Source organism: Methylomonas paludis (assembly GCF_018734325.1).
Classification (GTDB): domain Bacteria; phylum Pseudomonadota; class Gammaproteobacteria; order Methylococcales; family Methylomonadaceae; genus Methylomonas; species Methylomonas paludis.
In genome coordinates this window covers 1,036,740-1,959,485 of record NZ_CP073754.1, presented here as the reverse complement: position 1 = coordinate 1,959,485, position 922,746 = coordinate 1,036,740, and the positions used below count along the sequence as shown (strand labels likewise).

At 49.5% G+C, this 922,746-nt stretch carries 824 protein-coding genes, 3 tRNA genes and 17 pseudogenes (1 of these 844 cut by a window edge); 360 read left to right on the top strand and 484 right to left on the bottom strand.

Going from position 1 to position 922,746, the window contains the following annotated elements; all coding sequences use genetic code 11:
* The 4 genes from mnmA to mtaB form a co-directional block, all read left to right on the top strand.
* On the top strand, positions 1-155 hold the 3' end of the coding sequence (gene mnmA, locus KEF85_RS08955) for a tRNA 2-thiouridine(34) synthase MnmA (protein WP_215579629.1). Its footprint begins 940 nt before the window's first position; the window shows 155 of its 1,095 coding nt (coding positions 941-1,095); its start codon lies beyond the left edge, outside the window; its stop codon occupies positions 153-155.
* A 152-nt stretch (positions 156-307) separates the two neighbouring features.
* Positions 308-1,672, top strand: coding sequence for an adenylosuccinate lyase (gene purB / locus KEF85_RS08950; protein ID WP_215579627.1), 1,365 nt, complete (start codon positions 308-310; stop codon positions 1,670-1,672).
* Positions 1,673-1,682: 10 nt separating this feature from the next.
* Positions 1,683-2,912 (top strand): nucleoside recognition domain-containing protein, encoded by a 1,230-nt coding sequence (locus KEF85_RS08945; protein WP_215579624.1) that lies wholly within the window; start codon positions 1,683-1,685, stop codon positions 2,910-2,912.
* Positions 2,912-4,210, top strand: a complete 1,299-nt coding sequence (gene mtaB / locus KEF85_RS08940; RefSeq protein WP_215579621.1) for a tRNA (N(6)-L-threonylcarbamoyladenosine(37)-C(2))-methylthiotransferase MtaB — start codon at positions 2,912-2,914, stop codon at positions 4,208-4,210. The genes KEF85_RS08945 and mtaB overlap by 1 nt, the downstream gene beginning before the upstream one ends.
* A gap of 357 nt (positions 4,211-4,567) precedes the next feature.
* Here the strand turns inward: mtaB and KEF85_RS08935 are convergent, their stop codons facing one another.
* Positions 4,568-5,359, bottom strand: coding sequence for an MlaA family lipoprotein (locus KEF85_RS08935; protein WP_215579603.1), 792 nt, complete (start codon positions 5,357-5,359; stop codon positions 4,568-4,570).
* A 93-nt stretch (positions 5,360-5,452) separates the two neighbouring features.
* Between KEF85_RS08935 and rnt the strand changes: the two genes are divergently transcribed.
* On the top strand, positions 5,453-6,082 hold the full coding sequence (gene rnt / locus KEF85_RS08930) for a ribonuclease T (protein ID WP_215579600.1): 630 nt from the start codon (positions 5,453-5,455) through the stop codon (positions 6,080-6,082).
* 84 nt (positions 6,083-6,166) lie between these two features.
* Here the strand turns inward: rnt and grxD are convergent, their stop codons facing one another.
* The 3 genes from grxD to KEF85_RS08915 all read right to left on the bottom strand — a co-directional run bounded on the left by grxD (position 6,167) and on the right by KEF85_RS08915 (position 8,188).
* Positions 6,167-6,481: a Grx4 family monothiol glutaredoxin gene (gene grxD, locus KEF85_RS08925; RefSeq protein WP_215579597.1), complete on the bottom strand. Its 315-nt coding sequence runs from the start codon at positions 6,479-6,481 to the stop codon at positions 6,167-6,169.
* Positions 6,482-6,625: 144 nt separating this feature from the next.
* Positions 6,626-7,579, bottom strand: a complete 954-nt coding sequence (rpoS, locus tag KEF85_RS08920) for an RNA polymerase sigma factor RpoS (protein WP_215579594.1) — start codon at positions 7,577-7,579, stop codon at positions 6,626-6,628.
* 297 nt (positions 7,580-7,876) lie between these two features.
* Positions 7,877-8,188: a hypothetical protein gene (locus tag KEF85_RS08915; protein ID WP_215579591.1), complete on the bottom strand. Its 312-nt coding sequence runs from the start codon at positions 8,186-8,188 to the stop codon at positions 7,877-7,879.
* Between the two features lie 373 nt (positions 8,189-8,561).
* Between KEF85_RS08915 and KEF85_RS08910 the strand changes: the two genes are divergently transcribed.
* On the top strand, positions 8,562-12,008 hold the full coding sequence (locus KEF85_RS08910) for an AAA family ATPase (protein WP_215579588.1): 3,447 nt from the start codon (positions 8,562-8,564) through the stop codon (positions 12,006-12,008).
* 5 nt (positions 12,009-12,013) lie between these two features.
* A complete protein-coding gene (locus tag KEF85_RS08905) occupies positions 12,014-12,364 on the top strand; it encodes a hypothetical protein (RefSeq protein ID WP_215579586.1) in 351 nt (116 codons plus the stop codon).
* Between the two features lie 210 nt (positions 12,365-12,574).
* Here KEF85_RS08905 and KEF85_RS08900 read toward each other — a convergent pair whose 3' ends face one another.
* Positions 12,575-12,865, bottom strand: a complete 291-nt coding sequence (locus KEF85_RS08900) for a hypothetical protein (protein ID WP_215579583.1) — start codon at positions 12,863-12,865, stop codon at positions 12,575-12,577.
* Between the two features lie 301 nt (positions 12,866-13,166).
* Here KEF85_RS08900 and KEF85_RS08895 point away from each other — a divergent pair, with 301 nt between their 5' ends.
* The 12 genes from KEF85_RS08895 (at position 13,167) to KEF85_RS08840 (ending at position 23,751) form a co-directional block, all read left to right on the top strand.
* Entirely contained in the window at positions 13,167-13,733 is a 567-nt protein-coding gene (locus tag KEF85_RS08895; RefSeq protein WP_215579580.1) for a DUF447 domain-containing protein, read from the top strand.
* On the top strand, positions 13,730-14,431 hold the full coding sequence (locus tag KEF85_RS08890) for a (5-formylfuran-3-yl)methyl phosphate synthase (protein ID WP_215579569.1): 702 nt from the start codon (positions 13,730-13,732) through the stop codon (positions 14,429-14,431). Before KEF85_RS08895 ends, KEF85_RS08890 begins: the two co-directional genes overlap by 4 nt.
* Positions 14,432-14,437: 6 nt before the next feature.
* Positions 14,438-15,355 (top strand): AEC family transporter, encoded by a 918-nt coding sequence (locus tag KEF85_RS08885; RefSeq protein ID WP_215579567.1) that lies wholly within the window; start codon positions 14,438-14,440, stop codon positions 15,353-15,355.
* A complete protein-coding gene (locus KEF85_RS08880; RefSeq protein WP_215579566.1) occupies positions 15,352-16,578 on the top strand; it encodes a competence/damage-inducible protein A in 1,227 nt (408 codons plus the stop codon). Before KEF85_RS08885 ends, KEF85_RS08880 begins: the two co-directional genes overlap by 4 nt.
* Entirely contained in the window at positions 16,569-18,452 is a 1,884-nt protein-coding gene (locus KEF85_RS08875; protein WP_215579564.1) for an ATP-binding cassette domain-containing protein, read from the top strand. Before KEF85_RS08880 ends, KEF85_RS08875 begins: the two co-directional genes overlap by 10 nt.
* Before the next feature lie 213 nt (positions 18,453-18,665).
* The gene (locus KEF85_RS08870) at positions 18,666-19,049 is read left to right on the top strand and encodes a hypothetical protein (protein ID WP_215579563.1); all 384 of its coding nucleotides are present in this window, start codon (positions 18,666-18,668) and stop codon (positions 19,047-19,049) included.
* A 76-nt stretch (positions 19,050-19,125) separates the two neighbouring features.
* Positions 19,126-20,091: an ABC transporter substrate-binding protein gene (locus KEF85_RS08865; RefSeq protein WP_215579561.1), complete on the top strand. Its 966-nt coding sequence runs from the start codon at positions 19,126-19,128 to the stop codon at positions 20,089-20,091.
* Entirely contained in the window at positions 20,091-20,846 is a 756-nt protein-coding gene (locus tag KEF85_RS08860) for an ABC transporter permease (protein ID WP_215579558.1), read from the top strand. Before KEF85_RS08865 ends, KEF85_RS08860 begins: the two co-directional genes overlap by 1 nt.
* Positions 20,843-21,577 (top strand): ABC transporter ATP-binding protein, encoded by a 735-nt coding sequence (locus tag KEF85_RS08855; RefSeq protein WP_215579555.1) that lies wholly within the window; start codon positions 20,843-20,845, stop codon positions 21,575-21,577. The genes KEF85_RS08860 and KEF85_RS08855 overlap by 4 nt, the downstream gene beginning before the upstream one ends.
* Before the next feature lie 21 nt (positions 21,578-21,598).
* Positions 21,599-22,177 (top strand): IMPACT family protein, encoded by a 579-nt coding sequence (locus KEF85_RS08850; RefSeq protein WP_215579552.1) that lies wholly within the window; start codon positions 21,599-21,601, stop codon positions 22,175-22,177.
* 326 nt (positions 22,178-22,503) lie between these two features.
* Positions 22,504-22,665: a hypothetical protein gene (locus KEF85_RS08845; RefSeq protein ID WP_215579551.1), complete on the top strand. Its 162-nt coding sequence runs from the start codon at positions 22,504-22,506 to the stop codon at positions 22,663-22,665.
* A 189-nt stretch (positions 22,666-22,854) separates the two neighbouring features.
* Entirely contained in the window at positions 22,855-23,751 is an 897-nt protein-coding gene (locus KEF85_RS08840; protein ID WP_215579547.1) for a phosphoribosylaminoimidazolesuccinocarboxamide synthase, read from the top strand.
* A 408-nt stretch (positions 23,752-24,159) separates the two neighbouring features.
* Here KEF85_RS08840 and KEF85_RS08835 read toward each other — a convergent pair whose 3' ends face one another.
* The 3 genes from KEF85_RS08835 to KEF85_RS08825 form a co-directional block, all read right to left on the bottom strand.
* Entirely contained in the window at positions 24,160-24,789 is a 630-nt protein-coding gene (locus tag KEF85_RS08835) for a class I SAM-dependent methyltransferase (RefSeq protein ID WP_215579545.1), read from the bottom strand.
* Positions 24,790-25,546: 757 nt separating this feature from the next.
* Positions 25,547-25,909: a SirB2 family protein gene (locus KEF85_RS08830; protein ID WP_215579543.1), complete on the bottom strand. Its 363-nt coding sequence runs from the start codon at positions 25,907-25,909 to the stop codon at positions 25,547-25,549.
* Positions 25,910-25,977: 68 nt separating this feature from the next.
* Positions 25,978-26,412, bottom strand: coding sequence for a DUF2721 domain-containing protein (locus KEF85_RS08825; protein ID WP_215579541.1), 435 nt, complete (start codon positions 26,410-26,412; stop codon positions 25,978-25,980).
* 81 nt (positions 26,413-26,493) lie between these two features.
* Between KEF85_RS08825 and KEF85_RS08820 the strand changes: the two genes are divergently transcribed.
* On the top strand, positions 26,494-27,261 hold the full coding sequence (locus KEF85_RS08820) for a M90 family metallopeptidase (protein ID WP_215579539.1): 768 nt from the start codon (positions 26,494-26,496) through the stop codon (positions 27,259-27,261).
* A 170-nt stretch (positions 27,262-27,431) separates the two neighbouring features.
* Positions 27,432-28,394, top strand: a complete 963-nt coding sequence (locus KEF85_RS08815; protein WP_215579538.1) for a WecB/TagA/CpsF family glycosyltransferase — start codon at positions 27,432-27,434, stop codon at positions 28,392-28,394.
* Positions 28,395-28,444: 50 nt separating this feature from the next.
* On the opposite strand, the gene tpx is transcribed toward KEF85_RS08815, so the two are convergent.
* From tpx to KEF85_RS08755, 12 genes are all read right to left on the bottom strand, one after another.
* Positions 28,445-28,942: a thiol peroxidase gene (gene tpx / locus KEF85_RS08810; RefSeq protein WP_215579536.1), complete on the bottom strand. Its 498-nt coding sequence runs from the start codon at positions 28,940-28,942 to the stop codon at positions 28,445-28,447.
* 24 nt (positions 28,943-28,966) lie between these two features.
* Complete coding sequence (gene der, locus KEF85_RS08805; RefSeq protein WP_215579533.1) at positions 28,967-30,367, bottom strand: ribosome biogenesis GTPase Der; 1,401 nt, start codon at positions 30,365-30,367, stop codon at positions 28,967-28,969.
* Between the two features lie 2 nt (positions 30,368-30,369).
* Entirely contained in the window at positions 30,370-31,584 is a 1,215-nt protein-coding gene (gene bamB, locus KEF85_RS08800; RefSeq protein ID WP_215579515.1) for an outer membrane protein assembly factor BamB, read from the bottom strand.
* A gap of 26 nt (positions 31,585-31,610) precedes the next feature.
* On the bottom strand, positions 31,611-32,267 hold the full coding sequence (locus KEF85_RS08795) for a YfgM family protein (protein WP_215579512.1): 657 nt from the start codon (positions 32,265-32,267) through the stop codon (positions 31,611-31,613).
* Between the two features lie 24 nt (positions 32,268-32,291).
* A complete protein-coding gene (gene hisS, locus KEF85_RS08790; protein WP_215579509.1) occupies positions 32,292-33,587 on the bottom strand; it encodes a histidine--tRNA ligase in 1,296 nt (431 codons plus the stop codon).
* A gap of 104 nt (positions 33,588-33,691) precedes the next feature.
* A complete protein-coding gene (gene rlmN / locus KEF85_RS08785; protein WP_215579506.1) occupies positions 33,692-34,810 on the bottom strand; it encodes a dual-specificity RNA methyltransferase RlmN in 1,119 nt (372 codons plus the stop codon).
* Positions 34,785-35,216, bottom strand: a complete 432-nt coding sequence (gene ndk / locus KEF85_RS08780) for a nucleoside-diphosphate kinase (RefSeq protein ID WP_215579493.1) — start codon at positions 35,214-35,216, stop codon at positions 34,785-34,787. Before ndk ends, rlmN (KEF85_RS08785) begins: the two co-directional genes overlap by 26 nt.
* Before the next feature lie 540 nt (positions 35,217-35,756).
* Positions 35,757-37,604: a protein translocase subunit SecD gene (gene secD / locus KEF85_RS08775; RefSeq protein WP_215579491.1), complete on the bottom strand. Its 1,848-nt coding sequence runs from the start codon at positions 37,602-37,604 to the stop codon at positions 35,757-35,759.
* Between the two features lie 83 nt (positions 37,605-37,687).
* A complete protein-coding gene (gene yajC / locus KEF85_RS08770) occupies positions 37,688-38,041 on the bottom strand; it encodes a preprotein translocase subunit YajC (RefSeq protein ID WP_215579489.1) in 354 nt (117 codons plus the stop codon).
* Between the two features lie 159 nt (positions 38,042-38,200).
* Positions 38,201-39,061 (bottom strand): archaetidylserine decarboxylase, encoded by an 861-nt coding sequence (gene asd / locus KEF85_RS08765; protein ID WP_215579486.1) that lies wholly within the window; start codon positions 39,059-39,061, stop codon positions 38,201-38,203.
* Positions 39,062-39,509: 448 nt separating this feature from the next.
* The gene (gene queF / locus KEF85_RS08760) at positions 39,510-39,899 is read right to left on the bottom strand and encodes a preQ(1) synthase (protein WP_215579483.1); all 390 of its coding nucleotides are present in this window, start codon (positions 39,897-39,899) and stop codon (positions 39,510-39,512) included.
* 907 nt (positions 39,900-40,806) lie between these two features.
* Positions 40,807-41,007 carry a toxin-antitoxin system HicB family antitoxin gene (locus tag KEF85_RS08755; protein WP_215579480.1) on the bottom strand — a complete coding sequence of 67 codons (201 nt, stop codon included), beginning with the start codon at positions 41,005-41,007 and terminating at the stop codon, positions 40,807-40,809.
* A 148-nt stretch (positions 41,008-41,155) separates the two neighbouring features.
* Here KEF85_RS08755 and KEF85_RS08750 point away from each other — a divergent pair, with 148 nt between their 5' ends.
* The 7 genes and pseudogenes from KEF85_RS08750 to KEF85_RS08720 all read left to right on the top strand — a co-directional run bounded on the left by KEF85_RS08750 (position 41,156) and on the right by KEF85_RS08720 (position 43,200).
* Positions 41,156-41,419 carry a type II toxin-antitoxin system RelE/ParE family toxin gene (locus KEF85_RS08750; protein WP_246534835.1) on the top strand — a complete coding sequence of 88 codons (264 nt, stop codon included), beginning with the start codon at positions 41,156-41,158 and terminating at the stop codon, positions 41,417-41,419.
* Positions 41,420-41,433: 14 nt separating this feature from the next.
* Entirely contained in the window at positions 41,434-41,763 is a 330-nt protein-coding gene (gene tnpA, locus KEF85_RS08745; protein ID WP_215579477.1) for an IS66 family insertion sequence element accessory protein TnpA, read from the top strand.
* An 8-nt stretch (positions 41,764-41,771) separates the two neighbouring features.
* Entirely contained in the window at positions 41,772-42,125 is a 354-nt protein-coding gene (tnpB, locus tag KEF85_RS08740; protein WP_215579475.1) for an IS66 family insertion sequence element accessory protein TnpB, read from the top strand.
* A 45-nt stretch (positions 42,126-42,170) separates the two neighbouring features.
* On the top strand, positions 42,171-42,401 hold the full coding sequence (locus KEF85_RS08735) for a hypothetical protein (protein WP_215579471.1): 231 nt from the start codon (positions 42,171-42,173) through the stop codon (positions 42,399-42,401).
* Positions 42,389-42,715, top strand: a pseudogene (locus KEF85_RS08730) (transposase domain-containing protein); the annotation flags it as partial. The gene KEF85_RS08735 and the pseudogene KEF85_RS08730, both read left to right, overlap by 13 nt.
* Before the next feature lie 42 nt (positions 42,716-42,757).
* Positions 42,758-42,901: pseudogene (locus KEF85_RS08725) on the top strand (type II toxin-antitoxin system RelE/ParE family toxin); the annotation flags it as partial.
* Positions 42,898-43,200 (top strand): XRE family transcriptional regulator, encoded by a 303-nt coding sequence (locus KEF85_RS08720; RefSeq protein WP_215579464.1) that lies wholly within the window; start codon positions 42,898-42,900, stop codon positions 43,198-43,200. The pseudogene KEF85_RS08725 and the gene KEF85_RS08720, both read left to right, overlap by 4 nt.
* Positions 43,201-43,294: 94 nt before the next feature.
* Here the strand turns inward: KEF85_RS08720 and KEF85_RS08715 are convergent, their stop codons facing one another.
* The 22 genes from KEF85_RS08715 to KEF85_RS08610 all read right to left on the bottom strand — a co-directional run bounded on the left by KEF85_RS08715 (position 43,295) and on the right by KEF85_RS08610 (position 64,711).
* Entirely contained in the window at positions 43,295-43,486 is a 192-nt protein-coding gene (locus KEF85_RS08715) for a hypothetical protein (protein WP_215579461.1), read from the bottom strand.
* A 1,339-nt stretch (positions 43,487-44,825) separates the two neighbouring features.
* Complete coding sequence (locus KEF85_RS08710) at positions 44,826-45,041, bottom strand: ribbon-helix-helix domain-containing protein (protein ID WP_215579458.1); 216 nt, start codon at positions 45,039-45,041, stop codon at positions 44,826-44,828.
* Positions 45,038-45,469, bottom strand: a complete 432-nt coding sequence (locus tag KEF85_RS08705) for a putative toxin-antitoxin system toxin component, PIN family (RefSeq protein ID WP_215579455.1) — start codon at positions 45,467-45,469, stop codon at positions 45,038-45,040. Before KEF85_RS08705 ends, KEF85_RS08710 begins: the two co-directional genes overlap by 4 nt.
* A gap of 329 nt (positions 45,470-45,798) precedes the next feature.
* The gene (locus tag KEF85_RS08700) at positions 45,799-46,455 is read right to left on the bottom strand and encodes a hypothetical protein (RefSeq protein ID WP_215579445.1); all 657 of its coding nucleotides are present in this window, start codon (positions 46,453-46,455) and stop codon (positions 45,799-45,801) included.
* Positions 46,456-46,629: 174 nt separating this feature from the next.
* Entirely contained in the window at positions 46,630-47,481 is an 852-nt protein-coding gene (gene rluB, locus KEF85_RS08695; protein ID WP_215579442.1) for a 23S rRNA pseudouridine(2605) synthase RluB, read from the bottom strand.
* The gene (scpB, locus tag KEF85_RS17000; protein WP_343222062.1) at positions 47,402-48,391 is read right to left on the bottom strand and encodes an SMC-Scp complex subunit ScpB; all 990 of its coding nucleotides are present in this window, start codon (positions 48,389-48,391) and stop codon (positions 47,402-47,404) included. The genes rluB and scpB overlap by 80 nt, the downstream gene beginning before the upstream one ends.
* Complete coding sequence (locus KEF85_RS08685; protein WP_215579438.1) at positions 48,294-49,124, bottom strand: segregation and condensation protein A; 831 nt, start codon at positions 49,122-49,124, stop codon at positions 48,294-48,296. Before KEF85_RS08685 ends, scpB begins: the two co-directional genes overlap by 98 nt.
* A gap of 18 nt (positions 49,125-49,142) precedes the next feature.
* A complete protein-coding gene (locus KEF85_RS08680; RefSeq protein WP_215579435.1) occupies positions 49,143-49,796 on the bottom strand; it encodes a site-2 protease family protein in 654 nt (217 codons plus the stop codon).
* Positions 49,797-49,801: 5 nt separating this feature from the next.
* Positions 49,802-50,422 (bottom strand): L-threonylcarbamoyladenylate synthase, encoded by a 621-nt coding sequence (locus tag KEF85_RS08675; RefSeq protein ID WP_215579432.1) that lies wholly within the window; start codon positions 50,420-50,422, stop codon positions 49,802-49,804.
* A 75-nt stretch (positions 50,423-50,497) separates the two neighbouring features.
* Positions 50,498-51,226: an esterase family protein gene (locus tag KEF85_RS08670; RefSeq protein WP_215579429.1), complete on the bottom strand. Its 729-nt coding sequence runs from the start codon at positions 51,224-51,226 to the stop codon at positions 50,498-50,500.
* A gap of 9 nt (positions 51,227-51,235) precedes the next feature.
* Positions 51,236-52,189, bottom strand: a complete 954-nt coding sequence (locus tag KEF85_RS08665) for an acetylxylan esterase (protein WP_215579426.1) — start codon at positions 52,187-52,189, stop codon at positions 51,236-51,238.
* A gap of 193 nt (positions 52,190-52,382) precedes the next feature.
* Positions 52,383-52,688, bottom strand: a complete 306-nt coding sequence (locus KEF85_RS08660) for an integration host factor subunit beta (RefSeq protein ID WP_215579422.1) — start codon at positions 52,686-52,688, stop codon at positions 52,383-52,385.
* 63 nt (positions 52,689-52,751) lie between these two features.
* Positions 52,752-54,413, bottom strand: coding sequence for a 30S ribosomal protein S1 (gene rpsA / locus KEF85_RS08655; RefSeq protein ID WP_215579420.1), 1,662 nt, complete (start codon positions 54,411-54,413; stop codon positions 52,752-52,754).
* Positions 54,414-54,509: 96 nt separating this feature from the next.
* A complete protein-coding gene (cmk, locus tag KEF85_RS08650) occupies positions 54,510-55,166 on the bottom strand; it encodes a (d)CMP kinase (RefSeq protein WP_215579418.1) in 657 nt (218 codons plus the stop codon).
* A gap of 1 nt (position 55,167) precedes the next feature.
* Complete coding sequence (aroA, locus tag KEF85_RS08645; protein ID WP_215579415.1) at positions 55,168-56,478, bottom strand: 3-phosphoshikimate 1-carboxyvinyltransferase; 1,311 nt, start codon at positions 56,476-56,478, stop codon at positions 55,168-55,170.
* A gap of 8 nt (positions 56,479-56,486) precedes the next feature.
* Positions 56,487-57,362 (bottom strand): prephenate dehydrogenase, encoded by an 876-nt coding sequence (locus KEF85_RS08640; protein ID WP_215579412.1) that lies wholly within the window; start codon positions 57,360-57,362, stop codon positions 56,487-56,489.
* 1 nt (position 57,363) lies between these two features.
* On the bottom strand, positions 57,364-58,458 hold the full coding sequence (gene hisC / locus KEF85_RS08635; protein ID WP_215579409.1) for a histidinol-phosphate transaminase: 1,095 nt from the start codon (positions 58,456-58,458) through the stop codon (positions 57,364-57,366).
* Positions 58,459-58,813: 355 nt separating this feature from the next.
* Complete coding sequence (locus KEF85_RS08630; RefSeq protein ID WP_215579405.1) at positions 58,814-61,393, bottom strand: glycoside hydrolase family 44 protein; 2,580 nt, start codon at positions 61,391-61,393, stop codon at positions 58,814-58,816.
* A gap of 479 nt (positions 61,394-61,872) precedes the next feature.
* Entirely contained in the window at positions 61,873-63,465 is a 1,593-nt protein-coding gene (gene tnpC / locus KEF85_RS08625; RefSeq protein ID WP_425515597.1) for an IS66 family transposase, read from the bottom strand.
* Between the two features lie 108 nt (positions 63,466-63,573).
* Positions 63,574-63,927: an IS66 family insertion sequence element accessory protein TnpB gene (gene tnpB, locus KEF85_RS08620; RefSeq protein WP_215579399.1), complete on the bottom strand. Its 354-nt coding sequence runs from the start codon at positions 63,925-63,927 to the stop codon at positions 63,574-63,576.
* An 8-nt stretch (positions 63,928-63,935) separates the two neighbouring features.
* Positions 63,936-64,268, bottom strand: coding sequence for an IS66 family insertion sequence element accessory protein TnpA (tnpA, locus tag KEF85_RS08615; protein WP_215579397.1), 333 nt, complete (start codon positions 64,266-64,268; stop codon positions 63,936-63,938).
* A gap of 281 nt (positions 64,269-64,549) precedes the next feature.
* Positions 64,550-64,711 (bottom strand): hypothetical protein, encoded by a 162-nt coding sequence (locus KEF85_RS08610; RefSeq protein WP_215579393.1) that lies wholly within the window; start codon positions 64,709-64,711, stop codon positions 64,550-64,552.
* 143 nt (positions 64,712-64,854) lie between these two features.
* Between KEF85_RS08610 and KEF85_RS08605 the strand changes: the two genes are divergently transcribed.
* Positions 64,855-66,171, top strand: coding sequence for an IS1380 family transposase (locus KEF85_RS08605; protein WP_215579390.1), 1,317 nt, complete (start codon positions 64,855-64,857; stop codon positions 66,169-66,171).
* A gap of 18 nt (positions 66,172-66,189) precedes the next feature.
* Here KEF85_RS08605 and tnpC (KEF85_RS08600) read toward each other — a convergent pair whose 3' ends face one another.
* The 36 genes from tnpC (KEF85_RS08600) to KEF85_RS08425 form a co-directional block, all read right to left on the bottom strand.
* The gene (gene tnpC, locus KEF85_RS08600) at positions 66,190-67,803 is read right to left on the bottom strand and encodes an IS66 family transposase (RefSeq protein ID WP_215579386.1); all 1,614 of its coding nucleotides are present in this window, start codon (positions 67,801-67,803) and stop codon (positions 66,190-66,192) included.
* A 77-nt stretch (positions 67,804-67,880) separates the two neighbouring features.
* Positions 67,881-68,240: an IS66 family insertion sequence element accessory protein TnpB gene (tnpB, locus tag KEF85_RS08595; protein ID WP_215579383.1), complete on the bottom strand. Its 360-nt coding sequence runs from the start codon at positions 68,238-68,240 to the stop codon at positions 67,881-67,883.
* The gene (gene tnpA / locus KEF85_RS08590; protein ID WP_215579380.1) at positions 68,237-68,620 is read right to left on the bottom strand and encodes an IS66 family insertion sequence element accessory protein TnpA; all 384 of its coding nucleotides are present in this window, start codon (positions 68,618-68,620) and stop codon (positions 68,237-68,239) included. The genes tnpB (KEF85_RS08595) and tnpA (KEF85_RS08590) overlap by 4 nt, the downstream gene beginning before the upstream one ends.
* 446 nt (positions 68,621-69,066) lie before the next feature.
* On the bottom strand, positions 69,067-70,944 hold the full coding sequence (locus KEF85_RS08585) for a DUF262 domain-containing protein (RefSeq protein WP_215579376.1): 1,878 nt from the start codon (positions 70,942-70,944) through the stop codon (positions 69,067-69,069).
* The gene (locus KEF85_RS08580) at positions 70,945-72,066 is read right to left on the bottom strand and encodes an IS4 family transposase (protein WP_215579373.1); all 1,122 of its coding nucleotides are present in this window, start codon (positions 72,064-72,066) and stop codon (positions 70,945-70,947) included.
* A 498-nt stretch (positions 72,067-72,564) separates the two neighbouring features.
* Positions 72,565-73,161, bottom strand: a complete 597-nt coding sequence (locus KEF85_RS08575) for a DUF4276 family protein (RefSeq protein WP_215579370.1) — start codon at positions 73,159-73,161, stop codon at positions 72,565-72,567.
* Positions 73,158-74,342, bottom strand: coding sequence for an AAA family ATPase (locus KEF85_RS08570; RefSeq protein WP_215579368.1), 1,185 nt, complete (start codon positions 74,340-74,342; stop codon positions 73,158-73,160). Before KEF85_RS08570 ends, KEF85_RS08575 begins: the two co-directional genes overlap by 4 nt.
* A 341-nt stretch (positions 74,343-74,683) precedes the next feature.
* Positions 74,684-75,772: a prephenate dehydratase gene (pheA, locus tag KEF85_RS08565; protein ID WP_215579366.1), complete on the bottom strand. Its 1,089-nt coding sequence runs from the start codon at positions 75,770-75,772 to the stop codon at positions 74,684-74,686.
* 11 nt (positions 75,773-75,783) lie between these two features.
* Positions 75,784-76,863 carry a 3-phosphoserine/phosphohydroxythreonine transaminase gene (gene serC / locus KEF85_RS08560; protein ID WP_215579362.1) on the bottom strand — a complete coding sequence of 360 codons (1,080 nt, stop codon included), beginning with the start codon at positions 76,861-76,863 and terminating at the stop codon, positions 75,784-75,786.
* Positions 76,863-79,466: a DNA gyrase subunit A gene (gene gyrA, locus KEF85_RS08555; RefSeq protein WP_215579359.1), complete on the bottom strand. Its 2,604-nt coding sequence runs from the start codon at positions 79,464-79,466 to the stop codon at positions 76,863-76,865. Before gyrA ends, serC begins: the two co-directional genes overlap by 1 nt.
* A 561-nt stretch (positions 79,467-80,027) precedes the next feature.
* The gene (locus KEF85_RS08550) at positions 80,028-80,912 is read right to left on the bottom strand and encodes an RpnC/YadD family protein (protein WP_215579355.1); all 885 of its coding nucleotides are present in this window, start codon (positions 80,910-80,912) and stop codon (positions 80,028-80,030) included.
* Between the two features lie 148 nt (positions 80,913-81,060).
* The gene (gene hemN, locus KEF85_RS08545; RefSeq protein ID WP_215579352.1) at positions 81,061-82,440 is read right to left on the bottom strand and encodes an oxygen-independent coproporphyrinogen III oxidase; all 1,380 of its coding nucleotides are present in this window, start codon (positions 82,438-82,440) and stop codon (positions 81,061-81,063) included.
* On the bottom strand, positions 82,440-83,651 hold the full coding sequence (gene ccmI, locus KEF85_RS08540; RefSeq protein ID WP_215579349.1) for a c-type cytochrome biogenesis protein CcmI: 1,212 nt from the start codon (positions 83,649-83,651) through the stop codon (positions 82,440-82,442). The genes hemN and ccmI overlap by 1 nt, the downstream gene beginning before the upstream one ends.
* Positions 83,648-84,106, bottom strand: coding sequence for a cytochrome c-type biogenesis protein (locus tag KEF85_RS08535; protein WP_215579345.1), 459 nt, complete (start codon positions 84,104-84,106; stop codon positions 83,648-83,650). The genes ccmI and KEF85_RS08535 overlap by 4 nt, the downstream gene beginning before the upstream one ends.
* Positions 84,103-84,636 carry a DsbE family thiol:disulfide interchange protein gene (locus KEF85_RS08530; RefSeq protein ID WP_215579342.1) on the bottom strand — a complete coding sequence of 178 codons (534 nt, stop codon included), beginning with the start codon at positions 84,634-84,636 and terminating at the stop codon, positions 84,103-84,105. Before KEF85_RS08530 ends, KEF85_RS08535 begins: the two co-directional genes overlap by 4 nt.
* A complete protein-coding gene (locus KEF85_RS08525; RefSeq protein WP_215579339.1) occupies positions 84,629-86,578 on the bottom strand; it encodes a heme lyase CcmF/NrfE family subunit in 1,950 nt (649 codons plus the stop codon). The genes KEF85_RS08530 and KEF85_RS08525 overlap by 8 nt, the downstream gene beginning before the upstream one ends.
* Positions 86,575-87,009 carry a cytochrome c maturation protein CcmE gene (gene ccmE / locus KEF85_RS08520; RefSeq protein WP_215579336.1) on the bottom strand — a complete coding sequence of 145 codons (435 nt, stop codon included), beginning with the start codon at positions 87,007-87,009 and terminating at the stop codon, positions 86,575-86,577. The genes KEF85_RS08525 and ccmE overlap by 4 nt, the downstream gene beginning before the upstream one ends.
* On the bottom strand, positions 87,006-87,170 hold the full coding sequence (ccmD, locus tag KEF85_RS08515; protein ID WP_215579333.1) for a heme exporter protein CcmD: 165 nt from the start codon (positions 87,168-87,170) through the stop codon (positions 87,006-87,008). Before ccmD ends, ccmE begins: the two co-directional genes overlap by 4 nt.
* Positions 87,167-87,928 (bottom strand): heme ABC transporter permease, encoded by a 762-nt coding sequence (locus KEF85_RS08510; RefSeq protein WP_215579328.1) that lies wholly within the window; start codon positions 87,926-87,928, stop codon positions 87,167-87,169. The genes ccmD and KEF85_RS08510 overlap by 4 nt, the downstream gene beginning before the upstream one ends.
* Positions 87,929-87,931: 3 nt before the next feature.
* Entirely contained in the window at positions 87,932-88,606 is a 675-nt protein-coding gene (ccmB, locus tag KEF85_RS08505) for a heme exporter protein CcmB (RefSeq protein ID WP_215579325.1), read from the bottom strand.
* Positions 88,597-89,229: a cytochrome c biogenesis heme-transporting ATPase CcmA gene (gene ccmA / locus KEF85_RS08500; RefSeq protein WP_215579322.1), complete on the bottom strand. Its 633-nt coding sequence runs from the start codon at positions 89,227-89,229 to the stop codon at positions 88,597-88,599. The genes ccmB and ccmA overlap by 10 nt, the downstream gene beginning before the upstream one ends.
* Before the next feature lie 320 nt (positions 89,230-89,549).
* On the bottom strand, positions 89,550-90,290 hold the full coding sequence (locus tag KEF85_RS08495) for an SIMPL domain-containing protein (RefSeq protein WP_215579319.1): 741 nt from the start codon (positions 90,288-90,290) through the stop codon (positions 89,550-89,552).
* Between the two features lie 167 nt (positions 90,291-90,457).
* Positions 90,458-91,081, bottom strand: a complete 624-nt coding sequence (locus KEF85_RS08490; protein WP_215579316.1) for a metallophosphoesterase family protein — start codon at positions 91,079-91,081, stop codon at positions 90,458-90,460.
* Between the two features lie 247 nt (positions 91,082-91,328).
* Positions 91,329-92,813, bottom strand: coding sequence for a metallophosphoesterase family protein (locus tag KEF85_RS08485; RefSeq protein ID WP_215579313.1), 1,485 nt, complete (start codon positions 92,811-92,813; stop codon positions 91,329-91,331).
* Between the two features lie 219 nt (positions 92,814-93,032).
* Positions 93,033-93,914, bottom strand: a complete 882-nt coding sequence (locus KEF85_RS08480) for a F0F1 ATP synthase subunit gamma (RefSeq protein ID WP_215579310.1) — start codon at positions 93,912-93,914, stop codon at positions 93,033-93,035.
* The gene (locus KEF85_RS08475) at positions 93,911-95,455 is read right to left on the bottom strand and encodes an alternate F1F0 ATPase, F1 subunit alpha (protein ID WP_215579307.1); all 1,545 of its coding nucleotides are present in this window, start codon (positions 95,453-95,455) and stop codon (positions 93,911-93,913) included. The genes KEF85_RS08480 and KEF85_RS08475 overlap by 4 nt, the downstream gene beginning before the upstream one ends.
* Positions 95,445-96,254, bottom strand: coding sequence for a F0F1 ATP synthase subunit B family protein (locus KEF85_RS08470; protein ID WP_215579304.1), 810 nt, complete (start codon positions 96,252-96,254; stop codon positions 95,445-95,447). The genes KEF85_RS08475 and KEF85_RS08470 overlap by 11 nt, the downstream gene beginning before the upstream one ends.
* Before the next feature lie 2 nt (positions 96,255-96,256).
* Complete coding sequence (locus KEF85_RS08465; protein WP_215579301.1) at positions 96,257-96,538, bottom strand: F0F1 ATP synthase subunit C; 282 nt, start codon at positions 96,536-96,538, stop codon at positions 96,257-96,259.
* 318 nt (positions 96,539-96,856) lie between these two features.
* Positions 96,857-97,537, bottom strand: a complete 681-nt coding sequence (locus tag KEF85_RS08460) for a F0F1 ATP synthase subunit A (RefSeq protein ID WP_215579297.1) — start codon at positions 97,535-97,537, stop codon at positions 96,857-96,859.
* Positions 97,527-97,826 carry an ATP synthase subunit I gene (locus KEF85_RS08455; protein WP_246534831.1) on the bottom strand — a complete coding sequence of 100 codons (300 nt, stop codon included), beginning with the start codon at positions 97,824-97,826 and terminating at the stop codon, positions 97,527-97,529. The genes KEF85_RS08460 and KEF85_RS08455 overlap by 11 nt, the downstream gene beginning before the upstream one ends.
* A complete protein-coding gene (locus tag KEF85_RS08450; protein ID WP_215579295.1) occupies positions 97,816-98,154 on the bottom strand; it encodes an AtpZ/AtpI family protein in 339 nt (112 codons plus the stop codon). Before KEF85_RS08450 ends, KEF85_RS08455 begins: the two co-directional genes overlap by 11 nt.
* Entirely contained in the window at positions 98,147-98,536 is a 390-nt protein-coding gene (locus tag KEF85_RS08445) for a F0F1 ATP synthase subunit epsilon (protein ID WP_215579281.1), read from the bottom strand. The genes KEF85_RS08450 and KEF85_RS08445 overlap by 8 nt, the downstream gene beginning before the upstream one ends.
* Positions 98,526-99,962, bottom strand: coding sequence for a F0F1 ATP synthase subunit beta (atpD, locus tag KEF85_RS08440; RefSeq protein ID WP_215579278.1), 1,437 nt, complete (start codon positions 99,960-99,962; stop codon positions 98,526-98,528). Before atpD ends, KEF85_RS08445 begins: the two co-directional genes overlap by 11 nt.
* 48 nt (positions 99,963-100,010) lie before the next feature.
* A complete protein-coding gene (locus tag KEF85_RS08435; RefSeq protein ID WP_215579275.1) occupies positions 100,011-100,856 on the bottom strand; it encodes a PA4780 family RIO1-like protein kinase in 846 nt (281 codons plus the stop codon).
* Positions 100,857-100,935: 79 nt separating this feature from the next.
* On the bottom strand, positions 100,936-101,271 hold the full coding sequence (locus KEF85_RS08430) for a hypothetical protein (RefSeq protein ID WP_215579272.1): 336 nt from the start codon (positions 101,269-101,271) through the stop codon (positions 100,936-100,938).
* Between the two features lie 16 nt (positions 101,272-101,287).
* Positions 101,288-101,749 (bottom strand): Spy/CpxP family protein refolding chaperone, encoded by a 462-nt coding sequence (locus tag KEF85_RS08425; RefSeq protein WP_215579263.1) that lies wholly within the window; start codon positions 101,747-101,749, stop codon positions 101,288-101,290.
* Between the two features lie 1,031 nt (positions 101,750-102,780).
* Here KEF85_RS08425 and KEF85_RS08420 point away from each other — a divergent pair.
* Complete coding sequence (locus KEF85_RS08420) at positions 102,781-103,140, top strand: transposase (protein WP_246534829.1); 360 nt, start codon at positions 102,781-102,783, stop codon at positions 103,138-103,140.
* Between the two features lie 352 nt (positions 103,141-103,492).
* On the opposite strand, the pseudogene KEF85_RS17110 reads toward KEF85_RS08420, so the two are convergent.
* A pseudogene (locus tag KEF85_RS17110) lies at positions 103,493-103,940 on the bottom strand (IS1595 family transposase); the annotation flags it as partial.
* A 111-nt stretch (positions 103,941-104,051) separates the two neighbouring features.
* Here KEF85_RS17110 and KEF85_RS08415 point away from each other — a divergent pair.
* A complete protein-coding gene (locus tag KEF85_RS08415; RefSeq protein WP_215579261.1) occupies positions 104,052-106,079 on the top strand; it encodes an acyltransferase family protein in 2,028 nt (675 codons plus the stop codon).
* Positions 106,080-106,367: 288 nt separating this feature from the next.
* Here the strand turns inward: KEF85_RS08415 and KEF85_RS08410 are convergent, their stop codons facing one another.
* Together KEF85_RS08410 and KEF85_RS08405 are read right to left on the bottom strand one after the other, a co-directional pair.
* Positions 106,368-106,757 (bottom strand): hypothetical protein, encoded by a 390-nt coding sequence (locus KEF85_RS08410; RefSeq protein WP_215579259.1) that lies wholly within the window; start codon positions 106,755-106,757, stop codon positions 106,368-106,370.
* 230 nt (positions 106,758-106,987) lie between these two features.
* Positions 106,988-107,158: a hypothetical protein gene (locus KEF85_RS08405; RefSeq protein ID WP_215579256.1), complete on the bottom strand. Its 171-nt coding sequence runs from the start codon at positions 107,156-107,158 to the stop codon at positions 106,988-106,990.
* 342 nt (positions 107,159-107,500) lie between these two features.
* Here KEF85_RS08405 and KEF85_RS08400 point away from each other — a divergent pair, with 342 nt between their 5' ends.
* The 6 genes from KEF85_RS08400 (at position 107,501) to KEF85_RS08375 (ending at position 112,891) form a co-directional block, all read left to right on the top strand.
* Positions 107,501-107,728, top strand: coding sequence for a hypothetical protein (locus KEF85_RS08400; RefSeq protein ID WP_215579254.1), 228 nt, complete (start codon positions 107,501-107,503; stop codon positions 107,726-107,728).
* Between the two features lie 12 nt (positions 107,729-107,740).
* On the top strand, positions 107,741-108,256 hold the full coding sequence (locus tag KEF85_RS08395) for a hypothetical protein (protein WP_215579252.1): 516 nt from the start codon (positions 107,741-107,743) through the stop codon (positions 108,254-108,256).
* Between the two features lie 232 nt (positions 108,257-108,488).
* Positions 108,489-109,625: an ABC transporter permease gene (locus KEF85_RS08390; protein WP_215579246.1), complete on the top strand. Its 1,137-nt coding sequence runs from the start codon at positions 108,489-108,491 to the stop codon at positions 109,623-109,625.
* A gap of 2 nt (positions 109,626-109,627) precedes the next feature.
* Positions 109,628-110,329, top strand: coding sequence for an ABC transporter ATP-binding protein (locus KEF85_RS08385; protein ID WP_215579244.1), 702 nt, complete (start codon positions 109,628-109,630; stop codon positions 110,327-110,329).
* Positions 110,326-111,411 carry an HlyD family secretion protein gene (locus KEF85_RS08380; protein ID WP_215579242.1) on the top strand — a complete coding sequence of 362 codons (1,086 nt, stop codon included), beginning with the start codon at positions 110,326-110,328 and terminating at the stop codon, positions 111,409-111,411. Before KEF85_RS08385 ends, KEF85_RS08380 begins: the two co-directional genes overlap by 4 nt.
* Positions 111,395-112,891, top strand: a complete 1,497-nt coding sequence (locus tag KEF85_RS08375; protein WP_215579240.1) for an efflux transporter outer membrane subunit — start codon at positions 111,395-111,397, stop codon at positions 112,889-112,891. The genes KEF85_RS08380 and KEF85_RS08375 overlap by 17 nt, the downstream gene beginning before the upstream one ends.
* Positions 112,892-113,806: 915 nt before the next feature.
* On the opposite strand, the gene KEF85_RS08370 is transcribed toward KEF85_RS08375, so the two are convergent.
* The 6 genes from KEF85_RS08370 to KEF85_RS08345 all read right to left on the bottom strand — a co-directional run bounded on the left by KEF85_RS08370 (position 113,807) and on the right by KEF85_RS08345 (position 118,298).
* Positions 113,807-114,184 (bottom strand): hypothetical protein, encoded by a 378-nt coding sequence (locus KEF85_RS08370; protein ID WP_215579238.1) that lies wholly within the window; start codon positions 114,182-114,184, stop codon positions 113,807-113,809.
* The gene (locus KEF85_RS08365; RefSeq protein WP_215579237.1) at positions 114,181-115,155 is read right to left on the bottom strand and encodes a VOC family protein; all 975 of its coding nucleotides are present in this window, start codon (positions 115,153-115,155) and stop codon (positions 114,181-114,183) included. The genes KEF85_RS08370 and KEF85_RS08365 overlap by 4 nt, the downstream gene beginning before the upstream one ends.
* Positions 115,156-115,194: 39 nt before the next feature.
* Positions 115,195-116,340: a DUF1207 domain-containing protein gene (locus KEF85_RS08360; protein WP_215579235.1), complete on the bottom strand. Its 1,146-nt coding sequence runs from the start codon at positions 116,338-116,340 to the stop codon at positions 115,195-115,197.
* 1 nt (position 116,341) lies between these two features.
* Positions 116,342-116,770 carry a BON domain-containing protein gene (locus KEF85_RS08355; protein ID WP_215579232.1) on the bottom strand — a complete coding sequence of 143 codons (429 nt, stop codon included), beginning with the start codon at positions 116,768-116,770 and terminating at the stop codon, positions 116,342-116,344.
* Positions 116,771-117,070: 300 nt separating this feature from the next.
* Positions 117,071-117,463, bottom strand: coding sequence for an ice-binding family protein (locus tag KEF85_RS08350; protein ID WP_215579231.1), 393 nt, complete (start codon positions 117,461-117,463; stop codon positions 117,071-117,073).
* A gap of 244 nt (positions 117,464-117,707) precedes the next feature.
* Positions 117,708-118,298 carry an ice-binding family protein gene (locus KEF85_RS08345; RefSeq protein ID WP_215579230.1) on the bottom strand — a complete coding sequence of 197 codons (591 nt, stop codon included), beginning with the start codon at positions 118,296-118,298 and terminating at the stop codon, positions 117,708-117,710.
* A 46-nt stretch (positions 118,299-118,344) separates the two neighbouring features.
* Here KEF85_RS08345 and KEF85_RS08340 point away from each other — a divergent pair, with 46 nt between their 5' ends.
* Positions 118,345-118,515, top strand: coding sequence for a hypothetical protein (locus tag KEF85_RS08340; protein ID WP_215579223.1), 171 nt, complete (start codon positions 118,345-118,347; stop codon positions 118,513-118,515).
* A gap of 8 nt (positions 118,516-118,523) precedes the next feature.
* Here KEF85_RS08340 and KEF85_RS08335 read toward each other — a convergent pair whose 3' ends face one another.
* Both KEF85_RS08335 and KEF85_RS08330 read right to left on the bottom strand, forming a co-directional pair.
* Complete coding sequence (locus KEF85_RS08335; RefSeq protein WP_215579220.1) at positions 118,524-119,417, bottom strand: hypothetical protein; 894 nt, start codon at positions 119,415-119,417, stop codon at positions 118,524-118,526.
* A 461-nt stretch (positions 119,418-119,878) separates the two neighbouring features.
* A complete protein-coding gene (locus KEF85_RS08330; RefSeq protein WP_215579219.1) occupies positions 119,879-120,904 on the bottom strand; it encodes an OmpA family protein in 1,026 nt (341 codons plus the stop codon).
* Positions 120,905-121,254: 350 nt separating this feature from the next.
* Here KEF85_RS08330 and KEF85_RS08325 point away from each other — a divergent pair, with 350 nt between their 5' ends.
* From KEF85_RS08325 to KEF85_RS08315, 3 genes are read left to right on the top strand one after another with little or no spacing between them, the layout of a single operon-like run.
* Positions 121,255-121,569: a BON domain-containing protein gene (locus tag KEF85_RS08325; protein ID WP_215579218.1), complete on the top strand. Its 315-nt coding sequence runs from the start codon at positions 121,255-121,257 to the stop codon at positions 121,567-121,569.
* A gap of 14 nt (positions 121,570-121,583) precedes the next feature.
* Positions 121,584-121,814, top strand: a complete 231-nt coding sequence (locus tag KEF85_RS08320; protein ID WP_215579217.1) for a DUF883 domain-containing protein — start codon at positions 121,584-121,586, stop codon at positions 121,812-121,814.
* Positions 121,815-121,826: 12 nt separating this feature from the next.
* Positions 121,827-122,258 (top strand): phage holin family protein, encoded by a 432-nt coding sequence (locus tag KEF85_RS08315; RefSeq protein ID WP_215579215.1) that lies wholly within the window; start codon positions 121,827-121,829, stop codon positions 122,256-122,258.
* A 786-nt stretch (positions 122,259-123,044) separates the two neighbouring features.
* On the opposite strand, the gene KEF85_RS08310 is transcribed toward KEF85_RS08315, so the two are convergent.
* Entirely contained in the window at positions 123,045-123,230 is a 186-nt protein-coding gene (locus tag KEF85_RS08310; protein WP_215584902.1) for a hypothetical protein, read from the bottom strand.
* A 247-nt stretch (positions 123,231-123,477) separates the two neighbouring features.
* On the opposite strand from KEF85_RS08310, the gene KEF85_RS08305 reads away from it, so the two are divergent.
* The 3 genes from KEF85_RS08305 (at position 123,478) to KEF85_RS08295 (ending at position 126,104) form a co-directional block, all read left to right on the top strand.
* Positions 123,478-124,599, top strand: coding sequence for an IS4 family transposase (locus KEF85_RS08305; RefSeq protein WP_215579912.1), 1,122 nt, complete (start codon positions 123,478-123,480; stop codon positions 124,597-124,599).
* A 126-nt stretch (positions 124,600-124,725) separates the two neighbouring features.
* Positions 124,726-125,376, top strand: coding sequence for a BON domain-containing protein (locus KEF85_RS08300; RefSeq protein WP_215584900.1), 651 nt, complete (start codon positions 124,726-124,728; stop codon positions 125,374-125,376).
* 41 nt (positions 125,377-125,417) lie between these two features.
* Positions 125,418-126,104 carry a VIT1/CCC1 transporter family protein gene (locus KEF85_RS08295; protein WP_215584898.1) on the top strand — a complete coding sequence of 229 codons (687 nt, stop codon included), beginning with the start codon at positions 125,418-125,420 and terminating at the stop codon, positions 126,102-126,104.
* A 203-nt stretch (positions 126,105-126,307) separates the two neighbouring features.
* Here the strand turns inward: KEF85_RS08295 and KEF85_RS08290 are convergent, their stop codons facing one another.
* The 4 genes from KEF85_RS08290 to KEF85_RS08275 all read right to left on the bottom strand — a co-directional run bounded on the left by KEF85_RS08290 (position 126,308) and on the right by KEF85_RS08275 (position 130,270).
* Complete coding sequence (locus KEF85_RS08290) at positions 126,308-126,673, bottom strand: DUF4870 family protein (RefSeq protein WP_215584896.1); 366 nt, start codon at positions 126,671-126,673, stop codon at positions 126,308-126,310.
* Between the two features lie 291 nt (positions 126,674-126,964).
* On the bottom strand, positions 126,965-129,241 hold the full coding sequence (locus tag KEF85_RS08285; RefSeq protein ID WP_246535084.1) for a sensor domain-containing protein: 2,277 nt from the start codon (positions 129,239-129,241) through the stop codon (positions 126,965-126,967).
* 84 nt (positions 129,242-129,325) lie between these two features.
* Positions 129,326-129,727 carry a hypothetical protein gene (locus KEF85_RS08280; RefSeq protein ID WP_215584894.1) on the bottom strand — a complete coding sequence of 134 codons (402 nt, stop codon included), beginning with the start codon at positions 129,725-129,727 and terminating at the stop codon, positions 129,326-129,328.
* A 147-nt stretch (positions 129,728-129,874) separates the two neighbouring features.
* Positions 129,875-130,270 (bottom strand): hypothetical protein, encoded by a 396-nt coding sequence (locus KEF85_RS08275; protein WP_215584892.1) that lies wholly within the window; start codon positions 130,268-130,270, stop codon positions 129,875-129,877.
* 259 nt (positions 130,271-130,529) lie between these two features.
* Here KEF85_RS08275 and KEF85_RS08270 point away from each other — a divergent pair, with 259 nt between their 5' ends.
* The 4 genes from KEF85_RS08270 to KEF85_RS08255 all read left to right on the top strand — a co-directional run bounded on the left by KEF85_RS08270 (position 130,530) and on the right by KEF85_RS08255 (position 133,539).
* The gene (locus KEF85_RS08270; protein WP_215584890.1) at positions 130,530-130,805 is read left to right on the top strand and encodes a hypothetical protein; all 276 of its coding nucleotides are present in this window, start codon (positions 130,530-130,532) and stop codon (positions 130,803-130,805) included.
* A gap of 38 nt (positions 130,806-130,843) precedes the next feature.
* Complete coding sequence (locus KEF85_RS08265; RefSeq protein WP_215584888.1) at positions 130,844-132,208, top strand: phospholipase D-like domain-containing protein; 1,365 nt, start codon at positions 130,844-130,846, stop codon at positions 132,206-132,208.
* On the top strand, positions 132,181-132,966 hold the full coding sequence (locus KEF85_RS08260) for an endonuclease/exonuclease/phosphatase family protein (protein ID WP_246535083.1): 786 nt from the start codon (positions 132,181-132,183) through the stop codon (positions 132,964-132,966). Before KEF85_RS08265 ends, KEF85_RS08260 begins: the two co-directional genes overlap by 28 nt.
* Before the next feature lie 366 nt (positions 132,967-133,332).
* Positions 133,333-133,539 (top strand): hypothetical protein, encoded by a 207-nt coding sequence (locus KEF85_RS08255; protein WP_215584886.1) that lies wholly within the window; start codon positions 133,333-133,335, stop codon positions 133,537-133,539.
* Positions 133,540-134,190: 651 nt separating this feature from the next.
* Here KEF85_RS08255 and KEF85_RS08250 read toward each other — a convergent pair.
* From KEF85_RS08250 to KEF85_RS08225, 6 genes are all read right to left on the bottom strand, one after another.
* A complete protein-coding gene (locus KEF85_RS08250) occupies positions 134,191-135,114 on the bottom strand; it encodes a YfdX family protein (protein WP_215584884.1) in 924 nt (307 codons plus the stop codon).
* A 51-nt stretch (positions 135,115-135,165) separates the two neighbouring features.
* Positions 135,166-136,869 carry a glucose-6-phosphate isomerase gene (gene pgi / locus KEF85_RS08245; protein WP_215584882.1) on the bottom strand — a complete coding sequence of 568 codons (1,704 nt, stop codon included), beginning with the start codon at positions 136,867-136,869 and terminating at the stop codon, positions 135,166-135,168.
* A gap of 107 nt (positions 136,870-136,976) precedes the next feature.
* Positions 136,977-137,570, bottom strand: coding sequence for a histidine phosphatase family protein (locus KEF85_RS08240; RefSeq protein ID WP_215584880.1), 594 nt, complete (start codon positions 137,568-137,570; stop codon positions 136,977-136,979).
* Positions 137,567-140,002, bottom strand: a complete 2,436-nt coding sequence (locus KEF85_RS08235; protein ID WP_215584878.1) for a phosphoketolase family protein — start codon at positions 140,000-140,002, stop codon at positions 137,567-137,569. Before KEF85_RS08235 ends, KEF85_RS08240 begins: the two co-directional genes overlap by 4 nt.
* A gap of 29 nt (positions 140,003-140,031) precedes the next feature.
* Complete coding sequence (locus KEF85_RS08230) at positions 140,032-140,571, bottom strand: general stress protein (RefSeq protein ID WP_215584876.1); 540 nt, start codon at positions 140,569-140,571, stop codon at positions 140,032-140,034.
* Between the two features lie 502 nt (positions 140,572-141,073).
* The gene (locus KEF85_RS08225; RefSeq protein WP_215584874.1) at positions 141,074-141,286 is read right to left on the bottom strand and encodes a hypothetical protein; all 213 of its coding nucleotides are present in this window, start codon (positions 141,284-141,286) and stop codon (positions 141,074-141,076) included.
* Between the two features lie 306 nt (positions 141,287-141,592).
* On the opposite strand from KEF85_RS08225, the gene KEF85_RS08220 reads away from it, so the two are divergent.
* A complete protein-coding gene (locus tag KEF85_RS08220) occupies positions 141,593-143,119 on the top strand; it encodes an NACHT and WD repeat domain-containing protein (protein WP_215584872.1) in 1,527 nt (508 codons plus the stop codon).
* Positions 143,120-143,155: 36 nt separating this feature from the next.
* The gene (locus KEF85_RS08215) at positions 143,156-144,646 is read left to right on the top strand and encodes an SEL1-like repeat protein (protein ID WP_215584870.1); all 1,491 of its coding nucleotides are present in this window, start codon (positions 143,156-143,158) and stop codon (positions 144,644-144,646) included.
* Here KEF85_RS08215 and KEF85_RS08210 read toward each other — a convergent pair.
* Together KEF85_RS08210 and KEF85_RS08205 are read right to left on the bottom strand one after the other, a co-directional pair.
* Positions 144,640-145,077: a hypothetical protein gene (locus KEF85_RS08210; protein WP_215584868.1), complete on the bottom strand. Its 438-nt coding sequence runs from the start codon at positions 145,075-145,077 to the stop codon at positions 144,640-144,642. The two genes, KEF85_RS08215 and KEF85_RS08210, sit on opposite strands and share 7 nt — an antisense overlap.
* A gap of 208 nt (positions 145,078-145,285) precedes the next feature.
* Positions 145,286-145,462, bottom strand: a complete 177-nt coding sequence (locus KEF85_RS08205; protein WP_215584866.1) for a hypothetical protein — start codon at positions 145,460-145,462, stop codon at positions 145,286-145,288.
* Positions 145,463-146,663: 1,201 nt separating this feature from the next.
* Here KEF85_RS08205 and KEF85_RS08200 point away from each other — a divergent pair.
* Positions 146,664-146,969, top strand: a complete 306-nt coding sequence (locus KEF85_RS08200; RefSeq protein WP_215584864.1) for a hypothetical protein — start codon at positions 146,664-146,666, stop codon at positions 146,967-146,969.
* 183 nt (positions 146,970-147,152) lie between these two features.
* Here KEF85_RS08200 and KEF85_RS08195 read toward each other — a convergent pair whose 3' ends face one another.
* From KEF85_RS08195 to KEF85_RS08180, 4 genes are all read right to left on the bottom strand, one after another.
* Positions 147,153-148,142, bottom strand: a complete 990-nt coding sequence (locus KEF85_RS08195) for a zinc-dependent alcohol dehydrogenase family protein (protein WP_215584862.1) — start codon at positions 148,140-148,142, stop codon at positions 147,153-147,155.
* A 220-nt stretch (positions 148,143-148,362) separates the two neighbouring features.
* On the bottom strand, positions 148,363-149,385 hold the full coding sequence (locus KEF85_RS08190; RefSeq protein ID WP_215584860.1) for a class I fructose-bisphosphate aldolase: 1,023 nt from the start codon (positions 149,383-149,385) through the stop codon (positions 148,363-148,365).
* Between the two features lie 22 nt (positions 149,386-149,407).
* Complete coding sequence (locus KEF85_RS08185; protein ID WP_215584858.1) at positions 149,408-150,301, bottom strand: YihY/virulence factor BrkB family protein; 894 nt, start codon at positions 150,299-150,301, stop codon at positions 149,408-149,410.
* 10 nt (positions 150,302-150,311) lie between these two features.
* Entirely contained in the window at positions 150,312-151,493 is a 1,182-nt protein-coding gene (locus KEF85_RS08180; RefSeq protein ID WP_215584856.1) for an acetate/propionate family kinase, read from the bottom strand.
* A 589-nt stretch (positions 151,494-152,082) separates the two neighbouring features.
* Between KEF85_RS08180 and hflK (KEF85_RS08175) the strand changes: the two genes are divergently transcribed.
* Together hflK (KEF85_RS08175) and hflC (KEF85_RS08170) are read left to right on the top strand one after the other, a co-directional pair.
* Complete coding sequence (gene hflK / locus KEF85_RS08175; RefSeq protein WP_215584855.1) at positions 152,083-153,069, top strand: FtsH protease activity modulator HflK; 987 nt, start codon at positions 152,083-152,085, stop codon at positions 153,067-153,069.
* Positions 153,066-154,034: a protease modulator HflC gene (hflC, locus tag KEF85_RS08170; RefSeq protein WP_215584853.1), complete on the top strand. Its 969-nt coding sequence runs from the start codon at positions 153,066-153,068 to the stop codon at positions 154,032-154,034. The genes hflK (KEF85_RS08175) and hflC (KEF85_RS08170) overlap by 4 nt, the downstream gene beginning before the upstream one ends.
* A gap of 51 nt (positions 154,035-154,085) precedes the next feature.
* On the opposite strand, the gene smbP is transcribed toward hflC (KEF85_RS08170), so the two are convergent.
* Complete coding sequence (smbP, locus tag KEF85_RS08165; protein WP_215584851.1) at positions 154,086-154,403, bottom strand: small metal-binding protein SmbP; 318 nt, start codon at positions 154,401-154,403, stop codon at positions 154,086-154,088.
* Positions 154,404-154,816: 413 nt separating this feature from the next.
* On the opposite strand from smbP, the gene KEF85_RS08160 reads away from it, so the two are divergent.
* From KEF85_RS08160 to KEF85_RS08130, 7 genes and pseudogenes are all read left to right on the top strand, one after another.
* A complete protein-coding gene (locus KEF85_RS08160) occupies positions 154,817-155,551 on the top strand; it encodes a Crp/Fnr family transcriptional regulator (protein ID WP_215584850.1) in 735 nt (244 codons plus the stop codon).
* A 274-nt stretch (positions 155,552-155,825) separates the two neighbouring features.
* Positions 155,826-158,402, top strand: a complete 2,577-nt coding sequence (mgtA, locus tag KEF85_RS08155) for a magnesium-translocating P-type ATPase (RefSeq protein WP_215584848.1) — start codon at positions 155,826-155,828, stop codon at positions 158,400-158,402.
* A 139-nt stretch (positions 158,403-158,541) separates the two neighbouring features.
* Positions 158,542-159,423 (top strand): MlaA family lipoprotein, encoded by an 882-nt coding sequence (locus KEF85_RS08150; RefSeq protein WP_246535082.1) that lies wholly within the window; start codon positions 158,542-158,544, stop codon positions 159,421-159,423.
* 86 nt (positions 159,424-159,509) lie between these two features.
* The gene (locus KEF85_RS08145) at positions 159,510-160,727 is read left to right on the top strand and encodes an MFS transporter (protein WP_215584846.1); all 1,218 of its coding nucleotides are present in this window, start codon (positions 159,510-159,512) and stop codon (positions 160,725-160,727) included.
* Between the two features lie 552 nt (positions 160,728-161,279).
* A complete protein-coding gene (locus KEF85_RS16925; RefSeq protein ID WP_215584844.1) occupies positions 161,280-161,951 on the top strand; it encodes an Lcl domain-containing protein in 672 nt (223 codons plus the stop codon).
* A gap of 515 nt (positions 161,952-162,466) precedes the next feature.
* Positions 162,467-162,622, top strand: a pseudogene (locus tag KEF85_RS17105) (IS1380 family transposase); the annotation flags it as partial.
* 274 nt (positions 162,623-162,896) lie between these two features.
* Positions 162,897-163,676: pseudogene (locus KEF85_RS08130) on the top strand (IS1380 family transposase); the annotation flags it as partial.
* A gap of 831 nt (positions 163,677-164,507) precedes the next feature.
* On the opposite strand, the gene KEF85_RS08125 reads toward KEF85_RS08130, so the two are convergent.
* Positions 164,508-165,257 carry a glucose 1-dehydrogenase gene (locus KEF85_RS08125; RefSeq protein WP_215584841.1) on the bottom strand — a complete coding sequence of 250 codons (750 nt, stop codon included), beginning with the start codon at positions 165,255-165,257 and terminating at the stop codon, positions 164,508-164,510.
* A 112-nt stretch (positions 165,258-165,369) separates the two neighbouring features.
* Here KEF85_RS08125 and KEF85_RS08120 point away from each other — a divergent pair, with 112 nt between their 5' ends.
* Positions 165,370-165,705, top strand: coding sequence for an ArsR/SmtB family transcription factor (locus tag KEF85_RS08120; protein ID WP_215584839.1), 336 nt, complete (start codon positions 165,370-165,372; stop codon positions 165,703-165,705).
* A gap of 151 nt (positions 165,706-165,856) precedes the next feature.
* Here KEF85_RS08120 and KEF85_RS08115 read toward each other — a convergent pair whose 3' ends face one another.
* The 6 genes from KEF85_RS08115 to KEF85_RS08090 all read right to left on the bottom strand — a co-directional run bounded on the left by KEF85_RS08115 (position 165,857) and on the right by KEF85_RS08090 (position 177,940).
* Positions 165,857-166,414, bottom strand: coding sequence for a hypothetical protein (locus KEF85_RS08115; protein ID WP_215584837.1), 558 nt, complete (start codon positions 166,412-166,414; stop codon positions 165,857-165,859).
* A gap of 45 nt (positions 166,415-166,459) precedes the next feature.
* Complete coding sequence (locus KEF85_RS08110; protein ID WP_215584835.1) at positions 166,460-175,189, bottom strand: glycoside hydrolase family 94 protein; 8,730 nt, start codon at positions 175,187-175,189, stop codon at positions 166,460-166,462.
* Positions 175,190-175,548: 359 nt separating this feature from the next.
* A complete protein-coding gene (locus tag KEF85_RS08105) occupies positions 175,549-175,836 on the bottom strand; it encodes a sll1863 family stress response protein (RefSeq protein ID WP_215584833.1) in 288 nt (95 codons plus the stop codon).
* 82 nt (positions 175,837-175,918) lie between these two features.
* The gene (locus KEF85_RS08100) at positions 175,919-176,743 is read right to left on the bottom strand and encodes an OmpA family protein (RefSeq protein ID WP_215584831.1); all 825 of its coding nucleotides are present in this window, start codon (positions 176,741-176,743) and stop codon (positions 175,919-175,921) included.
* An 18-nt stretch (positions 176,744-176,761) separates the two neighbouring features.
* Positions 176,762-177,154 (bottom strand): DUF4398 domain-containing protein, encoded by a 393-nt coding sequence (locus tag KEF85_RS08095; RefSeq protein ID WP_215584829.1) that lies wholly within the window; start codon positions 177,152-177,154, stop codon positions 176,762-176,764.
* 366 nt (positions 177,155-177,520) lie between these two features.
* On the bottom strand, positions 177,521-177,940 hold the full coding sequence (locus KEF85_RS08090) for a carboxypeptidase regulatory-like domain-containing protein (protein ID WP_215584827.1): 420 nt from the start codon (positions 177,938-177,940) through the stop codon (positions 177,521-177,523).
* A gap of 354 nt (positions 177,941-178,294) precedes the next feature.
* Between KEF85_RS08090 and KEF85_RS08085 the strand changes: the two genes are divergently transcribed.
* Positions 178,295-179,002 carry a Crp/Fnr family transcriptional regulator gene (locus KEF85_RS08085; protein ID WP_215584825.1) on the top strand — a complete coding sequence of 236 codons (708 nt, stop codon included), beginning with the start codon at positions 178,295-178,297 and terminating at the stop codon, positions 179,000-179,002.
* A gap of 16 nt (positions 179,003-179,018) precedes the next feature.
* Here the strand turns inward: KEF85_RS08085 and KEF85_RS08080 are convergent, their stop codons facing one another.
* Entirely contained in the window at positions 179,019-179,672 is a 654-nt protein-coding gene (locus KEF85_RS08080; RefSeq protein ID WP_246535081.1) for a cation diffusion facilitator family transporter, read from the bottom strand.
* Between the two features lie 451 nt (positions 179,673-180,123).
* Here KEF85_RS08080 and KEF85_RS08075 point away from each other — a divergent pair, with 451 nt between their 5' ends.
* The 14 genes from KEF85_RS08075 to KEF85_RS08015 all read left to right on the top strand — a co-directional run bounded on the left by KEF85_RS08075 (position 180,124) and on the right by KEF85_RS08015 (position 194,857).
* Positions 180,124-180,369: a PIN domain-containing protein gene (locus KEF85_RS08075; protein ID WP_215584823.1), complete on the top strand. Its 246-nt coding sequence runs from the start codon at positions 180,124-180,126 to the stop codon at positions 180,367-180,369.
* Positions 180,366-180,620, top strand: coding sequence for a YlcI/YnfO family protein (locus tag KEF85_RS08070; RefSeq protein ID WP_215584821.1), 255 nt, complete (start codon positions 180,366-180,368; stop codon positions 180,618-180,620). The genes KEF85_RS08075 and KEF85_RS08070 overlap by 4 nt, the downstream gene beginning before the upstream one ends.
* 95 nt (positions 180,621-180,715) lie before the next feature.
* Positions 180,716-181,045 (top strand): IS66 family insertion sequence element accessory protein TnpA, encoded by a 330-nt coding sequence (gene tnpA, locus KEF85_RS08065; RefSeq protein ID WP_215584820.1) that lies wholly within the window; start codon positions 180,716-180,718, stop codon positions 181,043-181,045.
* Positions 181,042-181,320 (top strand): IS66 family insertion sequence element accessory protein TnpB, encoded by a 279-nt coding sequence (gene tnpB, locus KEF85_RS08060; protein ID WP_215584818.1) that lies wholly within the window; start codon positions 181,042-181,044, stop codon positions 181,318-181,320. Before tnpA (KEF85_RS08065) ends, tnpB (KEF85_RS08060) begins: the two co-directional genes overlap by 4 nt.
* Entirely contained in the window at positions 181,271-181,375 is a 105-nt protein-coding gene (locus KEF85_RS17100) for an IS66 family transposase (protein WP_425515596.1), read from the top strand. Before tnpB (KEF85_RS08060) ends, KEF85_RS17100 begins: the two co-directional genes overlap by 50 nt.
* Positions 181,376-181,717: 342 nt before the next feature.
* Positions 181,718-181,918: a hypothetical protein gene (locus KEF85_RS08055; protein ID WP_215584816.1), complete on the top strand. Its 201-nt coding sequence runs from the start codon at positions 181,718-181,720 to the stop codon at positions 181,916-181,918.
* 166 nt (positions 181,919-182,084) lie between these two features.
* Complete coding sequence (locus KEF85_RS08050; RefSeq protein ID WP_215584815.1) at positions 182,085-183,083, top strand: AAA family ATPase; 999 nt, start codon at positions 182,085-182,087, stop codon at positions 183,081-183,083.
* Positions 183,084-183,089: 6 nt separating this feature from the next.
* Complete coding sequence (locus KEF85_RS08045; RefSeq protein WP_246535080.1) at positions 183,090-185,426, top strand: S8 family peptidase; 2,337 nt, start codon at positions 183,090-183,092, stop codon at positions 185,424-185,426.
* Between the two features lie 2 nt (positions 185,427-185,428).
* Positions 185,429-185,635, top strand: a complete 207-nt coding sequence (locus KEF85_RS08040) for a hypothetical protein (protein ID WP_215584813.1) — start codon at positions 185,429-185,431, stop codon at positions 185,633-185,635.
* A 589-nt stretch (positions 185,636-186,224) separates the two neighbouring features.
* On the top strand, positions 186,225-187,643 hold the full coding sequence (locus KEF85_RS08035) for a TolC family protein (protein ID WP_215584811.1): 1,419 nt from the start codon (positions 186,225-186,227) through the stop codon (positions 187,641-187,643).
* On the top strand, positions 187,640-188,671 hold the full coding sequence (locus tag KEF85_RS08030; RefSeq protein ID WP_215584809.1) for an efflux RND transporter periplasmic adaptor subunit: 1,032 nt from the start codon (positions 187,640-187,642) through the stop codon (positions 188,669-188,671). The genes KEF85_RS08035 and KEF85_RS08030 overlap by 4 nt, the downstream gene beginning before the upstream one ends.
* Positions 188,671-191,784 (top strand): efflux RND transporter permease subunit, encoded by a 3,114-nt coding sequence (locus tag KEF85_RS08025; protein WP_215584807.1) that lies wholly within the window; start codon positions 188,671-188,673, stop codon positions 191,782-191,784. Before KEF85_RS08030 ends, KEF85_RS08025 begins: the two co-directional genes overlap by 1 nt.
* Positions 191,785-192,786: 1,002 nt before the next feature.
* Positions 192,787-193,458 carry a heavy metal response regulator transcription factor gene (locus KEF85_RS08020; protein WP_215584805.1) on the top strand — a complete coding sequence of 224 codons (672 nt, stop codon included), beginning with the start codon at positions 192,787-192,789 and terminating at the stop codon, positions 193,456-193,458.
* Entirely contained in the window at positions 193,439-194,857 is a 1,419-nt protein-coding gene (locus tag KEF85_RS08015) for a heavy metal sensor histidine kinase (RefSeq protein WP_215584803.1), read from the top strand. Before KEF85_RS08020 ends, KEF85_RS08015 begins: the two co-directional genes overlap by 20 nt.
* 10 nt (positions 194,858-194,867) lie before the next feature.
* Here the strand turns inward: KEF85_RS08015 and KEF85_RS08010 are convergent, their stop codons facing one another.
* Positions 194,868-195,470, bottom strand: a complete 603-nt coding sequence (locus tag KEF85_RS08010) for a TetR/AcrR family transcriptional regulator (protein ID WP_215584801.1) — start codon at positions 195,468-195,470, stop codon at positions 194,868-194,870.
* Between the two features lie 163 nt (positions 195,471-195,633).
* Between KEF85_RS08010 and KEF85_RS08005 the strand changes: the two genes are divergently transcribed.
* Positions 195,634-197,022, top strand: a complete 1,389-nt coding sequence (locus KEF85_RS08005) for an MATE family efflux transporter (RefSeq protein WP_215584799.1) — start codon at positions 195,634-195,636, stop codon at positions 197,020-197,022.
* A 31-nt stretch (positions 197,023-197,053) separates the two neighbouring features.
* Here KEF85_RS08005 and KEF85_RS08000 read toward each other — a convergent pair whose 3' ends face one another.
* Positions 197,054-197,947 carry a LysR family transcriptional regulator gene (locus KEF85_RS08000; protein WP_215584797.1) on the bottom strand — a complete coding sequence of 298 codons (894 nt, stop codon included), beginning with the start codon at positions 197,945-197,947 and terminating at the stop codon, positions 197,054-197,056.
* A gap of 139 nt (positions 197,948-198,086) precedes the next feature.
* On the opposite strand from KEF85_RS08000, the gene KEF85_RS07995 reads away from it, so the two are divergent.
* From KEF85_RS07995 to KEF85_RS07980, 4 genes are all read left to right on the top strand, one after another.
* On the top strand, positions 198,087-199,088 hold the full coding sequence (locus tag KEF85_RS07995) for an aldo/keto reductase (RefSeq protein ID WP_215584795.1): 1,002 nt from the start codon (positions 198,087-198,089) through the stop codon (positions 199,086-199,088).
* 55 nt (positions 199,089-199,143) lie between these two features.
* Positions 199,144-200,133, top strand: coding sequence for an NAD(P)-dependent alcohol dehydrogenase (locus KEF85_RS07990; protein ID WP_215584793.1), 990 nt, complete (start codon positions 199,144-199,146; stop codon positions 200,131-200,133).
* A 541-nt stretch (positions 200,134-200,674) separates the two neighbouring features.
* The gene (locus tag KEF85_RS07985; protein WP_215584791.1) at positions 200,675-201,154 is read left to right on the top strand and encodes a tautomerase family protein; all 480 of its coding nucleotides are present in this window, start codon (positions 200,675-200,677) and stop codon (positions 201,152-201,154) included.
* Between the two features lie 140 nt (positions 201,155-201,294).
* On the top strand, positions 201,295-202,698 hold the full coding sequence (locus KEF85_RS07980) for an NAD-dependent succinate-semialdehyde dehydrogenase (protein WP_215584789.1): 1,404 nt from the start codon (positions 201,295-201,297) through the stop codon (positions 202,696-202,698).
* A 65-nt stretch (positions 202,699-202,763) separates the two neighbouring features.
* Here the strand turns inward: KEF85_RS07980 and KEF85_RS07975 are convergent, their stop codons facing one another.
* Entirely contained in the window at positions 202,764-204,356 is a 1,593-nt protein-coding gene (locus KEF85_RS07975) for an ABC-F family ATPase (protein ID WP_215584787.1), read from the bottom strand.
* A gap of 359 nt (positions 204,357-204,715) precedes the next feature.
* On the opposite strand from KEF85_RS07975, the gene KEF85_RS07970 reads away from it, so the two are divergent.
* The 5 genes from KEF85_RS07970 to KEF85_RS07950 all read left to right on the top strand — a co-directional run bounded on the left by KEF85_RS07970 (position 204,716) and on the right by KEF85_RS07950 (position 212,729).
* Positions 204,716-205,657, top strand: a complete 942-nt coding sequence (locus tag KEF85_RS07970; RefSeq protein ID WP_215584784.1) for a DnaJ C-terminal domain-containing protein — start codon at positions 204,716-204,718, stop codon at positions 205,655-205,657.
* A gap of 1 nt (position 205,658) precedes the next feature.
* A complete protein-coding gene (locus KEF85_RS07965) occupies positions 205,659-205,967 on the top strand; it encodes a chaperone modulator CbpM (protein ID WP_215584782.1) in 309 nt (102 codons plus the stop codon).
* Positions 205,968-206,498: 531 nt separating this feature from the next.
* Positions 206,499-209,696: a caspase family protein gene (locus KEF85_RS07960; protein ID WP_215584780.1), complete on the top strand. Its 3,198-nt coding sequence runs from the start codon at positions 206,499-206,501 to the stop codon at positions 209,694-209,696.
* Positions 209,689-211,617, top strand: a complete 1,929-nt coding sequence (locus KEF85_RS07955) for a caspase family protein (protein WP_215584778.1) — start codon at positions 209,689-209,691, stop codon at positions 211,615-211,617. Before KEF85_RS07960 ends, KEF85_RS07955 begins: the two co-directional genes overlap by 8 nt.
* 17 nt (positions 211,618-211,634) lie before the next feature.
* The gene (locus KEF85_RS07950) at positions 211,635-212,729 is read left to right on the top strand and encodes a hypothetical protein (protein WP_215584776.1); all 1,095 of its coding nucleotides are present in this window, start codon (positions 211,635-211,637) and stop codon (positions 212,727-212,729) included.
* A 53-nt stretch (positions 212,730-212,782) separates the two neighbouring features.
* Here the strand turns inward: KEF85_RS07950 and KEF85_RS07945 are convergent, their stop codons facing one another.
* The 8 genes from KEF85_RS07945 to msuE all read right to left on the bottom strand — a co-directional run bounded on the left by KEF85_RS07945 (position 212,783) and on the right by msuE (position 221,105).
* Positions 212,783-213,526 (bottom strand): ABC transporter ATP-binding protein, encoded by a 744-nt coding sequence (locus KEF85_RS07945; protein ID WP_215584774.1) that lies wholly within the window; start codon positions 213,524-213,526, stop codon positions 212,783-212,785.
* Positions 213,527-213,582: 56 nt separating this feature from the next.
* On the bottom strand, positions 213,583-214,920 hold the full coding sequence (locus KEF85_RS07940; protein ID WP_215584772.1) for an ABC transporter substrate-binding protein: 1,338 nt from the start codon (positions 214,918-214,920) through the stop codon (positions 213,583-213,585).
* 374 nt (positions 214,921-215,294) lie between these two features.
* Positions 215,295-216,362, bottom strand: coding sequence for a branched-chain amino acid ABC transporter permease (locus tag KEF85_RS07935; protein ID WP_215584770.1), 1,068 nt, complete (start codon positions 216,360-216,362; stop codon positions 215,295-215,297).
* A gap of 12 nt (positions 216,363-216,374) precedes the next feature.
* Positions 216,375-217,256: a branched-chain amino acid ABC transporter permease gene (locus KEF85_RS07930; RefSeq protein WP_215584768.1), complete on the bottom strand. Its 882-nt coding sequence runs from the start codon at positions 217,254-217,256 to the stop codon at positions 216,375-216,377.
* A gap of 223 nt (positions 217,257-217,479) precedes the next feature.
* Positions 217,480-218,250 (bottom strand): ABC transporter ATP-binding protein, encoded by a 771-nt coding sequence (locus KEF85_RS07925; RefSeq protein ID WP_215585086.1) that lies wholly within the window; start codon positions 218,248-218,250, stop codon positions 217,480-217,482.
* Positions 218,247-219,389, bottom strand: a complete 1,143-nt coding sequence (locus tag KEF85_RS07920) for an AMP-binding protein (RefSeq protein ID WP_215584766.1) — start codon at positions 219,387-219,389, stop codon at positions 218,247-218,249. Before KEF85_RS07920 ends, KEF85_RS07925 begins: the two co-directional genes overlap by 4 nt.
* 26 nt (positions 219,390-219,415) lie before the next feature.
* Positions 219,416-220,504: a dimethylsulfone monooxygenase SfnG gene (gene sfnG / locus KEF85_RS07915; protein WP_215584764.1), complete on the bottom strand. Its 1,089-nt coding sequence runs from the start codon at positions 220,502-220,504 to the stop codon at positions 219,416-219,418.
* 52 nt (positions 220,505-220,556) lie between these two features.
* Positions 220,557-221,105, bottom strand: a complete 549-nt coding sequence (msuE, locus tag KEF85_RS07910) for an FMN reductase (RefSeq protein ID WP_215584762.1) — start codon at positions 221,103-221,105, stop codon at positions 220,557-220,559.
* Between the two features lie 352 nt (positions 221,106-221,457).
* Between msuE and KEF85_RS07905 the strand changes: the two genes are divergently transcribed.
* The 3 genes from KEF85_RS07905 (at position 221,458) to KEF85_RS07895 (ending at position 223,123) form a co-directional block, all read left to right on the top strand.
* Positions 221,458-221,754, top strand: a complete 297-nt coding sequence (locus KEF85_RS07905) for a type II toxin-antitoxin system RelE/ParE family toxin (RefSeq protein WP_215584760.1) — start codon at positions 221,458-221,460, stop codon at positions 221,752-221,754.
* Between the two features lies 1 nt (position 221,755).
* On the top strand, positions 221,756-222,055 hold the full coding sequence (locus tag KEF85_RS07900; protein ID WP_215584758.1) for an addiction module antidote protein: 300 nt from the start codon (positions 221,756-221,758) through the stop codon (positions 222,053-222,055).
* 696 nt (positions 222,056-222,751) lie between these two features.
* Positions 222,752-223,123: a helix-turn-helix domain-containing protein gene (locus KEF85_RS07895; RefSeq protein ID WP_246535078.1), complete on the top strand. Its 372-nt coding sequence runs from the start codon at positions 222,752-222,754 to the stop codon at positions 223,121-223,123.
* A 594-nt stretch (positions 223,124-223,717) separates the two neighbouring features.
* Here KEF85_RS07895 and KEF85_RS07890 read toward each other — a convergent pair.
* From KEF85_RS07890 to ssuD, 3 genes are read right to left on the bottom strand one after another with little or no spacing between them, the layout of a single operon-like run.
* On the bottom strand, positions 223,718-224,569 hold the full coding sequence (locus tag KEF85_RS07890; protein ID WP_215584756.1) for an amidohydrolase family protein: 852 nt from the start codon (positions 224,567-224,569) through the stop codon (positions 223,718-223,720).
* Between the two features lie 18 nt (positions 224,570-224,587).
* Positions 224,588-225,790 carry an acyl-CoA dehydrogenase family protein gene (locus KEF85_RS07885; RefSeq protein ID WP_215584754.1) on the bottom strand — a complete coding sequence of 401 codons (1,203 nt, stop codon included), beginning with the start codon at positions 225,788-225,790 and terminating at the stop codon, positions 224,588-224,590.
* Positions 225,791-225,793: 3 nt separating this feature from the next.
* Positions 225,794-226,933, bottom strand: a complete 1,140-nt coding sequence (ssuD, locus tag KEF85_RS07880; RefSeq protein ID WP_215584752.1) for an FMNH2-dependent alkanesulfonate monooxygenase — start codon at positions 226,931-226,933, stop codon at positions 225,794-225,796.
* A 352-nt stretch (positions 226,934-227,285) separates the two neighbouring features.
* On the opposite strand from ssuD, the gene KEF85_RS07875 reads away from it, so the two are divergent.
* From KEF85_RS07875 to KEF85_RS07855, 5 genes are all read left to right on the top strand, one after another.
* Positions 227,286-228,497, top strand: coding sequence for an acyl-CoA dehydrogenase family protein (locus KEF85_RS07875; RefSeq protein WP_246535077.1), 1,212 nt, complete (start codon positions 227,286-227,288; stop codon positions 228,495-228,497).
* Entirely contained in the window at positions 228,494-229,624 is a 1,131-nt protein-coding gene (locus tag KEF85_RS07870) for a sigma-54 interaction domain-containing protein (RefSeq protein ID WP_215584750.1), read from the top strand. Before KEF85_RS07875 ends, KEF85_RS07870 begins: the two co-directional genes overlap by 4 nt.
* 471 nt (positions 229,625-230,095) lie before the next feature.
* Complete coding sequence (locus tag KEF85_RS07865) at positions 230,096-231,301, top strand: bifunctional 3,4-dihydroxy-2-butanone-4-phosphate synthase/GTP cyclohydrolase II (RefSeq protein WP_215584748.1); 1,206 nt, start codon at positions 230,096-230,098, stop codon at positions 231,299-231,301.
* Between the two features lie 241 nt (positions 231,302-231,542).
* Entirely contained in the window at positions 231,543-233,027 is a 1,485-nt protein-coding gene (locus tag KEF85_RS07860; protein WP_215584746.1) for an OprO/OprP family phosphate-selective porin, read from the top strand.
* 211 nt (positions 233,028-233,238) lie between these two features.
* Positions 233,239-234,474, top strand: a complete 1,236-nt coding sequence (locus KEF85_RS07855) for an SfnB family sulfur acquisition oxidoreductase (protein WP_215584744.1) — start codon at positions 233,239-233,241, stop codon at positions 234,472-234,474.
* Positions 234,475-234,516: 42 nt separating this feature from the next.
* On the opposite strand, the gene KEF85_RS07850 is transcribed toward KEF85_RS07855, so the two are convergent.
* On the bottom strand, positions 234,517-238,521 hold the full coding sequence (locus KEF85_RS07850; RefSeq protein ID WP_215584742.1) for a translocation/assembly module TamB domain-containing protein: 4,005 nt from the start codon (positions 238,519-238,521) through the stop codon (positions 234,517-234,519).
* On the bottom strand, positions 238,521-240,344 hold the full coding sequence (locus tag KEF85_RS07845) for an autotransporter assembly complex protein TamA (protein ID WP_215584740.1): 1,824 nt from the start codon (positions 240,342-240,344) through the stop codon (positions 238,521-238,523). Before KEF85_RS07845 ends, KEF85_RS07850 begins: the two co-directional genes overlap by 1 nt.
* A 699-nt stretch (positions 240,345-241,043) precedes the next feature.
* Here KEF85_RS07845 and KEF85_RS07840 point away from each other — a divergent pair.
* The gene (locus KEF85_RS07840) at positions 241,044-241,364 is read left to right on the top strand and encodes a hypothetical protein (protein WP_215584738.1); all 321 of its coding nucleotides are present in this window, start codon (positions 241,044-241,046) and stop codon (positions 241,362-241,364) included.
* A gap of 73 nt (positions 241,365-241,437) precedes the next feature.
* Here the strand turns inward: KEF85_RS07840 and KEF85_RS07835 are convergent, their stop codons facing one another.
* The 4 genes from KEF85_RS07835 to glgX (KEF85_RS07820) form a co-directional block, all read right to left on the bottom strand.
* Complete coding sequence (locus KEF85_RS07835) at positions 241,438-241,899, bottom strand: hypothetical protein (protein ID WP_215584736.1); 462 nt, start codon at positions 241,897-241,899, stop codon at positions 241,438-241,440.
* A gap of 12 nt (positions 241,900-241,911) precedes the next feature.
* Positions 241,912-242,667, bottom strand: coding sequence for a tetratricopeptide repeat protein (locus tag KEF85_RS07830; protein ID WP_215584733.1), 756 nt, complete (start codon positions 242,665-242,667; stop codon positions 241,912-241,914).
* Between the two features lie 44 nt (positions 242,668-242,711).
* Positions 242,712-242,999: a hypothetical protein gene (locus KEF85_RS07825; protein WP_215584731.1), complete on the bottom strand. Its 288-nt coding sequence runs from the start codon at positions 242,997-242,999 to the stop codon at positions 242,712-242,714.
* A 107-nt stretch (positions 243,000-243,106) separates the two neighbouring features.
* Positions 243,107-245,239: a glycogen debranching protein GlgX gene (glgX, locus tag KEF85_RS07820; RefSeq protein ID WP_215584728.1), complete on the bottom strand. Its 2,133-nt coding sequence runs from the start codon at positions 245,237-245,239 to the stop codon at positions 243,107-243,109.
* Positions 245,240-245,792: 553 nt separating this feature from the next.
* Between glgX (KEF85_RS07820) and KEF85_RS07815 the strand changes: the two genes are divergently transcribed.
* From KEF85_RS07815 to KEF85_RS07805, 3 genes are read left to right on the top strand one after another with little or no spacing between them, the layout of a single operon-like run.
* Positions 245,793-246,467, top strand: coding sequence for a DUF4912 domain-containing protein (locus KEF85_RS07815; protein ID WP_215584726.1), 675 nt, complete (start codon positions 245,793-245,795; stop codon positions 246,465-246,467).
* A gap of 7 nt (positions 246,468-246,474) precedes the next feature.
* Positions 246,475-248,067 carry a glycoside hydrolase family 57 protein gene (locus tag KEF85_RS07810; RefSeq protein WP_215584724.1) on the top strand — a complete coding sequence of 531 codons (1,593 nt, stop codon included), beginning with the start codon at positions 246,475-246,477 and terminating at the stop codon, positions 248,065-248,067.
* Between the two features lie 45 nt (positions 248,068-248,112).
* Positions 248,113-249,552, top strand: coding sequence for a KAP family P-loop NTPase fold protein (locus KEF85_RS07805; protein ID WP_215584722.1), 1,440 nt, complete (start codon positions 248,113-248,115; stop codon positions 249,550-249,552).
* A gap of 249 nt (positions 249,553-249,801) precedes the next feature.
* On the opposite strand, the gene KEF85_RS07800 is transcribed toward KEF85_RS07805, so the two are convergent.
* Together KEF85_RS07800 and KEF85_RS07795 are read right to left on the bottom strand one after the other, a co-directional pair.
* Positions 249,802-250,401, bottom strand: coding sequence for a hypothetical protein (locus tag KEF85_RS07800; protein WP_215584720.1), 600 nt, complete (start codon positions 250,399-250,401; stop codon positions 249,802-249,804).
* On the bottom strand, positions 250,402-250,578 hold the full coding sequence (locus KEF85_RS07795; protein ID WP_215584718.1) for a hypothetical protein: 177 nt from the start codon (positions 250,576-250,578) through the stop codon (positions 250,402-250,404). It abuts the gene before it with no gap.
* A 368-nt stretch (positions 250,579-250,946) separates the two neighbouring features.
* Here KEF85_RS07795 and KEF85_RS07790 point away from each other — a divergent pair, with 368 nt between their 5' ends.
* From KEF85_RS07790 to KEF85_RS07770, 5 genes are all read left to right on the top strand, one after another.
* A complete protein-coding gene (locus tag KEF85_RS07790; protein ID WP_215584716.1) occupies positions 250,947-252,413 on the top strand; it encodes an endonuclease/exonuclease/phosphatase family protein in 1,467 nt (488 codons plus the stop codon).
* 19 nt (positions 252,414-252,432) lie between these two features.
* On the top strand, positions 252,433-254,028 hold the full coding sequence (locus tag KEF85_RS07785) for a phospholipase D-like domain-containing protein (RefSeq protein ID WP_215584714.1): 1,596 nt from the start codon (positions 252,433-252,435) through the stop codon (positions 254,026-254,028).
* 57 nt (positions 254,029-254,085) lie between these two features.
* A complete protein-coding gene (locus tag KEF85_RS07780) occupies positions 254,086-254,301 on the top strand; it encodes a DUF2905 domain-containing protein (RefSeq protein WP_215584712.1) in 216 nt (71 codons plus the stop codon).
* 7 nt (positions 254,302-254,308) lie between these two features.
* Entirely contained in the window at positions 254,309-255,217 is a 909-nt protein-coding gene (locus KEF85_RS07775) for an alpha/beta fold hydrolase (protein WP_246535076.1), read from the top strand.
* A 185-nt stretch (positions 255,218-255,402) separates the two neighbouring features.
* Positions 255,403-256,752: a virulence factor family protein gene (locus tag KEF85_RS07770; RefSeq protein ID WP_215584710.1), complete on the top strand. Its 1,350-nt coding sequence runs from the start codon at positions 255,403-255,405 to the stop codon at positions 256,750-256,752.
* A gap of 283 nt (positions 256,753-257,035) precedes the next feature.
* Here the strand turns inward: KEF85_RS07770 and KEF85_RS07765 are convergent, their stop codons facing one another.
* Positions 257,036-258,118, bottom strand: coding sequence for a RelA/SpoT domain-containing protein (locus KEF85_RS07765; protein ID WP_215584708.1), 1,083 nt, complete (start codon positions 258,116-258,118; stop codon positions 257,036-257,038).
* 286 nt (positions 258,119-258,404) lie between these two features.
* Here KEF85_RS07765 and KEF85_RS07760 point away from each other — a divergent pair, with 286 nt between their 5' ends.
* Positions 258,405-258,716 carry a nucleotidyltransferase family protein gene (locus KEF85_RS07760; protein ID WP_215584706.1) on the top strand — a complete coding sequence of 104 codons (312 nt, stop codon included), beginning with the start codon at positions 258,405-258,407 and terminating at the stop codon, positions 258,714-258,716.
* Positions 258,706-258,957: a HepT-like ribonuclease domain-containing protein gene (locus KEF85_RS07755; protein WP_215584704.1), complete on the top strand. Its 252-nt coding sequence runs from the start codon at positions 258,706-258,708 to the stop codon at positions 258,955-258,957. Before KEF85_RS07760 ends, KEF85_RS07755 begins: the two co-directional genes overlap by 11 nt.
* Before the next feature lie 527 nt (positions 258,958-259,484).
* On the opposite strand, the gene KEF85_RS07750 is transcribed toward KEF85_RS07755, so the two are convergent.
* From KEF85_RS07750 to KEF85_RS07740, 3 genes are all read right to left on the bottom strand, one after another.
* Positions 259,485-260,246: a DNA adenine methylase gene (locus KEF85_RS07750; RefSeq protein WP_215584703.1), complete on the bottom strand. Its 762-nt coding sequence runs from the start codon at positions 260,244-260,246 to the stop codon at positions 259,485-259,487.
* Positions 260,197-260,403: a Com family DNA-binding transcriptional regulator gene (locus tag KEF85_RS17095; RefSeq protein ID WP_215584700.1), complete on the bottom strand. Its 207-nt coding sequence runs from the start codon at positions 260,401-260,403 to the stop codon at positions 260,197-260,199. Before KEF85_RS17095 ends, KEF85_RS07750 begins: the two co-directional genes overlap by 50 nt.
* 133 nt (positions 260,404-260,536) lie before the next feature.
* On the bottom strand, positions 260,537-260,968 hold the full coding sequence (locus tag KEF85_RS07740) for a gp53-like domain-containing protein (RefSeq protein WP_215584698.1): 432 nt from the start codon (positions 260,966-260,968) through the stop codon (positions 260,537-260,539).
* Between KEF85_RS07740 and KEF85_RS07735 the strand changes: the two genes are divergently transcribed.
* From KEF85_RS07735 to KEF85_RS07725, 3 genes are all read left to right on the top strand, one after another.
* Complete coding sequence (locus KEF85_RS07735; RefSeq protein ID WP_215584696.1) at positions 260,936-261,397, top strand: hypothetical protein; 462 nt, start codon at positions 260,936-260,938, stop codon at positions 261,395-261,397. The two genes, KEF85_RS07740 and KEF85_RS07735, sit on opposite strands and share 33 nt — an antisense overlap.
* Positions 261,398-261,607: 210 nt before the next feature.
* On the top strand, positions 261,608-264,190 hold the full coding sequence (gene mprF / locus KEF85_RS07730) for a bifunctional lysylphosphatidylglycerol flippase/synthetase MprF (protein ID WP_215584694.1): 2,583 nt from the start codon (positions 261,608-261,610) through the stop codon (positions 264,188-264,190).
* A 239-nt stretch (positions 264,191-264,429) separates the two neighbouring features.
* Positions 264,430-264,915, top strand: coding sequence for a DUF5658 family protein (locus KEF85_RS07725; protein WP_215584692.1), 486 nt, complete (start codon positions 264,430-264,432; stop codon positions 264,913-264,915).
* Between the two features lie 127 nt (positions 264,916-265,042).
* On the opposite strand, the gene KEF85_RS07720 is transcribed toward KEF85_RS07725, so the two are convergent.
* Positions 265,043-265,375 carry a hypothetical protein gene (locus KEF85_RS07720; protein WP_215584690.1) on the bottom strand — a complete coding sequence of 111 codons (333 nt, stop codon included), beginning with the start codon at positions 265,373-265,375 and terminating at the stop codon, positions 265,043-265,045.
* 913 nt (positions 265,376-266,288) lie between these two features.
* Between KEF85_RS07720 and KEF85_RS07715 the strand changes: the two genes are divergently transcribed.
* From KEF85_RS07715 to KEF85_RS16920, 3 genes are all read left to right on the top strand, one after another.
* The gene (locus KEF85_RS07715; RefSeq protein ID WP_215584688.1) at positions 266,289-266,540 is read left to right on the top strand and encodes a hypothetical protein; all 252 of its coding nucleotides are present in this window, start codon (positions 266,289-266,291) and stop codon (positions 266,538-266,540) included.
* A 300-nt stretch (positions 266,541-266,840) separates the two neighbouring features.
* Entirely contained in the window at positions 266,841-267,092 is a 252-nt protein-coding gene (locus tag KEF85_RS07710; protein ID WP_215584687.1) for a VOC family protein, read from the top strand.
* Positions 267,082-267,213 carry a VOC family protein gene (locus KEF85_RS16920; protein ID WP_281413701.1) on the top strand — a complete coding sequence of 44 codons (132 nt, stop codon included), beginning with the start codon at positions 267,082-267,084 and terminating at the stop codon, positions 267,211-267,213. Before KEF85_RS07710 ends, KEF85_RS16920 begins: the two co-directional genes overlap by 11 nt.
* Before the next feature lie 172 nt (positions 267,214-267,385).
* Here KEF85_RS16920 and KEF85_RS07705 read toward each other — a convergent pair whose 3' ends face one another.
* The 3 genes from KEF85_RS07705 to KEF85_RS07695 all read right to left on the bottom strand — a co-directional run bounded on the left by KEF85_RS07705 (position 267,386) and on the right by KEF85_RS07695 (position 272,636).
* Entirely contained in the window at positions 267,386-268,699 is a 1,314-nt protein-coding gene (locus KEF85_RS07705; RefSeq protein WP_215584685.1) for a DEAD/DEAH box helicase, read from the bottom strand.
* Positions 268,700-269,000: 301 nt separating this feature from the next.
* Positions 269,001-271,796 (bottom strand): RNA polymerase-associated protein RapA, encoded by a 2,796-nt coding sequence (rapA, locus tag KEF85_RS07700; protein WP_215584683.1) that lies wholly within the window; start codon positions 271,794-271,796, stop codon positions 269,001-269,003.
* 171 nt (positions 271,797-271,967) lie between these two features.
* On the bottom strand, positions 271,968-272,636 hold the full coding sequence (locus tag KEF85_RS07695; protein ID WP_215584681.1) for a Bax inhibitor-1/YccA family protein: 669 nt from the start codon (positions 272,634-272,636) through the stop codon (positions 271,968-271,970).
* 654 nt (positions 272,637-273,290) lie between these two features.
* Here KEF85_RS07695 and KEF85_RS07690 point away from each other — a divergent pair.
* Positions 273,291-273,887, top strand: coding sequence for a PEP-CTERM sorting domain-containing protein (locus KEF85_RS07690; RefSeq protein ID WP_215584680.1), 597 nt, complete (start codon positions 273,291-273,293; stop codon positions 273,885-273,887).
* Between the two features lie 518 nt (positions 273,888-274,405).
* Here the strand turns inward: KEF85_RS07690 and KEF85_RS07685 are convergent.
* The 3 genes from KEF85_RS07685 to KEF85_RS07675 are packed head-to-tail and all read right to left on the bottom strand — an operon-like array spanning position 274,406 to position 279,235.
* Positions 274,406-275,368, bottom strand: a complete 963-nt coding sequence (locus KEF85_RS07685) for a DUF4340 domain-containing protein (protein ID WP_215584678.1) — start codon at positions 275,366-275,368, stop codon at positions 274,406-274,408.
* A 14-nt stretch (positions 275,369-275,382) separates the two neighbouring features.
* Entirely contained in the window at positions 275,383-278,265 is a 2,883-nt protein-coding gene (locus KEF85_RS07680; RefSeq protein WP_215584676.1) for a Gldg family protein, read from the bottom strand.
* Entirely contained in the window at positions 278,255-279,235 is a 981-nt protein-coding gene (locus KEF85_RS07675) for an ABC transporter ATP-binding protein (RefSeq protein WP_215584675.1), read from the bottom strand. Before KEF85_RS07675 ends, KEF85_RS07680 begins: the two co-directional genes overlap by 11 nt.
* 808 nt (positions 279,236-280,043) lie before the next feature.
* Between KEF85_RS07675 and KEF85_RS07670 the strand changes: the two genes are divergently transcribed.
* The 9 genes from KEF85_RS07670 (at position 280,044) to KEF85_RS07630 (ending at position 287,519) form a co-directional block, all read left to right on the top strand.
* Positions 280,044-280,454: a group II truncated hemoglobin gene (locus tag KEF85_RS07670; protein ID WP_215584673.1), complete on the top strand. Its 411-nt coding sequence runs from the start codon at positions 280,044-280,046 to the stop codon at positions 280,452-280,454.
* Positions 280,441-281,193 (top strand): M48 family metallopeptidase, encoded by a 753-nt coding sequence (locus KEF85_RS07665; RefSeq protein ID WP_215584671.1) that lies wholly within the window; start codon positions 280,441-280,443, stop codon positions 281,191-281,193. Before KEF85_RS07670 ends, KEF85_RS07665 begins: the two co-directional genes overlap by 14 nt.
* The gene (locus KEF85_RS07660) at positions 281,194-281,673 is read left to right on the top strand and encodes a redoxin domain-containing protein (RefSeq protein WP_215584669.1); all 480 of its coding nucleotides are present in this window, start codon (positions 281,194-281,196) and stop codon (positions 281,671-281,673) included.
* 472 nt (positions 281,674-282,145) lie between these two features.
* The gene (locus KEF85_RS07655; protein ID WP_246535074.1) at positions 282,146-282,412 is read left to right on the top strand and encodes a DUF4160 domain-containing protein; all 267 of its coding nucleotides are present in this window, start codon (positions 282,146-282,148) and stop codon (positions 282,410-282,412) included.
* A 5-nt stretch (positions 282,413-282,417) separates the two neighbouring features.
* Positions 282,418-282,675, top strand: a complete 258-nt coding sequence (locus tag KEF85_RS07650) for a DUF2442 domain-containing protein (protein WP_215584667.1) — start codon at positions 282,418-282,420, stop codon at positions 282,673-282,675.
* 448 nt (positions 282,676-283,123) lie between these two features.
* Complete coding sequence (locus KEF85_RS07645) at positions 283,124-283,840, top strand: aldose epimerase family protein (protein ID WP_215584664.1); 717 nt, start codon at positions 283,124-283,126, stop codon at positions 283,838-283,840.
* 181 nt (positions 283,841-284,021) lie between these two features.
* On the top strand, positions 284,022-284,897 hold the full coding sequence (locus KEF85_RS07640) for an NAD(+) kinase (protein WP_215584663.1): 876 nt from the start codon (positions 284,022-284,024) through the stop codon (positions 284,895-284,897).
* A 12-nt stretch (positions 284,898-284,909) separates the two neighbouring features.
* Positions 284,910-286,598, top strand: coding sequence for a DNA repair protein RecN (recN, locus tag KEF85_RS07635; RefSeq protein WP_215584661.1), 1,689 nt, complete (start codon positions 284,910-284,912; stop codon positions 286,596-286,598).
* Positions 286,599-287,066: 468 nt separating this feature from the next.
* Positions 287,067-287,519, top strand: a complete 453-nt coding sequence (locus tag KEF85_RS07630; RefSeq protein ID WP_215584659.1) for an REP-associated tyrosine transposase — start codon at positions 287,067-287,069, stop codon at positions 287,517-287,519.
* Positions 287,520-287,751: 232 nt separating this feature from the next.
* Here the strand turns inward: KEF85_RS07630 and KEF85_RS07625 are convergent, their stop codons facing one another.
* Positions 287,752-289,116, bottom strand: coding sequence for an IS1380 family transposase (locus KEF85_RS07625; protein WP_215580104.1), 1,365 nt, complete (start codon positions 289,114-289,116; stop codon positions 287,752-287,754).
* 368 nt (positions 289,117-289,484) lie between these two features.
* Between KEF85_RS07625 and KEF85_RS07620 the strand changes: the two genes are divergently transcribed.
* Positions 289,485-289,883: a YunG family protein gene (locus KEF85_RS07620; RefSeq protein ID WP_215584657.1), complete on the top strand. Its 399-nt coding sequence runs from the start codon at positions 289,485-289,487 to the stop codon at positions 289,881-289,883.
* 59 nt (positions 289,884-289,942) lie between these two features.
* Here KEF85_RS07620 and KEF85_RS07615 read toward each other — a convergent pair whose 3' ends face one another.
* Positions 289,943-290,560: a TetR/AcrR family transcriptional regulator gene (locus tag KEF85_RS07615; RefSeq protein WP_215584655.1), complete on the bottom strand. Its 618-nt coding sequence runs from the start codon at positions 290,558-290,560 to the stop codon at positions 289,943-289,945.
* A gap of 161 nt (positions 290,561-290,721) precedes the next feature.
* On the opposite strand from KEF85_RS07615, the gene KEF85_RS07610 reads away from it, so the two are divergent.
* A complete protein-coding gene (locus KEF85_RS07610) occupies positions 290,722-291,441 on the top strand; it encodes a DUF3313 domain-containing protein (RefSeq protein ID WP_215584653.1) in 720 nt (239 codons plus the stop codon).
* A gap of 87 nt (positions 291,442-291,528) precedes the next feature.
* Here KEF85_RS07610 and KEF85_RS07605 read toward each other — a convergent pair whose 3' ends face one another.
* Positions 291,529-292,440, bottom strand: a complete 912-nt coding sequence (locus tag KEF85_RS07605) for a DMT family transporter (protein ID WP_215584651.1) — start codon at positions 292,438-292,440, stop codon at positions 291,529-291,531.
* Between the two features lie 767 nt (positions 292,441-293,207).
* On the opposite strand from KEF85_RS07605, the gene KEF85_RS07600 reads away from it, so the two are divergent.
* The 4 genes from KEF85_RS07600 (at position 293,208) to KEF85_RS07585 (ending at position 297,700) form a co-directional block, all read left to right on the top strand.
* Positions 293,208-293,579, top strand: coding sequence for a hypothetical protein (locus tag KEF85_RS07600; protein WP_215584649.1), 372 nt, complete (start codon positions 293,208-293,210; stop codon positions 293,577-293,579).
* 101 nt (positions 293,580-293,680) lie between these two features.
* Complete coding sequence (locus tag KEF85_RS07595) at positions 293,681-294,166, top strand: potassium channel family protein (protein WP_215584647.1); 486 nt, start codon at positions 293,681-293,683, stop codon at positions 294,164-294,166.
* Between the two features lie 103 nt (positions 294,167-294,269).
* The gene (locus tag KEF85_RS07590; protein WP_215584646.1) at positions 294,270-297,002 is read left to right on the top strand and encodes a sensor histidine kinase; all 2,733 of its coding nucleotides are present in this window, start codon (positions 294,270-294,272) and stop codon (positions 297,000-297,002) included.
* A 2-nt stretch (positions 297,003-297,004) separates the two neighbouring features.
* On the top strand, positions 297,005-297,700 hold the full coding sequence (locus tag KEF85_RS07585) for a response regulator (protein ID WP_215584644.1): 696 nt from the start codon (positions 297,005-297,007) through the stop codon (positions 297,698-297,700).
* A 156-nt stretch (positions 297,701-297,856) separates the two neighbouring features.
* On the opposite strand, the gene KEF85_RS07580 is transcribed toward KEF85_RS07585, so the two are convergent.
* Complete coding sequence (locus KEF85_RS07580; protein ID WP_215584642.1) at positions 297,857-300,916, bottom strand: beta strand repeat-containing protein; 3,060 nt, start codon at positions 300,914-300,916, stop codon at positions 297,857-297,859.
* A 384-nt stretch (positions 300,917-301,300) separates the two neighbouring features.
* On the bottom strand, positions 301,301-301,510 hold the full coding sequence (locus KEF85_RS07575) for a DUF1289 domain-containing protein (protein WP_215584640.1): 210 nt from the start codon (positions 301,508-301,510) through the stop codon (positions 301,301-301,303).
* A gap of 217 nt (positions 301,511-301,727) precedes the next feature.
* On the opposite strand from KEF85_RS07575, the gene nhaD reads away from it, so the two are divergent.
* Entirely contained in the window at positions 301,728-303,179 is a 1,452-nt protein-coding gene (gene nhaD / locus KEF85_RS07570; protein WP_215584638.1) for a sodium:proton antiporter NhaD, read from the top strand.
* A gap of 50 nt (positions 303,180-303,229) precedes the next feature.
* Entirely contained in the window at positions 303,230-303,598 is a 369-nt protein-coding gene (locus KEF85_RS07565; RefSeq protein WP_246535073.1) for a hypothetical protein, read from the top strand.
* 240 nt (positions 303,599-303,838) lie between these two features.
* Here KEF85_RS07565 and KEF85_RS07560 read toward each other — a convergent pair whose 3' ends face one another.
* The 3 genes from KEF85_RS07560 to KEF85_RS07550 all read right to left on the bottom strand — a co-directional run bounded on the left by KEF85_RS07560 (position 303,839) and on the right by KEF85_RS07550 (position 304,986).
* Positions 303,839-304,252 (bottom strand): PIN domain-containing protein, encoded by a 414-nt coding sequence (locus tag KEF85_RS07560; RefSeq protein WP_215584636.1) that lies wholly within the window; start codon positions 304,250-304,252, stop codon positions 303,839-303,841.
* Positions 304,239-304,472, bottom strand: a complete 234-nt coding sequence (locus tag KEF85_RS07555; protein ID WP_215584634.1) for an AbrB/MazE/SpoVT family DNA-binding domain-containing protein — start codon at positions 304,470-304,472, stop codon at positions 304,239-304,241. Before KEF85_RS07555 ends, KEF85_RS07560 begins: the two co-directional genes overlap by 14 nt.
* Before the next feature lie 259 nt (positions 304,473-304,731).
* Positions 304,732-304,986 (bottom strand): hypothetical protein, encoded by a 255-nt coding sequence (locus KEF85_RS07550; RefSeq protein WP_215584632.1) that lies wholly within the window; start codon positions 304,984-304,986, stop codon positions 304,732-304,734.
* A 498-nt stretch (positions 304,987-305,484) separates the two neighbouring features.
* Between KEF85_RS07550 and KEF85_RS07545 the strand changes: the two genes are divergently transcribed.
* On the top strand, positions 305,485-306,849 hold the full coding sequence (locus KEF85_RS07545) for an IS1380 family transposase (RefSeq protein ID WP_215580104.1): 1,365 nt from the start codon (positions 305,485-305,487) through the stop codon (positions 306,847-306,849).
* Positions 306,850-307,086: 237 nt separating this feature from the next.
* Entirely contained in the window at positions 307,087-309,129 is a 2,043-nt protein-coding gene (locus KEF85_RS07540) for an amidohydrolase family protein (protein ID WP_215584630.1), read from the top strand.
* Between the two features lie 275 nt (positions 309,130-309,404).
* On the opposite strand, the gene KEF85_RS07535 is transcribed toward KEF85_RS07540, so the two are convergent.
* From KEF85_RS07535 to KEF85_RS07495, 9 genes are all read right to left on the bottom strand, one after another.
* Entirely contained in the window at positions 309,405-310,637 is a 1,233-nt protein-coding gene (locus KEF85_RS07535; RefSeq protein ID WP_246535072.1) for a DUF3570 domain-containing protein, read from the bottom strand.
* Complete coding sequence (locus KEF85_RS07530) at positions 310,624-310,860, bottom strand: DUF4266 domain-containing protein (RefSeq protein ID WP_215584628.1); 237 nt, start codon at positions 310,858-310,860, stop codon at positions 310,624-310,626. Before KEF85_RS07530 ends, KEF85_RS07535 begins: the two co-directional genes overlap by 14 nt.
* Positions 310,861-310,875: 15 nt before the next feature.
* Entirely contained in the window at positions 310,876-311,385 is a 510-nt protein-coding gene (locus tag KEF85_RS07525) for a TlpA family protein disulfide reductase (RefSeq protein WP_215584626.1), read from the bottom strand.
* Between the two features lie 231 nt (positions 311,386-311,616).
* Positions 311,617-312,672: a hypothetical protein gene (locus tag KEF85_RS07520; RefSeq protein WP_215584624.1), complete on the bottom strand. Its 1,056-nt coding sequence runs from the start codon at positions 312,670-312,672 to the stop codon at positions 311,617-311,619.
* A 138-nt stretch (positions 312,673-312,810) separates the two neighbouring features.
* The gene (locus KEF85_RS07515; RefSeq protein WP_215584622.1) at positions 312,811-313,935 is read right to left on the bottom strand and encodes a hypothetical protein; all 1,125 of its coding nucleotides are present in this window, start codon (positions 313,933-313,935) and stop codon (positions 312,811-312,813) included.
* 206 nt (positions 313,936-314,141) lie between these two features.
* Positions 314,142-315,392, bottom strand: coding sequence for a S8 family peptidase (locus tag KEF85_RS07510; protein ID WP_246535071.1), 1,251 nt, complete (start codon positions 315,390-315,392; stop codon positions 314,142-314,144).
* A 43-nt stretch (positions 315,393-315,435) separates the two neighbouring features.
* Entirely contained in the window at positions 315,436-316,131 is a 696-nt protein-coding gene (locus KEF85_RS07505) for an anti-sigma factor (protein WP_215584619.1), read from the bottom strand.
* Between the two features lie 2 nt (positions 316,132-316,133).
* Complete coding sequence (locus tag KEF85_RS07500; protein WP_215584617.1) at positions 316,134-316,730, bottom strand: RNA polymerase sigma factor; 597 nt, start codon at positions 316,728-316,730, stop codon at positions 316,134-316,136.
* Positions 316,731-316,817: 87 nt separating this feature from the next.
* A complete protein-coding gene (locus tag KEF85_RS07495) occupies positions 316,818-317,507 on the bottom strand; it encodes a TorF family putative porin (protein ID WP_215584615.1) in 690 nt (229 codons plus the stop codon).
* 380 nt (positions 317,508-317,887) lie between these two features.
* Between KEF85_RS07495 and KEF85_RS07490 the strand changes: the two genes are divergently transcribed.
* Positions 317,888-319,030 (top strand): TIGR03118 family protein, encoded by a 1,143-nt coding sequence (locus KEF85_RS07490; RefSeq protein ID WP_215584614.1) that lies wholly within the window; start codon positions 317,888-317,890, stop codon positions 319,028-319,030.
* Here KEF85_RS07490 and cysZ read toward each other — a convergent pair.
* On the bottom strand, positions 319,023-319,754 hold the full coding sequence (gene cysZ, locus KEF85_RS07485) for a sulfate transporter CysZ (RefSeq protein ID WP_215584613.1): 732 nt from the start codon (positions 319,752-319,754) through the stop codon (positions 319,023-319,025). The genes KEF85_RS07490 and cysZ overlap by 8 nt on opposite strands.
* The gene (gene mtnA / locus KEF85_RS07480; protein WP_215584612.1) at positions 319,751-320,785 is read right to left on the bottom strand and encodes an S-methyl-5-thioribose-1-phosphate isomerase; all 1,035 of its coding nucleotides are present in this window, start codon (positions 320,783-320,785) and stop codon (positions 319,751-319,753) included. The genes cysZ and mtnA overlap by 4 nt, the downstream gene beginning before the upstream one ends.
* A gap of 72 nt (positions 320,786-320,857) precedes the next feature.
* Here mtnA and KEF85_RS07475 point away from each other — a divergent pair, with 72 nt between their 5' ends.
* From KEF85_RS07475 to KEF85_RS07450, 6 genes are all read left to right on the top strand, one after another.
* Positions 320,858-322,171: a TRZ/ATZ family hydrolase gene (locus KEF85_RS07475; protein ID WP_215584611.1), complete on the top strand. Its 1,314-nt coding sequence runs from the start codon at positions 320,858-320,860 to the stop codon at positions 322,169-322,171.
* A 68-nt stretch (positions 322,172-322,239) separates the two neighbouring features.
* On the top strand, positions 322,240-322,947 hold the full coding sequence (gene ubiG, locus KEF85_RS07470; RefSeq protein WP_215584610.1) for a bifunctional 2-polyprenyl-6-hydroxyphenol methylase/3-demethylubiquinol 3-O-methyltransferase UbiG: 708 nt from the start codon (positions 322,240-322,242) through the stop codon (positions 322,945-322,947).
* Between the two features lie 3 nt (positions 322,948-322,950).
* Positions 322,951-323,625: an HAD family hydrolase gene (locus KEF85_RS07465; RefSeq protein ID WP_215584609.1), complete on the top strand. Its 675-nt coding sequence runs from the start codon at positions 322,951-322,953 to the stop codon at positions 323,623-323,625.
* Complete coding sequence (locus KEF85_RS07460; protein WP_215584606.1) at positions 323,616-324,344, top strand: SDR family NAD(P)-dependent oxidoreductase; 729 nt, start codon at positions 323,616-323,618, stop codon at positions 324,342-324,344. Before KEF85_RS07465 ends, KEF85_RS07460 begins: the two co-directional genes overlap by 10 nt.
* 8 nt (positions 324,345-324,352) lie before the next feature.
* Positions 324,353-324,901 (top strand): putative Fe-S cluster assembly protein SufT, encoded by a 549-nt coding sequence (sufT, locus tag KEF85_RS07455; RefSeq protein WP_215584604.1) that lies wholly within the window; start codon positions 324,353-324,355, stop codon positions 324,899-324,901.
* Between the two features lie 447 nt (positions 324,902-325,348).
* Positions 325,349-325,687: a hypothetical protein gene (locus KEF85_RS07450; protein WP_215584603.1), complete on the top strand. Its 339-nt coding sequence runs from the start codon at positions 325,349-325,351 to the stop codon at positions 325,685-325,687.
* A gap of 147 nt (positions 325,688-325,834) precedes the next feature.
* Here the strand turns inward: KEF85_RS07450 and KEF85_RS07445 are convergent, their stop codons facing one another.
* From KEF85_RS07445 to KEF85_RS16915, 3 genes are read right to left on the bottom strand one after another with little or no spacing between them, the layout of a single operon-like run.
* The gene (locus KEF85_RS07445) at positions 325,835-326,107 is read right to left on the bottom strand and encodes a CcdB family protein (RefSeq protein WP_215584601.1); all 273 of its coding nucleotides are present in this window, start codon (positions 326,105-326,107) and stop codon (positions 325,835-325,837) included.
* A 24-nt stretch (positions 326,108-326,131) separates the two neighbouring features.
* Positions 326,132-326,221: a type II toxin-antitoxin system CcdA family antitoxin gene (locus KEF85_RS17090; protein ID WP_215584599.1), complete on the bottom strand. Its 90-nt coding sequence runs from the start codon at positions 326,219-326,221 to the stop codon at positions 326,132-326,134.
* On the bottom strand, positions 326,193-326,384 hold the full coding sequence (locus KEF85_RS16915; RefSeq protein ID WP_215584596.1) for a type II toxin-antitoxin system CcdA family antitoxin: 192 nt from the start codon (positions 326,382-326,384) through the stop codon (positions 326,193-326,195). The genes KEF85_RS17090 and KEF85_RS16915 overlap by 29 nt, the downstream gene beginning before the upstream one ends.
* A 703-nt stretch (positions 326,385-327,087) precedes the next feature.
* On the opposite strand from KEF85_RS16915, the gene KEF85_RS07430 reads away from it, so the two are divergent.
* Genes KEF85_RS07430 through KEF85_RS07410 form a run of 5 tightly spaced genes read left to right on the top strand, consistent with a single transcriptional unit; the run spans position 327,088 to position 333,660 of the window.
* On the top strand, positions 327,088-328,098 hold the full coding sequence (locus tag KEF85_RS07430) for an HlyD family secretion protein (RefSeq protein WP_215584594.1): 1,011 nt from the start codon (positions 327,088-327,090) through the stop codon (positions 328,096-328,098).
* The gene (locus KEF85_RS07425) at positions 328,095-329,861 is read left to right on the top strand and encodes an ATP-binding cassette domain-containing protein (RefSeq protein ID WP_215584592.1); all 1,767 of its coding nucleotides are present in this window, start codon (positions 328,095-328,097) and stop codon (positions 329,859-329,861) included. Before KEF85_RS07430 ends, KEF85_RS07425 begins: the two co-directional genes overlap by 4 nt.
* Complete coding sequence (locus KEF85_RS07420; RefSeq protein WP_215584590.1) at positions 329,851-330,981, top strand: ABC transporter permease; 1,131 nt, start codon at positions 329,851-329,853, stop codon at positions 330,979-330,981. Before KEF85_RS07425 ends, KEF85_RS07420 begins: the two co-directional genes overlap by 11 nt.
* Positions 330,982-330,985: 4 nt before the next feature.
* Positions 330,986-332,104, top strand: coding sequence for an ABC transporter permease (locus tag KEF85_RS07415; RefSeq protein ID WP_215584589.1), 1,119 nt, complete (start codon positions 330,986-330,988; stop codon positions 332,102-332,104).
* A 5-nt stretch (positions 332,105-332,109) separates the two neighbouring features.
* A complete protein-coding gene (locus KEF85_RS07410) occupies positions 332,110-333,660 on the top strand; it encodes an efflux transporter outer membrane subunit (protein WP_215584587.1) in 1,551 nt (516 codons plus the stop codon).
* Between the two features lie 1,244 nt (positions 333,661-334,904).
* On the opposite strand, the gene KEF85_RS07405 is transcribed toward KEF85_RS07410, so the two are convergent.
* From KEF85_RS07405 to KEF85_RS16810, 10 genes and pseudogenes are all read right to left on the bottom strand, one after another.
* Positions 334,905-335,531 (bottom strand): coiled-coil domain-containing protein, encoded by a 627-nt coding sequence (locus KEF85_RS07405; protein WP_215584585.1) that lies wholly within the window; start codon positions 335,529-335,531, stop codon positions 334,905-334,907.
* Between the two features lie 12 nt (positions 335,532-335,543).
* Positions 335,544-337,376, bottom strand: a complete 1,833-nt coding sequence (locus KEF85_RS07400) for a putative porin (RefSeq protein ID WP_215584583.1) — start codon at positions 337,374-337,376, stop codon at positions 335,544-335,546.
* Between the two features lie 17 nt (positions 337,377-337,393).
* Positions 337,394-338,050 (bottom strand): TonB family protein, encoded by a 657-nt coding sequence (locus KEF85_RS07395; RefSeq protein ID WP_215584581.1) that lies wholly within the window; start codon positions 338,048-338,050, stop codon positions 337,394-337,396.
* Between the two features lie 7 nt (positions 338,051-338,057).
* Positions 338,058-338,462 (bottom strand): ExbD/TolR family protein, encoded by a 405-nt coding sequence (locus KEF85_RS07390; RefSeq protein WP_215584579.1) that lies wholly within the window; start codon positions 338,460-338,462, stop codon positions 338,058-338,060.
* A gap of 40 nt (positions 338,463-338,502) precedes the next feature.
* Positions 338,503-340,287 carry a DUF2341 domain-containing protein gene (locus KEF85_RS07385; RefSeq protein ID WP_215584577.1) on the bottom strand — a complete coding sequence of 595 codons (1,785 nt, stop codon included), beginning with the start codon at positions 340,285-340,287 and terminating at the stop codon, positions 338,503-338,505.
* A 1,463-nt stretch (positions 340,288-341,750) separates the two neighbouring features.
* Positions 341,751-343,325, bottom strand: a pseudogene (locus KEF85_RS16815) (IS3 family transposase).
* A gap of 467 nt (positions 343,326-343,792) precedes the next feature.
* Positions 343,793-355,351: a filamentous haemagglutinin family protein gene (locus tag KEF85_RS07370; protein ID WP_215584573.1), complete on the bottom strand. Its 11,559-nt coding sequence runs from the start codon at positions 355,349-355,351 to the stop codon at positions 343,793-343,795.
* 194 nt (positions 355,352-355,545) lie between these two features.
* A complete protein-coding gene (locus KEF85_RS07365; protein ID WP_215584571.1) occupies positions 355,546-357,243 on the bottom strand; it encodes a ShlB/FhaC/HecB family hemolysin secretion/activation protein in 1,698 nt (565 codons plus the stop codon).
* A 315-nt stretch (positions 357,244-357,558) separates the two neighbouring features.
* Positions 357,559-359,181 (bottom strand): hypothetical protein, encoded by a 1,623-nt coding sequence (locus tag KEF85_RS07360; RefSeq protein ID WP_215584569.1) that lies wholly within the window; start codon positions 359,179-359,181, stop codon positions 357,559-357,561.
* Between the two features lie 90 nt (positions 359,182-359,271).
* Positions 359,272-360,027, bottom strand: coding sequence for a PEP-CTERM sorting domain-containing protein (locus KEF85_RS16810; RefSeq protein WP_246535070.1), 756 nt, complete (start codon positions 360,025-360,027; stop codon positions 359,272-359,274).
* 802 nt (positions 360,028-360,829) lie between these two features.
* Between KEF85_RS16810 and KEF85_RS07350 the strand changes: the two genes are divergently transcribed.
* The 3 genes from KEF85_RS07350 to KEF85_RS07340 all read left to right on the top strand — a co-directional run bounded on the left by KEF85_RS07350 (position 360,830) and on the right by KEF85_RS07340 (position 362,817).
* Positions 360,830-361,315, top strand: a complete 486-nt coding sequence (locus KEF85_RS07350; protein ID WP_246535069.1) for a hypothetical protein — start codon at positions 360,830-360,832, stop codon at positions 361,313-361,315.
* A gap of 103 nt (positions 361,316-361,418) precedes the next feature.
* Entirely contained in the window at positions 361,419-362,057 is a 639-nt protein-coding gene (dhaL, locus tag KEF85_RS07345) for a dihydroxyacetone kinase subunit DhaL (RefSeq protein WP_215584568.1), read from the top strand.
* A gap of 226 nt (positions 362,058-362,283) precedes the next feature.
* Positions 362,284-362,817 carry an REP-associated tyrosine transposase gene (locus KEF85_RS07340; RefSeq protein WP_215584566.1) on the top strand — a complete coding sequence of 178 codons (534 nt, stop codon included), beginning with the start codon at positions 362,284-362,286 and terminating at the stop codon, positions 362,815-362,817.
* A 789-nt stretch (positions 362,818-363,606) separates the two neighbouring features.
* Here the strand turns inward: KEF85_RS07340 and dhaK are convergent.
* Both dhaK and KEF85_RS07330 read right to left on the bottom strand, forming a co-directional pair.
* A complete protein-coding gene (dhaK, locus tag KEF85_RS07335) occupies positions 363,607-364,593 on the bottom strand; it encodes a dihydroxyacetone kinase subunit DhaK (RefSeq protein WP_215584563.1) in 987 nt (328 codons plus the stop codon).
* Positions 364,590-365,429: an HAD-IIA family hydrolase gene (locus tag KEF85_RS07330; protein ID WP_215584561.1), complete on the bottom strand. Its 840-nt coding sequence runs from the start codon at positions 365,427-365,429 to the stop codon at positions 364,590-364,592. Before KEF85_RS07330 ends, dhaK begins: the two co-directional genes overlap by 4 nt.
* A 461-nt stretch (positions 365,430-365,890) precedes the next feature.
* Here KEF85_RS07330 and KEF85_RS07325 point away from each other — a divergent pair.
* From KEF85_RS07325 to pnp, 9 genes are all read left to right on the top strand, one after another.
* A tRNA-Phe gene (locus tag KEF85_RS07325) sits at positions 365,891-365,966 on the top strand.
* 18 nt (positions 365,967-365,984) lie between these two features.
* A tRNA-Phe gene (locus KEF85_RS07320) sits at positions 365,985-366,060 on the top strand.
* A 136-nt stretch (positions 366,061-366,196) separates the two neighbouring features.
* Positions 366,197-366,682: a ribosome maturation factor RimP gene (gene rimP, locus KEF85_RS07315; RefSeq protein ID WP_215584559.1), complete on the top strand. Its 486-nt coding sequence runs from the start codon at positions 366,197-366,199 to the stop codon at positions 366,680-366,682.
* Positions 366,672-368,183, top strand: coding sequence for a transcription termination factor NusA (gene nusA, locus KEF85_RS07310; protein ID WP_215584557.1), 1,512 nt, complete (start codon positions 366,672-366,674; stop codon positions 368,181-368,183). The genes rimP and nusA overlap by 11 nt, the downstream gene beginning before the upstream one ends.
* 21 nt (positions 368,184-368,204) lie before the next feature.
* Positions 368,205-370,919, top strand: coding sequence for a translation initiation factor IF-2 (gene infB, locus KEF85_RS07305; protein WP_215584555.1), 2,715 nt, complete (start codon positions 368,205-368,207; stop codon positions 370,917-370,919).
* Between the two features lies 1 nt (position 370,920).
* Positions 370,921-371,295: a 30S ribosome-binding factor RbfA gene (rbfA, locus tag KEF85_RS07300; protein WP_215584547.1), complete on the top strand. Its 375-nt coding sequence runs from the start codon at positions 370,921-370,923 to the stop codon at positions 371,293-371,295.
* The gene (gene truB / locus KEF85_RS07295; protein ID WP_215584545.1) at positions 371,282-372,193 is read left to right on the top strand and encodes a tRNA pseudouridine(55) synthase TruB; all 912 of its coding nucleotides are present in this window, start codon (positions 371,282-371,284) and stop codon (positions 372,191-372,193) included. Before rbfA ends, truB begins: the two co-directional genes overlap by 14 nt.
* Before the next feature lie 128 nt (positions 372,194-372,321).
* Positions 372,322-372,591: a 30S ribosomal protein S15 gene (gene rpsO, locus KEF85_RS07290; protein ID WP_215584543.1), complete on the top strand. Its 270-nt coding sequence runs from the start codon at positions 372,322-372,324 to the stop codon at positions 372,589-372,591.
* An 80-nt stretch (positions 372,592-372,671) separates the two neighbouring features.
* Entirely contained in the window at positions 372,672-374,750 is a 2,079-nt protein-coding gene (gene pnp, locus KEF85_RS07285) for a polyribonucleotide nucleotidyltransferase (protein ID WP_246535068.1), read from the top strand.
* 99 nt (positions 374,751-374,849) lie between these two features.
* On the opposite strand, the gene queA is transcribed toward pnp, so the two are convergent.
* Complete coding sequence (queA, locus tag KEF85_RS07280; RefSeq protein ID WP_215584541.1) at positions 374,850-375,869, bottom strand: tRNA preQ1(34) S-adenosylmethionine ribosyltransferase-isomerase QueA; 1,020 nt, start codon at positions 375,867-375,869, stop codon at positions 374,850-374,852.
* A gap of 88 nt (positions 375,870-375,957) precedes the next feature.
* The gene (locus KEF85_RS07275; RefSeq protein WP_215584539.1) at positions 375,958-376,848 is read right to left on the bottom strand and encodes a LysR substrate-binding domain-containing protein; all 891 of its coding nucleotides are present in this window, start codon (positions 376,846-376,848) and stop codon (positions 375,958-375,960) included.
* A 147-nt stretch (positions 376,849-376,995) separates the two neighbouring features.
* Here KEF85_RS07275 and KEF85_RS07270 point away from each other — a divergent pair, with 147 nt between their 5' ends.
* Both KEF85_RS07270 and gorA read left to right on the top strand, forming a co-directional pair.
* Positions 376,996-377,520 (top strand): peroxiredoxin, encoded by a 525-nt coding sequence (locus KEF85_RS07270; protein ID WP_215584537.1) that lies wholly within the window; start codon positions 376,996-376,998, stop codon positions 377,518-377,520.
* 58 nt (positions 377,521-377,578) lie between these two features.
* Positions 377,579-378,988 (top strand): glutathione-disulfide reductase, encoded by a 1,410-nt coding sequence (gene gorA, locus KEF85_RS07265; protein ID WP_215584535.1) that lies wholly within the window; start codon positions 377,579-377,581, stop codon positions 378,986-378,988.
* A gap of 5 nt (positions 378,989-378,993) precedes the next feature.
* On the opposite strand, the gene KEF85_RS07260 is transcribed toward gorA, so the two are convergent.
* Positions 378,994-379,755: a DUF1566 domain-containing protein gene (locus KEF85_RS07260; RefSeq protein WP_215584534.1), complete on the bottom strand. Its 762-nt coding sequence runs from the start codon at positions 379,753-379,755 to the stop codon at positions 378,994-378,996.
* Positions 379,756-380,232: 477 nt separating this feature from the next.
* On the opposite strand from KEF85_RS07260, the gene KEF85_RS07255 reads away from it, so the two are divergent.
* Genes KEF85_RS07255 through KEF85_RS07240 form a run of 4 tightly spaced genes read left to right on the top strand, consistent with a single transcriptional unit; the run spans position 380,233 to position 386,511 of the window.
* A complete protein-coding gene (locus KEF85_RS07255) occupies positions 380,233-380,856 on the top strand; it encodes a TetR/AcrR family transcriptional regulator (RefSeq protein WP_215584531.1) in 624 nt (207 codons plus the stop codon).
* Complete coding sequence (locus KEF85_RS07250; RefSeq protein ID WP_215584530.1) at positions 380,853-381,983, top strand: efflux RND transporter periplasmic adaptor subunit; 1,131 nt, start codon at positions 380,853-380,855, stop codon at positions 381,981-381,983. Before KEF85_RS07255 ends, KEF85_RS07250 begins: the two co-directional genes overlap by 4 nt.
* Positions 381,980-385,030 carry an efflux RND transporter permease subunit gene (locus tag KEF85_RS07245; RefSeq protein ID WP_215584528.1) on the top strand — a complete coding sequence of 1,017 codons (3,051 nt, stop codon included), beginning with the start codon at positions 381,980-381,982 and terminating at the stop codon, positions 385,028-385,030. The genes KEF85_RS07250 and KEF85_RS07245 overlap by 4 nt, the downstream gene beginning before the upstream one ends.
* Positions 385,027-386,511: an efflux transporter outer membrane subunit gene (locus tag KEF85_RS07240; RefSeq protein ID WP_215584526.1), complete on the top strand. Its 1,485-nt coding sequence runs from the start codon at positions 385,027-385,029 to the stop codon at positions 386,509-386,511. Before KEF85_RS07245 ends, KEF85_RS07240 begins: the two co-directional genes overlap by 4 nt.
* Before the next feature lie 235 nt (positions 386,512-386,746).
* Here KEF85_RS07240 and KEF85_RS07235 read toward each other — a convergent pair whose 3' ends face one another.
* Positions 386,747-387,175 (bottom strand): DUF29 domain-containing protein, encoded by a 429-nt coding sequence (locus KEF85_RS07235; RefSeq protein ID WP_215584524.1) that lies wholly within the window; start codon positions 387,173-387,175, stop codon positions 386,747-386,749.
* A 320-nt stretch (positions 387,176-387,495) separates the two neighbouring features.
* On the opposite strand from KEF85_RS07235, the gene KEF85_RS07230 reads away from it, so the two are divergent.
* Entirely contained in the window at positions 387,496-388,047 is a 552-nt protein-coding gene (locus KEF85_RS07230) for a recombinase family protein (RefSeq protein ID WP_215584522.1), read from the top strand.
* Between the two features lie 59 nt (positions 388,048-388,106).
* On the opposite strand, the gene KEF85_RS07225 is transcribed toward KEF85_RS07230, so the two are convergent.
* Positions 388,107-389,228, bottom strand: a complete 1,122-nt coding sequence (locus KEF85_RS07225) for an IS4 family transposase (protein ID WP_215579373.1) — start codon at positions 389,226-389,228, stop codon at positions 388,107-388,109.
* A 127-nt stretch (positions 389,229-389,355) separates the two neighbouring features.
* Positions 389,356-390,477, bottom strand: a complete 1,122-nt coding sequence (locus tag KEF85_RS07220) for an IS4 family transposase (RefSeq protein WP_215579912.1) — start codon at positions 390,475-390,477, stop codon at positions 389,356-389,358.
* 302 nt (positions 390,478-390,779) lie between these two features.
* Here KEF85_RS07220 and KEF85_RS07215 point away from each other — a divergent pair, with 302 nt between their 5' ends.
* Together KEF85_RS07215 and KEF85_RS07210 are read left to right on the top strand one after the other, a co-directional pair.
* Positions 390,780-391,958, top strand: coding sequence for a hypothetical protein (locus KEF85_RS07215; RefSeq protein ID WP_215584520.1), 1,179 nt, complete (start codon positions 390,780-390,782; stop codon positions 391,956-391,958).
* Between the two features lie 1,319 nt (positions 391,959-393,277).
* Entirely contained in the window at positions 393,278-394,156 is an 879-nt protein-coding gene (locus KEF85_RS07210) for a hypothetical protein (RefSeq protein WP_215584518.1), read from the top strand.
* Between the two features lie 59 nt (positions 394,157-394,215).
* Here KEF85_RS07210 and KEF85_RS07205 read toward each other — a convergent pair whose 3' ends face one another.
* Entirely contained in the window at positions 394,216-394,641 is a 426-nt protein-coding gene (locus KEF85_RS07205) for a group II intron maturase-specific domain-containing protein (protein WP_215585068.1), read from the bottom strand.
* A gap of 231 nt (positions 394,642-394,872) precedes the next feature.
* On the opposite strand from KEF85_RS07205, the gene KEF85_RS07200 reads away from it, so the two are divergent.
* From KEF85_RS07200 to KEF85_RS07190, 3 genes are all read left to right on the top strand, one after another.
* Complete coding sequence (locus KEF85_RS07200) at positions 394,873-395,190, top strand: hypothetical protein (RefSeq protein ID WP_215584516.1); 318 nt, start codon at positions 394,873-394,875, stop codon at positions 395,188-395,190.
* Positions 395,191-395,305: 115 nt separating this feature from the next.
* The gene (locus tag KEF85_RS07195) at positions 395,306-398,296 is read left to right on the top strand and encodes a Tn3 family transposase (protein WP_281413696.1); all 2,991 of its coding nucleotides are present in this window, start codon (positions 395,306-395,308) and stop codon (positions 398,294-398,296) included.
* Between the two features lie 155 nt (positions 398,297-398,451).
* Entirely contained in the window at positions 398,452-399,021 is a 570-nt protein-coding gene (locus KEF85_RS07190) for a recombinase family protein (RefSeq protein ID WP_215584514.1), read from the top strand.
* A 47-nt stretch (positions 399,022-399,068) separates the two neighbouring features.
* On the opposite strand, the gene KEF85_RS07185 is transcribed toward KEF85_RS07190, so the two are convergent.
* On the bottom strand, positions 399,069-400,463 hold the full coding sequence (locus tag KEF85_RS07185) for a DUF4158 domain-containing protein (protein WP_215584512.1): 1,395 nt from the start codon (positions 400,461-400,463) through the stop codon (positions 399,069-399,071).
* Positions 400,464-400,637: 174 nt separating this feature from the next.
* On the opposite strand from KEF85_RS07185, the gene KEF85_RS07180 reads away from it, so the two are divergent.
* The 8 genes from KEF85_RS07180 to KEF85_RS07145 all read left to right on the top strand — a co-directional run bounded on the left by KEF85_RS07180 (position 400,638) and on the right by KEF85_RS07145 (position 405,223).
* A complete protein-coding gene (locus KEF85_RS07180) occupies positions 400,638-400,868 on the top strand; it encodes a DUF433 domain-containing protein (protein WP_215584510.1) in 231 nt (76 codons plus the stop codon).
* Positions 400,865-401,242: a DUF5615 family PIN-like protein gene (locus KEF85_RS07175; RefSeq protein WP_215584508.1), complete on the top strand. Its 378-nt coding sequence runs from the start codon at positions 400,865-400,867 to the stop codon at positions 401,240-401,242. The genes KEF85_RS07180 and KEF85_RS07175 overlap by 4 nt, the downstream gene beginning before the upstream one ends.
* A gap of 4 nt (positions 401,243-401,246) precedes the next feature.
* The gene (locus KEF85_RS07170; RefSeq protein WP_215584506.1) at positions 401,247-401,804 is read left to right on the top strand and encodes a recombinase family protein; all 558 of its coding nucleotides are present in this window, start codon (positions 401,247-401,249) and stop codon (positions 401,802-401,804) included.
* 492 nt (positions 401,805-402,296) lie between these two features.
* Entirely contained in the window at positions 402,297-402,554 is a 258-nt protein-coding gene (locus tag KEF85_RS07165) for a hypothetical protein (protein ID WP_215584504.1), read from the top strand.
* 76 nt (positions 402,555-402,630) lie between these two features.
* Positions 402,631-403,002 carry a hypothetical protein gene (locus KEF85_RS07160; RefSeq protein ID WP_215584502.1) on the top strand — a complete coding sequence of 124 codons (372 nt, stop codon included), beginning with the start codon at positions 402,631-402,633 and terminating at the stop codon, positions 403,000-403,002.
* A gap of 200 nt (positions 403,003-403,202) precedes the next feature.
* Entirely contained in the window at positions 403,203-403,781 is a 579-nt protein-coding gene (locus KEF85_RS07155; RefSeq protein ID WP_215584500.1) for a hypothetical protein, read from the top strand.
* Positions 403,782-404,570: 789 nt separating this feature from the next.
* Positions 404,571-404,813 carry an antitoxin gene (locus tag KEF85_RS07150; RefSeq protein ID WP_215584498.1) on the top strand — a complete coding sequence of 81 codons (243 nt, stop codon included), beginning with the start codon at positions 404,571-404,573 and terminating at the stop codon, positions 404,811-404,813.
* Positions 404,814-404,821: 8 nt separating this feature from the next.
* On the top strand, positions 404,822-405,223 hold the full coding sequence (locus tag KEF85_RS07145; RefSeq protein WP_246535067.1) for a type II toxin-antitoxin system VapC family toxin: 402 nt from the start codon (positions 404,822-404,824) through the stop codon (positions 405,221-405,223).
* Between the two features lie 127 nt (positions 405,224-405,350).
* Here KEF85_RS07145 and KEF85_RS07140 read toward each other — a convergent pair whose 3' ends face one another.
* Complete coding sequence (locus tag KEF85_RS07140; RefSeq protein ID WP_215584494.1) at positions 405,351-405,746, bottom strand: REP-associated tyrosine transposase; 396 nt, start codon at positions 405,744-405,746, stop codon at positions 405,351-405,353.
* A 669-nt stretch (positions 405,747-406,415) separates the two neighbouring features.
* Between KEF85_RS07140 and KEF85_RS16910 the strand changes: the two genes are divergently transcribed.
* From KEF85_RS16910 to KEF85_RS16900, 5 genes are all read left to right on the top strand, one after another.
* Positions 406,416-406,547 (top strand): hypothetical protein, encoded by a 132-nt coding sequence (locus KEF85_RS16910; RefSeq protein ID WP_281413695.1) that lies wholly within the window; start codon positions 406,416-406,418, stop codon positions 406,545-406,547.
* A 116-nt stretch (positions 406,548-406,663) separates the two neighbouring features.
* The gene (locus tag KEF85_RS07135; RefSeq protein WP_215584492.1) at positions 406,664-406,840 is read left to right on the top strand and encodes a hypothetical protein; all 177 of its coding nucleotides are present in this window, start codon (positions 406,664-406,666) and stop codon (positions 406,838-406,840) included.
* Positions 406,841-406,916: 76 nt separating this feature from the next.
* Positions 406,917-407,090, top strand: a complete 174-nt coding sequence (locus KEF85_RS07130) for a hypothetical protein (RefSeq protein WP_215584490.1) — start codon at positions 406,917-406,919, stop codon at positions 407,088-407,090.
* Between the two features lie 73 nt (positions 407,091-407,163).
* A complete protein-coding gene (locus tag KEF85_RS16905) occupies positions 407,164-407,298 on the top strand; it encodes a hypothetical protein (protein WP_281413694.1) in 135 nt (44 codons plus the stop codon).
* Between the two features lie 116 nt (positions 407,299-407,414).
* The gene (locus KEF85_RS16900) at positions 407,415-407,543 is read left to right on the top strand and encodes a hypothetical protein (RefSeq protein WP_281413693.1); all 129 of its coding nucleotides are present in this window, start codon (positions 407,415-407,417) and stop codon (positions 407,541-407,543) included.
* Between the two features lie 151 nt (positions 407,544-407,694).
* Here the strand turns inward: KEF85_RS16900 and hypE are convergent, their stop codons facing one another.
* The 9 genes from hypE to KEF85_RS07085 all read right to left on the bottom strand — a co-directional run bounded on the left by hypE (position 407,695) and on the right by KEF85_RS07085 (position 415,782).
* Positions 407,695-408,729, bottom strand: coding sequence for a hydrogenase expression/formation protein HypE (hypE, locus tag KEF85_RS07125; protein ID WP_281413692.1), 1,035 nt, complete (start codon positions 408,727-408,729; stop codon positions 407,695-407,697).
* Between the two features lie 43 nt (positions 408,730-408,772).
* Entirely contained in the window at positions 408,773-409,879 is a 1,107-nt protein-coding gene (gene hypD / locus KEF85_RS07120) for a hydrogenase formation protein HypD (RefSeq protein WP_215584488.1), read from the bottom strand.
* Positions 409,876-410,103, bottom strand: coding sequence for a HypC/HybG/HupF family hydrogenase formation chaperone (locus KEF85_RS07115; RefSeq protein WP_215584486.1), 228 nt, complete (start codon positions 410,101-410,103; stop codon positions 409,876-409,878). Before KEF85_RS07115 ends, hypD begins: the two co-directional genes overlap by 4 nt.
* 138 nt (positions 410,104-410,241) lie before the next feature.
* A complete protein-coding gene (gene hypB, locus KEF85_RS07110) occupies positions 410,242-411,018 on the bottom strand; it encodes a hydrogenase nickel incorporation protein HypB (RefSeq protein WP_215584484.1) in 777 nt (258 codons plus the stop codon).
* 1 nt (position 411,019) lies between these two features.
* The gene (gene hypA / locus KEF85_RS07105) at positions 411,020-411,361 is read right to left on the bottom strand and encodes a hydrogenase maturation nickel metallochaperone HypA (protein ID WP_215584482.1); all 342 of its coding nucleotides are present in this window, start codon (positions 411,359-411,361) and stop codon (positions 411,020-411,022) included.
* A gap of 18 nt (positions 411,362-411,379) precedes the next feature.
* Positions 411,380-412,510: a type III PLP-dependent enzyme domain-containing protein gene (locus KEF85_RS07100; RefSeq protein ID WP_215584480.1), complete on the bottom strand. Its 1,131-nt coding sequence runs from the start codon at positions 412,508-412,510 to the stop codon at positions 411,380-411,382.
* A gap of 3 nt (positions 412,511-412,513) precedes the next feature.
* Positions 412,514-413,458 carry a tRNA (adenosine(37)-N6)-dimethylallyltransferase MiaA gene (gene miaA / locus KEF85_RS07095; protein WP_246535066.1) on the bottom strand — a complete coding sequence of 315 codons (945 nt, stop codon included), beginning with the start codon at positions 413,456-413,458 and terminating at the stop codon, positions 412,514-412,516.
* Positions 413,459-415,288 carry a DNA mismatch repair endonuclease MutL gene (gene mutL, locus KEF85_RS07090; protein ID WP_215584478.1) on the bottom strand — a complete coding sequence of 610 codons (1,830 nt, stop codon included), beginning with the start codon at positions 415,286-415,288 and terminating at the stop codon, positions 413,459-413,461. It lies immediately after the preceding gene.
* A 167-nt stretch (positions 415,289-415,455) separates the two neighbouring features.
* Positions 415,456-415,782 (bottom strand): EthD family reductase, encoded by a 327-nt coding sequence (locus KEF85_RS07085; protein WP_215584476.1) that lies wholly within the window; start codon positions 415,780-415,782, stop codon positions 415,456-415,458.
* A gap of 280 nt (positions 415,783-416,062) precedes the next feature.
* Between KEF85_RS07085 and KEF85_RS07080 the strand changes: the two genes are divergently transcribed.
* Together KEF85_RS07080 and KEF85_RS07075 are read left to right on the top strand one after the other, a co-directional pair.
* Entirely contained in the window at positions 416,063-416,572 is a 510-nt protein-coding gene (locus tag KEF85_RS07080) for a nucleotidyltransferase substrate binding protein (protein WP_215584474.1), read from the top strand.
* Positions 416,557-416,880 carry a nucleotidyltransferase family protein gene (locus KEF85_RS07075; protein WP_215584472.1) on the top strand — a complete coding sequence of 108 codons (324 nt, stop codon included), beginning with the start codon at positions 416,557-416,559 and terminating at the stop codon, positions 416,878-416,880. Before KEF85_RS07080 ends, KEF85_RS07075 begins: the two co-directional genes overlap by 16 nt.
* A gap of 127 nt (positions 416,881-417,007) precedes the next feature.
* On the opposite strand, the gene KEF85_RS07070 is transcribed toward KEF85_RS07075, so the two are convergent.
* From KEF85_RS07070 to KEF85_RS07045, 6 genes are all read right to left on the bottom strand, one after another.
* The gene (locus KEF85_RS07070) at positions 417,008-418,195 is read right to left on the bottom strand and encodes a glycosyltransferase family 4 protein (protein ID WP_215584470.1); all 1,188 of its coding nucleotides are present in this window, start codon (positions 418,193-418,195) and stop codon (positions 417,008-417,010) included.
* Between the two features lie 1,290 nt (positions 418,196-419,485).
* Positions 419,486-419,932 carry a 50S ribosomal protein L9 gene (gene rplI / locus KEF85_RS07065; RefSeq protein WP_215584468.1) on the bottom strand — a complete coding sequence of 149 codons (447 nt, stop codon included), beginning with the start codon at positions 419,930-419,932 and terminating at the stop codon, positions 419,486-419,488.
* A gap of 45 nt (positions 419,933-419,977) precedes the next feature.
* On the bottom strand, positions 419,978-420,886 hold the full coding sequence (locus KEF85_RS07060; RefSeq protein ID WP_215584466.1) for a YybS family protein: 909 nt from the start codon (positions 420,884-420,886) through the stop codon (positions 419,978-419,980).
* Between the two features lie 25 nt (positions 420,887-420,911).
* Complete coding sequence (gene rpsR / locus KEF85_RS07055) at positions 420,912-421,142, bottom strand: 30S ribosomal protein S18 (protein ID WP_215584464.1); 231 nt, start codon at positions 421,140-421,142, stop codon at positions 420,912-420,914.
* A gap of 24 nt (positions 421,143-421,166) precedes the next feature.
* On the bottom strand, positions 421,167-421,598 hold the full coding sequence (rpsF, locus tag KEF85_RS07050) for a 30S ribosomal protein S6 (RefSeq protein ID WP_215584462.1): 432 nt from the start codon (positions 421,596-421,598) through the stop codon (positions 421,167-421,169).
* Positions 421,599-421,939: 341 nt separating this feature from the next.
* Positions 421,940-423,175 carry a hypothetical protein gene (locus tag KEF85_RS07045; protein WP_215584460.1) on the bottom strand — a complete coding sequence of 412 codons (1,236 nt, stop codon included), beginning with the start codon at positions 423,173-423,175 and terminating at the stop codon, positions 421,940-421,942.
* A 192-nt stretch (positions 423,176-423,367) separates the two neighbouring features.
* Between KEF85_RS07045 and KEF85_RS07040 the strand changes: the two genes are divergently transcribed.
* Entirely contained in the window at positions 423,368-423,550 is a 183-nt protein-coding gene (locus KEF85_RS07040; RefSeq protein ID WP_215584458.1) for a hypothetical protein, read from the top strand.
* A gap of 95 nt (positions 423,551-423,645) precedes the next feature.
* Here KEF85_RS07040 and KEF85_RS07035 read toward each other — a convergent pair whose 3' ends face one another.
* Both KEF85_RS07035 and KEF85_RS07030 read right to left on the bottom strand, forming a co-directional pair.
* Positions 423,646-424,203, bottom strand: a complete 558-nt coding sequence (locus KEF85_RS07035; protein ID WP_215584456.1) for a hypothetical protein — start codon at positions 424,201-424,203, stop codon at positions 423,646-423,648.
* Positions 424,204-424,311: 108 nt separating this feature from the next.
* Entirely contained in the window at positions 424,312-425,778 is a 1,467-nt protein-coding gene (locus KEF85_RS07030; protein WP_215584454.1) for a selenium-binding family protein, read from the bottom strand.
* A gap of 462 nt (positions 425,779-426,240) precedes the next feature.
* On the opposite strand from KEF85_RS07030, the gene nifJ reads away from it, so the two are divergent.
* From nifJ to KEF85_RS07010, 4 genes are all read left to right on the top strand, one after another.
* The gene (gene nifJ, locus KEF85_RS07025; RefSeq protein ID WP_215584452.1) at positions 426,241-429,876 is read left to right on the top strand and encodes a pyruvate:ferredoxin (flavodoxin) oxidoreductase; all 3,636 of its coding nucleotides are present in this window, start codon (positions 426,241-426,243) and stop codon (positions 429,874-429,876) included.
* On the top strand, positions 429,869-430,882 hold the full coding sequence (locus KEF85_RS07020) for a dihydroorotate dehydrogenase-like protein (protein WP_215584450.1): 1,014 nt from the start codon (positions 429,869-429,871) through the stop codon (positions 430,880-430,882). The genes nifJ and KEF85_RS07020 overlap by 8 nt, the downstream gene beginning before the upstream one ends.
* A 579-nt stretch (positions 430,883-431,461) precedes the next feature.
* The gene (locus KEF85_RS07015) at positions 431,462-431,638 is read left to right on the top strand and encodes a CsbD family protein (protein ID WP_215584448.1); all 177 of its coding nucleotides are present in this window, start codon (positions 431,462-431,464) and stop codon (positions 431,636-431,638) included.
* Positions 431,639-431,795: 157 nt separating this feature from the next.
* On the top strand, positions 431,796-431,954 hold the full coding sequence (locus KEF85_RS07010) for a DUF3309 family protein (RefSeq protein WP_215584446.1): 159 nt from the start codon (positions 431,796-431,798) through the stop codon (positions 431,952-431,954).
* Between the two features lie 385 nt (positions 431,955-432,339).
* On the opposite strand, the gene KEF85_RS07005 is transcribed toward KEF85_RS07010, so the two are convergent.
* The 4 genes from KEF85_RS07005 to KEF85_RS06990 all read right to left on the bottom strand — a co-directional run bounded on the left by KEF85_RS07005 (position 432,340) and on the right by KEF85_RS06990 (position 435,125).
* Positions 432,340-432,579, bottom strand: a complete 240-nt coding sequence (locus tag KEF85_RS07005) for a DUF2171 domain-containing protein (RefSeq protein ID WP_215584445.1) — start codon at positions 432,577-432,579, stop codon at positions 432,340-432,342.
* A gap of 104 nt (positions 432,580-432,683) precedes the next feature.
* The gene (locus KEF85_RS07000; RefSeq protein WP_215584443.1) at positions 432,684-434,066 is read right to left on the bottom strand and encodes an NAD-dependent succinate-semialdehyde dehydrogenase; all 1,383 of its coding nucleotides are present in this window, start codon (positions 434,064-434,066) and stop codon (positions 432,684-432,686) included.
* Between the two features lie 43 nt (positions 434,067-434,109).
* The gene (locus KEF85_RS06995) at positions 434,110-434,640 is read right to left on the bottom strand and encodes a peroxiredoxin (protein WP_215584441.1); all 531 of its coding nucleotides are present in this window, start codon (positions 434,638-434,640) and stop codon (positions 434,110-434,112) included.
* Positions 434,641-434,693: 53 nt separating this feature from the next.
* On the bottom strand, positions 434,694-435,125 hold the full coding sequence (locus tag KEF85_RS06990) for a ferritin family protein (protein ID WP_215584439.1): 432 nt from the start codon (positions 435,123-435,125) through the stop codon (positions 434,694-434,696).
* A gap of 381 nt (positions 435,126-435,506) precedes the next feature.
* Here KEF85_RS06990 and KEF85_RS06985 point away from each other — a divergent pair, with 381 nt between their 5' ends.
* Entirely contained in the window at positions 435,507-435,860 is a 354-nt protein-coding gene (locus KEF85_RS06985; protein WP_215584437.1) for an EF-hand domain-containing protein, read from the top strand.
* Between the two features lie 137 nt (positions 435,861-435,997).
* Here KEF85_RS06985 and KEF85_RS06980 read toward each other — a convergent pair whose 3' ends face one another.
* Positions 435,998-437,665, bottom strand: a complete 1,668-nt coding sequence (locus tag KEF85_RS06980; RefSeq protein WP_215584436.1) for an alpha-keto acid decarboxylase family protein — start codon at positions 437,663-437,665, stop codon at positions 435,998-436,000.
* 364 nt (positions 437,666-438,029) lie between these two features.
* On the opposite strand from KEF85_RS06980, the gene KEF85_RS06975 reads away from it, so the two are divergent.
* The gene (locus tag KEF85_RS06975; RefSeq protein WP_215584434.1) at positions 438,030-438,449 is read left to right on the top strand and encodes a hypothetical protein; all 420 of its coding nucleotides are present in this window, start codon (positions 438,030-438,032) and stop codon (positions 438,447-438,449) included.
* Positions 438,450-438,731: 282 nt separating this feature from the next.
* On the opposite strand, the gene KEF85_RS06970 is transcribed toward KEF85_RS06975, so the two are convergent.
* From KEF85_RS06970 to KEF85_RS06960, 3 genes and pseudogenes are all read right to left on the bottom strand, one after another.
* Positions 438,732-438,929, bottom strand: coding sequence for a type II toxin-antitoxin system HicA family toxin (locus tag KEF85_RS06970; protein WP_215584432.1), 198 nt, complete (start codon positions 438,927-438,929; stop codon positions 438,732-438,734).
* Positions 438,929-439,144: a DUF1902 domain-containing protein gene (locus tag KEF85_RS06965; RefSeq protein ID WP_215584430.1), complete on the bottom strand. Its 216-nt coding sequence runs from the start codon at positions 439,142-439,144 to the stop codon at positions 438,929-438,931. The genes KEF85_RS06970 and KEF85_RS06965 overlap by 1 nt, the downstream gene beginning before the upstream one ends.
* A 255-nt stretch (positions 439,145-439,399) precedes the next feature.
* Positions 439,400-439,741 (bottom strand): annotated as a pseudogene (locus tag KEF85_RS06960) (IS66 family transposase); the annotation flags it as partial.
* Positions 439,742-439,826: 85 nt separating this feature from the next.
* On the opposite strand from KEF85_RS06960, the gene KEF85_RS06955 reads away from it, so the two are divergent.
* The 9 genes from KEF85_RS06955 (at position 439,827) to KEF85_RS06915 (ending at position 450,433) form a co-directional block, all read left to right on the top strand.
* Positions 439,827-440,033 carry a transposase gene (locus tag KEF85_RS06955; RefSeq protein WP_215584428.1) on the top strand — a complete coding sequence of 69 codons (207 nt, stop codon included), beginning with the start codon at positions 439,827-439,829 and terminating at the stop codon, positions 440,031-440,033.
* 562 nt (positions 440,034-440,595) lie between these two features.
* A complete protein-coding gene (locus KEF85_RS06950) occupies positions 440,596-443,109 on the top strand; it encodes a hypothetical protein (protein WP_215584426.1) in 2,514 nt (837 codons plus the stop codon).
* 135 nt (positions 443,110-443,244) lie between these two features.
* Positions 443,245-444,063: a DUF4339 domain-containing protein gene (locus KEF85_RS06945; RefSeq protein WP_215584424.1), complete on the top strand. Its 819-nt coding sequence runs from the start codon at positions 443,245-443,247 to the stop codon at positions 444,061-444,063.
* Positions 444,064-444,365: 302 nt separating this feature from the next.
* Positions 444,366-445,880 (top strand): DUF6399 domain-containing protein, encoded by a 1,515-nt coding sequence (locus tag KEF85_RS06940; RefSeq protein WP_246535100.1) that lies wholly within the window; start codon positions 444,366-444,368, stop codon positions 445,878-445,880.
* A gap of 195 nt (positions 445,881-446,075) precedes the next feature.
* The gene (locus KEF85_RS06935; protein WP_215584421.1) at positions 446,076-447,230 is read left to right on the top strand and encodes a TIR domain-containing protein; all 1,155 of its coding nucleotides are present in this window, start codon (positions 446,076-446,078) and stop codon (positions 447,228-447,230) included.
* 169 nt (positions 447,231-447,399) lie between these two features.
* The gene (tnpA, locus tag KEF85_RS06930; protein WP_215579397.1) at positions 447,400-447,732 is read left to right on the top strand and encodes an IS66 family insertion sequence element accessory protein TnpA; all 333 of its coding nucleotides are present in this window, start codon (positions 447,400-447,402) and stop codon (positions 447,730-447,732) included.
* Between the two features lie 8 nt (positions 447,733-447,740).
* Positions 447,741-448,094, top strand: a complete 354-nt coding sequence (gene tnpB / locus KEF85_RS06925) for an IS66 family insertion sequence element accessory protein TnpB (protein WP_215579399.1) — start codon at positions 447,741-447,743, stop codon at positions 448,092-448,094.
* A 45-nt stretch (positions 448,095-448,139) separates the two neighbouring features.
* Positions 448,140-449,795 (top strand): IS66 family transposase, encoded by a 1,656-nt coding sequence (gene tnpC / locus KEF85_RS06920; RefSeq protein ID WP_215579402.1) that lies wholly within the window; start codon positions 448,140-448,142, stop codon positions 449,793-449,795.
* A complete protein-coding gene (locus KEF85_RS06915) occupies positions 449,792-450,433 on the top strand; it encodes an HIT family protein (RefSeq protein WP_343222193.1) in 642 nt (213 codons plus the stop codon). Before tnpC (KEF85_RS06920) ends, KEF85_RS06915 begins: the two co-directional genes overlap by 4 nt.
* 330 nt (positions 450,434-450,763) lie before the next feature.
* Here KEF85_RS06915 and corA read toward each other — a convergent pair whose 3' ends face one another.
* From corA to KEF85_RS06875, 8 genes are all read right to left on the bottom strand, one after another.
* Positions 450,764-451,729, bottom strand: coding sequence for a magnesium/cobalt transporter CorA (gene corA / locus KEF85_RS06910; RefSeq protein WP_215585060.1), 966 nt, complete (start codon positions 451,727-451,729; stop codon positions 450,764-450,766).
* Between the two features lie 241 nt (positions 451,730-451,970).
* Positions 451,971-453,275 (bottom strand): hemolysin family protein, encoded by a 1,305-nt coding sequence (locus KEF85_RS06905; RefSeq protein WP_215584417.1) that lies wholly within the window; start codon positions 453,273-453,275, stop codon positions 451,971-451,973.
* 109 nt (positions 453,276-453,384) lie between these two features.
* The gene (locus KEF85_RS06900; protein ID WP_215584415.1) at positions 453,385-455,517 is read right to left on the bottom strand and encodes a YgiQ family radical SAM protein; all 2,133 of its coding nucleotides are present in this window, start codon (positions 455,515-455,517) and stop codon (positions 453,385-453,387) included.
* A complete protein-coding gene (locus KEF85_RS06895) occupies positions 455,514-456,317 on the bottom strand; it encodes a spermine/spermidine synthase domain-containing protein (RefSeq protein ID WP_215584413.1) in 804 nt (267 codons plus the stop codon). Before KEF85_RS06895 ends, KEF85_RS06900 begins: the two co-directional genes overlap by 4 nt.
* Before the next feature lie 344 nt (positions 456,318-456,661).
* Positions 456,662-457,546 carry a fructosamine kinase family protein gene (locus KEF85_RS06890; RefSeq protein ID WP_215584411.1) on the bottom strand — a complete coding sequence of 295 codons (885 nt, stop codon included), beginning with the start codon at positions 457,544-457,546 and terminating at the stop codon, positions 456,662-456,664.
* A 200-nt stretch (positions 457,547-457,746) separates the two neighbouring features.
* The gene (locus tag KEF85_RS06885) at positions 457,747-458,331 is read right to left on the bottom strand and encodes a hypothetical protein (protein WP_215584409.1); all 585 of its coding nucleotides are present in this window, start codon (positions 458,329-458,331) and stop codon (positions 457,747-457,749) included.
* 150 nt (positions 458,332-458,481) lie between these two features.
* Positions 458,482-460,617, bottom strand: a complete 2,136-nt coding sequence (locus KEF85_RS06880; protein WP_215584407.1) for a tetratricopeptide repeat protein — start codon at positions 460,615-460,617, stop codon at positions 458,482-458,484.
* A 274-nt stretch (positions 460,618-460,891) separates the two neighbouring features.
* On the bottom strand, positions 460,892-462,553 hold the full coding sequence (locus KEF85_RS06875; protein WP_215584405.1) for a glutamine--tRNA ligase/YqeY domain fusion protein: 1,662 nt from the start codon (positions 462,551-462,553) through the stop codon (positions 460,892-460,894).
* 534 nt (positions 462,554-463,087) lie between these two features.
* Here KEF85_RS06875 and KEF85_RS06870 point away from each other — a divergent pair.
* Positions 463,088-463,888 carry a hypothetical protein gene (locus KEF85_RS06870; RefSeq protein ID WP_215584403.1) on the top strand — a complete coding sequence of 267 codons (801 nt, stop codon included), beginning with the start codon at positions 463,088-463,090 and terminating at the stop codon, positions 463,886-463,888.
* Positions 463,889-464,419: 531 nt separating this feature from the next.
* Positions 464,420-465,139 carry a hypothetical protein gene (locus tag KEF85_RS06865; protein WP_215584401.1) on the top strand — a complete coding sequence of 240 codons (720 nt, stop codon included), beginning with the start codon at positions 464,420-464,422 and terminating at the stop codon, positions 465,137-465,139.
* A 109-nt stretch (positions 465,140-465,248) separates the two neighbouring features.
* On the opposite strand, the gene KEF85_RS06860 is transcribed toward KEF85_RS06865, so the two are convergent.
* From KEF85_RS06860 to KEF85_RS06820, 10 genes are all read right to left on the bottom strand, one after another.
* The gene (locus KEF85_RS06860; protein WP_215584399.1) at positions 465,249-465,491 is read right to left on the bottom strand and encodes an HVO_A0114 family putative DNA-binding protein; all 243 of its coding nucleotides are present in this window, start codon (positions 465,489-465,491) and stop codon (positions 465,249-465,251) included.
* A gap of 114 nt (positions 465,492-465,605) precedes the next feature.
* On the bottom strand, positions 465,606-465,749 hold the full coding sequence (locus KEF85_RS17085; protein ID WP_425515594.1) for a toxin-antitoxin system TumE family protein: 144 nt from the start codon (positions 465,747-465,749) through the stop codon (positions 465,606-465,608).
* A gap of 3 nt (positions 465,750-465,752) precedes the next feature.
* Positions 465,753-465,893, bottom strand: a complete 141-nt coding sequence (locus KEF85_RS06855) for a hypothetical protein (protein ID WP_215584397.1) — start codon at positions 465,891-465,893, stop codon at positions 465,753-465,755.
* Positions 465,894-466,045: 152 nt separating this feature from the next.
* Positions 466,046-466,315, bottom strand: coding sequence for an FAD assembly factor SdhE (locus tag KEF85_RS06850; RefSeq protein ID WP_215584395.1), 270 nt, complete (start codon positions 466,313-466,315; stop codon positions 466,046-466,048).
* 1 nt (position 466,316) lies between these two features.
* Complete coding sequence (locus tag KEF85_RS06845; protein WP_215584393.1) at positions 466,317-467,084, bottom strand: succinate dehydrogenase iron-sulfur subunit; 768 nt, start codon at positions 467,082-467,084, stop codon at positions 466,317-466,319.
* Positions 467,084-468,868, bottom strand: a complete 1,785-nt coding sequence (sdhA, locus tag KEF85_RS06840; protein WP_215584392.1) for a succinate dehydrogenase flavoprotein subunit — start codon at positions 468,866-468,868, stop codon at positions 467,084-467,086. The genes KEF85_RS06845 and sdhA overlap by 1 nt, the downstream gene beginning before the upstream one ends.
* Positions 468,869-468,871: 3 nt before the next feature.
* Positions 468,872-469,243 (bottom strand): succinate dehydrogenase, hydrophobic membrane anchor protein, encoded by a 372-nt coding sequence (gene sdhD / locus KEF85_RS06835; RefSeq protein ID WP_215584390.1) that lies wholly within the window; start codon positions 469,241-469,243, stop codon positions 468,872-468,874.
* An 8-nt stretch (positions 469,244-469,251) separates the two neighbouring features.
* Positions 469,252-469,626 carry a succinate dehydrogenase, cytochrome b556 subunit gene (gene sdhC / locus KEF85_RS06830; protein WP_215584388.1) on the bottom strand — a complete coding sequence of 125 codons (375 nt, stop codon included), beginning with the start codon at positions 469,624-469,626 and terminating at the stop codon, positions 469,252-469,254.
* Between the two features lie 78 nt (positions 469,627-469,704).
* Complete coding sequence (locus KEF85_RS06825; RefSeq protein ID WP_215584386.1) at positions 469,705-469,869, bottom strand: DUF1674 domain-containing protein; 165 nt, start codon at positions 469,867-469,869, stop codon at positions 469,705-469,707.
* A gap of 3 nt (positions 469,870-469,872) precedes the next feature.
* Entirely contained in the window at positions 469,873-471,183 is a 1,311-nt protein-coding gene (locus KEF85_RS06820) for a citrate synthase (RefSeq protein WP_215584384.1), read from the bottom strand.
* 420 nt (positions 471,184-471,603) lie between these two features.
* Between KEF85_RS06820 and KEF85_RS06815 the strand changes: the two genes are divergently transcribed.
* From KEF85_RS06815 to ppdK, 3 genes are all read left to right on the top strand, one after another.
* A complete protein-coding gene (locus KEF85_RS06815; protein ID WP_215584377.1) occupies positions 471,604-471,864 on the top strand; it encodes a YgiT-type zinc finger protein in 261 nt (86 codons plus the stop codon).
* A gap of 145 nt (positions 471,865-472,009) precedes the next feature.
* Positions 472,010-473,434 (top strand): ATP-binding protein, encoded by a 1,425-nt coding sequence (locus KEF85_RS06810; RefSeq protein WP_215584375.1) that lies wholly within the window; start codon positions 472,010-472,012, stop codon positions 473,432-473,434.
* Between the two features lie 316 nt (positions 473,435-473,750).
* Entirely contained in the window at positions 473,751-476,492 is a 2,742-nt protein-coding gene (ppdK, locus tag KEF85_RS06805) for a pyruvate, phosphate dikinase (RefSeq protein ID WP_215584373.1), read from the top strand.
* 34 nt (positions 476,493-476,526) lie between these two features.
* Here ppdK and KEF85_RS06800 read toward each other — a convergent pair whose 3' ends face one another.
* From KEF85_RS06800 to KEF85_RS06790, 3 genes are all read right to left on the bottom strand, one after another.
* The gene (locus tag KEF85_RS06800) at positions 476,527-477,066 is read right to left on the bottom strand and encodes a peroxiredoxin (protein ID WP_215584371.1); all 540 of its coding nucleotides are present in this window, start codon (positions 477,064-477,066) and stop codon (positions 476,527-476,529) included.
* Between the two features lie 90 nt (positions 477,067-477,156).
* The gene (locus tag KEF85_RS06795; protein ID WP_215584369.1) at positions 477,157-477,531 is read right to left on the bottom strand and encodes a sirohydrochlorin chelatase; all 375 of its coding nucleotides are present in this window, start codon (positions 477,529-477,531) and stop codon (positions 477,157-477,159) included.
* A 165-nt stretch (positions 477,532-477,696) separates the two neighbouring features.
* Positions 477,697-478,317 (bottom strand): SOUL family heme-binding protein, encoded by a 621-nt coding sequence (locus KEF85_RS06790; RefSeq protein ID WP_215584367.1) that lies wholly within the window; start codon positions 478,315-478,317, stop codon positions 477,697-477,699.
* Positions 478,318-478,561: 244 nt separating this feature from the next.
* Here KEF85_RS06790 and KEF85_RS06785 point away from each other — a divergent pair, with 244 nt between their 5' ends.
* The 11 genes from KEF85_RS06785 (at position 478,562) to KEF85_RS06735 (ending at position 490,080) form a co-directional block, all read left to right on the top strand.
* Positions 478,562-479,044 (top strand): SRPBCC family protein, encoded by a 483-nt coding sequence (locus KEF85_RS06785; RefSeq protein ID WP_215584366.1) that lies wholly within the window; start codon positions 478,562-478,564, stop codon positions 479,042-479,044.
* A 417-nt stretch (positions 479,045-479,461) separates the two neighbouring features.
* The gene (locus tag KEF85_RS06780; protein ID WP_215584364.1) at positions 479,462-480,049 is read left to right on the top strand and encodes a hypothetical protein; all 588 of its coding nucleotides are present in this window, start codon (positions 479,462-479,464) and stop codon (positions 480,047-480,049) included.
* A gap of 141 nt (positions 480,050-480,190) precedes the next feature.
* Complete coding sequence (locus tag KEF85_RS06775) at positions 480,191-481,711, top strand: alkaline phosphatase family protein (RefSeq protein WP_215584362.1); 1,521 nt, start codon at positions 480,191-480,193, stop codon at positions 481,709-481,711.
* A 218-nt stretch (positions 481,712-481,929) separates the two neighbouring features.
* Positions 481,930-482,310 carry an ArsR/SmtB family transcription factor gene (locus tag KEF85_RS06770; protein ID WP_215584360.1) on the top strand — a complete coding sequence of 127 codons (381 nt, stop codon included), beginning with the start codon at positions 481,930-481,932 and terminating at the stop codon, positions 482,308-482,310.
* Positions 482,311-482,391: 81 nt separating this feature from the next.
* The gene (locus KEF85_RS06765) at positions 482,392-483,066 is read left to right on the top strand and encodes a low molecular weight phosphatase family protein (protein ID WP_215584357.1); all 675 of its coding nucleotides are present in this window, start codon (positions 482,392-482,394) and stop codon (positions 483,064-483,066) included.
* Between the two features lie 59 nt (positions 483,067-483,125).
* A complete protein-coding gene (locus tag KEF85_RS06760) occupies positions 483,126-484,487 on the top strand; it encodes a protein-disulfide reductase DsbD family protein (protein ID WP_215584355.1) in 1,362 nt (453 codons plus the stop codon).
* A gap of 183 nt (positions 484,488-484,670) precedes the next feature.
* Positions 484,671-485,150 carry an arsenate reductase ArsC gene (locus KEF85_RS06755; RefSeq protein ID WP_215584353.1) on the top strand — a complete coding sequence of 160 codons (480 nt, stop codon included), beginning with the start codon at positions 484,671-484,673 and terminating at the stop codon, positions 485,148-485,150.
* Positions 485,151-485,319: 169 nt separating this feature from the next.
* Complete coding sequence (gene arsB, locus KEF85_RS06750; RefSeq protein ID WP_215584351.1) at positions 485,320-486,378, top strand: ACR3 family arsenite efflux transporter; 1,059 nt, start codon at positions 485,320-485,322, stop codon at positions 486,376-486,378.
* A gap of 144 nt (positions 486,379-486,522) precedes the next feature.
* Positions 486,523-487,035: a hypothetical protein gene (locus KEF85_RS06745; RefSeq protein ID WP_215584349.1), complete on the top strand. Its 513-nt coding sequence runs from the start codon at positions 486,523-486,525 to the stop codon at positions 487,033-487,035.
* A gap of 446 nt (positions 487,036-487,481) precedes the next feature.
* A complete protein-coding gene (locus KEF85_RS06740; RefSeq protein ID WP_215584347.1) occupies positions 487,482-488,198 on the top strand; it encodes an MgtC/SapB family protein in 717 nt (238 codons plus the stop codon).
* A 517-nt stretch (positions 488,199-488,715) separates the two neighbouring features.
* The gene (locus tag KEF85_RS06735) at positions 488,716-490,080 is read left to right on the top strand and encodes an IS1380 family transposase (RefSeq protein WP_215580104.1); all 1,365 of its coding nucleotides are present in this window, start codon (positions 488,716-488,718) and stop codon (positions 490,078-490,080) included.
* Positions 490,081-490,312: 232 nt separating this feature from the next.
* Here KEF85_RS06735 and KEF85_RS06730 read toward each other — a convergent pair whose 3' ends face one another.
* The 5 genes from KEF85_RS06730 to KEF85_RS06710 form a co-directional block, all read right to left on the bottom strand.
* On the bottom strand, positions 490,313-490,552 hold the full coding sequence (locus tag KEF85_RS06730; protein WP_215584345.1) for a hypothetical protein: 240 nt from the start codon (positions 490,550-490,552) through the stop codon (positions 490,313-490,315).
* 139 nt (positions 490,553-490,691) lie between these two features.
* Positions 490,692-491,405: an AraC family transcriptional regulator gene (locus tag KEF85_RS06725; protein ID WP_215584343.1), complete on the bottom strand. Its 714-nt coding sequence runs from the start codon at positions 491,403-491,405 to the stop codon at positions 490,692-490,694.
* 108 nt (positions 491,406-491,513) lie between these two features.
* A complete protein-coding gene (locus tag KEF85_RS06720) occupies positions 491,514-492,935 on the bottom strand; it encodes a DUF6399 domain-containing protein (RefSeq protein ID WP_246535102.1) in 1,422 nt (473 codons plus the stop codon).
* Positions 492,936-493,035: 100 nt separating this feature from the next.
* Positions 493,036-493,245 carry an AraC family transcriptional regulator gene (locus tag KEF85_RS06715; RefSeq protein WP_215584332.1) on the bottom strand — a complete coding sequence of 70 codons (210 nt, stop codon included), beginning with the start codon at positions 493,243-493,245 and terminating at the stop codon, positions 493,036-493,038.
* 118 nt (positions 493,246-493,363) lie between these two features.
* On the bottom strand, positions 493,364-493,582 hold the full coding sequence (locus KEF85_RS06710) for a hypothetical protein (RefSeq protein ID WP_215584330.1): 219 nt from the start codon (positions 493,580-493,582) through the stop codon (positions 493,364-493,366).
* A gap of 35 nt (positions 493,583-493,617) precedes the next feature.
* On the opposite strand from KEF85_RS06710, the gene KEF85_RS06705 reads away from it, so the two are divergent.
* A complete protein-coding gene (locus KEF85_RS06705; RefSeq protein ID WP_215584328.1) occupies positions 493,618-494,067 on the top strand; it encodes a hypothetical protein in 450 nt (149 codons plus the stop codon).
* A 298-nt stretch (positions 494,068-494,365) separates the two neighbouring features.
* On the opposite strand, the gene KEF85_RS06700 is transcribed toward KEF85_RS06705, so the two are convergent.
* Both KEF85_RS06700 and KEF85_RS06695 read right to left on the bottom strand, forming a co-directional pair.
* On the bottom strand, positions 494,366-494,584 hold the full coding sequence (locus KEF85_RS06700) for a toxin-antitoxin system HicB family antitoxin (RefSeq protein WP_215584327.1): 219 nt from the start codon (positions 494,582-494,584) through the stop codon (positions 494,366-494,368).
* The gene (locus KEF85_RS06695; RefSeq protein ID WP_215584325.1) at positions 494,581-495,003 is read right to left on the bottom strand and encodes a putative toxin-antitoxin system toxin component, PIN family; all 423 of its coding nucleotides are present in this window, start codon (positions 495,001-495,003) and stop codon (positions 494,581-494,583) included. The genes KEF85_RS06700 and KEF85_RS06695 overlap by 4 nt, the downstream gene beginning before the upstream one ends.
* Before the next feature lie 164 nt (positions 495,004-495,167).
* Here KEF85_RS06695 and KEF85_RS06690 point away from each other — a divergent pair, with 164 nt between their 5' ends.
* From KEF85_RS06690 to KEF85_RS06655, 8 genes are all read left to right on the top strand, one after another.
* Positions 495,168-496,577, top strand: coding sequence for an amino acid permease (locus KEF85_RS06690; protein WP_215584323.1), 1,410 nt, complete (start codon positions 495,168-495,170; stop codon positions 496,575-496,577).
* A 68-nt stretch (positions 496,578-496,645) separates the two neighbouring features.
* The gene (locus KEF85_RS06685) at positions 496,646-497,122 is read left to right on the top strand and encodes a transcriptional repressor (RefSeq protein ID WP_215584321.1); all 477 of its coding nucleotides are present in this window, start codon (positions 496,646-496,648) and stop codon (positions 497,120-497,122) included.
* Between the two features lie 226 nt (positions 497,123-497,348).
* Positions 497,349-499,313: a BRCT domain-containing protein gene (locus KEF85_RS06680; RefSeq protein WP_215584319.1), complete on the top strand. Its 1,965-nt coding sequence runs from the start codon at positions 497,349-497,351 to the stop codon at positions 499,311-499,313.
* Complete coding sequence (gene thiD, locus KEF85_RS06675) at positions 499,310-500,095, top strand: bifunctional hydroxymethylpyrimidine kinase/phosphomethylpyrimidine kinase (RefSeq protein WP_215584317.1); 786 nt, start codon at positions 499,310-499,312, stop codon at positions 500,093-500,095. The genes KEF85_RS06680 and thiD overlap by 4 nt, the downstream gene beginning before the upstream one ends.
* Complete coding sequence (thiE, locus tag KEF85_RS06670; RefSeq protein ID WP_215584315.1) at positions 500,092-500,709, top strand: thiamine phosphate synthase; 618 nt, start codon at positions 500,092-500,094, stop codon at positions 500,707-500,709. The genes thiD and thiE overlap by 4 nt, the downstream gene beginning before the upstream one ends.
* Before the next feature lie 437 nt (positions 500,710-501,146).
* Entirely contained in the window at positions 501,147-502,166 is a 1,020-nt protein-coding gene (locus KEF85_RS06665; protein ID WP_215584314.1) for a class 1 fructose-bisphosphatase, read from the top strand.
* A 2-nt stretch (positions 502,167-502,168) separates the two neighbouring features.
* Positions 502,169-502,918, top strand: coding sequence for a helix-turn-helix domain-containing protein (locus tag KEF85_RS06660; RefSeq protein ID WP_215584312.1), 750 nt, complete (start codon positions 502,169-502,171; stop codon positions 502,916-502,918).
* 181 nt (positions 502,919-503,099) lie between these two features.
* Complete coding sequence (locus tag KEF85_RS06655) at positions 503,100-503,747, top strand: hypothetical protein (protein WP_215584310.1); 648 nt, start codon at positions 503,100-503,102, stop codon at positions 503,745-503,747.
* Positions 503,748-503,838: 91 nt separating this feature from the next.
* Here the strand turns inward: KEF85_RS06655 and KEF85_RS06650 are convergent, their stop codons facing one another.
* Positions 503,839-505,425, bottom strand: a complete 1,587-nt coding sequence (locus KEF85_RS06650; protein WP_215584308.1) for a GTPase — start codon at positions 505,423-505,425, stop codon at positions 503,839-503,841.
* Positions 505,406-507,148, bottom strand: a complete 1,743-nt coding sequence (locus KEF85_RS06645; protein ID WP_215584306.1) for a GTPase domain-containing protein — start codon at positions 507,146-507,148, stop codon at positions 505,406-505,408. Before KEF85_RS06645 ends, KEF85_RS06650 begins: the two co-directional genes overlap by 20 nt.
* 118 nt (positions 507,149-507,266) lie before the next feature.
* Here KEF85_RS06645 and KEF85_RS06640 point away from each other — a divergent pair, with 118 nt between their 5' ends.
* Positions 507,267-507,701, top strand: coding sequence for a DUF6694 family lipoprotein (locus KEF85_RS06640; RefSeq protein ID WP_215584304.1), 435 nt, complete (start codon positions 507,267-507,269; stop codon positions 507,699-507,701).
* 161 nt (positions 507,702-507,862) lie between these two features.
* Here the strand turns inward: KEF85_RS06640 and KEF85_RS06635 are convergent, their stop codons facing one another.
* From KEF85_RS06635 to KEF85_RS06625, 3 genes are all read right to left on the bottom strand, one after another.
* Entirely contained in the window at positions 507,863-508,300 is a 438-nt protein-coding gene (locus tag KEF85_RS06635) for a growth inhibitor PemK (RefSeq protein ID WP_215584302.1), read from the bottom strand.
* A gap of 4 nt (positions 508,301-508,304) precedes the next feature.
* Positions 508,305-508,568 (bottom strand): type II toxin-antitoxin system Phd/YefM family antitoxin, encoded by a 264-nt coding sequence (locus tag KEF85_RS06630; protein ID WP_215584300.1) that lies wholly within the window; start codon positions 508,566-508,568, stop codon positions 508,305-508,307.
* Positions 508,569-508,716: 148 nt separating this feature from the next.
* Positions 508,717-509,247, bottom strand: a complete 531-nt coding sequence (locus KEF85_RS06625; RefSeq protein ID WP_215584298.1) for an REP-associated tyrosine transposase — start codon at positions 509,245-509,247, stop codon at positions 508,717-508,719.
* 356 nt (positions 509,248-509,603) lie between these two features.
* Between KEF85_RS06625 and KEF85_RS06620 the strand changes: the two genes are divergently transcribed.
* Positions 509,604-510,137, top strand: a complete 534-nt coding sequence (locus tag KEF85_RS06620; RefSeq protein ID WP_215584291.1) for a hypothetical protein — start codon at positions 509,604-509,606, stop codon at positions 510,135-510,137.
* A 36-nt stretch (positions 510,138-510,173) separates the two neighbouring features.
* Here KEF85_RS06620 and KEF85_RS06615 read toward each other — a convergent pair whose 3' ends face one another.
* The 6 genes from KEF85_RS06615 to KEF85_RS06590 all read right to left on the bottom strand — a co-directional run bounded on the left by KEF85_RS06615 (position 510,174) and on the right by KEF85_RS06590 (position 514,348).
* Positions 510,174-511,058, bottom strand: coding sequence for a GGDEF domain-containing protein (locus KEF85_RS06615; RefSeq protein ID WP_215584289.1), 885 nt, complete (start codon positions 511,056-511,058; stop codon positions 510,174-510,176).
* Positions 511,059-511,164: 106 nt separating this feature from the next.
* Positions 511,165-511,536 (bottom strand): hypothetical protein, encoded by a 372-nt coding sequence (locus KEF85_RS06610; RefSeq protein ID WP_215584287.1) that lies wholly within the window; start codon positions 511,534-511,536, stop codon positions 511,165-511,167.
* Between the two features lie 10 nt (positions 511,537-511,546).
* Complete coding sequence (locus KEF85_RS06605; RefSeq protein WP_215584286.1) at positions 511,547-512,464, bottom strand: class I SAM-dependent methyltransferase; 918 nt, start codon at positions 512,462-512,464, stop codon at positions 511,547-511,549.
* Between the two features lie 52 nt (positions 512,465-512,516).
* A complete protein-coding gene (locus KEF85_RS06600; RefSeq protein ID WP_215584284.1) occupies positions 512,517-512,930 on the bottom strand; it encodes a hypothetical protein in 414 nt (137 codons plus the stop codon).
* 4 nt (positions 512,931-512,934) lie between these two features.
* On the bottom strand, positions 512,935-513,687 hold the full coding sequence (locus KEF85_RS06595) for a tRNA threonylcarbamoyladenosine dehydratase (RefSeq protein WP_215584281.1): 753 nt from the start codon (positions 513,685-513,687) through the stop codon (positions 512,935-512,937).
* Complete coding sequence (locus KEF85_RS06590; RefSeq protein WP_246535063.1) at positions 513,680-514,348, bottom strand: TatD family hydrolase; 669 nt, start codon at positions 514,346-514,348, stop codon at positions 513,680-513,682. The genes KEF85_RS06595 and KEF85_RS06590 overlap by 8 nt, the downstream gene beginning before the upstream one ends.
* A 527-nt stretch (positions 514,349-514,875) precedes the next feature.
* Here KEF85_RS06590 and ettA point away from each other — a divergent pair.
* From ettA to KEF85_RS06550, 8 genes are all read left to right on the top strand, one after another.
* Positions 514,876-516,540, top strand: a complete 1,665-nt coding sequence (gene ettA / locus KEF85_RS06585; protein WP_215584279.1) for an energy-dependent translational throttle protein EttA — start codon at positions 514,876-514,878, stop codon at positions 516,538-516,540.
* A 396-nt stretch (positions 516,541-516,936) separates the two neighbouring features.
* Positions 516,937-517,179 carry an RNA chaperone Hfq gene (gene hfq / locus KEF85_RS06580; RefSeq protein WP_215584276.1) on the top strand — a complete coding sequence of 81 codons (243 nt, stop codon included), beginning with the start codon at positions 516,937-516,939 and terminating at the stop codon, positions 517,177-517,179.
* A gap of 11 nt (positions 517,180-517,190) precedes the next feature.
* Complete coding sequence (hflX, locus tag KEF85_RS06575) at positions 517,191-518,456, top strand: ribosome rescue GTPase HflX (protein ID WP_215584274.1); 1,266 nt, start codon at positions 517,191-517,193, stop codon at positions 518,454-518,456.
* A 293-nt stretch (positions 518,457-518,749) separates the two neighbouring features.
* Positions 518,750-519,955 carry an FtsH protease activity modulator HflK gene (gene hflK / locus KEF85_RS06570; protein WP_215584272.1) on the top strand — a complete coding sequence of 402 codons (1,206 nt, stop codon included), beginning with the start codon at positions 518,750-518,752 and terminating at the stop codon, positions 519,953-519,955.
* Entirely contained in the window at positions 519,945-520,799 is an 855-nt protein-coding gene (gene hflC / locus KEF85_RS06565) for a protease modulator HflC (RefSeq protein WP_215584270.1), read from the top strand. Before hflK (KEF85_RS06570) ends, hflC (KEF85_RS06565) begins: the two co-directional genes overlap by 11 nt.
* Positions 520,800-520,868: 69 nt before the next feature.
* Positions 520,869-522,062 (top strand): ATP phosphoribosyltransferase regulatory subunit, encoded by a 1,194-nt coding sequence (locus KEF85_RS06560; RefSeq protein ID WP_215584263.1) that lies wholly within the window; start codon positions 520,869-520,871, stop codon positions 522,060-522,062.
* A 17-nt stretch (positions 522,063-522,079) separates the two neighbouring features.
* The gene (locus tag KEF85_RS06555; RefSeq protein ID WP_215584261.1) at positions 522,080-523,375 is read left to right on the top strand and encodes an adenylosuccinate synthase; all 1,296 of its coding nucleotides are present in this window, start codon (positions 522,080-522,082) and stop codon (positions 523,373-523,375) included.
* Between the two features lie 645 nt (positions 523,376-524,020).
* Positions 524,021-524,611, top strand: a complete 591-nt coding sequence (locus tag KEF85_RS06550) for a hypothetical protein (protein ID WP_215584259.1) — start codon at positions 524,021-524,023, stop codon at positions 524,609-524,611.
* A 531-nt stretch (positions 524,612-525,142) separates the two neighbouring features.
* On the opposite strand, the gene cysK is transcribed toward KEF85_RS06550, so the two are convergent.
* Entirely contained in the window at positions 525,143-526,051 is a 909-nt protein-coding gene (cysK, locus tag KEF85_RS06545) for a cysteine synthase A (RefSeq protein ID WP_215584257.1), read from the bottom strand.
* Positions 526,052-526,070: 19 nt separating this feature from the next.
* Positions 526,071-527,486: a DegQ family serine endoprotease gene (locus tag KEF85_RS06540; protein ID WP_215584256.1), complete on the bottom strand. Its 1,416-nt coding sequence runs from the start codon at positions 527,484-527,486 to the stop codon at positions 526,071-526,073.
* A 148-nt stretch (positions 527,487-527,634) separates the two neighbouring features.
* Here KEF85_RS06540 and KEF85_RS06535 point away from each other — a divergent pair, with 148 nt between their 5' ends.
* From KEF85_RS06535 to KEF85_RS06495, 9 genes are all read left to right on the top strand, one after another.
* Complete coding sequence (locus KEF85_RS06535; RefSeq protein ID WP_215584253.1) at positions 527,635-527,907, top strand: hypothetical protein; 273 nt, start codon at positions 527,635-527,637, stop codon at positions 527,905-527,907.
* A gap of 256 nt (positions 527,908-528,163) precedes the next feature.
* Complete coding sequence (locus KEF85_RS06530; RefSeq protein ID WP_215584245.1) at positions 528,164-531,436, top strand: helicase-related protein; 3,273 nt, start codon at positions 528,164-528,166, stop codon at positions 531,434-531,436.
* Positions 531,433-532,098, top strand: coding sequence for a DUF4391 domain-containing protein (locus KEF85_RS06525; protein ID WP_215584243.1), 666 nt, complete (start codon positions 531,433-531,435; stop codon positions 532,096-532,098). The genes KEF85_RS06530 and KEF85_RS06525 overlap by 4 nt, the downstream gene beginning before the upstream one ends.
* 80 nt (positions 532,099-532,178) lie before the next feature.
* Positions 532,179-532,460 carry a type II toxin-antitoxin system RelE/ParE family toxin gene (locus tag KEF85_RS06520; RefSeq protein WP_215584242.1) on the top strand — a complete coding sequence of 94 codons (282 nt, stop codon included), beginning with the start codon at positions 532,179-532,181 and terminating at the stop codon, positions 532,458-532,460.
* Positions 532,453-532,764, top strand: a complete 312-nt coding sequence (locus tag KEF85_RS06515) for a helix-turn-helix domain-containing protein (RefSeq protein WP_215584240.1) — start codon at positions 532,453-532,455, stop codon at positions 532,762-532,764. Before KEF85_RS06520 ends, KEF85_RS06515 begins: the two co-directional genes overlap by 8 nt.
* 11 nt (positions 532,765-532,775) lie before the next feature.
* On the top strand, positions 532,776-534,701 hold the full coding sequence (locus KEF85_RS06510) for a site-specific DNA-methyltransferase (protein ID WP_215584238.1): 1,926 nt from the start codon (positions 532,776-532,778) through the stop codon (positions 534,699-534,701).
* Between the two features lie 12 nt (positions 534,702-534,713).
* The gene (locus KEF85_RS06505) at positions 534,714-535,040 is read left to right on the top strand and encodes a DUF2281 domain-containing protein (protein WP_215584236.1); all 327 of its coding nucleotides are present in this window, start codon (positions 534,714-534,716) and stop codon (positions 535,038-535,040) included.
* On the top strand, positions 535,037-535,423 hold the full coding sequence (locus KEF85_RS06500; protein WP_215584235.1) for a type II toxin-antitoxin system VapC family toxin: 387 nt from the start codon (positions 535,037-535,039) through the stop codon (positions 535,421-535,423). Before KEF85_RS06505 ends, KEF85_RS06500 begins: the two co-directional genes overlap by 4 nt.
* A 4-nt stretch (positions 535,424-535,427) precedes the next feature.
* On the top strand, positions 535,428-538,511 hold the full coding sequence (locus KEF85_RS06495; protein ID WP_215584233.1) for a type III restriction-modification system endonuclease: 3,084 nt from the start codon (positions 535,428-535,430) through the stop codon (positions 538,509-538,511).
* Positions 538,512-538,525: 14 nt separating this feature from the next.
* On the opposite strand, the gene KEF85_RS06490 is transcribed toward KEF85_RS06495, so the two are convergent.
* Together KEF85_RS06490 and KEF85_RS06485 are read right to left on the bottom strand one after the other, a co-directional pair.
* Positions 538,526-539,122, bottom strand: a complete 597-nt coding sequence (locus tag KEF85_RS06490; RefSeq protein ID WP_215584231.1) for an HAD-IA family hydrolase — start codon at positions 539,120-539,122, stop codon at positions 538,526-538,528.
* A 47-nt stretch (positions 539,123-539,169) separates the two neighbouring features.
* The gene (locus tag KEF85_RS06485) at positions 539,170-539,709 is read right to left on the bottom strand and encodes a hypothetical protein (RefSeq protein WP_215584229.1); all 540 of its coding nucleotides are present in this window, start codon (positions 539,707-539,709) and stop codon (positions 539,170-539,172) included.
* A 316-nt stretch (positions 539,710-540,025) separates the two neighbouring features.
* On the opposite strand from KEF85_RS06485, the gene KEF85_RS06480 reads away from it, so the two are divergent.
* The 5 genes from KEF85_RS06480 to KEF85_RS06460 all read left to right on the top strand — a co-directional run bounded on the left by KEF85_RS06480 (position 540,026) and on the right by KEF85_RS06460 (position 550,707).
* The gene (locus KEF85_RS06480; RefSeq protein ID WP_215584227.1) at positions 540,026-540,457 is read left to right on the top strand and encodes a hypothetical protein; all 432 of its coding nucleotides are present in this window, start codon (positions 540,026-540,028) and stop codon (positions 540,455-540,457) included.
* A 113-nt stretch (positions 540,458-540,570) separates the two neighbouring features.
* Positions 540,571-541,767 (top strand): efflux RND transporter periplasmic adaptor subunit, encoded by a 1,197-nt coding sequence (locus KEF85_RS06475; protein WP_246535062.1) that lies wholly within the window; start codon positions 540,571-540,573, stop codon positions 541,765-541,767.
* Between the two features lie 15 nt (positions 541,768-541,782).
* Positions 541,783-544,911 (top strand): CusA/CzcA family heavy metal efflux RND transporter, encoded by a 3,129-nt coding sequence (locus KEF85_RS06470; RefSeq protein WP_215584225.1) that lies wholly within the window; start codon positions 541,783-541,785, stop codon positions 544,909-544,911.
* Between the two features lie 507 nt (positions 544,912-545,418).
* Positions 545,419-549,066 (top strand): BLUF domain-containing protein, encoded by a 3,648-nt coding sequence (locus KEF85_RS06465; RefSeq protein WP_215584222.1) that lies wholly within the window; start codon positions 545,419-545,421, stop codon positions 549,064-549,066.
* A 237-nt stretch (positions 549,067-549,303) separates the two neighbouring features.
* Positions 549,304-550,707, top strand: a complete 1,404-nt coding sequence (locus tag KEF85_RS06460; protein WP_215584220.1) for a cytochrome c peroxidase — start codon at positions 549,304-549,306, stop codon at positions 550,705-550,707.
* Positions 550,708-551,075: 368 nt separating this feature from the next.
* On the opposite strand, the gene KEF85_RS06455 is transcribed toward KEF85_RS06460, so the two are convergent.
* On the bottom strand, positions 551,076-551,678 hold the full coding sequence (locus KEF85_RS06455) for a lipid-binding SYLF domain-containing protein (RefSeq protein ID WP_215584218.1): 603 nt from the start codon (positions 551,676-551,678) through the stop codon (positions 551,076-551,078).
* A gap of 263 nt (positions 551,679-551,941) precedes the next feature.
* Between KEF85_RS06455 and KEF85_RS06450 the strand changes: the two genes are divergently transcribed.
* On the top strand, positions 551,942-552,667 hold the full coding sequence (locus tag KEF85_RS06450; RefSeq protein WP_215584216.1) for a DUF3313 domain-containing protein: 726 nt from the start codon (positions 551,942-551,944) through the stop codon (positions 552,665-552,667).
* A gap of 460 nt (positions 552,668-553,127) precedes the next feature.
* Here KEF85_RS06450 and KEF85_RS06445 read toward each other — a convergent pair whose 3' ends face one another.
* Together KEF85_RS06445 and KEF85_RS06440 are read right to left on the bottom strand one after the other, a co-directional pair.
* The gene (locus KEF85_RS06445) at positions 553,128-553,829 is read right to left on the bottom strand and encodes a DDE-type integrase/transposase/recombinase (protein WP_215584214.1); all 702 of its coding nucleotides are present in this window, start codon (positions 553,827-553,829) and stop codon (positions 553,128-553,130) included.
* Entirely contained in the window at positions 553,826-554,317 is a 492-nt protein-coding gene (locus KEF85_RS06440; RefSeq protein ID WP_215584212.1) for a transposase, read from the bottom strand. Before KEF85_RS06440 ends, KEF85_RS06445 begins: the two co-directional genes overlap by 4 nt.
* A 527-nt stretch (positions 554,318-554,844) precedes the next feature.
* Between KEF85_RS06440 and KEF85_RS06435 the strand changes: the two genes are divergently transcribed.
* From KEF85_RS06435 to KEF85_RS06425, 3 genes are read left to right on the top strand one after another with little or no spacing between them, the layout of a single operon-like run.
* On the top strand, positions 554,845-555,957 hold the full coding sequence (locus KEF85_RS06435) for an efflux RND transporter periplasmic adaptor subunit (RefSeq protein WP_215584202.1): 1,113 nt from the start codon (positions 554,845-554,847) through the stop codon (positions 555,955-555,957).
* 5 nt (positions 555,958-555,962) lie between these two features.
* The gene (locus KEF85_RS06430; RefSeq protein WP_215584201.1) at positions 555,963-559,109 is read left to right on the top strand and encodes an efflux RND transporter permease subunit; all 3,147 of its coding nucleotides are present in this window, start codon (positions 555,963-555,965) and stop codon (positions 559,107-559,109) included.
* Positions 559,102-560,541 carry an efflux transporter outer membrane subunit gene (locus KEF85_RS06425; RefSeq protein WP_215584199.1) on the top strand — a complete coding sequence of 480 codons (1,440 nt, stop codon included), beginning with the start codon at positions 559,102-559,104 and terminating at the stop codon, positions 560,539-560,541. The genes KEF85_RS06430 and KEF85_RS06425 overlap by 8 nt, the downstream gene beginning before the upstream one ends.
* A gap of 704 nt (positions 560,542-561,245) precedes the next feature.
* Here KEF85_RS06425 and KEF85_RS06420 read toward each other — a convergent pair.
* The 3 genes and pseudogenes from KEF85_RS06420 to KEF85_RS06410 all read right to left on the bottom strand — a co-directional run bounded on the left by KEF85_RS06420 (position 561,246) and on the right by KEF85_RS06410 (position 564,015).
* Positions 561,246-562,816, bottom strand: a pseudogene (locus tag KEF85_RS06420) (IS3 family transposase).
* The gene (locus tag KEF85_RS06415) at positions 562,791-563,198 is read right to left on the bottom strand and encodes a DNRLRE domain-containing protein (protein ID WP_215584196.1); all 408 of its coding nucleotides are present in this window, start codon (positions 563,196-563,198) and stop codon (positions 562,791-562,793) included. Before KEF85_RS06415 ends, KEF85_RS06420 begins: the two are co-directional and overlap by 26 nt.
* Positions 563,199-563,307: 109 nt before the next feature.
* Complete coding sequence (locus tag KEF85_RS06410; protein ID WP_215584189.1) at positions 563,308-564,015, bottom strand: MucB/RseB C-terminal domain-containing protein; 708 nt, start codon at positions 564,013-564,015, stop codon at positions 563,308-563,310.
* A gap of 429 nt (positions 564,016-564,444) precedes the next feature.
* Here KEF85_RS06410 and KEF85_RS06405 point away from each other — a divergent pair, with 429 nt between their 5' ends.
* From KEF85_RS06405 to KEF85_RS06385, 5 genes are all read left to right on the top strand, one after another.
* Complete coding sequence (locus tag KEF85_RS06405; protein ID WP_215584180.1) at positions 564,445-565,008, top strand: HupE/UreJ family protein; 564 nt, start codon at positions 564,445-564,447, stop codon at positions 565,006-565,008.
* A gap of 169 nt (positions 565,009-565,177) precedes the next feature.
* Positions 565,178-566,785, top strand: a complete 1,608-nt coding sequence (locus KEF85_RS06400) for a HupE/UreJ family protein (protein ID WP_246535061.1) — start codon at positions 565,178-565,180, stop codon at positions 566,783-566,785.
* 9 nt (positions 566,786-566,794) lie between these two features.
* Positions 566,795-569,305 (top strand): TonB-dependent receptor, encoded by a 2,511-nt coding sequence (locus KEF85_RS06395; RefSeq protein ID WP_246535060.1) that lies wholly within the window; start codon positions 566,795-566,797, stop codon positions 569,303-569,305.
* A gap of 9 nt (positions 569,306-569,314) precedes the next feature.
* Complete coding sequence (locus KEF85_RS06390) at positions 569,315-570,418, top strand: HupE/UreJ family protein (RefSeq protein WP_246535059.1); 1,104 nt, start codon at positions 569,315-569,317, stop codon at positions 570,416-570,418.
* Between the two features lie 248 nt (positions 570,419-570,666).
* Positions 570,667-570,939 carry a hypothetical protein gene (locus tag KEF85_RS06385; protein ID WP_215584171.1) on the top strand — a complete coding sequence of 91 codons (273 nt, stop codon included), beginning with the start codon at positions 570,667-570,669 and terminating at the stop codon, positions 570,937-570,939.
* 122 nt (positions 570,940-571,061) lie between these two features.
* On the opposite strand, the gene KEF85_RS06380 is transcribed toward KEF85_RS06385, so the two are convergent.
* The 4 genes from KEF85_RS06380 to rpoE form a co-directional block, all read right to left on the bottom strand.
* Complete coding sequence (locus KEF85_RS06380) at positions 571,062-572,267, bottom strand: cupin domain-containing protein (protein ID WP_215584169.1); 1,206 nt, start codon at positions 572,265-572,267, stop codon at positions 571,062-571,064.
* 240 nt (positions 572,268-572,507) lie between these two features.
* Positions 572,508-573,452, bottom strand: coding sequence for a MucB/RseB C-terminal domain-containing protein (locus KEF85_RS06375; protein WP_246535058.1), 945 nt, complete (start codon positions 573,450-573,452; stop codon positions 572,508-572,510).
* A gap of 2 nt (positions 573,453-573,454) precedes the next feature.
* The gene (locus KEF85_RS06370; RefSeq protein WP_215584167.1) at positions 573,455-573,973 is read right to left on the bottom strand and encodes a sigma-E factor negative regulatory protein; all 519 of its coding nucleotides are present in this window, start codon (positions 573,971-573,973) and stop codon (positions 573,455-573,457) included.
* A gap of 12 nt (positions 573,974-573,985) precedes the next feature.
* Positions 573,986-574,576, bottom strand: a complete 591-nt coding sequence (rpoE, locus tag KEF85_RS06365; RefSeq protein ID WP_215584165.1) for an RNA polymerase sigma factor RpoE — start codon at positions 574,574-574,576, stop codon at positions 573,986-573,988.
* 131 nt (positions 574,577-574,707) lie between these two features.
* Here rpoE and nadB point away from each other — a divergent pair, with 131 nt between their 5' ends.
* Together nadB and recQ are read left to right on the top strand one after the other, a co-directional pair.
* Positions 574,708-576,348: an L-aspartate oxidase gene (gene nadB / locus KEF85_RS06360; RefSeq protein WP_425515593.1), complete on the top strand. Its 1,641-nt coding sequence runs from the start codon at positions 574,708-574,710 to the stop codon at positions 576,346-576,348.
* Between the two features lie 25 nt (positions 576,349-576,373).
* The gene (recQ, locus tag KEF85_RS06355) at positions 576,374-578,494 is read left to right on the top strand and encodes a DNA helicase RecQ (RefSeq protein ID WP_215584164.1); all 2,121 of its coding nucleotides are present in this window, start codon (positions 576,374-576,376) and stop codon (positions 578,492-578,494) included.
* A 42-nt stretch (positions 578,495-578,536) separates the two neighbouring features.
* On the opposite strand, the gene KEF85_RS06350 is transcribed toward recQ, so the two are convergent.
* From KEF85_RS06350 to KEF85_RS06335, 4 genes are all read right to left on the bottom strand, one after another.
* Positions 578,537-578,992: a DUF1249 domain-containing protein gene (locus KEF85_RS06350; protein WP_215584162.1), complete on the bottom strand. Its 456-nt coding sequence runs from the start codon at positions 578,990-578,992 to the stop codon at positions 578,537-578,539.
* Positions 578,993-579,397: a 6-pyruvoyl trahydropterin synthase family protein gene (locus KEF85_RS06345; protein ID WP_215584160.1), complete on the bottom strand. Its 405-nt coding sequence runs from the start codon at positions 579,395-579,397 to the stop codon at positions 578,993-578,995.
* A gap of 37 nt (positions 579,398-579,434) precedes the next feature.
* On the bottom strand, positions 579,435-579,731 hold the full coding sequence (locus KEF85_RS06340; RefSeq protein WP_215584158.1) for a PilZ domain-containing protein: 297 nt from the start codon (positions 579,729-579,731) through the stop codon (positions 579,435-579,437).
* 159 nt (positions 579,732-579,890) lie between these two features.
* Complete coding sequence (locus tag KEF85_RS06335; RefSeq protein WP_246535057.1) at positions 579,891-580,715, bottom strand: SPFH domain-containing protein; 825 nt, start codon at positions 580,713-580,715, stop codon at positions 579,891-579,893.
* Positions 580,716-581,212: 497 nt separating this feature from the next.
* Here KEF85_RS06335 and KEF85_RS06330 point away from each other — a divergent pair, with 497 nt between their 5' ends.
* Both KEF85_RS06330 and KEF85_RS06325 read left to right on the top strand, forming a co-directional pair.
* Positions 581,213-581,464: a hypothetical protein gene (locus KEF85_RS06330; RefSeq protein WP_215584149.1), complete on the top strand. Its 252-nt coding sequence runs from the start codon at positions 581,213-581,215 to the stop codon at positions 581,462-581,464.
* Positions 581,442-581,825 (top strand): hypothetical protein, encoded by a 384-nt coding sequence (locus KEF85_RS06325; protein ID WP_215584148.1) that lies wholly within the window; start codon positions 581,442-581,444, stop codon positions 581,823-581,825. Before KEF85_RS06330 ends, KEF85_RS06325 begins: the two co-directional genes overlap by 23 nt.
* A gap of 486 nt (positions 581,826-582,311) precedes the next feature.
* Here KEF85_RS06325 and KEF85_RS06320 read toward each other — a convergent pair whose 3' ends face one another.
* The 4 genes from KEF85_RS06320 to KEF85_RS06305 form a co-directional block, all read right to left on the bottom strand.
* Positions 582,312-583,646 carry an IS1380 family transposase gene (locus tag KEF85_RS06320; protein WP_215584146.1) on the bottom strand — a complete coding sequence of 445 codons (1,335 nt, stop codon included), beginning with the start codon at positions 583,644-583,646 and terminating at the stop codon, positions 582,312-582,314.
* A 231-nt stretch (positions 583,647-583,877) separates the two neighbouring features.
* Positions 583,878-585,191, bottom strand: coding sequence for an amino-acid N-acetyltransferase (gene argA, locus KEF85_RS06315; RefSeq protein WP_215584144.1), 1,314 nt, complete (start codon positions 585,189-585,191; stop codon positions 583,878-583,880).
* Between the two features lie 9 nt (positions 585,192-585,200).
* Positions 585,201-586,625: an Nramp family divalent metal transporter gene (locus KEF85_RS06310; RefSeq protein ID WP_246535056.1), complete on the bottom strand. Its 1,425-nt coding sequence runs from the start codon at positions 586,623-586,625 to the stop codon at positions 585,201-585,203.
* Positions 586,626-586,810: 185 nt separating this feature from the next.
* Complete coding sequence (locus KEF85_RS06305) at positions 586,811-590,140, bottom strand: PAS domain S-box protein (RefSeq protein WP_215584142.1); 3,330 nt, start codon at positions 590,138-590,140, stop codon at positions 586,811-586,813.
* A 1,297-nt stretch (positions 590,141-591,437) separates the two neighbouring features.
* Between KEF85_RS06305 and KEF85_RS06300 the strand changes: the two genes are divergently transcribed.
* Positions 591,438-591,719, top strand: coding sequence for a BrnA antitoxin family protein (locus tag KEF85_RS06300; RefSeq protein ID WP_246535055.1), 282 nt, complete (start codon positions 591,438-591,440; stop codon positions 591,717-591,719).
* Between the two features lie 32 nt (positions 591,720-591,751).
* Here KEF85_RS06300 and queC read toward each other — a convergent pair whose 3' ends face one another.
* The 14 genes from queC to KEF85_RS06230 form a co-directional block, all read right to left on the bottom strand.
* The gene (gene queC / locus KEF85_RS06295; protein ID WP_246535054.1) at positions 591,752-592,453 is read right to left on the bottom strand and encodes a 7-cyano-7-deazaguanine synthase QueC; all 702 of its coding nucleotides are present in this window, start codon (positions 592,451-592,453) and stop codon (positions 591,752-591,754) included.
* Positions 592,434-593,078: a 7-carboxy-7-deazaguanine synthase QueE gene (gene queE, locus KEF85_RS06290; RefSeq protein ID WP_215584141.1), complete on the bottom strand. Its 645-nt coding sequence runs from the start codon at positions 593,076-593,078 to the stop codon at positions 592,434-592,436. Before queE ends, queC begins: the two co-directional genes overlap by 20 nt.
* Before the next feature lie 181 nt (positions 593,079-593,259).
* Positions 593,260-594,096 carry a tol-pal system protein YbgF gene (ybgF, locus tag KEF85_RS06285; RefSeq protein WP_215584139.1) on the bottom strand — a complete coding sequence of 279 codons (837 nt, stop codon included), beginning with the start codon at positions 594,094-594,096 and terminating at the stop codon, positions 593,260-593,262.
* Positions 594,093-594,641 (bottom strand): peptidoglycan-associated lipoprotein Pal, encoded by a 549-nt coding sequence (gene pal, locus KEF85_RS06280; RefSeq protein ID WP_215584130.1) that lies wholly within the window; start codon positions 594,639-594,641, stop codon positions 594,093-594,095. Before pal ends, ybgF begins: the two co-directional genes overlap by 4 nt.
* 423 nt (positions 594,642-595,064) lie before the next feature.
* Positions 595,065-596,348, bottom strand: coding sequence for a Tol-Pal system beta propeller repeat protein TolB (gene tolB / locus KEF85_RS06275; protein ID WP_215584128.1), 1,284 nt, complete (start codon positions 596,346-596,348; stop codon positions 595,065-595,067).
* Between the two features lie 20 nt (positions 596,349-596,368).
* A complete protein-coding gene (gene tolA / locus KEF85_RS06270) occupies positions 596,369-597,895 on the bottom strand; it encodes a cell envelope integrity protein TolA (RefSeq protein WP_215584126.1) in 1,527 nt (508 codons plus the stop codon).
* Between the two features lie 10 nt (positions 597,896-597,905).
* The gene (gene tolR, locus KEF85_RS06265; protein ID WP_215584124.1) at positions 597,906-598,355 is read right to left on the bottom strand and encodes a protein TolR; all 450 of its coding nucleotides are present in this window, start codon (positions 598,353-598,355) and stop codon (positions 597,906-597,908) included.
* Positions 598,352-599,029 (bottom strand): protein TolQ, encoded by a 678-nt coding sequence (gene tolQ, locus KEF85_RS06260; RefSeq protein WP_215584123.1) that lies wholly within the window; start codon positions 599,027-599,029, stop codon positions 598,352-598,354. Before tolQ ends, tolR begins: the two co-directional genes overlap by 4 nt.
* Entirely contained in the window at positions 599,026-599,424 is a 399-nt protein-coding gene (gene ybgC, locus KEF85_RS06255; RefSeq protein WP_215584121.1) for a tol-pal system-associated acyl-CoA thioesterase, read from the bottom strand. The genes tolQ and ybgC overlap by 4 nt, the downstream gene beginning before the upstream one ends.
* A gap of 128 nt (positions 599,425-599,552) precedes the next feature.
* Complete coding sequence (gene ruvB / locus KEF85_RS06250; RefSeq protein ID WP_425515592.1) at positions 599,553-600,590, bottom strand: Holliday junction branch migration DNA helicase RuvB; 1,038 nt, start codon at positions 600,588-600,590, stop codon at positions 599,553-599,555.
* A complete protein-coding gene (gene ruvA / locus KEF85_RS06245) occupies positions 600,587-601,195 on the bottom strand; it encodes a Holliday junction branch migration protein RuvA (protein ID WP_215584119.1) in 609 nt (202 codons plus the stop codon). Before ruvA ends, ruvB begins: the two co-directional genes overlap by 4 nt.
* Positions 601,192-601,689, bottom strand: coding sequence for a crossover junction endodeoxyribonuclease RuvC (gene ruvC / locus KEF85_RS06240; protein WP_215584117.1), 498 nt, complete (start codon positions 601,687-601,689; stop codon positions 601,192-601,194). Before ruvC ends, ruvA begins: the two co-directional genes overlap by 4 nt.
* Positions 601,690-601,769: 80 nt before the next feature.
* Positions 601,770-602,525 carry a YebC/PmpR family DNA-binding transcriptional regulator gene (locus KEF85_RS06235; RefSeq protein WP_215584115.1) on the bottom strand — a complete coding sequence of 252 codons (756 nt, stop codon included), beginning with the start codon at positions 602,523-602,525 and terminating at the stop codon, positions 601,770-601,772.
* Between the two features lie 533 nt (positions 602,526-603,058).
* Positions 603,059-603,583 (bottom strand): REP-associated tyrosine transposase, encoded by a 525-nt coding sequence (locus KEF85_RS06230; RefSeq protein ID WP_215584114.1) that lies wholly within the window; start codon positions 603,581-603,583, stop codon positions 603,059-603,061.
* Between the two features lie 746 nt (positions 603,584-604,329).
* On the opposite strand from KEF85_RS06230, the gene KEF85_RS06225 reads away from it, so the two are divergent.
* Together KEF85_RS06225 and KEF85_RS06220 are read left to right on the top strand one after the other, a co-directional pair.
* Positions 604,330-605,955, top strand: a complete 1,626-nt coding sequence (locus KEF85_RS06225; RefSeq protein WP_215584112.1) for a vanadium-dependent haloperoxidase — start codon at positions 604,330-604,332, stop codon at positions 605,953-605,955.
* 134 nt (positions 605,956-606,089) lie between these two features.
* Entirely contained in the window at positions 606,090-606,701 is a 612-nt protein-coding gene (locus KEF85_RS06220; protein WP_215584110.1) for a hypothetical protein, read from the top strand.
* A gap of 979 nt (positions 606,702-607,680) precedes the next feature.
* Here the strand turns inward: KEF85_RS06220 and KEF85_RS06215 are convergent.
* A complete protein-coding gene (locus tag KEF85_RS06215) occupies positions 607,681-608,043 on the bottom strand; it encodes a DUF4870 family protein (RefSeq protein ID WP_215584108.1) in 363 nt (120 codons plus the stop codon).
* Between the two features lie 309 nt (positions 608,044-608,352).
* Between KEF85_RS06215 and KEF85_RS06210 the strand changes: the two genes are divergently transcribed.
* Positions 608,353-608,817, top strand: a complete 465-nt coding sequence (locus KEF85_RS06210; protein ID WP_215584100.1) for a hypothetical protein — start codon at positions 608,353-608,355, stop codon at positions 608,815-608,817.
* A gap of 3 nt (positions 608,818-608,820) precedes the next feature.
* Complete coding sequence (locus KEF85_RS06205; protein WP_215584098.1) at positions 608,821-609,480, top strand: hypothetical protein; 660 nt, start codon at positions 608,821-608,823, stop codon at positions 609,478-609,480.
* Between the two features lie 644 nt (positions 609,481-610,124).
* Here the strand turns inward: KEF85_RS06205 and KEF85_RS06200 are convergent.
* From KEF85_RS06200 to KEF85_RS06175, 6 genes are all read right to left on the bottom strand, one after another.
* The gene (locus KEF85_RS06200) at positions 610,125-611,213 is read right to left on the bottom strand and encodes a right-handed parallel beta-helix repeat-containing protein (protein WP_215584097.1); all 1,089 of its coding nucleotides are present in this window, start codon (positions 611,211-611,213) and stop codon (positions 610,125-610,127) included.
* Positions 611,214-611,490: 277 nt separating this feature from the next.
* Positions 611,491-612,855 carry an IS1380 family transposase gene (locus tag KEF85_RS06195; RefSeq protein WP_215580090.1) on the bottom strand — a complete coding sequence of 455 codons (1,365 nt, stop codon included), beginning with the start codon at positions 612,853-612,855 and terminating at the stop codon, positions 611,491-611,493.
* Positions 612,856-612,918: 63 nt separating this feature from the next.
* On the bottom strand, positions 612,919-613,206 hold the full coding sequence (locus KEF85_RS06190; RefSeq protein ID WP_215584095.1) for a hypothetical protein: 288 nt from the start codon (positions 613,204-613,206) through the stop codon (positions 612,919-612,921).
* 1,120 nt (positions 613,207-614,326) lie between these two features.
* A complete protein-coding gene (locus tag KEF85_RS06185) occupies positions 614,327-614,938 on the bottom strand; it encodes a response regulator transcription factor (RefSeq protein ID WP_215584093.1) in 612 nt (203 codons plus the stop codon).
* Positions 614,939-616,006: 1,068 nt separating this feature from the next.
* A complete protein-coding gene (locus KEF85_RS06180) occupies positions 616,007-616,390 on the bottom strand; it encodes a response regulator transcription factor (protein ID WP_215584091.1) in 384 nt (127 codons plus the stop codon).
* A gap of 332 nt (positions 616,391-616,722) precedes the next feature.
* On the bottom strand, positions 616,723-618,408 hold the full coding sequence (locus KEF85_RS06175; RefSeq protein WP_215584089.1) for an ATP-binding protein: 1,686 nt from the start codon (positions 618,406-618,408) through the stop codon (positions 616,723-616,725).
* A 247-nt stretch (positions 618,409-618,655) separates the two neighbouring features.
* Here KEF85_RS06175 and KEF85_RS06170 point away from each other — a divergent pair, with 247 nt between their 5' ends.
* Positions 618,656-618,802, top strand: a complete 147-nt coding sequence (locus KEF85_RS06170) for a hypothetical protein (protein ID WP_215584087.1) — start codon at positions 618,656-618,658, stop codon at positions 618,800-618,802.
* An 814-nt stretch (positions 618,803-619,616) separates the two neighbouring features.
* Here KEF85_RS06170 and KEF85_RS06165 read toward each other — a convergent pair.
* From KEF85_RS06165 to serA, 4 genes are all read right to left on the bottom strand, one after another.
* On the bottom strand, positions 619,617-621,299 hold the full coding sequence (locus tag KEF85_RS06165; protein ID WP_215584085.1) for a PAS domain-containing sensor histidine kinase: 1,683 nt from the start codon (positions 621,297-621,299) through the stop codon (positions 619,617-619,619).
* 108 nt (positions 621,300-621,407) lie between these two features.
* Positions 621,408-622,979, bottom strand: a complete 1,572-nt coding sequence (locus tag KEF85_RS06160; protein WP_215584083.1) for an ATP-binding protein — start codon at positions 622,977-622,979, stop codon at positions 621,408-621,410.
* 314 nt (positions 622,980-623,293) lie between these two features.
* The gene (locus KEF85_RS06155) at positions 623,294-623,938 is read right to left on the bottom strand and encodes an HAD-IB family phosphatase (protein ID WP_215584081.1); all 645 of its coding nucleotides are present in this window, start codon (positions 623,936-623,938) and stop codon (positions 623,294-623,296) included.
* Positions 623,935-625,518, bottom strand: coding sequence for a phosphoglycerate dehydrogenase (gene serA / locus KEF85_RS06150; RefSeq protein ID WP_215584080.1), 1,584 nt, complete (start codon positions 625,516-625,518; stop codon positions 623,935-623,937). The genes KEF85_RS06155 and serA overlap by 4 nt, the downstream gene beginning before the upstream one ends.
* Positions 625,519-625,592: 74 nt before the next feature.
* Between serA and KEF85_RS06145 the strand changes: the two genes are divergently transcribed.
* Both KEF85_RS06145 and KEF85_RS06140 read left to right on the top strand, forming a co-directional pair.
* On the top strand, positions 625,593-625,760 hold the full coding sequence (locus KEF85_RS06145; RefSeq protein ID WP_215584078.1) for a hypothetical protein: 168 nt from the start codon (positions 625,593-625,595) through the stop codon (positions 625,758-625,760).
* A 75-nt stretch (positions 625,761-625,835) separates the two neighbouring features.
* On the top strand, positions 625,836-626,318 hold the full coding sequence (locus tag KEF85_RS06140; protein ID WP_215584076.1) for a TlpA disulfide reductase family protein: 483 nt from the start codon (positions 625,836-625,838) through the stop codon (positions 626,316-626,318).
* 39 nt (positions 626,319-626,357) lie between these two features.
* On the opposite strand, the gene KEF85_RS06135 is transcribed toward KEF85_RS06140, so the two are convergent.
* The 12 genes and pseudogenes from KEF85_RS06135 to KEF85_RS06075 form a co-directional block, all read right to left on the bottom strand.
* Positions 626,358-626,684 (bottom strand): helix-turn-helix domain-containing protein, encoded by a 327-nt coding sequence (locus tag KEF85_RS06135; RefSeq protein WP_215584074.1) that lies wholly within the window; start codon positions 626,682-626,684, stop codon positions 626,358-626,360.
* A gap of 174 nt (positions 626,685-626,858) precedes the next feature.
* Positions 626,859-627,263 (bottom strand): hypothetical protein, encoded by a 405-nt coding sequence (locus KEF85_RS06130; protein ID WP_215584072.1) that lies wholly within the window; start codon positions 627,261-627,263, stop codon positions 626,859-626,861.
* The gene (locus KEF85_RS06125) at positions 627,260-628,057 is read right to left on the bottom strand and encodes a PDDEXK nuclease domain-containing protein (RefSeq protein WP_246535053.1); all 798 of its coding nucleotides are present in this window, start codon (positions 628,055-628,057) and stop codon (positions 627,260-627,262) included. The genes KEF85_RS06130 and KEF85_RS06125 overlap by 4 nt, the downstream gene beginning before the upstream one ends.
* A 103-nt stretch (positions 628,058-628,160) precedes the next feature.
* A pseudogene (locus KEF85_RS16805) lies at positions 628,161-629,744 on the bottom strand (DEAD/DEAH box helicase family protein).
* A gap of 222 nt (positions 629,745-629,966) precedes the next feature.
* Entirely contained in the window at positions 629,967-630,134 is a 168-nt protein-coding gene (locus tag KEF85_RS06110) for a hypothetical protein (protein ID WP_215584070.1), read from the bottom strand.
* Between the two features lie 15 nt (positions 630,135-630,149).
* Positions 630,150-630,446 (bottom strand): type I restriction-modification system subunit M N-terminal domain-containing protein, encoded by a 297-nt coding sequence (locus tag KEF85_RS06105; protein WP_215584068.1) that lies wholly within the window; start codon positions 630,444-630,446, stop codon positions 630,150-630,152.
* A complete protein-coding gene (locus KEF85_RS06100; protein WP_215584066.1) occupies positions 630,443-630,619 on the bottom strand; it encodes a hypothetical protein in 177 nt (58 codons plus the stop codon). Before KEF85_RS06100 ends, KEF85_RS06105 begins: the two co-directional genes overlap by 4 nt.
* A 2-nt stretch (positions 630,620-630,621) precedes the next feature.
* On the bottom strand, positions 630,622-630,831 hold the full coding sequence (locus KEF85_RS06095) for a PIN domain-containing protein (RefSeq protein WP_215584064.1): 210 nt from the start codon (positions 630,829-630,831) through the stop codon (positions 630,622-630,624).
* Positions 630,818-631,057 carry a hypothetical protein gene (locus KEF85_RS06090; RefSeq protein WP_215584062.1) on the bottom strand — a complete coding sequence of 80 codons (240 nt, stop codon included), beginning with the start codon at positions 631,055-631,057 and terminating at the stop codon, positions 630,818-630,820. Before KEF85_RS06090 ends, KEF85_RS06095 begins: the two co-directional genes overlap by 14 nt.
* A gap of 4 nt (positions 631,058-631,061) precedes the next feature.
* Positions 631,062-631,229, bottom strand: a complete 168-nt coding sequence (locus KEF85_RS06085) for a hypothetical protein (protein ID WP_215584060.1) — start codon at positions 631,227-631,229, stop codon at positions 631,062-631,064.
* Positions 631,226-631,501: a hypothetical protein gene (locus KEF85_RS06080; protein WP_215584059.1), complete on the bottom strand. Its 276-nt coding sequence runs from the start codon at positions 631,499-631,501 to the stop codon at positions 631,226-631,228. The genes KEF85_RS06085 and KEF85_RS06080 overlap by 4 nt, the downstream gene beginning before the upstream one ends.
* A 244-nt stretch (positions 631,502-631,745) precedes the next feature.
* Positions 631,746-632,393 (bottom strand): type I restriction endonuclease, encoded by a 648-nt coding sequence (locus KEF85_RS06075; RefSeq protein WP_215584057.1) that lies wholly within the window; start codon positions 632,391-632,393, stop codon positions 631,746-631,748.
* Between the two features lie 111 nt (positions 632,394-632,504).
* Here KEF85_RS06075 and KEF85_RS06070 point away from each other — a divergent pair, with 111 nt between their 5' ends.
* The gene (locus KEF85_RS06070; RefSeq protein WP_215584055.1) at positions 632,505-633,503 is read left to right on the top strand and encodes an IS5 family transposase; all 999 of its coding nucleotides are present in this window, start codon (positions 632,505-632,507) and stop codon (positions 633,501-633,503) included.
* A gap of 436 nt (positions 633,504-633,939) precedes the next feature.
* On the opposite strand, the gene KEF85_RS06065 is transcribed toward KEF85_RS06070, so the two are convergent.
* The 6 genes from KEF85_RS06065 to KEF85_RS06040 form a co-directional block, all read right to left on the bottom strand.
* Positions 633,940-637,131 (bottom strand): type I restriction endonuclease subunit R, encoded by a 3,192-nt coding sequence (locus tag KEF85_RS06065; RefSeq protein ID WP_215584053.1) that lies wholly within the window; start codon positions 637,129-637,131, stop codon positions 633,940-633,942.
* 37 nt (positions 637,132-637,168) lie between these two features.
* Positions 637,169-638,149 carry a GIY-YIG nuclease family protein gene (locus tag KEF85_RS06060; protein WP_215584051.1) on the bottom strand — a complete coding sequence of 327 codons (981 nt, stop codon included), beginning with the start codon at positions 638,147-638,149 and terminating at the stop codon, positions 637,169-637,171.
* Positions 638,146-639,438, bottom strand: a complete 1,293-nt coding sequence (locus KEF85_RS06055) for a restriction endonuclease subunit S (RefSeq protein WP_215584050.1) — start codon at positions 639,436-639,438, stop codon at positions 638,146-638,148. Before KEF85_RS06055 ends, KEF85_RS06060 begins: the two co-directional genes overlap by 4 nt.
* Complete coding sequence (locus tag KEF85_RS06050; RefSeq protein WP_215584048.1) at positions 639,435-639,860, bottom strand: type II toxin-antitoxin system VapC family toxin; 426 nt, start codon at positions 639,858-639,860, stop codon at positions 639,435-639,437. The genes KEF85_RS06055 and KEF85_RS06050 overlap by 4 nt, the downstream gene beginning before the upstream one ends.
* Positions 639,848-640,075 carry a hypothetical protein gene (locus KEF85_RS06045; RefSeq protein ID WP_215584046.1) on the bottom strand — a complete coding sequence of 76 codons (228 nt, stop codon included), beginning with the start codon at positions 640,073-640,075 and terminating at the stop codon, positions 639,848-639,850. Before KEF85_RS06045 ends, KEF85_RS06050 begins: the two co-directional genes overlap by 13 nt.
* A gap of 95 nt (positions 640,076-640,170) precedes the next feature.
* A complete protein-coding gene (locus KEF85_RS06040) occupies positions 640,171-642,099 on the bottom strand; it encodes a type I restriction-modification system subunit M (protein ID WP_215584044.1) in 1,929 nt (642 codons plus the stop codon).
* A gap of 872 nt (positions 642,100-642,971) precedes the next feature.
* Between KEF85_RS06040 and KEF85_RS06035 the strand changes: the two genes are divergently transcribed.
* The 3 genes from KEF85_RS06035 to KEF85_RS06025 all read left to right on the top strand — a co-directional run bounded on the left by KEF85_RS06035 (position 642,972) and on the right by KEF85_RS06025 (position 644,605).
* Positions 642,972-643,694: an IS5 family transposase gene (locus KEF85_RS06035; RefSeq protein ID WP_215584042.1), complete on the top strand. Its 723-nt coding sequence runs from the start codon at positions 642,972-642,974 to the stop codon at positions 643,692-643,694.
* A gap of 357 nt (positions 643,695-644,051) precedes the next feature.
* On the top strand, positions 644,052-644,297 hold the full coding sequence (locus tag KEF85_RS06030; protein WP_215584040.1) for a type II toxin-antitoxin system ParD family antitoxin: 246 nt from the start codon (positions 644,052-644,054) through the stop codon (positions 644,295-644,297).
* The gene (locus KEF85_RS06025) at positions 644,294-644,605 is read left to right on the top strand and encodes a type II toxin-antitoxin system RelE/ParE family toxin (protein ID WP_215584038.1); all 312 of its coding nucleotides are present in this window, start codon (positions 644,294-644,296) and stop codon (positions 644,603-644,605) included. The genes KEF85_RS06030 and KEF85_RS06025 overlap by 4 nt, the downstream gene beginning before the upstream one ends.
* Before the next feature lie 153 nt (positions 644,606-644,758).
* Here KEF85_RS06025 and KEF85_RS06020 read toward each other — a convergent pair whose 3' ends face one another.
* Positions 644,759-645,049 carry a hypothetical protein gene (locus KEF85_RS06020; RefSeq protein WP_215584031.1) on the bottom strand — a complete coding sequence of 97 codons (291 nt, stop codon included), beginning with the start codon at positions 645,047-645,049 and terminating at the stop codon, positions 644,759-644,761.
* Positions 645,050-645,804: 755 nt separating this feature from the next.
* On the opposite strand from KEF85_RS06020, the gene KEF85_RS06015 reads away from it, so the two are divergent.
* Together KEF85_RS06015 and KEF85_RS06010 are read left to right on the top strand one after the other, a co-directional pair.
* Positions 645,805-646,053, top strand: coding sequence for a type II toxin-antitoxin system Phd/YefM family antitoxin (locus KEF85_RS06015; RefSeq protein WP_215584029.1), 249 nt, complete (start codon positions 645,805-645,807; stop codon positions 646,051-646,053).
* Positions 646,050-646,436: a type II toxin-antitoxin system VapC family toxin gene (locus KEF85_RS06010; RefSeq protein ID WP_215584019.1), complete on the top strand. Its 387-nt coding sequence runs from the start codon at positions 646,050-646,052 to the stop codon at positions 646,434-646,436. The genes KEF85_RS06015 and KEF85_RS06010 overlap by 4 nt, the downstream gene beginning before the upstream one ends.
* Here the strand turns inward: KEF85_RS06010 and KEF85_RS17080 are convergent.
* Positions 646,433-646,636 carry a type II toxin-antitoxin system HicA family toxin gene (locus KEF85_RS17080; RefSeq protein ID WP_425515595.1) on the bottom strand — a complete coding sequence of 68 codons (204 nt, stop codon included), beginning with the start codon at positions 646,634-646,636 and terminating at the stop codon, positions 646,433-646,435. The genes KEF85_RS06010 and KEF85_RS17080 overlap by 4 nt on opposite strands.
* Before the next feature lie 346 nt (positions 646,637-646,982).
* Here KEF85_RS17080 and KEF85_RS06000 point away from each other — a divergent pair, with 346 nt between their 5' ends.
* The 3 genes from KEF85_RS06000 (at position 646,983) to KEF85_RS05990 (ending at position 650,351) form a co-directional block, all read left to right on the top strand.
* Positions 646,983-647,348, top strand: a complete 366-nt coding sequence (locus KEF85_RS06000) for a hypothetical protein (protein ID WP_215584015.1) — start codon at positions 646,983-646,985, stop codon at positions 647,346-647,348.
* Between the two features lie 523 nt (positions 647,349-647,871).
* Complete coding sequence (locus tag KEF85_RS05995; RefSeq protein ID WP_215584013.1) at positions 647,872-649,743, top strand: Ig domain-containing protein; 1,872 nt, start codon at positions 647,872-647,874, stop codon at positions 649,741-649,743.
* A gap of 8 nt (positions 649,744-649,751) precedes the next feature.
* Entirely contained in the window at positions 649,752-650,351 is a 600-nt protein-coding gene (locus tag KEF85_RS05990) for a DUF938 domain-containing protein (RefSeq protein ID WP_215584012.1), read from the top strand.
* A 27-nt stretch (positions 650,352-650,378) separates the two neighbouring features.
* Here KEF85_RS05990 and KEF85_RS05985 read toward each other — a convergent pair whose 3' ends face one another.
* From KEF85_RS05985 to KEF85_RS05975, 3 genes are all read right to left on the bottom strand, one after another.
* Positions 650,379-651,512: a GNAT family N-acetyltransferase gene (locus KEF85_RS05985; protein WP_215584010.1), complete on the bottom strand. Its 1,134-nt coding sequence runs from the start codon at positions 651,510-651,512 to the stop codon at positions 650,379-650,381.
* An 8-nt stretch (positions 651,513-651,520) separates the two neighbouring features.
* Complete coding sequence (locus KEF85_RS05980) at positions 651,521-656,878, bottom strand: hypothetical protein (protein WP_215584007.1); 5,358 nt, start codon at positions 656,876-656,878, stop codon at positions 651,521-651,523.
* Positions 656,879-657,298: 420 nt separating this feature from the next.
* Complete coding sequence (locus KEF85_RS05975; RefSeq protein WP_215583997.1) at positions 657,299-659,389, bottom strand: hypothetical protein; 2,091 nt, start codon at positions 659,387-659,389, stop codon at positions 657,299-657,301.
* Between the two features lie 85 nt (positions 659,390-659,474).
* Between KEF85_RS05975 and KEF85_RS05970 the strand changes: the two genes are divergently transcribed.
* On the top strand, positions 659,475-659,612 hold the full coding sequence (locus KEF85_RS05970; protein WP_215583996.1) for a ribbon-helix-helix domain-containing protein: 138 nt from the start codon (positions 659,475-659,477) through the stop codon (positions 659,610-659,612).
* Positions 659,613-659,794: 182 nt separating this feature from the next.
* Here the strand turns inward: KEF85_RS05970 and KEF85_RS05965 are convergent, their stop codons facing one another.
* From KEF85_RS05965 to KEF85_RS05895, 15 genes are all read right to left on the bottom strand, one after another.
* Positions 659,795-662,461 carry a phage tail protein gene (locus KEF85_RS05965; RefSeq protein WP_215583994.1) on the bottom strand — a complete coding sequence of 889 codons (2,667 nt, stop codon included), beginning with the start codon at positions 662,459-662,461 and terminating at the stop codon, positions 659,795-659,797.
* Between the two features lie 174 nt (positions 662,462-662,635).
* Entirely contained in the window at positions 662,636-663,436 is an 801-nt protein-coding gene (locus KEF85_RS05960) for a hypothetical protein (protein WP_215583992.1), read from the bottom strand.
* On the bottom strand, positions 663,429-664,541 hold the full coding sequence (locus tag KEF85_RS05955; RefSeq protein ID WP_215583990.1) for an AAA family ATPase: 1,113 nt from the start codon (positions 664,539-664,541) through the stop codon (positions 663,429-663,431). Before KEF85_RS05955 ends, KEF85_RS05960 begins: the two co-directional genes overlap by 8 nt.
* Positions 664,542-664,847: 306 nt before the next feature.
* Positions 664,848-665,546: a phage connector family protein gene (locus KEF85_RS05950; protein ID WP_215583988.1), complete on the bottom strand. Its 699-nt coding sequence runs from the start codon at positions 665,544-665,546 to the stop codon at positions 664,848-664,850.
* A complete protein-coding gene (locus KEF85_RS05945; RefSeq protein ID WP_215583986.1) occupies positions 665,543-666,559 on the bottom strand; it encodes a DUF4124 domain-containing protein in 1,017 nt (338 codons plus the stop codon). Before KEF85_RS05945 ends, KEF85_RS05950 begins: the two co-directional genes overlap by 4 nt.
* Before the next feature lie 58 nt (positions 666,560-666,617).
* Complete coding sequence (locus tag KEF85_RS05940; RefSeq protein ID WP_215583984.1) at positions 666,618-668,381, bottom strand: SGNH/GDSL hydrolase family protein; 1,764 nt, start codon at positions 668,379-668,381, stop codon at positions 666,618-666,620.
* An 8-nt stretch (positions 668,382-668,389) separates the two neighbouring features.
* Positions 668,390-668,878, bottom strand: a complete 489-nt coding sequence (locus tag KEF85_RS05935) for a glycoside hydrolase family protein (protein ID WP_215583981.1) — start codon at positions 668,876-668,878, stop codon at positions 668,390-668,392.
* Positions 668,879-668,880: 2 nt separating this feature from the next.
* Entirely contained in the window at positions 668,881-669,120 is a 240-nt protein-coding gene (locus KEF85_RS05930) for a hypothetical protein (protein ID WP_215583979.1), read from the bottom strand.
* An 87-nt stretch (positions 669,121-669,207) separates the two neighbouring features.
* A complete protein-coding gene (locus KEF85_RS05925) occupies positions 669,208-669,714 on the bottom strand; it encodes a hypothetical protein (protein WP_215583977.1) in 507 nt (168 codons plus the stop codon).
* Positions 669,711-669,974 carry a hypothetical protein gene (locus KEF85_RS05920; protein ID WP_215583975.1) on the bottom strand — a complete coding sequence of 88 codons (264 nt, stop codon included), beginning with the start codon at positions 669,972-669,974 and terminating at the stop codon, positions 669,711-669,713. Before KEF85_RS05920 ends, KEF85_RS05925 begins: the two co-directional genes overlap by 4 nt.
* 8 nt (positions 669,975-669,982) lie before the next feature.
* Positions 669,983-670,243 (bottom strand): hypothetical protein, encoded by a 261-nt coding sequence (locus KEF85_RS05915; protein ID WP_215583966.1) that lies wholly within the window; start codon positions 670,241-670,243, stop codon positions 669,983-669,985.
* A gap of 78 nt (positions 670,244-670,321) precedes the next feature.
* Positions 670,322-670,852 carry a Bbp16 family capsid cement protein gene (locus KEF85_RS05910; RefSeq protein WP_215583964.1) on the bottom strand — a complete coding sequence of 177 codons (531 nt, stop codon included), beginning with the start codon at positions 670,850-670,852 and terminating at the stop codon, positions 670,322-670,324.
* A 71-nt stretch (positions 670,853-670,923) separates the two neighbouring features.
* A complete protein-coding gene (locus tag KEF85_RS05905; RefSeq protein ID WP_215583962.1) occupies positions 670,924-672,150 on the bottom strand; it encodes a major capsid protein in 1,227 nt (408 codons plus the stop codon).
* Positions 672,151-672,377: 227 nt separating this feature from the next.
* A complete protein-coding gene (locus KEF85_RS05900; protein WP_215583960.1) occupies positions 672,378-673,052 on the bottom strand; it encodes a hypothetical protein in 675 nt (224 codons plus the stop codon).
* The gene (locus tag KEF85_RS05895; RefSeq protein ID WP_215583958.1) at positions 673,033-673,335 is read right to left on the bottom strand and encodes a Bbp19 family protein; all 303 of its coding nucleotides are present in this window, start codon (positions 673,333-673,335) and stop codon (positions 673,033-673,035) included. The genes KEF85_RS05900 and KEF85_RS05895 overlap by 20 nt, the downstream gene beginning before the upstream one ends.
* Before the next feature lie 294 nt (positions 673,336-673,629).
* Here KEF85_RS05895 and KEF85_RS05890 point away from each other — a divergent pair, with 294 nt between their 5' ends.
* Together KEF85_RS05890 and KEF85_RS05885 are read left to right on the top strand one after the other, a co-directional pair.
* Positions 673,630-674,676 (top strand): acyltransferase family protein, encoded by a 1,047-nt coding sequence (locus tag KEF85_RS05890; RefSeq protein WP_215583956.1) that lies wholly within the window; start codon positions 673,630-673,632, stop codon positions 674,674-674,676.
* Between the two features lie 381 nt (positions 674,677-675,057).
* Entirely contained in the window at positions 675,058-676,245 is a 1,188-nt protein-coding gene (locus KEF85_RS05885; protein ID WP_215582529.1) for a glycosyltransferase family 4 protein, read from the top strand.
* A gap of 50 nt (positions 676,246-676,295) precedes the next feature.
* On the opposite strand, the gene KEF85_RS05880 is transcribed toward KEF85_RS05885, so the two are convergent.
* From KEF85_RS05880 to hpnA, 3 genes are all read right to left on the bottom strand, one after another.
* Positions 676,296-676,802 (bottom strand): type II toxin-antitoxin system YhaV family toxin, encoded by a 507-nt coding sequence (locus tag KEF85_RS05880; RefSeq protein ID WP_215583954.1) that lies wholly within the window; start codon positions 676,800-676,802, stop codon positions 676,296-676,298.
* Positions 676,799-677,128, bottom strand: coding sequence for a type II toxin-antitoxin system PrlF family antitoxin (locus KEF85_RS05875; protein WP_215583952.1), 330 nt, complete (start codon positions 677,126-677,128; stop codon positions 676,799-676,801). Before KEF85_RS05875 ends, KEF85_RS05880 begins: the two co-directional genes overlap by 4 nt.
* 110 nt (positions 677,129-677,238) lie before the next feature.
* On the bottom strand, positions 677,239-678,231 hold the full coding sequence (gene hpnA, locus KEF85_RS05870; protein WP_215583949.1) for a hopanoid-associated sugar epimerase: 993 nt from the start codon (positions 678,229-678,231) through the stop codon (positions 677,239-677,241).
* A 940-nt stretch (positions 678,232-679,171) separates the two neighbouring features.
* Between hpnA and KEF85_RS05865 the strand changes: the two genes are divergently transcribed.
* The 3 genes from KEF85_RS05865 to KEF85_RS05855 all read left to right on the top strand — a co-directional run bounded on the left by KEF85_RS05865 (position 679,172) and on the right by KEF85_RS05855 (position 681,478).
* Positions 679,172-680,629: a hypothetical protein gene (locus KEF85_RS05865; protein ID WP_215583947.1), complete on the top strand. Its 1,458-nt coding sequence runs from the start codon at positions 679,172-679,174 to the stop codon at positions 680,627-680,629.
* Positions 680,630-680,732: 103 nt separating this feature from the next.
* On the top strand, positions 680,733-681,128 hold the full coding sequence (locus tag KEF85_RS05860; RefSeq protein WP_215583945.1) for a c-type cytochrome: 396 nt from the start codon (positions 680,733-680,735) through the stop codon (positions 681,126-681,128).
* An 8-nt stretch (positions 681,129-681,136) separates the two neighbouring features.
* On the top strand, positions 681,137-681,478 hold the full coding sequence (locus tag KEF85_RS05855) for a c-type cytochrome (protein ID WP_215583943.1): 342 nt from the start codon (positions 681,137-681,139) through the stop codon (positions 681,476-681,478).
* 143 nt (positions 681,479-681,621) lie between these two features.
* Here KEF85_RS05855 and KEF85_RS05850 read toward each other — a convergent pair whose 3' ends face one another.
* Together KEF85_RS05850 and KEF85_RS05845 are read right to left on the bottom strand one after the other, a co-directional pair.
* Entirely contained in the window at positions 681,622-681,912 is a 291-nt protein-coding gene (locus tag KEF85_RS05850; protein ID WP_215583935.1) for a prevent-host-death protein, read from the bottom strand.
* 379 nt (positions 681,913-682,291) lie between these two features.
* The gene (locus KEF85_RS05845) at positions 682,292-683,668 is read right to left on the bottom strand and encodes a peptide MFS transporter (RefSeq protein WP_215583933.1); all 1,377 of its coding nucleotides are present in this window, start codon (positions 683,666-683,668) and stop codon (positions 682,292-682,294) included.
* Between the two features lie 531 nt (positions 683,669-684,199).
* On the opposite strand from KEF85_RS05845, the gene KEF85_RS05840 reads away from it, so the two are divergent.
* A complete protein-coding gene (locus KEF85_RS05840) occupies positions 684,200-684,418 on the top strand; it encodes a hypothetical protein (protein WP_215583931.1) in 219 nt (72 codons plus the stop codon).
* Between the two features lie 103 nt (positions 684,419-684,521).
* Here KEF85_RS05840 and KEF85_RS05835 read toward each other — a convergent pair whose 3' ends face one another.
* Positions 684,522-684,683 (bottom strand): hypothetical protein, encoded by a 162-nt coding sequence (locus KEF85_RS05835; RefSeq protein WP_215583929.1) that lies wholly within the window; start codon positions 684,681-684,683, stop codon positions 684,522-684,524.
* 1,032 nt (positions 684,684-685,715) lie between these two features.
* Here KEF85_RS05835 and KEF85_RS05830 point away from each other — a divergent pair.
* Positions 685,716-685,856: a hypothetical protein gene (locus KEF85_RS05830; protein WP_215583926.1), complete on the top strand. Its 141-nt coding sequence runs from the start codon at positions 685,716-685,718 to the stop codon at positions 685,854-685,856.
* Positions 685,856-687,511: a portal protein gene (locus KEF85_RS05825; protein ID WP_215583924.1), complete on the top strand. Its 1,656-nt coding sequence runs from the start codon at positions 685,856-685,858 to the stop codon at positions 687,509-687,511. Before KEF85_RS05830 ends, KEF85_RS05825 begins: the two co-directional genes overlap by 1 nt.
* 975 nt (positions 687,512-688,486) lie before the next feature.
* On the opposite strand, the gene KEF85_RS05820 is transcribed toward KEF85_RS05825, so the two are convergent.
* The 4 genes from KEF85_RS05820 to KEF85_RS05805 form a co-directional block, all read right to left on the bottom strand.
* On the bottom strand, positions 688,487-691,591 hold the full coding sequence (locus KEF85_RS05820; protein WP_215583922.1) for an efflux RND transporter permease subunit: 3,105 nt from the start codon (positions 691,589-691,591) through the stop codon (positions 688,487-688,489).
* A gap of 166 nt (positions 691,592-691,757) precedes the next feature.
* A complete protein-coding gene (locus KEF85_RS05815) occupies positions 691,758-692,885 on the bottom strand; it encodes an efflux RND transporter periplasmic adaptor subunit (RefSeq protein WP_215583920.1) in 1,128 nt (375 codons plus the stop codon).
* Positions 692,882-694,345, bottom strand: coding sequence for an efflux transporter outer membrane subunit (locus KEF85_RS05810; protein ID WP_215583918.1), 1,464 nt, complete (start codon positions 694,343-694,345; stop codon positions 692,882-692,884). The genes KEF85_RS05815 and KEF85_RS05810 overlap by 4 nt, the downstream gene beginning before the upstream one ends.
* Positions 694,342-694,995 carry a TetR/AcrR family transcriptional regulator gene (locus KEF85_RS05805; RefSeq protein WP_215583915.1) on the bottom strand — a complete coding sequence of 218 codons (654 nt, stop codon included), beginning with the start codon at positions 694,993-694,995 and terminating at the stop codon, positions 694,342-694,344. The genes KEF85_RS05810 and KEF85_RS05805 overlap by 4 nt, the downstream gene beginning before the upstream one ends.
* A gap of 474 nt (positions 694,996-695,469) precedes the next feature.
* Here KEF85_RS05805 and KEF85_RS17075 point away from each other — a divergent pair.
* Positions 695,470-695,808, top strand: a pseudogene (locus KEF85_RS17075) (type I restriction endonuclease); the annotation flags it as partial.
* A gap of 373 nt (positions 695,809-696,181) precedes the next feature.
* On the opposite strand, the gene KEF85_RS05795 reads toward KEF85_RS17075, so the two are convergent.
* On the bottom strand, positions 696,182-696,580 hold the full coding sequence (locus KEF85_RS05795) for a winged helix-turn-helix transcriptional regulator (RefSeq protein ID WP_215583913.1): 399 nt from the start codon (positions 696,578-696,580) through the stop codon (positions 696,182-696,184).
* A 124-nt stretch (positions 696,581-696,704) separates the two neighbouring features.
* On the opposite strand from KEF85_RS05795, the gene KEF85_RS05790 reads away from it, so the two are divergent.
* A complete protein-coding gene (locus tag KEF85_RS05790) occupies positions 696,705-697,133 on the top strand; it encodes a nuclear transport factor 2 family protein (protein ID WP_215583911.1) in 429 nt (142 codons plus the stop codon).
* Between the two features lie 36 nt (positions 697,134-697,169).
* Positions 697,170-697,778, top strand: a complete 609-nt coding sequence (locus KEF85_RS05785) for an FMN-dependent NADH-azoreductase (protein ID WP_215583902.1) — start codon at positions 697,170-697,172, stop codon at positions 697,776-697,778.
* A 254-nt stretch (positions 697,779-698,032) separates the two neighbouring features.
* On the opposite strand, the gene KEF85_RS05780 is transcribed toward KEF85_RS05785, so the two are convergent.
* The 3 genes from KEF85_RS05780 to KEF85_RS05770 are packed head-to-tail and all read right to left on the bottom strand — an operon-like array spanning position 698,033 to position 700,402.
* Complete coding sequence (locus KEF85_RS05780; protein ID WP_215583894.1) at positions 698,033-698,389, bottom strand: hypothetical protein; 357 nt, start codon at positions 698,387-698,389, stop codon at positions 698,033-698,035.
* Positions 698,386-699,912, bottom strand: coding sequence for a terminase (locus tag KEF85_RS05775; RefSeq protein WP_215583892.1), 1,527 nt, complete (start codon positions 699,910-699,912; stop codon positions 698,386-698,388). Before KEF85_RS05775 ends, KEF85_RS05780 begins: the two co-directional genes overlap by 4 nt.
* Positions 699,890-700,402 carry a terminase small subunit gene (locus tag KEF85_RS05770; protein WP_215583890.1) on the bottom strand — a complete coding sequence of 171 codons (513 nt, stop codon included), beginning with the start codon at positions 700,400-700,402 and terminating at the stop codon, positions 699,890-699,892. The genes KEF85_RS05775 and KEF85_RS05770 overlap by 23 nt, the downstream gene beginning before the upstream one ends.
* A gap of 260 nt (positions 700,403-700,662) precedes the next feature.
* On the opposite strand from KEF85_RS05770, the gene KEF85_RS17070 reads away from it, so the two are divergent.
* Positions 700,663-700,842 carry a type II toxin-antitoxin system RelE/ParE family toxin gene (locus KEF85_RS17070; RefSeq protein ID WP_215585037.1) on the top strand — a complete coding sequence of 60 codons (180 nt, stop codon included), beginning with the start codon at positions 700,663-700,665 and terminating at the stop codon, positions 700,840-700,842.
* Between the two features lie 878 nt (positions 700,843-701,720).
* Here KEF85_RS17070 and KEF85_RS05760 read toward each other — a convergent pair.
* From KEF85_RS05760 to KEF85_RS05740, 5 genes are all read right to left on the bottom strand, one after another.
* Positions 701,721-701,984, bottom strand: coding sequence for a type II toxin-antitoxin system RelE family toxin (locus tag KEF85_RS05760; RefSeq protein ID WP_215583888.1), 264 nt, complete (start codon positions 701,982-701,984; stop codon positions 701,721-701,723).
* Positions 701,981-702,157 carry a BRCT domain-containing protein gene (locus KEF85_RS05755; protein WP_215583886.1) on the bottom strand — a complete coding sequence of 59 codons (177 nt, stop codon included), beginning with the start codon at positions 702,155-702,157 and terminating at the stop codon, positions 701,981-701,983. Before KEF85_RS05755 ends, KEF85_RS05760 begins: the two co-directional genes overlap by 4 nt.
* Before the next feature lie 375 nt (positions 702,158-702,532).
* On the bottom strand, positions 702,533-702,673 hold the full coding sequence (locus KEF85_RS16995) for a class I SAM-dependent methyltransferase (protein ID WP_215583884.1): 141 nt from the start codon (positions 702,671-702,673) through the stop codon (positions 702,533-702,535).
* Positions 702,674-703,229: 556 nt separating this feature from the next.
* A complete protein-coding gene (locus tag KEF85_RS05745; protein ID WP_215583882.1) occupies positions 703,230-704,594 on the bottom strand; it encodes an IS1380 family transposase in 1,365 nt (454 codons plus the stop codon).
* Between the two features lie 134 nt (positions 704,595-704,728).
* On the bottom strand, positions 704,729-705,430 hold the full coding sequence (locus tag KEF85_RS05740; RefSeq protein ID WP_215583880.1) for a hypothetical protein: 702 nt from the start codon (positions 705,428-705,430) through the stop codon (positions 704,729-704,731).
* Positions 705,431-706,327: 897 nt separating this feature from the next.
* Between KEF85_RS05740 and KEF85_RS05735 the strand changes: the two genes are divergently transcribed.
* Entirely contained in the window at positions 706,328-706,777 is a 450-nt protein-coding gene (locus KEF85_RS05735) for a hypothetical protein (RefSeq protein ID WP_215583873.1), read from the top strand.
* 77 nt (positions 706,778-706,854) lie between these two features.
* On the opposite strand, the gene KEF85_RS17065 is transcribed toward KEF85_RS05735, so the two are convergent.
* From KEF85_RS17065 to KEF85_RS05670, 14 genes and pseudogenes are all read right to left on the bottom strand, one after another.
* Positions 706,855-707,043, bottom strand: a complete 189-nt coding sequence (locus KEF85_RS17065; protein ID WP_425515591.1) for a hypothetical protein — start codon at positions 707,041-707,043, stop codon at positions 706,855-706,857.
* A gap of 122 nt (positions 707,044-707,165) precedes the next feature.
* A pseudogene (locus KEF85_RS17060) lies at positions 707,166-707,468 on the bottom strand (IS110 family transposase); the annotation flags it as partial.
* A 411-nt stretch (positions 707,469-707,879) separates the two neighbouring features.
* Positions 707,880-708,088: pseudogene (locus KEF85_RS05725) on the bottom strand (M24 family metallopeptidase); the annotation flags it as partial.
* Between the two features lie 79 nt (positions 708,089-708,167).
* Complete coding sequence (locus KEF85_RS05720; RefSeq protein ID WP_246535051.1) at positions 708,168-708,377, bottom strand: ParD-like family protein; 210 nt, start codon at positions 708,375-708,377, stop codon at positions 708,168-708,170.
* 197 nt (positions 708,378-708,574) lie between these two features.
* The gene (locus KEF85_RS05715; protein ID WP_215583870.1) at positions 708,575-708,943 is read right to left on the bottom strand and encodes a hypothetical protein; all 369 of its coding nucleotides are present in this window, start codon (positions 708,941-708,943) and stop codon (positions 708,575-708,577) included.
* A 316-nt stretch (positions 708,944-709,259) separates the two neighbouring features.
* Positions 709,260-709,733 (bottom strand): hypothetical protein, encoded by a 474-nt coding sequence (locus tag KEF85_RS05710; protein WP_215583868.1) that lies wholly within the window; start codon positions 709,731-709,733, stop codon positions 709,260-709,262.
* A gap of 249 nt (positions 709,734-709,982) precedes the next feature.
* Positions 709,983-710,444 (bottom strand): hypothetical protein, encoded by a 462-nt coding sequence (locus KEF85_RS05705; RefSeq protein ID WP_215583866.1) that lies wholly within the window; start codon positions 710,442-710,444, stop codon positions 709,983-709,985.
* Complete coding sequence (locus KEF85_RS05700) at positions 710,441-710,749, bottom strand: nucleotidyltransferase domain-containing protein (protein WP_215583864.1); 309 nt, start codon at positions 710,747-710,749, stop codon at positions 710,441-710,443. Before KEF85_RS05700 ends, KEF85_RS05705 begins: the two co-directional genes overlap by 4 nt.
* A gap of 311 nt (positions 710,750-711,060) precedes the next feature.
* Positions 711,061-713,448: a response regulator gene (locus KEF85_RS05695; RefSeq protein WP_215583862.1), complete on the bottom strand. Its 2,388-nt coding sequence runs from the start codon at positions 713,446-713,448 to the stop codon at positions 711,061-711,063.
* A gap of 1 nt (position 713,449) precedes the next feature.
* Positions 713,450-713,998 (bottom strand): YfiR family protein, encoded by a 549-nt coding sequence (locus KEF85_RS05690; RefSeq protein ID WP_215583860.1) that lies wholly within the window; start codon positions 713,996-713,998, stop codon positions 713,450-713,452.
* 2 nt (positions 713,999-714,000) lie between these two features.
* Complete coding sequence (locus KEF85_RS05685) at positions 714,001-716,031, bottom strand: TonB-dependent receptor plug domain-containing protein (RefSeq protein ID WP_215583858.1); 2,031 nt, start codon at positions 716,029-716,031, stop codon at positions 714,001-714,003.
* An 873-nt stretch (positions 716,032-716,904) separates the two neighbouring features.
* The gene (locus tag KEF85_RS05680) at positions 716,905-717,453 is read right to left on the bottom strand and encodes a YfiR family protein (RefSeq protein ID WP_215583856.1); all 549 of its coding nucleotides are present in this window, start codon (positions 717,451-717,453) and stop codon (positions 716,905-716,907) included.
* A gap of 2 nt (positions 717,454-717,455) precedes the next feature.
* Positions 717,456-719,489, bottom strand: a complete 2,034-nt coding sequence (locus KEF85_RS05675; RefSeq protein ID WP_215583854.1) for a TonB-dependent receptor plug domain-containing protein — start codon at positions 719,487-719,489, stop codon at positions 717,456-717,458.
* Positions 719,490-719,706: 217 nt separating this feature from the next.
* On the bottom strand, positions 719,707-720,531 hold the full coding sequence (locus KEF85_RS05670) for a hypothetical protein (RefSeq protein ID WP_215583846.1): 825 nt from the start codon (positions 720,529-720,531) through the stop codon (positions 719,707-719,709).
* A 481-nt stretch (positions 720,532-721,012) separates the two neighbouring features.
* Here KEF85_RS05670 and KEF85_RS05665 point away from each other — a divergent pair, with 481 nt between their 5' ends.
* On the top strand, positions 721,013-722,179 hold the full coding sequence (locus tag KEF85_RS05665) for a hypothetical protein (protein WP_215583838.1): 1,167 nt from the start codon (positions 721,013-721,015) through the stop codon (positions 722,177-722,179).
* Here the strand turns inward: KEF85_RS05665 and KEF85_RS05660 are convergent.
* Positions 722,116-722,916 (bottom strand): Lcl C-terminal domain-containing protein, encoded by an 801-nt coding sequence (locus KEF85_RS05660; RefSeq protein WP_215583830.1) that lies wholly within the window; start codon positions 722,914-722,916, stop codon positions 722,116-722,118. The two genes, KEF85_RS05665 and KEF85_RS05660, sit on opposite strands and share 64 nt — an antisense overlap.
* A gap of 235 nt (positions 722,917-723,151) precedes the next feature.
* Between KEF85_RS05660 and KEF85_RS05655 the strand changes: the two genes are divergently transcribed.
* Positions 723,152-723,604 carry a hypothetical protein gene (locus tag KEF85_RS05655; protein WP_215583828.1) on the top strand — a complete coding sequence of 151 codons (453 nt, stop codon included), beginning with the start codon at positions 723,152-723,154 and terminating at the stop codon, positions 723,602-723,604.
* Here KEF85_RS05655 and KEF85_RS05650 read toward each other — a convergent pair.
* The 4 genes from KEF85_RS05650 to KEF85_RS05635 form a co-directional block, all read right to left on the bottom strand.
* A complete protein-coding gene (locus KEF85_RS05650) occupies positions 723,601-724,281 on the bottom strand; it encodes a 3'-5' exonuclease family protein (RefSeq protein ID WP_215583826.1) in 681 nt (226 codons plus the stop codon). The genes KEF85_RS05655 and KEF85_RS05650 overlap by 4 nt on opposite strands.
* A 22-nt stretch (positions 724,282-724,303) precedes the next feature.
* The gene (locus KEF85_RS05645) at positions 724,304-724,582 is read right to left on the bottom strand and encodes a hypothetical protein (protein WP_215583824.1); all 279 of its coding nucleotides are present in this window, start codon (positions 724,580-724,582) and stop codon (positions 724,304-724,306) included.
* 103 nt (positions 724,583-724,685) lie between these two features.
* Positions 724,686-725,141: a hypothetical protein gene (locus KEF85_RS05640; protein ID WP_215583820.1), complete on the bottom strand. Its 456-nt coding sequence runs from the start codon at positions 725,139-725,141 to the stop codon at positions 724,686-724,688.
* Positions 725,125-725,949 carry a hypothetical protein gene (locus tag KEF85_RS05635; RefSeq protein ID WP_215583818.1) on the bottom strand — a complete coding sequence of 275 codons (825 nt, stop codon included), beginning with the start codon at positions 725,947-725,949 and terminating at the stop codon, positions 725,125-725,127. The genes KEF85_RS05640 and KEF85_RS05635 overlap by 17 nt, the downstream gene beginning before the upstream one ends.
* 275 nt (positions 725,950-726,224) lie before the next feature.
* Here KEF85_RS05635 and KEF85_RS05630 point away from each other — a divergent pair, with 275 nt between their 5' ends.
* Complete coding sequence (locus KEF85_RS05630; RefSeq protein WP_215583816.1) at positions 726,225-726,965, top strand: LexA family transcriptional regulator; 741 nt, start codon at positions 726,225-726,227, stop codon at positions 726,963-726,965.
* Positions 726,966-727,157: 192 nt separating this feature from the next.
* Here KEF85_RS05630 and KEF85_RS05625 read toward each other — a convergent pair whose 3' ends face one another.
* Positions 727,158-727,754, bottom strand: coding sequence for a hypothetical protein (locus tag KEF85_RS05625; RefSeq protein ID WP_215583814.1), 597 nt, complete (start codon positions 727,752-727,754; stop codon positions 727,158-727,160).
* A gap of 412 nt (positions 727,755-728,166) precedes the next feature.
* Complete coding sequence (locus KEF85_RS05620; RefSeq protein ID WP_215583812.1) at positions 728,167-728,688, bottom strand: DUF1097 domain-containing protein; 522 nt, start codon at positions 728,686-728,688, stop codon at positions 728,167-728,169.
* A 315-nt stretch (positions 728,689-729,003) separates the two neighbouring features.
* Here KEF85_RS05620 and KEF85_RS05615 point away from each other — a divergent pair, with 315 nt between their 5' ends.
* From KEF85_RS05615 to KEF85_RS05605, 3 genes are all read left to right on the top strand, one after another.
* Positions 729,004-730,329, top strand: a complete 1,326-nt coding sequence (locus tag KEF85_RS05615) for an HD-GYP domain-containing protein (RefSeq protein ID WP_215583810.1) — start codon at positions 729,004-729,006, stop codon at positions 730,327-730,329.
* Positions 730,330-730,529: 200 nt separating this feature from the next.
* Positions 730,530-730,712 carry a hypothetical protein gene (locus KEF85_RS05610; RefSeq protein WP_215583802.1) on the top strand — a complete coding sequence of 61 codons (183 nt, stop codon included), beginning with the start codon at positions 730,530-730,532 and terminating at the stop codon, positions 730,710-730,712.
* Positions 730,709-730,891, top strand: a complete 183-nt coding sequence (locus tag KEF85_RS05605) for a hypothetical protein (RefSeq protein WP_215583800.1) — start codon at positions 730,709-730,711, stop codon at positions 730,889-730,891. Before KEF85_RS05610 ends, KEF85_RS05605 begins: the two co-directional genes overlap by 4 nt.
* 371 nt (positions 730,892-731,262) lie before the next feature.
* Here the strand turns inward: KEF85_RS05605 and amoC are convergent, their stop codons facing one another.
* From amoC to amoA, 3 genes are all read right to left on the bottom strand, one after another.
* Entirely contained in the window at positions 731,263-732,042 is a 780-nt protein-coding gene (gene amoC / locus KEF85_RS05600) for a bacterial ammonia monooxygenase, subunit AmoC (RefSeq protein ID WP_215583798.1), read from the bottom strand.
* A gap of 276 nt (positions 732,043-732,318) precedes the next feature.
* Positions 732,319-733,545, bottom strand: a complete 1,227-nt coding sequence (gene amoB, locus KEF85_RS05595; RefSeq protein WP_215583796.1) for a bacterial ammonia monooxygenase, subunit AmoB — start codon at positions 733,543-733,545, stop codon at positions 732,319-732,321.
* A gap of 12 nt (positions 733,546-733,557) precedes the next feature.
* Positions 733,558-734,310, bottom strand: a complete 753-nt coding sequence (gene amoA, locus KEF85_RS05590) for a bacterial ammonia monooxygenase, subunit AmoA (RefSeq protein ID WP_215583794.1) — start codon at positions 734,308-734,310, stop codon at positions 733,558-733,560.
* A 262-nt stretch (positions 734,311-734,572) separates the two neighbouring features.
* On the opposite strand from amoA, the gene KEF85_RS05585 reads away from it, so the two are divergent.
* On the top strand, positions 734,573-735,493 hold the full coding sequence (locus KEF85_RS05585) for a LysR family transcriptional regulator (protein WP_215583792.1): 921 nt from the start codon (positions 734,573-734,575) through the stop codon (positions 735,491-735,493).
* Here the strand turns inward: KEF85_RS05585 and KEF85_RS05580 are convergent.
* Positions 735,482-736,192 (bottom strand): glutathione S-transferase family protein, encoded by a 711-nt coding sequence (locus tag KEF85_RS05580; protein WP_215583790.1) that lies wholly within the window; start codon positions 736,190-736,192, stop codon positions 735,482-735,484. The genes KEF85_RS05585 and KEF85_RS05580 overlap by 12 nt on opposite strands.
* Before the next feature lie 135 nt (positions 736,193-736,327).
* Between KEF85_RS05580 and KEF85_RS05575 the strand changes: the two genes are divergently transcribed.
* From KEF85_RS05575 to KEF85_RS05560, 4 genes are all read left to right on the top strand, one after another.
* Entirely contained in the window at positions 736,328-737,425 is a 1,098-nt protein-coding gene (locus KEF85_RS05575) for an L-dopachrome tautomerase-related protein (RefSeq protein WP_215583788.1), read from the top strand.
* 414 nt (positions 737,426-737,839) lie between these two features.
* Positions 737,840-738,091 carry a hypothetical protein gene (locus tag KEF85_RS05570; protein WP_215583786.1) on the top strand — a complete coding sequence of 84 codons (252 nt, stop codon included), beginning with the start codon at positions 737,840-737,842 and terminating at the stop codon, positions 738,089-738,091.
* Positions 738,088-738,480 carry a type II toxin-antitoxin system VapC family toxin gene (locus tag KEF85_RS05565; protein WP_215583784.1) on the top strand — a complete coding sequence of 131 codons (393 nt, stop codon included), beginning with the start codon at positions 738,088-738,090 and terminating at the stop codon, positions 738,478-738,480. The genes KEF85_RS05570 and KEF85_RS05565 overlap by 4 nt, the downstream gene beginning before the upstream one ends.
* Positions 738,481-738,491: 11 nt before the next feature.
* On the top strand, positions 738,492-739,331 hold the full coding sequence (locus KEF85_RS05560) for a hypothetical protein (RefSeq protein ID WP_215583782.1): 840 nt from the start codon (positions 738,492-738,494) through the stop codon (positions 739,329-739,331).
* A 293-nt stretch (positions 739,332-739,624) separates the two neighbouring features.
* Here the strand turns inward: KEF85_RS05560 and KEF85_RS05555 are convergent, their stop codons facing one another.
* The 4 genes and pseudogenes from KEF85_RS05555 to KEF85_RS16895 form a co-directional block, all read right to left on the bottom strand.
* On the bottom strand, positions 739,625-740,020 hold the full coding sequence (locus KEF85_RS05555) for a type II toxin-antitoxin system VapC family toxin (protein WP_215583780.1): 396 nt from the start codon (positions 740,018-740,020) through the stop codon (positions 739,625-739,627).
* A complete protein-coding gene (locus KEF85_RS05550; RefSeq protein ID WP_215583778.1) occupies positions 740,020-740,271 on the bottom strand; it encodes a ribbon-helix-helix domain-containing protein in 252 nt (83 codons plus the stop codon). The genes KEF85_RS05555 and KEF85_RS05550 overlap by 1 nt, the downstream gene beginning before the upstream one ends.
* 346 nt (positions 740,272-740,617) lie before the next feature.
* Positions 740,618-740,866, bottom strand: a complete 249-nt coding sequence (locus KEF85_RS05545; protein WP_215583770.1) for a DUF2442 domain-containing protein — start codon at positions 740,864-740,866, stop codon at positions 740,618-740,620.
* Between the two features lie 342 nt (positions 740,867-741,208).
* Positions 741,209-741,404, bottom strand: a pseudogene (locus KEF85_RS16895) (DUF4160 domain-containing protein).
* A 210-nt stretch (positions 741,405-741,614) separates the two neighbouring features.
* Between KEF85_RS16895 and KEF85_RS17055 the strand changes: the two are divergent.
* Positions 741,615-741,836 (top strand): annotated as a pseudogene (locus KEF85_RS17055) (transposase); the annotation flags it as partial.
* Positions 741,837-742,155: 319 nt separating this feature from the next.
* Here the strand turns inward: KEF85_RS17055 and KEF85_RS05535 are convergent.
* The 9 genes from KEF85_RS05535 to KEF85_RS05495 form a co-directional block, all read right to left on the bottom strand.
* Entirely contained in the window at positions 742,156-742,320 is a 165-nt protein-coding gene (locus tag KEF85_RS05535; protein WP_215583763.1) for a hypothetical protein, read from the bottom strand.
* 101 nt (positions 742,321-742,421) lie between these two features.
* Positions 742,422-742,592, bottom strand: a complete 171-nt coding sequence (locus tag KEF85_RS05530; protein ID WP_215583761.1) for a hypothetical protein — start codon at positions 742,590-742,592, stop codon at positions 742,422-742,424.
* 522 nt (positions 742,593-743,114) lie between these two features.
* Complete coding sequence (locus tag KEF85_RS05525) at positions 743,115-744,794, bottom strand: calcium-binding protein (protein WP_215583758.1); 1,680 nt, start codon at positions 744,792-744,794, stop codon at positions 743,115-743,117.
* Positions 744,795-745,233: 439 nt separating this feature from the next.
* Entirely contained in the window at positions 745,234-745,938 is a 705-nt protein-coding gene (locus tag KEF85_RS05520; RefSeq protein ID WP_215583757.1) for a hypothetical protein, read from the bottom strand.
* Between the two features lie 41 nt (positions 745,939-745,979).
* A complete protein-coding gene (locus KEF85_RS05515; protein ID WP_215583755.1) occupies positions 745,980-747,338 on the bottom strand; it encodes an alkaline phosphatase family protein in 1,359 nt (452 codons plus the stop codon).
* 38 nt (positions 747,339-747,376) lie between these two features.
* A complete protein-coding gene (locus KEF85_RS05510; RefSeq protein WP_215583753.1) occupies positions 747,377-748,891 on the bottom strand; it encodes a B12-binding domain-containing radical SAM protein in 1,515 nt (504 codons plus the stop codon).
* Between the two features lie 13 nt (positions 748,892-748,904).
* Positions 748,905-750,218: an alpha/beta hydrolase family protein gene (locus KEF85_RS05505; protein WP_215583744.1), complete on the bottom strand. Its 1,314-nt coding sequence runs from the start codon at positions 750,216-750,218 to the stop codon at positions 748,905-748,907.
* Positions 750,219-750,447: 229 nt separating this feature from the next.
* The gene (locus tag KEF85_RS05500; RefSeq protein WP_215583742.1) at positions 750,448-750,978 is read right to left on the bottom strand and encodes a YMGG-like glycine zipper-containing protein; all 531 of its coding nucleotides are present in this window, start codon (positions 750,976-750,978) and stop codon (positions 750,448-750,450) included.
* A gap of 12 nt (positions 750,979-750,990) precedes the next feature.
* A complete protein-coding gene (locus tag KEF85_RS05495; protein ID WP_215583740.1) occupies positions 750,991-751,449 on the bottom strand; it encodes a hypothetical protein in 459 nt (152 codons plus the stop codon).
* Between the two features lie 223 nt (positions 751,450-751,672).
* Between KEF85_RS05495 and KEF85_RS05490 the strand changes: the two genes are divergently transcribed.
* Positions 751,673-752,299, top strand: a complete 627-nt coding sequence (locus KEF85_RS05490; protein ID WP_215583732.1) for a hypothetical protein — start codon at positions 751,673-751,675, stop codon at positions 752,297-752,299.
* Between the two features lie 209 nt (positions 752,300-752,508).
* Here KEF85_RS05490 and KEF85_RS05485 read toward each other — a convergent pair whose 3' ends face one another.
* From KEF85_RS05485 to KEF85_RS05455, 7 genes are all read right to left on the bottom strand, one after another.
* Positions 752,509-753,543: a sigma 54-interacting transcriptional regulator gene (locus KEF85_RS05485; RefSeq protein ID WP_215583730.1), complete on the bottom strand. Its 1,035-nt coding sequence runs from the start codon at positions 753,541-753,543 to the stop codon at positions 752,509-752,511.
* Between the two features lie 43 nt (positions 753,544-753,586).
* The gene (gene kdpC / locus KEF85_RS05480) at positions 753,587-754,165 is read right to left on the bottom strand and encodes a potassium-transporting ATPase subunit KdpC (RefSeq protein ID WP_343222172.1); all 579 of its coding nucleotides are present in this window, start codon (positions 754,163-754,165) and stop codon (positions 753,587-753,589) included.
* Between the two features lie 11 nt (positions 754,166-754,176).
* Positions 754,177-756,249 carry a potassium-transporting ATPase subunit KdpB gene (gene kdpB, locus KEF85_RS05475; protein ID WP_215583728.1) on the bottom strand — a complete coding sequence of 691 codons (2,073 nt, stop codon included), beginning with the start codon at positions 756,247-756,249 and terminating at the stop codon, positions 754,177-754,179.
* Between the two features lie 4 nt (positions 756,250-756,253).
* Positions 756,254-758,077, bottom strand: coding sequence for a potassium-transporting ATPase subunit KdpA (gene kdpA, locus KEF85_RS05470; RefSeq protein WP_215583726.1), 1,824 nt, complete (start codon positions 758,075-758,077; stop codon positions 756,254-756,256).
* On the bottom strand, positions 758,077-758,166 hold the full coding sequence (kdpF, locus tag KEF85_RS05465; protein WP_215583724.1) for a K(+)-transporting ATPase subunit F: 90 nt from the start codon (positions 758,164-758,166) through the stop codon (positions 758,077-758,079). The genes kdpA and kdpF overlap by 1 nt, the downstream gene beginning before the upstream one ends.
* A 387-nt stretch (positions 758,167-758,553) precedes the next feature.
* On the bottom strand, positions 758,554-759,837 hold the full coding sequence (locus KEF85_RS05460; protein ID WP_215583722.1) for a Y-family DNA polymerase: 1,284 nt from the start codon (positions 759,835-759,837) through the stop codon (positions 758,554-758,556).
* The gene (locus KEF85_RS05455; RefSeq protein WP_215583720.1) at positions 759,837-760,316 is read right to left on the bottom strand and encodes a LexA family protein; all 480 of its coding nucleotides are present in this window, start codon (positions 760,314-760,316) and stop codon (positions 759,837-759,839) included. Before KEF85_RS05455 ends, KEF85_RS05460 begins: the two co-directional genes overlap by 1 nt.
* Before the next feature lie 424 nt (positions 760,317-760,740).
* Here KEF85_RS05455 and KEF85_RS05450 point away from each other — a divergent pair, with 424 nt between their 5' ends.
* Positions 760,741-761,754, top strand: coding sequence for a sodium:calcium antiporter (locus tag KEF85_RS05450; RefSeq protein ID WP_281413691.1), 1,014 nt, complete (start codon positions 760,741-760,743; stop codon positions 761,752-761,754).
* A gap of 26 nt (positions 761,755-761,780) precedes the next feature.
* Here the strand turns inward: KEF85_RS05450 and KEF85_RS05445 are convergent, their stop codons facing one another.
* From KEF85_RS05445 to KEF85_RS05415, 7 genes are all read right to left on the bottom strand, one after another.
* Complete coding sequence (locus tag KEF85_RS05445; RefSeq protein ID WP_281413710.1) at positions 761,781-762,995, bottom strand: ATP-dependent DNA helicase; 1,215 nt, start codon at positions 762,993-762,995, stop codon at positions 761,781-761,783.
* Positions 762,968-764,482: a DUF6399 domain-containing protein gene (locus tag KEF85_RS05440; RefSeq protein ID WP_246535100.1), complete on the bottom strand. Its 1,515-nt coding sequence runs from the start codon at positions 764,480-764,482 to the stop codon at positions 762,968-762,970. The genes KEF85_RS05445 and KEF85_RS05440 overlap by 28 nt, the downstream gene beginning before the upstream one ends.
* A gap of 179 nt (positions 764,483-764,661) precedes the next feature.
* On the bottom strand, positions 764,662-766,176 hold the full coding sequence (locus KEF85_RS05435) for a DUF6399 domain-containing protein (protein ID WP_246535100.1): 1,515 nt from the start codon (positions 766,174-766,176) through the stop codon (positions 764,662-764,664).
* Between the two features lie 149 nt (positions 766,177-766,325).
* Entirely contained in the window at positions 766,326-766,583 is a 258-nt protein-coding gene (locus KEF85_RS05430) for a DEAD/DEAH box helicase family protein (RefSeq protein WP_215583708.1), read from the bottom strand.
* 95 nt (positions 766,584-766,678) lie between these two features.
* On the bottom strand, positions 766,679-767,092 hold the full coding sequence (locus tag KEF85_RS05425; RefSeq protein ID WP_215583706.1) for a hypothetical protein: 414 nt from the start codon (positions 767,090-767,092) through the stop codon (positions 766,679-766,681).
* Positions 767,055-767,600: a nucleotidyl transferase AbiEii/AbiGii toxin family protein gene (locus KEF85_RS05420; protein WP_215583699.1), complete on the bottom strand. Its 546-nt coding sequence runs from the start codon at positions 767,598-767,600 to the stop codon at positions 767,055-767,057. Before KEF85_RS05420 ends, KEF85_RS05425 begins: the two co-directional genes overlap by 38 nt.
* The gene (locus KEF85_RS05415; RefSeq protein ID WP_281413690.1) at positions 767,593-768,300 is read right to left on the bottom strand and encodes a type IV toxin-antitoxin system AbiEi family antitoxin domain-containing protein; all 708 of its coding nucleotides are present in this window, start codon (positions 768,298-768,300) and stop codon (positions 767,593-767,595) included. The genes KEF85_RS05420 and KEF85_RS05415 overlap by 8 nt, the downstream gene beginning before the upstream one ends.
* A 562-nt stretch (positions 768,301-768,862) precedes the next feature.
* Here KEF85_RS05415 and KEF85_RS05410 point away from each other — a divergent pair.
* Positions 768,863-769,219 (top strand): UPF0175 family protein, encoded by a 357-nt coding sequence (locus tag KEF85_RS05410; RefSeq protein WP_215583695.1) that lies wholly within the window; start codon positions 768,863-768,865, stop codon positions 769,217-769,219.
* On the top strand, positions 769,210-769,692 hold the full coding sequence (locus KEF85_RS05405; protein ID WP_215583693.1) for a PIN domain-containing protein: 483 nt from the start codon (positions 769,210-769,212) through the stop codon (positions 769,690-769,692). The genes KEF85_RS05410 and KEF85_RS05405 overlap by 10 nt, the downstream gene beginning before the upstream one ends.
* A gap of 377 nt (positions 769,693-770,069) precedes the next feature.
* Here the strand turns inward: KEF85_RS05405 and KEF85_RS05400 are convergent, their stop codons facing one another.
* The 3 genes from KEF85_RS05400 to KEF85_RS05390 form a co-directional block, all read right to left on the bottom strand.
* Positions 770,070-772,274: a CHASE2 domain-containing protein gene (locus KEF85_RS05400; RefSeq protein WP_215583691.1), complete on the bottom strand. Its 2,205-nt coding sequence runs from the start codon at positions 772,272-772,274 to the stop codon at positions 770,070-770,072.
* 741 nt (positions 772,275-773,015) lie between these two features.
* Complete coding sequence (locus KEF85_RS05395) at positions 773,016-773,684, bottom strand: HAD family hydrolase (protein WP_215583689.1); 669 nt, start codon at positions 773,682-773,684, stop codon at positions 773,016-773,018.
* Positions 773,681-774,610 (bottom strand): hypothetical protein, encoded by a 930-nt coding sequence (locus KEF85_RS05390; RefSeq protein ID WP_215583687.1) that lies wholly within the window; start codon positions 774,608-774,610, stop codon positions 773,681-773,683. The genes KEF85_RS05395 and KEF85_RS05390 overlap by 4 nt, the downstream gene beginning before the upstream one ends.
* A 520-nt stretch (positions 774,611-775,130) precedes the next feature.
* Here KEF85_RS05390 and KEF85_RS05385 point away from each other — a divergent pair.
* Together KEF85_RS05385 and pntB are read left to right on the top strand one after the other, a co-directional pair.
* Positions 775,131-776,681 (top strand): Re/Si-specific NAD(P)(+) transhydrogenase subunit alpha, encoded by a 1,551-nt coding sequence (locus tag KEF85_RS05385; RefSeq protein WP_215583680.1) that lies wholly within the window; start codon positions 775,131-775,133, stop codon positions 776,679-776,681.
* Positions 776,682-776,711: 30 nt separating this feature from the next.
* Positions 776,712-778,082 (top strand): Re/Si-specific NAD(P)(+) transhydrogenase subunit beta, encoded by a 1,371-nt coding sequence (gene pntB, locus KEF85_RS05380; protein WP_246535050.1) that lies wholly within the window; start codon positions 776,712-776,714, stop codon positions 778,080-778,082.
* A 181-nt stretch (positions 778,083-778,263) separates the two neighbouring features.
* Here pntB and KEF85_RS05375 read toward each other — a convergent pair whose 3' ends face one another.
* The 8 genes from KEF85_RS05375 to KEF85_RS05340 all read right to left on the bottom strand — a co-directional run bounded on the left by KEF85_RS05375 (position 778,264) and on the right by KEF85_RS05340 (position 791,243).
* Entirely contained in the window at positions 778,264-778,410 is a 147-nt protein-coding gene (locus KEF85_RS05375) for a hypothetical protein (protein ID WP_215583676.1), read from the bottom strand.
* Between the two features lie 32 nt (positions 778,411-778,442).
* Positions 778,443-779,660: a hypothetical protein gene (locus KEF85_RS05370; RefSeq protein ID WP_246535049.1), complete on the bottom strand. Its 1,218-nt coding sequence runs from the start codon at positions 779,658-779,660 to the stop codon at positions 778,443-778,445.
* A gap of 85 nt (positions 779,661-779,745) precedes the next feature.
* Complete coding sequence (locus KEF85_RS05365) at positions 779,746-781,344, bottom strand: coiled-coil domain-containing protein (protein WP_215583674.1); 1,599 nt, start codon at positions 781,342-781,344, stop codon at positions 779,746-779,748.
* 601 nt (positions 781,345-781,945) lie between these two features.
* A complete protein-coding gene (locus KEF85_RS05360; RefSeq protein WP_281413707.1) occupies positions 781,946-783,226 on the bottom strand; it encodes an IS4 family transposase in 1,281 nt (426 codons plus the stop codon).
* Between the two features lie 204 nt (positions 783,227-783,430).
* Entirely contained in the window at positions 783,431-784,867 is a 1,437-nt protein-coding gene (locus KEF85_RS05355) for a TolC family protein (protein WP_215583672.1), read from the bottom strand.
* Complete coding sequence (locus KEF85_RS05350) at positions 784,854-788,030, bottom strand: efflux RND transporter permease subunit (RefSeq protein ID WP_215583670.1); 3,177 nt, start codon at positions 788,028-788,030, stop codon at positions 784,854-784,856. Before KEF85_RS05350 ends, KEF85_RS05355 begins: the two co-directional genes overlap by 14 nt.
* A gap of 20 nt (positions 788,031-788,050) precedes the next feature.
* Entirely contained in the window at positions 788,051-789,136 is a 1,086-nt protein-coding gene (locus tag KEF85_RS05345; RefSeq protein ID WP_215583668.1) for an efflux RND transporter periplasmic adaptor subunit, read from the bottom strand.
* A 592-nt stretch (positions 789,137-789,728) separates the two neighbouring features.
* Entirely contained in the window at positions 789,729-791,243 is a 1,515-nt protein-coding gene (locus tag KEF85_RS05340; protein WP_246535100.1) for a DUF6399 domain-containing protein, read from the bottom strand.
* A 444-nt stretch (positions 791,244-791,687) separates the two neighbouring features.
* Between KEF85_RS05340 and nhaR the strand changes: the two genes are divergently transcribed.
* Entirely contained in the window at positions 791,688-792,665 is a 978-nt protein-coding gene (gene nhaR / locus KEF85_RS05335) for a transcriptional activator NhaR (protein WP_246535048.1), read from the top strand.
* A 49-nt stretch (positions 792,666-792,714) separates the two neighbouring features.
* Here nhaR and KEF85_RS05330 read toward each other — a convergent pair whose 3' ends face one another.
* The 3 genes from KEF85_RS05330 to KEF85_RS05320 form a co-directional block, all read right to left on the bottom strand.
* On the bottom strand, positions 792,715-793,383 hold the full coding sequence (locus tag KEF85_RS05330) for a carbonic anhydrase (protein ID WP_215583659.1): 669 nt from the start codon (positions 793,381-793,383) through the stop codon (positions 792,715-792,717).
* Positions 793,384-793,608: 225 nt separating this feature from the next.
* Positions 793,609-793,845, bottom strand: coding sequence for a ribbon-helix-helix domain-containing protein (locus tag KEF85_RS17050; protein ID WP_425515590.1), 237 nt, complete (start codon positions 793,843-793,845; stop codon positions 793,609-793,611).
* Between the two features lie 28 nt (positions 793,846-793,873).
* Positions 793,874-795,913: an AsmA family protein gene (locus KEF85_RS05320; RefSeq protein WP_215583657.1), complete on the bottom strand. Its 2,040-nt coding sequence runs from the start codon at positions 795,911-795,913 to the stop codon at positions 793,874-793,876.
* Positions 795,914-796,325: 412 nt separating this feature from the next.
* On the opposite strand from KEF85_RS05320, the gene KEF85_RS05315 reads away from it, so the two are divergent.
* From KEF85_RS05315 to gnd, 8 genes are all read left to right on the top strand, one after another.
* Positions 796,326-797,729 (top strand): PQQ-dependent sugar dehydrogenase, encoded by a 1,404-nt coding sequence (locus KEF85_RS05315; protein WP_215583656.1) that lies wholly within the window; start codon positions 796,326-796,328, stop codon positions 797,727-797,729.
* Positions 797,714-799,654 carry a 1,4-alpha-glucan branching protein GlgB gene (gene glgB, locus KEF85_RS05310; RefSeq protein WP_215583655.1) on the top strand — a complete coding sequence of 647 codons (1,941 nt, stop codon included), beginning with the start codon at positions 797,714-797,716 and terminating at the stop codon, positions 799,652-799,654. Before KEF85_RS05315 ends, glgB begins: the two co-directional genes overlap by 16 nt.
* The gene (locus KEF85_RS05305; RefSeq protein WP_215583654.1) at positions 799,651-801,642 is read left to right on the top strand and encodes an alpha-1,4-glucan--maltose-1-phosphate maltosyltransferase; all 1,992 of its coding nucleotides are present in this window, start codon (positions 799,651-799,653) and stop codon (positions 801,640-801,642) included. The genes glgB and KEF85_RS05305 overlap by 4 nt, the downstream gene beginning before the upstream one ends.
* A 46-nt stretch (positions 801,643-801,688) precedes the next feature.
* Positions 801,689-805,066 (top strand): maltose alpha-D-glucosyltransferase, encoded by a 3,378-nt coding sequence (treS, locus tag KEF85_RS05300; protein WP_215583653.1) that lies wholly within the window; start codon positions 801,689-801,691, stop codon positions 805,064-805,066.
* 68 nt (positions 805,067-805,134) lie between these two features.
* Positions 805,135-807,267, top strand: a complete 2,133-nt coding sequence (gene glgX, locus KEF85_RS05295; RefSeq protein ID WP_215583652.1) for a glycogen debranching protein GlgX — start codon at positions 805,135-805,137, stop codon at positions 807,265-807,267.
* Entirely contained in the window at positions 807,264-809,090 is a 1,827-nt protein-coding gene (gene treZ / locus KEF85_RS05290; protein WP_246535047.1) for a malto-oligosyltrehalose trehalohydrolase, read from the top strand. Before glgX (KEF85_RS05295) ends, treZ begins: the two co-directional genes overlap by 4 nt.
* The gene (gene treY / locus KEF85_RS05285) at positions 809,087-811,975 is read left to right on the top strand and encodes a malto-oligosyltrehalose synthase (protein WP_215583651.1); all 2,889 of its coding nucleotides are present in this window, start codon (positions 809,087-809,089) and stop codon (positions 811,973-811,975) included. Before treZ ends, treY begins: the two co-directional genes overlap by 4 nt.
* Before the next feature lie 142 nt (positions 811,976-812,117).
* The gene (gene gnd, locus KEF85_RS05280) at positions 812,118-813,155 is read left to right on the top strand and encodes a phosphogluconate dehydrogenase (NAD(+)-dependent, decarboxylating) (protein WP_215583650.1); all 1,038 of its coding nucleotides are present in this window, start codon (positions 812,118-812,120) and stop codon (positions 813,153-813,155) included.
* A gap of 78 nt (positions 813,156-813,233) precedes the next feature.
* Here the strand turns inward: gnd and KEF85_RS05275 are convergent, their stop codons facing one another.
* Positions 813,234-813,701 carry a hypothetical protein gene (locus KEF85_RS05275; protein WP_215583649.1) on the bottom strand — a complete coding sequence of 156 codons (468 nt, stop codon included), beginning with the start codon at positions 813,699-813,701 and terminating at the stop codon, positions 813,234-813,236.
* A 309-nt stretch (positions 813,702-814,010) separates the two neighbouring features.
* On the opposite strand from KEF85_RS05275, the gene KEF85_RS05270 reads away from it, so the two are divergent.
* Complete coding sequence (locus tag KEF85_RS05270) at positions 814,011-815,021, top strand: Rpn family recombination-promoting nuclease/putative transposase (protein ID WP_215583648.1); 1,011 nt, start codon at positions 814,011-814,013, stop codon at positions 815,019-815,021.
* A gap of 32 nt (positions 815,022-815,053) precedes the next feature.
* Here the strand turns inward: KEF85_RS05270 and KEF85_RS05265 are convergent, their stop codons facing one another.
* Positions 815,054-815,566: a DinB family protein gene (locus KEF85_RS05265; RefSeq protein ID WP_246535046.1), complete on the bottom strand. Its 513-nt coding sequence runs from the start codon at positions 815,564-815,566 to the stop codon at positions 815,054-815,056.
* Positions 815,567-815,812: 246 nt separating this feature from the next.
* Here KEF85_RS05265 and glnE point away from each other — a divergent pair, with 246 nt between their 5' ends.
* Together glnE and mltA are read left to right on the top strand one after the other, a co-directional pair.
* The gene (gene glnE, locus KEF85_RS05260) at positions 815,813-818,695 is read left to right on the top strand and encodes a bifunctional [glutamate--ammonia ligase]-adenylyl-L-tyrosine phosphorylase/[glutamate--ammonia-ligase] adenylyltransferase (protein WP_215583646.1); all 2,883 of its coding nucleotides are present in this window, start codon (positions 815,813-815,815) and stop codon (positions 818,693-818,695) included.
* Positions 818,696-818,697: 2 nt separating this feature from the next.
* The gene (gene mltA / locus KEF85_RS05255) at positions 818,698-819,909 is read left to right on the top strand and encodes a murein transglycosylase A (protein ID WP_215583645.1); all 1,212 of its coding nucleotides are present in this window, start codon (positions 818,698-818,700) and stop codon (positions 819,907-819,909) included.
* Positions 819,910-820,005: 96 nt separating this feature from the next.
* Here mltA and KEF85_RS05250 read toward each other — a convergent pair whose 3' ends face one another.
* The 3 genes from KEF85_RS05250 to hslO form a co-directional block, all read right to left on the bottom strand.
* Positions 820,006-820,440 (bottom strand): DUF29 domain-containing protein, encoded by a 435-nt coding sequence (locus KEF85_RS05250; protein WP_215583644.1) that lies wholly within the window; start codon positions 820,438-820,440, stop codon positions 820,006-820,008.
* A gap of 192 nt (positions 820,441-820,632) precedes the next feature.
* Positions 820,633-821,409 carry a hypothetical protein gene (locus KEF85_RS05245; RefSeq protein ID WP_215583643.1) on the bottom strand — a complete coding sequence of 259 codons (777 nt, stop codon included), beginning with the start codon at positions 821,407-821,409 and terminating at the stop codon, positions 820,633-820,635.
* An 8-nt stretch (positions 821,410-821,417) separates the two neighbouring features.
* A complete protein-coding gene (hslO, locus tag KEF85_RS05240; protein ID WP_215583642.1) occupies positions 821,418-822,302 on the bottom strand; it encodes an Hsp33 family molecular chaperone HslO in 885 nt (294 codons plus the stop codon).
* A gap of 180 nt (positions 822,303-822,482) precedes the next feature.
* Here hslO and msrA point away from each other — a divergent pair, with 180 nt between their 5' ends.
* On the top strand, positions 822,483-823,118 hold the full coding sequence (gene msrA / locus KEF85_RS05235) for a peptide-methionine (S)-S-oxide reductase MsrA (protein ID WP_215583641.1): 636 nt from the start codon (positions 822,483-822,485) through the stop codon (positions 823,116-823,118).
* A 225-nt stretch (positions 823,119-823,343) separates the two neighbouring features.
* Positions 823,344-823,562 (top strand): cold-shock protein, encoded by a 219-nt coding sequence (locus KEF85_RS05230; RefSeq protein ID WP_281413689.1) that lies wholly within the window; start codon positions 823,344-823,346, stop codon positions 823,560-823,562.
* 98 nt (positions 823,563-823,660) lie between these two features.
* Here KEF85_RS05230 and KEF85_RS05225 read toward each other — a convergent pair whose 3' ends face one another.
* The 5 genes from KEF85_RS05225 to KEF85_RS05205 all read right to left on the bottom strand — a co-directional run bounded on the left by KEF85_RS05225 (position 823,661) and on the right by KEF85_RS05205 (position 829,343).
* A complete protein-coding gene (locus KEF85_RS05225; protein WP_215583640.1) occupies positions 823,661-824,305 on the bottom strand; it encodes a response regulator transcription factor in 645 nt (214 codons plus the stop codon).
* Positions 824,302-825,606 carry a histidine kinase gene (locus KEF85_RS05220; protein WP_215583639.1) on the bottom strand — a complete coding sequence of 435 codons (1,305 nt, stop codon included), beginning with the start codon at positions 825,604-825,606 and terminating at the stop codon, positions 824,302-824,304. Before KEF85_RS05220 ends, KEF85_RS05225 begins: the two co-directional genes overlap by 4 nt.
* 342 nt (positions 825,607-825,948) lie before the next feature.
* Positions 825,949-827,772, bottom strand: coding sequence for a G1 family glutamic endopeptidase (locus KEF85_RS05215; protein WP_215583638.1), 1,824 nt, complete (start codon positions 827,770-827,772; stop codon positions 825,949-825,951).
* A 198-nt stretch (positions 827,773-827,970) separates the two neighbouring features.
* Positions 827,971-828,678: a DUF2971 domain-containing protein gene (locus tag KEF85_RS05210; protein WP_215583637.1), complete on the bottom strand. Its 708-nt coding sequence runs from the start codon at positions 828,676-828,678 to the stop codon at positions 827,971-827,973.
* A 194-nt stretch (positions 828,679-828,872) separates the two neighbouring features.
* Positions 828,873-829,343 carry a transposase gene (locus KEF85_RS05205; protein ID WP_281413709.1) on the bottom strand — a complete coding sequence of 157 codons (471 nt, stop codon included), beginning with the start codon at positions 829,341-829,343 and terminating at the stop codon, positions 828,873-828,875.
* 118 nt (positions 829,344-829,461) lie between these two features.
* On the opposite strand from KEF85_RS05205, the pseudogene KEF85_RS05200 reads away from it, so the two are divergent.
* A pseudogene (locus tag KEF85_RS05200) lies at positions 829,462-831,032 on the top strand (IS3 family transposase).
* A 55-nt stretch (positions 831,033-831,087) separates the two neighbouring features.
* Here the strand turns inward: KEF85_RS05200 and KEF85_RS05195 are convergent.
* Entirely contained in the window at positions 831,088-831,552 is a 465-nt protein-coding gene (locus KEF85_RS05195; RefSeq protein ID WP_215583636.1) for a transposase domain-containing protein, read from the bottom strand.
* Positions 831,553-831,797: 245 nt separating this feature from the next.
* Positions 831,798-833,078 carry an IS4 family transposase gene (locus tag KEF85_RS05190; RefSeq protein WP_281413707.1) on the bottom strand — a complete coding sequence of 427 codons (1,281 nt, stop codon included), beginning with the start codon at positions 833,076-833,078 and terminating at the stop codon, positions 831,798-831,800.
* 464 nt (positions 833,079-833,542) lie between these two features.
* On the opposite strand from KEF85_RS05190, the gene rlmN (KEF85_RS05185) reads away from it, so the two are divergent.
* The gene (gene rlmN, locus KEF85_RS05185) at positions 833,543-834,580 is read left to right on the top strand and encodes a dual-specificity RNA methyltransferase RlmN (protein ID WP_215583635.1); all 1,038 of its coding nucleotides are present in this window, start codon (positions 833,543-833,545) and stop codon (positions 834,578-834,580) included.
* Positions 834,581-834,841: 261 nt separating this feature from the next.
* Here the strand turns inward: rlmN (KEF85_RS05185) and KEF85_RS17045 are convergent, their stop codons facing one another.
* The 5 genes from KEF85_RS17045 to dapA form a co-directional block, all read right to left on the bottom strand.
* On the bottom strand, positions 834,842-835,036 hold the full coding sequence (locus KEF85_RS17045) for a type II toxin-antitoxin system HicA family toxin (RefSeq protein ID WP_215583634.1): 195 nt from the start codon (positions 835,034-835,036) through the stop codon (positions 834,842-834,844).
* 2 nt (positions 835,037-835,038) lie between these two features.
* Positions 835,039-835,248 (bottom strand): type II toxin-antitoxin system HicB family antitoxin, encoded by a 210-nt coding sequence (locus KEF85_RS05175; protein WP_215583633.1) that lies wholly within the window; start codon positions 835,246-835,248, stop codon positions 835,039-835,041.
* 439 nt (positions 835,249-835,687) lie between these two features.
* A complete protein-coding gene (gene purL, locus KEF85_RS05170) occupies positions 835,688-839,566 on the bottom strand; it encodes a phosphoribosylformylglycinamidine synthase (RefSeq protein ID WP_215583632.1) in 3,879 nt (1,292 codons plus the stop codon).
* A 53-nt stretch (positions 839,567-839,619) separates the two neighbouring features.
* Positions 839,620-840,402 (bottom strand): NlpB/DapX family lipoprotein, encoded by a 783-nt coding sequence (bamC, locus tag KEF85_RS05165; protein WP_246535045.1) that lies wholly within the window; start codon positions 840,400-840,402, stop codon positions 839,620-839,622.
* Positions 840,399-841,280, bottom strand: a complete 882-nt coding sequence (gene dapA, locus KEF85_RS05160; protein ID WP_215583631.1) for a 4-hydroxy-tetrahydrodipicolinate synthase — start codon at positions 841,278-841,280, stop codon at positions 840,399-840,401. The genes bamC and dapA overlap by 4 nt, the downstream gene beginning before the upstream one ends.
* Before the next feature lie 989 nt (positions 841,281-842,269).
* Between dapA and KEF85_RS05155 the strand changes: the two genes are divergently transcribed.
* Entirely contained in the window at positions 842,270-842,494 is a 225-nt protein-coding gene (locus KEF85_RS05155; protein WP_215583630.1) for a hypothetical protein, read from the top strand.
* A 5-nt stretch (positions 842,495-842,499) separates the two neighbouring features.
* Positions 842,500-842,907, top strand: a complete 408-nt coding sequence (locus tag KEF85_RS05150) for a PIN domain-containing protein (RefSeq protein WP_246535098.1) — start codon at positions 842,500-842,502, stop codon at positions 842,905-842,907.
* An 86-nt stretch (positions 842,908-842,993) separates the two neighbouring features.
* Here the strand turns inward: KEF85_RS05150 and KEF85_RS05145 are convergent, their stop codons facing one another.
* The 14 genes and pseudogenes from KEF85_RS05145 to KEF85_RS05080 form a co-directional block, all read right to left on the bottom strand.
* Positions 842,994-843,689: a phosphatase PAP2 family protein gene (locus tag KEF85_RS05145; protein WP_215583628.1), complete on the bottom strand. Its 696-nt coding sequence runs from the start codon at positions 843,687-843,689 to the stop codon at positions 842,994-842,996.
* 2 nt (positions 843,690-843,691) lie between these two features.
* On the bottom strand, positions 843,692-845,206 hold the full coding sequence (locus tag KEF85_RS05140) for an ArnT family glycosyltransferase (protein ID WP_215583627.1): 1,515 nt from the start codon (positions 845,204-845,206) through the stop codon (positions 843,692-843,694).
* A 3-nt stretch (positions 845,207-845,209) separates the two neighbouring features.
* The gene (recJ, locus tag KEF85_RS05135) at positions 845,210-846,958 is read right to left on the bottom strand and encodes a single-stranded-DNA-specific exonuclease RecJ (RefSeq protein ID WP_215583626.1); all 1,749 of its coding nucleotides are present in this window, start codon (positions 846,956-846,958) and stop codon (positions 845,210-845,212) included.
* A gap of 131 nt (positions 846,959-847,089) precedes the next feature.
* Positions 847,090-848,184, bottom strand: coding sequence for a threonine synthase (thrC, locus tag KEF85_RS05130; protein WP_215583625.1), 1,095 nt, complete (start codon positions 848,182-848,184; stop codon positions 847,090-847,092).
* Positions 848,185-848,187: 3 nt separating this feature from the next.
* Positions 848,188-849,498, bottom strand: coding sequence for a homoserine dehydrogenase (locus tag KEF85_RS05125; RefSeq protein ID WP_215583624.1), 1,311 nt, complete (start codon positions 849,496-849,498; stop codon positions 848,188-848,190).
* A 34-nt stretch (positions 849,499-849,532) separates the two neighbouring features.
* Entirely contained in the window at positions 849,533-850,717 is a 1,185-nt protein-coding gene (gene alaC, locus KEF85_RS05120) for an alanine transaminase (RefSeq protein ID WP_215583623.1), read from the bottom strand.
* Between the two features lie 123 nt (positions 850,718-850,840).
* Positions 850,841-851,056, bottom strand: coding sequence for a hypothetical protein (locus KEF85_RS05115; protein WP_215585239.1), 216 nt, complete (start codon positions 851,054-851,056; stop codon positions 850,841-850,843).
* Positions 851,057-851,186: 130 nt separating this feature from the next.
* Positions 851,187-851,429 carry a type II toxin-antitoxin system HicA family toxin gene (locus tag KEF85_RS05110; protein ID WP_215583622.1) on the bottom strand — a complete coding sequence of 81 codons (243 nt, stop codon included), beginning with the start codon at positions 851,427-851,429 and terminating at the stop codon, positions 851,187-851,189.
* On the bottom strand, positions 851,426-851,752 hold the full coding sequence (locus KEF85_RS05105; protein ID WP_215583621.1) for a type II toxin-antitoxin system HicB family antitoxin: 327 nt from the start codon (positions 851,750-851,752) through the stop codon (positions 851,426-851,428). The genes KEF85_RS05110 and KEF85_RS05105 overlap by 4 nt, the downstream gene beginning before the upstream one ends.
* 171 nt (positions 851,753-851,923) lie before the next feature.
* The gene (locus KEF85_RS05100) at positions 851,924-852,097 is read right to left on the bottom strand and encodes a hypothetical protein (protein WP_215583620.1); all 174 of its coding nucleotides are present in this window, start codon (positions 852,095-852,097) and stop codon (positions 851,924-851,926) included.
* The gene (locus tag KEF85_RS05095; RefSeq protein ID WP_215579912.1) at positions 852,098-853,219 is read right to left on the bottom strand and encodes an IS4 family transposase; all 1,122 of its coding nucleotides are present in this window, start codon (positions 853,217-853,219) and stop codon (positions 852,098-852,100) included. It lies immediately after the preceding gene.
* Positions 853,220-853,356: 137 nt separating this feature from the next.
* Positions 853,357-853,512: pseudogene (locus tag KEF85_RS05090) on the bottom strand (IS1 family transposase); the annotation flags it as partial.
* Positions 853,513-853,857: 345 nt separating this feature from the next.
* Positions 853,858-854,862, bottom strand: coding sequence for a sulfate ABC transporter substrate-binding protein (locus KEF85_RS05085; protein WP_343222168.1), 1,005 nt, complete (start codon positions 854,860-854,862; stop codon positions 853,858-853,860).
* Between the two features lie 142 nt (positions 854,863-855,004).
* The gene (locus KEF85_RS05080; RefSeq protein WP_215583619.1) at positions 855,005-855,190 is read right to left on the bottom strand and encodes a YezD family protein; all 186 of its coding nucleotides are present in this window, start codon (positions 855,188-855,190) and stop codon (positions 855,005-855,007) included.
* A gap of 474 nt (positions 855,191-855,664) precedes the next feature.
* Between KEF85_RS05080 and KEF85_RS05075 the strand changes: the two genes are divergently transcribed.
* The 3 genes from KEF85_RS05075 (at position 855,665) to ppk2 (ending at position 858,177) form a co-directional block, all read left to right on the top strand.
* The gene (locus tag KEF85_RS05075) at positions 855,665-856,462 is read left to right on the top strand and encodes a transglutaminase domain-containing protein (protein WP_215583618.1); all 798 of its coding nucleotides are present in this window, start codon (positions 855,665-855,667) and stop codon (positions 856,460-856,462) included.
* 4 nt (positions 856,463-856,466) lie between these two features.
* Entirely contained in the window at positions 856,467-857,327 is an 861-nt protein-coding gene (locus KEF85_RS05070) for a transglutaminase family protein (protein WP_215583617.1), read from the top strand.
* A 67-nt stretch (positions 857,328-857,394) separates the two neighbouring features.
* Positions 857,395-858,177, top strand: a complete 783-nt coding sequence (gene ppk2 / locus KEF85_RS05065; RefSeq protein WP_215583616.1) for a polyphosphate kinase 2 — start codon at positions 857,395-857,397, stop codon at positions 858,175-858,177.
* A gap of 3 nt (positions 858,178-858,180) precedes the next feature.
* Here ppk2 and KEF85_RS05060 read toward each other — a convergent pair whose 3' ends face one another.
* Positions 858,181-859,011: a PHP domain-containing protein gene (locus tag KEF85_RS05060; protein WP_215583615.1), complete on the bottom strand. Its 831-nt coding sequence runs from the start codon at positions 859,009-859,011 to the stop codon at positions 858,181-858,183.
* Positions 859,011-860,690: an ABC transporter ATP-binding protein gene (locus KEF85_RS05055; RefSeq protein ID WP_246535097.1), complete on the bottom strand. Its 1,680-nt coding sequence runs from the start codon at positions 860,688-860,690 to the stop codon at positions 859,011-859,013. Before KEF85_RS05055 ends, KEF85_RS05060 begins: the two co-directional genes overlap by 1 nt.
* Positions 860,691-861,089: 399 nt before the next feature.
* Here KEF85_RS05055 and KEF85_RS05050 point away from each other — a divergent pair, with 399 nt between their 5' ends.
* The 6 genes from KEF85_RS05050 to KEF85_RS05025 all read left to right on the top strand — a co-directional run bounded on the left by KEF85_RS05050 (position 861,090) and on the right by KEF85_RS05025 (position 866,958).
* Complete coding sequence (locus tag KEF85_RS05050; RefSeq protein ID WP_215583614.1) at positions 861,090-863,000, top strand: transglycosylase SLT domain-containing protein; 1,911 nt, start codon at positions 861,090-861,092, stop codon at positions 862,998-863,000.
* 77 nt (positions 863,001-863,077) lie between these two features.
* Positions 863,078-863,593: a 3-hydroxyacyl-[acyl-carrier-protein] dehydratase FabA gene (fabA, locus tag KEF85_RS05045; protein WP_215583613.1), complete on the top strand. Its 516-nt coding sequence runs from the start codon at positions 863,078-863,080 to the stop codon at positions 863,591-863,593.
* Between the two features lie 9 nt (positions 863,594-863,602).
* Positions 863,603-864,823 (top strand): beta-ketoacyl-ACP synthase I, encoded by a 1,221-nt coding sequence (fabB, locus tag KEF85_RS05040; RefSeq protein ID WP_215583612.1) that lies wholly within the window; start codon positions 863,603-863,605, stop codon positions 864,821-864,823.
* A gap of 39 nt (positions 864,824-864,862) precedes the next feature.
* On the top strand, positions 864,863-865,720 hold the full coding sequence (gene ttcA, locus KEF85_RS05035; RefSeq protein ID WP_215585016.1) for a tRNA 2-thiocytidine(32) synthetase TtcA: 858 nt from the start codon (positions 864,863-864,865) through the stop codon (positions 865,718-865,720).
* Positions 865,721-865,735: 15 nt separating this feature from the next.
* On the top strand, positions 865,736-866,791 hold the full coding sequence (gene galE, locus KEF85_RS05030; protein ID WP_215583611.1) for a UDP-glucose 4-epimerase GalE: 1,056 nt from the start codon (positions 865,736-865,738) through the stop codon (positions 866,789-866,791).
* Positions 866,792-866,871: 80 nt separating this feature from the next.
* A tRNA-Leu gene (locus KEF85_RS05025) sits at positions 866,872-866,958 on the top strand.
* Between the two features lie 84 nt (positions 866,959-867,042).
* Here the strand turns inward: KEF85_RS05025 and KEF85_RS05020 are convergent.
* On the bottom strand, positions 867,043-867,549 hold the full coding sequence (locus KEF85_RS05020; RefSeq protein WP_281413708.1) for a tyrosine-type recombinase/integrase: 507 nt from the start codon (positions 867,547-867,549) through the stop codon (positions 867,043-867,045).
* Between the two features lie 38 nt (positions 867,550-867,587).
* Here KEF85_RS05020 and tnpA (KEF85_RS05015) point away from each other — a divergent pair, with 38 nt between their 5' ends.
* Genes tnpA (KEF85_RS05015) through tnpC (KEF85_RS05005) form a run of 3 tightly spaced genes read left to right on the top strand, consistent with a single transcriptional unit; the run spans position 867,588 to position 869,983 of the window.
* Positions 867,588-867,920: an IS66 family insertion sequence element accessory protein TnpA gene (gene tnpA, locus KEF85_RS05015; protein ID WP_215579397.1), complete on the top strand. Its 333-nt coding sequence runs from the start codon at positions 867,588-867,590 to the stop codon at positions 867,918-867,920.
* 8 nt (positions 867,921-867,928) lie between these two features.
* A complete protein-coding gene (gene tnpB, locus KEF85_RS05010; protein ID WP_215579399.1) occupies positions 867,929-868,282 on the top strand; it encodes an IS66 family insertion sequence element accessory protein TnpB in 354 nt (117 codons plus the stop codon).
* A gap of 45 nt (positions 868,283-868,327) precedes the next feature.
* Positions 868,328-869,983 (top strand): IS66 family transposase, encoded by a 1,656-nt coding sequence (gene tnpC, locus KEF85_RS05005; RefSeq protein ID WP_215579402.1) that lies wholly within the window; start codon positions 868,328-868,330, stop codon positions 869,981-869,983.
* Between the two features lie 507 nt (positions 869,984-870,490).
* Here the strand turns inward: tnpC (KEF85_RS05005) and KEF85_RS05000 are convergent.
* The 6 genes and pseudogenes from KEF85_RS05000 to KEF85_RS04980 form a co-directional block, all read right to left on the bottom strand.
* Positions 870,491-871,408 (bottom strand): nucleotidyl transferase AbiEii/AbiGii toxin family protein, encoded by a 918-nt coding sequence (locus KEF85_RS05000; protein ID WP_215583609.1) that lies wholly within the window; start codon positions 871,406-871,408, stop codon positions 870,491-870,493.
* Positions 871,405-871,809 (bottom strand): type IV toxin-antitoxin system AbiEi family antitoxin domain-containing protein, encoded by a 405-nt coding sequence (locus KEF85_RS16795; protein WP_246535043.1) that lies wholly within the window; start codon positions 871,807-871,809, stop codon positions 871,405-871,407. Before KEF85_RS16795 ends, KEF85_RS05000 begins: the two co-directional genes overlap by 4 nt.
* A gap of 48 nt (positions 871,810-871,857) precedes the next feature.
* Positions 871,858-872,004, bottom strand: a pseudogene (locus tag KEF85_RS16990) (type IV toxin-antitoxin system AbiEi family antitoxin domain-containing protein); the annotation flags it as partial.
* Between the two features lie 1,023 nt (positions 872,005-873,027).
* On the bottom strand, positions 873,028-873,387 hold the full coding sequence (locus tag KEF85_RS04990) for a hypothetical protein (RefSeq protein ID WP_215583607.1): 360 nt from the start codon (positions 873,385-873,387) through the stop codon (positions 873,028-873,030).
* Between the two features lie 320 nt (positions 873,388-873,707).
* Positions 873,708-874,247 (bottom strand): hypothetical protein, encoded by a 540-nt coding sequence (locus KEF85_RS04985; protein WP_215583606.1) that lies wholly within the window; start codon positions 874,245-874,247, stop codon positions 873,708-873,710.
* Between the two features lie 9 nt (positions 874,248-874,256).
* Positions 874,257-875,039 (bottom strand): TIGR04255 family protein, encoded by a 783-nt coding sequence (locus tag KEF85_RS04980; RefSeq protein WP_215583605.1) that lies wholly within the window; start codon positions 875,037-875,039, stop codon positions 874,257-874,259.
* A gap of 408 nt (positions 875,040-875,447) precedes the next feature.
* On the opposite strand from KEF85_RS04980, the gene KEF85_RS04975 reads away from it, so the two are divergent.
* The 8 genes from KEF85_RS04975 (at position 875,448) to KEF85_RS04940 (ending at position 882,855) form a co-directional block, all read left to right on the top strand.
* Entirely contained in the window at positions 875,448-875,597 is a 150-nt protein-coding gene (locus tag KEF85_RS04975; protein ID WP_215583604.1) for a hypothetical protein, read from the top strand.
* Positions 875,598-875,660: 63 nt separating this feature from the next.
* Entirely contained in the window at positions 875,661-877,025 is a 1,365-nt protein-coding gene (locus KEF85_RS04970; protein WP_215580104.1) for an IS1380 family transposase, read from the top strand.
* 563 nt (positions 877,026-877,588) lie between these two features.
* Positions 877,589-878,278 carry a C40 family peptidase gene (locus tag KEF85_RS04965; protein ID WP_215583603.1) on the top strand — a complete coding sequence of 230 codons (690 nt, stop codon included), beginning with the start codon at positions 877,589-877,591 and terminating at the stop codon, positions 878,276-878,278.
* Positions 878,279-878,713: 435 nt separating this feature from the next.
* On the top strand, positions 878,714-879,880 hold the full coding sequence (locus tag KEF85_RS04960) for an ATP-binding protein (protein ID WP_215583602.1): 1,167 nt from the start codon (positions 878,714-878,716) through the stop codon (positions 879,878-879,880).
* 251 nt (positions 879,881-880,131) lie between these two features.
* Complete coding sequence (locus tag KEF85_RS04955) at positions 880,132-880,434, top strand: hypothetical protein (protein ID WP_246535042.1); 303 nt, start codon at positions 880,132-880,134, stop codon at positions 880,432-880,434.
* 12 nt (positions 880,435-880,446) lie between these two features.
* Positions 880,447-880,785 carry an RES domain-containing protein gene (locus KEF85_RS04950; protein ID WP_343222167.1) on the top strand — a complete coding sequence of 113 codons (339 nt, stop codon included), beginning with the start codon at positions 880,447-880,449 and terminating at the stop codon, positions 880,783-880,785.
* Positions 880,686-881,342: a thiopurine S-methyltransferase gene (locus tag KEF85_RS04945; RefSeq protein WP_215583601.1), complete on the top strand. Its 657-nt coding sequence runs from the start codon at positions 880,686-880,688 to the stop codon at positions 881,340-881,342. The genes KEF85_RS04950 and KEF85_RS04945 overlap by 100 nt, the downstream gene beginning before the upstream one ends.
* Positions 881,343-881,538: 196 nt before the next feature.
* Entirely contained in the window at positions 881,539-882,855 is a 1,317-nt protein-coding gene (locus tag KEF85_RS04940; RefSeq protein WP_215583600.1) for a L,D-transpeptidase family protein, read from the top strand.
* A 31-nt stretch (positions 882,856-882,886) separates the two neighbouring features.
* Here the strand turns inward: KEF85_RS04940 and KEF85_RS04935 are convergent, their stop codons facing one another.
* Positions 882,887-883,780, bottom strand: coding sequence for a LysR family transcriptional regulator (locus tag KEF85_RS04935; protein WP_215583599.1), 894 nt, complete (start codon positions 883,778-883,780; stop codon positions 882,887-882,889).
* Between the two features lie 126 nt (positions 883,781-883,906).
* Here KEF85_RS04935 and KEF85_RS04930 point away from each other — a divergent pair, with 126 nt between their 5' ends.
* Both KEF85_RS04930 and KEF85_RS04925 read left to right on the top strand, forming a co-directional pair.
* Entirely contained in the window at positions 883,907-885,004 is a 1,098-nt protein-coding gene (locus tag KEF85_RS04930; RefSeq protein WP_215583598.1) for an NADH:flavin oxidoreductase/NADH oxidase, read from the top strand.
* Between the two features lie 1,028 nt (positions 885,005-886,032).
* Positions 886,033-888,246, top strand: a complete 2,214-nt coding sequence (locus KEF85_RS04925; RefSeq protein ID WP_246535041.1) for a TonB-dependent receptor — start codon at positions 886,033-886,035, stop codon at positions 888,244-888,246.
* A 68-nt stretch (positions 888,247-888,314) separates the two neighbouring features.
* On the opposite strand, the gene KEF85_RS04920 is transcribed toward KEF85_RS04925, so the two are convergent.
* The 4 genes from KEF85_RS04920 to KEF85_RS04905 all read right to left on the bottom strand — a co-directional run bounded on the left by KEF85_RS04920 (position 888,315) and on the right by KEF85_RS04905 (position 893,142).
* Positions 888,315-889,439 (bottom strand): HupE/UreJ family protein, encoded by a 1,125-nt coding sequence (locus KEF85_RS04920; RefSeq protein ID WP_215583597.1) that lies wholly within the window; start codon positions 889,437-889,439, stop codon positions 888,315-888,317.
* Positions 889,436-890,614 carry a tetratricopeptide repeat protein gene (locus KEF85_RS04915; protein WP_215583596.1) on the bottom strand — a complete coding sequence of 393 codons (1,179 nt, stop codon included), beginning with the start codon at positions 890,612-890,614 and terminating at the stop codon, positions 889,436-889,438. The genes KEF85_RS04920 and KEF85_RS04915 overlap by 4 nt, the downstream gene beginning before the upstream one ends.
* Positions 890,615-890,714: 100 nt before the next feature.
* Positions 890,715-892,343: a DUF4331 domain-containing protein gene (locus tag KEF85_RS04910; RefSeq protein WP_215583595.1), complete on the bottom strand. Its 1,629-nt coding sequence runs from the start codon at positions 892,341-892,343 to the stop codon at positions 890,715-890,717.
* 130 nt (positions 892,344-892,473) lie between these two features.
* Entirely contained in the window at positions 892,474-893,142 is a 669-nt protein-coding gene (locus tag KEF85_RS04905; protein ID WP_215583594.1) for a DVUA0089 family protein, read from the bottom strand.
* 341 nt (positions 893,143-893,483) lie between these two features.
* On the opposite strand from KEF85_RS04905, the gene KEF85_RS04900 reads away from it, so the two are divergent.
* Complete coding sequence (locus tag KEF85_RS04900; protein ID WP_215583593.1) at positions 893,484-894,098, top strand: sigma-70 family RNA polymerase sigma factor; 615 nt, start codon at positions 893,484-893,486, stop codon at positions 894,096-894,098.
* Between the two features lie 17 nt (positions 894,099-894,115).
* Complete coding sequence (locus tag KEF85_RS04895; protein WP_215583592.1) at positions 894,116-894,931, top strand: cupin domain-containing protein; 816 nt, start codon at positions 894,116-894,118, stop codon at positions 894,929-894,931.
* Positions 894,932-894,933: 2 nt separating this feature from the next.
* Here KEF85_RS04895 and KEF85_RS16790 read toward each other — a convergent pair whose 3' ends face one another.
* A complete protein-coding gene (locus KEF85_RS16790) occupies positions 894,934-895,047 on the bottom strand; it encodes a Fic family protein (protein ID WP_246535040.1) in 114 nt (37 codons plus the stop codon).
* Between KEF85_RS16790 and KEF85_RS04885 the strand changes: the two genes are divergently transcribed.
* Positions 895,032-895,700 (top strand): FMN-binding negative transcriptional regulator, encoded by a 669-nt coding sequence (locus tag KEF85_RS04885; protein WP_215583591.1) that lies wholly within the window; start codon positions 895,032-895,034, stop codon positions 895,698-895,700. The two genes, KEF85_RS16790 and KEF85_RS04885, sit on opposite strands and share 16 nt — an antisense overlap.
* A gap of 159 nt (positions 895,701-895,859) precedes the next feature.
* Here the strand turns inward: KEF85_RS04885 and KEF85_RS04880 are convergent, their stop codons facing one another.
* Positions 895,860-896,423 (bottom strand): hypothetical protein, encoded by a 564-nt coding sequence (locus KEF85_RS04880; RefSeq protein ID WP_215583590.1) that lies wholly within the window; start codon positions 896,421-896,423, stop codon positions 895,860-895,862.
* Positions 896,423-897,271, bottom strand: coding sequence for an AAA family ATPase (locus KEF85_RS04875; RefSeq protein WP_246535095.1), 849 nt, complete (start codon positions 897,269-897,271; stop codon positions 896,423-896,425). The genes KEF85_RS04880 and KEF85_RS04875 overlap by 1 nt, the downstream gene beginning before the upstream one ends.
* Between KEF85_RS04875 and KEF85_RS17040 the strand changes: the two genes are divergently transcribed.
* Both KEF85_RS17040 and KEF85_RS04870 read left to right on the top strand, forming a co-directional pair.
* Positions 897,245-897,382 (top strand): hypothetical protein, encoded by a 138-nt coding sequence (locus KEF85_RS17040; RefSeq protein WP_246535113.1) that lies wholly within the window; start codon positions 897,245-897,247, stop codon positions 897,380-897,382. The genes KEF85_RS04875 and KEF85_RS17040 overlap by 27 nt on opposite strands.
* A gap of 369 nt (positions 897,383-897,751) precedes the next feature.
* Positions 897,752-898,051 carry a DUF5710 domain-containing protein gene (locus tag KEF85_RS04870; RefSeq protein ID WP_215583588.1) on the top strand — a complete coding sequence of 100 codons (300 nt, stop codon included), beginning with the start codon at positions 897,752-897,754 and terminating at the stop codon, positions 898,049-898,051.
* A gap of 76 nt (positions 898,052-898,127) precedes the next feature.
* Here the strand turns inward: KEF85_RS04870 and KEF85_RS04865 are convergent, their stop codons facing one another.
* Positions 898,128-899,777 (bottom strand): multicopper oxidase family protein, encoded by a 1,650-nt coding sequence (locus KEF85_RS04865; protein WP_215583587.1) that lies wholly within the window; start codon positions 899,775-899,777, stop codon positions 898,128-898,130.
* Positions 899,778-900,073: 296 nt separating this feature from the next.
* Between KEF85_RS04865 and KEF85_RS04860 the strand changes: the two genes are divergently transcribed.
* Positions 900,074-901,075 carry an alpha/beta hydrolase gene (locus KEF85_RS04860; protein WP_246535039.1) on the top strand — a complete coding sequence of 334 codons (1,002 nt, stop codon included), beginning with the start codon at positions 900,074-900,076 and terminating at the stop codon, positions 901,073-901,075.
* A gap of 11 nt (positions 901,076-901,086) precedes the next feature.
* Here the strand turns inward: KEF85_RS04860 and dbpA are convergent, their stop codons facing one another.
* A complete protein-coding gene (gene dbpA / locus KEF85_RS04855) occupies positions 901,087-902,517 on the bottom strand; it encodes an ATP-dependent RNA helicase DbpA (protein ID WP_215583586.1) in 1,431 nt (476 codons plus the stop codon).
* A gap of 410 nt (positions 902,518-902,927) precedes the next feature.
* On the opposite strand from dbpA, the gene KEF85_RS04850 reads away from it, so the two are divergent.
* Entirely contained in the window at positions 902,928-906,575 is a 3,648-nt protein-coding gene (locus KEF85_RS04850) for a YCF48-related protein (RefSeq protein WP_215583585.1), read from the top strand.
* A gap of 65 nt (positions 906,576-906,640) precedes the next feature.
* Complete coding sequence (locus tag KEF85_RS04845) at positions 906,641-907,246, top strand: hypothetical protein (RefSeq protein WP_215583584.1); 606 nt, start codon at positions 906,641-906,643, stop codon at positions 907,244-907,246.
* A 71-nt stretch (positions 907,247-907,317) separates the two neighbouring features.
* Here the strand turns inward: KEF85_RS04845 and KEF85_RS04840 are convergent, their stop codons facing one another.
* Together KEF85_RS04840 and KEF85_RS04835 are read right to left on the bottom strand one after the other, a co-directional pair.
* Positions 907,318-908,040, bottom strand: coding sequence for an HIRAN domain-containing protein (locus tag KEF85_RS04840; protein WP_215583583.1), 723 nt, complete (start codon positions 908,038-908,040; stop codon positions 907,318-907,320).
* 1 nt (position 908,041) lies between these two features.
* On the bottom strand, positions 908,042-909,091 hold the full coding sequence (locus KEF85_RS04835) for a HipA domain-containing protein (RefSeq protein ID WP_215583582.1): 1,050 nt from the start codon (positions 909,089-909,091) through the stop codon (positions 908,042-908,044).
* A gap of 142 nt (positions 909,092-909,233) precedes the next feature.
* On the opposite strand from KEF85_RS04835, the gene KEF85_RS04830 reads away from it, so the two are divergent.
* Positions 909,234-909,833, top strand: a complete 600-nt coding sequence (locus KEF85_RS04830) for a nitroreductase family protein (RefSeq protein WP_215583581.1) — start codon at positions 909,234-909,236, stop codon at positions 909,831-909,833.
* A gap of 319 nt (positions 909,834-910,152) precedes the next feature.
* Here the strand turns inward: KEF85_RS04830 and KEF85_RS04825 are convergent, their stop codons facing one another.
* Complete coding sequence (locus KEF85_RS04825; RefSeq protein ID WP_215583580.1) at positions 910,153-910,392, bottom strand: hypothetical protein; 240 nt, start codon at positions 910,390-910,392, stop codon at positions 910,153-910,155.
* Between the two features lie 148 nt (positions 910,393-910,540).
* Here KEF85_RS04825 and KEF85_RS04820 point away from each other — a divergent pair, with 148 nt between their 5' ends.
* Positions 910,541-911,728 (top strand): glycosyltransferase family 4 protein, encoded by a 1,188-nt coding sequence (locus tag KEF85_RS04820; protein ID WP_215583579.1) that lies wholly within the window; start codon positions 910,541-910,543, stop codon positions 911,726-911,728.
* Positions 911,729-912,013: 285 nt separating this feature from the next.
* On the opposite strand, the gene KEF85_RS04815 is transcribed toward KEF85_RS04820, so the two are convergent.
* From KEF85_RS04815 to KEF85_RS04795, 5 genes are all read right to left on the bottom strand, one after another.
* Complete coding sequence (locus KEF85_RS04815; protein WP_215583578.1) at positions 912,014-915,277, bottom strand: efflux RND transporter permease subunit; 3,264 nt, start codon at positions 915,275-915,277, stop codon at positions 912,014-912,016.
* Positions 915,274-916,368, bottom strand: coding sequence for an efflux RND transporter periplasmic adaptor subunit (locus KEF85_RS04810; RefSeq protein ID WP_215583577.1), 1,095 nt, complete (start codon positions 916,366-916,368; stop codon positions 915,274-915,276). Before KEF85_RS04810 ends, KEF85_RS04815 begins: the two co-directional genes overlap by 4 nt.
* 23 nt (positions 916,369-916,391) lie before the next feature.
* The gene (locus tag KEF85_RS04805) at positions 916,392-917,738 is read right to left on the bottom strand and encodes a TolC family protein (protein ID WP_246535038.1); all 1,347 of its coding nucleotides are present in this window, start codon (positions 917,736-917,738) and stop codon (positions 916,392-916,394) included.
* A 282-nt stretch (positions 917,739-918,020) separates the two neighbouring features.
* Positions 918,021-919,295: an NAD(P)/FAD-dependent oxidoreductase gene (locus tag KEF85_RS04800; protein WP_215583576.1), complete on the bottom strand. Its 1,275-nt coding sequence runs from the start codon at positions 919,293-919,295 to the stop codon at positions 918,021-918,023.
* Between the two features lie 34 nt (positions 919,296-919,329).
* Positions 919,330-919,542, bottom strand: coding sequence for a YgaP family membrane protein (locus KEF85_RS04795; protein ID WP_215583575.1), 213 nt, complete (start codon positions 919,540-919,542; stop codon positions 919,330-919,332).
* A 271-nt stretch (positions 919,543-919,813) separates the two neighbouring features.
* Here KEF85_RS04795 and KEF85_RS04790 point away from each other — a divergent pair, with 271 nt between their 5' ends.
* Positions 919,814-921,166 carry a sigma-54 interaction domain-containing protein gene (locus KEF85_RS04790; protein ID WP_215583574.1) on the top strand — a complete coding sequence of 451 codons (1,353 nt, stop codon included), beginning with the start codon at positions 919,814-919,816 and terminating at the stop codon, positions 921,164-921,166.
* 1,111 nt (positions 921,167-922,277) lie between these two features.
* Here KEF85_RS04790 and KEF85_RS04785 read toward each other — a convergent pair.
* On the bottom strand, positions 922,278-922,682 hold the full coding sequence (locus KEF85_RS04785) for a VOC family protein (RefSeq protein WP_215583573.1): 405 nt from the start codon (positions 922,680-922,682) through the stop codon (positions 922,278-922,280).
* Positions 922,683-922,746 lie beyond the last annotated feature (64 nt).

Here is a 922,746-nt window from a genome sequence, read left to right as displayed (position 1 = left end):
AGGAATGTCTGTTGCAACCGCTGGCTGATGGCCGGGTAAAAGTGCGGTTCACACAAGTACAACGGGCGATTACGCCGGGGCAGTCCGTGGTGTTTTATGCCGGTGAGGTTTGCTTAGGCGGCGGGATTATTGAACTTAGGTATAATGAAGCTTAAGTATTTATTTCAATAGACTGTTTTTAAAAGTCTAATTTTCCTGGTGCAGTGGCTTTGGATCGCGATTGACGCACCTGGTTTTGCTCGGCACATCCTATGTATTGCCTTAAAATTTTTTAAATCATCTCCGTATTATTTTGGATAACATTAATATGACCCTCACCGCTATTTCCCCCATCGACGGCCGCTATGCCGGCAAAGTTGACGCTCTGCGCCCTATTTTCAGCGAATACGGTTTGATCCGTTATCGGGTGGAAGTAGAAGTGCGCTGGTTGCAGGCTTTGGCTGCTGAAGCGGCGATTACGGAAGTGGCGCCGCTATCAGAGGCAGCCAATGCGGTGTTGAACAGCATCGTCAACGACTTTAATGAGGCAGATGCCCAAGCCGTTAAAGATATTGAAAAAACCACCAATCATGATGTGAAAGCGGTGGAATATTTTATTAAAAATAAAATCAAGAATAACCCCGAACTGCTGGCAGTCAGTGAGTTTATTCATTTCGCCTGTACGTCTGAGGACATTAATAATCTGTCTTATGCGCTGATGTTGAAAGAAGGCCGGGGTTTATTGCTGACCGAGATCGATGCCTGTATTGCCGCTATTAGCAAACTGGCTCACGATAGCGCTGAGCAAGCTATGCTGTCGCGCACCCACGGTCAGTCTGCCACGCCGACCACAACCGGTAAAGAGTTTGCCAATGTGGTGGCGCGTTTGCAGCGTCAGCGCCGGCAATTGGCTGATGTCGAGCTATTGGGTAAAATCAATGGTGCAGTCGGCAATTATAATGCCCACAGTGTGGCCTACCCTGCCCTGGACTGGGCGCAGTTTGCCCAAAATTTTGTCGAGTCGTTGGGCCTGAGTTTTAATGCTTATACCACCCAGATTGAGCCGCATGATTATATGGCGGAATTTTTTCATGCTCTGAGCCGGTTTAACACTATCTTGCTGGATTTTGATCGGGATATCTGGGCTTATATCTCGCTGGGCTATTTCAAGCAAAAAACCATTGCCGGCGAAGTGGGTTCTTCAACCATGCCGCATAAGGTTAATCCGATTGATTTTGAAAACTCGGAAGGTAATCTGGGTCTGGCCAATGCCATTCTGGGATTTTTGAGCGAAAAATTGCCGGTTTCACGTTGGCAGCGGGATTTGACCGACTCAACCGTGCTGCGCAATATTGGCGTGGGTATAGCCCATACCAGTATTGCTATTCAATCTACCCTGAAAGGCATTTCCAAACTGGAGATCAATCCGCAGGCGATTAATCAGGATCTGGACGATAACTGGGAAGTACTGGCTGAGCCTATCCAGACCGTCATGCGCCGTTACGGCATTGAAAAACCCTATGAAAAACTTAAGGAATTGACTCGCGGCCAGCGTGTTACCGCGGCGGGCATGCAGGCCTTTGTCGCTACTCTGCAGATACCGGAAGCTGCCAAGGCGGAGTTATTGGCTTTGACCCCGCACACTTATACTGGTTATGCGGCGGCATTGGCTAAACAGATCAGTCCGGCATAGCTAACAATAAGTGCTGAACTTCATCTGGGTATTTTTTTTCCTCACGGCGTTTATCTGTGCTGTGTATAAATGCCTGGTGCTGGGCGACCAGACTGTGTTTGCCGAGTTGATAACAGCCCTATTCAGCCAGTCAAAAACGGCGTTTAATATTGCCTTGGGTTTATGCGGCATTATGGCCTTCTGGCTGGGTATGTTGAATATTGCCGAGCAGAGCGGCTTTATCGGTTTATTAAGCCGGCTGTTAAATCCGCTGTTCAGCCGCTTGATGCCGGAAATCCCCAAAGATCACCCGGCACTGGGGGCGATGGCGATGAATATCGCCGCCAATATGTTGGGCCTGGACAATGCCGCCACACCGATGGGGATCAAGGCCATGCAGGAACTGCAAAGCCTGAATCCCCATCCAGACCAGGCCAGTAATGCCCAGATTCTGTTTCTGGTGATTAATACTTCGGCAGTCACCTTGTTTCCGGTAACTATTTTTGCCTACCGGGCGCAAATGGGCGCGGCTAATCCCAGTGATGTATTCCTGCCGATTCTGTTAGCCACATACGGTGCCGCCCTATCCGGCTTGCTGGCGGTGGCCGTGGTGCAAAAAATCAATTTGCTGGATCGGGTGATACTGGCGTATCTGGCCGCGATTAGTCTGCTGGTGTTTGGCCTGCTGGCTTATTTTTACCGACTGGATCAACAGCAAATGTTGCAGCAGTCGGCCATGCTCAGCCATGTGCTGTTGTTTGGGCTGGTGATCGTGTTTATTTCGGCGGCGGTTTATCAAGGCCTGAATGTTTATGAATTATTCATCAGTGGCGCCAAGCAAGGGTTTCAGACCGCAATCGGCATCATCCCCTATTTGATTGCCATGCTGGTGGCGTTTGGGGTGTTCCGTGCCAGTGGCGCACTGGAACTAATTACCGGCGCTATCCGCTGGCTGGTGGAGCTGTGCGGATTGGATGGCCGCTTTATCGATGCTTTGCCTACCGCGCTGCTCAAGCCATTCAGCGGTAGCGGCGCCCGAGCCATGATGATAGACACCATGCAAAGCCAGGGTGCGGATTCTTTTGCCGGGCGCTTGGCCTGTGTGGTACAGGGCAGCACGGAAACCACTTTTTATGTACTGGCTGTTTATTTTGGTGCGGTAGGCATCAGCCGGATTCGCCATGCGGCGGCTTGCGGTTTGATTGCCGATCTGGGCGGCATGTTAACCGCCATTTTTGTGACTTACTGGTTTTTTGGATAATGCAGATACATCTTAAAACGTTAGGCTGTCGTCTTAACGAAGCCGAGCTGGAAACCTGGGCGCAAGCCTTTCAGGCTGCCGGCCATCAGATTACCCGCGAGCTGGCGCAAGCGCAGCTGGTGGTATTGAATTCCTGTGCGGTTACCGAGGATGCTGCGCGCAAATCCAGGCAGTTAATCCGCCGTATTCATCGTGATAATCCACAGGCAAAACTGGTGGTAAGCGGCTGTTATGCCACATTAAATGAAGCAGAAGCATCGGAATTGCTGGGCGTGGATCTGGTCGTCGGCAACCAGGATAAAAATCAGCTGGTCAGCAAAGCGCTGACGGAACTTAATCTGGACAGTATGCCGGTGATGTCCAGCGAGCCGGGTGAGGTTTCATTGTTCAGCCGGGGTCGGCAGCGGGCTTTTGTTAAGGTGCAGGACGGCTGTCGCTATCGCTGTACCTTTTGTATCGTTACCGTGGCACGCGGTGAGGAACATAGCCGGGAGCTGGACGAGATAATCAAAGAAATTAATATCTTGCATCAACAAGGTATCCAGGAAGTGATAATTACCGGCGTGCATCTGGGCGGGTACGGCAGTGATACCAATAGTAATCTGCTGGAACTGGTTAGCGCCATTTTGGCGCAAACCGCTATTCCACGCCTGCGGCTGGGTTCTTTGGAGCCGTGGGAACTGCCGGACGGCTTTTTTGAACTGTTTAATAATCCACGCCTGATGCCGCATCTGCATCTGCCTTTGCAAAGCGGCAGCGACAGTGTTTTGAAACGCATGGCTCGGCGCTGCAAAACCGAAGAGTTTGCTCAGATAGTCGCTACAGCCCGGCAATTGGTGCCGAATTTTAATATCACCACCGATATTATTGTCGGGTTTCCGGGGGAAACCGAGCTCGAGTGGCAGGAAAGTCTGGCTTATATTCAACGTATCGGCTTTGGCCATATCCACATTTTCAGTTATTCGCCGCGCGCCGGCACGGCGGCGGCCGGTTTTGCCCAGCAAGTCAGCCCGGCAGTAAAGAAATTGCGCAGCAAACAATTGCATGACCTGGCCGAACAAATGAAACAGGATTTTATAGCGGCTAATATTGGTATAGCTGCCCCAGTGTTGTGGGAGGGCCATACCGAGACCTTGGCTGATGGTCAGATTCGTTATTTTGGCTATACGCCAAATTATTTACGGGTGGCTTGTCAGGTTGAACCGGGACTGGAGCTGGAAAATCAGGTTTGGTCCGCTCAGCTGATTCAGGCAGAATCCGGTTTTGTGGCGGCAAATTTGCAGAACTGCAACACTTGATTAAGGCTGGATTATTGCCTAGCTGAGTCGTAACATCTTAAACAGACCGTCTGTAGGGTGGCTTCGCCGCCAGGCAAGCCACCAAAGCTGTTTAGCTATCGCAAAAACCAGAGCAGCGCTATATCATCGCGACCCGTAGCCTCGATGCAACGCAGTGGAATCGAGGGCTTCGCAGCGTAGCCTTAATCGAACCAAGGTCAGCGGGATTCAACAATGTTGAACCTAAATCGACCCAAACATAGCCTATTGAAACGGAAGCCGCTGGTTTGGCCTAACTTGAAGCCACTGCTAAAGTCGCATCACCTTAAGCCAAACACCGCTTCGAAAAAAGCGGGGGGGTGTTTGCCTTAGTTTAAATTAATATGGACTAATCGGACCTAAGTTTTTGCCTTTATCTTCATTAAATTTCAGCACGTCTTCATCCGGAACATTACCATCATGTACCAGATAATTCCGCCGGGCCAGATAGGCGTTTTTGAAGAATTCGTAACGGTCGAGGGCGGCTTCGCTCACCACGTTGCCGGCTGCCAGATTGTTGGCGCGGGTGTCGATGGCTTTTAAACCACCCAGTCCTCCAGAAACAATCCAGGCCATAGTGCTATCGTTACCAAAATAAATACCGGTATAGCTGATGGGGTTTAAGGCGGCATCGGCCAGTATGCCGGTTACGCCGCGAGCCGAACTGGGGCCAAGGAACGGCAATACCAGATAAGGGCCGGTGTCGACTCCCCATACGCCCAGGGTTTGGTCAAAATCTTCAAGGTGCTTGGGTAGATCCAAACGGCTGCCGACATCAATCAATCCACCCAGGCCTAAAGTGGTATTGACCAGCAGACGAGCACTATCCTCACCAGACTGGCTGAACTTGCCTTGCAAGGCATCGTTGGCGGCAACAGCGATGTCATCCAGATTGCTGAAGAAATTGGTAACCGCATGATGGGCAAATCCTGGCAACAACCAATCATAGCCTTTGGCAACCGGTTTCATGACATAATCGTCTAAATTGTCATTGAAAGTTTGAGCGCCACGGTTCCAGCCCTGCCAAGGATCTTTGGGGTCGCTGCCCTTGGTGGTAGCGCAACCACCTAGTACTGTCAGCATCCCTATCAGCAGTAAAGCCTTGGGTATATTATTTTTGTTATATTGCATAATATTTACCTTAATTACCTGAATACTTGTTGAGCCAGTGAAAAACTGGCGTAACATAACATATAACCGATCTTTTTATCCAACTCCCACATCATGGAAATCAGTCCGAACCCTTTAGCCAACCGCTTTAGAGGCTATTTGCCGGTTATTGTCGATATTGAAACCGCCGGCTTTAATGCCAAAAAAAATCCACTGTTGGAGATTGCCGCCATTATCGTCGAGGCTGACGCTGATGGCCTGTTACACATCACGGAAAAACATCATTGCAATATTATACCGTTTAAAAATTCGGAACTTGATGAAGCAGCGCTTAAATTTACCGGCATTGATCCTTACCAGCCTTTTCGGATGGCTGTGGAGGAAAAAGAAGCGTTAAACCGGTTGTTTACCCCAATCAAAGCCGCAGTTAAACGCAACGAATGCAAACGGGCGATTCTGGTGGGTCATAATCCGGCATTTGATATTAATTTTTTAAATGCCGCTATAGAGCGTACCCAGCATAAACGCAGCCCATTTCATCCTTTCAGCAGCTTTGATACCGCTACTTTGGGTGGCATGGTCTATGGTCAGACCGTGCTGGCCAAAATTGCCGAAGCAGCCGGACTGGAGTGGGATAACAGCCGAGCCCATTCTGCCCTATACGATGCCGAGCAAACAGCGGTATTATTTTGTATGATGATAAATCGCTGGAAAAAACTTAGCGAACTGGCTGAAATCAAATAAGTTTAATTCGCCTATGCCATGCCGTTTTGCCGGCTTGCTTGACCGGCACATTAACATCACTTAATGCGCCGGTAAGCTGAGCGTTTAAACGGTTTCAGCAGCAACCAGGGCTTGTAATTCGCCTTTGCTGTACAAATCGGAGATGATGTCGCAACCGCCGATCAGTTCGCCTTTAACGTAAAGTTGTGGGTAAGTCGGCCAGTTGGAATACTGCTTTAAGGTTTCACGCAATTCGGCATCTTCCAGGATGTTGACATAAGCGTATCTGGCATTGCTGGCTTGTAACAGTTGCACTACCCGACCGGAGAAGCCGCATTGAGGGAAGTCCGGGGTGCCTTTCATGTATAACACCACGTTATTGCGACTCAGTTGATCTTGAATTTTTTCTATAGCACTCATTTTAGGCATCCGCACAAAAATTGATAACCTAGTAATTTTATCAACTATTGGTTTTTTAAGTAAATAGTTTGTGCTTGATTTGCTTAAATTTGTTTGGATGCCTGTATTTGGCAAGGCTTTGCGCCGTCGCTTATAAACCCTTTTTTAATAAAAAATCGCTGCGGCTGAATAGCCATTGCTTTCCAAAATCACTTTCAACTGTTTTAAGGCACTGATTTGGATTTGCCGGACGCCTTCCCTGGTTAAATCCAATTCGGCGGCTATTTCTTCCAAGGTGGCGCTTTCAAATCCGCATACCCCAAAACGTCGGCAAATCACATCGCGCTGTTTGGGGTTGAGTTGGTCAATCCAATCAGTAATATTGGCTTGGATAGTGTACTGTTGCCAAACTTCAGTTGGTGCGCGGCTGCTATCTTCGGCGATAGTCTCTAACAACGATTTATCATCATCGGCTGTCCAGCCGGAATCGACTGAGCTGATGCTTTCATTGAGTCTGAGCATTTTACTGACGGTGCCGAGGGGCTTATCGACATGCCGGGCAATTTCATCCAAGGTTGGTTCATGGTCAAGCTGTTGGGCCAATTGGCGCTGGGCTTTCAGGTAAATATTCAATTCTTTGACCACATGTATCGGCAAACGGATGGTGCGGGTCTGATTCATCAAAGCCCGTTCTATGGTTTGTCTGATCCACCAGGTGGCGTAGGTGGAAAAACGGAAACCGCGATCAGGATCAAATTTTTCGACTGCGCGGATTAGTCCCAGATTACCCTCTTCTATCAAATCCAGCAAAGGCAGGCCACGATATTGATATTTGCGGGCAATGGTAACCACCAGACGCAAATTGCTTTCTATCATGATTTTTCGGGCATGCTGGTCACCATTAAGTGCCAATTTGCCGTAGTGCTTTTCTTCTTCTACGCTTAGCAGTTTGGATTTGCTTAATTCATTTAAATAACAATGCGTTACATCATAGCTGGAGCCGGCTGTTTCACTGTCCTCGCCCATTTCGGGGGCTGGTACTAATATCGTTTCGATTTCAGTGATGTCCAATTCATCGGCTTCTGTTGAGTTTATTACATCCAATACGTCTTCGATCATAACGACTCCTGATACGGAAATGGCTGAAATTGCCGATATGGCAACAGAGCAAGATGTGCGACGAATTAGGCTGATCGGCTCAACATCTCTAAGCAACAAATTACCGTATTAAGCGCAAAATAATTTGAGCGGCATCAAGAAAATGCTGTTTATTCAGACCGGATTCTATTTGTATCGGGGCAGGTTCAGCAATTGCAGGTGGAATAGACTATATTCGGGGGGCGGGGTAGCAGCGGCATTTGTCATGCCGCCGCTGATTGGGCAGATATGTGCAGGCCCAGGACTTGCTGGCGGATGTTATTGCTTGATGGTTTTGTAGCCTTCTTCGCTTTCACGCATGATTTTTTGGCCTTCGTCTATCAAGGTTTGGCCTTGATCGATTTCAGACTGGCCTTGACGTTGCAGAGCTTGACCTTTATCAACCATTTGCTTGCCTTCCTGCCAACGGCCGCTGAGTTGCGCAATACCTTGGCTATCTCGCAGCATTTGCTCGCCGGACACAATTTTTGGTGCAACTGGCGGCGGTTTTGGCGTGCTGGAGCAAGCGGCTGCCAATAATGCTAAAGCAATACTGGGTGTGCAATGTATGAAACGGTTTATTATCCGCATCGATAGTATCCTCAGGTTTAGGCTAAAAATGAAAAATACAGCTAACGGGCTTTGAATATGGCATCAGAAGCCCCGGCTTAAGCCATTATATTATATTAAATCTGGAAACTTAGGCCATAGACGCTATTGTTTTGGTGAAAGCCGGTCGAAAAGTTTTTAACTTCATGGGTGTCGCTGGGCGAATTTTATAATTTATTTTTTGGTTCAGCTGATCCTGGATAACAGTCGGCATAGTGCAGTTGCTGTGGGCGGCTTGAGTTTCGGGTGATTGTGTCTATTAATGCCATCGTGTAGCATGTGCTATATATAATGGCCTTGTGCTGCGTGTACGCTGGCATGGCTGGCACTACCTATTTCTGTACTTTAATACCCTATGCGCATTCTCAATATTTATTTCAAGAATATCAACTCATTAGGCGGTGAGGGCCGGGTCAATTTTGATCAGGGCGCTTTGGCGGAGAGTGGGGTGTTTGCCATTACCGGGCCGAACGGTTCCGGGAAAACCAGTATTCTTGATGTGATTACGCTGGGCCTGTATGGCGAAACTTATCGATTTCATAAGCCGGCTGAACATATTATCACCAAGCATAGCGATGAAAGTCTGGCTCAAGTGGAGTTTGCTTTTGATGGCGATAAGTATCGTTCCACCTGGCAGGTTAGCCGCACAGATATAGACCATCCAAGTATGGCGCTGACTCTGCTGGATGGCAATGGCGAAACTGCTTTGTTGGCCGAATCCCCGGTGCTGGTGCGTAAACGCCTGCAAGAGCTGACCGGCCTGGATTTTCATAAATTTTCCAAATCAATAGTGTTGCCGCAAGGGGATTTTGCGGCTTTTCTGAATGCGCTGGACAGTGAGCGTATGGATATTCTGGAAAAAATCAGTGGTGCCAATATTTATCAGGACTATCAAGCTCAAATTGAAAATCAGCATGCCAAATTGAGCCGTACAGTGGCAGAACTGGAACAGGAGGTTGAGTTAATTCCCTTGCTGACTGTGGAAGCTTTGGAAGCAACTGAGCAGGATTTACATGATTTCAATGAGTTGTCATCTGAACTTAATGTAGAGCTGGAGAATCTTCAGGAGCAATTGCAGAATTTGCAGGTCATTGATGATCTGCAGCGGCGTAATGTCCGGCTTACCGAGCAGCAACAGTTAGTCCAGCACCAACTGGATCAGTTGCAAGCCGATTTGCAGCGGATTGCCACCGCACCTAACCCGGAAATGTTTAAAGATTACCTGCAACTACTTAAGAAGATGCAGGAAGAAGTAGCTTTAAGTCGCAGTTATATAGAAAATTATCGGCGTGAGCTGAGTCTGTTGCAACAGCAGTTACCGGCGAATACCGGCACTGGTGCCCCGGTAAGCCTGGATAATGCCGCTGAGCGGAATTTTGAGCAGCAAAAACTGGTGGTGGATAATTTAACCCTGAAATTAAGCGAAATTAAGCTGGAACTGCCCAGAGAAACCGAGCTGGCTCAGGCGATTATGTATCAGTTGCATGAGAAGCAAGCCATGCTGAGTGAAGTAGACGCCTGGTTGCAGGAACATCAGGCTGAGGCAGTACTGGTACAAGATTTTCCTGATGTCGTGCAATTACGTAATGTGCGCAATACCTGTCTGGAATTGGAGGGTCAGCAAAAAACTCAAGCAGCCTGGTCGAAAAAGACCCAGGCCGGTATCAAAAAAACCAAGGCCGATTTGCAGGCTGGGCAAAATCGCATTACCGAGTTAAATCAGCTGATCACCACCAATGAAGCTAGTCTGATGGCAATTACTCAGGGTAAAACTTTGGCTGAGTTACAGGAATTATTGCTTGATCAGCAAAGCCGGGTTAAGCAGTTTCTGGAACTAGTGGATATTGCCGCTGTTTATGTGCGCCTGAGTGATAAAAAGCCGGGTTTAAGCTGGTTTGGCGGTGCCAAAACTGAAACGCCGGCTGATCCTGGGGAATTACAGGTGCGTGTGGATGGCTTGAAACTGGAGATAGGTCGCGAGGAAAACATAGGTAAAGCCCTGGAGCTGGCTATTGCCAATGAAACGCTGTTAAAAAAGCTCAATGCTTACCGGGATAAACTGGTGGACGGCAAGCCCTGCCAATTGTGTGGGTCTGTACAGCACCCTTATGTTTTGCGGCCCCCTGTTCAGACTGATTCTAAAAAAGCCTTGACCGATCAGCGCAGCAAAATTCTGGTGTTGCGGACCACACTGGACAGTGTGCAAAAACAATTGGCTGCAGCGCAGAAGCAAAACACCAATTTAACGGCCAAGCAAAAATTTTTGCTGGACAAACGTAATGAATGGGTGGTGTTGACCAACCGCTTGGCTATTGCCTTTGCCGGTCTTGAAATTCATGATGTGGCAGCGCAAAAACAGTTACTGGGTGGCGAAATTGTCGAACAGGATAAGATCAAAGCCTTGGTGGAAGAATATACCCAGCTACAACGTGATAATGCCAAAGCCAAAAATGAAATTGCTGTGAAGCAAGCCGAACTGGGCAGTTTACGTTTGGCTGCCGAACAGTTGGAGGCCAGTTGGGCGGAACGGGCGCCGGAGCTGGCCGAGCTGGAACAGCGTTATCAGGCTAGTGTGAATCAGGAAAAAGTCCTGATTGCCCGTCTGGAACCACAATTAGCCAAATTGGGCGAAAAATTGCCGGCCAAAGGTAAAGAAGATGCGGTCTATGACCGATTGAACAGTCGACGCCAGGATTATCAAATCAGAGAATTACGTCAAAATGGTTTGCGCGAGGAATTGGCTGTTTTGCAAAGCAAGTTGCAGCTTTGCCAAGCCGGCATCGGCAAATATCAGCAGCAGCAAGCAGCGGTAATGGATGATTTGCAGCGGGAAAAATCGCTGGGCTTGCATTTGGCCATTTTAGAGAAGCAAAAACTGCTGCTTGAACAGGAACGCCAATGGCAAGAACGTCAGGAAGCGCTGAGCAGTATGGAATTGGTGATTGCCGGTAAGATTAGCGAATATGGCTTGACCGACCTGGCCGCCCTGCATGATTTGTTGGCCTTGCTGGAGCGTGAGCCGCAATTGCTGCATAAACAGCATGAACTATTGGCTAAATCCGCCCAGTTGGATACAGATTTAGCTCAGCTTGCCGCTGAGTTGCAAATCAGACTGGAAACGCTAGATGCAACAGCGAGCAGTGCTGACTTACAGGCTATGCATAAGCTGATTAGTGAAAAAGTGGATATTGCCAAGCAGGAAATCCGCTCTTTGCAGAATATTTTGACCAAACAGCAGCAATACCGGAAAAAGTATGCTGCTATTCAGACTGAACTGGACAAACAACAGCAGCTTTGGTCGGCATCACAATTGCAACTCGATGAATTGCATGCCGAGCCCGGTAATTTACGCCGTAAAACCCAGCAATTATTGATCGATCAATTATTGGCTCATGCCAATCGGGTGCTGGAAAAAATCAATGGCCGCTACTCAATACGTGGCGCTATTAGTGATCATGGGCTGGCGCTGGAAATTGAAGATGCCAAGCAAAACAAAGTGCGCAGATTACCAAAAACCTTGTCAGGCGGAGAAAGTTTTGTAGTAAGTCTGGCGCTGGCCTTGGCCCTGGCAGATGTCGCCAATCAAGGTAAAGCAATAGAGTCGCTGTTTTTGGATGAAGGTTTTGGCAATTTGGATGCGGAATCTTTGTATCTGGCTTTAAACACGCTGGAAGGTTTGAAATTGCAGGGCAAAACTGTCGGGGTGATTTCGCATGTAGAAGGCGTAAAAAAACGCATTAAAACCCAGATTGAGTTGATTAAAAATGCCAATGGCTTAAGTATTGTCAAGCTGGTGGCTTAAGTTTCATGCTGCTGTTAAGCAAATCCGATGCAGAAATCCTGGCCGCCATCACGCCGCTGATGGACAATATGATGGCCGGTTCCACCGCCATCAATCACGCTCAGCATAGCCGGGATTTTACCGAGCGCATGCTGGCCATAGTGACTCCAGATCGGCTGATGATGATGTGCCGGGATTATCAGGCGCGCTGGGGCTGGTTTGGCCGACGTGAATTTGTCGCCTTATTCCGACGCCGGGATTCGATAGCAGTTGTCTGGCGGCAGTTTTGCAGTTTGAGTGACGATGAATATGTGGCAGAAGCAGTATTTGTGGAACATGACGGGCGCTTATTGATCGATCATGCGCTGGTTTATTGAGTGAATTATCGAGCTTAAGATTGTAATTAACTTGTTATAAAACAATTTATTATAAATATATTTTAATGTAAATTATTAATAATACTTAATGTTGGGTAATGTGTTTTGTGAGGAGTTTCCCGTGGAACAATTTGGCCTGTTCTGGGGTTTGTAACGGCTATGTTTGGAGTTGTTGAGGTCTTGGTCAAATCCCTCCCTAACCCCACTTTTTCAAAGAGGGGAGCTGGTTGATTGGCTTAAGTTGAGGATATTTTTTAAGCAAAAAATGGCATCAACTATATAACGCAAATATAGCTTTTGTAAAACAAGTGAGCAGTGCATCTGCCGGTTTGATGCCTGATCCTCATTGAGGCTACTTTTGCCGTTTGTGTCTGCTAGGGTGGCTTCGCCGCTAGGCAATCCACCAAAACTTTTTAGGGTGTTTGGCGTTTTGCCATCACGACCAGCTTGAGCATGAAGTGAAAACACCCTACATGAAATAGCACATAAACTTAGCTTCATTCGTAGGAGGTTGCACTTCGTTTAGCGCATCCTATAGCGGCCTGTATTTAAAGTGATAATTGAACGCTGAATAGTTACAGTACTACTTAATTATTTACAATAGATAGTTATTTTAACTTATTGATTTATTTTATAAATTAATGGATAGTTTTTGCACGTATATGCCATATTAATAGCTGTTCCAGTCTATTGGTACGCTCCACATCAAACCCGAATCTGCTGTGCTTTGTCCCGCCCAACCCGCAAATCTGGTACATTAATAGTAATGACCTGCCAACCTGATTAACGCCCTCCCCTAGCCATGATCCAAGAAACCATAGTCACCACTATTAACGCCCAAGGCATGGCGCATATCGCACCTATGGGGGTACATGTGGTACAGAATCAGTTTGTGATTTTGCCTTTTAAGCCGGCTCAAACCCTGTCCAATTTGCTGGAAACTAAAACTGCCGTGATTAATTATTGTGATGATGTGCGGGTTTTTGCCGGTTGTCTGACCGGACGGCGCGATTGGCCCTTACGGGCGGCTGAGCAGCTGAGTGGCTGGTATCTGGCTGATGCCTTGGCGCATGCCGAACTGGTGCTGGAACGAGTTGAAGATGATGAAGTACGGCCAAAATTGTTTTGCCGGGCCATACATACAGCTAATCACAAGCCGTTTCAAGGCTTTAATCGTGGGCAATATGCGGTGTTGGAGGCGGCTATACTAGTAAGCAGACTGGGGCGCTTACCCTGGGAGAAAATAGTCAGTGAACTGGATTATTTGCGTATTGGCTTGGAGAAAACCGCTGGCGATCGGGAATGGCAAGCCTGGGGTTGGCTAATTGAGTTGATAGAGCAACACCGGCCGGCCGAGGTTCAACCATGAGTTATATGCTGGCGAGTGTCAACAGCCTGGCGGAAGCCTTACTGGTTGAGCAATTTGAAGTGGATATTATTGACCTTAAACAACCGGCACGCGGTGCACTGGGGGCTTTAGCCGCTGCAACAGTCAAGCAGATCGTCAGCCATTTACCGTCCGGAACCTTGGTGAGTGCCACTATAGGGGATTTACCCATGCTGCCGGCAGTGTTGGCAGCAGCGACACTGGAGATGGCGCAAACCGGGGTGGATTATGTAAAAATCGGTTTTTTTCCGGACGGCGACTGGCCGGCCTGTATTAACGCATTAAGTGTGGCCGCTAACCAGGGTCATCAATTGGTGGCGGTGCTGTTTGCCGATACCAGACCGGATTTTGGAGTGATTGCTTTGCTGGCCGCAGCGGGGTTCCGGGGGGTGATGCTGGATACCATGGATAAGCAGTTAGGCAGTTTGCCGCAAATCGTATCGGCTGCGGAATTAGCGGAATTTGTATATTTAAGTAAACAGGCCGGCTTATTGTGTGGTTTGGCCGGATCCTTAAAATTGGCGGATATCAGTGAATTATTGCCACTCCAGGCCGATTATCTGGGTTTTAGAGGTGGTTTATGTCATCAGTCCTGCCGTACCGCAGAACTGGATACCAGTCGAATAGCTGCGATCAAAGCCTTGTTGGCCGAGCCGGTTCGCAGCGAATTGTGCGGATAGCCAATTATGCAGACCACCTTATTACAGATGACCGCGCTGATTATGTGCGGGGCGTTATGGGGAGTCACTGAGCCGGGCGGATTGTCTGCCCAGCAGACCCGGCTGGTGCTGACTTCGGTCGTGTATTATTTTTTTCTGCCGGCGATGGTCGTGGAAGTCTTGTGGCACGCCGAGATTGGTTGGCAGTCTATGCAATACAGTGCCTTGGGTACGCTGTGCATCATTTTAGGCATCGCCTTGAGCTGGCTGATTGCCCGCTTGTGCCGGTTTAGTCATCCCAAAACCGGGGCGGTGATTCTGGCAGCGGCGTTTCCGAATGTGACTTATCTGGGCTTGCCGGTACTGGAACAAACTTTCGGCAGTTGGGCGCGTTCGGTGGTTATTCAGATTGATCTGTTTGCAACCGCACCGGTGGTATATACCCTGGGGATCATGCTGGCCAAGTATTTCGGCGAAGTGGATAGCCGGGAAAAACCCATGTCGGTACTGGCGTTTTTAGGCGCGCCACCGTTTTTGGCAGCCATATTGGCGGTAGCATTAAATCTGGCCCAAGTACCGGTACCGGAGTGGCTGGAAGGCTTGTTGCAGAAATGTTCGGCGGCGGTGGCGCCCCTAATGATTTTTTCTTTGGGTATGGCTTTAAGCTGGCGGGCGGTACGCTGGCGTAATTTGCCCTACATCATGCCGGTATTGCTGGTGAAATTACTGCTGCAGCCGCTGGCAGCCATGTATCTAGCCGCTTTTATGACGGTAAGCGCAGAGCAGAAAGCCGCAGCAGTGCTGGATATCGCCATGCCCAGTATGATTTTGGGCATAGTCTTATGCGACCGTTATAAACTGGACAGCTCTTTATATGCCACGGCGGTGACGCTGGGCACCGCTTTGAGTCTGGTTAGTCTGCCGATCTGGTACCGCTTGTTATGAAGCTGGTCGCGGAGATTTTTTCCCAGGGTGAGGAACTGGTGGGTGGCCAGATTGTGGACACCAATGCGGCCTGGTTATCCGGGCAATTGCTGGAGCTGGGTTTTCGGGTTAGCCGCCATACCGCAGTGGGTGATGATCTGGCGGCCTTAACTGCCTTGTTCAGCGAAATTGCCGGTCGGGCCGATTGTTGTATCTGCACCGGCGGCCTGGGGCCGACTCTGGATGATTTAACTGCCGAGGCTGTAAGTTTGGCTACCGGCCTGAGCCTGGAGTTTGACTTACAGGCCTGGGAACAGATACAGAGTTATTTTGGCTGCCGTTCCCGCCCTACCCCGGCATCGAATCGTAAACAGGCGTTATTACCGGCCACTGCGCTACGAATTGATAATCCGGTGGGGACGGCGCCGGGCTTTGCCCTGTGTTATCAACGCTGCTGGTTTGTGTTTTTACCGGGTGTGCCGGCAGAAATGCAAGCCATGTACTTAACGAGTATTAAGCCCTTATTAATGGCGCGTTTTGTCCTGGAGCCGGATTGTCTGGTGACATTTAAAAGCATAGGCATAGGCGAATCGGCGATACAGCAGGCATTACATGATTTGCAATTGCCGGCAGAGGTGCAGTTAGGCTTTCGGGCCGGCATTAATGAAGTGCAGACCAAATTACTGTTCCCTGCTGGATTTGCCGAGCCGGTAAAGCAGGCGCTGATCGCCCAAACAGCAGCATTGATCGGCGATTATGTGTTTGCGATTGACGGTGTGGATGGCATACAGGGTGATTTGCTGGATGTAATAGACCGGCAAATGCAGCATCACCGCTATAGTCTGGCCGTACTGGAAACCCTGACTCAAGGATTGCTGAGCAGTCAATGTCTGGGCAAGTCCTGGTTGCGAAGCGCCGATATTGCGGTGGATCTGCCCCGCCTGGTGGAAAAATGGCAAATTGTGCTGGATGCCGAGCATTTAGAGGCAGCAGCAACCGAGCTGGCCGGGATGATGCACCGCTGTTATCACACCGATTTGGTTCTGGTACAGCTGTATGTCGGCCCCGAAAACCACTTCCAGGACCGCCGACAGGCGGTTGTCCTTTATAATGCCCTATATGATGGCGAAACTGTGATGACCGCCCAACATCGGGTGGCCGGTACGCCGCAGCAAAAACAAAATCAAGCCACCCAGTTAACACTGGATTTACTCAGACGCTTTTTACAAAACAGATGCCCTTAATTCGCTTAACCAATGTTTCGATTGCCTTTGGCACCCATGCTTTGCTGGACAATGCTTCCTTTCAGTTAGACCCTGGCGAACGCGTGGGTTTGCTGGGCCGTAACGGTGAAGGTAAATCGACTTTGATGAAAATCATCGCCGCCGATATCCACGCAGATCATGGTGAGATTTGGCAGCAACCGGAATTACGCCTCGCCTGGCTGGAACAGGCCCCGCAGTTAGCAGCCGAGGACACTATTTATCAGGCAGTGGCCGGTGGTCTGGGTGAGTTGGGTCAGGTGATTGTGGATTATCATCATTTATTGACGCACATGGATGGCAGCGAAGAATCGCTGAATACCCTGGGTCAGATCCAGCACAAGCTGGAGGCATTGAACGGCTGGCAATTTCAGCAACGGGTGGAAGCGGTATTAAGCAAGCTGCAATTACCGGCTGAAGTACTGGTTTCCAGTCTGTCCGGCGGCTGGAAACGGCGGGTGGCACTGGCGCGGGCGTTGGTGATAGACCCTGAAGTATTACTGCTGGATGAGCCGACCAACCATCTGGATTTTGAGAGTATCGCCTGGTTGGAAGAACAGATCTTGGCATTTAGCGGGGCGGTATTGTTTGTCACTCATGACCGGGCTTTTTTACAACGTCTGGCGACCCGGATTATTGATCTGGATCGCGGACAGTTGACATCCTGGGCCGGCAATTACGAGGATTATCTGCGCCGTAAAGCAGCCCTGCTGGAGGACGAAGCCAACCAGAATGCCGAATTTGACAAAAAACTGGCCAAGGAAGAAGTCTGGATCAGACAGGGTGTGAAAGCCCGCCGTACCCGTAATGAAGGCCGGGTACGGGCATTAAAGAAATTGCGTGATGAGCGTGCCGAGCGCCGTTCTGGTCAAGGCACCGCCAAACTGGCTATCAACAAGGGTGAAATTTCCGGCCGTAAGGTGGTTGAAGCCGTTGATGTCAATTTTCAATATCAGGATAAAGTCATTATCCGTGATTTTTCAGTACGGATTGATCGTGGTGACAAAATCGGCCTGATCGGCCCGAATGGTGCCGGTAAATCGACTTTACTGAAGCTGTTGCTGGGGCAATTACAGCCGACTACCGGTACCATAGAATTGGGTACCAATCTGCAAATTGCCTATTTTGATCAGTTGCGCGAGCAACTGGACCCGGAAATCACGGTGGCGGATACCGTACTGGATGGCGGTGAGTTTGTTGATACACCCACTGGTAAACGCCATGTCATGTCCTATCTGGCCGATTTTTTATTCGCTCCGGCCCGCGCCCGCTCGCCGGTAAAAAGTTTATCCGGCGGCGAAAAAAACCGCTTGTTATTGGCGCGTTTGTTTACCAAACCGGCCAATTTGATAGTCATGGACGAACCGACTAACGATCTTGATTTGGAAACCCTGGAAATCCTGGAAGAAAAGCTGGTGGATTATCAAGGTACCTTGTTGCTGGTCAGTCATGACCGGGCATTTCTGGATAATGTGGTTACCAGTGTGCTGGTATTTGAAGGCGATGGCCGGGTTAATGAATACATCGGCGGTTATGCCGACTGGTTTGCCCAGGCCGAACAGGATAAAAAACTGGCGGCAGACATCAGTGCCGCTGAAGCTCAGAAAAAAGACAAACCAAAAACCAATGCCCCGGCCAAAAAACTCAGCTTCAAGGAACAGCGCGAACTTGAGCAATTGCCTAAGCTGATTGAGGACTTGGAAGCCAAACTGGCTGAATATAATATTAATATCAACTCGGCTGATTTTTACAAACAGGATGCCGGGCTGGTGGCTCTGGCTCTGGAGCAGTTGGCCAAAACCGAAGCAGAGCTGACCCAGGCCTATCAGCGCTGGGAAATACTGGATGCCAAATAACTTAATATTCATACTTATATAGCCAAGCTATCAATTTACTTGAACTTTTTTGAAAAACCCTTATTCTAAGCATACAACATACTGGTAACTGTTGCGGTAAAGTCAAACGTCAACGTAGTCGATGCTGCCAGGTAGAATTGAAAGTATCGGCAGGGAAAGCGTCGACACTGGGTTCATTGTGGCACCCAATAGTTACAAATAAAGGAGATAAGCGTGAATATTGCCGAAATTTGCCAATTAATTATCAAGCCGTCCAGAACCACGGTTGCCGTGGTGTTTATGTTGGTGTTTCATGCCGCCGGCGCCAAGTCTGCTCCACCCAAACCGGCGCCGGTCAATCAGGTCGAGGTACAGGCCCCGGCTCTGCAGGCTGCGCCATTGATACTGAGTTTGCCGGATACCGAAATTAAAACCACTGATTCAATCCTGGATATGCATAGTCAGCAAGCTGGAGACAATCTGCAGCTCTTGGCCGGGAATCGAAAAAAAGCGCCGGTAAATCTGGATTGCGGCATGGATTTGTACCAAAACTCGGCGCCGGATGTGTCTTTAGGCAGTCGCTTAACCGGGGTTTGTGATTTAAAATATCATTATTAAGCTACTTTTCTGAGTAAACTCGCTCATCCGGGTTAAGACTGCGTTAAAATTAGGGTTTCGTCGTTTAGCCCATTCTATGAAACTGCCCTTTCTATTAGTTTTTTTCACGCTGTGTTATACCAATCTAACCCTGGCCGGCGATAAACCGTTGATCCGTATTGGGCTGATGGCCTCAGGCACCTTGGGCTGGGAAATTGCCGCCTTGCAAAATGAAGGTTTGCTGGCCGATAGTGAATTCCGTCTGGAAACCCAAACCTTGGCCAATCAGCAGGCCGGCAAAGTGGCATTACAAGCCGGCAGTGTCGATATCATCGTCTCCGACTGGATCTGGGTATCCGGGATGCGCGCTGAAGGCGCTGATTACACCTTTTACCCTTTTTCCAGTACAGCCGGCGGCTTGATAGTACCCGCTAATAGCGAGATTAAAACCCTGGCCGATCTAAAATCTAAAAAACTGGGCATAGCCGGCGGCGAACTGGACAAAAACTGGTTATTGCTGCAGGAACTTGGCCAGCAGCAAGGCCTAGATCTGAATGCCGGCGTGCAAAAAGTCTATGCCGCCCCGCCCTTGCTCAACCAACAATTGGCCGAACAGCGTATCGATGCCCTGCTGACCTATTGGCAGTTCGCGGCACGCCTGGAAACCCAGGGTTATCGCCAATTACTGAGCGGTGAGGAAATTATTAAGCAACTGGGTATTAAGGAAACAGTGCCCAGTCTGGGTTATGTGTTTAAGCAGAGCTGGGCTAATCAGAATTTAAGCGCATGGCAAAACTTTCTGACTCTGGCTGATCAGGCCAGAAATAAGCTGTGCACCAGCGATCAGGCCTGGCAAAAAATTGCCAATACCTTTGCCGCCGGCGATGATATCAACCAGCCCTTATTACGTGAGCGATACTGTCAGGGGCGAGTGCAAGAATGGGGGCCGGCCAATCAGGCAGCCGCCCAGCAGTTGTACCGTTTATTACATGGCTTGGCCGGTAACAAACTTACCGCCGGTCACCCGGAATTACAGGCCGGCACTTTCTGGTTAGGCCGCTAATGCCGGTGAGTGCTTTGCGCAGCTGGTTGATGGCCGGCGTATCACTGCTGGTGTTAGTGGGGATTTGGCAGGTACTGGCGCTAAGTTTACACAGCCGCAGTCTGCCTGGGCCTTTGCTGGTGCTTGATGTGCTGTGGCAGGCACTGCTCAGCGGTGAACTGCCCTACCATCTGGGTTGGACGCTATTACGCTTATTACTGAGTTTTACTATCGCCATGCTGCTGGGTTGCGCTATCGGCATTGCTTTGGGCCGCAATCGCAGCCTGGATGCTTTTTTTGATCATTGGCTGGTGATTTTTTTGAACATCCCGGCACTGGTATCAATTATATTATGCTATGTCTGGTTTGGCCTGGAGGAATGGGCGGCCATTTTGGCGGTGGTGATCAATAAACTGCCCAATGTGGTGGTCACCATACGGGAAGGAACCCGCAATCTGGATCAAAATTTATTGGCTATGGCCCAGTCTTATCGGCTGGGCAGAGTGAAAACCTTGCGTGCGGTGATCTGGCCGCAACTGCATCCGTTTGTGATGGCCGCTTCGCGTTCAGGTCTGGCACTGATCTGGAAAATAATTTTAGTGGTGGAATTATTAGGTCGCAGTAATGGCATGGGTTATCAGTTGCATCTATTCTTTCAGTTATTCGATGTCGCCGGCCTGCTGGCCTATACCATAGCCTTTATTGTCGTTATTCAATTAATCGAGTGGCTGATCCTAAGACCATTGGATAACAAAGCCAGGAGCTGGCGGCGATGAAAGATATACGTATCAATATCGTCGACAAGACTTATCAAGCCGATGGCCGCAGCCATAAAGCCATCGCCGGACTTGATTTAACCATACAGCGCAATGAATTTGTCTGTTTGGTGGGGCCTTCAGGTTGTGGTAAAACCAGCCTGCTCAATATCGTGGCTGGGCTGGATCAACAGTTTCAAGGCCAGATTCAACTGGGTGATACCCAAAATGCCGCTCATATCGGTTATGTATTTCAGGAGCCGCGTTTGCTGCCCTGGTATACGGTGCGACGCAATATAGAACTGGTCTGTAGCGGCCAGCCGCCGGCGGCTTTGATTGATGCTTTGTTGGTTGATATGCAGTTGGATGCTGTCCAGCAGCAATATCCGGAACGGCTGTCATTGGGTATGCAGCGCCGGGTAGCGATTATCCGGGCCTTTGCCATTAACCCGGTGCTGCTGTTGATGGATGAACCGTTTGTGTCCCTGGATGCACCGACCGCCCGCCAGATCAGAACCTTATTGTATTCCTTGTGGCGGCAGCGACCACATACCGTGTTATTTGTCACCCATGATTTGCGTGAAGCCATTTCCCTGGCTGACCGCCTGATTTTTTTATCGGCGGCACCCATGCAGGTGGTTGCCGATATTCCGGTAAACTTGAGCCGGGATGAACGCGAGCAGCCTGCGCAGATTGAAGCCTTCCGCCACCATTTGCTGGATAACTTTCCGGCGATTGCCGCGTTGTTATAAACAACGCTCACTCCCAAGCCCATGAAACTTGTACTGGCCCGCGTCCTGACTGAGGAATATATCAAAAAATCCCGGTTTATTGGGGTAATCAGCCCCTGCGCTGACGAAGCGGCAGCTTTGGCAGTGATTAAAAATCTGCATGTACAGCATCCCGATGCCAGTCATATCGTCTATGCCTACCGAGTGCAGTCTGCTGATGGTCTGGTTTGCCGATTTTATGACGATGGTGAACCTGGTGGTACTGCCGGTAAGCCGATTTTTCAGCACCTGGAAGGCAAGCACATCATTAATGTCGTGTTGGCGGTGATTCGTTATTTCGGTGGAGTAAAGCTAGGTGCCGGTGGTTTGACCAGAGCTTACGGCAATCTGGCTAAACAGGTCATCGAGATTGCTGAACTGCAAGACTATGTCGAATATAGCGAGTTATTAGTGACTTTGGATTATCCTGAGTTACAGGCACTGGAATATCAGTTGAAAAAATGCGATGGGCAGATTCTGACTCAGGAATTTGCCGAAAAAGTCAGATTGCGTATCAAACTCCCCGCTCAGCATCTAGCCAAAGTGACAGAATTTTTAGCACCCTACCCCCAGAAAAATTAATCCGGCTTTTGGCGGAAAAATTCTGCTATATGAATCAATCACCTGTTGAAAAGTTCCGTTCGGAAAATTTTTTCTTGACTAAAACAAAAAAAAGTAATGCTAAGTATCCGCTAACAACGGGTAAGCCATTAATTGCAGTCAGGCTACAGGCCTTGTCTACCAAGGCTTTGCTACACCTAACACAGTCTTATGTCAAGTATATGACTGTATAATTTACTAATAAGAAACAAACCATCCACCGTCTACAGTATTGTAAATAAAACAAGCCAGCGCTATATTAGAACCGTATTCATTTATTTGACTGTATATAGTCAAGGAGTAAAGAAATGAAGAAGCCGTTTAATTGGTATAGAGATGTGGCCACTGGCCTGTTATTCACCACCGGAGTGTTTGGTTTTATGTCCGGTGAATTTATTATCTCCACTATACTGTTTGGCGCCGCCACGATTGCCAGCAATCTTGATTTTGGCGGATCATTTAAAGCTTGATGTTTTTGTTCCTCGTTGTTGTTAAATAAACAGTCCCTCCTCTGGCTCTGTTTAACTCTATACCCTTCGCCCGCAAAGGCGAAGGGTTTTTTTATGGGCGTCACCCAGCCTATCTTGCCGTAATCTAAGCCATTATCAGCCCAAAAAATGCTAAAATCAGGGTTTTACTCAGGATAATTGCCAACGGTTATGAATACTCAGGTCGCACTGTTTGAATCACACATCCCTCATTTAAAACTGCTCGGACGCGGCAAAGTTCGGGATATGTATGAAATTGATGACCGGCATTTACTGATAGTCACTACCGACAGAATGTCGGCGTTCGACGTGATCCTGCCGGATCCAATCCCGGGCAAAGGCCAGGTACTGACCACAGTCTCGAATTTCTGGTTTGCCAAAATGCAGGACATTATTCCAAATCATTTGAGTGATGAGCTGAGTCTGGCCGATGTGATTCCCGATCCGGAATTGCGAGCCGTTCTGACAGGCCGGGCTATTATTGTCAAACGTCTCCAGCCCTTACCGATAGAAGCCATCGTGCGCGGCTATTTGATCGGCTCAGGCTGGAAGGATTACCAAAGCAGCGGCAAGATTTGCGGTATCTCATTACCGGCAGGTTTACAACAGGCCCAGCAACTGCCCGCACCGATATATACACCCTCCAGCAAAGCCGAGCTAGGTACTCATGATGAAAATATCACCTTTGCCGACACCGTTAAGCTGGTGGGGCAAAGCATAGCCGAACAAGTTCGTGATGCCAGTATCAAGCTGTACAGCACCGCTGCCGCTTATGCCAGGGAGCGCGGTATTATCATTGCCGATACCAAATTTGAATTTGGCTTGGATGATGCGGGTACCCTGTATCTGATTGATGAAGCCTTAACCCCCGACTCCTCACGCTTCTGGCCGGTTGAACATTATCAGCTGGGCATCAGCCCACCCAGTTTTGACAAACAATATTTGCGGGATTATCTGGAAACCCTGGACTGGCCGAAAACCTCGCCCGGCCCCAGCTTACCGGCAGAAGTCAGCCAGCAATGCGCCGCCAAATACCGGGAAGCCCAGTTTAAACTGACCGGAATTTAGGTTTTTGATAATGTAATTACTCAGCTAAAACACAGGCCGTTGTAGGATGAGCCCGTAGCCTCGATGAAACCCAGTGGAATCGAGGGATTCGTTGCGACTAGTTTAAAAGGCTTATCCCGGATTTACGCTGAGTAATTAGCTATTCACCCGCAAACTAAAACACAATCACGCACCACTAATTCAGAGCAACTTAACCAAAGCTGCCGCAATGCGGAGCTTGCGAATAAACTTATGGGTATCAAAGCTAATTGCGGTCATCGCGCCCAGTCTCCTATTTTGTGTATAGTGTAACAAAAATAGACAAAATTTTCCTTAACAAAACAATAACTTAGCTTCAATTAATTCAAGTTTTTTGAGCTATTTTTGCCGCCAAAATCCCCAATTTCACATTAAAATAAGTGATGTCACTCATCCGGTTTTCATCTGAGCCACAATAGCCAACCAGGGTTGCTCCTGGCCTGGTTTGCCTGCAGGCCGGTAATAATAATCCAGCACACTAAAGCCTGCCGCTGACAGGTATTGAACACTGGTATCAATTTGCATGAAATGACCGTATCGTTGCCCAGACCAGCCTTCACCATTACCTCTAGGGTTTGATATAAACAAAATCCCGTCAGGCCTTAATGCCTCATGCAGTTTGTTAAGTACTGTCGGTAATTGCTGGCTGGGTACATGAAATAAAGCTGCGTTGGCGAAAATGCCATCAAACGCCTGACTGGCTAAAGTCAGGCCCAGAAATGTTTGCTGAAGAATCTCACATCCCGTATACGCTCTAGCCATCCGGCAAAAAATCTCGCTGCCGTCCAGACCAACCGGCCTGTGACCCAATGACTTAAAATAGTGAACATCCCTACCCGGCCCGCAACCCAGATCTAAAATATCCAGCTGTTTATCACTTGGAAATGGAGCTAAAAATGCCGCATAATTTTGCGCCACATCATGCTCTTTAGTGCCGTGCCAATAGCTTTCAGCATGCCGATTATAATGACCAAGCGTCACTGATTCGATTTCAGCCAATTGTTCAGCTTCTGGTTTCATAAAGCAATGTTTGCGTAAATAGTTGAAGCCTGCATCGAGCAATACACCGCGCGACCTTTATCAAAACAACCACCATGTAGGGTGGCTTAGCCACCAAAACTTCGCAGGTGTGTGACGTAACTATCCCCAAAACACCCAGCGACAGCCAACCATAGCCAAAATCATCGCGACCCGTAGCCTCGATGTAACGCAGTGGAATCGAGGAATTCACCGCGCAGCCTTAATCAAACCAGCGTCAGCGCAATTCAACCATGCCCTCTGCCGTTCAACCCTAACCAAACATCATCGCGACCCGTAGCCTCGATGTAACGCAGTGGAATCGAGGAATTCACCGCACAGCCTTAATCAAACCAAGGCCAGCGCAATTCAACCATGCCCACTACCGCTTCAACCAAAATCAACGATTAACCCAAACATGGCTTCTATCAAAGCAACCACCAAAACTTCGCGGGGGGTATGGTGTTTAGCTATCCCAAAAACACCCAGCGCAACAGAGGCAACCATAGCCAACATCATCGCGACCCGTAGCCTCGATGTAACGCAGTGGAATCGAGGAATTCACCGCACAGCCTTAATTAAACCAGCATCAGCGCAATTCAACAATGCCCACTTACCGCTTCAACCAAAACCAAAAATTAACTCAAACACAGCCCTTCATAACTGCCTTCTCGTTAGGCCGTTTATACTATTCATGCTGTCAGAAAAAACATGACAATTCTTTGCCAGCCTGCATCAAGGCTACGCTTTTATACGGCAATTACAAAAAGAAAAACGCCTGCTTGGTGAAAGCAACTCTAATAATGTAAATCAATACCAGCAGTGCGCCGGCAAACGCATACCAGCGCTTATCACCCTGAGAGCGAATGGTGACCAAACCCAGAGCAATGAAGCCAAACATACCCAGCAATTTGGCAATGATCCAACCGTATTCGCCCGACAGCCAATTGCCTTCAAAAACCAGCGCGATGCCGCTCAGCAGCAGTAAGCCAGCCAGAGCATGCGGGGCGATTTTCAGCCATTTATTGGCCAGTAGTTCCGGTTTATATTGAGCCAAAAATACTCTGATCACAAACAGGATAATGACCACAGCAACGAAGAGTAGATGTAAATGTTTTAGCATAGGGATGTCAGATATAGGATTAAAAAGTTTACTTTACGCCTAAGCGGCCCGGTGTGCAAAGTCTAAAGTCAGTGATCTTTATCAATACCGATGATTTCTATAGCCAGAGTAATCTCGCGCAGAAAATACACCAAGCCGCCGGTCAAGGCGAAAATAGCGGTAATAAATATCACCGAAATCACTCTGGACAGGTTAATGCCCAGTTCTGCGCCGACAAACAAGGTAACAATGGACAGACAAACCAGCAAGGCGCAAACAGTACATAAGCTAATGGAAAGATTAATCAGGCGCACCCGGTTGGGTAAAGCCTTCAACTCCTGAATATGGGCCACTGAGCTGGTCATATCGCTGGTTTCACTAAGGCTTCTATATCGATCCACAGCCCTGGCCAAGCGTCCGGTCAGCATATTTAAAAAGGCCCCTACTCCGCCTAATAAAAAAACCGGGGTCAAAGCTTGCTGGATAACATGTGCAACTATCGGTATATTGGTTAAAGCGTCCATTTTTTCTGATATTTTTATAAATATTTAAACAATATAGATGGCAAAGTTTAACAAAAGTCTGACAGTCGGGCACATAAATTGATGAATTGCATTCAACGGGCATATAGGCGTTATATTTTGCATCGCCATTCGATTCCACATAGCGAATGGGCTGCAGTGATCGAGCCTATGGCAGTGTTCAGCGGATTAAGCGCCGTCGAAAAAGCCCATCTGCGCGAATTGGCCAGTGTGTTTTTATATCACAAGACCATTGATGGTGCCGGTATCAGCATTACCCCACCTATGGCCTTGACTATCGCCGCCTTAGCTTGTTTGCCGGTACTAAAATTAGGTATAGGCTTGCTCACCGGCTGGCGGTATATTTTAATTTATCCCGATGCTTTTTATGTCAAGCGTGCCCAAACCGATGCATACGGGGTTGTGCATCCGCAGGCCAGGATTTTGAGCGGCGAAGCCTGGCAAAACGGGCCGGTTATTTTGTCCTGGGCCGATATTCATTATGATGTCAGCAATCCACATTCCGGGCAGAATGTAGTGATACATGAAATTGCCCATAAACTGGATATGTTGAACGGCCGGGCCAATGGCATGCCGCCGCTGCATACCTGTATGATTATTACAGAATGGACAGCAGCATTTAGCCAAGCCTACCAGGCTTTGCAAACCAGTTTAAATCATCATCACCATACCGCCATCAATCCTTATGCAGCCAGTGACCCAGCCGAATGTTTTGCGGTCTGCAGTGAGTATTTTTTCTGTGCGCCAGCGATATTGCATCAGTATTTCCCTGAGCTGTATCGGCAATTACAGCTTTATTACCGGCAAGATCCTTTGCTGCGGCAGAATTGAGGTTTGATTAGATTAGAACTACACAAGGTGTGCTTAGCCCACGATCCAGCATTATTTCTTTATGGTTAATTATCTATTTTATAGATTGGGTTTGACCTCAGGCTTAAAACGGCTTATCGTTGTGTACAAATAAACATAACGAATCAACCTACTTTTCAGCCGAAACGACTATGCCTCATCTGAACAGACTGACTGCCGGGCCAAAAATGCCGGTGAATATGGCGATTGATTATCGTTTACCGCATCAACTGGCCGGGTTTGAGCTAAAACCCGGCCAGGATACCAGTCTAGTTAGGCACAGCAATAAGTGCGTACAAATATTACCGTTTCCGAATGCCATGTTCACAGCAAAAACTGTACAGGTATTAGGCATATCATTCCAATTACTGGATTATGAAAAAATTCTCAAATTGTTTGCCGACTGGATTCCAGCCAAAACAGCGCATCAAGTTTGTCTGGCCAATGTCCATACGCTAGTCACCAGTCTTAAGGACAAACAGCTGCGGGCTATCAATGATCAGGCTTTAACCGCTATGGATGGCACACCGCTGGTCTGGTATGCCAATCTGATTCACAATGCCGGAATTGCCGGCAGGTTATCAGGACCGGACTTGATGCTGGAATGCCTGGATAAAGGCCGCAGCCGGGCCTGGAAACATTATTTTCTGGGGGCTAAACCTCAGGTGTTAAGTCAACTGACTCTAGCTATGCGGCAGCAGTTTCCCGGCGTGGAAATTGTGGGCGAATATGCGCCGCCATTTCGGGAATTATCGGCGGCAGAAGATCAGCAACTGGTGGCTGATATTAATGCTGCACAGCCGGATTTTTTATGGGTAGCGCTGGGCGCGCCCAAACAGGAAAAGTGGATAGCTGAACATTTGTCACGCATCCAGGCACCTATCCAAATTGGTGTAGGGGCGGCTTTTGACTTCTTATCCGGTCATAAGCCCAGGGCGCCGTTGGCACTGCAAAAGTTCGGCCTGGAATGGTTATACAGATTATTACATGACAGGCGCTTGCTGAAACGCTATGTGCAAACCAATCCGGTGTTTATCTGGCTATTTGTCAAACATTGGCTTGCCAGAAAGGTTTTCGATCGATTCACAAGCCAGGTAGGCCAGCGTAAACCTTGAAGCCTGTTTAGCCTTTTGCTATCGCAAAAACACCTCAGGGAGTTCTTGTTTCACGCCAAAACTGCCAAGGCCGCCGTGTAATCCGGTTCGTCAGCTATTTCCGGCACTAACTGGCCATAGATAACCTTGTCATGCTCATCAATAACCAACACGGCGCGGGCGGTTAAGCCGGCCAGAATACTATCCAGCAGCAGCACACCATAGTCATGGGCAAAGCTGGAGCGAAAAGTGGAAAGCGGGATGACATGCTTGATGCCTTCTATTTCACAAAATCTCACCTGGGCAAACGGCAGATCGGCGGAAATAACCAATACCACCGTGTTGGGCAGATGGGCGGCTTTTTCGTTGAATTTGCGGGTGGAAGTCTGGCAAGTCGGGGTATCCAGGCTGGGCACGATGTTCAGCACTTTACGCTTGCCGGCAAATTCAGCCAGACTAACATCCACCAATTTACGGTTAGTCAGTTTAAAGTCCGGCGCAGCCGAACCCACTGCCGGCAATTCGCCATTAGTGTTAAGGGGTTTGCCCTGAAAAGTGATGGTTGCCATGACTGCCTCCTGGATAGAGATTTTTTATTTTTTACGTTTGCTTTTACTGAATTCGACCAGCCGCTTGCGTTTTTTCACCTGCCGGTCGCTCAGCGGATTTTTCTGCCCTTTGAACGGATTTTCCGGCGACTTGAATACCAATCTTACCGTAGTACCTTTCAGCCGTAATTGCTCACGAAAATAATTCATCAAATAACGTTTGTAAACGCCCGGCAACACATCGGTTTGCACACCGTGGATTACCACCACCGGCGGATTACGACCACCTTGGTGAGCATATTTCAGTTTGATGCGGCGAGTACCCACCAACGGCGGCTGATGGGCGGCCACCGCATCGCTGAGAATCCGCGTCAACACCGGTGTCGACATATCTATCATCGCCGATTCGTACAAACTATGCACCACATCAAATAATTTGCCTACCCCACTGCCGTGCAAGGCCGAAATCGGATGTTTTTCGGCATATTCCAGGAAAGTCAGTTTGATATCCAGCTGTTTTTTCACGAACTCACGATGTTCGTTAGTCAGACCATCCCATTTATTGATGCCGATAATCAGCGCCCGGCCCGCTTCCAGTACCAGGCCCAGAATATGGGCATCCTGATCGGTAACACCTTCCTGAGCATCGATAAGATAAATCACCACATGCGCTTTTTCAATAGCTTGCAGTGACTTGATGATACTGAATTTTTCCACCAGCAGCGAGACTTTGGCACGGCGGCGCATCCCGGCCGTGTCGATCAGGGTAAATTTTTGGCCGTTGCGTTCAAATGGGATATAGATGCTGTCGCGGGTAGTACCGGCTTCATCAAAAACCACCACCCGTTCTTCACCCAGCAGGCGGTTAACCAGCGTGGATTTGCCGACATTGGGGCGGCCCACCACGGCAATAGCGATACCCTGTTCCTGATCCAGCACTTCATCATCAGATTGCGCGGGTAACAATTCATCAATACGGGCCAGCAGGTCGGAAACATTACGGCCATGAGCCGCCGCGATGGCAACCGGCTCACCCAGCGCCAGGCTATAAAAGTCATGGCTGACGGTATTGCTGTCTATGCCGTCAATTTTATTGACCACCAGCACCACCGGTTTACCGAGTTTGCGCAGAAAATCGGCTATGTCCTGATCGGCGGCATTAATACCGTCACGGGCATCCACCAGAAAGAACACCACATCAGCTTCCTGCAGCGCAACTTCCACCTGTTTTCTGGCAAATTGTTCAATGCCGTCGTCAACATCGGTGATACCGCCGGTGTCCACCACCAGGCAGTCACGCTCACCGCGTCTAACCCGGCCATATTGGCGATCTCTGGTGAGTCCGGGATAATCGGCAACCAGCGCTTCACGGCTGCGGGTAAGATAATTAAATAATGTGGATTTACCGACGTTAGGTCGGCCCACCAGAGCAATTACAGGTAACATGGTCATCTCGCTTTCAAGGCTGCGAGGGTGCCGTCTTTTGCATAAATATAAACGATACCGTCGGCTATCACCGGTTTGGTTTCTATGGGGGCTTTGGTGAGTTTGATACGTCCCATCACTTTGCCGTCATTGGTAGACAGCCAGTGGACATAACCTTCAAAATCGCCGGCTACCACATAGTTCTGATAAGCAATTGCGGCGCTTAACTGCCGGTTATGCAATTCTTTTTGTTTCCATAACGAGGCACCGCTACGCTGATCCAATTGCCAGACTTCGCCGTGGCTGTCGCTGATGTATAAATAACGCCAGTCGGCGCTGATGCCGGTATAGGTTGACACACTTTCGTTACGCCACAACACATCGCCATCGCCTTCCGCAACAGAAGCAGTGCCGCTTTGATAGCTGGCTATAAATAAAGAGCCGCGTGCTTCAATGGGGTCCACATCCAGATCGACCAAACGTTCAACTTCGGAACGGCCAGTGGGAATGGCGATGGTGGTTTCCCATAAAGTTTTACCATCCACTAATTGCAACGCAATCAACTTGCCGTTGGCAGCACCGGCAATCACTTTGTCGTCAAACACCAATGGCGTGCCGGCACCGCGAATGCTCAGCGCTGGTACGCTGTATTCAGCAACCCAGACAAAACCGCCGTCAGCTTCTCTAAGCGCGATAATTTTGCCGTCGGTGGTGCGGATAATGACTTTGCCATGAGCGACTACCGGCACAGCCAGCACTTCACTGGACACCGGCGTACTCCATTTTTGCAGACCAGTGATGCGGTCAAAAGCCACCACTTCACCATGACTGGTACCCATGATGACCAATTCTGCGCCTAAACCAGGGCCGGCGGCGAAGGTATATTCAGTTTTATTTTCCCAAACCAACTCCCCGTCGCCGGTTTCCCTAGCTTGTACTCTGCCATTGTAATCGGCAACAAACAACCTGTTATTGGCCACCACCGGAATCAGTTTCAGATTTTTCTGATCAGCACCCTTACCGACATTTTCTTTCCATAACATATCAACCTGGGTTTCGCCCTGAAAATCCTCGGCCAGTATGGCCGGAGGATCAGCCGTATCATCATCGGAAAACAGCTCAGTCAGACCGGTCATCATGTCAGTCAGCGTTTCCATCCCGGCGCACGCGCTCAGTAACAACAGACTGCTTAAAGCGATAGCGACAACACTCAGCCGCAGGTAAGAAATCAAAAACATGATGAAAGTGGTCAAAATAACTAAATTTATTGCGCCTGAGGGGGGATAGTGAAAGCCGGTGCCGCAATATCATCCAGTTTAAACTGAGCCAACGGCGAAGCATGGCCGGAGCGGATCGCACTTTGGTAGGCGCTACGGGCTTCGTCTAGCCGATCCAGGCCGATATATAAATCGCCCTGTAACTCATCGTAACTGGCAGAAAAACCTTCTTTAGCCGCCGGATCCACTTCAGCAATCAATTGCAGGCCTTTTTCATACTCTTTGCTGGCCAGCAGTAAATGCAACAAACGTAAACGGGCCACATGTTTAATTTCCGGGCTGTCTGCAGTTTTAATCTGGTTTTGCAGAATCCGTTTGGCAGCTTCCAGATCACCATTCTGGACTTTAACTTTAGCCAGCTCCAAGGCCGCAAACTGGGTATAAGCCGATGAGCTATGTTCAGCCGCCAGCTTTTCCGCCAGCTTTTCCACACTATCGGTTTGATTGATATCAGAGCTTTTCAATAACTCCTGATAGGTTTGCGAAGCCTGGCTACGGCCTTCAAGACGGCTTTTTTCCCAGAAATTAAGGCCGGTCAGCAAGACTGCTGCACCGATTATGCCGGCAATCACAGAGGTTTGATTGCTTTCCCACCATTTTTTCAACTGTTCGAGTTGTTCTTCTTCGGTATCGTAAATTGCCACGTTGCTACTCTTTGGTTTGTTAATTTAAAGTGATTGTCCGGTATGCAGATCAGTCAGAAATTTGACTAAATCAGCATACGCCAAGGTAACTTGCTCCTGCTCTACCCGCAGAGACTTCAGCGCCGCTACACCGCGCTGAGCTTCATCGTCACCTAAAATAATGGCATAGGCCGCCTCAGATTTATCGGCTTTCTTAAACTGGCTTTTAAAACTGCCGCCGCCGCAATTGATCTGTAATTTCAAGCCCGGCAACTGATCGCGGATTTGTTCCGCCAGCTTCAGCCCGGCAATTTCGGCAATTTCGCCTACCCGTATCATATAAACATCAACGGCAGGCGGCAAACTGGCGGTACCGAGTTGCTCCACCAGCGCCAGGATGCGTTCCATGCCCATGGCAAAACCGACGGCATAATTGGTTTTGCCGCCTAATTGCTCAATCAGACCATCATAACGGCCACCGGCACAAATAGTGCCTTGCGAACCCAAGGCATCAGTGACCCATTCAAATACCGTTTTGCCGTAATAATCCAGGCCGCGCACCAGACGAGTGTTCAACTGATAGCGGATACCCAGTTCATCCAGCATGGCTTTAAGCTGATTAAAATGACTTAAGCTGGCCTCACCCAAATGGGCCAGCAATACCGGTGCCTGTTGCAGCATGGCCTGCATATCGGGGTTTTTACTGTCCAGAATGCGCAACGGATTGGTTTCCAGTCGGCGTAAGCTGTCTTCATCAAGTTCGCTGATATGCGCTATAAAATAAGTCACCAGCGTGTCCTTATAAGCCGCCCGCTCCTCACTGGTACCCAACGAGTTGATCTGCAATTCAACTTTATCGCGGATACCCAGTGCTTTCCACAACCGGTCGGTCAGCACAATGATTTCGGCATCAATATCCGGGCCCGGCATCCCGTAAGTTTCAACACCAAGCTGGTAAAACTGCCGGTAACGGCCTTTCTGAGGCCGCTCATGACGGAACATAGGCCCATAATACCATAAACGATGGCTTTGATTATGCAGCAAACCGTGTTCCAGGCAGGCGCGCAGGCAGCCGGCAGTACCTTCCGGACGTAAAGTCAGCGAATCACCGTTTCTGTCATCAAAAGTGTACATCTCTTTTTCGACAATATCGGTCACTTCACCGATAGAGCGCTTGAATAATTCGGTTTTTTCGACGATGGGCAGGCGGATTTCCTGATAACCGTAACCGGCCAGAATTTGTTTGGCCTGATTTTCCAGCCATTGCCAGTAAGGAGACTGTTCCGGCAGAATGTCATGCATGCCGCGGATAGCCTGGATCGCCTGTTGTTGTTTTGCCATATTGCTGTTTGTTGCCGAATTGAATGCCAAAAGCTGAGTTGGATGCGGTGAATGCTGATCAGAGCTGCTGCCCTCAGCCACTGCCATCCAGTTTCGATAGTTTACTAAATAGGTGTCTGAGTCGCCGCTGCAACTGCTTGCAACTTTAAATGTCTGCGGCTTTTATCCTGAACCTGGCCAACCAGCTGCCCACAAGCCGCATCGATATCTTCACCACGGGTTTTGCGGATGGTAGTGACAATGCCGGCATGATGCAGAATATCCCGAAATTTTTGTATCGTCGCCAGACTTGAGCAACGGTAATTCGATTGCGGAAACGGATTAAACGGAATTAAATTGACTTTTGAAGGTACGGTTTTCAACAGTTTGACCAACTGTCTGGCATCCTCTGGAGAGTCATTGACACCGTCCAGCATCACATATTCAAAAGTGATATGTTTTCTAGGGCCGGTTTTGGCATATTCCTGGCAGGCTGCCATCAATTCTTTTAACGGATATTTCTGGTTAATCGGCACCAGCTCGTCGCGTAAGGCGTCGTTGGGAGCGTGTAAGGATACCGCCATACTCACATCACAAACCTGATGCAAACGATTCATGGCCGGCACCACACCGGAAGTACTGATGGTGACCCGGCGCTTGGACAAGCCATAGCAAAAGTCGTCCATCATCAAATTCATGGCAGCAACCACATTATCAAAATTCAATAAGGGTTCGCCCATGCCCATCATCACCACATTGGTAATCCGGCGTTCCGGTCCCAACCGTTGCTGAGCCAGATACAGCTGACCAATAATTTCACTGACCGTCAAATTACGGTTAAAACCCTGTTGAGCCGTCGAACAAAACCGGCAAGCCAAAGCGCAGCCCACCTGGGAAGACACGCACAACGTGGCACGTCTTTCCTCAGGAATATAGACAGTTTCCACCCGATTGCCGCAATGCATTTGCACCACCCATTTACAGGTACCATCTGATGCCAATTGCTCCACCACCAATTCCGGGGTTTTGATCTGACAATGGGTCTGCAGATATTGCCGCAAGGATTTACTCAGATTGGTCATCTCATCAAAATCAGTGATACCCTCCTGATAAATCCATTTCAGCAACTGCGTGGCGCGAAACGGCTTTTCACCGAGTTCGGCAAAAAAAGCCTGCAGGCCTTTTCTGTCGAAATCCAGTAAATTGATACCGGCTGAATTAGCGGGTACGGGAGTGGATTTCATCAGCAGTGAAAAAGTAAGCGATTTCTTCTTTGGCTGTTTCCTGAGCATCGGAACCATGTACCGCGTTTTCGTCTATGCTTTCAGCAAAGTCGGCGCGGATGGTGCCTGGGGCAGCATCTTTAGGATTGGTGGCACCCATCAGTTCCCTATTTTTCAGCACAGCGTTTTCGCCTTCCAGCACTTGAGCAACAATAGGGCCGGAAATCATGAATTTGACCAGATCATTGAAGAAAGGACGTTCTTTATGGACTGCATAAAAACCTTCTGCTTGTTCTTGGCTTAAATGCAGCAATTTTGAAGCAACCACGCGCAGGCCGTTTTTTTCAAAGCGGCTGACAATTTCTCCAATCACATTTTTAGCAACAGCATCAGGTTTGATGATTGAGAAAGTACGTTCGATAGCCATGGTATAAACTCCAGTGTTAAGTTGATGAAATAGTTATATAGTTAGTAGCTACTCAGCGTCAAAGTATCCCTTTAAAAAACAAGCCCCCCGTAGGATGTGCTAAACGCAGTGCAGCGCATCACTCGAAGCAAACAACTTGTTTAAAAAAGCTCACGCAAAGTTATGTTGAGCAATTAGTAACTACTCAACGTCCAAGTATTCCTTTAAAAACAGGCTCACCGTAGGATGTGCTAAACGCAGTGCAGCGCATCACTCGAAGCAAACAACTTGTTTAAAAAGGCTCACGCAAAGTTATGTTGAGCAATTAGTAACTACTCAACGTCCAAGTATTCCTTTAAAAACAGGCTCACCGTAGGATGTGCTAAACGCAGTGCAGCGCACCACTCGAAGCAAACAACTTGTTTAAAAAAGCTCACGCAATGTTACGCTAAGCAATTATGTTATTTATTATAATACCCTGCCGTCATTCGGCAGCAATTCTGTATTCAGTTCCCCCCTCAATGCCCCACAACGCGGCACTGAGGACGGGTTATATTTTGTCTAGATAGACAATTTCTCGACAGGCTTCTCGCCGCCGTAAATCCAGTTGACCAGCATCCGGGTACCGGTAATCGCAGTAAACATCGAAGTCAAAATACCCAGCGACAACACCACGGCAAAACCTTTGACCGGGCCGGTACCAAAGCCGAACAACACCAGCGCTACCAGCAAAGTGGTGGTGTTGGAGTCCAGAATGGTGCCGAAAGCTTTTTCATAGCCGATATAAATACTGGCTTGCGGGCCGTGGCCGTTGCGCAATTCTTCGCGGATCCGTTCGTTAATCAGAACGTTGGCATCCACCGCCATACCCAGCGTCAGCACGATACCCGCCATACCCGGCAAAGTTAAGGTGGCTTGCAACAGAGACAGAATCGCGGTTAACACCACCAGATTGAATAACAGAGCAAAATTGGCAATCAAACCAAAGCCCCGATAGTAAACCAGCATGAAAAACACCACCAGGAAGAAACCGACAGTAATCGAAGTCACACCTTGGTCAATATTTTCCTGACCCAGACTAGGACCGACAGTCCGTTCTTCCACAATTTCCACCGGGGCCGCCAATGCACCGGCGCGTAACAGCAAGGCCAGCGTGCGGGCTTCCTGAGTATTATCCAGACCGGTAGTCTGAAAACGTTTACTAAAAGAATCGCGAATCGTGGCGATACTGATCACTTTTTCAACTTTTTCCTTATGCTGAACTTTCTGGCCATCCACCACCTTGGTTTCAGACTTGTATTCTATAAAGACCACCGCCATCGGTTTGCCGATATTTTCCTGGGTAAATTTACCCATTTTTTTGGCGCCGATATTATCCAGGGTAATAAATACCGCCGGAGAACCATCCTGATCCAAACCGGAGGACGCATCGGTAATCTGATCGCCAGTAACAATCACCGAGCGTTTCAGCAACACCGGGTTACCGTTTTTGTCCGGATAAATCCGGCTACCCACCGGTACATGGCCGGCAATAGCGGATTGAATATCATGTTCGGTATCCACCAACCGGTATTCCAGCGTAGCGGTAGTACCCAATAATTCTTTGGCGTGCGCGGTATCCTGTACACCCGGCAATTGCACCACAATCCGGCTGTCACCCTGTTGCTGAATAATCGGCTCGGCAACACCCAGCTCGTTAATCCGGTTGCGCAAAGTGGTAATATTCTGACCAAGAGCCGATTTTTTGATTTCTTTCAGATAGCGCTCAGGTATCGTGGCAATAAACTCATTGTCACCGCGTTCAGCAATATCCAGATTGCGGAAATCTTTATCCAGTACCGCCAGCGCCGCTTCTTTGGATTCGTCATTGGCCAGGCTGATTTTGATGCCGTCAACTTCTTTGGAAACCGATTGATAACGGACTTTGGCATCACGAAAACCGGCACGAATATCGTTGACATAACGCTCTTCGGCTTGTTTAACGGCCGATTCCATATCCACTTCCAGCAGAAAATGCACCCCGCCGCGTAAATCCAGACCCAAATACATCGGTTTTGCGCCGATGGCGCTCAGCCAGTTTGGCGTCGCCGGGGCCAGATTCAGCGCCACAGTGGCTTTGCCGGACATTTTGTCACGTAACAGGTCGGCGGCTTTTAATTGTTCGTCGGTGTTGTTAAAGCGTGCCAGAATTCTGCCATCATTAAATTCAAACGCTTTGACGGTCAAACCGGCATTATTCAAGCTGGCTTGCACATCATCCGCCTGGCTTTGCGCCAGAGGGTTGGCACCGGTTGAAGCCAGCTGTACAGCCGGGTCGTTACCGAACAAATTCGGCAGCGAATATAAAATTCCAAGAACCAGCACGATCAGAACCAGTGCGTTTTTCCATAGGGGGAAGTGATTTTGCATGATTATTCCATTAATAACAGAGACAGCTGGACAGCGAACAAAGTTGGAAAAGCGTCTGTCACGTCGTTAAAGCCGGCCTGGATTTAAATTTTAGGTTTTTTAATGTTTAAAGCCGCCTTATAAGTACCTTTAGGCATTAAATTGGCAATGGCATGACGCTGAACCTGAATAAAGATATTGTCTGAAACTTCCAGTTTCACAAAATTGTCGTCAAGTTCTATCACTTTGCCTAAAATACCGCCGGTGGTAACCACTTCAGTGCCTTTGTTCAAAGTAGCCAGCAATTGTTTTTGTTCTTTACTGCGCTTGGCTTGAGGACGAATAAATAAAAAATAGAAAAACACCAGGATACCCAGTGGGAAGAGCATACCTTCAAAACCAGGTTGTTGGGCAGCAGGTGCGGCTTGCGCCAACGCATCAGATATAAAAAAACTCATTGTTATCCTCTATTTATTATCGTAACTCTATATTTTATTCCGGCAGCGTACCGGAAAACCTGCGCATTATGCCATACTCAAAGTCATAAGCGTATAATGTTTAAGCCCGCCCTGCCCTACCTTAGTGCAGAAACAGTCGCCGAACCGGGCCAAGGCCGGTCAGAGAGTGCTGGTGCCCAACGATTCGCCCAGCCGTACCACTGTTCCGGCCTGCAGATTATCACGCCATTGCACGGCATTCTCGCCAAACAGCACAATAATGGTAGAACCCATATTGAAACGGCCCATTTCTGCACCTTTGCTCAATATTGGCGCATACTGCTGATATTGCCAACTGCGTGGCGCAGCCAAAGTCGGCGGCGTTACCACCCCATGCCAGACAGTTTCAATACTGTTAACAAAAATCGCACCCACCAGAATCAACGCCATCGGGCCGATTTCCGTGTCAAACAGACACACCACCCGTTCATTACGGGCAAACAAACCCGGTACCACTCCCACCGTCACCGTATTGACACTAAATAATTTGCCCGGTACATGCACCATCTCCTTCAGCACCCCGGCAAAAGGCATATGCAGCCGGTGATAATCCTTGGGAGACAAATAAATAGTGGCAAAACTGCCATTAGCAAACAGCTTGGCCTGCTCAGCGTCACCGCCCAACAAATCCTGCACCGTATAGTGATGGCCTTTCGCCTGAAAAATTTGCCCGGCCTCAATCCGGCCCAACTGACTGATAGCCCCATCAGCCGGACTGGCAATCGCATTGGCAGCTCCAGCCAGACTACGCACATCGGCTTTCAGCTCGCGGGTAAAAAAAGCATTAAAACTGGCATAATCACTTAAATCCTCAGACTGGGCCTCACTCAGATTCACCCCGTACAACTTGATAATCAAGCGAATAAACAGATTTTTGAACCAGCGATTTTCGCAATGAGTCAGCTTAGACATCCAGCCAGACAGCAGATGCTGAGGTAAAATATATTGCGGCCAGACAGCCAGTATTTCTTTAAATGTCATGATGATACTTTAGTAATTGCATAGATTGTTTGCTAAGCCAAGCCAAATTAATGTCCAAAATTTAATACATATTTTTGCGCCAGAAATGTAGGATGTGCTGAGCAAAGTGAAGCGCATCAATCGCGGCATTTAGCGTAGAAACACCAATCCCAAACACCTTAAAACCAAAGCCCACGTAGCCTGGATGCAGCGCAGCGGAATCCGGGAATCGAAGCCAAATCACCACGAATAATCTTTAACTTATTGTTAAAGCAAACAACTTAATCCAAAATCCCACAAATACTTACTTTCTCGCCAAGAATGTAGGATGTGCTGAACAAAGTGAAGCGCATCAATCGCGGCATTTAGCGTAGAAACACCAATCCCAAACACCTTAAAACAAACCCCACGTAGCCTCGATGCAGCACAGCGGAATCGAGGATGTAGGCCTTTATTTTGTTGCTGACGCTTAAGGCAAGGCTACCAGCTCAGGAGCCTGCCAGCCCTCCTGCCGGTGTTCCGCAATCACCGTAGTATAAATCCCACCTCTAACATTAAATTCCGCACGTAAGCGCATGAATTTTGGTGAAGTCGCCGCCACAATATGATCCAAAATCTCATTAGTCACCGCCTCATGAAAAGCGCCGCGTTCCCGGAAAGTCCACATATACAGCTTAAGGGATTTTAATTCCACGCATAACTCATCAGGCACATATTCCAACACCAGTTTGGCAAAATCCGGCTGGCCGGTGACCGGGCATAAACAGGTAAACTCCGGAATATCAATACGGATAGTAAAGTCGCGCACGGGCCGGGGATTTGGAAAGGTAACAAGGTCTGAACTGGGTTGGGTGGTCATTGAATCTCTAAAAACTTGATTGAATAATGATTGGGTAAAAACGCCGTAGCGGTAATGAAACACAGGGTCATCACGCCATTCACAGCCTACAGCCTCGCTTCCGCTTCGCTGCATCAAGGCTACGTCATTAACTGAGCGCTGACGGCAAACCCGCTATTTTAGCAGCTAAGCCGTGTTTGGGCATGACTTTAGACAATTTGCCATGCGGATGAAGGCTTGTCAAAGCAGGTTATTGTTATAGACAGGTTTCAAGGCAAACTGGTTTTAGCTGAATCTATACCGTTTGCAAAGTTGATACGGCTTTTCGGTTAAGAAATAACCTCAATTTAAGCCAACCAACCACTTCTTTTTAGCCACGTAAGGTGGCTTCGCCGCCAGGCAAGCCACCAAAACCACGCAGGTGTGGTGTTTAGCTATGATAAAAATACCCTACACAGCGGGCCACCAGCCTATATCATCGCGACCCGTAGCCTCGATGCAACGCAGTGGAATCGAGGAATTCGCAGCGTAGCCTTAATCAAAGCAGAGTCAGTGGGATTCAACAATGCCCTGCACCACTTAAACCAAAATCAACCATTAACCCAAACATAGCCTTAAAAAACAGTCATTTTTAAGGTGTAGAAAGCAGCCATGTAGGGTGGCTTCGCCGCCAGGCAAGCCACCAAACCTCGCGGGTGTTTTATGTTTAGCAATCGCAAAAATACCCTACACAGCCGCCCACCATAGCCTATATCATCGCGATCCGTAGCCTCGATGTAACGTAGTGGAATCGAGGGATTGGCAGCATAGCCTTAAAAAACAGTCAGATGTAATATGTTAAACACAGTGGATCACATCATTTTAAGCTAACTAGTTGTTTTAAAATCAGTCAATAAAATGGGCACTAACTAATGAAAATTTTTGGAGCCTAGGCCAATAAATCAAGCTCATCCAGTAGTTGCAAGGCCCGCTTGGGATTTTCACGCAGTTGAGCAGCCAAGCAACGTTTCTTGGCTTCTTCTTCTGCCGATAGTTCAAACATTAGATTATTGACGCTTATCTCCCTAATTTGGGCAATTTTCTTCAATCTTTCGGCCATATCGTCGGGTAAGACCATCTTGCGCAACATCGCAAACTTTAAGTTTGACCAAATCGCATCCCCGTAGCTTGCTATCAATAGCAAGATTAAAGAAAGTTGCTGCCTGCGTACCATATAATGATCTTTTTTAGGTCAAAGAGTTCTTGCTATAGTGTATCATTTTTGGTACGCTGCATAAATGAATCCAATACTTTCTGTTAAATTTTTTGCAACTGAAGCAGGTAGCGAGCCCGTTAGAGAATGGTTGAAAGGATTATCTGCCCAAGACAGAAAAACCATTGGCGAAGATATCAAAACAGTTCAATACGGTTGGCCTCTCGGTATGCCCTTAGTCGATCATCTCGAAGGTGACATATGGGAAGTTAGAGTTAAACGTAAGCGCTCAATTATCCGCGTAATTCACAACCCTTATGGGCCCTGTCAGACTATCCCCACGCTATAAACTTGGGATTTACGATGGCATCAACCGAAAGCAATACCGATCACGAATTCTGGCAACGCCATATCGAGCAATGGCACACCTCCGGGTTATCTCAAGCCAGTTACTGCCGCCAGCAAGCGCTACTTGTCCATCGATTTAGTTATTGGAAGCGCAAGTTCCTGGCAGAGTGCGAACCGATTTCGCCTGATCCAAAAAGCGGCTTTGCCCGAGTGCAAGTAGCGGCACCTGTCGCCACACCTTCCTCGCCGGGCTTGTCCTTGTGCTTTCGGGATGGCATCCGGTTGACCGGGATTACGCAGACTAATCTGGCTTTGATTAAACCCTTGCTTGAGGTATTGCGGTGACTTATATCATGCGCCCCGCCTTGGAACTGACAGAGGTCTATCTTTACCGGCAAGCCATTGATTTTCGCAAATCCCATCGTGGCCTGGCGGCGATTATTGAGTGTGAGCTCGGCCATAATCCGTTTGATGGTGGGCTGTATGCGTTCACCAATCAGCAGCGAACTAAAATCAAATGTTTGTTCTGGGAAAACACGGGCTTTGTCCTTTATTACAAGGCTTTGGTCGAGGATAAGTTCAAGTGGCCGAAGGGTGATGAGGCACTGTTAACGTTAACCGGTCAGCAGTTGAATTGGCTTTTGGATGGCTATGACATTAGCGTCATGAAAGGCCATAAAAACCGGCATTATGAATCTGTTTTTTAAGGGAAATATCAGTATTTACGGAGTGAAATCGCGTATAATATCAGCATGATTTCACCTCACTTTCCTGCCTTAGAACACGATGATTACTCGGCTGTCTTGTTGCCGGGGATGCTCGCTGAATTACTTGAAAAAGCACAACGCGTGGATGAGTTAACGCAAACCGTTGAACTTAAATCCGAAGTCATTGCCTCGCTCAAACAACGGATTGAGTTACTCGAAGAAGCGCTACGGTTATCCAAAGTCAAACGCTTTGCACCTTCGCCGGCAAGGCCATGACTTACCTCAGTAATCAATGGGATAAGCTGATGGTGTATTGCTCGAATGGGGAATTGAACATCAGCAATATTCTTGCTGAAAACGCTATTCGTCCCTTTGTGATTGGTCGCAAAGCAGGGTTATTCAGTGATAGCCCCAAAGGGGCACAAGCCAGCGCAATCCATTACAGTTTGATTGAAACGGCTAAAGCTAATGGAATAGAACCCTACGCCTATTTAACCCAAGTCCTCAAAGCACTGCCTTATGCCGATACGGTTGAAAAAATTGAAGCCTTGTTGCCCTGGAATTTTAAAAATCAGAATTTTGCCAGATAGGGGTAGTACGTGCTTTATTAAGCGCTTACAGTTAAACTTGATAACCGGATCGGCCGCATTCTGTTTGTAATTGACAAGCATACGATGATTTTGCTGCATGGATTTGTCAAGAAAAGTCAAAAAACACCGAAGCCAGAAATCGATTTGGCCAAACAAAGATTGAAAGCATTACGAGGTAAGCAATGAACAGTCAACACGAAGAAAATCCCCATATTGGCAGTGACTTCGATGATTTTCTCAGCGAGGAAGCTATTCTTGACGAAGTTACAGCGGTAGCGACCAAGCGTGTCATTGCCTGGCAAATATCAGAAGGTATGTCTACGCTTAAACTCACTAAGACTGCGATGGCAAAAAAAATGCACACCAGCAGAGCTTCACTTAATCGATTGTTGGATGAAGAAGATACCAGTTTAACCTTGACCACCTTAGTGAGCGCAGCCGCCGCGCTTGGTAAAAAGGTAAAAATAGAGTTGGAACCGGTGTAAACTTGTACGGTCATGGCCATTTGTAGGCTCAAAACGGCTAAAAGAGGACGGCCGAAGTCAGAACCACGGATGTCCGCTTACGACTTATTCACTGTTATTCAATGAGTTTTTCTAGCTTTTTGATTGCTTCACTCATTCCCGCGAAGAAGTTTTCCTCAAAAGCGCCGAGTGATTTAAGTGCCTTGATACGCGCTCTCGGTTCTGTGGCTTCAAGATCAGTCCCATCCCGCTCCATTTCTCGAGCGATAGCATCCGATTGAGCCTCCACGACTTCATGCATTGTCATCGCAAGTGCTTCGTCAAACTCAACGCTTCAACTGTTAAGTATGACCTAATACGCTGTGAGCGTTCGGAGACTTTACTGCTCCACAAAAGTTCGCCAAGAACCCGTTCGTCGCCTTTCAGTCCGACAAGCAAATCAACTAATTGAACAATTCCTACGTGACTCACCATTTCTTCAGCAAGATGCCCAAAATCCGTTCTCAAAATAGCCTCGTATAGTTGCCGATCCGCAGTTACGAATACAGCTGGTATATCATCGCGACCCGTAGCCTCGATGCAACGCAGTGGAATCGAGGAATTCGCAGCGTAGCCTTAATCAAAGCAGAGTCAGTGGGATTCAACAATGCCCTGCACCACTTAAACCAAAATCAACCATTAACGCAAACATAGCCTAAAAAAACAGTCATTTTTAAGGTGTTGAAAGTAGCCATGTAGGGTGGCTTCGCTGCCAGGCAAGCCACCAAACCTCGCGGGTGTTTTATGTTTAGCAATCGCAAAAATACCCTATACAGCCGGCCACCATAGCCTATATCATCGCGACCCGTAGCCTCGATGCAACGCAGTGGAATCGAGGGATTCGCAGCGTAGCCTTAATCAAAGCAGAGTCAGTGGGATTCAACAATGCCCTGCACCACTTAAACCAAAATCAACCATTAACCCAAACATAGCCTAAAAAAACAGTCATTTTTAAGGTGTTGAAAGCAGCCATGTAGGGTGGCTTCGCCGCTAGGCAAGCCACCAAACCTCGCGGGTGTTTTATGTTTAGCAATCGCAAAAATACCCTACACAGCCGGGCCACCATAGCCTATATCATCGCGACCCGTAGCCTCGATGCAACGCAGTGGAATCGAGGGATTCGCAGCGTAGCCTTAATCAAAGCAGAGTCATTGGGATTCAACAATGCCCTGCACCACTTAAACCAAAATCAACCATTAACGCAAACATAGCCTAAAAAAACAGTCATTTTTAAGGTGTTGAAAGTAGCCATGTAGGGTGGCTTCGCTGCCAGGCAAGCCACCAAACCTCGCGGGTGTTTTATGTTTAGCAATCGCAAAAATACCCTACACAGCCGGCCACCATAGCCTATATAATCGCGACCCGTAGCCTCGATGCAACGCAGTGGAATCGAGGAATTCGCAGCGTAGCCTTAATCAAAGCAGAGTCATTGGGATTCAACAATGCCCTGCACCACTCGAACCAAAATCAACCATTAACCAAAAAATATCTTAAAAAACAGTAACTTGTAAGATATTAAAAGTAGCCCATCACATTACTTTAAGCTAACCAATTGTTTTAAAATTATTTAAGCAACATTAACAATGAATAATGACAGTTTCTTGAGTCTAGGCCAATAAATCAAGCCCATCCAGCTGTTGCAAGGCCCGCTTGGGATTTCCACGCAGTTGAGCAGCCAAGAAACGTTGCTTGGCTTCTTCTTCTGCCAAGACTTGCACAGATAGTTCAAACATTAGTTTATTGACGCTAATGTCCCTGATTTGGGCAATTTTCTTCAGTTTTTCTGCCATATCGTCGGGTAAGCGGATAGATAAGGTTGTCATGATCGTAGTAACCTCAAAAGCTGTTCTGGTGTAATGACTTCATAACCCAAGTGCTTGAGTTCCGCAGTTGCAAAATCAGCCACATTATTGGTAATAATATATTTGGCATTGGCTGCAATTGCCAGTTCAATTAAATGGTTATCTGCTTCATCCTTTAAATTGGGACGCCATAGGTACCGAGCGTCAACCGGCCTGCAAACCTGGGCAAAACCATCTAGAAACTCCATCAGCGTTACGCTAGTTTGCTTGCAAAGCGCCTGAATGTGCTCCCGATTCAGCAAGTCTTGATATTCAAGGAATAGCTCGTTGCCAATAAAGGGAAGTAATTCACCCTGGAGGCAGCAACGAAGCACTTCCCTATTTGGCCCTTTGCCGCCTATCAATCCGGCGACTAAAACGTTTGTATCGACTACAACCTTGATTGCCACAAAATAATGCCATCGTATATGCCAGCATAAATCTTATCATAGCAACCAATTGTCATCAGAAAACTTCATTGATAGATTAGCTTGCCTACCTTCGCTTACTGGGACTAATCATCATCTTTAGTTTGACTTTGGCTGGTGGGGGGTAATCGGCCAGGAGTGGACAGCGGTTTTGGCTGGTGAATGACTGTCGATTTACTTGCAGCCTCCCTCCGTAACCCCGAAAATGTTCGACATCAAATAGGTTGTGTGGAGCTATGCGAGGCGCAATGATCGCGAACGGTGCGCCTGACGGCAGCACCCTATATGTCTGGCGCACATTATGGCCTTAGTTAACTTCCAATGGTTTGTCTTATGAACCATTCCTTCAATAGAGCAAAGATCGTTCCGAATATAATGAATCCTAGTGATCCTTTCATGAACCAATCCCACCATTTAAGCTTATCCTCGGTCTTGCGAGACTCAAATTCATTATAAGGGCGAAGCTTTGGAAGAATAAAAATATATGAGACTAATATAATAAAAATAAATATATATGCCGGAATAAATGTCTGAGTGTTCACAGAACTGGTCGCAAGTAACATGACATCGGCACCCAGTGTCGACCAAATTACACCTTCGATAAATCGATTTGGATACAGCCAGACTAATCCTTTTTTGTGCGGGCCAAGACATTGTAGTATACCATGGGTGATCCCGTGTGCCAGTTCGCGCGCGTTATCTCTATTGCAAGAGATTTTCAATTCCGAGAACATTTTGTCGCGGTTGAATCGCACTTCAATTGATAGGTCATATAGACTAGTACCAAATGCATTAGAAAATATTACGTCTACATTTTTTGTTGTGTCAGGAAATTTGTTGGGTGCATATTCAATAAGCGAACTCATTGTTTCTTTTCCTAGGTCATCCTGAATAGAAATTTTAATTGCTGACGAAACTTTTGCTAGGTCATCATCTGCTAAGGCAAGTGATAACGATTTGTTAGTCAAATACGAATGCAATGACTGAACAAGTTCTCGAGATACAATTACCGGGGGTAAAGGTTGATCCATTTGAAAGTGTGTCATCGAAAAAAATCCAATTTTTGGGGTAAAAAGACATATTACAGCCATCGGAAATATCGTTTGATTGGGGCCTGTCTGAGTTTTTACCAATCAGCCTGCTTACAATTCAACAAACCCCATCAACTGCTGCAATTCCTTGGCATCCAATTCATAATGATCGTTAGCTCTAACCCGTTCCGGTAACACGACTTCGCCGTAGCGTACCCGGATTAAGCGGCTGACTTTAACACCCTGGGATTCCCATAGGCGTCTGACCAGGCGGTTACGACCCTGTTTAACCACCACGTAATACCATTTATTGGCGCCTTCACCGGCGTAGTAACGGATTTCATCGAAATGGGCCGGGCCGTCTTCCAGTTCCACGCCTTGGCGCAGGCGTTCCAGGGTGCTTTCTTCCACATCGCCGAGGATGCGGACTGCGTACTCGCGTTCAACCTGGCGGGACGGATGCATCAGCCGGTTGGCCAGTTCGCCGTTGTTGGTGACCAGGATCAGACCGGAGGTATTGATGTCCAGCCGGCCTACCGCAATCCAGCGGCCCACTGCCAGTTTTGGCAGGCGGCTGAAGATGGTGGGGCGGCCTTCCGGGTCGTGACGGGTGACCATTTCGCCGGCTGGTTTGTGGTAAACCACTACTCTGGTCGGCTGGTCGGTGTATTTGTCCCATTTCACTACCCGGCCATTGATTTGCAGATAATCGCCGGGTTTTAAGTGGTAGCCCAGTGCGACTTGGGCATTGTTGACGGTTAACCGGCCTTCCTGTATCCAGCGCTCGATTTCCCGGCGCGAGCCCAGGCCGGCTCTGGCCAGCACTTTTTGAATGCGTTCGCCACCAGCCGCGCTATCCTGATTTGACGCAGGGCTGGCTGGTTTAGTTGGGGTTTTGCCCGGATTCCGCCGGGTCTGGCGGGGATTGCTGGGCTTCTGCGGAAATGATTTGCTGTCTTTCACTGTTTTCCTGTACTAAAGGCTGTTGGGAGTCAAGGCTGAAATTAGTGTCGACAAGTTCTTGCAGAGTCGGTAATTCGGCCAATGAGCTGATATTAAAATAATCCAGAAACTGTTTGGTGGTGCCATAGAGCGCCGGGCGGCCCGGTACTTCTTTGTGGGCGATCACGCGCACCCATTCCCGTTCCAGCAGGGTCTGGATAATACTGCTGCTGACGCTGACGCCGCGGATGTCTTCAATTTCGCCGCGCGTAACGGGTTGGCGATAGGCAATAATGGCCAGAGTTTCCAGTAGCGCTCTGGAATAACGCGGCGGTTTTTCGTCAAAAATCCGGCTTAGCCAATAGCCCAAACCCTCTCTGACCTGAAAGCGGTAACCGCTGGCCAGTTTTTGCAAGCCTATCGGCCGATCCAGATAATCCTGGCTGATGGCTTCAATAGCTTCCTGAATATCCAGGGTATTGGGCTGTTCCAGTTCCGGAAATACGTCCTGAATCTGTTTAATGGTCATCGGTTTGTTGGCCGCAAACAGAATCGCTTCGACGATGCGTTTGATATTCATGGCAGCCTCGGTTTCAGGCTGAATAACTGTGGTGCTGCGGCTTTCGGTAACCACCTCCGGCTGCGGTTTAAGCCAGGGTTGCTGCCTGGAAAATGCAGATGGCAGCCTGGGTGGCTGACGCCGCAAAATGACCGGTGCCGAAGCTGGTGGCGGCTGATGGGCCTCAACTGCCGGCTTGGGTTTACGGGGTTTGGCTTTGGGTTTGGCTGGACTGATTTCCGCGTCAACATAGGCTGCAGGCTGTTCGGGTGGTTCAGATGGTGTCAGCGCTTCTGCTGCGAACTCTAACGTTGAGTCCGGCGTAAGGCTCGGACTGGAAGATGTCGATGATTCCTTCTTTGCTGAGCTCAAGGATGGCAAGAAACGCGACAACCACGCCGTTTTTTCCTTCGCTTCGGGTAAATAACGCTCCGAAAGCGAGGCTATCTGACCGGTTAAGTTTTTCCAAAATGGTTGCCATTCGTTCACGGACTGATAAAGGTTCTTTGGTTATTTGATGATGACTAAGCTGCTCGACACGTTTCAACACATCCTGAAACGCCAGCAGGACTTCCTTGAGTGCAACGCCCGGTAAGGCCTGGGCCACACTGACGGTAGCCGTATCGACACTGATCGCAAAGGTGTCGCGTTCGTCGCGGGGCAGCTGATCCAGATGTTCCGCTGCCAGTTTGATAGCTTCGTATTCCTGGAGTTTACGAATCAAATAGGCGCGTGGGTCCTCTTCTTCTGCTTCGGCGTCTACCTGCCGCGGCAGTAACATTCGCGATTTTATTTCCGCCAGCAGTGCCGCCATCACCAGATATTCAGCGGCCAGTTCCAGCCGCAATTGATCCATGATATCGATATAGGCTATATATTGCTTGGTTATCTGGGCAATCGGAATATTCAATACATCCAGATTCTGTCGGCGGATTAAATACAATAACAAATCCAGCGGCCCTTCAAATGCATCCAGAAACACTTCCAGAGCATCGGGCGGAATATATAAGTCGTCGGGCAAATCCTGATAGGGCTGGCCGTACACCATGGCCAACGGCGTGATCAGCGCTGTTTCTGCAGATGCTGCCAGATCAGTTGTCGTCATCGGTCCCAGTTACTGCGACTACAAGCCGGCCAGGCTAAAAAACAGCTGACTGGCATAAAACAGCGGATAAGCCAGCACCATGCCCACCACATTAGTCATCAGCAATACCAGTAAAATGATAAAGCCAAATCGCTCCAGACGATTGAATTGCCAGGCCCAGTAATCCGGCAGCATGCCGGATAAGATACGGCTGCCGTCTAACGGTGGTATCGGCAGTAGATTCAACAAGGCCAGTATCAAATTGATATGGATGCCGGCTTCCCCGGTTTTAATCAACGGAATGGCAAAAAATTCAAATTCATGGAAAGTAACGCCAATTCTGGCAATTAATGCCCAGATAAAAGCCATCAGCAAATTTGCCGATGGCCCGGCCAAAGCCACCATCATAATGGCCTGTTTCGGCTGCTTGAAGTTACGCGCATCTATCGGTACCGGTTTGGCCCAGCCAAAAATAAACCCGGTAAAGGTAATCAGCATCAAGCCGGGGATAATAATGGTGCCTAACGGATCGATATGTTTTAACGGGTTCAGGCTTAACCGGCCTTGTAGAAAGGCTGTGTTATCGCCGTATTTTTTAGCCATCCAGCCGTGCGCCACTTCGTGGCCTGTGATAGCGAAAACCACTGGTAAAACCCAGATTACAATGCGCTGTACCAGCGATAAATCATCCACAGTGCTTACTCCAACATCGGCGCAATGCCGATGCCTTGTCTGACAATTTCAAATACATTATCCATACAGCTGATGATGGTAGTGGGTTGATATTCAACTATGCCGGCATCGATAATTAAATCCAGTTCACGGTCAAGCAATTGTCGGATATCAAAGGGGTCGGTCAAGGCATCTTCCTCGCCGGGCATGATCAGTGTCGAGGTCAGTAAAGGTTCCCCCAGCGCGGCAACAATAGCCTGGGCAATGCGATAGTCGGGAATACGCACACCTATGGTTTTCTTCTTGGGATGTTGCAGGCGGCGCGGCACCTCACGGGTGGCATCCAATATAAAGGTAAACGGCCCTGGTGTCAGTTTTTTTATCAGCCTATGGGCATCGTTACCCATGCGGGTAAAGGTGGCAACTTGCGACAAATCGTTGCACAGCAGGGTTAAATTGTGACTGTCGTCCAGGCGGCGAATCCGGCGTATGCTGTCAGCCGCCTGTTTGTCGCCGATACGCGCACCCAATGCATAGCTGGTGTCGGTGGGATAGGCGATTACTCCACCCTTTTCCAGAATCTCAACCGCTTGCTGGATCAGGCGCGGTTGTGGATTTTGGGTATGAATTTCAAGAAACAGGGCCATTAGAGAAACACAGCAAAAATAGCTATTGTATCCTAATTGCCGTTTTAAAAGGCTAAGTCAACTTTTTAAAACGCCTTATATATACAAAGGTGCCATACGCCGCCAATAATGGCCTTGATGCGCCCTGCCCTCCCACTCATACAAGGCATGACGCACGCCTTTTTGATTCAAAATATGGCTTAACTGATGATTGTTTTGCAAAAACGGATCTTGTTTGCCTATGACCAAAGTAATATCCATTTGCCGGATCGCGTCTAATTGGCGTTCACAATTGAGATTGGGTAAAAAATGTGTCGGAGTATGAAAATAAATATCTTCATCGTAATAGCCGTCAAACAGGTTTTTAAAGTGTTCGATTTCCAGGGTTAAATCAAAGCGTCCCGAAAAAGCCACCAACCGGCTAAACAAATGCGGGTGGCGGAAGGCGATATTGGTGGCATGATAGGCACCAAGGCTGCAGCCGTGGACAATAATGTCCGGGTGCGGATTTTTGGCCTGCATAAACGGGATAATTTCGTTTAATACATAATCTTCAAACTGGATATGGCGCTGGATGCGGTGATTCGGTTGGTTCCAGAAACAGTAAAAAGTTTCGTGATCTATGCTGTCCAGGCAATACAATTGCAATTGCCCGGCGGCAATTTTACTGCTCAGGCTGTCGACAATGCGTAAATTTTCATATTCGTAAAAGCGACCGTCTCGGGTAGGAAATATCAATACCTTGGCACCGGCATGACCAAAGACCAGAAACTCCATATCTCGACCCAGTCTGGGAGAAAACCAGTGATGATATTCACGATTCATAATCGGTGCTTAGATTTCCCCAAAAAATTGGTTTAACTCATTCAACAATTGTAGTTCCTGATAGATCTGGTTGGGATAGGCAAAATGGCCTGCTTCCAGGATAAACAGGGATTTTTGCCCGGCCCAGGTATTGTAGATAGCAAATTGGCCCGGCGGTGCCACCACCGGATCAAATAATGCCAGGGCAAAATGGGCGTCCTGCCGACCATATTCGGCAGCCAAGGCTGCATCATAATAGCTTAATGTTGCAAGGACATTATGATGCTGTTGAAAATAGTCCTGCACGGCGGCGGCGCTGCCGGTCGTGGGTAATTGCGTGCGCAGGGGCTGGTTGCCAAAGGTGGGGACATTGAAATGCGCCCGCTTAATGCGTGCATCCCAGGGAACCCCCAGTGCGCCAATGCCGCCGCCAAAGCTGATGCCCATATAGCCGATATGTCCGATGGTTTGCGGATAAATCTGCTGCAAAACCGATACCGCCAGCCATAAGTCATCAACACAGCCGCCCATGATGTATTGCTGGGGGTCGTCAATTTTCCACAATACATGTTGATCGGGTGATTCCGGCAATTTCGGGCTGCGGCTTTTGCCCAGGCCGCGAAAACAGGGAAATAATAAAGCTGTATTAGCCGGTTTAAGATGATAATCAGGCTGCTCACGACCGCCATAACCGTGGCCGACGATCACTGCCCGTTTAATAGTCTGTTGTTCAGGGGTAAGCAGCCAGCCGCGAATAATCACTTCTGCAGTCGATTGATAACTGAGCTCATAAACCTGAAATCCGGCTTGAGTGCCGCAAGGCTTTAATTGATAGGCTGGGGATAAGGTCAGGCTGCGTTGATAACGCTGTTGCCAAAATTCACTAAAATCGTCTGGAGCTTTGGGTGCCGGTACAGCTAATAAATCCGCCAGACTGTAGCCGTAATTTGGGTCAAAAGCATATTCATGATCAAAGCCAAACATGGGACTCTAGCTCTTAGGGGCGATGATTGACAGATGGCTGTGGTGGGTTTTGGCCGCTTGACCAGAAAGGCCCGATTTTGTGTTTGACGGCTTAACGATTGCCATGACTGAGGGTTGGGCTGGACTGAACAGGTTCCCAGGGTTTATAACCTGGGAACAGGGGTCATCTCTTGCCGATAAGGCAAGCTTGGATTTAATCTACAATTTTGAATTTTTCCCGGGAATCATCGACCATGTCCCGTAATTCTTTGCCTGGTTTAAAATGAGGTACATGCTTTTCGGTTAAGGCCACCGATTCGCCGGTTTTGGGGTTTCTGCCCAATCGCGCTGAGCGATGGTGCAAGGAAAAACTGCCAAATCCTCTAATTTCAATTCTTTCACCGCTTGCCAGTGTGTCGCTTAAATGATCGACCACACATCTGACAGCTAATTCAACATCTTTAAGCGCAAGATGCGGCTGTTTTCTAGCCAGCACTTCTATCAATTCTGATTTTGTCACATCAAACCCTGAATTTAAAATGGGTGATAAGAACCAAGTTCTTATCACCCATGAGGCTATATATTATTTGTCAATTTGTTTAAAGATATCGCCCAGTGTTGCTGAACCAGCAGTGTTCTGTGAATAGTCTTTAATGGCATTTGACTCCTCTTCGGCATCTTTGGCTTTAATAGACAAAGAAATCGATTTGGTTTTTTTATCGACGCCGATGAATTTGGCTTCGATTTCGTCACCGTCTTTCAACAGAGTGCGGGCATCTTCAACCCGGTCTCTTTGAATTTCGGAAGCTCTTAAATAACCTTCAACATTATCAGCCAGGGTGACGATAGCGCCTTTGGCATCAACTTCTTTAATCACACCTTTAACCAGACTGCCTTTTTCATGCAAAGCAATGTAGTTTTGGAATGGATCTTGTTCCAGTTGTTTAATGCCTAAAGAGATACGTTCACGTTCGGAGTCAACTGCCAAGATAACGGTTTCAACTTCATCGCCTTTTTTGTAATTGCGAATCGCTTCTTCGTCATTTTCATTCCAGGAAATATCGGACATGTGTACCAAACCGTCAATACCGCCATCCAGGCCGATAAAGATACCGAAATCGGTAATCGATTTGATTTTGCCGCTGATTTTATCGCCTTTGTTATGGGTTGCTGCAAACTCATCCCATGGGTTGGAGCGGCATTGTTTCATGCCCAGTGAAATACGGCGACGTTCTTCGTCGATTTCCAGCACCATAACTTCAACTTCATCACCCAGTTGTACCACTTTGGATGGGTTGACGTTTTTGTTGGTCCAGTCCATTTCGGAAACGTGCACCAGACCTTCCACGCCTTCTTCGATTTCCACGAAGCAGCCGTAATCAGTCAGATTGTTGACTTTACCAAACACGCGGCTACCAGCTGGGTAGCGGCGGGCAATGTTTTGCCATGGATCTTCATCCAGCTGTTTCATGCCCAGAGATACGCGGGTTTTGTCTTTGTCAAATTTAAGAACTTTAACTTTGACTTCTTGACCGATTTCCACACACTCGGAAGGATGACGAACTCTGCGCCATGCCATATCGGTAATGTGCAACAGACCGTCAACACCGCCCAGATCGATAAACGCACCGTAATCGGTGAGGTTTTTAACGATACCGGTAACAATGGCGCCGTCTTGCAGGGTTTTAACCAGTTCTTCTCTTTCTGCACTGTATTCGCTTTCAACGACAGCACGGCGCGACAGCACCACGTTGTTACGTTTTTGGTCGATTTTAATGACTTTGAATTCGAGATCGCGGTTTTCCAGGAAGGTGGTGTCGCGGATAGGACGGACATCAACCAAAGAACCAGGCAAGAACGCACGTAAAGCGCCCACTGCCACGGTGAAACCACCGCGAACTTTGCCGTTGATGCGGCCGATAACGGTTTCCTGTGTTTCGTAAGCTTTTTCCAGCTCACTCCAGGCTTTACTTTTCTTAGCTTTATCGCGGGAAAGCAGTGTTGCACCCAAGCCGTCTTCAAATAGATCAAGCGCTACCTCGATCTCATCACCAACATTGACTTCAAGATCGCCGTCCGCATTCAAGAACTGCCATTTAGGAATGACACCTTCTGATTTGGCTTGAGTGCTGACAATGACAAATTCGTTTTCGATATCAATGACGGTACCGATCAACATAGCGCCAGGACGCATTTCGGTCTTGGCAAAACTCTCTTCTAATAACTGTGCAAAGCTTTCGCTCATCTTCTACTTTCCCAAACTTGTTAAAACACAAACAAGTTTTTTATATTCCAAAAAATTAAAAAAAGCTGCCGTACTGCGGCAACCGCCTATCCAGCCCTAACGGACTAAATTTATGACCCGGTCTATCACCTCTTGGATGCTTAGACTGGAGGAATCGATATAAAGCGCACCTGCCGGCACAGTCAACGGGGCGGTAGCCCTGGCGCTGTCACGCAAGTCTCGCTCTTCAATTTCACGGGTAATTTGGTCAAGATTAGCATCAATTCCTTTTTCTATCAACTGCTTATATCGTCTTAATGCTCTTTCTCTGCTTCCTGCGGTTAAATAGACCTTAAATTCGGCATCGGGAAACACCACGCTGCCCATGTCCCGCCCATCAGCCACCAGCCCCGGAAGTTGTTGAAAATCCTTTTGTTTTTGCAATAAAACCTGGCGTACTTCCGGAAATGCAGCAATGATGGATGCGGCATTTCCGGTGGTTTCGCCGGCTAATTTTGGCGTAATATTTATGCCGTTCAATTTCACTTGCAGTTCCGCACTGCAATCAAATTCCAGCTGCATTTCCTCAGCTATCCGGCACACTTCCGCACGATTTTCCAGTGGGATACCGGCATCCAGTGCGGCAATCGCCAAAGATCGGTAAATTGAGCCGCTGTCCAGGTAATGCCAATGCAAAATATTGGCTACCGCCCGGCTGACAGTGCCTTTGCCGGCACCGCTGGGGCCGTCGATGGTAATGACCGGTATCTGCATATTACTGACTGCTTAAATCCAGGCCCAGTGTTCTGGCCAATTGACCAAATTCTGGGAACGAGGTATTGACGTTGGCGCAGTCGTTAATGGTGATCGTGGCCCCGGCACGTAATCCGGCTATCGAAAACGACATGGCGATACGATGGTCACCATGCGATTCCACCCTGCCGCCACCGATCGGGCCGCCCTGAATCACCATACCATCTTCGGTAGGCTGGGCATCAACACCTAAAATTTGCAAACCATCGGCCATCACCTGAATCCGGTCGGATTCCTTGACCCGCAATTCCTTGGCGCCGGTCAATACGGTCTGGCCTTCGGCACAGGCTGCAGCGACAAACAATACCGGAAATTCGTCAATTGCCAGCGGTACCAGTGCTTCAGGAATGTTGATGCCATGCAGTTTGCTGGAGCGAACCCGCAAATCAGCCACCGGCTCGCCGCCTACCGATCTTTCGTTCAAAACTTCGATATTGGCCCCCATCAAGCGCAGGATATCAATCACACCGGTACGGGTAGGATTGATGCCGACATGTTGCAAAGTCACATCTGAATCAGGCGCAATGCTGGCCCCCACCAGGAAAAACGCTGCCGAGGAAATATCGCTGGGTACATCGATATGAGTGGCGGTCAGTTTGCCCTGATTATTAATACGGGCGGTACTGCCTGCGCGGCTGACCGGATAGCCAAAGCCGTTGAGCATACGCTCGGTATGATCGCGGGTAGGTGCGGGTTCGGTAACGGTGGTTTCGCCGCTGGCGTACATACCGGCCAGTAATAGACAGGATTTAACCTGGGCGCTGGCAATCGGCATATCGTAATGGATGCCCTGCAAATGGGTGTTACCTTTAATGCGTAATGGAGCGGTACCGTTATCCTGGGTTTCAATTTCCGCGCCCATCAGGGTCAGCGGCAGGGTTACTCGGCGCATAGGCCGCGATTCCAGCGATTTATCACCGGTTAATACACTTTCAAAAGGCTGGCCGGCCAGCAAGCCGCTCAATAAGCGCATGGATGTGCCGGAATTACCCAGATACAAAGGCGCTTGCGGCGCTTTTAAACCATGTTTGCCCACACCGTGTATGGTCACTTCACCATTGACCGGACCTTCAATCTGTACGCCCATGGCCCGAAAGGCTTCCAGCGTGGACATGGCGTCTTCGGCGTTTAAAAAGCCTTTAACGTGGGTGACGCCTTCTGCAAGAGAGCCCAGCATGATGGACCGGTGCGACATGGATTTGTCGCTAGGAACGCGAATTTCGCCGCGCAAGCTGCCGCCGGGCTGAACAGTAAAGGTGATGGTTTTGGACATAATAATTTTCAGTCTTCTAGTTGATCAAGATAACGTTGCCGGGCATTTCTGGCATACGTAAAGGTTGCAAAAAGTTGTTCAGTCTGATCGGTATGCAAATAGTGTTCAATTTTGGCTAATTCGGCCTGGTATTGCTGAATTAAAGGTATGATTTCCTGCTTGTTGGCCTGACAGATATCCAGCCACATGGTCGGATCGCTGGAGGCAATCCGGCTGAAATCTTTGAAACCGCCGGCGGCATATTTAAAAATTTCGCGCTGCTCATCCTTATGGCCCAGCAAACCCACCAGCGCAAAGGCTAACAAGTGCGGTAAATGACTGGTCGCAGCCAGCACCGTATCGTGGTGTTCCACGCCCATCAATGACACGCTGGAACCAATCGCTTCCCAGAAGCGCTGTATGGTATCCAGGCAGCGCGGATCGGTGTTATCCAGCGGGGTAATAATCAGGCGGCGCTGACGAAACAAATCAGCAGTAGCGGCTTCCACCCCGCTGCATTCAGCGCCGGCAATCGGATGCGCCGGGACAAAATTGACCGGCACTGCGCCGAATACCGCTTGCGCCGCCTGCACGACACTGGTTTTGGTGCTGCATACATCAGTATAGACGGTTTGTGGATTCCAGTAGGGCTGCAACTGCTTAAATATCCCGGAAACAGCACCCACCGGTGAAGCGATCACTACGCAGTCTGCTGCGCTTAGCGCTGCGCCCAGATCGGTAAAATAGCTGTCTATCACACCTAATTGTTGAGCCCGCTGCAGATTGGCTGCATCCTGTGCTCGGCCATAGCCGACAATTTCCCGGCATAAACCCTGTTGGCGGGCCGCTTTGGCAACCGAGCCACCTATCAGGCCGACACCTATCAGGCACAGACGCGCAAACACTTTACAGCACCTGCTTCAAGGCATTGATAAAGACCTGATTTTCCCCCGCTGTACCGATGCTGATACGCAGATGGTTAGGCATTTCATAATTAGCGATGGGCCGGACGATAACACCTTTATGGAGTAAAGCCTGATAGACGGGTAAAGCCGGTTTACCGATATCGACGGCAACAAAATTGCCTGATGAGGGTATCCAGCTCAAGCCCAACTCTGCAAATGCCGCGGTTAATTGCTGCATTCCGGCATTATTCAGAGCGATGGTGCGTTGCAGATAATCCTGATCACCCAGCGCCGCTTCCGCTGCCGCCAAAGCCAGACTATTACTGTTAAATGGCTGTCTGATCCGGTTTAACAGGTCGGCAACATCGCTTGAGGATATACCGTAACCGATGCGTAAACCTGCCAGACCATAAGCTTTGGAGAAAGTCCGCGCGATCAGCAGATTAGGGTATAGCTCTGGCCAATGGATGGAATCGATCCGCGTTTCCGGCGCCACAAATTCATAATAGGCTTCATCGAGTATACACAATACCTGCGCCGGCAAGGCAGCGATAAAATCCTGCAATTCCTGCTGACCCAATAAAGTGCCGGTAGGGTTATTAGGATTGGCAATAAACACCAGCTTGGTCTGTTGATTAATCCGGGCTTGCATGGCAGCCAGATCATGACCAAAATTTTTAGCCGGTACCGCCTGCGCTTTCGCACCCACCGCCTGTGTCAGAATCGGATATAAGGCAAAAGCATGCTGGGAAAACACCACTTCATGTTCCGGACTTAAAAAAGTGCGAGTCACCAATTCCAGGATTTCACTAGAGCCATTGCCTAGCGTAATTTGCTCCACCGCAACGCCCAGTTGTGCGGCCAGGGTTGCTTTTAAAGCAAAACCGCTGCCGTCCGGATAACGGGTTAATTCCGGTAAAGCTGCCTGAATCGCCGCTGCCGCCTTAGTGCCTATGCCCAACGGATTTTCATTGGAAGCCAGTTTAACGATTTCACTCAGCCCCAATTCACGCTGCAGTTCATCAACCGGTTTACCCGGCACATAAGGAACCAGTTGCTGAACACCGGCTTGGGCAAGATGTAAAAATTTGTTCATCGAATATATCAAAACCCTGTTGGGGCGTAGCTTGGATTTAGCGAATTAACCGGCAATCACCAGCCGGATTTGGGCAGATGGGCTGGGTGAACTTAAACGTTCAATAATACCGGACTCGATGAGGGTTTGCAATGTGGTTGGTATGTCCTAGATAGCTTGCTACTGTTATCAACTGGATTTAGCAATTGTTTGCAAGTCGTTCATTTATGACTTGGGACGACTGCGCATACCTTATTACTATGCCAAACTTAAAACGACAGATGAATTTTACCAATTTGGGTGTCGGGATGTCCTGTCAGAGGACACCAGACACCCAATCAAACTATTCATCTAACTAAACAGGATTGGTCGACGACTAGTTAAGTAATCCCACATAAATTGCCGGGGTATAGGTAATCAGGTTGTTTGACGGCTGGCTAAATTTGACATTTAAAGTAATTGACTGGCCAGCAGCTAAACTATTCACCGCAGACAGTGTTATATAGGGAGCCCCGGAGAAATTTCCGGTGGCGTTTACCAAAGTGACTTTGCTCGGTATTCCTTTAAAAATAACTTGAAATGGCCCGGTTATAGCCGTTTTACTGATATTTTTCACGGTAACAGTCCCATTATAGGTTTTGCTGGCCGCGTTATAAGTCAATCCCGAAGCAGTGGCGGTCACTTGGCTTGCCGGCACATAGCCAATCGGCGGAATAACAAATAGTGTAACGCTTTGCGCGGGCAAATAGGCTTCCAGATTACCATTTTGCAACGCATAATCACTAAGTTGATTAATCGCCCCGCTGGAGGTCAGTTGATAACTTTTTGCGGTACTGGCACCTGAAAAATTACTGATATTAAACAAAACCTCGGTATCAGTGGATAGCTGCTTGTTAATGGCCATGATGGTGAGTGCCCCATCCTTAGTCCGCAATGCGGCAAACGAGGATATGTTGTCGGGATTGGGAACAGTGTCGGCAACACTAATATCGCCAAAACTAGATTTGGCGCCATCATAATTACGATATAGTTTCATAGCCTCATAAACCGGAGTGTTGGCGCCGGGAGCAGTCCAGTAAGTTGCCATATCCAGCCCTTCCCTGCCGAAAATACCCAAAACATCTGCCAGTGCGGTTGCGCCATTGATGCTGCTTTCCGCTCCCCAGTTATATTCGGTGACACCAATTTTTGTGCCGGGATAGTATTGATTAATCCATTGTTTCATTCGCGGAATTAAATAGACTTTTCCACCCCCGGCTGCTGAACCTATCCAGCTTTCATCGGTATAATTCTTATCCCACAGCGAGCGCGTGGAACGATTACGCAGCAACATCATATTGGTAGAAATATCATTGCTATATTCGCCGCTGGCCGGATACCAGTGCAATGTCAACATATCCAACACCCGCTTACCGGTCGCCGCATTATTTTGGCGCAATTGATCAAGCAGCCAGGGAATGTAATCCTTGCCGCCATTAGCTTTTCGATCCGGTAGATCGGCAAAATTCCAGTCATTATTGTTACTGGCCCATTGGCTATCGAAGCCGCTTACCAGATATCGGGTCCAACCATCTTCCTCTGGCCCTAACACCTGTGCATTTGGGTCTTGCCATTTAACCATGGCGCCGTAAGCAAGAATATTATCCCTGATTTCCGTCATTTTTGGCCCAACCGGACGAATGTCGATATGTGTTGAAGACCAAATACCCGGCTCATTATCCATCGCGTAAAATTTTACCCCTCCCGATTTAGCACCTCCCCATTTCCCTACTAAATGATTAACCAAGCCTTGTTGAAAGGTGGGGTTGGAAGTCACATAGGCGTCATTTGGATTATTGCCGGTAATCTGGGTATCGGTTTTGCTGAGAATACCGTTTCCGGCATCAGGCATCCATTGGTCAAAGCCGGTTTGAGCACCATATTTATGTTGCGAAAAACTGGCCAGTTTGCCTTGATTTGGACCGAGTTTAGCCACCCAGCCAATCGTGGGAATAGTAACGATAGAATCCGAGCCATTGCTAAGATTATCGTTAATCATGCCGTCTATCATACCAGCCACAACATTACCGCCGGATTCCGGCAAACTTTCATAGAAATAGTCATTGGCGTGATTGCTGGCGTTATTCTTATAATTATAAGTACTTGAAGTATTACCACCTTCACGGTTAAGCGTAAAGTTTAAATCAGCTAATGTAGTGGCGTTGGCAAAAGCCAGTCCATAGATATAGGGACTAATCGAGTGTTTGCCGTTCCCGGCGTCTATACTGATAGTGGTCGGATTATATACCGGCGTAAAACTGAAACTGGTGTTGGCAGTTATGATATGTGCCGGTGTCAAGCGGTCAGATATATTATTGACCAGCAAACGATAAACATCATTATTTTGCAGCAGTGTGGCAACGGTTAAAATAACACTAGTGTTATCTGCAGAAATACTGGCGTTTTGCGGCGTAAGCTGTTTGGTGTAGTTTTTATCCTGAACGGAATCGATTTTATAATTGGCGAGAATCGTCGCCTTAGCGGGGTCTACTTGCTTGTTAAAGACCACCTTAATATGCTTCAGATCATTACTGCTGACCGATAATATGGATGGCGGATTAAAGTTTGGTGAAAATGAGATATTGTCAATCAATACATTGCCATAAACGACATTATTGGTTTGCCAGTCATCATTTCGCAGTTGAAAGCCTTCGGTTAGGGCACCGGGCGTCACGCTGAAATCGCTAATGGGGATTTTAACATGCTGCCATTTAGCGGCTGGGGTAATATAGTTCTGAATTAAAACCTGATTACCGATGGTGCTCCAATTGGCCGGGCTGTCGGTCAAGGCAATACCAAACGTTGCTTGTGCCGGCGCCGTGGCGTACAAATAAAATTCCAGATAAGAGTAACTGCTGACATCAAAGCCGCCAATATAATTCCCAACGTTATAATGGCCTGGCTGTATAAAAAACACGGTGCAGTAATGATTCAGATTAAGTTGCGCTGACGCTGCGCCACTCGGCTTATTTTTAGTATAGTTAAGATTTAAAACGCACTTATTATTCCCATCAAGCCATTCATTTGTTTTAAAACCATTTTCTAACTTACCATCGAAAATAGCTAATGAAACCGATGCAGGTATGGCTGCTGCCTGTGCTAATGTAAGACACAGGCATAGAGAAAAGGCTAGTGGTAAAGCCAACAGTCTGGTGAAGCCAATTTGCAACACCCTTCTGAAAAATTCGCGCTGATCACTCATTCGTTTTAATTTCAAAATACAAACCTAAGCAAATTAACGTTAAAAAACTGATGACAACTAACAGCAAAACACCTGACGAACAGGACGTTGGCCAATTAGAAATTTGAGTAATAAACCCAATTGATTACCATATGATTTTTATTGAATTGCCATCTCATTGTCAAGGTAAGCGCTTAATAAAGCGCGTACTCCCCCTATCTAGCAAAATCAGTATTTTTTAAATTCCAAGGCAACAGGGCTTCAATTTTTTCAACGGTATCGGCATAAGGCAATGCCTTGAGTACATGGGTTAAATAGGCGCAGGGTTCCAAGCCATTGGCTTTTGCTGTTTCAATTAGGCTGTAATGAATCGCGCTGGCCTGTGCGCCTTTTGGAGTATCAGAGAAGAGCCATGCTTTGCGACCCATTACAAAGGGGCGAATGGCGTTTTCAGCAAGAATATTGCTAATGTTCAGCTCCCCATTCGAGCAATACACCATCAGCTTATCCCATTGGTTGCTCATGTAAGTCATGGCCTTGCCCGTTAAACTATCCTTAGGCACTTTGTGTTGATTGTCGTCCAAGTACGCTCTCAGTTTCTTCAAAACCGGCAGGCTTCTTTTGCAGCGTTGCTGGAATCTTTCAGCGGCACTCAGAGTTTTGATTTGCCGCTCAATCATATAGAGTGTATTGATTAAACTCAGCATGTGATCGGCTTTGCTGGCTTTATGCTGCTTGCCTTTCTTGGGTTTGGGCTGCGCATCTTGAGCTTCTTTAAATTTACGGCGCGCATGATCCCAACAACCGAGCTGGATGATATGATTGATAATACAGGCGGCATTGTAAGCGGCATAACCATCGGTTTGCAGATAACCCGAAAAGCCCTCCAGCAAGCGCAACGGCACCTCCTGGCTGCGGGTCGGATCATATTCAAATAACACACTGGGTTGACCAGGCGTGCCGCCCAGCGTCACCCACATGAATTTATCCGAGGTGGCCGGTCGCCCCGGTTCTTTAAGAACCTGCACTCGGGTTTCATCGGCCATGATGATGTTACCAGCCAGTTGATGATCCCGAATAAGGTTAATCAAAGGTTGCAGCGTTCTAGCCAGTGCGATGACCCAGTTGGCCAGTGTGGCTCTTGAGAGTTCGCCGCCATAACGGGCTAAGATGTTTTCCAGCCGATACAGCGGCAAGCCATCGCAGTATTTGTAGATGATTACATTACACATTAAATCAATGCTGCCCATCGCGCCTGGAACAGGATGTTTGGGCAGAGCAGCGGCAATAATACGGCGTTGTGTTTCAGCTTGAGCAGGCTCCAGAAACACCGCTTTTTCCTGCATGTATTCTAAAACCCGCACTTGGGCAGGGATGATGTCTAATTCTTCTTTAACTTTAGTAAAGAAGGTTGTAATTGCACCGGCTTTTTCTTCATCGCTCAGTGTGATAAAGATTTGCTTTCTCGGTAAGTGGCTGGCAAATGGTTTGCGACCAGGTTTTGGCTTAGGTGGATTGGGCTCAGAAGCTTCTGATTCAACGCTCGAATCAACAGCCTCTACTGTGTCAACGGCTGCATCCGTTGCGGCTTCAAGCTCAACCGTGGCCTCGACTTCGGCTTCATCAAATAATGAAGTTTGCCCGGACTGCTCACTTGAGGGCGCAAAGCGTTTGATTTTGGATAAACGCAACGCTTCTTCTAACAACTGTATACGTTGATTGAGCGTAGCAATCACTTCTGATTTAAGCTCAACGGCCTGTGTTAATTCATCCACTCGTTGCGCTTTTTCAAGCAACTCGGCGAGCATCTCGGGCAACAAAATAGCCGAGTGTTCATCGTGTTCTATGCTAGAAAAGTGGGATAAAATCATAGGCTTATTATACCTGAATTCAAGCCAAAAAGCAGGCGTTTTTCCTTAAAAAACAGACTCATAATGCCGATTTTTATGGCCTTTCATCACGCTAATATCGTAGCCATCCAGCAGCCAATTCAATTGCTGTCCCGTTAACGTCAACAATGCCTCTTCACCCTTCGGCCACTTGAACTTATCCTCGACCAAGGTCTTGTAATAAAGCACAAAGCCCGTATTTTCCCAGAACAAGCATTTGATTTTAGTACGCTGCTTATTGGTGAACGCATACAGTCCGCCATCAAACGGATTATGGCCGAGTTCGCACTCAACAATTGCCGCCAACCCGCGATGGGATTTACGAAAATCAATGGCCTGTCGGTAAAGATAAACCTCTGTCAGCTCTAAAGAGGGGCGCATAATGCAAGTCACCGTAACACCTCTATCAATTGCTGAATCAAAGCCATATTATTCTGAGAAATCCCAATCAATTGTGTACCATCCCGGAAGCACAATGACAAACTTGGCGATGAGGGCATGGCGATAGGTGCAGCCACTTGGACACGGGTAAATCCAGTCGCTTTACGTTCAGTGTCAACCGGTTCGCAATCGATCAAAAATTTGCGCTTCCAATAACTCAACTGGTGGGTATGCAACGCTTGCTGGCGGCAGTAGTTTACTTGGGACAAGCCAGACGCTTGCCATTGCGCGACGTGCCTTTGCCAAAAATCGTGACCGGTCTTGTTTTCTATTGATGCCATTGGTAATCCCCAAAATAATATCGATGGGAAATTCTGACATGGTAGGCTGGGGGGTGGGAATTACGCGGAAAATTGAGCGCTTACTTGTCAAGTCCAATTTGTCATGAAAATAACACAGGTAGCTGATTGAATCTGCTATGAGTTAAGCCATTAAGTGGTCGTGTGAACTGTTTAGGTAATCACAGCTTTAGGACAAGAGCCCAATGTTTTTAACAGCTTGAGATTGTTTTGCAGCAAGGTCGGGGCCTGGCACAGCAGTAGTGATTCGATATTAGTGGTGCTTATGCCAGAGTCGGCAAATGGGCCAAGGATTTTCTATAAAGCGTCTGCCTGCAGGTGGATAGCAATATGGTGGTTTTATCGGCACCGATGGAAGCCGGTTGCTGGAGGCCAATCACAATAAAGCGGGCTTCATCTTCAATATTATTGCCCAGTACATTCAAACTGTAGAGTTCGGTATTGCTGCTGACTGAAAATAAATACAGGATATGTGATTCCTGAATCCGTGTTTAAATTTAAATAAATTCACATAAGTTAATGATAAATAAAGTATAATATAGCTTTCACATGCTCACCCATTTTGATTATGGCACGTTTTAAGCTAAAAGAATCCAAAAAGGAACTCACGTCCTACGCTGGCCTGTCATTGATCGGCCAGTGCCTAGAAGCGGTTAATGTCGAAGCGATGGTAGATGGAAAGATACCCGTATCACAGGGAATCAAAACCTCTGATTTAGTCAAAACCACGGTAGGTCTGTTGAGTATAGGCAAAAGCGACTTTGAGGCCGTCGAACCGTTTCGTGAAGATCGTTTTTTCAAGAAAGCTTTGGATGTCAACAAGGTACCGGGTAGTGTGTGGCTGCGACAGCGACTTGATCGTGTTGGAGGTCGCTTGCTAGAACCACTGGATGACTGTTCGGTTAGGCTCATTGAACGGACAGAAGCGCCGATCACGCCGCATAAAGGCTACGTTTGCCTGGACATGGACACTTTCGTCATGGATCAGAGCGGAACTAAGAAAGAAGAAGTCAGCCGCACCTATCAAGGTGTCGATGGCTATACGCCAGTCGCAGCCTATTTGGGTAATGAAGGCTGGTGCATAGGTTTAGAGTTGCGTCCAGGTCGCTGGCATTCATCGCTAGAGATCGAATATTTTCTAGAGCGGCTCTTTCCGCGAGTTGAACGTTTGGTGGCACCGAACCAACCGGTGCTGCTTCGTAAAGATTCAGGGTTTGATAGCGCCAAACTATTATTTGCTGTTGCCGATGAAAAAGCACGCTGGGCGGCTATGAATCGATTTTTTGAATACTTGATCAAATGGAACCCCAGGAAGCAGGATAAAACCGCTTGGGTCGAAAAGGCGGAAGCGGCAGGTGTTTTTGTTGAAAAACGACCGGGCAAACGGGAAGCGTTAATGACCCTAATTGTAGAACGCGCCTGGAAAAAGCAAACCCGCATGTTCAGATTGGTCATACGAATTATTGAACGCACCATCACTAAGCACGGTCAAATGTTAATACTGCCAGACATTGCGTTGGAAGGTTGGTGGACTAGCCTGGAGGAAGCGGAAGAAACCGTCATTGAACGTTATCGTGACCATGGCACTCATGAACAATTTCATTCGGAATTCAAAACTGACCTGGATTTGGAACGCTTGCCTTCCGGTAAATTTGAAACCAACGACTGCCTAATGAGAATGGGCATGTTTGCCTACAATTGCTTGCGGCTGATTGGTCAACTGGGTTTGACGGGAGACTTGGCACCCATACGTCACCCTGCAAAGCGTCGGCGGCTCCGAACCGTGCTTCAAGAAATCATGTATCGAGCAGCCCAAGTGATACACACGGCACGACAATGGTGGCTCGATTTGGGGCATGCCTCGCCAGTCGCTAAAGTATTGTAAGCGGTTATCAAACCCCATCTAGCCATTTTTCCATCCGCTGTTAATATGCTCCCTATCCACTTGCCAGGGCAGCAGTGATTCAATATCTTCCAGAGTCTGAGCCTTGGGCAGTTCTTTAAAAATATGATGCAGATAGCGATACGGCTCCAGTCCATTGAGTTTGGCGGTTTCAATCAGGCTATAGAGATTGGCACTGGCTTTGGCGCCTTTTATGGTATCGGCGAATAGCCAGTTATTACGACCAATGACAAAGGGCCGGATGGCGCGTTCCACGGCATTGTTATCAATGTCTAACCGCCCATCTTGGCAATAGACGGTGAGTGTTGACCACTGGTTAGCCAGATAGCCCAAGGCTTTGCCGGTTAAGCTGGTGGGGGCCACTTGGGTTAAGGAGATATCCAACCAAGCTTTGATTTCATGCAGGATCGGCACGGCCTGCTGTTGGCGAATCCGGTATTTTTCATCGACCGACAGATATTTGATTTGCGTCTCAATCCGGTACAGTTTCTGGATCATGATTAAGGCCTTACTGACTTTGCCGGCTTTAGGCTGAGCTTTGCCTTGGGCTTTTAAGGCTTCATCGAATTTACGTCTGGCGTGTGCCCAACACCCGGCATGGCGCAAGCCGTTTTTAGCGCACACGGTCGGGTAAGCGGCGTAGCCGTCGGTTTGCAGCGTACCGCTGTAACCTTGTAGCAGTTGGTCTGCCACGGCCTGGCTGCGGGTGGGTGCATAGTGAAACAGCACGACTGGTTGATCAGGTGGGCCACCGCGCTGTACCCACAGATAAGACTGACTGCTAGCGGCTTTGCCCTCTTCTTTCAAGACTTGTAGCGTGGTTTCATCCATTTGCAGAATGGGGTACTGATGCAGGTGTTCCTGCATCAAATTGCACAAAGCTTGAATCAGCTCGCCGCAACGAATCGCCCATAAAGACAGGGTGCCGCGTGATAGCTCAACGCCGATACGCTGAAACTGTTTACTTTGCCGGTAAAACGGCAAGGCATCCAGGAATTTGCTGGTGATCAGATAAGCCAGTAAACCGGGCGAAGCATTGCTTTTAGGCAGCGGTTGCGGCGGCAGTGGCGCGGTTTTCACCTCGGCCTGACAGCAAGGGCAGGCATACTTGATGCGGATATGGCGTAACACCTGCACCTTGGCTGGAATGATGTCCAGTTGTTCGGACACTTCAGTACCGATTTCTTTTAGCGCATGGCCGGCTGAGCAACGGCGTTGCGCTTCCGGTAGGTCGTGGATGATCTCAACGCGGGGGAGTGCAGCAGGCAGGGCTTTACGGCCAGGCTTGACCGGTACAGTTTGGCCGGGCTGGGCTGCGGAAGCGATAGGCGCTGATGCATTTTCGGTGGCGGCCACCACTTCAGAGGTGGCCGTCGCCGTTTCAGCGGTCGTTTCATCCGACTCTTCGGCATAGGCTTCCGCCTCATTGAACATATCCGCTTGCTCTGCCCGGTATTTCTCGCTATTGGCGCCAAAGCGTTTATGTAGCAAGAGATTGATTTGCTCTTGCAGAATATCGTGTTTTGATTGTAATTGCCGATAATCACGCGTCAGCGTACGTAGCATTTTCTGCAGGCTGTCGACATCTGAAGGCAATTCAAGCTCTTGTTCCATAAGGCTTATTATAGCAACTTACGCCATAATAAGCCATTGAAAATTCAGAAAATAGACGCTTCAAAGCCGGCAAAAGATTATAAAACCGACTGATAATCCAGCACCGGATGCGGCTTCATGCGATTAATATCATAACCTTCCAACAACCAGTTCAGTTGCTGTACGCTTAACGTCACCGTGCCAGACTCGCTGGGTTTTGGCCAGAAAAACCGTGCTTTCTCCAAACGCTTCTGCCATAGACAAAAACCATTACGCTCCCAATACAGCAACTTGATAGCCGTGGCTGACCGATTTCTAAACACATACAAACAATCAGCAAACGGATTTAAACTCAACTGCGCTTCCACCAGGACCGCCAAACTGGCAGCGCCCTTCCTGAAATCAACCGGTTGTTCGCATAAATAAACTGCCCAATCGACGGAAAGGGGCCGCATCATGCTGGCAACCTCGACAACCCGGTCAGCACCGCCAGGCAATGCTCGGTATCAATGGCTTGAAATTGACATTCAATGCCATTGGGTAGGCGCAGCCACAGCGTTGGCCGTTCAAGTGAGCCACTCGTCACCGGCTGTACCATCTGCACAGGATGAAAAGTCGCTGTGCCAGCGCCGGTCTGCACAGCACGGCTTGGCCACTCACGCTTACGCTTGATCCAGTGATATAAAGATTTATCGGCCAATTGGTGTTGCCGGGCATACACGGCAATACTCAAACCTGACGCCAGGCATTGCTCGACATGGGCAAACCAAAAGCGCTGCGTATCGGTTAGACTTACAGCATCCGTTGGCTGGGTATTTTCTGAAAGGGGCTGGTTCATCGGGTATCCTCATCAATTGACGGTGACGATACTTTCCCAAATTCAATTAATTATGGGTAGATGGGGTTTGTTAAGCGCTTACAAAGTATTCGCCTATTTGCAAGAGCGATTGGTGGTGCAACCGAGTTTTGCATCCGGATAAACGCTACGGCAGCTCGATTGTGGATTGCGAATGGTATTCTCTGGATAGAGAAGAGGATGGCTTGTCTCGTCGTCAGGTTTTTTATCTAGCGATGGCGACAATGTATTAGAAACGGTTGATTTTTGCGACTGAGGGCTTAATAGGCGACAAATAAATACGCTGAGCTGTCGTAATTTTTTAAAAAACGCGACTAAAACGCGGCAGCCAATACTTCGGCTGCAAGGTACACGGATTCAGGTGATTCTTTTTGGGGGTGTATTTTGAGAAAATACTTTATGATTAAAAACTATCCACATATGACTGGCTATGAACCAGTAACAAATTCATCGTCTTCTAAATTTGAATCCTCTTGCTCCAAAGGTGCTTTCCATGCGTCGCCAACAACTTCTTGGATTCGATCAAGAATCATTTGAGCTCTATCTTTTAGAAATTCGTCAAAATTTTCCTTAGAAATTTTTTTTTGAAAATCAAAGCTATCACTTGAATAAGGGATAAAACAACATTTTAACCTACGATTTAACTCTCCTGTTGTGCCTTCGCTTTTATGACGCATCACCACGTCATATAGATATTTATCGGGATTTAAATTATTAATACTGCGATTTGTTTCTTTAGATACAATTATTTTATTTGCTATTGAGTTTAATTTGTTTTTATTAATTCCAGACTTATTTAGTGAATAAGGAAATATATGATGATCCTCTAAGTCTCCACCTAAAGAATTTCCCGTCAAAAGATCTTCCTTTACGGTGGTTCGCATCAAAGCTTGTATGGATTTGTATCGACTATCACTAATATGCTTTATTGAAATAATATCTTCAACGGTAAAGTATACTCGTGTATATTGAAAGACGCCACCATTATCAAGAAAATTACAAAATTTCCTGAAGTCATCTCCTATCTTATAGTTATTAGCAGGTGCAGGTGCCGCAGCTAATGTTGAACAAAAATACCATTTCTTCAATGAGCTTGAAAATTCAGGTTTAGACAAACTCCCAGGAAAGCACATTAATGTTGCAGCCATTGACACTAATATTCCATGTGGTGGTGGGGTTTTAGAAGTTGCCCCTAGTTGATTCACCCACTCACAAGCCTGTGATAAATGATATGAAGCACTGTTCCAGTGTTCATTAATAAAGCCTGGTTCTAATGACAACAAAACAGAACGTGTTGCTTCAGGAAATTTATTTACTTTATTTCTTAGAAAGAATAAAGAAAGAATTTGTAAAATACGTTCCCCATCAATTTCATAGTCCATCAAAATCTGGTGATTTTCAAGCGAACTATCTAATAGCTCTTTAAGATCGGGGTCTGGATAATATCGTGCGACAGCCAAATCAAATGTTGTAAGTCTAGTTCCTGTAGAATTTATTGTTTCAAATACACGGCAAACAGATTCAAGCGGAGCATCATTTTCTAATGCTACAAATGGAATAGAAAATTTTCGTATAGTTTCAAATATCCCTTTTATACTTGCAGAAGCTTGTCTGGCAAGATTCTTGTTAGATTCAAACTCAGGAAAATCTCCTGAATCTTCAATATATTCTGAAATATAAACATCACATTTAGCTTGATCAAGAGCAATATCAGTTCTTATTAATCGATTATTATCTTTACGTTCTGGGTTTTTCAAGCCTCTTTGTCGACTTACAATCCATGAAGGATTTTCAGATTTAAACATTATATGCATTTCTTTTAAATCGAAATAATAATTTCTATTTGGATGGGCATCTAAAAAAACTCTTGCTATCGAAGTTAGTCTCTGCTGTCCATCTAGAACATAATATGACTCCGAGCCAGGTTCATCAAAATTCATTAAATTTTGAATATCATCTGATTTTGGAGGATAAATTGCATCTAGTTTTCTTGATTTCAAAGGTACTTCATCATTTTTGCCTAGTATCAATAGGGAGCCGCAAGGATAATTTCTTGCAATTGAGTCAATTAAAAGCCTAGTTTGCCCTTCCTTCCAAGTAAAATCTCTTTGGAATTGAGGGATTAAGAAGTTACCGGCTCGTATTTTTTTCAATAGTTGCCCAATATCAAAGTTTATTGTTTGCATAATTTGAATTAAAAATTTTATAAAAAGGGCTAGGTTAAATAATTTATAACATTGAAAAAGGAAAACTTCTGAAACTATTATTTGAACTGAAACGGCTCTGTACACGACAAAACGCGCCACTTAAATTCTGAGGGTTATTTTCCCAGACCGACTTCGGTCATAATCGATCATAGTCGGCGGACATAAAAACAAAATCCAGAATCGAAGCATCTCATCAGCCGATTTAACCGTTTTCAACAAAAAGTTATTCAGCTCGTCTAGCCCATAACGAAACAAGCTACATTCCGGGCGACCGTGTTGTTTGATGGTTAACGGCTTAACGGCTCGATGTTTCCATTCCCCGACTTTATGGGCCCAGCAAAAAGCAATGGCTTGGAGCGCCATGACTTTCTTAATCCGATAATACCGGGTCAGCCGGGTATCTTCTAAATGGAAGCCGCGCCCTTTCAAGCATTGGAACAGGTTTTCAATTTGCCAGCGCTGGCCGTAAACTTGAATCGCCTGAGCCAAGCGCCGGTTACTGGCCAACACTAATAGCTCGTTGGTCTCTAATTTTAAGGCGTTCAACCAAACCCACTGATCGCCAATGCGCTGTCTTTTCCTCAGTACGCGCTGCTCGCCCACCTTTAAATCCCGGAATAGGGCTTGAACGGGCTTTCCGGCGTGGCGGCGATTGGTCAGTAACTGATTGTCTTTCATCCGAATCAAATACGGAATGGTATGGTCTGTTAACCATTGCCACCACTGATCGCCAATAAACTCCCGGTCAGCCAATACGCCTTGAATGCCATGCCGACCAAACTGCCGGATGAAGCGTTGCAATAAGGCGATTCGTTCACGCTGATTGGAGTTACCCTGCTTATTCAACACCAACCAGTACACCGGCACCGCCATGCCTTTATAAGCAATCGCCAGGGTGAGGATATTCAGATTGGCCTTTCCCCATTTCCAGTTAGTGCGATCCAGAGTCAAATAATACGACTGGCCCTTAAAATCAAACAACTGCATGATCAGATGCGCCACGGCGTCATAATCAAAAACAACGGTTTGAAAAAAACGCTGAAGCCGCCTGTACCGGGACTTTAAGGTCGCCTGTCCACCAAAATTCACCGCTAATTGCGTTAAATTCATGTGCCTGGATTGGATTAACGCCAGTAACAGACCGATAAAACAATCTAAACGGCGCTTGCTCCAAGACACATGGTCTTTTAAAATCGCTCTAAGCCCATCGTTTAAGTCCATGTTCACCCCCTTTTTTAGTCATTAGAGAGTGAAACAGATTTGCGATGGGCTTTCAAGTCATAAGCTTAGATCATCTTCTTTAGCCGGTTTTTAGGTTTTGTCGTGTACAGAGCTGAAACGGTTTAACCAAAATCACAGTACTAATAAACTTTTTCGTAATGTAATCCATTTGTTGTCAAAAAAGTCCGACAACTAAAGGGCAATGATAGACCTATCAAAGCTGTATTCAATGTCTGCTAATGAAACAGCGGCGGTTATTTCCGTTGGGATGATCTTAGTTTGATTGACCAGTAGTTTTGACAGGGATAGAGTTTGCTTTGATTGTAAGCCTTGGGCTTTATAGGATGAAACCCATTTTCTTCCTATCTTTTTACTAGCATTATCTCAGCTCTAGCGGCTCATCAATTTGGTAAGTAAGATAACTTATTCCGGTTTGCACATCAAGATGACTCTAATCCATAACTGCTCAGATCGGAGTGGTCTCTGAGCTAGTTGGTACTAATCACTATCCTTTCCAACACCAAGCTCAACAAGCTCCTTCTCCATGCGCCGAATTCCGACAATCAGATTTTTAAAACTGGCTGAACGTTGATTATTTACATCAAGATGTTTGCCAATAATTCTGGAATCGCTGACTTTTTGATAACGATGTTTGGTTAAAACGGCTAGTTCTCGACTTGGGCTAGCTAAATTATCTGGGTTGCGAAATTTTTTAGTATTTTGCTGTTTAACCAAGCCGTCGATGTTCATAGCCGATTCCACAGCTTGCAGATCGGCAAGGTAAAAGCTTTCCAGTTCACGGCAAGCTATGCGTACCATAGGCGCAGGCTGACGACCAGTAGCAATACATTTGTCTAACAGCGTCTTTTTTAATTCTTTACAATCTGGAGCACTGTCAAGATCGCGCATTACAATAAATCTGGCCTGAGGATTAATGTATCCTTTGATGCGTTTGACTAGCTGTTTTTCCAGATCCTGCTTACCCTCGAAGGCTATTAGCCTTGGTGTAATGTCTGGACTGAGAATTTTTGTCAGCAAACTTTCCAGCATGGCTTTAGCAGATGGCTCTTCCAGCAAAAATACCAATTCTTTCATTCAGGATCGGCCCCGGTAAAAAAGCCTTGCTTCCATAAATAGCCCATTTGATCGCCATCCGCCATGTAAGCAGCAATTTGCGGATCGTCTTTGGCACGAAAAATTTGAGTGGAGCCGGCTTTTTTAACTAGCCAGCAAACTTCCTCCAACTTGGCAGCATTTAAAAAATCGGGTGAATGAGTTGATACAAGTACCTGCCCTTCTCGTGAATATAGACGAAACTCTTCCGCTAATTCCGACATTAGTTTTGGATAAAGCTGATTTTCTGGTTCTTCCACGCATAGCAAAGGATGTGGGTTTGGATCGTGCAATAGCACCAGATAGGCAAACATTTTAATGGTGCCATCCGATACATAACGGTCAAGAAACGGGGTTTTGAATGATCCGTCCTGAAAGCGCAAGGTCAGAAAACCGTCATCCATGAGTTTGGGTTCGATATCCTTTACTCCGGGCACCCTCCGTTTCATGGTATCAATGATTTTTTGGAAAGTATTGGGGTATTGCTCAAACAGATATTGCGCTACACGCGGCAAATTATCGCCGGTTTCAGATAGGTGTTCCGAGTCGCCCGCCGCTTCTTTGCGCCCTCGTGCCGCATTGATGTGAAAATCAGAAACATGCCACGATTCAACTAATTGCCTAAATGCATTGGCCGCTTTAAATCGGGCAAACTGCCCCAGTCCTTTGATGGCCAAAGAATCGGGTGCTACCGACTGATTTTCGCGGGTGAGTTCTTCGTCTGACTTATGAAAGTCTTCTTCATTAGTCACAGCGTAACCTTCGCCATTGGCAAAATCCAGAAAATGATATGGGCTACCGTGCCGGCCACGTTTATAACGCAATATTTCTCGTTTTACATAGGGCGCATTATTTTTTTCGGCAATTTCCAGAGAATAGGTGACTAAACGATCAACATCGGTAATTTCCATGCGATATTGGATTTCAATCAGGATACTATCGCCATCGCTGTCTTTACTGACTACTTCTTTAAATCGCCCGCGGCTATCTAAGGCTTGGCGAACATTACCTTTCAAACAGTCATGTAAAAATCCAAACACATCGAATAAGGTGGTTTTTCCAGAGCCATTAGCGCCAACGACTACTAAAAAAGGTGGAATCTCTTTTAGATGGACATCGCGGAAGGTCTTGAAATTTTTTAGCCGAATAGATTCAATCTTCATAAAATACTTAAGCAGATTTGCAGCACTGACACCCAAATAGTTGGTCAACTTTTTTGGAGGATAAGCCAAATAGGAAGTTGATGTAAGGAACTGCATCGTTTGCGATTAATGCGTATCACTGTGTTCAGTCTATCCAATGTCCTATTCATCAATACACGGTTGGAGTACTATATGCTAGATGGGATAAACTGAATGGCCTCACGACTAACTTATAACACCAAACCCTTGGTTTTATCAATTACATGATGGCAGATCGAACTCGCTTAGGGAATTTTCATTTCGTACTCAGGCGAGCCGCAATAGCAAAATGCTGCACAACTCCCCTTTCCCGCCGTGTTTAGTTAGGTAATCACAGCCTTAGGATAAGAGCCCAATATTTTTAACAACTTGACATTGTTTTGCAGCAAGGCCAGCGCTTGGGCTACATTGTCATCTTCGCGATGGCCGTCAATATCAATAAAAAATACATATTCCCACAAGGCCTGGCGGGATGGTCGCGATTCGATATGAGCCATGCTGATACCAAAGTCGGCAAATGGGCCAAGGATTTTGTATAAAGCGCCGGCCTGATTGCCGGTGGATACCAATATGGTGGTTTTATCGGCACCGGTGGAAGCCGGTTGCTGACGGCCAATCACAATAAAGCGCGTGGTGTTGTTGGCTTCATCTTCAATATTATTGCCCAGCACATTCAAGCCGTAGAGTTCGGCGGCGATCAATCCGGCAATAGCGGCTTTGCTATTATCCAGACTGGCCAGTCGGGCAGCCTCGGCATTGCTGCTGACAGCAACACAATTCACGCCGGGCAGATTGATATTCAGCCATTGCCGGCATTGAGCCAGCGATTGTTGATGGGAATACACTTCTTTAATATCAGCCAGAGATTCCATTTTACCCAGCAGATTCTGATGCACACGAATCTCCACCTCGCCGCAAATCTGCAAATTGGAATCGATAAAACGATCCAGAGTATGAGCAATCACGCCTTCGGTGGAGTTTTCCACCGGCACCACACCAAACTGGCACTGCCCAGTATCCACAGCATGAAAAATATCATAAATGGTGGCTACCGGAATATCCTGCACAGCATGGCCAAAATGCTTGAATACCGCCTGCTGGGTAAATGTGCCGGCTGGGCCAAGGAAAGCCACTTCCAGCGGTTTTTCCAGGGCCAGACAGGCAGACATCAGTTCCCGGAATAAATGTGCAGCCGTATCGGCCGTTAAGGGGCCGGGATTGAGTTCCTTGATCCGGCGCAGCACCAGGGCTTCGCGATCCGGGCGGTAAAAGCTGCCGGTTTCACCTTCAGCCAGTTTGGTGCGGGCTACTTCCTGAGCGCACTGGGCACGCTGATTGATCAAGGCCAAAATTTGCTGATCTATCGCGTCGATTTGATCTCTTAATGTGCTAAGCGGGATAATGTCTGTCATAGCGGTCATACTTAATGAGTGCGTTCAAACTCGGCCATAAAATCGATTAAGGCATCTACCCCGGCTTCGGACATGGCGTTATAAATACTGGCCCGCATACCGCCTACCGAGCGGTGGCCGGGCAGCGAACTTAAACCGGCGGCATCTGCCAGACGTAAAAATTCTTTGTCCAGGCCGGCATCTGCCAATACGAAAGGCACATTCATTCTGGAGCGGTATTCAGGATCGACCGGATTCCGGTATAAAACCGAAGCATCAATGGCCTGATACAATTTTTGCGCTTTGCGGATATTAGTTTGCTCAATAGCTGCCAAACCGCCCTGGCGTTTACTCCATTGCAGTACCAGACCCAGTAAATACCAGTTATAAGTGGCCGGAGTGTTCAGCATGGAATCACTCTTGGCCTGCAACTGATAATTAAACACCGAAGGCACGGTGTCCTGAGTCAGGCCCAGCAAATCATCACGAACGATGACCACGGTTACACCAGATGGCCCCATGTTTTTTTGGGCACCGGCGTAGATCAGGCCAAACCGGCTGACATCAAACTGCCGGGACAAAATATTGGACGACATATCGCATACCAGCGGTATGTCCGCCACATCAGGTATTTCGCTAAACTCCACGCCGTGGATGGTTTCGTTGGAGGTGTAATGCAAATAGGCTGCATCACTATCGATCTGCCAGGTGTTCAAGGTCGGGACGGTGGTAAAACCGCTGGTTTCAGCACTGGCAGACAGTTGTACTTCACAGTATTTGCCGGCTTCCTTGATGGCGCTGGTAGACCAGGCACCGGTATTGACATAAGCTGCTTTGGTCTTACCGTTAAGTATATTTTGTGGAATCAGGGCAAACTGCGCACTGGCGCCGCCTTGTAGAAACAGAACCTGATAATTGGCTGGAATAGCCAATAATTCGATCAAATCATTTTTCATGGCTTCGGCTATGGCCATGAAATGTTTGCCGCGATGGCTCATTTCCATCACCGACATACCGCTGCCTTGCCAATCCAGCATTTCCTGCCGGGCTTGCTCCAATACTTCCACAGGCAAGGTAGATGGACCGGCGCTAAAATTAAAAACTCTGGACATTATTCTTCTTCCGCACCATTATCGGTGTTAGTGATTTCCACATCATCAGTAAATTCGGCATCGGCATCTTCCTCGTCGCCCAAGCCTTCTATTCTATCGACACCCACGACTTTTTCACCTTTATCCAGGCGAATAACGGTAACACCCTGAGTATTTCGGCCGACGATGGAAATCTCGTTAACCCGGGTTCTGACCAGAATACCGCCGTTAGTGATCAGCATGATTTCATCATTGTCGTTAACCAGTACCGCCCCCACCACAGCGCCATTGCGCTCGGAAGTCTGGATGGCAATCAGGCCCTGGCCACCGCGTCTATGCTGGGTAAACTCTTCCAGTTTGGTGCGTTTGCCGTAACCGTTTTCGGTAATGTTCAACACCGTGCCTTCGCTGGCGATAATCAGCGAAATAACCCGCTGGCCATCCTGCAAACGAATACCACGCACACCAGTAGCGGTTCTACCCATGGAGCGCACATCGGATTCGTTAAAGCATACCGCTTTACCATCGCTGCTGAACAACAGTACATTCTGCTGACCATCGGTAACGGCGACACCCACCAGGGTATCATTCTCGTTAAGGTCGATGGCTATCTTGCCGTTAGTGCGCTGGCGGGCAAATTCCGGTAACGGCGTTTTTTTCACCACACCCGAAGAAGTGGCCATAAAGATATATTTATCATCGCTGTATTCCCGTATCGGCAACATGGCGTTGATTTTCTCGCCTTCTTCCAGCGGCAGCAGATTGACAAACGGTTTGCCGGATGCAGCCCGGCTGGCAACCGGTAAATCGAATACTTTCAAGCCATACACCTTGCCTTGCGAAGAAAAACACAGGATGGTGTCGTGAGTATTGGCGATAATCAGTTTTTCCACAAAATCGTTTTCTTTGGTGGCCGTGGCTGATTTGCCTCGGCCACCACGACGCTGGGCGCGATAATCACTTAACGGCTGTGTTTTGACATAACCGGCATGAGACATGGTCACCACCATGTCTTCTTCGGTAATCAGATCTTCGCGGGAAAGATTGGTGTAATCCTGAATAATTTCGGTGCGCCGGGCATCCGCATACTGGTTTTTGATTTCCACCAGTTCTTCGCGGATAACTTCCATCAAACGGGCGTCACTGCCTAAGATATACAGGTATTCATCTATCAATGCCAGCAGTTCTTTATATTCATTAACAATTTTGTCCTGTTCCAAACCGGTTAAACGGTGCAGACGCAAATCCAAAATCGCCTGGGCCTGGGTTTCGGAAAGCCGGTAAACCCCGTCAAGAATACCGAACTCAACCGGTAAATCATCAGGACGGGAACGCTGGGCATCGGCTCTATCCAGCAAACTGGCCACCAGACCGGCATCCCAGGTTCTTTCCAACAGACCCTGTTTGGCTTCCTGTGGGTTGGGCGAAGTTTTGATCAGTTCGATCATCGCGTCGATATTGGCCAGTGCAACAGCCAAGCCTTCCAGGACATGGGCGCGATCTCTGGCTTTACGCAGATTGTAAATGGTACGGCGGGTAACGATTTCGCGGCGGTGGTCGATAAAGGCCAGCAGAATCTGTTTCAGATTCATACATTCCGGGCGGCCATCGTACAAAGCCACCATATTGATACCGAATACGGTTTGCAACTGGGTATGTTTGTACAGATTGTTCAGCACCACATCCGGCACTTCACCGCGTTTCAGTTCCACCACCATGCGCATACCATCCTTGTCGGACTCGTCGCGCAGGCCGGAAATGCCTTCCAGCTTGCCTTCCTTGACCAGTTCGGCAATTTTTTCCAGTAAGCGGGCTTTATTGACTTGATACGGTAATTCGGTAGTAATGATAGCTTGACGGCTGCTGTCGCCAATGTCTTCAAAATGGCTGCGCCCCCGTAAATAAATACGGCCCCTGCCGGTGGCATAGGCTTCGTAAATCCCGGATGCGCCATTGATGATGCCGGCAGTCGGAAAATCCGGGCCGGGAATAATTTCCATCAATTCATGCAGCGTCAGATCGTCGTTATCGATCAGAGCCAAACAAGCCGAAACAATTTCACCCAGATTATGCGGCGGAATATTGGTGGCCATACCAACGGCGATACCAGAAGAACCGTTGATCAGTAAAGTGGGAACCTTGGTGGGCATCACCGTGGGTTCGGATTCGGATTCGTCGTAGTTGGCGACAAAATCCACTGTTTCCTTGTCCAGATCGGCCAGCAGTTCATGAGCGATACGCGACATGCGCACCTCGGTGTACCGCATCGCCGCCGGGGAATCACCGTCAACCGAACCGAAGTTGCCCTGCCCGTCCACCAGCATGTAACGCAAGGAAAACGGCTGAGCCATACGGACGATGGTGTCGTATACCGCCGTATCGCCGTGGGGATGGTATTTACCGATCACGTCACCGACCACCCTGGCCGATTTTTTGTAAGGCTTGTTCCAGTCGTTGCCCAGTTCGCTCATCGCGTAAAGCACGCGGCGGTGTACTGGTTTCAAGCCGTCTCTGACATCGGGTAAGGCCCTGCCTACGATAACGCTCATGGCGTAATCGAGATAGGATTGCTTCATCTCGTCTTCGAGATTGACCGGAAATATTTCTTTAGCGAAGTCTGACATGTGTCCGTGATTCCAGTACTGCCGATAAGGGGCAGAATCCTCATAAAAAGTCTAAGCAACACATCCTTTGCTGCAAACGACTAGCGAGTGTTAAAGCACTGTATTGTATCAAACGTAAGGGGTTCCGTGGGAAGTGATGTGTCGAAGTTGGTGGCCAGCGGTTTTATCCGGGTTAAACCGATTACATTGTGCTTTTAAGGACATAAAAACAATAGTACTAATGGTGCGCCAAACTTAAAATGACGGATGAACTTGCGGCGAAAAAAATCATACGCTGAAAATCTTGGAAGCGGAACGTAAGTGGAGCGAAGATTTTTAGTCCCCGATAGGCGTAGCGCCGGGCGGGTTTTCGAAGCGAAGCGGAGAAAACCTGCAAGGCATCGCGAAACGCCGTCAAGTCACTTGGAGCCGAAGTTCCGATCCCCTTGTTGGGTCGGAACGAGGTGAGGAGGACGAATCGGGGCCGCCGGAGGCATTAGCGGTCGCGTAATTTTTGCCGCTTGTTGGGGCTGGGATGCCCCTAAACAAGCTTTCGCAAAAATAGCGACTCACTGATGGTAATTAATGATCGGCAAATATGTCATGCAATGTATCTGCACTCAATACACGCTCTGACCATAGAAGCAATTCTGCAGAATGGGCGGTCTGCAAACGTTGTTTAACACTGTCTGGTATATCGCCAAATTTAATCTGCAATAGCTTTTCTAGCATGACAGCTTCTCCTTGCTGTTTGCCTTGTTCAATACCTTGTTCAATACCTTGTTCGATGCCATCCTCCAAGCCTTTTTTCATGCCTAATCCATAAGAAGGCAGATCGCTGTATTTGATTTGGCTCAACATATTTTCTTCCTCTTGGACAATTTGTTTTAAATCGCGGTTGCTGGACAGGATTTCCAGCATCAGTAAATAATCTCTAAAAGCTGCTTCGTTATGGCCAGTTAACTTCTGTAAACCTTGCAAAATGTGCCGCACAACTTCACGGCTACTATAGTGGCCAAAATCGCAGAGTATGGCAAATACCAAGGCATCGGGCGTGTTTTGCTGAAAAAAGCTTTCGCAGTTCATGCTGTGCGTATTCACAGTTCGATAACGATAACTCAGGTCGGCCTGCTCTATGCCGGATGCCATAGTCAGTTTAGCTTTGCCTATATAGATTAGGTATTGCTTCACATCAAGTCCGGGATAGGCGAGACTTATATCGGTGCGATAACGCAGCATTCGCCAGGGCATGATGGCTTGATTATCATTCTGTATCTCAATATGCAGAATATAACTAAGGCCATGCTCTTGCACTTTAGCGACCAAATCCGCGCGCCGATCTTCTACCCTTTGCTGTTCATTATCGATGATTTCCACATCGGAAATATCCAGATCGAGGAGTAAACGCGCCATATCCACAGTCATCTGCTTGAACAGGTGTTTGGAGATAATGTCTCTGTCGTTCATGGTTAGCGGCTGAGTATTCTGGGACGTGATTAGTTGCTGCGCTAAAGTCTAGCATAGACTCAGGCTGCGATTAAGTAGGCGTCGCCAGAAATGTTTGTTATGACAGTCACTTAATTTAGCTTTCTCCGGTATTTAGTGCGGATCAGGGCTAAATTACCCTAGAAAACTGCTGCTGTTTTTGCGCCAGATATCGATCAAACACCATGCAGATATTGCGGATTAACAAACGCCCGGCTGGCAGCACCTGTATACCTTGATCGCTCAAAGTCAACAGACCATCGTTCTGCATCGCGTTCAGGCTGGCGAATTCGGGGCCAAAATAATCATGGAAACTGATATTAAATTCTTGCTCTATCTTACTGAAATCAAGATCAAAATGACAAATTAACTGAGTAATCACCGCCCGGCGCAATTTGTCGTCTTCATCCAGCGCCACACCCCGGAATACCGGCAGTTTGCCCTCAGCAATACTAGACTGATATTCATCCAGTTCTTTGTTATTTTGCAGATAGGCATCAGCCACCCGACCAATGGACGTTACCCCCAAACCCACCAGATCACAATCGGAATGAGTGGAATAGCCCTGGAAATTGCGATACAGCTTACCTTCGCGTTGAGCCACCGCCAATTCGTCGTCAGGTTTGGCAAAATGATCCATACCGATATAGACATAACCGGCATCAGTGAGTTTTTTACCCACCATCTGCAATATGTCCAGTTTTAAGGCCGGGCTGGGCAGTTCAGTTTCAACAATCTGGCGCTGGGTTTTAAAGCGGCTAGGCATGTGCGCATAATTAAATATCGAAAACCGGTCCGGCTCATAAGCCAGCACCTGATCCAGCGTGGCCGCAAAACTTTGTTCAGTTTGTAGCGGCAGACCGTAAATCAAATCAATATTGGTGGAGCGGAAACCTTCCTGGCGAGCTGCATCCAGCACAGCAAAAGTTTGTTCTTTGCTTTGGATCCGATTCACCGCTTTTTGGACAGCAGGGTCAAAGTCCTGCAAGCCTAAACTAATGCGGTTAAAACCCAGTTCACGCAACTGCGCAATGGTTTGATCGTTGGTTTCGCGCGGATCAACCTCTATGGAATACTCACCCTTATCATCGTCACGCAAATTAAAATGAGTACGGGTGGCTTCCATCAACTGCCGCATTTGCGCATAATTTAAAAAGGTAGGCGTACCGCCGCCCCAATGCAATTGATTAACCACGCGGGACTTATCAAACAAAGCCCCCTGCATGGCAATTTCCTGTACCAGACTATCCAGATACGGCACAGCATGCGCACGATTTTTGGTAATAATTTTATTGCAGGCGCAATAAAAACACACGGTATCGCAAAACGGAATGTGAAAATACAGTGATAACGGCCCGCCCAGAGCATTGGATTTGGCAATCTGCTGACGGTATTCGGCCTCACCGAAGCCCTCGTGTAATTCCAGCGCCGTGGGATAAGAGGTATAACGCGGCCCGGATTTATCGTAGCGATGGATAAGATCGAGATCGAATTTGATAGATTGATCCATTATTTCACTTCTTGATTAATGTTGATATTGACCGTCTGATCGGCAAGCAGCTGACCAAGTTCCACACTACCGATAAAATCACCGGCCCGGCTGATGGCATCACCGCTTTGCGAAATCCGCGCAACAATTTTAAGTTTGGGAAAATCAGCCAGATGTAAACCCGGCTGCATGGCCAGACTGTCATTCAAATCCACCGTCAGCGGCAAATCACCCACCTGTTTGCGCACAATAGCCAAAGGCATTTTCGGGCCACTGACGGCCTGAGCATAGATAAATAAAGTCTGACCGCTTTGCGCCCTGGCTTTATATTCAGCCGCAATAGCCACATTGACATGAATATTGTTGGTAATCGGCGCTGCCGATGCCGATGCCGACTCTGCAGCCATCTGTGCCGTGACTTCGGCTATCATTTGCTGCACCTGAGGTAAATTACTGGAGTCAGGCGGCAGCAACCCCGCCAGTTTTTGCCAGTAAACAATGGCCTGACCGCCCTCACCCGACTGAGCCTTAGCCATACCGGCCAGCCATAAGGCATTATGATTATCCGGAGCCAATTGCAAGGCTTTAAAAATCAGCTCACCGGTCAGGCCATTCAATTCACCATTTCGGCTCATCGCCAGACTATTGGCATAATCCAGCATTACTTCCAGATTATCCGGCTGAAACTGATAAAGCTTGGCATAAACCCCGGCAGCCTCGGTATATTGCTCCAGATACATATACGACCTGCCCAACATCAGCCAGCCCTGCAAATCATTGGGATTTTGTTTCAGGCGCTCGATAATCTGCGGAATCATTTCCCGCACCTGAGCCAGACTACGCTCATTTTCCGCCTGCATCTCAGCTTTGGCGATAGCATCGGCATCGCCCAACTGTAAATAGAGAGCTATACTCAGCAGCGGCAGCAACACCACAATCAACCCGATAATCCAGCGACCGCTGCCGCCAGCGTGTGGCGCAGAGTTATCATCATCCAGATTGTCGTGCAAATTTTGCTGCAGCTCCAGATACTGGGCATCAAACTGATCCTGGCTAAGCACACCGTCCAGATGTTGCTGTTGCAATTCGGCCAGTTGCTGACGGGCGATTCTCAGATTGCGCTGAGTGCCGTCCTGGCTACGCAGGGCTTGTTTGCTGAGCAGGGGCCGAATCAAAATCACCAAAGCCAGCACTAACATTGCGCCGGCAATTATCCAAAACCAAGTGTTCAATCCTCTTCACCTTTTTCTAAAATTTGCTGGAGCCGGGTCTTTTCACTGGTGCTTAATACCGGCTTGACGGCCTGTTTTTTCCGGCGTACCACCAGCCATAGTGCTACCAGTCCAGACATCAGCAACAATAGCGGCCCTAACCACAATAAAGCCGTTTTAAAGGTAAACGCCGGTTTATATAGCACAAAATCCCCATAGCGCTGGGTCATGAAATTAATGATCTGCTGCTCAGACTGGCCTTGTTGCAGCATCTCATAAACCTGACGGCGCAAGTCCTTAGCCAAATCAGCATTGGAATCGGCTATGGTTTGATTTTGGCAAACCAGACAACGCAATTCGGCAATCAGATTTTGGTAAGCCTGTTCCTGTTCCGGCTGTTTAAAGTCATGGTATTCCACAGCTGCCCAAGTTGGGCTGGATAATATCAGCAGCCAGACGGCCAGCAGGATTTTCATGAGGGTTCCGCCTGTAATTGCCGGGCCAGCGGCAGCAGAGTATTTTCCAGATCAGCCGGAGTAATAGGCCCGGTATGTTTGTAACGAATCAGACCGCGCTTATCAATCACAAAAGTTTCCGGCACACCGTACACGCCATAATCAATCCCCACCCGGCCATCACTATCCATCACCGACACAACATAGGGATTACCGCGCTGTTCCAGCCATTGCCGGGCTGCACTGGCTTCATCTTTATAATTCAGACCGACCAAGGGTATTTGCTGCTGAGCGGCAATCGATAACAGCAAAGGATGTTCTTCGCGGCAGGAAACACACCAGGAAGCCCAAACATTCAGCAGCCAGACCTGTCCCCGATATAGACCGGGTTGCGCCGTACTTTCCGGCGCACCCAGTACCGGCAAGTTAAATTCAGGGGCCGGCTTACCGATCAGCGGAGAGGGAATTTCCTTGGGATTAAGGTTCAAACCCACCGCCAGAAACACCGCCAGCACGATAAATAATAAAAGCGGGATCAGATACTTAAACATGAGCAGCCACACCTGATGATTTATTAAGTCGATAACGTCTGTCGCAGGCCGCCGTCACCCCGCCAGCAGCCATTAACAAACCACCCAGCCAAATCCAACGGATAAAAGCCTTGTAATAAATACGCAGACTCCAGGCACCTTCATCGCCCAAGGGTTCACCAATGGCGACAAACAAATCCCGGAACAGACCGGCATCAATCGCCGCTTCGGTCATCGGCATTTTCTGGACTTTATAGACCCGTTTTTGCGGATGCAGCTCGGCTACCAGTTTATCCTGATAACTGACGGTCAGATAGCCCTGCTCAGCCTGATAATTAGGTCCCTGAGTATGTTTAATACCGTGAAACTGGAAAATATAGCCAAACAAATCCAGCGTCTCTTCCGGCGCCAGACGCACATCACGCTCTATGCTGTAGACCGAAGTAAAGGTAATACCAGTCACAAATACCGCTATGCCCAAATGGGCCAGGGTCATGCCGTAAAATCCGGCAGGTATTTGCCGGAGTCGGGCCCAGTTCCACACCTGAATTTTTTGCTGGAAAGCCACAAAGGTCACCGCTACAGTCCACAGCGCCAGCGCCACACCCAAAACCGCCGCCCAGGAATAAAACGGCATCAAAGCCGGTATCAGCAAGGCAATGCCGACACAGATCAGTGCCGCCCAGCGTAACCGCCAGGCCAGCTTTTGCAGACTGTCGCTCTTCCAGCGCATCAGCACCCCAAAACCCACCACCAAAGCCAAAGGCGCCATCAGCGGAATAAACACCGCATTAAAATACGGTGGCCCGACCGACAGCTTGCCCAAACCCAGCGCATCAATCACCAGCGGGTATAAAGTACCCAGCAAAATACTGGCGGCCGTCACCACCAGCAACACATTATTAATCAACAATACCGATTCTTTGGAAACCAGGTCAAACGAAGCGTGACTTTTCACTTGCGGAGCGCGGATGGCATACAGCAATAACGATGAGCCAATCACCACCGCCAGAAAGCCCAGAATAAAAATCCCCCGTGCCGGATCGCTGGCAAAAGCATGTACCGAGGTCAACACCCCGGAACGCACCAGAAACGTGCCCAGCAGACTTAATGAAAAAGCAAAAATAGCCAGCAGCACCGTCCAGGTTTTAAAGACCCCGCGTTTTTCGGTGGCCGCCAGCGAATGAATTAAAGCCGTCCCCACCAGCCAGGGCATGAAAGAGGCATTTTCCACCGGGTCCCAAAACCACCAACCGCCCCAGCCCAGTTCATAATAAGCCCACCAGCTGCCCAGAGTGATACCTATGGTCAAAAACATCCAGGCAATATTAGTCCAAGGCCTTGACCAGCGGGCCCAAGCGGTATCCAAGCGGCCTTCCAGCAGCGCGGTAATCGCAAAGGCAAAAGCCACCGAGAACCCAACATACCCCATGTACAACATGGGCGGATGAATCGCCAGACCAGGATCCTGCAATAAAGGATTAAGATCCCGGCCTTCGCTGGGCGCAGGAAACAAACGGGTAAACGGATTAGAAGTCAGCAATAAAAACAGAATAAAGCCGATACTTACCAGCCCCATCACCCCCAGCACCCTGGCTCGGGTGGCATCGGGGATATTTTTGCTGAAGCCGGCCACCAGTGCCGTCCAGATCGTCAACGTCAGCGCCCACAGCAGCAAAGAGCCTTCGTGTGCCCCCCATACCCCGGAGATTAAATATAAAAACGGTAAGGAGGTATTACAGTTTTGAGCCACATAAGCCACCGAGAAATCATGCTGAACAAAACTCCAGGTCAGACTGGCATAAGCCAGACCCATAAACAGCAATTGGCCGTAAGCGGCAGATTTACCCACATGCACCCAGCCGGGTATGGCTCTGGCCGCGCCCACTATCGGCAGCACCCCCAGAATAATGGCCATGCCCAAAGCCATAATCAGGGCAAAATGTCCAAGTTCCGGGATCATGGTTTTTCCTTGGTTTTTTTCAGGCTGTCGGCCACTTCCGGCGGCATATAGTTTTCATCATGCTTGGCCAGCACTTCTTCAGCCACAAACACACCGCGACTGTCCAGCCGGCCTTTGGCGACAATGCCCTGCCCCTCGCGGAACAAATCCGGCAGGATACCGGTATATTCCACCGTCACTTCCTTATTAAAATCGCTGAGTTTGAAACTGACCAGCAAATTGCTGCCGGGCCGGACCACACTGCCCTTGACCACCATGCCGCCCAGACGAAACGCCGTATTGGCCGGTGCTTTGCCGTCCACCACATCAGTAGTGGAAAAAAAATACATCAGGTTCTGGTTAAAAGCCTGCAAGGCAAAAGTCACCGCCAGCCCCAGCCCCACCAGCATTAAGCCGATCAAAATCAGACGTTGTTTTCTGGCTGGTTTCATCGTTGGCTACGCCGTTGTCTAAGCATTAATTGACGTAATAACTGCTTGCGCTGCAGCAGCGGCAGCAGCAGATTGATCAGCAACACCACAAAAGTCACGCCGTAAGCGCTCCACACATACACGGCATAGCCGCCCATGTGCAAAAATTCCTGTAAAGTCATCCTCGTTGCTCCAGCAGATTTTTCACCCATTGCGCAGACGATTCGCGCTTGAGCAATTCCAGTTTGGCGGCCTGCAATACCGCAATCAAATAATAAAACTTAAAGGCTATCGCCATTAACAGCAAAGGCACCAGCATAGTCACATGGATAGAGGGCTTATCCATTTTGGTGACGGTAGGGCCTTGATGCAAGGTGTTCCACCATTCTACCGAATAATGGATGATAGGAATATTGACCACCCCCACCAGGGCCAGAATCGACACGGCACGAGCCGCATTGCGGCGGTCTTCGATAGCACCGTACAGGCTGATAACCCCCAGATACAGAAACAGCAGTATCAGTTCGGAAGTCAGCCGCGCATCCCATACCCACCAGGTGCCCCACATGGGTTTACCCCATAAGGAACCGGTCACCAAAGCAATAAAGGTAAACCCGGCACCGATAGGCGCACTGCTGACCAGCATCACTTCGGCCAGTTTAATCCGCCACACCAGCGCAATCGCGCCCATGACCGCCATTAACACATAAATAAACAAAGACATCCAGGCCGCCGGCACATGAATGTAAATAATCCGGTAACTATCACCCTGCTGATAATCGCTGGGTGCCAGATATAAGCCGCCGTAGAGGCCGGCAGCCAGCAACAGCAGAAAAATCACCGTCAACCAGGGCAGCAAACGATCTGCCAGCGCATAAAAATAAGGTGGCGATGCCGTTTTGTGAAAAAAACGGCTGATAACAGCAGGAAATACAGACATAAATTAATTAACGCTCATTTTTAACGCGGCTGCTGTTGGTAAAGGTGCCAACACCAAAGCCAGTAATAACATGGCCGCCAAAATATCCAGTTGGGCGTCCACCGGCAAACCACCGGCAGCCCTGTCCACAGCGCTACTGGCGAAAATCAGCACCGGCACATATAAAGGTAACACCAGCAGCGACAAAATCATGCCGCCCCGGCGCAAACCCACCGTCAAAGCCACCCCAATCGCCCCAATCAAACTCAGCAAAGGCGTAGCCAACAGCAAAGTCAGTATCAGCGTACTCAAGGCCGAGTCCGGCAAACCCAAAAACACCGCCAGTAAAGGCGCAATCAATAACAAAGGCAATCCTGTCACCAACCAGTGTGCGGTAATCTTAGCCAGCACCAGTATTGTCAAGGCATGCGGGCTGAGCAGCATTTGTTCCAGGGAACCATCTTCAAAATCAGTCCTGAACAAAGTTTCCAAGGACAGCAAAGCCGCCAATAATGCCGCCACACAAATAATGCCGGGGGCGATGCTTTGCAATAACTGCGGTTGTGCGCCCACCGCCAGCGGAAACAGCGTTACTACCAGCACAAAAAATAATAAGGGATTGAGCATTTCAGCGCGGCGGCGAAACGCCAGCAGTAAATCCCGGCTGATAACGGCAAAAAAAGCCTTGCTTAATGACATGTATCTAAATGAATACGCTGTAAATGGATGTGCGGCAAACTTAACTCATGATGCGAAGTCAGGATTACCATACCGCCCTGCCCGGTATGCGCCATCATTAAAGATTCAATTAACTCTATACCCTGCCGATCCAGCGAAGTAAAGGGTTCGTCCAGAATCCACAAACGCTGGCGGGTGATCAGCAACCGCGCCAAAGACAAACGCCGCTTTTGCCCGGCAGACAGAGTTTGCACCAAATTATCGTCAAACCCGGCCAACTGCACTTTCTGCAAGGCCTGAGCTATGCTGTAGGCACCGGGAGCGCTTAAGGCCAAGGCAAAACGCAGATTTTCCAGCACCGTCAGCTCTTTTTTACTGCCGTCAGCATGACCCACATAAGCTGTTTCGGCAAAATAATCGCTCTGGTCCAGCGGTATACCGTCCCAGCGGCACTCGCCGCTATCCGCCGATCTAAAACCGCACAGAATCCGCAACAAAGACGTCTTGCCGCTGCCGTTACTGCCTTCCAGCAATAACACCTGCCCCGGTTGCACATTAAAACTCAGGCCGCTAAACAGCAAACGCTCATCCCGCCGGCATGACAGATCGGTAACAAATAATCCGGTGGCTTGCGGCTGAGACATGATAATTGACAGGCTGGTTCACAAAACCTCCGTATTTTACCAATAAAGTAAGCAAGTTTTGTAACTGATGTGGCGTGACGGGTAAATTTTGGCCGATTCAGGACAAAATCTGGGGTGCGGGGCTAGTAATCGACCAATTTTATCTTGATGGATAAGGCCTAGGATATGCTGAGCTTAAGGCGACCAAGCAATTAACCATTAAAAAAGTATTGTTTTTAGCCTCGATGCAACGCAGTGGAATCAAGGAATTCGCCGCGAAGCCGTTATCAAACAAGGGTTACCGGGATATACAATGGCCTCACCGCTGCAGCCCAAATCCACTACTGATTAGTACCTAATTTATAAATCACATTTACCTTTTTTTCAATTTTAATGGAATAAGGTATAAATGTTATCACAGCTGGATTACCATTGAAGCTGGCTTTATTAAACATATAATCAGATTTATCACTGGCATTAGAAATTCCAAAATCGCCTTCTATTGAGCCAAAGCCTTTTTCTGATATGGCAAATACAGCATCTAATTGCGCACCAACACTATTGGCGATATTTTTGGCGCGATTTTTAGCATCTGCATAGGCTTCAATCAGTAATGACGCTTCAACATCTTGGCGTTCTGCTACATCAAACTTCGAATTAAAATTTACGATGTTTCGATAACTGACGATCTTGTTCATCAGTGCCGTATATTTATTAATGTCCTTTAGTCTCAGTGTGTAACCTTGGCTGATATCGTAACCCAATACTTTTAACTCTTGATAATCCTTGTTTTCACGAACAGTTGTTTTTTGAATATCATAGGATTCGATATTCTCATCGGGAATATCAAGGTCTTTGAACAACTTTACTAAGTCAATATTTTGTTTTTGTAGTAGTTTAAAGGCCGTTTCCGGATTCTCATCAAAGATTTTTACATAAAAATTCAGTTCAACCGTATTGGGTGGTATTTCTTTTGCTGCGTAACCTTGTGAATAGATAAAAGGAAAGTCAGGGAGTTGGATTGCATTTGCAATAGAAACAAAAAATTGCAATGCCAAAATTGCAAAAAATTTATTCGTCATGTTAATTCCTTATAATTATAAATAGGCTTACAAAATTAATTATCAAGGCGACCGTTTATTTTCGGCTATAGCCCTTGCCCGTTTCACGGCTGATGAAAAACTAAGCGCCACATCCGGCCTAGCCTGCATTTGGTAATGTAAGAGCAATAAGCTTAATTTTCCAAATTTTATTCCGGCACAGAACCCAAGCTAGGCAGCAGATACACCACCTCACTCCCCAGCACATGCAGCACATGCCGGCTGGGTTGACCATCTATAAAATACAGTTGACCAAGATTGCAAGTCTCAATCACCTTTTGGCTATTAGCCGTACACGGCAACAAGGTGTGTTCCATGCGCCATTGGCTGGCGTAAAAACGCCACCAATTACTGATAGAAGTTTTAGGATTAGTGTCTTGCTGAATGATATTCAACACCTTTTTTTGCTCATCACTGGGGATATTGCGTAATGAAGAACTGGTCAATTGCAGGCAGCTCAGCTTTTTTTGCTGGCCGGTGTAGCCGTTGCTGCTGGTATAAAATCCGCAAGTGGTGAAAGAATAATGCACATCACCAGATAAAAATACGCATTTATCAATATGCATTTTGTGTAACAGCGTATCCATGAAATCGGTGAATCCGTTCAAATTGGCTGTCCAGGCTTCCGCATCCAGAAAATCAACCGCCCAGTCCATGACCAAACCCTCCTGATTAAAGGCCACTTCCACAGCCCGCACGGCTGGGATATCCTCCAGATAGGCAACGCCGGTCAGGATAAACTGCACCAGGCGCTCCAGGGGAGTAAATCCCACGCTGAAAATCTTGGAAGCGGAACGTAAGTGGAGCGAAGATTTTTAGTCCCCGATAGGCGTAGCGCCGGGCGGGTTTTCGAAGCGAAGCGGAGAAAACCTGCAAGGCATCGCGAAACGCCGTCAAGTCACTTGGAGCCGAAGTTCCGATCCCCTTGTTGGGTCGGAACGAGGTGAGGAGGACGAATCGGGGCCGCCGGAGGCATTAGCGGTCGCGTAATTTTTGCCGCTTGTTGGGGCTGGGATGCCCCTAAACAAGCTTTCGCAAAAATAGCGACTCACTGATCACCGGCGTGGCGGCAATCAACACCGGATAAGCAATGTCTTTACCGGCTTCTGCAGCAGTGCTTTTCAGCTTGCTCCATTCCACACGCAACCAGTCCAGCGCATAGCGATCCAGCAAGTGGGCCGGATAGTATGGATTTTCCGGTTGGCGCTGGGTACGGGAATCCATTGCAATAATCGGTGGTTCAGTGGCTATCGAAAAACCCCAGCCCCGATGTTTCCAGGTCATTAAATCGTAGCGTTCCTGAATGGCCGGATCAGGATTGGCCTGATTAAGCTGAGCGGTAATGGCTTTAACCAGATCGGCATCAAAATTATCCGGGTCATTGCCCCAGCCCTGAAAAGCCCAATAAGCCGCCAGCGCATTCGACACCATGCGTCGCCCCAATGATGAAGTGCGCACCTTGTCATACCAATGCCCGGTTATATTCCAGTCATCAGTCACATCATGATCGTCAAAAATCATATAACTGGGGATATTGGCCAGTAATCTGCGAACTTTACTTAGATTATTGCCAAACTCAACCACGGCCAGCGTGGCTTGCTCATACTCAGCCTGTTTATCAGCAGCAACCGGGATATGTTTCGCCGCTATGTCTTGCCAACTCGTGGCGGTTTGCCAACCCTGAGCATTGCCAAATACAAAGATATACATGGCGGCAAATTCACCAAAAGTCAGCAGATGATTACCGGCTTCCGTTGAGCTCAAACCAGAATGATGACGTTTTAATACTTCTGCACGACCACCCAGTTTAATGTTTTGCGGCACAAGTGGCTGGGGAGACCAAGCCGGCTGCTGGGTTTTGCCGCCAAACAGATTGCTTAGTTTCTCGCAAACGCCAGGCTTATCCTCATCTGTCGGCAGGTCTTCAATGCGTCCAGTCAATATTGGTGCCTGATCGCGCAAAATATCCAGCAAGGACGCTTCCACATCATCAGCATAAATTTGATCGCCGGTTAATAACAATAAATCCGGACGCTTTCCAATTTCCTGATGATATTGTTCCAGCAGGCTATCGGCCACAGTTAAAGCCTCCTGACCATGCGCCCCATGCGGTTTACGGCAACTGCCGTGGAGTATGGAGGTCAGCTTTGCCGGGATATGGAAAATAGGATATTTGAGTTCCCCATAAGTAACTTTCGCCGCTTGCAGATCAATTTCAGATGTGTCGGTAAGCAAACGGTAGTGACAAAGGGTATTGGTCGGGAACAAGCCCTGATTTTGATTCTGGTCAGGATAGGCCTGCAACAGGTAGATAAACAGCTTTTCACCCAATTGCACATGACTGGCCGCCAGTTCGTCATCACGGCTGACACCCAGCACATTCTCAGGCTTATTGGCTTCGATGATTTGCAGGCTTAACTGTTGGGGGCTATCCAGTGCTAACCAGACACAAATTCGATTCTGCGTGGTGCGCCGCAATATTGGGCCGGCTAAAATTGTTGTCATATTAAACCCACCTTTTTTTATTATTAGATACAGATACCTTGGGGTTTTGATAATACTGGTCAAGCCGAAAGTGTTATCGCGGTTCGATCATATACTTAATAATAATAAATTCAATTTTTTGTTATTAAGCCGCATAAATTTTTCTATGATCCCATTTAAACCATAGTGGGTAGGGTGAATTCGCCGCCAGGTAATCCAGCAAAACTTCTGCTTATGGGCTTATTTGCTTAAAGCTTCATAGCCGGAAATCACGTCGAACAATTCCTCGTCTATGGAATTTTGGCGGAGTTGATTGAAGCTGGTGTGCAGGTGTTCCAATAATTCTTCAATATTGGTATCGGCGCGTTCCATAGCGGCCAGGCGGCTGGCGTTTTCACTGCTTAGCGATTCGGCGCAGGCTCGATACAGCGAAATAAACAGATATTCCCGTATCAGCGCCCGCAGGGTCTTATCGCCAGAACACATCACTTCCGGCAGATTGGGGCTGGGCCAGCTTATCCGGGCCAACTGGTGTCGCCACAGCCCATCCAGAGGCAGCAGCCGTAAACACACCGGCTGGTAGAGTGTGGCAGTATGCTGGCGGTTATGAAATACATATAAACTGGCGCCATCGGCAGTGGCTTGGTGGAGTTCTGTTTCAATTTGAATGCGCCCCACCAGCGCGGCGATAGCATTAACGGCGTTAGGTACGGCAAAACCGGTTTGTACAGCAAGACCGGCATCCAGCAAATGGGCTTGAACCCGTTCGCCCACCGCCCATACCTGGGCAGTGCCGGGCAATTCAGCCAGGGTCTTACCGGCAAACTCGGCAACCACTTCATTAAATTGACCGACCAGCCCCTGGTCGGAACCAAATACCACGGCATTGATGGTGTTGCTGGCTGGATAGACTGCTTCCGGGCGGTCAGCAATTTGGGCGCTGGCCCGAAAACAGGCGCCCAGACCAAGTTCTACCGTGCGGTAATAATCAGCCAAGGCGCCGACAGCCTGCTGATACTGGCCGATATTAGCGGCTGCCAGCGCTTTCATGGTACGTACCACCGAATGCAAATCACCGGCATTATTCATCTTGCGGCGCAGAGTCGCCATCGAATCGCTCATGGCTGGGCTGGATTGGTACTGGTTTGAAAAGTTACCAAACTGCGGCCGGCAATATCAAGTATCACTTGCCGGTCAGCCGCACTGAGTTGAGCGGCTGTGCTGATACGCTGCCTAATTTCGTCGGGTATTTGCTCAACAGCACTTTGCAGAGCGGTTTCGGCGGCCGGCATTTGTTCCAGCGTTACCTTATCAAACAAGCCTGCTGTTAAGGCCAGCAGGATGGTGATTTGGGTCAGCACCGGCAGCGGCGCAAACTCAGCCTGCTGCAAACAGGCGCGGATGCGCCGGCCATGTTCCAGCGTATGCCGGGTGGCATCATCCAGACGTGCGCCAAACCGGGCAAAAGTTTCCAGTTCCTCAAACTGGGCATAAGCCAGTTTTAAATCGCCGGTCACCGCCCGGTAACTGCCCAACTGGGCTTTACCGCCGACCCGGGATACCGATTTGCCCACATCTACCGCCGGTAATACGCCAAGTTCAAATAATGCCGGCGACAGGTAAATCTGCCCATCGGTAATAGAAATAAGATTGGTGGGAATATAGGCCGAAATATTCTGCGCTTCGATTTCGATGATAGGCAAAGCCGTCAAAGAACCACCGCCCTGCTCGGCGCGTAAATGAGTGGCACGTTCCAGCAAACGGGAATGAATATAAAAAATATCCCCCGGATAGGCTTCCCGGCCCGGTGGTCGGCGCAATAACAAAGATAACTCCCGATAGGCTCTGGCATGCTGGGTCAGGTCATCGTAAACAATCAGCACATCATTGCCTGCTTCCATGAAATGCTCGGCAATACTGGTGGCCGCATAAGGGGCAATATAGGTCAAACCCGGCGGGTCATTGCCTTCGGTCACCACCACCACGGTATATTCCAACGCGCCGTGCGCACGTAATACCGCTATGGTTTTGGCGACAGCAGCAGCGTGTTGGCCGATGGCGCAATACACGCACAACACATTCTGGCCGCCCTGATTAAGGATAGTATCAATGGCAATCGCCGTTTTACCGGTCTGGCGATCCCCCATAATCAGTTCGCGCTGGCCCCTGCCTATCGGAATCAGCGCATCTATCACCTTGATGCCGGTTTGCAGGGGTTCCAAGACCGGAGCGCGATCCATAATGGCCACAGCGGGGCGTTCGATGGGCAGACGTTGCTGACACAAGGGCGGCGCATTGCCGTCCAGAGGCAATCCCAGCGGATTGATAACCCGCCCCAGCAAGGCCGGGCCAACTGCCACATCCATAACCCTACCGGTACGCTCGGCTTTATCGCCGGCTTGTAACCGCCAGTATTCGCCCAACAATACCACGCCGATTTCCTCGGCATCCACATTAAAAGCAATTCCGGATATGCCGCCAGGAAACATAATCAATTCTTCATAGCCTACCCCAGGCAAACCGCTGACTTTAGCAATACCGGTGGAAATACTGGCGATATAGCCCACTTCCCGGCTTTGCAATTGGGCAAGATAAGCCGCGCGGGTTTGGCCGATACCGCTAAATATTTCATCAAATAAGTCATCAAGTTGATCAGCTGCCATGAGGGTCCTGCTGGGCAGTGGCAATTGCAGGAGTGCTGCTTAGCTGTTGTTGCAATACGCTGCTCACACTGGTTTCCAGATCGGCCAGATAATCGCTGATGCTCCAGGCCAGCTGATGACCATTACCAATTAATGCCAGTCCGCTGATCAGCCCGGCATCGGTTTCAAATTGCAGATTAAGTTGGGCAGCAAAAATCTCTTGCAGGGTATTACGCACTGCGCCGGTTTGGGCTTCACTTAAGGGAAAGGCGCTACGAATGATTAATGGTGCTGCCGAGGTTTGTAACTGGGTGGCCAATGCGGTTTTAGCTGCAGTATCCAGTGCATACAAACGCTGAATAAACGCTGCGACGATCTGCGCTTCCAGCGTCACATCAGCCAGATCCTGCAGAGTCTTGCGGGCAATGGCATACACTTCCTGACTGGTGCGGCGGCTGAGTGCTTCCTTTAAGGCCAATGCCTGATTATTGAGGGTTTCGGCACGTTTGGTGCTCAGAGCATCCGCGTTTTGCCTGGCCTGATCCAACAGTTGCTGACCGGCGGTTTTGGCTGCCAGTTCTGCCTGCTGTAATTGGGTGGCGCATTGCTGGGCAAATTCCTGTTGTTTACGCTGGTATTCATCCCGCTGCTGATCGGCACTGGCCATTTTTGCTGCTGCTGCGGCCAATTCGGCAGCAATTCGCTGTTCACGGGCATCAATCGCATGCAGTATCGGGCCGTACAGAAACCGCTTTAACAACCAAATTAAAATAAGGAAATTAAGGGTTTGCGCTGCAACAGTGAACCAATCTATCAGCATGGCTATTTTCCGCCGGCTGCACTGAGAAAATGATCCCAGAACGGATTGGCAAAAATCAGAATCATCGACACCACAAAACAGTAAATCGCCGTAGACTCTATCATCGCTAACCCCACAAACAGCGTCCGGGTGATAGTCGCAGCCGCATCCGGTTGCTGAGCCAGCGAAGTCAGCGCAGTCGCCACCGCCCTACCCTCAGCCAGCGCCGGCCCCAGACAGCCAAACCCCGTGGTCAAACCGGCCATCACAATAGAAGCCACCGCAATGATTGTAGAACTATCCATAAAATATCCTTTGCATAATGTACATATATTCACCCATCAAAAAAGTCGCACAGCGAAACCAAGCTGTCGCAGGTCGATGTTCCCCCCCGGATGCCGCGCAAGCTTTCGGCAGGAATACCCCACCCAGGAGCGAGGAATAAAGCAACTATTCAGCGTCCAATTATCACTTAAAAAACAATAAGTTGTAGGATGTGCTAAATGCAGTGCAGCGCATCATTCGAAGCTAACTACTTATTTAAAAAAGGATCATCCATCGTTACACTGAATAATCACCAAAAAACATTAAAAAAATATTATAACTTATTAAAATATAAATACTTAATTTCCTGATCCAGGATCACCCCTCATCGCCGCAGCCAAATACACCGCCGCCAAAATACTAAAAATATACGCCTGCACCATACCGGTCAGCAAGCCCAATAAGGTCATGACAATCGGAAACAAAAACGGAGTAATCGTCAGCAATATCGCCAGGATCATCGCCCCGCTCATCATATTGCCGAACAGCCGTACTGCCAGGGCCAAAGTTCTGGAAACCTCACTAATGATATTAAACGGCAACATCACCCAGGTGGGTTCCAGATAGGATTTAAGATAAGCCCGCAAGCCCTGGTCTTTAATGCCAAATAAGGGTACCGCCACAAACACGCACAGCGCCAGCGCCGTAGTGGTGGAAAGCGAACCAGTGGGCGGTTCGTAACCGGGGATGATGGTGCATAAATTGGCCGTGGCAATCAAAAGAAACAGCGTGCCAAGAAATCCCAAATACTTGGCGGCATTACGCAACCCCACTTCCTCAATTTGTTTGACGCTGGTAGTCACTATGATCTCCAGCAGATTTTGCCAGCGGCTGCGGTGCAGATTGGTGGATAGCCTGCGGGTGATCAGAATCGAGCCCAGGGTTAACAGCAGCATTAACCCCCAGGTAAACACTATCGTGGCATTAAGTTTAACCACGCCCCATTGCCAGTAAATGATTTGATCAGGACTAAGATGCATGCTTAACCTGCTGCGATTTGCTGGTATTGGTCAGGTGGCTAACCAACAGGCGCGCCATGATAAATCCCACTAAACACGACAACCAGCGCTGCCATTGGCTGCCACCGACCAGATAAAATCCTGCCACCACCAACGTACTGCGCAGCAGCCAACTGCCTAGAAACAATAGCGCCGGATGCTTACAGTTTAGACCATTGCGGATCGTCCACCATAAACCGGCAAAAAACACCCCGCCCAGGCCTGCGCCTGCCAGCCAGGCCAATGCTAATATCAGGATATCATTCATCATTATCTTCCTCGTCTTGCTGATGCATAGCCTTGTCTTCTTTAGCTACCCACATCCAGGCATTGACACAGCCCAGTACCAGCCCTGCCATTAACAGCGCCAGCGTCCAGGGGTGTTTGCCGGGAAAATGCTTATCCAGCCACATGCCCAGCGCAACACCCAACAAAGTTGGGGTGGCCACCGACCAGCCGATCAGGCCCATCATACCCATGCCAAACCAGATGCCGGGAGTACCGTGACGGCGAGCCTTGAGCTTGCGTACCACTTTAGTGCCGATCTGGTCGGCCAGATTATCCGGTTTGACCGGCGGCTTGGCGGCTTTATTACTCATGCTGCAAAGCGGCAAAGCGGCGTAAAAACCCGGCTTCCAGTTTGGTGTTAACTGCACGCAAAGCTTTAGCCTGCTCATCCAGTATCAGGAATTCGCGTTCCACCAGACGGCGTAATTCGGCCAGATCGGCACCGACGATGGCGCGGCGCACCGAAACCAGCACCTGAGGGCCGGTTTTGACCAGTACACCTTCATCAATAGCCAGGCATTGCTCGACATTATTGGCAGTTTGATAAATCAGGATGCCTGGTGTCAAGGCGGCCACACAATCCAGCCGGCGCGGTAACAAACCAAAACTGCCTTCCGCCGTCTCAGCGACGATGCGGGTCACCGCAGCAACATCCACCAATATCTGATACGGTAGTAATACCTTAAGTTGCATTGGCTGCCCCGGTTGGTTCCGGCATTTTAGCGGCTGTGAACTTTAATTTTGCTTCGTCGATTGCGCCTATCATATACAAAGCACTTTCCGGGTAATCCTTGAACTCATCGGCCAGAATGCGTTCACAACCGTCCAGCGCATCAGTCAGACTCACAAACCGGCCTTGCATGCCGGTAAACTGTTCAGTCGTAAAAAACGGTTGAGTGAGAAACCGCTCCAGGCGGCGGGCGCGGGCCACCACCTGCCGGTCTTCCGGCGATAATTGTTCCAGTCCCAGCATAGCGATAATATCCTTCAGTTCAGCGTATTGAGCCAGAGTACGGCGGATTTGCTGGGCCAGCTTGTAATGACGGGCGCCGATGATACCGGGAGTAGACATTTTTGAAGAAGACTGCAAGGGGTCAATAGCCGGATACAGGCCTTCAGCAGCGCGTTTGCGCGATAAGACAATCGAACCGGATAAATGCGAAAAGGTATGCACCGCTGCCGGGTCGGTAAAATCATCCGCAGGCACATAGACCGCCTGAATGGAGGTAATAGCCCCGGTATCGGTGTTGGCAATCCGCTCTTCCAGGCCGGACAATTCGGTACCCATGGTAGGCTGATAACCCAGGCGTGAAGGCATTTGCCCCATTAAACCGGAAATTTCCATACCAGCCTGAATGAAGCGGAAAATATTGTCCACCAGCAGCAAAACATCACGATGCTCCTCGTCCCGAAAATATTCGGCCATGGTCAAAGCCACATGCCCCACCCTAAACCGCGCACCGGGGGGTTCGTTCATTTGGCCGAACACCATCACCATATTGGCCAGCACACCAGCCTCCTGCATTTCCCGGTAAAGTTCCTCACCTTCCCGGCAACGTTCGCCGATACCGCAAAAAATACTCACGCCTTTGTGATTGCCCACCATATTGTGGATCATCTCGGTCAGCAGCACGGTTTTACCCACCCCGGCACCGCCGAACAGGCCGGCTTTGCCGCCGCGTTCCAGCGGCGCCAACACATCGATCAGTTTTATACCGGTCTCAAAAATTTCCGACTGGGTAGAACGGCGCGCCAGCGCCGGTGGGGCACGATGTACCGTACGCCGTAATACATGGTCAGGGACAGGCAGCCGGTCGATAGGGTTACCGAACACATCAAACATGCGCGATAGAATACCCGGCCCCACCTGTGCGCATAATGGCCCACCGGTGTCGAGGACAGACATGCCGCGCGCCAATCCCTGAGTGGGTGTCAGCGCAATACCGCGTACCAGTTGGGCATCGCTTTGCGCCCAAACCTCAATCACAATCCGGCCACCTTCTCCCGCCAGCAATAGCGTGTAAATAGCCGGCAGGGATTCGGTAAAGCACACATCTACAATGCTGCCGCGTACCGCTACCACACTGCCCTGATTGTGAGTTTGTTGGCCTGTATCCATAGTCACTACCTGTTTAGATCAAGACCGTCACCTCACCAGGCTGTTAGGCTAGTGAGGATCGGCAAAGCGCAGCCGTGCTTCATTGTCTTCACGGGCTGCGTCAATTTCACGAATAATACTGCGTAAATCGGCTGGCCTGGCGCTTTCCTGATAATAACCGCTGAGTTGGCTATCCGGGTGTAATTCACCACGCTGGTACAGATGCCACATCTCTTTACCGTAATGGCTGGATAACAGTTCCGGGGCAAATTGGCCAAAATAGCTGGCCATATTGCCGACATCACGTTCCAGCATCATTTGAGCATTGTTGTTGCCGGCAGCATCGACTGCCTGGGGCAAATCAATAATCACCGGGCCATCACTGGCCACCAGGACGTTGTACTCCGACAAATCACCATGCACCAGACCATCACAGAGCATGCGCACAATCTGGGTAATCAGGAAACCATGAAATTGCCTGGCCTGCTCTGCCGACATTTGCACATCATTCAGTCGGGGGGCGGGCTGACCATCGGCATCGGTGACCAGCTCCATTAATAACACCCCATCAATAAAATTATAGGGTTTGGGAACCCTGATCCCGGCATCGGTAAGCCGGTATAAGGCCGTGACCTCAGCGTTTTGCCAGGCTGATTCCTGTGCCTCACGGCCATAACGGCTACCCTTTTCCATCGCTCTGGCCCGGCGGCTGTTACGCACCTTGCGGCCTTCCTGATACAGCACACTTTGGCGGAAACTGCGCTGATCGGCTTCTTTATAGACTTTGGCGCAGCGAATTTCCGTGCCGCAGCGCACCACATAGACTGCGGCTTCCTTACCGCTTTTTAAGGACCGCAGCACTTCGTCAACCAGACCGTTCTCAATTAAGGGTTCTATTCTTTTAGGCGTTTTCATAACAATATTATGCCGTTTTCTGGTTAAAAGGTGTTAACAAACCCATAAAAACCAGAAAATTTGCCCAAATATTGGAAAACTAACGAAAGTTAAGCGGTACTATCAGATTGATGCCAGGCGATTGTATCGGCACTGCATATACCGGTGGCGGCACATAAACCGGTTGGGCGTAGCCGTAGCCATAACCTTGACCATAGCCGTAATGGTTGCCGTAACCATAACCACCGCCACGCCAGTTGCCATGATCATGGTCTTCGTGGTGCTCTCCACCACCGCCCCGGCCATGATCATTACCATGTTCCGCCCAGGCTGAGGAGATCGATAAGCCGCCCAACAGCAGCATACAGGTGATGGCAACAGCCAGTTTAGTCGTGCCGCAGGATGCAGCTTTGCAGTTCAATATTGAATTGTTCATAAATAAACGGCCTTTTTCATTTGTCAGCCGGTTTTTTATGGCCATGTTTATGATCCACATGACGAAATAAAGTGTCGGCGGCTTTTTTCTGCTCATCCGACATGCTGTCATACAAAGCAGAAAATACTGGAATTAAGTTTTTAATACCATCGGCATGCGCGGTAGTGATTTCCGCATAGGATTTTAAATCATCGATTGCCGTCATATCTTTGGCATGATCGGCTCTGGCTTGGGTAAGTTTATCCATCACTTTGGCATCTTCCTGCATGGTTTCAGCCACTTTTGCCCATAAAACTTCCTGAGCAGGATTGATGCTCAGATTGTCGTGCATATCCTTAATACGCACCTCCACTTTTTCTTCATGGTGTCTGCCGGATGCTGATGCCTGTCCCGACACAAAGCCCATACTAACGATGAAAGCCGCAGCAGTGATCACACGTACGCAGGTATTACTGTAACGATTACTAATAGTTATCATGATATCCTCTAAATGATGCCAAGTATTGCTGCCGGTTAATGGCAACGGAGTGAAGCACAACCATTATCGGTATCACATGCAATTAATTCTGTTCGTTACGGCACATTGCCGATAGTTTTGTTACCGAATGGCAATTGTATTGTGGAAACTCAACCCAACTACCCGGCTCAAGGCCCGCTATAGGCGCTATGGCAGTTAAAATGAATTTACTTTCGCATGAATAGAAGATACCTAACACCCTAGCTTTTAGGTGCCATTTAAGACAAAAACCCGCCAATCGAAGCCCCCCGTAGCCTCGATGCAACGCAGTGGAATCGAGGAATTCGCAGCGCAGCCTCAATCAAACCAGCGTCAGCGCAATTCAACAATGCTCACTGCAACCAAAATCAACTATCACCGCAACCCGTAGCCTCGATGCAACGCAGTGGAATCGAGGAATTCACCGCACAGCCTCAATCAAACCAGCGTCAGCGCAATTCAACCATGCCCCACCAACCATTAACCAAACACAGCCCGCCATCGCAACCCGTAGCCTCGATGCAACGCAGTGGAATCGAGGAATTCGCAGCGCAGCCTTAATCAAACCAAAGCCAGCCCAATTCACCAATGCCCTCTTCCGCAAAATTAGTAAAAATCTTCCTCTTTTCAAGGCCATATTCGCATGAATAGGAGATACCAACATCCTAGCTTTTGGGTGCCATTTAAGACAAAAACCCGCCAATCGAAGCCCCCCGTAGCCTCGATGCAACGCAGTGGAATCGAGGAATTCGCAGCGTAATCTTTATCAAAAGCAGGATTAAGGAAATTTGACCACGGTTTTAAATCAATGCGGCACATCCAACTTCAACCATCAGTCGTAGGATGTGGTGAGGCACGAACCGCATCTTCCTCACCAGAAAAGATAAGATAGGAATACCAAAAGGGGATGGCAGGAAAATACAAAAACAATTACTTCCCGTTTAGGGAACCTCTGATTAATTGCCCGTCTGCGATATAATATAACCATCAAAGTTGTTATCGAGAGAACGCCCATGGATCACTATCAACAGCTGAGTTTTGCCGATGCCGAATACGCCCATAAAGGCAAAGTCACCCGTCGCGAAAAGTTTCTCGATCAACTCAACGGATTATTACCCTGGCAGTCCATGATGGCGGTGATTGCCCCGTATTACGCGCTCGGCAAGGGTCGCGGTCGCAAACCCTTTCCTCTGGAATCCATACTGCGTGCGCATGTGGCGCAGATTGTTTACAATTATTCCGATCCAGGCCTGGAAGATGCGCTTTATGAGATTGCATCACTGCGCCGTTTTTGCGGTATCCGCCTAGAAAATGTCATGCGCGGGGATGCTTACGAACGTCGACGCCTGATTGCGTCTGAAATTCGAAAATAGGCCCAGAAACAGGCTTATTTTGGAGTGAATCCGGCTGTTTTTATACAAAAATGGCCAAATATTCAAATTTTTGATCAACTTTTCAAGTGGCTGATGCTGAAAATGTCAGTTTTTCAGAGGTTCCTTAAAGCAAAAATATAACCGACGCATTATTGTAACAGCGATATATTATTATATATAAGTTGTTTTTATTCTGATTGTTTAATAATATATTAGCTAGCTTTTATGCGTCCAGATCTCGCAACAAAACATCTGGATCAGCGGCTTGCTCAATGGCAATCAGTTTCAGAATTTGCTTGTCCACCAGCAGTTGGTACTACGGCAAAAAAGGCATCTTGTTTTCTCAGCCTCAACCGCCTTTGCCACCGGTTCGCTGGCCAGCCAATAGCCGTCATCCATCTGAATGTCGCCACTGAGAAGATAGCGTCAATGAGCCAATAACCAAGCCGTGTGATAACTCACCCCCAGATGGCGCTTCAAGGCCAATGCCAAATACCGGTCTTGGCTTGGCTGATAAGATAGATGGATGGCAAGGAAGCAAGTCGTCAGTGGCAATTTGGTTTTTTGAAAAATGATACCGGCAATCAGCGATGTTATAGTCGGCAAGCGCAACACATTGCATCTGTTGTGTGGATCGTGCTTGAAAATGCTACACACTCTATGTTCGCACAAGGACAAGCGAATCCACCCGGACAGCGAGCTTGCTCAAGTCCCGCTTCACATTTGTCTCCGGTGCAGTAGCGCTTTAAAAATTCGAGTAGCGACCTACCTGCTTGAAATTGAATACGATTAATTGTCATGGAACATCTCCTGATACATTAGGAGCAGAGGGTTTAAATCAGTTTAGTACATTGATGGTGGATGGCTCAACTATCTTGCTAATAAGGAAGTTGTAAGATTTTTAGACAAATATGAATACTGCCAATAATTCTCTTAAACAAAAACAGCTGACACATCCAAAATATAGACCCGATATAGACGGCCTCCGTGCGGTTGCGGTGTTAATGGTAGTGGCTTATCACGCCTTTCCAACACTATTTAAAGGCGGATTTATTGGGGTGGATATATTCTATGTAATATCCGGATTTTTGATCTCAACCATAATTTTTGAAAACTTAAAGAACGCTACTTTCAGCTTTGCAGAATTCTACCGGCGAAGGATTAAACGCATATTCCCCGTTTTACTGCTCGTAATATTAAGTTGTTTAGTGGCCGGATGGTACTTATTATTAGTTGACGAATTCCAGCTACTAGGCAAACATGTCGCAGCCGGTATAGCCTATATTTCAAATCTGGTTTTATGGCAAGAAAGCGGCTATTTTGATACAGCATCTGACCAAAAACCTTTGCTGCATCTATGGTCTTTAGGCATAGAAGAACAATTTTACATCCTTTGGCCGTTTCTATTATGGTTAAGCTGGCGAAATAAACTAAACTTGCTATTGATTAGCGTATTAACAGCTGGTTTAAGTTTCGGCTTGAATATCTTGATGATGCACTTAAATCCGGTAGCTGCTTTTTATGCGCCTTACTGCCGGTTTTGGGAGTTATTAACCGGTTCTTTATGGGCTTATCATAGCAACTTTTCTAACAAAGCCACCTTCCAACACCTTAAGTTATTTAACCGGCATTTACGCTCTATATCTGGTTTAGTACTACTGGCTCTGGGTTTTTTATTGATAAACAGAGAACAGGCTTTTCCAGGATGGTGGGCCTTGCTGCCGACTTTAGGAACAGTTTTATGCATTTCCGCCGGGCCTAAAGTCCTAATAAATCGTTACATCTTAGCCAATCCAGTGATGGTCTGGTTCGGCTTAATCAGTTATCCACTGTATTTATGGCATTGGCCTGTCCTGGTATTTTTACGCATAGTAAATCCAAGTGGATTCGTCCACTCTACCCGGATAATTGCGGTTGCTATCGCTATTTTGTTGGCATGGTTAAGCTATAAATTCTTAGAAAAACCTATACGCAGCAGCAAGTCCAGCACCAACATTGTTTGGGTGTTAATTTTTCTCAGCATAATTGAATTAACGGCAGGATTGGCCATTTATTTTAGAATCTTCCAGCCAAGAAATAATGCCAAAGAATTACAGCCGATTTTTAACGACATTAGCGAAGCGAAATCACAGGTTGCACTTAAATCGGTTAAATTTGAAAATGAAACCTTTAACCTAATCAGTAGTGGCGAAAACATCAGTTTCTTACTGGGTGATTCGCATATACAACAATATATTCCTAGGGTTGACGAATTAATCAAGCAAAAAAGCACTAATTATAATTCCGTGTATTTTGCCATTGCGCCCGGCTGCCCACCTATTCCCAATGTGTTTGAAGACAATGCTCAACATTTATTTTGCACACAATTCCTCAATTCGGCATTAAAATTTATCGAAAATAGCCAGGTAAAAGTAGTGGTAATAGGGGCTTGCTGGAACTGTTATTTTATCGACCAGACCAAGCCGGTTAAAAAAAATGACCAGGAGTTTGATTATTATCATCTTAATAATGGCATACGCGAAAACTTTAGAAATGGCCGCGGTAAAGAATTGGCATTGTTAGAACTCAAACACTTGCTGGAAGCTATCAGTAAAACCAAGAAAGTCTATTTATTGCTGGATAACCCTTTTGGTGATGAATTGGATCCTAAATATTATATTAGTGGCGACAGGCTGGCCGAAATAAAAATTAAACCCATCGTTAAAACCATACATTTAGCTGCCGATGTGATCGCTATAAATGCGGAAATGGCGAAAATGGCGGCAGATATTGGCGTGGAAGCTATTAATCCTACTAGCGAAATCTGTTTGGATAACCGATGTCCAGTGCTTACCGAGGATAATCAATTCATCTACAAAGATAATAATCATTTGCGGCCATCCTACATACGCAAGTTCGCAACATATTTAGATAGCGCAATTGTTGAAAAACAGGATTGAGTGCTATCTTTACTAACGTGATTAGCAGGATAGCCAAGCTGAAACAAATTATCCTGTCATACCTGCCGGGAAGCGGGATCCAGCGCTATGGCCAGGAAATTTTTTGTATCTACTCAGCGTCCAAATATCCCGATTAATGCGGGTAGTTGTAGGATGTGCTGAACGCAGTGCAGCGCATCATTTCGAAGCCAAAGACTTGTTGAGCCAAGCATCAGCAACATTATGCTGAGTAATCACTGCTAAGTCAGCCAAATTTAAGTCACACGATAGTTTCAAAAACCTTGCCCATTACTGACCAGATGGTGCCCCTGAACTCTTACCGGAATCCGGCGCTGTACGATAGACGGGCTGATTTTGTAAGTAGGGAATATTAGATGTCCGCTCGATAATCGGTGCCGGATGGTCATTGCTATACATGCAGCGTATATAAGCTTCATCATAACGTTGCTGAATAACATCGGTTGTCCCCGGCGCTGCGCTACCTATTGCCGTATCTTTAGCGGAATCACTCAAATGCCTGCCCGCAGCTATCCGGCACACGCCATCGTCATGATTAAACTGTTCAAAACTTTGGCCGGGGGCCGGCAATACCGTCATACTGGGGCCGGACGGCACATTGGCACAAGCGCTGATAAGCAGCACTAATGATACTGATCCATAACGAATGATTTGTGACATAGAAATCCTCTGGCGGTGCGGCACCGCGAACTGTGGCAATGCCTCAGATTTTTTGGGCGGACTGAGGACTGGTATTCTGCCGCTACATGGCTGAATTTCCTGGTATTGAGCCGAAACCGGGCTTTAGTACATTCAATGCACCAACCCTTGGGCTAAAACTAAAAAATCCTTAAGCACCCCAGCGCTGAAGCCGGGTGGCGTATAGCAATGCAGTCAGGATTAAAAGGGTATTAGATAGCAGTTTGTCGATTTTCTCTCAATTCGGCAATTTTGGCGCGAAATTGACCCGCGTAATTCAGGACTTTGCCAGTGGCGTCAACTTCCCAAGTGTTGGATGTTTTCTCAGCAACAGGTTTGGTTTTGGCTTCTTGAGCAGAATCTTTTAAATGTAATTTGTTCATGGGTACTCCTTATGATTTTTAGCTGTACGTCTAGCTGCTAACGATCTTCCCTGCAGCCGGTTTGAATATACAAACAAAAGTCAGGGCAGTCGGTTCGGAATCGTACATAGTCGGTTTGCTGTCTGCTAACTGAGACTTGTACAAACCGGGTTTATCCAATGTACGTTATCGTACTGAATATTTAAGTTGTTAAAGGTATGGTTGTCATTGCTTAATGTAAAACATTAGCTCTGCTACTCAGCATTCAGACGACTCGAGACATAGCATAATGCTTTGTCCGTATCGACCAGCTTTACGTTGAATACTGATTCTAAATTCCAAGCAATTTAATCTGGAAACGCTATGTGTAAAGATGAAATGACAGACTTGAATCCCGCCTATCCTGCCGATAGCGGTAATATCATACCGGACTGGCAGGTCGATAGTGCCGGGAATACCAGCTCTACCGGTGTTAAGCTTAACAGCAGCTCGGCAGATAGCAAAGCAAAAATGCAAAAAAGTAAACGCTCAGTTCGGCGGCAAGCTGTATCAACTCTTTCAGCTTACCCTTTACTGGCTAGTTTAACCTAATAAGGACGGCTTATGAGTTCGGAACCAATTCTATCAGTTAGCCCTTTTCAGGCCAACACATTTCACCGCAAAGCCGCGACATACGCCATATTTGGCGATTTATTGTTTATTGTCCTGCCGTTGGTGGTGATATCTATTGTTGATGTCAGCGTGGGTAGATCTTTATTTGCCATGATTGAATCTCCGGAATTGTCATTTGGCTCAGCCGTATTATTTGGCCAAACTATCATCAAAGTTGTGTCCGGTTTCGCTCACTCCAAACCCTCCGGTGCCGAACAACCAGTGTTTGTGGTAGCGATGATTATTGTCTTCGGTCTGGTGCCTTCCCTGGTGGTGTTGGCATTGCTGCTCAGCATTAACCCGGTTCCGCATGGACTGCAAATGGCGCAGGCGGGTATTTTTGCGCTGGGTGTGGTGGTCTTTTTTATCTTTGGTGTCACCGGCCACGCCCAATCGTTGCGGCATGGCAGTCGGCCTCTGAAGATAACCGAATCGGAATCCTCGGTATTACAAGATACTGTTTTATGACAGTCCATGCCTTAGCCAAGTATTGGCAATAGGCTAAACTAATATTAAATCTTAGTAACTATTCATCTTCCAGGTATTTTTTTAAAAAATAGCTAGTTGTAGATGCTAAACGCAGTGCAGCGCATTATTCTCGGCTTTAAAAATGGATCAGCAAGGTTACGCTGAGTCATTACAAATTTGACGCACTAACCAACATCTTGCCGTTCCGAATCCAAACTAAAGGAATTATGCAATGAAAGGACTATTTAAGATTGCCTTTAAACTATTGGTAAATGATAAAGGCAAATTTGCCGCATTATTGATCGGCATTACCTTCGCCGTATTTTTAATGGTACAGATGACCTCCATCTTTTCCGGGGTGTTACAAAGTGCCTCATCGGTAGTGATTAATATTGGCGCCAAAATCTGGATCATGGACCCGGCCGTCAACACCGTCGCCAATAGCATACCCATGCCGGATTACGTGCAGGATGCGGTACGCAGTATTGCCGGTGTTAAATATGCGGTACCCTTATATTCCGGTGGTGCGACTCTTAAGCTGCGTAGCGGTAGCTTCCAGTCGGTAACGGTACTGGGTTTGGACGATACATCATTGTTGGGCCGTCCCGAATTACTGGAAGGCAATATAGAGGATATCTTTGCCGAAAACGGCTTTCTGGTGGTTAAAGATGCCGAAATCGAAAAACTGCAAAACCCGCATATCGGTACTGAGTTTGAGTTAAATGATAACCGTGGCGTCATAGTTGGTATAGCCAAGGTTGCTGCCAATGGTTTATTTGGTATCCCCTCGCTATATACCACCTACAATCGGGCTATTCAATATATCCCCTCTTCTCGCTTTACTACCTCTTACATCCTGGTTGAACCCAAGGATGACAGCAGCATTGAGTTTATCAAGCAGGAGGTGGCAAAGTTAGGCTATCTGGCCGTCACCAATACCGAGTTTCGCGACAAGATTTCCACGTATTACAAATACAAAACCGGTCTGGGTACCAATATTTTATTAATGACCATCATCAGCTTTGTGGTTGGCTTATCGATTTCCGGGCAAACCTTTTACACCTTTATTCTGGAGAATCTGGATAAATTTGGCGCCTTAAAAGCTATCGGGGCCAAAAGCCATGAGCTGATGCTGATGATAGTGTTTCAGGCCGGATTCACGGCGCTAACCGGCTACGGATTGGGCGTTGGTTTATGTACTCTAATGATTTATTTAGCCAAAATGCGTTTGCCCAATTATGCCAGCGCCATTACCTACACCAATCTGGGGCTGGCCTTTTTAATGGTATTGATCATCGCCATTTTTTCCAGTTATATCGGGGTACGCAAAGTGCTGAAGATAGAACCATTTGATGTGTTTAGAGGCTGAACATGGCTAAAACCGCAATCAGTGCCAAACAACTGGTTAAATGGTTCGGCGAAGGTGAAGCCAAAACCACCGCAGTGAATGAGGTTAGCTTTGAAGCATATTTTGGCGAAATCTTTTTTCTGGTAGGTCCATCCGGCAGCGGCAAAACCACGCTGCTGAGCATGATTTCCGGCATACTCAGGCCAAATTCAGGCAGCGCCTTTATCGATAACACCGATATCTGGAGTCTCAGTACCGATGAATTAGCCGATTTTCGCTTAAACCGTATCGGCTTTGTATTTCAGGATTATCATCTGTTTCCCCGCTTAAGCACAGTCGAAAATGTGGCTATTCCACTGATTTTGAAACGACATGATTGGGATGAATCCATCCAGACCGCTATGGGCTTTCTGGAAATTGTCGGTCTTTCGGATCGCGCCCAACTGCCGCCGGTAAATTTGAGCGGTGGTGAACAGCAGCGGGTGGCTATTGCCAGGGCTATGGTCAGTCAGCCCGATATATTAATTTTTGATGAACCCACCGCCTCACTGGATGGCGATACCGGTAAAAAAATCATGAGCTTTGTCAAAACCAAAATTCTTAACGAAAAGCGTTGCGTGCTGGTTGTTACCCATGACAACCGCATTTTTGAGTTCGCTGATCGCATCATGAAAATGGAAGACGGCAAAGTAACCGCCATCGAAACGCAGAGCAGTGCCACATGAATAACAAAGTTATTTTCATTCTTTCCGGTATCGGAGTCGCGATTGGCTTAACAGCCGCCTATTTCTCCGGGGTGGAAAAAAAACCGCTGCCGCCGGTATTTAATCCCGCCCCCAATCCTTATGCCCAGGGCATTTTTGCTAACGGCATGGTGGAAAGCCTGCAGAATAGCGGTGAAAACATCAATATTTATCCGGAAGTGACCGGTGTGGTTAGTCAAATACTGGTTACGGAAGGTCAGGCCGTCAGCAAAGGCACCCCATTGTTGACCCTGGATGATAGCGTCCAAAAAGCGACTACCCTGCAACTAAAGGCGCAAGCTGATGCTGCCCTGGTAATGCTGGAAGAACTCAAACACCAGCCGCGGAAAGAGGTCCTAGAAGTCAGCAAGGCCCAAATGCTGGTTGCAAAAGCCAATTTGCTCAGCGCCCAAGTGCAGTTGGATAAACAAAAAATGTCGTTTGCCCTCAATCCGCAGTCCGTCAGCCGGGATACCCTGGATAATCAGCTTAACGCTGTAAAAGTGGCCGAAGCTAATTTTCAACTGGCCGCCAGGCAATATGAACTAACCAAAGCCGGCGCCTGGCATTATGATATTGAAACCCAGCAGAAACAGTATCAGATCCAGTACCAAAACTATATGGCGGCCAACGCCTTACTGGAAAAGTATACCCTCAAGGCCAGATCTGATGGCGTGATACTGGCTATCAGCGCAGCTGTCGGCAGCTATCTGTCTCCCCAGGGTGTCTACGGTTCTTATACTCAGGATATGCATCCAGTGCTGGTGATGGGTAGCGTCGCAGATCAGCTAGCGGTCAGATGTTATATTGACGAAATATTGGTGCCGAAATTACCAGCCACCGCCAAAATGCAGGCCAAAATGTTTATACGCGGTACCAACACCAGCGTTCCCCTGGCGTTTGTGCGTATCCAGCCCTATATTTCGCCAAAAATTCAACTGTCCAATCAAAAAACCGAACGGGTTGATGTCAGGGTATTACCGATCTTGTTCCGCATTGAAAAGCCGGCTGATCTAAATGTGTATCCAGGACAATTGGTTGATGTCTATGTCGGCGAAAAATAAACGCGTCAGTCAGACAATGACACACGGCCTGATACTCAAACCTGCCGTTCCCTTACTCGCCCTGTTGACCGGCTGTACTCTGGGGCCGGACTTTGTGCAACCGGAAGCGCCCAAACAGGCCGGATACAGCCAGACCGGTGACCAAACCGATACCCTGGCCGCTGGCGGTATTGCCCAGCATTTTCAGAAAGGCGGCAAAATCAGTGCCGACTGGTGGCAACTGTTTAAATCCGCAGCGCTGGATAAAGTAGTTAAAGCCGCGATTACCAACAATCTCAGTCTGCAGGCCGCCCAGGCCAATTTACGCCAAAGTCAGGCCACCCTGCAGGCCGGTTACGGCATCTTTTTTCCTCAGGTAGACATTGGGTTTACCCCGGTTCGCCAACGCTTCTCACCGGCCAGATTCGGCAGTGCCACCAAAGCATCCGTATTTAATCTCTACACCATCAGTTCCACGGTCAGTTACACCTTGGATGTGTTTGGCGGCGAACGCCGAGGCGTAGAAAGTCTGGAAGCTCAACAGGACATACAGCACTATACCGCACTGGCCACCTATCTAAGTTTGACCGGTAACATTATCAATACCGTGATTGCCGGTGCCGCCTATCAGGCCGAAATCGAAGCCACCCAACAACTGATAGACATACTCAATAAGCAGATCGAAATCACCGTTTTACAGGTTCAAGCAGGCACCGTGCCCTATGTCAGCGTACTTAGCCTCCGCAGTCAGTTATCTGCCATACAGGCCAGCTTGCCGGCCTTGCAACAAAAACTCAATCAGGCCGAACATCTGCAGGCCAGCCTGGTGGGTAAAACCCCGGCAGAGTGGACACCGGTCAGTTTAAAACTAAGTGAATTAACCTTGCCGTCCGACATCCCACTCAGCTTGCCCTCGGAATTAGTACGTCAGCGTCCGGATATTCTGTCCGCCGAAGCCCAGTTGCACAGTGATAGCGCCAAAATCGGCGTAGCGACCGCCTCATTATTCCCAACCATCAGTTTAAGCGCCTCCTATGGCTACAACAACACCTCGCTGGCCGATTTGTTCGTCAATAACGGCAATATCTGGGCGATGGCCGGTAATTTCGCCCAGCCCCTGTTTCATGGTGGAACCTTATGGTACAACCGCAAAGCGGCGCTGGAAACCTATGATCATTCGCTCAGCAGCTATCGTCAAGTAGTGATCAGCGCCTTCGAGCAGGTCGCCGATACCCTCAAAGCATTGGAACATGATGCCCAAATCCAAACCGCCCAACAGCAAGCCCTGCAAACCAGTGAAGAAGCCTTAGGTATTATCAATGCCAATTATCAGGCCGGGCTGGTCAATTATCTACAGGTGCTCAGCGTCAACAGTCAGTATCAGCAAGCCAGAATTGCTTATTTACAAATACTGGCGCAACGTTTTCAGGACACCGTCGGGTTATTTATCGCATTGGGCGGCGGCTGGAATACCGAACCCGCAGTGGAAAAAGCTAAATGACAACCGTAGTAATAACAAATACTTGAAACCATAACTTCAAGGGTATTTGGTCAAAAACACCCTGCCCAACGCACCTATAGCCTACCTCATCGCCACCCCTAGCCTCGATGCAACACAGTGGAATCGAGGAATTCGCAGCGCAGCCTCAATCAAACCAGGGCCAGCCCAATTCAACCATGCCCTCTGCCGTTCAACCATAACCAACATCATCGCGCCCCGTAGCCTCGATGCAACGCAGTGGAATCGAGGAATTCGCAGCGCAGCCTCAATCAAACCAGGGCCAGCCCAATTCACCAATGCCCTCTGCCGTTCAACCATAACCAACATCATCGCCACCCGTAGCCTCGATGCAACGCAGTGGAATCGAGGAATTCACCGCGCAGCCTCAATCAAACCAGCGTCAGCCCAATTCAACCATGCCCTCTGCCGTTCAACCATAACCAATATCATCGCGCCCCGTAGCCTCGATGCAACGCAGTGGAATCGAGGAATTCGCAGCGCAGCCTCAATCAAACCAGTGCCAGCCCAATTCACCAATGCCCTCTCCCGCTTCAACCAAAATCAACCAATAACCCAAACATAGCCTTTTAAAAGGGGCATCCAACGCTGAAAATCTTGGAAGCGGAACGTAAGTGGAGCGAAGATTTTTAGTCCCCGATAGGCGTAGCGCCGGGCGGGTTTTCGAAGCGAAGCGGAGAAAACCTGCAAGGCATCGCGAAACGCCGTCAAGTCACTTGGAGCCGAAGTTCCGATCCCCTTGTTGGGTCGGAACGAGGTGAGGAGGACGAATCGGGGCCGCCGGAGGCATTAGCGGTCGCGTAATTTTTGCCGCTTGTTGGGGCTGGGATGCCCCTAAACAAGCTTTCGCAAAAATAGCGACTCACTGAAATTCACGTCGAATAACTACCAAATATTTTAACGTCCGTGCCCACCGCCGCCAACGCCGCCAGCATGGCCCCCGGAGGGAATAGACGGCATAGGCCGTGAGGCCGGCGCAGATCGATAGCCGTGTTCGCCACCGCCACCAGCATCGCCACGTTGATGATTGCGGTCATGGTCACCGCCCTGCCCGCCCCGATACGGTCCTACCTGATAGCCGGGTCGCCAGTTTCCGCCAGGGTAGCCGCCGACAATGCCCACGCCGTTATAGCCAGGATTGTAATATGCATTACCGTAACCGCTATTATAACCATAGCCATAACCGCCGCCGGTATCGACACAAGCATTTGGCAGCAGACATAACAGACCAATAACCAGATGGCGCCTAGTGACATATCCGTATAGCTTAATCATTGCTTCACCACTTTGCTGTCGCTCTCCGGCCATTCCAAAATACCGAATACCGCACCCGCCGGATCGGCAACCACAGCCAGCTTCCCGCCGTGACGATCCAGCCTGGGTGGTATCAGGACTTTGCCGCCCAAACTGGTCAGTTTGGCAACTGCGCCAGGTACGTCATCAACCCGGATGTAATTCAGCCAATGGGCATGCATATTGGGGGTATCGGCAGGCAGCGAATTAACACTGGCTCGGGCATAATTGTCAGTGGCCAGCAGTAAATGTTGGGTGCCTGGATCGGCAGCCAATTCAAATACCTCATACTCAAACAGGTTTTGGTAGAACGCGGCCGCACCCTCCGGGTCGCCAGTGATTAAAGAACTCCATATCCACTCCCCAGGTAGCGCTAATTGATCTGCTGGATCACCGCCGTCAGCTGCCAGCACAGCAAACACAGCGCCCTGCGGATCAATAAATACCGCTTGCTGGCCTCTTTTCGGCACAGTTTGCGGAGCCGATAACAGCTTAGCGCCATGTGCCAGAGCCTGTGTTTTGTAAGCTTCCACATCATCAACTGCAATAAAGCTCAACCAGGAAGGCAAGTGCTGGCTATTTTGTACTAATCCGGCTATCGGATGGCCGGCAATTGAAGCTTCGGCATATTGCTTACCGGCAATGTTAACTTCGCGAAAGCTCCAGCCGAACAAGTCGGCGTAAAAGCGTTCGGCTTTGCTCAGATCCGAAGTTGCCAATTCAGCAAAAATAAATTTACCGACATGATGTTCGGGATTGGCCGATCCTACTACCAGTGCCGATAACTCAGGCTGATCATCCGCCCTGACACTACTTGCCATGCCAACAAACATAAAAATCAGCACAGTAAATCCAGCAATATAAGACCTGAGCCTAACAAAGCCGCTATGCTCATTAATAGCCAGGACATCATATTCGGCAATGACCAGCCTAAAAAAAATGATAAAGTTCATAAATACCCGCCCGGCACATAGGCCGGGATAGTCAGCTTGTTAGAAGTGAAAATGCGCACCTAAACCCAGGTATTGCACCTTATCTTTATAAAACTGACCGATAGGCGTGTAACCATCATAATATTCAGCCAGTATTTGCAGTTTGCGGCCCCAGATTTGCCGATTATTAAATTCAACACCGGCCCTGGCCGATAAATCGGAAGCCCAGTTATTCTGCTGAAAGTTTTTGATATCCACCGCCGCAATAGGCCGCATCCCGCCAAAATCCAACAGCCAAGGACTGCGAAACTCCATGCCGTACTGGCTGGACCAGGTTTTAAGAGTAGACGGATCCTTATCAACAATACCGCCGCCACCGCCATAAACCCTCACCCCATAAGGCAGTTCATAAGACAGTTTTAAATCGCTGCCTTCGTAACTTAAATTCACCCGCTGAAAGTTGGTATTTAACTTACTGAGTAAAAACTCATCGCCGACATGCGAGCTTTGATGATAAAGCCGACCAAACAGCGAAAACTGACCAGCCCGCAAACTGCCATACCCCGAAGCAATAAAATCGGTATTAACCAGATCATGCGAGGCAGTATCCATATTAAAGTCACTAAACACCCCGGCCTGCATACCCGTTTCCCATTGCACACTGGATTTACCTAAATTACCCCGATAAAAAGGAATAGTTTCACCAAAACTCACTGATACCGTATCACGGCCCACAAAATTATTACTTTGATAATTGCGATAAGTAGCAGAAAAATGCGCCCAGCGCGGATCGGCGATCAAAGGCTTAAACAATAGCCCAACCGGTAATATTCCCGTGGGTAATAACTCAGTTTGCGTGGAATAGCTACTAGTCTGGCTTCCGGCCACAGCCGTCGCAGCTGCAGTAGTCGTGGTGATGCTGCCGGCAGGTTGCTGATCGGCTGATTGCGAAAGTTTGACCGCTTTGATACCGGGAATTTCCGCCAAAATGTGGGCAGCTCTGGTCTGATTTTCTTTCGCCAGACTTTGCATCGGTAAAATGATTACCCCATCGTTAACCTGCAAAGCCGGTAAATCCAGTCTTAATTCGTGATTTAACACACCGGTGGCGTAACCGGACAAATAAGCATCATCACTGGTGACAGCCTGGACACAAGTGACCGGCAGCAAAAGTGCAGCAACTCGCAGAAAGGGTAAGGCACTCATATTATTTACCGGTAGTGTCGGCCGGATAACTCAAATCGTTAGTGACAGATTTGACGTTTTTCAGGCTGCCGACCAACTCAATTGCTTTGTTGACCTGTTGTGCCGAAGCCAGTTTACCGGATAATTTAACCACCCCATTCACCGTAGTCACTTCAATTTGGCCGACTTTCAAAATAGCGTCAGCCAGAATGGCTTCCTTGACTTTAGCGGTAATCACCGAATCATCAATATAAACATCAGCCGTTTCGGCTTTTTGATTGATTGATAACTTGGCTTTGTCCAGTTCGTTGCCGGCTTTTTCAGCGGCATGATCGATTTTTGCACCGGCTTTTTCAGCTGTGCCCTCTTTTTCGCAGGCAGTCAAAGCCACTACGGCACTGATTAAACTCACGGCCAGCATGACGGATTGTGGGGTTTGGACGATTTTCATGGTGCTTCCTTGGAATTGGGGGGATGGAATAACAACTGCAAAAGCAGTTTTAGGCAACCGCTAGAGAAAAATCGGCGCTAATAAAAACTTTAGCGCCTTTAGTGGGAAAGAGTCTGTGCGGTTTCGAACATACCGACGATGCTTTTAGTTGGTGAAATAAGTAGGTTCGGCAATTTCTGCTATTAGTTTGTGGATAGTTAAACTGCCTTTCAGCCGTTAACCCTTAAAGCAACGCCTGCTGAATACTGGACGGCCTAAATATCCAAGCATGCGTTATTTAGATTGCAGCCAGGGTAACGCTTAAATGCAAAGTTCGGCAAAATCGCCCGACACTTTGACTGGTTTGCCCGATTGCAACCAAATGACTGCGGCGCCAAGCAGCAAAAGCAGGTAGGTAGATAGCTCAGGTACGCTGGTGACCGGAGCAAAAGGCAAAAAGCTAACATTGCCAAAGCTGGAGACATTTAAACCTCCGCTCAAGCCGCCATTGCTTTGAGACAAAATATTTTGACTTAGGGTAACGGCACCGGTTGATGCCAACAAACGACCGGAAACATCGCTGGCGGCGGTATTCAAAGTAATACTGGTATGAGCGAGGATATTACCCAAGAAAGTGGTGTTGTTATCAATGGTCGCCGAACTGCCGACATTCCAGAAAACCCCCGCGTGAGTGCCGGTATTGATGATTTGCACTGATGAGATCAGTGAGTCGCTATTTTTGCGAAAGCTTGTTTAGGGGCATCCCAGCCCCAACAAGCGGCAAAAATTACGCGACCGCTAATGCCTCCGGCGGCCCCGATTCGTCCTCCTCACCTCGTTCCGACCCAACAAGGGGATCGGAACTTCGGCTCCAAGTGACTTGACGGCGTTTCGCGATGCCTTGCAGGTTTTCTCCACTTCGCTTCGAAAACCCGCCCGGCGCTACGCCTATCGGGGACTAAAAATCTTCGCTCCACTTACGTTCCGCTTCCAAGATTTTCAGCGAAGGTGAGGTAATCAGCGTACTGGGTAATTCAAACACCCAGGTAGCATTGGCATTGCCCTGACCATCCAGTATCAGCGTGCTGGATAAATTGGTGGTGCCGGCCGGTACAGTATAAACACCTGGTGTTAGAGTCAAACCGCCCAGATCAGCAGGTTCCAGGGTGCCAATACCTAATGAAGACAAATTATTGATGGCCGAGGTAAGTTGCAATTGCGCCTGCATGGTATTCGAAACACCCGAGGTAGTACCGGCCTGCACAGTACCACCGCTAACTTGGCCATCGGTCTTACTATTGCCTGGTGAAGATATAAAACCAGTAATGGCGTTTGAGCCGCCACTAGACCAGACACCGACATTGCCGGCTACGCTGCTATTCGGAATATTGGTAACTGTAGAAGCCCCCAACACGGCATAACTTGCCAAATCTGCATCCAGCAAAGGTGTAGCCATAACGGCGCTGCCGCCATTGCCCCGATAACCGTAAATGGCAATATGAGCAAACGTTTCGATATTTTCATAGAATAAGACCTTAAAGTTAAGCATCAACGACGGGCTGATGTCACAAAAAGACTATAGAATTAGTATGGTTATGTCTGTTTGCTATCGCACATACCTGAATGCTTGCGAACATATCCGCATCATGTGCGACGTGCCGGCGGAAAAAACCGGCACTTTAGAGACCTTACGGCTGGTACTTATGACTGAAAATAATCACTATTTTTCTTTAGCGCTGCATATTCGGGGCGATCCTGGTTGGTAGATCAAGGACTATACCTTGCAGTACGATGGTATCCAGGTTCGCGCTACCATATAATCTGGTACTTCATTAAAATCAAAAGCTTCGCCGTGTTTTATCATTTTATTGATATCAAATAACAAGCCAATTTCGGGAATATCCTTAAAAAATAGAGTATAAAAAGGCTTAACCAATTGTCGTGATATCCAGATACCGATGGGGCCAATAAAATTCCGGCGCTGCCCAACATGGGCAATCTCGTCTATGGTAATTTCGTCCAGTAACTCTTTTAAACGATCACGCACTTCCGGTTCATCATGCAGCAAATCATCAAATAAGCGATGCAAATGGAAATAATACGTCACCCCCATCAATTCAGTGACAAAAGCCGGCGTATCCATCAAAAAGCCCGGCAAACGCGGAAACTGCTGATAAATCCATTCCTTAACAGGGGTCAAAGGCTCCCATTTAACCTGATCCAGTCCACAGGTTCTGAGCATCTCATCAAATAACCGCCAATGACAAAACTCTTCAGCCAAATGCACCCGGCTGATCTTATCTTCAACACTATGTGAATTAGCCATATCAGGCACCACATCCCATGCCGCCTTGATGCCAACCCACTCATGTCTGGCAAATTTGTAAATACCTGTCAGCATTAAGGTCAACTGATCGAGTGACTTAGGATCATCTTTCATCGTCACATAATTGCGGTAAAAAGCATCAGGGTTAGCCAATGGCTTGCGTAATCTAACCGGATGATCTTTAAAATACTGCAGTCTGGCGCGCTTTTTCGCCAAGTCCTGTTCCGCTTCTAATAACTGCCCCCCGTGTTGCTGGGTAAAAGTCCAGTAATTTTCAAAATTCTCTATCCTTTCCTGGCCTGTCGAGGCAGAAAAAATAGAACGATATTTACTTAATCCCATAATGTTTTACTCCAGATTGATAGGGAGGCAAGTGTATAGCCCAAACCAGCATTATACCTATTGATCCCGTAAAAAATTAAACCAGCTTATCCAAACCGACTTAAATCACTTTGAATTTAAAGCCAAACAGCAGAAAGGATGGGCCAGACTACAGCTTTGAGATTAACAAATTGTAACCAGGCATCGACCAAGTATTACTTTAAAAAACAAAAGGATGTAGGATGTGCTAAACGGAGTGCAGCGCATCAATGAAAGCTAAGTATTTGGTACTGGAATAGGCTGCGAAATGCTTGAGGCATCTGTCGGCTGCTGAGTCGAGCGGTTCTGTTTAAAAATGCCGTCGCTATGAAGGTGCCGTTGCAAAAAAGCGGCACTTTTAGAAAATTTACTGGAACTGATGAATAAAAATAAGCTGTATAAAGCTCCCCAGCAAGGAGAACTTTATACATCAATAGCGGATGTTATTGTTCAATCCAAATCAATTCCACGCGGCGGTTTTCCACTCTACCTGCTTCGGTACTATTATCACCAATCGGATCAGCGATACCAAAGCCTTTGGCGATCAATTTATTGGTCACGCCTTTAGCTTTCAGATATTCAACCACAGACTTGGCCCGGCGTTCCGACAAACGTAAATTATAGCTGGCGCCGCCTTCGCTGCTGGCATAACCTTTTGCTTCAACTTCAGTTTTTTGCGGATCGGCAATCAGATCTTTGGCCAGACTATCCAAAATTGCTTTTGCAGGAGGCTGCAATTCAGCAGAGTCGTATTTAAAATGCTCACCCTTCAGAACAATTTTTACCGGGCAGCCATTAGCATCAACATGACTGCTTTTGTAATGTCGGCCATGGCACGGATCGACAGCCGGTGCCGGTGTAGCCAAAACCGGAGCCGGAGCCGGTTGCACGCGCACTTCAGCTCTGGAAACCTGTTTGGGTTTCTCACCAAACGGAATCACAAAGCCCACATTAACCGTCATATCATTAAATTGATCAGTGCCGGTTTGCACATGGTTATTCAAATTATTGTTGTACCGATAACGGACATCACTCCGCAACAGAAAATTGTCATCCAGCTCATAAGTAAAACCCAGACCGGCTTCGCCAATCACACCAGCCCCGCAATTACCCCCAACACAGCTATTCATACCGCCGGCGGCAACCACCGCATAAGGCGAGAATTTTTCCCGCATAAAATAGTATTGCAAATCAGCAGTACCGCCGGCCAGACTCCAAGAGCCGTTTTTGCCGCCGAAGCCTTCATAGAACCCTTTTAGTTCCACATTGAAATGTTGATCGATAATTTTACCGATACCCAGACCGCCACCCCAACCGTTATCAGCATTACGGTCACCACCGGTTTGTACATAAGAAGCAAAAGGGGCTACATACCAACGATTATCCAGGCTTTGTTCAGCCGCTTGAACTTGAGGTAAGCAGCTAACGCCGATCAGTGAAGCGATAGTCAGAGTAGTTTTTTTCAGCATAATTCTTTCCTTGAGGACAATTAACAGCGGGCACGGAGTTCAGCAGAGCCGGATTAAATTTTTGAATTGGTTTTTTATACCAAATCTAATTGCCACCTTAACTGCAAAATCGCCGCCTTATCGGTGCGCTACCACACATAAGCACTGCGCTGAGCAGAAAAAAAGGCCGATCAGGCCATAGTCATAGCCAGATCATTCCGGTAGTTTCAGACCAAATATCATTGATATTTCGTTATGTACGATAGCGTACTGACTCTGGCAATGCTTGTTGTTAGAGTGCTGTCAAGGTTTTGATGCAAATTCATGACCCAATCAGCTTGATCAAGATTATTAATCACCGGAGATTTTTTATGAAACAGATATTTAGTGTATTTCCCGCCTTTGCTTTGGCTTTAGCCTTATTAACAGTAACAGCTTGTGCATCATCGCCAAAATCAGAAGGTAGCGGCGAATATGTGGATGACAGCGTCATCACCACCAAAGTTAAAGCCCAATTATTTGACGAACCCGACCTGAAATCCGGTCAAATCAACGTTGAAACTTTCAAAGGCGTCGTGCAATTAAGCGGTTTTGTCAGCACCAATGCCAATATCAGCAAAGCGGTGGAAATCGCCCGGCAAACCACTGGTGTTAAATCAGTGAAAAATGATATGCGCCTTAGATAACAACTGGAAAAATTATGGAAACCATCGATAAAGCTTCAAATTTTGCTCATGAAGCGGTAGATACCCTGGCAAAAGTCACCAGTCAGGCTGCAGATGCTCTGGATGATAAAACCACGCATCTTAAATACGCCGAACAACGACTGCTGAAAAACTGTCATGTTTACATTCGCGACAATCCGGCCACAGCGCTGGGTATCGCAGTAGCCACCGGTTTTTTGCTCAGCCGTATTTTATCCAGTCGTTAACCCATAATACCTGTGGATACAGCCCAGCCGCAGCCGGAAAAATTAGCAGAACCGCCTCAGGCGGCCAGCGAAACCGAGCTGTTGGCAAAAGCCTTAGCCTTATGGTTGGAGTTACGCGAACTCAGTCTGGATCATTTTCGGCTCGCCGCCCTGGAAACGCAGCGAGCCGGACTCAGTCTGATAACCATGCTAGTGGCCGGCATCATGCTGGCTATCATGCTCAATGGTATATGGTTTGGTTTGATGGCGGCACTGGTGGCCGGATTACTTGAAAATGGCCTTGCCTTAAGCAGCGCCATTTTACTCACAACAGGCCTGAGTCTGCTGGCGGCACTCATCCTGATCGTCATCATCCGACGCAAAAGTCATTATCTAAGCTATCCGGCACTTCGCCGCAGCCTTAAACCCCAATCCACACCACAGCGCAAAGCAAAAAAATCATAATGACATTTCCGACTCCGTACCGGAGTAAAACCCTATCATTAAACGCCAAAATTGCCCACGCCGAGCGCAGCCTGCTAAATCGAAAACAGCATTTGTCTATAGGGATTAATGGATGGCTGTTTAGTTGCAAGCAACACCTGATCACACCCATCAACTTGGGACTCACAGCCGGTTGTGGCTTTGTGCTGGGCGAACTCAGTCGCAGCTGTCCATTCAGCGCCAACCCGCATAGCGCAGCCAGCCCGGAAGCTAAAACCTCAGGCGGGCATAGCCTAATAAGCGCAGTGATATTCATCTATAGAATATATACCGCCCTGCCTTTAATTATACTGATAACCGACTATTTTAGCTCCCATCAACAAACTGAAAACCCAGAATAACAGCTTTATGTTTGGCAACGAACAGTGATGGCTTATTTAAACCTTTAGTATTTAACAGTGGGTTGTTAACAAACCCACAGGATAAATATTTTGTTAATTTACTTTGGAAATAAAATGTCACAACCACAATCGCTGAAAATCTTGGAAGCGGAACGTAAGTGGAGCGAAGATTTTTAGTCCCCGATAGGCGTAGCGCCGGGCGGGTTTTCGAAGCGAAGCGGAGAAAACCTGCAAGGCATCGCGAAACGCCGTCAAGTCACTTGGAGCCGAAGTTCCGATCCCCTTGTTGGGTCGGAACGAGGTGAGGAGGACGAATCGGGGCCGCCGGAGGCATTAGCGGTCGCGTAATTTTTGCCGCTTGTTGGGGCTGGGATGCCCCTAAACAAGCTTTCGCAAAAATAGCGACTCACTGATAAAAGAACAAGCCGGTAAAGTTCAACAACAGGAACATCATGAACAAGCTGCCGAACAGCATGTGCAAGCAGCCAAACATCACACCGAAGCAGCCAAACTGCATGCCAGTGATGACCATAAAGGTGCAGCACATCATGCCCATATTGCCCAGGGTCACTCTGTACAAGCTAATGAACATGAAGCTGAAACCTGTAAAGGTTATGCCAAAACGCATAATTGCCAAAAATAATCCGGCTGAAGAGTTTAGTTCAATAATTTAAACTATATATTATAAATTCTGCCGTGTTACCAGATGTACTGCATAGTCGAGCGTCTCTGTACACGACAAAACCTAAAAACCGGCTAAAGAAGATGATCTAAGCTTATGACTTGAAAGCCCATCGCAAATCTGTTTCACTCTCTAATGAGTAAAAAAGGGGGTGAACATGGACTTAAACGATGGGCTTAGAGCGATTTTAAAAGACCATGTGTCTTGGAGCAAGCGCCGTTTAGATTGTTTTATCGGTCTGTTACTGGCGTTAATCCAATCCAGGCACATGAATTTAACGCAATTAGCGGTGAATTTTGGTGGACAGGCGACCTTAAAGTCCCGGTACAGGCGGCTTCAGCGTTTTTTTCAAACCGTTGTTTTTGATTATGACGCCGTGGCGCATCTGATCATGCAGTTGTTTGATTTTAAGGGCCAGTCGTATTATTTGACTCTGGATCGCACTAACTGGAAATGGGGAAAGGCCAATCTGAATATCCTCACCCTGGCGATTGCTTATAAAGGCATGGCGGTGCCGGTGTACTGGTTGGTGTTGAATAAGCAGGGTAACTCCAATCAGCGTGAACGAATCGCCTTATTGCAACGCTTCATCCGGCAGTTTGGTCGGCATGGCATTCAAGGCGTATTGGCTGACCGGGAGTTTATTGGCGATCAGTGGTGGCAATGGTTAACAGACCATACCATTCCGTATTTGATTCGGATGAAAGACAATCAGTTACTGACCAATCGCCGCCACGCCGGAAAGCCCGTTCAAGCCCTATTCCGGGATTTAAAGGCGGGCGAGCAGCGCGTACTGAGGAAAAGACAGCGCATTGGCGATCAGTGGGTTTGGTTGAACGCCTTAAAATTAGAGACCAACGAGCTATTAGTGTTGGCCAGTAACCAGCGCTTGGCTCAGGCGATTCAAGTTTACGGCCAGCGCTGGCAAATTGAAAACCTGTTCCAATGCTTGAAAGGGCGCGGCTTCCATTTAGAAGAGACCCGGCTGACCCGGTATTATCGGATTAAGAAAGTCATGGCGCTCCAAGCCATTGCTTTTTGCTGGGCCCATAAAGTCGGGGAATGGAAACATCGAGCCGTTAAGCCGTTAACCATCAAACAACACGGTCGCCCGGAATGTAGCTTGTTTCGTTATGGGCTAGACGAGCTGAATAACTTTTTGTTGAAAACGGTTAAATCGGCTGATGAGATGCTTCGATTCTGGATTTTGTTTTTATGTCCGCCGACTATGATCGATTATGACCGAAGTCGGTCTGGGAAAATAACCCTCAGAATTTAAGTGGCGCGTTTTGTCGTGTACAGAGGTCGAGCGTTTTAAAAACAATAAACCTCTCGGTTAGTGTAAGCCTTTTCAAAAATAGGAAAGGCTTTTTTTTAGTTTTAAATAATCAAATGGAAAACTACTATGAAAACTGATTTAGAAATACAAAAAGATGTTATTGCCGAATTAAACTGGGAGCCATCCGTAAATCCAACTGATATCGGCGTCGAGGTTAAAGACGGAATTGTCACTTTAAGTGGATATGTGGGCAGTTATGCCGAAAAATGTAATGCAGAGCATGCCGCTCAGCGTGTCTATGGTGTCCAAGGCCTGGCCGTAGAAATTGCAGTAAAACTGTCTGGATTTAACAACCGCAGTGATGCCGATATTGCCCGGACAGTAGAAAACGTATTGCTGTGGACCACGGATTTACCCAAAACCACGCTTAAAGTCATGGTAGAGGACGGCTGGATTACCTTATCCGGTGAGGTGGATTGGGAATATCAAAAACGTGCCGCCGTCGACGCAGTGCGCTATCTGATGGGTGTCAAAGGCGTCAGTGATGATATCCACCTCAAACCCCGCATCTCGGTCACATTAATCAAAGCCGATATCGAAGATGCTTTAAAACGCCGGGCCAGAAACGACGCCCGCGATATCAAAGTAGACATATCCGGCTCGGAAGTCACCCTGGGCGGAGTTGTGCATAGTTCCTATGAGCGCGATTTGGCCAGCCATTCGGCCTGGTGCGCACCTGGCGTATTGCATGTAAAAAACAATATGACCATAGAATAAGCCATAAGGAAAATGCGCCATGCCATACAGATAATGGCGGCATGACAGTCCGCCTGGAAAAGCATCGGATCAACCGTACCGGCTGGCTGCGGGCCGCGGTATTAGGCGCTAACGACGGGTTGATCTCTACCGCCAGTCTGTTGATCGGAGTATCCAGCGCCGGTCAAGACCATATCATGCTGACCGGCATTGCCGGATTGGTGGCAGGATCCATGTCCATGGCCGCTGGTGAATATGTCTCGGTGCATTCCCAGGCCGATATAGAACAGGCCGATCTCAACCGCGAACGCACCGAACTGCAGCAGCATCCTGCCGCAGAACAGCGCGAACTGGCCGCCATCTATGTTCGACGTGGAATAAGCCCTAAACTGGCGGCACAAGTGGCCGGGCAGTTAATGCGCCATAACGCCCTGGCGGCTCATGCCAGAGACGAACTGGGTATCTCCACAGTGCTGCGCGCACGTCCGGTACAGGCCGCGCTGGCATCCGCCGCCAGCTTTGCCTTAGGGGCAGCCTTACCACTCACAGTAAGCGCAATAGCGCCACCAGTACACCTGATTCCCTGCTTAGCCGGGTCATCACTGCTGTTTTTAGGTTTATTGGGCTTACTGTCGGCCTATTTGGGTAAGGCCAATCAACTGCGTGGTGCCGGACGAGTCATGTTTTGGGGGATAATAGCGATGGCGGTAACCGCCGGCGTAGGGCGGTTGCTGACAAATTTCAGCTAAACCGCCACCTACAAAAAAATGGGGTCAGGTTAAATTATTTTAAAAACCAAACCCCGTAGTCTCGATGCAACCCAGTGAAATCGAGGATCATCGCAGCAGATGATCCCCCAAAACGCGATAAACGCATCGAAGCCATCTTGTCAAATCACACAACAGCCTTAAAAAAGCGCCGTCCAAAATTGAAGCAGAACAATCACAATTGCTTAATTAATATTATTGTTAATAGCTTGATCATCACTCAGCGTATACCAGCCGATAGCTATGCGGTAAATCAGCCAAACCACAGTAACCAGCAAAATATAAACACCAAATCCCAAGTCAAAAGAAAGCCCGGCTAAAGCAAATCCGGCCAGAGATACCCAGGCGGTTTTAATTTGCCAGTTAAAATGTGATTCCAGCCAAGTACCTTGTACATCATCACGATTGAAAAAATTAATAGCCACCCCAACAAATAATGGTAACCCTATCATCATTACAGCAAATACCTGACAAACGTAAACAGTCGTTGCCAGTTTTTTTAAGCCCTGCAGTTTTTCGGCTTCTGTATGCCCAGTTGCGCTTATGTTCATGATACACCTGCCTTTGTTTATTAATATGTTTGATACCATACAAGTATATTAGTTCAGCTGGGCAGGGTCTGTACGCTATATCACATATTGGCTGCAGCAATAATGTTGCCAAATTAAATGTAACTATTCACCCTATTGAAAAGCAGACCCCGTAGCCTCGATGAAACGCAGTGGAATCGAGGAACATCGAAGCAGAGTTACCTGAAAATGCGACAGGATGCTGCAAAGCCGTTTGCTAAATAACGCCTCAATTCCGCGATGCTCCATCGAGGCTACGCTGAATAGTTACAATTAAATAATGATGTGAGCTGCAGGTGCCGGTATTACCAAAGTCTCAAGTTCCGCAATAGGGGCCGGTCGGCAAAACAAAAAGCCCTGATAATGTCGGCAGCCGTGTTGCTCCAAAAAAAGCCGCTGAGCTTCAGTTTCCACCCCTTCGGCAAGCACCTCCATGCCCAGATTGTCAGCCATACCGATGATGGTTTGCACGATGATAGCATCACTGTGTTTTACCCCGATGTTATGCACAAAAGACTGGTCAATTTTTAATTGATCGACCGGTAATTGGGTCAAATAAGATAGCGATGAATAACCGGTACCAAAATCATCCAGGGAAAAACTGACACCATAGCGCCGCAGCGCGTGCATCTTGACGATAGTGCCATCAATATCGTCCATCACCACACTTTCGGTCAGTTCCAACTTAAGCTTGTGCGGATCGACAGCGGTATTACGCAGAATACAAATCACTTGTTCAACAAAATCAACCTGATAAAACTGCCTGGCACTAACATTTACCGCAATTTTTAAAGCACTGAAACGCGGATCGGCTTCCCAGGCTTTAAGTTGCATACAGGCCGATTCCAGCACCCAGTGGCCGATATCAATAATCACACCTTTTTCTTCCGTCAAAGGAATAAACAGCAATGGTGAAATCAAGCCGCGTTGCGGATGCTGCCAGCGCAGCAAAACCTCGGCCCCCAACACCTGCCGCTTATTGTCAACCTGCGCCTGATAATACAGGCTTAGTTGGTGGCCAGATATGGCGCTATGTAAATCACGCCCCAATTCGGTACGAATTTCCAATGCCGCCTGCAATGCCGGATTATAAAAATACTGATTATTACCGCCTACGCTTTTGGCCTGATACATAGCGGTATCTGTATGTTTGAGTAATTCGGTTTCAGACGTATTGCCACTGGTAAACAGACTAATGCCAATGCTGGTCGAGCCGTGATATTCATTGCCTTTCAGAGAATAAACCTGGCTGATCGCCGCTAAAATTTTATGGCCAATGGCAGCGGCCTGACTGGTTGCAGTGGCCAACTGAGTATCCAAATCTGATACCAGAACAATAAACTCGTCCCCGCCCAACCTAGCCACGGTAGCCGTGGCGCTGACACAGGCTTGCAAACGCTTGGCAACTTCTATTAATAACAAATCGCCGATATTATGGCCCAGGGAGTCATTCAGATTTTTAAAATTGTCCAGATCAATCATGAACATGGCGCTATGCTTGCCAGGCTCAAACTCAGTATTCAGCGTTTGCTGCAAACGGTTGTGCAGCAGTCGACGGTTAGGCAAGGCAGTGAGAGGGTCATAAAATGCCAATTGAGCAATATCCGCTTCCGCCTGTTTGCGCAACACTTCACGGGCTAAATTATCCAGCGCAAAACTAATATCCGTAGCCATTTCCACCAGCAGATCACAGGCAGCCGCATCGAATGAATTCTTGGCGCTGGAATACAATACAAAAGCCCCAATCACCTGCTGATTATGATACAGGGGCAAGCATGCCGAAGCCGCCCAGCCCGCCGTTTTGCCGCGCTCCAGCCAGGGGATGTTGAGCGGATCGTGGCCAAAATCCTGACACCAGAACGGTGTGCGGGTCCGGATGGCAATCCCGATCGGCCCCTGCCCAAACGGACTGTCCGGGCAGGCTGAAATTTCAATATCGCTAAGTTCCGCCGCGCTTTCGCCAAAACTGGCAGCGATGCGCAATATTTGAGTATCGGCATCAATCAAACCGATAAAAGCAGTTTTCATCCCGCCGTATTCAACGGCTGCCCGGCAAATCTGCAAAAATAATTGTTGCTGATCCACACAGTGGACTATCGCCTTATTACACTGGCTGAGCGCGGCATAGAGTTGAATGTGACGCAATATTTGGCTATCCAGCGCCTTGCGTTCGGTAATATCGCGAATATTGCACTGGATGACCTTAATACCCTCGCAGTCATAACTGTTGGATACAAACTCAACCTGGATGCGCAAGCCGGTCTTAGTTGTTAACGGTAAATTTTCATAACGCACATAACCGCTCAACTGCAAGGCGGCAAAAATTTCTTTGCTCTGGCTGATGTCGGCAAAAGAGCCGACTTCCCATAACTTCTTACCCAAAAACTCCAAATGGCTATAACCCAACATATGGATTAAATAAGGATTAACATCCTCAATCTGCGCAGTATCGGCATTCAGCAGCAAAATGCCGTCCTGAGCTGTTTCAAATAAGCGCCGGTAGCGGCTTTCCGAAATACGTAAACTTAGATTGGCTGGATTATTCAGCACATTGTCAGTACTAGCGGCTCTGCTTGCCGGATCAGGCGGCAGCTAACCGGTTCCGGCCATATCCTGCCCAGAACCGCCAGCAGTTCAGACGCTGTGGAACAGTACATCATAATGCTGTCTTACTTTGGTGGTAATCTGCGACTCAGTCATTTTGTCAGCCGTTTCAATACCGATAATACGTTTAGCCCCGCCCTTGCTGATCAAGCGTTGTTCCAATTCACGTTTGGCCTCTCCAGGCCCAAATACCAGCACAACAGAGGCATCCCCTAACAAAGCAATCACCTTGTCATAATAAGCATTCAGATGACTGGTATAGCGATGATCGCGCTGGTCGTCCGCCGCGCCGTCAATATCGGCAGTGTGGCTGGAAAAGCGCACATGTTTTTCTATATCCGACTCTATATTTTTAAGTGATTCACTGCCGGGGCCAATCAATACGATATATGCCTGCCTGTGGTCTATCCAAATACCTGCTTTTGTGTTCATGACGGTCTCCTGAAAAGCTAATGCCTAAGCAGAATTATTGGCTTAAAAGCATAGCAAGTCTGTTCGTCAACGAACATAATAATTCGCTGCCCGCTAATCGGCACGGATGATCTCCCCCACAGCAAATCCATAGCCTCATGCCCGCATTTATTCCTTGTCTATCACTTCAACATTCAGAGGACTACGTTTTATACAGTCGGCATATTCCAAATCCGCATGTTCAGCTTTCCGCGCAGCGCTAAGACAATCCTCTGAAACCTGGAAATACAGACGACTATCGCCCCGGTCAACCGGTCGCCCCGCGTACGTCATACAGCTCTGGAACTTATCTGCATCATAACCCATTGGAATATCAATAGATCCGGCCAGGGTAGGACTAGGTAACAAAATCGTCTCATGGCGCATAGCGGCTGCACTGCACTTAGTAGCATCGGCAAAATAGCCCAAATCTTGATCCTGGTTTGGGGTTTTTATGAGTGAATCATTACTGGCGCAAGCGCTAATTAACAGAAAATTTAACAACCCTATTGCACATTTTTTCATAGTACACCTCGTAGTGAAGCTAATCATAAGCTCAATGACTAATATTAGTCCTACTCGTTACAAAAACAATTAAATCCTAACAATATAACCTTACATGTTATGATGAAAATATGAGTCTTAAGTGTGCTGCCGCACAGAACAAGTGTCGGAAACTTGGCAAGATAAAGAAGCAGGCCTTTGACTCATTCCAGGCAGCAAAACTTAATGCCTAACCCGCTTAGGTCTTAGCCTGCCATTAAAAATAATCTGAGAGAATATAATGCAAAAAAACACATTTCTACATCTGGCCCTGATTGCAATACTGACCAGTGTTTCCGCGCCTGTATTGGCCGGAGCAGCTGCCGAGCAAAACTCAGCGTCCGAAGTAAAGCAAAGCCATGTGGAATACCGCCGTGACCTGGCCAAAAAAGAACGTTCACTGGCGGCCGCAGCGCAGGCCGTTGGCAAATCCCAATTAAAAAACAAACATTTAGCTCTGGCCGCGCATCATGACGCTGAGGCAGATGCCTATGAAAAATCAGTGGCCGGCAAATAAGCACTGAGTTATTCAGCGCTGAGCATGGCATATTAGTCTTGTTTTATCTGGGCAGCGCAGCCACTGCTGCTGTCCATGCCCTGCTCAGCAAAGCTGACCCGCGTAGCGCCATGAGCTGGATTGCCGTATGCTGGCTATTTCCGCTCGGTGGCCCCCTGCTCTACTGGCTGTTTGGCATAAACCGGGTCAAACCCCGGATTAATATTGCCCAGGATTTATCCCGACAGCCTTTACCGGTTGCGCCGGAAACGGATGTTGACATTTTTCCGGCCCAAGCGCTGATCGGCAATGCCTTAAGCCAGTGGCTGCCGGCTGGCGGCAATTGTGTGGAACCATTGTACAACGGCGAAATCGCCTTCCCCCGCATGCTGCAGGCTATCGCAGAAGCCCGGCATTCAATTTGGCTGTCCACCTATATTTTTCAGACCGACCAGGTCGGCATGGGTTTTGTTCATGCCTTGGCTGAGGCGGTTGGCCGTGGTGTCAGTGTCAAAGTATTGGTAGATGGTATCGGCGAATGGTATGACTGGCCGCATGTCACCACCGTGCTTAACCGGCTCGGGGTTACCGCCGCTCAATTTCTGCCGCCACGGCTGTTCCCGCCCAATGTTTCCTTAAACTGCCGCAACCATCGCAAAATGTTGCTGATCGATGCCAAGCAGGCTTATGTCGGCGGCATGAATCTGGGTGGCAGAGAAGTAGCCGGTAGTCAGGGCCGCCGCTTAACCGATATTCACTTCTGTATATTAGGCCCGGTCATAGCCCAATTGACCGAGATCTTCACCACCGACTGGCAATTAGTCACCACCGAAACCCTAAAACAACCCAGCCCAGTCCCCATGCCTGCCCACGGCAGCGTCATCTGCCGGGTCATAACCGGTGGTCCGGATGAGGATGCCGACAAGCTGTTATTAATGATATTGGGCGCCATTAGTCTGGCTCAACGTCAGGTACTGATTATGACACCCTATTTCATCCCCCCGCCGGAACTGGTGGCAGCCTTGCAGGCCGCTGCCTTGCGCGGTGTTGACGTAGCCTTGGTACTGCCCTTGCGCAGTAATTTGCCCTTCGTGGATTGGGCCACCCTGCATTGGCTGCCGGCCTTACTCAGCCGTGGGGTAAAAATTGCCTTGCAACAGCCACCCTTTTCACACGCCAAACTATTCGTGGTCGACCAGCAGTATGCGCAAATCGGCTCAGCCAATTTTGATACCCGCAGTCTTAGACTTAATTTTGAAATTGTGGTGGAAGTATTTGATACCAATTTATGTACCGAACTGGCGGCCTATATCGGTCAGGCCCGCAGTCAATCTGCGCAACTGAGTCTGGCCGGTTTGTATCACGGCAATCCCCTGGTGCGGCTGCGCAACAGCTTATGCTGGCTGATATCACCCTATTTATGACCCTGCAGGCACTGTCGGTATTAAGCTATAACATGCATAAAGGCTTTAGTGTCGGCAATCGGAGTTTTGTGCTGCCCGAAATTCGACTAGCCTTGCATAAAGTCAATGCCGACCTGGTGTTTTTACAGGAAATTCAAGGCCAGCACCTGCAAAATGCCCGGCAAATAGCCGGCTGGCCCGAGCTTTCTCAAATAGAATATCTGGCCAAAGACCTATGGCCATATCACGCTTACGCCAAAAATGCCGTTTACGAACATGGACATCACGGCAATGCAATTCTGAGTAAATATCCATTTGTGAGCTGGGAAAACCTCAACGTCTCACCATTCAGCTGGGCCAGCCGCAGTGTATTGCATGCCAGCATCCAGCTGCCGGGACTAAGCAACCCCGTCCATATCATCTGTATACATTTTGGTTTGCTGGCCAGAGAGCGCCGCCGGCAAATGGCCATGCTCTGCCGGCGTATTAACAGCCATGTGCCGCGTGATGCGGTATTAATAATTGCCGGTGATTTTAATGACTGGTCAGAACAGGCAAATCGGCAGTTCCATCACAGCCTGGGCTTGCGCGAAGTGTTTCAGGTCATGCAGGGCAGCCATGTGCAAAGCTTTCCGGTCTGGCTACCCATTTTCAGGATGGATCGCATCTATTACCGCGGACTTAAACCCATAGACTGTGCCGGTCTCACCGCATCACCCTGGCGCTTGTTATCAGACCACGCCGCATTGACCGCAAACTTTAGCCTCACCTCAAACTAAATCAAACCCTTTAGCATTACCGGGAAAATATTTTCATTCTTTGGGTATTTGCATTGAAACTTACTCAAATGCTTCCGGTCAACCCCTTTAAGAATCGCCTTGAAGCTGCAATATAAAATCAAGGTTGTCGGTTAGCAATTCCTCGATTACACTGTGATACGAGATTACCCTATATTTAAAGATTCGAATATTTAGCCTTATGCAAAACTTAAATTATTTTGTATCCAGACTGGAAACAGATACTCAGCACCACCATTTTAATTGTGACCCAGCGTACTGACAGACGCTGATTTTAAGGTAATACTATAGACCGGCAACTGAATTAATCAGTCTTTGATGTGCCGTAAACCAGGATGGGAAACAAGTATGAATACGCAAAACACACAGTCTTTAACCACAAACCCAAATAACAGCGTTTGTCGGCACCCGACTTTAATCACCGAATACGCCTACGGCGGTCCAACCGGAAATTTCATTTGTCTGCAATGCAAATGCCTGGTTCCCGCCAATCAGCATCGAGCCCAACCGCAAAGCAGCTACTGGCAAAACAGCAAAGACGCCTTAGTGGTGTGATACAGCCTCGCCCCGCCCGACAACACCGGGCGGGGCTGGCTAGCGTATCCGCAACATCCCGGCGCGACTTCATTATTTGTAATTGGAGCAAAAAGGGGACAGACCACGTTTTCTTCTGGCTGTTAGCGCCGTAGGCTGGGTAGAGCAACGCGAAACCCAGCGGATGCTTTGAAAAAGCCAAGTTTCTTTGCATCCAAAATGGTTTTGAAATTCAAAACTTTTCGGCTTCAAAGCTGGGTTTCATTATCATTCAACCGAACCGACTTCCGCAAATCCAACGTCAGCTTATTAAAAAAGGGGACATTAAAAAGGGGACAGACCCCTTAAAAAGGGGACAGACCCCGTTTTCTTCTGGCTGTTAGCGCCGTAGGCTGGGTAGAGCAACGCGAAACCCAGCGAATGCCTTGAAAAAGCCAAGTTTCTTTACATCCAAAATGATTTTGAATTTCAAAACTTTTCAGCTGCAAAGCTGGGTTTCATTATCATTCAACCCAGCCTGATTCCGCCAATCCAACGTCAACTTATTATCAATTTTCTGGCATTGGCAAAACTGGAGCGATTGCCGGATTTGTGTCGAAATTCGCCGATCATTGTCTGATTAGCTTGAAACTGATTTTTAATGCGCCAAAAGTTATCGACAACCCTAAAGCTTTATTTCGCAGCAGGCGTAATCTTGGTTTTCAGCTCAGCCAGCGCCAGCTTGATTTTTGCCCAGGTAGCCGCCGATTTTTCAGTATTAATACTGTCTTTAATATTATCAATCACCTGATAAAACGGTTGATAATCGGCTTTGCTGCCATAACCCAACAGCTCGGCAATTTTCAGTTTTTCTTTAGCTGTAGCCGTTAATTTAAGCACCGCATCCCGATTTTCAGCTTTAGTTAAATCGGTTTTTTGTTCCAGGGTTGCGGCTTCCAGCAATAAGGTTTCAGCGCGTAACAAGGGCAGCGGAATGATTTCGGTTTGTTGAACCAAGCTGTTGAGTGCGTTTTCCAGCAGTTGAGCCGCTTCCTTAACTTTACCGGCATTAATCTGCACCACCGCATCTTTGATGATCGCCGGATAAGTGGTCAACGGAATACTCGCAGTAGTAATATCCATTTCACTGGCCAATTCATCCGCAACCATACGACCGGCCTGCAATTTACCGTGATTAAGCAAATTTGCCGCCTGCTTAACCTTGGCCGCTATGGCTGCGGCATTGCCGTCAAAATCAATCACATCCACTTCAATGTCAGCGGCTACCAACACCAGAGCGGGATTGGCAACTAAAATAGTGTCCAGTTGTTTGGTCACTTCCTGCAAAATAATCAGCGCAGCGGGCGCATCATTTTTCTCCAAATCCAGCAAGGCCTGTTGGGTACCCAATACCGCTTGCTTGGCTTCGTCTATGATCTGCTGATTGTGTTCGGCAATCAGTTTTTGTTTTTTCAGTTCAGCGCCTTGCTGGGCCGCTATGCTTAACGGCGCTGCAGGTTTAGTTTTATCCGCGGCCTGCACGGTTAGGCAAATTGGTAAGCTGGCCAGTAGCAGCACAACAGGTTTAACGGCGAATTTATAACTAGGCTTGATCATGATGTGCTCTTGGTAAAAAAAATTGATGGTGGCGGCGGGTTTTTCCCAGCGTCATAATGTGTGCGTCTCTAACAGCTGTTGACTGCGCCGGTACAAACTGATTAGATTATTAGTGGAGCTGTCCAGTTGCAATGAACTGCGTTGGGTATTTTCCAGTTCCGGCGCAATTTGACCGGCCAAAACTTTACCCAATTCCACACCCCATTGATCAAAAGAATCAATATCCCAGATCACCCCCTGAGTAAACACACTGTGTTCATAAAGCGCTACCAGTTTGCCCAGTGCCTCAGGGCTTAAGCGCTCCAGCAACAAAGTGCTGGAAGGTTGATTGCCTGGGCAGGTCTGATGGGGTGCCAGCCAGTCCGGCGTGCCGCCCTGCACTGCTTCGGCGTGGGTTTTGCCAAAAGCCAGCGCTTCCGACTGAGCAAACATATTAGCCAGCAGCAGCTCATGCTGCTTACCCAGCGGGTTAAGCGCTTCAACAAAGCCGATAAAGTCGCAGGGAATTAACTGCGTACCCTGATGCAAAAGCTGATAAAACGAGTGCTGGCCATTGGTGCCGACTTCTCCCCAATAAATAGGGCTGGTCTGATAGTCCAGTTTCTCGCCGGCATTATTCACGCTTTTGCCGTTGCTTTCCATAAACAGTTGTTGCAGATAGGCCGGAAACCCCTGTAAATACTGCTCATAGGGTAAAACCGCCACGGTCTGGGCCGCACCGAAATTATGATTCCATATCCCCAGCAAACCCATCAATACCGGCAGATTGCAGTCAAAAGGCGCACTGCGAAAATGTTCATCCATTTGCTGAAAACCGGCCAGCATGGCACGGAAATTAGTCGGGCCGATGGCTATCATAACCGCCAGCCCCACAGCCGAACACAAAGAATAACGGCCACCTACCCAATCCCAAATCTCAAAACTATAAGCCGGAGCAATGCCGAACGCAGCCACATTACCGGCATGAGCGGATACACCAACCAAATGACAGGCCAGGGCCTGCGGATTTTTTAAACCTGCCAGCAGCCAGGCTTTGGCGGCCTGGGCATTCAACATGGTTTCCTGAGTGGTAAAGGTTTTGGAGACAATAATAAACAAAGTCTCTTCCGGATTCAGATCGGCAGTGGTTTCTAAAAACTGAGTGGCATCTACATTGGCAATAAACTGAATGTTCAGATCGCGCTTGCTGTAATGGCGCAAAGCCTGACAGGCCATCGCCGGTCCCAGATGCGAACCGCCGATACCGATGTTGATAATATTGCGAATGGGTTTGCCAGTATAGCCGCAGATAAGGTCATTCCTCAGGCCAACCGCAAAATCCGTCATTTTATCCAGCACCTTATGTACCTGATTGACGACATCAACACCATCCACCATAATCACCGCACTGGCTGGCGCACGTAAAGCAATATGCAGTGCCGGCCGCTGTTCAGACACATTGATATTTTCGCCCGCAAACATGGCGTTGATACGATGACGCAAACCGGATTCATGAGCCAATTCCATCAGCAGCAATACGGTTTCAGCAGTGAGGCGTTGCTTGGAAAAATCAAAATAAATCCCAGTCGCTTCCAGCAGCATGCGTTCCCCGCGTTGCGGATCATCGCTAAACAGGGTGCGCAAATCAGTATCCTTGATTCTGGCATGATGGCTTTCAAGCGCCAGCCAGGTTTTACGTCGAGTCAGTGGGGCCGGTACCTGATCACTGATATGGGTTTCAAAACCGGTTAATTGTCTTTGTAAACTCTGATTCATGACGATACTCACAAACGTTAAATTGGATAGACTAGCCGCTAAGGCCTCAGTCTTGATTTAGCCATCCGCACCAGTTATGTAACTGGCGTAACACCACGCTGGCCCAGCTAAGGCAGAGCAGCGTTCCAGGCCGCAATTATCGGTATTTGCAAATGATGCGGATGAAAACTCAACACACTCAGCGAAGCAGTATTCAAAGGAAAATGTTGCGCGTGAATCAATTCCAGATCCAGCCAGCGCACACCCAAGGCGGCACCGAACTGACCATGAGAAAATAACGCAACATTGCCGTGCATACTACGCAAGCGCCGTATCAACCGATCAGCTCGCTCCAGAATATTCTCCGAGGTTTCCCCGTTCGGACAACCATCCCGAAACAGACTCCAGTCCGGTCGGGCTTTGCTGACTTCGCTGGAGCGGCGGCCTTCGTAGTCGCCGTAATCACATTCGCTTAAATCCTCATCCACCTTCGGCGTGTTAGGTAAATCAACCAAAGAACAGGTTTGCCTGGCCCGTTTCAGAGGACTGGTCAGTACCTGATTAAACTTGATACCTAGCAGATGGCTACCCAATTCCCTGGCCTGATTTTCCCCATTTTGGGTCAAGGCAATATCGGTCTGGCCAGTGTGGCGGCCCGATACACTCCACTCAGTTTCACCGTGGCGAATCAAAAACAAGCGTAAAGGCAGCGCACTGGTCATGTGGTCGCTCCCGATACCGCTTGAGTCCATACCCAGTTACGAATTTCCGGCATGTCTGTGCCGTGTTTATCAATATACTGCTTATGTTCCACCAGTTTATTCTGTAACTGCTGTTTCAGCGTCACACCTTTGCCGCCGGTCTGCGGCAAACGGTCTATGGCATCTATGGCCAGATGAAAGCGGTCCAAATCGTTCAGCACCGTCATATCAAACGGCGTGGTAATAGTGCCCTCCTCCTTATAACCACGGACATGGATATTGGCGTGATTAGTGCGCCGGTAAGTCAGACGGTGGATCAGCCAGGGGTAGGCGTGGAAGGCAAAAATGACCGGTTTGTCCTTGCTGAACAAATCATCAAAATCCTGATCAGGCAAACCATGCGGATGTTCGCGCGGCGGTTGCAGCTTCATCAGATCAACCACATTAACCACGCGGATTTTTATCTCCGGCAAATGTTCACGCAAAATCGCTACCGCCGCCAGAGTCTCCAGGGTCGGCACATCACCGCAGCAGGCCATGATCAGATCAGCCTCCAGGTTTTCGGCATTGCCGGCCCATTCCCAAATACCGATGCCCTGAGTGCAATGCAGCACTGCCGCTTCCATACTCAGCCATTGCGGTGCCGGGTGTTTACCGGCAATGACCAGATTGACGTAATGGCGGCTGCGCAAACAGTGATCCATCACCGACAACAGGCAATTGGCATCCGGCGGCAGATAGACCCGGACAATTTCGGCTTTTTTATTCACCACATGGTCAATAAAACCGGGGTCCTGATGGGTAAAACCATTATGATCCTGACGCCAGACATGCGAGGCCAACAGATAATTCAAGGAAGCGATTTTACGCCGCCAAGGTAACTCAGCCGTCACCTTCAGCCATTTGGCATGCTGATTGAACATGGAATCAATGATGTGAATAAACGCTTCATAACAATTAAAAATGCCGTGCCGACCAGTCAGCAAATAACCTTCCAGCCAGCCTTCACATTGATGTTCACTGAGCATGGAATCCACCACCCGCCCAGCCGGCGCCAGAAATTCATCATTTTCCTGCAGCGCCGCATCCCATTGGCGGTTGCTGACCTGAAACAGGGCTTCCAAACCATTGGATAAGGTTTCGTCCGGGCCGAATACCCGGAAATTGCGCTGTTCCAGATTAAACTTGGCCACATCCCGCAGGAACGGCCCCAATACATGCACATCGCCGACGCCGGGGCTGCCGGGCTGCGGCACCTGTTCGGCATAATCGCGAAAATCCGGCATGATCAGATCGCGCAGCAAAATGCCGCCATTGGCATGAGGATTGGCGCCCATGCGCCGATTGCCTTTTGGCGCCAAGGCAGCCAATTCCGGTTTCAAACGGCCTTGGGCATCGAACAATTGTTCGGGCCGGTAGCTGCGCAACCAGTCCTCCAGTAATTTTAAGTGACCAGGATGCTTGGCCGGATCGGACAGCGGCACCTGATGAGCGCGAAAAGTGCCTTCTATTTGCAGACCATCCACAACTTTAGGGCCAGTCCAACCCTTGGGGGAAGCCAGCACTATCATCGGCCAGCGCGGCCGGCTTACTTCATGCTGTTGGCGGGCCTGCAACTGGATATGTTTAATCTGCTCAATAACCTGATCCAGAGTGGCGGCCATTGCCTCATGCATCAGCACCGGATCATCGCCCTCCACAAAATAAGGCGTCCAGCCGTAGCCGCGTAATAATTGCTCCAATTCCACCCGGCTGATCCTTGCCAGCAGCGTGGGATTGGAAATTTTATAACCGTTCAAATGCAAAATCGGCAGTACCGCGCCATCATTGACCGGATTGACAAACTTATTACCATGCCAGGCCGTAGCCAATGGTCCGGTCTCCGCTTCGCCATCGCCAACCACACAGGCCACGATCAACTCCGGATTATCAAACACCGCACCGAAGGCGTGGCTCAGCGAATACCCCAGTTCCCCGCCCTCATGGATCGAACCCGGACATTCCGGCGAAGCATGACTGGGAATACCGCCGGGAAACGAAAACTGTAAAAACAGTTTTTGCAGTCCGGCAGTGTTCTGACTGATATTAGGATAAATTTCGCTGTAACTGCCTTCCAGATAAGTGTTGGCAACCACCGCCGGGCCACCGTGGCCAGGGCCGGACACATAAATCATGTCCAGATCGTATTTATTGATCACCCGGTTCAGATGCGCATAAATAAAATTCTGACCAGGCGTCGTTCCCCAATGACCCAGCAGCATATGTTTGACATCACTAAGCTGTAAAGGCCGGCTCAGCAAGGGATTATCAAACAAATAAATCTGCCCTACCGATAGATAATTGGCTGCACGCCAATATGCATCGATATTATCCAGTTCCTGCGGACTCAGCGTTGTGGCAGACCCGCCCAGCTCTGCTATAGGGTGCTGAGCGGCCCCGTTTTGCTTAAACATGTTGCTGTCCTATCCGTAATATACGGAATTTACATGACGTGGTGAGCAGTAGCATATTCATGAACATCAGCTGCTTCGGCTTTGTTAGACAACAAAATACTTTTGGCTTTTTCAACTTCCATCAGTGTACCGTGCACAATCAGCACAAATTTATCGGCTTTCAGCGCAGTTTCGTAGCGAATCACGCTATCTTTAGGAATACCAATACTGGCCAGCGCCCCACCAAAAGCAGTCAGGCCACCGGTAATCACCGATAATTCCAGCGCACCCAGAATCCAGCTCACCAAAGGACCACCCACCATCACCGGGCCGATGCCCGGAATCAGAAAAAATGCCGAACCAAACAACAAGCCCCACAACCAGCCCCAGAACAAACCAAACTTGCCCCAGGTCGCCATGCGGTCACCGGTGTTGTAATAACCGACCACATTTTCTTCACTATGGTAATCCTTACCCACCACGGAAAGCTTCTTCATATCGTAACCGGATTTTTGCAATTCCTTGACCGCGCTTTCTGCATCAAGATGCGTATTAAACACGCCAACAGCTGAACTTTCTTTCACAGACATTTTTACATACTCCACTAATAAATAATCACCGAGCCGGCACGACTAAGCCGTGCCGTTACACCGGGTTTGATAAAGACGTATGAGCATAACAAGACTTACACTCAACATCAGCGGCAAAACAACCATCCAGCCGTTTCATCTAGAGCGGATTATTCAACTTATCAGTAAATCAGTCTGTTTGTTAGCGCACAAAGCGAAAAAATGGGGTCAGCCCCGTAGAGGAATTCACCGCACAGCCTCAATCAAACCAGAGCCAGCGCAATTCAACAACATCCTCCACCGCCTGAACCAAAATCAACCATTAACGCAAACATGGCCTTAATCAAAGCGACCACCATGTAGGGTGGCTTCGCCGCCAGGCAAGCCACCAAAACTTCGCGGGTGTTTGGTGTTTAGCTATCGCAAAACACCCGCAAACACAGCCTACATCATCGCCACCCGTAGCCTCGATCCAACGCAGTGGAATCGAGGAATTCACCGCACAACCTCAATCAAACCAGCATCAGCACAATTCAACCACGCCACGCAATGGTCTACCATAACCAATATCACCGCCATCCGTAGCCTCGATGCAACGCAGTGGAATCGAGGAATTCACCGCACAGCCCCAATCAAACCAAGGCCAGCCCAATTCAACCCTGCCCACCGTATAACCATAACCTACATCATCGCCACCCGTAGCCTCGATGCAACGCAGTGGAATCGAGGAATTCACCGCGCAGCCTCAATCAAACCAAAGCCAGCCCAATTCAACAATACCCTCAACCGTATAACCATAGCCAGCCTCATCGCGACCCGCTTGCAAGAACGATTAGCCTGATTTTACATTTTCAGGATTTAGGCAATAATAGCCGAGAGAGGTTTTCTGAATTGAATGCGTTTATGCAGTGGCTGCAATAGTTGTTCCAGCATTGCCATTCATCCTTGACCATAAATTCCAGAGAACATGGTAATGCAACTAATTAAAATTTTTATATCATCACCCAGTGATGTAAGGCCGGAACGCCAGATTGCGGCCCGTGTGATAGAGCAACTGGGTCGTGAATTAGCGAATTATTGTAAGATAGAACCAGTGCTTTGGGAGAGACAACCCTTAAAAGCCAATCATCATTTCCAAAATCCCGTCAATATTCCTGCACCACACACCACTGATATTGCAATTGTTATTCTGTGGTTGCGACTTGGGGTTTTCTTGCCGGCGCCAACTTTTTTGGGCGCCAAAACCGGACGTGTTGTTACCGGCACTGAGTGGGAGTTTGAGGATGCTTTCAATGCGAATCAGGAACAAGGTGCGCCGGAACTCCTGGTGTATCGTAAAACCGCTGCTAGTCTGGTAATTGTTGGAGATGAATCCGAACAAAGAAATATCCAAAAAAAATTAGTCGATGATTTTATCGCCCGCTGGTTTGTAAATAAAGATGACGGCAACTTTCGCGCCGCAAGTCACTGCTTTAGTGGTCCAACGGAATTTGAAGAAATGCTCTATACCCATTTACGGGCGCTGCTTTTGCAGCGGATAGGCAATCCAGCGGATTTGAATTCCGTGCATTGGCATAAAGGGTCGCCCTTTCGTGGCCTGGAATCCTTTGATACAGAGCATGCGCAAATATTCTTCGGTCGGCGGCGGATTCGGAACGATATTCGCGATGCAATTTATCAGCAGATCAAATTAGGACGCTCGATTCTGATGGTGATGGGGGCGTCCGGTTCGGGTAAGTCATCGTTAGTAAAAGCCGGCCTTATTCCTGACTTGATGTTGCCGGGCATGTTACCAAATGTAGGATTGGTACGTTGGGTGGTCATGCGTCCAAAAGGTGAGCCAATGACCGCGCTGCATAATGCCTTGCTGGCCTCCACCGCGCTACCGGAACTGGCGCAGTCACTAAGTCAGTTAATCAACGCAGCGCCACCACAATTGGCCGTAATAGTTTCTGATGGATTAGCAGCTGTTTCAAGGGCTGCGCAACTGGCTGAGCCTTGGGTGTCGCGACTAATATTAGTGGTAGATCAATTTGAGGAAATATTCGACACCACCATTAATTCCGAGGTTCGTGACGCTTTTATCGCTAGCTTGGCAGCATTGGCCTTAAAGGGCGATGTACTAATTATTGCGACTATGCGTAGCGATTTCTATCCCTTATTGGAACAAATGCCCGCTCTTGTTAGTATAACCGCCGGGCCGGGGCGTTTTCTATTACTACCGCCGGATGATGCCGAAATTGGTGAAATCATATTAGGTCCAGCCCAAGAAGCCGGTTTAGTTTTTGAAACTCAACCCGAAACACAGGGCGCGCTTAACGAAAAATTGCGTCAGGATGCAGCCGCCGAACCGGGCATACTCCCGTTATTGGAGTTTACTTTATATAAGGCAGTATTCAGTCCTGATGGGAGTAAGCTGGCTATCGTTGACTTTAATTATACTGTGCACCTGCTAAATGCTAAAACCATGGCTGAGTTGCTGGTGATGAAAGGTAGTCATGCCGGTTATATCAGATCGATAGCATTTAGCGGCGCTGGCCACCGTTTGATAACAGCCTCAGAGGATTAAACTGCCCGGATTTGGGATACTGATAATGGTGCCGAATTGCAGGTATTGAACGGACATTTTGGTGTCCTGGTGTCGGCAAAATTAAACTCGGACGGCCATGTTGCCGCTACAAGCTCTGAGGATGGCACAGCCAGATTATGGAATGCCGATAGTGGCGAGCAACTGCATATTCTGAATGGTCGTGACGAGATAGACATGCTGGCACAAATAAAACCTGACGACATGCAACGCATTACTAAATTTGTGTATTCCGTCAAATTTAATCAGGACGGCTCGCGTGTGCTTACTATAGCGGCCGATGGCATAGCCCGTTTATGGAACGTCGCAAGCGGATTAAAGCTGTTTGAGTTAGAGGGAGTTGGTTATGATGAAAACGCTGCCCAATTCACTGCAGATGGTAAACGTATATTCACAACTTTAATAAATGAAGTAAAGATTTGGAATGCTGAAAATGGTGCAGAACTTCAAGTACTAAAAGGGCGTGAATATAATTTCAATCTGGCGCGGTTTAGTGGGGACGGACAGCGGATAGTGACAGCCTCGGATGACAATACAGTCCGCCTCTGGGATGCCGATACCGGTAAAGTGCTTTTAGAATTGACTGGGCATACAGCTGAGGTTAACGCCGCAGAATTCACTCAAAACGCCCAGAAGCTGGTGACGGCGTCAAGAGATGGTACTATCCGACTCTGGGATCTGGCAAACTTTCAGGCTAAGGTGCAAATCGACTATGCGCGCGCCGCAGAGTTGGAAGTCTTAAGTCCGGAACAGCGTGACAAGTTGTTTCTGAGTCAGCAGGATACCGCTGAAATGGCGGGGCAGAATGCCTGCGATGCATTAGCTGCAGAACCATTCGATACCGATAATCCAAATTTCCGCAAAATCAAATATCAAGAAATTGAGGCGAAACAGGCGATACCTGCTTGCCGTCAGGCTGTTGCTGAAGATAGCCACACCATCCGCTATCAATTTCAGTTGGCATTAGCCCTTAAGCAAGACAATCAGTATGACGAGGCTTTGCAACTGGCCGATCAAGCCTGTGAAAAATCGTATGCGGCTGCTTGTAGGCTTGCTGCGCAACTAGTCGGCGCTGCCCAGGGAACTCCGGCTAACCCAAGCCGAGCGCTGGAATTGTTCAAGCGTGCCGCTACCCTCGGCAATCTGGCTGCGGCCAACGAATTGGCTCAGCTTTTCTGGGATGGGCTTAATCTCCCCGACGACCATCTTACTATTCCAGTTGATCGTCCGGCTGCCCTGCAGCTTTGGGACAATGCGGCTAATAAGGGCATTCCTCAAGCACTTGCAGCGCTTGCCCAGCGGTATGAATTGGGTGAAGAATTGCCGAAAGACTTAGAAAAAGCACTTTATTACCACGCGCTCTCCGCCAAACAATTTGAGTTTTACGGCTTAAATGACCTTGCAAAGTTTGAGGCGTCTCGCCGCGGCTCCCTTGCTCGCAGAATGAACCCCGAGTTGGTAGCCGGTATTTGGCATAAGCAGGTGATTCCCTGGCAGCCAACTCAATAATGATATAAGCCATAACCATTCCAAGGCCCGTTCCCCCAAGGTTGTCCCCATCGGCTACCATCCATTTCCCACTCCTGATTCATCTCGGCGTTTATGCGTTGTTGGTTGGCAATATCCTCTTCTACCTCTAAATTATTAAACTGCTGATAAGCGGTATCATCACCAACATACATGCATTCACAGCCTGAGCTATCCGCATACACAAAATAGTTTTTTCCTGCTTTGATATAAGGAACAATTTTATGCTGTTCCTGTAATTTTAGATGATCAAGTTTCTCCGGCGTATCTGCGTATTTAATGCTGAAACCTGCCGCCGACAACAGCTGTTCTTTTTTTTCAATCTCGGCGCAAGCGAATAAAAATCCTATTGCTGCAAACAGGCTAATGATATTTAAAGCTCGGTAGATCCTTAGTTTGTAAGCGCTTGGCATGATAATAAATTCCGGTTGAGCTGATTGAATCAGGGTATAAGTGATTGTAACGACTCAGCGTCCAAATATACCGATTAAAAACAGATATTTGTAGGATTTTCTGAGCGCAGTGCAGCGCATCATTCGCAGCCAAATACTTATCGAGAAAAGGATCAATAATGTTACGCTGAGTAATTACAAGTGATTTTCGGTACTTTTGAGTACAGTATTAACTACTTTCCTTAAACTCATCGCTAAGATAAGCCAGGTTTTCTCGAATTTTATCACCACTTCTATACACATTTCCGGCTATATCAACCTCCCAGTCGGTCAATATATCTCCGCTGATTTCCTCCGATTCATCTGAGGATACTTCATTAACGCCCTTAATTTGATCTATAACCATAGCGGATTCCCGAATAAATGATTTGGAAAATGAGCTGAATTTACAGCGACGAACCACTATTTACCATGGATAGGACGCAAATTCAGTACGTTAGCGTACATTAAGACCATACCCGTAAAAATGAGGTCAGAAATACCCCGTAGCCTCGATGCAGCAACGCGGAATCGAGGATGTAGGCTAACAAGCCCGCATTAACTTCATTTAATCAAGATTACGCTGGTAACCATCCACCATCCGGGCATTTCAACTTTTCCCACACCATTAGTCATTATGAAGTTGGTGGCCCTCAATAAGGAGCAGTGTTCTATTGTGCTTAACATCCCCGCAATCCAACTTAAACGGTAACTATTCAGCCTCCAAGCATTCCCATAAAAAACAGTTAATTGTAGGATGTGCTAAACGCAGTGCAGCGCATCACTCGAAGCTGACCACTTATTTAAAAAATTACGCAAAATTTACACTAATTAATTACCTGATATGTTAAAAAAATCTATATATTTTAACAGTTTATACCAGTTTTATAATAACTCGCCATTCAAATTTTTCTATAAAAAAACAGGTGTTTGTAGGATGTGCTAAACGCAGTGCAGCGCATCACTCGAAGCTGACTACTTATTTAAAAAATTACACAAAATTTACACTAATTAATTACCTGATATGTTTAAAAAATCTATATATTTTAACAGTTTATGCCGGTTTTATAATAACTCGCCATTCAAATTTTTCTATAAAAAAAACAGGTGTTTTGTAGGATGTGCTAAACGCAGTGCAGCGCATCACTCGAAGTTGACCACTTATTTAAAAAATTACGCAAAATTCACGCCGACTAATTACCTGGTATATTAAAAAAATACCCTCAGCTTAAGTCAACCAACCTGCTCCCACCTTTTGAAAAAGAGAGTTAGGCGGCACCAAGGCCTCTACAATTCAATTAATCCAAACCAAGCCCAAATAAATGGTTGGTTAACCGCTTACGCTTATAGTTTAAACAACCTGTATTAATTCGATACAAATGTGTGATAGCGAACAGAGCATAATTTAAAATGCAGCGATAATAAACTCGCAGATTAGCTAGTTTGACCATATGTTGTCCCTCTTGTGGATATCCAAAAAAGCCTATGGCTTGGTTTGCAACACATTAATAAGCTGATATCGCAGCCAATGGATATTAGACATTTTATTAACTAATTAGAGTATGAATATGATTAAAAATTTTTTTAGAATAGCTATTGCCGTTTGTATCGGTCTTGCTTCAGCCCCTTTATTTGCTGAAGCGCCAGTGTTGGCTGAACCGAGTCATCCAATTGGCCCCACACCTTCAAAAACAGACGTGAAGGCAAATGCTGATTTTCTTAAAAAGCACGCCGAGTATTACCGGAGTTTAGAGGTGTATGAAAACTCCTTGGCAAAGCAGTATGGCGATCAAGGCAATAATGTATTAAAAGCCAAACACGAAGCTTTAGCGAGCCACGAAAAAGCCATAGCCAGTGAATATGAGCCTAAATAATCCAAAAAATGGAGTCAGGTTTAATTTTTTGAAATGGGGTCAGATTTAATTTTTTGCAAAATGTGCCCCATAACCTTGATGCAGCAGTACGGAATCAAGGATGGAAGCTAAAATCCGCCACTCACTTCATTAAATCGGGGTTACACTGATAGCCCCGCCTCCACCATCTCTACCTTTCCCCAATCAAGCCTCCGCAATCAACACCGCCGCCCCCTCAAATCGACCGGCACGCAAATCAGCCAAAGCCAGATTGGCTTGTTGCAGCGGATAAGTCGTAATATGCGTAACAATATCCAGATTCTGCACCGCCGCAAAAAAATCCAGACCATCCTGGCGGGTAAGATTGGCCACCGACAGCAATTGTCGCTCTTCCCATAACAATGCATAAGGAAAGCTGGGTATATCACTCATATGTATCCCGGCACACACCACCCGGCCACCTTTACGCACCGCTTTCAGCGCCAGCGGCACCAAGGCACCGACCGGGGCAAAAATGATGGCGGCATCTAAAGCCACCGGCGGCAGTTGCTCGGAACTACCGGCCCACACCGCACCCAAACTGCGGGCAAAATCCTGGCCGGCAGTTTGATCCGGCCGGGTAAATGCATACACAGAACGGCCTTGGCCATGAGCAATTTGCGCCAGAATATGCGCAGCTGCCCCAAACCCATACAAGCCCAGGTTTTTGCCGGGCCCGGCCAGCGTTAGCGCCCGCCAGCCGATCAAACCGGCACACAGCAAAGGCGCCAGCGCCGCATCCTCGCCCTGCTCTCCCAAAGGAAAAGCAAACCGGGCATCCACTATCATCGCCGAGGCAAAACCGCCATCCCGGCTGTAGCCATTAAACAAGGGATGATCGCAAAGATTTTCCTGCTGGTGCCGGCAATAATAGCAAACCCCGCAACTATGCCCCAGCCACGGTACCCCTACCCGCTCACCCAATTGCAGCCCCTCTACCCCGCTACCAATAGCATCAATTCTGCCCACCACTTCGTGGCCTGGAATGATAGGGGTTTGCGGATCAGGCAACTCACCATCCACCACATGCAAATCAGTACGGCACACCCCGCAAGCACTTACCTTAAGCCTGATTTCCCCCGGCCCCGGTTGCCGATCCGGCAACGCAGTCCATTTCAGCGCAGTGCCTATCTCGTTTAGTACCATCGCCTGCATAATGATCTCCAGTATTGATATCCATACCCATAGTTATGGAAGTCTATTAATTGTGACAAGGCGAAGTCGCCTTATGATAGTTAAATCGTAACTAGCCCAATATCCCATCAAAAATCAGTCAGATGTAGGATGTGCTAAACGCAGTGCAGCGCATCATTCGCAGCTAACGACTTATTCAAAACAGGATAATGCAATATTACGCTGAGTAATTACCTTAAATCTAAGCCGCTGTCTCCATCACCGGCGAATATTCCTGACGCCGTGCCGCCTGATTGCATCTGGCCCGATGCAGCAAAGCCTGTTGGGCAGCCAGACGATTTTCAGGCCGGCCGGCCCAGATGGCCAAAGCCGGTTGCTGAATCGCCCTGGCAAACGAAAAAGTCAAACACCACGGGGTACAGATCGGCGCCAGACTGCTGATAGCCTGCAAACGTGCGGTTGCCAATTGCGCGGACTGACCGCCGGACAAAAATGCGATGCCCGGTACGGCAGCCGGCACCGTGCGCAACAAACAGTTTAGAGTCGCCTCCGCCACTTCCATCAGGCCGGCCTGTTGCTCACAGTTTAAACCCGGCAACACCATATTAGCCTTGAGTATCATGCCCTCCAGCGCCACCCCTTGCCGGGCTAATTGCCCGAACACGCAACGCAACACGGTTTCCGTCACCGCCTGACACTGCGCCAGACTATGGCTGCCGGTCATTAACACCTCCGGTTCGACCACCGGCACCAGGCCCGCCTCCTGACATAATGCCGCATAACGCGCCAGCGCGTGGGCATTGGCATCAATCCCGGCCAGACTGGGCAGATGTTCGCCCACCGTGATTACCGCCCGCCATTTGGCGAAGCGCACGCCCATCGCCGAATATTCCTGCAAGCGTTCGCGCAGGCAATCCAGGCCCTCACTGACTTGTTCGCCCTCATGACCGGCCAAAGCTTTACTGCCGGTATCCACTTTAATGCCGGGCACCATTCCGGCAGTGCTGATGGCTTGACTAAAAGAACTATGGTTCTGCTGATGCTGGCGGATGGTTTCGTCGTAAAGAATCACCCCGCTGATACATTCAGACAGATTAGGTGTGGTAATCATCAGCTCGCGCCAGTTCTGCCGCGCAGTTTCAGTTTGGTCTATACCCAATTCTGCAAACCGCTTATTGCAGGTAGCGACACTCTCATCAATCGCCAGCAGGCCTTTGCCTTCGGCTAACATAAGTCGGGCAGTATTTGCCAGAATTTGCATCATAATTTGGTGCTCCCTCAATTCATTAATAAACAGGCGATCCTATGCCGGCCGATGCCCGGCGCTGAGCCGGAGCAGCGCACAGGCAGGCGCCAAAAATAAATATACAGCCGGTCACATAAAGCCAGAGCAATAAAGCCATTACCGCACTAAAGGCGCCATAAACCGGGTTTAAATTGCCAAATACCCGTAGATAACCCACAAACAAGATGCCGGCCAGATGAAACAGCAATGTGGTGCAAAATGCAGCAATCCACACCTGAGCAAATTTGGTGGGCTGGGCCGGAGCCAGCTGATAAAACAAACTCAAACTACCAAACACCAGCAGTGCTGAAATCAGTTCACCCAGCAGCGGATAAAGCCAGGCATTCCAGTCAGTATCGGTCAGCAGCCAATTCGCCAGTACATCCACCAACAGCGGCAAACTTACACCCAGCGCCAGCACCACCAGCATAATGCCCATAAAGATCAGGCTTTCCAACGATAACCGCCACCATTGAGCACTGCTGTCATCCCAGGCCTGACGGGTGACATTAATCAAGGTGCTGAAAAACTGCATGACTGCCCACACCAGCATCAGGATCGCGGTCAGGCTGGCCGGGCCGCGGGCTTTGACCACCGCATTGACCGTATTAAAAATATCAGAGCGCATATCGCCATCCAGCGGCACATAGCTGTGCAGATAGGCAATCAGCATGGTTGCCGCCTGTTCCCGGTCAATAAACAAAGAAGCACAGGTTAGGCTAAGCAAAATTAAGGGCAATAATGAAAATAGGGCAAAATAGGCAAATGCGCCTGCCGTCTGCATGGCATTGATATGGCGGAACCTTGTAATTGCCTGAGCGGTCAACTGCAATACCTGGCGGCCGGTAGCCGCCAGGTATTGCCAGGCCAGGGTCTTGTGCTTCGGCAAGCTCACAGCAACCTACTCATGTGCAGCGTCTCACGGCACGGGCGATACTCAAGGTGGGGTCAGCGGCTATCACCCGTACTCTAACCCGACTCTGCTCGGCAGAAAGCAGCGCTGCCGATCTGCTATTACGCGCATAATCCAGTTCAATACCCAGAAAAGCCAAGCCCTGGCAAATTCCAGCCCGAATCTGCGCCTCATTAGTCCCAATACCGCCAGAGAACACCAGTGTGTCCAGACCGCCCAGAGCCGCAGCCAATCCACCGATACACTTTTTCACCTGATAACAATATAGCGCCACGGCCTCTGCGGCCCGCTCATCCGTGGCCTGGTCAGCCAGCAAATCCCGGATATCCGGGCTTAATTCCGAAACTCCCAGCAAACCCGATTCACAATTAATCATCTGATTAAATTGCGCGATACTGATTTTTTCGCTATGGGCCAGATAAGTCATTACCCCAGGGTCCAGATCGCCGGAACAGGTACTCATCATCACGCCGGAAGCCGGCGTAAACCCCATGCTGGTATCAATACTATGGCCGTTCAATACCGCTGCCAGACTGGTGCTGCTGCCCAGATACGCCAAGATCACCCGGCCCTGAGTGGCGGCTGGATCACCCAGCTGTCCCAGCGCGTTTAACAAATAACTGTAACTTAAACCTTGAAATCCATAACGTTGCACACCCAGAGCCTGATAACGCCTGGGAATGGCCAGCCACTTGGCGACATTAGGCATATCATGATGAAACGCCGTATCGAAACAGGCCAGTTGCGGCAAGTTGGGATAGCGTAGCGCCAGCGTCTCCATCATGCCAATTTCATGAGGCAGATGTTGCGGCGCAAAACTGATGATGCCCTTTAACTCATCCAGCAGGCTTGCCGTCACCCAAGCCGGTTCTGTGCGTTGCATGCCGTGCACTACCCTCTGCCCGACCAACTTCACATCGGCAAATTCTGGCTGTTTTGCCAGCCAGTTAAATAAAAAATCGACTGCAGCTGCATAATCAGTGTGGGCCAGACTTAAAGTCCGATCCGGTTTGCTGCCATCATCATTAAAACTCAGATGCGTACCGCTCTGCCCTATATTGACAATCTCGCCGTATATTCTCAGCGGCAAAGCGGCAGTATTTTCATACACGGCAAATTTGATGCTCGACGAGCCGCCGTTTATCGCCAGGATGCCTGGATTACGCTGTTTCATGAATGACCTCGGGGTGACTGGATGGTGAAAGGCTCAACTTTAGTAGCAGACCGGCAGCCAAGGGCTGGATTCAGCACAGTTTTAGACAATACAAGCAAATATGGAATAGATCAGTACGGTAGCGCACATCAGTCAACCTTCTATGCCGGCGCTGTGTACGTTATCGAACAGACTTTGGCGGAGATTACGCAAACAATGGCGGCTCAGCAGCAGTGCTGGCCAGATTTGCTGTTTTGTGTCGTTTACAGCTAGAAAAACGACTATTTAACATGACCCGTAGCCTCGATGTAACGCAGTGGAATCGAGGGCTTCGCAGCGACCACCATATAGGGTGGCTTCGCCGCCAGGCTAGCCACCAAAACTTCGCGGGTGTTTGGTGTATAGCCATCGCAAAAACACCCTGCGCAAAGGGCAACGATAGCCTGCATCATCACGACCCGTAGCCTCGATGTAACGCAGTGGAATCGAGGGCTTCGCAGCGTAGCCCTAAATCAAAGCAGGGTCAGTGAGATTCAACAATGTCCTATACCACTTGCACCAAAATCAACTATCAAAGCTAACATAGCCATTGATAAACAGGAGCTTAGCTATGAAAGACCCGAAAATCATTTTAAGTCGCATCCCGGCAGCTTTTCCGCTATCAGCCTCGGTATTAGTATTAACTATCGCCGTTTTAGTGTTTTTTATCGGCGTTATGATGGCTTTTTATACCATTCCGGCAGAATCAGAGGGCATCGTGCTGAGATTTGGTAAATACATAGAAAAAGTCCCGTCAGGTTTACATGCCAAAGCCCCGTTCGGCATAGACAGCGTGATCATCGTGCCCAGCAAACGCCAGCAAAAACTGGAATTCGGCTTTGCCACACCGGGTTTTACCAATCCTGATCAAATCAGTGAAGAGCCGGATCTGGAAAAATCAATGGTCACCGGTGATCTTAATTCTGCCCTGGTGGAATGGGTGGTGCAGTATCGGATCAGCAATCCTGAACAATATCTGTTTGACGTGCGCCAACCGGCCCAGACCTTGCGTGACCTGTCTGAAGCCGTGATGCGCGAAGTCATAGGCGACCGCACCGTCGATGAAATTATTACCATCGGCCGCCAGGAGATAGAAGAAGCGGTGTTGCTCAGACTCACCGAGCTGGCCAGCCGTTATCAACTGGGCATCAGTATCAATCAGGTGCAATTAAAAAACGTCAATCCGCCCGAACCGGTACAACCCTCTTTTAATGAGGTCAACCGAGCCCAGCAGGATAGGGAAAATTCGATCAATCTGGCCAATGGCGAATATAACAAAGCGGTACCACGGGTACGCGGGGAAGCCGACCAAAAAATCCGGGCCGCTGAAGGCTACCGGTATAAACGTATTAACGAAGCCGAAGGTGATGTGACCGCATTTAATCAGGTTTTAACCCAATATTTAAAATCACCCGATGTCACCCGCACCCGGCTATATCTGGAAACCATGGCCGCAGTGCTGCCGCAAGCCAAACAACAGATTATTGTTGATGATACCGTCCAACAAATCATGCCCATGCTGGCTGTTCCGGCTAAATTACTTGAGGTAGCGAAATGACTTTATTTGAAAAAACGGGTTTGGCCCTCATCGCGGCACTGGCAATAGCGGTTTTTTCCAGCTATACAGTAAATCAGACTGAGCAAGTCGTGATTACTCAGTTCGGTAGTCCGGTGGGCGAACCGGTCACCAGCGCCGGTCTGCATTTCAAACTGCCCTTTATCCAGCAGATTAATAGCTTTGACAAACGCTATCTGGCCTGGGATGGGCCTTTGGTGGAAATGTCCACCAAAGATCGCACCTATGTGCAAGTTGATACTTTTGCCCGCTGGCGGATAGCCGATCCTTTGCGTTATTACCTGCGTTTGCATGATGAACGTAGCGCACAATCCCGGCTGGAAGATATTTTAGGCAGCGAAACCCGCACCGCAATTGCCCGGCATGAACTGATCGAAGTGGTGCGCACCGACAAAAACCGGGTGCCGTTGCAGGATGTCAGTCTCACCGGGCCTATCACCGGCGAAGGCACGCTCGGTGTGTTGCGGCCTATCCGCGATGGCCGCAATATTATCGCCCAGGATGTGATTACCGCGGCAGTGCCGAAACTGGCTGAGTTTGGTATTGAATTGCTGGATGTCCGCTTTAAACGCATCAATTACAATCAACAGGTACTGGAGCGCATCTATCAGCGCATGATTAGTGAGCGTTTGCAGATTGCTGAGCGGTTTCGTTCGGAAGGCGAGGGAGCGGCAGCGCGCATTATCGGTAACAAAGATAGGGATATTAACCAGATAGAGTCAACTGCTTACAAACAGGTACAGGATATTCAAGGTGAAGCTGATGCCAAAGCCACGGAAATTTACGCTGCCGCCTATGCCCAAAGGCCGGAAGCCAGCGAATTTTATCGTTTTCTGAAAAGCATGGAGACATATCGCAAAGTTATAACTGCCGATACTGTGCTGGTATTGTCTACCAACAGCGATTTGTTCGGATTACTCAAGCGAGTTGAAGCCAAAGCCCATTAAATAGCCCAAGATAGCCTCGATGAACCCAGGGTCATCGAGGCTAAACCATAATTATTGTGCCGCTTTCAAATGCACCACTGCCGCTTCGGCAGCTTTTTTAGCCAAGTCTGTATGCCCCAGCTTACCGTGTTCTATAGCTTCATCCAGACTTTTAGCACCGGCATCCAGATGTTCATTGGCAGTTTTAACATGGGCTTTGGCCAGCTCAGCATGTTCAGCGATCGATTTGGCATCGGCAGCATTGGCGGCTGATTCAGCGTGTTTAATAGCCTGGCCAATATGGCTGTCTGTGGCAAAAGCTGTAAATGAGCACAGCATTAATACCATGCCGGCATAATAGCCTAAGCTGGTTTTATTAGTGTTTGACATTTGGTTTTCCTGTTAAATATTTCTAATAATGGTGGCCGTCGGCTATGCGAATTGAGGCATAGGCCGTGGCGGGTTTTGTCACAGCCGGTTCAGCTATGAAAAAGGACTGGGTTTTTCCAGTACTTCGGCACGACCTTATCAGGAATTTGCCCTTAAATCGGTACGCTGCAACACATATAAACTCCCTGCTGTTTCGACAAATAAGCGTTAATCCGCAGTCTTTCTTCAACTGATAAATCAGCAATAACATCTTGTATTTTAATGAAATTAGTTTGCCTTATTGGTAAAGCTGATATGATGACATTAGCTTATGTGGTGTACCGCACAGAGCAGGCGTTGGATAAGCTTTTAAACTTTATTGACAGCCCAGCTAAATCGATTGAATCCGACTATTAAACTCTATATATAAAACTATGACTGATCTTGATAGCCAAAGAAAAAACCACCTGCTCGATTCACTTCCGGCGGCAGAATTTGACCGACTCTTACCGTTTCTGGAACGGGTTGATATGGCTTTGGGCCAGGTGGTATACGAATCCGGCGGACAATTACGCTATGCCTATTTCCCTACCACCTGCATCGTTTCACTATTATATGTGCTGGAAAACGGCGCTTCTGCGGAAATCGCCGTAGTCGGCAATGACGGCATTATCGGTGTCGCCCTGTTCATGGGCGGCGACACCATGCCCAACCGGGCCGTCGTGCAAAGCGCCGGCTATGCCTATCGCATCAAGGTCCAGCAGGTGATGAGAGAATTTAACCGCTACGGCGTCATGCTGCACCTGTTACTGCGTTACACTCAGGCCCTGATTACCCAAATGGCCCAAACCGCAGTCTGCAACCGTCATCATAGCGTCGATCAGCAGCTATGCCGCTGGCTGTTGCTGAGTCTGGATCGCCTGGACTCCAACAAATTGAACATGACTCAGGAATTGATCGCCAATATGCTGGGTGTGCGCCGGGAGGGCGTTACCGAAGCCGCTGGAAATCTGCAGCGCGCCGGTCTGATCGAATACAGCCGCGGTCACATTCTGGTGAGTGATCGTCCTGGCATTGAGCACAGAGTCTGTGAATGTTACCAAGTGGTCAAAGCCGAATCGGATCGACTGCTGGCCTATTTACCCACAGTTAAAGCCAGCGCGGCTTGATTCTAACTTTTCACTATAAAACAATAACTAATGTAATATATTTAATATTTTTTATAGGTTAAACACAAATCTTTTGTACTGTGTTTTGCTGTGTTTTACCGTCATCTGGTCCAAAACCAGGGCTGGTCATGTTATGTGTCATGCCGTACAGACCTTATCGTATTCCCCCGTTAACATTTAACATTCAAAGCCAAGGCATTAATGTTGAAGAATCACTATCAGACCTTGGCCGTATGACCTTCCTGATTGCCGCACAGTGAATTCAAAAACAACCATGAATAAATCGATTTTCCGAGCCAAAGCGCCTCCCACACCACAAAATCCGGCTTGGTGGTTAAGTCCGCTCGATGCGCAGGCAGCACTGGCCGGGGATGCTGACGGCCTGAGCCAAAACGAAGCCGCCCAGCGCCTGACTAAATTTGGCGCCAATCAGTTACGCGATCACAAAAAACAGCTGCTGTTGCTGCAATTTCTGGCCCGCTTTAAAAACCCGCTGGTATTACTGTTGCTGGTAGCCAGTGCCATCTCGGCATTAACCGGCGAACTGACTAATTTTGTCATCATCTTTGTCATGGTGATCCTGAGTGTAACGCTGGATTTTGTGCAGGAACACAACGCCGGCAAAGCCGCTGAAAGCCTGCGCCAGTCGGTTTCCATTCGCGCCACAGTAATCCGCGATGGTAAATCTATCGAAATTCCAGTCACTCAGGTAGTACCCGGCGATCTGGTGACGCTGTCAGCCGGCGACATGATTCCGGCAGACGGTTTGGTATTGATTGCTCGTGACTTATTCATCAAGCAATCTCTGCTGACTGGCGAATCCTATCCGGTGGAAAAACATCCGGGTTCGCTGGCCGCTAGCGCCGATGATATCCAGGATGCCACTAACGCCGTATTTATGGGTACTACTGTAATTAGCGGCAGCGCCCGGATGCGGGTAGTAAAAACCGGGGCTACTACCGCTATCGGCGCCATTGCCGACAGCCTGACTCGCCGCGCTCCACCCACCGCTTTTGAAGTTGGCACCCAGCGATTCGGTTTGCTGATCATGCGTTTGACCATTTTGTTGGTGTTATTTGTTTTGCTAGTCAATGCCTGGTTAGGCAAACCTTGGTTGGAATCATTCATGTTTGCGGTAGCGCTGGCAGTGGGTCTGACACCGGAGCTGTTACCGATGGTGGTTTCTGTCACGCTATCACGCGGCGCTATCCACATGGCTCGTAAACGGGTCATCGTCAAACGGCTGGCTTCCATCCAGAACCTGGGCTCGATGGATGTGCTGTGTACCGACAAAACCGGTACCTTGACCGAAGCCAGAATTCACCTGGAACAACATATCGACCCGCAAGGCAACCCCAGCCCACGGGTGCTGGAACTGGCTTATTTAAATAGTTTTTTCGAATCTGGCTTAAAAAGTCCACTGGATGAAGCTATCCTGGCTCATACCAGTTTCGACATCAGCGCCTGGCAAAAAATTGACGAAGTACCTTTCGATTTCGAACGTCGCCGGGTCTCTGTGTTACTGGACAAAGGCAATGGCCGGCTGCTGATCGTGAAAGGCGCATCTGAAGAAATCATTACCTTGTGTACCCATTACGAAGATCAAGGTAATTCGTTGCCATTGGACAAAACAGCCCGTGCGCGTATTCATGCCCAACACATTGCCCTGGAATCCGAGGGCTTTCGGGTATTGGGCATTGCCTGGCGGGAAGTGCCGGCCGATCATCCTCATGCAGTAATCGGTGACGAAGCAGAGCTGGTGTTTACTGGTTTTGCCGGTTTTCTAGATCCACCCAAAGCCAGTGCCGGTGCCGCATTGGCAGCCTTGCAGGACAGCGGCGTCAGCGTCAAAATAGTCACCGGCGACAGCGAACTGGTTACCCAGCATGTCTGCACCCAGCTTAATATCCCGGTGCAAGGTATCCTCACCGGCAAAGAAATTGAACAAATGGACGATTACGCTCTACGCGCCAGGGTGGAAACGGCCAATCTGTTTTGCCGGGTTAACCCTTCGCAGAAAGACCGGGTAATTCTGGCCCTGAAAGCCCGTGGTCACGTTGTAGGCTATCTGGGCGACGGCATCAATGATGCCCCTTCTCTGCATTCTGCCGATATTGGCCTGTCGGTGGATTCGGCGGTGGATGTGGCCAAGGAAGCTGCCGACATGATTTTGCTGGATCAGGATTTAAATGTCTTGTATGAGGGGGTACTGGAAGGCCGGCGCACCTTCGGCAACATCATGAAATACATCATGATGGGTACCAGCTCAAATTTCGGCAATATGTTCAGCATGGCTGGGGCCGCATTATTTCTGCCGTTTTTACCCATGCTGCCTACTCAGATTTTGCTCAACAATATTCTTTACGATTTGTCCGAAGTGCCTATTCCACTGGATAAAGTGGATACCGAAGACTTGCGCCGCCCCCGAGTGCTGGATATGAATTTTATCCGGAATTTTATGCTGGTGATAGGGCCTATCAGTTCGGTGTTCGATTTCTTGACCTTCTATGTTATGCTGACCGTACTAAAAGCTGATGAAACCCTGTTCCAGACCGGTTGGTTTGTGGAATCGCTGTGTACTCAGGTTCTGGTGATTTTTATCCTCCGTACTCGAGGTAATCCGTTTAAAAGTCGCGCTCACCCGATTCTGGTGGCGACCTCGTTGACTATAGTGGCCATTGCTGCCGCGCTACCTTTTACACCGGTGGGAGCCTATTTCGGTTTTGTACCGCCACCGGCCCGGTTTTATGTCATTCTGGCGATTATGGTGGTGGTTTATCTGGCTATTGTTGAACTGGCCAAAATGGGTTTTTATCGTTGGTACCGGTTAAAACATCCTAACATCAGCTAGGAGCTTGTCCGAGAATAGAAGCCGTAGCGAGGGTAGGTTTTCTATTATTGGATAGGCTCCTAATGTAACACTTCCCAGCCCTGGGGCTTAAACCGGGTATTTCTAAATTTTAAAGGCATTGCGAGCCAACTCAATCAACATGACTAAATCTGGCATGGTTAGGCAAAAAACCTGTTTTACTCCCGCCCTGTACGCAGCTAACTTATCAGCGTTTTTATTATTAAGTGCCTGCTCCAGCCAGCCGGTTAAACAAACCAAAAATTCTGATCCTTGGGAAAGCTGGAATAAGAGCACCCAGTCGGTGAACGACAGTTTGGACAAACACATTTTCAAGCCGGTAGCCGAAGCTTATGTCAATGTTACCAACGCCACCATAGATACAGGTGTACGCAATTTTTTCAGCAATATTAACGACATCGATGTCAGTATCAATGATTTTTTACAATTAAAATTTTTGCATGGTGGTATGGATGTTAGTCGCTTTATAATAAACTCCACAGTGGGTGTGGCTGGCCTGTTTGATGTGGCTAGTTCTTTAGACTTGCCCAAACACAACGAAGATTTTGGCCAAAGTTTAGGCGTCTGGGGTGTTCCATCCGGGCCGTACATGGTATTGCCAGTACTGGGTCCTAGTAATCCACGTGATACCATCGGTTTAATCGGCGATGCGTTTATGAATCCACTCACCTATTTTTCTATTTTTGGCGGCTTTACCGGGTCTATGGTTTCCACAGGGGCGGGTGTGGTCAATGCCACCGGCAAGCGCGCCGACCTGATTCCTGCCGAAAAAGTGATGGAGGAAGGCAGCAACGGCAACCGCTATGAATTTATCAAAAATTCTTATTTGCAGCATCGCCAGTATTTGATCGAAGACGGTAAAGAAGAAACCAGCGACGATCCGCTCAGTTCCGACGACATTGATAGCGCCCTGAATAAAACGCCAAGTAATGCACCCAACAGTGCTCCAGCCACCGGGAAAAAAGCCACGGTTGATGTACTGCCTATTCAGAAAAAGCATTGATGCTCGGATAGGTTGGCGCTAACACTGCAATTGATTTGCACGACAGTTGCTTTCCTGCTTCGTGCCGTTTTATTTAACCTTTAAATATGCAAATATCCGGCCACTCGAATGGCAACTTTTATAAGCTATTATCGTTTCGTATCCTGATAGTATTGGCCTACCAGATCATCGCTACGGTAGTTGGCTGGCACATCTACGAACTGACTCATGACACACTGGCCCTGGGTCTGATCGGTTTGACCGAGGCGATTGCTTATTTCTGTTCAGCTTTGTTTGCCGGGTATGCGATAGATCATTATTCCCGCCGATTGTTTGGCGTAGTGGCCTGTCTGCTGCTGTTTGGTAATGCGCTGACCCTGGCCGCCATCTCGGCAGGCTGGCTAGGCGATAATATTTTATGGTGGATATATGGCTCTATTGGCTTGACTGGTCTGGCCAGAGCATTTTTTGGCCCCACCTTCAGCGCCATGTTTGCTTTAGTGGTAGCCCGTGACCGGTATGCAAGAGCAGCGGGATTTGCCACTTCAGTATTTCAGTTTGGCTTGGTGGTAGGGCCGGCCTTGGGCGGGATACTGGTTGCTTGGGCCGGTAAAATCTCGGCCTATGGTGTGGCGGCTGGCTTATGTTTAGGTTCGGCCACTGCATTGCTAAGTATACGCGTTAAAATCCCCAAATCCGAGATCAGCGAATCCATCGCCACCAGTATCGGCCAGGGTTTCCGGTTTGTATTCAGCAATCAAATCATCCTGGGCGCGCAATCTCTGGACATGTTTGCAGTACTGTTTGGCGGTGCCGTGTCTTTGCTGCCGGCTTTCATTCATGATGTCTATCATTACGGCCCGGAAGGACTGGGCATACTCCGCGCTGCTCCGGCCATTGGTGCGGTGATGACCGGGCTGTATATGGCCCGTAATCCCATCCACCGCCATACCGGCAAGTGGTTGCTGGCGGCAGTGGCCGGTTTTGGTATTAGCATGATCTGCTTTGCCCTGTCTGTGAATTTTTGGCTTGCCGGTTTACTCTTGATATTGTCAGGCGTGTTCGACGGTGTATCCGTGGTGTTGCGCAGCACTATCTTGCAACTAGCCACTCCGGATGCCATGCGCGGCAGGGTTTCTGCGATCAGCGGCATCTTTATCGGCTCGTCTAATGAGTTGGGTGCTTTTGAATCCGGCATCGCTGCACGTCTGATGGGGCTGGTACCTTCGGTGATTTTTGGCGGCACAATGACCTTGATCGTGGTGGGTGCAACGGCAAAACTGGCGCCAAAGCTGAGGCGATTGGAACTTGGGCAATTGCAATAAACACCCGGGCCAGTGGCTACAGTTGCTTGGATATGGACCACAAAATCGCTTTTTGTAAGGGCCTAACGGGATAAAGATCACAGTAAAGGCCTTTAATAGCTTATTGACAATTGGAATTAAGTGCATTTTGCGCTACGCATCTTTACCCGTATAATCTTGGATAATGCCCAAGAAGCATAGTGCCTAATTATTGCGTCAAGACCCCATCTTATAAATAAAAGCGTTTGATTATGTTAAACAAAACTCTAAAACCACTAACAATTGCTTCCGCTGAAAATCTTGGAAGCGGAACGTAAGTGGAGCGAAGATTTTTAGTCCCCGATAGGCGTAGCGCCGGGCGGGTTTTCGAAGCGAAGCGGAGAAAACCTGCAAGGCATCGCGAAACGCCGTCAAGTCACTTGGAGCCGAAGTTCCGATCCCCTTGTTGGGTCGGAACGAGGTGAGGAGGACGAATCGGGGCCGCCGGAGGCATTAGCGGTCGCGTAATTTTTGCCGCTTGTTGGGGCTGGGATGCCCCTAAACAAGCTTTCGCAAAAATAGCGACTCACTGAAATGCTGGCATTAGTAACGCTATTTATTACTACTGCTCAAGCAGTTACAACAGGTTCTCAAGGCCCGGCTGGTCCTCGTGGCCCTCAAGGCGTACAAGGCCCAGCAGGGCCTCGCGGCACTCAGGGTATACAAGGCCCTGCGGGTATAGGGGTCACCATTCATAAAAAAGGTGACTCTTATCAGGGAGGGATCATATTTTACGTTTCTGCTGATGGTCAACACGGTTTAATCGCGGCAAGGGCCGACCAAGGCTCAGCACCATGGAATAATGGAAATTTTGGTATTGTCGGCACTTCAGGTGATGGACTGTTTGCAGGTGCTATGAATACCACTATAGAAGTAGCCACTCAAATCCGCGATGCTCCGCTCGCTAATTTTGCCGCACTATTGGCTGCAAATTACAGCATTCATGACGATGGCATCACGGCTTGTTCGGGTTCAACAACAGAAAGCTGTTATGGTGACTGGTACTTACCTTCAAAACAAGAGTTGAAATGGTTATATCAGGAAAGTAAAGTTGTAGGTGGTTTTGTTAACTACAACAATAGCTATTGGAGTTCTACCGAGTACGACCAAAACTATGCGTGGTATCAGAACTTCAACAATGGCTTCCAGTACTCCAACGTCGATAAGGGCAATGAGTTTGGGGTGCGTGCTATTCGGGCTTTTTAACAACCTGAATCCGTGACTTTAAATCACAAGAATTCCTCTATCCGAATGATTTAAAAGGCATAATTTGATAAAATAGGCTCAATATAATTTCACCCATTGAGTGAGCCATGGAACATTTTATCCTTGAACAATCCGAAACGGAAATTTATACCAGCCATTCTGGGTTAGCCTTAGTGGGTTTATGCCTAAACCAATACGGCAAACTTAATCAAGCGCTGAAAAGCGGTATACCACTGCGGCACGGCATAGCGCACAGCGACATTATCAAATCCTATATGGGGACCTTATGCTTAGGGAAAAGCGACTTTGAAGCCATTGAAAACTATCGTCACGACTTGTATTTCAAATCATCCCTATCAATTAAGCAAGTGCCTTCAACCGCACGCCTCAGACAGCGCCTGGATGAGCAAGCCGAAGCATTATTGCCCATTGTCTATAACAGCAATATCGACTTCATGGTTGAGGCACAAGTCCCCGTCACCCCCTTAAAAACCGGCCATGTGGCACTGGATATGGATGTCTACCCCATGAATAACGAGAAGACCCGCAAGGAAGGCATCTCCAGAACCTACAAAGGCTATGACGGTTACGCACCGATAGCCGCTTATTTGGGTAACGAAGGCTGGTGTTTGACCAATGAACTCAGAGTGGGCAAACAGCATTCGCTGAAAATCTTGGAAGCGGAACGTAAGTGGAGCGAAGATTTTTAGTCCCCGATAGGCGTAGCGCCGGGCGGGTTTTCGAAGCGAAGTGGAGAAAACCTGCAAGGCATCGCGAAACGCCGTCAAGTCACTTGGAGCCGAAGTTCCGATCCCCTTGTTGGGTCGGAACGAGGTGAGGAGGACGAATCGGGGCCGCCGGAGGCATTAGCGGTCGCGTAATTTTTGCCGCTTGTTGGGGCTGGGATGCCCCTAAACAAGCTTTCGCAAAAATAGCGACTCACTGAGCCAATCCGAATTTCAATATACCCTGGAACGCGTCATTCCTGCCGCCAAACGTCTGACCGATAAGCCATTGCTGGTACGCCTGGATAGCGGTCATGATGCACTGGATACCCGCATCTGGCTGAGCGGTGACGAGCAAGTCGATTTCATTGTGAAATGGAATCCGCGCAAACAAGACGTTGAAACCTGGTTAGCGCAAGCCGAACAAAAAGGTCAATGGACAAGTCCACGAGAAGGCAAGCGCGTTGCGCTGTTCAGCGTGGAAGAGCAACAGACCCGTAGCGATAAAACCTATCGCTTCCGCCGCGTCATGCAAATCACCGAACGCACCACCACGGCCAGCGGCCAAATGCTGTTGATACCCGACATCGAAATCGAAGGTTGGTGGACTTCCCTGGATCAATCGCACTACGATGACGCCCACATCATCGCCCTGTACCGGGATCATGCCACTGCCGAACAATTTCACAGTGAATTCAAAACTGATCTGGACATTGAGCGCTTGCCGTCCGGCAAATTTGCCACCAACGATCTGATTATGACCTTGAGCGCCTACAGCTACAACATTTTGCGCTGGATCGGCCTGATAGGCTTACTCGGCGACATCAGTCCCGTTAGACACCCTGCCAAACGGCGGCGCATCAAAACGGTTATGCAGGAACTCATGTACCTAGCTGCGAGGGTCATCCGAACCGGCCGCCGCCTGAAACTGCGGTTTTCCGCTGCCTGCACTGGCTTTAAGGCTTTCGAGGCTACCTATGCTAAATTAGCCGCCAGCTAATCCAAATCCACCCAGTTAATACCGGCGACACCTGCCGCCGCGGGCGGAGACTTGCCAACAGAAAATAAATGACGCATATTCAGCCAATAATTGCCGGAAAATACCCACGAATGGAATGGCCAAACTATTTTCCCTCTGGAAATTGAACAAATTGACGGCTATTTTTTAAATGAGCACAGATGAATTTCATTGCAACAACTGAAGTCACGGATTCAGGAACAATTTAACCCTTTAATAATTTTCTTGTCCGCTATAGGCGGAGTCGGCAAAGACCAATGCATGGAGTGATTATAATTGATGGTGTCTAAATAATGCACAAACGCACGTCCAGCCCACCAGTTTACGGTTCCGCCGCTACCAAAATCCGCATGAGTCAGTGTGTGCGAATACTCCGCTATCAAAGCTATAGTCCTGAACCACTCCGCCACAGGAATTGATAATAGCAGTGAAGATACTTATTGTAGCTGGATGATTGATAGACATCCTCCCATGGTTGCGGACTGAGCAGCATTGTTGCTGCGAATAGCCTTTTTTCGCATTTCATGTTTATCTCGTTGGCAATGAACTATGTAGCAATTCAGGCATGACTAATAAAGCCACCTCACTCCAAGCTTCATGGCTATAAGAAATCAGCGATAGACTTGAGGGAAAATACTGTCATATTTACAAGCCATTGAACATTAATATCTTTTATCAAAATGGTTATTTTGCAAATGACAAATTCTTGATAGTGGCTGTTTTTTTTGTTCGGGCACTTGTCACCAGATTTCCCTAGTATATACGGCCAATTTGGAATAGCTTTTTGTTTAAGCAACTGATGGTGTTATTAAATTAAACGGCGACCATGCCGCCATCGACATACAAATCCACGCCAGCGATATAACTGCTGTCGGATGATGCCAAGAATAGTACCGCTTGGGCGATTTCCTCAGGACGGCCAAAGCGGCCTAAAGGCACTTGAGTTGCTATATTTGTCCCAAATGCTGCAATTTGTTCGACTGACAAGCCCATTTTGTCAAATATTGGTGTTTCAACCGGGCCGGGACTGACCACGTTGACCCGAATGCTACGGGCCTTTAATTCAGTCGTCCAAGTGCGGGCAAAAGAACGGACGGCAGCTTTGGTCGCAGAATAAACTCCAAAGCCGTCCATGCCCACTGTATTTGCTATTGACGAGTTCAGGATCACCGAACCGCCATCCACCAATAACGGCAAAGCCTTCTGCACCGTAAACAGCAAGCCTTTGACGTTAATGCCAAAGGTTTTGTCAAAATGCTCTTCAGTAACCGCGTCTATAGGCGATAACTCTGCTATGCCGGCATTAGCAAACAGGATGTCAATATTTCCAAACTTGGCTTTAACTTCGGCATAAAGCCGATCAAGATCTGCTAGATTGGCAACATCACCTCGCACACCAACAACGCTGCCACCAATTGATGCCACGGCGGCATCAAGTTCCTCTTGCCTGCGGCCGGTAATAACGACTTTAGCCCCCTCTTTGACAAATAATTTGGCTGTTGCCAAGCCAATACCACTATTACCACCAGTAATAACCGCAATTTTTCCAGAAAGTTTGTTCATGACTAATCCTCTAAAGTTAACAGTAATCTTGCCAAAATGAATTCAATTATTCATTTGTTCGGTATTATGGAACTATTAAACAATGCTGTTAAACTATGCTAATATAATTAGCATGAGAAAGGTTTTTCATCCGAACATCGAAGAAATTACGGTCGAAGGCATACTGCATGCTTTTTCTGACCCGGTGCGTATAGAAATATTCGCCAATCTAGCCAAATCAGAATGCGCCAAGAATTGTTCAACCTTTTTAAACATCCAAAAAGAAATACTGCCTAAATCAACATTATCCCAACACTTCCGCATTTTGCGCGAGGCCGGTCTGATCCGCAGCGAACGCAAGGGTGTCGAGCTTATCAACTCCACACGCTGTGAAGAACTTAAAGAACGGTTTGGTCCTATGATTCAGGCTATTGTCGAGGCCTATGCACAACAGCAGAAAGCTCACTAGTGGTTGCCCAACATTACTTTGACGGAAGCGCTATGATGATGTGATGACTCTGAAGGCGCATGGTTTGCGATTGATGCGCATCACTGCGTTCACGCCGTATCCGTCAAAATACGATTGGCACGCTACTATAAAAATAAGCTTTCAATACCATTCAACACAACACCACCAGTAATATCAGCCCAGGAATTATGCCTAAGATCAATCCTATGACAATAGCAATAGTTTCGCCGGTTGAATAGTTACAACCAGTTTTGCCTACACTGACATGTGCCTGTTTGTCGTCGTCCAGACCAGCCAGCAACATACCGGAAAATTCGTCTGCCACTTGTGCTTGGGATGATGCCAGGATAATTCGGCTGCGTACCGCACTGAGCCGGTCTTTTGCACCTGCCAGTTCATCGCTGAACGGCAGCAAGGTATAGGCATTGTCCAATGCGGACAGGGCTGCATTTGTGGGGGTCAACGCCATGATTCGCGCTGCATCCACGGTTTCTGCCTGGCTGATTTGAGTTTTAAGGGCGTTAAGTTTTTGATACTGCTCAGAACCAGCAGGGCACCCAGACTTGATTAAATCCAGACTCTCCCAAGTGCTCATGGCGTTAACCGGTGTTGCCGCAGGGAGGATCAATAGCAGGTTCAAGGTCAGACTGCGCAATAACACTGATTTAGACTTCATATGAAATGAAGTCAATAATTTATTGTTTTTCATAATATTACTCCGTAATTAAAAGCTTAAAATCTGGTAATGATTACCCTATCCGTCCAGCAAATGGTTTTCACCTAAAATTATGCGTAACTGATGCACCTGCCCGTCGTTTTGTAAATCAATAGTCGTATCCGGCTGGCTGATACCGTCTAGTTCGACCAGAATTACGCCCTGACATACTGCATCAGGATTTTCCACGCTGATTTCATAGCGACTGTTAAGATACTGATACACCATGCTGTAGCTCGGCCAGGATCTGGGGATGCAAGGTTTGATCAGCAATTGATCGCCATGAATTTGCAAACCCAGGATGGATTCCAATCCGGCCCGGTAAAACCAGCCCGCTGCACCGGTATACCAGGTCCAGCCGCCGCGTCTGACATGAGGGGGTTCCGAGTAAATATCGGCGGCCAGTACATAGGGTTCCACCTTATAGGCATAAACACCGGTGCGGGAACTGGTACGCTTAATGGGATTCAACAAACGCAGCAATTCTTCGGCCTGATCACCTTCCCCCAGCATGGCGTAGGCAATAACCGACCAAATGGCGGCATGAGTATATTGACCGCCGTTTTCACGCACACCGGGCGGATAGCTTTTGATATAGCCGGGATCGCGCTCGGTTTTGTCAAACGGCGGGGTAAATAGCAAAACCAGATCATCACCATAGCGGACCAGATATTCTTTAACTGACTGCATGGCCCGCTCTGCCCGTTCGCCATCTGCCGCGCCAGATATTACCGCCCAGCTTTGGGCGATGGAATCTATCCGGCATTCAGCATTGGCTGCCGAACCCAAAGGTGAGCCGTCATCAAAATAGGCGCGCCGGTACCAGGCTCCGTCCCAGCCTTCCGCTTCTACGGCCAGTTTTAATTGGGTGATATGCTGTTGCCAGCGCTCGGCACTGGCGTGGTCGCCATGGGACTCGGCCAGCGGGATAAATTGTTTTAGTGTGGCAATCAAAAACCAGGCCAGCCAGATACTTTCGCCTTGACCTTCCCGACCTACCCGGTTCATGCCATCATTCCAGTCGCCGCTGCCGATTAAAGGCAATCCATGTCGACCGGTGCTTAAACTCAGATCGATGGCGCGTCGGCAATGTTCATATAGACCGGCATGTTCTACAGATACAGTAGGCAGGAAATACGCATCTTCCTGGTCAGCCGCTAATGTCGGGCCATCCAGAAAAGGTAAAAGCACATCCAGAATCTTGTTGTCGCCGCTGATTTTTACATAATAGGCCACGGCATAAGCTAGCCACAGACGATCATCGGAAAAATGGGTGCGCACACCACGCCCTGAAGGCGGGTGCCACCAATGCTGTACATCACCTTCGCCAAACTGACGCTCAGCGGCAGACAGCAAATGCCGGCGGCTCAAATCGGGCCGGGTTACCGCTAGAGCCATACAGTCCTGCAATTGATCCCGGAAGCCAAACGCCCCGCCTACCTGATAAAATCCGGCTCTGGCCCACATCCGGCAGCTCAGGGTCTGATACAGCAGCCAGCGGTTTATTAACAAATCCAGCTCCCGATCCGGGGTTTTAATCTGCACCGTAGTCAGCACACCCTGCCAGAATTGCTTAACCTGTTCCAGGATGGCAGTTGGATCGCTTAGCCGATACCGTTTAATCAATTCTACGGCATGACTCCGTTGCAATCCCTGGCCCAGCACAAAAACCAGCTCGATTTCTGCGCCTGCAGCCAGTATCACCTGGGTCTGCAAGGCTGCACAGGCATCTAGCCCGGCTCCCAGCCGGTTTTTCAACGTGCTGGCCGTCAATAATCCTGCCGGGGCTTGTAAACTGCCGTTGCGGCCGATAAATTCCCGGCGATTACCGGTCCAGCTGGTTTGCTGGCCACTCAGATCGGCAAAGGCGTAGCGCCCGCCAAATTCTGCATCCCAGGGATTACAGGAAAACACAGCACCGGTCTCTGGATCGAGTTCGGTGACAATATGACTGGCGGTGACAGTGCGGCTTGCGCCTAGCACCCATTCCACATAGGCAGCCACGGTCAGTTTGCGGGTGCGACCCGAGTGATTTTTTAAAGTCAGAATGGAAATTTTTACCGGATCATCAGGGCTGACCAGTTGCATCAGGTTACTGTGGATACCGTGTGAGTCGTGTTCAAAACAGCTGTAACCTTGACCGTGGCGGATCTGATAGGCGGCATTTTCCACACGGATCGGCAAGGCGGTCGGGCACCATAAGGCCTGGCTTTGATCATCGCGGATATAAAACACTTCGCCGGATGCATCGCTGACTGGATCGTTAGACCAGGGTGTGAGCTGGTTGGCCCGGCTGTTGCCGGCCCAGGTACAGCTACTGCCCAGTTCCGAGACGATAAAGCCAAATTCCGGATTAGCGATTACATTAACCCAGGGGGCCGGCGTCCATTGGCCTTTATCGAGCACAATCACGTACTCACTGCCGTTATTGCCAAATCCACCCAAGCCGTTAAAACACTCCAGGGTGGGTTGAGCCAGTTTTTCAGGCGGATCTTGTGCCGGAACCGGGGTCTGCCAGTTAATAAAAGCGGTTTCGGGGCGCGGATGTCTTAATAATTGTTCAGACAGGCTGCCGCGATTACTGACCAGCACCACCCTGGCTACACTTTGCAGAAACACCCGTTCCTCCACGGACAGCTGATCCATGCGCAACACAAAAATATCACCTTTGCTGTCCGGTTCGGGTGTGGAGCGTGATTGCATATCCCGCACCATCGCTTCCAGCAAAGCCTGTAAATCTTCTACATAAGATAATTCTTTTTCGTTGAGAATCAGCAGATCTGCCTTTAGGCCTTTGATGCGCCAGTATTCATGAGCACGCAACAATTGCTCGACGATGCGCCTATCCTCCAACTCTTTAACCCGCAACAAAATAATGGGCCGGTCACCGGAAATGCCGTAGCGCCACAAACTGGTCACGTTCAGCGTGTTCATCTGCAATAATCGGCCGTATGGCCGTAAGGTAGAATCACTATAAATCAAGCGATTGGCCAAAGCCTGAAACAACTGAGCTTCCTCCGGTTTGGTATGCAAATGATGCAGTTGCACTTGAGCATGTGTCCAGGCCAGTGCAGACACCCGTTCCCAGGACTCGGTGTTATGATATTTGTCGGCCAGATCTTCGGCATGCTGGCGGGATAAGGCTGCCAAGGTGGTAAAGGTCAGGTGTTCAGTCGTACCCGCCGCAATCCGCACCCTGGTGCGCAGGCTAAAGATCGGATCAAGTACCGATCCGACCGTGTTACTCAAAGGCCGGCCATCCATGATCGCAATCGGCGCACGTAAATTCAGGCCGCGGCCAATAAAACGCGAGCGGTCGGTTTCATATTGCAGGCCTTCGTTGGCCTGACTGCCCGCCAATACATGGGCCAGCCAGATAGGTCGATCTTCCTGGGTGCGGGGGCGGCGATGCGCAATCAAACCCCGACTTTGCGCCCGATATTCGGTTTGGACAAATAAATTGGAAAATGCCGGATGGGCAATATCCGCTGCTGCGCTGGTCAGCACCAGCTCGGCATAGGAGGTAATTTCAATTTCCCGGCTGTGCATACCGTTATTAGTTAAACTCAACCGGCGGATTTCGGCGTCGTCCTCCGGGGAAATCACAATTTCCAGGGTACTGGTGATATCAAAATCGCTACGGCTGATTTTGGCCCTATCCTCTACAAACACCACCTCATAATGTTCCGGGATAACTGTGGTCGGTTGATAAGTGGCCGACCAGACCTGTCCACTTTCGACATCGCGCAGATACAGATAACTTCCCCAGGCATCCCGGGTGACATCTTCACGCCAGCGAGTCAAGGCCAGATTACGCCATTGACTGTAGCCGGAGCCGGAGCCGGTGATCATGACGGTATAGCGGCCATTGGAAAGCAATTGAGTGGACGGACTGGCCGACATGGGTGACGACAGCCGTTTCACTGGAGTCTGAACTATTTCCTTGATTTCGGCCAAGGCTTGAGTCAAAGGCAGGCTGCTGGTATCGGCCCCTTGGGGTATGCGTTCCTGCAACAGCAAATCCGCTGCCTGGATTAGGGCAGCATTGTGAAAGCGGTGACGCATGGTTCCGTCATGCACAGCATTGGCAAATGCCAGTAAGGACATGCCCTGATGATGAGCCATATAACAACGTACTATCGCTACTTGCTGGCCTTCGGAAAGCCGCACCGGCGTATAATCGAGAGCTTCGTAAAAACCATAGCGGCCCAAAGCGCCCTGTTCAGTAAGTCGGGCAAAATTCTCCACGGCGGCATGGGGTGAATACATGGCGGCCAGCGCCGTTGCGTAAGGCGCAATCACCCGGTTTTCGCCTAGTCCGCGCTTCATGCCCAGACCGGGAACACCAAACGCCGAATACTGGTAAGTCAGGGCAATATCGCGGCTGTTAAACGCCGATTCCGACACGCCCCAAGGTATGCCGCATTCTTTGCCATACTCGATCTGGCGTTTTACCACCAGCCGGCAGGTTTGATCCAGCAGACTGTAACGCGGAGTAAATGTGACCAGTGAAGGCATCAGATATTCAAACATAGACCCCGACCAGGATAACAACACTGTACCCTTTGCGGCGCGGGTGACGCGCCGGCCTAAATGAAACCAGTGGTTGCTGGGCACTTCACGTTTGGCAATGGCAATAAAACTGGCCAGTCTGGCCTCGGAAGCCAGCAAGTCATAATAACTGTCATCAGCACGACCTTCTGTTGCGGAATAACCCAAGGTCAGCATGTGGCGTTTGTGGTCATACAAAAAGCCAAAATCCATCTCATTAAACAACTTGTCCGATTGGGCCGCCAAGCGTTCCAGACGCTTGCATAACAAATTAGTTTGCTCAGCCGCCCAGCGCAATTTCACCAACGCCTTCAAACTAGCCACCGGCAAATCGGGGGCATTGATACCCTGCCACTCGTCCAAAGTCCTGGTGTAGAAATCTGCCAACTGGTTTAAAGGGATATCCAGTACGGCGGCCTGCCACCAGACGGGATGCTGGGCTTGGCTGGCTACCAGGTGAATGGCGTCAAATTGGCTGGTGAGCTTAATCCAGGGCAACAAAGTATCGATGTCGCGGGTCTGGGAACGAATATCGTCACATAGCAATCCGCACCAAGTCAGCATTTCGCTGTGTTCGGCATCGCCGCGTTCGGCAGCGTAAGCACTAGCCAAATCCTGCAGATTCTCGGCACATTTTGGCAATTTCTGCCAAAGCTCGGCCCAAGCTGGGGCATCGACTGGTCTTGTTTGCAACATCTCGCCCAGTAATGAGGTTTTTTGGCGTAGCTCAGCCAGTGTGACCGTCAAGGTGCGTTTATCATCACTGATGGCGGCAAGTTCGGCTGTCAATAAAGCATGAGTATCGATCAAACCCGGCAAACTGTGCCTAAGCAACAGCGGTTTGCTCAGCGTTTCCCGGCAGGTTTCCGCCAAGGTAAGCAGATGTCCGGCCAGATTTCCGCTATCCACAGTGGAAATATAAGCGGGTTCCAAAATTCGTAAATCACGGGTATCGTACCAGTTGTAAAAATGACCGTTCAGCCGGGCCAGACCGTTCAGTGTGGTCATACTGGCCTCCAGCCTGTCCATAGCCTCTAGCAGACCGATCCAGCCAAAATCACGGGCTGCCGCCACCGACAACAGATACAGGCCAAAATTGGTGGGCGAACTGCGCTGGGCGATAACGGGTTCCGGGTCTTCCTGAAAATTGTCCGGGGGTAAATGATGTTCGTCTGCCGTCACAAAAACGGTAAAAAACCGCCAGATACGCCGACCCAGCAAACGCATGGCTTGGGCATCCCCTGCTTGCAGCTGTTCGGCTTTATCCAGCTTGGGTGGCAGACTTAAGCTGCGGGCAAGTATTGGGGCCAATAACCACAACAGCATAAACGGCGCAGCCACCGTCAATCCGGCGGGATTACCGATTAACACCACCGCCGCCGCACCAAGCACCAGCAAGGATGAACGGCCCAAGGGCTTAAGCAGATTTTTTAGAGTATTATCCGAAACATTTTTGGCCTGTAAGGCCGTTACCCATTTCAGCAAGCGCCGCCGGGTAATTAATAATCTGACCAGGGTATTGGCGATGGCATCGGTCATCAACCAGGCATGTTGCACCAGAAACACCAGTGCCACCAGGCTGTTACCGATAGCCCAGAGCACAGTCTGCAAGGTGTTTCGCCAATGGGTAAACGATGAAATGCCGCGCCTGGGCGGTGCCAGGCTTTTGGTGCAGGCCATGATGGTGGGAATAGCCAGAGCCGTCAGCACCAGGCCGGTCAGCAACGCGTGCGGCGCACCGGGAATGGCCCAACTCAACACCAGCGCCGCAAATGCTGCCGGTGCCGACAGGGAACGGCGTAAGTTGTCGAGCATTTTCCAGCGGCCCAACAAGGGCATATTGCTGCCGCTGGTGCCGAATATCCAGGGCAATAACTGCCAGTCGCCGCGCGCCCAGCGATGTTCCCGCGAAGCCGCTACCTCGGTATGACAAGGAAATTCTTCAAAAAACTCAATATCACTAACCAGTGCACAGCGAGCGTAAACACTTTCAAACAGATCATGACTCAGCTGAGTGTTGTCTGGCACTCGCCCGGCTAATGCCGCTTCGAAACTGTCAACATGATATAAACCCTTACCGCTATAGGTACCCAGTGCAAATAAATCCTGATAGAGTTCAGAAACCGAACTGGCATAGGCATCCGACCCGGCTGCGCCGGCGAACAACTGGTGAAACAATGAGTGTTCGCGGCGTTGCGGCAGGGTTGGCGTTACCCGCGGCTGGAGTATGCCGTAACCATCAACTATACGCTGGCTTTTGCTGTCAAAAACCGGCTGATTTAACGGGTGCATGGCCACGCCGACTAATTGGGCCACTGTGCCCATCGGTAATTTGGTATCGGCATCCAGAGTAATGACATAACACACCCCTGGAGGGGCTGCTGCGGGCTGACCATTGACTGCCAGAAACGAGGTGTCGGTGGCGCCGCGCAATAAACGGTTAAATTCATGCAGCTTACCGCGCTTGCGTTCCCAACCCATCCATTTGGCTTCGCTGGGATTCCACAAGCGTTTACGGTGAAAGATAAAAAATCGTTCTGCAGCGTATTTGGTGTTAAGTGCCGCTACACCGCCGACGGCCAAGGCTAACAGTTTGGCATCATTTGCCAGGGTTTCCTGGTCGGCATCGATCCAGTCCGACAACAGTGCAAACCGCACCGCTCCGTCCGGATTGGCCAGATAGTGAATTTCCATCTGTCTGACCTGATCCAGCACCTCGGCTTCTTTAAAAAACAGCGTGGGCACCACGACAAAGGTACTCACGTCTGCCGGAACGCCGGTTTTGAGTTCCAGGCGCGGCAAATGCCGGGGCGGCAGACCGGCGATGATTAATTGATTGAAAAATCCGATAGCGATATCCGAAACCGGAAACAGAATACATAAAGCAATCAAGCTAATAGCCAGACCGCCCAGTCCGGCATTGATGCTGGCCGCCAACGGCCAGCAGAATAATAATAACGTCAAACCGGCCAGACTGCTCAGATAAGCCAGCCCCGAATCGGCTACATAGCCGCGCAGCAGTTTTTGCTTAAGACTGGCCCGGTAACCGACTTCAGTTTCAAAGCCATAACGCCCGGCACCGATTAAGTAGTAGCCCGGCTCAATTAGCCGTTCGAACCCCGCTGAACTGGTGCTGATGTTCTGAATTTTCAGCATCAATTGCTGGGCTATGGCTAATTCCGTGTAAACAGAACGTTTGGCCAGTTCTTCGATGGCATGGCGATAGCGGTCGCGGGTAAGAAAATCCATTGCGGCATAACCGGGGTGACCACGTAAACAGTGATCAACATGGCTGACGGCTTCGATAAAATCCGGCCATTCAAAAGCGGAAATAGCGCGCATACTGGTAATGATATTGCGGACGGTCAGATTGTCGGCAATTTGTTCGGCATGTTCGCGATGCACCAGATCTTCCAGACTCAGGTTCTGCTGTTTCAGCCAGTCATTGAGAAAATCCAGAGACAATGAGCCGGCAGGATGCGGATCGTGGGAGCGCAGCAGAATCTGTACGGCATAGGCCTGACGTAATGGTTCAGTCGGCAGTTCCGCCGGGGCGATATCCGGGCTGGGCCTATCATTGTGTATGCCAAGTTGTTCAGTTGCGTCGATATACTCATCTGCCAGTTCCCGGCCAGACTGGGAGCGCATGATACTGACTGCCAGTCGCCGCAAGTTTTCGACCAGCACCACACGCAGGGTAATCGGTATTGCCCATAATTCGCCAAGACTGAGCGGTGTTACTTCCTGATAGGCATTAACGAATAGAGTCAGCAGTTCCGGGGTAAAGCGGCTGTCGGTGTGCGCCACCAAAGCCCAGACTATACCGTAGACGCGGGGATAACCGACCAGAAATCCTTCCGACAATTTTGGCAGTTCCTGGTAATAGCTTTCCGGCAAATCAATGTCTATATTACTGACTTGTTCTTCAATAATATGAAAATTATCCAGCAACCATTCTGCTGCCGGGGTAATGGCGCGCTGTTCGCGCACTGTCTTAGCGACCGCTTGATAGGCGGCAAATAATACTTCGGCGTTTTCCCGGACTCGGGGAATCAGGCGCTGCCCGACTTTGGGATAAGCCACTTTTTGGGCTTTAGCCAAACTATAGGCATGTTCCGTCAGTCGTTCGGTGCTGAATAATTCAAAGCGAATCGGCGTTTCATCGCCGCCAGGATGGGCTAGCCTGACTTTTTTTCTGCGCTGTAACTGTTTTGCCATATTGACTTCTCCATATTTTTCTTACTCAGCGTTGCCGAAATCAAATCCAATGTCGAATGGCGCTTCAATAAAAATAGGTTGTGCGGCACGCTGCGATGCGCATCAATCGCGAACGATGCGCATTCTTGCCTCGGCACATCCTATATTCAGGTATTTGATAGATAATTTTGTAATTACTCAGCGTAACTTTGTATGATCCTTTTTAAACAAGTACTTAGCTTTTATTGATGCGTTGTACTGCGTTTTGCACCCACAACTACCTGGTTTTTTAAGGAGATACTTGGACGCTGAGTAGTTACTAATTTTTTAATGCCGTAAAATTCAAGCCCCGGTTTGGGCGGGCTTGAGTTGGTACCGAATTAATTGAATTTGGAAACTATGCTGGCCAGACCGGTACGCAAGTCATGCCAAACATGTTCAGCAGTATCTTTCACCGCATCCCAGGCATCACCGCTAGCCTCTTGTAATTCCTTGATTTTAGCTGTGGCTACCGCTTCTTTGGCTTTTAAGGCAGCGATATCGGCGTAATATTGCAGTTTTATGTCTTCCGCAGCGAGTTCGGCTTTGGCGTTTAACACATCAATTTCAGCACTCCATTCTTTTAATTCGGCGGAGAGGCTGTCTATATATTCTTCTTTAGTTTTCATAAGATTCTCTTTGTTAATTGTCGTCATTGTTTAAGTACCGTTAAGGCATTTTGGGAAATGTTCGGCCTATAGTTAGGCTGGATTAGCGCTCGGTGATATTGCCGTTAGCATCGGACAGCACAATTTCTACCCGGCGATTTAACTGGCGATTAGCAGCGGTGGCATTGCTGGCCACTGGATACTCATCGGCATAGCCACGGGTTTCAATACGATTGCTGTTGATGGACATATCGACTAAAGCGCTACGCACTGAGTAGGCACGGCGATCAGACAGTTCCTGATTATAGTCATGGCTGCCGGTGCTATCGGTATAACCCTCAATCAGCACTTTATAATCGGGATATTGGTTCAAAAAATCCGCCAGTTTTGCCACATTACGGGTACCGCCGGATTCAAGTTGAGCCTTATTGGTACGAAACAATACATCGCCCAAGGTAATCATGAAGCCGCGTTCAGTTTTTTTGGCGTTTAATTCATTGATCAGGATAGCCTGCTGGGCAATGATGTCTTTGTCGCCGGCCACTTGGCGTTTGGCTGAGTCTGCTTCGGCGGTTCTGGCATCCAGTTGCACTTTACTGCGACTGGCTTCGGCATTGGTGACGGCAATTTCTGCAATTTTGCGTTTGGCGGTTTCCTGAGCAATGCCGACCTGCTGACTAGCGACATAGGCCAGATGATCAACGGTTTGCACGTCATCATCATCTTCCTGGAAAGCAGAATCTGCTTTTTTCAGGGTATCGGCGGCATCTTTCAATTCCAGCGGCGCCTGATTGGTGACTTCTGCATTATTTCTGGCAGTGTTATAACGTTCATGTGCATCGACCAGCGAAGCATTCTTGGGATTGGCACCGCAACCGGCCAGCAGGGTGGCAATCAGGCTTATGGATAGATAGTGAATAGTTTTCATATTGAATTCCTGAGCTGATTATTGGGTTTTACGATCAATTTCCTGGCGCAGCACGGTATTGTCCTGCTGCAACTGGCTAACTGCTTTTTGCGCCTTAACGGAACGCGCGGTTGCTGTTGACAGCAAAGCATCCACTTCAGCTTCTTCTGCCAATAGCCGGGCTACGTGATAATCTTCTTTGTCCATGGCATGCTCTGCGGCTTCCATTTTGTCCTGAGCATATCTGAGCGGTAATGGGGCAAATTCGGTAGCACCGGCGGCACTGGCATTGTTGACAGCGGCTTTGGCTACGGCTATTTGCTCAGTAGGTGGCGGGTTGTTGGCACAGGCAGCGGTTAAAAGTACGGCAGAAACGCTAACCCCTAAAATCTGTAGCCATTGAGTTGATCTGAATCGGTAAAATGTGTTCATGATGTTTTATCCAGTAAGTTAACTTCGAATACAAATCAATTAGACACGTTTCGCTTAATTAAAACAGTGCGCTAACGAACATTGACTAGAGAGCTGCTATCGAGACCAGCGGCATTGAAATCGGAAAGGGTTATGAGGTGGCCGAAATCAGGCTGTAGAATGCAAAAAAACGCCTCATTGCGTTGCTGAAACACATGAGGCGGGCGATCAAACGATCAGGGCTACTTAGGAGCAGACAATGAACACTGGCAAGCCGCCAAACTTGGCGGCAATAGGTGTAATAACTGTAAACCTATAATAGGTCGAGTTCTGTGCGACATCGAACATAATCAGCGCTAATTTTCTGCTCTGTCAGCAACGCTAAATTCAATTGGATTTTTCTTGCGGCCAAACGAAAGATAGTGCTGTGATTTTGCTGGTATCCAACGTGACTTTTTTATAGATTTCATAACCATTTTGAGCGGCGGATACATGGTATTTGCCTGGTTTCAGCTTGGCATATAAAATCGGTCCGTCAGAGACTGTTTCCAGATAGATTTTGCCTTTAGCGTCTTCGATACGCACTTTGACATCACTCAAATACTCACCACTGCCTTTTACCGAAAACAGCAAACTTAAATTATATTCAGACCGCAAGGCTTGCAGAGCATGACGTTCCTCGCCGCCTACCCCGCCGCTGACAAAACTGACCTCGCCTTGAGTTTGGGGTTCGACTGCAGGTTGTTCTGCATAGCTTACCGTTTGATACAGCACCTGGAGCAGTAATATTGCCAATAATCGTTTCATAAATGACTCCTTGCGGATAAAGAATTAGGCATCGGGAATACCGCATATAAATCGCCGACACCACTATTGATTTAGTCTCGTCAGGAAAATGGCCTGATCAGGCACGCCATGCCGGGCGTAAGCCGACAGCAGGTAAGAGTTACTTCCAGTCTCCGGCATTTAGCATAGCTAAAGTCAAGATACCCGTCTGTACGCTACAACACATAAATTGTTTGACAAGTAAATATTTACAAACTCCGTACGCTACCAGACAGACTATTGGTGGCCTGGGGCGTATTGTGGATGCTAACAGCCATCTTTAGTGTCAGTTTGATGGTGTAAAGTGCATTGTTAAACCTTAACGGAGTAAAGATATTGACATCCACCCGACCTAATTATGCCGCCAATCAACTCCTGACAGCATTGCCGTTTGCTGATCGTGAACAGTTAGTCAGCCTTTGTGAACCTGTCCAACTTGAATTTGGCGATATTATTTACGAACATGGCGATCAGGTGCCGCACGTGTATTTTCCCACCGGTAGTTTTATTTCACTGGTAACGCCGTTGGAAGGCAATGCTGGTTTGGAAGTGGGATTAATCGGTAACGAAGGCATGGCAGGCATTACTTTAATCCTGGGTGTAGAAATTGCCCCGTTTCAGGCCCTAGTTCAGGGAGCTGGGCCGGCATTGCGCATTAGTGCGGCGGCATTTACTCAGGAAGTTGCCAACAGTCCGGCGCTATACAGCATGTTAAAACGCTATCTTTATGTAACAGTTAGCGAACTGGCTCAAACTGCGGCCTGTTGCCGGATTCATGTGGTAGAAGCCCGTCTGGCGCGCTGGCTGTTGATGACGCAGGATCGTGCCCACGCCGACACTTTTCACATTACCCACTTATTTTTGGCCTATATGCTGGGTGTACGCCGAGTGGGTATCACTAAAGCCGCCAGTTCATTGCAACGCCGGAAACTGATCAGTTATCGGCGCGGCCATATCACCGTACTTAACCGCGCTGGTTTGGAAGCAGCCGCCTGTTCTTGCTATCAGGCGGAAAAAAAGATTTACCAACTGATTATGGGCTGAAATATAGTTGAGATTATCAGTGCCGACCTACCGAGATAAGGGTGCAACTGTGATTGGTTGTGCCCTGTTCGATTTGTAATGTGCTGTGCTGCACGGAATATCTTTGGTTTAATGTTAATACTAACTCATCCATAAACTTATCGCCGGGGTGACCTGCTGGCATCACCAAATGCACCGTTAGCGCTGTTTCAGTGGTGCTTATGCCCCATATATGCAAATCGTGTATATCGCTGACACCAGGACATTGGCGCAGGAAGCTATCGATCGCGGCCAGATCAATGTGACGAGGAACGGCGCTTAACGCCAGTTGTGTTGATTCGCGCAGCAACCCGCAAGTACCTATGACAATTACTAATACGATCAGTAGGCTAATGACGGGGTCAAGCCAGAACCACTGGGTATATATCATTAAAATACCGCCGCTAACCACACCTAATGAGACAAGTGCATCTGCCAGCATATGCAGGTAAGCACTCCGAATGTTCAAATCGCCTTTGCTGCCTTTGACAAACAGCCAGGCTGACAGGCCATTAATGACAATACCGATGGCTGCGACTTCCATGATCGTTAAACCCGCTACCGCCGGTGGATTTGCTAAACGTTGGATTGCTTCCCAGGCAATTGCCCCACTTGCCACCAGCAGAAACATAGCATTTGCTAATGCGGCCAAGATCGTAGAGAGAAATTTAGGTTTTGAAAGGGAGTTTTGGAAGTCCTTCAGTCTTCAAAGTTTTCATAGCTGAATCGGTTTATGTTTAAAACATCATGTTTTTAATCATTTTGGCGAGCATTAAGTAAAGAAAATTGGCATCGTGCAGATGACTTTGAAAACTTTGTTAAAAATTAAACAATTAATTTATCTACATTACAGGCCTAATAAGTTCAAAAAATAGGACAAAAGCAAATAAAAGCTAATTTTTTGAATGTGATACTATAAGTGATATGAGATATGTTTTAGATACTGATGTAATCGTTTCAGCTATGCGTAGCCCAACAGGAGCTTCAGCAGCACTTTTACTAGCAGCACTTGATGGCTTATTTGTAATGGTAGCAAATGTACCTTTGGTCGTCGAATATGACGCAACCTGTAGTTTTTGCCAGCCCATCAACTAGCTGCTGGATTGAATGAAACTGAGGTTGGTATATATTTGGATGCATTGGCGGGCTTGGTTGAGCCTGTTGAAACACATTTTCTTTGGCGGCAAAGATTGCGTGATCCAGCCGATGAAATGGTACTTGAAGCGGCAGTAAACGGCAGAGTTGATGCAATTGTTACCTTCAATCACCGTGATTACGGGACTACCCCGAATGACTTTGGAATTGAAATCCTAAAACCGTTTGAAGCTCTCCAGAGGTTAAAACAATGAGTAATGTAAGCTCCTACCCACTTCGTTTGCCACGTTCAGTGAAAGCAGCTGTTGAAAAACTAGCCAAAGAAGAAGGCGTAAGCCTAAACCAATTTGTGGCCACTGCTGTTGCTGAAAAACTTACCGCTATGAAAACGGCTAATTTCTTTGCAGAAAGAAAAAATCGTGCAGATTTCGAAGCATTTAGAAAAATTTTAACCCGTGAAGGTGGACAACCACCACGTTCAGGTGATGAACTCACTACGAACTGATAAGTTTGTAAGGTAAGCGCTCAATACTCAGCATAATTTACCCCCTGTGTCGACCATGTCAGACTTTCCCAACGACAATAATTTTGGGATTAGCGATGACATCCACGGAAAACAATACCGATCACGCCTTTTGGCGGCTTCACATTGAGCAATGGCAGGCATCTGGGTTATCCCAAGCCCGTTACTGCCGTGAGCAGGAACTGGTGACGCACCAGTTTCGTTATTGGAAACATCAGTTTCAGGTAGGCCACGAGTTGGTTGCCCCGGCCCCTGTCACCGGCTTTGCCCGGGTTCAAGTCGTAGCGTCTGCCGCCCCGCCCTTTTCACCTGGCTTGTCTTTGTGCTTCCGGGATGGCACTCAGTTGACGGGGATTGCTCAGCATCAGATGGCCTTGATTAAACAATTGATTGAGGTGTTGCGGTGACCCGCATCATGCGGCCTTCTTTGGAACTGACACAGGTTTATCTTTACCGTCAGCCAATTGATTTTCGTAAATCTCATCGCGGACTGGCGGCGATTGTGGAGTGTGAGCTCGGTCATAATCCGTTTGGCGGCGGTTTGGTACTGATCTATAAATACTGCGATGGCTTGCCGCTGTATCGGCTTGAAAGTATTTTATCGCGTTATGGTGGCGAACTCTCAAGGGCCGCTGGCGAACTGGGTCATTGCACTGGCCAGACCGTTACAACCTTTGATTAATCTGATCCGGGAGCATCAACTGGCCGGGAACGTGATCATGGCCGACGAAACGTAAGCGCTTAACAAACCCCATCTACCCGTAATCAATTGAATTTGGGAAAGTATCCTCACCGTAAATTGATGAGGATAGCCGATGAACCAGCCCCTTTCAGAAAATACCCCATACGCATCAACTTAGTATAAATTAGGCGAAATATACTGTTTAACCATATGATAAAATAGATATTATTTACTTGTAAACTAATATTCGAAATGGAAATTTTTTTAGGCTGGCGCAAACCCTGCAGTTTGTTCGGTTCTGACCACTAAGTCTAACGAACTCGCCAAAGAGGGATTCATCAAACGCCAGCGTAAAATCACGGGGTCTAATTTTGTGAAAACGTTGATCTTTGGTTGGATGCAGTACTTCACACCGTCAGTCGAAGGCTTGGCTAGAGCCGGCTATACTCATGGATTAAAGATCAGCGCTCAGGGGTTGGACAAGCGCTTCACCCAAGAGGCTTGCGAATTGATGAAACGTGTTTTGGAAACAGCTCTTGCCCAAGTTGTGACCCGGTTTTTCGCACCAACAGCTTTCAAAGTGTTTTCGGTCAATTGAAAAATATTATGAGTCATGGACTTTAGCACAACAGGTAACCCTGATGATGATTTTGCACTAACCGTAGTCGTAGCACCTACTTTTACTCTAGGTGGCAAAAATAGTTTAAAATTTTACAAAAAATTTTAGCCAAAATATCATAACAAACTGGCGATAGGGAGGGGGAATGGCTTCCGGTGCATTACTAAGACAGCTCATAAAGTCAGGATCTGAAGGCGACTCGGACTCTTTTCGCCGTGTTTCGGAAAAAATTATTCAGGAAGAGCGCGATAAGCAACATCATTTGCTTGCCAATGATTTGGAAAAAATTCTCTATGGCCGGCGCAGTTCTACTGAGCAAGCAAAGCGTTTTGAGTTTTCTAAATTACCGGAAGACAAAGAACGTGGCTTGGCTCTATTACAGATAAAAGAGCCCTTACGCAGAATTGATGATGTGGTTTTATCGGATGAAAATCGTTCGCTGTTGGATGAAATTCTTGAAGAGCATCATCGTGTGGAAATACTCAACTCGCACGGTTTATTTCCGGCTGATCGCTTGCTATTCTGCGGTCCGCCTGGATGCGGGAAAACACTATCGGCGGAAATTGTTGCCGGCGAACTCGGTTTACCTCTGGCGATTGTTAGAATCGATAGCGTTGTTTCATCCTATCTGGGAGAAACGGCGGCAAACCTGCGTAAAGTGTTCGATTTTATTACTACAATCCCTATGGTGGTTTTATTCGACGAATTTGATGCTTTGGCGAAAGAACGTGCCGACAGTGCCGAACATGGTGAATTAAAACGTGTGGTCAATGCATTTTTACAGATGCTGGATGCCTATGACGGCAAAAGTCTGTTAATCGCAGCCACTAATCATGAAGGTATTCTGGATTCCGCCATTTGGCGGCGCTTTGATGAAGTGTTAGTGTTTGAAGCCCCAAATTCGGAACAGCTTAAACGCTTACTTGCCATCAAGCTTAAAGGCGTGCGCAGGGAGTTTGAAATCGACAACGGCAAAATTTCCGGACTTTTTAAAGGCATGTCACATGCCGATGTCGAACGGGTTTTACGCCGAGCCATTAAAGAAAAAGTGTTGTCCGGTAAAGAGTTTTTGACCGAACGGCATATTCAGTCAGCCATACGCCGAGAAGATGCAAGAAGGAATCGGGTTTCTAAACAGGAATAGTTATTCATGATATCAAGCTACCCTCATTTGCCGCTGCAGCGTGAGGAACCCATTACTGAAAAAAGACCAGGTAGACCTCCACTGTTCCAGCTGCCTCCAGATCCGGCTGCGCATGGCAAAGCGCTGGGGCTGGCTTTACAAAAAACCATCCAGCAAACCGAACAAGATATTGGTGGTTTTGATAATCGCAAATTGTTTCGTTTTCAGGTTGAAAAAGGATTTAATCCTGACGAATTGAAAAAAATTTCCAGTGACATTGAATTCGTCAGTCAGGAGAATGACGAGGTGGTGGTTGCCTTTGTTAGTCAATCAGCCTTGCAATCGTTCGAGGCCAAATTAGCATCAATAGCTAAAAACGAAAACGTTACCTATAAACAAATCTATTATGCCTTACAAGGCATGTCAGGTTGGACGTCTGAAGACAGAACCGGATGGTCGTTAAAGCAGGAAGGCTTTCCAGAGTCAGAAACCTTTTACATCGACCTCGAGCTTTGGCCGATTGAGGACAACGCCAAAGAACGCCAACTGTTGTGGAGCAAGTTTGAAGCATGGCTGAAAGAAAATGGCATTGAATTTCCTGATAGTGTCAAACAGCCTGGACTAACCATCTATCGCGTACGCTGTGATCGCCATCAAGCCGAACTACTCCTGCATCATCGAGATATACGTATTATCGATTTACCGCCGCGCTTTGGTTTGGATAGAAAATATCTTGGCCTGGACATACAGCACTTCCCGATTCCACCTTCACCGTTACCTAATGCGCCTGGTGTTGTGGTGCTGGATAGTGGGCTGGTAACCGGCCATCCCTTGTTAGGGTCGGCAGTAGGCGATGCGCAAAGCTTTTTGCCTGGTCATATGGCGACAGACGAGAGTGGTCATGGTACCCATGTTGCCGGAATTGCATTGTATGGCGATTTGGCTAAATCAATTGAAGCGGGGGCTTTCATACCGGAATTGCGTCTTTTCAGCGGTCGGATTCTGGACAAGGATAATGAAAATAACGGCTTGATTGAAAACCACATTGACGCTGCCGTTCGATATTTTGTCATTCAATACAATTGTCGTGTTTTCAATCTTTCTTTCGGCGATAGCCGCAAACCTTATTTAGGTGGACACGTCCGTGGTTTGGCTTATACCTTAGACAGATTGTCGCGTGAACTAGGTGTTTTATTTGTCGTTTCTGCTGGTAATGTATTATCTGGCCAACTTGATGGCCTAGCCTGGAGACAAGAATATCCGGATTATTTAACGCATGATGATTGGGCTATCATTGACCCGGCCACAGCACTTAACGTATTGACAGTTGGCAGTTTGGCTCGTCAAGAGGCCAGTTTTAATACCCAACGTCATATTCATGATCCTGCGGAATTACCCATAGCCAAAACCGAACAGCCTTCCCCTTTTACCCGTCATGGGCCAACGGTAGGTGGTGCAATAAAACCTGAACTGGTGGCCTTTGGCGGCAATTGGGTTTTGAATGCACGTAGCGGTGCAAATCATATTCACGATCAAGGCCTAGGTGAGCTTTCCACCAATCTTGATTTCACCCAAGGTAATTTGTTGGGGCTAAAATGCGGGACCAGTTTTGCTGCACCGCATATCACGCATTTAGCTGGAAAAATACTATCGGAACACCCGGAAGCCAGCGCCAATTTGTTACGTGCTTTATTGGTGACTCACGCCACCGTTCCAAAATCCGCTTCAGAAGTTCTTGACGATGAGGAGTCATTAAGAAAAGTTGTGGGATATGGTCTTGTTGATGCACGGGCGTTGCTGAAATCCCTAGAAAATGAAGTCACCCTGATTGCTGAAGGTCAAATTGAAAACAAGCATCATCATTTTTACGAAGTGGTGGTGCCAGACGATTTTGTTTCACGAGGCAAAAGAACTCGTGAAATATCAGTCAGTCTAGCCCATACACCACCAGTACGATCAACGCGGGTTTCATACAAGGCCACGCGAATAGATTTTCGTCTAGTCGCAGCACCCGATCTTGATCATGCAGTCAAAATGTTCAATAAGGCGACTAATGAGGAAGATTTTAAGAACATTAAAGAGTTAGATGGTGCTAATGTTAGCAAAACTTTAAGAAGTAAGGGCACAGTTCAGTCAGCTATGTGGCAATTCAAAGTTCTGTCTAAAGTTCACAAATTAAAAACCCAAAAACTATTTGTTGTAATCACTCGGAATGATCATCCCTGGGGTGAGACTGATACCAAAACATTAGAGGAATACTCGCTGGTGGTCTGTTTACGTGATCGTGAGCATCAGCAAGCCAAACTATACAGTCAAATACAAAACCGCTTGCAACAGCGTCAACGAGCAAGAGCAAGGGGATAGAAATGTCGAAGGAATCGAGTAAAGACTGGCCCAGGGTAAAGTTTGGCGATGTTGTACGCTTGTCCAAGGTTCGTTGCGCGAATCCGCTGGCCGAAGGTGTTGAGCGCATTGTCGGACTGGAGCATTTGGAGTCGGGCGCAGTTAGGGCAATGTGGCGAACGGTACGACCTTTATCAAATTGTCATCATTCGTATTCGACAAGGATTTGAAAAACTCAGTCGAGGGATATTCAGGCCGCTACTGTGGACCCAACCCCAGCCTTTTTTGCTCTGCTTACTGTTTGGCGGTGAGTACATCCAAACTATTCAAACGGCCCTGCGTGCGGGTTGTAAGATATCCTGTTGACTGGTCGTCGTGGCAGGCTTGTATTTTTGCGGATCATCGAGGCGACAACTACTCTGAAAATTTCCGAAAGTGATAATGTTCAGTGAGTCGCTATTTTTGCGAAAGCTTGTTTAGGGGCATCCCAGCCCCAACAAGCGGCAAAAATTACGCGACCGCTAATGCCTCCGGCGGCCCCGATTCGTCCTCCTCACCTCGTTCCGACCCAACAAGGGGATCGGAACTTCGGCTCCAAGTGACTTGACGGCGTTTCGCGATGCCTTGCAGGTTTTCTCCGCTTCGCTTCGAAAACCCGCCCGGCGCTACGCCTATCGGGGACTAAAAATCTTCGCTCCACTTACGTTCCGCTTCCAAGATTTTCAGCGTTAGTTCAATATTCGATTCATTGTGCAATTCTGACAATATTGTAATGTTCTCGTCATGCCGCTGTCAGGACTGCATGGTTAATATGCAGTCATGCACAAATTATTCTCCATTATTATTGTTGTCAATTTTATCGGCTTAGGCCTAACCGGCTGTGCCCGGTTCCAGGAGGTGCCGCTGCAAGCGCCGGCAACCATGCTTAACATGGAAGCTCGCACTTTGAGCGATGCCGGACTATACGATTTTATGGTAGCTGCATTGGCTAAGGACTCGGTTTGGCCGCTTAAATCCTGGAATATTGATCAGCTTAGCCTGGCGGCGTTTTATTATCATCCCGATTTGGCGCTGGCTCGCGCTCAGGCTGACACGGTTGATGCCGCTAATATGACTGCCGCGCAGCGACCCAACCCATCCATCAATCCGTCAACTTCCTATCTCACTCATATCGCCACTACCGCCATGCCTTGGTATGCGCTGGGTAATCTGAATATTCCTATCGAAACAGCCGGTAAACGCGGTTTTCGTATGGATAAAGCCAAACATCTGAGCGCGGCGGCCAAGTTGCGCATTAAAGAAACAGCTTGGCTGGTACGGGCCCGCTTGCGCTTAGCCATGCTGGAAACTTACGCGGCGCAAGAAGCCGAGCGCTTGTTGCAACGGCAACTGGGTATTCAGCAGGCTATGAGTGTCAGCCTGGAACAGCAATTTTCAGCCGGTGAAATAACCCGGCTGGAACTGATGCGTACTCATTTAGCTTTAAACCAATTGCAGTTGAACAGCAGCGCGGCCCAAAAAAGAACAGCGGAAAGCCGGGTGTTATTGGCCGCCGCAGTCGGTTTACCGGTAACGGCTTTATCCGGAATAACTTTCGATTTCAGTGATCTGGCCAAACCGCCGGTGCTTGAGCGTATTCCGGTGCGAGACTTAAGAAGCATTGCCTTACAGCAACGCCCTGATGTGTTGGCGGCTTTGGCTGATTACGATGCGGCACAGTCGGCACTGCAACTGGAAATAGCCAATCAATATCCCAATGTGCAGGCCAATCCTGGTTATGCCTGGGAACTAGGCGAAAACCTGTGGACCTTGGGTGCTTTGATACAGTTGCCGGTGTTGCATCAAAATCAAGGTCCGATTGCCGAAGCTGAAGCCAGACGTCATGAGTTTGCGGTACGTTTTGAGGCTTTGCAATTGCGTATTCTGGGTGATATTGACCGGGCTGATGCGGGTGTGGCGGCAGTGCTGAGCAAATGGCAAGTAGCCGAAAAACAAAAACAACTACAGCAGGATAATTTACAGTCTGCCCAGGCTTTATTGCAAGCCGGGGAAGTCGATCGCCTGGCATTGTTAAGCACAGCACTGGAAAACGCGATTGCTGAACGTAGCCATCTGGATGTGCTGATAGAAACCCAGCAAGCCCTCAATACCCTGGAAGACACCCTGCGCTTTCCGCTGGCTTCCACGTTGACAACCACGCAAATTTCGGATTCTGTTCTGAGGAAAACCAGCCCATGAAATACGGATTTTGGCTAATCATTGCCGGCATTATTGGCGTGATGTTTTGGAAAATAAACGCCGAACCAGTGGCAGAACCGGAAGTGATCACAGAAGTCAGCGTGCAAACCGCCAGTATCGTCAAGATGAATTTTCGGCGGTTTATTTTTGGCTATGGTCTGGTCGAGCCAGAGCCGGCGGCCAGCGCCAAAATAGCTGTACCGCTGGCGGGTATTGTTAGCCAAATCCATTGCCGGGAAGGTCAGTTAGTTAAAAAAGGCGATTTATTATTTGAGCTGGACACCCGCAGCAGCGATGCTTTGATTGCCAAGGCGGGGGTGGCAGTGGCATTTGCGGAAAAGAATTTTGCCCGTAAACAACAGCTCAATGCCAGTGATAATGTTTCGCGCAAACTTTACGATGAAGCGGAACAATTGCTGCAAGCTGCCCGCAAGGATTTATTAAGTGTGCAGACCCAGCGCGAATTATTACAAATCAAAGCACCGTTGTCCGGTACGGTGGCGGCTATCCATTTTAAAGTTGGTGAGGCGGTAAATCTGAACACGGTATTGGCAGATCTGATTGATTTACGGCGTTTGCATATTGCCGTAAAAGTGCCTAGTGTGGAAGTGACCGACATCCGTTTGGGGCAATTTGTTGCAATAACAGCAGGTTCCGGGGCTAATATTACTGGATCGGTAACATTGATAGGCGCCCAGATTGATCAGTTGACAGATACCATATTGGTTAGAGCGTCAGTTGTGGCAGAATCCGGCTTGCGACCCGGTCAGTTTGTTAGTGTGGGTATCCTGGTGGAAGAGCGGCCGGACCGATTGGCGGTGCCGGTTGCCAGCGTGGTAAACAAGGAGGGTTCCAGCTTGATTGCTGTGGTTGATGGAGACAGCGCAGTACAGCAAACCATCAAAACCGGTTTACGGGATGGCGGTTTTATTGAAGTGGCAGGTGCCGGTTTGGTCGAGGGAACCGTTGTCGTTACTGAGGGCGCTTACGGTTTGCCAAGCAAAACGCGCGTCAAGGTGGCGCAATAATGGCCAGCTCTGTTATTGGCTCATTTGCCATACATCACCGGCTATCCATCAGTTTTTTGTGTGTTGCCCTGTGTCTGGCCGGTGCTTATGCGGCCTTGGGGATGCCTTCTGCTATTTTTCCGCTGACCAATTTCCCCCGTGTGGTGATTTTGATTGATAACGGGGTAATGCCGGCTAATGAAATGATGGCCACTATCACCCGGCCGGTTGAAGAGGCGATGAAAGACATTCCCGGCGTGGTTACCGTGCGTTCAAAAACGGGGCGGGGCTCTGCTGAAATCAATGTGTTTTTTACTTGGCAAACCGATATGGTACAGGCCGAGCTGTTTGTCCAGGGCCGTTTGGGCATCGTCCAAAAGGCCCTGCCCGCTACGGCCAGTGCAGCCGTTTGGCGATTGACTTTTGCCGCATTTCCGGTGGTAGGTCTCAGTTTAACCGGGCCTAACCATTCACTCACCGACCTTTGGGAAACTGCCCGCTATTCCCTGCAACCGCGTTTGCTGCGCATACCGGGCGTGGCCAGAATCGGCATTGTCGGTGGACGCGCACCAGAATATCAGATCAGCGTTGATCCTTTACGGTTACAGGCGGTGAATCTCAGCCTAAGTCAGATCAGCGATGCCTTACTCAAAAACAATCTGGTGGCACCCACCGGCATGCTGGAAGAAAATTACCGGCTGTATCTGACTCAGGTGGATGGCCGGGTGCATAGCTTGGCAGACATTGAAAATCTGACTGTGGCTGTCAGCGGTAACTCCCCTACTCCCGGTGCACTTACTGCGACACCCCATCCAATCCGCATCAAGGATTTTGCAACAGTTGAACGCAGCCAGGAACCGGTATTTAATGTGGTGACGGCTAATGGCGTGAATGCCGTATTGCTGAATATTTATAGTCAACCGGACGGCAGCACTTTGGATATTGCCCAGCAACTAAAACAAGAGCTGGCCGCATTAAAAGCCACTTTGCCGGCGGATCTGCAGGCCAAAGTGTTCTACGATCAATCGGTTTTGGTGGGTGATTCCATCCAGAGTGTCTGGGAAGCGATTATTTTGGGCCTGATCCTGTCCATTGTCATACTCTATATTTTTTTAAATAATTGGGGGGCGACTTTAATCGCGGCAGTGGTGATTCCAGCTACGGTATTGATTACTCTGCTGGTGCTGCGCATCATGGGTATGGGGTTTAATTTAATGACTCTGGGCGGAATTGCTGCTGCCATTGGTCTGATTATCGACGATGCTATCGTGGTGGTGGAAGCCGTTCATGCCAGAATTGCCACTGGTGTGCCGCGCCTGACTGCTGTTCAGCAGGCTGTTAGTGAAATTTTTCGGCCTTTGCTGACTTCGACGCTGACCCCGGTGGTGGTATTTATCCCGCTGGCTTTTCTGGATGGGGTAGCCGGTTGCTTTTTCCAGGCGCTGGCTTTGACGATGGTGGTGTCGCTGTTGACCTCGCTGGTACTGGCCATTTCATTGATTCCGGTCTTGGCGGCCTGGTGGATGCCGGCCTGCCAGTCCGTATCCAAGCCGTCAACGGAACGCCCAAACTGGCTTGGGCAACTGATTAGTCTTTATGAAAAAATGCTGCGTGCTGCGCTCCATCAGACCGGTAAAGTGCTGATCGGTTGCGCGCTGATATTGGTGCTGGGAGCCTGGCTTTACGGACGTCTGGAAAGTGAGTTTTTACCGTTTATGGATGAAGGCGGCTTTGTGCTTGATTATCATGCGCCGTGGGGAACCAGTTTGAGTGAAACCGACCGGCAATTGCAGCAGGCGGAAACCATCCTGCGGGCGATACCGGAATTGGAAGGTTATTCCCGGCGTACCGGTGCCAGACTGGCTTTGGGGATTTCCCAGGCCCATAAAGGCGATTTTTTAGTCAAATTAAAAACCAAGCGGCTACGCAAAACCGATGAAGTGGTGACGGAACTGCGCCAACAGCTGAATGCGGCTGTTCCAGGCTTGCATTGGGAATTTGCCGGCATTCTCGGCGATCTGATCGGCGATTTGACTTGGTCGCCGCGACCAATCGAAATCAAATTGTTTGCTACCGATGTGGAGTGGCTCAAGCAAAAAGCACCGCAGATTGAGGCCGAGCTGGCCAAAGTGCCGGGTGTGGTCGATAGTTTTGATGGTTTGGAAACCACCGGCCCAGCCTTGAGTTTACGGGTGCGCTATCAAGATGCACAGCGCTTCGGGCTAACTGTTAATGATGTGGCTTTGGCAGTGAATGCTGCCATGCTGGGGCAAAAGGCCTCTTATGTTTTGGAAGGTGATCGGGTGGTGAATATCCGGGTCAGAATGAATAGTGCGGTCACCGATCAGCTGGCCAAACTGCGGGAATTGCCGTTGCGCTCCGCAGATGGCCGCACTGTCAAGCTATCACAAGTGGCCGATGTGATCACTGAAACCGGCCAACTGGAATTGCACCGCGAGGACTTGAGGCAATTGGTGGCGGTGTCTGCCCGTTTGGAAAACCGCGATCTGGGCAGTGCCATTGCCGAAATCAAGCGTAAACTGAGTCAGGATAACACCCTGCCGCCAGGGGTACTGGAATTTGGCGGGCTGTATCAGCAACAGCAGGAATCGTTTCACAACCTGCTGATTGTGTTGCTGGCTTCGGTATTTTTGGTATTCAGTGTGTTACTGATCGAATTCCGTTCGTTTTATGAACCTGTCGCGATTGTGTTTGGTTCGCTGCTGGCCATGTGCGGCACCATTATGGCCTGGTATCTGACCGGTACTTCGGTGAATATCGTTTCTCTGCTGGGCGCCATCATTGGTATCGGCGTGGTTGCTAAAAACGGCATTCTGATGCTGGATGCGGTGTCCCGGTACGAGTCGCAAGGCCATAATCTGGCCGATGCCCTGGTGGAATCGGGCCGGCGCCGGTTACGGCCGGTGTTGATGACTTCCTTGGCGGCGGCTTTGGGTTTGTTGCCTTTAGCCTATGGTATTGGTGCCGGATCGGATATGCTGAAGCCATTGGCTATTGCAGTGATAGGCGCACTGACATTATCCGTGCTGCTTTCGCTGGTTGCTACTCCGACGCTTTATTTTTTGCTGCGTTCTTGGGCGGTAAATCCAGTTAATAACATTCATAGGGTTTAAAGTTATGTTGGCGTTAATAGTTGATTTTGGTTCAGGCGGTAGCGGGCATTGTTGAATGCCGCTGACCCTGCTTTGATTTAGGCTGCGCTGAGAACCCCTCGATTCCACTGCGTTACATCGAGGCTACGGGTTGCGACGATGCAGGCTATGATAACCCGCTAAGTTTTGATGGCTTTATCTACCCTGCCAAAAATAGGACTATGTTGGCGTTAATAGTTGATTTTGGCTCAGGCGGTAGCGGGCATTGTTGAATGCCACTGACCCTGCTTTGATTTAGGCTGCGCTGCGAATCCCTCGATTCCACTGCGTTACATCGAGGCTACGGGTTGCGAAGATGCAAGCTATGATAACCCGCTAAGTTTTGGTGGCTTTATCTACCCTGCCAAAAATAGGACTATGTTGGCGTTAATAGTTGATTTTGGTTTAGGCGGTAGCGGGCATTGTTGAATGCCGCTGACCCTGCTTTGATTTAGGCTGCGCTGCGAACCCCTCGATTCCACTGCGTTACATCGAGGCTACGGGTTGCGACGATGCAGGCTATGATAACCCGCTAAGTTTTGATGGCTTTATCTACCCTGCCAAAAATAGGATTATGTTGGCGTTAATAGTTGATTTTGGTTCAGGCGGTAGCGGGCATTGTTGAATGCCGCTGACCCTGCTTTGATTTAGGCTGCGCTGCGAACCCCTCGATTCCACTGCGTTACATCGAGGCTACGGGTTGCGACGATGCGGGGTATGATAACCCGCTAAGTTTTGGTGGCTTTATCTACCCTGCCAAAAATAGGACTATGTTGGCGTTAATAGTTGATTTTGGTTCAGGCGGTAGCGGGCATTGTTGAATGCCGCTGACCCTACTTTGATTTAGGCTGCGCTACGAATCCCTCGATTCCACTGCGTTACATCGAGGCTACGAGTGGCGACGATGCAGGCTATGATAACCCGCTAAGTTTTGGTGGCTTTATCTGGATATCATCTACTCATTCATGCCAAAAATAGACAGCTATGCGTATCCTGATTATTGAAGACGAAAAGAAAACAGCGGCTTATTTACATAAGGGCCTGACCGAGCAAGGCTTTATCGTCGATATTGGCGCAGATGGTGAAACCGGTTTGCTGCTGGCTGACAGCATAGCTTATGACCTGATTATTCTGGATGTGATGATACCGTTGCGGGATGGCTGGTCGGTATTGCAAGCCTTGCGGGAACGCGGTAATTTGACACCGGTATTGTTTTTAACAGCTAGAGACTCTGTGGATGACCGGGTGAAAGGTTTGGAACTGGGCGCAGACGATTATCTGGTTAAACCATTTGCCTTTGTGGAATTGCTGGCGCGGATCCGTTCCATTTTACGCAGGGGGCCGCTGCGTCAGGCAGAACATCTGGGCATAGCTGATCTTCAGCTTGATCCGGTGAAGCACAAGGCGTTTCGTCATAGTCAACGGCTGGATTTGTCACCCAAAGAATTTGCCCTGCTGTCCTTATTTCTGCAAAGACAAGGGGAAGTGTTGTCGCGAACTTTGATTGCCGAACAGGTTTGGGATGTGCATTTTGACAGTGATACCAATATCGTGGATGTGGCAGTGCGGCGTTTGCGGCAAAAGCTGGACGATCCGTTTCCGCAAAAACTGCTGCATACTGTGCGGGGGGTGGGTTATGTGCTGGAAGAACGCTAAACCTTGGTCGATTACCACCCGTCTGACCCTGTTGTCTATGCTGTCTGCTGTGCTGATTTTAGTGTCGATAGGCTGGTATCTGCATCAGACTCTGGTTGATAACTTTTATCAGGGGAACCGGCAGTTTTTAATTAAAGAAATCCAGTTGTTGCACACGGTGTTACAGGAACAGCCCTTTAATCTGGAACGTCTGGCAGATGAACAAGGCGAGGGGCTAAATTTACCAGTGGGGCGTTATTATTCAAGGATACTGGATGCTGTTGGACAGCCTTTAAGCGAAACCCCGGATTTAATGACTGCCCTGCCATTTCCGCCAGCTCAAGCGATGGCGAATGCCGAAGGTGTGATAGCGAAACTGGCAGATGGCCGCAGCTTTATACTGATGGCCGTGCGGGAAACCGGATCAGGGCATACCATCCAAATTGCCCTGGATACCAGCCATCAGGCCGCTCTGTTGACAGCTTACCAACACAATTTGGTCGGGGCCTTGCTGCTGGGACTGTTATTTTCAACCCTGGCTGCGTTATTGGTGGCCCGGCGCGGCTTGAGTCCACTAACCGAAATGGTCTTGCACATGGAAGGCATCACTGCCAGCCAATTGCACGAACAACTGGAGCCGGCAGAGTTAGCCCAGGAATTATCGGCTTTAGCCATTGCTTTTAATGCCATGCTGTTGCGTCTGGCCAAATCCTTTGCCCAACTCAACCAGTTTTCAGCTGATCTGGCACATGAACTGCGCACGCCGATCAATAATCTGATGGGCGAAGTAGAAGTTATTTTAGCCAAACCCCGCTCTGCCGATGAATACCGGGACATACTGGAATCGAACCTGGAAGAATATGGCCGCTTGTCACGTATCGTTGAAACCCTGCTGTTTTTAGCCCGGGCGGAAAATACCGAGATTGCCTTGCGCACCAGCGGACTGAATGGTCGGGCGGAGCTGGAAGCGGTTTGTAGTTACCACGAAGCCTTGGCCGAGGAAAAAAATATTAGTCTGATTTGCCGGGGACAGGCGGTTTTATATGCCGATAGCCAATTATTTAAACGGGTACTGAGTAATGTGTTGCTGAACGCCGTGCAACATACCCCTGCTGGTGGTGAAATCAGCCTATCGGTAAGCTCTGCAGACAACGGCACCACAGTCGTATCCGTTGCAGATAATGGTTGCGGTATCGCTGCGGCCCATCTACCCCTCTTGTTTGACCGATTTTACCGGGTTGATCCGGCGCGTTCGGAACAGGGAACCGGATTGGGGCTGGCTATTGTTAAATCGATTATGGATTTGCATGGCGGTTGGCTGACGGTGAGTAGTGAGCTGGGTAAAGGGACGGTGCTTGAGTTGCATTTTCCGGCGGGCGGAAATCCTGAGGAAGCCCAGTCTGTTGCTTTAGGTATATAACTTTTCAGGTTTAAAAGTGACTGAGTACAATCTCCATTACGGCCAGCAATTCCTGCTCGGTTGCGCCGCTAGTTGCCTGGACTGATAGTCCTTCATGAACGGTGACAAAATATTTAGCCATTACCGCCGCATCGAACTGATCATTTAATTGCTGTTGTGCTTGCGCTAATTCAAAGCGCTTGCGCAACAGGTTTTCATAACCTTGGCGTTGCGCGATTAGTTGTTGCTGGATGCTTTCATGACCTTGGCCACAATTTAATGCGCCTTGCATGATAAGACAGCCCAGCGGATGACTTTTATCGGTTAAGAAGGCGATGGATTGGGTGAGTAATTTTCGCAAAGCGACATGCAATAGCGGTTCATTCAGGGCTTCTGGAACAAAGGCCACATGTCCGGTTAAATATTTCTGCACAGCCTTGCGGAATAATTCTTCCTTGGTTCCGAACACGGCATACATGCTGGGTTTATTAATACCCATTGCTTCGGTTAAAGCCCCTAATGACGCGCCTTCATAGCCATATTTCCAGAATACCCGCACCGCTTGCTCCAATGCATGATCCTGATTGAAAGCACGGGGACGTCCCCGTTGTGTGGTTGTGATTTCTGAACACATAAATTTTTGATGTTGAAATGGTAAGCATTATAACAATTGGCAGAAAACACAGCTATTGACACTGGAAAGTGTCGGGCTTATATTTTATACCGTATAGTACAAAATATAAGCCTCCACTACAACAAAGGGGGATTAATTGATGAAAACAAGGTGTAAAACAACCATGTCGCCAGCAACTCGCCCGGCTGAAAAATGCCAGGCAAAACCCCTATCCCTGGATGCCAGAACGCTAAACTTGCTACAAGCGCCTATCATTCCGCTGCTGCTAAAGTTGGCTTGGCCGAATATGTTAATTATGCTGGCCCAAGCCAGTACCGGTTTGATTGAGACTTGGTGGATAGCCAAACTTGGCGCGCAATCATTAGCCGGAATGGCTTTGGTATTTCCGGTGGTGATGCTGCTTACCATGATCTCGGCCGGCTCTTTGGGTGGCGGCATCTCTTCGGCAGTGGCAAGAGCGCTGGGCGCAGGCCGTCAAATAGAGGCAGACGGACTGGTGTTACACGCAATAGTTATCAATATAGTAACAAGCATGGTTTTAAGTCTGGTGTTTCTCATTTTCGGTGAGCCAATTTATTGGGCGATGGGCGGCAAAGATGAAACACTTCAGGCGGCGCTCACTTATTCAAACGTAATCTTTGCCGGGAATATCTTTTTGTGGTTGATGAATGGGCTGGCAAGTGTAATTCGCGGCACCGGCAATATGCTTTTCCCGGCGCTGGTTACTTGTATTGGTACCTTGTTGTTGATACCGCTGTCGCCCTTGCTGATTTTCGGTTTTGGCCCTATTCCGGCTTTTGGCATTACCGGTGGCGGCATAGCCATGCTAATTTTCTATTTTTTGGGAAGTTTAGCTATGTGGGGATACATTATATCCGGTCGAAATGCGGTACGCTTTCGGTGGGTCCGGCTGCGGTGGGCAAATATCAATAGTATTCTACATATTGGAGGGCTATCTGCAATCAATTCACTATTGACGACTGTGATAATGATAGGCGCAACTGCATTGGTCGCATCGGTTGCCGACTTTAATGCGGTAGCCGGATTCGGTACCGGGGCGAGAATTGAATATTTACTTATCCCTTTAATATTTGGCATTGGTGCACCACTGGTTGCATTGGTTGGAACCAATATAGGTGCGGGCCAGCACCAACGGGCTTTAAGCATTGCCTTAACAGGCGGTGCGTTTGCATTTGTGGTAACTGAAATAATCGGCATTTTGGCGGCAATTTGGCCTGAACAATGGCTGGCCTTATTTAGCGCTGAACCGGATATGATCGCTGTAGGCAGCGCGTATTTGCGTATAGTGGGTCCTTGCTATGGATTCTTCGGTTTGGGCTTGGCCCTCTATTTTGCCTCTCAGGGAGTTGGTCGAATGTTTTGGCCTATCTTGAGTGGTGTTATCCGTCTGATTGTGGCACTGGGTGGCGGATGGTACGGGTTGTATATTTCCGGTACCAGTAACGATATTTTCATTGCATTAGCGGCTGCTTTGGTATGTTACGGGGTAATCATCGCAACCGCAGTACGGTTTGGTGTATGGTTCAGATAGCCTTCAAAAGCGTGAAAACCAATATCAGGATTTAATCGTGGTAGCGCAATGCATCTACCACTAGTTTGAATGCGGGGGAAGATTGCCGGCGATTCGGATAATACAAGTGATAACCGGGAAACGCCTGGCACCAATCCTGAAGAACAGCGACAAGCCTGCCTTCAGTTATAGGCTGCATTATCATATCCTCCGGCAGGTATGCCAAACCAAATCCAGCCAATGCGGCTCTTAAAATTGCGGTGCCGTTGTTGAACGCCCACTGACCATGTACGTGGGCCTTCAGGGCATGATTATTTCGCTCGAATTCCCAAACCAGTAAGCTGTCATAGGTGGGTAAGCGTAGATTGATGCAATCGTGCGTAGCCAAATCTTGTGGCGTTTGCGGCGGCGCTCGTTTGGTAAAGTAACTTGGCGCAGCCACCACGGCCATGCGCAGATCAGGGCCGATACGTACGGCTATCATGTCTTTTTCCACCTGATCACCCAGACGCACGCCGGCATCATAGCGTTGGGCAACGATGTCGGTTAATCCATAGTCGACATTAATCTCGATTTTGATATCAGGGTAATCCACAAGACATTGGGCCAGCTTGGGCCAGATTATGGAATCGGCGGCATGCTCAGCCGTGGTGATGCGTATCGTACCTGCCGGTTTGTCGCGAAGTTCGCTCAAGGCAGCCAATTCGGCTTCTATCTCCTCGAATCGGGAACTGACGGTCAAGAGTAGGCGTGCTCCTGCTTCGGTGGGGGAGACGCTACGCGTAGTTCGGGTCAGCAGCCTGATGCCTAGCCTTAGTTCTAGAGCGCGGAGCGTATGGCTCAGCGCCGATTGCGATACTCCAAGCTGCGCCGCCGCTCTAGTAAAACTCCCTAGCCGCGCCACCATGACAAAAGCAAAAAGATCGTTGTAGTTCTGGCGTTGCATTCATGAATCCTACTCATAGAGTCATGCCGATTATACCCGCTAATCAACTGACAAGATACTGGCTAAACTAGCGCTCATCAGGAAAGGAGTTAGTCTCTCTAAGCAAGAGAGGCTTTGATTATCAGACCGGAGATTGAAAATGCAAAAACGCAAACTGGGCAACAGTAATTTGGAAGTGTCGGCTATTGGGCTTGGCTGTATGGGAATGAGTTTTTCCTACGGTCCAGCCAAGGATAAGCAGGAAATGATCTCCTTGCTGCGCACAGCCGTAGAACATGGGGTTACCTTCTTTGATACAGCTGAGGTCTATGGGCCGTTCATCAATGAAGAATTGGTTGGGGAAGCGCTTTCCCCCTTACGTGATCAGGTGGTCATCGCTACTAAATTTGGTTTCGATACCAATGTTGATCCCAGAGGCAGCAAAGGCGCACCCGCTTTGAATAGCCGCCCCGAGCATATTAAGGTGGTGGCTGAGGCCTCGCTAAAACGACTTAAAATCGATGCTATTGATCTGTTTTATCAGCACCGCGTTGATCCGGATGTGCCGATCGAAGAGGTTGCCGGCGCAGTAAATGATCTGATTCAGCAAGGTAAAGTCAAACATTTTGGGCTGTCTGAAGCCGGCGCGCAGACCATACGCCGTGCTCACGCGGTTCAACCGGTTACCGCCCTCCAAAGCGAATATTCGTTGTGGTGGCGGCGTCCTGAGCTGGAAATAATACCTACGCTCGAAGAGCTTGGAATCGGTCTCGTACCCTACAGCCCGTTGGGCAAAGGTTTTTTGACCGGTAAAATCGATCAGAGCACAACCTTTGATAGTTCCGATTTTCGTAGCACCCTACCCCGCTTTACACCTGAAGCATTGCAGGCCAATCGGGCCCTGGTTGATCTGCTGGACAGGATCGCCGAACGCAAACATGCGACCCCGGCCCAAATTGCGCTGGCCTGGCTGCTGGCACAGAAGCCGTGGATTGTGCCCATTCCTGGCACGACGAAACTGCATCGCTTGGACGAGAACATTGGCGCTGTTGCCGTTGAGCTCACACCCGTTGATCTCCGTGATATTGAAACAGCTGCGGCACAGATTACTGTGCAAGGAAATCGCTATCCAGAAAAGCTGGAGCAAATAACTGGCCGCTGAGCCGTGGCATAAAAAGCCGTTATCACTTAAACCTAAATTAACAGGAGCATATTATATGTTCAATGCAAAAGCATACTCTGCAGTCAGTGCGACATCGCCGTTGGCTTCAACCACTATTCCAAGACGCAATCCGACCGAGCGCGATGTGCAGATTGATATTCTCTACTGCGGTATTTGCCACTCAGATCTCCATTCCGTGCGTAACGAATGGAGTAGCATCATGCCTACGATCTACCCGATTGTCCCCGGCCATGAAATCGTGGGCCGCGTCACCAAGGTCGGTTTCGCCGTTACTCATTTTAAACCGGGCGATTTGGCCGGTGTGGGTTGCTTGGTGGATTCCGACCATACTTGCCCAAATTGCTTGGATAATCTGGAGCAGTTATGCCCCCATCAGACGCTCACTTTTAACTCTCCAGACAAGCATCTGGGTGGTGTTACCTATGGAGGTTACTCGGAAAGCATTGTTGTCGATGAACGCTTCGTGCTGCATATACCCGCAAACCTTGATCTTGCCGGGGTTGCTCCCTTGCTCTGTGCTGGAATCACCACCTACTCGCCGATACGCCGTTGGGGCGACATTAAAGGCAAGAAGATTGGGGTGGCCGGACTCGGCGGACTGGGTCATATGGGCGTTAAATTTGCCCGTGCTTTTGGTGCCCAGGTTGTGGTCATCACGACTTCGCCCAGTAAAATAAAGGATGCGCTGCGCCTAGGTGCGCACGAAGTCATCGTTTCCACCCATGTTGAGGAGATGCAAAACCACGCAGGCAGTTTTGACTTCATTCTTGATACTATCGCCGCCGATCACGACATCAATGCCTATCTCAACCTGCTTGGTCATGACGGCAACATTACCTTGGTGGGCGCGCCTGAAAAGCCACTGGCGGTGTCGGCCTTCGCTCTGTTGTTTGGCCGCCGTAGCCTGTCCGGTTCGATAATTGGTGGGCTTAGGGAGACTCAGGAAATGCTGGATTTCTGCGGCACGCATAACATCACTGCCGATGTTGAAGTCATCCCGATCCAGGAAGTCAACACGGCCTAGGACAGACTGGTGAAGTCGGATGTAAAGTATCGATTTTCCATTGATATGGCTACGTTGAAATCTGCATAAACCAAAAATGTAGGTTGATCAGGTTAGCCGCTGGTCATATTTTTAAGGCCATAAGGGGCATGTTGGTTTTCATAAGGTGGAATAGCTGAACATATTCCACCGATTGGTGTCTATCATCGATTAATTGAAGAATATTTAAAGGTTACGCTGCGAATCCCTCGATTCCACTGCGTTGCATCGAGGCTACGGGCTGCCAAATTAGCCGATCTTGCTCTAGCAAACATGGCTTAAATAAAAGCATAGAAGTTTTTTCATTTGTCCCAGTTGACATGGCTATATGTTGTCTGTAATATTTTGTACCGAACGGTATATAAATATCTGGTGTCAGTTTCCCTCAATAGCACTCAGTATTTCTTCGCAGAATAAATGTCCGTTCCCAACGAGCTTATTCATAAATACTAAGGTAGACAATAATCACCTGAGTAAGGTTTGGATAATTAATTATAAATTTCAGTTTACTGGAGACAACAACATGCCCTTGTGGAAAGTTTATCATCCTAGCGGTGCTTTTAGCGCCGAAGACAAACAAGAATTGGCTGAACGCATTACTAACGTTTATGCGGGTGTGCCTATCCCCAAATTTTATGCCGTGGTTATTTTCGAAACAGTGGAACAAGGCAATTGTTTTGTTGGTGGAGAGCGTAATGACAAGTTTATTCGCTTTAAGGTTGACCAAATAGCCCGCACTTTACCCGGCGCTATTATCCGCGAGTGGTGGATGCGAACCCTGGACGAGGTAATTGCTCCTTTTGTGAAGCAGCGTGGTTTCGATTGGGAAATTTCCATTGATGAAACCCCATTTGACCTTTGGTCCTTGCAAGGTGAACTGCCGCCACCGTTTGAATCGATAGCAGAAAAACGTTGGGTGGCGGAAAACAAGGCCAGTCCTTACCCGTATCAGGAAAAGCTGCCTGCGGGCCAGTTTTTATTAACGCCAGGTGTGACGGGTTAGCTAAAAATTGAGTGACCGTCTCCACCTGAGCCGGTCACTTCGACTGACTATCATCGTTATCCTGACCAGATCAAATCAGGTTATCCGTCTTGCTAAGTATTACTAAGCAAGACGGACTTGACTATACAGGGGTGCAAAATATGGCTTATCAAACGATTAATCCGGCAACCGGCGAATTACTGGCATCTTATCCAGAACTATCCGATTCAGATCTGGAGCTTGCCATTGCGAATGCCGACCAGGCCTATAGGGACTGGCGGCTGCGTTCCATCGACGAACGGGCCAAGATTGTGTTTAAGGCAGCTGACATACTGCTGGAAAGAAAACAAGAGTACGCGCAATATTTGACCTTAGAAATGGGTAAGCTGATCGGCGAAGCTTACGCAGAAGTGGATATTACGGCTGGAATACTGCAGTACTATGCCAAACACGCGAAAGCTTATTTGGCCCCGAAAGCATTAGCAGAATCACCAAACGCGAAAGTGCTGATTGAGCCTATCGGTGTGGTGCTGGGTATAGAACCCTGGAATTTTCCTTATTACCAGGTTGCCCGTGTGGCGGGCCCGCAGTTGATGGCCGGCAATGTGCTGCTGCTGAAACACGCGGAAAATGTTCCACAGTCGGCCCTGGCTTTGGCTAGGCTGTTCGAAGAGGCCGGTGCGCCGACTGGGGTTTATACCAATTTGTTTGTCAGTATCGACCAAATCGGTCGCGTTATTGAGGATCAGCGGGTGCGCGGGGTCACAGTAACCGGTAGTGAACGGGCGGGTGCTGCGGTGGCTGAGCGGGCTGGTCGCGCTTTGAAAAAAGTAGTTGCGGAAATGGGGGGCAGCGACCCGCTGATTGTCCTTGCAGATGCCCCACTTGAAGCCACCCTGGACAGTGCCCTATTTGGCCGTATGTTTAATGCCGGTCAGTGTTGCGTTGCTTCCAAACGCATCATCGTGGTTGGGCAGGAGCGCGGGCAGCATTTCTTAGCTGGGTTCGTTAAGCGGATGGGTTCTTTTACTGCCGGCGACCCGATGAATCCAAGCACGACATTGGCACCGCTTTCCTCGGAAAAAGCGCTGAATCTGCTGCTTGATCAGATTGATCAGGCCCAAAAAGCCGGGGCAAAAATCGTAGTTGGCGGAAATAGAATCGATAGGCCGGGTTATTTTCTAGAGCCCACAATACTAAGCGGCATTAACGAAAACAATCCGATTTATACTCAAGAGCTATTTGGCCCAGTGGCGGCTTTTTATGTGGTTGATAACGAAGCACAGGCTATTGAATTAGCCAATGCAACGCCGTTTGGACTCGGCGCATCCATTTTTACAGCGGATATCGAACACGGTCAAAACTTAGCGGCGAAAATTGAAACAGGGATGGTGTTTATCAACCAACCGGTCTGGACTGGGCCGGAACTTCCGTTTGGTGGGATCAAGAATTCCGGATTTGGCCGTGAGCTATCGGAACGTGGTTTTTACGAATTTGTCAACGAAAAGCTGGTTAACGTTGCGCCACCCGGTGCTTACCCTTGGGGGCCTGTGGCATTAAGTTGAAACAATACGGGATTTAGCCAGCTTAGGCTTAAATCCCGTTTTACTATCAGAGGCAGTCAATAAGCTTAAACAATATCCTGACTTCGCAAATACTCTTCGTAATCGCCCTGGTAATCAACAACACCCTGTGGGGTTAATTCTATGATGCGGGTAGCCAGAGACGAGACGAACTCGCGGTCATGACTGACAAAAATCAGGGTGCCGGGGTAACTTTCCAGCGCAGTATTTAGCGATTCGATGGATTCCATATCCAGATGGTTGGTGGGTTCATCCAGGATCATGATGTTGGCTTTTTGCAGCATTAATTTGCCGAATAACATTCGGCCCTGTTCGCCGCCTGATAATACTTTGACGGATTTATGAATATCATCCTGAGAGAATAACAAGCGCCCCAATGTGCCGCGTATCATCTGATCATCATCGGACTCCTTGCGCCATTGCCCCATCCATTCTATCAGTGACAAGTCTTCCGCAAAACTTTCGGCGTGATCCTGGGCAAAATAGCCCAATTCCACGTTTTCCGACCATTTTACAATCCCGGCATCGGGGCTTAAATCGCCGGCCAGGGTTTTTAACAGCGTTGATTTACCAATGCCGTTGGGGCCGATCACGGCAACGCGCTCACCCACGCCTATCATCAAACTCAAATCTTTGAATAACGGGGCTTCACCATAGCCTTTGCTGACTTCCTCTACTTCCAGAACCACACGATACAGCTTTTTGGTTTGATCAAACCGAATAAAGGGATTAACCCGGCTGGATGGTTTGACTTCATCCAGTTTGATTTTGTCTATCTGCTTGGCCCGTGAAGTGGCCTGCTTGGCTTTTGAGGCATTGGCAGAAAAACGGCTGACGAAGGTTTGTAACTCGGCGATCTTGGCTTTTTTCTTGCTGTTACTGGCTAACAAACTATCCCGGACGCTGGTAACGGCGATCATGTAATCATCATAATTGCCGGGGTAAACCCGCAACTCACCGTAATCCAGATCAGCCATATCGGTGCAGACGCTGTTAAGAAAGTGGCGGTCATGGGAAATTATCACCATGGTGGATTCGCGTTCGTTAAGTATGTTTTCCACCCAGCGGATGGTGTTGATATCCAGGTTGTTGGTGGGCTCGTCCAGCAGCATGATGTCGGGATCGGCAAACAATACCTGGGCCAGCAGTACCCTTAGTTTCCAGCCTGGTGCCACGGCAGACATGAGGCCGTCGTGTTGTTCCAGGGGAATATCCAGACCCAGCAATAACTCACCGGCGCGTGATTCAGCCGTGTAGCCATCCATTTCGGCAAATTCTACTTCCAGTTCGGCTACACGCATCCCCTCTTCTTCGGACATTTCCGGTAAGGCATAAATGCGGTCACGCTCCTGTTTGACCTCCCATAGTTCCTTGTGACCCATGATGACGGTATCCAGTACCCGGTATTCTTCGTAAGCAAATTGATCCTGCCGCAACACGCCGATGCGTTCGTTGGGAGTAATGCTGACGTTGCCGGCGGAAGGCTCCAAATCACCGCTGAGGATTTTCATAAAGGTAGATTTGCCGCAGCCATTGGCCCCGATCAAGCCAAAACGATTGCCGTTACCAAATTTGACTGAAATGTTTTCAAACAGGGGCTTTGCCCCGAACTGCATGGTGATATTAGCTGTTGAGATCACGAAATTTCCGATAGATTGTATGGAAGTACCCTTTATAAGGGTAAACCGACATTTTAACAGAGTTGATGCGCCTGCCCTTTCATAAAGCATGTTTATATTTAAGGCATAGATAAATCATGGTTTGATCTGATTGCCAAATGTGCGATAGCGTACAGATTGCTAGGATAGCGGTGATTAAACTACAGGATTAGCGAAGCATGCCGAACTGGGAAGCTATTTTGCTTCGGCAAAAAACGCCAGATCTTGTAACCTTATGTTTAATCGTCAAAATTCATGTCAATCTAGTGCCTCGTTTTCCGGTAACTACATTGAAACTTTGCTGAATAATATTCCAATTTCCATAAACCGGGAGCTATTGCGTGCAATACAAGGATTATTATCAAATCTTGGGTGTAGACCGCACGGCGGTGCAGGCTGACATTAAAAAGGCGTTTCGCAAACTAGCGCGCAAATATCACCCGGATGTTTCCAAAGAAGCCGATGCCGAAGCCCGAATGAAAGAGCTTAACGAGGCTTATGCCGTGCTGTCGGACGTGGAAAAACGCGCTGCGTACGACCAGCTGGGCCAGGGTTATCGTCCCGGCGAAGAATTTAAGCCGCCGCCTAATTGGGATGCCGGTTTTGAATATTCCGGTGCTGATGGCATGAATTTCAGTGATTTATTCAGCGATTTGTTTGGCCGTATGGGCTCAGGCGGCAGTCACGCCGGTGCTGGCCATGGTCATCACTTTAATCAGCGCGGTGAAGATCATCATGCCAAAATTCTGCTGGAGCTGGAAGATGCGTTTAATGGTGCAACCCGGCAAATATCGCTGCGGGTGCCGAAGGTTGATGCTCAAGGCAGAGTGGGTCTAGCCAATCATACTTTAAGTGTAAAAATCCCCCAAGGTGTTTACGAAGGCCAGATCATGCGTCTGGCCGGCCAAGGTGCTCCGGGTACGGGTAACGGTGCAGCGGGAGATTTATTGCTGGAATTGCATTTTAATCCCCACCCCCGATTTCGGGTGGACGGCAGCAATCTATATCTGAAATTGCCGGTTACACCTTGGGAAGCGGCTTTAGGCTCTCAGATCAGTGTGGATGTATTTGGTAAGGAGCTCAGGGTGCGCATCCCGGAAGGCACCCAAAGCGGTCAGCAGTTGCGGGTACGCGGCAAAGGTATTCCCAGTAAAACGCCGGGTGATTTATTGCTGGAAATTCAGGTGGTGTTACCGGCAGCCAGCACGGAGTTAGCCCGTAAGCTGTATGAAACCATGGCCCAGGAATTGGCGTTTAATCCTCGCAGCGACACCCGGAGTTGATATGCAACATTCAGAACAGTTAATAGAACCTGATATTGGCGAAGCCGAGCTGAGTCTGGCCGAATTAGCCGTAAGTTGTGCGGTGCATCCGGACTGGCTGATTCAGCATGTTCAGGAAGGCCTGCTGGAGCCTTTAAACCCGGAGCAAAGCCAGTGGCGATTTTCATATCGCAACCGCATCAGGGTGCAACGGATTTTGGTGCTGGAGCGGGATTTTGATGCGGTGCCGGAACTGGCGGCACTGGTAGCGGATATGCAGGAAGAAATAGCCGAGCTGAAACGCCGCTTGTACCGGGCCGGGATTGAGTGAAGGTTCGAGGGTATTGAGCCGAGACCAACTGGCGCTGCTTTGCTGCATCAAGGGGTGGGTATGCTGAACGGGAATGGTCGCGAAGGCCGCGCCTGGGTATCCGGCAAGCCAAAACCCTCGATTCCGCGTTGCTGCATCGAGGCTATGGTTTTTTTTAATCACCAGGATACGAGGCCAGCAACTCACCTGATTGCTGATTTGGCCGTTTTCCAGCACAGTCGGCATATTGATAAAACGGTGTTTATTTTATCCTGTCTACTAGCGCCAATCATTCCCTTTGATGGCGGTAAATATCTCCATGAGTCTAGCATAATACTCTTAGCCACAGTGTTTATCAGTTAAACAAAAATCAGAAAATTATTCTTGATATCCAATTTTCAAAGTTTACTTATTAGTATCCTGGGGGCTAGAAACGAATACGAAAATTATTTACTTGTGTTTTAAATAGTAATTTTTTAAGATGCTTAGGCAATGCTCCAGGGAACAGCTTTAGCATACCTACTTAATGCATTTAAATAATTGGAATCGTATATGCGTATTTATTTCGTATTGCTGATTGTTTTCGCCAGTGTAACAAATGCGGATAATTATCCAGAAAAGCCATTGTTACGTATTGAAGTTGGTCAACATACGGCTATGATTAATCGTATGGCTGCTGATAAAGCGGGTAAATTACTGGCAACAGTTTCGGACGATAAAACCCTCCGGCTTTGGAATTTGCCTGAAGGCACGCATTACACCACCCTGCGAGTACCTATCGATGAACAGCTTAAGGGTGCTTTGTATGCGGTAGCAGTTTCGCCTGACGGCAAGACTGTAATCACTGCGGGTGCAACTGGCGATGCAGAGCAATTATTTTCTATCTATGTTTTCGATACTGCTGAAAGGCTATTAAAAGCCCGAATTTCAGGGCAGCCTAGCGCAATTTATCATTTAAGTTATAGTCCCGATGGCAAATATTTCGCCGCAGCCTTTGCCGGTGGTTATGGTGTTAGAATTTGGGACAGCCAAACGGGCAAATTGGTAGGGCAGGATCAAGATTATGATGACCGGGTCAATTGGCTGGATTTTGACCAAAACGGACACATGGTTAGTGCTTCCTACGATGGATTTATTCGCGTTTATGGTAGCGATTTTAAACTAATCAAGAAAATCGCTCCTCACGCCGGGTTGAAACCGGCTTCCGTTTCGTATTCGGCTGATGGCCAAAAATTGGCGGTGGGTTATGCCAATGCATTGCGGGTGGATATATTAGACACCCAACTTAATCTAACTGGATCATTGGTGCTGGATAACGCCTTGGCTAGCACGCATGCCAATGCTTCAATTGTGGCATGGGACAAAACTGTTGCAAATGGCTTGTATGCCGGCGGTAATTTGCAAAATATAGATGGTTATTACATTATTCGTCATTGGTCGGATGCCGGTAAAAACGAATACAACGATATTAAAGCTGGAAGCAATACCGTAACCGATATTATTAGCCTTGCACAAGTCACAGAAGATAGTCCCAAAGCTTTTTACAGCTCCGCAGAGCCGGCATGGGCAGCGATTGATCAGGACAATGAACTCTATAAACACCAAGCGCAATTGTGGGATGCCCGGGCGGTTGAGTTGCCTGGGAAGATTTTTGCAGTTTCTGGGAATGGGTTGACGATAGCCTACAGTGCAGATGCAACTTCAGATAAGGTATTCAGTTTTGATGTTAATACTCTGGAGTTTCACGATGATACTTCTGCCGATGTTTTGGCTCAGTTAAGTTCACCATCCACTGAAGCAGGCTCACTCAAGGTCAAAGATTGGCGGCGGGGTTTGCCTTTAATTAATGGTGTGACACCAGAGTTCGAACGTTATGAGCTGGCCTATGCGGCGGCAGTTTCCAGTACGGGTGACCATGCCTTGCTGGGTACTAATTATAATTTACGCGTATATGCTGCCGATGGCAGGCAAATTAAAAAAATATACACTCCGGCGGCCGTCTACGCAGTAAACATAGCCGGGAATGGTAAATTAGCGTTAGCGGCACTTGGGGATGGCACCATCCGATGGTACAGCTTGGAAAATAATGAGGAATTACGGGAGTTGGCGACGCTGTTTCCCTATAACGAGGGCAAAGATTGGATTATCTGGACCGAGGAAGGTTTTTTTGGTAATTCTGACGGGGGTGGAGAAAAGCTGGCCGGTTATCATTTAAATAAGGGCGAAGATAAGCGACCGGAGTGGATAGAGTTCTCACAGGTTTATCAATTATATTACTCCCCGGAACTGATAAAGTCGAAATTGCTGCGGCAGGAAGAGGGAATCAATCAGCGATTGCAAACAATTCAAAAAGCCGACGAGCGCTTCAACAACAAGGCAATTCCACTGATTAATCTGGCGAAATATTGCGTTCCTTCTGTACAAACCGAACCAACAGTGACCCTGAGTGAGTTGGGGTGGTTGGAGCGCTTCACATATTATTTAGAACTGTTCTTGCAATGGTGTCAGAATCTGTTTGGCCTATCTGCAACACCTTCCGCCACCCGCTCGCCTATAGTTGCCGAAAATCAAAGTAATCCGGATCCTGATCCTGCCTCATGCCAAGAAATAGCCGGTCAGGGGCAAACCCGAGGTTTCTTGCGCAAGGCATCGGTAAAATCCAGCACCTACCGAAATCAGTTAGCGGGATTGACGCATTTTATTGATTTGTATTTTCGGGTAAATCCAAGATCAGGAGGTTCTGGGGATATTGATATTTATGTCAATAACCAGATCCGCCACACTTTGAAGCCGTTGCCGGAAAATGTCGCTACTGCTGGTGGCAATTATTACAAACAGCGAGTTTACTTGCAGCCCGGTAATAATTCAATCAGCGTTCAAGCTTATGAACAATCCGGTGGAGCGGCGGCGGTATCCGGTTCAATTGAATTGATTAATCCGCCGGATGTGACGCCTCCTGCTGAAGCAGAAGGCGTTAAACCCAAGCTTGCTGTACTGGCGATCGGTATCGACCGCTATCGGGAACCCAATCAGCTTAAATTTGCAGTTAAAGATGCCAAGGATGTAGTAGCTGCGTTGCAGAAACGCAAAAGCACTGCGTATGGTGGATTTGTGCCGATTACACTTTTCGACGAGCAAGCCACCCTTAGTAATATTGAAGCTAGTTTCGATAAATTGGCCGCCCTTCTTCGGCCGGAAGACTCAGTTTTGATTTATTTTGCCGGTCACGGATTGAAATACGAAAACGATTTTTATTTTATTCCGGTCGATGTTAATGATGACAATTTAGCCGGGAGTGCAATTTCCCAGGCTGTGTTAAAACGGAATATTGCCAAATTGGAAAAAACCAATCGTGTATTCGTGTTTCTTGATAGTTGCCATTCTGGGGCAGTTACCCTGGATGGCATACAGCAAGACATAATCGGCTTCGATAAGATCAAACACCAGCTAGGGGATAATATTTTCATCCTGGCTGCCGCCGGAGAAGATCAGGAGGGGCAAGATCAATTCAAATCAGCCAATGGGCAAACGGATGACAATGGCCTGTTTGCTCATGTGGTGCTGGAAGGTCTCAATGGCCTAGCCCATCGCGCAGACGACAATGTGGTGGACAGTTTGAATCTGGGTAGTTTCGTTCAACGCCGGATCGATAAGGTCACGCAAAATCAAACTTTGTATAAACAAAAAGCCCGGTTTCAGTTGGTACAGGGCGGTGACATTTTAAATTTCGATATTACTCATTATGAATAGATTGCTTTTAGTAAGTAGCGGTTTATGGTGTCTTGGTGCTGTAGCCATGGCTCAGGCGGAAAATTTCGCACTAGTGGTGGGGGTCGATAAATACAAAGATTTCAACTCGCTGGATGGTGCGGTCAATGATGCCAAGGTGGTGGCTGAGGCATTGAAAAGCGCTGGAGTTAAGCACGTCATTACGCTCGTTAACGATCAGGCTAGTCGGAACAACATAAAAAACGCCTGGGACGAAATCTCCAAGCAGGCCAAAACCGGAGATTCGGTGTATTTAAGTTATGCCGGGCATGGTTCTCAGCTTCCTGAACGGATAAAAGGCTCGGAAACTGATGGTCTGGATGAGTTTTACGTTTTGGGCAAATTTGCTGAAAGCGGTAAAAATACCTTTGAACGTATAGTTGACGATGATTTATGGGAATGGTTTGGTAAAAGACCGGATTTGAATATCGTTCTGATTTCCGACTCCTGTCATTCCGGCACCATGACCCGAGCCTATCAAACTTCGAAATTAAAGCGCCGCCGAGTCACTATCAAGGGCATTCAGCAAGACGCCCTTCCCCTCCCCGCTAATCCTCAAATGGTAGACGAACAAAAAAACGTTTTGACGCACGTGATATCAATTTCTGGTGTGCACGACAATGAGGAAGTGCCGGAAGTGAGAATTGAAAATACGCCGCATGGCGCATTAAGTTGGTTTTTCGCCAAGGGTATATTGGGAGAGGCTGATTTCAACCGGGACGGCGCGGTTAGTTTGAGCGAGCTAAAGCCGTATCTTAACGAAAAAGTCAAAATGCAAACCGAAGGGATACAACATCCTGAAATCAATTTCATAAATGACCGGGAATTGTTCAGAGTTTCGCCAAACAAGGCAATTTCTGGTTCAGGCGGTACAAGCCTCGGATTTGCGGTGGTAAATATCTCAGGCAATGATACTGCCGTAAACTTCGTACTAGCCAATCTAAAAAACGTGGCGACCACAGACAAGCAAAATGCCGATTTGTTTTGGGATGTAGACAAACACCGGCTTGTCGACAAAAACAACAATATTGTGGCCGCGTTTGCCGGATCTGGGGAAACAACAACGCGCGGGTATAAGCGCCTAAACGAAGCTGATGCAGCGTTAGGCGAGTTATTAACTGGTATTCAGACAGCTGTAGACGGCTATCGGAATAAGCAATCCAATGTGACAAAAACCATGCGAGACATTGGCCAAGGTGCTCTGGCACTGGGAATCAAGGCGGACAGCAATCAACTCGAATTTGCCAATTCTGTACTCAAGCAACTGTCCGGTTATAAAGTAGCCGATAAAGTTAAAGCTTCTTTGGAATGGGATGTGGGAAACAACCTAATCCGTAATGAGTTTAGTGATGTGGTGTACCATTTTAGCAAAGATGACGGCCAAACTCGTGGTATTGCCAGAATCGGCAAGGATGATTCTTTACCACTGGTAAAGAATCTGCAAGGCGTGATTAACAAATATCGACTCGTTGAGAGTTTTAAATGTATCAATGACGGGAGTTTGGCTGTGCGACTGCTACCTGACGACAAATTGCATAAAAAGGGCGATAAGCTGGCAATTCAAGTCGAGCAAATACGTAATCCATTTTTAACTGTATTCAACCTTGCGGTTGACGGGACTTTAAACTTCCTTTATCCAGTATTGCAGACTGATATTCTGCAAATCCCGCTCGACAGGCCCTACAAAATAGACGACCTGGAAGTAACCGAACCGTTTGGCGGTGATCATTTTGTGGTCATACTGAGCGACCATCCCCTACTAGGCTTGCATAAGACCCTGAAATCAATTCAGGATGCCGGCGCTCCCGCTACTGATGCCTTGAAACAAGTTATTCTGGAAGAGCTGTCTTCCGGTGGTTATCAGTTGGGAATACTCCCTAGTTTTACCGCAAATGTAAATTGAGCATCGAGGATTGATCTATGAAATTGAGAAGGTTATGTTTGTCCATATCAATCGCATTAGCCCTGGGAGGTTGCGCCGGTGCTATGAAGCAAAACCGAATAGGCAATAACGATGGCAGCGATCCCTGCTATCTTAGTCTGGACAGATTGGACAACATCGCCATTTATTATAAAGATCAACGTATGAACGAAATTGCTGCAGGGGTGATTCTGGGGGCGGCAACGGGAGCAGGGGCGGCTGCTTTGGCAGGTGGTAATAGTACCGCTGTGTTGATTTCCTCTTTTGTCGGCGGTATCTCCGGTGGGTTCGTTGCCGATGCCTATTGGAAAAATAAGATGCAGACTTTGTATAATCAGTTAGATTCAGCCCAAGCATCGATTGAAAGAGATATACAGTCCGATATTCAAAATATTAGCCAGATTGATCAGGAAATCAGTACCCTGGTGCGTTGTCGTACCGAAACCCGCGACCAAATCAAGCATCAATTTGCCTCTGGGGCAATAAATGAGGCTGAGGCGCAAAAACGCTGGAAGGCTTGGGGAGATCAACTTCAAAAAGATCGGCAGGAAATGCAGTATTTAAGCGATGCCTTGAATAACATCAAAAAAATTGAGCAGTCGTACAGTTTTGCTGCAAATGCCATTGAAAATACTTCCTATATCACAGAAGAAATGCAGAACAGATGGAAGGCCGAGCTTGAAGCAAAAAAAGCCGCAGAATTGGCGGCCGCAGAAGCAGAACTTAATAATAAATTGCTAGAAAAAAAGTTGACCAAAAAAGCCAAGACTGCTTTGCATGATAATCATAAGCAAAAAGTGACGGAGATTTCCGAGAGCTATAAAGCAAAAGAGAATAACGTGAAAAATAAAATTAATCCAAACGGTAATCCTCTTAAGCCACTTGTATCTACCATGCAGGAGAAACAGGAATCGGTGCAGAAAAATACGGCTAAGTTCGCAAATCTAGAGCAGGAATCGAAAAATAATCGCGGATTTGAGCAGATTAACAGCTTATTGCCACATAACATGGACTGGCTGGCTAACGGCATGGATAAATCTCTAATTAGAGAACGCCAATACATGTGTCAAACTAGGTTTGCAAATATGTATTAATCTAGCCCACAGCCTTGATTCCGCGTTGCTGCATCGAGGCTATGGTTTTATTTTTAACCACCCAGATACGAGGCCAGCAACTCAGCTGACTGGTTAATGGTTTGGGCATCGCCCTGATTGTTGATTTGGCCGTTTTCCAGTACATAAGCATAATCGGCGTAGCGCAGCGCCACCGTGGCATTTTGTTCGGCCACCAGAAAACTCACGCCGTTATCCTGTCTAAGCTGGTTAACAATCGCAAATATCTCCTCGACAATTTGCGGTGCCAGACCCATTGAGGGCTCATCCAGCAACACCAGTTTGGGCCGGCTCATCAGCGCCCGGCCTATGGCCACCATTTGCTGTTCGCCGCCGGAAGTATAACCGGCCAGACTTTTGCGCAATAGTTTAAGTCTGGGAAAATAATGATAAATTAGTTCCAGTTGCTGACTTAGTTGCTCTCTGGAGGGTTTATGGATAAAACTGCCGGTCAGCAGATTTTCTTCCACTGTCAAATGGGCAAAGCAATGCCGGCCTTCCAGCACTTGTACCAGGCCCTGCTTCACCAAATCACCGGGACTGGTATCAGTGACATCCCTGCCCTGATAGGCAATGCGTCCGGCGACAATTTCGCCGCGCTGGGCATTGGCCAGACCGGAGATGGCTTTCAGTGTGGTGCTTTTGCCGGCACCGTTGGCGCCCAGTAATGCCACAATACTGTGTTGACTTACCGTCAGGGAAATATGCCGGACCGCCAGGATGACTTTTTCATAAATCACTTCAATATTGTCCAGCTGTAAAATTGGGCTGATCGACATAGTGCCTCCAATAGTGATGGTTGCCGGCGCAGCCCAGCGCTGCGCCGGCAGACTAATTAAGACTCTTTAGCACAGTCACGCGGCGTAATGCCTTTTTCAGCCGCGTATTTATGCGAAGATTCTTCGATGATAGGCCGCAGCAGTTCGCGGTCTGCCAAAATCCAGTCGGAAATGACATTCCATTTACTGCCATCCCATTGTTGAAAGCGCACCGCACCGCCGCCTTCATGATCAGAACAGGACAGTTTCAGCGGCTGTACCAGACCCAAGGCGCCCAGCTCTTCCAGACGATTTTGATCCAGCTTGATATTCTCAAAGCCCCAGCGGACTTCCTCACCAGTCAGCGGCCGGTTGCCGAATTTTTGTTGCGCCACTTTCACGGCTTCGACATTTAGGATACCGTTAACCACGCCCAGGTTGTAATAAACAGTGCCAAAGCGTTTGGGATCGGCCAGATTGCCTTTGCCGGGCTGAATTACGTATTTATCAATATCCTGCAATACCGGGAAAGCGGTACCGGAAGGATGGGTGGTAATAGAGATAAAGCCTTTAGCCGCATTACCGGCCGGCGCGGCGTCATCTTCGGAGTTACTCCAGATATTGCCGATAATATGATCAACCGGGAAGCCGGTTTTTTGCGCGGTTTTCAAAGCCACCGGATTCATTACCCCCCAGCCACGCAGGATTACCCAGTCCGGTTTAATGCGGCGGATATTTAACCATTGTGACTGCTGCTCATTGCCGGGATGCGGCACTTCCAGCAAAGTCAGTTCAAAGCCGTATTTTTTGGCCAGCAATTCCAGAATCGGGCTGGTTTCCTTGCCATAAGGCGAACCATGATACAGGGTGACGATTTTTTGGCCTTTCAGCTTGTCTAACCCACCGGCCTGAACGCCAATATAATTGATAATGGCCGATACTTCGCTGTAAGGGTTTAATTGCAGCGGGAAAATATAAGGAAACACGCTGCCATCGGTGGAATCGGTACGACCGTGGTTGATGGTAATCAGCGGCAGCTTGTCAGCGGTGGAACGATCCAGTGTGGCATAGGCAATTCCCACCGATAAGGGGTTGGTGGCCGCAGCCGGTGCGCCGTTTAAGCCTTGTTTCAGACGCTCATAGCATTCCACGCCTTTTTCCACCACATATTCGGTTTCGCATTCGCTCCAGGTCAGTTTTACCCCGTTAACCCCGCCATCTTTGGCATTGATGTATTGCAGATAATCGATAAAACCACCAAAAAAGCCGGTACCACCAGCCGCATAAGGGCCTATCCGGTAGCTTTGCAAGGGAAAGTATTGTTCGGAGTCGGCTTGGGCACTATTGGCAGAGATGGCAACACCCAGGCTCATCGCCAGCATCACGCCGGCGTATTTGTTTAAAATTCCTTTCATATTGAATACCTATTGATTGATAAAATTACAGTTAAAATTTTGTTGAGAGAAGTTTGTTAGCTATCCATGGGCAATACTCCTGACAGTGTGGCTGTCCAAAAACCAAGCATGAGATTTTTAAAAAATGGGTTGGGCTGCGCATCCTTCGATTTCACGATGTTTCATCGAGGCTTCCAAAAAACCTAATGTAGCCTCGATGTAGCAACGCGGAATCGAGGTGTCGGCTTACCAGATTATCTAAACGCTGCGTTCATCATCCTTTGTCCTGTTTGCAACGGTTTTTCGCTGCCCAAGGCTATGCTGTGTATCCCTCGATTCCACTGTATTTCATCGAGGCACGCCCCCCAAAAGCTGACGTCAGGTTTGGCGTACTGTTAGTAACGCAACGGCCATACCCGTAACCGCTGTTTAAAGGTCTGCCAAATCTGTGCCAGGCCATTGGGTTCTTTAATCAGAAAAAAGATGATCAGCGCCCCAAATATGATCTTCTGCAGGTTTTCCAGTTGCCCGGCATCGATCACTCCGGATAACAAGCCGGCGGATACCTGTGACAGCAGAATCGGAAAAAACACGATGAAGGCTGCCCCCAGAAAATTGCCCAGAATACTGCCCATACCACCGATGATAATGATGAATAAAATCTGAAAAGATCGCGTTAAATCAAAACCATGCGGTTCAACCGTACCCAGATAGGTAAAGGCCCATAGCGAACCGGCAATGCCTAAATAAAACGAACTGATGGCAAACGCCAGCAACTTGGTTTTGGGGATGGCGATGCCTATCACCGCTGCTGCAGTATCCATATCCCGCACAGCCATCCAGTTTCTGCCTAGTTCACTGCGCACGATGCTGTTAGCCAGAATGCCCAGACCGGTAACAATACTCAGCGTCAACAAATACCGACCTGCCGGGGCGCTGAAATCCTGACCAAACAACAGTAGCGGTGGCGCGGTAATGACGCCCGACGAGCTGTTATTGGAAAACCAGGCAAAATTGGTCAATATCCATTGCACCAGAAACTGTGCGGCCAGTGTCGACACCAGGATGTAAAAACCTTTGATCCGCAAACTGGGCAAACCAAAAATGATACCGGTCAGCCCTGCCACCAAACCGCCCAGCAGCAGACTGATCAAAAACGGCAAGCCAGGCACACGCAAATTAAAGTTATAGGCGGCAAATGCCCCCACCGCCATAAACGCGGCAGAACCCAGCGATAATTGCCCGGCGTAACCGGTGAGCAAATTCAGGCCGATACCGGCTAAAGACAATACCAGAAACGGTATCAAAACCGCACTGAACCAGTAGTCATTCCCCCAAAATGGCACTAACAGAAAAGCTGAGGCTAACAGTAAATAAAACCCTAATCGTTCCTGATACAAACGAAAGCTGCGCCGGTCATCCTGATAACGGGTATTAAACTGTCCTGACTCTGAATACAACATGATAATGTCCTGTTAAACACGTTCGATGGCGCGTTCGCCAAAAATCCCGGCGGGCCTGACCAGCAGGAACAGCATGGCCAGCACATAAGGAAACCAGTTTTCGATACCGCCGCCGATATACGGCCCGATAAACACCTCGGCCAGTTTTTCGGAGGCGCCGATAATCAAACCACCGACGATGGAACCGCCGATTGAAGTAAAGCCGCCGATAATCAGCACCGGCAAGGCTTTTAGTACAATCAGTGCCAGAGAAAACTGCACACCTAGTCGTGCGCCCCACAGTAAACCTGCCACCAGCCCGACAAACCCGGCTACCGACCAAACGATTAACCAGAGTCTTTCCAGATTTATACCCACCGCCAGCGCGGCCAGCTGATCATCGGCTACGGCGCGTAAGGCGATCCCGGTGCGGGTTTTGTTAAACAGAATAGACAGTACAATCACCAATGTGCCGGCCACCGCCGAAGCAAACAAATCAAATTGCGAGAGCAGCAAACCCAAAAATTCGAAAGGTTCGTCATTAATTCCCAAATCCAGACCATGTACCTGCGCGCCCCACAGTAATTGCGCCAGTCCTTCGATGATGTAACTCAATCCCAGAGTCGCCATGAATAGGGTAATAGCCGAGCGGTTCACCAGTTTGCGTAACACAAAGCGCTCTATGGCCCAGGCCAGTAACACCATAGACAACAGAGTTACGGCAAATGCCAGCCAAAATGCCACACCGCGCTCCAGCAGACTGACAAAAGTCAGCGCCGAAAACAGCACCATGGAACCTTGAGCAAAATTAAACACCCCGGACGCTTTGTATATCAGCACAAAGCCGATAGCCACCAGCGAGTACATCACCCCGGCCAGCAGGCCGCCCAGTAACACTTCAAAGAAAAAATTCATTGCCTTACTACTCCATCAGTTAATATCGGTCAGGTAGGCGTGTATCAATAAAACAGCATAAAAACAGCGTAGGGTGGGTTAGCTCGATAGAGCGTAACCCACCGTCCAATGCCAAATACTCAGCGAAACCCAAATGCTTGGCATCCATCGCGAACGATGCACCTCCTGACGTTGGCACATCCTATAAATTCAAACCACCCTCGCACCACACACAGCCACAAAACTAATGCTTGGTCCCCAAATAAGCCGCAATCACCTCCGGATTGTTGCGCACCTGTTCCGGCGTGCCGTCACCGATTTTTTTGCCGTAATCCAGCACCACCACATGCTGAGCCAGCGACATCACCACGCCAATATCGTGCTCTATCAGCACAATGGTGGTACCAAATTCGGCCTGGGTATCCAGGATAAACCGGCTCATCTCCTGTTTTTCCTCTCTATTCATACCCGCCATCGGCTCATCCAGTAATAGCAGTTTGGGTTCGGCGGCCAAAGCCCGGCCCAGTTCCACCCGCTTTTGCAGGCCGTAGGGCAAATTACCGACCAAACTGTTACGCCATTGCTGAATCTGCAGAAACTCAATAATCTCTTCAGCTTTTTTACGTTGCACCAAGGCTTCCCGTTTGGCACGGCCCAGATTAAACACCTGTTCCAGCCAGTTGCTTTGCACTTTTAAATTGCGCCCGGTCAGCACGTTATCCAGTACACTCATGCCTTTAAACAAGGCAATATTTTGAAAGGTACGGGCAATGCCGCGTTCGGCGGCATGATGCGGCTGCATGATATGCCGGGTTTCACCGTCATAACTGATAGTCCCCTCGTCAGCCTGATATACCCCGTTAATCACATTCAGCAGCGAACTTTTACCGGCGCCATTGGGGCCGATCAGTGCGCAAATTTCGCCGGGAGCCACCGCAAAACTGATGTTGGTAATGGCTTTTACCGCTTTAAACGATAGGGAAATATGCTCCAGTTTCAATAAGGCTGTGCTCATGATTTTGCTTCCAGTGCAGCGGCTGTTTCAAAAACAGGGTTCGCCAGCTTTTCCGGGCCGGCTGTTTGCCAGTTTTTCAAATCCGGCCAGGGTTTGACCTGGACACCAATAGCCGTCAGCAATTGAGCGGCCTGTGGGCTTAGTTTTTCCCCGACAATCAAGGGTACTCTGGCGCGGCTTAAACCCAGTACATCGCGCAAAGGCCGGATGATCAGGATCTGGCTTAACCACAGGCGCAAGCCACTCGACTGTTCACTGCCGGCCAAAGCCCAGTCCACTACGGCCCGCCCAGGCGTACCCGGCAGCGGCAGGCGCTGGTTGACCAGTTCTGCCAAACGCTGATAGCTGAGCCGGGTGCCGGCCACCAGGGTTGGCCCCAGTTCGCGCCGGTCGATATCCCTGGTATTGAGATTTTCCGGAAAATTTAATTTAAATCCGGCCAGCAACCAGGGTGCCAGTAAATAGCGGGTATGACCGCTGGCGGCAAAAGCGCGGGCCGCCAGAGCCTCTTCCTGATCGGTTAAAGCTTCCTGAGCGATTAATTTGCGGCCTTGCGCCAATAGCTCGCTATGCGTCAACACCTGTTGTTCAATTTGCCGCTGCAGGTTCAGCCGAAAAAACCGGAAGGCTGGTTGATCAGGTTCCGCCAGAGGATGCAGGTTAATACTGCCCTGCCCGGCTGCTGTCAACTCTGCGTAGCGTTGCAATACGCCATGCCCATAGGCTGATAAACCGCGCCGATTTGCATAAATCAGCAAGCGCTGGCCCAGATTCAGGCTTTGCACCAGATCAACCTGAGCCTGAGCCTCGGCAAACACAAATTGGGCTTGTAGTTGCTGCAATATAGTCAGGGTATCAGCAGTCTCACTAATATCTAACAGCGCAGCATAGCCGCCTAGCCATTGTGCCGCCAAGGCCAGCAGCAAGGCTTCCGGTCTGGGCTCAGAAAGTAGATATAACGTATCTCCCCGGCCAAACCCACGTATCTGCAGCGCCGCGACCAGGCTGGCTATTTCCTGGTGTAGCTCAGCCCAGGATTTTTCTTGCCATATCCCCAGCTGTTTATGGCGGATGGCTATCTGCTGCCGGCGCTGGCCGGCCTGAAAATTAAGCCAGGCCGGTAAGGTATCCACTGTCATGATCGAGTGTTTGGTTTTGATGAAAATCAGGCGGCTTTAGCCGTTTTACGGGCTTCCAGTTCCCGCACCAGCGGCAGCACTTTTTCGCCAAAGTAAGCCACTTCTTCTTGAAAATGCAGAAAACCGGACAGAATCAAATCCACGCCGACTGCTTTTAAGGCCACAATCCGTTCGGCAATTTGCTCGGGTGTACCGATCAGATTGGTTTTAAAGCCATCGTTGTACTGCACCAAGTCTTCAAAAGTGGATTTGGCCCAGTTGCCCTCGCCTTCCGGACTGGCGGCACCGGCCTGTTTAACTTCATGGCCAAAGGCATTAACCGCTTCCGGGTTGGCTTTTTCAATAATTTCGGCCAGCACGGCTTGCGCTTCGGCTTCTGTATCACGAGCAATGATGAAAGCATTGACCCCAATTTTGACTTTATGATTATTAACAGCCGCCTTGGCCTTAATATCATCGATCTGGGCTTTAATGCCTTCCACGGTATTACCGTTGGTAAAATACCAGTCCGATACCCGCGACGCCATATCCCGCGCAGCCCGTGAACTACCGCCCTGGAAAATTTCCGGATGCGGTTGTTGTAAGGGTTTAGGTTTTAATGAGTAGTGGTTGTACTGGTAAAAATCACCTTTATAGCTAAAGTCATCGGTAGTCCAGATGCCCTTCAACACGTCGATAAATTCTTCCGAGCGGCGATAACGCTCGTCATGCTCCAGCCAGGGCTGGCCTATGGCATGAAACTCACCTTTAAACCAGCCGGAAACGATATTCACGGCAATCCGTCCGGCCGTTAATATATCAATAGTGGCAATCTGTTTAGCCACCACCACCGGATCCCAGGGGCCGGGCAAAATGGCGGCGATCACTTTTAATTTAGTGGTGCCGGCCAGAATGGCGTGGGAAAATGACACTGATTCATGCTGATATTCCGCGCCGTAACCGGCGGTAAAACGAATCTGGCTCAGGGCATACTCAAAGCCGCTTTGTTCGGCAATTTTGGCCAGTTTTAAATTGTAATCAAACTCCCAGCTGGTGCGCTGCTCAATATTGCTGACCACCAGACCGCCGCTGACATTAGGCACCCAGTAAGCAAATTTGATGTTTTCTGCACTCATAATCTATCTCTCCATTATCTTTAAATTTATTTTTGAAACTGTCAGTGTTTAATTACTGGCCGGAACGGGGTTTAAGAAACGGTAAAGCTCTGCTAACAGCCAGTTCAATGCGTTCATCGAGAGCTTTGCTGGCAACTTTGTAATCCACAAAATCCGCTTCAGTGCCGTATACGCCAATCGGCAAGGTCAGGGCCTGGAAAAAACTGAACAAGGGGCGTAACTGATGATCAATAATCAAGGCATGTCGATCACTGCCGCCGGTTGCCGCCAGTAAAACCGGTACATCGATTAAAGAGTCCTGATGCACAAAATCAAACAAGTGCTTGAAAATGCCAGTATAGGTGGCTCTATACACCGGTGTAGCGACCAGCAGAAAATCAGCGGTTTCGATGGCGGCGATATCATTTTGAATCGCTTCCGGCAATTCGCTGCGACTGGCAGCCGCGCCGAGTTTGGCGCTGATCTGACCTAATTCGATCAGATGCAAATCAATTTCAATACGCTGGGCAAAACGGGAAGTCAGCGCTTCCAGCAGCGCCAGGGTTCGGGATGGCCGCCCCACACCACCGGAAACAGCGGTCACTTTTAACTTAACACTCATATTAACTCCTTGATACATGCTGCTTAGTAATCGCCTGTCGCTCGACAGGATTTCTTACTATAGATAGTGCAGATTATGTGCCAATTTATTAATCATTTAAAATCAATTAGTTGTGGTATGCAGCTTAAATTAAACCAAGATCAATATCCGGCATATTGCTGCTGCTTCGCTGCTCTGGCAGCAGTTGTTCTATTTGGTTGAGGGGGTAGCTATGAAAATGCTACAACTTAAACTGATTGATCATAAATAAGGTCATTCCATTAAGCTCAAAAAATTGTTCCATTCCCTTGATATTCAATAGTTCAAGTCAAATAAAACTTGATAAGTGTATCTAAGTGAATACAATATCACTATGACAATAATCCGCACACTGCCACAGTTTGATATATGGTTGTCTAGCATCAAAGACAACATGACGCGCATCCGATTGGCACGTAGACTTGTCCGTGCTCAACAGGGCCAGTTTGGTGATGTGAAGCCGGTTGGGGATGGCGTTTTTGAAATGCGTGAGCATTTCGGGCCTGGTTGGCGAATGTATTATGTACAACATGGCGATGTGGTGATTGTGATGCTGGGCGGCGGCGATAAAGCTACACAAGCCGCCGATATTGCTAAGGCCAAGCGTTTGGCAGATACGTTGGAGGATTAGAATGACCAAAAAAATTAGTGTGGCAAGCTTGCCGGAATTTGATATAAGCAGCCTACTCGATAACGATGCCGCTATCAGCGAATATTTGTCCCAAGTTCTGGATGATGGTGACAGCGAAGAGCTGCTGCGCGCTTTGGGCTATATTGCAAAAGCTAAAGGCATGTCATTGATTGCCAAGGAATCAGGACTGGGACGCGAAAGCCTTTATAAAGCCTTGTCTCCCGGCGCCAAACCTAGATTTGACACAATTATGAAAGTCATTAAGGCCTTGGGTGTCAAACTTCATGCTGAAACAGTTTGAGATAGACTACAGATTGCGGAACTCAACTAAAGTGAGATGTGTCTTGCAAACTAAACAAATCAGTGAGTCGCTATTTTTGCGAAAGCTTGTTTAGGGGCATCCCAGCCCCAACAAGCGGCAAAAATTACGCGACCGCTAATGCCTCCGGCGGCCCCGATTCGTCCTCCTCACCTCGTTCCGACCCAACAAGGGGATCGGAACTTCGGCTCCAAGTGACTTGACGGCGTTTCGCGATGCCTTGCAGGTTTTCTCCGCTTCGCTTCGAAAACCCGCCCGGCGCTACGCCTATCGGGGACTAAAAATCTTCGCTCCACTTACGTTCCGCTTCCAAGATTTTCAGCGAGCGTGCTGTTATTATACGTCATTGACGTATAATATACCTACAGATGTACACCATTATTGAAAACACCACTATTCACACATGATTCAAAGTCTATTTGGAAAGAAGACGAACGTGGAGAATTTTGCGCTTGGCTTATAGAGCATCCAGAAGTGGGTACAGTAGTTCCGGGTTCTGGGGGGAGTGCCGAAAAATCAGGTGGGCTCGTGAAGGAACTGGAAAACGTAGTGAGGTTAGAGTGATCTATTACAATCGTCTGGCGCATGGCGAAATTCACTTGCTGGTGATTTATGCAAAGAATGTGCAAGGCAATATCTCAGGGCATTAATTAAAAGCCATTAAGGAGACTATTAGCAATGTCTAAATCAAATACCACTATGACCGGTGAAGAACTAGGTGAAAAACTTCTGGAATCTGTTAGGCAGATGCAGGCAGGAGTTTGGGGCAGAAAAACTGAGTATTTACCCCAAGAGGATGGCAAAATTCGCCGATTGGTTACATTAGCCGATGGTACAGTAGAGAATGATGAAATAATGACTGTAGCAGCCAGCACAAGAATCAATACTGGATTAACTCAGCGCCAGTTTTCTAAGTTGCTTGGTGTTTCTGTCCGTACATTGCAAGAATGGGAACAAGGCCGGAGACAGCCGACTGGAGCCGCAAAAACATTGTTCAAAATTGCCGAGCGTCAACCAGAATTACTAAAGTCTTTAACACTCGATTTTTAATTTTCTTTGATGATACTTACTCGATTTTAAACGAGGTCAGTTCACTTTTTTCAGTTTAGATTCTGATAAAATTGGTTCCGATGCTACTGATTTTGGTTGTTTCCAATTAAATGCTGGGTATCGCTTTGCTCTACCCAGCCTACGCGCTGGCGTTGAGAGGCTGTCAGCGTGGGTTGTGGAATTTGGGCTTCGGGCATGGTGTTTCTCCGGTGAGTTTAGTCGCCGGATAGTTTCTCAGATCGCCACGCGGATTTTTAGATGGGGTTCGTTAAGGAACCTCTGATTAATGCAGTTTTTCAAGAAAAACCAATCAGCAAGGCATTGATTTTATTGGTACCGAAATTCGAGATAACGAATTAATCAGAGGTTCCTTAAGCCTTTACCGTGATTTTATTAAGTCAATTGCAAGTAACAATGAAATCGGCAATCAAGAATCAATTCGTCAAAAATTGATTGCAAACGACCTAGTTGAAAACTATACGACACCATTCAGAGTTAAAAATCAACCATGAATAACTGCACCGCAAAATTGATAAAAATGGGAGCAATAGCTCGCGCTAATACATCAACACATGCCACCAATTTCCCCAAAACTCAAATATTAACCTTCAAAACCCGCTCCGCTGTTTTATAAAACAATTTATCCAGTATACTGTCCTTAAACCCCAGTGCCGCAAAGTCATCGACAGTTTGTTTCATTTCCCGGAACGGATAGGATGAGCCGAATAATAGCTGATCGGCCAGGAAGCTGTTGGCTGCTTCTACATAAAGCTTGGAACCCGGCTGAAAGATATACATATCCGGTACTAAATAAATATTGGTGTAGCGTAGTGCTGCGCCTATTACTTCGTTTACAAACGGGTAATAGCCGTGGAAACAGATTATATTCAGTGCTGGATATCGTCTGGCCAGTCTGGCCAAAGCATTGGGATGGGCGTAATCAAAATCCGGGGTGGTGGGGCCACTCATCAGGCACACTGGCACATCAAAGGCAATACAGGCTTCATAGACCGGAAAAAACACTGGATCATCCACTTGCAAAGCGGGCTCAGCAAAGCCTGGTTCAATGTTGATGGCCTTAAAACCCAGCTGATTAATGGCCCGGTCAATTTCCGCCAGCGCGTTTTCCACGCCCCGGCTTTGAATATCTACCGAACCCAGACCGACCAGCTTGGGGCTTTTACTGACCAGTGCTGCTATTTCATCATTGTTGATGGTCAGGCTAGGTGTTTCCCGGCCTACCACCACCGCTTTGTCGATACCGGATTGCTCAATTTCGGCCAGAAACCCGCCCAGTGTGTAAGAGCGTTTAAAATGTTCGATGTTTTTCGAACCCACCCGCTGATTCAGCCATTTGGCGGTTTCATAGCCGGGGCTATCCGGGGTGGCCCCGAAAAAGTCGTGTAAAAACGCCGGACGACTGCGCATATCGATAATTTTTGACATAAACTTCCTTAATTGTTGTTATGAATAAAAGCTGTGCGCGGGATAATTGCCGTTAAGCGCCCAATCGCCCAAATCTTTTAATTTGTAATCCACCGGGTCATGCAGGGTGTAGACGCGCAGATTGCGCCAGAACCTATCCATGCGCAGTTTGGCAGTGGTGGCTCTGGCCCCGGACACTTCAAATATCCGCGAGGTGACATCCAGACCGGCTCTGGTGATATTGACCTTGGCGGAAAACACCGCAATCGCCGCTGCACCGCGTTCGGCAGCTGTTAAATCCAGGCCTTTTTGCCAGGCCTGATCCAGCCGCAGTGCCGCCTGATCGGCCAGTTGCCGGGCGGCATCGACGCTGGCCCATAATTCGCCGTAATGCAACAGGGTGTATGGGTCTTCCTGGATGTTTTTAGCCAGTGACCCAGACCACACCCGCGAATTGGTGCGGGTATAGTTCACCGCTTCTTGTAAAGCACCTTCGGTAATGCCTAAATAGATATTGGTAAATATCAGCTGAGCAATCACCGAACGCAGGCTGGAGAACGGCGAACTCAATGGGCCGGGATTGATTAACAACTCGTCTGGATAGACCAGCAAGTCTTTAAATTCTATGCTGCCGCTATCGGTTTGGCGCTGGCCCATATTGTCCCAGTCATCGCGTAAATCAATACCGGCACGCTGGGTGGGGACGGCGGCAACAATAAATTTCTGGGTATCCGCTTCTATGGCCGAGACGATCAGCCGATCCGAATCAATGGCCCCGGAACAAAAGCTCTTGAAGCCGTTGAACACTAAATTTTCGCCATCGTGGGTAGCCAGGGTGCGATTGTCCAGTGGATTTAACGCATTACCCCACCACCAATTTTGCTGGGCGGTTTCTGTAAACAGGGTTTGCCATTGCTGTTCAGTGCCGTATAAGCGGATGGAAGCCAGCATCAGCGACTGAAAGGCAAACACATGCGCCAACGAGCTGTCGGTTCTGGCAAAGGTACGGATAATCTGATAAATGTCCGCCCAGGAACTGCCGTGTCCGCCGTATTCCAGCGGAATTAACAGCTTAAGCAGGCCGCTGTCCCGCACAGCCTGACGCTGCTCCAGCGGGGTGCCGCCAATTACATCGCGTTCGGCGGCGGTTTCATAAAAATAACGGCTTAATTGCTCGGCCTGTTCCTGTAAATGTGGCCTTAGGCCTGGGCTAAGCCCGCGTGTTTCGCCAACGAAAGTCATTATTTATTTCCCTTGAGAAGCTGTTCTTGGTTGGGCGGCACCAAATGGCCCGGTTAGATTGGTTTTAATACCGGTATCAAGTTGAGAATCAAGCTCGACCGGCAATAAGGGAAACAGCAGCTCGGCCACCCGGTAAGATTCTTCCAGATGTGGATAACCGGAAAAAATAAAATAATCGATACCCAGCGCCGCATATTCCTTGATACGCTCCGCGACTTCCTGCGGATTGCCCACCAGCGCCGTACCGGCCCCGCCTCGCACCAGCCCTACCCCGGCCCACAAGTTGGGCGCAACCACTAGATGATCGCGTTTGCCGCCATGCAATTCGGTCATTTTCTGCTGGCCTACCGATTCAAAACCAGCCACGGCAGCCTGCGCAGCGGCAATGGTTTCATCGGTGACGTGGGCAATCAGTTCATCAGCCGCTGCCCAGGCAGCAGCACTGGTTTCCCGGACGATAACGTGCAACCGGATGCCGAATTTGACCTTGCGACCCAGTTTGGTGGCTGCGGCACGCACCTGCTCGATTTTTGCCGCCACCGCAGCCGGTGGTTCGCCCCAGCTTAGATACACATCAATATGTTCGGCGCTGAGTTGAATAGCTGCCTGCGAAGACCCACCCAGAAACAAGGGTGGATGCGGTTGCTGCTGACTGCCCGACGGCAGGCTGGCGCCTTTGACTTTGATATACTCACCGTCAAAATCCAGCACTTCCCCGGCCAGCACCCGTTTCCAGATGTTTAAAAACTCGCCGGCTTCAGCATAGCGCTGGTCGTGGCTTAAAAAACTGCCATCAGCCTGCTGTTCAGCCGGATCGCCGCCGGCCACTACATTAATCAATAAGCGCCCGCCGGATACTCGATCCAATGTTGATGCCATACGCGCCGAAACCGTAGGCGAAGTAAAGCTGGGTCTTAATGCCACCAGAAATTTAAGCTGTTTGGTCTGATTAATCAGCGCAGCCGCAATTACCCAGGGATCTTCACAGGCGCGTCCCGATGGTACCAGCACGCCTTTAAAGCCAAGATTGTCGGCGGCCTGGGCAATTTGCCGCAGATACGAATAGGTTACCGGCCTGACGCCCAGTTCGGTGCCGAGGTAGCGGCTATCCCCATGTGTGGGTAAAAACCAAAATATTTCCATTTAGAATACCTTTTCAAAAAAGAGAACTTCCCTCTCCTTAGCGCAAATAACATGCCAGTCAGTTTTCTTGACAAAACAGCTGATCCAGCATGACTTGATGATTCAGTATGCTGCTCTATAAGCATCCCTGCACGATCACTGCTGCTACAGCAGCATACTCGCTGATCCCTAAAATCTTGAGTGGCGGTCAAAACTGAGGTGTGATGGTTTTGAATCGCCACTTTATTGTCGACAAGCTATGATTTTGTTGCTGCGTCAGCAGCGGTTGTTGCTGTGCGAGCAGCACACCTACATGTCTACAACTGGCACTATTATTGCTTTGATATAGGTGGACAACTTATTGGAAACAGCCTTGAATATACAAACACTGGCACGAGACACCACTATCAATCAGGAAGATGAGCCGGAAAATCCGTTTGAAATTGCCAAATACCTGTCCGAGCAATTTGCCCAGACCGCTGCTCAACGTGATTATTTGGGTGGAACCCCAAAACAGGAGCGTGACGCTATTCGGCAAAGCGGCTTATTATCTTTGATTATCCCTAAACAGTATGGCGGTCTGGGCGCGGACTGGTACCAGACCATGCAGATTATTCGCGAGATAGCCAAAGCCGACAGCTCAATTGCGCACGTATTCGGCTTTCAGCATCTGATGCTGGCCACCGTACGCCTGTTCTCCAAACCGGAACAATGGGAACCTTGGTATGAACAAACCGCCCAGCTTAACTGGTTCTGGGGTAATGCCCTAAACCCGTTGGACGAACGCTCTATCGCCAAATCCTTTCCGGGTTGGTTTGAATTTTCCGGCAAAAAAAGCTTTTGCTCCGGTGCAATAGATTCGGAAATGCTGATAGTCTCGGCCCGAGCCAAAACCGATGCCAAGCTGCTGATCGCCGCCATTCCCACCGGTAGAACTGGCGTGACAGTGATACAGGACTGGGACAATATTGGTCAGCGCCAAACCGATAGCGGTAGCGTCAATTTTGAGAAAGTACGCGTGGAACAGAATGAAATATTGGCCGATCCTGGGCCTTTAAGTTCGCCGTTTTCCTGTCTGCGCTCGTTGGTTGCCCAATTGATTCTGACCAATATTTATCTGGGCATTGCCGAAGGCGCTTATCAGGATGCTCGGCAATATACTTTATATGAAGCCCGGCCCTGGCATACCTCCAATCTGGAGAGCGCCCAGCACGACCCTTATGTGCTCAGTCATTACGGCGAGTTCTGGGTGGGCTTGGAAAGCGCCAGAGCCTTGGCCGATATTGCCGCGCAAAAACTCGATCAGGCCTGGCAGAAACAAACGGCATTAACTGAGGCCGAGCGTGGCGATGTGGCAGTAGCTATCAGTGTGGCAAAAGTGCTGGCTACCCGTACCGGCCTGGATATTACCAATAAAATGTTTGAAGTCATGGGTTCAAGGTCTACCCACGGCGGCTTAAGAATGGATCGCCATTGGCGCAATTTGAGAACACATACCTTACATGACCCGCTGGATTATAAAATAAAGGAGCTAGGCGAATGGGCATTGAACAATTCTTACCCAAAACCGACGTTTTATTCATGAATAAAGTAAACAATCACTTTTTTGATTACACGCCTGGACAGCAAGCCGAGCCAGCCAGAGTAGAAAAACCGGCCAATCTGCTGACGCTGCCCAATCCTCATGAATTGACGACCTCGATTAGAGCCACGGCCCAAGTCTTTGAAGATCCAAAATCAGTGGCCCTGCTCAACCGCATCCGTATGATCGCCCCCAGCGATGCCAATGTGCTGGTGATCGGAGAAACCGGCACCGGTAAAGAGCTGATCGCCCGCTATGTACACGAATTAAGCAACCGTAAGGACAAACCGTTTGTGGCGGTTAACTGCGGGGCTTTTTCAGAAAGCCTGGTGGAGAGTGAATTATTCGGCCATGAAAAAGGCGCATTTACCGGTGCCTTTTCCAGTAAGGTAGGCTGGTTTGAAGCCGCCAATACCGGTACGCTGTTTCTGGATGAAATCGGCGATCTGCCTTTGAGCATACAGGTTAAACTGTTGCGGGTTCTGCAAGAGCGCGAAGTGGTCAGACTGGGCGCCAGAAAACCGATCCCCATCAACGTTAGACTGGTGGCGGCCACCAATGTGCGCCTGGAAGAAGCGGTGCTGGCCGGTCATTTTCGCGAAGACTTGTTTTATCGCCTCAGAGTCGCCCATCTGGAACTACCCACTCTCAGAAACCGCCCCGGCGATATTATTCCGCTGGCCGAATATTTTGTCTCGGAATACCGCAGACGCCTGGGCTATAACGAAATCAGGCTGGATGAAGATGCCAGAAACAAATTAATTAAACATTCCTGGCCAGGCAATATCCGCGAACTGGAAAACGTGATTCATCACGCTCTGCTGATTTGTAAAAACAATATCGTTCGCAGCGAAGACCTGCAGCTTTCCAGCATCCAGTTGCAAAAGCCCAGAGAAAACCCCGGCACAGGCTCCGGCAGTGATGGTAATAGCCGTCTGAATGACGCACTTTACCAGTTATTCGAAGCCGGCCAAAGCGGTCTGTACGATCACCTGGAAGAAAGCATCATCCGCGCCGCTTACAATTATTGCCATAATAACGCCGCCCAAACCGCCAAGCTATTGGGTGTCAGCCGCAATATCGTCAGAGCCCGGCTCATCAAAATGGGAGCCATCAACGCCCTCAGATAAGCACTCCGCTGTTTGCCCAGCTCCCTTTTTGACTAAAGGGGGCCATCTTGAAATGCTGCTGAAGCAGCATTTGTCTTATCAGCTGCTGCGAGTGCAGCATTCAAGCAACACATCAAATATATTACCTAATATTAAACAAAGCCTTAACACATGGCATGTTACCTGCAATATCCATAAAAAGGTCGCACAGCGACTCCTAGCTGCCGCAGGCCGATGTTAATCCCGTATGCCGCGCCGAGCACCGCAGCTTGGGCCGGGAAAAGTCCGAAGGGGGGCGCCTGTCGGTGCGGATACCGACATTAAACCGGCCTCGCGATAGCGTTTCCAAATTAATAATCTTCTAAATAATGATTAAGTTAAATCACGACTGATGCGCTTCACTTCGTTCAGCACATCCTATATCCCTGGCAAAAAGAAGCATCTGAAACAACAACGCAAGAATCAACAATTACACAACCCACACCCTACCCCATGACCAACAACTCAGTAGAATCCGCCATCCTCGCCATCCGTAATGGCGATTTCGTCGTCGTAGCCGATGACGCCCAACGTGAAAATGAAGGCGACCTGATTATCGCCGCCGAAAAAATGACCCCGGAAAAAATGGCTTTTCTGGTGCGCTACAGCAGCGGGGTCGTTTGCGTTTCGCTACCCGCTGCGCGTATAGACGCATTGGGATTGGAACCCATGGTCGCTCGCAACACCGACCCGCACGGCACTGCATTTACCGTGTCCGTGGATTTAAATAAAGGCACCAGCACTGGTATTTCCGCAGCTGATCGTAGCGCCACCATCCGCGCTCTGGCCAACCTGAATACCACGGCGGCTGATTTCGCCCGCCCCGGCCATGTCTTCCCATTACGCGCCAGAGAGCATGGTGTATTGGCCAGACCCGGTCATACCGAAGCCGCCGGGGATTTAGCCCGTCTGGCCGGTTTATATCCGGCTGGTGTGCTGTGTGAAATCGTCAATGACGATGGCACCATGACCCGTGGCGAAGCCTTGCGGGCATTTGCCGAACAACATCAGTTACCCTTTATCCAGATCGCCGATTTAATCGCTTATCGCCGCCGTAACGATCAACTGGTGGAACACCTGTCCGAAGCCCGATTGCCCACCTCGGCCGGCATTTTTACCGCCCATGTCTACCGCTCAATACTGGATGGCTCCGAACATTTGGCGCTGGTAAAAGGCAAAATCGTCGGACAGCAAAACGTGCTGGTGCGGGTGCATTCGGAATGTTTAACCGGTGATGTGCTGGATTCCTTACGTTGCGACTGCGGTAACCAGTTAAAAATGGCGCTGAATAAAATCGAGCAAGCCGGCAGCGGTGTGCTGGTGTATCTGCGTGGCCATGAAGGCCGTGGCATAGGTCTGGCCCACAAGCTGCGTGCCTATGAATTACAGGATCAGGGCCGCGATACGGTACAGGCCAATCTGGATCTCGGTCTGCCGGTTGATTCGCGGAGCTACGATGTTGGTGCCCAAATTCTCACCGATCTAGGTGTCACCACCTTACGGTTGATGAGCAATAATCCGGCTAAATTTACCGAACTGGCCGGCTACCGTCTGAAAATTGTCGAGCGGGTGCCGCTGGAACCGGTGCCGAATAGTGAAAACATCCTGTATTTACGCACAAAATCCGAGAAATTGGGACACATGCTCAACTTGGCCTAAATATAGTCGCCTTGATTCCGCGTTGCTGCATCGAGGTTACGCTGGTTTTATTAACCAGCGCCCATCTAGCGGCAGCAATTCAGCAAATGCAGGAAAAAACAGCATTTAGATATTTATACAGATTGAATAATTTAGGTAAAAAACACATATAACTATATGAAATAAAACAATATATATTGTGATGGCACACTTAATGCCCTTATAGAGACAGGTTATCTCTAAATCAAAAAAGGAAGCATTAATGAACACGTTAAAATTACCTCGACATTTACGACCAGCCACCCGCAAAAGTTTTATCCGGGATTATTACGCCACCATCAGCAAAGGCCTTGGCTATTCGCTGATGCTGGGTTATTTGTTATCGCCGGGTGTAGTGCTGGCCAAAGATGACAATAGCGAAATCCGCAAACTGCGCAAGCAAATGGAAGAATACCAACAGCAAATTAAAGTTACTAATGAGCGCCTGTTGGAAATTGAAGCGAAGGAAGCTTTACGTGCTGCTAATACCAACCAGCCTGATAACAGCCTGACGGGTAATAGCGGCAATGGTAAGACCGCCAGTAACGGCGTAGCCATCGATACACCCACCGCTAAAAAGCGTAACGTGCAGGAAGAGCCGGAAATCGAAAATCCGGATACCGCCAAAGTACCTAGCGGACATAGACTAGGCGGCTTTTACGATAACGGCTTTGTGTTAAGAACCAATGACAACCGCTACTCGCTGGCGATTAACGGTCTGGTGCAATCGCGTTATACCTTAAACCTGCCCAGTAAAAATGCCGGCAGCGATAACCAGGGTTTTGATCTGGCCTTAGGCAGGTTATTTTTCTCTGGTACTGCCTTTGATCCCAACCTGTCTTATTTCTTTTTCTATCAAAGCAGCACGCTTAACAATACCAACCGCGTTGATACCATAGACTGGTGGGGTAAATATCAGCTGGGTAATCTGGGTATCAAAGCCGGTCGTATTTTGCCGCAATTCTCCAGACAGTTTTATACCGATATCGGTAAATATCTGTTCATGGACTTGCAACAACCCGAATACGCGTTCAGCTTGCAACGTACACCAGGTCTGGAATTCAACTGGAAATCCGGCAAATGGAATACCAGTCTGACTGTGGGTAATAGTGTCAGAGCGCTGGACTCGGTAAGTCAGCAAAATGTCGGTACCAAGCTGGCCGGGATAGGCCGGGTAGTTTATGACATTCTCGATCCTTACACCTATGTACAGGAAACCATCACCGATAGCGTAGAAACGCCGCAATTATCCTTGGGCGGTGCGATTGGTTACAACCCGGTTGACGCCAATTCCGGCCTGCAAAATACTGTGATGGGTATGGATACTTATACCGGTACTGCCGACATTGGTTATCGCTATAAATTATTCAATACCGAAGCGGCATTTTTTGCCCGTCAGGATCACGACCCGCACAGCATCAATTCAGCCAAGGCCACCAGCAACAACTATGGCTGGTACTGGCAAGCCGGTTATTATCTGGTACCGAAACGGCTGGAACTGGCTGGTACCGCCAATCAGGTGTTGTTTGAACATCAAAACGGCAGCCCCTATAAAAATCAGACGATAGGCTCAGTTGGTCTTAACTATTATTTCTATGACCATCACTTTAAATTGCAGACCGATTACAGCCATATCTCCGGAGATGACTGGGCGGGACAATCTCTGATCGACAACCGGGTGCGGCTGCAAGGTCAGGTGTATTTCTAGTGCTTGGCTAAGCTTGCTGCGTCAGCACCCAACTACCGTGGTTTGGTCTGCTGCGCAGTAAGCAAGCGATCAGCAAAATAGCGCTGCTTCAGCAATTGTCAGGCAGCAAAATTTAGACAAGTCAATAAAAATCATGCTGTTACGAAATGGCATGTTCAATGCGTAACAGTATAAAAGCTATCTTTATCCCATACATTTTTAGGAGACTATCATGTCATTATCAGCCAGCGCCGCTGCCGCCAGTCAGGTGGAGATTACGCCAAGAGCACCGGCACACATTATTAAAACCGATGCGGAAGCCATTAAAATTGCCAAAACCATTGCGGCAGAGATAGGCAAAGAAGCCGCCCTGCGCGATCAGGAACGCCGCCTGCCCTACCAGGAAATTGATTTGTACTCGCAAAGTGGTTTGTGGGGAATTACCATACCTAAAGAATATGGTGGTGCCTTTGTTTCCAACACCACGTTAGCTGAAGTGGTCAGCATCATTTCCGAAGCTGACCCCAGCATCGGTCAGATCCCGCAAAATCATTTGTATATGATAGAAGCTATTCGCCTGGACGGCAGCGAATTTCAAAAAAGATATTTTTTTGATTTAGCCTTGAAAGGCATCCGCTTTGGCAACGCCTTTTCTGAGATCGGTACCCGGCAGGTCACTGATGTCAAAACCAGGCTCACCCCGACTAAAGACGGTTATTTACTGTCAGGCAAAAAATTCTATTCCTCTGGTGCGCTGTTGGCCGACTGGGTGCCGGTAGTGGCTAAGGATGAAAATGACAACACTGTGGTGGCTTTTGTCAAAAAAGGCTCAGCCGGCCTGAACGTCATCGACGACTGGTCCAGTTTTGGCCAACGTACCACCGCCAGCGGTACCACCATTCTGGAAAATGTGTTTGTACCAGCCGATTTTGTCTTGCCCCATCATTTGGCTTTTGATAACCCCACTACGATGGGGCCGGTCGCTCAGATCATACAGGCGGCAGTTGATACCGGTATTGCTCGTGCAGCGCTTAAAGATACGCTGCATTTTGTGCGCAATTACACCCGGCCCTGGATAGATACCGATTTACAGCACGGTTATGAAGACCCGTTGACGCTGAAAGATATCGGTAATCTGCAAATTCAGGTACATGCCACTGAAGCGCTGTTAAGCCGGGCCGGCACCGCCATAGATGTGGCTCAGCAAAACCAGAATGAAGATACTGTTGCTGCCGCCTCGATTGCTGTAGCCGAAGCCAAAATATTCAGCACCGAAACCGCGCTATTGGCCGGCAGCAAATTGTTTGAATTAGCCGGTACTCGTTCCACCCTGGGTGAATACAATCTGGATCGGCATTGGCGCAATGCCCGTACCCACACCCTGCATGACCCGGTGCGTTGGAAATATTATGCTATCGGTAATTATGCCTTAAACAATATCAATCCACCGCGTCATCCCTGGTTTTAAATCAACCAGCATCAGCTCAGGGTAAAACCTGAGCTGATATCCTTAATATTCAATTTGATAAATCACCCCGACACTATTGGTAACAGCACTTCCGGTGCCGGAACTGGCGGCTGCGCCACTGCCTACCCCCCCTTCCAATTTCAGATTTTTATTGAGGTCGATCTGAATAATAGGCTGCGGTGTGCCACCGGCTATGCCTTGCTTGGCCCCCAGATAGACACCGGGGGCAATATAGCGTCCGGCTTCCAGGCTGGGTGTGCTGGTACCGCCTGCCGACAGCCGGTCCAGACCCAGGCGTTTGCGCACACTATCCAGCGGATCACCAACCCCGGAAGTCACTCCAGTCAGCGTAGCCAAGGTCGAGGCAATTTGCACCATTTCCAGCGGGCTTAAACTGGCTGAACCCTTGCCGAATAACAGATTGGCCAACACTTCATCTTGCGGTAATTTTGGGGTACTGCTCAGTTCAATACTGGGGTTTTTGACATTGCCGGTGACACTCAATACCGCCGCAACATTATTGCGGGTGGTATTGGCGACCAGGTTCAGGCTGGGATTGCTGAGACTATTATTATCAAAACTGATAGCGCCCTGATTAATCAGCAGGTTTTGACCAGCCAGGGTAAATTTTCCGGAACGCAATTTAAACTCGCCTTGCGGTTTGGGGGCATCTGCGCTGCCGACAATATGCAGTGTTCCCCCCAGTTCCGCATCCACACCTCGGCCACGCACGAAAATCTGACTTGGTGCATCCAGTGTTAAATTCAGCATAACCTGACTCTGTGCTGCTGCCGGCTGGTCTACAGCCGCATGAGCAGAGCCAAACTTGAGTACTGCTATCCCTGCCGGGAGTCGCTCCGGAATGCGGATATCGGCCCGGTTGATATGAATGCGGCCATCGACCGTCATATCTGTGCGCACAAAACCACCCAACTGCAGATCTGCTTCGACACTGGCGGTTAATAAATCACTGCTCAACAAGCGGGCCTGCCGGGCGGTCAGTGTGATATCCACCGGCATATTGCCGGTCAGACCGATGTTGCCGGCGGCGCTGAGGGTACCCGGCCCGGCTTTGGCGCTTAGTTTGACGACACCAGAGCTGCCGTCAGCAACCGTCAAACTGGCGTTGATATCGCTGATCGCCACACCTGAGGCAAAATCCTGCCATGCACCTTGTTCCAGGATAACGCTGCCGTTTAATTGCGGTTCACTCCAATTACCGGACAGTCGAGTGTCCAGATGCAAACGGCCCCGCGCCTGGCGACCATCCGCCCCCAGCCAGCCGTCCAATTGTTTTAAATCTACACCGGCTTGGGCCTGTAATGCAATGATACCGGTCCGGTTCAGCGGTGCCTGGCCGTTGAGTGCGACATTGACTTTGTCACCGGCCTTCAGCTCGATGGCCAGATCGGCGCTGTCGCCATGTAATTGCGCCGTGCTGTGCAATGTGGCCGGCGGTAGCGCCGAACCAGCAGACTGACTGGTATGCAACTGATCGGCATTGATATGTACCTCACCTTCCGGACGGCTCGACCGGCCGTGCAGATTGGCATCAGCCTGCACCATACCGCTCAGCCCCAGATCAGGCATAAACAGGCTTAACTGGGCCACCGGGAATTTGTGTAGCTCGGCATGGAGCGCCAATTCCGGGCTGATGCGTCCGGCAACATCCAGCTCGGCTTGCTGCCAGCCTAAGCGTAGTTTATCCAGACTCAAGCCGTCATTAAATTGTATTTTCACCGGGGCCAGCAATGCCAGGGTTTGATGCTGGCTATGGACTTGCAGACTATCAACCAGCAAAGTCTGGTTAACACCATTCAATTGCGCTACGCTGCCAAGCTGAAGCTTATTAGCCGACAAACCGGCCAACTCGGCAGCCAGATGCAGATTTAAAGCCGCCACCGGCCCATCCAGTTTAAGTTGGCCGGAACTGCTGAGGGCACCACTGCTAAAGTTCTGGTAATCCAATACCCCTGAGTAGCGGGCTACACCGCCGGGGTCGCTGATATTAAGCGCCAGTTTTGCCCCAGCCAGCGCCGTGCCGGCGGCCAAACCGATATTGCTGGTTTCCAGTTTTAGTTTGGCTTGAGCATAATTACCAGCCACCGCACTTTCCAGATTGGCATTCAGGCTGCCGCTCAAGGGCTGATTAAGCCAGGGTGAGAAATCGGCTAAGCGAGTGACACGCAACTCAACTTTACCCAGCGGCAGGGCTAGATCAGGCTGATACTGGAGTTGGCCCTGGGCATGCAGGCTTTGCCAGTCGAGTTTTTCGATGCCGATGTTGATCAATTTTCGGGCTGGACTGCTGACGGCCAATTGCACGGCCAGCGGCGCATGGCCCAGGCTGCCGCTGATATTTAGTTTACCGCTGGCGGCATCCGGTAAGTGTGCCAAATCCAACTTGGCCGAGAGTGGGGTGGCGGGAAAACGGTCTGCGGCCAGCTCACCTTGTAAATCCGCCAGCAAATTTAGATCATCCAGGCTGCCGTTCAGCCGGCCCTGACTGCTCAGGTGCCCGGTCAGGGTGGGCAATAAGGCCGATAAATCATTCAGCGTCAACTGCCAATGGGCATCGGTCTGAGCGGCTGTCATTTTCCCATCTGCCGTTAACTGCACATTCCCGGCATCTACATGTAAATCGGAAACTGTCAAATGTTGGTCCTGATCCTGCAAGCTCAGGCCAAACCGGGCGGATTGGCCTAATAAATTAGCCCAACGGCTACCAGCCTTTATATTTAGTAAGCCGCTGATATCCACTTGCTGTTCTGCCTGATGTTGAGCATAGTTGAGTTGCAGAGTTGCTTGGCCCGGCAAGGCGATACCAGCCAAGTCGGCAATGCCTTGTAATTCGGGTAAAACCAACGCCATCTCGGCCTGTACTGCACCAGGCAGAAAACCGGCCTGCCCGGAAGCCGTCAACAGCGGATGCTGAATGGCAAATTGGCTGGGGTAGGCTGCTTGAGTTAAATCCACATCGGCCTGTAAGCGCAAGGGTACGCCGCGTAATAGATCAGCAGTCGTCGGCGGGTTCAGACTCAGCCCGGCCAGTTTGGCAGCTAATGCCAGCTGTCCGGCCGTTCCTTGCACCCCCAGTTCCAGGTGGGCTAATTCGGCCTGATTGAGCTGCAATTTATCCAAAGCCAGACTTCCGTTCACCGCCAAACCGGGCCACTGACCGTGTATTTGCAAATCCAGCGCCAATGCTTGCCAGGCCAGATCTGTGCCGATATGTAATGGTGTTCCGGCTGCTGTCAGTTTAAGATCGGCGCTGGTTGCCGGGATATTAATGTCACCATCCAGTACCGCGTGTAAAGCCGTCAGGCTCAAGTCCAGATGGCTATGTACGGCGGATAAAGGCCCGTTGAATTGAGCTTGCAGGTGGATGGCCGGCTGGTTTTGCAAGCCGCTGAGTGTCGTCAACAGCCCGGCACTGGTTTCAGTCAGCGCCAGTTGCGCCTGTAAATCCGTCTGGCTGAGTGTGGCCTGCAAGCGATAATCACCCTGCCCGTCCCAACTGCGCAAGGCCAGTTCCAGCTGAGTTTCACGGCTAGCATCAAAATTAAACCGGCCATTCAGTTGATAGTCGGTTATTGCGCCGGCCAATGTGGCCGGCAATTGCAGTTGGCCAATCGCTAATTGGTCTAAACGGACATTCAGCGGTAAGCTGAAGTTGGTGGATGATGAGGATTGGTTGTCACTGAGCGGCAGCCGTTGCAGAATCACTGCCTTACACTGCAGTGCCGAAACAGCCACTTCCCTTGCCCATAAGCGGCTGGGTTGCCAGTCGAGTTGCAGTTCATCCAGCGTCAACCAGCTGCCTTGGGCATCATACAGCTCAAGATGCTGTATGCTCAATTGATCTGGAAACTCGGTATCCAGCCCGGTGATTAGCACCTGACCGTCAGTTAGTTGCGCCACAGTGCGCTCAATTGTGGATCGACCCCAGGGTGTGGTGCTAATCAGGATTAATATCAACACAAGCAGCAGACCGCCGGCTGCAATACCACCCACACTCCAAATCAGCCACCGAGTTGAACGCTGCATCAGAAAGCCTGCCCCAAACCAATATACAATTCAAATGAACCGCTGCCCGGTTGCGGATTGACCGGCATTGCCACATCCAGGCGAATCGGCCCGAACGACGTGTAATAACGAGCCCCCAGGCCGGCACCGATTTGCCAGCGCTGGCTAAAAGGCAAGGCATTGACACTGATCTGACCGGCATCGGCAAATACCACCAGTCCATAATCGTCCAAAATCCGTTGGCGTAATTCCACGCTGCCTGAGGCAATAGAGGTACCGCCCTGGGGTTTGTTATCGCTAAACTGCGGGCCGACCGACTGAAATTTATAACCGCGCACTGTGGCGCTACCGCCGGCATAAAAACGCTGATCCGGGGGCAAATCAAACTGGCTGCTCACGCTGCTTTCACCGAATAAACCTCGCAAGGCCAGAATGCTGCGGCCTGGTTCGGCTAAATTAAAATAGGTGGAAGCGCTGGTTTGCAGTAATACAAATGGCTGGTTGTTGGCGGTACTCAGAGATTGGGTGGGGGTTAAGGCAGCATTGACGATACTGCCGGCACTGGGGTCGAGCGGATTATTACTGCTGTCATACTTCATGGTTAAAGGCAGGCTTAACAAAGTATAGTCACGGCTGACGCCTTGTTGACTAATTTGTGCCTGTTGGGCGGCAATACCGTAACCCAGTTGCCAATGGCCGGCTAATTTACGATTCAAACGCATATTGGCCAGTAAGGCTGTCTCATTATAGGCAATCAAATTCTGCTGAATGGCATCCACACCCAGTTGCAGTGCTTCATCGCGATGCAGAAAATCCGGTTTGCTGAAAGCCGCCCCCACTTTATAACCAATACCGGTGGTGCTGTTGCCGCTGATTTGCGTGACTGCTGCCGTTAAATTGAGTTGTTCGGCATTGCCGAACAGATTGCGATGCTGCCAGGCGCTGGAAACATTACCGCCCAAATCGGTGGAATAAGCCGCACCGATATTGGCGGAATGTAACGGCCGTTCCGTTACATCAAAGCTTAGCGGTATTCGGCCCTGTGCATCGGCCTGAGTGTCAAGCTGGGTATGCACAGCAGAAAACACCCCCAAGCCCTGTAAATCTTTCCGCGCGGCTTCGATTTCACTGGCTTTAAAGGCTTTGCCGGTGCTAATCAGCAGGCGGTTTTGTACAAAGGACTGATGCATTTGCTTTAGACCATTTACCTTAATGGCACCGATATCGAACTTGCTGCCGGTGTCCACCGGAAAAATCACATCAACGCTATGTTGTTCGACATTCAGAGTAGCAACAGGCTCTGCCACTTTGGCCAAGGCATAGCCTTGTTCCAGTAGCGCTTGCAGCAGACTTTCTCTGGCGGCCAATACCTCAGCCGCGACCGCTTTGGCTCCAGTGCTAAGTTTTAGCGCATCGCGGGCATTTGGCGGCGCTTCGCCCTGAATGCTAATCTGGGCCAATGTAAATTGCGGCCCCAGCTCAAATGTGGCCTTAACCGGGGCAATACTGTCGGCTGCCGTTTGATTCAGCCATTCCAGCAATTCGGCATCAGCCAGATCGTGATCGGCAATTTTGATGGCAACCTGACCCTGATAATATCCCAGACTCTGTAATGCCGAGACAAAACGCTGCTGATCCTGTTTGGCTCTGGCAATCAGTGCAAAAGGCCCCACTTCAGCGGTTTTTTGCAGGCTGATCAGCGTTGAGGCATCGGCTAATAGTTTATCCAGATCGCCACTCCCGGTGTGCTGCAAATCCACACTATACGCTTGCGGGTCAGCCGCCTGGCACAGTGTCGCCAGCAGGAGCAAACCTATTCCCAGCAATAGTAGCTTTAGCAACAAATAATCACCCTATCCTTATGCGTTTTTTGGCAGGTAAACCGGAATACACCTATTACTAAATCAGGTAACATAAGCCTAAGGCAGCGATGCGGAATTGAGGCTATAAGCTGCTAACCCTTGATTACACCAGTGGTTGACATTACTTTGACGGCAGTACCCAATGGATGTGCCGGCTCTGCAGGCGCATCGTGCACGATTGATGCGCTTCACTGCGTTCAGCACATCCTACGCCCTATCCGGCAAAATATGATTGGTCGACTTCTAGTGGTTAGCCAATATTACTTTGACGGCAGTACTCAATGGATGTGCCGATTCTGGAGGCGCATCGTGCACGATTGATGCGCTTCACTGCGTTCAGCACATCCTACGCCCTATCCGGCAAAATATGATTGGTCGACTTCTAGTGGTTGACCAATATTACTTTGACGGCAGTACTCAATGGATGTGCCGGCTCTGCAGGCGCATCGTGCGCGATTGATGCGCTTCACTGCGTTCAGCGCATCCTACGCAGTATCCGTCAGAATAAGATTAGTAGTTGGTGCAATTGTATAACTATCTAATTCAGCCATGCGGACTTTTTCGGTGGCAGTTTTAGGCGACCTTGTGATCCATCCTTATTTTACAGGCTTTGGTTTTGAACTTTTTGCTCAAACCAGATGTCATACTATATGTAGTGATTTTTTACGATAGGATTTTTTGATGCTGAAAATACTGCTGTTCTCCACTTTGTGCTTATCCCCTTTGCTCGCCCATAGCGAAGCGGTGGAAAGTGGTTATATTGGTACCCACGGTCACCGATTGGAACATTTGAGTAAAGAACTGGCGCTAACTGCCGATCAGAAGGCCAAATTGGAAACGATTTTTCAGGAACAGTCTGAAAAATTTCGAGCCATACATGAAGAATCACATAACCGTATCAAACAGGTGCTGGATGCCGATCAGTTTGGCAAATGGGAAAAACTGATTACCGAACGTAAAAACAAATTCCAGCACCGTCATTTCAACCAGTCTCCGCAGTAAGTGTCATGTTCACCCGGAACGTGCAAGCGTTACCGGGTGTTTTTTGGGGGATGGCTGACAGTTAAATTTGCACTTACTCGACTTTATCTTTGCCCAAAATTTCGCCTTTGTCGTTGATAGACACTTTCCAATTGCTGCCGCCGACTTGCAGATTGATTTCGTATTCTTCGCCTATACCATTAGGGTTGCCGGCCATTTCCACCTTTTTGAGAACATAACCCGGAAAATTGGTTTCCAGTGCTTGTTTAACTTCGGGCGGTGCTTCGCCGATGCCTACCAAGGGGACTTCGTTAGTAAATAAGTGGCCGTCTGCACGAAACAATTCCAGGATGGGTTCTTCCGATCCTTCTTCCTTATAAGTCACTTCCAGCAGACGCTGATTGAAGTGATTTTCATGACTAGCCTGAAAATCCTGGGCTTTGGGATGCCGTTTCAGAATATTGGCTTTAACCTTGTCGGGAATGCTGACGGCGTCCGCTTGAGCCAGTCCTGCCAACCAGAATGTCGCAAGGGTAATAATGATTAAACGTGGCATTGTATCTCCTAATTATTGTTGTATTGCCGGTTGCCATTCTGCGGCACGTGCCTGGGCTTTGGCAACCTGTTTAGTGTCGAGTTCGGTTTCCAGTTGATTCAGATAGCTATGAGCATCGGCTTCGCCCTGAGCTGCAGCAAGGGCAAACCAGAGATAAGCCGTTTCCAGATCCTTGCCGACCCCTTCGCCTTGATAAAAGCACAAAGCCAAATGATATTGGGCGGGGGCAGAGCCTTGTTCGGCAGCCGAGCGAAACCAGTGCGCCGCTTGTTCCGGCTGCCTTTCCTGGCCTGCGCCGCGCAGCAGCATCAAGCCCAAATTAAGTTGAGCCAGTGGATGGCCTTGCTCGGCAGCCAGTTTGAACCATTTGGCGGCATGTTGATAATGCCGGGGCAGGCCTGCGCCTTCGGCATACATCAGGCCCAGAGTAAACTGGGCCGGTACATCACCACGTTCAGCGGCTTTTAAAAACCAATGGGCCGCTTCATGCAGATTGGCCGGTACGCCCTCACCATGTGCATAAAGCAAACCAATATTATATTCAGCGACCGGATTACCCTGCGCAGCGGCGGCTTTATACCATTTTTCCGCCTGGGTGTAATCTCTGGCTACGCCATAGCCTTCGGCATAGCGACTGCCCAAATCGGTTTGGGCTTTGGCGTCACCTTGAGCAGCTCTTTGATTGAGTTCTTCCAGACTGGCCGCGGCCAGCCCGGCAGTATAGCCCATCCCCAGCAGCAAGCTGCCTATTATCAATTTTTTATGCATGGTTGACTCCTGGTAAACATTGCCCGAACCATGCGGGCCGGTGCTTAATCACGATCATAGCGTCGATATCCACCTTCACCCCGATAACCGCCCTCGCCTCGAAAACCACCTTCTCGATGTTCTCCAAATTCATGACCACGCTCGATAAAAGGCGCAGGCACCACAGGAATAGCCCCGTAATTATAGCCGCCGTAGGGCAGCACCGGACGCGGCACGTAATAGGGAGCAACCGGTTGAGGTGGATAATAGCCATAATGCGGCGCTGGGTAAGTGGCACAACCGCCCAGCAAAGCGACACTCAGGCTTATCAACGCTAAGGATTTGATTTTCATGTTGTGGATAGCGATTTACAAGGTGTGGATAAGGTAATTCCGTTATTTCGAGTGACTTCAGACAAAGCGCCAACGCTAAAGTTTAACTTCACCACAGGTTTGTTTGTTTAGAAAAGATTGGAAACCAGATTGGCCAAAGATTTTTTGGGTTCACTATTCCGGCTTTCAAACACCACCACGGTATGACTATCGACCAGATAGTGCGGCTTGGCAAAAGTTTTTTGCTGGGCAGGCGGGATAATATCTTTGGGTGACGGCAAGGAAGTATCGACAGCCAGACTCCATTTGATATCAGGCAATACCGGCAGTTGCATCGGGTATTTTTGATCAGACATATTCATCACTACATGCAAATGCGGTTCGTCTGCGGCCACAGCGGCCAGCGTAAATGCCAGTATATTCAGTTCCGGATCATGCCAATCCGGCTGCTGCTCGCTATCGGCACCCTGCCAGCTGATATCCGGCAGCGTTTGACCTTTGCGGGGCTGCCCGGTAAGAAAGTTACGCCGCATCAAAGCCGGATGACGTTTGCGCAACTGGATCATTTGCTGGACAAAGCGCACCATATTAATATGCTCGACACTTTGTTCCCAATTTAACCAGCTCAGGTCATTATCCTGGCAATAGCCATTGTTATTACCCTGCTGACTATGCAGAAACTCGTTACCAGCCAGCAGCATCGGTACACCATGACTGAGCAACAGAATGGCATAAGCATTTTTGACCTGCTTGTGACGTAATTTCAGTACTGCCGGGTCATTAGTTGGCCCTTCCACCCCACAGTTATAGCTGAGATTATTATTACAGCCGTCACGATTTTCTTCGCCGTTGGCCAGATTATGCTTCTGGTTGTAACTGACCAGATCGTACAGGGTGAAACCGTCATGGCAGGCAATAAAATTAATACCGCTGATCGGCAGCCGGTTCAGATGCTGATATAAATCACTGCTGCCGCAAATCCGGGTAGCCACTTCACTGATCAGGCCTTTGTCACCGCGCAAAAAACGGCGGATGGTGTCGCGATACATACCGTTCCACTCGCCCCAGCGGTAACCGGGGAAACTGCCGACCTGATACAGGCCGGCGGCATCCCAGGCTTCGGCGATCAGCTTGGTTTTGGCCAGTTGTTCGGATAATTCTATACCCCATACCAGCGGCGGGTCTTGCAGCACACTGCCGTCTTCCCCGCGCGCCAGGGCGCTGGCCAAATCGAAACGAAAACCATCGACATGCATTTCCCTAACCCAGTATTCCAGACAGCTGATAATAAAATTGGTCACCAGCGGATGATTGGCATTTACGGTATTGCCGCAGCCGGTATAGTCCAGAAAAATGCGTTTATCGTGCTTGTCGGTCAGATAAAAACTGTTGCCGGTAATGCCTTTAAAGTTAATGACCGGGCCATCGGCGCCTGCTTCGGAAGTATGATTGAACACCACATCCATGATTACGCCAATGCCGGCTTTATGCAGGGCTTTGACCATGTCGCGAAATTCACGGATGTGAGCGCCCTGCTCCGGCGATACACAATAGCCGGGATGGGGACTGAAAAAACTATGGGTGCTATAGCCCCAATAATTACGTAAACCCAGTTGGCGAGTATGCGGTGGTGCGTCTTGTTCGTCAAAAGCCATCACCGGTAATAATTCCACATGGGTGATGCCGAGCTGTTGCAGATAAGGAACTTTTTCGATTAAACCGGCAAATGTACCGGGATGTTTGACTTTGGCGGACTCATGCCGGGTAAAACCGCCAACATGCAATTCGTAAATGATGGCTTTTTCGCTGCGGATGGCCAAGGGAATGTCGCCTTCCCAGTCATAGCTGTCGTCAACCACCACTGCCCGCATGGCGTGTTGACTGTTATCTCCCGGCAAACAGGCGGCAGCACGGCTCCACAACTTATCGCTGACGGCACGGGCCCAAGGATCAAGCAGTAATTTTTCCCGGTCAAAACGCAAACCGGCTTCTCGGGTAACTGAGGGGCCATCGATACGCCAGCCATACCAGGTACCGGCCGGCAGCTCTTCCACAAAAACATGCCAGGAGAAAAAGGTGTGATTTTTATCCTTTTGCAAATGTATGGTTTGAAAGGGTGTGGCGCTATCGGCCTCGGCAAATAACAATAGCTCTACATCGGTGGCATGCCGGCTGGATATGGAAAAATTGACGCCAGAATCGGAAAGTTTGGCACCGTGCGGATAAGGGCTACCCGATCTTAAGTTATATTTTCTATGCATGATAAGCCGTTGATTTTTCAAAATACCTTATGCAGCGTTATGTCAAAACCGGCAAACCATGCTTAATCCAGCCGCAAGCAGGCGGGGTGCAGTGCCGTTCAACGCTGATAACCGTTATGCCATATTATTTGAGTTTTTATTATTATCTGGAAAGCTGAGTGCTTGGTATTAACCACACTTTATCAGCTGTTTTAGTAGAAATTGCGTCATTTACCGTCATTTTGCCACATTGTGGCTGTCTTGTCTGGCTTGGCTGAATGAAATACCCAGTTATTGACTTGGTATTTCCAATTAAATCCGGTTTTGACCCATTCTTAACTCAGGCTGGGCTATCAATCACTTGGCAGCTAAAGCCGCCTTAGCATTAGCGCAGCACTTGCACAATCGGGCAACACAGAGTAGAGTTCGGGCTAATTATAGTCGCAGATTGGCGGATGACTGATTCAGCGCATGAATCCAGGCCAGGGCCGGCACTTGCAGGAAACTGATGTTCCAGATGCCAGAATTAAATCCCGGTTGCGCAGCCCGGTTTCATTACTGTTTAACGTAGATAATGGCTTTTTTTCAGTCGGCTAACCGCCACCCCATGCATTTGTCCCAGCCGGAACTGCTGGACATCAGTCAGGAGATTAGTCTGGCTTTTTCACCGCGTTATCTAAAACCTGCTTACTCACCCGCGCACAGCCTGCCGTTTACGGCCAGCGAGTTGATCGCCATCAGCAGCGAAATCAGCAGCAACTATCAGCCAAGGGTTCAGGATCGCCCGGTTAGCCTGGTATTGCTGCCTTTGGCCCCGCACCGTTTGTATGCTTATTGGCAGTTACGCCGAGCCGGGCCGGCAACTGCGCCACCAGCAGAACCGCCTGCCCAACTGACGTTACGGATTTTTCCGGAAACCGATGCCAAGCCCAGCCTCGTGGCTGCAGAACCACCCATCCCACAGGCGGCGGCTCCGGTCTGGTTTGATATAGCCGTCACTACCGATAACTGCACCCAAACTCTAAACGTGCCTGAGCCGCTGCAGGATCAGCAGCATTTTCGGGCTGAACTGGGGCTAATCAGTGCCGAGCATGATTTTACCCCACTGCTCAGCTCCAATCCGGCATCACTGCCGGCAGCCGCCCAGCCTCAGGGTCTAAGCAGTATGGCTCCGGTATTCAGCCAGTTGCTGAGCGGCCCCGCGCCGGCTTCCTCGGCGCAATTACCCGTTTCCGCCGTCCTTAACTAAATTGCTGATGAACTCCGGTTATCTTTGTATCGTCCTGCATGCCCATTTACCTTATGTGCATCACCCCGAATATGAACAATTTTTTGAAGAACACTGGCTGTTTGAGGCCATTAGCGAGTGTTATCTGCCGCTGGTAGCCATGCTGGATCGTTTACACAGCGATAAAGTGGATTACCGCTTGACTCTGTCGCTATCGCCCACCCTGTTGACCATGTGGCGCGATCCCTTGCTGCAAAGCCGATATCAACGCTATCTGCAACAGCAATTGCAACTGGCCGAACTGGAAATCAGCAGAACAGTCCAGCAACCCGCTTTACAGCGTCTGGCGCAAATGTATGCCGGCCTGTTTCGCGGCCATCTCAACACTTACCGCGACCATTACCAGGGCGACTTACTCAGCGCGTTTCTGAAACATCAGCACACCGGCAAGCTGGAATTAATCACCACTGCCGCTACCCACGGTTTTTTGCCATTGTTGAACGTTAATGCCGCCAGCGTCCGTAATCAGATTAAAGTCGGCATAGACACTTTTACTGCCCAAACCGGGCTGCAGCCTCGTGGTTTCTGGCTGCCGGAATGCGGTTATTATCCTGGTTTGGAAGAACTGCTCAAAACTAACGATATCGAGTATTTTTTTGTCGATAGTCACGGTTTACTCAATGCCGATCCCATCCCTGCCGCCGGTGTTTATCAGGCATTGAATTGCCCCAACGGCGTCAGTGTGTTTGGCCGCGACCCAGCTACCTCACAGCAGGTGTGGAGCGCAACTACCGGCTATCCGGGGGATGCCGATTACCGGGAATTTTATACCGACCTGGGTTTTGAGCGGGATATCGCCGATCTGCCCGGTTTTGTAATTGATGCCAACACCCGCGTCAATACCGGCATTAAATATTACCGGGTTACCGGCGCCAATCAGGATAAGCAGGTTTACGATCCCGTCATTGCCCAGCGCAAAGCCCGTCTACATGCCGCCGACTTTATCAGCAAGGCCCAGGCCCAAATCAGCGCTTTAAGTGCAGAAATGCCGGATATACCGGTGATCACCGCACCGTTTGATGCCGAGTTATTTGGTCATTGGTGGTTTGAAGGGCCGTTATGGCTGGAAGAGGTGCTACGGCTGAGCAGCAGCAATACCGAAGGCTTGCGCTGCACCACTCCCGGCGCCGTGCTGGATGCGGCACCACCGCGCCTTACCGTGCAACCCATTGCCTCCAGCTGGGGCGAAGCGGGATATTCCGAATACTGGCTGAATGCCAGCAATGACTGGATTTACCCTTTGCTGCATAAAGCCGGTGCAGAACTGGAAAAACTGGTCAGCGATCTGTATAGCCTGAACCTGAATGAGTTGCAACACAGAGCCCTGAATCAGGCCGTGCGTTCACTGCTGCTGGCGCAAGCCTCGGATTGGGCATTCATCCTCAAATCCGGCACCACGGTCGAATACGCAAAAAAAAGGGTATATGACCATCTAGCCCGCTTTAATTATCTGCATGATGCTATCCGCAAAAACCGCATCAACGAACGTTATCTCGCCGCCCTGGAAATTATGGATGATATTTTTCCGGGGCTGGATTTTCGGGATTATGCTGTTGGTTAGGCTTTAGCTTTTATAGATGGTCTTAAACAAATTTTCGGATAAGCAATGACTGAAACCACGGAACAACCAGCCTGGCACAACGATATTTTAGATAGAGCAAAATACGCGCAGTTTTTAACAGACTATATCAAGTCAAAACAGGCTGCCTGTGTCATCAACATCAATGCGCCGTGGGGTACCGGTAAGACGTTTTTTCTGGAAAACTGGCGTGATTATGTGAAACCCCACCATCCAGCTATTTACTTTAATGCCTGGGAAAACGATTATGGTGACGATCCCATTATTGCCTTACTGTCTTGTTTAAACACCCAAATCAGTGCGTTTTTACCGGCACACACACTGATCAAACAAACCGATTACTATCAGAAATCAGTTACTGTTGTAAAAAAACTAGCTCCAGCACTAATCAAATCTGCCCTGGCAAAAGCCATTGGCGCTGATGGTTTTAAGGCTTTGGAAAATATAAATACTGAAGATGAGGCCACTATACTTGATGTCAGCAGTAAGCTGGCCGAAGAAATGCTAGCTACTCAAGAAAGTAAAGCCAATGCCATCAGCGAATTCAAATCCGCTGTCACCAAACTTATAGACAATATCGAATCAGACAAAACTTATCAAAAGCCCTTATTCATTTTTATTGACGAGCTGGATCGTTGCCGGCCTTTGTACTCAATCAATTTGCTGGAAACCATCAAACATATATTCAATGTTTCCGGTACAGTATTTGTAGTAGCGACCGATACCGAACAACTCAGCCATTCTGTGCGGGCAATTTACGGTGAAGGCTTTAATGCGGAAATGTATATCAGACGATTTTTTGATCAGATTTATACTTTACCGAAACCTGACAATGTTAGCTTTAGTATAAAGTTATTTGAAAAATATACGTCAAAATCAAAGTTTTTTTTCTACAGAATAAATCCATCTGGATATCTTAATTCCTCAAGAGATCAAACAATTATTGAACAAGAGAAAAATAAAAATACATTTATATGTGAACCATGTACTAACCAGGAATTTATTTTATTTTTTGCTCTTTTCGCAGCAGACTTCAATCTTGACTTACGGACACAAAAACAATGCTTTGAAAGATTTCTAGCTATAGAAAGCTCTTTTAAAGATAATGAGGAAGTGCATTTTTGTTACTTAATGTTTTTAATAATACTTGACGCAAAACAACCAACTCAGTTTCAGTATGTTTTTTCTAGTCTTAAAGACCTAAGAAAAATACATTTTCTTGAAAATCTTAATGCATCAAAAAATAATATAAAAATAAATGGAGTCTTATACACTTCTAAAGAACTTTTTGAGATTTATCACGATAAAATTCTATTGTCACAAACAGAGTTACGCAGTTATTTATATTCAATATCTAGCTCTCAAGAAAATGATTTTGAAACGGTACTAACAAATAGCTTATTGGATAACCTCACCAGCATAAATCAATACAGACATAAAGTTGAAATGGCCTGTGCGCTAAGCTGATTTCTTATCTCGAATTTGCCGCCGCATGCCGTCCACCAAAAACGTCTTCTTGTGCTGGTTTGTCAATCAAAATGTAAACTGACAGCCAATATGTAATCGTTGAAGCCGTAAAAATTTGAGTATGACCGACTATAGATGATCAGCTTTTTATTTATCAGCTAATGCTGATAAATGCTAAAAACAACCTTTGGGTAGTACGAAGTCAATAAAGTGATCTGATTCAATTATTCCACGATACTCGTATAGAAACTAATTATTGGTTTTTTGTCGGGGAAGGAATATGCCCTTTATGCAATCAGGATTGATGATCGATAATTGAATATGATTGTGCGTTTTAAAGCCTGCCTGCGGGTATAGTTCTTCGCCTTCCCAGAACGCGGCCCTGACAGAATCAAATTTAATATTTTGCTCAGTTTCCGCTAATTCAACTGCATACCGAATAACCGCGCAATCCAATTCGCGTTTTTTAAAATCGAAGTCATTTTCGCCAAATGCCGCATTGGTAGGCAATTCTTTACCAGCCTCATTCAAGCCGAGGATCAGCTGATCGTAAGCCTCTCGAAGGAAATCCAACCATTTCTGATCAAGCAAGTCTAAACAAATCCCCAAATCAATGATTGCGCCAATAACAAAAGGCTTTTTAATGGTAGATTCTCGACGTTGAATGGATTGCTCGGCAAATTGGTAGGCCCGTTCCGGGCTACTTTCCCAAAAATATACACCGTGTCCTAGCCAATCATAGCTATTTTGACTATGACGAAGCGTCAGTTCGCTATTTAATACCTTCTTGCCTATTTCTTCATCAAGACCATGAAAGCCAAGCACATAGGCAGGTTTTGATGAATACAATTATTTTTCCTGTCGACGAGCTTTATCTTTTTTTATTGTTTCAGCTGAAAAAAAACGTTCAAGGTAATCGCCATTGTTATCCAGAATGTTTGCTTTTATCAAAAGTTTAGCCCGTTGCTCTTTGGTGCGAAAGTTAGCATCGCTACGAACTGCTGTTTCTACATGAACCGTTTGCATCGGCAAACTCCTAAAACAATGACTGGTATTAAATGTTGCGAGAATAATCTACGCGCCCACTTCCGTACTATATAGCCTATTGAGGATAGAATCAACCAAGTTCAGATCGTTATATGGCATGGATTAGTCACATAAAATTTAAGATAATAAACCCTAGCATACGTTTTCGTATCATAGGACTTCAGCCCCCTTTAACGAGACGAGCCGCAACATCTTCGCCGGCATCAACTTATCGCTATTTAGGTAAGTCGTTGCCCATGTTTGTGACAATTGCATTAAAAACCCGGTATATTTATAGCACCATCCGGTTTTGCTGGAATTGGCTGTCTCCCCGTTTTGATGAGGAAATTTGATGCGGTCTTGCCCTCATGGCTGAATTTATCCACTGGCTGACGGTAGAAAATACCAGTCATCGTAAAAAACTGCCTAACTGGCAGAGCCTGAGCTTTGTGCTGCAAGTGGCTAATTTGGCTTACGATAAACAGGTGGATGTGGTGTGGGCCGGTGCCGATGGCATTTGGCAGACGCTGGCGGCAGAGTATCTGAGTACCACAGCGGACGGCGCCGAAATCTGGCAGGCGCAACTGCGCCTGGATGCGGCTGAGCAAGTTTTACCGGGTGATGTGCAATTTGCAGTACGGCTGCGGGTTGCCGATCAGGCGTATTGGGATAATGGCGGCGGCAATAATTATTTAAGCATCCAGCACAGTGGTTTGCGCTTAAATCCGGCGCTGGCCTGGCAATGTTTGCACTATCAGCAGCGCTTGGCGGATGGTCAGCAGAGCCTGGAATTAAAACTGGCCGTCAATCAAAGCCTATCCGGGCCGCCAGTGGTGTATTGGACCAAGGACAACTGGCAACATAGCCATCACAGCCGGTGCCGGCTGCATAAATCAACTGCCACGGCAAGCACTAAAATCTGGTCGGCGCGCCTCAAACCCGGCACCGCATTCCGGGTGCAATATGCGATTGCTTACCCCTGTGGTACTGAGTTGCGCTGGGATAATAACGCCGGCCGCGATTATCAGCTCAGCCGTAAACCTTTACAGGTACTGATTCTAAATCTGCATTGTTATCAGGAACAAGGTCAGCAGGAAAAATTCAGCCAAATTGCCAAAGCCATAGATGAGCTGGAAGCGGATATTGTGTGTCTGCAAGAAGTGGCGGAACCCTGGCAGGATGGGCGTGGCGATTGGCCGGCCAATGCCGCCAATATTATCAATCAGCAGCTTAAGCAGCCGTTTTATCTGCATTACGACTGGGCGCATCGCGGCTTTGACCAATACCGGGAAGGCGTGGCCATACTCAGCCGTCAGGCCTTGTTAAATCCGGCTAGCGGCTATGTGTCGGACAGCACCGATGTCTATAACATTCACTCGCGTAAAGTGGTGACGGCCAGTCTGAAATTGGCCTATTTTGGCCTGATTCAGGTGTTTTCTGCGCATTTAAGCTGGTGGGAAGATGGGTTTCAGCAACAGTTTCAACGTCTGGCCGGGTGGGCCGACAGTGTATATGACCCACAAACCAGCGCCGTACTGTTGTGCGGCGATTTTAATATCACCGCCGGCTCCCAAGCTTATTGGCAAGTGATTAACGATTATCAGTATCGCGATGCTTACTTGCTGGTGCATGAGCGCGGTTTGAGCGACCCGGTGTTTCGAGTTAACGACAGCCATTGGCAACACGATTTTAGTGAAGACTACCGGATAGATTATATCTTTTGTCACCCACGCAGCCGCTTGCGGGTGACGGCAGCCCGTACCGTATTTACCAGCGCCGACTATGGGCGAGTGTCGGATCATTGCGGTTATTTAATGACTTTTGAGCCTGAATAAGCAAGGTATAGAGCTACCCATGTCTGAAATTGCTGAACATTATGCCAAACCGGTATTTGCCAAGCTGGGCGGCTATTTTAGCCGCAGCAATGATTTTAAAGAAACGTTTCCGGTCCGCTGGGCACGTATTGATTTTGAAATGTTTCATGGTGTTTCCGCCAATCTTAAGCTGATTATCAAAGTCTATCGCAACGAAGTCTGCGAAACTTATTTTGTAGACAGCGATGCCTATGAAGTGGATTGGAACCGGCACAAACGTCATAGCCGGGATTTTTATATTATGCCGGTCTCCAACCAATTCGGTTCGGTCAATTGCGTTAAATTTGGCTTTATCGTGCATCTGGGCGAACGTTCAATTCCATCCCGGCATGAATACATTTTTATGGACGGCAGGCAATTGCTAGAGCCTGGCGCTCAGCAGCGTCTGGTTAACAGCGAATACGCCACGCCTAACCACTATCGCAGCTATGAGCTTAACCATACTCTATTGCAGAATGATGTGGACTGGTATAACCATCATTTTGGTTCATTGAATTTAACCCCCAAATTCACCAAAGGCCAATTACACCACCCTTACCATCCCAAACGATTTATCCACGATCATATCGACAAGGTAATACACAGCAAACACCAGCAGCCGCAGCGTTTGTGTACCATCAAAGTCAGTGTGGACTGTATAGACGACCAGGACTTTATCAATCACTTATTGCACGCCCATAGCCAGGGTGTGCTGGTGCAATGTATTGTGGATTGGCGGAAAATGACGCTGACCAACAGTAGTGCTTATGCACGTTTAAAGCGCTCCGGCATTGAACTGCTGGGCGTGTTTTGCACCCCCAATCATTATCTGATTGAAGTTGAGCCGGACATGCACACCAAGTTCATTATTTTTAATGACACCGATTGCATACTGGGTTCGTTTAATATCACCTTCGATCGCTGGTGGGCCAACTGGGAATCCGGTATGACTTTTCATTCACAGGGTGTGTGCCGGTTGCTGGACAATATTTTTCAGAGCCAGCGCGGCGGGGTGAATCAGAAATACGGTATCGATCCGCTCAGTCCGTTTAATTTACTCTATACCTTTGGCCGGCAAATGTTGGCCAACGGCAAGGTGTATCGCCCGCATCACGCCATTCTGGCCGAGATACACCGAGCCCGGCAGTCCATCAAAATCTGTCTGTTCCTGATCGGCGATTTACAAGGCGAACATCATGACAGCGTGGTTACGGCACTGATACAAGCCAAACAGCGCGGCGTGGCTATCCATATCCTGTTTAACGGCCATCTGGCCAGACAGGGCCGGATCGGCGTAGAACGCAGTATGGCCGATGAACTGGCCCGACCATTATTACCCGCCGTGCAACGCCTTAAAGATGCCGGTATCACAATAGGCCTGGTATATGGGAAGGATGATCTGCCGGTGCCGTATTCGCCGATACACGCCAAATATTGCGTGATAGATGGTCACATTGTGCTGGAAGGCAGCTTTAACTGGTATAACACCTCTGTGTTTTCCCACGACTTGCTGGTAGTGGCCGCCAATCATGAAGTGGCGCAACCGTATTTGTACGAGTTTGAACAAATCCAGCATTTGTTTAGAGTGTTTTATTGACCTTTACCACACTTGCCGGATCGCACCAAGACCGGATTAAGCAATACCGAGGTGAGTATGGATATAGCAAAACTCCTGATCTATGCCGGCCTGGCAATTGCAGGCATAGGCTTGATTTTAAAATATCTGCCCTGGCTGATCAGATGGTTCGGTAAACTACCCGGCGACATCCGCTATCAAAGCGAACACAGCGCGGTATTTATTCCGTTTACCTCCATGCTGGTCATCAGCCTGATATTAACTCTGGTGATCAATCTATTTTTCCGTAAATGAGACGATTATGGCAAACCCCGGAGCCGGCCGCTGGTTGTGGCGCATTCTGCATATGAGTTGGCTGTTGCTTAGCGCAGCCATACTGGCGCTGTTTATCTGGCTGCAGCCCATGCCCGGCAATTTTGTGCATTATTTGTTCTGGAAATACACCAGCAGCGCCAAGCCGATGACGGGTTATATCAGCCACGCCGGTGCGTCAATTTATTATGAAGTGTACGGCCAGGGTAAGCCGGTATTGCTGTTGCATGGCGGCCTGAGTAATAAATTAAGCTGGTTTTCCCAACTCCCCTGGCTGGTGTCCGCAGGTCGGCAGGTGATTTTAATCGATACCCGTGGTCACGGTGAATCCAGCCACGGCCATATACCGCTCAGTTACCCGGTGTTTGCCGATGATGTGCGTCTGGTGATGGATAAAATCGGCATCGCCAGTACCGATATAATCGGCTGGAGCGATGGCGGCATCATTGCGCTGCTGATGGGCTTGGAAACACCCCAACGGGTTGATAAAATCGTGGCCATCAGTGCCAACTTCAATCCTTCCGGGGTGTTGGAAGACAATGGTGCCGCTGATGAACGCTTCCACGCCTTTGCCGACCTGTTTCTCAGCGACCGCATCAGAGGCTGGTGGTCCGGTGCTGGAGCAGGTCATCCCGATCTGGCGGCGGAACTGACAGCCTTATGGCAGAGTGAACCGCAACTGGAACATGAACATTTACGTGCGATTACCGCCCCTACTCTGGTTATTACCGGTGAAAATGATGTGATCGACCTGCCCCATTCCGGCACACTGGCGCAAATGCTGGCCAAAGGCAAAATCGAAGTAGTATTGGGCGCAGGCCATGCCAGTACCATGACCCACGCCGATCAGATCAATAAGCTGATTGCCGATTTTTTACAAATAAGGCGGCCTGAATGAGGTGCTTGTTGCGATTAAAACTGAGTTTTGGTTAATAAACGCAATTATTTAGCGTAAATTTTGAAATACCTTTTTTAAATAGGTAATTAGCTTCGAATGATGCGCTGCACTGCGTTTAGCACATCCTACAACTACCTGTTTTTTAAAGCGATACTTGGACGCTGAGTAGCTACCATTAAACATTTATGTCGAGTCATTACAATTTGATTAAATCAGGCTTATTCATAATAGCCATTACCATACTGGCCATCGGGCTGGGCGGCTGGCGCTATTTACCTATACCGGTACGCGAAAACGTGCAGCAAAACAGTCGCTTTGGTGATATTGCCCTGGCGCAGCCTTGGTGGGGAGCCAGCGGCCAAGTCCTGGTCTTTGGCGATGATAATCCCAAAGCCGCGCAGGATTTGGCCCGGCAACTAGCCGATCTGGGTGTCAGTGCGGCTGTGGCAGGCACCAGCCAAGCCTTGGCAGCATTAAGCGACACCAGCCAATCCTGTATCGAAACATCAACAATAGCAACAGAGCTGGATAGTTTGTGGACTGCCATCTGGCCGGATACCACGCCCCAACCCCGTTTGCTGGCCGGCTTGAGTAATGGCGCAGTATTAGCCTATCTGCACAGCCTATCCGCCACTGCCCGGCAAACCGGCAATCTGTCGATTAATTTTTCCGTAGAATCCGCTCAGCCGCTGCATTTATGTACCCCCTTAACCGCAACTGCCGCCCCTTTACCACAGCAGGCGTGGCGAACAGTGTGGACAGATCAACCGCCCGATGTGACAGCCCGATTCAGCCGCAGCCTGGGCCATATCGACAGCCTGATTACCGCTTATGACACACCGCTGCCGGCAGTGCTGCTGGCAGAAGTACAACGCTATCTGGGCAAAACCACATCAGACGGCCCCGGCATGCCGGTGGTAGAAGTACCAGCGGCCAAACCGAGTGACACGGTGACGATTTTTTATTCCGGCGATGGCGGCTGGCGCGATTTGGATCGCACTGTAGCGGCAGCCATGGCCGCCCAAAACTTCCCGGTGGTGGGTGTGGACGTATTGCGCTACTTTTGGGCAGCCAAAACCCCGGCCCAAACCGCCGCTGATCTGGCGGAATTGATGCAATATTACCGGCAACACTGGCAAGTACAGCATTTTGTACTGGCGGGTTATTCCTTCGGTGCCGATATATTACCGGCCATTTATAACCAGCTGCCGGCCACTGATCAGGCTAGTGTCAGCTTGCTGGCCCTGATTGCGCTGGGCCAGCAGGCCGACTTTGAAATTCATGTATCCGGCTGGCTGGGTAAAACCAGCGGCGAACAAACCATAGCCCCGCAATTGGCCCAAATCCCCAAACAAAAGCTATTATGTATTTACGGAGTGGAGGAAAAACAGGAAACCGCCTGCACCGGCCTAAGCAACAGCCCGGCCAGCATCCTGGAATTACCCGGCGGCCATCATTTTGATGAGGATTATCCCAAACTAACCGGGCTGATTTTAGATGTTTATCGGCAGCATGGGGTGATGGCGGGAGGGTGATTTTGGTATAGCCCTCTTATTTGCGGATGAACTGATTAATAGTATTTTGGTGGGATATCAAATTTAGACTTGAATTGCGTGTTTGGATTTTTTTAAAGTGCATTTTTGTTTAGTGTTAAGATTTTAATTTCTGCATTAAATTATTGGGAAGTATCATTTTTTAAATAAACTCAAACTTAAATTGTCAGTTTTATAATTCAGATTTTGATAACATATCGCAATGATTGACTAAATAAGTTCTATAATTTTTTTTTATAAAAATCCTAATATAATAAAAAATGACTTACAATATCTGTAAGTCATTATAACCAACGATGTATTTCTTGCCTGACAATTTTTCACAACCTTCAGTAATCAGATCAATAAAATCCTGAGCATCAGAAAAATAGTTTTTAAATGCAAGTCGAATATCTTCATTTCTATCTGCTTTAACAAGAACTATATCTTTGCCAGGCATCTCATTTTCTAATATAAATAATGCTCTTAGCGCTTCAGTTGCTCCACGAAATGTTCTTACCTCCAATTCTCCATCCGGAGTAAAAATTAAAATAGCATTTCTTTTGGTTGTAGCTGCTGTCTCAATTGTATTTAGCCCTTCATTAAGAGCGGCTAATGTTCTCAATAAATTCAAGTCTTCGTCCAATTTTAGGAATTCCTTTACCACATCACTATCAGCTTTTTCAGGATATGGCCCCAATTTTTTTTCAAAGTATCTTGATAGAATCTCACTAGCTAAAGCCATTGCTATTTGATATCTATTGTCACCCTCTTGAAATTTTGGTTGATTCTCAGTGATAAAACCAATGACTTCGACCGCTGTTGCCCAAGAATGCTGAATAAGTGTTCTGTACTGAATTTCTAATAATAATCCTTTAAGATTACGCCCATTAATTGAATTTACATCATAAGAATAAACATCATGAATCCCTCTATACCCAGTTGATTTTGGATTTTTTATATAATCATATTTATCATCATCATTACGTCTTTTATGAAGGAAATTAGCTTTATGAAACTTTTCTCTGAACAAATATAGCTCTTCAATAGATTTAAATATCAGGCGAAAACCAGCAACATCATCCATTCTTGCCAGCTGCATATCTGGGAATCGCTTTAATTTTCCAAATATTGTTGTTTTCCGTTTATGGCGTTGAGCTACAACGATACCAGACCCTTTAGTTCGATTACGAAGAATAGCCTGGAAAGTGTTAAGTACATTTCTATGTGCAGACCTCCATTCTGCGATTACACGTAAGTCTTCAAAATTAAATGTATTATTTCGAACATTTTCCCCTGCTTTGTTAACACGTGACTTAGAACCACCTGGAAATGTATCCTTATTAATATCTTTTTCAATATCTTTCAATTTCAACTCCTCCGTAGGCGGAAAAAAGGTAAAGTGAGGAACAAGCTCCCTGTCCCTTCTCATCTGCACAAAAAGCAGTAAAAAGGGGCATTTCCAATATTTACTTGTTGGAAAGTACCACGTAAAGCTGTACTCAAGGCTCTATTGTTTGGAAGGATGATCAGCCCGTAAAAATATATGGTAATGTATATAAATCAAATGTAAAAATAGTTTAAACCTTAATCTCAATTTACACCATAACCCCCGACACTTAATTTAAAAGCTTTAGGCATATCCAAATACACTAATGCATACTCTGATTCAACAACATCAATTAGCCATAGCCGAACTGTGTCGCCACTACTGCGTCCAGCGTTTAGAGGTGTTCGGTTCCGCAGCCCGCGGTTATAACTTTGATCCTGTTAGCAGTGATGCTGATTTTTTGGTTGAATTTCAAACTGTTCCAAATGCCCCATCCCTAAAGACATTTTTTGAATTACGTCAGGCACTTTCACTATTAATAGGCCGAGAAGTTGATCTAGCCGAAGCTGGCGCATTGCGTAATCCTTATCTTAAAGCCAGCATAGAACAAAATTGCGAGCTTATCTATGCAGCGTGATGTTCGTGCTTTTCTGTGGGATGCTAACCAAGCAGCTGAGGCGATTCAGGAGTTTGTTGCCGGTAAGTCTTTTGCAGATTATACCGCTGACCGGTTACTGCGTTCTGCTGTTGAGCGGCAATTTGAAATCATTGGAGAAGCTCTAAATCAACTTTGCAGAATCGAACCCAGTTGGGCAGAGCGCATTCCTGAAGTGCCACAGATTGTGGCATTTCGCTCATGGCTATGCTTCAGTCAATGATCTTACTGTCTGGAGTACCATTGAAACTTCGTTACCAAATTTGCAAGATACGTTGTCCAGCTTGCTAGACTAGCGATTTAGCAAAACAATAAAAAATGATGTCAGGTCTATAAGTCGCAGCTAGGTAGCTGCAGCCGCAGGCTGAGTATTGAGCCTTGCAGATTAACTTGATGCCTAGGCGAGAAGCATGCGAATAGAAAATCACAAGCCCACTTTAAAGTCATGAAATATCCACTTGTTCGGCCATGACTGGTGATCGCTATGGCCTCCCGTTGTACCTGTTTTTTGTATTTGCCCGACATTTTTGACAAATTTAGTTGCAGGCACTTCTAGCATGACACACCTCTAAAATGTACAAAATACCTATTTCTAGCAATTGTCATTTCAAATTATGACAATCACTTCTCAGGGAAAATGGTGCATGATGAAGCGCCGCGCGATATTTGCGCATAATTTTGTGAGATATTTGCCGGATTTTTAACTTGCAAATATCAACACATAATTGCACATTTAACAAAGATTAAGCCTTACCAGTTCTTCACGATCAATTCAGCCGTATCCCTTCCACGCGCGGCACCGCCAACAGTATATTTAATAGCCACGCTCTCAACAGTCAAACCTGCGAACACTTTTCGCATTTCGGGAATATCATTGACCGAAATGATCATGCGTCCTGTGATAGTTTTAGCCAGCTCAGCCATCAACTCATAATTCTCAAACTCAAAGTCAACACCATAACCAGTAGTGCCCCAATACGGTGGATCACAATAAAACAATGAATGAGGGCGGTCATAACGACGTATACAATCATCCCAGGCTAAATGCTCAATAAAGACCCTGGCCAGCCGCAAATGAGCGGCTGACAAATCTTCTTCAATTCTTAGTAAATTCAGCCTCGGGGGGGACGTTGTCGCTGTACCAAATCTTTGACCAGAAACAATTCCACCAAACGACATCTTCTGCAAATAAAAGAACCTGGCCGCTCGTTGTATATCAGTCAACGAATGTTCTGGTGTATGTTTTAGCCGGTCAAAATGCTCTCGACTGATCAAAATCCACTTAAATTGCTTAACAAACTCCTCCAAATGATGCTGAACAATCCGATACAAATTGATCAACTCTCCGTTGATATCGTTTAAAACCTCCACATCTGATTGTTGTTTCATAAACAATATGGCCGCACCACCTGCGAACGGTTCTACATAACATTCATGATCAACCAGTAACGGGAGAATGTGTTTAGCTAGGCGACGTTTGCCGCCCTGCCAGGGAATGATTGGCTTTGACATAGTTAACCTCATGATCGGAAGCTCCAGGCTTTCTGATAAGAGGCTCAAAGGCCTTCAAAATATTCATAGTTCCGCAACGCGAACACTTAATTGATAAACACGTAAATTCGCCTTCTGCCAACTTACGATTACAACTTCCACATCGAACAATTTCCATTTTTAATGCTATGCGTGATAGCCTAGCACTGCGTGTACACGCGCGGTGTCTAGGTCTGACGCAGCTTAGTCTGCCGAAGATGGCCCGGTTGAATGTTCGCTGCATTCGCCGGGTCGCACCGTTTAACCTCTCATTAAAATCCATTGGCTCGCCAAACAATTCGCTGTGGCCAGGTAAACGAACCACCGCCAGTTCTCTGCATATAGACCTCAAATCCAGTAGCAGGAGTGCCAGGAGTCCACCCAGATGTTTGTGCGAATTCATCAGCAGTTACAGTATCTGCATATAGCAAAACTGTCGCTTGCACGTTTAATATTTTGTTAGAAAATGGGATTGGCAGCACAATTGATTGCGCACCTTCGCCAGAAAAATCACTAGATACACCCCATTGCTCTATCAAACCACCAGGAAATTTCTGAAATCCGTTTACATCAAGTGATTGATTGCTGCCAACAAATACATTATTCAACCCCGTGGCAGGATTCAATAACACCCAGTTATCGTTAACAGAATCATATTGCAATTCCAGCCAATGACCAGCACCGGCAATATCGCCAACGTCCAACGCCTGGTTCGTCCCTTTCACAATCGTTTTTGGTGGCACAGAACCAGGCGTAAACGTCGGCGCTGCAGTGGTAACGGCGTTGCCTACGGCATTAATAATGAAGATCAGATTGTCGGCGCTTCCAACCTAACAGGTTCGATCACGGAGCATGCTTTTATTTGGCAAAACGGTGTGATGACTGACCTTAATTCATTGCTAAATAATCCTAACTGGACGCTACAAACTGCACAGGCAATCAACGACTCTGGTCAGATTACAGGTATTGCCGTCAACAATCAAAATGGTGCGATCGATGCCTTCCTTCTCACCCCTTCAAGTATCCCGATACCTGCGCCACTACCCAATGCTGGTTTGCTATTTTTAGCCGCACTGACAAGCATCTTCTCCATGCGCGGCAAAAAGGATATTGAGGCAAAGTTCGTGGCATGATTGTCATCAGCCATGTGGAATAAGCGGAAATAGGACAACCCTTTTTACATCCACGCTCTGGAATGCGTGGATAAAACTTTATCGGTTTACCACGAAAAAAGCGGTGCTTACATTTGCCTGACGCAGTGCTGAAACTATGGACAAATAATAAATGTCTACTTTCATCACTTCCCGCTTATCATGAACCACCCTACCCGCTGTTAATTGATTATGTTTAACGCCACTACCCTGCATCGCTATCTGCTTAAGCTGAGCCAATTTTTGCCGCTGCTGCTGTTTTGCGCGGCGCTGTATCTGGTTCATCGCCAATTACAGGCGCATGATTTAAGCGAAATTTTCGACACTTTGCAGGCTACACCACAATGGATTATCGGTCTGGCTTTTGGCTTGACGGTGGTGAATTATCTGGTGCTGGTGGGCTACGACTGGCTGGCGTTGCGGTTTACCGGGCATAACAATATTCCGCTGATAAAAATGTTGGCGGCGGCTTTATTAAGTTATGCCATCAGTAATAATACTGGCCATGCCTGGGCGGCAGGCGGTTCGATACGTTACCGGTTTTATTCAAAATGGGGGGTGCCGGGCTGGGATGTGATTAAGATTTCCCTGTTCCAAACCCTGACTTATCTGCTGGGGGCTTTAACACTGGGATTGATCGGCAGCCTGATTTTGCCTTACTATCTGGCACAAGGTGTCCAGGAGCCGGTGCAGATTCATTGGCTAAGCCTGGTTTGTACGCTGACCTTACTCGGTTACTGGCTGGCGGTATTGTTCTGGCGCAAGCCGCTGTTGATTAAAGATTTTCAGCTGTATTTGCCCACTCCGCAAATGGCGGTCTGGCAAACTCTGATTGCCAGCGCTGATGTGGTGCTGTCCTCGCTGGTGTTGTGGGTGCTGCTGCTAGGCAAATTGCCTATGGATTTCGGCGCGTTTCTGGTGGTGTTTGTGGTGGCGCAGGTATTGGGTGTGATCAGTCAGGTGCCGGGCGGCATCGGCGTGTTTGAAAGTGCGTTTTTATGGCTGATGAGTGATATTGAAAATCACAATGAACATTTGGTGCTGATCGGCGCTTTGCTGCTGTACCGGGCGGTTTATTATTTTCTGCCGCTGCTGCTGGCTGGAGCAGGTTTACTGAGTTATGAGATTTACAGTCGGCGGGTGCAGATTTCGGAAAGTAGTCTGGGCTTGCGGCGTTTGTTGGCTGCCACTGTGCCGCAATTGTATGCGCTGTTATTACTGTTTGCCGGCGGCGTATTGTTGATTTCCGGTTCCATTCCGGCTAATTCCACGGCGCTGGACTGGCTAAGCCAATTGCCATTACCGATCATTGAGTTTTCGCATCTGATCGGCAGTTTGATCGGTCTGTTGTTACTGTTTTTAAGCCGTGGCATACGCCTGAAAATTGATGCCGCCTGGTATGCCAGTATTTTATTGTTAAGCCTGGGTATTGTGGTCTCCTTATTAAAGGGGCTGGATTGGCGTGAAGCTTTGCTGTTAAGTGTAATATTGCTGCTGATGCTGCCTACCCGCAGCCATTTTCAACGCCAGTCTTCACTGTTGCGTGTGTCATTCAGCAAACCCTGGCTGGCTTCAGTGGCTATGGTGCTGGCCGCCAGTATCTGGATAGGTTTATTTGCTTATCAGGATGTGGAATACACCCACGAGTTATGGTGGCAGTTTTCCTATGACGGCAATGCTCCCCGGTTTTTGCGGGCGCTATTACTGCTGACTGTGGTGTGTTTGTGTTATGGCATTTCCCGTCTGTTAAGTATTGCCCCGCCCCAAAAGTTTGCGGCACCCAGTGCCGCTGAATTGGAAGAAGCCCGGCAACTGGTGCAGCAATGTGAGCATACCGAAGGCTTTCTGGCCTTGGTTGGCGACAAACGCCTGTTGTGGAATAAGGAACGCACCGCATTTATTATGTTTGCCATCACCTCAAATTACTGGATCGCCATGAGTGATCCGGTGGGTGCTAAATCCGCTATCGAAAATCTGCTCTGGCAATTCCGTGAGCTGGCAGACCAGTATGGGGCCAAACCGGTGTTTTATCAGGTTAGCCCGGAATTTTTGCCGTTTTATCTGGATTTGGGTTTATCGCTGTTCAAGCTGGGGGAAGCGGCTAATGTGGAATTGGCCGGTTTTAATCTGCAAGGCAAACACCGGGTAGATTTGCGCAGCAGTATTAATAAATTTACCAAACTGGCTTATCGTTTTGAAGTGCTGGCCGCTGCCGAACTGGAAACTGCCCTGCCCCGGCTGCGGGAAATCTCCGATGCCTGGCTGGCCCATAAACATACTCGTGAGAAAGGTTTTTCACTGGGCTATTTTTCCGAAGCTTATCTGCGCCGCACCGGTGTTGCTGTGATTAAGGATGAAACTGGCCGGATCATGGCTTTTGCCAATCTGTTTCAGACTATTAATCATCAGGAACTGTCGATAGATTTGATGCGTTACCACCCGGACAGCCCGAAAGGCATTATGGACTTTTTGTTTGCCGAATTACTGTTATGGGGCCAGGCCGAACAGTACCGCTGGTTTTCACTGGGTATGGCGCCGCTGGCTGGTCTGGAGCGGCGGCCCTTGGCGCCGTTATGGCATAAGCTGGGGACGGCTATTTTTGATCTGGGCGAGCAGTTTTATAACTTTGAAGGCCTGTACGCTTATAAGGAAAAGTTTTCGCCACAATGGCAGCCGCATTACTTGGCGGCACCCGCCGGTATTTCCGCTCCGCTGATATTATTAAGCATCGCCCGGCTGATCGCCAACGGCTGGCGCGGGATGTTAGCCAAATGATCTGCGGCGATTGGTAGGATGTGCTAAACGCAGTGCTGCGCATCATTCGAGGCCAATTACTTGGTTAAAAAGCAGAAATTCAAGCTTACGCTGAGTAATAACTATATTTTTATCTGAAATCGGCGTGAGTTTTTGTTTTTAACATTTTTATTTTGTGGCTAGTGGTATTTATATATAAGCATACCCTGTAATTCGTGGTAAGCTAACGGCGACTCAGCAATCTGACCCAGCGAGTAACCATGAAAATACCCCTTATGCCTAGTGCAGCATCCCTTGTATCCAGCCTCCGCCCCCTGCTTAACCACGTTTTTTTAAGAAGCCAAACCTTTATCCATAATGTACTGATCGCCAAGCGTTACGAAATTGGGCTGATCCGTCATCTTAAAAATGCCGATTTGCAGCGCCTGCTGCTTAGAAACAATATTAATGTGATATTGATTGTATTATTTGGCTTGTTACAAGTCGCAGATGGTGCCATTACCTATATTGGCCTGTGTTTTGCGGATGTCAATGAAGTCAATCCACTACTCAATTTTTGCGCCGAACATATCGGTCTGGGCATGTCCATTACCATGGTCAAGTTCGTGATTTTACTGGCTATCGCCTTTTTGTTCTGTACCCGGCATAAAATGAAAAGCCGCTGGAATACCGCTACGCTGGCCTCGGCGGTATCGTTTTACAGTTGGGTTGTCACCAATAATGTCAATCTGGTGATGAACGGCTAGTTTTGTTTTAAATTGGATGTGCCGATGCAAGCAGGCGCATGGTTCGTGATTGATGCGCTTCACTACGTACGTTCAGCACATCCTATGCCTTCAATATCTGGTTGGTGTAACTACTCAGCGTACGCGCTTAGACTGTAATGGTAGCGCAGCTCACACCGTGATCATCGGCCATCCAGCGATTGCAACTTTGATAGTTGTGGGTAAAACCGGCATAAGCGACTAGCGGTATCCGCAGATGTTGCCACAGGCCCTGGATAATCTTGGCTTCGGCTTCCGGCTGGGCACTGATACTGACGAAATAAGCCGTCTCACCGTTTCTATAGGCTAACTGCTCTACCTTACTCAGACTCACCGGGTAACCCGTCCATTCTGTTAATTTGACCAGGCTGTCTGCATTGATGGCTTGCTGGAAAAATACATCAAGATTAAATGTTGCTTGCGAGGAATGTTTAAGCTGCATGCGTAACGACCTTCTTATTTGGTGACGATGCTATTCTGGTCACTGACACGCAAAAAAGTTCCCGGTCAAGCAATAAAACTGATATATCCGATATTTAGTTGCGGGTAGACAAAAATCATTTTTGAAACTAGCGGTCGATTGACGGATAAGGCGGAACGCAGTGATACGCATCAATCGGGAACTTTGCGCGGCATCCTAGGGGCTTAGAACTTCTCGATCAGTTATGCGTTTGGCAGATATGTAAACCAACCGCAGCACCCATTCTGTTTCTAGAATGACGGTGTCGTTTATGAATATCTCCTGTTTTTTAAATAGTTTATAAGCCTTTCATACTGTTCTACATCGTCGCGAGTCAGCAGCCGTACGATGCTATTGGTATCAATCGCAATCATTCAGTTGCGCCTTAAGGCCAAGATTAATCGCGTTCTCCATTTCCTCAATGGACTTCGCCTTACCCTGGTGGGACAGATAGCTCGCCACATCATCCAGACTCACTTCGGTAAAAGGTGTTAAATACCGTCGCCAGTATCGATCACGGACAGTTCTTGGTCAGCCTGCCAATGGTAAATCGAACGCAAATGTTTGGGGATAATCCTTGGCCTTTGCTGGAAATTTTGGTCGATTCCATAACGACTCCATTGATTATGGTAAGAAATGAGTAAGAATATTAGAAGGCTATACAATCTTTGTCCACGCATTTGCTTGATTGTATTCCTTCGCTGAAAATCTTTTTATTTCAGTGTTTATAAATTAAGTTGAAATTACCTGATCAGATTTTCGGCGCTGAACTGTCTTAATAAAAATTGCGGACAATGATGAAAACATCTGATGGAAAACACGCTGGACTTTGTTAGGGATAGTATCGAGGACTTGACAGATAAACCAAACCAGTGCTGGTTTAGGGTGTTGAAACATGCCGACTGCTAAATCAACAGCCGGCATGGTACAGCAGGTAACTTATTTACAGTGGCCTTCGGTTTGCAGTGCCAATACAGCAAAAACAAAACCTGAGCCGTTTAAACTTCAACTAGTATCGATTAACGATACAGATATAGTTAAAAACTATAGTGCGATAAACAAACTACTGATAAATAAAATTTTGCAAATTATTGGCTCTCCGATTAAAGTTAAACTTCACGAAAAAACGAATTTGTATCATTATTGAGCAAAATATTTTTAAGGAAATCGCTGTTCTAAGCAGAAACCAGGAACGGGAAAGAAACCTGATCCCCCACAAACAACAGCGACCGTTGCCTGCTATAACCCGACTAACTTATTAAATTGCATAAGTATGATCAAGGTCTGAAAGCCCGGAGTTTTGAAATGTTACATTTCCGTGACTTTCGGCTTGACAATAAAACAAAGTCATACGCGTGTCAAGCAAATTTGTTAAATTATTTGTCAAGTCCTACCATATCAGAGAGTTATGGTATGGAATAATTTCAATAATTGACGAGGAATTCTTATGAATACTAATCCAGCAGTTTGGTTTGAAATTTATGTGCAGGATATAGCCCGTGCCAAACAATTTTATGAAGCGGTATTTCAGCTCACCTTGGAAAAACTCAATGCACCGTTGCCGGGCCTGGAATTATGGGGGTTTCCCAAAACTGAAAGCGGTTTAGGAACCGGGGCTTTGGTAAAAATGGATGGGGTAGGCAGCGGTGGTAACAGTACGATTGTACTTTCATTGCCAGGATTGTGCGGTGGAAGCTGATAGGGCCAGTGAGTTTGGCGGTGGGATTTTTAGAGCTAAAACCGCGATTGGCGAATATGGTTTTATTGCTTTGGTGCATGATACCGAAAGTAATTTGATCGGCTTGCACTCCTTGCAATAGTCAGCACCCAAGTATCTTTTTAAAAAACAGGCAGTTGTAGAATGTGCTAAACGAGTGCAGCGCATCATTCACAGCTAAATACTGGTTTAAAAGTCCATTCAACGTGATGCTGAATAATCTGGAAATGGGCAGCCCTATCAAGCTGCCCATTCAGTCTGACTAGATAGCGCGTTTAACGGCCTCTGGCACCACGACCCGCTCGGGCATCATCCCGGCTGCTGCCGCGCTCCGGACGGTTACCGCTGTGAGGCGGACGTTTACCGGTATGATCGGCACGACCAGCATGTGGCGGACGGGCAGGTCTTTGCTGTTGGGGTTTGGCTTTGGGCTTAGGCGCATTGGTGTCCAGCGTCACCCGGTCGTAGCCGGTATCGGCCACCCGTGGAATTTGGCGTTTCAACACTTTTTCTATCCCGGCCAATAAATAGGCTTCTTCCTGGTCAACCAGGGAAATGGCCTGACCTTCCGCACCGGCTCGGCCGGTTCTGCCGATCCGATGCACATAATCTTCCGGCACTTGCGGCAAATCAAAATTCACTACATGTGGCAGTTGATCAATATCCAGACCCCGTGCGGCAATGTCGGTGGCAATCAAGGCCGTCACGCGACCGGATTTAAAATCATCCAAAGCCCGTACTCTGGCACCCTGACTTTTGTCACCATGCAATGCAGCGCTGCGGATACCATCTTGTATCAGTTGCTTGGTCAACCGGTCGGCACCGTGTTTGGTGCGGACAAAAATCAGCACCTGACGCCAGTTTTGGCTGCCGATCAGGTAAGACAGCAGTTCGCGTTTTTGTTCGCGTTTGACCGGGTAAATTTGCTGGGCCACACTGTCTGCGGCGGCATTGCGTACCGCAACTGATATTTCCACTGGATTATTGAGGATTTGTTCGGCCAGTGTGCTGATTTCCGGTGCATAAGTGGCGGAAAACAGCAGATTTTGGCGTTGCTTAGGCAACAGCTTAAGGATTTTGCGAATATCGGTAATAAAGCCCAAGTCCAGCATGCGATCGGCTTCGTCCAGCACAAAATACTCAATTTTAGCCAGGCTTAAATAATTCTGGTTGATTAAATCCAGTAAGCGTCCAGGGGTGGCAACAATGATATCGGCACCGCGTTGCAGGCTTTGGATTTGTGGTTTGATGCTGACGCCGCCATAGATTGCTTCAGCAAAAAAGGGCAAATGTTTACCATAATTACAGACGCTTTCATAAACCTGCAATGTCAGTTCGCGGGTTGGTGTCAGTATCAATACCCGCGGTGGACGGGGTTTGGGTGGGATGGCTTGTTGTTGCAGCAAATGCAGCAGCGGTAAGGTAAAGCCGGCGGTTTTGCCGGTGCCGGTCTGCGCCCCTGCCAGCACATCGCGACCTTTAAGGATAGCTGGTATGGCTTGAGCCTGAATAGGCGTTGGGGTTTGGTAGCCTTGTTCGGCAACAGCACTGAGTAGTTGCGCGGACAAGCCTAGTTCTGAAAATTGCATGTATTGACCTTTATGTCTTTGATTTAAATAGCCGGCCTGTGCCGCTATCAGATTATATTGGGTTTGTGCTTGGCAAGCTGTGGTTAGGACGCTCTGGCGTCAGGGTTAAATTAAGCTATCTACACACCACAGTGGCGTAGGTCGGGTGAACGCCGCATAACCCTTACTTGCTATAGCCAAGCACATCGGCTATTGAAATCTGGATTAAGTCTGGCGGTTTAATTATCAAGCGCCTGAGCTATCAGGCGCTGCTTTTGAGTCATTGCCGGTTGCACCAAGAGGGCTCACCGGAAGTAAGTGTTTAACTGGTAATCACAAAGCGTACGGCATCCAGGCGTAATTGGGCGTCCTGTATGCTTTCATGAGACAGCAGCGTGGTTTCCTTAAGCTGCTCGATTTCCTGATCCTTGATGCCGGGGTTGATTTGTTTCAGACGAACCAGGCGTTTGATTTCGCCGGTAAGAGCAGTAATCATACGGTTACTGCTTTCGCTGACCAATTGCTGCAGTTTTTGACTGACTAATTGCTCAGAAGTTCTAATCATATCAAGAATATGCTGACGCTGACTATTTAAAAACTGGCTGATCTGATTTTTATCAAAACTGTCGCCGGTTTCAACTAAGGCATTGTGCGCGATAATGGCCGATAAGTCTTTTTTATTCTGATCCAATAACACCCGCAATGGTGTGGGCGGCAGGAAACGACCGATTTGTAATTCCGGCGGCGCACTGCATTCGGCAACGAATAACAGCTCCAGTAAAAACTGGCCGGGTTTTAGTTGCGGATGTTTGACTACGCTAACGGCGGCATTGCCGGTTTCACTGGAAAGTACCAGATCCATGGCTGCCAGCACCATAGGATGTTCCACACTGATAAATTGCATGTCTTCGCGTCTTAATGCTATCTCGCGATTCACGGTGACGGTCAAACCATCATCCTGCAGCATGGGGAAATGGGCAATCCGCAGGTTTTCACTGGGCCAAAGGATATGGCAATCGCGGGAATGATCTTCCACATCGACACCATAGCAATCGAATATGCTTTCCATATACGGCCACAAACTGCCGTCAGTTTCAGCGGCTTTGATTTCGGCAACCAGCTCGGCGGCTTCTTCGCTACGGCAGGAGTTGAGCTCCAGTAACAAATCCCGGCCTTTGTGCAGTTCCGCCGCCACTTGCAGGTTAATCTCGCGTGTTAGTGCCACCAGTGTATCAATGCTGGCACTATCTGCACTGTGCAAGGCGTCGTGCAATTGTGCTTGCACCAGTTTATAAACCTGGGCTGCACCGGAACAGTTATGGCGGAAGGCATCCAGACCTTCGTCATACCAGCGGTACAGCACGTGCTGCGCAGAGTTGAGCAAATACGGAATATGAATCTGGATGACATGGCGCTGACCAATCCGGTCCAGCCGGCCTATGCGTTGTTGCAGTAAATCCGGGTTTTCCGGCAGATCAAACAAAATCAGATGGCGCACAAACTGAAAGTTGCGGCCTTCGCTGCCGATTTCCGAACAGATCAGCACTTGGGCGCGGCTCTCGTCGTCGACAAAAAAGGCAGCGGCACGGTCACGTTCGATAATTGTCATGCCTTCGTGGAACACGGCAGCGGTATGACCGACATGCTGTCTGAGCAATTGCTCCAGTTGAATCACGGTTTCGGCGCGATGGCAGATCAACAGCGCGCGTTCATCACCCAAGGCTTTAAGCTTCTCTACCAGCCAGGCCAAATAGGGGCTGTGCTGCAAATCGCTGCTGTCATTGCCGGTCAGTGGATAACCATAATGCTGGCGGTCTGGAAAGCCGCTGACGGTTTGCCGGGAATTGCGAAACAGGATGCGGCCAGTGCCGTGATGGTCCAGCAGTAATTTCACCAGTTCTTCGCGGACATTGCTCAATCCAAATGGATGACGGCTGTCCTGCGGCTCGGTAGTTTGTTCATTTACCTGGGCCAGTAATTTATCGACCTTGTCGTTTTTCAGCAGGTCTTGTAACTGGCTTTGGGCCGCTACGCTAAGTGACTGGCCGGAAATCAGCAAATTGGCCAGTTCTGCCACCGGCTGAAACTGGCTCTCTTCCGCCAAAAATTGTTGAAATTGATAAAACCGGTCGGGATCGAGCAGGCGTAAGCGGGCAAAATGACTTTCTTTACCCAACTGTTCTGGGGTTGCAGTCAGCAGTATCAAACCAGGGCTGGTTTGCGCCAGCTGTTCCACGAATAGATATTCCGGGCTGGCCTGTGCTTCACTCCATTCCAGATGATGAGCTTCGTCCACCACCACCAAATCCCAGCCGGCGGCCAGCACTTGTTGCTGGCGGTCAGGATATTGGCTAAAGAAGTTTTGGCTGCATAAGATCAGTTGTTCGTTGCTGAACGGATTATCGTCACTGACCTGACAACGGCTTTCGTCGAAAATACTGAAGCGTAGATTAAACCGCCTGAGCATTTCCACCAGCCATTGGTGTAACAAACTTTCCGGGACTAAAATCAAAACCCGCCGACTTAAACCGTTAATCAGACGGTGATGAATAATCAAACCGGCTTCTATGGTTTTGCCCAAACCTACTTCGTCGGCCAGCATGATGCGCGGCATGGCCCGATTGGCAGCTTGCTGGGCAATGTACAGCTGGTGTGGAATCAGCGCAGCTCTGACGCCCTGCATGCCTTTAACGGCAGATTGTTGATGCTGTTGTTGGCGGCGCCAGGTTTCGTAACGCAGTAAAAACCAGTTGGTGGGATCAAACTGACCGGTAAACAGTCTATCCTGCGGCTTGTTGAACTGAATGTGATGGTTTAATTCCATCTCGTCAATTTGCTGCAGTTGGCCGTCTTCGTCCAGGCCGATATAGGTCAGCAAACCCTGATGTTCTTCGATGTGTTCTACGGTGATTTTTTGATATTCCACCGATTCAATGATATCGCCCACTGCAAAACTGACTCGGGTCAGCGGCGCGTTGTCTTTGGCATAGAGTCGCTTTTCACCTGTGGCCAGAAACAGCACGGCGACCCGATTAAATTCGACTTCCAGAATCAGACCCAGACCCAGTTCTGATTCGGTATTGCTAATCCAGCGTTGGCCGGGTATAAAATCGTTCATTAATTCTTCTAATTATTAACCCGACACGATGCCGGAAAAGTCAGCTTTAGCGATTGTAGACGGATACACTGAGGATTTGACCGTCCTGCTGAGTTTGCCGCCCAATCCAGTGGGCGGCATGACTTGATAGTTTTAATACCCGGCAAAAAATGCCGGGTTAAACTGTTTGAATCAATCTTCGCCGCTAAACACGCCCAGTAATTGCAGCAAACTCAGGAACAGATTGTAAATAGAAACATATAAGGACACAGTGGCCAGAATGTAATTGGTTTCGCCGCCGTGGATAATTTCACTGGTTTGATACAAAATCATACCGGCCATCAGCATGATAAACATGGCTGATACCCCCAAAGACAGGGCTGGAATAGAAAACAGCATCGCCGCCAGACCGGCAAAGAATGCCACCAATACACCCGTCATCAGGAAACCGGCCATAAAGCTGAAATCTTTACGGGTGGTCAAGGCATAAGCCGACAGGCCCAAAAAGATCAAACCGGTACCGCCCAGGGCAGTCATCACCAATTGTTGACCATTGCTGAAAGCATGCAGATACATGTCCAGAATAGGCCCCAGGGTCAAACCCATAAAACCGGTCAAAGCAAATACAAACACCAGACCTAATGCACTATTGCTGAAACGGGTGGTCAAAAACAGCAGACCGAAATAACCCACCAAAGTGATGATAGGGCCAGGATACGGCAGGTTAAATACCATCGCCAGAGCAGCCGTACCAGCGCTGAACAACAGCGTCATGGACAGCAGCAGATAAGTGTTTTTTAAAACCTTGTTGGAAGCCAGAATACCGGCTTCAGAACGCGCAGTGACAGTGTTAAAACGCATGATAGATACCTCTATGGGAGTAAACGTACAGATAAGACTGAGGCAGGTTGATTTGGTTCCAGAGCCGCCACCCTTATTCCACAAGTATACCATTAGAGGGCTTAACAGGTCGTTGAAAATTGATTCTGTGCCTTTGGCTTTTCTTGACTACAAGCCATATCAGAGCTGAATTTCCGATTTTAGCTTAGGATTTCTGGTGTGACTGGTCTAAATTGTTGCACAAAGGGTAAATTATTGAAACTACATTTAATTACTCATAAATCTAGAGATTCACCATTCACCCAAACAAACATCGCCCGAGAACTTAAAATCGGAGAAGCAACGGTTTATCGAATCTCGGCTGATATGAAAAAAACTAATTCACGCATTTATATTAAAAAACAGGTTATATCACACAGTATTTATTATGCCGATCAAATAACTTACTTACGTTGTTGCCCATAAAGCACACGTAACATATTGTTTTTTAGTATTTATTTTTTATTTGAGTAACCATGTGGCTTGATAATTGCTTTAATTACTATGGAATTAGGCATTATCAAAAGTATCCAGTTTGAGCATTTAAAAATCTATCAGTGCGATTGATTAGCCTAACTCAATAAAAGCGCCAGACGGCTTAACTTCATTTTTCAAAAATCACTCAGAAGAACCACCATGAAGAATACCCTTATCGCCGCCAGTTTAGGACTGGCTATCTACCTGCCGCTAGCCGAAGCTGAACAGTTCAACTTTTCCTATATCGATACCGCCGACGGGGTCAATCTCGCCGGCATAATGATCGGCACTCTGGAAGCTGATAACAACACCGTGGCCGTCACTTCGGTGCAAGACGTTACCTTCAATGGTGTGGCAGCGACGCCAACGCCTTTGATCTACAATGCCGACGTTGCTTACAGCGTGGCGTACCCCGGTACCACCGGACACCCCGCCTTCCCCATCGCACCCGGTTTTCCCGATTCGACGACACCACTGGTGACCCTCGACGGCAGTTACATGAATTTCACGGCCGCAGTCCTCCCGGACCTTTATGATGGTTTCCAATTCTATGTCGGCAACAGTTTAGCGGTGTCGGTATTAGGTGGGAATTATTACATGGGCGGTACTTCCTATGGCTACACTATGCCCTCATATGTTCAATCCGACTGGCAAATGAGTGCCGTACCAGTGAGCGCCGTACCACTTCCAACATCGCTACCGCTGTTTGCCACCGGTCTTGCGTCCATGGCTTGGCGGCGGTGCAAGGCGGTTTAGAGCTTGTAAGCTGGGACACCCGCTGAAAATTCGGGATGAATTTTAGTTCCAGTTAGTTGTTGCGCCGGGCGGTTTTCCGATCAGAAAAACTGCAAGGCATCACTGCGTAGAGTCAGTTTGGCGCAAAATGAAGACCACTTGTTGAGTCTGAACGAGCGCCAAGGGCTTATTAAAGCATCGCTGAAAACACACAGGGTAGCCACATCATACCAATTTTTAGCACAGTAAAAACGCTGACTTAATTGTACAGGATTATGTACAATTAAGTCTTGAGTTAAGATCGGTAAACACCCGCCACACTTGCCCGATATCTGATCAGATTTGCCGGCTTGCCACTGGGGCGAATTGTCGCCACATCCGGCACTGGCCGCTTGTAATTCCTACCACTTAAATAGCTGCCATTTCCGCCCTGCCCGCAGCGATTGGGCGGAAGATAAAATAGGCCGATTGTTAAATATATTAAAGCGAATTTTTATAGCGCCCCGCTGTCAGCCGCACAGCGGGGGCGTGATTCCCGTTTAATTTGGGACTTTAGGGCTTGCCGGCGGAGGTTCCGGCGGGGTAGTGCTTGGCGCAGGTTCAGCTAATGACAACTGCTGACGACTGGCTTGGGTGATGCGTTCAAAATCCTGTTTGTTGATGCTGAACAGGTTGTCACGATCATTACGGCCAACCAGATAATGATCTGCATTTTGTACAAATCGGTAGGTTCTGTCGCCGGTTTTACCGCTCACCTGTAACTCCCAGGTTTTATTGGCCGGGTCGCTGGCTGGCGGTGGATTATCCGCCAGGGCCAATACCTGCAGGCCAGCCAACGCGCCGGCCAATTGTTGGGCCTTGGCCTGATCCAGTTGCGCAGGGCTGTCTGTTTGGTTTGCCGCTGCCGCGAAATGCCAGCCATCGGTTTTTTTCTCCAGCACGAAATCCGGGCCTTTGATGGTTTCAGCGTCCCCTGCCGCCAGTAAGGACTTGTCCAGCCATTCGGCGTTACTGACCGGTACTTCGAAACTGCTCAAGTTGCCGGCATAAACATTGTCGTCACCGGGGCGACGCAGGTAGGACTTTTTAAAACCGGGCGAGGTACCCAGCAGCAGTTCCGCTACCGGATTTTGCCCGTGTATCAGTTGCAGGCGGCGTTGGTATTTGTCGTCCGCCACTTCAAAGCGCTGATGGCTGACGGCCGTGGTGGCCAGCGGCCAGCCGCTTTGCAGAGCTTGCAGTTTGCTGAGCAGCCCGGTCAACTTAGAGTTGTCGGCCGGTAATTGTTTCAATTCCGGAATAATCCAGCCGGCAGCGGTTTTATTCAGGGTAACGCTGTGACCGGCATCGCTGAGCACGATTTTGTCCAGCTGCTCTGGGTTAAAGGCCAGCAAGGCTTGCGGCGCCGCTTGCTGCTGGCTGTTTTGTTGCCAATAGATCAAGGCTGCCAGCAGCAGTTGCAGTACTAGCGAGCCGACTAACCAGGTTTGCATTTTCTTCATGAGTGTCCTCCCGTTTATTCAGTCAGTAAGCGCAAGAATTCGCGGTGCCGAGCGCCACGCCGAGCGCGCTGTAACCAGGCGATCAGGCCTAGCGCTGCGGCGGCCAGCGCATAATTGCCGTATTCCCAGAACAATTGCTGGTCATGTTCCATAGGCGGCAAAGTGCGGTTGAAGTGGCCGCGCGCCCGAATACTCAACAGGCTGGCATCCTCCAGCGCCCAATCCAGAGTGTTGGCTATCAGTTGCGGGCTGTTCAGATATTCGCTGCGGCTGGCTGAGCCGGCGATGCGGATCACCTGATCGGTCAGGAAGTCGTTGGAGGCGAACAGGATGATGCGCGCTGATTCCGGTGAATGTTCAATTACGCCGCTGACGGAATCTGCGTTGGTGTTTGCGCCGTTCGCGGGTTCGACGTAGATTTTGTCCTGACTGAGCAAGGGTGAAGCTTTGCCGGCGAAATAGGATTCGAAGCGACCGGCACTGACTACCCCCAATAACTGTGAGCCGGTTTGGCCTTCCGAAGCGTAGTGGTTTTGCCCATTGGCATCTAAATGCGGCATCACATCGGTGGACGCTGACAGCCAGGATTTGTCCGAACTGCGCAGCAATTCGCTGATTTTACGTTGGCCCTGTTTGTCTGGATCGATTTGAATAGGCGATGCCCAGGTCATGGTCAATTGCGGCAGGTCAGCGATGACAGGGTGTTCATGATGCAAACCCTGGCCGCGAATATCGATGAAATAAGGATAATCCAGCATGCGCATTTCCTGCAGCATAAATCCGCCCACGTTGCGGTTCACCGGCAAGGGCAGCGCCGAGTTCTGCGGATCCAGTACCAGTTTTTCCTCCAGCTTCAAGCCATTATGTGCCAGCCAGTCGGCTAGGCCGGAATGGTGTTGTTGCAGGCTGATGCTGCGTGCTGTCAATCTGGCCGCATAGGGTGAAGTGGCTGCGATCACGGTACCGCCCTGCATCAAAAACTGATCGACAGCAAATAATTGTTTGTCGTTCAGATTATTGGGAGCCAATAGCAACAGCACATCGGCGTCACCGGAGACGCGGCCGTCGCTAAGGTCTTCCGAGATAAAATTCAATTCCGCGCCTATGAATTTTTCCAAAGTCTGGAACTGTCCCGCGCTCCTGCCTAACTGACCCACATCCGCTTGCGGAGTGACCAGCGCCACGGTTTTGGTGAAGCCGCTGGCATAGCGTTTGACGCCGGCTTCCAGATCGTGTTTGAACCCGGCTTCAGTCAGGTCGTTTAGTGGGATTTGCCCTACTTGTTTGTCCTTGACCAGGGTCAGGTAAAAATAGAATTTACTACCGCCCGTCAAACTCAGCGACAGCGGCTGCATGCCGTATTCCTTGGCAATTTGCTTGGCCACTTGGCCGTCACCGGCGTCAGGGTCGATAAAGTTGACGCTGAACCGGCCATGGGATTGGGCCTGCAGGTTCTCCGCCACTTTCTGCACGGTTTTGCGGAATTCCACCAATTGGGGCGGCAAGGCGCTGTCTGCCGATATATAGGCGTTGAGAGCCAGATTGCCTTTTAAGGTGTCGAACGGATTGCCGCCAGACTGATAGGCGTTCAGCACTTTTTTAATGGCCCTGGTCAGATCGTGTTCCGGATTGCGCAATTGTACGTCCAGTTTGGTTTCGCTGCCGGTTTGCACTTCGATCAGATCGCGAAAACCCAGTACCTGATACTGATCGCCGTATTGCACCAGCACGTTGAAATAAGAACTGACGATGGCCGACTGGTAGCGGTCCGCCACCTGGAAAGGGGCCGGCTGGATGCCGTATTTCTGGTTGGCTTCCTGTTCCAGCTCCGGTTCTTTGAGCGGATCAACAAATTCCACCCGCACCTTGCCGTGACTGGCGATGGCGTATTCGCGCAGCAAATCCTGTAATTGCGGAACCAATGGCGCCAGCAGCGGATGGGTCTTGCTGCTGAAATAGCCGCGCAGCAATAATGGCTCCTGCAGTTGGCTCAGATAGCTTTGTGTGGCCGCTGAGATGGAATACTGGTGACCTGCTGTGACATCCAGGCGCAGGCCGCTGAGTTGACCCAGCCACAAATTGGCACCCAGAGCGTTGGCAATCAGTAAAGCGGTGACGATGCGCCAACTGAGCTGGCGGGGTGTGGTTTTGCTGCTTGCCCAGCGTTCTTTTTCCAGCCCGTAGGTGTTTAAGGTCAGGAATATGGCGATGATGCTCAGATAGTAATACAGGTCGCGCAGGTCGATGACACCACGGGTAATGGCATCAAAACGCGAGCCGCTACCCAGCAGGCGCAGCCATTCTGCGCTCTGGGTGCCAAAAAAGTCAGTGATAACGCTGTTGCCCAGCAGGTAAAAAATACCGCACAGCGCAGTCGCGCTGATCAGGCTGACAATCTGGTTGTCGCTACGGGAGGAGACAAACAGACCTATACTTAAATAAGCCGCACCCAGTAAAAAGGTTGCCAGATAGCCCGCCCATACCGGGCCCCAGTCGAGTTCACCGATCAGGCTGACCGACACCGGCAAGGGCAGCGTCACCAGCAAGGCGGCACCCAGCAGGGTCAGACAGCCGGCGAATTTTCCCAGCACGAAGTGCCATAACGGTGTCGGCTGGGTTAAGACATGCTCCAGTGTGCCGCTGCGGCGTTCTTCGCTCCACAGGCGCATGGTGAGGGTGCTGCTTAAAAATATCAGCAGCACCGGCATCCATTCGAACAAGGGCCGCACATCGGCAATGTTGCGGGCGAAAAACGCTTCGCCCCAAAAGAAGATAAACAAGGTCACCGCCGCGAAACAGGCTAAAAACAAATAGGCGATGGGTGAAGTGAAAAACAGGGTGGTTTCCTTACCGGCAATGCGGCGTATCATCGGCAGGGCTTGATAATCAGGCTGCATGGCTTAATTCCTCCTTATTGATGTTAGTTAATTGAGGCGCGGCGCTGACTTCCCGGAACAGGGTTTCCAGATCGCGCAATTCCGGCTGGATTTGATAAATGTCCGCTCCGGCGTTGACCAGGGTGTTGGCCAGACGGGCGCTGACCAGGTGGCTGGAGTCGCGGTCGCTAAGGGTCAGCCGGTAGCGGTAGCCGCTGTGCTGATCCGGTTGCTGGTTTAAGCTTTCCAGGTGTGTCACGCCATTTATCCCCAGCAATTGCCGTTCTGCAGCGTCCGGGGTCAGCGAGGTGACCAGCAGCAGATGATTGCTGTGTCTGAGTTTGTCCAGTTTTTCGTTCAGTACCAGCCTGCCGCCGTGCAGGATCAGCACCCGGTCGCACAAGGCTTCTACTTCCTGCAGGATATGGGTAGACAGAATCACTGTGGCTTCGCCGGCCAGGGTGCGGATCAATTTGCGCATTTGCGCGGTTTGAGCCGGATCCAGGCCGTTGGTCGGTTCGTCCAATATCAGCAGTTTGGGTTTGCCGAGTATGGCTTGCGCCACGCCGACCCGCTGCTTGTAGCCTCTTGATAGCGTTGCTATCGGTGCCAGTATCCGGTCTTGAATGGCTGTGGCCTGAATGACCCGCCTGATTTCGGCAAATTTCTGCTCACCTGCCAGACCTTTGAGTTCGGCGGCATAATCCAGATAATCCGCCACTACCAGCTCCGGATAAATCGGCAGGCTTTCCGGAAGATAACCCAGTGTCTGCTGCACTTGTTTCGCTGAGTCGGCCAGATCATGGCCGCCAATCAGGATTTGCCCCTGATCCGGCTCCAGATAAGCGCTGAGCATTTTCATGATAGTGGTCTTGCCGGCCCCGTTATGCCCCAGCAAGCCGACGATTTCGCGGTCGCCGATGGTAAATTCGACATTATCGACAGCCACAAAATTTCCATACTGCCGGGTCAAGCCTTTGACTTCCAGCATAGTGTCCTCCTAGATGTTTATATAATGTAAAAGTTTAGGCAGGGTTAAACGCGATTTGGGCGGAGGACGGACGCGGATACTGCGCATATTAGTTGAAATAAACATGGTGTTACTTCCCTGAACCAGTTGGTGTTTTTCTCCAAAAAAGACGCGATCAGGCCTTAGCTGAATATCCTGCCGGGCGTAGTTAGACAGCTACTAACGCAAATGTAGGGGTTGATGAATTTGGTTTGAAAATAACAATAATAAAAATATGTAGTTTCTCTCATAACATTGCACCATGAGGACGTTTTGATCTGACCTGCAGACATTTCCCTATCAAAAATTATCGCTAAACAGCCCCACAACAGGGGCCGGTGAGTTGTGTTTACTTTATGGGCGGCCGGTAAATTTTCAAGCCCGATTTTTTACTGATTTTTATGACAACGCTGAACAGGATTTGTTTCAGCAACTTTTAAGAAACAATGTGTTTATTAAGGCCGACTTGTGGCTGCAGCCGATTATTATGCAATTGCCCTAACCGCCGTAGCCCGATGAAACGGAGTGGAATCGAGGTTTATCGCAGCAGATTGCCCCAAAAATGCGACAGAATGCGTGGAAGAGTGCTCAACAGCCGACACCTCGATTCCGCTATGCTACATCGAGGCTACCCTGAATAATTGCCTCAAGTTTTGCCAGCCAGCAATCAACGCAGCCTGAACCCGCCTGCTGTTCAGCTGTCAGATTCAAGATAGCAAAAACCCTAATATAAGGTATATTAGCTCGCCATCTGACCGTCCAGTCCCTTCAGTATGAGGATCCGTATTTCATGACCACTACGCCTTACCAGTTAATTGGCGGCGAGGCCGCCATTCGCAGTTTGGTGGACCGCTTTTACTTTTATATGGATATGCTGCCGCAAACCCGTGGCATCCGAGACATGCACGCCGATCTGGCCGGTGCCAAGGAAAAGCTGTTCAAGTTTTTATCCGGCTGGTTGGGCGGGCCTAATCTGTTTATAGAAGAATACGGCCATCCCATGCTGCGGATGCGCCATATCAAATTTGCCATTGGCCCGGACGAACGTGACCAATGGATGCTGTGCATGGACAAAGCCCTGGCCGAAGTCAACATGGATGCCAGTTTTCGCCGGGAATTGCGCAATGCCCTGCAACAGCTGGCCACCCACATGATTAATCAGGAACAGGAGTCTCTGGTGCAAATTGATGAACCGCACTAAAACTGCCCTACCCACTTATAAAATCGGCGAACTGAGCTATAGCATCCGGCGCAGCAGCCGGATCAACGCCACCCGGATTGTCGTCAAAGCAGACAAGATTGAAGTAGTGGCTCCGCCCAAGATGCCGGAACGCCAAATTAAAGCCTTTGTTGCCCAACAGCAGGATTGGATCAACGCCGCACTGCTCAGAGTCACCGAGCAGACTCAGGCCATCCCCAAACTGGCGCCCGCCAATTACGCACAGGGCGTACACATACCCTATCTCGGTCAACAACTGGTTTTGCAGATCGAACCGGTCAACGGTAGCCGCCTGCATATTCGTCACACAGATAATGCTGTGTTACAAGTGTATCTCCCCGTCAGTATGGCCGCGCAAGGTTCTGAACTCATCAGACTAGCTTTAACGCGCTGGATGAAGTTGCAGGCGCGTCAGCACGCCGAACGCCTGATTGCCCAGCACGCCCCCCGCTTTGGCCTGATACCGCGCAGTCTGCGCATCAAAACTCAAAAAAGCCGCTGGGGCAGTTGCGGCCCGGATAACGACATTAATCTTAACTGGCTGCTGATGCTGACACCACCCCAAGTACTGGAATATGTAGTGGTACACGAGCTATGCCATATTCGCCACAAAAATCATTCCGCCGAATTTTGGAGCCTGGTGGCCCAACATCTGCCGGAATACCAACAACAGCGCCGCTGGCTGAAACAGCACGGCAGCAGTGTCATGCAGGGTTTATAAGTGATTAAAAAATACGGCTTTTATCTATTGTTTACGCTGGTTATTTTTGCCGGCCAATTTTTACGCGACGGCGATCTGGTTACCGGCAAACCACCGTTTAGCGAGGGCGCCGGGGTTAACGGCGTACCCGTTAACACTTTCCTGGGCAAAGGCCCGGCCATCATTTATTTCTGGGCCGAATGGTGCGGGGTATGCCAAATGATGCAAAGTGGGTTTAATAAGGTGGTGGGTGATTATCCGCTGGTAACCGTAGCATTCCAGTCCGGTGATAGCACCGCCGTGCAAGCCTATTTACGCCAGAAACAACTGGCCTGGCCAGTGCTGAACGACCCGCAAGGAACCAACGCCAAAAGCTTCGGCGTCACCGCCGTCCCTACCCTGTTTTTTACCAACAGCCGGGGCGATATTGTGTTTACCACGGTAGGTTATACCAGCGAACTGGGCTTAAGAATCAGAACCTGGCTGGCGGGGTTTATTTAAGGACTTGGCGATTTTTAATCACCCGTAGCCTCGATGCAACGCAGTGGAATCGAGGAATATCGCAGCGTAGCCTTTATCGAGTCAATTAGAGTATTTTATTTGACAGGCTATATGACACGGCTATCACCCAGGAATTTGCGCTTGCAGCTTGGCCGCTAAACGCAGTTGCTGCTGGACATATGACTGATTATAGCGATGAGCTAATTGTTGAATTTCTGAATGCCTTGGAAACCGCCAGGCTTATTTGGCTAAACCTGTCGATGCAGTTCCTTGTTACCGCCATCATGGACTGCCATGGGTAACAATCCGTTGAGTTGATCGAGAAATTTTTCACGACGCCTTTACGGCATATTTGGCATCGGTAAAGCTGAGCTGTTGGTAGCTAAATTTCAATCCGAACCATTACCGCAGCTAATCACCTGCAATCAGTTAGTCAAACTGGTGTTAAAATACTTCAAACTCCTGCAATCTCATGACTTTTATGCCTGAATTGGCGCGTTTCTTTGGTATCATTATTTATATGAACTGGCGAGACCATAACCCGCCGCATATTCACGCTTGTTACGGTGATTATGAAGCCTTAGTAAGTCTCGACGGCAAGGTCTTGAACGGCAGTTTGCCAAGGCGAGCTTTATCCCTAGTGTTTGAATGGCTAGCAATTCATCATAATGAATTGCTTGAAGATTGGGAACTGGCCCAATTGCGAAAACCGTTAAATCGTATTGAACCTTTGGAGTAACCGACATGATTCTGCATACCACCGAAGTCAAATATTTAGACGAGTATAAACTTTGGTTGACCTTTAACAATGGCGAATCCGGTCAGGTTGATTTGAGACATGAACTTTGGGGCGAAGTTTTTGAACCGCTTAAAGACTTAACACAATTTGCAACTGCGTACCAACACCCAGTTATGAAAACCGTCTGTTGGGCTAACGGTGCTGACCTTGCCGCAGAATGCCTGCTTGAATTGTTACACGAACAAAATCAACAAGCAGCTTAGTGAATTGACTACTACCTTGAAAACATTGCTATTGTTCCGCGTAAATTTTCATGACTGTTTCTTAAGCAACGACTTATTCTCAAATGATGCGCTGCACTACTAGCACAGAAAATACCTGTGCAGCCTTGATGAAATGTTGGGCAATCAAGTGATTGGCAGCCTTCATCCTCTACGCTGTATCGTGACCAAAAATTAAGGTTGGAATAGTCCAATACATTGACATACGCAATAAACCATCATTAACCCAATTATGTCCCATTACCGCCGCGCCCAACTCGCATGGGTGGCTTATTTTTTTACGCTCAATCAACATCAGCGGCAAACCAGCTATGACCAACAGGTACCGTTAGTCAACTTTAAACCAACGCCAACCGGCTATTGTCCGCAACGATCGGAGCCTTCGTTCCCGGATTATTCATTACTCGACTAAGACTACTAACTTCCCATTATGAAATTTAACGACACAGGCACCCTAATCAATTGGCAATTAGATGATATTAATATAGTCGAGCCACTGCATAGCAAAGAAGGCGGAGGTTCACGTGGCGGTGTCTATCTTTGTATCCCCAATTTCGAGGAGCTAACGCCACCGTTTAGCATTAAACACGGCGAATACCGGACAACCGCTTGCGATAATACGCTGCCGCACCAAAAAAACCTGTCATCTTCCGCTGATAATGACTGGGGAAATGTCGATGTTATTACCGATTGGGAAGAGATCGAGGCCGAAAACCAGAAAACCCTCAAGGTGACCACTACCATTCGTGCTGTATCAGACCATGCATGGGTGCGGCCTGGCTTTCACCCCTACTTTTCAGTTACCCAAAACAGTTTTATTGATATAGGTGCGGTTCGGGTAGACATAGCCTCATTACCGCATGATAGCCTGCAAAAATATCAAGCCGCGTCATTAACCGAAGAAGTGCAACTAACGACAGACGATTACACCGCCACCATTAATTGCCGGATATCACCTGTATCAGCAAATCTGGCGATTGTGTTTGGGATCTGGAGTGATAAAAAACATGAATATGTTTGCATAGAACCGGTTATCGGCAATCAACCTGCCCAGGACGGCTTGCCGGCACCATTGACGCTGCTTAAAGACGAAGAACTGGTTATGGTGTTTACCATATCTGCTAACAAAGTGGGCTCTAGCGATTAAAGTCAAATATGCGGGTTTTGTGCCCAAGGATGGGCTTAGCTCCAGCGCTATAATCGGCTAATATTGCAATAGCTGCCGTGGTGGTGTTTAAAGCAATACACATCCAGGAAACCGATACGCCCTTCCCCACCGGTTAATTCTAGGTATAATCAGGCTACCCTTTATTAGCCTGCAATCTAACATGCCTCAGCACTTTCCCCGTATCGGTATTATCGGCAAAATCGGCGATCCCGGTATTGGCGGAATTTTGACCGAGTTGTACCGCTATTTGCTGGATCACGGCTATCAGGTCATCGTGGATGCGGACAGTGCAACGTTGCTGAACGATACCGAAGTGCGCAGCTTGGCGCTTTCTGAAATTGCCGCTCATTGCGATTTGTTGATTGCCATGGGCGGAGACGGTACTTTTTTAACCGCAGCACGAGCAGTAGCTGATTTTGAAACACCCTTGCTCGGCGTCAACCTGGGTCGGTTGGGTTTTTTGACGGATATCTCGCCCGAGCAGCTCACCAAGCGCCTGGAGCAGATTCTGGCCGGCCAGTATATCAGTGAGGAGCGCCGCACTCTGGTAGCCACCATTTACCGTGATGAGCGGATTTTTCACCGCCAGACTGCGGTAAACGAAGTCGTGGTGCATCGCTGGCTGACCCCTAGCATGGTCGAAATTATTACCCGCATAGACGGTGTGTATCTCAACACCCAGCGCTCCGATGGCCTGATTATCGCTACCCCCACCGGCTCTACCGCTTATGCGTTATCTGCTGGCGGGCCAATTCTGCATCCCGCCCTTAATGCCTTGGTACTGGTGCCGTTGAATCCGCATACTTTATCCAATCGGCCCATTGTGGTGGACGATCAGGTGGAGATTGAAATTCGCTTCAGTCAATCCACCCAAATTAATGCCCAGGTCACTTGTGATCATTTGGAAATTCCTGATGTTTTAACCGGGGATAAAATTGTCATTAAAACCGCACCGAAACCGATTAAAATTCTGCATCCGCAGGATCACGACTTTTTTAACATTCTCAGAAGCAAATTAAACTGGAGCGGCGGCTAATCGCCTGAGCACATGCTGTTAAATCTGAATATTATCGATCTGGCAGTGGTAGACGCGCTGGATCTGGAACTGGATAAAGGCATGTCGGTATTAACCGGCGAAACCGGAGCCGGCAAATCGATATTATTAACAGCGCTGGGACTGGCGCTGGGGGACCGTGCCGATGCCGGCTATGTGCGGCCCAATTGCAAACGGGCGGAAATTAATTTGGAATTTGATCTGGCTGATGCGCCACTGGCCAAACAATGGCTGTTGGACAACGAGCTGGATGACGAAGGCGTTTGCCTGATTCGGCGCACCGTCAGCGATGATGGCCGCTCCAAAGCCTATATCAATAACCGGCCGGTAAACCTGCAAACCCTGCAAAGTCTAAGCCGGCTACTGGTCGAAATCCACGGCCAGCACGCGCATCTCACCCTGCTGGACAGTGACCAGCAACGCCGTTTGCTGGATGGATTTGGTAAAACCCACGCCGTGCTGACAGCGTTAAACGATTGTTATCGGCACTGGAAACAAGCCCATCAGGAATTACAATCCTTAATCAAAACCGGCAGTGATGTAGCCGAACGCGAAGAGCTGCTTAATTTTCAGTTGGAGGAACTGCAACAGCTGGATCTGGAGAACTTTGATTACCAGGCCTTGGCCGACCAACATCACAAACTGGCCAATCTGGGCAAAATCCTTAGCGCCGGCCAGCAGCAACTGGATATTTTGTACGACAACGATCAACAGGCCGTTGTGGAATTGCTGGGCCACAGCTTGCGCGCCATTCAGGATTTAAGCCAGTATGCCGGCGAACTGCAAGGCATAGCCGATTTGCTGGCCGATGCCGAAATTCAGATCGGCGAAGCTGTTCAGCAATTACGCCGGTTTTTGGATAATCAGGAAACCGACCCGCAACAATTGCAGGCTCTGGAAACCCAGATCGGCATCGTCCAAAATCTCAGCCGCAAGCATAAAACCACGCCAGAACAATTGCCGCAACTGGCTGCCGACCTGACGACGGAACTGCACCGGCTTAGCCATAGCAGCGAACGCATCGAAACCTTGCATCTGGACTGTCAGCGCCTGCGTACAGAATATGCCGGCCTGGCAAACCGCCTGTCCAGCCTGCGCCACAGCGCCGCCACCGAATTACAGCAGCGCATCACCGCCACCATTCGTGAACTGGGGATGCCGCACGGCGAATTTCTGGTGCAAATCAACAGCCCGGCAGGCTGGGATCAGCCCGATCCCCAAATCAACGGTCTGGATGATATCGAATTTTTAATCAGCACCAACCCCGGCCTACCGGCCAAGCCCCTGGCAAAAGTAGCTTCCGGCGGCGAACTGTCGCGTATCAGTCTGGCCATACAAGTCACCACCAGCACCGACAAAACCACCCCCACCATGATCTTCGACGAAGTAGACGCCGGCATCGGCGGCGGTATTGCTGAAATCGTCGGCCAAAAACTGCGCCGCCTCAGCAGCAATCGTCAGGTGCTGTGCGTTACCCATCTACCCCAGGTAGCCGCCCAGGCCCATCAACATTTATTTGTCGCCAAAAACCAGAACACCACCGTCACCGCCTCCACCGTGCGCCGCCTTAGCCAACCAGAACGGATACAGGAAATTGCCCGGATGCTGGGTGGCGTCACCATTACTGAAAACACCTTGGCACATGCCGAGGAAATGCTGGTGGGTGGCGGTAAAGCAGAGTAGGCGGGCGACAGATTGATAGCCAAATTACTCTACTGAGTTAATTTACTCAGTAGAGTAATAGCCAAATATGTACCTCAACCGCGATGGATCGTTAAAAGAAGTGGGTAATCCATCATTAGATAAATTGGTTTTTGACAAAAGCGGTCATTGATACCGCAAAAACCTTAAGGTGTAGGGTGGGCACAGCCCACGCGTTAAGACTTTGCCACCCAACGATGCCGATTTTTCAAACCGTTGGGGCAGGATAAAAGACGCGTCAGCATGGATTGCGGAAACGCATACCATCGCGACGAATGGCTGACGGCCTCAAAAAAGAAACACCGGGAATCGACAATATGGCAACACCTTTTGCCCACTCTACCGAACTGCGATGGATCGGGCAATTCATCAAAAAAAGTCGGATAATCAACGGTAGGATGGGTAGAGGCGATAGCCGAAACCCATCAAACAATAGCTTAAAAAGGAAATATGACCGAATATCGCAGGTATCGAACCAAAGGTGGCTGTTATTTCTTCACCGTTAATCTGGCAGAAAGGAAGCAAGCATTGCTAACTGAAAAAATCGAGCTTCTGCGTGAGTCATTTCGCATTGTTAAAGACCGCTATCCTTTTAATATTGAAGCGATTGTTATTTTACCCGAACATTTGCATACTATTTGGACTTTACCGGAAGCCGACGATAATTTTAGTTGCCGATGGAGGCAAATCAAGGCGCATTTTAGTCGGCATGTTGAAAAAGGTGAGCGGGTTTCCAGAAGCCGCCAGAGCAAACATGAGCGCGGGATTTGGCAAAGACGTTTTTGGGAACATCAAATTCGAAACAACGCCGATTTCGTCGCACATACAAACTACATTCATTATAATCCGGTAAAACATGGCTATGTCAGACGTGTGGCAGATTGGCCATATTCTTCTTCCTGAATCCGTGTTCCTTTCGGTTTAAGTGAGGGCAGTCGCGTTTCAGACGCGTTTTTTAAAAAAATCTACCACCAATCGAAATTTAACTGCCGTTCATCAAGCCCTCAGTCGCAAAAATCAATCGTTTCCATGGTATTGCCGGCATCGCCAGATGAAAAACCTGACGCCAAGACAAGCAATCTTCTTCTCTACCCGGAGAATCAGCTCGTAACCAGCATCTCAGCTTTCGCGCCGCTTATCCTGATGCAAAGCCAGGCTGCACCACCAATCGCTCTTGTAAATAAGCGAATACTTTTGCCACGGGTGAGGCGCACCCTAAGTCCAGCCACCATTGCCGGGCTTTGTGGATCACCTGGGCTGCTCGATACATGACTTCTTGCAGCACCGTTCGTAACCGCCGTCGTTTTGCCGGATGACGTATTGGCGCCAAGTCGCCAGTCAAGCCCAGTTGACCAATCAGTCGCAAGCAATTATAGGCAAACATACCCATTCTCAATAGACAGTCGTTGGTCTCAAACTTTCCAGATGGTAAGCGTTCCATATCCAGGTCAGTTTTGAATTCCGAATGAAATTGTTCATGGGTGCCGTGGTCGCGGTAGCGTTCAATGACGGTTTCTTCGGGTTCCTCCAGACTCGTCCACCAGCCTTCCAGTTGAATGTCCGGCAGTAATAGCATCTGGCCGTGCTTATTGCTCGTGCGTTCAATGATCCGCACGACCAGTCTGAAGGGGCGAGTCTGTTTTTTCCAAGCACGTTCCACCGTCAGTGTCATTAACGCTTCCCGTTTACCGGGGCGTTTTTCAACAAAGGCGCCGGCCGCTTCCGCTTTTTCTAACCAGGATGTCTTATCTTGCCGTCTTGGATTCCACTTGATCAAGTATTCAAAGCGCCTGTTCATGGCTGCCCAGCGTTCTTTCTCAGCCGCAACCGTAAATAACAGTTTGGCGCTATCAAACCCTGAGTCTTTGCGTAATAACAACGGCAAACCCGGTGCAACCAAGCGCTCAACTCGAGGAAACAGCCTTTCTAGAAAATAATCAATCTCCAGCGATGAATGCCAGCGGCCTGGACGCAGTTCCAATCCTATACACCAGCCTTCATTGCCCAAATAAGCCGCGACAGGCGTATAGCCATCCACTCCCTGATAGGTTCGACTCACCTCTTCCTTCTTGGTACCGCTCTGATCCATGACGAAGGTGTCCATGTCCAGACAGACGTAGCCTTTATGCGGCGTAATTGGGGCTTCTGTTCGTTCGATGAGTCGTATCGATAGATCATCCACCGGCTCCAGCAGGCTGCCGCTGACACGATCAAGACGTTGCCGCAGCCACACGCTGCCGGGAACCTTACGTACATCCAATGCCTTCTTGAAAAAACGATCTTCACGAAACGGCTCAACAGCCTCGAAGTCGCTTTTGCCTATACTTAAAAGGCCAACAGTGGTTTTGACTAAATCCGAGGTTTTGATACCCTGTGAAACAGGTATTCTACCGTCCACCATCACTTCGACATTGACCGCTTCCAGGCACTGGCCGATCAAGGATAGTCCGGCATAGGAGGTAAGTTCCTTTTTGGATTCTTTAAGCTTAAAACGTGCCATAATCAAAACGGGTGACTATAGAAAAACTATATTATACCTTTTTTATCATTGACTTATGACTATTTATAAAAAAAACGAACACGGATTCAGGTTCTTTTCATGATTATGTAAAACGGGGTGTTTTACCCTTAAATTGGGCTGGCGACATGGACATGGATAGAGAAATGGATTTAGAGTAAATCGCTAATTATATGATGGGTTTCGGCTATCGCCTCTACCCATCCTACCGCGCTGCTTTAGTCTTCATAGCAGTCGTTTACATAATTGACTGAAATTAAATACAAATATTTCTTTATATAAATGTTATCCACAGGCTTTGTGGGTAAAACAATGTTGCGCAATTAAAACACAACTCAATTTAGCCCACAATGAAACATATAAAAGATTTTAATCTTGAAGTTCTTCTTCGTGCTTTAGAAGCAAGCTGGTCGTCTAAAACAAGTCTTTGTTATAATCCCGAAATTGCTCCACTTTCTTATGGTCAATGCGCCAATACAGCAATAGTTATATTTGAGACATTTGGCGGGGAAATTCTTAAAACGGAAGTAAGAAAGACTGATGGAAGAATGATACAGCATTTCTACAACAGAATTGATGGACAACGGTATGATTTTACTAAAGACCAATTTTTTATAATCAAAAATTATTGGTGTGAGCTAACCTACAAAGATATTAAGTCAAATGTCGAAGAGGCAAAGGCCGAATTGATTTTCGGTCAATTAGCAGCAATGAGGGACGCATTTCAAAAAGAGCTGGATGCCTTGTAAATGTTGCAAAACTTACCCTTTGGCTCTATTTTATAAAACATTAGACGCGGATTGACACCTTAGCGCGGTTCAGCGCCAAGAAGGAACATATTGACTGATCGACTGACCATTGCCTGGACTTGCGATGAGGTCAATGGTGGTGGATTTTGTTGGTATAGCCGGATCTCGGTCTCTGCCGTCAAAAGCGCAAGGAACTGCAGTGCCATTACACGGGGATCTGCTTCCCGAACCTTGCCGCGATTGATTTCCACAGCAATCAGTCTGGTCAGCACGTCTATGCACTGGCTTGGCCCCGAGTCATAGAACAATTGTCCGACATTAGAGCGACCTGCTTCCGCAATTGTCATACGATAAATCGCCAGCGCAGTTTTATCGTTGGTTAATACGTTGAGCATTCGTTCACCAAAGCGCATCAGTGTCGATTCAAGCGCAATCTCACCCTCAATATTTAATGAAAGCTCAGTCGTTGCATCTGATAAATGCGCAGTGGCAAAGGCTTCCACAACCGCAACCAGTAAAGATTCTTTAGATGGGAAATACCCATACAAAGTGGCTTTAGAGCCACCGAGCCGTTTCGAAAGTTCGTTCATGGATGCCGCTTCATAGCCAATTTCCGTAAACAGTTTGGCTGCTTCTGAAACGATAGTCTCACGCCGAGCCTGGGTTCTAATTTTCATCCTCACCTCTCTTATGTGAACACTATTGTACACTTTTGCTTGACAGACACAAAACACATATCTATAGTGTACTAGACTGTACTGTTTTGATTTAAGGCAGCGCCGTCTATTAATAAAGGCTCTCAACTCCCAGAATCTACCCATTTAAGAGGATTGGTAATATGCAAAACTCATTCTTAATTCGTCAAATATCATTAATAACGCTCTGCATAACTTTGGCAGGTTGCGCAAGCACACAGCCAGTGACCTATTCTGGTCTCGATTCAGCTGCGCGACTCCAACCCTATGTTGAAGACACCTCGGATCATATCCCTTATCGGTTTTCTACACAGACAGATTGGCGAAAATACTCAAGCGCTATCCTATCGCCAGTTATCATCTACAAAGGAATTGACAATCAATTTGATGAGATATCGGAAGAAGACAAGTTGTCTTTAGCCGATTATATGCGAGATAAATTTACAGAGAAATTAAAAGAACGCTTCAAAATATCAGATCAGCCATCCCCAAATACTATTCGGATAAAACTAACGCTGACCGGAGCTAAATCAAACACACCCTTTCTGAGTACCTTTACACGATTCGACATTGCCGGAGGACTTTACAATATCGTGCAATCCGTCAGAGGTGGGGAAGGTTCATTTACCGGCTCTGTAAGCTATGCAGTAGAGATTTTTGATGCCTCTACCAATGCCTTACTCGACGCTTACGTTGCTAAGCAATACCCAATGCCGCTGAATATTGCTGCCAGCATGGGTTCAATGTCAGCCGCGCAAACTGGGATCGAGAAGGGTGCTGATTCACTAATCAGCGAGCATGCGGTCGCTATTGGAGCTTTGCCTCCGATCCATAAAGATCCTTTTGATCGCCTACTGCTATAGTCGAAGGCATCACACTACTAACAGCCGATGCTCATGTGGCTGAATACCCCGGTTCGGTGCAACTTGTCTAAGAACCAGACACGACTATCATCGCCGACTCAAACTCAATACCCCTGCCATTACCAGTACCAAACCAGCCATTTGTACCAGCGTTAAGGCTTCACCCAAAATCTGGTTGGCCATACACAAAGTGGCCACCGGGCCGAGTGAGCCGATCAGCGAGGCGCGTGAAGAACCGATGCGGTTGATTGCTGCCGACAACATGAATACCGGCAATACCGTTGCAATTAAAGCCATCCACATGCTGTATTCATATACTGGCTTTGGTACCAGCAGGGCTTGCCAGGGATGCGTAAAAGCAAATTGCAGCACCGTGGCAACACTAGCTACTAACATGGCGTATGCGGTAAACCGCGAGGTGCCGATGCGGGCTACAATCTGGCCAGTGCCGATCAGATAAGCGGCAAAACTCAACGTGCTGGCAAACACCAACCCCGCACCCAACCATAATTGCCCGGCTTGTACATTTAACTCAGCATAAAACACGACCACTATGCCGGCATAACTAAGCAGCAGGGCCAGCAGCTCTTTTTTACCGCAAGGTTTGCCCAGGAACAGCATGGAAATTAACACCACAAAAGTGGGATACAAAAACAGAATCAAGCGCTCCAGGCTGGCGGAGATATATTGCAACCCCATAAAATCCAGCAAGCTGGACAAATAATAACCGGACAGCCCCAATAGCAACACGGCCAGCTTATCTGCCCGGCTTAACGGTGTCTGCCGATTTTTCCAACCGTGACGCAGGGCAATCAGTAAAAACACCGGCACAGAAAACAGCATGCGCAAGGCCAGCAAAGTAGTGGCATCCACCGGATAAGCGTAACAAAGTTTTACCAGAATGGCTTTAGTGGAAAAACCCACAGCTGCCAATACGGCCAGACAATAACCGCTAAAATATTGGCGTGAACTCAGGTGTTGCAAGGAATGGCTGGGCATCAGGGCTCCGGATGAGGCGGGCCTTAGACGCGTAGACAGCAATCGCGGTAAAACCCGCAGTTGCTTCAGATGGTTAAGAACACAGAAACACTGCAGTCGCTATTGGTTTTAGCCACCATAGGTGTTTTTTTAGATTTAGAGTGATAGTGTTCATACCGCTTGACTATAACGGCGGTTTGGCGGCTTGTCAATGACTACTTGGCAGGATTAAGGTGGGCACGGTTGCTGTGCCCACACAGATTAAAGCGCTGGCTTTATTTGCTTGGTAAGAACAAAATCCTCACCTTTATGATCATAGGCCTAGCTGTCTGTAATATTCATCACCTCCTGCCCAACTTAAATACCGCTTGATAGCTAACGATTCAGCGTAGAGGATGTAAACCGGTTTAACTACTTTTACGCCACACCAAAAACCCTACACTCACCACAGCAAACACCAGTACTAACATCAAACTGGGGTGCTGGTAAAACGCGTCGAAAAATGCGCCCATGCTTTGCGATGTATCCCGATAATACGGCCCCATTGGTTCTCCTCCTGCCCTGTCCGGCTTTGTCTAAAGAATAATTTTAATCACACCGGGAGCTTACCGTGGAAATTGGGCTTGTCTAAACCGGAGCAAAGAAATTGAATATCAAATCCCTGCAAACGGCTTATGTGTGCATAAGACACTGAAAATAAATGATAATACGAATGCCTGGTAAATATTTATAAATTTTTTATGGGATTTTGCCTAAACTGATGGCGTTTTCAACTACCAGGAATATAAATGGACAGTCGTAGTTACGTAGGCATAGATAAAACTGATACTCAGGAGTGGATTGTGGTTATTTGGGAACAGGGGGTGTGCCGGTTTTCCAGCACCTTTCCTGATACCGCCAGTGCCCCTGCGGCCATATTGGATTTTATCTGCCGTCGTTGCGATAAACCGAAAGTTTGCGTTAATCCCGGTTACCCAGGCAGCTTTAATTTGATCGCTCATTTAAGCTGCATACCCGGTGCCGAAGTTATTTTGTTGTCAAAAGCCGGATTGAGCCTGCATCTGAACTGGCTGCCTAAATCAGTAAATCTGGCAGCGGCTAATGCTGCGCAGTCGCAACGTGCTGTTTTACTGGCCGGTTGTGCTGAACGGATGATTTAAGCTTAAAATGGCTGCTACCCACACAGCCATTTTGGCAGGGTATTTAAATATCAATAAAATCGGCCTGATTTAGCCGTGATAACAATAGAGGAGAGACAAATATGAACTGGTTAGCGGATTTTCAAAACGCCTTGCACTGGGGTAATTCACTAAGGCTGGATTTATTCAAATCCAGACATTTAGGTTATTTGATCTTACTGGCCTTAATGGTGACACTAAGCGTGGGTTTGGTACTGTTTATTATTGATCCCAATGTCACCTCACCAATGGATGGCATTTGGTCGGCCTGGGTGACCATGACCCATGTGGGTTTTGGGGATGTGGTGCCGATATCATTTTTTGGCCGTTTATTGTCGGCATGCCTGATTTTATTGGGACTGGTATTGTTTTCACTGTTTACCGCGCTGGTATCAGTAGCCCTGATCGGGCGTAATCTGCATGCCCTGACTGAGAATCGCCAATGGCAGCAGAATAGCGATGCCATTATCGTCAGCAGCGGCGAACAGCTGATACTGGATGAACTGGCCAAACTGCACCAGCGCATTGCCGAGCTGGAAGCTGGTCAGGCAAATAAACCGGTTGAATAAACAGCATGGCCGTTCTGACTTGGCGACCGACGGCAGTGATTTATATGGGGTTGGATAATCTTAGGATACTTATGACAGGATTAACACGTACAGGTGGATCGGTATGATGCAGGAACGGCCCGATCCAGATGAATTGTTGGCCAGGGTAGAACGGGATAACGCCAAAGCGCGGCGCGGACGGCTGAAGATTTTCTTTGGTGCGGCCGCCGGGGTTGGTAAAACCTTTGCCATGCTGATGGCGGCACGCGAGCGCCGCAATGAAAACCTGGATGTGGTGGTGGGTCTGGTGGAAACCCACGGTCGCAAGGACACTCAGGCCATGCTGGAAGGTTTGGAGGTGCTGCCGGGACGAAAAATTGAATATAAAGGTACAGTTTTATCGGAATTTGATATTGATGCCGCCATCAAGCGGCGGCCTGCCATCATACTGGTGGATGAACTGGCCCATACCAATGCCCCCGGTTCGCGGCATCCCAAACGTTGGCAGGATATCTACGAACTGCTGGATGCCGGCATAGATGTCTATACCGCCCTTAATGTGCAGCATTTGGAAAGTCTGAATGATGATATCGGCCAAATCTCCGGGATCAGAGTCTGGGAAACTGTGCCCGATACCGTATTTGAAGATGCCGACGAAATAGAACTGGTCGATTTACCGCCGGACGAATTATTGCTGCGCCTTAAAGAAGGCAAAATTTATTTGCCGCAACAGGCTCAGGAAGCGATTAAACATTTTTTCCGTAAAGGTAACCTGATTGCCTTGCGGGAACTGGCCTTACGCCACACCGCTAACCGGGTGGACGCCCAAATGCTGGATTATCGGGATGGCCATGCCATTCGCGATGTCTGGCAGGTCAACGAACGCATCCTAGTCTGTATCGGCCCCAGCCCCTTGGCGGAACGCCTGGTGCGGGCTGGGAAACGATTGGCCACCAGCCTGCGGGCTGAATGGATAGTGGCTTATGTGGAAACGCCGGAATTGCAGCGCATGTCTGCGGAAAAACGCGATTCCGTGCTGCGGATTCTGCGTCTGGCGGAACAACTGGGGGCAGAAACCGTGACCCTAAGCGCCCCGGAACTCAGTGAAGCCATTATCCGGTTTTCCAGAGAACGCAATATCAACAAAATAGTGCTGGGCAAACCTGCCCGGCGCGGCTGGCGGCGCTGGCTGATGGGATCGGTGGTCGATGTACTGATCAGCCATGCCCATAATATCAACATTTATTTATTGGGCAGCCCCCATCAGGAAGACCGTGGCGATAACGCCAGTGAGCTGTCCTTGTTCAAACGCGGCTCCTTACCGGGCTTACGCCAGCGTATCCCCTCCAAAACTAAAAAACGCTACGTCGGCTATATTTGGGCAGTGGGTGTCACCCTGCTCAGCACTCTGGTAGGGCATCTGGTATTTGGCCGCCTGGAGCTGGCCAATCTGGTGATGGTCTATCTGCTTGGCGTGGTCTATATCGCCACTCGGTTTGGCCGTGGCCCGTCAATTGTGGCTTCGGTCCTGGGGGTAGGCATCTGCGACTTTTTGTTTGTGGAGCCTTATTACAGTTTTTCAGTAGCGGACAGCCAGTTTTTAATCACACTGCTGGCTATGTTGGTAGTGGGTATGGTGATCAGCAATCTGACCGTCAATGTCCGCTCTCAGGCCAAAGTGGCCGCGCATCGGGAACGCCGGGCAGCGGTGCTGTATGCCATGAGCAAAGACTTATCCGGCAGTCAGAGCGTAGACGCAGTGGTGCGCACTGCTGTGCGGCATCTTAATTCGGAATTCAGCAGCCGCACCGTGATTCTGTTTCCCAATAAACAAGGCCGTATCGTCTACCCGCGCCAGGCTCCGCTGACCGAATCGCTATTAGGTGCGGATTTAAGTGTGGCGCAATGGGTGTTTGATCATAATGAAATGGCCGGCCAAGGCACTAACACCCTGCCCGGTGCGGCAGCTATTTATTTTCCGTTTAAAGACGAAGACAAAGTGGTGGGTGTGCTGGCTTTGCTGCCGGTCAATCTGCGCCGGGTGTTTTTACCGGAACAGCAAAAATTACTGGAAACCTTTTTGCGCCAAATAGGCCAGGCTATCGCCCGAATTCGGCTGGCAGAACACGCCCGGCTCACCCATAGCCAGATAGAAGCGGAACGTCTGCGTAATTCCTTGCTCAGCGCCATTTCTCATGACTTGCGCACGCCATTGGCCACCATTATCGGTTCGGCCAGTGCCTTGGCCGAAGACCAGGGCCAATTGCAGAATCAGGATAAACTGGATTTGAGCAAGGCCATCGTTGATGAAGCCGAACGTATGTCCAGCCTGGTTAATAATATTCTGGACATGGCTCGCCTTGACGCCGGTGTGCTGGAGTTGAACAAGCAATGGCATCCGGTGGAAGAAGTGATAGGCACTGTGCTGACTGTGGCGCAAAAACAATTGGCCGGTCGCCAGGTACAAGTTTATCTGCCTAGCGGGATGCCGATGATTTATGCCGATGCCGTCATGATAGAGCAGGTATTGATCAACCTGCTGGAAAACGCCGTACGTTACACACCGGCAGATACAGCCCTAGAGATTACCGTGGCGGCTTCTCCGCAAGAAGTGCAGATCAGCGTATCCGATCGCGGGCCGGGAATACCGGCAGGTCAGGAAGAGCGCTTATTTGAAAAATTTTATCAAACCCGTCACGAAGCGGCACAAAGTGGTGTAGGCTTAGGCTTGGCAATTTGCCGGGCCATCGTCGAAGTCCATGGCGGCCATATTCATGCCGCCAACCGGCACGGCGGCGGCGCCGAGTTCAGCTTTGTGCTGCCGCTTGATCATCCACCACCCGTACCGGCAGAGTAAGCATGGCCAAAAGTGATCCGGTTATTATTATCATAGAAGACGATCCGCCGATCCGGCGCTTTCTGCGCACCAGCCTGAGCACCCAGGGCTTTACCGTATTTGAAGCAGAAACCGGCAAACAGGGCATTATCGAAGCCGGTGTGCGCAAACCGGATTTGCTGATCCTGGATTTGGGCCTACCCGATCTGGATGGTGTTGAAGTCATCAAAGCAGTACGAGCCTGGAGCAGTGTGCCGATTATTGTGCTGTCTGCCCGTAACAGCGAACAGCATAAAATTGATGCCCTGGATGCTGGTGCCGACGATTATTTAAGCAAGCCATTCGGATTTGGTGAACTGCTGGCCCGGATTCGGGTGGCACTGCGCCATGCCTTGCGCACAGCCGAACTTGGCCAATCCGATATTTTTGTTAGCGCCAATTTAAAGGTGGATCTGCAAAATCGTCTGGTGTTTATCGATGAACAGGAGGTGCATCTGACCCCCATCCAATACCGGCTATTGACGGTACTAATCAAACACGCCGGAAAAGTACTGACCCACCAGCAAATATTAAAGGAAGTATGGGGGCCGTCTTATCAGGAAAACGCCCATTATTTACGCATTTACATGAGCCAGTTGCGCCAAAAGCTGGAGGCAGAACCCACCCAGCCCAAGCTGCTGCTCACCGAGTCTGGAGTGGGGTATCGTTTAAAGGTTTAAGTTGGGGGTAGTTGCCTAACTTTTAAGTGATTTGACCACGCATCTTCGAAGCATCCTATCGCGTTTTTAGGTCAATCTGCTTCGATGTTCCTCGATTCCACTGCGTTTCATCGAGGCTACAGCGTCTATTTTTCAATACGGTGAATAACTTTGGCATTACACCAACCGGCTCCGCCAACCCAGCATCCCCAACCCAGCCAGCATCAATAAGCCGCTGGCCGGTACCGGTACCACTGCCGGCGGCACGGCGCCCAAATTAACCGTCAAACCGCTACTGAAGGCCTGATTAAAATCAGCGGCAGACGCATAATCGTGACTGAAAATGGGGCCAGCGCTACCCAGTGGGTCGGTAATGCTGAAATTAAGGTAAAAATTGTCGCCTAATTTAGCGCCAACGATAGTAGAGATAACGAATATCTCATCATAATGCCCCACCGTAGTTTGGTGAAAATCAAAATGTATTGTGCAAGCCGCGCAACTGGCAGCGCCGCTAAAAGAGCCATTGATACCACTCAAAGCCACTTGATTCAAGTCGATGATAAATTCATCAGTATGACTCCAGTTCGCAGCGCTGGTATGCACATAATCACTGGTATTGGCATCACTAAAACCGCCCGCCGCCAATACACTGTTTACATCCGGCACGGCTGCGCCCCAGGCGGTGGAAAAATTAGTCAAGTTGGGGCCTAGTGTGTACAAATTACCGCCGGTGTTGGCAAAAGTACGGCTATACACATTGCCGGTGGACTGATCGGCGGCAATCGCAATCGATTGGATAGGTGCACCGCTAGCGCTGGTCTGCGAGGTACTGCTGGCCTGAGAACTGGCAGCGCTATCACTTTTCGCATTCGCCTGAGACACCACATCAATACTACCCAAGCCCTGTACCGCGGCATTGGCGCTGGCGCTACCCGCCACCCCCGCTCCGCTGACAATGACACCGCCGACGGCATAAGCCGATCCGGTCACCGTCGTCGCGCTTGTCGATAAATCCGCCACCTGAAGACTGGCGCTGGCATTACCGCCATTACCATCCCCGGCGCCATTAACCCCGCTCACCCCGGTACCACCATATGCCACACTACTGGCATTCAAACTGGAACCCAAAAACCCCGGCAAGCTTAAATTCGATACAGCCTGACCACCATTGCCAGACACCCCACCCGCGCCACTGGCCTGACCGCCACCACCAGCGTTTGCCGTTTGGGTGATGGTACCAGCCCCGCCGGTACTGATGGTGGCCGCATTATTCAGGATGGCCGCACCCCCATTACCGCCGGAAGCACCATTTTTACCGGCGCCACCATCGCCGCCTTTGGCATTAGCTGTGGCAACAGCCGTTGAAAGCGTATTAACGGCTGAGACGCTGACTTGCGACACGCTGCCGCCGTTACCACCAATCTGCCCTGCACCACTGCCAACCCCGCCACTACCACCGTTCACACTTGCCCCTGCCCTGACGTTTGTGGTGTTCACCGTATCGGCACTAGCCGCCACATTAGCAGAGGCCGTACCGCCCTGCGCGCCACTGCCGGTGTCATTGGAATATAGGCCGCCGCCATATCCCCCGGAGCCGCCATAAGTATAGGCAGTAAGATTCAGATTGCCGCCGCCGTTACCGGTCAAACTAAATTGATCGTTTTCCTGTGCATAAGACCCGGCTTGGGCGGTACCGCCAGTGCCTGCTGTGCCGCCGTTACCGCCATTGGCGGAAAAACTGCCGGTGAATGATTGAGCGGTGCTGTTACTTTCATTAAACACGGAAATCGCATGACCGGCACTGCCGGCAATACCGCTATCGGTCAGCCCGCCGCTACCAGCCGTCAGAGTTTGACTCAAACTCAGTGAGCCACTGGTACTACCAGTCACCAGATTATTAGCCGATACACTGGCCCCGGCACCTCCGTTAGCGCCTTGCGAAGCATCACCGCCATGGCCGCCGGTGAGTGACAGCGAAGCATTAACCTGACCGCTATCGCTGGCGGCGCTGCTATAGCCGGTCGCTCCTCCGCCTGCGCCGGCAGTGTGACCAACCCCATTAGTCTGACCACCGCGATTACCCTGAGTACTGGCTGCACCGGACACACTGTTTGCCCCAGTGCTACTGACAATACTGCTGGCAAAACCATCTCCACCCGCACCGCCGTTGGCAAACACACTACCATAGAGTGGCGTTCCACCGCCGCCGGTACCACCCTGCGAACTGACCGAACTGTAAATAGTGCCTATGCCAGTGACAGTCAAATTGGCGCTGCCATTACCACCCGCCCCACTCACAGCGCCACCGGTACTGGCGCCGCCTGTGCCGCCTGCACCTGAGATTGTCAGACTCAGATAACTGGCCTTATTGTCATTCAATTGCAGCACCGAACTGCCGTCACCACCGCGACCACCATTCAGGACGCCGCTGGGATCATAAACCGACCCGCCATTACCGCCAGTTACTCGTTGAGTCAGACTTAATGAGCCGCTAGTCTGGCCGCTAACCGAATTGGTGATGGCCTCAGCAACGCCGTCAGCGCCGTTGTGAAATTGATAACTGCTGCCGCCATCGCCACCATGAATATTGGTCAGCACACTCACAGAACCAGTATCTGATTGTCCGTAAGCCGTGGCGCTACCGGTACCGCCCAGTGTGCTGACTCCAGAGCCACCGCCGTTGGGATCATTACCGTCGGAATTACCACCCGCACCGCCCGCAGCAGCAGCACTACTATAAGCCGAACCACTGCCACTGGTAATCGCGCTGCTGGTCGCAACCGCATTACCACCAACACCCCCGACATTACCCAAGCCACCGCTGACGCCAGCCGAGCCGGAACTGCCACCAGCGCCAGCCTGGGCATTGGAGACAGCCTGAACATCACCAGAATTTTTCAGACCAATTGCCGTTGCGGTGGCAGCGCCGCCAGCCCCACCGGCACCGGCATTGCCACCTGGTGCCGGATTGGGACAACCTGAGCCACCACCACAACGCCCGTTGCCGCCACCCCCGCCCTGACCGCCATAAACTGTTTCAGAATTATAGGCATCACCAGTGGCCGCTGCCGGAGCCAGCGCGGGCGCGGCTGCGCCGTCACCGCCGACTGCCCCGTCAGCGCCATAAGCGCCGTTGGTGCCGGTTACATTAATGGTATTCGCCAGCACAACCGGCGCCTGCAACATCAGACCCAGCAATATGCCAGAGCCAACTAAACGCTTGATAATCCATTGCATGAGCTTAGTCCTGATCGGGTATAGGTAAAAAGGCGCGCACAGCCGAAACCATGCTGTTTGCGCCAAACTTTAGACCAATCAATCGACAAAGTCAACCAATAAAATACCAATAAAAATTAGTTACACTAAATAATTAGACACTATTCAGCGTCTAATTATCTCTTTAATATACAAGTAGTTATAGGATATGTTAAACGCAGTGCAGCGTATCATTCTAATATAACCATTTGTTTAAAAAGAAACTTCATAAATTTAGGCTAAATAATTACCTTATTTTAAAATGCAGCGACCACCCAGATTAAGATACAAAACCCGATAATGGCGCCTATATGGCGTTTTTATGGCTTAACGTACCAGACCAATATTTCACTCGATTAATACCGACTACTCGACTGGTTTAGACAGTTTTTTCAAAATACTTCTACTGATCGCCGCCACAAAATCCTCCGGATTATCGTATTGTTGGGCGCGAATAAACTCGACGGCAGTTTTTACCAGCTGTTTGGTTTCGGCTATTTCCTGATGTGAACGGCCACAACCCGCACAATGGCTGCCGTCTTTGGTGCATTCGTCAATACACGGTTTAAATGTCATATATCTAGCCTTGAGAGTGTCATTAAAAGCTTATTGTATGACCAAGCGGCCAAGTTTGCCAAAATCACCGCCCCGGCTCAATCACGACCAGCGATAGGCTATAATACCCGGCATCGGCCGGATGCCTGTCTTTATACTTGCTAGACATGATAGTGTTTATATCCCACAAGACCGGCTTGCAGCCAACCCTACACTAACCGCTTACCATTAGGAGCATATGGTGCATCGTGTTTTCCGCCTGTTTGGCGCCGCTACCTTATTTTTACCGGTTTTGGGCCACGCCGACCCACAATCAGCCAGTCCGGCATTGGAACCATTGGATTTGACCCACCACTGGGCCGGCTATTTCTCGCTGGCCGTGATGGTAGCCGCTTATGTGGCGGCCATGTTCGAAGAAGCCACTGAGCTGCGCAAATCCAAACCCATGCTGCTGGCGGCAGCACTAATCTGGTTTACCATCGTCCTGGTTTATCAGCAGCAAGGTAATGATGCTCAGGCGGTGGCGGCCTTTAAGGTTAATCTACAAACATATATGGAGTTATTGCTATTCATTATGGTGTCCATGACCTATTTGAATGCCATGGAAGATATGCAGATTTTTGCCGCCTTAAAATCCTGGCTGGTAACCAAAAACCTTACCTACAGGCAATTATTCTGGATTACCGGCTGGTTGGTGTTTTTTATTTCCTGCGTAGTCAATGGCCTGACAGCCGGCTTGCTGATGGGTGCAGTGGTCGTGGCAGTGGGCAAGGACAATCCCAAATTCGTATCTCTGGGTTGTATCAATATAATAGTTGCCACCAATGCCGGCGGCTCTTTCAGCCCCTTGGGCGGCATTTCCACGCTGTTTGTCTGGCAGCACGGCATGCTGGAATTTACTCAATTTTTTAAACTGTTCATCCCCTGCATGGTCAATTTTTTGGTGCCGGCACTGGCCATGCATTTTACCTTACCCAAGGACAAACCTACACTCGCAGCAGAAGTAGTTGTACTGCCGCGCGGCGCCAGACAAGTGGTGTTTTTATTCGGCATTACCATTGCCATTGCGGTAAGTTTTGACATGAGCCTGCATTTACCGGCTGCCGCCGGCATGATGGCTGGTCTGGCTCTGCTGCAATTCTATTATTTTTATCTGCAAAAAAGTCAGCGCCGCACCACTCCAGCCGAATCGGAATTTGCCCTGTTTTTTGGTGGTGGTGACAGCAACGCCAACCAGATCGAAATTGATAGACTGGATATTTTTGAAAAAGTCGGCCGACTGGAATGGGATACCCTGCTGTTTTTTTACGGCGCCATGATGGGTATCGGCGGCCTGGGTTATATCGGCTATCTGGATGCGGTATCCCATACCCTGTATGGTCAACTCAGCCCCAGTCTGGCCAATATACTGATCGGTTTGTCATCAGCATTTGTCGATAACGGCACCTTGATGTTTGCGGTACTGACCATGCACCCGGACATACCGCCCGGCCAATGGCTGTTGCTAACCCTAACCCTGGGCGTGGGCGGCAGCCTGCTGGCCATCGGTTCCGCCCCCGGCATCGGTCTGATGGGTCAAGCCAAAGGCCAGTACACCTTCAGCAGCCACATGAAATGGTGTCCGGCGATTTTACTGGGTTATTTCGCCAGCATCGGCGTGCATTTTCTGGTGAATGCGGATACTTTTTAGGGCTCAACCTACCGAATATCAATTATCGTCTCAACCCAATCAGCATATTAATGAACTCTGCGCAAATCAAAGCCCTGGCCGTATTCTCCGTTTTTATGATTATCGGCTTCGGGCCGATATCACCCGGCTGTCTAATCGGCATGTTCATCGTCCTGAAACGGCCAGACTGGTTTGCCAAGCTGATCGGCACCATGTATGCCGACTTACCGGGAGCTGCCGCACCGGGATTGACTTATACCGAAGAACAAATTCGCAGCGCCCGCCGCCGATTTTTCTTATGCCTGTTAACCCTGTTTATCCTGGATATTGCCCCGGTACCGGTGACACCCGTGATAGCTTTCGGCATTATATTGCTGCGCCCCAGCTGGTTTTACCGGGCAGTCTGCGGAGTTTACGGCAAAGCATTGACAGGTCTGTAGGGTGGGTTAAACGCGCGCTCATTAACAACTAACACAGCCATAGCCCTCCCCGCGCGTCAACCCACCGAGTTATTGATAGCGCCAAGACTTATATCCCACAGTAAAATCAGATCAGTTAGCAAATACCCAGCCGAACAGCAATAGCGGGTAACATTGCTTTAAATAGTTTTGCACAACTAACCCGCCTTACCATACAGCCTACATCCGGTTTTTCCAGTCACCCCCAGATTACAAGTAACCTTACAATTCAACCAGAAAAGGGTTGACAATCACGAGTCTGCTTTCAACTGTTTGGCCATGTTGCATGTCTTCCGAATACAAGGTTAAGCAATCGGACAGAAGGGCAGAACTGACAATCAAGCTATCATAAAAAGAAAAGCCATACCGCTCTGCCATATCCAAGCCCAATAGATGGGTTTCGACCGTCACAGGTCGAACATCGCAAACAGCACGAATAGTCGCTAAATATTCCCGAATTTCTGGATATGTCATCCCTAATTTTCGTGAGGCGACTGAGGCAAACTCATTTAGCACCTGAACGCTGATAATTCCATCTCTAGAAACTATGGCTTCAACATGGTCAGCCTGTTCTCCATCCCCAGACAACATGTACAACAGAACATTGGTGTCAAAAAAACACTTATCGTTCTTCATTCGCTTCGAGGCGATCAAACTTGAAACCTTCCGGCAACCGGCCTCGATATTTCCGAAGCCTCGCAAATAATTCTAGATGAGTCGGTTTTTTCTTAAGCTCGAAAACCCTTTCGTCAACAATATGGATTTCGATGTCGTCACCTTCTTTGAGCTGAAGCACCTCGACAACGGCGGCAGGTAAACGAACTGCTAAGCTATTACCCCATTTGGCAACTTGCATATTAGACACCCTTATTAGATATACAAAATATATTTGTATATCATTCTGGACGGGCTTTGTCAACACATACCCAGCCATATCCAGTGTTTAGCCGCCGACCTTGGGTAACACTTGGTGACGCCAACTAACAAAATGACACCCCTGACCGGGTCGAACATCAACACCCCCCGACTAAACTCAACGCCATCTTAACAAACCGTTACTTCAATTCGCTGACGCTTTTTTCGTGCTGGGCCAATGCTGAGGACGCCGAACCATGTCAATGATACTGCGGACAATAGTCAAACCGCGTTCCCGGCGCACGATAATCGTATATTCGACCAACAGAATAGAGTTTTTGCTCACCCCCCATCAACATCAACAGACTGATCACGCTGGGCATCGCAAAACTGCTGCCGGTCAATAGCAAGGCCAAAAACGCCCCACCCAGCGATAAGGGCAGCGCCACCGGTTGACTGAAGTAACCGAACAACAGCACCAACACCTCGTAGATGCACAAAATCCCAATTGTCATCGCCCCGCCAAAACTACCGAATAACTCATTCATCCGCTGCGCGTCACCCGACTCTATCATTAACGCCGAAGGGTGGCCGGCAGTAGCCTCGATGCAGCAACACGGAATCGAGGTTGTCCGCAGCAATACCGCTCGAAGTTGACACCACCCGCACAACAAATACTCAATAGCACCGCTCTATGGCGCAAAGCCAACCATTCATCGCCAGATTCAATCCCCCCGATTTCAAATTTAATTACTGCCTGATTAAATAAACCTGCCAACCACTTTCAACCGATTCAATTTAAGCGTTAAAGAATTTATCCGATTTCACAGACTGCTTTTCCAGCTAAGTGCCCTTATCGCCATGCTTAATCCAATCAACTGAATTAATGAGTAACAACTTGACTTTGGGTTAATGCATGGAACCTGAATCCGTGTTCGTTTTTTTTATAAATAGTCATAAGTCAATGATAAAAAAGGTATAATATAGTTTTTCTATAGTCACCCGTTTTGATTATGGCACGTTTTAAGCTTAAAGAATCCAAAAAGGAACTTACCTCCTATGCCGGACTATCCTTGATCGGCCAGTGCCTGGAAGCGGTCAATGTCGAAGTGATGGTGGACGGTAGAATACCTGTTTCACAGGGTATCAAAACCTCGGATTTAGTCAAAACCACTGTTGGCCTTTTAAGTATAGGCAAAAGCGACTTCGAGGCTGTTGAGCCGTTTCGTGAAGATCGTTTTTTCAAGAAGGCATTGGATGTACGTAAGGTTCCCGGCAGCGTGTGGCTGCGGCAACGTCTTGATCGTGTCAGCGGCAGCCTGCTGGAGCCGGTGGATGATCTATCGATACGACTCATCGAACGAACAGAAGCCCCAATTACGCCGCATAAAGGCTACGTCTGTCTGGACATGGACACCTTCGTCATGGATCAGAGCGGTACCAAGAAGGAAGAGGTGAGTCGAACCTATCAGGGAGTGGATGGCTATACGCCTGTCGCGGCTTATTTGGGCAATGAAGGCTGGTGTATAGGATTGGAACTGCGTCCAGGCCGCTGGCATTCATCGCTGGAGATTGATTATTTTCTAGAAAGGCTGTTTCCTCGAGTTGAGCGCTTGGTTGCACCGGGTTTGCCGTTGTTATTACGCAAAGACTCAGGGTTTGATAGCGCCAAACTGTTATTTACGGTTGCGGCTGAGAAAGAACGCTGGGCAGCCATGAACAGGCGCTTTGAATACTTGATCAAGTGGAATCCAAGACGGCAAGATAAGACATCCTGGTTAGAAAAAGCGGAAGCGGCCGGCGCCTTTGTTGAAAAACGCCCCGGTAAACGGGAAGCGTTAATGACACTGACGGTGGAACGTGCTTGGAAAAAACAGACTCGCCCCTTCAGACTGGTCGTGCGGATCATTGAACGCACGAGCAATAAGCACGGCCAGATGCTATTACTGCCGGACATTCAACTGGAAGGCTGGTGGACGAGTCTGGAGGAACCCGAAGAAACCGTCATTGAACGCTACCGCGACCACGGCACCCATGAACAATTTCATTCGGAATTCAAAACTGACCTGGATATGGAACGCTTACCATCTGGAAAGTTTGAGACCAACGACTGTCTATTGAGAATGGGTATGTTTGCCTATAATTGCTTGCGACTGATTGGTCAACTGGGCTTGACTGGCGACTTGGCGCCAATACGTCATCCGGCAAAACGACGGCGGTTACGAACGGTGCTGCAAGAAGTCATGTATCGAGCAGCCCAGGTGATCCACAAAGCCCGGCAATGGTGGCTGGACTTAGGGTGCGCCTCACCCGTGGCAAAAGTATTCGCTTATTTACAAGAGCGATTGGTGGTGCAGCCTGGCTTTGCATCAGGATAAGCGGCGCGAAAGCTGAGATGCTGGTTACGAGCTGATTCTCCGGGTAGAGAAGAAGATTGCTTGTCTTGGCGTCAGGTTTTTCATCTGGCGATGCCGGCAATACCATGGAAACGATTGATTTTTGCGACTGAGGGCTTGATGAACGGCAGTTAAATTTCGATTGGTGGTAGATTTTTTTAAAAAACGCGTCTGAAACGCGACTGCCCTCACTTAAACCGAAAGGAACACGGATTCAGGTTGGTTTTTAACAGTTGTAAACCGCCAGAAAAAACCCAAACCTTGCCTTCGGCAGATTACGACCATGCTGTTTTAAAACAGCACAACCAATGGCAAACCACTTATCAAACCTTATTCCGCATCCTGTTAAATAGTGTTGTGCCAGAGGAGTTTGATTGGCAAACCCATATAGCCAGCCTGGATTTAGCATGGCGCTTGGGCCATGTGGGCCGACCAGTGATAAAACCGGGTGCCTGGTTAAACTTAAATATGCCTGCGGCAGATCATACAGCCCAGCAATTGGCATATAGCGCCTTAAATAATTATCACCAGGGCAAGTTTCAATTAGGCTGGTTGTACTGGCTCACAGCATTGTTTTTAATGTATCGTCAGCCTCACGCAAATCCTAACCAGAAAGCCTGTATCTTAGCCTTCCTGCATTTGGCGCAATTGTTTCGGCGGGACATGATACATGATGGTGTCGGTTTAAAACGGTTTGTCCGTTATTTTGATAACCCAGTGCGTAAAATTGCTTCTGAACAGCATCGCGATCAGGATAGTTTGCATCAATTATTGGGGGAAGAAAACCAGTGGGCGGAGTTGAAAATTACCGAATGGATTGCCGATAAATCAGCAGCATTAAGATTTATCAACACCTCTTGCACACAACTTGGCAAGGGTAAACTTAACATCAATAATACTGAATTGAACAAATTTTTAGCCCGCACCCACACCTGCATTCATTTTATCCGCATACCCAGTCAGATACCCCATACGGCCAGACGCATAAAGGCGCTTGGCGCAGCCCAAAAAATCGATCAGTTTTTAAACAGTGCGACAGCTGCGCATAGTCTAATCGGTGAAGATAAAACCACGGTTTTAGATTTAACCCAACTTATTAGAGGCCTCGATGTGGCAGGTGATGAGCTGGCCACACCTACCGAAGTTTTTGCACCCGCCATTCGTTGGCTTAGACGCGAACCACTGCGTAGTTTAGGCTTTAATCACCCCCCACACCAGCGTTTACATTTAAGCATCCATGCCGGTGAAGATTTTAATCATTTGTTGGGTGGATTACGGCATTTGGATGAAACCGTGCAATTTTGCGAAATGGGCCAATATGACCGTATTGGACATGGCTTGGCACTGGGCATCTTACCTGAACAGTGGTTCAAATGCGGTGAGGTGTTTGTAACCGTTGCCGAGCATCTGGATAATTTGGTTTGGGCATGGCATCAGGCGCAGATTTTGTCCGGACTTTGGGCCAATGCGGAAGTAGTGGCGCTAAGATTGGTTGCCAGAATCAACATTTATGCACCTCTGGTTTATCCTGATTATGCCGATCAGTTAACACCCGAGGATTTATATCAAGCCTGGCTGCTGCGCCGCAACTGCCCTGTTAAATGGCGCCAATACCTAGCAACCGAAACCATACCCAGCGAACTGAAACATTGGCTTCCCGATGTTGATAAAGCTTATGCCCAACCCGATTCCACTGCATATAAGCTTAACGCCAGTTATCAGGGTTTAGACCGTTTCGGCCCGGCGCAAGAATTGCTTCAGCCAAACCAAACTTCAATCGTTCTGATAAAAAAAGGCGAACAATTACCCACTGCCTGTCATCCCTTAAACGACTGGTTGGCACCTGTTGAGCTGGATTTCATGGAAGCATTACAGGATTATTTATTAGTACGTTATGCTCAAAAAGGCTTAATCATAGAGGCCAACCCATCCAGCAATGTTTTTATCAGCCGTATCGAAGATTATCATCTACATCCGATTTTTCGCTGGTATCCACCGCATGATACCTGGTTAAAACCGGGTGGCAAATTCAATCGTTTTAATTTAAGACAAGGGGCAATGCCGGTTTGTGTTAATACCGATGATCCTGGCATTTTTCCCACAACACTACCAAATGAATTTCAGCTATTGAAAGAAGCGGCATTACATCATCACGGAATAGGCACAATGGAGGCCGAATGCTGGCTTGAAAGCTTACGCCAAGCCGGCGTCGATATATTTAGCCAAACCCATACTGATGTGATTATAAAAAAACAGGTGTGATTTTCTGATCGAAAATAAAGTGATTTAGAACCGTAGGGCGGGTTAAACGCGTAACTAATATTTAACACCTCACCGCGCGTCAACCCACTGAGCTTTTGATGACGCCAAGGCGAACATACCTAGCGCGTAGTATAGGCTCCGCGCCAAACCCAATGTAGCCTAGCTGCAGCAAAGTGGGATCGAGGTTATCGCAGCAAATAACTTCAACACAAACTAATAATACCCCTCATCCTGGATTCCGCTAACGCTGCATCCAGGCTACCTTATTTTCTGCTCTAAAACTTCAAATTAAAACTCGCCGAAAACATCGAAAAAGTATAGTTATCAATACTGCTGCCTATCCCCCCAGAAAAACCATAGCCCTGCTGACGCTGATAAAAATCAATCCCGGCAGACAGTTTCAGGCGGTTAAAAAACTCCTTGCTGAGCTGTACGCCGCCACCGATGGCGCCAAAACCGGCTAGACGATAATCGGAAGAGTAAAAACCATCGCTGGTGGGGGCCATGAATACGGTGTTATAAAAAAACGCCGAACTCTGGGTATAATAACGGGCGCGCGGTGTCAGCAGCCAGCCGTCGACTATGGGTTGCAGCCAGGACAATTCGAAAGTGTGCGATTCTATGCCCCAGGTGTCGGAATAAAACCGGTAATCGGCGTGTAAAGCCGCAGAATTCAAGGCTTCAAAATTGCGTACATAGCGAGCCAGCCAGCCGATCTGGTTATGAAAGCCCGGCCTGGCATCGTGCTTCCATCTTGAATAAGGTGTCGAGAACAACGCCCAGGGCGCGTAAGCATATTTATAGGGATCGGATAAATAACCATCACTAAACGAATAAGTAAGATTGGTCTGCACTAGCGAGTTTTTATCCAGAATCTGGGTCAGGCCTATCATGCTTTGATTGGTTTGTTTGTCCCCACCATTCCCGGAGGTTCTGACTTTAACACCGTTGATATCCTTGATTTCCCATACCTGATCCGAGGCATAGCCATAACCGGTGGACAAGGTGGTCATTTTATTATTGAATTCCCAGCGATTGTTAAGATTGAAGAAGTTGGATTCATAATCATTTTCGCTGGAGCGACCCACATCCACATCCAATGTGCCGGCTTCTGTATAGTAATAACTGGCATTTAGGTCAATGGCATCGCGCACATCACTGATCGAGGCACCGGACATACACTGAGTCAATCCGGCATGGGTGGGACCTTTACAACTGGGAGCGCCGGGTAAGGCCGGGCCTACCGGTGATGCGCCGGTAATCACATCTTTAACACCATTCAGCCTGAAACTGAGCTTGTCATTGATGGGAAGGGTGGCTGCGGCCTGATAAACATCAATTTTCATCCGGCCCCCACTTTCCGCATAACGGCTGAAATTGGTATCCAGACTATAGTTCAGAGGTGCAGTATCGGCTTGGGCACTGGGTACCAGACCCGGCAAAGCCAGTGCGGTACTGGTTAAAGCCGTCAGTATCCGGCTGTTTTTAGACGTATCAATTGCAGCCACAACCACCGCCCCCTATGCCGTAGCCGCCAGTGGCAGCTTCTTTAGAGCTATAGGTATGATGCATGATGGCTGCATCCAGGGTATTGGGTTCCAGGGCCATTTGCGGTTTGGCCAGGGCGCCGCGTTCCCAGGGCATGACTTTGCCGGCACAGGCCTGCTGAGTTAGCACAATCAGTATCAGCAAACCAACGCGGCTGAAACTGAAACCGTTAGAAATGAGCATCCTTGACTCCTGATGTTATTTTTCGCTGAGTAATTGCTGAACTTTCTGGCGCACATCCGCGCTTTCCGAGCTGTGAAAACCCAGCAATATATGCCGGACTTTGCCCTGCCGGTCGATAATGTAGGAAGAAGGCATGGCTTGCACCCCAAATAAGCTGGGACATTGGCCGTCTTCATTTTGAGCCAGGGTAATATTGACCGGATGTTTTTCTAAAAATGCCAGCGCGTCCTGGCGATTTTCGTCCAGATTAACGCCGATCACTTCCAGCCCTTCTGACTGATATTGGGTACTTATCTCGTTAAGAAACGGCATGGATTGCGCACAAGGCCCACACCAGGAAGCCCAGAAATCCACATAGACCACTTTGCCGGGTACAGCCAGTTGCAAGGCTTTACCGTCCGATAATTGTTTTAAATTACATTGCGGTGGGGTTGCGCCCACTTCAATGGCCAAGGCCGAAGTACTGGCCAATATTAAACCCAGGGTAAACCCTAAACGGTTAGACCGAAAGTATTTTGTAATCATGATGTTGTATTTGATTAAGATAAATTGTGATTATTAAACACTACAAAAAGCCCAGTAATCCCTTTAAAAACAGCTCGTTGTTGGATGTGCTAAACGCTGTCCAGCGCATCATTACAAGCTAACGACCTATTTAAAAAGGATAATCCAATATTTACGCTGAATAATTACCAATAATATTAAGCTGGTTGGCATTAAACAGGCCATTTCAAGCAATCAGGCACGCATACCCGGTTATTTGCTGGTAACAGTAAACGTGCTGTTAAACTCTACCGCGGGCGCTCCAGGCAGATTATCCACAGCACTGAATGTCACAGGGTAAACCTGATTCAACTCGGCCTTGGTGGGTTTCCAGGTCAGGGTGGCAATCACCTGGCCTTTAACTAGTTTGGGCTTGCTTAACACTGCTTTGGGCGGCAAACCGCTGGCGCTGATCAAGATTTTATTCGTATGCGGGTCAGGATTAAGGATGACTTTGTATGTAAGTGTTTTATTGACTGCAGCATTTTCCTGGCTAGGCATACTCACCGCAAAAGCCGGCGAAACTACATTCAGTACCGTAAAATTGGTAGTAAATTGCGGGATGGTCTGGGTTTCGTTAACATCCTGGGCAGTAAAACTGATATTGGTCTGACCAAGCTCATCCAGGCTGGGGGTCCATACCAGATTGGCCAGCCATTGGCCTTTCTTGTTTTTAGCGGCAGGCGTCAGGCTGGCCCCAGCCGGTAAATTGGTGGCGCTTATAATGACATTATCTTTATCGACATCGGCATCCACCACAACCTGATACGAAACCGGCAGGTTGGCATAAACAGTTTCCACGGCTTTCATGGTAGGTGCAAAACTGGGTCCGGTGGCATCAATGGATTTCAGCGTCACAGTCTGTGCACTTTGGTTGCCGGAGCCATAGCTGTTATAAACACCAAATTGCACCACAACCGGTGGGATACTGGCCGATCCCGCCGGCGCTGTCCAGGTGTACACGGCTTTGGTGTTGTTGGAACCATTTTTAAATTTGGCCCCCTTGGCTAATTTTAAACCCGAGGTATTAGGCGGGTAAAAATTGCCGGCCTGAAAAATGCCCATGTATAGATAGCTGTTATAACCATTTGGGTCGCGACCGGACAAATCAATGGTCACAGTCTGGCCTGGACTGACACTAACAATATTATTAATAATTGGTGGGGTACTGCTTAATTTTAGAATGGGGACTGCGGTTGGTTGAATAGTTGAAGCTGCCGTAACCCCATCGATGACGTTATAGGGCTCCAAAGCGACAGCCATTGCCATCAGTAACAGGCCTCCGCTGGTTCGGAATAATTTATTAGGTCGGCCTGTTAAATGAATATGCATATTTCCACAATTAAATATTAGCAAAAGGTTTCGGGGCAAATCATAGCATTATAATATGCCCCGGCTTCATCGAGTTTACTTGCTCGCCACCGTAAAAGTGGTTGTAAAATCGTCTGCTTGAGCGCCAGCCAGATTGTCAACGGCAACAAATGTTACCGCGTAACTATTGTTCAATTGACCCTTGCTTGGTTTCCAGCTCAAGGTGGAAATTAATTGTCCTTTAACCAGTTTGGGGGCACTAAGGCTGGCACCACTTGGTAAACCTTCAGCACTGATTTGCACATCATTGGTGTGCGGATCGGGGTTGACGATAACGTGGAATGTCAAGGTTTTGTTAACCACGGCTTTTTGCTGGGTAGGCATACTGGCGGCAAAAGCCGGGGTAGTCACATTCAGCACGGTAAAATTAGTGGTAAAATTGACGGCTGTTGAGGCGCTATCGTTGGCATCCTGAGCGGTAAAGGTCACATTGGACTGACCTAGTTCGGCCAGAGTAGGTGTCCAGTTTAAATTGGCTATCCAAATACCTTTGCTGTTTTTGGCCGGGCTGGTCAATGTGGCACCCGCGGGTAAATTGGTCGCGGTAATCAATACATTATCCTTATCTGCATCGGGTTTAACCTGTACCGGAAAGGTAACCGGCACACCAACATACACAGTATCCTGGGTTGTCATGGTCGGTGCAAACGTTGGACCGGTTATATCGTTAACTTTAATGCTAATAGTTTGTTGATTGTAATTGGTATTGCCATAGGTATTAAAAACCCCAAAGTCAATTACCAATGGTGCGCCACCCGATGCGCTGGCAGGCGGGTTCCAGGTAAATACGGCATTAGTATTGTCCGTACCTTTTTTAAGGGTTGCGCCCTTAGGCAAGTGATTACCGGTGAAACCGGGTGGATAAAGCATTTGATTCTGAATGATGCCCATAACGATATAGGCCTGATAGCCGTTGGGATCCGTACCGGAAAAATTGACAGTGACGGGCTGGCCTTTTACGGCGGTGATGGTGTTATTAATGATAGCGGGTGTACCGGTTAACTGTAATACCGGCACAGCCGTTGGATGAATGATAGAAGCGGCAGTAACGCCGTCTATCATGTCATAAGGCTCCAAACAAACGGCCGTCAGCATTATCATGACAGCACCGCCAGCTTGCATCAGTTTTTTGGGTTTACCTATATATGGGAGATTCATCATGTTTTACCGCTATTTAAAAACTATTCAATGTTATAAACCAGGCACTTTTGAGCTTCAGCTCAAATTATGGCAAAGTTCGAATTCCTGTTAAACAATACTGTTCTGCTTGAGGTATTTGTTAGATAGTTTAACGGGTTTATGTGACCATTATCCAAATGTAGGGCGAAGTTGTGAGGCTGGTCACAATGTTTTTTATCATCACCACGCTAACGCCGCTTACAATCGTCTTGACTGGGTGGGCAAACTGCCAAAGTTGTCGAGCCAGTCCGAAAACCGTCGGTCTCATCCAGCAAATGCGGACTGACCTGCTCTAATCCATCCGCCAGCAAGCGCCTGATATCGGCAATTTTCCAATCCGGATGCAGTTGCAGCAATAAAGCGGTTATACCGGCTACATGCGGGGTAGCAAAAGAACTGCCGGTCATAAAGTCATAGGCCTGATGTGGCACAGTGGTAAGAATATCCTGACCAGGCGCAATAATCTGCGCGGAATGATTCTCTACACCGCGCCCTACGGCGATTACCCCTTCCATATTAGCAGGGAAACCACCAGATTGATCTTTACTTGGTACCGCTGCAATCACGATAATGCCCTTAAGCAAGGCCCGGTCTATCAATAAACTCAATAAGGGATCATCCGGGCCGCTTATGCTCAAATTGATAATCTGACTATCCAGGCGTATAGCCTGATTTAAAGCCAAAGCCAGTGTAAAACTGTTGCATTGCGCGGCCAGGGCACCGGGCTGGTTAGGCCAACAGGCGCGTAATGCAAATACTTCCGCGTGCGGCGCTATACCGGCAATACCGATACCATTATCCAGTTTAGCGACTAACACACCGGCTACTGCAGTACCGTGAACATCTGCCAGATTGTGATCCGCTGGTTCTGTCGCCAGATTTTGGCTAAACTTGATTTGGCCCTGCAGATCAGGATGCGCGACATCAACCCCACTATCAATCAAGGCGATCCGCACCCCACGACCGGTGGCTATAGCGTGCAAACTGCTGATACCCAGAGATCGATAGCTGCTTTGCAAGGACAGATAGGGATCTTTTTGCGACTGGGCAGATACTGATCCCTCGGCTAACACCTTGAAGTTATTCATGCGTTGCACAGAAACAAGCTCACTATCATTTTCTAAATCCCTTATTGCCTGTTTTAGTCGGGCCTGATCGGACACTTCATAAACAACACAGCTTAAACCCAACTCTGTAACCGGCCATTGCGTGATCATTTGTAAATGGTGGCGATCCGCCAGTTCAACCGCAAAATGTCGGCTCCAGCCCGAATTGGAGTATTGATCCAACGCCCGATAACCATCTTGTGGATTAGCTGACAAGCTTCTATTGATACTTTGATCGGCAAAAGTCACCAGCAGGCGGCGATCCTCGGCGGTTGGACTGTCACCCAGGCGGTAAACTGCAGTGTTTTGGGCACAACCGCCCAGTGTTGACATCAGCCATAGCCCAAGCACTATCGGCAAAATATTCATACTCTGCTTAGGGCTGAATAGCCGGTTCGGCCAGTATGATCAAGGTTTGTCGGCGTAAAAATTCGATTGTATTGGTCATATTCCGATTGTTTTCAGTCTGGTTCAACTCTAAGGTATAGACTCCGATACTATTAGGCCCCTCAACACGATGCAACTGAGTTTGGGCCAGCAAGGCATCAATTTGGGCAGCACTTGCCGCTTGGGTAAAAACCACATGCAGTTTATCTGTAGCGGAAGCCGGAATTTGAGCTGACAGTGTGTAATAGTTATTGACTGATTGTCGCCACCACCATTTCCAAACCAGCGGCATAAATATCAGCAACACTGTGGCGGCAATAGCAAAATTGCAGCTGTGAGTCCGGTTCCGTTGCGACGTATCTGCACTATTTGTCGGCAAAGATTTAAATCTGGCCAGAATGGCGCTGATTTGCGACTGCCGGCCTGCCGGCTTATTGCGCATTTTGGTGCGCAAATCCGTAAAAGATATTTCTGCCGCTACTTTCAGGTCAGCGGGTTCATTAATCGCCACGGAAAGTTGCTGCAATCTCAATAACTCCTTTCTGCACAGCAGGCAATTGCGTAAATGTGTTTCCACCTGGCGCTGCTCATGACCTACTAGGCTTTGATTGACATACCACGGCAATAATAGCTGTATTTGCTGGTGTTGTTGTTTTGCTGCTGAAAAATTATTGGCTATATTCATGGCTATCTCTCTTGTGTTTCAGCAAAAAACTGCAGTTTTTTGCGAGCATGAAACATGCGGGTCTTGACAGTGCCTTCCGGGCAATTAAGGATTTTGGCAATGTCCTGGTAAGCCAGTCCGTGATAAAAAGTCAGCTCGATAACTGCCCGTTGCTCCGGCGACAAAACGGCCAAAGCAGTATTTAGCCAATCGGCATTTTCCTGGTGTTGGGCGGGATTGGCGCCTGGGTCACCCATGATTTCCTTTAATTCGTCGACATCGACATCCATACGCCGCCGGTTATGGCGTGACATTGACTTGAGCGCCTTGTGATAGGCAATACCGAATATCCAGGTCGATATTTTGCTGTCATGATTAAATTTATGGGGCTTTTCCCATACCACCAACAGCGTTTCCTGAATCAACTCTTCAACTGATTCAGGCTGGCGGGTCATACGCAAAATAAACCGAAATAACCTTGGGTAGTACATTTTATAAAACAATTCAAACGCCGCTGCATCTCCTTCAGCAATATGGCCCAGCAGGATACTTTCATCCATTTCGGTATCGGATTGCCTGGATAGCGATGGCTGATGTTGGGTATGGACTAAGCGCAGCATAGTTCAATCTATGTTCCTGTTATTTCTGTTTGTACCATACTCTGTATTCCTGAATAGGCTGCAAAGGTTCAAAAACAATTATTTTTTTTAGAACCCTAACGTGACTGACACCAAATACTGATTCTCCAGCGGACGAGGATAAAATTCATTCTGGTAGTAGTCTGTGCGCGGATAATCAGCCAAATGCACATCAACATAGCGAATATCAAGTGCCAGATTACGCATCAAAAACCAGCTGCCGCCCAGATTCCAGTAAAAATAGTCCTGACCGAGCGAGGCTGTCGCCTGGGAATAACCCAGGCCACCTGATAACTGCACATTATCCAATAGCTCACGGCGATAATTTAGCTCGTAGCCTGGTACGGCGGCATGGCGCTGATAGGCATCGGGCGCGAAGAAAAACCTGGCACTCAGCCCATCCTGATAATGTACAGCCGCAGAAAATTCCGCATAATCGGCATCATGGGCAAAAACTTTATTGTTATAGAAATAACCAGTCACTGATAACTCGGTACGCCAATCGGCGGACAGTGCCAGGTTGTAGCCCAGATACGGCTTGATTTCCAGTTCAGAATACCCTGGATAGGCATGATCATCAAAACTGACTTGGGAAACCCCGGAGCCCAACAGCCAGCCCGCTTCAGCCTGATAATGCAGGTCGGCCTGCACCACCGGATTACCCCGGCTTTTTGAATATCCTCGGTAAACGTATTCACTGCGAAAACTTAAATCACCATGCCAATCGGCACTCGCTGTTGCCCAACATAGCAAACACATTAGTTGGATAAGCGGTTGAATAAAATTAATGGGGAAGTTTTCTGAACGCATACTGCCATGATTTGAATATTGGATGGATACGGGTTCGATTTTTACCTAAATCCACTATTAACGCAAACATAGCCTTTAAAAAACAAATAGTTGTAGAATTCACCAGCGCAGTGCATCGCATCATTCGCCGCTAACTATTTGTTTAAAAAGGATCATGCCAAATTACGCCGAATAATTACAATTGAACCTTTAGTCAATTGGCGGAATTGACTTGGCGATGGATAAATAAATTGGCGTAAAACGGTTAAGCCAAATCGAATCGGCCTGATTACGCCTAGGGTATTGACCATCAACACCTCACCTTAGGTATAAATTTTGGAGATCCTGGCATGAATACGATAAATTATCCGGCACAAAAATCGCAGCCTACGCTAGCCTTGGCAATTACTATAGTCCTGGCGTCATGTTCAACTTTGGCAGAGGCCGGCACTGCCTTTATTCAGCAAAATCTGGTCACTGATGATCAGTCGGTTAATACCGCGCAAATTACCGATACCAATTTAAAAAATGCCTGGGGTATTGCTTATGGCCCTGGCGGCCCATTCTGGCTTTCCGATAATGCAACCGGTGTTTCCACGGTTTACAGTGTCAATCCGACCACCAATGTGGTTGCTAAAGTGGAATTGACTGTTAATATCCCCGGTGATGGCAGTATCACCGGACAGGTGTTTAACAATAATGCCTCAGCATTCAGCGGCGATGTCTTCATCTTTGTCAGTGAAGACGGCACAATTTCCGGTTGGGGTGGCGGCAGCGCAACGCTGCAGTCCGCAGCCCCCGCCAATGTTTACAAAGGCGTAGCTGAGGCAGTGGTTGGCAGCAATAGCTATTTATATGCTGCCAATTTTAGAGCGAACAGCATAGACGTAATTGCGGGGTCTAATGGCGCTCCCCTGCTGACCGGCCATTTCAGCGATCCAAACCTGCCGGCCGGATTTGCTCCATTTGACATCCAAAATCTGGGGGGTAATCTATTTGTCACTTACGCAAAGCAGGATGCCACCAAGCATGATGATGTGGCAGGATTGGGTAATGGTTATGTCGACGAATTTAACACTCAAGGCGAACTGATAAGCCGAATCGCCAGTCAGGGCAGCTTGGATTCACCTTGGGGATTGGCTATTGCCCCCAGCTCATTTGGTCAATATGCCGGCGATTTACTGGTCGGTAATTTTGGCGACGGCAAAATCAATGCCTACAATCTGTTGACTCATAACTTTGTTGGGCAGTTGGCCGCTACTAACGGTCAAGCCTTGGCCATAGACGGGCTGTGGGCTTTAAGCATAGGCAATGACAGCAGCGCAGGCAGTAGTCAAAAACTTTACTTCACCGCTGGACCGAACGGCGAGACCAATGGTTTGTTCGGCTCTATTTCCGCAGCACCGCTGCCGGCACCGCTGCCTGCCAGCTTATGGCTGTTCAATTCGGCAGTCATGGTTCTTGTCTGGTTAGGTAAGCGCAAAACTATTTAGTTTGCAGCTTAATGTCGGCATTATGCACATAAATGGTGGCGGCAATCACCGCTAGCGGCGGAATCAGCAGATTGGCCAGCGGCAGACCCAGCCCCAGGCTGGTAATGCCGCCGAAGCTGAGCATCGCCCAGCGCTGTTGCTGTAAAAACTGCTGCTGGCTGTCAAACAGCTGACCGCGATTTTCCAGGGGGTAGGCCATGTATTCCATGGCTACACTCCAGGCGGCAAACACCCCCCATAGCAGCGGCGACAACAGATTCAATACCGGTATGGCGAATATCACCAGTCCCGGTACTGCGCGCAAGCTGATATAGCGTAATCTTTTCAATTCGCCCAAAAACACCTGACGCCAAGGCAAATCAGGCTCGACCTGCGCAGCACCACTGATAATTTGCAGGGTTTTGGCCGACAAGCGGTTGTAATATGGTGCCGCCAATAAATTAGCCAACAGGGTAAAACTAAAAAAGCCCACCACCAGAAAACTAAGCACAAACAGCGGCCATAACAGCCAGCTTAACCAGGATAACCAGTCCGGAATAAAAGCATGCAGCAGACTGTTAAAGCTGTAATAACCCAGCACAAAAGCAAGGCTGAACAACAAGATATTGATCAACACCGGTATCAGCAAAAATTTGCGTAAATCGGGATGGTTTAACATTTGCAAAGCCTGCCATAAACTTTGGACGGCCAGCAAGGGTTGCTTAACAGAATTAGGTGTACTCATAAAGCCAAACTCTTCACACCGTGCAGACCGGGATTAATCACCGAACCGCGTTCGGTGACGATAGCGGTAATCAGTGCGGCTGGGGTAACATCAAACACCGGATTCCAGGCGGTAACCCGACTGTGTTCGTCCAGATAAATCTTGTGCAGTAATTCCTGGGAATCCCGCTGTTCGATTTCGATACCGGAACCATCGGCCAGACTAAAATCAAAAGTGGAGGACGGCGCCGCCACCATTAATTTCACACCATGATATTTGGCCAGCACCGCCAGAGAATAAGTGCCGATTTTATTGGCCACATCACCATTGGCGGCAATTCGGTCAGCCCCCACAATAATCCAGTCGATTTGTCCGGTTTTCATCAGCCAGGCCGCAGCAGAATCGGCCAGCAGGGTAACCGGAATGCCGTCCTGAGCCAGTTCCCAGGCTGTCAAGCGTGCTCCCTGCAGCCAGGGGCGGGTTTCATCGGCATAAATACTCTCCAATTTACCGCGTTGATAAGCGCTGCGTATCACCCCCAGGGCCGTGCCATAGCCACCGGTAGCCAAGGCCCCGGCATTGCAGTGGGTCAGGACGGCTTTGGCATCGCCAAGGATGTCGGCACCCCGTTCCCCCATCGCTTGATTGGCCAGCAAATCTTCCTGGTGAATATTGATCGCCAGTTCAGTGACTGCGCTCAAAGGTTCAACTGGGTTTTCCGCCAGCAGCTGACGCAACTGATCCAGCGCCCAGAATAGATTAACAGCAGTAGGCCGGGAGGCGGCCAGGGTGGCAATATCGGCAGCAACCCGGCTTTGCCAGTCGGCAGCCGGAAAATGCTGCTGAACCGACAGCACCACACCATAGGCGGCAGCTATGCCGATTGCCGGGGCGCCGCGCACCTGCATGGCGCGAATGGCGGCAGCCACACCCGGCCCATCTTGATACTCATCATAATGGATATGTTCCGGCAGCAGACGCTGATCCAGTACCTTCAGGCTGTGTCCGGTCCATAGCAGCGCTTGTACGGATAATTGCGGGGTAGTGCTCATGCTCGAAAAACCTCAAAAGATGATTTTGTAAATGTACAGGTATAATTGCTGTTTTTAGCAAGGAAAAGAAATATGCAAGTCGATCTTATCATTCAGGCAGGCTGGATTATACCTGTTGAACCGGCATCCGTAATCTATGAAAATCACAGTCTGGTGATAGATAAGGGTCGGATTATCGATTTGCTGGACAGTAAGCAGGCTTTGCAGCAATACCAGCCGCACAGTTTACAGGTGCTGGACAAGCATGCCCTGATTCCTGGCCTGGTCAATTGTCATAGCCATGCGGCGATGACTTTGTTATCGGGTCTGGCCGACGATTTGCCGCTGATGGACTGGCTGCAAAATCATATCTGGCCGGCTGAACAGAAATGGGTATCCGAGGCTTTCGTGCGTGACGGTACCGACTTGGCCATAGCCGAAATGCTGCGCGGCGGTACCACCTGTTTTAATGATATGTATTTTTTTCCGGAAGTTACCGCCCAGCAAGCGGTTTTGCATGGCATTCGCGCTAATATCGGTCTGATTGTGTTTGATTTTCCCACCATCTGGGCAGAACACGCCGATGCCTATATCGCCAAAGGCCTGGCCCTGCATGATGAATTGCGCCATCAGCCGTTGCTCAGTACCTCATTCGCACCCCATGCCCCGTATACGGTTTCGGATGAACCGTTGCGCAAGCTGCTGACTTTTGCGGATGAATTGAATCTGACTATCCATATGCATGTGCACGAAACCAGACAGGAAGTGGAGAACCAAATCAAGCAGACCGGAGTTACCCCGCTGCAACGTCTGAATGAACTGGGCTTGTTGTCTCCAGGGTTCATGGGCGTACATATGACCCAGCTGGATAGCGAAGAAATTGCCGCTTATGCCGCCAGCGGTGCGCATATCGTACATTGTCCGGAATCCAATTTAAAATTGGCCAGCGGCTTTTGTCCGGTGGCTGCCTGTCTGGAAGCCGGTATTAATGTAGCACTGGGCACTGATGGTTCCGCCAGCAATAACGATCTGGACATGCTGGCGGAAATGCGTACCGCAGCGCTGCTGGCCAAGGGTGTGTCCGGCAATGCCGGCGCCGTGCCTGCCGCGCAAGCTTTGCAAATGGCTACCTTGAACGGTGCCAGGGCGTTGGGCCTGGATGACGAAATCGGCTCCTTGAGCATCGGTAAAGCCGCTGATGTGGTGGCGATTGATTTAAGCGAAATTGAAACCCAGCCGCTGTTTAATCCCCTCTCGCAAATCGTCTATGCAGTCAGCCGCCAGCAAGTGCAGCATGTCTGGGTGGCGGGCCGGCATCTACTGGATAAGCGCCGCTTAACCGGCATCGATCTGGCTGAACTACAGGCCAAAGTTCAAAGCTGGCAAAGTCGGATCGGCACACCTTAAACGGCTGAAGGCTTTGGCTAATAACCTAGTATTATAGTAAACTATTAACCCAATCAAGCTGGACTTTTATGAGCGCAACAGAAAACGTCAATCTTCAGGAAATTCAAAAATTCGGCTCTCACGCCGAACGCTGGTGGGATGCCGGCGGCGAGTTGTATACCCTGCACGAGGTGAATCCCTTGCGGCTGGCGTTTATCCGGCAATATATCAATCTGACCGGACAGCGGGTGCTGGATATCGGCTGTGGGGGCGGGATTTTAACCGAAGGTCTGGCTCAAGCCGGGGCCGAAGCAATGGGGATAGACCTGAGTGACGAGCTGATTGAGATTGCCGAATTGCATGGCCTGGAAAGTGGTGTCAACGCCCAGTACCGCACCATCAGCGCCGAAGCGCTGGCAGAAGAACAGCCGGCCAGTTTTGATCATATCACCTGTATGGAAATGCTGGAACATGTGCCCGACCCGGCAGCTATCATCCGTGCTGCCGCCACGCTGGTCAAACCCGGCGGGCTGGTGTTTTTTTCCACGCTGAACCGGGTACCAAAAGCCTATTTGCTGGCGATTGTGGCAGCGGAATATTTGTTGAAAATGGTACCCAAGGGTACACATGACTACAAAACTTTTATTAAACCGGCAGAGCTTTGCCAGTCCGCCCGCCAAGCCGGCTTGCAGTTATTGGGCACTACCGGCATAGAATACAATCCGTTCAGTAAACGTTTTAGTCTGGGTAAAAATATCGACGTTAATTATATCGCCGCGTTCCGGCGCTCTACTTAAACCATGCCTGATTTTAAACTGGATTGCGTATTGTTTGATCTGGACGGCACGCTGGTGGATACCGCACCCGATCTGGTAGCCTGCTTAAACCGTGCTTTAGATGATCATGGCTATGCCCAAGTGGCTTATGAAGAAATTAAGCCTTTAATTTCCTTTGGTGCACTGCCGATGATCAAGCGGGCGGCGCCCGAGGCGGCCGCGGAACTGCAACAGCGCATCCTCACCGATATGCTGGATTATTATCAGTTGAATATCGCTACTCATAGCCGTTTTTACCAGGGGATGCAGGACACCTTGGCGCATATTGAAATGCTGGGGCTGAAATGGGGCGTGGTGACCAATAAACGTCAACGCTTTACCGATCCGCTGATGGCTGCATTGCAGCTCAGCACCAGGGCGGCCTGCATTATCAGCGGCGACAGCACGCCCTATAGCAAACCGCATCCGGCGCCTATGCTGGCGGCTTGTGAGCAGGCCGGGGTCAAACCGGAAAACTGTGTGTATATCGGTGATGCCGCCCATGACATCAGCGCCGGCAAAACTGTCAATATGAAAACGCTGGTCGCCTTGTACGGCTATATTCCGGTAGACGGTCACCCACACTCCTGGGGGGCAAATGCCATGATTGAACATCCTCAGCAACTACAGCACTGGATAAGCGCTACATTATGTCTTTAAGCAAGCAAGTTATACTCATTACCGGCGCAGGCGGCGGCCTGGGCAGTGCCGCCGCACTGGCGCTGGCTCAGCAAGGTGCCGAAATTATTCTGCTGGATAAAAGCATCCCAAAACTGGAACAAAGCTACGATGCCATCGTTGCCGCCGGCGGTCCGGAGCCCATGTTATATCCGTTTGATCTGGCTGGTGCCAATGAAGATGAATATCTGGAGTTGGCGGCAGCCGTGCAGCAACGTTATGGCAGCCTGCAAGGTTTATTGCATTCAGCAGTGGAATTCAGCAGCTATACCCCGCTGGCTATTCACAAAACCCAGGACTGGGGACATACGCTGAATGTCAATCTCAATGCGGCGTTTCTGCTAACCAGAGTATTGCTGCCGGTACTGCAAAACAGTGATCATGCCGCTATCGTATTTACTTCCGATTCAGCGGCCCGCCAAGCCAAAGCCTATCTTGGCGCTTATGGCGTTTCCAAGATTGCTCTGGAAGCCCTGGCCGGAATTCTGGCCGATGAACTGGAAGCCGGCGGCAAAATTCGGGTCAACACCCTGGTACCGGGGCCGGTGAATAGTCCATTACGCAAAAAATCCTATCCTGGAGAAGACAAAGCCGCCTTACCTACGCCAGACAGTCTGGCAGCGGTATATCGCTATTTATTCGGTGCGGCCAGTCTGGGTGTAACCGGCCAGATAATCGACGCTAAAACCTTTGAAATCTGAGGACTAATATGGCTGCTAAAGAAGTGATTGTGTTAAGCCGCGATGTCAATATCGTTACCATTCCTGACGGTCATCAAGGCACTCTGCAAAAAGGTCAGGAAGTGACTATTCATCAAGCACTGGGCAGTAATTACACTGTGATTACCGATTACGGCCACATGGTACGCATCGCCGGAGTGGACGCGGATGCCTTGGGTAAGGAAGCGCATGAAAACGAAGCGTTGCTGGATGATACCGACAGTGCGGCAGTGGAAAAAAACTGCTGGGAAGTGATGAAAACCGTCTACGACCCGGAAATTCCGGTCAATATCGTCGAGCTGGGCCTGGTTTATCAATGTGAAGCCACCCCACGCGCTGATGGCGGCAACGATGTGCATATTCAAATGACGCTGACTGCGCCCGGCTGCGGCATGGGTCCGGTCATCCAGGGTGATGTGGAAAAATCCATCCGCGCCCTGCCCGGCGTACGCAGTGTGAATGTGGAAGTGGTGCTGGATCCGCCCTGGAGCCGGGAAATGATGTCGGAAGTGGCGCAGATTCAGTTGGGATTATACTAATCAACACTAACAGCTTGCCCGGCTCCGGCTGGGCAACAGACAAAAAAAATCCGGCAAAAGCCGGATTCAGAGGGAAGCATTGCTGCGCATAAGCAAATACATGGTTCTAGAATATCAGTTAGCCAAACACTTGAAAATGTGACCAATTGCCACATGTGACAACTTGTCGCAATTGGCTAATTTTTTGCCCACTTATTCGCCAAATCCGTTATCATTGCTAATGAAGCATTTGAATGCTTCAACTTGACTCCATAGCACTAAACTATACCGTCAAGCAGCATGGATACGCTAAAGTTGTTGTGGGCAGAACTAGCCACAACACAACCCAGTTCGCATGGACCGTGAACCCTCCTCCCGTTCCTCTTGTCTGGCTACCGCGCTGTCCTGCTGTCGCGGATATTTTAATGTGCCTGGAATTTTTCCATTCCCTACATTAACTCTAAGCTTATGAAAAACATTAAAACAACCGTATTATCCTTGTTGATGGCTATCACGTTTGCCTTAAGCAGCACTGCTGTATGTGCCGAAGAAGCAGTCGGCGGCACCAGCGAAATTTTAAGCCGCATCGATAGCGCCCTGCTAGAAATCAGCAAAAGTGACTTTTCTGCCGCACAAGTGCAATTAAAAGCCGCCCGGACTGCTTCCGAGCATATTGCCGGCAATTCTGATGCAGCCAAACAGGCGCATGCCATTCTGATTCAAGGCCAGATTTCCGCCAAAAAAGGCGATATCGCCAAATCCACAGCAGAATTGAATAAAGCCAAAGAAATTTATAAATCGCTTTAAAGCAGGCTGGTTTGTCGGGTTGGGGCAGGATTTTAGCCTCTACCCGCAAGCCAGATCCCATTCCTGTATTAATATGCTCGCATGATTATCAAAAAACCACGATACTTTTGATTCCAACCAAAACTGCTAAAATTTGCGACGAATCTGTCAAATCCCCGTAATCAATAAATCTACTGCCGCCAATATCTGGCTCCGCAGTACCTCCAGTTCTGTAACCTTAGCACCCAGATTATTTGATGGAATAGCGGCTATCTCCTGCACAAGGAGCAGGTATTGCTGTTGTTGATATTCAAAAAATGGATTCAAGCGAGTAATGGGTTTTTGATCAGTCAGCTTGACAACGGGAATTACCAGCCGCCAAAAAATCGCTCTGAATATTGAGCAAAAAAGGATAACGTGCCTGGGTTTGCCTATTGGCATTGAAGTATAAGTTAAATTGTGCCATCAAAAATTCCGCAAGCTATCGCTGAAACAGCCTTCTGCTTCCACCCTCTGATTGTAATCTTCAACTGATTGTTGATTGTTGATTGTCATGTAACCATTGTTGGCGCTGCTTATCACGTATGGCTTCAATTAAAGCACTTTCAAACGTGGCGGATAAATTGATATGCAAGGCCTTGGCCAGATTCAATAATTCGCTGTTGATACTGAGATTGGCGGCTTTTTTGGCAGCATTAGGATTAAAGGCAGTTTGCAAGGCGGCTCCTTATCTGTACTTTATGCGCATTAATTATACGCAAAAAGGGGTTTGTGGCAAATTTTAGCTGCTTAGCTTGGAATCCAGTCTTTTGAGCTAAGATCATTTTCTAAGCCACACTATATTCGAAATATGCCATTGTATAAGCGATATATTACTAGGCGTGCCCTATCGACACTAATTGCGCCTCCCTAGCCATCCCGACATTCCTGGTTGATGGCCGTTATCGTATTCACCCACAGCCCCTAATCTTGCCAACCAATTGCTCATAACAGCGTTTTCTAAAAGTATTGAGGCACGTAAAATCTCAATTTTTTATCCTTGCCAAGCGGTAGAGTAATGACATAAAAATAACACCTAGCCCGCGTTTTTGATAGCTATCTATAACGACTATGGCAAATTCGGCAAGATTTGGCTGATCTTGTGACCTAATAAATCAGGCAATTCCAAAACCGGTAGGCTCTGTTTGGTTTTGCGATACAGCGATCCATGCAACATGATTATCCTTATCTTTTCGATTGACCGGCATCTTAGTTTATTCACGAATGGAAGCTGGCCGCCGCAGTCTGGATTGCACCAACCACCTCTGTGCTCTAGCAGACGAACCCCAGCCTCCAAAACAAGTTAGAATATTCTCTGCTTTGGCTAACAGCCGACTGCTGTTGGCCACCCACCTATCAGATCATTCAATGGAGAGAAGTCCATGCCGGCGGTATTGAAGAATAAGTGGCTGTTATGGTTGGTCGTGCTGGGCTTGGTGATAGCGGGTCTGCTGATTTGGCGCTGGGAACAGCGCGCTCAGCCTCTACCGGAACTACGCCTGTACGGCAATATTGATTTGCGTCAGGTAGCACTGGCTTTTAATAATAGCGAACGCATCAGCGAAGTTCTGGCTCAGGAAGGTGATAAAGTGCAAGCCGGACAGGTACTAGCCCGGCTGGACATTGCCCGGCTCACTCCCAGGGTCGCAGAAGTGGCGGCACAAACCGATGCACAACAGCAGGTTGTGCTGCGGATGCGGCATGGCAGCCGGCCAGAAGAAATTGCCCAGGCCAGAGCCAATCTGGCGGCTGCCAAGGCCGATGCCGACTACGCCGGCCTGCAATATCGGCGCTTGCAGGCTTTGACTGAGGAATCCGGGGGGCAGGCGGTCAGTCAGCAGGATTTGGATAATAGCCGGGCGTCTTTAGCCAGTAATGATGCCAGAGTGCAGTTACAACAAAAAGCGCTGGATCTGGCGGTGTTGGGCCCGCGTCAAGAAGATGTCGCCCAAGCTGAGGCCCAGTTACGCGGCGATCAGGCCCAGTTGGCGTTTTTGCGCCAGCAAATCAAGGATGCTGAATTAGTTGCGCCGGCCTTGGGGATCGTGCGCTCCCGTCTGCTGGAACCGGGGGAGTTGTCCACGCCGCAACGGCCGGTGTTTTCGCTGGCTTTGATAGACCCGAAATGGGTGCGGGCTTATGTCAGTGAACTGGATTTGGGTCATGTTCAGCCGGGTATGACAGCCCAGGTGACTGTAGACAGCTTTCCCAAACAGGTTTTCAAGGGTTGGGTGGGCTTTATTTCTCCGGTAGCGGAATTCACCCCCAAGGCCGTACAAACCGAAGAATTGCGTCCCAGTCTGGCTTATGAGGTCCGGGTATTTGTCAAAGACCCGGCAGATGCCCTGCGACTGGGGATGCCGGCCACTGTGACATTGCCGGTTGCACCATGAACAGCCAACCGGCAGCAATCATTCCCTGGCTGGTTAGCGCCGAACACACCCGAAAAACATTTATCAACAGCGGCGAATTGGTAGTAGCGTTAGATAGCATTTCTGTACAGATTGCTGCCGGCACCCTCACCGCCCTGGTGGGTCCGGATGGTGCGGGCAAAACCACTTTATTGCGTTTGGTGTGCGGTTTACTGCCTGCCGACAGTGGACATTTGCAGGTATTGGGCGTGGATGTGAGTCAGGATCCGCAAAACGTGCAATCACGGATTGGTTATATGCCGCAACGCTTTGGCCTATACGATGATTTGACGGTCAGAGAAAATTTAAACCTGTATGCCGATCTGCATGGGGTGGCGCTGGATCAACGTCAACAGCGTTATGCCCAATTGCTGGAGATGACCGATCTGGGCAAATTTATTGACCGACTGGCCGGGCAGTTGTCGGGCGGCATGAAACAAAAACTCGGTCTGGCCTGTACCTTGGTGCGTTCTCCGGAATTACTGGTGCTGGATGAACCCACCGTTGGAGTAGACCCATTATCCCGCCGTGAGTTATGGCGCATTATTCAGCAACTGGTCAAACAGGAAGGCCTGACCGTATTGATCAGTACTGCCTATCTGGATGAAGCCGAACACTGCGATCAGGCCATCGTGCTGGATCAGGGTCGGGTGTTAAGCCAGGGCCTGCCGCAAACCTTAAGCCAGACTGCCACCGGCAAGGTGTTTATGCTGCAACCCGCGACCGGGCAATTGCCACGCAATTTGCAGATGACACTACTGGATGATCCGGCGGTAGCCGATGCCCTGCCCTCCGGTGGTCTGGTAAGGGTGGTATTACGCGAATTGCCGGCCAATGCTGCCGATCCGGCGCTGGCCGGTTCCAATCCGGCCAGCAGTGTACCGGCTCATTTTGAAGATGGTTTTATGCTGCTATTGCGGCAAAATCCGGATAATGTGCCGGCTGCTGCGCCCACCATGCAAGTCTCTACCGCCCATCCCGGCACCAGCGGCGAAACCATTATCGAGGTGCGCGATCTGGTGCGGCGCTTCGGCACCTTTACTGCTGTCGATAAGGTTAGTTTTGAAGTGAAACGCGGCGAAATTTTTGGTTTGCTCGGCCCCAATGGTGCCGGCAAGACCACCACCTTCCGCATGTTATGCGGCCTGTTGGCGCCCAGTTCCGGCACCTTACGGGTGATAGGTCAGGATATGCGCTTTGCCAGGGCTTCGGCGCGGCAGCGCATCGGCTATGTGGCACAAAAATTTGCCCTGTACAGTGAACTGACGGTCAGCGAAAATCTGGAGTTTTTTGCCGGTGCTTATGGTTTACGCGGTCAGCGCCGCCATGACCGGCTGGATTGGGCTATCAGCCAGTTTGAACTCGGCGCGATGCTGCATACCCCCAGCGGCAGGCTGCCGGGCGGTTACCGGCAACGACTGGCTATGGCTGCCGCGCTGATGCATGAACCGGAAGTACTATTTCTGGATGAACCCACCAGTGGTGCCGATCCGCAGGCACGCCGGGAATTCTGGCGCCGCATTACCGCCTTGGCTGCCCAAGGCGTCACTATTGTGATTACCACGCATTTTATGGAAGAAGCCGAATATTGTGATCGCGCCCTGATCCAGGATGCCGGTCGCCTGCTGGCGCAGGGTACGCCAGCCCAGATCCGCAGCCTGGGCAGCCGGGCCGACGGCGGCAGTCCGACCATGGAAGATGCTTTTATCAGCATCGTTGAAAGCAGTCGCCGCCATGCAGCCTGATCAACATCCTGTGCGCCGGCGCATTTTCGCCTTGATTCTCAAGGAAAGCCTGCAAATGCGCCGCGACCCCAGCAGCATTGCCATCGGGGTATTAATGCCGGTCATGCTGGTGTTATTGTTTGGCTATGGCTTGTCGCTGGATGTTAAAAGTGTACCGATGGCTATCGTCATGGAAGCGCCTAGTCCGGCAGCCACCGAACTGATAGCCGGACTGGAGCTGTCGCCTTATTTTCGGCCGCGCCGGGTATTGACCATGCCGGAAGCCCTGGAACTGATGAATCAACGCCAGGTGGATGCCATTTTACGCTTGCGTGCGGATTTTGACCGGCAGCTGGCGCTGGGTAATGCCGAGATAGAATTACTCCTGCACGGAGCTGATGCCAATTATGCGCGGCTGGTGCAGGCTTATGCGGAAGGGGCTATCAATCAATGGGCGCAGCGGCGCTTTAATGAAGGCCAGCCCAGCATTCTGGGGCCGGTCAAAATTGAAGCCAGACTCTGGTATAACACAGCAAATAACAGCCGCTACTTTTTGGTGCCTGGGCTGATTGTGCAGGTGATGACCCTGATTGGTGCTTTTCTAACGGCCCTAGTGATGGCACGGGAGTGGGAGCGCGGTACTCTGGAAGCCATGTTTGTTACACCGGTGCGGGTCGGGGAAATCATGATAGGCAAAACCGTACCTTATTTTCTGCTGGGCCTGTGCGGTTTGGCATTATGTCTGCTGTCGGCCAAGTATTTGTTCGATGTCCCGGTGCGCGGCTCGGTAGCTTTGCTGGCGCTGGCATCCATGCTCTATCTGCTGGTATCTTTAGGCATAGGCCTGCTGATATCCTCGGCGGTAAAAAATCAGTTTATCGCCAGCCAGATTGCGGTGCTCACCACGTTTTTACCGGCCATGATGCTGTCCGGTTTTATGTTTGACCTGCGTAGCCTGCCGGTATTTGTACGCATGATTACTTATTTAGTGCCGGCCAGGTATTTTGTCGATTTACTGCAAACGCTGTTTCTGGCCGGGGATGTCTGGGCGGTGATTTTGCCTAATACCGCCGTGCTGATTGCTATGGCGGTATTCTTTCTAGGCTTTGCCACCCATATTACCCACAAACAACTGGAATAAGCCAATGCTGGATGTATTATTACGGATTTTGGCCTTGATCAGAAAAGAATTGCTGGCGGTACTCAAAGACCCGCGCAGTCGACTCAGTCTGTTTGCGCCACCGCTGGTACAGTGTTTTATTTTTGGTTATGCCGCCACTTACGATTTAAACAATGTGCCTTATGCGGTACTGGATCGGGATCGCAGCATCGCCTCCCAGCAATTGCTGGCCAAGTTTGACGGTTCCGGGGTGTTTAGACGTAGCGCCGATTTACAAAATCAGCGCGATATCAGAGGGCTGATAGAAGACCACAGCGTGTTGCTGGTCATCCAAATCGAACGTGAATTTGAACGGGAGTTACTGGCCGGCAGGCCGGCCAGCATCCAGTTGATCAGCGATGGTCGTAACTCCAATACGGCAGCCACCGCCAGCGGTTACGTCAACAGCATTATAGACAGCTTTAATAGTGACTGGCGGGCCGCTCACAGCATGACGGCTATGCCGGTAAAAGTGGTGAGCAGATCCTGGTTTAATCCTAATTTTGAATCACGCTGGCACATGGTACCGGGCATGATCGCGTCACTGACCATGTTGCAAACCATGATGCTCACAGCGCTCTCGGTAGCACGCGAACGTGAACAAGGTACTTTCGACCAGTTGCTGGTTACTCCCTATACGGCTACGGAAATCATGGTGGGCAAAGCTGTACCGTCCATGCTGATAGGCCTGGTGCAGGCTAGTCTGGTGCTGCTGGTGGCTCAGTTGTGGTTCAGGATTCCGTTTGCCGGGTCTTATGCTTTACTGTATTTGGGCTTGAGTACCTTTTTGCTGGCGGCGGTAGGTATCGGTTTGCTGATTTCTGCCGTTTCCGCCACCATGCAGCAAGCCATGCTCTATAGTTTTATTGTGCTGATGCCGTTTATGCTGTTATCCGGGCTGACCACGCCGGTGCGAAATATGCCGGACTCTTTACAAATTGTCACGCTGATCAACCCACTGCGCCATGCCATCAGTCTGGTGGAACGGGTTTATCTGGAGGCCGCAACCCTGCCCATGCTGAGCCAGTACCTGGTGCCATTGCTGATGATAGGCATTGTCACGCTCAGCGGCGCCGCACTGATGTTTCGTTACCGCTTAAGTTAATAGCCATGATAACTTACCGCCCCATGCCGATCAGATCGTCCACATCCTGCCTGCGGCTGCTGCCGGCACTATTAGCGCTGAATGCCTGCACCACCGGCCCGGATTTTATCAAACCGGACAGCCCCGGCCCGCAGCAGTGGACGGCGCTGCCGTCTGTCGGCTCTGCCGCTATAGACAGCAGCGCAGTGAGTAAAAATTGGTGGCAAAAATTTAATGATCCCATCTTAAGCGCCTTAATAGAGCGGGCCTTAAACCAAAACTTAAGTTTACGCAATGCCGCCACCCTGCTGGCGCAAAGCCGCGCCCAGACAGGGATTGCCGCTGCCGATCAATTTCCGCAGCTCAATGCCAACACCTCTTATACCCGTATGCAGGCCAGTCAAAAAGGGATTTTGAGTCTGGCCAAAACCCTGTCGGGCGGCAGCAGTGCCGGCACGGCTGCCAATGGCTCGGGCAGCGGCTCGGCTGCCGGCGGCACAGGCGCCGGTGCAATTGGGGTGCCGGCAGCCGGGGTGCAACCGTTCAGTCTGTATCAATACGGTTTTGATGCTTCCTGGGAGCTGGATTTATGGGGACGGGTACGCCGTGAACAGGAGGCCGCTGCTGCCGATCTGCAAGCCACTCAGGAACAGCAGCACGCGGCCCAATTAAGCGTAATCGCCGAAGTGGCCAAAAATTATATTGAGTTACGCCGGCTGCAGGCCAGTCGCACCCTGAGTACAGAACAGCGCGATCTGGCCAGTCAACAGCATGAACTGATTAAACTACAGGCCAAACACGGCGTGGTAACCGCTATTGAAGTGGAAAACGCGGCGGCGGCGCTGGCCGAGGCTGAGGCCGCCCTGCCTTCACTGGCACAGCAGATCAGCCTAAGCCTGAATCAGCTTAGCCTGTTGCTGGGCGAGCAGCCCGGCGTATTGAATGCCGAATTAAGCGGCAGCCAAGCCCTCCCTAGCCTACCACCGCGACTGGAGCTGGGTTTACCTGCTGAGTTGGCCCAGCGCCGCCCGGATATTCGCGAAGCCGAAGCCCGCTTGCATAGCGCCCTGGCCGATATCGGCATGGCGCAAGCCGATTTTTATCCCCGCTTTACCCTATCCGGTAGTACCGGCTTGCAAGCCTTGCGCCTGCGGGATCTGGGCAATTGGTCGGCCTGGCAATATGCCATCGGCCCATCCATCATGCTGCCGATTTTTCAGGGTGGCCGTTTGGAAGCTACCCTGGAATTGCGTCAGGCCCAGCATCAGCAGGCTGCGATTGCCTATCACAACACCCTGCTGGCCGCCTGGCATGAAATTGACAGTAATCTAGCGGCCTATCAGCAGGCTCGCCTGCGCCTGCAAGCCTTGCAGGCCGGTGTTAGCGCCAATCAGCAGAGCCGGCAATTACAACAGCAACGTTTTGAACAGGGGTTGATTACCCGGCTGCCGGTATTGCAGGCCCAGGCTAGATTGCTGCAGGCTAAGCAAACCGAACTGGATACCATCAGCTTAAGTGTGCTGGATTTAATTGCGGTTTATAAAGCGCTGGGGGGGGGATGGGTGGAGGTGGAGTGATAGGCTGCCTTGGTCGGTGGTTGGTATTTTTGGGTCATTATTCAGGGTAATGTAGTCTGAACCTTTTAAATAGGTGGTCAGCTTTGAGTGATGCGCTGCACTGCGTTTAGCACATCCTACTGGGGCCTGGGTTGGATTGAGGTTACGGGCTGATTGGGGGGATGGAATGATTAATGCGCCTTTTGTGTCGGCACAGGCTGTTTTGGGTGTTATTCAGGGTAATTTTGCATGACTTTTTAAATAGGTGGTCAGCTTCGAGTGATGCGCTGCACTGCGTTTAGCACATCCTACTGGGGCCTGGGTTGGATTGAGGTTACGGGCTGATTGGGGGGATGGAATGATTAATGCGCCTTTTGTGTCGGCACAGGCTGTTTTGGGTATTATTCAGGTTAATGTAGTCTGAACCTTTTAAATAGGTGGTCAGCTTTGAGTGATGCGCTGCACTGCGTTTAGCACATCCTACTGGGGCCTGGGTTGGATTGAGGTTACGAGCTGAATGGGGGGGCTGGAATGATTAATGCGCCTTTTGTGTCGGCACAGGCTGTTTTGGGTGTTATTCAGGGTAATGTAGTCTGAACCTTTTAAATAGGTGGTCAGCTTTGAGTGATGCGCTGCACTGCGTTTAGCACATCCTACTGGGTCCTGGGTTGGATTGAGGTTACGGGCTGATTGGGGGGATGGAATGATTAATGCGCCTTTTGTGTCGGCACAGGCTGTTTTGGGTATTATTCAGGTTAATGTAGTCTGAACCTTTTAAATAGGTGGTCAGCTTTGAGTGATGCGCTGCACTGCGTTTAGCACATCCTACTGGGGCCTGGGTTGGATTGAGGTTACGAGCTGAATGGGGGGGCTGGAATGATTAATGCGCCTTTTGTGTCGGCACAGGCTGTTTTGGGTGTTATTCAGGGGTAGTCTGAACCTTTTAAATAGGTGGTCAGCTTTGAGTGATGCGCTGCACTGCGTTTAGCACATCCTACTGGGGCCTGGGTTTGAGGTTACGGCTGACTGGAATGATTAATGCGCCTTTTGTGTCGGCACAGGCTGTTTTGGGTGTTATTCAGGGTAATGTAGTCTGAACCTTTTAAATAGGTGGTCAGCTTTGAGTGATGCGCTGCACTGCGTTTAGCACATCCTACTGGGGCCTGGGTTGGATTGAGGTTACGGGCTGATTGGGGGGATGGAATGATGGTTTTTATCGCGATTGCTGCGCCGCCTGAGGCGGCGCAGGGTATTTTTATACTGAATCAGTTTTTGTACTGGCCGGCTTTAAGTTTATCTTCGTATTCCTGAATGATGTTTTCCATTTCCACACTGTGGAATTGCAAAGCCGGTTCGCTTTGCAGCATGGAGGACAAGGTACCCTTGGTCTCGTATTGCTCCAGCAATTCCTTGCCGGATTGATAGAGTTTGATATTGTGCTCGGTACAGGAAGTCAGTTGCTGCTGAGTGGCTTGCTGAGTATTTTTCAGATTGGTCAGTTCAGAGCTTAACTCATTTTTGGTTTGCGTCAGCTGCCTGATTTTGTCAACCGCCTCTTGTAACTTGGTATTGGTTTTATCCAAATGGTCACGCGCATCATTGGTGCTGTTTTTTTGCGCCGCCAATTCACTGCCCAGTTGATCTTTCGCCGCTTCAGCCGAAGCCAGAGCCTTGCTGTGATCTTTTTTCAATTGTTCCAGTTCGCCGCTCAGTTTGGCGGTTTCGGTTTTGGCGGTATCGCGCTCCGTGGTCAGGCTTTTTACCATGGCCTGCAATTTAAGTACTGCGCCATTATCGCCCTTGGCATTATCACGCGGCGCGGCCTGAGCCACGCCGGCGCATAAACCGGCCGTCAAAAATAGAGCTATAGTCAGTTTGCTAGTTATATTCATATAGGCACTCGCTTAAAAGCGGGTATTAAGATCAAGCTGCATAATATCCAGACCGTAACGCGGACCGGTGATCACATCACCGCTCAGCCAGCGGCCAGTCAGCCAGACGTTTTTAACCAGCGCATAGTTACCGCCCAGCATCCAGCCTTTGACATTAGTACCACCGTTATGGAAATCCGAATCGGTATAAGCATCCAATACTGCATCGCGTTCTACGTAGCGATAACCGGTAAACAGATTCCAGTTACCCAGGGTATTGAGTTTGCCCCAGCCGAAATCGACTTTAACCTGCCAGGCATTGGTTTTGCCGGCATAATCGGTACCGTAGTTGGCCAATACCACCGATTTGTTGGGATTGAAGCCAACGTTTTTGGCGTAATCGGCGCTGAATTTGACATGTATCGGCGAAAACACCGCCAGGTCATACAGCATATTGATATCCAGAATTTTGTAATCGGTCGCCAAACCCACCAAGCCGTTTGGAGTACCATCATTGGCATTACAAATACTGACCAAACTGTTGCCGCCCTGCATAAACTGCGGCGCGGACTGATTCTGATCGCCAGTATTATTGGCGCACAAACCGGCACCAGTCCGGTTCAATACCGCTTTCAGATTTTGATAGTCGTAATAAGCACCGCCGAATTGCAGGGTGTCCTGATTATCAAAGCCCCATTCCAGACCGGTTTGACCACCAAACATCCATTTGTCTCTGGCGCTTAGGCCGCTGATCAGATTGGAGGTCTGCATCGGGAATATACCGGCAGTAGCATAAACCACCGGCCCTTTACCACCGATATCATCACTCAGGTCGCCTTTGCTGCCCAGCTTGTTACGTACCGTAGCAGATGCGCCCTCGAATGATAAATCCTCATCCCACACCACTTCGCTGCCGGCGGTAAAAAACGGGTTGGGGGTACGGCCAGCCATCGCGGTTAACCAGTTAAATTTATTATTGTCAAAGGCGTTATAGCGCAGGAAGGCTCGATCCAGAGCAAACTGGTACTGGGCGCCGGTATTACCCAGCGATTGATTGGTAGATACCGGGTTAGGCGTATTACCGGTTGCCAAACGGATGCCGGCATCCAGGCCATTGGCCACTTCGGCATCAATAGACAAGCGGAAGCGTTCCCGTGCCATATTACGATTCTGGGTGGTATTCATAAAGGCATTAGCCCCGGCACCGGAAATACCATTAGCACCATTGAAATTGTTTTGCGAGTTAATGGTTTGCCAGTTGATAAAGCTATTAGCCTGATTGTAGTCCGCCATAAAGTTGGACTGCTCTCTAAGGCGCATATCGCCGGACAGTTTGAAGCGTTTAGTCCATTCCGGTAAGGCGTTAGGCAAACCCCATTGTTCGGTTTTGGCTTTTTGCAATACATCATCAACCACCTGATCACGCAACTCAGTACGCACCTGTTGACGGATTTCATCCTTAACAAAGTCCGGCACATAAGCCACCCGCACTTCATCAGCCGGGACGGCTTCCCGGCTTGCTGCTGATCCTGCAGTGGCCGTTACTACACCAACACCTTCTTTACCGACCGCCGCTCCTGTCGCAACTCCTGCTGCGGCGGCGGCAGCCGAAGCCGCAGAGGCTGAAGCAGCGGCTTTGGTATCCAACGCTTTACTGTCGGCCACTTGTTTGGCAGCATCAACCTCGGCCTGTTTGATCATATCTTCGGCCATTTTATCGGTGAGGATACCCTGTTTGACCAGTTGTTTGATCAGATTGACCGTGGTATTGCGCAACTTCAGCAACTCTTCCTTTTCACCGGCATGTGCCACACCGATCAGCCCGGACAGCGCCACAGCGGCTATCAGCTGTTTATTATTCCTCATTTCTGTTCCTGTAATTTTTAGACACGTGATGTAATTTTCAATTTAATCGGTTGCTGCATACCGGGTGGTGGTGGCTCGGCGACTTTTTTCAGCTTTTCCAGTAATTTATTCAAAAGCTCGTCTATATCCGCATCATTACTGCCCTTGCTCAGTTCAAAGCGTTCCACGCTGCCATCGGATTTCACCCAGATCTTGACGATGGCGGTATAGCCTTTACGCCGCAATTCATCGTGATTGGACAGCAAACCCATAATGTCATTTTTCACCAGTCCGCCGTACCAGGCATAAGGATTGCCACCGCCGAACAAACCGGTGCCGCCTTTACGGGCAGCCAGACCAAAGCCATCGGAACCGGCAGTCCCCTCGGCATCCAGACCGAGATCGCGGGCCGGCGCTTCATCGGGCGGCGTTTCCGGCTCCGGCTCGGGTTCCGGCTCCGGTTCTTTGATTTTTTCCTTGATTTCCGGCTCAGGCGGCTTTTCCACCTTAGGTGGCGGTGGCGGCGGTGGCGGCGGTTTTAACAAGGTAATCGGTTGAATTTTTTTCTCGTTTTTGGCCGGTTTATGGTCCATAAACATATGAACCACCGTATAAACCGCATAAATCGCCAGAATCGACAGCACACCGGCAATAATTTTCGGGATATAAACCCGGAAATGTTTGTTTTGGCTCATGGTTAAACTATTTCACCAAGCTTTGCGTGACCAAACCCACTTGGGTAATATCCAGCTTGCCCAGCAAAGCCAGAATCTCGACAACGCTTTGATATTGAACCGTGGCGTCACCTTTCACCACCACCGGCAATTCTGGATTGGCGGCTTTATATTGCAGCAGAGTTGATTCCAGTTGCTCCATAGTGACCGGAAAAGTATCCAGAAAAATGGTACCTTCAGCGGTAACGGTAATGGCTTTGGTCTGGGGTTTAGCCAAACTCGGGGTATTGCTGGCTTTAGGCAGATTGACCTGAATACCCTGCACTGCGGCAGTGGTCATCAGAATAAATACCACCAGCAACACATAGGCAAGATCCAGCATCGGCGTAACATTAATTTCGTCGTACGCGGCATTTTCTTCCTGGACTTTCATATTTTCTAGTTACTCTCTATAAGTGGATAGTGGTTAGCAATCAGCTATGCTGTTCAGCCAGTTTGGTGACAAATTCATCGACAAATACCTGCATATCTGCAGAGATCACCTTGATTTTGCTGCCCAAATAGTTGTAACCAAACAGCGCGGGAATCGCCACTGCCAGACCGGCCACCGTAGCCGTCAGCGCCGCAGCAATACCCGGCGCAATTGAATTGACGTTAACTTCACCGCTGACCGCAATCGCCGCAAAAGTAATCATTACCCCCACCACAGTACCCAGCAAACCCAAAAAGGGGCCACCACTGATGGCGATGGTGAGCAACACCATTTGCGAATTGAGTTTTTGCAACTCCCTGACCATCACCCCATCCATAGAGGCCTTCACTGCATTTAAAGCCTGAGCCGATAACACCTGGTCATAACCGCTGTTAACCCCTTTACCCAAACGTTTATTCATCTCCTGGACACCTGTATGGTAAACACGGTAGATGGAAGAGCCGGCAAATTCAGCATGATTACCGGTTAAAGACAACAACAGCGGTGAAGCATCATAATCGGCCTGATCTGCTTCATCAGCATGATCCAGGCTGCTGATATCCTGATTACCCAAAGCACTAAAAGCTTCTTCAAATTTTTTGTTTTCCTTGGCAGTCCGGCTCAACACCATCGCTTTGGCTATCATCACTATCCAACTGATCAGGAACATCACCAGCAGAATACCGATGATTACCCAGCCGTCCACAGTCACGTTATTCAGCGTCGAGACAAAATAAGATTCACCGCCCTCTTCGCTGTCTGGGGTTAAATCTTCGCCGTAATTGACCGGCGCGGTATTTTGGCCTTGCATCAAGGCGGCAAATTGCAGCGCATTACCATCCAGCGTGGCTTTAGTCAGACTCAATTCATCCAGAGCGCCGATAAAGCCGTGGCTGCCGTCCAGAGCAGCACCGATAGCAATGTCGCCATCCAGTACCGAAACATCGGCAGGCAGAATGCCAATTGCCTTGCCATCCAGAGACAGGGTAAAACCATTACTGGCCGCAGTAACCGCCAGATTTTGCCAACCGGCCAGATTCAGGCTCACTGGGCTGACCAGTTCCTTACCGCCGACTACTAATACCGGGGCTTGACCTCTAACGGACAAAGTTAGCTTGTCACGTTGAAAAATCACCGCATCACTTTGCGGTTGATCAATTTTGACCCAGACTGATAAAGTCCAGCCGACTGAAGTTTGCAGATCTATTGAGGGGCTACTGGCTACCCGGATGGATTGCGTGCCGTCAAAACCAGCAGCATCACCTACCGCGCCACCCGGTACCGTGGTACTGGTCACAGCCGACGGTTGATTGGCGTAAGCCGTGGCATCCTTGACCGGACCTTCTGAAAAATGATAATCCAGCATTTGGCCAACTTCATAAATGGCAGCCGGTTCGGAAGCATCTACTGCTTTGGGATTACCGTAATACATCCAGAACGCCGGCTCAGCTTCAGTGGCCAGATCTTTGGGCAATTTCACCCAAATCAGCGCCATTTCATTAACAGTATCGATTTTCTCAATGTAAAACTTCAACGGCGTTTTATCGTCTACACTCATAAAACGCAGGTCTTTGCCTTTTTCACCCAAATCTGTGAAATAAGTAAAATTACCGGTATGCAAGCGCACCAATGCCAGCGCATCGCCCGGTATTTTCACGGCATCCTGCTGCAATTTTTGTACATCGATGGTAATTTTCTTGCGGTAACCCCAGTCATCATTCCACCAGGCTTGCGCTAAGGTAGGCATCATTAACAGTGCGGCCAATAAACAAACGATCCGTTTCATCTTTTCTCTCAAAAATCAAAATATCTAGGCAAATTATCGCAATGGTTCTTTACAGTAATATTACGAAGCGCAGATTTTGCGTAAATTGGCGGGATTATTGGGAACTTATGGCCGTAATTGCTGAACAGAGTTGAAATCTGGATGGTTTCGGGCTAATAGTGCTTGGTGATAGCGAACATCTGCCTGGCGTTTGGTACGTCGCAATACGGCTATCGCCTATTACCGCCAGTTCTACGCAGAGTAATTTCGGCCAAATACCCGCGAAGTTTTGGTGGCTTGCCTGACGGCGAAGCCACCCTACATGGCTAACACCAGGTACCTGCGAAGTATCTTATCGCGTGTTTAGGTCTATCGGCTGCGATGATCCTCGATTCCACTGCGTTGCATCGAGGCTACGGGTCGCGATGATGCAGGCTATGGTTTACCCTGCACAGCCTTGGTGGATTGCCTGCGGCGAATCCACCCTACATGGCTAACACCAGGTACCTGCGAAGTATCTTATCGCGTGTTTAGGTCTATCGGCTGCGATGATCCTCGATTCCACTGCGTTGCATCGAGGCTACGGGTCGCGATGATGCAGGCTATGGTTTACCCTGCACAGCCTGGGTGGATTGCCTGCGGCGAATCCACCCTACATGGCTAACACCAGGTACCTGCGAAGTATCTTATCGGGTGTTTAGGTCTATCGGCTGCGATGATCCTCGATTTCACTGCGTTGCATCGAGGCTACGGGTCGCGATGATGCAGGCTATGTTTACCCTGCACAGCCTTGGTGGATTGCCTGCGGCAAATCCACCCTACATGGCTAACACCAGGTACCTGCGAAGTATCTTATCGGGTGTTTAGGTCTATCGGCTGCGATGATCCTCGATTTCACTGCGTTGCATCGAGGCTACGGGTCGCGATGATGCAGGCTATGTTTACCCTGCACAGCCTTGGTGGATTGCCTGCGGCAAATCCACCCTACATGGCTAACACCAGGTACCTGCGAAGTATCTTATCGCGTGTTTAGGTCTATCGGCTGCGATGATCCTCGATTTCACTGCGTTGCATCGAGGCTACGGGTCGCGATGATGCAGGCTATGTTTACCCTGCACAGCCTTGGTGGATTGCCTGCGGCAAATCCACCCTACATGGCTAACACCAGGTACCTGCGAAGTATCTTATCGCGTGTTTAGGTCTATCGGCTGCGATGATCCTCGATTCCACTGCGTTGCATCGAGGCTACGGGTCGCGATGATGCAGGCTATGGTTTACCCTGCACAGCCTTGGTGGATTGCCTGCGGCAAATCCACCCTACATGGCTAACACCAGGTACCTGCGAAGTATCTTATCGCGTGTTTAGGTCTATCGGCTGCGATGATCCTCGATTCCACTGCGTTGCATCGAGGCTACGGGTCGCGATGATGCAGGCTATGTTTACCGGAAATTGTCAATGTAGTTGTCGCCTCGACGTTTAAATCTTAAGCGGCATTTTTGTTCTGAGTTGTCTCCTCTGTATTAGGTTTACTGTTAGTCACTGGCTTATCAGGATTAAGGTGGACTGCTTGGATGCAATCCCAATTCCGCGTGTTACCAGTCCATCGCTTCGGGTTTCGATCACGGGCAGCCTCATAAACGGCTTTACGCTTAACCAGTAGGCCTTGATCTAAGCCTTCATGGCGTTGCGCTGGCGTGACAAACCGGATGGCGCTGTGGCGATGCTCGTGGTTGTACCATTCCACCAGTCTCGTTACCCAGTCACGAGCATCCCGTCACCTTTGCAAACGGCTTTAACGGATAGTTTGGCCGGTATTTTAAGGTCTTAAAGAGCGATTCTGAGTAAGGATTGTCGTTGCTAACCGAAGGCCGACTTAACGAGGGCATGACACCGAGTTGTTGCAAGGTTGCCAGCATGGTAGCCTTTCATGGGGCTACCGTTATCAGAGTGCAGTATCAGCTGTTTGGGCTGTATCCCCTCACGATGGCACAGGTCACGTAACAATTCGCCTGCCAAGGTACTGCTTTCCTCTTCAAACACCTGCCAACCCACGATCTTTCGGCTGAAAATATCCACAAACAGGTAAAGATAGAAAAACTGTCCACGGATTGCTGATGGCAGATAGGTAATATCCCAGCTATAAAGTTGGTTAGGTACGGTGGCACAGAGGGCACGCGGTTTAGTGCGGGATTGAGCAGGGCGTTCACTGCGACGGTGTGCCAATTGGTTTTCTGCTGCTCGCAGTACGCGATAGAATGTCGATTCAGAAGCCAGATAGCGGCCTTGATCGGCCAGCCGAGGTACGATCTGACTCGGCGGCAGATGCCCAAATTCATCGGAATTGGCAACAGCCAACACCTCGGCTCGCTCCATGACGGTAAGCTTATGCGGCGGTTGATATTCACGTAATAATGGACGTTGATCACAATGAACGGTCTCACCGGTCTGCCAGCGCTGCAAGGTGCGTTCGCTTAAACCCAGCACTTCACAAGCTTGGGCTTGCCGCGCACCCGCTATTATCGATTCATTCAGTAAAACAATTACTTGCTTGCGCTCTTCGTGGGCATCATTCGACCTCTCCCCCCAAGAGCGCTCGGAACTTTTTTTGCAGAACCAACAGCGCGGCGGCTTCTGCTAAGGCTTTGTCTTTGCGTAACAACTCTCGCTCCAGGGTATGAATTTCCGCTTTTAGGGTATGCACTTCACCTTTTTCAGATACGCCACCCTGACGACAGAATTCAGCTTTCCACTGCTCAAGCTGATGAACGAATAACCCTTGTTCACGGCACCAGGCATTCAAGTCTTCCCCGTTCAAGCCATAAGATTTCTGTAACGCTGAGAGACGTTCTTCAGGACGCCAATCATCAGGGCGTTTCGATTTCGACGGTAGATCTCGGGAGTTATGCAATTTAGCTTTTTTCATCCATGTTTTTAGGGTTTGCCAGCAAACGTTCAAGTCCTTCGCAATATCCTGAATCGATTGGTCGTTTCCACGGTTGTAAACTTTTCTCAGAGCTTGCTCTTTGAAGTCTTCAGAATACCTTGTATATGTTTTCATCTCTAATCTCAAATTTTATTGGCTTTAAAAATTTGAGACGACAACTAGTCTGACGCGGGGGGTTACCCTGCACAGCCTTGGTGGATTGCCTGCGGCAAATCCACCCTACATGGCTAACACCAGGTACCTGCGAAGTATCTTATCGCGTGTTTAGGTCTATCGGCTGCGATGATCCTCGATTTCACTGCGTTGCATCGAGGCTACGGGTCGCGATGATGCAGGCTATGTTTACCCTGCACAGCCTTGGTGGATTGCCTGCGGCAAATCCACCCTACATGGCTAACACCAGGTACGGGTACCTGCGAAGTATCTTATCGGGTGTTTAGGTCTATCGGCTGCGATGATCCTCGATTTCACTGCGTTGCATCGAGGCTACGGGTCGCGATGATGCAGGCTATGTTTACCCTGCACAGCCTTGGTGGATTGCCTGCGGCAAATCCACCCTACGGTATGAAGCGGGTTAACGCTTAATCGCCAAAGCCCAACAATTCCACGCTTAACAAGCCCAGTACCGAGTTTTTCATAGAGCTATTTTTACCTTTGGAGTCATCCTCAACCGCGGATTGGGCAATTTGACTGACGCTAGCACCCAAGTTGCTGCTGCCGGTCAAACCGGCGGCCAAACTGCCGGTAGAGGCTTGTGGTACCCCGGTGCTGACACCGCTGAAGGAAATATTCTGCGCACCCAATACCGCGGTGGCGGAAATGGTGACGTTCTTACCGGCGATACCCGCTTCAGCCGCGTTAACCACCCCTTGCGGCGCAAACAGATAAACGTTACCCGGCACCAGACCCTGAGTCCTAATCCCACTGCCGGAAACACTAGGCGCCTGGGTATAGACCAGATTACCGTCAATGTAAGAGGCTGACAAAGGTGGGATGGACAAGGCGGATTTAGCGCCTTTACCGGCATCGATATTGCCATGTGAAGACCAGAGCAGAATATCGCCACCATCCAGGGTAAACACCCGGGAAGTATTGACCAGGAAGTCTTGGCCCACTAAAGCATTAACTGCGCCCTGGCCTTGGGCGATGATACCCAGTTGGCTGGCTGCTTTAGGCGTATCAAAACCCACCGCCACCGCCAAACCGGCATTGACCAGGCCACCCGGTGCCAGCAGATTGATATCGCCGCCGCTCTGGGTTTGCAGGGTACTGAAGTACATATTGATATCCCCCAGCCAGCTACCGGTACTGCGATTAAAGAAAGCATCCAGCGCCGCATAGGCCTGATCATTACCAAAAGCTTTATCGGAAGCCGAGGCACCACCGTTGATTCTGATTTCACTGAGCAGCACAGGCAACAGCAAATCGTTAAGCTGGCCTTGCAATGCCAGGGTTTGATCAACCGGCAAGGCTTTAAAATCAGTCAGCGCTTGAGCATCGGTAGTATAGACATAGCCGGCTTGCTGCTGCATAAAATTCACGATCAAAGCAGTGGCTGCCTGATTGCTGGTATCAAATACCGGCAGTAAGGCCTGGAACTGGCTGATCGCTTTAGTATAAATATCAAGCAAGGCCTGAGCGGAACCATTGGACTGTAATTGCTGCTCGTTTTTTTGCAGGAAAGCGATATAGTCTTTCAGCTTGGTTTCACTGTTAATAAAGTCCGAATAGCTTGGTGTAGTGCCCTGTAAGCCGGCCAATACCGTAATATTGGCGCCGTTATTGATATCGGCCACATAAGCACCTGGCGCATCTTTAGTGGTTTGGGTCAACAACGCCCCGGCAGCAAGCGCTTGCAAGGGCTTTTCGTTCAGGGTCACGGTATTACCGGAGATAGCGGTAATAATGGTGTTGTCGGCCAAACCAGTACCGGTCAAATGCTCACCCACCAGCAAGCCGCTGGCATCAAGCAGTTTTAACTGATAGGAATTAGTTGAGGCTGCCGCCTGGGTAAACACATTGGCGCTGGTATCGGCAGTTGAAAACACAGTACCGGCGGCCAGGGTCTGGCTGGGTGCGGCACTTAAAGTCACAGTATTACCATTGATAGCGGTAATCAGAGTATTGCCGGCTAACCCGGTACCGATTAATTGTTCACCCACCACCAGGCCTTTGGTATTGGCCAGGGTCAATTGTTTGGCATTGCTGCCCTGGGTAGCGGCACTGACGTAATATGGCCTGATCAAGGCACTATTGGTTTCCGCAGCACCACTGGCGTTATACACGTTGCGATCACCGATGGTAAACACCCCGGCCGCCGCGCCCAAGTCTACATTACGCCCAGCTTTTAACAGTAAATCTCCCGGCCCGGCCACCGAAATTTGCGGCGGCACCCCCAAGCTGATAATTTTGCCGGTATTTGGCGATAATTGCAGCGGATAAATCAAATCGCGTCCGGCATCGACAATCGACACATCGCTGTTATGGATATTCTGAATACTGATATTGGCATTGCTGATGTCACGCCCGGCTTTGATGATAGTCAATTTCGGTATATTGAAACCAATATCGTGGATATCACCCGACTGAGTGGCAATCACAGCCGGCAGTAAATCATCGATGTGCAGCGGCATATTGGATGCATCAACCGCATGAATGGTAATATCTTTGACGACGAGATTTGGGGCATAAGCTGTGGGCAAAGCTCCGGCAGTGGCATTAGGCGCATAATCCAGCATCCGTAAAGTTGCCGGATTTACGGAATTCGCTGAAGTGATATTCTGTTGGGCATAAACATTCAGCTTAGCGGTGGATGAGGGAAACAAATTGATATTATTGTTCAACACCAAACTGCCGCCGAATGCGCTGACCTGCAACGAGGCCGGGAACACATTGGCTAAATCGCTACCACCTGTCAGAATGATATCACCAGCCAGTGAACGCAGGGACAAGGCGCTAGCATCAGTATAACTAAAGAAATTAACGGCTTTTTGCAAATCACGGATATTGGCTTGCAGATGTGAAACACCATTCATCATCGGATCGGCGACTCCAGCCAGTTGCACACCAGTCACGGCATTGACATTAAACTGAGTATCACCGGAATATAACTGCGGGCCACTGGTCCAAGCGCTGCTGACCGTCACCGCACCACCGGCATTAATATCGGCTATGCCTTTACCAAGGTAATAACTGCCGCCCTGAATATCGCCGCCGGCACTAACCTGTAAAGTGCCGCCACCCTCAATATCAATCACATTGCTGGTAAAACTGGCCAGAACAGAAGTTGGTTTTGTTGTGGTCGCGCCCACCGGTTTACCGGTGGTCGGCATGGCCACTTCCAAGTTTTGAATATTGCCCGAGGCTTTGATACTAACATTACCACCACCAAAAGAACCGATATTCTGGGTAAAAGCCGGGGCATTGTTGCTATTAACCAGTTGATTGCTTGAATTTGTATAACCCAGCGCCACACCCCAGGCGGTAGGGATAAAAATAGCCGGATTTTTATGCAGGGCCGAACTGTCGCAACAAATACGCAGCAACCAGTCGTTATAAGTGGTACCGCTATAAGCGCCATTAATATTGCCGCCTGCCGCCAAATCCAGATTACCGCCATTAATCGGATATTCGACAAAGAAATACTTGCTGACCTGGCTATCGGTCAAATGACCATAAGGATTGGAGGTGCTAGCCTGGCCGGCACTATAAACCGTACCATTGCCCATAATATTGATATCACCGCCGGCGTTGATATGGATATTACCGGTGCCGGTTCTAACTTGAATTTGGCCGCCGCCGTCTGCTACATTGTCGGCATTACCGATGGTGACATTATTGCTGGTGCCGGACACCCGATTAATATCGGCGCTTGCCAGATCGGCGCCGGCCGACAAAGTAAACGACCAGGATTGATCGCGCATTAACTGGTCAGTCACGGTCATGGTGCCGCTAGAGCCATCGGCATTGATGAAATTACCCGAGGTAAAGCCATCGGACAGCGAGTTATTAAAGGTCAGGGAATTACTGGCGCGTATCACCAGATCGCCAGGATTACCGTTATAGCGCCAGGTGGATAAATCCCATAAATCGGCCAGAGTCAAATTACCGGTGTAATCAATTTCCACCCCAGGCAGCAAAGTAAGTGCGGCGTTTTGAGCGGTCAATGCAGAAATATCGGCATTAGCCATAAAAGTCTGGGTGGCCGCCTGAATCGCGGCAATCAGCGAGGCATCTATCGTGCCGTCCGCACCCGGACTGGTATTGAAATCGGCATTGGTATACACCTTGACCGCTTCGGCATTAAGGGCAGTATAGCCGGTCAGGGTGGCATTCAGAGTATGAATATTAATACTGTTGCCATCCTGCAGCGCACGCAGGGTCACACTACCGCCTTGAGCAGCATTAACACCGCTGACATCGACCACAGCGCCACTATTCAGCACGATGGCTCCAGTGGTACTCGACGCGGCTAATGAGGATAATAAAACTTCGCCACCTTTACCCCAGACACTAGTGGCGGTCAAATTGCTGCCTTTATCCAAAGTGATGGTGTCGCCGGCATAAAGCTTAATACTACCGCCGTTAATATCGCCCACCCGGCTGCTATCGACGGTAATCACTGCGGTGCCGGTGCTGAGATCAGCACTAGGTAGGGAGCTTAAAGTGATAGTATTGCCGGAAATACCGGTGATCGTGGTATTGGCCGCCAGACCTGCACCTAACAAATATTCGCCAACCTTCAGGCCAGTGGTATTATCCAGCGTCAAAGAATTCGGTGCCGTTTGACTAATACCGGTAATGGTATGAGTATTGCCCAGCGCGGAAATATCGGTAATAGTAGCTCCAGCCGCAATTGCCGAGTTGGGTGTGGTACTCAAGCTGACATCATTACCGGATATTTTAGTAATCACGGTATTGGCCGCCAAGCCAGGGCCGCTTAAATAATCACCCACATGCAGACCGCGGGTATCGGCCAAAGTCAGCACATTGGCGGCATTGACGGCCGTGGTCTGATAAGCACCGCTAACACCATTGGCATTGATTTTGCCACTGATTTCAATTTTATTATGATCCGCGACCAAGGTGACCGCTTTGGCATTAATATCCGTGGTGGAATTAATATCGGCAGCGCGGCTCCGGAAATCGATAATATTATTGATACCGGCGTTTTTCAGCACCGTCATTAATTTATCAAAGCTGGAATCGCTACTAAAGGTGGCCACATCAAACTGAGCGCTGCCCCCAGATGCTTTAATAGAAGCAGTGTCGGCAATGCTGACCGATTGTTCAACTGCATTGAGCAGTAAATTACCGGCGGCTGCCGTACCGCCACCACTACTCAAATCCACCTTGGCGTTACCCGCTACAGTAACATTGCCATGATCAGCCGTAGCGCTTAACTGCCCGCCAGGGGTATAGTCCACGGTATTGGCATAAGCCACCGCCCGACCGGCCAAATCGATATTAGCAGACGAACCGATACTGACATTGCCGGTGCTGCCTTTAGCCTGCAGAGTCAGATTGCCGGACGGCAATAAAGCATAGGCATTAAAGCCAACGCTATCGGCGACAAAACTCATGGTACCACCCAAACCGGCAGGTGTTGCTGAACTCGCGGCACCGTTACCATTGACATTCAGGGTATGACCGCTGGCATCCAGGCTTAATTTGGCACCGGAATTTGCAGTCAGATAGCCGGTAGTCAGTGTGGTATCGCCGGCCAACGTCAAATTGCTGGTACCACTGGCAGTAAAGCTGTTAGTTACAGTCAGATTAACGCTATTAAAACCGTTAATAGCCATATTGCCAGGTCCTTGAATGTAATTAGTGGCCGTCAAATCCAAGGTACCGTTTCCGGTTCCTGCACTGCCAGCCCCTGCATTGTTCAGGTTTTCCAGAGTCAGGCTGCTGGCTTTGAACTTAACAGCTTGAGGCGTAGTGGAACTAGTGGTGTAACCGGAAATACCGCCGGCATTAATCACCAGTTGATTAAAATTCAGCGGCAGCTGAGAGCCGTCACTGCCCAGTATCTGGTTACCACTACTATCTTCTGCGCCGACATTACCGTAAAAGCTGACATTACCCCGACTGTTTAAAATCAGCTGATCGACATTCAGGCCGGCTAATTGCTGATTACTTAAATTCAGTGCATTCTGCAGGGCAGCACCGCTACCGACATCACCGATATTGATATTACCGGCGCTTAGGTACAGCGAACCGCCATGCATGACGATATTACCGTCAACCTGAGTCGATAAGGAACTGTCCAGCAACATGGATTTGGTGGCGCTTAAAGTAGCGTTTTTATCAACTGCCAACTGGCCGCTCTGGCCGGGCGTGGTGCCGTAATAAACCCGGTTCACCGCCAACTGCTGGTCGGCAGACAATCTAAGCAAGGCGCTATCGCCCAGCAAATTGAACTTGGATTCACCGGTATTAACAGTGCCGCTGGCGGTTAAATTGGTGCCGCTGTTGACCACCACTTTATCGGTGGCCGCCGCCACCAGATCGGTCAATTTTAAATTGACGCCACTATCAAATATCACCTGCTGGGCAGTGACCGCCAAATTGGTAGCACCATTGATCAAGGCGGTATTGGTATCGGTAATGGTGGTACCGGTGCCGAGATCAGTGGTAATGGCCTTGCTCAGCGTCACCGTATTACCGGAAATACTATTAATAACCGTACCATCGGCAATACCTGTGCCTTTAACCACATCACCCACGGCCCAATCCACGGTACTGACCAAGGTCAAGCTGGTGCTGCCGGAGCTGGCCGGAGCGATTAAAGTAAAGCTATCTTCATTAGTGGTGCGGGTGCCACCCAGGAATAAACTATCCACCTTGAGATTATTCAGGTTACTGTCCAGAATTTGCAAGGTATCGGGGGCCGGTGTCGCGCTTAAACTGCTTACCACTTCAATATTATCGGCAGCAATATCCATACTTGCGCCGCGGCCACCTGGAGCTGCGACATTAATAGCGCCATCCAGGGTCAGCCCCTGTTGAGCGGCGATGGTAATCTGGCCGCTATCGACCGGCAGCAAAGGTGTGGCTGCGCTATTGGTCTTGGCTTTGGCGGCATAGAAATTTTGGGTCAGCAGGGTTTTGCTGGTCAGATAATCCAGGCCGGAGGCAATATTGGCGGCCAAAACCCCCTGATTAGCCGCTTTCAGCGCCGTTTCCTGGCTGGTCAGCGTAGTGCTGCAACTACCGGCACAATACAAATCATACTGCGGATGGTTAAGCAACAGCTGGGCCGAGGTTTCTACCTGAAAAGCGCTGGTGCGGGCATCCTTAACCGCAGTGCCGGCCAGGGTCTCATAACCGGAGACTATTGGCAAACCACTGGTACTGTAGGTGGTGACACTGCGATCTTGAGAATTGGCTTGCGGCGTGATCAGGTAAGCACCGGGCAATAAGGCATAATACGCCGGTAAAATAGTATATTGTCCAGCCGGCAAGTCCGCACTGCCCTGCAAATAAACCTGACTGCCCTCGGCATAAGCAGTACCGGTGGCGGCATTATTCCAAGTGAGCATGGTAGCCGGATCATACGGCGCCAAAGCCGAGCCCAGAGAAGGAATCACAGCAAAACTGCCGTCGTAAGAACTGCTGCCGGGCTTCAGAAAATCCGGAAAATCGCTGGTTACCGGTTTAAATTCGGAACTGAGCAAATCCCCACCACCGGATAAATCAACGGTACTGCCTTTGACCTGGTCGATAACCGGCGCACTCAAGTTAACTTGTTTGGTCGGTGGCGTGGCAATAATCAAGTTCTGGCCGTTATCCAGCGGATACAACCAGTCCAGTCCACCTTGTACCACCCCAAACGGAATCACTAGTCCGGCGGCAGAAACCGACGTCAGGCTGTTGGCCCCCAAGGTCAGCTTTTGGCTGGCCTGCAGATTAATCGTGCCCAGCGGGGCTTTAATCACGCCGCTTTGATTGATGATCGGGGCCTGGAAGGTGATACTGCCGCCAGCTGACAAGGGTGAGGTATCGGTATTGCTGCCAGTGATATTAATTTGCTGGTTGGCGCCAGTAGTTTGAAAGGTAAAATCAGTCAGTGTGGCGGGATAAATCTGACTGGCCTGCAGATTAATAGTGGCGGCAGTGACCATTTCGCCAAGAAAATCGCGGTCAGTGAGTAGTGATACGCCTAAGGTTCTTAAATCATGAGCGCTATTCAAACTGATATTGCTAAAGCCGTTCCACTGTGAAGCACCTTGCAGTTGGGTCCAAATTGCATCAGACTCAAACACACCGTTGCCGGTGGTGGCGGTGCTGCTGACACTGCGGGTAGTAGACGAACCCAGAGTAATATATGGACTGGTCAACTTCACGGTATCGCTGGTTTCCCCGGCCAAGGGCAGCGAATTAATAATCGGGCTATCGATAGTGATATGGCCGGTCGCATTTAAATCCACGTTACCGATAAAATTGACCTGTCCATTTACCTGGCCTGTTGAGGTAGAGGTATTGGATGGCACTACCAAGCTGACATCGGCAAAACCGCCGGCCATAATGGTGTTGGTGCTAAGCGTGGCCTTACCTTGCAAATTAAGTTGATCGAGATTGCTGCCAAAAGCAGTTCCATTCGCCAGCACCCGGCCAGCATCCTGTTCAACATTAATGGTGAGGGATCCATAGGAGAAAGTGTCGGCTATGGACGCCGTGTCACTTATATTACGGTTAAAATTATTCATAGTCACGGTCAAACTACCGGCCTGAGTAGTCGCCGATCCGGCAAAGGCTTTAAAAGTGCCATCCAGTACCGCACCTTCTGCGGCGGTAATCGAAACTTTACCGGCATTTGAACCGACATCAGTGAGATTAGTGCCGGCATTATAGCCAGTAGCGGTCTGCTGGGGGATGGCCACTTGAGCATGGGTACCGGATACATCCAGTAGCGAACCTGTTTCCAGCACCGCATACCCGCGCTGGACGTTAATATTGATGGCGCCGCCATTCAGCACCACACCGGTTTGCCGACCCAAACCATCAGCCGGATTCAGTCGGGTATCGCCGGTGGCCAGCAGTTTGGCGTGTTGACCTAACCAAACCGCTTGAGTGGGATCATAAGCCAGCGACATATCGGGATTGATGGTCAGATTAATCTGGCCGCCGGCTGCATTTAGAGTGCCATCGACAAAAATACTGCCCTGGCTGGTCAAATTCAGGGTAGAGGCATTATTGAGCGTGCTTTTATCCAAAACAATGGAACTGCCCTGGGCGATATTTAAGGCAGAATCACCGCCGGTTAAACTCAGTTTCACGGCCTGACGCTGATTTTCCGGTAGTAACACCACACTGCTGAAATCACGGATGGAACTGCCGGTAGCCATGCTGTGAAAATTACTGTGTAATAATAAATTTTCAGTTTTTAAATTCAGCTTCGCATCACTTTTAACGCTAATATTGCCAGTATTACTACCAATATTGCCCTTCAAATTGATAGTGCTGAATCCCAGTTGCTGGGCAAAATCAAAATTGTTGTGGCTGACACCTAATACTAAAGCTGTGGCGGGATCGCCGGTGCCGGCCGTGCCGATCACCATATTATTGCTACCCAGAGTCAAGGTACCACCCTGATTCATACCATACGCCGATAATCCACCGGCCAATTGCATGATACCGCCATTATTCGAGGCACTTTCCAAATCTATGCTGCCGCCGGCGCCGCCAGTCAAAGCCCCTACAGCCGAGACCCAGCCGCCGCCATCGGCTTTAATTTGAGCGCCGGATGGCAGTTTAACCACATCATAAGCATTAAAATTAACCGAACCGCCCTGGGTATATAAGGGTGCTGTCGGCACCAAGCCAGGCTGTTGCAATACCGCCTGCTGATCATTGATCCAGCGCCCGGACACATCAACTACCGCTTGTTTGCTCAGCGTGATATCACCAGTAATCGTGGTTAAATTAACCGCACCCCCGGCAGCATGAATACTGCCGTTGATGTTGATATTATTGGCCGATACGCTTAATTGACCACCGGCTTGCATATTAATCTTATCATCAGCGGTAACCAGCACATTAGTTGTCGTTTTAACTGAGACGCTTTGCACGCCGGAACCATTCAATAAACCGGCATCCAATATCAAATCATTTGGTTTACCGGTATTGGCGTTTTTAGGGAAAGCACTGGTCGGGGTAAAATCGACAAAATTTTGGGCAGTCTGAAACTGCACATTTTGTACAGAATTAAGGGTGGCCAAATCAATATTAAAACTGCCGCCATTGGGGGTATTGGCCAGCGTGCGCTGATTGGCTCCACTGTTGGCACCTGCCGCCAGCTCACCATTCCAGGACAAGGCTGAAGTAGTGATATTCACCGCACCGGCATTGGCGCCCTGAGTATAGGCGGTTCGATAAGTACCCGGCGCAGCCTGATCAAATACATTCCAGGTTTGGGTCACACCCCATTTGGTATGGGCTTCGGTAATCTGACCATAGATGCCGGCATAATGCTGATTGGGATCGGCGGCACTGATATCCACCAATTGGCCGAAATCGTTAATCAGTTTGGTGGTATGCACATAACCGGCCTGATAATCCACAGAACCGCCGGTTATCGACAGTTTGGCGTTATTATCGACCAACACATCACCACTAGAAGTCATGTCAATCTGACCGCCGACGGTCATGCGCTCATAGATACTGCGCTGGATATTGGCGGCTGCCTTGCTGGTATCGATGATACTGGTATTAACACTGGTATCCACCCAGACGTTGGCGCCTTTCAAAACACCGGTCAACTGTAAGGGTGAATTGCGCAACTCATAACTTTCTACCGAAATTTCGGCGATATTGCGGTTGGCGGCCACTTTCACATCCTTGAGGCCGGACACATCAATACTGGCTTTGCTGTCCATAAAAATCCGGCCACTGTGACCCTGAGTCGGATCCACCAAATCATCAGTAGCGGTAATGCTGACCTTGGCACCCGGCGCAGTAATCGCGGCATTGCCATTCAGCGCCACAGTATTGCTGACAATCTCAATAGCGGACTGCGGCTTGACGGCTGAATCCAGGGAGGAGCCGCCAGCGCTATCGGCATTTATCTGGGTCTGGCTGCCAGCACCAAACTCAACACTGGAGGCCTTATTATTACTGTCTATGGTGGCAGCCGGCGCAATCGCAGTCGTCACACCATCTAGCGACTTGTTGGTACCGTTGGTAAGACCCTGAGCCGCCTGGAGGCGGATAGAACCGTTGACATTAACTGAGGTGGTGGCATTAACCCGGCCATCCTGATTGACGGCAAAACCGGCCAGCGTGACATTACCCTGGCGCACAGCCACATCGCCGGCATTAGTGACTTTACCGCCAGTGCCCACCTCGACCAATAAGCCGTTCCAGGCCGAACCGCCAGCCGGATTATTGGCCTGTAAATAGACTTTATCCTGACTGGCGACCAGCAAAATCTGGCCTTGCACCCCGGCAGACAAGCTACCGTTATTTTGGACATTGGCACCGGCGACAATAATGCGGCCACCGTCAGCGGCTTTGATTTGCGCACCCTTGTTAATATTAACATTGCCGGGCGTTTGACTGGGATCGGCATTATTAGCCTGATCAAAAGCCGCCACACCTTTGCTGTTATAGGCATCGACTATATTGCTGTTCTTGAACACATCATCGCTGACATTCATGGTGCTGACCACCACACTATTGGCATCGATGACCGCGCCTTTCTCAAACACGAAACCGTTCTGGTTATACAGATAAATCTGACCGTTGGCGGTAATATGGCCCAAAATGGTGCTGCCATTGGCATCGTAAATCCGGTTCAGCGCCACGGCACTGCCGTCCGGCTGCACAAACTGCACGGTATTGTCTTTACCGACGTTAAAATGCTGCCAGTTTAAAATGGCTTTTTCGGAATGCTGATCAATCACCAAATTATGGCCGTTATTAGCCAAATGGTTGCTGGCATCGCCGTAACCCACCCAGGGCAATGCGGTACCATCCGGCAAGGTAGCGCCGGCTACCGGCAATTCGGCGCGTACCGGTGTGGGTGAACTAACAAACAGACCACCCACCACCACAATCCGGATGCCGGCCACCAACGGTTTCAATTGGAAAAATTGATCCGAAACTTTACGGTTTGAAGATTGAGGTATTTTGGGCATCACTAAAGCCTTCTGCAGATTTAACATTTAAACTAAAGAATTACTCAGCGTAACGCTACATCATCCTTTATAAACAATCACTAGCTTAGAATGATGCGCTGCACTGCGTTTAGCACATCCTACAACCAGCTGTTTTTTAAAGGGATACATGGACGCTGAGTAGTTACAAACTAAAAAAAATTACCAGGGCTTGATTAAAATTCGGTGGCTACACTAAAGTGCAGACGCGGTTCGCCGCTTTTGACCACGGTCAAAGAGGTAAACGGAATACCGACATCAAAATTGCCCATCAGCCGTTTCCAGAGCTGGAAGGACAAGCCCACCCCGCCGCTGCTCAAATCGTAGCCCTTGGGATTACCGGCCAAGGGACTTATCATCCAGCCCTTGCCGGCATCCAGGAAGGCCAGGATTTTCAACTTGTTAACCGCTTCCCAATCGGCCGGGGCCAAATGTGGGGAATGCAGTTCCACTGAACCCAATACGCCGTGATCGGCCAGTGCCTGAGTTTCAAAATAGCCGCGCACTGTGGTTGCGCCACCCAGCGAGTATTGCTCGTTACTGATCAAAGGCGAATCGGCGGCCTGTCCGGAGAAATGGGTACGCACTTCCATACCCAAAGGCAAATCATGCTGGTATTTAAAATCACCGGTCAGGTACATATAGCCGGCTCTGGATAAATAACGTTTGTTTTCAAACTGGGCTTGATTATTAACCAGACCGGAAACCCCAAAATGCAAGCCCAAATCCAGGCTGCCGAAATATTCTTTAGCGCGAAAATTGCCGCTGTATTGCACCAGAAACGGCATATATTCGATAGGCGTGAGGATACCTTTGGAGTTTTGCAGATGCAGATCTTCCTTAAAACTTTTGTAGTCGGCACCTAAGGTGGCGCTGTGAAAATAACTTTCCAAGCCCTGCATGGGTATGACATAGCGGGCGCCGTAAATACTACCGTTACCAATTACCGATAAGGCTCCGGCATTGGCAATCTGGGAGCTGGATGAAGAGGAAACCGTGTAAAAAGCTAAACGTGAGCCGCTATCCGATAAAGGTATCGCATAAGTACCGGCCCAGACATCCACTTCTGCGCTGTTTTCCGGTGACACCTGATACATCACTGAAGCACTGTGCATTTTTTGCCAGAGATTATCGTAATGTAAGGAGTTAACCAGTCTGAGCCGTGAGGTGGTGGAAGTATTACGACCGTTTAACTCTACCCGGCCATGCAAGGGCATTTCATCTTTGATTTTTAAATCCACTTCCAGGGTGCCGGGTGTGTCACCGGCGCGCAGCACCGGCTGAATTTGCCGATCCGGGCTTTGGGCAATCAAATCGGCCAACTGTTTTTGCATTTTGGGCAGATTAGGTACATTGCCTTCCGCCAATTCCGGCACCCCGGCCTTGATGGCGCCCAGCGAGAAATAACGGGAATCTTTGACGCGTAAGCGACCGACCTTGCCTTCCATAACCTGCAGATAAACAATGCCGTTTTTGACATCCTGTTCCGGTATATCCACTGCTACGGTTTGATAGCCCAGGCTTCGATATTGCTCTTCCAGGGTCGCCCGGGCTTTTTCGACATCATCTATGGTTTTTTTCAGCCCCAGAAACGGATAAATCACCCGTTCCAGCAGCTTTTTGTCCAGCACGGTATTACCTTTGATCCGCAACTCCAATAAATCGAAACTGCCGGATGGCGGCTGTTCCTGAGTCTGGGGCTGAGAGTTAGCGGCCTGCTGCTGGCGGGTAGTCTGCTCGGCTGGATCGACGGCTACTTCGACTTGCTCTGGGGCTACCGTCTGAGTCCAGGCTGATTCGGCATAAGCCAAGGACAGCGCTGTGCCTGCCAGCCAGATGATGGGGCTAAGGTGTTTAGTCCGGTGTAACTGCATGTAGGATAAATCGGCAAATATTGAGTGCAGCCATCCCCTTGACAGCTACCAAAGCGTAATTATAGTTAGCTAACATTAAGCTTTTATGACAAACATGTGAATTTGAGTTGAAATACCGGCGATTTAGCATAAGGGGTTTTTACTTCGTGCTCAGACGAGTCGCGATGGCTAAGCACCGGATAGACTGGGAGGTTTTGGTGGATTGCCTGCGGCGAAGCCAGCCTACAACGAAAAAAGCCAACCGTCCGAAGACGGTTGGCTTAACAGCGATGGTCATCCCTGACCGCTAATCGGGATTGCCCCGATTAAATCAGCTTACAGCGAGAATGAAGGAGCATCGGTACCATCGTTGTACGGAGTAGGTACGCGGCAGTTATCAACTGTAGAACCATTTGGTGCCAAAGAGAATACGTTGATAGGACTGGTTGCATTATAAGTAGCTGAACCGGTAGTGATTGGGTACAAGCTTGGGGTAGCCAGATAAGCACCGTTACCAAACGCGTGAGTCAAAGTGGTGTTCAGAGCGCTTAACACTTCTGGACGAGCTGCTTTGGCAATCAAGGCATCACGCACAGCCGCTACATCGGTAGTGACAGGATGACCACCAACACTATTGTATTGGAAAGTATTTTCCGCCCAGTCATGATATTTGCCGGCAACTACGTTAGCCAAAGTTGGGGCAACACCGTCAATTTTAACAAACTCGTAGTTGGCATTGGTTGTTTGCTCCAGGGAGTTCAAGCCCACAGCCCAACGTACACCGCTAGTAAAATCACCAGCAGCATGAGTGCCGGTAGCCAAAGCGGAAGATGAAGTTGCGGTATCCAAGGCTTTTAATGAAGCATTGACGTTACCGGCAGAAGAAGCTTCATGAATGACATAACCTTCAACGCCTTCGCTTTGACCAACATCATTGGCAGGCAAAGTTACGCCGGCAGCAGTGGTATCGCAAGGATAGTTCAGGAAATGAATGCCATGTTGAGCTTGAGTACCGGAACCATTGGCACGGCGTACGATATGAACACTAGAGGCAAATGGTGCATCAGCCGCGTCATTAGCAGAAGCCCAGGAATACAAACCTAAACCGGTGTTGCCAACTTGGATCAAATCCCAGTCGTATGCGACGCCAGTGTGCAGCGCAGCGATAGTGGCTGAAGACAGGCTAGGCAAACAGGCTTCTGTGTGCTGACCCGCGCAACCTGCTGCCAAATAACCGGTTGCGATTTGAGCTTGTTGCAGTGCGTTAAACAAATGAGAAGTTACTTGCTCGCCGAAAACAACAGTAGAAGTTGATTTAACGGTGATTTTAGCCAAGTCGCTAGCTTTAATGGCAGAAAAAGGAGTGCCATTGATGCTGCCTGCAGTGACGTTCAAACCAACGAATTTACCTGGATCAACGTCAGACACACCCAGGTCAGGAGTGGCGTTAACCAGAGTAGAAGAGCTGCACAGTAACTGAACGGTAGAAATACCAGCAACAGTAGAAGTGCCGTTATCAGTACAGTTAGAGTTGGCGATGTTCAAAAAGCCAACATTTTGTGGGTTGACGATAGGAGCTACACCGAAATCTGAACCACCGGCACTGCGTTTGTGGATCAGCAGATGAGCTTTGGCAGAGGCCAGAGCAGTGTTGCTAGGTTGTTTGGTGCAATACCAAGCATCATAGTTTTTACCGGCAGCGTTAGTACCGTTGTTATCGCCCCACCAGTAGATAGGTTGGGTGGTATCACACAATTTATCAGCAGCAGCCAAAGTAACACCAGAACCAGCAGTACCGGTGACGGCTTCTTGGATGTAGGTACGTTGAGCTGAAGCACCGCCGATATACAGAGTGGTGGTAGTGCTTGGATCAATGGTTGGACCGGTTACTGCGGCTGCTTGCGCATTGGCAGAAGCCAGAACAGCCAGAATCGCTGTACTTAAGATTTGCTTTTTCATAATTGTTTCCCGTTTTTTATAAATTCGCTAAGAGTGGTTATATCGGCATTAAAGCAGCTAAGGCCGTTTACGCCGATATAACCCGATCAATTAAACCGCTTTACGACGGTTCAGACCCAGCAGACCCAGCAGGCCTGTGCCGAACATCCACACTGCAGCTGGTACTGGTACAGCAGAAGCAGCAACAGGTGTAAAGGTCAGGGTGTTGCCGCTCAGGCTAAAGGTACCCAGATCGTTGTTGTGCTCGGTAAAGGTTTTGTGGATACCTGAACCAGTTGTAGTACCAGTAATATCGTAGAAGTTACCGGTAGCGCCGAAAGCAATACCGGCATTAGCTGAAGGAATACCAGCAAACAGGTTGGCGAATGTAGATGATGAACCTGGTGCAATTGCCCAGCCACCTTGGTCAGCAACAGCATCAGCTACCACAACGCTGTTAGATGTAGCCAAGCTAGAGTTAACACGACCTTCTAACAGTTCAACACCGAAAGCTGCAGAGCTATACAGAGTTCCAGTCGGAATGATTGCACCAGTGCCAGTAGTAGTGGCTTGGTAATCAGTTTTGGTAGAATCGCCTACACCCCAAACAGCATTGCCAGTATCCAGAGTTGCTTTAAAAGCGTTCCAGGTAGAATCTTGGCTCAAATCGACAGTGATAATAGTTGTATCTGTTTTCAGAGAAGCCAAAGTCAAACCAGCAACTGCAGCCAGATTCAGGTCATAAGTTTGTGCATTGGTTGCATCATAGACTTGCAAATAAGCATCACCGTCATTCAACAGTGTTGCTTGCGCAGAGCCGGCAGTAGCCAGAATGGCAACAGCCAACAAAGATTTAGAAAAGTTCATATATTACTCTCCGAGTATTAAAAAAAAGTACTACGTTATTAAAAAATACAAGCTCAAAACCATTGTTATGGCTATCCTCAAACAACATTCCCTGTCCAAATAGCTGCAGGTTTTGACCGCTTATCACTGATCACCATTAGAGGTGTCCACATCCCCCGCTACCATAGTGAGCATATATCCAACTGACTCCCTAACATCTTCCCTTGCTTTATCCCTGTGCGTGCCGTCCCTGTTCCCTGTATGTCCATGCGTCATCCTGGCGCCCGGCATCCCTGCCGCTTAATTCCCTTGCCCTATCCAGGCATCTCTTCCCTGCTCCTTAAGTTCCCTGACGCCGTCCTGCGTCTGCCATCCCTGAGGTCTGTCCCTGCCGTTCCCTGTATCCAAATCTCGGCCATAACGCCGCAATACTTTTGGAATTATCCAAACTAAATGTTTTTTTTTCGTGACACGTATATGACAGTCTGCAGAAATGTAATACACATGTATTACCTAGGCGTTTATGCCTGCCTGCTGCTTATCGGTAAGCAGTCGCGTCAATTCAGTTAAAAACTTGCTTGTGAGCAAAGCACTTTGTTGTAGTTGATTATGCTGAGTTATTAAGAAAATTCCGTTACATGACAATGACATTCGCTAATTTCGTATTACATGTGTAATACAAATAACGCCGCGTTTGGTATGGTCTTGGCCGGGTTTGACATGGTTTTGTTATAAATCTGTAACATTAATGTTTTACGATTAGCGGATGGCATGGCGGTTTAACCGCCAGATGTATTGCTGCTGCAATCAAATGGAACCTGCATTGAACGATAACGATCTATTTTTAAACGATAAAAAACACATAGTCTCGATGCGACTAAACAATACCGATCGGCTGGCGGTGCGCTCCACTGCTGCCCGGTTATTTGTTCGCGAGTCGGAACTGTATCGATTTGCTGTGTTTCATATGATGCACAGGCTGAGTAAATTGCTGGATGACACTTGTGCGGGTAGCGATCTGCTCCCGCTGTTTTTGGAGTTCCGCGAAGAGCTGAATATCAATTTAGGTTTAAAAAAGAATCAGTTATTCAAAATTTTCAACGGCAAAAACACCACGCCGGATAAATTTGTGGCCATGTCTGATATCGAATTATTATTGTTACCCCACCACGCTGTACGTCAACGCCTGATGCAAACGCAGGAAGCCGCTGCCTGCAAACAGGCCAATACCAGCGAATGGCTGGAAGATTATCTGCGCGTCAAATACCAGCTCAGCAATACATCCAGCGAAGCGGACAGCGCGGAATAAGCCTGCTTCAGCCCTTACCCCTTCTCCCAGTGTGCCTTATCTGGACAAAGCAGAGCGGCTGCCGTTATGCTTAGTCGTTAACTACAACACTCCGGGCAATGTCATGACTTTAACCCCTGCTTTATTTCCTGCATTAATTAGCGCCATTGCTGAGACTATTACTGAACAGGCCGATGCCGTCACCGAACTGGATCAAGCCATCGGTGATGGCGATCATGTGTTTAATCTGCAGCGCGGTATTCAGGCACTACAGGCGGCAGCGCCTGAGATCAGCGGCCTGGACTGGCCGGCGGCCTGGCAAAAAATCGGCATGCTGTTAATGTCTTCGGTGGGCGGTGCTTCCGGGTCTTTATATGCCACTTTATTTATTAATCTGGCTAAAAACAGCAAAGACAGTACCTTGAGCGTCGTGGAGTTTGCCAGGCTGTTCGATTTGGCGGTTACTGCCGTCAAACAGCGCGGCAAAGCCGACGCCGGTGAGAAAACCATGCTGGATGTGCTGATTCCGGTGGCTGTTAAGCTGCAACAGGATGCGGCTGCCGGTCTGACTTTGGCGGAAATTTATGCGGATGTACGCGCCAGTGCCGAGGCCGGTGTGGCTGCCACGCGTGATATGTTGGCTACCAAGGGCCGAGCGTCGTTTTTGGGGGAGCGCAGTATTGGTCATATTGATGCCGGGGCTAAGACGGCGCAGCTGATGATAGCGGCGGTTAGTTCGGTTTTGGCGCAGGCGGGGGAGTAGTTTAGTATCCTGTTGTAAATGCGAGTGGTTTTGGTCACGATTTTAGTTGGTGGTGCGGAATAAGGCTTTATGATGCGGTTCGTGCCTCACCACATCCTACGGGGTGGTAGGCATGATAATTTAAGCCGAAAAACAAAGCTTTATTTTGTAAGCTATTAATTTTGAAACGCTATATCGAAGCCAGCAGCGAACCGCATCATGCCTTAAATAAGGGATAACCTTAACCATGACTGATTACCGAAGAATTTATATACCCGGCTCAACTTGGTTTTTTACGGTCAATTTGGCAAAGCGGAAAGGCCATCAATTATTATTGGATCACATTGAAAATTTACGGGGATCTTTCATCAAAGTTCGTAAAGATCATCCATTTAAAATTATCGCCATTGTGGTTTTGCCTGATCATTTACATTGCATATTATCCTTACCAGAAGGCGATAGCGATTTTTCTACCCGATGGGGTTTAATAAAAGCTGATTTTTCCAGAGGTATCGCAAAAGGTGAGAGTCTATCGAGCAGTCGAAATAAACGTGGCGAACGCGGGATTTGGCAAAGACGGTTTTGGGATCACCTGATTCGCGATGAAAATGATTTATATGCGCATCTTGATTATATTCATTGGAATCCCGTTAAACATGGATTAACCAAAAATGCCGCCGATTGGCCATATTCCAGTTTTCAGCGCTTTGTTAATGCCGGATTTTATCCAGAGAATTGGTGTAATCTTAACCACAATTTTGAGATTGATTTCGGCGAATAAGGCTTTATGATGCGGTTCGTGCCTCACCACATCCTACTGGGCTGTTGCACTAGGGATGTGGGATGGAATCCGGTTAAACAGGGATTAACCACAATTTTGAGTTTGATGGCGGGGAACGAGGCTTTATGATGCGGTTCGTGCCTCACCACATCCTACTGGGCTGCTGCACCGGGGATGTGGGATGGAATCCGGTTAAACAGGGATTAACCATAATTTTGAGATTGATGGTGGGGAACGAGGTTTTATGATGCGGTTCGTGCCTCACCACATCCTACGGGGCTGTTGCACCAATGATGCGGGATGGATTGCCGTTAAGCAGGGATTAACCATAATTTTGAGTTTGATGGCGGGGAACGAGGTTTTATGATGCGGTTCGTGCCTCACCACATCCTACTGGGCTGTTGCACCGGGGGTGTGGGATGGAATCCGGTTAAACAGGGATTAACCATAATTTTGAGTTTGATGGTGGGGAACGAGGTTTTATGATGCGGTTCGTGCCTCACCACATCCTACTGGGCTGTTGCACCAATGATTTGGGATGGATTGCCGTTAAGCAGGGATTAACCACAATTTTGAGTTTGATGGTGGGGTTTCACAAAAGAACGCAATATGGCGTTTATGCGGGTTTTATTAATGTAACCATGTTATCTTTCGTAGCCTCGATGCAGCAACGCGGAATCGAGGGTGTCGGTTGCCAATACCAGGCTGGACAGGGGGCTATAGTAAAACGCCAGGCACCTTGCAAAGCTTAGCTGGATGGCCTGGCGGCGAATCCAGCTTACTGGTTTTTTAACAACCCCAGCGCAAGGCGGCGGTGTTGACTGGGGCATCCCAGTATTTCAGCAATTCCTCATCCAGTAAGGTAAGGGTGATTGAGGCGCCGGCCATGTCCAATGAGGTGGTGTAGTTGCCGACCAGGGAGCGTACTACTTTTACGCCGCGCTGCTGCCAGTATTGCCAGGCCAGTTGGTAAAGCAGATGCAGTTCTATCAGCGGGGTGGCGCCAAAGCCGTTGACATGTAATAACACTTGCTGGCCGGGTTGGGGCTGGAGTTCCTGCTCCAGGCTGTGGGCCAGCAGTTGGCTAATTTGGCTGGCGGATTGCAGTTTGATGGTTTCCCGGCCATGTTCGCCGTGGATGCCTACCCCCAGTTCCATTTCATCTTCGGCCAGATTAAAGGTTGGATGACCCAGGGCCGGAACGGTACAACTGCTTAAGGCAACGCCGATAGAGGCTGTGGCCTGGTTGACGCGCTCGCCCAGGGCCTGACAGGCTGCCAGATCCAGGCCGGCTTCGGCGGCGGCGCCGACAATTTTTTCCACAATTAAGGTGCCTGCCACGCCGCGCCGGCCTATGCTGTGGGTTTTGGGTAAGGCGATATCATCGTTGACCAGGACGCTGGCATTGGCTATTTCCAGCATTTCGGCGGCCATTTCAAAATTCATTACATCGCCGGCATAATTTTTGACTATAAACAGCACACCTGCGCCGTTATCCACTGCCTGTGCCGCCGAGAGCATTTGATCGGGGGTGGGTGAGGTAAATACCTGGCCCGGACAGGCGGCATCGAGCATGCCGTAGCCGACAAAGCCGCTGTGCAGGGGTTCATGACCGGAGCCGCCCCCGGAAATCAAGGCGACTTTGCCGGGTTTTTTAGTGTTACGGCTGATAAATAAAGGCTGGGTATGCAGGGTAAGGATATCGGCATGAGCGTGGGCATAGCCCTGTAAACTGGTTTCCAGCAGGGTTTCCGGGGTATCGATAAATTTTTTCATAGCGTGTCTGGGCGAATTTTGGCTGAGGAAGTTAAGGCCTGGGTGACTTCGCGGATATCTGCCATGACCCAGGTCGGCGCATAATCTATATTTTGCAGATCGGCTGTGGTGCTGACTCCGCTTAACACCAGCAAGCTGCGGATGCCGGTGCGTACTGCGCCGAGTATATCGGTATCCAGTCTATCGCCTATGGCAATGGTAGTGGCCATATCGGTTCCCAATAATTCCAGGGCCTGTTGATAAATGATCGGCTCAGGTTTGCCGATTATGGTAGGGCTTACGCCGCTGGCCACCTGCAATGCCGCCAGGATTGCGCCGTTTCCATGGGTAACGCCACGCTCGGTAGGCAGGGTGGTGTCACCGTTGGTGCCGATAAACTTGGCGCCGGCGCGTATATTTAAGGTGGCGGTAGCCAGCTTATCCCAGGATAGTTCCCGGTCCAGGCCGCTGACCACCAGATCGGCACCCTGCCCTGGCCCGGTTTCATACAGCCCGGTTAAGGTAAACCCTAAGTCCAGCAAGGGCTGACGTGCGCCTATGCCGCCGATGACGAAGACTCTGGTTTGTTCGGGTTGATATAATTTGCTTAGATATAAAGCGGTTGCCATGCCGGAGGTCAGGACTTCCGGTAACGCCACTGTCACGCCCATGCCGGCCAGTTTTTCGACGTATTGGGCGGCGGTCAGGCTGGCATTATTGGTTGCCAGCACAAAGGGCAGGTTTAATTGGCGCAATGCGGCAAAAAATTCTATCAGTCCGGCTTGCGCCTGATCGCCATGCCAGAGTACGCCATCCATGTCTATAATTAAGGCGCGGATATCTGTAAAAGTTTGCATAATCGGGTCTCGGTGAAAAAAGTAAGATGCAGGTAGTCTGGTTGCGCCGGACAGCTCGGCAAGCGGAAAAGAATTGCATAGAATGGCGGGTGGTGTCTAGGCTTTAGGCAAAATATTGGTGGATTTTGCTTGCAGCGGTGAGACTGTTGTTAACACCTTTTTAAAGGCTATGTTTGCATTTTGGTGCAAGCGCACAGGGCTCTGTTGAATTCCGCTGACCTTGGTTTGATTAAGGCTACGCTGCGATTCCTCGATTCCACTGCGTTGCATCGAGGCTACGGTGGCGTTGACACTGGCTATAGAAGTTTTGGTGGTTTGCCTGCGGTGATTTCACCCTGCAGGGCTAATTAATTTTTATGCCAATAGGCTGTTATATCAAGAATTTTTAGGCATTTATATTATGTGTTTACTATTTTCCTTGACTAAACGCCTGTTAATTAGTTTAATAAGCGGCTCTTAGCGCCCAGGTAGCTCAGTCGGTAGAGCAGAGGACTGAAAATCCTCGTGTCGACAGTTCGATTCTGTCCCTGGGCACCATGATTGTTATTAAATAGCGCCCAGGTAGCTCAGTCGGTAGAGCAGAGGACTGAAAATCCTCGTGTCGACAGTTCGATTCTGTCCTTGGGCACCATGCTTGGCATGGATAAAAGTATAACCCCTATATGGGGTTTTTTATTTTGTGGCCTGCACTTTCATAAAGCCACAGAGTTTTATTTAGGGAAGAGCCAGAGGCTCTTTTTTTTTGGGTTAAATTAGGCGAGGCGTTAATGAAACAGGCTCCAGAGCATTTGGTGACTTTGCTAGAACCAATTGTGGAAGGCCTAGGCTATGAATGCGTGGGCATTGAATACAATCCTCATCCGCTGCACGGCATGTTGCGCATCTATATCGATAGTCCAGACGGTATTTTAGTGGACGATTGCAGTAAAGTCAGCCATCAAATCAGCGGTGTGCTGGATGTGGAAGATCCTATTCAAGGCAATTATCAGCTGGAAGTGTCTTCCCCAGGCGCAGATCGGCCATTTTTTAAACTCAGCCAGTTTCAGGCTTATATCGGCAGCACGGTCGCCCTGAATTTGTTTAGCCCCGTTGATAAACGCAAAAAAATTACCGGACTCATACAGGCCGTGGAAGGTGAAGAGATTCTGCTCGTTGAAGGTGAGCGGTGTTTTCGAATTCCCTTTGCGGCGATCAGCAAGGCACGCTTGGTGCCCGAGTATTTAATTAATAAAGGAGGTCGCAATGGCAAATAAAGAAATCTTATTGGTAGCAGACGTTTTTGCTAATGAAAAAGAAATCGATAAAGAGATTATCTTTCAGGCCATAGAATCTGCCCTGGAAGCCGCGACTGTCAAACGTTACGAAACACCGATCAAAGCCAGAGTGGCCATTAACCGGCAAACCGGGGATTATTTGACTTACCGGCGCTGGCAGGTTGTGGAGCCTAACCCGGACATTAACGGTGACGTGGAATTTCCCGGCACCCAGATTTTGCTGGAAGCCGCGCAAATCGACGAGCCGAACCTCGCTGTGGGCGATTATGTCGAAGAAGAAATTGAATCCGTGGATTTTTGCCGGATTGCGGCGCAAACCGCCAAACAGGTGATTATCCAGAAAGTACGGGAAGCCGAGCGGCGTAAAATTGTTGAAGCTTATCAAGACAGAGTAGGCGAATTAATTACCGGTGTGGTAAAACGTCTGGAAAAAGGCAGTGTCTATCTGGACTTGGGCGGCCATGTGGAGGCTTATATTGCCCGTGAGGACATGATCCCTAAAGAACCGATCCGCATGGGTGACCGGGTGCGCGGCTATTTAAAATCGGTGCGTTCCGAACCGCGCGGTCCGCAATTGTTTGTTAGCCGTACTGCTCCGGAATTGTTGACTGCGCTGTTTCGTCTGGAAGTGCCGGAAGTTGGCGAAGGTCTGATCGAAATTATGGCGGCCGCCAGAGACCCAGGCTCCAGAGCTAAAATTGCGGTGAAAACCCATGATCCGCGTCTGGACCCGGTGGGGGCTTGTGTGGGTATGCGCGGTTCCAGGGTGCAAGCCATTTCTAATGAACTGGCCGGCGAACGGGTAGACATTATTTTGTGGAACCCTAATGAAGCCCAATTTGTGATCAATGCTTTGTCTCCGGCTGAAATTCAGTCTATTGTGGTGGATGAAGACAAGCACAGTATGGAAGTGGCGGTACCTACCGACAATTTATCTCAGGCTATCGGTCGTGGCGGTCAGAATGTGCGGCTGGCCACGGAATTGACCGGTTGGGAACTGAATATTCACGACTCTGCCAAGACTGATAAAAATCACGATGAATCCATCGCCAAAGCCAAAAAAGAGTTTATCGAATTACTGGATGTTGATGAAGAAATTGCCGATATTCTGGTTGAGGTTGGTTTGAGCAATATTGAAGAGATTGCTTATATTCCGGTGAATGAAATGCTGGAAATCGAGGGGTTTGACTTGGAATTGGTGGAAGCCTTGCGCAGCCGTGCTAAGGATGCTTTGTTGATTAAAGCCATTGCCTCTGAAGAAAAAATCGAGACTGCTGAGCCTAGTGCCGAGTTACTGGCTATGGAGGGCATGAATGCCGAACTTGCCAAGGGTTTGGCCGGCAAAGGCGTTGTCACTGTGGATGATCTGGCCGAACAGGCCATCGACGATATTATAGAGTTGCCAGGCCTGAATGAAGAACTGGCCGGTAAACTGATTATGAAGGCTCGCGAATCTTGGTTCGCTGAAGACAAGGCCTAAGGCACTGGAGGATACTAGACTATGAGTGATAAAACAGTACAGGAATTGGCGGAAGTCGTCGGCATCCCTCTCGACAGGTTTTTGGTGCAGCTAAAAGAAGCGGGCTTAAGCGCCGATGCAGCGGATGATGTGATCAGCGAAGATGAAAAACTTAAGCTGCTGGCCCATTTGCGCAAACGCCACGGCAAACCGGATAGCCAGCAGGAAGATGCCGGGCCTAAACGCATTACTTTAAAACGCAGTACTAAAACGGAATTGCGCCAGTCCACTACGCCCGGCACGGCGGCAAAAACCGTTAGTGTTGAAGTGCGTAAGAAGACGACCTACATTAAACGGCCGGATATCGGCCAGCAAGCAGCTTCTGTTGATAGTGAGGCAGACAAACAATTGGCCGAACTGGGTCAGGCAAGCGATGTAGAATCAGTATTGCAAACGGCTGCGGTCGAAGCTATTCAAACTCAGGTAGAGACCGGCACTCAGCAGGTGGAAGCAGCTGAAATTATTGCTGCCGCTGCTGATCTGTCCTCCGATACCGGCATAGCACCAGTATCTGCCGCTGAAGCACCTGCTATTGAAACCCCGGCCCCGGCCCCAATTGAGGCTGTGCTCAGTGAGCCTGTTAGTGAGGCTGCTGCCCCAGCCGCTGTTGAAGCGACAGTTGCAACCCCTGCCCCGGCAGCGGTAAGCAAAGAAGAGCAGTTGGAAATAGAGCGTAAAGAACGCCTGGAAGCCGCTGTACAGCGTAATGCTGAAAAGGTTAAAAAGCAGGCTGAAGCCAAGCAACAGACTTTGCATAAGAAAAAGCAGGAATTCAAACCTGCTCGCGGCGTGACTGTGGATTTGGATGTGGAAGGCCGTAGTGAAGCTGGGCGTCGTGGTAAAAGTAAGAAAAACAAGCCGCGTAAGGAAAAACCGGAATTCGAGATCGGTGGTCAGCCGTCCCGGCATAAATTTGAAAAACCGGTGGTGCCGGTGGTGCATCAGGTAACGATTCCGGAAACGATTATCGTTTCCGAACTGGCTGCCAAAATGAGTATTAAAGCTGCCGAAGTAATCAAGCATTTGATGAAATTGGGCGTGATGTCTACTATCAACCAGGCCATTGATCAGGAAACGGCGGTGATTCTGGTGGAAGAAATGGGTCACACCCCTGTGCCGCAAAGTGAAGATGACTTTGAACAGGAAATGCTGGCCGAGGTGAAAAGCGAAGGCGATAACCGTAAGTTACTGCCTAGAGCGCCTATCGTTACCATTATGGGTCACGTTGACCACGGTAAGACTTCTTTGCTGGATTACATCCGTAAAACCAGAGTGGCTGCCGGCGAAGCCGGTGGTATTACTCAGCACATTGGTGCTTATCAGGTTAAAACCGATCACGGTGCGGTGACTTTTCTGGATACTCCGGGCCATGCGGCGTTTACCGCGATGCGGGCCCGTGGTGCGGAAGTGACTGATATTGTGATTGTGGTGGTTGCTGCCGATGACGGGGTGATGCCGCAAACTCGCGAAGCGATAGACCATGCCCGTGCCGCTAATGTGCCGATTATTGTCGCTCTGAACAAAATCGATAAAAAAGAAGCCAATCCCGATAAGGTGATGCAGGAACTGGCTACTTTGAATGTGGTGCCGGAAGAATGGGGTGGCGATGTGCAATTCCTGAAAGTTTCGGCCAAATCCGGTGAAGGTATCGATGAATTAATCGAAGCTTTGATCGTACAGGCTGAGGTGCTGGAATTGAAAGCGCCTGCCGAAGGCATAGCCTCGGGTATCTGTATCGAATCGCGCCTGGATAAGGGCCGTGGCGCGGTGGCTACCATTCTGATTCAGAAAGGTACTTTGAGTAAAGGTGAGTTTGTGCTGTGCGGTCATGAATATGGCCGGATTCGGGCGATGTTTGACGAGAACGCTCATGCGATCAAGTCTGCCGGCCCTAGTGCGCCGGTGGAAATTTTGGGCTTGTCCAGTACGCCGGATGCGGGCGATGAGTTTCTGGTGGTGCAAAACGAACGGATTGCCAGAGAACTGGCGGCTCACCGTGAAGATCGCAAACGTTCGACCCGCCATGCGGCTCAACATGCCGCCAAACTGGATGATGTGTTCTCCAGAATGTCGAACGGTGAAACGCTGACTCTGAATCTGGTTATTAAAACCGATGTGCAGGGCAGTTTGGAAGCGTTGCGTGAATCGCTGGTCGGTCTGTCCAACGACGAAGTGCAGGTTAAATGTATTTACGGCGGTGTGGGCGGTATCAATGAGGGTGACGCGAATCTGGCGCTGGCTTCCAGTGCGATTCTGATCGGCTTTAATGTGCGTGCCGATGCGGTGGCCCGGAAACTGATTGAAGAAAAAGATATTGATCTGCATTATTACAGCATCATTTATGAGGCTATCGACGAAGTAAAACGCGCGATCAGCGGTATGTTGGCTCCGGAAATTCAGGAGAAAATTGTTGGTCTGGCCGAGGTGCGCGATGTATTCCGTTCACCAAAATTCGGTGCTATCGCCGGCTGTATGGTGATTGACGGTTTCGTGAAACGCAATCTGCCTATCCGGGTGCTGCGGAATAATGTGGTGATTTATGAAGGCCAGCTGGAATCTTTGCGCCGCTTCAAAGACGATGTCAATGAGGTGAAAATGGGCATGGAATGCGGTATCGGCGTGAAAAATTACAACGATGTCAAACCCGGTGATCAAATCGAGGTGTTTGAACGCATTGAAGTGAAAAGGGAGCTGTAATATGCCCAATGATTTTGGCCGCAGCCAGCGGGTGGCTTCACAAATGCAGAAGGAGTTAGCGTTGATTCTGCAGCGGGATGTACATGATCCGCGCCTGGGCTTTGTCACTATTAATGAGGTGGTGCTGTCCAAAGATCTGGCTTCTGCCAAAATTTATATCACGGTGCTGAATGGCGATGAACGCGCCAAACAGCGCAATGTGGAGACTTTAAACGAAATGGCGCCGTTTATTCGCCATGAATTGGCCAAGCGCATGAGGTTAAGACATATTTCGGTGCTGCATTTTTATTATGATCATTCCTTTGACACGGGTATGCGGGTGGCGGAATTGTTGCAGGAAGTGAATAATTCCGATTCAGGTAATGGCCAAGCGTAAATCCGGTCTGGATATCCACGGTATTTTGTTGCTGGATAAACGTGAAGGCGTTTCTTCCAATCGGGCTTTGCAGGAAGTCAGACGGCTGCTGAATGCCAATAAAGCCGGTCATACCGGCAGTTTGGATCCTTTGGCTACCGGACTGTTGCCGCTGTGTTTCGGTGAGGCGACCAAGGTGTCGGGGATGATGCTGGATCAGGATAAACGTTATCAGGTTCGGGTGCGGCTGGGGGTGATGACTGATACCGGTGATGCGGAAGGTCAGGTGATTGCTGAAATGCCGGTTCCGGCGTTTTCTGAAACGACTCTGGCAGCCTGCCTGGACAGCTTTATCGGCGAGATTGATCAGGTGCCGCCTATGTATTCGGCTTTGAAACATCAAGGCCAAAAGCTGTACGAACTGGCCAGAGCGGGGATTAGTATAGACAGACCGCCCCGGCGCATCAGTATTTATGCTTTAAACTTGCTGGATTATGGCGCGGATTATCTGTGCCTGGATGTGAGTTGCTCGAAGGGGACGTATATACGCTCGCTGGCGGAAGATATCGCCACTAAATTGGGCAGTTGCGGTACGGTGGCCAGTTTACGGCGCAGCGCAGCCGGTCAGTTTGATTTAAGTGCCGCTTATACTCTGGAGCAATTGCAGGCTATGCGCCCGGAGCAGTTGCAAAACTGTTTGATTGATGTGGATGCGCCTTTGGCGGATATTCCGGCGCTGCAATTATCGGCGGCGCAATGTTTGTGTATCAAACAAGGCCAGCAGATTACGATGTCGGCCGGCTTGCCGGGTTTAGTCAGAATTTACTGTGAACAGGACTTTTTGGGGTTGGGTGAATTGCTATTAAATGGTAAACTAGCCCCGAAAAAATTATTTAATCTGGATAATCAATTACATTAGCAACATAATGTTAAATGATTTATGCAGAGCACTGTCTCACTGGCTTCTACACCCTATTGTGGATGCCGTGTTTATCCGCCGTCATTTTGACGGCTTTCTTTTTACTTAAAACTTGATAGGGATTAACCATGTCGTTAACCGCAGAACAAAAACACGCCGTTGTAGCCGAATACCGCCTGTCGGAATCAGATACCGGCTCTACTGAAGTCCAGGTTGCTTTACTGACAGCCAACATCAATCAGCTTACTCCGCACTTTAGTACGCATAAAAATGATAACCATTCACGCCGCGGTTTGTTGCGCATGGTAAATCAGCGTCGTAAATTACTGGATTACTTGAAAAACACTGATGTAGTCCGTTATCGCTCACTGATCGAACGCCTAGGCATCCGTAAATAATACCATCCGTTACCGGTATAGTCCGCTATGCCGGTAACGGCCGCCATCTCTTCCAAACAACCCAAAGCAGGAACCTTATAGTGAATCCTATCAGGAAACAATTTCAGTACGGCGACCGTCTCGTCACTTTAGAAACCGGTGAAATCGCACGTCAAGCCAATGGTGCAGTGGTGATTGATGTCGAAGGCACTTCCTTGCTGGTCACAGTAGTCAGTAAAAAAGAAGCCACCGGCGGCGATTTTTTCCCGCTCACCGTCAATTATCAAGAAAAAGCTTTTGCCGCCGGTAAAATCCCTGGTGGTTTTTTTAAACGGGAAGGACGTCCCAGCGAAAATGAGACCTTGATATCCCGACTGATCGACAGACCTATCCGCCCTCTGTTTCCCGAAAGCTTTACCAACGAAGTTCAGATCATCGCCACTGTGGTGTCGCTGAATCCTGAAGTGGATACTGAAATCCCGGCTTTGCTGGGTGCTTCTGCCGCTCTGGCGGTTTCCGGCCTGCCTTTCAACGGCCCGCTGGGTGCAGCTTGCGTTGGTTATATCGACGATGCTTATGTGTTAAACCCTTCCCTGCCGGCTCTGAAAGAATCACGTTTGCAACTGGTGGTTGCCGGTACTGAGAAAGCGGTATTGATGGTGGAATCGGAAGCCGATCTGCTATCTGAAGATGTGATGCTGGGCGCGGTATTGTTCGGTCACGAGCAATTGCAAACCGCTATCAATGCTATTAAAGAATTTGCCGCTGCTGTGACTGCTCCAGAATTCAACTGGTCTGCCGCTGCCGACAATGCCGAGCTGAAAGCGGCTGTCGCTGCTGAAGCGGAGCAAAGTATTAAAGCCGCTTATCAAGTGGCGGAAAAACTGGTCAGACAAGATCAGCTTAGTGCTATTCGTAGCCAGGTGGTGGAAAAACTCACTGCCGATGGCTTGTATACTGAAAAAGAGATTCGTGGTGCTATTGAGCATCTGGAATACGATGTGGTGCGTAGCGCGATTCTGGTTGACCGCAAACGTATTGATGGCCGCGATCTGAGCACGGTGAGACCGATCAGCATCAGAACCGGTGTTTTGCCTAGAACTCATGGTTCGGCGCTGTTCACCCGGGGTGAAACTCAGGCGCTGGTGGTTGCCACGTTGGGTACCGACCGCGATGCGCAAATCATTGATGCGCTGGCCGGTGAATATAAAGATCCGTTTATGCTGCATTATAATTTCCCGCCGTTCAGCGTTGGCGAAACCGGTTTTGTCGGTTCGCCGAAACGCCGGGAAATCGGTCATGGCCGTCTGGCCAAACGCGGTGTACTGGCTGTTTTGCCTAATATGGCTGAATTTCCTTATGTGGTGCGGGTGGTTTCGGAAATTACTGAATCCAATGGCTCCAGCTCTATGGCCAGCGTATGCGGCAGCAGTTTGGCGTTGATGGATGCCGGTGTGCCGATCAAAGCGCCGGTAGCCGGTATTGCTATGGGTCTGATTAAGGAAGGCGATAATTTTGCGGTGCTGTCGGACATTCTGGGTGATGAAGATCATCTGGGCGATATGGATTTCAAAGTGGCCGGTTCCGAAAACGGTATTACTGCGCTGCAAATGGACATTAAAATCGACGGTATTACTGCCGAAATTATGCGGGTTGCGCTGGAACAGGCTAAACAAGGCCGTTTGCATATTCTGGGTGAAATGAATAAGGCTTTGTCCAGCACCCGTTCGCATATGTCCGATTTTGCGCCACGTATCATTACTTTCAAAATCGATCCCAGCAAAATCCGCGAAGTTATCGGCAAAGGCGGCGTAACCATTCGCAGCATTACCGAACAAACCGGTGCCAGCATTGATCTGAACGACGATGGTGTGGTCAATATCGCTTCTGTGGATAAAGCTGCCGGCGAAGAAGCCCGCCGCATGATAGAAGAAATCACCGCTGAAGTTGAAGTGGGCAAAATCTACGAAGGGAAAGTGGTACGCCTGATGGACTTTGGTGCTTTCGTGACTATCCTGCCTGGCAAAGACGGCCTGGTACATATTTCACAAATCTCCGATGAGCGCGTTGAGAAAGTCAGCGACAAACTCTCTGAAGGTGATGTGGTTAGAGTGAAAGTGCTGGAAATTGACCGTCAAGGTCGGGTCCGCCTGAGCATGAAAGAAATCGACAGCGAATAAAACCTGTCCGGGCTGAACCGCTCAGCGGTTCAGTACCAATAAAACCCACACCGCAAATTTTGCCGTGCGGGTTTTTTTTTGGCTAATAATCGGTCAGTCTTAAAAAATTGCCATCGCATCGCCATAACTAAAAAACCGGTAGCGCTGGGCAATGGCGTGGCGATAGGCGGCCATCACCGGTTCATAACCGGCAAAAGCTGAGATCAGCATTAACAGGGTTGATTCCGGCAAATGGAAATTGGTCAACAAGGCATCTACCACTTTAAACTGGTAGCCGGGGGTGATGAACAGACGGGTATCGCCAAAACCGGCCTCTAGTTCACCGCCGGCTGCTGCTGATTCCAAGGCTCGTACCGCTGTGGTGCCGATGGCCACCACCCTGCCCCCACGCGCCCTGGTCTGCCTGACTGCCGCTACTGTGGCAGCGGATACCTGGAAAAACTCCTGATGCATGATATGTTCGGCCAGATTTTCCACTCTTACCGGCTGAAAGGTGCCGCTGCCGACATGCAGGGTGACATAGCTTTTGCCGATACCGCGCCGATCCAGCTCGTCCAGCAGGGCTTGATCGAAATGCAGGCCGGCGGTTGGTGCCGCCACTGCGCCGGCATTCTTGGCAAATACGGTCTGATAGCGTTCCAGGTCGGCGGCGGTATCGGCGCGGGTAATATAGGGCGGCAAGGGTATATGACCTATTTCGGCCAGCAAGCTTAATAAGCTTTGCTGGGCCGGAAATTCCACCAGGAATAGATCATGTTCGCGGCCCAGTACCCGGCAGGTCTGGCCGTTGCTTAATATTAATTCGGCATCGGCTTTAGGCGCTTTGCTGGCTTTGATATGCGCCCAGGCTTGCCGGTTGTCCACCACCCGTTCGATCAGCATTTCCACCTTGCCGCCGCTGGTTTTCTGGGCATACAGCCGGGCCGGTATCACCTTGGTGTCGTTAAATACCAGTAAATCCTCAGGTTTAAGTAAATCTATAAAGCCGCTAAACCAGGCATCCTGCCAGCTGCCATGGTGTTTATCCAATTGCAGCATGCGGCTGGCACCGCGCTCAGCCAGGGGCTGCTGGGCAATCAGGTCAGCCGGTAAATCATAATTAAAATCGCTTTTCTTCATTTCTGCTTATTTAGGTTACAGGGGCATAGTCAATATCTGACTATTTTAAACGCTTGGCCTGATCTGGCCGGGGTATTTATCCAGCAGATCAGCAACTGGGTGGTTGAACGGCCTGCTGCACCAAACGGCTTAATTCGTTAAACAATGTTGTCCGCACACTGGTCTTGCGCCACACCAGGGCGATATGACGATACGGGGCTGGTGCGGCGAAGCGGAGGTAGCGGATGCCGGCTTCGTCGGGCCGGACGGCAATTTCCGGCATAAAAGTCATACCGGCACCGGCTTTTACCATTTGTCGGAGGGTTTCCAGGCCGGTGGCGCGTAAATCCTGATGTTCGTCGGCACCATTGATCCGGCAAACCTGCAGGGCCTGACCGCGCAAACAATGACCTTCGTCCAGCAATAATACTTGCCGGCCGGCCAAATCCACCTGTTTTATCTTTGTTCTGGCGGCCAGAGCATCAGTGCTGGGCACTGCCAGCAAAAATTCATCGCTAAATAACAAGCAGGTTTCCAGACCTTCTTCTGCCAGCGGCAAGGCCAGCAAGGCCGCATCCAGTTCGCCATTTTTTAATTGCTGCAGCAAGCCGTCGGTTTTTTCTTCCACCAGGATCAGATGAATACCGGGCAGGTTCTGCTTGATCAATATCGCCAATTGCGGAAACAGATAAGTTGATAAGGTGGGAAAGCCGCCCAGTCGCAACTTGCCGGCCAAGGGGTCTTGGGCATTTTCCGCCAGCGCTTCGATCAGCTCGGTTTCCTGAATAATGCGCCGTGCTGAAGCAATAATGGCCGCACCGATAGGGGTAATCAGCACTTTTTTATTACTGCGCTCAAAAATCTGCACCCCCAGACTGTCTTCCAATTTTTTGATTTGCATACTCAAAGTCGGCTGACTGATAAAACAGCGTTGGGCTGCCTGGACAAAACTGTGCAGGTCGGCCACTGCTACCAAATAATGTAAATCTCGCAAGTTCATGACTTAGTGTATAAATAGACGCAATCTATCGTTATTATAAAAACAATCGATTTTATTTAGCAACAATCCGGTTTTAGACTATCAGCGTACCAAACAAAACCAGCAGGCACTGCCTGCAAGCTACTTAATAAAAAACTGGAGATTTCCATGACTGTAAACGTACCTGATGTAATCTTTAAAACCCGTGTTCGCGATGAAAGCCTGGGCGGTGATAACCCGTTCCGCTGGCAGGATGTCAGCAGCAGCGATATTTTCAGCGGCAAAACAGTGGTGATTGTGGCGCTGCCCGGTGCTTTCACACCAACTTGTTCCAACACCCATTTGCCGGGCTATGAGGCTAAATATCAAGCGTTTATCGATCAGGGTATCGATGACATCTATTGCTTGAGTGTCAACGATGCCTTCACCATGTTTCAGTGGGGCAAACATCTTGGCATCAGCCATATAAAAATGTTGCCGGACGGTAATGGCGACTTTAGCAGAGGCATGGGCATGCTGGTCAAAAAGGAAAATCTGGGCTTTGGCTATCGTTCCTGGCGTTATGCCATGCTGGTAGAGGACGGCAAGATTATTAAACTGTTCAGTGAACCCGGTAAAGCCGATAATCACCCGGAAGACCCATTCACCATCAGCGCTGCCGATAACATGCTGGCTTATCTGCAGCAGGCTTAATCACCCGACAGACCGGGCCTGTTCAGCCCGGTCACTTTTATTCTGACGGAAAAATCCCATGACTGACTACGATGTTGATTTATTTGTAATAGGTGCCGGTTCAGCCGGGGTTCGGGCAGCGCGGATGGCCGCCGGCCTGGGAGTTAGGGTCGCGATTGCCGAAAATCGCTACCTGGGCGGCACCTGCGTCAATGTCGGCTGTGTGCCGAAAAAACTGTTTGTCTATGCCGCCCATTTTCAAGAAGATTTTGCCGCCGCTCCCGGCTTTGGCTGGTCGCTGGGTACGCCGAAATTCGATTGGTCGGTGTTACTGGCCCATAAAGACCGGGAAATTCAACGCCTGCAAAAAATTTATGCCGGCCTGCTGGAAAATACCGGTGTGCAAATCATCAACGGCCAGGCCAGTCTGGTGGATGCCCATACTGTCAGGGTGGGTGAACAGACCTTTAGCTGCGAACGAATTCTGATCGCCACCGGGGCCTGGCCGGCTATCCCGGACATTCCGGGCCGCGAACTGGTGGTGAGTTCCAACGAAATGTTTGCCTTGCCGGCACTACCCAAACGGGTGCTGATCGTCGGCGGTGGTTATATAGCCGTGGAATTTGCCGGTATACTGCATGGTCTGGGCGTTGCAACCACGCTGTGTTATCGGGGAGACCGCTTACTGCGCGGCTTTGATAATGATATCCGCGATTTTCTGGCCGAGGAAATGCGCAAACAAGGCATCGACATTCGCCTCAATACCGATATCAGCCGGATTAGCCAAACTGCAGATGGCTTGCTGGCCCATTTCGGGGAGAATCAGGCCATCGCCGCCGATCTGGTGTTATATGCCACCGGCAGAACCGCCAATACCGCCGGTTTGGGGCTGGAAGCGGTCGGCGTGGCGCTGACCGATAAAGGCGCTATCCAGATAAATCCGGCTTACCAGACCAATATCCCGTCTATCTACGCCTTGGGTGATGTGGCCAACAGCTTCAATCTGACTCCGGTTGCCACCGCCGAAGCCACGGCTTTGGTCAACCAGCTGTATGGTCACAGTGCCAGCCCGGTTGATTACGATCATATCCCCACCGCCGTGTTCAGCCAGCCCAATATCGGCACAGTGGGTTTAACTGAAGCCGCCGCCCGCAAACGTTATCCGGACATTGATGTTTATAAATCGGTATTCACGCCGATGAAACACACCCTGTCCGGCCTGAATCAGAAGACCCTGATGAAATTGGTGGTCGAACGCAGCACCGATAAAGTGCTGGGAGTACACATGGTGGGTGCCGATGCCGGCGAAATTATCCAGGGTATGGCCATCGCCATCCGCGCCGGAGCCAGCAAAGCCGTGTTTGATTCCACCATAGGCATCCACCCCACCGCTGCCGAAGAGTTTGTCACCATGCGCAAACCGGTTGCTAGCGGTTTTGCTGGATTGCCCGACGGCGAATCCAGCAAAACCACAAAAAATGCCAACTAATCGAATTACTTAATGGTGCCGCGTCGTTTTAAGCCAAGCAAACCTAACAAGCCGGTGCCAAACAAGTAGATTATATTGGCTTCCGGTACGGCGGCAATGCTGCCGGGGCTGACTGCCCATACCGAAAACTGGGCGTTCTTAAAGTTGATATCCTGGAAGCCATTGTAGCTAAGGAAGTTCCATGCCAGGTAAGGAGTAGGTGCCAGGGAAGGATTGGCCGTAAACTCCGTACCAGACCAGTACGCAAGGGATTGCACATTGCTGAACGGACCAGAGGGAATGGGATTGGATGCTGTGCCACCTAATTCGTTGTAAAACAGCTCACCTAGTTGACTGTCGGTTTGGTTGTAACCATATGATGGAACCGTATCTGGAGTCGAGGGTAAAGCCCATTGACTTGAGCCGGCATAATGCTGGGTATCCAGGTAATTGACAAACGCCAGACCAGCCCACCAGTCTACCGTGCCACCACTGCCAAAATCAGCGGCAGTCAGGGTGTAAGTGCCGGTAGGATCGAAACCATTGGGGGTATCATGGATTACCCCACTACTGGCATTGATGATCGCAGTGACGATATTATTGTAACTGGTGGATTGATAAGCGCCTTCCCAACTGCCTAACAGGTTGGCATCTCGAGTCCAGGTGGCATTGATGCCGCTGTCGTAAACCCCTAGGCCGCCGCCAGTGATGTATAAATTAGCTTGGGCATTTAGGCTGTTGAGGCTCAACAGCATAGTGGCAGTCAATAGGATTTTCCCGTGTTGCATGTGTTTTTCCTTGGCTCGTGTGTTTCAGATTGATTATAAATTTGGTAATTATTCAACGTAAATCTGGAAGCGTATCGCGCGCGATTGATACGCATCACTGCGTTCAGCGCATCCGCCACCGTATCCGGCAAAATAAGATTGGTGGACACTAGACTTTAGTATGCCTCAATAAGAATAACTTGGGTTTATAGGGGCTAAGTGTATGTACGCTGCCGAACTCTAGCATATTAGCTAATTATTTCACAATAAGTTTTGGGGACAATTTTAGGCATTATTCAGCGTAAAGTAGCATGATCCATATTTAAACAAGTACTTAGCACCGAGTGATGCACTGCGTTTAACACATCCTACAACTGCTTGTTTTTAAATTAATAATTAGCACAGCAGTTAGAATTAATTCAGTTATGATCAAATATCTGTTGACAATAAATAACAATGATAATTAAGATAACACTGTTAAGTAAATTAATGGTGTTTATGAGCATTTCCGAACGGCGGGAGCGGGACCGCCTAAAAATCCGCAACAAAATCTTGGATGCCGCACGCGAACTGTTTGCCACCGAAGGCTATGATGCTGTGACCATGCGCAGCATAGCCGGGGTGATCGAGTATTCCGCTACCACCATTTATCTGCATTTCAAGGACAAAGACGCATTGATACGTGAGCTGTGCCGGGTGGATTCGATGGCTTTGACTCAAGCCGTGCAAAGCGTCGCCACTGAGCCGGAGCCGTTGGAACGGTTGCGTAAAATAGGCATGGCTTATGTAGCGTTCGGTATCACCCACCCCAACCACTACCGGCTGATGTTTATGAGCAACCGCCACTCCGAAGTCGAAGAACTGGCGGAAATGGGCCATGGCAATCCGGAAACCGACGGTTATCTGCTGCTGTTGAACACCCTCAGCGAAGCCATTGCCCGGCAACTGCTGCTGCCGGAACTGGCAGATGCCAACTTGCTGGCCCAGGCTTTTTGGGCCGGCGTGCATGGGGTCACCGCGCTGCATATCACCAAATATGGCGATCCCTGGATCGAGTGGTGCAGCGTAGAAGCCACTGCAAACTTAACCATAAATGCAATGATCAGAGGAGTGCAACGATGAGCCATGCCAACACCCTATTCCAGACATCAGATCGTCCATTAGGCACGGGTAAGCAGTGGTTGAGGGTGGCTATACTGTTAGCCGGCAGCATTTTTCTGGCCGCCTGCTCCGAACCCGACACCACAGAGCCGGCACCCAGGCCGGTCAGGATTACCGATGTGCAATTTCGCCAAGCCGCCATCACCGCCCGTTATTCAGGTGAAATCCGCGCTCGCCATGAAAGCCCGCTGGCTTTTCAGGTTGGCGGCAAACTGCTCAAGCGTCTGGTGGACGTGGGAACCGCCGTCGAGCGCGGCCAGTTGCTGGCAACTCTGGATCCGGCTGATGTCCGGCTTGACGAAGCCGGAGTATCGGCACAATTGGCGGCAGCACAGGCCGAGCTGGATCAGGCCAACAAAGATCTAAATCATCTTAGCAATCTGCAGAAACAGAACCTAGCCAGTCCGGCCGCTGTGGAGCGTCGCCAGGACCAAGTCCGCACCACTGCTGCCCGCCTGGCAGCGGCACGCGCCACGCTGGGCAGCTATGCCCGCAAATCAAATTACACAGAACTGCGGGCTGAGCAAGCCGGCGTTATCACCGCAGTCGATGCCGAACCGGGGCAAATCGTTGCGTCCGGTCAAAGCATCGTGCGGCTGGCCCAAACCAATGAACAAGAAGTTGTGATCAGCGTCCCGGAAAATCGCTTGCAGGATCTGCGTGCCGCCAGCTCAATCAAAGTCAGTTTATGGGCCTATCCTGAGCATTTCTATGTCGGGCGACTGCGGGAGGTTTCCCCTAGCGTGGATCAGGTGCTGCGCACTTATACGGTCAAGGTATCGATACCCGGCGCTGATGCGAACGTGGTCATGGGCATGACCGCCACCGTGCAGGTGGAAAGAAACGAGCCACAACCCGTGGCTTGGCTGCCCTTGACTGCGCTGACTCAGCAACACGGCCAACCGGCAGTGTGGGTATTTGATAAACAGACCAGTACCGTCCAGATCCGTACCGTCACCATGGCCGGTTATGACGAGGCTAACGCCAAAGTGCTGGGTGGCATCAGCGCCGGCGAAGCGGTGATTACTGCCGGCGTCCACAAACTGATCGCGGGACAAAAAGTGCGCATCCTGGGAGCAAATCCATGAAACCCCTGAATTTGTCCGACTGGGCTTTACGCCATCAGTCTTTTATTGCCTATCTGTTGGCCGTCACCATCCTGATGGGCGGCCTAGCCTATTTCAGCTTAGGCCGGGCTGAAGATCCGGATTTTACCATCAGGACGATGATCGTCACTGCCGAATGGCCGGGCTCAACAGCGCGGGAAATGGAACAGCAAGTAACCGACCGCCTGGAAAAGAAACTGCAGGAGACACCCTGGCTGGATTTTGTGCAGAGCTATTCCGAACCGGGCCGCTGTTTCATCTTCGTCAATCTCAAGGATTATGCCCCCAATGCCCAGGTACCCAATGCCTGGTATCAGGTACGTAAAAAACTGGCCGATATCAGCAATACCTTGCCTGAAGGTGTGCGTGGGCCATTTTTTAATGACGAATTTGGTGATACCTACGGCACTATTTACGCCTTTACCGCCGATGGTTTCACTCATGCCGAGCTGAAAGATAATGTCGACGATGTGCGCCAGGAACTGCTGAGAATACCCAATGTGGCCAAGGTGGATTTGATCGGCGTGCAACAGGAAAAAGTCTATATCGAGGTTTCACACCGCAAATTGGCCACCCTGGGTCTAGACCCGATGATCATCGTCCAGACCTTGCGCCAGCAGAACGCCATGAATCCAGGCGGCAGCGTCGAGACCGCCAGCGACAAGATCTATCTGCGCATCAGCGGCGACCTGAAGTCGGTTGAGGCGATCCGCGAAATCGGCATCGTTGCCAATGGCCATCAATTCCGGCTGGGTGATATCGCCAAGGTGTATCGCGGCTATGCCGACCCCATCACGCCCAAATTTCGCTATATGGGTGAGGATGGCATTGCCATCGCAGTATCAATGACCAAAGGCGGCGACATTTTAGCCTTGGGCGAACAACTGTCTGCGGAAATCGCCCGCCTGTCAGCCAATCTGCCGGTCGGCATAGAAGTGCATCAGGTATCTGATCAGCCGCGCGTGGTCAAACATTCGGTCAACGAATTCATGAAAAGTCTGGGTGAGGCGGTGATCATTGTGCTGGCGGTCAGCTTCCTGTCGCTAGGCTGGCGCACCGGACTGGTGGTGGCCTTATCCATTCCGCTGGTATTGGCCATCACTTTCCTGGTGATGAAAATACTAGGCATAGACTTACAGCGCATATCGCTGGGCGCGCTGATTATCGCCTTGGGACTATTGGTGGACGATGCGATTATCTCCACCGAAATGATCGTGGTAAAAATGGAACAAGGCTGGGACCGGATCAAGGCCGCAACCTTTGCCTATACTTCCACTGCCTTTCCGATGCTGACCGGCACCCTGGTCACGGCAGCCGCATTCACCCCGGTCGGTTTCGCCAAGTCCTCAGCCGGTGAATATTGTTTCACCATTTTCGCTGTGGTCGGTATTGCCCTGCTGGTGTCCTGGCTGGTAGCCGTTGTCTTTACCCCTTATATCGGCTATCTGATTTTGCCGGATGTACACAGCGACAACATCCATAACGAAGCCGATGTTTACAGCCGGGGCATCTATCCGCGCTTTCGGCAACTGATAGCCGGGTGTTTGCGCCACCGGCGCTGGGTGCTGACCGGCACCGCCTTATTATTCGTACTGGTCATGGGTGCGTTCCGTATGGTCGAACAACAGTTCTTCCCCTACTCCGACCGCCCGGAAATACTGATGGATTTATTGCTGCCCCAGGGTTCATCGATTCTGACTACAGAACGCGAAACCAAGAAAGCCGAAGCCCTGCTTAAAGATGATCCGGACATTGTCAACTTCGTCAGCTATGTCGGCGCCGGCTCGCCCCGCTTTTATCTGCCACTGGATCAACAACTGGATAGAAATAACTTTGCCCAGTTGGTGGTGTTGACCAAGGATCTGGCAGCCCGCGAACGAGTGCTGAGTCGTTTGCGTACCGCGCTGGACAACGATTTCACCCTGCTGCGGGTGCGCCTTAACCGGCTGGAGAACGGGCCGCCGGTGGGCTTTCCAGTGCAGTTCCGGGTTTCCGGCCGCGACATAGCCCAGACCCGGCTTATTGCCGATGAAGTAGCCAAAATCATGCGCAGCAACCCGCACACTCAAGATGTGCAGTTGGATTGGGGTGAGCCAAGCAAAGTGGTGCGCCTGAACGTGGATCAGGACAAAGCCAGAGTATTGGGTGTCAGTTCCAGCGATATTTCCTTAGTGCTAAATACCATGTTATCGGGATATAAAATCACCGATTACCGGGAGCGTAACAAATTGATCGAGGTTTTGGGGCGTGGCGAAGCTGACGAACGCAACAATCCGGCCCTGATAGAGGAAGTGAATATTCAGGCCCGTAACGGTAAATCGGTGCCGCTCAGCCAATTGGTGCACAGCGAATACGGTTTTGAAGAAGGCATAATCTGGCGGCGCGACCGGTTCCCCACCTTTACGGTTAGGAGTGATATCCGCGATAACACTCAGGCGCTGGATGTGGCTGCGCAAATCGAGCCTTTGCTAGCACCCTTGCGGGCCAAATTGCCGGACGGCTACCGCATCGAATTAGGCGGTGCGGTGGAAAGCAGTCAAAAAGCCCAAGCCTCTATCAATGCGGTGATGCCGGTCATGCTGTTCAGTTTAGTGACCTTGCTGATGATGCAATTACAAAGCGTCAAACGCACCGCGATGGTGTTATTGACAGCCCCGCTGGGCATGATAGGCGTCACTGTGTTTCTGCTGCTGTTTAAGGTGCCGTTTGGCTTTGTCGCCACCCTGGGGGTGATTGCACTGTCGGGTATGATTATGCGTAACTCGGTGATCCTGGTGGATCAGATTGATCAGGATATTGCCGCCGGCGTCCGGCCCTGGGATGCCATTATCGAAGCCGCCACCCGCCGCTTGCGGCCTATCCTGCTCACTGCCGCCGCTGCAATTCTGGCCATGATACCGCTAACCAGCAGCGTATTTTGGGGGCCGATGGCGGTGGTGATCATGGGCGGTTTACTGGTGGCCACCGTATTAACACTATTATTCCTGCCGGCCCTGTATGCGGCCTGGTTTGGTATAAAGGAGCAATGAAGATGCTGATTTCATTATGCAAGCGGCAGCGCATTCAACGGCTGGGAACGGCCAGCCTCACGGCTTTACTCAGCGCCTGTACGGTTGGGCCTGATTACCATGCCCCCCAACCGGTCATGCCTGAACATTGGCTGGAAACCACAGCGCCGGCTGCCGACGCCGGCTCCGATTTAAGCGCATGGTGGCATGGTTTTAACGACGAGCGCCTGAATCGTTTGGTTGAACGGGTATTGCAGAACAACCTGGACCTGAAGGCAGCCACAGCCCGCATCCAGACCGCCAGAGCCGAACGTCTGGCGACCGATGCCAAAAGCTGGCCCACCATCAATGCGTCCACCGCTTATCAACGCCAACGCATCAGTCCCAATGCGTTGCTGGGTGCGCTGGGTTCGATACAGGGTGGCAGCCAGACCAAGAGCAGCAGCCTGCTGTCAACGCTGGGGCCGATCGGCCAACCATTCAGTCTGTTCCAGGCCGGTTTCGACAGCTCCTGGGAACTGGATCTGTTTGGCAGTATCAGCCGCCAACAGGAAGTAGCCGCCGCCAACGCCGATGCCATCATCGAGAATCTGCATGACGTGCAGCTCAGTCTGGCAGCCGAAACAGCAAGACTATACCTGGAACTAAGCGCACAGCAGGCTCAGCTGGTAATAGCTGAGGATAGAGTAAAAACCCAGACCGAGCTATATCGGCTGGCCGCCGCCAGTTACCAGGAAGGCATGGTAACCGCACTGGATGTGCAGCAGGCCAAAGCCGAACAGGAAACTGCTGAAAGCAGCCTGGCACCACTGACCGCGCAGCTCAAAAACACCAGACATGCGCTGGCGCTATTATCAGGTTTACCACCGGGAGGGCTGGAAACTGAGCTGGCCGGTGTTCCAGCAGTAATTCCTATGCCGCCTGTGATTCAGCCCGGTATGCCTGCCGATCTATTACGGCGCCGGCCAGACATCCGTCAGGCGGAACGCTCAGTGGCATCTGCTTCCGCCGCTATCGGCGCAGCGGTGGCCGAAATGTTTCCTAAGCTAACCCTGACCGGCACGGCGGGATTCCAAAGCCAGGATTTGAGTAATTTTACCAATATGTCCAGCGGTTTTTACGGTTTTGGCCCTCGCCTATCACTGCCGATTTTCCAGGCCGGGCGGCTGAAAGCCAATGTCGAAGCCCAGGAAGCCCGTCACCAGGAGGCCTTGGCGGCTTACGATAAATCGGTACTGACCGCGTTAAAAGAAGTTGAAGATGGTCTGGCAACCATACAGGGTGAACACAGCCGCCGGCTGGCCCTGGAACAAGCCGAGCAAACCGCCCGGCAAGCCGCAGAAACCGCCCTGGCCTATTACAGCGAAGGCGAAACCAATCTGCAAAGTGTGCTGGATAGCCGCCGGGTTTGGCACAATGCCCGCGAACAGCTGGTGCAAAGCCGCTCGAACTGGGCTACCGCGCATGTGGCTTTATTTAAGGCCTTGGGCGGGGGGTGGTGATTTCAGGCTGAGGGGCTCGCCGGTCATGACCGGCGCAGCTAAACCTGATAGTCACTGTAGCCTCGATGCAAGGTAGTGGAATCGAGCAACATCGAAGCAGACCGACCTAAAATCCGATAGAATGCTGCGAAGATGCTTGGTCTAATCACTTAAAACTCAGTGTAAGGTTTCGCGGCACTTTTTTAAACAAGTACTTAGCTTCGAACAAGCCATCCTGATCGGCGCTAGAAACCCGTTATTCTGGCCAGAACTCAGAATTCATGATCTGATCAAAGCTCCACGGGCAAGATTCAGGAAAACAATCTAATCCAGTTTCCTTTACCGCAATACTAATGGCATCAGACCATAGCAAATCCCACCAATCAAGCTGATCAAGATCGGACTTAAGGCTTGGAGTTTCCTTGAAACACCCAGCAATTCCCCGCCGTTGTTCCTTAATTGTCCGTCGCCAACTATTACTTTGGTAACCAACCTGATATTGCCATTTCAGCAGATGAGCCAATAACACAGCCATTCGACTTTTTAGTTCGCGTCGCTCACTTTTTCCCACGTCTTCAATCTCATCCGCAATATGTTCAAGGTCGAGCAAGTCAAAGCGGCCAGAACGAATAAATGCCGCTTGTTCATTGGCCCATGCTATTACGTCGGTTTCGTAGTTATGCATCAATAATGCCCTCGTGTGTCTCAATAGGATGAAGACCCTTTTAGAATAGTACTTGGACGCCAATAAAACAACTAAAACAACCCTATTGAGACAGAAAATGTGTCTCAGCAGAACGACTGATATGGGTATCTTAAATGGTATACTGGCGGCACCCGGCCAGTTTGAGACGGACAGATTCTCTGACCAATGGTAAATCAAAGCTTGATAGCTAACGTTCAATACAATACTATCTGTCCCAGAAATGAAGAACTTTGGCACAACTTTTCACTGCTGATAAATCAACGGCTTGTGTGTGCCATAAATCAGTGCCAAAATAAGGCATGAAAATTGGCTATGCTCGTGTCTCAACCGAAGACCAGAATCCAGATTTACAGCTTACCGCGCTAAAAGCGGCGGGATGTGATCGCATCTTTACGGACAAGGCCACGGGTGCGAATGTCAAACGGCCTGAATTGACCAAATGCCTCAAGGCTCTAAGTAAGGATGATACGCTTGTCGTTTGGAAGCTTGACCGCTTAGGACGGTCGCTACATGATTTGATAAGCCTCATGGATGAACTAAAATCACGAGGGGTAGCCTTCCAGTCCGTAACCGAAGCCATAGACACCAAAACCCCGACTGGTCGGGCTATGTGGCAAATGGTCGGGATACTGGCAGAACTTGAACGCTCTCTTATTCAGGAACGGACAAAAGCGGGAAGGGCGGCGGCGGTTGTTCGTGGCGTGAAGATGGGGCGAAAATCAAAGCTAACCCCACAACAGGTTGAACACGCCAAAAAGCTGATCGAACAAGGTGAACATCACGACATGGTAGCTCGATCTCTAAACGTATCGAGGCGAACACTTTACAGGGCATTGCAGAAGAAAATATAACACCTGTTTAGTTTCTAATTTAAGTAACTTATCTCTCTGTACACGACAAAACGCGCCACTTAAATTCTGAGGGTTATTTTCCCAGACCGACTTCGGTCATAATCGATCATAGTCGGCGGACATAAAAACAAAATCCAGAATCGAAGCATCTCATCAGCCGATTTAACCGTTTTCAACAAAAAGTTATTCAGCTCGTCTAGCCCATAACGAAACAAGCTACATTCCGGGCGACCGTGTTGTTTGATGGTTAACGGCTTAACGGCTCGATGTTTCCATTCCCCGACTTTATGGGCCCAGCAAAAAGCAATGGCTTGGAGCGCCATGACTTTCTTAATCCGATAATACCGGGTCAGCCGGGTATCTTCTAAATGGAAGCCGCGCCCTTTCAAGCATTGGAACAGGTTTTCAATTTGCCAGCGCTGGCCGTAAACTTGAATCGCCTGAGCCAAGCGCCGGTTACTGGCCAACACTAATAGCTCGTTGGTCTCTAATTTTAAGGCGTTCAACCAAACCCACTGATCGCCAATGCGCTGTCTTTTCCTCAGTACGCGCTGCTCGCCCACCTTTAAATCCCGGAATAGGGCTTGAACGGGCTTTCCGGCGTGGCGGCGATTGGTCAGTAACTGATTGTCTTTCATCCGAATCAAATACGGAATGGTATGGTCTGTTAACCATTGCCACCACTGATCGCCAATAAACTCCCGGTCAGCCAATACGCCTTGAATGCCATGCCGACCAAACTGCCGGATGAAGCGTTGCAATAAGGCGATTCGTTCACGCTGATTGGAGTTACCCTGCTTATTCAACACCAACCAGTACACCGGCACCGCCATGCCTTTATAAGCAATCGCCAGGGTGAGGATATTCAGATTGGCCTTTCCCCATTTCCAGTTAGTGCGATCCAGAGTCAAATAATACGACTGGCCCTTAAAATCAAACAACTGCATGATCAGATGCGCCACGGCGTCATAATCAAAAACAACGGTTTGAAAAAAACGCTGAAGCCGCCTGTACCGGGACTTTAAGGTCGCCTGTCCACCAAAATTCACCGCTAATTGCGTTAAATTCATGTGCCTGGATTGGATTAACGCCAGTAACAGACCGATAAAACAATCTAAACGGCGCTTGCTCCAAGACACATGGTCTTTTAAAATCGCTCTAAGCCCATCGTTTAAGTCCATGTTCACCCCCTTTTTTAGTCATTAGAGAGTGAAACAGATTTGCGATGGGCTTTCAAGTCATAAGCTTAGATCATCTTCTTTAGCCGGTTTTTAGGTTTTGTCCTCTGTACACGACAAAACGCGCCACTTAAATTCTGAGGGTTATTTTCCCAGACCGACTTCGGTCATAATCGATCATAGTCGGCGGACATAAAAACAAAATCCAGAATCGAAGCATCTCATCAGCCGATTTAACCGTTTTCAACAAAAAGTTATTCAGCTCGTCTAGCCCATAACGAAACAAGCTACATTCCGGGCGACCGTGTTGTTTGATGGTTAACGGCTTAACGGCTCGATGTTTCCATTCCCCGACTTTATGGGCCCAGCAAAAAGCAATGGCTTGGAGCGCCATGACTTTCTTAATCCGATAATACCGGGTCAGCCGGGTCTCTTCTAAATGGAAGCCGCGCCCTTTCAAGCATTGGAACAGGTTTTCAATTTGCCAGCGCTGGCCGTAAACTTGAATCGCCTGAGCCAAGCGCTGGTTACTGGCCAACACTAATAGCTCGTTGGTCTCTAATTTTAAGGCGTTCAACCAAACCCACTGATCGCCAATGCGCTGTCTTTTCCTCAGTACGCGCTGCTCGCCCGCCTTTAAATCCCGGAATAGGGCTTGAACGGGCTTTCCGGCGTGGCGGCGATTGGTCAGTAACTGATTGTCTTTCATCCGAATCAAATACGGAATGGTATGGTCTGTTAACCATTGCCACCACTGATCGCCAATAAACTCCCGGTCAGCCAATACGCCTTGAATGCCATGCCGACCAAACTGCCGGATGAAGCGTTGCAATAAGGCGATTCGTTCACGCTGATTGGAGTTACCCTGCTTATTCAACACCAACCAGTACACCGGCACCGCCATGCCTTTATAAGCAATCGCCAGGGTGAGGATATTCAGATTGGCCTTTCCCCATTTCCAGTTAGTGCGATCCAGAGTCAAATAATACGACTGGCCCTTAAAATCAAACAACTGCATGATCAGATGCGCCACGGCGTCATAATCAAAAACAACGGTTTGAAAAAAACGCTGAAGCCGCCTGTACCGGGACTTTAAGGTCGCCTGTCCACCAAAATTCACCGCTAATTGCGTTAAATTCATGTGCCTGGATTGGATTAACGCCAGTAACAGACCGATAAAACAATCTAAACGGCGCTTGCTCCAAGACACATGGTCTTTTAAAATCGCTCTAAGCCCATCGTTTAAGTCCATGTTCACCCCCTTTTTTAGTCATTAGAGAGTGAAACAGATTTGCGATGGGCTTTCAAGTCATAAGCTTAGATCATCTTCTTTAGCCGGTTTTTAGGTTTTGTCGTGTACAGAGGGTTTTGTCGTGTACAGAGAACTTATCTTTAAAATTTTTTTAAAAAACTATGGAGGCGAACTAACTGATTAATACAACAAACAACAAACAACATCATTCATATATTCTTATTATCAGTAAATAATATTTTATAGAGTATAATTTACTGATAATAAGAGTTTACTATTAAAATTAAACAAGAAAATAACTCATGAAAAATAACTTTATATTAATTCTTTTTATAGTTTTTTTTAGTGGCTGTACGGCCATACCTATTAGTGACATTACTCCTGTATTAAATGATGCTGGAAAATGTAACTCAAAAAAAAGTCTTACGGCTACAAATGTAGATAACTTTGTCTATTTGCTACCAGCATCAGTTCAAGAAAAAACTGTAAATAATTTAAATGCCGTTAAAGGAAAAACTGTAAATAATTTCACTGATTATTCTTCAAGAATTTCTTCTGCTAAAGAAAAATTGCCAGACAAACTAAAAGACAATTCTGTTGTTAATGCAATATTTTCTTTAATGATAAAAACATCCGCAAAATCTCAACTTGAAGTTGCGTATAAATCAGGTTTATTCGATAAAAAAGACGATAAAGGAAATCTCATTCCTTTAATTGATTCTGATAATAAAACTGTTATCTCATATGATGCAGAAAAAGCTAAAATTGACTCATACTATGTTCCGACTTATTTATCGCATTCCGAATTAAAAGACTTTGCGAATTTATTTACCAGTGAATACAAATTAAGCACATCCTCAAATAAAACCACTAATAAAGGCGATGAATTTATTAAGTATTTTGTTGCTTATTATGAAGGTAAATTTGTTGATAGATTAGGGCGAAAAATTCAGAAACCGCAACTATTTAGCGGACAAACCTTGCCTATCTCTATTAATGCAAATGATACAGATATTGCCAATGCCATCACGGTTTTTCTTGAATATGTGATCGATTTAACTGATCCAACTCCTGTTATTGGTAATACGATAATTCCTGATGAAACAACAGAGTATTATGGCCTGACAAAGGATAAACCAACTGTACTTATTAATCCTAACGCACCATATAGAAAAATAGAAGACAAAGGTACATGTGGTATCAATCAAGAAACAGTACACCTTTTGCAAGATGTAGCTAACTTTGCCAGTGATGAAGCGGCTACGGTTAGTGGGTTAGTAACTCAAAGCAGTGGTGGTATAGGTGTTTCTCTTGGATTTTTTGGGAAAATTTCTATCGGAGATAATCAAACATTAGGGACAATCGTAAAATCTGCCGCATCTAGATTAGCTTTAAGAGCTTCATACGCGTCAGAATATTGGATATTGGATAGCATTGTACATAAAGATAATTTTACGGCTATGGACTATATTACCAACTAGTTAGTCAACAAAAATTTAGTCTATTTTTCTATCGGCTATTACCATCTTTACTGAAATAGGTGGTAATAGCTACTTTAAAATTGAGAAATAACTTGATAGCTCTTGCTCTGTAGTTACTTTCATAGGTTCACCCCTTACTGGCTTTTGATTGCCTTCAAAATTATAGGTCGCTCGGTTTAATCGGCTTGATTTGCTGCTGCCTGAACCGTCTGAATGTCTTGAGTTTCTGCATTTCTTCTTCAATGACCCTACTTTGCGCGGCACTGGCGGCGGCTTGCTGCTTTTTGCGTAGATGGGGTTTAAGGTGCAGTGGAACGAATAACCAGGTTAGTGGTTAAAGTAAGTGGATTAATGGCCAAATTGAGTGTACTCAATTTGGCTAACTATAAATCAGCTAGCCAATAATGCAAAACGCAATGTAATTTGGCTACTTCCTTTTTGACTATCTAAATTGGCTATATGTCAGGGTATGGCATTATCTGCTTTTATCAATCTCAATTGGGCCGTTTTAATAGATAAACTTATAAAGCGCATCATAATAGACGCTAACTCGGTTATTCGTTCCACTGCACCTCAAACCCCTGGTATAAGGGGGTTGTTGAACAGTAGTGCAATAAAGCAGTCATTGACGCCGGCAAAATTCACGGTGTTCTGATCGTCAAAAATCGACCCTAAGCGGCCTGATCGGACAGTATTTAGGCTGGCAGCTTAGTTTCTCATTGCAGACCGACACAAGATAGGCTGATCGCTGTCAAAGAGAATTCCAGAGTTTATTGCTTAGATGCGTGTTGTTTGGAATGATATAGTTTCCTGTATGTTTTTTAGTGTCGTATTTTTCAATACCAACTGGGGTGTTGAATTATAACTTGTCTATAAAATCAATTATTTATGAATAAACAACTGGAGTTATACGACAAATGCACTGGATTATTGGACATCTGATGTCGTATACATCACGTTGATCAACATACCCGACAGTTATGGGCCATTTCTGGATTTTGACTAAGCGCTGAAAAAATGGTACTAAAGCCGCTTTGCAGCTGTCGCATAACGGAGTTAATGACGAACAGCTGCAAAGCGGTTTTATCTGGAAAACGAATTTCAACGCTTTAATTCAAGGCCAAATGCACCCAATTTGAGGATGTCCCGTATGGCGTTCAACGCTTCATTGAAAGGTACAAGTCAGAGTAAATTAATCGCATTGCTCAAGACTCTTGAGCTGACTTGACCTTTAATTCAAACGTTAGGCCTCACAGGCACGCCAGCGAGTCACCCGACTCATTTTTCGCTAGACTGCTAATAGTAGGGGAGAGACGTCCATGACAGAGGCCCATGCCTTCTATTTGGTAAAGATTGCAGAAAGTAGGTGGGCAGACAAGCTTCTGGACGGTGAAATATTCATGCGCCCATTGTCAGACTTCGCGGACATCGAGAAACGCCCAACTGCAAGTGACAATAGCTTTCGCGGCGACATTAGGGAAGGAATCGTCCAGAGTTTTGCCGATGTCAGGCCAGGAACTCCGTTCTTTCACGATGTCTTCGGCAGTGATGCGGATGCGATAGCCGGAGCGGGGTTCATTTCGCTTCAGGAGACCTTGGTCTACTCGATGTACTGCTTAGAGTATTCGGCCTCAAGGGGACGCTTCGTATCACCAAGCATCGAACTACAACAATTCGGTGACACCGCGATCATCGTAACTGACCCAAGACAGTTCATACATCGTGTATTTGAAGGCTTGTACCATAGAACCAAGAACGAATACTGGGCCGGCGCCAAGCGTGTCACCTACGATGTAGAGCTGTCGCTGACTGCGACCTATGACGGATTCTCCAAGCTGCCGCGTTATGCTTGGCAGAAGGAGTTTCGGTTCGCAGTTGATCTGAATGAGGGGAAGATTGATCCGGAGTCATGGGAGAGCATGACTGACTTCGCGCGGCTAATGTTCATTAACCAAGGTGGTAAGGTGGCGACAGATGCAAACAGGAAGCCACTAAATCTGAACATCGGCTCAATCCGAGACATTTGCGCTAGTGTCTCTACCGCCGAACTGTTGGAGCTCAGACTACCAGCGTCTTTGGCGTCGTCGCCTCCAATGGTCATTCCAGCGCTTATGCCTCCGCGGCGACCTTCCGTCCGCCCGCTGAAGCCACTAGTTCAACTTAAGGCCTCCAGTTCATCGAACTCCGGTGAGGCCTAATCGGGTAATAGCGAGTTTCTCTCTCGCCCTCCCCACACCACCTAGCATGCGGGTCCGCACTAGGCGGTTGAAACAGGGTAATGAAAACGAACCCACTGATCTTTGATCGACACCAAGCCCTCGGCTTTTAACCACTCGTTGTTCATCGCCATTTGCGTAATCGGTGTCCGCGACATGGCGTAAGGCCCTTTCGAGCTAACACCGGTTTTGATCGCTTCCTTTAAGCTGACGCCCAGACTGACCAGATGGCTAATCTTGGTTCGCGGCCACCGCCACTGTTTCCAGTAGCAGCAGCGCATGCGCCGCCGTAGCCATTCATCCAGTTCGGGCACTGGTCGGTAATATTCCGATAACGCAAAGTAGTTCATCCAACCCACGATATAGCGGCGCAATTCGCGGTAGCGGTAAGCTAGGCTGACGCCCCACGAGCGCCCAGTGAGTTGTTTGATGCGATGTTTGAAGCGGTGTAGCGCTTTGTTGCATATTCTGGCTCAAGTTGAACACCCATTCCGGCCCAATCTGAACACCTATTCTGATTTAATTTGAACACCGATTCTGGTTTCAAGCTGAACACTTTTCTGGATTTTCCAGAATCGGTGTTCAACATGCCAGAATAGCTGTTCAAGTTGCCAGAATCACACCTAACGCATTGTTTATCAAACCAGACTATTCTTTCCGCCCTTTTTGGAAAGGAAATGTCAGCAAAGAGAACAACAATGCGAAATTTAAGAGAAGTCCTTAGGCTGAGTTTCAGCGCCGGATTAAGCATCCGAAAAATCAGCGCCAGCACCAAAATCAGTGTCGGCAGCATCCAAAACATCTTAAAGCTGGCCGAAAAGCTGGCTATATCCTGGCCGCTGCCGGATGATTGGGATGATCAAACCTTAGCCCTTAAGTTTTATCCTCGTTCGGATGCCCGGCCTTCTTCCAAATACCAGGAACCGGTCTGGATAGACATTCACCTGGAGTTGAAGAAAAAAGGCTTAACGAAACAATTGCTCTGGGAAGAGTATGCCCAGCACTATCCGGGGTAGTGTGCACATAGCTGCAAAAAGCGCCACGTAATTTCGCAGCATATGCCTCCTCACGCTAAAATGACTCTCAAAAAGCACACCATCCTACATTTTCGGTGTGTTACAAGGAGAATTTGTGAAGTGGCACTGGAACGAAGACGAATTGGAGATGCATTGGTCATTATCGGTCGCGGAAGCGGCATTGCTTCCTGGCCGCACGGATAGCGGCAGACTTGGATTTGCAATTCTATTGAAATTTTTTCAATTTCAAGGTTTCTTTCCCGACAGTCAAAAAGGCATACCGCACGAGATTGCTGTCTACCTTGCGCATGCAACCAATTCGGCGGTTGCAGATCTGGATATTTACGAATGGGATGGGCGCACCGGCCAGCGGCATCGCAAGAAAATCCTGGGCTTTCTGGGACTACGTCGCTCATCAAGTGAGGATTTGCAGAAACTGCGCACATGGTTGACCGCTGAAGTCTTGGTGCTGGATGTTCCATTTGATCGATTGAAGGAATTGGCTGTTGAGTGGTTCGCCCGACAATCGTTGGCACCGCTTGATCCCACGCCATTAGAACGGTTACTTCGATCAGCCATTCATGCTTTCGAGGCTGAGCTATTCCAATCCATCGCTAACCTGCTAAGTTCCGAAACCAAGACATCGATAGACAAACTATTGACGGTCGAAGAGCCAAACGTCAAGGATGAAAATGGTGCCGTCGAGAAGACTTCCATCGTCAAAGACGACGATCTTGGTTTGTCGCACCTCAAAGGCGACGCTGGCCGAATCGGCCTGGATAGCGTGTTGCAGGAGCTCGCCAAACTGTCCAGAATTCGTAAGCTTGCGTTACCGAGTAAATCATTGGCTGCGCTTCCCATCAAATGGTTACAAAAATACTGTCGCCGAGTCAGCACCGAGTCAAGTTGGGAATTGCGACGGCATCCGCCGGAAATACGCTATGCCTTGGCAGCGGCGTACTGCTGGCAACGAGAGCACGAGATCATCGACGCATTGATCGATTTGCTAATTCTGGTCATTCACAAGATCGGTGTTCGCGCCGAAAATAAGGTCGAGCAAGAATTGCTTAACGATTTACGCCGTGTGCGTGGCAAAACCAATGTCTTGTTCAAATTGGCGGAAGCGGCCATCGATGAACCAGATGGCATCGTCAAGGATGTATTGTATCCGGTGGTCGGATTGGAAACACTGAAAGACTTAGTCAAAGAATTTAAGGCCAGCGGCCCTGCCTATACCAAGGTGGTACATAAGGTCATTCGTTCCTCATATAGCAATTACTACCGCCGGATGTTGCCGCAGATACTTGATGCGCTGGAATTCCGTTCCAACAACACCGCGCACCGACCGGTGATTGAAGCCTTGGCTCTGCTCAAAACCTACCGCGACAGCACGCAACAATATTTTTCCGCTGACGATGTGGTGCCGATTGCGGGTATCGTCAAAGGCAAATGGCGCGACATTGTTGTGGAGAAAGACAAGAATGACAAAGAACGTATTAATCGCATCAACTATGAAATTTGTGTATTGCAAACATTGCGCGAGCGGCTGCGCAGCAAAGAAATCTGGGTCGTTGGCGCCGACCGCTTCCGTAACCCGGATGAGGATTTGCCTGCCGACTTTGAAACCAACCGCGCTGCCTACTATGAAGCGCTAAAGCAACCACAGGACATCAAGGCATTCATCGAAGGGTTGAAGAAAACGATGACGGACGCCCTAGGCATGTTGAACAAGGGAATGCCAAAAAATCCACGAGTCAAAATTCTTGATCGAGGCAAGAACCGTATTTGCATTACTCCGCTGGATGCGCAACCTGACCCGGAAAACCTCAAGCACCTGAAAGCCGAAATATTTGAGCGCTGGTCATCCACTAGCTTGTTGGACATCCTCAAGGAAGCCGATCTGCGGGTAGGTTTCACCGATTTGTTCCAGAGCAGCCGGCAGCGTGAAACGCTGGATCGTGATATCTTGCAACGGCGTTTGCTACTGAGCCTCTATGCGCTAGGCACGAACGCCGGACTCAAACGAATCGCCGCAGCGGGACATGAGACGACTTATCAGGAATTGCGTTACGTACGCCACCGTTTCATCGAAAAAAGTACATTGCGGGCAGCGATTTCCCAGGTCGCCAATGCGACTTTCGCTGTGCGTCTTCCGGAAATATGGGGCGAAGGCACGACCACCTGCGCGTCGGACTCAAAGAAATTCGGCTCCTGGGATCAGAATTTGATGACCGAGTGGCATATTCGCTACGGTGGTCGTGGCGTGATGATCTACTGGCATGTCGAGAGCAAATCGGTCTGTATCTACTCGCAACTGAAACGATGCTCCTCCTCCGAAGTGTCGGCTATGATTGAAGGTGTATTGCGACACGACACCGATATGGATGTTCAGAAAAGCTACACGGACAGCCACGGGCAGAGCGAAGTCGGCTTCGCTTTTTGTCATCTGCTCGGCTTCGATTTGTTGCCACGTCTGAAAGCCGTCGCTTCACAAAAGTTGTACTTGCCTGAAACAGACAGTGCCGGCAATTACTCCAATCTCACTGATATTTTGACGCGTCCAATCAAATGGGATTTGATCCGCCAACAGTATGATGAAATGATCAAATACGCAACCGCGTTGCGCCTGGGCACTGCAGAAGCCGAAGCCATTCTTCGCCGCTTTACGCGTGGCAACCTGCAACATCCGACTTACCAAGCATTAGCGGAACTTGGCAAGGTGTTGAAAACCATTTTCTTGTGCCGGTATATTGATTCGGAAGGGCTGCGCCGCGAGATTCACGAGGGGTTGAACGTCGTAGAAAACTGGAACAGCGCCAATGGATTTATCTTCTACGGCAAGAGCGGAGAGGTCGCCAGCAACCGGCTGGAAGATCAGGAATTATCGGTATTGTCGCTGCATTTGTTGCAATTATGCTTGGTGTACGTCAATACATTGATGATTCAACGCGTGCTATCGGAAAAGCCCTGGTGTAACAGGATGAAAACTGCGGACTTGAGAGCATTGTCGCCGTTGATTTATAGTCATGTAAATCCGTATGGGCGATTTGATTTGGACATGAGTAAACGGCTCCCAATCGAAGCTGATCTTGCGCTGGCGGCATAGATATAATCACTGAGCAAGGTTTTGTTGACCAAATACCTCGTTGCGCAAAGGAACGTTTGCGCAACACAGGGAACATCACCATCGTGCGGGGCTTCCCATGTTGCACAAACCTGTTGCATAATGAAATATTAATGCAATAGGTTTGTGCAACGATTATGCTCATCGGATACGCTCGCGTTTCAACAGAAGAACAAGAAACGGTTGCCCAGGAATCGGCCCTCCAACAGGCAGGGTGCAAAAAGATATTTCCAGAAACGGCGTCCGGTGGACGATGGGATCGTCCGCAACTTGCTCGTGCGTTGGATCAACTACGTGCCGGCGATGTGCTTGTGGTCTGGAAACTTGATCGGCTGTCACGCTCACTGAAGGATTTGCTGACGATCATGGAGCGGATCGACCAACTCGGCGCCGGCTTTCGCAGCCTGACCGAAGCAATCGACACAACGACGCCGGCCGGACGTATGATGATGCAGATGATAGGATCGTTTGGAGAGTTTGAACGGTCGATGATCCGGGAGCGCACCAAAGCAGGATTGGAGTCGGCACGCAAGCAAGGCCGTATTGGAGGACGCAGACCCAAACTCGACGTGCATCAACAGCAAGAAATTGTCGCGATGGTGACTTCCGGCAAGAAAACGGCTGCTGAAACAGCGCGTTTGTTCAAAATCCATCCGGCAACTGTTTCCCGTTTGCTGGCCCTGCAATCTCAAAATGAAAAAGGGTAAATCGTTACCCCGAAAATTACGTGGCGGCTTTTGCAGCTATGTGCACACTACCCCAATACCAGCAGATGTTGTCGCAGGCGTTTGGGTATCGTGCCAGCAGGGATTTCACTAACAGGACGTTGTGCCAAAGTTTGTTGACGGGAAAAAACAGTTTTCATCCAGCTCAGCGCCATTAGCCAGGGATTCTGGGGATCGGTACTGGAAAATTCGGTGGACATTGCCAGAGGACGCAAATTTTTCTTGCAGCGCGCGGTGATAGTGTCTACCGCCTCCCAGCGAAAAGCCATTTGACTGGGTGATTTTTCGCATAAGCGTTGCCCGGCAGTGATTAAAGAGTCCTTCGGCATGATGTTGAATGCCTGATCGCGTACTGTACCGAATAATGTAGCATCGTCTATCGCCTCATCAACATACAATAAAATCAGACGACCTACCTGTGGAGACTCTTGTTTTTTGCTGGATAAGGATTGATTAAACAGCTGCTTGGACTCGTTCTTGGTTTCTTCTTCCAGTTTTTTAAGCTGGTAACAAAAACTGCTGACCAGGTTATCGCTCAGTTGCCGGTAACGTTGCCAAGCGTAGCACAACAAGTACAAATAGGTTTGCCCAGGCTTCAATCGTCTTAAGTCATAGATACTGTAAAAATTGGCGAGACTGGCGTAGTAATTTTTATTTTGCTGCGAAATTTCGAGTTTTGGCAGGAGTGTTTTCGCTATCTGGTACAAAGGCTCCAGCGTTGCCCGTTTCTGGCGCTCGACCACCATCATTTGGTAGCTGAAGTTCTTGGTGTCTTGCTTGATGGCCGCCAATCCAGATAAGGTGTCTTCGCGAACGAGTAGCTTTTTAAGCTCTGTCCGTGCGGACTCATCTACGATTTCGTCGATCAATTGCTCCAAACGGTTGCGTTCGGCAGTCAAGGCATCGCCAATGATCGTTTGTAGGGTTGTATACCCTGGGCGCACAATTTTCTGATTGTTTAAAAAGACAATCAATTCGGTCAGGATAAATGTCGGGGTTGCATCTTGCCTTGCCAGTTCAGTGGCTTTATCCAATAGCGATGTCACATCGCTTTCTAACCAAAGCCGATAGCCGAATAATTCCGCGATCACGTTGCGCTGCAAATAATATTCAGTCATTTGCAAGGGTTGCAATGCCACAGTCATTCCCGGGAAATACCGCTGCATTACGAAGGTGATGTCTTCTTCCGGCACATCTTGTAGCGAAAACCGGAAAAAGGCTTGCTTCGCCTTAAAGTAACCAATCTGTAATAGACAATAGAGCTGTGAGCGAAGACCATTCCGTTGAAATACAATGCCATGTTCTTTCTCCGTCATCTCGAAAAACTCAGCACGTTGAAAATCATCGAAATCGGGCAAATCGTATAGCGCCTGTTTTTCTGCTTCAGACAGAACGGTTAACCGTTTATTCTTATTGGCACGCATGAATGGGCGGAAAATCCTTTTATAAGTTTTTCTTGAAAACGAGGGTTTTTGATAAGCCTTGAATGATCACAGTGGCGATCAATAGAATCAAGGCGTTACTATTCTCATAAATAGTTCTTGAAACTATATTCTCAATCCACTACTATGACAACGAGTTTTGATAAGGAGTCGAGCATGGGACAACTAAATCGGATTACCCAAGCCCCCGAAATGATGGGTGGAAAAGCCTGTATCCGTGGAATGCGCGTCACAGTCGGTATGATTGTGGGACAAGTCGGTGCTGGACACAGCATTGAAGAAATTCTCACCGATTATCCCTATCTTGAGCGCGAAGATATTATGCAGGCACTTCGTTATGCGGCCTGGCTAGCTGAAGAACGCGAGGTCGCACTAGCCTCCGCATGAAGCTGATCGTTGATATGAATCTGTCTCCGCGCTGGGCCGGATGGTTGGTCAATGCAGGTATTGAGGCAGCACACTGGTCAGAATTAGGGGCGAACAACGCACCTGATTCTGAAATCATGACCTATGCCAGTTTAAACGATTATGTAGTCCTCACCCATGATTTGGACTTCAGTGCAATCCTTGCCGCCACACATGGCAAGAAACCCAGCGTCGTGCAAATTCGTGCGGATGATGTTAGTCCGGACGTGATCGGGTTGCAGGTTATCGCCGCTTTGGGGCAAATGGTATCTGAATTGGAGGCTGGTGCCTTGCTGACCATCGATCCGAACCGCACCCGAATGCGACTACTACCATTGACTTGGTCTCTGGATTAGATAAATGCTTATTGGCTATGCACGTGTCTCGACGCAAGACCAAAACCTTGAACTTCAAATCGATGCCTTGACTAAGGCTGGTTGCAAGAAAATTTTTGATGACAAAATCAGCGGCAGTCGTGCTGAGCGCCCAGGCCTGACCAATGCACTGGAAATGTTACGTGAAGACGATACGCTCGTTGTTTGGAAACTGGATAGGCTAGGTCGAAGTGTTAAGAATCTGGTTAATCTGGTTGGCGAACTGCACAAGCAAGGTGTTCAATTCAAAAGCCTCACCGATGCCATTGATACAGGCACCCCATCCGGTCGATTCTTTTTCCACGTCATGGCGAGTTTGGCGGAAATGGAGAGAGAACTGACCGTTGAACGAACCCGAGCTGGACTAGAAGTCGCACGACAACTTGGCCGAAAAGGAGGCCGTAAGCGGCAGATGACCGACAGTAAGATTGAGTCAGCCAAGAAGTTGCTGGCTAACGGAGTGCCGCCACGGGATGTGGCAAAGAATCTTGGTGTTTCGGTGCCGACTCTATATCGATGGATTCCTGCATCTGCGAACCCATAAGTTGTGACAGTCGGCTCTTAATTGGGCGAAATGTCGCTATCGACCCCAAGCTGACGTATATGTTATTTTAATGGATGACGGCAATAGACCCTTTACCAGTCGCTAATCAATGGAGTATCTTGATGAAATACAAATTTAGTGAATTCCTTGTAATGTTTCAATTGGATTTTGTACGCACCTGATCCAGCAATTTCGTTGAACTTTCTGCTAATTGGGCGGACGTATTTTGCGTTTTTTTAGGGAAGACTAATTTTTGATAATATACTAAAAACATTATGATTTATTTTTTTCAAACCGAATTAGGCAACCTGATGACGCAATGTTTTGCGTCTATTAGGATGTCTAATTATAGTTAGGCTATCGTATTTGTAACTTATGGGCAGACTAAAAACATGCGAACTTCTTTAAATTCTCAATACCACCCCAATATAGTCGATGCAGCTCATTTTAATGGGCGCATCTAACCTTTTCAGTTTTTTGGGGACTTTTCGAATGAGTACATTTTCACGTATTGCTAAAAATCCAGTAGGTATGGCCCGCCTTGTTACAAATTATTCACGCATTAAAGAGATGCAGGCAAAGGGGCTTTCTATTCATGAAATTGCTGACATCTTTGATGAAGATAGCAAAGGTCTTGAAACGTTTGTCGAATACGCGGATGGCTTCGTATCTGGCGAAAAAACACTTTCGCTTGATGTTACATCCAAGAGCAAGGAAGCGTTTGAGGCTGTTGCAGCTTCTTTAAAATAACCGGAGTAGCTTTGAAAACTGGTGGACAATAAAAATTATTGCCCACTTTACCGCAACTAGCAAAGGAGCAAAATCAATGAAAACTGTTACCGTTAACACCAAAGAAGAGTTGTCACAGGCAAAGGACGAAAAAGCAACCGAAATTATCGTTACAGGCGAGCTTGCTAATAAACTAAAACGCGCAAAAAAAATTACGCTACTTGGTGCTGGCACCTTGGTGGCAGTTATAGCTTTGCTCGGTACTGCAACAGTTACGGCTCCTATTACAGGCGGATTATCCTATGCTTTTGCAGCTCCTGCTGCAGCACTGAGTGGACTTGAGATTGCCACCATTATCGTTGCTGCATCCTTAGGAATTAGTTTGATCATCGCCTTATTCAAAGACTACGAGGAAATTGAGTACTCAAAAGAAAGGCTCATTTTGAGGCGTCGCAACTCTAAAGGTTGACTTTTTCCTAGCGAATAAGATTGGCATGGTTGGCAGGTTTTTTGTTCATGCTTTGAATAAGCCTAACATGGCGCTCAAAGGGACGTGCCGCCTCATGACGGTTTTAAAGTTTTGTAATTTACCAAGCTTTGGTGCTTTGTTTAGCGTCCGTGAGCGGCACGCCCCTTAGCTCTACGTTAGGTATCTTTTGGAAAGTAAGCATGGCTTTTGATTCACACCTCCCAGAGTTAGAATTATTTATTGAGAAAGCGGATAAGCTTGAAAATAGCGGTTTTGTGAAAAAAATAAAAGAAGAGTTCACTTTGGATATAAGCATTGACTTAACCCGTGAAGACCCATTAAACATCAGAAGCATCAGGCCAAACCAAGAAAATATCGATGCCTTTATATTGACTTTCCGGTTTTTCATACAAGACAACGAAGCAACTTCAATCAGAAACTTACAAAAATTTTTTGATTCTGAATTTGTAACTATTGAAGAGAAAAGTAAGTTCAATGCTGCACGAAGCAATCTGAATTCATTCCTGTCGGAAAGCACTAACTTGACATTCAAAGACGAAAATATTTCAAACCAAATGTTAATGGATACATTTATATATGGTGGGTTGTCTCATGCCAAAAAATCGAAAAAGGAAAAGTTTGATTTATGGATGAGCAGAGACGATGCGCAAGAATTTTTCTGGCATAAATTTTCAATAGTAATTTTCACAGTTTTGCAATTAATTCAATATATTAAGAATATGCTTTTAACTGTAATCGCAAGAAATAAAAATGCCTAACATTGCGCTCAAAGGGACGCTACGCGCCCCTTAGCTTGGCGTTGAACGGCAGTTTTCTGTTTTGCAGCCGCCATACGCTGAAAATCTTTGGATGTCTCCAAGTGGCTGATTGTGACTATTCATTTCGTACCGGAAATATATTCCGGATAGCTGTCGTTCAAAATAAGTTATAAAAAAGTGAGTCCATCGGCTCCCCCCGACCCCTTGCAGACATTCAGATATTGATTTAGTCTTCCCGATATCGGTCAGCGACCGCGCCTTGCAAGAACAAATCAGCGGTTGTTTGATAGCGGGATCAACCAAGACAATCAACCATTATGGGGTTCTAAGCCCGAACCGCCGAAATTTCCGAACAGCAATAAGGAAATTGTAACCTATTGATGTATCAATATTAATCTCTGTATATCAAATAACGGTCGTTAAGAGATTATCAATCTGAAAAACATAAATACCATATAAGACGCGAGCAACTTGTATATTTTTATAGTGAAAAATAGGTTAAGACTTAACACCCATGGCTGGAAGGAATTTTCGGCGGTTTGGGCTTAGACCCCCCTATACGGATAAATTCAAGCTCATTTGCAGATAATGACATGCCTCGCGCTTTTCCTTTAACCCCGCTATGAAGCTCACGGTATCCGGCGGTGCGTGCATCGTGATTAGAATAACTCTGGAGGCTTTAAATCAGCACCGTATTTATTTTCTGCTATCGAACTAGCTTGATAGCTATTATTGATAAACACCAACACAGGGTATATACTTCTGGTATGTATCCAATAGGGGGTTAATATGCATACCACTGCCAAGTTATTTGTCACTGGCCGAAGTCAAGCGCTACGGCTGCCAAAAGAATTCCGTTTTCATGGAACGGAAGTATATATTCGGCGTGATCCCATGACTGGCGAAGTGATACTCTCGCCCAAACCGGCATCCTGGGCGGAATTTTTCGAGCTTGCCGACCACACCAAGATTCCTGCCGATTTCATGACAGATCGTGAGGACCTGCCGAGCCAAGAAAGGGATTTGTTTTGATGCGTTATATGCTGGATACCAATACGGTCAGCTATATTATCAAAAACCATCCCCCTGAGATTCGTAAGCGGCTGGCATCCCTGCCAATGGACAGCATTACCATATCCGCAGTCACACAAGGTGAACTTTTATATGGCTTAGCCCGAAAGGGATATCCTGCCACTCTGGCAAAACTGATCCGGGAATTTCTATTTCGGGTTGAAACGTTACCTTGGGACGAGCAAGCCGCCAGCGTTTACGGCGATTTACGCGCTTCTTGCATGACGGTTGGCATTTCACTTGGGGCACTCGACATGATGATCGCCGCGCATGCAATAGCTGCCAATACCATACTTGTCAGCCATGATAAAGCATTTAGCCTGGTTCCCGATGGCGTTTTGACTATCGAAGATTGGATGCATGGCTTCTGAGCCATAAACCGTGGCGGCGAGATGAGCCCGGTAGGGTGGGCAAAAGGCGCAACACAGTCACTTTTCATGTATTTTATAACCGTCACGCGCCTTTTGCCCACGCGGTTATTCGCCAATATCCAGAGATTCAATGCCATCGCCACCCCACTGACGGATAAACCCCATTTTTGACATAGCGGTGAAATGTTGAGTAAGGCCAATCCACCACGCGCCTGCTCATGCCATGCTTGACCGGATTATAATGGACATAATCCATAGGCTGAATAAAATCCTTTTCGTCACGTATTTGATGTTCGCAAAATCGGCGTTGCCATATTGTCGATTCCGGATGTTTCTTTTTTGAGGCAGCCATCCATTCGTCGCGGTGATAGGCGTTTCCGCAATCCATGCTGACGAGTCTTTTTATCCTGCCCCAACCGCTTGAAAAATCGGCATCGGTTTTCACGCGTGGGCACAAAAAGCCTGTGCCCACCCTACAGCTTTTTGCGGCATCAATGACCGGAATATGATCTAAAGCAGGCATCAGAATTTATAACCCATTGTCGGCTCTGGGTCGAAGGCGGTGAGTCAGTTAAAGTATGATTTCAGTACATGGCGCTAAGTGATTGCACTAGTTCAATTAAACCGAGTTATCCACAAATTCTGTGGATAACTTTGTGGATTACTCCCCCAAAACCCAGTCCAGCATTGATTTTCAGCGGGGTTTTGTTAAATTGCCCAAAAAAAAGCCAATCGGGTTTGCAATATAAAATCAACAAGTTAACTACAGCATGCCACTTAAAACAGCTGCTAAAAATAAACTGCATGACAACTGCCTGAAATTGTGCATAACTTTTTCAATATATGCACCAATCAGGCTCAGCATAAATATAAGGCATTGATAATACAAGCAGTTAAAATGCCCTGAAATTTATAGATCATGCCCCATTCTTATTAACAAAACTGTAATTCCCTAGCGTAATGTTGCATGATGCATTTTTATACTAGTACTTTGCTTCGAATGGTGCGCTGCACTGCGTTTAGCACATCCTACAACTAACTGTTTTTTAAAGCTATGTTGGCGTTGTAGTTGATTTTTGTTCAAGCGGTACAATGACATTGTTGAATCCTTCCTGACACCTGCTTTGTGATTAAGGCTACGCTGCGAACCCCTCGATTCCACTGCGTTACATCGAGGCTACGGCTCGCGATAATGCTGGTTATGGTGCCCTTTGCTCAGGGTGTTTTTACCAAACACTCGCGAGGTTTTGGTGGCTTGCCTAGCGGCGAAGCCACCCTACATGGTGGTCGCTTTGATAAAGGCTATGTTGGCGTTAGTAGTTGATTTTTGTTCAAGCGGTACAATGACATTGTTGAATCCTTCCTGACACCTGCTTTGTGATTAAGGCTACGCTGCGAACCCCTCGATTCCACTGCGTTACATCGAGGCTACGGGTCGCGATGATGCTGGTTATGGTGCCCTTTGCTCAGGGTGTTTTTACCAAACACTCGCGAGGTTTTGGTGGCTTGCCTAGCGGCGAAGCCACCCTACATGGTGGTCGCTTTGATAAAGGCTATGTTGGCGTTGTAGTTGATTTTTGTTCAAGCGGTACAATGACATTGTTGAATCCTTCCTGACGCCTGCTTTGTGATTAAGGCTACGCTGCGAACCCCTCGATTCCACTGCGTTACATCTAGGCTACGGCTCGCGATAATGCTGGTTATGGTGCCCTTTGCTCAGGGTGTTTTTACCAAACACTCGCGAGGTTTTGGTGGCTTGCCTAGCGGCGAAGCCACCCTACATGGTGGTCGCTTTGATAAAGGCTATGTTGGCGTTGTAGTTGATTTTTGTTCAAGCGGTACAATGACATTGTTGAATCCCGCCTGACACCTGCTTTGTGATTAAGGCTACGCTGCGAACCCCTCGATTCCACTGCGTTACATCGAGGCTACGGGTCGCGATGATGCTGGTTATGGTGCCCTTTGCTCAGGGTGTTTTTACCAAACACTCGCGAGGTTTTGGTGGCTTGCCTAGCGGCGAAGCCACCCTACATGGTGGTCGCTTTGATAAAGGCTATGTTGGCGTTAGTAGTTGATTTTTGTTCAAGTGGTACAATGACATTGTTGAATCCCTCCTGACACCTGCTTTGTGATTAAGGCTACGCTGCGAACCCCTCGATTCCACTGCGTTACATCGAGGCTACGGCTCGCGATGATGCTGGTTATGGTGCCCCAGGGTGTTTTTACCAAACACTCGCGAGGTTTTGGTGGCTTGCCTGGCGGCGAAGCCACCCTACATGGTGGTCGCTTTGATAAAGGCTATGTTGGCGTTAGTAGTTGATTTTTGTTCAAGCGGTACAATGACATTGTTGAATCCCCTGACACCTGCTTTGTGATTAAGGCTACGCTGCGAACCCCTCGATTCCACTGCGTTGCATCGAGGCTACGGGTCGCGATGATGCTGGTTATGGTAGCCCTTGCTCTTACAACACTTAACAAATTCTGGGTAATAGCTCACCAACCGGCACATCGACGATGCGCCGGCCACCAAAACCGGTTTGCATTTGCACCAAATGGTATGGATCAGCCTGCACCGTGCCGATTTGCATGGCATCGCGGCCTAAAGGGTGAGCCCGCATGGCTTTGAGCAAATTCTCTACTGCTGCAGCCTGACAGATACACAGCAGCTTGCCTTCGTTAGCCACATATAAAGGGTCCAGCCCCAATAATTCGCAGGCGGCGCTGACTTCCGGCTTGATGGGAATGGCGGTCTCGATTAATTGTATTCCTATTGCGGATTGCTGGGCCAGTTCATTAAGTACCGCGGCCACCCCACCCCGGGTCGGGTCGCGTAAACAATGGATCTGACCGGGAGCGGCGGCCAGCATCACCGCCACCAATTCATGCAAAGCCGCTGAATCGGAAACAATGCTGGTGCCGAATTGCAGATTTTCCCGGCTGGCCATCACCGCAATACCGTGATCGCCGATAGAACCGCTGATTATTACGGCATCGCCGGGCTTGGCTAGGTCAGCTGCGATATTAACCCCGTCTGGCACCACACCAATCCCGGTGGTGGTGATATACACACCATCGCCTTTGCCGCGTTCGACCACTTTGGTATCGCCGGTAATAATCGGGGTACCGGCCAGCTTGGCGGCAGCGGCCATACTAATCACGATTCTTTCCAGATCGGCTATCGGCAGTCCGGCTTCCAGAATAAAGGCGGCACTCAGGTAAAGTGGCTTGGCCCCGGCCATCGCCACATCGTTTAAGGTGCCGTGCACCGCCAGTGAACCGATATCGCCACCGGGGAAAAACAGCGGGGTAATCACATGGGCATCGGTGCTGATGACCATGCGGCCATTGGCACTGGCAAACATGGCCTGATCGTTGGCCTGACGCAACCAGTTGTTATCAAAATGCTTGATAAATATTTGCTCGATCAGCCGGTGCATGGCCCGGCCACCAGCACCGTGGCTTAAATCGATAATGGCATCTGCGGGAAATGCAGCGGGGGTATTCACGATAAGATCATCTCAATAACAGGGATTGGCGTTCTACCAAGAGTTATGCGGCCTGACGGGCATAAGCCCAGTAAGCGGCGCAAGCGCCTTCGGCGGATACCATACAGGCTCCCAGCGGGTTTTCCGGATTACAGGCTTTGCCCAGCAGTTTGCAATCCTGGGGTTTTTTCTGGCCGCGTAAAATGGCCGGACATTCGCAGCCTTTGACATCAGCGGCCTGGATTGCCGGCATGGCAAAGCGCTGTTCGGCATCAAACTCGGCATAATCCTCATGTACCGCCAAAGCGCTATCGGCCAGCAGCCCCAGGCCGCGCCATTCAAAATGCGGCCTGACTCTGAAAGTACGGCTGAGCAGTGCCTGTGCCTTGCTGTTGCCTGCCGGTGTTACGGCACGGGTATATTCGTTTTCTACCTCAGCGCGGCCCTGATGCAGTTGCTTAATCAGCATCAATACCGATTGCAGCACATCCAGCGGTTCAAAACCGGCAATGACGATAGGTTTGGCATATTGCTGGGCCAGTCCGCTATAAGCGGCGCTGCCGATGACACTGCTGACATGGGAAGGGCCGAGGATGCCGTCTATCACAGCCGGCTGCAGGGTATCCAGAATAGCCTGCATCGCCACCGGGGTGAGCACATGATTGCAAAACACCGAAAAATTAGCCAAGCCAGCGGCTTGGGCCTGCTGCAGGGCAACGGCAGTGGCCGGCGCCGTGGTTTCAAAGCCGATGGCAAAAAACACCACCTGCCGGCCCGGATTATCTCTGGCAATTTTCAAGGCATCCTGGGTGGAATAAACCATGCGGATATCGGCACCGGCGGCTTTAACTTTTAACAAAGTATTACGGCCACCGGCCGGCACCCGCATTAAATCAGCGTAGGTACAGAGGATGACATCGTGCTGGGCCAGTAACTGAATAATGTTATCGATCCGCCCAGCCGGCAAGACACAGACCGGACAGCCGGGACCATGCACAAACTCGACATTGGCCGGCATTAAATGTTGCAAACCATAACGATAAATGGCGTGAGTATGGCCGCCGCAAAACTCCATCAGCCGGTATTGGCGCTCTGGCCGGACTGCGGCGGCAATGGCCGCGGTTAATTGCTGAGCCAGATCATGGCGGCGAAATTCGCTGAGGTATTTCATGGCATGGGCAAACCGGCTTCGGCAAACAGAGCCAGGGTTTGCAGGGCTTCAGCTTCATCCAGCCGGGTCAAGGCGTAACCGACATGCACCAGCACATAATCGCCCACCTGCACATCATCAACCAGCGCCAGCGACACTGCCACGCGGACATTACCCAGGCTGGCGGTGGCCATATCAGTGGCGCTGTCTATGGCGATAATTTGGGCCGGTACGGCTAAACACATAAGCAATTGACCATTAGAAAGTACCAGTAAAAAATGAGCGCCCAATGCAACCATGTAGGGTGGCTGCGCCGGCAGGCAAGCCAGCGAAGCCTCGCGGGTGTACGGTGTTTTGCTATCGCAAAAACACCCTACAAATCATCAGGCATAAGAAATAGCCTGCAATGCCAGTTCAGCTCTTAGCCAGTTGGCCCAGGCGTCCAAGCCCTGGCCGGTTTTGGCGGAAACCATCAGCACTTTCAGACGCGGATTGACCTGCCGGGCATAGTTGAGACATTTTTGGACATCAAAATCCAGATGCGCCAATAAATCAATTTTATTCAGCAGCATCAGGTCGGCAGCATAAAACATATCCGGATATTTCAAAGGCTTGTCCTCGCCTTCAGTGACCGACAAAATCACCACTTTATGTGCTTCACCCAAATCAAAACCAGCCGGGCATACCAGATTACCGACATTTTCAATAAACACAATACTGCCCGGCTGAGCCGGCAGACTGTCCAGACTATGCCCCACCCGGTGCGCATCCAGATGACAGCCTTTACCGGTATTGATTTGCACCGCCGGTACTCCGGTGGCCCGTATCCGCTCGGCATCCAGACTGGTTTGCTGATCGCCTTCTATCACGGCCAGCGCCAGACTATCCTGTAATAGGGCTATGGTTGCGGTCAGCAGACTGGTTTTACCCGAACCGGGACTGGAAACCAAATTCAAGGCCAGCATACCCTGGGCATTGAAATAGCGGCGATTTTGGGCGGCATAGCGGTTATTTTCGGCAAAAATATCTTGTTCTATTTTCACCATACGCGCCTGGCTTAAACCCGGCGCATGGGTGTGGCCGGCAACGCCATCGGCATGTTGATGCCCTACGCCGTGTTCATGCTGATGCTCTGTCCCACAACCGCAAACCCCACACATATTATTCAACCTCCAATTCTTTAATCCGCATTTGTTCGCCACTGCTTATCTGCAAAGGGGCTGCGCCGCACTGCGGACAGACATCGTAGCGCTGTTGTATCACACTTTCCACCCCACAGTTTAAACATCTGCCCCTGGCCGGCAGTTCGCTGATTTCCAGAACTGCCTGCTCAGCCAAACTGCCGCGCATCACAGCGGCAAAGCCAAACCGGAACGCTTCAATATCCACCGCCGCCAACACGCCGATTTCCAGGCAAATGCGGTTGACCTTGCTAAACTGCTGGGCCAGCGCCTGTTGCTCCAGCGCCAGCAACACATTTTCGCATAAGGATATTTCATGCATAAGCCGATAAATCCGCATTCATACTGAACGCCATTGCTGCCGATACTCCTGATAATCATACTCGCGGCATAATTGCATTTGTCCTTGAGCCAGCCGGTAAATGGCCGGCAGATTATAGCCATTAAAACGATTGGCCTTGATCAGGGTATAAGCACCACAATCGCTAAACACTACCCGCTCACCTACTTGGGGTAAAGCGGTAAAGCGGTATTCGCCAAATACATCGCCGGCCAGACAGCTGCTGCCGACCAGTAACGCGGTTTCACCTGCCGCCGCTTCATTCAGCAATTGCGGCGCACGTTGATATTCAAACACTTCCGGATGATGATTGACACTGGTATCCAGCACCAGCACGGTTTTGCCGTCACTGTTAAAACTATCCAGCACAGTGCTGACCAGATAACCGGCATTGCCGACCAGGGCCTTACCCGGTTCCAGATAGATTTGCACACCAAATTCGGCGCGTAAGCTGTTGATCTGCTGGATAATAATGTTCAGCTCGGCAATGCTGTGATACAGATAACCGCCGCCCAGATTCAGCCATTGCAAATCAGGCTGTGCCGCCAACAATGGCCTGATATGGGCTATGGTAGCCAGCAAGGGTTGAAAATCGCAGCAGCCGAACACCGTATGCACATGCAGCCCGGTAATCCCATGCGGCAAACCCTTAGCCAAATCGGCCAATACTACGCCCAGTTTGGAATGCGGTCGGCAGGGGTCGTAACGCGGATCGGCGGCAAACGACAATTGCGGATTTAGCCGTAGGCCTGGGGCATAGGCCCCGCCCTGCCCTTGCAGGCGCTGATACTGGCTTAAAGAATTAAAACTAATATGAGTGCATAACCGGCTTAATTCGGCAAATTCTGCCTCACGCAAACCTGGTGTGGTGAGATGCACGCCGGTAGCTGCCCCCATCACTTCCTTCGCCAGCCGGGCTTCGAACAAGGAGCTGACCGAGATCCCATCCAGATAAGGTTGTAACAAGCTCAGCAGCCCGCTCCAGGGCAAGGCTTTCATGGAATATAACACCCGGCAGCCGGTGGCGGCGCGGATGTCCAGCAAGGGTTGCAGATTGGCCAGCACCTGGGCTTCATCCAGCACAAAAGCCGGGGTCTGGCTAATCTGATTGCTTAATTCCGGCTGATACATGGCTTAAGGGTGAAGCTGGGCTTGTATATATGCCAGAGCCTGGGCCAACAGGTCGGGCGCGGCGCTGTCCAGTCGGCAGGCATCGGTTTCCTTGCGTAACCAGGTAAACTGACGCTTGGCCAACTGGCGGGTGGCGGCGATGGCCTTTTCCTGCATCTCTACATAACCATACTCACCATCCAGATACGCCCAGGCCTGGCGATAACCAACGCAACGGATGGCCGGCAATCCCGGATGCAGATCGCCGCGCGCGTGCAAAGCGGCTACTTCATCAAGAAAACCCTGGGCCAGCATCTGCTGAAAACGCTGAGCGATTTTTTCATGTAATTCAGCGCGTTGCTCGGGGGCGACGATGATTTTGATGAATCGGTAAGGCAGCGTGTTGGCCGGCTGGGCTTGAAAATAACTGGACAGGGAGCGACCACTGATTTCATACACTTCCAAGGCCCGCTGTACTCGTTGCGGATCATTAACATGGATGCGGGCCGCCGCCTCTGGGTCCAATTCCGCCAGCCTATCATGCAAAGCCTGTTTACCCAGCGCTTGCAGTTCCTGCTCCAGGCGCTCCCGAATCCCGGCATCAGCCCCCGGCAATTGCGCCAAGCCCTGGGTCAAAGCGCTGAAGTAAAGCATGGTGCCGCCAGCTAAAATCGGCAACTTACCGCGTGCATATATATCGGCAATCAAGGCTAAGGCTTGGCTGCGAAATTCACCGGTGGAAAAATTTGCGGTGGGTTCCAGACAATCCAGTAAATGATGGCGAATGCCGCCGCGCTCGGCCAGCGTAGGTTTGGCGGTACCGATATCCATGCCGCGATACACCAGGGCTGAATCGACACTAATGATTTCGCCGGCCAATGCCTGAGCCAGGGCCACTGCCAGTGCGGTTTTGCCGGAACAGGTCGGCCCCATCAATAAAATGACGGGTAGTGGTTGAAGTGCCTGCATTTATTGCCCGCGCATGAAAAACCGGTCCAGATCCTGATGGCTCAGCGCCACCCAGGTGGGCCGGCCATGATTGCACTGGCCGATACGTTCGGTTTGTTCCATATCGCGCAGCAAGGCATTCATTTCTTCGATACTGAGTTTGCGTTTGGCACGCACCGCAGCATGGCAGGCCATACCGGCCAGCACGGCATTAATTTTTTCCTGAGCCTTATGGCTAAATCCAAGAGTCAGCATATCGGCCAACATATCGCGCAGCAATTGATCGACATCGGTTTTTGCCAAAATAGCCGGTGTAGCCCGCAACACCAGGGTTTCCGGCCCGGCCCGATTCACTTCAAAACCCAGCTCGGTAAAAAACGCCTGTTCCTGTTCAGCCAGCTCGGCTTCGGCAACGCTGACGGACAAACGGATCGGTAATAACAAAGGCTGCGACACTAGGCTATGTTGCTGATATTGCAGTTTCAGACGTTCGTAGGTAATGCGTTCATGGGCAGCATGGGCATCCACCAGGATCACACCTTGGGCAGTTTCGGCCAGAATATAGATATTGTGGATATGCGCCAAGGCATAACCCAGCGGTGGAATTGCCCCTGCTGGGCTTGGCTGTTGTGGCTCAGGCACGGGAGTCGAATACAACTGGCTGTATCGGTTGATCTGTTCGTTTACAGCGGCCTTACCAAACACCGCACTGGCCGGCCTAGGCGCGTAACTTGACAGATTTGCCGACCGAGGCGGCTGAGACTCACCAGGATGGTCCAGCGGCAGCAGGGTCTGCACTTGGGCCGGCTCGGCAAAATCCACTATTTTGAGTTCCGGGCCAGCGGCTTCGGGTCGCTGCGCGGCCAGACTGCGATGCAATGCCTGAAACAGAAAATCATGCACCATCCGGCCTTCCCTAAACCGCACTTCCAGTTTGGCCGGATGGGCGTTAACATCCACCAGTGCCGGGTCCAGATTCAGATACAGCACAAACACCGGATGCCGGCCATGATACAGCACATCCTGATAAGCCTGTTTGATGGCATGCGCCACCAGTCTGTCCTTGATCAAACGGCCATTGACATAAAAAAACTGCATATCCGGTTGACTGCGGGAAAAGGTAGGCAGGCCCACCCAACCGCTCAATTCCAGGCCGGAGGCGCTAAAATCAATAGTCACGGCATTTTCCACAAACTGCGGCCCACACACCCCTGCCACCCGTTTCAGGCGGGCGGCATCATCGGCAGCCGGTTTGAAATTAAGCACTTCCTTTTGATTATGTTGCAGCACAAAACCCACATCAAAACGGCTGAGGGCCAGTTTTTGAATCAACGCCTCAATATGGGCAAATTCGGTTTTTTCGGTTTTTAAAAATTTGCGCCGGGCCGGGGTGTTATAAAACAGATCACGCACATCCACAGTGGTACCGGGCGGGTGCGGGTCTGGCTGCGGGTCCAGTTCGGTTTCGCTGCCGTCGGCGCTGACCTTCCAGGCGCAAGCCGCATCAGCCGTTCGGGAAATCAGACTCAGCCGGGCCACGGAACTGATGCTAGGCAAGGCTTCACCGCGAAACCCCATACTCAACACTTGTTCCAGATCGGCAAGCGAGCTGATTTTACTGGTGGCATGACGCGACAAGGCCAAGCCTAAATCTTCTTTAAAAATACCGCAGCCGTTATCGCGAATCCGAATCTGCCGCAAACCGCCCTGCTCTATATCCAGATGAATTTGACTGGCGCCGGCATCAAAACAGTTTTCCACCAGCTCCTTAACCACAGACGCAGGCCGTTCCACCACTTCGCCGGCGGCAATCTGATTAACAAGTTGAGTAGGTAAAGCCTGAATGCGCATAAGCCGGGGTTGCTGGAAATAGGCTTATTTTACCGGATGTGTGACAGCGTGGGTAACTATTGAAAATTTAGCTGCCGGGGGCGTGTCCGGTCGGTATTGGACACACCCCGACAACAAAGTCAGCCTAGCCTCGATGCCGCAACGCGGCATCGAGGCTACCTTTGTGACTAAAAATCAAATGTCTCGACTTCGGCAGTCAGGAATAAGGGTGCGCCGCCGGTGGAAATAGCCACTGCATGTTGAGCCGTTTCCTGACCACCTGCTGAATTCAAACAGGCAACCAGATCAGCTGCCGATGGAAAATAAACTTCGGCTATCCGATGATAGGGTGCTGCCGCCCCTCCAGCCGCACCGGTAATCAGCGAAGCCACAAATTTGGTTTTGCCGGCCAGCTTTTCTACCGCCATTGGTACATGCTCTTCTGCATAGCGTTTTTCAAACTCTTTCAAATCGGTAGGAGTTGGGTAGATCACAATTAATTTTGCTTGTTTCATAGTTTTCTCGTATGAGTTAGTGTTGGTGAGGTCTATTAAACAACTAGTTAAGCTAGAAGTAAAATACCAACTTTCTATGAATCTATAGCTTATACCTATATATTAACTGTAACAGGCAAATGCAGAAATTTGAGTTCAAAATTCATCAGGAATTTACCGGGTATCAAATTTCTTTATGAATGCACTGGTCAACGCTGCCGTAGCAATTGGTCAGCGCGTGCATGTGACTTTAGAAGCTGTTTGAAAATAGATATATAATCAATCCACCAGCTCAGGACAGATGAGTTCAGGCACTTACGCCTTGCTTGCTCTGCTCTATTGGACAATAATCAGCGTTAATCGCCTAGCCCAGCCCATGATTGATTACCAAAAATTCAAAAAATCGCTGCAACAATTGGAATTACAATTTGCCAATTTTCAAGGCTCTGTCCAGCGCAGCAATTTAACGACGCTGGATAAAGAAGCGATTGCCGAATCGGTGATTCAACGCTTTGAAACCTGCTATGACTGCCTTTGGAAACATTTAAAACGCTATTTAATTGAAATCCTGGGTTTACCGGATGTACCCAACAGCCCTAAACCGATTTTCCGCATTGCTGCCGAAAACCACCTACTTCATGCCCCCACCGAACAATGGTTGAATTATGCCGATGCCCGAATTCAACCATCACATGACTACGATGGTGAAAAAGCCAAGATTGCCTTGGCGCTGATGGTGGATTTTATTGCTGATGCTATTGATCTGTACCAAACATTGACGGCAGAAACCTGGTCATGCCCCCTGAACTGACCATTACCCCTAAGCAGTACAGCCTATTGTTAAAACTGTTGCAACAGTTTTTACCTGCGGTCAGGGTTTGGGCGTTTGGCTCACGCATCAAAGGCTGCGCCCAAACCACATCCGATCTCGATCTGGCTGTTTTTGCCAAGCCGTCACAAAAGCCGCAAGTCTTTGCCCTGCAAGAAGCACTGGAAGAAAGCAATCTACCGTTTAGAGTTGATTTACTGATCTGGGATGACATTCCGGAAAACTTTAAAATCAATATCCAAGCTCAGTTTGTGGAATTAGTTGCGGATACTAGCATGCCGTCAAGTTAATTAGACCGTTACGGTTCGGATATGCAACGTGATATTAATGTCAAAAAAAACGCCGGCCCAACAAAGTCGGGCCGGCGTAGCATAGTCAGAGTGTTTTTAATCTATGGGCAAAGTCTGCCCATTTTTCTTACGCCATCAAACCTTGATATTGGCTTTCGATTTGACGACCAGGCATTGCCAGGGTGCGGCCGGCTTTTTTACCGGCTACGGCTTCATAAACGTCCAGAGTTTTTGCCGCAATATCATTCCAGTTGTATTTTTGATCAACCCAGGCACGTAATTCGGTTTTTGCTGCGCTATCTTGTGCTTTGCCGGCAAAGGCTTCCAGGCGTTCGGTCAAAGCGGCAATATTGCCCAGTGCAAAATAATGGTCATCGGCTATGCCTACTTCCAGGTTGGCAGGAATGTCGCTGGCAATGACCGGCAAACCAAAAGACAGGGCTTCCAGCATTGCAATCGGCAGACCTTCATGAGAAGAAGGCAGTACGAACATGCCGGCATGGGTAAACAGTTCTTTTAAAGCGACTCCACTTTGAAAACCGGTCATGACCACATCTTCGTGGCCGGCGGCTGCCGCATGTACCGCATCGGTATACGCATCGGGATGATCAGAACCACCGACGATAGCCAGTTTCCAGCCTGGCAGGCGGCCTTGTTTAAAGGCTTCGATCAAGTCCAGATGACGTTTTTCCGGCACCAGACGGCTGACAGTCAAAATATATTTGCCGGCAGTCAAACCAAATTTTTCCAGCGTGGCAGCGCTGTCGGTCAAAGCCGGCATGACGACGCCATTAGGAATCAGCGTTGAGTTTTTGGCATATTTGTCTTGTACCAGATTTTGTAAGACTTCAGAAATCACGATGCGGCCATTAGCCATTTTCATACCGCAATACTCGCCGGTTTTCAGCATGAATTTAGCCATTCTGCCCCATTTTTGGCGATCATAATCCTGACCGTGGTGAGTTACGACCACTTTCAGGCCCAGCATACGCGCCATAGGCACCATCAAAGAAGGGCCAACGGCATGAATGTGCAGAATGTCTGGGCGTTTAACGGCGGCGTATAACACACCCACTGCAGTGTGAGTAATGGCTTCCAGTGATTTGGAAACCGGTGACCACAAGCTGTGGATACGGATACCGTTCCATTGTTTGCGATATTCAACCGGTTGGTAAGGGGCACGAACGATCACATCCACCTGACAATCGCGATCCTGCAGATAAGTCGCCAGATTTTGCACATGGGCTTCGATGCCACCTTGTACATTAGGCAAACCGCGCAGTCCCAGCATCATGACAGATAAGTTGCGTTTCATAAATAATTCCAGATCAGTAAGTTTTGTATTCGGTTAAGGCCCGGAAAACAGCGTGTGTTTTGTTATCGGGTCGTTATAACTTATGTAAAGCATTTAGCATGCCAGAAATTTTTTAATGAAATGAGTAAGCGGGATCACTTTTAACTATATGAAAAATATTGCTATTTTTTGATTTAAAGTAATCCGCTTGGCTGCTGCCAGATTGCTGTCAGGGATAGTCCAAGCAGTTTTGCCAAAAATGGCAAAACCGGCCAGGCAAAAATAAGATATTGGCAGTGACAGCCAGTAGGATGTGGTGAGGAACGAACCGCATCATGCCTGAAATAAGCAACAACCGCTGAAAATCTTGGAAGCGGAACGTAAGTGGAGCGAAGATTTTTAGTCCCCGATAGGCGTAGCGCCGGGCGGGTTTTCGAAGCGAAGCGGAGAAAACCTGCAAGGCATCGCGAAACGCCGTCAAGTCACTTGGAGCCGAAGTTCCGATCCCCTTGTTGGGTCGGAACGAGGTGAGGAGGACGAATCGGGGCCGCCGGAGGCATTAGCGGTCGCGTAATTTTTGCCGCTTGTTGGGGCTGGGATGCCCCTAAACAAGCTTTCGCAAAAATAGCGACTCACTGACTTAACAATTACCGAAGAATTTATATACCTAGCTCAATCTGTTTTTATAGTCAGCATCAATATGGCAGAACCTGAAGTATCAGCAGTACCTTGAATATATGTCCACCACGATCATATTCATTGGCATCCCATTAAACATTGATTAACAAAAATACGGCTTACTAGCAATATTCCCGCTTTGGCTTTGTTAAAGATGGATTTTATCTCGATATTTGGCCTAGGCTTAACCGGAATTGATGATTGGTGGTAACTAATATGACTATATGATGCGGTTCGTTCCTCACCACATCCTACCGGGTTGACGGCTGATTAAACAAAGCTTTTCCAGGAACCGTGCAGAAGCGGAAAAAAGCTCAGCCCTTAGGTTAAGTGATTGGTTTTTTTGAAAAATATTGTCAGTGGATGGCTTACATCCGCCGCAATAGGGCTGCGCCTATTGACACCCAATGAGGTAGGCATGCGTTGGGGCAACGACAAAAAACACCCCACTGCAAACATTGCAGAAAGGCACTTCTGTGTAGATAAGCTGGCAATACCGCTGTGCTGCAGATTCCGGTAGTTACACCGTTGTGCATAGATAGCCGGTAAAATATCATGGTAAGCACGGGCATTAAGCTTCCGCCACCTGATAGGTGGCGGAAGCTTGCAGCGCAGCTTACGATAATGGCAGCGTTACTCGGCGGCGACTTTAATCGGCAGAGTGACTACTACATCGGTATGCAGATTGATATCGATGTCATAAGTACCCACGTGACGAATCACGCCTTTAGGCAGACGCACTTCGTGCTTGGCAACGGCGATGCCGGCAGCAGTGATGGCATCAGCGATGTTTTGGGTACCGACTGAACCAAACAGGCGACCTTCGTCACCGGTTTTGTGGTTGATAACGATAGTCAGCTTAGACAGTGCTTCGCCACGGGCCCCGGCAGCAGCCAGATTTTCGGCAGCTTGCTTTTCCAGTTCGGCGCGGCGCTCTTCAAATTCTCTGATTTTTTTCGGGGTAGCTGGGACAGCTTTGCCTTGTGGAATCAAAAAATTTCTACCGTAACCGGCCTTAATGGTTACCTTGTCACCCAGGTTACCCAGGTTTGCCGTTTTCTCAAGAAGAATAACTTCCATCTTTACATACCTCTTATATCGACATTTTGCCGAAAAATCGGGAGCTTACGCCCCACTTGGTTTGAATTTATTTCGTAAGTCCAGCCAGGTATCGACCAGTCCGCACACGGCCACCAGCAGCATGACATGCGGGATAGCCACTAGAGTGATATAAAAAACACTCAGCCACAACCGGCTGTTACGGCCATTGGCAAACAGGCTATGTAATACCGCACAACCGATAAAGGTGTATAACACCAACAGCACGATCAGCAGATTCCAGGCTATATCCGCAATTTGCCCAGAGCCCAGATTTGCCACTGCCAATAGCAGCAAGGCGAATACCGCCAAGGAACGATGCCCGCGCAATGCCAAATACTCAATGCGAAAACCACCGGGATTGTAGAGATTGGCCTGCCACCATCTGGCTAAAAATACGCCAAACAACAGTCCAAACACACTGCCGGCCGCTACCGCACCTGTCATGACATGGGCAAACATATCCGCAGAATGCTGCACCATCTCTGGCGATACATCCGGCTGACTGTCCAGCATAGGCCGCATCATCGCCATCAATAGACCGCCCCAGAACTGCACTGGATCGTCCTGTAAACTGTAAAACCCCAGAACGGCGGCCATACCCAACAGTACAGCAAGTTCCAGGGTAACTACCAGTTTCCTGCCCACCCGCAATATGATGGCTATCAGCCACACCGGCAGCCACAATACCAAGCCGTAAACCAGGGCAAATTGATATCCGCCCAGGATCAGGGTACTTAGTACCGCTGCCGCCGCTCCGCTGCATAACAGCACATAGAATCCGGCTTTTGCACCCAGCCGCAGTGTCACCAACGCCACTGTGGCCGAACTTACGATACTGACCGGCGGAAAAAGCAAAGACAGTAATGCCAGCGTGGATGCGACCATCATGGCCTGCATCCGTCCTTTCATGATAAAGGTTGCCAGAAACTGCACGCCTTTTGCTCCGATCAGCTGTTATTTATTTATGTGCGTCGCAGAAAGGCAGCAAAGCAATAAAACGGGCTTGTTTTATGGCTGAAGTCAACTGTCTTTGGTACTTTGCACTGGTACCGGTAATCCGGCTAGGGATAATTTTGCCGGTCTCGGTAATGTATTCGCTCAATAAATCCAGATCTTTATAATCGATCACGATGGCGTCTTCACCGCTAAAGCGGCAACCTTTCTTACGTCTGATATTATTACGTGCCATAAAGTTTTCTCGTTTCAATGTTGATTATTCTGGGGCTACTTCAGCAGTTATTTCGACTTCTGCATCGTCAACTACTTCTGCTTCGGCTTCTTCTTCAACTTCTTCTTTAACACGGCTGGAGGCTTTTTGGCCGTCATTGCCGCTTAAAGCGATAGCAGAAGGCGTAGTAACCGCCGCTTTTTGTACCAGAGTCAGGCTGCGCAGAATCGCATCGTTAAAACGGAAACCGCTTTCCAGCTCTTCCAGCGTGTTTTTATCGACTTCGATATTAATCAACACATAATGGGCTTTATGGATTTTTTTGATCGGATAAGCCAGATGTCTACGGCCCCAATCTTCCAGACGGTGGATAACGCCGCCCGCATCTTCAACAGTGGCTTTGTAACGTTCTATCATGGCAGGAACCTGAGCGCTTTGATCAGGGTGTACCAGGAAGACGATTTCATAATGTCGCATGATTTCTCCTTACGGTTTAAATAAGCTTCCCACCCTTAGGCAGTGAAGCAAGGATTTGGAGCAGAAAACTCCAAACAGCTCTCCATTATAAAAGAAGCTAATGTTTTTGCAAATCAATTTATTGTGTATTCAGTCCGATTAGCGCTTGGGTACAGAATATGCGCCCGATGGGTTTGGACAGATGGGCTTGGAAAAAGCTTGGTGACAGGACTGGCAATCCACCCTAAGCCATGATAATCATGCCTGACTATTCCCGGCTTTGAAAAGGCTACGCAACGCGCCCCTCGATGCAACAAGTGGCATCGAGGGGCGCGCCAGCTTTTCTATAGAGTGAATAATAGTTAAGCTTGGTGCCTGGCTGCTTTGCGGCGACCGCTCCAACCAATGCCGGCAACAGCCGAAGCCATCAGCCAAAAGGCACCCGGCAGCGGCACGGCAGCGGCTGGGGCCAGGCTGATTCCGGCTGTGGTTAATGGTGTGCTAACACCGTCAACCAAGGTCTGGTAAATCGGATAATAGACCACAGGCCCCGAACCACCCACGCTGATTACGCCACCACTTGACAAAGAGTTTGACGGGTCATCCAAATTATTATTAATAAATTCGCCGGTTAAAGCATTAAACACATATTCATGGGAATTGCCGTTGGCATCCTGATACCAGCCGGTGACATTGCCGTTGCTGTCCACACTGCTGGTTGAGGTAAATTCATAAGGGTTGGTGAGCGGGTCGTAACCGGTAACATCCGCTGTCTCATTAATCACGGTCCAAGTACCGGTAACGGTGTCATAAACAAAGCCTTCGGTGTTATTGCCGGCATTGGTAAATTGGCCGATGATGAATTCGCCATTACTGCTGACACCGTCAGCCTGGAAACTGCTGGCACCGATAAAGTCGCCGCTGAGCGGTGCCGCTAAATCGACATAGGTATTGCTGGCGACATTGTATTCAAAGATACTTTGGTTACCATCACCCAACACATCCCAACCGACCACCACATCATTATCGCTAATGCCGGTGGCATAAGTGGCAATTACGCCGCTGCCGTCGTCATTGGGATCTGCCAGAATGACAGGGGCTGCACTGGCATCACTGGCCTGGAAATAACTGCTTTGGCTAAAGGTGTAGGTATCACTGCCATCTGCTGCAATAACATCCTGGAAACTGTTGGAACTACCTATGCTATCGCCCAGGCTATTACTGGCAATGGTATATTGGTAGCTGTAATTATTGGGTATATAGCCGCCATCGATAGGATAAATAGGATCGACAGGAATTGGATCAATGACCAAACCGCCAGTCAGGCTACCGCTGGTATCGGTGCCGCCACTGGTATCCCCGCCAGTACCAGTAGTATCTGTGCTGGTGGTGGAAGTATCGGTAGTGCTGCCGTCAAGCCCGCTCGAGGTGGAGTCTACAGCCGATGAACCGGCCTGAAAAATAGAGGCTATACCCGAATAGCCGTTCAAACTGGCGTCGGTGCTGTCCGCCAAAGCCGCACCTGCCGGCATCAGCATGCCTGTTAGTATTAAGGTTGGGACGCTAGGCTGTAATTTAATGCGATTTTTGAAGCTCATAAATTTTCTCTTAAGTCGAATTTGGCCTGATGACAGAACATGGGCAGAGTGGCTATTTTAGCTATAAAGCTAAGATTCTAAAATTAATAGGAATATCGGCACCCGCACCATCCGGCATCGAAAAACTTGCACAGATAATACTACGCTTATCTGGCGTTTTCAAATGACAATGTAATTACTTTTAATGTTATTTTGATAACGCCAAGCCTTAGGCCAGACAGCATCAGCTTTACAGCGGCCAACATCGGCGGCCTGCTCCAAATAGACATAGCCCTGGATGTACCTAATCTGCAGGCGCATGGTTCGCAATTGATGCGCATTCACTGCGTTCAGCGCCCCACCGTACCCGTCAAACTAAAATTGATCGACTGCTAACAGGCACGATTCGACATTACTGCGTCTAATACAAAAACTCAAAAAAAACCGCCCAGGTGGGCGGTTTTTACCTACCAGAAAATATAAGCGGTTTTCTAAGCAGATTTACGCTTAGCCGCAACCGCTATCATGGGCAAGCCCAGCAGCAGCAATGCGTATTGCTCGGCTTCCGGCACTGCCAACACCGCAGCTACACCAGAAAGACTGACATCGTATTCCGCGCCGTAGATGTCGTTACCCAGAAAGCCCAAAAAGCCACCGGTGTAATTGTCATTAGCGCTAAAACTGCTGTATAGGGTATGCCCGTCCCATGAAGCTGTCAGCAGATATTTAATATCGCCACCGCCACTATAGCTATCATCAAAGTCGACTTGAAAGGCATTGCCGGTATCAGCGAAATATTGAGTGGATGAGCCACCGGCCAAAACATTACCAAAATGCCAGGTACCGGAAAATGAGGCACCATCGCTAGCGGTAAACACAATATTGGTCAAATCAAAGCCACTGGTATTCTGGACTGTAAAATAGCTGTTTTCCTGACTATAGTCGTACCCGGCAATGATATCGCCAATAAAGCTGGCGGAAGCGCCGCTACTGAGGCTGAGTAGGCCTATGGTTAATACAGTGTTGAATATGCGCTTGGATAATTTCATAACATGCTCCTATTAATAAATGACTGCTGGTTACACCTGCCGAACCGGCTACCGCCCACACTGAGTTTGGCCCAGTGCCAGCGGTAACAATGCCAAACGAAAGACCGCCTATTTTTTGCTGTTGATCAAGGCAAAGCCATGTGGTCGGCCATTAACAGGATATGCACCGCCATAACCGGGAATATTGACAATATCACTACTGAAATCCAGCTTGAATTTGCTATCCAGTTGCAGATTGTTAGGGGTGACATTAAGAACATGCACCTTATGATCACCTTCTACGCCCACGATACCGATAGGTGCAGCATCCACCCCCAGGTTTTCATCCAGAAAATAATCGGATACCACCAAACGCTTCTCATCGTTACTCAATTCCAGAAAGTGCGGTCCGGAACCAACACCCAGATTCACCACACCCAGCAATTTGGGGGCTGTTGGGTTTTCGATATTGAATTGGGCAACCCGGCCATGTTGGCCTTGATAATTCAGGGTGATAAATAAGCGGGTACCGATTTTATTAATCCGGATCAGATGCGGCCAGGGTGGTGTGCCATCTGCTTCAACAAAGCCGGGATGCGTATTAAAATCAAATACGGGTGTGGCACTGCCTTTGCCGCTATCGGCATTTGGGTCGATCAGATACAGTTTGCCGTCTATCACACCGCTGGCAAAAGCCCGTTCTTTACTGTCACGTGGGATCAATTCCACCGCAATCGTGCCGGCCTTGCCGTCACCGACCGGAATGGTCTGTTTAATTTGCCGGGTATCGAAGTTCCAATAACGCACGCTACCACGGAATAAATCGCTGTTGCCGCCGTCATGACTATGGCCCAGAATGGTATGTATGGGGCAGATAAAGTCGCTGGTGACCAGCAAATTGCGGCTTTCATCAAATGAAATACCATGCGGATTAAAGCCGGCCGGGATGTTGGCATCGAGTTTATCCGGCCAGACCCCGACCACATGATGATGGGTATCGTATTCAATCAAACGGCCAGGGGCGTTACCATCCCAACTGCCCATAAAAGTTGCCAGGAAATGACCATTACTGACTGGCTCGTATTCGTCGGCGATAGAAGCATAAGTCAAGCTGCCGTCAACTTGTGCGCCTTCGGCAGAAATAAAGCTGGGCTGGCGCGGATTAGTCACATCAAAGAAAAAGCTTTGGTTTTGACCATTTAACACGCTTAACAAACCGCCGCCGACAAAGGTTTTTTTATCGGCAGATAAGCCCACATGATGCGGTTCGTTACCAATAGCACCACCATAAAGGTTGCCGTTTTTATCAGTAAGATTAGCCCAAGGCGCATTGGCCGAGGTGGGTAATACAGCAGAAGGTAAAGGGACAGTACGTAATACTTTGCCGTAAGTCGCGGAGCTGGCGTTGAGATCTATCACGCTGAGAAAATCCGGTGCTTTATGCAGCTTATCGCCAGCCCAAACCAGCAGAGTATCTTCAGTTGGTAGTGGCGGCGGCGGTTTGACAGCTTGTGAGGTTTGGCCATAACCAAGCAGCAGGACAGCACCCACCATCAAGCCGGTTTTACGAACTGCGGCATTACTTTCTATCTTCATAATTTCCCCCGATTTAAAATTGATTGTCAGGACTTACGCAAACCATTTGATGGCGCTTAATCCAAGCAATAAGCCTATTGGTCAACCTACCCAGCCGCCAATAATCCCTGTTCCTGAAAACTATCAAGTACAAGCACAAGGCGTAATGCATTATTCGGGCCACCACAATATTTATTATGTTTCAATGGCTTATTGACATATAAATGCGTTAATGTGTTTATTTTGAAACAGGACGGCAACTTATACTGTTTGTGTCGATGCAGTAGAAGCAGAAAAGTTAACTGAATCTTTGATTTATATCAGTATAGCGATGCGCTACTAAGCTTAATATGATGGACATGGGAGCAATTGGTTTTGTCCGATGTTGGAACTATGCTGCGCCAGGGCTGCCGAATCGATGCTAATACCCTTATTATGGCCGCCAAGCTTTAGGCTTCCTCTTTTTATATATACAGGTGCTCTATGCCAAACCAGACGACTCTTATCATAGACGGCAATCAGGCTGCGGCAACGATTGCCCATAAGCTGAATGAAGTGATTGCCATTTATCCGATTACTCCGTCTTCGGCTATGGGGGAATGGGCCGATGAATGGTCTGCGCATGGTCAGCGCAATTTGTGGGGGGCGGTACCGCAAGTGATTGAGCTGCAAAGCGAAGGCGGGGCGGCGGGCACCATACACGGGGCTTTGCAGGCCGGCGCATTAGCCACCACCTTTACCGCCTCACAGGGCTTGCTGTTGATGCTGCCCAATATGTACAAAATCGCCGGCGAACTGACTGCCACGGTGTTTCATATCGCTGCCCGCGCTTTGGCTTGTCAGGGCCTATCAATTTTTGGCGATCACAGCGATGTGATGGCGGCACGCATGACCGGTTTTGCCATGTTGTGCGCCAATTCGCCCCAGGAAGCCCTGGATTTTGCCCTGCTGGCCCAGGCTGCCAGCCTGGAAAGCCGGATTCCGTTTATGCATTTTTTTGACGGCTTTCGCACCTCGCATGAAATTGCCAAAATTTCCGTGTTTGACGATAGTGTGCTTAGCGCTCTGATCAAGGATGAATGGCTGCAGGCCCATCGTCAACGCGGCCTGACCCCGGATCAGCCGGTGTTGCGCGGCACCGCTCAAAATCCCGATGTGTATTTTCAGGGCCGCGAGGCAGTCAATATTTATTACCAGGCCTTGCCGGACATCCTGCAAGCCGCCATGCAACACTTTGCCGAACTGACCGGACGTCGTTACCGGTTGTTTGAATATGTGGGCGCAGCAGATGCGCAACGGGTGATCGTGATCATGGGTTCGGCAGCCAATACCGTAGAAGAAACCGTAGCGTTTCTAAACCAGCAAAACCAGTCGGTGGGGGTGCTGAAAGTGCGTTTATTCCGGCCTTTTGCCGCTGAACGTCTGCTAGCGGCTTTACCGGCCAGCTGCCGGAAAATTGCGGTACTGGACAGAACCAAGGAACCCGGTGCCGATGGTGAGCCTTTATATAAAGATGTATTAACGGCAGTAGTACAGGATTTCAGCGGCGCCAAGCCCAAATTCAGCCAGTTACCCAAAATCGTCGGTGGCCGTTATGGGCTGTCATCCAAGGAATTTACCCCCGGCATGGTGAAAGCGGTATTCGAAGCCTTGCAACTGGAGCAGCCACCCAATCAGTTCAGCGTGGGCATCATTGACGATGTCACGCATAACAGCCTGGTTTGGGATGCCGGCTTCCGCACCGACACTGGCCGGCATAATTTTCAGGCCATGTTTTACGGCTTGGGCAGCGACGGTACGGTGAGTGCCAATAAAAACACCATCAAAATTATCGGTACCGCCAGTGACTTTTATACCCAGGGTTATTTTGTTTACGATTCCAAAAAATCCGGAGCAATTACGGTTTCACATTTACGCTTTGGCCCGGAACCGATTTTATCCAGTTATCTGATTGCTGAAAACGATGCCAACTTTATCGGCTGCCATCAAACCATTTTTCTGGAACGCTACGATATGCTGGTCAACGCCGCTGATAATGCGGTGTTCTTGTTAAATACCCCAGTGCCTGCCGATCAGGTGTGGGCCAGCCTGCCGGCCACCATGCAGGCGCAAATGCAGGCCAAGCAAATTCGTTTTTATGTGATTGATGCTTATGCAGTTGCGGGGCAATGCGGCATGGGCAAGCGTATTAATACCATTATGCAGACCTGTTTTTTTGCGATTTCCGGGGTAATGCCGCAACAACAGGCTATTGCCGCCATCAAGCAGGCGGTGGAAAAAACCTATAGCAAAAAAGGCGCACGCATGGTGGAGCTTAATTTCAAGGCCATCGATGCCACCCTGGCCGGCTTGCAAGCCGTACCGCTGGGCGTGCCTAGCGGTAACCGCCACATCCATAACCCGGTGGCGGCCAATGCGCCGGAGTTTATCAGACGCGTTACCGCCGAGATTATTGCCGGGCGCGGCGATTTGCTGCCGGTCAGTGCCATGCCGGTGGACGGCACCTTCCCTACCGGCACCGCGGCTTACGAAAAACGCAATCTGGCGCTGGAAATTCCGGTCTGGGAAACCGATTTATGCACTCAGTGCGGCAAATGTCCTATGGTCTGTCCGCATGCGGCCATCCGCAGCAAAATCTACAGCACCGACCTGTTGACTGATGCACCGGCGGAATTTAAACATGCCGCCATGCTGGGCAAGGATTTTCCGGCCGGCTTGTCCATCAGTTATCAGGTTGCGCCAGAGGATTGCACCGGTTGCGGTTTGTGTGTGGATATTTGCCCGATCCGGGATAAATCCAATGCCAGCCGCAAGGCTTTGAATATGCAGCCGCAAGCCGTATTGCGGGAAACGGAAAGCCAGAACTGGCAGTATTTTTTAAATCTGCCGGAATATGAACGGCGCTTGTTGAAAACCAGCACCATCAAGGGCGCGATGGTGCTGCAACCTTTATTCGAGTTTTCCGGCGCTTGCGTGGGTTGCGGGGAAACACCTTATATCAAGCTGGCTTCGCAATTATTCGGCGACCGTATGGTGGTGGCCAATGCCACCGGTTGTTCGTCCATTTACGGCGGCAATTTGCCCACTACACCCTGGACTAAAAACGCCGAAGGCCGTGGCCCGGCCTGGAGTAACTCGCTGTTTGAGGATAATGCCGAATTTGGCTTGGGCATCCGCGCCGGTATCGATCATCACGCTCATCAGGCGCAACGCTTACTCAACGACTTGAGTCTGGAACTGGGTGAGGCGCTGGTGCTGGATATTCTGGAGGCTGATCAGTCCGATGAAGCCGGCATTTATGAACAGCGCCAGCGGGTTGCCCAGTTGAAACAGCGCTTGACCCTGATCGACACGCCCAGCGCCGGCAATCTGCTGGATATAGCCGATTATTTATGCAAGAAAAGTGTCTGGATTATTGGTGGTGACGGCTGGGCTTACGATATCGGTTACGGCGGCGTGGATCATGTGCTGGCTAGTGGCCGCAACGTCAATATCCTGGTGCTGGATACCGAGGTGTATTCCAATACCGGCGGTCAAACCTCCAAAGCCACGCCCTTGGGGGCTGTGGCCAAATTTGCTGCCGGCGGCAAAGCCACCGCTAAAAAGGATTTAGCCTTGCTGGCGATGGATTACGGCAATGTTTATGTGGCCCATGTGGCTTATGCCGGCAAAGACACCCAAACCCTGAGTGCCTTTCTGGAAGCAGAGGCGCATGACGGGCCGTCGATTATTATTGCCTATGCGCCCTGTATCGCCCACGGCGTGGATTTGTCCAACAATCACCGCCAACAGAATCTGGCCGTCAAAAGCGGACATTGGCCTTTATTCCGCTTCGATCCAGCCAAAGCCGCGCTGGGTAAAAATCCCATGCATCTGGATTCAGCTGAACCCTCCATCCCCTATCGCGAATTTGTGATGAGTGAAACCCGGTTCAGTATGCTCTGGCAATCCGACCCGGAAGCTGCCGAACGCTTCTTGCAACAGGCCCAGCAGGATGTGAAAAACCGTTATCGTTATTACCGCCAGTTGGCGGAACTGGACTGGTCGGCGGCGGTAAGCGTGGTCGAACAAAAAGCCAAACTGGCCGGACAAACGGCTGAGGAGACAGATCGTGGTTGATTTAAGCACTGAATATTTGGGATTAAAACTAGCCAATCCTTTGGTGCCTTCGGCTTCGCCGCTGAGCAAGGATCTGGATACCGCCCTGCGCCTGGAAGATGCCGGTGCAGCGGCGCTGGTGATGTACTCCTTGTTCGAGGAAAAAATCGCGGCAGAACAGCAGCAGATGGAACGGTTTTTCTTCGGTCAGGCCATCGGTCATGGCGAAGCGGATTCATTTCATCCGGTGCCGGAGCATATCAAAACCTATCAGGAACAATACCTGGAAAACCTGCAACGCCTGAAAAGCTGTTTGTCCATTCCGGTGATCGCCAGCTTAAACGGCACATCGCTGGGCGGCTGGATAGAATCCGGGCTGGCTTTGCAGCAGGCCGGCGCCGATGCGCTGGAACTCAATATTTATTATCTGGCTGCCGACAGCGCCGACAGCAGCGAGCAGGTGGAAAACCGCTATCTGGATATCTTAAAAGCCCTAAAAGCCAAAGTCAGCATCCCTTTAACCCTAAAACTGTCACCCCAATTCAGCTCCCCGCTACATTTTGCCCGGCGCTTACAAGCGGCGGGCGCAAACGGCATAGCCCTGTTCAACCGCTTTTATCAGCCCGATATCGACCTGGAAACCTTGCAGGTAGTACCCAAACTGGAACTGTCCACCGCCGCAGAAGCCTTGCTGCGCATCCGCTGGACAGCGCTGATGTATGGCCGGGTGGATTTATCTTTGGCGGTAACCGGCGGTTTTCACCGTACCCCGGAAGTATTAAAAGCCCTGCTGGCCGGTGCGGATGTGGTGCATTTATGCAGCGCCCTGCTCGAACACGGGCCGGGGCGCTTGACCGAGATACTGGATGAGTTGGAAGCCTGGCTGGACAGCCATGAGTATGCTTCGGTAAAACAGCTAAAAGGCAGCGTCAGCCACCAACATGCCATTAACCCCGGCGATTACGAGCGAGCCAATTATGTGCAGGTGTTGGACAGTTATTCACATGCGCCGGGGGTGTTGTGGTGATTTAAGTCGGTGTTTGCTGGTGTGCTGCCTGTAATCTCCTAACCCCAAAGCTACCATAGGGTGTGCTGAGTTTACGAACCGCACCGTTAGCGAACCGAGATGCGCTTCACGCTGTTCAGCCAGTGTAGGTGCGATTAACAACGCGTAATCGCACGCATGTTATTAACCAATCTCTAAATTTAGCTTGTTCTACCAGTTGATCTGATAATTTTTTTCATGCAACTGGAATAAGGCTAACCGGATTTGATGAATATTACCATAAGCAGATGAATGTTGGCTTCGAACGGGCGATTACACTTGGTTAATCGCCCCTACAACTTTAATAACAGCCCGCGCAGCTGTTGTTAAAAGATAGCACCATCCATCAGTATACCATCAATTCAACGGACCAATTTATGAGCAGATACAGGACAGTTCAGTGATTCACATGCGCCGAGGTTGTTGTGATGATGATTTAATTCGGTGTTCGCTGCCGCACTGACTGCAATTGATATTCCGCGTAATGTATAAATCGAGTGCATAGTGCGGTTAACTGTCGCCATTCGCTCAGACCCATTTATTCTATTATCAGGAATTATTATGAACAAAGATCAAGTCAAAGGCAGAGTCGAAGAATCTAAAGGTAAAATCAAGGAAGTGGCCGGTAAAGTACTGGATGACCAAGATTTGGAAAATGAAGGTAATCTGCAGAAAAATGTCGGTAAGGTACAGTCAGGTTTTGGCGATCTTAAAGACGATATCAAGCACTCAAAATAATACGAGTCGTATACCGGTTCTGTTTTGCAGGTTTGCCGTACTCAATCCGCCTGGATTGTAGTGGTCACAGGTATTCTTTGTGTAGAAACGAAATACTAATCCCAAATTTTAGAGTAGATAAAGACTAATCTGCTTTATCAATTTTAGGAGAACGTCCATGTCAATTGGAACAATATTACTTATATTAGTTGTATTAATGCTGCTCGGTGTTATCCCGGTTTGGCCACATAGTCGCGCATGGGGTTATGGGCCTAGTAGCGGGTTGGGGCTTATTTTGATTATATTACTGGTCCTGGTGCTAACAGGCAGGTTTTAAATATTAATCTAGTGCTTACTTTGACGAACGTGCTAGAGGATATGCCGACTCTGAAGGCGCATCACTAGACTGTATTCGTCAATCAATAGTTGGCGTATGACTAGACCATAATTGGTATAGCCAAATTTCCCAAAAAAGCCTCCCAAGTACTGGGAGGCTTTTTTCCTAGGCTGTAAAAGCCTTGGGTACAGATTTGCCGTTTCGAGCTAAAGCTGTCGCATACCAGAGTCGCTGGTGTGTTGATTTTGCGTATCTCATATTTTGTCCTCGCTGGTAGGGTAGCGTCAGGTTTTCCATAATGAACCAACACCCAAACACAAGCGTCTCGACCGAAACCCAAAAGCCAGTCGGGTGCCTGTCTATAGCATTATCTGGCGTGATCTAGCTAAAACATCGGCGAAACTGACGACCATTCTTTAACGGCTTGGTCACCTGGTCGGTCTATTTTAACTTTGCCATCTATAACTGAACTTACCCAGATTAACGGGATGTAATGGTGTTGGCCGGCTTTATCTTTTTTCAGCTTGATAGAATTTGCCCCCTCCATATGATCGACAGTAGCAAACTGGCCGTCTTGGGAGCAGACAATGGGCATATCAGGTTTAATTTGGTCGGGATTAGTCATGTTTTTTCTCGAGTAGGCTTATAGTTTGGTCCATCAGTGATTTAGAAAGTACACTAATGTGTAAAAGACATCTGTTCGACAACATACATAAATGATGTTATCGGTTATATCGGCGCATCGATGGAAGCAAGCCGCACCAGCTTTTTGTTGACGAATTCCTGAATGCCCACACTGGAAAGTTCGCGGCCATAGCCGGAGTTTTTAATACCGCCGAATGGTAAGTCCGGTGTAGTCCAGGTTGGCTGGTTGATAAACATCATGCCGGTATCGACCCGGCCGGCCACGCGTCTACCACGGGCGATATCACTGGTGAAAACGCAGCCGCCCAGACCAAAATCTGAGTCATTAGCCAGTGCAACCGCCTCGTCTTCATTCTTGACCCGGAAGAAAAGCGCCACCGGCCCGAAAAACTCTTCCCTGAAGGCAGGATTATCGGCTTTGATATTGGTTAAGATGGTCGGCTGTATAAATGAACCAGGCCGATCTAAGCGTTTGCCACCCATTAACAGAGTGGCGCCGTTGGCAACCGCCTGTTCAATCTGATCCAGCAATTTAAGCAAAGCCGCTTCCGTGGACAGCGGGCCTAGCGTGGTTGCTTTATCCAGCGGATCGCCGGCTGTGAGTGCCGCCAACGCCGCCTGAAATTTGTCGAGAAATCGATCTGCCAGGGCTTCGACCACGATAAAACGCTTGGCTGCGACACAGCACTGCCCGGTGTTATTCATTTTGGCCCAAACCGCCCAACTGACGGTTTTATCCAGGTCGGCATCTTCAAGCACGATAAATGCATCGCTGCCACCCAACTCCATAGTGGATTTCTTCAGGTTTTGGCCGGCTCTGGCAGCCACGCTTTTGCCGGCCTCCACACTACCGGTCAAGGCCACACCCTTAATCCGGGGGTCATCGATCACTTGATTTACCTGATGGTGTGAGATCAGTAAATTGGTATAGGCACCTGCCGGCAGGCCTGCCTCCAGCCACAGTTTTTCGAAAGCAATCGCGCATTGCGGAACACAGCCCGAGTGTTTCACCATGACCACATTGCCCGCCATCAAATTGGGCGCGGCAAAGCGTGCCAATTGGTAGTAAGGAAAATTCCAGGGCTGGATGCCGAACAGCACGCCGATGGGGTAGCTTTCGACACTGGCTTCGCCCGAATCCGTCGCCAGGGCTTGCGGTGCCAGAAAGGCTTGGGCATTGCTGGCGTAATAGTCGATGATATCGGCGCTTAAGGCCACTTCACCCTGGGCTTCTTCGATACGTTTACCCATCTCCAGTGTCACTAACCGGGCAAACTCGTCGCTACGTGTGCGTAATATTGCTGCCGCTTTGGTCGCTATAGTGGTGCGTTCGGCAAAACTGGTATGCCGCCAAGTCTCGAAGCAGTTTGCAGCTCTGTCCAGCGCCAGCTCAAGTTGCTGGTCGCTGAGTTCCGCGAACGTCATCAGGACTTTGCCGTCATAGGGATTAATGCTCTGATAAGTCATTGCTGTATCTCGTAAAATATTGGGAAAGCAGGCGCCATAGCACTTATTCTTTGTGCTGCTGTAAATATGCCAGCATGGTATCCACATCACTTACCGTAAATGGATCGTCGGGACAATTATCAACTTTGCCCGGTTCCGGAAATAACACACGGATTTTTTTATTCTCAACCAGCATGGAATAACGCCATGAACGACTGCCGAAACCAACATTGTGCTTTTTTACCAGCATGCCCATCGCCCTGGTAAAGTCGCCATTGCCATCGGGCAGCATTTTGACGTTGGTAACGTTCAAGTGCTTGCTCCATTGATACATGACAAAGGCATCATTGACACTCAGGCAATACACTTCATCTACGCCTTGGGCAATCAGGTCCTGATATTTGCCGGCATAACCCGGTAAATGCTTGCTCGAACAAGTGGGGGTATAGGCGCCTGGCAGCGCCAGAATCACTATTTTTTTATCTTTGAAAATTTCATCGCTGCTGACATCCTGCCAACGGAAAGGATTTTCACCCGCTATGGTTTCGTCACGAACCCTGGTTTTAAAAATGACATCTGGTATGGTCGAAAGCACGTTGGCACTCCTGAGTAAGCCTGTTGAGTAAGGGCTGAAAATTGTGCAGCAGCTTAAACCAGCAAACGGTTCAAAGTGTGAGTATGAGATTTTTGCGCCGGCAGTAAGGTGCTCATAATCAGGGAAAACAAATCTGCAGGTAATTCGGTATCTTTCAAGGCTCTTTCATATTCTTCTTCGCCGATTTTTTCACCTACCCGCAATGCCTCTAGCGCACTTACCTTACCTAACAACTTGGCACCGCCCTCAATCAATTTCGACCATGCCCCCCAAACACCGGAGGTCACGGCAGGTGTACCGCCCGACTGACGGATCAGCGCCTGCAAACTGGTCACTGCGGTTTTATGATTTTCATAAATAGGCAACAGAGATTCGGTTTCGCCCAGTGAGGCGTCTTCTCTGAGTTTTTCAAACATTTGCTGGTAAGTTTCTACTGCTGCTAATTCATCTTTTAATAAGCTGTTGATTGCTTTAATGTTATTCATTGTATTTTCCAGGTTGATCAATCGTTAAACACTGGCATCATGCCTGTTTTTGTCTAGTGATAACAATAGAGGCCAAAGGCAGACATGATTTCCAGGGACTATCCATAAGGAATGGATATTTGTTCTGTACCGGACACAAACATACTCGTTTATAGCAATCGGATCGGTGCGGCATCGCGCATTAGAAACTAAATTATTCAAAACATAAAACCCCCAGAAACAAGAAAAATCATTATGTGTGCCGGCGAACTGACTTGAATAATAAATGTAGATTATAGTTTTATCAGACTAGATAAACCTTTTACCTAATATAAATCTGGTGTGCGCCGATACCGAAATGTATCCATTAACAACTGCTTATTACCTATCTAAATAACCACTATGAATATCAATAAACAATCATCTGGCAATACCGGTTTTTCAGCCAAATTAATTTTAATGGCCGGATTAATTGGAATTGGTTTTGTTATTAATCCTGTCTATGCCGAAAACTCAAGCAAGCAAAGTTCACAAACTAGTCCGGTAAAAGAATCAGCAGATGGCAATGGTAAATTACCCACATTTGCCGAAGCTGATATCAATGGCGATCATTACGTGACCAAAAGTGAATTACAAAAATATCCTAGCTTGTTGCAAGCCTTTGATAAAGTCGATGCCGGGAATAATGGTAAATTGGAACAGCATGAATACCAAAACCTGAAAATGGAAACCAAACGGGAAGGTGAAGTTAATTAAGCCGTAACTATTCAGCGTTTAAACATCCCGATTAAAAGCTGGTAGCCTTAGGATGTGCTAAACGCAGTGCAGCACATCAATCACGACCGCTGCCGGCAAATCCACTGCTCTATCAAAACAAAGCTGGGCAATCAGCTTTACTCTAACTGATTGCTTATTGCCATAGACTGCCCTGCACTAACAAGTGACTCCGGGCAGTCTAGTCGGTCCGTGTGAATTTCAATGAATATCAATTGGTCAGCCGTAGCGGCGGCGGCCAATGCCACTTCCAGCTCACCCTCGGTGTGGACATCAAAACCCAGGCCACCGCCGAACACTTCCACCAATTTATGATACAACCAGGGTTGGAGATCATTATAGCTATGGTCGCTGATCACTCGCTCTATGGTGTAGCCGTCATTATTGATCAAAAAGATCACCGGCTTAAGCTGGTTACGGATCATGGTAGACAAATCCTGACCGGTGACTTGAAACGAACCATCGCCGACAAATAACACCACCTGCCGGGCTTTTGCGGCCATGGCCGCTCCCAGCGTAGCGCCTATGCTGTAACCGATAGAACCATAAAAGGTTTGCCCGATAAAGGTGACACCTTTGGGCATCAATATTTCGGCAGCACTGAACAACGACACCCCGGTTTCTGCCACCACAATCGCATCATCTGCTATAAAATGACTCATTCTGTCAAAGAAGCGCTTTATAGTCAGCGGCTTATATTCATCTGCCTGGTATTGCTCGGCACTGCGGTGTTCACAGCCATCGACCGCACTTTGGATATCCAGCGTAGCTGAATCGCGTTTAGACAGTCTTGCCGTCAGACCTAGAATAAAATCTTGCAGCGACACGTTTTCGTAAACGTGATGTTTAATCCTGACCGAACGGATGTTGGCGCTGATGGTCTTTACATCATCCAGCTTGGCGGTAAAGCCACCGGTGTTAAAATCAGTCAGCAAGGCACCTAGTTGCAGAATGCAGTCGGCGGATTCCACCCGATTTCGTACATAGTCGCGACTTCTTTCCCCCTCATACAAACCGATAAATTGTGGATGCTGTTCCGACAATACGGTTTTGCCCAACATCATGGTGGCATACGGTAAACCGGTTTTGTCGAGAAAATCCGCGAAGATTTTTTGCAGTTTAAAACGAATCAGTTCCACATCGCCTATCACCACCGGTTTTTGGGCCTGGTTCAGCATATCCATGGCTTCGTTAATCGCCTCGCCGAGCACATCAGGATCACTACCCAGATCGGGCGGGAACAAAAAGTCTGTAGGCGGGCGGCATTTCATCATCACCACGTCTGAAGGCAGACTGATATACACTGGTTGTTGATGAGAAAGACAGACTGATAACACCTGGTCTATCGCTACCGGTGCCATCTCTGCCGAAACCAGTTCAGTAGAGGCGGCGGTAATTTTTTCGTAGATGCGCAGCGGAATCTGATAATCGCCTAAGGTGTGATGCAGCAAGGGCCGGTTGCGAAAACTGCTGGTTGACGGTGAGCCGGTAATCACCACCAGCGGCACCCGCTCGGCAAACGCGCCCGCCACGCCGTTGATGGCACTTAATTCGCCCACCCCATAGGTTGAAGAGAATGCGCCCACGCCGCGAATACGGGCGTAGCCGTCAGCGGCATAAGCCGCGTTGAGTTCATTGCAGGTTCCGACATAGGCCAGATCACTCAATAAAACCTGATTAAAGAATCCCAGCACAAAATCACCCGGCACCCCAAACAGATGATCCACACCTATCTCCTTGAGCCGGTATATCAGATAGTCTGCAACAGTAATGTCCGAATTGCGCATAGTGCCGGCTCCTGATCCGGGCATGAAAACCCGATCAAATCGTTGATTAGCGGAACCCTGTACACTACCGGCAAACTATGCTTTGGTCGGTACGCCACAGCACATTAATGCGTTACGGCTCAGACCTGAAATCGAACGTCGAAGCGTTGTTTGTTAAGCGTTACGATAAGTTTTTAAAAAATTGCTTAATTTTATAGGCTGTGCCGACGCAAGGAGGCGCATCTGTCGCATTGCGTTGGTTTGTCAGCCATCCAAATACAATATGTATGGCATCACACAGACTGACGTAAGCATCGGGGATATATTGGTTTCCAGATAGTTGCCTATCGTTTTCCGTGAAAACCCTACTTACAGGTACAACAACATGCACGCATTAATTGCAGGATTTATTTTTATCATGGCTTTACCCATGATTTGTCAGGCCGAAGCACCGATTTCAGGCCGGTCAGGATTAACTGCCGTCGTCCCCGGCAACAAAGCGCCAGCCATGGCTCAAAGCAATGCCCCCGATGCCTTTCCACCCGGATCACACTCAAGAACAATCTCCCAGGAAGCAAATACTGACTCGGTAGACACCCAAAGCGAAGCTTATAAAACCTGCTTACGCGCCACTCAACAGTTTGAACAACAGGAAAAAGCCAACAAAACCGGCAAAACCGCCCTAGTGCCGCTATCTGCATCCTGCAAAACAGAATTAAAACCAGTAGCGTACTGGCAATGTATGGAAAAAGAAGCGCTTGCGAAAGTAGACTTTAATGCCGCGCATAGTCGTTGTGGGAAGTGATTTGAGGCTTGCAGTGCGTTTAATACGTTAGCCTAGTTGACTTAACGGTGAATTGCTTATTTCGGTTAACAAGACCGTTCTGCAGATTTCGCTGAGCAACCTGAAACAGTTGGTAGGCAAGTTCTTTCAGCGAGAGGTCGACTATAATCTGCGGATCATCTATCAGATCAAAAATATTCATGGTCGAATTTGGTCGAGGTTAGTCGCATACCGTAAAGCTAAGAGGAAGTCGAGAAAGCGATCTTCCCCTAGTTTCTATATTGCGTGGGTTCCTTAACGAAATTAAAACCTATGGTTAATTCCGGCTTGCTTGAGAATGGCGTTTGCGGTTGGCTTTTTATTGATAGACACGGGAACACTAAAGAACTTACCTGTTATCGGACTCCGCCAAATTTCGTGACTTCCTTTGCCTTGTCTAATGAATTCACAATTGAAATTTTTAAGTAATTTCGTAAGTTCTGGATAAAAAGACGAACCCATTAGGCCGCCAAATGAACAACGGGGCAATCATGTACGAAATGCAACATCAAATTTTCAAATTCAACACTGTTAAGCGCAGCCATTTCCGGGGCTATTTCAAGCGCCTTAGAAACAAGACCTTCATAGCTGTCGGATTCCGTAACCAAACCCAAGGCATCGCATTCAGCAGTCCAGACCCCATCTTCCACTGTGACTGTGACTGTAACTGTAGTCATAGAATCTCCTTAAAAACTTTGGCGCAGAATAACATAAAAGCCCGTGAGATGAGTAGCCGAACCCCATCAGGTTAGCGATTAACTCATTTTTCAATAGCCAATAAGTGGTTATCTCCTGGCTCTGGTGCGACTAGCGACAAGACTGGTTTGATGTGTTTAATTAAACAAGACACTTCTAAAGGCAGGTTATATAGTAAGCGCTCTTTAATAACACATTGAAATTTCAAGACCAAAATAATAGCCGCAGCACCAGAATTAGTTGACTGAAGGTGAAAGATTCCAAGGCAGCAAAACTTCGAAGTCCTCGGCGTTTTTGGCTAAAGGTATTTTTTTAAACAGGTCGACCAGATAGGTATAGGGATCAATGCTATTGGCTTTGCAGGTTTCAATCAGCGAATAGAGATTCGCGCTGGCATGTGCACCAGCGACGGTATCGCAAAACAACCAATTGCGCCGTCCTACTACGAAGGGGCGTATGGCGTTTTCGCAGAGATTGTTGTTGATGGGCCAATCACCGTTTTCGACGAAACGCGTTAGTTTGGGCCATTGCGATGATAGGTAATGCAAGGCTTTGCCCAACAGGCTGTTGGGTGTCGGCATGTAGATTGATCTTCGCTTCTGGATAGCAGGGATAGATGGATCAAAAGAGCGCTTACGTTATATACTGCAAATATAGGTGACCATGAACGAAAGTAAGAATCATAAACGGCCAAAATACAGACTGGAATTTAAACAAGATGCGGCCAAGCTAGTGCTGGATAAAGGTTATACCCATCAGCAAGCTGCCGACCATCTGGGGAGTTCATTAAGTGTTCTTTGTCGTTGGGTGGGGCTGAACGAAAACCCACGGGAAGCGAGACGACAACCAAAAAATCTAAATTGCGCTTAGCTGATCATGATGAACTGATCCGCTTGAGAAAAGAAAATGAGCGCTTGAAGATGGAACGCGAAATCAAAAAAAGGCCGCGGTGAGTTCAACAGATCATTGCAACGCATTCGTTTGTTGTCTTATTTGGTAAGCGGGCGATGATGCTGTAACAGTCAACATGACAATCACCAATTTCAGCTTCCGGCGCTGTCTGGATGATATATGGAGGCGCGTTCAAAAATTTATTGTTGCAATCCAGGTTTCGTGATAAACATATTGATAATAGATTAATAACCAGTTAGAAATTGCGGCTACCAACTTAAGCCGGGACAACTAGGCGTTCGTTTTTCCTAAAAGAGCGGCAGAACTACTGTAGGAGCTGGCCATGCCCGCGAAGAGGATGATACCAAGCCCCTTCGCGGGCATGGCCAGCTCCTACGATTATGTATGTTGTCCCGACTTAAGTGGATAGCCTTGATTCACAACAATTATAAAAATATCGAGGGGCTTGACCAGAACCACACATACCCTCTTAACTAAAACATTATTGCCTTAGTTGCATACTACATAAATATTTTTCAGCATGTTGTGGATTATCTTAACCATCATAGTGATCATTATTGCTATCGCTATTATCAAAAAACTTGCCAAACTCATATTTACTTTTATTAAAGCTATACCTTTCATAGTTTTAGGTATTAGTGTGGGGCCGCTGATACTCTTAGGCTTCATTTTTGAAAGATTCTGTGCCGCACTACATATACGTGCATTGATTAGCATTTTCTTAACCATCACGACTTGGGCTTTGTTTTTTATTTGGGGATTCTTAGATATTCAAACTGAAATAAATGCCTTTGACTTCGATTTTAATCCCTATATAGACAGCTTCAGTTTTGATAGCTGGAAGTTCGCTCTGCCAGCCTGTTTGTTCGTCAGCATGCTTTACTGTCACCGTACTCAGAATGAGATTAAGTTCAGAAGTGAACCCCTAGAACTATTCCACAAGAAACGCTCCGAGTTTTATATGTACGTTTTCTCAGGATTCTTTTTGCTAGTAGTATCCGCAAGTATGGGGCGCATTTTTAACTATTTAGACTGGTCGTCGAAAATCGCGTGGTATACCGGATTGGCTTACTATGCCGTAGCCGTTCTTGTGCAGTTTTATGCTATATCGCAAGAAAACGGTATGAAAACCATCAGTAAGTCGATATATGACAAGCTCAACAACAGCGAAAAGCTAAACGCTAGCGCCTATCTACAGGAAATTACGAAAGAAAACATACTAAACGATGAGGATGTTAAGACCATATTCCAAGGCATCGCCGCCAAGTTAATTAATGAGGGAACTATAAAAGAAATCGTACTGAATGAAAACCATTGGCTTTTCAATACGTCTTGGTATCAAACACGAATGAACAAACTATATTTCATATTATCGGAAAACTTACGACATAACGAAGATGGGTTGAAAACAATCATCGAAAACTGGCTAGGCTTACCAAATACAGAAATACAGGACTTCCTAGATCACAATCTAGATTTTGGAAGTTTTTACCACTTTGATGATGGTCGTTACTTTGTCGTTTATCGCCATGTAGACCAGTTAGACACATGCGTTTCTTGCGGCATGACTGTGGTAGTAGACAAGCGTAGCAGCGGTGAATGGCATTGTTCCACCGTTTGCAAGGAAACAGAAGATGTATGTTTGACTATAAAGAATAAGCCTATTGATAATTTCATGGCGGAAGCGGCTACCAATGGCTTTGTATTGATGGCGGGTGCCAACGCCTGGAACGACAACCATAAGATATTCGCGACTGGTGGCCAGGGGCATGGTTTTGCTGCGGAGCAGGGGAACAACAAAATTGATCGTTTAATGAGAAGAGATGCGCAAATCATCGGCGGTGACAATGCTAAAAACGGTGCAGATCGAATTGTACAAGGGCAACAGATTCAGACGAAATACTGTGCCACAGGCGCACGAAGTGTAGGTGCAGCCTTCGATGGCCAGCAAGGGATGTATAGGTATGTGGATAATACAGGTAAGCCCATGCAGTTGGAAGTACCCAGGGATCAGTACAATAAAGCAATTGAGACCATGGAAAATAAAATCCGGAATGGGAAGGTTCCTGGAATAACCGACCCCAATGATGCCGAAAAACTTATTCGCAAGGGTCACCTCACTTATGCACAAGCCCAAAACATCACTAAGTTTGGTACCGTTGAATCGATCCTTTATGATATTTCAGAAGGTGTAGTGGTTGGTGCTGTTGCTGGAGGTATTAGCTTCGGGATTACTTCTTTGATTTTCTATCTCAACACCAAGGATGAAGAGGAGGCTTTCCGGGTCGCAGTAATCCAAGCAGGGAATACATTCGGTAAAACACTTGCCATCTCTATTACTACGCAACAGTTACATCGGTTGTCCACCATACAAAGCGTACTTGAACATGTTGATGTTGGCAAACTCTCCCCAACCATTAGCGACGTTCTCCAAAAAGGTATGGGTGTCTCATCGACAGGTATAAATAAAGCATTGAGAGGAACCTTGGTGACCTCGGTTGCAGTAATTGCGGTTACTACAGGCCCTGATATGATTAAATTGATACGTGGGCGAATTTCCCAAGCACAGTTTTTCAAGAATCTTGTCGTCGTCTCCTCTGGCATGGCCGGAGGAGTCATAGGTTCAGTCGCAGGTGGCTTCCTATTCAGCCCAATGGGGCCAGTAGGAGTTTTCTTCGGACGAACAGCAGGTGGAGTCATTGGCGGTATAATTGCATCAGCGGTTTCGAACAAAATTGCCAACAAACTTATAGAAGAAGATAGGGTGAAGATGTTGCGCATTCTTCAGATACAGATGGAGTATTTGGCCATCACTTTCATGCTGACCGCCGAAGAAATCGATAACCTCAACACCAACCTGGATACAGTCATCGGTCAGAAAACACTGGAGGTATTGTTTGCGGCCGGTAATCAACGCCGAGCAATGGCCAACTTTTTCTTGAAACCTGTAGTCGTCACCATAATCAAACAACGTCCTGCTCTCAGCTTCGAGATAAATGATGTAATAGATGCTTGTGATAATTGGGTAGTTTAAATATAGTGCCAATTATAGTTTTTCTACAAGCATGGAGTTCAAAGCTACAATTTTACAACATATTGACGCAATGGACTCCGAAAATTTAGTAGTTAAAATAACACAAAAATTGTAAGCCATAAAAAGGAGAAGGATGTGACTGATAAAAATGACAACTGGTATTACGCGGTAAAAAACGAAAAAATTGGACCTATAACATTGCAAGATATGCAAGTTTTATCTGCAAGTGGAAAAATCAATAAATACACCAAAGTTTGGGGTGGTGAAGGCGATTGGAAAACAGCCAGTGAAACAGAATTGTTAGATCATTTTAAAAATGAATCCAATTTACCACCGCCACTTATCGATAGTAATGCAGGAAATAAATTCAAAGATAATGCGTTGCGATTTCATAAATTATTAATAGAAAATGATATAGATAATACATATATTTGGTTAGTAGTTGTCGTGCAGATTGTTGGAGTTTTATTAGGAATAATAACTGACAGTGGATGGATTTTTTTATATGGCCTGCTAAGTAATATATTATGTTTTTTTGACATGAGAAAACTAAAGGCGGCTGGCCATAAAACCCCTGGTATCGGATGGGTTTTTTTATTATTTCCAGTTTACATTTGGAAAAGAGCGGGGCTTCTTAATCAGAAAAAGAACTATTTCTGGTCTTGGCTTGTCGCATTTTTTATTTCTATTATTATTTCAATGGGAATAAATATTGGATCACATGAAAGCGATATTGAACAAGCGGCCTGCCCTATAGTAACTAAACTTGTTTGGCAATTGGAAAATTCAGGCCCTGGCGCATTTAGAGCTGCTGCAAAATGCAAAGCCGTAAAGATAGACGAAAAAATATCTGATGGCTTCTATCAAGCCACGGCGATTCTTGATACTGGTAATGAAATAAGAATTGGTATCGAAGAAAAAGGAGACGAAATAATTGTACGAGTTCAGGAATAGCTAAAGCTACCTGATGTCTCAACACTTTTAATAAAAAAGAGGACAATAAAAAATGAAATCTATTGGAAAAATATTAATTTTAACAAGTATATCTTGTCTGGCAATGGCGTCAACAGAACAGGAGCTACAAGCAAAAACAGGCTACCCACTTAAACCGGGACAAAATCAAGCGTTCGCCGCACAGTCCTGTATCATGAGTTAATGACTAAAAAAACAAAACGACACAAGGAATCCGTGCAACGAACCGCTCGATTATCAATGAACTGGTAGCCCGTGGCAAGAAAAGTCTTAGACAATTGGCGGTGCTGGTCAATCGATCCAAAAGTAGCGTCCATCGGCACCAAAAAGCGCAAGCCCGACGCCATCAATATCCCGAATCTGCCCTATGGGAAACCGAAGCAGGCGAAGCCTGGTTGAAACTATTGATGGTTGCGGTTCTGTACAGTTTTGGCATGGAGTGCCATGTTGGAGCCGACAAGTTGTCGCGATTTTTCAAGCTGATTCGCATTGACACGCATGTGGGCATATCTTCATCGGCATTGCGTCAGCAATTGAGCCGGATGGAAAGCCTGTTACCCGTATTTCAGCAGCGTTGTGAAAGCGGCGTTTCAGCTCAAACACGTTCAGCCGTAGTCGCCATGGATGAAACATTTTTTGGTGATTTTCTCATCCTGGTGCTGATGGACTTGTCGTCCGGTTATTTGATTCTGGAAGACATCAGCCATGACCGTCGCTTCGATACTTGGTTTGAGAAAGCGATACCGCGCCTAAAAGAGTTGGGTATTGACGTCAACCACGCCGTCAGCGACCGAGCCAAAGCCTTGATCAAACTGGCTATTACCGGGTTTGACTGTCAATCAGGTGCCGATATTTTTCATGCACAGCAGGATGTCAGCAAATGGTTGGGTGCAACGCTGGGAAGGCGGCACGAACAAGCGAAAACTCAACTGGAAACGGCTGAGGCGCTATTGAAAAAGAAACCGGACAACAACCTCGCCGAATTGGTGCAGGTCGTTGATGCAGAACGAGCCTATAAACAGATACAGGAAACACGCGCCGATTATCACGAAAATCTGGCCAGCATTGCCGAAGATGTTCATCCGTTTTCGTTAGAAACCCAGAAAATCAATCGGGCGGAACAGGTGACTTTCAGTCTGGAAAAACGCGCTCAGGCGTTTGAAAAAATCGCGCAATCGCAATCTATTGCTGACATAAAACAGACCATAAATAAGTTTCGTAATCAATTGAATGACTTAGCGTCCAATGTAGAAACCTGGTGGCTATGGGTCATGGAAATTCTAGCCGGTCTTTCGGTGGATGAGGCAACGCACTACTGGCTGATTCATGCCCTGTTACCAACGGTGTACTGGCATCAGCAACTGCTCAAAACCCAAAACCCCAGGCAAAGGGAAAAATACCGTCAGGCTTGGCAGCAAGCCGCGCAGCATTTACAGACTGATGCTTTCACAGCAACCCTGTCGGAAAGCGAATTGCAACGCTGGTTGGAATGGGCAGAGTGGATGGCGCGGAACTTTCATCGCAGTTCTTCCGCCGTCGAGGGGCGTAATGGTTATCTGTCGCAGATGTATCACAATGGCCGTGGCTTGACCGAAAAACGCCTGAGGGCATTGACAGTGATTCATAACTACGGACTCAAACGGACTGATGGAACAACAGCGGCAATGCGCTTGTTTGGTCAAACGTTTCCTGATTTGTTTTTATGGTTGGTTGCTGAAATGGGCGAGCTTCCGCTGCCAAGAAAGGGGCGGGAGCGGACTATTCATAACCCATTGTTTTTGAAAACTGTCCCGGCTTAAGTTGGAAGCCGAAATTGCTAACTCCTCAGTGTTTGATATCGATGGCCTATGTCGCACCCAATCGTGCAAATAAAGGTATTGTTCGGCCCGACAACGACCGAATCCATGCGAGGTCTAACCTTAGGCTGCGCAATAAAGCCGCGCAACGCTCATGACCTTGATCATTACGCTTATCAATTTGAATGGAACAGGTAAATGGCGAGCAAAAAGGCATTCACACTTTTTATTGGATCTTCAAGTGAAGCGAAGCATTATGCACAAAAAATCGAATTAGTAGCCGCCGAAAATGCTCTTTTCGACGTTATTGCTTGGTGGCATATGGATGTTGCTCGTCCTGGTGAGTCTTTTCTTGAATCACTATTTTCACTATTACACCAAGCATGTTTTGCCATCTTTGTAGCTACCCCTGATGATCTACTAATTAAACGAGGTGAAGATTCACTCGCAATAAGGGATAATGTCCTTTTTGAATACGGATTATTCGCAGGATACTTAGGCCGCCGTAAAACTCTTCTCGTGCAAATTGGTAAAACTGATATTCCAACTGACCTGTCTGGAATCAATAGAATTTTCTCCCCTGAAAACCCGACCCAAGATGAATTAAGCCTTATCGCTGAGCAATGCATTAATAGTCTTCTTCTACATACATCGGAAGACTTTGAACAGGCTGTCTGTGACCTACGGCATGGAAAAATGTACCTTAAAGCTGATTGTCTGCGTCCCTTACTTGCAAAAGCTATGTATGAGCGAATTAGCAAACATAATATTGCAGCACTGACATCCAAACAACTAACAAAACTTCTTCAAAACTACAGAGTAAACGGTGAGCGGATAGTTGGACAGCCAAATCATCTCACTACATTAACAAATTTTATTGATATAAATCAAATTACTCAAAATCATCTCGATAAATTAAGTGCAACATTTGCGCGATTTGTTGCGAAACAGTTGCATTTAAATCCCAGTTGTAAAGATGAACCCTGTGCGACGCGGGTTGCAATACACAATAAACTTGATTTAAAGCTTCTTGCTGCAACATTAGCGGAAATGCAAATTAAGCCGACGATAGTCGACCTCAATGCTACTAACAACAGTCGTATTAAGGGATACTGCATTCGAGGAGAACACTCTATTTTTTTGCACGATTTTACAGCCACCGGTTTTACCCCGCTCAAGTGTATTGCAGAGTTACGAGAAAATGAAATTAAGATAAATCGAATTGTCAGTTTTTTGATTCGCGAAGAAAATCTTGATGAAGTTCGGCATAACTGCGAAGAAAAGAAAATTGAGTTTCACGTTTTCTGTATACAAAAAGAATCTGGGGAACTTGAAATCAAGGAGTATTCATGAATATTAAATGCCAACTATGTCATCCGGGCAACAACCTTTCAAGTGATGGATTTTCTTTTTTCTTTGGCAGTGACTCGGGTTTATCGTAAGCGCTCAATTTTCCGCGTAATTCCCACCCCCCAGCCTACCATGTCAGAATTTCCCATCGATATTATTTTGGGGATTACCAATGGCATCAATAGAAAACAAGACCGGTCACGATTTTTGGCAAAGGCACGTCGCGCAATGGCAAGCGTCTGGCTTGTCCCAAGTAAACTACTGCCGCCAGCAAGCGCTGCATACCCACCAGTTGAGTTATTGGAAGCGCAAATTTTTGATCGATTGCGAACCGGTTGACACTGAACGTAAAGCGACTGGATTTACCCGTGTCCAAGTGGCTGCACCTATCGCCATGCCCTCATCGCCAAGTTTGTCATTGTGCTTCCGGGATGGTACACAATTGATTGGGATTTCTCAGAATAATATGGCTTTGATTCAGCAATTGATAGAGGTGTTACGGTGACTTGCATTATGCGCCCCTCTTTAGAGCTGACAGAGGTTTATCTTTACCGACAGGCCATTGATTTTCGTAAATCCCATCGCGGGTTGGCGGCAATTGTTGAGTGCGAACTCGGCCATAATCCGTTTGATGGCGGACTGTATGCGTTCACCAATAAGCAGCGTACTAAAATCAAATGCTTGTTCTGGGAAAATACGGGCTTTGTGCTTTATTACAAGACCTTGGTCGAGGATAAGTTCAAGTGGCCGAAGGGTGAAGAGGCATTGTTGACGTTAACGGGACAGCAATTGAATTGGCTGCTGGATGGCTACGATATTAGCGTGATGAAAGGCCATAAAAATCGGCATTATGAGTCTGTTTTTTAAGGAAAAACGCCTGCTTTTTGGCTTGAATTCAGGTATAATAAGCCTATGATTTTATCCCACTTTTCTAGCATAGAACACGATGAACACTCGGCTATTTTGTTGCCCGAGATGCTCGCCGAGTTGCTTGAAAAAGCGCAACGAGTGGATGAATTAACACAGGCCGTTGAGCTTAAATCAGAAGTGATTGCTACGCTCAATCAACGTATACAGTTGTTAGAAGAAGCGTTGCGTTTATCCAAAATCAAACGCTTTGCGCCCTCAAGTGAGCAGTCCGGGCAAACTTCATTATTTGATGAAGCCGAAGTCGAGGCCACGGTTGAGCTTGAAGCCGCAACGGATGCAGCCGTTGACACAGTAGAGGCTGTTGATTCGAGCGTTGAATCAGAAGCTTCTGAGCCCAATCCACCTAAGCCAAAACCTGGTCGCAAACCATTTGCCAGCCACTTACCGAGAAAGCAAATCTTTATCACACTGAGCGATGAAGAAAAAGCCGGTGCAATTACAACCTTCTTTACTAAAGTTAAAGAAGAATTAGACATCATCCCTGCCCAAGTGCGGGTTTTAGAATACATGCAGGAAAAAGCGGTGTTTCTGGAGCCTGCTCAAGCTGAAACACAACGCCGTATTATTGCCGCTGCTCTGCCCAAACATCCTGTTCCAGGCGCGATGGGCAGCATTGATTTAATGTGTAATGTAATCATCTACAAATACTGCGATGGCTTGCCGCTGTATCGGCTGGAAAACATCTTAGCCCGTTATGGCGGCGAACTCTCAAGAGCCACACTGGCCAACTGGGTCATCGCACTGGCTAGAACGCTGCAACCTTTGATTAACCTTATTCGGGATCATCAACTGGCTGGTAACATCATCATGGCCGATGAAACCCGAGTGCAGGTTCTTAAAGAACCGGGGCGACCGGCCACCTCGGATAAATTCATGTGGGTGACGCTGGGCGGCACGCCTGGTCAACCCAGTGTGTTATTTGAATATGATCCGACCCGCAGCCAGGAGGTGCCGTTGCGCTTGCTGGAGGGCTTTTCGGGTTATCTGCAAACCGATGGTTATGCCGCTTACAATGCCGCCTGTATTATCAATCATATCATCCAGCTCGGTTGTTGGGATCATGCGCGCCGTAAATTTAAAGAAGCTCAAGATGCGCAGCCCAAACCCAAGAAAGGCAAGCAGCATAAAGCCAGCAAAGCCGATCACATGCTGAGTTTAATCAATACACTCTATATGATTGAGCGGCAAATCAAAACTCTGAGTGCCGCTGAAAGATTCCAGCAACGCTGCAAAAGAAGCCTGCCGGTTTTGAAGAAACTGAGAGCGTACTTGGACGACAATCAACACAAAGTGCCTAAGGATAGTTTAACGGGCAAGGCCATGACTTACATGAGCAACCAATGGGATAAGCTGATGGTGTATTGCTCGAATGGGGAGCTGAACATTAGCAATATTCTTGCTGAAAACGCCATTCGCCCCTTTGTAATGGGTCGCAAAGCATGGCTCTTCTCTGATACTCCAAAAGGCGCACAGGCCAGCGCGATTCATTACAGCCTAATTGAAACAGCAAAAGCCAATGGCTTGGAACCCTGCGCCTATTTAACCCATGTACTCAAGGCATTGCCTTATGCCGATACCGTTGAAAAAATTGAAGCCCTGTTGCCTTGGAATTTAAAAAATACTGATTTTGCTAGATAGGGGGAGTACGCGCTTTATTAAGCGCTTACGGTTTATCTGAAATTGTAGCGTCAACTGAGAACTTCTTGGTCATTCTTGATGTTGCTCCAATTACGGCTGGTCATGCTTTAGTTATACCACGCTTACACGAACACTCTTTATCAATACTTTGGCGAGATTTGTCCGAAAAATTAGAACAAGTTGTTAGTGCAGTTGTCACAACTTTGAACAACGAAACAGGAAAAGCCGCAATAATATGTGAGCACGGGCTTGGATCAGAAGCAAAAGGTCATGCTGGATGCGTTGAGCACGCACATCTACATATAATCCCTTTCGATTACCCATTACTATCGGCATTTTCACATGCAGGTATTAACTTTACCCAAACTGATAATCTCCTCGACATAACTAAAATACCACCTACACAGCAATACCTTTACTTGCGAGACACCGATGGCCTTCAATACTTAGCCGTGCAGGAAAAATTTCCTAGTCAACTTGTTCGCCGTCTCGTTGCCACACAACTTGGAGAACTCTATTGGAGTTGGCGAGACTATTTAGATTTCTCTGATAAAATCGGAACAAAGCAAAGGATAATAGAAGGAATGAAGCTATTTGCTCACCTTAATCAAAATCCAGTTTTTATGGACGATTTATAATAATAAAGTGGTTATCTATGAAGCCGAACGAGTTTGTCAATGGTAGGCGCTGCACGGTGCCCGTTACGAAGTTTGGTTTTTGTTCAGTTCAGTGGCCTGTTTTGCGGAAGTGACAATGATCCGGCATTTATTGCCAAACTGCCCTAGCTCACAGCATGACCCATGCTTGCCAAAGATACTGGCTTAGGCCGGAAGAGTTTGTATAAACCCCCTTTAAGGACAAGGTGATCCCAGTTTTGCCACTATTTTAAACGTGATTAACGCCTTGGGTTTTCAACTGCAAGTGGCTGCGACTGATAAGCCGGCTATATCCTGAACCGGGACATAGCCTCAAATCCAACCCCGCCGCTTCAAACGCCGATGCAGCAACAGGCTGGCCAAAGCCACCAAACCCACAGTCGCCGGATAACTGTAGCGCCACTCCAGTTCCGGCATGTATTTAAAATTCATGCCGTACCAGCTGAATACCATGGTGGGGATGGCCAGTATCGCGCCCCAGCCGGCCAGACCTTTTACCACTTCGTTTTGTCTGACGGTTTCCAGGGTCAAATGTACCTGCATGGCGGCGATCAGCATTTCGCGGGTGGCGTCTATGGCTTGATCGATGCGCTTGATATGGTCGGCAATGTCGCGGAAGTAGATGCGCACGTCTTTGCTGATGATGCCGTTGTGGAAGCGGATCAGTTCGTTACAGATGTCGATCAAGGGTACGATGGCGGCGTGAACTTTGAGCAATTCGCGTTTTAGCTCGTACAAACCCTCCAGGGTTTGCCGGCTGGGGCGTTGATCAAAAATGGCCTGCTCCAGGATATAGAAGCGCTCCTGCAGGCTTTCCACCACCGGCATATAGTTATCAACCACATAATCCATGATGGCGTACAGGGCATAGCTGGGGCCCTTGGCCAGCTGACCGGGATTGGCTTCGCAGCGGGCGCGGACTTTATTAAGCCGTACCGATGCGCCATGCCTGACGGTCACCAGAAACCGGTTGCCGATAAATAAATGGGTTTCACCAAAGCTAAGCGCGCCCTCCTCCATTAACGCAGTGTGCAAAACCAGGAACAGGGAGTCACCATATTCTTCGATTTTGGGGCGCTGATGAGCGGAACAGGCATCTTCTATGGCCAGCTCATGCAGACCGAATTCTTCCTGGATTTGGCCCAGCAATTGGGTATCCGGTTCAAGTAAGCCCAGCCAGACAAAGGTATGTTCCTGCTGAAGTACCTCACTGATCTGTGCTATGGTCAGATCGCCCTGGCTGATGCCGTTTTTATAAGCCACACATCGCATGATCATGCGGCTGTCAGTTAACTGAGAGGACAAATTCGCTCCGCTGGGTAATTATGGGTGGTGGCCTAGAAGTTGGCCAATCTTATTTTGACGGCTAACTTGATTGGCTGCCGAGGTGTCCTGGCAGAGGTTTCTACTGCAGCGATGCTGTAGAAAGCCTATAGGGATATATTCACGGCGTCCTTTGACAGGATACCCCGGCGGCCAATGGGTAAAGTTCATCCGTGAATATAAAATAGGCGTACCACTAGGCTTCCAGATCGACAGGGCCTTTGTGGCTGATCAGGACTTTATCGATGCGGATACCGTCGATATCCACCACTTCGAAATACCAGTCGCCATAGGCGAAATTATCAGCCACCCTGGGGATTTTTTCCAACTGAAACAGAATGAAGCCGCTCACCGTATTATAAGCGTTGTCCTGCTCACCAGGAAAATAGGTATTGGCACCGATCACCGATTTAAGCCGTTTAATGGACAGGCCGCCATCGACCAGCCAGGAACCGTCCGCACGCTGCACCACATCCGGATCCAGCGAGGATTCCAGAGTGGGCAAATCGCCGACAATGGCCGTCAATACATCGCTTAAAGTCACCAGGCCTTCGGTTTCACCGTATTCATTGGCAATCAGGGCAAAGTCGGCATGCACGGCCCGAAAAAACTCCAGCAACTGCACCAGACTCATGGAATCCGGCACATACAAGGGTGGTCGCAGACTTTTTCTGATATTAAAATCAGTGCCATTCAGCACGGTTTTCAGCAAATCGCTCAGATGCAGAATACCCAGCACGTTTTCCAGGCCGTTTTCACAAACCACCGCTCTGGCATATTCGCAATGGGCAATTTTGCTACGCACCTCGGCATCAGGATCAGCCAGATCAATCACAAAGATATCTTTGCGCGGCGACATGATAGCCCCTACCCGCTGTTCATCCAGCTTGAGGATATTGTTGACCAGCTTGCCTTCACTGGCGTGGAAAACCCCGGATTCTGAGCCGATTTCCATCAGCAGCTTGATTTCTTCGTTGGTGATGGTGGCTTGCGGCTGGCGGTGGGCGCGCAGCAGCCAGAGCAGAAATGTAGAGGATGAGGATAATAACCAGACGATGGGGCTGCCAATAGCTGCCAGAAAATTCATGGGTCTGGCCACGAAAATGGCAATGGCTTCCGGACTGAGTAATGCCAAACGCTTGGGCACCAATTCCCCCACCACTACCGAGAAATAAGTAATGATAATCACGGTAAGCACCCGAGCCGTGGTTTCTGCGTAGGGGGCGATTTGGGGGATGGCAATAAATTGCTGGTAGAGCGGTTTAACCAGTGCATCTTCGCCCAAGGCACCGCTAAGGATAGCCACCAGGGTAATACCTACCTGAACGGTGGACAAGAATCTGGATGGTTCCTGATGTAATTTAAGAGCCGATTTGGCTCCGGCTCGACGCTCGCCCGCCAGTTTTTGCAAACGGGCTTTCCTTGACGATACCAACGACATTTCCGACATGGCAAAAATGCCGTTGATAACAATTAAAACAAAAATAAGCCAAATTTCCACTGGCAGGAGCCGCCTCTTACCGTTTCCGGCGCGGCTTTGGTGTTAAAGATGATATATATTACCATGTATAGCTCAAGGCTAAACACGCTTGTGTGCCGGGCCGGCGCGCTTAAGCGTTTTTGGCTTTACGCGGCGCCGGGCCGGTTTTAGCACCGGTATATTTGGTTTTAAAACGCTGATATTTACCCGGGGAACGATGCTGAGCACTACTGGTGTCGCCGGGCTGAAAGGCCGGAATCAGATGTTGTTTACCGTTACCGATCAAATCGGCGCGGCCCATGGCTTTTAAGGCATCACGCAACAGCGGCCAGTTTTTCGGATCGTGATAACGCAAAAAGGCTTTGTGCAAACGGCGCTGTTTAATCCCTTTAGGGATGGCAATATCCGGGCTGTTACGCGCCACTTTATGCAAGGTGTCCTTGCCGGAATGGTACATGGCTGTAGCTATCGACATCGGCGAAGGTAAAAAGGCCTGGACCTGATCGGCGCGGAAGCCGTTACGTTTCAGCCACAGCGCCAGATTGAGCATGTCCGTATCTTCCGTGCCGGGATGAGCGGCAATGAAATAAGGGATTAAATACTGCTCTTTACCGGCTTCTTTGGAGTATTTATCAAACATCTGTTTGAAGCGATCATAACTACCCATGCCCGGCTTCATCATTTTCGACAACGGCCCGGTTTCGGTATGTTCCGGGGCAATTTTTAAATAGCCGCCCACATGGTGAGTTACCAGTTCCTTGACGTATTCGGGGTTTTCCACGGCAATATCGTAGCGCAGGCCGGAAGCGATAAAGATTTTCTTGATACCGGGTATGCTGCGGGCGCGCCGGTACAGCTTGATCAACGGGGTTTGATCGGTATTCAGATTATGGCAAATGCCGGGATACACGCAGGACGGTTTGCGGCAGGACGCTTCGATCTCCGGGTCTTTGCAGGCCAACCGATACATATTGGCGGTAGGGCCGCCCAAATCGGAAATATGGCCGGTGAAGGTGGGCGAAGTGTCGCGGATAGCTTCAATTTCTTTCAAAATCGACTCTTCGGAACGGTTCTGAATAATCCGGCCTTCATGCTCGGTAATCGAGCAGAAACTGCAACCGCCAAAACAGCCGCGCATGATCAGCACCGAGTGCTGAATCATTTCAAAAGCCGGAATATTGGCCTGTCCATAAACCGTATGCGGCAACCGGGAGTATGGCAGATCAAACACCCCGTCCATTTCCGGAGTGGTTAAGGGATAAGGCGGCGGGTTGATCCACACTTCGCGGCCATTGTGGCGCTGAATCAGGGCGCGGGCGTTACCGGGATTGGTTTCGCCGTGCATTACCCTGGACGCATGAGCATAAAGAATCGGGTCGTCCTTAACCGCTTCATAATCCGGCAAGCGGATCACGGTCTGGGCGCGCTGGCGGTTGGCGATGGGTTTAAAGCTCAACACCTGTTCATTTTCCGCCAGTTCAGCCGGTTTGCTGTCGCAAGCAGGTTCAGCCTGATATGGGTCTTGATGACTGATAGCCGGGCCGGGTTTGTCTATGCTGGTGGAATCTTTTTCCATCCAGCCTTGCGGAATTTGTTTAACAAAATGCACCGTGCCACGGATGCCTTTTAAATCGTGGATGGTTTCACCACGCGCCAGCCTATGAGCGATTTCGACAATTTGGCGTTCGGCATTGCCGTAAACCAGCAGATCGGCTTTGGAATCCAGCAAAATGGATTTACGCACCTTGTCCGACCAGTAATCATAATGGGCAATCCGGCGCAAACTGGCTTCTATGCCGCCGATGATAATCGGCACATTATGAAAGGCTTCCCGGCAACGGTGGGCATAGACATTAACCGCCCGATCCGGACGTTTGCCGGCAGCGCCGTCGGCAGTGTAAGCATCATTGGAACGGATTTTTTTATCCGAGGTATAGCGGTTGACCATGGAATCCATGTTGCCGCCGGTTACCCCAAAAAACAGCGTGGGTTGACCCAGTTTTTTAAAATCGGCGGCACTGTGCCAGTCTGGCTGGGAAATAATGCCCACCCGAAAGCCCTGCGCCTCCAGCACCCGGCCGATCACCGCCATACCAAAGCTGGGATGATCGACATAAGCATCACCGGTCACCAGGATGATATCGCAGGCATCCCAACCCAATTGCTGCATTTCTGCCAGCGTCATGGGTAATTCCGGTGCCGGGCCAAAGCGGTGTGCCCAGTATTTTTTGTAGCCAAAAATATTGGCGGCGTTAAAATTCACGTATTAATTACTCGATTAAGCGTATGGTGGTTGTGGCGTTTTATGTCCAGCATATAGCTAGGAAACTCCAGCTGGTAACGCTGCTCCAGGTCGCGGGCCTTGGTTTGCAGCGCTTTAAGATCGGGTTTGGGTTTTTGCGGACCAAAAGCAAAACCAATAATATTGCCCCTGGTTCTAACCGGTAAAAACAACAGGCGCTCGGCAAAACTGCGTTCCAGATGCCAGGTTACCTGCTCCAGCAAAGGCTTGTCGGTGGCCCACAGATTGATGATCAGCATGCCTTTGCTGCTCAGCAGGGTACGGCAGTTGTCAAAAAAACCGGCACTGCTGACTTCCGGGGCCATGCCTTCAGCATCATAGGCATCGATAACAATTAAGTCATAAAGTTCTTGATGCTCGCGGCTTTCCTGATAAGCATGCTGGGCGCCACAGCCTATTTTGACTTTAAGGCGAGCATCCAGCGGTAAACCAAAATGGCTACGCGCCACTTTGAGCACATGACGCCTGAATTCTATGGCCTTGATTTTACAGTCGGCAAACTGCTGCAACAAAAATTTGGCAATACTGCCGCCGCCCAGACCTATCATCAACACATTGTGCGGCGTGTCATGAAACAGCAAGCCGGCCATCATGGCCCTGGCATATAAAGCATGCAGGCGATCAGGGTCACTGAGCAGCATACTGCTTTGCTGCGAACTGCTGCCGAAATGCAAAGCGCGAACCCCAGCCAGATCAACAATTTCAATAATGCCTTGATCATCGTGACTCTGATGTATCAGCAAGCCTTCATATTTGTACATAACCGCAGAGAAACTATTGCAAACCGACTATTTTCGCTGAAAATTCCCGGAATGTCTTGCTTTGGATAAAGTCATTGCAAAACCCTAACCTCAGCCATGCAGAAAATGAGGGCTGAGGCTGTGTCGATATTAGGCGGCACATCGTTCGCGATTGATGCGCTTCACTACGTTCAGCACATCCTACGCCCTATTCTTCGCCCAAGTATCTGTTAAAAAACAGGCCGTTACAGAATATGCTAACCGCAGTGCAGCGCATCATTGGCAGCTAATTACTTGTTTAAACAAGATCAGCAACATTAGACTGAATCATCCTTGCCATTTTAACCTATTTTCTTGTAAATTCATTAGCTTAATTCAGATAACAGCCGTTGTATCATATTATTGGCCTGACCAAGATAACTGCTGCCGAACAGATTGAGGTGATTGAGGATGTGATAAAGGTTGTACAAGGTCTTTCGGGCCGGATAGCCGGCATCCAACGGCCAGTGAGCTTGATAGGCAGCATAAAAATCCGGCCCAAAACCGCCGAACAGTTCGGTCATAGCCAGATCGGTTTCCCGGTCGCCGTAATAACAGGCCGGATCGTACATCACCGGAACCCCATGTTGATCGGCCCCGGCATTGCCGCCCCATAAATCGCCGTGCAGCAAAGAAGCCTGTGGCTGGTAAGTGCGGAATAAAGCCGCCAGACCGGCGTTTAATTTTCCCCCCTGCTTTTGCAAATTGCCGCCGTAACCATTGGCGGCGGCAAACTGCAATTGCTTGCCCAAACGCTGCTGTTGCCAGAAACTCAGCCAATCCGGATATTTGGGGTTATGCTGCGGAGTAGAGCCTATGGTGTTATCGCGCTGCCAGCCAAAATAAGCCTGTTTTTGCCTGTGTAAAAGCGCCAGTTGTTCGCCAAAAAGGCCGGCACTGGCGCCGTGTAAAGGCCGCAAGTCGATAAATTCCAGCACCAGATAAGCATGCTGGCCAAATTGGCCGACACTGATCAGTTGCGGCACTCTGACGCTGGCACTGGCCGCCAGCTCCTGCAAACCGGCGGCCTCAGCGGCAAACATATCATACAGTCCGGCATGATTGAGTTTAATAAACCAGGTTAAGTTTGCAGTTTGCAGTTTATACGCACTATTAATATCACCGCCGCCGACACTGCTGAGCCTATGATTTTGCAGGCTGTGGCCGGTTTGCTGCTCAAGATGGGTCAGAAGGGCGTTGAATTGAGACATGAAACTCACGCAGTTGGTTCTTATCCAGCCATAACCGGATAAGAATATTGATGAAACAATATGTTAGTTTAGCTGCAGACCTGGGTCAAGAGGCTAAAAACACTGCAACTATATCAGCAGGCGCATCGTTGGAAGCTAATTACCTGTTTAAAAACTGAGCCATCCATCTTCCGGTGTAACAACAGGCAAAATAATCAGCTCTACAAGTCATTGAAATCACGCCTGACTAATTCGATATTAGTGCGATACTTTTCCGCATCGCCATAAGCCACAAACTTCTGATAGCGGCTGTGTAAGGTTTTTAAATGTCTGGCATGTTTAATCGGACACCAGAATTGCTCGGTACGCGCAGCAATTTCCTGAACATAAGCGATTAAGCCCACAAAATAACTGCAATAAGCACAATTAATTTTTTCAATTAAATTCAGATAAGCCAGGTATCGTCTGTCAAAAACAATATAATCCCGACGTTTTACTTTTGGAATATGGTAAATTGGAAAACAAACCCATTGATACAGGCTAACCACCGCATCCAGAAATAATGATGGAATAATACACATCCAGATAAATGGGGCGCTGACAATATGCAATAGGGGTGCATCACGCAGATAGCTAAGTAAGCGTTTGGCATATTCTTTGTGACGAATAAGCACATTTTTTTCAAAATAAATCCGTTGTTCTGATATCTTGAATAAAAACTCTGCTTCCTGTTTCTGCAACTCTTCAATGAGTTCATTTTCCAGCTGTTTTATTTTTTCGAGCAGAATTTCAAGTTGCGCAGTCATAACGGCTTCCAGTTTGGTAAAGGTTAAATTTAAATCAACAATATTGATCTAAATAACACTATTTAAAACTCATCTTACCGCTTTGAACATAAACAAGCACCCATCAATTGCCAGACAGGTTTTTTGCAGCAGATAGGATCGAGGTAATCCTTACCCTGGCCCGGCGAGTTTGGGCTGCAATGCTTGCCATTCGGTTGGGTTAAAGCCGACCGTGGCAACCAGGTTTTGCAGTTTTTCATCTATTTTGGCGGCAGGCTGTTTCATGGCTTGCAGTAAGCTGCGGTAATTATCGACACACTTATGTAAACCCGGATGCGCATAGCCGGTGTTGCGGGTAAAAGTTAACAGAATAAATACTGCCCGTTGCTGTAATGGTTCGGCTTCACTGAGGCGATTTAAGGCTTTTAGTAATTTGGCATGGTTGTTTAGATCGATGGCAACCTCAGGATGTTCGGCTCCAAAGCTATTTTCGTCTATCGCTAAAACTTGTTTCATCATCGATTCAGCTTCACTCAGACGATTATTGTCCTGTAACAACTGGGCGAGGTTATTGAGGTCACGGGCGACATTGGGATGCTGCGCTCCATAGTTTTTTTCGTCTATGGCTAATGCCCTTTTCATCAAAGGTTCAGCTTCGCTAAGGCGATTGGTAAGCTGTAACAAAGCGGCAAGATTGTTGAGATCGCGAGCAACATTAGGATGTTCATCCCCATAGTGCTTTTCATCTATGGTTAAGGCCCGTTTGATTAAGGGTTCCGCTTCACCTAGGCGCTTGGCAGCCAGTAACAACTGGGCGAGATTATTGAGATCGGTTGCAACATCAGGATGCTCTGGCCCATAGTTTTTTTCGTCTATCGCTAAGGCCCGTTTCATCAAGGGTTCAGCCTCACTAAGGCGATTGGTGGCCTGTAACAATTCAGCTAGATTATTAAGGCCGATGGCAACGTCAGGATGCTCGGCACCATAGTTTTTTTCGTCTATCGCTATTGCCTGTTTAATCAAGCGTTCAGCTTCACTAAGGTGATTGGTGACCTGTAACAACTGAGCAAGATTGTTCAGCGCAATAGCCTTCTCATCATCTATATGCGCCAAACTCATCGCGGCATTTAATTCAATTTCAGCGGCCGGATAGTGAGCCAGTTTTAATAACATTGCCCCCAGCTCGACACGGGCTTTAAACCAGTGCGGCGCATTTTCAGCCACATTTTGTTGCAGCTTTAAAGCCTCGTCCCATTGCTGCCGGGTTTTGAATAACCCTGCTTGCAATAAAATTGGCTGCAGTGTTTGTTGGAGTTTTTCCTGTGCAGCCTGGACTTGAGCATGAGCTTGTTCAACTTGAGCCAGTAAATCGATTTTATGGCTTTCCAGGTAGGATAAGGCCGCTTCCGCTCCGCCTTGTTCAAGTAATGCGGCGGCTTCGCGAAAGATGGGGTCGGGATTACCGGCCAGACCTTGTTGAATGGTAGTAATAACGTCCGCCACTTTAGCCAGCGCTAAATCGCGTTGCTGCTCCAGATTACGGATGGCCTGCCAGTTCCCCGCTTGCAACCTAGCTTGGGAAGCATCCCGCTCAAAACGGGCATTGATATCGGCGCGCAAGCGCGCAGCAACTCCATCTGCATCCAGTTTGTTCACTACGGCGTCTGCAGTATTACCGGGCAATTTTGTGTAAAGCGTATAAACACCGCCCAATAAACTCAATAGCAGCAGACCGACAAGGCCTAACAAGATGCGTTGTCGAAACTGGTGTTTGGCTTGCAGATGCAGGGTTTGTTCGCGCAGAGTATGCACTAGGTCTTTTAAGGCCTGTATATCTGCTGGTGTATAGTACAGGTATTCGACTTCCAGAATGGCGCGGCGGTGGGCAAGTTGTAATTCGCGTTGGGTTTCAGTTTCCGCCGCATCTTCGGCGTGCGGGCTGTCGTAAGGAAAATCGGCAGGGCAGACAAAGACATAGACCCGAAAGCGTTGATCACCGCGTTTGCGTTGTAATTCCCGGCCTATGTCGTATTCCATTTGTGTATAGGAACGTCGCAACTGGCCGACGGGCAAGTCCTTGGGCGGCGGTTCGGCCCCGTAACGGCAGCCGACGATGTGAATCAGCGCATGACAGTCACTGATTTTGTCGTACAGCATATCGCGCACCGAACGGTAATCCGGGGGAAAATTGCTTTGTTCCACCGGATGGCAGCCTATGTTTAACAGGGCATCCTTGACAATACCGCGCCAGCTACGCAAATCACCGCTGGCAGCCGAAATAAAAACCTTGGGCGGACTACTGGGCATAGGCTTCCTATGGCAAATAAAAACCGGGATTTATCCGAGTTGCAGCCCGACAAAGCCACATTTTCCGTACAACATAGCCCAGCAAGCCCTTGTTGTCAAACAACTAAGCCATGTAGAATGGACAAAAGCGAGCTAGCACCTGCCAAACAGCCGAGAACGCGGCCACACTGGATTTAACACTGCCTAAGCAGGTGGGTCGATTACCGTCCGGCAATCCACCTAAACTTTGAGAGTATTTGGCGTTTTGTCTAACGGCAAAACGCCAAACATGGGCTTATTTACCCCAACTATCGCGCAAGGTAACGGTACGGTTGAATACCGGCTTTTCCGGGGTGGAATCCTGGTCATCCAGACAAAAATAACCAGTACGTTCAAATTGATAAGTGGTATCTGAACCAGCAGCGGCTAATGAAGCTTCTACCCGACTATTGCTGAGAATTTGCAGGGAGTTGGGGTTGAGACCATCCAGAAAATTATCCAGGGTGTCCGGTTGTGGATGGCTGAACAAACGATCATACAAGCGCACTTCAGCGGCAATGGAATGGCTGACGGAAACCCAATGGATGACGCCTTTGACTTTGCGGCCTTCCGGATTTTTACCCAGCGTGTTGGGATCATAGCTGCATTGCAATTCTATGATATTGCCCTGCTCATCTTTAATGACGTCTTCACATTTAATGACATAAGAACCGCGCAAGCGCACTTCGCCGCCAGGAATCAGGCGTTTAAAATCTTTGGGCGGATTTTCGGCAAAATCATCCTGTTCGATGAAAATTTCTGCAGAAAAAACCACTTCACGGCTGCCCAGTTCCGGTTTTTGCGGATGGTTGGCAATTTGGTAGCTTTCGGTTTTGCCGGCTTCCCAATTAGTAATCACCACTTTTAAAGGCTGCAATACCGCCATCGCCCGCGGGGCGCGTTCGTTGAGGTCTTCGCGAATGCAGTTTTCCAGCACCGCCATTTCAATCCAGGAATCTTTTTTGGTAACGCCGATACGTTCGCAAAAGTCGCGGATAGCCTCTGGGGTAAAACCGGCCCGGCGCAAACCGGAGATGGTAGGCATTCGCGGATCATTCCAGCCGCTGACATGGCCTTCGCTAACCAGTTGCAGCAGCTTGCGCTTGCTGACGATGGTGTATTCCAGCTGCAAACGGGCAAACTCAATCTGCTGCGGATGGCAAGCGGTGCCCAGTTTATCCAGCACCCAGTCGTATAAAGGCCGATGGTCTTCAAACTCCAAAGTACAAATGGAATGGGTAATACCTTCCAAAGCATCGGATATACAGTGGGTGTAATCATACATCGGATACACGCACCAGGCATCACCGGTGCGCTGGTGATGGACGCGGCGTATCCGGTAAATGGTGGGATCGCGCATATTGATATTGGGCGAAGCCATGTCAATTTTGGCGCGCAGCACATACTGGCCATCGGCAAATTCACCGGCACGCATTCTAGTAAACAAATCCAGATTGTCAGCAATCGACCGGTTGCGGTCGGCGCTTTCCTTACCCGGCTGAGTCAGGCTGCCGCGATCCAGGCGCATTTGTTCTGGAGTGGAACTGTCGACATAGGCATCGCCCTGCTCTATCAACTGCACAGCATAGGTATACAGTTGTTCAAAATAATCGGAAGCATGGTATTTGCCGGCCCATTTAAAACCCAGCCAAGCCACATCACGCTCGATAGCTTCCATATATTCGATGCTTTCTTTTTCCGGATTGGTGTCGTCAAAACGCAGATTGCAGGTGCCCTGATTTTCAGCAGCCAGGGTAAAGTTAAGGCAGATGGATTTGGCGTGGCCGATGTGCAGATAGCCATTGGGTTCCGGCGGAAATCGGGTCGCCACTTTGCCGTTGTTTTTATGAGCAGCCAGATCAGTGGCAATAATATGACGGATGAAATTCGATTGTACGGGACTATCGGTAGCAGACATGATGATGGTTATCACTTAAGTTAGAGTTTATGCCGCCATTTTACCGATTTTGTATAGCCATGGGAAAGATAAGGGCCATTTAAGCAGAATTTTTGTCATTTAAATTTAAGATAGCCTAAGCCAAAACATAAGTGTTTTGTTGGTATTTTTATGGACTTGTTATGGCTTGATTTATAGTGCTATGATTGAGGTGCCCTAGCGAATGCAGACAAATTCAGTCTGACGCCAACTAAACATGCAGCCGAAAATTTTCTACTGCTTGGCTGGCGAGGTTTCACATCTCAGCTATTGCCTGGTTCGCTAGTTGGAGACCTATCAACTTATCATTGACTTATCAAGGGGTACATTCATGGCTATTCAATTCAGACAGCACTGATTCCTGCAGCTTTATGCGCAGCCTTATCCGCCTTCACCCAGGCCGCAAGCGCTTCGTCATATAACTTTACCCAAATTATCGATCCCAACGCTACCGGCAGCACATATGCCTGGAGCATAACCAGCAGCGGCAATGTAGCCGGCTGGTACCAGGATGGTGTGGGTGATCACGGTTTCGTGTATAACGGCAGCACTTACACCAGTTTGAATGTTCCCGGCGCTACCGCCGGCACTACCGATGCCTACAGCATTAATGACAGTGGTCAGGTAGCGGGTATTTATAAAGACGCCAATGGAACACATGGCTTTGTCTATAACGGCGGCAGCTATACCACCATCAATGACCCCAATGCCACCAACGGCACTTATCTACTGGGCATAGGCAATAATGGCGAGGTGGTCGGCTATTACCGGGATGGTATCGGTTACGGCTATCATGGCTTTACCGAAATTGGTGGTGTATACACGGCTCTGGAGGCACCAGGCGCCCAAACCACTTACGGCACGACTATCACCGCTAACGGCAAGATAGCCGGATGGTATTACGATGGCACTAAAGACGTGGGGTTTGTCAATTCCGGCGGCACCTACACTTCTTACGTAGAACCCAACGCCACCAACGGCCCAGCCAGCCTGAACAATGTCAACGCCACAACTGTATCCGGCATCAACAGCAGCGGCGAACTGGCCGGCTATTATTATGATGCGGCCGGATCCCACGGTTTTATTTATAACGGCGGCTACACAACCTTTGATGTCGCTGGCGCCATCGCCGCAACTACCTATATCACCGGCCTTAATCAAAGCAGTCAGTTAACCGGCATTTATAGCGACACCGCAGGACACTACATTGGCTTTATCGCCACCCCGGCTGCTGTGCCGTTACCAGGCACTGCCTGGTTATTTGGTACTGTATTGGTTGGCGTCACAGGTTTTAGCCGGCGTAAATTAATAGCTTAAAACCATATTTAATAAAACTACCCGGATGATGCTCATGCAACATCCGGGTATCTGATGAAACAATGGCCTATCCTAAGTATTAACGCAATAAGCTGTATCGCTATTGTGAAACCAATAAGCCAAAAGGCAAGCCCCGCCACTTATCTTTGATTAAGACCCTATGGATAGCTGCCGCTAACGCCTGATAGCCTTTGTCATCGCGCCCGGTAGCCTCGATGCAACGTAGTGGAATCAAGGGATACACCGCCTAGCCTTTATCAAAGCAAGGTCAGCGGGATTCAACAATGTCCCGTTCCCCTTGCACCAAAATCAACTATTAACGCAAAAACAGGCTTTTTTAAGTGGCCTGCAATTTTGTGATGCCTTCGTGATTTTTAAAAAACAGTCTGTGAAATAATCAAACCGTTTGGATTTAGCGCAATAGCTGGTTTCTGATTTTTCAGTAATATTTAGCTGATCAAACATCAAGCCTTTATACGTGGCAATTGCCCGATAAAACGGAATTTATTTTTATTACATCAGCAGGCTAATATGAACCAAAAAATCGCCTTTGCAATCTTATTGCTCACCACGGCCAATAGCTATGCCTCGGTTGTTTACAGCCAAGCGCCTATCGCAGGCTCTGGATATAACTCATCGTATGTCAATCTGGCCTCTGATCCAGGCTTTAATGGTAATTCAGATGCCGACCAACAGGTTTGGGCCACGTTCTCGATTGCCGCCAAAACCACTTTTAATGAGATTACCTGGTACGGTAATCAGGCCGATATCAATTTTGCCGTTGACCTTCATGCTACGACGGCTAACTGTCCTTCCTGCGGCCTGGTTAATGTCGGCACCAGCGGTAGTTATTCAACTGCAAACGTCGCTACCGAATTAATGCCTACTTCCGGGGCATATGATTCATCGCAAGTAAAGCAAGCCCTGATTAGCCCTGGTTTATATTCTTACACGCTGGATCTACCGACCGCCGTCACCTTGACCACTGCCAATTTATATGTACTGTCCGTTGTCAACAACTATAGTGCCGGCAATCCTTTCATTTGGGCCAACTCTGCGACCGGCAACGGCGTTTCAATGGATTTTGTGGTGGGACGGGCTTCGTTTTTAACCATGCCGGGCTATTTTGCATTTACCCTCAGCAATACCGCAGTCGCGGCGGTACCCATACCCACCACTGCCTGGCTGTTTTTGAGTGGGGTTATCGGCTTTTATGGCATGATCAGAAAACCCAAAACCGCATCCTCGTAGCCTCGATGCAACGTAGTGGAATCGAGGAATTCGCAGCCGACATCTGACACAATCCGCCATCGCATCTATGAATGGCGGCTTATCGAGCTTTGCTCAGCCGCCAAATTTTTCAAGCCGCCTGATTAAGCAGCGGCCAACCGACCGCGATTTCATCCCAGGGTACAAAAACCTTGCCGGTTTCATCTTTCTCTATCACCAGCCAGTCAGATAGTGCCGTGACATCCTTATGAACATTACGGTAATGCCGGCCCAATCGTTTAGCCAGAGCATAAATTGTCAATGGTCCAGCTACTTTTAACGCCTCCACCAGTTCCCAGCACTTGGGGGTAAACTGTACGCTAAACTGCGCCATGTTTTCAAAACCTACTTTAAAACAGGGCTGGGTGTGGGCTGCGCTTTTAGCCCAGCGTCCAATGCAGCGGCAAATCCAGCCAAGCTGAGGTCAATCGATTCCCCGATGGTCACTTCAAGTGTTTTCATCATCCGGCCTCCTGTATATCTCTCTAAAATCTTCAATCAAAGTGGCAACATCAATAAATTCATACGGAAACTCATCGTTACCAATATGTTTATGATCGCCTTTACCACGCTCATTGTCATAACCTACCAAGCGTTACCCGGCAACAATATAGACCAGCCGATATTTAATTTGATGTTCAGACGGCGGCACCGGTTTCGGCAATTCCCAGACGACACCTTCAATAAGCCCTCGGCCCCATTGCTGCTTGATGTGACTAAGACATTTTGCTTTCATATGGCTCACTTTGTCTCAAAACACAGGGACATGTAAAGCCCTATAAAAGTAACAATAATGGCTTTAATTTAATTCAAATAAATTCTGTTATTTCAATGGGTTTTCTGGGCTTCATTTTGTTCAATCCAACCCAATCAGTTGGATTCCAAAGGTCATAGGGCATCAATAGGTGCAGCCATATTGGTTTGTAGCCCTTGCCTTACCGCTCGCACCACCTCAGCCAAACCAGCATCTTCAACCAAGCTATCCCCCAGCAAATAAGCCTGCAATACATCATCTTCCAATTCCAGCAAGCGGCTGAAGTTTTGCTGTTCGGCAACGCTTGCCGTCGGGTATTGATATTCCAGATAATTCACCAGCAGATAATCCAGCTCTTTAAGGCCGCGCCGGCATTGCCAGCGCAGTTTGTTGAGCTGGCTCATATCAGTTGCTGACGATGAGTTTTTTGATTTCGGCGATGGCTTTGGCGGGGTTCAGGCCTTTGGGGCAGGTGTCGGTGCAATTCATGATAGTGTGGCAGCGATACAGCTTGAAGGAGTCGGCCAGTTGCTGCAGGCGTTCCTCGCTGTTTTGATCGCGGCTGTCAGCCAACCAACGGTAGGCTTGCAGCAAAATGGCCGGGCCCAGATATTCATCACCGTTCCACCAATAACTCGGGCAACTGGTGGAGCAACAGGCACACAGCACGCATTCGTACAAACCGTCCAGTTTGGCGCGTTCCGGCACGCTTTGCCGATGTTCACCTTCATGTGGCTCATCGTTATGCAACCAAGGTTTGATAGCGGCATACTGAGCAAAGAAATGGGTCATGTCCACCACCAGGTCTTTAATCACCGACATGTGCGGCAGCGGGTAGATTTTAATGCTGCCACTGTATTCGCTGATAGCCTTGGTACAAACCAGAGTGTTTTTGCCGTTGACGTTCATGGCGCAGGAACCGCACACCCCTTCCCGGCAGGAACGGCGGAAGGCCAGACTGCTGTCGATTTCGTTCTTGATTTTAAGGATGGCGTCCAGCAGCATCGGGCCGCAGTCGTCCAGATCAATTTCGTAACGATCCAGGCGCGGGTTTTCGCCGCTGTCCGGGTTCCAGCGGTACACTTCGATCACCCGGACGTTCTGGGCGGCTTTGGCTTTGAAAGTGTGGCCGGGCAGAACTTGCGAGTTTTTCGGCAGGCTAAATTCAACCATTAGTAAACCCTCTCTTTAGGCGGTATGGCCGCCACTTCATCTGTTAGTGTATATAAATGCACAGGCCGGTAATCAATACTGACTTGATTATCCTGACGCCAGGTCAGGGTATGTTTCAGCCAGTTGTCATCGTCGCGCTGAGGAAAATCCTCACGGGCGTGACCACCCCGACTCTCCTGACGATTAGCCGCAGCGGCCATAGTCACCTGGGCCTGACCGAGCAGATTATCCAACTCCAGGGTTTCCACCAGATCGGTATTCCAGACCAGCGATTGATCGCTGACCCGCACATCCTCAAAAGAAGCGGCAATCGCGGTAATATCGGTAATGCCTTCCTGCAAGGTAACAGCGGTGCGAAACACCGCAGCTTTGGCCTGCATAGTGGTCTGCATATCCAGCCTGATTTCCGCAGTGCTGCGGCTACCAGTGGCGTGACGGATTTTATCGAAACGGCTTAAAGCCTGTTCGCAGCCATCGGCTGCCAGCGCTGGGTGGGGCTGGCCGGGTTTGATCAGTTCTGCACAGCGGATGGCAGCGGCACGACCAAACACCACCAGATCCAGTAAAGAGTTGGAGCCAAGCCGGTTGGCGCCATGCACCGAAACACAGGCAGTTTCGCCGATAGCCATCAACCCCGGCACCACATAATCCGGATTGCCGTCTTTCAGGGTCACTACCTCAGCTTTGTAATTAGTCGGGATGCCGCCCATATTATAATGCACGGTAGGCAGCACCGGGATCGGTTGCTTAGTAACATCAACCCCGCCAAAAATCCGCGCGGTTTCAGCTATCCCCGGCAGACGTTCATGAATCACTTTAGGATCAAGATGTTCCAAATGCAGATGCACGAAGTCTTTTTTCGGCCCCAGGCCGCGCCCGGCGTTAATTTCCACGGTAATGGCGCGGCTGACCACATCGCGAGAAGCCAGATCATGCGCCTGCGGGGCATAGCGCGGCATAAAGCGTTCGCCTTCGGAATTGGTCAGATAACCGCCCTCCCCGCGTGCGCCTTCGCTCATCAGACAGCCGGAACCGTAGATACCGGTGGGATGGAATTGTACAAACTCCATATCCTGCAGCGGCAAACCGGCCCGTAACACCATACCGTTGCCGTCGCCGGTAACCGTATGCGCGGATGTGCAAGAAAAATAGGTGCGACCATAGCCGCCGGTGGCCAGAATGGTTTGATGACCACGGAACAAATGCAGGCTGCCGTCATCCAGGCACCAGGCTAGTACCCCCCGGCACTCGCCGTTTTCCATGATTAAATCCAGCACAATGTATTCTATAAAAAACTCGGCCTTAAACTTTAAAGCCTGCTGATACAGGGTATGCAGGATGGCGTGGCCGGTCACATCGGCGGCGGCGCAAGTACGCTGAGCCTGGGCTTTGCCGTAATGGGTGGACATACCACCAAAGGCACGCTGATAAATTTTGCCGTCTGGCGTGCGTGAGAATGGCACACCATAACGTTCCAGTTCGATGACCGCAGGGATGGCTTCCTTGCACATGTATTCAATGGCATCCTGATCGCCTAGCCAATCCGATCCTTTAACAGTATCGTACATGTGAAAGCGCCAATCGTCTTCGCCCATATTGCCCAATGCAGCACTGATACCGCCCTGCGCCGCCACAGTATGGCTGCGAGTGGGAAATACCTTGCTGATACAGGCGGTTTTCAAGCCTTTTTCCACCATGCCGAAGGTGGCGCGTAAGCCGGCGCCACCGGCACCCACCACCACCACATCGTAGTAGTGTTCTGTAATCTTGTATGCCTCGCTCATGATTTACCTTGGCGAAATATGGATAAAAATAACGGCAACGACTGCCGCAACACCCAATAAAATAAAAAATCCATTGCTGAGCAGGATCAATTGTTGCCTGCGCGCGCCGCCGGTATAGTCTTCCAGCACCACCTGTATGCCCAATCCGGCATGATACAGGCTGACGATCAGCCATAACAGCAGCGCCACGGTGTTAAACGGTGTGCTTAGCCAGGCCAGCGTTTCTGCGTAGCCGGCCTGGAAAGCTTGATGCAAAAAAATCAGCAGCCAGATGCTAAGCGGCAACAGAGCCACCGCGCTAACACGCTGGGCGCTCCAGTGCAACACGGGTTTTTGCCACTTTAAGGGTGACTTGTGCGGTAAGGTTTCAACCATGAGCTATCCTAAAAAAAACTGTAAACCAGTACGGTCAGTAACAACGAGGCTATCAGTTCATAAACCGCGTAACGCTGTAAGCTGAGCAGCTCGAAGCTTTTGCCGGCATCCCAGATCAGATGGCGGATACCGTGACAAATGTGGAACAGCAAAGCATAGATAAAGCCCCAGAATACTAGCTGACTTAACCAGAAGCTCATCAAGCTCTGCATGGCGGCATACCCGGCAACCCCGGCAGCAATGCTGTACAGGACGGCAACGATGCCCAGCAAACCCAGGCATAACAGCACCCCGGTAATGCGGTGAGTAATGGAAATCAGACCGGTCAAGGGCAGACGGTAAACTTGCAAATGCGGCGAAAGCGGTCGATTATTGGCTGGCATGGTAGTTTGGCTTGAGTGGCTGATGAGCAACGTTAGGGTATAGATGACACAGAGTAAGGGCGGTCGTGTTCATTATGGTTAAAAGTCCAGGCAACGGCCTTTACGTTCCCAATCGCCGTAACGCGTCGGCTCCAGACCAGCCGGACCGTTGATTTCCGGGATAGGCGCAATTGGCTGGTTTGCTGCCAACGGCGGGACAGGTGCTACGGGGACAATGGGCGGGGACGGCAGGGGTTCGGTCATCTGTCAACGCTGGTTAATAGGGATAAAATCGCGGCGTTGCGGGCCGAGATACAATTGTCTGGGTCTGCCTATCGGCATACCGGGCTGTTCTTCCTGCATTTCCAGCCAGTGCGACACCCAGCCGGCGGTGCGGGCAATGGCAAACATCACGGTAAACATATCCACCGGGATATTTAAAGCTTTATAGATGATACCGGAGTAAAAATCCACATTAGGATAAAGTTTTCTTTCAATAAAATATTCATCTTTTAAGGCGTGTTCTTCCAGCACCAGGGCCAGCTCGAACAGCGGATCGTTTTTCTGGAATTTGCTCAACAGTTCATGGCAGGTTTTGCGAATGATAGTGGCGCGGGGATCAAAGTTTTTATAAACCCGATGCCCAAAACCCATTAACCGGAACGGATCATTCACATCCTTGGCCTTGGCGATGTATTTGGGAACATTTTCCGCGCAGCCGATCTGGGCCAGCATGTTCAGCACCGCTTCGTTGGCGCCGCCGTGAGCCGGCCCCCACAGCGCGGCTATACCAGCGGCCACACAGGCATAGGGATTGGCGCCGGTGCTGCCGGCCAGTCTGACTGTGGAGGTGCTGGCGTTCTGTTCGTGATCAGCGTGGAGGATAAATAATAAATTCAGGGCCTTGACCAGAAATGGATCAATGTAATGATCCTGATCGATATAGGTTTGCGAGGAACGCGAAAACATCATGTTTAAAAAGTTTTCGCAATAATTCAAATCCATACGCGGGTAAACAAAAGGTCTGCCGATGGAATGGCGGTAAGAAGCGGCAGCGATGGTGGAAATCTTGCCTATCATGCGGGTCGCGCATATCCAGCGGTGCTGAGGGTCTTTAACGTTCATTTCCTTATGATAAAACGCCGCCAGCGAACCGACTACGCCGACCAGCATCGCCATAGGATGGGCATCATAATGAAAACCGTCAAAAAATTTGCGCAGGGCTTCGTGGATAATGGCGCGGTCGCTGATTTCCAGATTGAAATCGCGAAACTGGGTGGCATTGGGTAGTTCGCCTTGCAGCAGTAGATAAGCCACTTCAATAAAATCGCAGTTTTCGGCCAGTTGCTCGATGGGATAACCGCGATACAGCAATATGCCCCGATCACCATCTATATAAGTGATTTTGCTTTTACAGCTGGCGGTAATGGTAAAGCCCGGATCATAGCTGAAGCAGCCGAAATCCTTGTACAAGCTGCGCAAATCCACGCTTTCTGCACCGAGGGTACCGTTGAGTAAAGGATATTCCACCTCTTTACCGGTGCCGGTATGTTTGATCAGCAATGAGTGGTTCGACATGATACCCTCGGATGTTAAGTGACAGTCCTGCTGCTTGTCCTGCAATTTATCACAAGCGGCGCGGCTGTGTCTAAATTGTTGTGCGTCAGCAGACATTTGCCAGACCATCTCAGCTGTTTTGATCACCCCCGTAGCTCGATGCAAGGTAGTGGAATCGAAGACTTCGCAGCGTAACCTCACAATCGTTGTCATCGCGATATCGACACCCTACCAGCTAGATTCCAAGTTACTGCATCATTGAAGGATATCAACGCCATCGGCTTTTGCCGCTTCAGAAAGGATTACCTGCAGATTATGGGGTGACATCTGGATTGACTTTCTTGCCATGCTTGGCGTTTTCTATAGCTTGGCTGCTTATCATTACCGTATATATTCCAACCCCACCAAAATTCAAAAATCCTTATGAGCGGGGATAACATTATGTTCGAAGTTTGCGCTTTTTGTGGTCATAAACATTTAACTCCCAAGAACGTCAGTTATCGGCATCAACAAGGCGAAGAACTGTTGATCATTGACGATGCGCCGTGTCTTCAATGCAATTTCTGTGGAGAACAGTATTTTGATGCCGCTGTATTGAAAGCGATAGAAGCTGAACACGCCGCCATCATCAGTCAACAGAAAACTCCAACGGGTTTTAAACCCGTGGCGATGGAGTCATTTACTGCCATATATCGATATTGAAAGCATTGACAACCCTTCTATCACTCAATTACGCAAGGGCTGGCGCATGCTGAGGGCATCCCCACAAACCAAGATCATTCAATTGATCTTAATTCCAAACACTCTTATACTAAGATCACTCTTCTGATCTTAGTATGGTTTTTTTATGCTGCAAATCGCCAAACAGGACATTATCAACCGGCTAAAATTTGACAACCCCTGGTGGGAGACCGGCCCAGCAGGAAAAATTGCTTATCAGGATACGCCGCGCCGCCTATATTTCGCCGGCTTTCAAAACAGTGTCACCGACTTGAGTGTGCGCCGCGCCATCGTATTGATGGGGCCACGCCGCATCGGCAAAACCGTGATGGTTTACCACTCGGTACGCGCCTTGCTGAATAGCGGTATCGCCGCAAACACTATACTCTATGTTTCTTTGGAAACGCCTATCTACACCGGCTTGGCGCTGGCCGGGATTCTGAGCTATTTTCAGGAACTGTTTGCCCACCAGCGTGATGCGACACTGTATGTTTTTTTTGACGAAATCCAGTATTTGAAGGATTGGGAAATCCACTTAAAATCCTTAGTAGACTCCTACCCGGACTACCGCTTTGTCGCCACCGGTTCTGCGGCTGCGGCTTTACGTTTAAAAAGTCAGGAATCCGGTGCAGGCCGATTTAGCAACTATATATTGCCGCCTTTGACCTTTGCCGAATATTTGTTATTCATAGGCCGCATAGCTGAGCTAATCGAGCATGACGCACCTACCTCAAAGCCCCCTATTGTTAAAGATATTGCTGGACTGAACCAGGAGTTTATCAACTATCTAAACTACGGCGGCTATCCGGAAGCGGTGTTTTCGGAAACCATCCGCCGTAATCCAGAGCAATACATTAAAAGCGATATTATTGATAAAGTTTTATTGCGTGACCTGCCCAGCCTCTACGGCATTAACGATATTCAGGAGTTAAACCGGCTGTTTACCATCCTGGCTTACAACACCGGCAACGAAGTCAGCCTGGAAGGTTTATCCAAATCATCCGGCGTTGCCAAAAACACCATCAAACGCTATCTGGAATATTTGGAAGCCGCATTTTTAATCAAACGCGTTGAACGCATCGATCAAAACGCCAAACGCTTTACGCGAGCGATGAATTTTAAGGTTTATTTAAGCAATCCCTCAATGCGTGCCGCTTTATTTGGCCAGATAGATCCGGAATCCCCGGCAATGGGCGCCCTGACCGAAACTGCCGTTTTCAGCCAATGGCAACATAGTAAACAAGTACAGTTATATTACGCCCGCTGGTCTGGTGGGGAAATTGATATCGTACATATGAATAATGCCGTACAAGCACCTGATTGGGTGGTCGAAATTAAATGGAGTGACCGGCCTTATAAAGCCCGTGGCGAACTGGATAATTGTGTGGATTTTTTTGCTAAACATCCGCACATCAAACAGCCTTTGCTAATAACCAGCCGTAGCATTTCCGATAATAAAGTAGTTTATAGGGATATCCGTTTTGAATTTATCCCAGCCAGTGCCTACACCTACATTTTGGGTGCCAACATTTTACTCAGTTTAGACAATTGAAAATGGTAATCCGTAGCCTCGATGCAAGGTAGTGGAATCGAGGGCCTTCACAGCGTAACCTCACAATCGCTGTCATCGCGATATTAACAGCCTTCACCCACGATCCCGCCTTGCTACATCAAGGCTACGGTTTGTGAATTATCGTTGGCTGCTTAATGCCCAAATAACAGCGTATCCACAGTATTTTTTGCTACCGGCACCCTATAGCTTGAAATCCCCCCTATAATAATTTAATAACAATGACGATTGACTGGCCGGCCTGCTCAGGGCCGGGTTTGAGTTAATCGCTGCGCATTTCGTTCTCTCCAGGAAAATCATGATTTCACAATACAGCTACTCATTTGACCAAGGTGACGGCAAAAACAAGGCCTTACTGGGCGGCAAAGGCGCCAATCTTTGCGAAATGACGCAGTTGGGCCTGAATGTACCGCCGGGGTTTGTGATAACCACCGAAACCTGCCTCAGTTATCTGGAACACAAGACCCTGCCTGTCGGGCTGATGGAGGATGTACGCCGCCAGATTGGCCTGATCGAACAAAGCACCGGCAAACAATTCGGTGGAGAGATTGATCCGCTGCTGGTTTCGGTACGTTCCGGTTCCGCGGTGTCCATGCCGGGGATGATGGACACCATCCTCAACCTGGGTTTAAACAAGCAAACGCTGGCCGGACTGATAGAGCTGACCGATGATGCTCGTTTTGCTTACGATGCCTACCGGCGCTTTATCCAGTTGTTCGGCAAGGTGGCGCTAGGTATCGCCGATGAGAAATTTGACCTGCATTTCAACAGCGTAAAACGCAATGCCGGCATCAAAGCCGATGTAGCGCTGAACAGCGAACAGCTGCAAGAAATTTGTGAGCTATTTTTGCAGGTGGTTTATGAAGAAACCGGCCAGCCTTTTCCGCATGATGTTTATGAACAGTTGGAAATTGCCATCAAGGCCGTGTTCAATTCCTGGCTGGGTCGCCGCGCGCTGGATTACCGCCGTGAATTTCATATTACCCCGGATATTGCCAATGGCACGGCAGTGAATATCGTAATGATGGTATTCGGCAATATGGGCGACGACTGCGCCACCGGCGTGGGATTTACCCGCAATCCAGCCACCGGCGTTAATGAGATGTTTGGCGAATATCTGGTCAATGCCCAGGGCGAGGACGTGGTCGCCGGCATCCGCACCCCCAAGCCGGTGCAGGACATGTTTTATGAAATGCCGTCGCAATACCGGCAACTGGTGGAATTGCGCAATAAGCTGGAAGCGCATTATCAGGAAGTGCAGGACTATGAATACACCATAGAGCGTGGGGTACTATATTGCCTGCAAACCCGCAACGGTAAAATGAATGCCGCCGCCATGGTCAAATCATCCATTGATATGGTCAAAGAAGGCCTGATCAGCAAAGAGCGGGCCTTGCTGCGCATCAACCCGGAAATGCTGGAACAAATGCTGCATCCGCAACTGGAGCCTAGCCATAATCAAAAACCCTTGGCGCAGGGCTTACCGGCCTCCCCCGGCGCAGCTTGCGGCAAATGTGTGTTTGATGCCGACAGCGCGGTAAGACTGGCTAAAACCGGCGTAGAGGTTATCTTGCTGCGCGAAGAAACCAAACCCGAAGACATTCACGGCTTTTTTGCCGCCCAGGGTATTTTGACCAGCCGGGGCGGCAAAACCTCCCATGCCGCAGTGGTGGCGCGGGGCATGGGCAAAGCCTGTGTGGCCGGAGCGGAAGACATTCATATCGATGTGCGCACCCGTCAAGCCATAGTTGGTGATATTCACATCAAGGAAGGCGATTTGCTGACCATAGACGGCAGTAACGGCAATATCTATCTGGGCCGGATTCCGACCATCGCTCCGTCATTTTCTGAAGAACTCAAAGTAATTTTGAACTGGGCCGACAAAGTGGCGCGACTGCAAATCTACGCCAATGTTGATACCCCGGAAACCGCACGGCTGGCCGTCAGTTACGGTGCCAAAGGCATCGGCTTATGCCGTACCGAGCGTATGTTTAACGCTTCCGACCGTTTACCGCTGGTAGTGGAAATGATCCTGGCCGGCAACACCGAAGCCCGCGAGACTGCGCTAGCCAAGCTGTTTCCGATTCAGCGCGACGATTTTCAGCAATTGTTTGAAGCCATGTCCCCGCACCCGGTCACAGTACGGCTGCTGGACCCGCCTATGCATGAGTTTCTACCCAGCGAACATCAGTTGCTGGAAGAAATCAATGCCCTGAAACATTACCTGACCATTGTCAAAGGCCAACAAGTAGCGCTGGAAACCTTCAACCTGCCTAACGAACTGCCACCACCATTCAACCGGCTCACCGAAGAACTGGTACTGGAAGCCATCGCCAAAAAGCAGTTGATGCTGAAAAAAGTGCTGGAGTTGTACGAAGTCAATCCCATGCTCGGCCATCGTGGGGTGCGGCTGGGCATGAGTCATCCGGAAATCTATAAAATGCAGATCCGTTCAATCCTGGAAGCGGCAGCGCGTTGTATCAAACAACGCATACCAGTAGAGCCGGAAATTATGGTACCGCAGGTCATCAGCTCCAAGGAGTTGTTAAAAGTAAAACAGTTTGTCGATGAAATTCAGGCTGAACTAGAAGATCAGTATCGGCTGAAGCTGAATTTTAAATTCGGCACCATGATAGAAACAGTCCGCGCTTGCACTCGCGCCGACCATCTGGCTGAAATTGCCCAATTCTTCTCGTTTGGCACCAATGATTTAACCCAGGCCACTTTTTCATTTTCGCGCGAGGATGCCGAAAACAAATTCCTGCCGCTGTATGAAGAATCCGGCCTGTTACACGACAACCCGTTTGAAACCCTAGATATTCTGGGCGTGGGCAAGCTGATGCAAATGGCGGTGGAACTGGGCCGCAAACAGCGCCCGGATTTACGCATCGGCATTTGCGGCGAACACGGCGGTCACCCGCGTTCTATCCGCTACTGTCATGATATGGGCCTGGATTATGTTTCCTGCTCGGCGCCACGCATCCCCATTGCCCGGCTGGCGGCGGCTCATGCCAAATTGCTGGAGAATCAGCCGCTCTAAAGCCGGCTATACCCGCTTACCAGCCCTGATCAAGTCAGGGCTGGGCTTGCAGATTTTTTAAGATGTCAGCCACTTTCAGCGCATCCAGCGCCGGATCGACATTGTCGTCAATATAGCGCACCTTAAGTTCCGGATCCAGGATAAAAGTCCAGCGCTTGGCCATTTTCAACACCGGCATTTTCACACCATACTCCGTGGTTACCAGAGCGCCCGGATCGGATAGCAAAGTAAAACCCAATTTATGTTTTTGCTGAAAATCGCGCAGATCGGCAACCCCATCGGTACTGATGCCAAACACTTCGGCATTTTGCTTGCGCACCGCCTGAATGGCATCTCGATAGGCACAAGCCTGGGTGGTGCAACCCGGTGTCCCGGCTTTGGGGTAAAAATATAACACTGTCCAACCCTGCTGACGGCGATCTACCAAATTGAAATCACTGCCGTCCTGAGTTTTGATCGTAAACAAGGGCGCGGCCTGACCTACGCTCAAAGGCTGGGCCAGCGCTGCCGGGATAAACGGCAGGCAGGTGAGTAACAAAGCGAACTGTTTTAATAGCTTAGTCAATATTTTCATCTGAATACACCTCGCTGTACGGGTTAAAATGTTGGCAGAAGTTAGGTATAGGATATGCTGAACGCAGTGAAGCGAATCATGAGCGACAGCCTATATCTCCTGCAGCACGCTACTAGCCTGCTGCATAACAATCTGGGCAATTTCAGCGCTGGCCCCCAAATAAGGTGCCATACGAATATTAATCTCAGGATGCTCTACCCTGACTTGCTCTATCTCTGCCGGAATATCGCTGCTGACATGGCGTCCGGCGGATAAAAAATACGGCATCACCACAATTTCCAAGGCACCCTTGGCAATTAATTGCCTTAACCCATCAGGAATGGAAGGCTGGGCAATTTCCAGAAAAGCGCAATCGATATCGGCAAAACCGCTCTCGGCACTCAGCAACTGATTGGCCAGAGCCTTAACCTCGGCATTAGATTCATCTCGGCGGCTACCGTGCGCCACCAGCAATAACATCATCATATTGAAACTATTCAGCCCCTAAGAACCTCTTTAAAATACTATGTTTGCGTTAGTTGATGCATACACCCCGCATCATCGCAACCCGTAGCCTCGATGCAACGCAGTGGAATCGAGGAATTCGCAGCACAGCCTTAACCAAACCAGCATCAGCGCAATTCAACATATTTAAGCAATATCGATATGGATTTCATTCCGGCGAAATTGCGGCAACGTCCAAGGCGGATCATAAGCAGCAGAACGTGGCTCGGAAACGGCTTGAATCTGCCGGCTATCCAGCCAATTCAGCAACAGCTCACTATTATGGGTAATGCTGTCCAACGTCAGGCTACCAGAATAACTCAACACCGCCACTTTACGCGCTGGAATTTCTTTAATGGCAATATCCGGGTTTATAGGCTTGGGCAGGGTTTCCAGCGTCTGCGCGGCAGGCATCACAAAAGACATCAGCCATTGCTTGTCCACAGCCTGACGACTAACCGGCACCGTCATGGCCATTTGCTGTGCAGAGTGATTTTCCCCAAAAATAAACCCGGCCAAGCGCTTGAAACCCAGGCTGCCGCTGGCGGCATAATCGGCATCAATCAACGTTTCCGCCGTCAGAATGGCCGGGTATAGCCTGATCTGAATATTACCGTCAGTCGACAATAACTGATAATCCGGCTCTTTGCTGTGTCTGACCCCCACTATCATTCCCCCTGCATCCAATAATGCACTACCGAAACTGGCTAGGGTTTTAATGCCGTCCCTGATTGCGCCCAGCGCCTGTTTTAAATAGGTGTTGTTCATAACAGTTGAGTATGCCTCGGAAAAAAATTTTTGCGTGAAATTGGATAAATCAGCCAGCGTAGGCTGGAACAATACACAAGTTAAAACGACAAAAAAGCCAACATAGCTTGCCGGCAAAAAATTGTTTTTACGGTAAATTCTGCATAATACCGACCTACGAACGGGTAAAAATTCGTGGTCTGTTATCAGGTATCGAGAATCATACTCGGTATGACCGTCATTCGAATACTTTTCCACATAAGCCATGAAAATCCATCATCTTTATTTTGCCCAAACCCTAGCCTTAAACCCAGAGCAAGCCTGGGCGTTTTTTTCCTCGCCTTATCATCTGAATGACATTACCCCGGCGTTTTTTCATGTAGAGATCACTTCGCCGGTACCGGATGATATTTATGCCGGGCTGATGATCAGTTATCGGATGAAGGCGGTGGCCGGCTGGCCTATGGCCTGGCTATCGGAGGTTTGCCACTGCCAGCGTCCCCAGCGTTTTGTCTATCAGCAGCGGGTTGGCCCGTTTAACTTCTGGAGTCATGAGGTGTGTATCACCCCCTGTGCAGAAGGCATTAAGCTGGAAGATATTGTCTATTACGCCATGCCCTGGGGCTGGCTGGGGGATTGGTTGGACAGATTGTTAATCGGCCCCAAACTACAGCAGATTTTTATCACCAGACGCGATTATCTGGCTCAGCACTGGGGAGTATCCGCTGAGGGCAATCACTTACCCTGAATATCGCCACTCTATTAGCCTATATGCAAATTAATCCATGACGGTTATCTGAAACGATTTAATTCGGCTAAACTTTATTTATATGTCACTATTCATCGCCCAAATATCCCCTTAAATAGGCAGTTGTAATATATGCTAAACACAGTGCAGCGCATCATTCACAGCTAAGCATTTGTTTAAAAATAATCGGCAAAAATGCGGCTGATTAATTACATTTATATTTACTTGGCAATCAGAGCATGATAGATTTTGAACCGCAAACAAAGTTTTGCTGGCTTGCCTATCGGGCAACCAAGCACACCCTAGCCTCGATGCAAGGTGGTGGCATCGAGGGATACCCAGCCTAGCCATTATCATTACGGTGAATAGTTACAAACTTATAATAACAACAACTTAAAGTTTAACTTGAGGTGCACCATGGATACGCTGAAACTGTATTTCGCTATCGGTATATCGTTATTAATTCTGTTTGGCGCCTTTCGATTTTATAAAGATCGAGTGGCGCTCAGAGATGACAGTACCCTGACAGATAACAAACCCTATAGTCTGGCTCGGGTACAATTATTGTGGTGGACACTGGTTATTGTAATTAGTTTTACCCTGGTTTACGGTTTAACCGGCGTTATTTGGCCGATGAACTCCACCTGTCTTACCCTGCTGGGTATTAGTTTATTTACCACCACCTCGGGTAAATTAATTGATAACGCCCATATTGCTGATGTGTCGATTACCCGGCATCAGGATATTTACCCCTCTCAAGGCTTAATAACCGATATTTTGTCCGATGAATATGGTTTAAGCGTACATCGTTATCAGGCCGTGATTTTGAATCTGGTTTATGGCGGTTATTTTCTGATTGAAGTTTTTTCAAAATTAAATTTAGGTCATTTTCCGGAATTCGATCCCCCCACCCTGGCATTATTAGGTGTCAGCTCTTCGGCCTATCTGGGCCTAAAAATGGCGGAAGGCAAGGGTAATGCGCCCAATGAAGCCAGTAAGCCATAAGCAGGCCAATACAATCCGCTATTCTTAACATCCTTGCTATCTATCAATGTTTAGCTTAGCGCTTAGCAGCCGCATTTGCGGTATCAAAGCCAAGTTTTAGCTTAGCTTGATTAGTTTGATTATTTAATTGGAGTAATACCCATGCCTACTAATGCCGCCAATCCCAACGCCCAAATCAAACACGTTTTTGTATTGATGCTGGAAAATCGCTCTTTTGACCACATGCTCGGGTTTGCCAAAATTACCGGTACCGATGCCCAAACCGGCCAACCCACCGCCATTAACGGCCTGGATGTGCCGTACAGCAACAGCTATTTGGGCGTGGATTATCCAGTGACTAAACCGGCCGACTGGTCTATGCCCTATGGCCCTGGTCATGAACTGGAGGATGTGTTGTATCAACTCAGCGGCTATGGGGCTAAATTTCCACCGGATAAATGGTATCCGGATATTAATATGTCCGGTTTTGTCTGGGATTACGTCAACTCCCCATCCGCCGGCGAAGGCAAAGCCAAAGACAACTATGGCGAAGTATTGAAATGCTATGACACACCGGCCCAGTTACCGATTTTATATACGCTGGCCTGCGAATTTGCGGTGTGCGATAACTGGTATTCCGCACTGCCCGGCCCTACCTGGCCCAACCGTTTTTTTGTGCACGGCGCCACTTCGCATGGCCTGGATGACAGCCCCACCACCGAGCAAATGGCAGAATGGGAAACACTCAACGGTTTCAAGTTTGATAAAGGCAGTATTTTTCAGGCTTTGGCCAATAAAGGCCTGCCCTCACCCTGGCGGATTTATGGCGGCAAAAGCCAACCCTTACTGGGGTCGATTCCCTGTGTAGCAGCGCTGGATCATGTCAGCGAGTTGGATTGCCATCATTTTGAAACCTTTGCTTATGATGTACAGCGTGATTACCCCTACTTTTATACCTTTATCGAACCCAATTACGGTGACGTATCCAATAATTCCTATTTTGGCGGCCAATCTCAACATCCACGCGATGATGTACGTTACGGCGAAGCCCTGATCAAGGAAGTCTATGAAACCCTGCGCAACTCCCACTTATGGGAAAACAGTCTGTTGATTATCACTTATGATGAGCACGGCGGTTTTTATGACCATGTAGTGCCGCCCAAAACCGTGGCTCCCGGCGATGATAGCCGTTATAACCTGCATGGCTTTGATTTTGAACAGTTGGGGGTACGGGTTCCGGCGGTGGTGATATCGCCTTATATCCCTAAAAATACCATCGATCACAGCGTGTATGATCATTCGTCTATCCCCGCCACGCTGGAAGCTTTGGCCGAGTTGGAGCCGCTGACCAATCGCGATGCCGCCGCCAATAACCTGACCAGCTTATTATCTTTGCCCGAACCGCGTAGCGATACCCCGGCAGTATTACCGATGCCGGCCGGCGATGATGCGGTAGCCGATGCCAAAATCGCCGCCCCTGCAGCCAGCGCACCGAATAAAGCCATAGCCCCAGGCAATTTACCGGCCTTTTTATTTACTGCCGCCAAGCTGGATAACAGCATGAGCAAAACCACCAATACCAAGGCAGTATTTGCCAACTCGCGTGCCATTCAAACCCACGGCGATGCCCATGATTATCTGACTAGTGTGGCCGACAAGCTGTCTAAACATAAAAAACCGTAACTAGAGTAAACCCTGTAGCCTCGATGAAACGCAGTGGAATCGAGGCACATCGCAGCAGAGTTACCTAAAAATGCGACAGGATGCTGCAAAGCCATTTGCTAAATAACGCCGCGATTCGGCAATGATCCATAGAAGCTACCCTGAATAGTTAAAACAGCATTGTCTTCAAGCTGTCATATACTGTTGTTAGGATATATAAACAGAAGGATATAACAAACGTGGAATTAGATAAACTTTATAAATGTCTTTGTGACCTGCAACGCTTGCGGATTTTAAACCTGTTAAAGCATGGTGCACTGTGCGTGTGCCATTTGCAGGAGATTCTGGATGAAACTCAGGTTAAAACATCCAAACAATTGCAATACATGAAAAAATTGGGCTTTGTACAAGCTAAGCGAGAAGGTATCTGGATGGTCTACAGCCTACCGGCCCCTGCCCATCCTGTGCTGCTGGCTAATCTGAACTGTCTGCTGGACAGAACGGATGAGTACCCCTGTTTTGCTGAAGATCTAAGTAAACGTGCAGCCATCCTTCAACGCTTCGCCGATAACCGCACGGAATGTCCTAAGGTGGTCTATCAGTCTATCGACTGTTGTTAGGCGCTATATCGGCGATTTTCAAATATCTGCTAATGGTGAGGTAACATGAATTTTGCTGTTTTTTGCAACACAAGACTATTTTTGGGCTTAGTCCTAATATTCGGATTGATTAATTTTGCCCACGCCGGCGAGGATGATGTGCTGGAATCCATTCGACCTGCCATTGAGAAATTAAGCGCTGAGTTTGAGCAAATTCCGGCTGATCGCCAAAAAGAATTAAAAAAAGCCGCCCTGTTTATCCGCAGTAAATTGCAGGCCGGCGAAGCCGCACAACTGACCTTTATCTGTACCCATAATTCGCGGCGCAGCCACTTGGCCCAAATCTGGACCCAAACCGCAGCGGCTTATTATGATGTGGAAGGCGTACATGCCTATTCCGGCGGCACCGAAGCCACCGCCATGAATTCCCGCACCGTTGATGCACTACGCCGGGTGGGATTTACAGTTACCGACTCGACTGGCGGCAGCAATTCTGTCTATCTGGTCAAATTTTCTGACAATAAACCGGAAATTCGCAGCTATTCAAAAGTTTACAACGCTGAAGGTAATCCCAAAGAAAATTTTGCCGCGATCATGACCTGTTCGCAAGCCGACAAAAACTGCCCTATTGTCCAAGGCAGCACCTTCAGAATTGCCATTCCATACGACGATCCAAAAGTAGCAGACGGCACCCCTGAAGAAACGGCACGTTACGACGAACGCACCCAGCAGATAGGCCGGGAAATGTTGTATCTGATTGCTCAGGTCAAAGACTAAGCCCATTGCCACGTCACTAATGGCGCAGCCAAGTCTGCGCCATTTTGCTCAGGATTTCTATGAAAAAGCTGATTTATCTTGTCGCAGTATTAAGTTTTTGGCTAGTCAGCGTTAATGCTTATGCCGACAACCCCATTTCCACCATGAATTCATGGGTTGAGGGACAATTAGCCTCTAACCAGTCGTCCTTAAGCGCTTACCTGTTCTTGATGTTGGGCGGTTTGCTGGCCAGTTTGTTGCCTTGCGTGTATCCGCTTTATCCTATCACCGCCAGTATTATTCAAGGCCGCGCCAACCATCAAGTATCGGCAGCACTGCATCCTATTGTGTATTATGCCGGTCTGGCGATTATTTACTTTTTGTTCGGTCTGATTGCCGCGACTTCCGGCGGTGCATTTAACGAAGTATTGCGCCTGCCGCTGACCAATATTCTGCTGGCACTATTATTTTTGGTGCTGGCCTTATCAACGGCCGGCTTTATTCACATTTCCTGGTTTTCCGGCAATGCCATTGGCGAAAAAACCCCTGGTATCTCGGGTACCTTTTTGATGGGTATGGGTGCCGGACTGCTGTCTTCATCCTGTGTCGGCCCGTTTGTGGTGAGCATTCTGGTGGGGCTTGCCAGCCAAACCGACCAGCTTTCCCTCACCAGCACCCTGGTGGCTGCCAGCAAAATGCTGGCTTTTGGCCTGGGACTGGGCATACCTTTTCTGCTGATTGGTCTGTTTGGGGTGCGTCTGCCCAAATCAGGCAATTGGATGAAATATGTGCAATGGGCATTGGGTGTGCTGATTCTGTATTTTGCCTATACCTATCTGGAAAAAGGCCTGTCCGGATATGGCTTAAAACCGGAAAGTATTCAATTAGTCTACTTTGGCGGTTTGACTATCTTGTTTTCGGTATACCTTTGGGAAACAGAGCATATTGACAGCTATAAGCGCATGGAACGGGCGTTTTGCGTACTGTTTGGCGTGGTTGGCAGCGTATTACTGGCGCAAGGCGTATTCAACACATCGACGGCAGCCACTCAACTGGCAGCAGTTTCGGCAACGCCTATAATTGCGACTGAAACCAAAGGCGAACTCACCTGGTATTTAAACCGAGAAGATGCGGTTAAAGCCGCGCGGGAACAGGGCAAACCCATCTTTGTTGATTTCTTTGCTTACTGGTGTGCCAACTGCAAAGCGTTTGAACATTTAACACTGACAGATAAAACCTTGATTGCAGGCCTTAAACACGCGGTGCTGTTGAAAATTTATGATACTGACTCTGAATTTCCTGGTTTCCAAAACGATAAACGCTATACCGAATTGAAAGTGGGCTTGCCGTTCTTCATCATTATGGATGCCGATGATCATTTGATTTATAAAACCAGTGACTACACCCGTACTGAAGATATGCTGCTGTTTTTGGGCAGCTGATTTTCCAAAAACTCATCAAGTATTAATCCAGTAACCAGTCATTTGGAACCAGAGTTTGCTAGAATTTATTTGCACTATTCAATTGCCGACTGCTGCGCCGGAAATCCCGAACATTGCTTAGCTACCGCTGCGGCATCGAGTGGCTGTGACTAATTTTTTTACCTATCCATCGAATCTTTGATTATGAACGTGTTATTTCTGTGTACCGGCAACTCCTGTCGATCCCTGATGGGCGAAGCTATTTTTAATCATCTGGCCCCGGAAGGCTGGCATGCGTTGAGTGCCGGCAGCAAACCATTAGGCCGCTTAAACAGTGGCGCTGTGGCGATATTAGCAGAGAAAGGCATATCGACTGCGGGTTACTACAGCAAATCCTGGAATGATTTACCCTTAACTCCGGATATTGTGATCAGTGTGTGCGGCAATGCCGCCAATGAAACCTGCCCGGCTTACTTGGGCCCGGTGTTACGCAGCCACTGGGGGGTGGAAGATCCGGCCCATGCCGAAGGCACAGCAGCGGAAATCAAAGCCGCTTTTGAAACGGCTTATGGCATTGTCAGGTATCGCATCGAACAGTTTTTAGCCTTGCCGCTGGAAGAATTGCAACATGATCGGGCCCGGTTAAAAGCGGAACTTGATCGTATCGGCCCCCTGTTACCTTAATGCAGTTGCGCTAGTGGTTCACCAATTTTATTTTGAAGGATACCTCGTAGGATGGAATTGGCCGGTCATCACTGATTATTCAGAGCGCTGAAATGACTAAAAAAACATATCAGGTTTTATTTATCTGCACCGCGCAAACCATCACCAAACCAATATTCCGGAGCACTCTATGAACTCGCCCCTTTGCCCCAATCCACGCTTATCTTTTCTGGATCGGTACCTGACCTTATGGATTTTTATCGCCATGGCGATTGGGGTCGGCATTGGTTTTAACTTTCCAATCGAGGTTAAGAACGTCAATAGCACCGTTTCGGTCGGCACCACCAATATCCCGATTGCAATTGGTTTGATATTAATGATGTACCCGCCTTTAGCCAAAGTCCATTACGAAGAATTGGGCGATGTGTTCCGTCATTTGCGAATACTGGGCTTGTCTTTGCTGCAAAACTGGATCATAGGCCCAGTATTGATGTTTGGGCTGGCCATCGTTTTTTTAAAAGATTATCCCGAGTATATGACCGGTTTAATCATGATAGGGCTGGCCCGTTGTATTGCCATGGTCATCGTCTGGAATGAACTGGCACGCGGCGATAACGAATATTGTGCCGCATTGGTGGCATTTAACAGCGTATTTCAGGTCTTGTTTTTTAGTGTCTATGCCTGGTTTTTTATTACTGTGCTGCCGCCCTTATTCGGTATGCAAGGTAGCTTGGTTGCCATCACCATAGCCGAGATTGCCAAAACAGTCTTTATTTATCTGGGTATTCCGTTTATTGCCGGCTTCACCACCCGCCTGATATTAGTCAAAGCCAAAGGCAAGGACTGGTATCAGCAACGTTTCGTGCCGACAATCAGCCCGCTGACCTTAATTGCCTTATTGTTTACCATCGTGCTGATGTTCTCGCTGAAAGGCGAATTGATCGTGCAATTGCCGATGGATGTGGTGCGGATTGCCATTCCGCTGCTGATTTACTTTGTGATCATGTTTTTAGTCAGCTTTGCCATGGGCAAAGCCATCGGTGCCGATTATGGCAAAACCACCACCCTGGCCTTTACTGCCGCCAGCAACAATTTTGAACTGGCCATCGCCGTGGCCGTGGCCGTGTTTGGCATAAACAGCGGTGCGGCGTTTGCCGCAGTAATAGGGCCTTTAATTGAAGTGCCGGTGATGATCGGTCTGGTGAATGTGGCATTTTTGTTCAGAAAACTATTCTTTACGCCACGTTAAAAAATCCCATTAAAAAACTAATGGATTGCATATTAATACAGCCAGCCGGATAATAGCGTTGGGTAAACTCAGCCTAAACTGCTGTCAATGGCGCAACACCGGAAACTACACAGATCACCACTGAATAAATCAAGGAAAGCAAATATGAACAGAATGTTTTTAAGCTTGGCGTTTATTGTTGCGACACTGTGTAGCACAGCCGGCTACGCTGACAGCTTCGCCGAATATATAGAAACCGGGGTAGACGATGTGGGCGATTCGTTTCAAATTATATTTTCCTATAATACCACCCGGCAAGAGATCAGCAGCATAGCGTCAGCCGGCTTTAACGACCCGATTGGCAGCTATAGCGGCATCACCCATTTATTTTTTTTAAATAACCAGGCCCCTTTTGATAACCAGTACCTGATCAGCAATAATCTTGGCTACGCCATCCAGTTTATGGTTAGCCCCCATCACGGTCGGTTAAGTCCGGCACTGATTTCAGGCTCTAACATCTACGCCCTCACCGTTGATCCCTATACCACAAATGACTGGCTGCCTTACACCCACGTCAGCCTGTACCCAGTACCAGAAGCGCAGCAATGGGCCATGATGCTTTCTGGTTTGCCGCTACTGGCTGGGTTTATCCGCCGTACCGGAAAAAACCCAGCGTAGCCTCGATGCAGCAACGCGGAATCGAGGATGTAGGCCGCCAAGACCTAGCCAACACCGATTAATCAAAGCCATGTTTGCGTTAACATTTGATTTGACCATAAAAAGATAGCGGTCATAGTCAAATCGCCTAACCCTGCTTAGATAAAGGCCACGCTACGAATCCCTCGATTCCGCTACCTTGCATCGAGGCTACCAGCCTTCTTAAATAGCACCCTAAACAACACAAAAGACCCAGCGTAGCCTCGATGCAGCAACGCGGAATCGAGGATGTAGGCTGCCAAGGTCTAGACAACACCGATTAATCAAGGCCATGTTTGCGTTAATATGAATCATGCCAAACCAGAGCCGCCTGAAATAAACGCGATGAGACGGATTAATAGCCACTGAGGCTATTGGTCTGTTAAATTATCCGCCCAAAAACCATCCTATCGATTACCGAGCTGCTCATGGAATCATTGCACAATATCAATCTGGCTTCACTGCTGGATACCTTTATCAGCCTGTCTACAGCATTCATACTGGGGGCTTTAATAGGCTTGGAGCGCCAATATCGGCAACGCACCGCCGGGCTGCGGACCAATGTACTGGTCGCGGTTGGCGCGGCGGTATTTGTTGATATGGCCAATCGTTTGGACGGTCACGCCGGCGCAGTACATGTGGCGGCTTACGTGGTTTCCGGCATCGGTTTCCTGGGTGCCGGGGTCATCATGAAGGGGGACGGCAATATACGCGGCCTGAATACGGCAGCCACGCTTTGGGGCGCTGCCGCCGTAGGCGCATGTGCCGGAGCAGATCTGATCGCGGAAGCCGCGCTGGCCGCCCTATTTGTGTTAGCCGGCAATACCCTGCTGCGCCCGTTTGTAAATGCCATCAACCGGCAGCCGATTGATGATGAAACCAGCGAAGTCACCTATTCAGTGTGCGTCATCTGTGACCGCCAAAACCAAAAAGCCACCCGTGACCAGTTAGAACTGTTACTTGAGCAAGCCAACTATCCCATCAGCGACTTTGATGTGCATCCTTTTGTACAAAACGAAGTACAAATTTTCGCCACCCTGCTATCCACATCGATCAATTCGGAAGTACTGGATAGTGTGGTCGAAAAATTGATGGCACAAACATCAGTTACCCAGGCCTTTTGGAGCCCCAGCACCACCGAATAAACTGGGCCGACTTAAACAACACCACTAAAACATAAATAGAGGATGCGTCGCCCCCAGAAGTCGCATCTGTCGCATTCGATGTAAACCACATCCCCATAGAACATTTTTGAAATAGCCAAACGCCAAATACCCGCCAAGCTTGGTGGGTTGCCTAACGGCGAATCCACCCTACCCTGCTTAATCAACAATGTACCTAACATTGAGACGTAGCCTCGACGCAGCAGCGCGGAATCGAGGATGTAGGCTACAGATATGACGATAACAGCGCTTTCACTGCCTACTCAAGTAGTATCGAACCAGCAAAACGTCATGCAGGCTAAGCACTACCGATGCTGAACACACTGGGTAGCATTAAAGTAACGATACCATTGCGTGGTTAAGCCACCACCCACGCGGTTATTCAACTGCGTGTTCGATTCAATATTACCTGAATCCGTGTTCGTTTTTTTTATAAATAGTCATAAGTCAATGATAAAAAAGGTATAATATAGTTTTTCTATAGTCACCCGTTTTGATTATGGCACGTTTTAAGCTTAAAGAATCCAAAAAGGAACTTACCTCCTATGCCGGACTATCCTTGATCGGCCAGTGCCTGGAAGCGGTCAATGTCGAAGTGATGGTGGACGGTAGAATACCTGTTTCACAGGGTATCAAAACCTCGGATTTAGTCAAAACCACTGTTGGCCTTTTAAGTATAGGCAAAAGCGACTTCGAGGCTGTTGAGCCGTTTCGTGAAGATCGTTTTTTCAAGAAGGCATTGGATGTACGTAAGGTTCCCGGCAGCGTGTGGCTGCGGCAACGTCTTGATCGTGTCAGCGGCAGCCTGCTGGAGCCGGTGGATGATCTATCGATACGACTCATCGAACGAACAGAAGCCCCAATTACGCCGCATAAAGGCTACGTCTGTCTGGACATGGACACCTTCGTCATGGATCAGAGCGGTACCAAGAAGGAAGAGGTGAGTCGAACCTATCAGGGAGTGGATGGCTATACGCCTGTCGCGGCTTATTTGGGCAATGAAGGCTGGTGTATAGGATTGGAACTGCGTCCAGGCCGCTGGCATTCATCGCTGGAGATTGATTATTTTCTAGAAAGGCTGTTTCCTCGAGTTGAGCGCTTGGTTGCACCGGGTTTGCCGTTGTTATTACGCAAAGACTCAGGGTTTGATAGCGCCAAACTGTTATTTACGGTTGCGGCTGAGAAAGAACGCTGGGCAGCCATGAACAGGCGCTTTGAATACTTGATCAAGTGGAATCCAAGACGGCAAGATAAGACATCCTGGTTAGAAAAAGCGGAAGCGGCCGGCGCCTTTGTTGAAAAACGCCCCGGTAAACGGGAAGCGTTAATGACACTGACGGTGGAACGTGCTTGGAAAAAACAGACTCGCCCCTTCAGACTGGTCGTGCGGATCATTGAACGCACGAGCAATAAGCACGGCCAGATGCTATTACTGCCGGACATTCAACTGGAAGGCTGGTGGACGAGTCTGGAGGAACCCGAAGAAACCGTCATTGAACGCTACCGCGACCACGGCACCCATGAACAATTTCATTCGGAATTCAAAACTGACCTGGATATGGAACGCTTACCATCTGGAAAGTTTGAGACCAACGACTGTCTATTGAGAATGGGTATGTTTGCCTATAATTGCTTGCGACTGATTGGTCAACTGGGCTTGACTGGCGACTTGGCGCCAATACGTCATCCGGCAAAACGACGGCGGTTACGAACGGTGCTGCAAGAAGTCATGTATCGAGCAGCCCAGGTGATCCACAAAGCCCGGCAATGGTGGCTGGACTTAGGGTGCGCCTCACCCGTGGCAAAAGTATTCGCTTATTTACAAGAGCGATTGGTGGTGCAGCCTGGCTTTGCATCAGGATAAGCGGCGCGAAAGCTGAGATGCTGGTTACGAGCTGATTCTCCGGGTAGAGAAGAAGATTGCTTGTCTTGGCGTCAGGTTTTTCATCTGGCGATGCCGGCAATACCATGGAAACGATTGATTTTTGCGACTGAGGGCTTGATGAACGGCAGTTAAATTTCGATTGGTGGTAGATTTTTTTAAAAAACGCGTCTGAAACGCGACTGCCCTCACTTAAACCGAAAGGAACACGGATTCAGGTATTATTATAAACAGACTGCGCTGAGACACATAACGCTTTGGTGGAAAAACTAAGATAGTCAACATTAACCACATGGCTAGTAGGCGGTTGGGGAGTGGGATTAGAGGTATCTAAAAAATAATCCACAGAACTCACATTAAACCCCCAGCATGTGGTCGTCCAATTTTCACATGGACCAGCATAAGCTGTGGAAAAAGAAGTTAAGGCAACTAACAAGGTAAATAATTTTTTCATTATTAATCCAGCTTTAAAAATTTAAATTTTATATCACCTTAAATATTGTAATAGTTCAGCCCCACTAATAGTTACCGTTTTTTTATTACAAATTTAAGTCGCAATCCATTCAGCCAATAACTATTTACCCAAACCACACTTATTTTAACGGCAAATAAATATCCGTAATCAATTCACCCTCAGCCACATCCGTTATCAGATTCAGATAATGAAAAAAACACGGAAAATCGCGTAATTCTGCCCCGCTCTCCGGCAGCCATTTGCCATATAGATAATATATCTTTTCCCCCATCGCTTCATGAGCGCCATAATGGCGAGTCACTGCACAAGGCCCAGCGGGGATAGTTTTAGTTATCACACCTTGCGGGTTATCCGGCACATCGGCAACCACCGAACCGCAAATATCAAACCTGAACTTGTCCGGCGCGGTAGTGTTTGGGTCGTCATAAGCCAGGCCGAAAGTATCACTGGTTTTCACCGGCGATAATAGACTGGTGCGCCGCCATTCGATAAATATTTTCACCGAATCATTCAAGTTCTGCACCGGGCCACGGTGTTCCAGCACCGCCACTTTGGTTTCATTAAAATTAACTATATTGACCTGCATATTGGTTTCTCCTCTTGCTAAAGGCAGCTGATATTTTTCATGCCAGGCTGGCCACTGCGGTGATTTCCTAAATTGCGAGGGTGTCTGGACAAAGGTTTTTTTAAATGCCCGCGTAAACGACTCCGGGTTTTCAAAGCCGGCATCCAAAGCAATATCAATAATCCGCTGGTTTAAATTAAAGGCTAACTGATAGGATGCGCGTTTCAAGCGAATCAACTGGATAAACCGAAACACATTGATACCCATATACGGGCTTCCAACTTAAGCCGGGACAGTTTTCAAAAACAATGGGTTATGAATAGTCCGCTCCCGCCCCTTTCTTGGCAGCGGAAGCTCGCCCATTTCAGCAACCAATCATAAAAACAAATCAGGAAACGTTTGACCAAACAAGCGCATTGCCGCTGTTGTTCCATCAGTCCGTTTGAGTCCGTAGTTATGAATCACTGTCAATGCCCTCAGGCGTTTTTCGGTCAAGCCACGGCCATTGTGATACATCTGCGACAGATAACCATTACGCCCCTCGACGGCGGAAGAACTGCGATGAAAGTTCCGCGCCATCCACTCTGCCCATTCCAACCAGCGTTGCAATTCGCTTTCCGACAGGGTTGCTGTGAAAGCATCAGTCTGTAAATGCTGCGCGGCTTGCTGCCAAGCCTGACGGTATTTTTCCCTTTGCCTGGGGTTTTGGGTTTTGAGCAGTTGCTGATGCCAGTACACCGTTGGTAACAGGGCATGAATCAGCCAGTAGTGCGTTGCCTCATCCACCGAAAGACCGGCTAGAATTTCCATGACCCATAGCCACCAGGTTTCTACATTGGACGCTAAGTCATTCAATTGATTACGAAACTTATTTATGGTCTGTTTTATGTCAGCAATAGATTGCGATTGCGCGATTTTTTCAAACGCCTGAGCGCGTTTTTCCAGACTGAAAGTCACCTGTTCCGCCCGATTGATTTTCTGGGTTTCTAACGAAAACGGATGAACATCTTCGGCAATGCTGGCCAGATTTTCGTGATAATCGGCGCGTGTTTCCTGTATCTGTTTATAGGCTCGTTCTGCATCAACGACCTGCACCAATTCGGCGAGGTTGTTGTCCGGTTTCTTTTTCAATAGCGCCTCAGCCGTTTCCAGTTGAGTTTTCGCTTGTTCGTGCCGCCTTCCCAGCGTTGCACCCAACCATTTGCTGACATCCTGCTGTGCATGAAAAATATCGGCACCTGATTGACAGTCAAACCCGGTAATAGCCAGTTTGATCAAGGCTTTGGCTCGGTCGCTGACGGCGTGGTTGACGTCAATACCCAACTCTTTTAGGCGCGGTATCGCTTTCTCAAACCAAGTATCGAAGCGACGGTCATGGCTGATGTCTTCCAGAATCAAATAACCGGACGACAAGTCCATCAGCACCAGGATGAGAAAATCACCAAAAAATGTTTCATCCATGGCGACTACGGCTGAACGTGTTTGAGCTGAAACGCCGCTTTCACAACGCTGCTGAAATACGGGTAACAGGCTTTCCATCCGGCTCAATTGCTGACGCAATGCCGATGAAGATATGCCCACATGCGTGTCAATGCGAATCAGCTTGAAAAATCGCGACAACTTGTCGGCTCCAACATGGCACTCCATGCCAAAACTGTACAGAACCGCAACCATCAATAGTTTCAACCAGGCTTCGCCTGCTTCGGTTTCCCATAGGGCAGATTCGGGATATTGATGGCGTCGGGCTTGCGCTTTTTGGTGCCGATGGACGCTACTTTTGGATCGATTGACCAGCACCGCCAATTGTCTAAGACTTTTCTTGCCACGGGCTACCAGTTCATTGATAATCGAGCGGTTCGTTGCACGGATTCCTTGTGTCGTTTTGTTTTTTTAGTCATTAACTCATGATACAGGACTGTGCGGCGAACGCTTGATTTTGTCCCGGTTTAAGTGGGTAGCCCATATACGCACCAAACTGCCGATGAAAATGATATTTGGAAAACCGGGCAACTTGGCTTAAACGCTCGACGGATAAATCGCCATCAAGATGGCCGTGGATGTAATCACACACCCGGTTTAATCTATCTTGATAAGTATTTGTCTGCATTACCGGCTACCCTGCTCCATTAATCTCATTACCCAATAGGCGCTGAGTATTGTGTCATGCTCTGCCATGCTGATCTTGACCGTTGTTGCTGTTGTGGAACATGTCGGTTTTAACGGACTTAGCCGTTAACGATCGGCCAGATTGACGTACGCTCCCTATTTTCTAAATCCGGCAGACCTTCGTGTATCCCTTTAGCGATTTTGAACCAGTTTTCCGGCACGAGACGCATGCCCAATCCAGCCGCCGCCAGATAGTTTGGGGCATCATACTTAAACGCTGCGCTATCCAGTACAATATACCAACGATCAAATTTACGGAACGCGGGCAGAATCACCATGGCTCGTTCGTTGTTCACTTATTGGACATCACTACATGACACTCATTGACGATGGAGACTTGATTCGCGGACTTGGATTCGTGACGCTTTACGCTGCGCACCTAGAAAAATGGATTGACGAATGCATAAAAGTTATTATTGCCCATGATGCTAAACACGACAACCGATTGTACCGCCAACCAACTAGCAAAAAGATTGATTACATCCAGCAGCAGTTGCAAAAAATAGTACTCATCCAAGAGTTGAAGAACTTCCCGGATCAATTGCAGATTATTGGTGAACTTCTGGAGAAACGAAATCTCATAATTCATAGTTGCGTATATGCTACGAATGTTGGCGACATCCGTATTTCCGGTCGCCCCGGTGTCCCCGAATCACCAGCCAAATCTGCCGAACATTATGAATTGGCTAATGATCTAGATGAGGCAATTACACTTCTTTATCGTGTGTCAAAGTTTTCATTGCCTCGGCAATTTAACGTATGACATGCCATGGTTACCCAACCCATCTCTTAACTAGGTTATTGCATATCGCAAATGTCAGTTGCAAAAACGAGCCCCTTTGTGTCCAGCCTCAAAACTTACAAGTTCTGAGACAAAAAATATCGCTTTTAAAAAACAGCGACTTGCCAGTCTCAAAAGTTTGTCTCAAAATCTAACATCAGAGTATCAAAACACCAAACACCCTCAATTTTGGTGGCTCACATTCAAACATTAAATGTTTGCGACATCGTGCATCGTACAACTCATTTGGAACATCACAATACGACCCGATACAAGCAAATTAGCTTACTTTAGCTTTGGCAAGCAAGGCCAATCCCCGCTCCAACTTGCCCTGTCCGCGCCGCGATCGGATTTGAAATTGAGTTTCAAGATCAAATTCAGCTAACATGAGGGTGGTCACTTCGTCCAACAGATGATTAACACTTATACCTTTGGATTTAGCTAATTGCTTAAGTCGGTCGTGCTTGCTGTCAGGCAGTCTCAATGTTAATGCTCTCATAATTTACCTCTCTGCAAAAATTCTTCGGGTGTTAGCAACAAAATTTCCGGAAACAGCAATTCCCCGCTTTGTAAATCTTTAATATTTCTTGTCACTATGCATTGAGCTTGGCCGGCAACAGCAAGTTCAATTAAATGATTGTCGCCGTCGTCTCTTAAATTGGGCCGCCAACCATAATAGATTTCAGTCCAACGGCAACAGCTTAAAAAAATATCCAGTAATTCATTTCTTTCATCTTTATCTAAATGACATTTTTTAAACAAACCTTCACGGTTTATAACATCAATATATTCAGCAAATAATGCCGTACCCATCAATGGCAGATGATCACTTCTTAAACAGGCGGCGATTACATCGGATGCTGCGCCTACGCCCATACAGGCCCCTACAAAAATATTGGTATCAATGACGATAATCATAGATTAATGGTAGCATATTTGCCATCAGTGCAGATATGATGAAAATCATAATTGCTTATATTGCCAGCAGTGGATAAAAACCAGCCCCTTAGCATTAACCACTCAGAGAAATTCATTACTAACCCTGTTTGTCGATTAAGCACACCATCCACCCGGAGCCCCAAATGTTCAACCACTGGCGCAGCCGCAAGCCGATTTGCCGCCCAGCTGCCGAGCAGCGTTTAAAGGCCACACTAAGCTGGTGGCATTTGCTGGCGCTGGGAGTGGGGGCTATTGTCGGCACCGGAATATTGACCTTAATCGGCGTGGGGGCTGCCAAGGCCGGGCCGGCAGTGATTTTGAGTTTCGTGCTGGCCGGATTGGTGTGCGCTGCAGCGGCGCTGGCCTATGCGGAAATGGCGACCATGATCCCGGCTGCCGGCGGCGCTTACAGTTACAGTTATGCCGTACTGGGTGAGCTCTGCGCCTGGCTGGTGGGCTGGAGCATGATTCTGGAATATGCCTTGGTGGTCAGCGCCGTGGCAGTAGGCTGGTCGGGTTATGCCGCCCCTTTATTACAGCATTATGCCGGGGTGCCGCTGCAACTGATGCAAGGCCCCGATCTGGGCGGCATCATCAATCTGCCGGCAGTGAGCATCATTTGGCTGGTGGCCGGTTTATTATGTTTGGGTACCAGGGAAAGCGCCGCTGTTAATGCTGTGCTGGTGCTGATTAAATTATCGGCATTACTGGTATTCAGTGTGGCGGCGTTCGGCTATTTTGATCCGGGCAATTTAACGCCGTTCATGCCGTTTGGCTTCAGCAAATCACTGGCGGCTGACGGCAGTGAACACGGGGTAATGGCAGCGGCAGCGATTATCTTTTTTGCTTTTTATGGCTTCGATACCATCGCCAGCGCCGCTGAGGAAAGCCATAATCCCAATCGGGATCTAGCCATCGGCATCGTCGGTTCCATGCTGGTGTGTATCCTGATTTATATCATCGTGGCGGTAGCGGCGCTGGGTGCAATCCCCTACACCGCCTTTGCCGACAGCCCGGAGCCTTTGGCGCTGATTCTCCGCAGCCTGGGACAGGCCGGCACCGCCCAGTTTATGGGCGCAGCAGCAGTCATTGCCTTGCCTACCGTAATACTGGCTTTTTTCTACGGCCAAAGCCGCATCTTTTTTGCCATGGCCCGCGATGGGCTATTGCCGGCACCACTGGCCAAAATATCCGGTTACGGCACCCCGCAACGCAGCACAATGTTAACAGCGATTCTGGTTAGCGCCGTGGCCGGCGTGTTTCCACTGGCCGATATTGCCGCGCTGGCCAACGCCGGTACCCTGATTGCCTTTATGGCGGTGGCAGTGTGCATGTTGGTGATGCGCCGCCGCCAACCCCAAACCATACTCAAATTCAAAACACCCTGGGCCTGGTTTACCGGGCCGTTTGCCATTTGCGGCTGCCTGTATCTATTTTATAGCCTGCCGCAACAAACCCAAGCCTATTTCGGCTTGTGGAATTTGCTGGGCTTGCTGGTGTATGCCGGCTATAACAGCAAACGCGGTTTAGGCCGCCCCGGCAGCAATGTTTAGTTTGATAGCTGTCCGCTTGGGATACCGGTATATAATTGGCTTACATTTCCTTGTCTTTGCGTTTTTTAATGAATCAAACCAGCCCAACCGAACACGATCATAATCAGTGCATACATAATGCCATTAGCGCTGCCGAGCATTTATGCCGGCAACGCGGCGTACAACTGACCCCGATACGCCATAAGGTGCTGGAACTGATTTTAACCAGCCATAAAGCCGTTAAGGCTTATGATTTACTGGATCAGATCAAGCCGGTTAACGATGCCGCCAAACCCGCCACCGTGTATAGAGCGCTGGATTTTTTGCTGGAACAGGGATTAATTCACCGGGTGGAAAGTTTAAATGCCTTTGTGGGTTGCCACCGTTCCGGCACCCAGCACGATCAATTGCTGCTGATATGTTCAGTTTGTCATGATATTGAAGAGCGACCCGCTACCCAGGTAATACAAGCCCTGGCTGCAGAATTAAGCACCGCACGTTTTACCGCGCAACGCAAAACCATCGAAATTCACGGTTTATGCGAAAAATGTCAGACTTTCAACTAAGGCCGGGTTAAAACGCCAAAAATTGATATGCGTCAATATTCGTCATTCAGAGCTGATTAAAATATGCCCCATGTCAGCCGCTTTCCTACCTGACATAATCCTCTTGAAAGATAGTAGATGCCTTCGGCGGGTAAGATCATTCTCCCTTCCCCGCCTTTTTTCTACTTGGGCTGGTTCGGTTCTGCCACTATAATCCACGCCCATCTTCTGCATCTGCTATATATCCATGCTCACCGATTCCCAACATCAATTACTCCTGCAAGCCGGTATCAGTTTTGCTGATCTGACTGAAGCGCGTTTTGCTGAGTTGCTTGCTCAACCGCCATCGTTAACCAGCCTTAGCGATGCGGAATTACTGAATATTCTGCAGATAGCCAATGCTTTGTACCGGGGCGGTGAACCGGTGTTAAGTGATGATGATTATGATTTTATTTATCTGGCCGAATTGCAGCGCCGCCATCCCGAACATTCGTTTTTGCATACTGTGGAGCCGGAACCGGCGTTTACCTGCAAAACCGTGGATTTACCGGTCACCATGCTCTCTACCGATAAGGCTTATAGCTTGGCAGAAGTGGAGCGTTGGGTAGAACGCATCGAAAAAGCCGCCCTGGATTTAGCCAAAAACCCCGCCGAACTGGTGTTTAAAGCCACCCCCAAACTGGACGGTTATGCCGCCTATGACGATGGCCTAACCCTGTATACCCGTGGTGACGGACGTAAAGGCACGGATATCAGCCGGGTATTTGCCCGTGGTTTGCAGGTTGCCGATCAGGGTCTGCGCGGCCTGGGTCCCGGTGAAATTGTGGTCAGCCGCCATTATTTTGACCAGCATCTGGCCGAGTTTTTTGATAATCCGCGTAATTTTCAGGCCAGCGTCATCAAAGAAAAGGATTTGGACAGCCACGCCGAGCAAGCCATTCTAGATCAGGCGGCGGTGTTTTACCCGTTTGCACTGCTGCCCAGTTGGCAAGGCGACAGTAACACCCTACTGGCGAATTTTGAGCAGATCGTCACCACCACCTGGCAAAAGGTGGATTACGATATCGACGGCGTGGTGCTGGAAATTACCGATCCAGACCTCAAGCAATATTTAGGTGCCACCCGCCATCATCACCGCTGGCAGCTGGCTTTCAAAAAAAACCAGGAAACCGCCGAAGTGCTGGTACTGGCGGTCACCCCGCAAACTTCGCGTTCAGGACGCATCACCCCCGTTGCCGAACTGGAACCCATCCGCCTCAGCGGTGCCTTATTGTCCCGCGCCACCGCCCATCATTACGGCATGGTCAAAGAAAAAGGCATAGGCGCGGGGGCATTGATACGCCTGGCCCGTTCCGGCGAAGTCATCCCCAAAATCGAGGAGGTACTGCGCCCTGCCCCGGCTCCGGATATTCCCGAGCATTGTCCCAGTTGTGAGCATGAGCTGATCTGGGATAATGATTATCTGATCTGCCCTAACAATCTGCATTGCCCGGCCCAGATCAGCAACAGCATGGAGCATTTTTTCCGGGTGCTGAAAAACAATGACGGCTTTGGCGCGGCCAGCATTAAAAGGCTCTATGAACACAATATCCGCAACGTGGCCCAGATTTACCAACTGACAGCCGCCGAATTTGAAGTCATGGGTTTTGGCCCCAAACAGGCCCAGAATCTGGTCGACCAATTACTGCGCAGCCGCAGCGAAGCCATAGAGGACTGGCGCTTCCTGGCAGCCTTTGGCGTATTTCGCATGGGGCTGGGCAATTGCGAGCGCTTGCTGGCCCATTACCGCCTGACCGAGATTTTTAAGCTCAGCGAAGCCGAAATTATTGCCATCGAAGGCTTTGCCGAGAAAACTGCCGCCGTGATTACAGAAGGCTTTGCCACCATCAAACCCTTATTCGACACCCTGATGGCGCTGGGTTTTACCCTGCAAAGCAGTCAAAACCGCAATACCGATGCCGATCATCCGCTGGCCGGCAAAAGCCTGGTGTTTACCGGCACCCTGCATTCCGGCTCCCGCGATGAATTAAGCCGGCAGGCCAAGGTCTGCGGGGCCAAAGTAGGCAGCTCGGTATCGGCCAAAACCCATTTTCTGATTGCCGGTGAGGACGTGGGCGCCAATAAACTCAAAGCCGCTGCCGAAAAAGGCGTACGAGTGATCAGCGAAGCGGAATTTTTACAATTACTGGCCGGAGATACCACCAACTTATGAGTATTTACTTACCGATAGTGCTGAGCTTTTCCGGACACGATCCATGCGGCGGCGCCGGGGTACAAGCCGATATAGAAACCATCCGCAGCCATCACTGCCATAGCTGCAGCGTGATTACCGCGCTCACCGAACAGGATAGCCATAACGTCAAACAAATTATTCCCCAAGCAGCGGAAAACATTATCCACCAGGCGCAAACCGTATTAGCCGATTTGCCGGTGGCGGTGATCAAGATCGGCCTGATCGGTCACGCCGACACCGCGTTGGCGATTGTGCAGATTTTGCAGCAATATCCACACATTCCGGTAGTGCTGGATCCAATACTGGCCGCAGGCGGCGGCAAGGCACTGGCTGATGAGCATTTAACCGATATTATCGCCCAGCAACTGACCCCGCTGACCACAGTACTGACCCCCAACAGCCTGGAAGCCCGCCGCCTCAGCGGCCGGCAAAGTCTGGCCGAATGCGGCGCCGCCTTGCTGACGCAGGGCGCGAAACATGTGCTGATTACCGGCGCTCATGAAGACTCCGCCCAGGTGCAAAATCATTTATACAATGCCGACGGCACGACGCAGACCTATCACTGGGATCGCCTGCCCGGCCATTATCATGGTTCCGGCTGCACCCTGGCCAGCGCAGTAGCCGCCTTGCTGGCGCTGGGCCTGGATGCCGAAGCGGCCATCCACGAAGCCCAGGATTTCACCTGGCAGGCGCTGGAAGTGGCTTATCGCACCGGCAGCGGCCAGCTTAATCCCAATCGCTTGTTTTGGGTGGCAGCATGAAGTTTCCCGCCCAAGGTTTGTATGCCATTACCCAGCCGGAGGGCAAATCCATTCCAACAGTATTGGCAGAAGTGGAAGCCGCTTTGCGCGGCGGTGCCGGGGTATTGCAATACCGGGATAAAAACCCGCTTGATGCGGTTGATCTGAGCAGCCGCTTATTACAGCTATGCCGGCAATATCAGGTACCTTTGCTGATTAATGACAATGTGGAACTGGCGCTGGTCATAGGCGCAGATGGCGTGCATCTGGGTAAAGACGATGGCGATATCCAACAGGCCCGGCTGCGCCTGGGTAGCCAGGCCATTATTGGTACATCCTGCTATAACGATCCGGCCAAAGCCGTGCACATGCAAACCGGCGGCGCGGATTATGTGGCCTTTGGCCGGTTTTTTACTTCCGGCACCAAACCCTTGGCGGCACCTGCACAACTGGAGACCTTACGCCAGGCCAAAGCCAATCTGCACATCCCCATTGTCGCCATCGGCGGGATTTTACCCGACAATGGCGGCCAATTACTGGCTGCCGGTGCCGATCTGCTGGCGGTGATCGGCGGTTTGTTTGATGCAGAGCCGGAGACCGCAGCCCAAGCTTATCTCAGCCTGTTTAAGTCGTAAACCGGCTGCACCCGGCAAATCCTAAGGTCTGGATTTACATTATCCCTGCTTATCTTGATACAATAGCGCCATGAATTTTCAAATCGGCAGGACTAACCCCGACTCGCATCCGGAGTGATGAGCACTGATGCCGTAAATACCTGATTTTTCGGCGCTCCCAACTGAAATAGCCAACGACACCCACCTGAATATGCAGTGGTACGATGCACTAAAAGCATCATTCATCTGCCAGCGTAGCCTCGATGCAGCAACGCGGAATCGAGGATTAAGGCTATCAGGATTGGGGTTGCTGTGAAGAATTACCAGAATTGACTTATTAAGCAAGTACCATTAACCCCTGACACCCGCTAAAGTTTTATAAATAAAGGCTGCTTTCTATTCCTACAACTTTCAAAATAACGAATAGACATTAAAGCCTAAAACGGAGATATATAAGCATGTCCGATCAAGTTACTCTTACCCAGTTTATCATCGAACAGCAGCGCGGCCTGCCCGATGCCTCTGGAACCTTTACCTTATTGCTCAACAACATCGTTACCGCCTGCAAGCAGATTTCCAACCGGGTTAACCGTGGCGCGCTAATCGGCGTGCTGGGCAGCGCCGGCACCGAAAACGTGCAGGGCGAAGTCCAAAAAAAGCTCGACATCATCACTCATGACATCATGGTCAGAGCGCTGAACTGGAGCGGCCAGGTCGGCGGCATGGCTTCCGAAGAAACCGATGACCCGATCAAAGTACCTACCCAATACCCCAAAGGCAAATATCTGGTGCTGTTTGATCCGCTGGACGGCTCATCCAATATCGATATCAATCTGACCGTGGGTACCATTTTTTCCATCCTGCGCTGCCGCGAAGGCATGGACCCGGAAACCGAAGATTTTTTACGCAAAGGTAATGAGCAGGTTTGTGCCGGTTTTGTACTGTACGGGCCATCTACCATGCTGGTGATCACCACCGGCAAAGGCGTGAACGGCTTTACCCTGGATCAGGATGTGGGCGAATTTATTTTAACCCACCGCAATATGCGAATTCCGGAAGAAACCGATGAATTTGCCATCAATATGTCCAATCAACGCTTCTGGGAACCGCCGGTACAACAATATATCGACGAATGTGTGACCGGCGTGGATGGAGTACGCAGCAAAAATTTTAATATGCGCTGGGTGGCTTCGCTGGTGGCGGATGTGTATCGGATTTTGACCAGGGGCGGGATTTTTCTATATCCAGCCGACTTGCGCGACCCAAGTAAACCCGGCAAACTGCGCTTAATGTACGAAGCCAATCCAATGGCCTTTATCATTGAACAAGCCGGCGGGGTCTGCACCACAGGCCGGGAAGCGATACTGGACATCAAACCCCAAACCATCCATCAGCGGGTACCGCTGATCCTGGGTTCCAAAACCGAGGTGGAGCGGATTACCGACTATTACAGCCAATACGATCAGGCCAATACCTAACTATGTTACGCAACCCCGCTTCCATCTATCTGGTCAAGCAGCCTTTAACCAAAAATAATCAGGTTAGCTGCAACAATTGCGCGCTGGACAATATCTGTCTGCCGCGCGGCTTGTCCAAAACCGAGATCAACGATATTAGTGAAGTGGTGCGAGCCAAGCGGGTGTTACAACGCGGCGAGTTTATTTATCACGAAGGTGATAATTTCAAAGGCATCCTGGCCATCAAATCCGGCAGCGCCAAACTGGTGGCCAACGACCAGCACGGCAACGAACATATCCTCAATATCCTGCTGCCCGGCGAATTGCTGGGCTTTGACGGCTTATCCGACGAAAAACACAGTTGCGCCGCCATTGCGCTGGAAACCACCAGCTTTTGTCTGCTGCCTGCCGACAATATGGAAGAGCTGTTTGTCAACGTCCCCAGCCTGACCAGAGAACTGTTCCGCCATACCGGCGAAAAAATGAGTGAAGACAAAAATCAGCTCATCCTCAGCAAACGCCCGGCTGAAGAACGGCTGGCCTACTTCCTGATCAGCCTGTCCGAGCGCCTGAAACGCCGCGGCTTTTCCGCCTCCGAATTCAAACTTTCCCTCACCCGCCAGGAAATCGGCAACCACCTGGGCCTGGCCCTGGAAACCATCAGTCGGCTGCTGAAAAAATTTCAGGATGACGGCGTAATTCTGGTGCAAAACCGCTTTATCACCATCACCAACCTGGCAGCCTTGAAAAAAATGCTGGTGGAGCAGGATTAAAGGACTTATAGGATGCTGCCGAGGCCAGGAGGCGCATCAATCGCGTTAAAACTGGTGGGGCCGCCCGGCATCCAACTAAGCTTTAAAAGGTATCTGGCGTTTTGCTTTCGCGAAAACGCCCTACGTGAGCTGTTAAACTGGCATAACAAAACAAAGTGAATTTTAAACTCAAGGAGGTCATATGAAACCCATGCAGCCACTAAATGCTTGCATCAAAGCTGTAATTGTTATTGCCACATCTTTTTATTCCATGCCCTTATTGGCGAGCGTCACTATTCAAGCTAACGGTTTTGGAACCGGCATCACTATTAACTCAAATGATGCCGGCTCCCTGTATATCTGTAACGGTTGCAATCCAGATCCTGTCAGACAGTATCTATTAACCAGCGGCTATATCCAGGCTGTCGTGGAATTCCCCACCGCCACCATTCCAGACGTATTCGGCAAAGCCTATTTATCAATTTATCCAGTCGCCTATCCATTATGGGGGCCAGTAGTTGATGTATACGGCTTTACCGGCAACGATCCAGCCATATCCATGAGCGACGCCAATGCCGGCACATTCCTTGGCTCTTGGACACTGCCCGCTGATTTTGGCGGACCAAACGGTTCTTTTGACGTCAGCAGCTTTATCGCCGGCATCGACTTGTCAAATAACGCCTATGTCGGTTTCGATTTAATAACCCCCTCAGGCGGCACCGACGTATTTGGTCTGAATATGTCAACCTTGACAGTCTCATCAGCCGTACCGGAACTGGACAATATCTGGCTGTTTAGCGCCGGGATACTGGGTTTTCTAGCCTTAAGTCAACGAAAAACAGTCAGCTAGGATTATTTCGCCGCCAAACATAGGCGAGTACCGTATAGCCTTATAGGATGCTGCATATTACTCTAGAACTGACTTACAATGGCCATACAACTTAATCCGCCTCACTCAACAACACCCTCTCCAGCAAACCGCTGCTCACCGGCTTTTGCCCGGTTTGCAGATTGCTGGCGCTAATAAATTGCCCGATTTGCTGTTGCAATTCCAACTGCCGAGCCTGTTCGCCGGCCAGTAAATCCCTGATATCAGCATCCAGCGCCGTAAGCGCCTGTTGCAAACCTTTTTTCAAACCCTTAAGCGCGGTTTTTTGTAATGAAGGCTGGATTTTTTTATGCAGAAAATAAGGTATCAACCAGCTTAAACCGATTAATAACACACTGTGCACGGCAAAATCCACGCCCAGATAAGCTTGATTGTTCAGCCCCTGATAAAAACCAAAATAAACTTCATACGCCACAGCCGCCATCGCCAGCAGCGGCAGCAGGGTTTCGCAGATGGCGGTCAGGCGCAGAAAAAAACGCTGCACTCTGTTACCGGGATTAATTAAAGCCGTGCGCACGACCAACTCGGTGGACTGACTGATTTTTTGCTCAGCCTGATTTTTAAGCTGCTGCAAACCGGCTTTTAAGGGCTTAACCGGGATATCATGCTGCGCGGCCTGCAGTACCAAACCATCCAGCACATCGGCAAACCGGCTTTGCGCCCAGTCGTCCCAGAGCTTGATATCCGGCTTTTGGCCAGGACGCTCAGCCCAATAAGCGGCGATTTGCTGCATCGGCCAAAGCAAGCCTTGTTCCAGACTGCCGGTATAGTTCTGCCAAAGTTCCTGATAGCTATTGTGCAGCCGGGTGAAATCCCGCCCGGCCAGCGCGGCGGCAATTTGTTGCAAACCCTGTTGCAGTTGCAAAAACCGCTGGCGCTGACTACGCTGGCTTAATTCGCTGACACTATGCTGCCCGGACAACTGCAGCAATTGCTGCTGCATATCGGCAAAATCATCGGCTTCGAGTTCCAGGCAACTGGTGCGAAACACCAGCGGCTGTTTAAAACCCGCTGTATGCAACTGGCGGATAAAATCGTCAAACTGAACCGGCAGGCCCCTATCCCATTGATTCATCACAAACAGCCATGCATGTTTGGCGCCTTCGGCCAGCAATAATTGCCAGGCCTTGTTGTCCCGATAACGCTCAGGGCTAACCACATAAATCAACACATCGATATGCGGCAGCCATTCCAATACCTGATGCTGATTATCCAGCTCTATACTGTCAAAATCCGGCATATCGATCCAGACAATATTGGCTTGATCGGCCTGATTGTGGGTACAGATTTTGATGCTGTCCAGCGGCAGGCCGAGCGGTAAATGCTGTAAAGCCAGGGCTTGATGATGATACAGAGTTACTTCCCTGGAGGTAGGCCGCTCCACCCCGGCTCTGGCAATGGCCTGCCCGGCCAGCCGATTTAATAAAGAGCTTTTGCCCACCCCGGTACCGCCCATAAAGGCCACAATCAATGGTCGGACCAGCGTTGCTGGGGTTTCGCTGCCAAATAAACTATCAGGACTGCGACTGTCGATATCCTGCAAGACTTGGGCTTGTTGCTGGGTCAAACGCCCTTCGGCTACGGTTTGGGCGGCCCAACTGCGCGCCTGGGCCAGCAATTCAAAGTAATCGTAAACCATGTTTCTTCTCGTTAAGCGATTTTTCGGCCTGACGGCACAGAGATTCGGGGATATTAAAGCTGTTATTGCTCAGGCTCAGCTGCGGCAAACGGTATAGCGCCTGTTTTAAATGACTGTCAAACAGACCGTTATGCACGGTATTAAACTGATGGCGTTTTAAATCCGCAGCCACCCTGTCCATATAGCTACCAATGGCACTTTCCGCCAAATAAGAAGTAATGGACAGCATCATCGGTGTTAACAACAGATCGTGTACACCAATGCCGCCGGCCTGAATAGCCAGCAGCATCACCAGCACATCGGTAGAAATACGGGTAGCGCGCAGGCTGTTCAACACCAACGGCTGTTCCTGTAGCTTGTGGTATAAACGAGTGGCGGCGGCTTCCACATCCTGCTCAAAATGCTGCTGATAATCAAATACCAGGGCATCATACTGGCCCAGTATGGTCTGCTTATGCTGCCGCAGCAGGACCGTGGTTTCCTGCCACCAGGCCGAAGGCGCCTGCGTAGTTTCATGGATTTCCAGCAATTTATCCGCCAGATGTATCATCACATGACCGCCGATCTGGCGCAGCACCGTCTGTTCCTGACTAAGCGGTGGTTTGCCCGAGTCCTTACCCAAACTCATCAATTGACGCAGCGGCCAGGTGATAGTGCGGCGGGCCTGACTGACGGCCTTGGCAATACCCGGTATCTCCAGCAGATTAAGCATACTGAGCACAGCTTTCTGAAAGGTTTCGTAATGATGCGGATGATCCAGATAATCTCGCCGATAATCCAGCCCGGCCTGTTTGATCGCACTGTCAACCAACTGCTGCCAGCGCTGCTGGGCCTGATGTTCAGCATACACCGGTTGCAACCATTGCTGCCAGTACTGCTGCAACCATTGCTGCTGGTAACGCGGCTGTTTGGCGTGCGCCACCTTGCCGGCCAGTTTAAGTAAAGCTTTGGCCGAAGCCGCCGGCCAAACCGGCGTGCCACCCGGCTTGTGAAACAGCATGGGGATAATTTCCGGCAGCGCTTCATTGCGATGCTGGCGCCATTTCTGTTCCAGAGATTTAATCACTTCAGCTTCGCTGCCCGGACTTAATTTGTTTAAACAAATCAGGGTCGGCTGCTGAAAGCCGGCAATGGTTTGCAACACCTCCCAAACCGATTGATCGGCGTATTTTTCCTTGCTGACCACCACCACTATCACATCGGCCAGAGCTATGGTTCTGATCACCCCTTCCCGGTAATCCGCCGCATCAATAGAATCAAAATCCGGGGTATCCCAGCACAGACCCTGAGGCAGCAATTTAGAGCCGGCCGGATTGGCCGTCAGCGAAAAACGGTCATAATGCGCCGCGCTCAGACTGGATTCGCTTATTGCCGTAAACCCGGTAAAATAGTGCTGGATGGCTTGCTGGTCAGCAGCGCTTAAACCCTGATAATAGCCGTGCGGATGCACAGTGTAACCAGCCAGCGGACTGACACCAGCCAGGTCATTGTTTAACAACAGATTAACCACAGAACTTTTGCCAACCTGGGTAGGGCCTATCACCGCGATCTGCAACGGCAGTTTAGGGTAAGCGCTGATCAACTGGCCTTTACGAATAAAGGCCTCGGCGTAAAGCAGTTGCTCTACACACTGCTGATAGTCGAGAAAAAGCGGATTTTTTTTATCCAGTTGCAGGAGGACAGCCTGGTAACGCTGTTTGAGTAGTTGGATAAATTCCAGCATGATAAATGTGCTTAGGTTTATAATTACCGAGTAATTTAGTTTGTTAAGTTACCCGAATTAAACGCATTATAAATATAAAATTCGGGATAGTTCATCTTGTCAACCAGGGGATTGCACCATGAAAAGAACAACAGCAGTTCTAGTATTTACCGTTTGCGCCTTACTGATGGGCTGCAATAAAAGCCATCAAATCAATGGCAGTTCACTCAAAACCGTGAACAGATCCATGAACTCGATCAAGGAACGGTTGCCGCTTGATCAACGTATAGAATATGAGATTTCTTTCTGGAGTTTGCGCGACGAAATCAGAAATAACAAGGAATTTTTGGAAGCCATCGACGGCAAAACCCCAGAGCAACTGATAGAAATCGGCAAAGAACTGTTTCTAAAACACAAAGCCGCCGGCAGCAAAGAATACGAGCAATTCAACAACTGGGATCAAATGATAGCCGAGTTTACCCAGGAACGGATTGATCAGAACCGGAAAAAGAAACCGGACGACCGCGACAAAAACAACCCGCATAGCGTCACTTACAAGCTGAACTCCATGTAATATGCCTCGCGCCTTAATGCCGGGCAAGACAAAACCCCAACCCCACCGATTGGCCTAGCTTACCAACAAGCTAGGCCAAACTTCCGCAGTTTTAACGATGCAAAAATAAACGGGGAACAGATTAAAAATAACTTTATTATTCATTATCTTTTGATTGTGGACTATTCAGTTCTTTTTATGATATTGGTCAAACGAGCATTAACAACAATATGTAGCTTGCGTTTAACTTCATTGAACAAATTACTTGGTAATAATCCATAGCTAACAGTGGCATTGTCTGCTGAATTTGCGATACGCAAATCAGGGCCAGGCCACCTAAAGCGATTGACTTCCGTCAATATGATCCAACAAAGATCGCTATCTAAGCCTAAACGCTGCTTGGTTTGGTATGGAATTTCTACCGCTAAATCCGGATTTGATGGCTGGGTATGGGTTATAGGGAGTACGGTGACAATTTCTTCACCATCATCATCGTAAGTCACCAGAATCACAGCGCATGGCCTGTCTTTTAAGCCTTCTTCTTTGCCGCGCAGATATTCCGAATGCCACAAATAAGAATAGCGAATCACCATAGCAGGAACAGGTTTAGGAAGCGCCAAAACACTAGCCTTTAAATTCAGAGTTGAAAGCGGCGGCTTCGACTGGTGGCTCAGAATCCATAATTTTTTGTAAATCTGTTTCGGTAAAATCGTCAATACTTAACACTTGGCGATCTCGCCGCTTCAATCTGTTGTACTCATCAACAGATATTATGACGACACGCTCACGACCATTGCGGGTAACAGCAACAGGCTCAGTAAGCGCAACATCTTGGTAATGCCCAAAATGTCTTTGCAGCTCGACAGAACTAATGGTAACCATAAACATAACACCTCATATGCATACTATGTAGTATACATATAATACGTATATTAGGTATATTGTCACTAAAAAATTGAATGGCGTCTCTTTAGATGCCCTTGCTAAACTATTTAAGCTGTAGGCTGGGTAGAGCAACGCGATACCCAGCATTCTGCTACCCCCAATTTTGTTCTATCGTAGCCGGCATCGCCGCCCAATCCTTGGTATAGACCCCTAATTTAATCCAGCGATGAATAGATGAATAAGGCCAATCCGCTGCATTTTTCACATAGCCATGTTTGACTGGATTGTAATGGATATAATCCAAATGCCTCTGAAAATCCGTGTCATCACGAATCTGGTGTTCCCAATACCGCCGCTGCCAGAGGCCGCGTTCGTTTTTTCGTAACCGGCTGGCAGAAATGGTTTCACCCCTGTCAATGTGTCTGGAAAAATGGGCTTTTAATAAACGCCAACGTAAGGAATAAGCATCGTCACCTTCAGGTAAGCGCCAAATACAATGCAAATGTTCCGGCAACACCACCATCGCTTCAATGACCAAAGGATGACGTTGTTGGATATAGCGGCAGGCATTGCGTAATTCGTCGATATGCCGGATCAATAAATCATTTTGTTTGCGCTGGGCTAGGTTGACAGTAAAGAAATAGCTGCCGCCTTTTGAATAACTACGAATATAATTACGCATAATTCATTCAATTTGATAAGCTGGGTTTATCTGCTTGTTTTACAAATCATATTGTTTAACTGAACCAGCTGTCAAAGATTTTGCTGGGTATCGCGTTGCTCCTCCCAGCCTACCACCCTAATCTGTACCATAAATTATGATTTTTGGCATAAGCTGTAGGCTGGGTAGAGCAACGCGATACCCAGCATTCTGCGATCCCCAATTTTGTTCTATCGTAGCTGGCATCGCCGCCCCCCGTAAACCGGCTATCGCCTTGCCCCCACCCCAAAATTTAACACCCCCAAACTTGACATTTTCATCAATTATGGAAGCATTGCTGTTGGGCTTTTCCTGTTTGAGTTTTTTGGAGAATAATAATGGCCGAACCCCAAATTTATCCGGAAGCCGATGCCAATCCGGTGATATCGATTATCAAAGGCGTCGATCGTGATGTTGAGCGCGGTGAAGACATGCTGATGCTGGGTTATGCCCTGGTGCTGTCAGCGCCCATTTTTGCGCCTATCGCCCCCCCCAAAGTATTGTTACCTTTAATGGCGCTGGCTTTTATTGTGTCTGTGTGCCGGGCCAGACTGAATTTTAACGCCATCAAAGCCAAACTGGCCGCCACTATGGCCAAACGCCAAGGCTTTGATTTTGCTATTTTGAACCCCTTGCTGGAAGTGTTTGCCGAGCATCCCAAATTCAGCTTGAGTGACGGTTTTAATCCGGTGAAAAATCTGAAGCGCACCTTTAAAAGCCTGCTGGGTGCATTGATGATTAATCCATTCTGGATGCCGATTTTTTATGCCCTGGGCTTACAGTTTGCCGAAGAAAAGCATTTTTATGTGCTGAATCAGGCAGTGATTAAACTGGAACAAAAAACCGGCTTACTGGAGCGGCGTAGCGACTAGCCGACGTAACATCAAGCCCAACATAAGGTTGGTTTTTTAACCAACGCAGACCTGATTGCGGCCCAGTTTTTTGGCTCTGTACATAGCGGCATCGGCACGCTTGACCAAGGAATCGGCGTGCTCCTGAGCCATCAGGGTACTGACCCCGACACTGGCGGTGATACTTAATAAATGCCGGTCATAAGCCATAGTGTGGGCGGCAATATCCTTACGGATACGTTCGGCAATGACCCTCGCGCCATCGGCATCGGTATCGCAAAGAATCACCACAAACTCTTCGCCGCCATAACGAAACACCGCATCACTACCGCGCACACTAACGGTTAACCAGTTTGCCACCGCCGCCAGCACCATGTCGCCGCATTCGTGACCATAGGTATCGTTGATGGCTTTAAAATCATCAAGATCAACAAACACCAGCGACAAAGGCTGAACACTGCGTTTTACCCGCTTGATTTCACGTTGCAGACAATCATAAAACGCCGCCCGATTACTGGTTTTAGTCAGCGTATCCGTATAAGCCATTTTCAGGGCTTGATGAAACAGGGTGGCATTGCGTAAAGGATAAATCAGACAGCACAACAACCGGGCCAGTATCTGCAACTCCTTGCCGCTGAACGAGTGTTCACGCATCAGGATTAATTCACCCAATTGCTGATCTTCCACTTTTAAGGCATACCGGCAGGAATAAGCGGCAGAAACCCCGCGCTTAAAGTTTAAATCAAACTCCGGATTATGATATTCAATCCCCTTATGCGGAATCATTTGCTGGATTTTGGTACAAAAAATCGCAATTAATTCTTCAAACTCCAGCGTGGTTTGCAAAGCGCTACTGATGTCATGGTGATAAAAATCCACATTGGCGGCAGACTGCAAGTTCTTATTGCTGACCACTATCAATTCCGTCGTTTTATCGATCACGATATCACCTATGGATTAAAGTGATGTATCAGACAATCAGGCCTGGACCATCCCAGCATCCTGAATATAGGTATGCATAAATTGCAAAATGTATATACTAATCCGCTCACGGCTGCTTGGGCACAGTATTTAACAAGGCTTCCATATGCTGCACAGCCTGATCGCAGGCTTGCACACTGTCTTGGACCTTGGCTTTAAAATGCCAGCCGATAATTTCATGACTGTTTTCACGTTCTGCATACTCGTTCAGATAATGACAGGCATTGTCCATCGCTTCCTGGGCATGATCAAACTCTTCGGTTTCGGGTAATTGTTCGGCTTCGCTCAACATCATCAAGCGGCTGCTGACTTCATTTTGATGCCGAAAGACCGCTTCGGCATAACCGACAAAACTAACCTGCCCACTATTAGCCGGCACCGTTGCACAGCCGGACATCCCTGCCAAACACAACAAAATTCCTGCTCGCGCTAATGTCATTAATAATCCTTTAGATTTTTTGCGCCGTGACGATACAATATTCAGTCAGTTTTTCCGTAAATAAGCGTCGCTGAGCCTGGCCCACCAGATAGTTGGCGGTTTGGGCCTTGGTACGCAAGCCTAACCATTGACTTAAACGCTGCACCGGCTCCAAGCGCTTGGCCACTTTATACATATAATCGGCAGAAGGTAAGGTTTGCGCGGTAATATCCTGCCAGGCAATAGCCTGAAAGTTTTGCTGAGTCAGCAACCGGCTAAACTCATCGCGCTCACACAAATTGGGCACTGCCCAGCCGTTCAGACAAGTCAGCACAGCCTGCCATTGTGATTCATTAAAACGGCGTTGCAATAAAAAGCCATCGCACACCACCAGCCTGCCGCCCGGACGCAATACCCGATAGGCCTCAGCCAAAAAATCCGCCTTGTTCAACGCATGACAACTGCTTTCCAGCGCCCATACCACATCAAACGACTGATCCGGAAAAGGCGTGGCACAAAAATCACTGACCTGAAAATCCACTAGTGCCGCCACACCGTGGCGTTGGGCGTGTTGCCGGGCATAAGCCGCCTGTTTGGCGCTGATGGTAATACCGGTAACCTGATTACCATGCTGCTTGGCCATCCAGATACTGCTGCCGCCAATACCGCAACCGGCATCCAGCACCCGGTCACAGGTTTGGATACCGGCGGCGGCATACAGCACCTGATTTTTGTTTAATAAGGCTTGATGCTGATTATAAGGCTTGTCATCAGCCCAGTAACCATAATGCAAGGCTAAATTATCGCGATTGCACCAGGCAAACAAATAATCGTTATAACATTCGTCGTAATGAGTGGCGGCATCGGCCTTCAGGGCGGCAGTGGCTGACTGATCGATTTGGCGCTGACTTTGATCTCGGTAATCTTGGTTTGGCTCTATGGTGTACATGCAGATGTGTTTATATGCGGTTATCAAACCCGGCCACTGGCTAGCAGTGTCATTAGTTTGCAATATCACCATTATAATTCAGTTCAGCGATCCGCTTCATCTTTGCCGGCAGAATATTTAGCAGCGCCGGCTCCAGGTTTAACAGCTTAACAACACGCTTAATCGGCAACTGTTTGATTTCATCCAGTTCTACCCCAAAGCGTATCTTAAACAAGCGCCGTTGCCGCCCCTGCGGCAACACCGCCATAATCTCAGCCAACCGCTGCTCTATCAATTGCCGCACCTGTAACAAATCGGCATCAAGCCCCGACTGATCACGGGCTTGCGGCTGGGTAGCCGGCAGCGGATCACCGCTATTGTCAGTGCCGGCCTGGGCCTGCTCACGCAAGGCCTGCAAACGGCTGCTTTTGACAAACCCCACTGCCAGAGGCTGACTGGCACAATTAGGTTGATCTGCGGCTGTCATAAACTCAAGCGAGGGGTGGCGCCGGGTGATGGGCCGCGTCATTAATTAAATGTCGAATCACTACCGAAGCGCATACGCCGCCAAACGCCGCCGGCAAATAAGAGATAGTGCCGTAAGCGGATTTTTTATAATGACTGCCATCGGTATACATCAGCGATTCCTTAATCACCACTTCTGGAGAAAACACCACTTTCACACCGCGACTGATACCGACCTTGCGCAAACGGGTGCGGATAAACTGAGCAAACGGACAATTATAAGTCTTGGAAATATCCACCACCTTTAAATGAGTGGGATCCAGCTTACCGCCCGCGCCCATCGAACTGATGATACGCAGTTTGCGGGTTTTCGCCGCCCGAATCAGCGTAATTTTGGGAGTAAGGCTGTCGATGGCATCCACCACATAATCATAATGATCGGCTAAAAGGGCTTCGACAGTATCAGGCGTAATAAATTCCTGCTTAATAGTCAATTTTAAATCCGGATTAATCGCCAGCAAACGCTCACCCATCACCTGAGCTTTGGCTTGCCCATGAGTCGTAGCCAAAGCCGGCAATTGCCGGTTACGATTACTGGGATCAACCACATCACCATCGACTATGGTCATCCGCCCTACCCCGGCCCGGCAGATAAATTCGGCGGCAAACGAACCCACCCCACCCATACCCACCACCAGCACATGCGACTGCTGCAAACGCTCCAGCTTGTCTTTGCCGATTAATAGCTCAGTCCGTGCCAACCAGCTTGTATCACTCATCAAAAAATACTCTTCTAAAATTTGCCGTCAGCAATTGTTGCAAAATCAAACCATCCATATCCAGTAAATCAGCCGCTATCCTATAAATAGTGCTGATCGGGACCGCGGCAGCATCAGTTTCCAGAAACAGCCGCTGCAACGGAATCGCCGCCAGCAACAGCCTGGCCTGCTGAGGCGCTTGCAACAACACCGACCCCAGGGAAATATAACAACCATGCGCCAGCAACTGGACAGCCAAAGCCGGCTTACCGGTAAAACCATGAATTATCCACGGTATATCGGCTTTACGCTGCTTTTTGATCCGCAATAATTCATGAAAAGCCCGGACACAGTGAATAATCAAAGGCTTACCAGCCTGCTCGGCCAGCGTAATCTGTTGTTCAAACACCGGAATTTGGCCCAACAACGGCAACTGGATACCGCTATCCAGCCCGCACTCACCTATCGCCAGCAAATCAGCATCCTGTAACTGCGCGGCCAACGTAACCAAGGCCTGCCGACAATCCTGAGCCTCGATATGCCAGGGATGAATACCCAAACTATAATAACCATTCTGCAGCAGATCCGCACCAAACGCCAGCGTATCCCAACTGACAATCTCCAGCTTATCCCGCGCCGCAGACCGGTGGCAATGCAGATTGATAAACGAACCGTCAGTCAAGGATGCACCTGAAATATAAATAGATAATCTTTAAAAAATCCGCGTAGCACACCAAGCTGCCGCAGGCCGATGTTATCCCCGTTTGCCGCGCCGAGCACCGCAAGCTTTCGGCAGGAATAGCCCGCAGGGGCGCGGCAAGGATGCCGCGCGGCGGCAGAGGGGCAGGAAGCCCCTTCTGCCGACCCCTGCCGAAAGCGAGGAGCGCAGGATTCAAGCGGCATCCGGGCGGCGTTTCTTTTGGATACTTTTCTTTGGCCGCCCAAAGAAAAGTATCCCGCCCGCCGGTGCGAGAACCGGCATTAAACTAGCCTCGCGATAGCGTTTCCAAATAAAAAAAGCTGCAAATAACATTACATCCTCAATACTTGGTTCAAGCTATAAAAAACAAATCAGCCTCGACCCCCGGATTCAGCAACGCTACATCCAGACTACCCCCAACCCCACCATCTACGAATTGTCACTCAACAACCATCAAAAAATACCACAGCAAGGTATAATGCCAGCATCGTTTCATACCTAGTATACCAATGGCGCAATATATATTTTCCATGAACCGGGTGGGTAAAGTTGTCCCTCCCAAAAAGCATATCCTTAAAGATATATCCCTGTCTTTCTTTCCCGGCGCCAAAATCGGCGTACTGGGTTTAAACGGCTCAGGTAAATCCACCTTGCTACGCATTATGGCCGGCATCGATAAAGAAATCGAAGGCGAAGCCATCCCGCTGAAAGGTATCAATATCGGCTACCTGCCCCAGGAACCCCAACTAGACCCCAACAAAACCGTACGCGGCAATATTGAAGAAGCAGTCACTCATATCAAAGAAGCCTTGGCAAAACTGGATGCCGTTTATGCCGCCTATGCCGATCCTGATGCCGATTTTGACCAACTAGCAGCAGATCAGGCCCGACTGGAAGATATTATCAATGCCTGCGACGGTCATAATCTGGACCGCACCCTGGAAATAGCCGCCGATGCCTTGCGCTTACCGGATTGGGATGCCGATATCAACAAACTTTCCGGTGGAGAAAAACGCCGGGTGGCCTTGTGCAGGCTGCTGCTGTCCAAACCCGATATGCTGCTGCTGGACGAACCCACCAACCATTTGGACGCCGAATCGGTAGCCTGGCTGGAACGCTTTCTGCACGACTATCCCGGTACAGTAGTGGCAGTCACCCATGACCGCTACTTCCTGGATAATGTCGCCGGCTGGATACTGGAGCTGGACCGCGGCATGGGTATCCCCTGGGAGGGCAATTACTCAAGCTGGTTAGAGCAAAAAGAAAAACGTCTGGAACTGGAAGAAAAACAGGAATCTTCCCGCCAAAAAGCCATGAAAGCCGAGCTGGAATGGGTACGCGCCAACCCCAAAGGCCGCCATGCCAAAAGCAAAGCGCGTCTGGCCCGGTTTGACGAACTGTCCTCGGTGGAAACCCAAAAACGTAACGAGACCCAGGAAATTTACATTCCACCCGGACCAAGACTGGGCGATGTAGTCATCGAAGCCGATACTATCAGCAAAGGCTTCGGCGACCGGCTGTTATTCAACAATCTCAGTTTCAAACTGCCGCCTGGCGGCATCGTCGGCATTATCGGCCCCAACGGTGCCGGTAAAACCACCTTATTCCGAATGATGGCCGGCTTTGAAAAAGCCGATAGCGGCGATATCACTATCGGCCAGACCGTGCAATTATCCTATGTCGATCAATTACGCGATGATATGGACGACAGCAAAACCGTTTGGCAGGAAGTATCCGACGGTCTGGACATGATCACAGTCGGCAAATACGAAACCCCATCGCGGGCTTATCTGGGCCGGTTTAATTTCAAAGGAGCGGATCAGCAAAAACGTATCGGTGAATTGTCCGGCGGCGAACGTAACCGGGTCCATCTGGCCAAGCTGCTGAAAAGCGGCGGCAATCTGCTGCTGCTGGACGAGCCTACCAATGACCTGGACGTAGAAACCTTACGCGCCCTGGAAGAAGCCTTACTGGGTTTTCCCGGCTGCGCCGTGGTTATTTCCCATGATCGCTGGTTCCTGGACAGAATCGCCACCCACATCCTGGCTTTTGAAGGCGACAGCGAAGTAGTCTGGTTTGAAGGCAATTATGCCGAATATGAATTAGACCGCCACCGGCGTTTAGGCACCGATGCCGACAACCCGCATCGTCTCAAATATAAAAAAATCAATTAACTAATAGTAAACAATCCGCCACATAGCCCAGCCACACTGGATGGAACCAAGCCGTTGCCGAGCAGCGGCCTGCAGCGCAGGCCTACCTGAACTCAGCGGCTTTTAGGCTTAAGCGATTAATAACTATAGCTTTATTTTACCAGCTGGTACTGATTTCGTGTTTGCTGCCTATCTTGCAAGAGAACTGCAGCAACATAAACCACAGTCGCTTGCAGGTATTCGGACTGCAGAAAACTCTGAGCGCCGCTACCGATAATGAGTTATATTGAACTATCTGCCCGCTTATGTGCTCAAACAGCATAGTATGGGTATTTGTACCATGCCGCTAAGTATTGAAATTGACTGGCTTAGCGGGTAATGTATGAGCAGACCTAACAATAATAAGGAGAAAAAAGGATGTCAAAAGCTCAAAACTTGCAGGATAATTTTTTAAATGCCCTTAGAAAAGAACATACACCGGTGTCTATTTTTCTGGTGAATGGGATTAAATTACAGGGTCGTGTCGATTCTTTCGACCAATATGTGGTCATGTTAAAAAACACCGTCAATCAAATGGTTTATAAACACGCCATTTCTACCATAGTGCCTGGTAAAAATGTCACGATGATCCGTGAGCCCGAAGCCGGCAATGAAAGCTGAGAGGCTGTTGTTTGTTTGAACGCCCTGATGCGGGTGAACGGGCTATACTCGTTCACCTGAATTTGCACGTTGGCCAGGAAGACCTTGATGAACTCAAGGAACTGACTAAATCAGCGGGTGCGCAAGTGGTTCATGTCATCACCGGCAGCCGCCATCGCCCCGATCCCAAGTTTTTTGTCGGTACCGGTAAGGTCGATGAAATAAAAGCCGCCAGCATTGCACACCAAGCCGATATTATTATCGTCAACCATCCGCTTACCCCCAGCCAGGAACGTAATCTGGAACGGGCGCTGGAAGTGCGGGTGGTGGACAGAAACGGCCTGATTCTGGATATCTTTGCCCAGCGCGCGCAAACATTCGAAGGCAAACTGCAAGTCGAACTGGCCCAGCTCAAACATTTATCCACCCGGCTGATTCGGGGCTGGACGCATCTGGAACGCCAAAAAGGCGGTATCGGCTTACGCGGCCCAGGCGAAACCCAGCTGGAAACCGACCGGCGGCTGCTGGCAGTGCGCATCAAACAGATTCAGCAACGCCTGGAAAAAGTCGACAAACAGCGCCATCAAGGCCGCAGCAAACGTAAAAAAGCCGAAATTCCGGCCGTTTCCCTGGTGGGCTATACCAATGCCGGCAAATCCACACTCTTTAATACTGTAACAGGTGCCGACATCTATGCTGCCGACCAGTTGTTCGCTACCCTTGATCCAACTTTAAGGCAATTTCCACTTAATAACGGCAGCGAAATCATTCTGGCCGACACCGTAGGCTTTATCCGGCATTTGCCGCATGAACTGGTGGCCGCTTTCCGCTCTACCCTGCAGGAAGCCAGTGAAGCCGACTTATTGCTGCATGTCATCGATGCCGCCGCCGAAGACCGCGACGACACTATCTTCCACGTCAATCAGGTACTCAGCGATATTGATGCCGGTGAAATACCGCAACTGAGAGTATTCAACAAAATCGATTTATTGGAAAATATCGTACCGCATATCGATTACGATGATACCGGCAAACCAGTCGCCGTGTGGATTTCCGCCAAAACCGGGTTAGGTTGCGATTTGCTGCAACAGGCGCTGGCCGAACTGTTTTCCGGCAGTAAAGTCTGGCGTAAATGTTATTTACCGGCCAGTCAGGCCGGCTTTAAAGCCAAAATATTCGGCTATGCCCGGATTGTCAGCGAGACTGTTGATGAGACCGGCGATAGCGAATTATTGATAGAAATTGATAAAAAACACTTGGGCTTATTAAAAAACATCCAGGTCGATGTGCCGGACTAAGCCGGTTCACATCCTGAGTTATTTACTGCAGTCCATACAATTTACGGTAGAATATACGATTGATTAGCGTGATGTGTCACGGTCCAAGGCAACAGCTCTGAGCATAACATTATAATGAAATCAGGATGTTGGCAGTTATTACGGATTTTAGTGCCGGTGTCGTGATCGGCATTCAACTGTTAATTTTGCTTTTTACTTGCTAAACAACTTTATGCCGACCGGCCGGCTTAGCCATTGAGCTATTACTGGGGCCGATTCAGCTGAAGTTTTTAAATCCAATTGGAGTACCTAGTATGTCTTGGAATGAGCCTGGTGGCGATAAAAATGACCCCTGGAGTGGTCGAAACGATAAAAGCACCCCCCCGGATCTGGATGAAGTTATCCGTTCGTTGCAAGAAAAAATCGCCGGTATTTTTGGCGGCGGTTCCGGCCCCAAACAGCCCAGCAGCGGCGCACCCTTAAAAACCCTGGCCTATCTGGGCGCAGGCGCAGTGGTATTATGGGGTTTCAGCGGCTTTTACACGGTGGACGAAGGTACCCGTGGCGTGGTTACCCGGTTTGGCGCTTATGTCAACACCACTCAGCCCGGTTTAAACTGGCATCTGCCCGGCCCTATCGAACAAGTGCAAGTCATCAACGTTGATCAACAGCGTTTTATCGAAGTCGGCTATCGTTCCGGCGGCGGTCAGGCCAGCGGCTCGGTTCCCAAAGAAGCCATGATGCTGACCCGTGATGAAAACATCGTCGATGTGCGTCTGGCCGTGCAATATCAGGTTAAAGATGCCAAAGACTATGCCTTTAATGTATTAGACCCGGCCTCTACGCTTAAACAGGTCACTGAAAGTGTGGAACGCGGCGTGATCGGGCATAGCGATATGGACTTTGTGTTAACCGAAGGCCGCAGCGAAATCGTGCTGGACATCAAAACCGAGATTCAGTCCATCATGGACGCCTATAAAACCGGGATTTTGATCACCAGCGTCAACTTGCAGGATGCTCAGCCGCCCGAACAGGTGCAAGGTTCGTTTGAAGATGCCATCAAAGCCCGTGAGGACAAACAACGCCTGATCAACGAAGCCGAAGCCTATTCCAACGATGTAGTGCCCAAAGCCCGTGGTGCCGCTTCACGTATTGTCCAGGAAGCCGAAGGTTACAAACAAAAAGTGATCGCCAAAGCCGATGGTGATGTCAGCCGTTTCTCACAATTACTTACCGAATACCACAAAGCACCGGCTGTAACCAAACAGCGCATGTATATAGAAGCCATTGAAACCGTGCTGGAACACTCCAACAATATACTGGTGGACGTAAAAGGCGGCAACAATATCATGTACCTGCCTCTGGATAAATTAAATACCAAACCGGTTGACGAAGGCATAGCCCCGATAATCAACCATGACTCGGTGCCGGCTCCGCTTGCACCGACCAAAGATGTTAAAAACGATGCCCGCGCGCTCAGCCGTGACCGCGACGTAAGAGGACGCTACGATGGTAAATAAGATTCTGGTCGCCTTAGGCGCATTGATTTTAGTGTTATCCATGTCGGTATTTACCGTCGGTGTCACCGAGCGCGTGATCAAATTTCAGCTGGGCGAAATCGTCGGCACCGATTTTGCGCCGGGCCTGCATTTTAAATTACCCATCATCAATGACGTAAAACGCTTTGATTCGCGGATCTTGACCATGGATTCCACCCCGGAACGGTTTTTGACCGCCGAAAAGAAAAACGTGATTGTCGACTCCTTCGTCAAATGGCGTATAGGTGATGTAAAAGTGTTTTATACCACCGTTGCCGGTGATGTGAATCAGGCCAATATCCGCCTGGATCAAATCATCAAAGACGCATTCCGCAGCGAATTCAGCAAACGGGAAATCAAACAGCTGGTCTCCACGGATCGCAGCGCCATCCGCGACACCCTGATCACCAATGTATCGCCTCACGCTCTGAAACTGGGTATTGAAATTGTTGACGTGCAAGTCAAACGCATCGATTTGCCCAACGAAGTCAGTTCTTCCGTGTATCAGCGTATGGAAGCCGAACGTGCCAGAGTGGCCCGCGAGTTTCGCTCACAAGGTTCGGAAGCTGCCGAACGAATCCGAGCCGATGCCGACAAACAACGCGAAATCATCCTGGCCAATGCCTACCGTGATTCGGAAATTCTGCGCGGTGAAGGCGATGCCAAAGCCGCAGAAGTGTTTGCCAACAGCTATAGCGCCGATCCGGATTTTTACGCCTTTTACCGCAGCATGATTGCTTACAAGGAAAGTCTGGGCAAATCCGGCAATATAATGGTACTGGAACCTAATTCGGATTTCTTTAGATTCTTTAAAAGTCAGAAATAAGCCACATCATTCAACAAGCGGCCAAAACGCTCCGTCACCGGGGCGTTTTGTGCGATTGGGATATATAAAATGCAAAAAAAAGACTCATGGCTATTACCGGAAGGCATAGACGAAGCCTTACCGGCCCAGGCCAAACTGATAGAAGGCTTACGGCGTAAACTGCTGGATACCTTCGCCTGTTGGGGCTACGATCTGGTAATACCGCCTTTTGTGGATTTTCTGGATTCACTGCTGACCGGCTCAGGACACGACCTGGATCTGCAAACCTTTAAACTCACCGACCAGATCAGCGGCAAACTGCTCGGCGTACGCGCCGACATGACCCCGCAAGTGGCCCGCATCGACGCCCACAATCTCAAACACGACTGGCCGACCCGCTTATGCTATTTCGGCACCGTACTGCATACTCTGGGTGATCCGCTGGAAAAAACCCGCGCGCCCATGCAGATAGGTGCAGAGCTGTACGGCCATACCGGCATTGAAAGCGATTATGAAATCATCAGCCTGATGCTGGAAACCCTGGCCCTGAGCGGCGCAGAACATGTGCATCTGGATTTGGGCCATGTCGGCATTTACCGCACCCTGATCGAAGCCGCCGGTTTAGCAGCCGAGCAGGAAACCGAGCTGTTCGATGTTTTACAACGCAAAGCCCGCAGCGATCTCGACGAACTGCTGCGCAACCTGCCGATAGCCGAACACTACAAACAGCTGTTTAGCGTATTACCCAACTTGAATGGTGGCCGCGAGGTACTCAGCAAGGCCTTGACTTTACTCAACGCCGCCGAGCATCCCGGCATCAGTCAGGCACTAACAGATTTACAAAACGTTGCTGATCACTTACAGCGCAATTTTCCGCTGTTGCCTATCAGTTTTGATTTGGCCGAATTGCGTGGTTACCATTATCATACCGGCATGGTGTTTGCGGCATTTATCCCCAGCATAGGCCGGGAAATTGCCCGTGGCGGCCGCTATGACAACATCGGCAAAGTTTTTGGCCGGGCCAGAGCCGCCACAGGCTTCAGTGCCGACCTCAAGGTACTGGTTAATCAGTATAAAACCAGTGTCGAACCGCAAACCAGTCAAATTATTCTGGCGCCGCACAGCACAGATACCGACTTAATTCAGACCGTACGCGACTTACGCGCCGGCGGCAATACCGTGATTCAATTCCTGCCGAATCAATCCGGCGCAGCCAAGGATTTAGGCTGCACCGCCATTTTGGAAAAACAAGATCACGGCTGGGCTGTTAAACCATTAGCATAAGGTTAATATTAAAAATTATGGGAAAAAACGTAGTTGTAATTGGTACACAATGGGGCGACGAAGGTAAAGGCAAACTCGTCGATCTTTTAACAGAACAAGCAGCGGCAGTGGTACGGTTTCAAGGTGGCCATAATGCCGGTCATACCCTGGTCATCAACGGTGAAAAAACCATATTGCATCTGATCCCCTCCGGCATACTGCATGAAGGCGTGCAATGCTTGATCGGCAACGGCGTGGTACTGTGTCCGGAAGCCTTGTTAAAAGAAATTGAAATTCTGGAAAAATCCGGGATACCCGTACGCAACCGCCTGAAAATCAGTGAAGCCTGCGCCCTGATTCTGCCGGTGCATATCGCCATAGACCAGGCCCGCGAAAAAGCCAGAGGCAGCAAAGCCATCGGCACCACCGGACGCGGCATCGGCCCGGCTTATGAAGATAAAGTGGCCAGACGCGGTCTGCGGGCCGGCGACCTGTTAAATCCGCAAGAATTTGCCAAACGCCTGCAAGAACTGGTGGCTTACCACAACTTCATGCTGGTTAATTATTATCAGGCCGAACCGGTCAGCTACGCAGCCATACTGGAAACCACGCTGCAACTCAGTGAACTGATCATACCCATGCTCACCGATGTCGGCGAAGAACTGCAAATGCTGCAGGAACAAAACCATAACATTCTTTACGAAGGCGCCCAAGGCGCATTGCTGGACATCGATCACGGCACTTATCCTTATGTCACCTCATCCAACACCACCGCCGGCGGTGCAGCCACCGGCACCGGGATTGGGCCATTGGCTATCGATTATGTGCTGGGCATCACCAAAGCCTATTCCACCAGAGTGGGCAACGGCCCCTTCCCCACCGAACTGCATGATGCTTACGGCGATCATCTGGGCGTGAAAGGCCATGAGTTTGGCGCCACTACCGGCAGAAAACGCCGCTGCGGCTGGTTTGATGCCGTATCGATGCGTAAATCCGCGCAACTGAACAGCCTGAGCGGCATCTGCTTGACCAAACTGGATGTCCTGGACGGCCTGGATAAAATCGGCATCTGCACCGCTTACCGGATCAACGGCGCCCTGACCAGCACTGCACCACTGGGTGCCGATCAATACGCGGCATGTGAAGCCGTGATTGAAGAACTACCCGGCTGGTCCAGTTCTACCGCCGGTATTACCGACTATGCCGCCTTACCGGAAAACGCTAAAGCCTATATCGCCAGAATTGAAGCCCTGGTAGGCGTAAAAGTCACCATTTTATCCACCGGCCCGGATCGCAACGAAACCATCGTACTGGAAAGCCCATTTGCCGCTTAAAACCAGTGGTTGACCAATCTTATTTTGACGGATACCTGATAGGATATGTCCAACGCAGTGATGCGCATCATTCGCACACCATGCGCCCGCAGAGTCGGCACATCCAAAAGATCGGTCGACTACTATTGATACGCCAATGTGATATAACGGATAAGGCGTAGGATGCGCTGAACGCAGTGATGCGCATCAATCGCACACCATGCGCCTGCGGAGTCGGCACATCCTTTGGCGCTGCCGGCAAACCACTAGGTAGCTAAGGTGGATTTGCCGCCAGGCAAGCCACCAATATTTCTAAATTGAGACTTTGTTCACATTAATAAGTATAAATACCTAGGTATTTATACTTATTATCATGATAAACTAATAAATGCAGCAATAAGCATTGCATCTGCCAAATTTGGCATAACAAACTCCTATAATGTCACGCATTTGTCAAGTTATGACAGCAAAATACGCAGTTTAGTGGTCATTTTGCGGCATTTAAGCCCAAAAACCGCCTAAAACAAACTGGCATGTGTTATGCTTATAGTTGCCTATAAATTATCGATTAATATACACCTTGTTTAAACGGAATGTTACCAAGGCGCAAACAACATGGACACTTAACCAGAAAATAATATACGTTAAGCCACCAACAGGATTTTTATGATTGTTAAAACTATTAAAGGTCAAATGTTAGCTAAATCACTTTTATCTGCCGTAATACTGGCGCTCTCCGGCAACGCTACCGCCAGTATTGTTATCGGCGACATTATCGCCACCTATGTGGCAGATGGCGGCAGTTCTTTTACGATTGAAAATACCAGCGGCTTCGATCTGACTAATGTGGTTTTCACAGGCGATGGCGGCGGTAGTTTTGTCGGAACTTTGAACGCTAACAATGTCGCGCCCGGTCACAGCGTAATCACCTACTTCGGCCAAACAGGCACCCCTTTTCAAAAGGATTATGACGACTTTTACAATGGTGGCGAGAATAACGTCTATACCTTGACCGCCCATTGGCACAATCAAACCGTCACCGCCAGCTTTACCCCGCTGCACAATTTATCCGGCCACTTTGTCGGCTTTCTGGGTAATGAGATCGGGTTTAATGACGCCGACTGGGACGTTTCCGCTAAAGTCGCACTGATCACAGCAGCCACTTCCGTGCCTGAAGCAGATCAATCAGCCTTATTGCTGCTGGGCCTGCCCATGCTGGCTTGGGCTGCACGGCGCAAGTCAAGCCAAAACGGCTAATAAAAAAGGGATAACCGGGACCGGTTATCCCCTAAAAAAACGATTGGCGTTTTCGCCACCAGCCACCCCCCAAAACTTCTCAGCCCATTTAACCTTTTGCTACCACAAACCACCCCGTAGCCTCGATGCAACGCAGTGGAATCGAGGGATACACAGCACAGCCTCTGGCAAATTAGAAAAACTGGATTCGCCACCCCCCCAAAAAAACTTCTCAGCCCGTTTAATCTTTTGCTACCACAAACCACCCCGTAGCCTCGATGCAACGCAGTGGAATCGAGGGATACACAGCACAGCCTCTGGCAAAGTAGGCAAGCCGAATTCGCCACCAGCCCCCCCCCCAAAAACCTCTCAGCCCGTTTGACCTTTTGCTACCACAAACCACCCCGTAGCCTCGATGCAACGCAGTGGAATCGAGGAATACACAGCACAGCCTCTGGCAAAGTAGAAAAACTGGATTCGCCACCAGTCCACCAAAACCTCTAACATTCCAACAAATCAGCAGCAAACCCAAAACCACCAAACGCTAAGCCCTCAACCCATACTCAAATACCGCTCACCCGTATCGTGAATAATAGTCACCACCGTTTTACCTTTCCCTAATCGAGCGGCAACCCGCAAAGCCGCATAAACGCTGGCTCCGGAAGAAATCCCGGCTAAAATGCCTTCGCTTTGCATCAACTGCTTACGGGTAGCAAAAGCCTGTTCCGTGCTGACCAGTTCAATAGCATCTATCAAATCCACATCCAGATTTTTGGGAATAAACCCCGCACCTATGCCCTGAATTTTATGCGGACTATGCACGCCACCGGAAATAACCGGCGACTCGGCAGGCTCCACAGCAATAACCTGAAAATGCGGATTACGGTTTTTAATCACATCAGCCACACCGGAAATAGTGCCACCGGTACCGACACCACACACAAACGCATCAATTTGCCCACCGGTAGCCGACCAGATTTCCTGCGCCGTGGTCTGACGATGAATTTCCGGGTTAGCCGGATTTTCAAACTGCTGAGGCATAAACGCCCCGGCAGTTTGCTCGACAATAGCCTGGGCCTTGCGGATGGCTCCGGTCATGCCTTCCGCCCCTGGGGTCAACACAATTTCCGCCCCATACAGGGCCAATAATTGCCGCCGTTCCACCGACATGGTATCCGGCATGGTGAGGATGCAATGATAACCCCGTACCGCAGCAATCATCGCCAAAGCAATACCGGTATTTCCAGAAGTAGGCTCCACTATTGTGCCGCCGGATTTCAGCCTGCCGGCTTTTTCCGCAGCCTGGATCATCGCCATGCCTATTCTGTCCTTAACCGAGCCGCCGGGATTGCGCGACTCTAGTTTCACCAGTACCGTTGCCGAATCTGCATCGACCAGGCGTTGCAGTTTAAGTAACGGAGTATTGCCTATAAGTTGCGTTAGATTACTTGCATTAGGCATTGCAGCTCCTCACCTGACTTTATTTTTCCAATTTAAATGCCAAAAACAAAGGATTACCGTTGCGTTGCACCAGCACAGCGATGGATTTACCGGCCGGCAACTTATTGACCAGTTTATTAAATTCAGCACTATCACGCACGCTAGAATTTTGCAAGCGCAAAATCACATCACCGGGTTGAATGCCGATATCCTGCGCAGCACCCTTGCCCACTTTCTGCACCAGCACCCCATTTTTCTCCACCTGTAATTGCTGGCGCTGTTCGGCAGTCAAATCACTGACGCTGATACCCAAACGATTATTGGCAGTATCGGCAGGTGAGGTAGTGTCATTAGCCTGAGCCACCGCCTGTTGCGCCGGCAGCAAGCCGATTTTAACGCTGATATCCTGTTTTTCACCCTGACGAATAATTTTCAGTTTAGCGGCTTCATCTATTGGTGTGACACCCACCCGTGGCGGCAATTCGCCGGAAGTTTCCACCACCTGACCGTTGAATTCAACAATCACGTCACCGATTTGCAAACCGGCTTTTTCAGCAGGGCCACCGGGAATCACTTTGGCAACCAGCGCACCGTGCGGTCTGTCCATACCAAAAGACTCGGCCAATTGCCGGGTAACATCCTGAATCTGTACACCCAACCAGCCGCGTGAGACTTTACCCTTGGTTTTGATCTGTTCCACCACATTCATAGCCAGATCGATAGGGATGGCGAAAGACAAGCCCATATAACCGCCGGAACGGCTGTAGATTTGAGAATTGATACCCACCACTTTACCCTGCATATTGAATAAAGGGCCACCGGAGTTACCGGGATTGATAGCCACATCGGTTTGAATGAACGGCACATAATTACCGTCCGGCAAGCTGCGGCCCTTGGCGCTGACAATACCGGCAGTCACCGACTGATCGAAGCCAAATGGCGTACCGATAGCCAATACCCATTCACCAACCTGTAATTGATCGGGCGAGCCGATTTCCACAATCGGCAGGTCTTTGGCTTCGACTTTAAGCAAAGCCACATCACTGCTCTCATCCAGACCTATCAATTTAGCCACCAGTTCGCGGCGGTCTTTGAGTTTAACAATAATTTCAGAAGCGTTATTCACAACATGAGAATTGGTCAGAATATAACCGTCTTTGGAAATCACAAAACCGGAACCCAGCGAATTGGTTTCACGCGGCACCACCCCACCCCGGCCTGGGCCTTGAAAATAGCGGCGGAAGAATTCTTCCATTTCCGGCGGGACATCCTGCGGCAGTTGTTGTTGCTGATCGGCTCCCGGAATTTGGGCATCCGGCGCTTTTTGAGTGGTACTGATATTAACCACCGCATCGCCGTTGTTTTTAACCATTTCAGTAAAATCCGGCAACTGAGCAAAGCCGGTATTACTCAGCAAAAAGAAAATACCTATTCCATAAAACAGCTTTCTAAGCATGTTGACTCCAAATCATGATAAATAAAAAAACTTTCCATACCGGGGGTGTGCTGATCGCCGCCCAATGTGCATAATCACCCCTAATGGAATGATAACCATTATATTTAGCCCAACTTACGCCTAATAGCCGGAAAATACTAGCATTTAGTTGCAAAAAAAATCAGCACCTCACGTCCTGATCGGGCTAAACAAGCTGTTAGAGGCTTTTTTCCCGAAAAAAATCCGTAGCCACCAGCAAACACCGCAAATTATGCCGAAATATTGGGGAGAATTTAAGTTTTTTAAAGGCTATATATCAGCACTCAGCATCCATACAAAACAGCTAGTGGTAGGATCAGCTAAACGCAGTGCAGCGCATCAATCGAAGCCAGATACTTATTTAAACTGTTCAAGCAAAGTTACGCAGAGTAATGACGGCTGATTTCTGCTTATAAAGGTGAACAAAAATGCAAACGTAGCCTCGATGCAGCAACGCGGAATCGAGGATGTAGGCCGCCAATACCTCGATGCCCCCAGCAATGTTTGCTAGTAACCCGGCACTCAAGCATCCCAGGCAACGATAGGTGCTAAACCCAATGCAGCCTATCATGCCAAGCCAATGACCAATCGAATAAAAAATCAAGCAATCTTACGCGAAGTAATTACTAAAAAACCATGTATTTTAGTAGAATTAAAGCATGGAAATAATCGACAACATCAATCACCTGTTAGGTGAAAACCTAAAACGGACTATCAAATCGAATTCCAAACTTAAAATTGCCGCATCCTGTTTTTCAATTTACGCTTATGTCGCGCTAAAACGCGAGTTGGAAAAAATAGACTCATTAGAGTTCATTTTTACCTCACCGACTTTTGTGCCTGACGAAGTCAGCGACAAAATAAAAAAAGAACGTAGGGAATTCCATATTCCCAAAGCTGGACGTGAGCGGGATTTTTTCGGCAGCGAATTTGAAATTCAGCTTAAAAACCAACTAAGCCAACGCGCGATAGCCAAGGAGTGCGCGGACTGGATACGGCGCAAGGCCACTTTTCGGTCAAATAATAGTAAAGCCCCCATGCAGCAATTTGCCTGTGTAGCAAATAAAGATACAGCGGCTGTCTATACCGCCTTACACGGTTTTACTGCGGTCGATCTGGGCTACCAACAAGGTAATGCGGTTTCAAATTTTGTCACTAAAATTGACGAACCAACCCACACCACCATGTATCTCAATTTATTCGAGCAAATCTGGAATGATAAAGAAAAGCTGGACGATGTGACTGCCAGACTCAGCGAGCACATTACCGCGGTCTATCAGGAAAACTCGCCTGAGCGCATTTATTTTCTGATGCTTTACAACATTTTCAATGAATTTCTGGAAGACCTGAATGAAGATGTATTACCGAACGACCGCACTGGCTACCTGGACAGCCTGATCTGGAAAAAACTCTTCAATTTCCAACGGGATGCCGCCACCGGCATTATCAATAAACTGGAAACCTACAACGGCTGTATCCTGGCCGACAGCGTAGGCTTGGGTAAAACTTTCACAGCTTTGGCGGTTATTAAATACTACGAACTGCGTAACCGTTCGGTACTGGTGTTATGCCCTAAAAAGTTGGCGGACAACTGGCTAACTTATAACCGAAATCTGGTAACTAATATTTTCGGCAAAGACAGATTTAATTATGACGTGCTTTGCCATACCGATTTACAAAGAACCAGCGGCGAGTCCTTCGGGACACCTTTAAATCGTATCAACTGGGGCAACTACGACCTGGTCGTCATAGACGAATCGCATAACTTCCGTAATAACGATGCCTATAAAGACAAGGAAACCCGCTACCAGAAACTGATGAATGCCGTCATCAAACAAGGCGTAAAAACCAAAGTACTCATGCTATCGGCCACACCGGTCAACAACCGCTTTAGCGATTTACGTAATCAACTGGCGCTGGCCTATGAGGGCGATTCAGAAAACCTCAGTCATAACCTGCGTACCGAAAAAGACATAGAAACCATTTTCAGCCGGGCCCAGGCTGCGTTCAACACCTGGTCAAACTTGCCGCCCGAACAGCGCACCGCCAGCGCCATCCTTAGCGCCCTGGATTTCGATTTTTTTGAACTGCTGGACAGCGTCACCATCGCCCGATCCCGCAAACACATCGAAACCTTTTACGATACCGCTGACATAGGCAAATTCCCGCAACGGCTGAAGCCATTATCCTTTCATTGCAAACTGACCAGTCGTTACGATGTCATCGGTTTTAACCAAATATTTAACCAGCTCTCCCTGTTGAAACTGGCGGTCTACGCCCCAGTGAGTTATATTCTGCCCAGCCGTGTGAGCAAATATGAAGATTTATACGATACCCTGGTCGGCAGTGGTAAAACCAAATTCAAACAAGCTGACAGGGAAAAAAGCCTGCAAGCCTTAATGACCACCAATCTGCTGAAACGCCTGGAAAGTTCAGTAGAGGCTTTTCGGCTGACTTTACAAAGTTTAAAAGAAAATCATCAAAACACCCTGGACAAAATCAGCCACTTTCAAAAAACCGGCTTGGCCGACGCATTTGCCGACACCAGCGCTGCTTTTGCCGATACCAACGAAGACGATGAAAACTTCCCGGCACCCGATGACAATAGCATAGGCAAAAAAGTCCAGATCAGTCTGGCAGATATGGATTTACCCTCCTGGCGACAGGATTTACAAGCTGATTTATGGGTGATAGCAGGATTATTGACCGAAATGCAAAAAGTCCAGCCACAAGAAGATTTCAAGTTGCAACATTTAAAAACGCATATCCACACCAAACTAGCTCATCCCATCAACCCCGGCAATAAAAAAATCCTCATATTCACCGCATTTGCCGATACAGCCAACTATTTATATACCCATCTGGCGGACAACCTGTTACTCAGCCACCATTTGCATACCGGCAAAATCACCGGCAGCGATAGCCCCAAGTCCACCCTCAAAAAAAATTATGACTATCAATCATTATTGACCCTGTTTTCACCTCGTTCAAAAGACAAAACCGGCATCTTGCCCGGAGAACCGGCAGAAATAGACATCCTGATAGGCACAGACTGCATATCGGAAGGACAAAACCTACAGGATTGCGACTACCTGATTAACTACGACATCCACTGGAATCCGATACGCATTATCCAGCGTTTTGGCCGGGTAGACCGGATCGGCTCCCAAAACAATTGTATCCAGTTGGTCAATTACTGGCCGGATATTAGTCTGGATGAATACATCAATCTCAAAGAGCGCGTAGAAAACCGGATGATGATTGCCGATGTCACCGCCACTGGCGACGACAACGTATTAAGCAGCCAGTCCCATGACGTAGCCTATCGCAAAGAACAGCTGCGGCGTTTGCAGGAAGAAGTGATAGAAATGGAAGATCTAAAAACCGGCATCTCGATTACCGACCTGGGCTTGAACGACTTCCGTATGGATTTACTGAATTACGTTAAAACCAATGGTAATCTTGCCAATATACCCAGCGGCATGCACGCCGTCGTACCCGCCAATCCGGCCCAGGGCTTAGCACCGGGTTTGATATTTACCCTACGCAACCGCAATCAAAGCATCAACATCAACCAACATAACCGCCTACATCCCTTTTATCTGGTTTACATTGGTCAAAACGGTGAAATCATCACCAATCATACTGAAGTAAAACGCTTATTGGATCTGGTGCGCGCTGCCTGTAAAGGCCAAAGCCAAGCCATCAGCAGCGCTTGCCGGCTATTCAATCAGGCAACCGATGATGGCCGCAATATGCAGGTTTATTCCAATTTGCTCGACCAAGCCATACGTTCAATGGTGGATATAAAAGAAGAAAAAGATTTGGATAGCCTGTTCAGCGGCGGCAAAACGACTGCATTGGTGAATACTATCGCCGGGTTGGACGATTTTGAGTTGATAACCTTCCTGATTATTCAAGATCAAGCATGACTCAAGCCCTGTTTTCTTATCCGAAACAAGCTTTGTTCGGTCGGGTGCTGCCGAAAAATAAAATCTATCAACACACCGCCACCAACAGCACGTTAAAAGCACTGTTTGTGCAACAGATCGAGCAAATTATCTGGCAATACAAACTGGCACCGGAAACCATAAACCTGCCCGCCAAGCCCGGCGTAGCGGAAATTCAGATATTTGACATCAGCCTGAAAACCCCGGAACTGAATGAAGCCGTCTTGCGCTGCATAGACCAGGCCATCCCATTTCCTATCATCTATCAACTCCATTATGCCGAGCGAATTAAAGTCATGGCCGCCTATAAGCGCCCCAGCACCACCGATAGCCACAAATGGCTGGTAGACGCTTATTTAGCCAGTAACTGGCTAGCCCAGGATTTAATTAGGCAGCCCTTGCCCGCTGTGCTGGATTTGGCCTTATTATATGAACATCTGCTGCGCCAATTGATACCGCTGCCGCCGCGCCATGGTGAAGATATACAGCAGCACCTGCAACGCTGGACGGAACTGCAAACCAAACAAGCCGAATGTCAAAAGCTGCAAAACCGCTTACATAAAGAACAGCAGTTCAACCGCAAGGTGGAGCTTAACGCTCAGCTTAGAACATTGCAGACAGAACTGAAGCGACTGCAAAACTAATCTCGTTAAAATAACATATTTGTTATTATTGGCTTATGAAGTATACAATTGTTTATTTCAATGAACGGGTCAGGCAATAAGTGCTCAAATTACCTTCAGGTATTCTGGCTGACTACATTCATTTGACTGATTTAATTCAACATCATGGCACTGATTTACGTATGCCGCATTCGCGGGCGATGGGGGATGGTTTATTTGAATTACGGCCAAAAGGGCCGGAAGGTATAGGCCGGGTATTTTACTGTATGCAACTGGGTTGCACGGTAGTGATATTGCACAGCTTTATCAAAAAAACCAATACCACGCCGGTTGCCGATTTAAAACTTGCCAAAAAACGGTTAAAAGAGGTTAAAAATGCATAACGACGAACATTATCAACCTGTACCACACGATGCCGCATTTAGAGCACAGTTGTTGGCGAATCCAGAGGTACAAGCAGCTTTTCAGGCCAACGCAGCTGAATACGCCATACTCGATGAAATGCTCAATGCCCGCAAAGAAGCCGGACTGACTCAAGCGCAAGTCGCTGAGCGCATGGGCACCAAAGCGCCAGCCGTAGCCAGATTGGAAAACTCCCTGGCTTCCGGCAAACATTCACCATCGATTGATACCTTGCAGAAATATGCCAAAGCCTTAGGCAAAAAGCTGGAAGTGCGTTTGGTATAAACACTGAAATTATGAACAAGCTGAAATTACACACGCCCGATTTTATCCAAGCCAACATCGCCAAACTGGCCGAATTGTTTCCCAATTGTGTGACGGAAACAGGTGATGAACATGCTGAACTGAAATACGCGATTGATTTTGACTTGCTGCGCCAGGAGTTGAGCGGAGTGATAGTGGAAGGCCCGCAGGAACGCTATCAACTCAACTGGCCCGGCAAGCGCGAAGCCTTATTAACCGCCAACGCCCCCATCGCCAAAACCCTGCGCCCCTGCCGTGAAGAAAGCGTGGATTTTGACACTACCCAAAACCTTTATATTGAAGGCGATAATCTGGATGCCTTGAAGTTACTGCAGGAAACCTATCTGGGCAAGGTGAAGATGATTTACATTGATCCACCTTACAACACCGGTAATGATTTTATTTATGAAGATGACTTTGCCGAAAACACCGAAAGCTATTTACAGCGATCCAATCAAAAGGATGAGGTTGGCAATCGCTTAGTGGCTAATAATGAGTCTAATGGCCGATTTCATTCTGATTGGCTTACCATGTTGTATCCTCGCATCAAACTAGCACGCAATTTTCTTAGCGAAGATGGTGTTATTTTTATTTCGATTGACGACAACGAACAGGCAAACCTAAAAAGGTTGTGTGATGAGGTTTTTGGGGAGCAGAACTTTGTAAGCACAATAGTTTGGGAAAAAAGATATAGTCCTCAAAACGCCGTAAAATGGTTTTCTGAATCCCATGATTTTATAATCATATATGCCAAGAATAAAATCAATTGGTATCCGAATTTATTAGCGCGTTCGGACGAAATGAACGCTCGTTATCGCAATCTTGATAATGACCTTCGCGGGGTATGGAAATCAGTAGATTCGACTGCTCAAGCAGGTCACGGAACAAAAAGTCAGTTCTATGTATTGACAGCCCCGAACGGTAAACAACATACTTTACCAAATGGTCGTTGTTGGTTATATACTGAACCCGTTTTGCAGCAAATGATTAAAGATAATCGCATTTGGTTTGGTGCAGATGGCAATAATGTTCCTGCCGTTAAGCGTTTTCTTTCTGAAGTCAAGCAAGGAACAGCTTGTCAGACGATTTGGAAATACGTTGATGTTGGGCATAATCAAGAAGCAAAAAAAGAAGTCAACGATTTATTCCCCGAATCAACTGTATTTGAAACGCCAAAACCTTCTCGTTTAATCAAACGAATATTACAAATTTCAACCGACAAAAACGACATAATTCTCGATTTTTTCTCTGGTTCCGCCACAAGCGCCCACGCTGTCATGCAGCTAAACGCTGAAGACGACGGCAATCGTAAATTCATTATGGTGCAACTCCCTGAAGTCTGTGATGAAAAATCCGAAGCCTATAAAGCCGGCTACAAAACTATTGCCGAAATCGGCAAGGAACGCATCCGTCGCGCCGGACAGAAAATCAAGACTGAAGTTGGCAGGATGAAGAATGAAACAAAACCGGACGGTTCAGTCTTACCCTTAGACATCGGCTTTCGTGTTCTAAAAGTCGACAGCTCCAATATGAAAGATGTCTACTACCAGCCCGATCAATTAAAACAAGGCGACCTGGAACATTTTACCGATAACATCAAGCCAGACCGCACCGCGGAAGACTTGCTGTTTCAGGTATTGCTGGACTGGGGGGTGGATTTAAGCCTACCGATTAGCCAAGAGACTATTTTAGTCAAGGATGAACAAATTTCATCCTTTACAGTGTTCTTCGTTGACGGCAATGCCCTGGCCGCCTGTTTTGACACTGGCATCAACGAAGCTTTTGTCAAGGAACTGGCCAAGCGCCAGCCATTGCGCGTGGTATTTCGCGATGCCGGTTTCAGCAGCGATAGTGTAAAGATTAATGTCGAACAAGTCTTTAAGCTTATTTCACCCAATACTGAAATAAAAGTTATTTAGGACGAGGTTTTTATGAGTCATATTCAGGAAATAAGCACCCAATGCCAAACCCTGTCGGAAGATTTACAAAAACAGGTGCTGGACTTTATCTATTTTTTAGAAGCCAGGTACACGCAGAAGCAAAGTACGGAAGATGTTAATGCCTTGACTGATGCCGAACTTGAACAGGCTTGCGGCATTTTAAAAGCATCTCATGGCGTCAGTCTGGAGCAGATCGATCATAAAAAGCGTAATCCGGTTATTTTAGGGCTAATGGCAGAGGAGTTTGCTATTCCAGATGATTTTGACAAACCTTTGCCCGAAAAACTTATCAATGAATTTTATACGGACGATTTATGAATTTGCTGCTGGATACCCATATTTTGCTTTGGACTTTAGCAAAACCAAAGCAATTACCTAAAAAAGCGGCTGAAGCTATTTATCTTGCAGACACCGTGTTTTTTAGCCCTGTTAATCTATGGGAGATTGGTATCAAATCCACTATTTGGCCGGAGTTTGGAATTAAGCGAATTGAGGATATTCATGCCGGTGCACTTAAGTCCAACTTACAAGAATTGGTGATAACGGCTTCTGATACCATGTTAGCCACACAGTTAGCAATGATACATCGTGACCCCTTTGATCGCTTATTGATTGCCCAATCCCATAACAAACAATATCAGTTAGTCACGGTGGATGACAAAATCGCTCAATATCAATTGCCTTATATCATGAGCGTTTAAAAACATGAAACTGAAGTTTAAAAAGCAAGCGTTTCAATCCCACGCCGTGGCCGCTGTGGTGGACTGTTTTAGCGGTCAGCCGAATACCCAGGGTATTGAATACCGGATTGATCCCGGCAGTAATCAAACAACGCCCCAAACCAGCCTGTTTGAAGATGCAGGCTTCAGAAATAACGCCTTGGCTATCACTGCCACCAGCTTACTGGACAATATCCGCCACATACAGCGTCAGCAAAATCTGCCTGAATCGGTGGATTTAGTTGTCGATAAAAAAACCGGCTGCAATATCAATCTGGATATTGAAATGGAAACCGGTACTGGCAAAACCTATTGCTATATCAAAACCCTGTTTGAGCTTAACAAACGCTATGGCTGGAGCAAATACATCATTGTGGTGCCGAGTATCGCGATTCGCGAAGGAGTATACAAATCCCTGCAAATCACCGCCGAACATTTTTTAGAAGAATACGGCAAAAAAGCCCGGTTTTTTATTTACAACTCCAAGCAGTTACATAATTTGGAAAGTTTCTCAGCCGATGCCGGCATTAATGTGATGATTATTAACGTGCAGGCGTTTAATGCCACCGGCAGGGATAACCGGCGGATTTATGATGAACTGGACGATTTTCAGTCACGCAAACCCATTGATGTCATTGCCGCCAATCGGCCTATTTTGATCCTGGATGAACCGCAAAAAATGGCAGGACTCAAAACCCTGGAGTCATTCAGGAATTTTCAGGCTTTGATGATTTTACGCTATTCCGCCACCCATAAGACCGAATACCATAAAGTTTACCGGCTGGATGCACTGGATGCCTATCAGCAAAAACTGGTAAAAAAAATCGCTGTGCGCGGTATTGCCGTCAAAAACCTGGCAGGAACCCACGCCTATTTATATCTGGGCAGTATTGATATTTCCAGCAGCAAGCCGCCAGTTGTCAAACTAGAGCTGGAGATTAAACTAAGCAGCGGTATTAAGCGAGTGGTGCGCAAGCTTAACAAAGGCGATAACCTGTTTGATCTGTCCGGCGGCCTGGATCAATATAAAGGTTATGTGGTCGCGGATATTAATGCCTATACCGATACGCTTAGTTTTACCAATGGCGTGGAGCTATCGGTTGGTGAGGCGACGGGGGATGTTGACGAAACTGCCTTGCGCCGGATTCAAATCCGGGAGGCGATTAAAGCGCATTTTGACAAAGAACAGACGCTGTTTCATCAAGGTATTAAAGTGTTAACGCTGTTCTTTATTGATAGCGTAGCCAAATACCGTTGTTACGACAGCAAGGCTGGCGAAGGTCGGGCAGTTGCCGATCCCGAAAGCGGCGGTTCTGCCGGGGAATATGCGCAGATTTTTGCAGAAGAGTATAACAACCAGCTAAACGAGGTTTTGACGCTGGATGACAATCCCTATAACGCCTATCTACGTGGCATTGCTACCGCCAAAACTCATCAGGGCTATTTTTCCATCGACAAAAAGAGCCAACATCTGATTGATCCGGCAACCGGTAAAAAATCCAGCGATACTGACGATGTGGATGCTTACGATCTGATTTTGCGCAATAAAGAACAATTGCTTAAGTTTGAGGAACCGGTGCGGTTTATTTTCTCGCATTCCGCATTGCGTGAAGGCTGGGACAACCCGAATGTGTTTGTCATCTGTACCTTAAAGCACAGCGATAACACTACCACCCGCCGTCAGGAAGTTGGTCGCGGTATGCGCCTGTCGGTCAATCAAAGCGGCGAGCGGATGGATAACCCGGCAACAGTACATGATGTCAATGTGCTGACCGTGGTTACCAGCGAAAGTTACACAGAGTTTGTGACGGCTTTGCAAAGCGAAATCAGCAGTGCTTTGTCGGCCAGGCCACGGATTGCCGATGAAAAATATTTTACCGGCAAAATCCTTAAAACCGAGTCCGGCCCGGTTGAAGTAACGCCGCAACTTGCCAAGCAAATTTACAAATATTTGCTGAAAAACGATTACACGGATGCGGATGACAACATTACGGCGGCCTATCACCTTGCCCGTAAAGAAGGCAATCTTGCCGAGTTACCCGCTGAATTGCAGATATATGGAGAGCCGGTTTGGCAATTGATTGACAGTGTATTTAGTGATGAGCAACTTCCCGATATTGAAAATGGGCGCAAGACTAAATTCAATGAGCTTAACGATAACTTTTACAAGCAGGAATTTAAAGAATTATGGCAGCGGATCAACCATAAAGCTGCCTATACCGTGGAATTTGCCACAACGGAACTGGTGAGTAAATGTATCCTGGAACTGGATAAAGAACTCAAGGTCAGCCCCTTGCTGTACACGGTGGCAAGCGGCATACAAGCAAATCAGGTTACTTATGATGCTATAAAAGCCGGTGAAAGTTTTGTGACCATTCAAAATCATACCGGCAAACTGGATGGCTCGATACATTCTGCTGTTAAATACGATTTGATAGGCAAATTGACGGCAGAAACAAAACTCACCCGCCAGACTATTGCAAAGATTCTACAAGGTATTAACGCTAAGGTATTTGGCCAATATCAAATCAATCCTGAACATTTTATCGCTAAGGCGGCAAAACTAATCAATGAACAGAAAGCCGCTGTTATTGTGGAGCATTTAAGCTATGACACCATAGCAGAAACTCATAGCCTGGATATTTTTACCCAGAACAGAGCCAAGCTGGACTTCAGCAAAGCCGGCAGTAAATTAAACCGGCATATTTACGATTATGTGTTTACTGATTCTAAAACTGAACGCAGTTTCGTTGAGGAACTGGATGTAAGCGCCGAGGTCGTGGTTTATGCCAAGCTGCCGAAAGGCTTTTATATTCCGACGCCGGTAGGCGATTATAACCCGGATTGGGCTATCGCTTTTAAACAGGGCACAGTTAAACATATCTATTTTATCGCTGAAACCAAAGGCTCTATGTCCTCAATGGAATTGAGAGCTATCGAGAAATCAAAAATTGCCTGCGCAGATAAGTTTTTCACGGAAATTAATAACAAAATCGGTAGTGAGCAGGTTAAATATGGTGTTGTGGATAATTATGCAAAATTGATGGACTTGTGCATGAGCACAGAGTGATTGCCAGCATACAACTAACTGGCAAGCAAGCCTTGACGCTCAAGCAGTTGCACCAAACTGGCAAAGCCTTCAACCTGAAAAGCCTGCATACCCAATTCAGCCGCCATCCGCACATTGGCCGGTGCATCGTCATAATAAAAAATTTGGCACGGATCCAGATCGGCGGTGCGCAAGGCCAGCACAAACGCCTCGCGGTCAGGTTTGATCACCCCCTGCAAATGCGAGAACAAAGCAAAATCGAATTCTACGCCAAAATCGCTTAATTTTTGCCAATGCAGCGGGTTGGAGTTGCTTAGACAACCGATCTGATAGCTTTGTCTAAGCAGCAACAGCGTGTCGCGCACCCCAGGACAAAACCCCTTGGACCACGAAGCAAACGCCTGCAGAAAATCATCTACCGATAATTCCAGCCCCCATTCCGCGACAAACCGTTCGCCAAACTCGGCGGCATCAATTTCACCCAACTCAAACAGCCTGACTGAGGGCGAAAACAACCAGCGTTCCTTGATGGACTGCTCACCATCCGGCAGTAATTGCTGCAATTGGCTAAAGGTCGCATTTTCGGTTAATACGCCGCCCAAATCAAATAACAATAAACAGGGAGTCATCATAAACAGGCATCGTGTAGGCGGGGTTGAACAAAGTGAAACCCGGCAGCTTAATTAATATTTTTAAAAATATCCTCTTCCGCATAAAAACGGTCTTCGGTAATCACATCAGCGGAAATTCGTTTACCCAGCAAATCGTCCACATCGGCGCTCACCTTATCCAATAACAGCAAGGTTTCGCCCTGCGCCAAGGACTTTAACAGCGCATTACCCCAAATTGACACATGACGGGTATTGATACTGCGGGTCTGATTATTCTTGGCCCATTCCGAGCCAATCAGCAGGCCTAGTCCTGCCATTTTATCTTGCACGGCAGCCGCCACTTCCGATTCTGGCAAGCGCTGCAACAGCTCAGCCGTTATCGCATTCCAGCCATTCGGATAAAACGCACATCCCTGATAAAAACGCTGCACCCAGTTCAGATAATCATCCAGACTCTGCCGACTGCTATTGGCATCATCCTGCTGATAAACCATTAAAAAATAATCCTCTGCCGGCATGGCCTCTGACCAAGCGGGGGATTTAGCCGGAGTAGTGGCGCAGCCGGACACAGCCAGCATCATGACCAGCAAAAGCAGACGAATCAACATGGAAAGTATCAGAGCAGTAAGTCAGGGCAGCAACCCAACCGACTGTCGCCGGCCAGATGCTGATAGAAAAGCAATTTACCGCACAGCCTCACACTGTCTTTTTCCTTTAATGCCAGGCTGCGCAGAAAAACAATTGCTCTGAGCGATATTTTATTTAAATGTTATTGCAGTTTTGTGAAATGTGCTTATCAAGTTCCCAAACGGATTGGCATAGCTAATGACCAAAACCCTATAAGCCGTTTAATTAATACTGACAGAACCAATACCAGTGGATTAGAATGCTGACATTGCTAGAACCATAACTGCCACACCCCTTATGCCGGATAAGCTATATTTACCCAAAACCTGGTTTTCCTATGTGCTGATCTGCGCGGTATTCGTGCATTTTGCTCTGGCACATGGCGAAGCTGACTGGGTATTGTGTTTTGGCGCCGACGGTCATATCGCAGTTGAACAGGCGGCTCACACACACGACCAGCCGGTCAGCAAACCGGCCCAGACTACTAACCTGACTACCGCCAACTTGCCCTGCCAGGATTTTCCGGTGGTCAACAGCGGGCATGACAACCATATCCCGCTCTCGCTGTTAAGCAAAACCGCACACGCCGACCCGATTTTTGTGCTGCTGGTGCTTGCATTACTGATCATCCCCCGCCGCCGCGTCATCAAACTCTGCCACGGCTTGCTCCCGCTGTTATTCACCGATACCCGACTACTGAGTCTACGCAGCATCGTCCTGCAGAATTAGCCCCAGCCTCCAGCCCAGTAAACTTGCCGGCGCCGCGCGCCGAACATCATTTACCACCCGGAATCTATCACAAATTCCAGGGCAAGCCGTGACTGACACGGCATGGAGCGACCTTGACCAAAACTATCTTTTCTTGCCAAAACCCGTGGCTGCTGCGTGGCGGCCTGCTGGCAGCCGGCCTGACCGCAGCGCTATTAATCCTACGTCTGCCGATACCAACCGCCGGCGAACAGCCCGAATCCGCTGCGGCCCCTGCCGGCGAGAACCATGATGCCATAATCGAGCTAAGCGACCAGCAAATCCAGGCAGCAGGGATTTCCACCCAAATCGCCGCACCGGCGCAATTGCAACAAATCATCACCCTGCCCGGCGAAATCAAATTAAATGAAGATAAAACCGCCCACGTCGTGCCGCGTCTGGCCGGGGTAGTCGCCGATATTAGCGTCAGCCTGGGCTCGCAAGTCAAAAAAGGCCAGTTACTGGCCGTCATCGCCAGCATTGCCCTGGCCGAACAGCGCAGCGAATTATTCGCCGCCCAAAAGCGCTTAACCTTGGCCCAGGCCGGCTTTGCCCGCGCCACGGAATTGTGGGATGCCGGCATTCTGGCCAAAAAAGACTATTTACAAGCCCAACTCAGCGCCCAGGAAGCCGAAATTGCGCTGCACAACGCTCAACAAAAATTACTGGCATTGGGTTCCATCGCCACCGTACAAACCAGCGGCGAGACCATCAATCGTTATGAAATACGCGCCCCGTTTGACGGCATGGTAGTAGAAAAACATATCGCCCTGGGCGAAGCCGTCAAAGAAGACGCCAGCATCTTCACCCTGTCGGATTTATCCACAGTCGCCGCCGAGATCAACGTACCGGCACAGGACATCAATGCCGTGCAGATTGGCCAAACTGTCACCATCAGCACCAGCGGCTTTAATACCACCGCCTCCGGCCAAATAAGCTATATCGGCGCCTTGATGGGCGCACAAACCCGCACCGCCAAAACCAGGATCCTGGTGGCCAACCCGCAAATGCGCTGGCGTCCCGGTTTATTCATCAGCGCCGAAATCATCACCGGCAGCACAGCCGCAGCGGTAACCGTCCAAGCCGATGCCCTGCAAACCATCGATGGTCAAACCGTGGTATTTGTCCGGGTACCCGGTGGTTTTAGCGCCCAGCCGGTCAGCACCGGCCAGACCGATGGCCGGCGAGTGGAAATCATCTCAGGACTACAACCGGGTAGCGAATACGCCGCACAGGGCAGCTTTATCATCAAATCCGAGCACGGCAAGCACGCTGCCGAGCACAGCCACTAACCCGGAGCAGCCCCGATGTTTAGCCAAATTATTCAACTGGCCATCCGCCAACGCTGGCTGGTATTACTGGCAGTCACAGCCATGGCAGTGCTGGGCCTGATCAATTACCGGATATTACCCATCGACGCCGTACCGGATATCACCAATGTCCAGGTGCAGATCAATACCGCCGCACCGGGTTACGCCCCGCTGGAAACCGAACAGCGCATCAGCTATCCCCTTGAAACCACGCTGGCCGGCCTGCCGCATCTGCAACAAACCCGCTCCCTGTCGCGCTACGGTTTATCCCAGGTCACCGCCATCTTTGCCGACGGTACCGATATATACTTTGCCCGGCAACTGGTCAACCAGCGCCTGCAGGAAGCCAAAGACAAACTGCCCAGCGGCATCACCCCGATTCTGGGACCGATATCCACCGGACTGGGGGAAATCTACTTATGGATAGTCCAGGCCCAGGATCAGGCCAAAAAGCCCGATGGCACGCCCTACAGCGCAGCCGATTTACGCGAAATCCAGGACTGGATCATCAAACCGCAATTGCGTAATGTACCCGGCGTCACCGACATCAACAGCCTGGGCGGTTACACCAAGCAATACCAGATAGCTCCGCTGCCGGAAAAACTCGCCGCCTACGGCCTGAGCCTGACCGATATCCTCACCGCACTGGCCCGCAATAACAATAATGTCAGCGCCGGTTATATCGAAAAACGCGGTGAACAATATTTGATTCGGGTACCCGGCCAAGTAGAAACACTCAACGATATCGGCCAGATTATCCTCACCAACGTCCAGGGCCTGCCGGTGCGGATACGCGACATCGGCAGCGTGGAAATAGGCCGGGAATTACGCACCGGCGCCGCCACTGAAAATGGCCATGAAGTGGTATTAGGCACCGTGTTCATGCTGATCGGCCAAAACAGCCGCAGCGTAGCTCAGGCCGTGGCCGCCAAAATGCAGGAAATCAACCGCAGCCTGCCGCCCGGCATCCAGGCCGTCAGCGTTTACGACCGCACCGTACTGGTTGATAAAGCCATCAGCACCGTGCGCCACAATCTGAGTGCCGGGGCCATGCTGGTGATCCTGATACTATTTATATTTCTGGGTAATTTGCGTGCTGCCCTGATTACCGCCCTGATCATCCCGCTGGCCATGCTGTTTACCTTTAGCGGCATGGTCGCTGCCGATGTCAGCGCCAATCTGATGAGCCTGGGAGCGCTGGACTTTGGCGTGATTATCGACGGTGCCGTAGTGATTGTAGAAACCAGCGTCCGGCGTTTGGCTCACGCCCAAACCCGGCTGGGCCGGCAATTAAGCAAAACCGAGCGCTATCATGAAATATTTAGCGCCGCTGCCGAAGCCAGACGCGCCCTGCTGTTCGGTCAATTAATCATCATGGTGGTTTACTTGCCGATTTTTGCCCTGGACGGCGTGGAAGGCAAAATGTTTCAGCCAATGGCGCTAACTGTTTTGATTACCTTACTGGGCGCAATGCTGCTTTCCGTGACCTTTATTCCCGCCGCACTGGCACTGGGCATGAGCGGCAACATCAGCGAAACCGAAACCCTGATCATGCGCAGCGCCAAACGCCTGTACACCCCACTGCTGCAACAAGTCATGCGGCATCAAGCCACCGTACTCTATGCAGCGCTCATCGTCATGCTATTGTCCGGGCTGCTGGTGACGCGCTTGGGCAGTGAATTTGTGCCCAGTCTCAATGAAGGTGACTTTGCCATCCAGGCTCTACGTATCCCCGGCACCAGTCTGACCCAATCAGTCGCCATGCAGCAACAACTGGAAACCGCCTTAACCCGACAGTTTCCGGAAATACAACGACTGTTTGCCCGCACCGGCACCGCCGAAATAGCCTCAGACCCCATGCCGCCCAATATTTCCGATGGCTATATCATGCTCAAACCCCAGGAACAATGGCCCGACCCCAGCAAACCCAGAAGCCAATTACTGGCCGAAATCCAGCAAGCCGCGCAACAACAGCCCGGCAATATTTATGAATTCTCCCAACCGATCCAGTTACGCTTTAATGAACTGATTTCCGGGGTGCGCAGCGATATCGCCGTCAAAGTATTCGGCGATGATACCGCCATCCTGCAGCACACCGCCGCCGGCATTCTGGAAATTTTAGAAAAAATCCCCGGTCTGTCCGAACTAAAAATAGAACAGACCAGCGGCCTGCCGGTATTGACCATCAATATCAACCGCGCCAAAATCGCCCGCTATGGCCTGAATATCGCTGACGTACAGGAAACCGTGGCCATCGCCCTGGGCGGTGCCAAAGCCGGCACCCTGTTCCAGGGCGACCGGCGCTTTGACATCATCGTACGTCTGCCGGAACAGTTGCGCAGCGATCTGGAAGCCATCAAACGCCTGCCGCTGACCTTGCCGGAGGCGGCAAACAATAACGGCCAGACCAGCTTTATCCCGCTGGCAGAAGTAGCCAGCCTCGATCTGGCACCTGGCCCCAATCAGATCAGCCGCGAAAACGGCAAGCGCCGGATAGTAGTCAGCGCCAATATTCGGGGCCGTGACATCGGCTCCTGCGTCGCAGAGGCCCAGCAACAACTACAGCAGTTAAAAATCCCCCCCGGCTACTGGATCAGCTGGGGCGGCCAGTTCGAACATCTCCAATCAGCCGGCCAGCGCCTGCAAATCGTCGTGCCGCTGGCATTGCTGCTGGTTTTTATCCTGTTATTCATGGTGTGCGGCAACCTCAAAGACAGCGTGCTGGTGTTCAGCGCCGTGCCGTTTGCCCTGACCGGTGGTTTGCTGGCCCTCTGGTGGCGCGACATTCCGCTATCGGTTCCGGCAGCCGTCGGCTTTATTGCCCTGTCCGGGGTAGCGGTACTGAATGGCCTGGTGATGATCAGCTGCATCCGCAGCCTGCGCGAACAAGGCCAAACCCTGGACAACGCCATTTACACCGGCGCCCTGACCCGGCTGCGCCCAGTGCTGATGACAGCCCTGGTAGCATCACTGGGCTTTGTGCCCATGGCCCTGGCCACCGGCACCGGTGCCGAAGTGCAACGCCCACTGGCAACCGTAGTCATCGGCGGCATCCTCTCCTCAACCCTGCTCACCCTATTACTGCTGCCGATATTTTATGGCTATCTGCACAAGCGAGAGGAATAGCCCGCGCCGAACACGGCCGAAAGCTTTAAAGCCGGCATACAACCCGGCTTCGCCCCCCTCCCTTTCATCCCAACTACCCTAAAAAAACCACCGTAGCCTCGATGCAGCAACGCGGAATCGAGGATGCCAGTCGCCAACACCCCATCACACCAACCATAAGCTACTTAAATAGCCACTACATCCCAACTACCCAAAAAACCACCGTAGCCTAGCTGCAGCAACGCGGAATCGAGGCTGCCAATCGCCAACACCCCATAACACCAACTATGTCTACTTAAATAGCCACCCCCTACTCACAATTCATTTTGCCGTGGAATAATGTCTAAAAGCTTACATTTCCAGTTTCATTGTTCTATGATATCTAAGCGAGGATTTTAATCGCCACCGCAGAAACATCAATATTGCGTACTTATAACAACAACAAACGGCACTTTTGATTCTAGTTACGTCAACTACCTATCAAATATTCCACATGCAAATACAAATCATTTTGAGGCAATTTTTGTCATGTCAATATTCGGAATCCGCATACAGCCCGCCGGCAAGGCACTGTTAACCCATTTTTGCATCCTTGGCTTACTGCTGTTTTCTGACACGCTGCTAGCCCACGAACGCTGGATACTGTCACCGCAACAGATTGAACTCTGGAACTCAAAACTCAGGCCCGAGCTGTTTTCCAGTTTTTCGGTATTAAATCTGAGCATGATTTCGGCGTTTTCACTGTTCATTGTCGGCTGGGTCTGGCTGGGCTTTACCGGCGCCCGTGAATTATTTCCAGACTTGCAAGCCCGCCTGGCCTCTTACGGCGATCACGTACCCAGAATTTTACGCGTCTGCATCGCCTGGATTTTATTATCATCCGCCTTTGGCGCGGAACCCCGGTTTGGGGTAGATCCCTTCACCTCGCCCACCTTTCTCGCCCCCGACCTGGAACTCAGTCAATTAAGCCCGCAATGGCATTGGCTGCGCTGGGCGGAAATATTTTTAGGCCTGACCATCCTGTTTGGCATCTATGTACGGGTTTTTTCGGCACTGGCCATTCTATTAAGCCTGCTGGGCGGCTATTTATACGGCGCAGCCATCCTGGCTTACGCCGGCGCCTTTATTGGCGCCAACATCTATCTAGTCATGCAAGGGGCGGGACGCCATTATGTGCCCTTGCCTACCCTGCCGCTATTATTAAACTGGCAGTCCTGGCTGGCTAACCAGCCGCGTTTGCGGGCGCAGGCCATCATGCGCATCCTCACCGGCACCACGCTCTTGTATCTGGGCGTGTTTTTCAAGGTCATGCAACCCAATCTGTCGATAGCCATCATCAGCATCTACCAATTACCCATCCTCTCCCTGCATCCCCAAGCGTTCACCCTGTTCATGGCTCTGGTAGAAGTCAGCGCCGGCATTCTAATGATGGCCGGCGTGCTGTTGCGGCCTTTATCGCTGTTTTTGATCCTGGCCTTTACCGTATTTGCCCTATTGCTGCCCGAAACCCCCACCGAACACATCTTGTTCTATGGCGTGGTATTGTCCTGCCTGATCAACTCGGCGGGTCATTTAAAACGTCCGGAGCCGCGCGACAAACCAGCCAATATTGTCATCGTCGGCGGTGGTTTGGCAGCCTTACAGGCAGCCATCAAAATCGAGAAACTGATCGGCCAATATTCACACGTCAATATTACCCTGCTGCATGACCAGGCCAATTTCCTGTTTATTCCATTTTTACCGGAAGTCATTGGCGGCACAGTACAACCCGGCAACGTAGTCAACCCATTGCGGCGCATCGTCCAGCAAACCCAGATTGTAGTCGGCCATCTGGAAACAATTGATGTTAACAATCATATCGTCATCGCCAAACGCAAAAACAACGAAACCCTGGAATTAGCCTACGACAGCCTAGTCCTGGCCTTGACGGCAAAATCCAGCGTCTCCGACATTCCAGGCATGACTGCCCACAGCTGCCCCATCGATTCAGTTGCCGATGCCTTAAGGATCAGACAGCGGGTGCTGGATCTGGTTGAAGAAGCCGAGTTCGCCGCCGAGCCGGTCGAAAAAGCCCGCCTGCTGACCTTTGCCGTCACCGGAAACCAAGAATCCGCCTATGGCATCGCCGTTGAAGTCAGCCAGATTCTGCGCGCAGCAGAATCCTCATATACCGTACTGCGCACGACCGGCTGGCAAATTCATCTATACAGCGAACCTAAATCCCAGTGGCCGGCGTTTGAAACCTTAATCGGCAACAAACGCAGCCGCTGCCTGCTTAAAGCCGGTATCACCGAACATCAGGACCAGCACATCAACAGCGTCACCGAAAAACAATTGTTTTTCAGCAATGGCCAGTCTCAAGCCGTTGGCTTGGTGATTAACACCACCTTACACCTACCCGGCATCCCCATCCTGGGCCGCGATCCCTTAACTGCACCCTTTTCTGTTGACCCGCAATTGCGCCTGAATGGTTTCCAGAACATCTGGCTGACTGAGTTTGACTCCAGCTCAGAAGTTACCCCGTTTATCTTCACCAACGATCTGGTCGAATTAGGGCAGACCGCCGGCTTTAACGCCTGGGCACATTCCCAGGGCTATGCGCCGCACAGTTTCAAAAAAAGCAGCTGGTTTATCCAGCCTTACAATATGGCGGAATATTCCCTGTGCCGGCTGGGCCGCTTAATCATCAGCGGCAAACCGGCCTGGTTTATTTCCAGATTAATCAACCTGCTCTCGGTGCCGGGGCTGGAACGCAATCTCAGAATAATAATCGACTGGTTTTTGGTGCTGGCCTTCCGCAATGATATCGCGGTATTGGCACAAGCCCCATCCGAGCATCTGCAAAAATCCCATTTCAAAGCGGGTGACGAAATATTTCATCAGGGCGATGTCGGCCAATTTGCCTATGTGGTGGATTTGGGGCAACTCAAAGTCATTCAGGATGGCCGGGTGATTCGGCAATTAGGCCCAGGCGATTATTTCGGCGAACTACAACCACAACATCTGAACCGGCGTGCAGAAACGGTACGCTGCCTGTCCGACTGCGAACTAAGACAGCTCTCCCAAACCGACTTGAAAGCCCTGATTCAGAGCGGCTGGCTAATGAGCAAAGCCATCCGCAATTTAAAAGATTACCATGCCGACCAGCCCAGCCCATTGGGTTTAAAACGGCTCACCTATATCAGCAAAGTCAATGCCATACTCAGTGAAGCCGATATCCTGGAAATCGGCCGCCTATCCAGCATTAATAACCGCAGAATTGATATCACCGGTGTATTGATCGCCGCCGGCGATTATTTCTTTCAAATTCTGGAAGGCGAACCCCATCTCGTCGATCAGTTACTGGAAAAAATAGGCCGTGATCCGCGCCACTGCAATGTGACGGTGCTGACGGCTGAATATGGCTGCGAAGAACGTTTATTCTCTGATTGGGACATGAAAACCGTCGCCATTACCCAAAGCACCGACTTAATGTTACAAGCGGTGGGGATGATGCTGGGCAATATCGCCGAGTCTTACCACATTATTGGCCGTTATACCCAGCCGGCCTTGCTTAAATTGCTAACCGATGGCATTAATCCCTTAACCGCCCCCTTCAAAAACCTGGACAAAATCGTGGTATCCGGCTGCATGAGTGATTTTTCACCGCTAACCAAACAATTTTCGGTACCGGAACTGATAGAAGTATTCAACGAATATCTGGAAATCTGTTCGGCCTGCTTTATAGCCTATGGCGGCCAAGTGGCCCGCTACTCGCGCAGCGGCATCATCGCCCACTTTGCCCCCAACCAGGTCGATATCGCCATAGGGGCTTGTGCAGACGCCCGACAACGCTTGCAGGCCCTGGTCGCCAAACACGCCAATGGCAATATCAGCGCCATTCAATTTGGTTTTGGCATCGTCGCTGGTACCCTGATCGAAGGTAATATTGGTTCTTCCATCAAAATGGATTACACCGTCTTGGGTGATAGCGTAGACAAAGCCTTGCATTTAGCCGCATTTGCCCGCGACACGCACCAGGCATTGGCCATAGACGCCGCCATTCTGGCCAATACCGATACCTCCTGGGGCTTTCAAGCCGTGGGCGAATTTGAATTTGCCGATCTAAACCAAGCGGTCAAGATACATACCCTGACCAATTTCCAACCCCAATCAGCAGCCATATTAAACAGCTGATAACAGGGTTAAATGCATTAAAAACCAGTTCCCCCCTTTGCAAAAAGGGGGTTAGGGGGGATTTAACGATGGCCGCTACAGTCCGAATCAACGACTGATGGCCATGAAATGACTCGCGTTACGCGGGTATTTATAAACTGATGATAGCTAAATTAACAGGAGATATGCGCCGGGTCTGCTCGTAAAAGACTGGCTATCCCACTCCACCATCAAGCTGCGGAGTTGCATAAAATGACGATGAAAAAAACTCACATCCTATTAACCGTGTTCGGCGCGGCGGCATTATTTCTGCCGCTATCCAATCTGATAGGCTTAACCGGCAAAAACCCCGTGATTGCGCCGATAGCCGGCACATCGGCCAACTTTGCCGCCGTCAGCACCATCTTACAAAACAAATGCGTAGACTGCCACTCGCCCGGTATGACCCGGCTGCCGATTTATGCCGATCTGCCGATTGCCAAACAACTGATGGCCGACGACATAGCCAATGCCTCGGCGCGACTGGTGATCAGCAAAGCCATGTATAGCGGCGAAACCGGCTTCACCCCCCTAATGCTGGCCCGGCTGGAAGGCGCAATTCGCAATGATGCCATGCCGCCGGCTTTATACCTGTCCATGCACTGGACTGATAGAGTCAACGAAACCGAAAAGTCCACCCTGCTGGCCTGGATCGCAGAGCAGCGCAGCAAACTGGCCTGGAGTGCCGATACCGCACCGGCCCTGAAAGGTGAACCGGTTCAGCCTTTACCATTGCAATTAACCCTAGACCCTAACACCGTGGCACTGGGCCGGCAGTTATTTTTTGATAAGCGCTTGTCAGGCGATAACACCCTCAATTGCGCATCCTGTCATAGTCTGGCCAAGGGCGGCACCGATCAGGCCAAAACCGCCACCGGCATTGGCGGTCAAGTGGGGCCGATCAATTCACCCAGTGTTTATAACGCCGGCTATAACCTCGCCCAATTTTGGGATGGCCGCGCCGCTGATTTGGTGGAACAAGCTGCCGGCCCGGTGGCCAATCCCGGCGAAATGGGTGCCGAATGGGATCATGTCATCGCCAGCCTCAACCAAGTTGACAGTTATCGGACCGCATTTGCCGAGCTGTATCCACAACAAGGCTTAAGCAAAGCCGGCGTCACCCAGGCCATTGCCAGCTTCGAGCAATCACTGGTCACCGGCAACGCCCGCTTTGACCAATACTTGCGCGGCAGCACCGACAGCTTATCGGCCCAAGAAAAACAAGGCTACGCCCTGTTTAAAGAAAACTGCACATCCTGTCACTTTGGCCCCACCCTGGGCGGGCTTTCATTTGAAAAAATGGGCCGCAAACAAAACTACTTTCAATTGCGCGGAACCGCCTTGACTACAGCCGATAATGGCCGCTTCAATGTCACCAAACAGGAAAATGACCGCCAAGTATTCAAAGTGCCTAACCTGCGCAATGTGGAGCTGACCTATCCATACTTCCATGACGGCAGCATCGCCTCACTAGACGAAGCGGTCAAAATCATGGCCCAAGTACAAGCCGACAAGCACTTAAACCAAGATGAAGCCGACAGCTTGGTCGCATTTCTGAAAACATTAACCGGCGAATACCAAGGCATATCCTTACGCCAACTCAGACAAACCGATTTAGAGTAGGGCGTTTTCGCGCAGCAAAACGCCGGACAGCCGCAAAATTAAGGTGGATTAGCTAACAGCCAATCCACCCACGACCCAGCTGACCGGCAAACACCCAATCCCACCATCACCCACTGATTGTAGGGCGTTTTCGCGCAGCAAAACGCCGGACAGCCTGCAAAATTAAGGTGGATTAGCTAACAGCCAATCCACCCAACCCAGCCAGATTTGTGATTTTGTGTCATTTATAACTAGAAAAACGACTATTTAGATGACCCGTAGCCTCGATGCAACGCAGTGGAATCGAGGGATACACCGGGTAGTCTTTATCAAACCAACTCACTCACATATTCGCCGCAAATCACAACACATATTAAAAAACGGTCCGATCAAGGCTTAATCGGATAAATTTTTGAACCCTGCAGACCCAAGCCGGCCATCATGCCTTTCTGATCAAAAATAAACGAATACACATCCGCTTTACGGGTGGTAGTCGTCATGGTTTTGGCCATACCGGCATCAACCACCACGATACTGGGACCCATACCAATTTCCCACCCCTTAGAACTATGCAGATAATCCAGAGCCGATTGCGACATAAAAAACAGCGCATAGCCAAAAGTTTGCACCCCGGCCTGCATACCATAAGAAGCGGCAACCGTTTTGTAATAACCCTCCGTGGTATTGCCTTTACGCAAAGCCCCGGTTCCATATTGCGCACCCAACATGAAACCGCCTTTTAAGATATTAGGAAAAACCAGAATACCATAAGCTTTTTGCCCCAGTTCTTTAGCCTCCGGTTGGTTGGCATACAGACTATCCAAAGCCTGAGTAACATCTAAATCAATTTGTTCCGGGCTTGAAGCTCTGTCTGAGGATAGCAAGCGTTCAGCAGGTCTGGCACCGAACTGAGTGGGTTTGGTAGATTGGCAACTGAAAAGAGTCAGGGATAAAACGGTCAATAACAGGCTGACAAACTGTTTTAGTGACATTCAAATGCTCCTGGATTTAATCCAATTATAAGGCGGAAAAGTCTAACTTTTCATTTTGAAGCCAAACAATCGATTTTGCAATAGATATAAAAAATAATATTCCAGCCAAAATATAAGCTTAATTATTCTTGACAGTCGGCACAAAATGTATAAATTTACACATTTTTAGCAAGTTAATCTCTCGATTTTTCTGTACGGGGTTTTAATTGGTCATGATCGGCGTATTACTTTTTACTTAACTATAAAAACAAGGAATAAGATTCATGAATACATTGTCTTTCGCATGCCCTCCCAAAAAAATTGTTTGGCCTTACCCTTTATTGGCAGTGTGTCTTTTGACCTTATCCGCCTGCTCCTCCACCCAAAAAGTTAAGCTCGATTCTGCCAGCGTCAACTGTGGACTGCTGGGTCCGGATTGCAGCAGCAGACTGGTTCCTGGCGGCGATGATCAAGTCGGTATGCGCAACATTAAGCCGGGTGTCAATTGGACCCAATACAAAAAAGTCATCCTTAGCCCAGTCACCTTTTGGGGTGGCGACTCAACAAAAGTCCCAGTAGCCGATCAACAAGCCCTGGTGAATTATTTCGACCAGGAATTGCTGGAACAACTGGGCAAAAACTTCACCCTGGTATCCGAGCCTGGTCCCGGCGTCCTTAAGCTTGATGTCGCACTGACCGATGCCGAAACCGCCATACCCGTACTACGCAGCATCTCCATCTTGATACCACAGGCGCACGCCGTCTCAAACCTCAAATATCTGGCCACCGGCACATATCCGTTTGTGGGTGGCGCGCAGGTGGAAATTAGAGCGACAGATTCGGTAACCGGCGAAGTATTAGGCGAAGGCTTGGATAAACGCATCGGCGGCGGTTCATTCAAAACCGGATTGCAATGGCAATGGGGTGACGCAGAAAACGCTATCGATCTGTGGAGCGAAGTGTTGAGCAAACGTTTGGCCGCCTGGACTTCCGGAACCGACAAACCCTAAGCAACCCACCCATATCGTCTTTGCTCCCGCTGATCATCTGGAGTAACCATTCAAAGTAACCTCGATACCGCACCACGGAATCGAGGTTTTGACTTTCGCAGACACCGTAGCCTCGATGCAACGCAGTGGAATCGAGGATCATCGCAGCCAATTACCCCAAAAACACCCAAGCCCACATCGAAGCCATTTTACCAACCCCAAACAGCCAACACCCACCACAGCCCAGGCTGCCAATAGCCCAACATATTGCACCTTGATGCACACAAGGCACATATAATTGACGAATACATTGTAACCACGCACCCTATTTAAAAGCCGACACCGTAGCCTCGATGCAACGCAGTGGAATCGAGGATCATCGCAGCCAATTACCCCAAAAACACCAAAGCCCACATCGAAGCCATTTTACCAACCCCAAACCGGAAATTGTCAATGTAGTTGTCGCCTCGACGTTTAAATCTTAAGCGGCATTTTTGTTCTGAGTTGTCTCCTCTGTATTAGGTTTACTGTTAGTCACTGGCTTATCAGGATTAAGGTTATCAGAGTGCAGTATCAGCTGTTTGGGCTGTATCCCCTCACGATGGCACAGGTCACGTAACAATTCGCCTGCCAAGGTACTGCTTTCCTCTTCAAACACCTGCCAACCCACGATCTTTCGGCTGAAAATATCCACAAACAGGTAAAGATAGAAAAACTGTCCACGGATTGCTGATGGCAGATAGGTAATATCCCAGCTATAAAGTTGGTTAGGTACGGTGGCACAGAGGGCACGCGGTTTAGTGCGGGATTGAGCAGGGCGTTCACTGCGACGGTGTGCCAATTGGTTTTCTGCTCGCAGTACGCGATAGAATGTCGATTCAGAAGCCAGATAGCGGCCTTGATCGGCCAGCCGAGGTACGATCTGACTCGGCGGCAGATGCCCAAATTCATCGGAATTGGCAACAGCCAACACCTCGGCTCGCTCCATGACGGTAAGCTTATGCGGCGGTTGATATTCACGTAATGGACGTTGATCACAATGAACGGTCTCACCGGTCTGCCAGCGCTGCAAGGTGCGTTCGCTTAAACCCAGCACTTCACAAGCTTGGGCTTGCCGCGCACCCGCTATTATCGATTCATTCAGTAAAACAATTACTTGCTTGCGCTCTTCGTGGGCAGTCATTCGACCTCTCCCCCCAAGAGCGCTCGGAACTTTTTTTGCAGAACCAACAGCGCGGCGGCTTCTGCTAAGGCTTTGTCTTTGCGTAACAACTCTCGCTCCAGGGTATGAATTTCCGCTTTTAGGGTATGCACTTCACCTTTTTCAGATACGCCACCCTGACGACAGAATTCAGCTTTCCACTGCTCAAGCTGATGAACGAATAACCCTTGTTCACGGCACCAGGCATTCAAGTCTTCCCCGTTCAAGCCATAAGATTTCTGTAACGCTGAGAGACGTTCTTCAGGACGCCAATCATCAGGGCGTTTCGATTTCGACGGTAGATCTCGGGAGTTATGCAATTTAGCTTTTTTCATCCATGTTTTTAGGGTTTGCCAGCAAACGTTCAAGTCCTTCGCAATATCCTGAATCGATTGGTCGTTTCCACGGTTGTAAACTTTTCTCAGAGCTTGCTCTTTGAAGTCTTCAGAATACCTTGTATATGTTTTCATCTCTAATCTCAAATTTTATTGGCTTTAAAAATTTGAGACGACAACTAGTCTGACGCGGGGGGGTTGCTGTCATTCGGTATTGGGGGTGGGGTTTAAAACATTTGGTTTTGAGATGGGTTTGTAGTGGTTTGGGGGGTGTGGTGGTAATTCCTCGATTCCGCTGCGCTGCATCGAGGCTACGAATTGTGCTGCGTTGGGTTTTGGTTTGGTTGAGGTAATTCGGTATTGGGATTGGGGTTTATCTGTTGGGTTTTTGGGCTTGGTTGTGGTGTGTGGTATGGTTTTTGGGTAATTTAAAATCAATAGCTTGCGGGTTTTGGCTGCTCTGAGCTGGGTTTATGCGAATATTTTTCTTGGTTAGGCGGTAAAAATATAATAGGCTTGAACCTTTTAATTTTTTGCTCACGCTGCATGCATTTGGAGAGCGTATGAAAACTATGTCACATGACAGGGATGTAATGTTAAGCACTCGCTGCAGCTTTAAGAGTGGAGACAGGCTAATGCGGCGGGGCCTTGGCGCTCTTGTTATGGCAACTGCTTTATTGACTGGGGCTTGCTCCAAGTCCGAACCGCCGGCACCGGCTCCGGTGCCGCCGCCGACGGTTGAAGTGGCTGAGATTGTGCAAAAAGATGTGCCGATTCAAAGGGAATGGATAGGTAGTTTGGATGGCATGATCAATGCCCAAATTCTAGCCCAGGTATCGGGTTATCTGGTCAAGCAGCATTATCAAGAGGGGCAGTTTGTTAAAAAAGGCCAGCTGCTTTACGAAATTGATCCCAAAGTTTTTCAGGCGCAGTTGGATTCGGCATTAGCCAATCTGGCCCGCCAGGAAGCCGTGCTGAAAACCTCGCATCTGGATATGCTGCGTGTTGAGCGTTTGCTGCCGGAAAAAGCGGTTAGTGTGCGTGACCGCGATAACGCGGTTGGTCACGAAGCTGCCGCTCAGGCCGATGTTTTGGCGGCCAGGGCGGCTGTGGAAAATGCCCGGCTGCAATTGGGGTTTTGTAAAATCACGGCGCCTATTGATGGTGTGGCGGGTATGTCCAAGGCGCAGTTGGGTAATTTGATTGGCCCTGGCAGCGCTGCAGAATTGACTACGATTTCCCAGCTTGATCCGATTAAGGCTTATATTCAACTTAGCGAACAGGAATATCTGCAATTCTCGCGGAATAAGCCCGATATTGGTAAATATCAGGATAATCTTAATCTGGAACTGATCCTGGCTGATGGTTCCACTTTTCCGCATCCCGGAAAATTTTTCTTTGCCGACCGTCAGGTGAATATCAAAACCGGCACTATCCAGGTGGCTATCTTGTTCCCCAATCCCGGTAATTTGCTGCGTCCTGGTCAGTATGCCAAGGTGCGTGCGGTGGTTAAATATAAACCCGGCGCTTTGCTGGTGCCGCAGCGTGCTGTTGGGGAAATGCAGGGGCGCTGGCTGGTGGCTGTGGTTAAACCTGACAATACTGTGGAATTGCGTCCGGTGGTACCGGCGGAAACCATAGGTACGCAATGGGTGATTGATAAAGGCTTGCAAGCCGGTGAGCGGGTTATCGTGGAGGGTATTCAGAAAGTACGGCCGGGCACGACGGTGATCCCCCAGCCTTATGCTGATGTTTCCGCGACCGGCGAAAGGTAACCGACATGGCCAAATTTTTTATTAACCGTCCCATCGTGGCGATTGTGATCGCCATTCTGATGGTGATGTTAGGACTGGTCTCGATGCTGAGATTGCCTATCGCCCTGTTTCCCGATATAGCACCACCGGAAATTCTGGTGACCACTAATTACACTGGCGCTGATGCGGTGACGGTAGAGCAAGCAGTGGCTACCCCTATTGAGCAGCAAATGTCCGGCGTGGATAACATGAATTATATGTACTCCATTAACGCCAATAATGGCCAAATGTCGCTACGGGTTAATTTTGATGTGGCGACAGACCCCAATACCGATCAGATTTTGGCGCAAATGCGTAAATCTCAGGCCGAGTCGCAATTGCCGCAGGATGTGCGCAATTTTGGCGTTAATGTGCAGAAAGCTTCATCTTCGCCATTGGTGATGTTTGCCTTATATTCACCTAAAGGCAGTTACGATAATATTTTTCTGGCCAACTACGCCTATATTAATATTAACGATCAGATGACCAGGGTAAAAGGCATTGCCAGTGTTTCGGTATTCGGCGCCGGTCAATACGCGATGCGCATCTGGGTTAAACCTGACCAGCTGGCCAAACTTAATATCACTATTCCGGAAATTATCAGTGCTGTGCAGGCCCAAAACAGCGTCAACCCGGCCGGTAAGGTGGGTGGGGAGCCGGTGCCGCCCGGACAAGAGTTTACCTATGCGGTGCGGGCTCAAGGCCGTCTGCAAACCGAGGAAGAGTTCGGCAATATCGTATTGCGTGCCGAAACCAATGGTTCTATGGTGCGCCTCAAGGATGTGGGCCGCATTGAGCTGGGCGCTCAGAGTTACGATATCAAGGGTCGCCTGAACGGTAAACCGGCGGCGTTGGTTGCCTTGTATCAATTGCCTGGTTCCAATGCGATTGAGGCGGCTGAAGGTGCCAAGCAAGCCATGGCGGATCTGAAATCACGCTTCCCGGAAGATTTGGATTATGTGGTGGCTTTGGATACCACGCTGGCGGTTACCGAAGGCATAGACGAGATTACGCACACCTTGTTCGAAGCGTTGGTGCTGGTGATTTTGGTGGTGTTCATCTTTTTGCAAGGCTGGCGACCGACGCTGATTCCGCTGCTGGCGATTCCGGTGTCTTTGATCGGCACCTTTATGCTGTTTCCTTTACTGGGTTTTTCGATCAATACTTTGTCGCTGTTCGGTCTGGTGCTGGCCATTGGTCTGGTGGTGGATGATCCCATCGTGGTGGTTGAGGCGGTTGAGCATTACATTGAAAAAGGGCTTAGCCCGAAGGAAGCCACGCTCAAAACCATGCAGGAAGTGACTGGGCCTATCATTGGTACCTCGCTGGTGTTGATTGCGGTATTTTTGCCGACGGTATTCATTCCCGGCATTACCGGGCGCTTGTATCAACAATTTGCCGTGACTGTCGGTGTGTCGGTGATGATTTCCACCTTCAATTCACTTTCCTTGAGTCCGGCCTTGGCGTCATTATTGTTGAAGCCCAAGGTGCGCGGCACTGGGGTAATGCAAAAATTCTATGACGGTTTTAACCGCCAATTTGGCCGCGCCAATCAGGGCTATGTGAGTTTTTGCTCGGTGTTGATCCGGAAAAGTTTAATCAGTATGGTGTTTCTGGGGATTTTGACTGTTGTTGCCGGTGGACTCGGCAAAAGCATACCGATGAGTTTTCTGCCCGACGAAGACCAAGGCTATTTATTCGCCGGTATTCAGTTACCCAAAGTCGCCTCTTTGCAACGCACCGATGCAGCAGCGGGCGAGGTTGAAGAAATTCTGAAAAATACCCCAGGGGTTGAAAATTACTCAACGGTAATCGGCTATAACATGCTTAGCCAGGCCAATACCACTTATAACGCTTTCTTCTTTATTTCGTTAAAGAATTGGGCGCAGCGCACTAAACCTGAGGAACAATATACGGCGATCAAAGCCCATCTCAATAAGGAGTTGTCGAGTTTGCCGGAGGCGATAGGCTTTGCCTTTCCACCGCCGGCGATACCGGGCGTGGGCACCTCGGGCGGCTTGGCCATGATACTGGAAGATAGAGCCGGTAAGGATGTGGCTTTCCTGGCTGAAAACACCGAAAAATTCCTTGCTGCCGCCAAATTACGCCCGGAAATTAATGGTGTGTTTACTACCGGCTTACCTTCGGTGCCGCAAATTTTTGTGGAGGTGGATCGGGATAAAGTTTTGAAACAAGGTGTGCAGTTGTCTGATGTGTATAAAACATTGCAAGCTTATATGGGCAGCGGTTTTATCAATTATTTCAACCGCTTTGGCCGACAATGGCAGACTTATATTCAAGCCGAAGGCGAATATCGTAAGGATACCGATGCGCTGGGCCAGTTTTATGTGCGTAATAGTGCCGGTGATAATGTGCCTTTATCCGCGTTGACTAAAATACGCAGAACCGAGGGCCCGGAATTTACCATGCGCTATAACCAGTTTCGTAGTCAGCAAATCAGCGCTTCGCCCAAGCCCGGCTATAGTGGGGCGCAGCTTATGAAAGCGCTGGAAGAGGTCTTTGCCGAAACCATGCCTGCCGATATGGGTTACGACTATATCGGTATGAGCTTCCAGGCTAAACAGGCCCAACAAGGCGTGTCGCCGGCAGTGGTATTTGCTTTTGCGATTTTTTGCGTTTTCCTGATTCTGGCCGCGCTTTATGAAAGCTGGAGCCTGCCGTTAAGCGTGTTGCTGGGGACGCCGATTGCGGTATTCGGTGCTTTTGCCGGATTGAAGCTGGGCAATTATGAGAACAATTTGTATGCCCAAATCGGTTTGGTGATGCTGATCGGCTTGGCAGCCAAAAATGCGATTCTGATCGTCGAGTTTGCTAAGCTGGGTGTCGATCAAGGTAAATCCATCTACGATGCTTCGCTGGACGCGGCCCGCTTGCGCTTACGTCCTATCATGATGACGGCTTTGTCTTTTATTCTGGGCTGTTTGCCGTTAGCCGCCGCCAGCGGCGCTGGGGCATTGTCGCGTCAGGTGATGGGTTATGCAGTGATTGGCGGTATGGCCGCAGCCACGGCGATTGCCATCTTTTTTATTCCGGTGTTGTTTTATACCGTGGAAACCTGGTTCAAACCCAAAGTGCCTGCCAACCCTAAAGACCAAGGGGAAGGCCATGAATAAGCTGACCGTATTGGCGCTTGCCATCAGTTTGACGGGTTGCTTTAAAATTGGCCCTGATTATCAAAAGCCTGAGATAGCGGCACCGCAGCAGTGGCGTTTTGCTGCCGAGGAAACCCGCGATACCGCCAATTTGCCCTGGTGGGAACAGTTGCAGGACCCTGCCTTGAATAAACTGGTCGAACAGGCACTGCTTAATAATCTTGATTTAAAGATTGCGATTGCCAATGTCGAGCAGTTTATGGGGGTTTACGGCACGGTGCGTTCCAATCTGTTTCCGCAGATTTTTGGCCTGGGCAGCTATGATCGTCAGCAGACCAGCTCTCAGGCACTTCCGTTTGGGTTGGGCAAGCGTCCTGATACTGATTCCGCGCAGCTCGGTGCCACGATGTCCTGGGAGCTGGATGTCTGGGGTCAGTTACGCCGTGCCAAGGAAGCGGCCGGTGCCGATCTGCTGGCGCAAAAAGCCGCGCGTGACGGGGTGGTGCTGACGCTGGTTAGTGCGGTTGCCCAGTCTTACATCGTGCTGCGCGCTCTGGATCTTGATCTGCAGATCACTAAGCAAATCGTTGCCAGTCTATCCGAGGAAAACCGTATTGCCAAAGCCCGTTTTGAAGAGGGGCAAGCTTCGGAAATTGAGCTGATCCAGTCAACTTCTGAGCTTGAGCGGCGCCGGGCATTTATTCCTTATTACGAACAACAAATTGCCCAAACTGAGCATGCTTTAAGTTTGTTGCTGGGTAAGCCGCCGGGTGCTATTGAACGCGGCCTGAGCTTGAATGAGATGCACTTTCCGGCGGTGCCGGCCGGTTTGCCTTCGGAATTGCTGATGCGCAGACCTGATATTCAGCAGGCTGAACAGAATCTGATCTCTGCCAACGCTAAAATCGGCGTGGCCAGAGGTCAGTATTTTCCAACGGTCACGCTGGGCGGCAATGTTGGTCAGGCCAGCTTGCAGATGGCGGAACTGTTTGCGCCTGGTGCTAATTTCTGGAGCATAGGCAGCCAGGTGCTGGGACCCATTTTTACCGCCGGCCGTATCGCTGGACAGGTTCAGTCTGCGGAAGCCCAGCAACAGGCTACTTTGGCCGGTTATCAAAAAGCCATTTTGTCGGGGTTTCGTGAGTATGAAGATGCTTTGATTGCCGGCGCCAAATCCAATGAACGGTTAAACACGCAAACCCGCCGGCTGGACGCTTTGCAAAAGTATGTGCATACCTCACGGGTACGTTATGACGAGGGTTATACGTATTACCTGGAAGTGCTGGACTCGCTGCGCCAATTTTATGAGGGTCAGATTGATTTGGTGCAGGCGCGTAGCGATCGATATACGGCTTTGATCCAGTTGTATAGAGCGATGGGCGGCGGCTGGATTGTGCAGGCGGAACAAAAGGCTGGGCTGGCTGAGCCTAGTCCGGCTAGGGTGTTGCCGTGAATGTATGTCAGGTTATTGATTCAGCGTTGCCTTAATGAGGTGTTGGCTGTTATGGGGTTGGGTAAAATGGCTTCGATGTGGGCTTTGGTGTTTTTGGGGTAATTGGCTGCGATGATCCTCGATTCCACTGCGTTGCATCGAGGCTACGGTGTCGGCTTTTCAATAGAAGGCACTTTTCCCAGAGGTTTGCGTGCTGAAGTAATGACTTGGGTTATCGCAAACCAGAATGAATTGATCGAGGAATGGAAGAAATGGCAGCCATGAAACGCCACCGCCTATCAGCGGTGGCAACGGCTTTGATGAGTGCGGCTTATGGCCTTAAATCATTAAGGGCTACAAACACAGCAACTACCTTGTATGTAATAGGTTTAGGCCTCGTACAGTTGAAAACTATCAACATAGTAACCTGTTGCCGGAGAAGCATTACCAGTACAAGATCCTGTATCTGACGTAACATTACAAGAACCTGATGCTCCTGAATTGAATTGATTATTACCGACCCCGGTCGCACCTGCCGTTACTTTTGATATGGTTTTGTTTGTACAAGAACAACTACCCCCGTCTGAACAAACTGACGATGTAGTTACCGCTGGACCTGTGGCTCCAGTATCACCTTTTGGGCCTTGTAAGCCCGTGGCACCAGTGTCACCTTTTGGACCAATATCGGAAATTGTCAATGTAGTTGTCGCCTCGACGTTTAAATCTTAAGCGGCATTTTTGTTCTGAGTTGTCTCCTCTGTATTAGGTTTACTGTTAGTCACTGGCTTATCAGGATTAAGGTGGACTGCTTGGATGCAATCCCAATTCCGCGTGTTACCAGTCCATCGCTTCGGGTTTCGATCACGGGCAGCCTCATAAACGGCTTTACGCTTAACCAGTAGGCCTTGATCTAAGCCTTCATGGCGTTGCGCTGGCGTGACAAACCGGATGGCGCTGTGGCGATGCTCGTGGTTGTACCATTCCACCAGTCTCGTTACCCAGTCACGAGCATCCGTCACCTTTGCAAACGGCTTTAACGGATAGTTTGGCCGGTATTTTAAGGTCTTAAAGAGCGATTCTGAGTAAGGATTGTCGTTGCTAACCGAAGGCCGACTTAACGAGGGCATGACACCGAGTTGTTGCAAGGTTGCCAGCATGGTAGCGCCTTTCATGGGGCTACCGTTATCAGAGTGCAGTATCAGCTGTTTGGGCTGTATCCCCTCACGATGGCACAGGTCACGTAACAATTCGCCTGCCAAGGTACTGCTTTCCTCTTCAAACACCTGCCAACCCACGATCTTTCGGCTGAAAATATCCACAAACAGGTAAAGATAGAAAAACTGTCCACGGATTGCTGATGGCAGATAGGTAATATCCCAGCTATAAAGTTGGTTAGGTACGGTGGCACAGAGGGCACGCGGTTTAGTGCGGGATTGAGCAGGGCGTTCACTGCGACGGTGTGCCAATTGGTTTTCTGCTCGCAGTACGCGATAGAATGTCGATTCAGAAGCCAGATAGCGGCCTTGATCGGCCAGCCGAGGTACGATCTGACTCGGCGGCAGATGCCCAAATTCATCGGAATTGGCAACAGCCAACACCTCGGCTCGCTCCATGACGGTAAGCTTATGCGGCGGTTGATATTCACGTAATGGACGTTGATCACAATGAACGGTCTCACCGGTCTGCCAGCGCTGCAAGGTGCGTTCGCTTAAACCCAGCACTTCACAAGCTTGGGCTTGCCGCGCACCCGCTATTATCGATTCATTCAGTAAAACAATTACTTGCTTGCGCTCTTCGTGGGCAGTCATTCGACCTCTCCCCCCAAGAGCGCTCGGAACTTTTTTTGCAGAACCAACAGCGCGGCGGCTTCTGCTAAGGCTTTGTCTTTGCGTAACAACTCTCGCTCCAGGGTATGAATTTCCGCTTTTAGGGTATGCACTTCACCTTTTTCAGATACGCCACCCTGACGACAGAATTCAGCTTTCCACTGCTCAAGCTGATGAACGAATAACCCTTGTTCACGGCACCAGGCATTCAAGTCTTCCCCGTTCAAGCCATAAGATTTCTGTAACGCTGAGAGACGTTCTTCAGGACGCCAATCATCAGGGCGTTTCGATTTCGACGGTAGATCTCGGGAGTTATGCAATTTAGCTTTTTTCATCCATGTTTTTAGGGTTTGCCAGCAAACGTTCAAGTCCTTCGCAATATCCTGAATCGATTGGTCGTTTCCACGGTTGTAAACTTTTCTCAGAGCTTGCTCTTTGAAGTCTTCAGAATACCTTGTATATGTTTTCATCTCTAATCTCAAATTTTATTGGCTTTAAAAATTTGAGACGACAACTAGTCTGACGCGGGGGGATATCCGCTAAAGTGATGTCTATGAAAGCCGGATGACTAGTTGCAGTATTTTCCTTGCTGTCAATCAAAATAGATGTGAGATGAAATTTAGAGTCGGGTTGTATCGCCAAGCCAAAATTTCCTGCTGGTGAGGTAAGCCATGAGGTTACTAGGTTGGTAATATCAACGGCAACAAAACTGGCCGAATTTTTAACTACAACACCAGATGCTACCGGCAAGCCAAGCGAAGGCTGATTATTCCAATTAACTGCAGACTCGCTCCAATTAAGAGTGATTGGGACAATTTGAATGCTACCTGAGTGAACTATCTTAGATACCAACCATCAACACAGCCTTCATCATCGCCACCCGTAGCCTCGATGCAACGCAGTGGAATCGAGGATTTCACCGCACAGCCTTAATCAAACCAAGGCCAGCAAAATCCATCTACTACCGCAACACAATACCCTGAGCAATGGTTTCCACGGTTTGCGCCGGCACTTCACCCAGCACCGTAATTTGCGAATCGGCTATCACCTTGCTATAAGAATTCACCATACCCAAACTGTGCAAACCCTGCACACCCTGCTCGGTTTTAGGTTCCAGATAAACCGATACGGTAGAAAATCCATCACTGATCAGCAAATGATCCACCGCTTTTTGCGAAGCTTGCAACGAGTTGCGAATAAAAAACACCGTCTTAAAACCAGCCGGCCAGTTTTTCAAAATGAACGGCGCATTTTCCAGCGGTTCGGCCTGACTGGCATGAATATGCTTGATATGCACATTAGCGTTGTCCTGACTTTCAACCGCATCAACTTCGGTGCCGTTGCTGAATTTCAGATCAGTAAACACCACCTGTTCCAGAATTTCCCCGTCAGGATTATAAACTTCAGTTTTTAACGGCAGGTAATGCTGAGTTTCTATCCAGATTTTCCGGGCATAACGCAATTGATCCACAGGCTTGATTTCCACAATCTGAGCCGGCAGCATCGCAATCGATTCCTGACCCACATTACTCAGCGTATAAAGCTTATCCAGATCGGCACTGTCGCTGGGCAAATTGATAATGAATGAACTGTCTATGGGATGGTGATTAATGATTTTTTGACTGGTTTCCTTAAAAAAACCATGTCCACCTTCACTATCAGCACACAATAGTCAAATCATAATTTAAGGTTGATCGACTGACTGCATACCACAGTTATCTCAGACATGGCCAAAAACTGTCGATAAACAACGCTTACATAGTCTACCGACAGATTACTATCTCCGTGTTTAATATATACCAATATTATGATATTTAAAATAATTATCATACAAGGCAGTCGACAGTGTTTTCTAGCGCCATACCTCAATTTATTTATGTAAAAGACATATTTTAATCAATAAATTGAAAACAATAACCGAGGTATTACACTATTCCCCCGTAACGAATACAGACAGGGCTCGAGCATGATTTCCAGCTAAATTGGCGTAGCCATAAGCTTTTTTATGAGAAATTTTATTATTTTCATATTTTTGTTAGAATCTAGACGCACTACAAATTTCAGTTCAAATTTAGGCAATCACGCTCAGGAGGCGATAATGAAAAATAAGGCAAAAATTTTCCATATACTCGCTTTGGCGACTGCGGTATTACCCATAACTGTTTCAGCACATCCCTGGCATACCTCAAGTGAATCGCCTGATTTTCTGGCTGGCCTAATTCACCCGTTCACCAGCGCGGATCATGTTTTAACTTTGCTGACTATCGGTTTACTGTTTTCCGGATCAGACAAACGCAGCTTGAGTTTTATGCCACTGATATTTGTGGCTGCAATGTTGCTTGGCGGTGGACTGTCACTGGCATATGTAGAGATTGTTCGCGCTGGAGATATTGTGCAGGGTCTGGTGTTTAGTCTGATTGTGTTACTAGCGTCCGGGGACACGCTGTCACGTTTGGTAGGAATAGCGATGGTCGTCATGATAGGCTTCCTGCACGGACAAGCCCATGTTTACGATATCTGGTTGGATGTTGACACCATAAGCTTTACTGCGGGTTTTGCCTTGACCAGCGGGGTTATACTTGTCGCCATAGTCGGCTTGATCAGAGGACTTAATCTCTGTCTTACTCGACTATTCCAACCAGCATCGGACGGCAATCCCTAATTAATCCGGCTGATGATCGCGTTGAGTTCCCTCGAAACCTAGGGCCGGATTTTACCGTGATATCTTGAGTTATCTGGAGCGGCCAAGTTTATTAAGATAATTTTTTTCAATTTCATACAAAATCCGGTATCATCTTTACCAACTTTTACATTCATAAGCATCGCCCCGCATGTCACCCTTTGCTTACATTCAGTTTATGCGTAGCCGAAATTTCGGCGGCTTCTGGTTGTCTGTAGGTTTGCCTGTGACCCTGATGCTGGCATTTGTGGCTAGGCAAATGCTCAATTTTAACAGCATAGGCTGGACTAATGGCTTTAACCATCCCTTAAGCGGCTGGGATCATTTGCTGACCATGCTGGCGGTCGGCATCTGGGCCGCCCAGTTGCGGGGCCGGGCAATCTGGTTATTGCCGCTGGCCTTTGTGGGAGTGATGAGTCTCGGCGGTTTGGCCGGGGCGGCGGGTTTGGCGCTGCCCAATCTGGAAGGCATTATTTTGCTGTCCGGGGCGGTGTTCGGGGTCTTGATCAGCCGTAAAATCCGTTTCAATAACAAAATTAATGTGCTGATCGTGGCCTTTTTCGGCTTTTGCCACGGTTATGCCCACGGCCAGGAAATTTCCACTTCGGCCAGTCTGTTGTCTTATACGCTGGGTTTTATGCTGGCCACCCTGCTACTGCATGGTGCCGGGATTCTGGTTGCAAAACTGGTTGTACTCGCTATTGGCTGTTTATTCAGCGTTCTATTTTCCACCTCCGCTCTGGCAAAGTCTGCAGAATCGGTTATCGATATCAAACTCAATCCGCATCTAGTAGTCAACCAATCTTATTTTGACGGGTACGGCGTAGGATGCGCTGAACGCAGTGATGCGCATCAATCGCGCACGATGCGCCTTCAGAGTCGGCACATCCTCTGGTACTGCCGTCAAAATAATGTTGGTCAACCACTGATTCATCAATTTCAAGATAGTGTTAACGCTGGATACAATTACCAGCCACGATGTCATAAAGCCACTTGTATCGACTACGATGATAATCAAGCGAACGCCAAAGATTTTATCAGTCAAGATAGCGGAGGTGGGCTGTTAGCAGGAACTGCTCAGTTTTCTTCACCGGTATCGGCACTAGTGAACAGGGAATCCATCAGCCACCAGGGAAAACAAAACTCGGCGCTTGGCGATTATCACACTGTTACGGTTAAAGATTTCCGACTAACAGCGGGTGAAAATGCCATAAATCAGCTTTTTTACCCAAGCTACTGTGCAGATTGCAGTAACCTGGATTTCAAAAATTATTTTCCAATAATTAATCATACACCTGGTCGTCACTTCCTGAGCAACGGCGTTGGCTTAACTTCGCCGCCTGATTTGTTTTCCATATCTGCAGTGTCCCGTCAGTTTCAAAATAACTCTTTTTCTTTAATTGCAGCATCCAGTCTACAATTAAGTTTAGCCGGCTTCCCAAACGGCAATTCTGTCATCAAATCGCCCGTCCTCCTCAAACGTGATGAACTAAGCCTTGCTATAAGTCTTATTTGGCGGCCATTTGTTCAGAACATTCGCAACGCCAATGATTTCAACTCATTTTCGCGGCTGTTCAATGCTGGCTATCCGCTAAATTCTTCCAGTACCGCAAATATCAACAATTTTCATTGGCGGTCGGTAACGCTAAAAATCCCGCTGTTTGCAGAATTTGCCGATGCGGATCAACCCATTATTTCTTTCGCAATACAACAGCAATCAGTTAGAGCACTTTATAAAACTAATAATTTAGACCATTAGGAGCAAGCAGTGAGCACATATGAAGATATTTTCAAAAAGAAAAAAATAATTATCGGATTCGGCATTATTTTCGGGATAAGTTCTGTCGAGCTTCAGGCAGCGCCTAACCTTGCCCAAGCTGAGCTGGCATTATCTCCCGATCAGGCAAAAGTGCTTAAAAAAGCCAAAAAGCAAAAATCAGTTAAAAACTCAAAACAGTCGCAACCAGAAACAACGCCCGACCGTGATTCACGGGTACTTCAGGTCGAGTCACCGAAGGCGGAGCCTGCCCAGACAACACCCAAAAAAGCGGCTAAACAGGCTGAGCAGAGCAATAAAAAGCCAAATGCAATTAAAACTTTAAAGGTTGAAGAATTGGGAGAAATTAGTGTAACGGCAGGCCGATCCAGAGATCTGCTGGGTTTAACCGGCTCTGCTTCACAAGGTGTCATCAGCCAGGAGCAAATAGAATTCCGCTCTTCATCCCGCCCCGGCGAACTGGTGGAGCTGATTCCCGGCATGATCGCCACTCAGCACAGCGGCTCCGGCAAAGCCAACCAATATTTTTTGCGCGGTTATAATCTGGATCACGGCACCGACTTTACCACGGTGGTGGACGGGGTTCCGATGAATATGCCTACCCATGCCCACGGTCAGGGTTATATGGATCTGAACAGCATGATTCCAGAACTGGTGGATAGAATAGAATACGGTAAAGGCCCATATTATGCAGAGATCGGTGACTTTTCTGCGGCGGGCTTTAACAAAATGACTACCATGAAAACCTTGCCAAAAGGCTTTTTGAAGTTTACCGGCGGCGAGTTCGATTTTTACCGAACCGTGGCGGCCAATTCCAGCAAACTGGGCGAAGACGGCAATTTACTCTACGCCGCCGAATTCCAGACCTATAACGGTGCCTGGGCTGTGCCGGAAAACGGCCATAAATACAACGGTGTGCTGCGTTATACTCAGGATCACGACAACTGGGGGGTGGCGGTCAACGCCAAAGCTTATGAAAACACCTGGACAGCGACCAACCAGATAGCGCAAAGCGCCATAGATAGCGGACAGTTGGGGCTTTATGGCTCTTTGAGCCCTTCGGATGGCGGTAATACCAATCGTTACAGTTTATCGAGTAATGTTTGGAATAAAGGTAATGACTGGAAAAACGATGCCAATGTTTATGCGGTTTATTACGACTTAAACTTATATTCGAACTTTAGCGGCTACACCAGCGGCCCTTGGGGCGACCAGATGAACCAACGCGAACACCGGGTGCAGGTGGGTGGTAATGAAGAGTTCACCCATTATGACAAGCTGTTTGGCCTGGATATGGATAACACCTACGGCATGAGCTTTCGGCACGACGAAATCATGGGCCTGGGTTTGTATAACACCGTCAACCGTCAGTATTTGAATACCATCAGTGAAGACAATGTCTCGGAAAGTACCGGCGGCATGTACTTCAAAAACCAGATCCACTGGCACGAGAAATTCCGCACCATTCAAGCTCTGCGGGCCGATTTCATCAACATGCAGGTCGACGCGCTGGCCAACCCCTTTACCACAGGCAGTGCGGCGATAACGGGAGCTGATGCCACGAGTGTCACGGCCTATTCTCCCTCTTTAGCCGCAGGTCAGCTGCAGGCCGCCGATCCTTCCCTGGCTGCGGCCATCAATGCCGCCAATTCCGGTTATCGCTCCAAGGAAATGGTTAGCCCCAAATTTAGCGCCATCATTGGCCCCTGGTACAACACCGAATATTTCTTGAACGCCGGTTCCGGTTATCATTCCAACGACGCACGTGGTACTACACTTCAAATAACACCTGACGGCAGCGCAGCAGGTAGCAGCGGCATGATCACCCCCATGGCCTGGGCCCGCGGCGGTGAGATTGGGGCGCGAAGTAATATTATACCGGGATTGAACTCCACTTTGGCCTTATGGTTTCTGCAATCCAGTCAGGAGCTTGTATTTGCCGGTGATGATGGTACAACTAATGTAAACGGTATGTCTAATCGCTATGGCTTGGAATTTACTAATTATTACAAAGTAAATGACATGGTAACGCTGGATTTTGACTACGCCAAAAGCGATGGTTATTTTGTGAATACGCCGAAAACCGATTATTCGAGCGGCGGCCCAAGCTGCCCAACCTCCAGTGCCACTGCAGCCTGTACCGGCAACTATATCCCTAATCTGGTGGGTACTGTCATTGCCACCGGCGTTCAAGTAGTCGCGCCTAATGGCGTATTCGGTTCCTTACGTTTGCGGCATTTTGGCGATTCGCCACTGGATTCCAACGGTACCTTCTGGGCGCCGAATGTCGATATTCTCAATCTGAGCTTAGGCTACAAGCAGAAGAATTATAAACTGGATTTCAATATCTTTAATTTGCTTGGCGAAACCACCAGTGACATCGCTTATGCCTATAATTATGCCTCAACGCCTGGTGCCGGGGCGCAAACCGGCAACTTTGGCATCGTCAGGCATCCAGTTGAACCGCGCATGGCCAGAGCTGGTTTTACCATTTATTTCTAAACGATGCCTATGTACTTTCTACAAGCCAAATCGGTGTTTACGGTACTGATGATATTGCAATCAGCCAGTGTTTCCGCCCACCCGCCAGGCCTCAGTTCCCTGGACATATCAATTCAGACAACTGATGTGGTTGTTAAAATCACGTTTGCCTTACAGGACATTGAGGCTTTTACGCCTATGGACAGCGATCTGGATGCCGAAGTCACCGACGCCGAGCGCGAGGCTGCCAAACCGGCTATCGCCCGTTTACTGGCAAGTCAGTTACGTATTAATATAGACGGTAAAGATTACCAGCCTGCTCAACCGGGCCAAATGAGTTTTGATGATCAGAACAACGCCTTGGTGACGCTGGTTTATCCGGAAGTTCCACAACAGCAGTTACTGGTGCAATCCGCTTTTCTGGCGCAACTGCCGAGCGGCCATCAACAATATCTGACAGTGCGGACTGCAAACGGCGTTACCCTGGCGGAAAAAATGCTGGGCAAAACCGACGATCAACTCAATCTGACCCTGGCCGGCAGCAACCAGCCGTCGGCTGGAGCACCGACTTGGCTGGGCGCTTTTGCCGACTTTTTTAAGCTAGGTATCGAACATATTCTCACCGGTTATGATCATCTACTGTTTTTATTTGCGCTGCTGGCGGTTACCCACAGTTTTGGGCCGGCGCTGAAAATTATCACTTTTTTCACCATCGCCCATTCCATCACCCTGGCCTGTGCCGGGCTCAACATTATTGAACTACCCAGTAGTTTTGTGGAGCCGGTGATAGCTGTAACCATTATTTATGTAGCCATGGAAAATGTGATTCGGGGCGACCATCCCAGGGGCCGCCAGTGGCTGACTTTTGGGTTTGGCTTAATCCACGGTTTCGGGTTTGCCGGCGTGCTGCGGGAAATGGGCATATCCTCCGGTGAAACCGGCATCCTGCTGCCCTTGCTGTCTTTCAATCTGGGTATAGAAACCGGCCAGATCGCCGTGGCGGCGCTGGTTTTACCCATTATCTGGTGGATAAACAATAATTTGCTGATTGCCGACAAACTGCTCAAAGGCTGTTCGCTATCGGTGTGCCTGATGGGCACTTATTGGCTACTGGAAAGAACCATATTGAGCTGATCCGCCACCCGAATCAAACTATGGATGACATAATAAAAACAACACGGCAATATTTTCCAATACAAGGGGATATAGCTTAAAATAAAAAGCAGCAATTCGGCGTGCATTTATCCATTTAAAACATAGGCAGTTAACTCAGTGGCGCATCATTGGCGGCCAACTACTTGTTTAAAAAAGGGTCATGCAACATTAAGCTGAATAATTACCCGATATTTAACTTTCATTATCTTCAATAAGGACACATTTTTATGCCACAAAAACACATTTTACTCAGCGTCATGTTAATGGCTTGCAGTCCAGTCCATAATGCTTTTGCAGACGATTCCGAGCTGACTAATGCCATAACATCAGTCGAACAGGCCGCTCAAAAACCGGATCAAATCATTCAATCAGGGGTAAATACAGAAAACCAGGCCAAGGCAGCCGAAAATGCTTTACTCAAAAAATCACGGCTTGAGCAAGATAATGTTCAACAATCAACCACCAACGCCCAAGACTTATTTCAAGGCGACCACAATTAAATCTTAAAAAAATAGCAAAAACAGGGCTCAGGTCTTGTTTTTTGCCTTCAGCAAAAAACAAGAAAAACAACTTAATGGCGCGTCCCAAAAAGTATTGACCCATCACAACCCACCGGGCAACTTCATTGACACAACCATAAAAACCCCTCCTGATACAGATGCCGTATCAGGGTCAATTTTGTATCCTCCCTTAAATCACAAACTAATTCCACTGGTTGAAATGATATTCGCTTAGCCATCTCATCAAGTAAAGGACGTGCGCGCTTAGACATAACCATCGTCTTGTCAGCAAATTTTAAGACAATATTTTCATTTTCTTCCGCGATCGTATAAAGACCGGCAGCTAATGTTTTTAATTGAGTAGCCGGGTTTATCACCGAAACATTCAACTCCAGCTCCGGCCGAACTTTACTTCGCCCTGGATAACCCGCTCTGACGCGCTGAAAAAAACCATCGACCAGCTGTTTTGCCTCCAGCTTTTGCTTGAACTCTGCTAACAACCGGGAAAACTCCGCCTCAATATCTGCTTGCAATTCAGGATGATTGGCAAAACCGGGAGGTAAGGCTTTGCGAATAGCCAATTCATTTTTACTCGACTGCCCCCATGCGCTGATTAGCTCTACATAGGTATAGACTGTTACGCCCAGCGTGACATGCATGGAAGCATCATCTAAAGTATTTGCCACATGAACAAAGCCCCTGGGTAAGTACAATAGATCACCGGGTGCCAAATCAAGCTCCATAATTGGCAGCGAGGAAGTCAGCATATCAGGTTTAAAAGCCTGACTGTGATGTGGTAAATTTAGGGGTGGATCATAGATCTTCCAGTGTTTGGCACCGGAAATCTGCAGAATAAAAACCTCATGCGCATCGTAGTGCGGGGTAAATCCCAATGCATTTCCGGGAGTGATGTAGATATTAGTATGCACCGCATGACTTAAATACTCTTCGACCGTTGCCGCCAAGGCCATTAATGGCTGCCAAGCCCGATTAAAACCCGGTAGTGAAAGCGTTGCTCCGGATTTATATTCAGCTTGAAGTTTATTCAGGTCCGGTACACCATTAAAGACTATGTCGCCTGAGCGAATATCCGTACAAAAAACATCAGGATGTAAAAAACCGCCATTTTTGGATAATTGTATGGCAGGATAACGCAGACCACCATACGACAAGGCCGACTGCACATTATTTAAGCTGATTAACTCGTTATAGAACAATTCATCGGAGCGCTTGATATGCAGCGGTTTTTTCTCCCAAAAGAGGGAGAAAAACTCATCCAGTTGAATCGGATCAATTAAACTCGCGAATGAACAGAGTTTTGCTGCCATAACATTATTAGTAACTATTCAAAGGCCATAAGCCCCATCAACCCAGCCGATTGCAGGGGCATCATAGCGTAGCGTATGCGCCGTATGCTTGGCCTAGATTCCCGGTAGTAGGATGTGCTAAACGCCGTGTAGCGCATCATCACAGCCTGCCTAACGCCACCCGTAGCCTCGATGCAACGCAGTGGAACGAGGATTTCACCGCACAGCCTTAATCAAACCAAGGCCAGCAAAATCCATCTACTACCGCAACACAATACCCTGAGCAATGGTTTCCACGGTTTGCGCCGGCACTTCACCCAGCACCGTGATTTGCGAATCGGCTATCACCTTGCTATAAGAATTCACCATACCCAAACTGTGCAAACCCTGCACACCCTGCTCGGTTTTAGGTTCCAGATAAACCGATACGGTAGAAAATCCATCACTGATCAGCAAATGATCCACCGCTTTTTGCGAAGCTTGCAAAGAGTTGCGAATAAAAAACACCGTCTTAAAACCAGCCGGCCAGTTTTTCAAAATGAACGGCGCATTTTCCAGCGGTTCGGCCTGACTGGCATGAATATGCTTGATATGCACATTAGCGTTATCCTGACTTTCAGCCGCATCAACTTCGGTGCCGTTGCTGAATTTCAGATCAGTAAACACCACCTGTTCCAGAATTTCCCCGTCAGGATTATAAACTTCAGTTTTTAACGGCAGGTAATGCTGAGTTTCTATCCAGATTTTCCGGGCATAACGCAATTGATCCACAGGCTTGATTTCCACAATCTGAGCCGGCAGCATGGCAATCGATTCCTGACCCACATTACTCAGCGTATAAAGCTTATCCAGATCGGCACTGTCGCTGGGCAAATTGATGATGAATGAACTGTCTATGGGATGGTGATTAATGATTTTTTGACTGGTTTCCTTAAAAAAACAACTGACTTCGCTGGATTTGCGGGTTACCTCACGCAACGGCGAATTCAGCGAACTCAGCCGCTCCTGTTCCACCCCGTTGACGATACTGTGCCGGTACACCATGGTATCCAGCTGGCCGTTTTTCACAAACACCACAGTGCCCTGATAATTAAGGGTCTTCATGGCATGTATCATATTATTCAACCAGGCTGCAGCACTGGGCTGTTGATCTTCAGCCAGCGCCGAGCAGGTAATCAAGGCCAAAGCTAAGCTGCGTAGAAACACGGTTATTCCTGGTGAAAGCCGACCACGCGTGCATAAGGTTGCACCCGGCCGGCCTGGCTGCTGTACAAGGTATTATCGTGGGCTTGCAGATATTCGTTGAGACGTGGACTCATACCGGCCGGCACGTCCTGCTGCGGAGCCATAAACACCAATGAAGGTAAGGGAGCCTGCTGATAAGCCTGATTGCTGGTCAACCACATAATGGCCAGCAAAATAGAGGCCGCCAAAGCCAGACCGGCTTTTTGCACAGGGAAGCGGTAAGGCTTAGCCACACTGGCAGGTTTGGCGCTGGGCAGCAGATAGCTGGGTTCCTGGCTGATTTGTTGATGAATCTTGGCCGCGAACTGTTTATCCAGCACCTGACACTGTTTGTACTTAAGCGCCTGCCCCAGCAGTTGATAGCGTTGCAGCGTAGCTTGCAGTTCAGGATCGTGCTGAATTTCCTGCAACAGGCGCTGGGCCTGACGGCTATCCAGTTCGTCGTCGATCAGCAGCGATATTTTTTGGTTGATTTCTTGCATCAAAACACCTAATTAGTTGAGCAATGGCTGTAGTTTTTCGTCTATGGCTTCCCGAGCCCGAAAAATGCGGGAACGCACTGTGCCGATAGGACAATCCATTGCTTCGGCAATTTCCTCATAACTCATGCCTTCAAATTCGCGCAGCGTGATAGCAATACGCATTTCTTCGGGCAGTTTTTCTATGGCCAGATTAATGACCTCCAGTATTTCCTGATTCATCAGCAGATTATCAGGCGAGTCCAGATCTTTAAGCTGAGGCGCGTTTTCCACCTGCTCGGCATCCTGAACATCGATTTCGTAATCAAATTGCCGGCGGGAACGCGACAACAGGTAGTTTTTGGCCGTATTGATGGCAATCCGGTACAGCCAAGTGTAAAACGCGCTCTCCCCCCGAAAGTCGGCCAGCGCCCGATATGCTTTGATAAAAGTATCCTGAGCCACATCTTCGGCTTCGGTAGGATCTTTGACATAACGGTTTACCAGATGCACTATCCTATGCTGATACTTGATGACCAGTTGATCAAAAGCAGTTTTGTCACCACGCTGTACGCGGCGTACCAACTCCTGATCCAATTCTTCGCTATGGTTTGTCTGTTCGTTCACTGCGTGTTTTTATTTAGTAGTCTAGACAGAATTAAACAGCATAAGTTCGGTTATGACAAAAAAAATTCACATCGCCGCAAAACAAGTTATTATCCACGACCTGTTTCAACCATTCAAATCAGTGCCTAACCTTGAGCAAAGCCTATTCTTCTGCAGTGGATCAACAGTATTTCGATATTCTGATTGCCGGTAGCGGTGGTGCCGGATTAAGTCTGGCGCTCAGGCTGGCAGATACCTATAAAGTAGCCGTCCTGTCCAAGTTCGCCCTCACCGAGTGTAGCACTTTTTATGCACAAGGCGGTATTTCTGCCGTGTTTGACGACAAACACGACTCAATTGCCTCGCATATCGAAGATACCTTGGTGGCCGGGGCCGGCTTATGCGATCCGGAAATTGTGCGGCTGACCGTGGTGCATGGCCGGGAAAATATCGAATGGCTGCGCCATCAAGGCGTCCATTTTACCGAGCGCCTGTCGGCCAGCGGCGAAAAACAATTACACCTCAACCGCGAGGGCGGCCATTCCCATCGGCGTATTGTACATACCGACGACGCCACCGGCAAAGCGGTGTCTTTATCGCTGATAGAACGGGCTAAAATCCATCCCAATATTACCCTGCTGGAATATCACAATGTGGTGGAATTAATCACCGCCGCCAAGCTGGGCGAAAGCCAGGCCGCCATCCGCGGCGCTTATGTGCTGGACAGCCGCAGCGGTCGCATCGAGTCCATCGCCGCCCGCATCGTGGTGCTGGCCACCGGCGGCGCGAACAAAGTTTATCTGTATTCCACCAATCCGCACACCTCTTCCGGTGACGGCATTGCCCTGGCCTGGCGGGCCGGCTGCCGGGTGGCCAATATGGAGTTTATGCAGTTTCATCCCACCTGTCTATATCACCCCAGCGCCCACTCGTTTTTAATCAGCGAGGCGGTACGAGGTGAAGGCGGCCATTTGATTTTGCCCAACGGCGAGCGCTTTATGCGCCGCTACGATCAACGCATGGAACTGGCCCCGCGCGATATTGTGGCCCGCGCCATCGACAGCGAAATCAAAAAGCACGGCATCGACTGCGTCTATCTGGACATCAGTCATCAGCCCCGCGATTTTATTAAAAAACATTTTCCGACCATCTATATGCAATGCCTGGAGCTGGATATCGACATAGCCCAGCAACCCATCCCGGTGGTACCGGCAGCCCATTACACCTGCGGCGGGGTACTGACCGATGCCAATGCCCGCACCGATATCCCCGGTTTATACGCGGTCGGTGAAGTGGCCTGCACCGGACTGCACGGCGCCAACCGCATGGCCAGCAATTCCTTGCTGGAATGTCTGGTGTTTGCCGAGCAAGCCAATCTGGATATCCGCCGCCGCTTTGCCGACATGCCGGCACCGGTACGTTTGCCGGACTGGGACGAATCCCAGGTCAGCGACTCCGACGAGGAAGTGCTGATCGCCCATAACTGGGACGAGTTGCGCCGCTCCATGTGGGATTATGTCGGCATCGTCCGCACCAATAAACGCCTGGAACGCGCCATGAACCGGGTAATCATGCTCAAAGCCGAAATTGCCGAATATTACGGCCAGTTCCGCGTCACCAGCGATTTGCTGGAACTGCGCAATCTGGTCATCGTCGCCGAATTAATCATCCGCTGCGCCCAGCAACGCAAGGAAAGCCGGGGCCTGCATTTTACCCAGGACTACCCCCTGCCCGACGACAGCAAACCACCGGTGAATACCGTGTTAACCCCCCCAGGCCAGGAGCCGGATTAAACCCTATTGAACCAAACAGACCACCATGCCGCTTGAACAGGCTTTACACACACTGCGCAGCGTATTCGGCTATACCAGCTTTCGCGGCCCGCAACAGCCGATTATAGAAGCCTTATGCCAGGGCCGCGATGCCTTGGTACTAATGCCGACCGGCGGCGGCAAGTCTTTGTGTTACCAGTTACCGGCACTGATTCTTGATGGAGTAGGCGTGGTCATTTCGCCGCTGATCGCGCTGATGGAAGATCAGGTCAGCGCCCTGCACCAGCTAGGTGTAAAAGCGGCATTCCTTAATTCCACACTAGATATAGGGGAAATACGCAATATTGAGCAGCAATTGCTGGATGGATGCTGTGATTTACTGTACATCGCCCCGGAACGGCTCAGCAATCCCCGCACCCTGGCCTTGCTGAGCCGCTGCAAAATCGCCCTGTTCGCCATCGACGAAGCCCATTGCGTATCGCAATGGGGCCATGACTTCCGCGCCGATTATCTGCAACTCAGCATCCTCCACCAGCAATTCCCCAACGTACCGCGCATCGCCCTGACCGCCACCGCCGACGAACGCACCCGCCAGGAAATTATCCAGCGGCTGGCCCTGGAACAAGCCCAGGTGTTCATCAGCAGCTTCGACCGTCCCAACATCCGTTACCGCATCGTCCTGAAACAGAATCCACGCCAGCAGCTGCTAAGCTTCATCCGCGCCGAGCACCGCAGCGATACCGGCATCGTCTATTGTCTGTCACGCAAAAAGGTGGAAGACACCGCAGAATGGCTCAACCAGCAGGGCTTGCGCGCCCTGCCCTATCACGCCGGCCTCAGCCATGATGTGCGCCGCCGCAATCAACACCAGTTTTTGATGGAAGACGGCTTGATTATCGTCGCCACCATTGCCTTCGGCATGGGCATAGACAAACCCAACGTGCGTTTTGTCGCTCATCTGGATTTGCCCAAAAGTATAGAAGCCTATTATCAGGAAACCGGCCGGGCCGGGCGTGATGGGCTGGCCGCAAATGCCTGGATGGTTTATGGCTTGCAAGATGTACTGACCTTGCGGGAAATGCTATCGGCCTCCAATGCCGATGCCACTCATAAGCGCGTGGAATTGCACAAACTGGAAGCCATGCTGGCCTTATGTGAAATGGTCAACTGCCGGCGTCAGGCCTTGCTGGACTATTTCGGCGAAGCGCTAAGCCAACCCTGCGGTAATTGCGATGCCTGCCTGGAACCGGCGGACACCTGGGACGGCAGCGTTGCCGCCCAGCAAGCCTTATCGGCCATTTATCGTACCGGCCAGCGCTTTGGTGTCAGTTATCTGATCGATGTGCTGCTGGGCCGCAGCAGTGATCCGCGCATCAAACAGTTTGGTCACGACCAGCAATCCACCTTTGGCATCGGCAAACAGCTGGATGAAAAACAGTGGCGCTCCGTATTTCGGCAACTGGTGGCCAAATCCCTGGTGGAAGTGGATTTCAGCGGCTTTGGCGGCCTGAAACTGACCGATGCCTGCCGGGCCGTGTTGCGCGGCGAACAAACCCTGATGCTGCGCAAAGACAGCCTCACCGCCAAAAACAAGGCCGAATCCTCAGCGCACAATCAGCCCGACAACGCCTTATGGCAGGCTTTGCGCACTAAACGCCGTGAGATAGCAGACCGCCAGGATGTGCCGCCTTATGTGATTTTTCACGATGCCACCCTGATGGCTATGGTGGAAGCCAGACCCAAAAACCGCCGCGAACTGGGCATGATTTCCGGGGTGGGTGAACGCAAGCTGGAAGCTTATGGCGCTGAGTTTCTGGCGGTATTAAGCGAATTTGCCCCCGGCGAAGCCAGCCCGGTGGGCGATACCCATCAGGAAACCCTGGACCTGTTCCGGCTGGGTTATAGCGTCGCCAAAATCGCCGCCAGCCGCAATCTGAAAGAAGATACCATTTACAATCATCTGGTTAAATACCTGGAAACCGGGACGCTGCCCTTAACTGAGGTAGTGAATTTACCAGCCGACGAACTGGCAAGCATCAGCCAAGCCATCAAAAACCTCACCGACCAGCAAAAACCGGCCTTAAAACCCGTATTCGAGCATTTTAACGGCGCATACAGTTACGGTTTGTTACGCTGTGTCAGGGCTGGATTGATGTGGCAGACTTAGGTGTTTTAGAACAGGATTGGTGCCAAAGTAGCTGGAGCAGTTTCACATTGCCTGACGCGGCATAGCCGTCACACTGTCAAACCGGTAATCGGTTTTTAAACAATGATCCAGCCATTTTTCCAGAAAATAATTCAGCCGCCATTTATAGTCCCTAATCTCCAGGCTGCTGCCGGGATCTTTAATCACCGTACTGACATCCGGGCGGGCATGATCGCGGATCACTTCAGCTACCTGAGCATCCAGATAAACCCGGATTTTGACCGCCGGCTCCAGCAACTCATTAAGCGTGCGGCCAAAACAATGGCTAAGACTAATGGTCAAGGTATAAGGATTTCGTTCCAGTACATCCAGATACAAAGCCGGCTGCCGATCGGTATAGCCCACCGCCGCATCTGCAAAACTGCGTAAATCCGGAATCAACCGGAACAGCTTGCGGTAGTTGGATTCGCACAGCTGTTCCAGACAAAATGCAGTATTGACCGGAGTGAGCTGACCCATTCAGTCTTCCCGGTAGCAAGCGCAGGCACTGGCGGTTTCCCACAGCACCACTTGATCAACATTAAAACCCTGCTGTTTGACGTGCTGGAAAATCATTTTACTCAACACCTCAGCGGTTGGATGTTCATCCAGCGCCAGGAATTGCTCCTGATTAGCCACCAGAGCCGGGATAATCGGATCATCTTTATGCAGCAGAAAATTATGATCCAGCACCTTATTGATAAAACCATCCACACAGGCTTTAACATCAGCAAAATCACAAACCATAGCCTGCTCATTAAGCGTTTGCTGTTTAATGGAAATACTGGCTTTGACACTGTGACCGTGCAGATTACGGCATTTGCCGGCATGATTCATCAGCCGGTGACCGTAACAAAAATAAACTTCTTTAGTAATAATATACATATTAAACCGCTTCCAGACGGCGGCCTTGTCTTGGGATTTAATTGCCTTTGATGCTTCTGATCACAGCTGCAATCACAAAATCGTCACTGGGCTGTTTAACGCAACGCACCACTTCAATAAAAGCCGTGAGTTCTGGCGCCGTCAGACATTGGCGTATGCTCACCTCCATGGCTAAACCCGACTCCACAAAATGGTCGGCGTTAAACGAAATGCCGGCGGCACTCAGGGTTTTACAGCGACCGATATGTTGCTCAGGGCTATCTGCCAATCGATACTTTAGCTCACACTGTATTTCCATACGCGCAAAATCGCGTTTTTCATCGTGGTTGAGCATGGCGGGATTTAAGCTGAATTAATGGCCGGAAACCGGGATATACCGGTAAAGTTTACACTAAATGCCGGTAACTGGCTACGCAGATCAGCACTGCCGGCCGGTTTAACACCAACCCGCGCCCGCCAAAGCTGGGCAGCGTTTTGCGCCCAGTCAGGATGGCTAACTGTGATTGGTATCCTGCTTGATAGTCGAAATCGCTTCCTGTACGGTGGTCATGAACTGGGCGGGAAAGATAATGGTGGAATTTTTTTCCGTGGCAATCTCGGCCATGGTCTGCAGCGTACGCAACTGCAGCGCCACTGGATGTAAAGCAATGATATCGGCAGCCTCACCCAGCTTAACCGCGGCCTGAAACTCGCCCTCGGCAGCAACAATTTTGGCCCGCCGTTCACGCTCCGCTTCCGCCTCTTTGGCCATCGCCCGCTGCATATTTTCCGGCAACATAATATCCTTAATCTCCACAGCCGTAACCTCGGCCCCCCAAGGCTCAGTATGCCCATCAATCACATTTTTGATCTGCAGATTAATATCTATGGTCTTGGACAGCAACTGATCCAGCGAAAACTGACCAACCACATTACGCACCGTGGTCTGGCTGATCTGATTCACCGCGTTGGTGATATCCTCAATGGCCACCACCGACTTGATAGGATCAACAATCTTGTAATAAGCCACCGCCGCAATATCGATAGACACATTGTCCTTGGTGATAATCTTCTGCGACGGGATATTCATGGTAATGGTTCGCAGCGTAGTCTTGGTCATCTGCTCCAGAATCGGAATCAGGATAATCAACCCCGGCCCACGCACCCCAGTCACCTTACCCAGAAAAAAAATCACCCCCCGGTCATATTCCTTGACAATACGCAGTGACATCGAAATCAATATCACCAGCAAGAAAACCACCAAAATCACTGTATTGTCGAAAGCCATGTTGACACTCCTGACGTTTTTCAAATCCAGGAAAAAACTTCCCAAACTCATGGCGACTGTCACCGCCTGTAGTGGCAGGATAATACTCGCTAATAGGTATGGATACTACAACTTTCAACACCTTTTGACACTCTTGTCTACCCTATAAAATGGCTATCGATCTATTCCGATTATACCTTTTGCTATGCCATAACCGAACCAGACACATAGGATGTGCCAACCAACGGGCAGCGCATCTTTTGAGTACCAGACCCAAACAAACTGGACAGGTATTATTGCCAGCACAAATCATTGGCATCGCGCAAACATGGATTTGCCCAATACAGCTGATGAACGATATTCCAGCCCTTAGTGCATTGGTAAAAGTGGATTTTATCCAGACAATTGGTGTAATCTTAACCAGAATTCGAGATTCCTGAAGGCGAAATCAAGCGTTATGATACCGTTCGTTCATCACCGCATCCTACCCAGACTGGAAAATTTTAGCCAAACTGTGTATAAAGAGTCTTGAACAGCGCTCAAATTGGTCAATTTCTGGATGATGTGAAATGAAAAGCCGCAGAATTAGCACATTACAAAAAACCAGATTCAAAACTTACAAAAAGAAATCAGCAAATTCATTTCTTAGCAACGTCTTGGCTGGGTTTGGTCGGTTTTTCCCTTCACAACCCCGAAATTACTCGCATCCAACCGGCGGCGGTTTTTATGCGGATGCTTTGGCAATGCAAAAAGATTTCCGCAATATTGGCAAAGACCTACAGACATCCCTAAGAAAATATGGGCAGACAGAGACAGATTAAGGCCAAGTCTGGCAATAATGAACTTACTCTACATGATCACGAAAGTGACTCACCTATAGTTCCAATCGCGCAGATTGAGCGCCTGCATGCCATACGGCCAGATAAAGTGGACTGGATTTTCCAACAAACTGAAGCCGAATCCACAGCCAGAAGAGAACAAGCCAAACGGATAAACACCTATGTTTTTATTGAACGACTTGTAGGTGTTTTTTGCGCATTTTTGATTGCTGCTGGTGGTCTGGCAGGTGCTATCTGGTTAGCCAGTATAGGCGGCCATGAAGTTTCAGCTTCCGCTATTGGTGGAACCACTTTAGTCAGCATGGTGTCGGCGTTTATCTATTCCGGCAGACAAAAGAAGTAAGCTTTCCCGCGCTCCCCCTGCCCACCCTAAACTATACCGCAAAGATCCCGAACTAAGCGGGCGATCAAATTCTCCAGATTTCGCAGCAGAGTCCCTTGCCATTTGCCGAAAAGTAGTCCAAAGCAGAGGTGCTTGCTCAGATTGATCTGAAGCAAGACAATTCTGCAGCTGTGTGACCACCATAGGTGAATCGGTAGCACCAAGATGCAGAAAATCAAAATCCAAAAGCACAAAATGAGCTAAAAACTCATGTACTTCAAGTTCACTACACGCGCATCCTTTTTCAGAATCCAGCAATGAAATTCATCTGTGCTCATTTAAAAAATAGCCGTCAATTTGTTCAATTTCCAGAGGGAAAATAGTTTGGCCATTCCATTCGTGGGTATTTTCCGGCAATTATTGGCTGAATATGCGTCATTTATTTTCTGTTGGCAAGTCTCCGCCCGCGGCGGCAGGTGTCGCCGGTATTAACTGGGTGGATTTGGATTAGCTGGCGGCTAATTTAGCATAGGTAGCCTCGAAAGCCTTAAAGCCAGTGCAGGCAGCGGAAAACCGCAGTTTCAGGCGGCGGCCGGTTCGGATGACCCTCGCAGCTAGGTACATGAGTTCCTGCATAACCGTTTTGATGCGCCGCCGTTTGGCAGGGTGTCTAACGGGACTGATGTCGCCGAGTAAGCCTATCAGGCCGATCCAGCGCAAAATGTTGTAGCTGTAGGCGCTCAAGGTCATAATCAGATCGTTGGTGGCAAATTTGCCGGACGGCAAGCGCTCAATGTCCAGATCAGTTTTGAATTCACTGTGAAATTGTTCGGCAGTGGCATGATCCCGGTACAGGGCGATGATGTGGGCGTCATCGTAGTGCGATTGATCCAGGGAAGTCCACCAACCTTCGATTTCGATGTCGGGTATCAACAGCATTTGGCCGCTGGCCGTGGTGGTGCGTTCGGTGATTTGCATGACGCGGCGGAAGCGATAGGTTTTATCGCTACGGGTCTGTTGCTCTTCCACGCTGAACAGCGCAACGCGCTTGCCTTCTCGTGGACTTGTCCATTGACCTTTTTGTTCGGCTTGCGCTAACCAGGTTTCAACGTCTTGTTTGCGCGGATTCCATTTCACAATGAAATCGACTTGCTCGTCACCGCTCAGCCAGATGCGGGTATCCAGTGCATCATGACCGCTATCCAGGCGTACCAGCAATGGCTTATCGGTCAGACGTTTGGCGGCAGGAATGACGCGTTCCAGGGTATATTGAAATTCGGATTGGCAATGCTGTTTGCCCACTCTGAGTTCATTGGTCAAACACCAGCCTTCGTTACCCAAATAAGCGGCTATCGGTGCGTAACCGTCATAGCCTTTGTAGGTTCTGGAGATGCCTTCCTTGCGGGTCTTCTCGTTATTCATGGGGTAGACATCCATATCCAGTGCCACATGGCCGGTTTTTAAGGGGGTGACGGGGACTTGTGCCTCAACCATGAAGTCGATATTGCTGTTATAGACAATGGGCAATAATGCTTCGGCTTGCTCATCCAGGCGCTGTCTGAGGCGTGCGGTTGAAGGCACTTGCTTAATTGATAGGGATGATTTGAAATACAAGTCGTGACGATAGTTTTCAATGGCTTCAAAGTCGCTTTTCCCTAAGCATAAGGTCCCCATATAGGATTTGATAATGTCGCTGTGCGCTATGCCGTGCCGCAGTGGTATACCGCTTTTCAGCGCTTGATTAAGTTTGCCGTATTGGTTTAGGCATAAACCCACTAAGGCTAACCCAGAATGGCTGGTATAAATTTCCGTTTCGGATTGTTCAAGGATAAAATGTTCCATGGCTCACTCAATGGGTGAAATTATATTGAGCCTATTTTATCAAATTATGCCTTTTAAATCATTCGGATAGAGGAATTCTTGTGATTTAAAGTCACGGATTCAGGTATGAGTTTTTGATCAGCATTGGCATTTCCACCCGGAGCGAACCTAGCTGCGTCGACACCGCGCTGAGAGTTTTCAGTTTTCGGAGCTGTACCCGACTATTAGTTTTAAATAGGACAAAACAACCACCTACTCCACCCCCTTAACCAACACCCGAGAATTACGCTGATAGTTATAAGCCGCCTGCATGGCCTGGGGGGCGTCGGCCAGCTCACATGCCACAAAGCCCCGTTCCACAAACCAGTGCAAAGTCTGGGTGGTTCTGACGTACAGGCGTTGGATACCCTGGGCTTTGGCCTGCTGAAACAAATGCTCCAGCAGGTTGTTGCCGCGCTGGCTGTTCTGATAATCGGGGTGCACCGCCAGACAGGCGATTTCGGCGTTGTGGTCGGCATAGGGCTGTAGCGCGGTGCATGCGATGATCAGGCCATCGCGTTCGCTGACGATATATTCGTCGATGTCCATTTCCAGCTTTTCCCGTGAGCGTTTCACCAGGATACCCTGCTGTTCCAGCGGCTTGATTAAATCCATGATGCCGCCGATGTCGTCCAGCGTGGCCGGGCGGGTGGTTTCGTAGGGGTTGGCGCTGACCAGGGTGCCGATGCCGTCGCGGGTGAACAATTCCAGCAATAACGCGCCGTCCACCTGGCGGTTGATCAGGTGGGCGCGGGCTACGCCTTGCTTGCAGCTTTGCATGGCGGCGCGCAAGGCGCGGGCCATGACATCCGGCAAGCCCGGTGTTTGCTGGAGTAGGCTGTCGGCCTGATCGGTGGTGAGTTGCAGAATCGGGGTGTTAAATACCGGTAAAACACAGCTTTGTTCTGTGAGCAAAATTAATTTATCGGCTTGCAGAGCGATGGCCACTTCTGTGGCTACTTCGGCGGCGGACAGATTAAAAACTTCGCCGCTGGGCGAATAACCCAAAGGCGAGATCAGCACCACATTATGCTGTTGCAGTTGTTGTTTGATGCCTTCGCTGTCGATGCGACGGACTTTGCCGGTGTAACCGTAGTCTATGCCGTCCAGCACCCCCAAGGGCTGGGCGGTAACATAATTGCCGGAAGCCACCCGCACCTTGGCGCCGGCCATTGGCGAACCGGACACCCCCATAGAAAGTAAGGCTTCAATTTCTATTCGCACCAAACCGGCAGTCTGTTTGACATATTGCAGGGTGGCGGCATCGGTAATGCGTAAATGATGATGAAACTTGGGGGTATCGCCCTGCTGCTGCAAGCGCTCATCTATCTGGCGGCGGATGCCGTGTACCAGTACCAGCCGCACGCCCAAGCTTTTTAACAGAGCCAGATCCTGTATCAGTTTGTCAAAATCCGGATCGGTAACGGCCTGACCGCTGAAAAAAATCACAAAAGTGCGATTGCGATGGGCGTGGATATACGGTGAAGAAGCCCGGAACCAGTTGACGAATTCGCTGGGTAATATCATGGCAAGCGCTCAGAAAAGTTTAAAGGAGGCGTTAACATACAGCGCCGCCAGCAGCAGATACACCACAAAACTCAGGCCCAGCAGCCAGGGTTGACGCTGGGGCCTGGCCCAGTGCGGCAGATGAACGGGCAGCAGCCGGTAATTCAGCAGATACAACACCACCGGAAACACAATGGTGCCGGCAAAACCGATCACCGCGCTGGTCAGGATTAACGGCCCCGGCGCATCCAGCTGCATGGTAAAGCCGGTAATAATCGTCAGCAGGGCCAGAAACAGATAATACCATTGCCGGGCGGCAAAGCGGCGGGCTTTGGGAAACAGGGTCAGCACGATATCGGCCTGGATGCGACTCACCGCATCGGCAGTGGCCAGCCAGGTGTCGGTAAGAAACGCTGCCGCTACCACCAGAAACAACAGCCGACCGGCTTCGCCCCAACTGGCGGCAAAAAACTGGCTTTGCACCACGGCCAGTTCGTATTCCTGAGGCAACAGGCCTTTGGGGAACAGCAAGGCATAAGCCAGCAGACAGGTCATTAAGGTGGTGAACAGATTGCCGAGAATGCCTATCATAATATCGGCACGCAAAAACTGCCGCCAGGTTTGCCAATGGCCTGCACCGACGGCATCGTCCTGCGGCAGATAGCCGTCGCTGAGCACCGCTTCTTCGGCACCGCCCAGCCCGGTGATGCGCCCGACCAGACCGGCCATACCGGCGCCCTTGTCACGCAACCAGTACGAGTAAAACAAAATCCAGAAGCCGCCCAAACCGGCAAAGGTGATGGCGGTCAGCAATTTGCTGGCATCATGATCATCCCAGGGCCGGGGGATGGCGGCCACCGGCCCCAGCAAACCCTGGGCAAATTCCGGCAAGGCGTTTAGTACATCGCTATTCAGACAGGCAGACAATAAACCAAACACTGTGACCACCGCCACCAGCTTCATAAAGCGTTCAATCAGGGTGTACACCACGCCGCTGCTGAGGATGGCAATCAGAAACACAGCGATGGAAACATAGCCCCAGAACAGGCTTTGGGCACGCGGCGACCAGCCGCTTGGCCAATGGCTCAAGGCCGCCATGGCAGTGCCGCCGGCCGAGGCAAAGGCGCCAAACCACAAAAACGATACTGTCATCAACAACCATAAAAACACCGCAAAGCCACGATGCAGACGAATAAAGCCGCGAAAAATGCTTTCCCCGGTCAACAGCGTGTAACGGCCTATTTCCAGATTCAAGGGATATTGCAGCAAACAGGCCGGAGCCAGCAGCCATAAGAAAGTCAGTCCGTATTTGGCCACCATATACGGCCACCAGATCAGTTCGCCGCTGCCCTGCGCCAAGGCCATCCACACCACCCCCGGCCCCAAAGCGGCCAGCCAACCGGGAAAACCAGGCATTTGCCGGCGTGGTAACAGGTGTAGTTCGGAATGATTCATAAGATTTGGTTCGGCAGTATGACAGGCAGATTGAGCTTATTATACTGCCAGAGGGGGGCAGTGCCTTGGGGGAATTAGGGTCGCCTTAATGCTTGGTTTAAGCTGCGGAGAGTAAATTAGCTGCGATTCCCGGATTCCGCTGCGCTGCATCCAGGCTACTTGCTTGGCAAATCAGTTAATTGGCCTTAGCCGGCATGATAATTAAGCAGCATTTTGCGGATGATTTCATAATCAACCGGCTTGACCAGATGGGCATTGATTCCGGCAACACGCGATTTTTCCTTATCATCAAACTGACCATAGCCCGACATGGCAATCAGCAGGGTAACCGCCAATCGACTGTTTTGGCGTAGCGTTTGCGCCACTTCATAACCGCTCATTCCCGGCAAGCCGATATCCAGCAGAATGACATCCGGCAGCTCGGTTTGGGCAAGCGCTATTGCGCTGGGGCCATCATTTGCTATCCACACCTGATAGCCATCTATCTCTAACAGTGCCGCCAGGGTTTCGGCGATATCGTGATTGTCGTCGACCACTAAAATACCGAGTTTCCGGCTTGATGCAGCAAGCGGCGCAGTTAATACCGTTGCGGTAGTTGCGTTGGGAATAACCCGAGGCAGACTGATGACAAATTCGCTGCCTTGATCCTTACCGGCGCTGAAAGCCTGGATATCACCATCATGCATTTCAACCAGCCGCCGCACCAGAGACAAGCCTATGCCTAATCCGCCCTGGGAATGATCAAGATTATGCTCAACCTGATAAAACAGATTGAACACATAGGGAATAGCGGCTTGATCAATGCCAAAGCCATTGTCGCTTACCCGTATCAAGACCTTGTGGTCGGAGGTCTCGACGCTAAGCCTGATTTCGCCTTGTTCCTGGGTATACTTGGCGGCGTTGTTGATTAAATTCATTAAGATTTGCGCCAGCCGAATCCGGTCGCCTGCTATCCACACCGGTTTTGCCGGCAGCGTCATGCTGAATTTTTGTCTGCGCTTGTCGAGCAGCGGTTGATTGGTTTCCAAGGCCGGCTTAATAATGTCCTGGATTTCCAGGATTTCTTTTTTCAGCACAATCAAACCGCGATTAATACGCGAGACATCCAATAAGTCATCAACCAGTCCAATCAAATGATTGACCTGGCGTTCGATGATATCAGTACACCAATTGACTCTGGCGGGGGCAGCCTCTGCTATTTTCAGAATTTCCACGGCATTGCGGATCGGCGCCAAGGGATTACGCAGCTCATGGGCCAGCATGGCCAGAAACTCGTCCTTGCGCTTGTCGTTTTCATTCAATAATTTGGCTTGTTCACTCAATAGCATATCGTTGCGCTTACGTTCACTAATGTCGAACGACACCGCCAAGGCGCTAATGATCTGGCCGTTGGTGCCACGCAGCAAGGACACCTTATTACTTACCCAGACGATGTCGCCATTCGGACGCAGGTAACGGGTCTCGAGAGTAAAATCGCTGCCTTCAGAGACACATTGCTGAAACAGTGCCACGGATACCGCTATATCATCCTGATAAGCGATGTCCTGCCAACGCAAGCTCATCAATTCCTTACGGGGACGGCCCACAATCTCGCAGAAGTGGTCATTTACCAGAATAATCCGCCCTGATAAATCGGTTTCCACCAAACCGGCAGTGGCCTGCTGCACAATCGCCGCCAGTCGGGTCTCGCTGGCGCGCAATTTATTCAGAATCAGGCCACGCTCAACCGCTTCCCAGGTGCGATTAGCCGTTTCTTGTATTTGATCGATCTCGGCATTAGTCCAGTTACGCGGCTGGATCTGATGTACCGCAAGTAAGGCAACCAGCTGAAAACTTTTCACCAGCGGCACCAGCACATAAGCGCCAATACCGAGTTTGGCTGTCAGAATTTTTTCTTCGGCAGTCAGGCGCTTATCTTCGACGACGTTGGCAATCACCAACGTGCGGCCAGCCCGAATTTCCGCCATCGCTACCGGCCCGTAATCGTCTAAATGGTGGCGTCCCACCACACTGGACAAACCGGGGCAACAATCCCTGCTAGTACAGTAATCCGCACTGGCGCAGTGATCCGTGCCGGGACAGCATTCCACTCTAGCGCAATAATCCACGCTGACCAGGCCGGTCGCTCCGTTTTCAATGACTTCCGCATAATGTACCCGGTCGGCCCGCAAGAATTCACCCAGCAACCGAGTGGCTTTGGCCTGGATCAATTCAGGATCTGAAAGTGAACGCAGGGCATCAGACAACGCAATAAAAAAGGCATCAGCCTCGGCGGCCAAACGCAGCCTATCCTCTGCCTGCTTGCGCTCGGTGATATCCCTGGAAATTGAAATAAAGCGCTTGGGCAGACCAGCAGAATCCAATACCACCGTCACCACCACATCCCACCACTTGGGGGTGTTTTTGGCGGTGGGGCGAAAACCCTGGAATTGAGCTTTGCCTCTCAGGCGCGCGGTTTCCAGGGCATTTTCAACCAGCGTCTGGCTAGACTCAGGCCATAAACCGACCCAGGGTTTGCCTAAAATGTGTGCTGGATCATCGACCTCCATCGCGGATTGCCCTTGCCTGTTCATCAGGATGACATTTCCGGCCCGATCGATCACTTTTATACAATCCGCACTATTTTCCAGCACACTGCGATTAAACTCTTCACTCTCTGCCAGCGCTAACTCGGCCTGCTTGCGCTCAGTGATATCCACCGCCATACCGCCGACGAACATACTGCCTGTTGGTCCCTTAAAAGGAAATTTGGAAACCAGCCACCAACTAATGCTGCCGTCCGTATTCAATGCTTGTTCCACCAACTCCAGAGGCTGGGCAGTATTGAGCACCTCTAAATCGTTTTGGCGGAATTTATCGGCCATATCTTCCGGCCAAAAATCGTAATCGGTTTTACCTTTCCAGTCTTCAAGACGAGCATTGAAACGTATTTCGAAATTTTGGCTCAAGTAGTTAAAGCGGCCATGTTCATCTTTCATCCAGGCAATCAAGGCACTGTTTTCCAAATAAGCCTTAAACCGCCTATGGCTGGATTTGAGTTCCTGGTTAAGCCAAAACCGCTCGATGGTATTTTCCACGGCCCGAGCCAGACTCTCTGGATTAAGCCAGTTCTTGTGAATAAAGTCCTGTGCGCCCTGTTTCAATATGGTGCTGCTATTTATCTGTCTTGAGCTTTCGGTCAAGACTAATATCGGGCAGCAGGGAGCATCCGCACCACCCAGCGCAAACAAAATTTCCTCGGCAGTGTAATCGGACAAGTGGTCATCCAGAATCACGCAATCAGGCCGATTATCATTGCTTTCCAGACAGATTTGCAGACAGGCCGCCCCGGTTTCGACTTCGTTCAACTGGTAAAGCCGGTTTGATCCGCACAGCAGCATTTGTTTCAGTTCGGCACGATCTGCGGCACTACCATCCACGATCAGCACTCGCCACACCTGATTCGGTTGATTGGCAGCATTCAATCCACCGATTTTCAACGTCGAATCAGATTCGACCGCATCTGCGGATTTCATTGTTTTATTCTCATTCATGATGGTTAGTTAAGAGTAAAACCCCTTACGGAAACCAGTTTGAGGTACATTTCCGAGCTTTAGCACAGCTCATTGCATAGTATCTCATCCCAGGAGGTTCAAGACCGGTAAAACCCGTTGGGGAAAATCTATTATTGGGCAGGTCAATGCTGAAGTTAGCAAATAACTATAATCTCATTTCTGAGCCGATGTTTCAATTTATCAGATTAGCGCTTGCTGAACAGATATCGGCAAGATAAGCCGACAATAAAATGTGCGCTAACGTACCAATCTGCCATAAGCAGATGTAAATTCAAAGAAAATATTTCCTTGGCCGGTGCGGATATTGACTTTAAACCGGCGTGATTTTGGGTTTTAAAATTAATGGGGCTTAGATAAAAACGATGCCTTAATGATTGGTTTAGGCTGTGGAAAGTGGATTGGCTTCGATTCCCGGATTCCGCTGCGCTGCATCCAGGCTACGGGATTGGCGCGAATGAGGGTGTCTCGCCTGTCGGTGCGGATATTGACTTTAAACTGGCGTGATTTTGGGTTTTAAAATTAATGGGGCTTGGATAACAACGATGCCTTAATGATTGGTTTAGGCTGTGGAAAGCGGATTGGCTGCGATTCCCGGATTCCGCTGCGCTGCATCCAGGCTACGGGATTGGCGCGAATGAGGGTGTCTCGCCTGTCGGTGCGGATATTGACATTAAACCGGCGTGACTTTGGGTTTTAAAATTAATGGGGCTTGGATAACAACGATGCCTTAATGATTGGTTTAGGCTGTGGAAAGCGGATTGGCTTCGATTCCCGGATTCCGCTGCGCTGCATCTAGGCTACGGGATTGGCGGCAAGACAGGTTTTGGATTGCTTAGGGTGAAACTATGTCGGCTTTAATGCTTGGTTTTAGCCACGAAGAGTAAGTTAGCTTCGATTCCCGGATTCCGCTGCGCTGCATCCAGGCTACGGGATTGGCAAGAATGAGGGTGTCTCGCCTGTCGGTGCGGATATTGACTTTAAACCGGCGTGATTTTGGGTTTTAAAATTAATGGGGCTTGGATAACAACGATGCCTTAATGATTGGTTTAGGCTGTGGAAAGTGGATTGGCTTCGATTCCCGGATTCCGCTGCGCTGCATCCAGGCTACGGGATTGGCGGCAAGACAGGTTTTGGATTGCTTAGGGTAAAACTATGTCTGCTTTAATGCTTGGTTTTAGCCGCGAAGAGTAAGTTAGCTTCGATTCCCGGATTCCGCTGCGCTGCATCCAGGCTACGGGATTGGCGCGAAAGAAAGCAAATGAACAAGAACAAACCCGCCATGCAAAATACCTGGCTTGACTCTGATGACGCGCCTGAATTGACGGCCGATTTTTTGGAACAGGCCGATGAATTTGTTGGTAAACATTTAATCCGCCGTGGCCGGCCAGTCACCAGCCGCCCAAAATTAGCTTTGACAGTTCGATATGATGCCGATGTTGTCGCGGCATTTAAGGCAACCGGCAAGGGTTGGCAAACACGTATGAATTTAGCGTTACATGATAGGCTTAAAACCCATGAGCCGGCAAAAATAGATTTGTAAGGCCCATCACAGCATTAACGGCTAAAACCCGCTCAAGCAGCCACATACCTAGTCGGATCAGCCACGCCCAATTGCCGGAAACCTTCTGCCCTTAACCGGCAGGCGTCACACTTGCCACAAGCCCAACCCTGCGGATCAGCCGAATAGCAGGACACTGTCAGCGCATAATCCACACCCAGGGCCAGGCCCTGGCGGATGATTTCGGCTTTGCTTAGTGAGATTAACGGCGTGTGTATCTGAATTTTCCGGCCTTCCACCCCGGCTTTGGTGGCCAGATTGGCCATATCCTGAAAAGCCTGGATAAACTCCGGGCGGCAATCCGGATAGCCGGAAAAATCCACCGCATTGACGCCGATAAACACATCCCTGGCCTGCACAACTTCCGCCCAGCCCAGAGCGCAGGCCAGAAAGATGGTGTTGCGGGCCGGCACATAAGTCACCGGAATACCGGTCTGCGCCACGGTGGGCACGGCGATATTGGCATCGGTCAGTGCCGAGCCGCCAAAACTGTTCAGGCCCAATTGCAAAACTTTGTGTTCGATCACCCCATACTGTTCAGCAATGGCCTGGGCGGCGGCCAGTTCGGCGTTATGGCGCTGGCCGTAATCAAAACTCAGGGCATAACAGGCATAGCCTTGCCGGCGAGCCAATGCCAGTACGGTTATGGAATCCAGGCCACCGGACAGCAGGACAATGGCGGCTGGCTGATGGGACTTATTTTCCTCTTGCATCATTCCACAGATATTTATGAAGTTGAATCTGAAAGCGCACCGGCAATTGATCGGCCAGAATGCGTTCGGCTAATTCGGTGGCAGACATTACATCCATCACCGGTGAAAACAGAATCTGGCAGCGTTCCGGCAACTGGTGATCCAGCAGCATCTGCTTGGACCATTCATAATCGGCGACATCGGCAATCACAAACTTCAGTTGATCCTGAGCCGTCAGTAAAGCCAGATTTTCATAACGGTTGCGGGCCAATTCGCCGGAACCAGGGGTTTTTAAATCCATGACCTTGGCCACGCGCGGGTCAACACCGGCCACATCCAGAGCGCCACTGGTTTCCAGCGACACCTGATAGCCCAGCTCAGCCAAAGCGCTGAGCAAAACCAGACAAGCGGGCTGAGCCAGCGGTTCGCCGCCGGTGACACAGACATGACGGGTACGGTAGGTTTGCACTTCGGCAATAATATCCGCCACCGAACGGCGTTCACCACCGGTAAAAGCATAGGCGGTATCGCAATAAACGCAGCGCAATGGACAGCCGGTCAGGCGGATAAACACGGTAGGCAGGCCCACTGTGTTACTTTCGCCTTGCAGCGAATAAAAGATTTCAGTAATTCGTAAGGAATGTTCCATAACTCTGCGCAAAATGTCGATGACCGGCTAAACAAGCGCTCGGCCCGGTAGTGCGCCAACTCCGGCAGCGTATCGTGCGCGATTGATGCGCATCACTGCGTTCAGCGCATCCTACGTGGTATCAGATTGGCCGACTACCAGCCTCGATGAGTAAAATCCAATCGCGGCAATTATCCGGCTATCAGGGAATCTGCGCCAGTTTTTTGCTAGCCAGATGTTCAGCCGGGGTGCCGGGATAGGTGCTGATCACCCGATTAAAAATTTCTCTGGCCTTGACCATGTTTTGCAGTTCAAACTCGATATAGCCCAGCTTCAGCAAAGCATCCGGCGCCTTATAGCTATTGGGATACTGGGTCAGCACTTTGGTAAATGCGGCTCTGGCCTTATCGGTCTCCCGATTAACCTTATAGGCTTCGCCCAGCCAGTATTGGGCATTATCGGCGTATTCACCGCGCGGATAATCCACCAGCAGCGCTTCAAACTGCTTAACGGCCTGTTCGTTACGGCCACTACGCAAAGTCTCATAAGCCAACTGATAACGATCTCTTTCATTGGCGGCACTGACCGGTGCCGACGCTGCCGGCGTAGTTGCAGGCGGCGCGACAATACCGGCAGTTGCAGGTGCAGCCACCGGAAAGGCGGGTGTTGCCGGTGCGGTAACTGCAGGCGCTGCCGGCGTACCGGGCAGTACCGCACCGGGTACAGCCGCTGCCGCAGCGCCACTGGCTGACGCAGCGGCCGGGGTCAAGCCCTGAACTCTACTGTCCAGATCGGTGTACATATTAGCCTGCTTGCGCTGTAAATCGGCGATGGTTTGCGACTGTTCTTCCACCACACCGCGCAATTGCTGAACTTCATTCTGCAATTGCTCGATACGGCTCAAAATATCGTAAACACCGCTATCAGTCAGTGTGCGTACCGGTTGCTGAACCCCTGCACCATCATCTGCCGCAGTGGCGGCAGTAGTCCCGAAAATCAGCGCAACTGCGCTCAGGGCTACTAATGCCGACTGCCTCATTGATAACCTACTTCCACGCGACGGTTCAAGCTCCATGACGATTCATCATGGCCGGCAGCGGCGGGTTTTTCTTCACCGTAGCTGACAATTTCCAGTTGTGATGCACCAACACCTTGGGCTCTGAACAGTCTTTCCACCGATTTGGCCCGTTGTTCACCCAGCGCGATATTGTATTCGCTGGAGCCTCTTTCGTCGGCATGACCGGCCAGAATCACATGTTGCGATGGATGCGATTGCAAATAATTGGCATGAGCGGCGACCACCGGCACAAACTCCTGTTTGATTTGGCTGCTGTCCAGTTCAAAGTAAATCACCCGTTTTGACAAAGGATTGCTCGGATCACTGAATTCAGGGCCTAAACCGGATGCCAGACCGGAAGAAGAACCATACTGGTTGCCGGACAATGAACCATCGGACAAACCGCTGGTAGAAGCATCAGTACCTTGGGAAGTATCAGCCAGATTGTCGGTTTCGTCAGACGAGCCGCAAGCGGTCAAAATAAACGCCGACATTGCCAAAGCCAGATAGGTTTTATTGAATTTCATGATCATTCTCCATTACACATTAATTAGTTAAAGCCATTATATCAGCCGAATTGTAAAATACCCATGCTCTGTACGGCCAAGCTGCTGTTGTGTTCGCGATTGATGCGCTGCACTGCGTTTAGCACATCCTACTTTTTATAGCCTGCGATTTCTTTCAGCTACCATTAGTGCTTACTTCGGCAGGGCCAGAGGCTATGCCGACGCTGGTGGCGCATCGTGCGCGATTGATGCGCTTCACTGCGTTCAGCACATCCTACTTTTTATAGCCTGCGATTTCTTTCAGCTACCATTAGTGCTTACTTCGGCAGGGCCAGAGGCTATGCCGACGCTGGTGGCGCATCGTGCGCGATTGATGCGCTGCACTGCGTTCAGCACATCCTACTTTTTATAGCCTGCGATTTCTTTCAGCTACCACTAGGTTTGTTAAGGGCCCCAGGCCGGTTCGCGGACTTCGCCGCTTTCAAAGGCCAGTTTTTGCTGCATGGCGCCGTCGGTAGACACTACCGACAACACGGAACGGCCGCCTTTATTGGCAGAAAACAGTACCATGCTGCCGTTGGGGGCAAAACTTGGGGCATCATCCAGGCGGCCATCGCTTAATACATTAACGGTATGTGAAGCCAAATCCATCACCGCGATGCGGTAATCGCCGCCATTGGCGGTCACCATCACCAGACTGCGGCCATCGGACGAGAAGCGGCCCCTGGCATTGTAATCCCCGTTAAAGGTTAAGCGGGTGGATTTGCCGCCGGTGCTGGGTACCAGATACAACTGGGGTTTGCCGCCTTGATCCGAGGTATAGACGATGGAAGTACCATCTGCCGACCAGCTCGGCTCTGTATCGATGGACAGTCCGGCGGTTAAACGGGTCAGACTGCGGTTGGTCAGATTCAGTACATAAACATCCGGGCTGCCGTCTTTAGACAGCGTTAAAGCCAATTTGCTGCCATCCGGAGAAAAAGCCGGGGCGCCGTTGATGCCGCGATAAGACGACACACTTTCACGCTGGCCGGTAGCCAAAGTCTGTATCCAAACTTCAGAGCGTTTGGTATGAAACGACACATAGGCAATTTTGCTGCCGTCCGGCGACCAGGCCGGCGCCATGATAGGCTCAGGCGATTCGGCTATGGTACGGGGATTATAGCCATCGGCATCCGCCACCTGCAGCGTGTATTGCTTATTACCGTTCCGCACATGGGTGCTGACATAGGCAATCCGGGTATTGAACGCACCTTTGCGACCGGTAAGCTTCTCGTAAATCAGATCGCTGATGTAATGGGCGGCGCGGCGCAGTTCATGCGCGCCGGCAGTGAGTTTATAACCCATCAGCATCTGGCCGCTCTGGACATTGAACAATTGAAACTGGATAGTGAAGCTGCCGCCATTGCCCTGCACCTGGCCGATGGTCAGGTAATCCTGGCCCAGTACCTGCCAGTCCTTAAAATTGACTTTTTCCGGATCACTGGGTTTGGTCAGCATATCTTCTTCGGCCAACACTTTAAAAAAGCCGCTGCCGGCCAAATCGGAATTAATGATATCGGACAGTTTGACATTGCCGATACTGCCCTGCTGGGCAAACGGCACCACAGAGATGGGCACTGCGGTTTGCGAACCCTTGGTGATTTCGATGGTCAGGCCGGCAGCATGAGCCGTGGAGATCGATAATGCCATCAGGCCGATCAATAAAATTTTGGTTAACTGCATCATTCTTTGTAGTCCGTGTCGGATTAATCCGGTTTAAATGAAAATCTAAAAACTCTAAAGGTTTGATTGAACAAATCCCTATCCTGCGGTACCGGCAAAGGCGAAGCCTTGCGCACCGCATTTTCCGCTGAACGGTCAAATACCGGGTCGCCGCTGCTGCTGACCACCACGGCATCCATCACATCACCGCTAGGCAGTAATTTTACCTCAATCACACATTTTAAGCCTTGCACTGCACTGATAGGCCGCGTCCAGGCCCCAGTCACTTTTTTATTGATGGCATCCGTCACTGCCAATATGGCCTGCTGACTGGCCTGAGCTTTGGCTGCGGCAGCAGCGGCGTTGGCAGCCGCTTCAGCCGCCTGGCGTTCTTTTTCGGCCTTTTCAGCAGCCAGTTTCTCTTTCTGGGCTTTTTCAGCGGCCAGCTGTTTTTCTTTATCCGCCTTGGCTTTGGCAGTCGCCTCTACCGCCGCTTTTTCCTTTTCGGCTTTGGCGGCGGCCTCAGCAGCGGCTTTTTCTTTGGCGGCCTTCTCAGCCGCCTGTGCCGCCTGCTTGTCTTTTGCGGCTTTGTCTGCCGCCAGTTGTTTTTCTTTATCAGCCTTGGCCTTAGCGGCAGCGGCTTCGGCAGCAGCGGCTTTTTCTTTCTCGGCCTTGCCGGCCTCGGCAGCAGCCTGGCGATCTTTTTCGGCTTTTTCCGCCTTGGCTTTGGCGGCGGCCACTTCTGCCGCCTGCTTATCTTTTTCAGCTTTTTCGGCCTTTTCCGCAGCCTGCCTGTCCTTTTCGGCTTTGGCTTTCACGGCAGCGGCTTCGGCAGCCTGTTTGTCTTTTTCAGCCTTGGCCTTGGCGGCGGCCGCTTCGGCTACGGCTTTTTCCTTTTCCGCCGCTAAAACCGCCTGTTTGTCTTTTTCCAGTTTTTCGGCAGCAGCCAAGCGGTCTTTTTCAGCCCTGGCTTTGGCGGCAGCGGCTTCGGCAGCCTGCTTGTCTTTTTCCGCCGCCTGCTTCTCCTTCTCCGCCGTCTGTTTGGCCTTTTCAGCTTTAGCCTCAGCCTCGGCCTGTTTTTGTTTGTCCTGCTCGGCCTGCTGGCGTTTTTCGGCTGCTTCTTTAGCCTGCTTTTCTTCCTGGGCGCGTTTTTCTTTCAACTCTAGCTGTTTTTGCTGTTCAGCCTGGTGCTGTTCGGCGAGTTGCTGCTGTTTTTTCTGCTCAGCCAAAGCCTCCTGACGACGCATTTCCTCGGCTTGCTGGGCTTGCTTGATTTCCTGCTGGCGCTGACGTTCCAGTATTTGTTCTTCGCTGCGCCGGGCGTTTTCCACCTGCTGCTGATGCTCGGCAATAGCCGCCTGCTTGGCCGCTTCCTTAGCCGCTTCAGCCTGCTTTATTTCCTGGGCGGCCTGCTCGATCTTGGTATCATCCAGCAGGGTGGCATCAATAATGTCCGGCACCTCTTCGGGTTTGACAGTATCCGAAGAGCGCTCAAAACTAAAACTGAACAATAACGCCATGATCACATGAAGTGCCAGCGCCAAAGCCAGTGAAGTGCCATTTTTTCTCATGCTGATCGGTTTATTTCTCGGGCGGTGGCGTGGTCATCAAACCTACTTTGGGCGCACCGGCAGCTTTTAGGGCAGCCATCACGGTGACAATCTTGCCGTATTCAACCTGATGATCGCCGCGCACATAAATCTGGGCGCGCGGATTGGCTTTCATGACGGTGTTCACCCGGCTGTACAGCTCTTCCTGATCCACCGGCTCATCCTGACGGTCGCCGATATCAATATAAAAATTACCGTCTTTTTTAATGGACACAATCACCGGCGGCTCGTCTTTCAAATCCACTGCGGCGGCATCGGCCTGGGGTAAATCCACGTCCACACCGGTCTGCACCAGCGGTGCGGTAATCATAAAAATCATTAATAATACAAAGGTGACATCAATGTACGGAACCACATTGATTTCCGACATTGGCCCACGGCGCTTGCGTCCGCCTTTTCGATGACTGCCGCCTACATTCATTTGCTGTGCGCCTGTCTTTGCAATAACACCACAAATTCGTCTATGAATAATTCATAACGTCCCGCCAGTCTGTCCAGGCGCGTGGAAAAACGGTTATAGGCGATTACCGCCGGTATCGCCGCAAACAGGCCGATAGCAGTGGCAATCAAGGCCTCGGAAATACCCGGCGCCACATTGGCCAAGGTGGCATTTTTGATTTCACCTAACGCTCGAAACGAGTTCATAATCCCCCATACCGTACCAAACAAACCGATATACGGACTGGTGGAACCCACGGTAGCCAGAAACGGTAAAGTCTCGTCCAGTCTGTCCAGTTCCCTGGCCAGTTCGATGCGCATGGCGCGTTGAGCACTTTCCACCTGCACCATAGGCTCGACATCGCCTTTCTGGCGCATCCGGGCAAACTCCCGGTAACCGGCCAGAAAGATTTTTTCGATGCCTTCCGGATCGAAGCGGTCATTGGACATTTTTTTGTATAACTCGGTCAAACCCAGGCCTGACCAGAATTCCGCTTCAAAATCGTCGGTAATATCAATGGCCTGTTTCAACTCGCGGCGTTTGGTAAAAATAAACGTCCAGGAGGCTACCGAAGCAGACAGCAGGATAAACATGACAACCTGAACAATGACGCTGGCTTCTGCAACCAGATGGAGTATGGATAAATCGGTATTCATCGGCTTAAAAGTTCCAGAATAGCTGTGGGAATAAGTTTAGGTTTCAAGGTGGCGGCATCGATACAGGCGATACGCACCGTAGCCTGACACAAGTGCTCGGCCGGTTTGGTAATGGCCTGGGCAAAGGTAAAACTGGTCTTTTTATAGTCGATCACGGTGGCGCTGACTGCCAGCAGATCATCCAGGCGGGCCGGTTTTAAATAATCGACCTGGACACTGCGCACCACAAATAACACCTGATCTTCGCGCTGCATTTTATCCAGCTCAAAACCCAGGCTGCGCAGCAATTCGGTGCGGGCGCGTTCAAAAAACTTCAGATAATTGGCGTAAAACACTACGCCACCGGCATCGGTATCTTCGTAATAGACACGTACCGGCCAACTAAATTCCGTCATGGTTGAGTTATCATAAACTAAAAACAGGGTGATTATTCAGGCTAATATTCCATAATGCCCGGCTAAACAAGCCGTTATCGCGATTGATGCGCTGCATTTTGTTCAGCACATGGTATATCGGTTGCTTATCATATATTAAAAATATCGTCGATAACCGGTGGCGCTGCCGGCGGCTGCAAACCAAAGTATTGATAAGCCTTGGCTGTTACCATTCTACCCCGTGGCGTACGCATTAGAAAACCCTGTTGCAGCAAATACGGCTCCAGCACGTCTTCCACGGTACCGCGCTCTTCGCTGATCACTGCCGCCAGGGTATCCAGACCTACCGGCCCGCCCTGAAAATGATTGATCATGGCCAGCAGCAACTTGCGGTCCAGACTGTCAAAACCCTGATCGTCTATCTTTAACATCACCAGCGCCTGTTCGGCTATCTGCCGGGTGACTTTGCCGTCGCCTTTGACTTCGGCAAAATCCCGCACCCGCCGCAACAACCGGTTGGCAATCCGGGGGGTGCCGCGTGAGCGCCGGGCAATTTCGTCTGCACCGCCGCTGTCCATAATGATGTTGAGCATGCGCGCCGAACGCACCACGATACTGGCCAGTTCCTCGGCACTATAAAACTCCAGACGCTGAACGATGCCAAACCGGTCGCGCAAGGGTGAAGTCAGCAGACCGGCGCGGGTGGTTGCGCCGATCAGGGTAAACGGCGGCAAATCCAGCTTGATGGAGCGGGCAGCCGGGCCTTCACCTATTATAATATCAATTTGGTAGTCTTCCATAGCCGGATACAGCACCTCTTCCACCATGGGGCTGAGTCTATGGATTTCATCGATGAACAACACATCATGGGCCTGCAAATTGGTCAGCAGGGCGGCCAGATCACCGGCTTTGTCCAGCACCGGCCCGGAGGTTTGGCGCAGATTGACGTTCATTTCGGCAGCGACGATATTGGCCAGCGTGGTTTTGCCTAAACCGGGCGGGCCAAAGATCAGCACATGATCCAGCGCCTCGGAACGGCTGCGGGCAGCCTGAATAAAAATCTCCATCTGCTGGCGCAGTTCCACCTGACCGACATAATCCTGCAAGCGTTTGGGACGAATGGCTCTATCCTGACGCTCTTCATCATTGTTACCCTGGGCGCTGATCAAACGATCGCTTTCTATCATTTAATGGCTCCGCGCAAGGCCTGGCGGATGATATCCTCGCAACTCAAGTCCTCCACGGCAATCAGCTGCACCATGCGCTGGGCATCCTGAGGTTTGTAACCCAAGGCAAGCAATGCGTGGATGGCCTCCTGGCGGGGACTGGCCGGTATCGCCGCACGTACACTATTAGTGCCGGCAGGGCTGGCCGCGCTACTCTGTTCCAGCGCCGGCAAACGGTCGCGCATTTCTATGATCAAGCGCTCGGCGGTTTTTTGGCCCACGCCCGGCAAGCGCACCAGACTTTTCACATCGTTATCATGTACACAACGATAAAAGGCATCCACGCTTTGCCCGGAGAGAATAGTCAGCGCCAGTTTGGGGCCAACGCCATTGACTTTAATCAGGGTACGGAATAACTGGCGTTCGGTTTCGCTGGCAAAGCCAAATAAAATATGGGCATCTTCGCGAATCACCAGATGGGTATGCAAACGCACTTCTTCGCCCAAACCCGGCAGGTCGTAAAAGGTGGTCATCGGCGCTTCTATTTCATAACCCACGCCCTGTACATCCAGCAGTAATTGCGGCGGGGTTTTCTGGATCAATTTGCCGCGCAGAAAGCCGATCATGAAGCCACCTGCGGGTAAAGCCGGGCAATTTCCAGATAGCGGCAATGGCACAAACTCAAGGCCAGCGCGTCACTGGCATCGATCTGCATATCGCCCTGTATGCTTAATAATATTTTTACCATGTGCTGCACCTGCTGTTTTTCGGCACTGCCTTTGCCCACCAGGGTCTGTTTGACCTGCCGCGCCGCATATTCAAAAACCGCCAGATCCTGATTCACTCCGGCGCAAATTGCCGCGCCCCTGGCCTGGCCCAGTTTTAGCGCAGAATCGGCGTTTTTGTGCATAAACACCTGTTCTATGGCCATTTGCCGGGGCTGGTATAAGGCTATCACCTCGGTAACGCCGTCAAAAATCTGCTTCAAACGGGTGGGAAAATCAGTGGCCTGCACTCTGATGCAGCCGCTGGCGATATAACGCACCCCGGTGGCGGTGGTTTCCACCACACCATAGCCGGTGAGTCGTGAACCTGGGTCTATACCTAAAATTCTGCTCAAAAGTGTGTTGCTGCTCTGGATTGGGGGAATGGCGGCACTATCGCTACGCGATAGTCGATGTGGTGAGTATATTTAAAAAATCAGGCCTCGTCCATTGCCGCCATGATCTCATCGCTGATATCGGCATTGGAATAAACGTTTTGCACATCGTCCAGGTCTTCCAGACGGTCGAGCAGTTTCAGCATTTTTTCGGCCGCTTCGGCATCCAACGCGGTTTTGGTGTCGGCGTGCATGGTCACCTCGGCAGTTTCCGGCTGATAGCCGGCAGCCAGCAAGGCGTCTTTCACCGCCTGAAAATCGTCCGGACTGGTCAACACATCAATGCTGCCGTCGTCATTAGTCTGTACATCATCCGCCCCGGCTTCCATCGCCGCTTCCAGCAAGGCATCTTCATCCAGACCGGTTTCGAAGCTGATGATGCCGATTTTGCGAAACAGATAAGCCACCGAGCCATCTGTACCCAGATTGCCGCCGGCCTTGGCAAAGGCGTGACGCACATCGGCCACGCTGCGATTGCGGTTATCGGTCAGGCAATCCACCATCACTGCGGTACCGCCCGGCCCATAACCTTCGTAGCGCACTTCTTCGTAATTAACCCCGTCCAGCGCCCCGATGGCTTTTTTAATGGTGTTGTCCACGGTATCACGGCGCATATTGGCAGCCAGCGCTTTATCAATTGCGGTGCGCAGGCTGGGATTATTGGTCGGATCACCACCGCCCGAGCCTTTGGCCGCCACACTGATTTCACGAATCAATTTGGTAAAAATCTTGCCGCGTTTAGCGTCTTGTGCGCCTTTGCGATGCTTGATATTAGCCCACTTGCTATGCCCTGCCATGATGTCTCTCTACTGCCCAACTTGGATTAAATCGGTTATTTTACCATTACTCGCCCCAAAACGTAGCTTCGATTCGGAGCCATGAACTCGCCGCTGCTATCATGATCTATTTAAGTTATTCGTCTAGTTACGCAGGACTTGGGCGGGGTGGCTTTAATGGTGGGTTAGCCGATATTTAAAAGCCTTGGGCTTCAATTCCTCGATTCCGCTGCGCTGCATCGAGGCTACGAACTGCTTCAAGCCTCAATGTAGCCTTGATGGTGAGGAGTCGCAGCCATGAACTTGCCGCTGCTATCTTGCTGTATTAAGCTATTCGTCTAGTTACGCAGGACTTGGGCGGGGTGGCTTTAATGGTGGGTTAGCTGATATTTAAAAGCCTTGGGCTTCAATTCCTCGATTCCGCTGCGCTGCATCGAGGCTACGAACGGCTTCAAGCCTCAATGTAGCCTTGATGGAGCGCAGCGGAATTGAGGATTTACAGCCAAAAAGCGTCAAATCACCGTCCAGCCTATTTAAAGCCAATCAGCAAAACCCTACTCACCGCAATCCAGATCATCAAGCTGAACACCCGCCCAATTTTCCGGCAACCAACCCATCCGAATATAACGATGTAATGAAGAATACGGCCAGTCTTCCGCCTGTTTTACCAAGCCGTGTTTGACCGGATTAAAGTGAATATAGTCGATATGGCGCTGCATATCGCTATCGTTACGGATGGTATGTTCCCAATAACGGCGCTGCCAGATCAAGTAACTGCCGTCGTTGCGCCTGATAACCGGTACCCCGGATTTTTCCAGCTCGTGGCTAAAAACCGATTTGATGAGCTGCCATCGGGCCGGATAATCGCTGTCCTGGTCTGGTAAAGTCCAAATACAATGTAAATGTTCCGGCAATACCACTATTGCATCAATCCGGAAAGGTTTTTGGGTTTGGGTTTTCCGAAATGCCGTGCGTAATAAATCAATGCTATCAATGAGATGGCTGGCGTGGCGATTATGCAAGGCCACGGTGAAAAAATAGCTTCCGCCAGGGGTAAAGTGACGCCGGTAATTCACCATGGCAGTCTGTTGGTTTTTTGATTCAGAGGCATTAACTTTAATACAGGATAATCGAAATGGAAATATCCTGGCTGCGAATTCCTCGATTCCGCTGCGCTGCATCGAGGCTACGAACGGCGGGCCAGGTTTATCCACGCCATGTGGCCTCGATGTAACGCAGCGGAATCGAGGGTGTTGCTCAGGCATTGCGGTTAAGGTGTATTGCTTTAAACGACATTCAAAACCTGGCTTTAATTGGGCTAAATTGTGGTTTGAAACAATTTGGCTGCGATTCCTCGATTCCGCTGCGCTGCATCGAGGCTACGAACGGCGGGCCAGGTTTATCCACGCCATGTGGCCTATGATACTTATTTCTGCTCGGCAAACTAATATTACATTAATTAATAACATGCCTGTATTTAAGCAATAAATCAGCATTTAGTGTTTTTATACCAGCACACCTTTTTATGACAACCTTGCTTATCCTTTGATTTTAAATAAAAAATAATGTTGGCATTTATTGTGCATTAGCTATAACGAGCAATCAGCTTGGTTTCTCTGGCAGTGGATTGGATAGCTGACGCATCGTAAATCTGCCGTCAGAGAAACCGACGCCGGGATATTCCGGCAGGGGGCGGACAAGGAAAACCCGCTTAGGCTCACAAGGCAGTCTCAGCGTCCTCTGCCGGAATGCTCCGGAGTCGCTTTAAATCCGCATCGGCAGGATTGAAATTTATAAGGTAATTAACTAAAACAAGGGTATAGCCATGAAAAAACTGAAGTTACAATCTCCATCATCACTGACTGCTATCGCTGTAGCAGTGGCTTCTGTACTGTTTGCCGGTCAGGCTGCTGCTGATGCAGTAACCGACTGGAATTTAAACGCTATTAAAGCCACCAAAGGTGTTGATCCTGCTCAAGGAACCGGTGGCACCGCCTCAATTGCGCTGAATTCCAACGTAGCCACTCGGATTGAAGCGATTAGCTCCCGTGCTGTTTTCGATGCGGTTAACGCCATTAACCATTTCAGCGCCAACACCTATTACTATTCCGGCAGCTTCAGCAGCGGTGTTAGTGCAAATTCAGCTTCAGCTGCCGCTGCACAGGCCGCTCATGACGTATTGCTGGGTACTTTACCCACTACCTCAGCCTGGACCAATACCCGCGCCTGGCTGGATAGCCAGTTGAGCACTTATTTGACCACGCTGGGCGTCAGCGCCGGTGATGCCGGTATTTCTGCCGGTCAGCAAGCTGCAGCAGCAGCCCTGGCAGCACGTGGCGCAGACTTTTCTGCCATCAGAACCACTTATACCCCATCCACCAATCTGTATGTTAATGCCAGCAATGCACTGGCTGTTAATGCCACCGGCAACCCAGGTGTAGGTTTGTGGCGGCCTAGCAACGGTGGAGCCGGTGTGGTTGACCCTAATACCGGCGCGCCAAGCGGTTTTGATGGTACCGGCGCTATCGTGCCTGCTGCCGCGATTGACTTTAACTGGAAAAACGTTACCCCATTTACTGTTTCCAGCGAAGAAAAACAGGAACTGGTTGCTCTGGTACCGCCTTCATTAGTGATCGGCAGTACTGAATACACTCAGGAACTGGCATTTGTACAAAGCCACGGCCAAAATTTTGCCAACCCAGGCAGCCGCACCTCTGATCAATTGCTGCAAGCCCTGTATTACAAACAAGATGCCGAGCTGACCGTCAACGAACTGGCCAGACTGGGTTCAGCCGCACGCGGTTTTACCTTAAACCAGAATGCCAAATTGTTTGCTGCAGTGGATAGCGTGATTGCTGATGCCCGTATCGCCGCCTTCCAATCCAAATATGATTTGCTGTTCTGGCGTCCGGTTACTTCTCTGAATGCCGACTCTACCGGCGCAGCCACCACTTATAACTGGAAACCGCTGGGCACTACTCCATCGCATCCTTCCAGCACCAGCGGCCACAGCACCACTGTTTCATCCGGTTTGGAAGTGTTGAGAGCGTTCTTCCAGTCTGATTACATCCTGCCCAGCAAAGCGGCTGTAACCCTAAGCACTTTGCCTTGGCTGGTGGGTACCAACAACGGTACCGGCCAACTGGCAGCACCGATCAGCGGTCAGGATGGTACTTCACGCAGTGTCACCACTTTAACCCAGGCGCAACTGGAAAATGGTCGCAGCCGGATTTATCTGGGCGTGCATTACGGCATCGACGACTTCCAAGGCCAAACCCTGGGCTTGTCCTTTGCTGACCACGTGTTAAGTGCACAAGCTGATCCAGCTATCAGAGGTACCAATATTTATCGCGGCAATAGCAGCGTAGTGTCGATAGGCAATCTGTACAGCACTTTTGTGACTAATTCCGCAGTGTCCGGCTTCTATGGTCTATCCGGCTTCGTTCGCTAAGTAAGGCTGGCTTCCCCCTGTCTGGGATCAGCCGGGGGAAGCCATAACAGCCTGGAAAAACGGATTTTTCTGCGATGCCTAAAGTTATTTAATCAATAGTTAAGCTGGATATTAATTGTCCAAGAGAGAATTTTATGAAATTAATAAAGATGTTAAGTTATGTTGTGGCCGGGTTGCTGGCCAGTGCCGGCGCCTCGGCATCGCCTCTGGTCAACGGCGATTTCAGCACTGGGGATCTGAGCGGCTGGACTAGCAATGGTTCGGTTAATGTTATTGACTGGGGCTTCAACACCACCGGCTCCGCTTTGACCGGGGATTTGTTTGCCGGTTTGGGTACGGATGTACCGACCACCTTGACGGAAACTTTTCATTTGGATGCTGGTGATACCTTTACCGGTCAGGCCCAATGGATAGGCTGGGATTACTTGCCAAATAACGATTACGGCTCAGTATCCATCGTCGATGACACCACCACAAACAGCACCACTTTGTTCAGCGGCGATATTGCCACTTACGGTGATTTCGGCAGTTCAGCGGTGAATAGCTTTCAGTTCATTGCCCCTACCACCGGTGACTATACCATCACTGCGGCGGTAGCCAATGCGGGAGACAACTCATCGCCTAGTGAATTGCAAGTGGCTAATTTCGCGGTAACTGCCGTGCCGGTACCATCGGCATTCTGGTTGTTCGGCACAGTGTTGGCCGGTTTCGCTGCCGGCAAACGCCGTTTCGGCAACGCCGAATAAGCTGCGCGTCGTAACTGTCGGGATGACAGGATGCCTTTGTTGCCATCGGCACTATTGATTCAATTTGGCGCCAGGGTTTGGTTGCAGGCCTCCCCGCTACCCCAGCAACAAACTATGGCCGGTTGAGTTAATACTTAAGGTGGGAACAAAAAGCTTATCAGCCGTTTCCGGCAATCATCCAGACTGGATGTTTCCGGAAACCCTGATCTCCTGGCGGCGGGGTTTCCCGTTCCGCTGCCTCTCCCGAGCCAAATCCGACCATCAATCCGGCTGGTTTTGGCTCACACTTCTAGGTCGCCCTACCTAAACCCGGTGCAACACCGGGTATTTTTTCGATAGGGTTGCGCTTCCGATCATTGCCGCCAGCATCATAAACAAATCCCCCCTTTTTGATAAAGATTAGGTTGTGTATGCCTTGATGTCGGGTTGTTGCATCTTGGGGTTGGGCGAATAGTGTAATACAGGGTGATAGAAACGGCGAGGTTTTGGGCTGCGATTCCTCGATTCCGCGTTGCTGCATCGAGGCTACGGACTACCTGCTTGGGTCTGGGTTTTGTGGGAGGTTTGTGGATTATTGGTAGAGGGGGTTTAAGTTTGATGGAGGGTTTGGGAATGGACGTTCTCTGGCTGCGATTCCTCGATTCCGCTTTGCTGCATCGAGGCTACGGACTACTTGCTTGGGCCGGGAATGCAGGGTGATAGAAACGGTGAGGTTTTGGCTTCGATTCCTCGATTCCGCTTTGCTGCATCGAGGCTACGGGCTACTTGCTGGGGTCTGGAATACAGGGTGATAGAAACGGTGAGGTTTTGGCTGCGATTCCTCGATTCCGCTTTGCTGCATCGAGGCTACGGGCTACTTGCTGGGGTCTGGAATACAGGGTGATAGAAACGGTGAGGTTTTGGGCTGCGATTCCTCGATTCCGCGTTGCTGCATCGAGGCTACGAACCGACCTCAAGATACCACAACGCGGTATCGGTGTTACATGAAATTGGTAATCGGCTTGCCGTCGGTCAAGGCATACCAACCCACGGCAATCCGGTACACCATCCAGACGATAGTCACCAATAATACTATCAGGCCGAATTGGGTGGTAATGCTGATCCCGGCCAGTGCAAAGCCGGCCAGCGCTATCCAGGTGGTTTTGATCTGCCAGTTAAAGTGCGATTCCAGCCAGGTGCCTTTGCTGGCATTGCGTTTGTAAAAATTAATGGCCACGCCCAACAGCAAGGGTAAACCGGCCAGCATGAAGGTGAGAATTTGGCACAAATAAACTGTGGCGGCCAATCTTTTTAATGTGTGAATTTGATCAGCCTGCAGCTGACCGAGGATAATGTTATTCATAAATACCTGCTTATGTATCATAGGGTTGTCTCAGATAGAGACGGATAGTCATCAGGAATACTGAATGGTGGGCGGTGTGGCTGATGGCGGGTTTGATACTGTCAACAATAGTCTTAGCATCAGGGTTTATCTGTGCGGCAGCACACATAAGTAGTGCTATTATTCGGCACAATACGGCTATCGCCTATTGCGCCCTATGCTGCGGTTTGTCGGGTTGGTAAACATAGCATGACAAAATGGGGCGGCAGTGTGGATGAAAGCTTGGCTTAGCGATATGTTGGCGCTAATGTTGGCTGGCTGCATATTGATATGGCTACACTGATTGCCTTTAGGCTTCCCACCTGCGCTGATATCGAATATCTGGCGGCGCACCTGCGCGCCTCCGATCTGGCTGAATTGGCGGCAGTATCGGATTTATCACCGCTGCAGGCGGTGCAAGCTTCGGTGGCGTGTAGTGATCCTGAGTTTGTGTTTGCGGTATTTGCCGATCAGCATTTATTAGCCATCGGCGGCGCCTCACCTACCCTGGAACCAGGCGTAGCCGCGCCCTGGCTATTGGCTACCAGCCGGATCGATGCCCATTTATGGACTTTAACCCGGCAGAGCCGACGCATTCTGGCTTTGATGCTGGGTAAATATTCCTGTTTAAGCAATGTGATTGATCAACGCCAGCATGGTACGCTGCGCTGGCTGCAAAGTCTGGGATTTAGCCTGACCGAGACCTTGGTTTATAAGCCGGGTATACCTTTATGGCGTTTTGAACTAAGGAGCTAAGTGATGTGTGACGGTTTCAGCGAGGCATTTATGGCGGCGGCCGCCGGCGCTTCCGAAGGTGTTGGGGCGATGGCCGGAGGTTATAGCGCTTTGGCCGGGATCGGCGAATCCCTAGGCTCTGCTGCCGCTTTCGCCGGCACACACAGCGGGGCGCTGGCGGCGATCGGCTCGGCAGGCATGTCTGCCTATAGTGGCTATAGTCAGGCCAATGCCAGCCAGGCGGCGGCAAATTATCAAGCCCAAATCCAGCAAAATAATGCGGTGTTGGCTGGGTATCAGCGCAGTGCCGCTTTACAGCAAGGCCAAAGTCAGGCCGAAGCAGCCATGTTACAGCAAAGCCAAATTCTGGGTGAGCAGCGAGCCACACTGACCAGCAACGGGATTAAACTGGACTCCGGCTCAGCTGTCGATCAACTGGCCACCACTCGGTTTTTGGCCGGACAGGATCTCAATACTCTGCAGGCCAATGCCGCCCGCGCGGCCTGGGGGTATAGTGCAGAGGCCGGCAATAATCAAGCTCAAGGCCAATTATTGCGCTGGCAGGCTGCCAATAACAATCCGGCGGCTATAGCGGGCATTAATGCGGGGGCATCTTTATTGTCTTCGGCGTCTTTATATGCCTTGGGCAGCAAGACCAATTTGTTTAATTCTTTGTTGAGTTAGGCGCGGGCGGGGCGTTTTGGCCGCAGGCAAAACGCCCCGCCCCTGACACCGGCAGCATGATATCAATTCGATTGCCCTACCCCCTTTCAGGCTGCGGCGTATCCACCCTAACAGCAAGGGGATAAGCAAAACCATTAAATGATTAGGGCGGCGTGTGTCGCGCTAATCATTTAATGGTTTTGCAGGTGCCGGTGCTTATTGTTGTCCATAATTTTGTGGTAAGAAAGGAATACTTGTGGTTTTTAGCGACAGTATCTTTTGGCTGTAACAGTGAAAATTAACAAAAACCATTAAAATATTGAGGGATATAATGAAGGTTTTTTGGTTCATCGACCTTTGCGGGGCCACGCTAGCCAGGAAATATAAGCTTGGTGATATCTGGCTTATTGACCATCTGAAATGACTTTAAAACAAGACGTAGAGTGGATTAGTAACTCTGAAACGACATTTAGCTGAAGACTTACTCAGTATTTTGTCAACCACCAGCCCTTGGTAGCAGGGCTGGTGAGGGATATTTTGGCTGGCTTTAAGAGAGCTTGTCCAAATCAACTATTAGTTATTAATCTTGGACTGTATCTTTGAATAACGGCATCCTTGCTGGTTTGTTGATCCTGGCCTAAGGATTAACGCCTGACTATAGCGGTTTAAGAGGCAGTGTATTTAATAGGATCGGTGATATAAGCACCTACATTCAAATTAGTGGCTTGACTGCTAACAGTGTAGTTAGATACGGTCACCAGCACAGGTTGGCCGTCACTGATGGCAGGAGATGTTGCACTGATGGCGAAATAGGTTTTGCTCAAAGTGCCTGCAGTGATGGTACCGGTTAAGGCCAGTTGTGGATTGGTAATCCAATCGTTAGGGTCAATAAATGCAGGTTTGCTTGACCAGATATTGTTGGTAAATTGTAAGCCGCTTAATGTGGGCACTGCTGCGACTGCGCCGCCATCGTTGCGGAAGAAAATATTGTTTTCCACAACAGAAGCTTGATTAATATTGCCGGTATTTAAGGTGCCGTTAACTAAAGTATTATTAGTAATGAAGGCATTGCTCAAACCACTGCCGGAAACAATAGTCCAGGAAAAGGCGTCGAGGTTGCCGTTCAAAAACATATTGTTAATGACTACATTATTGGTAGAACGGGGAACTGAGGCGACTTCGTCGGCTAAAGATAATAAATTAGCTCTTTTACCCACTACATTGTTAGCGGTGTTATAAACCAGATTATCTTTAAACAACACATTAGAGGCATCAGAAATATAGGTGTTTTCTGCCCAGTTATCATAAACGGTATTATTGCTGATGAGGGTACCATCTGCTTCATAAGTAGAAAGACCTTCACCCCAAACGTTATAAACAGTATTGCCTGTCAATTGGGCATGGCGGGTAATGCCGGTAACAGGGTTACGTGCTGCACTGATACCTGTACCCCAGCCGGAATGACCACCATTGCCGATCAGATAATTATAATGATCCAGACAGGTTTGATAAACGGTGCTGTTTTGGACGACGCTATAATCGCCTTTGGCCAGAATGCCGGTACCCAATACATGATGCACTTTCATATTACTGACAGTATCGTTATTACCTTGCAGATAGATGCCGGTACCACCGTTACGGACTTCAAAGCCGGATACGATGATATTTTGTCCATTCAGCAAAAAAAACGGATCATAAAGGCCATAAGCTATATTGCTGGCATCCAGGATGGGGGCTTCGCCGTTATAGGCCAAGACTCTGGTGGGTTGAGCGGCTGTGCTTAATTGATCCTGAATCCGTGTTCCTTTGGGTTTACGGGGTAGCCACTGCGTTTTTTACGCTTTTTTTAAAAAATAACGTTCCCCCATCACAGCTTAACTGCCGCCCATCAACCCCCTGACGGTAAAAATCCCACGTTTCTCCGGCTTTGCCGCTCTCCACGAGTGAAAAACCAGACATCCAGACAAGCAATCCTCTTCTCAATCCTGAGAATCAGCTCAAACCTTGCGTTTCCGTTTCTGTTTCCCAGGATTATCCCGATGCAAAGCCAGGCTGTACCACCAATCGCTCCTGCAAAAAAGCGAATACTTTAGCGACTGGCGAATCGTGCCCCAAATCAAGCCACCATTGCCGGGCCTTATGGATGACCTGAGCGGCTCGATACATGACTTCTTGCAGCACGGTTCGTAACCGCCGACGTTTTGCAGGATGGCGTATCGGTGCCAAGTGACCCGTCAAGCCCAGTTGACCAATCAGCCGCAAGCAGTTATAGGCCAGCATGCCCATTCTCAACAGGCAGTCGTTGGTCTCAAACTTACCTGAGGGTAACCGCTCCAAATCCAGGTCGGTTTTGAATTCCGAATGGAATTGCTCATGTGTACCGTGATCGCGATAGCGTTCAATGACCATTTCCTCCGCTTCCTCCAGACTTGTCCACCAACCTTCCAGTTCTACCTCCGGCAACAACAGCATCTGTCCATGTTTATTCGTGGTGCGCTCAATGACCCGTATGACCAGTCTGAAATGACGAATCTGTTTTTTCCAGGCGCGTTCTACGATCAACGTCATTAACGCTTCCCGTTTACCGGGTCGTTTTTCAACAAAGGCTCCGGCTGCTTGTGCTTTTTCGACCCAAGCTGTTTTGTCCTGTTTTCTGGGATTCCATTTGACCAAGTAGTCAAAGCACCGATCCATAGCCGCCCAGCGCACTTTCTCATCGGCGATGGCAAACAACAGCTTGGCGCTATCAAACCCTGAATCTTTGCGAAGCAGTACCGGTAAAGTCGGTGCAACCAAACGCTCAACGCGAGGAAATAGCCGCTCTAAAAAATAATCAATCTCCAGCGATGAATGCCAGCGACCGGGGCGTAACTCCAAGCCGACACACCAGCCCTCATTGCCTATATACGCCGCAACCGGCGTATAACCATCCACACCTTGATAGGTTCGGCTGACCTCTTCCTTCTTGGTGCCACTCTGATCCATGACGAAGGTATCCAAATCCAGGCAGACGTAACCTTTATGGGGTGTGATCGGGGCTTGTATTCGCTCAATGAGTCGAATCGAACATTCGTCCAACGGTTCCAGTAGCTTACCGCTGATACGATCAAGCCGTTGCCGCAGCCAGACACTGCCAGGAACCTTGCGTACATCCAATGCTTTCTTGAAAAAACGATCCTCACGAAACGGTTCAACTGCTTCGAAATCGCTTTTGCCTATACATAACAGACCGACCATCGTTTTCAATAAATCAGAGGTCTTAATCCCTTGGGATACCGGAATTTGTCCATCCACCACCGCTTCGACATTGATGGCTTCCAGGCATTGGCCGATTAACGACAGCCCGGCATAGGAAGTCAGTTCCTTCTTGGATTCTTTTAGCTTAAAACGTGCCATAATCAAATTGGGTGAACACAGAAAGTCTATATTATACCTTATTTATCATTGGCTTATGCGTTATTATGCGAGCCTGAACACGGATTCAGGTTGATTTAAGATGACCAGATCTTCGTTATAAACACCGCCGCGTACATATAAGGTGTCGCAGGCTTTGATGCGGTAACCGCCAGTGGCGATATGTTGCCAAGGTTTGGTCAAAGAGCCGACATTGCCGTCATTGCCGTTGGTGGCGACATAATAGGTTGAACAGGCTATTGCTGTCAGCGGGACTAGTCCCATTATTGCACTCATGGTGACAATAGTGCCTAGTAAGGCGGGACGGATTTTATGTGGGTTATGTGAGAACATGACACTCTCCTAATACTAAACATTTATTATTATTTATGTTTTCTTGTTAGTAAAAATACAGCGATTGGTTCATTTCAGCTTTTGTACCTTAAAAACTTTTTAAATCTGGTTTTGTTTAAGCTTGTTTTTAAGGTATGGCTAGATAATATAGAAATTCTCAATATTTACTATCCGCTCAAACCCTGAGTAATACTACTCAGGGTATATAGGGATAAACAGACGGGATTAACTACACGGGTTTTACGGCAAAAAAAACGCACCGGAGTGCGTTTTTTCAATATATGGAAATATACCCGGCCAGCCTGGTTTGTTTGAGTTTTAATTCAAACAGCCATAAGCTTAGGCCGAGTTTTTTACTTGATATAAAACTGTTTTTATTGATTATTAAAAATAATACATTAATTATCAAAATTTACTATCCGCACCAGCCCTGAGTAATACTACTCAGATGACATAGGGATAAGCAGGAGTGGGGTTAACAACGAAGTTTTTGGGCAAAAAAAAACGCACATGAGTGCGTGTTTAACTATATTCATAAAGCCGGCAGAGTAGAAGCGTCTGCAGCTATTCAAACATTTACAAATATATATCGGAATTTTTTACCAGATTAAAATACTTGGCAAACCTGTAAGTCTGCAGCGGGGTCAGTTTGAACAAACGCCCCAGCCGGATCAATGCTTTTAAAATACTCAGCCGGATTCTAGTCGAGGTTATTGATAGCATCATCATCTCCAAATATCCTTTACAGCTTAAAAAAAATATTTATTGCAGCTTGATATCAGCTATAAATCCGGCGATTACATCCAGTATTCCTTATAAAAAGGCTTGATCTGTGTTTAACTTTAATCACAATAATTAAAATTAACAATCCGTATTAGCACTGAGTATAAATACTTATTTTGCGCTTGGCAAGGGTAATTGCCAGTGGTTGACCAACATTGGTTTGACGGCAACCCCAGAGGCTGTGCCGACTCTGCAGGCGCATGGTGCGCGATTGATGCGCATCACTGCGTTCAGCGCATCCTACGCCATATCCGTCAAAATAAGATTGGTCGACTACCAGGAGTATCCGGCACAATACCGCTCGCCTATTACGCCCTAGGGTTTGCGGCTTAGCGGGTTAATTGCGCTCAGGCGGCAGATTTTCTATTAAATGTGCCAGCTCAATCAGGTTTGCTGCGCCGGTTTTATCCATGACTCTGGCTCTATGATTTTCCACAGTACGTGGACTGATGTCCAGAATCCGGGCAACTTCTTTGTTGGAAGTGCCTTTGCTTAACAGCCGGGCAATTTCCAGTTCACGGGCCGTCAGCTTGCTTAAATCCCGCTCGGCACCATGCCCTTGGCGTTCATGACGCAGTACATCCTGGACAATACTGGCCTGGATACGCGCCAGCAACTGCTTGGCATCTACCGGTTTGGTTAAAAAATCCACGGCCCCGGCCTGTATGGCATGAACGGTGGTAGGAATATCGCCGCAACCGGTCAAGAAAATAATAGGCAACAGCCACTGACGGTGGATCAGTTCTTCTTGTAAATCTGTGCCTTTCATGCCCGGCATGTTGATATCCAACACCAGGCAGCCCGGCTGATCCGGACGATATGCACTTAGAAATGCCTGGGCGCTATCAAAGGTAGTAACCGCCAATCCGGCCGTTTTGATCAACAGACTAAGACTATCCAGCACGGCCGGATCGTCATCAACTACATAGACACAAGGTAATAAATCCATTTAATACCCTTCAAACTATGCAAAACTGGGTAACTGCTGTTAGCGGGATACCCGCCTTATTAAGCTGTGAATTTGGATATTCGCCGCGAGCCTCAGGCTGAGCGGTTAAGATTTTTGAGCTGGGTTTGCAGCTTGGCTGCAACTGCTGCTCAACTGTACTAGATAGGATTTTCATATAGCCCCCAGGATTAGACAGAAAACAAACTCAGATGACTATCCGGCACAGCACTCAGGCAATGTGGCCCGGCTTAGACTTTGGACAATAATCGGATAGTTGGAAACAGGTAACTTTCAGCATAACTATGATGTGCAGCAACCCGGTAGCAAGGATGTAGGCGAATCCCTCGCACACTGCATTTCATCAAGTTGAATAGTTACTTAATTATTTTTAATATTGGGCTATAGCAAACTTGCCAAAAGAACCAGGCAAGCCAACATAAATGCCAAAAATTATTTACTTTGCCAGCCTGTGGCTGCGGGTGAATCCGCCGAACTGTACATATCCATGTACGCAAAACAGCAGGTTAAAAAATAAGGACCTATTCAGGGTAGCCTTGAGGCGGCAACACGGACGAGTCTGTAGGCTTATATTATAATGACCAATAAACACGATGATTGACATATGTCTAAGTGACCGTGCGACAAGGTTGGTTTAGATCATGCCAATTTAAATTATCGCACCTATGCCCTGCGTAATTTGCATAACTAATTATACCTAAATTTAACACGGCTTTTTGGATTTGCAAATGATTTCAGCCTAGCACCAAGCGGCCGGGAGCGGTTTTTAGCCTGGATTAAGGTCTAAGCTCTGACTTTGATTGCCAAAACTCAATCAGCCGATTTTTTCAACAGCTCGATTTTTTTTGCTGAAAAACCGGTACAGCTGGACTAGCCGATGCCAGTCAATGGGCTTAAACGCTGCAATCAACCGCAATTTGGTGGATTACTCGCGGTAGCGCCTGGATGTGCCGATTCTGCAGGCGCATGGTGCGCTATTGGTGCGCTTCACTGCGTTCAGTGCATCCTAGCGGATATTCGTCTCAATAGGATGGATCGACTTCTAGACCATCAGTGCCGGGCTTTTTCTGCGGCTATTAGGGTTTGTATTTGGCTTAATAATAGCGCTGGTTGAACAGGTTTGATCATAAAATCAACCGGGCAGAGTGATGTTGCCTGCGTCATCATGTGCACATCTTCATAATTAATCAGAAAAATAACCGGCAGGGATATTTTATGGTGAATAAGCTCCGCCAGCAGCTCGGCGCAACTCATGTGCTGCATAAAAATATCATACACCAGGCAGCAGGGTCGACCGGGCTGATACGCTGGCAAAAACTCACCAACACTTGCGCAAACGGTTACCGCCAAACCAGTACGATTAATGAGTAGCTCCAGACTATCACGCGCGGCAGCGTCATCTTCAACCAGATAGACACAAGGTAATAAATCCATTACATACACTTTCGAGAAGTGGATAGGCACAGGCTGCAAATTGACAACCAAGCTAAGTAAAGGCGTATAACGATTGCAAAATATCAGATCGTCGATTCCGCACGCTATTCACAGCCACGGTCATCATTACCTGGATTCCCGTAGGCGGCAAGGGCGCAGGCTTAGGGCTACCCCCAAGTATTTTTCGTTGCGATAAATAGTTTTGATAAATCAATAACGACGCTTTTACTCAGCTCAATTAAACACAATATACTAACAGCTAACAATCCGGTTAACTGCTTAGGGATAAATACTCAGATGCTGGATGTTATTCGAACTACCCGGCCCTAAATTTATTTAACAATCGGCAAGGTAAAGTGGAAACTGGCGCCGGTGTCTGGCTTTGACTCTGCCCAGAGTTTGCCGCCGTGTGCGCCTATTATTGTCCGGCAAATCGCCAGGCCCATGCCCAGGCCGGTGGCTTTTGTGGAGTAAAATGCTTGGAAAACATCCTTTACTTCTGCCTCTGTTAAGCCTATGCCGGTATCACTGACACAGATATGCAGCATGGCTGCATCAGCCTGCTGGATTTCGGCGCTGATGGTCAACTTGGCTTGAGCCGGCGTTATATCCTGCATGGCTTGGATGGCGTTGGAAATAAGATTGATCACGACTTTTTGAATTTGCAAATGGTTGCCCAATACCGGCGGCAGAGCCGGGGCAATTTGCCAGTGCAGATGCGGGCGTAATCCGTAACCGCCCTTTCCGACTACGATTTCGACTGATTCAATCAGCAGGTCGACTATATTGATGGACTCTGAGACACTTTGGTTTTTTTGCAGCGAAGCTACTAGTTCGTGCATCATTTTACCGGCCCGCTGTGCCTGCTGTTCGGCCTGGGTCAAGGCGTAACGCAAGGTTTCCAGATTTTGGCTATCGGTTTCCAAAACCTGTAAGGCCACATTGGTATAGGTGCTGACTGCGGTCAAGGGCTGATTCAGATCATGGGCTATGGCCGCGGCAGTCTGGCGGGCCAGGAAATGGCGGCCGGCCTCTTCCAGCTCCCCCCGCTTGGTGTCGATCAGTTGCTCCATACGCCGCTGCTGGGTGACATCACGGATGCTGACCACTGCACCGGTAATCAGGCCGTCGCCATTGCGTAGCGGGGCAAAACTATAACTGCCTATCAAGCTTAAGCCGGTGTCTTTACGCCGCACTGTGTATTCGATACCGCTGTGTTTTTCGCCGCGCATGGCCCTAAACACCGGCCATTGCTGGGGCGACACGACCTCACCGTCTGCACTGATTTTTTCCAGAATGGCGGGATAATCGCTCAATTTGACCGGGCACTCGGCTTTGTTTTTAAAACCATGCATGACGGCAAAGGCTTCATTAAAATCTATCAGGGTGCCGTGTTCATCGGCAATAAACACGGCGTCATACATGCTGCTGAGGGCGGCCTGTAATTTTGTCCGACCCAGTTCCACTTCCTGCTCAGCGGTTTTACTACGGGTATTATCCTCGGTAAAAATGACGATGCCGCCGATAGCGCTATCATCATCAATCCACGGCCCCAGTTCCAGCCGCACCCAGCGGACTGCGCCATCCGGCATCTCAAAGCGGAAGTTATCGGTGATGATAATTTCCCCGGCCAAAGCTCGCTGATGATAACTGCGGCATAAGTCACTGATATTGGGAAACACCTGGTAATGTGACAGGCCCAGCACTTCTTCCTTAATATTGAAGTCGCTGATCCAGCGGGCGCTGGCTGACAAATAATGCATGTCGCGATCAAAAATGGCGATTGCGGCCGGTGCATATTTATTTAGCAAATTAATATTGTGCTGCTTTATGTCCCGCTGCTTGGCCTGCTCCAAGCCGGCTAAAATCTGCACCACCCCCGGCATTGTCTGGTTATCAGTGGTTGCGCCGGGCAAACCAGCGGCATTATCTTTAACAACATCCGCGAGGTCTGACTCGGATGCGGTTAAGTTCGCTTCAACCCGTTGAGCATTTTGTTGATCAGATATATTTTGCATGGTGTGCCAATTCGGTAGCATCGGTATCAGTTATAGCTCAGTGCATTAGGCTACCATGCCGACCCGGATTTGCAAGTTGCGGCAATTGCAATACTGAGTAGTTTTACTCAGTAGTAATACGGATTCTCTGCTGTGGTTTTACTGGTTATTCTGGTGGTTTGTATAAAGTTGTTGCGGTGTTGCGGGTAAGCCGAATAAATACCGCCAGTTTGGTATCAAATACTTTTAACGATATCGGCAGTAAATCATGTTAATAAAACGCACCTATAAGATACGGTTATCTGCAACCCAAGCCATCATTAAAACCGGCAAAATTTTGGGTATGGCCCCGGTCAATTCTTACCAATTGGCCAGAAACTTAAATCTGGTCTGTGCTGCTGATTGCTATCTGTAATCAAGCTGTATCATTACTGAACTAAAATAACAGGCTATATGGCTGATGGAAGACCTGATACCAGCAGTTAACAAGTTAGCACGAGCCGGCATTGGCGTAACTGAAAACTTGCCAGGACTGCCCTGCTGCAATTTTTTTACACCATCCGACAAATCAAATTGAACTCACAGTTATCCGGTTTATTTCTTGGCTAAAAAATACTCAGCTTAGCTTGCCAGCAACCATTTATTTCATTACAATATTTGTGGATAGATGATGGACACCAGATTTTGGTGTTGCTTATTGCACCAAACTTATCCAGCTCTTTGCAATTACCGGTATCGGCCTGGTTGACTGGTTAAAACACCAGCAGCATGATAAACTTATCTTTTGCGTTAGTGCTATTTGACATGGGGGATGTGATTTCCAAGTAGCCCTGCGCCTAAGCTATGCCATCATGGCTATGTGGGGGCTGGTCCCCTGAAAACAGCTGCCCATACTAATGGATGAATGCTATTTAACAAACCAGGGACGGTAAAGTCGTCATTATCAACCATCACAACAACCACCCTTAGCTTGTGCTGAAAAAATTTAAGGCTATGCTGCTGCAATTTTTTTGGTAGCTGGCGAAGGATAATTGTGAACCTTTTACTGCATAGAAAGTCGTTATTCTAGGTTTTGAGTAAAAAGTAATTTTATCTAAATATAACTGCTATTTTTTGCCCATATTTATGAGATTAAGAAGACGAACAAAAAAACTGATTATTGAAGTTTTAAGTGGGATTTTATTCTTTACTGCGATGTTGGTTTTTTATTTCTTTGTTGACATCTAATCCTATTTTGTCACCGGCAGGGTAAAGTGGAAACTGGCGCCGGCTCCGGGGTTGGACTCTGCCCAAAGTTTGCCGCCGTGGGCTTCTATAATGGTCCGGCTAATGGCCAAACCCATGCCCAGGCCGGTGGCTTTGGTAGAATAAAACGGTTGAAAAACCTCATTTATCGCTTTCTGGCTTAAGCCTGTGCCGCTATCACTGACACAAAAATGCTGTAGGGCTGCATCCTCTACGAAGCCGGCGATGCTTAGTACCAGGGTGGCTTGGGCGGCATCGATGCTTTGCATGGCTTGTATGGCGTTAGCAATTAGATTAACCACCACTTTTTGGATTTGCAGATAATTACCCAATACCGGTGACAACGCCGGCTCAATTTGCCAGATCAGCTGCGGCTGTCGGCAACTGCCGCAATTGCCTAGCGCAATCTCGACAGCTTCGGCCATGACGGCAGGCATATCCAATGGCTCTTTCTCACTTTGATTTTTGTACAACAAAGCCATTAATTCATGCATGACTTTCCCGGCCCGTTGGGCTTGCTGTTCGGCATGGGTTAAGGCATATCGCAGGGTTTCCAAATTCTGGGTATCGGTTTCCAGGATGTGTAAAGCGACACTGGTGTAATTGGCCACGGCAGCCAGCGGTTGGTTAAGTTCATGAGCAATCGCTGCCGCTGTTTGGCGCACCAGCAAATGCTGATTGGCTTCATCAAGCTGGATGCGTTTGATTTGGATCAGCTTTTCCATATTGCGCTGCTGGGTAATATCACGGGCATTGACCACGGCTCCGCTAATCTGGCCGGCGCTGTTGTGTATCGGGGCAAAACTATAATGGCCTATCCAGGTTTCACCGGTGCGCTTACTGCGCAGGGTATATTCAACGCCGCTGGCCGCTTCCCCGGTCAAGGCTCTGGCCACCGGCAATTGTTCACGTCTGGCCGGTTCGCCGTTCATCAAAAATACATCTAATTCGGTTCGATACTCGGCAAAATGCAGCGGGCAGTCCGCTTTGGATTGAAAGCGGTGAAACGACACAAAAGCCTGATTAAAGTCGATCATTTCGCCGTGGTCATTGGCGATATACACGGCATCATGCATGCTGCTTAACGCCGCCTGTAATTTGGCCCGGCTGACTTCGGACTCCAGCTCGGCTTTTTTGCGTTGGGTGTTGTCTTCGGTAAAAATAACTATGCCGCCGATTTCGCCGTTTTCCTCACGCCAGGGTCCCATTTCCAGACGCAACCAGCGCACTTCACCATTGGGCATCTCAAATCGGTAGTTGTCTGCGGTGATGATTTCCCCGGCCATAGCCCGGCGATGATAATCTATACAAGCGCTGCACAGGTTGGTAAATATCTGATAGTGCGACTGGCCCAGCACTTCGCCCTGAATATTAAAATCACTGATCCAGCGGGCGCTGGCCGATAAATAACGCATATTGCGATCAAATATGGCAATGGCAGCCGGGGCGTAATTGTTGAGTAAATTAAGGTTATGCTGTTTTAAGTGCTGCAGTTTGGCCTGTTCCTGCCCCTCTAAAATCTTTACCACCCCTGGCACTGACAGGTTATCGGCATTAATACCGGCGGCATTATCCGACTTAAGCCCATCACCGCTAGACTTGAATTGGGCGGCATTGTAGTGACTCTCAAACAGTTGGGCTTTTTGTTGATCAGATCGTTTTTGCATGATGTTCACTTAGCATCAGTGTTATTGTCCATGACCTGCTTAACGCCAGCTTGCGACGGTCAGGCTGGGCGGCCCAATTGCCGCAGGGGTTTAGCCAAACTCTGGCTGTTAAATTAATTGTGCAATCGGCAAGGTAAAATGAAAATGGGCGCCAGCCCCAGGGCTGGATTCCACCCAGAGTTTACCGCCATGGGCTTCTATTATCGTCCGGCTAATCGCCAGCCCCATTCCCAAGCCGCTGGCTTTGGTGGAAAAAAACGGTTGAAAAACCTCTTCGGCCTGGGCTTGGCTTAAGCCTGGGCCGGTATCGCTGACCCGTACATGCTGCAGGGTGCTGTCCCCCGGCAAAGTTTGGGCGCTTAATATCAGTGTTGCCTGCTCCGGTGCCATGCCCTGCATGGCCTGTATGGCATTGGCAATCAGATTGACTACCACTTTTTGAATCTGCAGGCGGTTACCCTGCACCGGCGCTAATCCCGGCGCTATTTGCCAGATCAGGAATACGGGCCGGCCATGGGCGTTGTTGCCGATCACAAAGTCGACTGCATCGGCCATGATGGCCGCTATATTCAGTGATTCTGTGACACTCTGGTTTTTACACAACAAGGCCATTAATTCGTGCATGGCTCGCCCAGCCCGTTGCGCCTGTTGTTCGGCCTGGGTTAGGGCGTATGCCAGGCTTTGGCTATTGTGGCAGCCGGTTTCCAGAATCTGTAATGCTACATTAGTATAATTGACTATGGCGTTAAGTGGCTGATTTAATTCATGGGCAATGGCGGCGGCAGTCTGGCGCACCACTAGATGCCGGTGGGCTTCTTCCAGCTCCAGACGCTTGGCGTGGTTCTCCTGACCCATCTGATGTTGTTCGGTGACATCGCGGGCGCTAACCAGTGCGCCAATAATCAGGCCATCGCTATTGCGCAGCGGCGCAAAGCTATAACTGCCTATCCAGGTTTGACCTCTGTCTTTATGACGCAGCCTGTATTCAACGCCGGTTGCTGTCTCGCCACGCATCGCTCTGAATACCGGCCATTGCGCCCAGGGTATGATTTTGCCGTCGGCGCCGATTTTTTCTAAAATTGCTGAATAATCACTTATCTTGTCCGGACACTCTGCCTTGCTTTTAAAGCCGTGATAGCTAACGAAGGCTTCATTAAAATCAACCAGTTGCCCTTGTTCATTGGCTATGTACACGGCATCATTCATGCTGCTCAGGGCGGCCAGTAATTTTGAACGGCTGATTTCGGCGGCAAGCTCGGCATTTTTTTGCCGGGTATTATCCTCGGAGAAAATCACGATGCCGCCGATAGCGCCATTATCCTGATACCAGGGCTCCATCTCCATACGCAACCAGCGGGTGTCTCCATCCGGCATCTCCAGTAGAAAATTATCGGTGGTGATGGTCTCGCCGGCCAAAGCCCGGTCGTGGTAATCCTTGCAGATTCCGCAAAGATTGTTTACCGCCTGATAATGCGACTGGCCCAGCACTTCACCTTGGATATGGTAGTCACTGATCCAGCGGGCGCTGGCAGACAGGTAATGCATATTGCAATCAAAGATGGCAATAGCGGTTGGAGCATGCCTGTTCAGCAAGTCAAGGTTACGCTGTTTTTGATGCTGCAGACTCAGCTGATCCAAGCCCTGTGCAAATGCTGGGTTAGCTTTTTTTTGATCCGACATATTTTACTTAAGTAAATGATAAACAGCATGATTAGCCTGCCAGCCGGCAAACTATTTGGTCAAGATCATATCGGTTGAAACAGCCCGGCTAACTCTAGCGGGCTTAGGTCCTGTCACTCAGCAAGCAAATAGCTGTGAGGCAGCCGCATCGGTACAGGATATACAAAAAAGAACAAGCATTAAAGCTAGAAGATAAGCAATCCAAGCAGCTTTTTACAGATTTGTGGATTACTCAATTTTTTACGCTATCAAGTATACTCAAAGTATTTGAATACGCCAATATCGGCAGATAAAAAATATTGGCGTTGTGCAGCTTAGCCCAGCACCAGCGGCAAAACATCCGCCAGACTGGGGCCGGCTACAAATACGTCGGCCTGGGCCTGCACCAGCGGTCTGGCCGCCACTCCGCCGAAACCTATCATATAGGCTCCGGCCAGCTTGGCTTCCAGATCGGTCTTGCCGTCACCTATCAGTACCAGCTCCGGCCAGCTCCGGCGCAGTTTGCGGCACACCTGGGCTTTGCCGCCGCTGACCGCCAGCGGCGAGTGGCGGGCAAAATCCAGATAGTCGCCCTGCTGATCAAATTCCACATCCACCGCATGTACTTGCTCAGCCGGGATGCCCAAATGTGCCGCCAAGGGTAAGATGGCCTGACGCAAGCCGCCGCTGATGATATGTATTTGTTTGCCGGCGGCCTGCAGGGCCTGTATGGTTTGCTCGACGCCGGCGACCAGTTCTTTGATATACAAGTCTGCCACCCAGGCTATGGCGGCTTGATCGGGACGGATCATTTCCAGGCGCAGGGCATAAACGTCTTCCAGGGCCAATTCTCCGTTCATGGCCCGGTCGGTCAGAGTTGCTACTTCGGCAAATATGCCCTTACGCCGGGCCAGTTCGTCTATGCCTTCAATGCGGCTCAAGGTGCTGTCGCAATCAAAACAGACTATCTGAAAACTCATAATACAATTTGCCTCACGGTATGTACCGCCGAAACCGCCTGCACGGCTTTCAGCAATTCTGGGGTTAAAGGATTGGATACACTAATCACCATCATGGCGGTCTGCTGCTGATCGGCAACACTGACCTGCATGCGGGTGATGTTAATTTGCGCGGCGCCCAGTATCGAACTGATGGCGGCGATGACGCCGGGCCGGTCATCATGTCGGGTAATCAGCAACACGCCTTCCGGGACTACTTCAATTTCATATTGATTGATCGTTACCAGCCGGGCATGTTGATCACCCAGCAGCGTGCCGCTTAGGCTAATGGTGTTACCGGCACTGGTGCCGGTGATTCTGATCAGCGACTGATAGCCGGTCGAGACATTGGATTGCGACTCGACCAGGGTAATCCCCTGGCGCTTGGCGATGTTTTCCGCATTAACCCGGTTCACTGGGGTGGACATCTGCCCGGCCAACAGCCCAACCAGGGCTTCGGCTGACACCGGGCGTATCTTGACCTGGGCCGCCTGGCCAAATACCGCCACTTCCAGCCGGGTTAAGGGCTGGTCGATCCAGCCGGCCAGCACTTTGCCGAGTATATGGGCCAGATGCATAAACGGCTGAGCCAGTTTTAATTCTTCTGCCGATAAGCGGGGCAGATTCAGGGCGTTGACGGCTTCGCCGGTTTGCAGAAACTTGACTACCTGGCGGGCGATTTCCACACTGACTGCCACCTGAGCCTCGTTAGTGGAAGCACCCAGATGCGGGGTAAACACTACGTTATCCAGACTCAGCAATGGCGAGTCTTTGGGCGGCTCCTGTTCATAAACATCCAGCGCCGCCCCGGCCAGCCGACCGCTGCTTAAAGCCTGATACAAAGCGGCTTCATCTACCAGACCGCCGCGCGCGCAATTGATCAGCCGCGCCGATTTTTTCATCAGCGCCAGTTGCTCAGCGCCGATGATATGACGGGTTTTTTCGATTAATGGACAATGCAAGGTCAGATAATCGGCTTGTTTCAGTAAAGTTGCTAAATCCACCGGCTCGGCACCGTGCGCGGCAAATACCTCCGGCGCCACAAACGGATCAAATCCTATCACCCGCATCCCCAGACCTGAACCGCGCTGGGCCACAATCCGGCCTATGGTGCCGAAACCCAGCACCGCCAGGGTTTTATGCGCCACTTCGCTGCCCATCAATCTGGCCCGTTCCCATTTGCCGGTTTTTACTGACTGATTGGCCTGCGGCAGATTGCGGCTTAAGGAAAACAGATGGGCCAGCGCCAGTTCTGCCGTGGTCACGGCATTGGCATCCGGGGTATTCATAACGATCACACCCTGTTCCAGCGCCGCCGCCAGATCGACATTATCTACCCCAATACCGGCCCGGCCTATCACCTGTAAGCGCGGGGCGGCCTTTAACACCCTGGCGGTCACCTGGGTATCGCTGCGGATCAGCAAGGCATCAAAATCCGGGATCAGCTCACACAAAGCATCTTCGCTCAATCCGGTTTGCAAATGAATCTGCAAACCCGGCCGGCTATTCAGAAAATTGATGCCGTCTTCGGCCAGCTTATCGGAAACCAGTATTTTTTTCATGACACTCAAAGATGAAGGGTTAATACAACATTGACCAATCAGATCGCCATTTATCAAACGACAGTCATAATTAGATGACGACATTCGGCTTTGCAAAAAACCAACGCAAGCAACGTGGCCTCGATGCAACGCAGTGGAATCGAGGAATTCGCAGCGCAGCCTTTATCAAAGCAGGGAAACCAGGATTCAACAATGTCCTCTACCGCTTAAAACCTAACAGCATTAACTTTAGCCCATTTTAGCAGCTTTGCTATAATCACCCCACACAATTCGGCCTTACTTTTCAGCCGCCAACCGCCGCCACCTTCGCCTGTCTAATGCCCAAAATCGCCAAATATGCACTGATCTGCGCCGCCATCGGGCTAGGTCTGGCGCTCAGCTATACGCTGGCAACGACCCCCAAATCCGCACCGGCACTTAGCTTTAAAACCATCAACGGCCAAAGCCTCAGCCTGAACCAATTCAAAGGTAAGCCAGTGCTGATCACCTTCTGGGCCAGCGACTGCCAAAGCTGCCTGGCGGAAATACCCGATCTGGTCACCCTGCACCAGCAAGGCCTGACCATCATCGCCGTCGCCATGCCTTACGACCCACCCAACCGGGTACTGGCCATCGCCACCGAAAAACAGCTACCCTACCCCATCGCCCTGGACCCCAATGCCGAAATCAACACCGGCTTCGGCGGCATCCCCTACACCCCCACCAGCTTCCTGATCAACCCCCAAGGGCAAATCATCCACCACCACACCGGCAAACTGGAATTACCGGCGGTGCAGGCTTTATTGCGGGATATGGGCTGAGAAAGCGGAAGAAAATCGTATGAAAAAGCCTGCCAGAACTTACAAAAGCGGCACTGCTTCCACACTTGCCTGACGGGGATGGACAGTCACGCGCACCTCAATATCTTGATTGAGGCGTTTAAGAATTGTCATTAGCCGGTCAATAGTAAAGCGATCTAGCTTCACTTTGCGGATACGCGAAAAGTCAGCGGCAGCAATACCAGTTAAATCTTCAGCTTTCCGCACACTAAACCCTTGATCATCAAGAACGCCGATAATCTCGGCAGCTAATAAGGTTTTTAATTGTTCAACTTCAGCGTTGGGATAACCAAAATCAGTAAACGCGTTACCACTACCACGGACAATTTCCAAAACTTGATCATTCATCGCAAAATCCCCTTCAATCGTTTGATACGCTCATGCACACGAATAGTGTCTATCTGTACCGGCACCGGGAAATTCTCAAAATCCTTGGCGCCGTTTAACAGCTTTTTCATCCCGGTACCTACGCCCTGGTTTTTTAGTGCCGTCTACCAACAGCGTAGCAAGGCTAAACCATGTTCAATTAATAGCTTGGCTATCGCCCATGCCCTTGGCGCGGCTTCCAAGATCATCCCAAAAGCTAGGTTGCCGCATGACCCAGCCCAGAAACTCTTGGTTTAATCGCGATTGATCACAAATAAACGTTGGAAATTGCGGTGAAACATAACAGCCTGCAAAAGCGTTGGAGCAGAGAGCTAACGCGCCTTCCCAACCGAATAACTGGCTCATGACTATATGTTCTGCCGACAGACGTAAGAAATGTTTGTAGCTTGTATTCCCGTTTTCTATGGTTTCCCGTTTGAATAAGCCTCGACCAAAACTAAGAACACCAACCATTTCATAAGTTTGTGAAACATCAATTGGTTCTTTGTGAAGATCAAGTTTTAGAACCTCGCCTAATTTGACTTTGGGCCACCGACTCATATATCACCCACACTTTTCGGTCCGGTCAAACGCCGCGCCTCCAATTTGAGATCGATCACTACTAGACATTTCAAACGGCGATGGAAAAACAGCAAATCGATGCGAAACCAGGTGTCGTCAAGCCGCAAGCGGCGCTGACGACCGACAAAGGCAAAGTCGTCGTCCAATTCCAGCAGAAAATCGGCCAAATGCTGGATCAGTTCGTCTTCGAGATCGGATTCCGAGTATTGGTCTTTCAGGTTAAGGAATTCCAATACGAACGGATCCTTGATGGCTTCCTCGGGTGTCATAAGGTCGCCGGGTTCAGTCTGTTCGGCCTGATGCAACAGGGCAACTTTGTTTTTTGACAATAGCGCTCGGGTATAAAAAGCACTATTGATCTGACGGTTCAGTTGGCGAACACTCCATCCGCAACGTAAGGCTTCGGCTTCGTAAAAATCCCGCTCCTCGGTCGAACGGGTGCTGCGCATTAAATGCACATAATGCGACCATGACAACGAAAAGGCCGTGGCGAGTTGATCGAGGCTCAAAATCCGAGACACTGTCTCGGATTTTCTGTCCGTATCCGCTGCAGGTAATTTCCGAGACAGCGTTTCGGAAATGCGCTCCGGCGGATAAGTGCTGTAGAACAAACGCATCAGCTCCAAATTGTCGACACTAAAGCCACGGCCGAATTTAGATGTCAAATCATGCGATAGTCGTTTAAGCAATTGTTGTTTGTAACCGGCCCGTTCTTCACCGCCTTGTTCAAATTCGAGGATGCGACGGCCAATTTCCCAGTAACTGGCTGTCATCAATGCATTAACGCTACGCGCGGCGGTGCGGCGGCGTTTTCGAGCAGTGTAACAATGTCGGTATGGATGTCGCCGTAAGCAATGGGTAAATCGATTTTCTCGGTCATTGCTCTACCTCATGCACCAATGCCTCGATTTCGCCCAACAGGCGCATGACTTCTGATTCGTGACTACGCATGCTGGCGATCAGGTCTTTGGGGTCGGCATGCTCAAGTCCTTCTTTGGCGTGGGGATTTTTTAGGTCGAGATTGTAAATTGGCCAGTACAGTGCATCGCCTTCACTTTGCGCCGATTTGGCAGCCGCATCGTGAGCTTGTTGCCGGGCTTTCAAGTCGCGAAGCTGAGTTTGCAACGCGGCTTTGTCGCTATTGCTGGCGGCGGCTAAGGCTTGTTCCAATTCACGCATTTGTTTACCCACGGCCAGCGCTGCCGCTCGTTCGCTCTCGGCACGTTGCCAATATGGTTCGGCTGCAGCAAGCGCAATAGCGCGTTTGCCTGCAAAATCTACCTTCCAAGCTTGCGGATTTCCTTCACGATTCTGCCACCAGTTTAAAGCCGGCTCCAGTTCCTCGAACTGCAATGGGGCTGTTTTGCTGTATTTCTTGCGGCCTTCGGGTAACGGTTGTTCGTAATACCAAATGGTTTCGGTTGGGCCGCCTCGCTGGAAAAACAGCAAATTGGCCGGAATATCGGTGTACGGTGCAAAGACGCCTTGCGGCAAGCGGACGATGGTATCGTTGCGGCTTGAGCCACGGCGACATTCGTCGATGATGATTAAATCAAAAAAATCTGGTCGATATTGGCGAAATACGTCACTGGATGCGTTCGTGAGGGCTTGATAGATGCCGAAATACATTTCCCGACCTTGACTCACATCACTGCTGGAAATCTTGTAGCGAGCATCGCCAAACGGCGCAAACATTTTGGCCATTGGATCGTCGACCAGAATATTGCGATCAGCCAAGAACAAAATTTTTGGTCGTCGATATTCGCCTGTCCGACTGATCCGCACCATCCCTGGCGCGGACCCTGCGGGCGAATTATATGCGTCCAAATTTGTTCCAGACGAATTTGTCCAACGACTATTCCACAATTTCCAACACAGTTGAAAAGCGACACAGGTTTTGCCAGTACCAGTAGCCATGGTCGCCAGAATGCGTTTTTGTCCGAGCAAAATCGATTCAATAATCAGGTTGATGGCTATGACCTGATAGTAACGGGGAATTTTGCCGGACACCAAATTAAACGGCTCCAGCAAGTGGTTGCTGGCGGTTTCAGATAAAGAAGCGGAAGCCGTTAACCGCTGCCAGAGTTCATCGGGGCTGGGGTATTGGTTAATTACCCGTTCTGTCCCCGTAGTGTAATCGATTTCGATAATCTGCCGACCATTGGTGGCATAGGCGAATTTTAGACCAAGAATTTCTGCATACTCGCGAGCCTGCTGGACCCCGGTTTCTGCTGGAAAGGCAATGCTTTTGACTTCGACAACAGCTAACGGGAAGTCACGGCGGTAATAGAGTAAATAATCTGCACGTTTTTGTTGGCCTCGACGGACTTTGCCGCCCGTTACAAAAATTCGGCCATTCGTAAAGGATCGCTGCTCTCCAATGGAATGAGGAGAAATGGATCAGCCAACTTGAATAAGTCTAGGCGTAACAAATTCACGACAAGTATCCGCTTCGGTTATGATTCCTTCATGGTTTAAATTCTTTTCGATTGGTAATGGTATATTGAAATTCCGACACGAATATAATTTGGTTCAGGAACCTCTGATTAATTGCTCGTCTGCGATATACCTGAATCCGTGACTTTAAATCACAAGAATCCCTCTATCCGAATGATTTAAAAGGCATAATTTGATAAAATAGGCTCAATATAATTTCACCCATTGAGTGAGCCATGGAACATTTTATCCTTGAACAATCCGAAACGGAAATTGATACCAGCCATTCTGTGTCGCACCAGCATCCCAAGCATTAGCAATTAATTCCAAAATTGCTACTTTAGGATCGTAAAGAATATGTTTCCCGACAAATTTTTCGAGAAAACTGGGGCCAAAAAGGCATGATTGCTCCATTTACTGTCTCCGTGGTTAATGCACTTTGCGGCGCATTTGCGTCTCAAAATCAGCCACATCATCTTTGTTGTCCTCATACCAAATTTGGAGTAATGATGTTGCGCCTAAGGTTCGCATCACATCTGGCAGTACATCAGGATAATCAGAACCAAGTTCTTTTTTCGCCGCAGATTCATAATTATCAGAGAGATAACGCAAGAATAGAAATGACAGCATATAGTCGCGGAAATCGTCGGCATTCATCGCCCCGCGCAGTTGGTCTGCGATGTCCCACTGCGTTTTACCCAGTTGATTAAGTTCTTGTTCTATCATATTGGGGCTGATGGTTGATTGGCTCGTTGCATAAACTGAATGAGCTTTTGGTCGAAAGAGAATACTTCCTGTCCTTCTACCGTGTGGTAAGCGCAGAGTAAGATATCCACAAAATCGAGCGAAGTGTTGCCAAAGTATTCAAGTGCTTTAAAAAATACTTCGGGTTTTTCCATGCTCACCAGTGCTTCGTGCAGCAGGTTAGCAGTTGCCGAATCTCTTCTCGATTCACGGCATAGACTTTTTGCAATACGTATACCACTTCGCAAGCCGCTTCGATAGGCAAGGTTACCGTTTGTTGTTCCAGAATTGCCGCTGCTTTCGCCGATAATTCGGCATGATCGTCAAGCAAATAACGCAAGACGATATTGGCATCAACCAAGCTCATCGCTTTCCCCTACTGAATCAAACCAAGCCGATTGCTCCTTTTCCATCAACGCCGGATTGGCATAGTGTTTCAAAATGCCACGTAAGCTTTTTTTACCCATAGACGGCGTAGCGGCTGGCCGCATAGCAAGCACAATAATTTCAACTTCTTGCCCCCAGAATTGTTTAGGCAATTGAAGTTGGACTTCGCCGTTTTTTACCGTTTGAATTTCACGAATTGCTTCCATTGATTTATACCTTCTGAAAATTTAGGTCACTGTTCAAGCTCAATTTGTGACGCAGTGCGTCACAATTAGCAATCGCCTTGTTTATCACAGCTTCGGCATTCATCGCTTCGCGCAGTTGATCGGCGATGCCCCATAGGATTTTGATCTGTAGATTGAGTTCTTGTTCGGTCATACCGATGTCTCTTCAGTGATTTCCGGGAATAACGTGGGGTTGAACTCATAATCAGCCATGAACTTGGTCAAAATGTTTTTAAAATGTTGTTTGTTTTCTTCCATCATCTCTTGTGGCTCGAAATGCGAATATGGGCGCATGATCATCAGCTTTTGCTCGCTAGCGACCAACACCATATAGCGGCTAATCATTTGCCCCAGCGTGCATTTTGCTAAAAACTTATCGGCAAACTCATATAAATGGGCGATTTTGTTGTTGTTTTCATCTGCCAATTGATAGATCAGTGAGTCGCTATTTTTGCGAAAGCTTGTTTAGGGGCATCCCAGCCCCAACAAGCGGCAAAAATTACGCGACCGCTAATGCCTCCGGCGGCCCCGATTCGTCCTCCTCACCTCGTTCCGACCCAACAAGGGGATCGGAACTTCGGCTCCAAGTGACTTGACGGCGTTTCGCGATGCCTTGCAGGTTTTCTCCGCTTCGCTTCGAAAACCCGCCCGGCGCTACGCCTATCGGGGACTAAAAATCTTCGCTCCACTTACGTTCCGCTTCCAAGATTTTCAGCGGCGGTAAAAATCGCTCGTCGGCGTTGAAGCTAAAGTGCTGGTGGTGATTATTGGCAAAATAGCGGGTGTCGCTTCCATTGCTGACAATGAACAACTGCATAAAGCACAGCAGCGTATGGGTGTAGCCATTGCCTGAGTCGTTTTTGTACTCGACGATTTGCTCCATAGCACGGCGCGGGCTGACTTGAAGGGTTTTCAGCTTGATCTGCACTACAGGTACGCCGTTGATCAGCAAAATTACGTCGTAGCGATGATGGCTGTTATCGGTATTAATACGCAGTTGGTTGACAACTTCGAAGTCGTTCTTACACCAGTCTTTAATATTGACTAATGTATATTGCAGCGGTGTGCCGTCCTCACGTATGAACGTATTACGCTCGCGAAGTTTCTTTGCAGCAGTGAACACGTCGGTGGTGACAATTTCGTCGCGCAAGCGGGCAAATTCCGCGTCAGTTAGGTGAACGCGGTTTAACGCCTCAAATTTTTGACGGAAGTTTTGCTCAAGCGCATCGCGGTCGCGAATGTCGTGGCGATGTGTATATTTAAGATCGGTTAATTTAGCGATTAAGCTTTGCTCGACCTGGCTCTCTGTTATCGACATATGGCGAGTCCAAATAATTCAGTGCTAATTGTAAAGCACTTTAGGAACCTCTGATTAATTGCTCGTCTGCGATATAATATAACCATCAAAGTTGTTATCGAGAGAACGCCCATGGATCACTACCAACAGCTGAGTTTTGCCGATGCCGAATACGCCCATAAAGGCAAAGTCACCCGTCGCGAAAAGTTTCTCGATCAACTCAACGGATTATTACCCTGGCAGTCCATGATGGCGGTGATTGCCCCGCATTACGCGCTCGGCAAGGGTCGCGGTCGGAAAGCCTTTCCGCTGGAATCCATGCTGCGTGCGCATGTGGCGCAGATTGTTTACAACTATTCCGATCCAGGCATGGAAGATGCGCTGTATGAGATTGAATCCCTGCGCCGATTTTGCGGTATCCGCCTAGCAAACATTCCCGATGAAAGCACGATTTTGCAGTTTCGGCATTTACTCGAAGCACACGGCTTAACCGAGCAAATCTTCATGGCTATCAATCAAACACTAGGTGAGCGTGGTTTGTTTTTAAAAGCGGGAACCATCGTCGATGCCAGCCTGATTGCCGCCCCGACCTCGACCAAAAATCAAAGCAAAACGCGTGACCCGGAAATGCATGCCAGTAAAAAGGGCAATCAATGGTTTTTCGGCAGCAAATTTCATATCGGTGTTGATCACGAAACCGGCTTGGTGCATACCCTCAAAGTCACCTCTGGACATGTCAGCGATATTGCCGAAGCCGCCGCCTTGCTGCATGGCGAAGAGCAGTTTGTACACGGCGATGCGGGTTATCAAGGGTTGGATAAACGCCCCGAGATGCCAAGCGAAAACCCGCCGACCTGTGTGATTGCGATGCGTCCGGGCAAACTGGCCAAGTTAACGCAAGACGATAGCGATGAGGCCCAACTCATGCGCAAGGCAGCTCGCGAACTGGCCAGCCGCCGAGCCAAGGTCGAACACGTATTTCGGGATATTAAAATCCGCTTTGGCTACGCCAAAAATCGCTATCGCGGTTTAGCCAAAAACGCTGCCCGATTGACCTTCCTGGCAGCGATTGCCAATGTCATACGCGGGGATGCTTACGAACGTCGACGCCTGATTGCGTCTGAAATTTGAAAATAGGCCCAGAAACGGGCTTATTTTGGAGTAAATCCGGCTGTTTTTATACAAAAATGGCCAAATATTCAAATCTTTGATCAACTTTTCAAGTGGCTGATGCTGAAAATGTCAGTTTTTCAGAGGTTCCTTAGCAGTAATCGTTGCACATCATGAGGGGGTGGGCAGCCCGATGCTGAATCCGAAGTACCCTCCAAGTTACCCCTCAAGTTACCCCTCAAGTTACCCCTCAAGGCGCCCACCAAGTCACCCCTCAAGTTGGCCCGCTATTGCGAGTGATGTAAGGTGATAAAAATAGGGATGTGTTCGGAGAGCCAAGCTAATCTCCGCCTAGGCTAACTCAGCAATGCGTTAGAGGCAGGTTTAATCGAAATGTCCCCACCCGAAAAATCAACCAGTCGTAACATAAAAAACATAGGCATTAGCAAACAATAATCTATAGACCTCTCGCCGCAGCCACTAAATCCCCACTCACATCCTTCTTCAGCATTTCATAAACCACGGCAAGAAACAGGTCGCGCGTCACTTCATCGCTTAACAGCTTGGTTGCTAGGCTTTGGTGGGTGTTCATGGCAGCGACTATAGCGGCTACGGTGGCTGCGGGCAGATTGGCTTTCATGGCCTGATCGCGGCTATTGTTTTGTACCTGGGCCATGACGATGGCGTCGTCGCGCAGCTTTTCAGAGACATGTACCGCAAAGGCTACTTTGTCCTTGTCGCCGATGTCTTTGCCGAAAGCGTCATTGAGTTTTTCTATCAGTTCCGACAGATATTTCTTTTCACGGTCGCGAGCATCGCGCAAACCATTGTCGGTAATACCATAGAGTTCCGGTTGTTCCTCTCCTATGCCGACACCTGTCAGTGTTCCGCCTTTGGTGGTTTTATAGTGCGTCAGCGTCAAATCGCCCAAGTCAACTTGTTCAGGGGCAATGCCTTTCAAGCGTTTGCGTAATAGACGGGCGTAACAGGCAAACGCTTCCAGCTCCGGATCGGCAAAGTCGACCAGTTGCGCCACATATTCGTAGGTGCGGACAAACTTGGATAGGCTCTCGCTAAAGATCATCAGTGCATCGCGGGCCTTGGTCTGTTCCGAGCGCTGAATATCGGCATCTTCCATGGCTTTTTCATCACCGGCGTCTTTGGCGATGCGCCAGGCTTCGTCCCACTGGTCTATGGCGTCATTCAGGGCTTTCAGTTTTCCGTTAAAGCGGTCGGTGGCCGGTTGGGTTAAGGAATACAGCTTCTGGTGGGTAACGTATTGACTGACAACGGCCTCGCCAAATGCCTCCACTTCCTTGGCTTCATAAAGATACATGCCATCCAGACGCTGTTTGATGTCGTAAACGATATTCGGGTCCTGCACATCGGCAACCTGGGCATCGCGGTAAAAGGTTCTGAACGCCGCCAGGATTTCTTCAGCTTTATTGGCAAAATCCAGCACAAAGGTCTTATCCTTGCCTGGATAGGTCCGGTTCAGACGAGACAGGGTTTGCACCGCTTCCACACCGGAAATTTTCTTATCCAGATACATGGCGACCAGTTTCGGCTGATCAAATCCGGTCTGGAATTTATTGGCGACGATCATCACCTGATATTCCTGCGTCGCAAACGCCTTACGCATGTCCCGGCCCTTGAGACCCGGATTCATATTGGTTTCGTTAAACTGGTGCTTTTCGGCATACTGGCCGTCCAACACTTCCTGGTTCGAAATTTCGCTGGAAAAAGCCACCATGGCCTGAATATTTTGATAGCCTTTACTCTGACAATATTTTTCCAGAGCCAATTGGTATTTAACCGCCGATGCTCTGGAAGACGTCACCACCATGGCTTTGGCCTGACCGCCCAGTAAGTGGGCGACATTGCTGCGAAAATGCTCCACGATCAATTCCACCTTCTGCGCCACATTGGTTGGATGCAGTGACAGCCACTTGGCCAGCGCCCGTTTCGCGCTTTTTTCATCGACACGTTGATCCGACTGCTTGGCAAATTCGGAACCGATACGCAAGGCCACGTCATAGGTGGTGTAATTTTTCAGCACATCCAGGATAAAACCTTCCTCAATGGCCTGCTGCATGGTGTACAGATGAAACGGCACCGGGGGATTGTCTTTGGCAGGCGGCAGCTCCGGTTTAAGTGGTCTTCCGAATAGACTTAACGTGGAATGCTTAGGTGTTGCGGTAAAGGCAAAATAGCTGGCATTGCCGGGCCGTTGCCGGGAAGACTGCCACACCGACAGTTTTTCCTCCTTGCTGAGTTTTTCCCATTCTTCTTCGCTCTGTCCGGTCAGGACATAGCGCAAGTCATCCGCGGTGGTGCCGCCGGTTGAGCTGTGCGCCTCGTCAATAATGATGGCGAAACGCCTGTCGCGTAGACTCTGTTCGGCCAGAATAAGCTTTTGGGCGTGCGGAAAAGTCTGCAAGGTCACCACAATAATCGGCGTACCGCTGAGCATGGCCTCTGCCAATTGCTGGCTTTTCGGTTTGCTGGAGGTTTGCCGGTCTATCGCGCAGACCACACCGGTTTGATGTTCAATCTGGGCGATGGCGTCCTGTAGTTGTTTATCCAGCACGGCGCGGTCGGTGACGACGATCACGCTATGAAAATAAGGTTCGCCATCCGCTTGCCGCACCCGAATCAAGGAATGCGCCATCCAGGCGATGGTGTTGGTCTTGCCGGAACCGGCGCTGTGTTGGATCAGATAAGGCTGGCCCGTACCTTCCAGGCGCACCGTATCCACCATTTTCGTCACGCCTTCCCATTGATGAAAACGCGGAAAGATCAGGTTTTCCTTGAAATAGGTTTTACCCAGAGCATCCTGCTCTTCCTTGCGCTCCAGCAGCACAAAACGCTGGAATATCCGCAGCCAATTATCTTTTTGCAATACTTGCCGCCAGAAGTAGCTAACCGGATAGCTGCCATTATCGCCGGGCGGATTACCTGCCGCGCCGTCGTTACCGCGATTAAACGGCAGAAAGAAAGTGGAGTCGCCCGCCAGTTTGGTCGTCATGCGAATGTCGCTATCGCTCATGGCGAAATGCACCACCGCGCCCCGCTTAAAAGTCAGTAAAGGTTCGGCGCGGCCGGTTTTTTCGTTTTTCGGCGGCCTGTCCATGCGGTATTGCTGCATCGCCGCCTGTACCGACTGGGTGAAATCTGTTTTCAGCTCCACGGTGGCGACCGGTATGCCGTTGATGAAAAACGCCAGATCGATCTCGTCGCCCTTGTGCAGGGAATAGCGCAATTGCGGCACTACCCGCAAGCGGTTGGCGGCATAACGTGTCAACACGGTCTGGTTTCTATCATCCTCCGGCAAAGCCTGACTCATAGCCAAGGTGCCGCCGCCAGCCATGGCAAAACCATCGCGCAATACATGCACCGTGCCGCCGTCCTTACTGGACAGGGTTTTCACCAATCTATCCAGTACCGCGGTCTCGGTTCCGGCGCCATTCAGGCTGGAGAGTTTAGCCCAGGCTTGGGGTTGGCTTTCTTGCAGCCAGCCGATCACATCTGCCGGAAACAGCGCACGGGCTTGGTCATAGCCACTGGATTTGCCGACCAGCCAGCCGGCTTCTGCCAGTTGTTCGACTATGTGGCGTTCCAGTTCGCATTCGTGATGGATTTGGCTCATGACTTCCTTTGCTAAGTGTTCTATGCGCTATCAGTGATTAATCGTCTGTCACTTCTAAATTAGTGACAATGGCATTTGTATTATTGACTGGTTGCTCATCGCCCAGTTGGCTCAACTGCTGATTCTGCCATTCGGCATAGCTTTGCGCGGTGTTTTCCACTATCCACACCTTTCGACCATTAGCGCTTCGCCCCGAAATTACCGCAGCAGCGGCGCTAGGGCTGGAAAATGCCTGATCGTCGGTAAACACCATCAGGCCATTGCCATCAGGCTGCAACACAGCATCCGCCAAAAGTTGATTGAATAATGGTCGGTAGCCGCCTTCTTCCAGACCCTTCCAAGCATCTCTGGCTTTAGAGCCTTTAAGCACAAAGAAAACGCCATCAACTTCCTGGGCTATGGCTTGCTCGTTATGCTTGGGTACTTGAGTAACAAATCGCGGTGACAGATTGACGGGTTGTTTGCTGACGGTAGTTGCCGAACTAGAAGGTTTATTCTGTTCGCGCAGAAAATCAAAGCCCACTACCGGCAACACGGTGCGTATCTGTTCCAGAAAAAACGCCATATCGGCAAGATCGGATTCCGGCAAACCACCGTAGTCATGTCCAGTACCATTGATCACCTTGCAATAGCCAAGCTGTTTGGTAATGCCAATCAAACGGCTTTCCAGATGTTTAACGTGAGATTTGGTGAGATTTTGATCTTTACTGGTCACCAAACAAGCTTTTTCCCAAAAATCCTTGCCGCCCTGTTCTTCAGGCCGGTTGTGTTCCTTTAGCCGTCTGGCCACATCGTCGGACTCGCCGATATAGACTAAGGAGCGAAGGCTATTGTCAGGATCGGGGCCAACCAGAAAATAAACGCCGGTGCGTCCGCATTCCGGGCGCTGTATCAATTCGGCCAGTTTGCTGCGCGGGCCAGTCAAAACATGCCCAGTCCAGTTCATGATTTCGGCGGTCAGCAAGCCATGCGGCGTACCGTCCACTAGAAACAAGCGGATGCTGCGGCCTTGGTTCATACCGCCTCCCGTAAATCAAGTTGGCCGGTGACGGCGGCGGTAATTAGGGCGCTGCGGCGTTCTTTGAGGAGTTCTATGCTGTGTTCGGTTTTGGAGATTAAGGTGTCAAGCCTATTTCGATTAGTTGAAAGCATTTTACAAATCGATAATTCTTCGTGAACTGGTGGTAAAGCAATTACCATATTTCCAATTTGCTCAAAGTTAAGCCCTTCGCGGCCAGCGCCATTTTGAGAAAAATCTATTTGCGCCTTTATAGCAGTGCTCAGAAAATACTCAGCCACCCAAACCGCTGTCACTTTGTCAATGATGCGAACAATACATACGTGCTGATTCACATTTGCTTGGCCTATGTTATCTGCAACCATGCAACTTCGACCAATTGAAGCCCCTGTGATATTTAGCAATATATCGCCTTGAAAAACACGGCTCCCTCGCATATCTTGATCAACCTCTTCGGTAATGTAAGCAACATCTTCTAATCGTATTCCATCGTCGTGAATGTTTTGACTCCTTAAAAAAATTACCCCAGAGTCTTGGTAAACTTCTGCCCCACCCGATGGGGTTTTGCCGCTACCAATATGTGTTGCCAGATATTTAATTTGCTTGATTTGCCAATGCTCCGGCACATCCCCCAGCCATTCCACTCTGGAATCCTTCATCTTCACATTCGGGTCAAGTCCCTTGGTGACGGCTTGAGTAATCAGCGCCTGCCGCTTCTCGCGCAGTAGTTCGATAAAGCGGGTTTTCTTGCTGACCAATGCATCGATGCGGGCTGTTTCGCTGTCTAACTTTTGGACAACTACCTTTTGTTCTTCTACAGAAGGAGTACAAAGAGGCATATCAGAGAAAAAATCCCAACTGACCCTAGGCATTTTTGCACCATAAGTCGAACCATCGACTGTTTTAATAAATTCGTTGGATAAAAATTGATACTGTGCAAAAGCGGGATACACAAATGAACCAGGTCGAATGACAAAGACGTCGCCTACAGCTTCACCAGATGAATTTGCTAAATAAACCTTTGCTAGATAGGGTCGCAATTTCCCAAACAAAATGTCACCAATTTTAAAAGCTATGCCATCGCCTTCAAACTCGGTGTCAGTTTGAATATAACGACCTGTCCAACTTTCAATATTTTCCAAAGCAATGGTTTGTGTACGATGTTCTGCTTTTTCGCTTATAAGTCGAAAGTTAAATTTTAAACGCCTTAATTCCCAATGCTCCGGCACCATCCCCAACCATTCCACCCCGGAATCCTTATACACAGGATAAGGCCGATAATGGCTCATGCTGAGGAGGGTGTAGAAAAAGGATTGAGGAGCCTAACCCCGCTACGCTCGACATCTCTCACATTACGGGTGACCAAAACCAGATCGTGCTCAAGCGCTGTTGCAGCAAGCAAACCATCAATAATCGGCAGGGCATCTGGTACATTATTGCGTCCCCAGCGTTCGGCAATGGCTATGGACACTGGCAGCAACCGCTCTGTCATCGCTGCCTGTACTGCTGACATACGCGCTTCTAGCCGGGTGGCTTGCTCAGGATCACGACGACGAAGACGCTCTATCCCTTGACGAATCTCTCCAACCACCAGCACCGACAAGAAAAGTTCATTACTGTTAGTATTGTTGTACCAGAGCAAAACGCCCGGATTTGCTTTCTGGCCTTTCTGCAATTCGGACAGAATATTGGTGTCGATTAAATATCCCATTCGACTGGTTCCCTGCCCGAATCGCGCGGACGCATCAAGTCCTCATCTGTCAGACCATCGGTGAGAGTCGCCAATAGCGTCTTAACATCCGAAACAGATTCAGGCGGACGGTCTTCGATGAGCAGCAGTACCCTGATGGGTACGCCATCTGGAACTGTTTCCGGTATTTTTATGCTATGTTGATAAGCGGTTGCTTCAAATTCTATGGCTTGCATCAATATGACTCCTTGTAGCTAAGTTTGCATAAAGGCTAAGATAAAACTCTCAACAGTGTCGAAAGTTTTTAATTTCCTACGATCAATAACCATTCTCACGCAGTCACCTCATTCAATAACGCGGCAATTTCAGCCTCCACCGCTTTCAAATCGGCGTCAATGTCCGCCAGCTGGCGCGGCGGCTGGTATTGGTAGAAGTAGCGGTTAAAATTGATTTCGTAACCGACTATGCCGATCTGGCCATCTTTGTCGTCACGCTTGCCGTCGTCTATCCAGGCATCTGGCACATGCGGCAGCACTTCGCGGGTGAAGTAGGTATGGATGTCCTGATTGAGCGGTACATTTTCGTTTTCACGCAAATCCGGATCGGCCAGCGGTTTGCCGTCTGTGTCCCTGACGATTTCCGCCTCGGGGCATTTGTTGCCGAAACAACTCAACACGGCTTTTTGCCCGGCTTTGCCCAGTTTTTTGACCTTGGCGGCTTTTAAAAAACCGGGCAAATCGTCGAAATGTTCGGTTTTTTCCAATAAAGCGGCGAAAGCTTCGCTTTGTTCCGCACCCTTGGTAGCGCGGTACAAAGCCAGATTTTCGGCGTTGACTGTAAAGCGCAAGCGTAATGGCCGTTCCACGGTAATACGGCGGTAGCCGAAGTCGGTAGTGTTGAATATTTTACTGGTCGGGGTATCGGCAAAGCCGTCATGCAGGCGGGCGATGTCGGCAATCTGTGCTTCCGACAGTAATTTGCGCTTGCTGCCCAATGATTTGCGCATAGCCGAATGCATAGCGGTGGCGTCAATTAACTGCACTTTGCCTTTGCGTTCGGCGGTTTTGTGGTTGCTGAGTATCCACACATAAGTACCGATGCCGGTGTTGTAGAACAAATCATTGGGCAGGGCGATAATGGCTTCCAGCAAGTCGTTTTCCAGTATCCAGCGGCGGATTTCCGATTCGCCGGAGCCCGCGCCGCCGTTGAACAGCGGCGAGCCGGACAGCACGATGCCGATCCGGCTGCCGCCTTGGGCGACCGGCTTGCGCTTGTGCAGCAAATGCAGCAGAAACAACAGCGAACCGTCGCCGACGCGCGGCAGACCGGGGCCGAAACGGCCGCCAAAGCCAAGTTGTTTGTGTTCGTCCTGCACGGCTTTTTGCACGTTCTCCCATTTCACCCCGAAAGGCGGATTGGCCAGACAATAATCGAACTGCTCATGCGGCAGCAGGTCGTTGGACAGGGTGTTACCAAGCTTGATGTTTTTGGTGTCATAGCCCTGGATCAGCTTATCGGCCACGGAAATGGCGTAAGTCTCCGGATTGAGTTCCTGGGCGTAGGGGATCAGCCGGGCGTTTGAATTCCATTCGTAGACTTGCTCGATGGCTGAAGACAGAAAACCGCCGGTACCGGCGGCGCAGTCATACACGGTGCGCACCACGCCTTCACCATTCAGTGCGTCGTGATCGCTGGCAAACACCAGCGTGGTGACCAGCCGCACCACGTCGCGCGGGGTAAAGTATTGTCCGGCGTCGTCGTTGGAAGATTCGGCGAATTTGCGGATCAGGTGTTCGAAGATCAGTCCCATTTCGTGGTTGCTGATCACATCTGGATGCAGGTCGATGGTGGCGAATTTCTGGGTAACCAGATACAAAAGATTGGCTTTTTCCAGTTTCTCCAGCCAGCGATCGAAGGCGAAATGCTCGAATACCTGACGGGCGTTGCCGGAGAATTTGGCGATATAGTCTTCCAGGTTGGCACGGGTGCTGGTTGAACCGACAGTTGCTAGGCTGAATTCAGAAATATTGTAGAAACTGGCTAGAGCGGTATTGGGCAATACCAGATCCAGATCGACCGGTGAGCCTTTTAACCCGGCAAATTGTTGTTGTACTTGCTTGCGAGTCGGCTCCAACACGCATTCCAACCGGCGCAACACGGTAAACGGCAGGATGATGCGACCGTATTCCGATGGTTTGAAAGCCCCTAATAACAAATCGGCTATGTTCCAAATGAAGGGGGCTAGGTTTTGTTGGTTCATGGTAGATTAAAGTCCTTAATAACCTTTATAGCGAATCACAGAGTTTTAGGTATATTTCAGGAAGCCAGTGCCCGTAAAAGTATTTGACCGGATCTTTCTCTAACCTGAAATATTTCATTAGATTATCCCGTATTTTGCCTGGATAACCCACCTGACTAAGGATTTTTTCAAATTCTTCAATGAAATCAAGCCCAATCTGGTTTGTTCTTTTGCATTCGTTCCAGCAAGTAGTGGTAGCCACATCCTTCTAGGATTTAGATGGCAATACTCTGTCTCTGAAGCATTTCTATTCAGTTTAATCCAGTCCAGAAAATATTCTCTGTTGCCAAGCTTAATTTGCCTGAAATTATTTTTGTCTATCTTGCAATAAATCGCAAATTAGCGATTTATTGCAAGCATGTCATCAAAAATTTCCAGGACAATTATTTCAATTCGATCCAGTAGCGTCGCATACAGTTTGTAGACAGTTTTTGAAGTGAGGACTCATTTATTTTCGATTTTTTTAACAATGTTGCAGCAAATTGCAAATTCGAAATTTGCTGCAACACAGTAGTAAATAACTTTATTGGAGAATAGGTACATGAGAAAGCATCTTGTTTTAAAACAATCAAAAATCGAGTGGATGTTTCCAGTAACACATTTTTAGCGTTTTTAACAGTTCAAAAGGGGCTGAATTTAGGCATCTAAAGCCGAAAAAAAGAATTTTTTTTATTGCACAGTTTTAGTTAACTCGAATATCACACTAATCTGTATCAAGGAGTACCTGAATGTCCAAACTACCGGAAACCGGTTTCCTACGCTTAGGGAACCTCTGATTAATTGCTCGTCTGCGATATAATATAACCATCAAAGTTGTTATCGAGAGAACGCCCATGGATCACTACCAACAGCTGAGTTTTGCCGATGCCGAATACGCCCATAAAGGCAAAGTCACCCGTCGCGAAAAGTTTCTCGATCAACTCAACGGATTATTACCCTGGCAGTCCATGATGGCGGTGATTGCCCCGCATTACGCGCTCGGCAAGGGTCGCGGTCAGAAAGCCTTTCCGCTGGAATCCATGCTGCGTGCGCATGTGGCGCAGATTGTTTACAACTATTCCGATCCAGGCCTGGAAGATGCGCTGTATGAGATTGAATCCCTGCGCCGATTTTGCGGTATCCGCCTAGCAAACATTCCCGATGAAAGCACGATTTTGCAGTTTCGGCATTTACTCGAAGCACACGGCTTAACCGAGCAAATCTTCATGGCTATCAATCAAACACTAGGTGAGCGTGGTTTGTTTTTAAAAGCGGGAACCATCGTCGATGCCAGCCTGATTGCCGCCCCGACCTCGACCAAAAATCAAAGCAAAACGCGTGACCCGGAAATGCATGCCAGTAAAAAGGGCAATCAATGGTTTTTCGGCAGCAAATTTCATATCGGTGTTGATCACGAAACCGGCTTGGTGCATACCCTCAAAGTCACCTCTGGACATGTCAGCGATATTGCCGAAGCCGCCGCAAACGCCGCCCGATTGACCTTCCTGGCAGCGATTGCCAATGTCATACGCGGGGATGCTTACGAACGTCGACGCCTGATTGCGTCTGAAATTTGAAAATAGGCCCAGAAACGGGCTTATTTTGGAGCGAATCCGGCTGTTTTTATACAAAAATGGCCAAATATTCAAATCTTTGATCAACTTTTCAAGTGGCTGATGCTGAAAATGTCAGTTTTTCAGAGGTTCCTTAAGTTGGCACGATGACCGGATTTGAATTCACTGTAGTTTTTGATTTTTAAATACTTATTTTTTAATATCTAAAAGTTGTAACGATAATTGGCATAAATTTGGGTTTTGCCTCAAATTAGAAAATCCATGACAACACCGCTTCTATTTCGACGAAACCTAAAACCATTGCAGCCACCTTATCAAATGTATTAATATTTAATACAACCACCAAATGAGGACACTGTTATGCCTAGAAATACCTCCGTCACACTGGGCGACCATTTTGATCGGTTCGTCTCTGACAAAATCAAAGAAGGCCGTTTTCAGTCTGTTAGTGAAATTGTTCGTGCCGGCTTGAGGAAACTTGAAGAGGATGATACCAAATTACAAGCATTAAGAATGCGCCTACAAGCCGGTGAAGATAGCCCAATTGTAAGTGATTTTGACGGCGAGGAATTTATTGCCGCAATGCATAAAAAATATATCAAATGACTACGCCGTACAAGATTCGCCAATATGCAGCCAACGATCTGGAGCAAATCTGGCAATATACTTTTCGGGAATGGGGTATAGATCAAGCGGATACCTACCTGCGTTCGATACTTGTCCGATTTTCATGGCTTTCACAAAACCCAAAGCTAGGCAAACAACGAAATGACATCAAAACTGGATACTATTGCTTCCCAGAAGGGAAACACCTAATTTTCTATACTATAGCTGAAAACAGTATTGATATTATTGGCGTTCCTCACCAAAGCATGGATATATCCGACTATTTTGAAAAAAATACTGAAAATTGATTGCCAGTCTATTCTTCCTGCCAAAGCGCCCATAACTTTAACCTGTAGTAAAGCCAATACAATCGCCGCTTACTAATGATCATTTCGGTATAAACCTATGAAAACTCAGTTCTACTGATAATTTTGGTTTTTTAACAAAGACTGCTTTTAAACTTAGCTTCCTGTTTTCAAGGCTGTATGCAGTTCGTTCAGGTAGCCGTGTTTGTTCGACTCGAATCGTTCAATACCAATCTTGTCGACTCCTGCCGCTCCTTTATTCTTACTGACCCTTTGGTAGGCCGCTTCCAGCACTTCCGGTCGGTTTATCTTGTCATACAAGCTAAACCATTTGCCGCCTTGGACACCGTTTGCCAGTGCCGCCAACATGCGCTCCGTCCAAACACGCGTTTCTACCCAACCCCAATTCAGGGGCTTGGTTTCTGCATTCTGTTTAGTTGTTTCCAACACTGCAATGCTCCTTTCGGTACGCTATTTGTGCTTCAATCATCTACTTTCCTACCTTCCTTCCCTAGCATGGGTTATGTTGTCCCATGCGTCATCACTGTTTCTGGTTTTAGGTTCTGGAGGGGCTTCCTCTTTCTCGTTACCCAGTTTCCTAGGTTTGCTGACCCTGAGCAGTTTCACAGCTTACGGTACTATGAAGGCTCTGACTCCTGCCGGTGTTCTCTCGCACCCGCAGGTATCCCTGTTTATCTCGCATAAACTTCCGACCATTCCATCTCCAACCACTTGATGCGCCCACATATCGTTTTTTTTCTTTCCGCGCCACGTCAACGTAGGTGATAATTTTCAGGCTTCGCAGTACCCAGGCGTGCTCGCCGCAACATCCCGCCGAATCGAGTTCGTCTCCTACGGACTGGTCTTTCATCTCCAGTTGCTCTCCACCCCACCTCGCGATGACGCAGTTACTTTTGATTACGGAGTTATGGCATTCTCCGACATGGACTTTCACCATGCTGTTTATGCGCCTTCACAGGCGCACCTGGGTGTCGCTTTGCTCTACCCAGCCTACGGCCCTACTTTAAGTTGTGTGTCCGGTTTAGTGTAACCACATCATTAAAAAAATTTATAAACATTCATTTTCGAATTAACAAAGCAGCCGTTCGCATAGTTTTAGTGTCAATTTTGAGCCAAAAAATAGATGCATGCTTGATTTTCAGCCTTAGCCAGACTAGACTAATATATTTATGGAGAGCGTAATGCAAACTGTTAATATGTTACAAGCCAAGTCCTCCCTTTCTCGTTTAGTAGAAGCCATTGAGCTAGGGCAAGAGAGTGAAATCGTAATTGCCCGGAATGGTCGCCCGGTTGCCAAACTTGTGCCACTGGAGACTATCGAGATCGGAATGCGGATTGGCGTCGCAAAAGGCTTGTTTGTAGTTCCTGACAACATAGATGCTCATAACGAAGAAGTGGCTCTGTTGTTCCTGGGGGAGAAGCAAGCTTGAATCTGCTTTTGGATACGCACGTTGCACTATGGGCCATCACAGATAGTCCAAAATTATCGCAAAAGGCGCGTCACTTGATAGCCTCGCCTAAAACGACTGTTTGGGTAAGCGCGGCAAATGTTTGGGAAATTGCTATCAAGCATTCCTTAGGTCGCGGCGACATGCCGGTTTCCGGTCAAGATGCGTTGCGCTATTTTCAGGAATCAGGGTATCGGTTCCTTGCCGTCTCGGCTGAACATGCCGTAGCCATTGAAGAACTGCCTTTGCATCACCAAGATCCGTTCGATCGCATGCTTGTGGCTCAGGCAATCGTAGAGCCGATGCGTTTAATGACTCACGACCCATTAGTGGCACATTATAGCGACACCATTATCAAGATTTAAAATGCAGGATGAGTGACTAATCCTCGCTTAACTCCAATAATGGTTAAAAAATCCCGAGCCTGCTCAACCTGATAAGGCTTGGCTTGTTTGGCCGGATGAGGGCGATGAAATGCTACCAAACTGCCCTGGTAGGCAAAGCGGACTCGCGAACTTCGACCTTCAATAACTTGGCAGCCCAGCGCCATCAATAATGCCTCGATTTTCGCTCATTCCAGACTTGCTGAGGTCGGCTTGGCATAGATGGCCTGTAATGTTTTAGTATGTTTTGAGTTGATAAACAAATGCTATCATAAAATGATACCAAGAATAGCCACCACTATCGGTTTAATGTGTCATTATTTCCAAACCCGATTTTCCCGGTATCCATACCGTATTTCAAACATACCGTATAAATTCTATTTAATCCCCCAAAATTCATCAGGGTTTAATGAACCTATCCCAAACCTGGCAGTCTACTTAACAGCAGACCCGGTATTACCGTGCCTGCCCAAAAATCACGACTGTCAGTAACAGCCGGACATAACAATAATTTTGAGGAAACCTGCCATGAAAACCCTAACTAAAGTTATATTGATCACCGCATTAAGCGCCCTTAGCGGCCAGAGTTATGCTCAGCAACCATCCGAACACGGCATGGGGATGGGCAGTATGATGGGTGGTATGCAACACGATGCCGACCCGGCCAAAATGACCGAACACCTGAAGAAAATGCAGGCGCACATGCTGCAGATGCATGATTTATCCAACAAAATTCTGGCGGAAACCGACCCGAAAAAACAGCAGGCCCTGAAAGATCAGCAATTGGAAATCATGAAAGCGCATCACATGGAGATGATGGCTAAACATCAGCAAAAAGCCGGTCAAGAAGTCGATCATTCTCAGCATAACAAGCTGAACAACGTGACCAAGTAAGCTATTATTGATGACCGGTCACACCTGCCACCCAATACCGGCATAATCACCAATCAAGCTCGGCAGTCCGCCTGCCGGGCTTTAGCCAGTGGCAACTTGCTAAACTGGCCAGAATAAGCCATGTTTTCACCCTACGCTCGCTGAAAATCTTGGAAGCGGAACGTAAGTGGAGCGAAGATTTTTAGTCCCCGATAGGCGTAGCGCCGGGCGGGTTTTCGAAGCGAAGCGGAGAAAACCTGCAAGGCATCGCGAAACGCCGTCAAGTCACTTGGAGCCGAAGTTCCGACCCCTTGTTGGGTCGGAACGAGGTGAGGAGGACGAATCGGGGCCGCCGGAGGCATTAGCGGTCGCGTAATTTTTGCCGCTTGTTGGGGCTGGGATGCCCCTAAACAAGCTTTCGCAAAAATAGCGACTCACTGACTGCCCGGCCAACCCGATAATTGACGGCTAGCCTATGTTACCAGTCACCCAATTGCCTCTTACTAAGTTATACTTGCAATATTAAGATGTTAAGGGCATACACTTGAACAAAATCCGCCTCCTCTCCAACAATAAACTCCGGATACTGACTGCTTTTGTAACTGTAATCTGCTTATCAGGATTTCTAGCCCAAGGCTATGCCAACCCGAGACCTATTTACGAAAGCCGCTATGACCATTATAGAACCGGCGCGAATCTGCAGGAAACCATCCTTAACACCTCTAATGTTAACCATGCTGATTTTGGCTTGCTGTTTACCATGCCGGTTAACGGTTTGGTGTTTGCCCAACCCCTTTATGTACCCAACCTGACGGTTAACCATTATGTGCACAATGTCATTTTTACCGTAAGCTCCGGCGGCGGTATCTATGCTTATGATGCCGACAGCAGCGGCCCGCCGCTCTGGTTTAGATCGCTGAATACCGAAACCAAACAGGACCGCTATCCAAATTGGGTTATATTCAGCGTACCGGTCATAGACCCTAACACCAATACTATGTATGTCGTGGCTAACAACTTTAGCACCCTAAAGCGGGAAGCCGCGCTTTACGCCATCGACATCAGCACCGGTCAGGACAAATTCGGCAGCCCGGTGACATTGACCGGATCGTATACAGCGGCCGGAAAAACCGTTAATTTTGTCCCGACCAATCTTAACCAGCGCGCCGGACTGGCGCTGGCCAATGGTCAAATCATTATTGCTTTCAGTTTGCTCAATGAGGACAGCGGCGGCGGCAATGGCTTTGTGATGTCTTATGATGCTAGAACCCTGAAACAAACCGGCGCATTCGCCCCTATTGTCACCGCCAGCCGCGGTGGCGGCATCTGGCAATCAGGCCGTGCACCGATGGTTGATGACAATGGCTTTGTCTATTTGTTTGTCGGTAATTCCTGGAGCAGCAAAACCAATAATGCTTACGACGGCATCAGTAACTTTACCGAGAGTCTATTAAAATTTGACACCCATCAGCATCTGAAACTGGTTGACTGGTTTACCCCGGCCAACTGGTTACACCTCGACAAGTGGGATATGGATATGGCCAGTTCCGGACCACTTCTGATACCCGGCACCTCGCTGGTGGCCGGCGGCGGTAAATACGGTAATTATTATTTATGGCACAAGGATAATCTGGGCAAACTGGTAAAAAATGACAAACAGGTAGTGCAGGTGTTCAATACTGGGAAAGGCGGCACCGGCCAAACCAGGGCAATCTTCAGCGGACTGGTCTATTGGCAACGCAGTGCCGCACAGGGCGGCAGCCTGCTGTTTGATATGCCCACCAATTCGACAGCCAAAGCCTATGCTTTTGATGGCCAAACAATCAACCCTAGAGCTGTTTCTCTATCCAGCGCTGTTTCAGACGCCATCGTCGGCGGTGCCTTGTCATTATCCGCCAACGGCGGACAATCCGGCACAGGTATCGTCTGGGCAGCCTCAAGAATATCTGCAAGTAATAATCAAGGTGTGATCCGGGCTTTGGATGCCGAAAACCTGAAAAATGAACTTTGGAGCTCCCAACACTACCTATCCGATAAATTCGGCAATTACGATGTCTGGAATATACCGGTCGTCACCAACGGCAAAGTGTATGCGCCTACCTTGTCCCGACAGATTACCGTGTACGGCCTGTTTGCCTCACAGGACAATCCACCGCCCAGTCTTCTGGTGCCTGGCAAACAGACCACCGTTGTGGGCACGCCTGTCAATCTCAGCCTATCAGCCAGGGATGCCCAAGGCGACACCTTAAGCTTTAGCGCCACCAATCTCCCGGATGGTTTAAGCATCAACCCTAAAACCGGCCTGATCGCCGGGACTCCCACGACAGCCGAGACCCAAACCGTTAACCTATCCGTCAGCGATAATTTTAACCCACCCAGAATCGCTCACTTTGTCTGGCTTATCACCGCTCCGTAATCCAGCCCATGTCTGCCAAACCCTATTCTCAAGCCTGCGAAAACAACAAACAGCCCATCCTTGCCATCCTGCGCCAAGTTTACCAGCCGGCACAAACCGTGTGGGAAATCGGCAGCGGTACCGGCCAGCATGCCTGTTATTTTGCCGAACACTTGCCGCACATCCACTGGCAAGCCACTGATCGCGCCGTCAATCTGGACGGCATCCGCCTGTGGCAGGCCGAAGCCGGCTTAAACAATCTGCTGCCGCCTTTAGCACTGGATGTAACTGATCCAGTCTGGCCCTGCAACAGCATAGACGCTTTATTCAGTGCCAATACCCTGCATATCATGAGCCTGGCCGAGGTGGCAATAATGTTCGCCAGACTGGCCGAGTATCTTAATGATCAAGCCTTAATTTGCCTGTACGGCCCGTTCAATTACCAGGGCCAATACACCAGCCCCAGCAACGCCAATTTTGATGTCTGGCTGAAAAACCAAAATCCGGTAAGCGGTATCAAACATCAGGAAGATATTTTGGCTTTAGCCGGCGCTGCCGGTTGCCGTTTGGAGGCGGATTACGCCATGCCGGCCAACAACCGGCTGCTGGTTTTAAAGAAATCAGTTTAAGAGGTGTTTGTTTGGCGTTGGCGATGGTTATGCCACCCGAAATGGCAATAAGCTCTGAGCCTGCTGCCGGTAATCGGCAAGCGCCAGTTGTTCGCGTTGCACAAAATCCGCCACTGCTGCGGCAAAACGCGGGTCTTGCAGCCAGTGTGCCGAATAGGTGGGCACCGGCGCAAAACCACGGGCTATTTTATGCTCGCCCTGTGCGCCGGAATCAAACCGGACCAAGCCTTGCTCGATACAATGCTCCAGCCCCTGGTAATAACAAGCCTCAAAATGCAGGGCATCATACTCATCAGCGCACCCCCAATAGCGGCCATACAAAGTATCCGCACCGGTAAAACTCAGCGCTGCAGCTATATAACCACCTTCACGCTCGGCCAACACCAGCAGCAGATATTCCGGCATGGTGGCGGCAATCTCCAGAAAAAAATCCAGACTCAGATAGGGCTGGGAACCTTTCTTCAGATAAGTATCGGCATAAAACCGGTAAAACAGCCGCCATTGGTCCGGCTTGATGTCTGGCCCGGCAATCCGTTGCAAACGTATGTCCTGTTCGGCCACCCGGCGGCGTTCGCGTTTCAGCATTTTGCGTTTGGCAGCGGTCATACCGGCCAAAAAATCGTCAAACTGTTGATACGCCTGATTAAACCACTGAAACTGCACGCCGGCGCGGATACTCAAACCCAAAGCCTGCAAACAGGCCAAATCTGCGCTTTCCGGAAACAGACAATGCCAGGATGACAGCCCCCGCTCAACCGCCAGCTGTTTAATAAAATCCATCAGCAAACCCCAAACCTGCATCCGCTCAACACCCGGCTGCAGCAACAGCCGGGGGCCGGCACAAGGGGTAAACGGCAGCGCCGAAACCAGTTTGGGATAATAGTTCAGCCCGTATTGGCGGTAAGCCTGAGCCCATTGCTGATCAAATACATATTCGCCCCAGGAATGCTGCTTCAAATACAAGAGCAGCACCCCCTGCAACTGCCCACCGGTTGTGACCAGCAAATGTGCGGGCTGCCAGCCGGTTTGAGCAGACACCGCGCCACTGCGTTCCAGTGCCAGCAAAAACTCATGGCGCATAAACGGATAGGCCGGCCCGGCCAGGGCATTCCAGTCGGCGGCACTTAGTTCGGCTATAGTATTTATCTGACTTATCTGCATTTCATTGCTTATTCATTCGGCTTTGCCCAACCCATCCGTGCCGTGACGGCATACCAAAAACTATTGTCAAAAGTGGTGTCCAGTAAAAACTGTACCAGGGATTTACTGCCCGGATCCAGCACTCGCTCCAGACCGGCGGTTTTTAAATGGCTAAAATCCTCCGGCTTCAACACCTTGCGCAGATTGGCCTGCGACTGAATATTGGCATTAAAAGCTTTATACACCGCCAGCACCGGCAATAATTCACCAAAATCGTGAGCCAGCGCCACCCGGCTCAGCTCTTGCCAACCGGCTTTGTCCAAGGTTTCCGGCAAGCTGCGCTGCAACAAAGGCACAAACACCAGCGGCAAAGAGAAACGACATAAATATTCCGCCAATAGCTGGGCGCGCTGATCTTCACTGACACCCTGACCCATACCCAGGCCCAAACCGGTACGGGCATAGTCATAAAATTCCGCCACCCGGCGTTTGAGTAGCGGCGTAGCAGGCTGTTTACGATTATACGGTAAATGCGCCGCTAAAAAATCGTCAGCCAGCTGGCTACTGTGCTCAACATTAGCACCATTATGCAGCGCCCGCTGATATACCGCCCACCAGACTATCATCTCGGTACAAAGCTGGGCATAGGATATGCTCAATTGAGCAATGGCATCCGGCAAACTGGGGGTATAACCGGGAATCTGTTTGGCTTGACGTTTTTCCCGATCACCCAAATGAAAGATATGGGCAAATAAACGGTCGGTGAACTGATCCGACTTAAAGGCAATATCCGGAATCAATAACTGTGGATTATCCAGCATGGCGTAAATACCGCCGGCCAGCCACTCGGGTTCGATATTTTGTAACACCGCTTTATTTATCACCCGTTGAAAAGCCGTTTCCATCACCGCCACCCCCATACTCAGCATAAAACCGTACTGCTGACTACGCGCCAAAGCCAAACCGGCTTCGCGAGCCACCCGGCGGCTACCGGCAGCAATTTGCTGCAAATATTCTTCAAACTCGCCCAGACAATTTTCATCATCACAATGCTGCGTCATCTCTGCACGCAACGGCGGATACAGCAAAAGCTGACGCATACCCAACCAGGTTTCATACCAGCTCAGATCATGAATAATGGCATTCAGACCGTCGAACAACTCCGACACCGAATATAACAAAGGCCAGCGCTGGCGCCTGCTGCCGGGCAAGGGCTGAAAAAAACTCAGCCGGGTCAGCAAAGTCATATCCTGATCCGGGCCGGGCTTATGGTACAGCGGATGCAGATGCAAAGGATAATAACCGCCGGCCAGCGTCAGCTCCTCAACCACCCCGGCATTGTGCAAACGGATACGGCGCGGCAGCAACGTCAGCCATTGCGGTTCCACGCCATACAAACGGCGGTGGCGAGCGGCGATTTCCGGCTGGAACTGGGCAAAAAAATCCCAGACCTGCTGAATCTGCTGCCATTGGGCGCCGCTCAGACTATCCAGCACCGGATTTAATTGCGCCGCTGTCCAACCTTCACCAGCCAACACATGTTGTAAACCGCCCTGATTGCCGGTATGCAAAGCCAGGATCACCCGCATCTCCAGGGTCAGGCTGCGCTGGATACTGGGAAAATACTGGCCCTTGCCTTCCGGCTGTTGCCCACCCAGTAAATTATCCAGTAACGCGCTTAACTCCGGCAACTGCTCCGCCAAGCGCTGTCCCTGTTGGTGAGCGGCACGCAACGCGGTATCCAGAAACAGGCGCCGAAACGGCCCATTTTGATCGCCGGCATCCAGCCGGCCCACCCAATCGGCGATGCGGCTGGCCGCCAAAGGCATATTGCGCAAGGGCGGCAAAGCCGGCCTGTGCATGGCTTCCGGCAAGCTATACGCATCCCGAATGCTGTGCATCAATTGCTGCTGCAGCACCGGCAATCGGCTTGTGCCGCCCGGCTGCCACCAATGCTGGGCAGCCTCCAATTCAGCGATATGCTGGATGGTATGAATAAAATCTACATACGCCTTAAATTGCACTACCGGCATATCCAGATAACGGGGTAAGCTGACGCCAACAAACTGCGCCGGCGGTTCCGGCCACAAACCCAGGCTCTGCTGACGGGCCACCCATTCTATCAAGGAATCATAGTCGTCCGGCAAAGCCATCTGCGCCGCCACCCCAGCCCGGCTCAACGTCTCATGCAGCATCGCCAGCGTCTGCTCCGGTAATTCATGATGGCCATTATAAAAGCCCTGAAAATAATGCAGCGCCTGGCTCAGCACCTCTTCGGCCTGAAATGCCGCTTCGGCGGCATAAAAGTTAATCAGCTGCCGGCGTTTGGCAATAGCAGCCTGCTGCACATCACCGGCCTGCCAGGCCCGTTCAGCAGCCAGCGCCGCCTTGGTCTCAGCCCACATATATTGACCAACCCTTAATTGACGCAAAGTGGTGTTTTCCACCACAGACCGGGCATAATCACGCACATCGGCTGCCAGGATCGGAATTTCCCCGCCGAGCTGCGCCAGAGCAACGGCTTCCATAGCCAGCACTTCTCCGCGCAGGCTGTTATGCAAAGCCCGCCAGGCCGCGCGGCGCAACTCGGTGCTGTCGTTGATTTCGGCATAATTCTGAAACATATGCCAATCCAGGGCCTGGGTCATGGCAATCTGCGGCGGTAACCCATTGGCCAGCGCGTTGATCAGGGCCGGGCCGGAACTAAAGTCATACCATTCCGCCACGGCATCCAGCGGCCATTCGGCCTGAGCCGTCGTCATACCCAGCCGGCCAAGCCGGCCGATAATCTCCGGATCAATACCGCGAGACCGCATTTCTGTTTCAGACAGCTTCACATCCGAATTGGGGTCACTTAATATATCCCAGGCCATATACAGCTGATGGCTCAACACCTCATCCTGAATCGTGCGGCTCAGCCCAACCCGTAACTGCTGATGCTGATCCTGCAAGGCCTGTAAAATTTCACTGTGCGCCGTACTTAACCATTGCATATCGCCCAACACCCGCTTTTGCAAGGCGGCATTAGCGGCTTGCCCAGCCTGACGCTGCAATGCCTGATAGGTGCTAAACTGGCTGGCCGTCATCCCGGCCGGCCGCGCCGATTTAAACAAGGGACGCATGCCTCTGGCCTGCTCGGCCAGCCGAATTTCCTCGGCACTGGCCAACATGCGGCTAAATACGCCACGTATGGGTTCCGGCGCCGCTCCGCCCAGATTTTTCAGATTAGTGTAGATATGTAACAACCAGGCCCGAAACCGCTCGAACAAAGCCTGTAGCGACAAGGATGGCGCTTTCCCGGCAAACAGATAAGCTTCAAAACTCCGGGCAAAGCGTTCATGGTGGCGGCGGCGCTGTTCAAAATCCTGAGCAAACCAATCCCGGGTATCGGCAATACCCAGCCAATCCTGCAACAGCCGAGTGTCCGCCAATAACTGTTGCTGACCACTATGCAAAGCCGCACTTTGCTCGGCTTGGTCAGTCTGATCAGTCCCGGCCTCCAGCACCGGCTCAGTGGTACCGGCCTGTAACTCCCGGCTTAAGCCAAACTGCACATCCAGAAAAAAATGCGCCGCTTCATGTAAAAACGTGGATAAATCGGCAGCCTGATGCAGCGTGATGGTGTAATCATCAGGCCGATAACTGCCGCGCGGCACAGTGGCAGAGCGGTCTGCTCCAGCCGGTGATTGCCCATCGCCGGCATCAGATGCCAACCGTAAAGGATAACGCTGATACAATTGTTCCGGGCTGATCCCAAAACGCTCGGCCTGCACCTGATAAAAATGACTGACCAGAGCGGCATAATTATCATTAACATGCCGGCTAAACGGCGATGCAGCGGCAAAATCCGCCTGTAAGCGGGTTTGCACAGCCGCCGTGGCGGATTTCATGCTGTATTCAAACTGCTGGTAATCCAATTGACGCTGCACTTCTGCCTGCAATTCTTCAGCATGGCGGCTGTGATACTGTTCGGCTTCAGCTTGACTGAAAGCCTGACCCTCAACCCGCAAATGTGCCCGCAAAGCCTGGGCCAGAGCCGGCACAGCGGCCACCCGGCTGACATAATCGCTCAACGGAATCCTGATTTCCCCGCCTGACGCCAGGGCATCGGCCATTTGCCGGGCCGCCGGCGGAAAGATCGCACTCAGCCATTTATCCAGGCCGGATTGCTGCAGAGTTTGCGCATCGGCATACACATGCTGCACCGGCTGATCCTGAGTCACTGCTGCGACAAAATCCTGCATGGCCTGCGGATCACGCGGTAATACCTTGCTGGCTGCCGCCAGACCATTAATGACCTGCAACTGCTCGGCCTGTCGGCCGGCTGCGCTATACTGGTTTTGACGCATCCGGCTGTAAGCCTCAGCGCCATGCAGAATTCCGGTTTGGCCGCCACCGGCTACCGCCGTCGCCACCAGGGTTTGCCAAGCCGCATCGGGTCGGGCAGCCAGATAATCCTGCCAGGTCTGCTGCGGATGCAACACTGCCCATTCATTCAAATCCTGCAAAGCCGTCGCGGCTTGCTCACCCGGAATTTCCTGAGCCAACTGCCGGGTCAACAACTGAAAAAACGGCGTGCCGGCTTTGACATCCTTAAACAGGCTGTGCAGCGGCAATTGTTCGGTGGCATATTCAATGGCAGCATTTCCCGCACCGTATAATGCGGCTTGCGGTGCCTCCAAACCTTGATCACGGGCCTGACCATAAGCCTGACCACCGCTATTGCCGGCCATACTACGCAGAGCCAGCCCTGGATTATCGGTAGCCAGCGCCAGCGGCCAGGTCAACACATTCTGGCTCAGTGACTGCAAACCGGCATAATAACCGGCCTGCATATTACCCTGTGCCGGCGGTGTTAAATAATTGCGCCAATCACGCTGACTGCGGCGGATTTGCCGAAAGGCTGCCGCCACCGGCGCGGTGATATCTACCGGCAATACTGGCCCGGCCAGCGGCCCGGTCACATAACGGCTGAACAAATCCGCGCCTGCCTCTGCCTGACCGGCCACGCCTTCCCCAAAACCAAACACCCCGGACAATAAAGCCTGAGCCGAATGTTGACCAAAACGCAGCGCCTGTTCCAGCGCCGTGAGATTAGCAATATCATCATGGCCGATAGCGGCCTGCTGCGGCTGGCTTAAAAAGCCACTGGTAACCGGACTATGCTGCACCAGTTGCTGATAATCCAGATTATCCAGACTGGCACGGCGTTGCAGACTGTCACGTTGCTGCCTGACGGCATCCACCGGCAATTGATAACGCCGGGCCAGATGCTGCAACTCCGCCTCCTGATCCGGCTGTTTGCCCAGTGCGCCCTGCAAAGATAAACGTAAATTCTGGGCGGCCTCGCCCTGGATAGCCTGCCAATACGGATTAATCGGCTCCATGCCCAACTTCCTTTTGTTGTGGATAATAAAATATCCGCTCCAGCCTAGAGTCCAGATTCACTGCTGAGAATTTCAGCCTGATGGGTAATTGATAAGCCGCTGTTTGCATGGTTTTCAGGGTGCCGAGTTAAGCCGACACCCAACATAGCGGCCAAGGCGAAAATCATCCGCACGGCAAACTATCTGTTCAGTAAGACGCGAGTGTTTAAAGTGGATTGCCTAGCGGCGAACGTACCGGCACCCAATAAGCCGATGCAACCCACGTAGGGCGTTTTCGCGATAGCAAAACGCCGGATAGCCTGTGAGGTGTTGACGGTGGATTACCTAGCGGCGAATTCACCCTACCTGCGCTGAAAGCTTGATTTTATACACGTTTTCGCGACGATTTACCAGATATCGCCTATAAATGCTCAGCTCTGCTTAATCCGCCTCCCGCCACAAACCTTTATGCTGCAGATAATAATAAAACACCTGATCCTCAGTAACCGGCTGCGCCGGTCTCAGCGCCTGTAAAGCCGCAACAATCTGCGCCCGATCCTGCTCCGGCACCTCCACCTGGTCCTTGCGCCAATCCACCAGTACCGCCGGTTTCTGACGATGGCCGAACAACAAACCCTGTACTTGCACACCGTCAAACAACTGGCCGGCCACTTGCTCTATATCCTGGTGACTCAAAGGCTTGCCGCTGTGCTGACGGGCCGCCGCCAAACGACTGTTATAGGCTGCCCAGATGCGCCCGGCGGCACTGACCGCCTCACGATCACTGGCCGGCGGCTGCGGATTCAAACCGGCTTCGCGCATATAGCGCTGCAAAACATCCCGCTCCGGCACCTGCTCCGGTATATCTCCACCCTGTTGTAAGTGCTGCTGGCGGTTTTGCAACTGCTTAAACGCTTGGTCTGGCAAGCGATCACGATAAGCGGCTAATAGGGTATTGCTGAGTAATTTATCATCATTCTGCAAACGATAATACAAACGCCAGTCGGTCTGCTGCGGCTGATCTGCCGCCACACCGGCAGCGAAATTCTGCAGGCGCTGACTATCCTTAGCCGACAGCGCGGCCTGGACACTGACCGGCAAACCGGCATAATCGCCGCCATTCTGGCGCAACAACTGGATAGCCTGCGCCCGGTTCTGATCCTGCTGATTCTGTACCGCCAATTTCCGGCTATGAAACTGCCGGCCAACTTCATTAAGCACCAGCCGCTGCAACTGCGGCCCGGCTGCATCACCCAAATGCTGTAAAGCCAGGGTCTCGGCCTCAAGCAAAGTAGCTGGTTTGCGCTGGCCGTCACCAGCCGCATACGCCTGCTGATTCTGTTGCACATAACGCTGGGTGGCCTGCGGCAACAATGCCAACCAGTCACCACCCTGCCGGGCGGCCTGGGCCACCGCCTGCTGTACCGGCCCGGCACCACTATGCATGGCGGCCCAGGCTTGTTGGGCATCGCCGTGAAAAGTCTGTAATTGCTGGCGCCAATCAGCTTCGGCAAGTGCCTGACGATAGGCCTTGGCGGCATCGGTGGGCGCGGCATCGCCCTGCAGCAATTCCGGTTGCCAGGGCAAACCAGCCCGTTTGGCCGTATCCGCCTGATAACTGGTCAATGCCGTATTGCTCAGTGCCGGGTCAGCCAGTGTCACCTGACGCAAGCGCTGGAAATCGGTCGAGTCAAACCGGTCAGCCAGTTGTACCATCACCTGAGCGGCCACTTGACCGGCAGTAGTGGCATCATTGAGCTTTTGCAGTTGCTGACGGCTGGACAGCAGGTCTTCAGCCTGCATCCGCCCGGAAAATTGGCGCAATATCATGCCGGCGCTTGCCGCATCACCTTGCTGCACAGCCTGATGCACCGCATCCTGCAAGGCGGCTGAAGCCTGTTTGCCGGCCTCGACGGCGCCATAAGCTTCCGGATAGCCTTCCAGACGGGCCAGATTCACAGCCGCCTGATGAATAGCGCTGACACCGGCATCCAGCAAGTCGGGATTATTATAATTCAGCGCCATGGTTTGCTGCTGGGCGGCAATCGTCGCCAAACCCACCCCGCGCTGATACACTCTAAATTGCTGGCCCTGATGCTGCACCAGTAAACCGGCAGCCTGCTGCCGGGCGTCAGCAGCCCAACGCTGATATTGCTGGCGCTGCTCATCATTAGCCAAACCAGTACTGACCTCGGCAATATGCTGATCCAGACTTTGCAATACAGCATCGTGGCCCTGGATAGCCACCGCTCCCTGCTGGGTCAACGCGCCATCCTGTCCATATAATAAAGTGTTGATGGTGCTCTGAGTTTGATTGCGGGCATCCTCCACCCGCACCGCATTGGCTTCCTGCAATTGCTGGGAATACAATTCCGCCAAACCATGATCAATACGCTGCGCCACTGCACCGGCCTGATCAGTAAAAGCCGCCTGAGTCGCACCCAGAAAATCCGCCGGCCCGGCATTACTGTCCTGACGTGCTTGCGGTAATTCGTTCAAACCGATTTGTAATTGATAAGCAGGAACTTGCATAGTTTAATCATGCCGGGTATCAGGTTAGGCCGGCAACCAACATAGCAATAGAATAAAAAAACATCCGCACTCTGTCCGCCTTAGTTTGAACTTATCACCCGAATTAAACGAACGGCTAGAACAATTGGCTACTGCCAATCACACCACAAAAACCGAAATTCTTAGAAAAGCCATCGCCTTATACGATGTGGTGGCCGAAGCTAAAACCGAAAAAAACGCTTAGGCATTCTTGATCAAAATAAACGTTTACTTACAGAAATCGTCGGCATTTAATCCAAGTATTTAAACAAATGAATGGCTCTAACCAGGAAAATACTGGTAATCTCCTAATCAATCTGAGCCAAATTGTTGGTATCGCCTCTGGCTTGATAGGTTTTCTGGTTGGTCAAGGAAATAAGCTACCTATCAGCCACCTATCGCCACTTCCATACTCAAATCACACACCGTCAGCGGCAACGGCTGCGGCTGACTAAACACCACGCCGCCATCCGGACTAAACTGCGGCAAAATATTCACCCGCCATTCCCCGGCCCATAATTGCGGCGTCACCCCATCGGCCTGATAAACCTGCGGCGCTACCGCCACCAACTGCGCTGCGCCCGGCCCCACCGCACACCCGACAAAATCCACCACTCGCGCCCAAACCTTATTAATACACTTCACCCGGCCCTGGCCCGCCGAACTATCCCCGGTCAATACCAGCGGCGGTGTCTGAAACTGGGCATCAATCGCCAGCCCCACCTGCACCACATGCGCCGCGACCGGCAAGGTCAATACCCCGCCGCTGGACACCGTCAAACCCGTATAAGGCTTACCATCCAGCAGCACCGACACCGTTGCCCCTGCCAGCCAGTTCAAGCCACTCACACTCGTCACCGTACCACTGCCGACTGCCGTATACGTCGCCCCACAATCGACAAAAAATGCCTGAGTTAAATCAGCCCCATACTGGCGGGTATCCAAGCGCTCCACATACCGGTTCTGCACCCCGGCAATCGTGCGGTTTACCACACCATACACCACATCAAAATTGCCTTCCTGCACCACACACACCGATTCAAACATACCCTGAGTGGTATGCTGATGCCAGGCAAACACCTCCTGATCCGGCAAATATGTCAACCCCAACATACGCCCATCTGCCGACACCGCCCAAACAATAGGATACAGCGAGCGGCTAAATGCCAGCTCCACTACCGCCAAGCCATCAAATAAATGCCGCGCCAGCAAACACAAATCTCTATCCTGATAACCCTGAATTTGCCACTGATAGCTTAATTCCCGCACATGGCCGCCCTGGCTGGCCGCATAAATCGCCGCCTGATTTACCACCACCGGCTGTACATTACTGGCCCCCACCTGGCTCTGGGCTTTAATGGTAATCGTGCTGGGCGCCAATGCATCACCACTGGCGGTATATACCCGCCATACCGTGGAAGCCGTTAATAACAGCAAATCCCACAATGCCACCACATGACCTATGACACTGGCCCGCAATGCCGCTATCCGAAACCGCAAAGCATCACTGGCCTGGCTCGGCAGCGAATAATTCATATTGCTTTCGGTACCCGACTGGGTAGCCCAGACATTCTGCGGTTGATTATCCGAACCGGCAAACACCCGGCGTTGCTCGTAATAGCCCACCGCCCCCGGATAATCACCCACATTTGCCATAGCACTGTCATTCAAGGGCGGCGACTGCGTCCAGTCCGGGGTAATATTATTATCTTTAAAACTCAGCGTTCCTGCCGGGACCTGACCAATAAAACCGGACGCGCCGCCGTTAATCGATTTATACACATTAAAATAAGCCACCGCTCCGCCGCCGCTGCCCGCCGACCAGTTCACCTGGTTATAAGCTCCATTGCCGGTCAAATCATTCACTACCGAACCGGCTGCCGAAGCCAGACTTTCCTGCTGACCATAACTATCCAGCGCTGTCACCACATAAGCCAGGGTTTGCGAACCACTCGACCCGCCTGACCCGCCATGCGCCGACACCGTACCCAACAGCGGTGCAGATAAACTACTGACAAATTCTATGGCCGCCAGCACCCAGTGCCAATCGCCATAGCGGCGTAATTCCATAGGCGCATAATCAGGATGCACCAGCGTCAACACATCGCCGGATTGCACATAATGAATATCAAACAAATCCGCTTCGGCATAAGGGTTGGGCAATTCATAAAAAGTCATCGGCAACCAATGTGCCGTATCACTCAGCACCGTCCCCGCCGGTACTGCCTGCAACGCATAATAAACATTCCCCGCACCGTCACAGGTCAACACACCAGCCGCATAGCTTGTCAGCTTCGCCCACTGGCACACATACTTATTCAACAACCCGCACACCATCACCGGCATATTCAGGGTAGAACCAAACGCCGCATTCATCACCGACACATACGCCGTGGTGCCCGTCGCCGTGAACGTAAACCAGCCCGCCGGATTCGCATCATACGTCTGGCCAGGCACGGCACTATTAAAAGTGGTGGCATCTAACAAATCATGAGCACCTGCAGTAGACCCCACTCGCAACACGCTATGCGGCGTTCCAGACACCGCCGAAATAGCCACACCAATCACATATACCTGGCCGGGGACTGTTGTAATTGCCTGATAAGTCGAAGCCTGACTACTTGGCCCGGAAACCAGTTGCATCTGCCCATAATTCCCCGCATCCCAGGCAATATGCGAACCAGCAGCACTGCTATCCGTCCAGCCGGAAACATCCGCTGTAAAGCGATTATTCGTCAACAACTCGGCCGCCCCAGAAATAACCAGCGTCTCACCCTGAGCATGAAACCGAAAATAACCGGCCCCCAATTCCAGCGCAAAGGTCTGCTGATTGTTAAACGAGAATGGAATCAAACGGGTGCGTTTAGTCGCGGTCTTAACCGAGTTCACATAAGCAAAGCCGGCCCGGTTTTGCACCGGCCCATGCGGCAAGGCCACAAAATTGCGGCACAAAGCCAAGCCCGACTGTAATTTATCCAGCCCGACATTACCAAACAACTCCGGCGTCAACTCACCCGCATTAAACGACGATCGAATAGTCCTAACCGAAGCCATACCCACCCCAAACAAAAAAGGCGACCGCAGCCGCCTAAAAGACCTACCGGCCAAAAAAATCAAAAAATCAAAAAAATGTAGCCTGGATGCAGCGCAGCGGAATCCGGGAACTCCTCCAGAGGCCCAACCAAACCCCAACCTAATCTATAAAGGCAGGATGTGCCAACCAGCGCATCAATCGCTTTCTGTCAACTCACGCCAAATCGGCTCGCCAAAATACTCAATCAAAAAAAATGGAATTCCACTCAACACCGCAACTTTTCCAGAAGATAAAATATATTCGGATAATTGCTTTTGAAATATTAGCGCTTGTGTCATCGCTAAAACATGAAAATGACTCTCAGGCAATTGTGAATTTTTATTAAAAAGATAATTAGCTTTTACCACATGAGTTAAAATCAAATAACTCCAGTCATTCTTAGAGTATCTGGTAATATCCTGAAAATCAGTCTGACTGGCTACCAAGTTCTTGTAATTTACTCCCTGGACATTACAAGCTATTTTAGTCTTGGCATTAACTATCATTTTATTAAAATCGACAGTTCTTTGAATATGCTTTAAAGCCTCAACCATCGGATAACTAATATACAACTTTCCGTTACCGGTTTCGACGTTAAAATGTGTCAGCATTTGCGTTATATCTTCATCATGACCATTATTACGACTAGACTGAGCATGCCCATCATAGTCAAAAAACAAATAAATCTCAGAAACCGATTCCGAGCCAATATCCTTTAATAACTGATAACTTTCTACATTAATTGACCTATCGCTATTAGCAATACGCTTTTTAATAATAGCAAACAAATCAACATCTTCGTCCTGACTAACTTCACGCCACAGTTGATATATTTCTGCACAATAGGCCGTAAGTATTGTAGTTTTACTACCTAGTGGATAAAACTTCAAAAAACCATTTGCAATGATCTGTTCTGTCTTTTCCCCTTCAAAAACAAACAGAATGTTATTAGCCATCAAATCCACCGGCGCGATAAATTTTTTCTAGATTATGAACATCCCTTAACTCTTTTAGCGTAAGTTGCGGCAAAGGTCTAATACCTGTTTCTGACATAATAAAATAGCAATCAGGACGTAACATATCATTAGTCATTAAATTAGTATTATGTGTAGTTAGAACAACCTGAGCATCAACTTTTTTTAACTTTTCGACCAATGATCTTGCTAAAGCATGGTGATAATGGGCATCAAACTCATCTATATATACAAAGGATACCTCATTACCTTCTAATATGCGCTGATACCAGGCATAAAATAAAGCTAAATCTTTCGTGCCCGAAGATGCAATTCCAAAAAATGGAATACTTTTATATCCGAATTTGAAAGCAATGTCTTTTTGACCGTTGACTTCAATTACTGATAGCACACACTTAACACCAACATCATTCAAAAATTCCTCAAAATCTTGTAAATGATCGTGTTCTAATATATCCTGACAAATAGTAAATACCTTCTGTTTAGAACCAATAAACATATTTTGCTCTACCGATCTAAAAAAAAGCATCCTTTCGACAAAATAATAAAAATCATCAAAAGCCTGATTAACTTCGTTTTTATCCAAAACAGCATTACTTCTGATATATTTTAATGCCGAAATATTAGAATTACTCAAATCGGTTTTTAAAGTTTCTGCCCCTGCTAAATTGACTTTAAGCGGCTTACCTAACTCATACTCAATCACTAATTTACCGTCAATATTCAGAGTTTCAAACTGCAAAACCTCTATCTCTCTCTTTCCGTATTCATAAACAATATTTTTATTATTAAATTTAAAGACATATCTAAATTTAACTAAATCAAAATCAGATTCTGCATTTGCATAACCGTTCATATAGTTAATAAGACCATTTCTATCATTATCAGTCAAATGCCAAACTATATCAAAAATAGCCAAACCCAAATTAGTTTTACCACAGCCATTCGATCCATAAATAATCGCTTTATTAACCAAACCGTTTCTAATACACTCTGGGTTAAAAGCATATTGCTTAGCATCAGTTAAATCCAATACTATTTTTTCTTTAAACTGCCTAAAATTACTTACTTCAAATTGTGCCAACATAATAAGATCTCAATTAATCCTGAACAAAATATATTATAGTTTTATCATCCTAATTTTGCGGATAGAAATTCAGCATAAAATAAGTAAAGCTTTAACCAACTCAATGCTAAAACCAAGTTTTGGTATTCAAGAATCTCACCAAAATGACCACTTTTTATTTAGATGGGTATATTCTGACTATTCTATCACTCCATCACCTAGTCCGTACAAAAACTACGGCACACCTTCTAATCAAATTTTGCCAACTCAACTACAAGAACAAAATTTTACATTATATATCAATATCTTAAATTACAAACCAAACCCCTAAACCACATTATTCCCCCCAACCGGCCCCAAATCCGCCCAACCAACCCCACCAGCACCTGGCTGCACCAACCCACTCTGATACCGCGCCCGCACCGCACTGGGCACATACTGAGGCCTCACCTTCCGATACTGCGCATCACTGTCAACCGCCGCCCCCAACGCCTGCAAATACAACTCATAATACTTCTGCCCAGCCGACGCCCCCACATCCCCCTTCAACAACGGGCCGGCCAAATAAGACGCCAACAAAGTCACCAAAGCCTGAGTAAACAACGGATTAAACCCCGTGGTCGGAAACGGCGACACTGCCGCCGCATTACTGGTGTACAGCAAAATCGCATCTACAATATTGCTATAAATCACCCCCGCTTCCAGCGCAAAATTCTCGCTATTCGGCATCTGAAAATCGGCACTAAACCCCTGCTGCACCAGCGCCGTCACCCCAAAAAAATCAGACGGCGGCGTATATGCATACTGCCATAGCGGATTATTATTGGTGGTTGGCGTCAAGGCCAGCGTGGTCGTGGCAAAACTCCAGGCGTACGCATCCAAAATCACCGCCACCGCCTGCGGATAAAACAACTGACACCAGGTAGCCGACACCGATGTATCCGTACCCCCGGTAATATCCGTCACATCAGGATTCTGCCCCAACGTACCCAATGCCAGATTACAAATCTGCAGTGCCGTCGTCATGCCGGCTGTCCATAATTCTGCGGTAAAAACTGCAGACTGGCCCAAGGGAAATTCTGCAAAATCGCCCAACTGTGTAAGCCGCCAAACAAAGGCGGATAAGGATTATCCATACCCTGCGCCATATAAGACATCGAGTTTTTCGCCCTAATCACCAGCGCCCCACCCTTATCCATCACCACAAAGCCATAAATCTGAGCGGCTTTGGCAACCATCTTACCCACACGGGTTAAATGCAAAGCATCCACATTAATACTAGGGTCTAGCCTAAATCGCTGCCCTTCCATAATCCGGTTAGGCGCACTGGTAGGGTTATGCCCATCGGAACGATTAGCCGGCCAGGAAAAAATAGAACTATCCTCAGCATCGATCAGTGAAATACCAATCGCATGATTAATCGACCCCCTGGCCAACTCTTCAGCGGTAATATGCCCAGCGGTGATAGGCAAACCCGTTGCAGAGGCACCGTAAGGGTAAGGAAAAATGCCATTAGACTGAGAATACCCTGTTAACTTCCCGCCCCACTGTGCCTGCCACGCGCCGGAAACTTGCTGAGCCTTCCAAAACTCCCACAAAGTATCGGAATCCGGATCATAAATAGTCATTCCATAATCAGGTGAAGACAAGCCGTCAGGCGAAGGCACCGCATACGGCGGAATAGGTACATTGGAAAATTGCTGAATCAACCCGGCATTGGATCCACCCACCTGCGATACAATCACAGCCGGCGTCGATTTATCAGCCATAAAAACCGTATTGGTAAATGTGTCTGTCGTTACCGAAACATTACCCCACACCGCAAACTGGCGCATAAACTCAGTCACCAAAGCAGCCGAGTTAGAGGCCAGTGTGGCTCCAGCCGGAATAGGTGTGCGCCAAAAAGCATTTAACGGCACCGGCACCTCTGTAGAAGCCGCCAAAAGATAGAAAATATTACCGTTTGGCCCCTGCAAGCCTTGCAACACCGCGCCATCATCTGAATAAACACCAATCGGAGCGGAACCTAATCTCGACATAAATCCCCCAACTCAACCAGCGTTAAATTGCGAATATAAACTGCGGAAAAGAACATAATCAATTCACCGGCACATAAAGAGCGATAGTGCTATTACGTGCCGCGTTGTATGCTGCCAGCGCCTGGTTCGCCATCAGCGCATGTCCAGCATCATTTGGATGAATTCCATCAGCATTCAGATATGTATTTGAATTTGAAGAATTCCAGAGGCTAAACATATCCACAAAGATACAATCAAATTGTGCAGCTAAATTTGCCAAAGCTGAATTCCAAATTTGACAGAGTGCGGATGTGTAATATCCGTTGGCTGGTGCACTACCTCCAGAATTGCTAGCGTATGTAATACCAGCGATCAAAACATTGCTCATATTAAAACCGGCCTGCTTCAATTGCGTCAGCGTCTGAGTATAAATTTTAATGTAATTAGTTAAATTACCGGAATAACTCAGATCATTTATACCTAGACCAATACAAACCAGCGCCCCGCTATTTTGTAAAGGCAACGCCAAAAAGCCTTTCTGGCTTGAAGTAGGGCTTGTGCCATTGGTCGTTGGGTCATACTCAAAACAGTTATACGTATTTGCAGTGCCGCCATTACCCAGCGTAGGGCAAATAGACATCGTTGATCCGTCCATGCCATAGTTTGTTAGTGTTAGGCCCAACTGATTTGCCAGCAATTGTGTCCAGCGTTTAGTCAAATAATTACTGGTGGAATTTCCGCGAATTATAGAATCTCCAAAAGCTAACAACCCATCAAAAACAGGGCGATAAGCTAGGTGATTTACCGTATCAAAAAACGCACCAAGTACCTGCAATTCTGCCTGAGTCATACCTGTAAACAACGCATACCCCGTCAGCGTTGCCTGTGAACAATTTCCAACGCCAATCGAAAACAGGCTAACTGTTGCATTCGGTACCACATTACCTGAACTGGAGGACACTGATTGCATCATAAACCCACTACAACCAGCTGCCGTCACGCCATTATAAGAATTTACATAAGCTGTTCTGGCAACACCCCACGGTGGCGTAACATTACCGCTGCCATTGTTATAATTTAGATACGATTGAGCTGTAGGAGTGAGTATGTCATTGTCATAAACAAACTGATTGTAAAGCTGACCATTTACATAAAAAAAATGAGTCGATTGCACTAGGGATGCCATAACCGAACTGGCGGCCAAACCGCTAGAATTAACAGGCAAACTCGGTGTATGTACTGCTAACCCCCAATTATTAGCAGTCAATCCCAAACTAGACGGATTAGCATCACTGGTCAAATATTTTGTCGAGCCATCACCCGTTAAACCGCTGGTTGGAGTGTAATCCCCAGCAACAAAATTATGATTCGTCAACGTAGCAGAATTGCCCGAAGGGTATTTCAGCTTAACCAACGCACCAATCAAATCTGCGCCAAGTGGAACCCATAGCTCCACAATTTTTGCCCACGCCGTCGAAGCCAACAACGGCGGCAGCGCAATCTCCAGCGCCTGCCGATGCGGTTCGTTAACATGTGCAGAACCCTGATTGTTCAAAAACGTACGAATCACCGAATGTGCCACATTCACATGCGGAAAATTATTAGATCCTGTGACCGCAAGCTCTGTCAGCGTTGTGCCGTTATAAATAAACTCACGATTACCGGCATTCACGGCAATCAATCCTACAGGTAACAAACCGTTATTCAAATCGGCATACATCAAAGCCGTGTTGGCATATGAGGCAACCAAATACCCCAAATTCCCATTCGGATGCTTAATTGCTTCCAACACCGCCCCATCATCTGAATACACACCAACCGGCGCAGCGCCTAATCTGGACATACTACCTCCTAAGAATGCTCAATATCAGCTTTGGCCAGCGCCGGTACCTGATAATACACACCGTGCAAAATCTGGCCGGCTATTCTGTGCCAACGGTTGGTGCACTCCCTGGCAGCCTGACTATCCAATACCTCGGCATAGGCTTTATCCCAATCCTGCTGCCCCAGCGCGATTCTTAATTGGCTAAATCCCAAAAAACCATGCACACCTAACTGAAACGCCATCTGAATACAAGCATCCCGGCGTGGCAAATCCAAATTGGCTAACAACGGCCAACTTTGCAACAAGGTGTAAGCTGTTACCAATACATCGTTTAACAAAACCTGTTCCGCCAAATCCGTGCTAATCCGATCCGGAATCCTGACTCCAGCAAAAAACGGCTGGGTCACTAAATTATGTCCATAACCGATGGATTTAATATCGCGGCTATCCTGATAAGCCTCTAGCCTCAGCCCTTCTTCAAAGCGCAACTGCGCCAACAACTGCTCACTTGCCATCGCTAGCCTCCCGGCCATTTGCCATGCTGCACAAAATACCAAACTGCTCCCAATAACACCGGTACCGACCAACTCAGTGCTGCCTTGGCAATCGCTCGATACATGGCAATCCGCTGTTTCTCAGCATCAATTTTCAAAGCAATCCAGGCATGATGCTGACTATGCGTCACTGCATCCAACCTGGCCTGTTCGTCAAAAAACTCCGTCAACGTGTCCCGCAACTCCTCCCGGCTAATCGTCATCGGCAATCCCTCACCCAAATTTCCCTGGCCACCGCCGCTGCCTGCAACTCCGCTTCCGACATGAGCAGCAATTGCGCCTGAGTGTAATTAGCCGGCGGTATTTGACACGCTGCCGGTCTGCCCGTTGGCACCACCACCGGCCCCAACACCTGTCCCGGTGTTAACGGTAATAAGTGGCTGGTTGAGCAAGCTAACAAGCTGCTCATGACTAAGCCCAGCAATAGCCGTTTTAATCTGATCATCGCTATTCACCTTTTTTTCCGGAACAACAATCGCCGCCGCACTCGCCGCCAAACGCAAAATCGGTCCAACACCCATCTGCAACGCCCCTGGAATATCGCCGGCCAACCCCAGGCCCAACGCACCAATCACCGCCGCCACATCGCCATTCGCCACACTGGCGGCACCTGCCGCCAAGCCCGCATAAGTAGAAGGCTCAGTTAAACGCTGTGGATCAGCCAGCGTCAGAACTGTGCCGGCTGCTGCACTAAATCCAGCCGCCAACGACGAGGAAGGCCCCAAACTGATTTGCACCCAATGACCGTTACTGTCTTTTGTCCACCCCGGCGGCGCATCCATCACCGGCCCACTCATGACAACGTCACCGTACCCGCCGCTGCCACACTCGCCTCGTGCTGCAACTTCCCCACAATATGCCGCTGCCCCAGACTATCCACAATCAAATAATCACCCACCGCCAACGACTGCACATGCTCAACCGGCACAGAGTTAAGCGGATCATCCACCGCCCCAATCTTCAGCTCCGTACCATCTTCACAATCAATGGTAATCGCGGTAATCCGCGCCTGCTGCACCCGTTCCACCGTCTTAATCACCCTATCAACCGTCTGCATAACTCCCCCTACTTCAAAACCGTCTGCTGCACCAAATCATCCGCACCCGGCAAATTGCCACCTTCGCCTTGACCACCACCTGCATCACCACCCTCAGGCAAGGCCGCATCAACCGCCTTACTAGCCGGCCGCTTCGGCAACTTCTCCACCACCAACTGCAAATTAGCCCCCGGCTTACCGTGCGCCTTCGCGTCAAACTCAATCACCGCCCCTGCCTGCACCAGACCGCCAGCGATAAACGACTCCTCCAACACCAAATACTTAGCCATCACCCACCCAACCCAAAAAAATCGCAAAGTCTGCAGGCTGGGTTAAGCAACGCCCAACCCAGCACCACAACCACCAAGCTAAGCCACCGTAAACCCAGACTTATAAAACGACTTGGGATCATCCACCTGATTAGTAATCTCCGCCACAATCTTGCCGGCTGTTACCGTGCCGCCCGTCGGCGTAAACGTAGCCCCGATAAACTCCTGCCCCAAACCACTGGCACCCCCGGAAGCTATCTGCGGCGGAATCGGCAAATAGCCAAACGTCCCAGCCGTCAAAGCCGGCGCCGCCTGACTATTCAACGTCGTCAAATTGGTCGACAACCCCGAGTTATCCGCCGTCACCACCGCAATCGTCAAACCGGTAGCCCCGGTAAACGCCGTGGTAATCAGCCACTTCAAAAACAACGGCGCACCCTCACCGATATCAATCCCGGTACCCGCCACCGGATTCAAATCAATCGAATACTGCGACAACGTCACCGTACCCGCCGTCACCCCCGTCAAATCCTGACCGGTAATCGGCGGATTCGAGGCACTGGCGGTCTGAGCCGACACATTCGGATTAATCGTCCCCGCCACCAACAACTTACTATCCTGCAACCCCATACAACCCCCAAAAAACGTAGGGTGGGCATTGCCAAATGCCCACACGGAAACCCTTAATAAAACCAAAGCCCTTACGAGCTGCTCGTCACCTGCGATTCCGTATTCAAAATCGCATCCACCTTACGCAACGGCACACCCATAAAACTGGTCCAGCGCTGCGGCGTACCAAACTGACTCAAAGCCGGCTCAATCGCCAAAGCCATATTGCTCTTATTCAAAGCCTGCAAACGCAGCATCGAAAAAAGGGTCCGGTTCATATAAAACGCCGCCCGGCCCATATTCAAATTCGGCACCCTATCCAAAGCCCGCGACATCAAACTCAACAAATCAGCCGTCACCGGCGGATTATTGCCCGGTGTCACCTGAATATTGGCAATCCGCACCACATAGCGCCAATCTTTCACACACAACCCATTCTTCCACTGATAATGGGTTTGAAAAGCCTGATAACGATTCTGATTAGAATCATAAGTCGTCACCTCGCCCTGATCGTCATGGATCAAACCGGCCTTGGAACCCTTAGGGAACGGACAAAACGCCGTATTCTCACCCCACACCACCAGCCAGATCGAAGTATTCGTACTACCCGTACCCCCCGCATCCATAATATTCGCCGCATTACCCGCCGCCAGATTATTAAAGCGTGGCGTCAAACCCATAAACTGCCGGGCATCCGTAGCCGGATTGCCATAAAACAAAGTCTTGGCCTGAGTCTGATTCATCGCCTCCAGAAACAGCTGATCTTCCTGCAAACGAAACGCCGCCGTATTGCCATTCAACAGAGCCAGATCCTTATCCACCACCGCATAAGCCTCCAGCATGCCAATGGCTTCATCCACCTGGGCAAACGTCGCCTTACTAGACGGCACCCCAAGGTTATAGGAGCGCCAATACACCGCCGGCAAACCTGTCGCCACCGTCACCCGATGCCCGGTCGGCAAATTACCCTCCATAAACACCGCATCCTCCAACACCTCATTGGTCTGCGACAGCAAATTAGCCACAATCGCCACCTTGCCATCCGGGTCCTGCAACTTGGCCCATTCCGCCAACGTCATCGCATTACTCGACTGCGCCGTCGTAGTACCCGCCAAACCAAACCCAAACAGCAAACCAGCCTGATCCGGCGATACACTGGCCAAATGGTCATGCAGATAAAGCACACCCGCAACAAAACCATTGCCCAAAAACGCCGTCAATGGTAATGCCTGCATAACCTCGGCAACGGCTGGCACCGCCACCAAACAAGCCCACAAGCCCAACACCAAACTCAACTTAAAACCCCATGTCCTCAACATACCCTGCTCCCCACTCATAAAAAAACACCCACCAAATCAACCCAAAATCAAAAAAACGTAGCCTGGATGCAGCGCAGCGGAATCCGGGAACACCTCCAGAAGCTCATGCCACACCACATACCCCCAACCCAAATTAAACCCGCAACATCCCTGTCACTTGCTGCTGACGGCACCTATGCAGCCAATAGTTGCTATGTCACCCAAACAGTCGCCGCCTAACCGTAAAACTACGCCTGATCCGGATACAAAGCCTGCGCCACACTACGCCCGGCCCCCGCCGGCTTGGTACCACCCGGCAACAAACTATCTTCAGAAATCAGTTTCCCGGCCTTATAAAACGCCCGCACCATATCCGGATGATTACCCAGCCCGGTACTATCCAGCAGCGCCTTCAACTCTGGAGACACAAAGGCATTGACCGCCCGCAAGGCCACTGCCAGATTTTCCGCCAGCTTATCCCCGCCCAATTCCTTATCCGCTTTCACCGCTGCCAACCAAGTGGTTTTCTGCACTTCAAGCGCCGCCTGCTGGGCCTGCACAAGCGTCTGCACCTGCTTAACACCCAAGTCAGCCAACTGCTGCGCCTGCTGCTGATTCAGACCCAGGGCTTTAGCGGTATCTTTAAATTCGTTAAGCAGAGGTTGATTGATGCTAAGACCTTCCGGAAAACTGAAGTCGCTATATTCCGGTTCAGATTTTTGAGCAGGGGGTTGGCTGGCATCAGCTCCGGCTTCCAGTTCAGTAAGCTGAATCGATGGTGTAGAATCGGAATGTGGAATGGTTTCAGCGGAACTGCTTTGATTAGTGATCGCCTGATCAGACGGAAACGTTTGACTAGTGTCTGCCGCATTCAAGTTCGTAGCGGCTGCGCTGTTTGCGGTATCATTGTTTATCTGCACCATGCCTACCCTCTTTTAATAATTGGAGATACTGATCGGGAAAGTCGGCAAATAAACCTTGCAGCCATAAGCCCAAAGAACGCCTGCCTTCCCGATATGCCATCACCAGTTCATCACTGGCAAACGAACCCTGATGCACTCCGCTTTCCGCCAGCAAACGCCACACAAAGCGCCGGCCTTCGGCTGTGGCAATCACCGCCTTAAAATCGGCTTTTGCCAACAACTCGCGGCGTAAGCGATTTTCATCGGCAAGTCTGGCATCACTATCGGCATCAGATGTGTTCATGGATGTAGATTAAGGATAAGTGACTAAATCATCCGCACACCACGAACAAGATCAGTCGACTAAGATTTGAATAACAGGAAATTAAATGAAATACAGAAAAACAGGAGATTGATTTATTGATACGAAATAATGAACTTTAGATTTTGCCAAGAATAAGCAGCAAACATCATAATTATTTAAAATAGCAAAAAATTTTAATCAAAAAAACTAGACATATAAAATACCAATGTTATAAAATAATATAAACTAAAAACCACCTAAAAAATATTTTAAATAAAAATACTCCAACACATCATGAAAAATAATAGATTCGTTTTTTTAGACGGGATAAGGGGTATTGCATCGTTATTTGTTCTTACACGCCACACTAATAGCTTTTGGAACCTAGAAATACATAGATGCTATCTTGCAGTTGATATTTTTTTTATTTTGAGTGGATACGTTATTGCACACGCATACGACAAAAAGATAATCACAAAAAGTATAGAAAAAAAAGATTTTATATTAATTAGATTAATAAGACTTTATCCAGTTTTCTTACTCTCATTAGTTGGCTGTATTGCTGTTTTAATTCAAACTGGAACAGCATTCGATAGTGAAAACATTAAAAATACATTTGCAGTTATCGCGTTAACTTCTATTTTTATACCACTACACTTTCATGGTGAAAAAGCTCTATTCCCGCTTAACGGGCCGTACTGGTCGCTTTTTTATGAGCTTGTTGGAAATTTAATTTATGTAATTATTAGACCAGTGTTAACCAACATTATCTTATTATTGATTGTTGTGATCTCTGGCGTACTTCTAGCTATAGTTTCATACGCACACCAGAATTTAGATGCTGGTTTCTTTTTCAGTACAAAATCATTTATTGCCGGATTCACAAGATCAATTTTTGGAATCTTTGCCGGCATTTTGTTACATAGACATCATGAGTTACTTCAAAAAAGCTTTCTTAAAAACATATCCCCTTGGGTTTCAATATTTATCGTTACAATAACCTTATTGATTCCTAATGCAAACCACTTTAACTGGATAATTGATCTGGGCGTAGTTATTTTTATTTACCCAATTTGCGTCATCATTGGATCTAACAATGCCGCCACAAGATTTGAATGGTTTCTCCTTGCACTAGGCTCTGCCAGCTACCCAATCTATGTATTGCATAAACCTTTTGGCGACTTTATTTCTAATTTGGTACATGAAAATGAGAGACTATACAGCCCTTACAGCGGAATATTACTTACTATAATTCTAATTTTAACTTCAATGTTAATTGAAAAGTATTATGACATTCCTCTTCGCAAAAAAATCAATCAAATACGGCTAAAATACAAATAACACACTCATATACTTCTGTAGGCTTCATTCCAGCCATATGAAAACAATCAGCCCCTAAACGCATTTGATGACGATAGCATTCCAACTGAATCACAATGCCATTGACAACCGGCCATCTTTGCCAAGCCGCTTCTGCCAGTTTTGGCAAAACCGGCCTGGCAAACCCTGTCAGGATGGGGTCTTGAGTTGCAGCTACCTTTATTTTGCACAAATAAGTCAATTAATTTCATATAGTTATCTCAATACAAAATAATTATTTACTTTTCGATAATTCTGGCATGCTAAGTGCTTTTATGTAGTCATTACAAACGGATGACAAAACACAGGATGTGTTTATCCGACCCAACATAACTATAAAAACTTTTTGACCAGGAATTATTTATGAAACGCCCTTTATCTGTGATGATGCTTGGATTGCGCGGTTTACCTAATGTACAAGGTGGCATTGAGGCCCATGTGCAAAATTTGGCCACTTATTTGCAAGACTTGGACTGCCGGGTAGATGTGATTGTGCGCGCTCCGTATCAACCAGTTGAGCATCGTAAAGTATGGAACGGTATCCGTATCCACAGTTTGTGGTCGCCTGTGTCTAAATCTTTGGAAGCCATTACTCACACGGCGGTTGGCGTTTTGTATGCGGCCATTAAACGCCCTGACATTTTGCATATTCATGCGGTTGGCCCTTCTTTGATGGTGCCTTTGGCGCGTTTATTGGGTTTGAAAGTGGTGGTGACTCACCACGGTCAGGATTATGATCGCCAAAAATGGGGCAAAATGGCTAAGTTCATGCTGAAAACCGGTGAGTATTTTGGCATGAAAATGTCTAATGGCCGGATTGTGATTTCTGAAGTATTACAAAATCTGGTCAGAAATGAGTACGGCAAACGCTCAACTTTGATTCCTAATGGGGTGGTGATGCCGGCTTTGACCGAGAGCGCGGCTACTTTGGAAAAATTTGGTTTGACTGCCGGTAAATATATTTTGACTGTGAGCCGTTTGGTTCCGGAAAAACGTCATCTGGATTTGATTGAGGCGTTTAAACAAGGCCGTTTGCCGGGCTGGAAATTGGTGATTGTGGGTGGTTCTGATCATCCTGATGCTTATACTGATGCGGTGCATGCTGCGGCTGCCAGCCACGAAGATGTGGTGATGACCGGTTTTCAAAGCGGTTTGGCTTTAAAAGAGTTGTTTACTCATGCCGGTATGTTTGTGTTGCCTTCTTCTCATGAAGGTTTGCCGATTGCGATGTTGGAAGCTTTATCTTTTGGTTTGCCAGTGATTGCCAGCGACATTCCGGCCAATTTGGAAGTGGGTATTGCGGCAAATCATTATTTTAAAATGGGTGATGTCAATGCGTTGACCGCTCGTTTGGAACAGTTTGCTGCGACAACTCAGGATTCTGCGGCTAAAACCGAATTACGGGCCTGGGTTGATAACAAATATAACTGGGAAGATATTGCTGAAAAAACCTTGGGTGTGTATTTGAAAGTGGCCGGCAATAATAATCTGGCTCGCCAATATGCTCTGCCAAGATTTGAACTGAAAAATAACTTTGAATTGATGGTTTAAATCTGGGGGATTCTATTAAGCTCACAGATCAGCCATTTCTAACCTTATTTTCACAAGGTCGTTTTGGGATAGGCTGCTGGCAAACTTATTGTGTCTGCACTGGCTTCCGCCAGCAACTGATCCCAGTTATCCGGCGGATGTCCATTTGCCAGCATTTTGCGAAAAACCCGATACGCATCATCGCCGCTTTCATAGGCGCGTTTGCTGTCGTCATCGTTAACCCAGGCAAATACGATCACCTTGCTTGATGCATGGTAGCGGAAAAATAGCCGGTATTGCTGAAAAAACTTGGCTCGAAACCAGTGTTTATATTCCTCTCCCAAGGCACTACCTTGCCGGTATTCCGGTCTGGCTGGATCTAGCGGAATGATTTCGAAAGCCAGTTTGGCGATGGCCGCCAAGCGTTTACTGGCGTTTTTCTTTATGTAACCAGCAGGATCTTTCTGTTTAAGCGTTTCTACCTGCACAGTTAGTATTTCAAGTTGAGCCAGAAAAAGCGGATGAGCAAAAATAGTCCAGCGGTGGATGACCAAAGGAGAGCCGTTATTTCGGCTCATTCATTATCCGCCTGTAATGGCGCATCCAAATCAAGGTCAATATCTTTAGTGAGTGACTGTAGACGCTGAACAAAGCCGCCATCCATAGTCTGGATACGATCAGGATGTTCGTTGATATCTCGCACCATAAAATTCAAAAATTGGCCAAGTACCGGATCGTCACCATCGGTAAGGTCGGCACGGGTGATAACGACTTCCCCATTCAGGCGGATGGTGTAATGAATTTTGTCCCGTTTACCCAGGTGTAACACACGCCGCACCGTTTCCGGAATCGTGGTTTGGTAGCGATCAGTTAAAGTGGATTCTACTTCTAAGGTGGTAGACATCGATATATCCGGAAATGAACACGATTTATAAATTGTAAGCTTAATAAAACAGCCGGTCAATGCAATTGCATTACTGCATATAACGAGTCAAAAAAACCAAGCCAGCCAACTTAAAAATAACCCTCGCCTCTAAACCAGCTGATGGCATCGGCTATGGCCGCATGAGCCGGTCTGGCTTGATAACCCAGTTCCCGTTCGGCTTTGGTGGAGGAGAAGTACATTTTGTTTTCTGCCATACGCAAGGCATCGGTGGTAATTCTGGGTTCGCAGCCGGTCAGGCGGGCGGCCAGTTCCATCAGCAGCGCGACTGGGTAGATGGCTTTACAGGGCAGTTTGATTTTGGGTGGATTATGCCCGTCTATTTGGGCGATGATGCCGAGGATTTCGCTGAGTGCCAGATTATCGCCCCCCAGAATATAACGTTCACCAATTTTACCGCGTTCAAAAGCCAGCCAGTGGCCCTGGGCCACATCATCCACATGGACGATATTTAAACCGGTATCCACATAAGCCGGCATCCGGCCTTTAACGGCATCGACAATAATCCGCCCGGTGGGTGTGGGTTTAACATCGCGCGGGCCAATCGGGGTGGTGGGATTTACGATCACTGCCGGCAGCTGACGCCGTTTAATTAAATCCATCACGGCTGCTTCGGCCAGATATTTGGATTGTTTATAAACGCCGATCATATCATCCAGACTGGATGGTGTCTGCTCGCTGGCAGACTGACCGGTCTTGTCAAGACCCAGCGTCGCTACCGAGCTGGTATAAACAATGCGCTGCACACCAGCCGCCTGGGCAGCCAGCATCAGATTTTGAGTACCCTGAATATTGACATCGTGCATCGCGCGGGCATCCGGCACCCACAAACGGTAATCGGCAGCCACATGAAACAGGTTATGACAACCGGCCAGCGCGTGTTGATAGGTTTCCGGTTTGAGCAGATCACCTTCGATAATGCTGACATTTAAGCCGGCCAGGTTACGGCGGTCGTTACCGGGACGTGACAAAACCCGCAGACTATGGCCTTTGTTGATTAAGGTACGCGCAACGGCTGCGCCTATAAAACCGGTCGCGCCGGTCAGAAAGGTGGTTGTGGTCATGCTTGATCAGAGATAAAAGACAGCAGTGTAATGGCGGATATTTATGGGTGATGTCTAAACAGTGACCGCCAAACCGGCTACTGGTTCCAGTGCGGCTTGCCTGACGGGAATTGTAGCCAAATAAGCCGCATTATTTGCGGCGGCTGCAAAAATTTGCCCTGCGGCATATAGCCCTGAGTAAGCGAATAAGCCGATCTATCTTGACTCACGGCGGATAAGGGGATGCAAACCAATACAAAAACAAGCAGCGCGGTAGCAAACGCGCTTGGATATCCTGACATGTTAAGTGTCCTTTGCTTGGCAAGTTAGCCCACATCCTAAGCTTAAAAGCCTTGATGATGGCTGTAATAATACCAGCATTCCCGCGGCTTTTGTAACACAAACTTAATCCGAGGGTTTTTGTCGGTATTTAATGTTGGCTGATACCCCAGATAAATCGGTATTGTCAAATCCGGCCCAGGTGAAGACGCTTTGTTTTTGGCGTTAGACCGCAGACACTGGCCTAACACACGCTGATTAATGTGTTAAATAACCTTAACTTGTTTAAATAACATAGCTTAATTAAGCTAAATAACATAGTTTAATTAAAGCCCAATCACTATCACTGTAGCGAACAAGCAAAAGTATGCAGACTAAGGCTGTATAGCGGCTTATAACTTTTTTACTTATATATCATAATATTAAAAAAATTTAATCAACCGTTAACCGGTATTTTTATCTAGTTTTCAGAATGATTCACCAAGTCTTACTAAGGGCCTTATTCCGATAATTTTGATTTAAATAACATAGTTTAATTAAATTATATCTAAGAAACTTATGATTGTCTGCTTAAGCACACAGCAGAACCAATTGAAATAAAACCATAACAGCCTGTTTTTACTGGGATTACTGGGATATTCCGACTTTAACTGGCAGTTTTGACTAGGAACTGGCGTAATAGTTGCAGACGGTATCAGCTTATTCGTACCGACCTATTTATCCGGCCATGTTTTATACTTTATTATCACTAACCCGCTTCCGCTTTTGGCTTGGGCTGTTTTGCCTGATTTTGCTGACTGCGGCCCCGCTGCAACAGGCGGCGGCCACCACCGCCTTTGCCAGACAGACCGGCGAACCCTGTGCAGCTTGCCATATGCAGGCTTACGGGCCGTGGTTAACTCAATATGGCCAAAAATTCAAGTTGGACGGTTATGTGGCCGGTCACGCCAACAAATTGCCGGATGCGATTAACCCGTTTGCGCTGGAAGTGGTGGGTTCTATCAGCAATACTCAAAAAGATGTCCCTGCCGGCCAGTATTACGACAACTCCAAACCCAACAATAATGCGGTAAACGACTGGACCGCGCTGTATTACACCGGCCGGGTTACTGAGAAAATCGGCAGTTATCTACAGCTTAATTTAAGCCCGCAAGTGGGTAAATCCGTGACGTTGGCAATGGCCGACATCCGCTTTGCCAATCATGCCAGCATTGCCGATCATCAACTGACATACGGAGTTACCGTGAACAACGGCCCCACCATGTCCGACTTCTGGATGACTTCGTTCGCCTGGATGTACCCTTATAATATGTCGGCCACCACTGTCCGGCCCAATGCCCAGCCGTATCTGCAAAACCTGATGATGGGTGCCAATACCGCCGGCGCCACTACCTATGTGATGATAGACAACCATCTATATCTGGAAGCTGGCGGCTATACCTCGCAATCACATAATATGGCCCAAGGCCTGGGTGTTTGGGCAGGAGGTTCGATGGGCGATGCCCCGCAATCCGGTTTGATAGACGGTGGAGCACCGTACTGGCGGATGTTTTTGCAGCACAGTATTGGCCCGCACACTATGATGGTGGGTACTTACGGTTTGGCATCCAAAGTTTATCCGCATTATGCCCGCAACTTCGGCACTGACACTTATGTGGAATACAATGCCGATGCCAACTATTCTTATATGTTGAATGACGACAATATGCTGATGGCCATGTTCCGCTATACCCGCGACGACATGACCATGAATGCCAGCCGGGCTTTGGGTTACTCGGCTAATGCCAAAAATCATTTAAACAGCATTATGCTGATGGGTATGTGGACTTATCAGCAAACCTATAATCTCAGCGCCGGCTGGAATGCGATGACCGGCAGTTCCGATACCCTGATGTACCCCAATGGCGATATCTCCGGCAGTGCCAATAATTCGCCGAACACTAATTATTTTATGTTCCAGCTGGATTATGTGCCGTTTGGTAAGGCGGCTGCGGTGAGCGATCCGTATTTCAATCTGCGTCTGTCCGCGCAATATCTGGCATATACTCAGTTTAACGGCGGCACCCGGAATTACGATGGCAGTGGCCGCAGCCCGGAAGCCAACAACACCTTATATTTTGTCGGCAATATGATGTTTTAAGGATGGTATTGACAACGCCGGTTAACGATGGCTGCGCCGGCACTGATGGGCGCTTAATCCAAGCGGCTGATTTTATTTACGGTTTACTACACACTCTATGTTTATGATGCAAACCAAGTTATCTGTTTTATTGCTGGTAATCACATGCTGCTTTAGCAGCATCAGTCTGGCGGCCAGCCCGTCCGGCAGCTGCCCGGTGGATCATCGCCACATGGGTCATGGTGTCAGCAACGATGATCCTGCCGATGCCGACAACGGCCAGACCGCTATCAAACAACTGGCGGAAACCCGCTGCGCCGCCTGCCACGGTCAGCAAGGCATCAGCATTGCGGATGACATTCCTAATCTGGCCGGTCAGCAACCGCTGTATCTGTGTGCGGCTCTGGAAGCCTATCGCCGCCAGTTACGCCACGCGGCACCGATGAATGAGCTCGCCGCCGGCCTCAGCGATGTGGATATCATCAATCTGTCCGAATATTACGCCCACTTGCACCACTAATTGCCGCCATGACTTCAATCCGCTTTTACCGTATTTCTAGTTTACTGCTGCTGGCCCTGGCGTTACCAGCCTGTGCCTTGCTGGATAAAAAACCGACCTCCACTGCCGACACCGCTTATTATGTGTGCGGCGGCTGCCACGGCCCAGCCAATATTAGGGTAGATTTGATGCCGCCCAATATTATTGGTCAAAAACAAACTTATCTGGCCAATAAATTGCGCGATTACCGGAGTAAAACCCGGATTGCGCCTTTCATGAACGGCGTTACCGCCAAATTGAGTGATGCAGAAATTGATGATCTGGCGGCCTATTTTGCCAAGAATGGCTTTGCGCAAGGTGTGGGACAGTAATTTTTTATCGTTTAAGTGTCAGGCTTCGACTTCGATAAAGTCTGACGCAGACTAAGCGGTGATAGGCGCCAATCCCTCGATTCCAGTACCTTGCATCGAGGCTACATTTAAACCCCTGTCAAGTTTTGTTCGGCTTGCGGAGACTAAAGATTTGATAACGTTTCACTGATCAAGCGCGTGTTTACGCTCAAATTCGCTAAAAAACGCCTCGACATCCCGACCTGTTTCATGGCTTCCAAGCCCTTGCGGATTCCTTCAATAGCTTCCAGCTTATCTACCCGCGGTTGATATGCAGCGGCATCTTGCACCACAATTTCCGCTTGACCATTTACCGTTAATATTTCCGGCAGGCCTAATTGTTTTAGACGATCAAGGTGGGTGCGGGCATTTCGCTGGAAATCGGTCAGAGAATAGATATTGTCTGTTTTAAACATAAACCACCCATCAGTTAAAAAACATTTAATTCTTTGTTAAGTAAAGCTCAGTGAAATAGCAATACATAACTTCTATCCAATAAAACAATTGCTTGGACATCTTTTGTAATTACTCAGCATCAATTGTTAACTAAGCTTTTTAAATGGATAGTTAGCTTCGAATGGTGCGCTGCCCTGCGCTTAGCAAACCCCACAACCAACTGATTATTAAGTCGATGTTAGTTACACAATATCTGAATAAACGCCTGACCGGACTATTTTTCCAGACCATAAAACTAGCCAAGGCTATTAATCCTACAAGTGCTATACTGGTTTCATGGAGCATGTCGCAATGTAATCCCGCTACTGAACGGCAATCTGGTCAAGGACGACCAACCAGCTAGCCCCTACCCACTGCCCTTTCCAGCAAAGGCCGCAAGGCAAAAATGGCCAAGCCGGTAATCCCCCCCAAGCCCGTCATCAGCAGAAAAAACTCATCCCTGGCCATTCGCTCATAAAAACTGCCCAGATAACCGGCTAAATAATTACCAAAAAACGCTGACAAAAACCACATGCCCATCGACATGCCCACCAGTTTGGGCGGCGCGGCTTTGCAGACCAGCGACAAACCCACCGGCGACAAATACAGCTCACCCAGGGTCATAATCAGGGTGGCTACGAACAGCCAGACAAAACTGATTTTCAGCGCCGGGTCGACACCGCTTACCGCTACCACCATCACCAAAAAACCCAGCCCCAATAAGACGGCACCTACCGCCATTTTACTGATACTACTCAATGCCGTACCGCGCAAAGCCTGGTGTCGCCAATAATTGTCCAGCCAGGGCGCCAGCACCATGATCATGGCCGGATTCAAGGCCTGATACCAGCTGGACGGCATCTCCCAGCCCCACAGGGTGCGTCGGGTGTGGTATTCCACAAACAATTGTATGGAATTACCCTGCTGTTCATACACTGCCCAAAACAGAATATTCAGCACAGCCAACACCAGCAAACCGGCGATGGTAAACCACTGCTGCCGGCTTAAAGGCGCAGCTTCGGGCAAGGGCTGAACTTGGTACGACACCGGCTGTGAGGCGATATGCAAATATTTGCGCCCACTCCAAAACACCAGCAAGCCGCTTAACATACCCAGCCCGGCAGCAGCAAAACCATAATGCCAGCCATACAGCTGCCCCAGAGTACCGCACACCAGCGGCGAAAAAAATGCTCCCAGATTGATGCCCATATAAAAAATGGTAAACGCCCCGTCCCGGCGCGGATCGTCCAGCGGGTACAAGCTGCCGACCTGGGTGGAGATATTGGGTTTAAAGCAGCCGTTGCCCAAGATCAGCAATAGCAACGCGGCCAGAAAACAGCTTTCCAGCATCATCAGAAAATGCCCGGCGGCCATCAACACTCCGCCCAGCAGCACGGTTTTGCGCTGGCCCAGCCATTGGTCGGCCAGCATACCGCCAAAGAACGGGGTGAAATAAACCAGCCCGGTATACAAACCATAAATTTGCGAAGCCAGCGCCTGGGCCGATAACGGCCCGAACAAACTTTCCAGACTATGCTGCAAACCGGCCAGGCCGAATACGGTTGCTTGGGTGGCCGGGGTGGCCAGCAGATATTGGCTCATATATAAAACCAGCAATGCCCGCATTCCGTAATAGGAGAAGCGTTCCCACATTTCGGTAAAAAACAGCACGAACAAGCCGGGCGGATGGCCAAAAATCAACTTATTTTTGGCGTTAGTGTCGCTGATGGTCGTCATATATTGGCTTACCGGGTTAGCTTAGACCTGATCAGCTTAAAGCGCCGGCTTTGGCAATGCAATACTGGATTATAAAAGCCGGACTCTGGCTTGGCTGAGTGTTATCAAGCAATCATGCACAACTTAGGTGCTGGTGCACCACTATTTACCAGACTGCCGGCATTTGCGAAAAACAAGTCATTGATTTTTATAGGATTATGTTCGGGCACAAAACCTGCTATAAATATCAAAGGGGTGTTATTTGATTGGTATTTGGGCGGGGGTTCAGGCCGGCTATGAGATAGCGGGTGTATGAGCCATATCAAAATCGGTAGCAGGCGGTACAACAATAACTATTATTTAGCGACCAGCCCGGTTATTAATATGGTTGACAGTGAGTGTACTGAATTTTATGACATTTTTACGCCAAATACTCTATTATCTGCACTGCATGCGGTTTTATTGCAAGTCTGCTTATTTTGTTTTAACGGCAGTATTTTTTGCCTGGACCAGCTTGTTAATTTGCAGCGGTACTTCGCTTGGGGGGTAATTATGATTTGGCTCTATCTATTTAGCGGCGGCATGGCTTTGTATATGGTGGAAACGGCGGATGTCACGCAACCGTGGCATGTTACGGCCTTGATTTCACTTTTGTTGTGCGCACTACCGGCCAGTATTGATAATCTGCTGAATGCCGAACAGCGCTTGGCTTTATTCCGGTTTTTGCGCCGATTTGGCAAGCCTTTAAATTCCAACCAAGCTAAACATTAACCGGGCGGGGTTTAACTTCCCAAAAAAAAGCCTTCAGCAAAGCTGAAGGCCGGGTAAGCAGAAAACAACTGCTTTAGGTGGGAGGTACAACATAAACCGGAAATTACGCGCTTAAACAATGTTCTAAATCCAGATTGCTTGATAAGGATGACAAGCCAAACAATACTGTGGAGACAATAAATTCGCCGGACACAAAGCCGAACACACCAGCCACAAAGCATAAGCCTGTAAAAATATCTCTGTATAAATTATTTGATTTTTTCATTTGGTTACCTTCTATCACTTTTGATTAATTCTGAACACGGTTCTTACTATATAGTATTCTCAAAGTTTTACAATAAGCCTGTTTGTAGATGATTTGTTTCGTTTTTGGAAACAATTCCTGATTGTAATCAAATTTTAGCGCGTTTGGTGGATTGACTGGTGGTTAAGCCACTCTTCTTGAGTGTTTGATTAATAGGGGGGTTGCTTGCATTGAGGCTATTGGTTGACCAACATTATTTTCCCGGCGACGCCGGAGGATTTGCCGAGTCTGGAGGCGCATGGTACGCGATTGATGCGCTTCACTGCGTTCAGCACATCCTACATTATGGCGGTTGCAATAAGATTGCTGACTTCTGTGCTTGCTCGGCGTTAGTTTGCCGGCAGCGCCGGAGGATGTGCCGAGTCTGGAGGCTCATGGTGCGTGATTGATGCGCTTCACTGCGTTCAGCACAGCCTACATTATGGCTGTCGCAATGAGCTTGCTGACTTCTGTGCTTGCTCGGCGTTACTTTGCCGGCAGCGCCGGAGGATGTGCCGAGTCTGGAGGCTCATGGTGCGTGATTGATGCGCTTCACTGCGTTCAGCACATCCTACATTATGGCTGTCGCAATGAGCTTGCTGACTTCTGTGCTTGCTCGGCGTTAGTTTGCCGGCAGCGCCGGAGGATGTGCCGAGTCTGGAGGCGCATGGTGCGCGATTGATGCGCTTCACTGCGTTCAGCACAGCCTACACTATGGCCGTTGCAATAAGCTTGCTGACTTCTGTGCTTGCTCGGCGTTAGTTTGCCGGCAGCGCCGGAGGATGTGCCGAGTCTGGAGGCTCATGGTGCGCGATTGATGCGCTTCACTGCGTTCAGCACAGCCTATGCTATGGCTGTGGTAATGAGATTGGTCGATTTCTGGTCATTGGGGTGCGGATGACTGATGCCGGGGTTTTTACACTCGCAAACTGACGTTATTTTGCGAGGTGTTTTATGTGCTTAGGTACCACTCCTGCTCCACCCCCTGCCCCACCGCCACCGCCGCAATCGCCGGTGAATCCAACCCCAGCTCAGGTACGCAGCCAGACGGCAGGGCTTTATGGTAGTCAGAATAATACGATTTTGACCGGCAGCCAGGGCGATAACAGCGCCGTGGCCGGCAAGCTGGGCCGTCAGACTTTACTGGGGCAGTGATGAGCGCTGCCAATCTGACGGATTTAAACCGGCGCTGGCAGGCGCTGAAAACCGAACGCGCCAGTTGGCAGCCGCATTGGGCGGATATCAGCCGCTATTTGCTGCCGCGCAATGGCCGTTATTTTGTCAGCGACCGCAACAAAGGCTGGCCGCGGCATAATGCCATTTACGACAGCACGGCCAGTCGCGCCTTGCGGGTGCTGGCTGCCGGCATGATGTCCGGCATGACCAGCCCGTCACGGCCCTGGTTTCGGCTGGCGGTGAGTGACCCGGCTTTATCGGCTTATCCGCCGGTGAAAACCTGGTTGTTTGCGGTGACTGCCGGTATTGAGGATGTGCTGGCGCGCAGCAATACTTATCGGGTGTTGCACGGTATTTACGAAGAACTGGGCGCTTTCGGCACGGCGGCGGCGCTGGTGGCCGATGATTATCAGCATGTGGTGCATTTGCATGCGTTTACCATAGGTGAATATGCGATTGCCACCGACTGGAAAGGCGAGGTGTGCAGCCTATACCGGGAATTTGATAAAACCGTGGCGGAACTGGTGGCGGAATTTGGCCTGGCCAACTGCTCGGAGGTGGTGAAAACCGCTTTTGCGCGCGGCAATCTGGATCAATGGGTGACGCTGCGCCATGCTATCGAACCCCGCCAGAATCGCCAGGCGCAGCAGTTGGACAATAGCCAGATGGCCTGGAAATCCTGTTATTGGGAAAGCGGGCGTAACGATGGTCAGCTGCTGCGCGAATCGGGTTATCGGAGTTTTCCCTGTCTGGTGCCGCGCTGGGCCACTCAGGGCGGCGATGTGTATGGCAATAGTCCGGGTATGGAAGCGCTGGGAGATATTAAACAATTGCAGGCCCAGCAGTTACGCAAGTCTCAAGCCATTGATTATCAGGCCAATCCGCCCTTGCAGGTACCGGCCAGTATGAAAAACCGCGAGCTTGAAATCTTTCCCGGCGGCATCAGTTATTTTGACGCCAACGGGCCGGGGGTCGGGATACGCAGCGCTTTTGAAGTGAATCTGAATCTGCAAGCGTTGTTGCTGGATATTCAGGATGTGCGCAGCCGCATCAATGCCGCATTTTATTCGGATTTGTTTATGATGCTGGCCAGCCAGGATCAGCGTATGACCGCCACCGAAGTGGCCGAACGTCATGAGGAAAAAATGCTGATGCTGGGGCCGGTGGTGGAACGGCTGAATAATGAATTGCTGGATCCCTTGATTGAAACCGTGTTCAGCCGCTTGTTGCAGGCCGGTTTATTGCCGCCGGCGCCGGTGGAGTTGCAAGGTCATGAGTTGAATATCGAGTATGTGTCGATGCTGGCCCAAGCTCAAAAAGCCGTGGCGGTGAATGATATTGACCGCTTTGTCATGAGTCTGGGCCAGGTGGCGGCGGTGCAGCCCACGGTGCTGGATAAGTTTAACGCCGACCAGTGGGCCGATAGTTATAGCGATAAACTGGGCATCGATCCGGCTTTGATCGTCTCTGGGCCGCAGTTGGCGCTGATTCGTAATCAGCGTGCCAAACAGCAGCAAATGGCGCAACAGCAGGCGGCAATGCAGCAGGGCAGTGAGACTTTGCGTAATTTGGGCCAAACCTCTACTCAGGCTGGGTCTATGGCTGGGGATTTGTTGAAGGGTAGGTCTGAGTGAGGTTTTGGCGGCCTGCCTCCTCGATTCCGCGTTGCTGCATCGAGGCTACGGGGTTTTTGTCGATCAAGGAGCGTAGCCGATGTAAGGGAGTGGAATTGAGGGATGGCAGCTTGGTTTTGGTTATTGGGTGTTGTGTTGGTTTTGGCGGCTTGCCTCCTCGATTCCGCGTTGCTGCATCGAGGCTACGGGGTTTTTGTCGATCAAGGACCGTAGCCGATGTAAGGGAGTGGAATGGAGGGATGGCAGCTTGGTTTTGGTTATTGGGTGTTGTGTTGGTTTTGGCGGCTTGCCTCCTCGATTCCGCGTTGCTGCATCGAGGCTACGGGGGGGTTTGTCGATCAAGGAGCGTAGCCTTGATGTAAGGAAGTGGAATGGAGGGATGGCAGCTTGGTTTTGGTTATTGGGTGTTGTGTTGGTTTTGGCGGTTTGCCTCCTCGATTCCGCGTTGCTGCATCGAGGCTACGGGGGGTTTTGTCGATCAAGGAGCGTAGCCTTGATGTAAGTGAGTGGAATCGAGGGGTTAAAGGTTGTGGCTTTGCCGGGTTGGCAAGCCGGTTTTATCTGATTTTGTGATTTAGCGCAAAGATTTGGTTTTATTTCGGCTTTAGAATGTGCAACGACTGGTGAGCGAGTTTACTTGTCACCAGTTGTATCCGTTGCAAGTATTATGCCCCCTCCCCGCCCCGGCTTGCCAATAAGCTGGGCAAAAAGCTCATCGGCCGGTCTACCACCCCCCTGGCGACCGGCTGGTTGGCTGTCGAAGTACTCTTTTTGAAGTTGCGGCAACCCGGAAGCCGGAAACAGGATGTTTTTAGAGCAGATTCTTAGAGAGTACTTCAACAGCCAACCGGATAGGCTGTGCCGACTTTGCAGGCGCTTGGTGCGCGATTGATGCGCTGCACTGCGTTTAGCACATCCTACGGGGTATTCGTCATAATAATATTGGGGCTGTGCCGACTCTGCACCTGCATTGCCCTATTCCGCTGGCTTGTGTTTTAACTCGGTGTCGCTTTTTTCCTGCCGAGCCAAGCCAAGGATACGGCGGGCGAGACTCAAAATGTCGTCGATAGCGGTGTAGGCTACCGGAATGACCACCAGGCTTAACGCGGTCGAAGTCAGCAAGCCGCCTATCACGGTAATCGCCATTGGCGCGCGGAAACTGGGGTCTGCACCGAGACCCATCGCAATCGGTAACATGCCGGCGCCCATCGCGATCGTCGTCATCAGGATCGGTTGCACGCGTTTACGGCAACTGTCGATCACTGCTTCCACTCGGCTCATACCTCGATCGCGGCGACCGATCATCGCATATTCGACCAGCAGTATCGAGTTTTTGGTGACAACGCCCATTAACATTAACAAGCCGATCACGCTGGGCATCGAGAAACTGCTGCCGGTAATCAGCAAGGCCAAGAAGGCCCCGCCCAGCGACAAGGGCAGCGCCCCGAGTATGGTTACCGGTTGGCTGAAGTCGCCGAACAACAATACCAACACCACATAAATGCACAACACCCCTATCGCCATCGCACCGCCGAAACTACCAAACAACTCGTTCATGCGCTGGGCATCGCCCGACTCTATGGTGTGCACCCCGGCCGGCAGGTTTTGCATGGCCGGCAATTGCTGGACTTCGGTCAACACATCGCCGACCACCCGCTCGCCCAATTCGATTTCGAAAGTGGTATTGCGCATCCGATCCAGACGGTCAATCTGTTGCAAGCCGCCGGCCAGGCGCACCTCGGCCAAGGTTGCCAGACTGACGCTACCAACGCGTCCGGCCACCCGCAGTTGGCCAATGTCCTCAAGACTGTGGCGCAAGGACTCAGCCAGCCGCACCCGAATCGGGATTTGCCTTTGCGGCAAATTCAGCTTGGCTATCACATTGGCATAATCGCCGTAACTGGCCACCCTGACCACTTCGGCCAGCGCCTCGACCGTGACGCCCAATTCCGCAGCCTTGCTGAAATCCGGGGTAATCTGAATCTCCGGACGTTGCAGGCTGGCGCTAGAGGTAATATTGCCCAAGCCGCGTACCTGGCGCAACTCGAGTTCGACCGTATCAGCGGCCCGACGTAAGGCCTGCGGATCGTCACTGGCCAGGGTGAGTTGCAGTTTCTCGCCGCTGCCGCCGCTGCCGACAGCCACTCGGACGCCGGGTAGATCGGCCAGTTTCTCGCGGATAGCCGCCTCTATCGTGGCCTGTTTATACGGGCGTTCGGCTCGGTCGCGCAGGCTCAATGTCAAGGTGGCTTTGCGGACTTCATAGTTAGTCGTCGCGGCATCCCCGCCGCCACCGCCGCTACTGGCGACACCGCCTGCCGCAAATATTTGGCTGACATCAGGTAATTTGCGTAAGCGGCGTTCGGCTTCAGCGGCGATATGGCGGGTTTGCGCCAGGGTACTGCCGGGCGGCAATTCCAAGCTTACCTGGGTTTGACTATTGTCCGCCGCCGGCACGAAGCCTTTGGGCAACAAGGGCATCAAACTCAAGGAACCCGCCACGAACAATACCACGCCGGCACCGACCGCCGGGCGATGCTCCAGACACCAAGCCACCACCTGCAGATAGGTGCGCATCACCGTGCTATCGCCGTTATCACGTTCCGGATGCGGTTTCAGCAGATAGGCCGCCATCATCGGCGTCAGCAAGCGCGCGACCAACAAGGACGCCAATACCGCCGCGGCGGCAGTCATGCCGAATTGGCGAAAGAATTTGCCCGGTATACCGCCCATGAACGCAGTCGGCAAAAACACCGCGACCAGCGTGAAGGTGGTGGCAATTACCGCAAAGCCGATCTCGTCAGCGGCATCCAGCGCCGCCTGAAACGGTGTCTTGCCCATGCGTAAATGCCGGACGATGTTTTCAATTTCGACGATGGCATCGTCCACCAAAATCCCTACTACCAAGGCCAGCGCCAGCAGCGATATGATGTTCAGGCTGAAGCCAAAATACCACATTGCCGCAAAGGTCGGCAGGATGGATAAGGGCAACGCGACCGCCGCGACCAGTGTGGCCCGCCAATCCCGCAAAAACCACCAGACCACGACCACGGCCAGGAAGGCACCTTCGTAGAGCAAATGCATGGAGCCGCTAAAATTGTCTTCGACCGGCTGAACGGTGTTGAAGGCCGCGCGAATATGTACTTGCGGATGCGCGGCGGCAAACTCGGCCAACGCGGTACGCACGGCCTCTGCAACCGTCACTTCGCTGCTGCCTTTATTGCGGACGATGTCGAAACCGATGATAGACTGGCCGTCCAGCGTGGCAAAGGTTGAGCGCTCGGCAATGGTATCGGTGACGCTGGCGATTTGATCCAGTTTGATGTGGCTGCCGTTAGCCAGCGGAATGTCCAGATTGCGCAGCTCCCCGGCGGTTGCTACCCGTCCCAGGGTGCGCACGGCTTGCACACCGCCGCCGATATCGCCGCGACCGCCGGACGCATCCTGCTGGACTTTCTTCAGTTGCGTTGCCACTTCGCTGACCAGGGCCCCCAAGCCGGCCATGCGCACCGGATCCAGATCGACCTGCACTTCGCGGTCGACGCCGCCGATGCGGGTCACCTTGCCGACCCCGGTCACCGCCAACAAACGTTTGCTGATGTCGTTATCCACGAACCACGACAACTCCCGTTCGTCCATATTGGCGGCACTAACCACGTAAGTCAGGATAGCGCTGCCCGCCGTGGTGGTCTTGGATACAATCGGTGCGGCCATCGCCGACGGCAGCTCGGCGCGAGCGCCGTCCACGGCGTTGCGCACCTGATTCAAGGCCTCTTCGGCGTTTTTGTCGATATCAAATTCGACCTTAATCGACACCGAACCATCAGTAATAGTGCTGCGCACATGTTCGACACCACCGATGGCCGCTATTTTGTCCTCGATCTTGCGCGCCACTTCGGTTTCCAATTGTGCCGGCGCCGCGCCTTCCAGGGTGGCGGCCACGTTAATGGTCGGCACTTCGATGTCCGGGAAATTTTGTATGCCCAATTGTTTAAGGCCCATGCCGCCCAGAATGGACAGCACTGCGAACAGTAACAGACTGGGTACCGGCTTGCGGATAGCCCATGCAGAAAAATTCATAGCTCGACTCCCGCGCCCGAAACCGCGTGATGCGGTAGTTTGGCGCTAATAAATGGCGATGCGTTCAGCATTACCGTAGAAAGAACCGCCGCCGGCTGCGGCGGATAGTCCGGCACTCGACCCACGCCGGCAACTTTAGCTGCCGGACGGATTATTTCGGCGCTATTCAGCTCTTGGGTGTGACGCTGACGATATCGCCATCCTTCAAAAACGCCCCGCCGTTGGCGACCAGGTTGGCATCACCCGCAATGCCCTCGCGGATTTCCACCCAATCGCCCTCCCGGCGTCCGGTGACAACGCTACGTTGAATCACCGCTTTGGCAGTGTCGTCAGCCAAGCCGGATGGCGCGGTGATTTCGAACAAGTAATCGCGACCGTCCCGCAGTACCAAGGCAGTCTGCGGCACTACCAACGCGGCTTGCCGGCCGATGATGATGCAGCCTTGCAAATACATACCCGGTTTGATGGCGGCGTTGGGAATATCGACGTACACCAGAGCGTTGCGGGTGGTAGGGTCCACGGTCGGCGCTGTCATCCTGACACTGCCGGTGACGTTACCGCCTTCCGGTAAGCTCAAAACGACCGTTTGGCTGGTGCGGATTTGCGCGAGTTGCTGACCATTAACCTCGGCCCGCCACTCGACTCGCCCCTGGCGCACCAGCCGGAACAACTCGGCTCCCGCCGCCACCACATCGCCCAGGCTGGCGCTACGCGACGAAATAACCCCATCGTCAGGGGCAACGATATGGGTCTGGCTCAAGCGTATCCGCTGATTTTCAAGCTCTGCTTCCGCCAAGGCCAGGTCCGCGCGGGCAGTTTGCTCAGCGATTAAATATTCGTCTATTTTTTGCGGCGACAAGGCCCCGCTGTCTTTGATTTCGCGGGCGCGGGCGCCATCGGCCATAGCCTTGGTCAAATTGGCCCGGCTTTTGTTGACGGTGGCCTGTTGCTTGTGCAGTTCTGCGACCACGGTTTCGTCGGCCAATATCGCCAAATCCTGGCCGCGCTTAACCCGGCTGCCGACATCGACTAATACTTGTTTTATGCGCAGACTGCCGATTTCAGCGCCGATTTTGGCTTCCTGCCAGGCCGCCACCGCACCGTTGACCTTGATCGTCACCGGCCAATCCAGTTGGGTCGGCACCAGTGTCTCCACCGCCATGACGGCCTTGGACTTGGCGGCGACCGCTGCCGGCGCCGGTGCACTGGTAAATACCGGTAAGGCCATGCATAGGCCGGCCACAGTCAAGCCAGCCAGCCAAATCGGTAAACTAAACGTGCGTCCCATTTTCATAGTTGCTCCTCACTGCGCCGGTTGCCGCCGCTCAATTGCGTGTCCTGGCTGCGCCAACCGCCGCCCAGGGCCTTGTACAGCGCAATCCAGTACTGCACCCGATTTTGTTGCTGTTTAATGTGGCTGATTTCCTGCGTGATCATCTGGCTGCGCGCATCCTCCAGCGACAACAGACTTAGTCCGCCGGCGCGCCAGTTGATCTCGGCCACCCGAAAATACTGGCGATATTGCTCGGCGCTACGCCGTTCGGCCATTTCCCGCTGCTCGGCACCGCTCAGATTGACTAAGGCTTGCTCAACCTCCTTGATCGCGGCGCGAATATCACTTCTGTAAGTGGCCAACGCGCTAGCGTAGCCGGCTTCGGCACTATCGACCTTAGAGCGCAATTGACCACCATCGAATATAGGTAAAGTGATGGTTGGACCAATCGACCAGGTATTACTAGTCAAAGTCAAACCGGTCGAATCGATTTTGCGCCTGCCGATCGAACCGGATAGGCTGATGCTAGGATAGCGACTGGCGACCGCGTTGCCGACGTCGGCGCTGGCTGCCGCCAATTTGCGTTCATCAGCGACTAGATCCGGACGCTGAGTCAGCAAATCGGTCGGTACGCTATCCACTTTAAATTGAGCAGGTGTCGGTATACCGTTGCCGCCGGCCAGCCAAGCGCGTAAATCGGCTTCATCCAGATCGGTTAGCGCCACCAAGGCTTTGACGGTGTTGTCGCATTCAGTGCGCTGAGCAATCAAACTGGATTCGCTGGCCAGCTGGCTGGCTTCGGCCAACACCCCGTCAGCCGATGAGGAAAATCCCACCCGGGCCAGGATGCCGGTCAAGCGCGCGGTATCCTGTTTGGAAGCAATGGCGTTTTGATAGGCTGCTGCGGCCAGTTCGCAGGCCCGGTAACTGACATAATTGCTCGCCACTTCCGCTGCCAAACTCACTTTAGCGTTCTGCCAACTCAATTCCGCTGCTCTTAGTCGAGCCTGCTCGGCCTGCTGGTTGAAAGCGAATTTGCCAAATAAATCCAGTTCCCAACTGGCATCCAAACTACCGGACAGGATTTGGGTGATACCGGTACTAAAGCCCGTATTGGTAGTGGTTTGCGAGCTGGTACCGTAAGCACTGCCGCCCTTGGAACGACTAAAGGTCGTTTTACCGGTCAGGCTCGGCAGGCCGCCGGCATCGGCTCCAGAAAGAGTGGCCCGCGCCGAGGCAATGCTGGCCACGGCTTGTTCCAGGGTCGGATTATCCTGTTCAGCGGCCAACAGCAAGCGCGTCAATACCGGATCATCGAACTGACGCCACCAATCGATGAAGTCCGCCGCGCCGCCAGCATCGCTGCGTTGGGCTTGCCAATGTGCCGGGGTGACTATCGCCGGCCTGACGTAGTCTGGAAACACACTGCAACCCGCCAATAAGCTACTGCCGGTCAGCATTGCCAGTAATGCCGCTCTCATGACGGCCTCCGCTCGGCAATACCGTATAAAAAAACCTGCACCACAAAAACAGTATGAGCCTTGGCATTCCAATCGGCTTCCAGACAACCGAACAAGGCCTTGTTTCTGGGCTCGGCAAACAGCATTTCCAAAAACAAGGCCGCCGCCTGCTCAAAGTCTAGTGCCGATAAGCCATCGGTGTGGCTGTGCCGACACAGGTAATCGGCAATCACCGCTTGAATACGCTTGGGTCCGGTGGATTCCATCATTTTGTTCAGTTCTGGAAAGTGCATGGCTTCGGCGACACCCATCCGGTAAAACGAGATCATATTGGGTTGCATGACTTTGGCCAGCAGGTATTCGCCGAGTACGATCAAGCCATCGCGACAAGACATTTGCGCTAGATTCTCGATGCCTTGCAATTCGGAAATATCGGTATCGACCATGCGGTTGACCGAGGCCAGCATCAATTCGGCCTTGTTTTTGTAGCGTTCGTAGATGGTTCGAGTCGAAACGCCCGCCGCTTCGGCAATCTTGGCAATGCTGGTGTTGGCGAAACCCTGGCGCATGAATAGCGCCAGAGCCTGGTCTAATAAATAATCATTGCGCTCGACTTTGGTGCCTGCTTTTGGCCGCCCCAGTTTGGGTTTGTTTGTCGTTTCCGCTGTCATCGCCTGCTCCGGGAAATAAAAATAAAACGTTTCATTTTTATTATTACCGAAGAATCGATTTTAGGCAAGTGCCGAACGGTAAAAATTAGCGCATTTTTCGACCGGCATTAGCTGCAACTGACGGCGGCTCAAACCGACATTATTTGCAAGTGAACCTGCAATCGTTGCCGCCGACTTGCAATCATCCGTCACCGACCGACATTATCTGCAAGTGAAATGTAGGGTCGGCGTCAAGATTAAGCGATTAAAGGCCGGATGGGATAATGATTATTTACTTCGCATCCTCGGAGTAATTTAAGCGCGATTGCCCTGTGTTAATTATGTTTCTGTATGTAACGAACTACTGCACAGTTAGACATCCATCAAAAATCGATTCAATTGCTAATGCCTTGCATGCGATTGGCAAAACATTGGAACTGGTTGTTCATTAATGGATTATGAAAAATGGACAAGTAGCAGCTTAGCGAACGGGATATTTGCTCGAAATACATTACCCCAGCCGTGCAGAAATCCGGCTGGGATATTCAGACGCAAATTCGAGAAGAAGTAAGATTTACCTCTGTCCGCATTATCGTTCGTGGCAAACTTCATACGAGAGGTGAAAAGCGCCGAGCAGACTATGTGCTTTACCACCAAAAGAACCAGCCAATAGCTATCATCGAGGCCAAGGACAACAAACATAAGGTTGGCGATGGAATGCAACAAGCCTTGATATATGCCGAGGCTCTCGATGTGCCGTTTGCCTTTTCCAGCAATGGCGATGCTTTTCTATTCCATGACAGAACCGGCCTATCGGACAAAATGGAAACCGAAAATAGGGGACGCGAAAATAGGGGACGTACCACTATTAATTGTGGTGCGTCCCCTATTTTCACACGTGGCGGACTGGCCTTATTCAACATTTCACCGCTATGTCAAAAATGGGGTTTATCCGTCAGTGGGGTGGCGATGGCATTGAATCTCTGGATATTGGCGAATAAGCGCGTGGGCAAAAGGCGCGTGACGGTTGTAAAATACATGAAAAGTTAATGTGTTGCGCCTTTTGCCCACCCTACCGGGCTTTGACGAAAGCCCCCGGAGGATGGGCCGACTCTGCAGGCGTATGGTGCGCGATTGATGCGCTTCACTGCGTTCAGCACATCCTACGCCCTATCCGGCAAAATATGATTGGTGGACTTCTAGTGTATTACTTTGAATCGAAGTTAGACTGCGCTTTTTTTACATCTTCCCAGTTCACTGAGACCCATTCAACAAGTCCGTCCAATGGGCGCAGTAGACTCTTCCCAAGAACTGTTAACTCGTATTCAACTCGAGGAGGCACTTCCGGGAACACTTCTCTTGTGACTAGTCCATCCCGCTCTAAATTTCGCAAGGTCAGAGTCAACATCCGCTGGGAGATGCCCGGAACTGATCTCTCTAATTCCGAAAACCTAGCACGATTGCCATGAATCTTCGCCAGAGACAGAACTAAGAAGATACTCCACTTGTCGCCAATTTTTGTCAGCAGCTCACGGACTGCTGCAGGATCTTTGTGACCACAAACATAAGCCGGGTCTAGTTGTTTAGTCTTATTGGTATTGTTCATAACTTACCTACATGTTCGTAACCGAGCTTAATGTGCCTCCTTCTTTTTGTGTAACATAGGATTTACAATGTAACTATACATTAGTAAGTATGAAAGAAACAACAAATACACTTTGGAGTGCTATATGAAGAAAACATATCCGGAATTTGAGGCTTCCAAACCTTACTTCGACCTGGTTCGAGGAGCAGTAGGTAAGCTTGTTGATGGCGAGCACTTCTTTGACATCGTTGCTGACAATGTCGTGTATGAGGTGTTATACGACTTTCCCGGTTGGCCGCGAATTATCGAAGGGCGAGCCAAACTTATGGAAAATTTTAGCGGCTATGGTGACTACATCAAAATTCAATCCGCGGATAATTTGATAGTCCACATCACAGATAACGGTCATGTCGTCGTCATTGAATATGAAGTGCATGGCACTATCCTTGCGACAGGCGTGAAGTACAACAATCGGTTTTGCTCAATTATAAAAATTGAGCACCGGCGAATCTCACACTGGCGAGACTATATGGACTCCCTCGCCGCTTGGAACACCCTCAACAGCAAACGATAGAAAAATTTAATTACCATCACAGAAAGGAAATACCCAATGAAACAAATTCTTATTGTCGAAGTGAGTCCCAGAACAGGGGTATCGGCTAGCCGTAAGGTGACTGAAAAACTATCTGCGCGACTTCGTTCTGAGTTTCCAGACGCGAAACTGGCGCATCGAGACTTGGCAATAGATAAAATGCCGCATCTTGATGACAGCATGTTAAAAGCGATTTCAGCAAAAGATCCCGCCGAAATACAGGCCAATAAAGCGTCAGGGCGCCTCTCTGATGAGCTTATTGACGAACTCTTGGCATCGGACCTTCTGGTAATCGCAACGCCGATGTGGAATTTCGGCATTCCCTCGCTATTGAAAGCATGGATCGACCTCGTTGTGCGTGCAGGCAAGACATTTAATTATACCGAGACCGGCGTACAGGGTTTGGCGAAAGAGAAGAAGGCAATTTTGATCATCGCATCAGGCGGCGTTTTTAGCGATGGCCCGTGGAAAGCTTGGGACTTTGTGGAACCTTATTTGCGACAGATCTTGAAGTTTATCGGAATCGAGGATGTGCAAACAGTTCGAGTTGAGGGCTTAAATATCCCACCGCTGGCAGGAGTCGCCATTCCCAATGCAGAAGTCGCTGTTGAACAGCTTATTTTGTAGAAAAGCCTGCGCTCATTAGTGTCTTGGCACCAAGCAGATGTCCAGACAAAATTGAGTTCAGATTGGAACAATCTGACCGCTTAGGCCGATAGGTTCTTCGGCAGGTTTAAGCGGCGGAGCAGTTGTTCAAATGCTTGCGCGTCTAAGGTGTCCAATTTTCGCTACGGGCCACTGTTGTAAATAATCCTGGGTTACGATGGATGATTGCGGGTTCAGTTGCAAATTCGGCTATTGCGCCGGGTGGCTTGCGGGAGTTATGGATTGTCCCGATAGCGGGTACGGCATTTGACGATGTCGCGGATGGTGGATTTGCTGCAGTCGAATTTTTGGCCGAGTTGGGCGTAGCTGACTGTGCCGCCTTCGCCGTATAGTTCCCGGATCAGTTCGCAGTCGGCATCGGATAAAAATACTTTGGGATGGCGTTCGCCGTGGACATGGCCTGGTTTGGCGGCTTTGGGCGTTAGCCAGACTGGCCGGTTGAGGGTGGACCAGCCGATTACCGCCATGCCGGTCTGAGCCCGGCCCAGGCGGACTTCGCCGCTGTCCAGCAGTAATAAACAATCGTAATGCACCGGCACCGGATTGGTTTTGGCGCGTAACCATTCGATCATAGTAACCTCGCAAAAGGGTCGTGACCGCGTTCAGCCTGAGCGCGGGGGCGGTGCCGGGCCAGGCCGGCGGCTTTTTTCTGCACCGGATAGGCAAACGATAAGGCCAATGCATCGGCTTTATTGGGTGACGGCAGGCGGCGTTTTTTCATATCGTGTTTGCTTTCCAACTGAATTTTGCCGTCCAGGCGCGGCACCGTTTCCGGCGCCACCAGTTCGGCATGCAGTTCCGGGTCTTTGGGCAGGCAGCCGCCCTGTTTCAGCCAGTCGCGCATCTGCTTCCACATTTCGGCGCGTTTGTTCAGACAGCCGGGGTCGGCTGAGGCGGCGCTGAACCAGACCAGTTGCCAGTCCCGGCCCAGGGTGTGTCCCGCCGAGACGATGCCGGTGCCGTATCCGGCATCAATAAACACGGCATCCGCGCCCTGCTCGTCTTCGTGGCGGGCCAGGATATTGGCTATCTCGATATCGTTGTCGTTTTTAGGGATAGCCCGCAACACCCGAAACAGCAGGCCCTGACGCAAGCCGATCACCAGCAGGTCGTCGCCTTCCCAGGCTGGGTCGCAGGTGAGGATTTTGGCGGCAAAATCGAATTGTTCGCTACGCAGTTCGCGGCCATAGGCGGCATCGACATCGGCGGTGGCGATAAACTGTTTGGCGCTTAAGGACGGGAACAGGCCGCGCACCCGGATTTTGACAAAATCGGAATCGGCACCGTAATCATCCAGCCATTGCTGGATCTGGTTTTTGTTGGTGATGCTGACTTCGCGGCTGTCGATCTGCCGGGTCTGCCAGCGGTGGCGCATGGCGTGGAAGCAGCGGTGAAAGTCGCCGCTGTTGCGGGTGGGGTTGCCGAATTTGAAGAACATGGGTTCGCCGTCGGTGAGGCCGCCTTCCGCGACTTCGGCAATGGTGTCGGGGATGGCGGAGGCTTCGTCGAAGATGTAAAACGGCGTGGAGTCGGCGGCATGCAGACCGGCAAAGGCTTCGGCATTTTCTTCCCGGCAGGTCAGGCCGGTCACTAGCCAGGCTTCGGGGTGATCGATATGGCTGATGCGCATCATGCCTTTGCCGGCGCTGATTTTCCACCATTGGGCAGTGACCGATTTTTTGGTCCATTTGCAAATTTCCGCCCAGGTTTTGCCGGCCAGCTGTTCGGCGGTGTTGGCGGTGACGATGCCTTTGGCAAACGGCCGGGTGGACATGATCCAGTTTACCAGCCAGGCGGTGATCGCGCTTTTGCCGATGCCGTGCCCGGAGGCTACCGCCATGCGGATGGCATCCACGGCGTGGACACCGTCAAAGCCGCGCTGTCTGACCAGTTCGCCCAGTTCATCCAAAAACTGGCAGGCCCATAAATCCGGGCCGTAATCGACATTAAAGCGCTGCCGGTAAACCGGGGTTAAGGGCACGATTTGCAAGGCCGGGTCGCTGCCCCAGGGATAGGCGAACATCACAAAGCCCAGTGGGTCGGCGTAAAACCGCGCCATCCATTCGGCCAGTTCAGCGGTCTCGGAGGCGTTCACGGGCGGATTTGATCAGTTGCGCCACCGGGGTGCTGACTTCCAGGCGGTCTTTTAACAGGCCCAGGTGTCTGGAGGCCAGTTCCAGTTGCTTGCCTTTGTCCCAGAAACGGATTTCCTTGACTTCACCCACGGTGATGCCGTCCAGGGTTTTGCACTCCAGCACTTTGACCGAAGCCACACAGGCCGCCAGGCTATCCGGCCAGTCCTGCACCGGCAACAAGGCGCCGTTGGCGTCAAAGGCCTGACGCGGATCGTTAAAGGCCAGCCGGGCGATTTCCTGGATGACTTGTGCTTTGTTGAGGGCGCATTGCTGGCTGCGCTCTTGTTGGCGGCGGCTGATTTCGGCGTTAATATCCGGCCTGTTACGCAGGACGCTGGCATAGTCGTTGACGGTTTTAGGGTTATATCCGGCGCGGATTGCCGCCTGTGCGGCGTTAAAGTCCACCATATATTCATCCACAAACGCCAATTGTTTAGCAGAAAGTGCCATCAGCCCTCCTGATTGGTTTATTTGAACCGGATTATACCTGATGACAAATTCATTTCAAGCTTTTTTTATCATTTTGCTAAATTTTGTTTAGCATAATAGACATTATTGCTTGGGGCTGAACTTGGATATGCGTGGAATTTGAGTTCATCATCCAGCCAACGGGACTTTGGCTATTCGGCAACCACCTTAGACTTTTAATGAACACAGCCCATAGTCAGCAGACTTTACCATTATTCAATAAATATTTGTATAATCAATAAATTAATCATTGTCTGATAATTTATTTAGCATCACAACCCGAAGGCGTTTATGTATTACATTGCTTTCAAAACAAAGCACAACAGACTGCCCAGCAGGATATCGAGTTAGCCCAGCAGTGTTTTAAGCTTTTTGTCCGCAGGGATTTTGATTTGCTTGGCGTGGATGCTTGTGGCTGGTAAGGCCGGGAATTTTTGTCCTTCAATCAGCATACGACTGTCGCCTTACGCCCTATGGATAGCGGCTTAGCGGGTTGAGGTAAAATAAGGCTATGTTGGCATTAATAGTTGATTTTGGTTCTAGGGGTACAGGGTATTGTTGAATTCCGCTGACCTTGGTTTGAGTTAGGCTGCGCGGTGAATTCCTCGATTCCACTGCGTTGCATCGAGGCTACGGGTGGCGATGAGGCAGGCTATAGCAGGCCGCTGCAGAAGTTTTGGTGGCTTGCCTAGCGGCGAAGTCACCCTACATGATTGCAATTGGCGGGTTAGCACCAGCCGATATTTTAAGGATGTGTATCAATCGCAAAGTTGAAATGTCCATTATCTGAAGCGTCAAGAGGGTTGTAGGCTGGCGGCGGAATTGTAGATGCCCCCGGTTATTTGTCCGCGGGGATTTTGATTTGTTTGGCGTGGATGCTTGTGGCTGGCGGTAATGCCGGGGATTTCTGTCCTTCAATCAGCATACGACTGTCGCCTTACGCCCTATGGATGGCGGGTTAGCGGGTTGAGGTAAAATAAGGCTATGTTGGCGTTAATAGTTGATTTTGGTTCAAGGGGTAGAGAGCATTGTTGAATTCCGCTGACCCTGGTTTGAGTTAGGCTGCGCGGTGAATTCCTCGATTCCACTGCGTTGCATCGAGGCTACGGGTGGCGATGAGGCAGGCTATGTGCCCTCGCTGCGCAGGGTGTTTTTGGGATAGCTAAACAGCAATTTGGTGGATTGCCTGGCGGTAAATCCAGCCTACCGGGCTGGAAATTGAGTAGAGATTGGCTAGGCCACAATGTTTGTATTTGGAAATTCCAATTACTACAATTACAGATGATTTTTCACACCTGTATTAGCTTTTATAAACTTCCTGACGATGGGCGATCTTGACAACCTGTATAAGTAAGATTTGGTCAAAAATAGAATACACCACCCGATAATTATTAATACGAATTCTGTAGCTATTTTCAGAACCAACCAGTTTTTTACACCCTGATGACCGTGGGTTATCAGCCAAACCTAAAATTGCACTGTAAATTTTCCCCGCCACTTCCTTTGGAAGATTAGCAAGTTCCTTCTTGGCCTTGCTTTTAATTTCAATCCGGTATTGCGTCATAGACCCAATTCTAGGGCAACCTGTTCAATTGGTTCGCTTGGATCATCCTTTCTGTCGGCTATAGCAGCCAAATCTTCAAGATCTTCCAGCAATTCTTCATAGTCAGCAATGGGTAGAATCACCGCTGTTTTGTTACCGATGGAATCAGTAATATATTGTGGTTGCACCTTCATTAAAAACACTCCCCGCTTGCGCGCAAAAGACTACATTTTGTTTATTTGGTATTGTATGCTTCTGAATGTAAACTGCAATTTTAAATTGGCTTTGTTGGAGTGCTTGGCTTTCGTATTTCAAGTTTAGGCTGATGCGGATTGCTCGATCATTACCATAGCATCGCACAACAAATCACCTGCTGCAATAATCCAGGCTAGTCTATTCACATTAACAAACTGATAGCGCTTGAGGTGAGTGGGAACTGTTATGGCATCCTTTTCTAGCTTCCGATTAACGGTGACTTGATTATTTCTCAGCATAGAGAATGGCCAATCGCGCCGGAATGGTTAATCCGCTATAAGGAGACGCCGGCTTTTCCATTATTGTGACGCGGGCTAGTCAATCTCGAATACCTGCATGCGCGCGGCAAGTTCCGGCTTTCGCTGCGCGAAAGTATCCAGTCCCGCACCGAGAATGACGTACTGCGAAATGCCGCACCTGACCTGTGTTGGGGTTAATAGTTGATTTTGGTGCAAGTGGTACCGGGTATTGTTGAATTCCGCTGACCCTGGTTTGAGTTAGGCTGCGCTGCGAATTCCTCGATTCCACTGCGTTGCATCGAGACTACGGGTGGCTCCCGCGAAGTTTTGGTGGCTTGCCTGGCGGCGAAGCCACCCTACGGTGGTCGCTTTGATTAAGGTTATGTTTGTGTTGATAGTTGATTTGGTTCAAGCGGTAGAGGGCGTTGTTGAATGCCGCTGACCTGGTTTGATTAAGGCTGCGCGGTGAATTCCTCGATTCCCACTGCGTTGCATCGAGGCTACGGGGTTTACTTTTTAATACCTGAATCCGTGTTCCTAGAAGCCAAAGCTAGGTCAGTCGCGTTTCTATCGCGTTTTTTAAGAAAAAGCCGCCAATTATCGAAATTTAGCTGTCGTTCATTAAACCCTCAGTCATAAAAATCAACCGATTTTCTGTTTTTACCCCTATCGCCCGCTTAACAGCCTGATGCTAAGTCAAGCCATCCTCTTCTCTCCCCGGAGAATCGACTCATCACTCGCCTGTTAACTTGCCGCTTAGTATTCGCACTGTTTATCCAGAAGCGAAGCCCGGTTGCACGACCAATCGCTTTTGCAAATAGGCGAAGACTTTGGCCACAGGCGACGCATGGCCTAAGTCTAGCCACCATTGCCGGGCTTTGCGTATCACCTGGGCGGCTCGATACATGATTTCTTGCAGTACGGTTCGTAGCCGTCGGCGTTTGGCTGGGTGGCGTATCGGTGCTAGGTTGCCTGTCAGACCCAGTTGACCAATCAGCCGCAAGCAATTGTAGGCTAACATGCCCATTCTCAAGAGACAGTCGTTGGTCTCAAACTTACCGGAAGGCAAACGCTCCAAATCCAGGTCGGTTTTGAATTCCGAATGGAATTGTTCATGGGTGCCGTGGTCGCGGTAGCGTTCAATGACGGTTTCTTCGGGTTCATCCAGACTTGTCCACCAGCCTTCCAGTTCGACATCCGGCAGCAATAGCATCTGCCCGTGCTTGTTGGTCGTGCGTTCAATGATCCGTATCACCAGCCTGAAAGGGCGAGTCTGTTTTTTCCAGGCGCGATCCACGTTCAATGTCATTAACGCTTCCCGTTTACCCGGTCGTTTTTCAACAAAGGCGCCTGCCGCCTCCGCCTGTTCGACCCACGCGGTTTTATCCTGCTTCCTGGGATTCCATTTGATCAAGTATTCAAAACCTCTCGCCATCGCCGCCCAGCGTATTTTTTCATCGGCAACGGCAAATAATAGCTTGGCGCTATCAAACGCTGAGTCTTTGCGAAGCAGCACTGGTAAGCTCGGCGCCACCAAGCGTTCAACGCGCGGAAATAGCCGCTCTAGAAAATAATCGATCTCCAGGGATGAATGCCAACGACCAGGGCGCAATTCTAAGCCTATGCACCAGCCTTCGTTACCCAAATAAGCCGCGACGGGCGTATAACCGTCCACACCCTGATACGTGCGACTCACCTCTTCTTTTTTGGTGCCGCTCTGATCCATGACAAAGGTGTCCATGTCCAGACAGACGTAGCCTTTATGCGGTGTAATCGGTGCTTCTGTCCGTTCGATGAGCCGAACCGAACAATCGTCCAGCGGTTCTAGTAGACTGCCGCTGACTCGATCAAGACGCTGGCGTAGCCAAACACTGCCGGGTACCTTACGCACAGCCAGAGCTTGTTTGAAAAAACGATCTTCACGAAACGGCTCAACCGCCTCAAAGTCGCTTTTGCCTATGCTTAAAAGCCCTACTGTGGTTTTGACTAATTCCGAGGTTTTGATTCCCTGTGATACCGGTATTCCGCCATCCACCAACGCTTCGACATTGACCACTTCCAGGCACTGGCCGATCAAGGCTAGTCCGGCATAGGAGGTGAGTTCCTTTTTGGATTCTTTAAGCTTGAAACGTGCCATAATCAAAATGGGTGAATAGAGTAAAACTATATTATACCTTTTATATCAGTGTCTTGAGCGCATTTTCAGGGGACTGAACACGGATTCAGGACTAATATTAAACCAGTATTTAGTCGGTAACTTTTTAGCTTGTGTTATGCGACTAAATTAACGGCCTGTTTACGGCGGCTCATCCAGGCTAACAGGGGTAAACCTAACAACATCATGGCCCATTCTTCAGCTTCCGGCACTGCACTTAAATTGTTATGGAAATCTTGTATCCCACCATTACCAATAATTGTATCGACTATGTATAAGGATTGTTGGCCATTAAAACTATCCAATCCGGTAGCAGGAATGACTGCACTGTTTATGCTATCTAAAGTCAGTAGTAAGTTGCTGTGATTACTGCCGCTATAAATATCTTCCCTGACTTCACCACCGTTACCACCAATAGTAACCAGCGAATCCAAACCTGCTGCGTTTAAACCAGCTACATCCGTTGTACTAATTGTATAGGCAAAAGAGCCTGTGGTTTGTCCGGTCACAAAACCAACACCCACGTTATACAAATCATAGCCAGGGACAAGCTGTTCTGTTAAGCCGATAGAAGTATTGAGAACATCAAGATTGTTACTGCTTTCAAAGGTAAATGTGGTATCGCCGTCACCGGTTCCTGACGGTGAAGATGTGCCTAGTACAGGGGTAGGTGGATTATGGTCTACTACAGAACCCAAATTTGAGAAGTTTTGCAACGAACCTGACCAAGACCAAGGAAATGATGCCGCCGAAGCCGACCCGCTTGCACCTACCGTTGCAGTAATCAATAAGGTGTTAATTATGTGCTTTAATTTCATTTTGGTTTCCATAAATATTGCTCAAGTTAAAATAATTTCTCATACATCTACTACGACGGTTAAATAAACCTTTCTCTAACACCTGTTCAGATGAAGCTCAACTCCATTTATACTTGAGCCAGGCCTAAAACTTCAGATGGTTATGTGTTTTAGTTATTTATGAAAGCCAGTTTGCCGCCATAAACCTAACGAAAATCCCATAACAAATTTTATAAAATAACTAGAGGTAACTTAAAGTGCGCCTAGCGGGTTTGATTTTGACCATTCACGCCTCTTGGGTCTGTTCGTTAACACACACTTTAAAAATACTTATTCAGGATTTGTTGAAATTCGATGGGTTTTTTAATTGCAGATGTATCCGGTTATTTGTCCGCGGGGATTTTGATTTGTTTGGCGTGGATGTTTATGGCTGGCGGTAATGCCGGGGATTTGTATCTTTCAATCTGCATATTGACTGTCGCCTTACGCCCTATGGATAGCAGCTTAGCGGATTGAGGCAAAATAAGGCTATGTTGGCGTTAATAGATGATTTTGGTTCTAGGGGTACAGGGTATTGTTGAATTCCGGGGACCCTGGTTTGAGTTAGGCTGCGCTGCGAAGTCCTCGATTCCACTGCGTTGCATCGAGGCTACGGGTGGCGATGATGTTGGTTAGGGTTGAACGGCAGAGGGCTGGGTTGAATTGCGCTGGACTTGGTTTGAGTTAGGCTGCGCGGTGAATTCCTCGATTCCACTGCGTTGCATCGAGGCTACGGGTGGCGATGATGCAGAAGTTTTGGTGGCTTGCCGGCGGCGAAGCCAGCCTAGATGGCTGCTGGTAGTGGTCAATTGCACGGGCAATAAATCTGTCTTATTATAAGAATCTCCACTTGATCATCACTCAGCGAACAGGATTTATATGAAATACCTCAAATTGATAGCATTAGGCTTATTGATCTATTCAGCAAGCGCATCAGCTGAAACCATAGACGTTCATCTTGACGGCAATTTGTTTGCCAAAATAGGCACTAGCAATCCAGTTTGTGGCGTTTTGACTCTGATAAAACGCAATTCCGGCGCGCTGGTAACCGGCTTGACTACGGCAAATATCGAGCTAATTAGTGTCACAGAAACAGCGTTCAGCCCAACCGGAAGTCCGTTTGATCGCAGCATAAACCTGACGGCATCGGTAACCCATACCAATACGCTTGGGGTTTACAAATTGTGCTTAACGCCGTCCCGTTCTAGTTGGCCGACAGACTCAGGATCGGCACTCAATTTAAATCCAAGCTATTTGGTCAGCGGCCTGGTTAAAGCCGGCCCCAATGACAACGGTTATTTTTCCGCAACGATTAGTTCTGGAAACTAAAGCTGAGTTTAAATGTTGGATACCCGCTCTCAAGAAACAAATCACAACCAATTGATTATGTTGTGTTATTTTTTTTATTATGCGGAAACCAGTTTCATGCCCAATTGTTCGGCGCGTTTATTCAGCGAATTCACCACCCGTTGACGATAGCGTTCTTCATAATATTGTTGACCTTTGTCCACGAATTCTTCCCCCTTAGTCAATAGCGCATAAATTAAGCGCGCCAACTTATGGGCGCAGGCGGTGATCGCGCGTGGTTTATCCATACGAGCACAGAGTCTACGGTAATAGGCTCCCAACGCAGATTGACTGGCGCGTAAGTTAACCGCCGCCAACCTTAAGGCTTGAGCAGCACGGTTAGCCGTGCGCTTGGACTTGCCAGACAATACTTTGCCGCCTGATATTTTACGTGACGAGCGTTCACCAAAAAGACTGTGAAGCCACGAACTTCAAGCATCTCAAACAATGGAATCCAATAAACCCCCGTAGACTCCATCGCCACCGTATCAATACCGCATTCCGTCAACCAATCCGCCAAATGTTCTAAGTCCTCGGTGAAACTTGGAAATTCACGTACGGAGGGATTATCTCGGTCGGGCGATACTGCCACAAAATGGCTTCCTGAACCAATATCGATACCCGCCGCATTGGGATGAGTCAGTTGAAAATGAGCAGACTTGCCAGTAGCCATGACTTTACTCCATCATCAGAAATAGTAAACCCACACCGCTTTGGGAACATCGTCAAAAATCATTCTCTCAAACGGGATACCTTAAGGCTCACCAATTTCGCCGACGTTACCCAGAACCACACTCTGTTTCGGGTGCGAACACACCATTGATCAATCGGTCTTCTGCGGTGCGGGTAACCTACTTTACCGCAAAAAGCTCCATGTTTCTTATTCACGCATTCCACCGAAGGGTGGTTATGGCACTCTGTACACGACAAAACCTAAAAACCGGCTAAAGAAGATGATCTAAGCTTATGACTTGAAAGCCCATCGCAAATCTGTTTCACTCTCTAATGACTAAAAAAGGGGGTGAACATGGAATTTAATGGGCTGCTGTTTAACTTAATGTTGTTGTTAAACGCGTTCTTCATCTCACAGCGTCAGGACTTCATAGCCATCGGCTGTAACGGCAATTGTGTGTTCCCATTGGGCAGAGAGCTTTTTGTCACGCGTAACAACTGTCCAGCCATAATGGTAAATGTCATGCCTTCTTGCAAAACGATTCCGCTATTCGGTTTTCCGTAATGTAATACCTGAGGCGGTTCATGCATTGCCTGGCCGATTCCGTGACCACTGTATTCGAGATAGGCAAACACTGATGCGAGCAAACGCCCTGATTCACGCATCAATGCGAGTTCGTTCTGATTTTTTAGGCTAACCCTAGTCATTGCTAAGCTCATTTAACTTTACAGCAGCAAGGCGTAGTTGTTCTCGCAAAATCTCTGTGTATGTCATATTGGGCTGAGTTTCTGCCAACATGCCGATTTTTATCCAAAACTCAGCTTGGGAATTGATCGAGCGTACCATCGTGCAACTGGCTTTGCGGATTTCTTCGTGTAATTCGTCACTGATTTTAACAATACCCATCATTTTCTATAATATACGAAACGTATACGAATTATATATTATCACGATGGTGGTCGCAAGAATCTGCAAAGGGCGTTTAGTGTTGCCGCAGCGGGTTTGGTCGTGTTGATAAAGGCTATGGGCTGATCCGGCGCAATACGGCTATCGCCTATTGCGCCCTATGGATTGGCGTGTATCGGGCTGGAAATTGCCATTAACTGCTAGTCTGCCTGAAAGCTGGTGCAGCTACCGGTGGCGCCTGGCAATAAGGTGCATTGGGCCACTACGCCGGTGGTCTGGTTGGTGATTACGGCAACATTGCTGGCAGTAGGCAATAGAATGCTGGCATTGCCGACGAGTGAGTGCGGTGAGATGGTGCCGATGGTGGCGCAATTGGGTGTGTATTTTTCGGACTGGGAGCTGTATGTGGTTTCGCAATAGGTGATGACCCCATTTTTTTGATTGAGGATAATCACTCCACCGCCGGTGGCGGCTTGTATATATTTATGGGTATCCGCGCTAACCAGGCTGCTTGATGTCCACAATATCAGGCTTATCAATGACTTAATCGCATTAGTTTTATTCATCATAGTGTTATTAGCCTCAGTGTTGTGGTGGTTAGCCGCTTTTACCGGCCTTTTGCTGTTAAAAGAACCGATTCTGCGCTAATTATCTGGAAATTAAATATTTTTTTATCAAAAACAGATAACTGGATTGAGGGTACCAAGCGATTGCTGATTAGGCAAGTCTCAAAATATCATGAAGCTAAGTTTGGCTTGGTAGCCGGCGCAATACGGCTATCGCCTATTGCGCCCTATGGAGAATGTGGGGTCAGGTCTTGAGTTTTGTTTTTAGACCTGCGCCGCTAAGCGGGTAGCGGCTTAGCGGCGTGTTGCGGCGGAACGCTTATTGGCCCAGGGTCCACTGATTGGTTTGGGGGTTGAGGCAGGCGTGGCGGTTTTCGGTTAAGGTTTGGCCGTTGGGTAATGTGACCACTTCCTGCAGTACCTGGCATTGTTGCTGGGTTTGCGCATTGACTACGCTTTGGCCGGTGGGGTTAAGGGCGATGGCGCTGCCGGTTTGTGGATTAACCCATTGTTGATTTTGGGTGATGTTGCCGGATTGCAGTGCGGTGCCCAATTGTTGCAGGCGGTATTGCTGATCGACAGTTTGCAACTGGCTGCCGATTTGGCCACCGGCCACACTGGCCGCCATGTGCTGGGTGATGGCATTGGTTAATGCGCCTTGCACGGTGGTATTGGGGTTTAGGGCGGCCAGGGCGGCTTGGGTGCCCAGGTTGGACAAAGAGCCGCCGTCGTTGGCGCAACCGGCCAGTAAACAGGTGCATGCCAGGGTTGAGATTTTGCTTAAAATTTTCATAATACTTGCTGGTTAATGGTCAAAAAATATGACGGTAAGACGGATGGACGGGCTTGAGACCAGAGCCGGAGGCGGCATTTTGGCTTGGGCCGTGCTTGTTATTATGCCATTGCTGTTATCTCAAGGCCATGCTTTATGATTGCCTGATTTTGGTGTTTTTGCGATAGCAGAACGCCGGACAGGCTGGGAGTGTTTGCGGTGGATTGCCTGCGGCGCATCCACTCTACTGGGTTAAGCCGCCCGATACGATTATTTTAGGTAAGACTGGGCAAATGCGCTGACGCTGTCCAATACCGCTAGTAATTGCCCGGCTAAGCCGTAGGCTTTGTTTAATATTTCCGCCTGCAAGTCGGGATTTTCTGGATAATCATGTGCAAACGCATTGCGAATTTCCCGCAACAGCAGCCAGTCGTCGGCGGAAGGGATGGCGCCGATTTTTTCCAGCCGATTCAGTTTGTCGATAAAGGCGTTCAGCTCGCCCGGTTCTTTGGTTAATTCCAGTACGGCGGGAAATAGTTTTGCTCCCATTAAATCCTGTAATTTACTGAAGCGGGTACTAAACTGATCCAGTACGGCCAGTTCCATATCGCTCAACCCTGGCAAGGTGGCTGCTGAAAACGGCAGTTGCGGTTGTAATTGCTGCATGGCCCATTGCAGGCGATCGGCATGGCGTTGACATTGGCTTAGGATTTCTACGCTAGCGTCGGTCATTGCAGTAACACGCCGGATTCTCTGGCAATGCGGTAGATGGGTAACTCCTCGGCATCGTTGCGGCGGTGTAATACCACATCGATTTTCTGCTCACCGATTTTTTTGTGCAACTCGCGCAAGAATTGTAATTTGGCGCTTATCAATTCTGCGGCATCCTGTCGTTGCGCTTCGATGTATAAATCAATATCTCCACCTCTGGCCTGATCATCGACTCTGGAACCAAACAACCAGACTCTGGCATCGGCACCAAAATATTTTAAGGTACTGTCACAAATGATTTGTTGTTGCCGGGCGGTGATGCGCATAAATTGAATACCAGGGTATTTGGATGGTCAAACTGGATATGTTTGAATTATAAGCCCAGCTAGGGTGTTTTTGCGATAGCAGAACGCCGGACAGGCTGGGAGGTGTTTGCGGTGGATTGCCTGCGGCGAATCCACCCTACAGGCTGTTATCTCAAGGCCATGCTTTATGATTGCCTGATTTTGGTGTTTTTGCGATAGCAGAACGCCGGACAGCCTGGGAGGTGTTTGCGGTGGATTGCCTGCGGCGCATCCAGCGGTTGAACCGCCGGATGCGGAAAACTGTTTGTCCGGTGATGTGGGGGGCACTCCCGTCATCCCGAGCCGGTTGGGGGTAAGTCTGCTTCGGCTGGTTGGGGTTTGGCTGTCCATTTGTCTATCATTTGCAGGAATTGTTCTTTTTTGAAGGGCTTGGCTATGTAGTCGTCCATGCCGGCTGCCCGGCATTTTTCCCGGTCTCCGGACACGGCGTTTGCGGTGAGGGCGATGATGGGGAATCCGGGTAGTTGGCCCAGGCTTTGGCGGCGGCGAATTTCGGCGGTGGCGGCGTAGCCGTCCATGATCGGCATCATGCAGTCCATCAGCACCAGGTCGAAACTGTTTTGTTCTAGGGCTTGCAAGGCTTCCTGGCCGTTGTTGGCCACGTTTACCAGAAAGCCCATTTTTTTGAGCATGGCTTTGGCCACTTCTTGATTGATGCGGTTGTCTTCCACCAGCAGGATGCTGATGCCGGAAGCCGGGGTTGGTGCCGGTTTGTCTGCGGCCCAGGCGGTGTCTGCATCTAGCTGGGCCTGTTGCGGGCCGGCCAGCAGCTTGCCGAGTTCCAGTTTGCGTACCGGTTTGACCAGGCTGGCGGCGAAACCGGCTTTGGCGGCGGCATCGGCTTCGTTGCTGGACAGGGCGGTGGTGAGCATTAGTAAGGGGATGTTGCTGAGTGGGGGCTGCTGTTTGATGCGGTTGCCCAGTTCCAGTCCGGACATGCCGGGCATATTCATGTCGATGACGATGCGGTCGTATCCGCTACCGCTCTGCTCTGCTTTGTTCAGCAGTTCCAATGCTGAGTATGAATCAGCCGCCGCATCAATACGCATTCCCCAGGAACGGGCGTATTCGACCAGGATGTTGCGGTTGGTGGCGTTGTCTTCGACGATCAGCAGCCGCAATCCGGCGAGTTGGGCCTTGAAGTCCGGCAGGTGGTTCTGGCTGTCGGCGGGAGACAGCGGCAAGGTGAAAAAAAATGTGGCGCCATTGTCGGGTTCGCTGGCCACGGATATGCCGCCGCCCATCAGTTCCACCAGTTGTTTGGATATGGTCAGCCCCAGGCCGGTGCCGCCGTATTGGCGGGTGGTGGAGCCGTCGGCCTGGGTGAAGGCCTGGAATATTCTGGGCAGGATGGCGGGATCGATGCCGATGCCGGTATCGCGTACCCCAAACTGGATCTGCACGGGTTCGGGCTGATTGCCGCTATCGACAGGCTTGCCGGTGCTGATGATTTTCAGGTAGATGGTTATTTCGCCCTGTGGGGTGAATTTGATGGCATTGCCCAGTAAATTGATTAATACCTGACGAATCCGGGTTGGGTCTCCGCGTACGTATTGCGGAACGTCGGTGGCGATGGCGCAGTTGAGTTCCAGGCTTTTGCTGTGGGCTTGTTTGGCGAACAGTTCGGCGATGTCTTCTATCAGGTTGTGCAGGTCGAAATCGAGGTATTCTATTTCCAGGTGGCCGGATTCGATTTTGGAAAAGTCGAGTACATCGTTGATGATGCTGAGCAGGGATTCGCCTGAGCTATGCACGGCGTTGACGAAGCGGCGCTGGGTGTTGGTGAGTTCGGTGCCCAGCAATAGTTCGGTCATGCCCAGCACGCCGTTCATGGGGGTGCGGATTTCATGGCTCATACTGGCCAGAAACTGGGATTTGGCGATATTGGCTGACTCAGCCACATCCTTAGCCAGGCTAAGCTCGTGGGTGCGGGACGCGACTTCTTCTTCCAGATGGTTACGGTGTATTTCCAGCTCCCGGTCTCTGGTGTTGATTTGTTCGAGCATGGCGTTGAAGGAGTCCACCAGGGCGCCGACTTCGTCGTTGGATATCCGTTCGGCCCGGCTGGCATAATTGCCGGATGTGCTGACCTGACGGGCGGTTTCCGCCAATTGGATGACGGGCCGGGTTAAGGCCAGTACCATGCGTTGCGTCAGGAGCCGGGCCAGCATGAAGGCAACCAGAAAACCGGCGGCGGTTAAGCCGAGATTGAGCAGCAGATCGCGCCACATGATGTTCAGCGAATAATGCAGGGTCAGTTGGCCGACGCTGTCATGGTCGCTGAGTATGGGCTGGGTGTGGATAAGCTCCCGCCAGGGCAAAAACGCCGGCAGCGGCAGGCTGTTTCCGGTGCACAGAATAGCGATGTCGCGGCCATCGGGCAGGGTCAGCACGGCATCGGTGATGGCGGATATTTCGCGCAGGGAATCCAGGGTTTGTTGCGCGGTTTTCTGGTCTTGAAACACCAGTGCGGCTTGCAGGTCGCTGCTGGTGACTCTGGCCAAGCCGGTTAGTTGTTCGTGGGCGGCATTCAGTGAGTTCCGGATTTCGTTTACCGTGATAAAGGCAAATACCAGGAATAGTGATCCGGCCAGATTGATCAGGATGATATGGATTAATTTATCCGCTATCGATCTGTCATGAGTAGTTTTTGTGCTCATTCTATTTACCCCTAACATCCCTGGCTATTTTTAAGACCTGCGAATTTAAATTTAATCCGGCATTTCTGACACTGGTCAGATCCACCTCAAACTGTAAGCGGTTGTCGCTTTCTATCAGTATGATCATACCACCCATTTCCAGGAAGTCAGGCTTGTCACTCACGGTAAGAATAGGTTGGTTTGCGGCCTGTTTCAACCATTGACTGATGTTATTGCTGTTTTCGTTCTGATCCAGAAACAGTAGTTGGCAGGTATGTGAATCTTTGCTGGTTTCCAAGGGCCTGATGATTACTTTTTTGTTTTGGGCCAGGTGACCTGCCAGAGCCTCCAGATTGGCTGCCAAGCGCCCGCTTTTGCTAACGCAAATTGTCATTTCGTTGATGGTATCGGCTACCGGCCATTCGGTGAATTTGAGAAAATTGTACAGATAGGCCAGGGTTAATTCTTCTATGGACGAGGCGGAAATGGCTGCTGCCGCGCCGGCATAGCTGATCAGGCAGATCAGTGCCACCAGTCCAGTGCGGTTAAGGAATCGGTAAAATCGGCGCATGTTCAGAAGTTGTATTCCACCCGCAATCTGGCGGTGCGGCCGTCCATGGCCAGTGTGTCCTGCAGCTGCCCGCTGCTGGCCGGCACCAGATAATTCTGGTTAAGCACGTTGTAGATGCCCAGTGCGCCCTGGAAGCCGTGCCAGGGCTTGATCAGGCCGAAGTTGATATTCATCAGGTGGTAGGCGGGGGTGATATGTCCGGCCAGGGTCAACTGCTGATCGACGAATAATTCTTCGATACCCAGTTGGAAACGGTCGTCCAGGAAGGGTTCGGCATAATGGGCTTTGACCAGATTATTGGGCGAGCTTTGCGCCCAGCCGTTATAGCCGGGGGTAATTTGCTGGGTGGTGGTATGGGTCCAGCTTAGTTTTAATATGCGATTGTTTTGCCATTGCTGTTCGGCCTCCAGCTCAAAGCCGTGGGCGTAATATTTGCCGGCATTGATAAACCCGCCATAGGTGGCGGATGTCGGGTTTAAATCCTCCAGCAGGACTTTTTCCATGTCGTTGTAAAACAGGGTGCCGAGTAATTTGACACCATCGCCGGGCCGGAATTCGGCAACGGCTTCGTAACTGGTAATCAGTTCCTGCTTGTTGTTGGCGTTGGCGGCATAACCCATGGCGTTGCTGTTGCGTTCGTAAAAATTGGGGGCGCGGAACGCTGAGCTATATAACAGCTTGGTGGTGAGCGTCGAAATCGGGTCCCAGATCAGTCCGGCCCTGGGATTGAGCTGCAGGCCGTTGATCATGTGGTTCTGGTCCAGGCGGGCGCCGGCGTTTATCAGCAGGTTGTCGGCCAGCCGGTATTCATCCTGCAGGTAGACACCTGCCCTGGTGCCGGATTGGTAGTTGTTGTTGAACAGTTGATAGGGGTTGATGTTGTAAACCAGTAGTTGTTGCATGTCGTCGTATTGCAGTTCTACGCCGCTGATCCATTTATGCCCGGCAAACTGGGTGCCGGTGAGTTTTAGTTCGCCGCCCCACCAGCGGGCATTGGCGGTATCGTAGTTGAGGACAGTGGCGCCGCCGATGGCCAGCGGGGTATAACCGGCATATTTATACCAGTGGTGAAAACCTCGGGTTTCCAGGGCCAGGCCGTTTGCGACATCGGTGTGGTAATCCAGATCCAGGTAGGCGCTGCGATCTTCGTTATTATCGGCGCTGTTGTTGAAAATACCGCCGTAGGAGGCGGTGGGGTCTTGTTTAAAGCGGTCGACCAAGCCGCCGTGAAAGGCCAGGTTCCGGTAATTGAGCTGGGTGAAGATGCGGCTGCTTTGTTCGTGGTCGATGTTCTGGGCTATGCCGTTATGGATGCCGGCAAATTGCGGAAAAAACAATTGGTTGTTACCGTTGCTGGCATATTGGGAGGCGTTGAGTAATACATCCACGCCGTTATCAAATTGTTTGCCGTAAGTGCCGCGCACTCGATATGTGTCTAGCGTGCCGCCCTCGGCGGTTATTTTGCCGCCGTTAAAATCTTTGCCTTGCTTGGTGATGACATTCACCACCCCCAGCAGGGCGTTGCCGCCGTAGACGGATGAGCCGGAGCCGGGCAGGTATTCGATGCGCTCGATCAGATTCATGTCCAGCATGAATTCTTCGCCGATGAAGCCGGAGTCATAGATGGCGTCGTTCATGCGCCGGCCATCGATCATGATCAGCATCCGCGAGCCGTAGTCGCCGGGGCGCATGAAGCCACGGGCGCCGACATAGTTGTAATCCCGGTCGTTGCGGACATACAGCCCGCGTATGGCGCCCAGGGCATCGGCCAGGGTGCGCCAGTTGAATCGGCTGATATCTTTGGCAGTGAGGACTTCTACCGCAGAGGGCGCTTCTGAGGATTTTTGTTTGAAGCGCGAGGCTGAGCTGATCTCGACATTGGCCAGTTCGGCCAGTGACAGGTCTAACACCGGATTGGCGGTGTCTGCCGTGACTGGATTAAGGTAAGCGGTAATAAGGAATAAAATCGCCTGCCGGCCCTGCCGGAAAACTGTTTTTGTTGGGCGCTCCCCTAAATCCGCAGATTGGGTCATTAGCTATTCCTGGAGAGGGGTGAATAAACAAGATAGCGGGCTGTTGCTATCCAATTTAAAACATTCTGAAAAAATAGAGCGGTGATGACCGGGTGCCTTCCTGGCACGCTAAGTAGAGTTTATCCTGAAAAACCGGTTAAGGTCTATTAAAAAAATGGGGGCCGGTTCAATTATCATGCTGCCCCGGGGGGGGAAAGGCATGGTTCGCGATTGATGCGCATCACTGGGTTCAGCACTTCCTAAAAACGGCACAAGACCGTATACATAGCCTCGATGTAGCTACGCGGATCTAGGGTGCAGGTATCAAGTTGATTTTGGCTTCAAGCGGTACGGGACATAGTTGAATCCCGCTGACCCTGCTTTGATTAAGGCCAGGCTGCGAACCCCTCGATTCCACTACGTTGCATCGAGGCTACGGGTCGCGATGATGTCGGCTATGGTTGCCGGTTGCGCAGGGTGTTTTGGGGATAGCTAAACACCAAACAGCCTAGAAGTTTTGGCGGTGCAGAACCTAGTTGAATTCCGCTGCCCCGCTTTGATTAAGGCCAGGCTGCGAACCCCTCGATTCCACTGCGTTGCATCGAGGCTACGGGTCGCGATGATGCCGGCTATGGTTGCCGGTTGCGCAGGGTGTTTTGGGGATAGCTAAACACCAAACAGCCTAGAAGTTTTGGCGGTGCAGAACCTAGTTGAATTCCGCTGCCCCGCTTTGATTAAGGCTAGGCCGCGAACCCCTCGATTCCACTACGTTGCATCGAGGCTACGGGTGGCGATGATGCCGGCTATGGTTGCCGGTTGCGCAGGGTGTTTTGGGGATAGCTAAACAAACAGCCTAGAAGTTTTGGCGGCTTGCCTAGCGGCGAAGCCACCCCACTATTTACCCCTAACATCCCTGGCTATTTTCAGGACTTGGGAATTTAAATTTAATCCGGCGTTTCTGACGCCGGTCAGATCCACTTCAAACTGTAAGCGGTTGTCGGCTTCTATCAGCATGATCATGCCGCCCATGTCCAGGAAGTCCGGCTTGTCGCTGACGGTAAGTATGGGCAGCTTTTCGGTCTGTTTCAGCCATTGGCTGATGTTTAGGCTGTTTTCGGTCTGATCCAGAAACAGGATCTGGCAAGTACGCGGATCCTTGAGGGTATCCAAGGACTTGATGACCACTTTTTTGTTTTGGGCCAGGCGGCCTGCCAGTGCATCCGGGTTGGCTGCCAAGCGCCCGGCTTTGCTGACGCAGATGGTCATTTCGTTGATGCTATCGACTGCCGGCCATTCGGTGAATTTGAGAAAATTGTACAGATAGGCCAGGGTTAATTCTTCTATGGAGGATGCGGAAACCGCTACCGCTGCGCCGACATGGCTGAGCAGACAGATCAGTGCGACCAGTCCAGTGCGGTTTAGGGATCGGTAAAGTCGGCGCATGTTCAGAAGTTGTATTCCACCCGCAAGCGGGCGGTGCGGCCATCCATGGCCAATGTATCTTGCACTTGCTGGGCGCTGCCCAAGGCCAGATAATGCTGATCCAGCACGTTGTAGATGCCCAGTGCGCCCTGGAAGCCGTGCCAGGGCTTGGTGAGGGCAAAGTTGATGTTCATCAGGTGGTAAGCCGGGGCAATTTGATTGGCCAGGGTCAATTGCTGATCGATGAATAATTCTTCAAAGCCCAGTTGGAAGCGGTTGTCCAGGAAGGGTTCGGCATAATGGGCTTTGACCAGGTTATTGGGTGAACCTTGCGCCCAGCCGTTGATGCCGGGTGCCACTTGCTGGGTGATGGTATGGGTCCAGGTTAATTTGAGCAGCCGGTCGTTGTGCCATTTCTTTTCGCTGCCCAGTTCAAAGCCGTGGGCGTAATATTTGCCGGCATTGATGAAAGCGCCATAGGTGGCGGATGTCGGGGTTAGATCCTGGAGCAGGACTTTTTCCATGTCGTTGTAAAACAGGGTGCCGAGCAATTTGATGCCATCGCCGGGCCGGAATTCGGCAACGGCTTCGTAACTGGTGATCAGTTCCTGTTTGTTGTTGGCGTTGGCGGCAAAACCCAGTGAGTTGGTGCTGCGTTCATAGAGGTTGGGGGCGCGGAATGCCGAGCCGTATAATAATTTGGTGGTCAGCGTCGAAATGGGGTCCCAGATCAGTCCCACCCGCGGATTGAGCTGCAGGCCGTTGATCATGTGGTTCTGGTCCAGGCGGGCGCCGGCGTTTAACAGCAGGTTGTCGGCCAGCCGGTATTCATCTTGCAGGTAAACGCCGATCCGGGTGCCGGACTGATAGCTGTTATTTAATAGCTGATAGGGTTTGATGTTGTAGTTCAGCAGTTGCTGCAGGTCGTCGTATTGCAGTTCTACGCCGCTGATCCATTGATGGGATTTAAACTGGGTGCCGGTGAGTTTTAGTTCGCCGCCCCACCAGCGGGCATTGGCGGCATCGTAGTTGACGACGCGGCTGGCATCGATGGCCTGGGGGGTAACGCCGTAATAGTTGTACCAATGGTGAAAGCCGCGAGTCTCCAGGGCTAGGCCTTTAGCGACATCGGTGTGGTAATCCAGATCCATATAGGCGCTGCGATCGTCGACATAGTTGTAACTGTCGTTGAAGATAGCGCCGAAGGAGGCGGTGGGGTCTTGTTTGAAGCGGTCGACAAAGCCGCCGTGAAAGGCCAGGTTATGGTAATTCAGTTGGGTGAAGACCCGGCTGCTTTGTTCATGGTCCATATTTTGGGCAAAGCCGTTATGGGTGGCCGAGAATTGCGGAAAATACAGCTGGCTATTGCCGTTGCTGGCGTATTGGGAGGCGTTGAGCAGGATATCGACATCATTATCAAATTTTTTGCCGTAGGTGCCGCGCACCCGGAAGGTGTCCATGCTGCCGCCTTCGGCGGTTAGTTTGCCGCCGTTGAAGTCCTTACCCTGTTTGGTGATGACGTTAACCACGCCCAACAGGGCGTTGCCGCCGTAGACGGATGAGCCGGAGCCGGGCAGGTATTCGATGCGCTCTATCAAATTCATGTCCAGCATGAATTCTTCGCCGATGAATCCGGAATCGTAGGCGGCATCGTTCATGCGCCGGCCATCGACCATGATCAGTAAGCGCGAGTTGTAGTCGCCGGGGCGCATGAAGCCGCGGGCGCCGGCATAGGAGTAGTCTCTGTCGTTACGGATATACAGCCCACGGATAGCGTTGAGGGCATCGGCCAGGGTGCGCCAGTTGAAGCTGGTGATGTCTTTGGCAGTGAGGACTTCTACTGCCGAAGGTGCTTCGGAGATTTTTTGTTTGAAGCGGGAGGCTGAGGTGATCTCGACATTGACCAGTTCTGCCAATGGCAGGTCTAAAACCTGATCGGCGTTGTCCGCTGCTGCCGGATTAAGGCAAGCCAATGAAATACTGAATAAAACCGTCTGCCGGCCATGCCGGAAAGCAGTTTTTGTCGAGCGCCCCCCGAAATCCGCAGATTGGATCATTAACTATTCCTGGAGATGGGTGGATAAACAAGATAACTGGATTTTGCTATCCAATTTAATTCATTCTGAAAAAATAGGGCCGTGATGATAGGCTGCCGGCTAAGCGCGGTCTGGGTGAGTTTATCCTGAAAAACCGGTTAAGGTCTATTAAAAAATGGAAAAAATGGGGTCAGGTTCAATTATTATTGTCGGTAATTGTACCTGAACCCATTTTTGCTTAGTCGTAGACTTTTTCGGTTTTGTTGGCGTCGAAATGGATGTTGGCTTTGAGAAAAAACAGATCCGAGCCTTCGGTGAGGCCAAAACCCAGTCCCAGTGAGGAGCGAAAGGTATCCAGCAATACGGTGTGTACGGTGGGTACTACATAGTGCTGTTGCTGGCCGACCGGGGTGACGTCATTGACTTTGCCGGGTGAGCCGTAGACTTGCAGGCCCAGTCGGGTGCCTTCGGTTATTTGATAGCTGGCTTCGCCGCGCCAGCCGATTTCAAAGACTTCGCGGCGGTTGTCGCCGATGAATACCTTATCTATATCCGGGGCGTTGATGATAATGGTCCATTTGTCGATGTCTTTTTGCATGGTGGTCATAAATTCGGCTTCGACCTGGTCGTCATTAAACTTGTTGCTCCACCACTCTATTTCGCTATACCAGCCTAAATCTATCGGTAATTCGCCTTGTTCGGCTATGCGGCCCCGAAACCGGAATTTGGAACCGGTGTACTGCAGATCGGCACCATCCGGTTTAGCCACATTCAGGTAATAGGCGAAGTCGATTTTATCGGTCAGTCCGTATTCCAGTTCCAGGGCGTAGCGCCACATATTCTGGCTGGCATAGGTTGGTGAGGTGCCGCCCTGGCCTTGGGCATGACCGGAGGCGATAAAGCTGGACAATAACTGCGGATCAAATTTGCCCTGGCCCTGGGTTTTGTAGGTATAGACCTGAAATTCAAATGGATCGACATCTGCGTGAGCCGACGTTAAACAGTGACCCGCCAATAAACCGGAAAGCAGGCATAGCTGTGTCGCAGACTGTTTATATGTCATGGGTATCTTGAGTCCGAAAATTGATTTATACGAATGATAACAATTCTCATTTTCGTAAGTCAAGCAAAATACCCTTGCCGGCATCAGGGCAATCGCACTTAGTTACTTTGCTGCACGTTGAGTAAATAATCGTCATTCAAATCAGCTTGCTGTTGTGGTTTAATAGCAGCAGACAATCTGATAGCGTGATAAACCAGCAAAATCAAGCGCAGAGTGATATCCCGTACAGCTAATTCAGCGCCATTTTGACCAGAACTTTAATTTGAAGTGGTGCTTCAATGCGCTTATAAACATCCAGTGCTTAACCAATACTTTGCCGGCAGCGCCAGAGGCTGTGCCGAGTCCGCAGGCGTATGATGCGCGATTGATGCGCATCACTGCGTTCAGCGCATCCTACGAAATATCCGTCAAGCCCAGATTGGTCGACAACTCGTTTCCGTTTGCGGATTTTCAGCAAAATTTACCATGAGGAGGAATTACGATGAATAGCCGTACAAAATACATTTATGTCACTTTGCAGTCCGCTGTTTTTCTGGCTTTGTCTGCCAATCTTAGCGTGGCGGCCTCATTGCATCCTCTTGAATCAGTCAATGGTGTGATTTGGGATGTCAGCGCAGACCGTATTTTGTATGAAGATCCCAGTAAAACTTTGCATATCCTGGATCGCAACACCGGCGCTAATACTGTTATTCCCTTGGCTGGTGCAAGTTCGCCAGAATACGGTTATCTTAGCCCGTCTGGCGCTATTTTTGCTGCATCGTCAAATAGTGGTTCGGTTTTTAGCATGGTTTATCAGTATCAGAATCAAACCTTAAGCGTTTTAGAAAACCATTTGGATTCTCAGTTTTCACTGAAGGTTGCCGGTAATTATGCTATTTGGAATGCCTATTCTAACGGGTCTTTGCTGATAGAAAGGAATCTGTCTACAGATACCAATCTAACGGTGGCAAGCAATGTCGGTAACTGGGTGAATGATGTGACGGCTACCGGTGTTGTGGATTTTTGGAGTTATCCAGGTTATGACATACATCGTTATGCAAATGGTGTCACTACTTCTGTCGCACATGACAGTTCATTTTGGAATGTTTATGTGAGTACGGATGGGATTAATTCAGTTTACATTAAACAAGATCCCTGTTGTTCCAATCAGAAATATCAGCTGATGGAAGCGACACCTAGCGGAGAAATTGCACTGACGCCAAGAAGCAGCTTCGAGCCGGATCAAGGTCGTAATTTTCAGATCAATAATGGCTGGGTTGCTTTTACTGAGGCTGATGCGCTTGGTGTACAACAAGTCTGGCTGAAATCACCCAATGGCGAATTGAGCCAAATTACTCATGGGCAAAACAATGCTCAAATAGATAGTTTGAGCAGCACCGGACAGTTGACCTATTTGCTGGACGGTAAGCTTTATGTGAATGGCGACAGCATTGGGATAAGTGGTTTACACCCTGATATAGTTGGCGGGATTTCGGTTGGCTCTTCCCATAGTTTTTGGGAGGGTAATCAGTTATTGATCTCTAATGGCGCGACATTGTATTCGGTATCCACGGTGCCCGAACCCCCAGCCATTAGCTTTTTCGGCTATGGTTTTGTTTTATTGGCTTTGTTACTCGGCAAAAGGTTCGGCACAAACATGCCCAGTTGAAAGCCGGCGCTATGGGCATTTTTGAGGCAAGGACTGCTTAAAACCAATATTCCCAACATAAACAGCCAGTTGAGATTCAATTCCGGCACAGCGGCGATACTGCCGGGACTAACGGGCCAGACATACAATTGATTAATTTTACTGGTGTTGTACTGGTCGCCGTTGAGGGTAATAAAATCCCAGGCTATGCTGGGAAAAGCCGCATATTCCAAACCCGACCAATAGACATAGGGCTGGACATTGGCGAACGGGCCTGAGGGCATGATATTGCCGGCTGTACCGCCTAATTCGGTGTAAAACAATTCGCCTAATTGGCTATTGGTAACATAGTAGTCATAGCTTTCATCCGGCTGGCTAGGCAAAGCCCACAGATGGGAGCCGCCGTAATTCTGGGTATTCAGGTAATGCATAAAGGCTTGCCCTGCCCACCAATCGACTTTGCCGTTACTGCCGAAATCTGCCGCTGTCAGTACATAATTTCCATTGTCATAATTATTTGCGGTGTCATGAATCACGCCGTTGCTGGCAGCAATGATGGCATTGACCATTACGCTATAGCCATTATTGTTTTCCAGGCTGGCTAGCAGGTTGGCATCTTGAGTCCAGGTGGTATTGCTGCCGCTGTTATAAACCAAGCTTATTCCATTGACAGTTTCTGGGGTCAAACTTGCCTGACTATCCTGGCTTATCAGTCCGCAAACCAAGCCGGCTGCCAACAGGGTTCTTCCGGGTCGCATGTCGCTCTCCTGAGCAGGTTTTAGGTAAGGTGTAAGTGCTGAGTTTTAACCGCTGCCAACCATTGATTGATCTATGGCAAATAAACCTGTTAGAAGCTAGCATATTTTCTGTATACCAACAATAACTTCCTGAAAACTTATCTGGCACTGGCGCAGACAAGGGCAGCGCTTGTCACAAAACCGTTACATACAGTGGCTAACATGGTTTTTTTGTTATTAAACTCAGCTCAATATCATGTCTAAACTGCTAATTAGCTTATTTATAATCATGTCTGCCCTGCCCTATCAGCAGAGTCTGGCCAGTGCTCAACATGCTAAACCTGGGCAGGTGTCCAGCACTTGCCGCTATAACGAAGGCCCTAAACTGGGTCAGGTGGAAGATTTGGCCGGTAAAGCCAAGCCTTTGGCTATCGGTAAGCCCTGTACTGACGGGGCCGGTAGTTTGGGTATTACGGTGTTGGATGCTGATGATGAAGCCGAGGAAGAGGCGGAGGAAGCCGCTAAAATTCAGGCGGCACAGACTGCGGCGCAAAGCCGTTCCCTAGCCCCGCAGGCCAGCACTTGCAAGTTTTTCCAGGGCAAAAAAACCGGCCTGCAGGAAAGCTATGTGGGCAAAATTCAGCCCTTGCCGCTGGGCAGTGACTGCACCGATGGTTTGGGCAGTATCGGCGTAATCGTGCCGGATTAATCTTTAAACAACATGCGCTTGTATAAGGCCCGGCTCAAACTCACGGCCTGGCGGTTATAGGCGGCTATTTCGTCATAGCGGCCGGCCAGCCATAAGTCATAGATTTGGCTGCCGTCCAGGCCGGGCTGTTCGGCCAGGGCCAAACCTTGAGCCAAAGCGGCCAGACTGCTTTGGCCGTTGCCGTCGCCGTTCCACATGCGACTGGTGTCAAACACCCGGTCATCCCAAAGCCCGGCGTCCAGCGGTAAGGCCAGACTGGGCCGCACCCGGCAGATCACGCAGCGCTGCCAGAGAAAGCGTAAATCAAAACCGCTGATGTAATGCCCCACCCAGCGTCGGATGGGCAGGCGCCGGCCCTGGCTGTCGCTGACTTCGGCCAGTTCCAGCATGAATTGTTCCAGCAGGCTGCGTTCGCTGGCCTGGTCATCGCGCCAGAAGGCCATGACGGCACCGTCATCGATGGCCCAGGCGATGGAAAAGATTTCCCCATATAAGCCATCCAGCGCGGTTTGCCGATGTTTTTTGGCCGCCGCCGCCGGTAATTGCTGTTGATACCATTTGGCTATGCTGTCGGGCTGGCTGTAGTTGGCGGGTGGTTTCAGGCTGTGCCGGATCTGAGCTATCAGCTGTGCTTGCTGACTGGGTATGGTTTGGATATCCAGATAAAGTGTGGCCATCAGATTTACTCGCAAAGCGGGCTTAGTAGGCGGGTTCTATTATGGATGCGCTGATATCGCGCCTTACCAGCGGAAATTTGTCGGCTATCTGCAGACGCAGATTTTGCCCGGCGGCCCAGGCGCTTAGTTGCGCGGTGGTGATGGTACGGGCCGGGCCGAAGCGACGATTGCCGTCGGCATCGGTGGCCAGCACCACCGGCCCGGCCAGCGCCCAGTGGTCGGGCTGATTGACATCAGCCAGAATAAAATGCCGGTCACCGACAATTGCCCGGCGCTGAAATTGATCATCGGGATTTTCCATTTTGTGCTCCTATAGGTGGCAAATGTGCTTGGTAAACGGCTATGTGTGCTTTGAAAATAAGGTAATGTCTCAGCGTAATCCGGTAGAGCCTGTTTAAATCGGCTTAATGCAACTGCCCGCGGCCCAGGCCTTTTGCCGCCTGCATCAAGCGGCGCCGGTATTCAAGGCGCTGCTCCGGATTCAGGCTGCGATAGCGTAAATGGGCCTGGACGATGTTTTGAAAACGCTGCATATCGTCGCCGCGCCACCAGATTTGTGCGGCGGCGGCTTTCAGTACATAGCGGCGGCTGCGCTCGTCCAGTTTGATGAATTCCCGGGCCAGATACACCAGACGCTCGGCATAGGGCCAGCGCCAGCCGCCGGCCTGCAGATATCTGGCTTCGCCGGGCCGCAGCGGTTGAAAGGTCTCTTGCCAGAAACGCAGCGCCGATACTTCCGCCATGATAGGCAAAGGCAGCAGTATGTCCGGCGCGCTATCCTGGAGGTATTCCAGCAGTGAGACCTTGATAGCCGGCTTAGCGCTGGGCGGGGCGCAATCTTGTTTAAACTTTTTTGGCATGGTATTGCTCCTCGGCGATTTTGATGAATTTGGCCGGGTGGATGATGAAATCAAACGAGGCCTGAAATACGGTGCCATCCCGGCCCCGGCAGCGGCCCATCAGAAAATCCGAGCGACTGATGTGGCGAAAATAATGCCGCCAGCTGGCCAGGTCATCCAGTTCATCGGCCCACAAGGCTTTGATGTGACGGCGGCGGCTGTCGGTGAGTTTGTAAACTCTGGGCAGACCGGGCAAACATTCGTGATAGGCGCTGACGATGGCCTGGTATGGCGGAGCCGGGGCGCGGGCGATGCCAAGGTCTGCACTACCGTCAGGTAGTGGGTTTTTAACCTGAGTACCGGAATCCTGATGAGTGGGGTGGTGGTTAAGTGCCTGCCCCTGGGTGGTTGCAGACCAGTGGCCGGGGTTAGGCGCATCAGCTGCGGCGCAGCTGGGTTGCTGGTCGGCGGTGCCGGGTTGCGGGGTGCTTGTGGGGTGGTGATTCGGCACGGATTTATCCGTATCGGCCTTGGGCAGATAAAACAGTAGATAATCGGCATCCTCCAGACGTTCGATCAGCCCGGCCCGCTTCAATTGCGCTAGGGCGGCACGGATGGCATCCTTGCTGGCTTTGGGCTGTATCTGCCGGTTAACCAGTTCCTGCACGGTTTCGGCCAGCATGGTCAGACTTATGCGCCGGCCAGGGCCGCCGCAGATGCGGCTGCGATAATCCATATAGCGGCGGATACCGCGTAAATAAATAATCTGCGCCCGCAGTGGTAAACCTTGCAAAGCATCATCTTCCGCATCATTCCAGGCCGTTCTCATTGCTATCCATCTCCACACCAGATTCAGCCCCAGCCAAAAAAGCCCGGCCAGAGGCCGGACAGGCGGGGTAGTTAATGAGGCAGACTATATTCCCGATCTGCCGGCGGTAAACTTGTTTAGCTAATTAGCAGCTCTAAGCCTTGTATTTGCTGAGCTAAGCGCCGCTAACCAGCGAACCGGTAGCGATATTAGCGTATTGCTAAATAAAAAACAAGCATATTTATCGAATTGCACATTTACATTTTGCTAAAAGGTGGTTTAATACGCACATGAATATGACAATCAAAGAAATTAGAACCGAAAATCTGGTGCTGCTGCTCAAACAGTCGCAGCTGACTCAGGCTGAGTTTGCCAAAAAAGTCGGCACTTCCGCAGCTTATATCAGCCAAATCCTCAGCAGCAAAATTAGACGTTATATGGGGGATATGGTGGCCAGAAACATAGAAATGGCTTTTGGCTTATACAAAGGCTGGATGGACCAGCGCCACGATACGGCGTTAATTGATTTTGGTCGCAGTATTAATCCGGAAATTCCGGCCAATGCTGAATTTATCGGCGACCTGGAAACCTGGGACGATGGCGCACCATTGGCTCAGGGTGAAATTGTGCTGCCCAGGTTTCCCGATTCCACCCAGCTTGCTGGAATAGGTTTACCCAATATGCGAAAACTTCCCATCCCAATATTGCGTTTTTCCAAAGCCAGCCTCAAACAACTGGGCATAGAGGAAAAGAATATCAAATGCCTGAATATCAGCGGCAACAGTATGGCGCCGGTATTGCCGGAGGGCACTATTCTGGGTGTGGATATCAGTAAAACCGCCATTACCGACGGCGATCTGTATGCCATAGACCATGCCGGCAGCCTGCGGGTAAAAATGATTTACAAAATGGTCAGCGGCGGGATTCGGCTGCGCAGTTACAATATACAGGAATGGCCGGATGAGTTGATAGGCCTGGACGAAATCAAAAAAGTCAAAATCGTTGGCCGGGTGTTCTGGTGGACGGTACTGCGCTAGGCGTGTACCCATCTTATTTGGCCGGATACGGCGTAGGATGTGTGAAGGTAGTGATGCGCATCAATCGAGAACCATGCGCCTCCAGAGTCGGCACATCCGCTAACACTGCCGGGTGATGCTAGTCAACCACTAGCCGGGGCAGGATGGCCGGGCCAAGCATGACGCTACCCGGCTACCCTGCCGCTCAAAAACTTAAGCATCACCGGCAATGATATCCAGCTTTTCTTCCTCAGGCTGCAATTGCGGTAACGGCGGGCTGCGGTGTTTATTAAGCGCCAGGAAACCCAAAAAACCGGCCAGGGTCAGCCACACGGTGACGGGCAAATGTTTCTCCACACTCAGCACCGCCGCCAGTCCGGTAACAGGCTGGACATTGTTCACGGTCAGTGTGTTCTCGGCAGCATCGGGCGCGGTTTTGAACAGCATTTGCCAAACATTGACGTTTTCCGGATCATGAACCGCGCCGGTGTCGCTGATCCAGGTGCCGTTGGCATACCATCCCAGCTGAAATTTTTCTGAACTGCCCAGCCGGGCGGTTTGTCCGCCGCTGCTGATGTCCCAATTTCCCCGGTCTTTGCTGAATTTAATGCTGGCATTGCCGTTAACCGTCAAGATAGGCTTGGTGGTGGCATCGAGATTGCCCACCGGAAATATGCCGATCTCGGCGGAGCCAGTGTGGCTGATCATCACAGTATCGACGTTTTCAGAGGGTAGCCAGACGCTGGCGTTGGCGGTTTGGGCGCTGATCAGCAAGCCCAACAGCAAAGGTTTGTTAATTTTTCTAGCCATTCTATCATCCTTTTTGAGAGGTTTGCGGCGCTTTAGCAGGCTGCTTAACAATAGAATTGTCGCGGGCCGAAGCGTTTGCAGCAGGCATCCGGCTTTTGATCAAGACTGCGGCAAACCTGAATCAGCTGCACAACAAGCGGTCAAAAGCAGGGGTAAATGGTTTATCTAAGCTGAAAATCTCCTGGTGTTTAGGCTGAAAAAAACTGTAGCGACTGAGGTATTGCGGGTTGAAAGTTTTCTATATTAGTAGTTTAGACTACTATCTAAAAAATTTGTTCATCATTGAATATTACCAAACCGATATGACAATTTAAAGGCCTGATTATTTGATTTTTGCGAAATGCAGCACATTTTTTTGCCGAGTACTCGATTTGATGCCGGCGCAGAACCGGCATCAAACTGGCAGGCGAGTTTAAGCTTTAGTCCATTTTGCAGCTAATTGGCCGGAAAGTTGGCCAAAAAAGGTGCCCAATATAAAGGAAATGGAAATAACCACCAGTGGATTGAGCAGGGATACGCCCAGCAAAACTTCCGGTTTTAAAGTGTCTGGTGTTTGCAGCAAATAGGCAAAAGTTGAAGAATAGCCCAATACGCTGACAGGAATGACTGACAATTGCGGAATCCGCGCCGCCAGACATAAAACCACCACGGCCACGGCAACGGTAATTGAAGCCAGGATGTTGAAGCCGGGTGCCACTTCAGGCACGATTTCGGTAATCAGTAATGCGGTAATCCAGGCCATAAATACCCCGAATATGCCGCATACGATGGTGTCGATCAGGGCTTTTTTGTTCGCGCCCAATAAAAAATAGGCTGCCCAGGCGATGGTGGCCGCCCAGATAAAGAATACGCCACTGGCAGGGCCTACTGCCAGAAAGGTAGCGACACCGGCTAATACGCCTATGCTTAAAGAAAGTGCTGTCAATTTATCCATAATTTTACCTCGGGTGGTGCATCTCATTCGATGGGTTGAACCGGCGGCACATTGAGATGGTTTACGCGGCCGGCAAGATATGAACCCAAGCCGGACCGGCCAGCAGGGTTCTGCACCATCATAGCAAATTTTCGGCAAATGGGATGGCACGGTTTGCTGTCCAGGCCCACCGTTATAGTCCTGATCGGCAATGACCAGACTGCCCGGCAAGCTTAATGTTGTACAATTAGCCTATTAAGGTCTGGCAGGCCGGACGGTTTTATAAGGTTTAACAGACTGGCCCCACAATAGTACAAAGTTGTTTAATTAGCCCTGATGACAAAAATCCAACGCCCAGGCTTTTCCGCCAGCCACACTATTTACCGGAAGATTTTACAGCGGCTGTTTCTGGGCTGGCTGCTGCTGTGCCTGGTATTGGGCGGCGGCATGTTATGGCTGGAAATTGACCGCATTGAGCAATTTGTGCGGATTCTGGCCATGCGGGAAGCCCAAATTTTGAGTGCCGAAAGCGTGCATAATCTGGCGGAACTGGATGGTAAAACTCAGCAGCATTTGCACCAACTGGCGGAAAAGCTGGTGGAAGAGCACTTTCTGGTGGTGGAGTTGTACGATTTAAACAAAACGCTGCAACTGGAAGCGGTGCGCAAAGGCAGTGAAGCGGTGGAATATCACGCCAATAATTACCGGCATAAATTTCCTCAGGCCGATGGTTTTAGTCATGAAATGCATCTGATTGATGATCAGATGCTGCTGGTGATCCTGGTGCCGCTGAAATCGCGGTTCGACGACAGTCAGATCGGTTATTTTGAAGGTGTATACCAGGTTGATCAGGGTACTTTTGCCAAAATCCGGCAGGACGTGTTGCGTACCCTGATTTTCGTCAGTCTGGGCACTTCTTTTGCCACCCTGTTAATGTATCCGATGGTGGTAACGCTGATACGCGGCGTGGTAAAACTGTCCGGGGTGTTGTTGCAGGGCAATCTGGAGTTGCTGGATGTGCTGGGCTGCGCCATTTCCGAGCGCGATGCCGAAACCAATAGTCATAATTACCGGGTAACTTATTATGCGCTGAAGCTGGGCGAGGCCGCCGGCCTGAGCGCCGACAGCCTGCGCCGGCTGCTGGCCGGCGCGTTTTTGCATGATGTCGGCAAAATCGGCATCCGCGATCCGATTTTGCTGAAACCGGGCAAACTGACGCCGGCCGAGTTTGAAGTGATGAAAACCCATGTTTCGCTGGGCGTGGATATCGTGGCCAAATCCAGCTGGTTAAGCGGCGCTCGCGAAGTGGTGGAATGTCATCACGAAAAATTTGACGGCAGCGGCTATCCGCGCGGCCTGGTCGGCAAGCAAATTCCAGTCAATGCCCGGATTTTTGCCATTGTCGATGTGTTTGACGCCCTCACCTCGGTGCGGCCTTATAAATCGGCCTGGTCTATCAACGAAGCGCTGACGCATCTGCAAGCTTACAGCGGCAGCCACTTCGACCCGCAATTACTGGCGCTGTTTACCGACATGGCTGTTGAGTTATATCAGGAAGTCAGCCCATTGGACACCCAGCAACTGGAAAATCTGTTACACCCTTTGTTTGGCCAATATTTCTTTGTGGTGCCGGGTAAGCTGGGCAATGGTGATTCCCGCTGACTCTGGTTTGATTGAGGCTGCGCGGTGAATTCCTCGATTCCACTGCGTTGCATCGAGGCTACGGGTGGCGATAAGGCTGGTTATGGTAACCCACGGTTTTGGTGGCTTGGCTCGGCGAAGCCACCTTACGGGGCTTTGTGGTGCCGGGTAAGCTGGGCAATGGTGATTCCTGCTGGCCTTGGTTTGATTGAGGCTGCGCGGTGAATTCCTCGATTCCACTGCGTTGCATCGAGGCTACGGGTGGCGATAAGGCTGGTTATGGTCGCCCACGGTGTTTGGTGGCTTGGCTGGTGGTGAAGCCACCTTACGGGGCTTTGTGGTGCCGGGTAAGCTGGGCAATGGTGATTCCTGCTGGCCTTGGTTTGATTGAGGCTGCGCGGTGAATTCCTCGATTCCACTGCGTTACATCGAGGCTACGGGTTGCGATAAGGCTGGTTATGGTCGCCCACGGTGTTTGGTGGCTTGGCTGGTGGTGAAGCCACCTTACGGGGCTTTGTGGTGCCGGGTAAGCTGGGCAATGGTGATTCCCGCTGACCTTGGTTTGATTGAGGCTGCGCGGTGAATCCCTCGATTCCGCTGCGCTGCATCGAGGCTACGGGTGGCGATAAGGCTGGTTATGGTCGCCCACGAGTTTGGTGGCTTGGCTGGCGGCGAAGCCACCTTACGGGGCTTTGTGGTGCCGGGTAAGCTGGGCAATGGTGATTCCCGCTGACTCTGGTTTGATTGAGGCTGCGCGGTGAATTCCTCGATTCCACTGCGTTGCATCGAGGCTACGGGTTGCTATAAGGCTGGTTGGTGAATCCCTCGATTCCGCTGCGCTGCATCGAGGCTACGGGTGGCGATAAGGCTGGTTATGGTCGCCCACGGTGTTTGGTGGCTTGGCTGGCGGCGAAGCCACCTTACGGGGCTAAATGTAAGCTGAGCCCATTAATTTTAGGGGGCGTCTTCGAGTTGGTCGAGTAATTGGGTCATCCGCGCGACTGCCTGTAGCAGGATGCCGCCTACTCCCAGCGAAAACCACACGCCAATCACGAAGCCCCAGTGGATGGGCGCGGCGAAAAATTCTTCGCGGAACCAGAAGGTGTGGCCCCATTCATTGAAGCCGACACTGACCAGTATCATGAACGGGCCGAATACGGCCAGGGTTAACGGTAACGAAATCTGGTTGGCGTACAGCGGCAAGCGGGTTCTGGCGTAGAGCCAGGCCGAGCCGCCCAGCAGGATATACATGGGGAAGCAGAAATAAAACACCACGATATGATTGGCGGTAAATGGGGTATCGCGGATCACTACCTGATGCCAGGAGTTGTCCTGTTCGGCAAAATAGCTGCCGGCCCAGTACACGGCGAAGGTGTAGATGCTGATCCACATGGTCAGGGCAAAATAACGGCGCAGTTCTTCTCTGGGCTGGATGGTTTCCAACTGTTGGTCGCGGCTGCGCCATAGATAGATCCATAATAGTGCGGTGGCTGACAGTAAGGCGATGATTTCGCCGTAAAACAGCCGCATCCAGTATATGGCGTATTCGGGCAGGGTGGAGTCCAGGCCGGTGTTGACGGCGTTGGCGCCCTGGTATAGGCGTAAGCCGATATAGATGGAGGTCAGCAGGGCGAAGCCGCCGATGTATTGGTATAGGTCTAGTAAATACCAGGGCAGCCGGGGTGTGGTTTCTTGGCTGGTGGTACTTGGGGATGGGGTTAATATGGTGCTCATTTTGAACCTCTGGGTTTGGTGTTTATAAGGTCTGGTTTAATGCCGGTTTTCGCACCGGCGGGCGGCCCCTGCGGGGGGCCTCGATTCCACTACGTTGCATCGAGGCTACGGGCTGGCGCGATTGATGCGCATCACTGCTTTCATCATCCTACGAAGCAGTTTTGGTGGATTGCCTAGCGGCGAATCCACCCTACCCTCTTTAATGAAGGCCAAGCTGTATCCATCGATTGCCCTGCGTTGCAGCAACTTTATTATTCTATTAACGCTAACCTGGCTTTAATTAAACACTGGTAACACGGGGGCCGAGATGGCGGCGATGCTGCGTTTGCCGGCCGGGTTATAGAAAATCAGCAGGCCGCCGATGCGGCTGTCGGCGTCGTTGATCAGGCCATCGAGTTTTTCGTTTTTCCAGTTGGCGTCGGTGGCGGCAAAATGGATGGTGGTGCTTTGGCCAGCGGCGATTTCCGGGTTATCTTGCACATGCAGGCTGTCTTTGACGATCAGGCTGTCTGCGGGTGGCTGGAATTGGGCCACATCGTCATTCAAAAAGCGCAGGCTGGCGGTGCTGAACTCCGACAGGCGAATCGGCTGGTCGGTTTGATTGTTTACTTGGGCGGTCATTTTCATGGAGCGGTCAGTGACGCTGTACTCGGCTCTGAGCACTTTGACATGCACAGTGGTGTTCACTTCCTGCGCCAGCGGTTCGATGCGATCCAACGAGGCTTGCAAGGGAATGGCGTTAGGGTACAGGTGTTGGGCTATCTCGCTGGCTGACAGCACCAGGATGGGTACTGCGATTAAAATCACTTTACCGATAGTGCGGTCCTGCACGGTGACCAGCCCCTGTTCCTGGCCGGCTTTTACTTGCCGGTAACGCGGCATGAACAAGGGCCGGCGCAGCCACCACAATAACCAGGCCAGGCCTACGGCCATCCAGGCGCCATGCCAGAGCCCGGCATTGAGCAGGCCGAAGGTTTCCATATCGATCAGTTCGCCCTGGATGGTGCTGATCTGGTTGACAAAGTCGTCGGCATTGCCGCCGATGGTGACCCATTGCCCCGGCCCCATTACCGGCCCGGCATCTTTGAGGTTAAAAAACGGATGGATGTGATAACGGCCCGGCACTCTGGCTTTTAATACCACTTTAAAATCATAATCGGCACCCGGTTTCAAGGCGGCGGAATTGATCCAGGGCTGGCCGTTTAAATAGCGTTCGGTGCGTATCATCACCGGGCCGGGCGCGGAGATGTTCAAAAAGGCGGCATCGGGTTTGGGGACGCCCACCGGCCAGTCTTCGGTGACATGAAATTTGCCGGTTACGGTCAAGGCATCGTTGACCTGGATAGCGGCGGTTGACCACTGCACATCAAACCATTGGATGGTGCGGGTGCGGATAAACGGCTCCAGGGCTTTTTCGCCGTGGGCAAATACCGGGGTGACTAAAAACGGCAGGCTTAACAGACTTAAGCCCAGGCAAAACTGACGGATAGCTGATTTAGACATGATATTCCCCACTTAGATTTTTTTCAGATAACGCACGGTGGCGAACCAGGCGCCGATATGCCACCACAAGGTGTACATCAAGGTACACAGCAGCGCCGAGAAAAACGCCGACAAGGGGGTGGCAAACTGGCCGTAGGTGCGTAAGGTGCCGCGTTCGATGATGCGTAAATATTCGGGCATGCCGGCGCGGATATATTGAAAGCCGTACAGGTCGGCGATACTGACCTGGGACGCGCCGATTTCCACCGGTTGATGAAACATGGCAAACATCGGCCAGTTGCTGGGATAAAACAATAAGCCAAACGCCGATGCGCCGAAGATGGCCGTCCAGGTCAGGCTGTCGGTGAGCATCAGCATAGCATCCAGTACCAGGGCGCTGGGTACCATGGTGGACGGCAATACCATATTGACCGGAAAGAAATTCCAGTAATGATAGGCAAATATCCGGGTAATCCAGGTGCCGATCAATAGACAGGAAATACACAGGGTGGCGCCGAACGGCAGCCGAAAATGCGTCCACAACACCGATTGCACCGCCGCCGGAAAGGTGATCATCAACAGCGGGGTGACCAGCGGCCACCATTGCCGGTCTTTCCAGTCCTGCCAGAAATCCCAGTCGCCGACGGTGAGGGCGATGTGTAAATGAAATGCGCCGATAAACAGAAAAAACGCCAGCACCAGGATTAAATAATCAAATGCTCTGGATAAGCGGGCTTTTTCGCCGGTATAAGCCGGTATGCCTGAGGTGTTGGGTATGCTTGCCATTAATATGTCCCCTGTGTGATTGCCGGTGCGCGGCATTTTTGCAGCTTATGCTGCTTGGCCGGTCCGATCGTTATATGATTAAAGGGCCGTGACGCAGTCCTAACCCTTGGGGGGAGTTTGGAACAAAATCGCTGTTTGCGTCACGGCGGTTAATAATCTAAGCGGCTGACGCGGCAGGGTAAAATGTTGTGTTTTCATGGCTGTATTAAAAAAATCAATACCCCGGCGCAGCCCGCCCCCATTGCATAGACTCAGGATAATCATGACGGAACTCAGACAGTTTGATCTTAATTTACTGGTGGCATTTGATTTGCTGATGAAGGAGCGCAATGTATCGCGCGCGGCAGAAAAAATGTTTATCAGCCAGTCGGCCATGAGCCATGTGTTGCAGCGTTTGCGTCAGCAACTGGATGATCCGCTGCTGTTAAAAACCCCGGCCGGGATGATGCCCACTGAACGGGCGCTGGCATTGGTGGAACCGGTAAAACAGGTGTTGCGCGAAGTGGAAGTGCTGATCCGCGGCCCGGAACGCTTTGATCCGGCCACCAGCCAGCGCCGCTTTGTGATTGCCGCCACGGATTATATCGAGGCGCTGGTATTGCCCAAGCTGGTGGTGCGCATTAATCAACTGGCGCCGGGGATCGATATTCATGTTAAACGCACCAGCACGTTGTTTCCGGCGGCACCGCTGGAACAGGGCGAAACCGATGTGCTGCTGGGTTTTGAGGTGATGTTACAGGCACCTAAACCGTTTATGTGCGAAAAACTGTTCGACGACTATATGGTGTGTCTGGCCAGGGTGGGTCATCCGCTGGTCAGCGCTAATCTGAGCCTGGATGAATATATCGCCCTGCCCCACATTCTGGTGTCGCGCATCGGTTCCAGTACCGGTCAGGTGGATGCCTGGCTGGCCGAGCATGGCCGGGAACGGCGGGTGGCGCTGACGGTATCGCATTTCTTATCCGCGCCGCTGATTGTGTCCAGTACTGATATGGTGCTGGCTTATCCGCGCCGCACCGCCGAAGAATTTGCCCGGCACCTGCCGGTGCAAATCGTGCCCTTGCCTATCGACCTGCCCTATTACAACTCGGTGATGGTGTGGCATCCCTTGCGCGACAAAGAACCGGCTCACCACTGGCTGCGTGAGCAAATTCACGCGGTTTGTGCCGAGTTAGGCGCTTAATTCCGGGAAATAGCGGCTTTGCATACGCCGGCAAAAAGCCGGCAGATTAGGGGTTTGCTCTGCCAATTCCTGCAATGGCGAGGTGACCGGGCAGTTGATGATATTGCTTAACACCCCATAAGCACTGGCATCCAGACTGCAGGGCTGTTGGCCGAGAAAATACGGCTGATCGCCCAATTGGGTGCTGAGCGCGGCTATATCGGCGGTGGCCTGCTGCCAGATTTCGGCGGGGCTTAACCGCGCCAAGCCCTGGCCGCGCAACTGGGCTTTGATGCGCCAGCGGTAAGCTTGTGCCAAGGGTGCGCCTGCCCAGACCGGCAAGCTGCCGAAGATGGCCTGTTTGTTGATTTGCCAGTTTTCGGCACTGCCTTGCCAGCGGCTATACATGCTGATCCAGTATAAATGCTCTTCCAGCAAGCGCTGCCAGGCCAGGGCTTGGGCCAATTGCGCCGGGCTTAATCCGGTATCCGGGCCGGGGCCGTAATGCTGTTGCAAATGGCGGATGATGGCGCGGCTATCGGCAATTTTGACGCCGTTATCGTCGATATAAGGCAATTTGCCGCGCGGCGCGGTGAAGGGAATGGTGGGGATCATGCGGTATTCCAGGCCGGCCATGCGTAAATAAGTTTCCAGTTTTACGCAGAAATGACTGGGGTTGGGGATCTGCCAGCAGCGGGGAAATTGATATAACACGATCATGTGCTGGACGGCTTGGCAATGGATCTTAAGGATACATGTTGAAAAATCATGCAGACATTAAAAAAAGACATTTAACAAATGCCGGCACTAGCCTTAACGTTGCCTAGCACTTTTAATTTGTTGAGGGAGTTTATCATGAAAATATTCCGTGTTCTGGCTTTGCTGTTTTGCGGCATCCTTAATCTGCATGCGGAAATTAATCCGGGATACAGCGTGGTGGCCAGAGTCAGCCAGGGGCCGGGCAATATTACCGTGACCCGCTCCGGGCGTACGATTATCAGCCTGCATCAGTTTTATCAACCGGCTTATTCTGTTGCGGAATTGCTGGACAATGGCGTGTTAAAGCCCTTCCCTAACCAGGAATGGAACGACAGAACCACCACTAACAAAGACCTGAAGCTGGATTCGGTGTTGGGTATTCGCTCGGCCAACGGGGTGATCTGGCTGTTGGACAACGGGATGCGCAGCGGCATTACCCCCAAGCTGGTGGGCTGGAATTGCAAAAAAGATGTGTTGCAGCAGGTGATTTATTTGCCGCCGAGTGTGATACCCAAGGATGCTTTTATCAATGATTTTGTGGTGGATTTGCGCCATAACCGGATCTATATCAGCGATCCGGCCGGTGGCGTGAATGCCGCAATTATTGTGGTGAATCTGGACACCGGCGCGGCGCGGCGGGTATTGCAGGGCCACAGCAGCGTGGTGCCGGAAGCACTGGATTTGGTGATTAATCAGCGTCCGGTGCAGATTAAAACCACCGGCGGCGAAATGCTGCGGCCGCGTATTGGCGTGAATCCCATTACTGCCGATTTACAGAACGAATGGGTGTATTACGGGGCGATGCACGGTCTGAAGTTATACCGCGTGAAAGCCGCCGATCTGGCTAATGAATACATCGACGATCAGGCGCTGGCTCAGCGCGTGGAAACCTATAGCGCCAAACCTATTTCCGACGGCATCAGCATTGATCAGGACAGTAATATCTATCTGGGCGAACTGGCCGAAAATGCGGTGGGGGTGATTAAAAGCGCTGATCGCCAATACCAGCGTCTGGCCCAAGGCCCGGAGCTGGCCTGGGTGGATTCTCTCAGCTTTGGCCCGGAAGGTAAGCTGTATGCGGTGGTGAATAAGCTGCATCAATCCGGGTTTTTGAATGGTGGGGATGCGGTGTCCAAGCCGCCTTATTTGATTATTCAGATTCCGGCGCTGGCGGGAGGGATGGCTGGGAGGTAGGACTATATAACTATAGCGCATCTGTCGCGTGTTTATATGTTTTTGGTGGATTGCCTAGCGGCGAATCCACCCTACCCTTTCAACACAATAACTTGGCTTAATTAATTTGGACACGACAACTGGCTGCCATTGCCCCATGATGATAACCAGGGATCAACGGTTTCGTTCGGTATGGCATGTCCAGCGTTGGTAGCCAGGTAGGGTGGCTTCGCCCCCAGGCAAGCCACCAAAACTTCATGGGTGTTTGGAGCATTTGCACAACTATTCGAATTTCACTGATAAAATTCACTTTTAAATGGCTGTAAACATTGATTTATAGGGCGCGTTACTTTTTTTTAAAATGGTCAATTTCAGGGTAAAATAGGCTTAATTTGGAATAAGCAAAATTTGCCAAAAAATTTACAGGTAACTGCAATGCGCATTGAAACCGAATTAGACGAAGTTCACAGCAAGCGTTTACTCGAGTTGCAACAGCGTTTGCAAAAACCGCTGTCCACAATAGTGGCTGACATTTTAAACCAGGCAATTGATGCCGGTATGGAATGCTCAGAGAGTGAGGGTGAAAAAATGTTGCGAATTTTTGCAGAAGAAGGCTTGATTGGCGGTTTGCACGGCGATGGTAATCTTTCCGTAGATTATAAGCAGCATTTATGGGGTTCTGAGTGATCATTGCTGATAGCGGCTTTTGGGTGGCTATCTTTGATAATAACGATAACCATCATTTGCAAACCATAAAAGTTGCTGAAACTCTCCAAGAACCATTGATTACCACTTTACCGGTAATCACTGAAGTCTGTTATCTGTTGCAAAAACGCCGACATCAAAATTTGGCGATTGGATTTTTGCGTAGTTACCGCCGGGGAGCATTTCATCTTTTTGAGATGAATGCCACTCATCTGGAGCGCAGCAAAAACAGAGTCTCCTATTATGTATTTTATACATCGTCGTCTATAGCTAGACTGGCCAACTCAATCGCCGTGCGGCGCCGACGATTACTCGAACTGAGCATGTCAGTAACTAATCATCCATTACAAGCCGCTACACATAAACTGTAGAACACTACAATATGGAAAAAGCTTTAGAACATCCATCATTTCCGCAACCGCCAAGTGAAAGTGTCTCACTTTGGCGCTATATGGACATCAATAAGTTCGAATGGATGCTAGAAAATGGACGACTATTTATTCCAAATGCTGATCGCCTTGGAGACCCTTTGGAGGGAAGAACCCCTCAAGGGTATATCGATTGGTGTAACCGGAACATTGAGAAGGCAACAACGGATGAGTCAAAAGCTATCCATGCATACAATCGCGACGTCATTTTTAAGTTTGCTCAAGCGTTTCGGCCTCGCTACTACGTCACATGCTGGCACATGAATGAGCATGAGAGCGATGAAATGTGGAAGTGCTACACCAATTCAAACGAGGCAGTTGCAATTAAGACGACTTATAAACAATTGGTCGATATTCTTCCCGATTACACCTACACAGGCATAGTTCGCTATATTGACTACTCGACAGAAAAATTTCCGTTTGGAAATCTCTTTGAGCACATCACGCACAAGGATAGGTGTTTTTCATATGAGCAAGAAGTTCGGGGTGTAGTATCACCGATGCCTGAAGCACCGGAAAACTCACCCCCCGCCGCAGATTTTATGCACTTTATCGAACATCATTTTGAGCTTTCTTCGGATTCCGGATTTTATGTTTTCGCTCCACCCATTGATTGCTCATTACTGGTCAATGCTGTTGTGCTTCACCCTGACTGTAATGAAGCGTTTCAAGACCGGATAAATAAGCTATGTTCCAAGCACTCGCGGCCAAATCCAGAACGATCACATCAAAAACCCAGGGTCAGGTCTTGCTTTTTGCCAAATTCATTAGCCAGAGCACATAGTTCCGATTAGCGTAATCGGAGGCATGTGAGCTTCGAATCGTGCGATTACGCTACGCGCACCTACGCCTAATTGACGGCTTATCGCAAATTTGCGGTCATTGCGCCTTACAACATGATCGTCCGCTCTGTGTCGTCAAGGGACCGTCTTCTCTTCAGATTCATCGCCGGAAAGCGGTCAATGAGCGTCCGATTCCTGAATGCGACCACTAGTCACTGAGTATAACCGACCCACATGAGACTGGCGCCTTTAGTTTTTTGTTACCTAAAACCCGCCAGTTAACGGTTACCAATCGCCATATGTTGCTACAAGCCCTCAAACAAAACAATCTCGTTCATTGGGTAATGTTTTTTATTGAGCGTCCATAGCGGACAATTCAATTGCTCAGCGGTTGCCGCTAACAAATAATCTTCTAATGAAATACCTTGGTAAGCTTTACGGTATTGGGCAGCAAACAATCCCGCCTGCTTTGCGGTTTTTGCGTCTAATGTCAATCGGATGCACAGATTAAAGAAGGCTTCGATTTCAGTGTGCTCTTTTTTAAATGCGCCGACATAAATTTCCGCAATCACAATAGGCGAAAGGTAAAATTGTGTGCCTTGTTCATGCATGTCGATAAAGAATTCCAATACATCGCTACGCTTCTTCAGGAGATGAATAACGATATCGGTATCCAATAATAAACGATTGGGCGCTGGCATTATTCTTCTAGGTTTAAAATTCTGCTGCGGTTACGAATGTCGTCAACATACTGTTCAGGCTCAGTTGAGGCATAGCTTTGCAAGGGTGACAGTGCATCAAAAAAAGCTCTTGCTTCATTGCTGCTTGGCTTATTAAGGTCTTTTTCTACAGCTCTACGAATTAATTCGGAAATACTAACCCCTATTACTTTGGATTTATGTTTTAACTGTTCGTAAACCGCATCTTGCAAGTATATTTGGGTTCGGTGCATGATTTTTCCTGCTTAAGTGATGTATGTAATTATACATCACCATTCCTTGTTCAACACAAATTCACCAAAATTCCAAGGCACACCGCGATTTCGGCATCTGAAAGGCCCAACTGCAATTTACCATATTCACGACCACAAAGCAGCCAATCGCGACTAGCGGGAACTGGCCTGGGTGAGGTAGTGATAATGTTAATTTACTTGCCGAATACCTTACAGCAAACTGGGACACAGGATGCCTTAACGATTGAAAATGGAACGTTATCCCGAATGGCAGCAAATGGCCGATACCAGTGTGCCGAGTCACCCTCTAGGCAAACAGGTTACCGGTTGGCGAATGTTTCACCACTCAAACAACACCATCCAAATACCCCCATGACTTAAATTGTTTTTGAAATTCCGGGCGTTCTTTAAAAGCCAAATAAAACAAATACTCGCAGGCTAAATCAAGATCATTAGGCCAAACAATAGCGCTATGCACGACCTTAAAATTTTTAAAACGCCCCAAATCCTTTAACTGACCAAAAATTGGCCTTGGATCGTTAAAAATAGTCTCTTTAAGATCAGCCACCCCTTGCTGACCATTATTAAAAATCAACTCATCAGTGAGTCGCTATTTTTGCGAAAGCTTGTTTAGGGGCATCCCAGCCCCAACAAGCGGCAAAAATTACGCGACCGCTAATGCCTCCGGCGGCCCCGATTCGTCCTCCTCACCTCGTTCCGACCCAACAAGGGGATCGGAACTTCGGCTCCAAGTGACTTGACGGCGTTTCGCGATGCCTTGCAGGTTTTCTCCGCTTCGCTTCGAAAACCCGCCCGGCGCTACGCCTATCGGGGACTAAAAATCTTCGCTCCACTTACGTTCCGCTTCCAAGATTTTCAGCGATAGCGTAATTGCCCGCATAGCGGGCTGATTCGACAGATAACATATTTTCAACTCCTAAACCAAAGGTTTAATTCTATGAAAATGACCGCTCGTTTTGATAGAAAGCCAATTTTCCAATAAATCGTCTTGATGCTCTTGCGCCCATTCCACCACCAAGCTAAACACATTTGCCGGCAACTTGCCTTCAATAAGCCCTAAATTCATTGTATTCCGCATGAAAATGCGGTGGGTTATGCTCATTAAAATACATGTAAATCACAATCCCAAGAAAACGACTAATTTCTGGCATGCCGCCTGCTCCTCACAAAAAATCGCTTCGACAAACAATCCTATAAAACAGGGGATAGATTACGTTTATTTTCCTAGAAATACGATCCGTCCGCAACTTGCCGCTTCCCGATACCGAATTACCACGAAATAAATTACGCATCCGATGGCGGCCTCAAAAAAGTAACACCGGGAATCGAAAATATGGCAACGCCGATTTTGGGAACATCAAATACATGACGAAAAGGATTTTATTCAGCATATGGATTATATCCATAATAATCCAATCAAGCATGGCATGAGCAGGCACGTGGCGGATTGGCCTTATTCAACATTTCACCGCTATGTCAAAAATGGGGTTGATCCGTCAAACTGGGGAGACGATGGCATTGAATCACTGGATATTGGCGAATAACCGCGTGGGCAAAAGGCGCGTGACGGTTATAAAATACATGAAAAGTTAATGTGTTGCGCCTTTTGCCCACTCTACCGGGCTCACATGCCTCTGATTACGCTATCGCTAATCTGAGCTACGCGCTCTGGCAAATGAATTTGGCAAAAAGCAAGACCTGACCCCAGGTTTCTGGCAAAAAGCAAGACCTGACCCCAGGTTTCGGACCCCAGGTTTCGCAGGTTTCGTTCTTGAATAGCATCCCAATCTAAGCTCAGTCAGATTTCATGACGTTGCTCTTTGGTGTGCCACGCTCGAACAATGACCACGGTGTGGTCATCTATTATGTAACACAGGATATATCCGCCAGCACCGAAAGGCAAAAACAACTCGCGGCGGTTTGTGCCGTCATGGGCTGGCCGATTTCGGCAAAATCGGCCAGGCGCTTGGTTCCAGCTTGAATCACCTGACCGGAGCGGGCCGCCGCTGCCGGACTCTGATCGGCCAAAAACTGGCGTAGAACTACAGGATGTGCTGAACGAAGTGAAGCACATCTGGCGCTTTTAGAAGCTTTGGTGGATTGCCTGGCGGCGAATCCACCCTACTCTCTCAACACAATAACTCGCTGTCATTGCCCCATGATGATAACCAGGGATCAACGGTTTCGTTCGGTATGGCGAGGCCGGTGAGCTGGTAGCGTTGCCAGCGTTCCATATCTTCGCATTTTTCCCGCTGGTAGCTCGCTTCACGATCAACATATTGTTCGATGGCGGCTTTCATCAGCCTATGGGGTGTTTGTTCCTTGACTGAACTGAGGGCTTTAAGGCGAGCATTTGGGTTTCATCGAGCTTGACGCCTGTGTTTATGGTTTTTGACATAGGTGTTGGCCTCAATAGTTATCATTTTTACAACCTTATTATACTTTTTATCAATTGTATGCCAGGATTTGGAGAAAATAGAGTCGGTTACATGTGTGGGGAGTGTATGTAACTATTTGTACCTGATCCCATTTTTATTTATTTTACAAGTGGTCTGATAGGGTTTCGCTTTGCTCTAGCTAGCCTACGGTTCTATTGCCAAGATAGCTGGGGTTATCGCGGGATTAGCAGCCTACGTCCTCGATTCCGCGTTGCTGCATCGAGGCTACGGTGGTTTTTTTGGGGAAAGGGGGTCGGGTTACATTTTGTGGGGGAATGAAAAATAATTGTACTTGAGCCGATTTTTAGTGGTGGTTAGCTGGGTATCGCTTTGCTCTACCCAGCCTACGGTTCTAGTCTGACTCGGGGGGGCTGACCCCATTTTCTAATGGCTGATTTGGATGTCGGTGTATTGCAGTACGGGGTGGGTGGCGATGCCTAGGACGGCGATTTCCTGGGCGGAGCCGGCGTTGCCTTGGGGGGTGTAGTATAAGTCGCCGGTGTTGGTGTTATAAACGAATCGTATTTCGGCGTTGCCTGCCGTTACGGCGTCTGGTGCGGCATAAAACTGGGCGTCGCTGAGTTTGCTGTGATGACTATTCAGCCCGCTGTATTCGGCGGCGCTAAATTTTAGATGGTCTTTGCCGGTGACGAAATCGGTTATGGTTTCGGTGCAGTTAAGGGTGGTAAAGACAAATACGTTTTTGCCGCCGCCACCGGTTAATACGTCCTGGCCTTGGCCGCCGTTGAGTATGTCATTTCCTGAGCCGCCGATCAGGGTGTCGTTGAAATTGGAGCCGGTGAGGCTGGTGGCTTTGCCGGTATTGATCAATTCAAAGCCGTTGCCGCTGGTGACTGCGGATAAGTTAAGCGCTTTAGCGTGGGTAAGCAGGGTGGCATTGCCGTCATTATGGGTGGCGGCTGTGGCTGTCCAGGCGGCGGCCAGGTTGGCGCTGACGCTGGCGCCGGCCTGTACCTGCAGGACATCGGCACCTTTGCCCAAGTCTTTGATAGTGACTTGACTGCCGTTAATAATAAAGGTGTCGTTGCCTTTACCGCCGGTCAGGGTATCGCTGCCCAAGCCGCTTTGTAAGGTATCGGCGGATGCCGAGCCGATCAGGCTGGTGGCGGCACCGGTATTGCTGATGATATAACCCAGTTTGCCGGATGCGGCTGCCAGATTGACGGCAAAACCGGGGCTGCTGAGGGTGGCGGCACCGTCATTATGGGTGGCTGATGTGGCTGTCCAGGCGGCGGCAAGCTGGGCAAACACTGAGGCACCTGCGGTGACCTGGAGTTTATCGGCGCCCAGGCCCAAGTCGGTGATCTGGTTGTTTAGCGCTTTGATAATGAAAGTATCTTTGCCTAAACCGCCGGTCAGGCTGTCATTTACCGCGAAGCTGGTCAGGGTGTCGGCAAATGCCGAGCCTTGCAGGGTGGTGGCTGCGCCGCTATTGTTGATCTGGTAGCCCTGGCTGCCGCCGGCTGCCGCCAGATCAAGCGCATAGCCATTACTGTTTAGGGTGGCATGGCCGGCATTATGGCTGGCTGCGGTGGCTGTCCAGGCTGCTTGTAAATTGGCGATGGCTTTGGCGCCTTTGGCTACCTGCAGTACATCGGCTCCCAGGCCTAAATCGGTGATGGTGGTTGTGCCGCTGGACACTAAAAAGGTGTCGTTGCCGCCGCCGCCCGTTAGGGTGTTATTGCCTTTGCCGCCTTGCAAAATATCGTCGCCGGTTGATCCGGTGATGTTGTCATTGCCGGTTAAGGTCTGATTGAGCAATTTCTGCGCATTGCCGCTATTCAACAGCCGGAACGCATTAAGCACAGCCAGGTGTACGTTGTTAACCTTAAAATACAGGCTATTGTTCTGGTAATCATCCATTCCGGTGATATAACCGCCGCTTAATTTCTGGCCGCTATAATGGAATGAGCCATAGTAAGTGGCTGAATCGCCGAGATTGTCTTGCAGAGAAATAGTCGTGCTGCTAGCGGCGGTTTCGGTGCCGGACCAGGCAGCCAGGTGCGTCATATCAACTGCCTGAAAAAAACTGAAATTAGCCATAAAGATGTGATCAGGTTAAATTGTTATTATACATCTGATTTCGGGGCCGACCCTGCGGCTTTATGCTGACCCGCCTGCCCAGTGCTTTTTCTATATCGGCCTGAAATTGGCTGGAACCCAAGGCACAATCTTTATGCAGATGCCGCCGGAGGGTTTCCTGCTCTGGCTGGCCATCTGGGCCCGAACCGGTTTCATTTCGATATAGCGCATACTGATCTACAGATAACGCTCGCTTTCAATCAAACTGGATTTAAACCGCCCCTCAAATAGGTTCTGCTGCGCTGATGGGCTTTGTTGATGTAACGGTGATAAGGTTGGGGTCAGGTTAAATTTTCCAAGTCAGGCTACCGGCTTAAAATAATGTAACCTGACCCCATTTTTGGCGGGGTATTGTAGCAAAAGCGGCGCTGGGCTAAATTAATTTAACCTGACCGCATTTTTATTTACGGCGGCTTGAGATTAGTAATAGGCCGCTGCAGGGGCCAAATAGCCATAAGGCGGCGGGTAGCGGTACGGCGGTGATGCTGAGCGAGGTGATGGCCGCGCCGCCGATGCCGCGCAGGGCGATGCCGGTGTCGGTGCCGATCAGGCCGGTTTGGGTGAGTGAGCTGAGCAGGCTGGTGCCGTTGTTGTCATACAGGTTGGCGGTGGCGGCGCTGCCGTCTGCGCTGAGGCTGATGGTGAGTAAATACCATTGATCCAGATAATTTTGGGCGCTAGTGGCGCTAAAATCCGGGGTGGCATAGGCGGTATTGTTTTGAAAACCCAGCTGATTGGTATCGGATGCGGCTACGAATGAATAGGCGCCGTTGGCACCGGCATCGAAGCCCAGATAAATGCGGCCGCCCTGGGCGTTATTATCTGCGGTTGGGCTGGGGCCGGGGTTAATCCAGGCTGATAAGGTTTCGCCGGCGCTGAAGCTGATATCCTGGTTATACGACCAGACACCTTCGCTTAAGGCGATGCCATAGCTGCCGTCCGGCGCGGCTGTGCTTAAATATAGGCTGGCGTCGGCGCCGATGCCGGTACTCCAGCCGGTGGCTGATAACTGGCCGCCGGTGAAGGGTTCGACGATACCGGCCTGGGCGGCCAGTGAGCCGGCGCTGAGGCTTAGCCAGACTAGGGTTTTGAGCAGATTTTTCATGATGATAACTCCAAAGTATCAATATGGATTAATTGGCTAACTTAAAACTTGAACAGGCTCATTAAATCGCCGACCGCAGGCTGGTTGGCCGGACGGTACAGATTATTGGAGTCTTTCGAGGGGTTGGGCAGGTTGTCGCGGCTGCGGGCCGATAATGACGGTAAGCTCCAGTTATGTTCGATAAACTTTAAAATTGAGGCGTGATCTTGATAGGTATGATCGATATAGTTTTTCTTGGCGTAAGGTGACACTACCAGCAAAGGGATGCGTGGGCCGTCGCCGAAGAAATCCAGATTTTGGATAAAGCCGGTATCGAAATAGCCGCCGCCTTCATCGGTGGTGATGATAATCGCGGTACTGGCCCACTGGCCGGAGGCCTGAACTTTGGTCACCAGATCTTGCAAAAAGGCTTCGTATTCAAAAGGTGCTGAATATCCGGGATGGCCGCTGCTGATGTTTTTTGGCACCACGAACGATACTTCCGGCAGGGTGCCGTTGGTGACATCGCTATAAAATGCGTTTAAGCCTTTGAGATTGGCGTTTAAACTGCTGGAGCCGACCACGTTGGCTGAGGCATTAAGCGGGTCGCCCAGGGTGTTGTAGATATAGCCTCTGGCGATGGGAATGGCGTTGGATTGGGCGACTGAAGCGATGACGCTGGCCGGATAGCCTGCCAGTTTGGGTGAGGCGCTGACCTGGGCATACACTGGGGGGTAGACATCGTTGATGTAGATAGGGTCGGCAAGGATATCCGCATCGGAGCGGCCACCGGTGTACCAGCTCCAGCTGACGTTATGTGCCGATAATAATTCACCGATGGTAGGCACGGTTTGCGGCGGATACACATAACTGGTGGCACCCAGGGCATAGGCAGTGCCGTAGACATCGTAAGGCGGGTTGTAGTTGTTGACCAGATAGTAAGCGCCGGTTTCGCATTTGCTGGCCCGGCCTTTGCTGTTCAATAGATTGAGGATGGCGGAAACGCCCGGTTGGCTGATGTCGGAACAGTTGACATAGGAGCCGCCTTCGTAACCGTCATTGCTGTAGAAATTGGTGGTGCCGGCTTGCGGATTGGGGTTTTCGATTTGATTGGCGGGTGGTGTGGCTAACACGCCGTTATTTTGATAGACCGCGACATCGCCGGTAGCCAGGGCAAAGAAATTGGCGCCGGTGCCGCCCAGGATGGCTTGATGATAGTTATCGCTGATGGCCCAGTTTTGCGCCAGTTGTTTAAAATAGGGGGCATCGCCCTGGTTCATATTAAAAAAGCCCATCAACTCGCCGCCTTGACCTGGGTTGGCCAGGGTCACGCCGGTGGTTGCGCCGCCGGTGCCGGTATTGACGGTGACCCAGGCAAACAGATCCAGTCTGTCATTGGTGCCGCCGGTTTGCTGCCACAATCGAGGCTACGTTGGTTTTTTTGGGGGTGGTAAATAAGTTAACCTGACCCGATTATTTGGAAGCGCTGTTGGCGGCGGTTGGCGGTGGCGGGTTTGGTGCTGGGGTGTTGGCGGTGTTTGAGGAAGTCGGGTAGGGATTTTTCGCCGCTGCGGGCGAAGTCTTGTTGCAGGGCGGCGGCAACCTGGTCTGCGGGTAGTTGCAGGCTGGCGGTCATGACTTGGTAGGTCAGTTCGAACAGGCGTTTCAGGGCTATCTGCCAGGTGCTGCTGCTGTGGGCGTACAGGGCGTCGCTGAATTGCAGGAAGTTGGCGAAGGGCTGGTCGGCTAACAGGATTGCCAAGGCGGCGCTAAACCGGCCGGAGTTGCCTATCATGTCCCAGTAGCGGGCGAAGCGGTTCAGGCGCTGCAGGGTGTTGAAGTCCATGTCGCGGGTGCTGAGTATGGTGTAGGGCGGATTGGGGTCATAGCGCATCTGGTAGGTTTCGCTATGGCGGTTGATGGGGGCGCCGCGCAGGCGTTTGAGGATGCCGACCTGGATTTCCTGGGGGTTTAAGGCGATCAGTTGGTCAAAGCTGCGGCCAAAGCCGCTTAGGGTATCGCCGGGCAGGCCGACGATCAGGTCGGCATGAATGTGGGTGTGGGTATGCTGGCGCAGCCAGCGCAGGTTGTGCTGGGTTTTGGCGTTGTCCTGGCGGCGGCTGATGCGCTGCTGGACTTCGGCATCGAAGCTTTGTACGCCGATTTCAAATTGCAGGACGCCGGGCGGAAATTGCTGGATTACTTGTTGCAGGCGTTCCGGCAGGTTATCGGGTATGACTTCAAAATGCAGGAATAAATCCGGGCTGAGCCGCTGCAGAAAAAAATCCAGAATCTGGATGCTGGTATCCAGTTTCAGATTAAAGGTGCGGTCGATAAATTTAAAATGCCGGGCGCCGCGCTGGTACAGGGTGTCCATATCTTGTAAAAATGCCGGCAGGGCAAAGGGTTTGGCGGTGCTGTCCAGTGCCGACAGGCAAAATTCGCATTTAAACGGGCAGCCGCGCGAGGCTTCGACATAGATCAGCCGCTGCTGGATATCGGTGTCGGTGTAATAAGGATAGGGCGAAGCCAGTGCGGTTAAGGGCGCGGTTTCGCCGCTGATGATGCGCTGGGCTGGGCGGTGGCCGACGGCCAGTTCCCGGCATAGTTGCCGGAAGCTGAGTTCGGCGTGACCGGTGATGATGTAGTCGGCATAGTCTGCTGCAGCGGGTAAATCCGGGGGATGGCTGACTTCCGGGCCGCCCAGCACCAGGATGATGTCTGGGGCCACTTGGCGCAGTATGGCCAGCACGGCGCTGATTTCGCTGACGTTCCAGATATAGACGCCAAAGCCGATGATCTGGGGCCGGGCTTGCAATAAAGCTTCGACAATTTCCACCGGGCGCTGATTGATGCCGAATTCCAGGATGCGGCAATCGGTCTGCAGTTCCTGCAGATTGGCGTATAGATAGCGCAGGCCGAAAGCGCTGTGGATATAGCGGGCGTTAAGGGTGGTGAGGATCAGGCGCGACATGGCTGGCGTTAATTTATCTGACTTTTAGGGTGCCGGCTCTATCCAGCCATTTTGAGGCGTGGTCTTTCAGCCAGTATTGGGCAAACTCATCGTTTTTGACTTGGGCATCCAGAAATGCGGTGCTGGCACTGAGTACGGCGGCCACTTCTTTATAACCCAGTTCGGCGTTTATGAATTTACCCTGTCCCGGCCGACCCCGGCCTGGCCCGCCACCGCCGGGGCCGCCGCTGCGACCACCGCCGTATTGCAAGGGCTGGCCGGCATAATCGTCGTTATTTTTGCCGCCCAGGCCAAACCAGGATGAGTCATCTTTTTCCGGTTTTCCGGGCATGCCGCCGCCCAGTTCGGTACCGGCCAGTAATTCGTGAATATTGCCGGTCAAGGATAGCAGGTATTTGTCGCCGGGCGGCGAAAACTCCCATACCGCTGCCCGCACTGAAGCGGAGCTGATGGCGTAGGGATCGTTGTCCTCTTGGCCGGATATGACCAGCAGCGGCATTTTAAGTTTTTGAAACCGGTTGCGGACATTGCCTTCGGCCAGATCGATAGAGGGGCTTAACAATATGGCGGCACTGGCTTGCAGGCGGCTGTCCACCGGTAAACTGACTTTAAAATCTTCGCCCAATACGGCTGCCACGGTTTGTGCGCCCAGGTCGTAGCCTACCAGTATCACTTTGCTGAAATCGGCACTTTGATATAAGGGCTGGCCTTGTTCGGCACGGGTTTTGAGTTGCTGATAGGCCCAAAACAGTTGGGCCATGCGTAGCTTAAGATTATCGACGGCAAAATATTCGTGGCCCAGATAGCGTAATTCACTGGAGCGCGCCGATTTGGAGCGTCTGGCTTTATTGCCCTCTTCCGAATCAGGGTCGGTTGATTCATCATCCTTGTTATCTGCAGCATCGGCCTCGTCCTTGCCGCCGCGCGCCGGGCCTAATTCTTGTAAGGCCTGGCCTATGGCCTGCGGCTGCATGCTGAATACGGCATAACCGGCTTTGGCCCAGGTTTCCCGCCATAATTTGGCGGCATCGGCTGTTTCGCCCAAACTGGGCAGATACACCAGTAAGGGATATTTACCGGCGTTGTTAGGTGCCGTCATTACTACATCCAGTTGAGCGGTGTCGTCGTTCCAGGTTTCCCGGCGGCTGTCTATGGTCTGACGCCCGGCTGAAGCATAGCCGCCGTTATCCAGGCTGTCGGTTAATTTTTGCAGTTGTTCTTCCGGGCTGGGTTTGGCGGGTTTGGAGGAACAGCCGCTCTGCAGGCAGAATGTCAGGCCAAGCACCATCAGCAGGCTGATCCGGGTTTGAGTTGTGTTGATGAGCATGAATTTACTGAGCGGAAAATTGCTTAAGTTTAACAGGGCTGTGTTTAGTATAGCCTTAATGCAACGCAGCGTTAGAGGATGTGCCGGTATCTGGCGGCGCATTCTGTGATTGATGCGCTGCACTGGGTTCAGCACAGCCTATGCTTTGAATTGAGGCTGGAGGCCGGATCACTGCAAAACCCGGCAGTGTTTAACTGCCGAAGTTTGATATGCATTTATTTTAACAGGCTTAATGCGGTGGCGGTGGCGGCGGTGATCCGGGCGGTGGCGGTGGGATATGGGCGCTGGGTGCGGTAACGGCTGCCGGTTGTCTGGGCACTACATTGGAAAATTGGCCGGACACCGGCACTTGATGGCCTTTGGCATACATGCATTGCACGTAGGCGATGTCATACCGCTCCTGGGTGCCGTAGCGGGAACTGCTGGCTGTGCCTGCACCCACGGCGCTGCCGGCCAGCAAGCCGCCGCCGGCACCGATTGCGGCCCCGGTGCCGCCGCCAAACGCTGCGCCGGCGGCGGCACCGACTGCAGTGCCGATGGCGGCGCTGGTGACGCCACTGCTCAATGCGGCATCACTGGCTTTGACGCCACCGACCTGAAAACTGGCGAATTGCTGGCAAACCACATCATCGGCCCGAAACTGGTCGAAAGATTGGCCGGCCCCCGGTAAAACCATGACGCTGGGGCCGTCCGGGATGGTGGCGCAAGCGCTGACCAGTAAGGCCAGGCCGGCAACCGGGATTAAGGTATATCCTGACATAATGTTGACTCCTTATTGCTTAGGGGTGGGCGACACCAGTTGCCAGCCGCCCGGACATTCTTTCACATAAGGGTAATAACCCTCGGGATTTGTACAATAATGCCAGTAATCGGCCTCGTTGACCTGGGCTGGCGCCGGTGGCGGCGGCGACTGCTGGATGTAAGTCGGCGGCTGCACCGGGACCGGTACTGTGACTATAGACGGTGAATAGGGATAATAGGGGTAGCCATAGCCGTAGCCAAAACCATATGGGTAGATCGGCCCGCCCATATAAAACCCTATATGGCTACCGCCCCAACCGCCGTGGTATCCGCCCCAGCCGCCGCCGTGTCCGCCCCAACCGCCTCCGCCACCGTGGCCGCCGCCTCCGTGTCCACCACCGCCGCCACCGCCGTGCGCAAACGCTGAAGTACTGGCAGCACACACACAGACGGCAATAAATACGCTAATTATATGCCTAATGTTTTTCATGATCTGTCCAAATGATTGAGTGTTGCCGGTATGACCATATGCGGCGCGGGAAGTGCCATTGTGGGGAAATTATTGCTTATGGGGGCTGGTTTAGGCAAAGTTTAGCTGATTATTTAACATTTGTTTATTGTCTATTTACAAACTGGAAATTATCAATTTTAATAACAGCGGTTCAATATTAAGCACTATTGGATTTCTAATAACTATAATGAGGAGGTAGTCCATGCAATATATTAAAACAGTTTTGGTCAGTGGCTTGCTGCTTAGTCTAAATGCCCATGCAACCATTTTGTATAGCTATCAAAGCGCACCCTATACCAATGTTTCCAATACGATAGACCCATCGCTGTTTCCGTCTGCGTCTTTATCTGATCACGCCACTTTTTCATTTACGCTTGCTCAGCCCTTGGCTGCCAATCTGGCACCTGCTACTGCGTCTGATAACAATACAATACCGCTGAGTTGGTCTATATCTGATGGCAGCTATTCGGATAATTCAACGCTGAATTCCGGTGCCTTAAAAGAGCTTACTTTTCAAACTGACAGTTCGGGAAAAATAGTTGATTTTTCTGTTAACTATAACTTCCCCGCTGCCAGCAATGTCAGCGGTTACATTGAGATTTATGAAACATATCCCAGTTCTCCGGCTTTTTTTCAAGCCCTACATGGCAGTGGCGTGTTGGTAAACGCTACCTATGATCCTTTTGGCAATACTAAGCACGTTCAGGCCAGTACTGGGCAAATTGGGCTATGGACAATTTCATCGGTACCGTTACCAGCGGCGGCATGGTTGTTTGGCAGCGTTGTATTCGGCTTTCTGGGCTGGAAACGCTGGGGCCATATTAACTGATGGGCGGTGTTTGGGTGGATTGCCTGGCGGGGAATCCACCCAACCTTGTTTTACGACTTTTTCAACGCGTTATTTATTGGCGATCCCAGGCACTCTGCGCTTTTGATGCGCTGCATTGGGCTTAGCATATCCTACCAGCACCTGCTTTTTAAAGAGATACCTGGATGCGCCAACGCTGTAAGGATCCGGGTGGAATTGGCAGCTAGTGCTTACCAATCCGGTAAGTCCAGCACTTTAATTTTGCGTGTCAAGGTATTCCGGCTATAGCCCAGATGCTTGGCAGCCATTTGCCGATGGCCATCGAACTGGGCTAAGGCCATTTGTATCAATACTTTGTCGAAATCCGACTGTGCCTGTTTGGCGACATCTTGATTACCGGCCTGCAGTTGTAATTTGGCCCAGACGCTTAAGGCATCCTGCCAATCCAATAACTCGGCATTGGTTTGTAAATCCAGCATTTCATCGGGTAAATCGAATTTACGGATGCACGAACCGGTCACCATTAAGGTTAGCCAATGGCACAGGTTTTCCAATTGTCTAATATTGCCTGGCCAATGATAAGCACACAAATAATTTTCCAGCTCTGGAGACAGGCGTTTATGGGCCTCACCGAAGCTCGAAGCGGCATTGCGTAAATAATGTTGTAACAGTAGAGGAATATCTTCCCGACGTTCACGTAAAGGTGGAATTCGCACCCTGAATACATTCAATCGATGATACAAGTCTTCTCTGAAGCGGCCTTCTGCCACCAGTTCTTCCAGATTTTGATGGGTAGCCGCGACAATCCATACATCCACTTTGACTGTGGCATGAGCCCCTACCGGATAAAATTCGCCATCTGCCAATACCCGCAACAAACGGGTTTGTAATTCCAGCGGCATATCACCAATTTCATCCAGAAATAATGTTCCGCCATTGGCCTGCTCGAATCGTCCGGCCCGCCGGGCATAAGCCCCGGTAAACGCCCCGCGTTCGTGGCCAAATAATTCGGACTCCAGTAAGTCTTTGGGAATAGCGGCGGTATTGATGGCAACAAAGGGCTGATGGGCACGCGGACTTCGACAATGCAGGGTTCGCGCTGCCAATTCTTTCCCGGTGCCGGTTTCTCCATTGATCAATACTGTCATAGCCGAACGCGCTACCCTGTCAATAATCCGTATTAGATTATGCATCGCCGGGGACACACCCAACATTTCGGGGGTGTCCAACACAGGTTCCAACTGCTGACTATCAAATTCCATCATATTATTTCAAGTAATACCATTGTCTGCACAGTTGACCGCCAACTTAATTACCCAGCGCATCCAAAGCCAGATTCAATTGCAACACATTGACTCTGGGTTCACCAAACACCAGCCATTGCCGGTCTTCGCTGTTGGCGGCAACCAGGGCCCGTAAAATGCTTTCACTGATATGACGCAAGCGGGCTACGCGTTTAATTTGATATTCAGCCGCAGCCAGACTGATATGCGGGTCCAAGCCACTGCCGGAAGCGGTGACCAGATCCACCGGTACTGGCGCCTGATTAGTCGGATCGGCGTCATGTAAAGCCTGAACTCTGGCCGCCACCGCCTCTATTAAAGCCGGGTTGGTCGGCCCCAGATTGGAACCGCTGGAGGCGGCAGCATTATAGCCATAAGGCCCGGTTGCCGAGGGCCGGCTCCAGAAATAACGTGGCTCGGTAAAGGTCTGGCCTATCAAGGCCGAACCCTGCACTTCGCCCTGTTTGCCGGTTATTAAACTGCCGTTGGCCTGCTGGGGAAACCACCATTGCGCCAATGCCGTCACCAAGGCCGGATATGCAACACCGGTTAATAAGCTCAACAACAGCAGCAGGATGGCTGCCGGTCTTAAATAATTCAACATATTCGACTCCATTACACCAGGTTCAAGGTAAGCAGCAACATATCAATCAGCTTGATACCAATAAACGGTACTATCAGTCCACCCAAGCCGTACACCAGCAAATTATTCTGCAACAGTTTTTCCGCACCTACCGGTTTATACCGTATCCCGGTCAATGCCAGGGGTATCAGGGCTATAATAATCAGGGCATTAAAGATTACCGCCGACAGTATCGCACTGGCAGGCGTTGCCAAACCCATCACATTTAATACATTCAAAGCCGGATAGGTGGTGGCAAATGCCGCCGGGATAATGGCAAAATACTTGGCCACATCATTGGCAATACTAAACGTGGTTAAAGCTCCGCGTGTCATCAGCATTTGCTTGCCGGTTTCGACAATCTCGATCAATTTGGTGGGATTGGAATCCAGATCCACCATATTGCCGGCTTCCTTGGCTGCCTGAGTCCCGCTATTCATAGCCACTGCCACATCGGCCTGGGCCAAGGCCGGTGCATCGTTTGTTCCGTCACCGGTCATCGCTACCAGACGGCCATCGGCCTGATGCTGACGAATCAGACTTAACTTGGCTTCCGGGGTGGCTTCCGCCAGAAAGTCATCCACTCCGGCTTCTGCGGCTATGGCTGCTGCGGTCAAACGGTTGTCACCGGTAATCATAATGGTCTTGATGCCCATCTGCCGCAATTCCATGAAGCGTTCTTTGATGCCGCCTTTGACAATATCCTTCAGTTCTATTACACCCAAGGCCTTGGCGCCATCGGCTACCACCAGCGGGGTACTGCCGCGCCGCGCCACATCGGTAACGCTTTTTTGAATATCGTCAGGAAACTGCCCACCCTGTTCGGCGACAAACTGCTTAATGGAGTCGGCGGCGCCCTTGCGGATTTGCCGCCCTGCCAAATTCACGCCACTCATCCGGGTTTGGGCGCTGAAATGCACAAAGGTGGCACCTAAAGAGCGTACATCACGTTCCCTGATGCCAAACTTTTGTTTGGCCAATACCACAATACTGCGGCCTTCCGGGGTTTCATCGGCCAGGGATGCCAATTGCGCCGCATCGGCCAACTGATCTGGAGAAACACCTCGGGCTGGAATGAATGTCGAAGCCTGCCGGTTACCCAGGGTGATGGTTCCGGTTTTATCCAGCAGCAGTACGTCGACATCACCTGCTGCTTCCACAGCCCGGCCGGAGGTGGCTACCACGTTTTTCTGCATCATTCTGCCGATACCGGCCACACCAATTGCAGACAATAAGCCACCGATGGTGGTGGGTATCAGACATACCAGTAAAGCCACCAGTACCGTGATACTGATCGGCTGACCACTACCTGAACTACTGACGCTATACAGTGAAAACGGCAATAAAGTCACGGTGGCAAACAGAAACACCAGGGTTAAGGCCACCAGTAAAATAGTCAGGGCAATTTCGTTGGGGGTTTTCTGGCGTTTGGCACTCTCCACCATTGAAATCATCCGATCCAGAAAGGTCTCGCCGGGATTCACTGAAATCCGCACTACCAGCCAGTCCGATAACACTCTGGTGCCGCCGGTTACTGAACTGAAATCGCCGCCCGATTCCCGAATCACCGGGGCACTTTCGCCGGTTATCGCACTCTCATCCACCGAAGCCACGCCTTCGATCACCTCACCATCACCCGGCACAAAATCACCGGCTTCGATCAATACCACATCACCTTTACGCAAACTGGAGCCAGGCACTTTTGAATAGTTGCTGCCGTAACGGGCTTCATCGAGTTTTTTGGCGGTAATATCACGCTTGGCGCTACGCAAAAACGCCGCTTGCGCCTTGCTGCGGCCCTCCGCTACTGCTTCTGCAAAATTGGCAAACAGTACGGTAAACCATAACCAAAGGGTCACATGTAAAATAAAACCGGCCGGTTCTTCACTTTGACCAGTCAGCGCTTGCAACCACAAAACGGTGGTCAGCAAACTACCCAGATACACCACAAACATCACCGGATTTTTCCATTGCTGTCTGGGGGTTAATTTTGCAAACGAATCAAGCACCGCTTGCAGGAGAATATCCCGCTCAAACAGGGATGTAGAAACAGATTTACTCGTCATAGTATTACCTTAATCCTAATGCAGACTGATTAATCATTTGCAAATGCTCAACCACCGGTCCCAAAGCCAATGCAGGCACAAAGGTCAGCGCCCCTACCATCAGTACTGTACCGATCAGCAACATCACAAACAGCGGCGTATGGGTGGACAAGGTGCCCGGCCCGACCGGCACCGTTTTTTTGGCGGCAAAAGAACCGGCAATTGCCAATACCGGAATGATTAGCCAATAACGGGAAAACAGCATGGCCAAACCCAGCGTCAGGTTATAAAACGGCACGTTGGCTGAGATACCGCCAAAAGCACTGCCATTGTTATTACCCGCCGAGGAGAACGCGTATAACACTTCACTAAAACCATGAGCCCCCGGATTGAATATGGAAGCCTTGCCGGCCTCGGTCAACAGAGCGATGGCGGTACCCGCCAATACCATCAAGGGTGGAATCAGAATCACGATACCGGCCATTTTGACTTCAAATGCCTCAACTTTTTTCCCCAGATATTCCGGGGTACGGCCTATCATCAGACCGGCAATAAACACCGCGATCAGGGCATAAATAATCATGCCGTATAAGCCTGAACCTACCCCACCGTAAATGACTTCGCCCAACTGCATCAGCCACATCGGCACCATGCCGCCCAAGGGCGTAAACGAATCATGCATCGCATTTACCGAGCCATTGGAGGCTGCTGTGGTCACCACGGCCCATAAGGCTGAATTGACTACCCCAAACCGGGCTTCTTTGCCTTCCATATTGCCGCCGGGCTGTTGCGCCGCCGCCAATTGATCCACACCCAGCGTTGTTAAGGCCGGATTACCGGCTTGTTCGGCAGGCACGCTGACAAACACCAAAACCACGAACACCAAGGTCATCGCCGCCAGCATTACCCAGCCCTGGCGCACATCGCCTATCATCACGCCAAAGGTGTAGCACAAGGCTGCCGGGATCAGTAATATGGCCAGCATTTCCAGGAAGTTGGTCAATGGGGTTGGATTTTCAAACGGATGCGCCGAATTGACGTTAAAGAAACCGCCGCCATTGGTACCCAATTGCTTGATGGCAATTTGCGAGGCCGCCGGGCCTAGGGCCAAAGTTTGTTGCCGGCTCTGCGCATCTACCATGACCGGCTTACCTTGTGCATCCAATACCGGTTTGGCATCGGCGTCCAGTTGCGGGGTTTGATAACTCACCACTTCCTGTAAATTTACGGTCTGATACTGGCTGAATGTTTGCACCACGCCCTGCCCCACCAATACCAGTGCGAACAGCAAAGACAAAGGCAACAGGATATAAAGGGTACTGCGCAGCATATCCACCCAGAAATTACCGATACTATCGGTATTGCGCCGGGAAAAACCGCGTATCAATGCCACTAATACCGCCATGCCACTGGCTGCCGATAAAAAGTTTTGCACGGTTAAACCCAGCATTTGGGTCAGATAACTCATGGTGGCTTCGCCGCTATAGCCTTGCCAGTTGGTATTGGTGGCAAAACTAACTGCGGTATTAAATGCTGAATCCGGGCTTACCGCGGCTAAGGCCTGCGGATTTAACGGTAAAATATCCTGAAACCGTTGCAGGAGATACACGACTAACAAACCCAGTAAATTGAATACCAGTACGGCTAAAGCATATTGGCTCCAGCGCATTTCCTGTTCCGGCTTAATTCCGCTGAGCCGATACAATAGATTTTCTAAGCCGCTAAACCAGCGATTTAAACCCACCGATTCATTTTGGTAAACCCGGGCCATATAAATGCCTAAAGGCTTGGCTAAGCCCAATAAGACGGCTAGATAAATAAAAATCTGTAAAAAACCTTGAGCAGTCATCAGAATTTCTCCGGATAAAACAAAGCTACCAGTAAATAGATAAAGACCACCAGCGCCAATACCCCACTCAAGCCGTAAACCCAACTCATGATTTTCCCCGCAACACTTCGCACCCGGCTATCAGCCAGGCAGAAATCCCAAAAAATACCAATGCCAACAACAAATACAATGCATCCATCTGGATTACCTCACCTAAATTAAAATCGTAGTGCACAAGTTACCTTACTCACTATAGTGCTAATTTACAGAATCATGTATAAAAATTCTGTAAAAACCCCCGGTATTTGTGTTAAGAAAATATAAGGAAATTCGCGGTAATTGTGATTTTCAGCAAGGCCGACTCGGCGGCTATTGCAGTTGTTTTGTGGTTACAACTTTATAACAATGAGGAATCGGATAGTGATGGCATGGTGATGGAGCCGGGCAAAAGGCAAGACCTGACCCTATGATGTTGCTATGATGTTGACCCTATGATGTTAGCAACAGCTTACCTTAAGCAAGTCGCGCCAGTCGGTGGTGTAACAGGGGGATATACGTTCTGATCTGGCTTTCCAGGTTTTGTCGAAACAGCTGGCGGCCACTTCTATGGACTTGGGGAAGCGCCGGTTGATTTGATCGAGGGTTTTCATTAATGACCGGTTTTCCGTAGCCAAACCCATTGCGGTGAAATCAAACAATTCCTGCTGGGCGGGTGTCGATTCCGGCTGGATACCGCTGAGTTGCACGCCGCATTTCTGGTAGTTGTAACCGGCCCGGAATATTTGCCTTAATAAGCGCTGGGCGATGCTGATCATGATGCGGGTATCCTGAGTGGCCGGTTGCAAGCGGTAGCTGGCAGCGCGTTGATATTGGCCGCCCTGCCCCGCGAACGGGCTGGTTCTGATATAAACGCTCAGACAGCCGGCCACGGATTTTTGGTGTCTGAGTTTCTCGGCGGCTCTACTGCAGTATTCGGCCACGGCGTGTGACATTTCTGCCAATGTGGTTACTGGCCGACTGAAACTGCGCGAGCAGACGATCTGCTGTTTATCCGGGGCTATTTCTGCCAGGGCCTGGCAAGGGGTGGCGTTTAATTCCATGACGGTTCTGGCCAGCACCACGCTAAATTGCTGATGCATGCGTTCACTGGGCTGGCTGGCCAAATCCCAGGCGGTGTGGATACCAAGTGACTGAAGTTTGGCGGCGGTAAGGGAGCCTATGCCCCAAACTTCTTGAACGGCAACGCGGCGCAACAGTTTTTCCCGGCGGATGGGGTCGGATAAATCCAGCACCCCCCCGGTTTTTGGCCATTTTTTGGCGGCAAAATTAGCCAGTTTTGCCAGGGTCTTAGTCGGCCCCAACCCGACGCAAACCGGAATGCCGGTCCTTTTAAACACGGTTTCTTTAATCTGTAAGCTGTAGGCCAACGGTTCCTGGCTGCCGATATCGGTTAAATCCAGAAAGGCTTCATCAATGGAATAGACTTCCAGATGGGCGGCAAATTCGGCCAATGTGGCCATGACCCGCGCCGACATATCGGCGTATAACGCATAATTGGAGGAAAACAGCTGGATGTGATGACGCTTGACCAGATGCTGTACCTGAAACAGCGGCACGGCCATTTTGACGCCTAACTCTTTGACTTCCTGACTGCGGGAGACGATGCAACCATCGTTGTTGCTCAATACCGCCACTGGCTTGCCGATCAGATCAGGCCGGAATACCCGTTCGCAACTGACGTAAAAGTTGTTGCAATCGACCAGCGCAATCAGTTTAGCCATTACACAGCGTGGATGACGTTGGTGACCACGCCCCAGACCACCATATCGATATCTTCATGCAGGACAATATCGGCATAGGCGGGATTTTCGGCTTTTAATTGCCATTGCCCTTGCTCCCGGGCCAGGCGTTTAACGGTTAATTCGCCGTTTAAGGCGCAGATCACAATTTTGCCGGCGACCGGTTCCAGCGAACGGTCGACCACCAGGATATCGTCGGGATGAATACCGGCCCCCAGCATGGATTCACCCTGAGCGCGCACAAAAAAGGTGGCCGCCGGTTTTTTGACCAGCAAGTCGTTTAAATCCAGGGTTTTTTCGATGTAATCATCGGCGGGCGACGGAAAGCCAGCGGCGACTTTGCCGGTAAACAGCGGCAAAAACCTTTTTTGCAGGCTTTGCGCCGGTCTTAAAACCGTTGACCAGGCACCGAATAGTGGCCGGGCAGCGGTGATTTTGAGGGGGTTGTGGGTTGCAGGCATGGTAACAGCTAAAGGGCAAAAAACAGCTGATAGCCTACCATGTAAACAGCTTTAGTTCTATTTCTGTTCTGGATTTGGTGTTTTATTAAAGCTATGTTTGCGTTAATCGTGTTTTGTGGCTACTCTATTTACTGCTTACTGGATCTAAAAGACGATTTGGTACTTGAGCTTGCTGCCGGGTCAAAGGTTTAAAGCATTATTACCTACACTTTGTTGGTGTCGAGAAATTCGATGTAGAAGCAATCAGGCCCAAAACCTTAAACCTGCTTAGGGCGTTTTCACTTCGTACTCAAGAAGCTTTGGTGGATTGCCTAGCGGCGAATCCACCCTACCTGACTATTCCACAAAATCGCGGCTATTAGCTGCGAAATCAATACCGAAGCGGCTGATGTGCTGATTCGGCACCATTTAAGGATCAAAATCAGTGACGGTTTTTCTGCTTACCCTGTTGATAATGCTGATTGTTATTTTGATAGCATCAGAACTTTTTACCAATGCGCTGGAACATCTGGGCGAGAAACTCAATATTTCCGAAGGGGTTACCGGCTCATTATTTGCCGCGATCGGCACCGCTTTGCCGGAAACCATGGTACCGCTGCTGGCTTTGCTGGCCGGCACCGCCGATGCCAATATCAATGAGGAAATCGGCGTAGGCGCGATTCTGGGCGCACCGCTGATGTTATCCACTTTATCGACCTGTTTGATGGCGTTTTCGGTGTTGCGCCAAAGAGGCATAGCCGGACGGATTCGACCGGAACGTAGCGGCTTTGTCAGAGACTTGAATGTTTTTCTGTTTGCCTTTGTGCTGGCCGCTGCCGCCATGTATGTGCCGCAGCAAGAACGCTATATCCGCGGTGCATTGAGCGTGGCGCTGGTATTGACCTATGTGGTTTATATCATACTGACGCTACGGGCTTCGGCGGTTTTAGTGGAAGACGGCCACGCCACCGAAACCGACTCAAAAATGTATATTGCCCGCCTGGGGCTGCCCACCAATCTGCTGACGATTTTGCTGCAACTGGCGCTGGGCCTGGCCTTGCTGGTGTATGGGGCTGAAGGCTTTATCTATGGAGTTGAGGGCGTGGCGCACTTGCTGGGCATTTCGGCCTTGCTGTTATCGCTGCTGATTATTCCGATTGCCACCGAATTACCGGAGAAGGTGAATAGCATTCTCTGGATTCGGCGCGGCAAGGATACCCTGGCGTTTGGCAATATCACCGGGGCGATGGTGTTTCAAGGCACGCTGCTGCCGGCGATTGGTATTATGCTGACCCCCTGGCAACCGCGTATCGAGGTGTTAAGCGGGGTATTGATTACGGTGCTTGCGGCTGCTTGGCTGCGGATGAATTCGCGCAAGCACGGCAACGGCCTGCCGCTGTGGGCTTTGCTGGTTAATGGTTTGTTTTATATTACATTTTTGGGGATGACGTTGTGGTGAGGCGGGCGAATAGATGTTAGGTTTAGTTAACCAGACAAGTTCAGATCAGACCTTTCTAATTGCTGATAGAATTGAAGAATCTTGCTATCAGCTTTGACATCTTTCATTGATATTGGCCTTAAAAGCGTAATACCAGCCATAGTTCGACAACGCGATAACGCGACATAGGTTTGACCACTGCAAAATGCACCACCCCCTAAATCAATTCTAACTTTATCCAAAGTCATCCCTTGCGACTTATGTATCGTGATAGCCCAACCTAAGGTCACAGGAAATTGTTTAAAGCTTCCGACACTTCGACTTATGATATGTTTTTCCCGAGGATTGTACTCATATTGAATTTTTTCCCAGATTTCTCTATTAACAGATACAACATTACCAGTTGCGATTAGTTCTACAGTTAAACTATCTTCAGAAAAAGCAATGATTTTACCTAAAGTGCCATTCATCCAATACGGATGATTGTTTTTAACAAACAATACTTGTGCCGATTCTTTTAATTCCAAACAATCTGGCACAGGAAACTTATCGTGTTGTAAATTTATACGCCCTTCGATTTGAGCATGATATTTTTTTAATTCACCAGATAAACAATCCAGATTTCGCCTATTGATCGACTCTGCCGCTCTTTTAGTGGGCACCAAGTACATTGATGAGTCTTGTTCGCTGACTTTATCTCTAAAACATTCTCTATTAAGCCGAGCGACTGCATCGCGATGATTTTGGTTTAATCTTATTCTATCCAAAATATCAACAAATTCCTGATCCAACTGCCTAAATACCCTGGTTAACTGTATAGAAGTGATGCCTATTTCCTCAAATACTAAAGCAGAAAAGAAATTTGCTGATAGATAACGATCACTGTAAAAAACCGCTAAAACCGGATCAGAAATGACCGGAGGCAATTGTAACAAGTCTCCTACAAATACAACACTGATTCCGCCAAATGCTAATTCATTATTTTTCATTAACTTTAGGCTATTGCTAATGCTATCAATAATATCTGGCGACACCATGGATACTTCATCAATAATCAATACTTGAAGATTAGCAATAACCGGACGCATATGTGTTTTTGGCTGAAAAACTTCATCAGAATTTAACGCTCTTGGTGGGAACCCAAAAAAAGAATGGATCGTTGTCCCTCCAACATTGATAGCCGCCAATGCGGTTGGCGCAACTACTGCACAATTTTGAAAATTTGGCTTCCAACTTAAGCCGGGACAGTTTTCAAAAACAATGGGTTATGAATAGTCCGCTCCCGCCCCTTTCTTGGCAGCGGAAGCTCGCCCATTTCAGCAACCAACCATAAAAACAAATCAGGAAACGTTTGACCAAACAAGCGCATTGCCGCTGTTGTTCCATCAGTCCGTTTGAGTCCGTAGTTATGAATCACTGTCAATGCCCTCAGGCGTTTTTCGGTCAAGCCACGGCCATTGTGATACATCTGCGACAGATAACCATTACGCCCCTCGACGGCGGAAGAACTGCGATGAAAGTTCCGCGCCATCCACTCTGCCCATTCCAACCAGCGTTGCAATTCGCTTTCCGACAGGGTTGCTGTGAAAGCATCAGTCTGTAAATGCTGCGCGGCTTGCTGCCAAGCCTGACGGTATTTTTCCCTTTGCCTGGGGTTTTGGGTTTTGAGCAGTTGCTGATGCCAGTACACCGTTGGTAACAGGGCATGAATCAGCCAGTAGTGCGTTGCCTCATCCACCGAAAGACCGGCTAGAATTTCCATGACCCATAGCCACCAGGTTTCTACATTGGACGCTAAGTCATTCAATTGATTACGAAACTTATTTATGGTCTGTTTTATGTCAGCAATAGATTGCGATTGCGCGATTTTTTCAAACGCCTGAGCGCGTTTTTCCAGACTGAAAGTCACCTGTTCCGCCCGATTGATTTTCTGGGTTTCTAACGAAAACGGATGAACATCTTCGGCAATGCTGGCCAGATTTTCGTGATAATCGGCGCGTGTTTCCTGTATCTGTTTATAGGCTCGTTCTGCATCAACGACCTGCACCAATTCGGCGAGGTTGTTGTCCGGTTTCTTTTTCAATAGCGCCTCAGCCGTTTCCAGTTGAGTTTTCGCTTGTTCGTGCCGCCTTCCCAGCGTTGCACCCAACCATTTGCTGACATCCTGCTGTGCATGAAAAATATCGGCACCTGATTGACAGTCAAACCCGGTAATAGCCAGTTTGATCAAGGCTTTGGCTCGGTCGCTGACGGCGTGGTTGACGTCAATACCCAACTCTTTTAGGCGCGGTATCGCTTTCTCAAACCAAGTATCGAAGCGACGGTCATGGCTGATGTCTTCCAGAATCAAATAACCGGACGACAAGTCCATCAGCACCAGGATGAGAAAATCACCAAAAAATGTTTCATCCATGGCGACTACGGCTGAACGTGTTTGAGCTGAAACGCCGCTTTCACAACGCTGCTGAAATACGGGTAACAGGCTTTCCATCCGGCTCAATTGCTGACGCAATGCCGATGAAGATATGCCCACATGCGTGTCAATGCGAATCAGCTTGAAAAATCGCGACAACTTGTCGGCTCCAACATGGCACTCCATGCCAAAACTGTACAGAACCGCAACCATCAATAGTTTCAACCAGGCTTCGCCTGCTTCGGTTTCCCATAGGGCAGATTCGGGATATTGATGGCGTCGGGCTTGCGCTTTTTGGTGCCGATGGACGCTACTTTTGGATCGATTGACCAGCACCGCCAATTGTCTAAGACTTTTCTTGCCACGGGCTACCAGTTCATTGATAATCGAGCGGTTCGTTGCACGGATTCCTTGTGTCGTTTTGTTTTTTTAGTCATTAACTCATGATACAGGACTGTGCGGCGAACGCTTGATTTTGTCCCGGTTTAAGTGGGTAGCCAAACAGGGCTTCCAACTTAAGCCGGGACAGTTTTCAAAAACAATGGGTTATGAATAGTCCGCTCCCGCCCCTTTCTTGGCAGCGGAAGCTCGCCCATTTCAGCAACCAACCATAAAAACAAATCAGGAAACGTTTGACCAAACAAGCGCATTGCCGCTGTTGTTCCATCAGTCCGTTTGAGTCCGTAGTTATGAATCACTGTCAATGCCCTCAGGCGTTTTTCGGTCAAGCCACGGCCATTGTGATACATCTGCGACAGATAACCATTACGCCCCTCGACGGCGGAAGAACTGCGATGAAAGTTCCGCGCCATCCACTCTGCCCATTCCAACCAGCGTTGCAATTCGCTTTCCGACAGGGTTGCTGTGAAAGCATCAGTCTGTAAATGCTGCGCGGCTTGCTGCCAAGCCTGACGGTATTTTTCCCTTTGCCTGGGGTTTTGGGTTTTGAGCAGTTGCTGATGCCAGTACACCGTTGGTAACAGGGCATGAATCAGCCAGTAGTGCGTTGCCTCATCCACCGAAAGACCGGCTAGAATTTCCATGACCCATAGCCACCAGGTTTCTACATTGGACGCTAAGTCATTCAATTGATTACGAAACTTATTTATGGTCTGTTTTATGTCAGCAATAGATTGCGATTGCGCGATTTTTTCAAACGCCTGAGCGCGTTTTTCCAGACTGAAAGTCACCTGTTCCGCCCGATTGATTTTCTGGGTTTCTAACGAAAACGGATGAACATCTTCGGCAATGCTGGCCAGATTTTCGTGATAATCGGCGCGTGTTTCCTGTATCTGTTTATAGGCTCGTTCTGCATCAACGACCTGCACCAATTCGGCGAGGTTGTTGTCCGGTTTCTTTTTCAATAGCGCCTCAGCCGTTTCCAGTTGAGTTTTCGCTTGTTCGTGCCGCCTTCCCAGCGTTGCACCCAACCATTTGCTGACATCCTGCTGTGCATGAAAAATATCGGCACCTGATTGACAGTCAAACCCGGTAATAGCCAGTTTGATCAAGGCTTTGGCTCGGTCGCTGACGGCGTGGTTGACGTCAATACCCAACTCTTTTAGGCGCGGTATCGCTTTCTCAAACCAAGTATCGAAGCGACGGTCATGGCTGATGTCTTCCAGAATCAAATAACCGGACGACAAGTCCATCAGCACCAGGATGAGAAAATCACCAAAAAATGTTTCATCCATGGCGACTACGGCTGAACGTGTTTGAGCTGAAACGCCGCTTTCACAACGCTGCTGAAATACGGGTAACAGGCTTTCCATCCGGCTCAATTGCTGACGCAATGCCGATGAAGATATGCCCACATGCGTGTCAATGCGAATCAGCTTGAAAAATCGCGACAACTTGTCGGCTCCAACATGGCACTCCATGCCAAAACTGTACAGAACCGCAACCATCAATAGTTTCAACCAGGCTTCGCCTGCTTCGGTTTCCCATAGGGCAGATTCGGGATATTGATGGCGTCGGGCTTGCGCTTTTTGGTGCCGATGGACGCTACTTTTGGATCGATTGACCAGCACCGCCAATTGTCTAAGACTTTTCTTGCCACGGGCTACCAGTTCATTGATAATCGAGCGGTTCGTTGCACGGATTCCTTGTGTCGTTTTGTTTTTTTAGTCATTAACTCATGATACAGGACTGTGCGGCGAACGCTTGATTTTGTCCCGGTTTAAGTGGGTAGCCGAAAATTTTGGGTAAGAAAACGAATTAAAGTGGATTTACCTGTTCCTGCTCGACCAGTAACGAATACAGCAGTATCTTGTCTTTTTACAGCATCAATGACCAATTGATATTCCGGAATAGCAACAATATCACTATCATTCTGATTTGCAAGACTAATCGAGGTAATATCACATACATCCCGTTTTGACCTAATTGCATAAAGTAATTTATTGATTACGGAAAAATCAATGACTTTGGTTTTCACTAGCAGCCTGGATTAATATAATTAATTGATACTGAATCATAATTTAATAGTTTTTATTATTTATACCAACCAATTTTTTACATAAAAACTAGAATTTAACCTCTAGAAAGCAGCATTTCCAATTTTTCACATTGTAGCGCAATTTTTTTTGGATTTCTTTGTTTCAATTTTTGTAAATTCAGTAACTTCCATCGAATGGCTGGTAATTCATAAAGATGATCAAATGGCATCAAGCTCCAATCTGGCTCAGATTTCCCCAAAGAAAATAAAAATTGTTTATGCTTATCAGAAAGTAAGGATGGCAAATCTGCAATTATTTTCTGCTGCGTTTCTATCAAAGCAACAAGACTAACTTCATCTCGTGCCATACCTGAAAACTCATTATCATAAGCCACCTTCAATGACTGGGTATGAGGAAATAACACTTCATGGATCGGTCTATTGTGCCCGGCCAGATATACGACAAAACAATCAATGCATTGCTGTGTCGTTCCAAATTTGTCCAGCATTTTTTGCACGTCCAAAGATGTCTCTAGGGTGTTGTCTGTCCATAGCAGCAACTAATTTGCTGCCATAAAGCTCATCAGTGTTTAATACCGGTAACAAAATATTTTCTGAAAAAAATATTTGCGTTTCTTCCGTTAAGTTTTTTTGCGTTACAGGCAGCGCTGTTCCACGAAAAATAAAGTTCATTTCAACTTTTACACCAACATTACCATTATCTATGAATAACTTTACTTCATCCCCGGAATGTGTAGTCGAGGTGTTAACATTATATCCTCTGTTTTCGAGTTCATATTTAGATTGAGTCAGGCTATCGCGAATTAAATTCAACGCTAAAACTCTATCCAGTTTTCTATCGATAACTACCGCATCAATATCAACGGACAGGCGTGGCATATCTTGAATGAATAAATTAATTGCGGTACCGCCTTTCATGGCGTAATTGCCGGACTTAAATATTGTTGGCGCAACATCTAAAAGCAGTCGTACTGTTTCAACATACTGCTTATCCATTTCGTAAATCCAATCTTTCGCCCGTTTTTGTTTTTGCCACCCATCGCTTACCACCACCTAGCCTCAAACAATGTTTTTTCGCCAATTCTTTCCAGGGCAAATCAAGATCCTCTGCTAACTGATAAGCTAAGCGCGCTACTTTGATACGGTTAACGTGGAAAAACAAAACTTCCAGCTTGTCTTCGCGCAAATTTCGGGTATTTTCCAATAAATTGTTAACCAGTTCTAAAGATGCATTTTTACCAGCATCACTTAATAGTTCAAGCACAGCTCTTTCTTTAGTGGAAACCAGCACTTTATCGGTGTTGTCGTGTAATGGGCTTAACCCGTAATTTAGGGGGAGTGCGTCATCAAAAATCTGCGTCACTTGCGTACGGCATGGGTATTCAGTGGTTAACCAATCCGGTAACTTCAACGGGGAGATGCTCCACAGTTCAATGATCTCTTTAAAGACAAGATTGTGCCGAACCCCGTGCCAATCCAGAGCTGTTTTACCACCAACATGTATATTTGAAGATAAAGAAAAAATGTAATTCAAACATGCTGCTTTGCTTAACTTGTCGCCAGGGAGCATATAAGCCCCTCTACCTAGACGCAGCAACCAACCGTGCTTGGCCAAATAAGAAGCATGCTTGGGCGACAACCCATGATCAGACAAAAAAGCAGTCGTTAGCGGCATGCCTCTTGGAAGAGTGCGCATAAGATTTTTGAATGAAAAATTATAATTAGATCTTGTCATACAGGAATTATAGGATTTTTTTCATTCAATGCAAAAAAATAAAGTCATTAGTCAAAACTTGACAGACTTATCCTACCGATCAGGTTTCAATCGTTTTTCCTACATGTTACAAAAGCTACAGGTTCCGGAGTTTACTGACTATATCGTTGGTTACCATTATTTCAGGGTTTGCAAAAATGTTTCCGCGGTCAATATGGCGAAAAAAATGTCGGCCAGACAGAGTAAATCTTGATCGCTGATGAGCAAAACATTTGCCTTTCCGGCCATCGCCAGTTGCAAAAAGGGTATGTCAGGGGTATAGCCGTCATTATTGCCTACAGGCTGATGTCCGCTTGGTTACCCAGTTTTTGTCTGAAAGACTCGTATGCGTTTGCTGCGGCCTCTCCTAGCGGATTGCCGGGTTTGTGGTGCAGCCAACACGTTTCGATGGATAGCATGATGACGCAGCTTAGGCAAAAAGCAAGGCCCGACCCTACCATGCTTTATCAACAAGTTGCGTTCCTACTAAGCGTGGACTACACTATTGTTTTTGATTACGGTGCCGGTTATGTATGCAACCAATGTACGAAACTTAAAAAAGAATCCGTCAGAAGCGCTGCGACATGCAGAGCAAGAGCCTGTCTTGATCATGAAAGGCAATGAGCCAAATGCAATGATATTCAATTTAAAAACTTCTTTGGCCGACATCAATGAACAGCTAAAACCGGCATTAGCTGCCAGTTTGTTTAAAGATCGCGTGCTGTCCCTAGGGGCTGCTGCGCAAATGAGTGGACTAAGCTTGTCTGAATTTATTGATCACTTAAGCCAACTGGATATAGATGTTGTGCTGGCCGATCGGCAAACCAGTCAGGAATTAGAGATACTGAATTCGTGCTTGTAATCATCGCTGATGCCGGGCCGCTAATTGCTTTGGCGAAAGTAGATCATTTACATTTATTACCAAAGTTGTTTTCACGAATTACCATTACCCAATCCGTAGCGGAAGAATGGCTGGGTAATCATGCAAAAGATGCTTTATTAATTCGGCGGGCGCTTGAAGACGGTTGGTTACAAAGCGTGGCTAACCCTGTTTTTAAGCATCCTTTGTCAAAGAGTCTAGGGCTTGGTGAACAATCCAGCATCGAATTGGCCCTACAGTCGCCTAATAAAACAATATTGATACTGGATGATGGTTTAGCTCGAAAGCAGGCTTTGCGCAAGCAATTGAAAATCATCGGCACCGCAGCCATATTGTTTGCCGCGCAACGTAAAGGATTGGTTGAAGATGCAGAGGGTGTAATAGCACAACTCAATCAAAGCGGTTATCGAATTTCTGCCAACGTGGTGATTCAATTAAAAAATGGCATGCTATGACTGCAAGCTGTGTTGTGGTGATTGATCGGTTTCAGCTTGATTTCAAGCAACATTGTCTTGGCAGCGTTTCATTAAATTCGGCGAACATTATGCAAAAGGAATATGAGTCTTTTGGGCTAGTTTTTCGGTTTGGGCTATGGACAATTTCCCCGCCAAAAAATCAGCTTGTTTGCTTGGCGTACCCAATAAATCCATAAGCGCACAATAGTTAGGCCGCATTGATCAGCAGCCCAACGCAATACACTTGGCGATATTTGCAGGGTTTCCATTTTTTAATTAAAGGTCATTAGTCTTTATAAATCAATTATAGAAGGAATGGTTAAATCTATCAAAGCTATTGTCAATAAATGCCTGAAACCCCTAAACCAACCTGCCCCTCACTTCACCTCCCAAACAAACACCCCGCTCCAATTCGGCGCGGGTGGATGAGTGCGGAAATGGCTGATGCGCTGTCGATACAGGCTATAAAGCTTATCGCCTGGGTTTTGGTTTTGCAGGTTGGTGAAAATTTGTTCGGCGGCAGCCCAGTTTGCTTGGCGGTAATGTTGCAAGGCGGTGTCGAGCTGATTTAGTTGCTGGAGCAGTTGTGGGGTGGCCTGTTCCAGGGAACACAGGGGCTGGTATAGGGTGATGGGGATTTGTTTGCCTTTGACGGTGACGGTGTCCAGTTCCCGGTAGATAAACTCTGGCGCTTGTTGTCTGGTGGCGGCGCTGACGATGATGGCGGCGCCATAGCTGCCGGTCAGGCCTTGCAGGCGGGCAGCCAGGTTGACGGCATCGCCCATCACGGTATAGGCAATCCGAAAATCCGAACCCATATTGCCGACACTCATTTTGCCGGTGTTTAAACCGATGCCGATGTCGATGGCCGGCCAGCCGCGCTGGTTAAATTGGTCGTTGAGTGCCGGCAGCAGCGCGATCATATCCAGCGCAGCGGCGATGGCGTGGCGGGCGTGGTGAGGGTCGGATAGCGGCGCGCCCCAGAAGGCCATGACCGCATCGCCGATGTATTTGTCGATGGTGCCGTGCTGATGGTGGATGGCGCGGGTCAGCGGCGAAAAAATTTGATTGATCAGTTCGCACAGTTCGGCGGGCGGCATGGTTTCGGCGATGCCGGTAAAGCCGCGCACATCGGCAAACAGTACGCTCAGCTCCCTGGATTGACCGCTCAGACTGTATTGCCGGCCGGATTCCTGCATCTGCGCCACCAGTTCCGGCGCCACATATAAGCCAAACCAGCGGCTGAGCCGGTTTTTGCGCTCAGTGGTGCTGATATAGGCACACACCGCTTGGTTGGCGAACAGCAGGGTCAACAGCACTAAGGGGCTGGCCGGCAGGCAGTCCCAGTGCTGGATCTGCCAGAAATACAGATTGCCGCCGATCAGCCCGGCCAACAGCAGCAGCCAGCGTCCGGCATTGGCCAGCGGGCTGGCATCGCGGAACAGCATCAGGCTGAGTAAGCCGATAAGCAGGATTTGCAGGGCTTCCAGACCCGGCAGAAAATCGGGCACATATTTGAGTTGCTGATCCAGTAAGCCGCTGAGAATATTGGCCTGAATTTCCACACCGGGAAATACGTTTTGCACCGGGGTGCTGCGTAAATCCATCAGCCCGGCGGCGGTACTGCCCACCAGCACGATTTTGCCCTTGAGCTGGCTGTCGGCAATCGTCCCGGCCAGCACATCGCTAGCGGCATAATAGGCAAAGCTGGGGTATCTGCCCCGATAAGGCACCAGTACGCTGCTGTCGGCGGCAGTGGGAATGACTTGCTGCTGCAGGCGCAAAGCCGTCAGATTGCTGCCGGCACTGCTGAAAGCCGGTAGTGGCGCACCCAGCAGCCGGCGGTAAATCGCCAGACTCAGCGCCGGGTAGATTTGGCCCTGATAACGGCTGAGCAGCGGAATGCGCCGGAATACGCCATCGCTATCCACCAGCGGATTATTAAAGTAGCCGCCATCAGCTGCCGCCTGCTGCACTAGGGCCAGATTGCCGCCAAAACCGGCGGCGTCCGGCAACTGGCCGGCAAACGCCCAGTCGCGGCTATCGGCCCAGGCCCCTGGTAAGGCTTGCTCGGGATGACGGGTAATTTCGCGGCTGGTAAAAAAACTCAAAATTACCGGCCGGTTTTTCAGGCTGGCGGCAAAGATGGCGTCATAATCCAACTGCGGACGCAGTTTGGTCAGTGCGGTCTGAAACGGCTGATTGGCGGCCAGAGTTTGCCGGGCCAGTTCATCCAGCGCCGCCAGCGGCGAGGTGTTGTCGGCTTCGGCAAACACTACATCAAAGGCTAACAGACGGACTTGGTAGTGATCAAACAGGGTATCGACCAGTTGCGCCAGACGTGGACGCGGCCAGGGCCAATGGCCTAAGGCGCTCAGGCTTTTTTCGTCGATATCGACAATGACGATGCGCGGATCTTGGCTATTCGGCAGGGTGGCGCGTAAGCGCAGATCATAACCCAGTTGATCCAGACGCTGTAACACCGGGATGGGTTGATAATGCAGGGTGTAAGCCAGGCCGATCAGCACCAGCAGGCTGTGCAGGGTATAGCGGAATGCCTGTAAAAAACTTAGCGTTTTCACCGGGCTTCAAGACTGGGCTGGCATTGGCTTAATTACCGCCACGATGATTAAGGGCGATAGCCGGAATTGTTATTCTGGCCAAAAATGAGTTGCTGTCATTCACTGTCTTGCTCCGTGCCGGCAACAGCGGTTAGTCTGGCATTTTGGGTTGAGACTGTAATTTAAGCCTGTGAGTTATTGTACTGCTATTACCTGTGGAATTGTATGCTTGTTTTGGGGGGTAGCTTTAAGTAGTAAAGATCATTGACCGCCAGCACAAAAGTCAAGTCGCGGCCTTTGGTTTATAAAGAAAAATGTGCGGTCTGGTCGCTAGGTGCGCATATAATTGGCTCTAAATAAAGATTGGTGCTTACTTTTTGGAACGTTGGCGGGTTACGATGCGCGAGCAATGCAAAACCAAAACATCGTTATCAACTCGCATCTAACCCGCCGCTACGACACTACCGCTTATCACCAAATCAACTTAAATTAACGCAAACAAGGCCTTGATTAATCGATGTTATCTTGGACTTAGCGGTCTACATCCTCGATTCCGCTTTGCTGCATCGAGGCTACACTTGGTTTTTGTGTTGTTTAGCGGACTATTTTAGAAGGTCCGTAGCCTCGATGCAACGGAGTGGAATCGAGGGATACACCGCGTAGCCATTATCAAAGGAAAGACTGCAGCTTTACATTTTTTGCCCAATACAAGACCGCAGCCTTTATATACGGGATTGATAATGTGATTGCTTTTCAGTCCATTCAGGCTTGCAAAGCCATTTTCAGCATGTCGGCAGCCTGTTCCAGATCGGCGACCACGGCGAGTGCGCCTGGGCCGGTGGTGGTGGTGGTGGCTTGAGAGGGGATGTAGATGCAATCGGCTCCGGCGGCTACAGCGGCGCTAAGGCCGGGTAGTGAGTCTTCCAGTATCAGGCAGTCTTCGATGCTGACGGCCAGTTTGGCGGCTGTGGCTAAAAACACGTCGGGACGGGGTTTGCCGTGCTGGACATCGTCGCGACAGCTGATCACGCTAAACACCTGGCTCAGTCCAGCCAGATCCAGACAATACAGGGCATCGCGGCGTTTGCTGTTGGTAGCCAGACCAAACGGCAATTGATAATTGCGCAGCATCTCCAGCAGGGTGTAAAAGCCTTTTTTCACCGGTATGCCGTGATTTTGCACATGCAGTTGCCAGTAGTGGCGGCTGAGTTGCTTAAATTCCTGGCAATCAAAATCCGCGCCGAACTGTTCCAGCAAATAGCCTTCCAGGCTGTCAAATGCGGCACCGGATATGGCGGCCAGTTCCACGGCGGCGGGGTTGTAGGCCAAGGCCGATAAGGCTTGTTGCCAAGCGTGCAGATAGGTGGTTTCAGTATCCAGTACCAGGCCGTCCATATCAAAAATCACGGCTTTATAGGCTTTGAGCTTCACTGAAGCACCTTGATGTATTCGCCCTGGGCTTCGCGGTTGGAACCGACCACGATGCGTTGCAGGCCTTGTTCGTCTACCTCAAGATTGCCGGCCACTCGGATGCGTTCGCCCAGCCGGGCCTGACCGGTATAGGTGGCGGTAAAGCTGACGACGCTGCTGATTTCTTCATGGTTGATGGTCAATTCTGCCGGATAATCATAGCTGTATTCATCGGCGGTGACTTCGGCTTCCAGAGTGATCAAGCCCAGTTTTTTATACTGTTGCTGACTGACTTTGCCGACCCCTGCCACCAGGGCTAAATCAAATTTGCGCTGGTTGATGATGGCTTTGTTGAATTTGCGCTGTTCATGCCAGATATATTCGTCCAGGGTTAAATCGCAGGCCCGGCGCTGGTAGGCAGTCAGCCAGTCGCTGTTCTGCATGGCCTGGCATTTGTTGCGGGCGATCAGGGCTTGCACCCGGCTGCGCAGTTGCTGGAACAGATTACGGTCATAACAAATCAGATCGATATCCGAGGCGTGGTTTTGCAGACCCAGCAATAGCGAACCGGTGATGCCGATCTGATTTAAATCCACGCCATCATCTTCTAACAGTTTGCACAGCAGGTGCAAATCGCTAAGTACCGAGTCTGTGGCAGGTGCCGCCAGTAATTCCTGGAGTTTGGGCCGCGGTGAATAATGGCGAATGATGTCCGGGCGCGGCACGGCATGCAGCGGGGCATCGAGTTGCGCGGAGTTGAACAGATATTGCGGGTAATGGCTGGCCAGATATTGGTTGGCATCAGCAGTGGCCACCTTGCGCCATTGCCCGTCCAGCAGGGCGTAACGCAGGAAACAGCGGATTTTGCCGTCTTCCACGCCATCTGCCACCACAGCAAAAATTAAACCGGGTTCCGTTTCTATAAAATCTTTTACTCGATATACCATGATGGGAGTCTCTAAAAATGCTAAAACGCCCGCTCCACATTAACAGATTGGGATGATCATCGGCCATGCCCGCATTGTACTGCATGTTGGGCGGGGTGTGGGATGGTGTTAAACGCGATTGATGCGCCTCGCTATCCTATAAGCCATAAAGCTTGCTTTAAACCGATGCGTGCTTGGCTGCGATTCCTGGATTCAGCTGCGCTGCATCCAGGCTACGGCTGGATGGCGGGCAGCAGCTATTTGCTTTATTTTTCGCCGCTGCTATCTAAATCAGTCATATTCTTCGCCTAAATAAAGCCTGTAAATTCCGGGTTTTATTTTAATTGCGGTGTTTTATAGAAAAAATTTGAAAAATATAGACTAATCTCATATTCTCAACGCCAAGTTTTGGATTTGCCCGCCACTGGCGGCTTTAAGCAAATCAGGGCTTATGGTTGGCACATGCGCCGGTCTGTGACTGGTCATGATATGTGACAGTGCTTAGGTTTTGCATCTCAGCCCCCTTCCTACAGGAGAAAACATGAAAATCGGTATACCCAAGGAAAATTATCCCGGCGAAAAACGCGTCGCGACCACGCCGGAGGCAGCAGATAAGCTGCAGAAACTTGGCTTTAGCGTGTATCTGGAAAGCGGTGCCGGTGCGGCTGCCGATATTTCCGATCAAGCTTATCAGCAGGCGGGTGTGACTATCGTTGATTCCGCTGCGGCGCTTTGGCAGGAGGCTGAGATTATTCTGAAAGTGCGGGCGCCGCAAAACTATCCGGAACTGGGCATAGATGAACTGGCGCTGGTACATCCCGGCCAGGTTTTGATCAGTTTTATCTGGCCGGCGCAAAACCCCGAACTGTTACAGGCACTGGCCGCCAAACAAGCCACGGTTCTTGCTATGGACAGCGTGCCGCGCATGTCCAGAGCCCAAAAAATGGATGCCTTGAGTTCGATGGCCAATATCGCCGGTTATCGGGCCATTATTGAAGCCGCGCAACATTTTGGCCGGTTTTTTACCGGGCAGATTACCGCTGCCGGCAAGATTCCCCCCGCCAAGGTGCTGGTGATTGGTGCCGGTGTGGCCGGTCTGGCGGCGATTGGTACCGCCAAAGGCATGGGCGCTATCGTCCGGGCTTTTGATACCCGTCCGGAAGTGAAAGAACAAATCGAAAGTATGGACGCCGAATTTTTGCTGCTGGATTTCAAGGAAGACGGCTCCGGCACTGGCGGCTACGCCAAAACCATGTCCAAGGAGTTTATTGAAGCGGAAATGGCTTTGTTTGCCCGTCAGGCCACCGAAGTGGACATTATTGTCACCACGGCCTTAATCCCCGGCAAACCGGCCCCGGAACTGATCACCGCTGAAATGGTGGCCAGTATGAAACCGGGCAGCGTGATTGTTGACCTGGCCGCTGAACAGGGCGGCAACTGTGCGCTGACCGAAAAAAACCAGGTGGTGGAAAAAAACGGCGTCACCATCATTGGCTACACCAATTTACCCAGCCGGCTGGCCAATCAGTCCAGTCAGTTATATGCCACCAATTTACGTCACCTGCTCACTGATTTGTGCCCGGAGAAAAACGGGGTGCTGGATGTGAATATGGACGATGAAGTGATACGCGGCGCGACCGTGATCAAGGAAGGCGGGATTACCTGGCCGCCGCCACCGCCCAAATTGTCGGCAGCACCCAAGGCCGCCACCTCGGCGGTTGCTGAACAGCCTGCGGCAGAAACCAAAAAATCGGTCATTGCTCAATGGCTGCCCTTGCTGGTTGGGGTGGTGGCTTTATTCAGCGCCGGTGCGGTGGCTCCGGAATCGTTTCTGGCCCATTTCACGGTGTTTGTACTGGCCTGTTTTGTGGGATATCAGGTAATCTGGAATGTATCGCCCTCGCTGCATACGCCTTTGATGAGCGTCACCAACGCCATCAGCGGCATTATTGTGATCGGTGCGCTGGTGCAGGTGTCCGCCCCACTGGAGATTATTGAAATCTTATCCGGTTTGGCCATTTTAATTGCTTCTGTCAACATTGCCGGCGGGTTTTTAGTTACCCGCCGCATGTTGGAAATGTTCAGGAAATAGGGGAATCACATGTCACACGGTTTAGTCACAATGTCTTACATTGCTGCTTCCATTCTCTTCATCCTCAGCCTGAGCGGTTTAAGCAAACAGGATACTTCGCGGCGCGGCAATTATTTCGGCATGGCCGGGATGAGTATCGCCATTATCGCTACGGTGTTGGGCAATAATGTGCATAGTTACGCCATTTTGCTGGTGGCTTTGCTGATCGGCGGCAGTATCGGGGCGCGGGCGGCAGCCAAGGTGGAAATGACCCAAATGCCGGAACTGGTCGCCATCATGCACAGTTTGGTGGGTCTGGCGGCGGTGCTGGTGGGTTATGCCAATTTCATGGACACTACCTCTACCCTGGTGGGTGTGGAAAAAACCATTCATGAGCTGGAAATTTATATCGGTATTTTTATCGGGGCGGTAACCTGCTCCGGCTCGGTGATTGCCTGGGGCAAGCTGTGCGGCAAAATCACCGGTAAACCGGTGTTGCTGCCGGCCCGGCACTGGCTGAATCTGAGTTTGTTTGTCCTGACTTTCTTTTTTGGCCATTTGTTTCTGGTCGGCAGTGAAACCGGCGCAGCGCTGATTCCGTTACTGGTAATGACCGGCATTGCTTTGGTGTTTGGGGTACACATGGTAATGGCGATCGGCGGTGCGGATATGCCGGTGGTGGTATCCATGCTGAACAGTTATTCGGGTTGGGCCGCGGCAGCGACCGGGTTTATGCTGAATAACGACTTGCTGATCGTCACCGGCGCCCTGGTGGGCAGTAGCGGTGCGATTCTGAGTTACATCATGTGCCGGGCGATGAACCGGCATTTTCTCAGCGTGATTGCCGGGGGCTTTGGTACCGCCAGCGGTGCGGCAGCGGCAGAAGTGGAAGGCGAGGTGTTTCCGATTGATGCCGAGGAAACCGCGCAGTTGCTGAAAGAATCTAAAAACATTGTGATCATCCCCGGCTACGGCATGGCGGTGGCGCAAGCTCAGCATACTGTCAATGAAATCACCAAGCTGTTGACCTCGCAGGGCAAGAAAGTGCGGTTTGCCATTCATCCAGTGGCCGGACGCATGCCGGGACACATGAACGTACTGCTGGCGGAAGCCAAAGTACCTTACGATATTGTGTTTGAAATGGAAGAAATCAACGAAGACTTTCCGGATGTGGATGTGTCTATCGTGATTGGCGCTAACGACATCGTCAACCCATCAGCGTTGGATGACCCTAACAGCCCAATTGCCGGCATGCCGGTGCTGGAATGCTGGAAAGGCGCAACCACGATAGTGCTGAAACGCAGTATGGCGTCTGGTTACGCCGGGGTGGGTAATCCATTATTCGTACATGAAAACACCCGGATGCTGTTTGGTGATGCCAATGACCGCTTGCAGGCTTTGTTGAAGGCGTTACAGGCTTGATAGTCCTGGCCTGTGGGGGAAGAGGATTCCACACAGGCTAATCTCGAATAGGGTCAGAGTGGCTAAAATTTACCCCTTTTTTGGTCTTAAAATATAGGATGTGCTGAACGGAGTGAAGCGCATCAATCGCGACAGATGCGCCTCCTTGCGTCGGCACTTCCTATCAATTTAAGCCCTTGTTTTAATTAAAGTCTGCCGGCTTTACCAATTCCCGCATAGCCGGTATCTCAAGTTCAATATCTTCACTACCCGGCAAGGCTAATAAATCGGCAATTTTGCAGCCACGGCCACCAGTGAGTTTTTGGTATTCATCGAACGTCAGTAACACATGGGCAGGACTTTAGCAGCCATGCATATACCCTATTTAGCAATGGTAATAGTGGGGGCACCGACTCTGGGTAGTTCGGCCATGGTCATCTGGAAAATTTGCGCCAGCACCCGGAAGGCAGTTTGATTCCAGGCCGGATTGCTGGCTTGTTGTACGGCATAATATTTATCCCGGTATTGCACTGCCAGATCGGGGCTGGCCGGGGCGTTATCGGATTGGGCGATGGCAATTACCGAAACCGGGTTTTCGGTTGCCTGCGGGGTTCTGGGATCGGCGGCGACAGCTATTTCCGGTTCGGTGGTGATGGTGCGACCGATGAAATACATGATATTGCTGAAACTGCGCAATCGGAATTTGCCATGCAGCGGATATTCACCACCGGGAAAATCGGCACGAATATCCACCAGGATTTCGTTGGGCGCATTTTTTTCGGCTTCTTCATTGAGTTGCACCCGTTCGACATTACTCAACACCGAAGGATCATAATTGGTTAATACGGTGCGGCCGATAACCTGTTTAGTGAGTTTATAGGCACCGGCTTCGGCCGCAGCGCTGATTTCATATTTGGCTTCCAGGGCTGGAAAAGCCGCGGCATCCAGCCCAGCCTGGGGTAAGGTCCAGTGCTGTTCAAAAATCAGTGGTTCGGCATAGAGCTGATCGCGGTTCTGAATTGAGGCCAGATGCAGGGCAATGCGCCGGAAGGTAGCGTAATCCTGCTCATTGCGGGGCCGGTTGTGGTAAACCCCGTCTTTGTTTTGGGTACGGAACTCCAGGGTTATCAGACGCAGCAACAGATTGACATCGATGTTTTGCCGCAACAACAGGGCCAATTTCTGTTCCGATAAGGGGGTGAGCATGCGCTGGGTAAATTCTTCACCTTGCATGGGCACGATGCTGATGGTGGGATTTTCCGAAACGCTGCCGCCGAATAGCGGCATTAACAAACCGCCGCTATTGCCGGCCAGGGCCGGGGTGGCTCCGGCATTGGCCTGAAAATTAAGGGTGGCGGCGATATTGGAGATGCCGGAAAAATAGATGGGCTGATTGAGGCTGGCTCTGGCAATATTCAGCAGTAACTGCTTGGAGACCACATCGGATATCGACTCATTATAGGCCAGCGCCACATGATCCAGCGCCATAGGCGAAAAACAGCCGGACAGTGCGCAGGCGGCAGCACACACCACCGGTAAACTCCAGCGTGACAGCTGGTTTAGCCGGTGGCGGATATAATGCTGTGCGTACCCTATCATGACTATCCTAAAAGAGGCTTAAGCAGCCGTCAGGATAACATCTGCGCTATCCGGCGTGGGCATAAAACCTGCCCACGCCACGGTGTTAACGTTTCAGTTTACCGAGCAAGCCTTTTAATTTGGTGGAGCCGGTTTCAGCCGGCTCAGCTGGAACTGCGCTTGGCTCAGCCACGGGGACGGCAGGTTCTGCTTCCGAGGCTACTTCTTTTGCTGGTTTTGCGGCTTTAGAGCCTAACAGACCTTTAAATTTACCGCCTAGGCCGGGTTTAGCTTCTGCTGCAACCGGCTGGGCAGCGGGTGCTGCTTCAATAACGGTTTCCGGTGCGGCTTGGGCTTCCGGTTCGGCTGGCGCGGCAGCATCGGCGGGCGGGCCTAACAGACTGTCCAGTTTACTGATTTTTTGCCGGGCATTACTGAATATTGCGCCAAATTTACTGGCTTCCGGCTTGGCGGCGGCACTGGCTTTGCTGCTGGGCGCTGCGGCCTGAACCGGGGCGGGTTCCGGCTCGACTACCGGCGCGGCAGGGGTTTCTACTACCGGTGGGGCTGGTGGTTCCGGCTGACGAATGGCGTCATAGTGAGCGGCGGCCTGATTGATTTCTTGATTTTGCGAAGACCGCGAGCCCAGTTTTTGATCCAGCAAGTCGATTTTCTGTCTGGCATTGGCGAACAGGGATTTGAATTTACCGGCGGCGGGAGCTGGGGCTTCCGCTGCTGGGCTTGGCTCGGCGGCCTGGACAATTGCCTGCTCCATCACACTGGCGGCAGGGGTGATCACTTCAAGCGGTTTCACCGGTGACGTCTGTTGTGGAACAGGCGGGGCTGGTTGAACCACTGGTTCGTCAATAACAGCACTAATGGTCGGCTCGGCAGTGGCGGGTTGTGTAACTTCCGGCACTACCGGGGCTGTGGCGACAGCCGGGGTAATTGGCGCAGCCGGTTGTTTACGCCATTCCAGCGCCTGCTGTTCCAGTTCGGCCAAGCGTAGTAAATTGGTTTGGTATTTGGCTTCAATGGCGGCGATACGCTGCTGGGCGCTATCTTGTTGCTGTACCAGAATCTGGTCGTGTTCGGCCAGTACTTCTTCCAGTTTGTTGATCTGTTGTTTTTGGTTATCCACCCGCAGTTGGGCGGCTTGCAGTTGTAATTCCTGTTCGGCCAGTTTGGCGGTTTCGGTTTGCAGCGTCTGTTTTAATTCCCGGTAGGCATCTTTTTCGGCTATCAGGCTTTCCGATAACTGTTTAACGGCAATACTGAAACGCTGCCATAGTTGTTCCAGAGTCAAAGCCGGATTGACGGTTAAGCCTTGCTGCCCCAAAGCCGGCTGTGCGGCCAGTTCCAGGATGTTTTCGCTGAGCAGAGTGCTGAGTTCGGCAATCCGGGTTTGTAAACCACCGGCACGCAGGCTTTCCTGTTCCAGTTGCTGGTTTAGCAGCGCCTGTGCTTCCTGTAATTGCTGAACTTGGGCCTGGACTTCAGTCAGTTCGGTTTGAGTTGTGGTGATAACCTGCAGGCTTTTGCGGTTGCGCCGATTCAGAGAACCGATACGGAAACCGTATAATATGGCGGTGACTAACCAGACACTCAGCGCCAAAGCACCGGCATACAGCGGATTTTCCAGGGTAAATTGGTAGAACTGCAGCCACTGAGCCTGGATCAGGGGCAAATATTCTTCGAATTGCATACAAATTATCCTTGGTGAATAGTTATAGTTATTTTTAAAACTAGGATAGCTTACTTATTGGTAATAGTTGCGGTCAGCCATAACATTTTAACGGTTACAGGGCTATACCAAAATCCAGGTTGGGTGTTTTCACTTCGTGCTCAGGGGAATCGCGACAGCGAAACGCCAAACAGCCGCGAAGTTTTGGTGGATTGCCTGGCGGCGAATCCACCCTACCTGGCTTTGGTTAACATCTATCCACAGCCCAGCGGGCGCAACTCCAGATTAAAATGGGGAATATACACATTGCCAGGCTTATCGTCAAAACATCTGCAGTCTGGCAAGAGAGAGACAGATCCGCCCTGCCCTGCGGCAAGGCGAATCTTTATAGTATGCGCCAATAATATATTGGCAAATTTATAGGTCGCTCCCGTTGTTTTAGCGCGTCGATAATGGGACATGGTTGGTCTATTGTTTATAGGTTTTCACGCGTGGGCACAAAAAGCGTGTGCCCCATACGCATCAACTTTAAAAAACAATCGTTATTTATTAGTATGTTATAAATGCTGATGAATTACATCCTTTCAATCCCGCTATGCGTTTGATCTGTGCTCGTCCCCCTTTATGCATAAGCGCACCTAAGTTCTATCCGTTGACAGGTGTTTAGCGTTTTCTTTCGCTTATTCATTGAACAGCCATGATCGAACCTGTCCGCCAGTTCTTTTAGAAAGTTAGCCAATGTTTCCAGATCATTCATGCATTTGGCTAAACCCGATGATTGCTCCTTAATCATTTGATTGCCTTTGACTAGACTACGATCAGGCTTTTGCCAGAGTCCGGTCAACACAATCCAGTGCTGAAAGATGATCGCTAGTAATTTGGCATAGATTTCACAGAGTATACGCTCCGGTTTTTCACTGCGCGAATGTCCTAGGCCGCTATGGGATTTCCACAATTTAAAAATCAGCTCAATTTGCCAACGAACACCGTACATGACAAAACAGTCTTCATGGTTAAGTTTTTCAGGTTCGACATTGGTGATCAGTATATTCCAATCACACCCGGCAAGGTTCGCTTCGCTAGGCATTCTGCTGTGCTTTCTGCCGTTATTCAGCATTTTTGCCCGTCGCCGACCCGCCTCTTCCGCCGGTAATTTCCAGAATAGCATTCGTACAGTCAATTGTTCCTTGACGCCCACTTTGACCGCGATTTCATTTCGCATCAGTCCTTGTTTGAGTAAGTTTAGACAGTGACTACTCAAGTTTATCGGGTCACCGGCCATTGAAAAAACTTGCGTACCGGGTTGCAGGCGAGAAATCCAATATTCACCTCGTTCAGCCTGTTGTTTCATGCGTCCTAGATTGAAATAGCCCAAATCTTGTATGCGTAGACTCCCTTTTTCGTAAACAGACTCGGCGACAGGGCTACGGCTGTCCGAATGGCGGCCCGGCAACAAGTTAAAATGGATTTGCCCGGTTTTTATTTCCAAGTTCGTATCAACCTTAATGGCAGCTTTGCTCGCATTCTCGGAACCGCCGACCCCGGGCCAAATCGTCTCCAATTCAGTGGGTAAAGCAACGGTGCTGCAATCCGCAAGATAAATGGCCGGAAAGGGTTTTAAAATACCAGCGTCCACTTGCACACTCGCAGTCACAACTTGGGCAAGAGCTGTTTCCAAAACACGTTTCATCAATTCGCAAGCCTCTTGGGTGAAGCGCTTGTCCAACCCCTGAGCGCTGATCTTTAATCCATGAGTATAGCCGGCTCTAGCCAAGCCTTCGACTGACGGTGTGAAGTACTGCATCCAACCAAAGATCAACGTTTTCACAAAATTAGACCCCGTGATTTTACGCTGGCGTTTGATGAATCCCTCTTTGGCGAGTTCGTTAGACTTAGTGGTCAGAACAAACTGCAGGGTTTGCGCCAGCCTAAAAAAATTTCCATTTCGAATATTAGTTTACAAGTAAATAATATCTATTTTATCATATGGTTAAACAGTATATTTCGCCTAATTTATACTAAGTTGATGCGTATGGGGCACAAAAAGCGTGTGCCCACCCTACACCTAGGTATTGGCGAATAACCGTTTTAGTCCATTACCACCCTGTTACTGCCGCCAGCCGCCACCCAGCGCTTTATACAAATCCAAGGTGGCGTTGATTTGCTTTTGTTTGGTTTCAATGATGTCTTTTTTGGCGTCCAAGGCGTCTCTTTGGGTTAATAATACATCCAGGTAGTCGGTGCGCGCGGATTTGAATAACTGGGTGGATACATCGATGGATTGCACCAGTGCGTCCACCTGTTTTCTTTTTAATTGATAGTTTTTGTCGAGATTATCAATGTTGGAAACTTGATTTAATACCTCTGTGTAAGCATTGATGATGCTTTGCTCATATTCGTATGCTGCCTGAATTTGGTGGGCGTTGGCATTCTTATATTCCGCGATAATGGCGTTTTTATTCACCAAAGGCGCGGTCAAATCCCCGGCGATGGAAGCCGCCAAAGATTCCGGTGTGTTAATCAGATACTTAAGAGCAAACGCATCAAATCCTATCCCAGCTCTTATGCCGAAGGAAGGATAAAAATTAGCCCGCGCCACATCTATGTTTAATTTCGCCGCCGCCAGCTCCAGCTCGGCTTGTCTGATATCCGGTCTGTTTTTGAGTAATTGCGAGGGAATACCGACATTGAGAAATTTCGGTTTCATTTCCATGAAGCCCTTGGAGGCGCGCTGGATAGGCTCCGGGGTTCGACCAAGTAAAAAGTTGAGGCGGTTTTCCACCACGGTAATCTGCTGTTTTATTTCAAAGCGTTTACTTTGGTTTTTTGCCACTTCCGCTTCATAACGTTTGATGGCTAAGGTGCTTGATCGAGCAAAAAACTGCAGTTGCTTGACGATCTCCAGCCCATTTTGTTGAATGGTGATGTTTTGCTCCAGGTTCTCAAGCTGATTGTCCAGGGTAACCAGTTCGTAGTAAGCATGTGCTACTTCGGAAACCAGATTGGTCAACACGAAGTTTTTACCCTCTGTGGTAGCCATGTACTCAAAGACCGCCACCTGGGTGGCGTTTCTGAGTTTTTTCCAGACGTCGATTTCCCAACTGGAAAACAGGCCGAACTGATAATCGCCGACCAAAGTTGGGAAGCCCTGATTGGCCAGCGGCAGGCTGTCTTCCACTGCACCGTTGCGGGTGTATTTGCCGACTTTATCCCCTCCCGCTGAGGTACCAACGTTGACAAACGGCAAATAGGCCCCGCGCCGGGCTTGAATTTCGTTTTGCGCGGCATTGATGCGCTGCATAACGATATTGATTTCCTTGTTGTTTACCAGCGCTATATCGATCAGGCTGGACAAGTAGGGATCGTCGAAAAACTCCTTCCATTTCACTTCGGAGGTATTGGCCTGCTCTGCCAATTCCGGCTTAAACTGATCGGGCAGGCTGACCTGTTCTTTTCTGGGGGTCAAGTCGGGAATGCCGCAAGCTTGCACGATCAGCCCCATCAGTCCCAGCATCATAAGATGTAAAGTTTTAGTCTTTTTCATCGTCTGCACCATAGTGATAGGTTTCAGTTAACGGATCCAGTTCTTCGTCTTTAATTAATGATTTTCCTTCGATCATTTTGGCAAAGATGTAATAAAGTCCCGGAATAAGAATCACCCCAAATACGGTGCCGAACAACATGCCGCCCAGCGAGGAAGTACCGATGGTGCGGTTGCCGACTGCGCCCGCGCCGGTCGCCACCACTAAAGGTATCAAGCCTGCGATAAATGCGAATGAAGTCATCAAAATCGGCCTGAACCGGGCTTTAGCGCCCTCAATCGCCGCATCTTTAACCGACATGCCCTGGGCCTGCTTCTGCACGGCAAATTCAATAATCAATACCGCGTTTTTGCCGAGCAAGCCGATTAACATCACCATCCCCACCTGGGAATAAACATCATTGGCCAGGCCCAAGGTTTTTAACAGCAGGAACGAACCAAAAATACCGGCGGGTAACGAAAATAACACGGCTAAGGGCAACAGAAAGCTTTCGTACTGGGCGGCTAACACCAGGTATACGAACACTAACACTATCACGAAGATCACCATGGCTTCATTGCCGCGGGCTGCTTCGTCAAACGACAGACCTTCCCAGCCTATGTCAAAACCGCGCGGCAAAGTGGCGGCGGCAACTTCCTGAATGGCTTTGATCGCGTCACCAGAGGTATAGCCCTTGGCCGGCACGGCACGGATAACCGCTGAATTGTAGAGGTTGTAACGGGTAATTTCGTTGGGGCCTTGGGTTTTCCGCATGGTCATGAAGGATGAGTAAGGCACCATTTTGCCCTCATCATTTTTCACATAGTAGTTCAACACGTCCGAAGGGAAGCGCCGGAATTCAGGCGAAGCCTGGGCGTAGACTTTGAAAAAGTTGTTGAAGCGAATAAAGCCTTGTTCATAGGTACTGCCTATCATGATATCCAGGTTATTCATGGCTTTGTTGATGGAAACCCCTTTTTGCATGGCCAGCTTATTGTCGATCACCAATTCGTATTGCGGGAAATTGGCCGCATAAAAGGTAAACAATCCGCTTAACTCCTTGCGCTTGCGCAGTTCTGCCATAAAGGCCTGGTTAATTTTGTCAAACGCCTGATAGTCGGTGTCGGTGGTCTTATCCAATAAACGCAAAGCCATACCGGATGCCGCACCGTAACCTGGCACTGCCGGGGGTTCAAAAAATTCTATGATGGCGCCAAAGTCATGGACTTTTCCCTCCAATTCCCGGATCACATCCTGCACGGAGTTTTTACGCTCAGTCCAGTCTTTCAGGTTGATAATACAGGTACCGGCATTGGACCCGCGTCCCTCGGTCAGCACTTCATAGCCGGCTAAAGAAGAAACTGATTGCACACCTTCAATATTGCTGGCTACTTTTTCCAGTTCCTGAGCGACTTTATAGGTTACCTCTATGGTTGAACCGGGTGGCGTCTGAATAATGGCATAAATCATGCCCTGGTCTTCACCCGGAATAAAACCGGAAGGCAAGGTTAAATTGACCGAATAGATGCCGAAGCAAAACCCACCCAACACCAAAATGGTCAGGATACGCCGGGTGACCACCACATCCAGCAATTTCACGTAACGCCCGGTGACTTTTTCAAACAATCGGTTAAAGGCGTCAATAAAAATACTGATCGGCGTTCTGCGCTTTGGTTGGCCGTGGGTATTTTTAAGGATCATGGCGCACAAAACCGGGGCCAATGATAAAGCGACAATGGCGGAAATGATGATGGACGATGCCATCGCTATCGAGAACTGCCGATAAAATACCCCAACCGGCCCGCTCATGAAGGCAATGGGGACAAACACCGAGGTCATGACCAGGGTGATGGCAATAATGGCACCGCCGATTTCACCCAATACTTTTCTGGAAGCCACATAAGGGCTGCAATGTTCGGCTTCCATCTTGGCATGTACCGCTTCGACCACCACAATCGCATCATCGACCACGATCCCGATGGCTAACACTAAGGCAAACAGGGTAATCAGATTAATGGACAGCCCGAACGCCGACATCACCGCAAATGCCCCAACCAGCGAAACCGGTACTGCCAAGATTGGGATCAAGGTAGAACGCCAGTCACCCAGGAAAATAAACACTACCAACGATACCAGCACGAAGGCTTCTGCCAGGGTATGCAGAACTTTTTCGATGGAAGCTTCCACGAATCTGGATACATCGTAGTTGATTTCGTAGTCCATACCCTCCGGGAAGGATTTTTTTAAGGATTTCAATTTTTCCTTAACGTCCTCGATCACCTTTTGGGCATTACTGCCATAGTTTTGCTTAAGCACGATGGACGCAGAAGGCAAGGAATCCTTATCCGAGTAAATGTTATAAAACTCGCTATTCAGATCGACCCTGGCGATATCTTTAAGCCGCAATATCTCGCCTTTGGAATTGGCCCGGATGATAATGTCTTCATACTGTTCGGGTTTGTTGTAACGGCCTTGATAGATCAGCACATATTCTTTGGATTGCGCGGCAATCCCGGTACTTTGGCCTAATCGGCCCGGCCGGCCAATAATACTTTGAGTTGATACGGCTTCCATTACTTCGTCTATCGAGACGCTATAAGCCCGCATCCGATCCGGATTCAACCAAATTCGCATCGCATATTGGCGACTGCCCAATATTTGGGCTTGGGCAATACCAAACACCCGCTGAACTTCCGGAATGACATTGGCGTAGGCATAGTTAAATAAAAATTTTTCGTCGGCGTTTTTGTCTTTGCTGTAAAGGTTGACGTACATGAGCATGCTGGGCTGCACCCGATTGACGATTACCCCTTCCAATTGCACCAAAGTGGGTAGCCGACTCATGACCTGATCCAAGCGCGTCTTGACGTTAACCATGGCAATATTGGGATCAACCCCCAAGTCGAACAGCACTTGAATAGTGGATTCACCGGCGCTGGTCGCAGCAGACACCATATATTTCATGCCGGGCACGCCGTTGATGGCCCGCTCGATGGTGATCAGCGACGACTGCACCAGTACATCGGCGCTAGCACCCGGAAACGATAAGGAAATCGTGACACGGGGCGGAGCAATATCCGGAAACTGGGAAATGGGCAAGGACATGATCGACAATGCCCCCATGAATAAAAACAATAGCGATAACACGATCGCCATTACCGGTCTTTTGATAAAAATATTAAACATAATTATTCACTAATGAAGGATTACTCTGTATATAAATGCAACTCTGAGCGAACTTTATCGGAGGGCTTTAAATCAATTTTGACCTCTTCTCCGGAATGCACTTTGCGCAAACCTTCCAGCAAGATCTTGTCGTCGTCCTTCAATCCATCGGTAATGATAAACAGCTGAGGTAAATCGGCCTCTATTTTGATCAGTCTTTGCTCCAGTTTTCCTTCATTATTGATAATGTAGACATAGGTTTTATCCATGATTTCGAATACTGCTTTTTGGGGGATAATCAAAGCGTTTTTGTAAGGCTTGGTCATTAAAATCGTTCCGGTTTCCCCGTGCCTGAGCAGTTTGTCCGGATTAAGGAAGGTGGCGCGAAATTCGATATTTCCGGCAGTATTATCAAAATCAGCCTCTATGGTTTCGATGATACCGGGTTGATTAAAAATCTCGCCGTTGGCCATTTTTAACTTTACTTTGGTGCGGGTATCGTTATTGTGATGCTTTTTATAATCCAGATATTCCGATTCCGGCACATTGAAATAAACCCATAATTTGCTGATGTCCGATAGCGTGGTCAACAAGGCCCCTTCATCCAGCAGGCTGCCGTTTCTGACCAGCAGATGATCCATAATCCCTTCAAAAGGCGCTTTGATGTCGGTAAACCCAAGATGAGTTTCCGCTAATGTCACCTCGGCTTCCGCCTTGTCCAGCTTGGCTTTTGCCAAAGCCAATTCATTGGCCGATACAATATTTTGATCTGCCAGGCCTTTGGTATTGAGGTATTCGATACGCATATTATTGGCTTCGGCTTTTGCTGCCTGCAGCTCTGCCTGATAGATATTGGGCATGATTTTGAACATGGGCTGCCCCTGGTGCACCAATTGCCCTTCATCGACAAAAATATTCTGTAAGTAACCTCTTTCCAAAGCCCGCACTTCAATATGTCTAATGCCATGTATCTGACAGACATATTCTTTTTGGATGGCAGTGTCTTCACGAAAAGGTGTGGTTGCCTCATAGATAGGCGGTTCTTCATGGCTCTCGCTATCGGTTTTGTGGCAACCACTCAATAGCATGCTGACCAGGATTATTAACATCAGTGTTTTATTAATCATCGTATTAGAGCTTTAAATTTAATGAAGAATGTTGATTTAGGGGTGGATGGCTTTCAATTTATCAAGCATTGGATCAATTAGGTGCCGGCGCATAAATTTGCTTAACAACCCGGTAGATTTTGCAAAAACCATTACAGTCTTACGGCATTAGTATTTAAGCTACGCCCATGAGTTATAAAATAAATTCTATTACCCCGAAACAGCGTTTAAATCAGCGCAGCTTCAGGCCGATTAATTATCCCGGCAATAAAACAATATTTGTAATGTTGCTGATCCAGTCTTGGGGCGCCTCAGTAAAAAAACCAGCAATATAATTAAGTGCCCTCCATAACAACTAAAAAAACGACACAATTACATTAGCATAGACCATGCCATTTTTATAATGCCGCTGATAATAAAAAAACCAGCTAAATCAGGCATATTATTAACCGCATCACTAGAAGTGGTTTATATGAGCCAGCACTGTGGTTGGTATAAACCGTACAGTTGAAATCCATCGGTTTAAACACCGCCTATTACCGTTAAATAAAATCCGGCATACAAATTGTTAGTATTTTGCATAACCGGCTTGATGTATATCTCGGCTTCCAACTTAAGCCGGGACAGTTTTCAAAAACAATGGGTTATGAATAGTCCGCTCCCGCCCCTTTCTTGGCAGCGGAAGCTCGCCCATTTCAGCAACCAACCATAAAAACAAATCAGGAAACGTTTGACCAAACAAGCGCATTGCCGCTGTTGTTCCATCAGTCCGTTTGAGTCCGTAGTTATGAATCACTGTCAATGCCCTCAGGCGTTTTTCGGTCAAGCCACGGCCATTGTGATACATCTGCGACAGATAACCATTACGCCCCTCGACGGCGGAAGAACTGCGATGAAAGTTCCGCGCCATCCACTCTGCCCATTCCAACCAGCGTTGCAATTCGCTTTCCGACAGGGTTGCTGTGAAAGCATCAGTCTGTAAATGCTGCGCGGCTTGCTGCCAAGCCTGACGGTATTTTTCCCTTTGCCTGGGGTTTTGGGTTTTGAGCAGTTGCTGATGCCAGTACACCGTTGGTAACAGGGCATGAATCAGCCAGTAGTGCGTTGCCTCATCCACCGAAAGACCGGCTAGAATTTCCATGACCCATAGCCACCAGGTTTCTACATTGGACGCTAAGTCATTCAATTGATTACGAAACTTATTTATGGTCTGTTTTATGTCAGCAATAGATTGCGATTGCGCGATTTTTTCAAACGCCTGAGCGCGTTTTTCCAGACTGAAAGTCACCTGTTCCGCCCGATTGATTTTCTGGGTTTCTAACGAAAACGGATGAACATCTTCGGCAATGCTGGCCAGATTTTCGTGATAATCGGCGCGTGTTTCCTGTATCTGTTTATAGGCTCGTTCTGCATCAACGACCTGCACCAATTCGGCGAGGTTGTTGTCCGGTTTCTTTTTCAATAGCGCCTCAGCCGTTTCCAGTTGAGTTTTCGCTTGTTCGTGCCGCCTTCCCAGCGTTGCACCCAACCATTTGCTGACATCCTGCTGTGCATGAAAAATATCGGCACCTGATTGACAGTCAAACCCGGTAATAGCCAGTTTGATCAAGGCTTTGGCTCGGTCGCTGACGGCGTGGTTGACGTCAATACCCAACTCTTTTAGGCGCGGTATCGCTTTCTCAAACCAAGTATCGAAGCGACGGTCATGGCTGATGTCTTCCAGAATCAAATAACCGGACGACAAGTCCATCAGCACCAGGATGAGAAAATCACCAAAAAATGTTTCATCCATGGCGACTACGGCTGAACGTGTTTGAGCTGAAACGCCGCTTTCACAACGCTGCTGAAATACGGGTAACAGGCTTTCCATCCGGCTCAATTGCTGACGCAATGCCGATGAAGATATGCCCACATGCGTGTCAATGCGAATCAGCTTGAAAAATCGCGACAACTTGTCGGCTCCAACATGGCACTCCATGCCAAAACTGTACAGAACCGCAACCATCAATAGTTTCAACCAGGCTTCGCCTGCTTCGGTTTCCCATAGGGCAGATTCGGGATATTGATGGCGTCGGGCTTGCGCTTTTTGGTGCCGATGGACGCTACTTTTGGATCGATTGACCAGCACCGCCAATTGTCTAAGACTTTTCTTGCCACGGGCTACCAGTTCATTGATAATCGAGCGGTTCGTTGCACGGATTCCTTGTGTCGTTTTGTTTTTTTAGTCATTAACTCATGATACAGGACTGTGCGGCGAACGCTTGATTTTGTCCCGGTTTAAGTGGGTAGCCTATATCTCATTGCGCTGCTGCGGCCATGATGGATCTGTAAATCGTATTTTATTATCACAGCTCATTATTCGCGGCACTTACAATCCATTGGTAATTTCATGGGATTTTATATTGCCATAGAAAATATGGAATCATTAAGATTTTCCGGTATTGGCCGAAATCAATGCTGAGCCAAATAAACAGGTATTTATCGCTTGCTATGCTAATCAACACTTAATAGAATGAACTATATATTTTTATAGTAAATTTGAATTTATCTAACCTTAATATCGTTTTTAACGATGCAAAAACCTATGGAACGATTGAACTATCAGCATTTATATTATTTTTGGAATGTCGCCAAAGAAGGCAGTATTACCCTGGCCAGTGAAAAACTGCATCTGGCCCAGCCCACCATCAGTGGTCAGTTGACGGTTTTTGAACAGGCCATCGGTGAAAAACTGTTTTACAAAGAAGGTAGAAAACTGGCGCTGACCGATACCGGCCGAGCCGTGTTTCATTATGCTGAAGATATTTTTGCCCTGGGCCGGGAGTTGACCAACACCCTGAAAGGCCGGGTCAGTGGTCGCGGCTTGCGGATTAGTGTGGGGGTGGCCGATGCCTTACCCAAGCTGATGGCTTATCGTTTGCTGGAGCCGGCACTAAATTTGGCCGAACCCTTGCAGTTGGTCTGTATTGAAGACAAGGCTGAACGGCTGATGAATGAAATTATGCTGCACGGCATTGATCTGGTGCTGTCGGATATGCCGGCCACTCCAAGCGCAGGCGGCACACATTTGTTTAATCATCTGTTGGGCGAATGCAGCGTGGCGGTGTTTGCCATCCCGGAATTAGCCGTGCGTTATCGGGACAATTTTCCGTATTCACTTAATGCCGCCCCTTTGCTGCTGCCCACCACCAATATTGCTTTGCGCCGCTCGCTGGATCAATGGTTTGATACTGAAAATATTTGCCCGGATATCAAAGCCGAAATTGAAGACAGCGCTTTGCTGAAAACCTTTGCCGCCGCCGGGGCCGGCATGTTTGTGGCGCCTATCGCGGTGGCCAACCAGATTCAGCGCCAGTATGGTACGCAACTGGTGGGCCGGATTGATAATGTCTCCGAACGCTTTTATGCGATTACTGCGCAACGCAAAATCAAACATCCGGCGGTGATGGCAATATTGGCCCAGGCGCAAAGCCGCTTGTTTGATTTACTGAGCACGCCATTGACTATGCCTAATATCCAGACTACGCACAAATTTCCGGATCAGGCTTAACGCTTGTTTTTTATTTTAAACTCGGCGCTAAGCATGCCGATAATGTTGCTTAAATTTCTGCCGAAATCAGTTTATGTTCCGGGACGGCGACTAAGGTGCATTTTTCGGTTAGCACTTCAAATTGAAAACTTTGCGGATCGTAGCCGTAAACTTCGCCGGTTTCGATTTTATATACCCAGCCGTGCAGCTTGAGTTTGCCCCTGGATAAGCCGGAAGCAACCACCGGATGGGTGCGCAGGTTTTCCATCTGGGCCAACACATTCTCCTGAGTGGTGATACTGATTAAAGATGATGATTCTTTATCGGCATATTTGTCCTGGATGATGCGCCGGGTTGATTCGGCATGAGCCAGCCAACTGGTCAGCGCCGGAAATTGGCTGCTGGACGGCGGATTCAGCAGCGCATTCATGGCGCCACAGTGGGTGTGGCCGCAAATGATGATATCTTTAATCCCCAGCCCGGCTACCGCAAATTCTATGGTGGCTGCTTCGCCGCCATAGACTGCACCATAAGGCGGCACCAGATTGCCGGCGTTACGCAGGATAAACAGTTCGCCGGGTTCGGTTTGAGTCAGCAGATTAGGGTTGATACGCGAATCCGAACAGGTGATAAATAATGCATCAGGCGATTGGCCCTGTTTAAGCCGCTCGAACAGCTCACGCTGCGAACCAAACACTTTGGTTTGATATTGCTGCAGCCCTTTTATGAGTTTTTGCATGATTGTGCCCTATTTTGGTTTGCTCTGGTGAGTGATAGGGTACTGCAGATTTTGATATTGTTAATTAGAAAGATTAGAAGCTAGGCATAGGATTTCACGATGGTAGTTAGGGCGTTCATCAAGGTCTGCTAAATAGGGGTTCCGTTGTGGCTTACCCCATTTTTCCGTCGTATAACGACCAATGTTCTTCAAGTCACTAACTGCCCTCGGTGTAATCCGTTGCCGTCATGCCTCGTTATCCAACTCCTGAATAACAGCTGCAAATGAATAATTCTGTACAAATTCTCCTCTACTGGCTTGGGCGGCACCCTCAGCAAGATGTATCCGTAACGCTGCTAGTTTATGCTTGCGTTCCTCAAGCTCTCGCAAAGCATCCCTCACAACCTCACTTGCCGAGCCGTAACAACTTATGGGGTCAGGTCTTGTTATTTGCAGAATGCAAATAACAAGACCTGACCCCACTCAGAACACGCTTGCAGTCGAAAAACGCCTACTGATGAACGCGACTCTTTTTCTTCAATTTTGGCACTGGTTTAGCCTCTGAATAGGCTAGGGCATGTTGTATTAATTCGCGGCAATCGCTGTCTTTACCCAGCCCAAGTTCAATGAAAGGGATGATGGCAGCCACCGGGCTAAGCAATACACCCAGTGCTACTGCGCTGGAACTGCGCAAGGCCAGCGCTTCTGGATCCAGCCCGATTGCTGGTTTTTTCAAAGTACCGCTGACAATAATAGGGGTACGGGCACTGAGCAGGCTAAAATCTTTGGGATGCGCTTCGACCTTGGCAGCCAGGACTTCGTCTTTTAGATTGATGTGCATGGCGCCTGCTATATTAGAATCTGTGGTATCCAGTACAAACACGTCCGAATTCAACAATCCGTTCTTAACCTGGAAATCAGCGATTGCGCAGCGGATATCGGTGGATTGGTCTTTCCCCAGTAATAAAGGAATCGCTTGACCAAGGTTAAGCCCGGCCGCATCTACGATCAGTAAACTAATGCTGCCGCCAGACATCAGCAAAATAATCCGGCCATTACTGATCGCCAGCACCTCAGCCAGTGATTTGCCGCTACCTTTTAGCTGCAGCCGGCCGCCAAAATAACCGGATGATAAAGACTCGAATTGAGTTTTTGCAAAAAACTGCTTAAAACTTAAGCGCTTAATCAACAAATCCGATTCTATGCTGGCAATATCTGTTTGGCCATCCAATATTAGACTCCCGCTGATGCTTCCATAAGCAACGCCGAAATTGAATGGGTTCATTTTCAACACGCCATGTTCTATATTGAAACCGATATCCAGATCGTTTATCGGCAAATCCGGGGCTTTAATTTGATTGGCTTTAAGGCGTACAGTCATATCAGCGGCACGCAAGCGGATTAAATTGATCGGGATGTCAGGCAACAAATGCGGACTGGACTTTTCCCGTTCGGCCTGAGCTATTTGGGCAGGCGACAATATGCCTGTGGTTGGTGTGACGCCGATAAAACCGGCCAGGTCTTTCATATCAAGCAATTTTGAAACCAGCTCAGCTTTCACCAACCCTTGCGGTTTGCTGGTATCGTACGTTAATTCCCCGGATAAATCGCTGTCGCCCACCTGCCCCTGGAAGTGGTGAAATGCCCAAATCCCATCCTGCTTTTGTAAATGACCGTTTAATTTATAAGGCGGCGTCGGCGGCAAAGGAATACCGGTTAAATAGAACAGATCAGCCAGATTATCCCCGCGCAAATCAAGCTGCGCATTGACACCAGTCATCTGCACAGGATCAGCAAACGTGCCCTCCAGGCTGACACGGGTACTCCCCATATTGATATTGAGCTGGAGCGGATAAGGTTGGCTATTATTGCGCAGCATGGACAGTGAGCCACCCTTAGCCTGAATAGAAAACGGCTTATTCTGCAATGTCCCTTGGCCGGTGACACGATACACAGCCTGCTCCTGGCCTTCACCACCTTTGGCCAGCACGATAGTCAATTGGGTAGCCAATTGCTTGGGCACATCACGATACGTTAACTGACCATCGCTTATTAATAGACTGCCGATAATAGGAAAACTATTACGTTCATTAGGTAACGCCGCTTTGCCGGCAAGATTGGCTTTTGACATCAGCGGAAAATCCCAGTTGTTTTTAGTCGGGGTAAATTTTTCCAATATAAGTTTGGGTTTTACCAAACTGAGACTGGGTAAATTCAGTTCTGCCAATAACAATTTCCAGATCTTAATTTCGAAACTAAGCGTTTCAATCACCAACATATTTTTATCCTTGCTTTCGGATAGGTTAGCAATCCGCAACTTATGCAGTGACACTTTGGGCTGAGTCCAGTCCCAATCGATATCAATATCACCATCAACAGCAAATTCGCGATCGAGCAAGGCACTGCCTTTATTAGCCGCCACCCCCCGTACCCAACTGTTTGGCATCAGTATTATGCCAACAAAACCTATCACAAATAAAAACGCCAAGGCCAGACTAAGTCGGCGCAAAACTTTACTGACGCGGGTCGAACCTGAGTAAATACTGAGCATTTCAAATAGCCGGAAATAGTAAATAATTGAGAGCGCGACAGGCAAAGAACCGGCGTTATTAATTAACTCATGGTGTTTCTAAATTTTTAGCGCTGGTTTGAACCAGACTGAGCATAGGCTGCTGATCAGCGTAATCGCAATAAATTGCCGTGTCAGTACGGCAAGAGACATAACAGCCGATTTAGCGGGAGCCAAAATATGCCAGATAAGTAAGAGCCGCTGATTTATGCCCAGGTCGTTTGTTAGTCCGGATTCAGGCATTACGCAATGTACGATACCGTACCGACTGATACGAATATTGCGGCTAAATTACTTTTATATTTTGGACTCGGCCACTCCTGTACAGACCATTCAATTTGATCTCGGTACCTTGGCCGCTCGCAACCTGCAACCGGAATCGGGTTATATGCTTATGTACCCAAGATACTTCTTGTTATTCGCCTTGGTCGGCTTAGTTGTATCGGCCTGCGGCGAAGTCGCGCAATTACCGGTCTCTGCCGGCGTTGGCCCCCACCCCCAACTGCCGCCGCCTGACAATACCTTGATTCCGACTGTGAATATTGCTGCAGCAAAAGGTTGGCCCATGCAAGGCAAACCCTCGCCGGCAGCCGGATTGACAGTCAACAGATTTGCCGATGGGCTAGCTCACCCGCGCTGGCTTTATGTACTACCCAACGGCGATGTATTGGTTGCTGAAACCAATGCCCCGCCGAAGCCGGAGGATGGAACCGGTATTAAGGGCTGGATCATGCAGCAGATTATGAACAAAGCAGGTGCCGGTGTGGCTAGCGCTAATCGTATTACACTGCTGCGCGATATCGATGGCGATGGAGTCGCCGAAACCAGGTCTGTATTTATCCAAGGGCTTAATTCGCCGTTTGGCATGGCATTGATAGGCAATGATTTCTATGTGGCTAACACGGATGCAGTTATCAAGTTTCCCTATACCCAAGGTCTAACCCATATTGAAGCACCCGGAACCAAGGTGCTGGATTTACCGGCCGGGCTTATTAATCATCACTGGACTAAAAATCTGCTGGCCAGCAAGGATGGCTCACGGCTGTATATAACAGTCGGATCGAATAGTAACGCTGCCGAAAACGGCATAGCCCAAGAGGACGGTCGAGCCGCTATTTGGGAGTTTGATTTAAACCAAAAAAGTCAGCGTATTTACGCCTCCGGTTTACGTAATCCCAATGGCTTGGCTTGGGGGCCGAATGGCGATACGCTTTGGACTGTGGTCAACGAACGCGATGAACTGGGTAGTGATCTGGTGCCCGATTATCTGACTTCTGTGATTCACGGTGGATTTTATGGTTGGCCTTACAGCTATTTCGGCCAACATCTGGACGAGCGCATCCAGGCTCAGCGCCCCGATTTGGTCGCCAAAGCCCTTATGCCAGATTATGCGCTTGGACCGCACACCGCCTCACTCGGACTGGCTTTTAGCCTGAATAAGGCTTGGCAGACACCTTTTGACAACGGCGCTTTCATTGGCCAGCATGGCTCGTGGAACCGAAAGCCGCGTAGCGGCTATCGGGTTATTTTTATCCCTTTTAAGGATGGTAAGCCCTGTGGCGATCCACTGGATGTACTGACCGGTTTTGTGAGTGCCGATGACGAGGCATACGGCAGACCGGTGGGCGTTGCCATGCTGGACCGGCAAACCGCATTGCTGGTTGCCGATGATGTCGGTAACACCGTCTGGCGTGTCACGCCATCGAATCTTTCTGAGCTAACAGCCATGCCGCATATAGCAGACGCCAGTATCGGCGGTAACCCGTCCAATGAGGTTAGCAAATGTCCACAGCAATAAATTTTTCGGCAACGAATAGCGATGCAGACAGCCGGCTAACGGATTTTGATATCGCTTTGTTTAAACAGGGCGACCATTTTCGCCTGTATGAAAAGCTCGGCTCACATCTGGTTACTATTGATGGCGTTAGTGGTTGCCATTTTGCCGTTTGGGCGCCTAATGCCTGTACTGTAGCGATTATCGGCGACTTTAATGCTTGGCATGCCGAGTCTAACCCACTCCAGTTGCGCAATGACGACTCGGGAATTTGGGAAGGTTATATAGCTGGGGTAACCACTGCAGCGCGCTATAAATACCGGATCGTTTCCCACGACGGCAAAATAGCCGACAAGGCCGATCCGTTCGGGTTCAGTTGCGAAGCGCCGCCGTTAACCGCATCCCGGGTTTGGGATCTTGATTACACCTGGCAGGACCAGACCTGGATGGCGCAACGTCACCAAAAAAATCAGCTTAATGCGGCCTGTGCCATTTATGAAGTCCATTTGGGTTCCTGGCGCAGGATTCCGGAACAAGGCAATCGGTTCCTGACTTACCGCGAGATGGCTGAATGGCTGCCGCCTTATCTTAATGAGCTGGGTTTTACCCATATCGAGTTCTTGCCCTTGACCGAGCATCCTTTTTACGGCTCCTGGGGCTATGAGACCACCGGTTATTTTGCCGCCACGGCGCGTTATGGCAGCCCGCAGGATTTGATGTTTTTGGTGGATACCTTGCATCAGCACGGCATCGGCGTAATCATGGATTGGGCGCCGGCGCATTTTCCTGTCGATGCCCATGGTCTAGGTCACTTCGATGGTACCTATCTCTACGAACACGCCGATGTGCGGCAGGGCTATCAACCGGAGTGGCATAGTTCGCTTTTTAATTACGGTCGCTACGAGGTACGGGCATTTTTGACCAGCAGCGCCTTATTCTGGCTGGATAAATATCATATCGACGGTTTGCGTCTGGATGCGGTATCTTCGATGCTATATCTGGATTATGGTCGCAAGGAAGGCGAATGGATTCCAAATCGTCTGGGCGGCCGGGAGAATCTGGATGCAGTCAGTTTCCTGCGTAATCTGAATCAGGCGGTTTATCGTGATTACCCGGATACTCAAACTTTCGCCGAAGAATCAACGGCCTGGCCAATGGTTTCCCGACCGGTCTCAGCCGGTGGCCTGGGCTTTGGCTTGAAGTGGAATATGGGCTGGATGCACGATACTTTGTGCTATTTTGCCGAGGATCCGCTTAACCGCAAATATCACCACGCGCAGTTGCTTTTCAGTATCTGGTACGCCTATTCCGAGAACTTCGTACTACCATTTTCACACGATGAAGTGGTGCAGGGCAAAGGTTCGCTGATCGGCAAAATGCCGGGTGACGAATGGCAACAGTTTGCCAATTTACGTTTATTGTATGGCTATATGTGGGGGCATCCTGGTAAGAAACTATTATTCATGGGCTGCGAATTCGGACAGAAACGCGAGTGGCAGCACGATGAAAGCCTGGAATGGCACGTATTACAATATCCGCTTCACCATGGACTGCAGCGTTGGGTTGCCGATCTGAATCATTTTTACCGCAGTCAACCTGCTCTGTATCAGCAAGACTTCAGCCGCGACGGCTTTCAATGGATGGATTGCAACTACGCGGAAAAGAGCGTGATTAGCTTCATCCGCCGCAGCACCAACCCAGACGATACGCTATTAGTGGTCTGCAACTTTACCCCTGTGGTTCGCGAAAATTATCTGATCGGCGCGCCTAGCGGCGGGGTCTGGCAGGAAGTGCTGAACAGCAATGCCGAGCTGTATGGCGGCAGCGGCAGCGGTAATTTTGGCGGTGTCGAAGCCGCCCCAATATCCAGCGGTGAAATGTATCACGCGCTGATGCTGTGCTTACCGCCGTTGGCAGTGCTTTTCTTCAGGCAAGGCCGTGCTTTATGACCAGCATTTCAACGATTGACGGCAGACGCAGAGTAGTGATCGAAAATGTGCAGCCGGTCATTGATGGCGGGCGGTTTCCAATCAAGCGCGTTATTGGTCAGCGCGTCACAGTGGAAGCTGATGCTTACACCGACAGCCAGGATACCTTGATCTGTCTATTGCGCTACCGGCACGAAGCGGAAACAGACTGGCATGAGCTTGCCATGTCGCCGCTGGCCAGTGACAGATGGCGCGCCTCATTTGAGGTAAGCAAACTTGGCCGGTATTTCTATACCCTGACGGCCTGGGGTGATGGTTTTTTTTCCTGGCGGCAGGCATTTGCGCGACGCAATGCGGCAGATGATATCGGCTTGGCACTGCTGGCGGGTGCGTTATTGGTCGCTGAGGCGGCGCTGCGCGCCGTTGGTCATGATAAGTTGCAGCTTGAAGACTTTGCTGCGGGATTGCGTACGGTTAAACCCGAGGCCGGCAATGAACTGGCGCTATCCGAAGCCTTGGCAAACCTGATGCGGACTTATCCTGAGCGCAGTCTGGCTACAGATTATGCTGTTACTTTATGTGCATGGGCAGAGCCTGTAACAGCCCAATACAGCACATGGTACGAATTTTTTCCGCGTTCCTGCAGTGGTGACGCCATGCGGCACGGCACCTTTGCCGACTGCGAAAAGCACCTGACTTATGTGGCGGCCATGGGTTTTGATGTGGTGTATTTGCCGCCTATCCATCCGATAGGTCAGAGTAAACGCAAGGGCGCGAATAATACGCCGTCAACTAACCCGGCGGATGTCGGCAGCCCCTGGGCTATCGGCGCCGCGGACGGCGGCCATAAAGCAATACATGGGCAATTGGGTAACCTGGAAGACTTCCAGCGCCTGATACAGAAAGCCCAGACCCTAGGGATAGCTATCGCCTTGGATATTGCCTTTCAGTGTGCTTTGGATCATCCCTATGTACAAGAGCATCCGGAATGGTTCAGCCAGCGAGCTGACGGCAGTATCCAGTATGCCGAAAATCCGCCCAAGAAATACGAAGACATTTATCCGTTTAATTTTGCAACCGCAGCCTGGCGCGAGCTATGGCAGGAACTGCTGGATGTGATTTTGTTTTGGGTCGGGCAAGGTGTGAGTATTTTTCGGGTCGATAATCCGCACACCAAGCCATTCCAGCTTTGGGAATGGCTGATAGCCGAAGTGAAGCACGACCATCCTGAGACAATTTTTCTTGCTGAAGCCTTTACCCGGCCTAAAGTCATGTATCGACTCTCGAAGCTGGGTTTCAGTCAATCCTACAATTATTTTCCGTGGCGCAATACCAAAAGCGAAATCGAGACCTATTTCACTGAGCTTAGCAGCTTGGCAGTGCAGGAATATTTTCGGCCTAATCTATGGCCGAATACGCCGGATATCCTTGCCGAGTATTTGCAATTCGGCGGTCGCCCGGCGTTTATGTTGCGTTTGGTGTTGGCGGCTACGCTGGGTGCCAGTTACGGTATCTACGGCCCGGCTTATGAGTTGATGGAGGCCTCTCCCAGAGCAGCAGGCGAAGAAGAATACCTCGACTCCGAGAAATACCAACTGCGCCGCTGGGATATTGCCCGTGCTGACAGCCTGAAAGACTTTATCGCGCGAGTGAACCGAATTCGCCGGGAAAACCCGGCATTACAGCAAAATCAGCGCCTGCATTTTTTGACTGTGGACAATGAGAGTCTGCTGTGCTTTGCCAAAATTGCCGGGGATGAGACCGATATCATTCTGGTGGTGGCCAATCTCGACCCTCATCATACCCAGTCCGGCTGGGTAACCTTGAACCTGGAACTGCTCGGTCTGGATGAAACACCTTTCCAGATGCACGATTTATTAAGCAACGCCCGTTTTTTGTGGAACGGTAGCCGAAACTACGTTGAACTGAATCCGCTAGTTGCACCAGTGCACATTTTTAAACTGCGGCGCCGGGTACGCACAGAACATGATTTCGACTATTTTCTCTAGCCGAGTTCCTAATCGCGAATAGCAGCCAAATCAGGATGAAGGAACGATGACAATAACTAACGCCCAGGCTATAAAAACCGCGCCGGCGGATCGTGCCGAATGGATGAAAGATCCACTTTGGTATAAAGATGCGGTTATTTACGAAGTACACGTCAAGGCTTTTTTCGACAGCGATAATAACGGCGTCGGCGATTTTTCCGGCTTGATGCAGAAGCTGGATTATCTGCATGATTTAGGCGTGAACACACTCTGGCTGTTACCTTTTTACCCTTCGCCGATGCGTGACGATGGTTATGATATCTCCGATTACCGGAAGATTTATCCCGAATACGGCGATATGGCTGATTTCCGGCTATTCGTAAAAGAAGCCCACCGTCGCAATCTCAAGGTTATCAGTGAACTGGTGATCAATCACACCTCCGACCAGCACCCCTGGTTTCAGGCGGCGCGGCGGGCGCCGCCCGGCTCCAGCAAACGTAATTATTATGTTTGGAGCGATAATGACCATAAGTTTCCCGAAACCCGGATTATCTTCAACGATACCGAAAAATCGAACTGGACCTGGGACGAAGTAGCCAAAGCCTATTATTGGCATCGCTTCTTCAGCCATCAACCGGACCTCAATTTCAACCATCCGCAAGTCGTGAAGGCAGTAATCAGAATCATGCGCTTCTGGTTTGATCATGGCGTTGACGGCGTACGTTTGGACGCGATTCCCTATCTGTGCGTACGCGAAGGCACCAAAAACGAAAACTTGCCGGAAACTCATGCCGTCATCAAGCAAATGCGTGCGGTACTGGATAAGTATTACCAAAATCGGGTGTTTCTCGCCGAAGTCAATCAATGGCCGGAGGATGTGCGCGACTATTTCAGCTCGGGTGATGAATGTCACATGGCTTACAACTTTCCGCTGATGCCGCGGATGTATATGGCGATTGCTCAGGAAGACCGCCATCCCATAATCGACATCATCCGTCAGACGCCGGATATCCCTGAATCCTGTCAATGGGCGATTTTTCTGCGTAATCACGATGAGCTTACCTTGGAGATGGTCACTGATAAAGAACGTGATTATATGTATCAGACCTATGCCGGCGATAAGCGGGCGCGGCTGAACTTCGGCATTTGCCGGCGACTGGCGCCGCTGATGGACAATGAAAGCAATAAAATCCGGCTGATGAACAGCTTATTGCTGTCCTTACCCGGTTCGCCGATTATCTATTACGGCGATGAAATCGGCATGGGCGATAATTTATTTCTGGGCGACCGCAACGGGGTGCGTACCCCTATGCAGTGGAGCCCGGACCGTAATGCCGGCTTCTCGCGCGCCGATCCGCAAAATTTGTATCTCCCGCCGGTCATGGATGCCGTCTACGGTTACGGCGCGGTGAATGTGGAGGCTCAGCAACGCGAACATGCTTCGCTGTTGAACTGGATGCAAAATGTGTTGGCAGTGCGTAAAAAACATCAGGCCTTCGGACGCGGAAAAACGGTTTTTTTGCATCCGGGTAATCGCAAGATACTCGCCTATTTCAGAATTTACCAACAAGACATCATTCTGTGCGTGAGCAATTTGTCGCGTGCCGCACAGGCAGTCGAGCTCGATCTTTCGGCTTATAAGGGCTATGTCCCCGTGGAGTTGATGGGCAACTCGGCTTTCCCGCGCATAGGCGAATTGTCTTATTTACTGACCTTGCCCGGTCATAACTTCTATTGGTTTCGTTTGTCCAGCGGCAATGAGGTGCCAGACTGGCACCAGGAACAGTTAGCGGCGGAAGAATTGCCGATTCTGGTACTGTTCGACGGTTGGCGCAGTTTGTTTAAGGAAAAAGTTGAGCCTTGGCGTAGCGCTATGGCGGATCTGGTGCGTAGTCAACTCGAATCCGAGGCATTGCCGCGTTTTGTCTCGGCGCAGCGCTGGTATGGCGCCAAGGGCCGGCCGGTGCGGCGAGTTGTGATTAGCGATTACGCCGAGTGGGGGAACCAGTCGTATAAATGGCTGATGGCTCTGGTCAGTATTCAAACAGATCAGGCGGAACCGCTCAGCTATTTTATGCCGCTGGGATTGGCATGGGAGACCAGCGATGCGGAGCGCCTGCACACCATGCTGCCAAGCTGCGTGGCTAGAGTACGGCAACAGGCGCATATCGGCATTCTGGCTGACGCCTTTGCCGACGCGGCGTTTTGCCGGGCGCTGGTGATGTCGATAGGCGCGAGCGAAACATTCGCCAGTCAACAAGGTGTGATCCGTTTCACGCCTACCAGTGCTTACCAAGCGCTGGCAGGCGCGGCGGTTGCCGATCTGCCGGTTCACCCAGTCGCCATACAGGGTAGCAACACCGCGATTTTGCTGGGTGAACGGCTATTTCTGAAAGGCTATCGGCATCTGCAAAGTGGGATAAACCCGGAGTTTGAGATCGGACGTTTTCTAACCGAAGGCGGCAAATTTCCGCATCTGGCACTGGTGGCCGGCTCTATCGAGTATCAAGCCGCCGATGGCGGCTGTATGACCTTGGCCTTATTGCAAGCTCAGGTGGAAAACCAGGGTGATTTCTGGCGTTACACCTTGGATTACCTGAAACGTTTCCTGGAAGAAAGCCGGATAACTGTGCTGCCGTCAGTAACCCCGGCACCGGCTCATGAGGTTTATCTATTGTTGATAAAGACCCTGGGGCAACGTACTGGTGAATTACACAATGCCCTGAGCGCAGCCAGCAGCGATGCCGCCTTCGCGCCTGAGCCGATCACCGATGCCGATCTTTCCGCCTGGGTGGCACATGTGCAGGCCGAGGCCGTTACTACCTTGGATCAGCTTGAACATAGGTTGGCTGGACTCAACACAACAGATCGGGCGCTAGCGCAAAACCTGCTCAGCCAACGCGGCGCGCTTGCCGATCAGCTTCAGCACTGTGTTACCGGGCCGGTCAACGCCGTCAAGACTCGCTACCACGGCGATTACCATCTTGGGCAGGTATTACTCACCCGCAATGACTTTGTGATTATCGATTTTGAAGGTGAGCCGACCCGGCCTCTGGCCGAACGTCGCCGTAAACACTCGGTATTGCGGGATGTAGCCGGCATGCTGCTGTCATTTAACTATGCCGCCTACACGGCGATCGCTAAACAGCTTGAGGAACGTCCAGAAGATGTGCCGAAGTTAGAACCCATGCTGCGCAATTGGGAAGCTGAGGTGGGACGGGTTTTCCTGGCCGCCTACGCTGAAACCGTGCCGGATTCAGGATTAATTGCCGCACCGATGCCGCTACGCGGCTTACTGGACCTGTTTCTGCTGGAAAAATTACTCTATGAAGTGCGTTATGAACTTGATAATCGCCCCGCATGGGTAGTCATTCCGCTGCGGGGTATTTTGGAAATAATGCATAAATTAATCACGGAAATACCTGCGGCTCAGCAAACCAATTAGCGGTAAATGGCGCTTACGGTTTTCGATAAGGCCTAAAAACTGACTATCATTCAGACGGGGGATGCAATATGGCGACGACAATTACGGCGGTATGGCCTGGGCGACCCTATCCACGCGGCGCCTACTGGGATGGTGAAGGGGTAAATTTCGCTGTTTTTTCCGAATATGCCGAGAAAGTTGAATTGTGCCTATTCGATGCCAAGGGGCGTAACGAAATTCAGCGTATCGAATTGAAAGAACGTACCAATCTGGTCTGGCACTGTTATTTGCCCGAGGCTCGTCCCGACCTGCTTTATGGTCTTAGAGTACACGGCCCCTATCGTCCCCAGGATGGACATCGTTTCAATCCGCATAAATTGCTAATAGAGCCTTATGCAAAGGATATTGTGGGCACGCCGCGCTGGAGCGATGCCCATTTCGGATATAGCATAGGCAGCAAGAATGCCGATCTGTCCTTTAGTCGGCGCGATAATGCCGCCGACATGCCGAAGTGCCGGGTTATCGATCAGACCTTTAATTGGGAAAATGATCGTTCGCCCGATATTCACTGGCAAGATATGGTGATCTATGAGATGCATGTTAAAGGCTTTACCATGCAACATCCGGAAATAACCCCACAATTTCGCGGTACCTACGCCGGATTGGCGATGGATCCTGCCATCGAACATCTCAAACGGCTGGGCGTAACCACAGTTGAACTGATGCCGGTGCATGCTTTCCTTGATGATCGTCACTTGATGGAGCGTGGTTTGCGCAATTATTGGGGGTATAACTCGATAGGCTTTTTCGCACCCGATTCCCGTTATTCAGCCAGCGGCCAGATCAGCGAGTTTAAAACCATGGTCAAAACCCTGCATAAGGCGGGCATAGAGGTAATTCTGGATGTGGTTTACAACCACACCGCCGAGGGCAATCAACTGGGACCAACTTTGTCCTTTCGTGGCCTGGATAATGCCTCCTATTATCGATTGGCCGATGAGGATAAGCGATATTACAAGGATTACACCGGCTGCGGCAACACCCTGGATATGCAACATTCCTGTGTCTTGCAGTTAATCATGGACAGCCTACGCTATTGGGTGCTGGATATGCATGTGGACGGCTTCCGTTTCGATCTGGCTTCGGCGCTGGCGCGCGAATTACATGAAGTCAATCAACTGGGTGTGTTTTTCGATACCATTCATCAAGATCCGGTGTTGAGCGCTATCAAGCTGATTGCCGAACCCTGGGATTTTGGTGAAGGCGGTTATCAAGTAGGGAATTTCCCGCTAGGCTGGGCGGAATGGAATGATAAATACCGCGATAGTATCCGCGCCTATTGGAAGGGTGATGGCTGCTTGCTCGGCGAAATGGCGCAACGTTTGACGGGTTCCAGCGACCTCTATGAACGCACCGGGCGTAAGCCGCATTCCAGCATTAATTTTATCTGCGCCCACGATGGCTTTACCCTGCATGATTTGGTCACTTACGATGGTAAGCATAATGAGGCTAATCAGGAAGAAAACCGAGACGGCAACGATAATAATTTATCCTGGAATTGCGGCGTCGAGGGCGAAACCGAAGATGCTGCTATTAACGCCTTGCGCGCCCGTCAGAAACGTAATCTGCTGGCAACCCTACTTTTATCCCAGGGAGCGCCCATGCTGGTGGCCGGGGATGAGATGGGGCGTAGCCAGCAGGGTAATAATAACGCCTATTGTCATGACAACGCCACTAGCTGGCTGAATTGGGAACTCCGCCAACAGGATAGCGAGTTGCTGGAGTTTACCGAGCTTATCATCAGTTTGCGCAAAGCCCATCCATTGTTCCGGCGCAATTATTTCTTTCAGGGACGTCCGATCCGCGGCGGCCTAGTCAAAGATATTATTTGGCTTAATCCGGATGGTGCTGAAATTAGCGATGAGGTCTGGAATCAGCCGTTTTCCCGTTGTCTGGGCGTTTATTTTGCCGGCGGCAAAATGATCGAAACCGACGAACGAGGCAAGCGCTTAAAGGATGATAATCTGTTATTGCTGCTCAACGCTCATTATGAGGATATCGCTTTTATGCTGCCGTCATTCGAGAAACATCATACCTGGGAAGTGCTGCTAGACACCAAAGATGCCATTGGCACCCCGGAAATTCCACGCTATCAGGCGGCGCAAACTTATCCGCTGATCGGGCGGAGTCTGGTGCTGCTAAAACAGACACAGCCGATATGAAACGCGGATATGACATGCCATTCGGCGCCTGCGTACTGCCTGACGGTAGGGTACGTTTCCGGCTGTGGGCGCCGGCGGCGACTAGCGTCGAACTCTGTCTGGAAAATCAGGCCGGAGCAGACATTTTGTTACCGATGCATCGACTTAGCGATGGCTGGTTTCAGCTCGAAACTGCTCAGGCAACATCGGGCACACTTTATCGCTATTGCATAGACCGAAGCTTACTTGTCCCCGATCCGGCCTCGCGGGCTAACCCTGATGATGTGCAAGGCCCCAGTCAAGTAATCGATCCCGCGTCATTTAATTGGCTGGATGCCGACTGGCTGGGTCGCCCCTGGAGCGAAGCGGTCATCTATGAGCTGCATTTGGGCACCTTCACTGCCGAGGGTAGTTGCACAGCCGCTATACAGCGTCTCGATTACCTGGTCGACTTAGGCGTCACGGCGATTGAACTGATGCCATTAGCGGATTTTCCGGGTACCCGCAACTGGGGCTACGATGGCGTACTGCTGTTTGCCCCGGATCACAGTTACGGTACTCCGGATGAACTGAAGACGCTGGTGCAGGCTGCACATGTGCGCGGCCTGATGGTGCTGTTGGATGTGGTGTACAACCATTTCGGGCCGGAAGGCAATTATCTGCATCACTATGCGCCGCAATTTTTTAACGAGCATCATCATACCCCGTGGGGGGCGGCCATTAACTTTGATGGCGACGGCAATGGTTGCGTGCGTGATTTTTACCGACACAATGCCCTGTATTGGCTGGAAGAATATCATTTCGATGGGCTGCGCTTCGATGCCGTGCACGCCATAATTGACGATAGTCTTCCAAATATTCTCGAAGAATTGGCGGCCACGATACAGGCCGGGCCGGGCCGTAACCGGCACATACATTTGATACTGGAGAACGACGGCAACCAGGTCAATTATTTACAGCCGGGCGGTTTTACCGCCCAGTGGAACGACGATCTTCACCATGCCTTGCATCTGCTGCTGACCGGCGAAGCCGATGGCTATTATGCCGATTATGCCGATCAGCCAGTTCTGCACCTGGCGCGTTGTCTGGCCGAAGGCTTTGCTTATCAGGGCCAAGCCTCTGGCTTTCGCAATGGCCGCTCACGCGGCCAACCCAGCCGAAATCTAAGCTCGGGCGCTTTCATCAGTTATTGCCAGACCCACGATCAGATAGGCAATCGGGCTTACGGTGAACGCATCGGTATGCTGGCACCGCAACAGCGGCTGCAGGCCGGACTGGCGGTGCTGCTGTTAGCACCTTCACCGCCTATGCTGTTTATGGGCGAGGAATTTGCCGCGGTAACGCCCTTCCAGTTTTTTTGTGATTTTCAAGGCGAGCTGGCCGCTGCCGTCACTCAAGGGCGACGCCGCGAATTCGCCGGTTTCACGGCCTTTGCAGACCCGGTTGCGCGCGCCAGGATTCCCGACCCCAATAATCCGGCTACTTTTTTATGCAGCAAGTTGCATTGGGCTTGCCTGGAATTGCCCCAGCACCAGGATAGTCTGGATTATTACCGGCGTTTGCTGGCGTTACGCCGCACCTTTATTGTGCCCCGCTTGCCGGGGCAAAGCGGGAGCGGCGAATTTGAATTACTGGGAGCAACCGGGATGCGGGTGTGCTGGCGCTTAACCGGCGGTTCCCGGCTGAGCTTGCTGGCAAATTTGGGGAACGATCCGGTCGCTGCCGATTTGCAGATGACCGGCAGTGCATTTTATATTAGCCAGGCGGATCTGCCGGAAGCGTTTGCCGCCGGTTACGCGCCGGCTTGGTGTGTGGCCTGGTATCTTGACGAGGCCCCAATATGAAGCAGATAGCTGAACCACACATTCCTTTGTGCACTTATCGTCTGCAATTCAACAGCGATTTTACTTTTAATCAGGCCCGTGAAATTGTGCCCTACCTGAATGCTCTGGGCATTTCTCATTTGTATGCTTCACCTTATCTTAAGGCGCGGCCAGGTAGTCGGCACGGCTATGACATTATTGATCACAATACCTTGAATCCCGAGATCGGCACAAACCAGGATTTCGAGTTGATGTGCGAAACTTTAACCCAGCACGGCATGGGCCAAGTGCTGGATATAGTGCCTAATCATATGGGGGTACAGGCCGGCGATAATGCCTGGTGGCTGGATGTGCTGGAAAATGGTCAAACCGCGGTACATGCGGAATTTTTCGATATCGATTGGGCACCGATTAAGCCAAAATTGTTTGGCAAGGTGTTGTTACCGGTATTGGCTAAACATTATGGGACTGTCCTGGAAAATGCCGAATTGCAATTGCGCTTTAATGCGGAGCGCGGAGAATTTGCCGTCTATTATTATGAGCACCACTTCCCGGTGGATCCGCGTGAATACCCGCAAATTTTGGGCGATCGCATGGCTGACTTAGGTTTGCGCCTGGGTGAGGACAATCCCTTATTGATGGAATATCAGAGTCTGGTGACTGGCTTCCAAAATCTGCCGTGCCGCGATGATGTATCGCCTGAGCATCAGATGGAGCGGCGGCGCGACAAGGAAGTGCACAAGCGGCATCTGGCCGGTCTGGCCGCCAATTCTGTCGAAATAGCCGGGTTTATTAATCAGAACCTGGCCGGCTTTAATGGACAGGTCGGTAAATCGGCCAGTTTTGATCAGTTACATCATTTAATTGAGACTCAAGCCTACCGGCTGGCGTTCTGGCGGGTTGCCTCGGATGAGATTAATTACCGGCGGTTTTTCGATATCAACGATCTGGCTGGACTGCGGATGGAGAACGATGCCGTTTTCGATGCCACCCATCAGTTAGTGCTGCGACTGGTTAAAGAAGGCAAACTGGATGGCCTGCGCCTGGATCACCCGGATGGTTTGTACGATCCGGAAGCGTATTTTTGCCGGCTGGTCGAACAATGCCGGCTGGTGGAACGCACACCCTATCTGGTGGTCGAAAAAATCTTAGGTTTACACGAAGAGTTACGCAGCAGTTGGCCGGTGCAGGGGACCACGGGTTACGAATTCACTAATTTACTCAATGGCCTGTTTGTGGATACCAGCACTGCCAAGCATATGCAGCGGCTTTATTTTAGTTTTATCGGTGAGCATATCGATTTTGACGATCTGCTCTACCGTTCCAAGAAACTGATCATGAAGACCGCCCTGTCGGCAGAACTCAATGTATTGGCAAACCAGCTGTCCAGAATCGCCGAAGCCGACCGCAATACCTGCGATTACACGCTTAACGGCTTACGCTCCGCCTTGGCGGAAATAGTCGCCTGCTTTCCGGTCTATCGCGGCTACATTAGTGGCCGCGAAATAGCTGCGGAAGACCGCAGCAATATCAAACAGGCGGTGACGGCGGCTAAACGCCGCAGCACCACGGCGGATACCAGTATTTTCGATTTTCTGGCTGAGGTGCTGACGCTGGCTGCTGCAGATAAGCAAGCACCCGCTTATGCTGCGCAGGTGCAGATGTTTGCCATGAAATTTCAACAATTCACCAGTCCGGTGATGGCGAAAGGTCTGGAGGACACCAGCGCCTATATCTACCACCGCTTGCTGTCTCTGAATGAAGTGGGTGGCGATCCGCGCCGCTTCGGCGTGATCCGCCGCACATTTCATCGCGCCAATCAGCTGCGTGCAGCGCTTAGCCCGCATTCCATGTTGTCTAGTTCTACGCATGACAGCAAACGCAGCGAAGATGTCCGCGCCCGTCTCAATGTATTATCGGAACTTCCCGCCGCCTGGCGTCTGGCGCTCCGTCATTGGCACCGCGCTAATGATAGTCTTAAACAAAATGTGGATGGCTTGCTGGTACCCACCCGTAACGATGAATATTTCATCTATCAGACCTTATTGGGTATATGGCCGCTGGATGTGTTGGACAGCCAGGCAATGGCCGAGCTTAGCGCCAGAGTTCAGGAATATCTGATCAAAGCGCTACGCGAAGCCAAGGTTCATACCAGTTGGATCAACCCCAATATCGCTTATGAAGAGGCCGTTACCAATTTCAGTCTGGCCCTGATCAATGCGCCGAGCGAAAGTGCTTTTATGACGGATTTTCGCCCCTTTCAGCGCCGGATTGCCTGGCTGGGGCTGTTCAACAGCTTGTCGCAGACTTTAATTAAACTGACTGCACCGGGCGTACCGGATATTTATCAAGGCTGCGAACTCTGGAATTTCAGCTTGGTGGACCCGGATAACCGGCGTGCGGTCGATTTTGATCAGCGGCGCGACATGCTGACGGCATTACAGGCACTTGCCGTGCAGGACCCGGCAAAGCGCCTGGCCGGCATCAGTGCCCTATGCGATACGCTGGAGGACGGTCGGGCGAAAATGCTGGTGGTAAGTTCGGCCTTGGCCTTACGGAAAATTTGGCCGGAGGTGTTTCAGCAAGGCAAATATTTACCTTTGATCGTCAAAGGCCAACAGGCCGCGCATGTCTGCGCTTATGCCCGTATGGTCGGTAAGCACATTGTTATTACTGTTGCACCGCGCTTTTTCGCCGGATTGCTGGGAAAAACCGCACTTTTGCCGCTGGGAGCACAGGTCTGGGGTAATACCGTATTGGAGTTGCCTTTTTACCGGCTCGATCAGCAATACCACTGTGTATTCAGCGGAAAAGTGTTGACGCCAAATCAACAGGCCTCAGGTGGGCAACTGCCCATTTCCCAAGTGCTGGCGGAATTTCCGGTGGGCTTGATTAAAGTATGCTAGCGCACAGTAATGATTTGCGGTAATCGGTATTGTATGGTTTAACTGTTAAACCGGCATGCAGATATTAGTCATGTCGCCAATAACACCACTCTCCCCTAGTGCCAGGCGCGACGGGAATCCTCTCCCACAAACAAGGAGACTCATGATGCAAATCGGTATGATAGGCCTCGGACGAATGGGCAGCAATATGGTGCGGCGACTCATGCAGGGCGGACATGAATGCGTGGTCTATAACCGTCATGTTGCAGCCATCCAGCAACTCCAGGACGAAGGTGCTGTCGGGACAGCTTCTCTTCAGGATCTTATCGCCCGCATGACCAAGCCGCGCGCAATTTGGTTGATGGTACCGGCGGCGATAGTCGATGCAATGCTGACGCAATTGGCGCCGCTGCTTGAGGAAGGCGATATCGTTATTGATGGCGGCAATTCCTACTACCGCGATGATATCAGGCGGGCAGCGGAATTGCAGCAAAAAGGCCTGCATTATGTGGATGTGGGTACTAGCGGCGGCGTAGCCGGTCTGGAACGCGGCTATTGTTTGATGATCGGCGGCGAGCCGGACATAGTCAAACACCTGAACCCGATCTTTGCCACACTAGCGCCCGGTTCGGGGACTGCACCACGCACTCCTGGCCGGAACAAAGTCGACGCTACCGCCGAGCAGGGCTATTTGCATTGCGGCCCGCACGGAGCCGGACACTTCGTCAAGATGGTGCATAATGGCATCGAATACGGACTGATGGCGGCCTATGCCGAAGGCATGAATATTCTCCGCCATGCCAATATCGGCAAACATGCGCACGATAGCGATGCTGAGACATCGCCTATGGACAATCCGGAGTTTTACCAGTATGAGCTGGATCTGCCCGAAATCGCTGAACTCTGGCGGCGCGGTAGTGTGGTGGCCTCCTGGCTGCTTGATCTAACAGCGGCGGCCTTGGCCGAGGATGCCGATTTAGCCGGATTTTCGGGCCGGGTGTCGGATTCGGGCGAGGGCCGCTGGACAGTACTGGCGAGTATTGAAGAGGGCGTACCGACTCCAGTGATTAGCGCAGCGCTATTCGAGCGTTTTGCCTCGCGCGGCGATGCCGACTATGCCAACCGGTTGCAGTCTGCGATGAGAAAGCAGTTTGGTGGTCATGATGAGAAGAAATCAGCAGCTGTCTCAAACCAAAATTAACACACAAACCCTGCGGCTTAACTTACATTTAAGCCATGAGCGTAGACTACCACAGCAGTTATAACCCTGAAAAAGCAGTTAAAAATTCACAAAGCTAGCGGTACCAAGAAGTCCAATATATTTATAAGTATCGAGTTGGCCACGGTTCAGCTCTGGAATAACCGAGAATTTATGCTGGGTGGTAATGGCTTGGGTCCTGATACTGGCTTCCAGCGTTGAGTCAAGGTTTATCCGTGGAATCAAAACCGTAAATGAGGTTGAACCGGTATCGACGGTGATCCCAGTCGTCACGGTCACCAGTGTACCAATTTCGGTTCCGACTGCTCTGATTTCGTCGCCACTGAAGTTGAGCGTATTCTGCCCATCCTGATAATTAAAGTGTGGTTTACCATCAATTCCTGTCGTGGAATAAGTCACATGTAACTTGCCGTTGTGCAATACATATTGATTAGGAGCTGGTGTAACGGGGTTGGCCATAGCCAGCGATGTGGCTGCAAGAAACACTGTAAAAATTTGAACCAGGCTTTTGAATCTGAAATTACTCATTATCTTTCTCCTTATATTAGGATAACTGGGTGTTTAATTAACGGTTTGTTTGATGCGCACAAATTCATATAGACATAAACCGGGTAACATAAATTGAGAAGACAGAATAATTGGTACACAAAACCCTGCACGCTATTATCAGCATTTGATTTTATGAGCTGCGTATTATTCCTTGGAGGCAATTTTTGTAGCTATTTATACACTACCACAGAGTAGCTAACGTTTAAAGTATGATGTAAATTTAAAGCCGATTGTAAGACAGCCACTTGCCGTTGTTTTGCAATCCCCTCCCCTTAAGTTCTACCAGCCATGAGCATAGACCACGACAGCAGCTATAAAGCCTTGTTTTCTGCACCGGAACTGGTGCGAGACCTGATATTGGGATTTATTCCTGATGAGTGGCTACATTCCCTGGATTATTCAACGCTGGAAAAAGTCCCCGGCAGTTATGTCTCTGAAGACTTTAAACAGCGCGAAGACGATGTGGTGTGGAAAATCAAAGTCGGCGGCCAATGGCTGTACTTGTATTTGCTGATCGAATTTCAAAGCAGCGTTGATAAATATATGAGCCTGCGCATGATGGTTTATCAGGGCTTGCTTTACCAGGATTTGATCAAAAGCGGGGAAGTGCTGAGTGACGGCTTATTACCACCCATCCTGCCGATTGTGTTGTATAACGGCCAACCACGCTGGACAGCCGCTACCGATATTTTTGACTTAATCCCACCGGTTCCCGGTCTGGTTGAACAATTTAAACCCAAAGCCAAATACCTGCTGATAGACGAAAACGCCTATAATGACAGCGACTTGGCGTCTTTAAAAAATCTGGTGGCGGCAGTATTTCGTATCGAACATCCCGGCAGCCCGCAGGCCATGCAGCAGCTGATCACCATGCTCACCGACTGGCTTAGTGACCGTCCCGATTTGCGCCGCATGTTTGCGCTATGGATCAGAGCCACCTTGATGCGCAAACCGGAATACGCTATCTTACTTCCCCAAGTACATGATTTACAGGAGCTGAATACTATGCTGGCACAAAAACTGGAAGAATGGGCTTTGGCCTATAAAGCTGAAGGCATGGAACAAGGTTTGGAACAAGGTTTGGAGCAAGGTATAGAAAAAGGCATACAAACGGGTATGCAGAAAGGCTTGCAAAAAGGTGAAACATTATCCCTGCAAAAACTGCTAGCCAAACGCTTTAGTCCTATCCCGGCAGAAATCACCGCCAAAATAGCAACGGCTTCATTAGCCGATATTGAATGCTGGTTTGACAAAGCTCTAGATGCCGACCAGCTGTCTGATATATTTGATGCCGAATAGGCCGTTTGGGGTTTTGCTATTGCGAAAACGCCCTACGCGACCTGATTGGGAATCAACGCCAGCAAATCTGTTACGCCAACATCAATACCCAGCTGAAACAGCAAGGTAGTGGCTTGACCACGATGATGGGTTTGATGATTGAAAAAATGCATGAGCAAACTGAAAAAGACTTTGTCCGCCGGAATGCCCTTGGTGTTGGTGTAGGGTAAGATGTGATCGAGGTCGGTTTCTGTCAGGGACTGAGTCCAGGTGGTGATGATAGCATCCAGCCAATATCGGCGTTCCGCAAGCGATGAGATGTCGGTACATAATAACTGGTCAAGGCTTACCGGAGCCGGCAACTGCCGTATCGGTTCAAGCGCAAAATGCTGGCCGGGGTGTGCGGCAAAACGTTTGAGCCAGATGGTGTCGGCAACCACAATGTGGTTGAGTGTACCCAGAATTGAACCGAAGAATGCGCCCCGATCTGCCAACAATTCTTCCGTGGCTAATTGTCCGGCTGCGGAATACAGTTTGGCATTCATCCAGCTGTTATAGTTAGCCATCAGGCTGATATGCTCAATACAACTCATAACTGGGTATCTTCCGATGTAATTAAGTCAACATTGGGGGATTAGTGCTAAGTCGGGCAATCCGCCAAAACTTCGCAAGGTGTTTGACATTTTGCTATCCCCCCGGCCTGAACCTTAGGATGATAATTTCATCCATCCGCTTTAAAAACCCCAATTTTGTGCCATGATTAATGTTTGGCCAGATGCTTTGCATGGGCTTTATTTAATTGTAGCGCTGTTATGACTTTGTTTACTGCCCTTTCTAAATACTCACCGCCCTTACCACCGGCCTTGCAGGGCCTGGCGGTGGATTTTTGTCAGCGCCTGGCTGAAAAAATCCCTACTGAACGCTTGATTTCACTACTGGATGATCAGCCATTATTTGCCGGATCAATTCTGAAAGTTTGCTGCAGCAGCCGGTTTGTGGCTGATACCTGGCTGCGCCAGCCGGATTTACTGGTGGAGCTGCTTACTTCCGGAGATTTATATGCCGAGCAACGCCGGGATACGTATGCGGCTGATTGGCAACTATCCAGCCAACACTGTAATAGTGAAGCGGAATTGGCCAAAACCTTGCGCCTGTTTCGGCGCCGGGAAATGGTGCGCATTGCCTGGCGTGACCTGGCCGGTTGGGCCGACCTTGATGAAACCCTGGCCGATTTGACCCGATTGGCGGAAATTTGCATTGATAGTGCTTTGAACTTTGCTTATCAGCAGGCCTGTTTACGCTGGGGTACGCCGCGTCTGGCTGATGGCCGGCCGTTTAATCTGGTGGTACTGGGCATGGGAAAACTGGGTGCCTGGGAGCTGAATTTTTCTTCGGATATCGATCTGATTCTGGCTTACGCCGAGGATGGGGTACTGACCGAGAAAAAGGAAATCAGTTACTGCGAGTTTTTTACCCGGATTTGCCGGAGCATGGTGAAAATGCTGGACGCAATAACCGAAGACGGCTTTGTGTTCCGCACCGATTTGCGCCTGCGACCCTTTGGTGACAGCGGCCCGCTGGTGATGAGTTTTGAGGGCATGGAACACTATTACCTGACTCAGGCGCGTGAGTGGGAACGTTATGCCATGATAAAAGCCCGTCAGGTGGCCGGGGACTTTGTCAGCGGCAAACAATTGGCAACGCTGATTAAGCCGTTTGTTTACCGGCGCTATCTGGATTACGGCGCTTTTGAAGAATTGCGCGGTTTAAAGTTTCAGATCATGCAGGAGTTAAAGCGCAAGGACCGGCTGGAAAATGTCAAGCTGGGGCCGGGCGGCATCCGCGAGGTGGAATTTATCGGCCAGGCTTTTCAGTTGATACGCGGCGGCCAGGATGTGGCTTTACAGCAGCGCGAGATTCAAACAGTACTGACGGTGCTGGCTGAACTGGCGTTAATGGCGGAAGATGAAGTAGCCAAACTGAAATTCGCCTATCGCTTCCTGCGCCGGGTGGAAAATCACATCCAGGCCTATCAGGATAAACAAGCTCACGATTTGCCTACCACTGATCTGGCCCAACAGATTTTGGCATTTTCGCTGGATTTTAGCGACTGGGACAGTTTTAAAGCCGAACTGGATTGCGTGAGACATACCGTACATGGGATTTTTGATCAGGTATTTTCCTTAACCGATCAGGACAGCAAACAGCACACTGCCCAGTTGTTATGGGCCAGCAGCACAGATGATCCGCAAGCGATGGAATTGTTGGCCGACTACGGTTTTGCCAATCCGGACTGGTTATTAGCCGAGCTGGTGGCATTTAAAGACTCAACCGCCATCAAGCGCATGTCCAGCAAGGGCTTGGCGGCTCTGCAGCGCCTACTGCCCGCTTTGCTGGGCGAACTGGTGAAACTGGATAATCAGCAGGTCACCCTAAACCGGATATTGACTTTGTTTGAGGCCATAGCCGGACGCAATGTGTATCTGGCTTTATTGGCGGAAAATCCGGATTCGCTGACCCAGTTATTAAAGCTGTGCTCGGCCAGCGTCTGGATTTGCGAATATTTGGCTCATTACCCCATCCTGTTTGATGAGCTGCTGGATGCCAGGACTTTGTACGAGCCTTTGCATAAAGAGGATTTACGCCGGGACTTACAACGCGAACTGGATAAACTGGAGCAACCGGACAGCGAGCAATTGATGATCGTGTTACGCCAGTTCAAGCACCTGAATGTGTTGCGGGTGGCGGCAGCCGATATTATGGGGGTGATTCCAGTCATGGTGGTGAGTGATTACCTGACCTGGATCGCCGAAGTGATACTGGAACAAGTGGTGAACAGTGCCTGGCGGCTGTTGGGCCGGCAATACGGATTTCCAGCCGGCAGCGGTGAAGATCCGGAAAATTTTGCCGTGATTGCCTATGGCAAATTCGGCGGCATTGAGCTGGGTTACGGTTCTGACCTGGATTTGGTGTTTTTGCATGATATTGGCGACGAAAATGCCCCGACTCAGGCCGAAAAACCGATTAGCAGCAGCCTGTTTTATTTACGGCTGGCTCAGAAAATCCGGCATATTCTTGATACCAAAATGTTGTCCGGGATATTGTACGAAGTGGATTTACGCTTACGGCCTAACGGTGATTCCGGATTGCTGGTGATGCCGGTAGCGGCTTACGCCGATTACCTGCTGCATCAAGCCTGGACCTGGGAACATCAGGCCCTGGTCAGAGCCCGGTTTATCTGCGGCGATACCAGACTGGCCGAGCGCTTTAACACTGTCCGCACTCAGGTTTTGACCTTAAATCGCGATTATCAGACCCTGAAAACCGAGGTGCATGACATGCGCCTTAAAATGCGCCAAAATAAATTAAAAAGCCCGTCTAAATACTTTGATTTAAAACAGAGTCCGGGTGGTATAGCCGATATTGAGTTTATAGTACAGTTCGGCATTCTGGCCCAAAGCGCCCACCAGCCGGAACTGACCACTTATTCCGATGTGGTGCGTTTGCTGGCAGCGCTAAGCGGCCAGGGTTTTATCCCGGCAGCCGACGCGGCACTATTGAAACAGGCTTACTGCAGTTACCGGGATTATGGCCATCATCAAGTATTACAGGGTTTACCGGCCAGTGCCGATAATACCGAATTTAGTCAGCAGCGCGCCGAGGTAACCCGGCTTTGGCAAACGTATCTGGAGTGATTATGCCAGCAATCAAGCATGGATTTAAGCGCTATGAGCTATGGCTGGCAACAGCATTACTGCTGAATGCCTGTAGTGAAGCGCCGAAAAAACCGGAATTACCCACCACCACTGCTACCGCCAGCAGCCCTTACCGGCTGGGCGCACCTATCCGGCTGAAAAACGACAGCACAGTGCTGGCCTATCCTGCCGAATTTCATAACCTGCCCGGCTGGCATAATAATGATCATGCCAGTGCTTATGCCTCGTTCAAACGCTCTTGCCAAGTCTGGCGCAAACAGGCGGATGAGAAAAAATTGGGCGGTATTTTTGAAATAGGCCGAGTGGGCGACTGGAAAAACCTGTGTCAAATCCCGGTAGCCAGCGGCAGCGAACGGCATTTTTTTGAACATTGGTTCCGGCCTTATGCGCTGGCCAATAGCGGTAGCTTTGAGGGTTTATTCACCGGTTATTATTTGCCGGAATTGCACGGCTCTTACCGGAAAACGGCGCGTTTTAATGTGCCGGTTTACGGCATACCTAACGACCTGGTGAAACAGGGGCCGCAAATTGGCCGCTATGCCCAGGGTAATTTGGTGCCTTATTATGATCGTGCCGAAATTACCGCCGGTGCACTGGCCGGTAAACATGCCGAGTTATTGTGGGTGGATAATGAGGTGGATGCGTTTTTTATGGAAGTACAAGGCTCGGGCCGGGTGATTATGGAAGACGGTCATATACAAGGCGTGGGCTATGCCGGCAAAAATGGCCGCAGCTATTACGCCATCGGCAAATGGCTGGTGGATAACGGTTATATCCCGCGGGAACAGATTTCCATGCAAAGCATCCGCAGCTGGATAGCACAAAATCCGGAACAGGGTCGGCAGTTGCTGTTAAAAAATCCTTCCGTAGTGTTTTTTAAACTGACCAACGCCGATCCGGGTGAAGGCCCGGTGGGCACCATGAATACGCCATTAACCGCCGGTTATAGCCTGGCCGTGGACAAGAATTATCTGCCCTTAGGCGTGCCCTTATGGCTGGACGCCGAGCATCCGGCCGGCAATCAGCGCCTGCAACGCCTGGTCATGGCACAGGATACCGGCGGCGCCATCAAAGGTGCGATTCGGGGGGATGTGTACTGGGGTCAAGGCCCCAATGCCGGGGAAATGGCCGGGATTATGAAATCGACGGGGCGGCTGTTTATTTTGGCACCCAAGCATATTGGCGTGGGGTGAGCGGGTATTTTGCCAATTAAAATTATGGACGGAATAACGCGATTGATGCGCCTAACGGCAGCATCCTATGGTTTTTAATTAAAACTTGCGGGTTATTTATTCCGGCCAGAAATCCAAATTGACGACTTCTTGATACCCCCACGGACATTGTTCCGGAAAAGTATCAAAATCAAATCCCGTTTCTTTTGTGGCAATGGTTAAGGTATCGGCCCAGATTTTTTCCCACCATTCCGGGTTGATAACATCCACTTTGAGACTGGATGTATCAGCAATACAATCGGCAATCTCTTTGCGTTGGGTTTTGATGGTTCGTTGCCAGCTTTTCCAGCGTCTTTCCGGCTGAAACTGCCATTTCAACAAATGGGCCAACAAAACTGCCATACGATTTCTTAACTCTCGCCGCTCGCTTTTACCCACATCTTCAATCTCATCTGCAATATGTTCAAGGTCGAGCAAATCAAACCTGCCAGAACGAAGCAAGGCCGCTTGTTCATTTGCCCAGGCTATTACGTCAGTTTCGTAGCTTTGCATTAATCATGTCCTCGTTTCTCAACAGAATTTAGACGATTGAAGAATACTACTTGCTTGTCAATAAAACAACTTTGTTGCGACTGGGCTGAGGTGAGGTGAGGTGAGGTGAATTTACCGATGCAGATGACAGCGCATGATGTGCCAATCAACGGAGGCGCGTGGGCATGATTGCATGCCCACACCAGCATACATTTATTTCTTGGCGATGGTTTCGTCGTCCTGTTCCTTGAAGTCGCGGTAGTCGATGGCTATTTTCAGGCCGGCGAAACGGCCGGACATTTTCACCAGCTCGTTATCGGCTTTGTCGAAGGTCAGGCGAACTTCGCTGATGGCGCGATCTTCGTAGCCTTCTTCGATATCGTGGGTTTCCAGGATAAATTTGTAAAAATACACTTCCTGCTTGTCTTCCACGGTAATTTCCAGCGGTTCACCCAGTTGTTTGACCACTTTGGCTTTTTTGGGTAACTCGGCGCTGACTTTTTCAGCAAACTCGGCTTTGGCTTTGAGTTGCTGTTTGGCTTCGTTGATTTCCGCGCCACCCAGAGAGCGGAACGAGGCTTCCAGAAATTCCGGCGGGGCAATTTGCAGAAATAAGGGCGAAAAAGTCCAGTCGCTGATTTTGTCGTATTTATTGAAGCGCAGATCAAAATAAAAGGATATTTCCGGTTTAATCAGCCTATTGTCTTTATCGACCTTGCGGAACACATAATGCCAGAGCTTGCCGTCGGGGATTGTTTGTTCACTGCTGGCATGCAGTTTGGCCAGCGAGACAAAATCCTCGCTCAGCAGTTTTGGATCTTTAAAATGTACAGTAAAGTCCTCTGCCGCATAGATAGCGAAATACCGGTCAAATTCGTCCATTTGCAAATAGGTTTGATAGGCACGCATCCAGTACAGGCAGCCGGTCATAGTGCTGAGTAAACCAAAAATGAATAATAGCCGCGAGTAACGGCTTAATTTTGTTTGCATATTGCCCCTCAGTGCAAGGTGGACTTATTGTTGATTTCGACATCGCCGCCAGGATTGGCCAACAAGGCTTCCACATCGATTTTGTCAAAGCGATACTGGGCGCCACAAAACTGGCAATCCACTTCTATATTGTCCAGCTCGATTAAAATGGATTCTAATTCCTTACGCCCCAGTGCCGCCAGCGTGGTGCTGATTTTAGCTCTGGAACAGCTGCATTTAAATTCTACCGGTTCCGGATCATACAGGCGGACTTTTTCCTGATGAAACAGGCGGTGTAATAATGTTTCGCAATCCAGATTCAGCATTTCCTCGGCGGTAATACTGGAGGCCAGGATTTCAATGCGCTCCCAATCGGTTTGGTCATGATTATCGCTGGGAAGTTCCTGCAGGAATAAGCCGGCGGCGTGAGTACTGGTGGCAAACAGCCATAAGCGGGTATCCAGTTGCTCGGACTGGCGAAAATATCCCCGCAACACCTCAGCCAGACTATTTGCCAGTACCGCGACGATGCCTTGATAGGGTTCAGCATTTTCCGACTCTACGGTAATCACCAACCGGCCGGCCTCACCTATCATTTCCTGCAGATTATTCCCGCTGACTTGCTCATCACTGCGTACCAGACCTCTGATTTTCCGGTCATGGCTGGACTGGGCGACCAGGGCTTTTAATTCGCCGCTGCCCTGAATTTGCATAATCAGAGAGCCGTTAAATTTGATAGTGGCGGAGAGTAATACCGCTGCGACCAGGGCCTGACCCAACTGAGACTCGACCGCGGCACTGGCCAAGACCTGATGTTGCTTGGCTTGCTGAAAGCTGTCCTGCAAGCGCACCCATTCGCCACGTACGGCAAAATCTTCGAATAAAAACCTGCGGAGACAATCTTGTTGTTTCATAGAGTTAAAGCTTGTTAAAGTATTGTGAAAATTGTTCGGCCTGCTGAGTGCAAGCGAAACGGAATTTGCTGCAATTTAACCGGCAAGCGGGTATGCTGCTTGCTGATTAGGGCTGAACGATTTCAGTTTAGGCAGATTATAATCCCTTGCCACCCATCATTCGACTCTGGAGCCGTGTTTATGAGTTTTCTCTTTAAAAAAACCCGCTTACCCACTGCCGAGGAAGCGCTACCGGGCCGGAATCATTCGATTCTAACGGTAACTAAACATTTTGTTTCGGGCCGGACTATAGTGCCGCCCTTCCCTGCTCATCTGGATCAGGCGGTGTTTGGCTTGGGCTGTTTTTGGGGTGCTGAGCGCAAATTCTGGCAACTGCCGGGCGTGTATAGTACCGCCGTGGGCTATGCCGGCGGGTTTACCCCCAACCCCACTTATGACGAAGTTTGTACCGGCCTGACCGGCCATACCGAGGCGGTGCTGGTGATTTTTGATCCGGTGCAGATTTCTTACCAGGAATTATTGGCGGTGTTCTGGGAATCACATAATCCCACTCAAGGTATGCGCCAGGGTAATGATATCGGCAGCCAATACCGTTCTGCCATTTACACCGATAACGATGCTCAGCAGCAAGGTGCGGATCTGAGCAAGCAGCAATATCAAAGCCGTTTGGATACTGCCGGGTTTGGCGAAATCACCACAGAAATCCTGGAAGCGATGCCGTTTTACTATGCAGAGGATGAACATCAGCAATATCTGGCCAAAAATCCGCAGGGATATTGCGGCTTGGGTGGGCTAGGTGTCTGTTTTAGCAGCTAAATAACATAAATCCATAATTTTTATACGAAAAACATTGACAATGCAGCTGATGAGCCTACAATGGGTTCCAGCTAGAAAATACGATTTACCACTGTTTATCATTTCGACGTCTCGTCTTTAGTTCTTCGTCCTGTGTTTTTCATTAAGTAATTTCCACATTTACCAGCTCTACCCGCCTTAGCTTTTTAAGGCTTTTATATCTAAAATTTTTACAGGACTTATCTCATGTCTACTACAATGGTAACCGGCACCGTCAAATGGTTTAACTCTGACAAAGGCTTCGGCTTTATCGAACAAAAACAAGGTCCAGATGTATTCGTACATTTCAAAAACATTCTGAACCCTAACAACAGCTACCGCACTTTGGATGAAGGTCAACGCGTACAGTTTAAACTGGGTCGCGGTCCTAAAGGCCCACAAGCTGAAGAAGTAACCATTATCTAAAGCTGTTTGACCGGTCGCGACCTTATTAGGTGGCCGCCTGGATCAGCTTCTGATGGCTAAAAAAGCCGCGGCACCGTGTGTCGCGGCTTTTTTTTGTATTACTGAACTTTGATACCCAGGTTAACCGCTAGATGTGCCAATTCTGTAGTGGTTTCCACCTGCAATTTCTTTTTAACCTGAGTGGCGTAATTGGCAACCGTTTTCTGGCCCAAACACAGTTGGTCGGCAATTTTGTGTACGGTTAAGCCTTGCGCCAGCAGGCTGAACACATCAAACTCCCGTGGGGTAAACTGGGCAATAACGGCGTTATAGTCGCTGTGCGGCATATCATCCGGCCTGGGTTTGATCAAACCCGGTTCAACATAAGATTTGCCCAGCATAATCTGCTGGATGGCTTTGGACAGCGTATCCGGCGCGGTGTTTTTGGTAATATAACCACGGGCGCCGGCCTGCAGCGCGCGCTGCACATACACCTGTTCATGATGCACACTAAAAACCAGAATCCGGGCCTGAGCATGGCGCTGAATGACACGGCGGATGGTTTCCAGGCCGCCGATACCGGGCATGGATAAATCCATCACCAGGATGTCCGGCTGCAATTCCTGATACAGCTGGATGGCCTGTTCACCGCGACCGGCCTCGCCCACCACCTGCATTTGCTCATCAGTCGCCAGTAACATGCGGAAGCCGGCCCGCACCACCACGTGATCATCAACCAGCAAAATTTTAATCGGCATACTCATGACAGCGGTATTTGGGCAATAACACTGAAACCGGCGGCCGGTTGCGATTCCAGCCGGAAGTTGCCATCCAGCGATTTGATGCGCTCTTTCATGCCCAGCAGGCCAAAACCTTTGCTGAGAGCGGATAAATCGCAACCCATACCATTGTCCTGCACTTTAAGCTGCAGTTTATGCTGCAAAAGCTGCAAATCAATCTGCACCCGGCTGGCCTGAGCATGACGAATCACATTGGTCAGGCATTCCTGAATAACGCGGAACACCTGAATACTCATGGTTTTATCCAGTTTATCCACGCTATCACTGCAATTAAGCTGTAAATGAAGACCGGGATGACGTTCCGACCAGTGGCTGATCATGTCCTCCAGTGCGGCTTTCAGCCCCAGATCGGTTAACACCAGCGGGTGCAGCTGCTGCATCAGAGCCCGCACTTCAGCCAACAAATGATCACAAATATCGCTGATAGCCGGGCCGATTTTGGTAATATCGGCGTTTTGGTGCTGGGCAGTCACAGCCATGACTTTAATCGCGGTAAGGGACTGGCCAAATTCATCATGCAACTCCTGCGACAGGCGCAGGCGTTCCTCTTCCTGAATCGCCAAAGAATGCTGGGCCAGCTCCCGGTTTTCCTGGCGGGCTTTTTCCAATTCGGCCATCAAATGATTGACGGCTTTGGCGATACTGTCAAACTCCTGGGTGATAAAGCGCGGCAATTGCTGCTGGTATTGGCCGGTTTCGATGGCGCGTAAGGCCGCCACGATACCGCTGATGGCGGTTAAGGATTTGTTGAGCACCAGATTAACCGCCAGAAAAGTCAGCAGGGTCAATAAAGTGATGGAACCGAAAAAGCCCAGACTCTCTTCCCAGACTTCGGTAATCTCATCCAGCGGCTGCGGCTCAATAATCAGGCTGAGCATTTGGCCGTCACGGGTTTTAAGCTGATGAGTCACTTGCGGATAATCGCCGCTAACCCAGCGCACAAACCAGGCCGGCGGCATTTTTTCCGGGTGGCTGGGCTGGCTTTCACCGGGAAAATGCAGACTTTCCCCATCCGGTTTTTGTAAATGAATACTAAGATGGCGGGTTTGTTGCAACGCACTTAAACGGGCTAAATCATCCAGTTGATACGCCCCGGCCTGATCGGCCAGACTCAGGCTGATCAGCTGCAAGGCCAGATGCACCGAAGAATCAACTTCTTTCTGCACAGCCTGACGCGCCTGCCAGATGCCTATCGCCCCACCCAGCAGCAAAATGCACAGGGCGGACAGCAAAATGCGAACAATAATCTGGTAACGAAGACTCATGGCGGTTTTTACGCAACGAAATCGAGATATTATGGACTTGGCGGGGGCTTAGAGCTATAGGAAAAAGTCATTTTTTGACTGGAATACACACTTTAGAGCCTTCTATGCTCTACCCTGTATTGCAAGAAAAGTTCACTTGTGACAAAAACAACGCATCTCCAGCATATTGAGCAGTTGCGATTTGGTCAAATTAAAAAGCCCAAAGGCATATCAGCTAAAGGTGGATTTGCCGTTAGGCAATCCACCAAAACTTCGAGCAACTGATATCAAAGACCGTCATTTACCTTAGGCTAAATTACCGCATTTAGAACCACCACATAATTCCCATCACCAGCCGTGGTATTACGGCAATGTGGTGCTGGAGGAAAACGGAGGTTTTACAATACCGACGATTTTTGTAACCACCAAATCATTGTCGGCGTTGGTGTCTCTGTAAACACCAATCTCGGCATATTTTCCGGCAGGCAAATTGGCAACCTGATTAAGATACCCGGAAATCAGGTTACCGCCGGATTTGTTTATCTCCGCCCCCTGAGGCACACGATCGGCCCACGCACATTGGCCAGGGCCTGGAGCTACCGCGTGGGCGCTCCTGCTTGACCATTTGAACGGTGTCAAAGGTGTCGGTGCCGTACTGGTAATAAGTCGACCCTGGCAGTATAGCGGATAGGAAGTCTCACCCGGCTCAATGCTGAAATTGGTCTGGGCGGCTGAGCCAAGAGTAACGACAATGTGAGTCGTGGTCTTGGTGAAGTCGGTCAATAAAGAGACCGTAGAATCATTATTGACCGTTTGTGAATATTTATTGGTCTGCGAGCTATAGGCTGAACCGGTCATAGTCACTTGTGGGGTAAAATCCGTGAATGCCGTTGACGTACTTGATACTTGAGGACTTTGGTTCTCAATCACAAATTCCGCGGCACGACCTATTGTCATGCAATTGGCCGTTTTGGGGCTGGCCGAGCAGAGGGGGAGCGCCTTTACCGACCAACAGGGCTTGCCGGCAGCTAAAGTACAACTCAGGATCGCACCGGAAGTCAGATCATGAAGGTAGGTGCAGCCATAGCCTCCGTTGAGATTGAGGTTGCCCTTCGCATCACAATACCACTCTTGCGAAAATATCTCATCACCGGGCTTGGGTACAAAAGCGCCACCGTAGCCATTGCTGTCAGCGTTGCCGCAACAATATTCCCGCCAGCTGCCGTAGCTGGCAGCGGTGGGGGTTGTATATAGGTTCACTCCGCCCTGAATCAGCCCGGAACCCGTGCCGAATCCGCCCAAACCATTCCAAATGGCGATTTCCGTTTTGGTAGTCTGGTCTCCGCCGGGGTGCGCGGTGGGAACATTAAAGTTTGCATCGGTAGAAATGTAGTTTGGTTTGCCGGTCAGTACGCTGCCGACCCAGGCTGGCGCCTGACTTGAGGTGACTGTGTAATCATGCAGACTGGGACGTTTGGCCTCCAACATGCGCCCTGATTTGGTAGCGGATGCCAACCAACGGGCATAGGCTGCGGTATCTCCCGGATCTGGCCTAAGGCCGTAACCGGACTCGATCAGTTCGGACTGAGTATAACTGAGCGGGTCATCTTGCAATGCCGGACGGTCAGTGCCGCGCTCTTTGGCGAGATTGACCGGGCGCGGCGCAAAGGTATTTTCAGCGGTTAAGTCAACAGAATATGTGCTTGGTTTACCGGCCGGGTCTGTGCAATCCAAAATCAAGGACCGCACCGCGCCGCTGGTAGTCGCCCGCACCGCATAAAACCTGGCATAACCATCATCATCAGTATATACAGGGACGCCTTCAGAAGCTGGATCGCCCCCGGTCGGATACAGTTTGCACTGCAATTCCGGCAGAGCAAGGATCGAAGCGGGCTGATAGCTGTTCTTGACTGCAGAAGAGTCGGCAGCCACGGTGTCCGATGCAGCTTCAGCATATGCGTTTGGTTGGTACAAAATACCCAGACACAACAACAAGACTAAGGGAATCCCCCAGTCACTGCTTAGCCGCCTAGCGCGGCCTTCTGCAATAACGGTCTTCATGCAAGGCTTTTTTTGCCCGCCTTTTAGGCCAATAGCGCAAATGCCGCCTATACCCGTGGCCATAAAAGCGGCAAAGCATACACCCAAGCCACCGGGCTGATTTATATCTAAACATCTTGGGTTCATGATCAATTCTCCGTTACTTATGGTTCATTGATAGATATATCCGCAATTATTAAATATCCTATAAAAAACAATAGCCTTAGAGATAATATCAGATAAGAATGATATTTAGTGTAAATTTTTCATAGCTGCATATAAAGACAAGCCCCCAAGTTTTGCTCATTGGCTTGTTGTAACCATGTATCATACTTCGCTGCTTCATTAAGTTGCTTGAGCGTTTTGGCTCGGTTTGGCCGCTTGTCCAGGGTCTTTGATAGTATACTTCTGAGTCTCGACTACCTTGAAAGAACTGAAATCCAGTTCTACACGCGTAACAGATATTTGGTAATTAGGTGGTAAGTTACTCTTAATCACTTCATCCGTTAGGTGGCAATTATAACCAATGACTATACCAACGAGAGTCATATTCGCCCCGAAAGATTCGTACCATAGATCATCTACTTTTTGGCACTCATTAAAAGGACAGAAAACTCTGACCTCATTTTCGTACTGCCATTGCTCCCACTTCGTAGTTGCCAATTCCAATAATATATCCCCGTAATCTTTATCTAAAAACCCCCCATCCTGACGCCCTTTTTTAAGATCAATTCGTACCGGCTCGCACGAGTATTTCACTTCACAAACGTTGTCGTCATTAACGCAAAACTCTAACGCTACGCCTTGATGACTATCACCATAATGAGCCCATTGCACAGGATTATCCGACTTCCTAGAGAAGCAAAGTATCCCAGTTCGTTCACTAACCCATTGTTTAAATCTATTGAACATATCTATTTCATTTTCATCTGGATGTAGATATGGGCGAAACTCAAACGGATCGTTAAGCTTATCAATCTGCGCAACCTTAAGCCGCTGATCACGTATCGCCAAGAGCGCAAACTCTTTTTTAGTAAAGTGAAATAACTTCATAATGCTATAGGTATGGCTGTAGCCCGGTAGGATGTGGTGAGGAACGAACCGCATCATAAAGCCTTATTCGTCAACACCAAGCTCAAAATTCCGGTTAAATTTACAGCAAAATGTGTGCATAAAATCCAACTTAAAAAAAGCGCTGTACCTGGGCTTTCAAAAAAGGCAAAAAAAGGGGACAGACCCAATGCTGTTCACTTTACGATTTCAATTTTCCAGTTATAACATTGATTAAGAGCTTCATTTCTCTGTCGAGGCAGATGTTGTTTGGTTCGTCGTTTAACACAACGAGGATTTGATCGCCCTCTGCAACTTGTAATCAGACCTGATGCCACCTGCTCAATCATTTTCGACCACCAATCCTGGAATTGATTAGGGGGGAATGCCCCGCTATGGGGCAGTTTCCTTCGGATAATGGATAAGCTATTTTTAAAACTCAGGTAATCAGGTTCTTGCTCATGTACTAATGCGGTTTCCAATATTACTTTGCGTACGATGTGATGCGCGAGAAGCAATCCCCAAAACTCTTGTTTGACTAATTCAGGCGTTTTGCTGCGTAACACTCTATCAGCACCTTTCAGGGTTGTTTTCATTTCGTTGAAAGTGGTTTCAATTTGCCATCTTGATTGATACAGACTGGCCAGTTCCTCTGCTGGATATTCGATGGGGTCAAGTAAATTTGTGATGAGCCGGTAAACTGATTCTGAATCTGGAACACCAGCCCCCCGCGTCAGACTAGTTGTCGTCTCAAATTTTTAAAGCCAATAAAATTTGAGATTAGAGATGAAAACATATACAAGGTATTCTGAAGACTTCAAAGAGCAAGCTCTGAGAAAAGTTTACAACCGTGGAAACGACCAATCGATTCAGGATATTGCGAAGGACTTGAACGTTTGCTGGCAAACCCTAAAAACATGGATGAAAAAAGCTAAATTGCATAACTCCCGAGATCTACCGTCGAAATCGAAACGCCCTGATGATTGGCGTCCTGAAGAACGTCTCTCAGCGTTACAGAAATCTTATGGCTTGAACGGGGAAGACTTGAATGCCTGGTGCCGTGAACAAGGGTTATTCGTTCATCAGCTTGAGCAGTGGAAAGCTGAATTCTGTCGTCAGGGTGGCGTATCTGAAAAAGGTGAAGTGCATACCCTAAAAGCGGAAATTCATACCCTGGAGCGAGAGTTGTTACGCAAAGACAAAGCCTTAGCAGAAGCCGCCGCGCTGTTGGTTCTGCAAAAAAAGTTCCGAGCGCTCTTGGGGGGAGAGGTCGAATGACTGCCCACGAAGAGCGCAAGCAAGTAATTGTTTTACTGAATGAATCGATAATAGCGGGTGCGCGGCAAGCCCAAGCTTGTGAAGTGCTGGGTTTAAGCGAACGCACCTTGCAGCGCTGGCAGACCGGTGAGACCGTTCATTGTGATCAACGTCCATTACGTGAATATCAACCGCCGCATAAGCTTACCGTCATGGAGCGAGCCGAGGTGTTGGCTGTTGCCAATTCCGATGAATTTGGGCATCTGCCGCCGAGTCAGATCGTACCTCGGCTGGCCGATCAAGGCCGCTATCTGGCTTCTGAATCGACATTCTATCGCGTACTGCGAGCAGAAAACCAATTGGCACACCGTCGCAGTGAACGCCCTGCTCAATCCCGCACTAAACCGCGTGCCCTCTGTGCCACCGTACCTAACCAACTTTATAGCTGGGATATTACCTATCTGCCATCAGCAATCCGTGGACAGTTTTTCTATCTTTACCTGTTTGTGGATATTTTCAGCCGAAAGATCGTGGGTTGGCAGGTGTTTGAAGAGGAAAGCAGTACCTTGGCAGGCGAATTGTTACGTGACCTGTGCCATCGTGAGGGGATACAGCCCAAACAGCTGATACTGCACTCTGATAACGGTAGCCCCATGAAAGGCGCTACCATGCTGGCAACCTTGCAACAACTCGGTGTCATGCCCTCGTTAAGTCGGCCTTCGGTTAGCAACGACAATCCTTACTCAGAATCGCTCTTTAAGACCTTAAAATACCGGCCAAACTATCCGTTAAAGCCGTTTGCAAAGGTGACGGATGCTCGTGACTGGGTAACGAGACTGGTGGAATGGTACAACCACGAGCATCGCCACAGCGCCATCCGGTTTGTCACGCCAGCGCAACGCCATGAAGGCTTAGATCAAGGCCTACTGGTTAAGCGTAAAGCCGTTTATGAGGCTGCCCGTGATCGAAACCCGAAGCGATGGACTGGTAACACGCGGAATTGGGATTGCATCCAAGCAGTCCACCTTAATCCTGATAAGCCAGTGACTAACAGTAAACCTAATACAGAGGAGACAACTCAGAACAAAAATGCCGCTTAAGATTTAAACGTCGAGGCGACAACTACATTGACAATTTCCGCCAGGGAGTCGGTAATCAATCACTCGAACGGTCATGGCTGCATCGGGTAGCTCCGTATGTTTCTTTTTCGTTTGTGGTGAGGCTTGTATTTGCGACAGAGTTCGATAAGGCTTCCGTTGCTAAGGGCTTTAATGCTTGGTCGGCTAGGGTTTGCATGACCTCAGCACCCAATCGTGTTCGAGCGGCGCTAATCACCGATTTGCCCACTTCACGACGGATATATTTTGCTCCCATATATTCCATACCTTCTGTGACCACACGCAGAACTTCCTCAATGTTGATTCCATGATACAGGGGGAGCGCTACAACATAATAAGCGACTGCATGCGCCGGTAAATCCCGCTGGCGGCGACTCTGTTTGCCATGCTGAATTAAGGCATCCTCTACCATAGATGGCGGAACTAAGCGCGCTAACAGCCCCAAACTTAGATAATCCGCAATTCGAACGGGATCGGCTAACGCCATTAATTTGCCTGCCATGTTGCTTACCTATTTCAGGATGAAATTGATAAGCTTATTCGATTTTATTCAAAAAATCTCTTAAGTGAACAGCGTTGGGTCTGTTCCCTATTTACGATTTACGCCTATTTACGCGTGGGCACAAAAAGCGTGTGCCCCATACGCATCAACTTTAAAAAACAATCGTTATTTATTAGTATGTTATAAATGCTGATGAATTACATCCTTTCAATCCCGCTATGCGTTTGATCTGTGCTCGTCCCCCTTTATGCATAAGCGCACCTAAGTTCTATCCGTTGACAGGTGTTTAGCGTTTTCTTTCGCTTATTCATTGAACAGCCATGATCGAACCTGTCCGCCAGTTCTTTTAGAAAGTTAGCCAATGTTTCCAGATCATTCATGCATTTGGCTAAACCCGATGATTGCTCCTTAATCATTTGATTGCCTTTGACTAGACTACGATCAGGCTTTTGCCAGAGTCCGGTCAACACAATCCAGTGCTGAAAGATGATCGCTAGTAATTTGGCATAGATTTCACAGAGTATACGCTCCGGTTTTTCACTGCGCGAATGTCCTAGGCCGCTATGGGATTTCCACAATTTAAAAATCAGCTCAATTTGCCAACGAACACCGTACATGACAAAACAGTCTTCATGGTTAAGTTTTTCAGGTTCGACATTGGTGATCAGTATATTCCAATCACACCCGGCAAGGTTCGCTTCGCTAGGCATTCTGCTGTGCTTTCTGCCGTTATTCAGCATTTTTGCCCGTCGCCGACCCGCCTCTTCCGCCGGTAATTTCCAGAATAGCATTCGTACAGTCAATTGTTCCTTGACGCCCACTTTGACCGCGATTTCATTTCGCATCAGTCCTTGTTTGAGTAAGTTTAGACAGTGACTACTCAAGTTTATCGGGTCACCGGCCATTGAAAAAACTTGCGTACCGGGTTGCAGGCGAGAAATCCAATATTCACCTCGTTCAGCCTGTTGTTTCATGCGTCCTAGATTGAAATAGCCCAAATCTTGTATGCGTAGACTCCCTTTTTCGTAAACAGACTCGGCGACAGGGCTACGGCTGTCCGAATGGCGGCCCGGCAACAAGTTAAAATGGATTTGCCCGGTTTTTATTTCCAAGTTCGTATCAACCTTAATGGCAGCTTTGCTCGCATTCTCGGAACCGCCGACCCCGGGCCAAATCGTCTCCAATTCAGTGGGTAAAGCAACGGTGCTGCAATCCGCAAGATAAATGGCCGGAAAGGGTTTTAAAATACCAGCGTCCACTTGCACACTCGCAGTCACAACTTGGGCAAGAGCTGTTTCCAAAACACGTTTCATCAATTCGCAAGCCTCTTGGGTGAAGCGCTTGTCCAACCCCTGAGCGCTGATCTTTAATCCATGAGTATAGCCGGCTCTAGCCAAGCCTTCGACTGACGGTGTGAAGTACTGCATCCAACCAAAGATCAACGTTTTCACAAAATTAGACCCCGTGATTTTACGCTGGCGTTTGATGAATCCCTCTTTGGCGAGTTCGTTAGACTTAGTGGTCAGAACAAACTGCAGGGTTTGCGCCAGCCTAAAAAAATTTCCATTTCGAATATTAGTTTACAAGTAAATAATATCTATTTTATCATATGGTTAAACAGTATATTTCGCCTAATTTATACTAAGTTGATGCGTATGGGGCACAAAAAGCGTGTGCCCACCCTACAGCTTTTTGCGGCATCAATGATCGGAATAGGATCTAAAGCAGCCCGGTAGGATGTGGTGAGGAACGAACCGCATCATAAAGCCTTATTCGTCAACACCAAACCCAAAATTTTGGTTACACTTGCACCAATTTTGTGGCTAAAAAACTTGACCACTAGAGTATCAACTATTAACGCAAATATAGCCTCATGAATTAGGCTTTAGGCGATAGATGAATGCCCCCGCCCGGTTGTCACCACCTATGGCCTTACAAATCCCAATATTTCAATCTAAATGGCATGGGTAAAATACCCAGGAGAAACTTCTTGAAACCATCCTTTTATGACTTAAATTATGCTGATTTAGCAACGATCATAAATGAAAATAATTTAAATCATTCTGCCGCGACCGTGCTGTTTAACTGGCATTATAAGAAAAAAGCAGATACTCAATGTGTGGATAAACTTGCCAAAGGCTCTTTGGCCTTTTTTGCCGAAAATTTCGACTTTTCTCTGCCGGAAATTGATACGGTTTATGAGTCCACAAAAGATCGCACCGTAAAATTTGTTTTTAAGTTTAAAGACCAGCATAAAGTTGAAACGGTGCTTATTCCGTTTAACAATAAATATTCTATTTGTCTTTCATCACAGGTTGGCTGTGCCATGAATTGTTCTTTTTGTTTTACCGGAGAACAAGGCCTAAAAAGAAATTTGACCACCAGTGAAATTGTCGGCCAGTTTCTGCAGGCCTGGCGCTGGTTAGCCAGCAATCGGCCTGGAGAAGAGCGGATTTTAAATATTGTGTTTATGGGGCAAGGCGAACCTTTACATAATTTTGATGCCGTTAAAAAAGCCTGTGAGATTTTTTTATCCCAACACGGCACGTCAGTTGGCGTGCAAAAAATTACTATTTCCACAGCTGGTTATATTCCGGGGCTTAAAAGATGGAGCCAGGAAATTCCTGGCGTGAACCTGGCCTTATCGCTGCATTCACCTTTTACAGAAAAGCGCAATGAACTGATACCCATTAATAAAAAATATCCGCTAGCGGAGGTATTAAGCTATATCGACCAGATACCTTTAAATAAAAAGCAATTTATTACTTATGAATATATTCTGATAAAAGATTTTAATGATTCTGCCGATGATGCCCAAAAATTGGGTGCGCTACTGGCGGGTAAAAGTGCTTATATCAACTTGATTCCTTTTAACTCATTCCCTGGATCACATTACCAGTGTCCGGATTTGGCTAAAATTGAAACGTTTAAAGCCATTTTAGATACTTTTAAAATCCCCACTTTAATCAGAACGGCTAAAGGCGATGATGTATTAGCCGCATGTGGGCAACTTAATTCAAAAAACTGAGAACTATTCAGCGTAGCGGAATCGTGGGGCTCTGTTAAGTGATTTGAGCGGACCGCTTCGAAGCATCATATCGCGTTATTTGGTGAATCTGCTGCGATGTTCCTCGATTCCGCTAGGCTGCATCGAGGCTACGGCACCTATTTTTCAATAGGGTGAGTTTACGAATCGCACCATTCGCGATTGATGCGGTGCACGTTGTTTACCCCATCCTACTCTGCTGGGGCGTTGGTTAGACCTGAGATTTAAGCATCTCTTCAACGGTTAAACCAATATCTTTAGCGATTTGGCGAAGTAAAATTGGTGAAATGAGGGTCCAGCATGAAACGGTACCGTTGTACACCTACCGTCAGGATGACGAAATTGTTTATGCGACCCCCGCTGACGGATTTCTATAAATCCCAGCATTTCAAGCAAAGCGACAACTTCGCGGGGCTTAAGAACAGGTATATTTCCCATGCTTAAGCTACGATGACATTTTGGGTTCCAACAAACTCAGCTTCCAGTATTGGCTCACCATCCTCAAGTAACATCTCAATGACTTCTCGAAGATTTTGATTAAGCTCATCCAATGATTCAGCCTGGCTATGAGCCCCGGTAAATCCAGGAATGAAGCCCACATATAAGCCAGTATCGTGACATTTTTCAATAATCGCCGTGTAAACTCTCATATTTATCCAACCTATTCAAGTGCTTATTGAAAACCAAATCCTATTTTTTCCTTGCTGCGACTTTTTATGAAAAGAATTTCATCAAGTAATCGACCGGATTTATATCATTATTGCTGTTTTCAAATTGTCTGGTACAAAATATTCTCAATCTCGTGAACCAATAGACCTAAATACGAAGTGCTCAATGCCACAGTTATGCATGTCAACCTCCGATAGTTTGAGGCTCCTCCCAGAGGATGACCTCGGTTAATGATTTACATTCGGAGGTTGACACTTTTTCTTACGCTGTCCATGGGACTTTGATTAGCGCCAGTTCTTGGACACTTTATGACATCTACGGCGCCTATTTTTCAATAGGGTGAGTTTACGAATCGCACCATTCCCGATTGATGCGGTGCACGTTGTCTACCGCATCCTACTATGCTATCGCGAAAACACCCTACCCTACCCAAACCCTGGCGTTTCTGAACATGCGCAGCCAGGCGGCATCTTCCTGCCAGTCGGCGGGGTGCCAGGCGTTTTGCACGGTTCTAAAGCAGCGTTCCGGGTGCGGCATCATGATGGTGAAGCGGCCATCCGGGGTGGTGAGGCCGGTGATGCCTTGCGGAGAGCCGTTGGGGTTGGCCGGGAAGGCGATACTGGTTTCGCCGTAGTTGTCGACATAGCTGACAGCCACCTGACTGGCGGCGGGATCGCTGCTGAATACGGCGCGGCCTTCGCCATGCGCAACCACTACCGGTAACAGCGAACCGGCCATGCCGGTAAAGAAAATCGACGGCGATGCCTGGATTTTAACTCTGGCCACCCGCGCTTCAAACTGTTCAGACAAATTGCGTTTAAACTGCGGCCAGTGTTCGGCACCGGGGATAATATCTTTAAGCCCGGACATCATTTGACAACCGTTGCAGACGCCCAGCGCAAAAGTGTCGGGCCGGGCAAAAAAGCCGGCAAATTCGGCACGGGCCTGGGGGTTGAACAGGATAGACTTGGCCCAACCGCCACCGGCACCCAATACATCACCATAAGAAAAACCGCCGCAGGCAGCCAAGCCGGTAAAGTTCTGCAGACTGACCCGACCGGCTATGATATCGGTCATATGCACGTCGATGGCCTGAAAACCGGCCCGGTCGAACGCCGCCGCCATTTCCACATGGCCGTTGACGCCCTGCTCTCTCAGGATAGCCACTTTGGGACGGGCACTGCCGGCAAAGCGGGCGGTGATATTATCGTTCACGTCAAAGCTTAACACTGCAGACAGGCCGGGGTCTTGATCGTCGCTGATCCGGGCAAACTGTTGGGCAGCGCAATCCGGATTGTCGCGTAGCGCCTGCATACGGTAGCTAAGTTCCGACCAGATTTGTTGCAGTTCGGCGCGTTCTGCGCGGTAAATAATTTGCTGCCGGGCGCTGATGGTCAATTGCTGATTGCTGCTGACGGCACCAATTTTATAGAAACCATCGGCCAGTTTTGAACCGGATAAACTCTGCTTGATTTTCAGCGCATTCTGCGGGCTAAGCTGCAATACAGCACCCAATTCTTCATTAAATAAAGCCGCCAGATAGTCATCACCCCAGCCGTCCAGTTGCAAGTCCACACCCTGACGACCGGCGAACAGCATTTCTGTCACCGCCGCCAATACGCCGCCATCGGAGCGATCGTGATAAGCCAGAATATCGCCCTGGGCATTGTGTTTTTGGACAACCGCGAAAAATGCTGATAAAAGTTCGGCATCGTCCAGATCCGGCGCCACCGAGCCCAATTGCCGGTATACCTGGGCCAACACCGAACCGCCCAACCGATTTTTACCCAGCCCCAAATCCAATAACCATAATTCACTGGCTACCGGTTGTAATTGCGGGGTAAGGGTTTTGCGGATGTCCAGCACCGGGGCAAAGCCGGTGATAATCAGAGAAAGCGGCGCGGTCATGGTTTTTTCGATGCCTTGGTCCTGCCAAACGGTACGCATGGACAGCGAATCTTTGCCCACCGGGATGGCCAAGCCCAATGCCGGACAGAGTTCCATACCCACCGCTTTGACGGTATCAAACAATACCGCATCTTCACCGGGACTACCGGCGGCTGCCATCCAGTTGGCAGACAGTTTAATATCTTTGATATCGGCAATACTGGCGGCAGCCAGATTGGTCAGGGCTTCACCTATGGCCATGCGTCCGGAAGCCGGGCCGTCAATCAGCGCCAGCGGGGTACGCTCACCCAAGGCCATGGCTTCACCGGTATAGGCCTGAAAACCGGAAGCCGTGACAGCGACATCAGCCACCGGGATTTGCCAGGGGCCGACCATTTGGTCGCGAGCCACCAAACCGGTGACGGAGCGGTCGCCGATGTGGATCAAAAAGCTTTTATCGGCCACGGCCGGGAAAGCCAATACCCGTTTCACCGCTTCGGCCAGTTCTATGCCGTCTAACTGCAGATCGGGCAGGGTTTTGCTGAGCCGCTGCACATCGCGGTGCATTTTAGGTGGTTTGCCAAACAGTACGTTCATGGGTAAATCCACCGGTGCGCCGCCCAGCCAGGCATCGCTAAGGCTGAGATGCTCAGCATCGGTGGCTTCGCCGATCACGGCAAACAGGCAGTGTTCGCGCTCGCAGAACGCTTGGAACAAGGGTAATGATTCCGGTTTAATGGCCAGCACATAGCGTTCCTGGGCTTCGTTACACCAAATCTGCATAGGCGACAGACTGGTATCGGCGTTTTGCACCTTGCGCAGTTCAAATTTGCCGCCGCGATTGCAATCGTGAATGATTTCCGGCACGGCATTGGATAAACCACCCGCCCCGACATCGTGGATGGAAATAATCGGGGTGTTCTCGCCCAGAGCGTTGCAATGGTTGATAACCTCCTGGCAACGCCGCTCCATTTCCGGGTTTTCGCGCTGTACCGAGGCAAAGTCCAGCTCTGCCGAGCTTTCCCCGGAGGTTTGCGAAGAAGCAGCACCACCACCCAGGCCAATCAGCATGGCCGGGCCACCCAGCACGATAATTAAGGAACCACTGGGGATAGGGTGTTTTTCCACCAGCATGGGCCGAATATTCCCCATACCGCCGGCAATCATGATGGGTTTGTGATAACCGCGATACTGCTGGGCGGCACCGGTTTCGGCAGGCTGTTCAAAGCTGCGGAAATAACCGGCGATATTGGGGCGGCCAAATTCGTTATTAAACGCCGCGCCGCCGATAGGGCCTTCCAGCATGATGTCCAGCGCCGAGGCGATACGCTCGGGCTTGCCGTTATCGTTTTCCCAAGGCTGGGCATAGCCGGGGATTTTTAAATGCGATACGCTAAAACCGGTTAAGCCGGCTTTGGTAGCCGAACCGCGCCCGGTGGCGCCTTCGTCGCGGATTTCGCCGCCGGAACCGGTCGCCGCACCGGGATGCGGGGAAATGGCGGTGGGATGGTTATGGGTTTCCACCTTCATTAAAATATGCGCGGCTTCTTCCACATAGCTGTAACTGTGTTCGTTGATTGCATCACGGATAAACACCTGGGCCTTGGCTCCACTGATTACCGAGGCGTTATCGCAATAGGCCGACAGGATCTGCTGCGGGTTTTGCTGGTAAGTATTGCGGATCATGCCGAACAGGGATTTGCCCTGCTCCACGCCGTCTATAGTCCAGCTGGCATTAAAGATTTTATGCCGGCAATGTTCAGAATTGGCCTGGGCAAACATCATTAATTCCACATCGGTGGGATTACGGCCCAAATTAACAAAGCTGGTAGCCAGATAGTCAATTTCGTCGGCAGATAAGGCCAAACCCAATTCGCGGTTGGCCTGGGTCAGCGCGGCACAGGCAAATTCCTGATCCTGACCAATGATGTTGACGCTTTGCAGAGGCCGGGCGGCGTGTTCGGCAAACAATTCCAGCTGATCCAGATCGGTGACCACTTGCTGGGTCATGCGGTCATGCAATAAAGCGGCGATGGCGGAGCGGGTTTGCTCGTTCGGCGTGCCGTTCAGGACAAGCTGAAATTCAATTCCGCGCTCAATGCGCTGCACCTGGCTTAAACCGCAACGTTGGGCAATTTCGCTGGCTTTGCTGGACCACGGTGAGATAGAACCAAGACGCGGCACTACCCAAAGTTTCTCGCCGTCAATATCGGCTGCAACAGCCGCTTCGCCGTAGTTGAGCAAACTTTCCAGCATGGTGGTTTGCTCAGGCTGTAAGGCTGTTTCAAGTTGCACAAAATGCAGGAAGCGGGCGCTGATTGCGCTAATGCCGGGGGCAATGGCCTGCAGTTCAGTCAGTAATTTTTCCAGACGAAAACGGGATAAAGCGGCTGTTCCGGGGATTTTTAACATGGTGGTTTTTTTCGATTGCGCAAATGGAGGGACTAAACAGGCAAAACCGGCAATTATGGGGCAGCCGGTTTATCCTGAGTTGACGGAGCCGCATCCTGATTTATCCCATCGGTGATTAATTTAAGCAGATGGGTGGCATTAACATCGGACAAGGTATTACCCTGAACATCCTGGACAGTGACTTCGGTGGATTGCGGCGCGATTTCCAGCAAGCTGATCCGGTATTCCTGTTCGTGACTTTCGTCGTTGGCAAATACGTCCTTCACTTCATCCCACATGGATTTTTCCTGGGGCTTTTGCTGATCCGGATCGTATTTGATATAAAAATAGCCCTTGTCGATATTTCGCTCCACAATTTCCAGGTTTTGCCGGCCCAAAGCTCTGGCTACCATCCGCCAGGCCTGATTTTGGGACTGATCGATCTGCAGGCTGCTGATATCACCGTGACTGACGGTGGTGATTGGGGCTTCTGCTACCACAGCAGCGGCGACTGGTGCTGGCGCAGGTGCCGGACGAGTGGCTTCCGGTTGTTTGGCAGCAGACTTGGCCTGTTTGTCGTTAGTCTTCGACTTTTTGCTGACCGGCGCTTCGACCACCGGTGCTACCGGCTCACGGGCTGCCACAACGGTCGGCGCAGGCGGCGCTGCTTTTGGCGCAGATTTATCCAGAAAGCTGCGGGTTTTTAAATCCACAGGGATAACCAGATCGGGTATTTCTGCTCTAAACTGATAATCCCGTTCTTTGTCGGGAAATAAGCTTTTGACGTAAGTGCAAGCCGGCAAAATCTGCATAACCAGCAGTACGACCAGACCACGGCTGAGCTTGGTGATAATCATGATGTTAATACGCCTGCCTGACGCATGGCCTTGCGCACCGGTTCGTAGCAGTCGGGCGTCAGCCAGGTCAGCGGTAAACGGATACCTGTGCCGATTAAGCCCATTTCTGCCACAGCCCATTTTACCGGGATGGGGTTGGACTGAATAAACAGTTGCTGGTGTAAAGCGCTGAGCTTGGCATCCAGAACGGCAGCGGTCTGGCGGTCGCCTTGCAGCGCGGCACTGAGCATGTCGTGCAGCAGTTTAGGCGCGACATTACCGGTGACAGTAATACTACCGTTACCGCCCAACAGGCAAAACTCCAGACTGCTGGCATCATCCCCGGTATAAATGGCAAAATCATCACCGCTTAAATGACGGATTTGCCGAATCCGCTCCAGTTTGCCGGTGGCTTCTTTGACACCGATAATATTAGGAATTTTTGCCAGCCGGCCTACTGTTTCCGGCAGCATATCGCAGGCGGTGCGGCCCGGCACATTATAAAGAATAATAGGAATATCAACCGCCTGAGCAATGGCTTGATAGTGCAGAAACAAGCCTTCCTGAGTGGGTTTATTGTAATAAGGGGTAACCAGCAGACTGGCATCCGCGCCCAGGGCTTTGGCTTTGCCGGTAAGGTGTATGGCTTCGCGGGTGCAATTGGCGCCGGTACCGGCAATAACCGGAATCCGCCCGGCTACGGTATCCACCACCAGTTTGATGACATGGCAATGTTCTTCTTCCGCCAGAGTAGCTGATTCACCTGTGGTGCCGACTGCAACCAGGGCATCAGTGCCTTGATCGATATGAAACTCAACCAGTCTGATCAGACTGTCATCATCGACCGCACCAGCTTCGGTCATAGGAGTTACCAGCGCAACGATACTGCCTTGAATCATGCAATTCTCTCATCCGGGGGATACAAAAGTTGCTTATTATATCAAGAAGCCGCTAAAAACTCAGCTTGTAAAATGAGGACTCGGCTAGGGGTGATTGTGAGCAGGCTCAGCTATTTGAGTCGTTAACTTCAGCTTGATGCAGTTCCCGCGCCAACGCCAACGCTGAGCGGAACCATTGCGTCAGTTAACCTGCGCTATCGATTGTGCTTATCTGTCGGTGTCCATACCAAGCCATTCTAAAACTTAGCTCACCTTAGGAACAGCACTTAATTAATATAATTTATTAAATAACAACAAGTTAAATTTATAGGATGTGCCGACACCAGAAGGCGCATCAATCGCGTTAGACCTACATTACCTTGAGAACCTCATCAAATTTAACACCAATGGTTTTGTCACATATTGGTCTAGTAGTCCACCAAATCTTATTTCGACGGATACGGGTAGGATGTGCTGAACGCAGTGATGCGCATCAATCGCGCACGATACGCTTCCAGAATTGGCGCTTAATAAGATTGGGTGGCCAATCGGGTAAAGTTCATCTGTCAATATAAAATTGGCGTACCACTAGTATTATGTTTCTTAACTAAGTGCCATTCTAGTCGGCCTTTATTTTCCATAGACTTGTACAAATCCAAGCAATTGATAGAATGACAAAAAAGCAGTGGCATCATTTAACTACTTGATAGCAAAACCAGGCGAAAATCTGACTATCAGCAGCCGATTGGAAAAAATAGCCAAGCGGCGGGTGCTACGTTTGGTAAAACTTATCCGGCTATCTTTGTAACTATTCACTGTATTGAAAACGAAATGCCGTAGCCTTGATGAAACCGAATAGCGTCGAGAACCGTCACCTAAAAACGCGATATGATGCTACAAAGCCGTTTGGTTAAATAACTTAAAAGCCTACACTTCGATTCCGCTATGCTGTATTGAGACTACGCCGAATAGTTACCGATCTTTTAATAAACCAAAATCAGGAATATATCATGCAACTAGCTATAGAAATACCGGATGAATTGGGACAACGGGTTTTACAACATGATAATGTGCAACTATTTGTGCAAACTGCAATCGAGAAGCTATTGCAGGAAGAACAGCAAGCATCGTTCATGAAAGTTCCACCATTAACAAAATCGTTGATTGGTATTATGGAAAATTCCAATATTAATGAACTTGATTATAAAAGACATTTAGAGGAAAAATATCTTTGAAAATCATGTTTGATACCAACATTATCCTTGATGTATTATTAAATCGTACGCCTTATGCCGATACAGCAATTGATTTATTCAGTGCAGCCGAAGATAAAATTATTCAAGGTTATTTATGTGCAACCACTATAACAACAATAGACTATTTGATTACTCGAGTAAATGACAAACACTTTTCAAAAAAAGCGCTTATATCATTGCTAAAAATATTTAAAATTGCAGAAGTTAATCAAAATATAGTGCAACAAGCGATACAATCAAACTTTTCTGATTTTGAAGATGCTGTTTTATATTATTCTGGCTACTACACGGGCATTCAAGGCATTGTAACTCGCAATGTTAAAGACTTTAAAACCTCGGAATTAATAATTTTTAGCCCCATCGAGCTATTGGATATTATTCAAAAACCTTAATAAAATAAACAACATAGTCTCTGTCATCGCAGTATCAGCAGCCTCCCCTGCCCCCCTCGATTCTGCATTAAAACATCCAGGCTACCCTACTCGATTTCATCCCGCCTAGTCTCGCCCCGGCAATACCAGCCATAATAAAGCAGATAAGCCACCAGAAACACCAGATAACCGGACCAGAGCACATCGGAGAAGAAGTGGCCGCCGGCGGCCATGCGGCTGTAGCCCATCATGCCGGCCAGAAACAAGGTGATGCCCAGATAGAGCAGTTTGTAATGCTGGGCCAAAAAGTACAGGACGATGACGCTGTAACCGACCGAGCAATGGCCGCAGACGAAGGATTTGTCCGGGGTATGGCCCAGTTGCAACGGCGGGATGTATTGGTATTCACCACCAAATTCATGGATGTGGGTAGGCCTGGGCCGGCCCCAATGGTCTTTGAATACCAGATTGACCACCAGACCAGGCCCTATGGCAATAACCAGCAGGACATACACGCATTGCCTGCGCCAGCGCTGCAATTTGGGCTGAAAATAACTCACCACCACCACCAGTACGGCCAGCACAGCGGCTGAGACAATGACCGGCGATGCGCCGTCGAAAAATATTTCCCATAACCACCAGTGCCGGGATGGCCAGGCGTTGACCTTATCTTCGGGATGATAAAATCTGGCCGCGGTATCGATATCCAGATCAGTCAACCAAAATACGGCGGTTGTACCCAGCATCAGCAGCACTAAAATCAATAATTCCTTGGCGCTTCTGGGCCATTGTGAAAATTTCATGCTTATTCCTCTTGATTTGCTTTGCCGCCGGCTGCCACAGGCCAGTGTTGCAGGTTTTCGCCCCAAAACAGATAGTATGGCATCTGCGGGTTTTTAGGATTGGCGATTTCGGCAATAAAGCGGACATGGCCAAAGGCGGTATTGACCGGTTCCGGCACTTGCTTAAGGCCATAACTTAAAATCATGCCGTTGGCACCATTAAATTGCTGCGGGCCAGGCCAGAGGTCGTATTGGGACATGGCGCCGTCATTACCGTAACGATACATTTTAGGATGATCCGGCAAATAAAAAGCCAGCTCACTGGCCAGATTACGGTGGCCAACCACAACCATAAAACGCTGCTCCAAACCCGGCACCGCTAATCTGGCCTGTTGGACATTTTCGGCCAGTTGCGGCCAGTATTTAAAGCGTTTAGTGGGGTCTAGTTTGGTGTTTTGCAAATCAAATGCCGCCAATATCCCCGGCAATAAGTAGGTGGCAGCCACCATCAGATAGGCACTGAGCAAGGCGTAATGAAACAGTTTTTGCCGATGGCCTTGCTGCCAGTATCCGGCCAGTAAAATCAAAGCCGAAAAGTAAAACGGCATGGGCCAATTACCCTGGACTTTTTGGATAAAGCTTAATACCAATACCCCCAATAACAGTACCGGCCCCATTAGCGTTAAAAACTGTTCCTGGGCGGCCAGATGCCGATAGGCTGTCAGGTTTTTTAAACTGACGGCGATAACCAGCCCAAATATCAATGGGGAGATTAGCAGTATCTGGTAAACAAAAAAGTCTCTGGTATATTTCCAGATGCTGGTGCCGGCCCCGGCCGGCTTCCCGGTAAAATGGCTTTTGCTGTGGGCAAACATGATCCAGTCATGCAGGTGGTTCCAGATCAGGATAGGCAACAGGGCTAGAATAATGGGGGCCAGATACAGCCAGAATTCACGCTTTAAATAGTGGTAACGCTGCCGATCCAGGCCAATAAACAGCAACAGCATGATCGGCAAGGCGATGGCAACCTGTTTACTCAGCAAGGCCAAACCGGCGGCGCAGCCCGCCCACAGCCAGGCTCTGGTTTGGCGCTGAAACAGGGCTTTATGCAAATAATACAGGCTGATTATCCAGAAACAGTACAGCGGCGGATCGATGGTCATCACCAGATTGGCGACCACATTATCCGGGGTGGCCAGCATTAGCAACAGCGCGAATGCGGCGGCCCGTTTGCCGTAACAGGCCTGGGCAAGCGCCTGAAAATAAGCCAGGAATACCGTACCCAGTACCACTGCCGGCAAGCGCACGGCTACGGTATTGTCGCCAAACAGCCAGGTGGACAGGCCGATCAGCCAGGCCACCATCGGCGGTTTACTGTAATAACACCAGTCCGGCTGCCGGGACCAATCCCAGTAATAGCTTTCATCACCAATCAAGCCCAAGCCGTTACCAAACAGAAAACCAATCCGCAACAGCATCAGGCCGCTTAATACCAAGACGATATTTTCATTCAGCCAACGCAGCAGTTTTTCAAGCATGGCTTAGCGGCTCCATTTTTCCAGATATTGCAGCTGTAATTGCAAGCTGCGTTGGCCTCGGTAAATATTGATATCAAGTTTATAAACGGCGGTTATTTTCCGGCTGTCCAGCCAGCTTTCCGGCTGATCGGCAAAAAAAGCAATAGCATCCAGTAATAGCCCGTTAAACGGTAAACGCAGCACAAATTTAAGATGCTGGCGACCGACGATACGGCATTGAATCACATCAAATACGCCGTTAAACAATGGCTCCGGAAAGGCCTGACCCCAAATGGCAGCTTGCTGGATTTGCTCGGCAAACGCCAGACTCAGATGCTGTTCATCCAGCTCGCCGTCCGAGCAGATTTTTTGCTCCAGTTCCACTTGTTCCAGATGGGCGGCAACGGTTTCGGCAAACAGGATGGCAAAATGCGGATAATCATGCATTTTAATGGTTAAGCCGGCGGCCATGGCATGACCACCGAATTTGCTGAGCAATTGCGGATGACCGGCGGCGATTTCGCTTAATACATCACGGATATGCACGCCGTTGATAGAGCGGGCCGAGCCTTTGATGTCACCGTTATCAGCCGGCGCAAACACGATCACCGGCCGATGCAGCCGGTCTTTGATGCGTGAGGCCAGAATACCGATCACGCCCTGATGCCAGCTGGCATCGTACAGGCAAACCCCGGGCAGAGCATGTTTCTCGTCCAGTTGTTTCATTTCGGCCAGCAGCAGCATGGCTTCGGTTTTCATCTGGCCTTCGACTTCCTTTCTATCCTGATTCAGGCCATCCAGCTGTTGGGCGATATGGCGGGCCACTGTTTCGTCATCGCTAAGCAGGCATTGAATGCCTAAACTCATATCATTCATGCGCCCGGCTGCGTTCAAACGCGGTGCCAGGGCAAAGCCCAGATCGGCGGCATACAGATTGGCTAAATTGCGGCCGGCAATTTCGGTCAACATTTTGATGCCGGTATGGCATTTGCCGGCCCGGATTCTCAACAAACCCTGATGCACCAGTATCCGATTAACATGATCCAGCGCCACTACATCGGCAACCGTACCCAGGGCCACATAATCCAGCAATTGGCCGAGATTGGGTTCAGCAACACGGTTTTTTTCAAACCATTGCAATTCGCGCAGGCGGATTCTTAAGGCCATCAGTACATAAAACATCACCCCCACCCCGGCGATATTGCGGCTGGGAAATTTATCACCGTCCAGATTGGGATTAACAATGGCATCCGCTGCCGGCAATTCCGGGCCGGGCAAATGATGATCGGTGATTAATACCTGGATACCGGCGGCTTTGGCGGCTTTAACACCGTCCAGACTGGAAATGCCGTTATCGACGGTAATGATGATATCCGGGTTTTGCTGTTTGACCAGCTCGACAATTTCCGGAGTCAGGCCGTAACCATATTCAAACCGGTTAGGTACTACAAACTGCGGCGGCTTTGCCCCAAGCAGGCTGAGGCCTTTGATGGCCAGCGCGCAACTGGTGGCGCCATCGGCATCAAAATCGGCGACAATGCTGATGGCTTTTTGCTGTTTTATGGCACTGACCAGCAGTTCCACCATTTCGCGCATCCCGCTTAACAGCCACGGCGACGGCAAATGGCTTAAGGCGATGTCCAGTTCGGCGGCAGTCAGGACTCCGCGGCTGCGGAAAATGGCTTGTAATACCGGATCCATATCGCCGAGTAGGGCTTTACCGCCGGGTACGCTACGCTGGACTATCTGTTTTTTTACGCCTTGCAGATACATATCAACCTAAAAGCCTTGAATGTGCCGGGCAATACCGGCCCCAATTCTCACCGGCCAGCCTGCGGGAGTGTTGCCTGGTATAAAAAAGCCGGCGCAGTGCCGGCTTATAGATGGTCGTGTGCCGCGGCGGTTTACATGGCATCGAGTATGGCTTTTTTCACGGCATCCAGACTGGCGTCTATGGTGACCGGCTGGCTGTCCCGGCATTGGCTGATGGCGGTATCCGGGTCTTTTAAGCCGTTACCGGTCAGGGTGCAGACGATGCTGCTGCCTTCCGGAATTTTACCGCTATTTAAATCTTTTAACAGACCGGCCAGTGAAGCTGCAGAAGCCGGTTCACAGAAAACCCCTTCGTGTACCGATAATAATTTTTGGGCATGCAGAATTTCTGCATCGGTCAGAGCATCAAACCAGCCGCCGGATTCTTTTTGCACGTTCCAGGCCAGATCCCAGGATTGCGGATGGCCGATACGGATGGCAGTGGCAATGGTTTCCGGATTATCCACCATGCCGCCGCGCACAAACGGTGCCGCGCCGCTGGCCTGATAACCGCACATGACCGGGCGTTTGTTGGTAACCGCTTTATGAGTGGCGCTATCGGTGGCGTATTCGCTATAGCCTTTCCAGTACGCGGTGATATTACCGGCGTTGCCAACCGGCAGACAGTGGTAGTCCGGCGCCGTGCCTAATTCATCGACAATCTCAAACGCGGCGGTTTTTTGGCCTTCCAGACGAAATGGATTGATGGAATTAACAATGGTCACTGGGGCATGATCGGCCACCTGTTTCACCAAAGCCATGCCGGCATCGAAATTGCCGTTGATTTGAATGATTTGCGCACCGTACATCAGGGTTTGCGCCAATTTGCCCAGGGCGATTTTGCCTTCCGGGATTAACACAAAAGCTTTAATACCGGCTCTGACCGCATAAGCAGCAGCAGCGGCAGACGTATTACCGGTAGAGGCGCAGATAATGGCCTGACTGCCGGCTTCCACGGCTTTGGTGACAGCCATAGTCATGCCGCGATCTTTAAAAGAACCGGTAGGATTCAGACCTTCGTATTTAACGTAAATATCGACTTGCTTACCGATCACCCGGGGAATATTTTGCAGTTGTATCAAAGGCGTGTTGCCTTCACCCAGGCTGATCAAGCGGGTGCTGTCCGATACCGGCAGCCGGTCGCGGTAATGTGCAATTAATCCGGTATAACGTGTATGAGTTGCCATTGTTTATCCTAAAGTTTCCAGGCGAATGCGATTGATTTTACCGCTGACGGTAGGCAGGGCCTCGATTTCTGCAATCGCCGCATTCATTTCTTTTTCAAGTGTCAGTTGCGTGAGCATGATCACCGGCACCGAAGATTCGCCGGAACGCGGCTCCTTCTGGATCAAGGCTTCTATGCTGATATTATGGGCGGCCAGTATCCGGGTGACATCGGCCAGTACGCCGGGCCGGTCTTCTGCGGTCAGGCGCAAATAATAGGCGGTTTTAAAACTGTCTGCGCTCAATACCGGTATATCGCTGATGGCATTGGCCTGAAAAGCCAGATGCGGCACCCGGTTTTCCGGATCGCTGGTCATGGCCCGCACCACATCAACCAAATCGGCCACCACAGCAGAGGCCGTGGGTTCGGCACCGGCACCGGCACCATAATATAAAGTGGGGCCAACGGCATCGCCGCACACCAGCACGGCGTTCATCACCCCATCGACATTGGCGATCAGGCGGCGTTTGGGAATCAAAGTGGGATGCACCCGCAATTCGATACCGGCATCGGTATTACGGGCAATGCCCAGTAATTTGATGCGGTAACCCAGCGCTTCGGCATATTCAACATCGGCACGGGTGATTTGGGTAATACCTTCGGTAAACACCTTGTCAAATTGCAAAGGGATACCAAAAGCAATAGAAGCCAGAATGGTGAGCTTATGGCCGGCATCAATGCCTTCCACATCAAAAGTCGGATCGGCTTCGGCATAACCCAAGGCTTGGGCTTCGGTTAATACATCGGCAAAATCCCGGCCTTTGTCGCGCATTTCGCTGAGGATGAAATTGCTGGTACCGTTGATTATGCCGGCCAGCCATTTGATGCGGTTGCCGCTCAAGCCTTCGCGGATGGCTTTGATAATGGGGATGCCACCGGCTACCGCCGCTTCAAACAACACCATCACACCATTTTTACTGGCTTCGGCAAAAATTTCGTTGCCGTGCAGGGCAATCAGGGCTTTATTGGCAGTGACCACATGTTTGCCGTTGGCAATGGCCAGCAAGACCAGGCGCTTGGCCAGATCGTAACCACCGATCAATTCCACCACCACATCGATATCCGGGTCGTTGACGATCTCGAACGGATCGGTAGTCAGGGCGATGCCTTCGGTACTGCATATTCTGGCCCGGCTCAGATCCCGCGCCGAGGCACGGCTGACCACGATTTCGCGACCGGCACGACGCGCGATTTCCTCAGCGTTACGTTGTAACACATTCAGGGTACCGCCACCGACGGTTCCCAACCCTAACACTCCCACTTTTACCGGCTTCAAACCCGACTCCTAGCGTTTAAGCAAATTGCGTTGATTATACAACGTTGTCCTTTTTCAGCATATTACGAATGCTGCGTAAAGCCTGACGAGTACGATGCTCGTTTTCGATCAGACTGAAGCGAATATGATCGTCACCATGCTGGCCAAAGCCTATTCCAGGCGATACGGCCACTTTGGCATCGATAATCAGTTTTTTAGCAAATTCAATGGAACCCATGTGTCGGTAGGCTTCCGGGATCGGCGCCCAGACAAACATGGTGGCTTTGGGTTTTTCCACTGTCCAGCCCATGGCATTCAGGCCATCGCACAATACATCGCGCCGCACCCGGTACATTTCGCAGATTTCTTTGACGCAATCCTGCGGCCCTTCCAGTGCGGTAATCGCTGCCACCTGAATTGGGGTAAAGGTACCGTAATCCATATAGGATTTGATGCGGGTCAAAGCCGAAACCAGGGTCGGGTTGCCACACATGAACCCCACCCGCCAGCCAGGCATATTATAGCTTTTTGACAGCGAGAAAAATTCTACTGCAATATCTTTGGCACCCGGCACCTGCAGGATAGACGGCGCCACATAACCTTCAAACACGATGTCGGCATAAGCAATATCATGCACGATCCAGATATTATGCTGTTTACAAATCGCCACCACTTTTTCAAAAAAATCCAGCTCCACACATTGGCAGGTGGGATTACCGGGGAAATTAAGAATCAGCATTTTCGGCTTGGGCCAGCATTCGGCGATGGCTTTGCGCAATTCTTCAAAAAAATCGGTACCTGGGGTCAGCGGCACATGACGTAAATCAGCACCGGCTATCACCACCCCATAAGGGTGGATGGGATAGGCAGGATTGGGCACCAACACCACATCGCCGGGGCCCAAAGTCGCCAGCGCCAGATGCGACAAGCCTTCTTTGGAACCGATGGTGACAATGGCTTCGGTATTAAAATCCAGATCCACATCAAAACGATTTTTATACCAGGTGCAAATAGCTTTACGCAGGCGCGGAATACCTTTGGATACCGAATAACGGTGGGTATCGCCACGCTCCGCCACTTCAACCATTTTTTGGACGATATGCGGTGGCGTAGGTTGGTCGGGATTGCCCATACCAAAGTCGATAATATCCTCTCCCGCCGCCCGGGCTTTGGCTTTTAGTTCGTTGACTATATTGAAAACATAAGGCGGGAGGCGGCTGATACGGTGAAATTCTTCCATTAACGGCTCTTGTGTCAGGGTTTGATAAAAACGCTATAAAAAGGCGTTTAAGGTACTGGTGTTGCCGGGCAATGTCAATTTTGCCGCAAGCTCAAATACCGAAAACCGGCGCTAAGGCCGTATTTAAGGAGGTGTTGGCTGTTGATCCTGACTGGTGGCGGCATCAGCGCTATGCTGATCAAGATAAGAACCACCCACCAGAAAGCCCAGGACTAACAGATAGACAATAGCGGCAATGTTTTTTACCTTTTTGCTGCTGTCATGAAGATTTTGCTGGGCCATAGACATTTTAAACATAAATCGAAAATTAGGCAGACTGCCATCATAAGCAAAGCCCATGATGCAGATTACTGCGGAATTTTAGCGCTTAAATGCGGCTGTGCCAACTGATAAAACCAGGCGATAGTGGTTCAGTTTGAAATTATTTTTTTCGGGCATTAAAAAACTTTGCTACGGCGTGGTTGATGGCTTAAAGAAGCTTTAATATCCTATAAAACTCTTTCTGACTTGATCCAGCCTGCTTAGCCATACTCTTTATTAGGTCATGAGAAAATGGGGATTTAGGACAATCAACTGTTACCTTAAGCTTTGAATTTCCTTTAATAAGAACCCATTGCTCATGCGATCCTCTTTGAGATGCTGGTTTAAACCCTAGATAGCTAATGATTGCCTTTATTTCTTTACATGTTAGCGGTGGATTCTCTCCGCTCATGCGAGCCTTAGGGGCATAGCCTCGCTAAATGCAGTAGCAGTATTTTTACAAACAAAATGCGTTAATTTTATAGCGTTTATTATCCTAATGAAATAATAGGCTAAGAAGCTTGACAAAGGGGCTTTTCTATTGAGAAGTTGATTTCCATAGGTTTTATCTTCGAGCGCTTCTTCAACATAGAAAAAAATCTGTTCTTCAAGCTTTTTTTTGGCTTCCTCCATTGATTCGCCTTGAGTCGCCAAACAAAAGTCTATACAGATACCGACCCAAATATCACCATTTTTTTTTAAATAACATCTAGCTACAATATCTTTATTTTTCATGTGTTAACGCTTCGAATAACGGCGCCTAAGGAGGCTTTTTTATCTATATAAATAAAAATTTATAGGTATAACTTATACTCGATCTGTGATCAAAATTCTATTGAACAGTTCATTTTTTTAACATCCGTACTCTCAGCGAGTATAAGTGTAGAAAAAATTAAAAATTTATTTTTATGATTTTTTATAAGGCCCGCGCTTTTTAGGTTCTTCTTCTGGAATCAGCTTAACGATATCGTCCAACTCCCAAACCGTATCTGTCACGCCTGCCGCCATAGCGGGCGCTATTCTAAGCGATTTATGGATTTTGCAATAGTTGTAATCTCTGTACACGACAAAACGCGCCACTTAAATTCTGAGGGTTATTTTCCCAGACCGACTTCGGTCATAATCGATCATAGTCGGCGGACATAAAAACAAAATCCAGAATCGAAGCATCTCATCAGCCGATTTAACCGTTTTCAACAAAAAGTTATTCAGCTCGTCTAGCCCATAACGAAACAAGCTACATTCCGGGCGACCGTGTTGTTTGATGGTTAACGGCTTAACGGCTCGATGTTTCCATTCCCCGACTTTATGGGCCCAGCAAAAAGCAATGGCTTGGAGCGCCATGACTTTCTTAATCCGATAATACCGGGTCAGCCGGGTCTCTTCTAAATGGAAGCCGCGCCCTTTCAAGCATTGGAACAGGTTTTCAATTTGCCAGCGCTGGCCGTAAACTTGAATCGCCTGAGCCAAGCGCTGGTTACTGGCCAACACTAATAGCTCGTTGGTCTCTAATTTTAAGGCGTTCAACCAAACCCACTGATCGCCAATGCGCTGTCTTTTCCTCAGTACGCGCTGCTCGCCCGCCTTTAAATCCCGGAATAGGGCTTGAACGGGCTTTCCGGCGTGGCGGCGATTGGTCAGTAACTGATTGTCTTTCATCCGAATCAAATACGGAATGGTATGGTCTGTTAACCATTGCCACCACTGATCGCCAATAAACTCCCGGTCAGCCAATACGCCTTGAATGCCATGCCGACCAAACTGCCGGATGAAGCGTTGCAATAAGGCGATTCGTTCACGCTGATTGGAGTTACCCTGCTTATTCAACACCAACCAGTACACCGGCACCGCCATGCCTTTATAAGCAATCGCCAGGGTGAGGATATTCAGATTGGCCTTTCCCCATTTCCAGTTAGTGCGATCCAGAGTCAAATAATACGACTGGCCCTTAAAATCAAACAACTGCATGATCAGATGCGCCACGGCGTCATAATCAAAAACAACGGTTTGAAAAAAACGCTGAAGCCGCCTGTACCGGGACTTTAAGGTCGCCTGTCCACCAAAATTCACCGCTAATTGCGTTAAATTCATGTGCCTGGATTGGATTAACGCCAGTAACAGACCGATAAAACAATCTAAACGGCGCTTGCTCCAAGACACATGGTCTTTTAAAATCGCTCTAAGCCCATCGTTTAAGTCCATGTTCACCCCCTTTTTTACTCATTAGAGAGTGAAACAGATTTGCGATGGGCTTTCAAGTCATAAGCTTAGATCATCTTCTTTAGCCGGTTTTTAGGTTTTGTCGTGTACAGAGAGTTGTAATATAAAGTACAGGCTTATGCATGCATGTGGTTTTCAACTTTTTTGCTGAAAGCGTTTGTCAGTCGTGTAAAGCGATGCATGTGCATACGCATGGTTAAGTTTTGACGCTCAACATAGCTCGTTGAAATTAAATCATACTGCGGATAGCCTTCAACATGTTTTTTCTCAATTCCCGAAATGGGCAAATCAGGTACTACGAACATTCATTGAGCAAGGATATGTAATCAATGAAAAAGCGCTACGGGATTAGACCACTACACTATCGGCTTTTTTGCGGTTAGATCTTCTTCTGGCTCAGCTTCGCCTATGACCTGCTGAAACACATCAAAAGCACATTGGGTAAAATCTTTTCTTGGGTTTGTTTTTTGTTCATGCCGATAAGATAGCATAGCGGCAGAAAAAGTTCAGCTTGCTAAAATTCAAACTGAACCAATACCAACCAGGCAGTTGCCCAAGTCCGCATCTGGACTTGCGGCAACCCCTGCCGCCGCAAGCCCTGACCTTAAAACCAGACCGGCTTATCTGCCGTAAATGGTGTCAAATACGCCGTCATCGCCAAAGTGCTTGGCCTGAGCGGCTGTCCAACCACCCAGTTGAGCGATGGTAATCAATTCCAGCGCCGGGAACTGCTTGGCATATTTTGCCGCCACTTCTTTGTCGATGGGGCGGTAAAAGTTTTTGGCAATAATGTCCTGGCCTTCTTTGCTGTACAAATATTTTAGATACTCATTAGCCAGCAGGGTATTACCATGTTTAGCGGCCACGGTTTCAACCACAGCCACTGGCGGCTCGGCCAGGATGCTGAAGCTGGGGGTGACCACTTCGTATTTGTCGGCGCCGAATTCTTTTAACACCAGATAGGCTTCGTTTTCCCAGGTAATCAGCACATCACCGATACCGCGTTCGGCAAAGCTGGTGGTTGAGCCACGCGCACCGGTATCCAGTACCGAGGTGTTTTTAAACAGTTTGTTGAGAAAATCCTTGGCGGCATCTTCGCTGTTATTATTGGTTTTTAATGCATAAGCCCAGGCGGCCATATAATTCCAGCGCGCACCGCCTGAAGTTTTAGGGTTAGGGGTGACGATGCCGACGCCGGGTTTAATCAAATCATTCCAGTCTTTGATTTTTTGCGGATTGCCTTTACGCACCACAAATACGATCGTGGAGTTATAAGGCGAGCTGTTATTGGGTAATAAAGTCTGCCAGTTCTCCGGCAGCAATTTACCCCGGCTGGCCAGTTGATCGATGTCATAGGCAATTGCCAGGGTGACGACATCGGCTTCCAGACCGTCCAGTACTGCTCTGGCCTGTTTACCGCCGCCGCCATGCGATTGATTGATGGTGAGGTTGTCGCCGGTTTTGGTTTTCCAGTATTTGGCAAATACTTCGTTGTATTCTTTGTATAACTCACGGGTGGGATCGTAAGACACATTCAGCAAATTTATATCTGCAGCCTGGGCTTTAGCGACCAGGGCTAGCCCTAACATAATGGCCCAGACAAAATTCAAGCGTTTGTTTTTCATATTTGACTCTATATTAAGAAGTATAAAAATGCGGCCTATGCGGCCTTAACCGGATTATTCTAGACTAACTAACCAACTGCTACCAACTTCTGTGCGGCGCTTTTGCCAAACCGAGACCCAACTCACCCGCATTGATTGTCCATCATGCACTGTTTTTTTGATCATTCAAACGAAACCGTTCACGTTTATCAATTTGCACTACCCGGCCATCATGCACCACCACTTCCACGGAACCGAAGCGGATATCCTGAATGAGCGTAGCCACATATAAAGCAACTTCCTTAATATCGTCATTTTTTAACGTATTGCTATTGACTGTAACTGCCATATAGCCTCCTGATTTTTCTGATAAGTTAATGCATCGCCAGAACCTGCTGCTCTGAGCGCTAGTTTGGCTAATGATAATAATGAACAGATATTGCGAATGAAAACACTATAAACCGAAATGATTATCTAATATGGTAATACACAATCTCAAAACTCAAAATAAAGCCGTTAGACCGACTAAAATCGGCCTACCAGGGGTTTTACTGAGTCTAGCAGCCCATGCCGGATAAAATTCTGCCATTGGTCCAATAAGAACGTATAATGACTGCAGAAAATATCGGACGTTTTGCTTAAATTTCATGTTAATTTTTAATTATTCAGTGATTTTTTGACAGCTGATCAATCCGGCTGCGGTAGCGCGATAGTCCTTAAATTATTGCAGCTAACCTTGGTCAACGAATTTTATGCCGGCCTGGCCCTACCCAGCTCCGGGTCAGCCGCCAGTATGCCTATCAGCCAAACCAGGATATAAACCATGTGGTTACGTACTCAATGTGATATTAGCTTTGATGTGGCAATACCCACTCAGTTTATTTTGATGTTGCGTCCACGCAGTGGCGCCAATCAATGGATAGCCAAAGAGTCTTATACTCTGTGGCCCAATGTGCCGGTGTTTGAATACACTGATAATTACGGCAATCTGTGCCAGCGGCTCATCGCCCAGCCCGGTGAATTTACCATCCAGACCCACGCCGCCATTCATACCAGCCCGCTGATCGATACTGCGCCCGGCGCCCCCTTTGATGAAGTGCAATCGCTGCCGGATTCGGTACTGACTTACCTGCTGCCCTCGCGCTATTGCGAATCCGACCGCTTTATCGAACTGGCCCAGGATATCGTCTATGGCCTGACCCCCGGCTATGATCAGGTCTCGGCACTCAACGACTGGATACGCGCCAACATTAATTTCAACCCCTACTCACCCCATTTCCAGCTTTCCGCTGTGGAAGTCAATCTGGCCGGCGAAGGCGTGTGCCGGGATATGGCCCATTTGGGTATTGCCTTATGCCGGGCCATTTGTATTCCGGCCCGCATGGTAGTGGGCTATCTGTATGGTTTGCAGCCTATGGATTTTCATGCCTGGTTTGAGGCTTATGTGGGTGGTCGCTGGTACGCCTTTGATCCGACTCAGGCAGAACCGCGCGGCGGCAGAGTAATTGTTGCCTACGGCCATGATGCCTCTGATGTGGCCATTTTTACCCAGTTTGGCCCCGCCCTTTATCCCACTTATATGGCCGTCAGCGTCGAACTACTGGAAAATCCGCCTACTTAAGTCCATGCACAGGTTACGTATCCGGCATGTCACCGAGTATTTTTTTCCCGGCCCGGTGACACTCAATCAGCACCGCCTATTGTTGCGTCCCCGCGAAGGCCACGATGTGCGCATCGAATCATCGCGCCTGGAGATCAGCCCGGCTTATAAAATCAAGTGGTATCGTGATGTGTTTGATAACTCACTGGCCGTGGTCGATTTTCTGCAACCCTGCAACCGGCTGAATATCACCAGCGAAGTGGTGATTCAGCATTATGCCGACGCCCCACCGGATTTTTGTGTGGAAGATTATGTCCTGCCCCATCCATTTGCCTATGAAGCCAGCGAACGCATTGATCTGATCGCCTTTCAGAAACCGGTGTTCAACAGGGATCAAGCCGTCATTAAGGAATGGTTGAAGTCGATTGATTTATATGCCGAAGACATGGAATCCCTATGCCTGCAATCCAAGCTGAATCAGGTCATTCATGAACAGTTTCGCTATCAGATTCGCGAAGAACCCGGCGTACAATCGCCGTTGCAGACCCTAAAACAGGGTAGCGGCTCCTGCCGTGACTATGCCACCCTGTTTATTGAGGCTTGCCGTTGTATGGGGCTGGCCAGCCGTTTCGTCAGCGGTTATCTGCACGCCCCTGCCACCGAAGCGGGCAATGCTTCCACGCATGCCTGGGCTGAAGTCTATTTGCCCTGTCTGGGCTGGCAGGGTTATGATCCTACTGTCGGTGAATTGACCGGCAACCGCCATATTGCCGTGGCCGTGGCCCGCAACCCGGAAGCAGTGCCGCCGGTATCCGGCAGCTTTATTGGCCCCACCAAGATATCGCCGGGCATGATCGTTAATGTGCAGGTTAATCTGCTGCCCTGAATCGGGCAGAGGTAAGATCTATGTGCCGGCTGATCCATGACAAGCAACTACTGTAACTGGCCGCAATATGAATAAAAGAACCGCCGATCCGCTGGAAAAACAGGCCTATAAGCACATTTTGCGACAATTACAGATCGAGCTGGTCAAGCTGCAGAACCACATCATTAAACATGACGACAAGATTCTGATTATCTTTGAAGGCCGGGATGCCGGCGGCAAAGACGGTACTATCAAGCGCATCATCCAGCACTTAAGCCCTAGGGAAACCAGAGTGGTGGCCCTGGGCATCCCATCAGATCGAGACGTAAAAACCTGGTATTTTCAGCGCTATACCCCGCATTTGCCTGCCGCCAAAGAAATGGTGCTGTTTAACCGTAGCTGGTACAACCGCGCCGGGGTGGAACGGGTAATGGGCTATTGCAGTGATGATGAATATCATGAGTTTATTGAGACTGTAGCCCATTTTGAACAATTGCTGGTGCGCTCCGGCATTAAACTGCTGAAGTATTATCTGGATATCAGTCAAAAAGAACAGCAAAAACGGCTGGCAGATCGGGAAAAAGATCCGCTGAAACAGTGGAAAGTCAGCCCGATAGACAAGGCTGCGCAAAAACATTGGGATGATTACAGCGCCGCCCGCAATATCATGTTAGCCCGTACCCATCATTTGGCGGCGCCCTGGACTATAGTCCGCGCCGACGATAAATTATCGGCCCGCATCAATATTATCAAGGATATGCTGGTACGGCTGGATTATAAAGGCAAGCAGGAAACGCTGATACTACCGGACACCAATATAGTGTTTAATTACGAAGAAGCTTATCTGCATAACGGCATGATTGCGCCCTGAGCGCTAGAACAACTGCCACACCGGTGTCACACCTTCCGGCAATTGGGCCAGTCTGCCCAGTTCCAGCCAGGGGCTGTCCGGCGCATGAAAATCCGAGCCCAACGAAGCATGCAGCTGATGTTTAAGCGCGTACTGGCGGCTGAGCCGAATTTCATCGGCCCCGGCCCTGCCGGTGACCACCTCTATGCCCTGCCCGCCCATTTGTTTGAAAGCACTCAGCATTCGGCCCAACCATTTGGCACTGAGTTTATAGCGCAGCGGATGGGCCAGCACGGCGACCCCGCCGGCCTGGGTTATCCAGCTCACCACGTCAGTCAGATCGGCCCATACGGTAGGCACATAAGCCGGCTTGCCTTTGCTTAAATATTTGTCAAACGCATCCTGTTGGCTATCGACATAATGATTGGCCACCAAAAAATCGGCAAAATGGCTGCGGGTAATTTCACCGCAGCCGGCGGCCTGCAGCACCGCTGCATAGGCACCGGGTATTTTTTTTTGGGCCAGTTTTTCAGCAATTTTTTCGGCACGAGCCGAGCGAATTTGCTGCTGGTGAGCCAGACCGGCCAGTAAGACGGGATGCGCGGGATCGATATTTAAACCGACGATATGCAGGCATTGATGCAGATAAGTGGCTGACAGTTCGATACCGTTGATCAGGGTAACCCCCAGATCGGCAGCCGCCTGTCTGGCTTCAAGCAGACCGGCGGTAGTATCGTGATCGGTCAGCGCCAATACCGTTACACCTTGCTGATGTGCACGTGCCACCACTTCTGCCGGGCTTAATGCCCCGTCGGAAGCCTGGGAGTGGCAGTGCAAATCATATTTTTCGGTCATTATTGGTAGTCTCCGTAGAGTTTGGCATACAGGCCTTGCTGCTGGATCAGCTCATCATGCTTGCCCTGTTCACATATTTTGCCTTGCTCGAACACATAAACGTGATCGGCCTGCTTAACGGCGCTGAGGCGGTGGGCAATAATAATGGTGGTGCGGCCTTGCAAAAACTGACTCAGGGCTTGATGTAATTTGTATTCGGTTTCGCTGTCCAGCGCCGAGGTGGCTTCGTCCAGTATCACCACCGAAGGCTTGCTGACTATCATCCGGGCTATCGCCAGCCGCTGACGCTGGCCGCCGGATAAACGCATACCCTGTCTGCCGACCACGGTATCCAGGCCCTGCGGCAGATCAACCACTATCGACTTTAACTGGGCTATTTCCAGAGCATACCATAAATCAGCATCCGCAATTACCCGGCCCAAAGTGAGGTTGGCGCGAATGGTATCGTTCAACAAAGCCGGGTGCTGCAGTACTGTGGCGACATGTTCGCGCACCACATCCAGACCGATGCGCGGCAAGGGCACACCGTCAAAATAAATCATGCCTTGTTTGGGCGTGTATAAACCAATGATGGTTTGCGCCAGGGTGGATTTACCACCGCCGCTGGCACCCACCAGGGCAATTTTTTCACCCGCTTTGATGGTTAAATTGATGCCGTTTAACACCGGCTCTTCTTTATAACTGAAATACAGATCCTTAACGCTGACCGCCACGGTGAGTTTGCCGGCAAACGGATTTTCCAGATGCGGATAATCCGGCTCAAGCTGTAAGCGGTTTAATTCGTTGACTCGGCGCAAAGCACCTTTGGCTGAATAAAAGGCCTGCTGGATACCCAGTATCTCCTGCACCGGCGCCATCATGAACCACAGGTAACCAAATACCGCCAGCATTTCGCCGATGGTGAGATTGGAATACAGCACCATCAGCATGGCTGTCGCGCGGAAAATATCGACGCCAAACAAAAAAATCAGAAAACTCAACCGGGAGGCGGCATCGCTTTTCCAGACAAATAAGGCCGAGTGGTTTTTAACATGCAAGGCGGTGCTGATCAGTTGCTGGCAATAATGCTGTTCACGGTTGCTGGCCCGAATCTGGTTGATGGCTTCCAGGGTTTCGCTCAAGGCCTGTTGAAACACGCTATAGGCCTTGTTTTCATTGGACTTGAGGTGTTTAATCTTCATCCCTATCACCCGGGTAAAATAGATGACCACCGGGTTGAGGAAAATAATGAACAAGCCCAGTTGCCAATGCATCCACAGCAGAATCAAGGCGGTACCCAGAACCGTCAGACAGGCCACCAGCAATTTATTAATGGTGGATCCGATAAAATTATCCAGCGTATCCAGATCAGTAACCAGATAGGCGGTGACGGTACCGCTGCCCAGGCTTTCATATTCGGACATGGAAATATGTTGTAGACGCTCGACTAAAGCCTTGCGCATATTAAAAATCACATCCTTGGCGATATAGGAAAACTGCCGGGTCTGGATGACGTTGAATATCATGGCAAATAAGCGCAATAGCAGACTGGCGATTAAAATAGCCGCTATATAAAATGCCGGTTGCCGCCACTCCGGGGGCGCCAGTGGATTAAGGGTGTCCAGCATCAAGCCGGGATGATTGAGCAGCACTTCATCAACCAATAAAGGCATCAACAACGGCACCGGCACACTGAGCATGGTGGCCAGCACCGCCAGCAGATGACCAATCAGCAATTGTTTTTTGTGCTGCCGGGCTATATTAAAAATATATTGCCAAGTAAATTCGGCCGAATTTGGTAAGGGCTTTTTCAAGTGATCAAGTGGGGCAAGATTAGATTTCACAGATTATAAGGACTTATGGGCGTTGCTGATACGGTCGGCAATCCGGATTTTTGGGAACTATTTTGCATTAATTGTCAGTTTTGAGCCGGATTTGTTTTAAAAGTTGCCTGACGCCTGCACAGCCTGTTTAATACCACAGTACTGCGCAAAGCTGTCTAATGCCTGCAATAGCCGGGCCTGACTGATAAAATGTCTGCTTATCAGCAAAACAGCTTGTATAGTGGATAGCGTCAGGATTTTGGTAACGGGGTCAGCATGTGGTTAAGCTTTAGAGTAATAGTATTGATGTTATTACTGACAAGCGCGGTAGTCGGAGCCTCAGAACCAGGGCTGTCTGAGCTGCGCCAGGCTTTTCTGCAGGCCGAAACCGCCATCAACGAAAATCCTGATGCCGACTATTTTAAACTGGCGCAAGACTTAAAAGAATATCCGCTCTATCCCTATCTGCAGTACCAATGGCTGAAAAAGCATTTGGATGCGGAATCCGCCGTGCGGCAGTTTCTCAGCGATTTTGACAGCAGCCGCTACGCCAAACTGTTACGCCATAACTGGCTGCTGCAATTGGGTAAAAATCAGCAATGGGTAGTGTATATGGAGTTTTACCGGCCTGGCGATGATACCGAATTGCAATGCTATTTTGCCTTGGCCCAGTATTTTAACGAACAAGTACCCGCCGCACTGCAAACCGCCCGGCAATTATGGCTATCCGGCAAAACCGTGCCGGACAGTTGTAACAGCTTATTTGCCAAATATACCAGCAGCGCTGAATTCACCCCTGATCTGGTCTGGCAGCGGTTTGTGGCCGCCTGGCAAGCGCATAATTTACCGGTGGCAACCGCGATGCAAGCCTTGCTGCCCGAGCCGAAACGAGCCGAGGCCGAGTTATGGTTAAAATTGTATCGTCAACCAGCCTTGCTGGCCGAAGCGGCGGACTGGAAGCAAAACTATGCCCAAGCCGATCTGCTGTTTGCCTCCACCATCAAGCTCTGGTTAAACCAGACTCTATACCCTGCCCTGGCAGTTTGGGAGGCGGAACGGCATCGCTATGCCATACCCGATGCCCTGAACGCTGACATAGAAAAGCAAATCGCGCTGGAGCTGGCTTTTAACCGCGACCCTAAAGCTTATCAGCGCTTGCTGCAACTGCCCAATCAGGATAACACCACCCGCGAATGGCGGGTACGGGCGGCGTTGAACCAGCAAAACTGGCAGGAAGTCAGCCTGGCCATCGCCGCATTGACCGAGGCGGAACGACGCCAGGAAAAATGGCAATACTGGCAGGCCAGAGCCTTGGCCGGGCTGGGCGACAGTGCTGCCGCTCAGACCATTTACCAGCAATTGCTGAATAATCGCAGCTTTTATGCCTTATTAGCGGCCAAGCATTTACGTCAAAATCTGGCCTTAAATGATAAACCGCTCAGCATTCCGGCGGCTGAAATTGACCTGCTGCAACAAGGCCGGGAGTTTCAGGTGACGGCTGAGCTGCTGGCCCTGGACAGAAAACCGGAGGCTAAACGCCAGTGGTGGTACGCAGTGGCCGGTTTACGTGATCATGAGCTGCTGGTGGCAGCCAAACTGGCCGAGCGCTGGCACTGGCCGGCCATGGCGATTTTTACCCTGGGTAAAGCCAATGCCTGGGATGACATGCAAATACGCTTTCCGCTGGTGTATGCCGATGCCATTACCGATATCGCCAATCAATTAAAACTGGATCCTGCCCTGCTGTTTGGACTGATCCGCCAGGAAAGCGGGTTTGATGAATGGGCGGATTCTCCGGTGGGCGCCAAAGGTTTGATGCAGTTGATGCCCACCACCGCACAACAGATTGCCCAGCAGCTTAAAGAAAACTGGGCGGGTGATGCCAGCCTGTTCAATCCGCTGCTCAATATCAAATATGGCAGCTATTATTACAAACAGTTACTGGAGCGGTTCCACGGCAATCATTTATTGAGCGCTGCCGCCTATAATTCCGGGCCAAACCGGGTAAAACGCTGGCAACCTAACACTCAGGCTTTGCCTGGCGATATCTGGGTAGAAACCATTCCCTATCGGGAAACCCGGATTTATGTGGCTTCTGTGATGCTGTATGCGCAGATATATCAACAACGCCTGCAAAGAAATCCCTTACAAGCTATGGACTTAGTCACCGCAGTTAATCCAGAATAAAATTTGAGCTGATTTTTTAAGCCGACTATTAGATAATACCAGATGTTTTTGTATCACTTTTATCAGGTAAATATTTAATGGAGAAACAGCATAGTTTCACACGCGAAGAGTTGTTAATGTCTGGACGCGGCGAATTGTACGGGCCAACCAATGCACAACTTCCGCTGCCTAATATGTTGATGATGGATCGCATCATCCATATCGCCGAAGAAGGCGGACTCTACGGCAAGGGTGAGATTATTGCTGAGCTGGATATTACCCCCGATTTATGGTTTTTTGCCTGCCATTTTCAAGGCGACCCGGTGATGCCGGGCTGTCTGGGTCTGGATGCCATGTGGCAATTGATCGGTTTTTATTTGTGCTGGCTGGGCGGCCCCGGCAAAGGCCGTGCGCTAGGGTGCGGGGAGGTTAAATTTACCGGACAGGTATTGCCGACCGCTAAAAAAGTAACTTACCGGATTAGCTTAAAACGGGTGATTTTGCGCAAACTGGTGATGGGCATCGGCGATGCCGTCATGGAAGTTGACGGCAAAAAAATTTACGAGGCCACCGATCTGCGGGTTGGTCTGTTTACATCGACTCAAGACTTCTAGGAAGCGGACATGAAACGAGTGGTTGTCACCGGTTTGGGTATAGTCTCCAGTATCGGCAATAATCGGGATGAGGTGGTCGAATCTTTACGCGCCGGCCACTCCGGGATTGTGCACGCCGAGGTCTATCAGGAAATGGGCTTTAGAAGCCATGTCCACGCACCGATTAATCTTGAGCTGGATGATGTGATAGACCGCAAGATCAAACGCTTTATGGGTGACGGTGCGGCTTTTAATTATCTGGCTATGGAACAGGCGATTGCCGATTCCGGTTTGCAAGAACAGGAAATATCCAATTTCCGTACCGGTCTGGTGATGGGTTCCGGCGGGCCTTCCACCTCTAATCTGGTGGATGCTGCCGACATTCTGCGCAGCAAAGGTGTTAAAAAAGTCGGGCCGTATATGGTTACCCGAGCCATGTCCAGCACCAATACCGCCTGCCTGGCAACGCCGTTTAAAATCAAAGGTGTTAATTACACCATCAGCTCCGCTTGCGCGACCAGCGCCCACTGTATCGGTCACGCCATGGAACTGATACAGCTCAACAAACAGGATATCGTTTTTGCCGGCGGCGGTGAAGAATTGCACTGGACCATGTCCGTGCTGTTTGATGCCATGGGCGCGCTTTCCACCAAGTATAACGATAGCCCGGCTTTGGCTTCCCGGCCTTATGACGCCAACCGTGACGGTTTTGTGATTTCCGGCGGCGGCGGGGTGCTGGTGATTGAAGAACTGGAACATGCCAAAGCCCGTGGCGCCAAAATTTATGCGGAACTGGTCGGCTACGGCGCCACTTCCGATGGCTACGACATGGTGCAACCTTCCGGCGAAGGCGCGGTACGTTGTATGCAACAGGCGATGGCTACTGTCGATGGCAAAATTGATTATATCAATGCCCACGGCACCAGTACCCCGGTAGGTGATACCCGCGAGTTGCAAGCCATGCGTCAGGTTTTTGGCGATCAGCATGTGCCTGCGGTCAGTTCCACCAAATCGTTGACCGGCCACGCCTTGGGCGCTGCCGGGGTAAATGAGGCCATTTATTCGCTATTGATGCTGCAGGAGAACTTCCTCAGTGCATCGGCCAATATTTTTGACCTGGATCCTGACGCCACCGACATTCCTATCGTCCGCGAGTATCAGGACAATGTGACGCTGAATACTGTGATGTCCAATAGTTTTGGCTTTGGCGGTACGAATGCGACCTTGATTTTTCAACGCTATAACGGCTAACGGCCTACGCTGCTGTTTACGGCTGCCTCCCCCATGTCAATGACAGAGTCAGAACAAAAGTCACGCACCCAGTTCAACAAATTGCAAAAACGCCTGCGCCGCTGCGTAGGCGAAGCGATTGCCGATTACAATATGATAGAGGACGGCGACAAGGTGATGGTTTGCCTGTCCGGCGGCAAAGACTCCTATACGCTACTGGATGTATTGCTGAATCTGCAAAAAACCGCGCCGGTGAATTTTGAGATTATCGCCGTTAATCTGGATCAAAAACAGCCCGGTTTTCCAGAGCATGTGTTGCCGGAATACCTGACCAGCCTGCAAGTACCGTTTCATATCATCGAACATGATACTTACAGCATCGTCAAACGCATCATCCCTGAAGGTAAAACCACCTGCAGCCTGTGTTCACGCTTGCGGCGCGGCACCCTCTATGGCTTTGCCAGACAGAATAATGTCACAAAAATTGCTTTGGGCCACCATCGCGATGACATTATGGAAACCTATTTTCTGAACATGTTTTATGCCGGCAAGCTGAAAGCCATGCCGCCCAAACTGTTAAGTGACGACAAACAGAATATTGTGATCCGGCCCTTGGCCTATTGCCGGGAAAAGGATATCAATCGTTTCGCCGCCTTCAAAAAATTTCCGATCATCCCTTGTAATTTGTGCGGATCTCAGGAAAACTTGCAGCGTAAAGCCATGAAGCAAATGCTGACCAGCTGGGATAAACAGTTTCCGGGGCGTTTGGAAACCATTTTTGCCAGCCTGCAAAATATTGCTCCTTCGCAAATGCTGGATACCGGACTGTTTGATTTTGCCAATCTGCAGCGCATCCCTGATGCCGATATAGCGCATATTGTCAGCCATGAGCCCGATTTGGACATACTTGAACGTTAACCATGGAACTTGACTATGAAAAACACCATTCTGGTAACAGGCGGCGCCGGCTACATCGGTAGCCATACTTGCGTTGAATTGCTGAATAACGGCTTTGAAGTTGTAGTGATAGACAATCTCTGCAACAGCAAGATCGAATCCATCCGCCGCATTGAGACCATCACCGCTAAAACCGTCAAGTTTTATCAAGCCGACATCAACGACTCGGCAGCCCTGGCTGAAATTTTTAAAAATCATCCCATAGACGCCGTTATCCATTTTGCCGGCCTGAAAGCCGTTGGTGAATCCTGCCAGAAACCGCTAAGCTACTATCACAATAATATTTCCGGCAGCGTGGTGTTACTGGAAAGCATGGCCGAGCATAACGTCAAAAACTTTGTGTTCAGCTCTTCCGCCACCGTTTACGGTGATCCGCATACGGTACCAATACTGGAGACTTTTCCATTACAGGCCACCAATCCCTATGGCCGCACCAAGCTGTTTATTGAAGACATTTTGCGCGACAGTGCCGCCGCCGATGTATTGAACGGCCATGCCCTGCCCTGGAAAATTGCCATCTTGCGCTATTTCAACCCGATAGGCGCACACAGCAGCGGTTTGATCGGCGAAGACCCCAACGGCATCCCCAATAATCTGATGCCGTATATTGCTCAGGTTGCGGTTGGCAAGCTGCAACAATTATCGGTGTTTGGCGATGATTATCCCACCAAAGACGGTACCGGCGTGCGTGATTATATCCATGTGGTGGATTTGGCCATTGGCCATATCAAGGCCCTGCAATACCTGATAAAACAAGCCCCGGACAGCGGTTTGTGTGAAGCCTTTAACCTGGGTACCGGCACTGGCTACAGCGTGCTCGATCTGGTAAAAACCTTTGAAAAAATCAACCAGCAACCCGTACCTTACCGGATAGCCCCGCGCCGTCCAGGCGACATTGCCGCCTGTTACGCCGATCCCAGTTTGTCTGCCGAAGTACTGGACTGGCGTGCCGAGAAAACCCTGGATCAAATGCTGGCCGACACTTGGCACTGGCAAAAAAGCAACCCTAACGGCTATGACAGCACGAATTGATTTACTGGGCTGCTAATCGCTTAGCAGCATTGACAAATGACCAAAATTTGGCGAAAATAGTTGTTTATCTTCACCAGATTGCCTCGGTGGCGAAATAGGTAGACGCACGGGACTTAAAATCCCGCGGTTGTGAGACCGTACCGGTTCGATTCCGGTCTGAGGCACCATTTAAATCAATAAGTTAGATTAATTTATAATGTCGTAACAAAATCGACTGCAACGATTTTGCAACGATTGTTAAAAGTTCATAATCACCGGATCTGCGAAATTCGGTGAATATTTTCTTTCTCCTTCCCAATATTCAGCATTCCAGAGATTCTAGCCGCATCTGCGGAAAGATGCTCAGGTGCTAAATGCGCATAACGCAAGACCATTTCATAGCATGACCAACCGCCCAATTCCTGTAGCACATGCAAGGGCGTTCCGGCTTGTACATGCCAACTTGCCCAAGTATGCCGCAGGCCATGCCAACAAAAGTTTTCAATACCTAAACTTCTGACAATATTTCGCCAATTCTCGGTACCCGCTTTTGCAATTGGCTTACCTTTGTACGTGAACACCCGCTTTGGGTGCTTGCCAATTTGATTTCTAAGAATCGCGATAGCATCTTCATTAAGCGGAACCCTAATCATTTTATTGTTTTTAGACTCGTCAGCATGCACCCACATCAATTTATTTTGCATGTTAATCTGCGACCATTCCAAAAAACAGAGTAAGCGCTCAATTTTCCGCGTAATTCCCACCCCCCAGCCTACCATGTCAGAATTTCCCATCGATATTATTTTGGGGATTACCAATGGCATCAATAGAAAACAAGACCGGTCACGATTTTTGGCAAAGGCACGTCGCGCAATGGCAAGCGTCTGGCTTGTCCCAAGTAAACTACTGCCGCCAGCAAGCGCTGCATACCCACCAGTTGAGTTATTGGAAGCGCAAATTTTTGATCGATTGCGAACCGGTTGACACTGAACGTAAAGCGACTGGATTTACCCGTGTCCAAGTGGCTGCACCTATCGCCATGCCCTCATCGCCAAGTTTGTCATTGTGCTTCCGGGATGGTACACAATTGATTGGGATTTCTCAGAATAATATGGCTTTGATTCAGCAATTGATAGAGGTGTTACGGTGACTTGCATTATGCGCCCCTCTTTAGAGCTGACAGAGGTTTATCTTTACCGACAGGCCATTGATTTTCGTAAATCCCATCGCGGGTTGGCGGCAATTGTTGAGTGCGAACTCGGCCATAATCCGTTTGATGGCGGACTGTATGCGTTCACCAATAAGCAGCGTACTAAAATCAAATGCTTGTTCTGGGAAAATACGGGCTTTGTGCTTTATTACAAGACCTTGGTCGAGGATAAGTTCAAGTGGCCGAAGGGTGAAGAGGCATTGTTGACGTTAACGGGACAGCAATTGAATTGGCTGCTGGATGGCTACGATATTAGCGTGATGAAAGGCCATAAAAATCGGCATTATGAGTCTGTTTTTTAAGGAAAAACGCCTGCTTTTTGGCTTGAATTCAGGTATAATAAGCCTATGATTTTATCCCACTTTTCTAGCATAGAACACGATGAACACTCGGCTATTTTGTTGCCCGAGATGCTCGCCGAGTTGCTTGAAAAAGCGCAACGAGTGGATGAATTAACACAGGCCGTTGAGCTTAAATCAGAAGTGATTGCTACGCTCAATCAACGTATACAGTTGTTAGAAGAAGCGTTGCGTTTATCCAAAATCAAACGCTTTGCGCCCTCAAGTGAGCAGTCCGGGCAAACTTCATTATTTGATGAAGCCGAAGTCGAGGCCACGGTTGAGCTTGAAGCCGCAACGGATGCAGCCGTTGACACAGTAGAGGCTGTTGATTCGAGCGTTGAATCAGAAGCTTCTGAGCCCAATCCACCTAAGCCAAAACCTGGTCGCAAACCATTTGCCAGCCACTTACCGAGAAAGCAAATCTTTATCACACTGAGCGATGAAGAAAAAGCCGGTGCAATTACAACCTTCTTTACTAAAGTTAAAGAAGAATTAGACATCATCCCTGCCCAAGTGCGGGTTTTAGAATACATGCAGGAAAAAGCGGTGTTTCTGGAGCCTGCTCAAGCTGAAACACAACGCCGTATTATTGCCGCTGCTCTGCCCAAACATCCTGTTCCAGGCGCGATGGGCAGCATTGATTTAATGTGTAATGTAATCATCTACAAATACTGCGATGGCTTGCCGCTGTATCGGCTGGAAAACATCTTAGCCCGTTATGGCGGCGAACTCTCAAGAGCCACACTGGCCAACTGGGTCATCGCACTGGCTAGAACGCTGCAACCTTTGATTAACCTTATTCGGGATCATCAACTGGCTGGTAACATCATCATGGCCGATGAAACCCGAGTGCAGGTTCTTAAAGAACCGGGGCGACCGGCCACCTCGGATAAATTCATGTGGGTGACGCTGGGCGGCACGCCTGGTCAACCCAGTGTGTTATTTGAATATGATCCGACCCGCAGCCAGGAGGTGCCGTTGCGCTTGCTGGAGGGCTTTTCGGGTTATCTGCAAACCGATGGTTATGCCGCTTACAATGCCGCCTGTATTATCAATCATATCATCCAGCTCGGTTGTTGGGATCATGCGCGCCGTAAATTTAAAGAAGCTCAAGATGCGCAGCCCAAACCCAAGAAAGGCAAGCAGCATAAAGCCAGCAAAGCCGATCACATGCTGAGTTTAATCAATACACTCTATATGATTGAGCGGCAAATCAAAACTCTGAGTGCCGCTGAAAGATTCCAGCAACGCTGCAAAAGAAGCCTGCCGGTTTTGAAGAAACTGAGAGCGTACTTGGACGACAATCAACACAAAGTGCCTAAGGATAGTTTAACGGGCAAGGCCATGACTTACATGAGCAACCAATGGGATAAGCTGATGGTGTATTGCTCGAATGGGGAGCTGAACATTAGCAATATTCTTGCTGAAAACGCCATTCGCCCCTTTGTAATGGGTCGCAAAGCATGGCTCTTCTCTGATACTCCAAAAGGCGCACAGGCCAGCGCGATTCATTACAGCCTAATTGAAACAGCAAAAGCCAATGGCTTGGAACCCTGCGCCTATTTAACCCATGTACTCAAGGCATTGCCTTATGCCGATACCGTTGAAAAAATTGAAGCCCTGTTGCCTTGGAATTTAAAAAATACTGATTTTGCTAGATAGGGGGAGTACGCGCTTTATTAAGCGCTTACACTATAGCGACAAAATATGACGCAATGCAGATTCAGTTTATGTTTGAGGGAGTTGTTATTCAGGCTAGTTTCTCAATGAATACTGATATCGATTTGGTCGAAGGTATTGCTGTACCAGTCGGACAGCATTTCCCTTACCCTCAATTGCGGATGGAATGCGTGAATTTTGCGTTTTTCTGTTGGGATTCGTTCTGCTTTGTACTGCACTTACCCGCAACGGGCGTCATTGTTAATTAAATAAAAACAATCAGTTACAATACATCTTGAGCACTTTTAATGTGATGGTTGTGCTTTCAAATCGCATACGGCCCACCAATTATCGATAAATAAATCAACCAGTTAGCTTTGCAGGGCAGCTGGTTTTTTATGCCCGAAATTTCCTTGCGTGACCTATGATTTCTCTAACCAGTCTTTGCCCTCTTAAGCACTATTAGCGATACTCCGCTATCCATGTCGCAAATACTGTTAGTAACGGATTTTAACTCAGATTTACCGGCGACCAGGGGCCGCCTGCTTGCCACCGAAACTGAAATGCATTATTTGTGTTGGCTGCATGGACTACCGGCATCATGAAAACTATTAATTTAGATAAAGCTTCATCCAGCGTGAGCGCCTCCAGTTTGTTTTTTCTAAGGAACGCCTGCCACTGCACTTGCTTTTGCTGGTCTTCTGCAAATGCTTGGGTGAGACCGAAAGGAACTTGCTCCGATAGTGTTGTCTTCCGGCGATCAAACGTCGCCCGAACCGCTTGACAGAGAATTTCGCCGTCAAATTCGGTATGGCATGCCAGCACCCAAAGATCGAAGTAGTCCTTCATCCGGCTGTTTGCTATACCCAGGGACGAAAGTGCTTCGAATTTCTCCGCAACCACGGTGTAACGTGGATAAACTCTTAGCTTCGGCGATGGGAAATCTCGAAGAATAACGGGGTATTCAGCATTTTCTGGTCCAGGGGTTACGGCATCTCCAAAGCCAATATCTACCTGAACATGACAGCGAGCACCATCAATGACTCCAAGCATGGTTACACGCACCCCGGCGTAATGAGATTCCTTGCGTATTTCGACAGCCCGAACTGTGTTGGATTGAAACGCGACACCATCCGGTGTATCGATCATGCAGACTTCCTTGAAGACCCTTTCGATGTTCGGCAGTTCGGCCGATCCAAATCCCAGGAAATCAGCATCTCTTGTTGGACGATGAGGAATGTCAAACCAGAGATCAAATAGGAGAGCTCCTTTCAGTAGAAACTGGTCTGCATGCTTAGAAATACTGATTCGATAAAGCAAACGCTCAATCGTGTAACGGGTTAGTACCAGATTGAAATCCTGTTTTTTCTCGCGGGCGTGATTGAGCAATCTGCTCCGGACTGAGGCCGCCACGTTTGCTTTGCTCACGGCAGACTCTCCATATAGGGACGCATCACATTAGCAACCCGGCACAGTGTGGCAAAACGCCAGAGATCATCCATAGTAACCCCTTTTTCACGCACGGACTCTTGCAGTGCTTCGAGAGCCACCTCCAGGCCGATCTTGTTGCGGTATTTAAAGCAATCGGCTACAGTTCTGGCAATATTCGTTACGCGCACCGGCACACCATCCACCCTATGTTCCTCCACACCTTCTATTAATGCGGCGCCTGAAATCCGGACGATTCGCAGTGGCGGATAGTCCATTCTGGGGGCGCGGGCTTTATTAGGAATGCCCAACCAGACTTCGAATGGCGACTGTGTTGTGATATCGTGGAAGCGTAGCGCTGAAAGTAGGCAGACGATGGCCTGCGGATGCTTTCGCGCCACTTCTGCAAGTGAAGCATATTCGGATACGGATCGGTCTGGAATGGAATACAGTCCGCGCCCAATCCTAGTGAGCAGTCCTTGTCGTACCAGCCTTGTGAGAGCAACTCTGGGCAACCCTTGAGCTTCCAAGTCGCAGGGCCGGATCAGCGAATGAGTATGTGCAAGTGCCAAGATTTTTTGGTTATTACTTTCCATCTGGTAATTTTGTTCCAATAAGTCGGTATTTGTCAATAATAACCGACATAACGGAACATATAAAATGATGATTGGTAACCATGTTAGTCTCTTAATTTGGCTCGAATCAGTCATTTTAACTGCAACGATTTTGCAACTCTGTAAAATTGCTTCTTGGCGGTACACAACTGATTTACCCGGCTTTTGATGTTTGGCGAACAGTGCAAGCCATTGATTTTGTTAAATACACCAGGGATTTCCAGGTCTTAAAATCCCGCGGTTGTGAGACCGTACCGGTTCGATTCCGGTCTGAGGCACCATATTGGCATCCCATAGGATGCAAAGCAGTACAAAAACCCGCAAGTCTACTAGCTTAGCGGGTTTTTTATTGTCCAACGATACAGCAAAAAACGGTAACACTCGAGAATTTATGCAGTAAGTTTTGCAGTAACCCGAAATCAATTACTGCATATTATTGTAAATGACGAGCTGGGTATAAACACCATTCAACTGTCGCATACCACGCGACAAATTTCCACCCATTGCTTCAACAAGCAAATGATAATGATTTGTTATCAGACAATTAACATGCGCCACTCAATTAAACCGCACACAAACATATTCAAAAAATCAGTACGATCCATCCCGGAAATAAATATCTTCACGTCGGTCGCCTCTGGGGGTAATATGGGTTATTTGCAAAATAAGGCTGGAAAAAGTCCTCTAGGCTATATAATTAAAAAGTTTGCAATGGCTGGAATCCGGCTATTGAAAAACTCATGGCTTGGTTGGAAATGCATGATTGTCTCGTTACGACCCATTTTTGTCACTCGCGCTTCTCCAAAGCGACCAGTCGGTCAAAGCCAGATTTTGAATTTGGAGGACTGCAAAGCAGACGTTGGCGACCTCAACCTATCGGCCATATTCTTGCCATTCGCTGATGGCCAAAATCAGCGAAATGAACGTCAGCAATACATCAGACTGCCGACGTTCTCTAATGTCTGACGATCTCCCTCACTTCGGCAGAAAAGCTGACTATGCAGATCATGGTTTTATAAGGGTGATGCCGAGGAGTTTCTTTCGTAAAGGCGGGAGGGATAGCTGGCCTGTATGTGATTGAAGAGTGTGCAGTAGATCAGCCAAGTTTTGGTTTATATCTTGCTCTTCTGCCTCATATTGAGCCTGCGAAATCTTGCCCGCTCGAAGCTGTCCTGCGAGCGCTTTTAATTGACGATCCAACTGATCAATCTCAATAGAGTACAAGCGAACAGTTTTCAACGTACCTAGTCGGTACTGAACTACGGCATCATCGTTTAACTGCAGTAGCTCTTTAGTGTGCTCTCCATAGGCGGTTCGCGCCTCGACCATACCGGTTTTTGCATCGAATCGAAGATGCGCAGCCATCTCGTGGTCACAGGGGTTTACAACGTATGGCCCGACTTTCTCGTCAAGCGGCCAATCATTGTTTTTTCGACTATTGCAGTTGCCGCAGCAATAATATAAGTTCTCATAATCGCAAATTAGGCTTGCGAAACGAAGGATGCCCTTTGGTCTGTAATGATCGACACCAAAGTTTAGATTTGGCGCGCTACTATCGGGTTGGCGGCAGTACACACATACACGCGAAAACTCTGTTTGCAAGTAACGCTTATACGTCTGATAGCGCTTGAACTGCCTAGGCGAAAGTTTGCGATTGTGTTTGCTTTTGGGGTACTGGAAAACCGTCACAGTGTGGAGGGAATACAAAGGCGTTTCGCGCGTTCTTCGCGAGCTGCACGGATGCGAACTAATTGATTATTTGCATCCTCTAGGGCGGTTACTTGCTCTTTAGATACTAGCGGTGCGCGCTCCGAGAGACGACTGTTGAGAATTTCCAATCGAGCCAATATCTCCGAAGACTGGCCGCTGCCGCTTGCATACTTAGCCGCCATCAATCTCACACGCTGTTTAGCAATTTGATCAATTTCTACGCTTGGTGGCGGCACAACGGCGGCTGAGCTGTGAAAATGTACAGATTCATTTAGCGTAGGAGTTGGCTCTGTCGAAGGCACTGATTGCGGCATCGGGGACGTGATCTGCGCAAACAGTCCTTTTGTGGTGGCAAATAAATCAACAGCCTTAGCCTCTTCGGTTATGAATGCAGTCTGGTTCGGCTGAACTTTTCTTTCTGGATTGCTTTGCTCGCGCGACCTTGGCTGAAAAGGTGCGATATTACACGCAACTACCGGATAAATAAATGGCGTATGGTCTATGTAGAAATCCATGACGTGCACTCAGGCTCTTTTTTGGCTGCTTTCAGCCGACAAATGTTCACGAGCTTTGGAGCCTATTGCCCAATCGAAGATATCAAATACTTGTAAGTGCATTGCGTCTAAGGCCTCGCCAGTGTCGCTAAGTTGTATTTCATTTCGGAATACGTCAATGTCTAATAGATAGTCGGGGACCATCTCCCCGGCAGACTGTTTTTGTTTCAAGACTATGCCATGTTGCAACAAACATCCACCATCATCCGCCGTAAGCTGAAGTTTTCCCGCGTATTCATGAATTCCTTTGAAGTGCCCTGAAAGAAGAGGACCAACTAACTCAGGATTAACCCAACCAAGCACAGGATTTGTATCACATTTAACAATATTAATATAACGAAGACCAATTCGAGTGAAGAAATCTGAGTCGATAATCTTGGATGCTGCATCAACTACGCGTAACACTCTTTCCTTCATATGATCATAGTCGCTGTATGCTGTGGTTTCTATCGAAAGAGAGCTCTGTTTTAGAGATACTGTCCAAGTAAACTTTGCAGATCGAAAGATATGAGTGTGAGTGTTGTTTGAGCTGTTGCCTCCAATTCCCAAGCTAACTTCGTTAGCCAATTCAAGATGCGGATATTCCTTTCTAAGCGCCTTGACTAAGATTGTCGGAGGGCGTGGATCACCGAGTTCCATTAGCGTCGGGAAGCGAAGCTCGCAAACCGCTTGATGCAAGAAGTTACGCTTATATTGGTCGACATTCTTAGAACGGATATCTACTAAGGAGTCTGCATTCCAATTTGGTGTCATGCTTTTCTCAATGGGTACGAGGAGTATTATTTTGTCCTAGCAATTCTGCCATACTCTAGCCGTTGAGTCCACATTAAGAATTTTCCGTGGTCAATTTCATTCTGAATGGCAGCCGTAAGGCTCAGATCAGACGTAGGGTCAGATTGAAATCGAATGTCTCTTAGGGGTCGTGTGGTGACCGTCAGCTCTTCAGATTCATCGCCGGAAAGCTGTCGTTGAATTCTGAAACCTGAAAGTGGCCTTTCGTCACTGTGTAAACCGACCCATAAGCGACGGTCGCTCTAATTTAGCCAATGACCGAAAATTGATTTAATGCAGACAGATAGGATGATAATATGGAATCCCCCCTCTAACGGCGCGCCGCATCTTATATTAAACGTTAGGCCATGAATACAAAAAAGAAAGCACATGACAATTACTTACTCTGACGATAAAAAGCAAGAATGGGAAGATTTCAAAAAGAATGGCGGCTCAATCACATTTGAAATTGATCCAGAAGATATTTCTAGTACGAGAGATTTTGAATCATACCTGAATCCGTGTTCGTTTTTTTTATAAATAGTCATAAGTCAATGATAAAAAAGGTATAATATAGTTTTTCTATAGTCACCCGTTTTGATTATGGCACGTTTTAAGCTTAAAGAATCCAAAAAGGAACTTACCTCCTATGCCGGACTATCCTTGATCGGCCAGTGCCTGGAAGCGGTCAATGTCGAAGTGATGGTGGACGGTAGAATACCTGTTTCACAGGGTATCAAAACCTCGGATTTAGTCAAAACCACTGTTGGCCTTTTAAGTATAGGCAAAAGCGACTTCGAGGCTGTTGAGCCGTTTCGTGAAGATCGTTTTTTCAAGAAGGCATTGGATGTACGTAAGGTTCCCGGCAGCGTGTGGCTGCGGCAACGTCTTGATCGTGTCAGCGGCAGCCTGCTGGAGCCGGTGGATGATCTATCGATACGACTCATCGAACGAACAGAAGCCCCAATTACGCCGCATAAAGGCTACGTCTGTCTGGACATGGACACCTTCGTCATGGATCAGAGCGGTACCAAGAAGGAAGAGGTGAGTCGAACCTATCAGGGAGTGGATGGCTATACGCCTGTCGCGGCTTATTTGGGCAATGAAGGCTGGTGTATAGGATTGGAACTGCGTCCAGGCCGCTGGCATTCATCGCTGGAGATTGATTATTTTCTAGAAAGGCTGTTTCCTCGAGTTGAGCGCTTGGTTGCACCGGGTTTGCCGTTGTTATTACGCAAAGACTCAGGGTTTGATAGCGCCAAACTGTTATTTACGGTTGCGGCTGAGAAAGAACGCTGGGCAGCCATGAACAGGCGCTTTGAATACTTGATCAAGTGGAATCCAAGACGGCAAGATAAGACATCCTGGTTAGAAAAAGCGGAAGCGGCCGGCGCCTTTGTTGAAAAACGCCCCGGTAAACGGGAAGCGTTAATGACACTGACGGTGGAACGTGCTTGGAAAAAACAGACTCGCCCCTTCAGACTGGTCGTGCGGATCATTGAACGCACGAGCAATAAGCACGGCCAGATGCTATTACTGCCGGACATTCAACTGGAAGGCTGGTGGACGAGTCTGGAGGAACCCGAAGAAACCGTCATTGAACGCTACCGCGACCACGGCACCCATGAACAATTTCATTCGGAATTCAAAACTGACCTGGATATGGAACGCTTACCATCTGGAAAGTTTGAGACCAACGACTGTCTATTGAGAATGGGTATGTTTGCCTATAATTGCTTGCGACTGATTGGTCAACTGGGCTTGACTGGCGACTTGGCGCCAATACGTCATCCGGCAAAACGACGGCGGTTACGAACGGTGCTGCAAGAAGTCATGTATCGAGCAGCCCAGGTGATCCACAAAGCCCGGCAATGGTGGCTGGACTTAGGGTGCGCCTCACCCGTGGCAAAAGTATTCGCTTATTTACAAGAGCGATTGGTGGTGCAGCCTGGCTTTGCATCAGGATAAGCGGCGCGAAAGCTGAGATGCTGGTTACGAGCTGATTCTCCGGGTAGAGAAGAAGATTGCTTGTCTTGGCGTCAGGTTTTTCATCTGGCGATGCCGGCAATACCATGGAAACGATTGATTTTTGCGACTGAGGGCTTGATGAACGGCAGTTAAATTTCGATTGGTGGTAGATTTTTTTAAAAAACGCGTCTGAAACGCGACTGCCCTCACTTAAACCGAAAGGAACACGGATTCAGGTCATATCCATCAATTCAATCTAAGCTCACTACTGGCTTTGAATTACCGCCAACATCTCTGATTAATACTCCTGAACTACAAACTTTGATACAAGTTCATGGCTCTCAGTGGGATTACATTTTATGTAGGGTGTACCTATCTAACGGTAAAGTTATTTACAAAAAAATGCCAAATGGCAAATATGAAGCAATTTGTAACATATCTGCGGCCTAACATGCAATATGTCCATCAACCGGAGCGCGGTTATAATGCGGATTTGTTTTTCAGCTTTCCATGCCGCGCCCAGTTAGCTTTACGTTATACGCAATCAAACAATAGCCACCATTATGCAGCCGAATACTGAGTTCAAGAATATTGCCGACCTGAAACCTGGGGATGTCATCCTGTGTCACTGCGATCCATCAAATGATCTAGTATCAAAAGCAATCCATTCCGTGACTTCCAGCGAGTATTGCCATGCAGCAATTTACTATGGTGATTCGTTGGCGGCCGAATCAACAGCTAAAGACGGAATCAAAAAGGGAAAGATCGAGAAGGTCGATGTTTCAAAATTGATCTCTAGATATGGGCACGTTGCAGTGCTACGGCAACCTGACGCATGGGCAAGCGACAACAGAGTCGAGGCGTTGAAACTATTTGTAGATAAAGTGGTGGAGAATGGAGCGAAGTATAACTTCAATGGCATCTTCTCTTTTAAGAGCAGGAAGGAGTTTCACGAAGCAAATATTCAAGAGAAGCTAGAAAACTTCTTTGGTGGCAAACTCAGTCCGCTGCCAACCGATAAAAGTGAATACTTCTGCTCTGAGTTCGTGAGCGACTGCTTTATAGCAGTTGGCTTTATCCAGCCAAGCGCAGCGATACTATTTCAATCGGACACCTATTCTCCTGGTGATTTAGGCAAAGAGCCAACTTTTGGTACTTTCTGGGGTTATCTGACCACGAATCCGAGTTACAAGATCAGTGAGCACGACTATTACTATCGAACTACCACTTATGATGTAATATATGGCGTATAACATACACATAACGCTCCTACCAACTACAGTCAGCTACACAGCCTTCCTCCGCTGAGCTCTGCGTTGAGCGGCAGCTTTCTGGCTCTCACCAGTCATTGGCCTGATATATTGGTCGACCGGTATTGGCCGGATCGAGCCGATGACGACTCAAGGTTGCTTGCCGAAAAGCTGTCATTCGCTGAACTTAGGGATAGAAAAATTCGCCGGCACCCTTAGCGGCCGGTTATGGCCGGTAACGGGCATTACTCCCAACAAACTTTTGCAAATTATAAGCTATTTCACTCATCAACAAACCTATCAGGTTTTGCACAAATAGCGAAATTAGAAAACATGAGCCATTCTGATATCCAACCCCAGGATGCAAATAGCTCAAAATACTTTAACCTGAATAAAATTATCCTTGCAATATATCCATAGAATGGATAAATTGCAAGGATGATAACCAGACATATAACACCAATCGTTGAAGAAGCGCTTGACCGACAGGCGGTCGTAGCCTTAATCGGCCCGCGTCAAGTTGGTAAAACGACTTTGGCGCTTGCTATAGGTGAGCGCCGTAATGCACTTTACCTCGACCTGGAAGACCGGGACGACCGCAACAAGCTGAGTAATCCTGCCCTTTTTTTTGAGAGCGTCGAGGATCGTTTAGTGATTCTTGATGAGATTCACCGGATGCCGGACATTTTCGACACACTGCGCGGGGTGATCGACAAGGGCCGGCGTAAAGGCAAAGGCAAGGGGCGTTTCCTCATCCTTGGTTCTGCGGCAATTGAGCTGTTACGGCAATCCGAAACGCTTGCCGGCAGAATCGCTTATATCGAGTTAACGACACTCACCGCCACCGAAGTTGAGGACAACCGCGCCAGCCGAGATCGGCTGTGGTTGCGCGGCGGGTTTCCCGATGCCTTTCTGGCGCAAAGCGATACCGAGAGTTTGGCATTACGCAAGGATTTCATCCGCACCTATCTGGAACGCGATGTGCCCATGTTCGGCCCGCGCATTCCGGCAGCCACCATGGAACGGCTCTGGACGATGCTGGCGCATAGCCAAGGCACCTTGCTCAACGCCTCGCAAATTGCCCGAAGCCTGGAAGTTAGCACACAATCCGTCACCCGTTATATTGATTTGCTCTGTGATTTACTCTTAGTTAGACGACTTCCGCCGCTCCACGCCAACGTTGGCAAACGCTTGGTGAAATCACCAAAGGTCTATGTCCGCGACAGCGGTCTGGTCCATGCTCTGCTTGGACTGGAAACGCTGACACAACTCAGCGGTCATCCGGTTGTCGGTCAAAGCTGGGAAGGCTATGTCATCGAAACTCTACTCGCAGCAAGCCCATGGCGCAGCCATGCCAGTTTCTATCGAACCTCAGCCGGTGCGAAAGTTGACTTGATTATCGAACACAATAATGGTCGCCTCTGGGCCATCGAAATAAAACGCAGTTTAACTGCGAAGCTGGGGCGTGGTTTCTATCAAGCCCATGCCGATTTGCAACCGGAACGTGCGTTCGCGGTTCATGCCGGTGATGATCGTTATCCGATAGCAAACGGTATCGAGGCAATCAGTATCAGAGAGCTCGTAAAAGAGCTTGAGTCGGTATAAGCTCGCCAACGCTCACTGGAAACCCTTCCACGCTCATTTAGGTAATTAGATTTTCAATAATTTTGGGCATTTTCACATTTTGTGGCCTACAAAATTAAAAGTTGATTGCGTTCCTTAGATTCATAAAATCACAAGATTCAGAGGCAGGGCATCACAGAAAAATAAGGCTTGAAGCTTTATATGCCCTATAATAAATACCCATACACGGCTAAATTTGGACGCATTTATGGCTAATACCGGTTCTGCATCAAGTGATTTCAGATGAGGGGTATATTGCAACCAATGCCTTGGCTAAGGTATTGCACATCACCCAAAACGATCTTGCCGAGGTTACCGGCTTGTCCCGTGATTCTGTTACCAAGCGTTCCCGCTGTAAAAGCCGCTCTACTCAAGCACGCTTAAGAGATACGGTAGAAATCATCAACCGGGTAGCCGAGTGGTCGGGTGGGGTTGGCCAGGCATTTGCCTGGTTTCGCAGCCCTTACCTTCATTTGGTGATAAAACAGCTGAGGCTTTGGTCAAAGGCCGTGCGGATGCAGTTAAAGCCTATTTAGCCAGAATTGCCGATGGTAGTTACGCTTGACGATCAGCACCAGCCGATTTACCCGTATTGTTTATCGGGCCCCATCATCCAATGTGGTCTTACAGCCCCTTATCGAGTAATGGCGCTAAACAACATGGGGGGGCGATTCAATCGACCAGGTTGTGCAGCACTTTATCTGTCGCTTGATCCAACGACAGCCTGGATGGAAGCACAACAAGGATTTCCCTTTAAACCGCAACCATTAACGTTGGTGGCTAAACCATGCAGCATGATTTCTGGCATCAACGTTGGGAACAAAATCAAATTGGCTTTCATAGCCATGAAATCAATCCGCATTTGCAACGCTTCTGGCCAACATTAGCGGTCAACACCGGTAGCCGGGTGTTCGTTCCCTTGTGTGGAAAAAGTAATGATATGCTGTGGTTACTGGCTCAGGGATATCAAGTGGTCGGCGTAGAATTAAGCCCCAAGGCTGTGAATGCGTTTTTTGCCGATAACAACTTGCACCCGACTGTGCGCCATCAGGGGGATTTTTTGATCCATGAAATCGATGGCTTACAAATAATCTGCGGTGATTTTTTTAAACTATCGCCTGCCGATGTGGGTCATATTGATGCGGTTTATGATCGTGCGGCGCTGGTAGCCTTACCGCCCGATATGCGGCTTAATTACGTCTTTCACCTAGCCAGCTTACTGGAGCCAGGCCAACAAATCCTGCTGCTGACCTTCGAATATCCGCAACACGAAATGCCGGGGCCGCCTTTCAGCGTGCCAAGCAATGAAATAGAAATGTTGTATGGTCATTGGTGCACTATCGATATCCTGACCAGTGCAGAAATACTGAAACGTGAATTAAGGTTTATGGAGCATGGGCTTAGAACCCTATATGAGCAGGTTTACCGGCTTATCGTCCGTTAAACAACAAGCGACATTGGCCGTTTGATTAGCAACCTTTTAACCCATTTCAACTGAAACCACTTCTCTTTCCCCCAATTTGTGAACCAAGTTAAATAGTGACAAGATTGTCATGCTATGCTTAAAGGCTTAATATTGATGCCACTAGCGTCAAAAGTATCACCCCAAAAGACACAGTTAACCAGTGGTTTATAATTTCATGCCGTTTTTTAAGTTATCAGCTATTTTTTGCTACCTCCTGTTTTTAGCTGTACTTACCGGCTGTGAAACAGTAGCGCCCGTCAAAGAAACTTATGTCTATCAAGAGCCGCCGCATGTCTATGCCCACCCGGACCCGCATAATTTTGCCTTGAGCCACGATGCCGAATTAATAGGCGATATCTATACCTTAACCAGCCAGAAATACGACACCCTGTCTGATATTGCCCGCTACTTCGGCCTGGGCTATCAGGATATGACCATCGCTAATCGCAGTGTTGATCCGTGGATACTGGAAGATAAACAAAAAATAACCCTGCCGCTGAGCTTTATTCTGCCCACTGCGCCCAAAACCGGCATAGTGGTTAATCTGGCCGGCATGAGGCTGTTTTATTTCCCGGACAAAAACGCCAATACCGTCATGACCTTTCCAATCGGCATCGGCCGACAGGACTGGAATACCCCGCTCGGCATCACCAAAGTAGTGGAAAAAAGGGCCAATCCGGTATGGTATGTACCCGCTTCAATCTTAAAAGAACATCAAGCCATGGGCGAGCCTATCCCCGCCGTAGTCAAGAGCGGCCCCGATAATCCCCTGGGCTATTATGCCCTCGCCCTGGGTTTTCAAAATTACCTGATTCATGGCACCAATAAACCTTATGGCATCGGTATGCAAGTCAGTCATGGCTGTATTCAGCTATACCCGGAAGATATAGAAGCGCTTTTCCCCAAGGTAAAAGTCGGCACACCGGTACGCATAGTGCATCAACCTTATTTAGCCACCTGGTCAAATAATCAGTTATATATCGAAGCCCATCCACCGATAGAGCGCTGGGAAAAACAATTGCCCAAGCTGCAAAAACAGTTTATTAACAAACTGAGCAAACTGGCGGCTAAACACGATGTCAAACTGGACTTGCCGCAAATCAAAGAGATTCTAAATGCCGCCAACGGCCTACCAACGGTGGTAGCAAATCCCGATAAAACCCTGGCTGACAAAGCTATTCCAGAAGTTGAACACCCGGTGCAATTGGCAACCATATCAACCACGGCGGCCATTAACCCGCAGGAATGGTCAGTGGTAATAGCCGGCCTGCCGGATCACGCGACGGCCTATAAACTGTCTGCCATGCTCAACCACCAAGGCCCTATTATCCCCTCCTTCGTCCAAGAAGAAAAAGGCCAATACAAAGTCATATCCGGCCCGTTTAAAACCAAGCAAGAAACCCAAAAAATAGCCCGGCAGATTCAGAAAACCTTTGATATAGAAGCCATCATTACCCCGCCGCAAGCAACCAACACTAACGCCAGAAGTTGATATCGTTACCGGACTGCCCTTTAGCATTCAGCTAATTAAAGATGGAAAATGCGCTTTGCAAAAACATGATCAAAGCCTTTATCCGGGCAGATTGATATTGTTTACTGGGATAAATCACATAAAGCGGAACTTGTTCACATTTGGCCTGGGGAAACAAATCGATCAGACGGCCCTGCTTAAGATCGTGACAAACATCAAACCGAAATTTATAGGCAATCCCGTGGCCTCGCAATGCCCACTGGCGCACCATAGCCCCATCGTCTGCCGCACGATCGCCACTCACCACCACTTCTCTGGATTTATCCTGAAAAACCGCGCGCCAGCGATTAAATAGTTCGCCATTGCGGTAATAACAGATGCAATTATGCAGGGCCAGTGCTTCAAAACTGTCCGGTTGGCCGTAGCGTGCTAGATAGCTGGGTGCGGCACAAATCACCCGCTCATTATCGCTCAGTTTTTTGGCAATCAGATTGGAGTCGCGCAACGCGCCATAGCGCACCACAATATCCAGCGGATTCTGATAAAAATCCTGAACCGTATCTGACAAATGCATAATCAAATTGATATGGGGATGCTGGTGCCGAAAAGGCTCCAAAATTTCATCCAAACGATTGCGGCCCAAATCGGAAGGCGCCCCCAAATGAATCTCACCAGACAACCCGACGCGACGTTGCTGCAAAACGGCAATACCCTCATCCAGGATTTGCCATGATTGTTCGCAGTAATTTAAAAAATCTTCCCCGGCCTGGGTTAAGCGCAAAGATCGGGTGGAGCGCTCAAACAACTGAGTATCTAACTGCTGCTCCAAGCGTTTCAGTGCGGCGCTGGCAGTGGCCGGCGTAATCGTCTGCAATTTGGCCGCCCTGGTAATGCTGCCGCTTTGACTGATGCGGATAAATAATTGAATGTCGGCAAAATTAAGCATGGCAACCCTAATTATCAAAATAATTTTGATATTAAATCAATTAAATGCCCTATTGTAAGCAAATATTAGGATTGTTAAGCTGTTCCTCAAGTGATTAACTAATGTTTACTTTTTAAGGAGAAATTAATGAGCCAGCTTTTTACCCCCTATACCATTGATGGCTTAACCCTGCCCAACCGCATTGTGATTGCCCCGATGTGTCAATATTCCGCCGAGGACGGCAAAGCCACCGATTGGCATTTAATGCACCTGGGTAATCTGTCCATGTCAGGCGCCGGTTTGCTGATTATCGAGGCCACCGCCGTAGCACCGGAGGGCCGGATTACCCCAGCAGATCTGGGACTTTGGTCCGACACCACCGAAGCCGCACTGGCTAAGGTATTGAATGCAATACGGCTCTATTCTGCCATGCCGATCGCCATTCAACTTGCCCATGCTGGCCGTAAAGCCTCCACGGCGGTGCCTTGGGCGGGCGGGCGGCAAATCGCCTCCGAGCAAGGCGGCTGGACAACCGTGGCGCCATCGGCATTGCCCTACTCGCCTGAAGAGGCGAACCCGATTGCGCTGGATCAGGCCGGCTTAGATAGAATCTTGCACGGCTTTGTCACTGCCGCCCAACGTGCGCATCGCCTGGGCATCCAGGCGATAGAACTTCATGCCGCGCATGGTTATTTGTTACACGAATTTTTGTCACCGCTAGCCAATACCCGTACCGATAATTATGGAGGCTCACTGGAAAACCGGATGCGGTTTCCATTAGCGGTATTGGCTGCGGTAAGAGCCGCCGTACCCAATACCATGCCGGTTGGCATCCGCATTTCCGCGACTGACTGGATTAGCGGCGGTTGGGATTTAGCCCAAAGCGTGGTATTTGCCCAGGCGCTACGTGAACTGGGTTGCGCCTTTATTCACGTTTCCAGCGGTGGTCTTTCACCCTTGCAACAAATCCCGGTCGGGCCAGGTTACCAGGTTCATCTGGCCGAAACCATACGCGCCGAAACCAGCTTACCCACAATTGCGGTCGGCTTAATCACTGAGCCAGAGCAGGCGGAAACCATTATCGCAAATGGCCAGGCCGATATGGTGGGCTTGGCACGCGGCATACTTTACGATCCGCGCTGGCCCTGGCATGCCGCAGCCAAACTCAATGCCCAAGTAAGCGCGCCACCACAATACTGGCGCTGCCAACCGCACGGTTTAAAAACACTGTTTAACACCCATTGATTTAACAATCTTATTTTGACGAATAGGGCGTAGGATGTGCTGAACGCAGTGAAGCGCATCAACCGGGCACGCTGCGCCTCCAGAGTCGGTACATCCTATTACTACCGTCAAAGTAACGTTAGTCAACCACTAATAATTGACCAATCATATTTTGCCGGATAGGGCGTAGGATGTGCTGAACGCAGTGAAGCGCATCAACCGGGCACGCTACGCCTCCAGAGTCGGCCCATCCTATTACTACCGTCAAAGTAACGTTAGTCAACCACTAATAATTGACCAATCATATTTTGCCGGATAGGGCGTAGGATGTGCTGAACGCAGTGAAGCGCATCAATCGCACACGCTGCGCCTCCAGAGTCGGCACATCTTATTACTACCGTCAAAGTAACGTTAGTCAACCACTAATAATTGACCAATCATATTTTGCCGGACAGGGCGTAGGATGTGCTGAACGCAGTGAAGCGCATCAATCGCGCACGATACGCCTCCAGAGTCGGCACATCCTATTACTACCGTCAAAGTAACGTTAGTCAACCACTAATAATTGACCAATCATATTTTGCCGGATAGGGCGTAGGATGTGCTGAACGCAGTGAAGCGCATCAATCGCGCACGATACGCCTCCAGAGTCGGCACATCCTATTACTACCGTCAAAGTAACGTTAGTCAACCCCTAGTTTTGTCGCTAACAATCAGTAGACAGCCACCAACAAATGTTATAATATAACATCCGTAGCGTAATCGGGATTTCACCACAAAACCAGCATTTGTGGTACAAACCAGCCAAGCCGGGATGACAATCACCCTTTGAAACACTTAAAATTCATCTGGTTTGTAACTACTCAGCGGCCAATTATCCTTATAAAAATCCGGTAGTCGTAGGATGCACTAAACGCAGTACAGCGCATCACTCTAAGCCAAGCAATTGATTAAATAACAGTATTTAAAAATTTATGCTGCATAATTACAATTTTTAAATTCAAAAACGTAATGATATAACATAAAACATAATTTGATCTGGAAGTACTATGTACAAAAAACTCATTTTAGCCATGATATCAATAAGCGGCACCCTGGCGGCAGAGGCGGCAGACCAAGCTAATCCGGCAACCGTCCAGACTGCCGCACCGGCACAAGCCGATGAACAGCGCCGCGCCGGCAAGACAAAACCAGCCAAACCAACGCCAAGCCCGGCACAGCCAATGACCGAACTGGAACCGGTAGTCGTCACCTCACCTTTGCAGGCCAAACTATCCGAAACCGCTGCCCCGGTGACAGTGCTTAGCGATGATGAATTGATCATGAAAATGGGCCACAGCATCGGTGAAACTTTAAAACAGGAATTGGGTATCACCAGCCAGTCTTTTGGCCCCGGTGTCGGCACCCCGGTGATACGCGGCCAAAGCGGCCCCAGGGTAAGAGTCTTACAGAACGGGATCGGCAGTAATGATGTATCGCAACTCAGCCCTGATCATGCCACCAGTATCGAGCCGATTATGGCGGATAAAATTGAAGTACTGCGCGGACCAGCCACCCTATTGTACGGTAGCGGTGCTATGGGCGGCGTGGTTAACGTCATAGACAATCGCATTCCGGGCTATATGCCCAGTAAACTGCTGGGCGGTGCTGTCGAGCAACGCTATGATTCGGTCGCCGATGAATCCAGTACCGCTTTAAAAGCCGATGGCGGCAAGGGTATTCTGGCTTTTCATTTTGACGGCATGACCCGCGATCGCGGCAGCATGAGCATAGGCGGTGCCGGAATAGATGCCAATGCCGCGCAAGCGCTCGACCCTTCACTCGCGGTCATCCAAAATCCGCATGGCTTTCTGCCCAATACGTATGCCCATACATTCAACGGCTCAACCGGCTTTTCGCTGGTCGGCGATCCGGGGTTTGCCGGTGTCTCCGTCAACCACATGGAAAACAATTATGGCATCGCGCCAGACGGCAGCGGCGTGTCCAATACCCGCATCGATATCAAACAAAGCAAATACGATTTTAAAAGCGAATTAAAACAGCCCTTCAGCTTTGCCGAAACCCTGCGTACCCGGCTGGGTTATACCGATTACCGCCATGCCGAACTGGACGGCGGTTTAAACAATCAACCGTTCAAACCCGGCACCGGGTTTACCAACAAAACCTATGAAGGCCGGGTGGAACTGACCCATAACCCCATCGGCCCCTTTAAAGGCGCGGTGGGGTTTCAAGCGGTCTCCAGCGAATTTGCCGCCTTTGATTTCACCGGCGCCCAAACCATCGTGCCGACTTCGCAGATCAACGGCTTTGGGGTATTCGGCATGGAGTCTTTTAACAGCGGGCCGCTGCTTAATCAATTTGGCGCACGGGTGGAACAAAGTTCTATCGATCCGGCCAGCGGCACCAATTATTCGTCACCCAATGGCTTGCCCATCAATTCATCCTACAACTACACGCCGATCAGCGCCTCTGCCTCAAGCTTGTGGAAAATGGATGCCAGCAATAGTCTGAATCTGGCGCTCACCCGTTCCGAGCGCGCCCCCCAGGTTCAGGAACTGCTGTCCCACGGTTTCCACGATGCAACCCGCAGCTTTGAGGAAGGCAGTCCCAATCTGACTACGGAAACCTCGTATAACCTGGATCTGGGCTATAAATTTAAAGCAGACTGGATGCGGGCCGAGTTTGATCTGTTTCACAATTGGGCTACTAATTATATTTATCAGCAACGCACCGGCCAATTTGTCCAACAAGACCCGGTAACCGGTCTGGCCCTGACTTGCGGCAGCTCAGCCAACTGCACGCCGGTGGTACAAAGCCGACAGGGTGATGCTATATTTAAAGGTTACGAAGCCAAACTGGTGTTTCCGGTTATGGAAAGCCATAGCGGATTGCTTGATCTTACCCTGTTCAGTGATTACACCCGCGGCGAGTTCGTCAGTGGCGGCGACGTGCCGCGCATGCCGCCGCTGCGCTTTGGTTTGCAATGGGATTACACCCTGCACGCCTGGTCTGCCAATGTGCGCTTTACCCGTGGCGAAGCCCAAACCCACCCCGGCGCCAATGACACCGCTACGGATGGCTACAACCTGCTGACCCTGGGCACGCAATATCAGATCAAGGACTTTCACGACACCAAAATCATGCTGTTTGCCAAAGCCAATAATCTGTTAAACGAAAACATCCGTAACTCGGTATCTTATCTGCGCAATTTTGCTCCCGAACCTGGACGCGGTGGCGAACTGGGGATACGCATCGATTATTAACATCTTAAAATGGGGTCAGGTTACATTAATTGCGATTCGCATCCATTATTGATGCCCTCGTTATCACATCAGCCTATTTTAATCTGAAAATCCAGACTACGCTCCACCAGCCAAACCAGCGCAATCATGGCGATGGATGCTGAACCCAGTTTCAGAACCAGGGCCGGATAATAGCGTGAGCGGCTAAACACCACGATCAAGGGCAGCGCGGCTGCAACAATAAGCAGTTGGCCGGCTTCGACGCCCAGATTAAAGCCCAGCAGGGATAATACCCGCTGGCTGGCCGGCAATCCCATATCCAGTAATACGCTGGCGATACCCATCCCGTGGATTAAGCCGAAACCAAACGCCAGCCAGGTGCGGTGCCGGGATAATACGGGATAGATATTATTTAGCGCCGCACAAATCACCGAAGCGGCAATTGCTGATTCTACCCAGCGGCTGGGCAGTGCGATGTATTGCAGGGCGGTCAGGCTGAGCGTGATGGAATGCGCCAGTGTAAAAGCCGTGACGACCTGCAGTGCATCCCAAAAGACCAGAATGTGATTTTGTTTGGCTCGCCATTCGTCATGCTCATGGTACAGGGCTGCCGGTAGCAATAAACTCAGCAAAAACAGAATATGATCAAAACCCTGCCAGATATGCCAAACCCCTTCATAAGCAAAATTAAGCAGCTCGCGCCCAGGATGGCTTACCGAATTAAGGGCAAAAGTTTGCTGCGGCTGCGCCGGGCTGAAGATACTGGTGCCGGTGTAAGTGCCATTGTGGATAGTTAATAAGCCGCGATGCTGGGGATCAAGATCAAAAAACAGCTGATAGCCAATTTCCAGTTGCTTAACGCCAGGCCGGCAGGCTGCCTGAAAATTCAGTACCGCATAACGGCCATCACTGTGCTCATCCACCATCATTGTCAATGGTTGCAGTGCACAATGTTGTTGATCGGCTGTTATTTCCAGCCGGTTAAACGCATAGGCAAATACCGCCGCCTGACGCTGACGCAATTCGCGCCAGATGATTTGGCCGTCATCATTGGCATCTAAACCCAATGCATATTCCAAGTCCCGTAAAGCGATGTCCCAATGGCCACGGATTTCATTGCCGTCTACGCTCATAGCCAGATAGCTATCGCTGGGTTTGTGCGCCAAGGCAGTGAAACTGGTGCAAGCCATAAATATTAATAATAAATACCTCATGACTGATCTCCCTGACAGCGGGCGATTAAGGGCTGTAACCGGGCATCCTGCAAACCGGACTGGGCCAGAAATGCCAGGGTGGGCTGAACCGACGTATCTATCCGACCGGCGGCGAGTGCCGCTTCCAGCACAATCCGGGTATCGCGCGGTTCGCGCTGCACCGCCCAGTTCGATAAGGCTAAGGCCAGCGCCGGGCCGGGTGTATGCAAGACATGCAGCATAAAACGCGCTTCATCGCCCTGATGTACGCTATCGCCGCGCATCCGGCTTGCCGCGAAGCGGGCTTTGAGCATCTCGATATGTTGATTGGCCTCAGGCAGGCCCAAGGCCTGCTCTGCCAGGGTTAAACGTAACAACAAGGTGTCGGCACGAATATCATTGTTCAGCAACGCCACGACTTGCGCATAGTGTTGATGATCCAGTAAAAAATCGGCATAGGTTGCCAGTAAATAACCGTTACGCTGGGCTATTTGCAAAGCCTGACGGTAGTGTTGCCCAGCCGCGACTGGGTCGCCCTTGCGTTCCGCTATTTCAGCCAGGGTAATTAAAGCCCATTGCCGGTCGGCCAGCGGCTCGGCTGCTGCAAGCTGTAAAGCCTGATCCAGCTGCCGGTAAGCAGTATCGATCTGCCCGGACAGACTGAGGGTGGAATTGATGCAGACATTGGCTGTCAGCGCCGATGCCAGTTTAACTAAAGGCATGCAACTTTTTAAGGCTGCGCCATACTGACCTTGAACTTCCTGAATAATGGCTCTGGTTAGCCAGGCTTGCGCCTGCCGGGGTTGCCGGGTTAGGGCCTGGTTTAAATAATCCAGGGCTGCCGGGAATTCATGGCGATTTTGATAAAGCGTGGCACGTAAGGTCAGCACCTCGGCATTGGGATAGGCCACATTAAGCCACGGGCTTAACACAGCTTCGGCATAACCATAATAACGGGGATCGGATTCAGCACGACCTAAGGCAATATAATGTTTAACCAGTTGCAACGCCGCCGTCAAATCGTTAGGCGCCGCCGCCACTTTGTCGCGCAGCGCTTTGACTTCCAGCCAGTTTTTATCCCTGACCGGCAATGTTTCCAAAACCTGATCATCACTCTGCGGCAAATAGGCTAATGCGTGACCAAGCTGCGGGATGGTTGCGTAAACCAGCAACAGCAGTCTTATTAGATACCTCATGGATAACTCCTTTGCCCTTTAACATCAGGCATAATCTATGTTTGAGTCTGTTTAGCAGTTGACCCAGCGGCATCAAGCCGCCACTGGGTCATTCCACAGCTTAATTGCTTGGGCAATTGACTGTTTTGCTCAGATTGGCCGCATCGTAACAGCCGGCTTCATTCGGGTCGACATGCCGGCTTTGTCGGCCGCTGTTGGCAAAGGCGACATAAGGAAAAGTTTCCTGATAGCTTCTATCGTTAGCGTTCACCCCATCCGCAATCCGGTTGTTGGGAAAGGTATTAAAGGCGGGATTCAAAACCCCGCTCACCACTTGCGCAGCAATATCGGTCACATCGTCGGAAACCCGGCGACCATTAGGAAACCCGGCTGAATCACCCGCCAAAAAGGCCATACGTTTGCGTGAATCAGCCGGCGTGGGGGCAATACCGGTATTGATTCTTAATAAATCCGCCACCGGACCTTGTTCAGCTTTTGAGCAGCCGGGGCAAATAGGTGCAGCATAATAAACCAAAGGCGCCAGATCCAGTCTGGGTGCCGGCGGAATAGGCACAACACCGTTGTAAATAGAATTAAAGACTCTTGCCAAATACGGATCCAGTAAATAATTGGCAAACACCGCATCATGCTTCGGCTCACTCATACTGAATTTATCTTTGTCGGCGGTGCCTATCAGCAGCTCATTGATCAAGGGATTACCCATGCGCTGAATTTGCACATAACTGTTGGCGAGTTTAGGATTGCCGCCCGGCTGTTCGGCGTAGGCCTTGGTGCGGGGTCTGGAAGTAGTGGCATAAGTGCCCAGCACAGCCAGTGATTCGCCGGCGGCATGTTGTTTGCCGTCTTTGGTTAACAAGGCGATGGGCAGTTCGATAGCGATAGAATTTACATTAAAGCCGGCCACATCGTCGGCGGCAAAGTTTTTGCCTTCAGCATGATATTGCGCATCGGTAAATACCCCTGGTACGCCGGTTCCGGCAGCACCGTTACGGAAATTAAAGGTATCGAATGCGGCCCCCAAATCAATATAAAATGGATCATCGACAGTACCGGCAAAAACCTGGATGCCGCCTCTTAGATTATAAATACCCTGGCTGGCCAGCTCAGGATAATTGGGCATGGTGCGGGGTCCGACATTGGACGGCACCGTGTAAAGCTTTTGGTTATTGGTAAGATCAATCACTTCTTGATGAGTACCTTTGGTTTTGATCAGCTTAACCGTGTAGCTCTGACGCAAGCCCAAACCTTCGGAACCGGGGCCATCCAAAGCGGTGACAGCCGGCGGCACTATCAGAGTGCCGGTAGGAAACTTGTCCTTGTTCGGCGAATTACCGGGCGCATATTTACCGGTTTCCTGACCAACAATACCAGTAAAAACATCACCCAAACGGTATTCGGTTTTGAAGCGGAATTGTAAAACCACATCTTCCTGAGCATCAAAATCATTATCCACTTTCATTTCATAAAGTATTTCCGGATCAAACGGATAATAATTTGGCCCGTTGCTGGGTTCCAGCAAGGGATCAACATTTAAGATCATGGTCAGCTTAGTGGGGTCGTCATAACTGACAAAAACGTACCAGTCGGTAATATCGGCTTTGCTATCCAGGGCTGTCAGCGGCGCTTCGCGGTGATTGGCGGCATCGGCCAACTGAAAAGCCGCCGGACTTAGTAATAAGCCTATGCATAACGTTAACGGCCTAAATGTGTGGATATAAAATGGTTTCATTGTGTGTTTCCTCAAATTAAATAAAAGTACAGTGTTTAAGCCTGCATTGTTAATACGTAATCAGGTGTGAACTGGATGCAGTCAAACAGAAAATATCAATATTTTTTTCAAAAGCCCTATACCTGGCGAGCTAGGCTGTGTATAGTTTGGCACTGAAACGTTTGGTGTTGGCAAGGCTCAAACCAGCCATAGCGGCCAAGCCCAGCAACATAGAGATCGGCATTTCCGGCACCGGAACGGCAATTAATGCGGCGCTATCGACATTCAGCAAATGTATATCCCAAGCCGAGCTGCGATTGAGTTGAATCGGATTATTTTGACTATCGACTAAAGAGCCTTCACAAAACTGGCCGTTGGTACACCCAAAAGCAGAGGTAAAAAACGGCTCGGAGTCGCGCAAAAATCCAGCGCTGAGTTGATTAGTGGCCGAAAAATTATCGTACTGGGTAAGCGTGGCCACATAATTGCCGGCTGCCAGATTAACAACCAAAAAATTATCGAATTCGCCGTATTGGTAAACAGTACCGTTTGACAGCGCTGTGCCGGTCAAACCACCGTCATCCTGTTCAAACAGCTGATTTCCGGCGCTGTCCCATAGGGTCAAAATCGGGTCAAACCTGCCGCTGACCCAGGACGAAGTGAACAGGGTAAGATTAGCGGCAGCACCCAGGCTAAAACTAAACTCCCGAACATCGTTATCGTGGCCAAAATTGCCGTTAAAATCGAAATCTGCGCAGAACGCGCTGGTCGGTAGAACTAAACAACTGCCTAATAGGGCGGCAAATGCTATTTTTTTCATATCAAGTTCCTCTAAACTGATTGATGGAATTAGCAAACGAGTGGAATAATGGTGCCGGAAAACCTTCGAAAACCGGCCCCATCTGCTGGAAATTGCAATACGCCACTCGCTGGCAATAACTAATACGCAGCATTAGGCTGAATGGATGTATTTTTATCGAAAATAATTTGTATCTACTCAACGTAGCGCGGGGTAGATGCGCAAGCCATTGATTTTAAATTACGCAAAAACCTTGCTGCGCATCGTAACCCGCCGTGGGTGCAACAAAGCTTCCGGCTTAAGCATCCAAATCGGCGTTTTCAACGTACTTGTTAAATGGAAAGGATAATGGTTGGCGCAAAATGACAGAAAATCTCCAGGATAAGCCCAGGGATAACGGCCAAAATGAAGGCTTGCTGCAGGAATGGCTGGCCGGCGTGGTTGACGGTGACCAAATAGCCCTGGGTTTACTGTATGACAATCTGGCCGACCAGGTATACGGCCTGGCTTTGCGCATCACTATCCGGGCAACTCTGGCCGAGGAAGTGGTTCAGGATACTTTCTGGCAGGTTTGGCGGCAGGCGCCGCGCTTTGATCCGGAACGCGGCACTGTGAAAGCCTGGGTGATGACCATCGCCCGCAGCCGGGCGCTGGATGCACTGCGCCAGATTGATACTCAAGAGTCCGAGCTGGAAATGGAAGCCCTGGAACTAATCGCGGCACCTGATGACCAAGCACCACCAGACTTACTGGGAGCCATAGAACAAGGTCATCAATTGCAATCAGCTTTGGCCAGCCTGGAACCGCTGCCCCGGCAACTGGTGTCATTAGCTTTTTTTCGCGGCTTGAGTCATGATCAGATTGCCGCCTGCAGCGGCTTGCCGCTGGGTACGGTGAAGTCGCATATTCGCCGCTCATTGCAGACTTTGCAGCTCATGATGAGTGACTCCCTCATCGAAACCGACGGTATCGTCTAACGAGGCATTCTTACATTATGGATCACTCACAACAGCCTGAACAAGACCAACTCAATCGCTTAATTCTGGAAGCGCTGGCACCGATCAAGATTAATAGCGCCCAGCATGCCGCTATGCGTCAGGATCTGCTGGGCCGCGTGGCGGAAAGCATAGCCAAACAAGCCGATCTGTTCACGATTCGCGCCGGAAAAGGGCTATGGCAATCAGTAAGCGCCGGAGTTCGCGTCAAGCAACTCTGGAGCGGCCCGGAAGGCCGCTCAGTATTAGTTGAATTTGCCCCCGGCAGCAGTTTGTTAGCACACCGCCACCAGTGGCTGGAGGAAGGCATCGTATTAAAGGGCGATTTGCAAATGGACGAATTGCAGCTAGGCCCGCTGGATTACCATGTTACCCTGCCCGGCAGCCGCCATTCGGCCATACACTCCAGTCGGGGGGCTTTGGCCTATCTGCGCGGCACCTCGCTGGGCGACAAAACCGCTGTGTTACTGGAAGCCGTAGGCGGCTTGCTGCCGTTTGGCAAACAGCAATCCCACACCATTTTTGCTAACGCCAATGAAGGCTGGCTGCCGGCCGGCAACGGCATCATGCGAAAAAAACTATGGGGCGACGGCACCAGAAGCTCCTACTTTTACCGGATGCAGGCCGGAGCGCAATTACCCCGCCACGGCCATGCCCTGGAAGAAGAATGCATGGTACTGGACGGCGAAGTGTTTCTGGGCGACACCCTGCTCTGCACCGGAGACTATCAATTAGCCACACCAGGCACCTGGCACGATGAAGTTTATAGCGATGTCGGCGTAACCCTATTCGTGCGCGGGGCTTGTGATGATTGAAACTAAGCCGGTACGATAGCTAATAAGCGCCCCATTCGGCCAATGCCATCCGCAAACGGATGGATAAATTCCAACGCGTAATGAAACAGGCAGTTGTAGGATGTACATCCCCTCACAGTTTGATCAACCTAACGTTGAAGTCATGCACGAACTAATGCGCAACCGGCCTTTGGCGACCCTGGTAACGGTTGGTTCCGATGGTATTAACGCAAATCACATACCGTTGCATCTTTTGGCATCGGCTTTGCCTTATGGTGTCTTACGCGGCCATGTTGCACGTTCAAATCCAGTCTGGCGTGATTTTGCAGCCGACAAACAAGTATTGGCCATTTTTCATGGCCCGGAGGCTTACATCAGCCCCTCATGGTATATAACCAAACATGAAACCGGGAGGGTCGTTCCGACTTGGAACTACACCGTAGTTCATGCCTACGGTTCTTTGCGAATCGTTGATGATGCCGCCTGGATTCGTACGCAACTTGAGGCATTAACCAATCATAACGAGGCCGCCTTATCCAAGCCTTGGGCTGTTTCGGACGCACCTAATGATTTTACCGAAAAGCTGATTGAAGCTATTGTGGGTATTGAAATTACAATTACCAAACTTTCCGGCAAGTGGAAGGTCAGTCAAAATCAACCGTTACCAAACCGGATCAGCGTTGCCCAGGCGCTCAATACCATTGAGCAGGGGAAAAGTGCTGAGATGGCGGTGCTTGTCAATTCAAGAATCGACAAGCAGCAAGATAATGATGGTACCAGCTTATCCTGATTTCCCCTTCGGGCATGAGCGGGAAGAGGAATGCATGGCGCTGGACGGCGCAGTGTTTTTTGGCCCCTGCTCTGCGCCGGAGACTATCAACAAGCTAGCCGTCAAAATATGATTGGCCGACTACTAGATCGGCTAGTGATAAAATCAGACACACCATTTTCAAAATAAGGCCTGAAGTTTTTCTTTGAGTAGTTGGAAATGGGGATGCTGAAAATTCCATGGTGCTTGCGGAAAAGCAATTTCATAAATAACTCTATAGATGTCTTTGTGATGGTCTTTAGCCCGAAACTCCGAACAGCTCAAAAAGTTGTTGATACATAGTCGCTGATGCTCCGGCAGGCTAGCCAACACCAGGGACTCAAGATAACCCGAGGAGGTACCAGGATTGCAGACTATATAAAAATCGCTGATAGCCTGCCAACCCAATGTGTTAATCATGCTCTGGATATGTGTTGAGGTGTTATCGTATCCGCCAAATTTCACGTCATTTTTAGCATCATCAGCATCCAAAACGAAGAGTATTTTATCGACTTGATCGGCATTAACCAGATCGCCCAACCGCTGATAATTAACATGCTCGGACTTAAAAAAATTACTTTTCGAACCCATCGCATAAAGCTGACATTTTTCTGAGGGTAGCTTTAATTCCTGAAGCAATTGCAAAAGTAAAACCTGCTCTAAATTATCCTTTTTTCCTTCATGCAGAATAGCAATTGCTCGCATTAACGCACCTCATGGCCTTGTTCAAACACACTGTTGATTAAACCTGAGTAATCCAGCGTCAAGGCTTTAATTTCATTTTGGCGATTTTTAACCAGTGTGGTGAGGGATACCTCCTGATCCTGCAATTTTTGTGCGACTCTGGCGTAGGCTTCCAGCATTTCTTTGGAATGGGTAGTGGCAAACACCTGGCAGTTGCAAGTTTTGGATAGATCAAATATCAGTTCCCATAAGCGATCCAGATGCTCATAGTAGATGCCGTTATCTATTTCATCTATAAACAAATAGCCATCTTTGCAGGCGTGCATGGCGCAAATAATGGAAATATAGTGTTTCAAACCATCGCCGAATTCGACAATATCCCGATACACCGTCCCCCCATTTTCAAGCAGCCCGCACTGGGGTTTGCTGCCTATCACTTTAAAACTAGTGATAGTATTGTCAAATTCATGAATATAAGCATTTAGCTCAGGTTCCTTATCCTGGGTTTGGATGGTATTAAATGCAAAAATTAATTCACGATCCGACCAACCAAAATTATCAATGAATTCTATATTGGCAGGATGAACGCGATTTACAATATTAAGTTCATTTGCATTGACGACCGACTCTAGTTCATTGATTATAAATTGATATTGTTTAATACCATCGTTATCTAAAACTTCAAACTCTAGTTCAGCGACACTCGATTTAAGCCTGATTTTTTTAAATTGGCTCAAAAATATATGCCTATCTTCTAATGTATTCCCTGCCAATAGATTCAAATTTTCCCGCATAAATTTAACGCCAATAATAGCGCTAACCACGTATCTGATCTCACTAGCATGAGCATTAATAAAAATCGCCTCCATCAAAGCGGTTTTCCCAATATTGTTTTTCCCGATAATCAGGTTGAGGCGTTTAAAGCCACCAACCTGAAAATCCTGGAAGCACTTATACGTGCCGATGTTGATATCCGTTAAAAAATGCTTGGGCATGGAAACTATCCTGAAAACGGGGAAATGTTTAGCTATTATTTTGGCAGAACCGAAAAAACAAAAATCTTTATACTCCGAATCTAAGTTAGGCGGTCAGTTTGAAGCGGTGGAGAACCGACAACTATCAGTAACAGAAATGATCATACCATCAAGCAAGACTTAAACTCAAAAATGGCTCAGACCAAGCAACCATCAATCTGAACAGACCAACAGCTATGCAAAGCCATTAATTTCTGATCATTCCCTGCTATAGACCGTTGTACAATATACCCTTTATTTCGATTGCTGTAGCTCAGGCGCTTGCCTGCCTACATCGCTTAACCACTTCAGCATTCTATAGCGCACTTTACAATAATGGCAGACGCAAAAATCTACCTCAATGTCCCCTACCCGGAGAAGGATGCGGCAAAAGCACTGGGGGCCAGATGGGATGCCGCCAATAAGAAATGGTATGTGCCCGGCACGGTAGCCGATCTGACCCCATTTGCAAAATGGCAAACCGATACGGTTACTGCTGGCGTTTCTGCAACCGTAAACCATAAACCCAGCACAGCACCTAAGCCCACCCTACCAGCTACCGGCACAGGCGTGTTTACCTATGCCAGCATTAAAGACTTTGTTGCCTATAACGGCGATGCACCACCCTGGGAATAACTGAATTTGCCCATCAGCGCCGGCAGGCCACAAGCACTGAGCCTGCCGGTGCACCAAGATCAGCCAGCCAATCCCCCTAAATAACCGAAAAGTCCCGCATCATGCCCATATCTTCATGTTCAAGATTGTGGCAGTGATACATGAACAAACCTTTAAAATCCTGAAAAGGTTTGATAATTTTGATGCGCTCACCCGGCATCAACAACACGGTATCTTTTAAACCGTGTTCAATAAAACCCTCTTTAACACTGGCGTAATCTGCGCTGGTATTACCGCTGAAGGTTCGGCTGAGAATTTGAAAAGACTGGCCGTGTAAATGTATCGGATGCGCCATAGCCATCATCATACCCATACCGCCTTGGGCTTCGCTGTCTTTGCCGTGATTCATGCCACCCATCATACCCATGCCATGTCCGCCATGCTGGCTGTGAAAAACTTCCAGTAATTGTACGGTGTTGACCGGAATGCGTTCGTAGGGTTGCACATCGTTAAAAGCATAGGGCCGGCCATTGATCAACATGGCCATCGGCCCCTCAGAAACCGCAATCGGCACCGGTTTATCGGGATTGGCAGTATCGCTGAGCCGATAAGGCTTAATGGTCGACAATTTTTGCGGCAATACCGGACTGTCGCTGACCTGACGGGTTACTTTGACACTGAATAAGGGATAATCGCTGCCGACCGGCAAAGCCGTACCATGCATCCCTCCGCTCATCATGCGTTCGGCCATGCCCGGTAATACCCCGGAAAAATCCCGGCTGCGCAACACCAACTGTGAACCAAACTTGCGTCCACTAAAATCCGCCCATACGTCTATGCGCTCACCGGGAGCCAGCATCACATAAGGCTTGTGTTGCGGGGTTTCCAGCAAACCGCCATCGGTGCCGATAACGGTAACCGGCGAGTTATCATCCCAGCCCAGTTTGTAAATCCGTGCCGATGAACCATTGAGAATACGGAAACGATAAGCCCGGCTGGCAACGTCGAGATGAAAATCCGGACGACCATTGATCAATATCCGATCGCCATAAAATCCCAGCATCCGCTCGCGCATATGGCGCACATAAAGCAACTGATTGTTGGCATCGAACTGCCGATCCTGGATCACTATCGGTACTTCATACTCGCCATGCGGCAGTTCCAGTCGGCGCTCTTCGGCATCATTGACCAATATCGCGCCGGCCAGACCGTGATAGACCTGACTGGCCGTGGTATTGTGCGGATGCGGATGATAAATATTCATACCGGCCCGATTGAGTATTTCAAACTCGTAAACAAAGGTCTGTCCCTTATCGATAGCATACAGCGGATGTCCATCCACTTCCGCCGGCACATGCAGACCATGCCAATGGGTGATGCTGGGTTCATCCAACAGATTATGCAGATTAATGCGAATTTTTTGGCCTGTTTCGAAGCGTATGATCGGCCCCAGATAAGAACCGGGTATGTCCGTCAAAGTCTGCGCCGGGCCTTTCACCAATTGAGCGGAATATTGCAGAACCCGGGTGGCCTGCCCAGACAAGATCGATACAGTGGCGGGTTGGCACTGCAGATTGATTTCCACATCGGCATGGAAATTGGATGTAGCCTTGCGCGGCGGCATTTTCGGCATATCGCCCATCCCTTGCATGGCTTGTAACATGCCGGGTAATCCGGCATAAGCTAATAAGCCGAAGCCGGTTTGGGCAAAAAAACGCCGCCGTGACAGATTGATGGTATTGTTCATGATATCTCCTCGACCTTAACCAGGTTCTTATTATTGATCTATCCAGCCCGACTTCCGCCCGGCCCGTGCTGAGGACGACAAAGCCTCTGTTATATAATTTTAGTATATATTGATAAACTTATATAAACTCCCGCAGTCAGAATAGTAAGTTTGCCAGGCTGCTGTGGTCAACGCTTAATGACAGCTTAATCGCAAAATTTAAGCCATTCCAGGCGGCAATTGGCCTGTGTACAATACCGGTATTGCAGGGCAACCCGCATCATTACCCCTTTCATCAATTGATATCACCGCTATTTATGAAATTTTGCCACCATTTTGCCGTTATTTTGCTGATAATGACACTAAGCGCCTGCATGCCTATGGCCTATCCGCCCGGTGCCAAAACCCATGCCGCTCAAATTGACGCCCAGGCATTTCTAACCGAAGACGGTGCCAGTCTGCCCTTACGCCAGTGGCTGCCGACAGCCCAAGCCAATGCAGTGATCATTGCCCTGCACGGCTTTAACGATTACAACCATTTTTTCGCGGCCGCCGGCCAGTATTTCAGCAGCCAGGGTATCGCCTGTTTTGCGTATGATCAGCGCGGTTTTGGCGCAGCTCCGCAACGCGGCTTATGGGCAGACAGCAAAACCTACGCCGATGATCTGCAAGTTTTTACCCAATTAATCAAACAACGCTATCCGGGTTTACCGGTTTATCTGCTGGGCGAAAGCATGGGCGGGGCCGTGGTGATTACCGCCATGAGCCGGCAGGATATGCCCAAAGTGGACGGCATCATTCTGTCCGCCCCGGCCCTGTGGGCCAGATCCACCATGCCCTGGTATCAAACCAGCTTGCTGTGGACCCTGGCGCACAGCCTGCCCTGGCTGACTTTGACCGGCAGCGGCCTGCATGTGCAGGCCTCGGATAATATCGAGATGTTACGCGAACTGGGTCGAGACCCCTTGGTGATAAAAGCCACCCGAGTGGAAACCATGTATGGCTTGTCCGATTTAATGGATGACGCCTATAACAGCGCCGCCGCACTGCACGGCAATATTCTGATGCTTTACGGCGAAAAAGACCAAATCATCCCCAAGGAACCAACCTCAAACTTTGTCCAGCAATTACTTGCCAGCAATACCGCCGAGAAAACCGTGGCGGTTTATCCAAACGGCTACCACTTACTGTTACGCGATTTGCAAGCGGCTACCGCCTGGAACGACATCGTCGCCTGGATAAACACCGGCACCGCGCCATTGCCTTCCGGCGCGGAAAATCGGGCCAAACAATGGCTGGGCATAGCCTGGCAGCAGTGATCGTCAGACACTCAGCCTGTTAAGATCCGCACTTTCACCGGCCTGCCTTTTAACTTGCCGGCAGCCAGCTTGCGCACCGCTTCTTTAGCAATATCACGGTCAACCGCCACATAAGTGGTTTGCTCAGTCACAGTAATTTTGCCGACCTGTTCTTTGGCATACCCCGCTTCACCGGTCAAAGCACCTAACACATCACCCGGACGTATCTTTTCCTTACGGCCACCCAGAAGCAACAAAGTCGTCATCGGCGGCAGCAAGGGCGCAGCGTCACTATTGTGCAAAGCACTCAACTGATGCCATTCCGGTTCAATCTGCATCATATCGGCTATATCAATCACCCGGCGCTGTTCGGCAGGACTGCACAGACTCAAGGCCCAGCCGTTTTCATCGGCACGGCCGGTACGGCCTATGCGATGGATATGGATTTCCGGATCGGGGGTAATATCGACATTAATCACCGCTTCCAGCTGACTGATATCCAGCCCGCGCGCCGCCACATCAGTCGCCACCAGCACCGAACAACTGCGATTGGCAAACTGGATCAGCACCTGGTCACGCTCGCGCTGCTCCAGATCGCCGTTCAGCGTCAAGGCATGAAAGCCCTGGGCATGCAGCAGCGTCAATAACTCCCGGCACTGCTGCTTGGTATTACAAAACGCCAGGGTACTGACCGGACGATAATGCCGCAGCAACACCGCCACCGCTTTCAGACGTTCAGATTCGCTGACTTCATAAAAGCGCTGGCGAATTTTGCTGTCTTCATGCTGTTCCAGCAACTTAACTTCCTGAGGATTACGCAAAAACTGCTGGGCCAGCCGGGCGATACCGGATGGATAAGTCGCCGAAAACAACAGGGTTTGCCGCCCGGTGGGGCATTGTCTGGCAACCGAGGCAATATCATCATAAAACCCCATATCCAGCATCCGGTCAGCCTCATCCAGCACCAAAGTATGCAAGGCATCCAGTTGCAGCGTGTGACGGCTAAGATGATCCATCAACCGTCCCGGCGTACCGACCACCACATGCACCCCATGATCCAAACTAGCTGCCTGAGGCCGCAACGGCGTACCCCCGCATAAAGCCAGAATTTTGATATTGTCGGCAAACCGCGCCAACCGGCGGATTTCCTGAGTCACCTGCTCGGCCAGCTCCCTGGTGGGACACAGCACCAAAGCCTGTACCGCAAAATGGCGGGGATTAAGATTATTCAGCAGCGTCAGCGCATAAGCCGCCGTCTTGCCGCTGCCGGTCTTGGCCTGGGCAATCAAATCATGCCCAGCCAAAGTAATCGGCAAACTGGCCGCCTGAATCGGCGTCATAGTCAAATACTCCAGCTGCTGCAGATTGCTGAGCATGGCCGGGCTAAGCGGCAGTTGGTTAAAATCGGCCTGAGCCGGATTGGCGTCAGGCAGGGAATCGGGAGTGGGGATAATATTATTCATGACTTATTATCCCATTTGTAGCCCGTTAAGCTTTAATTATTGCTTTTCAGAGTAGCCTCGATGCAGCGTAGCGGAATCGAGGTGTCGGCTTTTAAGTGATTTGACCAAACCCATTCCTAGCGCCGTAGATGCTGGGTTGAACAACGTGAAACCCAGCTTTGAGCTTATTTAAAGCGCTGGGTATCGCTTTACTCAACCCAGCATCTACGGCCCTACGGCCTACCCATCCTTTGCATAGCTAAACAAATGCCACATTTGCGAGACCGCGCTTGAATTGTTGGTAAGCACCGGGTTTAAACTTGACAAGTTATTGATGATTCAATGAAAATCCACCACTAGACCAAATAAATACCAGGCTATACGCTGTCATGCCTGCCAAAACCTGCCGCAGAACAACCTAGGGAGATTGCATGGCTCGCCTTACCCATCCATTTGGCCGCTGGGCCTTAAGACTGCACTTAGGCACTGCGTTTTTACTGGTTATCGTGGGCAGCTATATCGCTTTCACCCAACCCTTAAATCCTCAGCCCACTCAAGCCAGCGGTTCGATATGGCCTTGGCGGGCAGATTTTAACCGGCACGCCTGGCAATACCCGCTCGAAACCAATGCCTTCTGGCGTTTACCCAGGGTTTCAGCCGATTTGAAAGATGTATTTATAGCAGAGGATGGGCGTAGCAGCTGGGCCGTGGGAAGTGACGGGATCATTCTGCACAGCACTGACAGCGGCACTAGCTGGCAACCGCAAACCAGCAATACTAATGAGACGCTTAATGCCGTGCAATTCATTGGCAGCCAAGGCTGGGCGGTGGGTTATAACGGTGTCATTCTGCACAGTACAGACAACGGCACTAACTGGCAGCCGCAAACGAGTAAAATTAATAAAAATCTCTCCTTCGTACAGTTTCTCGGCAGCCAAGGCTGGGCGGTGGGGGAAAACGGTGTCATCCTGCACAGTACTGACAGCGGCACTAGCTGGCAGCCGCAAACCAGTAATACCAATGAGACGCTCATTGGCGTGCAATTCATTGGCAGCGAAGGCTGGGCAGTGGGTGGTAATGGCACCATCCTGCACAGTACTGACAGTGGCAACAGCTGGCTGCCGCAAACCAGCCATACTAAAGAGTCTCTCAGATTCGTGCATTTCAGCAGCAATCAAGGCTGGGCGGTAGGCGGTAACGGCGTGATCTTGCACAGCACTGACAGTGGCGCCAACTGGCAGCCGCAAACCAGCAATACTAGTGCGATGCTCCGTGCGGTGCAGTTCACCCACAGCCAAGGCTGGGCTGTGGGTGATAACGGCGTCATCCTGCACAGCACTGACAGCGGTGCCAACTGGCAGCCGCAAACCAGCAATACCACTGAGCCGCTCATTGACGTGCAATTTATCGGCAGCCAAGGCTGGGCGGTGGGTTCTAACGGCGTCATCCTGTACAGCACTGACAGAGGCACTAGCTGGCAACCGCAAACAAGTCAAAATAATTTGTCGTTCAACCCCACGTTAGACTACAGTATCTATTTGGCGGAGGTGATTAATAATAAGGGGGGTTTTAAAAACGGGCTCTATGCCGTGCAGTTCAACAGCAGCCAAGGCTGGGCGGTGGGTTCTAACGGCGTCATCCTGCACAGCACTGACAGCGGCACTAGCTGGCAACCGCAAACCAGCAGTACTGCACAGCGGCTTATGGCTGTGCAGTTCCTCGGCAGCCAAGGGTGGGCGGTGGGTGCTAACGGCACCATCTTGCACAGCACAGACAGCGGTACCCACTGGCAGCCGCAAACCAGCAATACCAAAGAGTGGCTCTATGCCGTACAATTCAGCGGCAGCCAAGGCTGGGCGGTGGGTGCTAACGGCACCATCTTGCACAGCACAGACAGCGGTACCCACTGGCAGCCGCAAACCAGCAATACTAAAGAGTGGCTCTATGCCGTGCAGTTCAACGGCAGCGAAGGTTGGGCAGTGGGTAGTAACGGCATCATCCTACACAGCACTGATAACGGCACCCACTGGCAGCCGCAAACCAGCAATACCAAAGAGTGGCTCTATGCCGTGCAATTCAGCGGCAGCCAAGGCTGGGTGGTGGGTAATCACGCTGTCATCCTGCACAGCACTGACAGCGGCACTAGCTGGCAGCCGCAAACTAGCCATACCAATAACTTGCTCATGGGCGTGCAATTCATCGACAGCCAAGGTTGGGCAGTGGGTAATAACGGCGTCATCCTCCACAGCGCTGATAGCGGCACCAACTGGCAACCGCAAACCAGCAATACTACAGAACTGCTCTCTGCCGTACAATTCAGCGGCAGTGAAGGCTGGGCGGTGGGTAATAACGACGTCATCCTGCACAGCACTGACAGCGGCGCACACTGGGCATCCGCTTTGGCTAAACACAGCCGCTGGCCGGCACCCTGGTATTACCTGCTGATATCAGCAGCCTTGGCATTGATAATGAGCATTCCCTCCTGGCAGGCTCAAAAAAAACCCTCAACCTTACCCAAACAAGACCCTGATCAGGCCTGGCAACCCGGCGATACCGACCGGATGGCGTTTATGCCAATCGCTGCGGCTTTGTGCAAAGTGATCACCTTTGCAGACAGCAAGCCGCCACTGACAGTCGGCGTCACCGCCGACTGGGGACGCGGCAAATCATCCTTAATGGCTATGCTCAAGCAGCAATTGAAGTTAGAGAGCTACAATTGCGTCTGGTTTAACGCCTGGCATCATCAGGACGAAGCCAATGTGTTAACATCCTTACTGGAAAATATTCGCCAGCAACTGGTGCCGGATTTTTTTACCTTTAGCGGTTTTTATCTGCGTTTGCGCTTATTAAAAAACCGCGATGGAACGGCTTGGGCAGGTTTTCGCCTGGGATTGTTGTTTGGGATTTATTTTGGAGTTTCCGCCTTGGGCGGAATATCCAATACCCAGCCAATTACTGAGGGGGATTTGCGTAACTGGTTTTATCAACAACTTGGCCGGCAAGAAAAACTGGCCTTGAACAGCGCGGATTTTCAGGCACTATGCCCGGATTACCCCAACAAAACCGGCCCGGCTTTCTCCTTGGAAGACTGCAACGTCATCCAGCAGCAATTTATTTGGCTGCCACCCAAAGTCGTTGCCAACTCAGCAAAGGCCAACCAGATCGGATCAACAGACTGCCAAAGACGCTCAGAGTTAGGCGATTGCGTGTTTTTAAGTCTGGAGCAGTTGGAGAAAACTCTGGAAACTGCTGATGCCTTAAACCACCCACTCAGCAGCGCACAGCAAAATTTATTAAAGCAACATCACAAGTTAGATCAACACAAATATGCTGATGTAGGCTATGTTGTCTATGGTTTGCTTGCCAGCCTATGGGTCATGCTAATGGCCTTGGTCTATACCGAAATCACCGTGCTCGGCGAAAACCGCTTGTTGAAGTTATTCAAGCCGCTGAGTGATAAATTAAGTATGGATTTATCCAGTCTGGAAAGCACCGGCCAACGCAAGCTATACGAACAACGCTTTGTCAGCTTGTTAAAAGTGCTGGCACCTCGGCCACTGGTGGTGTTTGTCGATGATTTGGACCGATGCCATAAAGATCAGGTGGTTAAGGTGCTGGAGGTTGTCAGTTTTCTGATGAGCGCCAACCCCAGCTGTTTTTTTGTGCTGGGCTTTTATCCGGAATTTGTGAAAGCCTGTGTAGGTTTAAGTTTTTCCGATATCGCCACCGAAGTGATCAAGGAGCAAGCCAGTACCAATACACTAGCTAACGAACAGCAACGCGAACGGGAAATTTTTGCACATCATTATTTACAAAAACTGATTAACCTGGAAGCTGCCGTTCCGACCCCAAAGCCCGAGCATATCCAACTGATGCTGGATAATCCACCCGAACCTCAGCCAGCTAAAATTAGCCAAACGCTTAGCCTATCTCTACACTGGGTTCTGCAAAAACTGGATTATTTGCCTGGGTTGTTAGTCTTGGCGTTGGGCCTACAGGCTACTATGCCGCTCCCCAGCCAGACTATAATGCGGTTAGCCGAATTGAGCAAATTTCAGTCAATAAGCAAAATGAAGTAGTCAATAAAAAAACCATTGAATATAACCCCATTATCACTCCATCTGACAAATCGCAGAATTCTACCTTGTTTACACCAGGATTACCCGAACAGCAAGGAAACTGGATATGGGAAGTTTGTGGCGCACTCGGTTTAGTGCTAATTGGACTGGTGTTATTGCTGGAGCGCCAGCCACAATTGACCCATCATAACCGACTGTTGGCCTGGCTATATAAACGCCTGCCCCGCTTTACAAAACGACCGACAAAGCATCAGGACAGCCAAAGGTTTCAGCAAGCTTTACTGATCTGGCGCGAGGTGGTCGCTTGCAAAAGCACCGCGCCACGCAGTTTGAAAGCTTTTAAAAATCGAGCCCGTTACTTTGTTACCCTGGCAGAGGAATTGTTGCCCCAAGCTGTTGATGAAACCCATTGGTTAGCTTTAGCCGCTATCCACTATGTGGAGCCGGAACTACTGAATTTTGAACCCTTGTACAGCGACAATATTGGCGTGACACCGTTAACTTCGGTAACCGCTGATTTTACCCCTGAAGCAGCAGCCAAACGCCAACGACAGGAAGAACTGATTAAACAAGCCATTACTACCCATCAACAACAGCATGGTAGTTGGCCGCCCAGCCCCCAGAACCGGGAATTATTTGCCTGGTTGGCGGAGGGGATGAAGATTCATTAATTTACTCAATCTTTAGCGCCTAGACCTGTGATTAAATGGCCACAGACCATTTAAAATTTCCCTTTACCGGGCTAGGCCGCTATCTGCTCCGAACCTTGCTCACCCACACGGCCATAAATATAAATCAGCGGTCGCGCTTCGGTACCATTAATTCGTTCTATTTCAGCTGTAATTACGCATGTTTTAAGCCAATGTCGAAAAGCAGCGCACTGGGTTTTATTAACGTAGCCCATTTTTTTTCCCATAACATCTATCCTGACCGCTTGATTGTCACATGGATTTTCCGGTTCTACTATAAAACTCACAGCCATGCCGACTTCAAGATCTGATAAATTAATTTCCTGATAATAACGAAAACCAGCCACCTCAATATAAAACTCATATGGCGCATTAACGCCATCAAAGGGATTAACCAATGAAAAGCCATCATTGGGCAATTTTGCTCCCGTATGGCCCAACAAGGCAAAATCTGATATTTCAACATCAGCGGCTAAGCGCCATAATTCAAGATATTTATGAAAGTCGCCGCGTTTACGCGGCGGAACACGCCGTAAAAACGTCTCTAACACACCTTCCGTATATTCTTGATTCAACTTACGAAAAGCAGGATAGCCTAAAAACCCTTCTTGTTTAGCTTGAGTAAAATCTGCATTATCAACAAGATAACGAAATATATAGTCATTATCATTCCGGCATATTTCTCCAACAACAAATCTGCTCCGAGATTTGCCTTCTGGCGTTTGCCAGACCAGCAATAGCCGACTAGGTTGATTAATATGGTGAATGAGATTCATTTTAACTCTCTAACTCTTCTTTAACAGCGTTGACTCTGGATGTCACTAAATGGCAAATAAAATCAGCCCGTTTTGCCGACAACGGCACAGGGACTGAATATTGCCGACAAACATCTAATATACTGCGTAATTTTTCTGCTTCATAAAGACTCAAAATAGCATGGACACGATCTTGCAAACTTGGAAATCTATTTAATAAACGTACTATTATGTCTATATGCTGGCATTGCTGGGTATCACTTAACTGCCATCTAAGATGATGTTTTCCTTTTTTGATATAGGCTTTCATTTTATTGTCCGAATAAAAATCATCCATTCTTGACTCCAAAATCTCATAGCCCAGGCTGGTACCATTATCAAAAACCGGCGACATTCTAATACTGCGTTGTTCCTGATTCCAAAGTATCTCCCAATTATCCTGATGGCGGTCTGTGTTACCTATGATGGCGTCAAACAACAACATATCACACCAATAATCCTGCCAATTGGATTGAAAAGCATTGGTTTTATCAATTACCGTCAGGTAACGTTCTATTGCGACAAAATTGTGAGCTTTCCCCTTTTTTCTATCGTAACCGGGAATCAATGCCACCATAATGTCACCCCCTGGCACTCGACGTTCTTCAGGCTGGTCCGGATAATTCAAAAACCATTCAATTATTGCCCCACAAACATTTTTTTTGCTATCGTAACCAACAAATGCAGGCGGTACCGGAATATGTAAGATACAAGCAATTCGGTAAGCTATTATTTCTGTCCAAAATTGATCAGGATGACTGCGTGTTCCGTGTTGAAATGAATGCTTAAACAAATACCGGTGATTAGGGATTAAAAAATCATAGCCAATCTGGTCTGGACTTATCAATAAAGATTTATCTCTGGCCCCCTCAGGATAGATTTCAAATTCCATATCACCGCGCCAATCAGCCACATCAATTGCTTGATCAACTGGTTGAACTATATTTAACCCTTCTCTTCCCATGCTACACAAATCTTCAGTTTCAGGCTGATGAGGTTGAAATCTAATAGAAATTGTCCTTTTCTGTATCATACATGATAAGCCAATAAAACGTAGCCACATGTCATAATAACCACCGACATCAAGCGGTCAACCGGCAAAATTAAACTCAAATTCATCCCCCCGCCATTTTCGTTTAGACTAAGGCCACTCTCACTTTTACCCCAATGCCGCCATGCTGAACAAACCTGCTGTTACCACCGAAAAACTCGACAATATTATCCAAAACCGCTGGAGTCCACGGGCGTTTAGTGAACAAGCCCTCAGTGCCGCCACGATTACCGCCTTACTGGAAGCCGCGCAATGGGCGCCTTCGTGTATGAACGAACAGCCCTGGCGGTTTATCGTCTGCCACAAAGCCGATCAGCCCGAAGCCTGGCAAAACCTGCTGGCATGTCTGGTGGAAAAAAATCAGCAATGGGCGCAACACGCCCCCTTGCTGGTGCTGGCCGTCGCGGCAAATAATTTTACGCAAAACGGCAAACCCAATGCCTGGGCCGCTTACGACACCGGCGCCGCCAGCCTGAGCCTAAGTTTACAGGCCACCGCGCTGGGCCTGGTTTCACACCAGATGGGCGGCTTTGTTGCCGAACAATGCCGCAGCCGGTTTAATTTACCTGCCGATACCACGCCGTTGGCCGTGATTGCGCTGGGCTATCAGGCCGATCCTGAACAACTGTCCGAAGAATTTAAAAGCCGAGAACTGGCTGAACGCAGCCGGGCGGCGTTGGCGGAACGGTTTTATTGGGGTGGCTGGGAATTGCAGAAGCCTTGAGGCATTGCCAAATGGCCTGACCCATAACTTTAGATAACATCCAATTTGCTGCTCAACTCTATAGACACATAAAGCGGGACAGACAAATACTTGATAAACTAAATGTAATTATTCAGCGTAAATTTTGGATGATTCTTTTTGAACAAGTAGTTAGCTTCGCATGATGCGCTGCACTGCGTTTAGCACATCCTACTACTGCCTGTTTTTTAAATTGATAATTGGACACTGAATAGTTACGACTAAATAAGCCCATGTAAGCTTTTTACCTGGACTCATTAACTTCAATTCCATAATTGCCAGCAAACCCATGCGCCCATCCTTAGCACTTGCCGCCAATCGCAACCTTGTCCGCGAAATCGCTCTGCGTCATCGAGTTAAAAACGTGCGTGTTTTCGTAATAAGCTTGCAGCCAGTGCCAGGCTGTCAATGTCACTGACACAACCCCTTCTTTGCCAAGCAGTTTTGCCAAAAATGGCAAAACTGCTTGGACTATCCCTGACAGCAATCTGGCAGCAGCCAAGCGAATTATTTTAAACAAAAAAATAATGCGTTTTTTCATATAGTTACAATTATTTTTCCTTGCTCATTTCATTAAATAATTTATGGCATGCTAAGTGCTTTAGATAAGTTATAACGACCCGATAACAAAACACACGCTGTTTTCCGGGCATTAACCGAATACAAAACTTACTGATCTGGAATTATTTATGAAACGCAACTTATCTGTCATGATGCTGGGACTGCGCGGTTTGCCTAATGTACAAGGTGGCATCGAAGCCCATGTGCAAAATCTGGCGACTTATCTGCAGGATCGCGATTGTCAGGTGGATGTGATCGTTCGTGCCCCTTACCAACCGGTTGAATATCGCAAACAATGGAACGGTATCCGTATCCACAGCTTGTGGTCACCGGTTTCCAAATCACTGGAAGCCATTACTCACACTGCAGTGGGTGTGTTATACGCCGCCGTTAAACGCCCAGACATTCTGCACATTCATGCCGTTGGCCCTTCTTTGATGGTGCCTATGGCGCGTATGCTGGGCCTGAAAGTGGTCGTAACTCACCACGGTCAGGATTATGATCGCCAAAAATGGGGCAGAATGGCTAAATTCATGCTGAAAACCGGCGAGTATTGCGGTATGAAAATGGCTAATGGCCGCATCGTGATTTCTGAAGTCTTACAAAATCTGGTACAAGACAAATATGCCAAAAACTCAACGCTGATTCCTAATGGCGTCGTCATGCCGGCTTTGACCGACAGCGCTGCCACGCTGGAAAAATTTGGTTTGACTGCCGGCAAATATATTTTGACTGTCAGCCGTCTGGTGCCGGAAAAACGTCATCTGGACTTGATCGAAGCCTTTAAACAAGGCCGCCTGCCAGGCTGGAAACTGGCTATCGTCGGTGGTTCTGATCATCCCGATGCGTATACCGATGCGGTACATGCGGCAGCCGCCGGCCACGAAGATGTGGTCATGACCGGTTTTCAAAGTGGAGTCGCTTTAAAAGAACTGTTTACCCATGCCGGCATGTTCGTACTGCCTTCTTCTCATGAAGGTCTGCCGATTGCAATGCTGGAAGCCCTGTCTTTTGGTTTGCCGGTCATTGCCAGCGACATTCCTGCCAACCTGGAAGTAGGCATAGCCGATGACCATTATTTTGCACTGGGCAATATCGCCGCTTTGACCGAACGTCTGGAAGCCTTTGCCGGCAAAGCACAAGATAGCGCAGCAAAAACCGAATTACGTGCCTGGGTTGATCAAAAATACAACTGGAATGATATTGCGGCAAAAACTCTGGACGTTTATGAAGCCGTAGCCGGTAAAAAAGCCGGCCGCACCCTGGCAATGCCTGGTCGTCAAATCGAAAACCAATATCAAGGTTTGATGGCGTAAGCGCTTAAATGGGCAAACCTTGCCCATAGCTTAAAAACACTCTGACTATGCTACGCCGGCCCGACTTTGTTGGGCCGGCGTTTTTTTTTGGTGAAGGTTATTGTAAATCCTCCTGACCCTAATTTGATTAAGGCTACGGGTCGCGATGATTCAAGCTATGGTCAATCTGTTGCGTAGGGTGTTTTTGCGATAGCAAAACACCAAACACCCGTGAGGTTTTGGTGGCTTGCCTGGCTGTTACAATCGGGTCGGGGTGACGGGAACCCCCGACCCGATCATGGCTTTTTATTGTTCCACGACCAGTTGTTTGGGCATATCACGCTTGATCAGGAAATACACCACCGGTATCACCACCAGCGAAAACAGCGTGGAAGCGATGATGCCGAAGATAAAACTCCAGGCCAACCCAGAAAATATCGGGTCCAGCACAATCATCATCGAACCCAGCACAGCCGAAGCCGCCGTTAAAAAAATCGGATTCAGGCGGGTGGCGCCGGCTTCGATAATAGCGTCTGCCAAGCTGATTTCCGGCCTGCTGCGATAGATGTTCTCGATAAAATCAATCAGAATGATCGAGTTGCGCACCACGATACCGGCCAGCGCGATCATACCGATCATAGCAGTGGCGGTAAAATAAATGGGCGTAGCGTAACCGGCCACCGGCGTGGTGAACAGATTGATCAGCCAGAAGCCGGGCATGATGCCGATGACCGTCAACGGAATGGCAATCATCATAATCAGCGGCACACTCAGCGAACCGGTCTGCCCCACCAGTAAAATGTAGATCATCACCATCGCAGCGGCAAAGGCCAGGCCTAAATCCCTAAACACATCCACAGTGATTTTCCACTCGCCCTCCCCGGCCAGTTCGGCGCGATAACCATCCGGCAAGGGCTGGCGCTTAAAACTGCCGAACAAATCCAGCACCGCTTCCACCGGGCTGCGTCCGGCCATTTCCGCAGTCACATAAGCCAGACGTTGCAGGTTTTTATGATAAATAGCCTGCTGGCCGGTTTCATGACTAAAATGGCCAAGTTCACCGATACGCACCAGCTCACCCCGACTGGTTTTCACAGACAGCATCAACAAATCAGCTTCCGCAGCCCGCACGGCTCTAGGCAATTGCAGCTGAATGGACAAAGGCTGACGTTCTGCCGGCACATGCAGCAAACCAGCACTGGCCCCGCTGATCCCCAATTGCAGGGTTTCTGCGACAGCCGCACTGCTGATACCCAGCAAACCGGCTTTATCCTGATCCAGCAGAAAATGCAGCTTGGCCTGCTCAGCTTCGACAAAATCATCCACATCCACCACCCCGGCAGTCTGCTCCATATCGGCTCTGACCCGCTGCGCCACCTGAATAATATCGGCATAATCAGCAGTCGGCGGCCCATACACCTCAGCCACCAAGCTCGACAACACCGGCGGCCCCGGCGGCATTTCCACAATCTTGATATTGGCCCCATATTGCTGGCCGATTTTGGCAATATCCGGCCTGATGCGCAGGGCAATATCATGCGAACTCTGCTGGCGGCGGGTTTTATCGGCCAGCACAATGCGAATATCCCCCAGTTGTGCACCCTGTCTAAGATAATAATGCCGCACCATACCGTTAAAATCCATCGGCGAGGCGATGCCCACATAGGTTTGATAGCTGCTGACCTCATTAACACTGGCCAGATAATCGCCCAGCACCGCCGCCACCTGATCGGTAGCTTCCAGAGAAGTACCATTGGGCATATCGATAATCAGCTGCAATTCGTTTTTATTGTCGAACGGCAATAATTTCAAAGGGACTACGCGGGTAACCGCCAGCAGCGCAGCCGCCACAAACGCAATAAACACCGCCACTAAAAACCAGCCCGCCTTGGCTTTGCTGCCCAGCAAGGGCGCGAGGATGGCCTGATAGATTTTAAAGCCGCGGCTGTGTTTTAAATCAAACGCCGGGCCGTGGTCTTTGCCGTAATCGGCTTTCAGCAATTTATAACTGGCCCAGGGGGTGACGGTAAAGGCGATCACCAAGGACAACAGCATGGCTATCGGCACATTAAAAGCCATCGGCGCCATATACGGCCCCATCATGCCGCTGATAAAAAACATCGGCACAAAAGACATAATCACCGCAAAAGTGGCCAGTATGGTCGGTGGGCGAATTTCGTTGACGGCGGTAAGCAAAGCCTGCAACGGCGGTTCTTTACGCATCTTATAGTGGCGATGGATGTTTTCCACATCCACAATCGGATCATCCACCAGCAAACCCAGGGCCAAAATCAGCGCAAACAGCGTCACCCGGTTAATGGTGTAGCCAAACAACAAATCCAGCAACAGCGTAATGGCAAACGTCATCGGCACCGCCAATGACACAATCAGCGATTCTTTCAGGCCCAGAGTCAGCGCCAGCAGAACAATAATAGTCAATATGGCTATGGATAAATGCATCACCAGTTCATTGACCTTATGGTCGGCAGTTTCACCGTAATTGCGGGTAACAGTCAGCAATACATCATCCGGAATCAGCGTCCCCTGCAGTTGCCCGGTCAAGGCCAACACCTGCTCGGCAACCGTAACGGCATTACTGCCCCGGCGCTTGGCTATGGCCAAAGTTGCCATAGGCCGTTGTTCACCAACCGCCGGCAGCTGCTTGGGCAACTGGCCAACCGTGTGCATTTGCGCCAGCGCCGGGCCAAAACCGATCCGGGTGTATTCATCCAGATCGGCAGCGCTATCCTCCACGCCGGCAACATCACGCAAATACACCAATTTGCCGCCGACATTTTTCAGCACGGTGGCACCCAGCTGTTCAGCGCTTTGAAAATGCGGCCCGGCTTCCAGAATGATGTCCCGGCCATTAGCAGTCAGGCTGCCCACCGGCAGATTGACATTATTTTGCCCCAGCGCCTGCCGCAACTCGGTCAGGCTAAGTTGGGCAGCCTCCAACTTAAGCAAATCCGGATACACATTAATCCGCCGTGGCGCCGCCCCCACCACCCAGCTTTTGCCGACATTATCCACACTGCGCAAATGCTCGATCAATTCATCGGCCACCCGGCGCAATTGAGTGGCATCCCGATCCGCCTGTTGCGGCGACAGGCTGAGCAGCAGGATAGGCACATCATCAATCTCCACCGGCTTCACCAGCCAGTTGCTGACGCTGGGCGGAATGATGTCCTGATTGGCCAACAGTTTATCGCGGGTTTTAATCAGGCTGCTTTCCAGATTTTCGCCGACATAAAACCGCACCGTCACCAGCGCCGCACCAGGCCGGGATACCGAATACACATATTCCACACCCTTGACTTGCCTGAGCAATACTTCCAGCGGCGTAGTGACCTGCTGTTCCACCTCGGCGCTGGAGGCACCCGGCACCTGGACAAACACATCCATCACCGGCACCACAATTTGCGGGTCTTCCTCACGCGGCGTCAGCAGCAATGCCGCAGCACCGGCCAGCAGCGAGATCAGTAAAAACAGCAGGGATAAATGTGAAGTGGTAAACAGCCGGACAATTTTGACCGTCAGACTGTCTTTGTGCTTATCTATCCGACTCATGGTTGCAGCCCACCATCCAGCAGAATCGTATCACCGGCCTGCAAGCCCGATAACACCTGAATCTGCTCAGCCGCCTGTTTGCCGGTACGAATATGCCGAACTTGCCAATAGCCCCCATTCACCACCTTCACGGCCTGGAGCTGGCCGTAATGCATGATGGCGCTAACCGGTATCCACACCTGAGCCGCCTGAGCCTGACACGCCAGTTCCAGCCAGGCAAACTGACCATGCTGCAAGCCGGCCTGTTTGGGCAGGCGTAATTTCAAAAGCTGACTGCGGGTTTGCGGGTCCAACTGCGGACTGATTTCGTCTACCGTACCGCTAACCGTTTGCTGAATGGCATCAACCCTTACCTTCAAAACCATACCCAGCTTTAATTGTGGCGAGCAATAGTCGGCCACCGCCACTTCCAGACGTAAATCATCCGGTTTCAGCAAGCTGACTATGGCCTGATTGGGCGTAGCCATATCACCCGGCTCCAGCCAGCGCTCAGCCACCACCCCAGCAAACGGCGCAGCCAAGACATTTTCCGCCAGCAACACCCGGCTTTGCCGGGCGGCATTGGCCGCCTGTTCGGCCAGAGCCTGGGCAGATTGAGCCTGAGCCAGCACCGCATCATAATTTTGCCGGGTGGCCGCCTGTTTATTATATAAATCACTGATGCGTCCGGCCTCAGCCTGAGCCTGCAGCGCCTGGGCCTGAGCCGCACTATGCGCCGCAACTGCGGCCTGATAGGCAGCCTGCAACTCGCGGTCATCCAGTCGGGCCAGCACCTGACCCTGGTTCACGCTATCACCGGGATGCACCAGCACCTCGGTAATCCGGGCGGTTAATTTGGCGGCCATTTTTACCGCCAGACGTGAACGGATAGTGCCTTGCCAGGCTTGCATACCGGCTTGAGACTGGCTGCTGAGCTGCAGCAATTTGGCCTGGGCCGGCACCGGCTGACCGGCAAACGCAGTATTGCCGGGGGCAATCTTGGCATCCGCGCCCAACACCCCCAGAGCGTACAAAATCACCAGCAGTAAAGCCCCAATAGCCGTGACCGCAATCAGCCATTTAGGCAGCTGCAAACCTAGTTTATTCATCATTTAAACATCCTCTCATTGAGCACTTATTGCCAAAAACCGCTGGCTTGTTTCAGATCGGCATCGGCACGCAAGGCATCGTAACGGCTGTTGACCTGCCGGGTATGAGCCCGGTCCAGCGCCACTTCCGCTTCCAGATAACGGCTGACAGTCACCACCCCGGCCTGACGTTGTTCATTGACCAGACGCAAGGCTTCTTCGGCAGACTGCACCGCCAATTCGCTGATCTCAGCGCGGCTTAAGGCCTCCTGCAATCTGAGCTGAGCGGTTTTCAACTGATTTTCGACGCGCAAGCGGGTTTGGCGGGCCAACTCCTGAGCCGCCGTCAGTTCATGTTCGGCTTTTTTAACTTTTTCCTGGGTAGAAAAACCGTTAAAAATATCCATTTCCACCATCACCCCAGCGCTGACGTTATCCCTGGCACTGCTATAAGTCAGATTTTTGCTGTCCGAGCCGTAATTCACATAAGCATCGGCTTTGGGCAAATAAGCCGCCTGAGCGATAGCCAATTGTTTCTCGGCTATCGCCACCCGATTTTCTGCGGCTTTTAATTCCGGATGACTGGCCAAGGTCTGATTCAGCAATTCGTCAAACAAGGGCGGGGCTTTAGGCAAAGGCGCTTGCTGGGCGCTATTAATGGCAAACACATCATTAACCGCTAAACCCAGCAAAGTTTTCAGCATATTGTCGGCAATTTCTATCGCGTTGGCGGCCTGAATATCCGCCTCCCTGGCCTCAGCCAACTGCACTTCCAGCGATAACACATCAGACTTTAATAAAGTACCCCCGGCATAGCGCTGGCGGGATTGCTCCAACTCACTCTGCACCGCCGCTATGGCCCGTTGACTGTATTGATGGGCCGCCACTGCCGCCAGCTCGCCGTAGTAAGCGGCGCTGACATTGCTGAGCAAACGGTTGCGGGTGGCGGATTTTTCCAGTTCCGAAGCCTCTATACCCAATTGCGCAGCCTGACTTTGATAATAATCCTGGCCACCGCGAAACAAGGCATAACTGGCTGTGACCTGGGGCCGGTAATCTTCCACAAAACCGGGATGATTAAAGTCGGTACCGCCAAAATTAAGCCGGCGTTCCGCAATCAGCATAGAAAAAGCCTGGGCCGGATTATTACTGTACTGATAAGACAAACTGGTTTTGATTTGCGGATAAAACCCGGCCATGGCCTGACCCAACTGGGCATCAGCCTGACCGATACGCGCCTGCATAACCCCCAATTCCGGATTATTAGCCAGCGCCAGATCGATCACCTGCTCCAGAGTATAGGCAGGCGCCGCGCTGTCGGCCTGGGCCGGGTGGCTGAATAACGGCCAGATGGCCCAGACCAGCAACCGCATCTGCTTAGTATATGATTTCATTTGGCATCAATTCAGTTATAGGATGTGCTAAACGCAGTGCTGCGCATCATTCGCGAACAATACAGCGTAGCCTCGCTGCAACGCAGTGGAATCGAGGAACTATTAAGCATCGCAGCTCGTAGGATGCGCTGAACGCAGTGATGCGCATCGCACGAGGCGCCTCCAGAGTCAGCACATCCTCTGGCGCTGCCGTCAAAGTAATGTTGGTAAACCACTAGCCTCAATGCAAGGCAGGCATCAAGTCAAATTCCACTTTGCTGCAATCAGGCTACACCTTAATTATTACTTCTGTTTAAGCCGGTGAATACCCAACATTTTTAACGGCAAGCGCTCATACAGCGGCTCACTAACCCCCTGCCGGACTTTACGAATAAAGTATTTTTCATAGGCAATTTTAGCCAGATGCACCCATTTACCCCGCGAAGCCCATTGCACATTGCGCGGCGGAATTTGCGGCATAGCCAAAAACGCAATACCGGTATCGCCAAAATCAGCCAGACACAGCGCATTCCAGCTGCCTTTATGGGTAGGCTGACCACCATCCAGTTCTTCACGGATATTATGCGCGGTAGCCGTTACCATAGACTCGATCATATAACCGGTTTTGGGGGTACCGGTCGGCACCGGGGTTTGCGACAGCGGCGGAATCGCAATGCATACCCCCACCGAGTAAATATTTTTATAAGTCGGGTTACGCTGATGTTCATCCACCAACACAAAACCGCGCGGATTGACCAGCTTGTCTATACCCAGCAAAGCATCCACGCCTTTAAAAGCCGGCAGCATCATGCTGTGCTTGAACGGTAATTCATGCTGCTTTTTTACCTGACCGTTTTCATCCACCTCGGTGACATACATCAAGCCGGCTTCAATCTTGTCGATTTTGGCATTGCAAATCCAATCGATGTGCTTGTTACGCAACTCGCTTTCCAGCATGCCTTTGGTATCACCCACCCCGCCCAGCCCTAAATGGCCGATATACGGCTCTGAAGTAACATAAGTTATTTTGACTTTATCGCGGATTTTGCGTTTCCGCAGATCGGTTTCAGCAATAAACATATACTCATAAGCCGGACCAAAACAGGAAGCGCCCTGCACAGCACCGATCACGATCGGGCCGGGGTCTTTAACAAATTCGCGCCAAAACTCGCCGGACTCACCGGCATGATCGACATGACACACCGATTGAGTGTGGCCGTTGGGGCCTAAACCGGGCACTTCTTCAAAAGCCAGCTTGGGGCCGGTGGCTATCACCAGAAAATCGTAATCCACCAGAGTGCCATCGGCTATTTCCACCTGATTGGTCTCCGGATGAAAACGGCTGGCTTTTTGCTGGATAAAACTGATTTGCTTCTTTTTAAACACCGGGGCCAGTTCAACCTTAATATCCTCCGGTTTACGCCAGTTAACCCCTACCCAAGGATTGGACGGCACAAAATGAAACGTCGGGGTATCGGCTATCACTACCACCTCATCTTCTTTCCGCGCCAGTTCCTTCATTTCAAACGCCATCGGTATGCCACCAATGCCCGCACCTACGATTACAATTTTTGCCATGACTAACTCCTGAATGTAGATTTATTATTTGCCTTTATTGGCATTTTTGTTTTATACCCAATTTTTTTAGCATGATTTCCAGCGGACAGAATTGGCTAAAACCGCTTTGCAACAAATTGGCCCCGACAAACGCGGTAAACCACAACCAATGGCTATTCTGAAACCAGGGACTATCAGTAACTCCCAGACTCAAAGACAGCAAAATAAAAAATCCGGCCACAATCCGGACAATGCGTTCAACAGTCATAAGCGTAAACCTCCAAATAATCGTTTAACAAGTTCTAATAAACTCATATCAATTAGCGTGCCAATTGCATTTAACGCTCAACAGCCCTGATTATATGCCTTGATGAGATTTACTAATCATAAAATTGCGTTTCATAATGAAACAGTGATACATTAACGTAACACTTGAAACGCAGATGAAACACTGCAACAAACAGGCAGGCCCCGTGGCCTCGCTGCAACGCAGTGGAATCGAGGAATTTGCAGCGCAACCCTAACCAAAAGGCAAACCCATGAGCCAATCCTCCCCCTTCTTCAACCGCTGGCTAAGCCAATTCGGCCCGGATCACGTTATCGCCGTATTAACCGATCTGCTGGACGCCGGTGCGGTATTTGCCGTCGACCAACACGGCAAAATCCTGTTCTGGAGTAAAGGCGCGGAAAAACTGTTTGGCCTGCCGGCTGAAGCGGTATTAAATCAGCCCTGCAACGCGGCACTGGACTGTGCCGAAGGCCACGACCCCTGCGGTTTGGCCGAACAAGGCCAGATTAAAGCCCAGTTAGTGCACATCAAAGCCAAACACGGCAGCAACACCATCAGCTGTTACCGCACCGCCCGAGCATTTTTTGACGCAACCGGCCAATTTGCCGGTGCATTGGAGTTCATGCAACCGCAATCCATCAGCAACAAAGTAGATGACTCCGCCAGCTTTCACGGCATCCTCACCCAAGACCCGTTAATGCTGGAAGCCATCAAAATCATCCGCAACGTCTCCGAAACCGAAGCCACCGTGCTGATACGCGGCGAATCCGGCACCGGCAAAGAACTGGTCGCCCACGCCCTGCATCTGGAAAGCGCCCGCTGCGACCGGCTGTTTCTGGCCGTCAATTGCGCCGCGCTAAGCCCCAGCCTGCTGGAAACCGAATTATTCGGCCATGTAAAAGGCGCATTCACCGGCGCAATCCGCAGCCACGCCGGCCTATTTCAACGCGCCAACGGCGGCACCCTGTTTCTGGACGAAGTAGCGGAACTGCCGCTGGAACTGCAAGCCAAATTGCTGCGGGTATTACAGGAACAAAGTTTTCTCCCGGTAGGCGGAGATGAAGTGATTAACGTGGATGTGCGCATCATCGCCGCCACCCATCGCTCGTTGCGCGAAGAAGTCAAAGCCGGACGCTTTAGAGAGGATTTAATGTACCGGTTGCGGGTAGTACCGATCTTTTTGCCGCCGCTAAGGGAACGGCGCCTGGATGTGAACCTGCTGCTCTGGCACAGCATCAATCAACGCAATATTCAAGGCATACGCCACATCACCAGCATCGCCCCGGACGCCATCCGCTGCCTGCTGGATTATGCCTGGCCCGGCAATGTACGGGAATTGATCAATGTCGTGGAATACGCATTCGCCGTAGGCCGCGGCCACGAATTACGCCTGGACGAACTACCCCCGGAATTCCGCGAAGCCCCTGCCCCACCAACAAGCACAACCCCCGGCCCAAACAGCCGCCGCAACCACAGCAATGAAGCCGAACAAATCAAAGCCGCACTAACCGCAACCAACGGCGACCTGGAGGCCGCCGCACAAAGCCTGGGCATGAGCCGAGCCACATTTTGGCGAAAGCGCAAAAAGTATGATATTGCCTGAAGAAGAAAGGGGTCAGGTCTCACATTATTACCTTTTCAGCACCGTAGGCTGGGTAGAGCAACGCGATACCCAGCATATACTTCGACGAATTGCCTCTCCTCAATCAATCACTTTCACGCCCGCTGGTTAAACTCAATAACATTGCGATCCGGTTGACAAAAATTGAAACTCACCGTAGGCTGGGTAGAGCAACGCGATACCCAGCATATACTTCGACGAATTGCCTCTCCTCAATCAATCACTTTCACGCCCGCTGGTTAAACTCAATAACATTGCGATCCGGGTCCCTGACAAAAATTGAAACCGAGCCACCCGGAAAGGTAATAGCACCGTAGGCTGGGTAGAGCAACGCGATACCCAGCATATACTTCGACGAATTGCCTCTCCTCAATCAATCACTTTCACGCCCGCTGGTTAAACTCAATAACATTGCGATCCGGGTCCCTGACAAAAATTGAAACCGAGCCACCAGGAAAGGTAATAGCACCGTAGGCTGGGTAGAGCAACGCGATACCCAGCATATACTTCGACGAATTGCCTCTCCTCAATCAATCACTTTCACGCCCGCTGGTTAAACTCAATAACATTGCGATCCGGGTCCCTGACAAAAATTGAAACCGAGCCACCAGGAAAGGTAATAGCACCGTAGGCTGGGTAGAGCAACGCGATACCCAGCATATACTTCGACGAATTCCTCAATCACTTTCACGCCCGCTGGTTAAACTCAATAACATTGCGATCCGGGTCCCTGACAAAAATTGAAACCGAGCCACCCGGAAAGGTAATAGCACCGTAGGCTGGTAGAGCAACGCGATACCCTGGTATACTTCGACGAAACTCAATACAAAAATTGAAACCGAGCCACCAGGAAAGGTAATAGCACCGTAGGCTGGGTAGAGCAACGCGATACCCAGCATATACTTCGACGAATTGCCTCTCCTCAATCAATCACTTTCACGCCCGCTGGTTAAACTCAATAACATTGCGATCCGGGTCCCTGACAAAAATTGAAACCGAGCCACCCGGAAAGGTAATAGCACCGTAGGCTGGGTAGAGCAACGCGATACCCAGCATATACTTCGACGAATTGCCTCTCCTCAATCAATCACTTTCACGCCCGCTGGTTAAACTCAATAACATTGCGATCCGGGTCCCTGACAAAAATTGAAACCGAGCCACCAGGAAAGGTAATGGGGCCGCCAGTAATAAGCACTCCGGCTTTTTCCAACGCTAATTGGACATCAGAAATATTTTGAACTGATAAGGCCATGTGCGTATAACCAGCATGCTTTGCCTCAATATCCATTAAAACGTTTTCAGCGGAAGTCTCCGCTGCATTGAGGATAAAATTGACTTCAATACCGGCGGGATGCGACATAACAGCCACAGGCTCTGGGCCTATAGGGCCCATCACGAAATTAAAGCCCAGTAGCTCATAAAATGCCCGAGCACGATCCAAAGAATGAACACGGATGCCGATATGGGAGATGCCGGTAATTTGCTGACTTAGAGACATAAACTTGTTCCAGGTAATAGATGAACATGAAAGTTGACAAGAAGCCTTTTCCTGTAAAACTGCT

Coding starts and splice junctions, on each gene's coding strand:
- KEF85_RS06625 (WP_215584298.1), bottom strand. CDS start 509,247: ATGCGTAATTATATTCGTAGTTATTCAAAAGGCGGCAGCTATTTCTTT.
- KEF85_RS06785 (WP_215584366.1), top strand. CDS start 478,562: ATGAAAATCCATCATCTTTATTTTGCCCAAACCCTAGCCTTAAACCCA.
- KEF85_RS06560 (WP_215584263.1), top strand. CDS start 520,869: ATGCAAAAAAAAGACTCATGGCTATTACCGGAAGGCATAGACGAAGCC.
- KEF85_RS06180 (WP_215584091.1), bottom strand. CDS start 616,390: ATGGATTTATTACCTTGTGTCTATCTGGTTGAAGATGACGCTGCCGCG.
- KEF85_RS08105 (WP_215584833.1), bottom strand. CDS start 175,836: ATGAAAACTAAAGAAGAATATATAGACAGCCTCTCCGCCGAATTAAAA.
- KEF85_RS07405 (WP_215584585.1), bottom strand. CDS start 335,531: ATGAATATAACTAGCAAACTGACTATAGCTCTATTTTTGACGGCCGGT.
- KEF85_RS06665 (WP_215584314.1), top strand. CDS start 501,147: ATGTCCGATCAAGTTACTCTTACCCAGTTTATCATCGAACAGCAGCGC.
- KEF85_RS08415 (WP_215579261.1), top strand. CDS start 104,052: ATGAATACTGCCAATAATTCTCTTAAACAAAAACAGCTGACACATCCA.
- KEF85_RS07595 (WP_215584647.1), top strand. CDS start 293,681: ATGAACTGGTTAGCGGATTTTCAAAACGCCTTGCACTGGGGTAATTCA.
- KEF85_RS06325 (WP_215584148.1), top strand. CDS start 581,442: ATGGGCAGACAGAGACAGATTAAGGCCAAGTCTGGCAATAATGAACTT.
- KEF85_RS06440 (WP_215584212.1), bottom strand. CDS start 554,317: ATGAAAACATATACAAGGTATTCTGAAGACTTCAAAGAGCAAGCTCTG.
- KEF85_RS08855 (WP_215579555.1), top strand. CDS start 20,843: ATGAAAGATATACGTATCAATATCGTCGACAAGACTTATCAAGCCGAT.
- KEF85_RS06510 (WP_215584238.1), top strand. CDS start 532,776: ATGAACAAGCTGAAATTACACACGCCCGATTTTATCCAAGCCAACATC.
- KEF85_RS05390 (WP_215583687.1), bottom strand. CDS start 774,610: ATGGTATATCGAGTAAAAGATTTTATAGAAACGGAACCCGGTTTAATT.
- KEF85_RS08715 (WP_215579461.1), bottom strand. CDS start 43,486: ATGACAATGCATGAAGTCGTGGAGGCTCAATCGGATGCTATCGCTCGA.
- KEF85_RS06145 (WP_215584078.1), top strand. CDS start 625,593: ATGACGACATTCGGCTTTGCAAAAAACCAACGCAAGCAACGTGGCCTC.
- KEF85_RS08550 (WP_215579355.1), bottom strand. CDS start 80,912: ATGAACGACAGAGACATTATCTCCAAACACCTGTTCAAGCAGATGACT.
- amoA (WP_215583794.1), bottom strand. CDS start 734,310: ATGGCAAGCATACCCAACACCTCAGGCATACCGGCTTATACCGGCGAA.
- KEF85_RS07930 (WP_215584768.1), bottom strand. CDS start 217,256: ATGAATTTTTTCTTTGAAGTGTTACTGGGCGGCCTGCTGGCCGGGGTG.
- KEF85_RS05905 (WP_215583962.1), bottom strand. CDS start 672,150: ATGTTGAGGACATGGGGTTTTAAGTTGAGTTTGGTGTTGGGCTTGTGG.
- KEF85_RS07165 (WP_215584504.1), top strand. CDS start 402,297: ATGAGTACATTTTCACGTATTGCTAAAAATCCAGTAGGTATGGCCCGC.
- KEF85_RS04920 (WP_215583597.1), bottom strand. CDS start 889,439: ATGAGGTATTTATTATTAATATTTATGGCTTGCACCAGTTTCACTGCC.
- KEF85_RS07965 (WP_215584782.1), top strand. CDS start 205,659: ATGCAACATTCAGAACAGTTAATAGAACCTGATATTGGCGAAGCCGAG.
- tnpC (WP_215579386.1), bottom strand. CDS start 67,803: ATGGAACAAGAGCTTGAATTGCCTTCAGATGTCGACAGCCTGCAGAAA.
- KEF85_RS04885 (WP_215583591.1), top strand. CDS start 895,032: ATGTACATCCCCTCACAGTTTGATCAACCTAACGTTGAAGTCATGCAC.
- KEF85_RS05215 (WP_215583638.1), bottom strand. CDS start 827,772: ATGAACCCAAGATGTTTAGATATAAATCAGCCCGGTGGCTTGGGTGTA.
- KEF85_RS05890 (WP_215583956.1), top strand. CDS start 673,630: ATGAAAAATAATAGATTCGTTTTTTTAGACGGGATAAGGGGTATTGCA.
- KEF85_RS06980 (WP_215584436.1), bottom strand. CDS start 437,665: ATGCGCAATTCGGACATTACTGTTGCAGACTATCTGATATACCGGCTC.
- KEF85_RS05195 (WP_215583636.1), bottom strand. CDS start 831,552: ATGGCAGGCAAATTAATGGCGTTAGCCGATCCCGTTCGAATTGCGGAT.
- KEF85_RS05230 (WP_281413689.1), top strand. CDS start 823,344: ATGTCTACTACAATGGTAACCGGCACCGTCAAATGGTTTAACTCTGAC.
- KEF85_RS07490 (WP_215584614.1), top strand. CDS start 317,888: ATGAATACGATAAATTATCCGGCACAAAAATCGCAGCCTACGCTAGCC.
- KEF85_RS07835 (WP_215584736.1), bottom strand. CDS start 241,899: ATGCCACGTTTAATCATTATTACCCTTGCGACATTCTGGTTGGCAGGA.
- KEF85_RS08380 (WP_215579242.1), top strand. CDS start 110,326: ATGAATAACAAAGTTATTTTCATTCTTTCCGGTATCGGAGTCGCGATT.
- KEF85_RS07140 (WP_215584494.1), bottom strand. CDS start 405,746: ATGCCTGCTTTAGATCATATTCCGGTCATTGATGCCGCAAAAAGCTGT.
- msuE (WP_215584762.1), bottom strand. CDS start 221,105: ATGAGTGTTAAGTTAAAAGTGACCGCTGTTTCCGGTGGTGTGGGGCGG.
- KEF85_RS05880 (WP_215583954.1), bottom strand. CDS start 676,802: ATGAGCCGAAATAACGGCTCTCCTTTGGTCATCCACCGCTGGACTATT.
- KEF85_RS04915 (WP_215583596.1), bottom strand. CDS start 890,614: ATGAGGTATCTAATAAGACTGCTGTTGCTGGTTTACGCAACCATCCCG.
- tnpC (WP_215579402.1), top strand. CDS start 448,140: ATGATTTTATCCCACTTTTCTAGCATAGAACACGATGAACACTCGGCT.
- KEF85_RS08145 (WP_215584846.1), top strand. CDS start 159,510: ATGCAAATATCCGGCCACTCGAATGGCAACTTTTATAAGCTATTATCG.
- KEF85_RS07935 (WP_215584770.1), bottom strand. CDS start 216,362: ATGTTGTATTCAGAGTCAGGACAGTTTAATACCCGTTATCAGGATGAC.
- KEF85_RS05320 (WP_215583657.1), bottom strand. CDS start 795,913: ATGCTCAGTATTTACTCAGGTTCGACCCGCGTCAGTAAAGTTTTGCGC.
- KEF85_RS05795 (WP_215583913.1), bottom strand. CDS start 696,580: ATGAACAATACCAATAAGACTAAACAACTAGACCCGGCTTATGTTTGT.
- KEF85_RS05920 (WP_215583975.1), bottom strand. CDS start 669,974: ATGCAGACGGTTGATAGGGTGATTAAGACGGTGGAACGGGTGCAGCAG.
- KEF85_RS06220 (WP_215584110.1), top strand. CDS start 606,090: ATGAAATTAATAAAGATGTTAAGTTATGTTGTGGCCGGGTTGCTGGCC.
- KEF85_RS07945 (WP_215584774.1), bottom strand. CDS start 213,526: ATGTCGATCAGCCCAATTTTACAGCTGGACAATATTGAAGTGATTTAT.
- KEF85_RS06455 (WP_215584218.1), bottom strand. CDS start 551,678: ATGTCACTAAAACAGTTTGTCAGCCTGTTATTGACCGTTTTATCCCTG.
- KEF85_RS08230 (WP_215584876.1), bottom strand. CDS start 140,571: ATGTCTGTGAAAGAAAGTTCAGCTGTTGGCGTGTTTAATACGCATCTT.
- KEF85_RS06130 (WP_215584072.1), bottom strand. CDS start 627,263: ATGAGTCGGTGGCCCAAAGTCAAATTAGGCGAGGTTCTAAAACTTGAT.
- der (WP_215579533.1), bottom strand. CDS start 30,367: ATGTTACCTGTAATTGCTCTGGTGGGCCGACCTAACGTCGGTAAATCC.
- ccmA (WP_215579322.1), bottom strand. CDS start 89,229: ATGTCTCAGCCGCAAGCCACCGGATTATTTGTTACCGATCTGTCATGC.
- KEF85_RS06105 (WP_215584068.1), bottom strand. CDS start 630,446: ATGATAGAACAAGAACTTAATCAACTGGGTAAAACGCAGTGGGACATC.
- KEF85_RS08330 (WP_215579219.1), bottom strand. CDS start 120,904: ATGCTGAAAAAAACTACTCTGACTATCGCTTCACTGATCGGCGTTAGC.
- KEF85_RS07030 (WP_215584454.1), bottom strand. CDS start 425,778: ATGAAGATAGAAAGTAATGCCGCAGTTCGTAAAACCGGCTTGATGGTG.
- KEF85_RS08580 (WP_215579373.1), bottom strand. CDS start 72,066: ATGGACTTAAACGATGGGCTTAGAGCGATTTTAAAAGACCATGTGTCT.
- KEF85_RS05570 (WP_215583786.1), top strand. CDS start 737,840: ATGCGCATTGAAACCGAATTAGACGAAGTTCACAGCAAGCGTTTACTC.
- KEF85_RS05760 (WP_215583888.1), bottom strand. CDS start 701,984: ATGACGCAATACCGGATTGAAATTAAAAGCAAGGCCAAGAAGGAACTT.
- KEF85_RS07180 (WP_215584510.1), top strand. CDS start 400,638: ATGGGACAACTAAATCGGATTACCCAAGCCCCCGAAATGATGGGTGGA.
- KEF85_RS05485 (WP_215583730.1), bottom strand. CDS start 753,543: ATGATGGAATTTGATAGTCAGCAGTTGGAACCTGTGTTGGACACCCCC.
- rpsO (WP_215584543.1), top strand. CDS start 372,322: ATGTCGTTAACCGCAGAACAAAAACACGCCGTTGTAGCCGAATACCGC.
- KEF85_RS05550 (WP_215583778.1), bottom strand. CDS start 740,271: ATGCACCGAACCCAAATATACTTGCAAGATGCGGTTTACGAACAGTTA.
- KEF85_RS06225 (WP_215584112.1), top strand. CDS start 604,330: ATGAAAAAACTGAAGTTACAATCTCCATCATCACTGACTGCTATCGCT.
- ruvB (WP_425515592.1), bottom strand. CDS start 600,590: ATGATAGAAAGCGATCGTTTGATCAGCGCCCAGGGTAACAATGATGAA.
- KEF85_RS08895 (WP_215579580.1), top strand. CDS start 13,167: ATGATCCAAGAAACCATAGTCACCACTATTAACGCCCAAGGCATGGCG.
- KEF85_RS06060 (WP_215584051.1), bottom strand. CDS start 638,149: ATGAACCAAGGCCGCAGCATCCGCTTGTTTCTAGTGGACGGTACGCCG.
- KEF85_RS06335 (WP_246535057.1), bottom strand. CDS start 580,715: ATGAGTTTGGGAAGTTTTTTCCTGGATTTGAAAAACGTCAGGAGTGTC.
- KEF85_RS04790 (WP_215583574.1), top strand. CDS start 919,814: ATGAGCCAATCCTCCCCCTTCTTCAACCGCTGGCTAAGCCAATTCGGC.
- KEF85_RS08605 (WP_215579390.1), top strand. CDS start 64,855: ATGGCACGTTTTAAGCTAAAAGAATCCAAAAAGGAACTCACGTCCTAC.
- KEF85_RS06605 (WP_215584286.1), bottom strand. CDS start 512,464: ATGTACACCATAGAGCCAAACCAAGATTACCGAGATCAAAGTCAGCGC.
- tnpA (WP_215579397.1), bottom strand. CDS start 64,268: ATGGCATCAATAGAAAACAAGACCGGTCACGATTTTTGGCAAAGGCAC.
- KEF85_RS08020 (WP_215584805.1), top strand. CDS start 192,787: ATGCGTATCCTGATTATTGAAGACGAAAAGAAAACAGCGGCTTATTTA.
- KEF85_RS04805 (WP_246535038.1), bottom strand. CDS start 917,738: ATGAAATCATATACTAAGCAGATGCGGTTGCTGGTCTGGGCCATCTGG.
- KEF85_RS06985 (WP_215584437.1), top strand. CDS start 435,507: ATGAATATCAATAAACAATCATCTGGCAATACCGGTTTTTCAGCCAAA.
- recJ (WP_215583626.1), bottom strand. CDS start 846,958: ATGTATCTGCAAGGCGTAAAAAAACAGATAGTCCAGCGTAGCGTACCC.
- KEF85_RS04800 (WP_215583576.1), bottom strand. CDS start 919,295: ATGGCAAAAATTGTAATCGTAGGTGCGGGCATTGGTGGCATACCGATG.
- KEF85_RS07225 (WP_215579373.1), bottom strand. CDS start 389,228: ATGGACTTAAACGATGGGCTTAGAGCGATTTTAAAAGACCATGTGTCT.
- KEF85_RS16810 (WP_246535070.1), bottom strand. CDS start 360,027: ATGAACTTTTCTAAATCTTTGTTGGCTGTTGCCATTCTGGCTACTGCC.
- KEF85_RS05735 (WP_215583873.1), top strand. CDS start 706,328: ATGAAATACCTCAAATTGATAGCATTAGGCTTATTGATCTATTCAGCA.
- msrA (WP_215583641.1), top strand. CDS start 822,483: ATGAGTTTTCTCTTTAAAAAAACCCGCTTACCCACTGCCGAGGAAGCG.
- KEF85_RS07135 (WP_215584492.1), top strand. CDS start 406,664: ATGATGCTGGTTATGGTGCCCTTTGCTCAGGGTGTTTTTACCAAACAC.
- KEF85_RS06470 (WP_215584225.1), top strand. CDS start 541,783: ATGTTTAGCCAAATTATTCAACTGGCCATCCGCCAACGCTGGCTGGTA.
- KEF85_RS07870 (WP_215584750.1), top strand. CDS start 228,494: ATGAATAAAGTAAACAATCACTTTTTTGATTACACGCCTGGACAGCAA.
- KEF85_RS07230 (WP_215584522.1), top strand. CDS start 387,496: ATGAAAATTGGCTATGCTCGTGTCTCAACCGAAGACCAGAATCCAGAT.
- KEF85_RS08390 (WP_215579246.1), top strand. CDS start 108,489: ATGAAAGGACTATTTAAGATTGCCTTTAAACTATTGGTAAATGATAAA.
- ndk (WP_215579493.1), bottom strand. CDS start 35,216: ATGGCTATCGAACGTACTTTCTCAATCATCAAACCTGATGCTGTTGCT.
- KEF85_RS06965 (WP_215584430.1), bottom strand. CDS start 439,144: ATGACTACAGTTACAGTCACAGTCACAGTGGAAGATGGGGTCTGGACT.
- KEF85_RS07770 (WP_215584710.1), top strand. CDS start 255,403: ATGTCGAGTCATTACAATTTGATTAAATCAGGCTTATTCATAATAGCC.
- KEF85_RS04950 (WP_343222167.1), top strand. CDS start 880,447: ATGGTAGTTACGCTTGACGATCAGCACCAGCCGATTTACCCGTATTGT.
- ssuD (WP_215584752.1), bottom strand. CDS start 226,933: ATGGAAATATTTTGGTTTTTACCCACACATGGGGATAGCCGCTACCTC.
- KEF85_RS05655 (WP_215583828.1), top strand. CDS start 723,152: ATGTCTAAACTGCTAATTAGCTTATTTATAATCATGTCTGCCCTGCCC.
- KEF85_RS05665 (WP_215583838.1), top strand. CDS start 721,013: ATGAATAGCCGTACAAAATACATTTATGTCACTTTGCAGTCCGCTGTT.
- KEF85_RS07865 (WP_215584748.1), top strand. CDS start 230,096: ATGACCAACAACTCAGTAGAATCCGCCATCCTCGCCATCCGTAATGGC.
- KEF85_RS05675 (WP_215583854.1), bottom strand. CDS start 719,489: ATGATCCAATCTGCGGATTTCGGGGGGCGCTCGACAAAAACTGCTTTC.
- KEF85_RS08370 (WP_215579238.1), bottom strand. CDS start 114,184: ATGATTAAGCTATACGGATATGTCACTAGGCGCCATCTGGTTATTGGT.
- KEF85_RS07155 (WP_215584500.1), top strand. CDS start 403,203: ATGGCTTTTGATTCACACCTCCCAGAGTTAGAATTATTTATTGAGAAA.
- KEF85_RS08125 (WP_215584841.1), bottom strand. CDS start 165,257: ATGAACAAACTTTCTGGAAAAATTGCGGTTATTACTGGTGGTAATAGT.
- ppk2 (WP_215583616.1), top strand. CDS start 857,395: ATGAATAAAAGAACCGCCGATCCGCTGGAAAAACAGGCCTATAAGCAC.
- KEF85_RS17065 (WP_425515591.1), bottom strand. CDS start 707,043: ATGGATAAACCACGCGCGATCACCGCCTGCGCCCATAAGTTGGCGCGC.
- KEF85_RS05640 (WP_215583820.1), bottom strand. CDS start 725,141: ATGCCAAAAAAGTTTAAACAAGATTGCGCCCCGCCCAGCGCTAAGCCG.
- KEF85_RS06070 (WP_215584055.1), top strand. CDS start 632,505: ATGGATCACTACCAACAGCTGAGTTTTGCCGATGCCGAATACGCCCAT.
- KEF85_RS08495 (WP_215579319.1), bottom strand. CDS start 90,290: ATGACGAATAAATTTTTTGCAATTTTGGCATTGCAATTTTTTGTTTCT.
- sdhC (WP_215584388.1), bottom strand. CDS start 469,626: ATGCCAGCCAATAATCGACCGCTTTCGCCGCATTTGCAAGTTTACCGT.
- KEF85_RS06685 (WP_215584321.1), top strand. CDS start 496,646: ATGAATCAAACCAGCCCAACCGAACACGATCATAATCAGTGCATACAT.
- KEF85_RS07980 (WP_215584789.1), top strand. CDS start 201,295: ATGGCTTATCAAACGATTAATCCGGCAACCGGCGAATTACTGGCATCT.
- galE (WP_215583611.1), top strand. CDS start 865,736: ATGAAAAACACCATTCTGGTAACAGGCGGCGCCGGCTACATCGGTAGC.
- KEF85_RS07990 (WP_215584793.1), top strand. CDS start 199,144: ATGTTCAATGCAAAAGCATACTCTGCAGTCAGTGCGACATCGCCGTTG.
- KEF85_RS08300 (WP_215584900.1), top strand. CDS start 124,726: ATGAAAACTGATTTAGAAATACAAAAAGATGTTATTGCCGAATTAAAC.
- glgX (WP_215583652.1), top strand. CDS start 805,135: ATGGCGACGACAATTACGGCGGTATGGCCTGGGCGACCCTATCCACGC.
- KEF85_RS05615 (WP_215583810.1), top strand. CDS start 729,004: ATGACAAAAATCCAACGCCCAGGCTTTTCCGCCAGCCACACTATTTAC.
- KEF85_RS08385 (WP_215579244.1), top strand. CDS start 109,628: ATGGCTAAAACCGCAATCAGTGCCAAACAACTGGTTAAATGGTTCGGC.
- KEF85_RS08195 (WP_215584862.1), bottom strand. CDS start 148,142: ATGCAGGCGATGGTACTAAACGAGATAGGCACTGCGCTGAAATGGACT.
- KEF85_RS06955 (WP_215584428.1), top strand. CDS start 439,827: ATGAACGAAAGTAAGAATCATAAACGGCCAAAATACAGACTGGAATTT.
- KEF85_RS05900 (WP_215583960.1), bottom strand. CDS start 673,052: ATGGTGCAGATAAACAATGATACCGCAAACAGCGCAGCCGCTACGAAC.
- KEF85_RS06895 (WP_215584413.1), bottom strand. CDS start 456,317: ATGTACAAATATGAAGGCTTGCTGATACATCAGAGTCACGATGATCAA.
- KEF85_RS07615 (WP_215584655.1), bottom strand. CDS start 290,560: ATGAAAATTAGAACCCAGGCTCGGCGTGAGACTATCGTTTCAGAAGCA.
- KEF85_RS06125 (WP_246535053.1), bottom strand. CDS start 628,057: ATGACAGCCAGTTACTGGGAAATTGGCCGTCGCATCCTCGAATTTGAA.
- KEF85_RS08345 (WP_215579230.1), bottom strand. CDS start 118,298: ATGCTTAACTTTAAGGTCTTATTCTATGAAAATATCGAAACGTTTGCT.
- KEF85_RS08355 (WP_215579232.1), bottom strand. CDS start 116,770: ATGAAAATCGTCCAAACCCCACAATCCGTCATGCTGGCCGTGAGTTTA.
- KEF85_RS07260 (WP_215584534.1), bottom strand. CDS start 379,755: ATGCAACACGGGAAAATCCTATTGACTGCCACTATGCTGTTGAGCCTC.
- KEF85_RS08010 (WP_215584801.1), bottom strand. CDS start 195,470: ATGTGTTCAGAAATCACAACCACACAACGGGGACGTCCCCGTGCTTTC.
- KEF85_RS05520 (WP_215583757.1), bottom strand. CDS start 745,938: ATGAAAAATCTGCTCAAAACCCTAGTCTGGCTAAGCCTCAGCGCCGGC.
- kdpC (WP_343222172.1), bottom strand. CDS start 754,165: ATGTTGAATTATTTAAGACCGGCAGCCATCCTGCTGCTGTTGTTGAGC.
- KEF85_RS08820 (WP_215579539.1), top strand. CDS start 26,494: ATGAATTGCATTCAACGGGCATATAGGCGTTATATTTTGCATCGCCAT.
- KEF85_RS07955 (WP_215584778.1), top strand. CDS start 209,689: ATGAATAGATTGCTTTTAGTAAGTAGCGGTTTATGGTGTCTTGGTGCT.
- KEF85_RS05080 (WP_215583619.1), bottom strand. CDS start 855,190: ATGGCAGTTACAGTCAATAGCAATACGTTAAAAAATGACGATATTAAG.
- KEF85_RS07645 (WP_215584664.1), top strand. CDS start 283,124: ATGAAATTTAACGACACAGGCACCCTAATCAATTGGCAATTAGATGAT.
- KEF85_RS08665 (WP_215579426.1), bottom strand. CDS start 52,189: ATGTTTGGCTTTGATCATGAATATGCTTTTGACCCAAATTACGGCTAC.
- KEF85_RS07840 (WP_215584738.1), top strand. CDS start 241,044: ATGCTGAAAATACTGCTGTTCTCCACTTTGTGCTTATCCCCTTTGCTC.
- KEF85_RS08290 (WP_215584896.1), bottom strand. CDS start 126,673: ATGAACATAAGCGCAACTGGGCATACAGAAGCCGAAAAACTGCAGGGC.
- KEF85_RS08425 (WP_215579263.1), bottom strand. CDS start 101,749: ATGATAACTATTAGTAATCGTTACAGTAATACCTGCGTACGTGTGATC.
- KEF85_RS05145 (WP_215583628.1), bottom strand. CDS start 843,689: ATGAAATTTTCACAATGGCCCAGAAGCGCCAAGGAATTATTGATTTTA.
- KEF85_RS05315 (WP_215583656.1), top strand. CDS start 796,326: ATGTACCCAAGATACTTCTTGTTATTCGCCTTGGTCGGCTTAGTTGTA.
- KEF85_RS06340 (WP_215584158.1), bottom strand. CDS start 579,731: ATGCTCAACCACGATGAAAAACGCGATTTTGCGCGTATGGAAATACAG.
- KEF85_RS06300 (WP_246535055.1), top strand. CDS start 591,438: ATGAACAAGAACAAACCCGCCATGCAAAATACCTGGCTTGACTCTGAT.
- KEF85_RS05805 (WP_215583915.1), bottom strand. CDS start 694,995: ATGACAGCGGAAACGACAAACAAACCCAAACTGGGGCGGCCAAAAGCA.
- KEF85_RS05720 (WP_246535051.1), bottom strand. CDS start 708,377: ATGATGGGTATTGTTAAAATCAGTGACGAATTACACGAAGAAATCCGC.
- KEF85_RS08050 (WP_215584815.1), top strand. CDS start 182,085: ATGGCTTCCGGTGCATTACTAAGACAGCTCATAAAGTCAGGATCTGAA.
- mtaB (WP_215579621.1), top strand. CDS start 2,912: ATGCAGATACATCTTAAAACGTTAGGCTGTCGTCTTAACGAAGCCGAG.
- hflK (WP_215584855.1), top strand. CDS start 152,083: ATGAAAGACCCGAAAATCATTTTAAGTCGCATCCCGGCAGCTTTTCCG.
- KEF85_RS16905 (WP_281413694.1), top strand. CDS start 407,164: ATGATGCTGGTTATGGTGCCCTTTGCTCAGGGTGTTTTTACCAAACAC.
- KEF85_RS04965 (WP_215583603.1), top strand. CDS start 877,589: ATGCAGCCGAATACTGAGTTCAAGAATATTGCCGACCTGAAACCTGGG.
- KEF85_RS04870 (WP_215583588.1), top strand. CDS start 897,752: ATGGCAGACGCAAAAATCTACCTCAATGTCCCCTACCCGGAGAAGGAT.
- KEF85_RS04905 (WP_215583594.1), bottom strand. CDS start 893,142: ATGAAAAAAATAGCATTTGCCGCCCTATTAGGCAGTTGTTTAGTTCTA.
- KEF85_RS08435 (WP_215579275.1), bottom strand. CDS start 100,856: ATGAAAACGCCTAAAAGAATAGAACCCTTAATTGAGAACGGTCTGGTT.
- KEF85_RS07150 (WP_215584498.1), top strand. CDS start 404,571: ATGCATACCACTGCCAAGTTATTTGTCACTGGCCGAAGTCAAGCGCTA.
- KEF85_RS07760 (WP_215584706.1), top strand. CDS start 258,405: ATGCATACTCTGATTCAACAACATCAATTAGCCATAGCCGAACTGTGT.
- KEF85_RS07445 (WP_215584601.1), bottom strand. CDS start 326,107: ATGCCAATAGGCAAACCCAGGCACGTTATCCTTTTTTGCTCAATATTC.
- KEF85_RS07390 (WP_215584579.1), bottom strand. CDS start 338,462: ATGAAAGTCCAGGAAGAAAATGCCGCGTACGACGAAATTAATGTTACG.
- KEF85_RS07625 (WP_215580104.1), bottom strand. CDS start 289,116: ATGGCACGTTTTAAGCTTAAAGAATCCAAAAAGGAACTTACCTCCTAT.
- KEF85_RS07995 (WP_215584795.1), top strand. CDS start 198,087: ATGCAAAAACGCAAACTGGGCAACAGTAATTTGGAAGTGTCGGCTATT.
- KEF85_RS08110 (WP_215584835.1), bottom strand. CDS start 175,189: ATGGCAAAACAGTTACAGCGCAGAAAAAAAGTCAGGCTAGCCCATCCT.
- KEF85_RS08205 (WP_215584866.1), bottom strand. CDS start 145,462: ATGGTTATAGATCAAATTAAGGGCGTTAATGAAGTATCCTCAGATGAA.
- KEF85_RS06165 (WP_215584085.1), bottom strand. CDS start 621,299: ATGCAAAAACGATCTGATCAACAAAAAGCCCAACTGTTTGAGAGTCAC.
- rpoS (WP_215579594.1), bottom strand. CDS start 7,579: ATGATCGAAGACGTATTGGATGTAATAAACTCAACAGAAGCCGATGAA.
- KEF85_RS06320 (WP_215584146.1), bottom strand. CDS start 583,646: ATGGAACATTTTATCCTTGAACAATCCGAAACGGAAATTTATACCAGC.
- hisS (WP_215579509.1), bottom strand. CDS start 33,587: ATGGCAAAACAACAACAGGCGATCCAGGCTATCCGCGGCATGCATGAC.
- tpx (WP_215579536.1), bottom strand. CDS start 28,942: ATGGCAACCATCACTTTTCAGGGCAAACCCCTTAACACTAATGGCGAA.
- KEF85_RS05355 (WP_215583672.1), bottom strand. CDS start 784,867: ATGAAAAAGACTAAAACTTTACATCTTATGATGCTGGGACTGATGGGG.
- KEF85_RS06445 (WP_215584214.1), bottom strand. CDS start 553,829: ATGACTGCCCACGAAGAGCGCAAGCAAGTAATTGTTTTACTGAATGAA.
- KEF85_RS05670 (WP_215583846.1), bottom strand. CDS start 720,531: ATGACATATAAACAGTCTGCGACACAGCTATGCCTGCTTTCCGGTTTA.
- queE (WP_215584141.1), bottom strand. CDS start 593,078: ATGGAACATTCCTTACGAATTACTGAAATCTTTTATTCGCTGCAAGGC.
- KEF85_RS08120 (WP_215584839.1), top strand. CDS start 165,370: ATGAGAAAGGTTTTTCATCCGAACATCGAAGAAATTACGGTCGAAGGC.
- KEF85_RS06530 (WP_215584245.1), top strand. CDS start 528,164: ATGGAAATAATCGACAACATCAATCACCTGTTAGGTGAAAACCTAAAA.
- KEF85_RS05105 (WP_215583621.1), bottom strand. CDS start 851,752: ATGAAAAATAAAGATATTGTAGCTAGATGTTATTTAAAAAAAAATGGT.
- KEF85_RS05415 (WP_281413690.1), bottom strand. CDS start 768,300: ATGCGCACTCTTCCAAGAGGCATGCCGCTAACGACTGCTTTTTTGTCT.
- rpsF (WP_215584462.1), bottom strand. CDS start 421,598: ATGCGACATTATGAAATCGTCTTCCTGGTACACCCTGATCAAAGCGCT.
- KEF85_RS06845 (WP_215584393.1), bottom strand. CDS start 467,084: ATGGTTGAATTTAGCCTGCCGAAAAACTCGCAAGTTCTGCCCGGCCAC.
- KEF85_RS06600 (WP_215584284.1), bottom strand. CDS start 512,930: ATGACAGCCGCAGATCAACCTAATTGTGCCAGTCAGCCTCTGGCAGTG.
- KEF85_RS07665 (WP_215584671.1), top strand. CDS start 280,441: ATGAACCGCACTAAAACTGCCCTACCCACTTATAAAATCGGCGAACTG.
- KEF85_RS08475 (WP_215579307.1), bottom strand. CDS start 95,455: ATGGCAGCTGATCAACTTGATGACTTATTTGATGAAATATTTAGCGGT.
- KEF85_RS05985 (WP_215584010.1), bottom strand. CDS start 651,512: ATGCAGATAAGTCAGATAAATACTATAGCCGAACTAAGTGCCGCCGAC.
- KEF85_RS07515 (WP_215584622.1), bottom strand. CDS start 313,935: ATGATGAATCTCCCATATATAGGTAAACCCAAAAAACTGATGCAAGCT.
- kdpB (WP_215583728.1), bottom strand. CDS start 756,249: ATGACGAGTAAATCTGTTTCTACATCCCTGTTTGAGCGGGATATTCTC.
- hypA (WP_215584482.1), bottom strand. CDS start 411,361: ATGCATGAAATATCCTTATGCGAAAATGTGTTGCTGGCGCTGGAGCAA.
- treS (WP_215583653.1), top strand. CDS start 801,689: ATGACAATAACTAACGCCCAGGCTATAAAAACCGCGCCGGCGGATCGT.
- KEF85_RS06015 (WP_215584029.1), top strand. CDS start 645,805: ATGCAAACTGTTAATATGTTACAAGCCAAGTCCTCCCTTTCTCGTTTA.
- KEF85_RS08000 (WP_215584797.1), bottom strand. CDS start 197,947: ATGCAACGCCAGAACTACAACGATCTTTTTGCTTTTGTCATGGTGGCG.
- KEF85_RS06425 (WP_215584199.1), top strand. CDS start 559,102: ATGAATAAGCTGACCGTATTGGCGCTTGCCATCAGTTTGACGGGTTGC.
- KEF85_RS07860 (WP_215584746.1), top strand. CDS start 231,543: ATGAACACGTTAAAATTACCTCGACATTTACGACCAGCCACCCGCAAA.
- KEF85_RS04880 (WP_215583590.1), bottom strand. CDS start 896,423: ATGCGAGCAATTGCTATTCTGCATGAAGGAAAAAAGGATAATTTAGAG.
- KEF85_RS05885 (WP_215582529.1), top strand. CDS start 675,058: ATGAAACGCCCTTTATCTGTGATGATGCTTGGATTGCGCGGTTTACCT.
- KEF85_RS07695 (WP_215584681.1), bottom strand. CDS start 272,636: ATGCGTTTTAACACTGTCACTGCGCGTTCTGAAGCCGGTATTCTGGCT.
- KEF85_RS04825 (WP_215583580.1), bottom strand. CDS start 910,392: ATGAAAAAACGCATTATTTTTTTGTTTAAAATAATTCGCTTGGCTGCT.
- KEF85_RS08260 (WP_246535083.1), top strand. CDS start 132,181: ATGCTGGCTGATATCACCCTATTTATGACCCTGCAGGCACTGTCGGTA.
- KEF85_RS05050 (WP_215583614.1), top strand. CDS start 861,090: ATGTGGTTAAGCTTTAGAGTAATAGTATTGATGTTATTACTGACAAGC.
- KEF85_RS08685 (WP_215579438.1), bottom strand. CDS start 49,124: ATGACGACAACTGATCTGGCAGCATCTGCAGAAACAGCGCTGATCACG.
- KEF85_RS08055 (WP_215584816.1), top strand. CDS start 181,718: ATGCAGTACTTCACACCGTCAGTCGAAGGCTTGGCTAGAGCCGGCTAT.
- KEF85_RS06090 (WP_215584062.1), bottom strand. CDS start 631,057: ATGGAAGCAATTCGTGAAATTCAAACGGTAAAAAACGGCGAAGTCCAA.
- KEF85_RS07000 (WP_215584443.1), bottom strand. CDS start 434,066: ATGACTTATCAGAGCATTAATCCCTATGACGGCAAAGTCCTGATGACG.
- recQ (WP_215584164.1), top strand. CDS start 576,374: ATGCCGCTTGAACAGGCTTTACACACACTGCGCAGCGTATTCGGCTAT.
- KEF85_RS07640 (WP_215584663.1), top strand. CDS start 284,022: ATGCCTCAGCACTTTCCCCGTATCGGTATTATCGGCAAAATCGGCGAT.
- ruvA (WP_215584119.1), bottom strand. CDS start 601,195: ATGATCGGCTTTCTGCGCGGCAAATTGATCCAGAAAACCCCGCCGCAA.
- KEF85_RS05980 (WP_215584007.1), bottom strand. CDS start 656,878: ATGGAGCCGATTAATCCGTATTGGCAGGCTATCCAGGGCGAGGCCGCC.
- KEF85_RS04910 (WP_215583595.1), bottom strand. CDS start 892,343: ATGAAACCATTTTATATCCACACATTTAGGCCGTTAACGTTATGCATA.
- KEF85_RS07750 (WP_215584703.1), bottom strand. CDS start 260,246: ATGTCAAAGCCAATCATTCCCTGGCAGGGCGGCAAACGTCGCCTAGCT.
- KEF85_RS06430 (WP_215584201.1), top strand. CDS start 555,963: ATGGCCAAATTTTTTATTAACCGTCCCATCGTGGCGATTGTGATCGCC.
- KEF85_RS04860 (WP_246535039.1), top strand. CDS start 900,074: ATGAAATTTTGCCACCATTTTGCCGTTATTTTGCTGATAATGACACTA.
- ttcA (WP_215585016.1), top strand. CDS start 864,863: ATGACAGAGTCAGAACAAAAGTCACGCACCCAGTTCAACAAATTGCAA.
- KEF85_RS08710 (WP_215579458.1), bottom strand. CDS start 45,041: ATGACAACCTTATCTATCCGCTTACCCGACGATATGGCAGAAAAACTG.
- KEF85_RS06195 (WP_215580090.1), bottom strand. CDS start 612,855: ATGGCACGTTTTAAGCTAAAAGAATCCAAGAAGGAACTGACTTCCTAT.
- KEF85_RS07830 (WP_215584733.1), bottom strand. CDS start 242,667: ATGCATAAAAAATTGATAATAGGCAGCTTGCTGCTGGGGATGGGCTAT.
- KEF85_RS06505 (WP_215584236.1), top strand. CDS start 534,714: ATGAGTCATATTCAGGAAATAAGCACCCAATGCCAAACCCTGTCGGAA.
- KEF85_RS06655 (WP_215584310.1), top strand. CDS start 503,100: ATGAAACCCATGCAGCCACTAAATGCTTGCATCAAAGCTGTAATTGTT.
- KEF85_RS06630 (WP_215584300.1), bottom strand. CDS start 508,568: ATGTTTATGGTTACCATTAGTTCTGTCGAGCTGCAAAGACATTTTGGG.
- KEF85_RS08900 (WP_215579583.1), bottom strand. CDS start 12,865: ATGAAGCTAAGTTTATGTGCTATTTCATGTAGGGTGTTTTCACTTCAT.
- KEF85_RS06370 (WP_215584167.1), bottom strand. CDS start 573,973: ATGCAAGAAATCAACCAAAAAATATCGCTGCTGATCGACGACGAACTG.
- KEF85_RS05575 (WP_215583788.1), top strand. CDS start 736,328: ATGAAAATATTCCGTGTTCTGGCTTTGCTGTTTTGCGGCATCCTTAAT.
- KEF85_RS08860 (WP_215579558.1), top strand. CDS start 20,091: ATGCCGGTGAGTGCTTTGCGCAGCTGGTTGATGGCCGGCGTATCACTG.
- hypB (WP_215584484.1), bottom strand. CDS start 411,018: ATGTGTGGGGTTTGCGGTTGTGGGACAGAGCATCAGCATGAACACGGC.
- KEF85_RS05935 (WP_215583981.1), bottom strand. CDS start 668,878: ATGGCAAGTGAGCAGTTGTTGGCGCAGTTGCGCTTTGAAGAAGGGCTG.
- ccmB (WP_215579325.1), bottom strand. CDS start 88,606: ATGTCATTAAGCAAGGCTTTTTTTGCCGTTATCAGCCGGGATTTACTG.
- kdpF (WP_215583724.1), bottom strand. CDS start 758,166: ATGAGTTGGGTTTACGGCTTGAGTGGGGTATTGGCGCTGGTGGTCTTT.
- KEF85_RS08815 (WP_215579538.1), top strand. CDS start 27,432: ATGCCTCATCTGAACAGACTGACTGCCGGGCCAAAAATGCCGGTGAAT.
- tnpA (WP_215579380.1), bottom strand. CDS start 68,620: ATGAACCAGCCCCTTTCAGAAAATACCCAGCCAACGGATGCTGTAAGT.
- KEF85_RS04875 (WP_246535095.1), bottom strand. CDS start 897,271: ATGGAGGCGATTTTTATTAATGCTCATGCTAGTGAGATCAGATACGTG.
- KEF85_RS06030 (WP_215584040.1), top strand. CDS start 644,052: ATGCCTAGAAATACCTCCGTCACACTGGGCGACCATTTTGATCGGTTC.
- KEF85_RS08340 (WP_215579223.1), top strand. CDS start 118,345: ATGTCTGTTTGCTATCGCACATACCTGAATGCTTGCGAACATATCCGC.
- treY (WP_215583651.1), top strand. CDS start 809,087: ATGAAGCAGATAGCTGAACCACACATTCCTTTGTGCACTTATCGTCTG.
- KEF85_RS05110 (WP_215583622.1), bottom strand. CDS start 851,429: ATGAGCGGAGAGAATCCACCGCTAACATGTAAAGAAATAAAGGCAATC.
- KEF85_RS07925 (WP_215585086.1), bottom strand. CDS start 218,250: ATGAGCACAGCCTTATTGAAACTGGAGCATATTTCCCTATCGTTTAAA.
- KEF85_RS06305 (WP_215584142.1), bottom strand. CDS start 590,140: ATGAAATCCGCAGATGCGGTCGAATCTGATTCGACGTTGAAAATCGGT.
- KEF85_RS05220 (WP_215583639.1), bottom strand. CDS start 825,606: ATGAGTCTTCGTTACCAGATTATTGTTCGCATTTTGCTGTCCGCCCTG.
- KEF85_RS08455 (WP_246534831.1), bottom strand. CDS start 97,826: ATGATGAATGATATCCTGATATTAGCATTGGCCTGGCTGGCAGGCGCA.
- KEF85_RS06690 (WP_215584323.1), top strand. CDS start 495,168: ATGTTCAACCACTGGCGCAGCCGCAAGCCGATTTGCCGCCCAGCTGCC.
- KEF85_RS06465 (WP_215584222.1), top strand. CDS start 545,419: ATGTCAATATTCGGAATCCGCATACAGCCCGCCGGCAAGGCACTGTTA.
- KEF85_RS06055 (WP_215584050.1), bottom strand. CDS start 639,438: ATGAGCCATTATCGGCCTTATCCTGTGTATAAGGATTCCGGGGTGGAA.
- KEF85_RS06825 (WP_215584386.1), bottom strand. CDS start 469,869: ATGACCGAACCCCTGCCGTCCCCGCCCATTGTCCCCGTAGCACCTGTC.
- KEF85_RS07530 (WP_215584628.1), bottom strand. CDS start 310,860: ATGCTCATTTCTAACGGTTTCAGTTTCAGCCGCGTTGGTTTGCTGATA.
- KEF85_RS07900 (WP_215584758.1), top strand. CDS start 221,756: ATGACCAAAAAAATTAGTGTGGCAAGCTTGCCGGAATTTGATATAAGC.
- tnpA (WP_215584820.1), top strand. CDS start 180,716: ATGACATCCACGGAAAACAATACCGATCACGCCTTTTGGCGGCTTCAC.
- KEF85_RS06540 (WP_215584256.1), bottom strand. CDS start 527,486: ATGCTTAGAAAGCTGTTTTATGGAATAGGTATTTTCTTTTTGCTGAGT.
- serA (WP_215584080.1), bottom strand. CDS start 625,518: ATGAAAAAAATACTGGTTTCCGATAAGCTGGCCGAAGACGGCATCAAT.
- nhaR (WP_246535048.1), top strand. CDS start 791,688: ATGCAAAAACCTATGGAACGATTGAACTATCAGCATTTATATTATTTT.
- KEF85_RS08905 (WP_215579586.1), top strand. CDS start 12,014: ATGCTGCTGTTAAGCAAATCCGATGCAGAAATCCTGGCCGCCATCACG.
- KEF85_RS05950 (WP_215583988.1), bottom strand. CDS start 665,546: ATGACGACGGCACTGCAGATTTGTAATCTGGCATTGGGTACGTTGGGG.
- KEF85_RS05275 (WP_215583649.1), bottom strand. CDS start 813,701: ATGAGTAATTTCAGATTCAAAAGCCTGGTTCAAATTTTTACAGTGTTT.
- rimP (WP_215584559.1), top strand. CDS start 366,197: ATGAAACAGGCTCCAGAGCATTTGGTGACTTTGCTAGAACCAATTGTG.
- KEF85_RS05420 (WP_215583699.1), bottom strand. CDS start 767,600: ATGGATAAGCAGTATGTTGAAACAGTACGACTGCTTTTAGATGTTGCG.
- gorA (WP_215584535.1), top strand. CDS start 377,579: ATGACTGACTACGATGTTGATTTATTTGTAATAGGTGCCGGTTCAGCC.
- KEF85_RS06210 (WP_215584100.1), top strand. CDS start 608,353: ATGGCTACACTGATTGCCTTTAGGCTTCCCACCTGCGCTGATATCGAA.
- KEF85_RS08510 (WP_215579328.1), bottom strand. CDS start 87,928: ATGTCTGTATTTCCTGCTGTTATCAGCCGTTTTTTTCACAAAACGGCA.
- KEF85_RS08850 (WP_215579552.1), top strand. CDS start 21,599: ATGAAACTTGTACTGGCCCGCGTCCTGACTGAGGAATATATCAAAAAA.
- KEF85_RS07550 (WP_215584632.1), bottom strand. CDS start 304,986: ATGACAATTGGGATTTTGTGCATCTACGAGGTGTTGGTGCTGTTGTTC.
- KEF85_RS05695 (WP_215583862.1), bottom strand. CDS start 713,448: ATGAGCACAAAAACTACTCATGACAGATCGATAGCGGATAAATTAATC.
- hypD (WP_215584488.1), bottom strand. CDS start 409,879: ATGAAATACCTCAGCGAATTTCGCCGCCATGATCTGGCTCAGCAATTA.
- thiE (WP_215584315.1), top strand. CDS start 500,092: ATGAAGTTTCCCGCCCAAGGTTTGTATGCCATTACCCAGCCGGAGGGC.
- KEF85_RS05070 (WP_215583617.1), top strand. CDS start 856,467: ATGCACAGGTTACGTATCCGGCATGTCACCGAGTATTTTTTTCCCGGC.
- KEF85_RS06880 (WP_215584407.1), bottom strand. CDS start 460,617: ATGCCCAGTAGTCCGCCCAAGGTTTTTATTTCGGCTGCCAGCGGTGAT.
- KEF85_RS06935 (WP_215584421.1), top strand. CDS start 446,076: ATGGCGAGCAAAAAGGCATTCACACTTTTTATTGGATCTTCAAGTGAA.
- KEF85_RS06790 (WP_215584367.1), bottom strand. CDS start 478,317: ATGAACAACACCTATTTAAAACAGGCGCTGGGCGCAATCAGGGACGGC.
- KEF85_RS05385 (WP_215583680.1), top strand. CDS start 775,131: ATGAAAATCGGTATACCCAAGGAAAATTATCCCGGCGAAAAACGCGTC.
- sdhA (WP_215584392.1), bottom strand. CDS start 468,868: ATGAGCGAGGCATACAAGATTACAGAACACTACTACGATGTGGTGGTG.
- rpsR (WP_215584464.1), bottom strand. CDS start 421,142: ATGGCACGTAATAATATCAGACGTAAGAAAGGTTGCCGCTTTAGCGGT.
- KEF85_RS07655 (WP_246535074.1), top strand. CDS start 282,146: ATGACTTTTATGCCTGAATTGGCGCGTTTCTTTGGTATCATTATTTAT.
- KEF85_RS07710 (WP_215584687.1), top strand. CDS start 266,841: ATGAATACTAATCCAGCAGTTTGGTTTGAAATTTATGTGCAGGATATA.
- sfnG (WP_215584764.1), bottom strand. CDS start 220,504: ATGAGTGCAGAAAACATCAAATTTGCTTACTGGGTGCCTAATGTCAGC.
- tolA (WP_215584126.1), bottom strand. CDS start 597,895: ATGAGAAAAAATGGCACTTCACTGGCTTTGGCGCTGGCACTTCATGTG.
- KEF85_RS07715 (WP_215584688.1), top strand. CDS start 266,289: ATGCCGACTGCTAAATCAACAGCCGGCATGGTACAGCAGGTAACTTAT.
- KEF85_RS06970 (WP_215584432.1), bottom strand. CDS start 438,929: ATGGGTTCGTCTTTTTATCCAGAACTTACGAAATTACTTAAAAATTTC.
- KEF85_RS07115 (WP_215584486.1), bottom strand. CDS start 410,103: ATGTGTTTAGCCGTACCGGCCCAAATTATCGCCATAGACAGCGCCACT.
- KEF85_RS06050 (WP_215584048.1), bottom strand. CDS start 639,860: ATGGGATATTTAATCGACACCAATATTCTGTCCGAATTGCAGAAAGGC.
- KEF85_RS07005 (WP_215584445.1), bottom strand. CDS start 432,579: ATGACTAATCCCGACCAAATTAAACCTGATATGCCCATTGTCTGCTCC.
- KEF85_RS07920 (WP_215584766.1), bottom strand. CDS start 219,389: ATGACAGTGGATACCTTACCGGCCTGGCTTAATTTTCAGGCCGGCCAG.
- KEF85_RS04930 (WP_215583598.1), top strand. CDS start 883,907: ATGAGCCAGCTTTTTACCCCCTATACCATTGATGGCTTAACCCTGCCC.
- KEF85_RS08420 (WP_246534829.1), top strand. CDS start 102,781: ATGGATCACTATCAACAGCTGAGTTTTGCCGATGCCGAATACGCCCAT.
- KEF85_RS05660 (WP_215583830.1), bottom strand. CDS start 722,916: ATGCGACCCGGAAGAACCCTGTTGGCAGCCGGCTTGGTTTGCGGACTG.
- KEF85_RS08485 (WP_215579313.1), bottom strand. CDS start 92,813: ATGACAACAATTTTAGCCGGCCCAATATTGCGGCGCACCACGCAGAAT.
- KEF85_RS07145 (WP_246535067.1), top strand. CDS start 404,822: ATGCTGGATACCAATACGGTCAGCTATATTATCAAAAACCATCCCCCT.
- KEF85_RS04980 (WP_215583605.1), bottom strand. CDS start 875,039: ATGACACCAAATTGGAATGCAGACTCCTTAGTAGATATCCGTTCTAAG.
- glgX (WP_215584728.1), bottom strand. CDS start 245,239: ATGCATAGAAAATATAACTTAAGATCGGGTAGCCCTTATCCGCACGGT.
- KEF85_RS07460 (WP_215584606.1), top strand. CDS start 323,616: ATGTCTTTAAGCAAGCAAGTTATACTCATTACCGGCGCAGGCGGCGGC.
- KEF85_RS08750 (WP_246534835.1), top strand. CDS start 41,156: ATGAATCCAATACTTTCTGTTAAATTTTTTGCAACTGAAGCAGGTAGC.
- ppdK (WP_215584373.1), top strand. CDS start 473,751: ATGATTTCACAATACAGCTACTCATTTGACCAAGGTGACGGCAAAAAC.
- smbP (WP_215584851.1), bottom strand. CDS start 154,403: ATGTCAAACACTAATAAAACCAGCTTAGGCTATTATGCCGGCATGGTA.
- KEF85_RS08255 (WP_215584886.1), top strand. CDS start 133,333: ATGAATACGCAAAACACACAGTCTTTAACCACAAACCCAAATAACAGC.
- KEF85_RS08410 (WP_215579259.1), bottom strand. CDS start 106,757: ATGTCACAAATCATTCGTTATGGATCAGTATCATTAGTGCTGCTTATC.
- KEF85_RS08720 (WP_215579464.1), top strand. CDS start 42,898: ATGAACAGTCAACACGAAGAAAATCCCCATATTGGCAGTGACTTCGAT.
- KEF85_RS08025 (WP_215584807.1), top strand. CDS start 188,671: ATGGCCAGCTCTGTTATTGGCTCATTTGCCATACATCACCGGCTATCC.
- KEF85_RS08270 (WP_215584890.1), top strand. CDS start 130,530: ATGCAAAAAAACACATTTCTACATCTGGCCCTGATTGCAATACTGACC.
- rplI (WP_215584468.1), bottom strand. CDS start 419,932: ATGGAAGTTATTCTTCTTGAGAAAACGGCAAACCTGGGTAACCTGGGT.
- KEF85_RS08115 (WP_215584837.1), bottom strand. CDS start 166,414: ATGAAAAACAATAAATTATTGACTTCATTTCATATGAAGTCTAAATCA.
- rbfA (WP_215584547.1), top strand. CDS start 370,921: ATGCCCAATGATTTTGGCCGCAGCCAGCGGGTGGCTTCACAAATGCAG.
- ubiG (WP_215584610.1), top strand. CDS start 322,240: ATGAGCGCAACAGAAAACGTCAATCTTCAGGAAATTCAAAAATTCGGC.
- KEF85_RS08405 (WP_215579256.1), bottom strand. CDS start 107,158: ATGAACAAATTACATTTAAAAGATTCTGCTCAAGAAGCCAAAACCAAA.
- KEF85_RS05875 (WP_215583952.1), bottom strand. CDS start 677,128: ATGTCTACCACCTTAGAAGTAGAATCCACTTTAACTGATCGCTACCAA.
- KEF85_RS06710 (WP_215584330.1), bottom strand. CDS start 493,582: ATGGTGATTCTGCCCGCGTTCCGTAAATTTGATCGTTGGTATATTGTA.
- KEF85_RS05490 (WP_215583732.1), top strand. CDS start 751,673: ATGCAATATATTAAAACAGTTTTGGTCAGTGGCTTGCTGCTTAGTCTA.
- KEF85_RS08830 (WP_215579543.1), bottom strand. CDS start 25,909: ATGCTAAAACATTTACATCTACTCTTCGTTGCTGTGGTCATTATCCTG.
- KEF85_RS05500 (WP_215583742.1), bottom strand. CDS start 750,978: ATGTCAGGATATACCTTAATCCCGGTTGCCGGCCTGGCCTTACTGGTC.
- KEF85_RS07130 (WP_215584490.1), top strand. CDS start 406,917: ATGCTGGTTATGGTGCCCTTTGCTCAGGGTGTTTTTACCAAACACTCG.
- KEF85_RS07895 (WP_246535078.1), top strand. CDS start 222,752: ATGTCTAAATCAAATACCACTATGACCGGTGAAGAACTAGGTGAAAAA.
- pheA (WP_215579366.1), bottom strand. CDS start 75,772: ATGACAGACATTATCCCGCTTAGCACATTAAGAGATCAAATCGACGCG.
- dhaL (WP_215584568.1), top strand. CDS start 361,419: ATGACTTTAACCCCTGCTTTATTTCCTGCATTAATTAGCGCCATTGCT.
- KEF85_RS05820 (WP_215583922.1), bottom strand. CDS start 691,591: ATGAATTTTTCTGCATGGGCTATCCGCAAGCCGGTACCCAGTCTGTTA.
- treZ (WP_246535047.1), top strand. CDS start 807,264: ATGAAACGCGGATATGACATGCCATTCGGCGCCTGCGTACTGCCTGAC.
- KEF85_RS07795 (WP_215584718.1), bottom strand. CDS start 250,578: ATGCAAACGGTTCATGTAGAAACAGCAGTTCGTAGCGATGCTAACTTT.
- KEF85_RS06760 (WP_215584355.1), top strand. CDS start 483,126: ATGAAAAAGCTGATTTATCTTGTCGCAGTATTAAGTTTTTGGCTAGTC.
- mutL (WP_215584478.1), bottom strand. CDS start 415,288: ATGCGCATTCAGGCTTTACCTACTCAACTTGTTAATCAGATTGCCGCC.
- KEF85_RS05625 (WP_215583814.1), bottom strand. CDS start 727,754: ATGGCTAGAAAAATTAACAAACCTTTGCTGTTGGGCTTGCTGATCAGC.
- KEF85_RS08675 (WP_215579432.1), bottom strand. CDS start 50,422: ATGGCCCTGTTTCTTGAAATTCATACCCAAAATCCACAACCGCGCCTG.
- KEF85_RS06185 (WP_215584093.1), bottom strand. CDS start 614,938: ATGGATTTATTACCTTGTGTCTATGTAGTTGATGACGATCCGGCCGTG.
- amoB (WP_215583796.1), bottom strand. CDS start 733,545: ATGTCTAAATCAGCTATCCGTCAGTTTTGCCTGGGCTTAAGTCTGTTA.
- KEF85_RS08910 (WP_215579588.1), top strand. CDS start 8,562: ATGCGCATTCTCAATATTTATTTCAAGAATATCAACTCATTAGGCGGT.
- KEF85_RS07385 (WP_215584577.1), bottom strand. CDS start 340,287: ATGAAACGGATCGTTTGTTTATTGGCCGCACTGTTAATGATGCCTACC.
- KEF85_RS06855 (WP_215584397.1), bottom strand. CDS start 465,893: ATGAAAGCAAAATGTCTTAGTCACATCAAGCAGCAATGGGGCCGAGGG.
- KEF85_RS06695 (WP_215584325.1), bottom strand. CDS start 495,003: ATGATTATCGTCATTGATACCAATATTTTTGTAGGGGCCTGTATGGGC.
- hflC (WP_215584270.1), top strand. CDS start 519,945: ATGGTAAATAAGATTCTGGTCGCCTTAGGCGCATTGATTTTAGTGTTA.
- KEF85_RS08035 (WP_215584811.1), top strand. CDS start 186,225: ATGCACAAATTATTCTCCATTATTATTGTTGTCAATTTTATCGGCTTA.
- KEF85_RS04865 (WP_215583587.1), bottom strand. CDS start 899,777: ATGAACAATACCATCAATCTGTCACGGCGGCGTTTTTTTGCCCAAACC.
- dbpA (WP_215583586.1), bottom strand. CDS start 902,517: ATGAATAATATTATCCCCACTCCCGATTCCCTGCCTGACGCCAATCCG.
- KEF85_RS07575 (WP_215584640.1), bottom strand. CDS start 301,510: ATGACATTTAAACCGTGTATTGACGAATGCACCAAAGACGGCAGCCAT.
- KEF85_RS07510 (WP_246535071.1), bottom strand. CDS start 315,392: ATGTCAACACTGGGCGGTTGTGCCCAAAACACTGCAGTTTACCGCCTG.
- KEF85_RS08015 (WP_215584803.1), top strand. CDS start 193,439: ATGTGCTGGAAGAACGCTAAACCTTGGTCGATTACCACCCGTCTGACC.
- pal (WP_215584130.1), bottom strand. CDS start 594,641: ATGAAATTCAATAAAACCTATCTGGCTTTGGCAATGTCGGCGTTTATT.
- hflC (WP_215584853.1), top strand. CDS start 153,066: ATGACTTTATTTGAAAAAACGGGTTTGGCCCTCATCGCGGCACTGGCA.
- KEF85_RS08360 (WP_215579235.1), bottom strand. CDS start 116,340: ATGAGTGCCTTACCCTTTCTGCGAGTTGCTGCACTTTTGCTGCCGGTC.
- nhaD (WP_215584638.1), top strand. CDS start 301,728: ATGGTGCATCGTGTTTTCCGCCTGTTTGGCGCCGCTACCTTATTTTTA.
- KEF85_RS07235 (WP_215584524.1), bottom strand. CDS start 387,175: ATGCATAACTACGAAACCGACGTAATAGCATGGGCCAATGAACAAGCG.
- alaC (WP_215583623.1), bottom strand. CDS start 850,717: ATGGAAGAATTTCACCGTATCAGCCGCCTCCCGCCTTATGTTTTCAAT.
- KEF85_RS08915 (WP_215579591.1), bottom strand. CDS start 8,188: ATGCGGATAATAAACCGTTTCATACATTGCACACCCAGTATTGCTTTA.
- KEF85_RS07775 (WP_246535076.1), top strand. CDS start 254,309: ATGGCAAACCCCGGAGCCGGCCGCTGGTTGTGGCGCATTCTGCATATG.
- KEF85_RS06140 (WP_215584076.1), top strand. CDS start 625,836: ATGCCCAAAATCGCCAAATATGCACTGATCTGCGCCGCCATCGGGCTA.
- KEF85_RS06330 (WP_215584149.1), top strand. CDS start 581,213: ATGAAAAGCCGCAGAATTAGCACATTACAAAAAACCAGATTCAAAACT.
- tnpA (WP_215579397.1), top strand. CDS start 447,400: ATGGCATCAATAGAAAACAAGACCGGTCACGATTTTTGGCAAAGGCAC.
- KEF85_RS05840 (WP_215583931.1), top strand. CDS start 684,200: ATGATTTGGCTCTATCTATTTAGCGGCGGCATGGCTTTGTATATGGTG.
- KEF85_RS07245 (WP_215584528.1), top strand. CDS start 381,980: ATGAAACCCCTGAATTTGTCCGACTGGGCTTTACGCCATCAGTCTTTT.
- KEF85_RS04830 (WP_215583581.1), top strand. CDS start 909,234: ATGCTGAACAAACCTGCTGTTACCACCGAAAAACTCGACAATATTATC.
- KEF85_RS06480 (WP_215584227.1), top strand. CDS start 540,026: ATGCCGGATAAGCTATATTTACCCAAAACCTGGTTTTCCTATGTGCTG.
- KEF85_RS07080 (WP_215584474.1), top strand. CDS start 416,063: ATGAGTTCAGGCACTTACGCCTTGCTTGCTCTGCTCTATTGGACAATA.
- tnpB (WP_215579399.1), top strand. CDS start 447,741: ATGCGCCCCTCTTTAGAGCTGACAGAGGTTTATCTTTACCGACAGGCC.
- KEF85_RS08040 (WP_215584813.1), top strand. CDS start 185,429: ATGTCGAAGGAATCGAGTAAAGACTGGCCCAGGGTAAAGTTTGGCGAT.
- dhaK (WP_215584563.1), bottom strand. CDS start 364,593: ATGAAAAAATTTATCGATACCCCGGAAACCCTGCTGGAAACCAGTTTA.
- mgtA (WP_215584848.1), top strand. CDS start 155,826: ATGAATAAATCGATTTTCCGAGCCAAAGCGCCTCCCACACCACAAAAT.
- dapA (WP_215583631.1), bottom strand. CDS start 841,280: ATGATTCAAGGCAGTATCGTTGCGCTGGTAACTCCTATGACCGAAGCT.
- KEF85_RS05150 (WP_246535098.1), top strand. CDS start 842,500: ATGTTTGATACCAACATTATCCTTGATGTATTATTAAATCGTACGCCT.
- KEF85_RS07690 (WP_215584680.1), top strand. CDS start 273,291: ATGAAGAATACCCTTATCGCCGCCAGTTTAGGACTGGCTATCTACCTG.
- KEF85_RS07735 (WP_215584696.1), top strand. CDS start 260,936: ATGACCAGCACCGGCAATATCGCCAACGTCCAACGCCTGGTTCGTCCC.
- KEF85_RS07175 (WP_215584508.1), top strand. CDS start 400,865: ATGAAGCTGATCGTTGATATGAATCTGTCTCCGCGCTGGGCCGGATGG.
- KEF85_RS07100 (WP_215584480.1), bottom strand. CDS start 412,510: ATGTATCAGCCGGAATTAAGCAATCAGATTAGCCAGACCCCGGCTTTT.
- rpsA (WP_215579420.1), bottom strand. CDS start 54,413: ATGAGCGAAAGCTTTGCACAGTTATTAGAAGAGAGTTTTGCCAAGACC.
- KEF85_RS07395 (WP_215584581.1), bottom strand. CDS start 338,050: ATGAGCCAAAACAAACATTTCCGGGTTTATATCCCGAAAATTATTGCC.
- KEF85_RS07190 (WP_215584514.1), top strand. CDS start 398,452: ATGCTCATCGGATACGCTCGCGTTTCAACAGAAGAACAAGAAACGGTT.
- KEF85_RS08470 (WP_215579304.1), bottom strand. CDS start 96,254: ATGCTGATAGATTGGTTCACTGTTGCAGCGCAAACCCTTAATTTCCTT.
- KEF85_RS05700 (WP_215583864.1), bottom strand. CDS start 710,749: ATGCGCATCACCGCCCGGCAACAACAAATCATTTGTGACAGTACCTTA.
- KEF85_RS07670 (WP_215584673.1), top strand. CDS start 280,044: ATGACCACTACGCCTTACCAGTTAATTGGCGGCGAGGCCGCCATTCGC.
- ccmE (WP_215579336.1), bottom strand. CDS start 87,009: ATGAAACCAGCCAGAAAACAACGTCTGATTTTGATCGGCTTAATGCTG.
- KEF85_RS04945 (WP_215583601.1), top strand. CDS start 880,686: ATGCAGCATGATTTCTGGCATCAACGTTGGGAACAAAATCAAATTGGC.
- KEF85_RS07950 (WP_215584776.1), top strand. CDS start 211,635: ATGAAATTGAGAAGGTTATGTTTGTCCATATCAATCGCATTAGCCCTG.
- gnd (WP_215583650.1), top strand. CDS start 812,118: ATGATGCAAATCGGTATGATAGGCCTCGGACGAATGGGCAGCAATATG.
- KEF85_RS05020 (WP_281413708.1), bottom strand. CDS start 867,549: ATGGTAGGCTGGGGGGTGGGAATTACGCGGAAAATTGAGCGCTTACTC.
- KEF85_RS08460 (WP_215579297.1), bottom strand. CDS start 97,537: ATGCATCTTAGTCCTGATCAAATCATTTACTGGCAATGGGGCGTGGTT.
- KEF85_RS06155 (WP_215584081.1), bottom strand. CDS start 623,938: ATGAGTTTTCAGATAGTCTGTTTTGATTGCGACAGCACCTTGAGCCGC.
- KEF85_RS08005 (WP_215584799.1), top strand. CDS start 195,634: ATGTCGCCAGCAACTCGCCCGGCTGAAAAATGCCAGGCAAAACCCCTA.
- mtnA (WP_215584612.1), bottom strand. CDS start 320,785: ATGAGCACTACCCCGCAATTATCCGTACAAGCGCTGCTATGGACCGGA.
- KEF85_RS05815 (WP_215583920.1), bottom strand. CDS start 692,885: ATGAAAATGGGACGCACGTTTAGTTTACCGATTTGGCTGGCTGGCTTG.
- KEF85_RS04985 (WP_215583606.1), bottom strand. CDS start 874,247: ATGGATTTCTACATAGACCATACGCCATTTATTTATCCGGTAGTTGCG.
- KEF85_RS06740 (WP_215584347.1), top strand. CDS start 487,482: ATGGAATCATTGCACAATATCAATCTGGCTTCACTGCTGGATACCTTT.
- KEF85_RS05225 (WP_215583640.1), bottom strand. CDS start 824,305: ATGAGTATGCCGATTAAAATTTTGCTGGTTGATGATCACGTGGTGGTG.
- KEF85_RS05095 (WP_215579912.1), bottom strand. CDS start 853,219: ATGGACTTAAACGATGGGCTTAGAGCGATTTTAAAAGACCATGTGTCT.
- KEF85_RS07420 (WP_215584590.1), top strand. CDS start 329,851: ATGCAGCCTGATCAACATCCTGTGCGCCGGCGCATTTTCGCCTTGATT.
- KEF85_RS08890 (WP_215579569.1), top strand. CDS start 13,730: ATGAGTTATATGCTGGCGAGTGTCAACAGCCTGGCGGAAGCCTTACTG.
- KEF85_RS06405 (WP_215584180.1), top strand. CDS start 564,445: ATGAAAAATAAGGCAAAAATTTTCCATATACTCGCTTTGGCGACTGCG.
- KEF85_RS05710 (WP_215583868.1), bottom strand. CDS start 709,733: ATGAAAATTTTAAGCAAAATCTCAACCCTGGCATGCACCTGTTTACTG.
- KEF85_RS08530 (WP_215579342.1), bottom strand. CDS start 84,636: ATGTTTAAGTATCTGATCCCGCTTTTATTATTTATCGTGCTGGCGGTG.
- KEF85_RS05085 (WP_343222168.1), bottom strand. CDS start 854,862: ATGAAAAACAAACGCTTGAATTTTGTCTGGGCCATTATGTTAGGGCTA.
- KEF85_RS06025 (WP_215584038.1), top strand. CDS start 644,294: ATGACTACGCCGTACAAGATTCGCCAATATGCAGCCAACGATCTGGAG.
- queF (WP_215579483.1), bottom strand. CDS start 39,899: ATGACCACCCAACCCAGTTCAGACCTTGTTACCTTTCCAAATCCCCGG.
- KEF85_RS06100 (WP_215584066.1), bottom strand. CDS start 630,619: ATGGAAAAACCCGAAGTATTTTTTAAAGCACTTGAATACTTTGGCAAC.
- KEF85_RS05745 (WP_215583882.1), bottom strand. CDS start 704,594: ATGGCACGTTTCAAGCTTAAAGAATCCAAAAAGGAACTCACCTCCTAT.
- tnpB (WP_215579399.1), top strand. CDS start 867,929: ATGCGCCCCTCTTTAGAGCTGACAGAGGTTTATCTTTACCGACAGGCC.
- KEF85_RS04785 (WP_215583573.1), bottom strand. CDS start 922,682: ATGTCTCTAAGTCAGCAAATTACCGGCATCTCCCATATCGGCATCCGT.
- KEF85_RS06350 (WP_215584162.1), bottom strand. CDS start 578,992: ATGGGTCAGCTCACTCCGGTCAATACTGCATTTTGTCTGGAACAGCTG.
- hemN (WP_215579352.1), bottom strand. CDS start 82,440: ATGGATCAATCTATCAAATTCGATCTCGATCTTATCCATCGCTACGAT.
- KEF85_RS07250 (WP_215584530.1), top strand. CDS start 380,853: ATGAGCCATGCCAACACCCTATTCCAGACATCAGATCGTCCATTAGGC.
- KEF85_RS06400 (WP_246535061.1), top strand. CDS start 565,178: ATGTCACCCTTTGCTTACATTCAGTTTATGCGTAGCCGAAATTTCGGC.
- KEF85_RS05910 (WP_215583964.1), bottom strand. CDS start 670,852: ATGGGGTTGCAGGATAGTAAGTTGTTGGTGGCGGGGACGATTAATCCG.
- KEF85_RS05945 (WP_215583986.1), bottom strand. CDS start 666,559: ATGTCGAGATTAGGTTCCGCTCCGATTGGTGTTTATTCAGATGATGGC.
- KEF85_RS05850 (WP_215583935.1), bottom strand. CDS start 681,912: ATGTTTAAAACAGACAATATCTATTCTCTGACCGATTTCCAGCGAAAT.
- KEF85_RS06345 (WP_215584160.1), bottom strand. CDS start 579,397: ATGTATATTATTACTAAAGAAGTTTATTTTTGTTACGGTCACCGGCTG.
- KEF85_RS05425 (WP_215583706.1), bottom strand. CDS start 767,092: ATGCTGGACAAATTTGGAACGACACAGCAATGCATTGATTGTTTTGTC.
- KEF85_RS07450 (WP_215584603.1), top strand. CDS start 325,349: ATGAAAAACATTAAAACAACCGTATTATCCTTGTTGATGGCTATCACG.
- KEF85_RS07785 (WP_215584714.1), top strand. CDS start 252,433: ATGTCTGAAATTGCTGAACATTATGCCAAACCGGTATTTGCCAAGCTG.
- KEF85_RS05245 (WP_215583643.1), bottom strand. CDS start 821,409: ATGCAAACAAAATTAAGCCGTTACTCGCGGCTATTATTCATTTTTGGT.
- KEF85_RS07430 (WP_215584594.1), top strand. CDS start 327,088: ATGCCGGCGGTATTGAAGAATAAGTGGCTGTTATGGTTGGTCGTGCTG.
- KEF85_RS04960 (WP_215583602.1), top strand. CDS start 878,714: ATGATAACCAGACATATAACACCAATCGTTGAAGAAGCGCTTGACCGA.
- KEF85_RS06745 (WP_215584349.1), top strand. CDS start 486,523: ATGAACAGAATGTTTTTAAGCTTGGCGTTTATTGTTGCGACACTGTGT.
- KEF85_RS07805 (WP_215584722.1), top strand. CDS start 248,113: ATGACTGAAACCACGGAACAACCAGCCTGGCACAACGATATTTTAGAT.
- KEF85_RS07520 (WP_215584624.1), bottom strand. CDS start 312,672: ATGGCAATGGCTGTCGCTTTGGAGCCCTATAACGTCATCGATGGGGTT.
- KEF85_RS06435 (WP_215584202.1), top strand. CDS start 554,845: ATGGCAACTGCTTTATTGACTGGGGCTTGCTCCAAGTCCGAACCGCCG.
- KEF85_RS07035 (WP_215584456.1), bottom strand. CDS start 424,203: ATGAAATTATCCAAGCGCATATTCAACACTGTATTAACCATAGGCCTA.
- KEF85_RS08525 (WP_215579339.1), bottom strand. CDS start 86,578: ATGATCCCGGAACTTGGACATTTTGCCCTGATTATGGCTTTGGGCATG.
- KEF85_RS05810 (WP_215583918.1), bottom strand. CDS start 694,345: ATGAGAGCGGCATTACTGGCAATGCTGACCGGCAGTAGCTTATTGGCG.
- KEF85_RS07240 (WP_215584526.1), top strand. CDS start 385,027: ATGAAGATGCTGATTTCATTATGCAAGCGGCAGCGCATTCAACGGCTG.
- fabA (WP_215583613.1), top strand. CDS start 863,078: ATGGAGAAACAGCATAGTTTCACACGCGAAGAGTTGTTAATGTCTGGA.
- KEF85_RS07705 (WP_215584685.1), bottom strand. CDS start 268,699: ATGCAATTTTCAGAACTAGGCTTGTCCGCGCAACTACTCAGTGCTGTT.
- KEF85_RS07610 (WP_215584653.1), top strand. CDS start 290,722: ATGCAAAACTCATTCTTAATTCGTCAAATATCATTAATAACGCTCTGC.
- KEF85_RS08365 (WP_215579237.1), bottom strand. CDS start 115,155: ATGAACTTTATCATTTTTTTTAGGCTGGTCATTGCCGAATATGATGTC.
- ettA (WP_215584279.1), top strand. CDS start 514,876: ATGGCGCAATATATATTTTCCATGAACCGGGTGGGTAAAGTTGTCCCT.
- tnpC (WP_425515597.1), bottom strand. CDS start 63,465: ATGCTCGCCGAGTTGCTTGAAAAAGCGCAACGAGTGGATGAATTAACA.
- KEF85_RS08150 (WP_246535082.1), top strand. CDS start 158,542: ATGACTAAATCTGGCATGGTTAGGCAAAAAACCTGTTTTACTCCCGCC.
- KEF85_RS08030 (WP_215584809.1), top strand. CDS start 187,640: ATGAAATACGGATTTTGGCTAATCATTGCCGGCATTATTGGCGTGATG.
- KEF85_RS06595 (WP_215584281.1), bottom strand. CDS start 513,687: ATGAGTGATACAAGCTGGTTGGCACGGACTGAGCTATTAATCGGCAAA.
- KEF85_RS07590 (WP_215584646.1), top strand. CDS start 294,270: ATGATGCAGGAACGGCCCGATCCAGATGAATTGTTGGCCAGGGTAGAA.
- KEF85_RS04850 (WP_215583585.1), top strand. CDS start 902,928: ATGGCTCGCCTTACCCATCCATTTGGCCGCTGGGCCTTAAGACTGCAC.
- KEF85_RS07160 (WP_215584502.1), top strand. CDS start 402,631: ATGAAAACTGTTACCGTTAACACCAAAGAAGAGTTGTCACAGGCAAAG.
- KEF85_RS05370 (WP_246535049.1), bottom strand. CDS start 779,660: ATGATAGGGTACGCACAGCATTATATCCGCCACCGGCTAAACCAGCTG.
- KEF85_RS05055 (WP_246535097.1), bottom strand. CDS start 860,690: ATGCTCAGTGTGCCGGTGCCGTTGTTGATGCCTTTATTGGTTGATGAA.
- KEF85_RS05510 (WP_215583753.1), bottom strand. CDS start 748,891: ATGTCGCGCCTGATCCTCACCACCCTTAACGCCCGCTATATCCACAGC.
- KEF85_RS07200 (WP_215584516.1), top strand. CDS start 394,873: ATGCGAAATTTAAGAGAAGTCCTTAGGCTGAGTTTCAGCGCCGGATTA.
- KEF85_RS08375 (WP_215579240.1), top strand. CDS start 111,395: ATGTCGGCGAAAAATAAACGCGTCAGTCAGACAATGACACACGGCCTG.
- KEF85_RS07070 (WP_215584470.1), bottom strand. CDS start 418,195: ATGAAACGCAACTTATCTGTCATGATGCTGGGACTGCGCGGTTTGCCT.
- infB (WP_215584555.1), top strand. CDS start 368,205: ATGAGTGATAAAACAGTACAGGAATTGGCGGAAGTCGTCGGCATCCCT.
- KEF85_RS08735 (WP_215579471.1), top strand. CDS start 42,171: ATGATTTCACCTCACTTTCCTGCCTTAGAACACGATGATTACTCGGCT.
- KEF85_RS06860 (WP_215584399.1), bottom strand. CDS start 465,491: ATGGCGCAGTTTAGCGTACAGTTTACCCCCAAGTGCTGGGAACTGGTG.
- arsB (WP_215584351.1), top strand. CDS start 485,320: ATGAACTCGCCCCTTTGCCCCAATCCACGCTTATCTTTTCTGGATCGG.
- hslO (WP_215583642.1), bottom strand. CDS start 822,302: ATGAAACAACAAGATTGTCTCCGCAGGTTTTTATTCGAAGATTTTGCC.
- KEF85_RS06450 (WP_215584216.1), top strand. CDS start 551,942: ATGAATACATTGTCTTTCGCATGCCCTCCCAAAAAAATTGTTTGGCCT.
- KEF85_RS05060 (WP_215583615.1), bottom strand. CDS start 859,011: ATGACCGAAAAATATGATTTGCACTGCCACTCCCAGGCTTCCGACGGG.
- purL (WP_215583632.1), bottom strand. CDS start 839,566: ATGTTAAAAATCCCCGGAACAGCCGCTTTATCCCGTTTTCGTCTGGAA.
- serC (WP_215579362.1), bottom strand. CDS start 76,863: ATGTCCAGAGTTTTTAATTTTAGCGCCGGTCCATCTACCTTGCCTGTG.
- KEF85_RS06095 (WP_215584064.1), bottom strand. CDS start 630,831: ATGAGCTTGGTTGATGCCAATATCGTCTTGCGTTATTTGCTTGACGAT.
- argA (WP_215584144.1), bottom strand. CDS start 585,191: ATGATATTACCCAGCGAATTCGTCAACTGGTTCCGGGCTTCTTCACCG.
- KEF85_RS08880 (WP_215579566.1), top strand. CDS start 15,352: ATGAAGCTGGTCGCGGAGATTTTTTCCCAGGGTGAGGAACTGGTGGGT.
- KEF85_RS07630 (WP_215584659.1), top strand. CDS start 287,067: ATGACCGAATATCGCAGGTATCGAACCAAAGGTGGCTGTTATTTCTTC.
- KEF85_RS17040 (WP_246535113.1), top strand. CDS start 897,245: ATGAGCATTAATAAAAATCGCCTCCATCAAAGCGGTTTTCCCAATATT.
- KEF85_RS17045 (WP_215583634.1), bottom strand. CDS start 835,036: ATGGGAAATATACCTGTTCTTAAGCCCCGCGAAGTTGTCGCTTTGCTT.
- KEF85_RS07010 (WP_215584446.1), top strand. CDS start 431,796: ATGTCAATTGGAACAATATTACTTATATTAGTTGTATTAATGCTGCTC.
- KEF85_RS06000 (WP_215584015.1), top strand. CDS start 646,983: ATGAAAACCCTAACTAAAGTTATATTGATCACCGCATTAAGCGCCCTT.
- KEF85_RS05855 (WP_215583943.1), top strand. CDS start 681,137: ATGACTTCAATCCGCTTTTACCGTATTTCTAGTTTACTGCTGCTGGCC.
- KEF85_RS17090 (WP_215584599.1), bottom strand. CDS start 326,221: ATGACAATCAACAATCAACAATCAGTTGAAGATTACAATCAGAGGGTG.
- KEF85_RS06810 (WP_215584375.1), top strand. CDS start 472,010: ATGCTGCAAATCGCCAAACAGGACATTATCAACCGGCTAAAATTTGAC.
- KEF85_RS05975 (WP_215583997.1), bottom strand. CDS start 659,389: ATGCAAGTTCCTGCTTATCAATTACAAATCGGTTTGAACGAATTACCG.
- bamB (WP_215579515.1), bottom strand. CDS start 31,584: ATGTTTTTGATTTCTTACCTGCGGCTGAGTGTTGTCGCTATCGCTTTA.
- KEF85_RS05930 (WP_215583979.1), bottom strand. CDS start 669,120: ATGACGATTAGCCGGGAGGAGTTGCGGGACACGTTGACGGAGTTTTTT.
- KEF85_RS04900 (WP_215583593.1), top strand. CDS start 893,484: ATGACAGAAAATCTCCAGGATAAGCCCAGGGATAACGGCCAAAATGAA.
- KEF85_RS07185 (WP_215584512.1), bottom strand. CDS start 400,463: ATGCGTGCCAATAAGAATAAACGGTTAACCGTTCTGTCTGAAGCAGAA.
- KEF85_RS06650 (WP_215584308.1), bottom strand. CDS start 505,425: ATGGTTTACGATTACTTTGAATTGCTGGCCCAGGCGCGCAGTTGGGCC.
- KEF85_RS06725 (WP_215584343.1), bottom strand. CDS start 491,405: ATGGGTATCAATGTGTTTCGGTTTATCCAGTTGATTCGCTTGAAACGC.
- KEF85_RS05210 (WP_215583637.1), bottom strand. CDS start 828,678: ATGAAGTTATTTCACTTTACTAAAAAAGAGTTTGCGCTCTTGGCGATA.
- KEF85_RS05740 (WP_215583880.1), bottom strand. CDS start 705,430: ATGAAATTAAAGCACATAATTAACACCTTATTGATTACTGCAACGGTA.
- KEF85_RS08070 (WP_215584821.1), top strand. CDS start 180,366: ATGAGTAATGTAAGCTCCTACCCACTTCGTTTGCCACGTTCAGTGAAA.
- KEF85_RS06035 (WP_215584042.1), top strand. CDS start 642,972: ATGGATCACTACCAACAGCTGAGTTTTGCCGATGCCGAATACGCCCAT.
- KEF85_RS08840 (WP_215579547.1), top strand. CDS start 22,855: ATGAATACTCAGGTCGCACTGTTTGAATCACACATCCCTCATTTAAAA.
- KEF85_RS05455 (WP_215583720.1), bottom strand. CDS start 760,316: ATGCCTGCAACCCACAACCCCCTCAAAATCACCGCTGCCCGGCCACTA.
- tolR (WP_215584124.1), bottom strand. CDS start 598,355: ATGAATGTAGGCGGCAGTCATCGAAAAGGCGGACGCAAGCGCCGTGGG.
- KEF85_RS04815 (WP_215583578.1), bottom strand. CDS start 915,277: ATGAGTCGGATAGATAAGCACAAAGACAGTCTGACGGTCAAAATTGTC.
- KEF85_RS06500 (WP_215584235.1), top strand. CDS start 535,037: ATGAATTTGCTGCTGGATACCCATATTTTGCTTTGGACTTTAGCAAAA.
- hflK (WP_215584272.1), top strand. CDS start 518,750: ATGTCTTGGAATGAGCCTGGTGGCGATAAAAATGACCCCTGGAGTGGT.
- KEF85_RS05350 (WP_215583670.1), bottom strand. CDS start 788,030: ATGTTTAATATTTTTATCAAAAGACCGGTAATGGCGATCGTGTTATCG.
- KEF85_RS16925 (WP_215584844.1), top strand. CDS start 161,280: ATGCTGGCATTAGTAACGCTATTTATTACTACTGCTCAAGCAGTTACA.
- thrC (WP_215583625.1), bottom strand. CDS start 848,184: ATGGCAACTCATACACGTTATACCGGATTAATTGCACATTACCGCGAC.
- KEF85_RS07675 (WP_215584675.1), bottom strand. CDS start 279,235: ATGCTGGAAGTCAAAGGCTTGACCCGGCAGTATGGAAATTTTGTGGCT.
- KEF85_RS08445 (WP_215579281.1), bottom strand. CDS start 98,536: ATGCAACTTAAGGTATTACTACCGTATCAGATATTGGTGGATGTTGCT.
- tolB (WP_215584128.1), bottom strand. CDS start 596,348: ATGATGCAGTTAACCAAAATTTTATTGATCGGCCTGATGGCATTATCG.
- ybgF (WP_215584139.1), bottom strand. CDS start 594,096: ATGAGGCAGTCGGCATTAGTAGCCCTGAGCGCAGTTGCGCTGATTTTC.
- KEF85_RS05635 (WP_215583818.1), bottom strand. CDS start 725,949: ATGAGAACGGCCTGGAATGATGCGGAAGATGATGCTTTGCAAGGTTTA.
- KEF85_RS04835 (WP_215583582.1), bottom strand. CDS start 909,091: ATGATACAGAAAAGGACAATTTCTATTAGATTTCAACCTCATCAGCCT.
- KEF85_RS04840 (WP_215583583.1), bottom strand. CDS start 908,040: ATGAATCTCATTCACCATATTAATCAACCTAGTCGGCTATTGCTGGTC.
- KEF85_RS08570 (WP_215579368.1), bottom strand. CDS start 74,342: ATGAAGATTGAATCTATTCGGCTAAAAAATTTCAAGACCTTCCGCGAT.
- KEF85_RS06700 (WP_215584327.1), bottom strand. CDS start 494,584: ATGAGAGCATTAACATTGAGACTGCCTGACAGCAAGCACGACCGACTT.
- KEF85_RS07565 (WP_246535073.1), top strand. CDS start 303,230: ATGAACTCTGCGCAAATCAAAGCCCTGGCCGTATTCTCCGTTTTTATG.
- KEF85_RS05075 (WP_215583618.1), top strand. CDS start 855,665: ATGTGGTTACGTACTCAATGTGATATTAGCTTTGATGTGGCAATACCC.
- KEF85_RS05560 (WP_215583782.1), top strand. CDS start 738,492: ATGGAAAAAGCTTTAGAACATCCATCATTTCCGCAACCGCCAAGTGAA.
- KEF85_RS06875 (WP_215584405.1), bottom strand. CDS start 462,553: ATGTCTGCTACCGATAGTCCCGTACAATCGAATTTCATCCGTCATATT.
- KEF85_RS07410 (WP_215584587.1), top strand. CDS start 332,110: ATGATAACTTACCGCCCCATGCCGATCAGATCGTCCACATCCTGCCTG.
- KEF85_RS05690 (WP_215583860.1), bottom strand. CDS start 713,998: ATGCGCCGATTTTACCGATTCCTTAACCGCACTGGACTGGTGGCACTG.
- KEF85_RS08240 (WP_215584880.1), bottom strand. CDS start 137,570: ATGACCAGTGCGCTGCCTTTACGCTTGTTTTTGATTCGCCACGGTGAA.
- KEF85_RS08095 (WP_215584829.1), bottom strand. CDS start 177,154: ATGAACACATTTTACCGATTCAGATCAACTCAATGGCTACAGATTTTA.
- KEF85_RS06705 (WP_215584328.1), top strand. CDS start 493,618: ATGACACTCATTGACGATGGAGACTTGATTCGCGGACTTGGATTCGTG.
- KEF85_RS07340 (WP_215584566.1), top strand. CDS start 362,284: ATGACTGATTACCGAAGAATTTATATACCCGGCTCAACTTGGTTTTTT.
- purB (WP_215579627.1), top strand. CDS start 308: ATGACCCTCACCGCTATTTCCCCCATCGACGGCCGCTATGCCGGCAAA.
- fabB (WP_215583612.1), top strand. CDS start 863,603: ATGAAACGAGTGGTTGTCACCGGTTTGGGTATAGTCTCCAGTATCGGC.
- tnpA (WP_215579397.1), top strand. CDS start 867,588: ATGGCATCAATAGAAAACAAGACCGGTCACGATTTTTGGCAAAGGCAC.
- KEF85_RS07985 (WP_215584791.1), top strand. CDS start 200,675: ATGCCCTTGTGGAAAGTTTATCATCCTAGCGGTGCTTTTAGCGCCGAA.
- KEF85_RS06815 (WP_215584377.1), top strand. CDS start 471,604: ATGTTCGAAGTTTGCGCTTTTTGTGGTCATAAACATTTAACTCCCAAG.
- KEF85_RS07330 (WP_215584561.1), bottom strand. CDS start 365,429: ATGCAAACTTTTACAGATATCCGCGCCTTAATTATAGACATGGATGGC.
- KEF85_RS07475 (WP_215584611.1), top strand. CDS start 320,858: ATGCAAGTCGATCTTATCATTCAGGCAGGCTGGATTATACCTGTTGAA.
- KEF85_RS08160 (WP_215584850.1), top strand. CDS start 154,817: ATGACTGATCTTGATAGCCAAAGAAAAAACCACCTGCTCGATTCACTT.
- KEF85_RS05650 (WP_215583826.1), bottom strand. CDS start 724,281: ATGGCCACACTTTATCTGGATATCCAAACCATACCCAGTCAGCAAGCA.
- KEF85_RS06075 (WP_215584057.1), bottom strand. CDS start 632,393: ATGTCGATAACAGAGAGCCAGGTCGAGCAAAGCTTAATCGCTAAATTA.
- KEF85_RS07780 (WP_215584712.1), top strand. CDS start 254,086: ATGGATATAGCAAAACTCCTGATCTATGCCGGCCTGGCAATTGCAGGC.
- KEF85_RS08280 (WP_215584894.1), bottom strand. CDS start 129,727: ATGAACACAAAAGCAGGTATTTGGATAGACCACAGGCAGGCATATATC.
- pgi (WP_215584882.1), bottom strand. CDS start 136,869: ATGAATCAGAGTTTACAAAGACAATTAACCGGTTTTGAAACCCATATC.
- KEF85_RS04935 (WP_215583599.1), bottom strand. CDS start 883,780: ATGCTTAATTTTGCCGACATTCAATTATTTATCCGCATCAGTCAAAGC.
- queA (WP_215584541.1), bottom strand. CDS start 375,869: ATGAAGAAAAGCGATTTTAATTATGATTTACCGGCTGACCTGATTGCC.
- kdpA (WP_215583726.1), bottom strand. CDS start 758,077: ATGACTGCTCAAGGTTTTTTACAGATTTTTATTTATCTAGCCGTCTTA.
- KEF85_RS07545 (WP_215580104.1), top strand. CDS start 305,485: ATGGCACGTTTTAAGCTTAAAGAATCCAAAAAGGAACTTACCTCCTAT.
- KEF85_RS06885 (WP_215584409.1), bottom strand. CDS start 458,331: ATGACTGCGCAACTTGAAATTCTGCTCGAAAAAATAAAACAGCTGGAA.
- KEF85_RS07790 (WP_215584716.1), top strand. CDS start 250,947: ATGGCTGAATTTATCCACTGGCTGACGGTAGAAAATACCAGTCATCGT.
- asd (WP_215579486.1), bottom strand. CDS start 39,061: ATGACATTTAAAGAAATACTGGCTGTCTGGCCGCAATATATTTTACCT.
- glnE (WP_215583646.1), top strand. CDS start 815,813: ATGACTTTGTTTACTGCCCTTTCTAAATACTCACCGCCCTTACCACCG.
- KEF85_RS07360 (WP_215584569.1), bottom strand. CDS start 359,181: ATGAAAAAGCAAATCTTAAGTACAGCGATTCTGGCTGTTCTGGCTTCT.
- secD (WP_215579491.1), bottom strand. CDS start 37,604: ATGCAAAATCACTTCCCCCTATGGAAAAACGCACTGGTTCTGATCGTG.
- KEF85_RS08825 (WP_215579541.1), bottom strand. CDS start 26,412: ATGGACGCTTTAACCAATATACCGATAGTTGCACATGTTATCCAGCAA.
- KEF85_RS07415 (WP_215584589.1), top strand. CDS start 330,986: ATGCTGGATGTATTATTACGGATTTTGGCCTTGATCAGAAAAGAATTG.
- KEF85_RS07275 (WP_215584539.1), bottom strand. CDS start 376,848: ATGAACTTGCGAGATTTACATTATTTGGTAGCAGTGGCCGACCTGCAC.
- KEF85_RS06735 (WP_215580104.1), top strand. CDS start 488,716: ATGGCACGTTTTAAGCTTAAAGAATCCAAAAAGGAACTTACCTCCTAT.
- tnpC (WP_215579402.1), top strand. CDS start 868,328: ATGATTTTATCCCACTTTTCTAGCATAGAACACGATGAACACTCGGCT.
- sdhD (WP_215584390.1), bottom strand. CDS start 469,243: ATGGTTGAAACCTTACCGCACAAGTCACCCTTAAAGTGGCAAAAACCC.
- KEF85_RS05825 (WP_215583924.1), top strand. CDS start 685,856: ATGAGCGCTGCCAATCTGACGGATTTAAACCGGCGCTGGCAGGCGCTG.
- KEF85_RS07890 (WP_215584756.1), bottom strand. CDS start 224,569: ATGTCAAAAATTATCGATATGCGCAGTCGTCCGGCGTTTTTACACGAC.
- KEF85_RS06190 (WP_215584095.1), bottom strand. CDS start 613,206: ATGTTCTCACATAACCCACATAAAATCCGTCCCGCCTTACTAGGCACT.
- KEF85_RS07220 (WP_215579912.1), bottom strand. CDS start 390,477: ATGGACTTAAACGATGGGCTTAGAGCGATTTTAAAAGACCATGTGTCT.
- KEF85_RS05990 (WP_215584012.1), top strand. CDS start 649,752: ATGTCTGCCAAACCCTATTCTCAAGCCTGCGAAAACAACAAACAGCCC.
- KEF85_RS04940 (WP_215583600.1), top strand. CDS start 881,539: ATGCCGTTTTTTAAGTTATCAGCTATTTTTTGCTACCTCCTGTTTTTA.
- KEF85_RS07685 (WP_215584678.1), bottom strand. CDS start 275,368: ATGAAGAAAATGCAAACCTGGTTAGTCGGCTCGCTAGTACTGCAACTG.
- rapA (WP_215584683.1), bottom strand. CDS start 271,796: ATGAACGATTTTATACCCGGCCAACGCTGGATTAGCAATACCGAATCA.
- bamC (WP_246535045.1), bottom strand. CDS start 840,402: ATGATTATCACCAAGCTCAGCCGTGGTCTGGTCGTACTGCTGGTTATG.
- truB (WP_215584545.1), top strand. CDS start 371,282: ATGGCCAAGCGTAAATCCGGTCTGGATATCCACGGTATTTTGTTGCTG.
- mltA (WP_215583645.1), top strand. CDS start 818,698: ATGCCAGCAATCAAGCATGGATTTAAGCGCTATGAGCTATGGCTGGCA.
- ccmD (WP_215579333.1), bottom strand. CDS start 87,170: ATGACTTTACAGGAATTTTTGCACATGGGCGGCTATGCCGTGTATGTG.
- cysZ (WP_215584613.1), bottom strand. CDS start 319,754: ATGAGTACACCTAATTCTGTTAAGCAACCCTTGCTGGCCGTCCAAAGT.
- KEF85_RS05785 (WP_215583902.1), top strand. CDS start 697,170: ATGAAACAAATTCTTATTGTCGAAGTGAGTCCCAGAACAGGGGTATCG.
- KEF85_RS07680 (WP_215584676.1), bottom strand. CDS start 278,265: ATGCAGCCTGATTATCAAGCCCTGCCGATGATACGCCGCATTGCCGGT.
- rnt (WP_215579600.1), top strand. CDS start 5,453: ATGGAAATCAGTCCGAACCCTTTAGCCAACCGCTTTAGAGGCTATTTG.
- KEF85_RS06160 (WP_215584083.1), bottom strand. CDS start 622,979: ATGTCGGATCAAAAAAAAGCTAACCCAGCATTTGCACAGGGCTTGGAT.
- KEF85_RS06175 (WP_215584089.1), bottom strand. CDS start 618,408: ATGCAAAATATATCTGATCAACAAAATGCTCAACGGGTTGAAGCGAAC.
- KEF85_RS07085 (WP_215584476.1), bottom strand. CDS start 415,782: ATGAAACAAGCAAAATTAATTGTGATCTACCCAACTCCTACCGATTTG.
- KEF85_RS07465 (WP_215584609.1), top strand. CDS start 322,951: ATGCCTGATTTTAAACTGGATTGCGTATTGTTTGATCTGGACGGCACG.
- KEF85_RS16900 (WP_281413693.1), top strand. CDS start 407,415: ATGATGCTGGTTATGGTGCCCCAGGGTGTTTTTACCAAACACTCGCGA.
- KEF85_RS08235 (WP_215584878.1), bottom strand. CDS start 140,002: ATGTTTAAGCAAAACGGGGCCGCTCAGCACCCTATAGCAGAGCTGGGC.
- KEF85_RS06795 (WP_215584369.1), bottom strand. CDS start 477,531: ATGATGATGTTATTGCTGGTGGCGCACGGTAGCCGCCGAGATGAATCT.
- KEF85_RS05530 (WP_215583761.1), bottom strand. CDS start 742,592: ATGAAAGCCGCCATCGAACAATATGTTGATCGTGAAGCGAGCTACCAG.
- KEF85_RS07720 (WP_215584690.1), bottom strand. CDS start 265,375: ATGCAGCTTAAACATTCCTCGCAAGCAACATTTAATCTTGATGTATTT.
- KEF85_RS05860 (WP_215583945.1), top strand. CDS start 680,733: ATGATGCAAACCAAGTTATCTGTTTTATTGCTGGTAATCACATGCTGC.
- KEF85_RS05620 (WP_215583812.1), bottom strand. CDS start 728,688: ATGGATAAATTGACAGCACTTTCTTTAAGCATAGGCGTATTAGCCGGT.
- KEF85_RS07885 (WP_215584754.1), bottom strand. CDS start 225,790: ATGACTTTCGTTGGCGAAACACGCGGGCTTAGCCCAGGCCTAAGGCCA.
- hisC (WP_215579409.1), bottom strand. CDS start 58,458: ATGAACAAATTTTTACATCTTGCCCAAGCCGGTGTTCAGCAACTGGTT.
- KEF85_RS07620 (WP_215584657.1), top strand. CDS start 289,485: ATGAAACATATAAAAGATTTTAATCTTGAAGTTCTTCTTCGTGCTTTA.
- KEF85_RS08210 (WP_215584868.1), bottom strand. CDS start 145,077: ATGCCAAGCGCTTACAAACTAAGGATCTACCGAGCTTTAAATATCATT.
- KEF85_RS06620 (WP_215584291.1), top strand. CDS start 509,604: ATGGCCGAACCCCAAATTTATCCGGAAGCCGATGCCAATCCGGTGATA.
- KEF85_RS06660 (WP_215584312.1), top strand. CDS start 502,169: ATGTTACGCAACCCCGCTTCCATCTATCTGGTCAAGCAGCCTTTAACC.
- KEF85_RS05955 (WP_215583990.1), bottom strand. CDS start 664,541: ATGTTGGCACAATTTGAAGTAAGTAATTTTAGGCAGTTTAAAGAAAAA.
- KEF85_RS07425 (WP_215584592.1), top strand. CDS start 328,095: ATGAACAGCCAACCGGCAGCAATCATTCCCTGGCTGGTTAGCGCCGAA.
- tolQ (WP_215584123.1), bottom strand. CDS start 599,029: ATGAATACCGATTTATCCATACTCCATCTGGTTGCAGAAGCCAGCGTC.
- KEF85_RS05330 (WP_215583659.1), bottom strand. CDS start 793,383: ATGCAAAAACTCATAAAAGGGCTGCAGCAATATCAAACCAAAGTGTTT.
- KEF85_RS07400 (WP_215584583.1), bottom strand. CDS start 337,376: ATGAGGAATAATAAACAGCTGATAGCCGCTGTGGCGCTGTCCGGGCTG.
- KEF85_RS07855 (WP_215584744.1), top strand. CDS start 233,239: ATGTCATTATCAGCCAGCGCCGCTGCCGCCAGTCAGGTGGAGATTACG.
- hpnA (WP_215583949.1), bottom strand. CDS start 678,231: ATGACCACAACCACCTTTCTGACCGGCGCGACCGGTTTTATAGGCGCA.
- KEF85_RS08180 (WP_215584856.1), bottom strand. CDS start 151,493: ATGAAACAGCGTAATCCAGGCATCCTGGCGATAAACGGCGGCTCGTCG.
- KEF85_RS07755 (WP_215584704.1), top strand. CDS start 258,706: ATGCAGCGTGATGTTCGTGCTTTTCTGTGGGATGCTAACCAAGCAGCT.
- KEF85_RS08535 (WP_215579345.1), bottom strand. CDS start 84,106: ATGAAAATCCTGCTGGCCGTCTGGCTGCTGATATTATCCAGCCCAACT.
- KEF85_RS05895 (WP_215583958.1), bottom strand. CDS start 673,335: ATGAACACATCTGATGCCGATAGTGATGCCAGACTTGCCGATGAAAAT.
- KEF85_RS06730 (WP_215584345.1), bottom strand. CDS start 490,552: ATGAAAAAATTATTTACCTTGTTAGTTGCCTTAACTTCTTTTTCCACA.
- KEF85_RS08935 (WP_215579603.1), bottom strand. CDS start 5,359: ATGCAATATAACAAAAATAATATACCCAAGGCTTTACTGCTGATAGGG.
- KEF85_RS08670 (WP_215579429.1), bottom strand. CDS start 51,226: ATGAATCGTGAATATCATCACTGGTTTTCTCCCAGACTGGGTCGAGAT.
- KEF85_RS07370 (WP_215584573.1), bottom strand. CDS start 355,351: ATGCCCAAAATACCTCAATCTTCAAACCGTAAAGTTTCGGATCAATTT.
- KEF85_RS08875 (WP_215579564.1), top strand. CDS start 16,569: ATGCCCTTAATTCGCTTAACCAATGTTTCGATTGCCTTTGGCACCCAT.
- KEF85_RS06495 (WP_215584233.1), top strand. CDS start 535,428: ATGAAACTGAAGTTTAAAAAGCAAGCGTTTCAATCCCACGCCGTGGCC.
- KEF85_RS05780 (WP_215583894.1), bottom strand. CDS start 698,389: ATGATCGAATGGTTACGCGCCAAAACCAATCCGGTGCCGGTGCATTAC.
- KEF85_RS04820 (WP_215583579.1), top strand. CDS start 910,541: ATGAAACGCAACTTATCTGTCATGATGCTGGGACTGCGCGGTTTGCCT.
- KEF85_RS06680 (WP_215584319.1), top strand. CDS start 497,349: ATGCTCACCGATTCCCAACATCAATTACTCCTGCAAGCCGGTATCAGT.
- KEF85_RS07725 (WP_215584692.1), top strand. CDS start 264,430: ATGAAAATACCCCTTATGCCTAGTGCAGCATCCCTTGTATCCAGCCTC.
- KEF85_RS06135 (WP_215584074.1), bottom strand. CDS start 626,684: ATGAATGATCAAGTTTTGGAAATTGTCCGTGGTAGTGGTAACGCGTTT.
- KEF85_RS06950 (WP_215584426.1), top strand. CDS start 440,596: ATGTTGTGGATTATCTTAACCATCATAGTGATCATTATTGCTATCGCT.
- KEF85_RS06990 (WP_215584439.1), bottom strand. CDS start 435,125: ATGAATAACATTAAAGCAATCAACAGCTTATTAAAAGATGAATTAGCA.
- yajC (WP_215579489.1), bottom strand. CDS start 38,041: ATGAGTTTTTTTATATCTGATGCGTTGGCGCAAGCCGCACCTGCTGCC.
- KEF85_RS07905 (WP_215584760.1), top strand. CDS start 221,458: ATGACAATAATCCGCACACTGCCACAGTTTGATATATGGTTGTCTAGC.
- hfq (WP_215584276.1), top strand. CDS start 516,937: ATGTCAAAAGCTCAAAACTTGCAGGATAATTTTTTAAATGCCCTTAGA.
- KEF85_RS05460 (WP_215583722.1), bottom strand. CDS start 759,837: ATGGCTAAACTGATTGCGCTGGTCGATTGCAACAACTTTTACGTCAGT.
- tnpA (WP_215579477.1), top strand. CDS start 41,434: ATGGCATCAACCGAAAGCAATACCGATCACGAATTCTGGCAACGCCAT.
- nusA (WP_215584557.1), top strand. CDS start 366,672: ATGGCAAATAAAGAAATCTTATTGGTAGCAGACGTTTTTGCTAATGAA.
- KEF85_RS08450 (WP_215579295.1), bottom strand. CDS start 98,154: ATGAGTAATAAAGCCGCCAAGCCGCCGGTCAAACCGGATAATCTGGCC.
- KEF85_RS07255 (WP_215584531.1), top strand. CDS start 380,233: ATGAGCATTTCCGAACGGCGGGAGCGGGACCGCCTAAAAATCCGCAAC.
- KEF85_RS08835 (WP_215579545.1), bottom strand. CDS start 24,789: ATGAAACCAGAAGCTGAACAATTGGCTGAAATCGAATCAGTGACGCTT.
- KEF85_RS06170 (WP_215584087.1), top strand. CDS start 618,656: ATGTTAATAAAACGCACCTATAAGATACGGTTATCTGCAACCCAAGCC.
- KEF85_RS05965 (WP_215583994.1), bottom strand. CDS start 662,461: ATGGCTTCGGTTAGGACTATTCGATCGTCGTTTAATGCGGGTGAGTTG.
- KEF85_RS05715 (WP_215583870.1), bottom strand. CDS start 708,943: ATGATGAATAAAACTAATGCGATTAAGTCATTGATAAGCCTGATATTG.
- KEF85_RS05495 (WP_215583740.1), bottom strand. CDS start 751,449: ATGAAAAACATTAGGCATATAATTAGCGTATTTATTGCCGTCTGTGTG.
- mprF (WP_215584694.1), top strand. CDS start 261,608: ATGTTTAACGCCACTACCCTGCATCGCTATCTGCTTAAGCTGAGCCAA.
- KEF85_RS05845 (WP_215583933.1), bottom strand. CDS start 683,668: ATGACGACCATCAGCGACACTAACGCCAAAAATAAGTTGATTTTTGGC.
- KEF85_RS08400 (WP_215579254.1), top strand. CDS start 107,501: ATGTGTAAAGATGAAATGACAGACTTGAATCCCGCCTATCCTGCCGAT.
- KEF85_RS08465 (WP_215579301.1), bottom strand. CDS start 96,538: ATGGATAGTTCTACAATCATTGCGGTGGCTTCTATTGTGATGGCCGGT.
- KEF85_RS06380 (WP_215584169.1), bottom strand. CDS start 572,267: ATGGCAGCAAAACTCTGTTCATTCGCGAGTTTAATTGATCCGATTCAA.
- KEF85_RS07270 (WP_215584537.1), top strand. CDS start 376,996: ATGACTGTAAACGTACCTGATGTAATCTTTAAAACCCGTGTTCGCGAT.
- KEF85_RS16910 (WP_281413695.1), top strand. CDS start 406,416: ATGCTGGTTATGGTGCCCTTTGCTCAGGGTGTTTTTACCAAACACTCG.
- KEF85_RS08865 (WP_215579561.1), top strand. CDS start 19,126: ATGAAACTGCCCTTTCTATTAGTTTTTTTCACGCTGTGTTATACCAAT.
- KEF85_RS05555 (WP_215583780.1), bottom strand. CDS start 740,020: ATGCCAGCGCCCAATCGTTTATTATTGGATACCGATATCGTTATTCAT.
- KEF85_RS07365 (WP_215584571.1), bottom strand. CDS start 357,243: ATGCAGTTACACCGGACTAAACACCTTAGCCCCATCATCTGGCTGGCA.
- KEF85_RS07605 (WP_215584651.1), bottom strand. CDS start 292,440: ATGCCCAGCCATTCCTTGCAACACCTGAGTTCACGCCAATATTTTAGC.
- KEF85_RS08335 (WP_215579220.1), bottom strand. CDS start 119,417: ATGGGATTAAGTAAATATCGTTCTATTTTTTCTGCCTCGACAGGCCAG.
- cysK (WP_215584257.1), bottom strand. CDS start 526,051: ATGCCTAATGCAAGTAATCTAACGCAACTTATAGGCAATACTCCGTTA.
- amoC (WP_215583798.1), bottom strand. CDS start 732,042: ATGAGCACCATATTAACCCCATCCCCAAGTACCACCAGCCAAGAAACC.
- KEF85_RS05915 (WP_215583966.1), bottom strand. CDS start 670,243: ATGGCTAAGTATTTGGTGTTGGAGGAGTCGTTTATCGCTGGCGGTCTG.
- KEF85_RS06550 (WP_215584259.1), top strand. CDS start 524,021: ATGATTGTTAAAACTATTAAAGGTCAAATGTTAGCTAAATCACTTTTA.
- KEF85_RS08885 (WP_215579567.1), top strand. CDS start 14,438: ATGCAGACCACCTTATTACAGATGACCGCGCTGATTATGTGCGGGGCG.
- KEF85_RS07650 (WP_215584667.1), top strand. CDS start 282,418: ATGATTCTGCATACCACCGAAGTCAAATATTTAGACGAGTATAAACTT.
- KEF85_RS08090 (WP_215584827.1), bottom strand. CDS start 177,940: ATGAAACGATTATTGGCAATATTACTGCTCCAGGTGCTGTATCAAACG.
- KEF85_RS08295 (WP_215584898.1), top strand. CDS start 125,418: ATGACAGTCCGCCTGGAAAAGCATCGGATCAACCGTACCGGCTGGCTG.
- KEF85_RS05925 (WP_215583977.1), bottom strand. CDS start 669,714: ATGAGTGGGCCGGTGATGGATGCGCCGCCGGGGTGGACAAAAGACAGT.
- KEF85_RS06775 (WP_215584362.1), top strand. CDS start 480,191: ATGCCTACTAATGCCGCCAATCCCAACGCCCAAATCAAACACGTTTTT.
- KEF85_RS05580 (WP_215583790.1), bottom strand. CDS start 736,192: ATGATCGTGTTATATCAATTTCCCCGCTGCTGGCAGATCCCCAACCCC.
- KEF85_RS08310 (WP_215584902.1), bottom strand. CDS start 123,230: ATGTTCATTAGCTTGTACAGAGTGACCCTGGGCAATATGGGCATGATG.
- KEF85_RS06555 (WP_215584261.1), top strand. CDS start 522,080: ATGGGAAAAAACGTAGTTGTAATTGGTACACAATGGGGCGACGAAGGT.
- KEF85_RS07555 (WP_215584634.1), bottom strand. CDS start 304,472: ATGCAAGTTGCCAAATGGGGTAATAGCTTAGCAGTTCGTTTACCTGCC.
- cmk (WP_215579418.1), bottom strand. CDS start 55,166: ATGCAGATACCGGTCATTACCATCGACGGCCCCAGCGGTGCCGGCAAA.
- KEF85_RS08100 (WP_215584831.1), bottom strand. CDS start 176,743: ATGAAAACTATTCACTATCTATCCATAAGCCTGATTGCCACCCTGCTG.
- KEF85_RS05770 (WP_215583890.1), bottom strand. CDS start 700,402: ATGGCACTTTCTGCTAAACAATTGGCGTTTGTGGATGAATATATGGTG.
- KEF85_RS06610 (WP_215584287.1), bottom strand. CDS start 511,536: ATGACATTAGCGCGAGCAGGAATTTTGTTGTGTTTGGCAGGGATGTCC.
- thiD (WP_215584317.1), top strand. CDS start 499,310: ATGAGTATTTACTTACCGATAGTGCTGAGCTTTTCCGGACACGATCCA.
- tnpB (WP_215579399.1), bottom strand. CDS start 63,927: ATGCGCCCCTCTTTAGAGCTGACAGAGGTTTATCTTTACCGACAGGCC.
- KEF85_RS05345 (WP_215583668.1), bottom strand. CDS start 789,136: ATGATTAATAAAACACTGATGTTAATAATCCTGGTCAGCATGCTATTG.
- KEF85_RS06890 (WP_215584411.1), bottom strand. CDS start 457,546: ATGTCTCAATTCAACGCCCTTCTGACCCATCTTGAGCAGCAAACCGGC.
- corA (WP_215585060.1), bottom strand. CDS start 451,729: ATGATCATGCGATGTGTGGCTTATAAAAACGGCATCAGCCAGGGCGAT.
- grxD (WP_215579597.1), bottom strand. CDS start 6,481: ATGAGTGCTATAGAAAAAATTCAAGATCAACTGAGTCGCAATAACGTG.
- KEF85_RS06525 (WP_215584243.1), top strand. CDS start 531,433: ATGACTCAAGCCCTGTTTTCTTATCCGAAACAAGCTTTGTTCGGTCGG.
- KEF85_RS05305 (WP_215583654.1), top strand. CDS start 799,651: ATGACCAGCATTTCAACGATTGACGGCAGACGCAGAGTAGTGATCGAA.
- pntB (WP_246535050.1), top strand. CDS start 776,712: ATGTCTTACATTGCTGCTTCCATTCTCTTCATCCTCAGCCTGAGCGGT.
- KEF85_RS05790 (WP_215583911.1), top strand. CDS start 696,705: ATGAAGAAAACATATCCGGAATTTGAGGCTTCCAAACCTTACTTCGAC.
- KEF85_RS07600 (WP_215584649.1), top strand. CDS start 293,208: ATGGACAGTCGTAGTTACGTAGGCATAGATAAAACTGATACTCAGGAG.
- KEF85_RS05680 (WP_215583856.1), bottom strand. CDS start 717,453: ATGCGCCGACTTTACCGATCCCTAAACCGCACTGGACTGGTCGCACTG.
- KEF85_RS06865 (WP_215584401.1), top strand. CDS start 464,420: ATGAACCAAAAAATCGCCTTTGCAATCTTATTGCTCACCACGGCCAAT.
- KEF85_RS06385 (WP_215584171.1), top strand. CDS start 570,667: ATGCCACAAAAACACATTTTACTCAGCGTCATGTTAATGGCTTGCAGT.
- glgB (WP_215583655.1), top strand. CDS start 797,714: ATGTCCACAGCAATAAATTTTTCGGCAACGAATAGCGATGCAGACAGC.
- aroA (WP_215579415.1), bottom strand. CDS start 56,478: ATGTCCAAAACCATCACCTTTACTGTTCAGCCCGGCGGCAGCTTGCGC.
- KEF85_RS07495 (WP_215584615.1), bottom strand. CDS start 317,507: ATGTGTTTGCTATGTTGGGCAACAGCGAGTGCCGATTGGCATGGTGAT.
- KEF85_RS04925 (WP_246535041.1), top strand. CDS start 886,033: ATGTACAAAAAACTCATTTTAGCCATGATATCAATAAGCGGCACCCTG.
- KEF85_RS04895 (WP_215583592.1), top strand. CDS start 894,116: ATGGATCACTCACAACAGCCTGAACAAGACCAACTCAATCGCTTAATT.
- KEF85_RS07580 (WP_215584642.1), bottom strand. CDS start 300,916: ATGCAATGGATTATCAAGCGTTTAGTTGGCTCTGGCATATTGCTGGGT.
- KEF85_RS06485 (WP_215584229.1), bottom strand. CDS start 539,709: ATGTTGATTCGTCTGCTTTTGCTGGTCATGATGCTGGCTGTGTCCGGC.
- KEF85_RS05585 (WP_215583792.1), top strand. CDS start 734,573: ATGACGGAACTCAGACAGTTTGATCTTAATTTACTGGTGGCATTTGAT.
- KEF85_RS04990 (WP_215583607.1), bottom strand. CDS start 873,387: ATGGCTGCGCATCTTCGATTCGATGCAAAAACCGGTATGGTCGAGGCG.
- KEF85_RS08395 (WP_215579252.1), top strand. CDS start 107,741: ATGAGTTCGGAACCAATTCTATCAGTTAGCCCTTTTCAGGCCAACACA.
- KEF85_RS06235 (WP_215584115.1), bottom strand. CDS start 602,525: ATGGCAGGGCATAGCAAGTGGGCTAATATCAAGCATCGCAAAGGCGCA.
- KEF85_RS05175 (WP_215583633.1), bottom strand. CDS start 835,248: ATGAGAGTTTACACGGCGATTATTGAAAAATGTCACGATACTGGCTTA.
- KEF85_RS05835 (WP_215583929.1), bottom strand. CDS start 684,683: ATGAAAAAATCAAATAATTTATACAGAGATATTTTTACAGGCTTATGC.
- KEF85_RS06850 (WP_215584395.1), bottom strand. CDS start 466,315: ATGAGCCAGCTCAACAAACTGCGCTGGCAATGCCGGCGCGGCCTTAAA.
- KEF85_RS07560 (WP_215584636.1), bottom strand. CDS start 304,252: ATGAAGAACGATAAGTGTTTTTTTGACACCAATGTTCTGTTGTACATG.
- rlmN (WP_215579506.1), bottom strand. CDS start 34,810: ATGAAATCCACTCCCGTACCCGCTAATTCAGCCGGTATCAATTTACTG.
- KEF85_RS06045 (WP_215584046.1), bottom strand. CDS start 640,075: ATGCAAGCCATAGAATTTGAAGCAACCGCTTATCAACATAGCATAAAA.
- KEF85_RS04795 (WP_215583575.1), bottom strand. CDS start 919,542: ATGACTGTTGAACGCATTGTCCGGATTGTGGCCGGATTTTTTATTTTG.
- KEF85_RS05755 (WP_215583886.1), bottom strand. CDS start 702,157: ATGAAGGTGCAACCACAATATATTACTGATTCCATCGGTAACAAAACA.
- KEF85_RS08200 (WP_215584864.1), top strand. CDS start 146,664: ATGATTAAAAATTTTTTTAGAATAGCTATTGCCGTTTGTATCGGTCTT.
- KEF85_RS07850 (WP_215584742.1), bottom strand. CDS start 238,521: ATGCAGCGTTCAACTCGGTGGCTGATTTGGAGTGTGGGTGGTATTGCA.
- KEF85_RS08250 (WP_215584884.1), bottom strand. CDS start 135,114: ATGATCAAGCCTAGTTATAAATTCGCCGTTAAACCTGTTGTGCTGCTA.
- KEF85_RS05705 (WP_215583866.1), bottom strand. CDS start 710,444: ATGACCGACGCTAGCGTAGAAATCCTAAGCCAATGTCAACGCCATGCC.
- KEF85_RS06085 (WP_215584060.1), bottom strand. CDS start 631,229: ATGACCGAACAAGAACTCAATCTACAGATCAAAATCCTATGGGGCATC.
- KEF85_RS07505 (WP_215584619.1), bottom strand. CDS start 316,131: ATGAATATAGCCAATAATTTTTCAGCAGCAAAACAACAACACCAGCAA.
- KEF85_RS08320 (WP_215579217.1), top strand. CDS start 121,584: ATGGAAACCATCGATAAAGCTTCAAATTTTGCTCATGAAGCGGTAGAT.
- KEF85_RS08430 (WP_215579272.1), bottom strand. CDS start 101,271: ATGAACAATTCAATATTGAACTGCAAAGCTGCATCCTGCGGCACGACT.
- KEF85_RS05365 (WP_215583674.1), bottom strand. CDS start 781,344: ATGCAATTCGAAGAATATTTGCCCCTGATCCAGGCTCAGTGGCTGCAG.
- KEF85_RS05960 (WP_215583992.1), bottom strand. CDS start 663,436: ATGGCTAATAACATTCTGTTTGTTTTTGAAGGGGAAAAGACAGAACAG.
- KEF85_RS05525 (WP_215583758.1), bottom strand. CDS start 744,794: ATGGCTAATTTCAGTTTTTTTCAGGCAGTTGATATGACGCACCTGGCT.
- KEF85_RS07585 (WP_215584644.1), top strand. CDS start 297,005: ATGGCCAAAAGTGATCCGGTTATTATTATCATAGAAGACGATCCGCCG.
- KEF85_RS08325 (WP_215579218.1), top strand. CDS start 121,255: ATGAAACAGATATTTAGTGTATTTCCCGCCTTTGCTTTGGCTTTAGCC.
- queC (WP_246535054.1), bottom strand. CDS start 592,453: ATGATGCAAGAGGAAAATAAGTCCCATCAGCCAGCCGCCATTGTCCTG.
- KEF85_RS05685 (WP_215583858.1), bottom strand. CDS start 716,031: ATGACCCAATCTGCGGATTTAGGGGAGCGCCCAACAAAAACAGTTTTC.
- tnpB (WP_215579383.1), bottom strand. CDS start 68,240: ATGATGCGGCCCCTTTCCGTCGATTGGGCAGTTTATTTATGCGAACAA.
- KEF85_RS07500 (WP_215584617.1), bottom strand. CDS start 316,730: ATGCTGCGCTTAGTCCATACCCAACATCAGCCATCGCTATCCAGGCAA.
- KEF85_RS08480 (WP_215579310.1), bottom strand. CDS start 93,914: ATGAGCGATTCGATGGCGACTCTGCGCCGCAAGATGAATAATGCCGGT.
- KEF85_RS05270 (WP_215583648.1), top strand. CDS start 814,011: ATGAGCATAGACCACGACAGCAGCTATAAAGCCTTGTTTTCTGCACCG.
- KEF85_RS06755 (WP_215584353.1), top strand. CDS start 484,671: ATGAACGTGTTATTTCTGTGTACCGGCAACTCCTGTCGATCCCTGATG.
- KEF85_RS08575 (WP_215579370.1), bottom strand. CDS start 73,161: ATGAAAGAATTGGTATTTTTGCTGGAAGAGCCATCTGCTAAAGCCATG.
- KEF85_RS05630 (WP_215583816.1), top strand. CDS start 726,225: ATGACAATCAAAGAAATTAGAACCGAAAATCTGGTGCTGCTGCTCAAA.
- sufT (WP_215584604.1), top strand. CDS start 324,353: ATGGCTGCTAAAGAAGTGATTGTGTTAAGCCGCGATGTCAATATCGTT.
- KEF85_RS07815 (WP_215584726.1), top strand. CDS start 245,793: ATGGCTTTTTTTCAGTCGGCTAACCGCCACCCCATGCATTTGTCCCAG.
- KEF85_RS07825 (WP_215584731.1), bottom strand. CDS start 242,999: ATGAAAATCAAATCCTTAGCGTTGATAAGCCTGAGTGTCGCTTTGCTG.
- KEF85_RS08305 (WP_215579912.1), top strand. CDS start 123,478: ATGGACTTAAACGATGGGCTTAGAGCGATTTTAAAAGACCATGTGTCT.
- recN (WP_215584661.1), top strand. CDS start 284,910: ATGCTGTTAAATCTGAATATTATCGATCTGGCAGTGGTAGACGCGCTG.
- KEF85_RS05250 (WP_215583644.1), bottom strand. CDS start 820,440: ATGCAAAGCTACGAAACTGACGTAATAGCCTGGGCAAATGAACAAGCG.
- KEF85_RS05940 (WP_215583984.1), bottom strand. CDS start 668,381: ATGTCCAGATTAGGCGCTGCGCCGGTTGGTGTGTATTCAGATGATGGG.
- gyrA (WP_215579359.1), bottom strand. CDS start 79,466: ATGTCAGACTTCGCTAAAGAAATATTTCCGGTCAATCTCGAAGACGAG.
- KEF85_RS06310 (WP_246535056.1), bottom strand. CDS start 586,625: ATGAATCATTCCGAACTACACCTGTTACCACGCCGGCAAATGCCTGGT.
- tnpB (WP_215579475.1), top strand. CDS start 41,772: ATGCGCCCCGCCTTGGAACTGACAGAGGTCTATCTTTACCGGCAAGCC.
- KEF85_RS05140 (WP_215583627.1), bottom strand. CDS start 845,206: ATGCTTGAAAAACTGCTGCGTTGGCTGAATGAAAATATCGTCTTGGTA.
- KEF85_RS08045 (WP_246535080.1), top strand. CDS start 183,090: ATGATATCAAGCTACCCTCATTTGCCGCTGCAGCGTGAGGAACCCATT.
- KEF85_RS06515 (WP_215584240.1), top strand. CDS start 532,453: ATGCATAACGACGAACATTATCAACCTGTACCACACGATGCCGCATTT.
- KEF85_RS05115 (WP_215585239.1), bottom strand. CDS start 851,056: ATGGGCTTTGCTTATGATGGCAGTCTGCCTAATTTTCGATTTATGTTT.
- KEF85_RS07170 (WP_215584506.1), top strand. CDS start 401,247: ATGCTTATTGGCTATGCACGTGTCTCGACGCAAGACCAAAACCTTGAA.
- KEF85_RS06230 (WP_215584114.1), bottom strand. CDS start 603,583: ATGGTGAATTACCGGCGTCACTTTACCCCTGGCGGAAGCTATTTTTTC.
- KEF85_RS06800 (WP_215584371.1), bottom strand. CDS start 477,066: ATGAAAATATTGACTAAGCTATTAAAACAGTTCGCTTTGTTACTCACC.
- KEF85_RS04975 (WP_215583604.1), top strand. CDS start 875,448: ATGACAATTACTTACTCTGACGATAAAAAGCAAGAATGGGAAGATTTC.
- KEF85_RS06640 (WP_215584304.1), top strand. CDS start 507,267: ATGAAAAGAACAACAGCAGTTCTAGTATTTACCGTTTGCGCCTTACTG.
- KEF85_RS17095 (WP_215584700.1), bottom strand. CDS start 260,403: ATGGAAATTGTTCGATGTGGAAGTTGTAATCGTAAGTTGGCAGAAGGC.
- KEF85_RS06110 (WP_215584070.1), bottom strand. CDS start 630,134: ATGGAGCAATCATGCCTTTTTGGCCCCAGTTTTCTCGAAAAATTTGTC.
- KEF85_RS08755 (WP_215579480.1), bottom strand. CDS start 41,007: ATGTTGCGCAAGATGGTCTTACCCGACGATATGGCCGAAAGATTGAAG.
- KEF85_RS05505 (WP_215583744.1), bottom strand. CDS start 750,218: ATGCTCATCAACACAACTCAAACCCGGATCAGCCTGCTGATGGTGCTT.
- nifJ (WP_215584452.1), top strand. CDS start 426,241: ATGCCAAACCAGACGACTCTTATCATAGACGGCAATCAGGCTGCGGCA.
- KEF85_RS07940 (WP_215584772.1), bottom strand. CDS start 214,920: ATGAAAGGAATTTTAAACAAATACGCCGGCGTGATGCTGGCGATGAGC.
- KEF85_RS05155 (WP_215583630.1), top strand. CDS start 842,270: ATGCAACTAGCTATAGAAATACCGGATGAATTGGGACAACGGGTTTTA.
- KEF85_RS06205 (WP_215584098.1), top strand. CDS start 608,821: ATGTGTGACGGTTTCAGCGAGGCATTTATGGCGGCGGCCGCCGGCGCT.
- KEF85_RS06460 (WP_215584220.1), top strand. CDS start 549,304: ATGAAAAAAACTCACATCCTATTAACCGTGTTCGGCGCGGCGGCATTA.
- KEF85_RS06040 (WP_215584044.1), bottom strand. CDS start 642,099: ATGAACCAACAAAACCTAGCCCCCTTCATTTGGAACATAGCCGATTTG.
- KEF85_RS04970 (WP_215580104.1), top strand. CDS start 875,661: ATGGCACGTTTTAAGCTTAAAGAATCCAAAAAGGAACTTACCTCCTAT.
- KEF85_RS07810 (WP_215584724.1), top strand. CDS start 246,475: ATGAACTCCGGTTATCTTTGTATCGTCCTGCATGCCCATTTACCTTAT.
- KEF85_RS06780 (WP_215584364.1), top strand. CDS start 479,462: ATGGATACGCTGAAACTGTATTTCGCTATCGGTATATCGTTATTAATT.
- KEF85_RS08190 (WP_215584860.1), bottom strand. CDS start 149,385: ATGATGCAAATTCTGGCAAATACTGCCCGACTTATGTTAGCCGAAGGC.
- KEF85_RS04810 (WP_215583577.1), bottom strand. CDS start 916,368: ATGATGAATAAACTAGGTTTGCAGCTGCCTAAATGGCTGATTGCGGTC.
- KEF85_RS05265 (WP_246535046.1), bottom strand. CDS start 815,566: ATGGCTAACTATAACAGCTGGATGAATGCCAAACTGTATTCCGCAGCC.
- KEF85_RS05645 (WP_215583824.1), bottom strand. CDS start 724,582: ATGGAAAATCCCGATGATCAATTTCAGCGCCGGGCAATTGTCGGTGAC.
- miaA (WP_246535066.1), bottom strand. CDS start 413,458: ATGCAGGCACTTCAACCACTACCCGTCATTTTATTGATGGGGCCGACC.
- KEF85_RS07015 (WP_215584448.1), top strand. CDS start 431,462: ATGAACAAAGATCAAGTCAAAGGCAGAGTCGAAGAATCTAAAGGTAAA.
- KEF85_RS07075 (WP_215584472.1), top strand. CDS start 416,557: ATGCCCCCTGAACTGACCATTACCCCTAAGCAGTACAGCCTATTGTTA.
- KEF85_RS06975 (WP_215584434.1), top strand. CDS start 438,030: ATGCACGCATTAATTGCAGGATTTATTTTTATCATGGCTTTACCCATG.
- KEF85_RS06490 (WP_215584231.1), bottom strand. CDS start 539,122: ATGATGACTCCCTGTTTATTGTTATTTGATTTGGGCGGCGTATTAACC.
- KEF85_RS06715 (WP_215584332.1), bottom strand. CDS start 493,245: ATGCAGACAAATACTTATCAAGATAGATTAAACCGGGTGTGTGATTAC.
- KEF85_RS06390 (WP_246535059.1), top strand. CDS start 569,315: ATGTACTTTCTACAAGCCAAATCGGTGTTTACGGTACTGATGATATTG.
- atpD (WP_215579278.1), bottom strand. CDS start 99,962: ATGGATACAGGCCAACAAACTCACAATCAGGGCAGTGTGGTAGCGGTA.
- KEF85_RS07210 (WP_215584518.1), top strand. CDS start 393,278: ATGACAGAGGCCCATGCCTTCTATTTGGTAAAGATTGCAGAAAGTAGG.
- KEF85_RS06065 (WP_215584053.1), bottom strand. CDS start 637,131: ATGAGCCAAATCCATCACGAATGCGAACTGGAACGCCACATAGTCGAA.
- KEF85_RS07525 (WP_215584626.1), bottom strand. CDS start 311,385: ATGATTACAAAATACTTTCGGTCTAACCGTTTAGGGTTTACCCTGGGT.
- KEF85_RS06820 (WP_215584384.1), bottom strand. CDS start 471,183: ATGTCGAACCACTCATTGCTGATCAAACATACCGGCACCGGTAAAGAG.
- ybgC (WP_215584121.1), bottom strand. CDS start 599,424: ATGACGGAATTTAGTTGGCCGGTACGTGTCTATTACGAAGATACCGAT.
- KEF85_RS07960 (WP_215584780.1), top strand. CDS start 206,499: ATGCGTATTTATTTCGTATTGCTGATTGTTTTCGCCAGTGTAACAAAT.
- KEF85_RS08275 (WP_215584892.1), bottom strand. CDS start 130,270: ATGAAAAAATGTGCAATAGGGTTGTTAAATTTTCTGTTAATTAGCGCT.
- KEF85_RS07045 (WP_215584460.1), bottom strand. CDS start 423,175: ATGAGCTTCAAAAATCGCATTAAATTACAGCCTAGCGTCCCAACCTTA.
- KEF85_RS06645 (WP_215584306.1), bottom strand. CDS start 507,148: ATGCTGGAATTTATCCAACTACTCAAACAGCGTTACCAGGCTGTCCTC.
- KEF85_RS08845 (WP_215579551.1), top strand. CDS start 22,504: ATGAAGAAGCCGTTTAATTGGTATAGAGATGTGGCCACTGGCCTGTTA.
- KEF85_RS07215 (WP_215584520.1), top strand. CDS start 390,780: ATGAAAAATAACTTTATATTAATTCTTTTTATAGTTTTTTTTAGTGGC.
- KEF85_RS06215 (WP_215584108.1), bottom strand. CDS start 608,043: ATGAATAACATTATCCTCGGTCAGCTGCAGGCTGATCAAATTCACACA.